This is a genomic window from Bacteroides sp. QWL-09 (genome assembly GCF_058683585.1).
Genome location: NZ_CM178748.1, coordinates 115,343 through 1,038,088, shown reverse-complemented (window position 1 = coordinate 1,038,088; position 922,746 = coordinate 115,343). Strand labels below are relative to the sequence as shown.

General features: G+C 41.9%; 697 protein-coding genes, 13 tRNA genes, 1 other RNA gene, 12 pseudogenes and 5 riboswitches (1 of these 728 running past the window's edge). Of the genes and pseudogenes, 292 read left to right on the top strand and 431 right to left on the bottom strand.

Annotated features, from left to right (window positions below; all coding sequences use genetic code 11):
- Nucleotides 1–1,000: the 5' portion of a DNA polymerase III subunit delta gene (gene holA, locus AC4PG5_RS04095; protein WP_492030181.1), read on the bottom strand. Its footprint begins 23 nt before the window's first position; only the first 1,000 of its 1,023 coding nucleotides appear in the window; the start codon lies at nucleotides 998–1,000; its stop codon lies off the left edge, out of view.
- Nucleotides 1,001–1,009: 9 nt separating this feature from the next.
- Nucleotides 1,010–1,786 carry an AMP nucleosidase gene (locus AC4PG5_RS04090; RefSeq protein WP_492030180.1) on the bottom strand — a complete coding sequence of 259 codons (777 nt, stop codon included), beginning with the start codon at nucleotides 1,784–1,786 and terminating at the stop codon, nucleotides 1,010–1,012.
- Between the two features lie 63 nt (nucleotides 1,787–1,849).
- On the opposite strand from AC4PG5_RS04090, the gene AC4PG5_RS04085 reads away from it, so the two are divergent.
- Nucleotides 1,850–2,302 (top strand): type I restriction enzyme HsdR N-terminal domain-containing protein, encoded by a 453-nt coding sequence (locus AC4PG5_RS04085; protein ID WP_492030179.1) that lies wholly within the window; start codon nucleotides 1,850–1,852, stop codon nucleotides 2,300–2,302.
- Nucleotides 2,303–2,470: 168 nt separating this feature from the next.
- On the opposite strand, the gene AC4PG5_RS04080 is transcribed toward AC4PG5_RS04085, so the two are convergent.
- The 5 genes from AC4PG5_RS04080 to AC4PG5_RS04060 all read right to left on the bottom strand — a co-directional run bounded on the left by AC4PG5_RS04080 (nucleotide 2,471) and on the right by AC4PG5_RS04060 (nucleotide 6,602).
- On the bottom strand, nucleotides 2,471–3,304 hold the full coding sequence (locus AC4PG5_RS04080) for a zinc ribbon domain-containing protein (RefSeq protein ID WP_492030178.1): 834 nt from the start codon (nucleotides 3,302–3,304) through the stop codon (nucleotides 2,471–2,473).
- 5 nt (nucleotides 3,305–3,309) lie between these two features.
- Entirely contained in the window at nucleotides 3,310–4,404 is a 1,095-nt protein-coding gene (locus AC4PG5_RS04075; protein WP_492030177.1) for a Nif3-like dinuclear metal center hexameric protein, read from the bottom strand.
- A 204-nt stretch (nucleotides 4,405–4,608) separates the two neighbouring features.
- Nucleotides 4,609–4,887, bottom strand: a complete 279-nt coding sequence (locus AC4PG5_RS04070; RefSeq protein ID WP_492030176.1) for a hypothetical protein — start codon at nucleotides 4,885–4,887, stop codon at nucleotides 4,609–4,611.
- A gap of 130 nt (nucleotides 4,888–5,017) precedes the next feature.
- The gene (locus AC4PG5_RS04065; RefSeq protein WP_492030175.1) at nucleotides 5,018–5,818 is read right to left on the bottom strand and encodes an ABC transporter permease; all 801 of its coding nucleotides are present in this window, start codon (nucleotides 5,816–5,818) and stop codon (nucleotides 5,018–5,020) included.
- A 163-nt stretch (nucleotides 5,819–5,981) separates the two neighbouring features.
- On the bottom strand, nucleotides 5,982–6,602 hold the full coding sequence (locus AC4PG5_RS04060) for an ABC transporter ATP-binding protein (RefSeq protein WP_492030174.1): 621 nt from the start codon (nucleotides 6,600–6,602) through the stop codon (nucleotides 5,982–5,984).
- Between the two features lie 83 nt (nucleotides 6,603–6,685).
- Between AC4PG5_RS04060 and AC4PG5_RS04055 the strand changes: the two genes are divergently transcribed.
- From AC4PG5_RS04055 to AC4PG5_RS04020, 8 genes and pseudogenes are all read left to right on the top strand, one after another.
- On the top strand, nucleotides 6,686–7,216 hold the full coding sequence (locus AC4PG5_RS04055; RefSeq protein ID WP_492030173.1) for a ferredoxin domain-containing protein: 531 nt from the start codon (nucleotides 6,686–6,688) through the stop codon (nucleotides 7,214–7,216).
- 9 nt (nucleotides 7,217–7,225) lie between these two features.
- Nucleotides 7,226–8,341 carry an agmatine deiminase family protein gene (locus AC4PG5_RS04050; RefSeq protein WP_492030172.1) on the top strand — a complete coding sequence of 372 codons (1,116 nt, stop codon included), beginning with the start codon at nucleotides 7,226–7,228 and terminating at the stop codon, nucleotides 8,339–8,341.
- Nucleotides 8,342–8,354: 13 nt separating this feature from the next.
- Complete coding sequence (locus AC4PG5_RS04045) at nucleotides 8,355–9,239, top strand: carbon-nitrogen hydrolase (protein ID WP_492030171.1); 885 nt, start codon at nucleotides 8,355–8,357, stop codon at nucleotides 9,237–9,239.
- 659 nt (nucleotides 9,240–9,898) lie between these two features.
- Nucleotides 9,899–10,154 (top strand): annotated as a pseudogene (locus AC4PG5_RS04040) (helix-turn-helix domain-containing protein).
- A 34-nt stretch (nucleotides 10,155–10,188) separates the two neighbouring features.
- Nucleotides 10,189–12,045, top strand: a complete 1,857-nt coding sequence (locus AC4PG5_RS04035) for a site-specific DNA-methyltransferase (protein WP_492030170.1) — start codon at nucleotides 10,189–10,191, stop codon at nucleotides 12,043–12,045.
- Between the two features lie 2 nt (nucleotides 12,046–12,047).
- The gene (locus AC4PG5_RS04030; protein ID WP_492030677.1) at nucleotides 12,048–13,058 is read left to right on the top strand and encodes a virulence RhuM family protein; all 1,011 of its coding nucleotides are present in this window, start codon (nucleotides 12,048–12,050) and stop codon (nucleotides 13,056–13,058) included.
- Nucleotides 13,059–13,070: 12 nt separating this feature from the next.
- Nucleotides 13,071–15,425, top strand: coding sequence for a DEAD/DEAH box helicase (locus AC4PG5_RS04025; RefSeq protein WP_492030169.1), 2,355 nt, complete (start codon nucleotides 13,071–13,073; stop codon nucleotides 15,423–15,425).
- Between the two features lie 62 nt (nucleotides 15,426–15,487).
- The gene (locus AC4PG5_RS04020; RefSeq protein WP_492030168.1) at nucleotides 15,488–15,916 is read left to right on the top strand and encodes a hypothetical protein; all 429 of its coding nucleotides are present in this window, start codon (nucleotides 15,488–15,490) and stop codon (nucleotides 15,914–15,916) included.
- 773 nt (nucleotides 15,917–16,689) lie between these two features.
- Here the strand turns inward: AC4PG5_RS04020 and AC4PG5_RS04015 are convergent.
- The 6 genes from AC4PG5_RS04015 to AC4PG5_RS03990 form a co-directional block, all read right to left on the bottom strand.
- A complete protein-coding gene (locus AC4PG5_RS04015; protein WP_492030167.1) occupies nucleotides 16,690–18,033 on the bottom strand; it encodes a citrate/2-methylcitrate synthase in 1,344 nt (447 codons plus the stop codon).
- Between the two features lie 336 nt (nucleotides 18,034–18,369).
- On the bottom strand, nucleotides 18,370–19,524 hold the full coding sequence (gene icd, locus AC4PG5_RS04010; RefSeq protein ID WP_492030676.1) for an NADP-dependent isocitrate dehydrogenase: 1,155 nt from the start codon (nucleotides 19,522–19,524) through the stop codon (nucleotides 18,370–18,372).
- 40 nt (nucleotides 19,525–19,564) lie between these two features.
- The gene (locus AC4PG5_RS04005; RefSeq protein WP_492030166.1) at nucleotides 19,565–21,808 is read right to left on the bottom strand and encodes an aconitate hydratase; all 2,244 of its coding nucleotides are present in this window, start codon (nucleotides 21,806–21,808) and stop codon (nucleotides 19,565–19,567) included.
- Nucleotides 21,809–22,265: 457 nt separating this feature from the next.
- On the bottom strand, nucleotides 22,266–24,203 hold the full coding sequence (locus AC4PG5_RS04000) for an LTA synthase family protein (RefSeq protein WP_492030165.1): 1,938 nt from the start codon (nucleotides 24,201–24,203) through the stop codon (nucleotides 22,266–22,268).
- A gap of 3 nt (nucleotides 24,204–24,206) precedes the next feature.
- The gene (gene aspS / locus AC4PG5_RS03995) at nucleotides 24,207–25,970 is read right to left on the bottom strand and encodes an aspartate--tRNA ligase (protein WP_492030164.1); all 1,764 of its coding nucleotides are present in this window, start codon (nucleotides 25,968–25,970) and stop codon (nucleotides 24,207–24,209) included.
- A 92-nt stretch (nucleotides 25,971–26,062) separates the two neighbouring features.
- The gene (locus tag AC4PG5_RS03990) at nucleotides 26,063–27,082 is read right to left on the bottom strand and encodes a diacylglycerol/lipid kinase family protein (RefSeq protein WP_492030163.1); all 1,020 of its coding nucleotides are present in this window, start codon (nucleotides 27,080–27,082) and stop codon (nucleotides 26,063–26,065) included.
- Between the two features lie 234 nt (nucleotides 27,083–27,316).
- Between AC4PG5_RS03990 and spt the strand changes: the two genes are divergently transcribed.
- The 4 genes from spt (at nucleotide 27,317) to AC4PG5_RS03970 (ending at nucleotide 29,155) form a co-directional block, all read left to right on the top strand.
- Nucleotides 27,317–28,501, top strand: a complete 1,185-nt coding sequence (gene spt / locus AC4PG5_RS03985) for a serine palmitoyltransferase (RefSeq protein ID WP_492030162.1) — start codon at nucleotides 27,317–27,319, stop codon at nucleotides 28,499–28,501.
- A gap of 358 nt (nucleotides 28,502–28,859) precedes the next feature.
- A tRNA-Pro gene (locus AC4PG5_RS03980) sits at nucleotides 28,860–28,934 on the top strand.
- 35 nt (nucleotides 28,935–28,969) lie between these two features.
- A tRNA-Pro gene (locus AC4PG5_RS03975) sits at nucleotides 28,970–29,044 on the top strand.
- Nucleotides 29,045–29,080: 36 nt separating this feature from the next.
- A tRNA-Pro gene (locus AC4PG5_RS03970) sits at nucleotides 29,081–29,155 on the top strand.
- 98 nt (nucleotides 29,156–29,253) lie between these two features.
- Here the strand turns inward: AC4PG5_RS03970 and AC4PG5_RS03965 are convergent.
- Nucleotides 29,254–29,967, bottom strand: a complete 714-nt coding sequence (locus AC4PG5_RS03965) for a tRNA1(Val) (adenine(37)-N6)-methyltransferase (RefSeq protein ID WP_492030161.1) — start codon at nucleotides 29,965–29,967, stop codon at nucleotides 29,254–29,256.
- Between the two features lie 186 nt (nucleotides 29,968–30,153).
- On the opposite strand from AC4PG5_RS03965, the gene lon reads away from it, so the two are divergent.
- From lon to AC4PG5_RS03950, 3 genes are read left to right on the top strand one after another with little or no spacing between them, the layout of a single operon-like run.
- Nucleotides 30,154–32,631, top strand: coding sequence for an endopeptidase La (gene lon / locus AC4PG5_RS03960; protein WP_492030675.1), 2,478 nt, complete (start codon nucleotides 30,154–30,156; stop codon nucleotides 32,629–32,631).
- Nucleotides 32,621–33,751 (top strand): tRNA guanosine(34) transglycosylase Tgt, encoded by a 1,131-nt coding sequence (gene tgt / locus AC4PG5_RS03955; RefSeq protein ID WP_492030160.1) that lies wholly within the window; start codon nucleotides 32,621–32,623, stop codon nucleotides 33,749–33,751. The genes lon and tgt overlap by 11 nt, the downstream gene beginning before the upstream one ends.
- A complete protein-coding gene (locus AC4PG5_RS03950) occupies nucleotides 33,751–34,851 on the top strand; it encodes an LptF/LptG family permease (protein ID WP_492030159.1) in 1,101 nt (366 codons plus the stop codon). The genes tgt and AC4PG5_RS03950 overlap by 1 nt, the downstream gene beginning before the upstream one ends.
- A 1,003-nt stretch (nucleotides 34,852–35,854) precedes the next feature.
- Here the strand turns inward: AC4PG5_RS03950 and AC4PG5_RS03945 are convergent.
- Together AC4PG5_RS03945 and AC4PG5_RS03940 are read right to left on the bottom strand one after the other, a co-directional pair.
- Nucleotides 35,855–35,927: transfer RNA gene (locus tag AC4PG5_RS03945), tRNA-Lys, on the bottom strand.
- An 80-nt stretch (nucleotides 35,928–36,007) separates the two neighbouring features.
- The gene (locus tag AC4PG5_RS03940) at nucleotides 36,008–36,808 is read right to left on the bottom strand and encodes an MBL fold metallo-hydrolase (protein ID WP_492030158.1); all 801 of its coding nucleotides are present in this window, start codon (nucleotides 36,806–36,808) and stop codon (nucleotides 36,008–36,010) included.
- A gap of 276 nt (nucleotides 36,809–37,084) precedes the next feature.
- Between AC4PG5_RS03940 and AC4PG5_RS03935 the strand changes: the two genes are divergently transcribed.
- A tRNA-Lys gene (locus AC4PG5_RS03935) sits at nucleotides 37,085–37,157 on the top strand.
- Between the two features lie 342 nt (nucleotides 37,158–37,499).
- Here the strand turns inward: AC4PG5_RS03935 and AC4PG5_RS03930 are convergent.
- Entirely contained in the window at nucleotides 37,500–38,231 is a 732-nt protein-coding gene (locus AC4PG5_RS03930) for an IS5 family transposase (RefSeq protein ID WP_492030157.1), read from the bottom strand.
- Between the two features lie 124 nt (nucleotides 38,232–38,355).
- Between AC4PG5_RS03930 and AC4PG5_RS03925 the strand changes: the two genes are divergently transcribed.
- Entirely contained in the window at nucleotides 38,356–39,876 is a 1,521-nt protein-coding gene (locus AC4PG5_RS03925; RefSeq protein ID WP_492030156.1) for a hypothetical protein, read from the top strand.
- Between the two features lie 154 nt (nucleotides 39,877–40,030).
- The gene (locus AC4PG5_RS03920) at nucleotides 40,031–42,361 is read left to right on the top strand and encodes a phospholipase D-like domain-containing protein (protein ID WP_492030155.1); all 2,331 of its coding nucleotides are present in this window, start codon (nucleotides 40,031–40,033) and stop codon (nucleotides 42,359–42,361) included.
- A gap of 115 nt (nucleotides 42,362–42,476) precedes the next feature.
- On the opposite strand, the pseudogene AC4PG5_RS03915 reads toward AC4PG5_RS03920, so the two are convergent.
- Together AC4PG5_RS03915 and AC4PG5_RS03910 are read right to left on the bottom strand one after the other, a co-directional pair.
- Nucleotides 42,477–43,229, bottom strand: a pseudogene (locus tag AC4PG5_RS03915) (IS30 family transposase); the annotation flags it as partial.
- 339 nt (nucleotides 43,230–43,568) lie between these two features.
- Complete coding sequence (locus tag AC4PG5_RS03910) at nucleotides 43,569–45,257, bottom strand: putative transporter (RefSeq protein ID WP_492030154.1); 1,689 nt, start codon at nucleotides 45,255–45,257, stop codon at nucleotides 43,569–43,571.
- A gap of 297 nt (nucleotides 45,258–45,554) precedes the next feature.
- Nucleotides 45,555–45,755: riboswitch (cobalamin riboswitch) on the bottom strand.
- 367 nt (nucleotides 45,756–46,122) lie between these two features.
- Here AC4PG5_RS03910 and AC4PG5_RS03905 point away from each other — a divergent pair.
- The 3 genes from AC4PG5_RS03905 to AC4PG5_RS03895 are packed head-to-tail and all read left to right on the top strand — an operon-like array spanning nucleotide 46,123 to nucleotide 49,282.
- A complete protein-coding gene (locus AC4PG5_RS03905) occupies nucleotides 46,123–46,788 on the top strand; it encodes a DUF2461 domain-containing protein (protein WP_492030153.1) in 666 nt (221 codons plus the stop codon).
- A gap of 17 nt (nucleotides 46,789–46,805) precedes the next feature.
- A complete protein-coding gene (locus AC4PG5_RS03900) occupies nucleotides 46,806–47,252 on the top strand; it encodes a NanQ anomerase/TabA/YiaL family protein (RefSeq protein ID WP_492030152.1) in 447 nt (148 codons plus the stop codon).
- Nucleotides 47,253–47,269: 17 nt separating this feature from the next.
- Nucleotides 47,270–49,282, top strand: a complete 2,013-nt coding sequence (locus AC4PG5_RS03895) for an alpha amylase C-terminal domain-containing protein (protein ID WP_492030151.1) — start codon at nucleotides 47,270–47,272, stop codon at nucleotides 49,280–49,282.
- A 122-nt stretch (nucleotides 49,283–49,404) separates the two neighbouring features.
- Here AC4PG5_RS03895 and nhaA read toward each other — a convergent pair whose 3' ends face one another.
- From nhaA to AC4PG5_RS03875, 4 genes are all read right to left on the bottom strand, one after another.
- Entirely contained in the window at nucleotides 49,405–50,733 is a 1,329-nt protein-coding gene (nhaA, locus tag AC4PG5_RS03890; RefSeq protein WP_492030150.1) for a Na+/H+ antiporter NhaA, read from the bottom strand.
- Between the two features lie 29 nt (nucleotides 50,734–50,762).
- Nucleotides 50,763–51,935 carry a sodium:proton antiporter gene (locus AC4PG5_RS03885; protein ID WP_492030149.1) on the bottom strand — a complete coding sequence of 391 codons (1,173 nt, stop codon included), beginning with the start codon at nucleotides 51,933–51,935 and terminating at the stop codon, nucleotides 50,763–50,765.
- 135 nt (nucleotides 51,936–52,070) lie between these two features.
- Nucleotides 52,071–53,852: a translation elongation factor 4 gene (gene lepA / locus AC4PG5_RS03880; protein WP_492030148.1), complete on the bottom strand. Its 1,782-nt coding sequence runs from the start codon at nucleotides 53,850–53,852 to the stop codon at nucleotides 52,071–52,073.
- A gap of 168 nt (nucleotides 53,853–54,020) precedes the next feature.
- Entirely contained in the window at nucleotides 54,021–54,371 is a 351-nt protein-coding gene (locus AC4PG5_RS03875) for a hypothetical protein (RefSeq protein ID WP_492030147.1), read from the bottom strand.
- Between the two features lie 414 nt (nucleotides 54,372–54,785).
- Between AC4PG5_RS03875 and AC4PG5_RS03870 the strand changes: the two genes are divergently transcribed.
- From AC4PG5_RS03870 to AC4PG5_RS03860, 3 genes and pseudogenes are all read left to right on the top strand, one after another.
- On the top strand, nucleotides 54,786–55,952 hold the full coding sequence (locus AC4PG5_RS03870; protein WP_492030146.1) for an exo-beta-N-acetylmuramidase NamZ family protein: 1,167 nt from the start codon (nucleotides 54,786–54,788) through the stop codon (nucleotides 55,950–55,952).
- A gap of 26 nt (nucleotides 55,953–55,978) precedes the next feature.
- Nucleotides 55,979–57,448 (top strand): sodium:solute symporter, encoded by a 1,470-nt coding sequence (locus AC4PG5_RS03865; protein WP_492030145.1) that lies wholly within the window; start codon nucleotides 55,979–55,981, stop codon nucleotides 57,446–57,448.
- A 5-nt stretch (nucleotides 57,449–57,453) separates the two neighbouring features.
- Nucleotides 57,454–58,680: pseudogene (locus AC4PG5_RS03860) on the top strand (serine hydrolase domain-containing protein); the annotation flags it as partial.
- Nucleotides 58,681–58,765: 85 nt separating this feature from the next.
- Here AC4PG5_RS03860 and AC4PG5_RS03855 read toward each other — a convergent pair.
- The 9 genes from AC4PG5_RS03855 to dnaB (AC4PG5_RS03815) form a co-directional block, all read right to left on the bottom strand.
- Complete coding sequence (locus AC4PG5_RS03855; RefSeq protein WP_492030144.1) at nucleotides 58,766–58,966, bottom strand: winged helix-turn-helix domain-containing protein; 201 nt, start codon at nucleotides 58,964–58,966, stop codon at nucleotides 58,766–58,768.
- Between the two features lie 159 nt (nucleotides 58,967–59,125).
- Nucleotides 59,126–59,578 carry a C-GCAxxG-C-C family protein gene (locus AC4PG5_RS03850; RefSeq protein ID WP_492030143.1) on the bottom strand — a complete coding sequence of 151 codons (453 nt, stop codon included), beginning with the start codon at nucleotides 59,576–59,578 and terminating at the stop codon, nucleotides 59,126–59,128.
- 101 nt (nucleotides 59,579–59,679) lie between these two features.
- On the bottom strand, nucleotides 59,680–60,441 hold the full coding sequence (locus AC4PG5_RS03845; protein ID WP_492030142.1) for an exodeoxyribonuclease III: 762 nt from the start codon (nucleotides 60,439–60,441) through the stop codon (nucleotides 59,680–59,682).
- Nucleotides 60,438–60,944, bottom strand: coding sequence for a methylated-DNA--[protein]-cysteine S-methyltransferase (locus AC4PG5_RS03840; protein WP_492030141.1), 507 nt, complete (start codon nucleotides 60,942–60,944; stop codon nucleotides 60,438–60,440). The genes AC4PG5_RS03845 and AC4PG5_RS03840 overlap by 4 nt, the downstream gene beginning before the upstream one ends.
- A gap of 12 nt (nucleotides 60,945–60,956) precedes the next feature.
- Complete coding sequence (locus tag AC4PG5_RS03835; RefSeq protein WP_492030140.1) at nucleotides 60,957–62,210, bottom strand: Nramp family divalent metal transporter; 1,254 nt, start codon at nucleotides 62,208–62,210, stop codon at nucleotides 60,957–60,959.
- 236 nt (nucleotides 62,211–62,446) lie between these two features.
- Nucleotides 62,447–62,692 (bottom strand): TIGR03905 family TSCPD domain-containing protein, encoded by a 246-nt coding sequence (locus AC4PG5_RS03830; protein WP_492030139.1) that lies wholly within the window; start codon nucleotides 62,690–62,692, stop codon nucleotides 62,447–62,449.
- Between the two features lie 6 nt (nucleotides 62,693–62,698).
- Nucleotides 62,699–63,439, bottom strand: a complete 741-nt coding sequence (locus AC4PG5_RS03825) for a YebC/PmpR family DNA-binding transcriptional regulator (RefSeq protein ID WP_492030138.1) — start codon at nucleotides 63,437–63,439, stop codon at nucleotides 62,699–62,701.
- Nucleotides 63,440–63,475: 36 nt separating this feature from the next.
- Nucleotides 63,476–65,938 (bottom strand): phenylalanine--tRNA ligase subunit beta, encoded by a 2,463-nt coding sequence (gene pheT / locus AC4PG5_RS03820; RefSeq protein ID WP_492030137.1) that lies wholly within the window; start codon nucleotides 65,936–65,938, stop codon nucleotides 63,476–63,478.
- Nucleotides 65,939–66,116: 178 nt separating this feature from the next.
- The gene (gene dnaB / locus AC4PG5_RS03815; RefSeq protein WP_492030136.1) at nucleotides 66,117–67,652 is read right to left on the bottom strand and encodes a replicative DNA helicase; all 1,536 of its coding nucleotides are present in this window, start codon (nucleotides 67,650–67,652) and stop codon (nucleotides 66,117–66,119) included.
- A gap of 177 nt (nucleotides 67,653–67,829) precedes the next feature.
- On the opposite strand from dnaB (AC4PG5_RS03815), the gene ispE reads away from it, so the two are divergent.
- A complete protein-coding gene (ispE, locus tag AC4PG5_RS03810) occupies nucleotides 67,830–68,657 on the top strand; it encodes a 4-(cytidine 5'-diphospho)-2-C-methyl-D-erythritol kinase (protein WP_492030135.1) in 828 nt (275 codons plus the stop codon).
- 890 nt (nucleotides 68,658–69,547) lie between these two features.
- Here ispE and galE read toward each other — a convergent pair.
- From galE to AC4PG5_RS03765, 9 genes are all read right to left on the bottom strand, one after another.
- Complete coding sequence (gene galE / locus AC4PG5_RS03805) at nucleotides 69,548–70,582, bottom strand: UDP-glucose 4-epimerase GalE (RefSeq protein WP_492030134.1); 1,035 nt, start codon at nucleotides 70,580–70,582, stop codon at nucleotides 69,548–69,550.
- A gap of 190 nt (nucleotides 70,583–70,772) precedes the next feature.
- A complete protein-coding gene (gene rsxA, locus AC4PG5_RS03800; protein ID WP_492030133.1) occupies nucleotides 70,773–71,345 on the bottom strand; it encodes an electron transport complex subunit RsxA in 573 nt (190 codons plus the stop codon).
- A 36-nt stretch (nucleotides 71,346–71,381) separates the two neighbouring features.
- Nucleotides 71,382–71,966, bottom strand: a complete 585-nt coding sequence (gene rsxE, locus AC4PG5_RS03795; protein WP_492030132.1) for an electron transport complex subunit RsxE — start codon at nucleotides 71,964–71,966, stop codon at nucleotides 71,382–71,384.
- Between the two features lie 14 nt (nucleotides 71,967–71,980).
- Nucleotides 71,981–72,664, bottom strand: a complete 684-nt coding sequence (locus AC4PG5_RS03790; protein WP_492030131.1) for an RnfABCDGE type electron transport complex subunit G — start codon at nucleotides 72,662–72,664, stop codon at nucleotides 71,981–71,983.
- Complete coding sequence (locus tag AC4PG5_RS03785; RefSeq protein WP_492030130.1) at nucleotides 72,661–73,656, bottom strand: RnfABCDGE type electron transport complex subunit D; 996 nt, start codon at nucleotides 73,654–73,656, stop codon at nucleotides 72,661–72,663. Before AC4PG5_RS03785 ends, AC4PG5_RS03790 begins: the two co-directional genes overlap by 4 nt.
- Before the next feature lie 6 nt (nucleotides 73,657–73,662).
- On the bottom strand, nucleotides 73,663–75,000 hold the full coding sequence (gene rsxC / locus AC4PG5_RS03780; RefSeq protein WP_492030129.1) for an electron transport complex subunit RsxC: 1,338 nt from the start codon (nucleotides 74,998–75,000) through the stop codon (nucleotides 73,663–73,665).
- 27 nt (nucleotides 75,001–75,027) lie between these two features.
- On the bottom strand, nucleotides 75,028–75,891 hold the full coding sequence (locus AC4PG5_RS03775) for a Fe-S cluster domain-containing protein (protein WP_492030128.1): 864 nt from the start codon (nucleotides 75,889–75,891) through the stop codon (nucleotides 75,028–75,030).
- Nucleotides 75,892–75,899: 8 nt separating this feature from the next.
- Nucleotides 75,900–76,319: a SoxR reducing system RseC family protein gene (locus tag AC4PG5_RS03770; protein WP_492030127.1), complete on the bottom strand. Its 420-nt coding sequence runs from the start codon at nucleotides 76,317–76,319 to the stop codon at nucleotides 75,900–75,902.
- A 295-nt stretch (nucleotides 76,320–76,614) separates the two neighbouring features.
- Entirely contained in the window at nucleotides 76,615–78,072 is a 1,458-nt protein-coding gene (locus AC4PG5_RS03765; RefSeq protein ID WP_492030126.1) for a DUF3078 domain-containing protein, read from the bottom strand.
- A gap of 182 nt (nucleotides 78,073–78,254) precedes the next feature.
- Here AC4PG5_RS03765 and pyrG point away from each other — a divergent pair, with 182 nt between their 5' ends.
- From pyrG to dpp5, 3 genes are all read left to right on the top strand, one after another.
- Nucleotides 78,255–79,865, top strand: coding sequence for a CTP synthase (gene pyrG, locus AC4PG5_RS03760; RefSeq protein ID WP_492030125.1), 1,611 nt, complete (start codon nucleotides 78,255–78,257; stop codon nucleotides 79,863–79,865).
- A 20-nt stretch (nucleotides 79,866–79,885) separates the two neighbouring features.
- A complete protein-coding gene (gene yidC / locus AC4PG5_RS03755; protein WP_492030124.1) occupies nucleotides 79,886–81,736 on the top strand; it encodes a membrane protein insertase YidC in 1,851 nt (616 codons plus the stop codon).
- Between the two features lie 260 nt (nucleotides 81,737–81,996).
- Nucleotides 81,997–84,096: a dipeptidyl-peptidase Dpp5 gene (gene dpp5, locus AC4PG5_RS03750; protein ID WP_492030123.1), complete on the top strand. Its 2,100-nt coding sequence runs from the start codon at nucleotides 81,997–81,999 to the stop codon at nucleotides 84,094–84,096.
- A 198-nt stretch (nucleotides 84,097–84,294) separates the two neighbouring features.
- On the opposite strand, the gene AC4PG5_RS03745 is transcribed toward dpp5, so the two are convergent.
- The gene (locus AC4PG5_RS03745) at nucleotides 84,295–85,257 is read right to left on the bottom strand and encodes an alkaline phosphatase family protein (protein ID WP_492030122.1); all 963 of its coding nucleotides are present in this window, start codon (nucleotides 85,255–85,257) and stop codon (nucleotides 84,295–84,297) included.
- Between the two features lie 231 nt (nucleotides 85,258–85,488).
- Nucleotides 85,489–85,728, top strand: a riboswitch (cobalamin riboswitch).
- Between the two features lie 57 nt (nucleotides 85,729–85,785).
- Here AC4PG5_RS03745 and AC4PG5_RS03740 point away from each other — a divergent pair.
- Entirely contained in the window at nucleotides 85,786–87,141 is a 1,356-nt protein-coding gene (locus AC4PG5_RS03740) for a DUF5074 domain-containing protein (protein ID WP_492030121.1), read from the top strand.
- Nucleotides 87,142–87,296: 155 nt separating this feature from the next.
- On the opposite strand, the gene AC4PG5_RS03735 is transcribed toward AC4PG5_RS03740, so the two are convergent.
- The 4 genes from AC4PG5_RS03735 to AC4PG5_RS03720 all read right to left on the bottom strand — a co-directional run bounded on the left by AC4PG5_RS03735 (nucleotide 87,297) and on the right by AC4PG5_RS03720 (nucleotide 90,411).
- Complete coding sequence (locus AC4PG5_RS03735; RefSeq protein WP_492030120.1) at nucleotides 87,297–87,803, bottom strand: flavin reductase; 507 nt, start codon at nucleotides 87,801–87,803, stop codon at nucleotides 87,297–87,299.
- Nucleotides 87,804–87,857: 54 nt separating this feature from the next.
- The gene (locus tag AC4PG5_RS03730; RefSeq protein ID WP_492030119.1) at nucleotides 87,858–88,853 is read right to left on the bottom strand and encodes an MBL fold metallo-hydrolase; all 996 of its coding nucleotides are present in this window, start codon (nucleotides 88,851–88,853) and stop codon (nucleotides 87,858–87,860) included.
- A gap of 108 nt (nucleotides 88,854–88,961) precedes the next feature.
- Nucleotides 88,962–90,065 (bottom strand): PspC domain-containing protein, encoded by a 1,104-nt coding sequence (locus AC4PG5_RS03725; protein ID WP_492030118.1) that lies wholly within the window; start codon nucleotides 90,063–90,065, stop codon nucleotides 88,962–88,964.
- Nucleotides 90,066–90,084: 19 nt separating this feature from the next.
- Nucleotides 90,085–90,411 carry a PadR family transcriptional regulator gene (locus AC4PG5_RS03720; protein ID WP_492030117.1) on the bottom strand — a complete coding sequence of 109 codons (327 nt, stop codon included), beginning with the start codon at nucleotides 90,409–90,411 and terminating at the stop codon, nucleotides 90,085–90,087.
- Between the two features lie 347 nt (nucleotides 90,412–90,758).
- Between AC4PG5_RS03720 and AC4PG5_RS03715 the strand changes: the two genes are divergently transcribed.
- From AC4PG5_RS03715 to AC4PG5_RS03690, 6 genes are all read left to right on the top strand, one after another.
- Nucleotides 90,759–91,298: an RNA polymerase sigma factor gene (locus tag AC4PG5_RS03715; protein ID WP_492030116.1), complete on the top strand. Its 540-nt coding sequence runs from the start codon at nucleotides 90,759–90,761 to the stop codon at nucleotides 91,296–91,298.
- A gap of 28 nt (nucleotides 91,299–91,326) precedes the next feature.
- Complete coding sequence (locus tag AC4PG5_RS03710; protein ID WP_492030115.1) at nucleotides 91,327–91,593, top strand: hypothetical protein; 267 nt, start codon at nucleotides 91,327–91,329, stop codon at nucleotides 91,591–91,593.
- Nucleotides 91,580–92,089 carry a Spy/CpxP family protein refolding chaperone gene (locus AC4PG5_RS03705; RefSeq protein ID WP_492030114.1) on the top strand — a complete coding sequence of 170 codons (510 nt, stop codon included), beginning with the start codon at nucleotides 91,580–91,582 and terminating at the stop codon, nucleotides 92,087–92,089. The genes AC4PG5_RS03710 and AC4PG5_RS03705 overlap by 14 nt, the downstream gene beginning before the upstream one ends.
- Before the next feature lie 76 nt (nucleotides 92,090–92,165).
- Complete coding sequence (locus tag AC4PG5_RS03700) at nucleotides 92,166–92,516, top strand: hypothetical protein (RefSeq protein WP_492030113.1); 351 nt, start codon at nucleotides 92,166–92,168, stop codon at nucleotides 92,514–92,516.
- 313 nt (nucleotides 92,517–92,829) lie between these two features.
- Nucleotides 92,830–95,205: a TonB-dependent receptor gene (locus AC4PG5_RS03695; protein WP_492030112.1), complete on the top strand. Its 2,376-nt coding sequence runs from the start codon at nucleotides 92,830–92,832 to the stop codon at nucleotides 95,203–95,205.
- Nucleotides 95,206–95,313: 108 nt separating this feature from the next.
- Entirely contained in the window at nucleotides 95,314–95,931 is a 618-nt protein-coding gene (locus tag AC4PG5_RS03690) for an RNA polymerase sigma factor (RefSeq protein ID WP_492030111.1), read from the top strand.
- On the opposite strand, the gene AC4PG5_RS03685 is transcribed toward AC4PG5_RS03690, so the two are convergent.
- The 5 genes from AC4PG5_RS03685 to AC4PG5_RS03665 form a co-directional block, all read right to left on the bottom strand.
- Nucleotides 95,882–97,918, bottom strand: a complete 2,037-nt coding sequence (locus AC4PG5_RS03685; RefSeq protein ID WP_492030110.1) for a kojibiose hydrolase — start codon at nucleotides 97,916–97,918, stop codon at nucleotides 95,882–95,884. The genes AC4PG5_RS03690 and AC4PG5_RS03685 overlap by 50 nt on opposite strands.
- 3 nt (nucleotides 97,919–97,921) lie before the next feature.
- On the bottom strand, nucleotides 97,922–99,610 hold the full coding sequence (locus tag AC4PG5_RS03680; protein ID WP_492030109.1) for an alpha-amylase family glycosyl hydrolase: 1,689 nt from the start codon (nucleotides 99,608–99,610) through the stop codon (nucleotides 97,922–97,924).
- Between the two features lie 122 nt (nucleotides 99,611–99,732).
- On the bottom strand, nucleotides 99,733–101,292 hold the full coding sequence (locus tag AC4PG5_RS03675) for a RagB/SusD family nutrient uptake outer membrane protein (protein ID WP_492030108.1): 1,560 nt from the start codon (nucleotides 101,290–101,292) through the stop codon (nucleotides 99,733–99,735).
- Between the two features lie 11 nt (nucleotides 101,293–101,303).
- A complete protein-coding gene (locus AC4PG5_RS03670; protein WP_492030107.1) occupies nucleotides 101,304–104,621 on the bottom strand; it encodes a TonB-dependent receptor in 3,318 nt (1,105 codons plus the stop codon).
- A 116-nt stretch (nucleotides 104,622–104,737) separates the two neighbouring features.
- A complete protein-coding gene (locus AC4PG5_RS03665) occupies nucleotides 104,738–105,829 on the bottom strand; it encodes a FecR family protein (RefSeq protein WP_492030106.1) in 1,092 nt (363 codons plus the stop codon).
- Between the two features lie 883 nt (nucleotides 105,830–106,712).
- Between AC4PG5_RS03665 and AC4PG5_RS03660 the strand changes: the two genes are divergently transcribed.
- Both AC4PG5_RS03660 and AC4PG5_RS03655 read left to right on the top strand, forming a co-directional pair.
- Entirely contained in the window at nucleotides 106,713–108,149 is a 1,437-nt protein-coding gene (locus AC4PG5_RS03660) for a radical SAM protein (protein WP_492030105.1), read from the top strand.
- A 38-nt stretch (nucleotides 108,150–108,187) separates the two neighbouring features.
- Nucleotides 108,188–108,769, top strand: coding sequence for a hypothetical protein (locus AC4PG5_RS03655; RefSeq protein WP_492030104.1), 582 nt, complete (start codon nucleotides 108,188–108,190; stop codon nucleotides 108,767–108,769).
- Between the two features lie 260 nt (nucleotides 108,770–109,029).
- On the opposite strand, the gene xylE is transcribed toward AC4PG5_RS03655, so the two are convergent.
- The 4 genes from xylE to AC4PG5_RS03635 form a co-directional block, all read right to left on the bottom strand.
- Complete coding sequence (gene xylE, locus AC4PG5_RS03650) at nucleotides 109,030–110,487, bottom strand: D-xylose transporter XylE (protein ID WP_492030103.1); 1,458 nt, start codon at nucleotides 110,485–110,487, stop codon at nucleotides 109,030–109,032.
- 312 nt (nucleotides 110,488–110,799) lie between these two features.
- Nucleotides 110,800–112,116 carry a xylose isomerase gene (xylA, locus tag AC4PG5_RS03645; RefSeq protein ID WP_492030102.1) on the bottom strand — a complete coding sequence of 439 codons (1,317 nt, stop codon included), beginning with the start codon at nucleotides 112,114–112,116 and terminating at the stop codon, nucleotides 110,800–110,802.
- 143 nt (nucleotides 112,117–112,259) lie between these two features.
- A complete protein-coding gene (locus AC4PG5_RS03640; protein WP_492030101.1) occupies nucleotides 112,260–113,759 on the bottom strand; it encodes a xylulokinase in 1,500 nt (499 codons plus the stop codon).
- Between the two features lie 199 nt (nucleotides 113,760–113,958).
- Complete coding sequence (locus AC4PG5_RS03635) at nucleotides 113,959–114,693, bottom strand: NUDIX hydrolase (RefSeq protein ID WP_492030100.1); 735 nt, start codon at nucleotides 114,691–114,693, stop codon at nucleotides 113,959–113,961.
- Nucleotides 114,694–115,454: 761 nt separating this feature from the next.
- Between AC4PG5_RS03635 and fabD the strand changes: the two genes are divergently transcribed.
- Nucleotides 115,455–116,342, top strand: a complete 888-nt coding sequence (fabD, locus tag AC4PG5_RS03630) for an ACP S-malonyltransferase (protein ID WP_492030099.1) — start codon at nucleotides 115,455–115,457, stop codon at nucleotides 116,340–116,342.
- 112 nt (nucleotides 116,343–116,454) lie between these two features.
- Here the strand turns inward: fabD and AC4PG5_RS03625 are convergent, their stop codons facing one another.
- The 4 genes from AC4PG5_RS03625 to AC4PG5_RS03610 all read right to left on the bottom strand — a co-directional run bounded on the left by AC4PG5_RS03625 (nucleotide 116,455) and on the right by AC4PG5_RS03610 (nucleotide 119,454).
- A complete protein-coding gene (locus AC4PG5_RS03625; RefSeq protein ID WP_492030098.1) occupies nucleotides 116,455–117,306 on the bottom strand; it encodes a lipocalin family protein in 852 nt (283 codons plus the stop codon).
- Between the two features lie 48 nt (nucleotides 117,307–117,354).
- Entirely contained in the window at nucleotides 117,355–118,392 is a 1,038-nt protein-coding gene (locus AC4PG5_RS03620; RefSeq protein WP_492030097.1) for a glycoside hydrolase family 53 protein, read from the bottom strand.
- A gap of 98 nt (nucleotides 118,393–118,490) precedes the next feature.
- Nucleotides 118,491–119,084, bottom strand: coding sequence for a hypothetical protein (locus AC4PG5_RS03615; protein ID WP_492030096.1), 594 nt, complete (start codon nucleotides 119,082–119,084; stop codon nucleotides 118,491–118,493).
- Between the two features lie 40 nt (nucleotides 119,085–119,124).
- A complete protein-coding gene (locus tag AC4PG5_RS03610; RefSeq protein WP_492030095.1) occupies nucleotides 119,125–119,454 on the bottom strand; it encodes a hypothetical protein in 330 nt (109 codons plus the stop codon).
- A gap of 375 nt (nucleotides 119,455–119,829) precedes the next feature.
- Here AC4PG5_RS03610 and AC4PG5_RS03605 point away from each other — a divergent pair, with 375 nt between their 5' ends.
- Together AC4PG5_RS03605 and AC4PG5_RS03600 are read left to right on the top strand one after the other, a co-directional pair.
- Nucleotides 119,830–122,049 (top strand): patatin-like phospholipase family protein, encoded by a 2,220-nt coding sequence (locus tag AC4PG5_RS03605; RefSeq protein WP_492030094.1) that lies wholly within the window; start codon nucleotides 119,830–119,832, stop codon nucleotides 122,047–122,049.
- 85 nt (nucleotides 122,050–122,134) lie between these two features.
- On the top strand, nucleotides 122,135–124,384 hold the full coding sequence (locus AC4PG5_RS03600; RefSeq protein WP_492030093.1) for a GH92 family glycosyl hydrolase: 2,250 nt from the start codon (nucleotides 122,135–122,137) through the stop codon (nucleotides 124,382–124,384).
- Between the two features lie 180 nt (nucleotides 124,385–124,564).
- Here AC4PG5_RS03600 and AC4PG5_RS03595 read toward each other — a convergent pair whose 3' ends face one another.
- The 3 genes from AC4PG5_RS03595 to AC4PG5_RS03585 form a co-directional block, all read right to left on the bottom strand.
- Nucleotides 124,565–125,035 carry an N-acetylmuramoyl-L-alanine amidase gene (locus tag AC4PG5_RS03595; RefSeq protein ID WP_492030092.1) on the bottom strand — a complete coding sequence of 157 codons (471 nt, stop codon included), beginning with the start codon at nucleotides 125,033–125,035 and terminating at the stop codon, nucleotides 124,565–124,567.
- Nucleotides 125,032–125,322, bottom strand: coding sequence for a hypothetical protein (locus tag AC4PG5_RS03590; protein ID WP_492030674.1), 291 nt, complete (start codon nucleotides 125,320–125,322; stop codon nucleotides 125,032–125,034). Before AC4PG5_RS03590 ends, AC4PG5_RS03595 begins: the two co-directional genes overlap by 4 nt.
- Before the next feature lie 539 nt (nucleotides 125,323–125,861).
- On the bottom strand, nucleotides 125,862–126,353 hold the full coding sequence (locus AC4PG5_RS03585) for an HU family DNA-binding protein (RefSeq protein ID WP_492030091.1): 492 nt from the start codon (nucleotides 126,351–126,353) through the stop codon (nucleotides 125,862–125,864).
- A 386-nt stretch (nucleotides 126,354–126,739) separates the two neighbouring features.
- Between AC4PG5_RS03585 and AC4PG5_RS03580 the strand changes: the two genes are divergently transcribed.
- On the top strand, nucleotides 126,740–127,579 hold the full coding sequence (locus AC4PG5_RS03580; RefSeq protein ID WP_492030090.1) for a SecDF P1 head subdomain-containing protein: 840 nt from the start codon (nucleotides 126,740–126,742) through the stop codon (nucleotides 127,577–127,579).
- 66 nt (nucleotides 127,580–127,645) lie between these two features.
- On the opposite strand, the gene AC4PG5_RS03575 is transcribed toward AC4PG5_RS03580, so the two are convergent.
- Entirely contained in the window at nucleotides 127,646–128,425 is a 780-nt protein-coding gene (locus AC4PG5_RS03575; RefSeq protein ID WP_492030673.1) for a GNAT family N-acetyltransferase, read from the bottom strand.
- 311 nt (nucleotides 128,426–128,736) lie between these two features.
- Here AC4PG5_RS03575 and AC4PG5_RS03570 point away from each other — a divergent pair, with 311 nt between their 5' ends.
- Nucleotides 128,737–131,112: a glycoside hydrolase family 95 protein gene (locus tag AC4PG5_RS03570; protein WP_492030089.1), complete on the top strand. Its 2,376-nt coding sequence runs from the start codon at nucleotides 128,737–128,739 to the stop codon at nucleotides 131,110–131,112.
- Nucleotides 131,113–131,219: 107 nt separating this feature from the next.
- Here the strand turns inward: AC4PG5_RS03570 and AC4PG5_RS03565 are convergent, their stop codons facing one another.
- Complete coding sequence (locus tag AC4PG5_RS03565; RefSeq protein ID WP_492030088.1) at nucleotides 131,220–131,585, bottom strand: hypothetical protein; 366 nt, start codon at nucleotides 131,583–131,585, stop codon at nucleotides 131,220–131,222.
- 473 nt (nucleotides 131,586–132,058) lie between these two features.
- Here AC4PG5_RS03565 and AC4PG5_RS03560 point away from each other — a divergent pair, with 473 nt between their 5' ends.
- The 5 genes from AC4PG5_RS03560 (at nucleotide 132,059) to AC4PG5_RS03540 (ending at nucleotide 136,889) form a co-directional block, all read left to right on the top strand.
- A complete protein-coding gene (locus tag AC4PG5_RS03560) occupies nucleotides 132,059–132,556 on the top strand; it encodes a YcxB family protein (RefSeq protein WP_492030087.1) in 498 nt (165 codons plus the stop codon).
- Between the two features lie 16 nt (nucleotides 132,557–132,572).
- Nucleotides 132,573–133,331, top strand: coding sequence for an Ivy family c-type lysozyme inhibitor (locus AC4PG5_RS03555; protein WP_492030086.1), 759 nt, complete (start codon nucleotides 132,573–132,575; stop codon nucleotides 133,329–133,331).
- A 180-nt stretch (nucleotides 133,332–133,511) separates the two neighbouring features.
- On the top strand, nucleotides 133,512–135,011 hold the full coding sequence (locus tag AC4PG5_RS03550; RefSeq protein WP_492030085.1) for an alpha-L-fucosidase: 1,500 nt from the start codon (nucleotides 133,512–133,514) through the stop codon (nucleotides 135,009–135,011).
- A 464-nt stretch (nucleotides 135,012–135,475) separates the two neighbouring features.
- Complete coding sequence (locus AC4PG5_RS03545; protein ID WP_492030084.1) at nucleotides 135,476–136,528, top strand: N-acetyltransferase; 1,053 nt, start codon at nucleotides 135,476–135,478, stop codon at nucleotides 136,526–136,528.
- Complete coding sequence (locus tag AC4PG5_RS03540; protein WP_492030083.1) at nucleotides 136,500–136,889, top strand: ASCH domain-containing protein; 390 nt, start codon at nucleotides 136,500–136,502, stop codon at nucleotides 136,887–136,889. Before AC4PG5_RS03545 ends, AC4PG5_RS03540 begins: the two co-directional genes overlap by 29 nt.
- A gap of 344 nt (nucleotides 136,890–137,233) precedes the next feature.
- Here the strand turns inward: AC4PG5_RS03540 and dnaB (AC4PG5_RS03535) are convergent, their stop codons facing one another.
- The 3 genes from dnaB (AC4PG5_RS03535) to AC4PG5_RS03525 form a co-directional block, all read right to left on the bottom strand.
- Complete coding sequence (gene dnaB, locus AC4PG5_RS03535) at nucleotides 137,234–138,577, bottom strand: replicative DNA helicase (RefSeq protein ID WP_492030082.1); 1,344 nt, start codon at nucleotides 138,575–138,577, stop codon at nucleotides 137,234–137,236.
- Between the two features lie 273 nt (nucleotides 138,578–138,850).
- The gene (locus AC4PG5_RS03530; RefSeq protein ID WP_492030081.1) at nucleotides 138,851–139,615 is read right to left on the bottom strand and encodes an LvrA C-terminal domain-related protein; all 765 of its coding nucleotides are present in this window, start codon (nucleotides 139,613–139,615) and stop codon (nucleotides 138,851–138,853) included.
- Nucleotides 139,616–140,456: 841 nt separating this feature from the next.
- Nucleotides 140,457–140,756 (bottom strand): DUF4248 domain-containing protein, encoded by a 300-nt coding sequence (locus tag AC4PG5_RS03525; protein WP_492030080.1) that lies wholly within the window; start codon nucleotides 140,754–140,756, stop codon nucleotides 140,457–140,459.
- Between the two features lie 732 nt (nucleotides 140,757–141,488).
- Here AC4PG5_RS03525 and AC4PG5_RS03520 point away from each other — a divergent pair.
- Nucleotides 141,489–142,373 (top strand): hypothetical protein, encoded by an 885-nt coding sequence (locus AC4PG5_RS03520; RefSeq protein WP_492030079.1) that lies wholly within the window; start codon nucleotides 141,489–141,491, stop codon nucleotides 142,371–142,373.
- Nucleotides 142,374–142,429: 56 nt separating this feature from the next.
- Here AC4PG5_RS03520 and AC4PG5_RS03515 read toward each other — a convergent pair whose 3' ends face one another.
- Nucleotides 142,430–142,750: a nitrous oxide-stimulated promoter family protein gene (locus AC4PG5_RS03515; protein WP_492030078.1), complete on the bottom strand. Its 321-nt coding sequence runs from the start codon at nucleotides 142,748–142,750 to the stop codon at nucleotides 142,430–142,432.
- Nucleotides 142,751–143,110: 360 nt separating this feature from the next.
- Here AC4PG5_RS03515 and AC4PG5_RS03510 point away from each other — a divergent pair, with 360 nt between their 5' ends.
- Entirely contained in the window at nucleotides 143,111–145,546 is a 2,436-nt protein-coding gene (locus AC4PG5_RS03510) for an outer membrane beta-barrel family protein (protein ID WP_492030077.1), read from the top strand.
- A gap of 147 nt (nucleotides 145,547–145,693) precedes the next feature.
- Here the strand turns inward: AC4PG5_RS03510 and AC4PG5_RS03505 are convergent, their stop codons facing one another.
- Nucleotides 145,694–146,251: a PLAT/LH2 domain-containing protein gene (locus AC4PG5_RS03505; protein WP_492030076.1), complete on the bottom strand. Its 558-nt coding sequence runs from the start codon at nucleotides 146,249–146,251 to the stop codon at nucleotides 145,694–145,696.
- 187 nt (nucleotides 146,252–146,438) lie between these two features.
- Here AC4PG5_RS03505 and AC4PG5_RS03500 point away from each other — a divergent pair, with 187 nt between their 5' ends.
- From AC4PG5_RS03500 to AC4PG5_RS03480, 5 genes are all read left to right on the top strand, one after another.
- On the top strand, nucleotides 146,439–148,415 hold the full coding sequence (locus AC4PG5_RS03500; RefSeq protein ID WP_492030075.1) for a sensor histidine kinase: 1,977 nt from the start codon (nucleotides 146,439–146,441) through the stop codon (nucleotides 148,413–148,415).
- 170 nt (nucleotides 148,416–148,585) lie between these two features.
- Nucleotides 148,586–150,076 carry a S41 family peptidase gene (locus AC4PG5_RS03495; RefSeq protein WP_492030074.1) on the top strand — a complete coding sequence of 497 codons (1,491 nt, stop codon included), beginning with the start codon at nucleotides 148,586–148,588 and terminating at the stop codon, nucleotides 150,074–150,076.
- Nucleotides 150,077–150,231: 155 nt separating this feature from the next.
- Nucleotides 150,232–151,689 carry a DUF4153 domain-containing protein gene (locus tag AC4PG5_RS03490; RefSeq protein WP_492030073.1) on the top strand — a complete coding sequence of 486 codons (1,458 nt, stop codon included), beginning with the start codon at nucleotides 150,232–150,234 and terminating at the stop codon, nucleotides 151,687–151,689.
- A 65-nt stretch (nucleotides 151,690–151,754) separates the two neighbouring features.
- Entirely contained in the window at nucleotides 151,755–151,937 is a 183-nt protein-coding gene (locus AC4PG5_RS03485; protein WP_492030072.1) for a hypothetical protein, read from the top strand.
- A gap of 392 nt (nucleotides 151,938–152,329) precedes the next feature.
- Nucleotides 152,330–153,064 carry a carboxypeptidase-like regulatory domain-containing protein gene (locus AC4PG5_RS03480; protein ID WP_492030071.1) on the top strand — a complete coding sequence of 245 codons (735 nt, stop codon included), beginning with the start codon at nucleotides 152,330–152,332 and terminating at the stop codon, nucleotides 153,062–153,064.
- 242 nt (nucleotides 153,065–153,306) lie between these two features.
- Here AC4PG5_RS03480 and AC4PG5_RS03475 read toward each other — a convergent pair whose 3' ends face one another.
- The 7 genes from AC4PG5_RS03475 to AC4PG5_RS03445 all read right to left on the bottom strand — a co-directional run bounded on the left by AC4PG5_RS03475 (nucleotide 153,307) and on the right by AC4PG5_RS03445 (nucleotide 165,287).
- On the bottom strand, nucleotides 153,307–155,742 hold the full coding sequence (locus AC4PG5_RS03475; RefSeq protein WP_492030070.1) for a glycoside hydrolase family 3 N-terminal domain-containing protein: 2,436 nt from the start codon (nucleotides 155,740–155,742) through the stop codon (nucleotides 153,307–153,309).
- A 203-nt stretch (nucleotides 155,743–155,945) separates the two neighbouring features.
- The gene (locus AC4PG5_RS03470) at nucleotides 155,946–157,103 is read right to left on the bottom strand and encodes a DUF1735 and LamG domain-containing protein (RefSeq protein ID WP_492030069.1); all 1,158 of its coding nucleotides are present in this window, start codon (nucleotides 157,101–157,103) and stop codon (nucleotides 155,946–155,948) included.
- Nucleotides 157,104–157,111: 8 nt separating this feature from the next.
- Nucleotides 157,112–158,110, bottom strand: coding sequence for a BT_3987 domain-containing protein (locus tag AC4PG5_RS03465; RefSeq protein ID WP_492030068.1), 999 nt, complete (start codon nucleotides 158,108–158,110; stop codon nucleotides 157,112–157,114).
- 18 nt (nucleotides 158,111–158,128) lie between these two features.
- Nucleotides 158,129–159,133, bottom strand: coding sequence for a glycoside hydrolase family 18 (locus tag AC4PG5_RS03460; RefSeq protein WP_492030067.1), 1,005 nt, complete (start codon nucleotides 159,131–159,133; stop codon nucleotides 158,129–158,131).
- Between the two features lie 27 nt (nucleotides 159,134–159,160).
- A complete protein-coding gene (locus AC4PG5_RS03455) occupies nucleotides 159,161–160,792 on the bottom strand; it encodes a RagB/SusD family nutrient uptake outer membrane protein (RefSeq protein WP_492030066.1) in 1,632 nt (543 codons plus the stop codon).
- A 17-nt stretch (nucleotides 160,793–160,809) separates the two neighbouring features.
- Nucleotides 160,810–164,082: a TonB-dependent receptor gene (locus AC4PG5_RS03450; protein WP_492030065.1), complete on the bottom strand. Its 3,273-nt coding sequence runs from the start codon at nucleotides 164,080–164,082 to the stop codon at nucleotides 160,810–160,812.
- 281 nt (nucleotides 164,083–164,363) lie between these two features.
- Nucleotides 164,364–165,287, bottom strand: coding sequence for a FecR family protein (locus tag AC4PG5_RS03445; RefSeq protein ID WP_492030064.1), 924 nt, complete (start codon nucleotides 165,285–165,287; stop codon nucleotides 164,364–164,366).
- A 365-nt stretch (nucleotides 165,288–165,652) separates the two neighbouring features.
- On the opposite strand from AC4PG5_RS03445, the gene AC4PG5_RS03440 reads away from it, so the two are divergent.
- Nucleotides 165,653–166,216: an RNA polymerase sigma-70 factor gene (locus AC4PG5_RS03440; RefSeq protein ID WP_492030063.1), complete on the top strand. Its 564-nt coding sequence runs from the start codon at nucleotides 165,653–165,655 to the stop codon at nucleotides 166,214–166,216.
- A 324-nt stretch (nucleotides 166,217–166,540) separates the two neighbouring features.
- On the opposite strand, the gene AC4PG5_RS03435 is transcribed toward AC4PG5_RS03440, so the two are convergent.
- Together AC4PG5_RS03435 and AC4PG5_RS03430 are read right to left on the bottom strand one after the other, a co-directional pair.
- Nucleotides 166,541–167,068, bottom strand: coding sequence for an FHA domain-containing protein (locus tag AC4PG5_RS03435; RefSeq protein ID WP_492030062.1), 528 nt, complete (start codon nucleotides 167,066–167,068; stop codon nucleotides 166,541–166,543).
- 196 nt (nucleotides 167,069–167,264) lie between these two features.
- Nucleotides 167,265–168,431 (bottom strand): HU domain-containing protein, encoded by a 1,167-nt coding sequence (locus AC4PG5_RS03430; RefSeq protein ID WP_492030061.1) that lies wholly within the window; start codon nucleotides 168,429–168,431, stop codon nucleotides 167,265–167,267.
- A gap of 90 nt (nucleotides 168,432–168,521) precedes the next feature.
- Between AC4PG5_RS03430 and rfbC the strand changes: the two genes are divergently transcribed.
- Both rfbC and AC4PG5_RS03420 read left to right on the top strand, forming a co-directional pair.
- Nucleotides 168,522–169,067: a dTDP-4-dehydrorhamnose 3,5-epimerase gene (gene rfbC / locus AC4PG5_RS03425; RefSeq protein ID WP_492030060.1), complete on the top strand. Its 546-nt coding sequence runs from the start codon at nucleotides 168,522–168,524 to the stop codon at nucleotides 169,065–169,067.
- A gap of 37 nt (nucleotides 169,068–169,104) precedes the next feature.
- On the top strand, nucleotides 169,105–170,418 hold the full coding sequence (locus AC4PG5_RS03420) for a UDP-glucose dehydrogenase family protein (RefSeq protein ID WP_492030059.1): 1,314 nt from the start codon (nucleotides 169,105–169,107) through the stop codon (nucleotides 170,416–170,418).
- Between the two features lie 333 nt (nucleotides 170,419–170,751).
- Here AC4PG5_RS03420 and AC4PG5_RS03415 read toward each other — a convergent pair whose 3' ends face one another.
- The 7 genes from AC4PG5_RS03415 to AC4PG5_RS03385 form a co-directional block, all read right to left on the bottom strand.
- Nucleotides 170,752–171,255: a TlpA family protein disulfide reductase gene (locus tag AC4PG5_RS03415; protein ID WP_492030058.1), complete on the bottom strand. Its 504-nt coding sequence runs from the start codon at nucleotides 171,253–171,255 to the stop codon at nucleotides 170,752–170,754.
- 246 nt (nucleotides 171,256–171,501) lie between these two features.
- The gene (locus AC4PG5_RS03410) at nucleotides 171,502–172,218 is read right to left on the bottom strand and encodes a phosphate signaling complex PhoU family protein (RefSeq protein WP_492030057.1); all 717 of its coding nucleotides are present in this window, start codon (nucleotides 172,216–172,218) and stop codon (nucleotides 171,502–171,504) included.
- Between the two features lie 311 nt (nucleotides 172,219–172,529).
- Nucleotides 172,530–173,300, bottom strand: a complete 771-nt coding sequence (gene pstB, locus AC4PG5_RS03405; RefSeq protein WP_492030056.1) for a phosphate ABC transporter ATP-binding protein PstB — start codon at nucleotides 173,298–173,300, stop codon at nucleotides 172,530–172,532.
- A 27-nt stretch (nucleotides 173,301–173,327) separates the two neighbouring features.
- Nucleotides 173,328–174,212 (bottom strand): phosphate ABC transporter permease PstA, encoded by an 885-nt coding sequence (gene pstA / locus AC4PG5_RS03400; RefSeq protein WP_492030055.1) that lies wholly within the window; start codon nucleotides 174,210–174,212, stop codon nucleotides 173,328–173,330.
- Nucleotides 174,209–175,066, bottom strand: coding sequence for a phosphate ABC transporter permease subunit PstC (gene pstC, locus AC4PG5_RS03395; protein WP_492030054.1), 858 nt, complete (start codon nucleotides 175,064–175,066; stop codon nucleotides 174,209–174,211). Before pstC ends, pstA begins: the two co-directional genes overlap by 4 nt.
- A 161-nt stretch (nucleotides 175,067–175,227) precedes the next feature.
- Entirely contained in the window at nucleotides 175,228–176,277 is a 1,050-nt protein-coding gene (gene pstS / locus AC4PG5_RS03390; protein WP_492030053.1) for a phosphate ABC transporter substrate-binding protein PstS, read from the bottom strand.
- 196 nt (nucleotides 176,278–176,473) lie between these two features.
- Nucleotides 176,474–177,505, bottom strand: coding sequence for a hypothetical protein (locus AC4PG5_RS03385; protein ID WP_492030052.1), 1,032 nt, complete (start codon nucleotides 177,503–177,505; stop codon nucleotides 176,474–176,476).
- A 480-nt stretch (nucleotides 177,506–177,985) separates the two neighbouring features.
- On the opposite strand from AC4PG5_RS03385, the gene serB reads away from it, so the two are divergent.
- Nucleotides 177,986–179,209: a phosphoserine phosphatase SerB gene (gene serB, locus AC4PG5_RS03380; protein WP_492030051.1), complete on the top strand. Its 1,224-nt coding sequence runs from the start codon at nucleotides 177,986–177,988 to the stop codon at nucleotides 179,207–179,209.
- A 133-nt stretch (nucleotides 179,210–179,342) separates the two neighbouring features.
- Nucleotides 179,343–180,593, top strand: coding sequence for a DEAD/DEAH box helicase (locus AC4PG5_RS03375; RefSeq protein WP_492030050.1), 1,251 nt, complete (start codon nucleotides 179,343–179,345; stop codon nucleotides 180,591–180,593).
- A gap of 239 nt (nucleotides 180,594–180,832) precedes the next feature.
- On the opposite strand, the gene AC4PG5_RS03370 is transcribed toward AC4PG5_RS03375, so the two are convergent.
- From AC4PG5_RS03370 to AC4PG5_RS03335, 8 genes are all read right to left on the bottom strand, one after another.
- Nucleotides 180,833–180,961 (bottom strand): hypothetical protein, encoded by a 129-nt coding sequence (locus AC4PG5_RS03370; RefSeq protein ID WP_492030049.1) that lies wholly within the window; start codon nucleotides 180,959–180,961, stop codon nucleotides 180,833–180,835.
- Between the two features lie 147 nt (nucleotides 180,962–181,108).
- A complete protein-coding gene (locus AC4PG5_RS03365; RefSeq protein WP_492030048.1) occupies nucleotides 181,109–181,387 on the bottom strand; it encodes a hypothetical protein in 279 nt (92 codons plus the stop codon).
- 626 nt (nucleotides 181,388–182,013) lie between these two features.
- On the bottom strand, nucleotides 182,014–182,838 hold the full coding sequence (locus AC4PG5_RS03360; RefSeq protein ID WP_492030047.1) for a nucleotidyl transferase AbiEii/AbiGii toxin family protein: 825 nt from the start codon (nucleotides 182,836–182,838) through the stop codon (nucleotides 182,014–182,016).
- Nucleotides 182,835–183,458 (bottom strand): type IV toxin-antitoxin system AbiEi family antitoxin domain-containing protein, encoded by a 624-nt coding sequence (locus AC4PG5_RS03355; protein ID WP_492030046.1) that lies wholly within the window; start codon nucleotides 183,456–183,458, stop codon nucleotides 182,835–182,837. The genes AC4PG5_RS03360 and AC4PG5_RS03355 overlap by 4 nt, the downstream gene beginning before the upstream one ends.
- 360 nt (nucleotides 183,459–183,818) lie before the next feature.
- Complete coding sequence (locus AC4PG5_RS03350; protein WP_492030045.1) at nucleotides 183,819–184,247, bottom strand: BT0820 family HAD-type phosphatase; 429 nt, start codon at nucleotides 184,245–184,247, stop codon at nucleotides 183,819–183,821.
- 136 nt (nucleotides 184,248–184,383) lie between these two features.
- Nucleotides 184,384–185,838, bottom strand: coding sequence for an AbgT family transporter (locus AC4PG5_RS03345; protein WP_492030044.1), 1,455 nt, complete (start codon nucleotides 185,836–185,838; stop codon nucleotides 184,384–184,386).
- A complete protein-coding gene (locus AC4PG5_RS03340; RefSeq protein ID WP_492030043.1) occupies nucleotides 185,828–186,556 on the bottom strand; it encodes a DUF5932 domain-containing protein in 729 nt (242 codons plus the stop codon). Before AC4PG5_RS03340 ends, AC4PG5_RS03345 begins: the two co-directional genes overlap by 11 nt.
- Before the next feature lie 160 nt (nucleotides 186,557–186,716).
- Nucleotides 186,717–191,057: a DUF5113 domain-containing protein gene (locus AC4PG5_RS03335; protein WP_492030042.1), complete on the bottom strand. Its 4,341-nt coding sequence runs from the start codon at nucleotides 191,055–191,057 to the stop codon at nucleotides 186,717–186,719.
- A 251-nt stretch (nucleotides 191,058–191,308) separates the two neighbouring features.
- Between AC4PG5_RS03335 and AC4PG5_RS03330 the strand changes: the two genes are divergently transcribed.
- The 3 genes from AC4PG5_RS03330 to AC4PG5_RS03320 all read left to right on the top strand — a co-directional run bounded on the left by AC4PG5_RS03330 (nucleotide 191,309) and on the right by AC4PG5_RS03320 (nucleotide 193,961).
- Nucleotides 191,309–192,253: a ribose-phosphate pyrophosphokinase gene (locus tag AC4PG5_RS03330; protein ID WP_492030041.1), complete on the top strand. Its 945-nt coding sequence runs from the start codon at nucleotides 191,309–191,311 to the stop codon at nucleotides 192,251–192,253.
- A 72-nt stretch (nucleotides 192,254–192,325) separates the two neighbouring features.
- Complete coding sequence (locus AC4PG5_RS03325) at nucleotides 192,326–193,309, top strand: aminodeoxychorismate synthase component I (RefSeq protein ID WP_492030040.1); 984 nt, start codon at nucleotides 192,326–192,328, stop codon at nucleotides 193,307–193,309.
- Nucleotides 193,293–193,961 carry an aminotransferase class IV family protein gene (locus tag AC4PG5_RS03320; RefSeq protein WP_492030039.1) on the top strand — a complete coding sequence of 223 codons (669 nt, stop codon included), beginning with the start codon at nucleotides 193,293–193,295 and terminating at the stop codon, nucleotides 193,959–193,961. Before AC4PG5_RS03325 ends, AC4PG5_RS03320 begins: the two co-directional genes overlap by 17 nt.
- 148 nt (nucleotides 193,962–194,109) lie before the next feature.
- Here the strand turns inward: AC4PG5_RS03320 and AC4PG5_RS03315 are convergent, their stop codons facing one another.
- The 6 genes from AC4PG5_RS03315 to AC4PG5_RS03290 form a co-directional block, all read right to left on the bottom strand.
- On the bottom strand, nucleotides 194,110–194,553 hold the full coding sequence (locus AC4PG5_RS03315) for a DUF4293 domain-containing protein (protein ID WP_492030038.1): 444 nt from the start codon (nucleotides 194,551–194,553) through the stop codon (nucleotides 194,110–194,112).
- A 103-nt stretch (nucleotides 194,554–194,656) separates the two neighbouring features.
- A complete protein-coding gene (locus AC4PG5_RS03310; RefSeq protein WP_492030037.1) occupies nucleotides 194,657–194,992 on the bottom strand; it encodes a DNA-directed RNA polymerase subunit omega in 336 nt (111 codons plus the stop codon).
- 14 nt (nucleotides 194,993–195,006) lie between these two features.
- Nucleotides 195,007–195,810 carry an outer membrane protein assembly factor BamD gene (locus AC4PG5_RS03305; RefSeq protein WP_492030036.1) on the bottom strand — a complete coding sequence of 268 codons (804 nt, stop codon included), beginning with the start codon at nucleotides 195,808–195,810 and terminating at the stop codon, nucleotides 195,007–195,009.
- 179 nt (nucleotides 195,811–195,989) lie between these two features.
- A complete protein-coding gene (locus tag AC4PG5_RS03300; protein WP_492030035.1) occupies nucleotides 195,990–197,213 on the bottom strand; it encodes a DUF2264 domain-containing protein in 1,224 nt (407 codons plus the stop codon).
- 24 nt (nucleotides 197,214–197,237) lie between these two features.
- Nucleotides 197,238–198,452, bottom strand: coding sequence for a glycoside hydrolase family 88 protein (locus AC4PG5_RS03295; protein WP_492030034.1), 1,215 nt, complete (start codon nucleotides 198,450–198,452; stop codon nucleotides 197,238–197,240).
- 228 nt (nucleotides 198,453–198,680) lie between these two features.
- Nucleotides 198,681–202,700: a hybrid sensor histidine kinase/response regulator transcription factor gene (locus tag AC4PG5_RS03290; protein WP_492030033.1), complete on the bottom strand. Its 4,020-nt coding sequence runs from the start codon at nucleotides 202,698–202,700 to the stop codon at nucleotides 198,681–198,683.
- 291 nt (nucleotides 202,701–202,991) lie between these two features.
- Here AC4PG5_RS03290 and AC4PG5_RS03285 point away from each other — a divergent pair, with 291 nt between their 5' ends.
- Together AC4PG5_RS03285 and uvrB are read left to right on the top strand one after the other, a co-directional pair.
- Nucleotides 202,992–204,287: an NCS2 family permease gene (locus AC4PG5_RS03285; protein WP_492030032.1), complete on the top strand. Its 1,296-nt coding sequence runs from the start codon at nucleotides 202,992–202,994 to the stop codon at nucleotides 204,285–204,287.
- Between the two features lie 123 nt (nucleotides 204,288–204,410).
- Nucleotides 204,411–206,444: an excinuclease ABC subunit UvrB gene (gene uvrB, locus AC4PG5_RS03280; RefSeq protein WP_492030031.1), complete on the top strand. Its 2,034-nt coding sequence runs from the start codon at nucleotides 204,411–204,413 to the stop codon at nucleotides 206,442–206,444.
- Between the two features lie 436 nt (nucleotides 206,445–206,880).
- Here the strand turns inward: uvrB and AC4PG5_RS03275 are convergent, their stop codons facing one another.
- Both AC4PG5_RS03275 and AC4PG5_RS03270 read right to left on the bottom strand, forming a co-directional pair.
- Nucleotides 206,881–208,005: a type II toxin-antitoxin system HipA family toxin gene (locus AC4PG5_RS03275; protein ID WP_492030030.1), complete on the bottom strand. Its 1,125-nt coding sequence runs from the start codon at nucleotides 208,003–208,005 to the stop codon at nucleotides 206,881–206,883.
- Nucleotides 207,989–208,321, bottom strand: a complete 333-nt coding sequence (locus AC4PG5_RS03270; RefSeq protein WP_492030029.1) for a helix-turn-helix domain-containing protein — start codon at nucleotides 208,319–208,321, stop codon at nucleotides 207,989–207,991. The genes AC4PG5_RS03275 and AC4PG5_RS03270 overlap by 17 nt, the downstream gene beginning before the upstream one ends.
- Before the next feature lie 272 nt (nucleotides 208,322–208,593).
- Here AC4PG5_RS03270 and AC4PG5_RS03265 point away from each other — a divergent pair, with 272 nt between their 5' ends.
- The gene (locus tag AC4PG5_RS03265; protein WP_492030028.1) at nucleotides 208,594–208,866 is read left to right on the top strand and encodes a hypothetical protein; all 273 of its coding nucleotides are present in this window, start codon (nucleotides 208,594–208,596) and stop codon (nucleotides 208,864–208,866) included.
- Between the two features lie 217 nt (nucleotides 208,867–209,083).
- On the opposite strand, the gene AC4PG5_RS03260 is transcribed toward AC4PG5_RS03265, so the two are convergent.
- Nucleotides 209,084–209,800 carry an IS5 family transposase gene (locus AC4PG5_RS03260; protein WP_492030027.1) on the bottom strand — a complete coding sequence of 239 codons (717 nt, stop codon included), beginning with the start codon at nucleotides 209,798–209,800 and terminating at the stop codon, nucleotides 209,084–209,086.
- Between the two features lie 187 nt (nucleotides 209,801–209,987).
- Between AC4PG5_RS03260 and AC4PG5_RS03255 the strand changes: the two genes are divergently transcribed.
- From AC4PG5_RS03255 to AC4PG5_RS03245, 3 genes are all read left to right on the top strand, one after another.
- Nucleotides 209,988–211,217, top strand: a complete 1,230-nt coding sequence (locus AC4PG5_RS03255) for a DUF4934 domain-containing protein (protein WP_492030026.1) — start codon at nucleotides 209,988–209,990, stop codon at nucleotides 211,215–211,217.
- A 121-nt stretch (nucleotides 211,218–211,338) separates the two neighbouring features.
- On the top strand, nucleotides 211,339–211,683 hold the full coding sequence (locus AC4PG5_RS03250; protein ID WP_492030025.1) for an ISAon1 family transposase N-terminal region protein: 345 nt from the start codon (nucleotides 211,339–211,341) through the stop codon (nucleotides 211,681–211,683).
- A 25-nt stretch (nucleotides 211,684–211,708) separates the two neighbouring features.
- A complete protein-coding gene (locus AC4PG5_RS03245; RefSeq protein ID WP_492030024.1) occupies nucleotides 211,709–212,455 on the top strand; it encodes an ISAon1 family transposase in 747 nt (248 codons plus the stop codon).
- A gap of 46 nt (nucleotides 212,456–212,501) precedes the next feature.
- On the opposite strand, the gene AC4PG5_RS03240 is transcribed toward AC4PG5_RS03245, so the two are convergent.
- Nucleotides 212,502–212,575 (bottom strand) — tRNA-Asp (locus AC4PG5_RS03240).
- Between the two features lie 179 nt (nucleotides 212,576–212,754).
- On the opposite strand from AC4PG5_RS03240, the gene AC4PG5_RS03235 reads away from it, so the two are divergent.
- Nucleotides 212,755–214,071 (top strand): aminotransferase class I/II-fold pyridoxal phosphate-dependent enzyme, encoded by a 1,317-nt coding sequence (locus AC4PG5_RS03235; RefSeq protein ID WP_492030023.1) that lies wholly within the window; start codon nucleotides 212,755–212,757, stop codon nucleotides 214,069–214,071.
- An 88-nt stretch (nucleotides 214,072–214,159) separates the two neighbouring features.
- Complete coding sequence (locus AC4PG5_RS03230; protein ID WP_492030022.1) at nucleotides 214,160–214,750, top strand: YqgE/AlgH family protein; 591 nt, start codon at nucleotides 214,160–214,162, stop codon at nucleotides 214,748–214,750.
- A 379-nt stretch (nucleotides 214,751–215,129) separates the two neighbouring features.
- Here AC4PG5_RS03230 and AC4PG5_RS03225 read toward each other — a convergent pair whose 3' ends face one another.
- The 3 genes from AC4PG5_RS03225 to recR form a co-directional block, all read right to left on the bottom strand.
- Nucleotides 215,130–215,696 (bottom strand): GNAT family N-acetyltransferase, encoded by a 567-nt coding sequence (locus AC4PG5_RS03225; RefSeq protein ID WP_492030672.1) that lies wholly within the window; start codon nucleotides 215,694–215,696, stop codon nucleotides 215,130–215,132.
- Nucleotides 215,697–215,698: 2 nt separating this feature from the next.
- Nucleotides 215,699–216,181 (bottom strand): hypothetical protein, encoded by a 483-nt coding sequence (locus AC4PG5_RS03220; RefSeq protein ID WP_492030021.1) that lies wholly within the window; start codon nucleotides 216,179–216,181, stop codon nucleotides 215,699–215,701.
- A gap of 223 nt (nucleotides 216,182–216,404) precedes the next feature.
- Nucleotides 216,405–217,022, bottom strand: coding sequence for a recombination mediator RecR (recR, locus tag AC4PG5_RS03215; protein ID WP_492030020.1), 618 nt, complete (start codon nucleotides 217,020–217,022; stop codon nucleotides 216,405–216,407).
- Between the two features lie 277 nt (nucleotides 217,023–217,299).
- Between recR and AC4PG5_RS03210 the strand changes: the two genes are divergently transcribed.
- The 4 genes from AC4PG5_RS03210 to AC4PG5_RS03195 all read left to right on the top strand — a co-directional run bounded on the left by AC4PG5_RS03210 (nucleotide 217,300) and on the right by AC4PG5_RS03195 (nucleotide 222,022).
- Nucleotides 217,300–218,760: a sodium:solute symporter gene (locus AC4PG5_RS03210; RefSeq protein ID WP_492030019.1), complete on the top strand. Its 1,461-nt coding sequence runs from the start codon at nucleotides 217,300–217,302 to the stop codon at nucleotides 218,758–218,760.
- A gap of 21 nt (nucleotides 218,761–218,781) precedes the next feature.
- Complete coding sequence (yihA, locus tag AC4PG5_RS03205; protein ID WP_492030018.1) at nucleotides 218,782–219,390, top strand: ribosome biogenesis GTP-binding protein YihA/YsxC; 609 nt, start codon at nucleotides 218,782–218,784, stop codon at nucleotides 219,388–219,390.
- Between the two features lie 77 nt (nucleotides 219,391–219,467).
- Nucleotides 219,468–219,863 carry a DUF1573 domain-containing protein gene (locus AC4PG5_RS03200; RefSeq protein WP_492030017.1) on the top strand — a complete coding sequence of 132 codons (396 nt, stop codon included), beginning with the start codon at nucleotides 219,468–219,470 and terminating at the stop codon, nucleotides 219,861–219,863.
- Between the two features lie 167 nt (nucleotides 219,864–220,030).
- Entirely contained in the window at nucleotides 220,031–222,022 is a 1,992-nt protein-coding gene (locus tag AC4PG5_RS03195) for an OPT family oligopeptide transporter (protein WP_492030016.1), read from the top strand.
- Nucleotides 222,023–222,329: 307 nt separating this feature from the next.
- Here AC4PG5_RS03195 and lipB read toward each other — a convergent pair whose 3' ends face one another.
- From lipB to AC4PG5_RS03180, 3 genes are all read right to left on the bottom strand, one after another.
- Nucleotides 222,330–222,992 carry a lipoyl(octanoyl) transferase LipB gene (gene lipB / locus AC4PG5_RS03190; protein WP_492030015.1) on the bottom strand — a complete coding sequence of 221 codons (663 nt, stop codon included), beginning with the start codon at nucleotides 222,990–222,992 and terminating at the stop codon, nucleotides 222,330–222,332.
- Between the two features lie 163 nt (nucleotides 222,993–223,155).
- Nucleotides 223,156–225,219, bottom strand: a complete 2,064-nt coding sequence (locus AC4PG5_RS03185) for a cation:proton antiporter domain-containing protein (RefSeq protein ID WP_492030014.1) — start codon at nucleotides 225,217–225,219, stop codon at nucleotides 223,156–223,158.
- A 282-nt stretch (nucleotides 225,220–225,501) separates the two neighbouring features.
- Entirely contained in the window at nucleotides 225,502–227,517 is a 2,016-nt protein-coding gene (locus AC4PG5_RS03180; protein ID WP_492030013.1) for an LruC domain-containing protein, read from the bottom strand.
- 308 nt (nucleotides 227,518–227,825) lie between these two features.
- On the opposite strand from AC4PG5_RS03180, the gene AC4PG5_RS03175 reads away from it, so the two are divergent.
- Together AC4PG5_RS03175 and AC4PG5_RS03170 are read left to right on the top strand one after the other, a co-directional pair.
- Nucleotides 227,826–228,404 carry a pentapeptide repeat-containing protein gene (locus AC4PG5_RS03175; protein WP_492030012.1) on the top strand — a complete coding sequence of 193 codons (579 nt, stop codon included), beginning with the start codon at nucleotides 227,826–227,828 and terminating at the stop codon, nucleotides 228,402–228,404.
- A gap of 665 nt (nucleotides 228,405–229,069) precedes the next feature.
- Nucleotides 229,070–230,422, top strand: coding sequence for a TlpA family protein disulfide reductase (locus AC4PG5_RS03170; RefSeq protein ID WP_492030011.1), 1,353 nt, complete (start codon nucleotides 229,070–229,072; stop codon nucleotides 230,420–230,422).
- 138 nt (nucleotides 230,423–230,560) lie between these two features.
- Here AC4PG5_RS03170 and AC4PG5_RS03165 read toward each other — a convergent pair whose 3' ends face one another.
- Nucleotides 230,561–232,969 carry a TonB-dependent receptor gene (locus tag AC4PG5_RS03165; protein ID WP_492030010.1) on the bottom strand — a complete coding sequence of 803 codons (2,409 nt, stop codon included), beginning with the start codon at nucleotides 232,967–232,969 and terminating at the stop codon, nucleotides 230,561–230,563.
- Nucleotides 232,970–233,175: 206 nt separating this feature from the next.
- A riboswitch (Fluoride riboswitch) is annotated at nucleotides 233,176–233,236 on the bottom strand.
- A gap of 154 nt (nucleotides 233,237–233,390) precedes the next feature.
- Between AC4PG5_RS03165 and AC4PG5_RS03160 the strand changes: the two genes are divergently transcribed.
- The gene (locus tag AC4PG5_RS03160) at nucleotides 233,391–234,890 is read left to right on the top strand and encodes a sulfatase-like hydrolase/transferase (protein ID WP_492030009.1); all 1,500 of its coding nucleotides are present in this window, start codon (nucleotides 233,391–233,393) and stop codon (nucleotides 234,888–234,890) included.
- Between the two features lie 358 nt (nucleotides 234,891–235,248).
- Nucleotides 235,249–236,133: an AraC family transcriptional regulator gene (locus tag AC4PG5_RS03155; RefSeq protein WP_492030008.1), complete on the top strand. Its 885-nt coding sequence runs from the start codon at nucleotides 235,249–235,251 to the stop codon at nucleotides 236,131–236,133.
- Nucleotides 236,134–236,248: 115 nt separating this feature from the next.
- On the opposite strand, the gene AC4PG5_RS03150 is transcribed toward AC4PG5_RS03155, so the two are convergent.
- From AC4PG5_RS03150 to AC4PG5_RS03140, 3 genes are all read right to left on the bottom strand, one after another.
- Nucleotides 236,249–238,996: a DUF8487 domain-containing protein gene (locus AC4PG5_RS03150; protein WP_492030007.1), complete on the bottom strand. Its 2,748-nt coding sequence runs from the start codon at nucleotides 238,994–238,996 to the stop codon at nucleotides 236,249–236,251.
- Between the two features lie 235 nt (nucleotides 238,997–239,231).
- Nucleotides 239,232–239,687: an FMN-binding protein gene (locus AC4PG5_RS03145; protein ID WP_492030006.1), complete on the bottom strand. Its 456-nt coding sequence runs from the start codon at nucleotides 239,685–239,687 to the stop codon at nucleotides 239,232–239,234.
- Nucleotides 239,688–239,842: 155 nt separating this feature from the next.
- On the bottom strand, nucleotides 239,843–241,042 hold the full coding sequence (locus AC4PG5_RS03140) for a hypothetical protein (protein WP_492030005.1): 1,200 nt from the start codon (nucleotides 241,040–241,042) through the stop codon (nucleotides 239,843–239,845).
- Between the two features lie 214 nt (nucleotides 241,043–241,256).
- Between AC4PG5_RS03140 and AC4PG5_RS03135 the strand changes: the two genes are divergently transcribed.
- The 3 genes from AC4PG5_RS03135 (at nucleotide 241,257) to AC4PG5_RS03125 (ending at nucleotide 243,666) form a co-directional block, all read left to right on the top strand.
- Nucleotides 241,257–241,535, top strand: coding sequence for a hypothetical protein (locus AC4PG5_RS03135; RefSeq protein WP_492030004.1), 279 nt, complete (start codon nucleotides 241,257–241,259; stop codon nucleotides 241,533–241,535).
- Nucleotides 241,536–241,747: 212 nt separating this feature from the next.
- On the top strand, nucleotides 241,748–242,953 hold the full coding sequence (locus tag AC4PG5_RS03130) for a sensor histidine kinase (protein WP_492030003.1): 1,206 nt from the start codon (nucleotides 241,748–241,750) through the stop codon (nucleotides 242,951–242,953).
- Nucleotides 242,950–243,666: a response regulator transcription factor gene (locus AC4PG5_RS03125; protein WP_492030002.1), complete on the top strand. Its 717-nt coding sequence runs from the start codon at nucleotides 242,950–242,952 to the stop codon at nucleotides 243,664–243,666. The genes AC4PG5_RS03130 and AC4PG5_RS03125 overlap by 4 nt, the downstream gene beginning before the upstream one ends.
- A 212-nt stretch (nucleotides 243,667–243,878) precedes the next feature.
- On the opposite strand, the gene AC4PG5_RS03120 is transcribed toward AC4PG5_RS03125, so the two are convergent.
- From AC4PG5_RS03120 to AC4PG5_RS03075, 10 genes are all read right to left on the bottom strand, one after another.
- Complete coding sequence (locus AC4PG5_RS03120) at nucleotides 243,879–245,099, bottom strand: OmpA family protein (protein ID WP_492030001.1); 1,221 nt, start codon at nucleotides 245,097–245,099, stop codon at nucleotides 243,879–243,881.
- 18 nt (nucleotides 245,100–245,117) lie between these two features.
- On the bottom strand, nucleotides 245,118–247,181 hold the full coding sequence (locus AC4PG5_RS03115; protein ID WP_492030000.1) for a collagen-like domain-containing protein: 2,064 nt from the start codon (nucleotides 247,179–247,181) through the stop codon (nucleotides 245,118–245,120).
- A gap of 118 nt (nucleotides 247,182–247,299) precedes the next feature.
- Nucleotides 247,300–248,151 (bottom strand): helix-turn-helix domain-containing protein, encoded by an 852-nt coding sequence (locus AC4PG5_RS03110; RefSeq protein ID WP_492029999.1) that lies wholly within the window; start codon nucleotides 248,149–248,151, stop codon nucleotides 247,300–247,302.
- Between the two features lie 315 nt (nucleotides 248,152–248,466).
- On the bottom strand, nucleotides 248,467–248,973 hold the full coding sequence (fldA, locus tag AC4PG5_RS03105; protein WP_492029998.1) for a flavodoxin FldA: 507 nt from the start codon (nucleotides 248,971–248,973) through the stop codon (nucleotides 248,467–248,469).
- Between the two features lie 18 nt (nucleotides 248,974–248,991).
- Entirely contained in the window at nucleotides 248,992–250,788 is a 1,797-nt protein-coding gene (locus AC4PG5_RS03100) for an ABC transporter ATP-binding protein (protein ID WP_492029997.1), read from the bottom strand.
- A 22-nt stretch (nucleotides 250,789–250,810) separates the two neighbouring features.
- A complete protein-coding gene (locus AC4PG5_RS03095; RefSeq protein WP_492029996.1) occupies nucleotides 250,811–252,559 on the bottom strand; it encodes an ABC transporter ATP-binding protein in 1,749 nt (582 codons plus the stop codon).
- A 48-nt stretch (nucleotides 252,560–252,607) separates the two neighbouring features.
- The gene (locus tag AC4PG5_RS03090) at nucleotides 252,608–253,834 is read right to left on the bottom strand and encodes a DUF4374 domain-containing protein (RefSeq protein ID WP_492029995.1); all 1,227 of its coding nucleotides are present in this window, start codon (nucleotides 253,832–253,834) and stop codon (nucleotides 252,608–252,610) included.
- Between the two features lie 39 nt (nucleotides 253,835–253,873).
- A complete protein-coding gene (locus AC4PG5_RS03085; RefSeq protein WP_492029994.1) occupies nucleotides 253,874–256,222 on the bottom strand; it encodes a TonB-dependent receptor in 2,349 nt (782 codons plus the stop codon).
- A 160-nt stretch (nucleotides 256,223–256,382) separates the two neighbouring features.
- A complete protein-coding gene (locus tag AC4PG5_RS03080) occupies nucleotides 256,383–256,550 on the bottom strand; it encodes a hypothetical protein (RefSeq protein ID WP_492029993.1) in 168 nt (55 codons plus the stop codon).
- A gap of 314 nt (nucleotides 256,551–256,864) precedes the next feature.
- Nucleotides 256,865–258,817, bottom strand: a complete 1,953-nt coding sequence (locus tag AC4PG5_RS03075) for a glycoside hydrolase family 97 protein (protein ID WP_492029992.1) — start codon at nucleotides 258,815–258,817, stop codon at nucleotides 256,865–256,867.
- Between the two features lie 307 nt (nucleotides 258,818–259,124).
- Here AC4PG5_RS03075 and AC4PG5_RS03070 point away from each other — a divergent pair, with 307 nt between their 5' ends.
- The 9 genes from AC4PG5_RS03070 to AC4PG5_RS03030 all read left to right on the top strand — a co-directional run bounded on the left by AC4PG5_RS03070 (nucleotide 259,125) and on the right by AC4PG5_RS03030 (nucleotide 268,370).
- Nucleotides 259,125–259,553 (top strand): Fur family transcriptional regulator, encoded by a 429-nt coding sequence (locus tag AC4PG5_RS03070; RefSeq protein ID WP_492029991.1) that lies wholly within the window; start codon nucleotides 259,125–259,127, stop codon nucleotides 259,551–259,553.
- 5 nt (nucleotides 259,554–259,558) lie between these two features.
- Nucleotides 259,559–260,446: a cation diffusion facilitator family transporter gene (locus AC4PG5_RS03065; RefSeq protein WP_492029990.1), complete on the top strand. Its 888-nt coding sequence runs from the start codon at nucleotides 259,559–259,561 to the stop codon at nucleotides 260,444–260,446.
- Between the two features lie 91 nt (nucleotides 260,447–260,537).
- On the top strand, nucleotides 260,538–260,954 hold the full coding sequence (locus AC4PG5_RS03060; RefSeq protein ID WP_492029989.1) for a DUF6769 family protein: 417 nt from the start codon (nucleotides 260,538–260,540) through the stop codon (nucleotides 260,952–260,954).
- A 118-nt stretch (nucleotides 260,955–261,072) separates the two neighbouring features.
- A complete protein-coding gene (locus tag AC4PG5_RS03055; RefSeq protein WP_492029988.1) occupies nucleotides 261,073–261,210 on the top strand; it encodes a hypothetical protein in 138 nt (45 codons plus the stop codon).
- Between the two features lie 12 nt (nucleotides 261,211–261,222).
- On the top strand, nucleotides 261,223–262,407 hold the full coding sequence (locus tag AC4PG5_RS03050; protein WP_492029987.1) for an efflux RND transporter periplasmic adaptor subunit: 1,185 nt from the start codon (nucleotides 261,223–261,225) through the stop codon (nucleotides 262,405–262,407).
- A 20-nt stretch (nucleotides 262,408–262,427) separates the two neighbouring features.
- Nucleotides 262,428–265,550 (top strand): efflux RND transporter permease subunit, encoded by a 3,123-nt coding sequence (locus AC4PG5_RS03045; RefSeq protein ID WP_492029986.1) that lies wholly within the window; start codon nucleotides 262,428–262,430, stop codon nucleotides 265,548–265,550.
- Between the two features lie 2 nt (nucleotides 265,551–265,552).
- Nucleotides 265,553–266,731 (top strand): TolC family protein, encoded by a 1,179-nt coding sequence (locus AC4PG5_RS03040; RefSeq protein WP_492029985.1) that lies wholly within the window; start codon nucleotides 265,553–265,555, stop codon nucleotides 266,729–266,731.
- Nucleotides 266,731–266,979, top strand: a complete 249-nt coding sequence (locus AC4PG5_RS03035) for a hypothetical protein (RefSeq protein ID WP_492029984.1) — start codon at nucleotides 266,731–266,733, stop codon at nucleotides 266,977–266,979. The genes AC4PG5_RS03040 and AC4PG5_RS03035 overlap by 1 nt, the downstream gene beginning before the upstream one ends.
- A 236-nt stretch (nucleotides 266,980–267,215) precedes the next feature.
- A complete protein-coding gene (locus tag AC4PG5_RS03030) occupies nucleotides 267,216–268,370 on the top strand; it encodes an IS256 family transposase (RefSeq protein WP_492028566.1) in 1,155 nt (384 codons plus the stop codon).
- Between the two features lie 58 nt (nucleotides 268,371–268,428).
- Here the strand turns inward: AC4PG5_RS03030 and AC4PG5_RS03025 are convergent, their stop codons facing one another.
- The 3 genes from AC4PG5_RS03025 to AC4PG5_RS03015 all read right to left on the bottom strand — a co-directional run bounded on the left by AC4PG5_RS03025 (nucleotide 268,429) and on the right by AC4PG5_RS03015 (nucleotide 269,552).
- On the bottom strand, nucleotides 268,429–268,851 hold the full coding sequence (locus tag AC4PG5_RS03025) for an N-acetylmuramoyl-L-alanine amidase (protein WP_492029983.1): 423 nt from the start codon (nucleotides 268,849–268,851) through the stop codon (nucleotides 268,429–268,431).
- A gap of 66 nt (nucleotides 268,852–268,917) precedes the next feature.
- Nucleotides 268,918–269,016, bottom strand: a complete 99-nt coding sequence (locus tag AC4PG5_RS03020; protein ID WP_492029982.1) for a smalltalk protein — start codon at nucleotides 269,014–269,016, stop codon at nucleotides 268,918–268,920.
- Between the two features lie 68 nt (nucleotides 269,017–269,084).
- Nucleotides 269,085–269,552 (bottom strand): HU family DNA-binding protein, encoded by a 468-nt coding sequence (locus AC4PG5_RS03015; protein WP_492029981.1) that lies wholly within the window; start codon nucleotides 269,550–269,552, stop codon nucleotides 269,085–269,087.
- 367 nt (nucleotides 269,553–269,919) lie between these two features.
- On the opposite strand from AC4PG5_RS03015, the gene AC4PG5_RS03010 reads away from it, so the two are divergent.
- Complete coding sequence (locus AC4PG5_RS03010; protein WP_492029980.1) at nucleotides 269,920–270,168, top strand: DUF4248 domain-containing protein; 249 nt, start codon at nucleotides 269,920–269,922, stop codon at nucleotides 270,166–270,168.
- On the opposite strand, the gene AC4PG5_RS03005 is transcribed toward AC4PG5_RS03010, so the two are convergent.
- Together AC4PG5_RS03005 and AC4PG5_RS03000 are read right to left on the bottom strand one after the other, a co-directional pair.
- Complete coding sequence (locus AC4PG5_RS03005; RefSeq protein WP_492029979.1) at nucleotides 270,137–272,020, bottom strand: AAA family ATPase; 1,884 nt, start codon at nucleotides 272,018–272,020, stop codon at nucleotides 270,137–270,139. The two genes, AC4PG5_RS03010 and AC4PG5_RS03005, sit on opposite strands and share 32 nt — an antisense overlap.
- A 186-nt stretch (nucleotides 272,021–272,206) precedes the next feature.
- Nucleotides 272,207–273,733: a DUF7833 domain-containing protein gene (locus tag AC4PG5_RS03000; protein ID WP_492029978.1), complete on the bottom strand. Its 1,527-nt coding sequence runs from the start codon at nucleotides 273,731–273,733 to the stop codon at nucleotides 272,207–272,209.
- Nucleotides 273,734–274,017: 284 nt separating this feature from the next.
- On the opposite strand from AC4PG5_RS03000, the gene AC4PG5_RS02995 reads away from it, so the two are divergent.
- The gene (locus AC4PG5_RS02995) at nucleotides 274,018–275,223 is read left to right on the top strand and encodes a hypothetical protein (RefSeq protein ID WP_492029977.1); all 1,206 of its coding nucleotides are present in this window, start codon (nucleotides 274,018–274,020) and stop codon (nucleotides 275,221–275,223) included.
- A 462-nt stretch (nucleotides 275,224–275,685) separates the two neighbouring features.
- Here AC4PG5_RS02995 and AC4PG5_RS02990 read toward each other — a convergent pair whose 3' ends face one another.
- From AC4PG5_RS02990 to AC4PG5_RS02980, 3 genes are all read right to left on the bottom strand, one after another.
- Nucleotides 275,686–275,931: a hypothetical protein gene (locus tag AC4PG5_RS02990; RefSeq protein ID WP_492029976.1), complete on the bottom strand. Its 246-nt coding sequence runs from the start codon at nucleotides 275,929–275,931 to the stop codon at nucleotides 275,686–275,688.
- 193 nt (nucleotides 275,932–276,124) lie between these two features.
- The gene (locus AC4PG5_RS02985) at nucleotides 276,125–276,358 is read right to left on the bottom strand and encodes a hypothetical protein (protein WP_492029975.1); all 234 of its coding nucleotides are present in this window, start codon (nucleotides 276,356–276,358) and stop codon (nucleotides 276,125–276,127) included.
- 159 nt (nucleotides 276,359–276,517) lie between these two features.
- Nucleotides 276,518–276,769, bottom strand: coding sequence for a hypothetical protein (locus AC4PG5_RS02980; RefSeq protein ID WP_492029974.1), 252 nt, complete (start codon nucleotides 276,767–276,769; stop codon nucleotides 276,518–276,520).
- A 134-nt stretch (nucleotides 276,770–276,903) separates the two neighbouring features.
- On the opposite strand from AC4PG5_RS02980, the gene AC4PG5_RS02975 reads away from it, so the two are divergent.
- The 4 genes from AC4PG5_RS02975 (at nucleotide 276,904) to AC4PG5_RS02960 (ending at nucleotide 279,082) form a co-directional block, all read left to right on the top strand.
- On the top strand, nucleotides 276,904–277,131 hold the full coding sequence (locus AC4PG5_RS02975) for a helix-turn-helix domain-containing protein (protein ID WP_492029973.1): 228 nt from the start codon (nucleotides 276,904–276,906) through the stop codon (nucleotides 277,129–277,131).
- A gap of 6 nt (nucleotides 277,132–277,137) precedes the next feature.
- On the top strand, nucleotides 277,138–277,461 hold the full coding sequence (locus tag AC4PG5_RS02970) for a HipA N-terminal domain-containing protein (RefSeq protein WP_492029972.1): 324 nt from the start codon (nucleotides 277,138–277,140) through the stop codon (nucleotides 277,459–277,461).
- Nucleotides 277,458–278,465, top strand: coding sequence for a type II toxin-antitoxin system HipA family toxin (locus AC4PG5_RS02965; RefSeq protein WP_492029971.1), 1,008 nt, complete (start codon nucleotides 277,458–277,460; stop codon nucleotides 278,463–278,465). Before AC4PG5_RS02970 ends, AC4PG5_RS02965 begins: the two co-directional genes overlap by 4 nt.
- Nucleotides 278,466–278,740: 275 nt before the next feature.
- The gene (locus tag AC4PG5_RS02960; protein ID WP_492029970.1) at nucleotides 278,741–279,082 is read left to right on the top strand and encodes a DUF8612 domain-containing protein; all 342 of its coding nucleotides are present in this window, start codon (nucleotides 278,741–278,743) and stop codon (nucleotides 279,080–279,082) included.
- A 464-nt stretch (nucleotides 279,083–279,546) separates the two neighbouring features.
- Here AC4PG5_RS02960 and AC4PG5_RS02955 read toward each other — a convergent pair whose 3' ends face one another.
- From AC4PG5_RS02955 to AC4PG5_RS02930, 6 genes and pseudogenes are all read right to left on the bottom strand, one after another.
- Nucleotides 279,547–280,836 (bottom strand): MBL fold metallo-hydrolase, encoded by a 1,290-nt coding sequence (locus AC4PG5_RS02955; protein ID WP_492029969.1) that lies wholly within the window; start codon nucleotides 280,834–280,836, stop codon nucleotides 279,547–279,549.
- On the bottom strand, nucleotides 280,833–281,726 hold the full coding sequence (locus AC4PG5_RS02950) for a hypothetical protein (RefSeq protein WP_492029968.1): 894 nt from the start codon (nucleotides 281,724–281,726) through the stop codon (nucleotides 280,833–280,835). Before AC4PG5_RS02950 ends, AC4PG5_RS02955 begins: the two co-directional genes overlap by 4 nt.
- Nucleotides 281,727–282,860: a DUF4268 domain-containing protein gene (locus AC4PG5_RS02945; RefSeq protein ID WP_492029967.1), complete on the bottom strand. Its 1,134-nt coding sequence runs from the start codon at nucleotides 282,858–282,860 to the stop codon at nucleotides 281,727–281,729. It abuts the gene before it with no gap.
- A gap of 644 nt (nucleotides 282,861–283,504) precedes the next feature.
- Nucleotides 283,505–284,563: pseudogene (locus AC4PG5_RS02940) on the bottom strand (site-specific integrase); the annotation flags it as partial.
- Between the two features lie 413 nt (nucleotides 284,564–284,976).
- Nucleotides 284,977–285,495 (bottom strand): hypothetical protein, encoded by a 519-nt coding sequence (locus tag AC4PG5_RS02935; RefSeq protein WP_492029966.1) that lies wholly within the window; start codon nucleotides 285,493–285,495, stop codon nucleotides 284,977–284,979.
- A gap of 15 nt (nucleotides 285,496–285,510) precedes the next feature.
- Nucleotides 285,511–286,089, bottom strand: a complete 579-nt coding sequence (locus tag AC4PG5_RS02930) for a Panacea domain-containing protein (RefSeq protein WP_492029965.1) — start codon at nucleotides 286,087–286,089, stop codon at nucleotides 285,511–285,513.
- A 305-nt stretch (nucleotides 286,090–286,394) separates the two neighbouring features.
- On the opposite strand from AC4PG5_RS02930, the gene AC4PG5_RS02925 reads away from it, so the two are divergent.
- Complete coding sequence (locus AC4PG5_RS02925; RefSeq protein ID WP_492029964.1) at nucleotides 286,395–287,201, top strand: MBL fold metallo-hydrolase; 807 nt, start codon at nucleotides 286,395–286,397, stop codon at nucleotides 287,199–287,201.
- A gap of 8 nt (nucleotides 287,202–287,209) precedes the next feature.
- On the opposite strand, the gene AC4PG5_RS02920 is transcribed toward AC4PG5_RS02925, so the two are convergent.
- Nucleotides 287,210–288,220, bottom strand: a complete 1,011-nt coding sequence (locus AC4PG5_RS02920) for an acyltransferase family protein (protein WP_492029963.1) — start codon at nucleotides 288,218–288,220, stop codon at nucleotides 287,210–287,212.
- An 11-nt stretch (nucleotides 288,221–288,231) separates the two neighbouring features.
- The gene (locus AC4PG5_RS02915) at nucleotides 288,232–288,678 is read right to left on the bottom strand and encodes an L-rhamnose mutarotase (protein ID WP_492029962.1); all 447 of its coding nucleotides are present in this window, start codon (nucleotides 288,676–288,678) and stop codon (nucleotides 288,232–288,234) included.
- Between the two features lie 62 nt (nucleotides 288,679–288,740).
- Here AC4PG5_RS02915 and AC4PG5_RS02910 point away from each other — a divergent pair, with 62 nt between their 5' ends.
- The gene (locus AC4PG5_RS02910) at nucleotides 288,741–289,064 is read left to right on the top strand and encodes a hypothetical protein (protein ID WP_492029961.1); all 324 of its coding nucleotides are present in this window, start codon (nucleotides 288,741–288,743) and stop codon (nucleotides 289,062–289,064) included.
- Between the two features lie 107 nt (nucleotides 289,065–289,171).
- Here the strand turns inward: AC4PG5_RS02910 and AC4PG5_RS02905 are convergent, their stop codons facing one another.
- On the bottom strand, nucleotides 289,172–290,563 hold the full coding sequence (locus AC4PG5_RS02905) for a hypothetical protein (RefSeq protein ID WP_492029960.1): 1,392 nt from the start codon (nucleotides 290,561–290,563) through the stop codon (nucleotides 289,172–289,174).
- A 358-nt stretch (nucleotides 290,564–290,921) separates the two neighbouring features.
- Between AC4PG5_RS02905 and tnpB the strand changes: the two genes are divergently transcribed.
- On the top strand, nucleotides 290,922–291,275 hold the full coding sequence (tnpB, locus tag AC4PG5_RS02900) for an IS66 family insertion sequence element accessory protein TnpB (protein ID WP_492029959.1): 354 nt from the start codon (nucleotides 290,922–290,924) through the stop codon (nucleotides 291,273–291,275).
- Nucleotides 291,241–291,530 (top strand): annotated as a pseudogene (locus AC4PG5_RS02895) (IS66 family transposase); the annotation flags it as partial. The gene tnpB and the pseudogene AC4PG5_RS02895, both read left to right, overlap by 35 nt.
- Nucleotides 291,531–291,900: 370 nt before the next feature.
- Here the strand turns inward: AC4PG5_RS02895 and AC4PG5_RS02890 are convergent.
- The 5 genes from AC4PG5_RS02890 to gmd (AC4PG5_RS02870) all read right to left on the bottom strand — a co-directional run bounded on the left by AC4PG5_RS02890 (nucleotide 291,901) and on the right by gmd (AC4PG5_RS02870) (nucleotide 295,794).
- Nucleotides 291,901–292,029: a hypothetical protein gene (locus AC4PG5_RS02890; RefSeq protein ID WP_492029958.1), complete on the bottom strand. Its 129-nt coding sequence runs from the start codon at nucleotides 292,027–292,029 to the stop codon at nucleotides 291,901–291,903.
- A gap of 50 nt (nucleotides 292,030–292,079) precedes the next feature.
- On the bottom strand, nucleotides 292,080–292,412 hold the full coding sequence (locus AC4PG5_RS02885; protein WP_492029957.1) for an L-rhamnose mutarotase: 333 nt from the start codon (nucleotides 292,410–292,412) through the stop codon (nucleotides 292,080–292,082).
- Nucleotides 292,409–293,560, bottom strand: a complete 1,152-nt coding sequence (locus tag AC4PG5_RS02880; RefSeq protein ID WP_492029956.1) for an FAD synthase family protein — start codon at nucleotides 293,558–293,560, stop codon at nucleotides 292,409–292,411. Before AC4PG5_RS02880 ends, AC4PG5_RS02885 begins: the two co-directional genes overlap by 4 nt.
- A gap of 67 nt (nucleotides 293,561–293,627) precedes the next feature.
- Nucleotides 293,628–294,704: a GDP-L-fucose synthase family protein gene (locus AC4PG5_RS02875; protein ID WP_492029955.1), complete on the bottom strand. Its 1,077-nt coding sequence runs from the start codon at nucleotides 294,702–294,704 to the stop codon at nucleotides 293,628–293,630.
- Nucleotides 294,697–295,794 (bottom strand): GDP-mannose 4,6-dehydratase, encoded by a 1,098-nt coding sequence (gmd, locus tag AC4PG5_RS02870; RefSeq protein ID WP_492029954.1) that lies wholly within the window; start codon nucleotides 295,792–295,794, stop codon nucleotides 294,697–294,699. The genes AC4PG5_RS02875 and gmd (AC4PG5_RS02870) overlap by 8 nt, the downstream gene beginning before the upstream one ends.
- Nucleotides 295,795–296,058: 264 nt before the next feature.
- Here gmd (AC4PG5_RS02870) and AC4PG5_RS02865 point away from each other — a divergent pair, with 264 nt between their 5' ends.
- The 3 genes from AC4PG5_RS02865 to AC4PG5_RS02855 all read left to right on the top strand — a co-directional run bounded on the left by AC4PG5_RS02865 (nucleotide 296,059) and on the right by AC4PG5_RS02855 (nucleotide 298,627).
- A complete protein-coding gene (locus tag AC4PG5_RS02865; RefSeq protein ID WP_492029953.1) occupies nucleotides 296,059–296,895 on the top strand; it encodes a hypothetical protein in 837 nt (278 codons plus the stop codon).
- 47 nt (nucleotides 296,896–296,942) lie between these two features.
- Entirely contained in the window at nucleotides 296,943–298,097 is a 1,155-nt protein-coding gene (locus tag AC4PG5_RS02860; RefSeq protein ID WP_492028566.1) for an IS256 family transposase, read from the top strand.
- A gap of 68 nt (nucleotides 298,098–298,165) precedes the next feature.
- On the top strand, nucleotides 298,166–298,627 hold the full coding sequence (locus AC4PG5_RS02855; RefSeq protein ID WP_492029952.1) for a hypothetical protein: 462 nt from the start codon (nucleotides 298,166–298,168) through the stop codon (nucleotides 298,625–298,627).
- A 126-nt stretch (nucleotides 298,628–298,753) separates the two neighbouring features.
- Here the strand turns inward: AC4PG5_RS02855 and AC4PG5_RS02850 are convergent, their stop codons facing one another.
- The 21 genes and pseudogenes from AC4PG5_RS02850 to AC4PG5_RS02750 all read right to left on the bottom strand — a co-directional run bounded on the left by AC4PG5_RS02850 (nucleotide 298,754) and on the right by AC4PG5_RS02750 (nucleotide 320,919).
- On the bottom strand, nucleotides 298,754–300,037 hold the full coding sequence (locus tag AC4PG5_RS02850) for a DegT/DnrJ/EryC1/StrS family aminotransferase (protein WP_492029951.1): 1,284 nt from the start codon (nucleotides 300,035–300,037) through the stop codon (nucleotides 298,754–298,756).
- An 83-nt stretch (nucleotides 300,038–300,120) separates the two neighbouring features.
- Entirely contained in the window at nucleotides 300,121–301,380 is a 1,260-nt protein-coding gene (locus AC4PG5_RS02845; protein ID WP_492029950.1) for a glycosyltransferase family 4 protein, read from the bottom strand.
- Nucleotides 301,381–301,389: 9 nt separating this feature from the next.
- The gene (locus tag AC4PG5_RS02840; protein WP_492029949.1) at nucleotides 301,390–302,052 is read right to left on the bottom strand and encodes a NeuD/PglB/VioB family sugar acetyltransferase; all 663 of its coding nucleotides are present in this window, start codon (nucleotides 302,050–302,052) and stop codon (nucleotides 301,390–301,392) included.
- A gap of 1 nt (nucleotide 302,053) precedes the next feature.
- Entirely contained in the window at nucleotides 302,054–303,262 is a 1,209-nt protein-coding gene (locus tag AC4PG5_RS02835) for an ATP-grasp domain-containing protein (RefSeq protein ID WP_492029948.1), read from the bottom strand.
- On the bottom strand, nucleotides 303,259–303,870 hold the full coding sequence (locus tag AC4PG5_RS02830) for a sugar transferase (RefSeq protein ID WP_492029947.1): 612 nt from the start codon (nucleotides 303,868–303,870) through the stop codon (nucleotides 303,259–303,261). The genes AC4PG5_RS02835 and AC4PG5_RS02830 overlap by 4 nt, the downstream gene beginning before the upstream one ends.
- A 101-nt stretch (nucleotides 303,871–303,971) precedes the next feature.
- Nucleotides 303,972–304,265: an IS66 family transposase gene (locus AC4PG5_RS02825; RefSeq protein WP_492029946.1), complete on the bottom strand. Its 294-nt coding sequence runs from the start codon at nucleotides 304,263–304,265 to the stop codon at nucleotides 303,972–303,974.
- A gap of 5 nt (nucleotides 304,266–304,270) precedes the next feature.
- On the bottom strand, nucleotides 304,271–304,519 hold the full coding sequence (locus AC4PG5_RS02820; RefSeq protein ID WP_492029945.1) for an NAD-dependent epimerase/dehydratase family protein: 249 nt from the start codon (nucleotides 304,517–304,519) through the stop codon (nucleotides 304,271–304,273).
- A 211-nt stretch (nucleotides 304,520–304,730) separates the two neighbouring features.
- Nucleotides 304,731–304,991 carry a hypothetical protein gene (locus tag AC4PG5_RS02815; protein WP_492029944.1) on the bottom strand — a complete coding sequence of 87 codons (261 nt, stop codon included), beginning with the start codon at nucleotides 304,989–304,991 and terminating at the stop codon, nucleotides 304,731–304,733.
- 188 nt (nucleotides 304,992–305,179) lie between these two features.
- Nucleotides 305,180–305,752, bottom strand: coding sequence for an acyltransferase (locus AC4PG5_RS02810; protein WP_492029943.1), 573 nt, complete (start codon nucleotides 305,750–305,752; stop codon nucleotides 305,180–305,182).
- The gene (locus tag AC4PG5_RS02805) at nucleotides 305,753–306,964 is read right to left on the bottom strand and encodes a glycosyltransferase (RefSeq protein ID WP_492029942.1); all 1,212 of its coding nucleotides are present in this window, start codon (nucleotides 306,962–306,964) and stop codon (nucleotides 305,753–305,755) included.
- Nucleotides 306,961–308,511, bottom strand: a complete 1,551-nt coding sequence (locus tag AC4PG5_RS02800; protein WP_492029941.1) for an O-antigen ligase family protein — start codon at nucleotides 308,509–308,511, stop codon at nucleotides 306,961–306,963. The genes AC4PG5_RS02805 and AC4PG5_RS02800 overlap by 4 nt, the downstream gene beginning before the upstream one ends.
- 68 nt (nucleotides 308,512–308,579) lie before the next feature.
- On the bottom strand, nucleotides 308,580–309,500 hold the full coding sequence (locus AC4PG5_RS02795; RefSeq protein WP_492029940.1) for an ATP-grasp fold amidoligase family protein: 921 nt from the start codon (nucleotides 309,498–309,500) through the stop codon (nucleotides 308,580–308,582).
- Nucleotides 309,484–310,701, bottom strand: coding sequence for an O-antigen ligase family protein (locus AC4PG5_RS02790; RefSeq protein ID WP_492029939.1), 1,218 nt, complete (start codon nucleotides 310,699–310,701; stop codon nucleotides 309,484–309,486). The genes AC4PG5_RS02795 and AC4PG5_RS02790 overlap by 17 nt, the downstream gene beginning before the upstream one ends.
- A 3-nt stretch (nucleotides 310,702–310,704) precedes the next feature.
- Entirely contained in the window at nucleotides 310,705–311,871 is a 1,167-nt protein-coding gene (locus tag AC4PG5_RS02785) for a glycosyltransferase family 4 protein (protein WP_492029938.1), read from the bottom strand.
- Nucleotides 311,868–312,944 carry a hypothetical protein gene (locus tag AC4PG5_RS02780; protein ID WP_492029937.1) on the bottom strand — a complete coding sequence of 359 codons (1,077 nt, stop codon included), beginning with the start codon at nucleotides 312,942–312,944 and terminating at the stop codon, nucleotides 311,868–311,870. The genes AC4PG5_RS02785 and AC4PG5_RS02780 overlap by 4 nt, the downstream gene beginning before the upstream one ends.
- Entirely contained in the window at nucleotides 312,937–313,986 is a 1,050-nt protein-coding gene (locus AC4PG5_RS02775) for a polysaccharide pyruvyl transferase family protein (RefSeq protein ID WP_492029936.1), read from the bottom strand. The genes AC4PG5_RS02780 and AC4PG5_RS02775 overlap by 8 nt, the downstream gene beginning before the upstream one ends.
- On the bottom strand, nucleotides 313,983–315,224 hold the full coding sequence (locus AC4PG5_RS02770; RefSeq protein WP_492029935.1) for a Coenzyme F420 hydrogenase/dehydrogenase, beta subunit C-terminal domain: 1,242 nt from the start codon (nucleotides 315,222–315,224) through the stop codon (nucleotides 313,983–313,985). Before AC4PG5_RS02770 ends, AC4PG5_RS02775 begins: the two co-directional genes overlap by 4 nt.
- Nucleotides 315,221–316,732: an oligosaccharide flippase family protein gene (locus tag AC4PG5_RS02765; RefSeq protein ID WP_492029934.1), complete on the bottom strand. Its 1,512-nt coding sequence runs from the start codon at nucleotides 316,730–316,732 to the stop codon at nucleotides 315,221–315,223. The genes AC4PG5_RS02770 and AC4PG5_RS02765 overlap by 4 nt, the downstream gene beginning before the upstream one ends.
- Before the next feature lie 167 nt (nucleotides 316,733–316,899).
- Nucleotides 316,900–317,211 (bottom strand): annotated as a pseudogene (locus AC4PG5_RS02760) (oligosaccharide flippase family protein); the annotation flags it as partial.
- 250 nt (nucleotides 317,212–317,461) lie between these two features.
- Entirely contained in the window at nucleotides 317,462–318,799 is a 1,338-nt protein-coding gene (locus AC4PG5_RS02755) for a nucleotide sugar dehydrogenase (RefSeq protein ID WP_492029933.1), read from the bottom strand.
- A gap of 200 nt (nucleotides 318,800–318,999) precedes the next feature.
- Nucleotides 319,000–320,919 carry a UDP-N-acetylglucosamine 4,6-dehydratase family protein gene (locus AC4PG5_RS02750; RefSeq protein ID WP_492029932.1) on the bottom strand — a complete coding sequence of 640 codons (1,920 nt, stop codon included), beginning with the start codon at nucleotides 320,917–320,919 and terminating at the stop codon, nucleotides 319,000–319,002.
- 440 nt (nucleotides 320,920–321,359) lie between these two features.
- Here AC4PG5_RS02750 and coaW point away from each other — a divergent pair, with 440 nt between their 5' ends.
- Nucleotides 321,360–322,181, top strand: coding sequence for a type II pantothenate kinase (gene coaW, locus AC4PG5_RS02745; RefSeq protein WP_492029931.1), 822 nt, complete (start codon nucleotides 321,360–321,362; stop codon nucleotides 322,179–322,181).
- A gap of 80 nt (nucleotides 322,182–322,261) precedes the next feature.
- On the opposite strand, the gene AC4PG5_RS02740 is transcribed toward coaW, so the two are convergent.
- The 18 genes from AC4PG5_RS02740 to AC4PG5_RS02655 all read right to left on the bottom strand — a co-directional run bounded on the left by AC4PG5_RS02740 (nucleotide 322,262) and on the right by AC4PG5_RS02655 (nucleotide 348,462).
- Nucleotides 322,262–325,741 (bottom strand): glycoside hydrolase family 38 N-terminal domain-containing protein, encoded by a 3,480-nt coding sequence (locus AC4PG5_RS02740; protein ID WP_492029930.1) that lies wholly within the window; start codon nucleotides 325,739–325,741, stop codon nucleotides 322,262–322,264.
- Nucleotides 325,742–325,846: 105 nt separating this feature from the next.
- Nucleotides 325,847–328,141 carry a GH92 family glycosyl hydrolase gene (locus AC4PG5_RS02735; RefSeq protein ID WP_492029929.1) on the bottom strand — a complete coding sequence of 765 codons (2,295 nt, stop codon included), beginning with the start codon at nucleotides 328,139–328,141 and terminating at the stop codon, nucleotides 325,847–325,849.
- Nucleotides 328,142–328,143: 2 nt separating this feature from the next.
- Entirely contained in the window at nucleotides 328,144–329,142 is a 999-nt protein-coding gene (locus AC4PG5_RS02730) for a glycoside hydrolase family 130 protein (protein WP_492030671.1), read from the bottom strand.
- A 120-nt stretch (nucleotides 329,143–329,262) separates the two neighbouring features.
- Entirely contained in the window at nucleotides 329,263–330,594 is a 1,332-nt protein-coding gene (locus AC4PG5_RS02725) for an MFS transporter (protein WP_492029928.1), read from the bottom strand.
- Between the two features lie 84 nt (nucleotides 330,595–330,678).
- Nucleotides 330,679–332,889 (bottom strand): glycoside hydrolase family 20 protein, encoded by a 2,211-nt coding sequence (locus AC4PG5_RS02720; protein ID WP_492029927.1) that lies wholly within the window; start codon nucleotides 332,887–332,889, stop codon nucleotides 330,679–330,681.
- 186 nt (nucleotides 332,890–333,075) lie between these two features.
- Complete coding sequence (locus tag AC4PG5_RS02715; protein WP_492029926.1) at nucleotides 333,076–333,765, bottom strand: HesA/MoeB/ThiF family protein; 690 nt, start codon at nucleotides 333,763–333,765, stop codon at nucleotides 333,076–333,078.
- Between the two features lie 14 nt (nucleotides 333,766–333,779).
- Complete coding sequence (thiH, locus tag AC4PG5_RS02710) at nucleotides 333,780–334,901, bottom strand: 2-iminoacetate synthase ThiH (protein WP_492029925.1); 1,122 nt, start codon at nucleotides 334,899–334,901, stop codon at nucleotides 333,780–333,782.
- Between the two features lie 20 nt (nucleotides 334,902–334,921).
- Nucleotides 334,922–336,670: a phosphomethylpyrimidine synthase ThiC gene (thiC, locus tag AC4PG5_RS02705; protein ID WP_492029924.1), complete on the bottom strand. Its 1,749-nt coding sequence runs from the start codon at nucleotides 336,668–336,670 to the stop codon at nucleotides 334,922–334,924.
- 29 nt (nucleotides 336,671–336,699) lie between these two features.
- Nucleotides 336,700–337,473, bottom strand: a complete 774-nt coding sequence (locus AC4PG5_RS02700; RefSeq protein ID WP_492029923.1) for a thiazole synthase — start codon at nucleotides 337,471–337,473, stop codon at nucleotides 336,700–336,702.
- Between the two features lie 140 nt (nucleotides 337,474–337,613).
- Complete coding sequence (locus AC4PG5_RS02695) at nucleotides 337,614–338,237, bottom strand: thiamine phosphate synthase (protein WP_492029922.1); 624 nt, start codon at nucleotides 338,235–338,237, stop codon at nucleotides 337,614–337,616.
- 5 nt (nucleotides 338,238–338,242) lie between these two features.
- On the bottom strand, nucleotides 338,243–338,440 hold the full coding sequence (gene thiS, locus AC4PG5_RS02690; protein WP_492030670.1) for a sulfur carrier protein ThiS: 198 nt from the start codon (nucleotides 338,438–338,440) through the stop codon (nucleotides 338,243–338,245).
- Between the two features lie 59 nt (nucleotides 338,441–338,499).
- Nucleotides 338,500–338,593: riboswitch (TPP riboswitch) on the bottom strand.
- A 74-nt stretch (nucleotides 338,594–338,667) separates the two neighbouring features.
- On the bottom strand, nucleotides 338,668–339,333 hold the full coding sequence (catA, locus tag AC4PG5_RS02685; RefSeq protein ID WP_492030669.1) for a type A chloramphenicol O-acetyltransferase: 666 nt from the start codon (nucleotides 339,331–339,333) through the stop codon (nucleotides 338,668–338,670).
- Between the two features lie 90 nt (nucleotides 339,334–339,423).
- The gene (thiD, locus tag AC4PG5_RS02680; protein ID WP_492029921.1) at nucleotides 339,424–340,248 is read right to left on the bottom strand and encodes a bifunctional hydroxymethylpyrimidine kinase/phosphomethylpyrimidine kinase; all 825 of its coding nucleotides are present in this window, start codon (nucleotides 340,246–340,248) and stop codon (nucleotides 339,424–339,426) included.
- A 122-nt stretch (nucleotides 340,249–340,370) separates the two neighbouring features.
- A complete protein-coding gene (locus tag AC4PG5_RS02675) occupies nucleotides 340,371–341,303 on the bottom strand; it encodes a DUF4999 domain-containing protein (RefSeq protein WP_492029920.1) in 933 nt (310 codons plus the stop codon).
- A gap of 23 nt (nucleotides 341,304–341,326) precedes the next feature.
- Nucleotides 341,327–342,460: a BT_3987 domain-containing protein gene (locus tag AC4PG5_RS02670; RefSeq protein WP_492029919.1), complete on the bottom strand. Its 1,134-nt coding sequence runs from the start codon at nucleotides 342,458–342,460 to the stop codon at nucleotides 341,327–341,329.
- Between the two features lie 17 nt (nucleotides 342,461–342,477).
- On the bottom strand, nucleotides 342,478–343,581 hold the full coding sequence (locus AC4PG5_RS02665) for a glycoside hydrolase family 18 (RefSeq protein WP_492029918.1): 1,104 nt from the start codon (nucleotides 343,579–343,581) through the stop codon (nucleotides 342,478–342,480).
- Between the two features lie 18 nt (nucleotides 343,582–343,599).
- On the bottom strand, nucleotides 343,600–345,144 hold the full coding sequence (locus AC4PG5_RS02660; protein ID WP_492029917.1) for a SusD/RagB family nutrient-binding outer membrane lipoprotein: 1,545 nt from the start codon (nucleotides 345,142–345,144) through the stop codon (nucleotides 343,600–343,602).
- 12 nt (nucleotides 345,145–345,156) lie between these two features.
- Entirely contained in the window at nucleotides 345,157–348,462 is a 3,306-nt protein-coding gene (locus AC4PG5_RS02655; protein WP_492029916.1) for a SusC/RagA family TonB-linked outer membrane protein, read from the bottom strand.
- Between the two features lie 350 nt (nucleotides 348,463–348,812).
- Between AC4PG5_RS02655 and AC4PG5_RS02650 the strand changes: the two genes are divergently transcribed.
- The 7 genes and pseudogenes from AC4PG5_RS02650 to AC4PG5_RS02620 form a co-directional block, all read left to right on the top strand.
- Entirely contained in the window at nucleotides 348,813–349,418 is a 606-nt protein-coding gene (locus AC4PG5_RS02650; RefSeq protein WP_492029915.1) for a NanQ anomerase/TabA/YiaL family protein, read from the top strand.
- A gap of 196 nt (nucleotides 349,419–349,614) precedes the next feature.
- Nucleotides 349,615–352,029, top strand: coding sequence for an adenosylmethionine--8-amino-7-oxononanoate transaminase (gene bioA, locus AC4PG5_RS02645; RefSeq protein ID WP_492029914.1), 2,415 nt, complete (start codon nucleotides 349,615–349,617; stop codon nucleotides 352,027–352,029).
- 179 nt (nucleotides 352,030–352,208) lie between these two features.
- Entirely contained in the window at nucleotides 352,209–353,375 is a 1,167-nt protein-coding gene (locus AC4PG5_RS02640) for an 8-amino-7-oxononanoate synthase (protein ID WP_492029913.1), read from the top strand.
- Nucleotides 353,376–353,530: 155 nt separating this feature from the next.
- Nucleotides 353,531–354,508 carry a pimeloyl-ACP methyl esterase BioG family protein gene (locus AC4PG5_RS02635; RefSeq protein WP_492029912.1) on the top strand — a complete coding sequence of 326 codons (978 nt, stop codon included), beginning with the start codon at nucleotides 353,531–353,533 and terminating at the stop codon, nucleotides 354,506–354,508.
- Nucleotides 354,505–355,749: a malonyl-ACP O-methyltransferase gene (locus AC4PG5_RS02630; protein WP_492029911.1), complete on the top strand. Its 1,245-nt coding sequence runs from the start codon at nucleotides 354,505–354,507 to the stop codon at nucleotides 355,747–355,749. The genes AC4PG5_RS02635 and AC4PG5_RS02630 overlap by 4 nt, the downstream gene beginning before the upstream one ends.
- 431 nt (nucleotides 355,750–356,180) lie before the next feature.
- Entirely contained in the window at nucleotides 356,181–356,849 is a 669-nt protein-coding gene (gene bioD, locus AC4PG5_RS02625; protein WP_492029910.1) for a dethiobiotin synthase, read from the top strand.
- A gap of 110 nt (nucleotides 356,850–356,959) precedes the next feature.
- Nucleotides 356,960–357,427, top strand: a pseudogene (locus tag AC4PG5_RS02620) (HipA domain-containing protein); the annotation flags it as partial.
- A 145-nt stretch (nucleotides 357,428–357,572) separates the two neighbouring features.
- Here the strand turns inward: AC4PG5_RS02620 and hutH are convergent.
- The 5 genes from hutH to hutU all read right to left on the bottom strand — a co-directional run bounded on the left by hutH (nucleotide 357,573) and on the right by hutU (nucleotide 364,080).
- Nucleotides 357,573–359,072: a histidine ammonia-lyase gene (hutH, locus tag AC4PG5_RS02615; RefSeq protein WP_492029909.1), complete on the bottom strand. Its 1,500-nt coding sequence runs from the start codon at nucleotides 359,070–359,072 to the stop codon at nucleotides 357,573–357,575.
- Nucleotides 359,069–359,698 (bottom strand): cyclodeaminase/cyclohydrolase family protein, encoded by a 630-nt coding sequence (locus AC4PG5_RS02610; protein WP_492029908.1) that lies wholly within the window; start codon nucleotides 359,696–359,698, stop codon nucleotides 359,069–359,071. Before AC4PG5_RS02610 ends, hutH begins: the two co-directional genes overlap by 4 nt.
- A 52-nt stretch (nucleotides 359,699–359,750) precedes the next feature.
- Nucleotides 359,751–361,007: an imidazolonepropionase gene (gene hutI, locus AC4PG5_RS02605; protein WP_492029907.1), complete on the bottom strand. Its 1,257-nt coding sequence runs from the start codon at nucleotides 361,005–361,007 to the stop codon at nucleotides 359,751–359,753.
- Nucleotides 361,008–361,036: 29 nt separating this feature from the next.
- Entirely contained in the window at nucleotides 361,037–361,939 is a 903-nt protein-coding gene (ftcD, locus tag AC4PG5_RS02600; protein WP_492029906.1) for a glutamate formimidoyltransferase, read from the bottom strand.
- Between the two features lie 158 nt (nucleotides 361,940–362,097).
- Nucleotides 362,098–364,080, bottom strand: a complete 1,983-nt coding sequence (gene hutU, locus AC4PG5_RS02595) for a urocanate hydratase (protein ID WP_492029905.1) — start codon at nucleotides 364,078–364,080, stop codon at nucleotides 362,098–362,100.
- A 442-nt stretch (nucleotides 364,081–364,522) separates the two neighbouring features.
- Here hutU and AC4PG5_RS02590 point away from each other — a divergent pair, with 442 nt between their 5' ends.
- From AC4PG5_RS02590 to AC4PG5_RS02580, 3 genes are read left to right on the top strand one after another with little or no spacing between them, the layout of a single operon-like run.
- Nucleotides 364,523–365,878, top strand: a complete 1,356-nt coding sequence (locus tag AC4PG5_RS02590; RefSeq protein ID WP_492029904.1) for an alpha-L-fucosidase — start codon at nucleotides 364,523–364,525, stop codon at nucleotides 365,876–365,878.
- A gap of 14 nt (nucleotides 365,879–365,892) precedes the next feature.
- The gene (locus AC4PG5_RS02585) at nucleotides 365,893–367,947 is read left to right on the top strand and encodes a sugar-binding protein (protein ID WP_492029903.1); all 2,055 of its coding nucleotides are present in this window, start codon (nucleotides 365,893–365,895) and stop codon (nucleotides 367,945–367,947) included.
- A gap of 54 nt (nucleotides 367,948–368,001) precedes the next feature.
- Nucleotides 368,002–369,255 carry a PNGase F N-terminal domain-containing protein gene (locus AC4PG5_RS02580; RefSeq protein WP_492029902.1) on the top strand — a complete coding sequence of 418 codons (1,254 nt, stop codon included), beginning with the start codon at nucleotides 368,002–368,004 and terminating at the stop codon, nucleotides 369,253–369,255.
- 139 nt (nucleotides 369,256–369,394) lie between these two features.
- Here the strand turns inward: AC4PG5_RS02580 and AC4PG5_RS02575 are convergent, their stop codons facing one another.
- The 13 genes from AC4PG5_RS02575 to AC4PG5_RS02515 form a co-directional block, all read right to left on the bottom strand.
- A complete protein-coding gene (locus tag AC4PG5_RS02575) occupies nucleotides 369,395–372,502 on the bottom strand; it encodes a type I restriction endonuclease subunit R (RefSeq protein WP_492029901.1) in 3,108 nt (1,035 codons plus the stop codon).
- 79 nt (nucleotides 372,503–372,581) lie between these two features.
- Nucleotides 372,582–373,769, bottom strand: a complete 1,188-nt coding sequence (locus tag AC4PG5_RS02570; RefSeq protein WP_492029900.1) for an RNA/DNA-binding domain-containing protein — start codon at nucleotides 373,767–373,769, stop codon at nucleotides 372,582–372,584.
- On the bottom strand, nucleotides 373,748–376,339 hold the full coding sequence (locus AC4PG5_RS02565; protein WP_492029899.1) for a TrlF family AAA-like ATPase: 2,592 nt from the start codon (nucleotides 376,337–376,339) through the stop codon (nucleotides 373,748–373,750). The genes AC4PG5_RS02570 and AC4PG5_RS02565 overlap by 22 nt, the downstream gene beginning before the upstream one ends.
- Before the next feature lie 156 nt (nucleotides 376,340–376,495).
- Nucleotides 376,496–377,623 (bottom strand): AAA family ATPase, encoded by a 1,128-nt coding sequence (locus AC4PG5_RS02560; RefSeq protein WP_492029898.1) that lies wholly within the window; start codon nucleotides 377,621–377,623, stop codon nucleotides 376,496–376,498.
- Between the two features lies 1 nt (nucleotide 377,624).
- Nucleotides 377,625–378,794, bottom strand: a complete 1,170-nt coding sequence (locus AC4PG5_RS02555; RefSeq protein WP_492029897.1) for a restriction endonuclease subunit S — start codon at nucleotides 378,792–378,794, stop codon at nucleotides 377,625–377,627.
- A complete protein-coding gene (locus AC4PG5_RS02550; protein ID WP_492029896.1) occupies nucleotides 378,791–380,338 on the bottom strand; it encodes a type I restriction-modification system subunit M in 1,548 nt (515 codons plus the stop codon). The genes AC4PG5_RS02555 and AC4PG5_RS02550 overlap by 4 nt, the downstream gene beginning before the upstream one ends.
- A 367-nt stretch (nucleotides 380,339–380,705) precedes the next feature.
- A complete protein-coding gene (locus AC4PG5_RS02545; protein ID WP_492029895.1) occupies nucleotides 380,706–382,568 on the bottom strand; it encodes a M56 family metallopeptidase in 1,863 nt (620 codons plus the stop codon).
- A gap of 4 nt (nucleotides 382,569–382,572) precedes the next feature.
- Nucleotides 382,573–384,420 (bottom strand): TlpA family protein disulfide reductase, encoded by a 1,848-nt coding sequence (locus AC4PG5_RS02540; RefSeq protein WP_492029894.1) that lies wholly within the window; start codon nucleotides 384,418–384,420, stop codon nucleotides 382,573–382,575.
- Between the two features lie 167 nt (nucleotides 384,421–384,587).
- The gene (locus tag AC4PG5_RS02535) at nucleotides 384,588–384,950 is read right to left on the bottom strand and encodes a BlaI/MecI/CopY family transcriptional regulator (protein ID WP_492029893.1); all 363 of its coding nucleotides are present in this window, start codon (nucleotides 384,948–384,950) and stop codon (nucleotides 384,588–384,590) included.
- Nucleotides 384,951–385,588: 638 nt separating this feature from the next.
- A complete protein-coding gene (locus tag AC4PG5_RS02530) occupies nucleotides 385,589–386,701 on the bottom strand; it encodes an alkene reductase (RefSeq protein ID WP_492030668.1) in 1,113 nt (370 codons plus the stop codon).
- Nucleotides 386,701–387,114: a DoxX family protein gene (locus AC4PG5_RS02525; RefSeq protein ID WP_492029892.1), complete on the bottom strand. Its 414-nt coding sequence runs from the start codon at nucleotides 387,112–387,114 to the stop codon at nucleotides 386,701–386,703. The genes AC4PG5_RS02530 and AC4PG5_RS02525 overlap by 1 nt, the downstream gene beginning before the upstream one ends.
- A gap of 25 nt (nucleotides 387,115–387,139) precedes the next feature.
- The gene (locus AC4PG5_RS02520) at nucleotides 387,140–387,796 is read right to left on the bottom strand and encodes an NAD(P)H-dependent oxidoreductase (RefSeq protein WP_492029891.1); all 657 of its coding nucleotides are present in this window, start codon (nucleotides 387,794–387,796) and stop codon (nucleotides 387,140–387,142) included.
- Between the two features lie 14 nt (nucleotides 387,797–387,810).
- Nucleotides 387,811–388,755, bottom strand: a complete 945-nt coding sequence (locus AC4PG5_RS02515; protein WP_492029890.1) for a polysaccharide deacetylase family protein — start codon at nucleotides 388,753–388,755, stop codon at nucleotides 387,811–387,813.
- A 195-nt stretch (nucleotides 388,756–388,950) separates the two neighbouring features.
- Here AC4PG5_RS02515 and AC4PG5_RS02510 point away from each other — a divergent pair, with 195 nt between their 5' ends.
- A complete protein-coding gene (locus tag AC4PG5_RS02510) occupies nucleotides 388,951–389,829 on the top strand; it encodes a helix-turn-helix domain-containing protein (RefSeq protein WP_492029889.1) in 879 nt (292 codons plus the stop codon).
- 19 nt (nucleotides 389,830–389,848) lie between these two features.
- On the opposite strand, the gene AC4PG5_RS02505 is transcribed toward AC4PG5_RS02510, so the two are convergent.
- A complete protein-coding gene (locus AC4PG5_RS02505) occupies nucleotides 389,849–391,048 on the bottom strand; it encodes a 4Fe-4S binding protein (RefSeq protein WP_492029888.1) in 1,200 nt (399 codons plus the stop codon).
- 319 nt (nucleotides 391,049–391,367) lie between these two features.
- On the opposite strand from AC4PG5_RS02505, the gene AC4PG5_RS02500 reads away from it, so the two are divergent.
- From AC4PG5_RS02500 to AC4PG5_RS02475, 6 genes are all read left to right on the top strand, one after another.
- A complete protein-coding gene (locus tag AC4PG5_RS02500) occupies nucleotides 391,368–392,705 on the top strand; it encodes a sigma-54-dependent transcriptional regulator (protein WP_492029887.1) in 1,338 nt (445 codons plus the stop codon).
- Between the two features lie 400 nt (nucleotides 392,706–393,105).
- A complete protein-coding gene (kdpA, locus tag AC4PG5_RS02495; RefSeq protein ID WP_492029886.1) occupies nucleotides 393,106–394,821 on the top strand; it encodes a potassium-transporting ATPase subunit KdpA in 1,716 nt (571 codons plus the stop codon).
- Between the two features lie 31 nt (nucleotides 394,822–394,852).
- The gene (gene kdpB, locus AC4PG5_RS02490; protein ID WP_492029885.1) at nucleotides 394,853–396,886 is read left to right on the top strand and encodes a potassium-transporting ATPase subunit KdpB; all 2,034 of its coding nucleotides are present in this window, start codon (nucleotides 394,853–394,855) and stop codon (nucleotides 396,884–396,886) included.
- Between the two features lie 14 nt (nucleotides 396,887–396,900).
- Entirely contained in the window at nucleotides 396,901–397,488 is a 588-nt protein-coding gene (locus AC4PG5_RS02485; RefSeq protein WP_492029884.1) for a potassium-transporting ATPase subunit C, read from the top strand.
- A 36-nt stretch (nucleotides 397,489–397,524) separates the two neighbouring features.
- The gene (locus AC4PG5_RS02480) at nucleotides 397,525–398,658 is read left to right on the top strand and encodes a sensor protein KdpD (protein ID WP_492029883.1); all 1,134 of its coding nucleotides are present in this window, start codon (nucleotides 397,525–397,527) and stop codon (nucleotides 398,656–398,658) included.
- Nucleotides 398,659–398,673: 15 nt separating this feature from the next.
- The gene (locus AC4PG5_RS02475) at nucleotides 398,674–400,134 is read left to right on the top strand and encodes a HAMP domain-containing sensor histidine kinase (RefSeq protein WP_492029882.1); all 1,461 of its coding nucleotides are present in this window, start codon (nucleotides 398,674–398,676) and stop codon (nucleotides 400,132–400,134) included.
- A 44-nt stretch (nucleotides 400,135–400,178) separates the two neighbouring features.
- Here AC4PG5_RS02475 and AC4PG5_RS02470 read toward each other — a convergent pair whose 3' ends face one another.
- The 16 genes from AC4PG5_RS02470 to AC4PG5_RS02395 form a co-directional block, all read right to left on the bottom strand.
- Nucleotides 400,179–400,745: a cob(I)yrinic acid a,c-diamide adenosyltransferase gene (locus AC4PG5_RS02470; RefSeq protein ID WP_492029881.1), complete on the bottom strand. Its 567-nt coding sequence runs from the start codon at nucleotides 400,743–400,745 to the stop codon at nucleotides 400,179–400,181.
- 1 nt (nucleotide 400,746) lies between these two features.
- Nucleotides 400,747–402,171: a cobyrinic acid a,c-diamide synthase CobB gene (locus tag AC4PG5_RS02465; RefSeq protein WP_492029880.1), complete on the bottom strand. Its 1,425-nt coding sequence runs from the start codon at nucleotides 402,169–402,171 to the stop codon at nucleotides 400,747–400,749.
- 221 nt (nucleotides 402,172–402,392) lie between these two features.
- Nucleotides 402,393–403,958: a sulfatase family protein gene (locus tag AC4PG5_RS02460; protein ID WP_492029879.1), complete on the bottom strand. Its 1,566-nt coding sequence runs from the start codon at nucleotides 403,956–403,958 to the stop codon at nucleotides 402,393–402,395.
- Nucleotides 403,958–405,418, bottom strand: a complete 1,461-nt coding sequence (locus AC4PG5_RS02455) for a sulfatase family protein (protein WP_492029878.1) — start codon at nucleotides 405,416–405,418, stop codon at nucleotides 403,958–403,960. Before AC4PG5_RS02455 ends, AC4PG5_RS02460 begins: the two co-directional genes overlap by 1 nt.
- A gap of 9 nt (nucleotides 405,419–405,427) precedes the next feature.
- On the bottom strand, nucleotides 405,428–407,743 hold the full coding sequence (locus tag AC4PG5_RS02450; protein WP_492029877.1) for a glycoside hydrolase family 20 protein: 2,316 nt from the start codon (nucleotides 407,741–407,743) through the stop codon (nucleotides 405,428–405,430).
- Between the two features lie 24 nt (nucleotides 407,744–407,767).
- Nucleotides 407,768–409,183 (bottom strand): sulfatase family protein, encoded by a 1,416-nt coding sequence (locus AC4PG5_RS02445; protein WP_492029876.1) that lies wholly within the window; start codon nucleotides 409,181–409,183, stop codon nucleotides 407,768–407,770.
- Between the two features lie 55 nt (nucleotides 409,184–409,238).
- Nucleotides 409,239–410,483, bottom strand: a complete 1,245-nt coding sequence (locus AC4PG5_RS02440) for a glycoside hydrolase family protein (RefSeq protein ID WP_492029875.1) — start codon at nucleotides 410,481–410,483, stop codon at nucleotides 409,239–409,241.
- 176 nt (nucleotides 410,484–410,659) lie between these two features.
- A complete protein-coding gene (locus tag AC4PG5_RS02435) occupies nucleotides 410,660–411,790 on the bottom strand; it encodes a DUF1735 and LamG domain-containing protein (protein ID WP_492029874.1) in 1,131 nt (376 codons plus the stop codon).
- A gap of 14 nt (nucleotides 411,791–411,804) precedes the next feature.
- The gene (locus tag AC4PG5_RS02430) at nucleotides 411,805–412,785 is read right to left on the bottom strand and encodes a glycoside hydrolase family 18 (RefSeq protein ID WP_492029873.1); all 981 of its coding nucleotides are present in this window, start codon (nucleotides 412,783–412,785) and stop codon (nucleotides 411,805–411,807) included.
- A 16-nt stretch (nucleotides 412,786–412,801) separates the two neighbouring features.
- A complete protein-coding gene (locus tag AC4PG5_RS02425; RefSeq protein ID WP_492029872.1) occupies nucleotides 412,802–414,403 on the bottom strand; it encodes a RagB/SusD family nutrient uptake outer membrane protein in 1,602 nt (533 codons plus the stop codon).
- 11 nt (nucleotides 414,404–414,414) lie between these two features.
- The gene (locus AC4PG5_RS02420) at nucleotides 414,415–417,705 is read right to left on the bottom strand and encodes a TonB-dependent receptor (RefSeq protein ID WP_492029871.1); all 3,291 of its coding nucleotides are present in this window, start codon (nucleotides 417,703–417,705) and stop codon (nucleotides 414,415–414,417) included.
- Nucleotides 417,706–417,885: 180 nt separating this feature from the next.
- Nucleotides 417,886–418,863, bottom strand: a complete 978-nt coding sequence (locus AC4PG5_RS02415) for a FecR family protein (protein WP_492029870.1) — start codon at nucleotides 418,861–418,863, stop codon at nucleotides 417,886–417,888.
- 77 nt (nucleotides 418,864–418,940) lie between these two features.
- Entirely contained in the window at nucleotides 418,941–419,642 is a 702-nt protein-coding gene (locus AC4PG5_RS02410) for a sulfatase-like hydrolase/transferase (RefSeq protein ID WP_492029869.1), read from the bottom strand.
- Nucleotides 419,633–420,787, bottom strand: coding sequence for a sialate O-acetylesterase (locus tag AC4PG5_RS02405; RefSeq protein ID WP_492029868.1), 1,155 nt, complete (start codon nucleotides 420,785–420,787; stop codon nucleotides 419,633–419,635). The genes AC4PG5_RS02410 and AC4PG5_RS02405 overlap by 10 nt, the downstream gene beginning before the upstream one ends.
- A 49-nt stretch (nucleotides 420,788–420,836) precedes the next feature.
- The gene (locus AC4PG5_RS02400) at nucleotides 420,837–422,291 is read right to left on the bottom strand and encodes a sulfatase family protein (RefSeq protein WP_492029867.1); all 1,455 of its coding nucleotides are present in this window, start codon (nucleotides 422,289–422,291) and stop codon (nucleotides 420,837–420,839) included.
- A gap of 304 nt (nucleotides 422,292–422,595) precedes the next feature.
- Nucleotides 422,596–423,138: an RNA polymerase sigma-70 factor gene (locus AC4PG5_RS02395; protein WP_492029866.1), complete on the bottom strand. Its 543-nt coding sequence runs from the start codon at nucleotides 423,136–423,138 to the stop codon at nucleotides 422,596–422,598.
- Nucleotides 423,139–423,515: 377 nt separating this feature from the next.
- A riboswitch (cobalamin riboswitch) is annotated at nucleotides 423,516–423,739 on the top strand.
- Between the two features lie 53 nt (nucleotides 423,740–423,792).
- Here AC4PG5_RS02395 and AC4PG5_RS02390 point away from each other — a divergent pair.
- From AC4PG5_RS02390 to cbiD, 7 genes are read left to right on the top strand one after another with little or no spacing between them, the layout of a single operon-like run.
- Nucleotides 423,793–425,862: a TonB-dependent receptor plug domain-containing protein gene (locus tag AC4PG5_RS02390; protein WP_492029865.1), complete on the top strand. Its 2,070-nt coding sequence runs from the start codon at nucleotides 423,793–423,795 to the stop codon at nucleotides 425,860–425,862.
- Between the two features lie 2 nt (nucleotides 425,863–425,864).
- Entirely contained in the window at nucleotides 425,865–426,779 is a 915-nt protein-coding gene (locus AC4PG5_RS02385) for a sirohydrochlorin cobaltochelatase (protein ID WP_492029864.1), read from the top strand.
- Nucleotides 426,760–428,274: a PepSY domain-containing protein gene (locus tag AC4PG5_RS02380; RefSeq protein WP_492029863.1), complete on the top strand. Its 1,515-nt coding sequence runs from the start codon at nucleotides 426,760–426,762 to the stop codon at nucleotides 428,272–428,274. Before AC4PG5_RS02385 ends, AC4PG5_RS02380 begins: the two co-directional genes overlap by 20 nt.
- 37 nt (nucleotides 428,275–428,311) lie before the next feature.
- Entirely contained in the window at nucleotides 428,312–429,721 is a 1,410-nt protein-coding gene (gene cobJ, locus AC4PG5_RS02375; RefSeq protein WP_492029862.1) for a precorrin-3B C(17)-methyltransferase, read from the top strand.
- Entirely contained in the window at nucleotides 429,714–430,958 is a 1,245-nt protein-coding gene (gene cbiE, locus AC4PG5_RS02370) for a precorrin-6y C5,15-methyltransferase (decarboxylating) subunit CbiE (protein ID WP_492029861.1), read from the top strand. The genes cobJ and cbiE overlap by 8 nt, the downstream gene beginning before the upstream one ends.
- On the top strand, nucleotides 430,955–432,757 hold the full coding sequence (gene cobM, locus AC4PG5_RS02365) for a precorrin-4 C(11)-methyltransferase (RefSeq protein WP_492029860.1): 1,803 nt from the start codon (nucleotides 430,955–430,957) through the stop codon (nucleotides 432,755–432,757). Before cbiE ends, cobM begins: the two co-directional genes overlap by 4 nt.
- A complete protein-coding gene (gene cbiD, locus AC4PG5_RS02360; RefSeq protein ID WP_492029859.1) occupies nucleotides 432,754–434,640 on the top strand; it encodes a cobalt-precorrin-5B (C(1))-methyltransferase CbiD in 1,887 nt (628 codons plus the stop codon). The genes cobM and cbiD overlap by 4 nt, the downstream gene beginning before the upstream one ends.
- Here the strand turns inward: cbiD and AC4PG5_RS02355 are convergent.
- Genes AC4PG5_RS02355 through AC4PG5_RS02345 form a run of 3 tightly spaced genes read right to left on the bottom strand, consistent with a single transcriptional unit; the run spans nucleotide 434,564 to nucleotide 437,827 of the window.
- Nucleotides 434,564–435,637, bottom strand: coding sequence for an ABC transporter ATP-binding protein (locus AC4PG5_RS02355; protein ID WP_492029858.1), 1,074 nt, complete (start codon nucleotides 435,635–435,637; stop codon nucleotides 434,564–434,566). The genes cbiD and AC4PG5_RS02355 overlap by 77 nt on opposite strands.
- Nucleotides 435,638–435,641: 4 nt before the next feature.
- Entirely contained in the window at nucleotides 435,642–436,673 is a 1,032-nt protein-coding gene (locus AC4PG5_RS02350) for an iron chelate uptake ABC transporter family permease subunit (protein ID WP_492029857.1), read from the bottom strand.
- 8 nt (nucleotides 436,674–436,681) lie between these two features.
- Complete coding sequence (locus tag AC4PG5_RS02345; RefSeq protein ID WP_492029856.1) at nucleotides 436,682–437,827, bottom strand: ABC transporter substrate-binding protein; 1,146 nt, start codon at nucleotides 437,825–437,827, stop codon at nucleotides 436,682–436,684.
- A 103-nt stretch (nucleotides 437,828–437,930) separates the two neighbouring features.
- On the opposite strand from AC4PG5_RS02345, the gene AC4PG5_RS02340 reads away from it, so the two are divergent.
- The 6 genes from AC4PG5_RS02340 to AC4PG5_RS02315 all read left to right on the top strand — a co-directional run bounded on the left by AC4PG5_RS02340 (nucleotide 437,931) and on the right by AC4PG5_RS02315 (nucleotide 447,390).
- Entirely contained in the window at nucleotides 437,931–438,650 is a 720-nt protein-coding gene (locus AC4PG5_RS02340; RefSeq protein WP_492029855.1) for a precorrin-2 C(20)-methyltransferase, read from the top strand.
- 860 nt (nucleotides 438,651–439,510) lie between these two features.
- Nucleotides 439,511–439,897, top strand: coding sequence for an HYC_CC_PP family protein (locus AC4PG5_RS02335; RefSeq protein WP_492029854.1), 387 nt, complete (start codon nucleotides 439,511–439,513; stop codon nucleotides 439,895–439,897).
- 198 nt (nucleotides 439,898–440,095) lie between these two features.
- The gene (locus AC4PG5_RS02330) at nucleotides 440,096–443,848 is read left to right on the top strand and encodes an efflux RND transporter permease subunit (RefSeq protein WP_492029853.1); all 3,753 of its coding nucleotides are present in this window, start codon (nucleotides 440,096–440,098) and stop codon (nucleotides 443,846–443,848) included.
- The gene (locus AC4PG5_RS02325; RefSeq protein ID WP_492030667.1) at nucleotides 443,841–445,310 is read left to right on the top strand and encodes a TolC family protein; all 1,470 of its coding nucleotides are present in this window, start codon (nucleotides 443,841–443,843) and stop codon (nucleotides 445,308–445,310) included. Before AC4PG5_RS02330 ends, AC4PG5_RS02325 begins: the two co-directional genes overlap by 8 nt.
- Nucleotides 445,311–445,322: 12 nt before the next feature.
- A complete protein-coding gene (locus tag AC4PG5_RS02320; protein WP_492029852.1) occupies nucleotides 445,323–446,921 on the top strand; it encodes an efflux RND transporter periplasmic adaptor subunit in 1,599 nt (532 codons plus the stop codon).
- Between the two features lie 34 nt (nucleotides 446,922–446,955).
- Entirely contained in the window at nucleotides 446,956–447,390 is a 435-nt protein-coding gene (locus AC4PG5_RS02315; RefSeq protein WP_492029851.1) for a heavy-metal-associated domain-containing protein, read from the top strand.
- A gap of 96 nt (nucleotides 447,391–447,486) precedes the next feature.
- On the opposite strand, the gene AC4PG5_RS02310 is transcribed toward AC4PG5_RS02315, so the two are convergent.
- Entirely contained in the window at nucleotides 447,487–449,130 is a 1,644-nt protein-coding gene (locus AC4PG5_RS02310; protein WP_492029850.1) for a RagB/SusD family nutrient uptake outer membrane protein, read from the bottom strand.
- A gap of 17 nt (nucleotides 449,131–449,147) precedes the next feature.
- The gene (locus AC4PG5_RS02305; protein WP_492029849.1) at nucleotides 449,148–451,886 is read right to left on the bottom strand and encodes a SusC/RagA family TonB-linked outer membrane protein; all 2,739 of its coding nucleotides are present in this window, start codon (nucleotides 451,884–451,886) and stop codon (nucleotides 449,148–449,150) included.
- A 566-nt stretch (nucleotides 451,887–452,452) separates the two neighbouring features.
- Here AC4PG5_RS02305 and AC4PG5_RS02300 point away from each other — a divergent pair.
- Nucleotides 452,453–453,850 carry an alpha-L-fucosidase gene (locus tag AC4PG5_RS02300; RefSeq protein ID WP_492029848.1) on the top strand — a complete coding sequence of 466 codons (1,398 nt, stop codon included), beginning with the start codon at nucleotides 452,453–452,455 and terminating at the stop codon, nucleotides 453,848–453,850.
- Between the two features lie 267 nt (nucleotides 453,851–454,117).
- On the opposite strand, the gene AC4PG5_RS02295 is transcribed toward AC4PG5_RS02300, so the two are convergent.
- The 18 genes from AC4PG5_RS02295 to AC4PG5_RS02210 all read right to left on the bottom strand — a co-directional run bounded on the left by AC4PG5_RS02295 (nucleotide 454,118) and on the right by AC4PG5_RS02210 (nucleotide 478,649).
- Complete coding sequence (locus AC4PG5_RS02295; protein ID WP_492029847.1) at nucleotides 454,118–457,360, bottom strand: efflux RND transporter permease subunit; 3,243 nt, start codon at nucleotides 457,358–457,360, stop codon at nucleotides 454,118–454,120.
- Between the two features lie 11 nt (nucleotides 457,361–457,371).
- Entirely contained in the window at nucleotides 457,372–458,823 is a 1,452-nt protein-coding gene (locus AC4PG5_RS02290) for a TolC family protein (RefSeq protein ID WP_492029846.1), read from the bottom strand.
- 8 nt (nucleotides 458,824–458,831) lie between these two features.
- A complete protein-coding gene (locus AC4PG5_RS02285) occupies nucleotides 458,832–461,927 on the bottom strand; it encodes an efflux RND transporter permease subunit (RefSeq protein WP_492029845.1) in 3,096 nt (1,031 codons plus the stop codon).
- Between the two features lie 15 nt (nucleotides 461,928–461,942).
- On the bottom strand, nucleotides 461,943–463,058 hold the full coding sequence (locus AC4PG5_RS02280) for an efflux RND transporter periplasmic adaptor subunit (protein ID WP_492029844.1): 1,116 nt from the start codon (nucleotides 463,056–463,058) through the stop codon (nucleotides 461,943–461,945).
- Between the two features lie 104 nt (nucleotides 463,059–463,162).
- Nucleotides 463,163–464,317, bottom strand: coding sequence for a DUF4934 domain-containing protein (locus tag AC4PG5_RS02275; protein ID WP_492029843.1), 1,155 nt, complete (start codon nucleotides 464,315–464,317; stop codon nucleotides 463,163–463,165).
- A gap of 24 nt (nucleotides 464,318–464,341) precedes the next feature.
- On the bottom strand, nucleotides 464,342–465,502 hold the full coding sequence (locus tag AC4PG5_RS02270) for a DUF4221 family protein (protein WP_492029842.1): 1,161 nt from the start codon (nucleotides 465,500–465,502) through the stop codon (nucleotides 464,342–464,344).
- A gap of 67 nt (nucleotides 465,503–465,569) precedes the next feature.
- Complete coding sequence (locus AC4PG5_RS02265) at nucleotides 465,570–465,806, bottom strand: NVEALA domain-containing protein (protein ID WP_492029841.1); 237 nt, start codon at nucleotides 465,804–465,806, stop codon at nucleotides 465,570–465,572.
- Nucleotides 465,807–466,492: 686 nt separating this feature from the next.
- Nucleotides 466,493–467,668: a DUF4934 domain-containing protein gene (locus AC4PG5_RS02260; protein WP_492029840.1), complete on the bottom strand. Its 1,176-nt coding sequence runs from the start codon at nucleotides 467,666–467,668 to the stop codon at nucleotides 466,493–466,495.
- 51 nt (nucleotides 467,669–467,719) lie between these two features.
- A complete protein-coding gene (locus AC4PG5_RS02255) occupies nucleotides 467,720–468,013 on the bottom strand; it encodes an NVEALA domain-containing protein (RefSeq protein WP_492029839.1) in 294 nt (97 codons plus the stop codon).
- A gap of 224 nt (nucleotides 468,014–468,237) precedes the next feature.
- A complete protein-coding gene (locus AC4PG5_RS02250) occupies nucleotides 468,238–469,254 on the bottom strand; it encodes a 6-bladed beta-propeller (protein WP_492029838.1) in 1,017 nt (338 codons plus the stop codon).
- Nucleotides 469,255–469,305: 51 nt separating this feature from the next.
- A complete protein-coding gene (locus AC4PG5_RS02245; RefSeq protein ID WP_492029837.1) occupies nucleotides 469,306–470,415 on the bottom strand; it encodes a DUF4934 domain-containing protein in 1,110 nt (369 codons plus the stop codon).
- A 71-nt stretch (nucleotides 470,416–470,486) separates the two neighbouring features.
- Nucleotides 470,487–471,665, bottom strand: a complete 1,179-nt coding sequence (locus AC4PG5_RS02240) for a DUF4934 domain-containing protein (protein WP_492029836.1) — start codon at nucleotides 471,663–471,665, stop codon at nucleotides 470,487–470,489.
- 53 nt (nucleotides 471,666–471,718) lie between these two features.
- Nucleotides 471,719–472,687, bottom strand: coding sequence for a TolB-like 6-bladed beta-propeller domain-containing protein (locus tag AC4PG5_RS02235; RefSeq protein WP_492029835.1), 969 nt, complete (start codon nucleotides 472,685–472,687; stop codon nucleotides 471,719–471,721).
- A 25-nt stretch (nucleotides 472,688–472,712) separates the two neighbouring features.
- A complete protein-coding gene (locus AC4PG5_RS02230) occupies nucleotides 472,713–473,720 on the bottom strand; it encodes a BF3164 family lipoprotein (RefSeq protein WP_492029834.1) in 1,008 nt (335 codons plus the stop codon).
- Nucleotides 473,721–473,748: 28 nt separating this feature from the next.
- Nucleotides 473,749–474,933 (bottom strand): DUF4934 domain-containing protein, encoded by a 1,185-nt coding sequence (locus tag AC4PG5_RS02225; RefSeq protein ID WP_492029833.1) that lies wholly within the window; start codon nucleotides 474,931–474,933, stop codon nucleotides 473,749–473,751.
- A gap of 290 nt (nucleotides 474,934–475,223) precedes the next feature.
- Entirely contained in the window at nucleotides 475,224–476,168 is a 945-nt protein-coding gene (cbiB, locus tag AC4PG5_RS02220; RefSeq protein ID WP_492029832.1) for an adenosylcobinamide-phosphate synthase CbiB, read from the bottom strand.
- Nucleotides 476,153–477,160, bottom strand: coding sequence for a threonine-phosphate decarboxylase (locus AC4PG5_RS02215; protein ID WP_492029831.1), 1,008 nt, complete (start codon nucleotides 477,158–477,160; stop codon nucleotides 476,153–476,155). The genes cbiB and AC4PG5_RS02215 overlap by 16 nt, the downstream gene beginning before the upstream one ends.
- Nucleotides 477,153–478,649, bottom strand: coding sequence for a cobyric acid synthase (locus AC4PG5_RS02210; RefSeq protein ID WP_492029830.1), 1,497 nt, complete (start codon nucleotides 478,647–478,649; stop codon nucleotides 477,153–477,155). Before AC4PG5_RS02210 ends, AC4PG5_RS02215 begins: the two co-directional genes overlap by 8 nt.
- 100 nt (nucleotides 478,650–478,749) lie before the next feature.
- Here AC4PG5_RS02210 and cobU point away from each other — a divergent pair, with 100 nt between their 5' ends.
- The 4 genes from cobU (at nucleotide 478,750) to cobC (ending at nucleotide 481,692) form a co-directional block, all read left to right on the top strand.
- Nucleotides 478,750–479,262 carry a bifunctional adenosylcobinamide kinase/adenosylcobinamide-phosphate guanylyltransferase gene (gene cobU, locus AC4PG5_RS02205; protein ID WP_492029829.1) on the top strand — a complete coding sequence of 171 codons (513 nt, stop codon included), beginning with the start codon at nucleotides 478,750–478,752 and terminating at the stop codon, nucleotides 479,260–479,262.
- 21 nt (nucleotides 479,263–479,283) lie between these two features.
- Nucleotides 479,284–480,321, top strand: a complete 1,038-nt coding sequence (gene cobT / locus AC4PG5_RS02200) for a nicotinate-nucleotide--dimethylbenzimidazole phosphoribosyltransferase (protein WP_492029828.1) — start codon at nucleotides 479,284–479,286, stop codon at nucleotides 480,319–480,321.
- The gene (locus tag AC4PG5_RS02195; protein ID WP_492029827.1) at nucleotides 480,321–481,100 is read left to right on the top strand and encodes an adenosylcobinamide-GDP ribazoletransferase; all 780 of its coding nucleotides are present in this window, start codon (nucleotides 480,321–480,323) and stop codon (nucleotides 481,098–481,100) included. Before cobT ends, AC4PG5_RS02195 begins: the two co-directional genes overlap by 1 nt.
- A 64-nt stretch (nucleotides 481,101–481,164) precedes the next feature.
- Complete coding sequence (cobC, locus tag AC4PG5_RS02190) at nucleotides 481,165–481,692, top strand: alpha-ribazole phosphatase (RefSeq protein ID WP_492029826.1); 528 nt, start codon at nucleotides 481,165–481,167, stop codon at nucleotides 481,690–481,692.
- A gap of 995 nt (nucleotides 481,693–482,687) precedes the next feature.
- On the opposite strand, the gene AC4PG5_RS02185 is transcribed toward cobC, so the two are convergent.
- Genes AC4PG5_RS02185 through AC4PG5_RS02175 form a run of 3 tightly spaced genes read right to left on the bottom strand, consistent with a single transcriptional unit; the run spans nucleotide 482,688 to nucleotide 489,990 of the window.
- Entirely contained in the window at nucleotides 482,688–484,013 is a 1,326-nt protein-coding gene (locus AC4PG5_RS02185) for a RagB/SusD family nutrient uptake outer membrane protein (RefSeq protein WP_492030666.1), read from the bottom strand.
- Between the two features lie 18 nt (nucleotides 484,014–484,031).
- Nucleotides 484,032–487,292, bottom strand: coding sequence for a SusC/RagA family TonB-linked outer membrane protein (locus tag AC4PG5_RS02180; RefSeq protein ID WP_492029825.1), 3,261 nt, complete (start codon nucleotides 487,290–487,292; stop codon nucleotides 484,032–484,034).
- Between the two features lie 58 nt (nucleotides 487,293–487,350).
- The gene (locus tag AC4PG5_RS02175) at nucleotides 487,351–489,990 is read right to left on the bottom strand and encodes a zinc-dependent metalloprotease (RefSeq protein WP_492029824.1); all 2,640 of its coding nucleotides are present in this window, start codon (nucleotides 489,988–489,990) and stop codon (nucleotides 487,351–487,353) included.
- Nucleotides 489,991–490,453: 463 nt separating this feature from the next.
- On the opposite strand from AC4PG5_RS02175, the gene AC4PG5_RS02170 reads away from it, so the two are divergent.
- The 4 genes from AC4PG5_RS02170 to AC4PG5_RS02155 all read left to right on the top strand — a co-directional run bounded on the left by AC4PG5_RS02170 (nucleotide 490,454) and on the right by AC4PG5_RS02155 (nucleotide 498,337).
- Nucleotides 490,454–493,627, top strand: a complete 3,174-nt coding sequence (locus AC4PG5_RS02170) for a UvrD-helicase domain-containing protein (RefSeq protein WP_492029823.1) — start codon at nucleotides 490,454–490,456, stop codon at nucleotides 493,625–493,627.
- Nucleotides 493,624–496,500, top strand: coding sequence for a PD-(D/E)XK nuclease family protein (locus AC4PG5_RS02165; RefSeq protein WP_492029822.1), 2,877 nt, complete (start codon nucleotides 493,624–493,626; stop codon nucleotides 496,498–496,500). Before AC4PG5_RS02170 ends, AC4PG5_RS02165 begins: the two co-directional genes overlap by 4 nt.
- A 422-nt stretch (nucleotides 496,501–496,922) precedes the next feature.
- Nucleotides 496,923–497,168, top strand: a complete 246-nt coding sequence (locus tag AC4PG5_RS02160) for an NVEALA domain-containing protein (protein ID WP_492029821.1) — start codon at nucleotides 496,923–496,925, stop codon at nucleotides 497,166–497,168.
- Between the two features lie 2 nt (nucleotides 497,169–497,170).
- Nucleotides 497,171–498,337 carry a DUF4221 family protein gene (locus tag AC4PG5_RS02155; protein WP_492029820.1) on the top strand — a complete coding sequence of 389 codons (1,167 nt, stop codon included), beginning with the start codon at nucleotides 497,171–497,173 and terminating at the stop codon, nucleotides 498,335–498,337.
- A gap of 222 nt (nucleotides 498,338–498,559) precedes the next feature.
- On the opposite strand, the gene AC4PG5_RS02150 is transcribed toward AC4PG5_RS02155, so the two are convergent.
- The 5 genes from AC4PG5_RS02150 to AC4PG5_RS02130 all read right to left on the bottom strand — a co-directional run bounded on the left by AC4PG5_RS02150 (nucleotide 498,560) and on the right by AC4PG5_RS02130 (nucleotide 503,150).
- Nucleotides 498,560–499,690 carry an ATP-binding response regulator gene (locus tag AC4PG5_RS02150; protein ID WP_492029819.1) on the bottom strand — a complete coding sequence of 377 codons (1,131 nt, stop codon included), beginning with the start codon at nucleotides 499,688–499,690 and terminating at the stop codon, nucleotides 498,560–498,562.
- Nucleotides 499,691–499,729: 39 nt separating this feature from the next.
- The gene (locus AC4PG5_RS02145) at nucleotides 499,730–500,665 is read right to left on the bottom strand and encodes a UDP-glucuronic acid decarboxylase family protein (protein ID WP_492029818.1); all 936 of its coding nucleotides are present in this window, start codon (nucleotides 500,663–500,665) and stop codon (nucleotides 499,730–499,732) included.
- A gap of 241 nt (nucleotides 500,666–500,906) precedes the next feature.
- Nucleotides 500,907–501,419, bottom strand: coding sequence for an IbrB-like domain-containing protein (locus AC4PG5_RS02140; protein WP_492029817.1), 513 nt, complete (start codon nucleotides 501,417–501,419; stop codon nucleotides 500,907–500,909).
- Nucleotides 501,416–502,717 carry a DUF3440 domain-containing protein gene (locus AC4PG5_RS02135; RefSeq protein ID WP_492029816.1) on the bottom strand — a complete coding sequence of 434 codons (1,302 nt, stop codon included), beginning with the start codon at nucleotides 502,715–502,717 and terminating at the stop codon, nucleotides 501,416–501,418. The genes AC4PG5_RS02140 and AC4PG5_RS02135 overlap by 4 nt, the downstream gene beginning before the upstream one ends.
- Nucleotides 502,718–502,757: 40 nt before the next feature.
- Nucleotides 502,758–503,150, bottom strand: coding sequence for a hypothetical protein (locus tag AC4PG5_RS02130; RefSeq protein ID WP_492029815.1), 393 nt, complete (start codon nucleotides 503,148–503,150; stop codon nucleotides 502,758–502,760).
- A gap of 230 nt (nucleotides 503,151–503,380) precedes the next feature.
- Here AC4PG5_RS02130 and AC4PG5_RS02125 point away from each other — a divergent pair, with 230 nt between their 5' ends.
- Together AC4PG5_RS02125 and AC4PG5_RS02120 are read left to right on the top strand one after the other, a co-directional pair.
- Nucleotides 503,381–503,857: a hypothetical protein gene (locus tag AC4PG5_RS02125; RefSeq protein ID WP_492029814.1), complete on the top strand. Its 477-nt coding sequence runs from the start codon at nucleotides 503,381–503,383 to the stop codon at nucleotides 503,855–503,857.
- Between the two features lie 47 nt (nucleotides 503,858–503,904).
- Nucleotides 503,905–505,224 (top strand): YihY/virulence factor BrkB family protein, encoded by a 1,320-nt coding sequence (locus AC4PG5_RS02120; protein WP_492029813.1) that lies wholly within the window; start codon nucleotides 503,905–503,907, stop codon nucleotides 505,222–505,224.
- Between the two features lie 17 nt (nucleotides 505,225–505,241).
- On the opposite strand, the gene AC4PG5_RS02115 is transcribed toward AC4PG5_RS02120, so the two are convergent.
- On the bottom strand, nucleotides 505,242–506,051 hold the full coding sequence (locus AC4PG5_RS02115) for a DNA/RNA non-specific endonuclease (protein ID WP_492029812.1): 810 nt from the start codon (nucleotides 506,049–506,051) through the stop codon (nucleotides 505,242–505,244).
- A gap of 143 nt (nucleotides 506,052–506,194) precedes the next feature.
- On the opposite strand from AC4PG5_RS02115, the gene AC4PG5_RS02110 reads away from it, so the two are divergent.
- On the top strand, nucleotides 506,195–507,781 hold the full coding sequence (locus tag AC4PG5_RS02110) for a YfcC family protein (RefSeq protein ID WP_492029811.1): 1,587 nt from the start codon (nucleotides 506,195–506,197) through the stop codon (nucleotides 507,779–507,781).
- Between the two features lie 253 nt (nucleotides 507,782–508,034).
- On the opposite strand, the gene AC4PG5_RS02105 is transcribed toward AC4PG5_RS02110, so the two are convergent.
- The 5 genes from AC4PG5_RS02105 to AC4PG5_RS02085 form a co-directional block, all read right to left on the bottom strand.
- The gene (locus AC4PG5_RS02105) at nucleotides 508,035–509,291 is read right to left on the bottom strand and encodes a TolC family protein (RefSeq protein WP_492029810.1); all 1,257 of its coding nucleotides are present in this window, start codon (nucleotides 509,289–509,291) and stop codon (nucleotides 508,035–508,037) included.
- Between the two features lie 140 nt (nucleotides 509,292–509,431).
- On the bottom strand, nucleotides 509,432–512,560 hold the full coding sequence (locus AC4PG5_RS02100) for an efflux RND transporter permease subunit (protein WP_492029809.1): 3,129 nt from the start codon (nucleotides 512,558–512,560) through the stop codon (nucleotides 509,432–509,434).
- Between the two features lie 11 nt (nucleotides 512,561–512,571).
- Nucleotides 512,572–513,678 (bottom strand): efflux RND transporter periplasmic adaptor subunit, encoded by a 1,107-nt coding sequence (locus tag AC4PG5_RS02095; protein ID WP_492029808.1) that lies wholly within the window; start codon nucleotides 513,676–513,678, stop codon nucleotides 512,572–512,574.
- A 90-nt stretch (nucleotides 513,679–513,768) separates the two neighbouring features.
- On the bottom strand, nucleotides 513,769–514,101 hold the full coding sequence (locus AC4PG5_RS02090) for a DUF8478 family putative metalloprotein (RefSeq protein ID WP_492029807.1): 333 nt from the start codon (nucleotides 514,099–514,101) through the stop codon (nucleotides 513,769–513,771).
- A 74-nt stretch (nucleotides 514,102–514,175) separates the two neighbouring features.
- A complete protein-coding gene (locus AC4PG5_RS02085; RefSeq protein ID WP_492029806.1) occupies nucleotides 514,176–514,721 on the bottom strand; it encodes a beta-class carbonic anhydrase in 546 nt (181 codons plus the stop codon).
- A 139-nt stretch (nucleotides 514,722–514,860) separates the two neighbouring features.
- Between AC4PG5_RS02085 and AC4PG5_RS02080 the strand changes: the two genes are divergently transcribed.
- The 5 genes from AC4PG5_RS02080 to AC4PG5_RS02060 all read left to right on the top strand — a co-directional run bounded on the left by AC4PG5_RS02080 (nucleotide 514,861) and on the right by AC4PG5_RS02060 (nucleotide 524,375).
- Nucleotides 514,861–516,567: a DUF6377 domain-containing protein gene (locus AC4PG5_RS02080; RefSeq protein ID WP_492029805.1), complete on the top strand. Its 1,707-nt coding sequence runs from the start codon at nucleotides 514,861–514,863 to the stop codon at nucleotides 516,565–516,567.
- Nucleotides 516,568–517,187: 620 nt separating this feature from the next.
- Nucleotides 517,188–520,136 (top strand): SusC/RagA family TonB-linked outer membrane protein, encoded by a 2,949-nt coding sequence (locus AC4PG5_RS02075; protein ID WP_492029804.1) that lies wholly within the window; start codon nucleotides 517,188–517,190, stop codon nucleotides 520,134–520,136.
- Between the two features lie 19 nt (nucleotides 520,137–520,155).
- Nucleotides 520,156–521,661 (top strand): RagB/SusD family nutrient uptake outer membrane protein, encoded by a 1,506-nt coding sequence (locus AC4PG5_RS02070; protein ID WP_492029803.1) that lies wholly within the window; start codon nucleotides 520,156–520,158, stop codon nucleotides 521,659–521,661.
- A 193-nt stretch (nucleotides 521,662–521,854) separates the two neighbouring features.
- Nucleotides 521,855–523,993, top strand: a complete 2,139-nt coding sequence (locus AC4PG5_RS02065; protein ID WP_492029802.1) for a glycoside hydrolase family 97 protein — start codon at nucleotides 521,855–521,857, stop codon at nucleotides 523,991–523,993.
- Between the two features lie 169 nt (nucleotides 523,994–524,162).
- Nucleotides 524,163–524,375 (top strand): hypothetical protein, encoded by a 213-nt coding sequence (locus AC4PG5_RS02060; RefSeq protein WP_492029801.1) that lies wholly within the window; start codon nucleotides 524,163–524,165, stop codon nucleotides 524,373–524,375.
- A 36-nt stretch (nucleotides 524,376–524,411) separates the two neighbouring features.
- Here the strand turns inward: AC4PG5_RS02060 and AC4PG5_RS02055 are convergent, their stop codons facing one another.
- The 5 genes from AC4PG5_RS02055 to AC4PG5_RS02035 all read right to left on the bottom strand — a co-directional run bounded on the left by AC4PG5_RS02055 (nucleotide 524,412) and on the right by AC4PG5_RS02035 (nucleotide 528,950).
- Entirely contained in the window at nucleotides 524,412–526,217 is a 1,806-nt protein-coding gene (locus AC4PG5_RS02055; RefSeq protein ID WP_492029800.1) for an asparagine synthase-related protein, read from the bottom strand.
- A gap of 92 nt (nucleotides 526,218–526,309) precedes the next feature.
- Nucleotides 526,310–527,230: a formyltransferase family protein gene (locus AC4PG5_RS02050; RefSeq protein WP_492029799.1), complete on the bottom strand. Its 921-nt coding sequence runs from the start codon at nucleotides 527,228–527,230 to the stop codon at nucleotides 526,310–526,312.
- A 5-nt stretch (nucleotides 527,231–527,235) separates the two neighbouring features.
- A complete protein-coding gene (locus tag AC4PG5_RS02045) occupies nucleotides 527,236–527,781 on the bottom strand; it encodes a phage tail protein (RefSeq protein WP_492029798.1) in 546 nt (181 codons plus the stop codon).
- Between the two features lie 33 nt (nucleotides 527,782–527,814).
- A complete protein-coding gene (locus tag AC4PG5_RS02040) occupies nucleotides 527,815–528,339 on the bottom strand; it encodes a phage tail protein (RefSeq protein ID WP_492029797.1) in 525 nt (174 codons plus the stop codon).
- Nucleotides 528,340–528,365: 26 nt separating this feature from the next.
- Nucleotides 528,366–528,950, bottom strand: coding sequence for a phage tail protein (locus AC4PG5_RS02035; RefSeq protein WP_492029796.1), 585 nt, complete (start codon nucleotides 528,948–528,950; stop codon nucleotides 528,366–528,368).
- 392 nt (nucleotides 528,951–529,342) lie between these two features.
- On the opposite strand from AC4PG5_RS02035, the gene AC4PG5_RS02030 reads away from it, so the two are divergent.
- From AC4PG5_RS02030 to AC4PG5_RS02015, 4 genes are all read left to right on the top strand, one after another.
- Nucleotides 529,343–530,254 (top strand): bifunctional methionine sulfoxide reductase B/A protein, encoded by a 912-nt coding sequence (locus tag AC4PG5_RS02030; protein ID WP_492029795.1) that lies wholly within the window; start codon nucleotides 529,343–529,345, stop codon nucleotides 530,252–530,254.
- An 81-nt stretch (nucleotides 530,255–530,335) separates the two neighbouring features.
- Nucleotides 530,336–531,196 (top strand): AraC family transcriptional regulator, encoded by an 861-nt coding sequence (locus AC4PG5_RS02025; protein WP_492029794.1) that lies wholly within the window; start codon nucleotides 530,336–530,338, stop codon nucleotides 531,194–531,196.
- Nucleotides 531,197–531,375: 179 nt separating this feature from the next.
- The gene (locus AC4PG5_RS02020) at nucleotides 531,376–532,227 is read left to right on the top strand and encodes a GNAT family N-acetyltransferase (protein ID WP_492029793.1); all 852 of its coding nucleotides are present in this window, start codon (nucleotides 531,376–531,378) and stop codon (nucleotides 532,225–532,227) included.
- A gap of 139 nt (nucleotides 532,228–532,366) precedes the next feature.
- Nucleotides 532,367–533,869: a glutamine synthetase family protein gene (locus AC4PG5_RS02015; RefSeq protein WP_492029792.1), complete on the top strand. Its 1,503-nt coding sequence runs from the start codon at nucleotides 532,367–532,369 to the stop codon at nucleotides 533,867–533,869.
- Between the two features lie 153 nt (nucleotides 533,870–534,022).
- On the opposite strand, the gene AC4PG5_RS02010 is transcribed toward AC4PG5_RS02015, so the two are convergent.
- The 8 genes from AC4PG5_RS02010 to AC4PG5_RS01975 form a co-directional block, all read right to left on the bottom strand.
- Nucleotides 534,023–537,388, bottom strand: coding sequence for a glycoside hydrolase family 2 TIM barrel-domain containing protein (locus tag AC4PG5_RS02010; protein WP_492029791.1), 3,366 nt, complete (start codon nucleotides 537,386–537,388; stop codon nucleotides 534,023–534,025).
- Between the two features lie 106 nt (nucleotides 537,389–537,494).
- Nucleotides 537,495–538,724, bottom strand: a complete 1,230-nt coding sequence (locus tag AC4PG5_RS02005; protein ID WP_492029790.1) for a glycoside hydrolase family 88 protein — start codon at nucleotides 538,722–538,724, stop codon at nucleotides 537,495–537,497.
- Nucleotides 538,725–538,742: 18 nt separating this feature from the next.
- The gene (locus tag AC4PG5_RS02000) at nucleotides 538,743–539,615 is read right to left on the bottom strand and encodes a glycoside hydrolase family 16 protein (protein WP_492029789.1); all 873 of its coding nucleotides are present in this window, start codon (nucleotides 539,613–539,615) and stop codon (nucleotides 538,743–538,745) included.
- Nucleotides 539,616–539,701: 86 nt separating this feature from the next.
- Complete coding sequence (locus AC4PG5_RS01995; protein ID WP_492029788.1) at nucleotides 539,702–541,381, bottom strand: RagB/SusD family nutrient uptake outer membrane protein; 1,680 nt, start codon at nucleotides 541,379–541,381, stop codon at nucleotides 539,702–539,704.
- Between the two features lie 13 nt (nucleotides 541,382–541,394).
- Complete coding sequence (locus AC4PG5_RS01990) at nucleotides 541,395–544,169, bottom strand: SusC/RagA family TonB-linked outer membrane protein (protein WP_492029787.1); 2,775 nt, start codon at nucleotides 544,167–544,169, stop codon at nucleotides 541,395–541,397.
- 30 nt (nucleotides 544,170–544,199) lie between these two features.
- The gene (locus AC4PG5_RS01985) at nucleotides 544,200–546,065 is read right to left on the bottom strand and encodes a RagB/SusD family nutrient uptake outer membrane protein (protein ID WP_492029786.1); all 1,866 of its coding nucleotides are present in this window, start codon (nucleotides 546,063–546,065) and stop codon (nucleotides 544,200–544,202) included.
- Nucleotides 546,066–546,087: 22 nt separating this feature from the next.
- A complete protein-coding gene (locus tag AC4PG5_RS01980; RefSeq protein WP_492029785.1) occupies nucleotides 546,088–549,228 on the bottom strand; it encodes a SusC/RagA family TonB-linked outer membrane protein in 3,141 nt (1,046 codons plus the stop codon).
- Between the two features lie 895 nt (nucleotides 549,229–550,123).
- Nucleotides 550,124–554,158, bottom strand: coding sequence for a hybrid sensor histidine kinase/response regulator transcription factor (locus AC4PG5_RS01975; protein WP_492029784.1), 4,035 nt, complete (start codon nucleotides 554,156–554,158; stop codon nucleotides 550,124–550,126).
- A 352-nt stretch (nucleotides 554,159–554,510) separates the two neighbouring features.
- Here AC4PG5_RS01975 and AC4PG5_RS01970 point away from each other — a divergent pair, with 352 nt between their 5' ends.
- Nucleotides 554,511–555,953, top strand: a complete 1,443-nt coding sequence (locus tag AC4PG5_RS01970) for an alpha-L-fucosidase (RefSeq protein ID WP_492029783.1) — start codon at nucleotides 554,511–554,513, stop codon at nucleotides 555,951–555,953.
- A gap of 135 nt (nucleotides 555,954–556,088) precedes the next feature.
- Here the strand turns inward: AC4PG5_RS01970 and AC4PG5_RS01965 are convergent, their stop codons facing one another.
- Entirely contained in the window at nucleotides 556,089–557,213 is a 1,125-nt protein-coding gene (locus AC4PG5_RS01965; RefSeq protein ID WP_492029782.1) for a glycoside hydrolase family 88/105 protein, read from the bottom strand.
- A 202-nt stretch (nucleotides 557,214–557,415) separates the two neighbouring features.
- On the opposite strand from AC4PG5_RS01965, the gene AC4PG5_RS01960 reads away from it, so the two are divergent.
- Complete coding sequence (locus AC4PG5_RS01960) at nucleotides 557,416–559,566, top strand: polysaccharide lyase 8 family protein (RefSeq protein WP_492029781.1); 2,151 nt, start codon at nucleotides 557,416–557,418, stop codon at nucleotides 559,564–559,566.
- A gap of 135 nt (nucleotides 559,567–559,701) precedes the next feature.
- Here AC4PG5_RS01960 and AC4PG5_RS01955 read toward each other — a convergent pair whose 3' ends face one another.
- Nucleotides 559,702–561,330 carry a BNR-repeat neuraminidase N-terminal domain-containing protein gene (locus AC4PG5_RS01955; RefSeq protein WP_492030665.1) on the bottom strand — a complete coding sequence of 543 codons (1,629 nt, stop codon included), beginning with the start codon at nucleotides 561,328–561,330 and terminating at the stop codon, nucleotides 559,702–559,704.
- A 295-nt stretch (nucleotides 561,331–561,625) separates the two neighbouring features.
- Here AC4PG5_RS01955 and AC4PG5_RS01950 point away from each other — a divergent pair.
- The 3 genes and pseudogenes from AC4PG5_RS01950 to AC4PG5_RS01940 form a co-directional block, all read left to right on the top strand.
- Nucleotides 561,626–561,940 (top strand): annotated as a pseudogene (locus AC4PG5_RS01950) (pyridoxamine 5'-phosphate oxidase family protein); the annotation flags it as partial.
- A gap of 114 nt (nucleotides 561,941–562,054) precedes the next feature.
- A complete protein-coding gene (locus tag AC4PG5_RS01945; RefSeq protein ID WP_492030664.1) occupies nucleotides 562,055–562,303 on the top strand; it encodes a zinc ribbon domain-containing protein in 249 nt (82 codons plus the stop codon).
- Between the two features lie 235 nt (nucleotides 562,304–562,538).
- On the top strand, nucleotides 562,539–563,327 hold the full coding sequence (locus AC4PG5_RS01940) for a hypothetical protein (protein ID WP_492029780.1): 789 nt from the start codon (nucleotides 562,539–562,541) through the stop codon (nucleotides 563,325–563,327).
- 244 nt (nucleotides 563,328–563,571) lie between these two features.
- Here AC4PG5_RS01940 and AC4PG5_RS01935 read toward each other — a convergent pair whose 3' ends face one another.
- On the bottom strand, nucleotides 563,572–564,762 hold the full coding sequence (locus tag AC4PG5_RS01935; protein WP_492029779.1) for a DUF7833 domain-containing protein: 1,191 nt from the start codon (nucleotides 564,760–564,762) through the stop codon (nucleotides 563,572–563,574).
- Nucleotides 564,763–565,539: 777 nt separating this feature from the next.
- On the opposite strand from AC4PG5_RS01935, the gene AC4PG5_RS01930 reads away from it, so the two are divergent.
- Nucleotides 565,540–566,160 (top strand): HNH endonuclease, encoded by a 621-nt coding sequence (locus AC4PG5_RS01930; protein WP_492029778.1) that lies wholly within the window; start codon nucleotides 565,540–565,542, stop codon nucleotides 566,158–566,160.
- A 181-nt stretch (nucleotides 566,161–566,341) separates the two neighbouring features.
- On the opposite strand, the gene AC4PG5_RS01925 is transcribed toward AC4PG5_RS01930, so the two are convergent.
- The 5 genes from AC4PG5_RS01925 to AC4PG5_RS01905 all read right to left on the bottom strand — a co-directional run bounded on the left by AC4PG5_RS01925 (nucleotide 566,342) and on the right by AC4PG5_RS01905 (nucleotide 572,810).
- Nucleotides 566,342–567,055: an RloB family protein gene (locus AC4PG5_RS01925; protein WP_492029777.1), complete on the bottom strand. Its 714-nt coding sequence runs from the start codon at nucleotides 567,053–567,055 to the stop codon at nucleotides 566,342–566,344.
- A gap of 11 nt (nucleotides 567,056–567,066) precedes the next feature.
- Nucleotides 567,067–568,338 (bottom strand): AAA family ATPase, encoded by a 1,272-nt coding sequence (locus tag AC4PG5_RS01920; protein WP_492029776.1) that lies wholly within the window; start codon nucleotides 568,336–568,338, stop codon nucleotides 567,067–567,069.
- 278 nt (nucleotides 568,339–568,616) lie between these two features.
- The gene (locus AC4PG5_RS01915; protein WP_492029775.1) at nucleotides 568,617–569,234 is read right to left on the bottom strand and encodes a hypothetical protein; all 618 of its coding nucleotides are present in this window, start codon (nucleotides 569,232–569,234) and stop codon (nucleotides 568,617–568,619) included.
- On the bottom strand, nucleotides 569,231–570,511 hold the full coding sequence (locus AC4PG5_RS01910) for a 5-methylcytosine restriction system specificity protein McrC (protein WP_492029774.1): 1,281 nt from the start codon (nucleotides 570,509–570,511) through the stop codon (nucleotides 569,231–569,233). Before AC4PG5_RS01910 ends, AC4PG5_RS01915 begins: the two co-directional genes overlap by 4 nt.
- Nucleotides 570,504–572,810 carry an McrB family protein gene (locus AC4PG5_RS01905; RefSeq protein WP_492029773.1) on the bottom strand — a complete coding sequence of 769 codons (2,307 nt, stop codon included), beginning with the start codon at nucleotides 572,808–572,810 and terminating at the stop codon, nucleotides 570,504–570,506. The genes AC4PG5_RS01910 and AC4PG5_RS01905 overlap by 8 nt, the downstream gene beginning before the upstream one ends.
- Before the next feature lie 538 nt (nucleotides 572,811–573,348).
- Between AC4PG5_RS01905 and AC4PG5_RS01900 the strand changes: the two genes are divergently transcribed.
- A complete protein-coding gene (locus AC4PG5_RS01900; RefSeq protein ID WP_492029772.1) occupies nucleotides 573,349–573,924 on the top strand; it encodes a DNA-3-methyladenine glycosylase I in 576 nt (191 codons plus the stop codon).
- A gap of 67 nt (nucleotides 573,925–573,991) precedes the next feature.
- On the opposite strand, the gene AC4PG5_RS01895 is transcribed toward AC4PG5_RS01900, so the two are convergent.
- The 8 genes from AC4PG5_RS01895 to AC4PG5_RS01860 form a co-directional block, all read right to left on the bottom strand.
- Nucleotides 573,992–575,257, bottom strand: coding sequence for a leucine-rich repeat protein (locus AC4PG5_RS01895; protein WP_492029771.1), 1,266 nt, complete (start codon nucleotides 575,255–575,257; stop codon nucleotides 573,992–573,994).
- A 94-nt stretch (nucleotides 575,258–575,351) separates the two neighbouring features.
- Nucleotides 575,352–577,850, bottom strand: a complete 2,499-nt coding sequence (gene galB, locus AC4PG5_RS01890; protein ID WP_492029770.1) for a beta-galactosidase GalB — start codon at nucleotides 577,848–577,850, stop codon at nucleotides 575,352–575,354.
- A gap of 91 nt (nucleotides 577,851–577,941) precedes the next feature.
- Nucleotides 577,942–579,180, bottom strand: a complete 1,239-nt coding sequence (locus tag AC4PG5_RS01885; RefSeq protein WP_492029769.1) for an MFS transporter — start codon at nucleotides 579,178–579,180, stop codon at nucleotides 577,942–577,944.
- Nucleotides 579,181–579,371: 191 nt separating this feature from the next.
- On the bottom strand, nucleotides 579,372–580,028 hold the full coding sequence (locus AC4PG5_RS01880; RefSeq protein ID WP_492030663.1) for a GDSL-type esterase/lipase family protein: 657 nt from the start codon (nucleotides 580,026–580,028) through the stop codon (nucleotides 579,372–579,374).
- Between the two features lie 185 nt (nucleotides 580,029–580,213).
- On the bottom strand, nucleotides 580,214–583,396 hold the full coding sequence (locus AC4PG5_RS01875; RefSeq protein ID WP_492030662.1) for a cyclically-permuted mutarotase family protein: 3,183 nt from the start codon (nucleotides 583,394–583,396) through the stop codon (nucleotides 580,214–580,216).
- A 53-nt stretch (nucleotides 583,397–583,449) separates the two neighbouring features.
- Nucleotides 583,450–585,093 (bottom strand): BNR-repeat neuraminidase N-terminal domain-containing protein, encoded by a 1,644-nt coding sequence (locus tag AC4PG5_RS01870; protein ID WP_492029768.1) that lies wholly within the window; start codon nucleotides 585,091–585,093, stop codon nucleotides 583,450–583,452.
- Nucleotides 585,094–585,127: 34 nt separating this feature from the next.
- Nucleotides 585,128–586,315, bottom strand: a complete 1,188-nt coding sequence (locus AC4PG5_RS01865; RefSeq protein WP_492030661.1) for an AGE family epimerase/isomerase — start codon at nucleotides 586,313–586,315, stop codon at nucleotides 585,128–585,130.
- A 23-nt stretch (nucleotides 586,316–586,338) separates the two neighbouring features.
- Complete coding sequence (locus AC4PG5_RS01860) at nucleotides 586,339–587,256, bottom strand: dihydrodipicolinate synthase family protein (protein WP_492029767.1); 918 nt, start codon at nucleotides 587,254–587,256, stop codon at nucleotides 586,339–586,341.
- Between the two features lie 178 nt (nucleotides 587,257–587,434).
- Between AC4PG5_RS01860 and AC4PG5_RS01855 the strand changes: the two genes are divergently transcribed.
- Nucleotides 587,435–588,238, top strand: coding sequence for a FadR/GntR family transcriptional regulator (locus AC4PG5_RS01855; protein ID WP_492029766.1), 804 nt, complete (start codon nucleotides 587,435–587,437; stop codon nucleotides 588,236–588,238).
- Between the two features lie 284 nt (nucleotides 588,239–588,522).
- Here AC4PG5_RS01855 and AC4PG5_RS01850 read toward each other — a convergent pair whose 3' ends face one another.
- From AC4PG5_RS01850 to AC4PG5_RS01820, 7 genes are all read right to left on the bottom strand, one after another.
- Nucleotides 588,523–589,461 carry a hypothetical protein gene (locus tag AC4PG5_RS01850; protein WP_492029765.1) on the bottom strand — a complete coding sequence of 313 codons (939 nt, stop codon included), beginning with the start codon at nucleotides 589,459–589,461 and terminating at the stop codon, nucleotides 588,523–588,525.
- Nucleotides 589,462–589,472: 11 nt separating this feature from the next.
- Entirely contained in the window at nucleotides 589,473–590,633 is a 1,161-nt protein-coding gene (locus tag AC4PG5_RS01845) for a DUF1735 and LamG domain-containing protein (protein WP_492029764.1), read from the bottom strand.
- Nucleotides 590,634–590,650: 17 nt separating this feature from the next.
- Complete coding sequence (locus AC4PG5_RS01840; RefSeq protein WP_492029763.1) at nucleotides 590,651–591,799, bottom strand: glycoside hydrolase family 18; 1,149 nt, start codon at nucleotides 591,797–591,799, stop codon at nucleotides 590,651–590,653.
- A gap of 19 nt (nucleotides 591,800–591,818) precedes the next feature.
- Nucleotides 591,819–593,411: a SusD/RagB family nutrient-binding outer membrane lipoprotein gene (locus AC4PG5_RS01835; protein WP_492029762.1), complete on the bottom strand. Its 1,593-nt coding sequence runs from the start codon at nucleotides 593,409–593,411 to the stop codon at nucleotides 591,819–591,821.
- Between the two features lie 12 nt (nucleotides 593,412–593,423).
- The gene (locus tag AC4PG5_RS01830; RefSeq protein WP_492029761.1) at nucleotides 593,424–596,558 is read right to left on the bottom strand and encodes a SusC/RagA family TonB-linked outer membrane protein; all 3,135 of its coding nucleotides are present in this window, start codon (nucleotides 596,556–596,558) and stop codon (nucleotides 593,424–593,426) included.
- Nucleotides 596,559–597,385: 827 nt separating this feature from the next.
- Nucleotides 597,386–597,814: a cupin domain-containing protein gene (locus tag AC4PG5_RS01825; RefSeq protein WP_492029760.1), complete on the bottom strand. Its 429-nt coding sequence runs from the start codon at nucleotides 597,812–597,814 to the stop codon at nucleotides 597,386–597,388.
- 237 nt (nucleotides 597,815–598,051) lie between these two features.
- The gene (locus tag AC4PG5_RS01820) at nucleotides 598,052–599,206 is read right to left on the bottom strand and encodes an IS256 family transposase (protein ID WP_492028251.1); all 1,155 of its coding nucleotides are present in this window, start codon (nucleotides 599,204–599,206) and stop codon (nucleotides 598,052–598,054) included.
- Nucleotides 599,207–600,010: 804 nt separating this feature from the next.
- Between AC4PG5_RS01820 and AC4PG5_RS01815 the strand changes: the two genes are divergently transcribed.
- From AC4PG5_RS01815 to AC4PG5_RS01785, 7 genes are all read left to right on the top strand, one after another.
- Nucleotides 600,011–600,541 carry a dihydrofolate reductase family protein gene (locus AC4PG5_RS01815; RefSeq protein ID WP_039419393.1) on the top strand — a complete coding sequence of 177 codons (531 nt, stop codon included), beginning with the start codon at nucleotides 600,011–600,013 and terminating at the stop codon, nucleotides 600,539–600,541.
- Nucleotides 600,542–600,733: 192 nt separating this feature from the next.
- Nucleotides 600,734–602,323 carry a ribosomal protection-like ABC-F family protein gene (gene abc-f / locus AC4PG5_RS01810; protein ID WP_492029759.1) on the top strand — a complete coding sequence of 530 codons (1,590 nt, stop codon included), beginning with the start codon at nucleotides 600,734–600,736 and terminating at the stop codon, nucleotides 602,321–602,323.
- Nucleotides 602,324–602,522: 199 nt separating this feature from the next.
- Nucleotides 602,523–603,368: an RteC domain-containing protein gene (locus AC4PG5_RS01805; RefSeq protein ID WP_039419389.1), complete on the top strand. Its 846-nt coding sequence runs from the start codon at nucleotides 602,523–602,525 to the stop codon at nucleotides 603,366–603,368.
- A 73-nt stretch (nucleotides 603,369–603,441) separates the two neighbouring features.
- On the top strand, nucleotides 603,442–604,251 hold the full coding sequence (locus AC4PG5_RS01800; RefSeq protein ID WP_492029758.1) for a LinF: 810 nt from the start codon (nucleotides 603,442–603,444) through the stop codon (nucleotides 604,249–604,251).
- Between the two features lie 291 nt (nucleotides 604,252–604,542).
- Nucleotides 604,543–604,902, top strand: coding sequence for a helix-turn-helix domain-containing protein (locus tag AC4PG5_RS01795; protein ID WP_039419388.1), 360 nt, complete (start codon nucleotides 604,543–604,545; stop codon nucleotides 604,900–604,902).
- Nucleotides 604,865–606,895: a bifunctional DNA primase/helicase gene (locus AC4PG5_RS01790; protein ID WP_039419385.1), complete on the top strand. Its 2,031-nt coding sequence runs from the start codon at nucleotides 604,865–604,867 to the stop codon at nucleotides 606,893–606,895. Before AC4PG5_RS01795 ends, AC4PG5_RS01790 begins: the two co-directional genes overlap by 38 nt.
- 12 nt (nucleotides 606,896–606,907) lie before the next feature.
- Nucleotides 606,908–607,186, top strand: a complete 279-nt coding sequence (locus AC4PG5_RS01785) for a helix-turn-helix transcriptional regulator (protein WP_492029757.1) — start codon at nucleotides 606,908–606,910, stop codon at nucleotides 607,184–607,186.
- Here AC4PG5_RS01785 and AC4PG5_RS01780 read toward each other — a convergent pair.
- The 5 genes and pseudogenes from AC4PG5_RS01780 to AC4PG5_RS01760 all read right to left on the bottom strand — a co-directional run bounded on the left by AC4PG5_RS01780 (nucleotide 607,170) and on the right by AC4PG5_RS01760 (nucleotide 614,416).
- Entirely contained in the window at nucleotides 607,170–608,561 is a 1,392-nt protein-coding gene (locus AC4PG5_RS01780) for a DUF4209 domain-containing protein (protein ID WP_492029756.1), read from the bottom strand. The genes AC4PG5_RS01785 and AC4PG5_RS01780 overlap by 17 nt on opposite strands.
- A 257-nt stretch (nucleotides 608,562–608,818) precedes the next feature.
- Nucleotides 608,819–610,000: a hypothetical protein gene (locus tag AC4PG5_RS01775; protein WP_492029755.1), complete on the bottom strand. Its 1,182-nt coding sequence runs from the start codon at nucleotides 609,998–610,000 to the stop codon at nucleotides 608,819–608,821.
- A 371-nt stretch (nucleotides 610,001–610,371) separates the two neighbouring features.
- A complete protein-coding gene (locus AC4PG5_RS01770) occupies nucleotides 610,372–610,614 on the bottom strand; it encodes a hypothetical protein (RefSeq protein WP_492029754.1) in 243 nt (80 codons plus the stop codon).
- Nucleotides 610,615–610,755: 141 nt separating this feature from the next.
- Nucleotides 610,756–612,836: pseudogene (locus AC4PG5_RS01765) on the bottom strand (type IA DNA topoisomerase).
- Between the two features lie 95 nt (nucleotides 612,837–612,931).
- Nucleotides 612,932–614,416 carry a DUF3945 domain-containing protein gene (locus tag AC4PG5_RS01760; protein ID WP_492029753.1) on the bottom strand — a complete coding sequence of 495 codons (1,485 nt, stop codon included), beginning with the start codon at nucleotides 614,414–614,416 and terminating at the stop codon, nucleotides 612,932–612,934.
- Nucleotides 614,417–614,591: 175 nt separating this feature from the next.
- Between AC4PG5_RS01760 and AC4PG5_RS01755 the strand changes: the two genes are divergently transcribed.
- A complete protein-coding gene (locus AC4PG5_RS01755) occupies nucleotides 614,592–617,141 on the top strand; it encodes a type I restriction enzyme HsdR N-terminal domain-containing protein (protein ID WP_288210234.1) in 2,550 nt (849 codons plus the stop codon).
- Between the two features lie 94 nt (nucleotides 617,142–617,235).
- On the opposite strand, the gene AC4PG5_RS01750 is transcribed toward AC4PG5_RS01755, so the two are convergent.
- The 13 genes from AC4PG5_RS01750 to mobA all read right to left on the bottom strand — a co-directional run bounded on the left by AC4PG5_RS01750 (nucleotide 617,236) and on the right by mobA (nucleotide 631,989).
- Nucleotides 617,236–618,528 carry a DGQHR domain-containing protein gene (locus AC4PG5_RS01750; RefSeq protein ID WP_492029752.1) on the bottom strand — a complete coding sequence of 431 codons (1,293 nt, stop codon included), beginning with the start codon at nucleotides 618,526–618,528 and terminating at the stop codon, nucleotides 617,236–617,238.
- A gap of 1 nt (nucleotide 618,529) precedes the next feature.
- Nucleotides 618,530–619,021, bottom strand: a complete 492-nt coding sequence (locus tag AC4PG5_RS01745; RefSeq protein ID WP_492029751.1) for a hypothetical protein — start codon at nucleotides 619,019–619,021, stop codon at nucleotides 618,530–618,532.
- A 26-nt stretch (nucleotides 619,022–619,047) separates the two neighbouring features.
- A complete protein-coding gene (locus tag AC4PG5_RS01740) occupies nucleotides 619,048–619,494 on the bottom strand; it encodes a hypothetical protein (protein ID WP_492029750.1) in 447 nt (148 codons plus the stop codon).
- Between the two features lie 7 nt (nucleotides 619,495–619,501).
- Entirely contained in the window at nucleotides 619,502–621,661 is a 2,160-nt protein-coding gene (locus AC4PG5_RS01735; RefSeq protein ID WP_492029749.1) for a DNA sulfur modification protein DndD, read from the bottom strand.
- Nucleotides 621,662–621,672: 11 nt separating this feature from the next.
- Nucleotides 621,673–621,876 (bottom strand): hypothetical protein, encoded by a 204-nt coding sequence (locus AC4PG5_RS01730; RefSeq protein ID WP_321694166.1) that lies wholly within the window; start codon nucleotides 621,874–621,876, stop codon nucleotides 621,673–621,675.
- An 8-nt stretch (nucleotides 621,877–621,884) separates the two neighbouring features.
- Complete coding sequence (locus AC4PG5_RS01725) at nucleotides 621,885–624,083, bottom strand: DEAD/DEAH box helicase family protein (RefSeq protein ID WP_492029748.1); 2,199 nt, start codon at nucleotides 624,081–624,083, stop codon at nucleotides 621,885–621,887.
- Nucleotides 624,077–624,472: a DndE family protein gene (locus tag AC4PG5_RS01720; protein ID WP_492029747.1), complete on the bottom strand. Its 396-nt coding sequence runs from the start codon at nucleotides 624,470–624,472 to the stop codon at nucleotides 624,077–624,079. The genes AC4PG5_RS01725 and AC4PG5_RS01720 overlap by 7 nt, the downstream gene beginning before the upstream one ends.
- The gene (locus AC4PG5_RS01715) at nucleotides 624,456–626,627 is read right to left on the bottom strand and encodes an AAA family ATPase (RefSeq protein ID WP_492029746.1); all 2,172 of its coding nucleotides are present in this window, start codon (nucleotides 626,625–626,627) and stop codon (nucleotides 624,456–624,458) included. The genes AC4PG5_RS01720 and AC4PG5_RS01715 overlap by 17 nt, the downstream gene beginning before the upstream one ends.
- Before the next feature lie 4 nt (nucleotides 626,628–626,631).
- Nucleotides 626,632–627,972 (bottom strand): DNA phosphorothioation system sulfurtransferase DndC, encoded by a 1,341-nt coding sequence (dndC, locus tag AC4PG5_RS01710; protein ID WP_492029745.1) that lies wholly within the window; start codon nucleotides 627,970–627,972, stop codon nucleotides 626,632–626,634.
- A gap of 8 nt (nucleotides 627,973–627,980) precedes the next feature.
- A complete protein-coding gene (locus tag AC4PG5_RS01705; protein ID WP_492029744.1) occupies nucleotides 627,981–628,187 on the bottom strand; it encodes a helix-turn-helix transcriptional regulator in 207 nt (68 codons plus the stop codon).
- 83 nt (nucleotides 628,188–628,270) lie between these two features.
- Complete coding sequence (mobC, locus tag AC4PG5_RS01700) at nucleotides 628,271–630,280, bottom strand: conjugal transfer protein MobC (protein WP_492029743.1); 2,010 nt, start codon at nucleotides 630,278–630,280, stop codon at nucleotides 628,271–628,273.
- A gap of 24 nt (nucleotides 630,281–630,304) precedes the next feature.
- Entirely contained in the window at nucleotides 630,305–631,567 is a 1,263-nt protein-coding gene (mobB, locus tag AC4PG5_RS01695; RefSeq protein WP_492029742.1) for a conjugal transfer protein MobB, read from the bottom strand.
- Nucleotides 631,552–631,989 carry a conjugal transfer protein MobA gene (mobA, locus tag AC4PG5_RS01690; protein ID WP_480376078.1) on the bottom strand — a complete coding sequence of 146 codons (438 nt, stop codon included), beginning with the start codon at nucleotides 631,987–631,989 and terminating at the stop codon, nucleotides 631,552–631,554. Before mobA ends, mobB begins: the two co-directional genes overlap by 16 nt.
- Before the next feature lie 948 nt (nucleotides 631,990–632,937).
- Here mobA and AC4PG5_RS01685 point away from each other — a divergent pair.
- The 21 genes from AC4PG5_RS01685 (at nucleotide 632,938) to AC4PG5_RS01585 (ending at nucleotide 653,161) form a co-directional block, all read left to right on the top strand.
- The gene (locus AC4PG5_RS01685; RefSeq protein WP_039419371.1) at nucleotides 632,938–633,702 is read left to right on the top strand and encodes a ParA family protein; all 765 of its coding nucleotides are present in this window, start codon (nucleotides 632,938–632,940) and stop codon (nucleotides 633,700–633,702) included.
- Nucleotide 633,703: 1 nt separating this feature from the next.
- Entirely contained in the window at nucleotides 633,704–634,156 is a 453-nt protein-coding gene (locus AC4PG5_RS01680) for a DUF3408 domain-containing protein (RefSeq protein WP_480376080.1), read from the top strand.
- Entirely contained in the window at nucleotides 634,153–634,770 is a 618-nt protein-coding gene (locus AC4PG5_RS01675; protein WP_480376081.1) for a hypothetical protein, read from the top strand. Before AC4PG5_RS01680 ends, AC4PG5_RS01675 begins: the two co-directional genes overlap by 4 nt.
- A gap of 161 nt (nucleotides 634,771–634,931) precedes the next feature.
- Nucleotides 634,932–635,228 carry a DUF4134 domain-containing protein gene (locus AC4PG5_RS01670; protein ID WP_025003727.1) on the top strand — a complete coding sequence of 99 codons (297 nt, stop codon included), beginning with the start codon at nucleotides 634,932–634,934 and terminating at the stop codon, nucleotides 635,226–635,228.
- An 11-nt stretch (nucleotides 635,229–635,239) separates the two neighbouring features.
- Nucleotides 635,240–635,569 carry a DUF4133 domain-containing protein gene (locus AC4PG5_RS01665; protein WP_480376082.1) on the top strand — a complete coding sequence of 110 codons (330 nt, stop codon included), beginning with the start codon at nucleotides 635,240–635,242 and terminating at the stop codon, nucleotides 635,567–635,569.
- Nucleotides 635,566–638,067: a TraG family conjugative transposon ATPase gene (locus AC4PG5_RS01660; protein ID WP_492029741.1), complete on the top strand. Its 2,502-nt coding sequence runs from the start codon at nucleotides 635,566–635,568 to the stop codon at nucleotides 638,065–638,067. The genes AC4PG5_RS01665 and AC4PG5_RS01660 overlap by 4 nt, the downstream gene beginning before the upstream one ends.
- Nucleotides 638,068–638,071: 4 nt before the next feature.
- A complete protein-coding gene (locus AC4PG5_RS01655; protein WP_480376084.1) occupies nucleotides 638,072–638,392 on the top strand; it encodes a hypothetical protein in 321 nt (106 codons plus the stop codon).
- A complete protein-coding gene (locus AC4PG5_RS01650; RefSeq protein WP_288210212.1) occupies nucleotides 638,389–638,745 on the top strand; it encodes a DUF3876 domain-containing protein in 357 nt (118 codons plus the stop codon). The genes AC4PG5_RS01655 and AC4PG5_RS01650 overlap by 4 nt, the downstream gene beginning before the upstream one ends.
- Nucleotides 638,746–638,749: 4 nt before the next feature.
- Entirely contained in the window at nucleotides 638,750–639,379 is a 630-nt protein-coding gene (locus AC4PG5_RS01645; protein ID WP_288210211.1) for a DUF4141 domain-containing protein, read from the top strand.
- 2 nt (nucleotides 639,380–639,381) lie between these two features.
- Nucleotides 639,382–640,392 carry a conjugative transposon protein TraJ gene (traJ, locus tag AC4PG5_RS01640; protein WP_025003724.1) on the top strand — a complete coding sequence of 337 codons (1,011 nt, stop codon included), beginning with the start codon at nucleotides 639,382–639,384 and terminating at the stop codon, nucleotides 640,390–640,392.
- Nucleotides 640,393–640,402: 10 nt separating this feature from the next.
- Nucleotides 640,403–641,026, top strand: a complete 624-nt coding sequence (traK, locus tag AC4PG5_RS01635; protein ID WP_288210210.1) for a conjugative transposon protein TraK — start codon at nucleotides 640,403–640,405, stop codon at nucleotides 641,024–641,026.
- Between the two features lie 4 nt (nucleotides 641,027–641,030).
- The gene (locus AC4PG5_RS01630; RefSeq protein WP_288210209.1) at nucleotides 641,031–641,339 is read left to right on the top strand and encodes a TraL conjugative transposon family protein; all 309 of its coding nucleotides are present in this window, start codon (nucleotides 641,031–641,033) and stop codon (nucleotides 641,337–641,339) included.
- Nucleotides 641,296–642,636 (top strand): conjugative transposon protein TraM, encoded by a 1,341-nt coding sequence (traM, locus tag AC4PG5_RS01625; RefSeq protein ID WP_288210208.1) that lies wholly within the window; start codon nucleotides 641,296–641,298, stop codon nucleotides 642,634–642,636. Before AC4PG5_RS01630 ends, traM begins: the two co-directional genes overlap by 44 nt.
- Nucleotides 642,637–642,733: 97 nt before the next feature.
- On the top strand, nucleotides 642,734–643,642 hold the full coding sequence (traN, locus tag AC4PG5_RS01620) for a conjugative transposon protein TraN (protein ID WP_288210207.1): 909 nt from the start codon (nucleotides 642,734–642,736) through the stop codon (nucleotides 643,640–643,642).
- Between the two features lies 1 nt (nucleotide 643,643).
- Nucleotides 643,644–644,225 (top strand): conjugal transfer protein TraO, encoded by a 582-nt coding sequence (locus tag AC4PG5_RS01615; RefSeq protein WP_288210206.1) that lies wholly within the window; start codon nucleotides 643,644–643,646, stop codon nucleotides 644,223–644,225.
- A 6-nt stretch (nucleotides 644,226–644,231) separates the two neighbouring features.
- Nucleotides 644,232–644,675, top strand: a complete 444-nt coding sequence (locus tag AC4PG5_RS01610) for a DUF3872 domain-containing protein (RefSeq protein WP_480376085.1) — start codon at nucleotides 644,232–644,234, stop codon at nucleotides 644,673–644,675.
- Between the two features lie 94 nt (nucleotides 644,676–644,769).
- Complete coding sequence (locus tag AC4PG5_RS01605; RefSeq protein WP_492029740.1) at nucleotides 644,770–646,494, top strand: ATP-dependent nuclease; 1,725 nt, start codon at nucleotides 644,770–644,772, stop codon at nucleotides 646,492–646,494.
- Complete coding sequence (locus AC4PG5_RS01600) at nucleotides 646,491–648,266, top strand: UvrD-helicase domain-containing protein (RefSeq protein ID WP_492029739.1); 1,776 nt, start codon at nucleotides 646,491–646,493, stop codon at nucleotides 648,264–648,266. Before AC4PG5_RS01605 ends, AC4PG5_RS01600 begins: the two co-directional genes overlap by 4 nt.
- A gap of 397 nt (nucleotides 648,267–648,663) precedes the next feature.
- The gene (locus tag AC4PG5_RS01595) at nucleotides 648,664–649,680 is read left to right on the top strand and encodes an IS110 family RNA-guided transposase (RefSeq protein WP_492029738.1); all 1,017 of its coding nucleotides are present in this window, start codon (nucleotides 648,664–648,666) and stop codon (nucleotides 649,678–649,680) included.
- 504 nt (nucleotides 649,681–650,184) lie between these two features.
- Nucleotides 650,185–652,362: a TonB-dependent receptor gene (locus AC4PG5_RS01590; protein ID WP_006844349.1), complete on the top strand. Its 2,178-nt coding sequence runs from the start codon at nucleotides 650,185–650,187 to the stop codon at nucleotides 652,360–652,362.
- A gap of 1 nt (nucleotide 652,363) precedes the next feature.
- Nucleotides 652,364–653,161 carry a cation diffusion facilitator family transporter gene (locus tag AC4PG5_RS01585; protein ID WP_080904110.1) on the top strand — a complete coding sequence of 266 codons (798 nt, stop codon included), beginning with the start codon at nucleotides 652,364–652,366 and terminating at the stop codon, nucleotides 653,159–653,161.
- 86 nt (nucleotides 653,162–653,247) lie between these two features.
- Here the strand turns inward: AC4PG5_RS01585 and AC4PG5_RS01580 are convergent, their stop codons facing one another.
- Both AC4PG5_RS01580 and AC4PG5_RS01575 read right to left on the bottom strand, forming a co-directional pair.
- Nucleotides 653,248–653,451, bottom strand: a complete 204-nt coding sequence (locus AC4PG5_RS01580) for a DUF3873 family protein (RefSeq protein WP_288210202.1) — start codon at nucleotides 653,449–653,451, stop codon at nucleotides 653,248–653,250.
- A 256-nt stretch (nucleotides 653,452–653,707) separates the two neighbouring features.
- Nucleotides 653,708–654,241, bottom strand: a complete 534-nt coding sequence (locus tag AC4PG5_RS01575) for an antirestriction protein ArdA (RefSeq protein WP_288210308.1) — start codon at nucleotides 654,239–654,241, stop codon at nucleotides 653,708–653,710.
- Nucleotides 654,242–654,685: 444 nt separating this feature from the next.
- Between AC4PG5_RS01575 and AC4PG5_RS01570 the strand changes: the two genes are divergently transcribed.
- Nucleotides 654,686–655,168 carry a GNAT family N-acetyltransferase gene (locus AC4PG5_RS01570; RefSeq protein WP_288210201.1) on the top strand — a complete coding sequence of 161 codons (483 nt, stop codon included), beginning with the start codon at nucleotides 654,686–654,688 and terminating at the stop codon, nucleotides 655,166–655,168.
- A 63-nt stretch (nucleotides 655,169–655,231) separates the two neighbouring features.
- Here AC4PG5_RS01570 and AC4PG5_RS01565 read toward each other — a convergent pair whose 3' ends face one another.
- From AC4PG5_RS01565 to AC4PG5_RS01555, 3 genes are all read right to left on the bottom strand, one after another.
- Nucleotides 655,232–655,744: an ORF6N domain-containing protein gene (locus AC4PG5_RS01565; protein WP_025003714.1), complete on the bottom strand. Its 513-nt coding sequence runs from the start codon at nucleotides 655,742–655,744 to the stop codon at nucleotides 655,232–655,234.
- 80 nt (nucleotides 655,745–655,824) lie between these two features.
- Complete coding sequence (locus AC4PG5_RS01560; protein ID WP_288210255.1) at nucleotides 655,825–657,054, bottom strand: site-specific integrase; 1,230 nt, start codon at nucleotides 657,052–657,054, stop codon at nucleotides 655,825–655,827.
- A gap of 274 nt (nucleotides 657,055–657,328) precedes the next feature.
- Nucleotides 657,329–657,413 (bottom strand) — tRNA-Ser (locus tag AC4PG5_RS01555).
- Nucleotides 657,414–657,698: 285 nt separating this feature from the next.
- Between AC4PG5_RS01555 and pflB the strand changes: the two genes are divergently transcribed.
- The gene (gene pflB, locus AC4PG5_RS01550) at nucleotides 657,699–659,927 is read left to right on the top strand and encodes a formate C-acetyltransferase (RefSeq protein ID WP_492029737.1); all 2,229 of its coding nucleotides are present in this window, start codon (nucleotides 657,699–657,701) and stop codon (nucleotides 659,925–659,927) included.
- An 11-nt stretch (nucleotides 659,928–659,938) separates the two neighbouring features.
- Entirely contained in the window at nucleotides 659,939–660,664 is a 726-nt protein-coding gene (gene pflA, locus AC4PG5_RS01545; RefSeq protein WP_492030660.1) for a pyruvate formate-lyase-activating protein, read from the top strand.
- 382 nt (nucleotides 660,665–661,046) lie between these two features.
- Here the strand turns inward: pflA and AC4PG5_RS01540 are convergent, their stop codons facing one another.
- The 4 genes from AC4PG5_RS01540 to AC4PG5_RS01525 form a co-directional block, all read right to left on the bottom strand.
- On the bottom strand, nucleotides 661,047–661,592 hold the full coding sequence (locus AC4PG5_RS01540) for a 7-carboxy-7-deazaguanine synthase QueE (protein ID WP_492029736.1): 546 nt from the start codon (nucleotides 661,590–661,592) through the stop codon (nucleotides 661,047–661,049).
- 5 nt (nucleotides 661,593–661,597) lie between these two features.
- Nucleotides 661,598–661,930 carry a 6-pyruvoyl trahydropterin synthase family protein gene (locus AC4PG5_RS01535; protein WP_492029735.1) on the bottom strand — a complete coding sequence of 111 codons (333 nt, stop codon included), beginning with the start codon at nucleotides 661,928–661,930 and terminating at the stop codon, nucleotides 661,598–661,600.
- 149 nt (nucleotides 661,931–662,079) lie between these two features.
- Nucleotides 662,080–663,387: a porin family protein gene (locus AC4PG5_RS01530; RefSeq protein ID WP_492029734.1), complete on the bottom strand. Its 1,308-nt coding sequence runs from the start codon at nucleotides 663,385–663,387 to the stop codon at nucleotides 662,080–662,082.
- A gap of 3 nt (nucleotides 663,388–663,390) precedes the next feature.
- Nucleotides 663,391–663,939, bottom strand: a complete 549-nt coding sequence (locus AC4PG5_RS01525) for an RNA polymerase sigma factor (RefSeq protein ID WP_492029733.1) — start codon at nucleotides 663,937–663,939, stop codon at nucleotides 663,391–663,393.
- 269 nt (nucleotides 663,940–664,208) lie between these two features.
- Here AC4PG5_RS01525 and AC4PG5_RS01520 point away from each other — a divergent pair, with 269 nt between their 5' ends.
- The gene (locus tag AC4PG5_RS01520) at nucleotides 664,209–664,895 is read left to right on the top strand and encodes a NigD1/NigD2 family lipoprotein (protein WP_492029732.1); all 687 of its coding nucleotides are present in this window, start codon (nucleotides 664,209–664,211) and stop codon (nucleotides 664,893–664,895) included.
- A gap of 260 nt (nucleotides 664,896–665,155) precedes the next feature.
- On the opposite strand, the gene AC4PG5_RS01515 is transcribed toward AC4PG5_RS01520, so the two are convergent.
- The gene (locus tag AC4PG5_RS01515) at nucleotides 665,156–666,082 is read right to left on the bottom strand and encodes a hydrogen peroxide-inducible genes activator (RefSeq protein ID WP_492029731.1); all 927 of its coding nucleotides are present in this window, start codon (nucleotides 666,080–666,082) and stop codon (nucleotides 665,156–665,158) included.
- Between the two features lie 195 nt (nucleotides 666,083–666,277).
- Here AC4PG5_RS01515 and AC4PG5_RS01510 point away from each other — a divergent pair, with 195 nt between their 5' ends.
- Nucleotides 666,278–667,081: a patatin-like phospholipase family protein gene (locus tag AC4PG5_RS01510; protein WP_492029730.1), complete on the top strand. Its 804-nt coding sequence runs from the start codon at nucleotides 666,278–666,280 to the stop codon at nucleotides 667,079–667,081.
- 247 nt (nucleotides 667,082–667,328) lie between these two features.
- Nucleotides 667,329–669,065: an alpha-amylase family protein gene (locus AC4PG5_RS01505; RefSeq protein ID WP_492029729.1), complete on the top strand. Its 1,737-nt coding sequence runs from the start codon at nucleotides 667,329–667,331 to the stop codon at nucleotides 669,063–669,065.
- 149 nt (nucleotides 669,066–669,214) lie between these two features.
- Here the strand turns inward: AC4PG5_RS01505 and AC4PG5_RS01500 are convergent, their stop codons facing one another.
- Together AC4PG5_RS01500 and AC4PG5_RS01495 are read right to left on the bottom strand one after the other, a co-directional pair.
- Nucleotides 669,215–669,415 (bottom strand): hypothetical protein, encoded by a 201-nt coding sequence (locus AC4PG5_RS01500; RefSeq protein WP_492029728.1) that lies wholly within the window; start codon nucleotides 669,413–669,415, stop codon nucleotides 669,215–669,217.
- A gap of 18 nt (nucleotides 669,416–669,433) precedes the next feature.
- Nucleotides 669,434–670,171, bottom strand: a complete 738-nt coding sequence (locus AC4PG5_RS01495; protein ID WP_492029727.1) for a tetratricopeptide repeat protein — start codon at nucleotides 670,169–670,171, stop codon at nucleotides 669,434–669,436.
- Nucleotides 670,172–670,730: 559 nt separating this feature from the next.
- Between AC4PG5_RS01495 and AC4PG5_RS01490 the strand changes: the two genes are divergently transcribed.
- Together AC4PG5_RS01490 and AC4PG5_RS01485 are read left to right on the top strand one after the other, a co-directional pair.
- Nucleotides 670,731–670,804 (top strand) — tRNA-Arg (locus AC4PG5_RS01490).
- A 105-nt stretch (nucleotides 670,805–670,909) separates the two neighbouring features.
- Complete coding sequence (locus tag AC4PG5_RS01485; RefSeq protein WP_492029726.1) at nucleotides 670,910–673,297, top strand: ligand-binding sensor domain-containing protein; 2,388 nt, start codon at nucleotides 670,910–670,912, stop codon at nucleotides 673,295–673,297.
- A gap of 242 nt (nucleotides 673,298–673,539) precedes the next feature.
- On the opposite strand, the gene AC4PG5_RS01480 is transcribed toward AC4PG5_RS01485, so the two are convergent.
- On the bottom strand, nucleotides 673,540–675,012 hold the full coding sequence (locus AC4PG5_RS01480; RefSeq protein WP_492029725.1) for a SusD/RagB family nutrient-binding outer membrane lipoprotein: 1,473 nt from the start codon (nucleotides 675,010–675,012) through the stop codon (nucleotides 673,540–673,542).
- Between the two features lie 11 nt (nucleotides 675,013–675,023).
- Nucleotides 675,024–678,248 carry a SusC/RagA family TonB-linked outer membrane protein gene (locus AC4PG5_RS01475; RefSeq protein WP_492029724.1) on the bottom strand — a complete coding sequence of 1,075 codons (3,225 nt, stop codon included), beginning with the start codon at nucleotides 678,246–678,248 and terminating at the stop codon, nucleotides 675,024–675,026.
- A 349-nt stretch (nucleotides 678,249–678,597) separates the two neighbouring features.
- Between AC4PG5_RS01475 and AC4PG5_RS01470 the strand changes: the two genes are divergently transcribed.
- Nucleotides 678,598–679,017 carry a hypothetical protein gene (locus tag AC4PG5_RS01470; RefSeq protein WP_492029723.1) on the top strand — a complete coding sequence of 140 codons (420 nt, stop codon included), beginning with the start codon at nucleotides 678,598–678,600 and terminating at the stop codon, nucleotides 679,015–679,017.
- 99 nt (nucleotides 679,018–679,116) lie between these two features.
- On the opposite strand, the gene AC4PG5_RS01465 is transcribed toward AC4PG5_RS01470, so the two are convergent.
- The 4 genes from AC4PG5_RS01465 to AC4PG5_RS01450 all read right to left on the bottom strand — a co-directional run bounded on the left by AC4PG5_RS01465 (nucleotide 679,117) and on the right by AC4PG5_RS01450 (nucleotide 684,656).
- Nucleotides 679,117–679,878: a hypothetical protein gene (locus AC4PG5_RS01465; RefSeq protein ID WP_492029722.1), complete on the bottom strand. Its 762-nt coding sequence runs from the start codon at nucleotides 679,876–679,878 to the stop codon at nucleotides 679,117–679,119.
- A 5-nt stretch (nucleotides 679,879–679,883) separates the two neighbouring features.
- Nucleotides 679,884–680,348 carry a MaoC family dehydratase gene (locus AC4PG5_RS01460; RefSeq protein ID WP_492029721.1) on the bottom strand — a complete coding sequence of 155 codons (465 nt, stop codon included), beginning with the start codon at nucleotides 680,346–680,348 and terminating at the stop codon, nucleotides 679,884–679,886.
- A gap of 79 nt (nucleotides 680,349–680,427) precedes the next feature.
- A complete protein-coding gene (locus AC4PG5_RS01455; RefSeq protein WP_492029720.1) occupies nucleotides 680,428–684,291 on the bottom strand; it encodes a TIM-barrel domain-containing protein in 3,864 nt (1,287 codons plus the stop codon).
- Nucleotides 684,292–684,449: 158 nt separating this feature from the next.
- Nucleotides 684,450–684,656 (bottom strand): hypothetical protein, encoded by a 207-nt coding sequence (locus AC4PG5_RS01450; protein WP_492030659.1) that lies wholly within the window; start codon nucleotides 684,654–684,656, stop codon nucleotides 684,450–684,452.
- Nucleotides 684,657–684,951: 295 nt separating this feature from the next.
- Between AC4PG5_RS01450 and AC4PG5_RS01445 the strand changes: the two genes are divergently transcribed.
- The gene (locus AC4PG5_RS01445; RefSeq protein WP_492029719.1) at nucleotides 684,952–685,425 is read left to right on the top strand and encodes an alanyl-tRNA editing protein; all 474 of its coding nucleotides are present in this window, start codon (nucleotides 684,952–684,954) and stop codon (nucleotides 685,423–685,425) included.
- A 237-nt stretch (nucleotides 685,426–685,662) separates the two neighbouring features.
- A complete protein-coding gene (locus tag AC4PG5_RS01440) occupies nucleotides 685,663–686,091 on the top strand; it encodes an Hsp20/alpha crystallin family protein (RefSeq protein WP_492029718.1) in 429 nt (142 codons plus the stop codon).
- A gap of 121 nt (nucleotides 686,092–686,212) precedes the next feature.
- On the opposite strand, the gene AC4PG5_RS01435 is transcribed toward AC4PG5_RS01440, so the two are convergent.
- The 5 genes from AC4PG5_RS01435 to AC4PG5_RS01415 are packed head-to-tail and all read right to left on the bottom strand — an operon-like array spanning nucleotide 686,213 to nucleotide 692,086.
- Entirely contained in the window at nucleotides 686,213–687,340 is a 1,128-nt protein-coding gene (locus AC4PG5_RS01435) for an ABC transporter permease (RefSeq protein ID WP_492029717.1), read from the bottom strand.
- A gap of 4 nt (nucleotides 687,341–687,344) precedes the next feature.
- Nucleotides 687,345–688,448 carry an ABC transporter permease gene (locus tag AC4PG5_RS01430; protein ID WP_492029716.1) on the bottom strand — a complete coding sequence of 368 codons (1,104 nt, stop codon included), beginning with the start codon at nucleotides 688,446–688,448 and terminating at the stop codon, nucleotides 687,345–687,347.
- A 1-nt stretch (nucleotide 688,449) separates the two neighbouring features.
- On the bottom strand, nucleotides 688,450–689,913 hold the full coding sequence (locus AC4PG5_RS01425; protein ID WP_492029715.1) for an ATP-binding cassette domain-containing protein: 1,464 nt from the start codon (nucleotides 689,911–689,913) through the stop codon (nucleotides 688,450–688,452).
- Entirely contained in the window at nucleotides 689,906–690,811 is a 906-nt protein-coding gene (locus tag AC4PG5_RS01420; RefSeq protein WP_492029714.1) for an HlyD family secretion protein, read from the bottom strand. The genes AC4PG5_RS01425 and AC4PG5_RS01420 overlap by 8 nt, the downstream gene beginning before the upstream one ends.
- 12 nt (nucleotides 690,812–690,823) lie before the next feature.
- Nucleotides 690,824–692,086: a TolC family protein gene (locus tag AC4PG5_RS01415; protein WP_492029713.1), complete on the bottom strand. Its 1,263-nt coding sequence runs from the start codon at nucleotides 692,084–692,086 to the stop codon at nucleotides 690,824–690,826.
- A gap of 229 nt (nucleotides 692,087–692,315) precedes the next feature.
- On the opposite strand from AC4PG5_RS01415, the gene AC4PG5_RS01410 reads away from it, so the two are divergent.
- The gene (locus AC4PG5_RS01410) at nucleotides 692,316–693,218 is read left to right on the top strand and encodes a helix-turn-helix domain-containing protein (protein ID WP_492029712.1); all 903 of its coding nucleotides are present in this window, start codon (nucleotides 692,316–692,318) and stop codon (nucleotides 693,216–693,218) included.
- A 780-nt stretch (nucleotides 693,219–693,998) separates the two neighbouring features.
- On the opposite strand, the gene AC4PG5_RS01405 is transcribed toward AC4PG5_RS01410, so the two are convergent.
- The 5 genes from AC4PG5_RS01405 to glmS all read right to left on the bottom strand — a co-directional run bounded on the left by AC4PG5_RS01405 (nucleotide 693,999) and on the right by glmS (nucleotide 703,493).
- Nucleotides 693,999–695,045: a mannose-1-phosphate guanylyltransferase gene (locus AC4PG5_RS01405; RefSeq protein WP_492029711.1), complete on the bottom strand. Its 1,047-nt coding sequence runs from the start codon at nucleotides 695,043–695,045 to the stop codon at nucleotides 693,999–694,001.
- 255 nt (nucleotides 695,046–695,300) lie between these two features.
- A complete protein-coding gene (carB, locus tag AC4PG5_RS01400) occupies nucleotides 695,301–698,528 on the bottom strand; it encodes a carbamoyl-phosphate synthase (glutamine-hydrolyzing) large subunit (RefSeq protein ID WP_492029710.1) in 3,228 nt (1,075 codons plus the stop codon).
- Nucleotides 698,529–698,538: 10 nt separating this feature from the next.
- The gene (carA, locus tag AC4PG5_RS01395) at nucleotides 698,539–699,618 is read right to left on the bottom strand and encodes a glutamine-hydrolyzing carbamoyl-phosphate synthase small subunit (RefSeq protein WP_492029709.1); all 1,080 of its coding nucleotides are present in this window, start codon (nucleotides 699,616–699,618) and stop codon (nucleotides 698,539–698,541) included.
- A 71-nt stretch (nucleotides 699,619–699,689) separates the two neighbouring features.
- Nucleotides 699,690–701,573 carry an amidophosphoribosyltransferase gene (locus AC4PG5_RS01390; RefSeq protein ID WP_492029708.1) on the bottom strand — a complete coding sequence of 628 codons (1,884 nt, stop codon included), beginning with the start codon at nucleotides 701,571–701,573 and terminating at the stop codon, nucleotides 699,690–699,692.
- 75 nt (nucleotides 701,574–701,648) lie between these two features.
- Entirely contained in the window at nucleotides 701,649–703,493 is a 1,845-nt protein-coding gene (glmS, locus tag AC4PG5_RS01385) for a glutamine--fructose-6-phosphate transaminase (isomerizing) (RefSeq protein ID WP_492029707.1), read from the bottom strand.
- Between the two features lie 282 nt (nucleotides 703,494–703,775).
- Between glmS and gltB the strand changes: the two genes are divergently transcribed.
- From gltB to AC4PG5_RS01360, 5 genes are all read left to right on the top strand, one after another.
- Complete coding sequence (gltB, locus tag AC4PG5_RS01380) at nucleotides 703,776–708,323, top strand: glutamate synthase large subunit (RefSeq protein WP_492029706.1); 4,548 nt, start codon at nucleotides 703,776–703,778, stop codon at nucleotides 708,321–708,323.
- A gap of 63 nt (nucleotides 708,324–708,386) precedes the next feature.
- On the top strand, nucleotides 708,387–709,724 hold the full coding sequence (locus AC4PG5_RS01375; RefSeq protein WP_492029705.1) for a glutamate synthase subunit beta: 1,338 nt from the start codon (nucleotides 708,387–708,389) through the stop codon (nucleotides 709,722–709,724).
- Between the two features lie 60 nt (nucleotides 709,725–709,784).
- Entirely contained in the window at nucleotides 709,785–711,452 is a 1,668-nt protein-coding gene (gene asnB / locus AC4PG5_RS01370) for an asparagine synthase B (protein WP_492029704.1), read from the top strand.
- 631 nt (nucleotides 711,453–712,083) lie between these two features.
- Nucleotides 712,084–712,443 carry a hypothetical protein gene (locus tag AC4PG5_RS01365; protein ID WP_492028355.1) on the top strand — a complete coding sequence of 120 codons (360 nt, stop codon included), beginning with the start codon at nucleotides 712,084–712,086 and terminating at the stop codon, nucleotides 712,441–712,443.
- Between the two features lie 47 nt (nucleotides 712,444–712,490).
- Nucleotides 712,491–713,375, top strand: coding sequence for an IS3 family transposase (locus AC4PG5_RS01360; RefSeq protein ID WP_492028354.1), 885 nt, complete (start codon nucleotides 712,491–712,493; stop codon nucleotides 713,373–713,375).
- 663 nt (nucleotides 713,376–714,038) lie between these two features.
- On the opposite strand, the gene AC4PG5_RS01355 is transcribed toward AC4PG5_RS01360, so the two are convergent.
- Both AC4PG5_RS01355 and AC4PG5_RS01350 read right to left on the bottom strand, forming a co-directional pair.
- Entirely contained in the window at nucleotides 714,039–714,944 is a 906-nt protein-coding gene (locus AC4PG5_RS01355; RefSeq protein ID WP_492030658.1) for an IS3 family transposase, read from the bottom strand.
- Nucleotides 714,945–714,991: 47 nt separating this feature from the next.
- Nucleotides 714,992–715,381 carry a transposase gene (locus tag AC4PG5_RS01350; protein ID WP_492029703.1) on the bottom strand — a complete coding sequence of 130 codons (390 nt, stop codon included), beginning with the start codon at nucleotides 715,379–715,381 and terminating at the stop codon, nucleotides 714,992–714,994.
- Nucleotides 715,382–715,879: 498 nt separating this feature from the next.
- Here AC4PG5_RS01350 and AC4PG5_RS01345 point away from each other — a divergent pair, with 498 nt between their 5' ends.
- The 8 genes from AC4PG5_RS01345 (at nucleotide 715,880) to AC4PG5_RS01310 (ending at nucleotide 726,811) form a co-directional block, all read left to right on the top strand.
- Entirely contained in the window at nucleotides 715,880–717,889 is a 2,010-nt protein-coding gene (locus AC4PG5_RS01345) for a right-handed parallel beta-helix repeat-containing protein (protein ID WP_492029702.1), read from the top strand.
- 128 nt (nucleotides 717,890–718,017) lie between these two features.
- Complete coding sequence (locus AC4PG5_RS01340; protein ID WP_492029701.1) at nucleotides 718,018–718,785, top strand: glycerophosphodiester phosphodiesterase family protein; 768 nt, start codon at nucleotides 718,018–718,020, stop codon at nucleotides 718,783–718,785.
- Between the two features lie 314 nt (nucleotides 718,786–719,099).
- On the top strand, nucleotides 719,100–719,909 hold the full coding sequence (dapF, locus tag AC4PG5_RS01335) for a diaminopimelate epimerase (protein ID WP_492029700.1): 810 nt from the start codon (nucleotides 719,100–719,102) through the stop codon (nucleotides 719,907–719,909).
- A gap of 35 nt (nucleotides 719,910–719,944) precedes the next feature.
- Nucleotides 719,945–721,177 (top strand): LL-diaminopimelate aminotransferase, encoded by a 1,233-nt coding sequence (locus AC4PG5_RS01330; protein ID WP_492029699.1) that lies wholly within the window; start codon nucleotides 719,945–719,947, stop codon nucleotides 721,175–721,177.
- 205 nt (nucleotides 721,178–721,382) lie between these two features.
- A complete protein-coding gene (locus AC4PG5_RS01325; protein WP_492029698.1) occupies nucleotides 721,383–722,105 on the top strand; it encodes a hypothetical protein in 723 nt (240 codons plus the stop codon).
- Nucleotides 722,106–722,491: 386 nt separating this feature from the next.
- Nucleotides 722,492–724,681 (top strand): glutamine synthetase III family protein, encoded by a 2,190-nt coding sequence (locus tag AC4PG5_RS01320; RefSeq protein WP_492029697.1) that lies wholly within the window; start codon nucleotides 722,492–722,494, stop codon nucleotides 724,679–724,681.
- A 312-nt stretch (nucleotides 724,682–724,993) separates the two neighbouring features.
- Nucleotides 724,994–725,350 (top strand): P-II family nitrogen regulator, encoded by a 357-nt coding sequence (locus AC4PG5_RS01315; RefSeq protein ID WP_492029696.1) that lies wholly within the window; start codon nucleotides 724,994–724,996, stop codon nucleotides 725,348–725,350.
- A gap of 48 nt (nucleotides 725,351–725,398) precedes the next feature.
- Entirely contained in the window at nucleotides 725,399–726,811 is a 1,413-nt protein-coding gene (locus AC4PG5_RS01310) for an ammonium transporter (RefSeq protein WP_492029695.1), read from the top strand.
- A gap of 231 nt (nucleotides 726,812–727,042) precedes the next feature.
- Here AC4PG5_RS01310 and cysK read toward each other — a convergent pair whose 3' ends face one another.
- From cysK to gnd, 8 genes are all read right to left on the bottom strand, one after another.
- Nucleotides 727,043–727,990: a cysteine synthase A gene (gene cysK / locus AC4PG5_RS01305; protein ID WP_492029694.1), complete on the bottom strand. Its 948-nt coding sequence runs from the start codon at nucleotides 727,988–727,990 to the stop codon at nucleotides 727,043–727,045.
- Nucleotides 727,991–728,125: 135 nt separating this feature from the next.
- On the bottom strand, nucleotides 728,126–728,707 hold the full coding sequence (locus AC4PG5_RS01300) for a DUF308 domain-containing protein (RefSeq protein ID WP_492030657.1): 582 nt from the start codon (nucleotides 728,705–728,707) through the stop codon (nucleotides 728,126–728,128).
- A 239-nt stretch (nucleotides 728,708–728,946) separates the two neighbouring features.
- The gene (locus AC4PG5_RS01295) at nucleotides 728,947–730,926 is read right to left on the bottom strand and encodes a beta-N-acetylhexosaminidase (protein WP_492029693.1); all 1,980 of its coding nucleotides are present in this window, start codon (nucleotides 730,924–730,926) and stop codon (nucleotides 728,947–728,949) included.
- Nucleotides 730,927–730,934: 8 nt separating this feature from the next.
- Nucleotides 730,935–734,087, bottom strand: a complete 3,153-nt coding sequence (locus AC4PG5_RS01290) for a GH92 family glycosyl hydrolase (RefSeq protein WP_492029692.1) — start codon at nucleotides 734,085–734,087, stop codon at nucleotides 730,935–730,937.
- Between the two features lie 93 nt (nucleotides 734,088–734,180).
- Complete coding sequence (locus AC4PG5_RS01285; RefSeq protein ID WP_492029691.1) at nucleotides 734,181–735,326, bottom strand: iron-containing alcohol dehydrogenase; 1,146 nt, start codon at nucleotides 735,324–735,326, stop codon at nucleotides 734,181–734,183.
- 345 nt (nucleotides 735,327–735,671) lie between these two features.
- The gene (gene pgl, locus AC4PG5_RS01280; protein ID WP_492029690.1) at nucleotides 735,672–736,388 is read right to left on the bottom strand and encodes a 6-phosphogluconolactonase; all 717 of its coding nucleotides are present in this window, start codon (nucleotides 736,386–736,388) and stop codon (nucleotides 735,672–735,674) included.
- The gene (gene zwf / locus AC4PG5_RS01275; RefSeq protein WP_492029689.1) at nucleotides 736,385–737,881 is read right to left on the bottom strand and encodes a glucose-6-phosphate dehydrogenase; all 1,497 of its coding nucleotides are present in this window, start codon (nucleotides 737,879–737,881) and stop codon (nucleotides 736,385–736,387) included. Before zwf ends, pgl begins: the two co-directional genes overlap by 4 nt.
- 13 nt (nucleotides 737,882–737,894) lie before the next feature.
- Entirely contained in the window at nucleotides 737,895–739,364 is a 1,470-nt protein-coding gene (gene gnd / locus AC4PG5_RS01270; RefSeq protein ID WP_492029688.1) for a decarboxylating NADP(+)-dependent phosphogluconate dehydrogenase, read from the bottom strand.
- A 254-nt stretch (nucleotides 739,365–739,618) separates the two neighbouring features.
- On the opposite strand from gnd, the gene gmd (AC4PG5_RS01265) reads away from it, so the two are divergent.
- The 4 genes from gmd (AC4PG5_RS01265) (at nucleotide 739,619) to AC4PG5_RS01250 (ending at nucleotide 744,823) form a co-directional block, all read left to right on the top strand.
- The gene (gene gmd / locus AC4PG5_RS01265) at nucleotides 739,619–740,689 is read left to right on the top strand and encodes a GDP-mannose 4,6-dehydratase (protein ID WP_492029687.1); all 1,071 of its coding nucleotides are present in this window, start codon (nucleotides 739,619–739,621) and stop codon (nucleotides 740,687–740,689) included.
- A gap of 8 nt (nucleotides 740,690–740,697) precedes the next feature.
- Nucleotides 740,698–741,786, top strand: coding sequence for a GDP-L-fucose synthase family protein (locus tag AC4PG5_RS01260; RefSeq protein WP_492029686.1), 1,089 nt, complete (start codon nucleotides 740,698–740,700; stop codon nucleotides 741,784–741,786).
- A gap of 68 nt (nucleotides 741,787–741,854) precedes the next feature.
- Nucleotides 741,855–743,513: a long-chain fatty acid--CoA ligase gene (locus AC4PG5_RS01255; RefSeq protein WP_492029685.1), complete on the top strand. Its 1,659-nt coding sequence runs from the start codon at nucleotides 741,855–741,857 to the stop codon at nucleotides 743,511–743,513.
- A 14-nt stretch (nucleotides 743,514–743,527) separates the two neighbouring features.
- Nucleotides 743,528–744,823: an LA_2272 family surface repeat-containing protein gene (locus tag AC4PG5_RS01250; RefSeq protein WP_492029684.1), complete on the top strand. Its 1,296-nt coding sequence runs from the start codon at nucleotides 743,528–743,530 to the stop codon at nucleotides 744,821–744,823.
- A 189-nt stretch (nucleotides 744,824–745,012) separates the two neighbouring features.
- Here the strand turns inward: AC4PG5_RS01250 and AC4PG5_RS01245 are convergent, their stop codons facing one another.
- Entirely contained in the window at nucleotides 745,013–747,010 is a 1,998-nt protein-coding gene (locus AC4PG5_RS01245; protein ID WP_492029683.1) for a fructose-1,6-bisphosphatase, read from the bottom strand.
- 42 nt (nucleotides 747,011–747,052) lie between these two features.
- Complete coding sequence (locus AC4PG5_RS01240) at nucleotides 747,053–748,714, bottom strand: putative transporter (protein ID WP_492029682.1); 1,662 nt, start codon at nucleotides 748,712–748,714, stop codon at nucleotides 747,053–747,055.
- A gap of 395 nt (nucleotides 748,715–749,109) precedes the next feature.
- On the opposite strand from AC4PG5_RS01240, the gene AC4PG5_RS01235 reads away from it, so the two are divergent.
- The 4 genes from AC4PG5_RS01235 to AC4PG5_RS01220 all read left to right on the top strand — a co-directional run bounded on the left by AC4PG5_RS01235 (nucleotide 749,110) and on the right by AC4PG5_RS01220 (nucleotide 751,530).
- Nucleotides 749,110–749,196, top strand: a tRNA-Ser gene (locus AC4PG5_RS01235).
- A 63-nt stretch (nucleotides 749,197–749,259) separates the two neighbouring features.
- Nucleotides 749,260–749,331: transfer RNA gene (locus AC4PG5_RS01230), tRNA-Glu, on the top strand.
- A gap of 168 nt (nucleotides 749,332–749,499) precedes the next feature.
- The gene (locus AC4PG5_RS01225) at nucleotides 749,500–750,654 is read left to right on the top strand and encodes an IS256 family transposase (RefSeq protein WP_492028251.1); all 1,155 of its coding nucleotides are present in this window, start codon (nucleotides 749,500–749,502) and stop codon (nucleotides 750,652–750,654) included.
- A gap of 291 nt (nucleotides 750,655–750,945) precedes the next feature.
- Nucleotides 750,946–751,530 carry a Crp/Fnr family transcriptional regulator gene (locus tag AC4PG5_RS01220; protein ID WP_492029681.1) on the top strand — a complete coding sequence of 195 codons (585 nt, stop codon included), beginning with the start codon at nucleotides 750,946–750,948 and terminating at the stop codon, nucleotides 751,528–751,530.
- Between the two features lie 94 nt (nucleotides 751,531–751,624).
- Here AC4PG5_RS01220 and AC4PG5_RS01215 read toward each other — a convergent pair whose 3' ends face one another.
- Both AC4PG5_RS01215 and AC4PG5_RS01210 read right to left on the bottom strand, forming a co-directional pair.
- A complete protein-coding gene (locus AC4PG5_RS01215; protein ID WP_492029680.1) occupies nucleotides 751,625–752,107 on the bottom strand; it encodes a GAF domain-containing protein in 483 nt (160 codons plus the stop codon).
- A gap of 15 nt (nucleotides 752,108–752,122) precedes the next feature.
- Nucleotides 752,123–753,865, bottom strand: coding sequence for a bifunctional metallophosphatase/5'-nucleotidase (locus tag AC4PG5_RS01210; RefSeq protein ID WP_492029679.1), 1,743 nt, complete (start codon nucleotides 753,863–753,865; stop codon nucleotides 752,123–752,125).
- A gap of 294 nt (nucleotides 753,866–754,159) precedes the next feature.
- Between AC4PG5_RS01210 and AC4PG5_RS01205 the strand changes: the two genes are divergently transcribed.
- On the top strand, nucleotides 754,160–756,292 hold the full coding sequence (locus AC4PG5_RS01205) for a Tex family protein (protein ID WP_492029678.1): 2,133 nt from the start codon (nucleotides 754,160–754,162) through the stop codon (nucleotides 756,290–756,292).
- A gap of 702 nt (nucleotides 756,293–756,994) precedes the next feature.
- Here AC4PG5_RS01205 and AC4PG5_RS01200 read toward each other — a convergent pair.
- Complete coding sequence (locus tag AC4PG5_RS01200) at nucleotides 756,995–757,873, bottom strand: CPBP family intramembrane glutamic endopeptidase (RefSeq protein WP_492029677.1); 879 nt, start codon at nucleotides 757,871–757,873, stop codon at nucleotides 756,995–756,997.
- Between the two features lie 118 nt (nucleotides 757,874–757,991).
- Between AC4PG5_RS01200 and AC4PG5_RS01195 the strand changes: the two genes are divergently transcribed.
- Nucleotides 757,992–759,041: a leucine-rich repeat protein gene (locus AC4PG5_RS01195; protein ID WP_492029676.1), complete on the top strand. Its 1,050-nt coding sequence runs from the start codon at nucleotides 757,992–757,994 to the stop codon at nucleotides 759,039–759,041.
- Nucleotides 759,042–759,133: 92 nt separating this feature from the next.
- Here the strand turns inward: AC4PG5_RS01195 and AC4PG5_RS01190 are convergent, their stop codons facing one another.
- From AC4PG5_RS01190 to AC4PG5_RS01175, 4 genes are all read right to left on the bottom strand, one after another.
- Entirely contained in the window at nucleotides 759,134–760,225 is a 1,092-nt protein-coding gene (locus AC4PG5_RS01190; RefSeq protein WP_492029675.1) for a hypothetical protein, read from the bottom strand.
- A gap of 12 nt (nucleotides 760,226–760,237) precedes the next feature.
- Complete coding sequence (locus tag AC4PG5_RS01185; RefSeq protein ID WP_492029674.1) at nucleotides 760,238–760,744, bottom strand: hypothetical protein; 507 nt, start codon at nucleotides 760,742–760,744, stop codon at nucleotides 760,238–760,240.
- Nucleotides 760,737–761,315 (bottom strand): RNA polymerase sigma factor, encoded by a 579-nt coding sequence (locus tag AC4PG5_RS01180; RefSeq protein ID WP_492029673.1) that lies wholly within the window; start codon nucleotides 761,313–761,315, stop codon nucleotides 760,737–760,739. The genes AC4PG5_RS01185 and AC4PG5_RS01180 overlap by 8 nt, the downstream gene beginning before the upstream one ends.
- 217 nt (nucleotides 761,316–761,532) lie before the next feature.
- On the bottom strand, nucleotides 761,533–763,149 hold the full coding sequence (locus AC4PG5_RS01175; protein ID WP_492029672.1) for an ABC-F family ATP-binding cassette domain-containing protein: 1,617 nt from the start codon (nucleotides 763,147–763,149) through the stop codon (nucleotides 761,533–761,535).
- Nucleotides 763,150–763,468: 319 nt separating this feature from the next.
- On the opposite strand from AC4PG5_RS01175, the gene AC4PG5_RS01170 reads away from it, so the two are divergent.
- From AC4PG5_RS01170 to AC4PG5_RS01155, 4 genes are all read left to right on the top strand, one after another.
- A complete protein-coding gene (locus AC4PG5_RS01170) occupies nucleotides 763,469–764,065 on the top strand; it encodes a nucleotide exchange factor GrpE (protein ID WP_492029671.1) in 597 nt (198 codons plus the stop codon).
- Between the two features lie 64 nt (nucleotides 764,066–764,129).
- Entirely contained in the window at nucleotides 764,130–765,323 is a 1,194-nt protein-coding gene (dnaJ, locus tag AC4PG5_RS01165; protein WP_492029670.1) for a molecular chaperone DnaJ, read from the top strand.
- 360 nt (nucleotides 765,324–765,683) lie between these two features.
- The gene (locus AC4PG5_RS01160) at nucleotides 765,684–766,262 is read left to right on the top strand and encodes a porin family protein (RefSeq protein WP_492029669.1); all 579 of its coding nucleotides are present in this window, start codon (nucleotides 765,684–765,686) and stop codon (nucleotides 766,260–766,262) included.
- 239 nt (nucleotides 766,263–766,501) lie between these two features.
- Nucleotides 766,502–767,635 carry an acyltransferase gene (locus AC4PG5_RS01155; RefSeq protein ID WP_492029668.1) on the top strand — a complete coding sequence of 378 codons (1,134 nt, stop codon included), beginning with the start codon at nucleotides 766,502–766,504 and terminating at the stop codon, nucleotides 767,633–767,635.
- Nucleotides 767,636–767,746: 111 nt separating this feature from the next.
- Here the strand turns inward: AC4PG5_RS01155 and AC4PG5_RS01150 are convergent, their stop codons facing one another.
- The 5 genes from AC4PG5_RS01150 to AC4PG5_RS01130 all read right to left on the bottom strand — a co-directional run bounded on the left by AC4PG5_RS01150 (nucleotide 767,747) and on the right by AC4PG5_RS01130 (nucleotide 776,279).
- Nucleotides 767,747–767,953, bottom strand: coding sequence for a type II toxin-antitoxin system antitoxin (locus tag AC4PG5_RS01150; RefSeq protein WP_492029667.1), 207 nt, complete (start codon nucleotides 767,951–767,953; stop codon nucleotides 767,747–767,749).
- A 14-nt stretch (nucleotides 767,954–767,967) separates the two neighbouring features.
- Nucleotides 767,968–768,921, bottom strand: a complete 954-nt coding sequence (locus AC4PG5_RS01145; protein WP_492029666.1) for an SPFH domain-containing protein — start codon at nucleotides 768,919–768,921, stop codon at nucleotides 767,968–767,970.
- 197 nt (nucleotides 768,922–769,118) lie between these two features.
- Nucleotides 769,119–771,185, bottom strand: a complete 2,067-nt coding sequence (locus AC4PG5_RS01140) for a glycoside hydrolase family 20 protein (RefSeq protein WP_492029665.1) — start codon at nucleotides 771,183–771,185, stop codon at nucleotides 769,119–769,121.
- A gap of 150 nt (nucleotides 771,186–771,335) precedes the next feature.
- On the bottom strand, nucleotides 771,336–773,660 hold the full coding sequence (locus tag AC4PG5_RS01135) for a family 20 glycosylhydrolase (RefSeq protein ID WP_492029664.1): 2,325 nt from the start codon (nucleotides 773,658–773,660) through the stop codon (nucleotides 771,336–771,338).
- A gap of 30 nt (nucleotides 773,661–773,690) precedes the next feature.
- The gene (locus AC4PG5_RS01130; protein ID WP_492029663.1) at nucleotides 773,691–776,279 is read right to left on the bottom strand and encodes a beta-mannosidase; all 2,589 of its coding nucleotides are present in this window, start codon (nucleotides 776,277–776,279) and stop codon (nucleotides 773,691–773,693) included.
- A 278-nt stretch (nucleotides 776,280–776,557) separates the two neighbouring features.
- Between AC4PG5_RS01130 and AC4PG5_RS01125 the strand changes: the two genes are divergently transcribed.
- Nucleotides 776,558–776,630: transfer RNA gene (locus AC4PG5_RS01125), tRNA-Thr, on the top strand.
- A 573-nt stretch (nucleotides 776,631–777,203) separates the two neighbouring features.
- Here AC4PG5_RS01125 and AC4PG5_RS01120 read toward each other — a convergent pair.
- A pseudogene (locus AC4PG5_RS01120) lies at nucleotides 777,204–777,311 on the bottom strand (SH3 beta-barrel fold-containing protein); the annotation flags it as partial.
- 874 nt (nucleotides 777,312–778,185) lie between these two features.
- Here AC4PG5_RS01120 and AC4PG5_RS01115 point away from each other — a divergent pair.
- The 7 genes and pseudogenes from AC4PG5_RS01115 (at nucleotide 778,186) to xpt (ending at nucleotide 785,157) form a co-directional block, all read left to right on the top strand.
- The gene (locus AC4PG5_RS01115) at nucleotides 778,186–778,569 is read left to right on the top strand and encodes a DUF5640 domain-containing protein (RefSeq protein ID WP_492029662.1); all 384 of its coding nucleotides are present in this window, start codon (nucleotides 778,186–778,188) and stop codon (nucleotides 778,567–778,569) included.
- 4 nt (nucleotides 778,570–778,573) lie between these two features.
- Nucleotides 778,574–778,951 carry a hypothetical protein gene (locus AC4PG5_RS01110; protein ID WP_492029661.1) on the top strand — a complete coding sequence of 126 codons (378 nt, stop codon included), beginning with the start codon at nucleotides 778,574–778,576 and terminating at the stop codon, nucleotides 778,949–778,951.
- Between the two features lie 155 nt (nucleotides 778,952–779,106).
- Nucleotides 779,107–780,323 (top strand): annotated as a pseudogene (locus AC4PG5_RS01105) (IS256 family transposase).
- A 754-nt stretch (nucleotides 780,324–781,077) separates the two neighbouring features.
- The gene (gene mltG / locus AC4PG5_RS01100; RefSeq protein WP_492029660.1) at nucleotides 781,078–782,109 is read left to right on the top strand and encodes an endolytic transglycosylase MltG; all 1,032 of its coding nucleotides are present in this window, start codon (nucleotides 781,078–781,080) and stop codon (nucleotides 782,107–782,109) included.
- Between the two features lie 78 nt (nucleotides 782,110–782,187).
- Nucleotides 782,188–783,780 (top strand): thiamine pyrophosphate-dependent enzyme, encoded by a 1,593-nt coding sequence (locus tag AC4PG5_RS01095; RefSeq protein WP_492029659.1) that lies wholly within the window; start codon nucleotides 782,188–782,190, stop codon nucleotides 783,778–783,780.
- A gap of 3 nt (nucleotides 783,781–783,783) precedes the next feature.
- On the top strand, nucleotides 783,784–784,365 hold the full coding sequence (locus tag AC4PG5_RS01090; protein WP_492029658.1) for an indolepyruvate oxidoreductase subunit beta: 582 nt from the start codon (nucleotides 783,784–783,786) through the stop codon (nucleotides 784,363–784,365).
- Nucleotides 784,366–784,566: 201 nt separating this feature from the next.
- Nucleotides 784,567–785,157 carry a xanthine phosphoribosyltransferase gene (gene xpt, locus AC4PG5_RS01085; RefSeq protein ID WP_492029657.1) on the top strand — a complete coding sequence of 197 codons (591 nt, stop codon included), beginning with the start codon at nucleotides 784,567–784,569 and terminating at the stop codon, nucleotides 785,155–785,157.
- Here the strand turns inward: xpt and AC4PG5_RS01080 are convergent.
- From AC4PG5_RS01080 to ruvX, 8 genes are all read right to left on the bottom strand, one after another.
- Nucleotides 785,133–785,900: an EFR1 family ferrodoxin gene (locus AC4PG5_RS01080; RefSeq protein ID WP_492029656.1), complete on the bottom strand. Its 768-nt coding sequence runs from the start codon at nucleotides 785,898–785,900 to the stop codon at nucleotides 785,133–785,135. The two genes, xpt and AC4PG5_RS01080, sit on opposite strands and share 25 nt — an antisense overlap.
- Before the next feature lie 502 nt (nucleotides 785,901–786,402).
- Nucleotides 786,403–786,753 (bottom strand): 50S ribosomal protein L20, encoded by a 351-nt coding sequence (gene rplT, locus AC4PG5_RS01075; protein ID WP_492029655.1) that lies wholly within the window; start codon nucleotides 786,751–786,753, stop codon nucleotides 786,403–786,405.
- A gap of 97 nt (nucleotides 786,754–786,850) precedes the next feature.
- The gene (rpmI, locus tag AC4PG5_RS01070; protein ID WP_492029654.1) at nucleotides 786,851–787,048 is read right to left on the bottom strand and encodes a 50S ribosomal protein L35; all 198 of its coding nucleotides are present in this window, start codon (nucleotides 787,046–787,048) and stop codon (nucleotides 786,851–786,853) included.
- A gap of 61 nt (nucleotides 787,049–787,109) precedes the next feature.
- A complete protein-coding gene (infC, locus tag AC4PG5_RS01065) occupies nucleotides 787,110–787,742 on the bottom strand; it encodes a translation initiation factor IF-3 (RefSeq protein ID WP_492029653.1) in 633 nt (210 codons plus the stop codon).
- 69 nt (nucleotides 787,743–787,811) lie between these two features.
- Complete coding sequence (gene thrS / locus AC4PG5_RS01060; protein ID WP_492029652.1) at nucleotides 787,812–789,752, bottom strand: threonine--tRNA ligase; 1,941 nt, start codon at nucleotides 789,750–789,752, stop codon at nucleotides 787,812–787,814.
- A gap of 84 nt (nucleotides 789,753–789,836) precedes the next feature.
- The gene (locus tag AC4PG5_RS01055; protein WP_492029651.1) at nucleotides 789,837–791,864 is read right to left on the bottom strand and encodes a tetratricopeptide repeat protein; all 2,028 of its coding nucleotides are present in this window, start codon (nucleotides 791,862–791,864) and stop codon (nucleotides 789,837–789,839) included.
- 81 nt (nucleotides 791,865–791,945) lie between these two features.
- On the bottom strand, nucleotides 791,946–792,500 hold the full coding sequence (gene def, locus AC4PG5_RS01050) for a peptide deformylase (RefSeq protein ID WP_492029650.1): 555 nt from the start codon (nucleotides 792,498–792,500) through the stop codon (nucleotides 791,946–791,948).
- A 21-nt stretch (nucleotides 792,501–792,521) separates the two neighbouring features.
- Complete coding sequence (gene ruvX / locus AC4PG5_RS01045) at nucleotides 792,522–792,947, bottom strand: Holliday junction resolvase RuvX (RefSeq protein WP_492029649.1); 426 nt, start codon at nucleotides 792,945–792,947, stop codon at nucleotides 792,522–792,524.
- Nucleotides 792,948–793,333: 386 nt separating this feature from the next.
- On the opposite strand from ruvX, the gene AC4PG5_RS01040 reads away from it, so the two are divergent.
- The gene (locus AC4PG5_RS01040) at nucleotides 793,334–794,494 is read left to right on the top strand and encodes an OmpA family protein (protein WP_492029648.1); all 1,161 of its coding nucleotides are present in this window, start codon (nucleotides 793,334–793,336) and stop codon (nucleotides 794,492–794,494) included.
- Nucleotides 794,495–794,846: 352 nt separating this feature from the next.
- On the opposite strand, the gene AC4PG5_RS01035 is transcribed toward AC4PG5_RS01040, so the two are convergent.
- The 4 genes from AC4PG5_RS01035 to AC4PG5_RS01020 form a co-directional block, all read right to left on the bottom strand.
- Complete coding sequence (locus tag AC4PG5_RS01035) at nucleotides 794,847–795,719, bottom strand: fimbrillin family protein (RefSeq protein ID WP_492029647.1); 873 nt, start codon at nucleotides 795,717–795,719, stop codon at nucleotides 794,847–794,849.
- A 35-nt stretch (nucleotides 795,720–795,754) separates the two neighbouring features.
- Nucleotides 795,755–796,225, bottom strand: coding sequence for a nucleoside deaminase (locus AC4PG5_RS01030; RefSeq protein WP_492029646.1), 471 nt, complete (start codon nucleotides 796,223–796,225; stop codon nucleotides 795,755–795,757).
- Between the two features lie 440 nt (nucleotides 796,226–796,665).
- Nucleotides 796,666–798,264, bottom strand: a complete 1,599-nt coding sequence (locus AC4PG5_RS01025) for an OmpP1/FadL family transporter (RefSeq protein ID WP_492029645.1) — start codon at nucleotides 798,262–798,264, stop codon at nucleotides 796,666–796,668.
- 31 nt (nucleotides 798,265–798,295) lie between these two features.
- Nucleotides 798,296–799,519: a hypothetical protein gene (locus AC4PG5_RS01020; protein ID WP_492029644.1), complete on the bottom strand. Its 1,224-nt coding sequence runs from the start codon at nucleotides 799,517–799,519 to the stop codon at nucleotides 798,296–798,298.
- Between the two features lie 154 nt (nucleotides 799,520–799,673).
- Here AC4PG5_RS01020 and prmA point away from each other — a divergent pair, with 154 nt between their 5' ends.
- A complete protein-coding gene (gene prmA, locus AC4PG5_RS01015) occupies nucleotides 799,674–800,519 on the top strand; it encodes a 50S ribosomal protein L11 methyltransferase (protein ID WP_492029643.1) in 846 nt (281 codons plus the stop codon).
- Between the two features lie 87 nt (nucleotides 800,520–800,606).
- On the opposite strand, the gene AC4PG5_RS01010 is transcribed toward prmA, so the two are convergent.
- Together AC4PG5_RS01010 and AC4PG5_RS01005 are read right to left on the bottom strand one after the other, a co-directional pair.
- Nucleotides 800,607–801,473 carry a glycoside hydrolase family 25 protein gene (locus AC4PG5_RS01010; RefSeq protein ID WP_492029642.1) on the bottom strand — a complete coding sequence of 289 codons (867 nt, stop codon included), beginning with the start codon at nucleotides 801,471–801,473 and terminating at the stop codon, nucleotides 800,607–800,609.
- A 134-nt stretch (nucleotides 801,474–801,607) separates the two neighbouring features.
- Nucleotides 801,608–803,254 carry a diphosphate--fructose-6-phosphate 1-phosphotransferase gene (locus tag AC4PG5_RS01005; protein WP_492029641.1) on the bottom strand — a complete coding sequence of 549 codons (1,647 nt, stop codon included), beginning with the start codon at nucleotides 803,252–803,254 and terminating at the stop codon, nucleotides 801,608–801,610.
- Nucleotides 803,255–803,564: 310 nt separating this feature from the next.
- Between AC4PG5_RS01005 and AC4PG5_RS01000 the strand changes: the two genes are divergently transcribed.
- From AC4PG5_RS01000 to AC4PG5_RS00955, 10 genes are all read left to right on the top strand, one after another.
- The gene (locus tag AC4PG5_RS01000) at nucleotides 803,565–805,778 is read left to right on the top strand and encodes a patatin-like phospholipase family protein (RefSeq protein WP_492029640.1); all 2,214 of its coding nucleotides are present in this window, start codon (nucleotides 803,565–803,567) and stop codon (nucleotides 805,776–805,778) included.
- Between the two features lie 106 nt (nucleotides 805,779–805,884).
- On the top strand, nucleotides 805,885–806,154 hold the full coding sequence (locus AC4PG5_RS00995; RefSeq protein ID WP_492029639.1) for a hypothetical protein: 270 nt from the start codon (nucleotides 805,885–805,887) through the stop codon (nucleotides 806,152–806,154).
- On the top strand, nucleotides 806,154–806,708 hold the full coding sequence (locus AC4PG5_RS00990) for a 1-acyl-sn-glycerol-3-phosphate acyltransferase (RefSeq protein WP_492029638.1): 555 nt from the start codon (nucleotides 806,154–806,156) through the stop codon (nucleotides 806,706–806,708). The genes AC4PG5_RS00995 and AC4PG5_RS00990 overlap by 1 nt, the downstream gene beginning before the upstream one ends.
- Before the next feature lie 12 nt (nucleotides 806,709–806,720).
- Nucleotides 806,721–807,497, top strand: a complete 777-nt coding sequence (locus tag AC4PG5_RS00985) for an amidohydrolase (RefSeq protein WP_492029637.1) — start codon at nucleotides 806,721–806,723, stop codon at nucleotides 807,495–807,497.
- Between the two features lie 155 nt (nucleotides 807,498–807,652).
- Nucleotides 807,653–809,644, top strand: coding sequence for a glucosamine-6-phosphate deaminase (locus AC4PG5_RS00980; protein WP_492029636.1), 1,992 nt, complete (start codon nucleotides 807,653–807,655; stop codon nucleotides 809,642–809,644).
- 310 nt (nucleotides 809,645–809,954) lie between these two features.
- On the top strand, nucleotides 809,955–812,849 hold the full coding sequence (locus AC4PG5_RS00975; RefSeq protein ID WP_492029635.1) for a golvesin C-terminal-like domain-containing protein: 2,895 nt from the start codon (nucleotides 809,955–809,957) through the stop codon (nucleotides 812,847–812,849).
- A gap of 73 nt (nucleotides 812,850–812,922) precedes the next feature.
- Nucleotides 812,923–813,252 (top strand): DUF8442 family protein, encoded by a 330-nt coding sequence (locus tag AC4PG5_RS00970; protein WP_492029634.1) that lies wholly within the window; start codon nucleotides 812,923–812,925, stop codon nucleotides 813,250–813,252.
- On the top strand, nucleotides 813,249–813,464 hold the full coding sequence (locus AC4PG5_RS00965; RefSeq protein WP_492029633.1) for a sulfurtransferase TusA family protein: 216 nt from the start codon (nucleotides 813,249–813,251) through the stop codon (nucleotides 813,462–813,464). Before AC4PG5_RS00970 ends, AC4PG5_RS00965 begins: the two co-directional genes overlap by 4 nt.
- A gap of 640 nt (nucleotides 813,465–814,104) precedes the next feature.
- Complete coding sequence (locus tag AC4PG5_RS00960; protein ID WP_492029632.1) at nucleotides 814,105–814,488, top strand: hypothetical protein; 384 nt, start codon at nucleotides 814,105–814,107, stop codon at nucleotides 814,486–814,488.
- Between the two features lie 176 nt (nucleotides 814,489–814,664).
- Complete coding sequence (locus tag AC4PG5_RS00955) at nucleotides 814,665–816,512, top strand: YgiQ family radical SAM protein (protein WP_492029631.1); 1,848 nt, start codon at nucleotides 814,665–814,667, stop codon at nucleotides 816,510–816,512.
- Between the two features lie 84 nt (nucleotides 816,513–816,596).
- On the opposite strand, the gene AC4PG5_RS00950 is transcribed toward AC4PG5_RS00955, so the two are convergent.
- On the bottom strand, nucleotides 816,597–816,773 hold the full coding sequence (locus AC4PG5_RS00950; protein WP_492029630.1) for a hypothetical protein: 177 nt from the start codon (nucleotides 816,771–816,773) through the stop codon (nucleotides 816,597–816,599).
- Between the two features lie 12 nt (nucleotides 816,774–816,785).
- Nucleotides 816,786–816,923 carry a Fic family protein gene (locus tag AC4PG5_RS00945; protein WP_492029629.1) on the bottom strand — a complete coding sequence of 46 codons (138 nt, stop codon included), beginning with the start codon at nucleotides 816,921–816,923 and terminating at the stop codon, nucleotides 816,786–816,788.
- A gap of 421 nt (nucleotides 816,924–817,344) precedes the next feature.
- On the opposite strand from AC4PG5_RS00945, the gene AC4PG5_RS00940 reads away from it, so the two are divergent.
- From AC4PG5_RS00940 to AC4PG5_RS00925, 4 genes are all read left to right on the top strand, one after another.
- Entirely contained in the window at nucleotides 817,345–817,542 is a 198-nt protein-coding gene (locus AC4PG5_RS00940; protein WP_492029628.1) for a hypothetical protein, read from the top strand.
- Nucleotides 817,543–817,572: 30 nt separating this feature from the next.
- Entirely contained in the window at nucleotides 817,573–817,890 is a 318-nt protein-coding gene (locus AC4PG5_RS00935) for a hypothetical protein (RefSeq protein ID WP_492029627.1), read from the top strand.
- Between the two features lie 154 nt (nucleotides 817,891–818,044).
- Entirely contained in the window at nucleotides 818,045–820,027 is a 1,983-nt protein-coding gene (locus tag AC4PG5_RS00930; protein WP_492029626.1) for an STM2767 family DEAD/DEAH box helicase, read from the top strand.
- 4 nt (nucleotides 820,028–820,031) lie between these two features.
- A complete protein-coding gene (locus AC4PG5_RS00925) occupies nucleotides 820,032–820,649 on the top strand; it encodes an STM2766 family helicase-associated protein (protein ID WP_492029625.1) in 618 nt (205 codons plus the stop codon).
- A gap of 91 nt (nucleotides 820,650–820,740) precedes the next feature.
- Here the strand turns inward: AC4PG5_RS00925 and AC4PG5_RS00920 are convergent.
- Nucleotides 820,741–820,899 (bottom strand): annotated as a pseudogene (locus AC4PG5_RS00920) (DUF3873 family protein); the annotation flags it as partial.
- A 113-nt stretch (nucleotides 820,900–821,012) separates the two neighbouring features.
- Here AC4PG5_RS00920 and AC4PG5_RS00915 point away from each other — a divergent pair.
- Entirely contained in the window at nucleotides 821,013–821,240 is a 228-nt protein-coding gene (locus AC4PG5_RS00915; RefSeq protein WP_492030774.1) for a hypothetical protein, read from the top strand.
- A gap of 22 nt (nucleotides 821,241–821,262) precedes the next feature.
- Here the strand turns inward: AC4PG5_RS00915 and mfd are convergent, their stop codons facing one another.
- The gene (gene mfd, locus AC4PG5_RS00910) at nucleotides 821,263–824,643 is read right to left on the bottom strand and encodes a transcription-repair coupling factor (protein ID WP_492030656.1); all 3,381 of its coding nucleotides are present in this window, start codon (nucleotides 824,641–824,643) and stop codon (nucleotides 821,263–821,265) included.
- 167 nt (nucleotides 824,644–824,810) lie between these two features.
- On the opposite strand from mfd, the gene AC4PG5_RS00905 reads away from it, so the two are divergent.
- The 5 genes from AC4PG5_RS00905 to AC4PG5_RS00885 all read left to right on the top strand — a co-directional run bounded on the left by AC4PG5_RS00905 (nucleotide 824,811) and on the right by AC4PG5_RS00885 (nucleotide 828,996).
- Nucleotides 824,811–825,554 (top strand): polyprenol monophosphomannose synthase, encoded by a 744-nt coding sequence (locus AC4PG5_RS00905; RefSeq protein WP_492029624.1) that lies wholly within the window; start codon nucleotides 824,811–824,813, stop codon nucleotides 825,552–825,554.
- The gene (locus AC4PG5_RS00900) at nucleotides 825,551–826,891 is read left to right on the top strand and encodes a dihydroorotase (protein ID WP_492029623.1); all 1,341 of its coding nucleotides are present in this window, start codon (nucleotides 825,551–825,553) and stop codon (nucleotides 826,889–826,891) included. The genes AC4PG5_RS00905 and AC4PG5_RS00900 overlap by 4 nt, the downstream gene beginning before the upstream one ends.
- A complete protein-coding gene (locus AC4PG5_RS00895; RefSeq protein ID WP_492029622.1) occupies nucleotides 826,888–827,775 on the top strand; it encodes a vitamin B12 dependent-methionine synthase activation domain-containing protein in 888 nt (295 codons plus the stop codon). The genes AC4PG5_RS00900 and AC4PG5_RS00895 overlap by 4 nt, the downstream gene beginning before the upstream one ends.
- 135 nt (nucleotides 827,776–827,910) lie before the next feature.
- Nucleotides 827,911–828,414 (top strand): RNA polymerase sigma factor, encoded by a 504-nt coding sequence (locus tag AC4PG5_RS00890; RefSeq protein ID WP_492029621.1) that lies wholly within the window; start codon nucleotides 827,911–827,913, stop codon nucleotides 828,412–828,414.
- Nucleotides 828,415–828,417: 3 nt separating this feature from the next.
- Nucleotides 828,418–828,996 carry a hypothetical protein gene (locus AC4PG5_RS00885; RefSeq protein WP_492029620.1) on the top strand — a complete coding sequence of 193 codons (579 nt, stop codon included), beginning with the start codon at nucleotides 828,418–828,420 and terminating at the stop codon, nucleotides 828,994–828,996.
- 40 nt (nucleotides 828,997–829,036) lie between these two features.
- On the opposite strand, the gene AC4PG5_RS00880 is transcribed toward AC4PG5_RS00885, so the two are convergent.
- The 3 genes from AC4PG5_RS00880 to AC4PG5_RS00870 form a co-directional block, all read right to left on the bottom strand.
- Nucleotides 829,037–831,901, bottom strand: coding sequence for an AAA family ATPase (locus AC4PG5_RS00880; RefSeq protein ID WP_492029619.1), 2,865 nt, complete (start codon nucleotides 831,899–831,901; stop codon nucleotides 829,037–829,039).
- A complete protein-coding gene (locus tag AC4PG5_RS00875; RefSeq protein WP_492029618.1) occupies nucleotides 831,898–833,151 on the bottom strand; it encodes an exonuclease SbcCD subunit D C-terminal domain-containing protein in 1,254 nt (417 codons plus the stop codon). The genes AC4PG5_RS00880 and AC4PG5_RS00875 overlap by 4 nt, the downstream gene beginning before the upstream one ends.
- 384 nt (nucleotides 833,152–833,535) lie before the next feature.
- Nucleotides 833,536–834,003, bottom strand: a complete 468-nt coding sequence (locus AC4PG5_RS00870) for a hypothetical protein (protein ID WP_492029617.1) — start codon at nucleotides 834,001–834,003, stop codon at nucleotides 833,536–833,538.
- Nucleotides 834,004–834,409: 406 nt separating this feature from the next.
- Between AC4PG5_RS00870 and AC4PG5_RS00865 the strand changes: the two genes are divergently transcribed.
- A complete protein-coding gene (locus AC4PG5_RS00865; RefSeq protein ID WP_492029616.1) occupies nucleotides 834,410–835,171 on the top strand; it encodes a lysophospholipid acyltransferase family protein in 762 nt (253 codons plus the stop codon).
- Nucleotides 835,172–835,279: 108 nt separating this feature from the next.
- Here AC4PG5_RS00865 and AC4PG5_RS00860 read toward each other — a convergent pair whose 3' ends face one another.
- Complete coding sequence (locus tag AC4PG5_RS00860; RefSeq protein WP_492029615.1) at nucleotides 835,280–836,014, bottom strand: DUF4369 domain-containing protein; 735 nt, start codon at nucleotides 836,012–836,014, stop codon at nucleotides 835,280–835,282.
- Between the two features lie 163 nt (nucleotides 836,015–836,177).
- Between AC4PG5_RS00860 and AC4PG5_RS00855 the strand changes: the two genes are divergently transcribed.
- The 5 genes from AC4PG5_RS00855 (at nucleotide 836,178) to AC4PG5_RS00835 (ending at nucleotide 842,750) form a co-directional block, all read left to right on the top strand.
- Nucleotides 836,178–837,410 (top strand): anaerobic sulfatase-maturation protein, encoded by a 1,233-nt coding sequence (locus AC4PG5_RS00855; RefSeq protein ID WP_492029614.1) that lies wholly within the window; start codon nucleotides 836,178–836,180, stop codon nucleotides 837,408–837,410.
- Between the two features lie 15 nt (nucleotides 837,411–837,425).
- Entirely contained in the window at nucleotides 837,426–839,591 is a 2,166-nt protein-coding gene (locus tag AC4PG5_RS00850; protein ID WP_492029613.1) for a S46 family peptidase, read from the top strand.
- A gap of 4 nt (nucleotides 839,592–839,595) precedes the next feature.
- Nucleotides 839,596–841,755 carry a S46 family peptidase gene (locus AC4PG5_RS00845; protein WP_492029612.1) on the top strand — a complete coding sequence of 720 codons (2,160 nt, stop codon included), beginning with the start codon at nucleotides 839,596–839,598 and terminating at the stop codon, nucleotides 841,753–841,755.
- A gap of 226 nt (nucleotides 841,756–841,981) precedes the next feature.
- Nucleotides 841,982–842,281, top strand: coding sequence for a thioredoxin (gene trxA, locus AC4PG5_RS00840; RefSeq protein WP_492029611.1), 300 nt, complete (start codon nucleotides 841,982–841,984; stop codon nucleotides 842,279–842,281).
- A gap of 13 nt (nucleotides 842,282–842,294) precedes the next feature.
- Entirely contained in the window at nucleotides 842,295–842,750 is a 456-nt protein-coding gene (locus AC4PG5_RS00835; RefSeq protein ID WP_492029610.1) for a thioredoxin family protein, read from the top strand.
- A 146-nt stretch (nucleotides 842,751–842,896) separates the two neighbouring features.
- Here the strand turns inward: AC4PG5_RS00835 and AC4PG5_RS00830 are convergent, their stop codons facing one another.
- On the bottom strand, nucleotides 842,897–843,454 hold the full coding sequence (locus tag AC4PG5_RS00830) for an NADH peroxidase (protein WP_492029609.1): 558 nt from the start codon (nucleotides 843,452–843,454) through the stop codon (nucleotides 842,897–842,899).
- Between the two features lie 23 nt (nucleotides 843,455–843,477).
- Nucleotides 843,478–843,900: a Fur family transcriptional regulator gene (locus AC4PG5_RS00825; RefSeq protein ID WP_492029608.1), complete on the bottom strand. Its 423-nt coding sequence runs from the start codon at nucleotides 843,898–843,900 to the stop codon at nucleotides 843,478–843,480.
- A gap of 283 nt (nucleotides 843,901–844,183) precedes the next feature.
- Between AC4PG5_RS00825 and AC4PG5_RS00820 the strand changes: the two genes are divergently transcribed.
- The gene (locus tag AC4PG5_RS00820; RefSeq protein WP_492029607.1) at nucleotides 844,184–846,109 is read left to right on the top strand and encodes an NAD(+) synthase; all 1,926 of its coding nucleotides are present in this window, start codon (nucleotides 844,184–844,186) and stop codon (nucleotides 846,107–846,109) included.
- 214 nt (nucleotides 846,110–846,323) lie between these two features.
- On the opposite strand, the gene hisB is transcribed toward AC4PG5_RS00820, so the two are convergent.
- The 6 genes from hisB to AC4PG5_RS00790 form a co-directional block, all read right to left on the bottom strand.
- Nucleotides 846,324–847,445, bottom strand: a complete 1,122-nt coding sequence (hisB, locus tag AC4PG5_RS00815; RefSeq protein WP_492029606.1) for a bifunctional histidinol-phosphatase/imidazoleglycerol-phosphate dehydratase HisB — start codon at nucleotides 847,443–847,445, stop codon at nucleotides 846,324–846,326.
- A 6-nt stretch (nucleotides 847,446–847,451) separates the two neighbouring features.
- Nucleotides 847,452–848,501 carry a histidinol-phosphate transaminase gene (hisC, locus tag AC4PG5_RS00810; RefSeq protein WP_492030655.1) on the bottom strand — a complete coding sequence of 350 codons (1,050 nt, stop codon included), beginning with the start codon at nucleotides 848,499–848,501 and terminating at the stop codon, nucleotides 847,452–847,454.
- Nucleotides 848,501–849,808: a histidinol dehydrogenase gene (gene hisD, locus AC4PG5_RS00805; RefSeq protein ID WP_492029605.1), complete on the bottom strand. Its 1,308-nt coding sequence runs from the start codon at nucleotides 849,806–849,808 to the stop codon at nucleotides 848,501–848,503. Before hisD ends, hisC begins: the two co-directional genes overlap by 1 nt.
- A gap of 21 nt (nucleotides 849,809–849,829) precedes the next feature.
- The gene (gene hisG / locus AC4PG5_RS00800) at nucleotides 849,830–850,681 is read right to left on the bottom strand and encodes an ATP phosphoribosyltransferase (protein ID WP_492029604.1); all 852 of its coding nucleotides are present in this window, start codon (nucleotides 850,679–850,681) and stop codon (nucleotides 849,830–849,832) included.
- Nucleotides 850,682–850,929: 248 nt separating this feature from the next.
- On the bottom strand, nucleotides 850,930–851,421 hold the full coding sequence (locus tag AC4PG5_RS00795) for a PaaI family thioesterase (protein ID WP_492029603.1): 492 nt from the start codon (nucleotides 851,419–851,421) through the stop codon (nucleotides 850,930–850,932).
- A gap of 87 nt (nucleotides 851,422–851,508) precedes the next feature.
- Nucleotides 851,509–853,407, bottom strand: coding sequence for a fimbrillin family protein (locus tag AC4PG5_RS00790; protein WP_492029602.1), 1,899 nt, complete (start codon nucleotides 853,405–853,407; stop codon nucleotides 851,509–851,511).
- Between the two features lie 238 nt (nucleotides 853,408–853,645).
- Between AC4PG5_RS00790 and tnaA the strand changes: the two genes are divergently transcribed.
- Nucleotides 853,646–855,019 carry a tryptophanase TnaA gene (tnaA, locus tag AC4PG5_RS00785; protein ID WP_492029601.1) on the top strand — a complete coding sequence of 458 codons (1,374 nt, stop codon included), beginning with the start codon at nucleotides 853,646–853,648 and terminating at the stop codon, nucleotides 855,017–855,019.
- A 158-nt stretch (nucleotides 855,020–855,177) separates the two neighbouring features.
- Here the strand turns inward: tnaA and AC4PG5_RS00780 are convergent, their stop codons facing one another.
- From AC4PG5_RS00780 to AC4PG5_RS00760, 5 genes are all read right to left on the bottom strand, one after another.
- Nucleotides 855,178–855,582: a hypothetical protein gene (locus tag AC4PG5_RS00780; protein ID WP_492029600.1), complete on the bottom strand. Its 405-nt coding sequence runs from the start codon at nucleotides 855,580–855,582 to the stop codon at nucleotides 855,178–855,180.
- A 106-nt stretch (nucleotides 855,583–855,688) separates the two neighbouring features.
- Nucleotides 855,689–856,549, bottom strand: a complete 861-nt coding sequence (locus tag AC4PG5_RS00775; RefSeq protein ID WP_492029599.1) for a sigma-70 family RNA polymerase sigma factor — start codon at nucleotides 856,547–856,549, stop codon at nucleotides 855,689–855,691.
- A gap of 205 nt (nucleotides 856,550–856,754) precedes the next feature.
- Entirely contained in the window at nucleotides 856,755–858,251 is a 1,497-nt protein-coding gene (locus AC4PG5_RS00770) for a Do family serine endopeptidase (protein ID WP_492029598.1), read from the bottom strand.
- 216 nt (nucleotides 858,252–858,467) lie between these two features.
- Nucleotides 858,468–859,619 (bottom strand): dipeptide epimerase, encoded by a 1,152-nt coding sequence (locus AC4PG5_RS00765; RefSeq protein ID WP_492029597.1) that lies wholly within the window; start codon nucleotides 859,617–859,619, stop codon nucleotides 858,468–858,470.
- 28 nt (nucleotides 859,620–859,647) lie between these two features.
- A complete protein-coding gene (locus tag AC4PG5_RS00760) occupies nucleotides 859,648–860,631 on the bottom strand; it encodes a C40 family peptidase (protein WP_492029596.1) in 984 nt (327 codons plus the stop codon).
- A gap of 98 nt (nucleotides 860,632–860,729) precedes the next feature.
- On the opposite strand from AC4PG5_RS00760, the gene rnpB reads away from it, so the two are divergent.
- An RNA gene (gene rnpB, locus AC4PG5_RS00755) (RNase P RNA component class A) lies at nucleotides 860,730–861,083 on the top strand.
- A 19-nt stretch (nucleotides 861,084–861,102) separates the two neighbouring features.
- Nucleotides 861,103–862,422, top strand: coding sequence for a YihY/virulence factor BrkB family protein (locus AC4PG5_RS00750; RefSeq protein WP_492030654.1), 1,320 nt, complete (start codon nucleotides 861,103–861,105; stop codon nucleotides 862,420–862,422).
- A gap of 400 nt (nucleotides 862,423–862,822) precedes the next feature.
- On the opposite strand, the gene AC4PG5_RS00745 is transcribed toward AC4PG5_RS00750, so the two are convergent.
- A complete protein-coding gene (locus AC4PG5_RS00745; RefSeq protein ID WP_492030653.1) occupies nucleotides 862,823–863,368 on the bottom strand; it encodes a nitroreductase family protein in 546 nt (181 codons plus the stop codon).
- 4 nt (nucleotides 863,369–863,372) lie between these two features.
- A complete protein-coding gene (locus tag AC4PG5_RS00740; protein ID WP_492029595.1) occupies nucleotides 863,373–863,975 on the bottom strand; it encodes a riboflavin synthase in 603 nt (200 codons plus the stop codon).
- A 489-nt stretch (nucleotides 863,976–864,464) separates the two neighbouring features.
- On the opposite strand from AC4PG5_RS00740, the gene AC4PG5_RS00735 reads away from it, so the two are divergent.
- The 3 genes from AC4PG5_RS00735 (at nucleotide 864,465) to AC4PG5_RS00725 (ending at nucleotide 868,359) form a co-directional block, all read left to right on the top strand.
- The gene (locus AC4PG5_RS00735; protein ID WP_492029594.1) at nucleotides 864,465–866,204 is read left to right on the top strand and encodes a glutamine--tRNA ligase/YqeY domain fusion protein; all 1,740 of its coding nucleotides are present in this window, start codon (nucleotides 864,465–864,467) and stop codon (nucleotides 866,202–866,204) included.
- A gap of 72 nt (nucleotides 866,205–866,276) precedes the next feature.
- Complete coding sequence (locus tag AC4PG5_RS00730; protein WP_492029593.1) at nucleotides 866,277–867,689, top strand: tetratricopeptide repeat protein; 1,413 nt, start codon at nucleotides 866,277–866,279, stop codon at nucleotides 867,687–867,689.
- A 28-nt stretch (nucleotides 867,690–867,717) separates the two neighbouring features.
- On the top strand, nucleotides 867,718–868,359 hold the full coding sequence (locus AC4PG5_RS00725) for a DedA family protein (protein WP_492029592.1): 642 nt from the start codon (nucleotides 867,718–867,720) through the stop codon (nucleotides 868,357–868,359).
- 138 nt (nucleotides 868,360–868,497) lie between these two features.
- On the opposite strand, the gene tpx is transcribed toward AC4PG5_RS00725, so the two are convergent.
- Nucleotides 868,498–868,998 (bottom strand): thiol peroxidase, encoded by a 501-nt coding sequence (gene tpx / locus AC4PG5_RS00720; RefSeq protein ID WP_492029591.1) that lies wholly within the window; start codon nucleotides 868,996–868,998, stop codon nucleotides 868,498–868,500.
- 518 nt (nucleotides 868,999–869,516) lie between these two features.
- Between tpx and AC4PG5_RS00715 the strand changes: the two genes are divergently transcribed.
- The 5 genes from AC4PG5_RS00715 (at nucleotide 869,517) to AC4PG5_RS00695 (ending at nucleotide 875,096) form a co-directional block, all read left to right on the top strand.
- Nucleotides 869,517–870,311: a polysaccharide biosynthesis/export family protein gene (locus AC4PG5_RS00715; RefSeq protein ID WP_492029590.1), complete on the top strand. Its 795-nt coding sequence runs from the start codon at nucleotides 869,517–869,519 to the stop codon at nucleotides 870,309–870,311.
- 11 nt (nucleotides 870,312–870,322) lie between these two features.
- Complete coding sequence (locus AC4PG5_RS00710; protein WP_492029589.1) at nucleotides 870,323–872,734, top strand: GumC family protein; 2,412 nt, start codon at nucleotides 870,323–870,325, stop codon at nucleotides 872,732–872,734.
- A 208-nt stretch (nucleotides 872,735–872,942) separates the two neighbouring features.
- Nucleotides 872,943–873,407 (top strand): DUF4494 domain-containing protein, encoded by a 465-nt coding sequence (locus tag AC4PG5_RS00705; protein WP_492029588.1) that lies wholly within the window; start codon nucleotides 872,943–872,945, stop codon nucleotides 873,405–873,407.
- Nucleotides 873,408–873,432: 25 nt separating this feature from the next.
- Nucleotides 873,433–874,104, top strand: coding sequence for a YggS family pyridoxal phosphate-dependent enzyme (locus AC4PG5_RS00700; RefSeq protein WP_492029587.1), 672 nt, complete (start codon nucleotides 873,433–873,435; stop codon nucleotides 874,102–874,104).
- A gap of 17 nt (nucleotides 874,105–874,121) precedes the next feature.
- Complete coding sequence (locus AC4PG5_RS00695) at nucleotides 874,122–875,096, top strand: dihydroorotate dehydrogenase-like protein (RefSeq protein ID WP_492029586.1); 975 nt, start codon at nucleotides 874,122–874,124, stop codon at nucleotides 875,094–875,096.
- A gap of 212 nt (nucleotides 875,097–875,308) precedes the next feature.
- Here AC4PG5_RS00695 and AC4PG5_RS00690 read toward each other — a convergent pair whose 3' ends face one another.
- Nucleotides 875,309–876,634: a PhoH family protein gene (locus AC4PG5_RS00690; protein WP_492029585.1), complete on the bottom strand. Its 1,326-nt coding sequence runs from the start codon at nucleotides 876,632–876,634 to the stop codon at nucleotides 875,309–875,311.
- Between the two features lie 119 nt (nucleotides 876,635–876,753).
- Between AC4PG5_RS00690 and AC4PG5_RS00685 the strand changes: the two genes are divergently transcribed.
- Nucleotides 876,754–878,109 (top strand): bifunctional folylpolyglutamate synthase/dihydrofolate synthase, encoded by a 1,356-nt coding sequence (locus AC4PG5_RS00685; RefSeq protein ID WP_492029584.1) that lies wholly within the window; start codon nucleotides 876,754–876,756, stop codon nucleotides 878,107–878,109.
- Here AC4PG5_RS00685 and AC4PG5_RS00680 read toward each other — a convergent pair.
- The 8 genes from AC4PG5_RS00680 to dnaN all read right to left on the bottom strand — a co-directional run bounded on the left by AC4PG5_RS00680 (nucleotide 878,077) and on the right by dnaN (nucleotide 887,241).
- Nucleotides 878,077–878,451 (bottom strand): RidA family protein, encoded by a 375-nt coding sequence (locus AC4PG5_RS00680; protein ID WP_492029583.1) that lies wholly within the window; start codon nucleotides 878,449–878,451, stop codon nucleotides 878,077–878,079. The genes AC4PG5_RS00685 and AC4PG5_RS00680 overlap by 33 nt on opposite strands.
- Nucleotides 878,452–878,583: 132 nt before the next feature.
- Nucleotides 878,584–879,141 (bottom strand): DUF805 domain-containing protein, encoded by a 558-nt coding sequence (locus AC4PG5_RS00675; protein ID WP_492029582.1) that lies wholly within the window; start codon nucleotides 879,139–879,141, stop codon nucleotides 878,584–878,586.
- A 563-nt stretch (nucleotides 879,142–879,704) separates the two neighbouring features.
- Nucleotides 879,705–881,408, bottom strand: a complete 1,704-nt coding sequence (locus AC4PG5_RS00670; RefSeq protein WP_492029581.1) for a tetratricopeptide repeat protein — start codon at nucleotides 881,406–881,408, stop codon at nucleotides 879,705–879,707.
- Between the two features lie 4 nt (nucleotides 881,409–881,412).
- Nucleotides 881,413–882,156 (bottom strand): 23S rRNA (guanosine(2251)-2'-O)-methyltransferase RlmB, encoded by a 744-nt coding sequence (gene rlmB, locus AC4PG5_RS00665; RefSeq protein ID WP_492029580.1) that lies wholly within the window; start codon nucleotides 882,154–882,156, stop codon nucleotides 881,413–881,415.
- A gap of 89 nt (nucleotides 882,157–882,245) precedes the next feature.
- Nucleotides 882,246–883,907 carry a DNA repair protein RecN gene (recN, locus tag AC4PG5_RS00660; protein WP_492029579.1) on the bottom strand — a complete coding sequence of 554 codons (1,662 nt, stop codon included), beginning with the start codon at nucleotides 883,905–883,907 and terminating at the stop codon, nucleotides 882,246–882,248.
- Nucleotides 883,908–883,954: 47 nt separating this feature from the next.
- Nucleotides 883,955–885,157: a bifunctional phosphopantothenoylcysteine decarboxylase/phosphopantothenate--cysteine ligase CoaBC gene (gene coaBC, locus AC4PG5_RS00655; protein WP_492029578.1), complete on the bottom strand. Its 1,203-nt coding sequence runs from the start codon at nucleotides 885,155–885,157 to the stop codon at nucleotides 883,955–883,957.
- A 90-nt stretch (nucleotides 885,158–885,247) separates the two neighbouring features.
- Nucleotides 885,248–886,027 carry an exonuclease domain-containing protein gene (locus AC4PG5_RS00650; protein ID WP_492029577.1) on the bottom strand — a complete coding sequence of 260 codons (780 nt, stop codon included), beginning with the start codon at nucleotides 886,025–886,027 and terminating at the stop codon, nucleotides 885,248–885,250.
- Nucleotides 886,028–886,116: 89 nt separating this feature from the next.
- Nucleotides 886,117–887,241 carry a DNA polymerase III subunit beta gene (dnaN, locus tag AC4PG5_RS00645; protein WP_492029576.1) on the bottom strand — a complete coding sequence of 375 codons (1,125 nt, stop codon included), beginning with the start codon at nucleotides 887,239–887,241 and terminating at the stop codon, nucleotides 886,117–886,119.
- A gap of 176 nt (nucleotides 887,242–887,417) precedes the next feature.
- On the opposite strand from dnaN, the gene AC4PG5_RS00640 reads away from it, so the two are divergent.
- Complete coding sequence (locus tag AC4PG5_RS00640) at nucleotides 887,418–887,792, top strand: DUF3127 domain-containing protein (protein ID WP_492029575.1); 375 nt, start codon at nucleotides 887,418–887,420, stop codon at nucleotides 887,790–887,792.
- 115 nt (nucleotides 887,793–887,907) lie between these two features.
- On the opposite strand, the gene AC4PG5_RS00635 is transcribed toward AC4PG5_RS00640, so the two are convergent.
- From AC4PG5_RS00635 to AC4PG5_RS00620, 4 genes are read right to left on the bottom strand one after another with little or no spacing between them, the layout of a single operon-like run.
- Nucleotides 887,908–888,666 carry an MBL fold metallo-hydrolase gene (locus AC4PG5_RS00635; protein WP_492029574.1) on the bottom strand — a complete coding sequence of 253 codons (759 nt, stop codon included), beginning with the start codon at nucleotides 888,664–888,666 and terminating at the stop codon, nucleotides 887,908–887,910.
- Between the two features lie 39 nt (nucleotides 888,667–888,705).
- Nucleotides 888,706–889,722, bottom strand: coding sequence for a UDP-N-acetylmuramate dehydrogenase (gene murB / locus AC4PG5_RS00630; protein WP_492030652.1), 1,017 nt, complete (start codon nucleotides 889,720–889,722; stop codon nucleotides 888,706–888,708).
- Nucleotides 889,723–889,738: 16 nt separating this feature from the next.
- Nucleotides 889,739–890,587 carry a DUF4348 domain-containing protein gene (locus AC4PG5_RS00625; RefSeq protein WP_492029573.1) on the bottom strand — a complete coding sequence of 283 codons (849 nt, stop codon included), beginning with the start codon at nucleotides 890,585–890,587 and terminating at the stop codon, nucleotides 889,739–889,741.
- Nucleotides 890,587–891,540, bottom strand: coding sequence for an NAD-dependent epimerase/dehydratase family protein (locus AC4PG5_RS00620; protein ID WP_492029572.1), 954 nt, complete (start codon nucleotides 891,538–891,540; stop codon nucleotides 890,587–890,589). The genes AC4PG5_RS00625 and AC4PG5_RS00620 overlap by 1 nt, the downstream gene beginning before the upstream one ends.
- Before the next feature lie 134 nt (nucleotides 891,541–891,674).
- Between AC4PG5_RS00620 and kbl the strand changes: the two genes are divergently transcribed.
- Entirely contained in the window at nucleotides 891,675–892,862 is a 1,188-nt protein-coding gene (gene kbl, locus AC4PG5_RS00615; RefSeq protein ID WP_492029571.1) for a glycine C-acetyltransferase, read from the top strand.
- Between the two features lie 117 nt (nucleotides 892,863–892,979).
- On the opposite strand, the gene lysA is transcribed toward kbl, so the two are convergent.
- The 7 genes from lysA to hisH all read right to left on the bottom strand — a co-directional run bounded on the left by lysA (nucleotide 892,980) and on the right by hisH (nucleotide 899,148).
- Nucleotides 892,980–894,140, bottom strand: coding sequence for a diaminopimelate decarboxylase (lysA, locus tag AC4PG5_RS00610; protein ID WP_492029570.1), 1,161 nt, complete (start codon nucleotides 894,138–894,140; stop codon nucleotides 892,980–892,982).
- An 82-nt stretch (nucleotides 894,141–894,222) separates the two neighbouring features.
- Nucleotides 894,223–895,539 carry an aspartate kinase gene (locus AC4PG5_RS00605; protein WP_492029569.1) on the bottom strand — a complete coding sequence of 439 codons (1,317 nt, stop codon included), beginning with the start codon at nucleotides 895,537–895,539 and terminating at the stop codon, nucleotides 894,223–894,225.
- A 17-nt stretch (nucleotides 895,540–895,556) separates the two neighbouring features.
- Complete coding sequence (locus AC4PG5_RS00600; protein ID WP_492029568.1) at nucleotides 895,557–896,315, bottom strand: cell division ATP-binding protein FtsE; 759 nt, start codon at nucleotides 896,313–896,315, stop codon at nucleotides 895,557–895,559.
- The gene (hisIE, locus tag AC4PG5_RS00595; RefSeq protein WP_492029567.1) at nucleotides 896,297–896,911 is read right to left on the bottom strand and encodes a bifunctional phosphoribosyl-AMP cyclohydrolase/phosphoribosyl-ATP diphosphatase HisIE; all 615 of its coding nucleotides are present in this window, start codon (nucleotides 896,909–896,911) and stop codon (nucleotides 896,297–896,299) included. The genes AC4PG5_RS00600 and hisIE overlap by 19 nt, the downstream gene beginning before the upstream one ends.
- Nucleotides 896,912–896,923: 12 nt before the next feature.
- On the bottom strand, nucleotides 896,924–897,685 hold the full coding sequence (gene hisF / locus AC4PG5_RS00590; RefSeq protein ID WP_492029566.1) for an imidazole glycerol phosphate synthase subunit HisF: 762 nt from the start codon (nucleotides 897,683–897,685) through the stop codon (nucleotides 896,924–896,926).
- Between the two features lie 72 nt (nucleotides 897,686–897,757).
- Nucleotides 897,758–898,477 (bottom strand): 1-(5-phosphoribosyl)-5-[(5-phosphoribosylamino)methylideneamino]imidazole-4-carboxamide isomerase, encoded by a 720-nt coding sequence (hisA, locus tag AC4PG5_RS00585; protein WP_492029565.1) that lies wholly within the window; start codon nucleotides 898,475–898,477, stop codon nucleotides 897,758–897,760.
- Between the two features lie 80 nt (nucleotides 898,478–898,557).
- Nucleotides 898,558–899,148 (bottom strand): imidazole glycerol phosphate synthase subunit HisH, encoded by a 591-nt coding sequence (hisH, locus tag AC4PG5_RS00580; RefSeq protein ID WP_492029564.1) that lies wholly within the window; start codon nucleotides 899,146–899,148, stop codon nucleotides 898,558–898,560.
- Nucleotides 899,149–899,808: 660 nt separating this feature from the next.
- On the opposite strand from hisH, the gene AC4PG5_RS00575 reads away from it, so the two are divergent.
- The 3 genes from AC4PG5_RS00575 (at nucleotide 899,809) to AC4PG5_RS00565 (ending at nucleotide 901,427) form a co-directional block, all read left to right on the top strand.
- A tRNA-Asp gene (locus AC4PG5_RS00575) sits at nucleotides 899,809–899,882 on the top strand.
- A gap of 36 nt (nucleotides 899,883–899,918) precedes the next feature.
- Nucleotides 899,919–899,992: transfer RNA gene (locus AC4PG5_RS00570), tRNA-Asp, on the top strand.
- A gap of 316 nt (nucleotides 899,993–900,308) precedes the next feature.
- Entirely contained in the window at nucleotides 900,309–901,427 is a 1,119-nt protein-coding gene (locus AC4PG5_RS00565; protein WP_492029563.1) for a lipid II:glycine glycyltransferase FemX, read from the top strand.
- 139 nt (nucleotides 901,428–901,566) lie between these two features.
- Here the strand turns inward: AC4PG5_RS00565 and AC4PG5_RS00560 are convergent, their stop codons facing one another.
- Entirely contained in the window at nucleotides 901,567–902,094 is a 528-nt protein-coding gene (locus AC4PG5_RS00560; protein WP_492029562.1) for a nitroreductase family protein, read from the bottom strand.
- Nucleotides 902,095–902,229: 135 nt separating this feature from the next.
- Nucleotides 902,230–903,042 (bottom strand): AraC family transcriptional regulator, encoded by an 813-nt coding sequence (locus AC4PG5_RS00555; protein WP_492029561.1) that lies wholly within the window; start codon nucleotides 903,040–903,042, stop codon nucleotides 902,230–902,232.
- A gap of 269 nt (nucleotides 903,043–903,311) precedes the next feature.
- On the opposite strand from AC4PG5_RS00555, the gene AC4PG5_RS00550 reads away from it, so the two are divergent.
- Entirely contained in the window at nucleotides 903,312–903,824 is a 513-nt protein-coding gene (locus AC4PG5_RS00550; RefSeq protein ID WP_492029560.1) for a 3'-5' exonuclease, read from the top strand.
- A 580-nt stretch (nucleotides 903,825–904,404) separates the two neighbouring features.
- Here AC4PG5_RS00550 and AC4PG5_RS00545 read toward each other — a convergent pair.
- The 7 genes from AC4PG5_RS00545 to AC4PG5_RS00515 form a co-directional block, all read right to left on the bottom strand.
- A complete protein-coding gene (locus AC4PG5_RS00545; protein ID WP_492029559.1) occupies nucleotides 904,405–905,970 on the bottom strand; it encodes a sulfatase family protein in 1,566 nt (521 codons plus the stop codon).
- A 9-nt stretch (nucleotides 905,971–905,979) separates the two neighbouring features.
- Entirely contained in the window at nucleotides 905,980–907,440 is a 1,461-nt protein-coding gene (locus AC4PG5_RS00540) for an arylsulfatase (protein WP_492029558.1), read from the bottom strand.
- A 134-nt stretch (nucleotides 907,441–907,574) separates the two neighbouring features.
- The gene (locus AC4PG5_RS00535; RefSeq protein ID WP_492029557.1) at nucleotides 907,575–909,509 is read right to left on the bottom strand and encodes a RagB/SusD family nutrient uptake outer membrane protein; all 1,935 of its coding nucleotides are present in this window, start codon (nucleotides 909,507–909,509) and stop codon (nucleotides 907,575–907,577) included.
- 13 nt (nucleotides 909,510–909,522) lie between these two features.
- Entirely contained in the window at nucleotides 909,523–912,984 is a 3,462-nt protein-coding gene (locus tag AC4PG5_RS00530) for a TonB-dependent receptor (protein ID WP_492029556.1), read from the bottom strand.
- Nucleotides 912,938–913,171 carry a hypothetical protein gene (locus AC4PG5_RS00525; RefSeq protein WP_492029555.1) on the bottom strand — a complete coding sequence of 78 codons (234 nt, stop codon included), beginning with the start codon at nucleotides 913,169–913,171 and terminating at the stop codon, nucleotides 912,938–912,940. Before AC4PG5_RS00525 ends, AC4PG5_RS00530 begins: the two co-directional genes overlap by 47 nt.
- A 43-nt stretch (nucleotides 913,172–913,214) precedes the next feature.
- Nucleotides 913,215–914,243, bottom strand: coding sequence for a FecR domain-containing protein (locus AC4PG5_RS00520; RefSeq protein WP_492029554.1), 1,029 nt, complete (start codon nucleotides 914,241–914,243; stop codon nucleotides 913,215–913,217).
- A 6-nt stretch (nucleotides 914,244–914,249) separates the two neighbouring features.
- Nucleotides 914,250–915,566 carry a sulfatase gene (locus AC4PG5_RS00515; protein ID WP_492029553.1) on the bottom strand — a complete coding sequence of 439 codons (1,317 nt, stop codon included), beginning with the start codon at nucleotides 915,564–915,566 and terminating at the stop codon, nucleotides 914,250–914,252.
- Between the two features lie 262 nt (nucleotides 915,567–915,828).
- Between AC4PG5_RS00515 and AC4PG5_RS00510 the strand changes: the two genes are divergently transcribed.
- Nucleotides 915,829–916,410 carry an RNA polymerase sigma-70 factor gene (locus tag AC4PG5_RS00510; RefSeq protein WP_492029552.1) on the top strand — a complete coding sequence of 194 codons (582 nt, stop codon included), beginning with the start codon at nucleotides 915,829–915,831 and terminating at the stop codon, nucleotides 916,408–916,410.
- A 111-nt stretch (nucleotides 916,411–916,521) separates the two neighbouring features.
- Here the strand turns inward: AC4PG5_RS00510 and AC4PG5_RS00505 are convergent, their stop codons facing one another.
- Nucleotides 916,522–917,679, bottom strand: coding sequence for a glycerate kinase family protein (locus tag AC4PG5_RS00505; protein WP_492029551.1), 1,158 nt, complete (start codon nucleotides 917,677–917,679; stop codon nucleotides 916,522–916,524).
- A 96-nt stretch (nucleotides 917,680–917,775) separates the two neighbouring features.
- Here AC4PG5_RS00505 and AC4PG5_RS00500 point away from each other — a divergent pair, with 96 nt between their 5' ends.
- The 4 genes from AC4PG5_RS00500 (at nucleotide 917,776) to AC4PG5_RS00485 (ending at nucleotide 922,054) form a co-directional block, all read left to right on the top strand.
- The gene (locus AC4PG5_RS00500; RefSeq protein ID WP_492029550.1) at nucleotides 917,776–918,981 is read left to right on the top strand and encodes an MFS transporter; all 1,206 of its coding nucleotides are present in this window, start codon (nucleotides 917,776–917,778) and stop codon (nucleotides 918,979–918,981) included.
- A gap of 12 nt (nucleotides 918,982–918,993) precedes the next feature.
- Complete coding sequence (locus AC4PG5_RS00495) at nucleotides 918,994–920,082, top strand: DUF4421 domain-containing protein (protein WP_492029549.1); 1,089 nt, start codon at nucleotides 918,994–918,996, stop codon at nucleotides 920,080–920,082.
- Between the two features lie 99 nt (nucleotides 920,083–920,181).
- On the top strand, nucleotides 920,182–920,658 hold the full coding sequence (gene trxA, locus AC4PG5_RS00490) for a thioredoxin (protein WP_492029548.1): 477 nt from the start codon (nucleotides 920,182–920,184) through the stop codon (nucleotides 920,656–920,658).
- A gap of 223 nt (nucleotides 920,659–920,881) precedes the next feature.
- The gene (locus AC4PG5_RS00485) at nucleotides 920,882–922,054 is read left to right on the top strand and encodes a glycosyltransferase (RefSeq protein ID WP_492029547.1); all 1,173 of its coding nucleotides are present in this window, start codon (nucleotides 920,882–920,884) and stop codon (nucleotides 922,052–922,054) included.
- The last annotated feature ends 692 nt before the right edge of the window (nucleotides 922,055–922,746 follow it).

Genomic DNA, 922,746 nt, shown 5'->3' with positions numbered 1-922,746 from the left:
GCTCCTTTAAAATAGTTGCATCTGTTTCTGAAGCGTTATTGACTCCTTTTGATTTAGCATCTGCATATCGTATTGCTCCTATTATTTGCATGGTTTTTACTCCGCTGTATCGACGCATGGCTTGTATGTAATCTCTGGCTTGCCAAGTCGATCGTAATCCAATCATTGCAGCGACTCCCTGCTCTGACTTATCAGGTGCATAATATGCAAGCATTAGATTAGAGTAAAAGCTGAATAGAAACGATAATATAGGCTGTATGGGGTTGGATTTTGGGTTCTCCTCGAAATATTTAATGATCTGATTCGCTTTAAATATATCTTTTTCTATAAAAGCGTTTTTTAGTTCAAATAGATTGTAGTCCTTGCTGATGCCAATGTTTTTTTCGATCTGTTCAGGGGTGATTCGCTTCTGGTGACTTGGAAGCGTTATAATAAGCTTCTCTAATTCACCGGTAAGTCGGCTAAGATCCCCTCCTACACTGTCTGCAAGCATGGCGGTAGCCTTGGGCTCCATGTCGAGCCCTTTTCGCTTCATATAGGAGCTGATAAATCCTTGTATTTGGTTCTCTTTAAGCTTCTTAGATTCAAAAAGAATCCCCGTTTTCTCAATCTCTGCGGCTAATTTTTTCCGTCGATCCAGAGTGCCATGTTTGTGGCACATGACCAGAATGGTCGAATTTAGAGGTTTCTGAACATAATAAGCCAGTTCCTCTATTTTATTAATTTGTTGAGCTTCCTTGACAATGATAACCTGGTACTCGGACATTATAGGATATCTTTTAGCAGCGTTGATAACCGTAGCGATGTCTGTATCAGCTCCATATATGACGGTCTGATTAAACTCTTTCTCGGTCTCATTTAGTACGTTATCACTGATGTAGTTTGCGATTAAGTCGATATAATATGGCTCATCGCCCATCAAATAATAGATGGGACGATAGTTTTTAGTTTTAAGCTCTTTAAGAATATCATCACAAGTTAGTAATTCCTGTTTAGCCATATTTCTGTTTTACCAATCGAATTTTAGATGTTTAACGGTCTTCTTTTCATCGATAATCATACGAAGAGAAGCAATACCGATTTCAACATGCTCTTCTACGTAATTTCTAGTCACTACATTGTCGCTTTTGTCTGTTTTTACGCCTTCCGGAGTCATTGGTTGATCGGAAACCAAAAGAAGTGCGCCTGTAGGGATGTGATTTGCAAATCCACAGCTAAATAAGGTTGCTGTTTCCATGTCGACTGCCATTGCACGAGTTTTCTTTAAGTATGATTTAAATGATTCATCGTGTTCCCAGATGCGGCGGTTGGTGGTATAAACCGTTCCTGTCCAATAATCACGGGCGTGGTCGCGAATTGCTGATGAAACAGCGCGCTGCATCATAAATGCCGGTAATGATGGAACTTCTGCCGGGAAATAGTCGTTTGAAGTACCTTCTCCTCTAATGGCGGCAATTGGTAAAATTAAATCTCCAATATGATTTTTCTTATCAATTCCACCGCATTTACCTAAAAACAAACAAGCCTTGGGGTGTATAGCGCCTAAAAGGTCCATAATAATGGCTGCATTAGGGCTTCCCATGCCGAAATTGATAATAGTAATGCCTTCCGCACTAGCAGAAATCATGTTTGCATCTCTTCCTAAAACCGGTACATTAAAATGTTTGGCAAAGATTTCTACATAATTATTGAAGTTCGTCAACAATATATAATCATCAAAATCCTCCAATTTACGTTTTGTGTAACGAGGCAACCAATTCGATACAATTTCTTCTTTTGTTTTCATAATTATTCATTAAATTTGTATCTCCTAGAAAGGAGATCATTATTTAACTTACAAAAATAGTAAATGTTATTGTTAAACCTACCAAGATTTGACGCAAAAATAACCGTACAACAAGGAAAAAAAGTAATTTTCGATGTTATACGCAAGCGTTATGTGGCTTTGACTCCCGAAGAATGGGTTCGTCAACACTTCGTCAACTTCTTAACGACTTATAAAAATTATCCGTCCGGGCTGATTGCTAATGAAGTGCTTGTGAGGTTGAATGGTACAAAGAAGCGTTGTGATACGGTGCTTTATCGGCGTGATTTATCAGCGCGAATGATTGTGGAGTATAAAGCTCCGGATGTGGAGATTACGCAAGCTGTATTCGATCAAATTACTCGATATAATATGGTTTTAAAAGTTGACTACCTTATTGTTAGTAATGGTTTGCGCCATTTTTGTTGTCAGATAGATTATGCTCGGCAGACTTATACGTTTTTGTCGGATATTCCTAATTATGAAGAACTGAAATAGGTGGTAGCCGGTCATTGAAGATTCCAGTGTGAAGTGTTGCCTACGTGTTATCCAATGTAGGCTTCTATAATATAAAAAGGTGTGCAGAAGAAATCTACGTGATACGCAGGGGTCTTCAACACACCTTTAGGCTTATAAATATTTGAAGTCGTTAAACGACCTTATGAGTTATTCAGCTGTCTTTCTTCTGATTGATCTTTTCGTTGTAGTTGCCGGAGCTTCTTTTTCAACTTTAGATTCGAAGGTGATGCCAGCCAATTCTGGGTCGATCATGATGCGTCCGCAATATTCGCAAACGATAACTTTCTTACGTGAACGGATATCCAATTGTCTCTGAGGTGGAATCTTGTTAAAGCAACCGCCACAAGCGTCACGTTGAACATATACCACACCTAACCCGTTACGAGAATTCTTGCGGATACGTTTGAATGATTGGAGCAAACGAGGTTCGATCTTAGTTTCGAGGTCTTTCACCTTTTCTCTCAACTTTTCTTCTTCTTGTTTTGTCTCAGAAATAATCTCGTCCAATTCATTTTTCTTTTGTTCAAGATCTTTTTTTCTCTCGTCCAAACCTTGTTCGGTTTTTACGATTTCCGCATCTTTGCTTTCTTTGTCAGCAGTATATTCTTTGATTCTCTTTTCGCAAAGTTCGATTTCTAGCGATTGGAATTCAATTTCTTTAGTCAAGAAGTCATATTCACGGTTGTTGCGAACATTGTCTTGTTGAGATTTGTATTTTTCAACAGCAACCTTAGCTGTTTCAATCTCTACCTTCTTACCAGCGATAGCCGATTTTAATTCGTCAACTTCAGCTTTGATTTTCTCAATACGAGTACTTAAGCCGGCAACCTCATCTTCCAAATCCTGTACCTCAAGAGGTAATTCTCCTCTTAACGTTTTGATTTCGTCGATTTTAGATAGCATTGTTTGTAGTTGGAACAATGTTTTTAGTTTCTGTTCCACGGTTATCTCTGTAACTTCTTTTTTTGCTTCTCTAGCCATTTTTCTTAAAAGTATTTTATAGGATTTGTATTTATCTTGCTTATTTGTACGTCCAAATTCGGATATAAATCGCGAATGATGGAATGAAAAATTTCCTTGGTGTATTGCTCACTTTCGTAATGTCCCATTTCGACCATTAAAAGATCATCTTCGTGTCCGAAGTAGTCATGATACTTAATTTCACCGGTCAGAAACACATCCGCTCTTTTTCGTATGGCATTCGATAGAAGAAAAGCTCCCGATCCTCCACAAAGTGCTACGGTTTGAATCTCTCTTCCTTTGAGTTTGTTATGTTTCAAACACCCAACTTCGAACGTTTTTTTGACACACTTCAGAAATTCCAGTTCTGATATTGGTTCCTTCAACTCCCCGATCACTCCAGCTCCGGCTTGCATCCAATCGTTCTTGATCGGATAAATGTCATAGGCCGGTTCTTCGTATGGATGGGATTTCAATATTGCTTTTATTGCTTCGGTTCTTTTATAGAACGGCAGGATTGTTTCTATTCTAACCTCCTGCTCACGGTGCTGATTCCCAATTTTTCCGCAATACGGTTGTGTCCCTTCGTTTGCGCGGAAAGTCCCCTCTCCTTTTAGATTGTAACTACATTCGTCGTAGTTTCCGATTGTGCCGCAACCCGCTTCAAAAAGCGCCTTTCGTACGTCGTCTGCATGGTTGTTAGGTACAAAAGTCACCAGTTTTAATAAACTCTCGGTTTTAGGTGACAAGATCTGTACGTTTTGCAATCCGATTTTTTCGGCAATCTTGAAATTGACGCCTTGAGGGGCGTTATCTAGATTGGTATGTGCCGAATAAATCACGAGATCATTCTTGATCGCCTTCAAGATGCAGCGTTCTACATAATCTTTGCCTGTAATCGATTTATAACCTTTAAAAATAAGAGGATGATGCGATATAATCAAATTATATCCCAATCCGATAGCTTCGTCAATCACAGATTCGGTAACGTCAAGACACAACAAAGCCCCTGTTGCTTCCACGTCTGTCAATCCGATTTGCAGGCCGGCATTATCAAATCCGTCTTGCAATGGCAGAGGTGCGAACCGTTCAAGGGCACTTACAATTTCAATAATTTTCATCTTAAAGAAAATTTGTGCAAATATACATAAAAAAGGAGAGAATGAAAATTTTAAAGTGATTTCTTTGATAAAATCCCTCTCTGAGGGCAGAATGGTGAGCGCAAATCACAGAAAACAGAGCAATTAAAAGGATTGGCTAACAAAAGGATTGGCTAGGCTCTATTGTTGTTCGGGTGACGTGGGTCTTGATGAAGGTGGAAGTCTTTAATAATTGATGATGTGTTGAACCTTGTTCTTAAGTGCATAATGTTCGTCGACCACCTTATCGGTTGGGAAGAAAGTGAGTACAAGATGCCACTCTTCTTCTCGAAAAACAAACTTCCGACCTGTTGCTCCGTTGTCGATCAATAGTTTCTTCTTTTGGATAAAGTTTTCTAGTCCGCTAGGCTGTTTCCGGCCTTCACGGATAAAATGCTCGGTAATAAAGAATCCCGGAATCTTTAACCGTTCCACCAGATCGAATACCTCTTCCCTCCTGTTCATGTTTCTTTTCTCTGCTTACTCCTTTTCTCTTTGGTTTGCTTATTTTTTTTTGCTTTTCCCCTCTTCCCTCTTCTCTCTTCTCTCTTTGCTTTTTCTCTCTTTATCCTTTCTCCTTAACTCTTTATCTCGGTTACTTCCTTTTCCTTCGTTCGGTCAACACCTGTCGTAGTTTTCCGTAAGCATCGAATGATCGTCGCGAAGCCAACGAAATGGTGACCATCAAAGAAAGCATTGAAGCGGTGAAAGTGATGACCATAATCATCATCTGATATTTAATCGCTACGTTCGGAGATGCTCCTCCTAAAATTTGTCCACTCATCGTCCCCGGAAAGGCAACCAGTCCCATGACTGCAATATTAGCGATCAACGGACTAAAGGCTTTGATGACCGCTTGTCGGATGAAAGGGGCTTGCGCTTCTTGGCGTGTTGCCCCGTTGCCGAGCAGGTAACAATACAGTTGTTGTTCGCGTTTCAATCCACTATAATAAGTGTTTAAGGCGATGACATTGCTCGAAAGCATGTTCCCCATTAAGATCCCGAAAATCGGAATGAAATATTGTGGGCTAAATGGGTCCCTTAAGTGTAATACGGCAATCATGAAATAGACGCCAACCAATATCGCGCTACAGAAAAAGCCAATGGTGATGGGAATAAACAATATTTTTCGTTTGAGGTGCGTGCGTGCCAAAGCTGTCTGTCCGGCTACGAGGACCATAATGATTACCCATAGAAAATTGATCCAAGGATTATCCCATAAGAATAGATATTTCAAGTAAACTCCGATCAGTGAGAGTTGTACTACCATACGGACGATGGCGATCAGCGTTGGTTTTAGCAAATCCGTTTTAAACTTCCACAAATAAAACAGAGGAATACCGAGCAGTAACAGCCCGATCAATAAGTTGCTATATGTAATATCAATAATTCCCACAATCTTTCTCCTTTTATATTATACCGATTACATTATACCGATAGGTCTATCTATCTTGTCATCCATCTTCCATAGACATCTCTGATCACTTATTCCCAGTAGAACGAGTTTATATTGACATCGCAATTTGGTGTATGGTATAGGCAAGTCTATTATATAAACTCTACAACCTGATAAATTGATCACACCCCTCTCCTATAATTTCGTCGTGTGATACGACTAACACCGCTTTTCCTTTTTCGGCTTCGTGGCGTAGAAAGAGTAAAACCTTGTCCGTCGAATGTGGATCAAGAGCGGAAGTTGGTTCATCGATCACGATTAAAGGTTTATTTAGTAAAGCCGCTACAGCCAGCATGATTCGTTGGCGTTGCCCTCCGGAAATCTCACAAGTCCGCTTCTGATAAAGTTTTCTGCTGAGTCCTAATACCTCGAAATACTCAAACAGCAGGTCCTCCGAGAATGGCGTATGCTTATTGCACTTCAAGGTAAAAGGTAGCGCAATCATCTCCTTAACCCATTCTGTTGGGATAGCCAATTCTTGAGGAATAAAGGCAATTTGCTTCCGGATACTATCCACCGTTGTTCGGTCGAGCAACACCTCGTTAACCCGAATGGTTCCGCAACTTAGCGGTAGAAGTCCCAATATGGCATTGAGTAGAGACGTTTTTCCTCGTCCCGACTCTCCTGAGATACATGCGGTTTCTCCTTTAGCAAGCGACATGTTAAACTCCGAAAATAAGATGTTTTCGCCAAAACTTATACTGGCATGATCTATTTGCAACATGATAATCGATCTTTCTTATTTTACAAAGGTACTCTTTTTATGAAAAATACTATCTTTGCGTAACGAATTAATTTGATGACATTATGATTTTAAACGAACGCGATATACGTCACGAGCATGTTCTTCATGTAGCTAAGCAAATGATGACAGCAGCACGCACTGCACCTAAAGGAAAAGGAATCGATATTATAGAGACCATCATCATCACTGATGGAGAAATTGAACAACTATCGGCGAAGATGATTGCAATGGTCGAAGAGCATGGTATGAAGTTCTTTCTTCGTGATGCCGATAATATTTTGCAAGCTGAATGCATCATGCTGATTGGAACGCGGGAACAAACTCAAGGACTAAACTGTGGACATTGTGGATTCGCAACTTGTGCTGCGCGTTCGGAAGGTGTTCCTTGTGCTCTAAACAGCATCGATCTTGGGATTGCCATCGGTTCGGCTTGTGCCACTGCAGCCGACTGTCGTGTCGATACCCGTGTGATGTTCTCTGCCGGACTCGCTGCACAACGCCTTGGTTGGCTTAAAGAGTGCAAGATAGTTATGGCCATTCCGGTGAGTGCCAGTTCAAAGAATCCATTTTTCGATCGTAAACCAAAACAATAATAGTGTACTATGGGAATAATTGTGGGTTATCCGTTTCATCAGAACTCTGAGAAAGACTTGGAGTTGAACATTGAGAAAATGGTTGTTGAGCAGATGGAAGTCGATTCTCCTTTTTTGCCTGCCGAATGGTATCCGCAGAGTGGCATCCAGCTGACTTGGCCACATGCCGAAACCGATTGGGCACACATGCTTAAGGAGGTTGAGGCTTGTTTTATTAATCTTGCGCAGGAGATCGCACAACGCACCCTACTGTTGATCGTAACTCCTCATCCCGAGGAAGTCAAGCGTCAGATTGAAGGGAAAGTCAACCTTGCCAACGTGCGCTTTCTGAGTTGCCCGACTAACGATACTTGGGCTAGAGATCACGGCGCCATTACGATGATGAACAGTAAATCGCCCACATTACTCGATTTCAAGTTTAATGGTTGGGGGCTGAAGTTTGCTGCTAACTACGATAATTTGATTACTCGTGCAGCCGTTGAGGCCGGTGTGCTTCATGGTACCTATGCCAACTGCCTGAACTTTGTGCTTGAAGGAGGTTCGCTCGAGAGTGACGGAATGGGCACTCTGCTTACAACCTCAGAATGTTTGCTGTCGCCCAACCGTAACGGACAAATGAACCGTAGTGATATCGAGCTTTATCTGAAGAAGATCTTTAAGCTACATCAGGTGCTTTGGCTCGATCATGGTTACTTGTCGGGTGATGATACCGACAGTCATATCGATACCCTAGCGCGTTTCTGTTCGCCTGAAACCATCGCATACGTGAAATGTGAAGATCCGACCGACGAACATTATGAGGCTTTGGTCGCTATGGAGCAACAACTTCAAAGTTTCCGAACGCTGAACGATACCCCTTATCGGTTGTTAGCTTTGCCGATGGTCGATCCGATAGAGTTCGATGGTGAACGTTTGCCGGCTACCTATGCTAACTTCCTCATTATGGATACTGCAGTACTTTATCCGACCTATGGACAACCCGATAACGATCGTCAAGCCAAAGAAGTCCTTCAGACCGCCTTTCCACATCTTGATATCGTAGGGGTCGACTGTACCGCATTGATCAAACAGCACGGTTCATTGCATTGTGTTACCATGCAATATCCTCAAGGCGTATTAAAATAAATAAAAAGAACGTATGAAAAAACTAAAAATAGGACTCGTCCAACAAGCCAATACCGCTGATATGCGATATAACATGATGAGCTTGGCTAAAAACATCGAACTTTGTGCGGCACATGGTGCTCAACTTATCGTTCTACAGGAGCTTCATAACTCCCTCTACTTTTGTCAGACCGAGAACACTCAACTGTTCGATTTGGCAGAACCGATTCCGGGCCCATCGACCGGGTTCTATGCAGAGCTTGCAGCAACTTATAAGATTGTTCTCGTGACCTCTCTCTTTGAGAAACGAGCTCCGGGACTTTACCATAACACGGCGGTAGTGTTCGACCGTGACGGAAGCATTGCCGGTAAGTATCGCAAGATGCACATTCCCGATGATCCCGCTTATTACGAAAAGTTCTATTTTACACCCGGTGATCTTGGTTTCGAACCCATCCAGACCTCACTTGGAAAGCTTGGCGTATTGGTTTGTTGGGATCAGTGGTATCCCGAAGCAGCTCGCCTGATGGCTTTGAAAGGTGCCGAACTCTTGATCTACCCTACCGCTATTGGTTGGGAAAGCAGTGATACCGACGACGAAAAGTCTCGTCAGTTGAATGCTTGGATCATCTCTCAACGTGCTCATGCCGTAGCCAACGGTCTCCCTGTTGTCTCGGTCAACCGTGTCGGTCATGAGCCTGATCCTTCGGGACAAACCAATGGTATTCAGTTCTGGGGAAACAGTTTTGTGGCCGGTCCTCAAGGCGAACTGTTGGCTCAAGCATCTAACGATACGCCTCAGAATATGGTGGTTGAGGTCGACATGGAACGATCGGAGAATGTTCGTCGTTGGTGGCCTTTCCTTCGTGATCGTAGAATCGATGAGTATGATGGGTTAACGAAACGATTCTTGGACTAGGCGGATTAATCTATTCTTTGATTTACCGGATAAGTTAAACCCGAATCATCCTACAAGATGGACGGATAAAAAAGAGGACTTCTAAAAGCCAAGATACAATTACAATAAAATTAAACCGCCAATATCAACTCCGGCCGAAGTTGATATTGGCGGTTGCTTTTAATCGTCAGTCTATAGGTTAACGATTAAAAGGTGGCTAACAAAAGTATTAAAGATCGCGAAGAAGAGTACTAGCGGCGGCGAGAAATCCTCTACGTCGATCTTTTTGTATTTAAGTTTCGCAAGTTCATAATCTGTTTCAAAATCAATCAAAATATTTATTAAGCATGATTTATTCCTAAACTCGGGCTTTCGGCTTTTCCTTATTGTTTGCGTACATTAGAATGAATAACACTTGGCAATTCCTCTATTATACCTTCATTCTTCCATTTGCTGAAATACCACTATTTCTTCCATAGTCTGCTGCAACTGTTCCTTTCGTATAGCCTCTGTATGAAGTTGTAAGAATGGAGAAGAAGTATACTGAACAGCATATAAAGGAGGTGATTATTGATATATTTATCAATAATTTGAATATACAAGTGAAATGTGAGGCTATTTGTCAAAGATTTTGGAGCTAATTTATTATATTTGCAGAACAGCAATTAAATATATTAGTAATGGCAAAGGATTTCAATCGACTTAAAGTCGTATTAGCTGAAAAAAGAAGACCACTAAATGGTGTACAAACACCTCTAAACCCACCTTGGAGATGCTTTTGCAGATTACTCTACCATATCAAAATGGTGCACCAACTCTTCACAGCCTAGCACTGAGGTGCTGGTGCAGATAGCGAAATTGCTTGAAGTGGATGTGAAAGACCTCTTAAACTCGTCAATCGACGATAATATACAAATGGTAAGACTCGTGAAATAATCTTCGTTAGTCATAACCTCAAAACATTATTAAAATGAATAAGACTGAATTGCGAAACAAAATACTTAAGTTGGATGGTTTGACCAGCGATGAGAAGTCTGCCCTTATTGAGCTTCTGAACAAGCAGAAGAAGTACGGACTTGTGTGGGAGGATAAGCCTGAAGATGTGGAAGAACGTCTTCGAGAAGAATTACCTGTACTAATTGAGGACGAGAGCAAAGCTATCATTAGCGATAATACCGATGCACCTAATCATGTTTTGATTGAAGGCGATAACCTTGAGGCTTTGACAGCCTTGTCTTATACACACGAGGGACAAGTGGATGTTATCTACATAGATCCTCCATATAATACAGGTAATAATGACTTTGTGTATAATGATAAGTTTGTGGATAAAGAAGATACTTATCGTCATAGTAAGTGGTTGTCGTTTATGGCAAAACGTCTTCGCATTGCAAAGCAATTACTTTCGGATAAAGGTGTAATCTTTATATCGATTGATGATAATGAACAAGCGCAATTAAAGATGCTTTGTGATGAAGTGTTTGGAGAACAGAATTTTGTTGCAAAATTTGATTGGCGTAAAAAAACAGGTGCAAATGATGCGAAAGATATAGCTGTAGTTACAGAATCTATTATTTTATACGCAAAATCTAAACAAAATTGCATAAGTGAAAAAATATGGGCAAGAGACGAAGGGTCGATTAATAAAAACAGATATAAGTATTCCGACGAATTCGTCGATATACGTGGAAAATTTTATTATGACACTCTTGACAGAGGTGGCCTTCAATATTCTGATTCTATGAACTTTGGTATTCAAATGCCTGATGGCCAATTATTATTTCCTAATGGACGTTCGGAATTTGTTAATGATGGCTGGATTTGGAAATGGGGTGTAGATAAAGTCAAATGGGGACTTGAAAATAAATTTTTGGAAATAGTTAAATCAACAAAAAATTTTCATACAAAATATACCATAAAATATAAAGTATATGAAAAGGTTGATAATGAAGGAAAGCCAAGGGAGACAAGGGGACGTGCTTTTATGAATTTGATAGGCGAACCCATAAACCAGCAAGGTAATATAGAAATGACTAATATTTTCGATGGTGATTGTCCTTTTTCTAATCCTAAACCTTGCGGTTTGATACAATATCTTTTTAGAACTATAAAGATAAAAGATTCCATTATTCTCGATTTTTTTGCCGGTAGTGGCACAACACTTCATGCCACCATGCAGCTCAACTCTGAAGATGGCGGTCATCGCAAGTGTATTCTTATAACAAACAATGAAAACAACATCTGTGAAGAAGTAACTTACGAGCGTAATAAGCGAGTAATCAATGGCTATACCACTTCAAAAGGAACTGAAGTAAAAGGCTTACACAACAACACGCTACGCTACTACCGCACCGCATTTGTAAACCGCAATCGTACCCCAAAGAACATGCGACAACTGATGTCGCTTGCTACCGATATGCTCTGCATCAAAGAAGATTTGTACGAAGAGCACAAGACGTTTGGCGACTTGCCAACACACCCAAAAGTAATGCGCTATTTTGCCAAAGATGACAATGCCATGCTCGTAATTTATTACGAAGCAGCCATTGCTGAGATTGTAGAGCAAATAGAAAAGATAGACTTCAAAACGAAACTCAAAGTGTATGTATTCTCACCGAGTGAAGACCCTTGGGAGGAAGACTTTGAGTTCGTAAACGACAAAGTGGAGCTTTGTGCTCTGCCGGCAGCCATATACAACACCTATAAGCGTATCCTGCCTAAAAAGAAAGATAAGCTTGTGGCAATAGACCAAGAGGACAGTTCCAATCAAGAGAGTAAAATAAGAGAAGATATGTTGAACTTTGAATTTGAAGACGAGGAGGATTAATGATGGATGAGCAACCAAATAAAGGAAACATCATACTCTACCAAACGTCAGATGGCCAGTCGAAGATAGAAGTAACACTTTCAAATGATACAGTGTGGCTTACCGCCGACCAGATGGCAGAGTTGTTTCAAAGAAATAAGTCAACCATTTCGCGCCACATTAAAAATGCGTATGAGGAAGGAGAACTGCAAGCCGATTCAACAGTTGCATTTTTTGCAACAGTTCAAAACGAGGGTACAAGAAAAGTGGAGCGAAACATTGCGTTCTACAATCTCGACATGATAATCAGCGTGGGCTATCGTGTGAAATCACATCGTGGCGTTCAGTTTCGTATATGGGCCACACAAGTGCTCCGAGAATATCTGGTGAAAGGATTTGCCTTGAACGACGACTTACTGAAACGTGCAGGCGGAGGTAACTATTTCGATGAGTTGCTAAGCAGAATCCGCGACATTCGTTCTTCGGAGAAAGTCTTTTATCGAAAGGCACTTGAAATATATGCTTTGAGTATTGATTACGACCCAAGAGCGGAAGCAACTCAACGCTTTTTCAAAACGGTGCAAAACAAGATGCATTTCTCTGCTCACGGACATACGGCAGCCGAAATAATCTATGAACGAGCAGATGCCCAAAAAGACTTTATGGGATTGACGTCGTGGACTGGAGCATTGCCAAAACGCAGCGATGCGGAAATAGCTAAAAACTATCTTTCGCATGATGAATTGGACACGTTAAATCGCATTGTCAGCTTGTATCTCGACTTTGCAGAACTTCAAGCCAAGTCGCATCAGCCTATGTATATGAACGATTGGATTCAGAAGCTCGACGATTTTCTAAAACTTTCTGGGAAAGAACTGCTTAGCCATGCAGGGAAAATATCAAGTGAACTTGCCAAGCAAAAGGCAAATGCGGAATATGATAAGTTTAAGGAAAGAACGGCATTAGAGTTGTCTCCCGTAGAAATTCATTTCCTAGAGAATTTCGAAAAAGAAAGAAATCGTCTCACCCCCTAATTCGTAGAAACAATGAAAGATTTACAATATCAACAGAAAGCCATCAAAGAGCTAACGAATAAGACTATAGACTTGCTGAACCTTGGCGAAAAACGCAAGAAACTTATTTTTGAAGCGCCTACAGGATCGGGAAAAACCGTCATGGCGAGTATGGCACTCAGCGAGATTGTTGAAGAACTCAAAAATCGTGGTGACAGTAAGTATCAAGAGGCAGCCTTTATTTGGATTGCTCCAAATAAGCTCCATGAACAAAGTTATTTCAAGATAAAGCATGCCTTCAACGAGAATCGACGCCTGCGTCCAGTGATGTACGACGAACTGGATCATTCAGACGGTGTTCTTCATCCAAGCGAAATACTTTTTGTAAACTGGGAAAGCATTAATAAAGAAAATGCCATAATTGTTCGTGAAAGCGAACAGGGCAAATCGCTGTATGAAATAACAGAACGTACACAAGAAGAACAAGGCACTCCCATTGTGGTGATTATTGACGAAGAACACATGTTTTGGTCGAAGACTGCGGACAAGTCTGCACAAGTTCTTGATAGAATCAATCCTGCTGTAGAAATCAGAATATCAGCTACGCCTAAAAGCCGACCTCATGAAAAGGTGACTGTATATCGAAAGGATGTTATTCGAGCCGAAATGATAAAGGAAGAAGTGGTGCTTAATCCAGATCTGAAAATAGATGCTATGCAGAATAATACACTTGATGAATACCTTATCAAGACTGCACTCGAAAAGCGAAACCAGTTGGCGGAGGCCTATCGTGAACTCGGTGTAAGCACCAACCCACTTTTGCTCATTCAACTGCCAAACGATTCAAAAGCATCGATGACAGCCGAAGATACTGCTGTTGCTGAGCATGTAAGGTTGTATCTTGATACCGCAAAAGGTATCAATACGGACAACGGCAAACTTGCAGTATGGCTATCCAACGAGAAGACGAACTTGGAGGATATTGAGAATCCTGATAACTTGACAGAGGTACTTCTCTTTAAACAAGCCATAGCTCTCGGCTGGGATTGCCCTCGTGCTGCCGTATTGCTCATATTCAGAAAATTGAATAGCGATACATTTACCATCCAGACTGTTGGTCGCATCCTGCGTATGCCAGAGCAGCATTTCTACACCAATCCCATTCTCAACCGTGGGTATGTTTATACAGACTTGTCAAAAGACAAGATTCAGATTGTAGCAGAAGACATGGATTATCTTCATGCCAATGTGTTATATTCCACAAGAAGGAAAGATCTTGTAAACGTAGCTTTGCCTTCGGTTTATTCAGAGAGATTAAGTGCAGAACGTAATCGCCTTGGGGCTGATTTCAGAAAAGTGTTGTTTGAAGAAGCTGAAAGTTTCTTCAAAATAGAATCTCAACTACTTCTGTTTAGCTTTGCCGAACTGGCTTCGTTGAAGAATAGCGATGACTATTCTCCATTGCCAGATACCGATGATGAAGCTATCGATCACAATCGAGATAAAGTTAAGCATACGATACGTTTGGATGTCAAGAACATCAACATAGAAATCCCTCGTGATGTACACTTCCAAAATGAAGTCGGTATTATAGATGTGGGCGAAAACGTCAAGTTTGCCCGTACCACATCTGAAATTGACCGTGTATTCATTACTTATATTTCAAGCCGTCTGGGTGCTTTTGAACGTGCTCATTCTACAGATAAGCTTGCAGGTTATCTGCTGGAGTTTATGGCAGAATACTTGGGTGTCTTTGAAACGGATGCCAAAAAGGTCATCTTGTATTATCAAAACAAGCCTAAGTTTGACGATTTCATTGCTAAGGCGCTTGATAGATATACACAGAAATTAAATCTGCGAAAGAAAGAAGCCCAAAGGCGTGCTTTCAAGGAGTATACGTGGGAGGTGCCAGAAGAACGTCTGTATGACGAAAATTCCAATCATTATGACAATGCTGAAAATCATGCCTTGTTGCCATTTGTTCAGCTCAACAATGCTTCCAATCCCGAAAAGAGATTTGAAGCCTATCTTGAAGCAAACAAAGAACATATTGACTGGTGGTATAAAAATGGAGATGGCGGTCGTCAGCACTATTCTATCGAGTATCTGGATATGGCAAGCGTTCCTTCTCTTTTCTTCATTGACTTTGTTGTTCGTATGAAGAATGAAAATGTCTATCTGTTTGATACAAAAAGTGCAGGAAGTGATTTGAATGCCGTAAACAAGCATAATGCTTTCATCGACTATATGAACGAGCATCCAGACTTGAATATCAAAGGCGGTGGTGTCATCATTCAGGATGGCGAAAACTGGCGCTATTCACCTCTAAAAATTAGCAATACAACAGAACTAGTAGGCTGGAATTGCTTCTATCCACATAACGCTTAATACAACAGTCACATGAGCAAAGGTATTGACTATGAATTCGTTCACTACGGTATTCAACAGAAATGGCATCGGCATTATCTTCACTTGACCGTCTGTCTCCAAGTTCAAATATGAACAATAGGCTTGCTGAGTCAATCGTGGAAACATATAAATCCACCAATGGTGAGCCAATTTCATTTGACTTAATGTTGAAAGAATACCAGTCAAGAATGAAGGATGCAGAAAAGGATGATAGTATTTCTTCTATTCTGAAACAGTTAGTTCGTGCCAATATCTTTGAGACCTCAGACCAAGCAAGTCTTATTGATGATTGCTACATAGTTAAAATGGATGGCTATCCAAAGGATGGACCGATAGCCAAGGCTATTGTGTATTTTTTGATGTCAAAACTCAACAACATCTATGAGCAGATTGACAAACAGGCTGTTCTTGTTTTATTCCACAAATTAAAAATAAGTAAATACTTTTTTTGTATGGTTCTTTGGGGTTAATTTACTGAATAATTTTATTTTGTAAATAATCTGATTTAATATCTGTTTTGTACGATCTAAGTCTCTTATAGTAACGTGCAAGGTTTTTTTTATACCTTGTCATTAATCTTCCTCCTATTGTATTTAACTGATCTTGAGCTTCAATTAAGTTTTGTCTAAGTTTTATGTGTTGAGCCCTCCTTCGAAGGCTCTTCAGCCCTCGAAGGAAAACCCATGAGCCCTCGAACGAGGGCCGAAGAGCCCACGTTCGAGGGCTCAACAGATGCCGGTTAACTGCCAATTAATCAGCCTTTGAAAGCAGTTAATAGGATGGAGTCGACGCTTAATTAAATAGAAATATTGAATTAACAAGAGGTGATATATGGGGTGAATAACCTTACAAAGTCTTAAACCGAGTGCCGTAAATTTTTCTAGTTAGTGCTGCAAGTTCTCTTGTTTAGTATCTTAAGTCTTCATATTCAGTGTTATAAGCCATCTTATTCGGCAGTATAGCTCTCTTATTCAGTGTGGGATACGTTTTATTAGTGTGGGATAAAGGTCGAAAAAAGGATCCCACACTTCATCCCACACTTCATTCTAAAGCCCATGAATAAGGCCTTTCGAACGTTGAGGTGTGGGAGGTGTGGGATAATTAGTGTTTTTATTCTACAGGAGGAGTGTTTGTTCTCCTCGTCTTGTTGCTTACTTGGCTTTGTTGCTTTTCTCGTCTTGCAACTTTCTTCGTTCTGCCGCTTTCCTAGTCTTACTGCTTTCCTCGTCTTGCTGCTTCTCTTTTATCGCTTTTTGATTGGGACGTAAGTCATGTCCTCCAAAACATTCTTGTAAGCCGGACGGATGATGCGTTTGCCTTCGAAGGTGAGCTCTTCGTTGCGGTGGGCGCACCACCCTACAATACGTGCCATGGCAAATAGTGGGGTGAAGATCTCTTGTGGCAGTCCGATCATCTCATAAACAAAGCCGGAATAGAAATCAACATTGCTTGACACGGTTTTTCCGTTGTTCTTCACGCGACCAAAGACTTCGATGGCACGTTGTTCGAGGAGCTCCAAGAAGGCAAACTCTCGTTCTTTATCTTTCTCACGAGCCAGATCACGGGCTAGTTCTTTCAGCAGAAGGGCACGTGGATCGGAGATGGTGTAGACGGCGTGTCCAATGCCGTAGATCAAACCGGATTTGTCGTAAACCTCTTTATTCAGCATACGGGTGAAATAGGTATCGATCTCGTCGACGCTGGTCCAATCGTGTATGTTTTCTTGCAGATGATGGAACATGTCGGCCACTTGAATGTTAGCTCCACCATGAAGCGGTCCTTTTAAAGAGCCAATACCTGCGGCAATCGACGAGTAGGTATCTGTTCCGGTTGAGGAGGTGACGCGCACGGTGAAGGTGGAGTTATTACCACCGCCATGCTCAGCTTGAAGGACGAGCAAGAGGTCGAGTGTACGCGCATCGAGCTTGGTGTAGTCTTTCTTAAGCATGTAAAGGAAGTTCTCCGCAATCGATAGATGCTCTTGTGGGTGACGGATATGCAATGAACGTCCGTGAGTGGCGTGACGAAGCATATTGAAGGCGTAAGCGATGATCGTTGGAAACTTTGAGGTCAACTCAATACTTTGGCGCATCAGATTATCGCCGGAGGTGTCGTCGGCCTTAGGATCGAAACGATACATTTCGAGTACGCTGCGAGCAAGAATGTTCATGATGTTATTGCCTTCTAGCTCGATGATGTTCATCTTGGTCTTCTGCTCCAAAGGCATATTGTCATTGATTAGTTCCAAGAATGAGGCAAGCTCTTCTTTGTTGGGCAGGCGACCGGAAAGTAAGAGATAGGCCACTTCCTCAAAGCCAAACCGCTTTTCTTTTATGGTCGCATGGACGAGGTCTTCAACATCGTAGCCCCGATAAAAGAGCTTTCCCGGAATGGGCTTTAAGCCACCGCCGGGGATGCGTTCGTAGCCGACCACATTACCAATCTTGGTGAGCCCCACTAGTACTCCTGTGCCGTCTTCGTTGCGCAATCCGCGTTTTACATCAAACTTATTAAATAATTCGTTTTCGATTCGACTGGCTTCTTTCATCTCTTCCGAGAGCTTGTAAACTAAATATTCTTTCTTCATCACTATGTCGTTTTAATAATTAATTAATTAATCATTGTTACTTTTTATTATTTCTTTGTTTCTTATTCTTTTGTTTATCAGTTCTTTACTTATTAGCTCTTTACTTATTAGCTCTTTACTTATCAGTTCTTTATTCCTTAATCCTTAATTCCTTATTTTATCTTATCTTATTTTGTCTTATCTTATTTTAGTCCTTATCCTCTTTCTTGTTTTCTTTATCTTTTCTAATCTTGTTTTCCTAGTCTATTTTCAATAATCGATATCCTATAGTTCGTATTCCCTAGTCTGTATTTCGTAGTCTATATTCCCTATTCTATTTCCCTTAGTCTATTTCCCTTAGTCTGCATTCTCTATGCGTTCTATGATCTCGTCCGTAAACGCAGTCGTCGATAGGGAAACGCCATTGGGCATGAAACGTGCTAAGTCGGCTGTGGCACGACCGGCCGTGAAACTATCCTCTAAGGCATTTTCAATTAGGGTGGCCGCTTCCGTCCATCCGAAGTGTTGGAGCATCATCACCGCAGAAAGGATAATCGAACAAGGGTTGACCCGGTTTTTCCCTGCAATGTTGGGAGCAGTGCCGTGAGTGGCTTCGAAGATGGCGTGACCGGTATGGTAATTGATGTTCGCTCCGGGAGCAATGCCGATACCGCCCACCATCGCGGCTAACTGATCGGAGATATAGTCCCCGTTGAGGTTGAGGGTGGCAATTACGGAGTAGTCTTCCGGAATGAGCAACGTGTTTTGTAAGAAAGCATCGGCGATGCAGTCTTTAATCTGCAAACGTCCGTTGGCTAGTTCTTCTGCAAACTCCCGTTCGACGAGTTCGTATCCCCACTTCTTAAACCCGCCCTCGGTATATTTCATGATATTGCCTTTGTGAACGAGGGTCACGGAGGGGCGTTGATGTTCGAGGGCGTACAGACAAGCGGCACGAACAAGGCGTTCGGTTCCCTCTTTTGAAACGGGCTTGACTCCAAACGATGAGCTTTCGGGAAAGCGAACCTTGCTCACTCCCATCTCATCGTGCAGGAAGCGGTAGAACTTCTGAGCTTCGGGAGTGCCGGCCTCCCACTCTATTCCTGCATAGATATCTTCGGTATTCTCGCGAAACACACACATGTCGACCTTCTGAGGCTCTTTGATCGGTGAAACGATTCCTGTGTACCAACGTACGGGGCGCAAGCAGACGTATAAATCGAGCGTTTGTCGCAAGGCAACGTTCAACGAACGAATACCGCCACCAATTGGAGTGGTCAGCGGACCTTTGATGCCCACTTTATGAGTACGAAAGGCTTCCATGGTTTCATCCGGCAACCAGGTGCCAAGTTCGTTAAAGGCGCGTTCTCCGGCCAAAACTTCTATCCATTCGATGCTTCGATCGTTCCGGTACGCTTTTCGAAGAGCGGCGTTTACCACGGCTTGCATGGCGGGGGTGATTTCTGTTCCTACACCGTCGCCGGTAATGAAGGGTACTATTTTCTTTTCCATAGATTTATTCTTTTCCATAAATTTATTGGTTTCCATAGCTTTATCGGGCATTTAAGGCAGAACCGGCACGGAACCAGTCGATCTGCTGTTGGTTATACGTATGTTGAACGTTGAAACGCTCTTCTCTGCCATCGTCATGGTGGACGACGATCGTTAGAGGTTGATCGGGAGCAAACGACGATAGACCGACGACGGAGAGTTGATCGTGCTCTTCGATCTTGTCGTAATCGGATTTATCGATAAAGGTAAGAGCCAGCATCCCTTGTTTCTTGAGATTGGTTTCGTGGATGCGTGCAAAACTCTTGGCCAGAATCACCCGAACGTTCAAGAAGCGTGGTTCCATGGCGGCATGTTCGCGGCTAGAGCCTTCGCCGTAATTTTCTTCGGCGACCACCATCGACGATCGGCCTTCCGATTTGTACTGTTTGGCAGTTGCCGAAACGGTATCATACGTTTGTGTGAGGCGATTCCACACCTGGTTCGTCTTTCCATTAAAGGCGTTGACGGCTCCCATGAGAAGATTGTCGGAGATGTTTTCCAGATGTCCGCGGAAGCGAAGCCACGGCCCTGCCATGGAGATATGATCGGTTGTACATTTGCCTTGGGTCTTGATGAGTAGAGGCATTTGTAAGAGATCTGTCCCTTCCCAAGCCGGGAAAGGGCGTAAGAGTTGCAGACGTGTGGACGAAGGGTCGACTTTGATCTCTGTTTGAACCTGGTTGGGCGCAAGATAGCCTTTCTGTCCCCCGATGAAACCTTCTATGGGGAGTTCTTCTCCAATGGGTTCATCTAGTCGCACGCGCTCTCCGTCACGGTTGAGCAGCGTGTCGGTTAGCGGATTAAAACAGAGATCTCCGGCAATGGTTAAAGCCATAGTGATCTCCGGCGATGCAACATAAGCATAGGTGTTGGGGTTGCCGTCGGCTCGTTTGGCGAAGTTACGGTTGAACGACGTGACGATTGAATTTTTACGCTCAGGATCGTCGGTTTGTCGTTTCCACTGACCGATGCAAGGGCCGCAGGCATTGGCCATGATGATGGCACCGGCAACTTCGAAGGCGGCCATCATCCCGTCTCGTTCGGCTGTGGCTCTGATTTGCTCGGAGCCGGGGTTGACTATCAATGAGGCGGCAACGTTGAGGTTCTTGGAGCTGACTTGTTGCGCCAATGAGGCCGCACGGCTTAGGTCTTGATAGGACGAGTTGGTACACGATCCGATGAGTCCCACTTCCATCTTCCGCGGATAATCGTTGGCTGTAACGATCTCGGCAAACTTGGAGATGGGTGTGGCGGCATCCGGTGTGAAAGGTCCGTTGATGTATGGTTCGAGGGTCGATAGGTCGATCTCAATGAGTCGGTCGTAATACTGCTCAGGATGTGCTAAAACCTCAGCATCGGCACAAAGATCTTCGGCAACCGATGTGGCCATCCCGGCAATCTCTTGGCGACCGGTCGCCTGTAAATAGGCAGCCATGCGTTCGTCGTAAGGGAAGAGTGAGGTGGTGGCACCAACTTCCGCTCCCATGTTACAGATCGTCGCTTTTCCGGTAGCCGAAAGAGAGGCTGTGCCGGGACCGAAGTATTCGATAATGGCATTGGTGCCTCCTTTTACGGTAAGTAGGCCGGCTAGCTTTAGGATGACATCTTTAGGGGCTGTCCACCCATTGAGTCTACCGGTTAGCCGAACGCCAATGATACGTGGCATTTTGAGTTCCCATTCCATCTCGGTCATGACGTCTACGGCATCCGCCCCTCCCACTCCGATGGCAATCATACCTAAACCTCCGGCATTGGGGGTATGGGAATCGGTACCTACCATCATCCCACCCGGAAAGGCGTAGTTCTCTAGAACGACTTGATGAATGATACCGGCACCCGGTTCCCAGAAACCGATACCGTAGCGCGAAGAAACGTCGCGAAGGAAGTGGTAGACCTCTTCATTGGTCTTTTTGGCTGTGGCGATATCTTGTTGTGCGCCTTGATAAGCTTGGATGAGATGGTCGCAATGCACTGTTGAAGGGACGGCAACCTGTTCGCGTCCGGCGTTCATAAACTGTAGCAGAGCCATCTGGGCGGTAGCGTCTTGCATCGCTACACGGTCGGGACGGAAGTTGACATAGTCTTCTCCTCGTTTGTAGGCTTTAATCTCGTTCTCGTGATATAAATGAGCATAAAGAATTTTTTCTGCTAGGGTTAACGGACGTTGCAGCGTGATCCGAAGACGTTTTATCTTTTCCCCGTAGGTGGCATAAAACGCCTTGAGCATTGTTAAATCATACACCATAGTACTAATAATCTTTTAGTTTTAGAGTTTGTAAATATTACAAAGTTGTATGATTAACGTGTGCCGTTGGCTTAATGTTTAATAGAATAAAACACTTTGTCTTTAAAAAATGATAAATAATAACTTTAGTCTGTCGATTTCTGATAATTTATGAATAATGATGCGTAAAGCCTTTGTGAAGGGAATAAAGTTGTATTTGTGAAAGGAATAAATTCGGATCTTATTATTCTGAAACGATTATAAAACTATTCTGAAACGGAAGGAACATCGTGATGGTAATGATTATCAATATAGGTCTATCCTATAATTTGCTTGAAGTTTCAATTCACAAGCTAAAAGGCTGTATAAACTAAAAGTCTGCATAAACTAAAAGGCTGTTGCATTTGGTCTTGTTCCTATTCGGAGCAGGACTATGCAACAGCCTTTTGTTAGCTTATGATCAATTTATGGTTCGGTCTTATTTCACGGTAAGTCCGTTTTCATTCATTCGAATCATATATTGTTGGATGATGGCTTTTAGCTTATCCTCCATCTCTTTCTGTTCTTTAACCGTATTGACGAGATTCTTCTTTAGCAGACGGTCGGTCTTAAAGGCATACACGCCGATGCTCTTCTTTCCGTCGAACTGTAGCAGGTAATCACCTTGGAAATATTGATAGATCCCGTTGATGTAGTTCACTGCAAAAGTCTCCGCCGGCGGGGTTGTTAACAGGTCGCAACCAAACGAGACATAAGGCTTGTCGTACCCTAGATAGCTAAGTACGGTTGGCATGATATCGGTTTGTTGGGCCACAACATCTCGACGAAGTCCTTTTAGCGTACTGCCATGATGGTAGAATACGATTGGAATGGCAAACGTGCCACACTCTGTTTCATATTCCGGACGCTCATTGGAGTTGGTATGGTCGGCTGTGATCACAAACAAGGTATTGTCGAACCAAGGCTCTTTTGATGCCGTTTCGAAGAATTTCTTCAGCGCATGATCGGTGTAGCCTACACATTCCCGTATGGGGCGATTGCCTTTTGGAAAGACGTTCCGATAAGCCTCTGGCACAGCAAACGGATGGTGCGACGACAGACTGAAAAGGGCTGTTGCAAACGGTTGCTTGAAGGTAGACAGCGTATGGGCGAAATATTGGAAGAAGGGTTCGTCCCAGATTCCCCAATTCCCGTCGAAATCATTATTGTTCGGGTAGGCTGCATTATATTCTGTTCGTCCGAAATAGTTTTTGTATCCGGCCGTGCGTGAAAAAGCTTCGAATCCCATCGAGCCATTGTCGGCGCCATGAAAGAAGGCTGTATAGTATCCCTTTTTACCTAACTCGCCACCGATGCTCGATACATTGTTTAGAGAGGCTCTAGTCAAGAAGAAAGGTTCGATGAACATGGGAATGCCCGAAAGTACCGATGGCATGCCGTCGATGCTTTTCTTACCATTGGCAAAGGCATATTTGAATGCTAGTCCTTCGGTCATCAGTGAATCGAGGAAAGGCGTAAATCCTTTGTAATGTCCATTATCCAATTCTTCGTTTAGTAGTCCGCTATTCTCTCGTCCAAAGCTTTCGATGAGTAGAACAACCACATTGAGCGGGCGGAATTTCACACTATCGGCCGGTTGGTGTACGGGGCTATAGAGCGCTTCCATCTCCTTGCGATCGTAGTAATCGGGAATCGCAAAGGCTTTCTTTCCAAAGGTGCGGTAGATCGAGAATGGTGTGTTAAGCACAATGCCGGTCTCTATCGGACGATCGACGTATTGATTGGCATTACTGATCGTGATGGGACGCACCATGCCGGTGAATCCTCCTCTTAGGCCACCGATACAAAGATAGGCTCCTAAGCCTAACGTCAATAGATGAACCAGATAGTAAACCGGAAGATTGACGATCTTTTCCTTTTTCGGTGTAGAATAGAATTTTACTAAGGCAATACCAAATAGAATAGCCAAGAGAGTCAGATACCAGTGGTTCAATAGTTCCGTGCCGATGATTCCTCCGAGATTATTCTCATTCTTAAATTCAGTAAAGACTGAGGCGGTGGTCCGGCGACTGGTATATTGAAAATAGACGGTATCCATGAGGTTCGTGAGAATGACGATCAGGTTCGTGACCACAAAGAGGATCTTTGCTGCTTTCTGATAACCTTTCTCCATTTTATAATGCAACGGAAGGAGCATCATGACAATATATAATATATTGGTATATAAGATCCCTGAGGTATCGAATAATAATCCTCCCCGAAACATCGTTAGCAGTCGCCCGAACGAAAGATCGGTAAACATGCTGTAGTTCTCTGCCAGAAAGACGATGCGACAGAGAACAAAACACCCCATCACTAATAAAAGGTTTTTTAGAAGTGATAGGGTTGTATTGTAGAGTGAACGATAATTCTTCATCGTTTACTGTTCATCTTTTAAATCAATGATTAAGTTTAACTCTTCAAGTTGTGATTGTTCGATGCGAGAAGGTGCGTCGAGCATAACGTCTCTTCCTGAATTGTTTTTCGGGAAAGCGATACAGTCGCGGATGGAATCCAATCCTGCAAATAGAGAAACCCAACGGTCTAGTCCATAAGCCAAACCACCGTGAGGAGGTGCACCAAACTTAAAGGCATTCATCAAGAAACCGAATTGCTCTTCAGCACGTTCAGGAGTGAAGCCTAACAACTTAAACATTTTGTTTTGTAATTCACTGTCGTGGATACGGATAGAACCGCCACCCACTTCAACACCATTGATGATCATGTCGTAAGCATTGGCGCGAACGGCACCTGTGTCGCTGTCGAGTAAGTGAATATCTTCCGGTTTCGGAGAGGTGAACGGATGGTGCATAGCCATGAAGCGTTGTTGCTCCTCGTCCCACTCGAATAGAGGGAAGTCGATGACCCACAAGCACACAAACTTGTTCTTGTCGCGCAAGCCCAACTGTGATCCCATCTCCAAACGAAGCTCGTTCAGTTGTTTTCTGGTTTTCATGGCATCGTCGCCCGATAAGATTAGGATCAAATCGCCCGGTTGAGCATTGAAAGCCGCCTTCATCTGTTGTAGAACCTCTTGAGAATAGAACTTGTCGACGCTCGATTTTACAGTACCATCAGCTTCTACGCGAGCATAAACCATACCTTTAGCGCCAATTTGCGGACGTTTCACAAAGTCGGTTAATGCGTCAAGTTGTTTACGGGTATAGCTTGCAGCTCCTTCGGCACAGATACCGCCGATGTATGCAGCGTTATCGAATACAGAGAAACCATGACCTTTCAAGACCTCCATCAATTCAACGAAAGGCATACCAAAACGTAAGTCCGGTTTATCGCTACCATAATATTTCATGGCATCGGCCCATGACATCCGTTGGAAAGGTTCGTTGATTTCTATGCCACGAATGGTTTTGAAAAGATGCTTAGCCAAGCCTTCGAACGTATTCAAGATATCTTCTTGCTCAACGAAGCTCATTTCACAGTCGATCTGCGTAAATTCCGGTTGACGGTCGGCACGTAAGTCTTCATCACGGAAACATTTTGCAATCTGGAAGTAACGGTCGAATCCCGATACCATAAGCAACTGTTTCAAGGTTTGAGGCGATTGTGGAAGAGCGTAGAACTGACCCGGATTCATGCGTGAAGGAACCACAAAGTCGCGTGCGCCTTCAGGAGTTGAACCGATCAAAACTGGAGTTTCCACTTCGATGAAGTTCAATTGATCGAGATATTTACGCACTTCGATTGTCATCTTGTGGCGAAGCTCTAAGTTAGAGCGTACACAATTTCTACGCAAATCTAAGTAGCGATATTTCATGCGGATGTCATCTCCACCGTCTGTGTTATCTTCGATAGTGAACGGAGGAGTTGTTGCAGCATTCAAAACATGGAGTTCGGATACAATAATCTCAACGTCTCCGGTCGGCATGTTAGCGTTCTTGCTGAAACGTTCGTTAACCGTACCTACGACTTGAATCACAAATTCGCGTCCGAGCTTATTAGCTTGTTCGCATAATTCGGCATTCACTTCTTCGTTAAAAACCAATTGGGTAAGTCCAAAACGGTCACGAAGGTCGATGAAGGTCATCCCTCCCATTTTACGGCTACGTTGTACCCATCCAGAAAGTGTAACTTGTTTATTTACATCGGAAATTCTTAATTCCCCGCAAGTGTGTGTTCTAAACATATAATTATTATTTTGTCTTTTTTTTCTTTGTTTTCAGAGTAATATCCTGCAAAAATACATATTCTATTAGAATTTATACTCACAGATATCTATTAATTTTCCTTTTTCTTGGTCAGACGGTCGACAATCTTTTTATTTCTGTCGGCGATATTATTGAGGATCGATTCATTAATCAGTTTGATGCCGTTGACGTATTCTTGAGCTTTTGTCAAGACATTCGGGTTCTCCTTATGCGCATCATCGGGTATGATGACCCGAAGTCCGTCTTTGATCAACTTGATGTTTACGTCTGCATTGGTCTCCATCGGATCACCGTCGAAATGAACGACCCCGGCATTCGCTCTGCGGATAGAGAGCTGCTGGCATTGGAAGGTTTTGATGCGGCTGTTCTGGTCGATGGTGCGGTTGAATAATTGAAAGGCAAGTGTGGGAACATCGAGAACGGTAAAAGGTTCCAAGATGGTTACGTCAAGTAGACCGTCGTTCAAGGTGGCATGTGGAGTAATATAAGCATTGTTGCCGTATTGGGAAGCATTTCCGCAAGCAATCAAAAAGGCTTTATAGTGTGAAACTCCGTCTTCGGTTATCAATTCATATGTTTCCGGCTGATACTTTAGCCATTCTTGCAAAGTTTTTTCCAAATAGGTGGCTAGGCCACGTTTGCCTGCATTGGCAAACTTAAAGCTGACAAAGGCATCGAAACCCACTCCGCAAGTACAAAAAAAGCTGACGTCGTTTATTTTGCCATAATCGATTAAAGCCTCTTTGCCTACATTAATAATATCGATGGCTCTTCGGGCATCCATTGGAATCTCCAGATGTCTGGCCAATCCGTTTCCGGATCCACACGGAATAATACCTAAAACCGTATTGGTGTGTACCAGTGAGCGGGCTACCTCATTGATCGTGCCGTCCCCTCCTATAGCGACTACCATTTCTACGCCTTCTGATGCGGCCTTTTGGGCTATTTCTACAGCATGTCCGGCTCTTTCGGTATAAACTACTTTCCAAGTGTATATATCCCGGTTTATCTTTTTGTCTAATAAACTCAAAATAAGATTCTTGTTTTGAGTTCCTGAATTTGGATTAACAATAAAGACAATCTTTTTCATATGCGTTGGTCTGGTCAATTTATTCACTAGAAATTACAAAAGTAATGCAAATATATTAATTATAAATCCAAATATCAGCATTGAAACAGATTTGCTTAAGTTTTTTCTTGTAAAAAGAACAGTAAAAAACAAATTTTGTTATCTTTGCCCCCTGTTTTGAAACATTAAAACAGCAAAAAACAGATCAAACGATCTATGCGATAGTTTAAAAAGAGATTATATAAATTACAATTCATGGGATTATTACAAGAGAAGTTAGCTAAATACGACCTCCCCCAGCGTATAAAGGAAAAAGGCGTATATCCGTACTTTCGTTGTATCGAAAGTGAGCAAAACACAGAAGTCATAATGAGTGGACAGAAGGTATTGATGTTCGGTTCGAACTCTTACTTAGGCTTGACCAACCACCCGAAAGTAATTGAGGCAGCTGTTGAAGCTACACGCAAGTATGGAACAGGATGCGCTGGTTCGCGCTTTCTAAATGGAACGCTTGATCTACACTTGCAGCTGGAGAAAGAATTGGCTGAATTTGTAGGAAAAGAAGATGCTATTATCTACTCTACCGGATTTCAAGTCAACTTAGGCGTTGTGTCGTGTGTTACCGGCCGCGAAGATTATGTGATCTGTGATGAATTAGACCATGCCTCCATTGTGGAAGGTCGTCGGTTGTCTTTCTCTACAGCCTTGAAGTTTAAACATAACGACATGGCTGATCTTGAAAAAGAATTGAAGAAATGTCGTCCGGAAGCGGTGAAATTGATTGTCGTTGACGGTGTGTTTAGTATGGAAGGCGATGTTGCCAACCTACCTGAGATTGTTCGTTTAGCTAAGCAATACAACGCTAATATCATGGTTGATGAGGCTCATGGATTAGGTGTATTGGGTAACCACGGACGTGGAGCTTGTGATCATTTTGGAGTGACTAAAGATGTCGACTTGATTATGGGTACGTTTAGTAAATCGTTGGCTGCTATTGGTGGATTTATTGCTGCTGATGCGTCGGTGATTAATTATTTGCGTCACAACTCTCGTTCATATATTTTCAGTGCAAGTAATACGCCTGCTGCAACAGCGGCTGCACGTGCTGCTTTGGAAATCATGAAAACCGAACCTGAACGTATACAGCACCTATGGGATATGACCAACTACTCTTTGAAATGTTTCAGAGACTTAGGTTTTGAAATTGGACATACCTCTACTCCTATTATTCCGCTTTACGTGCGTGATATGGAAAAAACATTCATGGTGACTAAGATGTTGTTCGATGAAGGCATTTTCGTTAACCCTGTTGTTCCGCCGGCTTGTTCGCCTAACGATACTTTGATTCGTTTCTCATTAATGGCTACGCATACTAAGGAACAAATTGATTTTGCTATAGAGAAATTAGTAAAATGTTTCAAAGCATTGGAGATTCTGTAAAGAGATCAATAAGATAAAAAAAAGAGCCATCTATGGGTAGTTAATAAATTCCATAGATGGTTTTTTTTTATGCATTTTTAGGTAGAGATTAATCTTTCAAACGTCGAATTCTACGGGATTTTCTGTTTTTCTTTCTTGTGATCACTGTCTGATCTTCGTTCGAAGTACAAAGAATATTTCTCTCTTTTTGGGTCTTTCAGCTTTCGCGCAAAAAAAAGATAAAAAATATTCAAAATACAAAAGCATGATATTCAGTCTCTTTGTAAAATAATGCAAAAAAACTTTCGGGAGAGTGTTGCGTAATTCAAAAAGAGTCTCTATCTTTGCATCGCTTTTGAAAAATAACCCTTATGAATAGCGGGGTGTAGCGCAGTCCGGTTAGCGCACCTGCTTTGGGAGCAGGGGGTCGTGGGTTCGAATCCCGCTACCCCGACTAGGAAAAAAGGGAGTTCTATTCAAAGTTTCTTTCGGGGTGTAGCGCAGTCCGGTTAGCGCACCTGCTTTGGGAGCAGGGGGTCGTGGGTTCGAATCCCGCTACCCCGACAGAAAAAGAAAGAAAGTTGAATTCAAAAGTTTATTCGGGGTGTAGCGCAGTCCGGTTAGCGCACCTGCTTTGGGAGCAGGGGGTCGTGGGTTCGAATCCCGCTACCCCGACAAAATAAAGAAGCCGTTTTACTTTTAAGTGAAACGGCTTTTTTATTTATTTAAGTTTGGACCGATCCTTCTAAATCTAGCCGAATCGGTCTGTTCCCCTACTCTATGTTTAAATAAAACGCCCGAGTGAGGCGGATATATTCGTCACTGTATTGATGACGTGCTTTCTCCGTTAATAAGATTTCCGGGCTGTATTCTCTCTTTTCGGTCGAAAAAGAGATGAGCGTTCGTCTAGGTGCGCCATCCGGCTTAGTTGTGACGTAGAGTTGAGCGACTTCGGTCAATTCGTTATGGTGTGCGATCTCTTTGATGAGATCCTCGACCTCTATCGGAATAATAAGGGTAAAAGTGCCTTTATCGGCCAATAGGTCTTTAACTCGTGCAAAAAGGGTTTCGTAGCTTAGTGAATCATCATGTCGTGCTGCTGCTCGTTGATTATCCGGGCATTTTAATGAATTCTTAAAGTACGGTGGGTTGGACACGATTAAATCGAACTTCCGGTCGAATGTGTGAGTTGTAAAATCATCACAAACGATATTGATTTTCTCCTTCCAAGGCGATTTGTGCACGTTCTCCCGAGCTTGTTGTGCTGCTTCCTGATCAATTTCAATCCCTGTGATCGAAACCTCCTCCGACGAACGCTGTGCAAGCATCAAGGCTACAAGGCCGCTGCCGGTTCCAACGTCTAAAATCTGTTGACTATGATCTATCGATGCCCATGCGCCAAGGAGAACACCGTCGGTTCCCACTTTCATGGCGCATCTGTCGTGCCATACGGTAAACTGTTTAAACTGAAAATAAGGATTTGCCATATTGTCGTAACTGTCTTTTTAATCGGCAAAATTAACCAATAAACTTGAAAATAGCCGATTGTACTCTTATTTTGGCATTGTTTTTGTGTTTTTATAATTAACTCTACTAAATTATTAATAAGAATGCATTACCTTTGCAGGCAATTTATGCCTGTTTGCATGACATAAACTAATTAAAATGAAATGATGAAAGAAAAATATTTTTTAGAAGATTCTGATAATAATTCATTTTCACTAATTGCCGATTTTGAAGGGAATGACGAACAGATGTTCGACGTGAAAATTGATTCCGGCGAAATCTTACCGGTATTACCACTTCGAAACATGGTCCTTTTTCCGGGCGTGTTCATGCCTGTATCCGTTGGACGTAAATCTTCTCTAAAGTTAGTTCGTGAAGCTGATAAAAAGAATTCGAATGTTGCCATCGTTTGTCAGAAGTTGGCTCAGGTTGAAGAGCCATCGTTCGAGGACTTACATGAAGTCGGAACGGTTGCCCGCATTGTCCGTATTTTGGAGATGCCCGATCAGACGACCACTGTCATTCTTCAAGGAATGAAACGGTTGACATTGAAAAATATTACTGAAACTTCGCCTTATCTGAAAGGGGAAGTAGAGCTCATTGAAGAAGAATCTCCGGCAAAAGATGATAAAGAATTCATCGCTTTGGTCGAAGCTTGCAAAGATCTGACGATTAGATTTATCAAATCATCCGATGCGATGCATCAAGATTCGGCCTTTGCCATTAAGAACATCAACAGCCACATGTTCCTGGTGAACTTCATCTGCTCTAATCTACCATTGAAGAAAGATGAGAAGGTCGAACTATTGCGCATCAGCTCAGTTCGCGAACGCGCTTATCACCTACTCGAGATTCTAAATCGCGAGGTACAGTTGGCCGAGATCAAAGCTTCTATCCAGATGCGTGCTCGTGAGGATATCGATCAGCAGCAACGCGAATATTTCTTGCAACAACAAATCAAAACCATTCAAGATGAGTTGGGTGGTGGCGGACAAGAACAAGAGATTGAGGAGATGCGCCGAAAAGCTGAAAAGATGAATTGGAATGCCGATGTTCATGCCGTGTTCTTGAAAGAACTAGCCAAGCTAGAGCGTACTCATCCACAATCGCCCGATTTCAGTGTACAGTTGAATTATCTGCAAACCATGTTGAGTTTACCTTGGGGCGTTTATACGACCGATAGCTTAAACTTAAAGCATGCACAGAAAACCTTAGATAAAGATCATTACGGCTTAGAGAAAGTTAAAGAACGTATTCTGGAACACCTCGCTGTATTGAAGTTGAAAGGGGATATGAAATCGCCCATCATCTGTTTGTACGGCCCTCCGGGGGTTGGTAAAACCTCATTGGGTAAATCGGTTGCCGCAGCTTTAAAGCGTAAGTATATCCGTATGTCACTCGGTGGCGTGCACGACGAAGCTGAGATTCGCGGACACCGTAAAACCTATATTGGAGCGATGCCCGGACGTATTGTGAAAAGCCTCATTAAAGCAGGTTCTTCCAATCCGGTATTCATCCTCGACGAGATTGACAAGTTGAGTTCCGATCGTCAAGGTGATCCGTCATCAGCACTATTGGAAGTACTCGATCCCGAACAAAACACGACCTTTCATGATAACTTCTTGGATGTGGATTACGACCTGTCGAAAGTCCTTTTCATCGCTACAGCCAATAATCTGAATACCATTCCACCTCCTCTACTTGATCGTATGGAGTTGATTGAAGTTAGCGGTTACATCACTGAAGAAAAAGTTGAAATCGCTCGTAGACATCTAGTTCCTAAGGAAATGGAAGCCAATGGTATCGAGAAAGGTGATTTGAAGTTCTCAAGAGAGACCCTAGAAGCGATTATCGAATCATATACCCGCGAAAGTGGTGTACGCGAATTGGAGAAGAAAATCGGTAAGGTATTACGTAAGTCGGCTCTTCAATATGCCATTGACGGGTTTTTTATGAAGCAAAATATTAAGCCATATCATTTGAAAGAGTTTTTGGGTGCACCCGAATATTCACGCGATAAATACCAAGGCAACGAGTATGCCGGAGTTGTAACCGGTCTAGCTTGGACTGCTGTTGGCGGTGAGATCCTTTTTGTCGAAACCAGCTTAAGCCGCGGTAAAGGCGGACGGTTAACTTTAACCGGTAACTTAGGCGACGTGATGAAAGAATCGGCTATGCTAGCCCTTGAATATCTCAAATCGCATGCTTCGTTCTTGAAGATCAATGAAGAAATCTTCGAGAATTGGAACATTCACGTACACGTTCCTGAGGGAGCAATACCTAAGGATGGTCCTTCGGCAGGTATTACCATGGCCACCTCATTGGCATCGGCCTTGACTCAGCGTAAAGTGAAAGCGAACTTAGCCATGACCGGTGAGATCACCCTTCGTGGTAAAGTGCTTCCTGTAGGCGGTATTAAAGAGAAGATCCTAGCGGCTAAACGTGCCGGCATTGCAGAGATCATCTTGTGCCAAGAGAATAAAAAGAATATTGAAGAAATTCCGGATATGTATTTGAAAGGTTTGACCTTTCATTATGTGAGTGATATAAAAGAAGTTTTTGCTATTGCTTTGACCGATGAGATAGTGAAAGACCCAATCGACTTATCCGTTAAAAAAGCAACAGCATTAGAGAATGAAATTTGAACTTCAACATACTGATAGTAAAAGTAACGCTCGTGCCGGTCTGATCACGACCGATCACGGGCAAATACAAACTCCTATTTTCATGCCTGTGGGTACACTGGGTACCGTAAAAGGAGTCCATTTAAGAGAACTAAAAGAAGACATTAACGCACAGATCATTCTGGGAAATACCTATCACTTGTATTTGCGACCGGGATTGGATGTGATTGAAGCTGCCGGTGGATTACATCGGTTCAATGGGTTCGATCGTCCGATGCTGACCGATAGCGGTGGGTTTCAAGTCTTCTCATTGTCGGGCATTCGTAAGCTAACTCAAGAAGGTGCGGAGTTTCGTTCTCACATCGACGGGAGTAAACACTTCTTCTCTCCGGAGAAGGTGATGGACATTGAGCGTACCATTGGAGCCGATATCATGATGGCTTTCGATGAGTGTCCTCCGGGAGACTCAGATTATGCTTATGCCAAAAAGTCATTAGAACTGACACACAACTGGCTCGATCGTTGTGTGAAGCGTTTCAATGAGACCGACCCGAAATATGGTTACCAACAATCGCTTTTCCCTATTGTACAAGGCTGTGTATATCCCGATCTTCGTAAGCGATCGGCTGAGTTTGTTGCCTCAAAAGGAGCCGATGGTAATGCGATCGGTGGATTGGCAGTTGGCGAGCCGGTTGAGAAAATGTACGAGATGATTGAGGTGGTCAATGAAATCTTACCTCAAGACAAACCTCGTTACTTGATGGGCGTTGGTACTCCGGTAAATATCCTTGAGGGTATTGAAAGAGGTGTTGATATGTTCGACTGTGTGATGCCGACTCGTAATGGACGAAATGGTATGCTTTTCACCAAAGACGGTATCATGAACATGCGTAATAAGAAATGGGAATCGGACTTCTCTCCTATCGAAGCTGATGGCGCATCGTATGTCGATACGACTTATAGCAGAGCTTATTTACGCCATTTGTTCCATGCACAAGAACTTCTGGCGATGCAGATTGCTTCCATTCACAACCTTGCTTTTTATCTCTGGTTGGTAGGTGAAGCTCGTAAACATATTATTGCAGGCGACTTCTCAACTTGGAAGCCAATGATGGTTAAAAGATTGTCAACACGATTATAATGAAGAAGATCAATCAATATATTAAACGGCTCGACTGGTATATTATCAAGAAGTTCTTGGGGACGTATGTCTTTGCCATCACTTTAATTATATCGATTGCGGTTGTATTCGACTTTAACGAGCGTATGGATAAGTTCATGGAGCATAACGCGCCATGGAGTAAGATCATATTCGATTATTATATGAATTTTATCCCCTACTTTGCTAACTTGTTTAGCCCGTTGTTCGTTTTCATTGCCGTCATCTTCTTTACTTCTAAACTGGCAGAGAACTCTGAGATCATTGCCATGTTCTCCACGGGTATGAGTTTCAAACGGATGATGAGACCTTATATGATCGCGGCGGGTATTATTGCACTAACCACTTTCGTTCTTAGTGCTTATGTCATCCCTAAAGGTAGTGTGACTCGTTTGAATTTTGAAGATCAATACATTAAAAAGAAAAAGAAAAGTTTTGTGAGCAATCTGCAATTGCAGGTTGACAGTGGTGTCGTGGCGTATATTGATAATTACGACGATATCAACAAGACCGGTAATCGCTTTTCTTTAGATAAGTTTGTCGATAAGAAGCTCGTTTCACATCTTACTGCCCGTCGAATCACTTATGATACCACTACGGTCAATAAGTGGACGATACACGATTATATGATCAGAGAACTTGATGGCTTGAAGGAGAAGATCACTAAGGGGGAACGGCTAGATTCAATCATTGATATGGATCCAAGTGATTTCTTGCTGATGAAGAACCAACAAGAGGTCTTGACCAGTCCACAGTTGAGTCGATACATTGAGAAACAGAAAAAGAGAGGTTTCGCCAATATTAAAGAGTTCGAGATTGAGTATCATAAGCGCATTGCGATGTCGTTTGCATCGTTTATCCTGACGATTATCGGAGTTTCGCTCTCTTCCCGGAAGATGAAGGGCGGCATGGGTTTACATCTCGGTATTGGTCTGGCATTAAGCTTCTCTTACATCTTGTTTCAGACCATCACCGCAACATTTGCTGTAAGTGGTAGTATGCCTCCGGTTGTTGCCGTCTGGATACCTAACGTTCTCTATGCCGGTATTGCTTTCGTCTTGTATCGAAAGGCACCGAAATAAAGAAGAAAAGAATAAAAGAATAAAAGAAGAAAAGAATAGAACCTCCTTATTCAGTTTGAAATAAACTTGATAAGGAGGTTTTCCTTTTTAATCTCCCTATAATGTTTTTATCGAATTTATCTGCCATCTGCAACTTTTGGGTTTTAATTATTTTATATTCAAGTTGTTATGCTGTTGCAGATCGGTGTTGCAGATGGGTGGTAGATCGGGTATCTGCCACCTATCTGCAAGCGTCTTGTAAGTGTTTCGCAAGCATCTCGTAATCGTCTCCGCGATACCGTTATCTTTCTTTGCTCCAACTATTCGATAATAAACTTCTGAGGTAATTTCTCTAGGATAAGAGACAGGATAAGACACACTTTCCAGGATAAGACAAGTGCTCATGCTAGTTCCAAAGGGCGCCATTTTAGTTTCCTCCTTTGAAAATATATTTTCATACGTTGAAACTTTAGTTTCGTTAGTATGAAACTCGGTGTTTCACCGTATGAAACTTTTTTGTTTGCCGTATGAAACTCAAAATATGACGCAAGGCTGCGATTTATAGGCGCTTTGCGGATCTTCTTGGTCGCTGTGGATTTACGCTTAAATACTGAAAAAGTTGACTCTTCTTTTCCTTAACTCCTAAAATGGTAGACAACTTTAGAGGTTAAACCCTAAAACGGTTGACTGTTTATGTGCTCTTGATTGATGACTAAGGTCTATTTTCAATTGATTGGAACAATGGCTTATCATAATGGGGCTGATCTTTGATGGTATGCCTTGAAACGTGTAAATCTCGCATCTATCTGTCCCCCTTTTAGTTTCTGAAAATTAATGCGTTATACTGATTGAGTAAAGGTGTTGCAGATCGTTAAGCAAAAAGAAACTTATAGGAGGAATGAAAGTACTTCTAAAACTGTTGTCCGCCTTTTATGTTGTATGTATTTTTCTTTCTTTAAAAATGTGGAGACATAAAAAAACCGTATATTTTTAAATAAAAAAAATATACGGTTTATAGTAAAAGTACACCCTCAGGGATTCGAACCCTGGACCCACTGATTAAGAGTCAGTTGCTCTACCAACTGAGCTAAGAGTGCTTGTTTTCTCAATTGCTCTGCAAAGGTAAACTTTTCATTTTACTTAGCCAAAGAATAAATAAACTTTTTTGAGCTTTTTTTTAAAACTCGTAAACATCCGACGAAAGCGTTCGTTTTAATGTAAATAAATTCAAATCTTTACCGATGATGTAGCCCTTTTCTTTTAACTTCAATTCCACAGTTTTATAAGCTAATTCAGGATGGTTATTATCCTTACTCAGGTGGCATAACCAGATATATTGTAAGTGCTCAGTCATGTTGTCCGCAAGAAATATGGCGGTGTCCAAATTGCTCATATGACCGGTGTTGCTGCTGATTCGCTCTTTTAAATACTTTGGATAAGGGCCCATCTTTAGCATTTCATTGTCATAGTTAGCTTCAATGATCAAGTAATTGCTCTGAAGAATATATTTAGCAGCAGTTGGTGTTATCTCGCCAAGGTCGGTCAAGAAAGCAAATCTCTTGTCCCCTATTTCCACATAATATCCAACGTTATCCGTTGCATCATGCGGAATCTCGAACGAAGTGATTCGAAAATCATAAATAGACAGAGGCTCTTCTTTTTCGAGATATTGCGCAGACGTGTGAAGCTTCTCGGTCATGCAGTAGCTTTTATTGATGCCTTGATGAATCAATGTCGTGCTGTAGATTGGAATATTATGCTTCTCACCTAAGTGCCCCACCCCTTTGATATGATCGGCATGATCGTGGGTTACAAAAACGGCTTTGATTTGTTCTAGATCAACATTGATCTCTTTTAGCTTCTTCTTTATGGTGCGTATACTTATGCCGGCGTCTATTAATATTCCATAGCTTTCAGTGCCTAGATAATAGCAGTTACCACTACTACCACTGGCTAAACTCATAAACTTGACTTTCATTATATGTTGGTTTCAAGTAAATTTCTAAATTTTACTTCTGTTAAGCAGGTGCAAAGATACTCAAAAAGGTCGTAAAAAGATTATTTGCTTGCCTTTTTGTCGGTATTGATCCTATTTTCTCTGAGGAGCAAGAAAAAACTTTTTTATTCTGTTGCGACTTCATATTGATTTACAAATAGATAGAGCTTTTAGCGAAAATTTTCTTAAAAAAAACTCCAAACAGGTTTGGTGTTTAAAAATAAAGCTTTAATTTTGCACTCGCAATTGAGACAATAAGCACTCTTAGCTCAGTTGGTAGAGCAACTGACTCTTAATCAGTGGGTCCAGGGTTCGAATCCCTGAGGGTGTACAAGTTTAAAATGAAAGTTCCGAAAATCATTGGTTTTCGGAACTTTTTATTTTGTTCTATATCTCCAATGCATCGCGTCTTCTAGTAATTATAGGGTCAGTCCGAAAGCCCTGTGTGGGTATTTTAAATAATCAATCACAGAGTTTACATAATCTGAATAAAAAGAATGGGATGCCTTTTACTCTCCTGAATTGTGCTCTAAAGGCTTTAATTTTGGCATTAAAAGATTTTGTAAAAGCATTCGTCTGTCTGTTAATTCAATTTTTCCGAAAAACGCTGAGAAACTGTTTAAAAATCAATCAAAATATTTATTAAGCATGATTTTACAGAAGGCCAATTGTATCATGGTAAAGTAACAGCTGTTTCTGCATAGTACTCGTAGTCAATGGTAAGCCTTCTGAAATTCTCAAGCCATGCAAAGCTTCTTTCTACAATCCAATGTTTGGGTAGAACTTGAAATTTGGATGGACACTCATTAGGTCGTAAAACAATCTCTAATTCCCATCCAAATTTATCCAATATCCAATCAGCGAGAGTCCCTCTGTATCCTCCGTCGGCGAGTATTCTGATTAAAGGGGGAAATTTGAATGCGAGTTTGTCAATAACTTGCAGAGCGCCCTTGCTATCATGAATGTTTGCTTCATGAACAGCTACTGCCATTGGAAGTCCAAGAGTATACACAATTACATGCTGTTCTCTCCCTTTTATCTTTTTGTGACCATCAATACCTCTATCGGAATCAACATGATGATAAGTCTTAACGCTTCTCGAGTCAATAACTCCTAAACTCGGGCTTTCGGCTTTTCCTAATTTTTTGTGTACATTAGAATGAATAACGCTTAGCAATTCCTCTATTATACTTTCATTCTTCCATTTGCTGAAATAGTAGTATACGCTCTGCCAAGGCGCAAAATTAGAAGGAAGCATACGCCATTGGCAACCTGTTTTTAGCAAGTAGAGGATGGCATCAAAAATACCACGAATAGAATATTTTCGTCTTCTCTTTTGTGTATTCACTATTTTTTCTATAAATTTCCACTGTTTATTAGTGACGTTGGTTGGATGTTGTTCCATAACTTAATGTGTTGCTAAACATAAAGTTAAGAACAATAACTCAATCAATAAACTGATATTCAATATAATACATGCTTACGTAGCAATTATTTTAATTCATTTTTAAACAGTTTCTCAATATGCTATGTTGAAAGACAATAATTTCTATGCTCCCTTCATGGGCGATAATAAAACTCTCAGCGTTGGTCTAAATCCGCTTGGAATACGAACAGCATCAGAACAACTGTTTACCACGCTATTGCCTGGTCTTAACGTTGTGACTTTGCGTATCAGATATTACAGCTTTTATTGCTGGCTATTAAAAAGATTCTATGCACAGCGTTCTCAAGCCAATTTAGCAGACCTACGCAGACACCTTCGTCTATCAGAGTTGCTTATGGCATTGATTCATGCCCAAAGTAATAACAATGGTGGAGTTCCTGGCATCACTCGTGCTTTGGAGATTATTGGCAGAGACGGTGAAGTTATCAAGTTTAATGAGGATGCGATGCCAGGAGGCAAACCATCTGGTGGATATTGGAAAGGCACACTTGGTGCATTCGGCACATACTATGCAGCGTCACTTCAAGAAATGGGTATCATACTCCCTCTTATCGACAACACTAATTTGTATAACGTGACACCTAAGACAGATGATTACATCTTTGGTGAAGAGTTAGCTGATGCTTTTTCTGAGACCATAGGAGAAGATATGATGCATACTTTCGAGAACTGTGCCAGAGAAGGAGTCGTAACCCGTAAGCAATTGGCTGAGATGGAGCCATATTTCCAGTCGCACAATCTTCCTGAGAATAATGAAAGTCGCCTATTGCTCAGTTTGCTTTTGCAAAACGACCGTCCATCATCAGAACAAGAAAGTCAATTAAGGAAGAATACACTTCGTTTATTGCTCAGTTTTCTAAAAGACATGCATGTTAGAGGATTCTCTGAACTTGAATTTGCTAGATACGTTTATGGTCGATACAGCAATGGCACTGATAAAAGTACTGCAGCTGTAGGCTGGTATGCCTATTATCTAAATGATAGCAGACAATTTGAGGCATTGAATATCTTTGATGCCGTTTTGAATAGGCTGAAGAATAGCACTAAGCCTGGACAATGGGAAAACATCAACGAATTTACCTCACAACTATCAGAAGAAGTTTGTGACTCTTTGAACGTAAAAAATATGACGGTCAATGAGGTGTTGACAAATTGGGAATCAACAAATGCTCCACAAGATCCGATGGCTCACGCATTCTACATCATTTTGGATGATTACAAACGCAACCCCAATTACCGAGATTGCAAAACAATCGTACGTACATTTTTCAGAAGTGTCAGTAATGATGCTCTGGACGCTTTTGATGCATTGGAAAAACATCTGGAGAACACGATGGAAACGTATGTTAAGCAATACATCACTGAGGACGTCATATACAAGCACTATTCGGAATCTATGCGTAAGTTTAGTCAGAATGGCATACCTACTCAAAAACTTACTATTGAAAATGGATATGTCAGAGGCTTATCAACTTATGAGGCAACGCATAGTTCCCCACGTATTGATACTCTCAGAAACTATGTGACCGATTTAGGACTTATTGATGGGTACAAAGTCACAGATAAAGGTCTTGAACTTCTAAAGAATCTTGAAAATGATTGAACGTAAGAACATTATAAAGCTATTGAACGAAAGGACAAAGTCCAATGTTTATCATTCGGCGATCTTGACTTGTTACAACTTTGATTCAATATTCTTTGAGTCAGTTTACCTCCCTTCATTACGATCCTTAGGAGTCACAAATGTAATAGTTCTAATGGATGCAGGTATGTATGATAATATGCTTGCTGATGCTTCGTATGTATGCCACAGAGTGTCACCGTTCAACTATACTTTGGTTAGACAGGAGAATCTACATCATGGAGTTTTCCATTCTAAGATTACACTTTTGTTTGGAGAAGAAGAAGGTGTCTTGGTTATAGGAAGTGGAAACCTAACTTTCAGCGGTTTATCCAACAATGAGGAGGTGTGGAATGCCTTTCATGTTGTTGGAAACGAATCTGTTCATTACCCTTTATTATTGAAGGCATGGAATTACATAAAAGAAGAGTTAAATGACTCTCCTTCTCTCGTTAATAAGCAACTTGGTTGGATCCCAGAACAAAGTCTATGGTTACAAGATAGTAACTATGAAGATGTGATTACACTTGAATCTGGTGAGCAATGTTCTATTATGTATAACAGTGCTACAAGTAGAATTTTTGACCAAGTTATTGAAGCTATAGGAAATTCTGTTATTGAAGAGATAACAGTCATTGCACCTTTCTATGATGCAGAAGGTAATGCACTGACCGAATTGAAGAAACGATTTAATCCAGCTCGGATGAATTGCGTTCTTGATTTGGACAGACAAAGTGCTCCTTATGAGCTGCTTAAATCAAATACTGACATAGCGTTCTTCAAACACTCTGCCCCTAACCCATTACATGCTAAAATTATTGAGTTTCACTCTAGCAATGGAACATGGCTTTTGTCTGGTAGTGCTAATGCTGGAAATATGGCATTAGGATTGAGCAGCACAGTATATAACGATGAGATGTGTGTTTTGCTGCACAGCTTAGAAAGAAAAAGCTATGTCGCTGAACTTGGAATACAATATAATCCGCTAAATGAGGATGACCGTAAATCCATTGAGCGACCAAAGCAGAATCCATCCGAGCCTTCAACTATTACAACCACGCTCAAGGCTTGTGAGGAAAAAGCCGGGAAATTATATCTGCATTTTTCTCATAATGGTATTAAGGGCTTTGCCATCATACTGGATAAGGAACAAGAGATTATCTATAAAGAAGAGATTGTATCAGACAATACAGTTGAACTCTTTATGGATGAATCCCTGTTATCGAAAAGCCATATTGCTGTATTGATGGATAATGAAACAAGATTGTCTAATAGTTGTTTGATAATTAAGGAGTTGTGTGTTGAGAGTTGTAATCCTGATCCCAAGCGTAGGAGGCTATCAAGTCTGCTTGATGATAACAGTTTACTACAAAATCTCACTCATATTTTGGGCTACGTTGAATTTGATGAGAATGAAAAGAAAACCAAGTCAGCAAGACTTGCTACAAGATCATCATCATCAAAAGACAAAGAAGATATTGTTGTTGCCCAAGACCGTTTTAATGAACTGAAAGATAGTTCTTTGAGCATAAGCATGCATTCGGGAGTAGGTATTCTTGCTTATTTACAACAGATTCTTTTCAAGAAGGACGATACAGAAAAGAGTGATGATGACTTGCTTGAAATTGACAAGGATGAAAATGGTAATGATGATGACAAAGAGAATCCAAACTATGATCACCAGAAGATAGAAGCAAGTTCTGCAGCTGACGATGCTAATAAAATGAGATTAGACATTGTGAATTTCTTAAAGAAGATGCAACAGTATCTTTTGAATATGACTACAGATACAAGTATTCATGGTGAAGTCAACAAGGCTGTAAACAGACCAAAGTTGATTGCTGTGCCAGGGCTGAATGCAAGTTCTTCCATTGCTATCGCATCGAGAGCTGTTATAGTATTGATGAACAAATATGGAAGTAACGTAATCAAACGAACAGAAATAAGAGAACTGCTAGTTAATTGTGCTGGTCTGTTCTTCTCTCTGTATGCCAACTCTGTACCTGATGACAACAGCAATATTAGCAGGAAAATCAGAGAACTGGTGAAAGATGCCTCTGTAGATCTATTTTCTGCCCTTAGCTTCTTTGATTTCGGTAAAAAAGACGTATCCCTTCCTCCTGTTGTTCTGAACTGTCTAGATCTTTGGAAAGATATGGAAGAGCTGCATTTGATTATACCATTATATGAAGATCAGCTTTCTAAACTTGATATTAAAAATATTCTTCAAAAGACAGTTGAGAGAATCTTACTTATAGCAAAAACGTATCTCGAAGAAGATGTACCTGTAAGAGAATTTAGCCGTTATGATGATGTAGTTTATTTATACAGAAAAGGCTATGGATTCTTGTTAGTTGATAATATTAAGCCTAGTCCTGGCAATTTGAGCTATGAATACCATGGCTCATGGTTTGATGATAAACTCACATCAAATGCCACAAGATATAAGGGTTACAAGGATTTATAAAGAAAATATCTATCTTTTTGGTGATTCTTATTGTCTTGTGAAGATAGATTGCACAGATAAATTTTATATTTGCGCTGTAAAATATCGATTATTGTATTAAATATGGCAGCTGAATTCAAGCGGATAATGCAATCTCCTTGTAATCCATATTAGTTAATTCTTTAAATTTCTCTTTTGGAGTCATATAACCTAATCTCTTTCTCGTTCTTGAGTTTAAGATATTTTGAACCTGCACCACTTGTTCATGAGTTATATCTCCGAAGTCTGTACCTTTTGGGAAGTATTGCCTTATGAGGCCATTTTTGTTCTTGTTGGCTCCTCTCTCCCAAGAATGGTATGGCTTTGCAAAGTAAATGGAAATATCCAAATTATCTGCAATCTCTTCGTGAAAACTGAATTCTTTTCCGTTATCAGCCGTTATCGTGTGTATTATGTCCTTGATAGGCAAGAGTGCTTTTATGGCAGCTTCCGTCAGTGGGGCGGCTTCTTTCCCACTGAGTAAACGTATCCACACCAAACTTGTTGTTCTATCATTGATTGTGAGCAATGCTCCCTTATGATTCTTTCCGATAACTGTATCAATCTCTAGATCACCAAATCTAATCTTTTCGTCTACGATGGATGGTCTCTAGTCAATATCAACGGGGTTCTTGATAAGCCTACGTCCATTCGTCTTAGAGCCACGCTTGGTGTAATGCCTGCCACGTCTTCGTAGATGTTTGTAAAGTTCTCCACCTTGCTTTTTGTCGCTCTAAACGTAAAGATAGATAGTTTCGTGAGAGACGCATTCTAAACCTTCCGGCTTCATGCGTCCTGACATCTGTTCAGGGCTATAGTCTTTCTTTAGACGCTCGTCAACACGAGTCCTGTAAAATGAGAGCAAATCACAACTATCTGGGTATTCAAGTGGAAAAGACTAAAGAAATGTGGTGTCCTTGATTGGCAGGTATATCAATGGGAAACACTCGACTTGGTTATTGGCGTGTGGCGCTTAGCCGTCTACTTACATCTGCAATGTCTAACGACAAGTTACGTAGGGTAGGATATACATTACTATCTCAAATGGTATCCATAATAGGAACCGCCAAGTGCGGATCCATATGCTTGATGGTGTGGGAGGTCGAAAACAAAAGTCGGAGAAAACTACTTTAATTTTCTCCGACTCGATTGTTTTTCTATTCAACTAATCCCTATTTATATCCCACATTTAGCTGAACGATAAGATTAGTAGTTGTGCGGTTAGTACCCTTAAGAACATGGTCAAAGGATAAACCGTTGCGTAGCCTACTGCAGGAGCATCGCACGAGGTTAAATCGCTAGAGTAAGCCAATGCCGGTGGATTGGTTGACGAACCCGCCAAGACTCCAATAAGGGTGTAATAGTTCAGTTTGAAGACGTATCGGCCGATTAAACCGGCTATAAGTAAAGGAACGATGGTGATAATGACTCCATAGCCAATCCAAACATATCCTCCGTTATAGATAATGGTATTTACAAAGCCTTCTCCCGCACCTAAACCGACACAAGCTAAGAAGATGGATATACCGATCTCGCGAAGCATTAGGTTCGCACTCATCGTGGTATAAGTGATGAGCTTATGCTGAGGGCCGAAACGGCTAATAAGAATAGATACGATTAGCGGACCACCTGCCAATCCTAGTTTCACTGGTTGTGGTATGCCTGGGAATACGAAAGGGATGCTACCTAAAATACAACCTAAGGCGATACCTAAGAAGATTGGAATAAGGTTTGGATGGTTCAATCGTTTCAACGAGTTACCAAGAATCTTCTCGGCATGGCTGACGGCTAGTTCTTCTCCCACAATGGTAACGCGGTCGCCCATTTGTAGTTGGAGTTGCGAGGTTGCGACCAAGTCAACTCCCGATCGGTTTACTCGAGTGACGCTTGCTCCAAAATTGTTTCTAATATTTAGCTGTGAAAGTGTTTTGCCGTTTAGCTCCGGTTTGGTGATCAGAATTCGTCGTGAGATCAATTGCTTGTTCGACTCATCCCATTTTACATTGATCTGCTTTCCGAAGAAGAGCGTAATTGCTGCGATATCGATCGGCGTACAAATGATTAAGATCTCATCCGATAGGTGTAGTACGGTCTCGGAGTTCACTAGCTCTTGTTCGTGAACGTCGCCTTTATGACGGATGCGAGAGATCACAAAATCGTGATTGATCAAAGGGCGAACTTCTTTTACGGTTTTGCCTTCTAATGCTTCGTTTCGTATTTCTAACGAGATTCGACGCACGGTGAGCTCTTGGAGGTGTCCTCCTCCTTTAATGGCCTCACCCTCTTCTTCTTTCGTCTTTATGCGTAAGATGTACTTTAACGCAAGGAGAGTACATATAATACCGACAACTCCCAACGGATAAGCGACGGCGTATCCTAAGGCAATCTCCGGTGCATCAATGCCGGTCAAGTCACTATTGGCTTGCTGTGCGGCTCCTAACCCTGGCGTGTTGGTTACTGCACCCGAGAGTATGCCCACCATGGTGGTGATAGGAATACCTGTGATGTAGTGTAAAGCAATGGTGGTGCCGACTCCTAGAAAGACAACGATGATGGCCAGTAAGTTAAGCGTAAGGCCGCCTTTCTTAAAAGCTGAGAAGAAGCCCGGGCCGACTTGTAATCCGATGGAATAGACAAATAGAATCAGTCCAAACTCTTTGAGGAAATGGAGCAAATGCTCGTCGAGGTTGAGGTGGTAGTGACCGAATACTATTCCGACGAATAAAATCCAAGTGATACCTAAGGATATGCCTCCAATCTTGATTTTCCCTAGCATGATTCCGAAAGTAATCACCAGCGAAAGGATAAGTACTGAATGGGCAACGCCCCCACCCCATAAATCGGGATATCCTTGAAATAGATGTGTTAAAAAGTCCATGATATAAATATTTATAATGTTTGTTTTTGGGTAAAATATCCCCGTAGAATCACTTCTACAGGGATATACACATTAAACATACTACAACGGTATATTACCGCATTTTAGAAAATCTAGTCATGTCGCGTTTCGTGTGTTTGTTTTTTTTATAAATGTAAAAGGTTAGCATGGCATTAACGTTATAGCATATGCGGCTACATATTATAGCACGACAATGCAATAATCCAGGCTTTTAAAATAAACGTTTAAAATATAAATGCTTAATTTAGTATTCTATTTCTCTAACCCACGAGTAAAAATAGACTATAATGAATGGCAGGTCTTCTGACTAGCTCCCATTCTGAACCTTCCCAACCTTAATGGTCAGTGGTAAAAGTTATTTTCAGAATGTTTCTTATAGAGCTTCACAGCAGCGGGACTGTTCAGGATTCTCACCTAATTCCCTTTTAATTTGAATAGTAGTAATACTTTTCAAAACCAATTCTCTGCAAAGATAAACCAAAAATTAGATATTACCATCATGATTGGGTCTTTAGATTGGAATGTTTTGCTACTATTTTAAAAAATAACGTTTTTTTAGACGACTTCAGTAAACAAAATAATGGGATGACGTGTTAAGATATTGTGTTTTTCATAGTATTAGATATAAGATTAATTTAATGGGATGTATTTCGCTTGTGAAAGTGGTAGTACATTAAAGAATAGAAGAGTCTGTTCTATTTTTGATAAATGTATTTAGGTAACTGTCTCAAAACAAAAATGTTTTTTGTTTTGAGACAGTCTCTTTTATGGGTTTTGCCTTATTTGCTAGTATGTTTGAAATAAAATGTGTACGTTTGTGTAAGAATATCCAAAATCGTTCAGTATGAATATACCTGTTATTTTTGATTTTTTAAATCAGCTCTCGGCAAACAATAATCGGGATTGGTTTAATGTAAATAGAGCTGAATATGATCGCGTACGCAATGAGTTTGATGTTTTTTTAGAGAAATCTATTTCTCGAATATCTCTGTTTGATGAAACAGTGAAGGGGCTTTCTCCTAAGGAATGTACCTATCGGATTTACAGAGATACCCGCTTTTCTGCAGATAAAACTCCTTATAAGACGCATATGGGGGGATATATAAACTCGATGGGTAAGAAATCACATCACTTCGGTTATTATATCCATTTGGAACCAGGAAAGTCAATGCTGGCCGGGGGAAGCTTATGTTTACCGCCTAATATCCTTAAGGCTGTAAGGGAGTCGATCTATCATAATATAGATGAGTTTGTATCTATTGTGGAAGACGACGCTTTTAAGAAGTTTTTCCCTGTCGTTGGAGAAAATCCATTGAAAACAGCTCCTAAGGGATTTGATCGTAACTTTAAACAGGTTGATTATCTGAAGTTCAGGGAATATACGCCGTGCTATTATGTCCCGGATTCGTTTTTCCTTCAACCTGATGTGCTCGACCGTATAGCGGAGGTTTTTGTTCAGTTTAAGCGCTTTGGAGATTTTATGAATTATACCATTGATGATTTTGAATAATTAATTTTATAAAGAATATGATAGTAGACAAATTAGAAAACCTTAAGCAATATGAATCTTTGCATCCTTTATTTTCAGTAGCTAGGGCTTTTCTTGAATCACACGACTTAGAAACTATGGATTTGGGCAAGATCGAGTTAGAGAAAGATCGCCTAATGGTTAATATTGCGACCACCGGAATTAAGAACCGGGAAGCGGCCAGATTAGAGACTCATCATCAGTTTATCGATATTCAACTTCCGTTATCCGGATCTGAGATCATCGGATATACGCCGTCTAAGGATTGCTCTCCGGCAGACGCACCTTATAATGCTGAGAAGGATATTACCTTTTTTGAAGGTGAGGCGCAGACTTATATCACTCTTCATCCCGGAATGTTTGCCATCTTCTTCCCGGAAGATGGCCATGCTCCAGGCATTACTCCTAAAGAGATAAAGAAGGTGGTTGTGAAAGTCAGAGCATAAATAAATTAAAAGGTTATATGGAAAAGACACTTAAACTTATTCAGAATGATCCTTGGCTGGAGCCTTATAGCAAAGCCATCATGGGCAGATATGATCATGTACGGGAGAAAAAAGCGGAGTTGACCCGTAATGATGAACAGACTTTAAGTGACTTTGCTTCCGGTCATTTGTTTTATGGGTTGCATCGTACGTCCGAAGGCTGGATCTTTCGGGAATGGGCACCAAATGCTACTCGAATTTTTCTGGTTGGGACATTCAATCACTGGGAAGAGAGAGCAGAATATGAATTGAAAAGTATCGGTCATGGCAATTGGCAGGTCTTGATTCCGTTGGAGGTTCTGGCTCATGGTGATTTGTATAAACTGAAGGTTTATTGGCACGGCGGGTGCGGCGATCGAATACCGGCTTGGGCCACTCGTGTGGTTCAAGATTCGTCGACTGCGATCTTTTCTGCTCAGGTTTGGGCACCAACCGAACCGTATGTTTTTAAAACGAAGAAATATAAACCGCAAACTTCTCCGCTGTTGATTTATGAATGCCATGTCGGTATGGCTCAACAGGAAGAAAAGGTGGGAACTTATAATGAGTTTCGTGAAAAAGTTCTTCCAAGAATTGCGAAGGACGGCTATAATTGTATACAGGTTATGGCTATACAAGAGCATCCTTATTATGGGAGTTTCGGTTATCATGTATCCAGCTTCTTTGCGCCTTCGTCTCGTTTTGGAACGCCGGATGAGCTGAAGGCGTTGATTGATGAAGCGCACCGATTAGGTATCTCTGTCATCATGGATATTGTGCATTCTCATGCGGTGAAGAATGAAATGGAGGGCTTAGGTAATTTTGCCGGTGATCCGAATCAATACTTCTATCCGAATGAACGACGCGAACATCCGGCTTGGGATTCGCTTTGCTTTGACTATGGTAAAAATGAGGTGCTCCATTTCTTATTGTCTAACTGTAAATATTGGTTGGAAGAGTTCCGCTTTGATGGCTTTCGCTTCGATGGCGTGACTTCAATGCTGTATTATAGTCATGGCTTAGGGGAAGATTTCTGCAATTATGGTGACTATTATAACGGACACCAAGATGATAATGCCATTTGCTATCTGACTTTGGCTAATCAGCTCATTCATGAGATGAATCCTTTGGCTATCACTATTGCTGAGGAGGTTTCCGGTATGCCGGGATTGGCTGTTCCTGTGGCGGATGGTGGTTATGGCTTCGATTATCGCATGGCTATGAATATTCCGGATTATTGGATTAAAACCATCAAGGAAAAGGTGGATGAAGAATGGAAACCTTCTAGCCTATTCTGGGAGGTGACTAATCGCCGAAAGGATGAGAAGACGATCTCTTATGTCGAGAGTCATGATCAGGCTTTGGTGGGCGATAAAACAATTATATTCCGATTGATCGATGCGGATATGTATTGGCATATGCAGATCGGTGACGAGACTTATATGGTGAATCGCGGTATTGCTTTGCATAAGATGATTCGTTTGCTGACGGTGTCGACCATTAATGGCGGATATCTAAACTTCATGGGTAATGAGTTTGGCCATCCTGAATGGATTGACTTTCCGCGTGAAGGTAATGGCTGGTCTTGCCAATATGCTCGACGCCAATGGGACTTGGTCGATAATCAGAACCTGACGTATCATTACATGGGCGATTTTGATGTGGAGATGCTTAAGGTGGTGAAGAGTATAAAGAATTTCCAGAACAGTGAGATTCGTGAGATTTGGCATAACGATCAAGATCAGATCTTGGCTTATCAACGCAAGGATTTGATTTTTGTGTTTAACTTTAATCCTAAGCAGTCGTTTGCTGATTATGGACTTCTGGTTGCTCCGGGCGCTTATGAGGTTGTGCTGAACACGGATAGTAAGGCTTTTGGTGGTTATGGATTCTCCGACGATTCTTTAACTCATTTTACGCTCATCGATCCTCTATATAAGAAGGAGAAGAAGGAATGGTTGAAGTTATACATCCCGTCAAGATCGGCTGTCGTTCTACGAAAAAAGAAATAGTTTTAAAGAAACGGATTGGCATTTTAAATGCTGTCGCTTTAAACCAGCTGACTGAATAAATAAAGAGTCCCTTGAATTTCTTCGTTCAAGGGACTCTCTTTATTTTCGTTAATATGGATCGATCAGCCTTTGGCTTTTGCTGTTTTTGGGAGTACCCAATTCAATACGGCGTATCCGATAATTCCGGAAAGAATGGTGCCCGATATTACTCCAAACTTAGCTTGATTCAACAAGATCGGATGAGTCGTTCCAAACGAGAGATTAGCCACGAAGAGTGAAACGGTAAATCCAATACCTCCAAGTAAGGCTACTCCGGCAATGTTCTTCCAGTTCATTCCCATTGGCATTTGAGTAATGCCACTCTTTATCGTTAACCAAGTGAAGGAATAGATTCCAATGAACTTTCCTAAGAGTAGACCTAAAGCTACTCCAATACTCACCTCTCCTATTAGATCGGCATCGCCGTTGAACATCACTCCGGCGTTTACAAAAGCGAAGAGTGGCAGGATGATGAAGTTGACTGCACCGTGTAGGTTGTCTTCCAACGATTGAAGGGGACTGATCACGCGGTCGGATGCCGATTCTACAGCTTTTAGTTTGGCGATTTGCTGATTGTTTAATACGATATTTTCCTTCTTAGCATCAAGTTCCGGGAAGGTCGAGATCACCGTTCGGATATACTCTACATACTTGGTGACGTTGAGCTGAGGTTTAGCCGGAATAACTAAGGCTAAAAGCACTCCGGAAATGGTACTGTGAATACCGGATTGTAAGAACAGATACCAGATGATCACTCCGACAATCAGATAATATAGTTTTGCTGTAGCTCCATGTTTGCCTATGAAATAGAGGAATACATAAAGTACGGCTGCAACTAATAGATAGCCCCAAGATACGTGCGACGTATAATATAAGGCAATCACTAGAATGCCACCAATATCGTCAACAACAGCGAATGCAACTAGGAATACCTTTAAACTTAAAGGTACTCGACTGCCTAATAAACTTAAGACGCCTAATGAAAAAGCAATGTCTGTAGCCATTGGAATAGCTAAACCTTGTCCCATTGTGGTTCCCGGAGGACAGATGAACGAATAGATGAGCACTGGAATGATCATTCCACCACAAGCAGCTATGAACGGTAATATCGCTTTTCGGAATGAGGATAACTCGCCGACAAGCAACTCTCTTTTAATCTCTAAGCCAACAGATAGGAAGAAGATACTCATAAGCCCATCGTTGATAAACTCAATCATGGTCAGGTTCTTCCCATTGTGCGATAGTAGATTAAAATCACCAATTCGTAGATGCAGTTCATGAGACAGGAACTCCTGATATTCAGGCGCAATAGACGAATTTGCTATAATAGCAGCTCCTATTGCTGCTATAAACAGTAGGATACTCGATGCTAAACTTTCATTCGAGAATCGTTTCATTAGACCTAGTAACATTTCTTATATGTGTTTTTTAATAGTTTAATCTAGTAACTTCTTAAAGCCAACTTTTTCACCCAAACGACAAAAAGTCCGGTTAATACTAAATTCAAAACTAAGGTTAATACGGAGATAATCAAGGCTGGTCCTCCTAAATTATAGCCTAATGCTATAAATATGATGCCTGCTCCAACTTCTCCTCGAGTAAACATACCGATGGACAAAGCTAGTCGCTCGGTTAGTTTGCGATCTCTATAAAAGAATATCGGACACAGTTTACCTATGTTTGAAAGTAGAGAAACAACGAATACATGGAATAAGATCATCCCCCAAGACATGATGGGTTGAGATCCGGTTATGGAATGAGTGCCCATATGGCTCTCTGCAAAGTTGACTCCGATAAAGTGCGGCATGCTTAATCCGACTAAGAACATGAACAAAAACGAAACGCCGGTTGAAACGCGTCGTTCAATTGGGGTATCGTGTTCTTGATGCTTCATCATCATACCTAGAACAAAGGCTGGAAGAAGGACTTCAATATGGATGCTTCCCTCTTCTCCATAAAGTTGCTTCGATCCCCAATAGATAAGTTGGGTCGATAGGAAGACAAAAACAGCGTAGAATAAGATGGCTTTCCAATCTTGGCGCCATTCATGTTTATTGAGCTGTTTCCAACCGATCGATAATAATAGAAAGACGATAATGACTACAATGATGAGTTGCCATCTTAGGCCAATCATCATGATTTGTAGTGGTATCATCAACAGTATCGTATCTAAATCGTCGAAGATAGCTAGGATCTGTATCTTTTTATAGATCCAACTGCTTTTCAAGCCGATGGCGGCTAGCATGGTGAACAAAATTCCGGCAGAGGTAGGAGCCGCAAATCGGCTCAATAGAAGGTTTTCTTTCCATGCTTCCCAACTATTCCAATATTCGGGAGGGAGAAGAATGAATACATAGTAGAAAGCAATGATAAACCACGGCATAGCTGCTGTAGCCATTGCGATAAAGTAGTCTTGAGCATAGCTTTTCCATCGAGACTTGTCAAGGACAAACTCTCGACCGACATTGATCATTATAAAACTTAAGCAAACATATAGTAATACGTTTGCTACAGACTTAATTGGGTCATAAGCACTTCCACTTAACTGGGGTAGTACTTGTGAAACGAGTAGGCCTACCATTAAGAAGGCCGAGAAGGACAGAACTTTTCTCATTTATTTTATGGTTTTAAATGAAGTGATTGCCAAGAAAGCTCTGCAGACAGAGAACAATCACTATTTTACGTTACGAAATGAGAACATTTATTCAAAGAGCTTTCCTTGAATAAACATTCTACTTCGTATATTGTTTTAATCCAGTTTTAGCACAGCAAGAAAGGCTTTTTGAGGAACTTCAACATTACCAATTTGTTTCATACGTTTCTTTCCTTTCTTCTGCTTTTCTAGCAGTTTACGCTTACGACTGACGTCGCCTCCGTAACATTTCGCTGTAACGTCTTTACGAACGGCCTTGATCGTTTCCCGGGCAATAATTTTAGCTCCGATTGCAGCTTGAATGGCAATCTCAAATTGTTGTCTCGGGATCAGTTCTTTTAGCTTTTCGCACATTTTCCGTCCCATCTCATAGGCATTGTCAAAGTGGGTTAAGGTCGATAATGCATCAACCGATTCGCCATTGAGCAGAATGTCAAGCTTAACAAGCTTTGACGGACGGAAGCCCGCAGGATGGTAGTCAAAAGAGGCATACCCTTTTGATATACTTTTCAAGCGATCGTAAAAGTCGATCACAATCTCACCTAACGGCATTTTATAATGGATCTCCATTCGATTTCCGGAGATATATTCTTGTTTAACGAGTTCACCTCTTTTTCCTAAACAAAGCGTCATGATCGGACCGATATAGTCGCTCTTGGTAATGATTGAGGCGTTGATATAAGGCTCTTCGATATGATCGATTAGCGTTGGATCGGGCATTCCACCAGGGTTGTGTACCTCAGTCACTTCTCCTTGTTTGTCGTAAATGAGATAAGAAACGTTGGGAACGGTTGTGATCACATTCATATCGAACTCTCTATCCAAACGCTCTTGTATAATCTCCATGTGGAGCAATCCCAAGAAGCCACATCGGAATCCGAAGCCAAGGGCTAGTGAAGACTCCGGTTGGAAGGTTAGTGACGCATCGTTCAATTGCAATTTCTCTAATGAAGCACGAAGATCTTCAAAGTCTTCAGCTTCTATCGGGTATAAACCGGCAAAGACCATTGGTTTAACTTCTTCGAATCCCGAAATTGCTTTTGTACATGGACGTTCGATATGGGTAATCGTATCCCCTACTTTAACCTCTTTTGAGGTCTTAATTCCTGAAATAATATAGCCTACGTCACCGGTGCGCAATTCTTTGCGAGGCGACATTTGCAATTTGAGAACTCCAATTTCATCGGCATCGTACTCTTTCCCGGTATTGAAGAACTTTACTTTATCACCTGTACGAATTACTCCGTTCAAGATCTTGAAATAAGCGATGATACCACGGAAGGAGTTGAATACAGAGTCAAAGATCAAAGCTTGCAGCGGTTCTTCTTCGCTTCCTTTAGGATGAGGAATGCGCTCGATAACAGCTGCTAAAATCTCCTCTACTCCCATTCCTGTTTTTCCGGATGCCCGGATAATCTCTTCAGGATCGCATCCTAACAAGTCGACAATTTCATCTTCCACCTCTTCAGGCATTGCACTTGGCATATCGCACTTATTGATGACCGGAATGATCTCAAGATTATGGTCAATAGCCATGTAAAGGTTAGAAATGGTTTGGGCTTGTACGCCTTGCGAAGCATCTACAATAAGTAGTGCACCTTCGCAGGCTGCGATAGAACGTGAAACTTCGTATGAGAAGTCGACGTGTCCCGGAGTGTCAATGAGGTTGAGAATATACTTTTCACCTTTATATTGATATTCCATTTGTATGGCATGGCTTTTGATGGTGATTCCTCGCTCTTGTTCGAGTTCCATATCATCGAGCATTTGCCCTTTAGTCACCTGAATGGTTTTAGTATACTCTAATAATCGGTCGGCCAAAGTTGATTTACCATGATCAATATGAGCAATAATGCAAAAGTTACGTATATTCTTCATTTAATACTAATAAGTTTCTTAATTTCAATCGTTTAATGACAATTCATAATGCTTTGATCTACACCGCTTTCCTGGTTATTTGTCATGCGATATGGATAATAGCAAAAATTGTGCACAAATATAGTGAAAAAATAGGTGAAAATAAAATGTTGGATCTATTATCGAACCTTATCTTTTCTGGTAAGAGACGCTGCCAACAGTGAGCGTATTTCCACCACTATACTGATAATTCAGCGTTTCTGTTCGACCGGATTTGTGATCTAGTCGTAACACTGTTGGCGAGGCACTCCAGTTAAAGCTGGAAAACTCCTCTTCGGTCCCATCGTATGTGTTTGAAATATCTCCGGTTCCGTCGGCTTTTAGATTCAGATAAAACACTTCATGCGGATCATCATTAGAAATCCATGAGCCAACTAACCTCATCTCTGTGTCGGTTAGCTGTGTCTCTTCCTGCGTACAACTATTGATGAATAGCGGCAACAACAAAAGCAGTGCAAGTAATCCTTTCTTTCTTATCATCTGTGTATATAATTTGTAAGTTTATCAATAAGAGTCGATCGCTTTCTGATGAAATTACAGTTCGTGTATTCGATCTAGTTAAGGCGGCCGATTACTGTCAGAAAACTCAAACAAAGATAAAGATTTGTCGATGATTGATCACTATTTTTTAACAAATTTTAATTTGTATCTAGATCTGTTTTCTATACTGTATCGCTTTCATTTTGGGCATTCATAAATAATAATATTGCAAATTACAGTATATAAACATTAATTTATGTATAAAAAGAACTTGCAAAATGAATTAAAACCTATATTTGTTATCTTCAAATATAAGCCTATAGATAGATGATTACTAGATTTGTAGGTTTTAGACTATAATAGCCTTATATTTGTGATATTCATGTGTATATTCTATTACATCTTATAGCTATCATGAAAAAACTATTAATTATTTTCCTTTTTTTACAATGCATGGGCTCGATCAATGGACAAAACTGTCAAGTTGTTGTTGGAGCCGAGCGGCTTGAAACTTATACTCCCCTTCTTGACGGAAAGCGGATTGCGATCTTTTCTAATCATACGGGTATGGTTGGACAGCGTCATTTGCTCGATGTGCTTGTAGACCAGAAGTTTAATGTCACAGCAATCTTTTCCCCTGAGCATGGATTTCGTGGAACAGCCGATGCCGGGGAACATGTAGCCAGTTCTACTGATCCAACGACCGGAGTACCCATCCTTTCTCTTTATGATGGAAATTCTAAAAAGCCATCTAAATCGTCGATGCAGAAGTTCGATCTCCTAGTCGTTGATATCCAAGATGTCGGACTCCGTTTCTATACCTATTATATCTCAATGTTCCGATTGATGGATGTTTGTGCGGAATACAAGAAAAAAGTTGTTTTGCTCGACCGTCCGAACCCTAACGGATTTTATGTTGACGGTCCGCTGTTGGATATGAAGTACCAGTCGGGTGTCGGTGCGTTACCTATTCCGGTTGTGCACGGTATGACCCTCGGTGAATTGGCACAAATGATTAATGGCGAACGCTGGCTTTCCAATGGACGGGTTTGTGATTTAACCGTAATCCCTTGTCTGAATTACACTCATCAAACGAAATATCGATTACCGATTCCTCCTTCTCCTAATTTACCTAACATGAAATCGGTTTACTTATATCCGTCGACTTGCCTATTCGAGGCGACTCCCGTAAGCTTAGGACGAGGTACCGAACTTCCTTTTCAGATCTATGGTCACCCCGATATGAAGGGATATCATTATGAGTTTACGCCAAAAAGTAAGCCCGGAGCACAACATCCGCCTCAAGAAAATAAGACCTGTTACGGGGTTGACCTTAGTCAGCTGAGCGATGAACTGATCTGGAGCAAAGGCCTCGATTTGAGCTATGTGATCGATGCTTACCGTAACTTAAACCTTGGAGACCGTTTCTTTCGTTCGTTCTTTGAGCGTCTGATTGGTAATGGAGAGATCCGAAAAATGATTGAACAAGGTAAGAGTGCCGAAGAGATTAAAGCCACTTGGCAAGACGATGTCGAGAAGTTTAAGAAGCAACGGAAACCTTATTTACTCTACAAAGAATAATTCTAAACTTATAAAAACCCTTTGTCATGACACCTACTTCTATATTACTGACCATTGCTGCTTATTTTATCGTTTTATTTCTGGTCTCTTATCTTGCCGGGCGTAAAGCCGATAATGCCGGATTCTTTGTTGGTAACCGACAGTCGGCATGGTACATGGTCGCTTTAGCCATGATTGGTTCGAGCATTTCGGGAGTGACTTATGTTTCTGTTCCGGGAATGGTTGAAGCCAAAAGTTTCTCTTATCTTCAGATGGTTATGGGATTTGTTGTGGGGCAATTCATTATTGCCTTTATCTTAATCCCACTATTTTACCGCATGAATCTCGTGTCGATCTATGAATACCTTGAGAATCGCTTCGGTCGGTTCTCTTATCGCACAGGTGCTTATTTCTTTTTTCTATCGAAAATGTTAGGTGCTGCTGTGCGTTTGTTCTTAGTCTGCATCACACTACAGTTCTTAGTGTTTACTCCGTTAAATATCCCGTTCTATATCAATGTGGCCTTGACGGTTGCTCTTGTGTGGCTGTATACGTTTCGTGGTGGAGTAAAATCCTTAATTTGGACCGATACACTAAAAACCTTTTGTTTGGTTGTCTCTGTCGGTCTATGTATTTATTATATCGCTTCCGATTTGGAATTTAGTTTCAGTGGGATGCTTAAAAATGTTTCCGAAAGTTCTCTGTCTCAGCTGTTCTTCTTAGAAGATGGAAATGATAAACGGTATTTCTTTAAACAGTTTTTGGCCGGAATCTTTACGGTGATTGCGATGACGGGGCTCGACCAAGATATGATGCAACGAAACTTGAGTTGTCGGAATTTTAAAGACTCACAGAAAAACATCATGACGAGTGCCATTTGTCAGCTATTCATTAACTTGCTATTTTTGACTCTTGGCGTTCTATTGTATCTTTATATTGCTCGCAATGGCATTGAAGCTCCCAAGAATAGCGATGAACTTTTCCCGATGATTGCTACCGGAGGATATTTCCCGATGATTGTCGGCATACTCTTTATCATCGGCTTTATTTCCTCAGCTTACTCGGCAGCGGGATCGGCTCTTACGGCTTTAACGACCTCTTTTACGGTCGACATCGTAGGCACAAAAGGGAAAACCGAGGCCGAAGTCCTTCGCTTGCGTAAGCGAATTCATGTTGGTATGGCGGTGACTATGGGAGTCGTAATTATTATTTTTAATTTGCTGAATAATACGAGTGTGATTGATGCTGTTTATGTTTTGGCCAGTTACACCTATGGTCCTATTCTGGGACTGTTTGCTTTTGGCATTTTAACGAAAGAACGCGTGCATGATCGTTTCATTCCTTTGGTGGCTATTGCCTCTCCTTTGCTCTGTTACATCCTTCAGAGTCATTCGGAAGCCTGGTTTAATGGCTATCAGTTTAGCTATGAATTATTATTATTCAATGCCTTCTTTACTTTTGCCGGACTCTGCTTCTTCATCAAAAGAGACCGAAGTGAGAATTTAAAAACAAAATAAACGTTATGATGAGAACTATTGTTAGTGTCGGTTTGCTCCTATTCTCAATAGGCGTTTCTCTGTCGGCACAATCTCTTCGAAGGGTTACGCCCGATAAGGTTGGTCTAAGTGCTAAACAGTTGGCTTATGCCGATGAGTCTATTCAGAGAGCGATATCCGACAAAGAAATACCCGGTGCCGTACTGATGGTGGTTCGGCATCAGAAAATTGCTTATCTGAAGGCTTACGGGAATAAGCGTTTGGAGCCTCAGGTTGAACCGATGGATATTCATACGGTATTCGACTTGGCTTCATGCACCAAGCCTGTGGCAACTGCCATAAGTACGATGATCTTGGTCGAACGGGGATTGTTACGGTTTGAAGATCCCGTGAGTCGGTTTCTTCCTCATTTTCAAGGGTGGATAGACGATTCCGGTAAAGAGACGCCGATTCGCGTTATCGATCTCTTGACGCATACCTCGGGACTTCCTGCATATGCTCCGGTTTCTGAACTTCAGAAGCAATACGGGCGACTTCATCCGGAAGGGTTGGTGACCTACATCTCTGAATGTAAGCGTCATTTTAAGCCACAGGCTCAGTTCCAGTACAGTTGTCTTAACTATATCACTCTGCAACAGATCATTCAGAAGATTAGCGGACAAAACTTGCGAGACTTTGCCAAGCAGAACATCTTTGACGTACTTGGCATGAAACATACCGATTTCCTGCCACTTAAAGAAGAGGAAAATGGTTTTTGGGGCAACTTAACTTGTCCGGCATGGCAGAAAGATATTGCGCCGACCGAACAACAATCCAACGGACAGATCCTTTGCGGACAAGTTCATGACCCTTTGGCACGCGTGATGAATGGCGGGATTTCGGGTAATGCGGGACTCTTTTCGAATGCGAACGATCTAGCTATTCTTGTGACTAGCTTATTGAATGGAGGGGCTTATAAAGGGCATCGTATTCTCAGTAAGCTTGCCGTTAATGCCATGTTTACGGTACCACGCGGATTGGAATCGTTTGGACGTACACCGGGATGGGATTCTTACTCGGCTTATTCATCGAATAAGGGAAACTTGTTGGGATTGCATACGGTTGGACATACGGGCTACACCGGTACGTCTATTGTGATTGATCCCGATCATGATTTAGCCATCATCTTATTGACCAATGCCGTACATCCCAAAGATGTGACGAGCGTGGTTCGTTTGCGTGGAATGGTCGCTAACACAGTGGCTGCCTCAGTGCTGAAATAAATAGCCTTTATATAACTAATGTGCGCCGATGAGTAGACTTACCCATCGGCGCACATTTTCGTTTAATGCTTAGCGACTAGCTTAGTCGGATAAACCACTCGCCTTCTATCTCTTCCATCGATAGTTTATCTTCTCTTAGTAACCACCCTAAGCCTAGATGAAGATCCTTCTCATTGAGCTTAGCTTTTTTCTTCAGTTCTTTCAGTGTCATTCCTTCAGTACCATTGAGTGCTGTCCAGATTTTACCGGCTATTTCGCCTGCTTTTTCTTTCCACATTTTGTTAGTCATTTAAAGTTCGACATACTTATCACCTTCAATCAGAGGTGAAAAGGGTTAGTTTGAATAATGCAAATGTAGTAAAAAAAGTATAAAGTAAACAAAGAAGTTTGTAAAACTTAATAAAAATGTAATATAATGATTCTGGAATAGACGATTTTATTTCTTTTCGATATGTTCCACCCAGATTCGCGCAGCTTCTTCTACCATCTTTGCGCAAGGGCGTTTTGCGTAGTATTGTGTGGTGCGTTCTTCCGGTTGTGACGTCATATTTTCCTTGGGGCGTAATCCTAAAAGTTCTGCACAAATCATTGATCCGTTTCTCTTTTTAAATTCTTCGGCTAATTCCTGAACCAAAGCATAATTGGCTGCTTTTCCTTGTCGGTCTGTTGCTTCTACAGCTCCATTTTCTAGTCCGGCCAACAAAAACATGCCGCACGCTGCGCCACAGGTTTCTCGCATTCGTCCGATTCCTCCGCCAAAGGATGCCGCCATGCGTAAAGCTTGTTCTTGATCGAATCCGTACATATCAGCGAAAGCAGCAACAACCGATTGAGAGCAGTTATATCCGCTCTTAAACAGTTCTACTGCTTTTTCTACTCTTTCTTCCATTTCATTTTATTTTTTGTTGCGTTGCAAAAGTACAAAAAACGCCGGTTATCTGTATTTCAACCGATGCATTATTTGTGAGGAACAGGGTGGGATGCCCTACTCTATTCCATTTCCAACGCCATCGGACAATGATCGGAATGCACGACTTCATTGAGTAGGCGTGCCGATTTTAAAGACGATCGTAAACTTTCGGTGGTCATGCAATAATCAATTCGCCAGCCTTTATTCTTTGCGCGTGAATTAAACCGATAACTCCACCAAGTATATTGTTGTTTATCGGGATAAAGCGTGCGGAACGAATCGACAAATCCAGAGGACAAGAAACCGGTCATCCATTCTCTCTCTTCGGGCAAGAAACCACTATTCGTCGCATTACGTACCGGATCGTGAATATCTATCGGTTCGTGACAGATGTTGTAATCTCCGCATAAAACGAGTTTAGGGCGTTTTTTCTCTAGATCGAGCACATAGCGTTGAAAGGCATCCAGCCATCCCATTTTGAAGGCTTGACGTTCGTCGCCGGTGGTACCCGACGGATGGTAAACGCTGACAACCGAAAGGTCTCCGAAATCGGCTCGAATAAAACGTCCTTCGGCGTCGTACTGATCTATTCCCATGCCATATTCTACATGATCGGGTTTCTGTTTACAGAGAATGGCAACGCCGCTGTAACCTTTCTTTTGGGCACAATGAATATACGACTGATAACCTAAAGCATCGAATACTTCACCGGGATATTGATCGGGCTGAAGCTTAAGTTCCTGAAGGCACAACACATCGGGATTCTCTTCTTTTAACCAGTCGGCGAACCCTTTAGTTAGAGCTGCGCGTAATCCGTTGACATTATAGGTGATGATTTTCATGATCTTTTCATTTGTTGTTCGTATTCTAGTAATCTTTTCTTTCGCTCTATTCCCCAGTGATAACCTCCCAACTTGCCGGAAGAGGTTAGTACTCGGTGGCAAGGGACGATAATCGACAGATTATTGCGCCCAATTGCTGTTCCAACGGCACGCACAGCCTTTGGACGGCCAATCTGTTCGGCAATGGCTTTGTAGGATGTTCGCTCTCCAAAAGGTATGTTCATTAAAGCTTTCCATACTTCTTTCTGAAATGGTGTACCATGAAATCGAAGAGGCACGCGACAAGGTTCAGTGGTCCGGCTAGTTAAGAAAGTGAGGCCTTCACGAAGATGATCGTCGGTGCCTTCTTGAAAAAGGGTGACCTCTTTGAGTCTTGCTTTCAAATCGTCTAAAGCCGATGAACGATCGTTATCGGTAAAGCCCACGAAACAGAGTCCTTTACCATCGGAAGCCATTAAGACTTCTCCTAAGGTGTGGTTGAAAAATAGATAGTGAATCGTCATGATGTCTGTTTTTTATGAGAATAAAAGCATGATATTCAATATAGAAACGATCGTGGCAATGGTGTAAAGCACAAAAGTACTCCATCTGCTGTTGACGTATTTACCCATGACCCGACTCGATGACGTTAGGCTGACTTGCAGGAAAACGGTGAACGGCAATTGGATACTCAGAATCATCTGTGAGATCAGTAACCCTTTAAACGGATTGCCAATGAAGAAGATCAAGAGTAAGGCTAGTCCTAAGGAGAGTAGTACGCCGAGTTGTGAATGTACATCTTTAATGTGATACGACTCTCCAAATATACCGGCAAAGATTGATCCGGCAGCCATGCCGCTTGTGATCGTTGACGAAACTCCTGCCATAAGTAAGGCCAATGCAAAAATAATCGCTGCATTATTGCCGAGCAGAGGCTCGAGTAATGATTTGGCTTGTTGCAACTCGCCTACCTGAATATTGTTCTTAAAAAAAGTTGCCGCAGCCAGAAGGATCATTGCGCTATTAATGGCCCATCCCACAATCATGGAGAACAGGGTGTCAAACAACTCGTACTTCAACACCTTTTGGATGGAAGCATCGTCTTTTTTATTGTATTCGTGGCTCTGTATCACCTCAGAATGTAAGAATAGGTTGTGTGGCATGACTACCGCACCTAAGACGCTCATCACAATAAGCATACTTCCCTCGGGGATGGAAGGGGTCACCCACCCTTTTGCGGCCATTGGCCAATCGATATCTACCAGAAAAAGCTCATAGATGAAAGAGAGACCGATGACTGATACAAATGCCACAATCGACCGCTCGATCTTCTTGTACGAATTGGTGAACAACATGATCGAGACAAAGACCGTGGTGAGTATCGCTCCCCAGACAATCGAAATGCCGAATAACATCTGCAGAGCGATGGCGCCGCCTAAGATCTCGGCTAGAGAGGTTGAGATAGAGGCTAAAATGGCTGTACCCAATATTGGGCGTGAGACCCACTTTGGAGTATATTTCGTGGCTGCTTCCGACAAGCATAGACCGGTAACGATACCCAAGTGAGCTACGTTGTGTTGCAGGATAATCAACATCGCCGTCGATAAAGTCACCACCCATAGTAAGGTGTAACCAAATTCAGAACCGGCAGCAAAGTTAGAGGCCCAATTTCCGGGATCGATAAAGCCAACAGTGACCAATAACCCGGGACCAATATATTTAAAGACATCCAAACCGCCAAGGTAGCGTTTGTGGTCGCTCTTCTTTAATTCTTTTAAAAAATGTTTCATGCGTTTATTTTGTTTACTTATTTACAAATATATCTATTATGAACGGGCTTTCATCGTTTTTGGTTCAAAATACCGATAAATAGCGAGTCGAAATTAGAACCATTCGTAGGCCGAGCCTCTTGTAAACAAGAATTTTGATCTACGAAAAATAAACAATTGATCTAAAAAAAAAGATCAGCTTCGGGGTTTAATGCCCAAAGCTGATCTTTTTTTTATATGATTCGATGGTCAGTCCATCAATACCCCATCTCATGCAAAGCACGACAGAGCTGGTCGGGACAAGAAGTCGGACGACCTCCACAGTGGATCCCTTCTAGTCTGGTGAGGACTTCCTCAACCTTCATGCCTTTAACAAGTGATGAGATGCCTTGTAGATTACCATTACATCCCCCGTCGAAGGAAACCTCCTTAAGAACGTTTTCCTCAATGGTTAGATGAATATGTGTACTACAAGTTCCTTTCGTTTTGAACGTATACTCCATGCCGAATTATTCTTCTCCTCCTTCAGCAGGTTTCATATTCGTATAAACGTTCTGTACGTCTTCATCGTCTTCCAGGCGTTCTACCATCTTGTCGATTGTAGCGCGTTGCTCGTCATTCAACTCTTTCTCGTCGTTTGGAATACGGGTAAATTCGGCTGCTTTAACTTCAAAACCGTTGTCTTCAAGATATTTTTGGATTTGGCTGAACGATTTAGGATCACCATACAACGTGATTTCGTTTTCTTCCTCATCCATATCGTAATCATCTTCTACTCCGAAGTCGATCAACTCAAGAATCAGCTCGTCCATATCGACTCCCTCTTTAGGAGTGATGGTAAACATTGATTTGCGAGTGAAGATGAAGTCAAGACTACCTGAAGTACCCAATGAACCTCCAAGTTTATTGAAGATACTGCGTACGTTAGCTACGGTACGTGTAGTATTGTCGGTTGCTGTTTCCACATATACCGCAATACCGAAAGGACCGTATCCTTCGTAGTTCATTTCCTTGTAATCTTTCTGATCTTTACCTAATGCGTTCTTGATAGCGCGTTCAACGTTATCCTTCGGCATGTTCTCACGTTTCGCAGTAGCGATCACAGCACGAAGATGCGGGTTGTTTTCCGCATCGGCACCACCCTCTTTTACTGCAATTGCAATTTGTTTGCCGATTCTAGTAAATGTACGGGCCATGTTGCCCCATCTTTTAAGCTTGGTCGCTTTTCTATATTCAAACGCTCTTCCCATTGGTTTTATATTTTGTATGAAATTTAATAGATTCTATTATCTTAATTTGGCTTCCAATCGTGTTTCGAAGTTTCTCACCAATTTAGACATGATTTTATCGATCGTCTTTTCGTCGAGTGTCTTAGTTTCATCCTGTAAGAAGAAACTTACTGCATACGATTTCTTTCCGGCCTCTAGATTCTTGCCTTCGTAAACATCGAACAAAGTCACCTCTTTCAATAGTTTACGTTCAGTTTCGAATGCCATCTTTTCGATATCGGCAAACTCCACTTTCTGGTCGATCAATAGAGCCAAGTCGCGTTTTACTACCGGATATTTAGAGATCTCATGATAGCTGACTTTAGTTGAACGAATGGCTTTCATCAACTCTTTCCAGTTCAAGTCGGCATAGTACACCTCATTATCGATGTCGAAAGCCTTCAATAGCTTCTTAGTCACAATACCAAATGTAGCCAAACATTTGCCACCTCTAGTGTTCACCGATAAAGCAGTTGAATAGATATCATTAGTCAGCTGACCAACAACCAACTGGTGTAAATCGAGTCCCAAACGTTTCAAGATATTTTCCACATAAGCCTTAAGCTCATAAACCGAACTATTCTGATCGGCATGTGCCCAAGAGTTAGAATACGTCTTACCGGTTACCCACAAGCCTAAGTGGTACTCTTCAGAATAAGGTGCAAGTACTTTCTCTGCATTCTTCTTTTCTCCGTTGTAATGGTAACAGTTACCAAATTCGAAGAATTTCAAATCGGCATTCTTACGGTTGGCATTGTGAGCAACGCTCTCTAATCCACCGAAAAGAAGAGACTGACGCATCGCGTTCAAGTCGTTACTCAACGGGTTAAGTAACATTACCGATTGGTTAGCCGGATAAGTCTCCAGACCTTCATAATAGCCGGCACAAGTCAACGAGTTGTTTAAGATTTCATTGAATCCACAGCCGACCAATTGCTCTGCCACTAAGTTTTGCAATTTGTTCGAACGATCTTCATCACCTTTTGTGGTCAGACTTGATTTCAAAGTTGTAGGGATCTCTACATTATTATATCCGTAGATACGTAAGATATCTTCGATCACGTCACAGTCGCGTTGTACATCTACACGGTAAGGAGGTACGGCCAATGTCAATCCTTCAGCAGTTTCGGCTGTGATTTTCATTTCCAAGCTAGTGACAATGTTCTTCACGGTCTCTGTCGGGATGACTTTACCGATCAATGTGTTTACTTTCTGATAAGGCAACTCTACCACGAAGTCTTGAATGGTTTCGCTGCATACATCTTTGATCTCGCTAGAGATGGTACCTCCGGCCAATTCTTTGATCATCAATGCTGCAAGTTTCAAACAATACATCACATTGTTCGGATCCACTCCACGTTCGAAACGGAACGAGGCATCGGTATTCAATCCATGACGACGAGCGGCTTTACGCACCCATGTTGGGTGGAAATAAGCACTTTCGATAAAGATGTTCACCGTTTGTTCGGTCGATCCCGATTTTAATCCGCCAAAGACACCGGCAATACACATCGCTTCTTCCTTGTTGCAGATCATTAAGTCGCGTTCGTTCAACGAGCGTTCTACTTCATCGAGCGTAACGAACTTTGTACCTTCCGGTAGAGTTTTAACAATAACTTCACCGCCTTTGATCTGATCAGCATCAAAGCAATGTAACGGTTGTCCGAAAGCATGAACGATGTAGTTGGTGATATCCACCACATTATTGATAGGGCGTACGCCGATGAGACGAAGCTGGTTTTGCAACCATTCCGGACTCTCTTTAACGGTTACTCCTTTTACGGTAACGCCGGCATAGTGTGGACACGCTTCTTTGTTTTCTACACTAACCTCTATATCTAAATCGTGATTGTCAATAGAAAAACCTTCAACCGAAGGACGTATTAGAGTCGCTGTGCGACCGTTCTGCAAAAGATAAGCATAAAGGTCGCGAGCTACACCATAGTGTGAGCAAGCATCTGCACGGTTAGGAGTAATATCCACTTCCAACACGTAGTCGCTCTTGATGTTATAATAATCTTTAGCCAATGTACCCGGAACAGCTGTTGCCGGTAATTCGATAATACCATCGTGAGAAGTTCCGATGCCAATCTCATCTTCAGCACAAATCATGCCTGTTGATTCAACACCGCGTATTTTCGATTTTTTTATTGTAAAACACTCATCGCCATCGTAAAGTTTAGTGCCAAGTGTAGCGACTACAACCTTTTGTCCGGCAGCTACATTCGCAGCACCGCAAACAATCTGCGTAGGTTCGTCACCACCTAGATTAACAGTAGTAATGTGTAAATGGTCAGAATTAGGATGTTCAACACAAGTCAGTACTTCACCGATAACAAGGCCTTCCAAGCCTCCTTTAATGGTTTGAACTTCTTCCACGCTACCGGTCTCAAGACCAATTGAAGTTAGCGCAGCAGCAACTTCATCAGGTGTTAAATCGAAGTCAACATACTCTTTCAGCCAGTTATAAGAAATGTTCATATTATTTTATTTTTTGTTGTTTCTCAAAAGATTTGCAAATTTAATAAGAATTTTTGTTATGGCACCACAGAATGTGGATATTCACACATAATTTTCTTATTCTTAGACCTCACAGATGCCCCACTTCTCTCTAAATAGAAAGAAGAAGTGCGTGTAAAAACAAGTCTGTGCTTAGACGTTAAAACGGTAATGGACCTTCTCCACCTCCGCCAAACGGATGGTCGGGTTGAGGAGGTAAATCGCCCATTGAAGGCACCGGAGCATTCATGCGTGAGCCCAACATGGCTCCTGCATCGGGCATTGGAATCACCAAATCGTCCTCCGGATTTTGGAAACGTGTAAACTCGCCCTTGAATCGAAGTAATACATCGCCTACGGCACCATTACGGTGTTTGGAGATAATGATCTCCGCCATGCCTCGAAGGTCGTTTCCTCGATCGTCCTGATAGATTTTGTAATATTCCGGACGGTGAATGAAACACACCATATCGGCATCCTGCTCGATGGCTCCCGATTCACGAAGGTCGCTCAACTGTGGACGTTTTCCGTCGATACCTTCACGACTCTCGACACCACGATTCAACTGTGACAGCGCAATAATCGGGATATTCAACTCTTTGGCCAACCCTTTTAGTGATCGTGAAATGGTACTGACCTCTTCCTGACGGCTACCGAACGACATACCGCTCGCATTCATCAACTGCAAGTAGTCAATGATAATTACCCTTACTCCATGTTCGCGTACCAAACGTCGTGCTTTTGTACGAAGTTCGAATACCGATAGTGAAGGCGTGTCGTCGACATAAAGAGGGGCATCCAACAAGTCCTTTAATTTATAATCGAGTTGCTGCCATTCATAAGCAGCCAACTGTCCACTTTTAATCTTTTCACTCGGAATCTCGCACACGTTGGAGATCAAACGATTCACCAACTGTACGTTGCTCATTTCAAGCGAGAACAACGCTACCGGATTTCTGAAGTCGACTGCAATATTTTTGGCCATAGAAAGTACAAAGGCCGTCTTACCCATGGCGGGACGAGCAGCGATAATGATCAAGTCGGAGTTTTGCCATCCGGCTGTCATCTTATCGAGCTTCGTGAATCCACTTTCCAAACCACTCAAACCATCGGTTCTGGCGGCCGCTTTCTGGATGAGCTGATACGCTTCGTCAATAATCGGATTGATCTGCGTATAATCTTTCTTTAAGTTCTGTTGCGAGATTTCAAATAGCTTTCCTTCGGCCTCTTGCATCAAATCGTCTACATCGAGTGTTGCATCGAACGCCTTACTCTGAATATTGCTGGTAAACGTGATCAATTCACGTGCCAATGCTTTTTGCGCAATGATTCGGGCATGGTATTCAATGTGAGCCGATGATGCCACCTTACTACTCAACTGGGTGATGTAGAATGGTCCGCCAACCTCTTCCAGATCCCCTCGTTTATTGAGCTGATCTTTTACGGTTAGGATGTCGACCGGCTTTTGGTTGATCGCCAAGTCGGTGATGGCGGAGTATATTAATTGGTGACGATGTTCGTAGAACGAATCGGGACGTAAAATTTCGCTCACGAGCGAATACGCATCTTTTTCGATCATTAATGCTCCCAAGACGGCTTCTTCCAGCTCAACAGCCTGTGGTTGTATACGACCATAGTCGTTGACCGGTTGTACTTTGGTCTTGGTAGTGCGATTATATTTTCTCTGTTCGGGCATTTTGCGTTTTTATAATTTAACCGATGCTAATTTGAATTTTCCTTCAAAGATAAGGAACGACAAAGATAATAACAATTTTTGTGTAACTTTGTAACGACATTCGTAAACTTTATACGACTTTATACGATTGTGCGTAAAATGAACCTTTATTTTAAAAGACAATAAATAACGAACGATATGCTGACTTTCCCTAATGCTAAAATCAACCTCGGTTTACGTATCATAGAAAAGCGTCCTGATGGGTATCATAACTTAGAAACCATTTTTTATCCTGTACCGGTCGAAGATGCTTTAGAAATCACGGAATTAAAAAACAGTACAGAACCTTATCTGTTTCAACAAGTGGGTCTACCTGTGCCGGGTGATTTGAATGATAATTTAGTGGTTAAGGCTTATCAGTTGATGAAGAAGCACTACTCCTTACCTCCTATCGACATCCATTTGATTAAGCACACTCCACTTGGTGCAGGGTTGGGAGGCGGATCGTCCGATGCGGCTTTTATGTTAAAACTGCTTAATCAGCAATTTGCTTTAGGGGCATCCGATGAGGAATTAGAGGGGTATGCCGCACAACTTGGAGCCGATTGTGCCTTCTTTATTAAAAACAAACCGGTCTATGCTGAAGGCATCGGTAATCTCTTCTCTCCGATCGATTTCTCATTGGCCGGCTATCAAATTATCTTGATCAAACCGGATGTTTTTGTTTCTACTCGTGATGCTTTTGCACAAATCACGCCCAAACAACCGGAACTTTCTTTGAAAGAGATCATCCGTCGCCCACTATCGGATTGGAAAGAACTGATGGTGAACGATTTTGAGGCTAGCATCTTCCCAAAATTCCCAATCATTCAATCCATTAAAGAACAGCTTTATGCTCATGGTGCCTTTTATGCTGCGATGAGTGGTTCAGGCTCTTCGGTTTTCGGACTTTTTGCACCGGATAGCATCTTACCCAAATTGGAGAGGAATAGGGAGTGGTTTTATTTTGAGGGAAGATTGAAATAGTGGCTTGAATAAGCTATTCTGAGGAGGTGTGAAAGTTGTTTCATCACTCTAAAAAGAGTGCTTCAATTCGGAGTACGGTCGTTGTGTCGCTGAGATACGGCCGTTGTGTCGCTGAAGTACGGTCGTTGTGTTGCTGAGGTGCGGTCGTTATCTTGCTGAAGTACGGTCGTTATGTTGCTGAGATACGATGCTTATGATTGAAAGCTACGGTCGTTTTTTTTCGGATTGATGATGAAGCATCTTAAGATTGATTTGCTTTATTCTTCCCTAGAGAATTTTATTTTATGATTTATCGCACACCTCTATCACTTTTACAATCCAAACAACTATGAATAAAGGGTTTTAGGATAGTGTGGGATCGATCTTTTTTCTTTTTTATCCCACACTTTGTCGTTTATCTCTCACTATCTCTCACTTATCTTACAAATAGTGAGTTTCTAACTTGACTTTCCGATCATTTGATCGATAATAAACCTATAGGCTATCGTGCGGATGGCTAGTAATAACACGATGTGGTAAATAATTGCCACAATGCAGTAAATAAATAGCGCGATGCGCTAGTGAAATAATGCAATGCGCCAGTGGAATAGTGCAATGTGTTAGGAAAATAAGACAGTGTGATAAGAAAATGAGACAGTGCGTCAGAGAGTCAGTGTTGTTGGCACACTGAATAAAAAAAACGGTACCACGACTCACGTCGAAGTACCGTCACAACACAAACACAAAATAAAACACGACAAAACTACTATGAAATCTAACCTGTATATGCTAGTGCATATGTACGATCAATGTATATTCACATACTCATAGGTCGTCAGGTTGATCTCCGCAAATAAACAAATATTTTTTATAATAAATTGTATAACTCGTGTTAATTTATGTAAAAATTATTATTGAATTCCTCTTTCGCGTAGCTTAAGCTGCCAATTCCATGCAGAACGCAAGGTATCCTCTATCGTTTCGACAGCTTTCCAGCCTAATTCGTTGTTCGCGAAATCCGGATTTGCCCATACTTTTTCAATGTCACCGGCACGACGTCCAACAATTTGATAATTTAACTTGACTCCTGTAGAAGCTTCGAAAGCGTGGATCAATTCAAGAACAGAAAGGCCACGTCCGGTTCCGATGTTGAAAACTTCAACTTTAGCCTTTTGTTTTTGTTCTAGGATGCGTTGGATGGCAATCACGTGTGCTTTAGCTAGATCGACTACATTGATGAAGTCGCGAATACATGATCCGTCCGGAGTGTCGTAATCGTCGCCAAAAACACTAAGTTTCTCACGAATGCCCATAGCGGTTTGTGTTAGGTATGGGACCAAGTTTTGAGGTACACCGTTTGGTAATTCACCTAATAATGCTGTTGGATGAGCGCCAATTGGGTTGAAATAACGCAAAAGAATAGCGCTGATTGGCGATCCTGAAGCTACGGTATCGTGAATAATCTCTTCGTTGATTTGTTTGGTATTGCCGTAAGGGGACTCTGCTTTCTTAATCGGTGCCTTTTCTGTGACCGGAAGTTCGTCCGGTTGACCGTATACGGTACATGATGAGGAGAAGACAATGCCTTCAACACCATGTTTTGGCATCAGCTCGAGAAGGTTGATTAAAGAAACTAAGTTATTGCGATAGTACATCAATGGCTTTTCAACCGACTCGCCTACAGCTTTGCTAGCTGCAAAGTGGATAATAGCCTTAATGCCCTGATATTTAGTAAAAATACCATCTAGACCTGCGTAATCTAGGCAATCTATTTTTTCAAAGACCGGACGGATGCCCGATACTTTCTCGATATTATCGACTACGTCTGCGTTTGAGTTTGATAGGTTATCGATAATGATAACTTCGTATCCACTGTTTTGAAGTTCGACTACGGTGTGCGAACCAATGTAACCTGTTCCTCCGGCTACTAAAATTCTTTCTTTCATAAGTCAATAAAATGGTTAGTTTTTCGTTTTTATTTGTTTAAGCTACAAATGTATAGATTTTATGCGATATGACATTCTTGTTGAAAGGTTTTCTTTCCTAGAATTGGGAAGGGATGACTAAAAAAACAGGGATGCTTTTCTATTTGACTAGAACGCATCCCTGAATGATCAAAGTTTTATATCGTTTGTCTTAAACAACGCCTGAGAATCCCATGAAAGCCATAGCTAGAAGTCCGGCAGTGATTAAGGCGATTGGAGTGCCTTGCATGCCTTTAGGTACTTTAACTAAGCTCATTTGTTCGCGTAAGCCGGCAAAGACAACCAATGCCAATCCAAAGCCAATGGCTGTAGAGAAGGCATAAACGACGCCGGTCAGCAAATCGTAATCTTTCTGAATGACCAAGATGGTGACTCCAAGAATACAACAGTTGGTTGTGATCAGAGGCAAGAAAACGCCTAGGGCTTGATAAAGAGCCGGTGATACTTTTTTAAGGATGATCTCTACCATTTGAACGAGTGCCGCAATCACCAAGATGAAAGTGATGGTTTGCAGATAGCCTAGTCCAAAAGCGTCGAGCACGAATTTCTGAATGAGGAAGGTTACGATGGTTGCAATGGTCAGTACAAAAGCGACTGCCGCACTCATTCCCATTGCGGTTTCAACCTTCTTCGATACGCCTAAAAATGGGCAGATACCCAAGAACTGTGACAACACGATGTTGTTCACAAACACGGCTGATATAAAGATTAATATATATTCCATATAGTTGACTGAATGTTAGTGTTAAACATCTACTGATTAGGCTTTCTTAAAGCTATTAATTAATGCGATGAGATAGCCTAATGCGATAAAGGCACCTGGTGCCAAAACAAAGACAAGCATACCATAATCTTCTGAGAAGAGTGATATGTTGAAGATTTTACCGGTACCTAGAAGTTCACGTACTGAGCCGAGTAATGTGAGTGCAATGGTAAATCCAAGTCCCATACCTAGTCCATCGAACATGGAAGAGAGCGGATTGTTCTTTGCAGCAAAAGCTTCCGCACGTCCAAGTACGATACAGTTCACAACAATCAACGGAATGAAAAGTCCCAGAGTTGCGTACAGTCCCGGTACATAGGCTTGCATCACCATCTGTAATAAGGTTACGAACGATGCGATTACAACAATAAAAGAAGGAATGCGCACCATGTCGGGGATTAAGTTCTTAATTAACGAGATCACTACATTCGAGCAAATCAGTACGAACATTGTAGCTAATCCCATTCCCATACCGTTGATCGCCGAAGAGGTGGTTCCTAGTGTTGGACACATACCCAACAAAAGCACGAATGTTGGGTTCTCTTTGACGATCCCATTCATTAAAACTTTAAAGTTATTCATCTGTCGGTCTCCTTTTAATTAGTTGTTTTTACACTATCGGCTGCACTGATTGGTGCTTTAACCGGTTCGTTCTTATGTGTGGCTCCTGTGGTTGCATTTGTACCGGTGTTGCCTTTATAAGCTTGATAGGCTTTGTTAACCGCACCTAAGAAAGCTCGTGAGGTAATGGTCGATGCAGTAATCGCGTCTACTTCTCCCCCATCCTTGCTGACTTTAAGTTCGCTCTCACCCGGATTTAAGCCTTTGATACCCCGCTTATCGGTTGCATGTTCGGCTTTAAACCAATCGGCTGCTTTCGATCCGAGTCCCGGAGTTTCGGCATGAGCCAACAATGAATAGCTATAGATTTTTCCTTCGGCATCGAATCCGACAAGAACTTTTAGTTCGCCTCCGAAACCTAATGATTTCGATTCGACTGCAGTTCCAACCCATTGATCACCGTCTTTGGCAGGATAGATAATGAAGTCGACCATTTTCTTACCGTCTTTTTCACTGAACAAGGTGTCGCATTCGGCTACCGGATTGTTTGTGAATTTAGGGAGAACTTGCTTCAGAGCTTCATTAAGCGTTTTGGCATTGGCCTCTGCAATAGGCTTTTTAGTCAACTCGTTGACGTATGCTAGTAGTGCTACAGAAACAGCAGTTACGCCGGTGAGCACAAGCAACATGTTTTTTAAAGATGATTCTAGCTTTTTCATTTTTTCTTCGCTACCTCCCCAAAGCGTTTTGGTTTACAATAGTTGTTGATGAGCGGAGTAAAGGCATTCATGATGAGAATGGCAAACGATGCTCCTTCGGGATAAGCTCCGAACAAACGGATGATGATGGTTAAGAAACCGATACATACACCATAAATCAACATTCCCTTTTTACTCATTGGTGAAGTCACATAGTCGGTTGCCATAAAGATAGCTCCTAACATGATACCTCCCGAAACGAGTTGGATCACAGGCGATGCATAACGCATCGGATCGACCATGTGCATAATGCCACCGAATACGAAAACCGTAGTCAAGATAGACACCGGTATATGCCAGGTGATGATCTTACGCCATAACATATAGGCCAAACCGATCAATAGAGCGAGTGCGCTGACTTCTCCTAAACAGCCTCCGTTTTGGCCTAACAATAATTGGAAGGCAGAAGGCAGCTGATCCATGGTTACACCCGGAGCTCCGTTGATGACTCCTTTCATGATAGCAAGCGGAGTCGCTCCTGTTGTTGCATCGGTATAAGCTGTCAGCTGACCAACAACGGGCCAAGTGGTCATCTGTACCGGGAACGATAGTAATAAGAATACGCGGCCTGCGAGTGCCGGATTGAAAGGGTTGCAACCTAATCCGCCAAATGACATCTTACCTACTCCGATTGCAAATAAAGCACCGATAATGATAATCCAGATCGGTAAGTTTGAAGGGAGGTTGAAGGCCAAAAGTACACCGGTAATGATAGCCGATCCGTCGAAGATAGTCGTTTCTGCCTTTTTCATAATGAATTTGGCGATAGCCCATTCAAAGAACAAGCAGGCAGCGACTGACGTTAAAGTCACCACAAGTGCTCCTAATCCGAAGAATAGCAGCGAGGTGATAAATGCAGGTATTAAGGCTATTAATACCCCATACATATTTTTTTGTACACTGTCGCCGCTATGAACGTGTGGCGACAAGGATACGATAAGTTTATTTTCCATATTCGATTATTTTTTTGCTTGACGTGCACGAATCATTGCCCCTACTTTCGTTTTGCCTAAACGACAATAGTCGAGCAGCGGACGATTGGCCGGACAGGTGAACTGACAAGAACCGCACTCAATGCAATCCATAATTTTCTCATTCTCCATTCTTTCGAAATCGGCATTCTCTGACAACGCACCCAATAAATAAGGTTCTAGTCCCATTGGACAAGCGGAAACACATTTTGAGCAACGGATACAAGTTTGTACTTCGCCTCGTTTAGCTTCTTTCTTGTTCATGATAAGGATGCCTGAGCTTCCTTTAGCTGTGGGAACATCAATGTTCATTAATGCTTTTCCCATCATCGGACCACCACCGATCACTTTTCCGGTATCTTCGGGAAGACCACCACAAGCTTCAATCAGTTGGCTCATAGGTGTTCCAACGCGTGCACGGAAGTTCGATGGTTTAGCAACCGACTTTCCGGTAACGGTGATGATGCGTTCGAATAAGGGTTTGTTTTTTTGTACGGCTTCGTAAACGGCAAAAGCTGTTCCGACGTTTTGTACGACTGCTCCGGTAGAGATTGGTAAAGCGCCGCTGGCAACTTGACGTTTGGTGATGGCGTCAATGAGTTGCTTTTCACCACCTTGTGGGTATTGTACCTTTAGAGGGATGATTTCAATGCCGGCATAATGTGCGGCCATTTTAGTCATCAGCTCGATAGCATCAGGTTTATTATTCTCGATTCCGATAAAAGCTTTATTTACTTTTACGGCTTTCATCAACAAGCATACCCCAACCATAATTTCTTCGGCATGCTCAAGCATGAGCTGATGGTCGGCAGTCAGGTAGGGTTCACATTCTACAGCGTTGATGATGACACATTCTGCCTTTGCTGTTGGAGGTGGGGTCAGTTTGACTTGTGTTGGAAAACACGCACCGCCTAATCCGACAATTCCGGCGTCGGCTACTTTCTTAATGATCTCTTCCGGAGAGAGTTGGCACTCTTTAACTAAAGTTGTGCTTCGGTCGATAGACTCTTCCCATTCATCTCCTTCAACATCAATAAAAATAGCTGGTTTGGGATAACCACTAGCATCGATAATCGTATCGATCTTTACCACTTTACCGCTAACGGACGAATGGATGGCTGCAGATACAAACCCGGCGGGTTCTGCAATTTTGGTGCCGACCTTAACTATGTCGCCTTTAGCTACAATAGGTTTGGCGGGCGCTCCAATATGTTGACCTAAAAGAATCACCGCTTTCGAGGGGATTTCTGCCGCAATAATAGGCTGATTGGCCGAGAATTTATTCTCTTGCGGATGTACACCACCAATTGAAAATGTCTTTAACATGATATCTTTTCCTATTTTAATAATCAATTAATTCTGAACACTCACCGGAGTTGCCTCTTCAGCTTTAGGCTTACGTGGTGGGAAGTTTAATTCGATAATTGTGCCCTGAGGACAAACTTCGACGCATTTACGACAAGATCTACATTTGTTCGGATCAATGTAAGCGAGGTTGTCTTGTAAGGTGATGGCTTCAAACGGACAAGTCTTAACGCATTTGCCGCAACCGATACAGCTCACGTCGCAAGCTTTACGAGCAACCGCACCTTTGTCTTTATTTACACATGAGATGTAAACGCGACGTGACTTTTTGCCTTTTGGACGGATCTCAATGATGCTTTTCGGACAAGCTTTGACACAAGCTCCGCAAGCCGTACATTTTTCTTCGTCTACCTCTGGTAATCCGGTTTCAGGGTTCATGTGAATGGCATCGAATAAACAAGCCGACACACAGTCGCCACAACCTAAACATCCGTAGCTACAACCGGTCTCACCACTGTAAAGTGATGCGGCAATAGCACAACTTTTTGCTCCGTCGTATTGATTGATGCGAGGGCGATTTGCGCAGGTACCGTTGCATCTTACCACAGCCACTTGAGGCTCGGCTTCCGCTACGGCTAGTCCAAGGATGTTGGCGACTTCGCCCATTACCGGCTGACCGCCGACCGGACAAAATTTACCTTCGAGTGAGCCGGCTTTCACACAAGCATCGGCAAACCCGCTACAACCTGGATAACCGCATCCTCCACAATTGGCTTGCGGAAGAACCTCGGCAACTTTTGCAATGCGCGGATCTTCATAAACGGCAAATTTCTTGGACGCCACATACAATATGGCAGCTGAGACCAAAGCAATGGCACCCAATGAAATTACTGCAATCAGAATCAAATTCATAATTTTAGTTATTTAGTTGGTTTTATTGTAAATGATAGTTTATGTTTCAGACGTGTTTTATTGAAATTTAAAATGAGATAATAGGGTATCAAGGTGCATAATGATAATAAAGCGGCATGCAACTCATTATCGAACCATGACATGAATAAAAACAAGGAGGTGATAAGAATTAAAAACGGAATAACAAAGGCTAACAAAACAGCAAACAGTCCCATAGACATTTCGCCTATGACCCATACTTGTTGCCCGATGCTATAAGACGAGGGTGATGAATCGTATAGATCGATTACGCGATCTTTACACTCTGAAGAAGAACAGTGCCCCTTTGCGCTGCAAGAAGCACAACCTGAGGTCTGGACGATTCTCACGCTAATATGAGAACCCTGTATGTTTTCCACAATACCTAATTGCTTTATCGTATTAGTCATTTTGCAAACTCAACATTACAAATTGCGGCAAATTTAAACATTATTTGCGAACTATAAAGAGATAAAGTCTTTTTTTTATTTCATTAAAGAATGTTGTTGGTTATCGTTGCGTTATCGCACACAGAATTTAATTTTCTTGTAGTGAGTGAATTCTGCTGATGATTTTTTCAGCCGAGAGATTTCGATTCTACTTCGAAAAGATGATTTTCTTTTGAGGGTGATCCTAAAAGTGGAATTCCCCTTGTTGCATGAATGACCAGCAACAAGGGGAATTCCACTTTTAGGAAGTGGCGTTTTACCACTTATAGTTAATACCGAAACTTAACAATTCTTTCAATTGGAAATAACTTGTTCCGGTAGTTGGTTTGGCACTATCGTCAAAACGCGCATGAATAAATAGTTTGGTTGACAAGTAGCGGTTAAGAATGAAATTGAAGGTGTTCTCCCACTCCATACGTACCCACTGATAGTTGGTCAGATAGTTCAATCTTGAATCTAATGTTATTGATGAAATAATCTTCCAAGACAATGTTGGCTGGAATTGCGAACCGATATCATGTTTTGAACTTTCGCCCGCTTTAAGACCAAACTTCTCTTCGTTTATTTTATCGTTTCCGATGTAACGGTAGCTATAGGTTAATGGGGCAATGTAAAGTGATAAATTGATTTTCTTCTTATTTAATTTGTAATCCATACCAATACCTGCTGAGAAGTCGGCCGGAGCAAGGAATGCAGAGATGAGTTCTTCATTGTTGGCCTTATAACCATTAAAGAACTGAGTTTTAAATTCTGCCGAAAGGGTATAATACCATTTACTATTATGCTTGGCTCTTAAACCGAGTTTACTATATAAACGGAACTGGTCGGTTGTAATTAAGTAGTCGTGAAACTTATCGGATGGGGTTGACGAAATACCCACTTTAGCTTCCATTTGATTCTCGAACAAGATACGTTCGCGGTCGTTGTAGTTAGCAAACAATTGCAAAACGGCCATTCCGGAGTAGTTGCTTTCGCCTCCCTTATACCAGTTTTCGGAAATATGGTTCTGGGTGATTTGCAGTGATCCGTTACCACCGGTTACCCACCAGTTCGGACGTCTAATCTTTGTTTCTACCGTTTTAACGTTCTCATTGACCTCTTCCGGTTGAAAGAGAGCCAGAACTTTGGCTTTCGGAGAAATTTTAGGTTTGATATCTTCTCTAAAGATATCACGACTCATAATTTTATCTTCTGTGGTAACGACCAACTGAGGATTGTTGAGATATAAGCTCATTAACGTACGGTCGACCAATTGGTTGGTTCGATCGATAGCGGTAAATGTTGACGAAGTGTCCGGCAACGATAAACTGTCGGGAGTCGACGGCTCAAAAGAGGACTTGAAAGGAGGTTCGAGTTTCCAATTCAATTTCGAATAACGCTCCATTGGTGAATAATAGAAAGCTAATGGAGAAAACAGACGATAATAATTCGGATCCGACGCTATATATCTTTCCGGAACTGCCGGATCGTTCAGATAATCTAATTGAGCAATATACTTATTATATAAAATGGATACGGTATCTAACTTTGGTGGTTTATGATCCATATTTAACTTCAAGATAAGATAACGTTGAAGTTGGGCAGAAATGGTGTCGACTTTTGTAGTAGCTTTATGCGTTTGATGGTGTGTAACTTGAGCCAGGGACTGTTCTACCCCGGTCGATAAAGATAAAATAATCGCAAAACTTGCAGAAAGAATAAAATGTCTCTTCATAATTCACAATATTTGTCACAAAAATACATTAAATTGTTCAAAAAACATAGTCTTTATTTAAAATTGCATTTTTTAATAAAATTGTTCAAAGGAAAGGCTGGATTCTTCTTCTTTTTTTTATATTTTTGCAGTTTTTAAGTTATAAAATCTACGAGTAAACAAATTAATTAAACAGTTACGCTGTGGGAGAAACAAAGTATATTTTCGTAACCGGTGGTGTAGCCTCTTCTCTTGGAAAAGGTATCATTTCATCATCCATCGGAAAGTTGCTGCAAGCAAGAGGTTATAAAGTAACTATCCAAAAGTTCGACCCGTATATCAATATTGATCCGGGAACGCTAAATCCTTATGAACACGGAGAGTGCTATGTGACAGTCGATGGTCACGAAGCCGACTTAGACTTAGGACACTATGAACGTTTTCTAGGTATTCAGACAACCAAAGCAAACAACATCACGACAGGACGTATTTACAAAAGCGTAATCGATAAAGAACGTCGAGGCGATTATTTAGGAAAGACGATTCAGGTGATTCCTCACATTACAGACGAAATTAAACGTAATGTAAAATTGTTGGGGAATAAGTATAAATTTGATTTTGTTATCACTGAAATTGGAGGTACTGTAGGCGATATCGAGTCTCTTCCTTATTTGGAGAGCATCCGTCAGTTAAAATGGGAATTGGGTCAAAATGCACTTTGTGTACACCTGACTTATGTTCCGTATTTAGCAGCTGCAGGTGAGTTAAAAACAAAACCGACTCAACACTCTGTAAAAGAATTGCAATCGTTAGGAGTTCAACCTGATGTTTTAGTGTTACGTACTGAGCATGAATTAAGCACAAACCTACGTAAAAAAGTGGCCTTGTTCTGTAATGTTGAAGAAGGAGCTGTGGTTCAGTCTATCGATGCTTCGACTATTTACGAAGTGCCATTGTTGATGCAAGAACAAGGTTTGGATGAAACTATTTTACGTAAGATGGGCTTGCCAAGTGGTGAAAAACCAAACTTGGGACCATGGCGTGAGTTCTTGAAACGTCGTGCTAATGCAAAAGATACGGTGACTATTGCCATGGTTGGTAAGTATGTTGAATTGCAAGATGCATACAAGTCTATCCTTGAAGCATTGTCGCAAGCCGGTACTTACAATGATCATAAAGTGAAGATCGAATACGTTTCTTCAGAAAAGCTTACCGACGCTAATGTCGAAGAGCTGATTGGCCATGCCGATGGTGTTGTAATCTGTCCGGGATTCGGTTCAAGAGGTATTGAAGGTAAGTTTGTTGCTGCTAAGTATACTCGTGAACATGATGTACCAACTTTTGGTATCTGTTTGGGTATGCAATGTATTGCAATCGAGTTTGCTCGTAATGTTTTGGGATACGAAGATGCCAATTCAGTAGAAATGGATGAAAAGACCAAGCACAATGTGATCGATATTATGGAAGAGCAAAAAGCGATTACTAATATGGGGGGCACGATGCGTCTGGGAGCGTTCGAATGTGTGGTTGATAAGAAATCGAAAACTTATCAAGCTTATCAAGAAGAGCATATTCAAGAACGTCACCGTCATCGCTATGAGTTCAACAACTCTTATCGTAATGAATATGAAAAAGCCGGCATGAAGTGTGTTGGAATCAATCCGGAGTCGGACCTTGTTGAGATCGTGGAAATACCAACATTGAAATGGTACATTGGTACACAGTTCCATCCGGAATACAGCAGTACGGTGCTTCACCCTCACCCATTGTTTGTTTCATTCATTAAAGCTGCTATTGATAATAAAAAACAGTAACTTAATAAAAACATAACTTTATGGATAAAAATACCATAACAGGTCTGGTGCTGATTGGCGCTTTGTTGGTCGGATTCAGTTTTTGGAGTCGTCCCAGCGAAGAACAGTTAGCTGCTCAAAAAAAGTATTATGACTCTATTGCTGTGGTACAAAAGCAGAAGGAAGCACTGGAAGCTAAGACTGCTGCAGCTTTGGCCAATGAATCGAAAGTTGTTGAACAGAAAGATTCTTCTTCATTGTTCTTCAATGCACAAAATGGTTCAGAAACGTTCACAACGATTCAGAACAATGTTGTAGCACTAACCTTATCTAATAAGGGAGGTCGTGTTTATTCGGCTCAACTGAAGGAGTACAAGTCGCAAGACAAAACAAGCCCTGTTGTTTTGTTCGATGCTGATGAAGCCGGATTGAATTTTAACTTCTACAACAAAGAAGGAGTCATTCAAACCAAAGACTATTACTTTGAGGCAGTCAACCAAAACGACAGTAGCGTAACGATGCGCTTAGTTGCCGATAGTGCTAGTTATATTGATTTTATTTATACGCTTAAACCGGATAGTTACTTGATGAGTTTTGTGATCAAGGCAACCGGTATGGATGATAAGCTCTCATCGACGACTCATTATGTCGATATCGAATGGGCACAAAAGGCTCGTCAACAAGAAAAAGGATTCATGTATGAGAATCGTTTGGCTGAGCTGACCTATAAAATTACAGGAGAACATGCTGATTATCTATCGGCTAGTAAAGATGATGAGAAGAAGATCGACGGTTTAGTAAACTGGGTCGCTTTTAAGAACCAGTTCTTCTCTTCTGTATTCATTGCTAATCGTCAGTTTGCTTCAACCAAATTGAACTCCAAAATGGAGAAGCAAGGTAGCGGATATATTAAAGATTATTCTGCTGAGATGAATACGTTCTTTGATCCTTCCGGTAAAGAGACAACTGATTTGTTCCTCTATTTCGGTCCTAATCATTATAAGACTTTGAAGTCGCTTGATGAGAATCTGGATGCAGATTGGGATTTGGAAGATTTAGTTTACTTGGGATGGCCTATCGTGCGTGAAGTGAACAAATACTTTACGATTAACATCTTCGACTGGTTGACTAAGCTAGGATTGAGCATGGGCGTTGTTCTGTTGATCTTAACGATTGTTGTCAAAGCTGCTGTATATCCGGCAACTTGGAAGACTTATATGTCGTCGGCTAAGATGCGTGTGCTTAAACCAAAAGTAGACGAAATCAACAAGAAATATCCAAAGAAAGAGGATGCAATGAAGAAGCAACAAGAGATGATGGGACTTTATAGTCAATATGGTGTCAGCCCAATGGGTGGTTGTTTGCCGATGTTGCTACAATTTCCTATTCTGATGGCACTCTTTATGTTTGTGCCAAGTGCGATCGAATTGCGTCAGGAAAGCTTCTTATGGGCGAGCGATTTATCGACTTACGATGCTTTCATCACTTTCCCATTCCATGTGCCTCTTCTTGGTGATCACTTGAGTTTGTTCTGTTTATTGATGACGGTAACAAACATCTTGAACACTAAATACACAATGACAATGCAGGATACCGGTGCTCAACCACAGATGCCTGCTATGAAATGGATGATGTATTTGATGCCTGTGATGTTCTTATTCGTGTTGAACGATTATCCTTCAGGTTTGAACTACTATTACTTCATTTCGACTTTGATCAGTGTGGTGACTATGATTGTTCTTCGCAAAACGACCGACGAGACTAAGTTGTTGGCTATTTTGGAAGCAAAGAAGAAAGATCCGAAACAAATGAAGAAGACTGGATTTGCAGCTCGTTTGGAAGCGATGCAAAAACAGCAAGAGCAAATGATGAAAGATCGTCAGAAGAAATAAATCGTATCTTACGTCATTTAATATAAAACAGACAAGGCCGTCTCATTTCACGATGAGACGGCCTTTGTTTTTACCCTATTTCCCAAAAACGACGATTCGTGTTAGGGACTGATTTGATTGTTTTTTTCTCAATTAAACTCTGTTAATCAAATAAAAAAACAGTATCTTCGTCAGTTGATTATATAACTATTCATTGAGCAAATAGTAAGCTGATGGTTTTGATGTCTTGCTGTTTGCTGCTATTACAATTTAAAATACTTATGAAACAAACCAGTTTATTTATCATGTCGGCAGCAATGATGTTAGCTTCCTGCGGCGGAGCAAAACAAGCCGGGGAAACAGACCAGGTGCTTATTGAGAAATCGGATTTGAAAATTGACGGTAAACGCATGACTCCGGAAGCTTTGTGGGCTATGGGACGTATTGGTGGATTGTCGGTATCGCCCGATGGACAAAAGGTCGTTTATTCGGTAGCTTATTACAGTATCCCTGAGAACAAGAGTAACCGTGAGGTGTTTGTCATGAATGCCGATGGCACAGAGAATCAACAAATCACCCGTACTACTTTTCAAGAGAATGGAGCCGTATGGATTAAAAATGGAACAAAGATTGCATTTTTAAGCAATGACGACGGTAGCAGTCAGCTTTACGAGATGAGCCCGGACGGAACAGACCGCAAGCAGTTGAGTCACTATGAAGGCGATCTCGAAGGCTTCTCATTTTCTCCTGATGAGAAAAAAATCTTGTTCATTGCACAGGTTAAAACGGTGAAATCGACTGCAGATAAATATCCGGATCTACCTAAAGCTTCGGGTATTGTTGTCAACGACTTGATGTATAAACATTGGGATGAATGGGTGACAACAGCTCCTCATCCGTTTATTGCCGATTTTAATGGAGAGACTTTGAGCAACGTAACCGATATTATGGAAGGACAACCTTATGAGAGTCCGATGAAACCTTGGGGGGGTATAGAACAATTGGCTTGGAATACTACTTCTGATAAGATTGCTTACACATCTCGTAAGAAAACAGGATTGGCTTATGCTCTTTCTACCAATTCGGATATCTATGTTTACGATTTGAAAAGTAAGAAAGAGACCAATATCACCGAAGAAAACAAAGGTTACGATACCAATCCTCAATTCTCGCCTGATGGAAAATCGGTGGCTTGGTTGAGCATGGAGCGTGATGGATACGAAGCAGATCAGAACCGTTTGTTTGTGATGGATTTGGCTACAGGCGAAAAGAGATTCGTGAGCAAAGCCTTCGACTCGAATATTAACGAGTTTGTTTGGAGTAAAGATGCTCAAACCATCTACTTCACCGGCGTATGGCATGGTGAGACACACATCTATACTTTAAATCTGTCGAATGATAGTATTAAGCCGATAACATCAGGGATGTACGATTATGAAGGATTGGCTTTGTGCAATGATAAATTAATGGCAAAGCGTCATTCGATGAGTATGGGTGATGAGATTTATGCCGTTAATTTGGATGGTCATACCACTCAACTGACTCAAGAAAACAAGCATCTATACGATCAGATGGACTTTGGTAAAGTAGAAGGCCGTTGGATGAAGACAACGGATGGTAAGCAGATGTTGACTTGGGTCATTTATCCTCCTCATTTCGATCCTAACAAGAAATACCCTACCCTATTATTCTGTGAAGGTGGACCTCAGAGTCCGGTCAGCCAATTCTGGTCGTACCGTTGGAACTTCCAGATTATGGCCGCAAATGATTATATCATTGTGGCTCCGAATCGTCGTGGATTACCGGGATTTGGTTTGGAATGGAACGAGCAGATCAGTGGCGATTACGGTGGTCAATGTATGAGAGACTACTTCACGGCTATTGACGAGATGGCTAAGGAACCGTTTGTCGACAAGGATCGTTTAGGTTGCGTTGGTGCTAGTTTCGGAGGCTTCTCTGTTTATTGGTTAGCCGGTCATCACAACAAACGTTTCAAAGCATTCATTGCTCACGATGGTATCTTCAATATGGAAATGCAATATTTAGAGACCGAGGAGAAATGGTTTGCTAACTGGGATATGGGTGGCGCTTATTGGGAAAAACAGAACCCAATTGCTCAACGGACGTTTGCGAACTCACCTCATCAGTTTGTCGATAAATGGGATACTCCTATTCTATGTATCCATGGCGAGAAAGACTATCGCATCTTAGCAAACCAAGCCATGGCTGCATTCGATGCCGCAATTATGCGTGGTGTTCCGGCACAATTGCTGATTTATCCTGATGAAAATCACTGGGTACTTAAACCTCAAAATGGAGTCCTTTGGCAACGTACGTACTTCGAATGGCTCGATAAATGGTTGAAGCCTCAGGCAAAATAATAACAGATGAAAAAGAAATAGAAAGTTAAGTTTAATGATTTAACGAGTTTTTATTTCATCAAATAATTAGCCGATTTTTGTATCTAAGCATACAAAAATCGGCTAATTTCGTAATAGAGGACGTTCGAGCAATTTATCCTAAAGATCGGATGATCTGTTTATGCAGATCGATCCTCAAGCTTCCTTGATTCTTATTCCTTATAAGTTTTCTTTGAATATCGAATATGGGACCTCTCCTGTCCATGGTTTCGGTTGCTTCGCCCCAAATAAGAATAAGATGACTGAAGCCGTGTTGACCGTATTATTGGCTTCTTCGATGATAAATCCTTCTTTAATCTTTGCACCGGTAATGCCCCAAGGAACAATCATTTCATGCGTACTGACTCCTCCGTGTCCATATTCAAGGCCTCCATGATCTGATAGGAACATAAAATGAGTGTTTTGATATAAATCGTTTTGTTTTAGTCTATCAATAAGACTTCCGATCTCAACATCGGCTTCTTCAATCGAACGGATATACTCCGGAGACATCCATTTATACTTATGTCCGGCATGGTCGGTATGAACTGAATAGAGAAAGGTTAAGGTTGAGTTAGCTCGATTAGTCACTAGAAAGTTGAAGGCTTTATCGTAATTTGCACGATAGCCGTCTTCCTCTAAAAAGGAAATCTCATCAAAGTATTTCTTGTTGTATGGGTTGATGAGCGGAGCCCAATTGTAATAAAACGCTGTTTTGATCTCCGGCATCTGATCTTTTAAGACCTTAAAAACAGAAGGATAATACCCCTCATCGTCAGTCTCGATAGCCGGTAACTTGTATTTTGAGATCTCCCAAGAGTTATCCACTACCCCATGTTGTTCAGGTCCGCTACCGGTTAGATGACTAGTCCAGTTGGGCAAGGTCACCGAAGGCATGACAACACGAGTTTTAATCGAGAGTGCGCCTTGAGCCAACAATTTATCCAAATTGGGCGTGTTTGCCTTCTGAAAGCCTTCGACGCATATACCGTCTAAGCTAATCATAACAAGATGTTGGGCGATTTGTTTTGCTTTTTCCTTTTTACGAGTAAATGCTTTTATTGGCTCAGGCAGAGATAGTGCTCCTAACGTGATGGCACCGGCCAATCCTTCCTTAAGAAAATTTCTTTTTGAATGGTCCATAATAGATTTAAAATTAGTATTTGTGTGCGTTGGGTACGGACTCTTCTTTCTCGTACCAACGACAAATGTACAAAATCTATTTTAAAAGTAGTGTAAGGTTCAATCTTTATGTAGTCATAAGATGCTCAATCTTTTGAGGAGCAATTGGACTCTGTTGTACCCTATAAAAGCGCTTGTGGAAATGGAGTGTTATCTACAGCAATAACTTTTGATATCGGATGTTTTTACTATCTTTGCTACATGAATTTTGGTGTTACCCATTTCCATAATCTTCGAAATGAGTAATGAAAAGGGAATCAGGTGTAAGTCCTGAACAGACCCGCTGCTGTAAGCTCAACCAAAATCCGTATGCCATACTCATTACCACTGAAACATGGTCTCCCTTTTTTATAAAGGTTATAGAGAACATCTTTTGGGAAGGATGCATTCGGAAGAGTAAGTCAGAAGACCTGCCAAAATAGACGAAATAAGTTCCCGTGGACTGGAATATTATTCAACCTTTTTATTATACATTTATTTATTTACAACATGAAAAAGATTCATTTGTTAGCGATGTTATTCGCTATGCTTGGCTTTGTGGCTTGTAGTCACGACGATTTTGTGTCACAGTTAGCCACTGATTTGGAAGTCGATAACCTAGCATTCTCTTATGAAGGTGGTGAACAAAGCTTTTCTTTGACGAGTAATGAAGAGTGGTCGATGAACAGTCTGCCCGATTGGGTTACGGTAGTGGTTAAAGATGAAGTGGCTACCCGAAGTTTGAATTATGCCGAAGGAAATAAAGAGTTGACGGTTACAGTACAACCGAATGCCGATTATGCCGCACGTTCAACCGAACTGATCTTAACCTCTCTTTCCGGAAAATCACTTAATCTGAAGATTGAGCAGCAAAAGAAACCGGAGCTTGTGGGGTATTGGATTTTAAGCGAAGGGTATGCCGGCAAAGGAAATACGGAATTAGCATGGTACGATGTCGCGACCAAACAATTATTGAAGAAGCAATTTGTGGCAATAAACGGAACAGCATTGGGAGACACCGGCAACGATCTCAAAATTTACGGAAGTAAGATGTATTGTGTGGTGACAGGTCCTGGTTTTGGAGCAGCAGCCACCGAAGGGACCAATTATATTGAGGTGATCAATCCGGCCGATGGGAAGTCGATTAAGCGTATTCCCTTTGTTGATGCTAAAGGGGCGCCTGCAAAACCTCGTAATATCATTTTTGAAGGCGGTAAGGCTTACATCAGTAGCTATTCTAATGAAGTGGTACGTTTAGACACGTTGTCGCTGACTTTAGATGCTCATGCTGCATTGAGCGGTACTTTAGCCGAGAACCTTTGCTATAATGACGGTAAAATTTATGTCTGCAACTCCGGACAAGGAGAGGACAATAAGATCTCAGTTGTCGATCCGGGAAAGATGCAGGAAGATAAAGTGATTACCACAGAGAAGAACCCTACCGGCATTGTTTCAGCCGCCAAAGGAACGATCTATTTTAGCACCAATTATAATACTTATAAGCTCTTTAAATTGACTACAGCCAATGATCAGATTACCGAAGTTACAGGGCTAAAAGTAGGCAATATGACCATGATGAACGGTCAGCTTTATGCTTGCTCTTTTGACTGGACGTCTTATAAAGGGAGTTCTTATGTTTTAGATCCGGCAACAGATGCGGTGACGGAACTCGATTTTAACTTGAGTAGCGTTGGCATCGAAATGTTGATGGAATATCATATTGGTCAGATTAATGGAACAGACGATCTTTTCTTAACCGGTATGGGACAAGATGTCGTCATTCTTAATCCACAAACGAAAGAGATTAAATATGCTTTCCAAACCGGAGTGGCTAACGGGAACAGCGTGGTTGCTTATTATAAATAAAAACAACTGTTTTTAAATAGATCATTAGACTTATTCTAATCTCTTATCAAAAAGGAATTGCCGGATAGTAGCTTTGAAAACGACTATCCGGCAAGTTTGTTTTGATCTCTTTCAGAGATGAACGATTGTTTTATCTATTTATCCATCTATAGGTTTTATTTTACCCAGATGTGTTCGATTTCTACCACGTACATCTTGTGGAAACCTCCATGGGCTTCATCGTACCAATGATCGATCAGCGTAGGGTCGATGAATCGTTCCGGCTCTATGAGGTCGGTATAGAGTTTGCGACATTCCAAGCTCAGGCGTCCTTGCTCAAACAAAACATTTCCACTAGCCGAAGCGATCGGCTTTAATCCCGTTTCCTTGATCTTATCAGTATTCCGACCCGATTTCTTGCCACATACGGCATGAATCGATTGATTTTCCTGACCTAGAAAGGTTAGAGTCAGCGTGTCGTGCTTTTCGGTGAATTCGTAAGTATAGCGTTCGGGACGGACAAAAACGAAAGCAACCGGCTTGTTCCACAACCATCCTATCCCACCCCAACTGGCAGTCATCGTATTGAAATGGTCTATTGTACCGGCAGTCACTAACATCCATTCCTTTCTGAGGATATCGAAGACGTTTTCGTTTAGTTCGCTTAATTGTAATTCTTTCATCGGTCTTAATGGATTATATTTTTTAATCTTATAGGTTATTCAGATCATTCTTTTCTATTGACGTCGCAATTTGACGACCTCGCCAATAAAAGGTAATTCATAACGGATATTCCGTCGTTTCGCTTCAGTCTTAAACACTTGTGGCGGATCGTGAAGAGGTTCGTCGGAGAGGTCGAATGTGCCGTAATGCATCGGGATGGTGATCTTTGCTCCCATCTCTTCAGCGGCGGTAATCGATTCATGAGGCGAGATATGGTTCGGACGCATAAACCAACGAGGTTTGTAAGCCCCGATGCCCAATAATGCATAATCGGGTGCACCAAACAGATCGGGTATCTCTTTGAAATGTTTCGAATAGCCGGTATCACCACTGTAGTAAAGCGACAACCCTTCGACTTGTAGCATGAAAGCTCCCCATAGTCGCTGTCCGCCATCTCGTATGGAACGTTTGCTCCAATGTTGAGCCGGAAGGAAGGTGATCTTTAGATGCTCATCAGCCGTTTGTTGATACCACCCCGCTTCGATGACTTCCAGCTTAGGGAACCATCGCTTAACCAAGCTGCCGGTACCTAATCCACAGAACAATTTCATCTGAGGATTATTGCGTAGAAGGCGACCGATACTTTTCTTGTCAAGATGATCAAAATGGTCGTGACTGATCAGCAGATAGTCGATATTGGTAAAGACGTCTGGATGTGCCGGGAACTCACTTTGACGACGGACAAAAGGGATATGTCCGAACACCGGATCGAACATGATACGTTGGTGTCCCAACTGAAGAAAGAAGGAGTTATGTCCCAACCAAATGAGGCTATCACCAACTACATGATCGAGCGTGTGCAAATAGCAGATTTCCGGTTCCCACTTATTCGTCTTCTTTTCCTTGCGTTGGGGATTAGAAGACAATCTCCATTTGAGAAAATTGCCCATTCCGGGACGATGACGATGCTGTCGGTTGAAAAAGCGGCCACGTACCACTGGATTTCCGCGCCAATAGGGATTAACGCTACCTAGACGTTCATTTCTTCTAAAACAAATGTGTTCGCCCATATCTTTTTACCTTAAATAATAATGCAAACATAGCAAAAAAATAGAAAATAAAAAAAGTGTCCCGCACACACACCTCGGAACACTTTTTTTATGAAATCGAAAGTTTATTTAAATCACATGAAGTCCATATAAGGGAAATTGCCAACCTAGTGCTGATAGGTTTATGATAAAGAGTACCAATCCGATGACCCAAAGGACAAAGAGCACCCACTTCGCTGTGGCGTTCATCGGTGGCCAGTTAAACAGCTGACGGATTAAGGTGTAGACCAACCCGGCTAAAGGTATGCCTATCAAGGCTACTCCGCCCCATGTTCCGGCAATGGTGAGCAGTGGAGATACCGACATAAGCGGTGTCCAGTTAATATCCGGCATGATGTTAAACAGTAAGGCTCCTCCTCCAATGGCAGCAGCAATCAACCCAATAATGAGGGCTACAAAAGCAACGGCCAAAGCAAAAAGTACGGGGAAGCATACGATGAGCAGAGCAACGACGAATAGTTTAAATACAAAGGAAGCTATACTGACGAGAGCATCACCGACTTGTTGAAGAAATGAACGAGGTTTACCCGACCGTACATAGTCGTTTACGCCATTCGATACTCTTTCAAATCCGTCGGTCACTGTCTTCCCAATATTTTCTAGGGTTACCGCTTCACCGCGCATCTTTAATTTTTCAGCTGCGGTGACGGCTTCCGGAACAACAATCCATAGAATGATGTATATCAATACGATAGGAACATAGGGTACAAATATCAAGGCTACCATCAAGATGCGTACAAGGGCCACATCCCAATTGAAGTAAGCTGCTAATCCTGAAGCTACCCCAGCTAAAACTCTATCATCGATATCACGATACAATTTACGGTAAGCTGTTCCGGACGACTGGGTATAGGTACTCTTTTGTTCGCTGCTATGCGTTTGATCTTTGTTGGGTTCCTCTTCAGCAGTGTCGTCTGCAAAATCTTCCGGTTTGCCGACTTGTGCAATCACCTCTTCCACATCGTGAATAGAGATCACTTGGCGACCACCTTGGAGTTTTTCTCCAAAGAGTTCAGCGATACGGTTCTCAATGTCCGTTACAATTTCTTCTGCACCTTTCTGCTTGCGGAAATGATGTTTCAAATTGGATAAGTAGTTATCCAACAGTCGGTAAGCATCCTCATCAATGTGATAGACGGTACCTCCTAGGTTGATTGTTAATGTTTTTTTCATTATTATTTATTTTATCGGTTTAACTATTGGCAATGTGATCGACTGTTTCGTTCAACTCCTTCCACGAGAGTTCAAGTTCGTTAAGGAACAGCTTCCCTTTTTCGGTCAGCTGGTAATACTTCCTTGGGGGCCCCTGAGTCGATTCGATCCATTCATAACTCAATAAATCATCGTTTTTCAATCTGGTCAGTAACGGATAAAGTGTTCCTTCAACCACAATGAGCTTGGCTTCTTTCAACTTCTGAATGATGTCTGAAGCGTAAGCCGACTCCTTATGCAACAAAAGCATGATGCAATATTCCAGCATGCCTTTTCTCATTTGCGACTTTACATTATCTACATTCATAGCTTTGTTTTTTTTGGTATGCACAAATCTATGTATAATTTTGGTACTATGTATTGCATAATACTATATATTGTGGTTTATTAACTAAAAAATAATTCTAAGAAAGAATGATTTGTGATCAATCTTCAAACAAAAAACAACCTTAGACCTTTATATATAGGTCGTTTATCGGTTGACTGTTTTTCTATCAATAAGTGACGACTTTGTGCAATCATGGTGAAACACCTTACTTATAACAAATCCGACACCGAAAAGATGAGGAAGTCGGATAAGATTATTATTTTTGTACAATACTTTTTTCACAATACCCATAGGAATACGATAAAACTAGAGTCTAATGTGGATATATGAGCAATAAAGCAGAACATATCACTTTTGAAAAGATCGTGAGAGAATACCATCCAATGGTGTTCAGAACGGCGTTGGGATTTGTTCATAACAAAGAAGATGCGGAGGATTTGACGCAAGAAGCGTTTTTAAGGGCTTATCGCGCTTGGGGACATTTCCGTGGAGACGCGGAAGTCTCGACTTGGCTCTATCGTATTACGATCAACCTATCATTAAACTATATCAATATTAAAAATAGAAAAGGTTGGCTTCAACTTGGAGAAGAAGCTGTCAGAAAGCTCTTAAACTTAGAGAGCGACGGATGTAATCCTCAAGAGGAACTGGAGCAGCAAGAGAGTGAACGAAGGGTGGCAGCAGCCATTGACTCGTTGCCCGATAAACAACGCACCGCTTTTGTTTTATTGCGTTATGAGGAGTTGCCCCAGAAAGAAGTCGCACAGATTATGGGAATCAGTGAAGGGGCGGTCGAACAATTGTTGATTCGTGCCAAAACGAATCTGCAAAAAAAACTCACTCCGACCATAGGAAATAGAAAATAAAAAGGTCTAACCGTATAAATTGAATGACATGAAAGAATTGAACGACTATATTGCACAACAAAAAAAGATCGAACCGTCGCCTTTTTTGGCGGATAAGATCTTGAATAACCTTGCGCATTCGAAGCCACAACGGACGCTTCGACTCTGGCAAGCAGGTGCAATAGCAGCCGGATTCGCTATCGTTGTTGCTTTAGGCGTGACGCTTGGGAATCAATATAGGCAAGCTAATTATTTGTCGATCAACGATGAACATATTGAAAACTTAACGCTCTTTACATCCGATGAGAATAAATAAATATACAACGCTTTGGTGGGTCGTTATTTTATTGCTCACCCTTAATGTGGTCACTATCGGAACGATTATTTACCGCTCTTATCACCCGTTGGCTCCGCCTACTATCACTATCGAACAGGACACTCCTCCCCTAAACGGAGCATTCTTTAGAAATGAACTGCATTTCGACGATAGTCAGATGGCTCTTTTTAAATCTGAAAACCAGAAGTTTAAAACAAAAGCGGTCGTGACCGTCGGTGAGATTGAACGGTTGAAACAGGACATGTTTAAGGTACTCGATTCGGATGAACCCGATGAAGCTAAGATCCGTTCGATTGCGGAAGAGATTGGTAAGCAACACCGAAAGCTGAAGATTGAAACAGCACAGTTCTATTTGACGCTCAAACAGATGTGTCGTCCTGAGCAACAAGATAAGCTGTCGACGGTTTTCCGTCCATTATTCAAGGCTTGTCCAGCTGCCGGCTCAAAAGGGTGCTGTCGGATGAAGAAAAATTAGCCGGATAAAAAAAAGACTAAATGATAATGATATAGATTTAATTAAAATAGATTATTAATTTAAAAAAATGATTCGTATGAAAACTAAATTATTTGCTGCTGCTTTAATGATGATGTTTGTATCAACTTTAGCTTTCGCTCAAAACAAAACTCAGGCTAAACAACCAGAAAAGGCAAAAACTTGCTGTGTAGATAAAGACAAAAACGGTAAATGTGATAACAAGGAAAACGGAACTTGTAAGTCAGGTTGTAAAGATGCTAAGATGAGCAAATGCGACCAAAAGAGCGAATGTAAATCTCAGTGTAAGAGCGAATGCAAGAAGGAATGTACTAAAGACGGAAAGAAGTCATGTACAAAGGCATCTAAAGGTGAATGTACATCTAAGAAAGAATGTGCAACTAAAAAAGAATGCTGCAAGAATAAATAATCCGGTATGGATGATCAATGTCACGACAGTCTTTACGGTCTGACGGTTGATCGAAATACATTGGATGTTTTTTGATTAAAAAGGCCTTGTTCGGAGTTTTCGGATTCTCGTAACAAGGCCTTTTCATTCTTTTCAAAGAAGCGACAATTCTGAGTCTAATTTCGGTGAATAGATAAAATTATGATACAAATAAGTCCAGGAATTAAAACCTTTTTTCATGGAAAAATGTTTATTAATAAATTAGTTTTATCCGTCATTTAATTCATCATTCAGCCAATGATCTGATTAATGACTCATTTTACCAGATAACAACATGAGAACACGCTACATTATTTCCTTGATTTTCATATTTATGCCGTTAATGGTCGTTGCACAGCCAACCAGACATATTAAAGGCCGCGTGATCGACGAATCGGGACGCGAACCTCTGGAATTTATCAATGTCATTGTCCTTGGACTGAACAGAGGAGTCGTCACAGATGCTAAAGGAGTATTCAATATCGACGAGGTGCCACCGGGCATTTATCGGTTACAGCTCAGTGCCATCGGTTATAAAACGCTGATTACGCCGGAGTATATCGTATCGACAAAAGATCTTAATCTAGTCCTTGAGATGGAAGAGAGTACGGTCGATCTGCAAGAAGTTTCTGTCACGGCCTCTCCTTTTCGGAAGAATATCGAAAGTCCACTCAGTTTGCGTATCATCGGTTTGCAGGAGATTGAAAAAAGTCCCGGAGCAAATAGAGATATCTCACGCGTCATACAAGGCTATCCGGGGGTAGCTTTCTCGCCCGCAAGCTATCGGAACGATCTTATCGTACGAGGTGGATCGCCTTCGGAAAATCGGTTCTTCTTAGATGATGTAGAGATTCCGAATATCAACCACTTTGCCACACAAGGGGCTTCCGGAGGACCTGTGGGACTGATTAATGCGGATTTGATTCGAGAGGTGAACTTTTATAGTGGGGCGTTCCCGGCCAGTAAGGGGAATGTGCTGAGTTCGGTACTCGACTTTAAGTTGCGCGACGGGGATATGGAACGTCGATCGGTCAAGGCCACTTTGGGGGCGTCGGAGGTATCGCTAGCTTCAAACGGCTATCTCGGTAAGAAGACCTCTTATCAAGTCTCCGTCCGTCAGTCGTATCTCCAGTTCTTGTTTAAGATGCTGAAACTGCCGTTTCTGCCAACCTATACTGATGCTCAGTTTAAGATCAAAACGCGTTTTGATGCCCATCATGAGCTTACGATACTCGGGCTCGGAGGAGTCGACCGACTGAGATTGAACGACAAAGCGGATGGTGAAGAAAATGAATATATATTGAGCTCTTTGCCGAAGAACGAGCAGGAGACGTTTACTTTAGGAGCGGTTTACCGCCATTATGTGGGACGAAATGTGCGATCGGTGGTGCTGAGTCAGAGTTATTTCAATAATCGGGCGATCAAATACCGTGATAATCGGACTGACGATCCGGATTACCTAACGTTGAACTATCGTTCGGTGGAACAAGCTACGAAGTTACGTCTTGAAAATACGACGAATTTGCCTCATTTGAAGTTGGGAATCGGAGTGAATGTCGACTATCATCAGTATTCGAATCGGACGTACGAGAAAGCGTTTACGACCGTTCCGCGGGTTTACGATTACGAGACTTATCTCGGATTGATGCAATGGGGCGTGTTTGGAACGATCAGCTATACGTCGCCCAATGAACAGTTCAACGCTTCTTTAGGCTTAAGGGCTGATGCAGCCGATTATTCGTCGTCGATGCGCGATCTATCAAACCAGCTCTCCCCTCGCCTGTCGCTTTCTTATCGGCTGACCGATGAGTGGACGGCAAACGGTAATATGGGAATTTATTATCAACTTCCGCCGTATACGGCTTTGGGGTACAAGAACCAGCAAGGAACGTTACTGAATAAACACCTTCTCTACCAGCGTGTGGGACAAACCGGGATAGGCCTGACTTGGCAGCGAGGGAATGAAATCGAACTGTCGGTCGAAGGTTTCTATAAGTCGTACGACAAGATACCGCTATCGTTGACCGATAATATCCCTTTAGCTTGTAAAGGCAACGATTATGGAGTGGTTGGTACTGAGGAACTCGTCTCTTCGGCCACCGGACGGTCGTATGGCGTAGAGGTTCTGTTTAAGTGGCTGATCGCTCAAAAGCTGAACTTAAGTTCTTCGCTGACTCTCTTTAAGAGTGAGTATCGAAACAATGAGTTAAGTGAATATATCCCTTCAACCTGGGACAACCGTTATCTTTTCGATTTACGAGGAACGTACATGTTGCCTAAACAATGGAGCATCGGACTCAAGGTCAGTAGTATTGGTGGGGCACCCTATACGCCTTACGATGAGGATAAATCGTCGCTTGTGCAAGCATGGAACGCTCGCTTGGCTTCTTATCTCGACTATTCAAGATATCATCAAGAGCGGTCGGATGCCTATACCCAAGTCGACCTTCGAATCGACAAGACCTTCTACTTGAAACGTTGTATGCTCGGTTTTTACATCGACATCCAAAACCTTACCGGGAGTAAGTACAAACAGCCGGATGTTTTGATGAGCACGGGGGTGATTGCCAATCCTGAAGCCCCTATTGATGAACAACGATATGTCATGAAGTCGATTCGCCAGCAGAGCGGTAGTGTCATTCCGACCATTGGACTGGTGTTTGAGTATTAGTCGCCATGGTTCAATGCAAACGCTGACGCATGTTTTTTTGAAATCTCGTTAGTAACACCAAATCGGTATTCAAAAGATTTTATATCTTTGGTGGGTAAAGTGAATCGTATGAGACATCAGTTACCTATCTACTCAACGGAACAAGAACTTTGGAGTGCTTTCCGAGCAGGAGAACAACAGGCTTTTAGTTTGCTGTTTCATACTTATGTCGATGCGATGTATGCCTATGGAAGGAAGATGACCACCGACGGGGAGCTGGTGAAAGATACGATTCAGGATGTCTTTGTGAAGCTGTATCATAACCGAGAGAATCTTCGGGAAACGGTATCGGTTAAGGGTTACCTTTTTGTGGCTTTAAAACGGGCGCTGATTAACGCATTCAGCAGCCGACCGATGGTTCGTCTGGATGACAGCGAAGAGATTGTTTTTGAGATTGAATTACTCTCCGAGAAGGCTTTCGATGAGGTCGAAGAACGTTATGACGATGAGGTGAAGCAAGAATTAGCTAAAGCGTTGAAGGAATTGTCCCCTCGTCAACGGGAAGCCATTTACCTCTACTATATACAAGAAATCCCGCTGACCGATATTCCCGATTTGTTGGGAATGAGCTATCAGTCAACGAGAAATCTTTTGTATCGGGCCATGACGAAACTTCGTCAGCAACTACAAGCTGTTTCTACTTCCGCGAGTATGTCGCTCCTTTTACTCCAATACCTTTCAAAGTAATCTTTTTCCAACCCGACGGTAGAACACCGGACGACTCTTGCACAACGCCTTGATCGGTGATGGCAAGTCCCCCGAATCCCATCAGAATGGTTTGAAGTACCCCTCCGGCACCGGTTATGAAATAAGGATTTGTTCCGCCTTTTGTCTCGGCGATCACTCTAAACGGTGGGTTTAGATTTGGCAGATAAGCATCTTTAAAGAAGTGACCGGCTTTATCAGCATCGCCCAAGCGAGCGTAAAGCAGTGAAAAGATTGCTTGCGTCATGGCCGGCGTGCCCTTCTCCGGTACCCGAGTCTCGTAATACTGCAAGTCCTTCTTAATTTGTTCGTTGCGAGTGATGAGTCCAAGCGGATAAGCCAACAGATTCACATCGGCTTGTTTGATCGGTTCTCCCTGATAAGTGGCGTGTTCACGCGTTGTTCCGTCGGGTAAAGACAAGATCACCAAGCCATCGGCTATTCTCTTCCATTGCGGGTCGGGCGACTGCTTCAATAGCTGTGCCGCTTGTGTAGCGGCGCGAAGGTTACAGATGGCTACTCCATTGGTATAGGCATTATCATCCACATTCTCGGCCCACTCATCGGCGGCTACCACATTCCGAATATGATACTTCCCATCGCCACTGCGTTCTACGCGATCGGCCCAAAACTCGGCGGTCGCTTTTAGCATCGGATAGCCCTCTTCACGTAACCAATTCAAGTCTTGTGTCACCCGATAATAGTTCCAAGCCGCTAAAGCCACACATCCGGTGACATGATGTTCGAATGTGCCGGTCAGCGCCCATACCGGCGTCTCCTCACAACCACTATCGGCACTTTCCCAAGGGAACATCGCTCCTCTATACCCATGCTCAAAGGCATTTTGCCGTGCAGCTTCTAGACGCTTAAACCGATAGTCGATCAGCGATTTAGCCAATGCCGGTTTAAGCATTAGTAAAGCCGGGAAAATCCACGTGTCGGCATCCCAAAACACATGTCCGTTGTAGCCCAACCCGGAGAGTCCCATTGGCGAAACAGAAAGCGCCGATCCTTCGCGAACAAACGAATAGAGATGATAGATCATGTTATGAACATCCTGCTGAGCTTGTGCATCGCCTTCGATCTCAATGTCACTCTGCCAAAGGTCGCTCCAAAGGTCGGTGTGGCGTTTCATCAATCGTTCGTAGCCTTCTAAGCGAGCAAAGATGGCCAGTCGTTCCGATTCATTGGTCGGATCCGGATGATGAGCTGAGGTTAGCGTAGCCCCGATAATGCAGAATCGATACGTCTCTCCTTTTTTTAGGAGGCGGTTGAACTTCATGTAGTGACTATTACTGTTGGGTGTGTTGTGCACCACTTTAGGCTCCTGTCCCACAGCATCAGGAAATAAGAACGTTGAGGTTGCGCTTATTTTTAGACGTTCGGTGGGACTATCTGCTTGAGTGGACAGTAATTGGATCGTCGCGTGTTTCCGATAGAGTTCGTTATAATCCATCTGTCCGTTTCTGAAAGCATCCGGAATCTCCTGGATATTGGTGACCGTCAAATTGAAATCGGCTGTTGGATGCACTTCCACGACGAGCATGGCACAATAAGGCAATTGTCGCAAAGCCAGATAGCTGTACGATAGTTGTGCTTTACCGGGCACCGAAAAGGTGGAACGATGTTGCGCGCCTTTCATATCGAGCGTTTGCGTGAAACCCTCAATATTCTGTTTGTTGATCGTCCGACCGTCGATAGCCATGGAGACATTGAGCATGTTGAATCCGTTCAAGAAATTGCTGACTCGTCCCCGACCATATTTATCGTAGCTACCGCCTAAAACGACCGTACTGGTTTTCAGGGGTTCGGGCGATGAGACAAGACCCAACATCCCGTTGCCCACGGTCACCCCATAGTACTGATCGGCCTGTATATCGGTTGCCGTAATCTGCCAAGGATCTTGAGCCTGCACGTGATGAATCGTCAGAAATCCGATGAAGCAGGCTAGAACTGTTTTTTTTATCATAGTTTAGTGTATTAAGTAAATGCCAAAAGATAACGCCGGCGTTTCAAGAAGCACTTTATTCCCTTTCACGGTCAGCTTCGGTTTCTCGCACCCCGGAGTGACAAAGATAGGTAAAAAAGAGCGAACACCCTTAGAGAAGCGATAAGAGGTTTTTGTGATTCGACCGGAAGGATTGATACAGATCAGCAAACGTTGAGATCCTTTCCGACGTTCGTAAACCATGGGATACGGCTGACGAGCAGAAGTCAGGAACTCAATCGATCCGCGACAAGCCAGAGCCGGATAAGTTTCCCGCAGGCGCAACAATGTGCGAACCATATTCAATGTCGAAGAGGAATCAGCTTGTTGACTTCCCACATTGGGACGATCATTCAACGCATCAATAGGAAGGTAAAACTGTTCCGGTGAGGCGCTCGAGAAGCCGGCTCCGGCACTTTCGTCCCATTGCATCGGGGTGCGTGATCCGGCACGATTGCCTTTACTCAGAAGACTGCCTTCCTTATCGGGCAATCCGTCGATGAAACGCATGCCGATCTCATCCCCATAATAGAGACAAGGCACTCCCGGTTGCGTAAGGAAAAAGGCTAAAGCAGTCTGTACCTCTCTCAAATCATCCCGTTGCCCACAACGGATGCGTTGGAAGTCGTGATTGCCGGTCGGGATACAAAGATGTCCCGTCGTATCGGCCACTTGCAAGCAATCGTAAAGGTTCTTGATGTAACGTTCGGGACTTCCTATGCCCCGACGGTCGAAATAGCAAGTATCTCGGCGATAAGTCCCCACCTCATTAAACATTAGTTCCCGATATCCCGTTTGTCCGAAGTGGATGATGAAATCCATCATAAAGCCCACCTTCAGCGCCTTCTGCGGATTGCTCCATTCGGCCAATAAGATACCTTCGGGATACAACGCTTGGAAATGACGACGCACCTCCTGCCAAAGAGCTGTGGTTCCTTTCAACTCCGGATCATTCTTGACCAACGAACCGGCCATGTCGACCCGAAAGCCGTCGCACCCCATTTGCATCCAATAGTCGATGATGTGTATTAACTCTTGTCGTGTGGCGGTCGGCCCCGGAGCATCGACCGGTTGTTCCCAAGGAGCGTTCGGATTGGGCTCGCCATAACCATAGTTCAATGCCGGCTGACAGTCGAAATAGTTTTTTCGATAGGTTCCGTTGCGTTCGAACGTTCCTGCTACGAACCGATCCGGTCGAATGGTCGAGTCGTTGGTCCAAATATACCGATCGGTATAAGCATTACGCTTTTTCATCTGCGAATAGTGAAACCAAGGCGAACGATCGGAAGAGTGCCCCGCCACAAGGTCGAGCACGACACGCATCCCTCGTTGGTGAGCCGCTTCAAATAGACGACGGAGATCATCATTTGTTCCGTATCGCGGAGCCACTCGATAAAAGTCAATGACATCGTACCCGGCATCCTTAAAAGCAGAATGAAAGCAAGGGTTTAGCCAGATGGTATTGCACCCGATCGATCGGATATAATCCAAACGACTGATAATACCTTTGAGATCTCCTATCCCATCGCCGTTGGTATCTTGATAGCTCTGTGGGTAAATCTGATAAAACACCGCCTTTTCAATCCACTGTGGAAGATGGAAAGAATGCTCTTGTGCCTGTACGCCAGAAAGCAAAGTGAGCATCAAGCTCCAAATCATAAGGTTCTTTTTCATGTTTTAATTGTTGTTAGTCGTCCGTATGAAAAAAGCTCTGTAAAGGAGAAACAACAGATGTTGTCGGCCTAAACAGAGCTTGATTCTTCAACTATATAAGACTAATACCTGTCTGTTTCAGTTTAATATCCCGGATTTTGAGTAAGATCGATATTGGCCTCTTTTGCGCTCAACGGAATAGGCAACAGAATCTTAAAAGGTTCCGAAGCCGGCTTCTCATATCTGGCAGCACAGTAATGATTAAAGCGAATCATATCGTTTCGACGAGAAGGGCCGTCCCAATAAAACTCGTAACCACGTTCGTTATAGATCTGTTCTAGAGTCAACTCATTCAACTCGTATGGACGAACGCCGCGTTTGGTACGAACGGCATTGATATCGACCAAAGCTCCTGCAACATCCTTATTACGGAATTTAGCTTCCGCGCGGATCAAATAAATATCCGATAGACGATAATATTGGAAATCGTTTTCGCTCTTATTTCCGTAAGTTGATGCCGGATCCGGGGCATATTTCACCACACGTGCCCCTTGTGCCTCTCCTGAGTTCTGAATGCTAAACTCCGGAGTATAAATCAAATCGGCCCCGGTACGCGTTTTCAACTTGTTGCCTGTCAAGTCGTATTGCTGTCCCACCAAGATACCCAAGTTAAAGCCGATCTGACTCTTCAAACGGTTATCCTGATAACGAGGGTCGGTAACCTCCCAGGTGCTAAGGAAATCCGGTGTCGTGCAACAGCCGTTCCACATCCCCTTGAAGGTGCCAAACGTCTGATTATAGTGCAACGTAATGTTCAGCCAATCGATGCCCTTCAAGCCGGCAGTCATGTTGTAGATAATCGGCAGAATGGTCTCAGTCTGATTCGAATACTCTTCATTAAAGGCCATATAAAGCTTCCAATAATCGTCCGCCAAGACATATTTCTTCGAGTTGATGATCTCGTCACAAACCGCTATCGCCTCTTTCCACTTCCCTTGTCCGTCGCTAAACGTCGGAGCAGTGCCCGTGTAAACTTGGTGATTGAGGTACAATTTGGCTAAGAGTGTTTGTGCTGCAGCACGAGTGATTCGTCCATAAGGCACCTCACCTTTGAGTTTCAATACCGGGATGATCTCCAAAAGTTCTTTCTCGATACGAGCCACAGCCTCCGAACGTTGCATGATGTGTGGCTGAGCGGAATAATCGATTTCGGTATATTCACGCATCGGGAACTGACCGAAGCAATCCATCAGTTGGTACATCACTAACGCTCGTATAAACTTGGTCTCGTTGATGTAGTTAGTAATCTCATCGGTCGGTTCGAATTGAGTGAGGTATTGCAAAGCAATATTACAACGGCTCAATCCAATCATGAAGCTATCCCATGTGTATTTGATATACGTATTCTTATCGTCATACTCATGCGTAAAGAGCGTGCGGTAACTAGCGTTGTTCCAGTCGGTTCCACGTGTCGGGAAAGCCACCTCGTCGGTCACGCTCTCCATCACCAACCACACCCCTGTACGGCTTTGTAAGTCACGCAGGTAAGCGTAGACCGGAGCCACAATCATTTGAGCACTTTCACTCTTCGAGATCGTCTTACTGCCATCCACCTCATTTAGTATTTCTTCTTTTAGGTCGGTACAAGAGGCTGTGAACAAAGCCATAAGTACCGTATATGCTATCAATTTATATTTTTTCATAGGTCTTCTTTTTAAAAATCAACAGTTACACCAAGACTAAAGCTACGGGCCATCGGATAAGTTGTCCATCCAATGCCTAACGATGGTACGCCATTTTTCGTTCTATTGGCATTAACTTCGGGATCGTAGCCGCTATATCCGGTGATCACAAACAAGTTATTGCCCGTCAACGTTACCTTCATATTGCTGATCCACTTCTTATTCTTCAACGGAACGGTGTATCCCAATGTGGCACTACTCAAACGTAAATACGATCCGTCTTCGATGTAACGGCTCGAATAGTCGAGAATATTATCGAGCGATTCCGGTTGTGTGGTCGCATGAGGTGTCGTATTGAATCCCTTTGAGAATAAGCTCAGATGATCCATCACATTACCTAAGTTGTTGTAGACATCATTACCAAATACCCCGTTAAAGAACAATCCTAAGTCGAAGTTCTTCCAAGACACCGTGGTATTGAAGTTGAGTGTAAAGTCCGGCTGAGCATTACCAATGCACTTCTCAACCTTCTTGCCATCGGCATCCACCTCATATAAACTCTTTCCGTCCTCGTCGAATCCCAAGAAATGATATCCCCAGAAGGTACCGATCGGATAACCACTCTTGATGATCTGTGAGTTGAACCCATCAATACCCGGGCCACTCGGCTGACCGGTGGTTAAGTATGACATCGGCAAATTCTTCACCTCATTCTTGATGGTCGAGAAGTTAACTCCCATGTCCCAATGCCAATCTTTGGAGTTGATCAATAGACCATTTAGTCCGAACTCCCAACCTTTATTTACGATCTTCATGTCGCGTACATTCCTCCATACTTTTGGAGTTGGCGACGGACCGATAGAGTTCACTTCCAGTAATACGTCACGAGTAGTCTTTGAGAAGTAGTCGATCGTACCACTCAAGCGGTTTTTAAGGATCGCAAAATCGAGTCCGAGATTCACTTGTTCGGTACGTTCCCATTGGATATCAGGGTTTGGTGTGCGCAGCAACGTCACTCCGGGTACGACCGTATTGCCCCCATCTAAGATGGCTCCGCCGGAAGCAATGCTACTGCTACCCAATGATACTTGAGAGATCTTGTTCGGAATCTCTTGATTACCGGTAATACCCCATCCCAATCTCAGCTTGAGGTTATCGAAAGTGTTTAAGTCCTTTACAAACTGTTCTTCGCTCATACGCCAAGCCAAAGCTGCCGATGGGAAGAATCCCGTTTTCTTATTCTCCCCAAATCGAGTTGATCCGTCGGCACGGAAATTCATCGTCAACAAATACTTATCCATCAAGTTGTAGTTAATACGTCCGAAGAACGACTGTAACTCATTGACTAAGATGCTGGAAGAACCATAGATCTGTGTTTGTTTGCCAAACGATAAGTTGTAGATATAACGAATGTCGTCCACCTCAAAACCTGTTTCCGAGAAGCCATAACGATAGTTGCGGAAGCGTTGATACGAGTGTCCGGCCAATAAGTTAAAGCGGTGCTTGGTGCCGATATTGAAGTCGTACGTTAAGTAGTTTTCAATCAGGAAGTTGCTCGATTCAACATTGTTGATATCCGCCGTACCCTTATCGGTAAGGTAGATCAAGGCCTTGTCTTGTGTGACCTTACGACTAGCCTTTGTCTCGTCGAAGGCCATATTCATCTTATACTTCAAACCCTTCCAAATGTCGAGCGTCGTGTTGATATTCGCCAATATGCGATCGGTTGTTGTACGGTCGTCTGTGAGATTAATCATGGCTACCGGATTACGAACATCCTTACTCTTTTGGAAATACGTCCCGTCGGCATTATAGATGGGATAAGTCGGGTTCACCTTCAACGCCGAGAGTAGCACATCCCCTTCAAAGCCACCCGATTCACCGATGGGCACTCGTTGGTCGTTGGTGCGTGTTGCGGTGAGGCTGGCTTCAATATTCAACCGATTATTGAGTGCCTTCTGACTAATAAACATTCTACCCGTATATTTCTTCATGCCGGTACGCTTCACGATACCCTCTTGATCTTGGAAGCTGATAGATGCACGATAGTTACCGTTTTTAAATCCACCGGTGATCGATAAGTTGTGATTATGCGAATAAGCGGTGCGGAAAATCTCGTCTTGCCAATTGGTGTTGGCTCCACCATCTTCTATGGTGACATTCTTCTCTTTGGCAAACGTGCGATAACGATCGGCATCCAACATCTCATATTGTTTTGGCAACACAGAGATGCTTCCGTAAGTGGAGTAACTCACCTGACTTTGTCCGTCGCGTCCCTTTTTCGTAGTCACAATGATCACACCGTTTGCACCACGAGCTCCGTAAATAGCCGTTGCCGAAGCATCTTTCAACACGTCGATCGACTCAATATCGTCCGGATTGAGGAAGTTCAGAGGATTTTTTGTCGCATTACCGCCCACACCGGCCACGTTTGCTCCGGAAGGCTGCTGGTCGTCCGAAACATCCAAAGGCACGCCATCGACAACATAAAGTGGATCCTGACCGGAGCGAATGGAGTTCGATCCGCGCACACGAATGGTCACGCCACCTCCGGGCTCTCCACCGTTGTTCGTCATATTCACTCCCGACACCCGACCTTGGATGAGTTGTGACGGTGAAGTCACCAAACCCTTGTTGAAGTTGTCCGATTTCACACTAGCCACCGATCCGGTCAAGTCCGATTTCTTCATTGTACCGTAGCCCACCACGACGACTTCATTCAGGACTTTTGTATCACTTTCCATACGAACGTTCATCATGTTCGACGGTGATAATTCTATCGGTTTGTATCCCACATAGGAGAATTGTAGAGTCTTTCCGCTTTCAGTCTGAAGCGTATATCGACCGTCGATGTCGGTAATGGTTCCTTGTCCTGTCCCCTTAACCTGTACGCTCACACCAATCAGAGGCTCGTTGTTCTCATCACGAACCACACCTGTGGCATTTACAGCTTTTGAACGTCCTTTCTGTTCGTCATTCTTAATGAAGAGAAGGATCTGACGATCAGAAACTTCGTAGGCGATATTGGTTCCTTTCAGTAAGGCTCCCATGACTTCATTGATCGATGAAGAGCGGATGTTGAGAGTCACCTTTTTATTGAGGTTAACCACCGAACTGTTGTAGGCAAAGACATATTTGCTTTGTTTCTCGATAAGTGGCAATACTTGATGAATCGGAGTGTCTGTCACTTTAAGCGTGATCTCTTTCTCCTGAGCAATCATGATTTTTGGGGATGCAGAGGCCGATATCGGCAGCGGAGAAGCCCCCCAGATAAATAAAATATAACTTGTCAGTACAAACTTATTACGCAGAAAATGCGTATAATTGCAGAAATAATGTTTATTCTTCATTATTTACTAGATTTTGGTTATTAAAAGATTAATTGTCAAAGTCGCACTGGCCGGGGAGATACCGCGAATATCTTTCCGGCCTTTTTGTTTTCTGGTTTCTTATCTTGTTTCTTATCTTAATTCATAGGCTTTTGCGTTTTTAAGGATTCTACGTTTATGAAGATTTGATTTTGCTTTCGGACGACTTTAATTGGGGCTATTTTGCTTAAACGGTCGAAGAGTTCGTCAACAGGCACGCTCATGTCTAGTTTACCGTTGATTTTGATCTTCTCCAATTCCGTCCAATCGTAGGTTAAATCGATTTTGTAGATCTCTTCGATATGCTTCAAGACCTGACTCAGCGATTCTTCATGAATAATCATCAGATCTTCTTTCCAACCGATCAACGGCATTGGATCAAGCTCTCGTTTGAGTGTCATGGCTTGCGTTTGAGTACTGTATATCAGCTGTTCATTAGGTTTCAAAATCACCTTTTTCCCTTTTTGAGGTTCGACTTCTACTTTTCCTGAAACGAGTAAGACCGATTGATCTACCCGATTGGGATAGGCCGATACCAAAAATTGCGTTCCTAACACCGAAACATTCAGTTTGTCGGTCAGGGTTACAAAACGTTTGGAATCGTCGTGTGCAATCTGCATATAGGCCTCACCGACAAGATGTACCGTACGTTTACTAGCTTTGAAAGCTAATGGAAAGATGAGCTTCGATTCTTCGCGAAGGGTGATGCGTGAACCATCGGACAGCGTAATCTTTACTTTCTGTCCTTTGGGAACAGCGACCTGTGCATAGCTCTGTCGAGCTTCGGAGGATGAGATCTTGAAAGCCTCTCCGTCTAGTGGTCTAACCTCAACGCCATTGGTCAAAACGGCAATCTCCGATTGTTTCGGGAGATCTAATCGTTGGTCGTCAATGAATAAAGAGACTTGTTTTAAGGTATCGACATTCACCAAATTGGCCAATCGTTGGTAAGGTGACGAACTCGTATCGAAATAGAACCAGAAACTCAATGTAAATATTATGGTTATGATCGATGCAGCAACCCACCAAGTGCGGAAGGGTTTGATGGATTTTCTGTTTTTTATGGTCCGTTGTTCAATACCTTGAAACATCTGCCTTTTTTCGTCCAAGGTTAAGAGCGGTTCACTCTTTTGGATGAGATGCTTCAAAGTTTCCATATCAAATGGTAGTTTGGGTATTGGTCTATTCATACTGTTTAGATTAACTCTTGTATAAGCTATACAGTCGGCCGTAAGATTTGTACTCACCTAAATCGATTTTTTTTAAATAAAATAAAAAAGACCACTCATACGATTCCCTCCAACCGATTAAAGAGAATTGTCATTTCATAATAAGTTGATCGTTTAGAGTGGATTAGTAGAAATAACAAAGGGATTAATCTAGAAATAACATCGAGAGAATTAGGACAAATTGCTTGGTGGAGCTTAGAAGACAGTTCAAGAGTTTTTTAGCACCCCATTATTAATGACTTTTCTTATTGAATTTATTTTTTCTCAAAAGCCCTTTAATTGCCGGCTAAGTCTTGTTTCTTGAGCCCTCGAAGCAGGGCTCTTCAGCCCTCGTTCGAGGGCTCATCGGTTTTCGTTCGAAGGCTGAAGAGCCCACGTTTGAGGGCTCAAGAAATGACGGTTTAGTAATGACAAAGCGTCGTTTCGTTACGGCTAAACAAAGCATGACAACCATTAAATACACTGAAGCAGTAATTTATAACTGGGGGCAACGACCATGCTGCACAACAGCGTTTTTATACGTACACATCATTGCTTTATTTCGATACAACACTATTCCAGACCTGCACATCACGGTTCTATGTCTGCGCAACAGTAGTTTATATCAATGACATCAATGACATCAATGACATCAATACAATCGTGATAGAATAGAATGGAAAGAATCATTTATTACACGATCGTATTAATGAAGAATCGTGCCAATTTTCTCCTCTTTACCTGATGAGGAATGATCTGTCTTTAAGTTTTTATTTTATAGTTTTAAACAATAGTTAAAAATAAAAGTGAAGCAAACTTTTTGTTTATCAGCGTGTTAGAATATTTACATATTAAACAATTACAGATGAAGTACCAACCCGTAACCGCCGTATGGGAAGTCACCATGGGGTGTAATATGAACTGCAAACATTGCGGTTCATCGTGTCAACAGCCCCTAATCGATGAGTTGACTACCAATGAAGCTCTAGCTGTTATTAATGAAATGAGTCAGATGGGTCTCAAGTGGATCACCCTTTCAGGTGGAGAACCATTGATAAGGAAAGATCTTCCTCTCTTGATTAAACAACTGAAGAAGGTTGGCATCACCACCAATGTCATTACGAATGGATGGTTGCTAAAGGAGAAAGCAGCTATGCTGAAAGAAGCCGGCGTAGACACTGTGGCGGTGAGCATCGATGGAACGGAACAGATTCATGATAGTATCCGCAAACCTCGGTCGTATCAACATGATAAAGAAGGGATCTTAGCCTTGCGGAAGTTGGGCGTCGAAGTGGGCGCCATCACTACCCTTTCCAAACGGAACATCAATATTCTTTCTCAACTGAAAGAAGAGTTGATCGAGATGGGAGTTCGTTCGTGGCAAGTTCAGATTGGCTTACCAATGGGCAATATGGCTGCACATAAAGAATGGGTGCTTGATCCTGTTCAGATGAACGACATTATTGATTTTTGTTTTCAGACCTCCCGTGAAGGACGAATCAAGATATTCCCGGCCGATTGTATCGGTTATTACGATTTGAAAGAACAAGAGGTTCGTCAAGCGTCATATCAAACGAGCAACACGCTTTGGGATGGATGTAATGCCGGCATTCGGGGCTTCGGACTTCTGCATAATGGCGACATTATCGGGTGTACATCCGTGCGCGACCGACAGTTTATTGAGGGAAATCTTCGTGAACGCTCTTTGAGTGATATTTGGAACGATGAGCAATCTTTTGCTTGGCGCAGAGGGATGAAGAAGGAACAACTATCTGGCAATTGTAAGCGATGTATCTATGGCAGTCGATGTCTGGGAGGATGTACCAATACGCGTTTAACGACTCAAAATACGATTTACGGTGAAAATCATTACTGCACGTACAATAACTATTTAAAAGCCTTAAGTCGGAAGATCGGCGAACAGATCGATTCAAAACAGTTGTTTTATGATGCTCAGATAGCGGTACAGAAAGGCGACTTGCAAGAAGCGGCATTGATGACAGAAAAAGTGATCAGTCTCGAACCCGAATGCATTGATGCTTATCTGTTGAAAGGCTATGCCGAATATATGTGTGGCAACTATTCAAAAGCTAAGGAAGAGAACAAAACAGCTTTATCTCTGGCACCCAACAACCCATACGCCATGAAAGGTTTGGCTCTTTCACTGCATAAACTGAAAGAAGTTCCGCTAAAGGAGGTGGTCGATATCCTCGAAAAAGCTAATGAGCTCAGCGGGTATAGTGATACGGATCTGATCAGCGATTTAAATATCATCAAACAAGAGTATTTAGCTAGCAAATAGTCTGTTTCTCAATGTCTAATTAAAAAAAATCTATTAACATGAATGAATCGATTACCGCTTATCAAGGCAAAAGTTTTTGCGTAAATCTTGAATCTCATTTAGGAAGTACAAATTATGGTTGGTGTTTGATCTCTATGCCCAAAGGTATTATTCTCGCCGGACAAGCCAATGATCCTGTCGATGGCTTATCGTTAGTCACTCAAAAATTCTTTTTTATTGCTGTAGAGCCCACTGAAAAGCAACCTGTAAAGATTGAGTTTGGACTTTGCTGTTTAACTCAAGTAGCTTCAAAATTAAGCCCGTTTAAATATGAGGAGAAAGTCGTTGTTCATGTTCAAGTTGTGCCTTCGGATGGTGTGGAAGGACGTCGATTTGTGAAATACAACGAGAATGAAGCGCATTATGCCGGTCACAATGCGGACTTACTAGCCGCTTTAAAGTATGGCTATCCTCCATTGTTGAAGTATGGTTATCCTTGCGTTGAGAATGAGTGTGTGACCGAAAAATATGGTTTCCCACCTATCGTTAAATACGGTTATCCGCCTCTTGTTAAATATGGCTATCCACCTACGTTGAAATACGGTTATCCGGGATCTACGAACGATGAGTGTTGTGGTTAGTACCCTTTCCGGTTAAGATATATTCAATAACGATTTGAGCAATCAATTGCAGCGTATTTCTTAGGTTAGTACATTCAAAGCGTTATTGTCTATTTCCTTTTAGATTTCGTGTCATAATAACGACATTCCTCTTGCCCTATAAAGAAAGGCAAGAGGAATGCTTTTTTATCTCTGTTGTTCTATTTTGTGTATATTCTATTTTGTATAGATTCGGTCCGTTCTGTTTACTTATTCCGTTCCGTTTATTCAGAGTGTTCCGTTTAGTTTCTTTTTTTCCAAAGTTTATTCATCTCTTCCAGAGTCTTTCCTTTGGTTTCGGGTACTAAACGCCAGACAAAGACTGCCGCCAGCAGGCACATGACTCCGTATAAACTATAAGCAAACATCGGACTAAAATCGTATAATGCCGGAAAGGTTGAGGAGATGAGGTAATTAAAGATCCATTGGAACGCAACTGCAATCGCTATCGCCTTACCACGAATGGTGTTAGGGAAAATCTCGGAGATTAACACCCAGCAGATTGGTCCCCACGACATCATAAAGAAGGCTGCATAGACGATCACGGAGAAAACCGGTAGCACTCCTTTTACTCCCATACTGTCGCATAGGGCAACCGCAAATGCTCCGATGGCCATGCCGATCGATCCGATGATCAATAATGGCTTACGGCCAAAACGATCGACGGTGAAGATGGCTATTAAGGTGAAGAGAATGTTCACGATTCCCATCACAACGGTCTGCATCATCCCTCCTCCTTCGGCACCTGCATTTTCGAAAATACGCGGAGCATAATAGAGTACGGCATTAATGCCGATGGCTTGTTGAAAGACAGATAGCAAGATTCCGACCGCGATGACGGTGACTCCATAAGTAAAGAGACGCTCAGTCTTTTCATGAGCCGTTGCTTTGATCTCACTGAGGATTACTTCGGCTTGTTTCGGACCATTGATTCGGCTCAAGATAGCCAATGCTTTCTCTTCTTGGTGAACCAGCATCAGGTAACGCGGCGTCTTTGGGACGAAGAAGAGCAAGAAGCCAAACAGTGCTGCGGGAGCAGCTTCCGAGCCAAACATGTAACGCCATCCTTCACGAATGGTCCACATATCCGATTCCGGGCTGACTGAGAGCAAACCTTCGGCACTTTTCACGAGTACCGGGTTTTGGTGACCGTCCATAATGAGATAGTTGACGAAATAGACCACCAACATACCGAAGATAATGGCAAACTGATTGCACGAAACCAGAGTTCCGCGAATATTCGATGGAGCGATTTCGGCAATATACATCGGACAGACGGCAGAGGCCAATCCTACGCCGATACCACCAAGGATACGATACAGATTAAAAGCGACTAATAGATCCCAACTCGCTTTGCCATGGGTGAAGAATAAAAATTCAGGGTTGTAAGAACCGAGAGCGAATAAGAAAAAAAGCAAGGCAGCCAGACGAAGAGCATTTCGACGTCCTAAGCGAGAAGCTAACACGCCTGAAAAAGCTCCACCGATGACACAACCGATTAAAGCGCTTGATGAGGTAATGCCATGCATCACCTTGTCGTACTGGAAGTCGGTTGCCGTAAGAAAGAAGGCTTCCAGTCCTTTTTCTGCACCGGAGATCACGGCGGTGTCATAGCCGAATAAGAGTCCTCCTAGAATGGCCACTGTAGTAATCGAATAGAGGTAAAGTTTATTACCTTCAGTGGTTATCGTGTTCGTCATATTAAAATATTTTAGGGTTAAGAAAAAAGGAAAAAATAACGCACCTTTTTCATCGTTGCTTTGTCGTAAGTTAGTTGGGTTTGCTCATGCGGTGTTTGGTCACGACTTAGGGATACGTTATTTCTTCAATATTAATTTTCCAAGATTAGTTTTCCAATATAAATTCTCCAATATAGGTTCTTTGTTGGTTTAAAGACGATTCATCGAAAAGCGAAGGATACGATAAGCCGCACATAAAGTACCGCTTATCGTGATCTTATTATCGCTATTCCAATTAGCGATACGTCTTTAGATCAGCAATACCTATTTAGATTAGCAATACATGTTTAGAATCGCTTCATACAGTTCTTGTTTGCCACTCACCTGTTTCGGTTCGCCATTCTCCTTAGCGTAAGCCACTAAATCTTCGAGTGTGAGTTCACCGTTCTCGAAAGCAAGTCCTTTGCCACCATCGAACGAAGCATAACGTTCTGTGACCATTTGCTGATAAGGCGATTCGTTTAAGAGTGCAGCCGCACTTTCCAAGGCGCGTGCCATGGCATCCATCGCTGCAATATGTGCAATGAACAAATCCTCAGGATCGGTCGAGTTACGACGGGTCTTGGCATCAAAGTTGGTGCCACCGTTGCCGAATCCGCCGTTACGGATCACTTGCATCATGGCTTGAGTCAGTTCGAAGCTATCTATCGGGAATTGATCGGTATCCCATCCATTCTGATAATCACCACGGTTGGCGTCGATCGATCCCAACAGTCCGTTGTCGACTGCGACAGCCAATTCATGTTCGAAGGTGTGTCCGGCTAGTGTGGCATGGTTGACTTCAATATTGATTTTAAAATCATGCTCTAAGCCATGAGCTTTCAGAAAACCGATCACTGTTTCCGTATCCACATCATATTGATGCTTCATCGGTTCCATCGGCTTAGGTTCGATGAGGAAGGTACCTTTAAAGCCACGTGCACGACCGTAATCGCGGGCAGCCTTCAACATCTGAGCCAGATGTTCCTTTTCACGTTTTTGATCGGTGTTTAAGAGCGACATATAGCCTTCACGTCCTCCCCAGAAGACATAGTTCGATCCGCCAAGTTCGATGGTTGCGTCAATGGCATTTTTGATCTGAACGGCTGCACGCGCTACCACATCAAAGTTCGGATTGGTAGCGGCTCCGTTCATATAACGAGCGTGACTAAACACATTGGCTGTACCCCACAACAGTTTGATGCCGGTTTCTTCTTGCTTTTGTTTGGCATAAGCAACCACCTCTTTAAGGTTAGCTTCGTAAGCTTCGATGGTGTCGGCTTCATTGACCAAATCGACATCGTGGAAACAGTAATACTCGATTCCGATCTTTTGCATAAACTCGAATCCTGCATCAATTTTATCTTTTGCGGCTTTCACCGGATCACCATCAACGTTCCATGGAAACTGTTTCGTTCCTCCACCAAACTGATCGGCTCCTTCGGCACAAAGCGTATGCCACCATGCCATTGAAAACTTCAACCAATCCTTCATTTTCTTACCGTTGATTTCCTTTTCCGCGTCATAATAACGGAAGGCCATCGGGTTTTTACTCTCTTTACCTTCAAATTTAATATTCTCTATACCTGGAAAAAACTCTTTAGTTGCCATAGCTCTAGTATTTTTAAGTTTTAATATTTTAAAGTTTAATGTTTTTAAGTTGTTCTTTTGTTTTTGCACGATGGTTAGGCTTAACGACTGATTTGGATGTCGCGCTTATCAAGTCATCGTTTATTTATTTAATGGTTATTCATCTAATAATTATTCATTTTCTCCTTTAGGCAATCTCTCCATCGGTTATAAGCTTCTTGGTAGGAGGTTTCTAATGAGGAATCCGGAACGATGACCTCTAATTGCTTGAGGGTTGCAAAAGCCTCTTGATGGTCGGCGTAGATACCCGCACCAATTCCGGCACCCTTAGCTGCTCCTACCGCACCATCCGTGTCGTACAGTTCGATCGTCGCTCCTGTAATACCGGCTAAGGTCTCTCTGAAGATCGGACTTAAAAACAAGTTTGTCTTTCCGGCATGAATCTTCTTAACCGGAATACCCATCTGCTCCATGATCTCGATACCATATTTGAAAGCAAAGACAATACCTTCCTGAGCCGCTCGAACCAGATGTGAACGGTCGTGTCGATTAAAATCGAGGCCGTGCACGCTACAACCAATCTCCCTATTTCCTAACATCCGTTCGGCTCCATTGCCAAAAGGTAAGACCGACACTCCCTCACAGCCAATTGGAGCCTGTGAAGCCAAGGTGTTGAGTTCGTCGTACGATAATCCTTGCGGAGCAATATTCCGACGGGTCCAAGCATTAAGAATGCCCGTCCCATTGATGCACAGAAGAACGCCTAGGCGGGGTAAATCGGCCGTATGATTCACATGGGCAAACGAGTTGACACGCGATTGCGGATCGTAATTCACCCGACCATTCACTCCATATACCACTCCCGATGTTCCGGCAGTTGATGCAATTTCTCCGGGATTGAATACATTTAATGAAAGAGCATTATTAGGTTGATCGCCTGCACGATAAGTAATGGGTGTTCCCTGAGCTAAACCGAGTTCATCGGCTACCTTTTTCGAAACTCTTCCTTGCTCAGCAAAGGTGGGGCGTATCTCTGGTAAGAGCGTACGATCGAATCCGAAATAATCTAATAGAGAGCGACTCACCTCTCCGTCTTTAAAATCGAACCACATTCCTTCGGAGAGTCCGGATGTTGTGGTGCAAACCTCACCGGATAACCTCATTGCAATGTAATCGCCTGGAAGCATCACTTTGTCGATGCGTTCATAGATTTCCGGTTCATTTTCTTTCACCCAAGCCAACTTTGCTGCGGTAAAATTACCCGGTGAATTGAGTAGATGTTCCAAGCAATAGCTTTTTCCTAAGGAGTCGAACGCCCGTTGCCCGTAAGGAACAGCGCGCGAATCGCACCAGATAATTGCGGGACGTACCACCTGCTGATCCTTATCCACGCAAACCAACCCGTGCATCTGATATGAAATGCCGATGGCTTTGATCTCTGTTGGAGAAACCGCCGATCGTCCCATGATCTCTTGGGTTGCCTCTTTCAACGATTCCCACCACATTTCGGGGTTTTGTTCGGCCCATCCGGCTTGTAAAGCGATGATAGGTGCCTCTGATTTGGGATAGAAAGCCGAGACCACACTTCTTCCGGAGTTCACCTCCACTAAGCTCGCTTTGACCGACGAGCTACCAATATCGTAGCCTAATAAATAATTAGCCATTGTCTATAGATAAATTGAGATTGTTTTTCAGTTGTATTTTCTTCAGTAGACTTTTTAGTCACATTAGACTTATAAGCCAGATCCATAAGCTAGATCCATAAGTTCGATTCATGAGTCTGATTAATAAGCCCGATTCACGATTCCGATTTATGATTCCGGTCTATAAGTCCGATTTTCTAATCAGACTCATGAGTTAGACTCAACGTCTGAGCTTATTATAGATCTTTTTATCGAACTTATAATAACGTGCAGCTCGGTGCGATACCCCCTCTTGTCGTTCTTCCAATGGAACGACGTAGTCCATCAGCATAATTTTCTTGTGAAAGTTGCGCACATCAATTTCTTTCCCGTTGACCAAGTCGTAGAGGATGCGAAGTTGTGATGCCGTAAACTTACGTGGAAGTAATTCAAATAAGATAGAAGGGTTGTGCGTAGCATACTGTCGAATATACTCTAGGGCCTCATTGATGATCAGGTTATGGTCGAAGGCCAAGGTCTTGATCTCATCCAATGCCACCCAAGAGGCTTTATATCGATCGAGGTTCTTCACCAAAGCGCGGTCGATCTTTACCACAGCTAGGTAGCCGGTCGTCACAATTCGTTCGACCTTCGATTGAATGGCTCTTTCAAGCCAATGTACATCTTTAGGATTCTTTGTGCGGTCTTTCGAACCGAACGTTTTAAACTGCATCAGATTGACATGCCTCAATCCCGTAAGCTCATGCAGTACTCTCCTAGCAGCTTCATCCAAATCCTCATCTCTATAAATGAGGCTTCCGGGAAGTTTCATATCACGACTCACCTGCCCTTGTTCTTCAAGAACACGTTCAATGAGCAATATTTTCAACTTTTCTCCATCGAAACCAACAACCACACAATCGACGGAGATGTGATTGTTGGCCAGAGGTTGATTCTTTTGTATATATCCGGTCATAGTAAATAGCATTAAGACGTTGCAAATATATAGTCTAAAAATTGAAATTCATAGTCCGATACTGACTTGTAGATCAAAAAAATAGATATCATACCAAAAACAATAAGCCTTGTTACTGTTATTGTCCGGATTACAATATGTATTCTACTGAATAATACTCAGGATCAGATCTATACATCGTGATAAATGGGGAGAGATACTCAGAACGATCTTATCGATTCAATAAATGAGTGGGTAGATTCGGGGACTTATTGTACTTTTCTTTCGATTATATGTCAACGAAAGATCGTTTGATGAAAGGAGTGAAAACGTTCTGTTAAAAAAACAAAACGTAACGGGTCTGATGGCACTTCTCTTCCTCGTTTTTCTTCATGAGCGTTCCCATCGGTGGGATTATGCTTTAAATGCTGAAGACACTTTAAATCCTAAGGGTATTTTAACTGAAGATACTTGGCGTGTTACTTTGTTTGGACAACTTTAGTGTGATAGCTAATTTCAGTGTGATCCTTAGCTTCAGTGTGATCACTAATGTATGAGAAGGCTTAGGTTATGAAGAGGCCCAATTTATGAGGGAGACTAGGTTATGAGTAGGTTTAGGTTGCCGTTGTTAGATATTAAAACTCTGATAAATAGACTCTTCAGATTTTACACACTCTTAAATTTAAACAATGAAATGCACAAAAAACGAAAAACTGTGCGGTCGTTTCGCAAAAATCCCTACCTTTGTGCCGCAATTAACAATAATTTAAACAGTAAAACTAATGAAAGCATTTGTATTTCCCGGTCAAGGCGCTCAATTCGTAGGAATGGGTAAAGACCTGTATGAAACGTCAGCTTTAGCAAAAGAATTGTTTGAAAAAGCCAATGATATCTTGGGATATCGCATTACAGATATTATGTTCAACGGCACAGACGAAGATCTTCGTCAAACCAAGGTGACTCAACCTGCCGTATTCCTTCATTCCGTTATTTCAGCTCTTTGCATGGGCGAAGATTTCAAGCCAGAGATGACCGCCGGTCACTCATTAGGTGAATTCTCAGCTTTAGTGGCTGCCGGTGCGTTAAGCTTCGAAGATGGTCTAAAACTTGTTTATGCTCGTGCGATGGCTATGCAGAAAGCTTGTGAGATGCAACCTTCGACCATGGCTGCTATCATCGGTATGGCTGATGAAAAAGTTGAAGAGATTTGTGCGGCTATTCATGCGGAAGGTGATGTTTGCGTTGCTGCAAACTTTAACTGCCCCGGACAAATTGTAATTTCAGGTTCAGTTCCAGGTATCGAAAAAGCTTGTGAACAGTTGAAAGCTGCCGGAGCTAAGCGTGCTCTTCCATTGAAAGTTGGTGGTGCATTCCACTCACCATTGATGGATCCTGCTAAAGTAGAACTTGAGGCAGCGATTAATGCGACAACTTTCCACGCTCCTAAATGTCCGGTTTATCAGAACGTGGACGCACGTCCTCACACCGATGCTGCAGAGATCAAGACTAACCTTGTGGCTCAACTTACAGCTTCTGTACGTTGGACTCAAACCGTGATCAACATGGTAGCCGACGGAGCAACAGATTTCACTGAATGTGGTCCCGGAGCCGTTCTTCAAGGATTGGTTAAGAAGATCGACAGCAGTGTTACAGCACATGGCATTGCATAATTGCCATCTATCCGGTCGTGACGACCGTAATTGATATAAGGTATATGATATAAAAAGCGGCATCAATCCCATAATGGGTTTTGATGCCGCTTTCTTTTAGAGATCTGTTTGTCTATTTGTATCGGATAAATTCCTTTTCCTTCTCATTCCAGATCCAATATGTACGTTCGGTTTCTGTTTGTCCGGTATTCGGATTTTGCAAACCATATAACGTAATAAATAAGAAGCTATTTGGCTGACTCTCACATCCCGAACCAATATCTCTGTATCCTTTTTGGGTTGGTAAATCATAGACCTTACCGGTTGTCGTATCGATCATTACGCCCTCTTGAACGCTAGATCCGCATCCCCAAGTCACGACCTGGTAATGTCCGGCAAAGTTGACGGTTTTCGTTTTATAAGCCTCGTTTAAGACCGTTTGAAATTTTTGTGCACGCGGATTACTTGTCCGGTCGATTTCTGCCTTAGGAGACTGAATACCTTTTTCTGAATCAACCGGGCAATAAGCAAATGTGATCTCAGGCAGATTTGTTTCGTCAGCCGGCTGATCAACCTTATCAAAGATGACCTCTTGTTCCGATCGTTTGAGATGGAGTCGATGCAAATTAAACGATTCGATCAGATAACGTTCATTGTCGACGGTCATCTGATGATTACCTAACCCGATGGCAGTTAGAACTAACGTATCTTGAGTAATTCTCCACTTCTTATAGATCAATGTTGCCGAATTTATTGAATAGGCAGTGCTATCCGGGTTGAGCACAAACCCAATTCCTGCTCCATCTTCCTTCGACTGTTCCATCCATGCCCCAAAAAACGCCTTATGACTTTCGGGCTGAATTCCTTTTCCTGAATAGAAAACATCATCATCGGTATAGTTAAACTTATAGATACCCAATGCTAAAATTAGAACGACTACGCTTATAACCGCTCCTAAAATAATTCCAATTGTTTTCTTTTTCATATTTTGTCGTTTGTTTAAATGAGGTTAGAATCAAAAGGTTCAATCGATTCATTCTGCCTGTTTAAAAGGCTCTAGAGCTTCAGTCGGCTTTCCACTTCTATCGAATGCTCCAAGAGTATATCCTTTCCAATTGTCATAAGCCTGCGGTTCCCAATAAAAAAGGCCTAGACACCCCGGATCAACAACATGCTTTGCTTTACTCATCAGATCAGTAAGAAAAGCCTTTGCTTCGATTGAAGCATCCCACGGCATGCCCACTTCACAAATCATGACCTGACATCCATATCGACGAACCAAAGCATTCATATTGCGTTCACATTTTACATTCAGTGTTGCCCAAGAATCGGACGACCAAGACGGATAGATCGAGAGTCCAATCACATCCCATTGACCACCATTTGCTTTTAAAGCATCGAAGAACCAAGTATATAAATCGACATTCCCTCCGTCGTCCAAATGTACAATCACCTTAGCCTTAGGATAAACCGTTTTCACAGCCGCATATCCTGCATTAATCAGTTGAGCAAAGTTCGACGAATCATCGGCAGTGACTTGTCCGTCGGGCCATAAGAAGCCTCCTCTTGTCTCATTCCCGACCTGTACCCATTCCACTTCTATCTGATGGTTCTTCAGTAGCATCAATGTGGTTAGGGTATGGTCCTTAACGGCATTCTTTAGCTCCTCAAACGAAAGTAATCTCCAAGCCTCAGGTTTTTTCTGATGTCCCGGATCGGCCCAGGTATCGCTATAATGAAAATCAATCATTAGACGCAATCCCAAAGCCTTAGCTCTTAAAGCCTTAACCAACACATCCTCCTTGTTACACCATCCATCGATTGGATCCACCCACACGCGTAAGCGTATAGCATTTACTCCAAGAGATTTTAATAAAGTCAAAGCATCGGTTGCCTTGTCTTCTCTTGAATAAAAAACTCTTCCACTTTGCTCCATTTCAGTCAGCCAACTCACATCCGCTCCTTTAGCAAATGAGCTCTTATTATTAGAGGGTGACTGTGGAATATCCTCATGGCGACTACAAGCACATAAGCATAAGAATAAAAATAAGAGATAAGTCCAATATTTCATTTAAAGATATCGTCTAAAAAAGCGGCATCGAGAAGGATGAAACGTTTTCCTCGATGCCGCTATCAAAAAAACCTTATTAAGAGAGAGAGAAGAGAATTTTAGTATTCTACGACACGATCGACAGCCAATGTATATGCTCCATCAGTCTTAGGAAGCTTATATTGAATTTGTCGTGTTCCACCCGTCGGATTTGCATTTGTATCCCCATCTTTATAGACCGGAAAACGACGGCAGAACGTATTTTCAACAATAGCAAATTCATCGTGTCCCATATATCCTTTGCTATTCTTTTTATCGAGACTCAAATCGGGCAATTCCAAAGCCAACAGTTGAGCATCTTTCGTAATTGAATATCCCATCAAGCAACCATAGCTTCCGCTGCCATCAGAAGATAGATAAACCATCACTTCCGGTCGTCCATCAATGTTTAAATCGCCGACTTCAGATCCGATGACCGTATAACCCATCATATCACGCTGAACGGTTTGGGTCGGTATTTCCTTACCCTTCGTTTCAATATACAGCGAGTCGCCTTGTACAACGACATTAAACTGATAATCGTTCCATGATAAATTTTGAGAATATTCTACCGAATCGGAATTAGCAACCTCTGTATATTCAACCTGACTTTTGGTCTTACCGGAACAAGCCACCATTCCTAGGCAAACGACTGCAAATAGAATCTTTTTCATGCTCGATTAAAGTTTTGTAATTCTTTTAAATAACAAACTGTCAGCAACTTTGGTTCATCTTCTTTCCATAATGTTTAAGCCAGGTATATCCTTTACGCTTTCTGAGGTACAAAGCATCATAACAATTACACTTTGCTTCCCAATCAAAGATGGAGCGCCCGAAGACTAATTTTTCCAGTCCATACAACAGATAATAGGTTAAAGGAATAAATACCCATAACCACCAAGAGATGAAGAAACCAAGAATCAAGATCGGAAGAAAAATCAAGCTCAGACATTCGTCGTACTGCTTCTTATAGATTCTCATCTCCATTTCTTGATAAAACTCCATATTGCGATGTTTGGTGAATATCACTCCAAACAACATCATGCTATGCTTTTTCCTACCCAAAAAAAGCTTTGCCAAAAAACTATTATATACTATCATTTCAAAAAAAACTAATCAGACTTTTTGTCGAAATATTTAACTAATTTAATAATAACAACTATCTGATCAAAAAAGTTATATTAAATAAAAAATATTTTGTGTCAGCTTATATTATGAAAGCAAAGATACAGGCAGAATCCCTATATGTTTCCTTTCGATAGGCATGATTTATACTTTATTAAGATACTTGGTTTGTAAATCTCAAAAAAATAGAAAATACACGACAGAAACGTTATGATATTTAAAAAATGCATTTATTTTGTTTATGCATTTATATACAATCGATTGTGTATAAACTTTCTAACTAAACCCATATCTATGAATAAACGTGTTTTTCTATTCTTATTGCTCTTATTGGGCAGGCTTGGAGATACCCTTTCTCCCCTTCAAGCCCAACCTTCCAGAAAGAAGGTTGCCGTCGTTCTTAGCGGAGGAGGAGCCAAAGGTGTGGCTCATGTTAAAGCCTTGAAAGTGATCGAAGAAGCCGGCATCCCCGTCGATTATATTGTTGGGACGAGTATGGGGGCTATTGTTGGAGGTCTTTACGCCATTGGTTACACTCCCAACCAACTCGACAGCCTGGTACGGAAGCAAGATTGGAGCTTTATCCTCAGCGATCGCATCCGTCGTCGCGATATGTCACTCACCGAACGTGAACAATCAGATCGGTACATTCTTTCTCTCCCATTTGTTCGTAAGAAACAAACAGAAGTCTTCGGTGGCATGATTCAAGGACAAAACCTGTCGAATCTTTTCTCAGAGTTGACGATGGGGTATCACGACTCGATCGATTTTAATCGTCTGCCCATTCCTTTTGCCTGTGTGGCAACCAATATTGTCGATGGTCGGGAAATCGTGTTTCATAACGGCGAACTTGGTACGGCGATGCGTGCCAGCATGGCCATTCCCGGGGTGTTCACCCCGGTGCGAATCGATAGCATGGTGCTCGTCGACGGTGGAATCACGAATAACTTTCCGGTCGATATCGCCAAAGCGATGGGCGCGGACTTGATTATTGGTGTGGATGTCCAAAATCGACTGAAAACCGCCGATGAACTCAACAGTATGCCCGATATGATTAAACAAATCATTGACCTGACGTGTCAATCGAACTACCGGAGCCATGTTGAACAAACCGATCTATACATCAAAGTGGACGTTACCGGTTATTCTTCCGCCAGCTTCAATCCTGTAGCTATCGACAGTTTGTTAAAACGCGGAGAGGAAGCCTCTCGGCGTCAATGGGATAATTTATTGGCTCTGAAGGAAAAGATTGGATTGACTCCGAATGACCCTCTGCCCGTCGATCATCCCTACTTTGCTCCCGATAATACCAAAGAACTCTTCATCGATAAGATCTCGTTTGTGGGGACAACGATGACCAATAAAGAATGGCTCATGAAAAAATGTCACCTTAATGAACATCGGTCGATTACAACCCAACAGATCGAGAAAGCCTTGAATTTACTTCGAGGCAATCAGTCGTTCTCCGGAGCGAGTTATAAGCTCACCCCCGACGAGAAAGGCTATCACCTCACCTTCTTCATTGAAGAAAAATACGAGAAAAAAATCAATCTTGGTGTGCGGTTCGACTCCGAAGAGATTGCGACACTGCTTCTGAACGCCACGGCACGCCTGAAGACTAAACGTCCCTCGCGATTGTCGCTTACGGCACGACTCGGCAAACGATACGCCGCACAAGTGGACTATACCCTAGAAACCCTTCATGATCGGTTTCTGACCTTCTCGTACCGTTTTCAGAACAACGATTTTAATCTTTACGAAGAGAGCAAACGGGCTTATAATCTCTTATATCGACAGCAACAAGTCACCGCCGAGTATTCCAATCTGTGGTTCAAGAATCTCCGGTTTGCCATAGGCGTACAGTTCGATTATTACTATTACAACAATATCCTATTGCGAATCCCCGAAGAGGTTGAGCTTAGGAAGACCGACCGACTGTTCAACTATTACTTTAAGATTAGTCACGACACTTACGATAGCGGCTATTTCCCCACTAAAGGGAGTCGGTTCAACGCTTGTTTCACGGTGCATACCGACAATCTATCACGTTATCGGAATAACAACCCTTTTATCTCGCTGAGTGCCTCCTGGGAAAAAGCCTTTCCCGTGACCCGACGCTTCTCAGTCCTCCCGTCGGTCTACGGACGACTCATTACCGGCGACGATCTGCCCTATATGCTCAACAACGCCATCGGGGGTAACGGATTCGGGTACTTCCTTGCCCATCAGGTTCCGTTAGCCGGGATGCCCAAAAGTGAGATTGTGAATCAAGCGGTAGTGATCAGTACCCTGAAGTTCCGCCAGCGCATGGGAAAGAACCATTACCTGACCCTAAGCGGTTCGTATGGCTACCACAACGAAAAGATACGCAACTTGATGAGCGGTGAGATGCTGGCCGGAGCCTCGTTGACCTACAGCTTAATGAGTCCGATCGGGCCACTCGACCTTTCGCTCGGTTATTCCAATCACTATAAAAAAGCCAACTCATTTATCAATATCGGTTATCGATTCTGATTTTCATTCTAGTCCTCATGATGAAGGAAAAGAAAGATTAATCCTTATCTTTGTCCGAAAATTAACTCAAATAGAACATACAACTATGAAGAAGCACTCACTTCTGATGCTTTTAGTTCTTGCAGGAGGAATCTTGACCACTCCTTGCAAGTCATTTGCCAAGAGCAAACAAGACCCTAGTTCATATGTCGATCCCTTCATCGGGACGGACGGCATTGTACACACCTTCCCCGGTGCCACCTATCCTTTTGGAATGATACAACTCAGTCCCGACGGCGATACCAAAGGTTGGAACTGGTGTTCGGGCTACCACACCTCGGACGATAATATCATGGGATTCTCGCATACCCATCTCAGCGGAACAGGCTGGAGCGACCTAGGCGACATCCTCGTGATGCCCACTGTTGGCAAACTCCAATTCGAGCCGGGCGACAAGAAAGATCCCGACTCAGGATACCGCAGCCGTATCAGTCACGCACCCGATCAAGAACAAGCATCCGTAGGCTATTACAGCGTTGTTCTGCAAGACTATAAGATTCATGCAGAGCTGACTGCCTCGCCGCGTGTAGGCTTCCACCGTTATACCTATCCGAAGAGTGAAGATGCTCATTTGATCTTCGATCCGACGCATAAGATCTTTGGAAAGACCACCGAGACTTCTGTTAAAGTACTCGACGACCGTACCATCGAAGGTTATTCGAAGAGTACCGGCTGGGGAGGCAACCGCACCACCTATTTCGTGGCTCGGCTCTCTAAGCCTTTCACCAAAGCCACCACTTCCCTCGACGGCCTCCCACAAGATCAATCGGAAGCTCAAGGAAAAGATGCGAAGATCGCGCTGACCTTCTCGACCGAAGCTCAGGAAGAGATCACTCTAAAAGTGGCCCTTTCGTTTGTCGACCTTGAAGGTGCTCATCGTAATTTCAAAGCCGAAGCCGAAGGCGTCGATTTCGATAAAGCGTTGGCACAAGCACGGAAAGCCTGGTCGGATAAGCTCGGAAAATACGATTTCGAAAGCTCAGATCGTGCACAGTTGCGCATGCTATACACCGGACTCTATCACGCGATGATTCAGCCAAACCTCTGTCAGGATGTTGACGGACGCTACTGGGCACTCGAACGCATCCAACCGGCGAGTGATTTTGTTAACTACTCGACCTTCTCGCTTTGGGATACCTTCCGTGCCGTACACCCGCTCTTTACCATAACCGAACATCAGTTAACAGCCGATGTGGCCCGTTCGTTGGTAAGTCGTTACGAGAGTGGCGGTCAGATTCCTTTGTGGGAGCTTTGCGGGTACGACAACACCTGCATGATCAGTTACCCGGCCGTATCGGTGATCAGTGATGCCATCCTAAAGGACATTCCCGGTATCGATGCCGAGAAAGCCTTGAAAGCCATGATTGCCGTATCGAACTACGACTACGTGTCGAGTAGTGATGGTCTGAGCGGAATCGCAGAATACAACCGATTGGGTTACGTCCCTGCTCCTCTACACGCTTCAGTGTCGAAGACCGCCGAGAATAGCTATTACGATTGGTGTATCGCTCAGGTGGCCCGTAAGCTCGGAAAAAAAGCGATTGCCGACACCTACACCAAACGTTCGTTGCGCTTCATGAACCATTTCGATGCAGCCAGCGGACTTCTCTTGCCAAAAGACAGTCTCGGAAACACGATCGCGGTCGATCTGCACGATTGGGAATCGTTGCGTCCTCATTATATCTCCGGAAACATTTGGGCCTATTCTTATTTCTATCCTCATGCCGTCGATCAAGTGATCAAAGCCATGGGCGGTGCCGATCGTTATGTGGCCAAGATGGACAGTTTGCTACAAACTCCACTCGATATGCGTGGTGAACAACACGTCGACATCTCCGGTTTCTTCGGCTCTTACGGCCACGGTGACGAACCCGGACATCAGTTCCTTTACCTCTACAACAAAGCCGGGGCGACTTGGAAGATTGCCGATCAGGTGCATCGTGTGGTAGAAGGCGCCTACAACGATACGCGTAACAGCATGGCGAATAATGACGACTGCGGACAGATGTCGTGTTGGCAAGTCTTCTCGGCACTTGGGTTCTATCCCGTTTGTCCGGGCGACGGTCAGTACACCATCGGTGCTCCGATGCTTCCAAAAGCCACCATCCGTACCGATCGCGGTACCACATTCACGATGATTGCTCACGGATACAGCCCTCAAAACCGCTACATCCGGTCGGCTCGTCTTAACGGCAAACCTCTGAAGCGTGGTTATATCACCTACGATGAGATCATGAACGGATCGACTCTCGAATTCGAGATGAGCTCCACACCAAACAAGCGACTTTTCCGCTAGACGGATCTGAATCCCCATAAAAAGAGCCCTATCAACACTCCAAACCGAGTTTGATAGGGCTCTTTCCTCTTTGTCAGGCCGCTTATTATACGTTTATCAGGCCGTTTATTACAGGCTTATTCATATTCCACGTCTATTACATGCTAAGCGTCTATTACATATTAAGCGCCTATTAAACGCTTATCTCTTAGGCGTCGGAGACTCCTTCAGATCCCAGTCCGATTCCGCATTAAAGCACGGGCACTGCTTGATCCACTCCTCCGGTTCGATCTCCCCATCCCCATTACGGTCGGGACTCAGATCACGATGCCCACACACCCTGCACTTCGGATAGTCGGCCAATAGCGTCCGGATCAACACCCTGAGCGAGTGCTTTTGCCACGCCGTCCGCGTATCCTTCGGTCGCCCGTGACAGTCGAGCCCGCCCTCATAACAAATGCCGATGCTGTGCGCATTAAATCCCTTGACATGCGCTCCAATGCGCTCAATGGGCCGAGTCGACTTGATGCTTCCATCTTTACGGATATAGAAGTGATAGCCCGTTCCATTAAAGCCCCGTCGACGGTGCGCCACCTCCAGATCATATTCCGTAAACTCCTTATCCTCCCTCGTGGCCGAACAATGCACCACGATCAGATCGATCGTTCTCATTCCGTTTTCCCCAGCCGATGGTTACACTCCTTATTCCGGCACTGCAACGCCAACGCCTCCGACAGCTCCTTGCGAAGTTCGAACATCTCGGCATGCATCTCCTTGACCCTTGCACTCAGGTCGAAATAATCCTTAAGCACCTTTTCGACCTGCTCCATCAGAAAGCCATACTGCCCTTTGACCAGTTCGCTGAACTCTTGCACCTCCTCCATCATCTCCTTTCTCTTCTTCCGGTTACCCAGAAACGGAATGACGGCCATAATAATCTCTATGATTTTATTAAACATGACAATAGTAATTAGTAATCGATTAACACTTGGTTGAAATACACTAAATACGATAAGTTGAAATGGAAAGGACACGACCTCCGTGAGCGGTTGGTCGTTAAGGATGAGTCAAAAGACGGTCAATCTTGATCATTTTATGATCATAAAATGAGTCTAAAAATAGTCTAAAAACAACATAAAAGCAGTATAGTCGTCAATCCAAACAGAATAATCCGGATCGCTGTCGGTGAAAAATAAAAACTGCCTCAATCGCGGCCTTTCGGATATCCAACAGTTCACGAAGTGATTCGTAAACCATTTATCCCCCTTAAAACACCCGTCGGCACCCGTCGCTGCGAAAAGCGATTAAGCCTGCGTTTCGTCGGCGGATAGCCGTCGGCTCTGATTGAGACAGTTTAATAAGCAGATTCTACAATCGTACACTCCTGTACATTATCTTAAACTATTTTGCGTACGTCTTTTCGACGTTCTTCATCTTTATCTTCTTTTGACTTTCAAAATGCCGATCTTATTCGGTCGTTCCTTTTCTCATTAGCGCTTTATCCAATCGGATCAGGAGCTTCGCCTTCATCGGTGTGGCCGGTTCCTCCACCGGTGGTCGATTCTTCTTTCGGTTTATAAAGATCGAACGCCACATTATTCTTACTTTCCACTTTTTCAAGACTGGCATTACCCAATCGTAAAGCTCTATCAGGCAAGAAACTCACCGACACATGGTGGATGCTTCTCACGCCACACTCCTTTTCATCCGCTTCGCCTTTACATCTCAAGCTCAGGTAAAAGATCCCCAGTCCGTTGACTTTTACTTTAATGCCCGAGGTGACGGCGAGTCGAATCTGATCGACCAATTCTTCAATGACATGCTTTACATCACTTGCGCTTAATGACGTTTTTGACTCAATAATTTCAGATAGACTGTCAATTTTCATCATTTTAACATCTCCGGTCTTTTGACGAAGATAGTACAACATTGGGGAATCTTTCTTCCCAATAAGTTTTGGGCGTTTATAACGCTCCAATACAACATCCATGATAATAATAATTAAGGTTTAGGTTAGGTTTCTCGTCGTTCGAACAACACCGTAAAGATACATCATGAAAATATAAAAGTCAAGTATTTTTCTAGTTTTTTTTCAAAAAAAATCATTTTATTTTCAAACTAGATTGACTACCGGAAATAGAACGGCGATCTGATTAAATAAAGTCAGAATATTCCTTCTTAGATGCGATTCACTCCCCGTTCCATTGAACATTTGTTATAAACACCAAAAGATATCATAAAGTTCTGTAAATAGTTATTTTTCTATACGTATATTTTCGATCGATAAGCAAGTGGACTCTACTATTTTATATATATTTGCCCTCCACGCATCTAAAAAGCGTTAGAAGAACTTTTAGTAATTAAACGATTTATAGTATGAAAAAGAGATTACAACTCCTATCACTATCCCTTTTATCCGTTGTCTTGATGAGCTATGGGCAGTCAGCAAGTCGCATCGAAGGTCGCGCTGAAAAGTCGACAGTCATCATTAAAAGCATGCACCTCACCGAATCTTGGAGTAAGTTGTACACCTCCAATATCCAAGCTTTAAAAGGTCAGCTGACCGGCAAAGACAGTCTTAAGTTGATCGAGATTGAGAAACAACTGTCCGATGAAGCAGTCACCAAGAAGATAAATTCGGCTTTCGACCAATACTTTAGCAATGAAGACATCGATGTCTTATACAACTTTGTGCAAACCGAGACCTATAAGAAGATCAATATGGTGCGATTTCAGAAAACGATCCGTGACCAGTTCAAAGACATCGAGCAAGAGATCAATACCTTGAAGCAACAACTGACTGAATCAGAATCGACAGCCGAAATCACAGAGGCGTTCGAACCTATAGCCGTGGATCGCAAAAACGGTTTTTATCAAACCGTCGATTATGACCATTCAGCACCTCAGAAAGACGTGAAACTCGAAGCTAAACCATCGTTAACCTTCAAGGATGTTTCAACTGCTAAAAAAGAATACTCGGCATACAACCATCAGACGCAAATCTTATTGACATTAACCAAAGACGGTGCATTGAAATTCAGAGAGCTGACAAAGAACAATATCGGACGCCCTATTGCCCTCGTGATTGCCAAACACATCATATTCATGCCAAACGTAAACAGTGAGATCACCACCAATCAAGTGATTATTGCCGGCAACTTCTCGGATGAAGAAACAGAACAGCTTTTTAAGCAAATCATCGATAAAAAAGAATAATTCGTCTGTTATAACCTCAAAATCGCCTCAAAGCCATTGACTTTGAGGCGATTTTCTTTTTTGTTTTTACGAATGCGCCTTCAGTCCCAGTAGCTTCACAAACTTAGAAGGCGTACACAGACTCAGGTCGGTGGTCAGAAACACTCCGTTATAAAAAGCAGAGAAGATGGTGGCCGGTGTCGGAGCCTCCTGCGCCTGTTCCATGGTCTCCAGCTTGATGACTTTAAGTGGAATTCCGTATTCCTCTGCCAAAGTCCGCAACGGTTCGTTGACGTAGTAATGGGTCATCGGACAGCGGTTGGTGTAGTAAATCACCAAACCGGCTTTATCCTCACACTCCCCGCTCCTCACACACGCCTTAAACGTCGGATCGGGAGCAGCAGCATCCAACTTCAAGGCCAAGAGCGAAAAGCCGTCAGACAGCTTCTCTGCCGTCTCAAACCCCTGCTTGATGAGCCACTTCGTCTCACCCATAAAATGAAACTTCTTCGTCCCCACAACGGTGACCAGTCCCCTCTTGCCTTGTGCCTTAGCATCGTCGATAGCCGATTGGAGCAACGCTTTGGCATGACCATGCCCTTTATACTGTCCCGACACCCAGAAACAATTCACCATCAGATACCCCGGTGCATCCACCGCGATCCAAGCATTCTCGGCAGGCACATACTCGATAAACACCTTCGCCCGTGCCTCCAATCGTCTGAATACATACCCCTTGTCGAATTCCTTTTTCAACCAAGCCTTTTTCAGGTTATACCCCTCCGAACACTTCTTATCGGAGAATCCGCAACAGATATGTTCCGAATCGATGTTCTCTTTCGTCAATGTCAAATATTTAGCTTCCATCATATTATTCGATCTTTTATTCAATATTTTACTCTTTTGAGCAAATATACTCATTTCTCTACAGTTAAATCCCATCCTTCTCTCTATCGACCGAACTATTTCATGCCCATTACATCCATTTTACTTGTACTATTTGTACAATCGTTCAGTTTACCCGCCCCTCAAGATAAGCTAAAAACAACTAACAATCAGCCGAATAGGCTCAACTTCCCCTTAACTCCTATGACATCACCTAAAAAAAGACGACTAGTATTATTATAGACAATTCTTTATCTTTGTTACTCAATTGACACAACTAAAATCTTTACTACATGAACAAAAGTAAGACCTTATTTCTACTCCTTCTGACGAGCCTCTGTTTACCGGCTCATAGTCAGAGCAAGGAGTACTCGTTATGGTACGACCGTCCCGCTTACAACCGGGGAGGAGATTTCACCTACACCGTAGCCAGAGGGTTTCCCTACGATGAAGACTGGGAAAAGTGGTCGCTTCCTATTGGCAACGGAGCGATGGGAGCCAGCATTTTCGGACGCACAGACACCGAACGCATTCAGCTATCCGAGAAGACTCTGGGCAATAAAGGTCCTTATCGGTTTGGCGGGTTCACCAACTTTGCAGAGATCTACCTCGACATCCGTCACCATTCGGCAAAGAACTACAAACGAACGCTGAACCTGAACGAAGCCATATCGACCGTCAGCTACGACCACGATGGTGTGCATTACACCCGCGAATACTTCGCCAACTATCCCGATCGGATCATTGCCGTTAAGCTGAAGGCCGATCGTCCTAAGATGATCTCGTTCACGCTGCGTCCGGAGATCCCCTATCTGCGTCCATTCGACAAGACACAAGACGGACGTACCGGAGCCGTGAAAGCGGAGTCGGATGTCATCACCTTGGGTGGAGAGATGCAATACTTCGGGTTGCCATACGAAGGTCAGATCAAGGTGGTCAACTTCAATGGCGAACGCTCGTGCAAGACCGTCGGAAAGAACGGCGTCATCGAGGTGAACAATGCCGACAGTGTGGTGCTGTACATCGCCGCAGCCACGTCGTACCAACTCAATGAAAGCGTTTTCTTACGTCCCAACGCCGAGAAGTTCAAAGGGAACGAACATCCCCACCGATTGGTGACAGAACGCATCGAGCGGGCCACAGAAAAAGGATACGACCGCTTACGGAAAGAGCATATAGCCGATTACCAACACTTCTTCAACCGGGTCGATCTCCATCTGACCGATCAGATCCCGACTATCCCAACCGACAAACTACTGAACCAGTACCGTTTGGGCAAGTCGAATGCGTACCTCGAAGAACTCTTCTTCCAATATGGACGTTACCTGCTGATTGCTTCCTCACGTGCCGGATCGCCTCCCCCCAACCTACAAGGCGCATGGACACAATACGATTACTCTCCGTGGTCGGGTGGCTATTGGCATAACGTCAATGTGCAGATGAACTACTGGCCGGCCTTTAATACCAATCTAGGCGAACTGTTCGACTCTTACATGACCTACAACGAAGCCTTCCGCAAGTCGGCCGTCGAAAAAGCCGTGGAGTATATCAAGGCCAACAACCCCGAAGTACTTGACCCGGTAGCGGAAGAGAACGGATGGACCATCGGTACCGGAGCAACCGTCTTTAACATCGAACGTCCCGGAGGGCATTCCGGACCGGGTACAGGCGGATTCACCACGAAACTGTTTTGGGATTATTACGACTTTACACGCGACAAACAATTGCTCAAAGAGCATGTCTATCCGGCTTTGTTGGGCATGTCTAAATTCCTGTCGAAGACTCTAAAGGCACAGCCCGACGGCACACTGCTCGTCGACCCATCGTCGTCACCCGAACAGCGTCATCAAGGAGAGAACTACCGTACTAAAGGATGTATCTTCGATCAGAGCATGATTCTCGAAACCTATCAAGACCTACTGAAAGCTTCCAAGATTCTAGGCCTGAACGATCCGTTCTTGAAGACCGTTGAGCGACAGATCCCTCAGCTCGATGCCATCCAGATTGGTGAGTCCGGTCAGATCAAAGAGTTCCGCGAAGAAAAGAAGTATGGCGATATCGGCGAATACACTCACCGACACATCTCTCACTTATGTGCGATGTATCCCGGATCGACCATCAACAGCTGCACTCCGGAATGGATGAAAGCTGCGATCGTCACTCTCGAAAAACGTGGCGACAAGTCGACCGGTTGGGCCATGGCACACCGTCAGAACCTATGGGCCAGAGCCAAGAATGGTGAAAAGGCTTATCAACTTTATCAGTACATCCTATCTAAAGCCACCTCCGAGAACTTGTGGGGAGTGCATCCTCCTTTCCAGATCGATGCGAACTTCGGAGCAACAGCCGGAGTAGCCGAGATGCTGATACAGAGTCACGAAGGATTCATCGAGCCGTTGGCTGCGCTACCTGAGGCTTGGGCAAAAGGTTCTTTCAAGGGACTGAAGGCTCGCGGAAACTTCGAAGTGTCGGCCGACTGGAATAAGGGTTGTGCCACTCACTTCTCGATCCAATCGAACGAAGGAGAGCTCTGCCGATTGAAATACCACAATATCCAAAACGCACAGATCACAGATAGCCGCGGCAAACGGGTGAAATACACTAGCGTTGGCGACGACCTGATCGAGTTTAAGACGAAAAAAGGCATGGTTTACCAGATTGTGTGGTAAGGAAAGAATAGACGATAACTATATAGAGTTATTCTAAAAAAAATATGGGGTGAATCGAGCGTTTTGTTTCGATTCACCCAATGCTTTTTTGTGTAAAGTTCAGCATATCAATCTGCTTCTACTATGTTTAGCAAATATTGATCTTCTTCACTGTCTGTTAACGAAAAATAATAGCCGGAACTAAAAAAATCTTCCTCGTCGCTGGTATCAATAGGCCAACCAGGGTATTGATTCCCAGATTTATCAAAAACCCACATGAATTTAATATTATAATCTGTTGGGTCATTACTTTTCAGCACTCCTCCTAAAACACTTGTCCCATCTTCAAATATGGCAGAAGCCATTACAATAGGACTTCCGGCATCCATATCCGATGGTACTGTTGTCTCTCCATACATAATGTTCGACCAATCTTGTTTGCCGTTTTTGGGCAAGGTCATTGTTGCTGTGAACTTCGGTTTTGAATTTTCCATCTTCTTTTTCTTTTAATTATTAACAACAAAACTACACCTATCCTCCGATATTAGGAGATAGTGCATCTTTTGGGGGTCTATCTTATTCCCAACTCGCCTCGTAAAAATACTAATTATTTGATACACAGACCTAAATATCGATTAAAATCTTTGCCCCCACCTCTTTGAACTTAAGTCCGACAAAGCATAAAGCGGTTTTTTCATCTTACATTTATCTGTCTTTGAACAAGTCTTTTTGAAAAGTAGAACGTCTTTTAAAAAATAATAATAATTTCAAATGCAACCATTTTGCTCTGCTTGAAAAGCAATATCCTTGGATTTTTATTCTATTTTTGTCCGAGAAAACATGTCGTTGATAGTTCCACGGGATGAGAGGCTTATATGTAAACAAACCTAAACAATAGACCTACACAACAATAACTATAAACCGGAATTTCGTCACACTAAGTGACTTAAATCAAAAAACGAACAATATGATAGAAATTAAAACAAAGATCGAATTAAAAGAATACATCAAACTCATTTATATCCTTTCCTACCGTCAAAAAGGGATGATCATATTCCATGCCGTTTGTATCTTGCTTTGCCCCTTGATTCTCTTACATTTTATGGAGCTATTGACTTTACCCTCGATAGAAATATTAATCGGATTTTCAATCGTTCCTCTTCTCTTCTTCCCCATTATAATTTATTTTTCGGCAAAGAAGACTTTCAAGACCCATTCTCGTATCCAAGAAGAGATTATTTATCAGATTGATCCCGATAAAATTTGCATGATCGGTGAATCCTTTAAAGCCGAAGTCAACTGGGACAAATTGTATAAGATAGTCGAACGAAAGAATTGGTTTTTGTTTTATGAAAACCAGACTTCTGCGCATTCCATTCCCAAGCGTTGCATTGGAAATCAGAAACAGGAATTGAGAGCAATGATCGGTCAACACCCCATAAAGTCTCAATTAAGAAAGGATTAGAGAAAATAACAATAGAATGAAATCAATAACAGAAATTAATAACAAAATAAATACAAAAGCCATGTTGAAGAAAGCAACTATACTGCTCATAGCGGTCATTTCGATTACGGTTTCATCGTGCGATCAATCGACAACAAAATTCAAGACCTACCAACAAGCCCAGAATGCTCAGTTATTCGATAAAGGATGGATTCCCAATGAGTTGGTCAATGAAAATATAGAAGATATTTTCTTAAAAAACAATTTAGATCTAAACACCTGCATTTTTTCATTTAAGATCAAATCTCTACCCGGCAATCTGCGTCTTCGTGAAAATGAGTATAAAGTAGAATCCATTCAAGGGATAGAGATTCCTGCATGGTGGAAGAAAGAGGTTGAAAACTGTCAGGTGTGCGACTATGTTAATAATACGGCCATTGCCATAGATACCGTTAATTATAAGTTATATGGTTGGACGGCTCCTCAACCGGAGAATATCCTCACTAAAAATGTAGGAAAATACCCGCATGATATTGTTGATTTCTTTGGCGATAATACGATTACAGAAAGAATTAAGCAACTGACCGGTGATAGGTATTCAGAGATTGTTGAGAAATTCAATACTCAAACGCCCATTTCATGTGAAAATGGCATATATAAAACCTCCGGTTGCAAACAACACGATTGTGCGGGATTTCAGACGACCCTTGTATATGATGCAAACAACGATAATCTGAAAGTGATGGTTTCAGTAGAAGATAAAGTTCAAACGTTCTCCGAAAAGGGAAAAGGATGAAAGAACTCCCTTGCTTCCTATGCGAAGTCAGGGAGTTGTTGTATGTAGCCTAAAACATTTATTCAAACAATTATTCAAACAACAAAAAGCATTTTTTAGCTGCAAAGTGTCAAGAACTACCGTTTTATTGATATTTTTGTTTTTTATGAAAAACATAGAAACAAAAATATCAATAGAAAGATGAAAACACGAAACCTAATTCTATTCAGTTTTGCCTTTGCAGCCATGCAAGCCTATGGGACCACCATCCCACGTATCACCACAAACAATGTTGTAAACCGTTCGTCCGCCGACTCCATCATCGTCGTTAAAGATCAGAACGCATTTGCCGGAGCTTTCTTGCCTAGTAAAGACTGGCAACCCCCACGCGACCAACAAGCCATTGAGAAGCTCACCGACTTTCAAGATCTTAAGTTCGGCATCATGTTTAACTGGGGTACTCAAACGCTCTTTAAAACGATCGACCAGTCGTGGAGCCTCTGTCCCGAACGGTTCGACTGGAATCGCCGTCCGAGACCATTCAGCGAAGCAACCGATTGGGATACCTATCGAAAAGCCTACGAAGATCTGATGAAGACTTTCAACCCCGAACAGTTCGATCCTCGCGAGCAAGTCTCCGTGATGAAGAACTCCGGCGCAAAATATATTGTAGTCGATGCCAAGCACCACGATGGCTTTTGCTTCTTCGACACCAAGACCACCGGTTACCGAATAACCGCCGAAGCCTGTCCCTACTCGACGAACAAACACGCCAACGTCATGAAAGAGATGCTCGATCAAGTACGCGACAACGGCTTGTGGACGGGTATCTACTTCTCGAAAGCCGATTGGAACGTGCCTTACTATTGGGCTCCACAATTCGGTCGCCCGACCACCAGATGTGAGAACTACGACCGTAAAGCATTCCCCGATGTCTGGGAGCGATTTGCACAATTCACCCGCGATCAGCTCGAAGAGTTGACCACCGACTACGGGAAAGTCGACATCCTATGGCTCGACGGCGGTCAGGTGAGCGGTAGCAGCTTCGACCTTGCATCGGTTGCCGCCAAAGCCCGCAAACGAAATCCCGGCATGCTCGTTGTCGACCGCTGCAATGGTGGCGGATACGAAGACTATATCACTCCCGAAGGTGTTCATCAAATGCCTAAAGCCTATTGCCCCGACGCTTGGGAGGCTTGTATGTCGCTTGGTGGTCACGGCTGGGCGTGGACCGAACTGGGTGAAGAGAAGAGTGCGCCAACAGTGATCCGTTATCTCGTGAAGGCCACAGCCCGCAACGGGAACTTACTTTTAGGCGTTGGGCCCGACTATAACGGTGTCTTCTCAAAACGAACCGTCGAAGTCTTAGACAGCATCGGCAGTTGGCTGAAAGTGAATGGAGAAGCGATTTACGGCACGCGTCCCATCGCACCTTACGAAACCGGCAATGTCTTCTTTACTCAAAAAAGAGATGGCTCAACCTATGCCATTGTTTTGTCGAAGACCGATAATGAGACAGCCCCCGGTCAGGTGGTGATCCCTTCCGCACTGATTAAAAAGAACAGTGTCGTGAGCGTGGTGGGCACCAATCAGGTGGTTCCATTCAAGATCGGCAAGAAAGGCTTTGCAACGATCTATCTCTCGAAAAAGAATCGTCCGACGGGATACGCTGCTTGGGCTTTCAAGATCAGTCACCGATAAAATCATTAAGCTTTTAAAGTTATTAGTAAACGTAATATAGAGGAATGATAAGGCAATTTATTAAACGAGCGATATCTAAATAATGAACCAAACTGATATGGATCTATCTGCTAGAGTCACGAAGGTTTAGCGTAAAGATCGCAGAAGTTTAGTCTTTAAACTTTTGAATATAATATTTTGGTAACGTATAAACACTTTAGTTTTAAATTTATTTCTTCCTTGAATAATAGTAATCATAATAAACAAGTTTATTTGCTGAGACTTTAAAAAGCGTTTCATTATTTAAGAAATAATGGATATGAATAAATAAAAATACTATCTTTACATAGTAATTACATACTTAATGTTGGTCTCTTTTACGCAATAATCTAATTGCTAATCAATTAAGATTTTACAATCGTAAAAGTCGATGAATATAGAGTATAAGAACCTTATTATTAGTATAAAAACACAGAAATGAGAGTATGGAAATTAAAAAATTTGATGAGATAGATCTCAATGATTGTTTTTTTGATTCTCTAAAGGAGGACTATCCGGGATTTGAAAATTGGTATAAAAAGAAAGCTAAAGAAAGTGTTTTCATTCAAAAAGATCAATCGGGAAATTTACAAGGATTTCTATATATGAAAAATGAAGATGAAGCATTAATCGATATAACTCCTAATATGCCACCAGCTCACCGATTGAAGGTTGGAACTTTCAAGATAGATGCACATAACACAAAGTTAGGAGAACGATTTGTAAAGAAAATAGTAGACAGAGCCGTTCTTGACAGAGTTGATGAGATATATGTAACTATATTTGAGAAACATAAAGGGCTAATTAAGCTATTTGAGAAATATGGTTTTAAGAAGTACGGGACAAAAGGTGAAGGAAATCCCCCTGAATTGGTTTATACTAAAAAGATGAATACTGTTTCGGGAGATTTATTACTAGACTTTCCTTTAATAGAGACGACAGGAAAACGTAAATTTTTACTGTCAATAAAGCCAAAATATCACACCAAACTATTCCCTGATTCTATATTATTTAATGAGAAGGCAGATCAAGAAACTCTAGTAAAAGATATATCACATACTAATAGCATCCATAAAATTTATCTATGCTTTATGAAAGGCACAGAAGATTTAAAGAAAGGCGATCTCCTATTGATATATCGGACTACAGATAATTTAGGGCCTGCTAAATTTCGTAGTGTAGGAACTTCTGTTTGTGTAGTAGAAGAAGTTAAGAGACCTTCTGATTTTGGAACAGAAGAAGAGTTTATTAAATACACAAATGCATATAGTATTTTTAATGAGAAAGATTTAAGAGAATGGTATAAAATGGATAAGACGGTAGTTATAAAGATGACTTATAATGCCGCTCTTTATCGAAGAGTAACAAGAGGACAAATGATTGATTTTGGAGTTAGTGAAGACCAATATTGGGGGTTTCTAAAACTGACCGATGATCAATTTGATAAAATATTAAAAAACGGAAAAATAAATGAAAGTCTTATTATCAATAAAGCCTGAATTTGCAGATAAAATATTCTTAGGAACAAAAAAGTATGAATACCGAAAATCTATTTTTACAAAAGAAGTAGATCAGGTTATTGTCTATTCCACTAAACCGGTTGGGATGCTTATTGGAGAATTCACCATTGAAGAAATTATAGTGGATTCGCCATCTGCATTATGGGAAAAAACCCAGAAATTCTCAGGCATTACTAAAACTTTCTTTGATTCATATTTTGAGGGAAGGAAACAAGGATATGCTTTAAAAATAACTTCTCCCAAGTTATACAATAAGCCTCAAAATCCAATCGAAATCATAAAATCCTTTGTCGCACCTCAATCTTTCAAATACATAGAAGAAGAATTTGCTTCTCTGTAAAAACAAACTATAAATTGATAAAAAGAATAAGGCATTTGAGAGATTTTTACTCTTAAGTGCCTTTTTTATTTTTGCGAAGAAAAATTATAGCCTAAACTTTCGTATTCAAAAAACAGTGTCTTATACTATCGATTTAAATAAAATCTGTATTATCCGTGAATTCTCTATTTCATAAATGAGCTGAATTAAAAGAGAGGCTCTTGCCTTATAAAAACAAAGCGATTGTCCACATCATTCTCAAGTGAATCATTGAGGGCAATAAAATAAGAACTAAGACATAATTAAAGATTAGTCATGAAAAGCCCCCCCTTGCTTTCCTAGCGAAGTAAGGGAGTGCATTGTTTTCAGATCGTCGTTTTCGGATAATCCTCAATACGCGTCAACGACCTGTTATGATGGAAGTTCACGCGGCCCGTCTCCCCGTTGCGCTGCTTAGCCACCAAGATCACCCCTAGCCCTTCGGTGGACAGATGCGTCTCCAGATCGTAAGTCAGATGCGCCAAGGCCGGACGATACAACAACAGAACCGTATCGGCATCCTGCTCGATGGAACCACTCTCACGCAAGTTCGACAGTTCCGGACGCCCTCCGATCTTATTGTCGACCTCACGGTTCAGCTGACTCAACAAGACGATCGGAATGTTCAACTCCTTGGCCAATAACTTCGCCTTGCGACTAGCCTGCGACACCTCCTGCTCACGCGTACGCTTCGCATTCTCGCGGTCGGTCACGTCGCACAACTGCAAATAGTCGATCACCACCATGTCGCACGCCCCACGACTCTTCAACAGTCTGGCCGAGTGCCGAATATGCTCCATCGACATGTTCGAATCATCGTCCACCCAAATGGACAGTTTAGATAACTCCCCGGCCGAGAGTCGCGCCGCCTGACCCTCCTTGTCGGAGAACGTCCCATTACGCCAGTTGCGCGGATTGATGTCCGAGGCCGAGACCAGCCAACGGTCGGCCAACCGTTCGCCCTGCATCTCCAGACTATACACCGCCACCGCATGTCCCGTTTCTGCCGCCCGACGTGCCAGATGAAGCGCAAAGGCTGTCTTGCCGACCGAAGGTCGTGCAGCAATGATCGTCAGCTCTCCGTTTTGCAATCCGGAAGTCAGCCCGTCCAACTCCGTGAGTCCCGTTGTAATGCCGGTTACCCCATCCTTATTCTTCGCGGCACGATCCTCCGCCTGGGTGATGGACTGCTTCATCAACGTCGGCATGTCCCGCAAATGCTCCTCACCGCCAAACTCATTCTCCATACGGTCGATCAAGTCGTGCGCCGCCACCATCACGTCGCCCAGATCCATCGTCTCGTCGACCGCTTGAGCCGAGAGCTTACTGAACCCCACCGTCATCATCCGACGGATATATTTTTGTTTCACGATGGCCGCATGATACTCCAGATGTGCCGCCGATCCCATCCTCGAACTCAAGTTCACAATACCAAACGGACCACCCACCGCTTCGAGCTTTCCCTCTTTCAGAAGAGCTTCCTTCACGGTCAGGATGTCGATCTTATCGCCACGCCCATACATGTCGAGCATCACTTTAAACAGGAGTTGATGACTATTCTTGTAAAACATCTCCGGACGTAATTTGTCCGCAACTAAAGGCAGGGCTGTGCCTTCAACGAGGCAAGCCCCAATGACGGCTTCCTCGGTTTCAACAGATTCGTTGTTCATGATCATTTGATTTTGGTTTAATCTCAGTTTTATTTGGATTTAATCCTAGTCTGATGTTGATTTAATCCTAATCTGATTTTGATTGTATGATTAAGATTATCTGATTAAGATTTTCTAGTTTTGACTGCGTAATTAAAACTGCATAAGTAATATTGCGTAATTAATATTGTTTGATTAGAATTGTTTGATTAAGATTATCTGGTTTTGACTGTTTAGTTTTGACTGTTTAATTAAATTTGATTTCGATCAGGTCTTAGTTCGATTAAAGTTCCTTTAGAAATATTCATTCAGAAAAGCCTTGTTAGCCAGATAATTGGCTGCATGCAGAATAAACCGTCGATCATCTTGATGATAAGCATACTGCTCAATGTTCTTGATGGCCAATTCCTGCTCTTGGGGTGTCAACTGTAGCCATGCCTTCATCACCCGCGCCTTATCGGTTTTCGGTTTTTGAAGCAACTCGTGATAACGCGTCATAAACGTGTCGAACAGCGGATCAGGTTCATCCCCCACTCTTATCGGTTTCTCAGACAAAGGCATTCTCTGATCCAGAAACTCCTTGTATCCCACCAATTCAAAATGATACCTCAACGTCCCATTCCTCACCTGCCTCAAATACCCCAAGTGGCACATCTTCTCAAAAAAATGCTCCGCAGATCCCCTTGAGCACTCAAAAAGTTTGGCCCAAGTCGTGATGGAGCGCACCGCTTCCCCCCGGCAACACGTTATCTTTTTGCCATTCGGACAAATCAGCACACAGTCCTTGTAGTTCACACAGCTCATCAAGATGATCAAGTTCAACACTTCATCGCGAGTCAGTCCCAACGCCTTTTCCTCCGTTAATGGGACGGCTTCTGTTCTTTGGCGAAACAATATTCGGGGCACAGAGATGTACCCATCTTGCAACCAGTTGACTTTACACTTTCCCGCGTTTGTATTGTCTTTGAGGGCTGTATCGTTTTTGAGGGTTGTATTGCTTTTGAGTGTTGTATTGTTTTTAAGAATTACATTGCTTTTGAGATTTACATTGCTTTCCATGCTTATATCGTTTTTAAGGTTTTATCGCGAAGTTATTGTGCGAAAAAAGGAAATGCAAATCGGAGAATTGTAATTGGTCGGGGTTGATCAGATTGGGTCCAAAACAGTCTTTCTTTTAATCTATTTTAACCTTTTTCAGTGGGTCAAATTGAGTTTAGTCGCCTGTTATCCGGGTGGACGACATGTTGTGACCGGAAAAATGCAATCGCCCGTTAACAAGCCAACATGACGATAAAAATGCCGCAATGCCCTATTTTTCTACCACAATGTCGGAATTTTATGCCGCAATGTGATTTTTTCGTACGACAATGCCTTATTTTCCTAGGACAATGTCGCATTTCGATCGGTTAATATGGCGGGTGTTCCGCTCTACCTCACGAGCATCGACAATCGTCATTCGGCATCTCATATTTGAGCGATCCCAAAAGTCGCAGCGGAACGTTTATCGGCTGATTGACAGCCAAGGAGAAGTCGAAAAAGGCGAAAAATTGCATCTTGGTGGCATGACCCCCAAAAACAGCAGGAAGAGCAAGTCTTAAATTTTGCTTCAAACGCTTGTACCGTATTGATTATCAGATGTTTGTTTTAAATCAGCGCCGGAACCTTATAGGTGCACAACTACTGGCATCACTTTTTGACTGATAACAGACAAGTTATCAGTATATTACGAATCCATCGTAGACGGAAGGTGGCACGGGATCTGGCATATATAAAAAGAAGAGAATATATAAATATAAAAAAAACAAAAAGGCCAAAAGGCAAAAGGGCAGAAAACAAAAAGAGCCGAAAGTAAAAAAGCCCGAACAAGATCGACGACCATCGTTCGGGCTAAAAAAGAAAATCACAAATCATTGCCGGCCACGCCGTCGATTTTGGGTTTGAGTACCGGGTAACCGAAATGATGAATAATAATATCCTGTTGCAAAGGGGTCAAACGCAATGTTTTGTCTGTGTACTCCGCATCACGCAATTCATCATACAGCACTTCGTTTTTCTTAATCTCTGCCCTCATTCGTTTGCAAGCAGACTCTATGTGTTTGAGGTTAGGAAAGTACATAAACGATAACTTAGAAAAGTAAATGAAACCTTCAATACGATAAAACGTTTCAGTTGCTTTTTCTGATTCATTTTTTTGTTCCATAATTATTTGATTTAACGATATGCAAAGCTATATAGTTTTACAAAAACAAACAAATTATTTAATATAAAATTGAATCTATTTCTTTACATTTTTATAATTTTTGAACGTAATATAAACCAGATTTTTAGGTTTGTTTATTACAAACCGCATCCTCGTTTGTTTAAACTCTTACTCAGGATATTAGGTGTCTATTTGTTACTATAATTTGTAATAATTGGAGAACTTTCTCATCTTTAATGATTCTTCATAAATAAAGAAAACTTATTTAAATTGCAACTTTATTTAAAGTATAAATAAAGTTGCAATTTAAAATTTTGTAATTTAATATTCATTTCAATAAATTAATTCATAATTGATTATGCTAACAGACGCTACCTCCTACTCTATTACGGCTTTATAGAAAAACAGAAAAAGACTTCATGCAACTCTACAAAATTACAAATTGATAATTTTATAAAACAAAATAGATTGACTTCATAAAATATAATAGATCAATATAAATTTATATACAAGATGGTTATTTATTACAACAACTAAAACGGGATTTATATCATCGTAAAAAAAGAGAAAAAAGATGGAAAAATTTGATGTCGTGATAAATTTACTTATTATTTTTGTGGGTAAAGTTCGTTAATGAGTTAAAAAGATCAATCATCAAAAATGAGATAATCGACTATAAATGGACATAAAAACACTTTTTGTATGACTTAAATCTAAAATAAACATACGATTATGAATTGGAAAAATGACGCCGAACTATCATCAAAAATAGATGATGCTATTAAAAGCTCAATAGAAGGCTTAGTCTCTAAACATGAACCAGATTATATTGCTGCGTTAATGAAAAAATTGCCAAACAGTCTTTCGGATATATTAAAATCTGAGGTTCCAAGCGTAAAGTTTAATATTGGGGGATGTTTCATTCATCAAAAACCATTGGCTAAGTTTTGCAACTCAAGAGGAAGTGAAAAAAAACCAGAAATAGGAGATTTGCTTATCGTGTATAAAGAAATACGAGAAAATGTAGATGTATGTAATGCTTTATTATTACAAGCGAAGAAAACAACAGATATTTACCGGACAACCGTACATTCTAACGATCAACATCAGCTATTGCTATACACTAAATGGCCAAGATTTAAATACGCTAGAGCAGGTAAGCTCAATGGAAAAATTAGAAGTGTAATTCCTAAAACCATTACTCCCGGTGCGCAATATTTACTAATTGGTGAATCCCCATATTATGATTCACCTTTATTGGGGTGTGCTATGCCAGACAAGACCCTCGTTGCTTCAAAATTATTTGCCTCAGTATTAATTGACCTAATGGGGCTTCACACTGGCAGAACTTTTTCTTCAAAGCCAATAAAAACGGATCATTGGTCAAGAATGATTTGGGATTTATTGGAAATATCAGCAACCTCTGTTTTCAATCTACGTACAAGTGGTTTTAAAAATGAGAGAAGAGCATCCGATGACATCATTAGTATGTTGTCAACCTATAAAGAGGAAATTACAAATAATCAAAATACAGATGGCCCAATATTATCAGAAGATGGAATTTCCATTCTGTGTATAGAAGCTTACGTAACTAATGATAACAATTATAACCAATAAGATTTGCAAATTGCCTTTCAAATTAGATGGAAACGATAAGGTAATTTGGCCTACAGTCACCCCCGATTAGTCCTTCTCCACTCTTTCCACCAATGCCTCACCCCGTCGATTGGCGCATAGATCAGCATGCGAGGCCCCGAATAACGCATCACGGCTTTCATCTGCTGTCGCATCGACGGTTTGTAACAATGGGTTGGGCATTGGCGACAAGTGGGCTTCGCTTCACCGTACCGGCAGCGATCCAATCGGTCGAAGGCATAACTTAGCAACTCGGCACACTCCGCACAAAGAACGGGGTGATGCCCTTTTTGCTTACAGTATAAGCGAATCATCTTCTCTACAACCCTTTTCTCTTTTTCTATACGCAATGGCTTCATTCTGCAAAAATAAACATTTAACAATGATATTAAAAATTGGAGACAATTAAATAGAAGTTAGTCTAAAAGTTTTCTTATATTTGTAATGAATTGATCTCTAATATATAATAAGAAAGACATTGATAATGAAACGAATGAAGCAAACTAAGTAGACAACAAACTTACTTACACATAATCGTAGAAAATGGGTTAAATAAACCTCTTTTCCATTTACATGTATGGGTAAATGCTTTACAACGAAAGGAAACGTCCGAAGGGCCTATCACAAAAATTATCTTTAATGCATTAAGTATAAAGGAGAAGGGGTTAATAACTCTGAAATAGACAGGTTCTAAACGTTTAAAAATCATGGATAATTAAATGAAAAAAATGAAACAGACGAAGCAATCGAAATCTTGGATTGAACTCAGGGCTGGATTTAAAACTCATTTTAGGACTCATCTTATTATTACGCCCATTATGAGCTTCGCGATGATGTTGATCATTGCACTATTTTCCAACGTGCAAATTTACGCACAACAAATAGCCGGTAAGCTAACAAACAGTCGCGGAGAATCGATTGAGTTGGCCAATGTTTTGTTGTACCGGTCGGTCGACTCCACCTTTGTTACCGGAACGATTACCAATCAGAATGGTGAGTTTGTGTTTAAAAATATCGTCCCGAAAAAGAACTATCTCAAGGTCTCATGCATGGGTTATTACGACGCGATATATAGCGATGTGGTGGGACACGTCAATTATGTTCTAAGAGAGAACACGCAGACTCTCGAAGAGGTCACGGTGACAGCTAACAAACCGATTGTGAGGATTCGCGAAGGAGCGTTGGCTTTTGAGGTCGCCACACTGATCAAACATCGACCGATCAATAATGCTTTCGACATTTTAGGAGAGATACCGGGTGTGGAGAAGATGGGGAATAAAATTCAGATTATCGGGGCAAACTTCACCACGATCATCATTAATAATCGGGTAAGCTCGATGACAGCCGATCAATTGATTGACTACTTGAAAAATATTCCACCGGAACGAGTCAAGCAGGTGGAACTCTTATACGTGACGCCACCGCAATATGGAGTCAATGGCTCTTCGATCAACTTGGTTATCGCTAACGACCGCAGTCCTGTTAAGAAGCAAAAGGCACAAATCACGCTGGAAGGAAATCAATCGTACTATTTCTCTCCTTCGGCAAGCGTCTCTTATTCATTGGCCAATGCACATTCGTCATTGAATGTCTTATATTCGTTTCGGTATGACCATGAACATCCGAGTGAGCAGATGGAATCGTTTCATCAATTGGGCGATGATCAACATCGGGTTTCTTTTGAGAATGCAACAAAGGGAATTTATAAAGCTCATCACGTTGGAGTATCTTACGACTATGATTTCAAGAATAAGGATGTGTTGAGCCTTTCCTACAACGGAACGATCAACCGCTCTGATGCCAGACGATCCGGATTGATCGTGATTGATGAAGATCGAAAGATTAGCTCTGCGAATAAGAGTGAAGGGCCTTCTGATCTGCATCATATCTCGCTCGATTATACGCATCGTAATCTTCACCTTGGTGCTAATTATTCTTTTTATAATAACAAGAAGGATCAGTTTTTGGTGAATACTTTAGAGCCAACTTCGTCGGGAATTCTCTTATCCGAAGTCGCCTCCGGTCAGATCACTTCGAACTCTAAACAATTGGTTCATCAAGGGTATGTTTACATGAGCAACCAACACAGCCTAAGGGGAAAACAAGTCTTCTCTTATGGGGTGAATGCTAGGATAAACCGGTCGAATAATGATCAATCGACATGGGCTGACGAGAGTCTTGAAGGAGGCTTCTCACAAAAGCATTCTGAATATGCGGTCGACGGCTTTGTCGGGTGGTCTCAAAACTTGGGAAAGAAGGTTTCGGTTAATGCGAATTTATCGTTGGAATATTATAGGGCAAAGATCAAAGCGGGTACTGTCGAACAGACGTTATGGAAAAATTGGGAGGTATACCCTACTCTCACCTTGGTTTACAAGATTGCTCCGATGAAAACCCTGCAATTCTCTCTATTGAGTGAGAGGAAATATCCGTCGTATTGGCAAACGACGCCTAATATCACTTATCTGAATGATTATGTGGCTAGCGAAGGCAACCCGAAGATTAAGCCGGCAAAGATTTATTCGGGAAGATTGAGTTTTATCTTAAAGGGGCGGTATATTTTCCAATTGTTCGGTAATCTCTCTTCCGATTATATTCAGCAATCTCTTTATCAATCGCCGGAGAGCTTACATGCAACTTATAAAATCATTAATCTCGATAAGCACAATATTGTGGGAAGCTTGGTGGTTCTACCCTTTAAGGTGGGGCAACGGCTCGATTCTAAGTTGATGGTGTCGGGGTTCTTGATTCACGATAAAGGGGCATTGGAAGAGGTGGCATTCGATAGAAAAAAGATATTTGGCCGGATTTCGATGAACAATAATCTCTATCTGACTGCAAAGAAGGATTTGTCAGTTCAGCTAAATGGGTTTTATGCCACACCTGCGATACAAGGGATCTATGATATCAAACCAATGTATAACCTTTCGTTGGGCATGGTATGGGAAGCGAATAAACGGTTAAACGTGAGTTTGACGAGTGACGATCTCTTGAATGGACGAAAAGGGAGAACAACCACAAAGATACAGAGCCAAAATTACAACCAAACCATTCATACCGATTCGAGACAAATCGTTCTGACGGTGAGATATAACATTGGGGGATATAAAGAAAAGAAATCGTCTAAGATTGATACTTCGCGTTTTGGGTTATAGTTGCTGAGTTGACGCCGTAGCGAAGTATCGAATAGACCTAACAAGATGTATCGAAGACGCGTAATAAGGCCTGAGGAATTGACGAACAATCTTTTAAGGCAGGGTCCAATAAATTGTGTCGCATATAAATAACTTTTCAAGGGGCGACTAAATAGAAACATGAATATTAACATCTTTGTTGCTTTCGATCCATGCATCGTATATAAATTGATAGATATAGTAGTGTGTGTGTGCCATTATGCTTTTTCCTTCCGGAATAATTTTAACGCTAGAGAGAAACCATCCGGGTCCTTTTGTTTTTTTATCATAATTTTCATTTCTAACAATAATTTCATAGATTTCTCCAAGATCAGGAATTCTTGTTTTAATAAAGTTTTTCGATGAGCCTCTTTCGAAAAAGCCTTCGGTATTAAAATCAAGAAATTCTGACTGTACTTTTTCCCCTTTGAGTATCCCTTTGAATAGTATTTTAATAAACCGGTCAGTGCCCGCAAAAGCCTTATTCCCGGTATTTATTTGAACTAAATAATCGACTTCACCTCTGGTTAAATTTTCTTGCCTATTAATGACATATTGCTCTGCAGCCTTCTTTAATTGTGTAATACGACTTTCGTCAGATTCATCAAGTAGTTCCCATATTCCGACTAATGGTGATTTTTGGGGTGTTGAAGGTGGAAATTCCAACGTAACTGCCCCAACCTTCAACGCCTTTTAGTGTTAGCAGCGTCTAGCGAGATCTCAATTTCATCAAGGAAAGTACGCACTCTAATTGCTTTTTTTTACAGTTATTTATTATTTTTTCCAATTTTTGTATGTTGAATATCTTTTATATTTGTGTCTACTTTAACAAACATTTAGGTGTGTTTTTTCTCAAATCGAAAACTTAAAAAGAATGAAGCTTATACTTGAAAAAAATGCTTTCGTGTTCTCTAAAATTATTCTTGTAATCGGCTTCCTCTTTCTCATCGAGGGGGCTATTTTCGCCATCCCCAAAAAGAAATATTCAATCCTCATTGTTAATTCATTTTCTAAGGAAAATATTCATTATAAAGCGGTTGTAGAAGAGCTTAAGGATCGAATAGGGTCTGCTATGGTCGACGTTGAGTTTAACAGTATCAACCTAAATGTCAGGGCACTGAATTCCTTCAAAGAGTTTAACAAAGTGAAAGAACAAGCTTTGAGTCGACTGAAATCGGTTAAGGTCGATCTGGTATTATATCTCTTTAATTCTTCTTTTCAACTGCTGAATGCGGATTTGTTCGCACTGTATCCTGAGACTAAAACGATTCTTTTTGCTGAAGGTCAGTACATCGGTACGCCTGAAGAGTATTTCAAGCAGACTCCCGGAAGTCCTAGGGATTGGACTCACCTTTCTAAGTTCGAGAATCGCAAAAATATGACGATCATCTATGCTTCGCCTTATTACTACTATTCGCTGGTGATGATGAAGCAGATCGTGCCCAACTTGAAGGAGGTTCTCTATGTGTGTGATCATCTATGGGATAACATGGAATATACACAAAAGATGCAATCTTACTTAACGAAATATTTCCCGGAGATTAAATTGAAGATTTGGTCAAGTCGTGAGCTTACGACAACTCAATTAATCGACTCGATCAGTGATAACCGACCGAACTCGGCTGTGATATTCGCCTCATGGAGCATATATCGGGATACCAATAAGGATCGGAAATATTATTTAAAGTTACCGAGCTTAATCAGTCAGCTCTCCCCAAGTCCAGTGTTCACGCTTTACGATGGACTGCTGGATCAGGCCGGTTTAATACCGCAAGCCGGTTTACTGGGAGGTTACTTTCCACTGTGGACCGATATTGTAGAGACCATCGGAAAGGTTTGTAAGGACAATCTATTCAACCGTCACTATAAATCGCAAGTGGTGAGCATTCCCGCACAGCCTATCTTAAACTATGCGGAGGTCGATCGACGGAAGCTCGACTTGAAGAATCTACAGATGACTCCCCTCTTCTACAATCAGCCTTATTCGCTTTGGAAGGAGCATAAGGGATTGATCTTGAGTGCAGGTTTTATCGTGATCTTGCTTCTGGGATATAGCTTTGGACGTATCCTAATGCTTCGGAAGATCAGAATCATGCAGAAGGGCGAGATTGAACGCATGAGTCAGATTATGCAGGAGCTCCAATTGGCTAAAGAGAAGGCGGAAGAGGCTAATCGTTTGAAGTCGGCTTTCTTGGCGAATATCAGTCACGAGATCAGAACGCCGTTGAATGCGATTGTAGGCTTCTCGGATATCATCGCTTCGGGCGACTGTCCCGAAGAGGATATGGATGAATATCGGCATATTGTTAAAACGAATAATAGTCTACTGCTGCAGTTGATCAATGATGTGCTCGATCTTTCTGTGATGGAAAGCGAGAACAACCACTTGAATATTGAGGAGGTTCGCCTGATGCCAATCATGAACGAGGTGAAAGAGATGTTTTCTGTAAAACTTTCAAAACCACTCAATATTGTTTTTGAGTCAAACTCCCCTGACATTCTCTTGTCGGTCGATCGTGGAAAATTATTGCAGGTTATTCATAATTTCCTGTCGAATGCCATGAAGTTTACGCTGGAGGGGGGAACAATCACTTATGGCTATCGGACGATTGGAAATCAGTCCATGGTGCGCTTTTATGTAGCGGATACCGGATGCGGAATAGCCAAAGAGAAGCTAAGTCAGGTATTCAACCGTTTCTTCAAGGTAGACGAATATACTCAGGGAGCGGGTCTTGGACTGGCCATTTGCAAAGAATTGGTTCAGAAAATGGGTGGTACCATCGGGGTCAAATCGGAATTGGGGGAAGGTACGATGTTCTGGTTCGACTTGCCGATCAAGATCCAAGCCTAAAATAGACCAATTTAAAATAATGCTATTTGAAATAATAGCTATTTGAAATAACCCAACTTAAATGCTTTTTTATCTATCTGGAAAATAGTTTATTTTTTATTGACGATTTTATTTGATTATATTTTTTGTTTTATTTACTTTGTGTTTATAAAACCTTTAAATATTTTTTTATGAAATCAATTTATGTGTTTTTATCCGCATTATGTTTGATTGGTGCTTTGTCAAGTTGTTCAACTAATGACGGCGACAATGAAATTCCCATTGATCCACCGGAACCGGAAGGTAATACAGAAATCATGTATGCTAACCAATTTGCACGTGATGTCTTGTCGGACATCTATCTATGGAGTGATGAAATAAGCGCTGACTTAAACAAATTGTCCGGCAAATTTGATCCTATTTCTATTGTAAAAGAAATACGTTATCACACAAGTTGGAAAGAGGTTGATAAATGGACAATGCTAACCAATGACTATACAAGTTTTATGAATAGCGTTATCGGAGTAGAAACAACTTTTGGCTATAATTTATTGTTGGGCAAGTTTTCAAATACTGAAACATACTTTTTCATTATTAGCCATGTTTATCAGAATTCACCAGCTCAAAGAGCAGGATTGAAACGAGGAGATATAATCGTGACATTAGATAATGCAGAGATTACTGAAAAGAACTATATGAAAGCACTTAATAGTTCTTCTATAATATTAGGGATGGGAATATCGACGGGAAATGGTATTGAGTTGGGAAATAAAGTACAAATTACGGCTACTAAAATGTACGAAGATCCTATTCTTGTCTCTAAAGTATTTGACTGTAATGGGAAGAAAGTCGGCTATTTGGCTTATAGCAGCTTTAACATGATTTCTGTACCTAAATTGATTGATATCTGTAAGGGCTTTAAGGCTCAGGGGGTAAAGGAGCTAATTCTCGACTTACGTTACAATGGTGGCGGGTCGGTTACAACAGAGAATATTCTAGCTTCGATGTTTGCACCGGAAAGTGAAGTTAACGCCAAAGGCCTTTATCAAACAGAAATATGGAATAAGAAATATACGGACTACTTCAAGCAACATGGACAGAGCACAAATACTTATTTCTCGACGAGTTTTGAGATTGAAGATGAGAATGGAGTCGTGAAAACAGTAAGTACAGAAGGTGCAAATATTGGCTTAACGAAGATTTATGGTATAATTAGTAGATATTCAGCTTCTGCATCGGAATCTTTGCTGATCGGCCTAATGCCCTTTATGGATGTTGAGTTGATTGGAAGTGAGAACACGCATGGGAAATATTGCACTGGGGCTGTTTTGTCTCCTTCGCATATTTATAAATCAGATAATGGAGTCGATTATACTCCACGGGAAATAAAAAACTGGGGCATTTATGTGATGATCAATCGTTATGCGGATAAGAATGGCAATAATCCTTGTATGCCTTATGGGTTAGAGCCAACAGTGAAAGCTTCAGATGATCCAACAGAAGGACATCAGTTGGGTGATGAACAAGAACCAATGTTGAACGTAGCATTGGCGAGAGCCGGTAAACCGGGATTGACACGCACACGTAGCGTTGTTACTTTGCCTAAATATGATACTAAAATGGTTTCTAATAACCCGTTGTTTGGTTTGCGTATCGACGACCGGTTGGATCGCAAAAAATAAGAACAATAGCAACCACTAAACTCGCTCTGTTCTCTTACTCTCTATATTTTATTCGCTCTTGTTATAATCATTTATAGCAGGAGCGAATTGTTTTATGATTATTTTTTCTATTTTTGATATCAGATGTCTAAAACAAATGTCTAAAACAAAAAAATATGAGAAAGTACCTGACTGAAATTCGACAACAGGCTCAAGAGGCTATCCGATCGAATCCCGTGGAAATTTTGATTGCTTTAGCAAGTTGCATCATTCAATATCTGGTCTTTGAAAAGGTGATCACCGGCTGGCAGAGCTTGCCTTACTATTTCCCGATACTCTTTATCTTTTCTTATACCCTCAACCAATGCTCGTTGGATAAGAAGCCGCTGAGATGGTTTTATTATGCTTCATGGTTATTAATCATCCCGTTTGCTTGGACGGAAGAGCCTCGGGAGTTTTCGTTCTACATGGTCAACTTTGGAGTCTTCTTTGCCCTCTACTTCATCAGCAAGTGGCAGGCGGATAATGATCGTTTCGTCAACACGGTGCTGCGCTTTTTGCGTTCGCTCGTATTTGCCGGGGCCTTGAGCTTAATCACTCAACTACTGCTGATCTCCATCTTCTTCTCGATACAAAGCATTTTCGAGATTTGGCAAACTCAGATGACACGATTCTTGGCTTATATCATCCCATTGGTGTTTATGGTCGAGCTTCCGTTATTGTTCATGATGTTCCATCGTGAGAAGACCGAGAACTTCATTCCCGATAAGGTGACGAGAGCATTGCTGAATTATGTCTTGTCGCCGGCATTACTGATCTATTGTGCCATCTTGTATGTCTATGTTGCTAAAATTACGCTGACCGGTGTATTACCTAAGGGACATTTGGCGATGATTACAATCTGTTTCTCTATCGCCTTGTTTATGCTGAAAGGGTGTCGCCCGATGATGGGGCAACGGGCTTATGCTTGGTTTTATAACCGGGCCTCTTGGATTGCTCTCCCACCCTTGGCTATGCTATGGGTCGGCACACTGTACCGGATCAACGAGTATGGCTTTACAGTCGAACGGGTCTATCTGGTCGTGACAGCCGTAGTGCTGACGTTAAGTGCATTTCTATTCTTCACTCGAAAGACGGGACGTTACCTCTACGTCCTGCTCATGGCTATTCCGTTGTTTGGAGCGGTGACTTATATCCCGGGATTCTCGGCAGCGGATATTGAACGGATCTCACAAGCAAAACGGGGAACGGATCAAAAGAAGGAAGTGGTCACTAAGTATCATGATTTCGAATTGCAGGAACCGGTCTTGACCGAAGGGTTTAAATCGGTTGAACCTGTTTTTGGGCATGAGGTTAAAGGTATGATGAGGTTTGATTTGAGAAACGATTCATTATTGGTATACGATAGACAAAGCAAACTTATCTATCAAGCTGATGTTCGATCACTAGCCGAACAGCAGATGAGAAAAGTGGGACTGACGTTCTCGGATACGATCGACATGAAACGCGATTACTCCCCAATGATGCAAGTTGAATTGGATTCGGCATTGCTCGTTTTCGAAAGCATGGGACTCAAACAGGATTCTGTATATCATATCAACTATATCAATTCGGCATTTTATTTAAAAAAATAAACTCGTTGCGCCATAAAGAAACAGAAAATAGGGCAATCGAGGGTCACCACTAAAAATAAACACTCATGAGAAATAAAGTTATTTTGTTAATGTTGTTGTGTTTCGGCTTATCGGCTTGTTATACCCCACGACATCACATGAAAAGAAAGCAGAAGGGCAAAACCGAAAAGACCATGCCTCCGGGACAAGCTAAAAAGGTGTACGGTGAGAAATCGGCAAAGAAATTTGCACCCGGTCATCGTAAATAGCGGTCACGTTTGATCTGGTCTTGATGAATGGAAGCCACTGAACCTAAAAGGGGGCGACAAAGAGAGATCAAAATGACATTGAAGAACGTCTAGTCGGCAGCCGCTAAAAGCAGAAGGCTGCATAGTCGATAAACAGGGCCATCTCTAAGCTCAACATGGAGCCAAGAGATGGCCTTTTTTTATGGGGTGTTCTAAGCTATAACGTTTTTATTCTCAGGTCTGGTGGGTCGGTCGAGTTTCTTTGTGACTTATCGGTCTGGCCCCAATCGGATGACGTTAAAAAATGACGTGATTCTGTTAACGTTCATTATTTATAAGATCTTGATCGATAAGGTGTGCTTGGTAGTTGCGAATAATTCTTTACTTTTGCGCCCCGAAACAAAAAATAGTGTATGAAAGTTTTTTTTAAGTTATTGTTGATGACCGTTGTGATGACGGCTTGTAGTAGTGGAGAACGTCACGAGGATATACCTGAAGAGTATGGAGATATTGCGGGAACAGTGCATTTATACGACGACTTAACACATAGTGTTGAAGCCGGTGGCATGAAAGTGACCGTGGAAGGGACTTCACCGGAGATCTCTACACAAACCGAATTGAGCGGACGCTTTAGATTGACGCATGTCCCACCGGGAACTTATCGTTTGCGTTTTGAAAAAAGTGGATACGGTACTTTTATCAAAGAGAGCGTTGAGCATGTTCGTGGTGAGCTACTAACCTTTGTCAGCGGATTACCGTCGTTAGGGGCTAAGAGTACGACCGGAATCACTAAGCTTTCGTCGATCGCTGAGGTGGATCAGGTGAAGATTCTAGCTGAGACAGATCCGGAGGCGTATGGCGGTAATAGACGATACCTTCGTTTCTTCTACTCAACGAATAAGGACGTGAGCCACCAGAATTATAGGGCTTATTCTGAGACTCAAACAGCGCAGATCAATCCGTTTGAATGGACAGTGAAAGCAAGCGATCTGTATGCGATGGGCTTCAAGAAAGGCGAAACGGTATTTGCTAGGGCATACGGCGATTCTTTCTTTAGCAATAAGTATCACGATGTAAAAGAAGACAAGATGATCTTCCCAAACCTCAATGCCCAGACGGTAGAGGCGGTCTCATTTATCGTGCCTTAAAGGGTTACTTAGGACGTTAGAGGGACTCCATTTAAAGATTTTCCTTTCAAGGCTTTTTACAGAAAAGATTCTTGAGAAAACGTCATTTTGAAAACGTCATTTTGGGAATGTTCTTTAGGAAGTGTTCTTTAAGGACTGTTTTTGAAGAAGAGACCTTGGAGAAAGAAAGTTCCCTCCTCAAAACCCATAAAAGAGTTTAGAGAAGGGACCAATCCAACTAACCAGTTATCGAAAAAAGAATCTTATTTTTTTAGTTTAAAGGATCTTGTTACGGGTTCATCGGTGCAGACATAGCCTCGATGAATCCGTAATGTCTTTTCTAGAGCGACCTGTGCTGAAGAAGGGCCGATCATGATTTTAAAATCGCCGGGCTCTACAACGCGCTTCAAATCGGGATCTATCAGACTGAATGCTTCTTTGGATAAGGTCATGACAACCGATCGACTTTCGCCACGTCTGAGAAAGATCGGGCGGAAAGCTTTCAACTGTTTTTGCGGACGAACGGTAGAAGCATACTCATCCCGAAGATAGAGCTGAGGAATCTCTGTTCCGTCGTATGCTCCGATATTGGTGAGCTTAAAACGAACGGCGTAGCGGCATTCACCGATGGAGTCGATCTGTAGATCGTCGTAAGCAAAGGTGGTGTAGCTCTTTCCATATCCAAACGAATAAAGCGGATCGGAAGCGATCTCGACATAGTTGTGGGACTTAGGGTGCTTACGATTATAGTAGCAAGGTATTTGTCCCACTTGTCGTGGAACGGAAATCGGTAAACGTCCGCTTGGGTTATAATCGCCAAAGAGGACATCGGCAATGGCCGTGCCACCTTCCTGACCCGGATACCAAGCGGTCAGCAGGGCATCGGCATGTTCTGAAGCCCAATTCATATTGAGCGGACGTCCTTGAAGGTAGACCACAATCATCGGCTTACCGGTATGCTTAATAGCAGCAAGAAGTTCCATCTGTCGCCCCAGTAGATCGAGGCTGGCACGGTCGTATCCTTCACCACATTCCATGTCGCTAACGGATGTGGTTGCCACTTCTGCCGCTCCGGTTTCTTTATAGGTGGTTTTGAAATCGCGGGCACTCGAACCACCGACTACCACCACAGCTACATCGGCTTGAAGAACGGCTTTAACCGCTTCGGGAATCGCACTGTTCGCCGTATCTCTGATGGCACAGCCTTTGGCATAAATCACATGGTCGCTCCCAACCTTCTGAGCAATGCCTTCGAGGACTGTGGTGATGGCGGCTTCGGGTTGCGGAGCGGTATAATCACCGAGTTGATTGTACTGATTATCGGCATTCGGACCGACAACGGCTACACGAAGATGGGTGCGCCTTAACGGTAGAATTTGATGGTTGTTCTCGAGCAAGACGACCGACTGTTGGGCGATGCGTCGTGCCAAATCAAGGTGTGCAGGCTGTGCAACGTCATTCCGAGCAGTCTCCGAATCAACGTAAGGAGAGTCGAACAGTCCCATACGAAACTTAAGTTCGAGAACGTAACGAACGGCGCGATCCACAACTTTCTCGTCGAGCTTCTTACAACGAACAGCATCGACCAGACGCGCAAAAGCTTCACCTCCCAAATCAACATTGGTGCCGGCTTCTATCGCTTTGATCGCAGCATCCTGATCGCTCTCGGCAATGTAATGACTCGACCGGATACCTTCTATGCTGTATAAGTCGGACACGACATAGCCTTTAAAGTGCCATGCGCGACGCAGAACATCGGTCAGCAGATGCTTATTCATGGTCGATGGGATTCCATCGATGGAGTTATAGGAGGTCATGACCGACAAAGCACCGGCGTCGATCGCGGTCTTAAACGGATAAAGGAAATTCTCGTGCAAGTCGCGAGTCCCGACAACCGACGGGTTGCCATTCTGTCCCCCCTCAGGAGAGCCATAGGCCACAAAATGCTTTAAGGTCGAGATCACCCCATGTGGAGAGGTCAGATCTCCCCCACCCAATCCTCTGACTAAGGCTTCGCCCATGGCAGAGACGAGCTCGGGATCTTCACCATAGGTCTCCTCGACACGCGACCAACGTGGGTCTCTGGATAGATCGAGGATTGGCCCGTAAGCAATATGCGCTCCTTGAGCACGCAACTCTTTTCCGATGACCTGTCCCATCTCTTTAATCAGTTCGGTGTTGAAAGTAGCTGCCTGTCCCAAGCTAGTTGGGAAGATGGTCGTACCAATAGCCATATGGCCGTGAGCCGCTTCTTCAGCCAGAAAAACCGGGATACCCAGACGGGAATGTTCGATGGCAAAGCGTTGCAGAGCATTGGCTGCTTCGGCTGCTTTCGAGGGCGTCAGACCATTCTCTAATGTTTTCCGCGTCCATGGATCGGCACGAAAGGTTGCCCAGAGCATGCCGGCGTGATAGCGCTCGATCATGTCACGAAACTTATCGGAAACGCCAACCGACTGCCGATCGGTTTGATACATGTCCCACCCTAAGAAACAAAGCAATTGACCGACTTTCTCTTCAAGGGTCATACGTCGTAGAAGGTCGTTCGTTCGCTGCTCGACCGACAAAGCCGGATTCCGGTATTTCGGACGATTAGTCGCTTGGACGGTAAAGACGCCACAAGTCAAGAGCAAACCCAGACAAATCGAGAAAGAGGGCGTGAAGGGAATTAAGAAAGAGAAAGAAATTGATCTTTTCATAAGTATAAGTAAATGCATCATTAGGTTCTGGTGAACTTTCCGGATTCAGGGGTTCAAATTTAGAAGTTCAAATTTTAAAGTTCAAAAGGACCTTGTCAATCATTGGTTTTTAATCTTCTGTGTATAAAGAAAAGAACTGTGCAACTAACCGATAGCTGCACAGTTCAGCTGTTAACTTTACTTTTATTAAGATGCCCTCAAAATCAGAAAGGACATTTTACGTTATCAATCCACTGAATATTGGTTGTGGTTGCGATTGCATCGAAACCATTACCTGTTTCATCACGGACTGTTTTTCCATCTTCTTGTACCGCATTAAAACGCCAGTAAGCTAGTAAGCCCGGAGTTTTCGGATCGACATAACAAGCGTTGTCTTGAATCTCTTGCATGGTCAACGCTCTCGTCCAGAAACGCGCCTCACTGATTGCTCCATTCAGACGACGACCTCCGCAGGACTGTCCAAACCAGAAGCCATCGAAATAGTCAACATTAAAGTTGATGGTTCCGGGACCTGCACCGAACTTCACATCTAGGTTTCCGTCGACGTAGATGGCAACCGATGCACCATCGTATACACAAACAACTTGATGCCAATGGTTGGGCTGATAGCGAGTATTTCCGGTGGTGAAATATTTCTTGCCACCAATCATCGCCGGTGCCAACTGAAGTTGATTCTTCTCAATGCTGATGTCTCCGAAACGGAATAAGAAGTTTTCTTCAATACCCATCAGTGAAGAGATTCCCGGATTCGCATTGGCCGAAGGGAAGCTATTGGCACGTACACGGATCTCCATCGTAACGGCTCCTATTGCCGACACACGGGGATCGGTCTTAAACAACGGCACGTTGAAGGCATACTGTCCTTTCAAATCGACGGCACGGCTCACAATGGTGCGATTGATCACGACAAACATCGTACGTGAGGCTTCTAATACCGGCATATCGCCATCGGTAGAAAGAATAGAGAGCGGCACACAATAGATCTTACCCTCTTCAAAACCGTCGAACGATTTCAAGTTAAATCGAACAGCTTCAGAGACGGTCTGTCCCGATTTAATCACGGTCTCTTTGCTTTCCAACTCATACGTTCCGTCGGGAGGCAACACATATTGACGTCCGGTCTTCCGGTTGTATGCTTCTAACAGATCCTTTGCCACAGCTAGGCTAACCTTCGTGTCTCTTTTGACTTTATCGGTTGCACTTACAGTAACCCCCATACTTCTTGGCTCTTCCACCACAAACTTAACGGCTGGTGAAGATTCGGTTCCCGTAAATAGTAGAACATCTTTATGCTGAGCAGCTTCTTGACATCCTGAGAGGAGTGCTCCAAGAAAAGAAAAATATATCAATAGTTTTTTCATCTGTCTTTTTATTTTGTATACACATTAAATTCTCTAAAATACACGCCGTAAGAGGCAACCTGACGAACCACAAACTTAAGATAACGTGCCGATACCGGACTGTAGAAAGCAAGATCCCAAGTTCCGTTTGTATTATTCACATGACCTTGCAGGTTCCATTCATTGCCATCTTCACTGGTGTAGATTTCGGCTTCTCTAATTCCATAAGACGAAGAATAATACTCAATTTTCAGTCCGCTTAGCGTCTGATAGCTTTGTTGCATATCGACCGTAAAACCGGTATTCTCATCGTAACTCTGAATGCGATAATTGAGATAGTTATTGGAGTTCCCATCGAACAAAACACCGACAGAACCACCGAACGAGGAATTGGCGGTGGTCACCGTCCAAGCTTGTCGTTCGGTACCCAACAAGTTACCCTTCTCTTCCGGAGTCACATCCCAGATGTTATCGGTATCCTCAGCAATGTTCACTAACAGATACACCGTATGGTAATTCTCACTGATTTGAAGCGAACCTTTAACTTCAGTGATCTTCACCGGCACTAGATAGATCTTCGATTCGAGAGTCGCCACCTTTTCGGTGTTAATATTGAGTTTCACAGAATCCGCCGAGAGGTATTGGCCGGTTGCAATCACCAGATTTTGATTACTCACCTCGACCATATCGGCCGGTAAAGTAGAGTAAGTGGTACCGTATTTCTGATTGTATGCATCGACTAATCCATTATCGACTCCAATACTAACGGTGGTGTTCTCTTTAACCGAAACCGTCGACCGAATCGGAAATTCAGCCTTGACCTGTCCAACGACCCCTACAGGCGTTTTCAAAACATGACCGACAAAAGTGTTGGGCGTACTGTTCACTTGAGTTGAGGTCGGGGTACTGACATAGATGGTTCCCGGACCTCCATCGAAATCATAATGTTTCTCATCGCAAGAGCTTAAGCCTGCCGATAAAGAGAACAAGATGACCGGAAGATATTTAGCAAAGATATTTTTATTCATGACATCTGATTTAATAGATTACTTAACTGAAGGATTCGCACATTGAATGCCATAACGGAACCATTTATACGGAGGATCATTTCCATAATCGCGCTGACCGTAGAATGCACCAAAGCCTCCTTTACGCCCTTGAGTCGGATTCCAACGAGCCATCCCTTCTAAGGAATACAACCGTTGATCACCCAAGCCCCAGCCACTGAGAGTATTTCCATCGGCTTCGGTGAAAGCTGTACCTCCGGTAGCATAATAGTCCCCGATATTCTCCGTCACAATGAAACGTTCGGGATTTAAACCATGCGAATAGACTTGATTGAATCGGTTTTGTAAATCACTTGCTCCCGAACTGGCATAAGCCTGAGACACGAAATAACTCAAATACTCGTATCCCCCATTGATGGGCCAACCATCGACAATCAGAAGTTTAGAGCTGTCTTTACCCTTTGGCCCGATTTGTTGTCCAAGATATTCGATGAGACGAACAAATGGATCGCCATGTAACCAACAACCGTCAATCTCATAGTCTAAGTCAATACCATTCAGATCGTTATCGTAAATAATCTTCAGAAAATGATCACCTAACGCAGGAATACGCTCTTCTTCGGGCAATGCCATGAACTCTTTAGCCCAATCGCCATTGGTATTGGGAATAGTCACATACGTCAGCCTCATACCTTTGACCTGCTGGCAAAAGCGCATCTCTTCGTGTACCTTGGGATTATAGAACGTGTTGGGTTTATCTTTCACATTCGACGGAATGCCACCCCATAAGCTACAGATATCCAAGCTATCGGGCAAGCCCAGAAAATGAAGTCCCATGCTATGCGTCGCTGAATAATCGGCAAACCACATGAACGAGACGGCATGATCCGACTTCTTATAATCACGTAAGTTCTCGTAATATCGATCACTATAAGTATATGGTTTCTGTACCGGTAGATTCTCAACCTCTGTATCACAAGAAGCCATTCCCCATGATAACCCGATTACAGAAAAGAATATTGTTATTTTGTTTATTAGTTTCATATCAATAAATCGTTTAATAGATCAAGGTTAATTCTTTTTATCCCACCATAATGGCGTTCCACCGTTATCCTCACCACCGAGTAGCGTGGTTGCTTGTTCTACAGCCTCACGATTGTCGCGATATTCTGTATTTGGGAACTGCATGCGACGGATCTGTCGTTGAGTATTGATCTTACCACCACTATTGTTTACTTTCACCGGGAACACCTTAGGATAACCTGTACGACGAAACTCCGACCAAGCCTCCTGACCATCCGGGAAAATAGCCAACCACTTCTGAGTGATGATGCGTTCAAGCTTACGCTCGAAGTTATCCGCATCGGCCCATTTGATGGTTATCGTGCCCAATAACGGATCACCGGCAGCAATGCTATTACCTGAAGTCGACGGATCGGTATAAGCCATCGGAACAGCTGTATCGTTTTGTAAATAAGCATCTACCCCACTCGCTCCTGAGAAAGCAAAGGAAATTCTCACGCCCTGCTCATAAAGCGCCTGTGCCGTAGCCCCCATGTTCCAACCGCGTAAGGCTCCTTCAGCTCGTAGGAAATAACTCTCGGCCGGATTCATCCAGACCAAATCGCTAGAAGCATTGATATTCAAATCAGAAAATGGTGCTTTCTCGGCATACTTCTCACGAATGATGTTGATACCATTACGAATACCGGTATATTTTCCGCCGGTCGACAGTTTGAAATAAGAGCCCAATCGCGGATCGCTATACCCGTTCATATATGAATCGATGGTAGCGCCCATGCGTACATCGTTAAACTCTCCCTGACCAATCACATACAACGGGTGACGATAGGTCAGCTTCTCCGTATGATTCAGTTTCACGGTCTCAGAAGCCGCTGTGATGACTCCAACCGAATGGTTGACAGCCTCTTCAGCCATAGCTTGAGCCTTAGCCGGATCGGCATAGACGATACGCATCGCCAAGCGAAGTTTAAGCGTATTGGCAAATTTGATCCAGTTCGCCACATTCCCGGCAAAGATAAAATCGTAGTTCTCTAAAACCTTAGCTGCAGGATCTTTCTGATTGAAATCGGTCAGTACCTCGATGGCTTGATTCAACTCTTCGAAGAACGCATCGTAGATCTCCTTCTGACCGTCATAGTTATTCTTCACGTTGCCATTACCAAATGTCAGATAAGGAAGCGGACCATACAAATCGGTAGTACGGTGCATCGCTTCCACCTTTACGATGGTAGCTAAAGCTTCGACTTGTGGTTGTTGATTCTCTTTCGCCTGTTTTGAGATGGCCTTCCACGCCGGCATCACCCCGACAAATGCGCGTTCGAAAGCTGTGCTATTCCAGTCCAAACTCAAATTGTAAGTTGTACTGTTATTGCCACCATTCCAAGTGCCGCATGCTCCCATATATCCCGAGTAGACATCGCCTGCCAAGTTCTGAATGGTTTGATATGCATCCGCTCCGATAGAAGGTAATTGCTCGATGACAAAGACATTCTTCTGCATCTGTACGAAGTACGATCCGGTAGAAAGATTGTCCCATTGCATCATCTCATCAGACGCCTGATGCTCGTTCGTATTGTAATCTAAAAAACGATCCGTACAACTCGTCTGTGAGAGCATGATCAATGCTGCCACTCCGAATCCTGAAAGCCCTTTAAAAGCTGTTTTATGTAGTTTATTCATTATCATGTGTATTAGATTTAGAAGTTCAATTTAACAGAGAATCCAAGGTTCTTTAAGCTCGGTTGCATAAAGTAGTCGATCCCTTGGAAGTAAGTACCCGTACTAGCTGTAGCTTCCGGATCATAAGGAGCTTTAGAATAGAACATCAGCAAGTTACGTCCGATGAGTGAAACCTCCGCGTTTTTGATAAACGGACACCATTTCTGAATTGGAAGGTTGTACGACAAGGAAACTTCGGCCAAGCGAATGTTTGTGGCATCATACACATACATCGATCCGATACCCGAGATACCGCCTCCGGTAGTCGTATAGAAATCTTTTGCAGGAATACGCTCACCGTTCACCAAAGCCCCTCCGTTATCGCGAGCATCTGCCGAAGCCTTAGATACGCCATAGGCATCCATCTTAGCTTGAGTGGCCGAAACGCCGACACCACCAAAACGACCGTTGATCAAGAAGCCGACATTCAGTCCCTTGAACTCAAAGTTGTTTCTCCAGCCGAGCGTATAGTTCGGACTTGAATTTCCGGCTTTCACAAAATGGTTCGGATCGGCCGTTACCTTTTGCGACACAATATCGACAATGTAATACCCATGCTCGTCGGTTTTCAAAGTATTGACATAAATATCACCCATCGAGCCGCCTTCTTTCAAGATCATCCGATAACCATCTGTTCCGGCTACGTACATCTCAGACATCGAAACAGTCGTCCCCAACGGAGTCATCGTTTCGGGCAATAACTGTACAATCTTGTTTCTATTGATCGAATAAGTCAGGTTAGAGTTCCATTTCACAGGACCAAGATTTTGATTCAATCCCAAGGTCAACTCCAATCCTTTGTTATCAACGCGTCCGGCATTGACATAATAGCTCGTATAACCGGTACTAGACGATAGCGAGGGGTTAAACAACTGATTGTAAGTCGACGATTTGTAAACCGAGAGCTCAACGTTCAGCTTATTGTTGAAGAGTTTAGCACTCAAACCGGCTTCATACGACTTCGTCAACTCCGGACGAATATCATCATCGGCCAAATAAGTCGTTGTCTGTGGATAGCCACCTTTCAAGTCGTATCCCGGGTTACAGATGAAACGAATCGGAGCATTACCGACTTCGCTATATGAAAGACGCGTTTTCAAGAATGAAAGCACATTCGACCGGATCGGAAAGATCTCCGTCCAGATGGTCGACAATCCGACCGAAGGATAAGGAATAACCTTTACCTTAGAACCGGCCAGCTGACTAGCCCAATCGGCACGTCCGGTTAGATCAAGATAGATCATACTCTTATACCCCACTTGAGCCGTTGCAAAGAGCGATTGGGTTTGATCGTGATATCCCTCTTGTTGCAGCGTACGCAAATTGCCTAAGTTACCAAACGTAAACAAGTTAGGCACGCTCTGTAGTGATCCGCCTATTTGAGAAAGATCGTACTGAACGTCACGTATGCTTGCTCCGATGGTAGAAGTGATAGAGAAATCACCAATATACTTATTGATACTCAACATGGCGTCACCATACATCTGTACCGCTTTCAGGTTATCCCGACGATACTCACCTTGCGGACCGGCAAACAGTCCCAGAGTCGATGCACTGAACTTCTGTGAACGTAATTCGAAATTGCCGTCATATTTCACACGAGTCGAGATATTCATCCAGTCTGTAATATCATATTTCAATCCCGCATTGATCAAGAAACGGTTCTTGTCATTATTGAACTTATTACGTTCAGTCACCCAATACGGGTTTTGCATCTGCATACCTTGATCGCCATACGACCAATATTGAGTCTTGAAGTTACGAGTCGGGTTATACCGTTCGAACGTTTCATATTTGCTGAAATCGTCCCCTCTAGGGAATAAATAAACCGGCACCAACGGATTGAAGTACTGTCCCTGAGCCAACATGTTCTGTTCTTTCACGTTCATATACATAAAGCCCAGATCGAGATGTAGCTTATTGTTCAACAACGATGTTGAATTGCGAAATGAGATATTATACCGATCGAGATCGTTGTTGTGGATGATGCCTCTGGCAGAGACCGATCCGGCAGAGAAATACGTTTGATTCTGTTCCGATCCGGTAGACAAGCTCACATTATTCGTCACATTATAACCGGTTTGGAAGAAGTCAGCCGGATCATAATTGCTTGGCTGATCGAGTTTGGCTCCCCAGCTCGAGTATTCACCAAGGTTCGATCCGTAGGTGTTTTGAAATTCCGGTAAGATGAATGGCGAGCTGAATGTCGTACTGTTCGAAACGCTAACCGATAGCTTACCGGCCTTTCCTTTCTTCGTATTGATCATGATGACTCCATTGGCTGCATCACTACCATAAAGCGCCGCTGCGGCCGCACCACTCAAGACCGACATGCTCTCGATGTCCTCCGGGTTAATCATCGAAGTTCCATCACCCGACTGTCCCATACCGGTATACATATCCCCCGGTTGTGTGGTTTGCAAGGAAGCCAATGGAATACCATCGACAACGTACAACGCATTATTATTGCCCGAGATCGATTTGGTACCACGCATCACTACGCGGGCGCTACCACCCACACCGGTAGAACTGGTGTTGATCGTTACCCCGGCCACCTTTCCGGCCAATGAGTTCATGAAGTTGGCGTCCTTCACCGTCACAAGATCGGCTGCCTTCAACTCCTGTACATTATAGGTCAAGGCTTTTGATTCCTTCTTAATACCCAAAGCCGTCACGACCACCTCGTTCAGCACCTTGGTATCCTCCTCCAAGATCACCTCCAGGCTCTTTGTGTCGACCACCTTCACTTCTTTCGAAGTGTAGCCAATATAAGAAACCTCTAAGAGAGCTCCCTTAGGAACCGAAAGAGTGAAGTTACCATCCAAGTCGGTTATGCTACCCACCGTCGTACCTTTCACCTTCACATTGGCCCCGATAATCGGTTCACCATGATTGTCTTTCACTACCCCTTTGATTTGTAGGTAAGCTTGTTGTGGCGCAGCAGGAGCCTTCTGAGTCGATAAGATGATCTGTTTATCTACAATGGTATACGTTATATTTGTTCCTTCGAAAACGTGATCAAGCATCTCTTTAATGCTTGTAGAGCGACTATGCAGCGATACGATCTTGTCGGCCTGAATCGTTTTGTCGTTGTATAGAAATACATAATCCGAGCTCTTCTCAATTTGGTTAAGCACTTGCTCAATAGTCGCATTCGACATTGAAATCGACCTGCGTGTGCGTTGAGCATATCCGTCTCTTGCAGAGAGTTGCAGGATCACGGAAAAAAGCAAGACTAGACTAATCCTCATAACTAAAGGTAGTTTTAGATTTAAAGCACAATTTTGTTTAAATGCAATAAATGCACATTTTTTTTTCATAACTTTGCGGTTAACTAAAGTTTGTTATTACGATAATAAACTAGATTTTGACATCCGGTTGGAATTTGCAAGACTCTGTACCGGTTTGTCTTGGTTACATAGAAGAAAGCCGCTGCAACGGTTTTCTTCTTTTTTTTCTTTTATCACACTATGTCATAGGCTGTTTCCTTTTTTAATAAGTGGTACATTAATTGGTTTAATAGTTGGTTTGATCAATATAAATCGACACGAATTTTCTTCTTGGTAAAGCTGTCGTCCGACTGTCGTACGGAAGGCTCCATCTGCCATTTGAATGCTGCCGATTCACTCAGATAATCGAGGATTTGCGGTAACGTCTCATTACGGAAGGTGGCCCGATAGTTGTAAACCTTTCCGGAACGGTTATTGAAGACAATATCGACATTGAAATGACGTTCCAGACGCTTTAAGACCTCATCAAGCGGTGCATTCCTAAAGATTAGTTTACCCTCTTTCCAAGCCGTCTTCTCATAAACATCGACTATATTTTTCGTTCCCTGACGACTGCTCTTGTTGTAGTAGAATTCCTCTCCGGGCTTCAACACCACCGGATGTGAACGATCGGACGAAAGGACGTTGACCTTCCCCTCTTCCAATACCGTTTCGATGTAATCGTCTTCGGGATAAGCACTCACATTGAACTGGGTACCATAGACGTAAACGCTCAATCCATCGTGTGTATTCACATAAAACGGACGCTTGGTGTCGGCTTTCACATGGAAATAGGCTTCACCAATCAGTTCCACCTGACGATCATCTCCTTTGAAGGTGGTCGGGTAACGCAAAGAGCTTCCGGCATTCAGCCATACCGTCGAATGATCGGGCAGCTCATACCGAACAACGGTTCCTTGAGCGGCGGTAACCTCTGCATAGCGAACCACCTCTTCCGAAGGAGACAACAAAAGATAAGTCAGGAGTCCCGACAACAGGAACAGAGGCAAAGTCAGAATCGCTGCCGTACGCATTAAGTTGCGTTTCATCCGTTCCTTACGCCGATCGACGATGATAGAATGTGTTTTGCGATAGCCTTTCTCAAGATCGATCGATTCGACCTCTTTGATATCTTCCATCAGAGATTGGGCTTTTCGCCATAGAAAGTCGGAAGTATGGTTTTCCATATCTTAAATAGTATAAAGCGTACAAGATTTTGTTCCAATAACATTAATAATACAATCGAATCGGGAAAAAGGGACAACCTTTTTTAATCTTCGGACAAAAAAAAAGTTCTAATTGTATTTTCAACAATAAGGATCATGTTTTATAGAGAGGCTTTATACGCTGATTAAACCATGATTACAGTCTTTCAAGGCTTCTTTCCTTATTGTATAAAGAAAAGAAGTATAAAAAATAAATCTTTAAAAAAACTTGAAAAGATGAGTGTACTTTAAGGAAAATAAAACATAAAAATAGTGGGATAACTGCCAATTATTAGGAAGTATTACCATTTTTATTCTATTTTTGCGCCCGAACAAATCTCGATGCCATGAAACTATCTTTTCCGGAGACCAGTCGCAAAAAAGCTTTTAAGGAACTTTACGAAACGTATTACGCTCCCTTTTGCCTCTATGCGAAAAGATACATCGACGACCGTCCCATACGGGAAGATCTTGTCTCCGACGTCTTTGCAACGCTATGGGATAAGCAAGAGGCGATCAACTTTGACTCGGGAACGACCCTAGCCTACCTCAAAATGTGTGTTAGGAACAATTGTCTGAACTATCTGAAGCATCGGGAATATGAATGGAACTATGCCGAGGCCGTCCAGGTACAAGCTCCAATCTACGAAGAAGAACCCGATAGCGTCTATACCCTCGACGAACTTTACCACATGCTTTATGATGCACTGAACAAGCTTCCGGAGAATCACCGTAAGGTCTTTGTGAAAAGCTTCTTTGATGGAATGACACACGCTGAGATTGCCGAAGAGATGGAGCTTAGCGTCAAGTCGGTGAACCGCTACAAACAAAAAACCATGGATTTCCTTCGTCAGGAATTGAAGGACTTCCTACCGATCTTCTTGATCATGATTGCTTCAAAGTCGGTTTAATTAGGGACAAGACGGCATATAACACTACATATAACACTACGTATAACACGGCATATAGCACCGCAGGCAAGACTGCATATAAGACTGCATATAACACTGCAGACAAGGACGATTAAGAAGATATACAAAGAATAATACGACATTGTCGCAAAAAAACACGGCATTGCCGTAATAACATAAGGCATTGCCGTAATAACATAAGGCATTGTCACGCGAAAATAGGACATTGTCACATGAAAATAGCACACTGCCGTATGAGTCATACCACAGTGTGCTATTTATATCTTTCTCTAGCGATCAGAGAACCCGAACAATCGTACCGCTTTATTTCGCCATGTGCAGAATAAAGGTCGTTGCTCCGATGGTTACAATCGCTTCATCCTCCAATCTGATCTGATCTTTATCACGCAAGATCGTGTTCTTTAAGAACGTTCCCGTCAAACTTGGAGCATCGCGAAGCGTATAGATCAGCTTTCCTTGCTTATTGCGTTTCACGTTAATGATGCAATGGCGTCTGTCCATGCTCATATCACCCGACTCTATGGCCGTATTGATCGTAGTACCAACGCATCTCCGTCCGATCACATTATCACCCTCCTGCAATGGTAAAACCTGTTTGTAGCCAAACACATTCTCGATGACCGCAATATAGCCATACTCCTCTTTAAGTGCTTCAGCTTCCTGTTCAAGATCTTCCTCTTTCCGCATCGCTTTCACCTTGCTCTTGCCTAGACGAATGCTAAACTGCTTTCCACAGTTCTCACAAACAAACACTAAAGACTGTCCTTCGGTATATTTCGTTTCATCAAAATAGAGGTAATTTTCACATTTGGGGCAAAGAATTCTTTTCATATATCTTTTTAGTTATTCGCTTGGACGACATTTTCGTTATGGAATTTTTAATTTTCAGAGTTTGGCCAACAGTCTTTTGCGACTCTTCTTTTACAATCAATCACGATCAACGACCATAGTCTTATCATCGTCTGATCACGATAGAGATCAAAGTTCTGCTCTTCAAAGCTCTGTTCGACCGTTGTCCGATCGGTTTTTATTGGCGTAAGATCCAAGCTGTTTTATACGCCTCATTTTTATTCAATTGGTTCAGTTGCTTATTGGCTTCCTGATAAGTAGAATAGGACGAGATACTCACTCGTATCACACCACCCTTTAATACCTGCGCATGAGTATATCCATCTTTCTTTAACTGATCGAGCAAAGCTTGAGCAGCACCTTGTTTGATGCTCGATGCCACAATGATATGGTAAGGATTTCCTGTAGTCGCATTTCCGGTTGCCACTTCCGCTTGACGTCCCGAAGAAGGTGTTGCTGAAGTTGTAGACGACTTAGAAACGATTTCCGATGTAGACGACGTTTTCGGTGTTTCAGAAGCCGAGACCTTAATCTCTTTGACCTTTATAGGGTGAGAGGTCTTCACATCTTTCGACGTTAACTTCTGAGAATCGGTTTTTGCGACCGGATGAGCCTTTTGTTGAGCGGCAACCTTCTGAGTTGACTGAATCGTTCCCCGATTTCCTCCATCGAAGACTTCCAACAACTCCGTCGGAATCAAGCGAGCATACTCGGCTTGGCTAACGGTGGTATTCTCTATCGGAGTGGAGAAAAAGAAAAACAAGAAAATGGCTGCTACCATGGCCACTGCATTTCGCAGAAGGGCGGTACTGATCCTAAACTCAATCGCATTTTTCGACCGCTTCTTTGACGATTCGGTCTCTGTTTTCATCAACGGCGATTTCTCCTGAACATGCAGACTCCGCTCTTTAGCCTCCTGCAAAGAAAGCAGGCTGCTCATCTCGAAAGAGTCGAGTCCGTATAAATCGGGAGTGACATACTTGTAATCGTAAGGTACGAATTCGTAAGTCCCATTAATGGTATAGTGAAGTTCACCGATGTTCTCCAGATCGACCTTGCCATTCTCATGCAAAGACTCCACCAAGTGTGCAATCTCCTGTTCGACCCGTCGACCGGCATCCGAAAAATTTGTGTCGTAAACCGACATATACGATTGAACCAATACACCATCATTCAACTTCAACTGAGCATTAAACCCAATCTTACGCGAAGGGGCCAAAAAACGATGTTCTTCATCCATTCGCACGGAAGGCGTGTAATGAGTCACAAAGCCTCCAAACCCCGGCAAAATGACGCAGTCGTTTTCCAATAATAAAGCCTCTATGTGTTGTGCCAATTGATTCATGATGCAAAAATAAAAGATTAAACGAACATATCCCAACAAACTTAGAAAAAATCACTATTTTTGCGTACTTTTATACAGCATTTATCGAATATGAATTATATACAAACAGAAATAGATGGCGTTTGGTTGATCGAGCCTAAAGTTTTTCGTGATGAAAGAGGCTATTTTATGGAATCTTTCAAAAAAGAAGAATTTGAGTCGACCGTCGGCCCCATCAATTTCATTCAGGAAAACGAATCCAAATCGTCTTTTGGAGTCCTCCGAGGCCTCCATTACCAAAAAGGAGAACAGAGTCAGGCGAAACTCGTGCGCGTCATCAAAGGTGAAGTTCTCGATGTCGCTGTCGACCTCCGTCAGGCCTCTCCCACCTTTGGCAAGCATATCAGTGTTTTACTAACCGAAGAGAATAAGCGACAACTATTGATCCCTAGAGGGTTTGCCCACGGTTTCTTAGTGTTGAGCGAGGAAGCCATCTTCTGCTATAAGGTCGACAATGGTTATGCTCCGCAAGCCGAAGCCAGCATCCAGTACGACGATCGTACCTTGAGTATCGACTGGCCCATCTCGGAATCACAGATTCAGCTTTCGCCAAAAGACAAACAAGGCGTTGCATTTAAAGATGCTATCTATTTTTGAGAATAGATTTAAATACAGAAAAACAATCGTTTAATTTATGAAAATAGCAATTGTAGGAACCGGCTATGTCGGATTAGTTACCGGTACTTGTTTCGCAGAAATCGGTGTTCACGTCACCTGCGTAGACACCAATCAACAAAAAATAGAATCTTTACAAAAAGGCATCATCCCCATCTATGAAAACGGATTGGAAGAGATGGTGACCCGTAATGTTAAAGCCGGTCGTTTACAATTCACCACCTCATTGGAAAGTTGTCTGAACGATGTAGAAGTGGTCTTTAGTGCCGTAGGAACCCCTCCGGACGAAGACGGGAGTGCCGATTTGAGCTATGTGCTCGATGTGGCACGTACCATCGGACGAAACATGCAACACTACACGCTGGTCGTGACCAAGAGCACCGTTCCGGTGGGAACAGCCAAGAAAGTGCGTGCAGCCATTCAAGAAGAATTGGATAAACGCGGAGTCGATCTCACCTTCGACGTGGCTTCAAACCCGGAATTCTTAAAAGAAGGTAATGCCATCAACGATTTTATGAGTCCCGATCGTGTCGTAGTCGGCGTAGAATCGGAACGTGCCGAGAAGTTGATGACCAAGCTTTACAAGCCATTCTTGCTTAATAACTTCAGAGTGATCTTCATGGATATCCCATCTGCCGAGATGACGAAGTACGCGGCTAACTCGATGTTGGCTACTCGTATCAGTTTCATGAACGACATCGCCAATCTTTGCGAACTCGTTGGTGCCGACGTCAACATGGTACGTCACGGCATTGGCTCAGATAGCCGTATCGGACGGAAATTCTTATATCCGGGCATCGGTTATGGTGGATCGTGCTTCCCTAAAGATGTGAAGGCGTTGATCAAAACGGCCGAACAGAATGGATACGAGATGAAGGTGCTGCGCGCTGTGGAAGATGTGAATGAAGCACAGAAAAGTGTATTGTTCAACAAACTCTCTGCCCTGTTCAACGGTGATCTGAAAGGTAAAACCATTGCATTATGGGGATTATCGTTCAAGCCTGAGACCGACGATATGCGCGAAGCTCCGGCATTGATTTTGATCGAGAAGCTATTGGAAGCCGGTTGTAAGGTACGCGCATACGATCCTGCGGCAATGACCGAATGTCGTCGTAAGATTGGTGACGTAATCTACTATGCTCAGGATCATTACGATGCGATCCTTGAAGCAGATGCTCTACTTCTGGTAACCGAATGGAAAGAATTTAGAATGCCTTCATGGCCGGTGGTTAAAAAGACCATGACACACCCGATCTTGTTGGATGGTCGAAACATTTACGACAAGAAAGAGTTGGAAGAACAAGGCATCATCTATCAGTGCATCGGCAAATAAACTTGTCACAAAGAGACTAGGAGCATCAATGCTCCTACTCCATTAAACTCAGATAAAGGATTAGGTTCGAATTGAGCTTTAAGGGGATAAAAATGCGCTGTACCTCACAAGAATAGAAATCACCTCTGCTACAAAATTATAGCAGAGGTGATTTTGTTTAGAAAAGAGTCATTAAACCTAAAGGAATTTGCCCCCTCTTAAAATCAAAAAATCCGCTTGACTTTAACGTGTAAAGTACAAGCGGATTGTTCTGTTGTATTCATTCCCTCATGTATCCCCCGATCATTATTGATAAACGATCAAAGGTTCTAAACTTTCTCCAAGTTTAAAAAGCTAACCTAGCTTTTTCAGATAAGCAGAAAGTTCTTCTACAGAGATGTTTTTGGCTATAATAACACCATTTCCATCTAATAAATAGTTAGCGAAACCTCTATTTAGCTCATACTCGTCGAAGAGCTCCGATTTCTCGCCACCCGTTTCCACGAAACAGTTTGGCGTAACTATTTGGTCCTTACGAATGGTTTCTTTAAAGATCGACGCATATTCGTCGAAAGCAATCGAAACCAGTTCCACTTTTGGGGAATCATGAAGCGCGCGACTAAAACGAATATTCTGCATTCGCGACGGTGCGTCATAAGTGGCCCAAAAACTCAGCAAGACGGGCTTGCCTTTAAGATTCTGCAATTGAAAAGCAGCATTCTTGTTCGATGTAGGAATTTTAAAATTGGGGGCTACATCCCCCTCACTCAAACCTTCGGCAGGCTTCTTATCTTTCTCAATGAAAGACGTCAAGGAACTAATTAGTAATACAACAAAAATCCATTTTACATATCTCATGTAAGTCGGTTTTGGTTAATACTGGCTCATTTATAATCAGTTATCGATAGACCGAAAATCGGCCGTATAAAGCAGACATAAACCAAGCGTTAATTCTAATTTGACACCTCAAAAAAGCTCAAATCGGGGCAAAGATATAACATTAATGCTGAAAATCAATAAAATGTATCATTATTTTATGTTACATAACATAAACAAGCCTTTAAAATAGGGCCGAAAAGCCCGATAATACGGGGAAAAACGTTCTTATTTTCCTCGAGAGGCTGCGATCAAGTCCGAAGCATCGTTTTCATGTCCCAAATGCTTCACATCCTGCCCATGGATCAAGTAAATAGCCGACTCCGCAATATTTGTCGCGTGATCGCCTATACGCTCAATATTGTAAGCCATGCCGTTGATCGATAAGATATCCGTCAGATCTTTCTGCGAAAGCATCTTATCGGCTTCATCTCTCGGCAATCCACGATGCACCACATGGTAAAGCTCATCCAGATCATCATCCAGATCGATCACCTCCTTCGCCAACACATTCTCACTCTTCACAAACGCGTCAATCGCCCCGCGAGTCATTCGTGTGGCAAGGAACAGCATCTCTCGAAGTTTATCCTTATATTCCGAGAACATCGGACCATTCACATTCGTTCCCTTCAGCGAGTTGGCAATATTGATAATCATATCCCCTACACGCTCCAAGTTGGCCGCCATGTCGTAATACGAAATGATAATCCGAAGATTAGTGGCACGGGGCGCATAAAGCACAATCGAATTGATCACCTCGGCACGCATCTTAACCTCAAGGCTGTCGATGATATGTTCGTTCTTACAAATCTCGTTATACAACAGTTCGTCCTGATTATTGTCCAACATCTCACCGATCAGTTCGAGTTGGCGAAAGATCTCAGGGGCCAATACATTAAAGTCGCTTGTAATCCGACTAAAAACTTTCTCTTTCAGTGTAGTCATCCTATTTATCGTTTTAAGATTTCGTTTAAGATTCTATTTAAGATTCTGTTTTAAACTTCTGTTTTAAACTTCTGTTTAGACTAATATCCGGGGTTTGTCCTGTTTAGGATTAAATTTCGGATTCTGCTTAGGCTCATGTTTAAGACTCTGCTTAGAACTTCTTTAAATCTAGAATACACAAAAGGTCAAAAGGTCAAAAAGACACAGAAGATCTAGCAGATCCAGAATATACAGAAGTTCAAGTTGATCAAGTCAATGAATCCGGTTAAGTCAATGAAGTTGATCAAACCAATGAATCCGATCAAGTCCCATTAGCCAAACTGTCCGGTGAGATAATCCTCAGTTCGTTTATCCGTTGGATTGGTGAACATCACTTTCGTCTTATCATATTCCACCAGCTGACCCAAGTACATAAACATCGAATAGTCGGAAATACGAGCCGCCTGTCCCATATTATGCGTCACGATGATGATCGTAAACTCCTTTTTCAAATCGAGCAACAAATCCTCGATACGGTTCGTTGCGATCGGATCGAGTGCCGAGGTCGGCTCATCCATCAACAACACATCCGGCTTCAGAGCCAAGGCACGCGCAATACACAACCGTTGCTGCTGTCCACCCGAAAGGAACGTTCCCTTTTTGAAAAGAGAATCTTTCACCTCATCCCATAGGCCGACATTCACCAGACTCGTCTCCACAATTTCATCTTTCTCCTTCTTCGAGAGTCCGATGCCATTCAGCTTATAACCCGCAATGACATTATCGTAAATGCTCATGGTCGGGAACGGATTAGGACGCTGGAAAACCATACCGGCCATACGGCGAACCTCCATCGGGTTCATCGCCAGAATGTTCCGTTGATTCATCAAGATCTCACCCGACACCTTAATATCGGGATACAGCTCATGCATTCGGTTGATGGCCCGCAAAAGCGTACTCTTACCGCATCCCGAAGGACCCATGATGGCTGTAATCTTATTCCGATGAATATCGGCGCAAACCCCTTCGACCGCGTTCTTTCCCGGCGTATAAGAGATGGAAACATCTTTAATCTGTAATATAGGATTGTCTATCTGTAACATTGTATCTATCGTTTTAAAATCGTTATTTTACTGAATTCGCCATTTACGAGCCACACTCTTGGCAATAAGGTTGAGCACCAGGATGAAAAGGAGTAGGAATAAAGAAGAACTCCAAATCATGTCGACCAGATTAGGGTCGTTATAGAATTGCCAAATCAACAAAGAAACAGCACTCGTCGGCTTCGTCACCTCCCAGTTAACGATGGTCGATCCTAGAGCCGTTAGCATCAGAGGAGCCGTTTCTCCCGTCACCCGTGAAATAGCCAATAAGATACCGGTAAACAATCCGCCAAATGCCGAAGGCACCAATACCCGAAGAATCACGCTCGTATACGACGATCCCAACGCCAATCCCGCCTCCTTCAAACTGCTCGGAAGCATCTTAAGCGTCTCCTCTGTTGAGCGGATAATCAGAGGCAGCATCATGATGGCCAAAGCCACACTACCGGCCAAAGCCGAATAACTGCGCAACGGCATCACCACCCAAGCGTAGGCGATCAGACCAATCACGATCGACGGTGTACCTTGCAATAAGTCGGTCAGGAACCGAACGATATGCGAGAACTTCGCTTTCGGTTTTTCCGACAGATAGATCCCTCCCATGATTCCCGTCGGGATGGCAATGATAGACGCTAGAACCACCATTAACAACGTACCGGTGATTCCGTTGACGATACCGCCGGGGATGATCTCATTCGCCCCTTTAGCCGTCATCGCCTCTAGCGTACTGGGTGCCACCTCGGTAAAGAAGCTGAGGTTGATCTGTTTATATCCTTTTTTTAGTAGTTCCCAAAGAATCACAATCAAAGGGACAGCCGTCAACGACGACAGTAGACAGACCGTCCAAAAGAACGCACGGTCTTTAAATTGTCGAAATCCGACAGCAGGCGATTTAGAAGATGTATTTATCATGCTTTACTAAATTTGGTCATAATCACTTTACCTATAAAATTGATCAGCGCCGTAATCAAGAAGAGCAACAATCCGATGGCAATGAGCGAACTCAATTTCAACCCATCGGCTTCGCCAAACTGATTGGCAATAACGCTGGCCATGGTGTTACCCGTAGCTGTGAGCGAAGTCGGGATGTCGTTTGTGTTACCGATCAACATGGTCACCGCCATCGTTTCGCCCAAGGCCCGTCCGAGAGCCAAGATATAACTGGCAAAGACGCCTGAGCCGGATGCCGGGAAGATCACGTTTCGGATCACCTCCAAACGAGTGGCTCCCAAGCTATACGCGCCTTCTTTCAGATCGCGTGGTACCATCGAGATAAATTCAGAACTTAACGACGAAGCATACGGAATGATCATAATGGCCAATACCATGGAAGCCGTTAGGATGCCAAAGCCTTGTGCCGAGAGATGTAAGTCGACCAGAATCGGTCGCAACGTGTAGAATCCCCAGAGTCCGTATACAATCGAAGGAATGCCCGCCAAAAGTTCGATGATCGAGCTGATCACCACCGCAGCACGCGTCCCTCTGAAATATTCGCCGGTAAACAAAGCCACCGGCAGTGAGAAAGGAATACAGAAAAGTAAAGCAAGGAAAGAAGTCATCACCGTGCCTACCATAAAAGAGAGTGCGCCATATTCCTCATGGTCGGGTCTTGGATTCCATTCGGCTGTCGTGACAAAGTCGAAAAAGCCGAAATGGCTGAGTGCCGGAATAGAGCCACTCACCAAGGAGTAGATCATTCCTCCACAAATCAATAAGACGAGTGCAGAACACAGCAGCAAAAGTATTTTAAAGATTTTATCTTTCATTCTATCGTTTCTTGAATCTAAGGTTTGATTCGCTATTCAAAATTCGCTATTCGCAAAAGCTCAAAACCCGGTTAAACAAAGTCTGCAAGATGGCCTCCGGCAACCAACGGTTGCAGAGGCCAAAGCTGTGTTTAAGCAAGTTTTTAATTTCAAATTGACAATTATTTTAAGATCGCTTGTCCATCGTAAGTCACCGACTTCAAGATCGTTTTAGCATTCTTCACCGCCGATTCAGGAAGTGGAGAATAGTGGATCTTAGCCGTCAACCCTTGTGCTTGAGCATTGGTCATCCAATCCAAAAGTTTAAGAGTCGCTTCCGCTTGTTTCTGACTTCTTCCGTTATAATTCTGTTCTTTATAGATCACGATCCAAGTGAAACAAGCAATCGGATAAGCATTCGGGTGATCAGAGTTGGTAATCATCGCTCTTGTATCAGCAGGCAGTTCACCGGCTGCAGCAGCAGAGATACTCTCGGTCGAAGGCAAGATAAAGTTGCCGGCCTTATTCTTCAGTTCTGCCACCGGCAAGTTCTGAGCAAAAGAGTATTCCGATCCGATGTAACCAATAGCTCCGGCAGTCTGACTGATGGTTCCGGCTACACCCGGGTTACCCTTTCCGGCAATACCCACCGGCCATTTCAACGCTTTATCGCGTCCCACCTTTTCACTAAACTCCGGACTCACTTTCGATAGATAATCGCTGAAGACAAAAGTTGTCCCACTACCATCCGAACGATAAACCGGGTTGATCGTACTATTAGGCAACTGAAATCCCGGGTTGATCTCCGCAATACGCTTGTCGTTCCATTTGCTGATCTTACCCAAGTAAATATCGGCCACCAACTCACCCGTCAGTTTCAAATCCTTCACTTCCGGCAGATTGTAAGCCAACACAACAGCTCCCATACAAGTTGGGATATGTACCACCTGACTTGGCATCTTTTCCATATCTTTATCCGACAAGAAGGCATCGCTTGCACCAAAATCGACAATCTGATCTTTTAAGCTACGAATACCACCGCCGCTACCGACGCCACCATAAGTCACCACCGTTCCGGTAGAATCTTGATAACTCTTGAAAGCTGCATCATAGTAAGGCTGAGGGAAAGTAGCACCCGCACCCGAAAGTGTAATCTTAGAGGAACCATCCTGTCTTTTACCGCCACATGCAGCAAGAGCAATAACCAATCCGAATAATAGAACTTTCTTCATTGTTGTATAAATTTAATAATGTAATATCATTTAATAACGTGAAACCTTTAATAGGGTCTATCTCTGATGAAAGAGTGTACTCCCTTTTTCCGAGTGTAAAATTAGATGATCATTGCTACAGTGTTAAGTCATAAGTGCTACAATTTCAAGACACCACTATTACAAAACGATGACATCCGTGTGTGTTTCAAAACGATTAAAACTTAATCTCCATATTCATAAACAAATAGGTCGAAGCCTTTCCATTGGCAGGGTTCTGCGTCTGAATGTTCGGAGAGAAATTTAAGTAACGAAGCGGACTATACTGAACACCGGCAATGGCTCTTCGAGTCTCTCCGCTGAAATAATGATCCTTTGAAGTCAGCTCGTCATAACGTCCGTAAACCGCAAACTTCTTATTGATGAAGACCGTTGCATAGGCCGAGTAACCGGTCTTATCCTGATTTTTGATAAAATCGGAACTCCACAACTTATTGTATTCTAGTCCCAAGCTGAAATATTGATGTTTATAGCCCGCAAACAAAGCCATCGACTGTTGAGCCTCTTTGCCTGCACCATCAGCATCATAACGATCGACGTATGCCCGTAGAGTTAACGGCTTGATCGGAGTGACGGTCACCCCTACTCCATAACGGTTATTATTGTCTTTATTAACCTTCTTATAACCTTCACCATTGATAAAGGTCACATCGGCACTCAACCACTTGTTGAATTTATACTTGGCCACAATTCCCATATCCGCACTAGAGTTGAACTTATACTCGTCCTGGAAAGACTTCCAGATATAACGGTATCCCCAGAACTTCTCCTGAAGTCCGAACTGTTCCAAACCGATCAACCCCACGTTGAACGTAAAGTTACCCGGCGTCCAGCTCAACATCGCATTCTTAATATAAGCTACGCGTTCGAGATCGGAACCCGCCACCTTTGTCGATCCGACGTCAAAAACCACCTTACCACCAAGGTCTTTAGAAAAGTTGAATTGGTAACCTAAGTACGAACGATCGAGATTAAAGCCCGACTGACCGTTGGCATTTCCGAGTCCGGCAGAGTAGTTGGCATAAACAGCGACAATTGGCTTGCCGGTGATTTTCAACTCGGTTTTAGTCTCTTGTTTCACGTCCTGTTTTAGGTCTTGTTTAGTCTCTTGCGACTCACCTTGGGCAAAAGCAGTAAAAGGCGCTGCAATCAGTAATGCAAATAATGGAATCGATTTGATTGTTCTCATGTTGCTTTAGAATTTATTAATCTATCTTCATTTCTTTCGGCACAAAACTATAGAGTCCAAATTACACACAAGCTACACCGGTATTACAAACCTATTAAACGTGAAACAGGTATGAATACCCGACTAAAATCCAATGAAATACACAAAACGTTTCTGTTCCACTATTGTTACTCTATTTTTCATCGGCAAACCTCTTCTTTAAAACGGGAAAGCCTTTTGTGATCGAACGTTCTGTTTCTATTGTATAACCGCTTTACCTATTAAATAGTTCATAAACAAAAGATTAAAACCAAACCGTATCACCCTCTGTCGAAAGAAAGTCACCGTTTTCAATCGCCGGTGATGAAACAAGATGTGTCATTAGCGTTTCATCTTCATAGATCAAAACTCAAGATATTCCATCAATGGGCAAACCTTTTTTATGTTATGTAGCATAGCTATAAACTTTTTTTCTACCTTTGTAAGATTAAAATTTGGAATATGTTGTCATCAGAAACAGAACTCATCCTTATTCGCATTACCGGAGAAGACCGTCCAGGTCTTACAACCTCCATCACAGAAATACTAGCTAAATATGACGCAGCCATTTTAGATATTGGGCAAGCAGACATACATAATACACTTTCATTAGGCATCCTTTGCAAAACAGAAGAAGAAAACTCGGGATTCATCATGAAGGAATTGCTATTCAAAGCATCCTCATTAGGCGTTTCCATACGCTTCTACCCCGTGACCACCGAAGAATACGATTCTTGGGTAAAGATGCAAGGGAAAAACCGCTATATCTTAACGGTTCTAGGACGTAAACTCTCGGCCAAGCAGATTGCAGAGACTACACGTGTCTTAAGTCAGCAAGGCATGAATATCGACTCTATTCGCCGTCTCACGGGACGTGTACCATTAAACGAATGCGAGGTAAGTCCCAGAGCTTGCATCGAATTTTCGGTCAGAGGTACTCCTAAAGATCGCATAGAGATGCAATCGCAACTGATGCAACTAGCGGCCCGTCTCGACATGGACCTCTCGTTCCAATTAGACAATATGTATCGCCGCATGCGACGACTGATCTGTTTCGATATGGATTCCACCTTGATTGAGACAGAGGTGATCGACGAATTGGCCATCAAAGCCGGGGTTGGCGATGAAGTAAAAGCCATCACCGAACGTGCCATGCGTGGGGAAATCGACTTCAACGAGAGCTTCACACAACGTGTTGCTTTACTGAAGGGATTGGATGAATCGGTGATGAAAGAGATTGCCGAAAATCTGCCCATCACTGAGGGTGTAGATCGACTGATGTTCGTTCTTAAAAAATATGGTTACAAAATTGCCATATTATCCGGAGGATTCACTTACTTTGGAGAATATTTACAGAAGAAATATGGAGTCGATTATGTTTATGCCAACGACTTAGAGATCATAGACGGTAAGCTGACCGGACGTTACCTCGGAGACATTGTCGACGGAAAGCGTAAAGCTGAGCTTCTACAACTCATCGCTAAGGTTGAGAAAGTAGACATCGCACAGACCATTGCTGTGGGAGATGGAGCCAACGACCTTCCGATGTTGGGAGTAGCCGGTTTGGGCATTGCCTTCCACGCCAAGCCGAAAGTGATGGCCAATGCTAAGCATTCCATCAATACCATCGGACTCGACGGCGTGCTTTATTTCCTCGGATTTAAAGATTCTTATCTGAATATGTAATTTGAGAATATGTAATTTCAAGATGAGATTTCAAGAGGCAATCTGAAGGTCTAATCTGAAGGTCTAATTTGAAGACAAGATATCAAGATGCGATTTGAACATATAATTTGAAAAAACAAGAAATAACAATAGAATGAAGTTTTCTGAACTTGCCTTAAACGATAGCATACTCGAAGCAATCGATGCCATGCGATTCGACGAATGCACTCCGGTGCAAGAGAAAACCATTCCGGTATTACTCGAAGGGAACGACTTGATCGCCGTTGCCCAAACCGGAACGGGAAAAACCGCAGCATTTCTACTTCCTGTGCTTAATCAGCTATCGGAAGGAAAACATCCGCAAGAGGCCATCAATTGCATCATTATGACGCCGACTCGCGAGCTTGCTCAACAAATCGACCAACAGATGGAAGGATTCTCCTATTTTGTTCCGGTCTCGAGCGTTGCTGTATACGGCGGAAGTGATGGCATCCTCTTTGAACAACAAAAGAGAGGGCTGACTTTAGGCGCCGACGTGGTCATTGCCACTCCGGGACGTCTCATCGCTCATATTAACATGGGATACGTCGACCTTTCGAAAGTGTCTCATTTCATCCTCGATGAAGCCGACCGCATGCTCGACATGGGATTCTATGCCGACATCATGCAGATTGCGAAACTCTTGCCTGAGAATCACCAGACCATCATGTTCTCGGCCACCATGCCAAGCAAGATTCAGCAATTGGCAAAAACCATCTTGAAGAATCCGGTAGAAATCAGTTTAGCGGTATCGAGACCCGCCGATAAGATCATACAAGCCGCTTATGTTTGTTATGAAGCTCAGAAGTTGGGCATCATCCGCACCTTATTTGCCGAAAAGCAACCGGAACGAACCATCATCTTTGCCTCTTCTAAAATCAAAGTTAAGGAGGTGACCAAGTCCTTAAAACTCATGAAACTGAATGTTGGTGAGATGCACTCCGATCTGGAACAATCGCAACGTGAAGTCATCATGCGCGAGTTTAAAGCCGGCAGAATTAACGTTCTTGTCGCTACCGATATCGTAGCGCGCGGAATCGACATTGATGATATCAAACTAGTCATCAACTTCGATGTTCCACACGACAGTGAGGATTATGTTCACCGTATCGGTCGTACAGCCCGTGCAAATAACGAAGGACTCGCCCTAACCTTTATCGGAGAGAAAGAGCAATACAAGTTCCGATTGATCGAGAAGTTCCTTGAGAAGGAAATCTATAAGGTTCCGATGCCCGAAGAGTTGGGTGAAGGACCGGAATATAATTCGGAAACTCATGGCAAAGGATCAAAAGGAAGTGGCTCTAAAGGAAAAGGTCCAAAGAAAAAGAAATTCTATAAGAAACCGAACGCTAATCACGAGAAGTAAAAGAATGTGTCTATTTACGACAATACCCTAAATAAGTTTGGTAACAAATTAACATCGAAAGCTCTTTGCTATTAACGTAGTTTAAGAATCTATAATGTAAAAACTTTGTCATTATCTATACTATCATTAAATTTACAGAGTTTTTAATCGACAGCAGGTATAATATGACATAAAGGCATAAAAATCCCTGACAAAGCGACAACTCTGTCAGGGTGTCTTTTAAAAGAGTTGGAAATCTCTTATTTCTTTTTCTCACTTTGAGATAAAGCACTTCCAGCGATACTCTTAGTTCTTGCACTTGAACGTCCGTCTTGCAATGCTTTAGACGCTTTAGTAGCAACAGCTTTTGAAGTAACTTTCTTTGCCATAACTTTTTTATCTATTTAGTGACAACATATTTCAGGTTGTTGTTATCTCTGCAAATTAGCAGAATTATTAAGCTATATGTGCTTATGCACGCTTGAGAGAACTCTTTATTGCGCTGTAACGCAATTTGAGTGAGAACAGCAATACTATTAAAGATTGCTTGGCACAGGCACTAAAGTCTCAGTCACTTCAAAAACATCTGCTGAACTTTTTTGATTACAGCTGTTACATAATGGAACTATGTACCAGCTGTTATCTGTGCTATAAGCCTTTTGTACATGCGCTCCAACTAGATCTTTGCTTAGGCAGCTTTTTTCAGAACAATAAGTTGGATTTTGCCCTGTTTGTTTCTTCCAATAATCCAACCAAGATGTGTATCCTGATGGAGAAGAATATCTACCTGAACCATTCACGTTTTTAACGTACATAATACAGTAAACTTTTTAGGTTAAACAATCTATTAATTCTCCCGATATTTATACAGATAGGTATTCTGTTTATGTTAAGTATCTTCAGTTATACAGGGGAAGAATTTATAAAAGCCTGCTACATACTCTCACGAGTTTTGGCTGTATTAACCTGAGAATAATCTCATGGCAAATTCAAAACAAATGCCGTGCCAATACTTTAACATCCGTAAAGAAGTTTTCAACAAAGTTATCTTATTCGTAAATAAAACATTAAGAAATATGAATAAGACAATAATTTCAATCTAAGAACAAGATAATGGTGGCAAGGAAGCTACTATCATTCTAATAGGAGAGCGTAATAACCAGATTTTATTTGAAGAGCAATTTGAGTATAAGAATCAAGAAAAGCATTTTCTTCGATTACATTTCTTAATTGACAAATATCTAAATAATCATGGGATGCTAAAGGAAAGAATATGGTTATTCCAAGCATTAATAAGATCCTTAATGATATTAAACTCCGGAGTAAGATAAAAGCTAATGCTGATTATACAGTCAGAAATAAATGACAAGTATTTGATAAAAAGTCGGGAAGGTTGAGAGCCATAATAAAGTTAATTCACTCTTTCTACAAATACTTCTCCTTATTCGAAAACAATCATTTCTGTTAGTTGCAAAAAGTAATCAGTAGACCATATATTCAAACTATCAACATTCTTGAGAAAAGGTTCCACATCCTGTCTGACCATCCTCATGTCAGTACTAGCAATCTTCTCTTTTAGCTGTTTGATGAATCCTTCTCTATTTACTTCTATTCCGTTGAATTCACGAATACGCTCCTGCAAATGATTAAAATCTAGCTTAATCCCATTTCTTACATACCATTCAAAATCATACCAATCTCGTCCCTTTACTCGATTCTTCCAAGACCTAAAGACCAAAGCATGCATCTTACCTGCATATAAATCAGGCAGAGTAAAACAACGCGTCATAAATGAGAATGGATGCAACAGCAACTTTTGCTCAGTTTGAAAATTCAGAGGTGGTTTTGTATCAACTTCAATCTTAATTTTCAAACTTTTCTCTGTTTGAAATACGACATCATACACTTCTGTATCATCTTTCAGAAAAGCAGATTCAACCTTCCCAAAACTTCGCTTATCTTTTTTGGTAATGACGACGTCACGCCCCAATGTACTAAACTCATCTCTGATAGCCGGAAAATACTCTTCTAAGTTGAACGATTCATCGTGTGACAAAAGTGAAAAGTCCATATCTTCCGAAAAACGCTCCAACTTATGAAATATTCTCAAACATGTACCACCATAAAAGGCGGCTTTATCAAAAAAACCTCCACGATAAAGTCCTGCTAAAGTGATCTGTTGCATGACCTCGTAGATGGAATTGCGACGATCTTTATCGCTAACAATCTGATATCTGGAAAGCATCTGTTCAAAAATAGTATTCATCGCTGTATGAGTTTAAGTAGATTTGTGAGGGTAGACTTTTTTCTACCCACTTTTATGCAATGTTCAAATATCGATTTATCCATTTGATAAAAAGCCTCCATATCGAAGCGAAGATCCTCCTCTAAATATAATAATAGATCTTTCTGGAATCGTAGATTAAGATTTGGAGTATGGATAATTAAGTCACAGAGTGCTTTTTCAGGGCAAGCCATCAGAAATGAAGTAAGTCCTTTTATTTCTTGTCTGATGCCAATTGAGAAGTACTCTTTTGAACATTGCGTATATTGAAACGTTCCAAGTGAATTTTTAAACTCTTTAGAGTGTTTTGTTGTCATAGACTGAATGGTATAGACACTCTCAGGTATAAGGCCGTAATATCGCAATGCAAATTCCATCGAAACATAAGATGGTCCATATAGATGATTCGCGATAAGTTCTTCGGACAACAGCTTTCCGCTCACATGGGGAGACACAATATACATACCCTTTTTGAGCCTGAGAAGTTTGCCGGACTTTTCAAGTTCACTGATTTTATTATGTACCGACTTATAGTTGGGAAACATTGACTTTAAAACCGCAAAATCAATGGGTGTATTACCTAATTCAGAGAGTAATGTCATATCTTTCACTTCTTATGTACGACAAATATAGTCAAAATTTGAATAGATAATACTTTTCAATTGAATTATCTATTCGAAAAATTACTATTTTAGTAGAATACTCCCAGAATTGGGATGACGTTGTGCAAACGAAGTCGTCATCTCTTCGATCAATATTAGAATGGACGGAGAAAGGAAGCTAGTAAAACAATTGCAAAAGCAGGGGGGTATTGGGAGACAAAAAAAGAGCGGTACTTCAGAGTGAAAAGCACCGCACCTCAGCGTCATGGCGACCGTATTACAGAATTGTGAGCACCGCACTATAATGCTACAAGCACCGCACTCCAGAGCAACAACAACCGCACCTAAAAAGTCACCTCTTTAAAAGAGGCCGAATGAGAACCATTTTTTCTTTTTCTTCGTCTTTTGCTGTTTTGCGCGTTCAAGACCATAAACGTCATCGAATGATTTTCTCTCTTTCACCATTTGGTAAATCATTCCCCAATCGGGCAAACCGCCAACGTTTCGGTCGTCGATAAACATGTCGGCCTTCAGCTTACGTGAAAAACCTTGGTGCTTCTTTTCTTCTTCCGGATAATCTTTATTGACTGAGTAAAATTCCAATCCTCGCTGTTTACACCATTCAACGGCCTCGTCCAGAAGTTCTCCTTCACGAACACTCCATAGAATCAATCGGTGCTTATCTTGTTGTAAAAGTTTCAATGTCTCTACTGCAAAAGGAATCTCCTCCCCTATTTTCGGATAACGATGTTCTACTATTGTGCCATCAAAATCTACTGCTATAACCATAAATATGCTTTATTTTATATCGTTTATATCGTTTACACTTGATTAAATGAATTGTATAATTTAGGACAAAGATAAGGGGTGTTGTGCAAATCTAACTCCTATTCTTGTTTTATTAACATATTTTCTTGACCAGAACCTACAACCCCACCGGCCATTTCAAAACAAACCAAAGCATAAACAGCAGCGTCCAAACCACTAATATGGCTAGAGAATACCGCCAAGTGTATTTGAATAGTGTTCCATAACTGACTCGCTTGGTGTATTGTTGCATGTAAACCAAGACCAAGGGCATATAGAACAAGAACGGTGTAATGGCATTGGTTGCGCTATCGCCGATACGAAAGGCACACTGTACGACCTCCGGTGAGATGCCTTTCTCGGCAAACAACGGAATAAAGATGAAAGCCATGAAGCCCCATTTGCCGGTGGCGGAAACCATAATCAAGTTGACCAGTGTCACCACTAGAATAAACACAATCAGCTCCGGCAGTATGCTGAAGTTAAACGATGCAAACCAGTTAACAGCCACCACCGCGATGTATTTGTCCAAATGAGAATAGTCGAAACAAGCAAACATCTGTGCAGCGAAAAAGGCAATGATGAAGAACGAAGCCAACATCTTAATGGGCTGCACAAAGCCTTCAACGATCTCCGAATCTCTATGGTAACGTCCGGAATAAATGCCATAGGTTAGCCCTGTAATCCCGATGCCTAAAGAGATCAGGAACAGAATACCGGCAATAAACGGCGAGTGCATGATACCTCCGTTAACGCCGCGAAGGATGCCATACGATGAAAAGGTTAGGAACAAGATCAAAGCCGTGTACAAACCTAAGACCACTAACGAGATGATCAGAGCTCTTCGCTCCTTTCGGGATAACTGCTTATAACCTTCGACACGAACCTCACCTTGATACTCACCCATGGAAGGTAAGAGCCACCGCCGAGTGATGACATAAATCACTCCAGCAAGGACAAACGTTGAAGCGCTCATGAAGAAGTAGTTACACAAAGGTTCTGTGTTGCCTTGGTAACCGATCTCCTCTAACGCCGCTTCCTGAGTCAGATTGGCCAATAGCGGGTCCATCGTACTCAGAAAGATATTCGCACTATATCCACACGCCACAGAAACGTAAGCGGTGATGATACCGGCTATGGGATGAAGTCCCACCCACTGAAAGAGGACGGCAGCGATGGGAAGCAATAAGATGTATCCTCCATCACCAACGGCATTCGACAAGAGTCCTAGAAAAATGACGCCGATAATGATGGCTTTCGGATTCCCCTTTTCACCGATCCCCCGTCTGATACAGGCATTGATGAGTCCCGAATGTTGGGCAACGCCTAATCCGAACAATGCAATAATCACCATTCCCAATGGGGAAAAGCTCGTGAAGTTACTGATAGAATGGCGCAACCACCAACGTATCCCCTCCGGACTCAACAAACTCTGTACACGCAGTTCTTGCCCGGTATTGGGTAGAACGACTTTCAGTCCGTAAATCTCACAGATCCACGAGCAAAAGACGATCCCTAGAGTTAGTAGGAAAAACAGAGTGGCCGGATGAGGCATACGCCATTTATTCTTCATCTTCTTCTAAATTATCCAAATCAATAATGCGAAGTTCCAAAGCTCTGACCACCAAACGAGTCGCATTGATCCCTACCCTTTCGCCATGGGCAAACAAGCGGTTGATCAGATCGTTCTGTCTCTTCTCAAGCGATTTAACCCCGAAAGGCATGCCTTTGAGGTTGGCAATCATATCTTTGGTGTATCCTAAAGCCAAGTGGCGCAAGAAACGCTCGTCGTATTCGTCGATATCGTAGTTGATCACAGCCTCTTGTCGCTTGGCATCGGTCGCTACCGACTTCTTAAATCGGTCGACAATCTTTTCGAGTATCGGATAGTTGAACACGAGCTTTTTCCCATCCATCACCGCCTGAACGTCTGTCTTAGTGAGCAGTTCACCTGTCTTGAGGATGATGCCATCGGCTCCCGCATCCAAAACATCGACCCACAACTTCTCATTCAAGATTTCCCCGGTAAAGATCAGAACGTGTACGCCTTTATACCGTTTGAAAATGTTTCTACAAATATCAACGCCAATGGTAGTCGACCCTCCAAGTCCCAAATCCAACAAAACAAGATCGGGAGTCTCAGCCTCTATCAATGGCCAGAATTCTTTCTCAGTCATGGCCGTACCAATAATCTCTGCGTTTGGTATTTCATGCCGAAAAATCTCCTCTGTGCCTTTTAATTCAAGTTTTACATCTTCGACAATAATAACTTTGAATTTCTTTTCTTCCATTCTATATCTAACTTTTATGTGTGTTTCAATTCTCGTTCAAACGTTTCCCAATATCACTTAACCGTGTTTAAAATGTCGCCTAACCGCGTTTCGATTATCATTTAACGGCGTTTCAATTATCACTTAGACACGTTTCAATTACCACTTAATCGCGTTTCAATTACCGTTTAGGGATCGTGAAATAGATGCTGAACCCACCATCCGGATAAGGTTCGGCATTAATTCGGCATCCTCTACGTCCGGCGAACTCATCATGATCGCGTATGATCTGTTTGCAAATGAGATATTCTGTTCCTTTCAGTTCTCCCTTATCATCGGCCGTCATCCGCTCAAGAGAGGGATAAAACAGTTGGTTCAACTCTTCAGTCTCTTTTTGACGTCTACGGTCGGTGAAGATAAAACGCACATAATCGCGTTCACCGACCACCGACAGGCGTAGTTCCCCGGCTTCATCGACCGTCAAAGCTTCGTCGATGAGATTCTCAAACAAGAAACGCAACAGGTTAAGATCGCCCAGCACCCTGAGGTCGGACGTTTCGGTAAGGAGACGAATCTCTGAACGAACCGTTTTAGAGGCTTTCTTAAAATACCGCTCAGCAAAGTCGAACAACTCTTTCACCGAGATGATGGTCCGTCTAAAGGTGACTTCTTCGAGTTGGCGCGAGGCACACGAACTTAAGATGGTGAAAATCCCTTTATAGTATTCGATCAGTTCGGTAATGGCTTCTACCGCTTCCAATTCCTCAGCAGTTGCAAGCGACTTCGTATTTAGTCGGTCGATGATCTGCTTGATCTTATTCGGATAATAGATCGTTTCGTGCTTAATCGTCGACAAACAGTTATCGAGTACCATGTTTTGCACGTGCAACACGCCGTCCTCCCAGGAGGCGCGATAAGCCTCTTCTTGAGCGGACTCAATGTCCCGATATCTTAAAGCTAAGGTAATCACCGCATTAAAGATCACAATGCCGACATACCGTCCAACCAGTTCGAAAAGCAAACTGTCGGTGGCCTGTTCGGTTCCGATGCGACGTTCTAAGTAGAGCACCCCGACGCATTTCTCCTCATCGCGCACCTCCACCATTAGAGGTAAGGTTTGAGTTCCATCCTTCGAGATGAGGGTCTTGGTCGCGAAACACTCTTCAACGATGCTCGGCATGGGACGGTTCGGACGCGAGACATAGTCCAAGGCATTCGTCGTCTCGTTGTATACCGCTATCCCCATACATTCAGAGGTCAGCAGTTCGTTGACACTATCGTAAGCTTCATCCACGATGCGCTTAGGGATCTCCTTCAACGCATTATCTTCACGTTCCAAGAGATCGACCGGTCGCTCTTGTCGAATGATGGAAGCTGAAAACACGCGCTTATTGATTTCGAGGACTTGTTCCAAGTTAAATCTGTTTTGAATCCTTTTCCGCATATAAGCCAAATAGTACACAATGAGATAGAGCACTAACAAGACAAGACATAAAATGATACCGATCGTTTTGTTGATCGTCGATTGTTCGAGCTGGCGACAAAAAGCTTCCAACGATTGATCTTCCCCTTGTAGCTTGTAGAGATCGGTAAAGGCTGTATTGTTATAGCTATACGCATCGAGTTGCTTTAGTGCAAGAAAGGCCACCGCAGCCTCGTTTCGAATATCTAGAATGACGTGAAAATCGGTATTGTACCCCTCGTTCCACCAGAAGATTTCGGCCGGCTGATCTTGCCCTTTAAGAGTCATGAAATGCTGTTCCTGTTGGTTGGTCTGCTTGCTGACTTGTTGGTTAAGAGAATACTTCCGATAGTGTGCATTAAGCAAATTTATCGCCGAATCAACATATTGAATGGCCAGTTGATGGTTCTTGTCAATATTGGCATAATAAGCGGAATTAGCATAGTCTGAAGCTTGATTGAGCAAATCCTCGTAAAGAGAATCTTGAACCACCTCCGATAAATTCTGCGGTTGGTCGTCTTCCATCCGTTGAGCAGGCCCTTGCAGACAAGAGGCAAATCCCAAAGGAAGCAACATCAATAACCAAATCGTTAATGTTTTCCGTACCCCTAGCGGCAATCGAAAATAAAAACGGCTCCCCTTACCCTGTTCGCTGTCCACATTAAACAGACAAACCTTAAACAGAGGATTGGTCTTCTTGTATTTCTCAATGATGCCTTTGCAGTTCATCAAGCCGAATCCACTCCCCTTACTCTTCATGAGTTGTTCGGGGTCGACCGTATGCTCCATACCAATCGACCGAGAATCATAAATCTTCTCCTCAATAATGCGACTGACATCCTCTTGGGAGAGTCCGGTACCATTATCTTGCACGGAGATTTCAACATAGTCGTCCGATGCCGCCGCATAGACCTCTATTTTGCCTCCTTCCGGAGTATATTTACGAGCATTCTCAGCCAACGTATTGATCATAAATAAGGTCAGCGCGCGATCGGCCTTCACCCACAAGTCCGTCGGTTCAACCTGGAGCGTTTGCTTCTTCAACTCATAAGCCCTTCGTCCCTTGCCAAGCAAATCAAAGAGCGCATTCAGTTCGAAAGTCTCAATATTCAGATTGAGCGATCCTTGTTTCATCTTAATCCAAAGCGCCAAGATATCGTTATACTCATTGATCGTCGTAACCAGTTCATCGATGTATCGGAACTTCTCTCTTTTGATCGCGTCCTCTTTCAGATAATCCAGCGACGTCAACTTATGCACTTCATTGAGAATGCGGTCGATATAAGGCGTCATGCCGTTTACAATGGCCAGACAAGATTTCTTGATTACATTTTGCCGTTTATTCGTTGCAATATGCTGTTCGTAGATATAGCGTTGCTTATCCAACAGTTGTCGCTCGTCGACCAGCTCCTCCATCATCTGTTCATTGCTTAGCGCCCAGTCGACATACGGTTGTATCAACAATAAGATGGCTTTATCTTCCTTATTCAAACGTTGAGACAGTTTGTAAAGAGCTTTACCATCGTCATCGAGATGAAGTTCTAGCTTGTTCTTCCCAAAGACCTCATCAATGCCTTGCTGTATCGAAACCAAGTCGACTGGTATCGATGAGATGATATCCTTACATAACTCCAGCGTCCGTTGTAGACGTTCGAGATAGAGTTGATCACGGACTTTCATTCGTCTATTGAAAAAGATGAAAAAAATGATCAGCAAGACCAATCCTCCGATAACCACCAACATGACAACGGTGAGCTGATTAGACTCTGCCTCGAGAGATAAATAACGACTCTCCAGTTCTTTGTCTTGTCGGGTGAAATTCAAGATATCCAGATAGGCATTTCGATTATAATCGGAGGCCCGTTTATTGTTCAGCCCGGCATACGATACGCTCAACTGCTCACGAATACGGGAGATCCATTCGGGCACGGTCTTAATATTGGTATGATCGCTCCAGGTCACGGCACCGGAATCGAAGTTTTCGTTAGAATACAACAGAAGCTGATCCTTTTTCTTGTTCGAAGAATGATAGAACTGTTCATGATGGCGATTCACACAGTCTAACGCCTTGGAAAGGGTATCTAAAGCTTCTTGATAACACCCATGAGCATTCAGGTAGCGACCGATCGTCACATAGGCTCCGGCAACTTGATATAGGTCGTTGTATTTCTTAAATAGGGATAGCGAGGTCTGAGCGAGCTTTAACGGCAATAGCGAATCCGATTCCACTCCGAGTTTCTCAATAAAATGTACTCTTCGTGCTTTGAAGAAATCGAATTTCGACGATGAGATCATGAGTCCGGCTAAGCCTTGTAAGCTATTTGCCTCAAAGTATGGATACCGTTTCTGAGAAGCCAACCGCCACGTATAATAGAGTTCGTCAAACTCTTGCAACGCTCGATCTTCTATCGTGTCGGCATGAGATAAGGAAGCCGATCCCTTAATATAATGGTAGTATAAGAGCTGGTTCGTATCGGTAGCAAGCGCTTCTTGGTCGATTTGATCAAGCGATGCAATGGCTTCGTCGCGCTGTTGCAAATAATAATAGTAGACGGCTGAAACGATATAGAATTCTGTAAAGGCATAGTTTAAACGAAGACGTTCGTGTCGGTCGACAAACAAGTCGCTATCTTCTTTGATCCGCTTCATTCGTCTTAAGGCGCGGTTCCGATAATCATAAAACTCCTTATTCATTGCCGTCCGCTGACAGATCTTCATCAACCCGATATCGGCGATCAACAGTTCAAGCTCATTCTTCGCAAACTTATAGACTTCTTTATGCAAGGATTCCGCTTTCTCAAAATCCATCTCCATGAAGGCATAAAAACCGAGGTTATTGCAGGCTTCTGCTTTTCCCGATTTATAGAAATCAATCTGGCCGTATGCCTCACGGGCATATTTATAACAGGAGTCTAAGTCCCGATATTTATAGCTATACGCCTTACCGTTAAGCGAATCAATCAACCGTACTTCTCGTGTCGGCACCATATCGGTACAGGAGAAAAAGGCTCCACACAAACCGATCACGATCATTATATATAACGGAACACGTAAATTCATACCGTAATTCAAACTCTTTTAGATAGCAAATCTACAAATATTTCCGGTAAAGTAAAGATAAATGCTTGACAAAAACCACTATTTACGAGTAAAATGAACATAAAAAAAGCAATTATTTCTGCTATGGACAAAATAAACCGGAATAAAAAGAATCTTTTTTGCCTTATGTTTTTTGAAATAAATCTTTTATAATGCCTCAAGAATTTATACCTTTGCAGGCAAATTAACGAAATAGGTAACAACTATTAAAAATGAGCGAAAAAGCACCCTTTATGGTATTCTCGGGAACGAATTCGAGATACCTGGCAGAAAAAATCTGCGCAAGTCTCAATTGCCCTTTGGGAAACATGAACATTACTCACTTTGCCGATGGTGAATTTGCTGTATCTTATGAAGAGTCAATACGCGGTTCACACGTCTTCCTTGTTCAGTCCACCTTCCCAAATTCAGACAATCTAATGGAACTTCTCCTGATGATCGATGCAGCAAAAAGAGCATCAGCGAAAAGTGTAGTAGCCGTTATTCCTTATTTTGGATGGGCTCGTCAGGACAGAAAAGATAAACCACGTGTTTCGATTGGAGCTAAATTGGTAGCCGATATCTTAGCTGTGGCAGGTATCGACCGTTTAATCACAATGGATTTACATGCTGATCAGATTCAAGGTTTTTTCAATATTCCAGTTGATCACTTATATGCGTCAGCCGTATTCCTTCCTTACATCGAATCATTAAACTTAGAAGATTTAGCCATTGCTACTCCTGATGTTGGTGGTTCAAAAAGAGCTAGTACCTATTCAAAATATCTTGGTGTACCATTGGTATTGTGCAACAAATCTCGTGAAAAAGCAAACGAAGTGGCTTCTATGCAGATCATCGGTGATGTGACAAACAAAAACGTGATCTTGGTAGACGATATCGTTGACACAGCAGGTTCTATCACTAAAGCAGCCGACATTATCATGGAAGGTGGAGCAAAATCAGTTCGCGCTATTGCCAGCCATTGCGTGATGTCCGATCCTGCTTCTTTCCGCATCCAGGAATCAACATTAACTGAAATGGTCTTTACTGACAGCATTCCTTACAGCAAGAAATGTGCTAAAGTAAAACAATTAAGCATTGCAGACATGTTCGCTGAAACCATCAAACGTGTGGTAAACAATGAATCAATCAGCTCACAATATATCATTAAGCGATAACTCAAGAGCGCAATAAACTAAAGGACTATCTTAAAGGCTTTCTTTAAGATAGTCTATTTTATTTTATGAAAAATGAAAGTCTATACTGAAGAACAAAGCATTGCACGGCTAAACGATTTAGGTCGGAAGAAACGTGCATTCATCTTTATCATTGATTATTCCGGACAGAACTCTTATATTGAAGAAATCGACCGTATTGATCCTTCGGAAGTGCTTTATGACTTCAACGGCTATTCCAATTATACATCTCCCTGCACCCTTCAAAACGCCCCTATCCTATGGAACACGTTTCCGGAGTCTTTTGAATCTTACAACGAATCGTTCAACATCGTTAAAACGAATATCCTAAGTGGTAATAGCTTTTTAGCCAATCTAACCTGTCAGACTCCCATCGAGACGAATCTTTCTCTAACCGATATTTTTTCTCGATCGAAAGCCCTTTACAAGCTTTATATTAAAGACCACTTTGTGGTATTCTCGCCTGAGATCTTTATCCGGATCAACGGAAACCAGATCAGTTCTTACCCAATGAAAGGGACGATCGACGCGACGCTACCTCATGCGAGAGCATTACTCCTTGACGACGTCAAGGAAAGTGCCGAACATGCGACCATAGTCGACTTGATTCGCAACGACCTTAGCATGGTTTCGAAAGACGTTTCGGTCAAGCGCTATCGATACGTCGATACCCTAAAGACTAATGAAGGCAGCATCCTACAAACAAGCTCGGAGATTGTAGGCCAACTCCCCGAAAACTATCCCGAACATTTGGGAGAGATCATCTTTAAACTTCTTCCTGCGGGTTCAATCACCGGTGCCCCCAAGGTGAAGACCAAAGAGATTATTCATCAAGCTGAGAAATACGACCGCGGGTTTTATACCGGCATTGCCGGATATTATGACGGCCATCGTCTGGATAGTGCCGTTATGATCCGGTTTATTGAGCAAAAAGAGAATCAGCTCTATTTCAAAAGCGGAGGTGGCATCACTTTCCAGAGTGAAGCCGAAAGTGAATACCACGAAATGAAACAAAAAGTCTATGTACCCATTTATTGAAACCATCTGCATTGAAAATAGTCGTGCCCTCAATCTCGACTATCACAATGAGCGACTCAACCGGACAAGAGCTCGTTTCTATCCAAGCGGTTCGTCGATTGATCTTCAAACGGATTCGCCTATTCAGTTTCAGGCTGATTCGGATTCGATCATTAACACTCAAGCTGATTCGATCATTGATCTTCAAACAGTCATGGCTTGTCCCATAAAAGAAGGTAGAGTTAAATGTCGGGTACTTTATGCCGATTCAATCTTGGAGATCGACTACGCCCCTTATGTGATCCGTCCGGTTTCCTCCCTCCAAATCGTTCAAAGTGATACCATTGACTATGGCTATAAGAGTAGTGACCGGAAAGATTTAAACACGCTTTTTGATTTACGGAAATCGGCAGACGACGTCCTCATTGTTCGCCATTTGCGGCTGACAGATACTTCCATCGCCAACGTTGCGCTATACGATGGCAAGACGTGGGTTACCCCACAGCATCCCTTACTCAAAGGAACCAAACGAGCTCAGCTTCTTCACGACGGACTGATCATGGAAAAAGACATTCATTTAGAAGAGTTGGCAAACTATACTCACATAACGTTATTTAACGCCATGATTGAGTTTAAACAAATCGTTTTACCCATCTCTCAGATTCAACTGTAAGATCGATCTCTAAAGCCTTTTATGACATTCTCGCTAGCGATTGTACGCTCTCTCAATCGACGATAATCAGCCGATCCCAAGAATAAAAAAAGGTCACGCAAACAAACGTTGCACAACCTTTTTAAAAAACTATATTTTAGTCGAATATTTATCGTAAACGATCTGCAGCTTTCACCATCACTTCGTCACGTCCGATAGCACGGATCGCTAAATAGTTTAGGACCATGCCCACAAGTGGCAAACAAAGCGACCAGCTAACCTTAAGTGTGCTAGCGTCGGTCTTTAAAGCAAAATAGAAGGCGACGAAAGCGATATAAAAGCCAAGTATAAGCAAGGAGTTAAAAACAGTCATTCTGATCTGCAATACTCGATTCTTAAAAAGCAAGATTGTTGCAAAAGAAATCATAGCGCTAAGAATCAAAATGCCCAATAATCCCCAAGTCGACTGAACAGTGTCGTTCACAACAACTCCTGATGCATTAAAATCGAATAATCCCGATGGGGTAACAAATGTACCCAAGGGTAAACACATAGTAACTATCAATAAAGCCGTCACCACTAATAAGTAAACGGATTGGATGCGTTGAATCATATCTGTTTTAAGATTAAATTAAATAATAATAGCCAAGCGATCAAGGTAGAGATACCCCTCACCTAAATAACTTGACTATAATAAGTTTTTCTAATAAAGAAGTTTACTGCAATCTTTCTTTTTCTTTTGCAGGGTTTCTATAATAAACCTTTCCTTCAAGATATTCTTGCGTAGCAATCAAATTTGGCTTTGGCAACTTCTCATAATAACGAGAAATCTCGATTTGCTCTCTGTTTTCAAAAACTTCTTCAAGATTATCATTATAAGAAGCAAATTCAGCTAGTTTCTTAGATAAATCACTCTTAATTTCCACGCTAATCTGATTTGCTCGCTTACCAATGATAGAAACTGTTTCATAAACATTACCTGTATCGGCACATAAGTCCATCATGTCACGAGTCACAGTAGTGCAAGGAGCATTGGTTTTTTTGTAATCCATAAATCTATTTTAAATTAGTCTTTTATTACTTTCTTAGAATCTTCAAAGATCTTTTCAGCCTCTTTCAAATACTTACTTTCAGGAAACTCATTTTTGAAAGCATAATATTCATCGATTGTTTCACGATAGCGTTCAACCTTCTTCTCTTCGACGCTATAAATAGCCATGTTATACTTCGCCTTCAGAATCAACATAGAAAGTTCCTCTCTATATTCAGTATAAGGGTAGTCTCTTAAAGCATTTTGAGCGGTAACGACACACGACTCAAAATTATTACCCATATAGTTTCCTAAGTTGTAGTATAGTCGAGCAGAATAAAGCTCCTTCTTTACCAACTTATCTTGAAGTTCGAAGATCATTTTCTGAGCTTCTTGCTTTTTAGAGCTGGTTGGACAATACTCCATAAACATCTGAAGCTGTTGAATGGCTTGATACGTACTCGTTTGGTCCAAGCGAGGTTCAGGAGTATCTAAATAGAGCGCTTTACCGGCATGGAATCGCGCTAACTCAGCGAACGTTCCACGAGGATAAGTATTGTAATAAGTTATAAACGTTTGGGCTGCAGTCGAATAATCGCCATCATTATAATAGCTCATACCTAACATGTATAATGATTCTTCTGCCTTATCTGTTCCCTTAAGAATCGTTATTAACTCATTCAGTAAAGTTGCAGATTTGGTATATTTTCCTTTAGCAAAATAGTTCTTGGCGGCCTCATATTTGTATTCGTAGTCGGTACTTTTAAGCACCTTATTATACTCTCCACAAGATGAAAGAGCCGTAGCCAATAGAATTGTTATAGCGATATTCTTTTTCATGCTTTTAAAAATAATGGGCAAAGTTACTTAATCGTATGGAATTAACCAATTAATCAATGTTTTTTTATACAAAAAAGAAGTTAAGTGCTAAAAAAAGTTCTTTTACACTTTAATCAAACGAACATTCGAGTCGATAAAGTGTAAAAGAACTCTAATTACAACGAGAGAAATAGGATCTATTAATTTGAGATGGCATGGTCGGCTTTCACCTTCTCGCCTCCCCATGCTTTTAGATTAGTCCATTCCGCATAAGGTAAACTCCAGAAATCATCTTCCTGCGATAAGCCTAATGGTAAAAACCCACTCACACAAAGATAAGTACTTCCTGTATTGATATATTCTTCTGAAATCGAAATCTGATTACCATTAAATCCAACAGTCAGCCATCCGTTAGCATCAAAGTTAGCACGACCTTTAAATTGCTTTTTTAGAACCTGCGTCATTCCGCAACGCACTTGTGCAGGAGTAATCGTCTTTGGTAATTTATGAAGCAATGCCGCTTGTCCTAAAGCATGGAACACACCAACCCGGTAAACGATTGACCGCCCCACAACAGGATAAGTCCCTTCCGGTGAAATCATACGTTCCAACTGCTCAGCATAACGAGACAATCTCGGATATTGAACCTCCAAAAAGTCACTGCCTTCAATCTGATGCTTATGCATCACAATCAGGATATCGGTAAGCATCGGATGAATCACGAAGCTATTATAATAGTCGACATGGAATTTCTTTCCATCACTATATTGTCCGTCCCCACAATACCAATCATTCTGAAAACGCTTAACACCATAAGTGAGGCGTTCAAGATCGCATTCTCCGGTGAATTCGAGCAAAGCAGCTTCAACCATAGAAGTAAAGAGCAACCAATTGTTTGGATTAGGCTTGATCAGTCGGCTCTGTTTAAGTTCATAGATCACACGCTGTTTCGACGTTTCATCCAAGTTACCCCACAATTGCTTAGGAGCTCTTAATAATCCCTCCGCCAAGAAAGCTGCATCGACCAACGACTGAGTCGGAATAGAGAACTTCATATAATCAGGAGACGATGGATTTACGGCATTCGATATCGCCTTTACAGTCATTGCAATATATTTCTCACGCAACCGGCCTTCCTCTGAAGGATCAGGCCCCAACTCGAGCCATGGAGCGATACCGCAAACCGTACGTCCCAAAGCCTCCAAGTACGAATAATGCTGTCTATTGCCGGCTAAAGACTGATAAGGCATATGACTCTTAAGGGTCTCATTGGCCAAGTTACTCAATACCGGGTCTGAAATACGCAATAAAGTACGCACCCATAATTTGCGATCCGCCTGACCGTCTGAGGTTTTTTTAGCCATAGCAGAACCCGTCGATAAACAAATCAAAGCAAACAGAACTAAGGTTATTCTTCGTCTCATAACAATGTATTTTTATTTACTAAATCAGTTACTTTTACTTTCGATACTCTTTTTACGCTTCAGTGCCTCAAGGTAATAATAATCCGCATAATTTAAAGGAACATCAATCTCACTATCATGAGGAATACTTCCGACACTATGCATCAAGATGAATCCACCATTAGCACCGACCGAAGCTCTATACGATTTAGAAGCCAAAGACTTCATGATGCGATCTGCATACTTCTTATAAGATTTAGCATTAGGAATGTCGAAGGTCGAGATCTCATACAGAGCCGATGCAATGCAAGAAGCCGTAGAAACATCTCTAGGTTCATTCGGAATATTTGGCGCATCCATATCCCAATATGGAATCAAATCCTTTGGCATGCGAGGATGATTCTTCATCATCTCAAACGTCTTTAAAGCTTGTTTCAGATACTTCTCATCTTTTGTTTCACGATAACACATGGCATAGCCATAAATAGCCCAAGCTTGTCCGCGCGACCAAGTAGATCCGTCGGAATAACCTTGAGCCGTTTGCTTATGTCTAGGCTTACCGGTCACTAGATCATAATCGACCACATGAAAACAACTCCCGTCGGGTCTAAAATGTTCAGCTAAAGTGCGATCAGCATGATCGACGGCAATATGATAATAAGTCGAATCGCCCGATAATTTTGTGGCTTCGAACAACAGTTCCAAGTTCATCATATTATCAATGATAACCGGACACTGCCAACCTCTCTTGCTTTGCCAACTGTTTCCTTTCACGTCCCAGCTTTGAATAACCTTAGGTGCAGGGCGGAAACGGGTAGATAACGATTTCGCAGCTTGCAACACAACATCGACATACTCCTTGTTTTTAGTCAGCCGTAAGCCATTCCCAAAACTACAATAGATAATGAAACCGATATCATGATGCCAAGTCAGAAACTGAGCTTTGCTGATGGAAGTGGTATATTTTTGAGCAAGATTCAAATATTTATCATTATCGGTCAGTTCGTACAAATACCATAAGCTTCCGGGGAAGAAACCACTACGCCAATCGGCATAGCCACAATAATACACTCCTCCCTTTTTGTTTAAAGTCACAGGGTTCAGACATTTGTCGCTCTCACTAGCCATTCGATCGAGGGCATAGTCCATCTGTTTACAGACCTGACGAATATCTTTTCGTGTTTGCCCATGAATGTCATGTACCCCGAAGATTAGGAAAAGAACTGAGTAAATCAGAATTTGTTTAATTTTTAAGTTCATAGTTTAGTCAATGTTTTTGATTTATCACAATTTCCGTCCGGATCAATCTTCGAGGTCAAAGAGCTTCCAAGGGTCTCCCCTAGCCCCAAGCCATCTCCCATTCATCTGGACTTCATTATAGATGCAAAGAAGAGAAAAAAAACAGATGACGACTTGACTTATTCTTCCAATTCAATAGCACAAATTATCCACCGGGGCTGAATATCAGAAACATTTATAAAAAATGGACTATTTCCTAACCGACTTCCTATAATCTTGTGGCGACATATTATACTGCGTCTTAAAACAGCGGCTAAAATAAACCGGAGAACCGAATCCTAAACGGAAGGCAATATCTGCAATTTGCAAATGATCGTCATTCTTGAGCATCGCAGCAGCCAATTTGAGTTTATAGTTTAAGATAAACGTATTGGGCGTCATGCCCGTCAGGGACTTAAACTTCGAATAAAGTGACGTCCGTCCTAGCCCGATCTCACGACACAAAACATTGACATCGAACTTCTCATCATCAAGATTCTGTTCGATGATAACGACCACCTTCTCTAGTAGCTCTTTATCCAACGGATTGATAGCGACTAGATCAATATCTTCGATAGGCTTCTTCACGAATTGATTCTTCAGCAGCACGCGATTTCTAATCAGGTTGTTGCAACGGGCAATGAGCAGTTGAGCATTAAAAGGCTTAGTGATATAATCATCAGCACCCCGACCCAAGCCCTCAATGTTTTGTTCCACCAAGTCCAAGGCCGTCAACAGGATGACAGGAATGTGGCATAAATCGATGTTGTTTTTGATATGCACACACAGATCCGTTCCACTCATTACCGGCATCATCACATCACTGATCACGATATCGGGAGATTCCTCAATCACTTTCTTCAAACCAGCCTCCCCATCTTGTGCCAAGACAATCTGATAGAATGGCTGGAAGATTTTCTCCAACGTATAAAGAAGTTCTTCGTTATCTTCAACAATGAGCAGTTTATACTTTTTGACCCCATCGACCACCAAATCATCGATTTCCGTCTGACTCAAACGACTATCGTCAATGATATTGATAATCGAATCGGGCGTATAAGACGTCTGCTCCTCCTTCGTCACGAGAGCCACGTCACTCCGCTGTTCAAAATGAGCCCGATCCGTTCTCAAGATCACTTGAAACGTACTGCCCTGTCCGGGCTGACTCTCAACAGAGATGACTCCCCCATGTTTTTCTATGATGGTCCGCGTTAGAGCCAATCCAATCCCCGTTCCAAAGGTACTGTTGACCTTCTGTTGATTACCACTCTGATAGAACGCATTGAAGATCTGCCCCAAATCGTTTTGAGCAATGCCGACCCCATTATCTATAACCTTTAGCACAAGGTCGTGTCCCTTATGCTCTAATTCGATAGAGACCTCCCCACCATCGGCCGTGTATTTAAACGCATTCGACAGCAAGTTGAACATCACTTTCTCCATCTGCTTAAGATCAAACCAACACACAATATCCTCCTCCTGAATATTCAGGTTGAAAGTGATGTGCCTACCACTGGCGTAATTATAGAAAGTGGCATAGATATCCTTTAGGAATGCACTCAAATTATTTTCCGAGACATGGATCACAAAATGGTTTTGTTCGAACTTACGGAAATCGAGCAACTCCGATATCAGGTTTTTCATCTGACAAGCATGCTTGTTGATCATCGATATGCCATTATACACTTCAGGGGAGATCTTACTCTTTTGTAACAGCATATCCACTTGAGTCACAATCAGCGTCAGCGGCGTACGGAACTCATGACTCACGTTCGTAAAGAAATGGAGTTTAGCCTGGTTCAATTCGTCAATTCGCTTCTTCTCGGCCTTTTCGATCTCCAGCGACAGACATAGGTTTCTTCTGAGCCGAACCACTCTATAGATCCAATACAAGAGAGAAAGAACGAAAAGAATAAAGAGGGTGATGGCCCACCAAGTATGATACCAGTACGGAGAAATGACTATTTTAAGAGAGATCTCTTGTACATATTGGTTCTTGAGAGCATTAGTCCCCTTTCTGACATGCAAGATATAAGTCCCGGGATCCAGATTTGTATAATTCAATCGCGAATGAGTCGTTAGAATCCATTTACGGTCAAACCCTTCCAACCGATACTCATACGAGTCACTATTCAGGATGTCGATATAATTCGAAGTTGCAAACTCAATAGTAAAACTGTTCTGGTTAGCCTTCAAATCAAGTTCCTTAAGGAAAGGAAGCGATTCGCTTAAAATGCCATGATCATCATCCGGACGGATCTCCGCATTATTGACCAACAACTTCGAGAAATAAAGTTTAGGCGTTTTATAGATGGCATCGAGTTTTTTCTCCTTGAAGGCTATGAGTCCATTGGTTCCCCCCACAACAATCATGTTATCGTTTGTAACGCAAGTCCCGCATCCATCGATGATAGAAGACAATAAGAGTCCGTTCTCCAGTTCGACAGAGCGGAACTGTCCATTGTGAGGTTTATACAATGTTATGCCGCGATTAGACGTGATCAGAATGCTCTTATCGGTGGTTTCCAGAAGATTATAACAATAATTACTCAACAGATGCCCCTCTTCGAAAGTAAACCTCGTGAACTCCCGCTTATGCTCATCATAACAGAACAATCCCGATCCGAGAGTTGCAGCATAAAGCTTCCCGTCCGACGATCTCAATAATTTGACAATATAGAAATTGCAACCAAACGGTTTTAGACTGTGATGTTCAACTTCCTGAAGATTATCCAATCGCAATTTAGTGATGTAAGAACCGGTAGCCAACCACATCTGATTCTTTTCATCAATATCGAACGTCTGATAATAACGCCCATCATCGACGAGCACCCTAAACTCGTTCGTTTCAGGATTCATCTCGAAAACACCATTACGAGCAGCCACGTACAAACGGTCATGATGGAAACAGACTTTAAAGACGACATCATTCGGCCCCTTTCCCCCTTCATAGCCCATCTTGAGATAGTTATAAAACGTCTTGGTCCTCAGATCGTAACGGCACAACCCACCAAGGTGAGTGCCGATGTATAAGACCTCACGTTTCGAATCGTAACAGATGCTTTTAAGATTGTTATGCGGCAAACGATTGCCACCACCGGCGGTATATGAAGAAAACTCATTAGTCGAACGGTTTAAGCAAGTCAGCCCACCTCCATCCGTACAGATCCAGAGATTAGAGCGTTTATCTTCCACCATTTCACCGGCAAAAGGATAATTCAGATCCCCCCGCCTGTCGGGGTCATAAGAATAATAAGTAAAAACATGATTATCCGGATTAAAATAGTTGACTCCTCCATAATAACTCCCGACCCAAATTGTTCCTTGAATATCTTGATAAAGAGAAAAGATCGACTTATGCGCCAGTTCACCCACATCGTACGTCCTATTAATAAGGGTGTAAGTCCCCTTCTTCGGATCGTACTTCTGTAATCCGTCGAAAGTACCAAACCAGATGTTCCCATGCCAGTCCTCAACAAATTCGCGAATCTGCGAACTCGATATTCCTTTAGGACTGAACGGCATATAAGGCACCTTATTAATCTTACCCGCACGGTCGATGCGATATAAACCTTCTGTGCGACACCCGACCCACAGCTCTTTCTTCGAACTATAAAACGTACGATACACATCCACTTCCGGTATGAGGCATTTAACCGATCCGTTTTTCCGGTTCATCTCATACAATCCTTTTTTTGTAGAAATGAGAATCGATAACTCCGATACCGTGATATAGTTGATCATAGGCAGATGAACCTTATGGCGAAAATCCAAACCACCACTCTGTTCATTATACATAAAGATCGAATCGCGCGAAACCACCCAAATGTTGCCGTCATGCGTATTCATGGCATATATGACTCGGGAAGTCACTTTTTGGAAAGACTCTTTTCGAATACTATACTTCAGCAGCTTACCATCGGCTACGATAAAGACATCCCCTTTCCGATCGCCCTTTATGAAAGAGATCTCGTTACCGATCAACACCGAATCGCATCTAGAGTTTGCTCCACTCACCCAGCCTCTATAAGAAGTGATTTTTTCCTGATCGTAAACATTGAGACCTTCACGGGTACCAAACCACATCCGGCCAAGTTGATCTTGATAAATGGCCATCACAGACGACTGCGAAAGTCCATCTTCTTGTCCCAGATGACGAAAATAACCCGCGAAAGCAGATAGATGTGTAGATAAGAGTAATAAACTTAAAATGAGTGAACGTGTTTTCATGGTTTTGTTTTGTGCGCGCAATGCTAATAGCGAACAAATATATCTCATATATTTATATTACACAAATAAAAAACGGCCCGATTTGTATTGCAACGATGGGGCCTATAGACCATGAATAAGTCAAATGCCATTGTACAATTAACGCAACACCACACCCTATTGAGCACAAATTAGGATTGAAAAAAGGCAAAAATATAAGCATAAAAGCGTCGACTGATTTGTATTTCTCAACTATTTTAACGAATATTTGTAGCTTGTTTTAAAATCTATGTAAATTCTAAAAGAAGCATTATGAAATTACTCCAACTCGTTGGATACCGAGGACAAACCAGTATCCGCACCGAATGCATAGCAGGGCTAACTACTTTTTTGACGATGTCGTATATCCTGGCGGTTAACCCGGATATCCTATCTCAAACAGGAATGAGTAAAGAAGCAGTATTTACTGCAACAGCTGTTTCATCGGCTTTGGCCACTTTCTTAATGGCTGTTTTAGCCAAATTACCTATCGCCTTGGCACCTGCCATGGGTGTTAATGCCTTTTTCACCTTTACCATTGTACAAGGCATGGGAGTCAGCTGGGAAACCGCTATTACCGCCGTATTCATTGAAGGTTTGATTTTTATCCTAATCACCGCTTTCAACATCCGGGAAGCCATCGTCAACAGCATACCACTCAGTCTGCGATATGCCATATCGGCGGGTATCGGTATGTTTATCTCTTTCATCGGATTAAAGAATGCGGGAATCATCGTATCTAACGAAGCAACTTTCGTGATGTTGGGTAAGTTCACCCCGGTTGCATTATTAGCCGTAGGCAGTATCATGTTGAGTGGAGTCTTAATGATCTTAAAAGTTCGCGGAGCGTTATTCTATAGTATTATCATCTGTACCCTTGTCGGCATTCCGATGGGCGTGACTCATCTTCCGGAAAACTTCTCACCGGTTTCACTCCCTCACTCTGTAGAACCGACTTTCATGAAATTCGATTTTAGCAACATCTTCTCTTTAGATATGGCCATTGTGATCTTCGCTTTGATCTTTATGGACTTGTTCGATACCATCGGTACACTGATCGGTGTTACGGCCAAAGGAGGATTAATGGATAAATACGGTCGAGTACCCAACATCAAACAAGCGTTATTGGCCGATGCTATCGGTACCACATTCGGTGCAATGATGGGAACATCAACCGTAGGTTCATACGTTGAGAGTGCTTCAGGTATCAGCGAAGGTGGTCGTACCGGATTAACGTCGTTAGTCGTAGCCGGTCTATTCATCTTATCTCTGTTCTTTGCTCCAATCTTCTTGATCATCCCAAGTGCAGCAACCACCGGTGCTTTGTTTATTGTGGGTGTATTGATGATTAGCAATATCCCGAACGTTCGTCTCGACGATATTTCAGAAGCTTTACCGGCTTTCGTAACCATGCTTATGATGGTCTTAACTTATTCTATTGCCGACGGTATCATCCTTGGTATGTTAAGCTACGTCATCATCAGAGTTTGTACCGGCCGATACAAAGAAGTCTCATTAACCATGTATATCCTCTGCGTCTTGTTTGTTCTCAAACTCGTCGTCGGATAATAAATAAAACTGAATCAGCAGACTGAAGTGAAAGCCTGAAGAATACGCTCAATCTTTTACTTCAGTCTTTTACTTCAGTCTTCTACTTTAGTCTTTTACTTTAGTTTAAAACCTAATAAAATCATGAACTTTGAACTCACTGCTGCTTACCAGCCAACAGGCGATCAGCCGGAAGCGATAGCCCAACTGACCGACGGGATCAATCAGGGGCTTCCTGCACAAACGCTACTGGGAGTCACCGGCTCCGGAAAGACGTTTACCATAGCAAACGTGATAGCACAGATCAACAAACCCACGCTGATCTTAAGTCATAACAAGACATTAGCGGCTCAATTGTATAGTGAGTTCAAAGGATTTTTCCCAAACAATGCGGTAGAATATTACGTTTCGTACTACGACTATTATCAGCCGGAAGCCTATCTACCCAACACCGATACCTATATCGAGAAGGATCTTGCCATCAATGACGAGATCGACAAGCTTCGTTTAGCGGCCACCTCTGCCCTCTTATCGGGACGGAAAGATATCGTGGTCGTCTCCTCTGTGTCGTGTATCTATGGTATGGGCAACCCTTCCGATTTCTACAGCAATGTCATCGAGATCGAACGCGGACGATTGCTCGACCGTAACGTTTTTCTTCGACGCTTGGTCGACAGCTTATATGCTCGCAACGATATCGAACTCAGTCGTGGACATTTCCGCGTTAAGGGCGATACCGTAGATATCTTCTTAGCCTATTCGGACAACCTCTTACGCGTCTCTTTCTGGGGAGACGAGATCGACGGTATTGAAGAAGTCGACCCCATCAGCGGAGTCACCTTAAACAAGTTCGAGAGCTACAAGATCTATCCCGCAAACCTCTTCATGACCACCAAAGAGGCCACGCTTCGGGCCATTCATCAGATCGAAGACGACCTCACCAAACAAGTCGCCTATTTCGAATCGATCGGAAAACCCTACGAGGCCAAGAGACTATACGAACGCGTCACTTACGATATGGAGATGATGCGTGAGCTGGGACATTGTTCGGGCATCGAGAACTATTCACGCTATTTCGATGGTCGTGAAGAAGGATCACGCCCCTACTGCCTACTCGACTTCTTTCCGGACGACTTTCTCATCGTAATCGATGAGAGTCACGTGAGTGTTCCACAGATACGTGCCATGTATGGCGGCGACCGTGCCCGAAAGACCAATCTTGTAGAGTACGGATTCCGTTTACCGGCGGCGATGGACAACCGTCCATTGAAATTCGAAGAGTTCGAAACCCTTGCCAAACAAGTCATCTATGTCAGCGCCACACCTGCCGATTACGAGCTTATCCAATCGGAAGGTATCGTTGTCGAACAAGTTATCCGTCCTACCGGACTGCTTGATCCGGTTATCGAGGTTCGCCCAAGCATGAATCAGATTGACGACTTGATGGAAGAGATTCAGCTACGCATCGAGAAAGAAGAGCGCACGCTGATCACCACGCTGACCAAACGCATGGCAGAAGAGCTTTCGGAATATCTGCTGAACAACAATGTGCGCTGTAACTATATCCATAGCGATGTCGACACGCTAGAACGCATCAAGATCATGGACGATCTCCGCCAAGGTATCTACGATGTGCTGATCGGCGTCAACCTCTTGCGTGAAGGACTCGACCTACCGGAAGTCTCGCTCGTTGCCATCTTAGATGCCGATAAAGAAGGTTTCTTACGTTCTCACCGATCATTGACCCAAACAGCCGGACGAGCGGCTAGAAATGTTAACGGTAAGGTGATCATGTACGCCGATAAGATGACCGACAGCATGAAGCTGACCATCAGTGAAACCAACCGAAGACGAGAGAAACAGTTGGCTTATAATGAGGCCAACGGCATTACTCCGACACAGATCAAGAAGGCGCGCAACCTGGCTGTCTTTGGAACGAATGACAGCGAAGAGGCGAACGCTCTGAAACAACGTCATGTGTATATCGAACCGGAAACGCCAAATGTAGCGGCCGATCCGATCGTTCAATACATGAATGTCTCACAAATGGAGAAGGCGATCGAACGTCTGCGTAAACAGATGCATGAGGCGGCAAAAAAGTTAGAGTTTATCGAGGCAGCACAATATCGAGACGAATTACTCAAATTGGAGGATCTTAAAAAGGAAAAATGGGGATGATTATTAAAAACAACACCTATATCTTCTGTTTTTGTTAAAAAGATCGTTAATTCACGATATCATCGTTAATAGACGTTATATATTTAACTAAAAAGAGGGCGTACTATTGCGAATTACAAAACAACCCCTATCTTTGTACTGTGTTTTTCATAGTATTAGATTTAAGGTTAACAAAGGTTGGAGTACAGCGGTACTCCTTTTTTTTTATACCTACCTCTGTGTCACATTTACACAGCACATTGCCGCATTTACACAGCGCATCGCCGTAGTGAAATAGCGCATTGTTGTAGTGAAATGCCACAATGCGCTATTTTATTACGACAGTGTACTATCATGTTCATTATTGTTAAATGCCACATGGGTGCCATTGAATTAAATTTAAACAGGCTCTAAATTTCAATAGAATAATCATTATCAAACGATTCTTTACCATCAATCACCTTATTCTATCATTACGAAGCAAATCGCCGCAATGTTCACGAACACTCTCAAAGATGTCGCGACAGCGTTTTTCACTCATTTTGACTTTGGTTCCGATGGTTATCATATCACTCAACGAAGGACTACCCTTGCCATTCACCGAAGTAGCATGCTCGCCATTGTAACCCTCGGCGCACCAAGTCAAATCGTAAGCGGGAGCCAATCTCCAAACAAACTTACCCACAGAATTCTTCCTACAAATAAAACTGAAGTTCTTACAATGGTCATCTTTATTGTCCGTCAGATAGTTAAACACCATACGACGGAACATCTCTTCCACGTCTTCGCGGCTTTGAGTCAAGAATCCGGTTAGAGCTAAAAGATTGCTATAGTCAAGCATGGGGTTCGACAAAGAGATACAAAGCAATCCTCCGGCTGTGACCACATGAAAACGTTGCCCGTTGGAAGATAGGTCGAACCGCCGAGATGCAAAATATCTGTCGTTTACCAACTTGAAGTCGGGTACATCAATGCCGCACCCACAAGCCACCTCATTATAATGATATTCTTGAATTCCCATATCTAAAGGGTCATAGGTATGGCGAAACTTCACCATCCAATGCCCATCCGCATCGGTGAACAAAGCTTTGGGTCGGCATCCGCCACTATTCTGACTATTGAACAGAAGTAATCCGGCATCATTGTCATTCTTTTCTTTCAACACTTCAAAAGCCAATTGTTGTAGACGGTCGAAATCACAGGGTTCAGAATTTTGCTGAAGACAAGTTTCCGGTTCGTAAGTCAACGCTCCCATCCCTCCATTTCCCACCAAGCTAAGTCGGTCGAGAGAAGAAAGATCTGAGTCATTGATTCCATTTTTTAGCAAGACCTTATGGAGCAAATGCCGACCATATCCATCGGGTAACGAATCTTCAAAGATGCCAAAGTTACCATAAAACGGCGTGGGAGAAGCGATGAAAAGTCCGGGTTTCAAAGGCAGTTCCAAGGGAGAAATAGAGAACCCTTCGGCCAGCCATCCCGCATCGTACTCAAACGCGCAAAGGCGATTATCCGGTGTCAGAGAAAGCTGACCAACCGTTTGTCCTTGATATTTTACGATCAATTTATCTATCTTCGTCATTTCTATACGCCCTCTTTTTACTTGCATTTTTGCGAATTTGACTCAACTCTTCCATCGTTTCATATTTAGGTTGAGCAAACAGATTTTTGATCTCTGATCCATACCCCATCGCCAAGGCCAAATGAATAAGATTACTTAACGAAATTAACCCCTTCTGTTCAAATCGGACCACATTACTCACCGAAATTCCGGTTTTCTCAGCTAGTTGCTCTCGCGTCAAATTCTTCTCCACCCTACGACGACGGAAATCTGTAGCGATTTCCATCCCTATTTCATCGGCATTTGGAAGCGAATAGTTATCTAATACTGATAACATATTATTTGAATCATCTCTTATCATATCATTACTATGTATATATTATCAATAACAAATATACGATTTTCCGATGAAAATCACTCAAAAAGCATAAAAGAATAATCAAACGACGGAAGCATTCTTTTCACTATTTTTTATATCAGCGACACAAGAAGCATTCAAAAATGTTTAAGAGCAGGTAAAGGAATTTTCATTTGAAAAAACAAGTCCAGTTTAAGAAATAATGATACATTTGTTCTTCAATAAATAGTCACTTTAAAAAGATCGCATCAATGAAAATACACAGAAGCTTAACTCTCTATCAGGCTTTAATCATACTAATGATCAGTTGGACATATACTCTTATGGTTAATGACTTTAACTTTGATGACTCACTCTATAAAATATATGCCACCCGAGGAATCCCATTCACATTAATAATTCAAGTCATTGCAGAATATGGAAAAGAAAAAAGCAAGATCGGGCAACAAAGTCTTCCCAAGATCACGACCAACGCAACGGAGAAGTTTAATCAATCACGGGAGATACGGTACTCGCAATCGTGAGATGCGGTCGTTGCAACGCTGGAGTGCGGTCGTTGCAACGCTGGAGTGCGGTCGTTGCAACGCTGGAGTACGGTCGTTGAGACGCTGGAGTACGGTCGTTGCGACAACATCGTTTTAGACTTCTCATCATATAGAATCAACGAAAACAGAGTAAACGAAAGTTTAGGCATACATACAACAAAAAAAGCTCTGTAATCATTAAGAACCTGTTTAAAAATCAATCAAAATATTTATTAAGCATGATTTTGCAGAATACCAATTGTACCATGGTAACAGCCGTTTCTGCATAATACTCGTAGTCAATGGTAAGCTTTCTGAAATTCTCAAGCCATGCAAAGCTTCTTTCTACAATCCAACGTTTGGGTAGAACTTGAAATTTGGATGGACATTCATCAGGTCGTAAAACAACCTCTAATTCCCATCCAAATTTATCCAATATCCAATCCGAAAGAGTCCCTCTGTATTCTCCGTCGGCGAGTATTTTGATCAAACGAGGAAATTTGAATGCGAGTTTGTCAATAACTAGCGGAGCACCCTTGCTATCATGAATGTTTGCTTCATGAACAGCTACTGCCATTGGTAGCCCAAGAGTATCAACGATTACATGCTGTTTTCTCCCTTTTATCTTTTTGTGTCCATCAATGCCTCTATCGGAATCAACATGATGAGAAGTCTTAACGCTTCTAGAGTCGATAATTCCTAAACTCGGGCTTTCGGCTTTTCCTAATTGTTTGCGTACATTAGAATGAATGGCGCTTAGCAATTCTTCTATTATACCTTCATTCTTCCATTTGCTGAAATCGTAGTATACGCTTTGCCAAGGTGCAAAATTAGAAGGAAGCATACGCCATTGACAACCTGTTTTTAGCAAGTAGAGAATGGCATTAAAAATCCCACGAATAGAATATTTTTGTCTTCTCTTTTGTGTATTCACTATTTTTTCTATAAATTGCTACTGTTTATCAGTGAGGTTGGTTGAATATTGTTCCATAACTTAATGTCTTAGTAACCATAAAGTTAAGAATAACACATCAATTAACCAACTGATAATCACTGTAATATATTCTTGCATAGCAATTATTTTAATTCATTTTCAAACAGTTTCTATCAATAAATGGACAATGAAAAAAATAAAGAACTTATATGTAGTCATACTCTTATTGCTAGTGGCTTGTTCCACTAATTCGAGTAAAATAGGTAAAGAAAAATCTGATCAGAAAATAGAAAGGAATAAAAAAGTATCAGTAGGATTGCCGATTCTTGATTTGAGTAAAGACTACCCTAAAAAAAAGATCACTCTGCAAGACATTGCCGATGTGGAATATATTGCACTCGAAACAAACGAAGATGCATTACTGAAATCGACTTCTATATATATAACCAGTAATAAAATAATCGCTTCCGATCTACTTGGTACAATAGTAATCTTTGACAGGAGAGGAAAGTATCTCCATTCTTTTAATCATAAAGGGCAAAGCGGAGAAGAATATCGTGACCCAATTAGTATAGCAGTCGATAATGAAGAGATATTTGTTGTCGATTTTTGGAAAAAGTGTATTCAAGTTTATGATTACGAAGGTAAATATAGACGAACATTGAGATTACCGGCAAAAAGTAATTTTTCATCTTCTATATTTAATTATAATGACGATTTTTTATTAGGTAATGATAAATATATGGTTGATACAGGAAAAGATGACCAGACAAATAAAACTCCTTATTGTAAGATTTCAAAAAAAACAGGAAAACTTACACCTCTCCCTTTGAAATTTACGAAAAGAATAGGAGATGAGTTCGTTCAATATATTGATGAACAAAACTCGATAGGTGGTACATTAGGAGTCTCTCCTTTGGCGACTTTTGGTTCAGATGGACTAATTGCTGATTTTACTTTGGATACTGCTTATATTTATCAGAATGATGTATTACAACCTATAGCTGTAAGAAAAAATTGTGTTAGTAATAATAACAAGCCAATAATATCAACAATTGAATTTCTTACAGACCGATACCAGTTATGGTTTACGCAGGAAAAAAATCTCGATTTTAAAACAAAAAATGTTCCTGAACCGGTATTTTATTTAATTGACAAAAAGATTAATGAGTGTTATCTTATCGAATTTTTCAATGGAGATGGAGTTACTTGGGCAGATGTGACAACTTCGATATACGAAAGATTGTCTGCAAATATACATTCAGTTCCTCCAAAATATGCAATACAAATATATAAGCCTGAAAAACTTATAAAATTTAACAATGAAGGAAAGTTGAAAGGTGAATTAAAAATAATTGCTTCCAAACTAAAAGAAGATGATAATCCTGTATTGATGATTGCCAAATTTAAAGAATAATAATATGAACCCATTTGCAGATATAACCGCTAAAGATATAGAATATAATCTTGTTCATTTAGGATCATACCTAAATCCTGAGGGACTTTGATTGATAATCTTTATCTTTGCCCAAAAGCTTATGAATTACGATAGCTTCCTGCGTTTTATCTTTCCCGATGGCATGTTTGATTACTTCGACATGGTTCGTTTTAATGAGCTTTCCGATAAAGTTGAAATTTATTTTGAGGAGAGAAATAATCCTCCTGAAGAATATCAGCAGGATAAGCTTGAAAGCAAAGGATTTTATGAGGAAGTTCGTATGCATGATTATCCCATGCGCGGACGGAGCTGTATCCTTTATATAAAGAAACGCAGGTGGTATAATCATACCAAAGAAAAATACGTCTCCCGTAACTGGTTATTAATGGCTCAAGGCACGCAAATCTCCTGTGAATTTGCGTCTTTTTTAAAAGCGATGGATTGACTCGCGCGCCCTTAGCATCAGTTCATTGGCCGATCACTATGGTTTGGAGGCCAAGCAACTCGAATCACAGTATAAGAATCATCTGAGCAATTACAGACTTTGGGATCAACTTCCTCATGCAGAAGATTGGATCTTGTTTGAAAAGAATATCGGTGCTCATGTAGGACCGGATGAAACAAGTCTTTCCCGTGGAAAGTTATACACAATTCTAATCAATAAGGAAGCCCAAGGTAAGAAAGGAAGCATTATTGCCATGATTAAAGGAACAGATGTACAAACAGTCTCGAGAGTATTACTCAAACTATCGCGCAGACGTCGTTTTCAAGTTCGTGAGATCACTTTAGACATGGCCTCGAACATGCATCAGGTTGCTCGTATCTGTTTCTCCGCCGCCCGGCAAGTGGTCGACCGTTTCCATGTTCAGCAATTGGCCTTTGAAGCCGTACAGGAAATGCGTATTAAAGCACGTTGGGAGGCTATGGATAAAGAAAATATAGAGATTAGTTATGCTAAGGCCTGTGGAATGCAGTATAAACCTTTGGTGTTTGAAAATGGAGACACGCTAAAGCAGCTGCTTGCTAGAAGCCGTTATTTGTTATTTAAGAAAGAGACAGCCTGGAGTAGTTCTCAAAGTAAACGTGCAGCTATTTTGTTTAGAGAATACCCGGACATCAAAAAAGCATACTATTTAAGTATGCGCTTAGGACTCATTTATCATCAGTCCACGCAAACGAAAGTTCAGGCAAACATAACAACAAAAAAAGCTCTGTAATCATTAAATTACAGAGCTTTTTCTTTTACTTTGCTTTCTTCGAAAGCGGTCTGGACGGGACTCGAACCCGCGACCCCATGCGTGACAGGCATGTATTCTAACCAACTGAACTACCAGACCAAAATTTTCTTTTATTACAATCTCTCTCAATTGCGTTGCAAAGGTAGACATTTTTTTGAAACCTGCAATAAAACATAAATATTTTTTTTATTAAAAATAGGGTTATACCGTTTAATGGGCTACATTTGCTTGCAAATCTATTAACCTAGAAATGCATAAATCTATTAACCTAGAAACACATGAAAGATACACCGATTAAAAAAGAATTAGTCGACCAAACCATTCGCGATTTTCAGCTTGTCGACTTTGGTAAAGCCACCATTCGTGAAGTGAAAGCCATCGCCTCAAAAGTTGAGCAGTTATCCGGCACAGAATTTATTAAAATGGAAATGGGTGTCCCCGGACTACCTCCATCTTCTGTAGGGGTCAAAGCTGAAATTGAGGCTCTCAATAGCGGAATAGCGAGTCTCTATCCCGACATCAACGGCATCCCTCAACTCAAACAAGCCGCATCGGATTTTGTCAAAGCATTCATCAATGTCGATGTTTCACCGGAAGGCTGCATTCCCGTTACCGGGTCGATGCAGGGCTCTTATGCTTCCTTCCTGACTTGTACGCAATGTACTGAGGAGAAAGACACGATCTTATTTATCGATCCGGGATTTCCCGTACAAAAACAGCAGTTGCGCGTCATGGGTAAGAAGTTCGAGACGTTCGACGTTTACGAATTCCGCGGCGATAAACTCAGAGAGCAATTGGAGAGCTATCTCAAACGAGGTAATATTGCAGCTTTGGTCTATTCCAATCCGAACAATCCGAGTTGGATCTGTCTAAAGGAGAACGAACTACAGATCATTGGTGAGCTTGCGACTCAATACGACACCATCGTCTTGGAGGATTTGGCTTATTTCGGCATGGATTTCCGAAAAGATCTGAGTCGCCCTTACCAAGCGCCTTACCAACCGTCTGTGGCTCATTACACCGACAACTACGCGCTTCTGATCTCCGGCTCCAAAGCCTTTAGTTATGCCGGACAACGAATTGGCGTCGTCTGCATCTCGAACACTTTATATCATCGCTCCTTCCCCGGGTTGACGCAACGTTACGGAAGTGGAACATTCGGCAGTGTCTTTGTTCAGAGAACTCTATATGCGCTATCATCGGGCACGAGTCATTCCGCACAATATGCTTTAGCAGCGATGTTCAAAGCAGCCACCGAAGGGAAATATAACTTCCTAGATGAAGTCAAAGTCTATGGCGAACGGGCGAAACGATTGAAAGAAATCTTCCTACGCCATGGGTTCTACTTGGTCTACGATAATGATTTAGGGGAACCGATTGCCGATGGATTCTATTTCACGATCGGCTATCCGGGCATGAGCAGCGGGGTCTTGAGTCAAGAACTGATGTATTATGGAGTGAGTGCCATCTCATTGGCCAACACGGGGAGTCATCAACAGGGACTCAGAGCATGTACGTCGTTCATCCAAGCCCATCAATACGATCTTTTGGAAGAACGAATGGCTCTATTTGCCGAGAATCACCCGATTCATTAACAGTTATCGTTTGGTACTTTTCATACCTCTAAAGCAAAAACCCCTAAGAAAATTAGGATAATTGAGTTTTAAATCATACATTAGAGGTATGAATATCGATACGAACCTATTCAAAATTAAAACGAATAACGTTTTACCGTCTCGAGGAAAGATCTTAATTTCAGAGCCTTTCCTCGCAGACAACATGTTTGGACGATCAGTCGTACTCCTCATCGATCATACCGATGATGGGAGCATGGGACTGATATTAAACAAGCCCTACCCCCTCTTTCTAAACGACCTCATTGATGATCTCACGCATTTGGATTTAATTCCATTGTACAAAGGTGGTCCAATGGCTCCGGACACGTTGTTCTACATCCATCGGTTATCCCACATCACGGGGGCACTCCCCATCGAGAAAGGGTTGTATCTAAATGGTAACTTTGAGGAAATCAAAAATTATCTGTTGGAAGGGAATCCGTCAAAAGGAGTGATCCGCTTTTTCTTAGGCTACTCCGGATGGGAAAGTCGGCAACTCAACAAAGAGTTGGAAGAAGACACGTGGTTGGTGTCGAGAAGTGAGCAAACTTTTCTGATGGATACTGATATCAAAGAGATTTGGAAGGAGGCGCTGATTAGCATGGGCAACAAGTACAAAGCTTGGGCACGCTTTCCTCAAGTCCCCTCCTTAAACTAATAATATTGAATAAATCCGGGGGCAATATAATCTAGGCTAATCTAGTTTAATCTAGGCTAATCTAGGACTTATCTGAAGCTAGTTGGGATAAGTAAAGAACTAGTCTTGACTAGTCAAGAATTGGTGAGGATTAGTCAAGAACTAATTAGAATTAGGCAGGACTATTCAAGAATTAGTTCGAATTAGGCAGGACTATTCAAGAATTAGTTCGAATTAGGCAGGACTAGTCTGAAACTAGCTAAAGTTAGTCAGGGATTAGTCTAAAATTGCTCAGGAACCAGTCAGGAACTAATCTTAAATAATTCAAGAATAATCCCGAATTGCATGCAATTAGACGCAACGCAACTATCGGGATTTATTATTATTCTCAATTAAAAGCTTACTTTGATTCGGTTGCCGAGTGAGTTTTCGTCATTCGAGGATTCTGGCATTGCATCAATACCGCATCCACATAAGTCTCCTCCAAGAAAAGCCAATCTTTGAGTATGCCGGATTGCTGAAACCCACACTGTTCGAAAAGGTGACGACTAGGCTGGTTTGTTACGGCAATAAAGGCACATAGTTGCTTCAATTTCAAGAAACGGAAAGCGTAGTCCATCAACAATCGAAGGGCTTCTACCCCATACCCTTTTCCTCGACAATCGGCACGTAAGGCAATGCCAACCGATGCTCGCGAATGCAACGGCACAAAATCGGTAATATCAATCGTACCAATCGTTGTTTGATCGGCCTGGCGCACAATCATCAGTCGTACTTGCTTATCGGCATACAAATCGTATGAGGTATCAAGGATGTATTGTCTGAGGACGTGTTTGGAATAAGGAACCGTAAAGCTGCTAATATCCCACATCTCCGGATCATTTTCCATATCGAACATGATATCAAGATCTTCAGGCTCTACAGCACGTAAAAAGATCAATTCACCATTTAAAAAAGAAGACTTCATCATCAATCTTTTATTTCATCTTTAATCTTAAAACTTTCATCTTTATAAATATTAAGTTCGGCACGAAGCTTTTTCTCGCTCGGCACACAGAACAGAGAAGCAGTCAGTGTGATCAACATGCAAAGCAATCCGGTACGACTTAATGTCAAATAATAACTCACTAAATTCATCAATAGAGGCACTCCCAAAAGGGCTAAGCGAATCAAGCTCCAGAAGGCATAACGCTTCAAAGCAACATCAATGGCAACTTCATCGATCTTCTTACGGAAGATGCGACTAAAAAGTTTAAGAGCCAGAGGAACACAGATCGCCGTGAAGAGAATACCTAATGTCTCCAACACATAACTCACCGTGACGTCATCGGCATACTGACCGACCGGTATCCATTCGGATTCACCGGCAATAATAATCATGATCGGCAACAACCAGAATAGACGATAACTCCAAATGATTCGTTGACTGGTTTGTTTTATTTCTCTTTCCATAGTATTCTGTACAGTTTTATATAATTTTGATACGAGGTTTATTTGATACGGGCTTTATTTGATACGGCGTTTATACGGGGGCTATACCACGTTAGGCAGTGCCATTAAAGAACTACATCATGTTATTAATGTACATGCCATATTTAATGTATATGGCGTTATTAAATGTACATAGCGTTATAAATGTATATGCCGCCAAATAACTACATGGTACCATTAACAACTACATGGTACCGTTAAACGGCGTACGGTTCACAATGCTTCGTCCCAAGGTTACCTCATCGGCATATTCCAACTCATCTCCCACAGAGATGCCACGGGCAATGACGCTGAGTTTCACCGCACTCTTCTCTAGCTTGCGATAGATATAAAAGTTGGTGGTATCCCCTTCCATCGTGGTACTTAAAGCGAGAATCACCTCCTTTACTTCTCCGCTTGTCACCCGTTGCACGAGGCTATCGATCTGCAAGTCGGAAGGACCGATACCATCCATCGGCGAGATCACCCCACCAAGGACGTGATACAATCCCTTAAACTGTTGGGTCGCCTCGACCGCCATCACATCACGGATATTCTCAACCACGCAGACCACCGAGGGATCGCGCTGAGGATTTCCGCAGATCTGACAAACATCGGTATCGGAGATGTTGTGACAAACACGACAGTATTTCACTTCACGTTTCAGCGTGATGACCGATTGTCCAAAAGATTCAACAGCCGAGGCCTCTTGACGTAACAAGTGCAAGACCAGTCGCATAGCTGTTTTCCGACCTATACCGGGCAATTTCGCAAATTCGCTGACTGCTTTTTCAAGTAATAAAGAAGGATATTGTTGATTCATCAATTTCTATTTTTTCAAACGCAAATATACAGATATTGTTTTAAGTCGTTCTTTCTTTTTTAAGGAAACTTTAAAAAATGTTCACCGAGATGATGCTCTTCGGTTTTGCAAAAGGAGGGTGTCGATCTCATAGAACGATCATCCTCTATCTTATAAAACGATCGTCTTTGGTCTTATAAAAGAATCTTTGGGGTTTCATAAAACGATCGTCTTTGGTTTCATAAAACGATCGCCTTCGATCTCATATTCAACAAGAAATATTACCTTTGCGACTATTATGGAAATTCTAATTACAATTGTTTGCTATTTCACTCTGCTTCTGATTATCGCCCATTTCACGGGGCGCAAGAGCCACTCAGACGCTGCCTTCTTCAAAGGGGAAAACAAATCACCTTGGTATGTCGTCGCTTTCGGCATGATCGGGGCCTCCATATCCGGAGTGACTTTCGTCTCGGTGCCCGGCATGGTTCGGTCGGCCGATCTGACGTATATGCAAACCGTCTTTGGCTTTTTCTTCGGCTATCTCGTGGTAGCCCATCTCCTCCTCCCACTCTATTACAAGCTCAACCTCACGAGTATCTATACCTATCTCGATCATCGCATCGGGAAACAGGCTTATCGGACGGGGTCACTATTTTTCCTTCTTTCCCGTCTGTTGGGAACGGCGGCAAAGATGTACTTGGTTTGCCTCATTCTGTATACTTATGTCTTCAGCAGCATGCACGTTCCGTTCTGGCTCATCGCTGTCGGTTCGGTCACCTTGGTGTGGATCTACACGCATAAGAGCGGCATCAAAACCATTGTGTGGACCGATACCTTACAGACCTTCTGTCTGATTGCAACGTTAATATACATCCTCATTTTCACATTCGAACAGTTGCAACTGAATGGCGATAATCTCGTGCAGACCATCGCTTCACATCCTCATAGTCGTATGTTTGTGTTCGACGATTGGGTGTCGAAACAGAACTTTTTCAAACAATTCTTGAGTGGAATCTTCATCGTGATTGTCATGACCGGACTCGATCAAGATATGATGCAAAAGAACTTAACGTGTAAGAACCTTAAAGAGGCACAAAAGAATATGTATTGTTATGGCTTCGCCTTTATCCCCCTCAATCTTCTCTTTCTGTGCTTAGGCGTTTTACTGCTGATCTTGGCTCAACAGATGAATCTGCAACTTCCCATGGCTAACGACGACATTCTACCTCTGTTTGCCACGCAAGGGCATCTCGGATCGATCGTCACCGTATTGTTCACCATCGGGATCATTGCCGCCTCGTTTAGCAACTCCGACTCGGCACTGACGGCGATGACGACGAGTGTGTGCATCGACTTGCTGGAAACCGATAAAAAGGAAGAAGCGAAAGCTCTTCGCTGGCGGAACCGGGTACACTTGGGGCTCTCCGCTTTACTGGCGTTATGCATCTGTCTGGTCAACCTCATCAACGATAAGAGCGTGATCGATACCATTTATATCATCGCCTCTTACACCTATGGCCCACTTCTTGGAATGTTCGCCTTCGGCCTGTTCACTCGTCGACAGACGGTGGATCGCCTAACCCCGATCATCGCTTTAGCAGCACCCGTGCTTTGCTACCTCATCGACTTTTGGGTCAGCCGTCAAACCGGTTACAAGTTCGGATACGAGCTCCTAATGCTCAATGGTGCGTTAACGTTCTTGGGGCTCTACCTCGCTTCTTTTAAAAAAAAAGAACTATCTTTGTCGCAATCGTAAAAAAAACGATAAAATAAACCTATGGATATTAAAAGCGCAGAATTTATCATAAGCAATACCGATGTCAAGAAATGCCCGAGTGGAAATTTTCCCGAATATGCTTTCATCGGACGCTCAAACGTTGGAAAATCGAGTCTAATCAACATGCTGACGGCTCGCAAAGGGTTGGCCATGACCTCTTCGACACCGGGAAAAACGATGTTGATCAACCACTTTATGGTCAACGAGAATTGGTATATTGTCGATCTTCCGGGTTACGGCTATGCTCGTCGCGGACAGAAGGGACAAAAACAAATCAAGAAAATCATCGAAGATTATATCTTAGAGCGGGAACAGATGACCAATCTGTTTGTGCTCATTGACAGCCGATTGGAGCCTCAACACATTGACCTGGAATTTATGGAATGGCTAGGCGAAAATGGCGTTCCGTTTTCAATCATCTTCACCAAAGCAGATAAGCTGACTAACAATCAAGTGCAATCGAGCATCAAGAAATATATTAAGAAGCTCAAAGAAAAATGGGACGAACTTCCTCCTTATTTCATCTCTTCATCGGAGAAGCGAATGGGCCGTGAGGAGATTTTGGGCTATATCGATCAGATCAATAAGGAGCTTTTTGCCTCTATTTAAGACATTTTATCCTATCTACAGAATAATTTTAGTAGAAATAGCTTAACTTTGGCGCTGTAAAATCAAAAGAAAAGAATATGAAAAAGATACTTTTTTTGTTCACCTTGCTCATTGCAAGCATCGGTTTCACCTCGGCACAAAATGTCGCTGAGATTAAATTCGACCAAACGACACACAATTTTGGAACGTTCTCTGAGAACAATCCGGTAGTGACTTGTACGTTCACCTTCACCAATATAGGCGATGCTCCTCTCGTTATTCACCAAGCGGTGGCTTCTTGCGGATGCACCGTTCCGGAATACACGAAAGAACCGTTGCTTCCGGGAAAGAAAGGAATCATTAAGGTGACTTACAATGGTACCGGAAAATACCCCGGTCACTTTAAAAAATCGATCACTTTACGCACTAACGCGAAGACTGAATTGATCCGTTTGTACATCGAAGGTGACATGAAAGCGAAAGACGCTAAATAATCGCAAAACATAACAAACAACATGAAGGAGAATCTTTTGATTCTCCTTTTTTTTTGCTTACTTTGAAAACTATTATTAAAATAAAACAAAATTAACAGTTCTAGTCGGAACATCATTCTAAAACCGAAGCATAATTCTAAAACCAAAACATAAACAATTAAAAACGTATGAAACAAGAACATGAAGACCCAATCGTCGGTCTACCCGAGAATGCGTTCAGAGAACTCAAACCGGGAGAAGTCTACAACCCTCTGATGAATCCTTCAAAAACCTATCCTGAAGTTAATTTCTGGTCGGTTTCATGGGGTATTGCTATGGCTATTCTTTTCTCTGCGGCTGCAGCCTACCTAGGATTAAAAGTCGGTCAAGTTTTCGAGGCGGCTATCCCTATTGCTATTATTGCAGTCGGCGTATCCGGTGCCGCTAAGCGCAAAAACGCTTTAGGCGAAAATGTGATTATACAATCGATTGGTGCTTGTTCCGGAGTGATCGTGGCCGGAGCGATCTTCACCCTTCCGGCGCTTTACATCTTACAAGCGAAGTACCCGGAAATGACGGTAACGTTCATGCAAGTTTTCATCAGTTCATTACTTGGAGGCGTTTTAGGTATCTTGTTTCTTATTCCTTTCCGTAAGTACTTTGTCAGCGACATGCACGGACAATATCCTTTCCCGGAAGCAACAGCCACCACACAAGTTCTCGTTTCGGGCGAAAAGAGCGGCAGTCAAGCTAAACCATTACTTATTGCCGGTTTGGTTGGTGGATTGTACGACTTTGTCGTAGCAACCTTTGGTTGGTGGAATGAAAACTTCACCACTCGCTTCTGCAGTATCGGTGAAACGATTGCCGAAAAGACGAAGTTGGTCTTCAAGGTCAACACCGGAGCAGCAGTTCTCGGATTGGGTTATATTGTCGGATTAAAATATGCTTCGATCATCTGTGCCGGTTCATTGGCCGTATGGTGGATCATCATTCCGGGGATGTCGGCCATTTGGGGAGACAGCGTGATCAACACTTGGAATCCGGAAATCACGCAAGCTGTGGGTATGATGAGTCCCGAAGATATCTTTAAATACTATGCAAAGAACATTGGTATCGGAGGTATTGCTATGGCAGGAATCATCGGAATCATTCGTTCATGGCCCATCATCAAAAGTGCTGTGGGACTTGCCGCACAAGAGATGAAAGGAAAGAATGACGTAGAGAAAGCCACGGTACGCACTCAACGCGATTTATCCATGAAGATCATCGCCATCGGTTCGATCATCACTCTTATTCTTGTCACTCTATTCTTCTATCTGGATGTGATGCAAGGCAACTTACTTCATACCATCGTAGCAATCGTCCTTGTTGCAGGAATCTCCTTCCTATTTACAACAGTTGCAGCCAATGCCATCGCGATTGTAGGAACAAACCCGGTATCGGGAATGACCTTGATGACGCTGATCTTAGCTTCTGTCGTTATGGTTGCCGTTGGCTTGAAAGGTCCTTCGGGAATGGTAGCCTCTCTCGTTATGGGTGGCGTGGTTTGTACCGCACTCTCTATGGCCGGCGGTTTCATCACCGACTTGAAAATCGGTTATTGGTTAGGAAGTACCCCGGCTAAACAGGAAACCTGGAAGTTCTTAGGAACGATTGTCTCTGCTGCAACAGTCGGCGGTGTCATGATCATCCTAAACAAAACTTATGGTTTCACTAGCGGAGCGTTAGCTGCTCCACAGGCAAATGCGATGGCAGCCGTTATCGAGCCTCTGATGAGCGGTGTCGGTGCCCCATGGTTATTGTATGCCATCGGAGCTGTTCTAGCTATCGTCTTAACGTTCTGTAAAATACCGGCTTTAGCCTTCGCTTTAGGTATGTTCATTCCTTTACAGTTGAACGTACCATTGGTAGTCGGCGGCGCCATCAACTGGTATGTCAGCGGTCGCAGTAAAGACAACCACCTCAACACGTTACGTAATGAGAAGGGTACGCTCCTAGCTTCAGGTTTCATCGCCGGAGGTGCATTAATGGGAGTGGTCAGTGCAGCAATGCGTTTCGGTGGCATCAACATGGTCAACGAGGCTTGGTTGAACAACACTTGGTCTGAAGTTCTTGCTCTTGGTGCTTATGTGATGCTGATCCTCTTCTTTATCAAGTCATCGATGAAAGTGAAATAAAGAGGTGATCGAAACCCTAGTTTATTAAGGATATTAAATCTAGGGCATTAAATCTAGGAAAAGATATTAAAATCATAAATTTTAAAGGAGCCATTTATATCTCATACGAAATATAAATGGCTCCTTCTTTATGACTTATTTGTTGGCGTCTGTTATCGTCTGATTGGTATCTAATATTGTTTGATTGCCGTCTGATTGGCGTTTAATCATCATCTGATTATCGTTTAATTATCGTATGATTGTGATTGTAATAGCCTATTACCTACAATTTATCTCTTTTATCGACCGACAACATTTATCTATCGGCTCAATCGGCAAGTTGTATTCTTATTGCCCGTTCCAACTGCTGTTTGACTTCCTCCATCGAGACCTCATGTCCCAGTTCTTGTTTCAAAGAAGTCACCCCCTTATCCATAAACCCACAAGGATTGATATAACTAAAATAGCGCAAATCGGTGTTGACGTTTAACGCCAATCCGTGCATAGTCACAAAGTGACTGCTTCGTACGCCAATGGCACAGATCTTACGTGCTCTCGGCGTATCGCCCTCTAGCCATACCCCTGTTGCTTTATCCAATCTTCCGGCCTCGATACCATACAGACGACAAACATCGATCACCGCCTCTTCCAGTTTATGGATATACGCTTTTAAGCCGAGATCGAACTCTTCCAGATTTAAGATCGGGTAACAAACCAATTGTCCGGGTCCATGATAGGTGATATCCCCTCCTCGATCGATATGGTATAAGGTTGCATCAATCTTAGTGAGTTGTTCATCGGAAAGCAACATGTTAGCGTCCTTCCCACTCCGTCCTAAGGTGTAAACATGCGGATGTTCACACATGATGATTCTATTTTCGTAAGGTTCATTATTCTGTTTCGCTCTAACCACTTGATCAAACCATTCCGTTTGTTTATCCCACGACTCGGCATAAGGAATCAAGTGCCAATCGATCATATTCATTTCCATAGTATTCTAGTATTATATTCGTCTATGACAACGAAAATACAGTTTTTTTTCGAACTACGACAGAGCAGATCGCATTAAATGAGACTTAGACTAAAAAAACAAGAGAGTGTAGTTCAAAAAATAATTTTGACACACCCTCTTCAATCATTTGGAATGATAAAATCTAAAGATTCAATTTTGTTTCATCTAGTTCATCAATCATATTTTCAGCATCCGTAATAGTGATAAGCCCATCATGAGCATATTTACTAATCACGCTTTTTCTTTTATTCAGCACCATACGGACGGTTCGTGCAGTAATTGCTTTTTTAAAGTTCACCGGGTGACGGCTTTCCAAACGGATCATAAATTTATCCGCTTCGCCCATGTTAAATCTAATCTCTTGAATGATGACTTTGATAGCATCCCGTTCCGCATCACTGAACACATTATGCGTTGCATAATCTTCAATTAACTTCAAACCGGCTTGTTGCTGCAGAATGAATCCACGCGTCAAGTCATAACGTCGAATAGTCTTTCCGGGGAAATAACGGTCTAAGAATTTACGGTACCACTCCGGAGCTGGGAAACCAAGAAGCATTGTCGGCTTCCTCAATTCTTCAAACAACTTACCCTGCTCACTCAGAGACAAATGTCCATCAGCGTCGTATAAATCATCGACTAAAGAAAGCAGTTTTCTTAGCGAACGACTATTGATAATTCCCTCGTTAAACAATTCCCAGCAATAGAGTTTCTCATGTCGCACACATCTCACCCTAAGGTCCGATATAAAGTCTATCTCATCGACTTTCTCCAAATTATTCAGATCCTCATGTTCCGGTAAGAAGTTTTTTACCACTTCCCAATCTGTTCCCTCAAGGTTCTTACGTTTCTTCAATTCATCGAAATAACGATCCATTTCATCCGTAAACTGTTTATGCACGCTCAGTCTCAACAACCGTCTAACCTTCGATTCATCGCGCAAGCCTAGTTTATCAATCATCCATCCGATAGTTGTCGCATTGATCAACAAGGTCAAAGTCACCACACCTCCGGTCAAGAACAAGATCTGTTGTCGCACCTCTTCCGGTATTTCTGTCGCATAACTCACCATCAAAGCCAACGTCAATCCGAGTGCTCCTCTTAATCCTCCCCAAGATAAAACCACCGATTCTCGAATGGAAAGGCCATATCCAAAACGTTTCAACAACGGATATAACATAATAATCATCAACCACCGGATCAGATTCAAACCGATATATAAGCAAGCCAAAACAACGAAGCTACTCCATGTGAAGTCTGTTTTTAAAGCAATCACCAAACCTACAATGATAAAGATCAATGTATTCCCCAGGTGAGCCGCAAGTTCCCAGAACTCCTGCATAAACGAGTTCACCCTCGGCTTTAATTTCAAACGTCCATAATAAGAGATCGCCAAACCAAAACAAACCAAGGCAATGATACCCGAAACATTCAGATAACTCTGAGCTAACAAGAAGACCAGATAAGCCGAGACGATGATCACACTACTTTGAATCATGACATCCCCATGGACTTTAGTAATAAAAGATAGGCAGAAGAAAGCCACTAAAGCTCCTAATATCGCTCCGCCGAACACCACAAAGAGAAAGTCCCCAAACGGTGAAGTCACAGGACCGGACGACGTATAGGTTCCAAAAAAGATCATGAATAGGACGATACCGGTACCATCATTTAGCATGGACTCGGCATCCACCAAAGTCGTAAAGCGCTTACTCGTATTCAGTTCCTTAAGCAAGGCAACCACGGCCACAGGGTCCGTCGCACTAATCAAAGCACCAAACATAAACGCATAGTTCCAATTCCATCCGGAATAACTTCCCACATACTTGTGCAAGACCACCATCAAAACGCCCGTGAGAACCATTGCAACCACCATTCCGGGGCCGGCCAACAAGGAAGCATTCGTTAAGTTCTTACGGAACATATGGACGTCCAGCTCATACGCCGCATCGAAAATCAAGATAGGAAGGAATAAATATAATATCAAATCCGGATCGGCGTTGCTAATCCCCTCTACAGATGTTTTGACCATATCCACAGAGTCGAACCACCCAAAACGCACCAAGAAACCGATTATCAATCCAAAAAGGAACAAACCCACCGTATAAGGAAAAGGGGTCTTTTTTAATAAATGCTTTAACACTCCACCGGCAATAAGACCTACTATGATAAAAATAAGTGGATAAATAATACTGTTTAATTCCATAAATAAGATATTATATATTACAAACTGTCAACTATCAAATTATGGCAGGGCATTCACGATCTCCCAATTCAGAGGAATGCGAAGTCATTTACTTGCAAAAATACAATTTAGAAACAATATACCAATTTAAAGCACAGCATTAATTAAAAAGAGCAGAATAAAGTTGACGACGATCAATTGACTCTCTCAGCCGAAGAGCCAAACCCAGTACCAATAAACAAAAAAAAGACGGGCTAAAATATTTCGATATTTTAGCCCGCATATTCTCGAGAATAACTCTACTTATTGTTTGTTCTTATACCAATCGGTATTCTTCTTGCCGAATGATTCTGCCCAAGTTGTAAATTTTGGATATTCACCAGGACCACCAATCTGTTCCTTTTCAGTCACAGGCTCAAAGTTCAAAACAGGAATATCGATTGCGAAGGGGAAACCTCCATCTTTATCCACATAGAAAGCATCGTCTAACGTTCCGGTTAAGGTCGGGTTAGCCCAAGACGTTGCACGTGTTTTAGGCAAATGTACCTCCGTTCTATTCTTAGCACCATCCTTATAGTTGATAACGATAAACGGATTGTAATCACGTTTATAAGTCACCTTATTAACCGACGAAGAGAACTCACGTACCACACGATAAGATTTATTTTGCCCGGCAACATCTTTCACATTAGGTAACACGATAATCTGATTCGTTTCCTCAACCTTATGCAAATTCGATTCTCCAAGATTTATAACTCCCAGAGAGCTGTTAATGACATAACCAAAAGCGTTGGCATTGAAAGCACTATTCACTTTATTCACCGGACGGAAAATATCTTCAATCTTCTTAATCTGATTCTTATTATTAAAGGTCACAATCGATTCGTACTCCACGATCACATCATTCATGTCATAATCTCCTCCGGTGGGCCATACGTCTTCGAAAGCCAATGTACCTTTAGTCTTTTCAGTCACTAGGATCTCGTTACCGGTTCCACCATCAATCACAGGAATATCAGGACTATCCGGATTAATCACCGCTTCGATCGGATCAGCTTCCACATAGAACAAGACATCTTCATAGCTCTTATCAGAGTTAGACAAATTGTTGTAAGCTTGATCTTCAAACCCAACAATAATCCGTTGAGACTTCTTATCGTATAGAGAGATACATCCCGGCTGTTGATTATAATTAGCCGACTGATTAGAGTAGATCGTAAAATTATTACCGTACGCCCATTTGATGCGTTCTTCAATCTTCGAAAGCCCACTCCAATAGTAAGTTCCACCATCATTAGGGAACATATTCGATACAATCATCCATCCAACGGTATACCCTGCCGGGAACACATCTGTTCCGGGCTCAGTACCATTTTCACCAAAGAATTGCAAACGTGTTTTTATCACGGCATCCGGCATACCGGAAGTCATACGCGGTAAAACGAAATACTTCGGAAGATTCTTGATCTGAGCGCCGCTAAGGTTAGAGTTCGTCTTATAATAATAATAAGCAATCGAGCTATGATAGTTCCCGTTATTATCAAGGAAAACAAGATCTAAATGTGCACCGCTAACCGGGTTTCCATTAGGCATTGTCGACTCAACAGTAATATTTACAGCCGATTCTGGAGCCACTAAAGCCGAATTATCCGTTTTCTGCAACGCATTATCAACACGACGCATTAACTCTCCCATCGTGCTTTCAGCTGTCAATCGCGTATTTGTCCTAACTGTAGTATACAATCCCGGAACCGACGAATTATAAGGTTGCCAATAATAACTTCCATTATACGGAGAATAATTATCATATAAGGAATAGAACTTATAGGTCGAACTGATCACTCGTGGCGTTTTACCAAGATCAACACGAGTAGTAGCCGCTGCACGAGTAGTCATGGCCGCAGATTCCTGTTGATTAAGATAAGCTGCCGTTCCATTTTCAATTGGTAACTTCAAGAGTCTTTTAACCCCTTTAGTTGGAGAATACACATATAGTGTATCTGCAGAACTAGGCACCTCTACATCTCCCGAAAAAGACGTATTGTCATCCGTAAACACTTTATAAATGGCGTCAATAGACTCATCTCTGACGAATTCCTCATTGAGGGGATTCTCTACGTATACCTCACATAAAGCCGAATATCCGTCAAATCCATAATCCAGATTTAGTTTAACCGTCTTTCTTGTAGAAAAGTCGAAATAATCGCTTTCTACTTTGTCTTCAGGCTTCTGATAATAATTCTCTTCTTTAACGCACGACTGCACAAGAAACGCAGCCAGCATAAAAAATAGTAGTCTTACTAAAGAGTTCTTTCTCATAATTTTATAATCAAATTTGATACTGAGTACAAAGTTAGATAAAAAACAATAAAAAGAAATTAGTATACACCTTTTTTTTACAGCATTCTACCATTTTAACATTTTAGGCAAAAATTTGAATCATTTCTAAACCAGCAAACAAATCATCTAAATCGATAAAAGCCAGCTTTTACACTTTAAAAAGCATTGCTTTGTGCGAAATTAGCGAGCCATATCGGCCATAAATAGATGAATAGTATTACATTTGTTCTTTCGAACATCAGAGTTGCCCCGTCATCAATCAATTAACAGTTAAATTCTTCTTTAATATGGATACTAAAGCCTATATACACGACAGTAGCTTCGAACAAGTTGATTACACCACACAACCCTTAGTCGAAGGAGAATACGAGAACTGTGTCTTTAAAAATTGTAATTTTCACGAGCAAAATCTCTCCGAGTTTCAATTCATCGACTGCCAGTTCATCGATTGCGATCTCAGTCTAGCCAAGCTCAATGGAACCACCTTTAGAGAGGTCGACTTCAACAACTGCAAACTGCTGGGATTACTCTTCACCGATTGTCATCCTTTCGGTCTCTCCTTCTCTTTCCGGCACTGCATCTTGAACTACTCCTCGTTCTACAACCTTAAAATAAGGAAGACCACTTTCGACCATTCACAGTTTGAAGAGGTCGACTTCACCGAAAGCGATCTCACCGCTTCAAAGTTCATTGAATGCAATCTGAATCGCTCCACATTCGATCACACCATTCTCGAGAAAGTCGATTTTCGGACTTCCCACTATTATTCGATCGATCCGGAACGCAATAGAATACGAAAAGCCAAGTTCTCGATACCCGATATCGTGGGACTTTTAGATAAATATGATATTGAGATCACACCTTAATCCTTCGATCAATCTTTAATTGTAGAATGATTCTTGACGCTTTACAACGTCTATCATTAAATAAAGTATAAAAAAGTGGCGCACATCATTTTTCAATGAGACCCAAGAAACAATTAAAAAAACAAAAATCAATATAAGAAACTGATTATGGATCAATTACATTTAAACTTAGATGAAAAATCAGAAGCAATGCAATGGGCTAACAATCAAGCAAATAAAGTTGGAGCAAGAGAACATGGCAGAAAAGGGTAAAAAACACATTTCATTTGATACGACTTGTGAAGCTAATGGTTGCCATGTAATAGAAAATGTAGACTTATCTTCAATAAAAAAACAAAAATTCCACTCAAATCAAGATCTCAGTTAATATAAATTACCCTTCAACAGGAAAACCGTGTGAATTATATCAGATCTAATCAAAACCAATCAGAAAACAATGCTCTAGAAAAGCGACTATTAACTTTTCTAGAGCATTATTTTCAGATAATCGCAGACTAGTATTCGCCAACACCACCATTAAAATAGTTTCAAATCCAACTAGAAGTAAGGTATTAAAAGCTATTCTTTTATTTTTTCAAAAAAAATGTCAAAATCGAACAAGATTAGTGATTTTTCATACATTTGTGCTACAAATAGAAACAAACATCTTTAAACAACACATTATTATGAATCAGAAAAAGAATTTAGCTTTAGTTGCATTGCTTGCTATTCATTTAGTTGCAAATGCATCGACAATCACCTTTAAAGCCAAAAACGCCGGTGATAACAGTCGTAGCGCCCTCATGTTCCCTTCATCACCACAACCTCAGCCACTCGCATTCAACGCAGAAGGCCAGGCACAGTACGAGTTCAACGAAAGTTCTCCTCAATACGTCAAATTCTATTTTGGAAAGAGCCGGACTCCCAAATTATTATATCTTGATTCAACAAAAGACCTGACCGTTTCATTCGATGCGCAAGCCATGGATTCCACCATTCAGTTTATCGGATCCACCAGTCAGATCAATGCCTATTTGAATGGCGGGGAACTAAAATCCCTCTCATACAAAGATTGCAATATTCCCGAAGCGGATTTTATGAAGAAGACCGACGACGTCTACAATAGCAACTGTGCTGTTCTAGCTAAATACCGGCTCGATCCAAGCTTTGTCAAATTGGAAACCGCTCGTTTGAAATATTCCACTTATGAAGCCTTGCTCAATTTTCCGAGAGCTTACCAATACATGACGAAAGATGCCGCCTATCAGCCTAGTCAAGCCTTCTACGACAAAGTCAAATCCTTATATGTAGAAGATGCTGCTTTACTCACGCTTCCGGAGTATCAATCGTTCCTCCAAAGCTACATCTATGCAGTGATGCCGACACCGACTGCCGACAATGCCGATAACTTTACGGTAAGCATGTTGGAATACATCGATGCTCAGATCAAAGATTCGGCCATTAAAGAATTTTTGGTTTATAACCTTGTAAAAGAGACCATCTCATACAACGGTTTAGAGAACAGCGACAAGCTGCTGGAAATCTTCCATAAAAATGTAACCGCCCCTACTAAGGTCGACGAAATCAAAGCCCTTTGTGCTAAATGGGAGCCTCTCAAACCGGGGAACCTCTCACCTAGTTTCACTTGCCAGGACATCAACGGAAAAACCGTTTCTCTAGCCGATCTCAAAGGAAAATTCATCTATATCGACGTATGGGCAACTTGGTGTGGTCCTTGCCGTGGCGAACTTCCTCACTTGAAGAAATTAGAGAAAGAATATGGTGAGAAAGACATCTGCTTCGTGAGCATCTCGTGCGACAAGAACAAGAAAGCTTGGGAAACCATGGTGGCTAAAGAAGAACTTAAAGGTGTACAGCTCATCTTCGGTGAAGACGACAGCTTCTCTAAGCAATACATGATCACCGGCATTCCACGTTTCATTCTTCTCGATCGTGAAGGAAAGATTCTGAAAGCCAATGCTCCTCGCCCCTCTTCACCGGCGACTGCTAAATTGTTCGATGAACTTTTGACGAAGTAATCCGACTTCTTTGGTCAAACCGATCATCGATATAAGCATCCCGAATAAAAAAAACCACGAGATATCATCTATCGTATCTCGTGGTTTTCAGTTTTAGATCACCCCACCCGTTCGAGTGGCCGCCCTCAGGCCAATCAATTAAAACCGATACTTCAATCCGCAAGTCACCACCTGCGTCTCATAGTAGTTTGCCTTATGCATCGTAAACTCTTGTCCGTCGACCGTCTGTTTCATTTGGAACGTATTCAGCAGATCCGTAGCCGACAAAGAAAACTCCAGTCTGCCGTCAAGGGCTTTTTTACGCAATCCGATGTCAAGCGATCCCCGTCCATCGATCACCCCTTGCGGTATCACATCCTTCGCATAATAGATGTACGCCCCTTGCACATCGAGACTCTGAGTCACCTTCAACGACGTGTTCAGTTTCACATTCCACGTATTCCCCTTCGTTTCTTCAAAAGAGAACGACTGTTTGGTCGGATAAAGAATCTCACCATCAAAAGCTCCGATCACATTCTTATACCAGTTGAACCCGGCATTAACGTTCCACTTCTTGGTGATTTGCTGTTCGAGCACAACCTCCAATCCGTAGTTCTTTCCACGACCCAAGTTCTGAGTCACCCCGTTTAAAACATCCCATTGATAGGGGTCGCGGACATAAACACGTGTAAACGGATCCCAGATCGTCTTATAATATCCCGCCAAGAACAGGCTTCCACTATTCCAAGAAGCCTTATAAGCCATCTCCATCACCTCAGTAAACTGTGGTTTCAAATAAGGATTTCCCGTTTTCAAGATTTCAGGATCATCATATTTCGGGAAAGGTCTTAAGTCAAACTCTCCGGGACGATCCACTCTCCGATTATAGAACAGAGAAATCTTATGTGCATCGGTCAGGCGGAAAGAGATCCTCACATTGGGGAACAAATTCAACCGAGTGTCCGCACGTTCACTTTTATAATATTGATTCATCGGATCCACTCGATAGTCCGTCACAGCCTTCTCGGCACGCACTCCCGCTTCGACATCCACATATTTCGATTCAAAGACATAATTGGCATACCAAGCATAGATATCCTCCTGATAGTCCGACCATCGTCCCAAGTTGGGATCCAGAATCGAGTTCTCACCCGGGAACAAGTTGTAAGTGATCGGGATAGAACGCCATTGCATCTTAGTACCCGCTTCAAGGCGACCGTTAAACAACGGCTTCACATAATCCACTTTCAGTGCGGCAATCTTCTCTTTAGCCACAAGTCTCGTCTCGTCGGTCGAATTTCTAAACTCGCTCAAGTCCGTGAATGGGAACACCTCGTCCTCCACCCCATGCGTATAAAGAAATGACGCCTCCAAGACATGTCCGGCTTGAGCAAACTGATGCTTATAAGCCGCCTGATAATTCATCGCCCAAGTGCGTTCATCCTCAGCCCACGTCCAGAATCGCTTACGTCCCCCTCCGTCGAGATAATCATAAGGCACATGTCCCCGATCGATGTGATATTCATCCTCAAACAAGGCAAAGAAAGTCAGCTGATCATTCTTTCCCATCCACCAATCCAATCCGAGTTTAACCGTGTATTGTTGTTGCTCACGGTTCTCGAGGAACTGGGACAACAGATCGCGACTCCCATTCGTATATCGACGAGTGGTGAACTCATTCGAGTTGACCTTCTTCCGGAACATAGCATCCGATTGCAAGAACAAATTAATCTTATTGGTCCGGTAGTTCAGATTCACACTCGGACTATATTTCGGTGTAAACGAATATTTATCCATGATATCCGGCAGATTATCCTTTCGTTTGGTCAGCTCTCCCAAGCCAAAGTTAAATCCGGCTTCACCGTTTAGCCCCTCCTTCTTTTCCTCCTTATAGATGATGTTGATGATCCCCGCCATACCTTGGGCATCGTACTTCGCCGACGGGTTATTGATCACCTCAATACGATCCACATGCGCGGCAGAGATATTATCCAATCCCTTCTGGTTGCCAAATCCCGTTAAAGACGACTGTTGTCCGTCGATCAGCACCACCACCTTGTCACTGCCCCTAAGGAGCACCTTTCCCTCTCGGTCGACCGTCACCCCGGGCAAGTTACGCATCACTTCAAGTACCGAACCGCCGGCCTGAGCAATGTTATCCACTACATTGAACGTTTTCTTTTCCAGCTTCCCCGAAACCATGTTAGCCTGTCCCTCGACCACCACTTCACCAATCGAAGCCACCTCTTCCGAGACCGGTATAGTCCCCATATCGTAAATATGGTTCACCTCACCGATATTTACCTTCAGACTATCAGTACGATAGCCCACACATGAGAACCTAAACCGATAGCTCCCCTTTTTAAGATCATTCACGGTAAACCGTCCATGGGTATTCGTTACCACACCCCTCACAAAGGTACCGGCATGATTCACAACTGCGATAGAAACATATTCCAGCGGAGATTTAGATGTTTTGTCGATCACTCTGCCGGAAACCACCGACTGACCATAAACGGTCGTGCACCATCCGCAGAGCATAAGAATAATAAATAAATGCGTTTTCATTTTATATAAGATGTTGAATTTGTATTGATCCTTTCATTTGGACATGAGAGATCCGTGCAAGAGATTACCCCTCACAACAGAGATAAAGAAAGGTCCGTCACGGGAATTTATCCAGTAGACAACCCAAAAGAATAAAAAGTCGGCATTTGCCACAAACGTCGATAAAAAGCCGACACAACTCACGATCCATAATCCTTTAAGATTAGAATGACGTAGGAGCCATCAGCTTGTTTGCGGTTTCAGGGAGGTTCCATTCCCTATATTAAGAGACTACAAAAGTAGCCTTTTTTTTTCAAAAAGAAACGAGAAGATTCGCAATCCAAATCATTTTTCTGTTAAATACATTAAAAAAACGACTTCTTTTCGGGGGGATCTCGCTAGTGATCTGTATTAATAAGTGTAGACAGAAAATAAATCTATTATGAAACCACTTCTTTATCTTCTAAGTAGCGCAACTGCACTTTCGGCATTCGCCCAAAAGAGTCCCGATCGTTCGAAAAAAGTTGCCGACAAAACTCATCCGAATGTAGTCGTCATTGTAGCCGACGACCTAGGATATGGTGACCTGAGTTGTTATGGTGCCAAACGGTTACAAACTCCGGGGATGGATCGCATCGCCAACGAAGGCATTCGCTTCACGCAAGGCTATTGCACGGCCGCCACATCGACGCCGAGCCGTTACTCCCTCCTCACCGGTTGCTACCCCTGGTCGAACCCCCAAGCGCGCATTCTTCCGGGTAATGCTGCACTGATCATCGACACTCAAGCCATCACCCTACCTAAAGTCATGCAACGAGCAGGCTACGTCACCGGCACCATCGGCAAATGGCATTTGGGGTTGGGCAACGGATCGATCGACTGGAACCGCCCCGTCTATCCCGGAGCTTCGGAAGTCGGATACGACTACTCCTTCGTCCAAGCGGCCACCAACGACCGTGTCCCGTGTGTCTTCCTCGAAAACAATGCAGTGATCGGATTAGATCCGGCCGATCCCCTCTATGTCAACTACCGGAAAAACTTCGAAGGTGAACCCACCGGAGCCGATCACCCGGAACTCTTACGCATGCATCCCAGTGTAGGACATGCCGGATCCATCGTCAACGGTGTGCCCCGTATCGGATTCCAGAAGGGGGGCAAGTCCGCTTTATGGCGCGACGAAGATATGGCCGAGCTCTTCCTGCGCAAAGCCCAACAGTTTGTCGAGACCCATCAAGACCAACCTTTCTTCCTCTACTACGGGCTACACCAGCCTCATGTGCCCCGCGTTCCCAACGAACGCTTCGTGGGTAAGTCGGGTATGGGACCTCGTGGAGATGTGATTCTCGAAGCCGACTGGTGCGTCGATGAGTTTTTAAAGACCCTCGACCGGTTGGGACTAACCGAGAACACCATTGTCATCTTTACGAGCGATAACGGTCCGGTACTCGACGACGGTTACCAAGATCAAGCCGAAGAGCTCGTTGGTGACCATCGTCCGGCAGGCGAACTACGCGGTTGGAAGACCACCCTCTACGAAGGTGGCACACGCATCCCTTTCATGCTCCGTTGGCCGGCTAAAGTCAAGCCACAGACCTCCGATCGTATGGTCTGCCAGATGGACCTCTTAGCCTCGTTCGCCCATTTCTTAAAAGTGCCCTATACTGAAACACTCGACAGTCAAAACACCTTCAAGACCTTCCTCGGACAGAAAGGCAAGGGACGTGAAGCGCTCGTCATCGAAGGATATTCCAATTACGCCTACCGCGAAGGCGACTGGGCATTGATTCCCCCACACGGCAAGACGAAACACTACGAGCTCTACAACCTATCCGATGATCTCGGTCAGCACCTCAATGTGGCCGACCAGCATCCTCAGATTCTGAAACGTCTCATCGATCGTTTCGAGTATATCAGCCGTCACACGAACAAACAGACAAAATAAATTTCAGACTGATCGGCCAAACAGTAGAACAGATGCGTTTTTAACCGACTAACATCTGATCATTTTCATCTAACAAAAAATCGGTTGAATCTTCTTATAAGATTCAACCGATTTTAGTTTTCACAGTCCACAGCCACTTCACAGATTCGACTGCGCCAAACACCTATCTCATGTTATCAAGTCGTACTGTCGTTAAAAAGCTCTTATTCAATTCTGCGATCTGTAGCATGTCGGTATGGTCCCAAATCATTCCATTAGATGGATTATTCTACTTTCTTTCCAAAAAAGAGAGAGATAAAATTGATAATTAAAAACAAGACTTTATTTTTGTAATCGAATGATCAAATAATCGCATAAAATGATAAAGCGTAAAGATGGATTTTTAGGTGAGCGTTCCCTTGTTCTTCCGGCAAAAGTTATATCTGAGCTAGAAAACGACCGACTAGCACGAGTCCTACATATCACCGATATTGGTTACTATCCAAATGCAAAACATCACTTTAGAGAAAGAGACATCACAATTCCTCAATACATCCTGATCTATTGCGTGGAAGGAAAAGGTTGGTTTAAGGTCAACAACAAGCGTACAGAAGTTGAAGCAAACCACTGCTTTGTTTTGCCGGCCAACAAGCCACATAGCTATGGCTCTAATCCGGAATATCCATGGACAATTTATTGGATACATTTTAAAGGAGAGTTAGCCGACTATTATGCTTCTTTTCTACACGAGCCCATCAAGCTAAAACCCCATTCCTTTTCCCGAATCAATGATCGGATTAATTTATTCGAGGAGATCTATCGCACCTTCGAATCGGGATACAAAACAGAAAATCTACGATATACCTGTTCTACATTTCATCATTTCATGGGGTCGATCTGTTATTTAGATTCGTTCAGAAGCACCTCAACCGAGCATTCGTCGAACGATTTGATAGATGAAGTCATTCACTACATGAAAGAAAACATTTCAAAGAAGCTCACCATATCCGATCTCGTTGAGCACACCGGTTATTCATCCTCATACTTCTCGTCTACCTTTAGTCAACGGACCGGATATTCCCCCATCAACTATTTTAATCTGCTGAAAATGCAACAAGCCTGCTTTCTGATTGACTGTACAAACATCAAAGTCAATCAAGTCTGTTATAAAGTCGGCATCAACGATTGCTACTACTTCTCCCGGCTTTTTACAAAAATCATCGGGATTTCACCTTCGGCCTATAAAAAACTTAAAAGAGGATAGATTGATCAACAAAACAGCAGTTTTACTTTATGGAGGAATTATTGATCAATAACCCCTGAATAAAGTAAAACTGCCATTTATCAAGAAAGAGCGACCGGTTTAAGCCAACGTCGGATTAATGATTCCAGAGTTGCTCCACCGAAGAGTTCAACTCCTTCTCTTTAGCTTCCGGTTCACTTAGATCGAATATCTTGTCAAGCTGATAAAAGTCCAACCTTGCTTGAGGCTTAAACTCCTTCGAAGAGACATAGTTCTCAACCGAATAAATCAGTTGTTTAGTGGCCAATCGACGATCAATATCCTTCACCGGATCGACGCACAACACAAACAAACGCCCGTTCGCGACATTCGCTTCAAAAGCAATGCCTAGCTTATTATTATACTGATAAGAATCGATACTCTGGATAATAGGAGTCATTCCCTTGCAATCCTCAAGATCAACCGCAGTGGCATGATTCAAGATATCCCACCATTGCCAGTCAGCAAATGAATCTGTAGGGAAGTCATTAAAAGCGCCACTTTTTGAGTCGATCAAAGTACCGACAATCATCGGATCCCAGTTAAACATAATCGGATTCCAGAAATGGCTGGCAAACCGCGCCTTTCTTCCCTTTATCTTCTCAGGAATGAGAAGCACATTTTGCCCTTCCTCCAGAGCTTTTTTCAATCGGTCATCATAATGAGTCGCATATAAGAACCCGTTCTTTTCCACCTTAGGCGTTTTAGGATAAACCCATATCGACCACTCGTTATGATATTTCCCATCGACTGTTGCATGTAGGGTTAATTTCTGCGGAGAATCGATCTGATGGAGAGGCAGATCGATCGTGTTAAGCGATCTGACCGTGCCACATTCTATCGATCCGGTCGAGAACGTTCCGCTCTGAATCACCTGGCGATTTTCATCCTTAAGCGCCCATCTAAAGGTTCCTTTCTTGATCGGGAACTCTCCAAAATGGTAAATTTCAAATTGAACCTTAAATCGCTCATCCGGAGTAAATGTCCGTTTATCCAATCGAGCCAGCAAAACCGTCGGAGCACACGATTCTCTATACTTCTCAGCCGACACAAGTCCCTTAGATTCGGCAAAAGCATCCAATATCCCAACAAAAGCACTTCCTTGTCCCGGGAAATCAGAAAGTCCCAACAGCTGAAAACCACCGGAGTTTTTCGTACGGAGTAGCGACTCATTAACCTCCTTATATTGAAGCACCGTATGAGCACCTGTTGCCTTAAAGAAATCCGTTGCTTGATCCAACATGCCATGTTGAGTCAACCGTTCTTTGAAGACTTCAAAATTACGAGGCGATAAGACTCCGGTATATTTCTTCATCTCCTCAAAGTTAGGATACATACACCGTTGTCCCGTCTCGTGGGCAATAACCGGCACATCAATATCCGACTCTTTACTACGATCCCAATTCGTCGAAGGCTTCCCCTCATAAACGGTGATCCAACCTTTCTTAGTCACATGCGACACATAATATTGATCCGATTGGGTATGCGTGCGGGCCGTTGAAGCCGAGAACAAATGTCGGTCATCATACGCCATGCCCTTCCGGACGAGATCCTCCAGCACACTAAAGTCCCCCTCATTCTCATTTCCATTACACATCAAGATAAATGAAGGATGATTCCCATATTCATCCAATATCGCATACATCTCTTTCTCAAAAAACAATCTTCTCGCAGGATATTTCCCCACATCTTTAATCCACATCGGCAACTCCACCTGTAGATATAGTCCCAGCTCATCCGCTGCAACAAAAGCAGCTTCCGGTGGGCACCAAGAATGAAACCGAACATGATTGAACCCATAATCCTTAACCGTCCGAAAAAGAGTCTTCCACTCTTTTGAGTCTGTTGGAGGATATCCGGTCAGAGGGAATACACAGCAATCCAGCACTCCCCTCAAATGAATATTCTTATTATTCAGGCGAATGTGATGCTCTCCCTGAGAGACCTCTCTCATTCCAAACGTCTGCTCCAAGGCGGTGCGTTTATCCTCTGAGACCAGTTCGAGCTGAACCTTATACAGATTAGGATTAAACTCATCCCACAACTGGACCGATTTCCCCATTCCCATCTCGCGGTTAATCAGGTTATCTCCCTTTTTCAACGAGATCGTTTCTTCCTTTTCGGCAACTTTTTTCCCGTTATGATCCAATAGGCGAATCAGCAATTTATTTCCGGCCTTCTCCTCCGGTTCATTTTTGATCGAGATCGCCAAACGAACATTCTTATCCACGATATTTGGAAACACCTTCACCGACGACAAATACGTTCTCTCATGAGCCATCAACCCTATCTTCCCTACAATACCATTCCAATTCGTCTGGGTATATTCCGTCGTACCATGATTCCATTGATCCATCGGATATTTTAAGCGATTGTCCACACAGATCGTAAGCGTATGCACTCCCGGTTTAAGTGGTAATGGAATCTCGAACCGATTAGGCACACAAAGATGTTCTTTTTCCCCCACCGATTTTCCATCGATGAAAACCTCTGTAACCCAGTGGCACCGTTCGAGCAATAGCACCACCGTCTTGTTGTCCCACCCCTTCGGAACAACAAATTCCCGTTGGTACCAAGCTTGCCCACAATATTCAAACTTACGACTCAGTCGATCAATATGCCGTGCAGTAGTAGCAATGCCTTTTCCCCCCAGATCAGTCGTCCCGGGTAAGTAAATCGTTTCAGATAATTTTGTTTTATACAGTTCAGAACCCGCGGTCTTGCCAAACCCCATCATGTCTGTTTGGAATCGCCAGATTCCCGAGAGATCGATAAATGACGTTTGTTGTGCAAAAACAGACGGGACACACCAAAATAGAAAGGTTAATAATAAAAGTTTTTTCATATGATAAAAAGTTTCAAAAGTATCCATACCCCTTCCACAACAGTGACAAGTTATAGAAGTTTTTTCCATTTACAAAAGAAAGGTCTTTTTGCAACATAAGAAATGAATTAAACAACTTTTTTGATGGACTATACCACTATTCGATCGGTCTATTCAAACAAAAAAGAGTTACGGAAAAGGAATCCAACGAATTGAATCCTTTCTCCGTAACTCTACCAACTAACTTACGTAACTATTATTTTATCTCTTTCAGGTCGCCGACCACGCCTTTCACCGAGAGCGTTGCTCCCGAGACGCCATCCACCGTCCGACCCACTTCCAGTTCGTCCGTGGTCTTTCCGAGGAACTTTCGGCTCCATTTCGGCAATGTGATTTGAACCCCATACGACGACGAGTAATTCAAGATCTTAAGAAACACGATCCGTCCCTTCCGGTCGAAGGCCACCGCATATTCCATCGGTTCCGACTTCGGGACAATTCTTCGGAAGTGCAGCGAGCCATACGGCGTCTCCCCTTTCCAGAGTTCAAACACCCCCGGCTTCGTGCTCTGCTTGATCAACAGGCCGTCCACCTTCAGTTCCTTTTCCAATGTCTTTTTAATCTTTGCCAGTTGCTTCTCAGGATTCACCGTGAGCGATCCCAATAGGCAAAAGGCAAAAATCAAAAGAGCTACTTGACTAAACTTATTCATCTGTTTCTTTCTATGCGTTTTAGTTCATTCTATCCGTTTTAGTTCTTTCTATGCGTTTTGGTTCATTCTATCTACATTCGTTCGAGACAAGCTCGTTCGATACAAACTTGTTCTGTCCGAACCCGAATCTATCCGAACCTAGAACCTATCCGAACCTAAAAACTAAATCCAATGCCACAGTTCAACCAGTTCTCGGTTTCCCCACCGGCCAATTGGCTCGTTTTCCGTTGATAATCCACCTTAAACACGATGCCGTTGGCAGGTTGGAAGCCAATACCGGCAATCCATTCCTCTTTATGCAGCGCCTTGTTCGGCTCCATGTTCACAGTCTTGTGGTGCGTATTATAATTCTCATAGCGCACAAAAGGCACGAGTCGTTTGCTACCATCGAAGCGATTGTGCAACAAGTTGTATGCCGCCTCCAGATAGAACCCGTTCATCTGACTACCCAGATCCCCCTTCTTTCCACCGATCGCGTTATACTCCGCCGTGTTCCCGATGAAGCTATGGATGTATTCCCCGCGAAGTTCCAAACCACCTAGCTCATATCGGGCATCTACCCCAAGCATAGCGATATTCACCACCGACGAGTCCGCCACCTGACGGGCTGCCGCATCCTCCTTATCCAAGTTGTTGAACAACTTCGACTGGCTCTTACCAAAATAACCCGCCAAGCCGATGTTCAAGTTCTCAATGCCATAGTAGTCGACCTTAGCCGAGAAGTTAGGCGAGGTGATATAACTCTCCAAAGCCTTCTGGCGACCGCTTCTAAAGCCTTTTGCCCCATTCAATTTCTGTCCGTTGTCGTAGCCGTTAAACCCATTGAACACATACGCCTGATAACGTAAGCCCAACGTGTGCAAGCGGCCATGCACGCCGATACCGATCTCGCGCCAAGTGGTGGGTACGATCACCGAGCTCAACGACGGGCGATTCACCCCGTTGAACGTGGTCGGTTCATGATACTCATTGATAATGCCCATCGGGATCAACATCACCCCGCCTCTAAACTGAACCGCATCGTTCAATCGGTAGTTCACGAACGCTTGTTCCACATAGAACTCCTGTCCGTGCTCCACCTCAAACTCACTTACAAAATGAATATTCTTCGCAAACTGATAGCCCAAGAACAGCACCACCCGATGAGGGTCGAGCTTACCCGCATACTGCGTCGAAGACGAAAAGCGCTGTGTGTAATCGATCTGTCCGTACCCGCCAAACTGGAACTTATTCTCTCTCTGTTTCTCTAAGTTCTCAGCAGCGTTTACATTATAATTTTCCGATGTAGTCTGTGCAAAAGAAGTCATTGAAAAACAAACTCCCAGCACTGCTAAAACCAATTTCATTGTTCTCATTGATGATTGTTTTAAATTACACCGCAAAGATCGGGTGATTTCCGCATTCCCGAAATACCTAAAAAATGGGATATTTCGGTCGGGGCATCACTATATATAGTTATTCCCCCTCACATATTACTAAAATATTACGCTTCGGGAAACAACCCGACCAACGAAGACCCTATTATATAGAAACCCGTACCTTTGCCTATAAACCAATGACAAACGCCACATGAAAACAACGCTATACGATGATATTCTTTCCAGAGAAGAAAACGGTAGTCGGTCGATCTATCTCTATCCGGAGAACGATCACCAGCCCTCCTTAGCCGCCTATGCCCAATCGGCCCAGAAGATACAAAGCTATATTCCCTCTCTCGTAGTCGAGCAGGTCTCTTATAAGCGGCACACCATCGACATGATTCGTCACATTTCTCTCGAAGAGATCTCTACCACATTTCCCGAAAGTCACATCTGGGTTCAAGATGAATACTTGAAGATCCTGATCTAACCCATCCACCAGTCCCCCTACTATCTCTCACCCATACCACCCTCCGGTATGGGTATTTTTTTTATCTTCCCCGACCTCCTCTCCATAAATATCCTTCTTCCGCAATCAATCAATTTTTTATTACTAAATTATTACGTTAGCCAAGAAATAATATTAGAATAATAATTAAATAATAAAAAAGCATCATTTTTGAAACCTAAATAAAACAAAACATGAACACGCGTATTACAACTATTCGAATCTTAACGACTCTAACGATTCTGTCTATTTTCTTCAATCAAGGCTATTTAATCTTCAACACCTATCACTACACCGTCCAGACCTACTTAGATCACCTCAAAGAAGACCTGACGACCATTGAAGAAAAGATGCTTCACACCTATTCCCAATCCCTCTCGCCGGAGAAGACCGAGGCCTTCGACTTAACTCAATTCACCACTCTGTTACAAGCTCACCACATCCCGGTCGAAGAGCTCCGACTGTCCCTATCGGATACCATCGTCTGGCGCCCTCAATATCGCCAAAGCAGTCACAACATTCATTCACATCTGCAATTCATTCTCCCCTACCAGCCCTTGGAAAGAAAAATCGTGTCCGGCACAATTCCCATCCCCCTCTATCCCATGCTCGCCCGCATGAGCTTCCAACTGATCTGGAGTTTCATCCTCTGCCTCACCCTCTCTTGTTGCCTGACCTGCCACCTCAAAGCCTTGATCAAGCAAAAAGAGACCGAGGAGACCCGCAAGATGTTCATCAACACCATGCTACACGAGCTCAAACGCCCCGTACAATCGTTAGTCATGTGCCTCTCCTTTCTAAAAACCCACGTCCAACAGCGACGGGCCACCCCAACCACCGAGGCGGTCAACGATGCCATGTTCGAGCTCGAACACCTCTCGGCTTATCTCGAGAAGATACGCAACCTGGCACGAGCTAAAGAAAGCGCGAACGCCCTGAACCTCACGACGTTCGATTTCAGAAAAAACATCGAGAAGATTGTCCGCTCCTACGATGATAAAGTCAAGAGAAAAAAGGTGCGTATCAGAACCATCTTCAAGAGCAAAGAAGTCTTAGTGACCGGCGACGCCATACACCTCTCGAACATCGTGAGCAACTTGGTCGAGAATGCGATAAAGTATTCAACATCCGACGTGACGATCAAGATCACCTGCCATACCGACCGTCAAGGACTGTTCCTCAAAATCGCCGACAATGGGTATGGTATCCCTGTCGATGAACAGCCCAAAGTGTTCGATCAGTTCTTTCGAGGACAGAACCATCCGTCCGATATTCCCGGCATCGGTCTGGGATTAAGCTACGTCAAACTGATGACCGAAGCCCATCAAGGCACCATCACCCTAAAGAGTCGCCCCCACATCGGCACCACATTCATCCTCAAAATTCCACAATCCAAATGAAAGCGCTAAAGATCCTCTTAGTCGACGACGACCTGAAATATGCCATCTACCTCAAACGCATCCTAAAACAAGAAAACTATCAAGTCTACTATGCCGGAAATGGCAGCATTGCCCTCGAACAGTTTTCTATTGTACAACCCGATTTAGTGCTGTTAGACATCAACATGCCCGGGTTAAACGGTTTCGAAGTGGCCGAATACATCCGCCTGAAAGATAAGCACGTCCTGATCTTTTTCCTATCCGACCGTTCCGAAAAGGACGACCGTCTAAAAGGCTTTCGTCTCCGGGCCAACGATTACCTGCCCAAGCCCTTCTATCCCGAAGAGCTCGTCGCACGCATCCGCGATCGCTTCAACCTCGATCAGCCGACCGACAATGTTGAGGACGAGTTCTATCAGTTCGGACAAACCCTATTCAATTACAACAACAATGAGATCATCACCCCCCGGCACAAGACCGTCATTACCACCCGTCAAGCCGACATTCTCCGCCTGCTGGCCAAGAACCTCAACAAAACCGTCCAACGGTCGCTCATCCTCGAAACCGTCTGGGGCGATACGTCATACGCCAACTCCCTGGCCTTAAATGTACAAATCACCTATATCCGACGCCTCTTGCAATACGATCCGAGTGTTCAAATCCGATCCATCACTCGAAAAGGTTACCTTTTGGAAGAACATGAACCGCCCATTCCTACCTTCACTCCGCACTAAAGTGATAAAAATAAACGAACCAAGCCCCGGTAAGTCCACGCTTACCGGTCGCTTGGTTCGTCGCAACAACCAACAAGTCCCTAACCCTAGAGAGTCGAGTTACAAGAGATCATCCATCCATTGAGTCATTCATCCATTAGATCAAAAGCTATCCATAAAATCAAAAATGATCCACTGAATCAGAAGTTATCCACTAAGTCATGGATCATGGATTATTTCTCCTGTTTAGGCAACTTGTTCCAGTATTCCAAGTTCGATATCCGTTCGATCGTCACCTTCCGATCTCCCTCACGCACTTGGTTTACTTCGCCCGGCAACATCGCTGCCGCACGTTTACCGATGCCACGCGCTTTCAACTTATCCTCGGCCACGCCTCGTTTCTGAAGCGCCTCCATCACCACTCGGGCACGATTTCTCGACAAGTTCATGTTATAGCCATCGCTACCCTTAGCATCGGTAAATCCGGTGATCAAGAAATGCTGATGGTCGAACTGCTTCAAGAAATACGCCACTTTGTCGAGCAACGCTTCCGACTGTTCGGTCAGCACATCACTGTCGAACTCAAAGTTCACATGATCGATCATCTCACAGATCTGTGAAACCGCAGGTGGCCTTGCCGGCACCTCTTTCTCCACGATCCGTTCTACAATCCGCTCAACCGGCTTCTCCACCTCCACATATCTCACCAGTGGTTCCGGTCGCTTGTCACTTCCCCCGATGCGCCACATCACCCGTAACGTCATCTGTGCAAATCGTGGTAAGTTCTTCTCGATCGGCATCAAGTATTCCGCCTGCAGTCCCAACCCCAGCGAGTTATTCAGCCAAGCGTTCACCCCTGCTCCCAGCGAGAGAGGAAGAAAAGACCGTTTATCGTTCGACCGTCCGTCGGGGTTCCACGTATCCGAGGCCACCCACTGTGCCTCACCCGTGGCGTCATCGACAAACCCGCCGGTGTAGATCGTCTTGAAATCCTTATAAAGGTAGTTCATCCCGACACGGAGATAAGGCTCCACATACTTCGACTTAAACAGCGGACTCAAACGCCACTGTAAGCCCAAGCCTCCCATATATAGGAAGTTACGTTTCTTACCGTCGACCGCCACCTCATTCTTGGCGGTACCAACAGTACCCTGCAGATCCAAATAAAACCATGAATTCAGTTCTCTGGCGATATAGAGATTCGCTCCACCCATCAGATGATGCGCCTTCAAATTGTACCGATACTGATCACCCGAATTCTGAAAACCCGTGAGTGAGACCCTATTCCAGTTAATCAGTGCTCCTCCCAAGCCAAACTCCCACGCTTTTGTCTTTTTCTGCAGGGTACCCTCTGGTTTCACCTCCCCCAAAGAAGGCTGTGTTTGTGCCATGACCATCGTTCCCGAAATCAAAAGACAACCAACCCCATAGATCCATCTATTTTTCATCATCATATTCCTTTACTTTAATGCTTAGTTTAAAAAATCATCCGGACAATCCTCAACCGGCACCGTAACCTTCTGCTGAGCATCGTAATAATTTTCTAAGAAATACTCACCGGTAGACGTATTCTGACGCAGATAATACGCATAATAATCGCGATAATACCCATTGCTACTATTCATAATCTGAATAGAATTATTCGGATACGCACTCACCAACTTAAACCGACTGTTCACGAAAATCGGACGTTTAGACGAAGCATATACCGTACCCGTAGTTCCCGATACATTCGTTGTCATGGCCAATCTTAAATAATAACTATCCGAGATGTCGCGTGCAGCCACCTGTCCTCCGTTCGGACTCCAGATTAACGACGTTGCCTCCTTCACATAACTGCCCACAGGATAGAAATAACTCAACTGATCCACATCGAACTCTCCCCAGAGAGTCGACACCCCCTGCTTAATCTCCAACTTGATATTCTTCAGTCCACAAATCGGATTAACCTCCGGCGACCACATCTTATCTTCCGCAAACACCTTCTGTCCGTAGTCATTATTCGAACCGTTATTATCGCCAAAGAAGATTGCAAAGTAATGATTTGTGCCGTCCCACTCAAACTTCTTCTGATTACTGTTTGCTCCTGCAGGAGTTTGTACATAAACCTTTTCGCTCGGAGTCAGTACATAAGGACGGGCAATATAGACAAAATCCGTACCATAAGTTCGTCTCCACTGGCTCGTCTCCGCATCACTCAACACATTCGCTTCGTCGACCGGCTGTGCGATATTCTTAACCAATCCGACATAAACCGCCGGTTTCGGGATATCATTAGGATAGAGATTCCAAACTCCGTTCACCTGACGTTCAATCTTATAACTCACACGGATCACCGGATCGTTCGTCCCCCAATTGCTTGGATACACCTGAGTTACCTTTAATCGCGTATTCACTCGGTTCGGCACCATCGTATTAGCTGCCGACGGCTCCGTCACCCCGTTGATCGTCACGCTCGCCGTGATTCCTTTTCGTTCGGCCAAGATCTTCAAGTTCGGTAATTGAGCCGCAGGCACCTTAAACAGTCCTCTATTATCTGTCGTAAACTCCAAACTCTGGTCAAGCCCCGGCAACCCTTTCACCACGGCTCCCGCCGGTGCAATAGCACCCGACTTATCGTAAACCTGGAAGATCACCGATCCATCCGAAGGCACCACATATTCCGCCAGTTCCGCATTCCAATATTGAGGAATCACATTATATTTTCCAACCTCAACCACGATCGGTGCATTCTCGCCATCCTTACCGTCACTTCCACGAAGGAACTCCCAAAAGTCGTTTAGCGACGTCTTCTCACAATCCCACGGTAATCCCGGGTTATGCGGATCCATCACCTGCGGTCCCGAACCATCGCATCCGGCTTCCACGCTCTCCTTCCAAAGCTCATACGCACTCTTGCCGTTTGTTCCGTTCGTCCCGTTCGACCCGTTTGTACCATCCGCGCCATCTTTACCAAATGCCGGTTTGTTCGTATCCACGCCATTGATAAACCAGTTACCGTTGTCCCCGATCGTCACCGTTGGCGGCACAGCATCCTGACCATTAGTACCCGGTTCTCCCTGAGCCGGAATACCCGTATCCGTTGTTCCGATCCACCAATGTCCATTATCGCCGATATGAGGCGTTTGTCCATTCTCGCCCGTAGCTCCCGTCAAGAAGATCCAGAAGTCCTGCACCGAGTTCTTGCCCGCATTCCATTTCTGTCCCGGGTTATGCGGATCATCCACCTCACCCGAGGCGATCGTCTCTTTCCAAATGTCGTAAGCACTCTTTCCGTTGGCCCCGTCTATTCCATTCGTTCCGTTAACTCCATCCTTACCTTTTAAGAATTTAAAGAAATCCGGAATCTCCACCTCATTCTTCGGCCACTCCACCGTGCCATTCAACACACTCTCTTTCCAAACCTCATAAGCCGAAAGCCCGGTATCTCCCTTAGGCCCCTTAGGCATCGTTATATCCAGATTGGTGCAAGCCATCAATCCAAACATAAACAGCACAGTAGTCAGCAATGAAATTCTAATCATTCTTAATGTCATATTTTCCAATTTTAAAGTTTCACGCTGCAAAAATACGACCCTACAATTCGAAAAGGTTTACACTTTTCTGCCGATGTTTTACACATAACCGACAGCTTTGTTGCAGATCTATTAAACTTTACGTCTCCGATTCCGCCCGTCTATGACGAATCACCGTTGGCGTATCTCCCAACATTTTCTTACAATACGTCGTAAAGTGAGCCGCCGATGAAAATTCATATTTCTGAATCAGATCGGCAATCGACAGATCAGAGTTAGCCAAGTCGCGACCAATCCGCATCCCTTTCTGGTGATTCATCCAGCGACTCGGTGCTTCATGAAAAGTCTCCTTAAACTTACGTTCAAAAGTCCGCAGCCCCATATTCAGCCTACCGGCCAACTCTTTCACCGATTTCGCCTTGAGGTAATGCATCAACACCAGTCCCCTGAAATCCAAATCGCTCGTGAGCAAGGGCGAGAAGAAGCGCACCAGTTCCTCCCTCGCATAGAATGCCCGAAGTAAAAAGATATATTCTGTCTGTTTCAAGTCGTGCATGTGTCGGCAAAACATCTCCGAATCGATATACGAAATCACTTGGTGTAAAAAATCGTCCACTACCGGGAAAATGGGAAGCGGATAAAACTCAACGCAGAAATCCTTCTTTGCAATATCCTTCAAGAAGAACTTATCACAGACAAATGGCTTATTATTGAAAAGCAACTGCAAAGTGGTGACCTCTGTGACCGCCGTCAGCAGATGCACCTCATTTTGCGCAATAAAAAACATCCGACGCGCCTCCACCAGAGCCCCCTCACAACGCTCTGTTTCCACGTTCAACACGCCGTCCAAAAGAAAAACAATACAATCTTGCTTTTGATTTTGTATTTTAAAAGAACTCTTTGCCGTTGCTTTATGATAAGAAAACCCAACTTGATAATCATTGATGTAGTGTTCGCACGCTTTGTGTTCATTGATGTACATTATTTTCATAGTTTGTAAGTTTAAAAAAACGTTAAAAACAAAAATATTAGAACAAACACCCAATGCCTTACATAAAGTAGACATATTTTTATATATCAACGTCAAAACGCACAAAAAGTTAGAATAAAGGCTCTTCTTGATCAATCAAAAATAAAAAAAAACGAATCAGACCAGAATTTCACAAAACGCGTTAATCACAACCATTATATAAACACAATAAGCCTACTGCATTAAGCAATAGGCCTATTATCGAACCATTAGATTTTAAGTTTATAAAATCTTAAAATCAGATTCTTCGTCCAAAAGTTTTTAATCTTTCCATAATTACAATTCGAAATCAAGATGCAATTGCTTAGTCCATTCTGCAATACGCGCATTTGTTTTCTCCGGCTCATTATCTTCGTCAATAGCCAATCCGCAGAAAAAGCCATCTTTTTCCGAAACCGACGAATCAAACGAATAATCCGAACTATTCACTTTATTACCAACCAACAATGCCCCTGTTTTTTCGATAGCTTCGGCGAGTTGTCCTAAAGCATCACAGAACGTCTCCGAATAAGAAGAAGAATCTCCTGTCCCAAACAAAGCAACTTTTTTACCACTGAGATTCAATCTTTCCAATTCCAACAAGTCCCAATCATCTTGAATATCACCAAACCCCCAAGTAGAAGAGCCTAAAAGTAAATAATCATAATGGCTCATCTTGTCCATTCCCGTGTTTGCAATATCATGAATCTCCTCTTTAGCAATGTCGAGATTTTCCGCTATTTGTTCAGCAACAGCTTGTGTGTTGCCTGAATTAGAACCATAAAAAATTCCTATTTTTTTCATAACTATTATTTTTTTTAATTAATTTATTTCACTTTTTCCACCAATCGTCCATTCCTTTGCTCGATTATAGGTTTCCCACATACGAGCGTACTGTCTGTTTATTGCAAGCAGTTCCTCATGGGTACCCTCTTCAGCTATGACGCCTTTATCCACATACAAAATACGGTCGGCATTGGTAATTGTCCCCAGTCGATGAGCAATAACCAGTACTGTCTTCCCTTTGATCAGATGAGAGAATGCTTCCAATATCTTTCCCTCATTTTCAGGGTCGGCAAAGGCAGTGGCTTCATCTAGTAGAATAATAGGAGCATCTTTTAATATGGCGCGAGCCAAAGCAATGCGTTGTGCTTCACCACCGGAAAGATAAGTGCCTTCTTCGCCCACCAATGTTTGATAACCATTGGGCAGAGCTTCTATAAACTCATGGCATTGAGCGGCACAGGCAGCCCGTGCTACCTCCTCAAAGGTTGCTCTCTTGTTACCCATACGGATATTCTCTTCTATGGTATCGAAAAAGAGCATATTGTCTTGAAAAACAAAAGCCATATTATCCATCAACACAGAAGTGGAGATATCTTTGACAGGCACTCCCCCTATTAACACTTCTCCACTTTGAACGTCCCAAAAACGAGCAGCAAGCATGGCAACAGTGCTTTTGCCGGCTCCGGAAGGGCCGACTAGTGCCGTTACCGTGCCCGGATGGGCGATGAAAGATATCTTTTTAAGTATCGGCACGGTGTCGTAGGCAAAAGAGACATTACGAAACTCTACCGAAGCATCTTTGGGTAGTTGAGGGGCGGTAGATTGTTCAATTTCATCCATATAAAGAATATCATCAATCTTCTGCACGCCCATGTTGTTCTGATTTAGAAAGCTACCTATCCACAAGAGTTTAAGCACGGGAAAAAAGACAGCTACGCCGAAAAGCAAAAACATAAGCACCACAGGCACAAAAGCCGCATACGAAGCATTTACCACAAGTAGCCATACAGCCACAGGGATGATAAAGAGCAGTGCCGAAGAAAGTATAGTGAGAAACCCCACATAGGTGGGCTGATACTGCACGTTTACATCATTGGCAAATTTGCGATACTCCTTGATATCATCATTCAGTTTACGATAAGCATCGGTCGATTCTGTAAAAGTTTTAACGACCTGAATGCCACGAATATATTCTACGATGCCGGCATTCATCCTCCCCAAAGTCTCCACATATCGCTCGGAAACCTTTCGAACGGTTTTACCGGTATACATCCGAACCATTAGATAGAACGCTAGGCCCAATACTGCCAAGACTACCATAGCCAACCGCCAATCTACAGCAAACATATAACCAACGAGCATCAGCGGAAACAATACAGCCGTTACGATATCAGGAATGTGGTGGGCAATGAATAGTTCGATGCGTTCTACATCATCGCTCATGATCTTCTTCAATTCTCCCGAAGCCCGACGGGTAAAAAAGCCTAAAGGCAGACGAGTCATCTTTTGAGCCAACTGCATCCGTATTTCATAGAGAATGTTAAAAGCAGCAATGTGCGAAAGCATTAAGGAAGCAAAGGTAAGCACTCCGAAGGCAAAAAAAGCTCCCAAAGCAATATAGGCCCATCGCCAAATGTATGCCTCGTCAATCAATGAGGGATCGAGCGCATGCTCCGCCAATTCGATGAGAATATTATACACCGCCATGATCGGTACAAACTGCACGATGGCAGTGATGACTGCCAGCAGCATCGCTCCGATGAGCAATCGACGTTTAGTTCCGGCAATTTCTATCAACCGTGCCAGCCCGGTCTTGCGTTTATTTATATTCATGATCTTTCTGTTTATTAGATTATTAGAACTTCCACCCTTTCACTCGTTGCTGCTCCTCCCAAAGGTTGCGATACAATCCCTCTTCTTCGATAAGTAGTTGATGTTTGCCTTGCTGCACTACCCGTCCTTGGTCAATCACCACAATATTATCGGCACTCAACACCGTTCCCAAGCGGTGGGCGATAATGACCACAGTTTTTTCTTTCACCAAGTCGTTGATGGCATCTTGGATGTGTACCTCATTCTCGGGATCAAGCGAAGCGGTTGCCTCGTCGAGCAACACGATAGGTGCATCTTTCAAGATGGCACGAGCAATAGAGATGCGTTGCTTCTCGCCTCCGGATAGCGTACTTCCCCCTTCGCCGACCATCGTGTCGTATCCATCGGGCATGGCAGTAATAAAATCGTGACATTGCGCTTTGCGTGCCGCAGATTCGATTTCTTCGCGAGTAGCAGTCTCACGTCCCACACGGATGTTATTATAAATGGTATCGTTGAAAAGATACACATCTTGAAAGACGATAGAGATTTGCTGCATCAATGTATGCACGGTATAATCTTTGATGTTTCGTCCGCCGAGCAAGATTTCTCCATCGCTCACATCCCAAAAGCGAGCAATGAGGCGTGTCAATGTTGTTTTGCCCGATCCCGATGGTCCGACAAAAGCGGTCAGACCCTTTTCGGGAATGGTAAGCGATACCCCGCGAAGCACCGGAGTATCGGCATTATAGGCAAAACTAACGTGACGGAACTCTATTTCCGAATGGGCAACTTTCTCTATCGTACCCTCCGGAAGCACCGGCGTTTTGCAGAGAGTATCAATGCGTTCGGCTCCCAACTTCATATAGTTGATGAGAGCAATAAAAGTCAGAGCGTTGATAAGCGGAGCATAGATTGCAGACCCTGCCAATAAGAACATAATATAGACGGGCACGGAAACTTTGGCATCCAACAACATTGAGCAGCCGAGTAGCATAATCAAGACCAGCCCGCCATTGAGCAAGGTAGAAGCCAGCGTGATGGTAGGTGCAGGTGCGGCTTCCAAGCGAATGCTCTCTCGCTTAAGATCGCGAAAAGCCCGTTCCAATCGTTCAAACTTATTGCCACTCAGGTTGAACGCCTTAATCAGACGGATACCTTGTATATATTCAATCATACGCGAAGCGGCATTAGTCTTTATTTTCTGATGCCTTTTACCCAAGGTTGCCACAAAGTGATTGGTAAGCAGCATCATGGGAAAGGCCAATGGAATGACAACCGCTGCCGCCAACGCCAATTGCCAATTGAAAAATGAGAGCGACACCAAAGCAACAACAGGCATTGCCAAAGCACCGAAGAATTGGCTGATGAGATGTGTGGTGAGCATCTCCACGTTGTTGTAATCGCTAACGATATATGCTCCGATATCGCCGGGATCACGACTATTGAAGAAACTCATCGGCAGCCGGCGCAGATGATCAACCACTGCGAGACGACCGTCACAACAGATTTCGTAGCCATCTCTATAGGCTACAAGATAGGCTTTCTTGCTAATCAACCAGAGGCAAACAAGCGATACTGCCAGCAAAACGCACGCCCAACCGATATTCCCAATATTTATCGCCGTTCCGGGATGTTGTAGAGGCTTAAAGACCTCCCAGACGACAAGTAGCATCGCCCCATAAGGCGCACCGCGAAAGAAGTATTCCGCAACCGTCCAATAGATCAATGGACGCAGGCGACGGGGTTTTCCCATCGTGGCGGAGTTGAGTATTTGAGAGAGATTGTTCATAAAGATATTCTTTTGAAAATGACATTTCTTTGAAAAGAGATTACTTAGTTAAAAAAAATGCATATAGGCAATATTTCCACTTGTCGATAGTGCCTGTCTCACCTGTCCGGTTGCGAGATTGTATGCAAAGACTCCCGAAGCGTCTAAACCATAAGCAGCAAAGAAGATCTCGCCATCATGATATTCTATGGCCACGCTATGACCATCCGTATAAGGTATTCCTTCAATCTTCTTGATCGTTTTAGCATTCAAATCAATCATCACCGCCATGGAATTGCGTGCCGTATAAGGATTATTACCATTTAGCTCCACAATACCGACATAAGCAGCAACCTTTCCATTACCAATATACTTGCAGTTGAACACCGTTGCCGGTTTATAACTGCTTCCTTCAATGTTTGTGTGGCTTATATTCCATGTTTTAGCTTCATCAAACTCTTGTCTGCCTGCGGGAATACAAACAAAACCATTTCTCAAGTATGTGGGGTCATATCCGAAATAACCTGTGCAAGCCATGTAAATGTCATTTTGTTCGTTTGTAAATACCATCCCTTTCAGGAAAGGACGAGTAGGAAAACAAAGGCCGCTTTTTTTCTCGGAAATAACTTTTACCACCTTGTCGGTTTTAGTATCAATCACAGCGACGTCCACCTGTCTATAGTCTGCAAGAGGCATCCAGTTTTCGCCAAGCTGATTGAGAGGCAAGTAATATAGGCCATCACGCAATATGCCGTGAGCAGGTTCGGGACTTGCATCATTGTGGGCATATGGCTTCAAATCTATTTCTCCTTTCTTTTCCAAAGTCTTCGGATTTACAACCATTATTCGCCCCAAGACATACGTGGGGATATAAGCTTTCTCTGCACTCACTTGTATCAGGTTAATGGGATAAGAACCGGGAATAATCTGCATTTCTGCGGCTTTCTCAAAACCTTTCTGAGAGCGCGCATATCGAATAATGGTTTGTGTGCCTTTGCCACCATGCTCAGGAAAGACAAAGACATCATTTTCCACGATAGAGATAGAGGCTGCAAACCCTGTCTGAATACCATTCGTCATGCCCAATGTGCCCGACAACGCAGGTATCTGTTGCAAATAAGATTGTCCACTTGCACCATCAGCATTCTTTACGGTGGTCTCTATAAGAATATGCCCTTCTCCTCCCAGAGGATTATTGGGGTTTGGTTCATCTCCATTATTTTTCTCACAAGATGTTACAAACATCATCATTGCACTCATGGCTATCGTTTGCCAATTTTTAAATACTGTTCTCATTTATTTATTCTCTTTTAATGATTACTGCTTAATTTCTATTTATCTGAAAACATATCGCAATTTTATGCCAAGACTTCTGCCTGGCAGGGGACGATTAAATTCCGACAATACCATGGCATTGGTCAGGTTTTTTATTTTTCCCGAAAGGAACAGGCGCTGATTCATAAAACTGTGCTCAAAACCGAGATCTACCGTTGTACTTTGAGGAATACGCCGTTTTGCATTTTCTGTGATTTCAAAGTCATAGAGATATTCTTCCACAAAAGCCATATCGACAAATAGCCGTGTGTTTTGCCCTTTGCCACCGAAAAGATTTTCTTTATGAAACTCCAAGCCTGCATTTGCCATGAGATAAGGAATATTTGGCATTCGTTTCCCTTTTGTTGCATTGGGTATATTACTACCTTCTTCATACTTTCTTACATCGCGTAAATCTTGGTAATTAACATTACCATAACCATATAAGAAAGGAAAGAGGTCGGCCTTCACTTCAAACTCCACACCAAGGGTTCGCATTTCTCCGAAATTTTGGTATTGAGCACCGAAAATCCCTTTTGTAAAACGAATCATATCCTGCAAATACATATAGTATCCACCCAATTCTATTTGGAGATTACTCAGGTGAGTTCCGGTTAGATCATAGAGTAAACCGGCATTCACACTCAAGTTGCGTTCAGGCAATAATCGCTCCGACGGACTAATGGTATAGCCATCACCTAACAATTCATTCTCTGACGGAATACGTACATCATATCCACCCGACAATTTTGCCATAAAAGAGGGCGTCAAACGATAGCGCATGGCATTACTAAATCCGATACTGTTCTTATTCAAATGAATATCCTCTAGAGGGATGTTTACATAAATATTTTGATAGGAGGTATTCATCGAATACCAATAATATCTCGAAGTGAGCGAATTGAGAAACTTATCATTCGCCGTGCGGTAATCGTAAGTCAGACCTACCGTCCAGCTTCGCATATGCGAGTCAAAATCCGTTTTCTTCCCCAAACTTTGTTCCTTGGTTGGGTCTGAAGGATACCCATTGGCCAAGGTGAAAACCGAATTAAAACTGATAGAATGATGCTTATCTATGAGGTATTCCAGATTCAACTTATTCATCAATGTGACTTTCTTATTATCCGATTCTGAGGCGTATCGTGTACCCAGTTCACCACCATAGAGCGAAGGAGTGGGATAAGCCTCTCCACTCCAATCATACCATACTTTAGCGGTGTCTACCAGTCCATATTGCGTATAGCCAATCGCTGTACTCATATCCAAGTCTAATCCTTCTAACAGAAAATTATCTTTCTCCAATTTATTGGCTAACAAATACATACGCGATCTTGTATGCGCCTTTCTTATATCGGCTTCTATACCTTGTATCTCCTTATAAGTATCAATGAATACAGGTTCAAACTCAACTTCATCAAACCACCACTTCTTGGCTTTAAGACTTCCTCCTACGAGTATTTTCCTAAAATTGTCATGATTACGTTTAATTTTCAATCCTTTAACGTAAGGAGACTCCATCGTGTAATTATTGTCAGCATAAGTATAGCCTCCTCCAATGCCAAATACCAATCCGGCCTCTTTCAAGTTTCTTTTGAACACCGTTTGCGCTTTATTGACATTAAACGATTCACGAGTATAGCTTAGATCTGCATAACGATCCGGATATTCTTTTATGACGATGTTAACTGCACCTCCCATTGACGATCCTCCAAACTTGGCAGGAACCACGCCTTTGTATATCTCAATCCGATCAATCATATCAATAGGTATATCATTGAGGTCAATAAAATCTGATTGGTCATTCAGAGGCGTTTCATCAATAAAAAACCCAATACGTTTGCCCTCTAAACCACGTACAGACAATCGGGAAGTGCTCCCCACCCCCCCGGAAGAACGAATGGCAACACCTACCGTCTTCGCCAATATTCCTTGTACATCGCTCACAGTTCCCTGTAGCTGCTTCATGCTGATGACAGTCACCGGCATGGCTTGCTCCCGGATTTTACGAGCTTCGCTTTTACCCATCACCACCACCTCGTCAAGCGATTTAGCTTCGGCTTTCAAGCGAATAATAATCTTCTTCCCACTCTCTTGACTCACGGTTACTCTCTTAACTAGTGTGTGATAACCCATAAACTTCACGGTGAGTGAATAAGTGCCGAAAGGAATGCCTGAAAAAGAAAATTCGCCGTATTTATCCGCTACGTCGCCCTTTCTCAGTGCCTCAATAAAAATGGTTGCTCCGGGCAATAGTTCTTCGCCTGTATCGTCGATAACCACGCCCGCAATTCGTCCGCCTCCTGTTTGGGCGGATACACTGATGCTCATGAGCATCAATATTAATAGAAAAAATAGTACTCTCTGTTTCATTGTTTATCTATATAATTGTTTATCTATATAATTGTCTATCTCAAACAAATATTGATCTTCTTCCCATCGGAAAGTGTTAGATCTTTTTCAGTTACTGATCCTTCACCACTGAGTATCATGTCAATCGGACCATATAACTTAACACCAAAGAGGTTTCTGTTCAAAAAGAAGAGCGAGCCGCACATTGCACGCGGCTCGCTCGATAGAATAAACTGTTGTTCATCGCCTCTAAAAGCGAAGACAACAAGTCAGCCAATAAATCGTTCTTGCAAAGATCATCATCATAGATATTGCTCAGACCGATACCCAATCGTTTAGTCTGACGCATAGACATAACCTTAAAGTCTTTCCTTAAAAAGACTTTCCACACTGTTTCAGGCAATAACTTGCGTGCATAATCCCTCGTTGTTTGCATCAGTCAAAAAATAGTTCTTCGTTTTACAGTGCAAAGTTCGAAAGATTTCTTTTTGACTACAATACCTTAAAATAATGATTTTTCAATTAAAATATCCCCTATTATAGTAATTCAACCAACTAGATTATTATACTCAATAGATCAATTACGCATCAACCGAAGCTATAAGTATGTACTTAAAAAATGATCGTTAGATTCTTACTTATACTCCGCCCGTGCCTCAAAGATTACTCAATAACAGCGACGTATCCACCATTTCTAGCCAACTTAATCTTGATTTTGCTTTTACAATTAACTGTTGACGTTTTTTTTCGATAATCCATGGCTTGGCGATTTGCATTGATGCCATCTTCAAAAGAGGTCAGATGAAAATCCTTGTTTGCCTCTAAGAAATCAAGGCTAAGCTCAAATGTTCTCTCTTTTTCTTTATTATTCGTGATCCCCCCTATAAACCATTTTCCCCCTTTACGTTTGGCCACAATGGCATATTCACCAATTTTAGCATCAAGCGCTCTGGTTTCATCCCAGGTTGTAGGAACTTGCGTGATAAATTGAGTGCATTCTGCATTTCTGTAATACAGTGTCGGGTTATCTGCCAACATTTGTAAACCACTCTCAAACATCACAAATAAAGCCATTTGATAAGCACGAGTACCGATACTTGCTGCATTAGGGCGTTTTGCGGCATAAACTTCGGGCTGCATACTGATCATGGCGCCCGGCGTATAATCCATTGGACCAACGGCATTACGCATAAATGGGAGGTAAAGACTGTTATCCGGCAGACACCCTTCCATTTGCTCGATCCCCCTGACTCCTTCGTAGGCTAAAATATTAGGATATTTATATTCTAAGCCCGATGGTTTGAAAGCACCATGAAAGTCAACAAACAACTTATTTTTAGCTGCTTCTTTAGCCACACGTTCGTAGAAATTGACCATCCATTGGTCACTTCTGTTCATAAAATCGATCTTTACCCCTTTAATCCCCCATTCTTTAAACGTTTTAAATAGATCGAAGTTATTTTCCACAGCCAACCAAGTCAACCACAAAACAATCCCCACATTTTTTTCTTTTCCATAGCGTATCAATTCATGCAAGTCAATTTTAGGATTAGGAGTATAAGGATTATAGGTATCTTTAGCCCATCCCTCATCCATTATCAGGTAAGGAATCCCAAATTTAGAAGCAAAATCAATATAATACTTGTAGGTTTCTAAGTTATAGCCGGATACGAAGTTAACATCCGGTCCGTACGGAGAAGCATCGTTCCACCATTCCCAAGTCACTTGACCGGGAGTGATCCATGAGACATCCGACAATTGATTTTCACCGGCCAATTTGCAGTTCATGGTATTCTCGATCAATTGTTTATCCTCTTTAACGATCACAAAATATCGCCAAGGAAAACTTCTACTACCGGATGTTTTAGCAATATAATCCGCCTCTTTGATTATTTTCAAACTTCGATCTCCATCTTCGCCATACAGAAGAGGAACTTTTGGGAATACACCTGTTGCTCCATGGCCGTCAGTTCCTTTTAAGAAGAGACCGGGATAATCTTGCAAATCCGATTCACTCAATAAAATTTTATAGTCTTTTTTGGTGTCAATCAGTATAGGCAGAACAGACATACGGTCGGATGTTTTCCATTTATTGCTTTCTAAATGTGTATAAGGCTCCTCATAAGCTGTTCTAAAGTCGTATGGTTGCTGCAAATGAAGGGTATATTCTTCGGGGAAGTGAATACGAAAATCTTCATTGGTGACTTCAATCGAGTCTTTCAAAGTGGTTATGAATCGATAAGCGATTCCATCATCAAAAGCACGAAACTCCACGACATAATGTCCCTTAAACGACAACATCAATTGGTTGTATGTATTATCGATTGTCGAATGTTTGAAAGGAACGACCGGCTTTATGGTTTGTTGAACATGATTTATTTTCTTTTTCACAAGCTTAGGATTGCTTCCTAACGTCTGTTTACCAATAGTTAGACTTAACACATTATCGGTGAGCAGTTTTTCATTTTCACAAAGAACATCATAATAGATCTGATCCGACAAACGAACTTTAAGATTGATCTTCCCATTTGGAGAACTTAAATTTACTTCTTTTTGCGCTTGAGCAACCAATGTCAAGCAACTAATAAAAGCCCAAATCACAAGTTTTCTTTTCATTTTTTTGAAGTGTTTATTAATAGTAAATAGTTTTTCTGGCGGCTTCTTTCGTTTCTCTTCTTGAGAAAGCGATCTTTTAGTTTCTCGGGGTCGACAAGTCTCCTAAGCTGCTCTTCCGATCGAACAGGAAGACGTTGCCCACTCTTATCTCCTTTAACCCTCAAGAAGTTAGTTGATATTTCTTTTGCAAATATAGCATTTCTAAAAAGCAAACGACGTCTTACTCGTTTTTCTTCTCGACTTTAAACTTTGCAACCAACTTGCATTTAAATCCTTTTATCTTTGCAAACAGATAAAACAGACGATTATGAAAGAAGATTTTATTATAGATTTGCTCAGTGATCTTGGAATCAGACCAACCACCACACGCGTTTTGATCTTTCAGTTTATGACCAACCAAAAGAACACGTTTAGTCTTCGTGACATTGAAGATGTTCTGCTCCACATAGATAAGTCCACAATCTTTAGGACACTGATTCTTTTTGAAGAGCACCATCTAGTCCACAGCATTGAAGACGGAAGCGGCGTGATGAAATATTGCTTATGCCCGAATTACGGAGCCTGTGACGAGCACGAATCACACTGTCACTTTTACTGCAAGACATGCAAAAAGACCTTCTGTCTGGACGACAGTGTTACGATTCCGGAGATCCCTCTACCCCAAGGATTCACGATGACTCAGATCAATTACATTATTAAAGGGATTTGCAATAAATGTTCACTCACTAAATCATAACCATCATGGGAAATCATCACAATCATTCACCTAAAAGTAATGCCGAGAAAAATATCTCGATTGCCTTTATTCTCAATTCAGTCTTTGTCGTCATTGAACTTGTAGGAGGCCTCATGACCAACAGTATTGCCATCCTATCCGATGCCTTACACGATTTTGGAGATTCACTCTCATTAGCCATCGCTTGGTTTCTACAACGGAAATCCAAACATCAAAGAGATGCCAAATACTCATATGGCTATAAGCGATTTTCATTGCTAGGAAGTGTCTTTCTATCCGGCGTATTAACGGTCAGCTCGATCTTTATTATCATAGAAGCGGTTAAACGCCTCATCACCCCCGCCGAAGTCGATGCACAAGGCATGTTATGGCTGGCTATTTTCGGCGTTCTGATCAATGGAGCTGCAGCACTGAGGGTAAAAAAAGGCTCGTCCATCAACGAGCGTTCGGTCTATTTGCACATCATGGAAGATGTCTTGGGCTGGATTGCCGTACTTGTGGTCAGCGTGATCATGCAATTTGCCAAGTTCCCAAGTTTAGATCCCCTGCTTTCATTGGGCATTAGTCTTTGGGTGCTGAGCAACGTCTACAAAAACATCAAAGCCACCTTTCAGATCTTCCTTCAAGCGATCCCCGAAGATATCGCAACCGATGAATTAAAAGACAAGCTATTAAAGATCGATGGCATACTCTCTATTCACGACCTCCACCTCTGGAGTCTTGACGGCGAATCACACGTCATGACGCTACATCTCGTGACTCGCCGAGAGGATCCCACGGCAATCAAACAACAAGTGATAGAAATTGCATCCGAATACCAGATCACTCACTCTACGATCGAGTTAGAGAGTCCGGATTCGACTTGTCTAACCTCTTGTGAGGAGATCAATTAAAGAATAATCGACTTTTGCAACCAGGTTGCAGAAAGAGACCCCTATATTTGCAAAAGACATCAGAAGCATTGAGTAATAAACATCAAAAGCATTGAGTAAAAAACGTCACATCCCATGGATTGTTCTATCAGTATTCATCTTATTGATAGCCCCTTATATACCTCATCATCATCACGAAGGTATACCATGCCTTGTTGAACGTTGCGAGCAAGACAGCGGCTCCGGGCACGACTACATCGAGCATCAAGAGTCGCTACCAAAGCCCGTTACGGCGACTTTATGTATTGAAAATATTCAGTACCTCACGGCTAAATCAGATCAGAAACATCCGGCTTCATCCGGCCATTATTTCATACCATCGGCCGATTTGGCCCCGTTAAATCGTGCGCTTAGCTCCGACATCGACGTCAGAACACAGCTTCTATATAGTGCATATATCATCCATGACCTCTCTACCGAGGTCATACCCTCCAACGGGTTAAGAGCCCCTCCTTTTACGCTAGTCTAAAGCCCCATCCTCGGGTCTTTTTCCATGTGCCTCTCTCGATTGAGGCACCTCAGGTTCTGTATTTCTAAACGTACACCACCGTTTACAATCCGCCGTTTCCATTCCGGCTCAATCGTTTATGATTCCGACATCACAGATGTTATACGGAACCATAGCACCCCTGTCGGCTCATCACGAAACCGGTGTCCGGGCAACTTCCGGACATGCCAGAGAAACGGGACAACAAGGAGGACTCTCCATCTCAAAACAATTTTAAAACAGAAAAAAAATGAAAACAACTCTATTTAGCCTATTCATAATAGCCTCACTATTTATGGTGAGTTGCAATTCATCGACTAATAAGGATCAAGATCACTCGAAAGAAGCTCAGGAACAGCATGCCGAAGGTGATGGTCACGATCATGGCAGTGAAGCCGAGGAAGGTGAACATGCCGACGAGATTGCGTTTACCGCCAAGCAAGCCGAAGCGGCAGGATTAACCACCGAAACCGTCAGCCCTTCTTCATTCCGCCATGTCATTAAGACGAGCGGACAAGTTCAGGCTCCACAAGGCAATGAGCAAACCATAGCGGCAACCAGCTCCGGCATTGTCTCGTTTGTAAACCCTTCTATTACCGATGGTATCGCTGTTCGTACAGGAGAAGCCATCGTCACCATCTCGGCCAAGAACCTGCAAGAAGGTGACCCGGCAATCAAAGCTAAGATAGCCTTTGAGACCGCACAAAAAGAGTATCAACGAGCCGAGAAGCTAGTGGCAGATAAGATTATCTCCGCGAGAGAATTCGAACAGACCAAGTCGAGATACATGACTGCCAAAACCGCTTATGAGGCACAAGCAGCCAATGTCACCACATCGGGTATCCGAGTTCCCTCTCCGATCAATGGCTATCTTAAGAATCGTTTGGTGAGCCAAGGCGATTATGTCTCTATAGGACAGCCCATAGCCACGGTGACTCAAAACCGTCATCTTCAACTTCGCGCAGAAGTCTCGGATAAGTATTTTAAAGATCTGCAAAACATCAGCAGCGCCAATTTCAAGACCACTTACGATCCCACCATCTATAAGTTGTCCGAGATGAATGGCAAGCTACTCTCTTATGGTAAAACCACCAACAATGAGTCGTTTTATATTCCGGTGACTTTCGAGTTCAACAACGTCGGACATCTTGTTCCCGGGACATTTGCCGAGATCTACCTGTTGGCCGCACCACGGACAAATATCATCTCTGTGCCCGTCTCGGCGCTGACCGATGAGCAAGGCGTCCATTACATCTACCTTCAAGTAGAGCCCGAAGCCTTCATCAAACAAGAAGTGACAGTGGGCCAGAACAATGGCGAACGCGTTGAAATCACCAAAGGCCTACAAGGCGGCGAAAAGGTAGTTATAACCGGCGTGACGCAAGTGAAATTAGCCTCCGCATCCGGTGCAATTCCCGAAGGTCATAATCATTAACCCTTGAAAGAAGTTAAGCTATGTTGAATAAGATCATAAAATTTTCTCTCAACAATCGGTTGGTCGTACTCGTTGCATCCGTATTGTTGATGATAGGCGGAATATTCACCGCTACCAATATGGAGGTCGATGTTTTTCCGGACCTCAATGCGCCTACCGTTGTTGTCATGACAGAAGCCAAAGGCATGGCTCCCGAAGAAGTGGAGCGATTGGTCACCTTTCCCCTCGAAACCGCCGTCAACGGGGCGACCGATGTCCGTCGTGTCCGCTCCTCATCGACCACCGGGTTCTCTATCGTATGGGTCGAATTTAATTGGGGAACCAACATCTACATTGCCCGTCAGATTGTTTCCGAGAAGCTGGCGATGGTCAAAGATCAGCTCCCCTCCAACGTGGGGAATCCGACACTTGGCCCCCAATCGTCCATTCTAGGAGAGTTGATGTTTGTGTCGCTCACTTCCGACACCACGTCCCTACAAGAGCTCCGCACGATGGCCGACTGGACCATACGTCCACGCATCTTGGCCACCGGCGGTGTGGCACAGGTCACCGTTCTTGGTGGAGAGATCAAAGAATACCAGATCCTTCTTAACCCGGAACGAATGAAGCATTACAACGTCGGCTTAAATGAAGTCAACGCTGTGGTGTTAAACATGAATCAGAACGCGGCAGGTGGAGTGTTGTACGAATATGGAAGCGAATATATTATTCGTGGCGTCCTTTCGACCGACAACGTAGAGGCCTTGGGTAAAACCGTCGTCAAGACAGTCGACGATGTCCCCATTCTACTCGAAAATATAGCCGAGGTGAAGATCGGCAATAAAGCCCCTCAAATCGGTTTGGCCTCCACGCGCACAAAGCCGGCCGTCCTCATGACCATCACCAAGCAGCCCAATACCAGCACACTCGATCTGACCGATCAGCTCGATGCCGCACTTGTGGAATTACAAAAAGGGGTGCCGGCCGATGTAAAGATGGCCACCGACATCTATCGTCAAGAGCGGTTCATCAACAACTCGATCGATAATGTACAAAAGTCCCTTTACGAAGGTGCGATCTTTGTCATTATCGTCCTTTTCATCTTCTTGATGAATGTCCGCACCACCCTGATCTCGTTGGTGACTATCCCTCTCGCTCTGGTGACCTCGATACTCGCCCTCAAATGGATGGGGCTTACCATTAACACGATGAGTCTGGGAGGTATGGCCATCGCCATCGGATCACTGGTCGATGATGCCATTGTCGATGTGGAAAACGTGTTCAAACGCCTGCGAGAGAACCGAAACAAACCCGAGAGCGAACGCAAGAGCGTGATGACCGTGATCTTCGATGCCAGTAAGGAAGTGCGTATGCCTATCTTAAACTCCACCTTGATCATCATTGCCAGCTTCGTGCCCCTATTTTTCCTTTCAGGTATGGAAGGCCGCATGTTGGCACCGCTAGGCATTGCCTTCATCGTGGCTCTATGTGCGTCCACTCTAGTCGCCTTAACCCTTACGCCGGTCTTGTGTAGTTACCTCTTGAATAAAACCAAGAAGAACAATAAAGAGCCCGAAAAAGAACCTTGGATTGCCCGTCAGCTCAAGCAGGGATACGACAGACTACTCACGTGGGCCCTTCAGCATAAGAAAGTCGTGCTGTCGATCACCGGTGCCATGCTGATTGGTGCCATCGTGATCTTCACCACCTTAGGGCGTAGCTTCTTACCCCCTTTTAACGAAGGCTCATTCACCGTCAGTGTGAGCACTCTTCCGGGCATCTCTTTGGAAGAATCCGACAAGGTTGGCCGTATGGTCGAAGAGAAGCTACTGACAATTCCGGAGATCCAGACCGTTGGCCGCAAGACCGGTCGTGCCGAGCTCGACGAGCATGCCTTAGGAGTCAACGTCTCAGAGATAGAAGCTCCTTTTATCCTCGACAAACGCTCCAAAGAAGAAGTCTTGGCCGAGATCCGTGAAAAGGTGAAAAACATTCCCGGTGCCAACGTCGAAGTCGGGGCTCCCATCACCCACCGTATCGATGCGATGCTATCAGGCACACGCGCAAGTATCGCCATCAAACTATTCGGAACCGATCTCAACCAAATGTTTTCCATCGGTAATCAGATCAAGGGGGCCATTAAAGACGTTAAGGGGATTGCGGACTTAAATGTGGAGCAACAAGTCGAACGTCCACAGTTAAAGATCGAGCCCAAGCGTGAAGTATTAGCCAAATATGGGATCACCCCTCCCGAGTTTGCCGAGATCGTCAATGTCATGCTCGCCGGAGAAGTCGTTTCGCAAGTTTACGAAGGCAACAAATCGTTCAACCTAACGCTTAAGGTAAACGATGCCAGTCGTGAGACAGCCGACAAGATCCGGAACCTCATCGTCGATGCCAAAGGGCGGAAAGTCCCCCTCAGTCACATTGCCGAGATAACCTCCTCGGTTGGTCCCAACACGATTAACCGTGAGAACGTCTCTCGAAAGATTGTTATCTCCGCCAATGTAGCCGGTCGCGATTTGCTGGGAGTTGTAACCGACATTCAACAGATTGTAGACGAAAAGATCAAACTTCCGGAGAACTACCGTATTGAGTATGGCGGTCAGTTTGAGAGCGAGCAAGCCGCATCACGCACGTTGATGATGACGTCGATCTTCTCGATATTCGCCATCTTCCTACTGCTCTTTAATCAATTTAGGAGTGTGACGCAATCGGTGGTTATCCTGCTCAATCTACCGTTAGCCATTATTGGTGGTGTTGTAGCCATCTGGATCACAGGAGGGGTCATCAGCATCCCGGCCATCATCGGATTTATATCCCTCTTTGGTATCGCAACGCGTAACGGTATGTTGCTCATCTCCCGTTACAACGATCTCCAAGACGAAGGATATTCAGCACAAGAAAGTGTCTTGCACGGTTCTTTAGATCGATTAAATCCGATTCTGATGACCGCATTAACCACCGGATTGGCGCTTATCCCCTTGTCAATCGGGGGAGATCTACCGGGGAATGAGATTCAAAGTCCGATGGCCATCGTGATCTTAGGGGGACTGTTCACCTCAACGCTGCTCAACGCGTTCATCATTCCGATTATGTATCTTTTTACCAACAAACAAATCGTCGAAGAAGTCATTACCGACGACGAAATCAAGGAGGCATAACCATGAAGAAAATCATTTTAACCCTCATCGCAATTGTAGCGACAAGTTCGCTCTTTGCACAAAACTCGATCGATGAGTTGCTCAACACCATCGAACAAAACAATACGACGCTCAAAGCCTTGCGAGAGTCGGCCGATGCACAGAAGTTAGGTCAGCGTACAGGCCTCTCTTTACCAGACCCGGAGATTGGTTTCAACTATCTCTGGGGCAACCCTTCCACCATTGGAAAGCGCCAAGACCTCAGCATTAAGCAGAGTTTCGATTTTCCGACCATCACCGGTTTGAAAAGGAAAGTCGCCGATCAACAAAACAAGCTCGTCGATTGGCAATACAAGGCCGACCGGATGAGCCTCTTGCTTGAAGCGAAGAACTACGGCTTAGACTGGATCTACTACAATTCCCTAGTGGACGAGCTGACTCTCCGCCTAGCCCATGCCGAAGCCATTGCCGTGGGACAGAAAGAGCGCCTAAAGAGTGGTGAAGGCAATATCTTGGAATACAACAACGCTCAACTCAATCTATCCAACGTCAAAGGAGAGATCTCCCGCATCGAGACCGAACGCAACAATGCCCTCTCCCAACTGACCCGGTTGAATGGAGGGAAAGTCCCCTCTTTCAACCCCTCTCGGTTTGAGGCCATCGATATGCCGATTGATTTTCTTCAATGGTACAGCATAGCAGAAGAGAAGAATCCAATCCTATCGTATGTCAAACAGGAGGTGGAGCTCAGCAAAAAGCAAGTCTCCCTCAGTCGATCCATGGGACTGCCCACGTTATCGACCGGCTATATGAGTGAGAAAGTCGTCGGACAACGGTATCAAGGCATATCGATCGGGATCTCGATCCCTCTATGGTCGAATAAGAACCGGGTGAAACAAGCCAAGAGTGCCGTTCGTGCGGCAGAAAGTCGGAAGATTGATACCAAGCAACAATTCTTCATTCAGCTACAAACCCTCTACTCTCGCACCCTGGGACTGAAGAAAGTGGCAGAGACTTACCGAGCATCATTGAAGAATGCCAACAACAGTACCCTGCTCAAACAAGCGCTTGATACCGGGCAGATCTCAATGTTAGATTATATCGTAGAAGTGGGGCTTTACTACAACACGATCGATCAAGCTTTAAAAGCAGAACTTGATTATCAGAAAGCCTTTGCAGAACTGTCTGCTGTCGAACTCTAATGAAACGTAGATACAGACGCGCTTTAGAACGAGAAAAGGCAAAACGTCAAAAGCGAAAAAGCGGCCCACCCCGATGGGTGGTGATCGCTAGTCTGTCGAGTGGTGCAGTTGCCGGTTTCTGTTTCTGGTATTTCGTTTCAAGATGCGGAAGTGAGGATTGCTTTTTCAACTATTATCCCCTCATGGAAATTGTATGTTCACTACTGATCTTCTATGCGTTACCTCATGTGATCTACGGGAGTCGGTGAGTTCAACGATCCGGTAACTAAACGATCCAATAGATGGGTTCAATAAAAAGGGTGGCCCTGCTTCAATTAGAAGCAGAGTCACCTTTTTTTGTCGATCCCATTCCTAGCACAGGCTCTTACTTATACTCCGCCCGTGCATCAAAGCAGGGGCACGCCTTACGCATGGATAGCGTTTTAAAAAGTGTGTAAATCCCAATATTTCTTAGATTTGTATTGTAACCTAAAATGAAAGAGAAATGGAATTTACACAAGAACAAATGTCTGAAATTATTTCTTCACTTACAAATGGTAAAGAAGGATTTCAGGAATTAATCCGTTTAGGGATGGAATCCTTAATGAAATCAGAGCGTAAGATTTATAATTCTCAGACTGATGATGTGAGTAATGGCTATCGTGATCGTCGAGTATGTCATGGCGGTCAAATGTTTGAGATTCGCGTTCCTCGGAGTCGTGAGAGCAACTTTTATCCTGTTTTATTAGGGGTACTTAAAGATCAAGAAGCTGAAGTTCAGCGCTTAATTTGTAGTTTATACGCTCAAGGCTTGACCACCAAGCAAGTTGGTGATATCTCTGAGGAATTTTACGGTAAGCATTATAGTAAGAGTCAAGTAAGCCGGCTCCTTGATACGGCACGTGGAGATGTTTCTGCGTGGCTGAACCGTAGATTAGATGCACGTTATCCAATCGTTTATATTGATGCTACGTATGTTGCCACCAGGCGCAATGACTCGGTTTCAAATGAAGCATACTACGTAATATTAGGAGTAAAAGAAGATAGAACTCGTGAGGTCTTATCAATTGTGAATTTCCCAACCGAAAGTGCTTCCAACTGGCTTGATATATTCGATGATATAAAAGAAAGAGGAGTTAGTGAGATTAATTTATTTGTATGCGATGGCTTATCTAGTATTGAAAATTCTATCGCACATGCATTTCCTGGTGCAGATATCCAATTGTGCACGGTGCATTTAAAGAGGAATATATTGGGGAAAATTAAACCTCGAGATAAAAAAATAATTGCGGCTGAAATGCAGATAGTATTTAGGCCAGATCAAGATTTGGCCACCCCTGAAAGCTCACATAAACAATTTCTAGATTTTATAGATAAATGGGTGAAGAGTTACCCCATGCTTAAAAGGTATAAACATGAAAGGTACAAATTCTATTTCACTTATTTCAAATATGAGAGAGAAATAAGAGGTATGATATATACAACCAATTGGATTGAACGACTCAATAAGGATTTTAAAAGAGTGCTGAAAATGCGTGGCGCGATGCCAAACTATGATTCTGTGATATTATTGCTTGGCAATGTGGCTATGAATAAAGATGTATTTAAATATCCAATTTACAACTTTCTTGAATCAAAGCTTTTTATCAAAACAGAATAATTATATTTTTGAGAAATATTTATGCCTAAGAAATAAAACATACACACTTTTCTGAACATTACCTACGCATGTTCGCCGTAAGTTGATAATGCCCCGCCACCACGGCACGAGGGAACACCTTCTTCAGTTCCTCGACGACCCGTCGGAGCGACTCTCGCTGCGCCTTCGTTCGCGTATCGGCCGGATGTCCCAAAGCATCGAGTCCCCCTTCATAACACACCCCGATGCTGTTGAGGTTGAACCCGCGCGCATGCGCCCCCACCTCAGCGAATGGGCGCGTCTGATGCACCACCCCATCGGTGGTGATGTACAAATGGTACCCAATCTTCCGAAAGCCCCGTTGCAGGTGACAAGCCAACAAGTCGTCCACCGTAAACGGATGCCCGGCTCGCGTGGCCGAACAATGTACCACAATATAAAAAATCCGGCGGGGATTGTACTCCGCCAGACTTAATTTAAGATTCTTCTCAAGGTTCTTCATTCCTTCATTTAACCATTTAATTAGTTAATCAGCTAATTTCACCGATTATAAAGTAAAACGGTCCCCTTAGAATCCCATGCACGAGGTCGTCGTGATGGTAGAGATGATCGCCGTAGCGATGGTAATAATAATCTGAAGCACTTGCTTAAACACATTCTTTTTCATCCGTTCAAATTCGTTTTAAAGGTTCGTACTGTAAATATCTATCTCAGAAAGACAACCGAAGTCCGTGGTTATCCGATGGGATCTGGAGCCTCACCGGTTCCGTCGTCCGTTTTACCCCCGGCAGGTTTACCGGTGCTCTTCTTCTCCTCCGTTTTGAGCGAGAACTCCATGGCTTTACAGAGCTGGCGCAAATCCTTGCCCGGCAAGAAACGCACACGCGAGCGACTGATGCAGGTGATGGGGTTGAACTTCTTCGGATCATCCACCGGTTTACCCGTACTGATGGTCACCCTAAAACAACCCAACTCACCCAGAGAGACACTATTGCCTTCCTCCAACTGGTTGTGCAACTCACGCAAGAACTCCCCGATCACCCCGTTCAACTCACCTATCGAATACGTCGACCGTTGGTCGATACATTTCACCACATCCTCAAGGCCCACCAGTTTCTCTCTGACGGCTTGCGCATAATACTTCGCCGGCTGAGTCGGCTTCAATGGATTTTTTCTCTTGACAACAACAAATTTCTGTGACATAATCATTTTAATTTTAAAGGTTAAACACTCAGTTTCTTTGTTAATTAACACGACAAATATACCACCTCGCACAAAGTCAATGGACGACATTGAACGACACTGAACGACAGAAATCCAATAAACGACGTTTAAAATTTAAATTCCGTAGAAAACCCAAAAGAGTCAACGCCCATCTCTGCAAGTCTCAATATTTAGCTCTCAGACTCCCCGATCGTTTGCCCGAAAACCGCCTCATTTTCCTCAAAACGTGCTCGATCTTTGGTCAGAAAGCCCCTCTTTTCAATCGCTAATCCTTTGAAATCTCCTCAAAAAACAGTAAATTTAAAGGATAAAAGAGAGATTTAAACGTATTAAAATCAAGACAATTATGGAAGATATAAAGACCCCTATGGAAGAACCAAAATTCACCATTCGCTGCTACAACAAGGTCGACCTGGCCACCATCTATTTCAAAACCCTCACCCCCAACGTCGCCGTGGCTAAGCTCCGCCGCTGGATGCGCAACTGCTCCGGTCTGATGGACGAGATCGACAGCGGCGACTTTCACCCCAAATCGAAGATGTACACCGCCCGCGAAGTGCGACTCATCGTGCGTCATCTGGGCGAGCCCGACTAAAACAGGCGTTAGGCAACTCCAACCCATACTGCGTCACCTCCGGACTATCCGCCTCGAGCCAATCGAGCCAATTCCCGTCGCCCAACTCATCCGTTGTCGCTTCCACTCTCCTCCGGTCGGCAGCACTCTTGTTCCGCTCGCACAGGGTTTCCACGCCGCCAAACGACGAGTAACGCCCATTCAACACGTTATAGCGAAACAGCGCCTCACCGGGCTTCCCCAAGTGCTTAAACTTCACCTTGTCGACATACACCCTCACGATGCCCGCCCCATCATCACGGTCGACCACCAACCCAAAGTCCGCTTTATTGAAGAAATCCGCCGTACCACTGATATCGTACATCTCCGGACGATGCGACTTACCCGTGATATCCTTGTTCATCTTACGCGGATGCGCCACCAAGATCACCAGACAATGCGACTGTTGCGCAAAGCGCGTCATCTCGTTGAGGAACGACGACAGATACTGCGTCTCCGTCTGCCCCGGACGCATGGTATGATCGAACCGGTTGAGCGGGTCGAACACAAACACCCGACAGCCGCGACGCTTCACCAACTCCCGACACGTATCGAACACCAGATGCGGCGATGCCTCACCCTTGGGACAGATGTGCGTCACGTTCTTCTGCAAGAAACCGACCACCTGACGAAAATCTAATTCCGTGACTCCATTTCCCTGTTCAAACTTACGCCCCAACAGCTTATCAGCCAATTTGTTATAGTGATACACCACCGGCACGTTCTCGGGACTGAAGAAGCCGATCTTCCAACCGTGCAACAGACAGAGACGCAACACCAGTTCATCGACAAACTCCGACTTGCCCGAACCCGGAACACCCGTCACCACCGCCAAACGATTCAACTCGAACGAGCACAGATCGTCCAAAGCCGCCCAACCCGAGCGTGCGCCCGACTGCAACCCATTGCGATACAACACCTCAAACTCGCCGACCACCCGATCGGCCGTCACCACCCCTTCCAGAGGTACCTCCTTCGCCTGATCGAGCATCACCTGTAAGCTCGCCACACCATAACGTTGCAAGTGCTCATTCGCATCCTTGCATCCCTCGCCAAACGACATGATCCGACACCGATACGCCCCGAAGTACTCCACCAACGCCCGACGAAGCCCCTCGCCCGCAGCATCGCGATCCACCGCAATCACGATGGTCTGCTTATCGTCGAAGTGCGACGCCTTAAACCGATCGAACGCCGCCAGACTCGCCTGAGCCCCAGTGGGCACCGAGATGGCATACGGTCGCCCGGCCGTGACAAACGCCAACGCATCGAACTCCCCTTCGGTAACGATCATGATGGGCGAATCCCGCACCGCATCGATGTTGTACGGGATAATCTCCGCCCCGGCGAGCATCTTAAACTTCTTGTCGAGCGTGCGGAACTTCGTGTTCACTAACTGTCCCTCCTCGAAATAGTTGAAACAGATGCACCGTTCCGCCTTGCCCGTCTGCGGCATCACCGTGGTCTGCTCCGTGATCCGCATCCCGGCAATCGTCTTCTGCGAGATGCACCGCTTCTCCACCAGATAACGTTCCACCTCCTCCGAGAGCGTCAGCTTCGAGGCATCGAACACCGGACGTTGGAAATGCTGCGGCACAGACCGAACGCTTCGTTCCCGACGCTCCTCCTTTTCCCGTTCCTCCTGCACCGTGGGCACATAAAACCGATGCCCACAGTGGTAACAATGACACCAACCCGTATCGAGGTTGACATACAGCGATTTGTCACGTTTATTCTTGCGGGTCGACCGACATTCTTCACAATACGTTTTTAAACGTCCGGCCGACCGTCCACGCGTATCGATGCCGAATTTGGCAAAGTCTCTAAATTCCATAGTTGTAGATTATTTTAAAGTTAAACACGATTATTCTTTTCAAACTAAACACATAGATGCATCAAAGTCACACACTGTCGGTTAAAGCGATCCCGCCATCTTTTACAACGATGCACGGTTACCCCATCAACGATGTACGGTTAGCCCATCCAACGATGCACGGTTACTCTATCCGACAACCTAAAGTTAGCCTACCCAACGACCTGAGGTCGGACTAAAAACCGAATACTTCGACGGCCGTGGGGTCGCATACATCGGGATCTCTTCGCCTGTCGGATAGAACCGTCGTCCATCATGATGCACCTCATACCGATACGGGTTGCGTGCATCACGCGCCTCCTGCTCATCCTGCAAGCGCTTCTTCAGCAGCTTCAACGTGTTCGAGTCCTCACGCATGAAGTTGGAAAAGTAATACTTTACATCGCACCGCGTGACCAGCCCGCCTGACGTGCCGTACAGCTCCACATGCTCCTTAAACAGTTCCAAGATTCGATCGACCGACTTCATAAAATCGCGACCCATCTTCGAATGCATCGCCACCTGACGCAAGTACGTCTCATCGTCCAGCAGATCGTCGACCCAGTCGCGCCAAGGCTTTTCCGAGGCAGAAGAAGGGAAAGAATCAAAAGAAGATTTCTTGCCCGAGGAAACTCTCGTGGCAGCAGCAGCGGCAGAAACAGCGGCAGGAGACTCAGCGTCAGGAACATAACCGGAGCAAGGATCTACCGTCGACCGAGAGTATCCTTCTCGAGTAAAACGAGATGAAGATGAACGAGAAGAAGATGAACGAGACGAAGGCGACTGAGAAGCCGATAACCGGGAAGTCGACGGCCGGGATTCCAAACGCCCATAGCCCCGATTGTCTCGACCCGAACGGTTGGGAACCACCCGAGTAGCAGAATCATTAGGAACCGACCGAGTAGCGGACTCATAAGAAACCGCCCGAACAGTAGACCGACCGGAAGAAGAAGAAACAGGACGATCAACAGCCGGTCGTTGATTCGTTCTTGGCGAATCCATCCCCGACCGATCCATTCTTGATTGATTCGTTCTTGACTGAGCTGTTCTTGACTGATCCGATCTCGGCTGAGCTATTCCTGACTGATTCATTCCCGACCGATCCGATCTTGGCTGATCCGATCTAGCCGAAACCCTTTGTTGAGAATTCGGAATCGCGGCCATTGGTCTTTGAGGCATTTGGCCGTTGTTTTTTTCTTTTTTTCTCTCTCTAATCTTATATAGAGATATACTATTAATCTTTGCGCCCGCGTATGTAGAAAGCTGGCGACTGTCAGTCAACGAGTTACACGTTTTCTTAATCTCTTTTTTCACATTCGTTAACTCAGAACGCTCACTGAGTGACTTTTTCTTCGGATCACCGCCCTGTAACTTATTTTCCTTAGTTGTGAGCTTTTTAATCCTCAACCGAAGCATAAAATCGGTCACCGACGGCGAGAAAAACTCCTCCCCATCCATCACAAACAACCCATAATTCTTAATGATTTTCATCAGGAAGTTAGCCCGAACATGCGCCAGACGCGCCACCGTCGAAAGCAACACCAACGGAAAACGATAGTCCTCCTGGTGACGGAGCAAATAATTCAACATCATATAAGCCCCATAACCGACTAAGCCCTCACATTCCATCAAGTTCAACACCCGTTCATCCATCAATCCCAAGTCCTCTTTTAACGTCACATCTAGTTTTTTCATTTTTTTAAAATTTAAGATCGTTTTAAGTATTCTTTGATTACAAATCAAAAAGCCGTTTAAACAACAACATTAGCCAACGTACCAAACGGGAGTAACTCACAGTTTAACAACGTCTTAATACGTCACTCGGCCACCGCTTAAATCGGCGTCATCCCATTCGCTTGCGATGACACGACAAAGGTACCACCCCCTACATCAAGTGATAGCGCAATTTTTTGCGCAGTCTAAAAGTCGCAAAAGCCGTAACTTGAACAAATTAAACACCAAGACAAATCTTAAACAAAATGAAAACAGTAAAGGAAAACGACAATTATTTTCTAAATATAGCAATGACAAGATGCAAGTTAGTTGGACAACTCGAACATAATCTACGATTATCGACACATACACCGGTGATCGACCTCGAAGAGCTCGCCGAACTCCCGAAACGCACCATTAATTATATTGAGAGCGAAGGACACAGCACTTCCACCAACGTTGCCATTCTTTTCGAACCCTACCCTCGCTATTTCGGTTGTAAATTCTATTTACCAGAATTTCTTAACCTCGTGTTCAAGGCTATCGAAGAGGGCCAATCCATCCGACTCCTCCCCATCCTCCCCACCAAAGGTACCGAAGGGATTGAAGACACCGAAGGGATTGAAGACACCGAAGGGATTGAAGACATTGAACCATTCGAACCATCGGAAGACCAAAAACATCCCAAAGGCGATGAACCGTGGCCTTCCGAAAACCATAACCAGTGGCCCTCCGAAGACCAAGAATATCTCAAAAACGAGAAGTCTTTCAGGAATTTGCCCAACGAATGTACGCTCCTATCAGTCGCACCCAACCGTTCGCATCCCTCAAAGCTAGAAATCCCCTACGATAGGCTCGACCAACTCATCGACCAATACCATTCAGATGCCGAGAAGAACTGCCTCTGCATCGGACATTTCGAAGAACAACTCCGTTGGCTGTGTGGACTTTCGCGTGAAAACGTCGAAGAAGAGACTCACATCGCCCGCAACACCATCCACAGCGCAGAAACCCAAGGTCATTCCCGCTGCCTAATTCTCTCCGAATTACTCGACTTTTACGCTCGTCAACTTCACGTCGAGATCTCCTTGAAAGTCTTCCTCGACGAGATCTACAAAGCCATCACCCAAGGCTATGGCTTGCGAGCCGTGATCTTTGACCAACGTTCCACCGATCGAGCAACGACTTCGGAGGGCATTCGAATAACGCCTCCGAAGGTCGATAGAATAACCCCTTTGGAAGTTGACCGAGGAGTTGAACCGGAGACCAATCCGAAGGTCAATCCGGAGACCAATCCAAAGATCAATCGAGAAACCACCCAACAAGAAAGAGTACGCAGAGCGCCCGGAGTCGTGCTTCGTAGTGCTATCACGACAGCAGAAGATTTAAATAAATTAAGACAAATAAGAATGTACAACTATTTAAATTTCGAGAATCACGATGGAAAATTACGGACAAAAAGGGAATCATAAAAAAGTGAATAAATCTTATTTTTAACACGATTTAAACCATTAAGAATCAACGGAGGAGGTTAGATGAAAGAGATACGGTGGTCAGGAAAACGGAGTACGGTGGTCAGGAAAACGGAGTACGGTGGTCAAAGGAATGGAGTACGGTCGTTGTAGCTCCGGAATGCGGTCGTTATCGCACCGAGATGCGGTCGTCATGGAGCTAGAATACGGTACTTTTGACTTCATTGATAGCATTGATAGCATTATCCGCTAACTCAGCAGATCTTAACTTTGTGCCACACCACGACAGCGCAAGATACCATAGAAGCCTATTTCCTGCTACCCAACGTCAAGAAAATCCATTTAGCAGAATACCGTCAACGCAGGAATAGATTCGAAGATATTTTGTAATAGACTTATTAAAGTAGAAAAAAAGCGGTAAAATTTAATTTACAGCTTAAGACTAGTTTTAAAAGACTTCAACTATTTTTTTGTATTACCAGATGGCTTTCTATCACTATCGTTACGTTTAATAAAGATAGAAGCTACCGATACCAATGTAGTACCTCCCATAATTCCGGCAAACCAAGGTTTGTCCAAATAAAGAGCATAACCAGCAAGGGCTACCATTGCAACTATAGCAAGAAAAGCAAAAAACATCCCCCACCAATTCATTCTTCCATCCCTTGTATCAGCCTTTCTAATTATACTCAACTTATTCTCATCCATTTTGTGTCGATGATTTTGCTCCTTTACAGAAGCCTCAATAAGATAATCTATAATTTTAGGATCGATATCTTTATATGCCGATAATTCTTGAGGTGAAGGTAAGCAATTATCATCAACAGTATAAGTCTGTTCTAATTGTTTTCCAACTCCATTACCTGTAGAGACTTGGGTTTCTCACTGTTTTAATTCTTGCTTACCCATTGTTTATTGCCATTTCATTGAAAGATTTACGAACATCTCTCTCAATTTTTTTTCGATCTTCCATCAAATTTTTCTTATTATCAATTCGATTTCGATCTGTTTCCAGAATCTCTTTTCTGATTTTAGAGATTGCTTCGGAGTCTTGCTTATAATGCCCTTGAGAAGCATCACGAAATGTAGAAGCTCCATTTTTAATAAAACGTCCCACTTCCTTTAATATGCACATATTTACCTCCTATTTAAATTACAATACAAATATAAAAATAAAACGATAGAGTAGAGGTATTGTTCTCAACATTATACCCACAATTAACCATATTTTCACCTTTTAACTAAAAAAAAGAAGAAACAAGTTTAATGTTTATAAGCTATTTGGCACCGAGCCTTATTCCATTCTCGGTATTTGCCAAATATATCTACCGCCCCAATGACCGATGTTTTTACCTTGTCCAAAACTCATATATTGACGCAGTCTACGACATAGTTCTGTTGCTTTACCTATATATACGATATGTTCTCCATCAATCCAATTTGAATTCAATTCTTGAATGGAAACATTTGGATTTTTACCTTTAAAGAATCCTGCGGTTCCAACTTCACAAAAAAGTGGTTTATCATCTCCCTTGGAATACCACATTATAATGTGATTATAAGACCGATCGCATCTTAACTCTATCTCAAATCCTTCAAAATCACAATAAAATATGATTTAAGCTTGTTTTCTAAAAAAATACACTATATTTGTTTTTAGAATCACAATACAATAGGAATATGGACCATCAAATCAACTCATTACGGACCACCCTCGGCGAGCAAATCCGTCACCGCAGAAAAGAGCTGATGATTACACAGCCCGATTTAGCCGATATTGCAGGCATCAGCGTCAATACCCTCTACAAAATTGAACGCGGACAGGCAAACCCGACTATCGAGGTACTGATTAAGATTTTGGAAGTGCTGGGGTTGGAAATAACCGTAGGTGTGAAACCACTAAAATGATAAGTCATGCGAAGTGCAAAAGTCTATATGAAAGGCATTGAAGCCGGAACTCTGACCGAGACCGACAACGGAAGCTATGTGTTTGAGTATGAACCGGGATATCTAGCCAACACCTCGATGCCGGAAGTGAGCTTAACATTGCCTAAAACGCAAGCGAGATTTACAAGCGATTATCTGTTCCCGTTCTTCTTTAGTCTACTCTCTGAAGGAGCAAACAAAGAAGCTCAATGCCGCTTGTTGAAGATCGACGAGAAAGATTATTTTGGACTTCTTCTCGCCACCACAGCGCACGATACCATAGGAGCAGTCACCCTAAAACCTATTCAATGATGAAACTGACCCATTGCCCGTCGACCCTTGCAGAAGGGTATGAAACTTATTCTCCCATTGCACTGAAAAATCTCTTTGCCGGCAAAAAGGTTTCCCACATCCTTGCGTATGATTCTCCGGAGAAAAACGAAGCAGATAACGAGAAGTTTATGGCGAACATAGAACATGTTTCCATTTCGGGAGTACAAGACAAAGAGGTCTGCGTGATTGACAAAGGTAAAATTCGTCTATCACAAAAGGGAGAACAAAGTACGCATATCTTAAAGCCGATCCCACTCAGTCGCTTACGAAGAGTGAAAGAGATTCCCGCGAACGAAAACCTGACGATGCAGATCGCCTCACAGGTCTACGGAATTGAGACAGCAGCCAATGGCTTGTGTTTTTTCCAAACCGGCGAGTCGGCCTATATCACGAAGCGTTTTGATATTGGATCAGGAGGTGCAAAGCTGCGCAAAGAGGACTTTTCTTCATTGGCAGGTTTAATGCCCACAAACGGTGGAAGCAACTATAAATACGAATACAGCTATGAAGAACTGAGTGAGCTCATCAAACGCTATATCCCTGCATGGCGCATCGAGATTGAAAAGTTCTTTAAAATTGTACTTTTCAACTTTCTCTTCTCAAACGGCGATGCCCATTTAAAGAATTTCTCTGTGATTGAAACGTCGAGAGGTGACTTCCGATTGGCTCCCGCTTATGACTTGTTGAATACACATTTGCATGTTGATGATAGTGATTTTGCTTTGAGTCGCGGTCTGTTTCGCGAAGGAGATCAATCGGAGTTCTTGAAATTTAACGGCAAGGTCAACGGTCGCTCATTCGAAGCGTTTGGGAAGCGTATCGGGATCCGTGAAAAACGGGTGACTGAGATTTTAGCTCAATTCACGGCTGCATATCCACTCACCGAGCAACTCATAGAAGCCTCTTTCCTCCTACCCGATACCCAAAAGACCTATTTAGCAGAATACCGTCAACGCAGGAATAGACTCGAGGATAGGAAGTGAGAAGAACTCGCAGAAAGAGAAACAGCATCACCTCTTTGCCGAATATCCCCTGCTTCTTTTTGTCGTCATAAAGCTGTTACTTTTTTCAGTGTGCTTGCGCATGTCTTTCATACAAAAACAGGCAAATTATACACCGGCAATAATTGTAAAAGACCGTCAACATCTAACTCCGAACGTGTATTTACTGCAAAAATGGTCGCAATTGCGACTAAATTTGCAGTAAATACAAGCAAATTCTTGTTGATTTCAAAAAATAGATATACCTGTCATCTTCTGTGGGTTCACTGACAAACCCTCATAAACTTGCAGGCACTGCAGCAACATTGGTTGACAAGTCCACATCAGACCACACTATTAAGAATTATCTTGATTATCTTGAAGATTCGTTCCTATTTTGCAGTGCTAAGAGATACAACGTGAAAGGAAGAAAATACTTTGGTTCGATACAGAAATACTATTCTATTGATCTTGGATTAAGAAATGCAAAATTGAATTTTCATCAGCAAGAACGCTCCCATCTTATGGAGAATATGATTTACAATGAAATAATCCAGAGAGGATATAGTGTCGATGTAGGTGTTATCCCATTCCTACTTAACGACTATATTCTCTCATAAAGACACCTAAATAGCGGAACAACTTCAAGTGACTTCTTTATCGTTGCGAGGTCATAAAACTTCAAGGCACAAGCTATCGAATGAAAAATAGAAAAAATATATTTTAGATTATCATCGGTTTGACTTAACCGGTTGAAGAATAAACTTTTCGCAGAGTTTTTGAATTTCAGAAGTAACGATTTAGTAACCGTGCGTATTTCAGCATTTTACGGTGCAATACTATCAAATAACTCGGCTGTAAAGGTAAGGAATTTCTTTGGATTTGAAGTATATATTTTTCCTTTTTATCTGGTAAACACCCCTCTTATGGAAAGGATGAATAAGGCAAGGCTTTTATCGAAAATACTCTTTCTCGTACCTCGAAAGAGTATTTTCGATAAAATTCATTTTAGCCTTGACGTTTTATTCTTGAAATATACCTTTGTGTTCAGATAATAAAAGATATTCCAACTATTACCCTTAGGTTAAATACTTTGATTGATTTTTATCTCTACCTTATCTATAGTTTTTGAAGAGGTAAGTATTTTCTGTTGCAAATGCTCTTCAATCGGTAATTTTGAATAGTTTGCAGAATTCTCACTATGAATAGGAATAATTCCAAGAGCCGGATTAACAAGATTACATACTTCTGCAAGAAATTCGGGAGAGGCGTGTCCGCTTGTATGTAATTTCTCCATGTTCGGAAACATAGAAACGAACTCAATATATCGCTGTATAGCGTGTTTTCCGCTATCATTTATATATTCTTTCCACATAGAGTATATCAGCACCGTATCCTTAGAATCTAACCGGGATATAAGTGTTTGATAGTAATATTTAAACTTATCGGTTGCCCGAACAAACATACAAAACCCCTTATCCTCCATCCAATGAATAAGTTTTGTATTCTTAGGATTGAAATCATAGGCTTTATCAAAACGAAATAACGAAGTGTGATTACCCGCCGATGTAGTAAATATCTCTAATACATTCTTTTGGAAACGGTCGCATATAAGAGGTCTGTTTCTTAAATTTTTATTCGCAGCATAGAACGATGCCAGCCGTTCCATATCCGTAGAAGAACACATTACAAATACATTTTTGTATCGTGCCATTATTTCCCCGGCTTCTCTTTGTAGTTCATTTTCAGTCATCACCCTTTCGCCAAGCCTTGAAAGCATAGTTCCCTCAGTAATCAGAAAGTCAACTTTGTCTTTTGGTAAGATAAGTTTCTTTATGGTCGGCAATAAACCTTTGCTCAAATATCCATGCCCTCTGAAATCTCCTGTATGTAATACCCTTTTTCCGTCTGATTCAATCAAAAACATATAGGCATCATAAGCAGAATGACTTACAAAATAAGGTGTAACTTTTATATCTCCTACATTTACAGTCTGTTCAGGAATGAGAATACTCATTTTATCAATTTTGGAAATCTCTTCTTTCGACAACTCCTCTCGACCTTTGATGTATGATAACTGTCGATGCTTGCAGAGGGCAATCTGTTTGGCTACTTCACCGATATATTGTGGAATGTTATCCGACACATAGTGGAATAACCCTAAATGGTCGCCGTGATAATGAGTGTAGAAAATCCCATCAATGCCTTGTGTGATTTCCCCTATTGCTTCCCGGCTCGCTAAATCGTCATTCACAGCCCCCTCTCCATCCGGCAAATTTTGCCCTAAATCAATCAATATCCGAGCATTATCAGTGGCGATTTCCGTGATACAGCCCCCAATTTGGTCTATGCCTCTATGAATAATTATCTTCATAATGCAATGTGAGAATACTCTATATGCTCCATCTTTTGGATATGACTATCATTAAGGAGAGTTATGACAGCGGGGGATATTAGCGGGTGAAGTTTTGCTGCAAGAAAATGACCTTTGATAAAATGTATTTTATTTGAGTTCAAAGAATTATATAAAACATCAAAATTTCTATATTCGCATTCTTTCGCATTTGAGGGATATTTAATTCTCCGATTTTTAATATCATTCATAATGTTTACATAATACATCAATTCGGATATAATCCCAACCATTATATTATCTGGTTTCTTCAACTCAAAAACATGCAAAGTATCCCCACGTAAAGCCCATATGTCGATCTGGCTTTTACCACGTGGCATTACGCAACTTTCTTTTGACACGACACTGTTAAACACGCCTACAGGGAGTTGTTGATCAATTACATCATAGTTTCTTTTCTGATTAGCGATATAATTTCTTTCAAGAATAGCCTCATCACCTTGTGCTTCTTTGTCAGCTTCATCACATGGAAAATTTATAACCCAATTTTTGAGATTTTCCCCGTAATAATCCATATTAAACAAAGAACCGTTTTCAGCCCAATCATAGGTTCGGATAAATTTCCATACACGATATTTAAACCTCTCATAATGTAGTAAATCCGATTTTTGAGTAGTTGGATTCCAACAAATTAAGACTTTTTCAATCAAATCTGGAAGCCACGCTTTTAGACAAAGAGCCCAGCCTTCAAAAGCTGATTCATTTGATTGCATATTCGCACATACTCCTTTATCTGAAAGGTTAATTCTGAGGATACCATCTAACACTTCAAAATCAATAGATTTTGGTAGATTTACATTCGTGTTTTGACTGATTTGACGGAGTTTACAAACTATTTCTTGATTTTTCATTTATTCTTTAAATTCTGCTTTTAATTCCCTATTAATAGCTTGTAGAGGTTTCTTAAATGCGGTTTCTATCTTAATCATGCTTGCTATCAGGAAATCTACCATTTTATCCCAATCATCTTTTTCATATAGACTGACATTACGTAACTCCTGTTTTATTCTACATGCTTTTTTATTTTCTAACCGCTCCCATTCCAAAGCACCTGTTTGCGCTTCAATCTCATCTTTGTGTTTAAATAGTTTGTCGAAAACAAATTTATTCTCTTCGGTATTGCCTCTTGACATATAAACCTCGGTTCTAGCAAAGCTTTTTCCTATAGAGAAAACAAAACCTACACCACTAACACCAGAACCGGCTGTAATCCAATGATCTTTCGATGGACTGACATTTGCAAAAAGACCAGTTTTAGGATTTAATTTTGATAGTAATAATTTCCAAAATTCAATCCTAATTTTATGCCTTGTCACTTGTTCTTCTTGAGTGCTTTGTTCCTCTTGGGCTTTCTCTGCCATTTTTATGGTGTACTCTTCCACCTCATGAACAGGTATGATTTGTTCAATATTGAGAAATATTTGTTCTCCAAAAGAGAATGGGGTTGCTTTAAAACATTGAATTTTAAGATTATATTTCTGCAACAGCCACAGAACAGTAGAGGTGACCTCCTTTCTATAATTGCCGGATACTAAAATGATTCTTTGGGTTTTGTTTAATTGGATTTCCTTAAAATCTTCGGCATCTAAAAAATCTGAAATATTGTTTTCCGCATTTTCAGAGTTCCCCTTTTTATCAAGGTAAGATTGGTAAATGTCCCTTATTTGCTGCTTTGACAAACTTGAACAATATGAGGCATATTTTAAAACCTGCCAAGTTACATCTCTTCCACTGTCGTCCAGCTTATTTTCAATGATAACCAAATCCCCTTGTTTGTCTATTGCAAGTAAATCAAGTCTTTCACGTGTATCATCAAATCCATCAAATTCCTTTTGGATGAACAATAATTCATCGTCTTCACCAAAGGCAGTAGGAGTATTTTCAAGCCATTCCTGTAAATGTTCTCGTTCACGAAATTTCAGATCCGAAAAAGTACAGCATTTGACTTTATTTATTCTATTCTTCTCTTTATCAAGGACAAACATTCTATACAGTTTTAGGGTTGTATTATTTAATCATTTAGATAGAATATCATTCAGAAATTCCCAAATGATTTTCGCCTGCAAATTTAACAAATACCTGTGAATCAGCGATAATTATCTCTAAAAACCTTTGCCTTTATTTAGTTCCGGCTTTACGGAGGATTATATTCTTCTTCCTTTCTTTGGCGTGGGTAGAGCAGGTTTGATATGCGGTCTAACCGTCTGCCGGATTTCCTGATACTTCTGTTTAAACCAGTCAATGATATTTTGCCCGTTGATAGATAGTTTCAGTATGTCGGAGTCCTTGCTCTCCTTGAATAACTGCAATTTGGCATCCTGCACGTTGAATGATTGATTATGTTCGGGAGAGTGGAGTTTTCCTGTGACTGTCAATGCTTCACCCTTAAATAGCTGCTTAATGGTGTCTATTATCAATCCGATACCCTTGCATAACTGCGCTATCCTCAGGCGTTCGTTTAGATGCGGAAACACACTAAACAGAAGATTAATATCATCCTGCGCCTTATATGGCTTATAATCCTACTTGAGTTGTTCTATACGGGCTTCCAGTTCGGATATTTCCGTCTCTTTCCGTTGGGTATATTCGTTCATATTCAGGAACTTCTCACGCGCTTCGTCCTTGCGGTCGTACATATCCCGGACTTCCTTGCAACATGATAGGTCAGCCGGGGTTTGATACCACACTGTACGCCTATCTTTTTCAGTTTCTCGTTGCAACTGCTGTTGCTCGGAACAGGGAAAACACGGTTATCCCCTGTTAAGCCTTTGTATTTCTCTATTATCCGCTTAGGAACGTCCAATAGCCGGATATTGGAATCGGTGTTGGTTTTCCGCCTGCGGGTAATAATCCACAGGTTGCCGTCAAAGAATGTTTGCAGGTTGTCGGTGGTGAGTTTCTTCACATCCGCATACGACAAGCCGGTGAAGATAGAAAAAACGAAGAGGTCGCGCACGAGTTCGTATGTTTTGTTTTTCATCGGAGCCTCGATAAGCGTTTGTATTTCTTCCTCCGTAAGATACCCCCTATCCACGTTTTCAGGGCTGTTGATATATCCTGCGAAGGGATTGAACGGCAATAGTCCAGTATTCCGTGCAATGGAAATAATATGCTTTAAAACAATCATATATCCCCATACGGTATTGGTACGGCATTTCTTTTCTTCTCGCAGGAAGTACTCGAAATCGTTGATAAATGTCAGATTCAACTCTTTAAGCGGTATATCCTCTCTGTGGTAGGTAGAGGGAAGAAACTCCCGGATATGTTTACAGACAGTGCGATAGCGGGCGAAAGTACCCTGCGCACGGCTGTAGCCTACTTTCTTCTCAAACTCTGCGTTGTGCTGTTCGAACAGTTTCAGCAGTGTTTCCTGCTTTACTCCAATTCCGAGATAGGCGTTTCTCAACTTGGTGGCGGTAACGTAGCCGTTTGTCTGCATCAATTCCTGATAACGGCGGTTTACATCTACTCGGATTCTGTCGATAGTACGGTTGATTTTCTGCGCTTCTGCACTCTTTCCTGATGCGCGATTGTTCTTCACATACCACAAGTAGAGCGGAATATCCATTTTACAGCTAAACTGTTTAACTTCGCCGTCTACCGTGATACGGCACATCAAAGGCAGGTTTCCGTTAGGTTTCTCGCTGCCTTTCTTCACATAAAATAATACTCTGAATGTCGACTTCATAACTCAATGTTTTTTCTGGTTACAAAATTAGTTATCATTGAGTTATCTGACGGCATGCAAAACTACGCAATACACTGAATAAAAACATATTAGCAGAGAATGTGCATCGTTATTCAAGTAACGAGATGGTAACGAAACTCCTGCTGTGATTCGCTTAAATATGCTTTTTAGCCTTTGGTATTACAAAGCAAAGCAGAGCGTAACGAACGCTTTCCCAGCTAATTCGCTACACTCTGCTTATCTTTACTTTCTGCTTAGAAGTTTATTTTAATACATTAAAAAACTAATCAAGCCTTTGATAAGTATGAATAAAACTGTTGATTCAAATTTTCCGAAAAACGCCGAATATAAATTTGCATATTACAAATATTCTTATGGCAAAACGACACCGTTTATAATAGTATTAGGGACGACTATATAATCCCAAACTCTTTTTTATCTTTGTTTGAAATGAGTGGATTTTCTATAAGGAATGGAAGAACCAATGCCCAATCTTTATCAGTCACCATACCGCAGTAACCTCCCTTGCCCAGCACTTTATCACGATTCACTCTAAACAACTCGCTACAATCCAGCCAACTATCATAATCAAGTATTGTCGGATAATCCTTTCGTTTTAATGGAAACTGGCAAGCACCGAGCTCTACAGTTGAGTCATTGGGATTAGAGTTAATAAGCAATGAGCCGACAACATAGCCATCTGCAGTCAGCCCCATCACCACAATAAATTTATCTCGTTTTTTATATCCAGCTTTAAGGATCAAGCCCTCTTCTTCCGACAGAGGAACGTATATTATGGTTCCTTTTGTCAACTGGTCATTTTGAATAATTGGAAAATGTTTCTTCTTCTTATGTTTCGTTTCTATCTCCGGCTTTTCACTGTTTTCTCCTACTATTAGTCGGGATAATTGATCTGCCAACGTGTCATTCATTGCTCTTTTCTGCGTTTACGACTTACAAAAAGCCTCAAATTCTTGTGACTGCCGGATACGTTCAAGAATAGCATCATTTGCACCACCAGCACGAGCTATACTTACAAGAGACATATAATTATCTCGTGGATCATCTTGTGCTCTGGTATCTGCTACTTTCCATGCGTTGTCATGTGAAGCCTGAGAAAGTGTTTGCGGCGTCTTTCCCTCATTAATCTTCAGAACCCGGACAATGACAGAGACCTCAGCTAACGCCAATTCGTCCATATCAGGCTCATCAAGGGCAGTAACAAAACGCACATTATTTTTTTCCTCAATCTTAAAAGAAGAACCAAATCTTTTCATATCCTCCGTTGCATCCGTATAACCATCCAGAGCACGACGAAACGCCGCATAGGTAAAAGATGGAACAGGCCCTAGTTTCTGAGCACGAAAAGAATCCTTGAATATCGGTCGCCCATATTTTACAAGAAATTCCTGCTGAGAAAAGTACATGTTTTTAAATAGACTAATGAAATCCATACTCCCGCCTGACTCTTTAAGAATATAAAGGATCAGAGACTTAATTTTACTAATTTCATAAGATGCTTTCATACGACATCAATTAAAGACTATGCAAAATTAAATAATAAACTGAGTTTAAGCAATTTTTGTTCTTGATTTATACAAATCTTTTAGAGAAAGAAGAATGATATCACTCCTTTTAAGTCATCCATAGCTTTTTCATCGTTTATTCCTACTCGGTACCCATTACATTCTTTGCCATAATTGTAACCTATCATATAATATGCAATTATCCCCTTATTTGTTTATTATATGATAGGTTGACGAATTATTTTTTTTATCTCAGCGAAATCAACTATCTTTGCTATCCTAACGACTATAGGCTACAAAACGATATGAAATCAACCCTCACCATGCTTGGCACAGGCAATGCCGCTGCAACTAAATGCTATAACACTTGTTTCGTCATCTCCACGCCACAATCGCACTTACTCGTCGATGCCGGCGGAGGAAACGGGATCCTCACGCAACTCGAAAAAGCAAACCTTCGCTTAGAAGAGATCCACCACCTCTACATCACCCATGCCCATACCGACCACATCCTCGGATGCATCTGGGTGGTACGCATGATCGCGCAAGCGGCCGCTAAAGGGAAATACGACGGACAGTTGCACATCTACGGACACGACAAAGCCTTGCAGGTGCTGAACGACATCTGTCGCATGACCCTGCCCACGAAGATTGTCAAGCAATTCGGAGAGACCATCTTGTATCATGAAGTTAAGCATGGAGAAACCCATCCGGTGGGCGATCTGAGCCTCACTTGTTTCGATATCGAATCGACCAAAGAGAAGCAATTCGGCTTTCGAGCAGAGCTGCCCGGTGGACAGAGCGTCGTCTGTCTAGGCGATGAACCTTACAAAGAAGCCAATCAACCTTTTGCCGAAGATGCGGACTGGTTGCTTTGCGAAGCCTTCTGCCTCTATGAAGATCGTGAGAGGTTCAAACCGTACGAGAAACACCATTGCACCGCGAAGGATGTGGGTGAAATGGCGAGTCGACTCCGGCCCAAACATGTGGTGGTTTATCATACCGAGGACAGTAATCTGGGACATCGAAAAGCACGATACACCGCCGAAGTGTTGGAGTGGTTCGACGGAGAAGTACGTGTGCCCGACGATCTGGAAGTTTTCGAACTCTAAAGGGCGATCTACTTTCCAAGCAGAAGGAAAGACGTGACTTTGAACCTCGATAATAGAGCGATCCAAAGCAGACTAACGACGAACATAAAGCTAAAGAGTACCGCAACTTGCACCACGGCATATTCCGATATCCCACTCCAGTCAATCCCCAAGAGCAAGGTGAAATTGATGTGTATCGCATAAATGCCCAATGTGTTTTTAGCCACATACTGTGCTAACGCCGACGTCTTGACATGAGCATACTTTCTAAAGACGACATACGCCCACAGACAACCCGAGAGTCCCAGAACCATCTTGTAGACATAAGAGAAGATGCTTCCAAGATTGAGATACTGATAAAAAGTAGGACGCTCACTCAACACAAAGAAGGGACAATTGAGCAGATAAAAGACGAGCGACACCCATAGAATGGTCGAATAATGCTTCGCCACAGCCTGTTCATGTTTCCGAAGATAATAGCCGATCGTAAAGAAGACCAGATGCCAGACGATAAGATGCAGCCCGTAAGCACTCACCTCCGTCATATAAAAAAGGACGTTAAGCCCGTAAACCACCACGAGCGAGACGATCTCCTCCCTGATTTTCAGACGAGAGTCGAGCCGATGCGATAAATAACGAGCCAGCTTGTTCGAGAGATAGGTGATCAGCGAGATTACGAATAACACATATAAGAACCATAAGCCCAAGTCCGGTTGATAAAAGGTCTTTCCCAAGACGTCGAAAGCCTCATTCGCCTTTCCCTTAACCACACAAAGCAAGATCGGCCAACAGACAAACGGGATCATCAATTGGAGAAAACGCTTCTTGACCAAACGAAATGAGAGTTGTTCCCCTTTGTACGAGAAGTAACCACTAATAAACATGAACAACGGCATATGAAACGCATAAATGTAGTTAAATGCCAAGTTGTGTAAGAAGTTGGGGTCGACCATCTGAATGGAATGGCCTAAGACCACCAACACAATAGCAAACACCCTCAAATAATCGGCCCACGCCGCTCTACGACTATCGATCTGCATAAGAAAAGTAACTACGCTAGTTGAAAAATTTGTTCCATGAGCACCCACTTCTCGTTCGATGCCGCACCGGGTTCAGCCTCTTGAAAGCGTGCCATGTAACGCTCCCACTCCGCTTGTCGCGGCAACTCCGCCAGACGGGCATTATCCTTCACCCAGTCGAACTCGTCCACCGTGTCGACAAAATCCATCATTCCGCCACCACGGTTGATAAACGCGTCCGTCACATAGCGAACAGCCTTCACCATATAGAGTCGCTCATTCTCCGAACACACCGTCCGGCGAGCCTTCAATTCATATATTGTCGCATCCGAGCCAATGTCGACATACGAGTCGTCATACTGAGCCGCCTCCTTAAAGAAGGACACGTGACCACTATGCAGCATGTCGTAACAGCCCGATACAAATACTTTCTTATTCATGACCACAAAATTAAAAAAAATCTTGATATCTCTTTCCATACCATGCCCAATTAAACTCTGAAAGTCTAAATTCAGAAAATACTGAGTCGAAAGATATTGAGTTGAAAAATACTCATTCAGAGGGTATAAATGATAAGTTGTGGTACAAGTTGCGCATTCGCAACAAAAGCCTAATGGAAGAAGCCAAAGATAGACTCAAAGCTTCCTCCTTCGACCATATCTGCCTCACCGACGACGTTTATTTTTCAAGTAGCATTCAGCATTTAACGAAGAAATTCGAACTCAGCATTTACGTCTATTCTGATCTGGAAACGCTTGAAGCTTTCCTTGTTAAAGAGAATTCTAACAAGACCTACAAGCTGTTCAAGAAAAGAAAATTATGGGGTGAAAATTCAGATTGTCTTATTAAAATTACCCCTATATAAAGTGCGCCATATTTTTGACGTGAACTCAAAAGCCTGTACACTTATATATTAGTATACAGGCTTCAGGTTCTCAATATCTAAAATACATGTGATGATTGTTTAAAATCTTATAAAGCAATATCAAATGTCGATTTAACCTCTGTCAAAGAAAGCTCATTAACGTAGGTCATAGCCACAGTTACTGTAAGTACTTTCCCTTTTTTCTCTGCAGCTACCACTTCAAAATGCGGAGCTATCAGTAAAATATCCGAATCAAAGACTCTATGACTGACTGGCCTCCAAGCATCAATAGATAGATTGTTTTGAATGGCTTTATCGCAATATAATTCCAACATTCGACCATCACGACGCATTTCCATTTTTGTTGATTTCATCCAGATTGAAACAGGATATTTTTTCATCAACTGCATAACATCGCCATCAGGAGCATTCTTCAAACGACTACTCATATAACTATTCAATTCTGGCCGAGTAGAAAGCGTCCATTCATTTTTTAAATCAGAAAGTGGCTTAAACCCGGTAAAACGATACTCAAAACAAGCCAATTCATGATCCGAATTTGCAAATGTACTTAGAGTCAGAAGACAACTCACTGTATTGCCTATACGATCAATACTTCTGCTTCCTGGAACGATTTCAACCAAAAACACTTTATCATCTGGCGTTTCTATAAAACTACCATAAAAAGAACTTAGATATTCATAAACACCTTGTGCGTAAAAGTAATTAGGTTCATTGGTTGGTTTAATCAAGTTCTTATAATACTCATTCTTATCAAAACTTAGTGAAGGACGTTCTTTGAAGGCTGTTTTCCCTCTTGTTCCATCATAAGACAAAACAAATGTGATTTTCTCATCTGAATATTGAACTTCCGATATTTCTGTTTTAGCAACATCTTCATCTGTAAACACATAAAAATCTGCACCTTCCGGATTAGTAGAATAAAATCTTACCCACTGGCTCAAATATGCTGCTGTAAACTGATCAGCCTTTCCCAAACGATAAAGCTCATCAAAAGCAATTTTGGAAAGTTCTACAGGTTTAGCTTCGTTTTTCCATTCTACCTGAACACGATTAGCCATAAAATACTTACCGGGTTTTTTCTTCAAGCCCTTACAAGCGAATTCAACCTTAAATTCTTTTCCGTTTATTGTACCTGAAACAGAGCTGATAAACGAACCGTCTTCATCATTGCGTTCAATTACATTGGTCTCTTTCACCTGGATTTTTCTTCCCTGGATTTTTTTTTCTTCTGTAGACGCTTTTATGCGTAGGAGAGATTCAGACACATTTAGTTCTGAATGTATATCGAAATAAGCTTTTAACTCCATTTCTGTTGGCTGAGCGGTATACTCATTTTCAACCTCGTCATCATCTCCGGAGTTATCAGATGTACTTGTTTCAGATATAGGCCTCGGTTTGATGTCAAGAATTGGCTCTTCTTTTTCACAAGCACTTAGTAAAACAACCATTACAGAAATAAAAAAGATTTTTTTCATAAAAGTTTAATTAATATAAAACTATAACGTTATTAAAATTCAATCAGTATCAGACAGTTGGTTTAGGCAGTATGATCCATTAAAACAAAAAAATCACCTGATACTAATCAATGCTTTTTAAAATTTGGGTGGCAAAGATATATAAAATTCTAAATATGTGCAAAATATTAACCCTAGACCAAAAAAACAAAGACACATAAACACTTGCAAAACAATTAATTACACCTAAAAATGCTTAATAATATTAATAATTTTTTATTTTATTATACACCTTATATGATTGCTGTCTATTTTAAATAAGCTGAGTGGTACCTGATTATTATTTTGCTCTTTGACTTCTAAGATAGCAACAAGACATATGCATCAGAACGTGAAAGACGGAGATGTTTTCATCTTCATAAACCGTACCTGCACCAGCATGAAGATACTCCACATGGAATATGGTGGTCTTGTAATTTATCACAAGAAACTTGAATCCGGCATCTTTAAACTACCGCAAAGAAAACTTGATTTTCAAGGCTTTGATGTCTTACCGGAAGAAAAATCGCTTGCCGAACAAACCCAAAAACAGATCATAGAATATAAAATTCGTCGCACTCTAGCAAAAAATAATGATAAACCAGTACGCCAGAATTTGCCTGATTCTTTGGAACGAAGAGAAGAACGCATCAGACCATCACATCCCTTTCTATCGCCAGTTGCAAATATTTAAGCAAGCAGGTCTTTTTTTGTCTGCATCGACAGTAAACGGATGGTTTTCAGAATCGACTGATATGCTTAGGCCATTATACTACAGATTAAAAGAAATTATTATTTCTACGCAACATATGCCTTGGAGCAAATAGCACTACTCTATGATGTGGAAAAACAAGCTGATAATGAAAGCCTGTCTTATGAAGAACGTGCTCATCTGCGAAGCAGAGTAGCTTATCCTATCCTTGTACTCTTTGAGAAATGGCTTAATCAGTAATACGATAAAGTACTCCCCAAAAGCAGAATAGGCAAGGCTATTAGCTACATGACTACGATAACCACTACAACAAAGATCTTGCTGGACTTCTTCCTCACAACCTGAAAGCCCAAATAAGAGAAAATTTATAAATTAGGGTGTCTTTGAAGGTCTCCTAACAGTCTCCGAATGTTTTAGGAGTTTTTGAATATATCATTGAAAAATAAAGCAAATCCTTGAAGAATATCGAAAGTCTACAGATATTCTTCAAAGATTTTACAATACGGGGTTTACCGAATGCTTACTTTCCAAGTCAAAACAAAATTAGCCATTTGACATCATTGCCCATTCGTCTGTAATGACAATTGTCAACTATTTTCCCTGTTTTCTATTTCCTATTTCTCTTTTCTTGAAGATAGAAATATAGACCACCAATAGTGGCAATCGCACAGACCAAACCAAACATGACTAAAGCTCCCATATTCATCTCTATTTTAATGGTTCCTATTCCATTCATTCCTATTTGCCCGAATCCTTATTTAGAACCGTCCTTATTTATAAGAGTCCTTACGCCAGTTGAAAAATTTGTTCCATGAGCACCCACTTCTCGTTCGATGCCGCACCGGGTTCAGCCTCTTGAAAGCGTGCCATGTAACGCTCCCACTCCGCTTGTCGCGGCAACTCCGCCAGACGAGCATTATCCTTCACCCAGTCGAACTCGTCCACCGTGTCGACAATCATGAACAATACCCGACCGTGAATATAGATCTGCATATCGAGTATGCCCACCTCACGAATGCCTTGTTGAATCTCCGGCCACACCTGTTGGTGCTCCTTGATATACGCCTCGATCAGCGCCTTATCGTCTCTCAGACTTAGGGTCTGACAATATCGTTTCATTCTGCGTTCCTCCTGATTTTGATTCGGATGCTTCCTTCTAAAGGCTTCTCGCACACCAACGCCAGATAGCCGCCACCACCGGCACCCGCCATCTTCCATGCCAAGGCTTGATCGCGATACTTGTCGATCTCCTCTGCTACGCCCGGCGCCATCATGCCCGGGAATAGAGCGATCTGTGCCTCGAACGACGCTTGGTAACTCTCGGCAAACGCTTTCAAGTCGCGCTGCATGATCGCGTCCCAACACCGATCGGCCGCTACCGCCAACGCCTTCACGTTCGCTTCATTGAGCTGACGTCCCACGATGACCGACGTACCGGGACGACGAGGGAACATCGGCATCATGCAGATATGCTCCTCCAACCACGACAACACCTTCTCATCGAGACACGTCTCAATCTTCTCCGGCCAGTAGTTATGATCGTAATAATGGCGATTCAAGCCCGGCATGCAAATCCCGATCGCATCCTGTGCGCCCGACACATGCTCCTGCTTCGTCGGCTCGTTCTCGAAACAGAACAGCAACTTCGCCAACATCTCACTATTATTGTTCGGCAACTGATACGGCCAGATCTTCTTCGCTGCATTGCGCGTCGACGTCGACATGCCACAACGCTCCTCGAACTCGATCGTCGGCTCCAACGAAATGGTCAACGCCCATCCCGGAGCAAAGCACGACACATACGGCTGATCGATCCACGTCCCCGCCAGATCCAGACGATAAGGCAACTGCGACTTCACCGTATTCCGCAGACTGGTGGTCGACCGCGCCTCTAGTCCCGCATCCGGCTCACGCTTCAACACCACATAGTCGATGCCCCGTTCGGCACAAAACTGACGCTTCGTCTCCGAACCCCCATCCTCGTTAACGACAAAAATGTCCGGTTGCACGCGCTCCACCGTGTCGATAAAATCCATCATTCCACCACCACGGTTGATAAACGCGTCCGTCACATAGCGAACGGCCTTCACCATATAGAGTCGCTCATTCTCCGAACACACCGTCCGGCGAGCCTTCAATTCATATATTGTCGCATCCGAGCCAATACCGACATACAAGTCGCCATACTGAGCCGCCTCCTTAAAAAAGGCCACGTGACCACTATGCAGCATGTCGTAACAGCCCGATACAAATACTTTCTTATTCATCTGTTTATATGTGTTATTCAGTTGTTTATAGATTAGATATTATTCATTAGAGGTCAGACTCGATGTATTAGAGACTAGACTTATACCAGTCGAACAATCGCGCAACCCCTTCTTCAATCTCCACCTGATGACGCCAGCCTAAAGCATTCAGCTTCGACGGGTCTGTCAGCTTACGCATCGTACCATCAGGTTTAGTCGCATCGAAACACACCCGACCTTTATAGCCAATGGTGCGACAGATGATCTCCGACAGTTCACGTATTGAGACCTCCTGACCGGTTCCCACATTGATGTGACAGTTCCGCACTTCCCGATCACCCTTGGCAAAAGTATCTTTAAAGTCGACCTGCTCGAGCACATACACCGAAGCATCCGCCATATCTTCACTCCAAAGGAACTCACGCAACGGCTTACCGGTACCCCATAGTTCCACTCTGTCCTCAAAAATGCCATACTTCGCCAAGACCTGTCGGATCGCCTCTTCCGAAGCCCCTCCATCTACGTTCTCTACCGGACGCTTATTCAAATCCTTTTTGAGACTCTCCCAATCAGCGTTCAATAAGCAATGACTCAAAAAGAGCTTACGAATCATGGCAGGCATCACATGACTCCGTTCCAAATGGAAGTTATCATTCGGCCCATATAAGTTAGTCGGCATCACCGCAATATAGTTCGTTCCATATTGCAAGTTAAAGCTCTCACACATCTTTAGTCCCGCAATCTTAGCAATGGCATACGGCTCATTGGTATATTCCAACGGAGAAGTCAGTAACACCTCCTCCTTCATCGGTTGAGGAGCCTCTTTCGGATAGATGCACGTACTTCCCAAGAAGAGCAATTTCTGCACGCCATGACGATAACTCTCCCCAATGACGTTTTGTTGAATCTGTAAATTCTGATAAATAAAGTCCGCCCGATAATGCAAGTTAGCCATGATTCCACCCACGTGAGCAGCAGCAAGCACCACCACTTCAGGCTTCTCCTCATCGAAGAACGCTCTTACAGCTACCGCATCGAGCAAGTCAAGCTCCGCATGCGAGCGTCCAACCAAGTTGGTATATCCCTTTGAAAGTAAGTTATTCCAGATGGCCGAGCCCACCAATCCGCGGTGTCCGGCCACATAGATCTTCGACGTCTTATTCATTGCACTCCCCCTTTGCCATCTGGTCGCGCATGTGCAACTTCTTGACGAATCGCAAGTCATGCTTCACCATAATCTCTACCAATTCAGGGAACGATGTTTTAGTCGGGTTCCATCCCAAAAGCGTTCTAGCCTTCGTTGGGTCACCCAATAATTGTTCCACTTCAGCCGGACGGAAGTATTTCGGATCGACCTCTACCAATACGCGACCGGTAGCCACATCGATACCCTTTTCATCCACGCCATGACCTTCCCAACGCAAGTCGATGCCCGCCTCTTTAAACGCTAGCGAAGCAAACTCACGCACGGTATGGTATTCACCCGTTGCGATCACGAAGTCCTCCGGTTTATCGTGTTGCAAGATCAACCACATACATTCCACGTAATCCTTGGCATATCCCCAATCGCGTAAGGCATCCAAATTACCCAAATAGAGTTTATCCTGATACCCCAAAGCAATCCGTGCGGCTGCCAATGAGATCTTACGAGTCACAAACGTCTCACCGCGACGTTCACTCTCATGATTGAACAAGATACCGTTAACCGCAAACATGCCGTAGCTCTCACGATAGTTCTTCGTGATCCAGAAGCCATACTGCTTAGCGACCCCATAAGGCGATCGAGGGTAGAACGGCGTAGTCTCTTTTTGAGGCACTTCCTGCACCAAGCCATAAAGCTCGGAAGTCGAAGCCTGATAGATCTTTGTTTTCTTCTCCAGTCCAAGAATACGTACCGCCTCAAGCACACGCAATGTTCCTACCGCATCCGTTTCTGCCGTGTATTCCGGCACGTCAAACGAGACCTTCACATGGCTTTGAGCTGCTAGGTTATAGATTTCGTCCGGTTGTACGTTCTGAATAATACGAATCAACGAGCTAGAATCGGTCAAGTCGCCATAATGCAAATTAACCAATCGATCTTTCTTCATATCGCGCACCCACTCATCTAAGTAAAGATGTTCGATGCGACCTGTATTGAAAGATGAAGAACGGCGAAGAATGCCGTGTACTTCATATCCTTTTTCTATTAAAAACTCAGCTAAGAATGAACCGTCCTGACCGGTGATTCCTGAGATTAACGCTTTTTTCTTCATAAACCTATTTTTTATTAGAACGTTTTTTAATTTTCCTGTTTTCCCTATTGATTGAATTCTATATATAAACACCTGCAAATATAAGAAGATTTTTCACAACATTACCCCGTACGTTTACAATGATTACCTAGCAAATACAAATTCTCTATTCCATTTTCTAAGAAATAATCGTATTTTTGCAATCGAAGAGAATGATTTGCATATTACAATTACAATGATTTGATAAAAGTTTTGCGAAAGAATTTATAAAAGTGTGAGAAAAGAATGAACGTTATCAATACTAAGTTGTGGTACAAGTTGCGCATTCGCAACAAAGGCCTAATGGAAGAAGCCAAAGATAAACTCAAAGCTTCCTCCTTCGACTATATCTGCCTCACCGATGAAGTTTATTTTTTAAGTAGCATTCAGCATTTAGCGAAGAAATTCGAACTAAGTATTTACGTCTATTCTGATCTGGAAACGCTTGAAGCTTTCCTTGTTAAAGAGAATTCTAACAAGACCTACAAGCTGTTCAAGAACACCAACTCAATGCCCGTAACCTACGATGAACAAACCGTTCGTCAAACCCAAGCCTTCTTCAATGGGTATAACGGCGAATTTAGAATAGTCAGCAAAATACCCTCCCGATCACAAAGATGCACGATCAAGTATTTGCAACTCCCCAAGCTAACCGGCTATTATCAGAATGTGCAGAAAGCACAGATTGATAAATTCTATATCCAGTTATTGGAAGATCTCATCGTCTTTATCCCTGTGCCCAAAGAAACCGTTATGAATCTTACGGCAGATGAGGAAGAAAAGGAAAAGAAAAAGAAGGAAGAAGAGGACAACAGAACCAAGAGTCGATGGATGATTCTAAGAACTTACGATGAAGAAGATTGGAATGAGAAGTTAAGTCGGTGGAATGAAAATATGGCAGAGGCGATAAAGAAAGGTAAAGCTGCTCCTTGCTCTACTTTCCTACCCAAGCGAAAAGAAATAGACCGCAATGGCAAAGAACGGGTGAAGCTGCTGTTCCGTGGATACTTGTTCATCAAAACCACAGTCAACAATCTGCACACCATAGAGACGGAATTGGATAGTGTTTTAAAAAGTGTGTAAATCCCAATATTTCTTAGATTTGTATTGTAACCTAAAATGAAAGAGAAATGGAATTTACACAAGAACAAATGTCTGAAATTATTTCTTCACTTACAAATGGTAAAGAAGGATTTCAGGAATTAATCCGTTTAGGGATGGAATCCTTAATGAAATCAGAGCGTAAGATTTATAATTCTCAGACTGATGATGTGAGTAATGGCTATCGTGATCGTCGAGTATGTCATGGCGGTCAAATGTTTGAGATTCGCGTTCCTCGGAGTCGTGAGAGCAACTTTTATCCTGTTTTATTAGGGGTACTTAAAGATCAAGAAGCTGAAGTTCAGCGCTTAATTTGTAGTTTATACGCTCAAGGCTTGACCACCAAGCAAGTTGGTGATATCTCTGAGGAATTTTACGGTAAGCATTATAGTAAGAGTCAAGTAAGCCGGCTCCTTGATACGGCACGTGGAGATGTTTCTGCGTGGCTGAACCGTAGATTAGATGCACGTTATCCAATCGTTTATATTGATGCTACGTATGTTGCCACCAGGCGCAATGACTCGGTTTCAAATGAAGCATACTACGTAATATTAGGAGTAAAAGAAGATAGAACTCGTGAGGTCTTATCAATTGTGAATTTCCCAACCGAAAGTGCTTCCAACTGGCTTGATATATTCGATGATATAAAAGAAAGAGGAGTTAGTGAGATTAATTTATTTGTATGCGATGGCTTATCTAGTATTGAAAATTCTATCGCACATGCATTTCCTGGTGCAGATATCCAATTGTGCACGGTGCATTTAAAGAGGAATATATTGGGGAAAATTAAACCTCGAGATAAAAAAATAATTGCGGCTGAAATGCAGATAGTATTTAGGCCGGATCAAGATTTGGCCACCCCTGAAAGCTCACATAAACAATTTCTAGATTTTATAGATAAATGGGTGAAGAGTTACCCCATGCTTAAAAGGTATAAACATGAAAGGTACAAATTCTATTTCACTTATTTCAAATATGAGAGAGAAATAAGAGGTATGATATATACAACCAATTGGATTGAACGACTCAATAAGGATTTTAAAAGAGTGCTGAAAATGCGTGGTGCGATGCCAAACTATGATTCTGTGATATTATTGCTTGGCAATGTGGCTATGAATAAAGATGTATTTAAATATCCAATTTACAACTTTCTTGAATCAAAGCTTTTTATCAAAACAGAATAATTATATTTTTGAGAAATATTTATGCCTAAGAAATAAAACATACACACTTTTCTGAACATTACCCGGAATTGGACTATGGCATCCCTTCTATCCGAAGAGCAGTCATTCAGGAGCGCTACGGGATTGATAAAGAAAAAGAGAAGGAAGAGGAAAAAGGAAAAGGAAAAGGAAAAGATAAGAGTAACAGCAAGGCAGTAAGTTATGCGTCCATAAAACCGGCATTCATCAGAGAGAATGCCATGACCACATTTATGTTCGCTTCAGAGATAGAATCAGGTGAACTAGAATATGACCTCTTTGATTACTGTATAGATGAAAACGTGGTCTATACCTGCAAAGAAAGTCCGTTCTATGGTAAGATAGGTAAGTTAAGCCGAAAAGGAAAAGATCTTTATATTGTTTTCAGCTTTGGAAATATGTGCGGAAATATAAAAATGCCGGCAATAAAGGTGGAAACTCATCAGATTCGTAAACTGACGGAAGAGGAAAAAGAAATGAACAGCATCCGCAAAATCACAGACAATGATTAGCGTCTTTTATAAAACCTTTTTTTAGTAAGCTTTCAATAAAGCATCTATTATAAAATAGAATTGCTATAACTTGATCTGATAGTCATAACAATTCTATTATTATCATTTTTGTTAGAGGATGATTATTTATAATCTTTTTACTATTTCCACAAAGTTCTCGATAACATAATCCAGATCCTCATCTTCCATTTTGGTATTCAGCGGCAATGTAAGTTCATTTACGAACATATTGTAAGCATTGGGATAATTCTTGATATCAAAGCCAAGCGCCTTATAGGCTGTCATCATAGGCAGTGGCTTATAATGCACATTTGTAGCAATACCACGTTCTGCCATTTGCTCTATCACATGATTTGTTTCCTCGCGTGTTTTACCCAACAGACGTACCATATAAAGGTGCCCGCTACTTGCATGGTCTTCACCATAATGATTCAGCACAGCTACATTAAGATTTTTGAAAGCTACATCCATTTTCTCTATCATCTGACGACGACGAGCCAACATACTAGGATAACGCTCAAACTGAACCAAACCCAAAGCAGCCATAATATCTGTCATGTTGCATTTATACCAAGGGCCGATGATATCGTATTCCCAAGCACCAAGCTTAGTCTTAGCCAAAGCATCTTTATTCTGTCCATGAAGGCTAAACAGCTGACTCAAACGATACAAAAACTCATTCCATGTCTCACCCTCGATGAAAGGTACAGGACTGCCACAATAAACCTGTTGACGCCCCACCTTTTCATTGCCAAATGGAAGATTCCAAGTAATAGCACCACCTTCTGCCGTCGTGAAATTCTTCACCGCGTGGAAGCTAAATGAACTGAAATCGGCAATCTCACCAGCCATCTTTCCATGCCACTTACTACCGAAAGCATGTGCGCAGTCCGCACTAATAACAATACGACCCAACTTAGCCTGAATATCATTAGAGGGTTGATACAATGCCTTAATCTTTGGACTGTTCACAATTTCAAAGACCTTATCATAATCACAAACAATACCAGCCAAATCAACAGGCACCACCACCTTTGTTTTTTCGGTAATTGCAGCCGCTAGTTTTTCGTAATCCATTTCCAGACAATCCGTCTGCACATCTACCATTTTGATAGTAGCACCGACATGAGCCACTACCGAAGCCGATGCAGTATAGGTATATGCAGGCATGATTACCTCGTCACCAGGGCCTACTCCCAACAGATGAAGCACCATTTCCATGGCAGCAGTAGCAGAGTTCAAGCACACAGTCTTTTCTGTATGTACATATTCTGAGATAATCTTTTCCAATTTCTTTGTGCGTGGACCAGTTGTTATCCAACCACTCAAAATAGCGTCACGCACTTCATTGGCCTCCGCCTCTGTCATATCTGGAGGGCTAAAAGGCACATTTCTCAATTTCATTGTCATAATATTAATATTTCAATAAATAATCCACTTTAATATACATGCTCTCTAAATGCGAACGACTTCATCATAGGCAGAGTAGCCATCTATTTTTTGTTATCTTTTACCACGCTTTTAATCACCTCCACATATTTGGCTGTCCCCACTTCGCGTGTTAAGTTCTTCATTACAAAGGCACGCCCATTTCTTCCCATTTCAACTGCTTTAGCTCTATCCTTATATAATGAAAGTATAGAAGCCTTAAAAGCCTCTTTGTCGCCAGCCTTAGTGAAAATGCCACAATTATTATCGGCAATAATATCCTTCAATTCATTTTCATCGAAGTTAGCCAATACAGGTCGAGAAGCAGACATAATACTCCACGTCTTCGAAGGCACAGAAGCTGCACCTGTTCCTGGCTTTGAAATAACAAGCGAAGCATCACCCAATGAAAATACATACGAGATATCCTCATAAGGTTGGAAAGGAATCAAATGAATATTCTTCAATTTCTTTTCAGTAACAATTCGTTTTACATCATTAAGGTATGCACCTTCACCAACAAGGACAAAGTGAATATCTTGAAAAATGGGAGTATCTTGGAACTCTTCTGCTACGTTAAGTAGCATATCCATATTCTGGGAAAGACCAATATTGCCATTATAACTAATGTAGAACTTCTCACGAGCTAAACCATACTTATCAAACAGTTTGTTTCTATCACGCGGGATATCCACTACTGCATTTTGGTCAACCCAGTTATACACCACCACGATTTTCTCCTCAGGCACACCCTTTGCCATAATATTCCGCTTAAAATCTTCGCTAATAACGATGATCTTATCCGCATGCTTGTACGTGAAGTTCTCTATCATACGACCAACTTTCCATAGCAGACCACCCTTCTTGGCAAGACCGTTGTTTACCAAAGAGTCGGGGAAGATATCTTGTAGGTTATAAATTAAAGGCATTTTGTTGAATTTCTTCACCAATGCAGCCATTGCCCCCTGGATCGGTGGTGTGCTCAACACGAACAACGCTTCACACTGACGAGCCTCCTTTGCGTAAACGGCTCTTTTAAACTGCTTTACACACGATATTGTGTAGCGCACAGCACGCACAAGAGCATTCTTACCTTCTGCCATCAGCATGAATCTATGTACTGACATCTTACCATTGTAAAGCCTTTCATTCAGCCTTGTTCTATATTCTTTCTTTACACCTTCCGAAATGCCTCTAGTTGGAATTGGCGTATATACCACCATCTCCATACCATCATCCGTTATGGCCTCATACATGTTATCAATCAAATATGAACTAGCTGCATGTTCTGGCTGAAAATATGCAGGTAAATGTAATATTTTCATTTTCTCTAATTATATAGGCATATTTATAGTATCTTTAGCTTTCGATATCCCAGGATTTCCAACGGTTACCATCTTATCATCAGTTGAATTGATTATGTTAGTCCCACAGCCTACAATGTTGTAACTTCCAATCTTAACATCGTCTTTTACTGTAGTGTTTAGACCTATAAAAGAATGCTCTCCAACCTGAGTGTAACCACCGAAAGCAACTTGAAGAGATAAGAAACAGTAGTCTCCCAACTCTGTATCATGACTTAGCGTGCAGTTCTCATAAACAATGACACCATCATGTATTTTACTTCCGTGACCAATAAAGCAATTATCCGCTACGAATATATTTTTGCCAACAATGGTCCCATCCCAACAGAAAGCCTTTGGTGAGATGTAGTTGACTAGTTCATAACCTTCTTCCAAGACCTTATTACAGACCAATTCTCTATAATAATTGCAACGGACGTAACCAATAGAAACCAGTACCTTGTATTCTTCTTTAGGATACAATTCCTTACATTGATAAAAATGTACGACTGGCAAGCCACAGAAAATAGAATCTACACCCTCTTTATCATCTACAAACGCAACAATATCAAACAGACCATCTCGCTTATTGTATTCAAATATTTTTTTTCCAAGAGAGCCAATGCCATACAAAAGTACCTTTACCTTTCTCATATCACTCAGTCTCCAATTTTATGTATTCTATCAGTTTTTCAGCTAGTGCGATAGCTGCCTGTGGCGTCTTTTCAGTAACTATCACATGTCCGCTTCGGCAGAGCGATGAGGTCACCTCCTGTATCTCGTCACCCACCTTGTGATAGATTTCCCACTCATATACTCCCTCGCACTCTAATATCTCAGTTTTGCTGATGCTTTTCAATATTCCTGGTTTAGGACAGAAATATCGGATGCACACAGCCTGAGGAACAGCCTTTGGTGTCAAGTCCGGCTCTATGTTTAGTGCACAATCCACAGCCGCTGCCACCATGTCTATACCTGTGCTAAGCTTAGTCAAAACCGTACTAATAAAGTCCCCTCCCATGCGTGCACCAATCTCCATCAAGTAGGCTTTACCTCCCATCACTTTTACCTCTGCATGACAAGCGCACTTATCTACACCCAGGGCCTTCACTCCCTTCACGGCCGCATCATTTATTAACTCGACGGTCTCCTCGGAAAAGCACGATGGTTGGTTGTGTCCCAACTCTACAAAATGTGGAGCCTCCGTTGTCTTCTTGTCTGTTAGGGTCAGCACGTTCACCTTGCCTTTCCACACGATAATTTCAACCGAAAACTCCGGGCCCTCAATGAACTGTTCTATCAGCACCGAGTTGTCGCGACTCTCTCTTAGAGCAACATCATACATGCGCATAAAATCCTCCTTTGAAACCTCTGGAGAACCCTGAGCCTTTGATACTTTAGCTATGCCTCTACTTCCCGAATTGCGACTTGGCTTCAGTATGGCATCACCCTCTATATCATTACAGAAACGTTCCCAGGCATCCTCAGCCGACTTAGCCAGGATGCTCAATGGACTTGGCGCACCACCTTTCTCAAATGCCTCACGCATTAGGTGCTTATTCGTTGCCACCACCGCCTGCTTGCGCGAAACACCACTCAGATTCAACTCATCATTTATCCTACCCATCACAGCCATCGACACCTCCGAACACGGGTGAATCACACCATCTATTCCTTCACGTTTCGCTATCGCCACCATCTCATCTTCGTTGGTGATGTTGGCACATATCTGTTTGTGGGCATACTGCAGACCCACAGCTTCCGGATTTCCATCTGCTGCTATCACGTAGTACCCCATCTCACGTGCTCTCTTTATCACAGGCACCTGCAGAATACCTGCAGCCAATACTAATAATTTGTTCATTTCTTGTAGTTTTCAGCGGTATTAATGTTTTCTCTGAATAATACAGACTTAATAGTCTTCAAGATAATCTTCACGTCCATACAAAAACTGATATGATTAGCATAATAAGCATCCCAATGGAATTTCTCATCCTGAGTAATAGAGTTTCTATAATAAGCCTGAGCATAACCACTGATTCCAGGCTTTACTTTAAAACTATCACGCCAGTCAACTTTCATATTTTCCAGCGTTAATTCCGAAGAATACAATTTCGGACGAGGACCCAGAAAACTCATATTACCAGTCAAGATATTCAGGAACTGTGGGAACTCGTCCAGACTAGTCTTACGAATAAAGCGTCCAATAGGAGTCACACGAGGATCGTTATCGCTGTTGAATGTAGATCCATCAGGATTCTTTAAGTCAGGCGAATTTACATACATCGACCTTAGCTTATACATTTTAAAAGGCATATAATCCTTTCCTGCTCGAGTAGCATTATACAATATAGGTCCCTTATCCGTGAAATAGATAAAAGGAGCACACACTATAATCACCAAAAGCACAAAAGGAAGTGCACAAAGACCTATTAGGATATCAATCCCCCTTTTAAAAAAATGAGCGTACATATATATTACTTTTATGTTAGCATCCAATTTTGACGTGTAACATATTGAAAACCGCTTATGTGCGTTTTTCTTATAAAGTTTGTCAAAATTAAGATTGTTTTTCAATATTTATTGTCGTTTATCCCGATAGTCATCGGCCATAAATTCTCATAATCGGTACGACCAAGCACTATCTGTTTGAAGAATTCCTTCAAACATTTCAATACATGGATGCCATACATCTTGCAGGTAGATATGATCGTATGATATGCCGCTGATACACCAGCCATCTTTCCGCTGCCAAAAAACAAGGAGTTTTTACACTCTCTTGCCAAAGGGCGCATGAAACGTTCGGCAATGGAATTGTCGATTGTGTATGAGCCATCATGTGTATATGAAAACAGCTGAGTCCCCAAAGTATTCAGATAACGAAGAACTTTTTCCGGCAGTAACCTGCCAACAAAATCACGCTCTCCACATTTTCCTTTGGTAGCTTATTAAAATCCTCTGGGTTGTCAAGATCTAAACTTACATAGTCTACACCCAAAGCATCATAGTAATCTTTAAAGCGATTCTTTCTACCGGTCACCAGCACCTTCTCACCCTGGTTTACCAATTCTGTCACGGTGTGAACACCGATAAAGCTTGTTGCTCCAATTACAATGATCATATCTGTAATCTTTATATGTTTATTATTTCTTGAATTATACTCTTTAATCAACACCCCAATAAACAATTAATTAACCATTTCAAAAACAATTCTTTCATGTTTACAATAGTTAACATAAAAGCGAACTGATATATCTGCCTATAGGGCATCATGAATATCTTAAACACTATATATTTTTAACGAACTATTGGCTTAACCAATTCCATTATTGTCAAATATTCTCCTTTAGAACGTCCAATTCCTCAACCGTGAGTCCTTCTTTTTGGAATAAACTAATCTTCTCCTTAAGGACTGCCTCTGGAAGATTCCACCACTTTATTTCTTCACGTTTTTCAATAACATCTTCTGAAAATCTATAGCGAATAATCTTAGCAGGTACACCACCTGCAATAATCAATACAATTTCACCATCAAAATTTGTTCTAGAGCCAAGGTCCCTTCTAAAAAGTAATTTTGAGCACCAGCAAGCCAAGAATTATAATGTTTCCAGCCTTCTATAATTTTATTAAAAGACTCATGCCATTTTATATTCTTTATTTTTAATTTTATTTTACACACAAGACAATAGCCACAAGTTGTTGCGAAGGCTCCACTTTCGCTTGTACTTTGTGTAGAATAATGTGTAGTCTTGGATGCAGTTTAGTTTGCGCTTCTTTTTATTTATGGTCTATTTCCTTTGATCACCCTAGCAGGATTACCTGCTATGATTACATCATCTGGAAAAGTTCCACAAACCACACTACCAGCTCCAACAACAACATTCTTTCCAAGTGTAGTTCCCTTGAGAATAAACGATCCAGCTCCAATAAAGCATCCTTCTCCGATAAATATAGGACGTTTCTTTACTTTATCTTTTTGTTCTGGGAATCTCTCGCTGTATGGCAATGGGTGGAAGTCATTATCTATTATCTTACAACCAGAACCAATATCTGTATGGCTACCAATATTTATTGATTCCATTGAGTATATAGTACAACCACTCATACATACACCTACTCCTATATTTATTTTCCCTCCATTTTTTGCAACGATAATAGTTCGTTGAGGAAGCCCTATCATATTACTAAATGGATGAGAGAATATATTACAACACCCCTCTTTACTGAAAGTAATCTCAGAACCTGGAAATGCATGAATTACAGTAAATCCTCGGAACCAAATATTCTTTCGATACTTTATTCTATTTTTAAGATATTCGAAGTAAAGTATGATTGAGCGAATTAACATTTCCATCTATTTACAATACTTTTCAACTGATTCAATGTATAACTTAGCAGCCTTAACATCTGTAAGACTTTTAGCAGTCTCTATAGCATAACGCGAAATTTCCTGTAATTTATCAGGTACCATTCCACGTATTTCAGTCACAAGCTTTGCAAGTTCATTGACATTACCAGCCTCACAAAGGAATCCATTTACACCATGTTGGATGATGCCATCAAAACCTTCCTTCTTGGCTGCAATAGTAATGCAACCTTGTGCCATAGCTTCAAGATAAACGAGACCGAATGCTTCGTTGCGGGAAATCATCACAAACACATCAGCTTTCTGTAATTCTTCTACGACTTGATCTCGTGGAATGAATCCCAACTGATGCACATTTTCTTCTACGTTTAAGTCCTTTGCATATTTCTCAATCGCTTTTGACTCTATTCCTTCGCCAATATACGAGACATCAAATTTCACGTTGCCATAAACCTTTGCTAGAGCCGGTATAATCTCGACTGGATATTTACGTTTAATGAGAGTACCAACAAATACAAATTTGCTAACATTCTTGAAATCACGCTCACGGGGGTGCTCTGGAATATATTTCTCTGGCACTCCAGAATAGCACTGAAAAGAAGTTCTGTTATAAGTAAACTTCTCACAGAACTTGTCTTTTATATAAGCAGAGCGGAATCCAATCAAGTCGATGTTATCAATAAGCGACTGGGAGTATTCATCCGTATAGATACGTTCAAACTCTATAGGCTGAATATGAGCTACGTAGCAAGTTTTTACTCCGTACTTATTCTTGAGTCTATCCATTATCTCCAACTGTGGGTTTACCCAATGGGAGATAATGACATCAGGAATGAATCCTTCTCTCTCCAAATAGGCAATGGTCTTGTCGTATGCCTTATCTATCTGAGAAGAAGAAAAAGCTCCATGTAGTTTCGTTTTAAGCAGCGGGAACCTCGCTACACTTACATTTTCCCACTTATATATGACATCCTTAAGAGGCTTTGTTCTAATTACAACTCCCAACCTAGACGATATTTGCTTTTTAAACAAAAAAGCTCCCCACATGAATATCCTAGGAAAATTCGCCGGATAATGTATAACTCGCACATTATAGCCCACATTTACCCATTCTTTGGTAAAGTAGTGGACAACAGGTGTATCTCCCTTTCCCATGTCTGGAGATGGGTAGATATTAGTGAGAATAAGTAGGTTATTCATTGTTTATATGAATATTTAATAGGTTGAGTATTTATACAGCATAATACCATCAAAAGAAATACTAGCATAAATTCAGCCCATGCGAAAACCATCTCTGTATTGCACGTTACTAATAGTACAAATACTATCATATAAGATAAGACACATTTCTTTCTTATATATTTAAAAATCGGAGCAAACATGCTAATATATAAAATGAATCCAATAATACCTATTTCTGCTAATTCGAGAAGATAGAAATTATGAATGCCAATATAGTTATCGGTTGAATGAAAAACCATAATTGATTTCTCTGGAAAAATGTTCCCTGGACCGGAACCCATGTATAAATTTTCTTGCATAGATTTCATTGTCAATTCAACAAAATCTTCACGACCTGTAGAAACATCACCTGCAGTTTTAATAACCTCTGTTCTTTCTATTAAAGGGTCAAATACTCCGAATCTATTCAATATGTAGATACCCACTATAAAAACTATAATAGATACAAGCTTTCGACCTATGCTATACTGCTTAAAATAATTAAGATAAAACAGAATAACAACATATACCAACCAAACGAGCGATGATCCTCTGCTTACAGTAAATAAAATTCCTATGGATGCCACCACAAGAAGGCTAATTCTTACTAAAAAGTTATATTCCATAAATGTACAGACAATGATACCCAACATCATAATAGCAACAGCTGTGCCTGTAGCAGCACCAACAGTCGTATTAATGCGAAATATACCTCCTGTGCTATACAAACCATCTGTCAGATTATCACCTGCAGCTGAAGTGTAAGTAAGGATACCTAGGTCGGCATTGTAGATAAGATTACTTAGCTCCTTTTCATCGTAGCAAGGGCCAAAGAACCATACATTACTCTGTAAGCCAAGATCCCTAGTCAGCTGCAGTAAGTCATCCGTCTTCTCACCTCCGCCGATGAATGTCAGATTGTATTCCTGTCCTCTCTTTTTACAAATTACCATTGCATGAAGAATTTGGTCTAGTTTCTTCACAGGAGTTAAGCGTCCTACAAAGAATAAATTAGGATTGTTATTGCCGAAGTGATCTGTATAAACAGGAGTCTCTTTCATCTCCTTGCGAACAGCCAACTGCTGGTCGTATGCCAATGAGTTATGAATGGTGAATAGTTTATCGGGATTAAAACCTTCCTTGATCATCAACTCTCGGCCATAGTTGTTATAGATAAATATACCACCATTCGGCAACTTGAACTCAAGTTTCTTGATAAAGTTCTCCAATCCAGTTTCCTTTCCATACCAACCATGAGTCCAGAAATACACCTTCTTCTTCGGTTTCAAGATGCGAGCTAAGATACAAAACATCCAGGTACTCAAAGCGCGTGTCTCGCCGAGAAGGATATAGTGGTTATAATCCTTAAATAACTGCGACAACACCTTAGGCTGCCAATACCAACTGCCGAAGAGCCTCTTGGTATGTGTCTCAGTCACATTTCCTTGAAGAAGTGCGTAATCCATCTTCTTCACGTCACTCATTGAGTCTCCAAACACGAAATCGCAATCAAACGTCTCACTCATCAGTTTAAAGATCTCGGTGCGATAGTCTGAGCAAAATTATATATTAAACAAAGCTTCATATATGTAAGTTACTTCTTCTTTATTGAGAGTAAATCTTTCATAGAGACTTGGCGGCCTAATTCTTCAGCATACTCCATTGTATAAAAATTCATTATTCCTCCATTAGAAGTAAACGTCATTTCTCCAAAGTAGATTTTCCCTTCAATGTCATATAAATCCACGCGCACAATAGGGAACCCTTTTGAAAGAGTCGACGCAATTTCTAATAGGCGTTCAAAATTCTTTGGCTTAGGCAGCGCAAAAGTTGGTTCTTTGTGATATCCACCTTTCTTATCATAAACCATGTGCTCCTTGTGCTGTATCCAATTCAAGTCGTAGGAATGGAACTCAACACTCTTGTTACTTCTATTAGTACCAATGAAAAAAGAATAAGGTTTTCCATTGAAGCACCAAATCTTATAATCAATGATACTTGATGTATACTTTGCGTCTTCCTCAGGATTATGTAGGAGTTCTTCGGCAATGACACATGGCTTCATACCTTGGTAATGGAATTCTGAGGCACGAGGTTTTTCTACCTTCTTCAAGAACATATTAAGTTGAGCAGATAGCTCTTCTATGTTTGCCGAAGATTTATCTTTTACCACAATATTAGTTCCACTACCGTTATTTGTTTTGAGAATGAACTCATTGGGCAGGATATCCCAATTAACATCCTCGACCTTTTCCCATTTACCATACAAAGTTACAAGAATTTCTTCGAGTCCACGTTCTTTTACAAATTCTCGAACAGCATACTTGTCCGCTAGACGTGTCCACTCTGTTGTATCTGCATAAAAAGACTCCCATAGAATCTGGGCGTTGATATCTGTAGGATTTTTTAAGTCCAGTGACTTTCTGAAGTATTTCTTATAGCGGAGTTTAGCCATTTGAATCGGGAAAGTTGTGTTTAAGAACACAACGACTTCACTTTTAATTTTGTTTATCATATCTGTAATTAATATTTGAGGCATAGTGTTTTTTTACGAGTATTGCAACTCCAATTATCGAAAAACTGAAAATTGTATTCTGCACTAACATAATTCCAGTTAATCCTCTCATACAATTGAATAAGAAAAGACCAAATATAAAAAGCGCCTCAATAGACAATTTTTCTTTCCTCAATTTCCAAACCTTAATGAGTAGTTGTAACATGTAACACACCATAAATAGACCACCAAAAAATCCAAGGCAAACAAATGTGTCCATATAAACATTATGGCATGATGAGAACTCTCGTGGCTCAAGCTTTACCCAACAATCACCTAGAATAGGAGAGTTAATAAATTTATTAATGGCAATATCCATTAATATATCTCGATTCCCGGTATCTCCCTCAACAATTGTATTCATCATTCTAATATATAGAGAGGGGGCAAAATCTTCTAATAAATTAACGAACGCAACGCCTGCAAAGATGACAACCCCCAAAGCAGCAATTATTGACAAGATTTTTGTTTTTGAGGACGATCGCAGCCAATAAAAAAATAATGCAAATACAGATGAAACCAGAGGGCCTCTTGACCCAGCTTTTGCAATCGCAGTGATGGCAACTGCAAGACCTATAGCATAAAAAAGTATTAAAAATTTCCTTTTATCAAAAGACCATAGAGAGCATGTCAAAATAAGGAAATATCCACCTAGATCACCAAATGTAATTGTGGAAATCTTGTCATTCATATTATAACGACCATCAGCTGTCATTTTTGCGTCAGAAATTCCCACAATAGAATACATGAGTATGATTAGGATTAAAAAGAATAAAACCCATAAGCATCTAATCCACCTTATTTTATCAAAAGATCTATAGAAAGCTAATACTGGAATAAAGACAATGCCCCAACAATAAAGCAAACACTGTGTTCTAACAGCTGGATATTGTGTATCTGACCACTCACCTAAATATAAATCAAAGCAGGTTCTTAATATAAAAATCAATAAAAACAAAAAATAAGGCTTAATACCGTCATATTTTTTATATGAGCTCTTTGTTTTTAACAGACATAGACAAGCAATGCCTAAAGCGAGCCCTCTATATATAATGGAACCGAAACTATCGGTTAGTATAAACGAGAAAAATTGAAACCCAATCATTATCAGAATGGCATTTAACTCGTAAATATTAATTGAAAAGTTCTTAATTAATTTCATGATTTATTCGCTAAATAATTCCGCCCATCTATTATAAACAGTATCACAATCATATTGTAGAGACTTCACTATTGACGATGTCTCAAGTTGAGATAATAGTTTAGGTGAGGAACAATAATAAATCAATTGTTCTGCAAAAGCATAAACATTGAATGGCTTCACCAAAACGCCATCAACTCCATGAGATACTATCATAGATGCAGCTGGAAAACTATTAAAAACAAATGGAGTACAACCGTTACGCATACCTTCTATTGTGACAAGTGAAAAAGATTCATGTGTAGAGGTAACACATACCACTTTTGCGTCTTTGTAATAAGAATCCGGATTTACTCGACCTTCAAAATTTATGTTTTTTAAATCCAAGGAAGAAGCAAGCCTTTTTGCATCATCCAGATATGTGCTAGATCCAAGAACTTTAAGTTGCCAATTCCCAATTCCCTTATCGCAGGCTGTTTTCCATATTTGAAGCATCAAGTCGGTTCGCTTAACAGAAAAGTCAATGGTTCCTACCCAGAGAATAATATTTTTTTTATCTAAAATGTTATCAATCGGATTCCCCTTTACACAATTGGGAATAACTTCAGCTTTAGATATGTGACGTATTCCACACATTCTCTCTAATTCTTCTTTATGACCTGGACTCAATAATATGACCTTGTCGCTAGAATTTACCATATGTATATAAAACTTACGGTATTTCTGGATATAAGCCCAGGTTAAGAGATTTGATACCAGTCTAGTGTTAAGAATCTTGAAGACTATTTGAAGATGACGCGTCTTTAACGAATACTCTTTTTGAAAAGAATAATTATAAACTTGAGTTAATATTGAATTGTGGATACATGACCATACTTTAACACTAGTTTCTGCTTTTACTGTTTCAATAAATAGTACAGAAGCTTGTACCATGGCAGCCTGATTAATTACTAAATCTACTCCATTATCTCGGATAAAACTAGACAAAAAAGAGATATCTTCTGTATTTAGAGAACCGATCGGAAGAAAAAATTGCTCATCATCATATTCGTATTCTTGGAGTTTTTTTGCTCCAACAAGCATTACCCTATGGCCTTTTCTCCGAAATAAAGCTGTTAATGTATGCGTTATCCGCGATATTCCTCCAGACGTTGGTATAATTCCATTATTATGAAAAAAAAGAATATTCATTTTTTTATTAGTTCATATAATTTAGGGAAAGACATCCTTGTTAGAAATAACTGATTCAGTTTCCTATCATTGATATTTTGTGCTGTATAGTATAGATAGAACTGGTTGTCAACAACACCACCTGTTGGCTTGTAAATTCCAATTTTTCCTGATGAAGCATTTGTCATAAGAGGTTTGTGGAACATATTAAAATGTATTCCATCCTCGCTTTCTGCAAGGCAAATATCCGCATTGCTTTGATTGCTCTGAACGATAGCGTATAGCTTGTGATTCCATTCAAAGAAGTCCATGTGCCAAGGGCGATATAGTTTATTGCAGTTTGAAAATACAATGGTTCTATCAAGCTTATATGTACCACTAAGCGTATCCGAGCTCCATTGAGCAATGCCATAACTTTTTTGCTGGCTCCAAATACCAAGAAGATCACTGATAGTAAAGATATGGCCAAGGATTTTTTTTACAAGTGGAGACAATTTGGTAAACCATGAATAATGAAACCTAAGACTCATTGCCAAACATTTATAACGGCCATCTTTACCTTTAATAAAAGTTGGAGAGACCTCAGTGTCTTTTTCAAAATCATTAGTTCCAACAAGAGGACCATAGACTTCACCAATTCCATCAGAAATTACTTCTGCCCCGAATGTAGCACGGATAAAATTTGAATTATCACATCTTGGGGTAAGATTTTCACGCCACATTACAACTAATTTTCCTTCAGAATACAATAGTGTCGGATCTGAGTTGTAACCTTTCTCTGGTTGCCCTTGCACCTGGCAAAAGAACTTCCAATGCGTTGGAGGAACAGGCTCATTACTATCCGAATAGCAAAGAATTGGATTCTCCGTAGTATCATTAGCAGCATAATACGGTGTATATACCATCCACCATTTATGACCAAGAAAACTTTCTTCTATATACCGAACACATGGGTGTACAACATCTCCGTAATTAATCTCTTCTTCAAAAGGGTCATGTGTACATAATTCTCCTTCAGGCATACTGCCATATTTGTGACGACCTAGTATCTTATATTGAACAGTTCTATATTTGGATAATAACTCTCTAAGCATCTCCTAAGCTATTTACAAGAAAATTCATAGATTTATTACGAGCTTCAGATAATCTCTCCTCGACTATTTCATAATCTACCGTTTGTTCTAGTATTGACAATACTGTATCATAGGAGATTTCTGTTGTCATTCTATCAGACATGCTCAACATATCTAATAGAGAGGAAAACCTTGCCAATCCTCTTTTTTCGTTACCAATGACCGCGAATTGCTTATGGAAGAGTATACTGAAGACCATTCCATGAAAAGAATCTACCAAGACATACTTTGCATTTCGAATACTTTCGAGCCAAGCATATATACTTTTATAGATAGAATATTTGTTGGAAGGATATAGGTTTACAATTTTTGCCTCATATCTATCTGCAATCTTATTTACTATTTCCGTTTTTTTAGGATCCGGATCAAGAATGTAGGTAACTATCTCATTTCTGTTTTGAGACTTAGAAAGTAGGCTATTATAATCAGACGCGTCTAATAAAAGAGTTGGATCAAGGACATGAGCCGCAGGAACACCAAACAAATCCTCACATAATACAACGCCAGAATCCTCTCTAACTGAAACACTGTCAAACTTATTCAATAGTTCTTTTACTCTAAAAGTTTCCTCTTCTGTACCCTGCCATGTATCTTTACCGTACGATGCAGCATAGGATATTCGTTTAATCCTATTGTCTTTTACAAAGTCTAGGAAGAAATCAAAACCCGCTAAGCGAGTATTTTCTATTCTCCATACCTGATCACTACCAACAATGACAGCATCAAGATTTTTAGTTACGGCATTTGTTTCTTCCGTGGTCCTAACAATTGCTGTTTTATTTGGAAGTTCATCATCTACAAACAGATGAAACCTTCCGCATAGAATCTTATGATATACAGAGCGTTTTATATCTATCAAAAAACTAGATTTTCCAATATTCCAACGTCTATCAATAATTATTGGTTCATGCCCCAATTTCTCTATTGTGTGATATAAAGCCCACATCTGTACAGCCCATCCATAGTTTGCCTCAAATGGGAGAGTTATTATTCCTACTTTCATGAGAAAAATATTGTAATTTGATCAATGATCTTTGAAACTGCTGTTCTAAAAGGATGTGTGTCTTTATCCTTAAAATAATGAATTACAGTACTAAAACCCTGATTCTTGTAATTAGCAAAGAATTCAGCCCTGCAATTAGGTTTTTGCTCATCATATTCTATATTAGCATTGCCGCATGTTTGCTCATATTGAAAATCAATAATATCAAGATCTAAGGATTTCAACAATGCAACGCCCTTATCTGTATAGGCTAATGCCATACTTACGCCATCAGGTGAAAAGAATTCTGGATAATACCTGTTTATTCCCCAATAGTCCCCAAGTAATATATCACTGCCACTACGCCCCTTCCTTGCTGGGCAAGAATAACAGGATTGGCGTAAAATAATGTTATCAAGAAAAACTTTAAAAAACATATTGAAATAATGTTTCTCTTGAACAATAGGCTTATAGGACTGTGAAACTGAATTTTCTTCGCTTCGGCATTTGCCTTGCGAAGAAAGGACAACGAAACTGTATTTTTTCCATCCTAATCTTTTGTTTCTGAAGTTGATACCCTTAATAAGAAGAGCATCATCTTCAGAAAGAGAAGAATAGGTAGGAGACGAAACTGTATTATTTCGCCTTTTCGGCGAAATAATATATCGTAAATAATCTCTCCATACTCCAGGGCTAGGTGTTCCATGACAGATTACATCTACACATGTAAGATTGTCGTAGTCTTTTCGTAAATACGTTCTTAATCCCAGTATCTGACATGGTGTGCCTGTAAATAGTACTTCTCGCCCATCCTTAAGGAAGCGTTCTGCCTCCTGATAGCTTTTGCCAATTCTACTTTGAACATATTTTGAACTGCGGAACTGTTTTATACCATCCAAATTATTAGTATATGAATGCTCAACATCCCACAAATTGGAAAAACGAGCACCGAATACTACCCCCCCCTTACGGATCGTTTTTTCGGCAAGCAATGAAAATACACCTGCTGATGAACTTGTTTTTACGATGTTAATATCTTTACCTTTCGCAGCATAACATTCAAGAGGCAATCGAGATGATGACTCTTGTAATTCTGGACATACTTTTTCGCATAATCCACAATCAACACAAGTGGTATGGTTTACGTGGGGGTAATAAAACCCCTCATCATCAATTTGCATTGAAATACTTTGCTTGGGACATTTCTGAACGCAAGCAGAGCATCCACAACATTTGGATTTATCTATTATATTAATCATCTCTTAAACTTATTTATAATAGGTTTAACAAGGGAGCGTTCAAAATTATTCATACTTAAATAATAGAACAGAGGTATGTATACTGCTGTATAGATGCATATGCATATAATAAGATGTACCCATGAACCTGTATCAAACCAACGAAGCGTAATGCCAAATATTAAAGTATAAATAAAGGGAACTACATCCATTTTTAATATTTCTTTCCAAAATCTTGTAATATCGATGTGTTGTTTTCTCTTATAGTATATATTCATAATAAGGCCTTGTCCTATGAACAAAGCTCCTGAAATAGCTATTGCACAACCAATACCAGACCATTTTAAAGCAAGCAGGTACTCAAGACCTAATGCTATAACTGCAAGTATGATATATAGTACAGATCTAAACTTCATTTGATTACGTGCCTGAAGTATAGTAATTCCAAGATTTTGAATTAATGGAACATATAAAGAGACGAAGAATAGAATTGTAATTATATAAGCATCTTTATACTCAGGACCTACCCATAGTTGAATGAAAGAAGCCCCAAAGAGGACGAAAACGAAAAGAACAAATACCATTATGATGTTTTGTACTCTGCCTGTCTTTATAAATAGATTCGATAGTTCTGCATCATTGTTATTCAAAACCACCATACTCGTAACCTTCGGTAAGAACACACCTGCTATTGCTGAAGAGAATTGTAGATACATAGACTGCAATTGTATTGCTACAGCATAAACAGAGATTGCAACCGTACCAGCTACTGCACCCAAAACAAATTGGCCAGTACTCCAATATATGCGATCCATAATAGCATTTAAAAAAATCCAAAAAGAATATACAGCCACCTCGCTCAAGAATGCCCATTGGAATTTTCCGTAATGAATTTCTATATGCAGTTTTCTCTTACAGTATATATAATTAATAATGAGCGTCAAAACATTAAATATTGTCTGCAAAACGACCATGGCTACAGCTTTGTAGCCATATTGCAATAACACAATCATTATCAATGTGTTTAGCACAACTCTGATAATGTTCAAGGCCCGAGGAAAAACAAATCTCTCATAAGCTGATATTATACTAGAAAATATACTCATTGGAAAAGAAAAAGCAAGATTAAACACAAGGATAAGCATCATAATTCTTGCATTGCCTAATTCGGTTGAGGTCATGGTGTTTCTAAAGAGATTATCCACATTGAAGAATAATCCAAGTCCACCAACAAAAGCTATTATACCAATTACCAAATAAAGGATAAGGAACATACCAAACATTTCGTACTGTTCCCTAGTTTTTCCTTCAGCTCTATACTTTGCAGTATAGCGTACAATGGCATTTCCAAAGCCTAGATCTAAGACTGTGAGGTAACTTATTACTGAAGCCACCAAAGAGTATAGACCAAATTCACTCTGTCCCATCATACGAAGCATGTATGGGGTATAGAGCAATGCCACTAACGCATTTAATATGATGAGTGCGTAATTAAGAGCAGCACCCATTTTCAATTGATTTAATGCCATTATCAAAATTAAAGAAGCATCTTCAGATCCGCACTAACTAATTATTGCGAGTAATTATTTATGTGTGGCCGTTGGTGTAGTTTCTGCTGACGCTGTTAGTTTTATTATTTTTACTGTAATATCATTTTAAAGAAAAGGTCTGCTATAATATACTATATACAATGTTATACAATTGTAATTATTTTTTTTATATTCTGCAGTTTCAAAAACAAGTCATTTCTTCCTTGAGCCTAAAGCATGTTCAAATTAAGAGCATGCAACGGATAAAGCATTCTTGCAAAACAAATAATCTGCAAGAAATAAACACTTTGCATCCATTTTTCTCCAATTAAAACCAAAGCCATAGGCTTTGCTATAGCAGCCAAGGCAAGCATACAAACAAATGTGGAAAGCATAGATATGCGTATAACTCTACGATATGCATTTCTTAGTCTTTCTCTATCATCTTGAATACTACTAAGCACAGGGTAAATAACTCTCTAGATTATATTTGTTAAAATTACCCACAACGACCTCGCTGTATCTAATAAAGCTGAACATAGAAGTTTTCATCTTGTCTCAGCATGGTAAAGTATTTCTTTGACATCTAGCGTGATGTCATTTTTTATTGCCTTTATTCTCTATTATATCTAATAATGACATAAGGCACATTGTAATATAGAACTATGGACGTTAGACACACATTCGTTTACTCATAAATTATTGTGTTATTTTTTGAGTGACATTATCTTAATCACGTCTAAAAATATCACGTGTATAAACCTTCTCCTCCACATCGATCAGACAGTCATCATATCGATTAGCGATAATCGCCTGGCTCATTTTCTTAAACTTACTCAAATCATTCACCACTTGACTACCGAAGAAAGTCTCACCATCTTCCATTGCAGGTTCGTAAATGATAATAGTTGCCCCTTTTGCCTTAATACGTTTCATAATACCTTGAATGGCACTTTGACGGAAATTATCTGAATTAGATTTCATTGTCAAGCGATAAACTCCGATGACGCATTCTTTCTCTTTTTCCTTATTATAGTTATTTTGATCACTATAACCATAATATCCGGCTTTAGACAACACTTGATCGGCTATAAAATCTTTTCTAGTGTGATTACTTTCTACAATAGCCGTCATCATATTCTGAGGCACATCTTGATAATTGGCTAAAAGTTGCTTGGTGTCTTTTGGTAAACAATAACCGCCATAACCAAAACTAGGATTATTATAGTGTGTACCAATACGTGGATCGAGACCTACCCCATTGATGATAGACTGAGTATCGAGACCTTTCATTTCAGCGTAGGTATCTAATTCGTTGAAATAACTAACACGCAAAGCTAGGTAAGTATTAGCAAAGAGCTTTACAGCCTCTGCTTCTTTCAAACCCATATACAAGGTCTCTATATCTTCTTTTATCGCTCCTTCTTGAAGAAGACGAGCAAACGTATGTGCCGCTTCTTCCAAATGATGACCGGCTATCGTCTTTATAGCTTCATTCTCTTCATCGCAGAGTTTAATCATTTTGGGATGACCTACGATGATACGACTCGGATAAAGATTATCATAAAGTGCCTTACTTTCTCTCAAAAACTCAGGTGAGAAAAGAATACGAAATTTGCGAGTCGTATCCCATCCTTTTTCTTTGAATATCCGGGCATATTTCACATACAAGCTACGGCAATAACCTACAGGAATGGTACTCTTAATGACCATGGTTGCATCAGGGTTATTTTCGAGCACAAGATCGATGACATCTTCAATATGATGAGTGTCGAAGAAATTCTTCTGTGGATCGTAATTAGTAGGAGCAGCTATAATAACAAAATCAGCTTCTTTATAGGCTGCGGCTCCATCTAATGTCGCTGTAAGCTTTAATTCTTTTTCAGCAAAATAGCGTTCAATATAATCGTCTTGTATTGGTGAGATGCGACGATTGATCTTTTCCACTTTTTCCGGAATGACATCTACAGCGATGACTTCATGATGTTGAGCCAAAAGAGTGGCCATACTTAGACCGACATAACCTGTTCCGGCTACGGCAATCTTTAAATCTTCAAAATTCCGCATAATAAACTTAATAGATATTCCCTTTCTTATAATAAAATCTACATCTTAATTTAACAAATTAAAAAGATTCAATTTTATACAAATAAATAAGGACTAGGGAATTATAAAAATAAAAGATTTCTAAACTATAGTTTTCTTCTCAATCTATTTGATAAAACCGTTGCTGAACGGTGATTAAGATTTAATTCAATGCTATAAAACTAGATCACTTGATCTAATGCCTCAAATCTTGAGTTCTTAGAGATAAATTCAGGTACCACCTTCTTCATCAGAGTAACGGTTTCAGTCACATCTACGTCACGAGACAACCGTTCAAACTCTTCATAATCGCCTAAAATATCGGCATATTCATAATGCCTTACCTTAGCAATCATAATCTTTTTATGATCGGTCTTAATGGTGTTTTCCTCGTTACTGAGCACCTCTTCATAGAGTTTCTCTCCCGGTCGTAACCCGGTATATTCAATCTTAATATCTATATCAGGAGTCAATCCCGCCAACTCGATCATGCGAGTGGCTAAATCGACAATCTTAACGGCTTTGCCCATCTCGAACACAAAGATATCGTTTCCGTGTCCCATGGTAGCAGCTTCCATCACCAAACGACAAGCTTCGGGGATAGTCATAAAGAAGCGAATGATATCGGGATGGGTCACGGTGACCGGACCACCATTTTCGATCTGTTCTTTAAAGCGAGGAATCACTGAACCGTTACTACCTAAGACGTTACCAAAACGAGTGGTAATGAATTGAGTGTGTCCCTTGACTTTACCTTCACGAATGGCGGTTCCCAAACTCTGCACATAGATCTCAGCGAGTCGTTTGGAAGCTCCCATGACGTTGGTCGGGTTAACGGCTTTATCGGTAGACACCATAATCATCTTCTCGGCTTCATATTCCACGGCCATATCGGCTACCTGACGAGAACCGATCACATTGACCAGAACGGCTTCACACGGATTTTCTTCCATCAACGGTACATGTTTATAGGCTGCGGCATGGAAGACGATCTGCGGACGATAGGTCTCGAACGTCATGCGAAGACGGGTCGAGATGCGTACATCACCAATGATGGGGATGAAATGCAGATCGGGATAGCGTTTCTCTAATTCCAAACGAAGGTTATGCAGGGGCGTTTCGGCCGAATCGAACAGAAGAAGTTGCTTGACGTTCATCTGGGCCAACTGGCGACAGAGTTCACTACCGATACTACCTGCTGCTCCGGTCACCAAGACGATCTTTCCGGCAAACTGTGAAGTGACTTCGTCCATATTGATCTGAATCTCATCGCGTCCCAAGAGGTCTTCGATGCGAAGTTCGGGGATGTTACGATAGTTCACCTTACCGTCTTTAAGCTCGTCGACCGAAGGGAGCATGAGCATGCGCACTTTGGCTTTGGTGCAATAACGGATCAAACGATCTTGTTCGGTATCGACATCACGATGGGTGGTGAACAAGAGGTATTTGATCTGACGGTTACGAACGAGTTGCAGGAACTCTTCATAGTTTTGTGCGGGAAATACGGTATATCCGGCAATGCGAATGGACTTGGTACGATCGAGACTGATATAGCCGTCGACTTCATAACGACCGAGACGTCCGATCAAGGAACGGGTCAATGCACCGGTATCGTTCTTATTGATGTAAACCAAGAGTTTATCGCGATTGGCGGAGAAGTTACTGATGATATAGTGATAGGCGGTGGTAATGGCCACACGACAAATGACTAGCAGGAAGAAGGTCAGGAAGCAGTCGATCACTGAGCCTAGAATGTAGAACCGACAGGTCATCTCATGAACTAAGCAAGAGATGGGCAAGATCATCAAGCCGACTTTAAGCAAGGAGCTGACCGCCAAACGACCGATCTCAAGAAGCGTAGAGTGACGGATAATACCTTTATAGGTACCTAGAATTAAAAAGCTGATGCCACTACAAAGTATAGAAATAAGTAACACCAGACTGAAAGAGGTAAAAGAAAAGTCAAACTCACTGATATAGATGATAAATAATATCGTGATTAAACTGCTAAAAACGGAGATCAATAGGTCAAAACAAAAAATAATCCACCGATTGATATATTTAAAGTTCATTAATATCTTTAACGCGACGTTCTTATTCATATTTCAATTTTTTCATTTGCGTTCGTCCAATAGGCTTCTCATCATGCCATAAGAAATCAACAAAGCAGAACCATGGAGGTTCAATAGAACAGCAGGTTTAACCTACCGCTCAATGTTGAAAAACATGATTTATTAAAGGCAAAGATAGAGATAAAAAGTTATTATTGTCGATCTTTTGATAAAAAAAAATACTTTTCTGAATGAAAAATGAGGTCTTTGTAAACAGAAAAACCATTTTTGAAACCTTTATATCAAGGAGTTATAACCTCCGAAAACTCTCTTATTTTCTTTGTAGAATTCTTTGAATTCGGTTTTTGTCGATGATTTGAGGGGATAAAAAGATTTCAGCATGGATCATATCGGCTCGAAATACCCCTTTTTTCTTAGAAAAAGATTACTTTTGCAGTCATAAATAATGAACTTTTACTTAAACAGAAAAGATGGGAGTAGTTATTGGAATTGATGTGGGAGGTAGTACGACAAAAATTGTCGGTATCGAACACGGAACGATTAAATCACCGATGTTTATCCGGGCAACGGATCCGGTCACTTCATTGTTTGGAGCTTTCGGGCGATATATGTATGAGAATAATATTGCACTAGAAGAGATCGAGCAGATTATGCTAACCGGTGTGGGAAGTAATGCCATCGATCAACCGTTGTATGGACGGCCGACCGAAAAAACGGGGGAGTTCTTGGCGAATGGATTGGGCGCTAAGGAGGGGACGAACCTGGATCGCCTGATCGTGGTCAGCATGGGAACAGGTACGTCGTTCGTGAAGGTGGACGGAGATCAGATTGAGCACATCGGAGGTATCGGCGTTGGCGGCGGTACGTTGCAAGGATTGGCGCGACTGTTGCTCAAGACGGACGACATTCATCATATTGCGGAGATGGCGTTGAAAGGTGATGTGGCGAACATCAATCTGCAGATTCAGGATATCTGTAACGTGCCGCTACCGGGATTACCACTCGATGCGACGGCTTCGAACTTTGGTAAGGCGGATGGGAATGCGTCGAATGGGGATCTGGCCGTGGGGATTATTCACCTGGTGCTTCAGTCGATTGGACAGGCTGCAATGCTGGCGGCACTCAATAGTTCGATCAAGGATTTTGTATTGATCGGCAACTTATCGCAACTGCCTCAATGTGATGAGGTCTTTCCGAAGATAGAGAGTATGTATGGGGTGCGCTTCCATAAACCGCAATATGCGGAGTTCCGAACGGCAATCGGTGCGGCACTGACGTACATTGAACGATGACGATAAAAAAGCCATCTATTGGAGGTCTGAACCTCGAATAGATGGCTTTTCTCTTTGACGGACCACTCTCGTTGGTCTAACTATCGAAGGAGATAGGTTTCAATACTACAATTGCCGACATGAAGGGAGGCCTCGGATGGAGCTTTTACCGGATATTCTAACAGATCGGTCTGTTGGGTGCTCTTCACCGGGAAATAAGACCGAAGATGCGCATCGGTGGCAGATCCGTCGTTCACGCTGTCGTATAGACGGATCACCGTAGCGGGACTGTCTTCGTGTTTCTTTAACGCGCTAATGTATAGATGTGGGGCATCGATGCTGAAGAAACTGAGGCACTCGGGCAAGTGAGCCGTGCGATAGGATTCGGGGGCATATACCACGGAGGGCACATGGTTCGCCGCAATGGCTTGCAGGCCGGAGGTGGCATCGCCCGCACGATCGGTACGAAGGCTGAACAGGAAGTGATGATCGCCTTTTTGTGCGTAGAACTCTCCTAGCCAATGGCAACTGCGACGGGAAGCGAAGAGGATGGGCTGAAGAACGGTCTGGCTCACCGGGTCGGGGGTCGGATCGATATAATCGGCCACCACCACGCTGCTACTTAAATGGGCAGTCACCTCGGCATCGGAATAGCCGATCCAGTTGGTCACGCTACGCGGATGGATGTCGGACGGCTGGTCGAGATAGCGTTCGCCTGCGGGTTGGGCAATCTCGTCTTTACCCACTTGCACGGTACCAAAGGGGACGTCGTAGCTCACTTGACCTTGACGACGCATCGGGAAGGCTTGACGGAACTCGCGATAGTCGCGTCCGGTGAAGCCGAGCACTTCGGTGGGGAAGTCGATGCGTTTGATCTGTTTGTAGAGCTTGAGGTAACGCACGATGGTGGCATCGGCAAACGGGGTCTCGCTCTTGTAAAGGGTGTACACGGGACCGGTGTTGACCGGATGCCAACGGGCTTGGTGGGTACGGGTGGACTCGAACTCTTCCATTGACGGGCGTTGGATGGACGAGAACTCTCCGGCACCATTGCCGACCGAACGCATGGAAAGGATCTCGCCGATATCGAACTTGGCGGTATCGAACAAGCCGATGTTCAGGGTACGATCGGTGATCTGGGTGAGCTGTCCGTCGCTGAACGACAGAGTGTAATAGGCCGATTCTTCGGGTTTGAAGGCGGACGAGGGGTGCTTCGGGCGACGGGCATTGAGGTAATAGGTGACGTATCCCACAGATGGCAGGTCTTGCGCAATGAACTCGAGGGTGACACGGGTCGGCGTGCTTCCACTGATCTGATAGGCGATCTCCTGCCCTTTCGCATCGGTCAGCGTCAGACGGTCGATCGGGGTGTCACGCGGGTCGACGGTGAAGGTGACGGGCGCACTGTGGACTACCGACAAGGGGTTGAACACCACCAGTGGGGTGCCACGGCGATCGTTGAAACGGATCTGTGACGCGATGGAACGTGCGGCTTGCTCGGTGAGCTGACCGGCTAAGGCATCGGCTTCCCGATAACGGGCATGGAAAAGGGAATCGGTGACGTGTCCGCCATTGCCGCCCCAACCGTGATCGGCGTAGATGAGGTCTTTCCAAATGGCATCGAGCTCTCGCTTCGGATAGGCACAGGCTTCGGGACGCAAGAGGGTAGCAATGGTACTGAACGTTTCGGCCGATTGCGCTTTACGGTTGGCTGCACGATAGGTAGTCAACGCGCGTTCGTGTCCGGGACCGTGAATGTATATCCAAATATCGGGACGTTCGCCTTTCAGGATCGGAAGTACCGGGTTGCTCTGTTTCAGATCGGCAAAGAAGCGATCGGACGTGGAGTGTTGCAGCTTGGGCATCGGACTCTTCATCCGGTCGCTGAAGGCAGCAAACTTGTCAATCCAATTGTAATAGGTATGTGCGGGGGCCATGTCTTCGGCGGAGAGCATGCCGATGACGGGCGCTTTGCTCTTATCGCTGCGTACATCGGGAAGCGTCTCGACGTAAGTGTAAAACGACTCTAATCCTTCTTCGGGGGTCTTACGGAGGAACTGTGCGGCAACCCCGTAATGTCCCGGCGTGTGCACCATCACGGTACTCGAATCGGGCGACATCCAACGGTAGAGACCGCGCTCGTGGCGACTGTACTGAAGACCTTCTACCCCACTCTTCTTTAGGATCTGTGGCATCTGCAAGGTGCGTCCGGGAACATCGACATTCCAATAACTGCGCCCTTGGTAACCGTTGAAATTTTCTTTAAGGTAGCGCTGACCGTAATAGAACTGTCGCACCAAGGCTTCACCGGTCTGCATCTCTTCGTAGGGCTGGGTATAGCTGGCTCCGACACCGAGCTGTCCGTTAGCCAAGAAGTGAGCAATCTCTGCACGCTTGCGCGGGTTACGGGCGATATATTCTTCGACCATCAGTACATCTTCGATGTCGTAACGATAGTCGGGGTGTTTCTTTAGGAGTTCGAGTGCGGGGGTGATGATCACATCGTCGCGCTTCTCGATGCAACGGTATGGGGTATCCATCCAGGCAATGTCTTGATGAGAGGAGACCATGATGTGAACACGCGACTGTTGCCAAGGGGCTTTCGCGATGCGTGCCAGATAATCGGGAGCGGTGGAGTACGAACATTGCTTCATATATTCGGTAGCAGTGGGACGGCTCCACTTCACTAGGGTGTGTCCATCGAGATAAATGCTGTCTTTGAAGGTGGCAAGGCGATCGATGGCAAACCACTCGTGGTCTGCTGAACCCACGCGAAGGGCTTGCAGAGATTCGTTCTTGGTCAGCAGCGAGCTGAGGTCGAGGATGGACTCGGAATGACGGGCCACAAAGCGAACGGTTTGGGGTTTCTTCCCGTTGACCGATACGTGCACGGCGGTTCCGCTGTATTTTTGAGGGGCAACAAGATGGGGCTTACCACCATCTGTTTTAAGACTGAAGCAGGCATCGGTTTCCGATCGGTGAACCAATTGACGCACTAAGTCTTTGTTTTTAAAGACCATGAACCAGTTGTTGGCTGAAGCGTTCTCGCCGACCAGCTTGAACGTAGCCGGTTGCCCGATGGAGAGCTGCGAAGCGGGAACGGTGAGTTCCATGAAGCAGGCCCCATCGCCCCAGTCGTTACGACCAATGCGTCGGAAGTCGGCACGCGCTCCATGTGAGAGGTCGACCGTCTGTGTGGCTTCATGGAAATTGGTGAAGGCACCGTATGGGCGATCGTTGATATAGAAGTTGAACTTTAGTGGGGCATTGGCTTGATCGACACAAACCAACAGGAAGAAATGCACTTGTCCGTCGGGGGCCGCCTTGGTGGGTTCGGACGCCCAGACGATGGCCATCTTGCCGGTGGTGGTGCGCGTGAGGAAAGCTTGATCTTGGGTATCCCAAAGGTTACTGTAGGTGATGTCGTCGCCTGAGATCTTACGGGCATAGCCGTTCGTTAGCATGGAAGCCTTACGAGCAAAGTCGGATTGGCTGTTGATCAGTTCGATGGATTGTCCCCAGACCGTATGGGAGGTGAGCAGGACAAGAAGGGTTATCAAGAGTGTTTTTGGAGTGTTCATAGTTTTAATAGAGTATTCATCGTTTAAAGTCGGTTCTATTTGACGAATTAAGGTTATAGTTCTTACGAGCTATAACCTTAATCTGTACTCCCTCTAAGGGAGGTTTTATTTTAAGTCAAAATGCAATGTCCGTCCATGAATCAACTCGTCGTGGGTCATTCGATAACTGTTATATCGACGTCCATTGATCGAGATCTTTTGGATGTACTTCGCTTCTGAAGTGGGACGATGAGTGGTAATGACCAGTTCGTTCTCTTTGTACCATTTGGGAGAAAGACGGATGGTCACCTTATCGAACACCGGCGTGGTCAAGGTGTATTCGGGTTTTCCGGGACAGTCGGGATAGAGTCCCATCATGCTGAAGATCGCCCAGGCCGACATCGTTCCGGTATCATCATTGCCCGGAATACCATCGGGCTTTGTGGTGAAGAACTTCGCCAACAAGCGTTGGGTCTGTTCTTGGGTACGCCACTCTTCGCCTTTAAAGTAAGAGAACAGATAAGGATAAGCGATATCGGGCTCATTCGCCGGATCGTAAAGTCCCTTATCGAAGATCATCTGAAGCTTCTTGACGAAAGCGTTCTTCCCTCCCATCAGCTTGGCTAAACCATAAACATCATGAGGAACGTAATAGGTGTAATTCCAAGCATTACCTTCATGGAATCCGGGACTCGGTTCGAAGTTCTCGCCTTGCATCGGATTGAAAGGACTATAGAACTCGCCATTCGGAAGAATAGGACGAAGCGTTCCATAGGTCTTGCAGTAATAGTGCTTGTAGCCTAATGAGCGTTTGTAGAACAACTCGGCATCTTTCTTCTTCCCTAAGGCATCGGCCATACGCGACAACGCATAATCGGCAATGTAATATTCTAAGGCATGAGAGATGGAGTTGTCGTAAGGTGAACGCAAAGGAATATAACCGCGCGACAAGTAGTCGTCGTTATCGGGACGCATCAGGTTGTCTTTACCCGGAAGGGTGGCCGACTTGTACATGGCTTCGTAAGCCAGATTGACATCGAAGTCGCGCAAGCCTTTCATCCAAGTGTCGACGATAACCGGAAGACTCGGATCGCCCTCCATGGTCAAGGTCTCACGACCGAAGAGTTCCCACTTAGGCAGCCAACCGTGTTCGCGATACATGTCGAGCATGGTACGCACCATCTCGATCTGACGTTCGGGGTAAACAAGCGTGAGCAATTGATGGACGTTACGGTAGGTATCCCATAAAGAGAAAACGGTATAGCGATCGCCTTTGGTCGTCAGGATCTTATCGCTCTCCATCGCCGGATATTGACCGTTGACATCTTGCAAGATGTTCGGATGCAAAAGGAGGTGATAAAGGGCGGTATAGAATACGGTACGTTGACTGGCGGTTCCTCCGTCGACTAAGATGCGCGAGAGGTCGTCGTTCCAACGTTGACGCGACTGAGCGTAAATCTGATCGAAATGTTGGTCGGTCTGCTCTTGGTCTAAGTTCTGACGGGCATTGGCCATGCTGACAAATGAAACGCCCATCCGGACTTCGAGCTGCTCGCCTTCTTCCGTGTCGAACGTGAAATAGGCACCAACATCGTCTCCGGCCAGTTCTTTACCATAACCCGGGTAGAGCTTTAGCTTGCCACTATCTTTGTCCCACTCGGCTTCTACACCGACCATCGGACGTTGACGCTTCCAAAAGCCGGTGGCTTTAGGCGCTTTGCTGACGCGCATCACGAAATAGATCGGGAAGACGGCTTGCGGATTATAGCAAAAGGTGCCGAGCAACTTCATACCTTCAATCTCACGATCGTTCACCCGGCGAACCATGGCGCCCGTCTCGTTAGTCAGCCCTTCACCCAAGTTGAGGATGATGTGGCTTTCTCCCTTGGGGAACGTGAAACGAGACAATCCGGTACGTGGGGTGGCAGTCACCTCGGTACGAATACCGTATTTGGTGAGGAAGTTGGTATAGTAACCCGGTGAGGCTTTTTCGTCTTTGTATTTACTCCCGTAGTCTTTGTAATCGACATTCAAAGCACCGGTCGTGGGCATCAGTAAAAGTGAACCCAGGTCGGGACACCCTACGCCACTTAAGTTGACATGCGAATAACCGGTAAAATAGGTGTTGTGGTACTCGTAAGGAGCCGACCACCAACGAGCGTCTTTATCGTACTTATTGTCCGACGACCCCATCACATTGAATGGTACCACCGACATTAAGCCGTTCGGACAGACTGCACCCGGATTGGTCGCCCCAAAATTGGTGGTTCCAATGAACGGATCAACATAGTCGACCGGCAATTTCTGATCGGTCTGTTGATCGGTCTGCCGGTCAGCCTGTAAACACGAAAGGCTTTCGCCCTTTACCCCGAAGGGTAAAAGAGAGAAAGCCAAAGTATAAATTAATAAACGATGCTTCATTTCTAAATGATACTGGTACGTTTTGTAAATTCTATAATTTCATCGATATATCCGAATGCTAATCCGGTCACGGTATCGGCACAACCATAATAGATAGCGATACGTCCGGTGTCAGCATCGTGAAGAGCGGCACATGGGAAACAAACATTAGGTACATCACCCATACATTCGTAATCTTTTTGAGGCGAAAGAAGGTATGGACCTGAACGGTATTTCACTTTCCAAGGTTCGTCTAGATCGAGTAAAGCTGAACCGAAGCTATACACAAAACCGTTGCAAGAAGCCAACACGCCGTGATAGATAAGCAACCAACCTTCGGAGGTCTCGATAGGAATAGGACCTGCACCGATCTTAGTACATTGCCATGCGCTCTTCTCGAATGGTGCCGGTGCCATCACATGACGGTGACGTCCCCAGAATTCCATATCGGGTGTTTCGCTATAGAAGATATCTCCAAATGGGGTATGTCCGTTATCGCTCGGACGACTCAACATCGCAAAACGACCGTTGATCTTACGAGGGAACATCACACCATTACGATTGAACGGAATGAAAGCGTTCTCCAACTGGTGGAACGTCACAAAATCGTAGGTATAAGCTACACCGATAGTTGGACCGTGGTAACCGTTACACCAAGTCACATAGTAACGATCTTCGATGAAACAAACGCGAGGATCGTAACCGTAAACCCAAGTACCGATCTCTTCGTCATCACACTCAAAAGTCAACGGTTCTTCGTTGATGGCCCAGTTCACAGCATCTTTGCTGAAACCCACATGAAGACGCATGCGACGGTTGGTATCGTCACAACGGAACACACCGGCATACCCACCTTCAAAAGGAACAACAGCACTATTGAAAATACTGTTCGAGGTAGGAAGCAGATCACGAGGAATAATCGGATTGGCAGAACAACGCCAAACCACATCTTTACAATCAACCGGACGGTCTTCCCAAGGCATTGAAGGCAGGGCCTGACCTGCAATTTTAATTGAACTCATCATTAAAGTGGTAGTTTTAGTTAGTTATTTTTTTCTTTCTATATTCTGTATGTTATGCTATAGATGCATCATATCTCCCAAATCTTCTACAAAAATAGGAAAAATGTCGATAGGTGCTTCTTATTTTTTCTGATCGTCGTAAGTAAATGGAATAAACCAGGTGATAATGAACGCCGGAATAGCTGCGATCAAGACATAAATAAAGAAATCACGATAGCCTAAAAGGTCGCTCAAGTAACCACTCGCCGCTCCCGGAAGCATCACTCCAAGATTCATGATCCCTGAAGCAAAGGCATAATGCGACATCTGATGTTTGCCCGGAGCAATCTGTTGCATCATAAATAAAGTCAGCCCGACGAATCCGAAGCCATAACCGAAATACTCCAAGGTAATGCAGGCTCCGATCAACGAGAGGCTTTCCGGTTGAACAACAGCCAAGAAGGTGTAAGCCACAAACGGAAGATTGAAGACGCAGCACAAAGAGAACAAGGTTCTCTTCAACCCAAAACGGGAAACATAGAATCCGGCTAATAAAGAACCGAGGACGAAAGCCGCCGATCCGAAGATACCGTTCAGCGTACCAATCTCTGTTAGAGTCAACCCTAACCCACCATGGGCACGCGGTGCACGCAGAAAGAGCGGTGCAATCTTCATAATGAATCCTTCGGCAAAACGATAAAGGATGATGAAGAAGATATAGTAAACGATATGTTTCTTTGAGAAGAAGTTTTTAAGGACCAAAACCAGTTCGTTCAAGATCTCACGAGAGGTCTTATGACCGACAGCCGGCTTTTGAGTGGAAGGCAACATACGCATGTGATAGAATCCGATCAAGATCAAGATGGCGGAGATCACGCCAAAGATCACCATCCAAGCGGTAGAATAAGCTCCCATATTAGCATTCAACGGTGCTCCTTCGATGGCTCCGAAATGCTCGGCCAACTGACCGGCAAGAGCAACGAGTCCACCATTAGCGACCAACTTAGCCACATTATAGAAAGCACCTTGTACGCCGATATATCGAGCTTGATCGGCTTGATCGAGTTCTTGCATATACACCCCATCGCAAGCAATGTCGTGGGTTGAACCGCTTAAAGCGATCACCGCCATGGTAGAGATACTAATGGCGAAGAAATAATCGAAGAACAGCGAGAAAGCGACCACTCCAAAGAGCACGCCGCTCAACAACTGGTTGAGGACAACGAAGTATTTTTTGGTTTTATAAATCTCAAGGAACGGACTCCAAAGGAACTTTAAGGTCCATGGCATCATGATGATGGAGGTCCAGAAAGCAATCTGGGTATCGGAAATACCGAGATCCTTAAACATGAAAACAGAGACGAGGTTAATAGCGATAAAGGGAAGACCCATAGCAAAATAGGCTGTGGGAACCCAAGACAGAGGACTAACCGATCTACGGCTAGGCGTGCTTTCATTTGGTTGTAAATTCATAAGTAATAGATACTGTTTATGTTAGAATGTTTATATAATAATACAATCGAAAGGGGCAAACTACTAACGTCTACCCCTCTTTTTTTATTTTATTGTGACCTCATCAATAAAGAACCAAGAGTTATGCCCCACTCCATAATGCCACGTCGGACACACTTTTGTTCCGGTGACCTCTACTTTGACATAGCGAGCCTTAAGCGGAGACGGTGAGTCACTCTTCACGCCAATGAACTTCACAGCATTCGACTGATCTTCGGGCAGGTCGTGCGTTCCCCAAGCCTTATAGTTCGTTCCGTCTTCCGAATACGAGTAAACCACCTTCAAAGGAGCCAAGATCCAAGCCCCAATCTGATGAAGGAAATCGGTCTCGACACTATGGATCGACTGTACCTTTCCTAAGTCCACGACAAACGATGCATCGACACCTTCCCAGCCAATCCAACTCTCTACAAACGTCGACCCGCCGAAGAGACCATCGGTCAGCGCCTTTGCTCCGATCTCGGCATAACGTCCGGACGGCGGAGTGATGAACTGAACAGGAGCTCCAAGTGCCAAACTCTTTTCACGGCCCGGCATGAAACGTTCGCGATACAAGCGACAGTAATCGACCGGAGAGTTAGAGCGTTCGTTTAACGTCGGCACCTTAAATTGTTTCACCCGTTCTTCAAAGAGATTGAGCTTACGGGTGATATCGTCGACATCCATGGTCGGTTCGGTACGTGCAATCTCCAGTTCTGAATACTGAAGAGGCAAACGCGTGCGTTGCAAACGAGCCAAGAATTGAGGGTCGTGAGCCACCGCTTGTTCAGCCTCATCGAAGAGCCGGTTGTAACGACGCATCAATGCCGGTTTCAGCATGCCTTGCTTGTGCGATACCGGAGAATCATAGATCCACAACCGTTGCCCGCTACCCATCAACGCGCCTTCCATCATCTTGATGTAGCGGTAAAGGTAAGGACCGGCCTGACCATAATAGCCATTTAAGAAATGATGCGTTAGGGAATCAACATCTGCTTCAGGATTCCACATCAACTTAGAAACGAGGTAGGTACGCAACTCGGCAAAGTCTCCTCCGCGATTGCTGGCAATCTGTGAGAAGTGCATGGTCACGTGATTCTTCTTGAACAGACGAATGTTATCTTGTAAGATATGGAAGTTAGGGAAAGGCGACAAATAATTGTCGAAGTTGATCCCGTAATCCCAAACGAAAATATTATTAGTGAGTTTAGCCCATCCTTCGAGCGCTTTCGTGAATTCTTGTCCGCTAGCATTCTCGGTAAGTGAGACTTCCCGATTACAGTCGATATCGCACAACATAATCACCACGTTAGGCAACGGCTTCACATGCTTCGGCGGATTCATGGTATAAAGGTAGGCCAAGGTGGCAATCTCTTTATCGGGGAAACGAGCCGCCAGACGGTTGATGAAATGAATCAAACTTCCGGAGAGTGCACCCTCTTCGTCGTCGAGCTTCTTACAATCGGGACAAGTACAATTGGTATAGTTACCGTCGTTCTGACTCACGCAAATGAGCTTCTGATCGGGATTTGCTTTGAAGATAGAATCCAGACGTTGCACCACAATGTCGAACACCTCAGGATTGGTCAGACACCACTGACTCGCCTTACCCGGGTGACGTTTGCCTTTGAAATAGGAATAGTATTCGGGATGGGACTTGCCATAGACTGCCGAGGGTAATAATTTATCGAATGTGTGCACCCAATAACCGGCAGCAAAGACCTCCTTAGGCTCTTCAAGACGGTTCCACCATTTATAGATTGAGTCGTTGGCCATGCCGTAGAACTGTGTTTGACGGTAGCGGAAAGCCGGATTATCCACGAGTTGAATCGTTTCGGGTAGGACGATGGTTGGCGTTGCCTTCAAACGATATTCGTTCTCTCCCCAATAATCGACTCCTAAATAGCGTTCCAACAAGGTCACGACGCCATAAACCGTTCCGTTATCTTTTCCTGCAATGGTGAGTATTCCTTTATGGGTCGATAGCGAAAAGCCATCCCCTTTTAAGTCGGGCGTCACTTCTCCCCCGATCACCACATCTCCTCGACGGGGCGTTGTGTGATCGACAATAGGTAGTGTACAGTTTGAGATACGCTGCACAAACGTTTGTAGTAAGGTCGCCGCCGTGCGATCGACCGCATGACCTTCTGTTAATACAATTCTTGATTTTGAGCGACCCTTATCGGTCAGCTTGATCTGTGCATTTGTTTCACCACAAAGAGTTAAAACAAAGCCAATCAGTAGTAGTTTGCTAGTTAAATGTTTAATGTTTTTCATGTTCAGAGTTTTTAAACAGCCTCTATTGGCTTAAAACGTCTGCAAGATAAACAAAAACGAGCAATTGGAGAAGAGTTAGGAGAGGTTTTTGAGAACAGCATGACCGTCTTTAAACATGAAGGTGCATGAAAACCAATAGGCTTTTCATACACCTTCATCAAAGAGGGAAATGCTCATGCGATACGGTTAGAAAGCGATGATATGCGATTCTAACGTACGTAGATCGATGGTCCAGAGCTTTCCACTCAACACAGAACCGCAGCCGGTTATTATCTTAATGGCCTCGGATGCTTGAATGCTTCCGGTCACAGCAGGCGTTACACCTAAAACACCTTTGAACGGTGTCGTTTGGATCAAAGCCTCCCGATTGGGATAAAGCAGACGATAAGATCTGGGATCTTCGCCATAATGAAACACAGAGACTTGTCCCTCGAATCCGGAGATCGCTCCATAAACATAAGGGATACCGAGTTGTCCACAAGCCTCATCGAGTAAATAGCGGGTTTCGAAATTATCACAAGCATCGATCACGATATCGTACGCCGAAACCACCGAAGCCACATTGGAGGCCTCCAGTCGCATGGGGTAAGTCTTGATCTGTGTCTCGCTATTCAACGCTTGAAGACGAGCCGAAGCACAGTCGACCTTTAAACGATCGATCTCCGACTCGGTATACAAGACCTGTCGTTGCAGATTGGTCAGGCTCACCCGATCATCGTCGACTAAACCGATCGTCCCCACCCCGACGGCCGTCAGATAGAGAGCAATGGGCGACCCTAGTCCCCCGACCCCCACCAACAGTACTTTGGCCTGTTTGAGTTTTTGCTGCCCTTCGATTCCGATCTCCGGGAGCATGACTTGTCTATCATATCTCATGCCTTTTCTCTTTTTTACGCACGATCGAAACAAGCATCCCAATCCTTCCAAACCGGTTCGCGTCCCTGCTTACGCAACGCTTGTTGCACCTCCAGCGCCTTACGTTCGTCGCTGACGTGAAACTGTTCGAGCGTTTGCGGGTAGCTGTAATATCCTCCCGGTTCGGTCTTGCTCTCGGCACTCATGGTGGTCACCCCCAACGTTGCCATGTGATCGCGGAACTCCGCCGATTCACGGGTGGAATAAGAGATATCCACATCGTGATCGAAGAGACGCATCGCAAAGGTGAGCTGGGCCAACTGACGGTCGTTCATGATGACATTCGGCTGAAAACCGCCATTCTCCGATGGACGCATCCGTGGGAAGTTGACGCTATACTTCGTCTTCCAATAATGCTTTTGCAGATAACGCAAATGATGAGCCAACATGGTCACGTCGGTGCGCCATTCTTCCAGTCCGATCAAGACCCCCATACCAATTTTATGTACCCCGGCCTGTCCCATACGGTCGAACCCGTTCACTCGCCAGTCGAACTTCGACTTCATCCCACGAGGGTGATAAATATTATAGTTGGCCTTATTGTAGGTTTCTTGGAAGCAGATCACTCCATTCAGTCCATGACCGACCAGCTCGGCATACTCTTCTGCCTTAAGAGGCATCACCTCAATTTGCAGCTGACTGAAATAGGGTTTCGCCAGATCGAGAGCACGGGCGATGTAAGGCACCCCTGCAGCAACAGGATTCTCTCCGGTAACGAGTAATAGGTTATCGAACGGAGCAAGTTTCTTGATGGCTCGATATTCGTTGACCATCTCCTCGTCAGTCAGAATGGTGCGTTTCATCGGGTTACTGATATGAAATCCGCAATACACACAAGAGTTGGTACAAGAGTTCGTCAGATAAAGCGGTACGAACATCGACATCGTACGCCCAAACCGACGAAGCGTATACATTCGGCTCAACTGAGCCATGGTTTCCAAATAAGGTTCTGCAGCCGGAGAGATCAGTGCCATAAAATCATTGACATCCAGCTGTCCGTCTTTAGCCAATGCACGTTGCACATCGGCTTCAGTCTTAGAATAGATGGCCTCTGTGGTCTCTTTCCAATCTATTTTTTCTAATTCTTCAGAAAACATCTTTTTTCTTTTTTTGAGGTTTAAAACTTCTCATCCGAAGACTGCTCATCCGACAAGTTCTCATCCGGCAAGTTCTCATCCGAAGCTTTCGTCTTTTTCAAATCACGCGAGAGGCGCATCGCACAGAAGTTCGGTCCGCACATGGTGCAATATTCGCCATCGGTATGACGTCCCGCATGGAAATAGGTCTGAGCACGTTCCGGGTCGAGCGACAAATCGAACTGGTCTTTCCATCGGAACTCGTAACGCGCCTTACTTAAGGCATTATCACGCACTTGAGCACCCGGGTGACCTTTGGCTAAGTCGGCAGCATGGGCGGCAATCTTATAGGTCACCACACCTACGCGCACATCCTCTTTATCGGGCAATCCTAAATGTTCTTTCGGGGTGACATAGCACAACATCGCCGTGCCCATCCATCCAATCTGTGCGGCTCCAATAGCCGAGGTGATGTGATCGTAACCCGGAGCAATATCGGTCACCAAAGGGCCGAGGGTGTAAAACGGTGCGTTGTGACATTTCTCGATCTGACGGTCCATATTCTCTTTCAGTTTGTGCATCGGCACATGTCCCGGACCTTCGATAAAGGCTTGCACGTTCTTCGCCCAAGCACGGGTCACCAGTTCGCCCATGGTGTCGAGCTCTGCAAACTGAGCTTCATCGTTCGCATCTTGGATCGATCCCGGACGAAGACCATCGCCCAACGAAACCGCAACATCGTATTGAGCCAAAATATCGCAGATGTCGTCGAAGTGTTCGTACAAGAAGCTTTCTTGATTGTGCACTAAGCACCATTTGCTCATGATACTTCCTCCGCGACTCACAATACCGCACAGTCGTTTCTCAGCCAGATGGACGTTATGACGGCGGATGCCGGCATGAATCGTAAAGTAATCGACGCCTTGTTCGCATTGCTCGATCAACGTATCACGATAGATCTCCCACGTCAAGTCTTCGACCACGCCATTCACTTTCTCCAGCGCTTGATAGATGGGAACGGTGCCTACCGGAACGGGACAATTCCGTACGATCCATTCTCGTGTTTCATGGATATTATCGCCCGTAGACAGATCCATCAACGTATCCCCTCCCCACTTACAACTCCAAACCGCTTTTTCCACCTCTTCGTCGATGCTTGAGGTCGTCGCTGAATTTCCAATATTTGTATTGATCTTCACCAAGAAGTTTCGTCCGATGATCATCGGTTCGGCTTCGGGATGATTAATATTGGCCGGAAGTACGGCACGTCCTTCGGCAATCTCCTGACGTACAAACTCGGGAGTGATAGGAGTTGGAATGCCCATCTCCTCGCAATTCATATTCTCACGAATCGCCACATACTCCATCTCCGGAGTGATGATGCCTTGTTTGGCATAGGCCATCTGCGTAATGGCACAATCGGCTTTCGCCCGATAAGGCAAAGCAATATGTTCGAATCGTAAGTGATCGAGCGTTTGATCGTCTCGACGCATGCGTCCATAGCTCGAAGAGATCTCCGACAATTGCTCCACATCGCCACGCTTAAGAATCCATGACTCCCGCAGGCGGGGCAACCCTTTCTTCAAGTCGACCTCGACGTTCGGATCACTAAAAGCGCCACTGGTATCGTAGATCAAGACATCGGGATTGGGGGTATATGACTTTTCATCACCATCGACGTGTACACTAGGAACTTGCGAAACCTTGCGCATCGCTACACGGATTTCAGGAAACAGCTGACCGGGCAGATAGACTTTTTCTGAGCGAGAGAACTTTATTTTTTGTTCCATAATTGATTCTTCTTTTTGAGGGTTAATCATTAATCTAAAAAGGCTGTCAAAGGCGAACTAGCTACGGCTTGTAGATTCAGCACCTGACTTCCCAAGCCGGCTTCATAAGCACGGCGGCCCGCCATCACTGATTCTTTAAAGGCTTTGGCCATCTCGATCGGATCACCGGCAACGGCAATGGCGGTGTTGACTAAGACGGCTGATGCCCCCATCTCCATCGCTTCTGCGGCATGACTAGGAGCTCCAATACCGGCATCGACCACCACGGGAATGCCCGCTTGCTCAATGATGATTTGTATGAAATCGCGTGTCTGTAATCCTTTATTTGTACCGATAGGTGCTCCAAGTGGCATCACAGTTGCCGCACCGGCTTCTTCTAATTGTTTGCAAAGCACCGGATCGGCCTGACAATAAGGCAATACCACAAAACCTAACTTAACGAGCTGCTCGGTAGCCTTTAAGGTCTCGACAGAATCGGGCAACAGATAACGAGGATCGGGATGAATCTCTAGTTTCAACCAATTGGTACCAAACGCTTCGCGAGCCATTTGTGCGGCAAACACGGCTTCTTCGGCATTTCTAACCCCGGAGGTATTCGGCAAAAGCTGAATATGAGGATGCTTGATGTGTCCTAACATATCGTCGTTGTCATCTTTCAAATCGATGCGTTTCATCGCCACCGTTACCATTTCCGTACCGGAAGCCAAAATGGATTGTTCCATCACACTATTGGAATCGAACTTTCCTGTTCCTAAAAAGAGACGCGAAGTAAACTCACGTCCTGCAACCATTAATTTCTTCATAACTATTAATGTTATTATGTCATTATGTTTTTATGTTATTATATTTTTATGTCTATGACCGATCTTAGAACTTGAGTTCTGCAATCGATCTTAAAACCGTCTATTGACGATCGATCTTGATCTCTCGGAAGTCTGAACCTTTAGCGTAAGCCGCTCTGTAAGAAGCGTTCCGTTTCCACCTTCGGATCGGCTGCATTCAAGATCGATCCGGAAAGTGCAATGCCGGTAATGCCTACCCGCAAGAGATCCGGAAGATCAGCCTGTGTAAGGCCTCCGATGGCCACTAAAGGCAAGTCGATACCTTCTGCTTTCATCTGTTGAAGAATAGAAGCGTAGCCCTCTAAACCGAGAATCGGACTTAAGTTTTGTTTGGTAGTGGTATAACGAAAAGGACCTACGCCTAAATAATCGACTCCGGCGTGATACAAACGACGGACATCATCCATCGTATTGGCCGTTCCACCAATGATGAAGGACGGACCGAGCATCCGGCGCGCTTCGTCGACCGGCATATCGTGCCGCCCCAGATGAACCCCATCGAGCTGAAGACGTTGGGCGATCTCGACCTGATCGTCGACGATAAACGTCGCGCCATACGAGCGACAAATCGGTTTTAATTGTTCGGCTGCTTGTTCGATCTCTTCAGGAGAAGCCTCCTTCATACGAAGTTGAATCCATCGGCATCCACCTTCCAGAGCTAAACGCGCTCCTTCGATTTCTGAAAAGCGAGAGGTGCGATGTGTAATAAATTGTAAGTTAAGCATCCTCTTTATCCTCCGCAAGCCGCTTTAATGATAACGATATTATCGTTTTCCTGAAGGACAAAGGTATCCCAATGGACCCGTTGAACTAAGCGGTTGTTCACAGCGACTGCAATTCCATCGATTGACACATCGAGGCTTTGAATAAATTCTTGAAGGACAGAATAAGAGGTTTCGACTTCTTGATTATTGACCATTACTTTCATTTCCATATAGGTATTAAGGGTGAAAGTAAATCCAAAGAAGTGCTATAATGAAGAGCAAAAATGTGGAGAAACACAATCCCTTCGGCAGTACTAACTGCATCAGGTTCGTAGGGTATAATCTCAGCCCATGCTTGGGCACCCCTTTGTCTTTACTACCGCAAAGTAAATAAAAAAATGAGCAGTAAGGCCCTTATTTTACTTTTTTTAACCCTAATAATTCTTAGGGATCATTTCCATGATGAAATCTCAAGAGCAAGACCATCTAACTGCTCTTGCAACTCGGAAATCAACCGGGAAACATGAAAACCATCGCACACAGCATGATGGACTTGAACGGCAAGTGGAATGAGGCATTCACCCTGATTATCAACATATTTTCCCCAAGTAAAAATAGGCAATAGATAACTGCCATCGGAAAAGACATTAATATTAAAGCTAGTAAACGTCGTCCAAGGTAAAGAGGAAACATGAAAAATAGACTCTGGCATTTCCGGTTTTATACAAAGCCCGGAGTTATGTCCATAAGTCGCCATATCGGAGGCGTAAGAAACGAGAAACTCCTCTAGCCCTCCTCTACTCTCTGTCCATAAGGTAGAGAACGTTTCATCCGAAGGGTGAAATATGGTATAAGACGGGACTGATTCTTGCCAGAATCCTAAGACCCCATCTTTATTAATTGTCGTCCGAAACTCTTCATGCCGATTGACGACTTGAGTTAGTGCATAAAGCAAAATCGGATATAGTTTTACCCCCTTCAACTTTGCATGTTGCAAGAGAGCAGTAATATTCAAGTTCGTGGTCAGACTATAAGTGCATCGAGTCTGCTCGTAAAAATGGAGATAATATGGAGCACGTTTCCACGTCTCAAGATCAATCGGTTGGAATAAAGCCATGTTCAGTTGATTTAGCGTTGTATTTAGAGTCTTCACTCAAATTAGTTTTTCATTCATTCTTCCATTAATTTGTTCTTTCATTACTTTGCTCTAGCGAAAGAAATGATTCAGCGGACCATGCCCCTCACCAATAGAAAAGTCAGCCCCGCTCTGAATGGCTTGACGGACATACGTATGTGCATCATTGGCCGCCTCATTGAGCGAGCGTCCCTGAGCCAAGCCGGCCGCCAAGGCCGATGAAAGGGTGCAACCGGTCCCATGAGTATTCACCGTATCGATGCGATCGCTTTCCATCTTAATCAGTTCATCCGTTTCTGCATTGTAAAACCAATCGCATAACTTCGAACCCTTCAGATGTCCTCCCTTTAAATACACCGAGACTTTACGACCGAAAGATAGACGCTTTGCATAATCGCCAAGCGACCGATCATTGGACCTAAACTCATCATTAGGAATAGACTGACCGAGTAAAATTTCAGCTTCAGGAAGATTCGGTGTGATGACTCTCACAGAAGGAATCAAGACCTCCCTTAAAACATCAATGCCCTCATCATCGAGCATCTTGCGGCCTGAAGTTGAAGCCAGCACTGTATCGAGAACGACATTCCGAACCGAATAGGTCGCCAAGAGTTCAGACACCCGTCTCACAATCTCAGCATGACAAAGCATCCCTATTTTTATAGCATCGGCTCCGATATCTTCAAGAACGGCTTTCGCTTGTTGTACAACCACTTCGGCGTCTACCGGATAAACCGCTTGTACGCCCAGAGTGTTCTGCACCGTAATAGCCGTAATGGCAGAGGTCGCGAAACAGCCATGTGCCTCAATCGTTTTAATATCAGCCTGAATACCGGCCCCACCACCCGAATCACTTCCGGCAATGGTAAGCACCTTGCAATAAGTTTTTTTATTCATTAGTCTCATCGATTAGTCGAACAAAGATAGCTGTTTTTTCATTGACATAAAAAAACAAGGAGAAAAACGTCGCCGTTTCTCTCCTTGTCGGAAAAGAGTAATGAACAATAACCAAACCCTACTTATTTGGCATATACATTAAATTCTGTAACACTTACCGTATTGGAACTTATTCTATTCATATCATATTTCAAATAGCGTGTTTCAACAGGTTGTAAGAAACGGATGTTTTGCATGCTGCCATAAGTCTCGACAGAACTTTGTGAAACCCATTCCACACCATTTTTCGACACAAATAGTTCGACATTACGAGCACTATAGTAAGAACCATAGAAACGAGCTTGTACTCCGGTCAACGTTAAGACCTGACCCAAATCGACAGTGATCCAAAATCCTTCTCCACCATCGCGTGCAATGTCAGTATTTGTTTTACCGTCGATAAGATTGGTCACAGCTCCACCACGTGTACCATCTTCAACCTTTAAGTTCCATCCCGAACGATCTGCCACTAATGCACCCTCTGTCGGAACTCCAGATGCAATATTTATGAAAGCACTCTTCACCACCGAAAGGTTGATCGTTCCAAGATTGCTACTCACACGAACGTTACCATCCTTACTGTTAAGAGCGTTGATAGAAATCGACCACGCATAAGTTGTTTTTGCAAGGTTATCCAATTGGAAGCTCCAATCCGGAACAGATACCGTAACCTCTTCAGAAGAGGTTGCTCCGGCTTTAATGGTGACTTGTTTCTTGCTCATCTGTACCTGATCAGTTTGATCCTGACCAAAGACTGTCGATAAATCGACCACGATATCCGAAGATATCGGCTTCTGGATTTTAGCCACAAAAGTCGTCGTGACTTCGTCGCCTGAGATTCCAGTAGCATCATGAGAGAGGTTATACACTTTTTGAGTGATCAAGTGGTCAGCTCTCTCGAGATATACATACGTGGCCTTCCATTCATTGAAGTCAGCGTCATTGCTGCAAGACGTGTTTAACCCCATGACGCATAAGCCTAAAATCATGAATAATTGATGATATATTTTTTTCATAATATGATCTTTCATTGAATCAGTTATTTATCAAAACGAATTTTCTCAGTCCAAGTGAATGTTCCTCCGGCAGTCATATCTCTACCGTTAGGTGTGCTGTCTTTGAAGACATTACCTTCAGCTTCATCCATCTTCCAGTATCCCATCAAGTTAGAATCACTTGATTTCGCCGCATAGAACATATTCGACAGAATCTGCGTCGGTGTCAAAGCGACTTTCCAAAGACGAAGTTGAGCCATCATACAACGGTTACGGAACCAGCTTCCACTAGAAACGATCTGCATTTGTTCGAAGTTTGTCGGCGCTCCCTTCGTTTGAAGAGCCACATCCTTAACCCCATTAATATAAACCGTTACCAATCCGCTAGAGCTACAAGTGATAGCCACATGATACCATTTATTAGCTTCAAACAGAGTCACGGTATTTACCTGAGAACCCTGCGTCTTAATCTGCAACGAGTTGTATGGAATTGAAGCATCCCCGAAACGAATATAAACTTCTGTTCCTTTACCTCCGGAATTAAAGAGTGCTTGGTTGTTGATCGCGAAACCGTCCATTTGTACCCAAGCTTCTAAGGTCCATTCGCTAGTCACCTCATTCCATGGAATATCCGGGTTAGTCACCGCCTTATTGGCCGAACGAAGTTGCGGAACAGACTGTACGAGCGGTTGGTTAAGTAAAAGAATAAAATGACCGGATTGCCCGATAGAAGTCACGTCGCCTTTTGTCACCTTCAACTTTACAGGAAGAGCATATTGCTCACCGTTAGGAGTTTGATAAGGTAAAATTGAGATATCAGTGGAAAGCGCTTCAACCTCACCCGCTTTAATCACCACCTTTTTATCAAAAGAATAGAACTCTTTAGGCAAGACTTCGAAAGAAGCCATATTTGATTGGTTGTACTGATTCAAAAAGTCTTGATCAATCTCGATCTCAGCTTCTAAATCCGATGTTAAAGGAGCAGCCAAGCGAGCTTTAATCGAAGTTGTAATAGGCGATTGAGGATCCACCGTCACTTTGGTTGCCAAAGCAGTAGATGCTTCTTCCCAATAAATCGCATTATCAATGGTTTTATATTCAGCATTATCACAGCCGGTCAACATGCTGAAGCAAATTAACCCCGCTAATGCATAATTTTTTATTTTAAATTGTCTCATAACAGTAATCGGTTTTATTATTTAACAGAGGGATTCATGATGCTGATAGAGCGGCGAATATATCGATACTCCATATAAGTTGCATCTTGATTAGGATAGTCGTACTCCATATGATAAGTACCTGTTCCACCTTTACGTATCAATTTGCCATCAATAATAGGTGACCAACGAGCCATTCCCTCAAGCGATTTCATCTTATTTCCATAACGATCAGTGAAATTAGTACCTCCAGTTTGTGCCAACGACTCAAAGTTTTCAGTCACGATATATCGGCTTGCCACCTCTTCAGGAGTCAACACATCTTTAAAGTTGTCAATTGTACTTTTCAATCGGCTATCAAGATTGCCATCACCAGAACAGCTATAAGCTTGAACGATGAAGTAATCGAAATAAGGTCCTGTTTCCGCAGGCATCGATTGAGGTTCACCATCTACTACCAACAAACGTCCCGTACCCGATTTCGGTCCGATGCGTTTCGATAACGCTTTTACAAACAGATCCATACGATTTGTTCCTCCAGGACCTCCGGCTAGGTTACCCGGAGCGCCATAATGAGGTTCATAGTCGATATCGAATCCATCATAATCGTACTTATCGATGGTGTCACAAATTGCATTGGCATACTTATCGATGGCCGCTTGTATCTTTTCATCATCACCATCGACCCATCCCCAGAAATCTTTCACCGCTTCACTCTCGGAAGCAAATCCATTCTCTGCATATTTCTGACGAACCTCTGAAGGAGTCAGCTGATCACCAACATTAGCCACAATGAAACACACTAAAGCACGAATACCTTTCACCTCTTTAGCCAATCGTTTATCCTCAATTCTAGCTTCATCTAAGTTTCTCCAGTTTCCCCAAATAGAAACAAAATCGACACTATCGGGAAGTCCCATCATAGAGTTCACCATCGAAGAACCTTTTCCGGTCCAGTTACCAAACCAGCCAAAGCACATTTGATGATCGCTCTTCTTGTATTCTCTAAGATTCTTGTAATAATCTTCTGATGGCTTTTCAAAGAAGTCCTTTGCTTCAGAGTCCGTCCAATCGCTACACCCAAACATCACACTAACCATGAGTGTGAATAATGTTATATATATACTAGATCTTTTTTTCATAATAAATTCATTTAGAGTTTAATTTTTCTTAGCCCACCAAAGGTCTGTAGCACCAGTATCAGGACCACCAAGCAATCCGACAGCAGCTTCTACATTGGCACTATTTCCTTTTTTCTCAGAGAATGGGAAAGACAAACGACGTTGTTGACGCTCTGTATTGATCACCCCTTGGCTCAAGTTATCGACCGTTGGGAAAATCTCCGGATAACCGGTTCTTCTATAATCTGCCCAGCCTTCAAAACCCAATGGGAAGTTTGCAATCCATTTTTGAGTAATGATACGCTCCATCTTCTCTTCAAAAGCTGCCGCTTCATCCCAAGCAATCGTGATTTGAGTTTTAGGAACATAACCACATCTCGCATTACCTTTAACATCAGCAAATGTTTCCGGTTTTAAGGTATTGTTAGCTAGATAACCATCGACTCCGCCTGCTTTATGTTGTTCAAAAGATAATCTGATCCCTTGCTCATAAAAGCTCTGTACGGTTCCGGCACCCATGTTCCATCCTCTCAAGGCTCCTTCTGCACGTAAGAAAGCCACTTCAGCAGCACAGAACATCATCATGTTATCTTTCTGCTCATAGTTTGGAATAGAGTATTGCTTATAAGTAGCCGGTTGTACTCCCGCTAAACCTGAACGCATACCTGCATATAGTTTATCACCGGCTAAAGTTGATTCAGTGAAATAATCGGCACGACGAGGGTCTTCATAACCATTCATATAACTCATGATGGTTGCATTGGCACGAATTTCACCCCAACCGAAACCAACTAACCAATGTGGATTAGGTTCAGCTCCAACATTAACCATGGCATTCTGATCGTTTGTTTCAATCAATCCTCCCTGATCAATAACCGCTTCTTCAGCTTTAGTTTTAGCAAAGTCCGGAGCGATATTGCTGATACGCATCGCCAATCGCAACTTCAAAGAGTTAGCATAGCGAATCCACATCTTATAATCTCCGTTATAAACCGCATCGTATCCCGCCAAAGGACGTAGTGACGTTTCAGCTACAAAATCTTTTAAGGTCTTAATCGCATAGTCCAAATCTTCAAACATGTGCTTGTAAACATTTTCCTGTGAGTCGTATGCCACACTAATCTTACCCGCTTGAATCATGCCATAAGGAATTGGTCCGTAACAGTCGGTCACCCGATGCATGGTATTTACACGAAGCAACTTAGCCATGGCCCAGAAATGTCCTTTACTTCCGGTGGCCTGTTCTAACTTAAAGTAGTTTGGATAGAATTTCTCAAAAGGCGTATTAAACGGAATCTGATTCCAGCTATCCGTCTGATTATACGTATTAAAGTTTGATCCTCCCCAAGAGTTTGCCATGGTAAGATAACCACCGAACGGGCCACCAACCATTTGGTCGATCATCTGGTTGTCGTTCTGTTGAACATTGATGCCTGTTGTAATCATCTGTGCAAAAAGCATCGGAGGATTTAATTTATGAGGTTCGTAAGGATTAGTATTGTATTCCTCATAGTTACCTGTGCAACAGCATAACAATGGAGAAATAGCAGCAATGGCGACAATATTCCATATTTTATTTTTCATGTTTCGATAATTTTAGAATGAAAGTTTAACGTTAAATCCAATATTTCGCGTACTAGGTTGCATGAAATAGTCCACTCCTTGGTAGTAGTTACTTGTGGTAGACGGAGTCATTTCCGGATCGAAAGGAGCTTTGCAATAAATCATCCAAAGATTCTTACCCACCAAACCGAGAGTCAATCCGACCTTATTCTTAAACCATTTTTTCGGTAAAGTATAATTCAAGTTCAACTCTTGCAAACGAACATTAGTCGCACTATATAAGTAATATTGACCTAAACCTCCTGTTGCACCACCAACTGTTTGATAATACGTCTTCGCATCGACGAAACCATTGTTGATCGAAACGCCACCTTTATCGCGAGCCACTGCCGAGTTTTCAGAAACGCCATAATAATCGAGTACACCTTGAGTATTAGAAACCACGAGTCCACCGACACGAGCCGTTAACACCACGCCTAAACTCAAACCTTTATAAGCAAAGGTGTTATTGAATCCCATATTATATTTAGCATTCATCGTTCCCACTTTTTTAGGAGCATCGTAAGTCTCTACCGCCAATTTACCCGATTGAGAATCCACCCAGATCGCGCCATTACCATCGGTTTTCAAACCTTTATCGACATATAAATCGCCCATTGTACCACCTTCTCTGAGTATGACACGAGGTCCATAACCGGCGAAGCCAAGTGTTCCAAGACGTAATTCATCCATTTCAATGACCTCTCCGGTCAACGGATTCTTAGCTCCTCCGGCTAGACGTTTAACCTTGTTGCGATTCAAGGTATAAGTTAAGTTGGTGTTCCAAGAGAAATCACCCCAAGTGTGTCCATATCCAAGAGCCAATTCAAGTCCCTCATTTTGAATATTTCCGGTTTGTAAAGTTGCAGATGAATATCCACTTGAAGATGGAAGAGTTATAGTAAATGTTTGGTTGTATGTGTTCGATTTATAATAAGTGGCATCAAAAGAGAAGTCGTTCCAGAGGCGAAGGTTCAAACCAAATTCCCAAGACTGCGTATCTTCAGGTACTAAATTAAGAGCCGCCATTTTGGTTGCTGAAGCCCATTGATGCGATTGTTCGTTGAATTCATAACCCGGATTCGACAAGTAACGAGAAAAAGAAGATCCCACTTTACTATACGATCCACGCATCTTTGCATAAGAAATCGCTTCCGGCAGGTTAAACATCTCGCTAAGAACGACAGATGTTCCGACAGACGGATAGAAGAATGATTTGTTTTTAGTAAAAGCTAAAGCACTTGGCCAGTCGGTTCTTCCGGTTAAGGTTAAATAAACCATACTCTTCCAACCCATCTCCAAGTTAGCAAACACACTTTGCGTCTGATCGTGATAACCAAATTGTTTAGGCTTATAATTGTTCTCGTAGTTAATATTTCTAGTCGTAAAGAAGTTGGCAATACCGGCTAAGTCTCCGGCTCCACCCATTTCTTCATATTGTAAATCGGTGATTGAAGCTCCAATATTGGCAGAAATAGAGAAGTCTGCAATCCGTTTGTCGATATTCACCATCACATCACCATAGATCTGGCGGTCGGTACGCATTTGATCAGAATAATAACCATTGTCTCCGGCAAAAGTGGTCAGAGTTGAAGCATAACGTTTTTGTGTAAAACGGAAATCCGAATTATCGATTTTAAGACGACCACCCACATTAATCCAATTCGCAATCTTATAAGTCACCGAACCATTAAGTGTGTAGCGTTTCTTCGATGTTTCACGATTCATACGTTTCATGATCCAGTAAGGATTTTGCAAACTCAAACCGTTATCACCATAAGGCCAGAACTGAGTGTAAAGATCACGGCTAGCGCTATAACGTTCGAACAACTGTACCTCCTCGAAGTTCTCATTACGCGGGAAAAGGTAAAGTGCCGGTAGAGGATTAAAATATTGTCCCTGAGCAGTAATATTCTTATCATCCTGTACCACATAAGTCGCACCAACATCTACCGTCATCTTCTCTTTTAAGAAAGTCGCGGTATTTCTGATCGAGAAGTTATAACGGTCATAGCTATTGTTAGGCAAAATACCCATAGCATTGGTTGCCGAGATCGAAGCATACGTCTGATTACGACTTGTTCCGGTAGAGAACGAAACCGAGTTGATTACGTTAACTCCTGTATTAAAGAACTTCTCCGGGTCATAACGTTTGTCGGTCAGATTTCCCCAGCTTCCGAAATCGCCACTATGATTACCATAGCGATTCTGCATCTTCGGCATGATATAAGGATTCAAGAACATCGTGCTATTTGTATAGTTCAATGTCGTCTTTTCTTTTGTTCCTTTCTTTGTATTGATAAGTACCACACCGTTTGCCGCCTCACTACCGTATAGAGCAGCAGCGGAAGGGCCAGTCAACATATTGATACTTGCAATATCGTCCGGGTTGATATCAGCCACACCGTCCGATCCGCTCTGAGTGGCATATGCACCATTTGATGCACCAAAGCTAACGTTAAACATTGGGATACCATCGATCACATAAAGAGCATTATTATCTTTTGTGATTGATTTGCTTCCGCGCATCACCACTCTTGAAGCAGAACCGATACCACCGGCAGAATTGTTGATCTGAACACCGGCTACTTTTCCTTGAAGTGAATTGATAAAGTTCGCGTCTTTAACCGCAGTCAGCTCGTCGCCTTTAATCTCTTGCACATTGTAGCTCAATGCTTTCTGAGCACGTTTGATACCCAAAGCTGTAACCACGACTTCGTCCAAAACCTTTGTATCTTCACTCAATACGATCTTTAAGACTTTAGCATCGACCACTTCAACAACTTTCGACGTATATCCAACGTATGAGAACTCAATGAGATCCCCTTTCGCCGCTTGAATAGTAAAATTACCGTCTATATCTGTGATCCCTCCGGTCTTGTCTCCTTTAACAAAGACACTCACGCCAATAAGCGGCTCTCCTTTAGAGTCGACCACACTTCCCGAAAGTTTCATTTTATTTTTTTGCTGCTTGCTCGCTTCTTTTTTTACGGAAAGAACAATGTGTCCGTCCACTATAGAGTAAGTGATGTTCATTCCTTTCAAAAGTCGGTTCATCACTGAAGTCAACTTTTCATTTGAAGCTTTAATAGACACAATACGGCTAGGATTAATATCACTCGTACTGTAGACTATCGAAAAAGAAGTCTGTTTTCCTATTTCAGATAAGACATTGCCCAATGGCACATCTCTTAGGTTAAAATTCACATACGCTTCCTGAGCCGAAGCATAAATGAATGCCGGAATAATCAACAGAAAAAAGAACAAGTGTCTAAACTTGTGTTTAATGTTTTTTTTCATTTTGATGGTTTTTTGTTTAGTAATAGTTATTGTAATTAAGGTATTAAAATACTTATAAGAGGGATAGGACTATATCCTACGTAATAATGGGGATTTAGCTATAATTCATAATGCACAATATTATATTTTTTAAAGTTGGTTAACAAATAGCAAGCTTGTATTTACTATTAATACAGTTTACATGCAAACCTTACTAAAGTCATCCTACATTTTTTTTCAAAAAGTTTATAAGCCGAGAAACGATGCCCCCATCTCTAATCATCTTTTTAAAGAAAAAATCATTTTCTATTTTTTCCACATCCTATAAATTCCGTTATCTTTGCCCTAAGAAAGATAAATATTCGACACATATGAAACAGACAAAACGACTTCTAATCGGCCTATTCCTTTTAATGATTGGCCTAGCCCATACCGCGAATGCGCAAGAGTGGTCCACCCGACAAGCCCGTAAATGGGCCAAACAAGGTGAATGGGCCAACGGATTCCAACCCATGCCTCATCGAACCACAAACTATAAGGTGTTTGCAGAACAATATCACAAGAACAAACCGGTATGGGATAAGACTTTTAAATGGTTGGCCACTCACGATTTAGCGCAAATGCCTGCGGGACGTTATCCGGTCGACGGTGATCACGTTTATATTAATGTAGAAGATGCCATAACACAAGAGGCTTCAAAACGAAAGATCGAAGGCCATCGCCACACGATCGACCTACAGTATGTGGTGACCGGTACCGAACGATTTGGTCTAACCTCAGCCAAACATGCTAAACCCATCACAGAATATAAGCCGGATGTGACTTTTTACGAATCGACACGAATGAAATATGTCGACTCCACTCCGAACTGTTTCTTTATCTTTTTCCCGGGAGATTATCACCAAGCATTGCTAAGAACCGGAAAGACCGGTGAGAAGATACGAGTGATTGTTGCCAAGATAGAATACATCAATTAAACAACACCAGTGATAAAGGAGCCTTGATCAACGACCTCTAATTGATAATCGATAATTTTTAAACAATCCTTGATGAGCAAATCTTAATCAACAAATCTTAACCAACAAACGAAACGGATTAAAGAGAAACGGATTAAAGAGAAACCACTTGATTCAAACAAATTCAAATAAATTAAATAAATACAATCGCATATTCATGAAGCCAGTCATTAGAAAAACAAGCACTACCCTGCTCCGATTCCGTTATTGGGGAAGGAAGAACTATGCTGCATTTGCCAGTCTGGGCCGTCAGGTTCTGATCGGCCATCTGCATCATAATGTCTTGGCTGATGCTCTGCTTAAACAGAATAATGCTCAAACTTTACCTCATTTTAGTTCTATGACTATTGAAGAAATTAAAAACCAAGTCTTGGCCGGTATCGATATCTCTATCGATCAGGCCATCTGGTTGGCTACCCTAGCCGACCGTGAAGCGGTTTATGCAGCCGCACATGAGATCACCGAAGCTCGCGCTTCCAAAGAGTTCGATACGTGTTCCATCATCAATGCCAAATCGGGCAAGTGTTCAGAAAACTGTAAATGGTGCGCACAATCTTCTCACTATCAAACTGCAGCTAAGACCTACAGTCTACTCCCGGCCGACGAATGTCTACGTCAAGCTCAATATAACGAACGTCAGCAAATCAATCGTTTTTCCCTGGTCACCAGTGGCCGAAAGCCTTCTCCCAAACAAATCTCATCCCTCTGTGACACCGTTCACACCCTTCGTCAACAATCCTCCATCAAGCTCTGTGCCTCACTCGGCCTACTCAATGAAGACGAACTCCGATCGCTCTACTCAGCCGGCATCACACGCTATCATTGTAATCTAGAAACGGCTCCATCGTATTTCCCGAACCTCTGTTCGACGCATACCCAAGAAGAAAAGATAGAAACCATCCAAGCCGCCCGCCGCGTGGGAATGGACGTTTGTTGCGGTGGCATTATCGGCATGGGTGAAAGCCTAGAACAACGCATTGAATTTGCGTTTACCTTAAAACGACTCCAGATCACCTCTATTCCGATCAATATTCTCAGTCCGATACCGGGCACTCCGCTAGAAGACACCCCTCCAATCACCGAAGAAGAGGTCTTGATGACCATCGCCCTCTTCCGTTTCATCAATCCAACGGTCTACCTCCGTTTTGGCGGAGGTCGCATGCGACTCTCGCAAGATAGCGTTCGCAAAGCCCTATACATCGGTATTAACTCTGCACTCGTGGGCGACCTCTTAACCACCATCGGAACAAAGATTGCCGACGATAAAAAGATGATCGTTGAAGAAGGGTATCACTTCCCGGCCTCTCAGTTCGATCGTGAACACTTGTGGCACCCTTACACCTCGACCACCCATCCTTTACCGGTCTATAAAGTCAGATCGGCCGAAGGGGCTACCATTACGCTCGACAACGGGCAAACCCTGATCGAGGGGATGTCTTCTTGGTGGTGTGCGGTACATGGTTACAATCATCCGGTTCTGAACCAAGCGGTTAACGATCAACTCCGGAAGATGTCGCATGTCATGTTTGGAGGCTTGACCCACGACCCCGCCATTCAACTCGGTCAGCTGCTACTGAAGATCGTTCCCCCTTCCCTACAAAAGATTTTCTACGCCGACTCAGGATCGGTAGCCGTCGAGGTTGCTCTAAAGATGGCCATTCAATATTGGTATGCCGCCGGAAAACCGCAAAAGAACAATTTCGTCACCATTCGCTCAGGCTACCACGGAGATACTTGGAATGCCATGTCGGTTTGCGATCCGGTGACCGGCATGCACAGCCTCTTCGGTTCCTCGTTGCCGATTCGTCATTTCCTTCCGGCACCTCACTCCACGTTTCACGGTGAATGGGATCCCCAAGAGATCGAGCCTCTTCGCGCCTTGCTCGAGAAAGAACAAGACAACCTTGCTGCGTTCATCCTCGAACCTATCGTACAGGGTGCAGGCGGAATGCGCTTTTACCACCCACAATACTTACGCGAAGCCTCAAAGCTTTGTCGCGAACATGGTGTCTTGCTGATCTTCGACGAGATCGCAACAGGCTTTGGACGTACGGGCAAGCTCTTTGCTTGGGAACATGCAGGTGTAGAACCGGACATCATGTGTATCGGCAAAGCCCTCACCGGTGGGTATATGACTTTATCGGCCGTGCTCACCACCAACCGAGTAGCCGACACCATCTCGAACCATGCTCCCGGAGTCTTCATGCACGGACCAACATTTATGGGCAATCCACTCGCTTGTGCCGTTGCCGCAGCTTCGGTAGAACTTCTGCTCTCCTCCGATTGGCAAGCCAAGGTGAATCAGATCGAGCAACAACTGAAAGAAGAGCTGGCACCGGCCAAAGCGTTTCCACAAGTAGCCGACGTGCGGGTATTGGGTGCCATTGGCGTCATAGAAACCCGATCGGAAGTCGACATGGCTTTCATCCAACGCCGTTTCGTGGAGGAAGGGGTTTGGATCCGACCTTTCGGACGATTGGTTTACATCATGCCACCATTCATCATCAGTCGGGAACAACTCCGCCGGTTAACCTCGAGCTTGTTGAAGGTGGTTCAAGAACTTGAAAGTTAAAATCGTTGACTCCACGTTGACTTGAATTTAAAAACAAATTTAAACTCGAAAACCATTTGAAAACAAACAATGATGATGACTTCACATTTTTCTATGCAACAACAACTGATCTAAATGGAACAACAACTAATTTCAATAACGGAGCAATAAAAGTCAACTTCACTTTTACACCAATCTAAATGGAACAACAACTAATCTCAATAGAGCAACGACTGAATGAGTTAAGAGCGGTAGACAACTACCGTTCTTTACCACAGATCGATCATCACGGGAAGCAGATCCAAGTGGGGGAACAGTCGATGCTCAATCTCTCGTCGAACGATTATCTGGGACTGGCCGAAGATCTTGATCTGCGGCGAGCCTTCCTCGATCGATTGACCCCGGAGAGATTCATCCCTACTTCCTCCTCTTCTCGACTGCTCACCGGCAACTTCTCCATCTACCGAACATTGGAGGAACAATTGGCACACCTGTTTGAAACGGAAGCGGCTCTGGTCTTCAATAGCGGATATCATGCCAACATGGGCATCTTACCCGCCATCAGCGATAGCAATACCTTGATCTTGGCCGATAAGCTCGTCCATGCCAGCTTGGTGGATGGTATCCGTCTCTCCACAGCAAAGAGCATTCGCTTCCGACATAACGATTTGGAACAGGTGGCACGCTTACTCGACACGCATCATGCTCAGTTTGAGCGTATCATTCTCGTATCGGAGAGTGTTTTCAGCATGGATGGCGATGAGGCAGATTTGCCCCGATTGGTTGAGCTGAAGCAACGTTATCCAAACGTTTGGCTCTATATTGATGAGGCTCATGCCGTTGGGGTGCGAGGAAAGAGAGGTCTGGGCTGTGCGGAAGAACACGGCTGTATTCAAGAGATCGACTTTCTGGTAGGCACTTTTGGAAAAGCCCTCGCTTCAGTCGGCGCCTATCTCGTTTGTCGTCAACCGATCCGCGATTATCTCATCAATAAGATGCGTACCTTGATCTTCACCACGGCGCTTCCACCGATCAACATCGAATGGACCTCCTTTGTCTTGAGTCAGCTCGAGCGATTTAGCGACCGCCGCGAACACCTTCAGCGCATCAGTCGACTGTTGCACGACGCTCTCGCCCGTTTGGGAGGTCCGATCGTCTCATCGAGTCATATCCTGCCGCTATTGGCCGGAGAAAGCCGTGAAGCTGTACGACTAGCCAAAACTCTACAAGATCATGGCTTCTATGTCCTTCCGGTACGACCGCCAACGGTTCCCGAAGGGACTTCAAGGTTGCGCTTTTCGCTGAATGCCAACCTCACGGAAGAAGAGATCGGACAACTGATTACTGTGATTCAAGGTTTGACCTAAAATTTGATTTAAACGTTTGATTTAAACGTTTGAACTAAAATTTGACCTAAACGTTCAGATGATCGATTCACGTTATTTTAAACCATTCACATAAACTTGATTCAACGTTTAAACACTTGATTCAATTTTCAAACACTTGATTTAATTTTCAAACGATGCAACAATATAACATACAACACGGGCATTCCACGCATCTGATCTTATTCTTTGCCGGATGGGGAATGGACAGAAATCTATTATCAATTGGGGACAGCCTTTTATCAGTGAACGACTTCGACCCAAAGCTAGACGCAGATCTAAATACGGGCTTGGGTGCGAACCTAAATACGAGCCTGGACGCAGACCTCATGATTTGCTATGACTATCGTTCGTTGGATTTCGACTTTACCCAATTACAATCGTATCGTTCGATCACCGTTGTTGCTTGGTCGATGGGCGTTCGTATGGCCGACATCGTTCTCTCTAGAGTAACCGATCTCCCCATCACACAACGGATAGCAATCAACGGGACGCCCTACCCCATTGACGAAGAACGAGGCATCGCACCGGTCATCTTCAACGGAACACTTAACGGGCTTAACGAACAGTCGCTGCTCAAGTTCTACCGACGGATGTGTGGATCGGCCAAAGCCTATCAACAGTTCCTGCCACACGCTGCTCAGCGATCGGTCGACGATTTAAAAGAGGAGCTGGCCGCTATTGCCCGACATGATCACGAGGCGTCTCTTCAGGAAAAGACGACTTTCGATCACGTTCGGAATAGAGCTTGTAATGATGTTCGAGACAATATTAGAGACAATGTTCGAAACGATGTCTGCAATAATATTCAGAATAATCTTTCCGATAGCACTTGCAATAGTGCTTGCAATGATGCTTGTAATGATGCTTATGATAATCTTTCCGATAGCACTTGTGATAAGTCTTCCGATAACATTTGCGATAAGCCCCATGATAAAATCCATGATAAGACTTGGGATCGAGTCATCATTGGACAACGCGACCAGATCTTTACGCCCGATGCTCAGACTCGTGCTTGGGAAGGGATTGCTGCGATCATTGAGTATCGAGAAGTCGCCCATTACGATCCGGAGCTCTTCACCGAATGGTTTCATCCTTCAATCCTCCCTCTATGATTCAGAATAAATCTATCATTCAGGATAAATCTATCATTCAGAGCACATCAACGACTCAGAACAAGACCGTCGTTCAAATCATAAGCGAAACTCAAAGTAAATCCAAGATTGAAAGTACACCCATGAGTCAGCAGAAATCAGCCATGCAGAGTATATCAGCCGTCGAGAGTATACCAACTGTTCAGAGCATACCAACTATTCTGAGTATACCAGTCGTCGAGAATACATCAGCCGTGCAGAGCATGCCCACCGTTAAAAGGACACCTTCTAAAGAGTTGGTTGCCCAACGGTTCTCAAAAGCAGTGGCGACCTACACCGAGGAATCGTACGTCCAACAGAAAATTGCAAAAAAGATGATTCGTCTGTTGAAAGAGTATACGACAACCGATCATGCACGAATCATCGAGCTCGGATGCGGCACCGGATTCTATTCTCAACTCCTATTAGAGTACCTTCGGCCCGATCATTTATGGTTGAACGACCTCTGTCAGCCGATGCTCGACAGTTGTCGTCGTTTAACGAACAGCCATTCAATGAGCAGTCGTTCAGAAAGGAGCCATTCAATGGGCAACGATTCGACAAACGACGATTTAACAAACAATGACTCAATAAACGACGATTCAATAAATGACGATTCGACAAGCAGTTGTTTAACAAGTCACTGTTTACCAAGTCGCCGTTTAATGAACCCAACGAACCAAAAGATCTCTTTCTTGCCCGGAGATGCCGAAAAGATCCCTTTTCCGGAACAACTTCATCTGATCACCTCCTGCTCCACCCTCCAATGGTTCGACTCTGTCCAACAGTTTTTTGCTCGTTGTCAAGAGGTTCTCAAAGAAGAGGGCTATCTGGCTTTCAGCACTTTTGGCGAGAAGAACATGACTGAGATCCGGCAGCTCACCGGTCGCGGACTTCCCTACCATACTAAAGAGGAGTTAGAAAACTGGTTAGCCAAGGACTACACCTTGATCTATTCGAGCGAGGAGTCTATCCCAATGCGATTCCATTCGCCCATGGATGTCCTCTATCACTTGAAGCAAACGGGGGTTACGGGACTTCATCAAAACGCCAATCATTCGTGGACACGAAAAGATCTTTCGGACTTTTGTGCGCGTTATTACGACTTATTTGGTGATGAGAAAGACCCAGAATCGAACCCAAAATTGGTTTTGCTCACCTATCACCCGATTTACATCATTGCAAAGAAAAAGGAAAAAGAAAAGAAAAAGGAGTCCACGTGATTTATGAATAAGTTGAACTAGGGTCAACTCATCTTATTAATAAAATGAGAAAGAGTCAACCCGAATTAAAAGTCAGTTTAATCAGAGTCAACCGACGGGATGAATAAGACAAAAAAACGGTCAACCAAAAGAGTTAACTGACACCACTAAAAGAGTTAACAGACAAAGATACAATGCTTATACTCGTGAGATGCGGTCGTTGTGTCCGTGAGATACGGTGCTTGTGATCGTGAAGTACGGTCGTTGTGCCCACGACATACGGTCGCCATCGCGCTGAAGTACGGTGCTTGTGTCGGCAACATACGGTCGTCATGGCACTGATGTGCGGTCATTATAAAACTAAATTGAAGAGCAACTCGATTGAAAAAAGTAGAACTAAATAATAAAACGAAACAATAGAACTAAATAACCAAATCAAATAACAAAACATCATGGAAAGAGAAAAACGAAAAGAGAGACTCCAAGAAATACTATTTGTCAGCGGCATTGATACCGATGCCGGAAAGAGTTATGCTACAGGCTATCTGGCACAACAGTGGAATGCTCAAGGAATACGCACCATCACTCAGAAATTCATACAAACAGGTAATGTCGGTCATTCCGAAGACATTGACCTCCATCGTCAGATTATGGGTATCGCACCCACTATCGACGATCAAGAGGGGTTAACAATGCCGGAGATCTTCTCCTACCCTTGCTCGCCTCATCTCGCAGCACGCATCGATCAACGTCCGGTCGATCTCCACAAGATCGAACAAGCCACGCAGCAGTTGTCCGAACGGTATGATCGGGTGCTCGTTGAAGGTGCAGGGGGACTGATGGTTCCGATCACAGAAGAATATTTCACAATCGACTACATCGCAGAGAAGAACTATCCGCTCGTCTTTGTGACCTCAGGGAAATTAGGAAGCATCAATCACACGCTATTGAGTCTGGAAGCCATCCGACATCGCGGAATAGAGCTTCATACCGTGGTTTACAACCTCTACCCACCGGTAGCGGACAAAACCATCCAAGAAGACACTTTATCGTTCATCACGACGTACCTGAAGAAACATTTTCCAGAAACAGCCATTGTCTTGCTGCCGGAGATCGAATGATAATCACTAAATAAAATAAACACATTAATTATTATACCCTAAAAGGTATAATATCAAACACATTGACTAGTTTTATACCCGAATGGGTGTAATTATAAACATTTTCATTATATGAACAGATAGCAAAACTTATTCTGCAATACTCCGATGTACCTAAACTTGATGTGGTAAACTTTTGGGAACAGGTTGTTTTCTCCTGGCTGACGGGTAATGCAGACATGCACCTCAAAAACTTTTCACTGTATAGCCTGCGTAAAGGACATTATTTACTCACTCCGGTCTATGACATGGTTTCGACAACCCTAGTGATGCCCGAAGATACAGAAGAGTTAGCTCTAACGTTGAACGGAAAGAAACGCAAAATTAAGCGATCTGACTTCAAAGCCGCAATGAGCAATAGCAATCTGGAAACAAAGATTATAGACAATTTATTGGCTAAATTTACAAAGGTTTCAAAAAAGTGGTTTGAGTATATAGATCGATCATTCCTCCCCGAAGATATGAAAGTGCAATATCAATCTATTATAAAAAACAAACTAGAGATCTTGACGGAAGCCCCGACATCCGTCGCCCAATAGTTGATGCCGGAAGAATATCTAACTAACCCCAATGATATTCTTTCCGGCATCTAAAAAACTATTCTTACTAACAATAAACAAAATGAGAGTTCTTGCCCACCAGATATCACATCGACAAAACAAGAACTAAGTGTATCTTTATCTTTTAATAGATCATTTTTTTACGACTGATGAAAGCAACGGTTTTATGAATCTCCTTATACATCACCACGTCGTCCTTCACAAAAGGGACCTCTTTGCGGTATTCTGCGAGGAAGGCCTCTAAAAGCGGAGATGTTTTAAGTGGGCGGCGGAACTCAAGTCCCTGAGCACCATTCATCAGTTCGATCGCCAAGATATGCTCGAGGTTGAACATGATTTTATACAGTTTAGTTGCCGCATTGGCTCCCATGCTGACATGATCTTCCTGACCATTCGACGACACGATAGAGTCGCTCGATGCTGCATAACAGTACATCTTATTCTGGCTCACCATCGAAGCTGCTGCATATTGCGGAATCATAAATCCGGAGTTCAATCCCGGGTTAGCCACCAAGAATTCAGGCAACCCACGGAGTCCCATGATGAGCTGAGCCACCCGACGTTCAGAGATATTACCCAATTCAGCTAACGCGATAGCCATAAAGTCGTAACAAATAGCCAACGGTTGTCCATGGAAGTTTCCACCGGAGATAATCTTATCCTCTTTCGGGAAAATCGTCGGATTATCGGTCACCGAGTTAATCTCAGTCAGCAACACCGAAGTGACATACCGCAACGCATCTTTGGTCGCCCCATGCACCTGAGGGATACAACGGAACGAATAAGGATCCTGCACATGTTTCTTCGGACGCTTGATCAGTTCGCTACCGTCGAGCAACTTGCGGAACGCCTCTCCCGTCTCAATCTGACCTTTATGAGGACGAATCTGTTGGATACAATCTTCAAACGGATCGATACGACCGTCGAAAGCCTCCAAAGAGATCGCCGCAATTAGGTCCGCCCGTTTCACCAAACGACCCGCTTTCAAGAGCGCAAAGATGCCATTAGCACTCATAAACTGAGTTCCATTGAGCAATGCCAATCCCTCTTTACTCATCAACTTCACCGGTGCCCATCCAAATTCATCGAGCACACTGATTGCCTCACGTTTTTGTCCCTTATAATTCACATCACCAACGCCGATAAGCGGTAAGAACAAGTTCGCCAACGGAGCCAAGTCGCCCGAAGCCCCCAATGACCCGCGATCGTAGACAATCGGCAACACGTCGTTATTGAAGAAATCGAGGATACGTTGTACCGTGATCACCTGTACCCCACTATGTCCCAACGACAAGGCATGCGCCTTGAGTAACATCATCAATTTGATGATCACCGGACGAAGTTCGTCGCCAACACTGCAAGCGTGACTCTTAATCAAGTTCTCTTGAAGCGTACCCAGCTCATCCAATGAGATATTCTTAGAGCAAAGCGAACCGAAGCCGGTCGTGATGCCATAGATGGGATCTTTCGAATCGGCAATCTTCCGATCCAAATAATCGCGACAGTCCTGAATCCGTTTGATCGCTTCAGGTGCCAATTCTAATTTGATATTATCATTGATGATATGTTCAATGATCTCTAGGGTTAGCTCTCCTGAGCCAACTTGATATACATTCTTGCTCATAACCGTAGATCTTGATTAACTGTATCTAAAATTTCTTTCTCAATGAGACCGGCCTTCTTTTCCAAGTCGTCTGCTTCAGCTTGCAACCCTTCGGCAAACTCACGATCCTTAATCGATCCCAAGTTAATGCGAACGTTGAGCAACGCGCCAAGCACCGCCGAGCGAGCCGCCATCATCGCTACCGTAGCATCAGTCACTGCATTCTGATTACCCAAGCGAGCCACATCCGCAATCATCGGCATCAATTCGAATGCCTTCTTAGCCACTTCCATCGGCACCAAAGCCGCATGTTTCGTTGCCTCTTGAATCGCCGCACTACGAGCCGCCTTCTCTTCGGGCGTCTCCTTAGGTAGTTTAAAACAAGCGAATACCTGATCATAGGCTTCAGAATCCTTATCGATCAGAGCCACAAACTCCTCCATCGCTTCGTAAGTCGTTATAGCCACATGCTTCATAATCTCCTCGCTCAATTCATAATTCTTCTTGCCGATGGTTAGCCGCGCTACCATCCCGGCCAAAGCCGAGGCAATCGCTCCATTCAAGGCAGCAATACTACCACCTCCGGGTACAGGATCACTTCCTGCCACTTTATCTAAGAAATCGGTTACTTTCAAATCTACTAACATAGTGTTATTCATTATAAGGTTAAATATTTGTGATCAGATTAATGAGTCGTGATCAAAGGTTGACAGGATAAGACACTCCCTCTTTTATCGTAGTCTGCACACAATTCATGCCGATGTAATAAGGAAGAATGTTATAATCGGACGATTGGAGTAAGATCAAGTCCCCTTTCTTACCCACCTCAATACTACCGATCTGATCGGCCAGACCAAGAGCAGCCGCTCCATTCAATGTCAGTGCGGTGATCACCTCTTCAATACTCATTTTCATATAAATACAAGCCAAATCGATCGTCAACGGAATAGACCCCGAGAAACAACTTCCCGGATTAAGGTCGGTTGCCAAAGCCACCGCACATCCCGCATCGATCATCTCACGTCCGCGAGCATAAGGTTCCTTCAACGCAAAAGCCGTCAGCGGCAATAAGGTTGCCACCACACCTGCCTCTGCCATTGCCCGAATGCCCTCATCCGAAGCCTGTAACAGATGATCGGCCGAGAGCGCTTTTAGTTCGGCAGCCAATTCGGCACCTCCCAACGTTACGATCTCATCGGCATGCAACTTCAGTTTAAATCCGCGACTTTTGGCCGAAAGCAACAGACGTCGCGATTGCTCAACCGAGAACACCCCTTTCTCACAAAACACATCACAACAAACAGCCATGTTGTTATCGTGAACCAAAGGAAGCATCTCATGAATCAAAAACTCGATATAGTCGTCGGTACGCCCCCTATATTCCGAAGGCAGAGCATGTGCACCCAGAAAAGTCGATACGATATCCACACGTTTTTGAGGGTCATTATTCAAACTGCGCATCACGGCCAGTTGACGAAGTTCGGTATCTCTGTCGAGCCCATAACCACTCTTTCCTTCAACGGTTGTGACCCCCATCTGATGCATCTTTTTGAGGAAACCGGCAGCCGATTCACGTAACTCATCGAACGATAATCCCCGAGTCGCTTTTACCGTACTGGCAATACCTCCACCCCGTTCCATGATCGACATATAGCTCTCCCCTTTCAATCGCCAAGAGAACTCCTCTGCCCGCTGTCCGCCAAACACAAAATGCGTATGCGAATCGACAAATCCAGGAAGCAAACAACACCCTTTGGCATCCTCATGAAAGTATTTATTATAAAAACCCTCATGCTTCTCACCACGGTTCGGTCCGACATAAGTGATTATCCCGTCCGTCACCTCCACCGTTGCTTGTTCAAGGACAGTCAGTTGCGACATGGTCGCGCCCTTACGAGCCGAAAAGCCCGTAGGGGTCACCACCCGTGCATTATAAATAATAAGGTTTCTAGTCATGATTAACGTTCACATCTAATAGGAATTCATTATTCCATGATTCTAGACTCTAGTACTTGTTGCATAGAGAAATTTTCCAATCCCAGATAATACGAAGCCGTATCGATCAGAGCCTCTATCGGTACTAAACCAATAATTTCGCTTCCCACAATGCTCACGCCATAACGACGAGCCTCGATGCGTACCAACTCGAACGCCCGATAAAGTGCCGTACGGCTATAATCAGTCATGTTGATCGACACCTGTGTGATGTGACGGTCGGTCAGCTCTACTCCCATGGCTTTCACAAAACGTAATCCACCATTGATATAGCGAATGTTCTTGGCAATCTTCGAAGCGATCTCCAGATCGTTCGTATTTAGATTAATGTTATAAGCTACCAGCGGCATGCGTGCTCCAACAGCCACTGTTCCGGCCGTTGCATGACGTTCAGCCGGTCCGAAGTCCGGTTTCCACTCGGGTAATTTAATTTTCTCAGCCATGCCTTCAAACTCGCCTTTACGTACCGCAGCCAAGTTCTCACGATGAGGAGCCGAAGCCGACTTCTCATATAAGAATACCGGTAAGTTATATTTCTCGCCCAAAGCCTGTCCCACTTCCTTAGAAAGGGCGATAGCCTCTTCCATAGTCACATTCTTGATTGGAATAAACGGCACCACATCCACCGCACCCATACGAGGATGTTGTCCTTGATGATGATTCAAGTCGATCAGCCGAACAGCCACTCCAATAGCCTCGATCACGGCATCACGCAAAGCCTCCGGTTCGCCAACCAGCGTCACCACCAAGCGGTTATGATCTTCATCATTGCTATAATCCAAGAGTTTCACTCCGGGTTTTCCTCTAAAAGGAGAAACAATTTGATCTATCTTAGCTAAATCACGTCCTTCACTAAAGTTAGGCACGCATTCTACAATTTTATTCCAGCTCATAGCTATTCTATTTAAGTGTTTATTAAGATATTAAGATTAATAGTCTAAAAATCAATATATAAAAGAATCAGAGATAAAGATTAATTTAATCAGATGATCTCGTGTGATAATCTCGTGCGATGATCCATCTCATCTGATGATTTGCTCCAATAAATAGTCTACTTCAACGCCTTACGGATCAACTCCTCATCGGCCACAAAAGGCATTGTGATGTGATAGCCGTCGGCATACTCCCGATTAAAGTCCGCACACGTCTCAATGGCATGTTCATTGCGTGCCCATGAACGACGAGCCACACCTCCCATAACATCCCAAAGCATGGCCGAACGAAGAATGCGGTCGACCCGTTCGCTACCGTCGCACACCATACCGAAACCACCGTTCACCGCTTTTCCGATTCCTACACCGCCCCCATTGTGCAGAGCCACCAAGCTCATTCCACGGGCACAGTTGCCGGCAAAGCATTGCACCGCCATATCGGCCATGACATTACTGCCATCTTTAATATTCGACGTCTCACGGAAAGGCGAATCGGTACCACTCACGTCGTGATGATCGCGACCAAGCATGATCGGACCCACTTCTCCATTACGTACCATCTCATTGAAACGCAAAGCGATCGTCATCCGTCCCACCGCATCCTGATAGAGGATACGAGCCTGAGTGCCGACCACCAAACTATTCTTTTCCGCATCGCGAATCCAATTATAATTGTCCAGATCCTGACTCCGACGATTGACATCAATACAAGCCATTGCTGCATGATCCGTCTTAATCAAGTCCTCATGTTTTCCACTCAGACACACCCAACGGAACGGTCCGTAACCATAGTCGAACAACTCCGGTCCCATGATATCTTCCACGTAACTCGGCCAGATAAATCCATCCTTCTCATCGATGCCATTACGCGAGATCTCCATCACTCCGGCATCATAGATCGCCTTCATAAACGAGTTTCCATAGTCGAAGAAATAAGTGCCGCGAGCCACCAGCTTCTTAATCACCTCAAAGTGACGCTTCAACGATGCATCCACCTGTTGGCGGAAAGCCTCCGGCGATTCATGCAATAAGCGTGTACGCTCCTCGAAAGTAAGCCCCACGGGACAATAGCCCCCTTCATACACCGCATGGCAAGAGGTCTGGTCGGACAAGAGTTCAACCTTAATTCCCTTCTGTTCGGCATACTCCAACAAGTCGACAATATTGCCATGGTAAGCGATAGAACAAGGCACTTTATCGGCCATTGCCCGATCGGCCAAGCGGAAAGCCTCTTCCACCTCTTCGGCCACATGTCCCACCCATCCTTGCGAGTGACGCGTCTCAATACGTGAACGGTCGACCTCCGCGATGATGGCTGTTGCTCCGGCAATCTCAGCCGCTTTCGGTTGAGCACCACTCATGCCACCCAAACCCGAAGAGATAAACAGATGTCCCCTCAAATCACCGTCCTGCGGTATTCCGAGTTTCATACGTCCGGCATTGAGCAACGTGTTGAATGTGCCATGCACGATGCCTTGCGGACCGATATACATCCATCCACCGGCCGTCATCTGTCCGTAGTTGGCTACTCCCATCTGAGTCGCCACATTCCAGTCGTGCAAATTATCGAATTGCCCAATCATCAAGCCATTCGTGATAATCACGCGAGGTGCATCGGGCGATGAACGGAACAAACCCAGAGGGTGTCCCGACTCAATGACCAAGGTTTGTTCTTGAGTAAGCTCTTCCAGATAGTTCTTGATATAGTGATATTGCATCCAGTTCTGGCAAACCTGACCGGTCTCACCGTAAGTCACCAGTTCATACGGATACAAAGCGATATCAAAGCAAAGATTATTATCGATCATGACTTGAAAAGCCTTACCCTCAATACACTTCCCGCGATACTCATCGATCGGTTTAGCATTCAAGTTACCTTCCGGACGAAACCGATAACCATAGATACGTCCGCGTGTTTTCAATTCATCCAGAAATTCCGGGATCAATTGTGCATGAAATTTAGTCGGGATATATCGTAAAGCATTTTTCAATGCCACGGAAGTTTGGTCGGGTGTTAATGAATAACCTCGATCGGGAGCTCGTCTTATCCCACTCTTGAAAGTAGGGTATGCCGGCAAAGTGTCAAAAAGAGCGATCTTCATAATAAATATATTAAGGTATAACATTTAGTAAGCAATAGGCTTTGCAAGACCCCCGCAATTTAGGAAAAAATAAACGAAACCCAAATACAATATTCCAAATATTATCAAAAAGATAGTATAAAACATATTTTTTAGTCCGATTCCGGCAAAATTGATTCTTTTTTTCATTTACTCCATTTCCACCGTCGGATGGTAAAGAATAGGTCAAAGCCTATCTTTCGGATACAGACTCCACACGAGTTATTTAAGGGTCGCCCACCGAAAAAGATGTCATAAAAAACTCTTTTCCCCCGCGATGGCTCCCCCCTAATCCGCTCTTTTTTCTAGCAAATATTTCATTTTCCCTCTTGTTAGCCACCTCTATAAAATGTATCTTTGTCTGGTTAATCAACCTATAAAAATTAAAACAAGTCACAACTTTAAACATTTATAATTATCTATTATGAACTACAAGAAACTAATACTAGCATTAGTATCCATTCTTTCTGCCGGTTTACCTCTATCGGCTCAAGAAGTTAGTCAACCGGAAAGCGACGCTCAAAAGAGCAAACGCATGGAATGGTTCGACGAAGCCAAACTCGGTATTTTTATCCATTGGGGTATCTATGCCGTCAACGGAGTCTCCGAAAGTTGGTCGTTTTTCAACAACTACCTTCCTTACGATGAATACATGAATCAAGCTCAAGGATTTACCGCCTCTAAATACGATCCAAAGAAATGGGTCGACCTCATCAAAGAGAGTGGTGCTCAATATACCGTGATCACGACCAAGCACCATGATGGTATGGCCTTGTGGAACACTAAGACATCGACTCATAATGTCGTAGAAGGCACGCCTGCCAAACGCGACCTGATTGCCCCATTCGTTAAGGAAGTACGCAAACAAGGGCTTAAGCTCGGTTTCTACTATTCGCTACTCGACTGGTCGCACAACGATTATCCCAACAAGACGCGAACAGAAACCCGTTATAGCATCAAGGAAGACCCTCAGCGTTGGAATCGCTTCGTACAATTCAACTTCGCCCAACTCAGCGAGTTGAACAAGACTTGGAAGCCCGATCTATATTGGTTCGACGGCGACTGGGAACAAAGTGCCGAATCGTGGGATTCCAAGGGAATCATCAACTTGTTGCGCTCGACCAATCCGAAGGTGATTGTAAACTCACGCATACAAGGCTATGGTGATTACGCCACACCTGAACAAGGCGTACCGGTGGTTCGTCCGAAAGATAGTCACTGGGAACTTTGCATGACCATGAACGACTCTTGGGGCTACCAACATGCCGACACCAATTACAAATCGCCGTTCATCCTCCTTCGTACCTTCGTTGACTGTCTCAGCATGGGCGGTAACCTCCTAATGGATATCGGCCCGAAAGAAGACGGCACGATTGCCGACGAACAAGTGGCCATCTTGAAAGAATTCGGTCGCTGGACTAAAAAGCATAAGGAAGCGATCTACAATACTCGCGCCGGCATCCCGAACGAACATTTCCAAGGCTATACCACCCTGAACAAAGCCGGTGATGTGCTTTACCTTTATTTGCCTTACAAGCCTAACGGACCAATCGAAGTCAAAGGGTTGGTGAATAAGATTAACCGTGTATGGGTGGTTGGTAACGGCACCATTCTCCCTTACAAGATCTACAACAAGAACTATTGGAGTGCCGTGCCCGGCAACCTCTATATCGATGTGCCCGAACGCGTGCTCGACGAGCAGATCACCGTCTTAGCCATCCTACTCGACGGTCCGATCAAGCTTTACCGTGGCGAAGGACAAATCATTTCAAGCAACTAATTTAATTCAATAACATGAAACGACCAATCTATTTACTTACAGCCCTACTCCTATGGGCTATTTTACCGGCTCACGCGCAAAACAATCTGTTTGCGAAATATGCCGAGCGCCTGACTTTACCTAAGAACTATGTGTGTTATCGCACCACAGACAAGATGAAGATCGACGGTCAGCTGAACGAGAAAGCTTGGCAGAAAGCCGCCAATACCGATTCGTTTGTCGATATCAGCGGCGCAGGTTTTGCCCAGCCGAAGTTCGATACTAAAGTTAAAATGTTATGGGACGACAATTATCTATACGTCGGCGCAACGTTGGCAGAGAGCGATATCAAAGCTCGTCTGACTCAACGCGATACGATCATCTACCATGACAACGACTTCGAAGTGTTTCTTGATCCGGATGGTGACGGACACAACTACTTCGAGATCGAGAACAACGCTCGTGGCGTGATCTTCGACTTGATGCTCGATAAAACCTACCGTTGTGGCGGTAACTTTATGATCCAATGGGACTGCCCGGGATTGATCCTTAAAGTACACCACCAAGGTACCTTGAACAAACCCGGCGATCAAGACAAAGCGTGGACCGTTGAGATGGCAATTCCACATAAAGCCTTAACTGTTAACTTCAACAACCCATTGAAAGCCGGTAACACTTGGCGTGTGAACTTCTCACGCGTACAGTGGTTGAAAGCGAAAGGCCCTGAAGAAAACTGGGTATGGACACCAACCGGAAAGATCGACATGCACATGCCCGAACGTTGGGGATTCGTTTATTTCTCGGCTAACACTGTAGGTGGTGCAACCGATACCTTCTCTTATCCTTACCACATGGGAGCTTACAAACTTGCATGGGCGATGTTCTACGCACAACAAGACTATTACGCTAAAGAACGCAACTATATCCGTGCTAAAGAAAACTTCTTCTTAACCGATGCTGAATTGAAAGGCTTGCCCGAACACGCTGAGGTAAACGTTGAAGCCACTGCAAACACCTTCCTCGTATCGGTTTCCGTTCCTCAACAGAACGTTCGCTACGTCATCGACAACGAAGGTCGTTTCTCTGTCGTTAAGATCGCTCCACGATTCGTAAAGAACTGGGTATGGACTCGTATTGATAAGAACAAAAGCCCTGAAAGCTACAAGAAATGGTTTACCCTATTGAAAGAGTGCGGCATTAGCGCTGTTCTTTTTGAAGGTTACGAAGAGTCACTCTTCAAGATGTGTAAAGAAGCAGGCTTAGAAGCACACTACTGGAAGTGGACCATGAACCGCAGAGAACTGTTGAACGTACACCCTGACTGGTATGCGGTGAATCGCAAAGGAGAATCCGGTTACGACAAACCGGCTTACGTAGACTACTACCGTTTCCTTTGTCCAAACCACGAAGGAGTAGCCGATTATCTGGCACAAGACTATGTGAAAGAAGCCAACCTTCCTTATGTAGACGGCGTTCATCTCGACTATGTTCGTTTCCCGGACGTTGTCCTTCCGGTCAGCTTATGGAAGAACTATAACATCGAACAAACCTCTGAACTTCCTCAATACGACTATTGCTATTGCGACGTGTGTCGTGCGAAGTTCAAAGCACAAACCGGTAAAGATCCGTTAGAAATCAAATTCCCAATGGAAGATCAGTCGTGGATCAACTTCCGCCTAGACGCCATCACTCATGTCGTAGATCACATCACCAAGGCCATCAAAGCCGATGGAAAATCGATCTCTGCAGCCGTCTTCCCCGGTCCTTCAATGGCTCGTAAGATGGTACGCCAAGATTGGGGCAACTGGCATCTAGATGCTTACTTCCCAATGATCTACAACGGATTCTACTACGAAGGTCCGGAATGGATCGGCCGTTCAGTGAAAGAAAGCGTACAGACCGTTAACGGTAAAGCTAAGATCTATGCCGGCTTGATGTTCCCGGATATCAAGAAAGACTTCGAGAAAGCCTTAGACGAAGCTTACGACAATGGCGCATCGGGCGTCTCTTTCTTCGACGGACCAAGCGAAGAATACTTGTATAAGTTGAAAGACTATCTTCAAAAAAGAGGTTATCAAGTCGCTAAATAAACCATTCGTCAGAAATTATTCATCAGAAATTATTCGTTAGACACCATTCATCAGATGAAAAAAAGGTTAATCAGTCTTCTATTTATAGGGTTAGGGTTAGCTGTCGCAACAACGGCAGCTAACAAACACCAGAAGCTATCGGCAAAAGGCGATTGCACCCTCACGGTATTCGACAAGGCAAACGTTCGCTTTGTACCGAAAACCTATACGGGAGGTTACTCTAAGGCAGATAGTTCAGGCATCATCCACTTAACGAACGGACGAATCATCCTCAAGAAAATCACCCTACCGAAGTACCAACGCAACGTATCGGTCAAGCTTAAGCTAACCGTTTGTTCGAATGGCGACCGTTGGGACAAGTCAGGCTCTTGTTTCGTTCTTCCTAAGTCGTCCGCCATCAATCTGCTGAACATCGCCCAAGGAACCTCTACTTTCCCGGCGATCGACAGTTTAAAGTTGGAAAACATGATCGGCATCGTTCCGGGGAAAGGCTATCAGCCCACCGTCGAACTGATGCGCTTCATGACCCCTTTTGGCGTGGGTCACTACAGTCAGAACGATGATAAGCTGACCGCCAAACGTCGTCCGGTCTACATCCCTAAATGGGAAAAAGAAGTCTCTTGGGAACAAGACATCACCGATCTTTATTCGTTGTTGGAAGAAGAAGCATATGTCGGCGTGTTCATCGACACCTGGACGCCGGAAGGCTATATGGCCACCCTTCAGCTCGACCTTAAAGAGAGCCGATTGGAGTGTGACAAGCTCGTTAAGCGTCATGTTGAACCGTTGATGAATACGGTTTACTACATCGGACAAAGCTATCCCGATATCTTTGCGAGAAAGAGCGTCACCGCTCCATTCACCCTTCCGAAAGGTGCTAAAAATGTTCGTTTGAAATACATCGTCACCGGTCATGGTGGTCATAGCGGTGGAGACGAGTTTGTACCTCGCCGTAACATCCTGTCGATCGACCAAAAAGAGATCTACAACTTCACCCCTTGGCGCGACGACTGTGCTTCATTCAGAAGATTCAACCCGGCTACCGGAGTATGGCTCATCAAACGCTTAGCGTCGTACATCGGTGACGATGGCTACACCGAGAAGGAAGTGGAAGAACCGTTGGCATCGTCCGACCTCTCCCGCTCGAACTGGTGTCCCGGATCGGATGTTGTTCCCGAAGAGATCAAGCTAGATCACCTGACACCGGGACAGCACACCTTTACGGTAAGCATTCCGGAAGCTCAGGAAATCGATAAGGAAAAGTTGAACCACTGGCTGGTTTCGGCTTATCTGGTTTGGGAAGAGTAAGGAATAAGAAGGAAGTTAAGATACCAGACTTTCATTTTTCACCCACTTTGCAGATTGATTGAACTGCAAAGTGGGTGAATTCTTTTATGGGGAGTCGATCTATAAAAGGACTTAAGTTATTGCATACCTCCCAAATGTATTAAAGTTGACCACCTACGCCCTTAAACTTCTCTATAAACAAAGTCAGTTTCTCAAAGACACTATGTTTTTTTGTCAAATACAGAGGATTCAGAGGGCTCATTTTAGGCAAGATAGCATTAAGTTCAACCCCATTCTCACTAGCAAACTCACGCTTCAAAGAAACAGTGATATAACGCCTTGCTTCTTCCTCATTTAAATTCTCTTCCTTGATCAATTCAGCAGCCTCAATTTTCTGTTTTCCCTGTGCATATTCAAAGAAAGAATCCATCAAATCGGCTTTATCTAAGATCGCATTAAAATCCGTCTCATTAATAAAGTCCACCACTAAACTCTCTTTGGCCCTATTGCCAATACTAGCACGAATCACTCTACGAGCTTCTTCTATCAATGAAGCTTTGTCTTTTTTCTTCTTGTTATGCTCAAAAATTAATTCGAGAATATAATCAAGGTTTATTTCCTGCGACTTGAGCAAGTCAATTTCAAAAACAACATCATCCCAATCGACAGTCGATTTCTCCGCCCCTTTACCATCTCGCTCACGTCTTAACCAATCACGAATATCATTATACACAGAACGATAATTTTGGTTAGCGCGATCAGTCAGCACTTCTACATCCTGCATGGCAGCAAATTCCTCATCCGTCAAGAAATAAATCCTTTTAAAAGCCTCAACAGCTTGCGGGTCATCGCTATCAATGGTTTGAAGTGCCTTCAGCTTAGTAAATTCATCGTAATTCTGCAAAACATTTTCTATGCGCAAATACTCTCCAAAAAGTTTTGAAAACGCTTTCTTATCCTTCTCCGTAGCAATGGCATCCGGGTCTGGAAATTTCTCATTTAACTCCTTGACCACCTCAACATAACCTCTACGAGCTACTCCTGTAGCAACATCAATAAAGCCGTCTAAGTATTCCTTATAACTATTTTCAAGCACAACGTTCTTCGTATTTTTATCGCCAAAGATCGTAATCGCTTCAACCGTAGCACTTTCCAAATCCCTGAACGTAATAATATTACCAAAGGTTTTTGTCGCATCATAAATACGGTTAGTACGTGAATAAGCTTGTATCAGCCCATGATAACGCAGGTTTTTATCTACAAATAAGGTGTTGAGTGTAGGAGCATCAAATCCTGTGAGGAACATTCCCACAACAATAATCAGATCCACTTCTCTATTCTTAACTCGTTTGGCAAGATCACGATAGTAATTCTGGAACTCCTTACTATCAACCCCATAACTCGTTTTGAACATCGCATTATAATCGTTAATTGCTTTAGTCAAAAACTCTTTCGCACTACTGTCCATGGCAGAGGGTTCGAACGTTTCATCCACAATATCTCCGATGGCCTGTTGCTCTTCATTGGCCGCAAAGGAAAAAATTGTCGCAATCTTTAATGGTTTATCGCTTCCTCGTTGCAAATGGTTCAATTCGTCATAATAACATTTTGCAGCATCCACACTCGACACAGCAAACATCGCATTAAATCCGTTGTCGCTCCCTAAATTTCGATGCGTTTTTATCCGAAAACTCTGTAAGATGTACTGAGAAATCTCTTTAATACGAGCGGGATGAAGTAATGCCAATTTATTTTCAGCAGCACTCAACTTAACCTCATCTTGTTCCGATTCTATCCCCTTAAATTGAGGTCGTACATTATTATAATCCACCTTAAATTTTAAGACCTTCTCATCTCTAATGGCATCGGTAATCACATACGAGTGTAACTCCGTTCCAAACACACTTTGCGTCGTTTCTGCCCCTAGCGCATTTTCAGTGAAGATCGGTGTTCCGGTAAAACCAAACTGATAGAACCGTTTAAACTTTCTCTTTAGATTCTTTTGAGCCTCCCCAAACTGAGATCGATGCGCTTCATCAAAGATGAACACAACCTGTTTTTGGTAAATAGGCAAATCGTTCTCACTTTTCATGAGGTTATTCAGCTTCTGAATCGTTGTAACGATGATCTTATTATCATCCTTCTCGATATTCCTTTTTAAGCCCACAGTACTATTCGATCCATTCACACTATCAGGTGAGAACCGTTGATACTCTTTCATCGTTTGATAATCCAAATCTTTACGATCGACCACAAAAAACACCTTTTCAATAAAATCAAGTTGTGTAGCCAACCGAGCAGCTTTAAAACTTGTCAACGTTTTACCCGATCCGGTGGTATGCCATATATACCCCCCACCCTCAGGTTTAGACCATTTTTTCGACTGATACGAACTTTTAATCTTCCACAAGATTCTTTCCGTTGCTGCAATCTGATAAGGTCTCATCACAAGCAACGTATCACTCGTATCGAACACCGAATAAGTGAACAACACATTTAAAAGAGTCTGCTTTTGAAAAAAAGTCGCTGTAAAATCTTTAAGATCTTTAATTAGCGTATTGTTGGCTTTGGCCCAGTTCATGGTAAAGTCAAAGCTATTCTTATTACGCTCAACAGTATTTGCAAAATAACGACTATCCGTACCGTTGGAAATCACAAAAAGCTGTAGATATTTATAGAGCGAGTTATTGCTGTTAAAGCTCTCTTTTGAATAGCGATGGACCTGATTAAACGCCTCACGAATAGCGACTCCCCGTTTTTTAAGCTCCACCTGTACTAAAGGCAAACCGTTGACCAATATGGTCACATCATAACGATTGGCTTGTGTTCCTGATTGTGCAAACTGTGAAATGACTTGTACTCTATTTCGAGCAATATTATTTTTGTCCACCAAATAAATGTTCTGGATATGCCCGTCGTCAAACACAAAATCATAAATATAATGATCGTGTATCTTTCTAGTCTTTTCCACCAGGTTATCACCCGGTTTATTCAGATATTCCTCCACATAACGATTCCATTCACCATCAGTAAACGTCACATCATTAAGAATCTGCAACTGCATTCTTGCATTAGCAAGCATTTGCGCAACAGAAGTAATATTGGATAAATTTTCGTAACCTTGATTGACTAGGTCGCGAATAAACTCACGTTCAAGGGCAGATTCCGTCTGATACCCAACAGGAGCATCATGTGCAATGAAATACTTTGTGTAATCATCAAGAACAATAAAATTATTTGTTTCTGCGATAGTATTATACTGTGCCATTCTGTTTTTCTACTCTATCAGTTTAGGTATTCAGGCATCAACACTTCACGATTGAAAGAGAATACACATACATTTTGTTTTATTTAGTCGGTCTTGGTATTTTTACAATAAATTGTTCACCTGCAATATCATTTATTAATTCAATATTGGGTTGTTCTGCGATAGCCCGTCTGATACCCGACCCCAAGCCACTAAAAGGCATCGTTTTTGAAGCAAAAGCGACTAATTGATTATTTCTAATAACCGGATTCCCATACTTAATATCTTCTACAGTCAAGCTATTGGGCAATTTCCCCGGGCTTATAATTTCAACTCTATCGTCGAAAATCAATACACGAATTGGTGAATTCTTAAAATAGTCCCTATGCACTAATGCGTTCTGCACCAATTCAATTAACGCAATTTCAGATATTTCAAGTTTCCCGTTCGAATTAAAGCCTTGGCCAGATTGCAGATACTGCAGATTGGATTTAAAAAAGCTCATCGCCTCATTAAACAATTGAGGTATTGTACCCCTAAAATCAGCCGGTTTACTTCTATATTGCGTTCCAAAAAGGTCATTGCCAATAAAAGAAACAGCTTTTATTGTAAATGCAGGCTTAATGCGTTGCGGATCATTCCCAAAGAACAAAACTCCCGCTAAAGACAATTGACCATCCGGTAATATTCTTTTGGCCTTCAACGCTTGCTCATAGGTTAATCCCTTTTCCTCAAAAGTTTGTCCAAACTCTTTCTTAAAATACTCAGAAAAAGCCTCTTTATCAATATCATCAATAGACGTACCATATACCCCCATCTCGTCAGCAAGCAGATTTCCACTATGTTGGAATAATCGCATGATTTCAGCATTATCAGTCACCAAACGTTTGTTTGAACCCTGCTTAACATATATTTCCCCTTTAGCCGTTTTGTAAGGTTTGTTGATACCCTCTTGAACATGAACAACAAGGATGTTTTTCATCGCACCCTCCACATCCACTCTGATCACCTCAGTAGAGATATATACGATAGGTTTAATATTATCCGCAATTTGAGAAATCACTCTATCGTACTCCTCAATCTGTTCGGCCGACAAACCGACCAATTGGCCGGTAACATCCTTCACGCCGATCAAGACAACTCCCCCCATCGAATTAGACATTGCTACTATTTCTTGAGTGATGCTATCTTTCTGGGGAAGATCTTCTTTAAATTGCACTTTACTCGTTTCCCCGGTACTAACAATATCTAATAATTCAACGATATTCATAAATCCGCTACCTCCCATATTTTATAAATATTACGTCTGAAATCAAACGCCTCTTTTCCGCCCTCCATAATATTAATAATCTTTTTTTGAATAGATTGACAGTCAATACTTCCATTATCCAATTTGATCTCCTTGCCATCCATATATTCGCAAGCAACCAAGACTTCACTATCACCCAACACGGGTATATTGGCATTATGCGTCGCAAAGATAAATTGCATTTCCCCTTTCAGCTTTTTTATTTCCCGAATGACATCCTTGTAGATTGTTTGATTATCCAAGTCATCTTCAGGTTGATCAATGATTAATATATCATTTTCTTTCTGAGTTAAAAGAAAAAGAATCAGAGCCGAAGCCCTCTGCCCCAAAGAATGATCTTTCAGAGGTTTACCTTCAAACCGGATCGTCAACCGATTGTCGACCTTAAAAGTCAGCAAGTCGACAAGATGCTCATTGAATCTCTTCTTAAAATCGACCAATTGGCTCTCATTCAAGATATCCGTCAATCGTAAGAACTTATCCTTCCAGATATCCACAAAATCCGCATAAGCCTGAACAATAGAATCGTAAGCCGTCGATCGAATGCCCGAACCGCGGCAGAAATCTTGTAACTTAGTTAGGAACTTATCCTTCCGATCCTTATAGCCCAACTCGATAGATAATTTGGTACTACCGCTATTGATCTTCTCCACCTCCAATTGTAAGGTCGTAAATTCCTCATGCCATAAAGAATCCAATTTCACACAAGCTTCCGACAAAGAGTGTAACAGTTCCACCCTTTTACTTTCCGACTTTTCAATTTCATTCAGTTTCAATTTAGAAGTCTCCAGCTCCCGATTGATTTTAATGAAATCATCCGGATTCAATTCCGGAATATTGATTTCTCGTTTAATTTGAGCAAACTCCTCCTTTAGTGCCTCCCTTTTATCTTTCAGTTGCGTGAGTATCTGCACAAATGCCTCCTTCGAACGCTGCACATTTTTGACAATTTCATTCAGCTTATTCATTTCAAGCTTCAGGCCCTCTTGATTACGGAGCACCAATTCGGTTACCTCCTGATTCATTGCCGAAAGAGTGATCGGTTTAGACAAATAATTATTATTCTGAATAAGAGCAGTGACCTCTCCGATATAACTCTCCAAACCTACGATATATTGATTCACCTTATTGATATCCGAATCAAAGTTAGTCTGTTTCTGTAATTTGTCCGACACCCCTTTTTCCACAAACAATTTCAACTGATGCTCTGCATTATTTCTGATCGCTACAGTTTCATTTTTGAGTAAAGAAAGGTTCTCGAATTTCTTTAACGCAAAGACGATTCCATCTATCACACGTCTTTGATCATCGATCTTCTTGTTAACCACATCCAATTTAGCCCCAATGAGCTTCCTAACCAAATCACTCTCGAAATCAGCATCTTTATTCGATAAATCCTTTTGTCCAAAATAAATAGGACGTTGAAGAATGGCATCCAAAGTTATACCTTGTTGTAGAACCCCATCTTTATAAATATCCTCTTTCTGGCCGTAAATCTTCTCCACTCGATACAAAGCCCCGTGCCGATTGATCAGCTCAATAACGACCTTACCGCCACTCTTTAATATATACTGAATTAAATCCTTCTTATACCCCACATCTATAGCCTGAGAGCCTAGAGGAATATTCAGTGCATCCCGTAGTATCTCCAAAATAGACGATTTCCCACTACCACGAATACCTATCAAGCTATTCAATTCAGGAGAGAAGAAGATCGACTTGCCATTCAACAATCCCCCTTGAAAAGAGATCGATTTGATCCAAGAATTATGTATCAGAGGTTTTTCCTTCCCGACACGGTGTTTATGATCGAGCAAAGCATATTGTAAAGCCTCAAAATTGAAATCCCCTATTTTGAGATAAGTCACCCTTCCGTTTCCGATACCTTCGATGCCTTTATCCGCATTATCCGAACCTTCCACACAAGCGATCTCTCTACCGGCTAATTCGCATAACGTTTTATAGTTGTCCCAATTACCGCTTTTTTGTATAGCCAGCACTTTCTGAAAAGCCTCTTGTTGAACAAAATCTTCCCGGGTACGTCCCTTTAAGACCACATTCAATCCGTTAGTTGTATCCACATGAGCCAGAACGATAAAATAGTTATATCCTATTTTATCCAACTTCTCCACGGTTGTAGCCAAATCGAAAGAAGAGTTAGGGTAAGGAGGAATATCAAAGTTAGGAATACCATAAAAAGCAGTACGCAGGAAATCATTAATCGAATCACTCTCCCCTTTATACCAAGCTTCATCAAAGACGATAAGGATATGAAGTCCATTGTTTAAAGAGAACTCCACTCCCGGGAATAAACCAATCCCTTTATTATTGGCATCCCTTTTCAGCGCAACGAATTCACCTTTGTTAAATTTATTATGATTGGTTATTACTCCAACACGAATGTCTTTTTCCACAAGTTTATCGACATACGCTCTTGTAAAATCATTTTCATCGCCACAATACGGAAACGCCTTATCAGCCTTCGTGTGCAAATGAAAATCAGCACGAAGCCAAGTCGTGCCATTCTGGAATAATGTACTTCTATCCATAATCTTACTAATCTACTTTTCGGTTATCTCACTGAAATTCTCTCCCAGAAGGAGGATTTACAAAAATATAAATTAAAATTCAATTTCAGCGCAATTTCCTCGTGTTTAGTCAACAACTTTCCGGTATCGGTTACAGTATAAGTAAGAAGTCGGCGATTACGATTCTTTCCAATAATTATTATCGACAAGATGGTTGAGTAGAAATTTCACTATTTTTTTCTCTGGCTCAGTAGGCTCTGGTATTGCTTCATAAGACAACGTAGAATGACTTGTAAACTGAATTATCCTATTGTAATAAGTTAGTTTATCATCTGGAAGTAGATCCGACCACTGGGGATACCCTAAAAAATTTGCTGTTTTTTCGTATAGATTCCGTAAAAGCATAAAATGATACTTTTCAATACTATTCGTTTCAATAGCTTCTTCAATGACTTGTTTAATATAGAGATGATAGGAGAAACTTTTGTTCGAATCACCAATTTTTCCTTGAAGATTGAAAGTGCCATCCTCCTGTTTACTCAGCATATAACAAAACTCTTTCCCCTTCTTATTCTTAGATTTTAAATTAAGCTCATTGTATAGCACATTATAAAAAAGCGGATTATGCGTTGTAACAATGAACTTTAAACTTGATTTACTTAATTTTATTAATTCCGCGACATTTACTGCTAACTCAATTAAATGATTATCATCTAATGAACTTACAGGGTCGTCAATAAAAACATATTCCAACTCATCAAACTGATTAGTTTCGCGCTCATCCTGTTCATTATTTAAAACTTCAACAACTTCTTTTAATAGGCTGTAAAACACACACCAGATTAAACAACTTTCTTCTCCCTTCGAGATCTTTATATTTTCAATGTTCTCTTCATTGCCACTTTGAATAGAAAAAGTTATTTCATTATCATTTGTGTTGATATGTGGCATTAGTTTATCATTGGTATAGTGTTGAAAGTTTGCCACAATGTGTCCATCTTGACCTTGATCTTCAATAATCCACTTAGTAAAACCATTAGGCTGTATTTTTAGTTTTCGATTTGAGCCTGAACCTAAATCATTATCCCAATAAAATAGATCTTCAGTGAAAGCATTATAATAAATTATTTTGCCTGTTGAATTTTGATCATCTGGTTCATGTGATTCATTTTCTTTTGGTGCTACTAATTCTTTAAATTCACGAGATAATCTTGTCTTTCCTATGCCATTAAATGCATAGATTAATTGAACTGTTTCACAAGACCCTCTTAGAGTTTGTGCTATTTCTGTTAATGTCTGTCCCATATTATAGATTTAAACTGTCCTTAGGAAATGTGAGCAATCTCTCCCGATAATACTCATATTGCTTTTGACGTAATTCGATCTCTTTGGGAAGACCTTCACTGATAGAAGTGGTGAGGGTATCGAATTTATCAAGGATTGAAACTATGCGCTTTTGCTCTTCGAGTGATTTCTTTGTATCGTTTGGATATGGAACGGGGATTTTTGTTTTCTTTAAATTGTCATTATAAAGCCGTTGAATAGTACCACCTTCAGCAATTTCCCATTTCGCAATCTGATAGCAATAAAATAAGTACTTATTCAAAATATGTTTCTCATCGTTTTCAATCCACACAATATTACTATCCTGAAAATATGCATCTATACCATTAAAAATAACAGCTCTGCCAATTGTTCCACTTGCAGAAATCAACACATCTCCTATTCTAGGATAGTTGTATCTTGCTTTATATTCGTCGAACAATTCTTTTGAAATATAGGCATCTGGATCTTTACCGAAAGTACCAATCTTATAAAAAGGAATCTCACCAACATAAGAAGTTTGTTCTTTAAGAATACGCTTACACATCCGAACTTCTCCTATCTCTCCCAATGGCTTCAACTCAACTTCATTCTTTTCACAATTTAGCAACTGATCTCGATAGTAGTTATACTGCTTATTACGAGCTGTAAGCTCTGCTGTAAGCTCTGCTGTAAGCTCTGCTGTAAGCTCTGTAAACGTGTCTAGAATACGAACAATCTCTTTTTGAATGAAGAGTGAAGGAATGGGAATAAAGAGTTTTTCTAAATCTTTTGGATATACATGTGGAACTCCAGAACCTCTTTGCAAATTATAAATCCATTCCTGATTATTTAATAAAAAATGGAAAATATATTTTGTATCAACAATGCTTAAAATAGGCTTAACCGTAAAAGCATCAGAAACAAAAATTGGTTCATTCCAATACATAATATAACCTGCATAAGCACCACTACCAGCTACAGTTATAGTTTCACCTTCTCGATTAAACTCCGAATTGTAGTAAGCAGGCTTTTGTCCACCACTAATTACAGGAATAGTACCATCTGATTTATTCTTAGCTGTAATGGTCTTTCCTCGTTTTAATTCAGCTACTTCCCCTAGCGTCTTCCACTCCACCTTAGCACCTTGCAATAATTTATCTAAATAACTCATGCTTCAATCTCCTTTAAAATAGCATCAATATCCGCACGAAGTTTATCGATCTTAGTCACCGTTTCCGAAATCTCAGCGTTCAGCTTTGTAATATCAATCACCTCCCGATTATCCTTTGCTTCCACATAAGAACTAACAGAGAGATTATAATCATTCTCAGCAATTAACTTATTATCGACAGATTTAGCAACATACTCCACATCCTCCTTGCGATCGAAGATTGTCATAATCTTCTCAATATGTTCGTCTTCAAGAATATTGTTGTTCGTTACCTTCTTGAAAAAGCCCTCACCACTAGCATCGATAAACTGGGTATTATTTTCCTTTTTGTTTTTGGAAAGCACCAAGATATTGACTGCTATCGAAGTCCCATAGAACAAGTTTGGAGCTAAAGAGATCACCGTTTCTACAAAGTTATGATCTACCAAATATTTTCTAATCTTCTGCTCAGCACCACCTCGGTAAAAGATACCCGGAAAGCAGACAATAGCCGCCCTTCCCCTACCGGATAGATAGCTTAAAGCATGCAGTACAAAGGCAAAATCAGCTTTCGACTTTGGAGCAAGCACGCCGGCAGGAGCAAAACGATCATCGTTAATCAGAGTTGGATCGTCGGAACCAATCCAGTTGACTGAATAGGGAGGGTTAGAGACAATGGCATCGAAAGGTTTGTCGTCACCAAAATGCGGATCTAAAAGCGTATTACCTAGTGCCATGTTAAACTTGTCGTAGTTGATGTTGTGTAAAAACATATTCATACGAGCAAGGTTATAGGTGGTATGATTAATTTCCTGACCAAAGAAACCTTCTTCAATGATGTGATTATCGAAGTGTTTCTTAGCTTGCAAAAGCAAGGAACCAGAACCGGCAGCAGGGTCATAAATTTTATTAACTGTGATCTGCTTATGCATGGCAAGCTGTGCAATAAGTTTGGAAACATGCTGTGGAGTAAAGAACTCACCTCCCGACTTTCCTGCATTCGCGGCATAGTTTGAGATTAAGAATTCATAAGCATCACCAAATAGATCGATTTGGTTATCCTCGAAATTTCCAAAGTTTAACTCTTCCACGCCTTTCAAGATCGCTGTCAACCGACTGTTTTTATTCTCAACCGTATTACCTAGTCGCGTACTGGTCGTATCAAAATCGGCAAACAAGCCTTTAATATCATCTTCCGACGGATAGCCACTTGCCGAGCTTTCGATAGCGTCGAAAATAGCTTTTAAGTCGGTGTTCAGATTGGAATTAGTATTGGCATTTTTGGCAATGTTAACAAAAAGCTGACTGGGATAGATAAAATACCCTTTGGTCTTAATCGCATCATCCTTGATCTCCGGAGTGATCACCTCATCCGATAAGTTGGCATAGTTGATACTAGCATCTCCTCCTTCAATGTAATTCGTAAAATTCTCGCTAATAAAACGATAGAAAAGCGTTCCTAAAACAAATTGTTTAAAATCCCAGCCATCTACAGCGCCACGCACTTCATTGGCTATCTTCCAAATCTTATTTTGCAATTCATCACGTTGATTTATACTTGTCATTTTCTTATCGTTTTATTTTTAGTTTTTAACTTTAGGTGTTCGGCTGGGTTGAAGACCACATTTGTGCATAAGACAACGAACGATACACATCGATCTAAAACGCTGTTATCCGTTTGCATTGTGATTGCTTGACCTAAATTTCTATGATTTTAATGACAAATGTAGTTATTTATTTTTTAAGCTTTCACTTTTTTAGGCAAAGCTTTCGATGATTAAAGAGCGAAGGTTCTCGATTTATGCTTATTTGCATCGTTGCAATTGCCCCTTAAAACGATACAAATAGGGTTAAAATCACACACCCATCTGATCATTAATCAGATGGGTGCGTCTTTTATAATCGTCTCCACAATTAGCGATATTGCTTCGCTTATTCTTGTTCGAGTTTAAAAGCCATCTTAGCCGAAGCCACCTTGAGTACCGACTTCATCCCAATATAGGAAGCCTTGATCTCGGCATCTTTTGGTGCTCTCAACTTAAACAGACCATTAGTATCAGTCACCGTACCCATCGTTTTACCATTAACCGTCACAGCAGCACCAATAACCGGGTTACCGGAAGCATCTTTCACAACACCTTCAATCACCATCATTTCAGCTACGCCATCGCTATCGCTAGTCCGATTACCATCGACCTTTTTGCCCCCCAAAGCGGTTGAATGATCTTTTTTCGGACCGGTGGTCAACACAATCACTCCGTTTTTGCCTTTCTCACCGTAAGTAGCAATAGCCGACTTTCCTTTTAAAACCGACATACTAGCAATCGTCGAGGCATCAATACTCTCCAAATCAGTCTCAGAGATTTCCTTACCATCTATAATGATCAAACGCTTACCCTCGGCCGACTGATCGGAGCTCGTCACCGTAACCTTACCCGAAGTCAACGTAGCCTTTATTGAGCAAACTTTTTCTTTAGAACTACAAGAAAAAGGCACCGTATATTTCGTTGTAACCGATTTTCCATCTTGCACCGCAGGAATCCAATTAGGCATCATACGAACCACTCTCAACGCTTCTTGGTCAACCTCCGGAGCAACTGAGCGAATCACAGTAGGGTTAGTCACCCGACCGTCTTTTTCAACTACAAACTGCACAATGACGCGCTTATTCTCATACTCTTTATTTTCCGGACGCTTGAAGTTAGAATGAATAAATTCCATCAAAGCCGATGACCCACCTTCGAATCGTGGCATTTCATCCGGAAGCTGAATTACAACTTTCTCTGTCCGTTTCCGTTGAACCTTTACTGTGTCTTTAACCACCGTTTCTGAGATTTTAACTTGTGGTTGTTCGATCATCTCATTTAAAGTTGTAACTTTGAGCGTTGAAAGATCGTTCAGCGTTTCCGCTACTTCCGGTCGTGCGAAAGCCGTTACGGCAATTGAAACTAAAGGAAGTACATAAAGGTACTTCAACCGTGCCCAAGGGCTGGATTTTTCTTTTGACATCATAGTGATACGTTTTTTAAGTTTACTGTGATTAAAGCTGTTGGCCATAGAGTAGAGCCTTGTGCCGACAGCTTTTTTTATTAATAATAGTTGATATTGTTTTATGTTTACGCCTTCATTAAGCACCTGCTCATCGGCCTGATACTCATGAATATTCTGAAGTTCCCGCTTTAACAACCAAGCTCCCGGATTGAACCATTGCACACAGATACAACCATCGGCCAACAAGAGGTCGAGCGAATGTCTCTTGGCAATATGAGCCTGCTCATGAATCAAGATCTCACGCCCACTCTCTTCGAAATCGGTACGCGACAAGACAATGGCCTTCATCCAGCTAAACGGAGCAATCTTTTCGTCGTGCAGATAGAGCGTTATGCCATGCTCTAATCGACGTTTCTCGCACCGTTTTAGTAGAAGCAAGATCTGCGTCAACGACCAGACGAAACGAATCACAAAGACCGCCACACCGATGAAATAGAGGAGAACTAATCCTTCGACCCATGGAAAGGCCGATTCCGTTGCCGTTGTCGCCACCTCCCCAGATGTTCCAAACAAGTCGGCCATCATCAGCAGCTCCTCGATAGTCAACACCGTCCGGTGAATCTCCGTGGGCTGAAAGAAAGAAACCTTCAGTACCGGAAGAAGCAGTGAGAGCGCTAAGACGCTCAAGAGTGCCCAACGATTGAATCGATGAAACGTGTCACGACTCAACAACCAACGATGAAACAGATAGAATGCAGAAAGACAGACTGCCGATTTTAAGACATAAGCAAAGAAAAGGCCCATAAAATTATTGATTTAAAGCATTTAACAACTCTTTTTTCATCTCTTCAACTCCCGGAAAACCGATCTTCTTATACACCACCTCACCGGAGCGATTGATGACGAGATAAGCCGGAATACCGGGGAAATCGTAGCGGGTACACAAGTCGCTCCACTGATCGCTCGTCAGCCGATAATGCACACCGTGAATCTTTGGAATAGCCAGACGCCATTGTCCTTCGGGAGAGGTCTCACCCGTCACAAAGAGATAGATCACGCCTTTGTCCTTCAACGCCTCCTTGATCGGCGCCATGCTTTGCATCGCTCGCCTACAAGGGCCGCACCATGTTGCCCAAAGATCGACCAACACCACCTTACCACGATAATCTTTCAAGAGTGCCGGCAAGAGTTCCTCACCACGCAAGGCCGAATCGAGCTGCACGACCGTCGTACTGTCGCTCAACGTGGCCAACCGCAGTTGTTCCACATTCCGTTGGTTGACTGTCAAGACGTAGTCTTTAATCGCTTGAGTCTCCACACTATCGAGGGTGAGCCATTGCGCGTTGGTCAGCGGCTTGATCTGTGAAACCGAGCGACCGATTGTTCGGATGCGCTGAAAATCGTTCCACAACGCCGGTATGGGGCGTTCATCGAGCTTATGTTTCATAAAGGCTTCGGCCACCGATTTGTAATGATCACAAAACATCAGAGCCGGAGAAGAGAGCGAATCGAGCTTCAACAGATCGTCGTAATAACCTTCGGGAGTCGTCAGATCGCCCCGCTTCTGCCCTCGTTGTATAGGCGAATAGCCAATGATATATTTCGCGGAATAGATACCTGAAAAGGTGGTTGCACTCAGATCGAGCAACATCAGTTGGCGGAACGGATCGCTAATCTTTCGATCTTTCAGCAACCGTTTTCTAGTCTTGGCATAATAACTCAAGAACGCCTTCTTCAAGTCCACCGTCGACATCACGCCAATATTGCTCACCTCATCCAATAAGTTGAAATGATAACCTGCTTGATTCAACTCCGTGTTCAACTGCGCATAATCGCCTTTAAACCAAACCTTCCGCTGTTTATCCATCTCTTTCTTAAACAGATGCGTCTGCGCCAAAGTCAGCGAGGACCAGTCGACCGCCACCTCTACCTTTCCACCGGGCACCAGAAAAACACGCAAAACACTATTACCCAGTTTAAACTGCTTGATGCCGGGGGTCATCAGATCGATATCGACCGAGAAAGAACCGTCCGAAGCCACCGAGATGGGTTGAGGAGCAAACCGCCAACACACCCAATCGCTCATGACATACCCTACCGTTATCGGAGTAGAGCCTCGCGGCAAACCAAAGATGCGCCCTCTGAATTGGGCTTTTCCAAATTGAGTCACGGCAGCAGGCAACGGACGAGAGCGATCATCCGGAGTCGTCGTCCACTCCTCAGGGACCGTCACCTTAGGCCAATAACCATCCAATCGCACGCCATAAACCGCCCAACCGTCGTCCCCTCCTTCCGAAAAGTTCATCTTAGTGGTTTGCAACGGAATCGGTTTAAAGATTAGGCAACCATTTAAACAGCCACTGGCCGGCACACGCGTATACCCCTTGGGAGCAAACCCGCTCTTTGAGAGCAATGGAAAAAGACGCCCGTCCGCTTCGATTGTGGCAGACGATAGGATGTCCACTTCATGACCGGGCTCACCGTAAATCTGAACGTGAAGCACCGTAGAATCGGGATAAAGCGTTACCCGACCAATCTCTAGTCGGTTATTGTTACGAGATTCGAAATAAGGCGAATTGACGACTTTCTTATTCTTGCCGAATCCTGCTATAGCCAACATTAGGAAAGTCATCAGAATTAAACAGTTTTTCATCATAGGTCGTTTTTTCATTAGATTTTCATCGGATTTACCATTCGAGTTTACTATTCGAGTTCACCATTCGAGTTTGCCATTCGTTATTGAACGGAGACGGCATTCGCTATTGGACGGTGGTGGTGTTCGTTATTGAACGGAGATGCCGTTCGTCACTATCATCTCGGTCATCACGACTCCGACTGCTCCACCTCTTCGATCAGCTTCTTCAAGTCGCTCAAAGAGATTTGCTCCTCTTTGACCAACGACGAAACCGCGCTTAAATAAGAGTTATTAAAATACTTGCTAATGACCCCCTTCAGAGTCACTTTACGAAAGTCGTCTTCGGTCACCGTGGCATAATAGCGATAGGTCTTGCCAAAGTTCTCGTGTGAAATAAATTTCTTTTCTTCTAGCCCCCTCACGATGGTAGACAAGGTATTAAAATGCGGCTTAGGATCATCGTAGAAATCAACAATTTCCCTCACGAACAAAGGCCCTTTCTCCCAAAAAAAGCCCATAATTTCTTCTTCTTTCTGCGTTAATTTCTTCATATCAATAAGTTTATGCCACAAATAACTAGAATTTATAGTTTATAAACTAACTTTTATAGTTAAAAAACTAAAAAGAATAGTTCTATGACTATAAAAAATAGTTTAACAATATTCAAAGTTACAGCATTGGAAACATAAAGTCAAATTTTTTACTCAGAAAATAAGCGATCCAGAATAAAAAAGCAGGAATAACGCTCGACCGATTCCCTCGTAAATGATGAACAGATAGCAATGACCCGCAAAAGCGAGGAAACGCCCGACAAAAACGCGACCATGCGCTACTAGAATCTGGCAATGCGGGGCTGAATTAGGACAATGCGATACAAAAACACGACAGTGCACCACGGGATTGCGACAGTGCGGCACGAAAATAAATTGCCAACATCTACTAACCAATGAGACACCACCAACAAAACATTAGTAACAAGATTTCGCCGACAAAACTTAACTGACGAAACTTCAGCGACAAAGCCTCGCCAATAGAGTATCACTCTTTCAAGAAACAGCTCATCAGAGCCTTGTAGCAGGAAATTACAAACAAAAATCGACCGATTGTACTAAACAAATAACACAATCGGTCGATCAACAATGGATTAAACCGTCAGCTAACCCATTCAATTACAAACTTAGTTTCAAGTTTAAACCACGTAAGGCAAATAATCGCTATACCCTTCAGCAGTGCCACCACCAAAAAGTTTGCGCGTTTGAAGATTTTCATTCACAGGATACCCATTCTTCACTCGTTCAGGATAATCCGGATTGGAAATAAATTTCCGGCCAAACCCGATCAGGTCAACCCAGCCATCTGCTATGAGATCCGAACCCTCATGAGGCGTTTTATTACCTGTCGCAATAATAGTTCCTCGGAATAATGTTCGAAGATGCCGACGGAAATCTATCGGTATCTGAGGCGCATCATCCCAATCGGCTTCACAAAGATGAAGATAAGCCACTCCTAGTCGATCTAACTCGGCAGCTGCCAACATGATCGTATCCAAAATATCAGGATCATCCATATCCTTGAATCGAATATAAGGTGACAGACGCACGCCCACACGTTCGGCACCAACGGCTTCAACAACCGCAGTCGTGACCTCTGTAAGAAAACGTAAACGACGCTCTGCCGAACCTCCATATTCATCGGTCCTCCGATTACAGTTAGAGCGCAGAAACTGATCGATGAGATAGCCATTTGCGCCATGAATTTCAACGCCATCAAATCCGGCCTCGATAGCTTGTTGTGCCGCTAGTGCAAAATCCTTAACCGTCCGACGGATATCATCTAAAGTCATCTCACGAGGCTGGTCGACCGGCACGAAGATTGCATCACCTCCGGGCGCTCCATCGAAAACATAAACACTCGTATCCTTGGCCGATATTGACGAAGGCGCAAGCGGAACCAAACCGTTCACCTTTGCACTGGAAACACGCCCCACATGCCACAACTGGAGAACGATATGCCCTCCGGCTTCATGTACCGCCTTGGTTACCTGCTTCCATCCTTCCACCTGTTCAGGAGAATAGATACCCGGCGTACGGGCATATCCTTGTCCCTGAAGAGAGATCTGAGTCGCTTCGGAAATAATCAGTCCCGCCGAAGCTCGCTGAGTATAATACAAGGCCATCAATTCGTTTGGCACACCTCCCGGATCGGTACTCCGCGAGCGAGTCATAGGTGCCATTACAAAACGATTTTTCAACTGAGCCCTCATTAAAGAATAAGGCTCAAACAAATGAGATACAGATGGCATCATTTAGTCCTCCTCCCCCATTGATCGATCGATAGACGATTGTGTTCGACATAAAACAAAAGCACAAACAGCATCAAAGCATACAGCATCTGACCGCCAGCCATATCCCACTTTTCAATTAGGCAAGATCCCCAGATTAGTGCACAAATCAGCAGTGCCGCTCCCGACAAGGCCTGTTTGGTAAACCAACCTAAAATCATCAATAGTCCTACAGAGAATTCCAAAACCGGCAATGCCGTCGCAAAAGCCGAAACCAGAGAAGTTGGGAGTAAAGAACCATTAAACAGTTCAACCATCCAATCTCTAAACCCACCGATCTTTGGCAAACGTACCAAACCGTGTCCAAAGAAATTCACACCTACCGTCAGCCGAAGTAAAAAGTAGGCCCATTGCTTAGTCGTAATATCTTTCATCTTTTCCTCCTTTTTTAGTTAGACCTTAATACCAACTCACCAGTTCCTCCATCGGGCGACGAGTTTTTTCTCCCGGATCACTCTTACGATAACCAAAAGCCACCATATAAGCGATGCCATATTGAGAGAAATCGATTCCAAGTTCCTCCGCTAGGATCGCTTCGGATGTAGCCGAATGAAATCCCTCAATCGGGCAAGAGTCAATTCCAATAAGTGCCGCAGCAGTCATCATGTTCCCTAAAGCAATATAACTCTGTTTAGCCGCCCAATCGAACAATGCCCGGTCGTTAGTTAACTGAAAATCCTCCTTCTGAAACGTTTCAAAGAATCCGATTCTAGCCTTAATGCCCTCTTCGGGAAGTTTCTGAACCCGTCTCATGAAATCCTCAACATATGGAGCATCAAAACGGATCAAAGGAGCCTTCATCGACAGACAGACCACAAAGTGACTGGCTGTTTCCAATTTAAGTGTGGCTCCCCATGCCCGCTCTTTGAGTCGTTCACGTAGTTCCGGCTTCTGAATCACTAAAAAATGCCAAGGCTCAAGTCCCAAGGAACTTGGGGAGAGGCGTCCCGTTTCTAAAATGAAACGAAAATCATCATCAGAGATCTGTTTCGTTGGATCGAACTCTTTACAAGCGTGACGAAACTGATAAGCAGCCAATATTTCTTCTTTTCTCATACTTTTGTTTTTTTTTAATTATTATACTTCGATTCCGTTTCATCGATCGGTGTGTGAGGATCATCTTTAATCATTCGGGCAATCTCGTCTTTACGCATAAAGACTACCCCTGAATGCTGCTTAGCGTACTCGATAAACTCACTGATCACCTGCACCATGGCCGGTGTACCACCAATACGATCGTGTAAACTAACGGACATCATCCGTCGTTTGTTCTGTCCCTCGAGATAAAGTTGGTCGAACTCGGCTTTAAGTTGTGCCAAAAACTGATCGGACGACCAGTGTTTACCTTCTACACAAACAATGTCATTGTTGCGAAGAGTATACGGCATCACCACAAACTTCTTTCCGCGAACAAGGGTGATAAAAGGCTCATCACGACTCACATCGTCAATATGATAAAGGAAATCAAGATGTTGCAAGACTTTCAAGGTGTTGGTACTACGTCTGAGCCAGTTACAATTATAGCCGACAGCCCGCTGGCCGGTAATTTCACGGACAACATCGACGCCTTCACGAACAAAAGCCAACTCTTCGGCATACGACTTATCCCACTGGTTGCTCCAAGAAATTCCATGTCCGGCAATTTCATGTCCGCGTTTAGCGATCTCACGAGCTAAATCGGGGTATCGACGAGCAGCATCACCAACCACATGGGAAGTCACCTTGATGCCATAACGATCCCACAAGTCGAGCATCCGACCAATCCCCTCGTTGGCTCCATAGCGAAACCAACTCTCAGCCGGCAAATCGGGAGTTCCCTTAGGTAATGGACTCCCCGAAAAAGGACTCTCTGCTCCCTCCGGCTGACCGCCGGTTTCAAACTGCATAGAAAAACTGATCACTAAGTTGGCGCCGTTGGGCCATTGTTTATTGGCAACTTCTTCTTTCGACCACATCTTTTGCGGCATTATGGCAACCACACAAAAGAGAAAAACAACTAATAATTTTGATTTCATATTCTTACTTTTTTATTGAGGCAAAGATATCCTCATTACAAAAAGGAATTTAGGTATAATTCAATGGTTTTACAGTAAATAGATACAGTACAGGTTTTAAAAAAGAGAATAAATGATAAAAAAATAAACGACAGAAAAAAGATCTCACCACAAAACATATCTTTGTCGAAAACAGTTCTCTTATAAAGAAGCGCCATGGAACGTTATAAGCAATACACCCCCTTCACCATCATTGAGTTTGAAGCTGAAGAATGGAATCATCCGGTTCACAAACATAATTATTACGAAGTAATCTTCATCTTCGAAGGTAAAGGACAACACACCATAAATGACGTCACATTCGACTATCAAGCCGGAGACGTCTTTCTGCTTTCCCCGGAAGACTATCATCAGTTCCACATCACTCAAAAGACTGGCTTTTGCTTCTTTAAATTCACCGAGTTAATTTTCAAAAAGGATAAAGCAGATTTGGGACAGAGGCATTGGATGGAGCGAATAGAGTCGATCATCACGCTACCTAATCAGATTCCGGGGCCTATAAGATTCACTCATAACGATCGAGATTTAGTGATGTCATTATATCGTATTATCATATCCGAATACCATCAACCCCGTTGTTATTCATCGGATATCATCACCGAAACGATGAATAGCCTAATCAGCATCATCGCTCGAAACTTATGCTACAGCTATCGTTCGGCCGGCATCAACCAGAGTCAGCCAAAAAATGAGATCAGTGAACTGCTGACATATATCCGACATAATGTGTATGATAGTAAGAAAGTCTCCCTGGAGGCCATCGGCAAACGCTTCGGTCTATCTAAAAACTATGTCGGCATCTTCTTTAAAAAGCACACCGGAGAGAACCTACAAAGCTATCTGATTAACTATAAGTTACTTCTAGCTGAGAATAGAATCACTCACAGCAACTTATCGCTCGAAAATATTGCACTCGATTTAGGGTTCACGGATTTGAGTCATCTGAATAAACTCTTTAAACGCAAGTTTGGCATGATGCCTGGAAAATACAGAAAGGAGAAGTTCAGCGGATTACCACTAACCTCTCCTTTCTAAACCATCGTGATCTTTTGATTTATTTTTTCCGATTCGGCCTCGTTCGACGAATAAGCTCTAAGAACTGCCCGGTCGGACAACAGTAGTTGCACCACGGACGAGGCAGAACAATCGACAACAGGAGGAAGGTTACCGCCAATACAATGACAGGTACAGAAGCTGTGGTGATCAAAAAGGCACTGAACGGCTCGATATGAGTCAGGTCGAACGAGACGCCTACCAACAAGAGCACAATGAGCAGCGCAAAAACCGTTTCACGAGCCTTAGAAAGCACCTTTTTCACCTTCAACGGCAATTTCAGTCGTCGTTTAGAGAGTTTTCCCATCACATCTTGCGCCGCACCATACGGACAGAGATAAGAACAATAGAACGCTTTCCGAGTAAACAACGGTAAGGCAATAGAGACTATGAGGATCAAGATCAACAGAAGCTGTGTACCCCATTGAATCCCGTTAGTGACCCAATTCACCATCGAGACAGTCGAAAGAAAAGTACCCAACCAGAACCCTAAAATACCAATCGTCGACAGTTGGAGGTAGAGACGATAAGGGCGGAACGTCTTCGGGAAGAAGAACTGCAACAAAGCTAGGATGAGCAGGAGTACACCCAAAATGAACTTATAATCGATGGTCAACGCCTTATCGGTCGTTACCTCTGCTCCAAGGGCTTGCTGAACAGTATAGTTAAACGTCTGAATGATGGCACCGGAACTCATCGTTGCCCCGGATATGGCATCCACGTTACGATGGATGGCTTCATCGAGAGAACATCCGTCCCAACTCTCCAACAATCCTTCGCCAACGATCCACTGAATGAAATTTTCGGATTCCTGATTAGGAAGAAGTTCAACGCCAACCACTCGCCTCTCGGGATTGATCCCAATCAACAAGGGTGTCGAAGAGGCAAAGCCCACAATACTATCGGCTGCCGGAGTACTGACCAACACCTTGCCCAGTTTATCATCACCGCACCAAACGGCCGCTTCGGAAGGAGATAGAAGAGTGTAGTTCGTGGCTTCCGGAAAGACTTGCTGAACCTCCGTCAGCGAAAATGCCTTTTCAACAGTCTGCCCCGTTTTTATCTCCTCCGAACCACGATGACGGGGTTGTCCGAAAACAATAAATGCTGAAATCACAAGGCTCATCGCCACTTTATAAAAGAAATGTAGATGGATCAGAAAACCGGAATACAATTTCGACAAAAAAGAATTCAAACGCATATTTTTCAAGATTTTAGATTTAACAGGTTTTTTCAAGAATAGTGCTATTCTTAAGGATAGAGGATACATCACAATCCATTCAATAATCATTTTAAAGCTAAAAGTACAAGAACTCTAAAATATAACCAAAGTTTCTTTTCATGAAAATCACAAAAATGTAAATATTTTCATTTTTAAAGAAAACCTATTAATATAAACTATACATTTGTATTTTCAATTCAAAAAAGTATTCTTTTTATGCAAAAAAAAGGAAATAAAACAAGAATCATCTCAAAGATAAGTCCTAAAATGATTTTTAGTGTATAATTTTACAGAATCAATGGATAATATACTCATTATAGACGACGAACAACAGATACGTCACTTGCTTTCACGTATGCTAGAATTAGAAGGATATAACGTCTTACAAGCCTCCGATTGTCAATCTGGGTTTAAGCAACTAGAGATTAAGGATCCAGACGTTATCCTTTGTGATGTTTTTCTTCCAGATGGGAACGGGATTGATCTTATAAAAACTTTAAAACAAAAATGTCCGAATACCGAGATCATTCTATTAACGGCTTACGGTAACATTCCCGATGGAGTACAAGCTATTAAAAGTGGAGCTTTCGATTATATCACCAAAGGAGATGATAATCGAAAGATTATCCCTCTAATTGCCCGAGCCATGGCACAGGTTCGTGAAAAAAAAATGGGAATTACAAAAATAGAAGGCTCACCATTATATACCTTTCAAAGCATTCAGACTCAATCAAAACAGATGCAACATGCCGTTGACCTAGCACAAAAGGTTTCCGCCACCGATATTACCGTTCTAATTACCGGTGAAACGGGAACTGGGAAAGAACTTTTTGCCCAAGCAATTCACACCAGCGGCACACGCCAAAATGAAACCTTCATGGCCATCAACTGTTCGGCATTTAGTAAAGACTTGTTAGAGAGCGAACTATTTGGGCACAAAGCTGGATCATTTACCGGTGCAATAAAAGATAAAAGAGGCTTATTTGAAGTGGCAGATAAAGGCACTCTTTTTCTGGATGAAATAGGGGAAATGGCTTTTGAATTACAAGCCAAGCTCCTACGGATACTTGAGACTGGCGAATATATCAAAATAGGCGATACCAAGCCCAAGAAAGTCAATGTACGCATTATATCGGCAACCAATAGAGATCTAAAAAAAGAAATTGAACTCGGGACCTTTCGTGAAGATTTATATTATAGATTATCGGTTTTTTCTATTCATTTACCTCCTCTGAGAGATCGAAGAGAAGATATTGTTCCATTAGCGAAAGAATTTATTACTTTTTTTTCTAGAAAATTTCACAAAAAAGTAGTTTCAATAACCCCGGACTACTTATCAGCATTACAAGGAGCGGAATGGAGGGGGAACATTAGGGAACTTCGTAATGTGATAGAACGAAGTTTGGTGGTTTGTGACCAGATTTTAACATTATCAGATTTACCTTTAGAGCTACAAACAATCAGAACCAATAAACCAATAGATAGAGATTTATTAGAGTTTGAATTAAGCCAAATAGAAAAACGACACATTATCAGAGTCCTTCAACACACCAATGGAAACAAAACAGAAGCAGCTCGCTTACTAAAGATTGGGCTTACAACTCTATATAGAAAAATAGAAGACTATCAAATCTGACTTTTTCATCCTCAATTCTCATTTACATCTTGACATATTTTCATTTTGATATAAAGACCCTTTCATTTTGGAAGGGTCTTTTAATATGTGCAAAAATATGGTATAAGCAATAACACTATAAATAAGCTCATTACATCTTTCTATCAGATTTGGCATGCTTTTAGCATTATCAAAATAAAATTAAAAATTAAAAAAAAGATGAATGATTTTACTCAAGACTTAATTTTTGCATTAAGCATCGTTATTTGTTTCCAATTATTTTATAAGGTCATCAATTGGTTTGAAAAAATATGAGGAGGTCGAAATGTTTCTAAGTTTATTTTTTATTGGGCTCATAGCCTTTGTTTATTTAGTTATAGTGCTTATCAAACCTGATAAGTTTTAATCGATTAATATCAAAATGAATACAGAAATTTTAGGTGTAGTTTTTCAAGTAATCTTAATGATATCAATTAGTTTCCCTCTTGGAAAACTAATTTCTAAAGTTTACAAAGGAGATAAAAATCCATTCGATTTTATGAATCCTATTGAGCGTTGGATATTCAAACTGTCAGGCATTAATCCCCAAGAAAAAATGAATTGGAAAAAATTTCTTAGGACATTGCTTACAGTTAATTTGGTTTGGCTCATTTGGGCAATTACTCTTCTTTTATTGCAGGGTCATTTGCCTTTAAACCCCGATAACAACAGCGGACAATCGATCGATCAAGCTTTTAACACAGCGATCAGTTTTCTAGTAAACTGTAATCTACAACATTATAGTGGTGAAACAGGATTAACCTATTTTACACAACTATTTGTAATTATGTTCTTGCAATTTATGACAGCAGCGACCGGAATGGCTGTTATGGCAGGTATTATGGAGGCTTTTTCTAAAAAGCAAACCGCAACGATGGGAAATTTTTGGAACTATCTCGTCAAAAGTTGCACACGTATCTTATTCCCTCTTTCTCTCGTTTTGGGACTAATCTTAATCGTGGAAGGAACTCCTATGACCTTTCATGGCAAGCAACATATCAACACATTAGAAGGACGTTCGCAAGAAATCTCACAAGGTCCAACCGCAGCCATTGTTGCCATCAAACAATTAGGAACCAACGGAGGCGGATTCTTTGGTAGCAACTCTTCACACCCATTAGAGAATCCAACTTACCTAACTAATATGGCCGAATGTTGCGCCATTATTATCATCCCAATGGCTATGGTACTAGCTTTTGGATTTTACACCAGCAGAAAGCGATTAGCCTATTGCATCTACGGAGTAATGCTTACAGCTTATCTGACGGGAGCTTTCTTTTCAATCAACCAAGAAATAAAAGGGAATCCTCGTCTAACAGCACTAGGTCTCTCTCAAAATAATGGCGCTATGGAGGGAAAGGAAGTACGGATTGGAGCTGCTGCAACCGCTTTGTGGAGTGTAACTACAACTGCGACCTCCAATGGATCAATTAATGGAATGCACGACTCAATGATGCCAACATCCGGATTAATACAAATGCTTAATATGCAAATCAATACTTGGTTTGGAGGAGTTGGAGTTGGTTGGATGAACTATTTTACATTTATGATTATCACTGTTTTTATTAGCGGACTCATGGTCGGACGTACACCGGAATTTCTCGGAAAGAAGATCGAAGCTCGGGAAATGAAAATTGCATCGATAGTGGCTTTACTCCATCCGTTACTCATCCTCAGCGGTACTGCCTTAGCTGTTTTTCTAATGAATAACAATCAGTCGTTTGTCAATGCAGAAGGAGGATGGACTCACAATGCCGGTTTTCACGGATTAAGCGAGGTTTTATACGAGTTCACCTCCTCTGCAGCAAATAACGGATCCGGGTTTGAAGGACTAAACGACAACACTTGGTTTTGGAACTACTCGACTGGAATCGTTTTACTTCTCGGACGTTTCTTGCCAATTATCGGACAAGTCGCCATTGTCGGATTAATGGCTAATAAGAAATTCATTCCGGAATCGGCAGGTACATTACGCACCGATACTCTAACGTTTTCGATGATGACTTTCGTCGTTATTTTTATTATTGCAGCTTTAGCATTCTTTCCTATCCAAGCATTGAGTACTCTATCTGAACATTTAAGTTTATCATCATTTTAACATACAAGAATTCGTTTAAAACCATTTTATAATGAAGAATAATTCATCAGTATCCTTCTTTAAAAAGGAACAAATACTGGAAAGTTTAAAAGAATCGATCATTAAGCTTCACCCTAAATACATGATAAAAAACCCAATCATGTTTCTGGTCGAAGTGTGCATTGCCATCATGGCAATAGTTACCATCTATTCAATTTTTGAAAAATCACAAGGATCATTTGGATATAATCTTTTAGTTTTTATTGTACTATTCATCACTCTATTATTTGCCAATTTTGCTGAAGCAATAGCTGAAGCTCGTGGTAAAGCGCAGGCCGATAGTCTTCGTAAAACACGTGAAGAGACACCTTCAAAAAGAATCATACATGGAGAAGTTGAGTTAGTCAGCAGTTCTGAGCTAAAAAAGAACGATTTATTTTTTTGCGAAGCTGGTGATTTAATTCCAGCCGACGGAGAAATTATTGAAGGACTCGCTTCAATCGATGAAAGTGCGATAACAGGTGAATCAGCCCCGGTCATTCGCGAAGCAGGAGGCGATAAGACCTCAGTGACAGGAGGAACCAAAGTTTTATCCGATTCGATTACCGTAAGAGTAACAGCACAACCGGGCGAGAGTTTCTTGGATAAAATGATTTTGTTGGTCGAAGGTACTTCCCGACAAAAAACGCCTAATGAAATCGCTTTAACCATTCTACTTGCAACCTTTACATTAGTGTTCATCATTGTTTGCATTACATTAAAACCCTTAGCCGATTATGTGGGTGCACAAATCACCATCGCATCCCTACTCTCTTTGTTTGTTTGCCTTATACCAACAACAATCGGAGGACTGCTATCTGCAATCGGGATTGCAGGAATGGACCGAGCTCTAAGAGCAAATGTAATCACTAAATCGGGAAGAGCAGTCGAAACAGCAGGTGATATTGACACATTATTGCTAGATAAGACGGGTACAATCACAATTGGTAATCGTCGAGCAACTGCTTTTTACCCAATGATAAATTTTCACCGGGATCAGTTTATAGAAGTTTGCATGCTCTCTTCCGTATCCGATGAAACTCCAGAAGGACGCTCGATCATTGACCTAGGACGCCAGCTGGGATTCCGAGTGCGCCATCTATCAACAGACCATTCACAAATGATTCGATTCTCTGCAGAAACAAAATGTTCTGGAATTAACCTTAAAGATGGTACAGAGATCAGGAAAGGGGCTTATGAAGCCATTCGAACAATAGTCGTTAAGTCGGGCAATGAATTTCCTAATGAAGTGGAAAATCACATCAATGCCATTACCAGTAATGGAGGTACTCCCCTTGTTGTAATGGTTAATCGATCGGTAACAGGAGTAATAGAACTGCAAGATATCATCAAACCAGGTATTCAAGAACGTTTTGAACGACTAAGAAAAATGGGAGTTAAAACAGTAATGGTGACCGGAGACAACCCTTTAACAGCAAAATATATCGCCAACAAGGCTGGAGTTGATGACTTTATAGCCGAAGCCAAACCGGAAGATAAAATGGAATATATCAAACGAGAACAACAATTTGGGAAATTGGTCGCGATGATGGGCGACGGGACGAACGATGCCCCAGCATTAGCCCAAGCCGATGTTGGTGTAGCCATGAACAGTGGAACGCAAGCAGCTAAAGAAGCTGGCAACATGGTCGATTTAGATAATGATCCAACTAAACTCATTGAAATTGTAGAAATTGGGAAACAACTACTTATGACTCGTGGAACATTAACAACATTCTCTATAGCCAATGACGTTGCCAAATATTTCGCCATCGTACCAGCATTATTTATGGCATACATACCACAATTGGCTGCTCTTAATATCATGCAACTACGTACCCCTGAAAGCGCAATCCTTTCGGCGATCATCTTTAACGCAATTATTATTCCATTATTAATACCACTCGCCCTAAAAGGAGTAAAATATCGACCTATTGGAGCATCGGTTTTATTGAGGCGTAACTTGCTTATTTATGGTTTAGGTGGAATGATTATACCATTTATCGGCATAAAAATTATAGATATTATACTAGGCTTATTTCTCTAAATTCAATTATGGATATGAAAAATATAATTAGATCAATCCGCATTACTTTAACGTTTTGCATTTTCTTCACACTTTGTTATGTTCTAATATTATGGTTGATTGCTCGATTTGCAACTCCCAATAAAGGAGAAGCCGAAACAATTTACTCTAAAAGCCAACAAATCGGCATGACAAATGCGGGACAATTCTTTAATAAAAATATTTATTTTTGGGGACGTCCATCTCACGCCGGATACGGATATGACGGCACATCATCAGGTGGTAGCAATAAAGGGGCGACAGATAAAGCCTATTTAAAAGAAATCAAGCAACATATTGATTCTTTTTTAGTTTATCACCCCTATCTTACAAGAAAAGATATTCCGGCCGAACTAGTTACTTCAAGTGGTTCCGGATTAGACCCCAATATTTCGCCAGAAGCAGCTTTCGTTCAGGTAAGACGCGTCGCTCAAGCCAGAGGATTAAGCGAGACTTATGTATACTCAATTGTCAAACATGCTATTGAGCAGCCTCTATTTGGTTTTTTGGGACCTCAAAAAGTAAACATTGTCCGATTAAACATGGCAATAGATGAAGCTCAGAAAAATGCATCACCATATTAGCTTAAAAAACGCCCTCATAAAAGTAAACAAAAAAAAATGACAACAACAGAAGAAGGACGAAACGCTCATTATTTCCTCGATCTCATTAAACGTTCAAAACGAGGAAGATTTAAAATCTACATCGGAATGATTGCCGGAGTAGGCAAAAGCTATAGAATGTTGCAAGATGCTCATGAGATGATTGCAGATGGAGTCGATGTACGCATTGGCTTCATCGAAACTCATGCCCGACAAGGGACCGAACAACTGATCACCGGAGTACCTATTATTCCGCGCAAGAAAGTATTTTACAAGGGCAAGGAGCTAGAAGAAATGGATTTAGACGCAATCCTGCAAAATCACCCCGAGCTAGTCATTGTAGATGAGTTGGCTCACACCAATATTGAGGGTAGTAGAAATGCCAAGCGCTGGCAAGACGTAATGGAGCTGTTGGATGCCGGCATCAATGTCTTATCGGCTGTCAATATTCAGCATATTGAAAGTCTAAATGAAGAAGTTAAAAGAATAACCGGCATTGAGGTCAAAGAACGAATACCTGACAATGTCCTTCAAGAAGCCGACGAGGTTGTAAACATCGACTTAACCTCCGATGAATTAATCAGTCGCTTAAAAGCCGGTAAAATTTATCGAACAGACAAAATTCAATCAGCGCTAAACCACTTCTTCAAAACCGAGAATATTCTACAATTAAGAGAATTAGCCTTAAAAGAAGTTGCATTTAGGGTCGAAAAGAAAGTAGAAAGCGAAATCACACCAAGTGATGTCGGGATTCGTCACGAGAAAATATTGGCCTGTATCAGCAGTAAAGAAAACTCACCAAGACGAGTCATTAGAAAAGCTTATCGATTGGCTAGCCGATACAATACAACATTCACAACTTTATATGTGCAAACTCCTAATGAAAGCAGCGATAAAATTCAGTTAGCAGCACAACGTCATTTGATTAATCACTTCGAGCTTGCCACTCAGCTAGGAAGCAACATCCTCAAAGTTAAATCCCCAGATGTTTTAGACATGATTGTAAAAATATGCAAAGAGCAACAAATCACTGTGATTTGTTTAGGACATCCTAACTTTAACTTTAGGACGGCCTTTTTTCAATTAAAAAAATATCGTTTTTTTTTATCATCTATAGCACAAATGAATATAGATTTGATTATACTTGCTTAAAAATTAGGTTGTATCATGAACATCAAAAGAAAAATCACCCTTTGCATCGCCATTTTGGTCCTAATGATTATTGTTTTAGTGATATTATCAATCGTCAATATGCAAATCTTAACGGCAGCTTATCCTAACACGATTGCTGCAAATTATGGGCTTAATAGAGCACTAATCTCTGTAACATTAGTGGGGATAATCTGTATTATCGTCGGAGTTATTTTTTTGTTACGCTTACCGGCATCTATTGATCAACCGATCAAAATAATGATTAATAGTATCCAAGAAATAGCAAACCACAACTATAATGTCCGTCTACAACTTGATGGTAGTGAAGAATTTTCAGAAGTATCGAGAAACTTTAATCGCATGGCTCAACGATTAGCCCAGTACCATGCTAGTACATTATCTGAAATGATGGCTGGAAAAAAATATATGGAGACAGTGATCAATAGCATCAATGAACCAATTATCGGATTGAATAATGAAAAGATAATTTTATTCATTAATGATGAAGCGTTGAACGTACTTAATCTAAAACGCGAAGATATTGTCAATCAACCGGCTCACGAACTTTCTTTACGCAACGATTTACTCAGAAGATTAATTCGGGGACTTTTAGATTTTAGTAGTCAAAAGATTGAGCAGAAAGAGCCCTTAAAGATCTATGCCGATAACAAAGAAAGTTATTTTCAGGTAAAATACATAGAGATTAATCAATTTCGGTCGGATGGTAAAACTCCAGAAAAGAAAGGAGATGTAATTTTGTTGAAGAATATCACAGAATTTAAAGAATTAGATTCGGCAAAAACGACATTCATTTCAACCATCTCTCACGAATTAAAGACCCCGATATCTACTATTTTAATGAGTTTACAATTACTCGAGGATAAACGTATTGGCACCTTAAATTCAGAACAAATCGATTTGGCTAATAGCATAAAAGATAATAGCGAAAGATTATTACGTATTATAGGTGAATTACTGAACATGACTCAAGTCGAATCTGGGAAATTACAACTTAAGCCTAAAGTGACCAAACCAATTGAGCTCATAGAGTATGCGATTAAAGCTAACCGAGTACAAGCGGAGAAATTTAACATTCAAATCGAAGTAGAATATCCCGAAAACAAGATCGGAAAGCTATTTGTCGATAGCGAAAAAATAGCCTGGGTGTTGACTAATCTATTATCGAATGCAATCCGCTATTCGCATGAAAATGGACGCGTTATTATTGGTGCATCTCAATCGGAAAATGGAGAAGTTAAACTCTTTGTTAGAGATTTCGGACGTGGCATTGACCCACGTTATCATAATAGTATTTTTGATCATTATTTTCGAGTACCGGGTACCAAAGTTCAAGGTAGCGGCCTGGGATTATCTATTTCACGTGATTTTGTAGAGGCACATAATGGATATTTGACCGTTGAGAGTGAAATAGATAAAGGAAGTACTTTTACACTCTGTTTGAAATCGACGTTATAGCATATTATCATATGCTATAACGAAGGGTTGTTGAATCAAAGTTTCTATTTTCGCTTATAAGCGAAAGCTTGCCAGCGCTCTTCGGGCCATTCCTGTTGCTGAAGCTCGACACGAGCCATCACAAAGAAAAGGTCGGATAGTCGGTTGAACAGCGTCAAGATCACCATCGGAAGTTCGTCGGCCCGATGAAGCGTCCACAACCGTCGCTCAGCACGACGGGCCACCGTACGGGCAAACTGCAACTGCGCTGCCAAAGGAGTTCCACCCGGCAAGATGAAATAGCCATTATCGGTGAGCTGCGTCATCATCTCGTCCATGGCTTGTTCGCAACGAGTGGGCAGATCGTCCGACAACACGTTCGGATTGGCCGCACGTATGGCCGACGGTGTAGCCACATGGCTCATCACAACCATCAATTCGGTTTGAATGGTTTGTAGCAACAACTGCCAGTCGTGCTCCGGAGGTAATAACGAACGGACAATGCCAATCACCGCATTCAGTTCGTCAATCGTCCCGTTGGCTTCAATGCGAATATCATCTTTCGGAACTCGCTCGCCTCCATGAATGCCGGTCGTTCCTTCATCACCGGTTCGGGTATAAATTCGTCTCATCTTAAAACAATTTGAATAGATCCATCTCACCCCAATAAAGGTGAGTATAACTTGCAATCACATTTTGCACTCTAAATAGCCCGGTGTCGACCGGTTCACCTTTGGCATTGCGAACTTGAGCAATGGTGGGACAACACTTAGCGTCCTCTTTCACAATCTGCGTATAATGGAACTCATGTCCGCTCAACTTCAATCCATGATAGTCGAACTGCCGATAGCCCAACGTCAACTGACGCCCCTCGGGCGTATGATCGATGGTAAAGGGAAAGAGCCCCACCATCGGAAACGTTTTCTCAGGCGTTTTGATCCCTTGTGAGAGGTAGATCATTCCCCCACATTCGGCAATCACACGTCCCCCACCCTTGGTATATCGCCTGATGGCTTCCATCAACGAATGGTTTTGGGATAACCGTTCCGCTTGTTTCTCGGGATACCCTCCCGGAAGGTAAAGCAGGTCGATCGCTTCCGGCAACTCCACGTCCACCTCGGGATCGAAGAAAGAGACTCGCCCCAGACGAGACAGCACGTCCAAGTGTTCAGCATAGATAAACGAGAATGACTCGGCATTACGCGCCACGGCAATATGATGCCCCGCTACAGCCTCCAAATCGGATAAAGCCGGTGAGTCCGATAAAGCTTTTGAGTCCGATAACGTTGGCGAGTCCAAAGGAGATTGAATCAAGCCTTCTGGTTCACAGAAAGGCTTCCTCTCAGATCCTTCGGAGATTTCTTCCTCCAATACACTAGAAACACCAGTCACCTCCAACAATTTTCCCCAAAGCAAATCCCGGCGCACCGCATCGGCAAATGTCTTCAGTTGATGGGGCGACGACGCTTGAAAGTCGAGTCCTAAATAGCGTGAATCCATATTTAAATCAGGATTTCTAAACAGAGCTCCCAGATAATGCAGGTTCAAATCGTCGCAGACCTCCTCCAATAGGCGTGCATGTTTCTGTCCGCCGACCTTATTAAAGATCACACCGACCAAGCGTAATTTCGGGTTAAAGTCGCGAAACCCACTGATCAATGCAGCTGTGGAATAAGCCGACGACTTTGCATCGACCACGAGGACAACCGGGATATCGAGCAAAACGGCAATCTCCGCCGATGAACCTTTCTGTCGGTCGTATCCGTCGAACAATCCCATCATTCCCTCCACCACACTCACATCGGCTTCTGCCGAATGGCGGCGGAAGAGATCGGACACGTGAGGCTGAGTCGCCATGAACGTATCGAGGTTGATCGATGGACGTCCACAAGCCTGTTCGTGATATTTAGTGTCGATATAATCGGGTCCGCACTTAAACGGTTGTACCCGATAGCCTTCAGCGGTAAACAGCTCCATCAAGCCGCGACAGATGGTGGTCTTCCCGCTACCGGAAGTTGGGGCGGCAATGAGAAAATGAGATCGTTTTTTTACAGTCATGTCGTTCGAAATACGATTAGGTTTCTACTTCGGTGGACAAACTTAACGAAAATGTCGGAATAAATAAATGAAAATAGAAGAATGATGAAACGAAAAGGTCAGAACCGATCGTAAAAATCGATCAAAAAAAGGCAGACCAATAAAGAGAGACTTCTCCCTATCGGTCTGCCAGCCAGCTGTTAACCCCAAACGCTAGATTCGTTGTCCGTCAGCGGAATGTGTTAGTTGACTGTTTTAATCATTCCACCAACACGTTCGTCTGTATCGCCAACTTCCTGACGCAGACGTAACATCTCTTTTTTCATCTCTTTAATCACGTCGGCATAAGCCTTATCGTGATAAGCATTATGATTTTCTTTAGGATCTTTCTTCAAATCGTAAAACTCCCATGCCGGTTCGGAAACGTAATCCGATGATCCTGTCATGTTCAGTTTATCGCCATATAAGAAGATCAATTTATAACGATCGTTTCTCACTCCGATGTGAGCCGGGCGCTCTTTATGCTGAGTCCAATAGCGATAATAAATGCTCTTTCGCCAATCCTTTGGTGTCTCACCACGAAGGTTGCTTCTGAAGCTTCGTCCTTGAGAGCCGTCGGGACCGTCAACTCCTGCAAAGTCGGCCAACGTTTGTGCAAAATCCACATTCAAAACAAGATCATTCAACCGCTTACCCTTAGGCAATTCATGAGGATAGCGGATCACAAAAGGCATTCTAGCCGCTTCTTCATAAAACATACGTTTATCAAAAAAGCCATGCTCGCCTAAGAAGTAGCCCTGATCGGCTACATAAACCACAATCGTATTGTCGGCAATGCCCATCTCATCGAGAGCACTCATCAACTTTCCAATATTATCGTCGACCGTAGCTGCACAACGGAGGTAGTCGCGCATCAACTTTTGATAAGCAGCTTTACGAGCGGCCACCTTACTCATTCCCTTAGTCGAGAACGGCAATTCCGGATAACGACACCACCATTTATCAGGATCGGCAGAAGCCGTTTCCCAACGACGGATCATCTCCTCAAGAGGTTGTCCTTGGAACGTCCGTCCAGTAGTCTCAGGCCCCCAATCCATAAGGTTCTCCGGTTCGGGGAATGTGACTCCGTCGTAAAGGTGTCGCATCCTCTCCGGAAAGTCGTATGGCTCATGCGTCGCCTTAAAATGGCAACACATCATGAAAGGCTGATCCTTATCTTGTTGTTTCATCCAGTCAATAGCCTTTTGAGTCACAATATCCGTCGAGAATCCATGCAAACGCTCCCCAAAGTTTCGCTGTCCCGGCCAAGGTTGGTCACTGTTCTTAAACGTCGGATCACGATATTCTCCCTGATCGTGAAAAACAGAATAATAGTCGAACCCTTGTGGCTGCGACTTTAAATGCCACTTACCCACTAGTCCCGTATGATAACCGGCCTCTTGTAACACTTTGGCTATGGTAGGCAACGAGGTGTCTAAGGTGTCGGATAACGTATATACTCCATTATGGTGGCTATATCGTCCGGTAAGGATGGCCGCACGACTCGGCGTCGAGATAGAGTTTGTACAAAAGCAATTATCGAGCACAACGCCTTCGTTGGCCAAACGACGAATGTTTTGATTCTGAACATAATTTTGCAACGCCCCACCATATATGCCCCAGGTCTGAGACGTATGGTCGTCACTCAATATAAATAAGATATTGGGACGTTTTCCCTCTTTTTGAGGAACAGCTGCGTCGACTGTTGTCAAGTTTGCCGAAGCTAAAGGTAGCAGTCCGATACAGACTTTTTTAATATCGATTCTCATTATTCAAAGATGTAAAGTTTTATCAGTTCATTCCAAGTCAGCTTATGTCCGTCTTTCCACCAAAGCGGTTGACTCAAATCACAAAAGTCTTTGTTCTCTTTCATCCTCTGAGCTAACAACGACTTATAAGCAGCAGCCTTTTTAGGTTTCCGATCGACCAAATTCACGAGTTCTCCCGAGTCTTTTCGCAAGTCGAACAATTGCTCAGTGATCTTGCCATTCACATTGTAGATGATATATTTATAATCTGCTGTCACCAATGCTCTCTGCTGATTAGAGTAAGCCAAAAAGATATCTTTCCGATGCTTATTTGTTTTTCCGTCCAACACCGGTTTCAAAGAACGTCCCGTCACAGAAGATGGTGTTTTCAATCCGGCAAGATCACAAAGGGTTGGATAAATATCGTATAGGTAACATAAAGCTTCCGTCTTTCTTGGAGCTTTTTTAGCTCGTGGATCGATGATCAACATCGGTACGCCGATGCTATGCTCATACAAACTTTGCTTGCCCAACAAGCCGTTTTGCCCCATGGCCAAACCGTTATCGGAAGCAAAGACAATAATCGTATTATCGCGTTCGCCTATCTCGTCAAGAGCTTGAAGCACTCGTCCGATCTGTAGATCGACCTCACTCACCATGCCATAATAGAGAGCCAGTTCATTCTGCATCTGTTCTCCCGTACGAGGCGGTGGAAGGATCTGTTCATCGCGAATAGCAAGTTCACCATTGTCGAACGGATGTTCGGGAAGGAAGTTGCTAGGCAATGCCAGTTCGTTCGCCACATATTTTTTACCATAGTTAGGCAATTGGTTGCGAGGATCGTGAGGAGAAGTAAAGGCCACATAAGCCATAAATGGCTGATCGTGTCCGCCCCGACTCTTCAAAAAGTCAATCGCAGCATCAGCAAACATTTTAGAGGAGAACTCTTTTCCGATAAAAGATGGAGAATCGTACTTACCCGTAGGGTCAAAATGTTTCAAATGTGGAGAACAATGACCATTCATTTCATAAGGATGCATTCCTCCGAAAAAGATGTTTTCACCATCAGAAAAAGAACGAGCGAAAGAAGCCTTATCCGAATGCCACTTTCCGGTAGCAAACGTTTCATAGCCATTCGCTTTCAAATGTTCAGGAAGAGTGGTATGAGCTTGAGGTATTTTCATTCCATCGCTCTGAACACCGAAGACTCCCCTACCTGTCATCAACATCGCACGACTAGGCATCGACAACGCTCCACACAATGCACCATTGGTATAGGTTCGGGTGAATGTCACTCCTTGAGCAATCAAGCCGTCAATGTTCGGAGTATAGACATTATTATTACCAAGAGCTGCAATCGCATCACTCTGCATATCATCCACCAAGATGAATAAGATATTGGGAGACTCAGGCTTCTTCTGAAATCCACAAAAGACAGTGAACGCCAGAGAGGCAGAGATCCATGTTTTTAAATGTTTCATATTTGTGTATTAGTTTATTTCTATTTCATCGACAAACAAGAACGGAGAATGTCCTGCTCCCGAATGTCCTTCAGGTAAAGCTTTAAAGCCATAAGCCCGAACTATAACATAACGAGCCGGTATCTCCAAAAAATTTAATTCTAGGTTATCAAGCCGCTTTCCTTCCATTGTAGCCTCCGGAGCCTCGAACGATCGCGTAGAGACCTGTTTAAAGTTCTTACCATCAATAGAGATTTCAACGTCTACGCGTTCTATTCCCATGATATAGGAACTCATATCGGTCAACGAAGAGAGACGAACCTGCTTTACCAACTGCTCATTCCCCAAGTCGATCACTGCTTCCATAGGATTGGGGTTATAACCCACCCACATGCCTGTAGTGTGGAAGGCCGAGCTACGAACTCCATCGACTAGAACCTTACCGTTATCACCGGCATATCGTTCTGAAGGTGAGGTCAGCAACCGAATATCGGCAAACGTAGCTTTGTTGATACGGATCGATTTTTTCAACACATCGCTACAAAGTCCCGAAGGAGTATAAGCAATGGCACGCAGATCGGCATCTTTAGCCACAAAAAACGGAGCAGTATACTTCTTCGAATTCAGAGTTGGCTTACGGCCGTCTAAAGTATAATAAATATCAGTACCTTCCAAACCTTTTAGCGTTACTTCCAAGCGTTTGTTAGCTTGATCAAGCTGATATCCATCTTTGATCTCAAAGAAATGAGAAGCATAGTTATATCCTAATTTCCGATACAAATCGATCATAATAGGAAGACGTTCAAGGAAATCGACATAACGTCCTCTTCGGCTACCACTCCAAGCAAACTCTGAAAAAGCAGCCAATCGAGGCAACATCATATAATCTAATGTTTCATCATCCGGAACATAAGATGTCCACAAACAGATCTCTGCTCCGAGTGCCAACTGGCGTTGCTGATCAGTTGTCTCAGGAACCATCAATTCTGCCTCATAGAGTTTCTGCATTAACACCAATCCCCCGGTAGCTTTAGGCTCTGATCCCATATCGGACGACTGGTAATTGTTTAAATAGAAATGTCCGTTCGACGAGAAAATCACCGGATGACCTTTTTTCATGGCTTGTACCCCACGCCCTAATCCTCGCCATGACATAATCACGGTTTCCGGATCAATCTGGTCAGAAAGCACCTCATCCCAACCAATCATCTTTTTACCCAGTCCTTTTAGATAAAGAGCCATCTGTTCGTTGAATTTTCCCTGAAGTAGATCCTCCGGAGAATGTCCATCCGTCTCCTTTAGTCCATATTGACGAATGGCGTCTTGACAACGCGAACAAGCTTTCCAACGATCTCTCGGCACTTCATCGCCACCAATATGAAGATAAGATGAAGGGAATAAGTCGGCCACCTCTTTCAGAACGTCTTTGGCAAACTGCCACGAGAACTCCTGCCCTAGGCAAACCACATCCTTGTGAACCCCACCGGATTCCAATGAGACTTCATAAGGTCTCTTCACACAAGCCAATTGCGGATAAGCCGCCAAAGCCGCCGTGGTATGTCCCGGTAGGTCAATCTCAGGAATAATGGTGATAGACCGCTTCGCGGCATAGGCTACCACCTCTTTTATTTCTTCTTGGGTATAAAATCCACCATAACGATTTTTATCTTTACCTCGCCAAGCGCCTACGCGAGTGAGTTCAGGATATTTTTTAATCTCAATACGCCACCCTTGGTCGTCGGTCAGATGCCAATGGAAATAATTCAACCGATGCATCGCCAATAAGTCGATGAACCGCTTCACTTGTCCGACTGAGAAAAAGTGACGACTCACATCGAGCATGGCTCCACGATAAGCCATCTCTGGATGATCTTCTATCTGAATGGCAGGAAGCAGATAAGGTTTCTGCTTTTGTTGAAGAAGAGCATGAAACAGACTTTGAGCACCATAGAAGAAGCCGGCTGCATCTTTTGCGACCACCACGACGCTATCGGCATTCACACTCAAGCGGAAAGCTTCGGCCTTTAGAGTTGGGTCATACCGATAGATCATTCGGTTTGCGGTTGTTCCTTTTGCGGTTGTTCCTTTGGAATCGGCAATTGTTTTGAAAGTTACCCCAATCTGCTTTTCTATTTCCGACATCACCAGATAGGTGCCATTTAATAATTCAGTCTTTCCTACCGGATAAATAATCTCAGTATTCTGATTGATCATAAAAGGTTTTCCTTTTTCGACTTGCACAGATGCAGGCGACGGAACTTGTGCACACAAGGACTCTTTCACAGGAGGAGCATATCCGCACCCCTGTGAAAAGACCATAAACAAACCTATAAGTACCCTTATCATATCTATTTTGTATTCAAATTATATTTAATTTTCCACTTTGCCAGGTTCTCGACGATTCTTTCCTTCCTTTCCTGTCAGATCGTCCCCCAGTTCTTCTCTGTAATCATTAGCTATCTTACTGAGTTTCTCCACGATATCGGGATGCTGACTGATCACATTAACCCGTTCTCCCGGATCACGACGCAAATCGTACAACTCGCAGCTCGTAATTTCTTTTTTGCCTAACTCACCCGGACGACCGTCATTGCCCGGGACATTAGTCTCGTATGAAACGTATTTGTGGGGGAAAATCAGCTTATATCGTCCGTCGGTCACAGCCTCCATGGAGTTTTTATGATAGTACAAACACAACGATTCACGAATAGCCCCTTTATGTTCTCCCTTAAGGATAGGAACCATACTTAAACCATCGGTCTTTAATTTAGGTTGAGGAGCTCCGGTCAACTCAGTCAGCGTCGGCAAGATATCGATATTCGACATCAGGTCGTTACAGATCTTTCCCGACGCGATTGTACCTTTCCAATAGAACAAACAAGGCACTCGCATTCCGCCATTGAACGTCGTTGCTTTGGCTTCACGAAGTCCTCCGGACGACCCGGCATGATTACCATAATTGGCCCAAGGTCCGTTATCGGAAGTTAAGATCACCAAGGTACGATCTTCAACTCCGGTCTCTTTTAGTGTTTTAATGATTTCTCCGACACTCCAGTCCAGTTCCATCATCACATCGCCATACAAGCCTTGTGCACTCTTTCCTTTGAACTTATCGGAAACAGCCAAGGGAACATGAGGCATAGAATGAGCTAAGTATAAAAAGAATGGAGTTGCCTCCTTCGTTTTCCGCTGAATGAAATCAACGGCATGAGTGGTATAATCGGTCGTCAGCTTAGATTGATCGGTATTATAGCCGATCACCTTATTGCCTTCGATCAGTGGTAAATCCGGAAATTTATATTGAGGGTGGTATGGCCACATATCATTCGAATAAGGCAAACCGTAATATTCGTCGAAGCCATGTTGAAGCGGCAAGAATTTCTTTGCATCTCCTAAATGCCATTTGCCAAAAATAGCCGTTGCATATCCTTTGGTCTTCAACAGTTCGGCAATGGTTTCTTCTTTATCGCTAATACCGATCTTGCTATTAGGATTGGGAGCATAAGCAAACCCTATTCGGTTTGGATAGCAGCCTGTCATCAATCCGGCTCTGGAAGCCCCACTAATAGGTTGAATGGCGTAAAAATTAGTCATAGACATTCCCTCAGCAGCCAATTGATCAATATGAGGAGTTTGATAATCAATAGCTCCCTTGAAAGAGAAATCACCATTCCCGGCATCGTCCAAATTGATTAAGACGATATTCAACGGTGGTTGCTCTTGAGCCTGTACGTTATTTGCCCAAACGGCTCCACCAATTAAACTTAAGATTACTTTGTGTCTCATTTTATTTCTTATATAAACAAATTATCATTCCTTCTATATCCCCTCAAAAAGCATATTATTGTTTCTCTACTGGAGCTTTCATCGTCTTAATTCGGACTTGCACATTAAAAGAACCTCCGTCGATCTTCGGATTCACATTATCGATGGAACACGCCGCATATAATACTTCTGGATCTCCTTCTTCGTTTAACAACAATTGTGGACGTTCCAAACGGCTGACTTTTACTGTATCTCCATTCTCTAAAACCAACTCTCTCTTCATGAATAAAGAATGCTTAGGCAACTGCCACTTTATGCCATCCTCCGAATACATTATAGCTAAACAAGGTTCTCCTTTTGTAAAGTTACCATTAAAATCTTTAAATACGGCATAGAAACATTTATCACGTTGATGATACCAGACATAAGGGTCTTCGGCAGACAACTTACCTTCTACTCCGTCTAAGTGGAATACCGGCTCGTTTAGGGCAACAAAGGGACCATCCGGCTTATCGCCAATAGCCACTCCATGGACTCCACGCCAATTCGGATCGTATATATTTCCTTTAAAGAAAAGCAAATATTTACCATCTGTCGGACGATAAACAACAGCAGGGTTAACCACAATTAAATTATCGGGTTTGGGTTGAGTGCCGACTGGAGAAGGAGCTAATACATTATCCGGCTTCACGCGAGTACGAGCCTCAAGCAAAGGGCGATCGGAATGCGTGAATTTTCCTTTCAATAAATCCAGAAAAGATTGAAATGTGATCACACCGATCTTCTGATTCTGCTGCATGCGGTCTCTGCGAGGTAAAGTATCGGTTTTTGAAGAGACATTTTCATTACCCGGATCAACTGTTGCAGCATAATAGAGGTAATAAGTATCGCCAAATTTACGTACATGTGGATTTGAAGCGCTTTGTGCATCCCAAGAGGATGTGTCGGATGCAAAGCCATCTTGATTATAGAAAAAGCCTAGTTGGCGAAAATCGCCGTCCGGTCGTTCGGAAACTGCTAAACCTAACTTAGAGCCAAAAACCCAAGCATTTGTAAAGGGATATACTCCAGTTTCCGGTGCAGAATATATCATGTAGTATTTGCCATCTTCTGCTTTTGTAACCGAGCCACCCCAAGTGAAATGTTTAACCACTTGCAAAGCCGACGCACCATTGACTTCATAACTGCCTTGAATAGGTTTGACTTGTAGGTCGACAGGTTGGGCTTCAAAAATATATTCGTGCGTGATTTGGTGATTGGTCGTACAAGATGATAACGCCACAGATAAGCATAACATTCCGGTTCTAATTACTCTTCTCATAGTTGTTTTTCTTTATTTATGATTTAACAGGATTATAAGGTTTATAAAACAAATTAGGTGCTATATTAATATTTTCTCAAAGATACGGCAATAATGATTAAAGGCGAAAAAGATGATTAAATAAATGAGGATGTCCAGTGAAGTGCATCCTCATTTATGATCAAATACTCTAAACTTTATTTTCCGTCATCAGGGAAACGGACACCCTCTTTCCAAGTCGCTTCATATGCAAGAGTTCCATCTCTGCCGTGTCCGGAATGATCTTTAATCACAAGTCCACTGCCTTCGTTACATTTCCAATAAACTTCTAATCCCTCAGATTCAGGCGATACAATATACATATTATTAGAAATTTCAGCTTGACTACGAGCTACAGACCAAACACGAAGTTCACTGATATGTCCTTTTAAACCATAAGATGCTTTAAGATTAGCAAACTGAAATTTTCTAAATGTGAATATTTCTCCAGGAATAGCGTGAGGTGTGATAAAATCTAATTCACCATCAACATAAAAACGTAGGTTGGTACCATCGTATGTGAAAGCTAAATGATACCATTTACCTGCAGTAAAAGCAGTTACACTCTGAGGCTTATTAGCACCAACTTTCGCTTGGAATTGATTTTGCGGGCAAGTCACATCACCAAAACGAGAATAGATATTGGTTGCATTATTAGCATCGGTTATATTCCATTGCGTTACATTATTTCTATTGAACACATCCATCTTTAAATTCCATTCCAAGGTCCATTGCCCCGCTTCAAAAGGAGTTTCAAGTTCTGTCAAAATATAATTTCCTGCATTAAGATAAGGAACAGTTGTTACCACAATTTGATCTAACAACACAATTAGAGAAGAAGCAGATGGCAACTTTTGAGCTCCACTAGCATTTACTATACCAACAGGTATCGCATATTTCTTGCTTGGGTCAACTGTTTCATCAAACGGTTTTACATTCAGATCTATCGGATTTGATGCAATTTCACCTGATTTAATGATTGTTTTTTGTTCTGAGAAGCTATAAAAGCTCTCCGGAAGCAATTGATAATCTGTTCCATTTTTCTTATTATAGGCCTCTAAGGCTTCCTTATCAGTACCATATTCCACAGTCACATCACTTCCGAGTGCCGCTCCCAAACGTGCAGATATCACCGTACTTGCGCCAGTATTATCAATCACAATCTTTTTTGCAGGTGATGTGCGTGCATCGGTTAAAAAAACGCCATTATCAATTACACTATATTCAGGCTGGCATGCCGTTAAACATGCTATTGCAGCCATAGCTATCAATTTTATATTCGTTTTCATTCTTTTCTTTGTTTTTAGTTGTTAGGGTTTGCCGGATTCATGATCTGAATGGCTTGACGCATAAATTTATATTCAGGGTTATGAGCGTACTCATATTCCATATGGTATACTCCGCATCCTCCTTTACGGCGATCTTCTCCTGCTTCTACAGGTTTCCATCCAGCCATTCCTAATAAAGAAGGCATTTTACTCCCCTGCTCATCCGTATAGTTTACTCCACCGGTTTTCCAATAAGCCTCAAAATTCTCACATACAATTAAACGTTCTGGGCCAATAAAACTTTTCACGTCATCATAGCGGGACTGTAGGCGAGAAGGGGATCCTGTACTATAAGCCTGAGAAATGGCATAATTAGCATACTGCCATCCTTCTTCCGTAATGTAGCTAATATGACCGTCTACCATGATGAGTTTATCCGGGCCTAAGTTCTTACGCATTTCTCTTAATAAAGTCGTCATATTATCTTTATTATAGAATAAATCGCCATAAGAACATTCATGGTCGAAATCGATACCATCATAGCCATATTTGAAGATAGAATCAGAAAGTGCTTTTGCCGCTGCCGGAATATCCTCTGCCACATTCTCAAACGGACATTCTCCTCCCTTAAACAAGTTGGACATGTTATGAGAAAACAACGTGAACGTTACTCGAGTACCATACACTTCTTGCACATATCTCATATCGTCGATATGTGTTTGACTTAGATTGTATTTTTCACCCCAAATAGAGACAATATCCATACTATCAGGTACACTACGTAATGCACCACGTGCAGATGTTGACGTACCACCATTCCAAAAGCCGAACCAACCAAAAGCAACTTGGTGATCGCTCTTTTTGTATGCTCTTAGGTTTTCGTAGTATTCCGCCGACTTAGGCGTTCCATTCAGATCTTGTATTACATTCGCTTCGGTTTCTGTCCAATCTTCACAAGACTGTAAAAGCATGACAACACCAAACATCAAACCAATCGTTCTTAATATATTTTTCATAAAATCTGCTTCTAATTTAGTTTAAAGACTTGTTTTCTACATCCCACCATAGACGAGTACCTCCGGTATCCGGTCCACCTAATAATTCAATTGCTTTCAAAAGATTTGTTTCATTCAACGAATATTCTGATTTAGCAAAAGGTAATCGGCGAATCTGAATATTAGTATCGACTGTACCAGCACTGTAATTTACAGCAACCGGGAAAAGTTTAGGATAACCAGTACGACGGAATTCACTCCAAGCCTCTTGCCCGTTCGGGAACATAGCAATCCATTTTTGAGTAATGATACGTTCTAACTTTTTATTATTAGTGTCTCCCTCTTGCCAAGCAATGGTGACATTACTAACTGCATTAATATTATTAGAAGATTTCAATGGATCAGTATAGTTAGCTGCTATCTTCACACCATCGCTCAAATAACTATCTGCTCCACTTGCTCCCCATTCATTAAACGAAAGGCGAACTCCTTCTTCATAAGCGCTATTCGGAGTAGCACCTCCCATATTCCATCCACGTAAAGCACCTTCAGCTTTTAAGAAAGCAACTTCAGCAGCATTCATCCAAACAATAGGATCATCAATCTGCACATTAGGAGAAGCATAACCTAAACGAGGTTCTTTATTACTATCCAAAGTGATGCCTGTACGAAGAGCAAAATAACCCGTATTACCATTTACTGTGCCTTGAGTAAACATCTTATCCAAACGAGGATCTTCGTATCCTGTTAGAACAGACCAAATAGAAGCACCCATACGGATATCGTTATAACTAGCCCACATCGTGTACAACTGATTAACAACGGCATTAGCTCCTACTGTCTTCACCCCTGCATTATCATCATTAGAAGTGATTACACCAATCGGGTGAGCAATTGATTTTTCAGCTTGAACTTGTGCTACGTCAGGACGAACATAAGCTAAGCGCATTGCTAAACGCAAGCGCAATGAGTTGGCAAATTTAACCCATTTTGTATAGTCGCCTCCATAAACCAAATCATACTGAGCCATAGGCTTAGAACCGGCATTGGTTAAAGTAAATTTCGTTAAGACCTCTATTGCTTTATCTAATTCATCAAAAAATGCCATATAGATCTCTTCTTGGCTGTCGTAAGGGGTAGTCATAGCACCGCTGCCAACTTTAGTATAAGGTAATGGCCCCCACATATCTGTAAAACGTTGCATAGAAGCAATTTTCAAGATCTGTGCCCATTGATAAACATGGGAATTTTCATCGGCATTCACCTTTTTCTTAATCTCTAGGTAAGCACCAACTGCTTGAGTGTATACCTTCTCAAAAGGGCTGTTCAACCAACCATCTTGAAAGAAATAAGTTGAGTTATTGAAATTGCTATTGAAAGCTGTAGGGATAGCCATATAGCCGGAATAGAGGTCACCAACCAAATTTTGCGATAATTGAAATTGGTTATTATGTGTAGAAATCACATTACGCTGCAACTGAGGGAAGAAAGCTCCAACCTTTACATTGTCGCCTTCTAAAATATCATCTGTGGCTTCATAAGGAGGAATATTATCGCCGAGCATACCAGTACATGCCGTTAAGAAAGCAAGGCTGGTTAAAAGTAGTCCTTTTCCAATATTTAATATATAGTTTTTCATAATAGTATTTTTTAGAATTGTATTCTTAAGCTAAATCCAACATTTTTCAAACTAGGTTGCATAAAATAATCCAGCCCTTGGAAATAAGTACCGGTAAAAGCAATACTTTCTGGGTCGAATGGCGCTTTATTATAAATCATCCAAAGATTACGGCCAATCAAAGAAACCGTCATATTCAATTTATCATTGAACCATTTTTGTGGCAAATTGTAGCCAAAGTTAAGTTCTTGAAGGCGTATATTAGTCGCACTATATACATAATTAGAAAGCATTCCGGTATCGCCTCCTCCAACATATTCATAGAAATATTTTGAATCGAGCTTTCCAAAGTTAACCGGTACACCACCATTATCGCGTGCTAAGGCTGATTGCTCAGATACCCCATAAGCATCTAACTTAGCTTGTGTAGCCGACATCACCTCGCCGCCGACACGCGCAGTTAATAAGAAACCTAAATTGAATCCTTTCCATGAGAAGCTATTGCGGAAACCAAAGTTAAAGTCAGGATTGGCATTACCAACTTTCTGAATATCTTCAACAGTTTGCAATTGGTTGGTATCCGGATCTACATAAATAAATCCCGAACCATCTTCACGCAAACGATTTGAAACATAAAGGTCACCCATCGACCCACCTTCTTCTATAATCATACGGTAACTACCAAATTTAGAGACCTCCAAACTTGGAATATTTAAGAGTGCACCAGTATAAGGATCAGGATAGTTGCGTACCAATTCTTTAACCTCATTACGGTTCATACTAAAGGTCAACTGTGAATTCCAATTCAACTTACCGAAATTTTGATCGTAAGAAAGCATGGCTTCAATACCCCAGTTAGCAATGTCACCGGCTTGGATGAAGAATGTAGAATAGCCAGAAGAAGCAGAAGCTTTCGCCTCAAAAGTTTGGTTATAAGTATTCGATTTATAGTAAGTAAAATCTAAGCCTAAACGACCATTAAAAAATTTAGCATTGGTTCCAAATTCAAATGACTTGGTACGTTCAGGATGTAATTCCGGAACAGGCATATGTGTATTCGTTTCGAAATTGCCACTAGGATCATATCCAAAAGACGGAACAGTTAAATAGCGTGAAGGAGCATTACCAACCGAACTATAAGATGCTCTTACTTTCCAGAAAGTCAACCATTCCGGCATTTTTATCATCTCTGTAATTACTCCGGAAAGCCCTACAGAAGGATAAAAGAAGGAAGGAGTTTTTGTATTTACCAGCGCAGAAGACCAATCGTTACGAGCCGTAGCACTCAAATAAAGCATACTTTTCCAACCCAACTCAGCACTAGCAAAAACAGATTGTGTTTGCTCTTCCCATCCGTCTTGTTTCAAACGAGAGTTATTAGCCCCCAAATCGACATTGTGTAAAGCAAAGAAGTTAGGAATCATACTCAACTGGCCTTCAGCTCCCACTTCGTCCATACTTACGTTTTGGATACTTGAACCAATATTAGCCGTCAAATCGAAATCATGAAAGCGCTTATTGATATTAATCAAGAAGTCAGCATATAATTGTTTATCGACTACTTTACGATCGCCATAATATCCTTTTTCCTGAGACAATTTGGCCGTTGTACTCGCATAAAGTTTCTTCATATTACGAGTCACCGCGTTATCAATACGGACACGTCCACTAATATCCATCCAGTCAAACACTTTATATTTCAATCCGGCATTTGCCATATAACGATCACGGTCGTTGTTAAACATGTTGCGGTTCGTGATCCAATAAGGATTCTGCATACTCAATCCCTGTTCACCGTAAGGCCAATGTTGTGTCATCAACTGACGACCTTCATCAAAGTCTTCATACATACGGTAAGGAGTGAAATCTTCTCCACGAGGGAATAGATATAAAGGAACAATCGGATTAAAGTATTGTCCTTGCGCAAGCATGTTCTGATCTTTCTGAATAATATAGCTAAATCCCATGTCTAATGACATTTTATCTTGAAAGAAGCTAGAGGTATTACGAACCGAGAAGTTATGACGTTGATATTCATTATTAGGAACGATACCTTCGGCTTGTGTTGTAGATACAGAAGCAAACGTCTGATTTTTTTCATTTCCTAATGAAATCGACAAAGCAGTAGTGGTATTATAACCGGTTTGAAAAAAGTTCAATGGATTGTATGACGTTGGGGTTTCTAATTTATCTCCCCAACTAGAGAACTCACTTGGCTTATTACCATAAGTATTCTGAAAACGTGGAGTAACAAACGGGGTAGAAAAATCGGCATTTTGCGAGAATGTGATTTTTGCTTTACCGGCTGCACCTTTTTTAGTTGTAATCAAAATAGCTCCATTAGCTGCATTGCTACCATAAAGAGCTGCAGCCGCAGGTCCAGTTAAGACAGACATGCTTTCAATATCTTCCGGGTTAAAATCTGCAATACCCTCTCCTTTGGGAGCAGCAGAATAGAAACCTTGACTAGCTTCTCCACCATTGGTATTATTCAATGGTACACCATCAACAACATACAATACATTATTGCTCTTGCTAATAGATTTAGTACCACGCATTACAACCTTTGTAGAACCACCAATACCAGAAGAACTGCTATTGATTTGTAGTCCGGCTACTTTACCGGTCAAGGAGTTTACAAAGTTTGCGTCTTTAACTGTAGTAATCTCATCCGATTTTACTTCAGTCAAATTGTATCCTAAAGCTTTTGATTTACGCTTGATACCTAATGCAGTTACAACAACTTCATCCAACAATTTTGCATCTGTATCTAACTGAATATTATAGATATTGTCATTTGTGATCTTTATAAGTTGAGAAGTATAACCGACATAAGAGATATCAAGGACATCACCAGAAGCTACTTCTAAGCTAAAGTTTCCATCAATGTTTGTTATAGTACCGACATCAGGCTTGCCTTTTACAACAATATTTACACCTATTAAAGGTTCTTTTTCGTTATCCAAAACTTTACCTGTGACTTTTTTTGTTTTGGAGGATTGCTTTTTTTCTGAAATAATCAACACTTGATTTCCCTGAATTTTATAAGAGAAACCTGTTCCTTTTAAGATTTGATCAAGAGTTTTTTCTAATGGTAGGTTATTTACATTTAAAGAGATGACTTTACTGGCTCCCAATTGAGATTCATTGTATGCCACCGAGATCTGAGCTTGCTTTTCAACCTCAATCAACGCCTCTTTTAAGGAAATTTTGTCTCGCTTTATCGTGACTTTCTTATTCGTTTGTGCAAAAAGGACTGTCTGAGTAATCAACAAACAGCAAAATAATGTTATAAATTTAGATTTAAATCGATATATATTCATATTTTTGTGAAGTTTTTAGTGTTAAACACATATTAGAATTTTGCGAATGATAGTATTTGTGTATACTAAAAAAAAGTTTTATTTCATATCCGGGATTAGGCGGCCACCTTTTTCCGGATACTTTTTTTCATGTTTTCAAGCGTTTTTATAAAAGGTTAAACAAATATTTATTTCATGATATTATTTTATCTTATAGTAATTCCCATGAATGGAATATTCAAAATCTCCGACAATTTCCTTCATGATGCCAAGTACTTCTTGAAGAGTAGCCTTTTCTGAAAAACGGAAGTTATATTTATCATCATTAAAACGATCTTCGTGATATTCTATTGTAACATTATACTTTCGTTGTAAGGTTGTAATCATTTCTTGCACGGTTACACTTCGAAAGACTAGCACGCCTCTTTGCCAAGCGATCACATCCTCTACTTCAGCATTATTTAAACGACTTTGCCCAGAGTTTTTCAAATAAGAGACTTGCTGTCCCGGATGCAAAATATAGTTTTTCCCATCAGCACCACAAACCACTTTAACTTTCCCTTCAATCAGAGTCGCTACGATTTCATTTCTTTCAGAATATGAAGACACGTTGAATTCAGTTCCCAAAGCTGTGACAGACATCGTATTAGAGCGAACAATAAAAGGCTTTTCCGGATTAGGTTTTACTTTAAAATTAGCCTCACCCAATAAAAAAACTGTACGAGTATCTCCTGTAAATTTCTCAGGATAGAGTAATAAGGTACCCGAATTTGTCTGTACTTCACTACCATCCGGCAATTTTATAGTAAGCACCTCACCAAAGCGCGTATAGTTTTCGACCATAGCAACCTCTGAATACTCGCCTTTCGTTATAAAGTAAGTGACAGATACAGATGCGACTAAAAGTGCTACAGTTGCAGCATATCGCATAAACTTCAAGGAATAACGTTGTTTATTTTGAGAAGAAGCAACACCAGTCTTGCGATAAACAGCTTCCAGCGATTTACGCATATCCTTGCTCGGTTGGCCTTCTGTTTCTACCCATAAATCATGCAATGCTGCTTCTTTCTCTTCAGCATGTTCAGGGGATACTAGCCATTGGTGCACTTCTCTTTTAATGGCTTCATTATGAGAAGAGCTTGTGAATACTCGGATAATCTGTCTGATATAATCTTTCATCTTTTTTTCTTTATATATTTAAAAGACAACTAAGCAACTAAATTTACTCAACAAGAAACATCTTTTTGTTTAAGATTTTATCTTTTTTTCTTTGCAACGTCTTCATATCCGTTAATAACCGCTCGCAAAGCTCTAAATATTTTCTTTTGCTTTTTAGTCATAGTTTGTTCTGCAATAGAATATTTTTCATAAAAATCATTTTCTACGTCATAGAATTCTCCTGTCCGATAGAGTTTATATTTCCTATTGCGTGCAAAAACCGTCGCTTTTTCGTCAAACACTTGTCGTGGAGCATACCAACAGTAAATCCACTCTCTTGCCCCTGACTTTTTCCCGTACAATTGAGGATAGAAACTGTTTCCATCTATCTTTGAATCTGCAGGACATTCTATTCCGGCAACATCACACAAAGTCGGCAGAAAATCTGTAAAATCGATCAATCGATCATTAACGGTTCCCGTTTCACCTTTCGGACAAGATACAATCAATGGCACATGGGTTCCGGAATCGATCGTTTTTCCTTTGCCTCCGGGATAGGGTTTCCCATTTAACATAGAAACCACGGGACTATCTGTTCCGTTATCACCCGTGAAAATGATGAGGGTATTATCTCTAAGGTGCAATTCATCCAATTGCTTTAGGACACGTCCAACCAACTTATCAGTGTATTCCACCATATCGGGAAAGTGTACTGAATTCCCTTTATAAGTGGAAGAACGCAGTGGGAGCCATTCTTCTGAATCGGGTGTAGAGACAAATGGGCAATGTGTCAATGCCATCGGATAGTAAACGAAAAAAGGGGACTCTTTATGCTCACAATAGCTTTTTTCTCATAGGTCTTTGACAAGGCCCAATAAGCTAAACGTTCTCCGGCTTTTTGCTTATGAGCCGGATGAATACAAGCCGAATCACCTGCATCCATCAAAACAGTCATTCCGGAATGAGGGATTTTCTTCTCACAATTAAACTGAGCTTCACGTAATAATGCCCCTGACAAAGGTTTCTCTTTATAGTCGAAAGGGGCTATTTGAACATAATAAAAAGGGAGATCTTTCTTTTTAAATAAAGTACGCCAGTCCTCTACAAACGTACAGAGTAACTTCTGATACAGATCAGCGTCATTTCGATTAGCTTCACCTTGATACCATATCCATCCTTTAAAACAAACATCTTTCAAAGGATATAGCATTGCATTGTAAAGCATGGAAGCCAATCGATGAGGTTGCTCCGGTGTAACATTGTCCATTAAATGTTTCCTAGAGATTTCCGGATAGATATCTAGACTTTCAGGTGACATCCATGATTCGATTTTAGAGCCACCCCAAGATGTTTGTATCAAACCGATAGGAACATGTAATGAACAATACAGCTGATACCCAAAGAAATAAGCTGTTGCACTAAAATCAGCCACATTCTCAGAGGTATGAAGTTTCCAATCGCCTTTACATTCATCCAAACGCATTTTCGAAGCAGCACGTTCCACAGTAAACAAACGTATCGGTAACCGCTCGTCTACATTAGCTATGACCTCATTTGATTGAAATACAGGTTGTGCTCCAAATCCCTTCATTGGCATAGCCATATTAGATTGCCCAGAACATAACCACACTTCTCCTATATAAATATCACATAAAGTAAGTAGATCTCCATCATTGAATGTAATGGTATATGGACCGCCTGCTGCTTGAGTAACGACCTCCACATTCCATGTTCCATCTTTCTCTACTGAAGCTAAATAAGTCTTATTATCCCACGACGTGATAATTTTCACTGTAGCATTTAAATCAGCACGTCCACTAAGTTTCACCAAAGAGTGCTGTTGAAGAACCATATGGTTGCCTAGAACACTCGACAATTTCACCTTTCCTTCTGAGTTTGAAACCCAGAATAAAAGACTAAACAAGAAGAATAAAGATCTTTTCATACTTTAAATAAATTGAGATCATGACTCAATAAAACAAAGACGCTCACCTTTACTTTTCAAAGATTCCCTCCCACTTTTGATTCATCCGGTTCACCGAAGTTTTTCCATATTCCTCTCCTTCAAATGAACGACGATATGCCGATAACTCCTGATGTAAATAATCAGACAATTTCTTTACTTCATCAGAATGGGAAGCACTAATATCAAGTTGTTCCATAGGATCTTGCTTCAAATCATACAATTCATATTTGCCTTCGTTATAATATAACTTATAGGTAGAAGTAACCACTGCTCCTTGCTTACCGGAACAAAAGACAAGTGGTTTATTTCGAGAAGCATTTTTTGAATATAAAAATGGAGTAAAAGATTCCCCATCCAGTTGATCTGGATTCGTATTTTTAATTCCAACTAGATCTAGTATAGTCGGCAGATAATCAGATGTACTACAAGGTTGTTTAACTTTATCTGTCAAAGCCTTTTTTCCTCCTATCATAAAAGCAGGAACCCGAATACCTCCTTCATATAAAGAGCGCTTTTCCCCTTTAAACTGGCCTGCATTACCAGGGGTTCGCAACTCTGGACCATTATCACTACAAAAAAACAAGATTGTATTCTCATATGCGCCTTTTAGTTTTAGAAATTGAATTAGACGTTCGATTTGATCGTCCATAGCCGTAATACAACCATAATAATTTCTTTCCTCTAGCGACAACCCCTCGTACATAGACGCATATTCAGGTCCCGCAACACAAGGTAGATGAGGTGTATGAAACCAGACTGTAGTTAGAAAAGGCTTCCCTTGTTTCAAGGCACGATCTATAAAAGGAACCACGCGATCTATTACTACTCGGCTGTCATCACCATTTAACCCATCCACAACCTTCTTGCCATTTATATCCCAATAAAATGTGCCATACTCTTTTCGAGCATCATGTTCAGATAAATAATCCCAAAAACGTCCATCGTTAGATAATGGTGCAAACATTGGATCGTAGCTTGGTACCTTAGATTCAGTAACAAACCCATCATCATATCCATGTTCCGCCGGTGGATTAAGTAAATGTTTGTTTTCCGGTCGACCTCGATTGGCATCTCTTTCTTCACAAGTTAGAGTCCCTAAATGCCATTTTCCAAAATGTCCAGTAGTATATCCGTTTTCTTTTAAAATCTCCGGTAATGTTTTCTCTTCCGGACGTAAGATTCCCACATTAGGAGCAAATACGCCCATACGATAAGCATTCCTTCCCGTGAGCACACTAGCACGAGTCGGAGACGATAATGGTGCCGCTGAATAAAATTGCTCGAAAACAACTCCTTCTGAAGCTAATCGGTCTAAACAAGGGGTCTTTATAGAAGTATTACCATTAAAACCAACATCTCCCCAGCCTAAATCATCAGCCATAATCAAAATGATATTAGGAGCTGCCGTTTGTTGAGCCATTAAAACAGAAGTGGCACCAAGTGAAGATGTTAATAGTAATAATCTAGAATTTATTTTTATCATAATAGTATTAAGTTACATTGGTAAATGAGTTCATTATAGTCCTTAGCTATAAGAAGGAACATATATATTATCAGAGAAAGCGCATAAAGCAAATCAAAGATTATGATGATATCCTTGGAAGTGGCATTAATCGAGTAAAACTAGAATATACGTAATCAACCGATTGACAGTTGATAGTCTTTGAAAAGAAAATAGAAGGCTGTACAGCCACATAACCAAAATCAATGTTTTTCATAATTATATAAAAGAGATAAAAAGGAACTATTGATAGCCCTATACTATATAAACAATGAAGGTTAGCTCACTACGCAATCAAAGTTATAAGAAATACAATTAAAATGTTTTTTTTCAGATCTTGCAGAGCCAAATAGAGATGTCGTTCGACTGTACGAATAGAAAGTTGTAATTGATCAGCGATTTCTTGGTTACTCATGCCGTCTTTCCGGCTCATAGTAAAAACCTTTTTTCGTTGTTCGGGCATATTATCTAATGTCAACTTTATTAGAAGTTGAAGTTCTTTAGCATGAAGCTGGTCGTGAATATCAAACTCAGAAGAGAAGCAATCCTCTTTTGTGCATCTTTCCTGATAGTTAAGTTCGATAGATTTATGCTTAAGAAAGTTGTAAATATGATTACGAGTCATTACGTAAATGTAGCTATCCCATGTTTCTTTACTCTCCCAAAGTTGAGTATTATCCCATAATTTGACGAATATATCTTGCGCAATATCTTCCGCATCCTCCTCCGAATGTAAAATCTTACATGCGAAAGCTTTGACCTTCGGATAAGTCTGAATAAAAAACTGCTCAAACTTCCTTTTTTTGCGTGATTCTTCCAGACTCATCATCAGGGATTTCAGGTTACTATTTCTTAATTAAAGGCCAAAAATAAACGCTTTTGAAAGAAAAAACAAGAAAATCCCGTAATAAGGTGTTATTTACATTTTTTCCCAAAAACATAAAAACAGTGTTAACCAACTAATTTGTAAATCATTATAAAAGCAAAAAGAAGTTACATAGACGTTACTCCTTTTAGCAGAAAAGGCCCAGTATATTGGCAAAAATTCCATTGAAATTTGATCAGACTTCCCATTAATAGAGGCTAGCACAATCTGCAATTCATAAGTATACCACAGAACATACTTTTTTAAATCAGTATATCTATGAATTAGACAATTATTGTTCCTTTTTTATCAAACAGATTTTTACTATTCAACAGATTTACTATCTTTGGCGGCGTTTAGGTGATCTGTTATATTTTCCATATAACAGATAAAAGGGAATTCGGTGAGAGACCGAAACAGTGCCCGCTACTGTAATTTCTATTTCTTCAAAAGATGGAGCAGTTGAAAGAAGTTCTGCTTACCACTGTTAATTTTAGTCATTAACGGGAAGGTTATCTCTTTCAACAGAATAAGTCAGGAAACCTGCCTACACAAAGCAAATAATCAAGCCATCCCGGGGTCAGGAGGGTATTTATTAACATTTATCAAAAAACATCCATGAGAAAAAGATGCTTAGTAGCAGCCTTATTAGGAGGTTATGCTGCTTTGGGAGTAATGGCACAGCACCCGACAACAACCAACCAAGAGTTAACGGTCGATTTAAACCCTATTGTAGTTACCGGTACAGGTACTCATCAACGCTTAAAAAGCACACCGGCTCCCGTTTCAGTTGTGACTGCAGCCGACATTAAAAAAGCCGGAATCACAGACTTTCAACAAGCAATGACCATGCTTGTACCTTCACTTTCATTTTCAACCAACAGTATGGGTTCTTATTTAATGATGAACGGATTGTCGAATAAATACGTGCTCATTCTAATTAACGGACGAAAGCTGATTGGCGATGTCGCTAACAATATCGACTTGTCACGTATCGATTTAAGTCGAGTGAAACGTATTGAGATACTCAATGGAGCTGGTTCATCACTTTACGGATCGGATGCCATTGCCGGAGTGATTAATATCATCACCGATGAACCTAAAAATGTAATGCAAGTTAGCTCTTCCACTCGATACGAAGGCTACGGACAATTCACACAATCGGTTAACGCCAATATTGCTAACGAGAAGTTCGGTTCATACACCACTTACAAGCACGACCAAAGTGACAGTTGGCGTACGAATGATGAAGCCTATTCCGCCGACCGAAAAGGCAATATTTCGTTAATTCCTACGGTAGGACTCATGTCCACCGGTTTCCATTCGAACTTGATCAACCAAAAGTTCACTTACCGCCCAACCGATAAGCTCTCGCTATATGCCAATGGAGGATATTATTGGAAATTAACGGATCGTCCGGTCGCCGAGTCGACCGTTTACGGCAGTTCCGACTACGACTTACACTATGAATCGTACAATGTAGGGGTTGGAGGACGTTATCTATTGAGCAAAAAATCGTCTATTACACTCGATTTGGTTAACGATAACTACCTGCAAAACTATAAATATATTCGTATACCTAAAGCGAAGAATTATGAAGTTGGAGACTATAACAAAGTGAAGACTCAACGTTTCTATGAAGCAGAAGCCAAAGGGATATTCAGCTTTTTCGACAATAGTCAAACGGTATTTGGTCTCGATTATCGCTCAGAAAGTTTAGATCGTCCATCTGCCGGAGTTGATAAGGCCGTTTATACCTTAGCCGGATACGTACAACACGAAATGAAACTAGCCGATCACTTCAAAACCATAGCCGGAGCAAGATACGATTATCATGAAACGGCTAAAGGCCGACTAAGCCCCAAATTAGCTTTAATGTATTCCAATGGACCGATCAACGTTCGAGGCACCTATTCAGCCGGTTATCGTGCACCAGGATTGGATGAACTTTACTATTTACTCAATCGCACGAAAACCATCACATTAGGCAACACTCGTTTAAAACCGGAACATAGTCAATACGTTTCTTTGAATGTAGAATATAACGCCAATTGGCTTAGCTTATCGGCCACAGGTTACATCAACCAAATTTCTAATATGATTTCAAGTGTAACCACTCCATTTTCAGTTCTCCCGCAAGAGCAAGTAAATGCAATACTTAACCAAGCTAGAGCAGCTGGGATTTCAGAATCAGAAATTCAAGTCTTAGACCAACTCAAATCATACACAAATGCCGACAAAGGTTTAATTAAAGGATTTGAGATCAATGCCCTAGCCAAACTTTTCAAAGGATTCTCTCTCTCCGGGAATTACGCATATGCCTATGCACGAAACAAAATAGATGAGGTCTGGGATAATGTACCACGTTCGATCCGCCACACCGGTACAGTGGCTGGAAATTATACTCATAACTGGAACAATTACCAGCTTAATCTGAACCTTAACGGTCGCTTTCAAAGCAAACGTTTTCATCCCGGTCACAGCTATGGTGATGCCCCCGGATATGGCATCTGGAATTTAAACACCAAGCATACGTTTACGGGATTAAAACATTTGGATATGGAGTTGGGTGCCGGAATAAATAATCTTCTAAATAAGATAGACGAGCGCCCTTATGGGGTCAATTATGCTCTCTTATCACCGGGACGTACAGCCTATGTTAGCCTAACACTAAAATTAAATAAGTAATTATGAGAGTCCTCCTATCCTTCTTACTTTTATCGTTTTCTCTGAACCTCATCGGTTCGGAGAAAACAAATTTTGAGGCCTCAGATTTCTTGTCCACTTTATCAAAAGGTGATAAAGCCGCCATACTGATGGTACACTTTGGAACCACCTTTGATGAGACTAGAGGAAAGACCATCGATGCCATCAATAGTCAGGTCAAAATGACTTACCCGAACTTAGAAGTCAGAGAAGCCTACACCTCGCGTATCGTAATGCGTCGCCTCAAAGCGCGTGGTATCTCAAAAGATGCACCGATTGAAGCCTTGCTGAAACTACGTGGTGAAGGATATACTCATATCATCGTACAAAGTACAAACATCATTGAAGGAATAGAAATGGAATCCCTGAGACGAGATGTCGCTAAAGTCTCGGACTTCTTTAAAGAAATTCGTATCGGAAATCCCCTACTTTACTCTGCTCAGGATGTAGAAGAGGTCGTAGAGAGTATTGCTAAACGACATCAGGAGAAAGGTCAATTGGTTCTTGTAGGTCATGGCACTTATACTCCGGCGACGGCAACTTATGCCATGGTCGACTATATGTTTAAGGCAAAAGGGTATGCACGTATTCACGTGGGCACCATTGAAGGATACCCAACCTTTGATGACCTGTTGAAGATGCTGCACCGGAACAAAGAGAAACGAATCACCTTAATTCCTTTTATGTTTGTTGCCGGCGATCATGCCGCCAATGATATCGCCGTCGAATGGAAAGAAGCCTTAGAAAAAGACGGTTATCAAGTCAAAGTCATTCTAGAAGGAATGGGAGAAATAGCGGAGATCCAACAGCTCTTTGTTTCACACATCAATTTTATCCTCAAAAACCGAATGATTGATATTATTGATAAAAAAGCACGTTATGCGAAAGAAACTGACTAATTTTATCTATACGACTCATCGGCTATTGGGCACTCTACTCAGCGCTCTTTTTTTAGTCTGGTTTCTGTCAGCTTTTGTGATGATGTATCATTCATTTCCTAAGCTAACCACAGAGAAGAAGATACAGAAATTCGAGACCTTAATGGCCGATTCACTTTCGCCTATTGACTCCATTCTCCGGCGCGTACCTGCCGGAGAGCAAATCACCCAAATCACCTTAAGTTGCCCGCTTGAAAAAGCCATCTTTTATATTGAGACGACCAACAACCAATACACCATACCGGCAATGAACGGCGACTCCCTACCCATGATTGATGCAAACGATGTTCTGGCTATGGCCAAACGATGGTGCGCATCACCTATTGAACGTATCGACACCTTGTATAAACTTGATCAATGGATCCCGTTTGGAGCTTTTAAAAAAGAATTTCCTATTTATAAGTTTCACTTTAACGATCCCGAACAACATCAACTTTATATCGGTTCGCAAAGCGGTGAACCTTTGCAGTTCACAACCAAAGAAGCCAGAATCTGGGCTTGGCTAGGAGCTATTCCACATTGGGTTTACTTTACGTGGCTTCGACAAGATGCGACACTCTGGAGTCAAGTGGTTATTGGATTATCCGCATTAGGGTGTTTTATGCTCTTAGCCGGATTATGGATGGGATTCGAGGTCTGGCGCAATACTCGAAAAAGACAAGGATCATTTTCTCCTTACAAGAAAAAATGGCATCATTGGCATTATGCCACAGGGATTATCTTTGGAGTAACCGTACTCACTTTTTGCTTTAGCGGAATGATGTCATTAGCAGAAGTTCCTCAATGGATCAGCCGGACGGAGCTCAAGAAAAGCCCGATGGATTATCTGAATGAACAGCCTCTCAACCCTGAGAAAATGGGGGATTATAGAGTGCTCGTTAAACAAATCAAAGGCATCAAAGAGTTGAAGTGGAAGCGACTCGGCACCGTTGATTTTTATGAGATTTCAATGCACAAAGGACGGCAACAATTTAGGTGGTTCGGCGATGAATTTCATCCTTTAGAACTCACCCGTAATGAAGTTCTCAGAGCGATACAGCCCATTCATTCTCCTCAAGCTAAGTTTACGGTAACCCAACTCCATCAGTTCGAGACATATTATCGAGATATGAGTCGGATGTATAAAAACAAAGCACTATTACCCGTATGGAAAATAGAAGTGGACGACCATGACCAGAGTTGTTATTATATTCATCCCAAGACCGGAGAAGTGAAATACATCAACCAAAACGGTCGCATTAAATATTGGACATACACCGCCCTTCATCGCCTCCGCATCCAAGGATTGAATTCTTCTCCTCAGCTTCGCAAAGGCATCCTATGGGTCTTACTAATTGGCGGTACAATGGTCTCACTGAGTGGTGTTGTACTGGGCATCAGATATCTTAGACGGAAAACCAAGAAGTATAATCGTCGACAAAAACGACGGGGTATATCAAGCGACTCATTGAATTAATCCTTATATTTGTAAAGAATCCATCAAACGAAATAGAATGAAAGCACCTAAAATCATCATAGCCGGCATCGGTCCGGGAAGTCAATCGGACATTACGCCTTCAGTATTAGCAGCCTTAAAGGAAGCCGATGTGGTCATAGGCTACAACTATTATTTTAAGTTTATAAGTACGATTATTAATGAGGAGACGATCTGCATTGACACCGGCATGAAGCGCGAAAGAGAGCGTGCTGAACAGGCCTTCGAATATGCCATGAAAGGGCATACGGTTTGTGTTATCAGTTCGGGAGACGCCGGAATCTACGGCATGGCACCCCTGATTCATGAAATGAAACGCGAAAAAGGAGTTGAGTTGGATCTAATCAACCTACCGGGAATCAGTGCTTTTCAAAAGGCGGCTTCTCTACTCGGGGCCCCTATTGGACACGACTTCTGTGTCATCTCACTCTCCGATTTGATGACTCCATGGGCCATCATTGAAAAACGTATCTTTGCAGCGGCGCAAGCTGACTTTGTGACAGCAATCTATAATCCCAAGAGTGAAGGACGATATTGGCAGCTCTATCGCCTTAAGGAGATCTTTCTCAACGAAGGACGTTCGCCTCAAACCCCCGTCGGTTATGTCCGACAAGCCGGAAGAGAAGAAGAACAACGCGTACTCACCACCCTTGAAGACTTTGATCCGGAGGAGATTGATATGTTCACGGTCGTACTCATTGGAAATTCGCAGTCGTATCAATGGAATGAAACATTCATTACCCCCAGAGGCTATTACAAAACGTCCCAATCTGAACATCATCCTATTGGTCAAAGTATCATGATAGAGAGTTTCCGTACGATCGAATCACAACTTAAAGATCGAGCAATCCCACTCGATCGGAAGTGGGCGCTCTTACATGCGATACACACCACAGCCGATTTCGAGATGGAACAACTGCTACACGTCGACGAGAATGCGGTAGCCAATCTCTACAAGAAAATTGTAGCCGGAGAGATTGACACCATCATTACCGATGTCACCATGGCCGCTTCAGGCATACGTAAAGGGGCCTTGGAACGACTCGGGCTTACGGTTAAATGTTATCTACACGATGATCGAGTGCCCGAATTAGCCTCAACAAAAAAAATAACCCGTACACAAGCCGGCATCCGTCTAGCGGTAGAAGAACATCCGAAGGCCTTATTCGTTTTTGGAAACGCTCCGACAGCTCTTATCGAATTGTGTACCTTAACTCGCAAGAAAAAAGCCACGCCGGGAGGGATTATTGCCGCACCTGTTGGCTTTGTTCATGTCGAGGAATCGAAGCATATGGCCAAACCTTTCCTGTCCATTCCAAAGTTGATCATCGAAGGACGAAAAGGGGGAAGTAACCTCGCTGCAACCTTGGTCAACGCCATTCTCTGTTATAACGATGCGGATCAACTAAAACCTGGAAGAGATGTCTGATTGTCAAACGAAAAAGGAACAACCCACCCGTTTTATCTTGATTGGATTAAATGACGACGTCAATCAGTCGTTATCTAAAGAGGCGTTGCAACAGATTCATTCCGCTCGCGTCTTTTCAGGAGGTATCAGACACCATGAGTTGATTGCTCACCTTCTTCCTCAAGATGCTATTTGGATAGATATTGTCGTTCCTTTAGAGAACGTCTTTAAAGCTTATGAAGGTCAAAAAGAGATTGTTGTATTTGCTTCGGGCGACCCTCTCTTTTTCGGCTTCGCCAATACGATTAAAAAACGTTTGCCTAAAGCTGAATTACAAATCTTCCCCTTCTTCAACTCATTACAAGTTTTGGCCCATCGACTACAAATAGGGTACGACGACATGCGTGTGGTTTCTTTAACCGGACGCCCATGGCATGAATTCGATCGGGCTTTAATAGAACAAGCTCCCAAGATCGGCTTACTGACCGATCGGTCGAAAACACCTCAAGCCATCGCTCAGCGCATGATAGAATATGGATATACTGAATATAGCATGACGGTGGGAGAACATTTGGGGCATCCGACGAAAGAATGTATCCGATCAATAGATTTAGAAGACCCCCAGTCTCTAACGTTCACTCATCCCAACAACATCCTATTGGTCCGAAAAAGACCGGAAGAGCCATCAAGACGACTCTTCGGGATACCCGATGAACAATTCGATCTACTAGACGGCCGAAGTAAAATGATAACCAAAGCCCCCATACGGCTCGTCACTTTAAGTACTTTAAGCTTATACCAACGTCAGTCGTTTTGGGATGTGGGATTTTGCACCGGCTCCGTTTCGATCGAAGCTAAACTTCAATTTCCGCATCTTTGCGTCACGTCATTCGAGATTCGTCCCGAAGGTGAAGCCCTAATGAAAGCCAACAGCCGCCGTTTCGGAACCCCGGGAATAGAAACTGTTATCGGCAACTTTTTAGAAGTTGATCTTTCGGGTTACCCGCAACCGGATGCCGTCTTTATTGGTGGCCATGGTGGGGCTTTAAAAGCCATCATTCTACGCATTTGTGAAGTCTTAAGACCAGGCGGAGTAATTGTCTTCAATGCCGTTTCGGCCGAGAGCAAAGCTCAATTCTTAGAAGCCGTTGAGCATTGTCAGTTACAAACCGGTCCGAGTACCCAAATCCGCATCAATGAATTCAACCCCATTGAGATTCTACAAGCTACAATAAATACCCCATTACAAACATTATGAGTCAATCAATTATCGTCATATCAGAACAAGGACTTCCCGTTGCACAACAATTGCAAAAGGAATTTAAAGAGATCGAACTCTATTCTACCAAAAACCTAGAAGGTTGTCACCGGATTGAAAACCTGAATCATTTTCTGAGTCAGACTTTCCACCACACCGATATATTCTTCTTTATAGGAGCCATGGGAATCTGTGTACGCAGTATCGCTCCCTTCATAGAGGACAAACATACCGATCCGGGAGTTATCTGCATCGATAGCACCGGGAAGCATGTGATTTCTGTTTTATCGGGCCATATCGGCAAAGCAAACGAATGGACGAAAAAAGCCGCTCAAGCCCTTGGCGCAGAACCGGTCGTCACCACTCAAAGCGACTGTACCAACTTATGGGCACTCGATCTTCTGGCAGAGGCTTATCAGTGGACAGTTCACTTGCCAAAATCAGAATATACCCTTAATCAGATCATCGCTTTATTTGTGAACAAAAAGCCAACGGCACTATTATTGGACATTCGTGACGAAGGGACAGAGCGACTTGAACAAACCTGCCCTGAACACGTGACCATTTTCTATCGTTCTGAAGATCTTGATTACAACAAATACGAGCTGCTACTGGCGGTGTCACCCTATCGATTAGAAACGCCACAGCTCCCTACCTTGCAATTTATCCCCAAGGTTCTACATATCGGCATGGGATTGGCCCACCAAGCAGGCCCTGTTGAAGAGGTCATCGCTCATGCTTTCACTGATTTAAAGACTCATGGGCTATATCCGGAAGCCATCAAGACCATCAGTACCATTGTGGCAAAAAAAGATGAACCGGTTATCAAGGTGTTACAACAGAGTCATGAACTAAAGCTATATGAGGCGGAAGCACTCAGTCAAATAGAAGTTCCGACTCCTAGTGAAATCGTACAGAAACACATGGGCACTCCAAGTGTCAGTGAAGCAGCTTCCCTACTCTCATCGGGGAGTCACGAACTCATCCTTAAAAAGACCAAAGGCGAAAACTATACCATTGCCGCTTCTCTCGATAAAGCAGCCATAAGACAAGGCCATATCGAGATCGTCGGAGCCGGCCCCGGAGATCCGGATCTAATATCGGTAAGAGGTCGGCAGTTCCTTGAAAAAGCCGATTTAATTCTTTATGCCGGAAGCCTAGTCCCTCGTGAACTGACCCTATGCGCCAAGAAAGGAGCCACAGTCAGAAGTTCAGCTTCAATGAATCTGGAAGAACAGTTCGAGCTTATGAAAAGATTCTATGACCGTGGAGGATTTGTGGTCCGTTTACATACAGGCGACCCATGCATCTATGGGGCTATCGAAGAGCAGATGAACTTTTTCGATCATTACCAGATGAGTTATCACATCACGCCGGGAATCTCATCGTTTCAAGCTGCAGCCGCCGCACTCCGTTCGCAGTTCACCATCCCCGAACGTGTGCAAACCATCATTTTGACTCGAGGAGAAGGACGTACACCAATGCCGGAAAAAGAGAAGCTACATCTACTAGCCCGTTCACAAAGCACGATGTGCATCTTCCTCAGTGCAAGTATTGTCGATCAGGTCCAAGACGACCTACTCAAAGCCTATCCTCCCGAAACCCCGGTAGCCGCATGCTATCATCTCACATGGAAGGATCAACGGATTTATCGTGGAGTCCTGAAGAATCTAGCCCAGATCGTCAAAGAGAATCAGCTAACGTTGACCACCATGATTGTAGTTGGAGAAGCCATCGACAATCGTGAAGGAGTATCGAAGTTGTACGACAAAGACTTTAAACACCTCTTCCGCTCATGATCTTGATTCTTGGTGGCACAACAGAAGGACGATTGGCAGTTCAGGTCGTCGACCAGTCCAACCAACCGTTTTATTACTCAACCAAAGGTACGGATCAACACGTTGTTTCGTCGAGCGGCATCCCCATCCGTGGGGGGATGGATGCCACACAGATGAAAACCTTCTGCGAACAGCACAACATTCGCCTGCTCATAGATGCGGCGCATCCGTTTGCCGTCCACCTACACCAAGTGGTCAGTGAAACCGCCCAAGCTCTATCTATACCGGTCGTCCGTTTAGAACGAATCTACCCACCAAGAGATGAACGTCTGATCTGGTGCGACAGCTACGAAGAGGCCATTAAACAACTCGAACAGAAAAAGGTCGATCGCCTATTGGCACTCACAGGCGTACAAACCATTGGAAAGCTAAAGCCCTATTGGAGCAAACACCCTGAGTGTCATTTTAGAATCCTTCAACGCCAAGGATCTTTAGATTTGGCTCAACAGGAAGGTTTTCCTCAAAATCGTCTTTGTTTCTATACCCATCCGCATGATGAACAGAAGCTCTTAGACGAACTTCAACCTCAGGCCATCCTAACCAAAGAGAGTGGCCTTAGCGGAGGTTTCTCCGAAAAGATAGAGGCTGCGCAAGAGAAGAACCTTCTCATTTTTGTGATCAAACGTCCCCTACTCCCGCAGCACTTTTATACCGTCTACGGAGAATACGGACTTCGAAAAGCCATCGAACAACGCCTTCCGACTTTCTTTCCTTTACACATCGGATATACAACCGGAGCTTGTGCCACGGCAGCCACCAAAGGCGCTCTTCAAGCTTTACTCTCGGAAGAACGCTCCACAACCGTTACCTTTACTCTACCCAATGGAGAAGAGATGGGAATGCCTATTCAAGCCATAACACGCACCGAAAATGGAGGAATGACGTGCACAGTGATAAAAGAAGCAGGAGATGATCCGGATATAACCAATGGACTAGCCATACAGTCGACTGTCAGTCTTCATCCGATCAAGGCAGAAGGACAAATCGCTAAACGGGAGGAGATCATCACCATTAAAGGGGGCGAAGGTGTGGGAACCGTTACCCTACCCGGCCTCGGTTTGCCTATCGGAAGCTCTGCAATCAACCAGACGCCACAGCGAATGATTAAAGAAAATCTCTGGCCATTAATAGAGCAATATGCACTCTACGAACATCGGATCGAAGTTTGCATAGAAGTACCCAAGGGAAAGGAGATCGCTCAGCGCACCTTCAATCCCCGTTTAGGAATTATCGATGGACTATCAATTATCGGTACCTCAGGCATCGTTCGTCCTTTCTCATCGGAAGCTTTTATCCATTCCATAAAGAAAGAGATGGAAGTAGCCAAAGCGATTGGCACCACTCATCTGGTCCTAAATTCCGGAGCTAAAAGCGAACGATATGTTAAAGGTTTATACCCTAACCTACCTGCACAAGCCTTCATTCATTATGGAAACTTTATCGGTGAAAGTCTGAAACTAGCCAACGAACTAGCGATAGAAAAGGTCAGCCTTGGTATTATGATCGGCAAAGCCATTAAGTTGGCCGAAGGATATTTAGACACCCATAGTAAAAAAGTCGTGATGAATAAAGCCTTTGTTCGTCACCTGCTCACTGAAATAGAGAGTAGTCCGGAGCTTCTGGACCAGATCGACCGCCTCAATATGGCTCGTGAACTCTGGGAGTTGATTCCTTCCGATCGGTTGTCCCTCTTTTGCGATCTACTCATCAAACGATGTGATGAGGTCTGCTCCCCTCTACTCCCTTGCGGGAAACTTGAGGTAATTCTCATTCACGAGGACGGGCATTGTTACACGCAGAGCCATTCCTCACCAAATGAGGAGAATGTTGAACCAGAGACTTAATCTGATCCAGCAGTTCATCAATAGAATAAACAGCCAAAGGCTTTTGACCGGGGACTTGAATAATAAACGAACCATCGTCGTTCAAGTTTCCGGTTTCAATCACGACAGCCGACTCAATTTGCCGTCCACCTAAAATTCCATTTCGCTGCAAAGCTTTACGAGCCATCGCAAATTTCTGTCCATGTCCAACCATCTGCACAGAAGCGACATAATCGTTTTCCACTCGAAAAAGTCCGGTCTCCCGATCAAATAAGATGCCTTTATGAGCAAAAAAGCGACTCAAACTACCGTCGAGAGAAAGATCTTCAGGGGTTCCGATGCAAATCCCATTTCTCTTATCCATTAACCAAATCTTATCGGCAATCTGTAAAGCCAGCTCTAAATCATGTGTCGATAAGAAAATTGTTTTCTGCGTCTCACGGCTTAACTGATGAAGCAACTTCATCATCTCCACCTTACTTGGAAAATCGAGAAAAGCCGTTGGCTCATCCAAATAGATAATCGGCGTATCTTGCGCCAAGGCCTTTGCAATCATCACCTTCTGTCGTTCACCATCGCTTAAGGTATGCACCATTCGTTGAGCCAGATGTTCAATCTTCACCAATGCAATGGCTTTAGCCACCTCTTCGCGATCGGTTTTTCCAAGCATGCCCCAGAAGCCTGTATACGGACTGCGTCCAAGCCCAATCAGCTCGGTCACACTCATGTTTCGGATGTCACACTTCTCGGTCAGGACCACACTAATCACCTTAGCCAACTGTTTATCGGTATAGGCTCTGATGGGTTTTCCCTTAATGATAATCTCTCCACCCAGCTTCTCTTGAAAAGCAGAGAGCGTTCGCAATAACGTCGATTTACCGACGCCATTGGCTCCAAGTAGACAAGTCAGTTCGCCTTCATTAATCTCGGCATCAATATATCGAGCCACAATCTTATTATCAGGCTTTGCTTGATAACCGATAACCAGCTGTTGTAATTCAATCGTTCTCTTCTTCATGGTATCATTCATTCATTTCATTCTTCCGTTTGTTAAAAAGCACCGAAGCCACAACCGGAGCCCCCACTAAAGCGGTGACCGAGTTGACCGGCAATGCTCCTTCAAATCCCGGCATCCGTGCTATCAGATTACAGAACAGAGCCAAGGCCGCTCCCATCAACAATGAAGCCGGCATTAATATACGATGATCGGACGAACGAAAAATAGCGCGACAAAGATGAGGTACAGCCAACCCGATAAACATGATCGGCCCGCAATAGGCTGTAACCACAGCCACCAACACACCGGAACAGGAGATGACCCAGAAACGAGCCCGCTTAATATTCAGTCCCAAGTTGCGAGCATATCCATCCCCTAGCAACATCAAGTTCATCGTTTTAATTAACAAGAACGATAAGGGGATCAAAACCGACATCAGACAAACGAACAACATCACCTGATCGCCTGAGACGCGAGAAAAACTTCCAAGCCCCCAGATCACATACGAACGGATATCTTCTTCTACACTGAAATATTTTAAAACGCCAATAATGGCATTGGCGACATAACCAATCATCACGCCAATAATCAATAGCGTCACATTTCCCTTTACCTTCTGAGACACATAAACAATAAGAGCCATCACCGAAAGCGCCCCGACGATTGCTGCAATCGAGATCGCCACTTCGCCCATATAGCCAATCTGACTGAGTGCCACCTGCCCGATACTACCGGATAATAAAACGACGAAAGCGACACCTAAGCTAGCTCCCGAACTAATACCCAATACCGACGGACCGGCCAAGGGGTTACGAAAAACCGTTTGCATCTGAAGCCCACTAATCGACAAGGCCGCACCGGCAAACAGTGCCGTAAGGGATTGAGGCAGACGAGATTTCCAAATGATATTTTCCCAGATCGGTGAAACGGCCGATTTTCCGAAAAGGATATCCCATATCGCATCGAAAGGAATCGCAACCGAGCCAAGCAACAGATTTAAAATAAAAAGGACTAAAATAGCTGATAATACGACTAAAAACAGCACCGTTCTTCTCATAGACAGGTTTACTTTAATTGTTCATAAAACGTTGGACTGTAGTCCGGCAGACAATCGGGATGAAAGACTTTTATAAAATCGGCCAAGATCTGTTCCGGATGCATTGGCATGCTTTCATAGAATGGCTTTTCACGCATATTGCAATAAATAACACCTTTCTGCTTGAATGCTTTAAAATCGGCATAACGAAGATCTTCGTCTTTCAAGGCTTGATAAGAGAAATCGCCATCATAGCTGTTCACGATACGCCAATAATCAGCGTTGGCCGCACGACTATAAACCACTTCGTAATCGAGCGTAAACCCACCGGAACGTGGATCATCCTTCAAGAAATAATCGGCACCGGCATCACGGAACAACTGAGCCAAGAAGCTTTTTCCACCCACCGTATACCAATTTCCTCCTCTCATCTCTCCACTAAAGACAACCGGTCGTTTCTTGACCTCCGCAACAAGCGCTTTTAGCTCATTATAGCGGCGTTCGATTTGAGTAAACCGGTCGTTCGCTTCCTGAGCTTTTCCGGTAAACAATCCGATAAACTTAATCCATTCAGCCTGACCCAACGGAGTCATCTCCTTATACCCCAGATGCGGAATCAAAGGAATCCCAATCTCACGCATGGCATCATAGCCTCCACGTTTAAACGGCGAGATGAAAATCACATCCGGATTAACGCTCATGATCACCTCATGATCAAAATTACCTTCTATACCGATTTTGACGGTTTGCCCCTCTTTCAAGCGCTTCTTCATTTCTTTATTAAAGAGATGTCGGGCACTGGTAACTCCCGATACAACATCCAAAGCCTTTAGCTCTATAAAATTGGAAAGCTGGAGTGAGGTCATACAGATGGTACGCCGCAAAGGAACTTCAATCACGGTATATCCTTCCGGAACAGAGTCGGCCTTCAATCCACGCTGCACTAATGCAAAATGATAAGTCGTCGCATGTTCCTTTTGTGGGTCCTGAATATCAAGCAAACAATTACCCGATTGGTAACGCACCTTAAACCCTGTTGCATACCGAACATCAACCCGGGTTGTATCCATCGTTACCGTTGTAGAATGAGTCTTAGACGTTTGTTTATTCTTGGGCTGACATCCAAACAAAAAAAGGATTGAGACGAATAAAACAAGACGAGAATATTTTATCATGAGATCTATCAATTAAGCCATTATTACAGTGAGCAAAGATAGCAAATTCCAGCAAAACAGCTATCTTTGCCAACTGTAAAAACAGAGAATAAAACAATAAAAGATGTCAAATACATTCCCTATACAATTTATCTCTTTGGGCCCCGGAGATCCGGAGTTAATAACTCTCAAAGCTTATAAGCAACTACAAGAATCGGAGATCATCTTTTGCCCATCCACACGAAAGTCGGACGGTAGCGAACTTTCCCGTTCGAAAGCCATCTTAAAAGCTCTGGAGCTGTCTGACGAACAAATCCGCACCTTCCATTTGCCGATGAGCAAGAACCGCAAACTCGCTTTTGAGGCTTACCATGAAGTCTACCTCCGGTCAGTAGACTTTCACAAGGCAGGCAAACGCGTCAGTATCGTTGCAGAAGGAGATGTTGGATTCTACTCTTCGATCCATAGCATACTCGATAAACTCTCAGAAGAGCAAATACCGGTCACCCAGATTGCCGGTATACCCGCTTTCATTGCTTCGGGGGCTTCAGCCGGTCTGCATATCGTGCAACAAGAAGAACGATTGATGGTTGTTCCGGGAATCATTACCCACCAAGAGTTAAGTCAATACCTTCAAAGCGGCATCGTAATCGTCATTATGAAACTCTCACAATGCCAAGGCGAGGTTAACCGACTTCTAACAGATCATCCGGAATACGACTATTACTATTTTGAAAACGTAGGAACAGATCAACATTACCATACCACCGATTTAAAAGAGATCAAAGACCGAAAACACCCCTATTTCTCTCTAATGATCATCAGGCCGAACCATCGGTCATGAGCCTATTCCCGTCAGTCGCAAGAGTCATGGCGAAGTTTAAATGTTACAATAGCGGGGGTTAAACGTTTCAGATGAAAGTCAAGAACCCTTCTTGTCTTGTTAATGGCGGCAGCGTACTAGGTTTAAACGTTACAGATGAAATGCGAGAGCGTACAATTTATGGCTATGCCGGCAGAATGAGTCGTTGCCGAAGCGTCATTAGTCATTTATGACCACTCCTTTTGTTGAGCCCTCGAATGTGGGCTCTTCGGCCCTCGTTCGAGGGCCCATGGGTTTTCGTTCGAAGGCTCTTCAGCCCTCGAACGAGGGCTCAACATATGGAACGTTCAAAACGATTAAACAAACTTCAACAGCCATTAATGCCACTTAGGAAATCGCAAAAAACAATGAGAAAGTCGCAAAAAGCAATGGGCTAAATCTGCTCTTGAGGTTTACCACAAAACGCCTTGAGGTTTACCACAAAACTCCTCACCTCCTCTTCCACCGGACTCCCACCGGGTTTCCATTACCCTTTCCGCAAGGCTTCTACGCCCCTTTCCACGAACCTCTCACAACCCTCCCCACGAAGTTCCAACAGCTCTTTCCACGAGCCTCCAAGAACTCTTCCATCCATCTCCCACGATTCCTCCATCCGCCTCCCAATATCCTTTCATCCTTCCCCCACGACATAGAAACCTAAAGGCGTAAACACTCTCTTCTTCAGTCAAGCGGAATTCTCCCAAGAATCTTAAAGAACGTTTATAAGTGAGTGGTTATTCGAAAAAAAACCAAAAAAGAAGAGTTCTAAATTGACAATTGCAAAGTAATATCAGTTATTTGTATGTCGCATTTACTTTTAGATCAATAAAAGTTAATAACAGATGAAGAAACCATTACTCATATTCTTGGCCTTAGTGTATACGGTTATTTCGATTGGAATAACGGTAAACATGCATTATTGCATGGGCCATCTCGCTGAAGTCAGCTGGGTTTCTTCTCCTAAACCATGCTGTGACTCCGGTGCTTCCGGACTAGACTCCCATTGCTGCAGCAATCAACAAATCACAGCAAAACTTGCAATTGATCAGCAACACTTCTCGGATACTGATTTCCAGTTCAATCCGGCATCGATCGATCTGCTCCCTTTCTTATGGAGTGAAATTATTCATTTTCAAGACCTTTCAGATCAGAAGTCGTTCGTAATTGTCGACCCTCCACAATGGCGTGCTCCGTCATTGTATGTTCACCATTGCACTTTTCTCATTTAGCCCAAGCCACATCTCGGTCTCTTTGGGCATATATCGCCGACTCCATCTACAGTCGGGCAATTTGTTGCATCTTATTCAAAGCGTTACTTTATCCTACAATAGGAAAAAGTAAAGCGAGGGTGTAAACAATTAATCGATATAGGCTGTTCACTAATTATATTCTCATAAAAATAGTCAATCATTAAAATCACACCAAAGATGATTAACCGAATTATACGCTATTTCTTAGAAAACAGAGTCATCACCCTTTTATTGTTTGCATTACTCGTTCTCTGGGGAATATCAACCGCTCCATTCAGTTGGAACACCACTCTCATCCCACGAGATCCGGTGCCTGTTGACGCCATACCGGACACGGGCGACAATCAACAGATTATAGCTACCGAATGGATGGGCCGATCACCGAAAGATGTACAAGATCAGATCACCTATCCTCTAACCACAGCCTTACTTGGAATTCCGGGAGTCAAAACCATCCGCAGTACATCCATGTTTGGCATGTCCTTCATTTATGTCATTTTTAATGACAATATTGAGTTTTACTGGAGTCGTTCGCGCATTCTGGAAAAGCTAAACTCACTTCCTTCAGGCACCTTGCCCGATGGTGTACAACCGGCACTAGGTCCCGATGCTACCGCTTTAGGACAAATCTATTGGTACACTCTAGAAGGCAGAGACCCTAAGACCGGTCGCCCAAACGGAGGATGGAGTCCCGAAGAATTGCGTACCATACAAGACTTCTACGTAAAGTATACGCTTTCATCGGCAGAAGGTGTTTCCGAGATCGGTTCCGTTGGGGGCTTTGTAAAAGAATACCAGATCGAGCTAAAACCGGAAGCTCTATATCGTTCAAACCTTTCAATCATGGACGTGATGAATGCGATAAAAAAAAGCAATCTGGATATTGGTGCAGAGACTCTAGAGATCAACAAAGTGGAATATCTCATACGAGGATTGGGCTATGTGAAGAACATTGCAGATATAGAGCATTCAGTGGTTGCCGTTCGCAACAACGTCCCCATAAGAATCGGCGATATTGCCTACGTCAATGTAGGACCGGCCACCCGTCGAGGTGGGCTCGACAAAGAAGGAGTTGAAGCGGTAGGCGGAGTTGTGGTTGCCCGATACGGTTCCAATCCACTAGCCGTCATCGACAACGTTAAACAAAAGATCAAGGATATAGAGGCGAGTCTCCCGCAAAAGACTTTATCCGATGGAACAACCTCTAAGGTGAGTATTGTCCCCTTTTATGACCGAACCACGTTGATCAAAGAAACGATAGGGACACTAGAGACGAGCCTATCGCATGAGATCTTAATCTGTATCATTGTCATTATCGTTTTAGTCTTTAATCTGCGAGCGTCTGTGATCATTGCCGGTATGCTTCCAATAGCGGTATTGACGACCTTTATTCTCATGCGATATACCCATGTCGATGCGAATATTGTCGCTCTATCGGGCATTGCCATTGCTATCGGAGTGATGGTCGATGTAGGGGTTGTGTTTGTTGAGAACATCATTCGGCACATGGAAATGCCGGAGAACAAAACCATCAGAAAAGGAAAAGCTCTGCGCCTGCTCATTTATAATGCGACCAGTGAAGTCTCGGGGGCCATTGTCACCGCCATGCTAACCACCATTGTCAGTTTCATTCCCGTGTTTGCTTTGCAAGCTCAAGAAGGAAAGATGTTTAGTCCTTTAGCCTTTACCAAGACTTATGCACTTGCGGCCACATTCATACTCGGCATCATCTTGCTTCCTACTTTGGCTCACCTCATCTTCTCGATACGCATCAACTTCAATCCGATAAAAAAAGGGATTAACGTGTTACTCATCCTATTAGGACTAAGTTTATCGATAATCTATGCCAGCATCCCTGCTCTAGGGCTGACCGCCATCGGACTAAACAATTTATTAGCGCCTTACTATAAGAAGGCACAGATGAACAACTACATCAATATCGGAATCACCCTATTTATTGCCATCTACTATTTGGCCACAGAATGGCTACCCGTTGGCCCGCAAGAAGGATTACCGATGAACTTTCTATTCGTATCGATCGCGGTAGGGCTGATTCTAATCCTACTCTGGACCTTGGTGATCTTCTATGAGAAAATCTTACGTTGGTGCTTGGCCAATCGTTGGAAGTTCATGCTGATCCCCGTGATTACGATCATCTCGGGTTTTCTCATTTGGCGAAATGTTGGTCAGGAATTTATGCCGACGCTTAATGAGGGCTCCTTCTTATTGATGCCGACCAGTATGCCACATACCGGGGTCGAGCAGAATTTAGAGTATGTCAAGACCTTAGACAAACGACTGAAAGCTATACCGGAGATTGAGACGGCCGTCGGAAAATGGGGACGCGTCAATTCTGCTCTCGACCCGGCTCCGATACAGATGTTTGAGAACACCATTAATTACCGTTCTGAATTTATACTTGACGACAACGGGCATCGCATGCGATTTAAGGTCAATAAGGACGACGAGTTTATTCTAAAAAGCGGAAAGACTTATAGTCCCGAACAGGGTTTCCGATTGATTCCCAAAGATAGTCTGATAGAAGATCAGCGTGGTAACTACTTCAGGCAATGGCGACCGGAGATCAAAACGACCAATGATATTTGGCAAGAGATCGTTAACGTCACCCACATCCCCGGACTAACGTCTGCTCCAAAGCTCCAACCGATCGAAGCCCGATTAGTGATGCTTTCAACAGGAATGCGAGCGCCAATGGGCATCAAGGTCTACGGTCCAACGCTAGAAGATATCGAGCAAGGGGGAAAAGCCTTGGAGAAAGCCCTTAAAGAGATACCGTCCATCATTCCATCGTCGGTCTTCTACGATCGTGCCGTTGGTGCACCCTATCTTGAGATCAAGTTAAACCGTGAAAAGATGGGGCGTTATGGCGTGAGCGTTTCCGATCTTCAGGAAGTGCTTAGCGCAGCAGTAGGCGGAATGCCTCTGACCCGTACTGTGGAAGGACGGGAACGCTTTTCCATACGTCTTCGCTATGCTCGAGAGTTACGTGATCAACCCGAAGAATTAAAGCAGCTGCTTGTGCCCATCAGTAACGGTACTCAAGTGCCGTTAAGCGAACTGGTCGACATTGGTTATTCAAAGGGAGCGCAAATGATTCAAAGTGAAAACACCTTCCTTTTGGGTTATGTCATTTTCGACAAATTGGCCGATAAAGCCGAAGTGGATGTGGTGAAAGAAGCAGACAAAATCATTAAAGATCAACTCCGATCAGGACAGCTGACTTTACCCAAAGGCGTTTCATATCAGTTTGCAGGGAACTATGAACAGCAACAACGGGCAACCAATCGTTTGCTCATCGTGATTCCGATCACTCTGCTTATCGTTTTACTCCTGCTCTATTTCCAATTTAAAACGATCACAGCATCGCTGATTCACTTCTCGGGTGTCTTTGTCGCTTTTGCCGGAGGATTTATCCTTCTATGGTTATATGGTCAGCCCTGGTTTATGAATTTCAGCATTGCCGGAGAGAACATCCGCGACCTGTTTCAGATGCACCCCATCAATCTAAGTGTAGCCGTTTGGGTCGGCTTCATCGCTCTCTTCGGTATTGCAACCGACGATGGTGTACTGATGGGGACTTATATCCATGACGTTTTTGTAAAACAACAACCCAAAACCAAACACGCCATTCGTGAAGCTGTTGTCGAAGCCGGTTTGAAACGCGTACGTCCGGCCGCAATGACGACCGCCACAACCCTCATTGCTCTCTTACCGGTTCTCAGTTCTACGGGAAAAGGCGCCGACATCATGGTTCCAATGGCCATCCCAACCTTTGGAGGAATGCTCATCCAGTCGATGACCATGTTTGTTGTCCCCGTATTGCAATGTTGGTGGCGCGAGCAAGCCGAAAAGAAGAATAAAAAAGAATCTCAAACCAATGAAACAGTCGATCATGAAAGCCATGTATAGAAATACCACCATAAGGATAACGATACTCTCAGTGATAATGGGGTACTCCACCTTTAGTCTGGGACAAAATAGCGTTTCAGATAGTCTCTCCCATTATATGGAAGTAGGAGCCAAACAGAACTCAGAGGTTCAATCCGGCTTTGCCCTCTACCGTGCCGCCATGGAAAAGATTCCGCAAGCGGCAGCTTTCGATGATCCGGAACTTGAAGTCGGTTTCTTGTTTAAGCCCATGGAAACAGTGGGAGGGAAACAAGTGGCCGATATAAAGCTCATGCAGATGTTCCCATGGTTTGGCACCCAAAAAGCGGCCCGTACGGAAGCACTTGAGATGAGCAAGATGGCTTATGAGAAGTTTCGTGAAAGTCGAGACAACCTCTGGTTTAAAGTCAAGCAACAATGGTATCAGTTAGTCTATCTAAAAGAACAATACCGAACCACACAAGCCACCGTCGAACTCTTGCGTCAGTTAGAGCAATTGGCCACCGTTCGCTATTCTGCAGGACCGAGTAGCCGTTCATCGTCTGCCGGATCGACCTCCAGTTCTGCCCGCATCGCTTCACCAAGCAATGGAGCTCAACAAGGAGCGGGAAATGCCATGGCGATGGGAGGTGCCATGAGTATGGGGGCAAGCAGAGCAAGCAACGCGACTCCTTCGAAAATGGACGAAAGCATGCCTAGTCAGATGACCATGAATGGCGCATCAGAAAGCCGTCTATCCGATATCCTTCGCATTCAGATAGAACGACTGGAAGTCGAGAATCAGTTGAAGGAGATTTTATCTAAACAAGAGATTGCCAAAGCCGCATTCAATGCCTTACTCAATAGAGATCAAACAATGCCAATTCATCTGCCGGATAGTTTGGTTCCCCATCTTCCTCTGCGGTTAAAGGCCATCTCGATCGACAGTATTCTCATCAAGAACCCAATGATCAGGATGATCGATAATGAGCGACAAGCGTACGAGGCTAAGACGAGAATGGACCGCAAGATGAGTTATCCAATGATCGGAATAGGTGTTCAATATAGTTTAAGAAAAGCGTCTGACACTCCTATCGGAATGCCGAATATGAACGGTAAAGACATGATTATGCCAATGATTAAAGTCAGTCTCCCAATCTTTAGAAAGAAGTATAGAGCTCAAGAACGCGAAAATAAGAGTTACGTTCTATCAAGTGAGTTCAAGAAAAGCCAGACTCAGAACCTGCTCGAAACAGAATATATCCGCATTCAAAAGCAATTGGAAGATGCCGAACGAGCCATCGCACTCTATAGCGATCAATACCAACTCTCGCAAGTGAGTTGGAGACTGATCCTTCGCGAGTTCTCTGCGGGCAAACAACCTTTAAGCGACGTCATACAAGTTGAACGACAGTTGCTGAACTACAAACTAAAGAAGAGTGAAGCCACAGCGCAATATAACACACTGGTGGCCGAACTTGAAAAATTAACATCCACTTTTTAACCCGAAAAAGATATGAAACAAAAGATCTTAACCCTATTGACCCATAAATATATCATCGGATCGCTCCTCGTTATTGCAGGTCTTCTCATCGGCCGTTTTCTGTTTAGTCCGTCTCCGTCGTCAGTTCAAGCCGACCAGTCGACTCAAGCCGCTAGTCCTCAAAAGGAAAAACAGATCTGGACTTGCTCTATGCATCCTCAGATCAAAATGGACAAGCCGGGGAAATGTCCCATTTGTGCCATGGATCTTATCCCTTTGAGGAAAAACAGCCATTCTTCCTCAACCGAGATGATCGATCCTAATGCCGTGCAACTTTCTAAGGAAGCGATGGCTCTAGCCAACATCGAGACCTCAAAAGTAACGAAGAGCATCCCCTCAAAGACCATTCGTCTATATGGGAAAATAGCCATCGACGAGCGTACGTTACAATCACAAACCTCTTATGTATCGGGACGTATAGAAACGCTCAATGTCGAATTTACGGGCGAACCGGTATCCAAAGGACAAACTCTAGCTGTGATCTATTCGCCCGACCTTTACAGCGCACAGCAAGAACTGATTGAGGCTAAACGGATGAATCAGCCCACGCTTGTTGAGGCAGCCCGTGAGAAACTCCGTCTTTGGAATATGACGACTCGACAAATTCAGTCTATAGAACAATCCTCGGTACCTTCACCAACCATCGAAATCAAAGCGAACACCTCCGGCATCGTGGTTAGCAAACGAGTCAACCGTGGCGATTATGTTTCGCAGGGAAGTGTGCTTTATGAGATAGCCAATCTGGATCGTGTCTGGGCCGTGTTCGACGCTTTCGAAGCCGATCTTCCTTTTTTACGGAAGGGCGACAGACTCACGTTTACCCTTTCCGCTATGCCGGGACGTGAATATTCGGGCATCATTCGTTTTATCGACCCAATGATCGATCCTCAAAGTCGCACAGCTCGTGTACGCATCGACCTACCTAATGCAAGGCAAGAATTAAAACCGGAAATGAACGCCATGGCTACGGTTGAAGCTTCACCCAGACAAGCCTCTAGCCAACTGATCATTCCACAAACAGCACTCTTATGGACCGGCAAACGTTCCATTGTCTATGTGCGACAACCGGATACCTCAACTCCAACGTTCCAATTACGCGAGATCCAACTCGGGGCTTCACTCAATGGAGCATACGTTGTTGAAAGTGGCTTATCAGAAGGAGAAGAGATTGTCACCAATGGAATTTATGCGATTGATGCCAGCGCACAACTTGAAGGAAAAAGATCGATGATGAACACTCCTGACGATGGCAAAGAAAGATCACACGAAGGACATCAGCACCAAAGCCCATCGACCGAAACGGTGCATAAGACACATGCTATGCTTAAGGTCAACGGCAACTGCGAGATGTGTAAACAACGCATTGAAGAAGCCGCCAAAAGTCTATCCGGAGTCTTTTCGGCCCAATGGGACAGTAAGACCCAAATGCTTCACTTAAATTTTGATGATAAAAAAGTTCAGCTCAACACGATAGCCCAAACCCTTGCAAAAGCAGGTCACGATAATGAGAAATACAAAGCAAGCGATGCAATTTATAATCAGTTGCCCGACTGCTGTAAATATAGAGAATAAGAAAACCAACTGTTTAATCACTAAATTAAAATGAATGATGAAAAAGAAGATTCAACCCTTTGTAAGCATGAGCATTCGATCATTAATGATCGTTCTATTAGCGAGTCTTTTCACCAATGCTCCGGTCATGGCCCAAAGTAACCATCCGACCTCCAGTCCAACCTCGGTAACCGATGTGCAACAGAAGAAGAACCAAAAAGAAGTTCATGCCATGTTGAAAGTACATGGTTCATGCGAAATGTGTAAGAAACGCATTGAAAAAGCGGCATTAAGTGTGAAAGGAGTTCAAACCGCCAATTGGGATAAGGATAAAGAGATGCTACACCTCACCTTCAACCCTAAAAAAGCAAATTTGAATGATATTGCCAAAGCTGTGGCTTTATCGGGACATGATAACGAAAAGTTTAGAGCAGACAACGCGGCTTACAAGAAGTTGCCGGAGTGTTGTAAATACCGTAAGCAAAAGTAAGACAACAGTTTCGTGACCAAACAAAAAGCTCACCTTTGTAGCAGATATCTGTATCAAAGGTGAGCTTTTTACGACTATCCTATTCTCTATCCTCGGTCATCTTCTGTATCCTTCCAAATAGCCATCATTCTGTTGCAAGTTCCCCAACAACGCCTTGATCTTTTCAGGAATAGGAAAAACAGTGGTATAACCGTTCTCTTCATTTGGGAGTTGCGGGCGACTGCTATAAGCTCGGGTATATTTCCCAAAGCGAATCAAGTCGGATCTGCGCCATCCTTCCCAAGCAAGTTCCAACTGACGTTCGGCTAGTAAATTCTCGAGAGTAGCCTGACGAGCAGGTGCTCCCACCCGATCACGAACAGCATTCAATTCCACATCCCCGTTTTCTCCGTTCCGTACCTTGGCTTCACTTTTCATCAGTAAGACATCTGCATAACGGAACAACACAATATCATTTTCCATCAACTTACCGTCTTTCGTAGCCGTCAGATCAATCTCGTATTTCTTCATTCGCGCCCCTGCCGTCTTCTGATAAGGAGCATCGGAAATATCCACATCCACCTTCCAAGGCAGATATTCCAAAACCGTACCATCATCTAATTTCACCGGCGAGCCGTTTAGTCCATACACCACACCGGCATAGTAACATTTATCGAACCGGGGATCGACCGAAGGCGTATCATAACCAAACGTCTCGAGCGCCTCCTTAGTCGCACTCGATCCATTCTCACCGCCCAAACCATAAGCTCCGGCATGATTATAATGACGGGAGCGGAATAAATATTGCATCTGATTGGTATAAAGCACTTTGTTCATCGGTATCGTAAATATATTCTCCGAAGACCCTTCATTGTAAACGGCAAAATTAGCTTCATAACTCGGTTCCAATCGATAGCCCATGCCTGTGATTAAATCACAGTAATAGACCGTGGCTTCCCAAGCATTCAGGGAATGTCCGTCGACCGTAAACCTCATCGCTGTCCCATCGGGCCGCTGACCGTCTGTCCACTGATCGTCCGCATAGACTTCGGCATTAAGCATGAGTTTGGCCAATAAGAAATAAGCCACCGGACGAGTCAGCCGACCGTAATAATCGCCGGGACGGTTGCTATGCACTTCCGAAAGTAATGGAGCCGTCTCTTGAAGTTCACGGACGACAAACCGATAAACTTCACTCCTTTCGTTCTGCACGATTTCAGCCGTCGTCGTCGATGACGAAATCACCAAAGGGACGCGCCCGAAAAGATCCATCAAATGGTAGTAAAATAGAGCTCTCATGCCCCGTACCTCCGCACGATAGGCCGAAAGATCGACCGTCGGATGGGCTTGTCCAAACCGAGCGATCTTTTCGAGCGATTGGTTACATAGACTCACCACCTTATACAAGTACTCCCAAGTGGCCTGTATCGCATCATTATCCGTTCCCCACTGATGAAGAAATAGGCCTTGCCAAAAGCCTCCATCGTACCAATCGCCTCCGCGTGTAGGCATAATCGCCTCATCGGTTGTAAACGTATTCAAATCGTATACTCCACGTCCTGTACCCTGCAAGCCTTCACTATCATTAAACCCACCCACATGGTTGTAAAGTGAAGCCACCGTATTCAGATAAAGGTCGGATAGGGTTAAGTAACCTTCATCCTCCGGCAGTTTGTCCTGTGGGTTCTCATCCAAGAAGCCACTACAGCTCGAAAGAGTCACGATCAATATCAAAAGCGCATCATAAAAATAACGTCTCATCTGTCCCTCCTCTACCCTTAAAAGTTAATACTCAATCCTATCGTATACGTGCGAGATATCGGATAATTCCGTTTATCATCCACCCCTAGCGTACCATTCACCGTCGACGAGTTGATCATCGGTGTCAACCCGGAGTAACCGGTTATCGTTGCTAGATTTTTCACCGTAAAAGCCAATCGCAGCGAATGGATATACCGTTTCCATTTAGTCACGGGCACATCCCACCCCACCGTCAAGTAATCGAAGTTCAAATAATCCCCTCGTTCAAGCCAATAATCCGTTGCCGTTTGATCCTTTATATTTTGTTCCGGTGCCCCCTCCATCACATTATAATCGGGGAAGCTATTCATGTTCATATAGGTCAACGCCGTACCATTATAGATTTTATGTCCAAATGCTCCATTTATCTGTAGAGCAACATCCCAACGTTTATAGCGAAAACTAATATTCGAACCCAACAGAGCTTTTGGCATGGCTTGTCCCGCCACATAGCGATCTTCCCCATCCTCAAGGCTCACTCCTCCTCCATTCAGATCGGCAATGCCATATTTCCGGCCATTAGTCACATCGCCCGTGAGACCGGTCGACTTCGGCAAATAGAATACCCCCAAAGGTTGACCGACCATCTGATAAACAATATGGTTATATCCCCCATGAAATCCGGCTCCATTCAAGCTAGCCAACCATTTGTATTCGGCAGTCGAAATGGTTTCACCTTGATAATTACCACTCAGCGACAGCAATTTATTCTGTTGAAAAGTCAAATTGGCATTGACATTAAGTTCCATATCCTTCGTTCGCAACGGTGTTATCCCGAGTGAAAACTCCAAACCACTATTCCGCATCGAACCAATGTTGGCCAACAACGTATTATGGGTAAAAGGAGGCACACTCACATTATAAAGATAAAGCATATCACTCGTCTTCGAAACATAATAATTGGCCGAGAACAACACCCGGTTACCCAACATCGCCAAGTCAACCCCGGCATTAAAGGTTCGTTTTACCTCCCACTTCAAATCAGGATTTGTATTCCGGATATTTCCCAAAGAGACCACAGCCGACGATCCCACAGGAACGACCCCATTAGGTTGAATCAGATTAAGCGTGGTATACGAATCAATCCCACTCTGATTGCCGGCCAAACCGTACCCTATACGCCATTTTAAATCATCAATCATCGTAACGGACTTCATAAAAGGTTCATCACTCATCACCCAAGCGGCCGATAAAGAAGGGAAAAAGCCCCATTTATGATGACGACCGAATTTCGAAGAAGCATCGGCGCGGGTATTCACTGTGAAAATATAACGATCGGCATACGTATAGTTAAATCGCCCGAGGAATGAAGCCAAACGCGGTTCCTCATAATACGAGTTCGTTCCCTCCCATAAACGCAATGCTCCTGCTTGTAGATTATCATAGCCCAACGCATTATTACTAAAGTTCGTCACCGTAGTATAAAACCCCGAATAAGTTTCTTTCTGAGCTTCAGCTAAAGCCAGTACATCGAAGAAATGTTTTTTCCATGTTTTCTGATACGTCAGTTTCACGTGCCCCAGAAGTGATTCTCTCTTTTTGACTCCCTTGTAAGCTTGTCCATGTGCCCAAACATAAGTTGGCAAGTATTGCGAATTTTCCACCATGTTATATGTATAAGCCCCGAACAACGCCAGTTTCAACTCCTTTGTCAAGTGGAACGTCACTCGCCCGTGAGTACTCAGATGCGAGGTTGCATCTTTATCCTTAACCTCCATCCAAGCCAAAGGGTTAGTGATCTGACTCGCATTCGACACATTGTCCCAACCATTCGTTTCTGCGTTTCGATGATTCGGGAATGTCGGATTAAAAGTTGCTGCCGAATAAAACGTCTTTTGTTGATCGACCAAATTACGGTTCTTCTGAATAGAGCCAAACATGCCCAACTCACAGGTCACCCATCCATCGAACAATTGTTGATTCACATTCATATTCGACGTGAAGTTCTTCAGATCTTCATGCCAAACGACTCCTTGTCGATCCATAAACCCTAACGATACACGATAGTTAGATTCCTCTGTTCCCCCGTCAAAAGCCACATGATGGTTTTGTTGCAAACCGGTCTGCGTAATCTCTTTCAGGAAGTTCGTCTGTTCCCCTTTATCTACAATCGAGAGTCCATGTTCACGTGCCACCCGACGAAAATCATCGGCAGAAAGCATCTTTAGCGTTTTAAAGACCGAACTAAATCCAAAAGTTCCATTATAACTCACCCGTGTCTTTCCACTCATTCCCTTCTTGGTCGTAATCTCAATCACTCCGGAAGCTCCGCGTGAACCATATTGAGCCGTTTCCGACGCATCCTTAAGAATGGTAAAACTTTCAATATCGGTTGGGTAAACAGAAGCCAAGGTGTTCAAATCACCAAAGACTCCGTCAATAATAATCAAAGGATCATTTCCGCTGCTCAACGAAGTCGTTCCTCGTAACCGTACAGCATCCAAAGCTGCCGGTCCGTTTGAACCCCGATCGATTGTCAACCCCGGCACCCGGCCACGAATGGCTTCAAGGGGATTAGTGATCAACTCCTTATTCATTTGTTGTTCGGTAATCTTCTCTACAGAACCCGATAAATTCTTCAATTTACCGGTAGCATATCCCACCGTTATAGAAGAATCCCGTCGAGCTGTCTCCACCTTTTGAGCAGATAGAGATAGGTGAAAAGAAGACCCCAAAAGCAATACTCCAAGAATAAAAAACTTTCGATAAAGAGTCATATAGTCTCAAGTTTATGATTAAAATTTGCTACAAAAATATAAAATATATCCTATCGTTCATTGATTTAAACCATTCAAGTTGAATTCTCATATCTCTTAATATAAGGATTATCTTCGCATAAAGTTCTATATAGATTCGAATTAAAGTTACAAGAAATCGTTCAGATTAATACCAGAAAATCATAAAAAAAATATTTTAATTACAGCCAATTTACGCTCTGCTTTTAGGATTTAAGAACCACCTAATTTATACAGTGTAACAAATAAAATAGCACACTGCCGGAATAAAATAGTGCACTGCACTAATATTAACGTAAGTTCGGCCGAATAGCTGATAACGTAAATGACTCTCTATAAAGACATCTTTCTTTATATTTTGCAAACTCTTTGCAGAAATCCTCTACTGAACAATAAAATTCAGTAATTTTACCCTCAAAGTTATCGTTGAACCTAACCTTGGTACAAAACGAGGACCGGTAATGGCCCTATACAAAGCACATCAGTAACAAGCAACACCTATATCCATAGTATCTAAAACTTTCTAACACTTTTAAAACAATGACAGCATGAAAAAGATTTCTACAATTCTATTACTTTTCATCGGACTATTTGCCAATGGGCAGACCCCATCAAAAAAGTCTTCACTTCCTATTCCCAAACCAGCCCAACTGACATGGCAAAATGCCGAGTTGACGGCCGTCTTCCATTACGACCTACACGTATTCGATGGCAAGAAATATGTTCAAGCCTACAATCGTATTACCCCCATCCCTGACGTGAACATCTTCCAGCCCGATCAATTGGATACCGACCAATGGATTCGCTCGGTCAAAGCCATGGGAGCAAAAATAGCCATCCTCACTGCCACTCACGAAACGGGCTTTGCTCTTTATCAGTCGGATGTCAACCCCTATTGCATGAAAGCTTTGAAATGGAAAGACGGAAAAGGGGATATTGTACGCGATTTCGTAACGTCATGCCGCAAATACGGCATTCTACCCGGAATTTACATCGGTATTCGTTGGAATTCCTTCTTAGGCATACACGACTTCCTAACCCCCAACGACGGTAGTCCGTTTCAGAAAAATCGTCAAGCCTTCTATAACAAAATGTGCGAAGGGATGACAGAAGAACTGATGTCACGCTATGGTGATTTAGCTATCGTTTGGTACGATGGTGGAGGCCACGGCCCCGAATTGGGAGGAGCCGATATTCTCCCCATCGTAGAAAAATATCAGAAAAACATAATCTTCTATCACAACAGTCAACGCGCCGATATTCGCTGGGGTGGTTCCGAATCGGGCACCGTAGCCTATCCATGTTGGGGCAACTTCCCCTACCCTTACTCACACTCCAAAAACCAACAACAGATATTTAAGGATAACTACCGGCTATTAAGAGGGGGTGACCCAAATGGAGAATATTACATGCCTGCCATGTCGGATGCCCCACTCAGAGGTTACAACGGGCGACACGAATGGTTTTGGGAACCTAACGATGAAGAGCATATCTTTCCACTGAAACATTTGATGAGCATGTACTATAAATCAGTAGGACATAACTCTACGCTTATCTTAGGAGTTACTCCTGACGATAGAGGACTTATTCCGGATGCCGATGTAAAACGACTGAAAGAGTTCGGCAACGAGATTCACCGCCGTTTCGATCAACCGATAGCCTCCACCCAAGGACAAGGTAAACGCATCACGCTAAAACTACCTGCCAGCACTAGCATTAATACCATAGTTCTTTCGGAAGATATCCGACAAGGTGAACGTGTACGGAATTATCGAGTAGAAGGGAAAGTGAATGGAAAATGGCAAACTTTATGCTCAGGCCAATGCATTGGACACAAGCGAATTGAAGAGATTGCCCCTGTCAATGTATCAGCTCTTCGATGGATCGCCACCGAATCAGTAGACACTCCTTTGATAAATCGTTTCTCAGCTTATTTTATCCAATAAATGCAGTTTCGGCTTCTATCTTAGACCTTTCTATTAAGAAAAGGTCTAAGATAGAAGCCTCTTGGAGCAAAGATTTATGCAAGAAACATCTTACAATCGTTTTCTAGAATCAGAAAAAGAGAACTTGTTGCCTTTAACAATCGTCATCAAAAGCAACTTGCACCATTTAAAGTTCTATCGAACTGATTTTAAATGAGTATCATGCACTCTTCTTCTGTCTCTGGAATTCGGTTTCTTTATTCCCCTGCATCAACAAATTTCAGCGTTTCAGTTCCTTTGTTTTTTTGTTTTTAGTTTAATCGTCATCATTGGTAGAAAGAGGAAAATGCCCACGACCGACATGATCAATCCCCCAATGGTACCGGCAGCCAATGGGAACCAAAATGCTTCTTTCTGAGTACCGATCATAAATGGGATAAAGCCCAGAATGGTGGACATCACCGTTAAGAAAATCGGAATAATCTTCGTGTTCCAAGCCTTGGTATAAGCTCTTAAAGGGGACAATAGCGGAGATCGTCGACGAATAGAATTATATTCATTCATAATATAAATACTCGCATTCACCGTTATTCCACAAAGCAAGATAAACGACGCAAAACCTCCTTGATCGAAGTTCAGCTCAAACCAATAGAACGTCAAGAACACTCCCACATAAGAAATAGGAATCACAAAAAGGATAGCCAAAGGTTGGCGCAGCGAGTTAAACAGAATACTCGTAATGACAAAAATGATAGCAATGATCAGTCCCAATAAAGCATACTGCTTATGATTTTTCTCCCCCCATCCCCAGCTTCTATCGGAGGCTTCGGCAGAGTAACCCATCGGCAAAGTTCGGTTAAATGCTTCTAAATCTCTGTCCAAAACCTTAACCCCTTGATTGCTCGAACCAATATATTCATATTGCAAACATAAGCGATACTGTTGATTCTCCTTTGAGACCACCTGAGGCATCTGACCTTTGGTGACCTCAGCCAATTCAGAAAGTCGATATAACCGATTGTTCCAACTCAAGGGAAAATAATTCATGGCCCAGATATCATCGTCCGTCGACTGACGAGAGACCAACTTAATCCGTTCCGTATCCGTATCCGTCAATAGTCGTCCCGCCTCGATATCCCGTCCAAAAATCGGACGTAAAACGCCGAAAAGCTGATAAGGAGTAATCCCCTGATTAGCCATCTGCTCCTTATTGAGATTAAAATAATATTCCTGATAATCGTCTTTCCACCACGAAAACTCAGAATTGATCGTAACCTCTTTAATACGTCGATGAGTCAGCAGCACCTGTTTGAATTCCTCGGCACGAGCATACAACTCATCATAGTTATACCCATACATCGTGACTCTAAACGAGCCTGCATTTTCACGAATATCATTACTAAAACCTTGATCCATTAAACCATAAACGCTCCAACTTCCTCCACCTAGTTGCAAAGATTTGGCAATGATATTCGCTTTAAGCGTATACGGAAATCCACTCTTTTGATCTTCTTTCTTGAAGAAAATATTGATACTGGCACGATTAGCACTATAAACTGATGTTTGGAACTGTCGGATCTGCTTAAACTCGCTCAAGTAGGTTTCCAGCCGTTTAATCAACGTATTCATCTGTTCCAGCGTACTCCCATTCGGCAAGTTCGCATTGACAGACAGCACCACCTCCTCGTTACGGGTAAAATAACTTCCGTCGTAAACCTTCTCAATGAATAGACGTAACGTCCCCCCCAATGCTTTATCAACCACCGGTTTAAAATCATTTCGATAGGTCTCCGAGCCAAATGTCGCATTGTAAAGAGTTGCCAAGTGTCCTTCACCTTCTAGTTTTTCGGGCAACATAAACACCGGCAATCCAAAGATCAGAAGAAAGAGCAAGAACACGCCGACGCGAAAACGACAAGTGAATCGAATCAGCCAGATATAACCCCGTGTAAAATAGATCGGCATCCGTCGCAAGAAATGTCTAAAAGAATGGAACACCGAGAAGTTCATCCAACGTCGACGATAGATACGTCCACGCCACCGCCGCGACTGGTGCAATCCGATCTTATCGATCAATGCCGGTACAAAGAAAAGAGCAACCAACAAAGAAACCGCCAGATTGATCATGACTACTGCCGCAAAATCCTGCAAGTTCAGTCGTATCTTCTCATCCAAGAAGAAGACTATGACCAACGCACCAATGGTCGTCAACGTAGCCGCTAAAAGGGCCATGAAAGCCTTTCTGTTCTTCTTTCTCATGTAATGATCGCTCATCACAATCGTATTATCAATGATCAGATTGAGCGAGACCGTGATTCCGGCTAGAGAATACAACTGCATTTCCAGATTAAACAAATAATAGAAGATCACCGCCACAGCAATATTAACCGCAAGACTCACAACGATGAGGAAGAGATACCTAGCATTCAACGTGATCACCAATACAAAAAGCAGTAAGATCGCAATCGTCAATCCCGTTCGAAGATAAATCTTACTCAACTCCCCACGAATAAACTCAGTTGCATCATAACTCACATGTACCTCATACCCTTGAGGAAAATCTCTTTCAATCTCTGCCATCAGCAATGAGATTTGCTTATTCAACTGCAACTGATTCGCCGACTCTTCAGCCGTCACAAACAGATAAATCGAGTTCAAGCCGTTAATCCGGTAATAGTTCTGCGGCTCCTCCTCCCGATGTACCACTCGGACCAATTCATCCAGACCGATCAGTCGTCCATTCGCATTTTTAATTTGAATCAACTTCGGATCGAAAGCCCCGACAGGAGCACTACTATCGAGCACCAGGCGCATCCACTGCGATCTTCCGCCGGTCGACTCCACATGACAAATACCTAAAAACTCCTTGTTGTAGTGTAATCGAATGGCCGACGTAATCTCAGAAAGAGTCACGCCCAATTGTCGTAACTGCTCACTATCATATTCCAATCGCCATTCCATCGGTGTAGCCCCTGTCACCTCAATCTTATAAATACCGGGCAATTGAGCCAACCGGCTTTTGATCCGCTCCTCCGTGTACTTCTGAATCAGAATCGGAGTAGCAGGAGCATTAATCGTGTACGACATAAACGGACGCGAAGCATTCTCCTCCGAAAGTTTCATCCGAATAACCGGATAGCTCACCCCATCGGGCAAGTCCGGCCAAACCTGACGAATAATGGTAGAAGCCTCAAAACGCACCATATCGGTATCGACATGCTTATCTAGAGTGATTGTGATTGTTCCCCATCCATTTCTAGAGTCAGAGTAGATCTCTTTCACCCCTTTGATTCGCGATAACATCGCCTCCAGTTTCGAAGTCACTTCCATCTCAATCACTCTCGACGAAGCCCCCGACATACTATACTGAACCGTGAACCCCGGCAAGGTGCGCGATGGGTTCAACTTTACCGGCAACAAAGGGATAAACGCCAATCCAATCAGAGCAATGCACACAAAGCTCACGATTAATGTAAAAGCAGAAGTTCTCTTTATCGCCCCATGATTATGATTATTCTCATTCAACGCCATAACCTCCCCTCTTAATGAACCAAAGAGATCTTTCGTTGAAAATCATAAAGAGTCAACCGACGAATCTTATAATAATGTTGCCAATATTTCTGCAAAGCCGCAATATAGTTCTGCTGAGCCTGCTGTTGCCGATTGAGTGAAAGCGTCAGACTATTTACATCAGCTTTACCTATGATAAACCGTTGCCGCGTCTGCTCATAGGCCAACACTGAAAGATCCAAAGCCTCCGAAGCACTCTCCATCAACGCTTGCTGCGTATTGAACTCACTGACGGTCATGATCACCTCCTCTTCCAACGTCACTTCATTCTGACGAGCAGAGATCTTAGTCACATTCAGATTATTTTTCGCCATGTTGTGCTTTCCTTTTCGTACCCCCCAATCCACTAGAGGTACCGCTACACTGACCGAGACCAAATCTTGCCGCATAGGATCGTGATACACGTCTCGGAAACGTTCGGCAGCCTGATTAAAGCCAATGCTCGCATTAATACTGGCATTAAAACGCGACTCACTCTTCGTTTTGCTCACTTGACGTTCCGCTTCGAGAATGGTCTGCTTCAGCTCCAGAAACTTCGGATTATTCGCTTTACACCATTGCAAAGCCTCATCAGCCGAGATCATCAATTCCTCCGGACGTTCCGGCAGCTCTAGTTCAAGAGCAGTCTCCTTATCCAAATTCAGAAACGAAGCCAAAGCAAACATCGTTCGTTTCAGATCGCTCGACTTATTCTGCAACGTATTTCGCGCATTCACCCGATCCAGTTTAAGCGTCAACAAATCGGCCTGCGAGATCGCCGCAATCTTATACCGCTCCTCTCCAATACGATACAGCGTGTCGGATGAATTTCGATTCTCCTGAGCCAACCGATACTCCGCTTGAGCCAAGGCCAGCGCAAAGAAATAAGTCGTGGCCTGTTCCGACACCCGCTCCATATCATAGATCAGTTCCTTTTGAGCCTTCTCAAACTTCAACGGTTCGATGCGTCGATCCCATTTAAAAGCGTTATACCCTAAAAGATTTTGAGCATAACCAATACGTACCGGAACACTTGTAAACTGAGTCGTCCGGTTATCCCCGAAGTTTCGCAAATAGTCCAATTTAGAATCGACATAAAACGTACCTCCGGTCCAGTCGAAGTTCTGTTTAACCGACAGTCCACCACCCGCAAAGAACGACTGTTGTTTGCGATACACATCAATGTTCTGCTGAAAATCATACCGTTTCGTGATGTCCCGATTATATTCTGCCGGCGTCATATTCAACGTCAGACTCGGTAAACGGTTCGCTTTAAAGGTGCGATACTCCCAATATCTGGCTTGATAAAGATTTTGAGTGCGCAAAGCCTCTAACGAACTATCATTTGCCAACTCAATCGTTTGTTTCAAGGTCAACCGCATAGGTTTCTGGGCCCAGGTCGTGCCACTGAGCACACCGGCCATTATAATGATAAATCCTTTCATTCCAATCCTCATTTGATCTGATCTTTTTGTGTTTCCTTACGACGATAAATAAACCAATATAGAAGGGGGATAATAAACAAACTCACCAACGTACCAACTAGCATTGTGCCAATCATAGCAATCGATAGCGGTTGTTGAAGTTCCGATCCCATATCGGACGAAAAAAGAAGCGGCACCATTGCAAAGATGGTAGTCAGCGAAGTCATGATAATAGGACGCAATCGCCGTCTTCCCGCTTCATGAATAGCTTCCAACAAAGGGACTCCCGATTTACGTAACTCATTAATGGCATCCAGTTTCAGGATAGAGTCGTTAATCACGATACCACAAGTCACAATCAACCCGATAGCCGACATTAAGTTGAGCGTGTGTCCACAAATCCATAACAACACCAAAGCAAACGCCACATCAATAGGAATCTCCATCAGTACCAGCAAAGGTTGCACAAAACTCTCAAACTGTGCCGCTAAAATAAAATACATCAATAACAAAGAAACCAACAAGATGAGCGTGAGTTCATTCAACATCTTACGGTTCGAGAAGAAGCTACCCGAAAAGCCGGTTTCCCAACGATGATCCTGCTTCACCGTCTGCTTCACATCGGCAATCAGTTTTTCCGGTTGATCCACCCCATAGAACTTCAATGGGATGTACTCCCCATTCCTTCCGGCCGTTAAGGTTTTTAAATCCTGTGAAGGTACAATGCGCACAAACTCTCGTAAAGGAAGTTCATGAACCGTACCCTCCACCATATCGGGCAAAGTCGAAATTAGAGTTTCATCCAGAATCTCATTCACCGTCTGCTCATTTTCTGCAATACGAATAGGTAAATAGCTCTGAAACGAATGCAACATTCCGACACTATTCTCCTTAAAAGCCGTTTTCAACACCCGATAGAGTTCATCATACGGTACTCTGTAAAGCAACAATTTCTCTTTATCAATCATCAAGCTCAACTGGTTCTGGAAAGAATTCCCTGTGGGAGTCACGCCAACCTTGTCTGCTACACGATGTTCCAACATCACTAACTCCTCAGCTTGTACCATTTTATCTTTGTTGCGTGGATAAAGTTCCGCAACCACATCCGGTTCACCCGTCACAAAAAGTTTCTCAAACACCGTCTCCGGTGGAGAAAAGCTCACCGCCGCCGTGGGATATTTCGTTTTCAACATTCGGGAAATATCCGTTTGCAGCCCCTCAATCAGATCCGTACGACTCGTTTTAAAATAAAGCTCAGCCTCCGTAGCTGTCAACTCTCGATCACGTTTCAACAAATAGTCCTGCTGTCCCACAGCCGCCTCTTCCACCTCCACTCGATCACGAAAAGCAGCAAGAACCTCATCCACCCGACGCTTATTCTCTTCCAAGTGGATCGTCTCGTTCCATTCCACACGAACCAAAAGCTCATTTTGATCAATCTCCGGCATACGTTCCTTGTCGATAAAGAAGAAAAAGAAGACACAAAGCGGCAAAGAGATCAGACAAAAAAGAACACTAAACGTTTTATGCCCGAACACCCAGTCGACCCCTCTATCATAAAAACGATCTAGCGTATGATCTTTTATCGGATTATTAATCTTTAAGCTAAATAGTTTCCACCGCCGCGCGTACAACCCGGTACGGTAAACCAGCATATACAAAACCGGTAACAACATAATTCCCGTGAAATAAGAGACCATCAGTCCCACAGCCACGGAAAAAGCTTGATCGTAAAAAATCGCCCCGGCAATGCCACTCATAAAGATCAGCGGGACAAACACCGCAATTGTTGTGAGCGAAGAACTTAACATCGGAGTCACCACCTCACTCGTCCCGGCAACACAAGCCCGACGTAACGAATATCCCCGTTCACGATATTGCGAGATATTCTCCGTCACGATAATCGAGCTATCGATCATCATACCCAAAGCTAAGATCAAGCCTGACAATGAAATAATGTTGAGCGACATCTTACAAAGATAAAAGAACAGAAAGCTAACAACGATAGAAACCACCATACTCAGACCAATAATGAAAGGTGATTTCACATCTCCCAAAAACAAGATTGCCACCAAACAGATCAATAGAAAGCCCAACGATAAGTTCTGTTGCAAGTTAGAAATCGTATAATCCAATAACTCCGTCTGATTGCGACTAATACTAAACTCGATATCAGGATAAACCGCTTTAAAGTAAGTCATCGTCGCCGTCAATGCCTCCTTCATATCGTCCATATTCTCGTCCGCCTGTTTGATGATCGCCAGAGTTACGGCTCGCTTCCCATTAGAGATCGACACCCCTTTCTCCTTCTCCGGAACAATAGACACCCGGCAAAACTCCTTAAGTTGCAATAATCGCCCGTCCTTCTTCATGAAGATATTCTCCACATCAGACACCGTACGCAATAACGTCGAGAACTTAATGTTATACTCATAATACCCATCCCGCACTTTCATGCTTCCGGGTTCCACATTATTTTCCGTCAATACCATCTCAATATCTTTGACAGTAAGCCCCAGAGTCGCCATCTTAGCTTCATCGGGCACAATCTGCAGAGCGCTCTCCACCAATCCCGTCATATCGACCATAGCCACTTCGGGCAATTGTTCAATTCGCCGCTTAATGACCGACTCGGCAAAACCTGAAAGTTCCATAAACGCTTGCTGATTGGTCGGCTGATCAGCCTGATCGTTCTTCAACGTGAGATTAAGATAGAACACCGGAATATCCGTAGCACTCGCTTTCACGACCTTCGGACGCTCAGCATTTTTAGGCAAATAATTCATGGCTCCATCAATCTTCTCATTCACCTCGATAAACGCCAGATCCGTATTTGTACCATAGTCAAAACTCAAACGAATAATCCCATTCCCATCCCTCGTCTCACTAGTCATGTCCTTCAACGTCGACACCTGAATGAGTTGTTGACGAAGTGGCTTCATCACCGTGTTTTCCAATTCCCGAGCCGAGGTATTCGCACCGGAAACCTGAACCGTGATTTCAGGAATAGCAATATCCGGCAATAACGACACCGGCAGAGTGAAGTAAGTCACCAAACCCACAATAAAACAAGCCGTAAACGCCATCAACACAGCTATCGGCCGTTCGATTAAAAACTTTATCATCCTCTTTCTCTCCCGTTAGTTCTTCAACACACTTGTCACAACGACAGGTGCCTCATGAGCCAGATTCACATTACCCGAAACAATCACAGTATCTCCATCGACCAAGCCTTCCGCCTGACCTCTCTCCAACCGTTCTGCCACGACGCAACTTTCTGAATTTTCTAATTCAACCTGCACATAGTTCCATTTAGACTGTCCTTTACTTAGCGTAAACACCACCTGCTTACCCGATCGTAACACAACAGCCGTTTTGGGAATCACCAAACAAGATTTCAACACACGTTTCACACTCACCCGAACATTCATGCCACTAAAAAGTTTCCCTTTCCCGTCGACATGAGCTTTTACCCGAACCATACCATTACGGTCGACCAACGGATTGATCTCTATCACACTTCCGTTATAATCGGCCAACCGATCAGCATAAGGTTTCACGCTCACGCGGTCTCCCTTTTTTATCAAAGCAAGTTCACTCTCAAGAACCGAGAAGTCAACTTCCATATTTTTACTATCTAGCACCGTACAAAACGTCTCGGAAGGATTGGCCAAATTGTGTGGTTTAACGAACAAGTTAGCCACTACCCCATCGAAAGGTGCTATCAAAGTAGCCCTCTCTTCTTCCCGCTTAGCCAGTTCATACTGTACACGACTCTGTTCGTAACCACTTTTCACCTTTGCGAGTTTCATAATTTCTTGAGGTACACGATCAAAATCTGTTGCCGAATATCCTTGCCCAATCAACACATCTTTCAGTTCAAGCCTCGATCGTTCCAAGGCCTCTTTAGCCTGCGCCAATTTATTGATTAAACGAAATTTATCTAACTCAGCCAAGCGCTGTCCTTGTCGCACACGGTCGCCATTTTTTACATAAACCCGAGCAACAACCTCCGACGTTTCAAAACGCAAATCCGCCGAATGACAAGCTACAATCTTGCCATTACTAACCAATTCATGATTAAACAGTTGTTTTTTCAAAGGTAACACCGTTACCTCACTTTTATCTTGTGGCAGTACTGTAGCCACTCCCTCTTCCGCCTTGTTGCTGTCCGCTTTTTTTTCGGATGAACAAGAAGAGAAGAATAGCACAGTAGAAAAGCTCAATAGAGCTATAGTTCGAATCGTGTTTGTCATAATTATAAGTATTAAGTCGCTATAAATGTATAAAAAATTATTCAAAGATGAAGAATCCAATTTTGTTTATTTATAAAAAGCGTAGAATGTATCTTCTCAACAAATCAAATCCGATCAATTGTATTATAAATCACTAATAGACGACCACCCTCTTTCAGATGTCTTAGATTCTCTGGAGTCAGAAGCGGTTTTACTTTTAAACACTCAAAAATCTCATCATCCATCCAACTAACGATTTGTCTCCCATTAGTAAACAAAGGAATGGTTATGTCACGATATGATAATTCATTAGGTATCCATTTATTAATGTGATATTTCTTTGTTTTTAGGTCATAAATCAAAGTTCCTTTATTTTTCCCCTTAAACACAGAACCAATTAACCGATTTCCAACAACAAAAGGAGTGTCGAAAAAATAAACATAATCATTAGCGACTCTATCATCAACCAGTTTCTCATAATTATTTTTAAGATTGGGTGAAACCGATCTCTTCTCAAAATCGAATACGTATTTTTTAACAAGCCCCCCATCCTCTTTAGAAAACAAATACACCGTATCGTTGACAGGCTTATTATAAAACACATAATCACCAGATACCTGAAATAAATTATTCGTTATTTTATCATCACAATTTTTATCTGCATATTTCAGGATCTTTTTTTGAACAACAAAGCACGAGTCTGTCTGTACTAGTAAAATGTTATCCTCCTCACCTTTTTCGAAAGAAAAGAGCACCTCACCATTATCTAATAATTTAAATGCAGAAGCTCTAAACGTCGTATTACGAGAAGTGATAAAGTCCCCCTGCAAATCATATTTCAGCATCTTTTTTCTACTGATATCATACAAATACACATAGTGATCATTTACATCAAAATCCCAAAGTTTAAGATACTCCTGTGGTCCTTCACCTTTTTGTCCGATTTTGAATAAGAAATGTCCGGTAATATCAAAACAAAATAAAGAATTAGAACCTAATAAATCAAAGACATACACTTTATCATTTTTTACAATCATCTTACTAATTGATGAAAACAAATAATCATTGTCTTCCATCAATGGAATATAGGTAACCGAATCAACTAAAGTCAGATTTGCATCATCATTCGATAATTGAAAGGCCTCTGTTATTGAGTGATCATTCGTCATCACATCCCCACGTTTTGCTCCATGGCAAGCACACATTAGAAGAAGGACAAAAGCAAAGTATAAAAGTCCAATAACTCTAACACAGAACATTTTAATCATATCTATTTTCATTTAATAAAAGTCATTTTATTATTACTATTTTTCCACCAATTCTATTTTCTGAAAACGAAGCACATTTTCATCATAATCTGTACGCTTAAAATGACTCGCGCACAGGTACAATCCATCCTCACGAACAAAAAACAAATAAGGATTGTAAGTGTACTCAGGGAACAACGTTTCTCCTATAATTTTGAGCTCTTTATCCAAAATTATGATCGAGAATTGTTTACGACCAGAATGATAAATATCCATGTAACTACGTTCTTTACCCATTTCAACCGCAGGAAAAGCAAAACGGTAATAGACTTCACGATAAGGATCATAAACAATATTTCCATAAGAAGGTAATTCACATACCCGTTTAATCATTTGTTCAATATCAACATCAGAAGAAAGCAGTTCACCTTTAGGTTCTTTAATATACTTACTCTTAGCCAAAATCCTTGTTATAGTCTTAAAATCGCGAGAAAGTTGATAAATGGAATCTTGCAAATCAAAAGCATAAACAAAACTAGTACCATTAAAAACGCCACTTACCTTTCCTGCACCAATACTTGTAGGTTGATATAAATTTTCACTGTAATTGGAACGATGATACACCAAAGGGGTAGGCGTTATTTCACGACGCTTCTGATCAAATACAAAACCAACGGGACTATGTTTCCAATATTCATGTCCCAAACTAGGATTTATAGGTTGAGAGAAATAGAGACTATCATGAAGAACATACATTGGTTTATAAGTTATCACATCCAAAAAGACTGGAGCTAGTTTTTCTCCATTTATCATATTACAGAATTTAATTTTATCACAAATATGTCCGGCAGAATCTGTTAAATAAACCTCAGGTAACATCGAACTAGCAATGTAGATATGCTTGAAATCTAATGGATAGAAACTGTAGATATATCCAACCCCGTTCTCTCCTTCCATCTGATAATGAATCTTCTTTACCAACTGTTGAGTCTCTAAATCGTAAACAAGAATTTCATCTCCTTGATTAGGAAACGACAAATATTCTTTGTCTCCATCCTTGAAAGTCCACAGACAGAACTTGGGAGGACGACTATCTTCATCTATTTGAAAAGACAAAAATTCATTTTGTGCTATAAGTTCAAAACCATTCTGATTTATCTCTTGACAAGAGACACAAAATATCAGTACAATAAAAACACTAATAATAATATTCTTCATAGTCATCTATTTTAAAGAGCGTTCCGATAGCTATCAAACTATAATCCCGCTCTTTTTTTATTTCAAATTACCATTGTCCAGACCCACATGGACACCCCAAATCTGTTCCCCAAGCATTACAAACAGTCCGATCAGCGCTCCAACGACAATTAAATCCTGTTCCCCACTCGCCACTTGCTAATGCTTCCACATTGGCTAACGCCAAATCAGATAATTTAACTTCGCTCTTTGCACTATAGACATTATAGCCAGCTATCGCTGCAATAGCAACAACAGCCAATACAGAAAATAATTTCTTTTTCATATTGATTTTATAATTAACATTGATATTAAATATTAAAAGCTAAGTTTATATCCTTTCAGCTCAGTCATCGACAAACAAGTATCGATACAGAAATTATAGTTATATTTGCATTGGAAACACCTCCATTCAACATTAGTTAGGGTTTCTGAATGAGCGAGGATCATCAGTGTTGACCGCATTTAGACCTTGCTCATTCTATTTTACGCAAAAAAGGAATTTTATTTTAGACAACCAGGTCAGATCACTTCTTAGTTTGGCTAAAAGTGATCTGAAAAAAAAAAATCACGAAGAATTTCGCAAAAAAAAAAAAAATCATGCGATACCAAAATTACTGTTTCTCAAATGTTTTATGAGTTTCTTTTCTCCTTTTGGATAAAAAACCATTAAACATTTTACTTTATTTGGATAAATAGAATCTAAGTTAGATATCATTTCTTTCCATCTCGGTAGTTTCAGTCTACAACTAAAACAGCCTACTGTATCTACATAGTTCAGTATGGTATAGGAAGACCGTTCTCTCGTATATTTTATTATAACAGTGTCACTTCTACAGGAAGCTAAACACATACTATCAGGAAAATGAATAACTTTTCCATGCCATTCATTGACTATACGACTGAGCCTATCTTGCTTTGATTCTTTGCAAGATATAAACAACATAACGAGTAATAAGCTTATTAAACGTATCATTTTCGTAAGTAGTATTTCAAGATTACAGGATTATCATCTTCTTTCAACTGCTCCATTTTTTGTATCTCTTCAGAGGACATAAAATCGCGATCAACGGCTTTAGGGACTCTATCAGCCAGACATATAGCAAGCAATACATTATCAACGATGGCAAAGCAGGGATACATTAAGAATGGTTCTTTTCCTTTTAGTAGATAACTTTTTTTTGTTTTTCTATTGTAAATAAAATGATCACCATACCCAATATTGGTTTTAACTAAATAGGCGTATACATAATCATCGTTGAAAAATTTGAGTATGGGTAATATATTTTTAGATTTCTTAAGAAATTGATATCTTTCTGCGAGTTCTTTTACAACTACCCTTTCTTCTTCATTAGAACCTGTCCTTTTTCCACACGACCGTCCAGGTAGATCATCATCTTTTACTTCAGCATCACCAAAATCAAGATAAATAATTGGAACTAGTTTTTTTTCTTTCGTATCTATTTTATAAAAAAAATAATTAAGTCCAAAGGGCACAAAATAAAAATGTTTTCCAATATGATAAAAGCAGTGCTTTCCCATTTCATTTCCAGAAATAGTACCTTTATAATTAGTATTAACTACTTGATTTATTTTAAAATCAACGAATGAGACTTCTTGATCCGTCCATTGACATGGATATGTAAAAAGATAATTGTTAGAATCTAAAGCCATTAAATGGTCAATAGGAAACTCTGGTTTAAACTGTCTTTTAGCTAAAAGTTCAAATGTTGGGCTATAAGTATATATTGTTCCATAAGGATTAAGCATATCAATACCTTTTAAATATGGATTTAGGTTAATATCTACCACCATATTGTATTCTTCAGGACCTCCTCCTTTTACTTTTTTTGAATTGTCTATATATTTTCCATTCCCTGAGAAGGTATAGACAAGTTGATCACTGGTATATATAACGTACATATCTGTACTTTTGTCATAAAGAACTTTATTACACTTAAAAAGCAAAGACGAATCATTCGTTTCCAAGGGGGTAAGCTCTATTTTTTCTAAGAAAGATGAAGCATCCCGAGAAGTCCTATTTACTTCCACTGGTATTATTTCAATTCCATTCGGTATGTCCTTATTATTAGTTGAACATGCGCAAAAAAGAATAATAGGCAGGATGAATTTATTTAAGTATTTCATTACATTTCATTTTAAGTAATTCTGCATAGAACACAGCCTTATTTTTTAAATTTAATCGCAAGGAGTTTGGCAATGATTCGACATACTACCAGAAAAATGACAATCATCCCAACGTATGAACCATCCGTCTGAACATTCGCCATAAAGCTGCCAGCAGGCACCTGGTGAGGTGTTTTTTTCCCCATTACAGACAATTTCAAACCCTCCCTCATCATTGGCCAACGCCTCTACATTTGCCAATGCTAAATCAGACAATAGAACGTCACTTTTTGCACTGTATATATTATACCCAGCTACTGCTATAATGGCAACAACAGCCAACACAGAAAATAATTTCTTTTTCATATTGATTTTATTATTAACATTTATATTAAAGATTAAAACTTGAGTTTATGTCTACAACTTGAAGCTCAAAAGCGTCATTATTCTTACGATTAGTGCAAGACACACAAGAGTATAATATAAGTAAAAAACAAAATAGAGGTCTCATCATCAATTATTTTAGAAGAAGAATTGAGTTTATTATTTAAATCAACTCTTCTGATTTACATCAAAAAAGAATCACAGGTTTATTCATAACCCAAATCCGACAAATTAAGATAGGCAAATTGAAAATCTTCATCATCAAGAACTAAAATCAATCGATTATTATCTTTATCATAACAAAAATCAATTATTTCATACCCTAAATCAGCAGTATATAAATAGTCTCCATTAAGATCAAAAGCCTGAAACATAGTAGGAGATTCTCTAATCCCAAGCCTTTTACCAGAATATAGAGCCAAAACTTTACCATTTGCAATAATAACTTTATGAAAGAATTTCACTTTTGAAGATCGTTCATCCCACATTGGACCATATACATTATATTTCAATTTTCCATTAAGACTACAAATAGTCATTAAGTCATAATAGCTGTAACATTGTACATACACATCATCTTCCAAAGACGAAGCATAAGAGAAGCGGTTTTTCTTTATATTAGGATGTTCATAGGGCATTAGCGTAAATACATTCTTTTTGAAATTAATCTTGGCAACTATCGGCTTATAATCATTGTTCCCAATCGGCTGTATAACCCGGCCAACAGAGAGAGTATCTGAGTAGTAATCATAATCCGCAGGAAAAGATTTAATATTCATGCTCCATTTAACAGACGGAACATACAACGAATCATGAATCAGACTGTCTACATCATAACTAAAAATCTTTTGTTTACCATGATCAGAGACATAAAGCTTATGATGTGCTCCGTCGACAGCAATATGCCCCATGTTAGTGATCTCATTTGGGCCATCCCCTTTTCGCCCAAAGCTTGTAATATAAGTATAATCTTTTTTATGAAATAAATGAATTTGTTTAGTATATGAGTCATTATCCTGAACTATAAATACATCTCCCATTATAAAAACTCTAGCATTTGAGCCAATCATTAGATCTCCAAGGGTTATCTTATGTAATTTACTCGCAACAGTCAAAACCTTATTACGCTCCTTCTGATACTTCTCTGTTTCATTTGTATTACAACTGACCAATAGCGCAAAAGCACTAATTAAAAGGAAAAAACAGATTCTGAAATTCATCATATTCCTTATTTATATATTATCAATTATGAGCCACAAAAACAATCTTTTATATCAGAAGTAAAACTTTATTAAGCATGGATTATCATCATCCAAGCGTCGTTCCAGTTTCTCGTATTCTTGTTTAGAAAGCACACTTTTAAAAGAAGGAAAATCTTCATTATAAACCATGCATATCAAGCAATCATCACTAAAATAGATCGGGGTCAAAGAAAGACCTTCTGACGTTTTCTCAAAAAAGAACGTTTTACCGTCGCTTTTACGATAAAATAGATTTTTCGGGGTTTTGAACCCATAGGTTAATTTAGCATAGTAGAATTTATCATTCTGAAACTGTTGAGCCATAAAATAAGGAATCGTTGAATCAAGCAGATACTTTTGCAACAATCGGTCTTCCTCATCTTTTTTAGATTCCTCTAATGTAAAATAGGTCTTGGGATCAATATTAGCTTGACCAAAATCCCAGGAGTAAGCTGTTCGTAAACTATCTAGTCCGACATGATAAGTTTTCCGATGAAAAGGAGTAAAATAAAAAACGGACTCATTATAAGAGTAAAAGACATTTAGATTTAAACCACAGAGAATTCTATTCTCATGCCAGTAGCTCCGGACTTTCTTCATTGCTGTTTTAGAAAAAATACTAATACCCGATTCTTCAATCCAAGAAGGATGGGTCCATAAAACGAGTAAGTCCTTATCATATTCTTCTATTGCGTGGTAATTGGACTTTGGAGGTAAAACGATCTCTTTAATAAAAAGACCGTCAGAATTATAACAATACAGACTTCCAAAAGGAGATAACATATACAACAGATTAGAATACCGACTTAGGGCAACATCGCATATCTCGTGATATTCCCCAGGTCCTTGCCCTTTTTTACCTATCTGCCTGATGAACTGACCTTGTTTGTTGAAAACAAAAGTCGCAGATGCCCCCATATCAAAGACATAATATTGGTCGTTTTTCACAAAAACTTCGCGAGGCTTAATTAGTAATGAGCTGTCGTTTGTTTCTAAGGGCACAACAGATAGTTTTGAAAATAAGGTCTTAACAGAAACAGATTCCTCATGAAGTTCTACTTTTAAAACCTTTTTATCTTTTTTCTCAGAAAAAAGACAAGAACTCAGGAAAAGCAAACACAAAACGTATTGAATATATTTCATTGTATTTATCTATTTAGTCCACAATCACATTCACAAATATTTCATCAATCTTATCAAAACCGATCGATTGATCATTTTCTTAAATAATATTTTAAAATAACCGGATTATCATCCTCATTCAATTGTTCCATCTTTCGCCACTCATGATCAGTCATCAAATCACGACAAGCCACCTCAGACAATTGATCGATAGGACAATACGCCAAAAGGACATCACCAGTAATAGCCAAACAAGGTGCCATTAATAAACGCTTATCATCCCATAAAAAAGACTGACTCTTTGTTTTTCTATTAAACACAAAGTGTCCGCCATAGCCCACTTTCCCTTTGAGCACATGAGCATAAACGTAATCTTCACTAAACAACTTTATATAAGGCACAAAATCATTCGATTGCCTAACGAAATCACGACGTTCTAAATACGATTGACCTAGCTTAGAGCGTTCTTCTTCAGAATCAGTTCTCTTTCCAGTAGCCGTTCCTGGCAAGGCATCTCCACTAATCGCGGCATCACCAAAATCCAGATACATCACCCGGCTTAATTTCTTTGTTTCAGGATGAATGCGATAGAAGGAATAATTCAAAGCAATGGGAACAAAATAAAAATCATGTCCTAATTTATAAAAGCAATTACGCCCCATACCATTGCCGGAAACCGTTCCTTCGTAATGGGTGTGAGTGATCTGCCCTGTCTTCATATTGGCAAATGCCACCTCTTGATCTGTATATAAGAAAGGATAAGTAAAAACGTAGTTATCTCCGCCCAAAGGCATAAAATGATCGACTGGAAATTCAAACTTAACCGCTTTTTTGGATAGAAAATCAAATGTTGGACTGTAAGTATAGACTGTTCCACCGGGACTCAATATATCAATCCCTTTCATCTCGGAATTAAACTGCATATCCAAAGCCATATAGTATTGATTAGGAGCTTCTCCCTGCATGCGTGCCGAGCTCCCGATAAAAGAGCCATCGCCAGAAAAGGTAAAAACCGTCTGATCACGAGTGGTAATGGCAAACATATCCATTTCTTTATTATACACCAGTTTATCAAAGTGATGCAACAATGAAGAGTCGGTCGTTTCTAAAGGAACGATCTCCATCTTTTCAACAAATGATGAAAGATCTGAAGTTGGAGAATGCACATCAACCCGGATTCGTTCAACACCATCTGCCCCACCCTTTTTATGAGACGAGCAGGCAGAAAAGACAATACACCAAAGAGAAAAAAGGACCTTTATTTTATTCATAATTTTAATTCAAGATTGATTCAAATCACAACCATAAAAGAATAAGAAGAAGTTTAATAACTAAGTTTTAATCGGAAAAATCGAAATCCTTCAGGCTCTTTCCAACACGTCCCAAAGAGCGAGCGATCATCCCCTTCAACAAAAAAGCTATAGATAAATAAATCCAATCGATATCGAGCAACTAAATTTCCTTTCCAATCTAAAACCAACAAATTACAATTAGACGATTGATAAGGCAGGGGTTGTGCCCGATTGAGAATATAAATAAAATGATCCGTCACATTGATCACATCGCAAAATACATATCTTTTTTCATATTCTACAGGAACAACTTTATCGTTTCCCGGAGGATTATCTAAAAAAAGATCATAAGTTAATACGCACGACGAATTAGAAATACGGATTCGAGGACAGAAACAATAAGCCTCTACAAAAGCACTTTGATCCGGCTTAACCCTAATGACATGACGATAAGCCGATCTGTATTCTTCTTCATTCTTAAAGCGAGAGCGATCCTCAAGATTACGACCTTTGGGCGTCAATGTCTTGTTTTTGAGATCTAACAGATAGAAAGACGCATGATCTCCACCATAATCAGAAAAGATATAAGTCTGATCATTCAGCCGATCAATGCGTTGAAAGTCCATAGGGACAATGCCACTCACTGAGAATACCGAATCACAAACCAATGAATCTCGATTGTCTAATTTATGAATTGAAAAACGTCCATTATTATAACTATATAGTTTTTGATCTAGAACAGAGGACCATGTGTTTTTGGGGAAAGTGATCATTTTATTGAGTCGACGCAACTCCGGATAAGAATAAAGCTGATATTGACTATAAGGTCCTCCAAGCAGTAACCGATCTTTCAAATGGAAAACAGTTGTCCCACTAGCATAATCATCTTCAACAGTCATGAGTTCAGGATGCCCGACAGTATCCAACCCAAAATCACTCTTATAAGAAACCGAAACAACTTTATCGGTCGATGAATGGCAGGAAAAAAGTAATCCCGCCACACTTAAGAAACTTATTATTTTCAATCTATAACGCATACTTCAACAACATAAAATCAGGGTTAGCCCCAATAACATAAAGCGTATTATCCCTACCATCCGCAGCCATACGTATAATAGGCATCCTTAAATCAACTATTTTCAAAAGCTCACCGCTATGGTTATATACAAAAACAGTATGAGGACGATCGTTTATATTTCGCCCGGAAGTTAAAGGACGATTCTCATCTGGAAGGTCCTCAAATTGTAAGGTCACAAGATAATCGCGACTCAGACAAAGATCTTTCACCCCTAAAAGCGGTTCTTTAAAGGCAATATGCTGACCATTGACCGCATAGGCATCCCGATCAGCCTTTTCAAAAACCAGATTGAAACGATGTCCATCGCGCTTATAGAGCGATAAATAAGGAAATTGATACGAACAGAATGCCAGAAGCCCCCTTTGCGCATCATAAATCTCATATCCACCAATCGGCTTCCTCCATTCTCGTATGGGATATTCCCCAAACTCACAAGAAGCACCATCAATAATCGCTGTAAAGTAATGATCAGAGTTCTCCGGATTGGTCTTCAGATAAATTCCTTTAGCCACCTGTTTTCCACGCTTTAAAGTCACACGCTCTTCAGGAGACAAAGTCATAAAAGGCTCTTTATTCAAGACAAGGCTATCAATAGACAGAAACCCTTTAGTGGTGCCATTTACGTCTACAGCAAAAAGACGGCCATCAATACATGCCCCGATTGCTTGACCGGTAATAAATTCCTCCGGACCTTCGCCGACTTTACCCATCTGTCCAATCTCCAAACCATCATGGAGATAATGGATGCGAAGAAAATAATCACGGACAAAAGGATCTTCCCAATAAAGATAATCGCCATAAACCCGTAAAGGCCCCGGCATACGGGTCATTAATTCATCGTTTAAGATTGTTCCATCAATAGCACAATGCTGCACCTCAACTGTTTTTTGCTTACAGCCAAACAGCAGCAGCAGAAAAAAGGCACAAGTGAATAACCTTTTATAGTCCATATTCATACACTTAAAATTTAGGGATAATCAACTCTTATAGACGAACCTTGATCAGAATAGGATTTTGATCGAGCCCTAACCTCCCAAGCTTTTCGTTAAGCGATTGTTTATCAGCCTCACCAAGCACCGTCTCCATATGTTCCGCCACTGAAGCACTCTCTATAGGGATGATGAGTTCTTCGGAAGATTGTGGAAACAATTTCTGATCGGCCAGTTCAAAAGTAAATCCTTTTAAATGAAGATCCTCTCTTAAGGCTGAAGTCGTCTTGCAATGTTCCCCATCAACCCAAGCCATTGTTATCTTTTTATCATAGATAAAGGAAATTAAAAACTTATCATCTTTGGACATGAAGAGATTGATGCCATAAGCATAACGCGTTTTATGGAGTGTGGTAAAGAAATCCATAATATCCGTATAAGACTTGTCGAATATGGACTGAGGAATATTCTTTCCATCAAAATTCACATAATATTTAGGAACGGGAGGCTGTCCGGCAGAAAGCCCATAGACCGTATCGTTAAAGATCTCGTAAAAGTAAGATGGCTTATCCGATGAATTAGAGGTAAAAGAGTGATCGCTCATGACATGCAGATAAACACTTTTGCGAGTGTCAATGGGGAAATAATTCTCAACGATCTGTCCCGAGGATAAATCAATTCTTTTCAATCGGTCGTTATTCTGATCACTTTTCTCATTCCCGACATAAACCAACATCTGAGTCGCGTCATGATTTAACAACAAATGAGTCCCCCAGAAGGGCAGTTGATGTTTCTTCAACAATCTTCCATCAAGGTGATAATGATATAAAGATCGATTGTTTGGGCTCATGATCCACACAGAGCCATTCTTCTCAACTTGAAAATCGGTAATATTGAGATATTCATCCGGTCCTTGTCCCTGACGACAAAGACGATTTACATATTTCCCGGTAGCATCGAAAACAACAATCTTATCTTTATCACCGACATAAATGAAATCTCCGGATTGTACAATGCGAACAATCTGCCCCAATAAAATAGAGTCATTGGTTTGCAAAGGGATAAGATCAGTTTCCTGTGAAATTTCAGATAAGCTTAAAGAAGCTATATTCCCGGTCAATGAAAGATCGAGAACTTGAGGTTGACCGGCTGTTGATGATCCGGCAGTACACCCGGCTACGCATAAACCGATTAAAAGAATAGAAGCTATAACCTCAAAATGTCCGACTATTGTTTTCATTTTTCAGTATTGATATTAAAGTATAACAAGTTGTGTTTTTTACAAAAGAAAGAACAATAAAATTAAATGGCTATTTTTTTACGTTACTATAGCTGTCATTAACTTTTATTGCATAAGGAAAATGTTATCTAACATTATATTTACGAAAACAAGCCTCTCTTGATCGGCTTAAACACACAGATCAAGAAAGACTTGTTAAAGTCTGAAATGGTAATTAACCACATCGGAAGACAGTAGCCTTCTCAGGAGAGATCGCAAACCAAAGGACGATCTCGTCCTAAACCATTAATCTATAAATAAACTATTTTAATCAGCGTTATAGAAGATAGAAGAAGAATAGCCAGAATCTCGGCATAAAGATTAATTCGTACAGCTATTTTCATATCTGTAAAAGTAAAGTCGCGAGCATGCTCACCAATATACGGTTTGTAGACCCACTCTCCAAAGTAAAGATGTTCCCCGCCGAAACGAGCGTTTAAGATCGCCGCCAAGGCTGCTTCGGGATAACCGGAGTTGGGGCTGCTATGTGCCGAGCCATAACGTATTACGAAAGGAAGCCGGTCTATTCGTCCGGCGACAATCAACATCAGCAAGGCTGTGATACGCGCCGGGATATAATTCGCCACATCATCTAGACGCGCAGCAAATCGACCAAAATAGAGATAGCGAGCATTCTTATAACCAATCATCGAGTCGAGCGTGTTGATCATCTTATAAGCCAACATACCCTCCACGCCACATACGGCCCACCAAAATAATGGGGCAATCACGCCATCGCTTAAATTTTCGGCTAGCGTTTCCAAGGCGGCTGTGCGTACCTCTTGAGCCGTGAGTTCTGAAGTGTCGCGGCCAACGATACGCCCCACTTGCCGACGCCCTTCATCCAACGAACGTTCGACCGCCTCAAAGACCATCCGCACTTCGCGAATTAACGTCTTACCCGAAAGAGAGGTAAAAACAAAGAAGCCTCCCACAAACACATAGAGGTAAGGCGACCAACCTTGCAGAACCTCAAACAAGTATCGGAAACCCATAAAGACTCCACCTACTAAACAGAGCGTGAGCAGAGCACCTCTCCAGAATCGGAAGCGACCTTTATTGAGACGTTTCTCACCCCAAGCGATCAGTTTTCCATAGCCAACAATCGGATGAGGCATTTGAATCGGATCACCGAACAGTCGGTCGCCCGCCCATCCCAACAGTAAAACGCCGAGGCTGATTAAGAAGCTATCCATTGTGCGATCGATTGAATGAGACGTTGATTTTCTTCGGGCGACTGAGTGGCTACACGAAAGAAAGCCTCATCTAGTCCCTCAAAGTTCGAAGCATCACGAATCAAGATACCGTGATGCTCGACCAAATAGTGTTTTAGCGCAGAAGCTTTACCACACCGCAACCGGCACAACAAGATGTGCGTGTCGGACGGCCACACGTCGATAAGGCCCAATTCTTCGAGCCCCGCTCTCAACCGAGCGGTTTCTTCCAAGTAAGCAGATAGATCGAACGTGTAAGGCGTATGGAGCAAGAAGTGCCCCGCCACAATCGCCAGGTTGTTAACCGACCATGGCATACGTTGTCGACGGATGCTCTCGATCAGCGAAGACGAAGCAGTGAGGTATCCTAAACGGATACCTGCAATCTTGTATTGTTTAGTCATGGAGTGCAACAAGATCACGTTGGGACATGCCGCAGCTTCACCGGCCCCCAACAACGGCTGTAGAGTGAAAGCCTCATACGACTGGTCGACTATAAATAAGGTCTTAGGTCGTTCTTCGATCAGTCGGATTAAAGTCGCCTTATCGTACACTCCACCTGTCGGGTTATTCGGATTACACAGCCAACACATCTCAGCATCCAAGGGCAAGTCGGCTAGGTGGTAAATCGATTGCACACGATGACGATGAAGTAAACAAGCATCGCCATATTCACTAAATGTAGGGTGCACGATAACCGAGTAGGACTGCGCAAAAGCCTGAGCAATGAGATAGATGGCCTCTGTAGCCCCATTCGTCACACACACCTCATTCGCTTCGAGTCCGACGTTCTGAGCCACCGCTTTCTGTAACGACTCCGCTTCGGGTTGAGGATAGAAATCAATAAAATCGAGATGATCGGCCAGATAACGTTTCAACGAGCCATTATCGAGCTTTGCATACACATTCGAGCTAAAATTACTGACGATAGGCCGACTGAAGCAGTGGGTATCGTCACCATGTCCATTAATCATTGGTCTGTATAATCTGATAAATCAGCTCCATGTTGACATGTTGTCGCACATGGGCTGCGAGTTTTTCGTATTGTTCTTCTTTAAATGCTTCGTAATCGAACGATTTCCGTTCTTCGATCTGCTCTGCAAAAGGCTCGAGAAGATAGTCGATCACAACAGCATTGTCGAGTATGCCGTGAATATAGGTTCCGAAACACGAACGACTAGCCCTATAACCTTCTGTCGTGCCATCTTCCATTACGTTAAGAGGCTCCACTTGCGCACCATCGAGCAAGGTCGTTCGTCCTTGATGAATCTCATACCCTTTACAGAGCGCCTCCTTGCCTTTCAGCCGGAACGTCACCTGTTCGGTTATTTTATCCCCCGTCATCGTGGTGGTCGTGGGCAACAATCCCAAACCGGGCAAGCGTTCCACTTCTCCTTCTTGATGATCGGGATCGCAAACCTCAACCCCCATCATTTGATAGCCACCACAGATTCCCATCACCGTCTTTCCATGCCGATGCGCGGCAATGATCGCTTGTGCCACTCCGTTACGGCGCAATTCATACAAATCGTCGATCGTACTCTTGCTCCCCGGAATAATTATAATATCTGCCTTTTCGATCTCATCGGTGTTGTTCGTAAAGAAGAGATGCACCCGTGGATCGTGTTCGAGGCAGTTGAAATCGGTAAAGTTCGAAAGGTGGCGAAGCAACACAACAGCCACATTCACTTTACCGCTATTGGCTTTTATGTTTTTGGTTTGTAAGGCCACCGAGTCCTCTTCCTCAATCATGATATCTTTATAGTAAGGCACAACCCCGACAACGGGAACGCCACACAACTTCTCGATCATCTCCACACCCGACTGAAACAAGCGGATGTCTCCTCGGAACTTATTGATCAAGATACCTTTCAGATGTCGACGTTCTTCTTCGGTCATCAAGAGCACCGAACCATAAACACTGGCAAAGACGCCTCCCCGATCGATATCGGCCACCAAGATCACATCAGCTCCGGCATGAATAGCCATCGGCATATTCACCAAGTCGACTTCCCGAAGATTGATCTCCGAGACACTGCCGGCTCCCTCCAGTACGATCGGGTTGTATCGTTCAGCCAAGCGATCGAAAGCCTGATTCACCTCCCGACGAAGGGCTTCACGTCCCTCCTTACGGAAATATTCATAAGCACTCCGATTGCCCACAGGTTTACCATGGAGCACGACTTGCGTGTTCATATCGGAAGTCGGTTTAAGCAGTAGCGGATTCATATCGGTGTGACAGGGAACACCTGCTGCTTCGGCTTGTACAGCTTGCGCACGACCGATCTCGAAGCCTTCGGGAGTCGCGTACGAGTTTAACGCCATATTTTGAGCCTTAAATGGTGCGGGACGATAGCCGTCTTGCAAGAACATGCGACAAAAGGCACTCACAATAATGCTTTTACCCACGTCACTTCCCGTTCCCACAAACATTAAAGGACGAAGAGGTTTAGAATGATTCATGTTTTTCTCAATTTTTGTCGGGCAAATATAACCCTTTTGCTTGTATTTCTGACCTATTATTTGCACTTTTGTCGATTATTACAAGCATCTGAAACCATCCATGAAGAAAATCATATTAATCACCGGAGGAGCACGCTCGGGCAAAAGTTCGTATGCCGAAAAGATGGCTCTGAGCCTTTCCACTCACCCGGTTTATCTGGCCACGGCACGAATTTGGGACGAAGAATTCCGACAACGGGTGCTTCGCCATCAACGAGATAGAGGCCCCGAATGGGAAAACATCGAAGAAGAAAAGGAGTTAAGTCGTCATCACCTCGCAGAGCGAGTGATCTTAATCGATTGCGTCACCCTATGGTGTACTAATTTTCTATTCGATAGTCAAGCCGACATCGATCCGCTCCTTGAAGAGATCAAGGCGGAATTCGACCGCTTCACCGCTCAAGACGCCACATTCATCTTTGTGACCAACGAAATCGGATTGGGCGGAACATCCCCCAACGATCTTCAACGCAAATTCACCGACCTCGTCGGATGGGTGAATCAATACATTGCGGCCAAAGCAGACGACGTTTACTTCATGGTATCGGGACTTCCGATGAAACTCAAAGGTTAACCCATTAATTCTTAAATAAACATGACATTTCACATCAATCGCCCCGATGAGGCCATCATCCCTATACTCAGAGACAAGATCGACAATCTCACTAAACCAAAAGGATCGCTAGGAACGCTTGAAGAGCTAGCCTTACAAATTGGATGGATTCAACAAACGCTCTCGCCAACTTTACATCAACCGCATAACGTCCTCTTCGCTGCCGATCATGGCATTGTAGAAGAAGGGGTCAGCAAATCGCCTAAAGAGATCACTTGGCAACAAGTGTTGCACTTTCTCGAAGGAGGTGCGGGAGTCAACTTCTTATCTCACCAACATGGCTTTACACTCGACATCGTGGATGCCGGAGTGGACTACGATTTCGATCCGTCTCTTCGCATCATCGACAAGAAAGTCGCGAAAGGAACCCGCAACTACCTACATGAAGCGGCCATGAGTGAAGACGAGATGGATCTTTGTTTACAACGAGGAGCAGAAGTGGTCAGTACCGTCCACGCACAAGGGTGCAACGTGATCAGCTTTGGCGAGATGGGTATTGCCAACACCTCTTCCTCTTCGGTCTGGATGCATCTGTTTACGGGCCTTTCACTCGAACAGTGTGTAGGCGCCGGTAGCGGACTCGATCAAGCCGGAGTTTCTCACAAATTTAAAGTCTTGAAACGCGCCGTGGAGAACTATAAAGGTGATAGATCGGCACACGACATCATCCGTTATTTCGGAGGATTAGAGATGGTCATGGCTATTGGCGGTATGCTTCGTGCAGCAGAACTCGGTATGGTCATCATCATCGATGGATTTATCATGACCAACTGTCTATTGGCAGCGTCACGTCTCTACCCGAACGTCCTCTCGTATGCGATCTACGGACATCTAGGCGATGAAGTCGGCCACCGCTTAGTCTTGGACTATCTGCAAGCCAAGCCCCTACTCCAGCTCAACCTCCGTTTGGGTGAAGGTACCGGAGCGATCTGTGCTTACCCGATCTTACAATCGGCTGTCCGTATGATCAATGAGATGGATAGTTTTCATAAAGCCTCAGTTACTAAATATTTTGTATAATGAATAAACTTCTAGCGGCATTCATCTTCTTTACCCGCCTCCCTTTTTGGCGAATAAAGGAGGTCCCTGCCGACTGTTTCAAAACAGTGGTCAACTACTGGCCACTTGCCGGATGGCTCACCGGAGGAACCATGGCGGCAACCTATTGGCTGACTAGCCATCTCTTTCCGCAACCGTTTCCCATCCTATTGGCTATCGGCGCAAGAGTCATCCTCACCGGTGCCCTTCATGAAGATGGGCTAGCCGATTTCTTCGACGGATTTGGCGGAGGAAAGAACCGTCAGCAGACGTTGGCCATCATGAAAGACTCGTTCATCGGAAGTTACGGTGTGATAGGTTTGATCGGTTATTTCCTTTTGCTCTATACCTCGATGCAGTATCTGTTGTCGCAATACCTATCGGCAGCACACCTCCCCTTCCTCATGATAGCGGGAGATGCTTGGAGTAAGTTCTCAGCTGCTCAACTGATCAACCGACTCCCTTACGCCCGAAAAGAGGAAGAGAGCAAAGCCAAAGTGATCTATAATCGAATGACACCGTTGATCTTCGTTCGTGCATTCGTCTTCGGTGCCCTTCCACTCCTATTTGTCCCGAGTGCATATCTATGGGCATTCCTTGCTCCACCAATCACATTCTATCTACTAAGTAGTTGGATGAAGAAACGCCTACAAGGTTACACCGGCGATTGCTGTGGGGCGACCTTTCTCCTTTGTGAGCTGAGTTTTTACCTCACTCTGATTAGTCTGATCTTTATAGTGCACCAATCTGTTATAATATAGAATGAATTTATAGTATAAACAGAGTTCATAGTCTAGAATAAATTTATAGTCCAATTACACCATTATGATTCTAACCCTAATTCGCCATACAGCCGTTGATGTCCCTCAAGGCACATGCTACGGTTTTACCGACGTTCCACTCAAATCGACCTTCATCGAAGAGGCGGCACAAACAGCCCGCCACCTCGAAGGAAAAACATTCGATAGAGTCTTTAGCAGTCCACTGAGCCGAGCCAAGCGCTTGGCTGCCTATTGCGGATACGCCGAACCGACCACCGACGACCGGCTGAAAGAGATTAACTTCGGAGATTGGGAGATGAAGCGTTTCGATGAGATCACTGACCCGCGTCTGCAAAAATGGTATAACGACTATATTCATGTTCGCGCCACGAATGGAGAGAGTTTTATCGATCAATATGAACGAGTGAGTGCTTTTATAGACGAATTGAAGCAATCGGATGATCAACAAGTCGCCATCTTTGCTCATGGTGGCGTATTGATCTGCGCACAAATCTATGCGGGAGTGATCACTCAAGATGAGGCTTTCTCTAAACTTACCCCATACGGCGGGGTGATTCATATTGAGATCTGAATCGAAGAGGAATATGTATTCTATACTTACAACAATATAAAAAGCATTTGCTGAGGTGCGGTCGTTGTAGAATTGTAGTACGGTCGTTATGACGCTGGAGTGCGGTGGTTGTGGCGCTGGAATACGGTGCTTGTGGCACTGGAGTACGGTGCTTTTTTCATCCGCCGGAAGTCATTCCTTTTATTCTTCATTCTTCTTTTTACTGCTTAACTGTTTAGCTACTTCAGAAAGAAACATTTTAAAATCTTAAAATTAAAGAGTCATCTCCTCCCTAAGAGTTTATTTATCGTTTATCCCACACATCTATCACTCTTTCACCCTAAAAGACGATAAATAAAGGGTTGTGAGCAAGTGTGGGATAAATAAATCGATCATTTATCCCACACTAAATCGTTTATCTCTCACCATCCCTCATTAACCTAACAAATAGTTGCCTTTTGGAGTTGTCTTTCCACTATTTTAATGAAAGATTGATCATTTACACCATCAAACTGATTAGGTAGAAATAGTGCAATGCCATAGAAAAATAGCGCAATGCAATATTAGTATGGCGCAATGCCGTAGCAAAATAGCACAATGTGATAAGAAAATGGCGCAATGCAATAAACAACAGTATAGCCTAAGTATGAAGTAATGTTAGGATAAGTGTATAATGGATACGAAGTGAGTGTGGGATGAGTGTAGGATGAGTGTAGGATGAGTGTGGGATAACCTGTCACATTTACTTATCTCTCACCCTCTCCAAGTCTCTTATTAATGGGTATTTATGAAAATTTAGTGTAGGAGGTGTGAGATAAATGATCTTTTTAATTCATAGGAGGAGAAATTTACACTCCCGTTCCCCACTTCGCCTCACAAAAAAGGCCCCTTCCCAACTCTCACTCGAGTTTAGGAAGAGACCTTTTATTAATTATGCTAACTCCGATTAGTCAATGATTAATAATTAATTAATCGAAGCTGTTAGCTGTCAGTTATTAGCTGTTAGCTGTCAGTCATTAGTTATTCAATTCCGGATTGGCTTCAATCGCTTCTTGAGGAATCAATAAGGTATATCGTTTGTCATCTTGATCCAACACAAACGTTTCACCTTTCAAGACCTTTTCAAGACGTGGACGTGTGGTACGACGAAGATCGAACCAACGATGACCTTCAAAAGCCAATTCACGCTCACGTTCGTTCAATACCTCTTGAATAAGATCGGCTTTGTTCATGGCGTTGACTGCTGCAGAACGAGCGGCAAAGCTCTCGGGGGTATAACGCTTTTGCATCAAGCCCAACAAAAGAGATTTTGCTTTAGGAAGCTGATCTAGGTTTGCTGCAGATTCAGCGGCTGTAAGATACAACTCACCCACACGGAACGAGCAACGGAAATCATCCATTCCGGCTTTTTGCGCATGACGATCACCTTTCTTATCAGGAGCTTTGAAATAAGCATCACGACGTAAGTCACCTTCGGCATAACAACCCAATAAATGAGCCGAAGCACAAGCTGCTTGATTATAGTTATTCGTCATTGCTAATTCTAAGGCAGTGATGGTCTCAACCGATTGATAATGGTTGGGTAGTTTATAACCTTCGGCATTGAAATCTTCCAACGTGTTCTTTACCGTCATCACCGCTTCAGCCGCTTTTAAGGCTTTTTCCCAATCGCCCATGTAAAGATAAACACGTGCACGAAGAGCTTGTACCGACAACTTGGTAAAACGATAAGAATATTTCGTTTCCCAGCTCTCTTTGTTGATCAACGCTTCTGCAGCATCAATATCGGCCAATACTGCCGCAAACACTTCACGAACCGTATTGCGCTTCAAAACGCCGTTGATATCACTATTCAGCTTCAACGGTACAGCTTTACTATCCAATGCGCCGGGACGAGTATAAGGTTGTCCGTAAAGATTGGCCAAATTGAAGTGCATATAGGCACGAAGCAGATAACACTCCCCGATCAATTGGTTGATCTCATCAGCCGACCCTTCGGTAATCTCAGTACGCTTTTCGATCGTATAGTTAGCGGTAAACATCACGGTATAGAAATTCTTCCATTCAAATGAAGTCGTCTCACCACGAGCACTGTAATCATCCCAACGTTCGATCTTTCCATAACGGTTAAGTTCCCAACTATCATTTTTAATATACATCTCATCCGAACGGAAACACGCCATTCCCGTTACATCCGGAACTGTATTGTAAGCCGTTGATAGCAATGCTCGATATTCAGTCAATGTGGTCGGAATAACCATACCTGTCGGTTTAATGTCGAGCATATCGCAAGAAGCCAAGAGGAATATGGTACTGATCAATAAAATTAATTTCTTTTTCATCATCTGTATGCTATAAGATTAGAAATTCAAGTTCAAACTCAAAGTAACGGACTTCGGTAGAGGCGCAGCATACGGATTAGACATATTCTCCGGATCCATGAAGTTCTTATAATCAGAACTGATCACAAAGAGGTTACGTCCTTCCAAAGCCACGGTTCCCGAAGAGAGACCAAGGAAACGGTTGACACTGCTAGGCAACGTGTAAGCCAAACGGATGTTTTGCAAACGCACATAGTTCAAGTCCTTAATCCAGATATCTAGATTACGATAAATATCTCCTTGATTAGAATACCATACATATTCATCTAATCTCATATCTTGACTCAACAATACCGGGAACTTTGTATTTGTATTCTCTGGCGTCCAACGATCTAAGATGTCCCGGTTAGAGTTACGTCCTTTGTCAAAGTCGACAATCGAATAAGTTGGACGAGTACGTACCTTACCACCAAAATCGAAGCTAAAGTTAATACCCAATTCAAAGGCCTTATAAGTAAAGGTATTGTTAAAACCTCCGGCATAAGGACAATCGGCCGTACCCACATAGGTGTAAAGTTCACGACGTTCTTTAGGTGTTAAATCGGTCGCACCGAATCCCCATTCTTGAAGTTTAAAGAATTCCATTGCAGAAACTTCTTTGCCTTCTTTGTTGACAAACTGAGGATATCCTTCAGCATCGAGACTTCCTGTTTTCAAGGCAAACAATGCTCCTACCGGATAGCCTTCACGTCCCGGATAGATGGCATCTTCACGAATCGCTTCTTTCAATACGGTATTCTTGTTATAAGCAAAGTTAAAGTTCGTTGTCCACATAAATTCTTTGGTGTGAACGTTGCGTGTCGTTAACGCCACTTCAACACCTTCGTTTCTCAAGCTGGCCCAGTTGATACTCGACGATTCGAATCCAGTTTCAAGAGGCAACATCTGAATACCGATCAAATCGACTCCTTTACGATAATAATAATCGACGCTCAAATTAATGGCTTGATTCAATACCGCAAAGTCGAATCCGGCATTCACCGAATGCGTCTTTTCCCAACGCAATTTGTCGTTTGGAGCACTGTTAGGAACAATCATATGTTCGCTACCTCCAGGTAATATATTCTCGATGCGGTATCGTCCCAATAAGAAAGGAGAGGTATTCTTGTCAATGTTACCTTGCAAACCGTAAGATAAACGGAAAACCAAATTGTCTACCCATTTCACATCTTTCATGAATGGTTCTTGAGAAGTACGCCACAATCCACTCACGGAGTAAAGAGGTAAATAACGGTATTTTTCATCTACACCAAATAGGTCGGATCCATCGAAACGGATACTTCCGCCAAAGGTATATCTATTGAGTAAAGAGTAAGAGAACGTAGAGAAAGCAGAAACATAAGCATTCTCAACAAAACCCTTCGTATGTAAAGGGAATGCTTTACTTTCTTCCGGGAAGATAATCGGTTTAGTCGTCAAAGTGGTCCGATCGAAACCATAACCTACACTGTAAAGCTTCTCCGACCAAGTGCGACGAAGTTCGGTACCCGCCATGATTTCAAACTCATGAACGTTGTTATAGTTCGCACGATATTCTCCTAAAGCTTTCCAAGTGATTTGCGAATCAGAGTTTTCGTTGGCCTTGTGGAATCCACCATCCGGCAAGTAAGTGACTCCGTTCTGACGGTGATTCGTGCGTTCTAAACGCATCGCATACGTCTCAGCATCGGCAATACGTTCAATCGACTGTTGATCTAATTGCAAACCTAATTGTGAAGTGATCTTGAATTGATCGTTGAAACGTAATTCAGCGTCGAAGATCGAAGAGACTCCATTAATCGTGGTCTGATTCGTTGTGTTTCGGCGTTCTTCAAAGGGGTTAAATCCAAAATCGGTATTGCTATCGTTTTGAATATCGATATCGTACAAATATTTGCCATCTTCATCGAATGGACGGAAATAAGGATTCGCCAAATAAGAATAGATCATCGGATTGGTCCAACCATCACTATCCGGCAAGTAAGTGGAGTTCTTACGACGGTTAGCAAACAAAGAAGCTCCAATTTTTAAGAGCTTATTCACTTGATAAGAGGTCTTCATGACCATATTGAAACGTTCGGCTGAGACGTTAGGAATGTTACCATTCTCTTTCATATAACCAACCGACGTGTAATAAGTGGCCTTTTCTCCTCCACCGGATACAGAAAGGTTATATTCTTGCGTAAATGCATCGCGAAACAGAATATCGCTCCAATCAGTGTTTGTCTGACGTAAATTGTTCAGTCTTGATTTAGCTTCATCAGAAAGTGCATCAAATCCTCCGTTCTTAAAGGCATCCAGCTGGTTTAAGCCGGAGATCACGCGATAAACTTCTCCCTTCTCTGCACGATAAGGATAACCTGTTTTCAATAAATCTAACTCCAAACCAACTTTCTCATCACTATTCAACAAGTTCAAACGATCGAGATTATACTTTGGCGAATAAGTCAACTTTGTTGAGAAGTTAATCACCGGCTTGCCGGCTTTACCTTTCTTTGTAGTAATGACAATAACCCCGTTCGCAGCTCTAGCTCCATAAATGGCCGTTGCAGCAGCATCTTTAAGCACGGTGATGTTATCAATATCGGAAGGATTCAAACCGGCAATAGCCGTCTGACCGATGTTATCAATGTCTTTCAGTGTCTCCATATTCGGGATATTGGTCCCTTCCAAAGGAATACCATCCAACACCCATAATGGATCTTGAGTACCGTTCAAGGAAGCCGTACCACGGATTCTAATCTTGGCCGGTGCACCCGGTGTTCCCGAAAGATTGCTCACGCGAAGACCGGCTATTTGTCCGTTCAATGCTTGATCGACACTCTTTACCGCACCAATCATCTGGTCGGAAAGATCGATCTTAGAAACCGCTGCGGTCAACTTACGTCGTTCTACCGTTTGATAACCGGTGACAACGACAGCATCAAGCATTTGAGCCGAAGGTTTCATCACAATCTCATAGTGGGCCTTGCCTGAAATCAATTTCACTTCTTGGGCATCAAAACCGACATAACTACAGAAAACACGAGTCACTTGGTCGGGTATCGAAATCGTAAATTTTCCGTCAAGGTCGGTAATCACCCCTAATGAAGCTTGATTACTCCCGACTTTTTTCAAATCGCCAGAGCTCACATAAACAGAAGCACCAACCAAAGGTTGATTGTCTTCAGAGGAGAGTATCACTCCTCGTATCTGTTTGTTGGCAAAAGTCGTGGTTACCACTCCTAATAGGAGCAGCAAGATCAAAATTTGTCTTTTCATTCAATTCTATTAAATAATTAATACTTAGTGATTAAAAAAGAGATGCCCTTTCAGGCGATTATTTAAGACCTAACGCAGTATTAATGCGGAGGATCATATCCTTATAATGGTATTTCACGGCCACATCTGAAGTTCCCAAACGAGATTGCAACAATTCCTTGATACGCAACAACTCACCACGTTTGGCTGATATGGCATCAGAGATACGATTAAGTTGAGAACCATAAAAATTAAGTTCACGACGTGCTCCCATCCGATCAACATTTTCTGCAGCATGATGCGCATGATCACTACAACTGCAAAGTGGGAAAGTAGACTGAGCCAATAACGGATGTTCGGCATACAGTTTCTTATTGATCTTCACCCCTTCGCTCTCGGCAGCAGCCGTAATTAGAGCATCCACAAAATTCTTCTGCAAAGAACGAGTTAAGACATCAGGCAGTTGGTTACGCAAGGTCGTTGCAAAAATACTGCGATGTAATCCATCCATCAATTCAACCGTTGTAAAGGCTTTCTTCCCGTTGACCGATTCATTCTCAATCATTCTCATTAAACGATTATTCGACAATAAATCCCATAAGATGAACGATTGAGCATTCTTTAGAACTAAAGTCGGTGCATTCTCTACTACGCCAAGTGGAGTGTTACGAAGTAAATAAGTATATTCACTCACTTCTGTATCGAATAACCATTTCGGGTAGGTCAACACCTCATCAATCAAGAACTTCAACGCCGCTTGTTGACGTTCCTTCTCAACGAAAGTGAAAGTTTTCTGTCCGTCACCTACAGTTGTATTTTCTAGATAAATACCTCCAACATTGGCCAAAACGTGGTATAGATAGTTGTTCCATTGATTAATCACAGCATAATACAACCGAGAAGCTTCCTCGTAAGTCTGTCCCTTCTCACCGGTAGTGGTCCACTTGATGATCTCCGGCATGATACGTTTTAGGTTCGCAATACCCAACTGTGATGAACGTATTCCATCGTCACCTAAATCTTCATTTTGTGCGCGTGGGTCGACCGCATCACGCACGTCCTGCGCTTCACTATATTTATAAAGGCGTGAGTTGTGTTTCTCCAACAACGCATACAATTTATCCTTTTCGGCTTTCGGTGTTTGTTCACCATACCAGCGATAGCCATATTCAATCGCAAAGATATCATACGGACCGATATGAGGAGAGAGTGCTGTCACCCCATCACCTGGTTGTGCTACATAGTTAAAACGGGCATAATCCATGATTGATGATGAAGTGGTATTCATCTTATCCGTGAAGGTCTTAGAACGTAAAGAGTCAGTAGGGAAAGCCCATGATGCAATCATGTTATGACGAAGTCCCAATGAATGTCCCACTTCATGACAAGCGACAAAACGCATCGCATCCCCCATCATCTCATCCGGAATATTAATTCCACGAGCCTCCGGACGAATCACTCCGGTCTGAACCGTAATCCATTCTTTCAGCATGCTCAACACATTGTGCCACCACATGATATCTGCTTCTAAGATTTCACCGGAACGTGGGTCGGTGATAGAAGGACCCATCGCGTTAGCCTTAACAGAAGCCGCATAAGTTAGCACAGAGTAGTTTACGTCGTCCAGATCAACATTCATCGAATCGGTTAGTTCTTTAGCTACAATGGCGTTTTTAAAACCGGTACGTTCAAAGGCGACTTGCCAATCTTCAATACCTTGTTTAATATATTTCCTCCAACGGTATGGCGTTGAATTTTCAATATAGAATACAATAGGTTTTGCCGGCTCAACTAATTCCCCACGCAAATAACGCTCACGATCCTCGGGTTTTGGTTCCAAACGCCAGCGAGTAATCAATTGATCCTTTTCGACCCGTTGCTGACCATCGCTATAACTAAGCAACGGATTAGTGAAGTAGCCCACGCGAGGATTATCCAAACGACCCATCATAGGCGTTTCAGGCAAAAGCAAAATAGACGAACTCACCTCAACCGTTACATGAATGGTGGTTGTTCCTTCAGTCACCTTTGTGGTCAATTCCGACTGTGCAACCACATTATTCGAGAATGATTTGACCGACAAAATACGAGACAAATTCTTAATGGCAGAGGTCCCCAAATTGATATTGGTAAAGACATTGTTGATGCTCGTCTCCGTGCCGTCGTAGATATCGTTCACTTTGATCACAGCTGTTGTCGAATCATTATTATAAGCTTCAACTTTAAAACCGGCAATCAGAGGAGAGATATAGTTATCGTACACGGAACGTGAGATAGCATCTTGTGCCGGAGCCAATGGCAACGGTCTACCTTGGCGAACAAGTAATTTATCCGTTTTTTTATCCCACTCGAAACGGATCATCTGATTCTCATAATTTGTACCACGATTCACCCCAGCCTCATTCAATTCTGCAGGAACACGTGTCAATTTATTGACCACCAGCATATCTCGTCCAAGTAAAGACAATGGTATTTCAAAATAGAAATCGTTAGATTTACGATAAACATTAAACATTCCTTGATAAAGGAGATTTTCTTTATTTGCTAGTTTGTCGTAAACTTTTTGAGACTTAATGCTATCACTTACCTCTTTTTTCTTTTTCTTCTTAAACCAACTGAAATCCCCAGGGACAGCATTCCCAGCATATAGCAATGTATCAGCTTCACAAAGAAGAGTACCAGCCACCGCAGTTGTAAGTAAAATGTGTTTGAATCTCATTTTATTATCTTGTGTTATCGATTATTTTACAGTAATTTAAAATTCAAAGTTGCAAATATAATAAAAGTAAAACCAAAAATGTGCTATAAAACATAAAAAGGTTGTCATATTAACAAATAAAACGAATATTTCTTGTATTTAGATACAATGAAGTCGTTCTAAAATAATCAATCTGTCAAAAAAATACATTAATCCTATAAAATCATATCATCTATTCTTTAACAATCTATCAATCAAATACAAAATGACATCCAAATATACATTTGCATTTACAGGCCCATATCACCTCCCTCTGAGAGCAAGAAAGAGTATACACAAACCTTATTAAACAAGTCATAGGAACTTATTCCACCTCATTCAACAATCACCATTTTCCACCAAAGCCATTCAATAATCTTAAAGGCTAAAAGCGAACAAACTGATAAAAAAAAGTATCTTTGTGTCATTAAAGTAAAAATCATTTATGGAACTTCTAGTCTACAAGGCCTCAGCCGGCTCGGGTAAAACATTTACTCTGGCAGTCGAATATATCAAACTGCTCATTAACAATCCCAAAGCCTACCGACAGATTTTAGCCGTTACTTTCACCAATAAAGCAACAGCCGAAATGAAAGAGCGCATACTCAGTCAGCTACACGGCATTTCTATAAATGATAAAGCATCGGAAGCCTATATCGGTAAGATCAAAGAAGACACGGGAAAATCGGAAGAAGAGATTCGTCAATCGGCGCATACCGCGCTAACTAACATCTTACACGATTACAGTCGGTTTCGTGTAGAAACTATCGACTCCTTCTTTCAGACTGTCATGCGAAATCTAGCTCGTGAATTAGAGCTCAGTCCGAATCTAAATATAGAGTTGGACAATGTGCAGGTCTTGAGTGATGCCGTAGACAGTATGATCGAAAAGCTCAATACCTCATCTCCTGTTTTAGGATGGCTCCTCGACTACATCAACGACCGTATCGCGGAAGATAAACGTTGGAATGTATCCGATGAAGTGAAAAATTTTAGCCGCAACATCTTCGATGAAGGTTATATCGAAAAAGGAGAAGGGTTACGTGAGCAGCTACACCAACCGGAAATCATTCCGAATTACCGCAAGGAATTGAAGTCGATCGAGAAAGCCGCATTACAGCAAATGGTTGACTTTGCCGAGAAGTTTGAGAACGAACTTGACGGTCACGCTCTACAACCCGACGATCTTAAAAGCGGGAGCAGAGGCATAGGAAGTTACTTTCGGAAACTAAAAGTCGGTGATCTAAGCGATAAGATCAGAAACGCCACGGTCGATAAATGCCTCGACAATGCCGAAAACTGGACGACCAAAACCTCTACACGCAAGAACGAGATTATCGATTTAGCAGAATCCAAGCTTATTCCGCTACTCGAAGATGCCGAGCGCTTTCGCACGAAAAACAATAAGATTGTCAACAGTTGCCGTCTATCATTGCAACACCTCGATAAAGTACAGTTACTAGCGAGCATAGATGAAGAAGTGCGTCTCATCAATAAAGCTCACAACCGCTTCTTGCTCTCAGACACCAATGCCCTACTTCATCATTTGGTGAAGGATGGCGATTCCTCCTTCGTATTCGAAAAGATTGGATCGAACATCAGCAATATCATGATTGATGAGTTTCAAGATACCAGTAAGATGCAATGGGACAACTTCAAACTTCTGCTATTGGAAGGTCTCTCGAAAGGAGAAAACAGTTTGATTGTAGGCGATGTAAAACAGTCCATTTATCGCTGGAGAAGTGGAGATTGGGGTATTCTAAACGGATTGAGACACCGCATCGGGCACTTCCCTATCATTGAAAAAACGTTGAAAACCAACCGCCGTAGCGAAACAAATATCATTCAATTCAACAATCAAATCTTCGCAGCGGTAGTCGACTACCTCAACGCCAAACACCGCGAAGAGCTTGGCGTAGAATGCGAAGAGTTGGTACGAGCCTACAATGACGTCGAACAAGAATCGCCCAAAACATCCCAACAAGGCTTTGTACAAGTTAGCTTTCTAGAACCGAACAACGAGCAGAACTATCAAGAGCAAACCTTGGAAGCTTTAGGTCAGGAAGTCACCACCTTGATCGAGTCGGGCATCAAACTCAACGACATTGCTATTCTAGTGCGAAAAAACAAAAACATCCCTCCCATTGCCGATTACTTCGACAAGGTGATGCACTACAAAGTCGTATCGGACGAAGCTTTCCGCCTCGACGCATCGGTGGCTGTGAACCTCATCATCAACGCCTTAGAGTACCTGTCCAATACAGAAAATCGATCTTCACAAGCCAAATTGGTTTTCAATTATCACCAAGATGTCCTTCAGAAGGAAACAAACTGGGGAGATTTACTTTTAGAAAGAGACTTAAATCGGTTCCTTCCCGAACCGTTCATCGCCGATCAGGAACGACTCAAACTCATGCCGCTCTATGAGTTGATAGAAACGTTGTTCAATCTGTTCGATCTTCAACAAGTGAAGTCTCAGGAAGCTTATCTTTTTGCCTTTTTCGATGCTATCACTAATTATTTGGATAGCCACTCCTCATCCATCGATGATTTCTTAACCTATTGGAACGAGACACTGTATAGTAAAACCGTTCCAAGTGGAGAAATAGAAGGCATCAGAATCTTCTCCATCCACAAATCGAAAGGATTGGAATTTCACACCGTACTCCTGCCATTCTGTGATTGGAAATTGGAGAATGAGACCAATAATCAGTTGGTTTGGTGTGTACCCGAAGACCAACCATTCAGTGATCTGGAAATCCTCCCGATCAACTACTCCTCAAAGATGGCCGAGTCGATCTATCGTAAGCCCTATCTCAACGAACGCCTTCAACTTTGGGTCGATAATCTAAACCTGCTTTACGTCGCGTTTACCCGTGCCGGAAAGAATCTGATCGTCTGGAGTAAAGCCAATCAAAACGGCACAATGTCCGAACTCCTATCCGCAGCGCTCCCGATGATCTGCCGAGAAGAAAAAAGCGATTGGGATGGACAATGCTATCAAACGGGAAAATTATGCCCTTCGGAGGAGAAAAAAGAACAACGCTCCAACAACCGACTCACCACAATTCCCAAGAAGCGAGAGATTACGATGGAATCTATTTTCCCGACGATCGAGTTTCAACAGTCTAACCGTTCGGCCGATTTTATCAAGGGAATCAGTGAAGAAGAGTCCGATCGTCGACTGATCAATCGCGGTCAGCTCCTCCATACGCTTTTCTCGGCCATCGACACCGAAGAAGATATTGAATCGGCTATCGAGCAACTCTTATTCGAAGGGGTGATCCGTTCGAAAGAAGAAGAGAACGATTTGCGACAGGTGGTCGAGAAAGCTTTCGCCCAACCTCACATCAAAGAGTGGTATTCGGGGAAGTGGCAACTGTTTAATGAATGTGCCATTATCTATAAAAAAAACGGCATGCTCGAAACCCGCCGACCGGACCGTGTCATGATGAACGGTAGCGAAGTGATCGTGGTCGATTTTAAATTTGGTAAACCCAACAAGAAACATAGCCAACAAGTCAAAGGATATATCGAGCTGTTGGCACAAATGAACTATAGCCATATTACCGGCTATTTATGGTATGTAGATGAAGAACGGATAGAAAAAGTAGTATGAAAACATTTTTAGAATGGGTCGCAGAAGACCTTTATAATAAGATAGGAAATGATCTGTCGACCGTCAGAATCGTTTTCCCCAATAAACGTGCCGGACTGTTTTTCAACGACCATCTGGCGGGACAGTCCGAACAGCCTATTTGGGCACCGGCTTGTTTGAGCATCAGCGAACTTTTTCGCCAATTCTCAAAATTAAAGGTTGGCGATCCCATTGGCTTAATCTGCCAACTCTATACTATTTTTCGTGAAGAGACACAAAGCACGGAAACGTTAGACGACTTCTTCTTCTGGGGAGAATTATTAATCAACGACTTCGACGATGTCGATAAAAACTTAGTGAATGCCGATCAGTTATTCGACAATCTAAGTGCTCTTCGTGAACTGGCCGATACGCCCGATTTTCTCGATCAGGAACAAGAAGAGGCCATTCGTCAGTTCTTCGTCAACTTCTCGGTCGAACGCCGCACCGAACTAAAAGATCGCTTTATCTCTTTGTGGGAAAAGCTCGGAACCATCTATCATCGTTATAGAGCGTCGTTGGAGGAAAAAGGCATGGCCTACGAAGGGATGCTCTATCGTGATGCGGTGAGTCATATTAATGCGGAATCAGCTGAATCATTGGCCAATCACACCTATGTTTTCGTTGGGTTCAACGTACTCAACAAAGTCGAGCATCAACTCTTTAAACGTATCCAAGAATATGGCAAGGCGATGTTTTATTGGGACTACGACTCTTACTACACCCAATTCACCGAACAGAAACATGAAGCCGGAGAATTTATCAGGCGAAACCTTTCGGAATTCCCCAATGAACTACCGGAAGAGATCTTCCATAACTTCCATAAGCCTAAGACCATTCGATACATTTCTACTCCGACGGAGAATGCGCAAGCCCGCTTCCTTCCGGAATGGATACGCACCACCCTCTCGGGACCTGAGAAGGAAAACGCCATTGTGCTTTGCAACGAGGCTCTCCTACTTCCTGTGCTACACTCCATTCCCGATCAGATTGAAAACGTCAATATCACCATGGGATTTCCTTTAGCACAAACCCCTATTTATCAATTCATCAAATCGGTTGTCCATCTTCAAACCGCAGGCTACAAGACAGACGACGGACGTTATCAGTTCGATGCGGTCAGAGCCGTGCTTAAGCATCCTTACACCCAATTATTATCGGAGAAAGCCAAATCTCTGGAAAAGGAATTAACAGAGAAAAACCGATTCTATCCACTACCAAGTGAACTGAAAAGGGATGCCTTTCTAACCAAATTATTCACCCCAGTCAAGATCACAATAGTCGACCTCTGCAGTTACATCACCGATCTGTTAACAGATATTTCGGTGCTTTACCGATCGACTCCGGAGCAAGATGATATCTTCAATCAGCTCTATCGCGAAGCACTCTTCAAGAGCTACCTCACTGTCAACCGTCTCTCCTCATTGGCCGAAAACGGAGAGTTAGAGGTTCGCATCGATACCTTCAATCAGCTGCTCAACACGATCCTTTCAGGCATCAATATCCCCTTCCATGGAGAACCGGCTATCGGCCTGCAGATCATGGGAGTCTTAGAAACGCGTAATCTCGATTTCCGCAACCTCGTCATGCTATCACTCAACGAAGGGCTACTTCCTAAAGCAGGAGGCGACTCCTCGTTTGTGCCCTACAATCTCAGAAAAGCGTTTGGAATGACCACGATCGACCATAAAAATGCAGTTTATGCTTACTATTTTTATCGTTTGATCCAACGGGCTGAAAACATCACCTTGATGTATAACACCGCTTCCGACGGCTTGAATCGTGGTGAATGGTCGCGTTTCATGCTTCAACTCTTACTCGAGAGCCCTCATCAGATCCAACGGGAATATCTAGAAGCCGGACAATCGCCTCAAAACAAAGCAGAGATCAACATTAGAAAAAGTGACACCGTTCTTGAACGATTAAATCGAACCTATAACCATCTGGTTAACTCCAAAGCAAGTTTATTATCTCCGTCGGCACTTAACACCTACTTAGACTGTCGATTGAAGTTTTATTTCCATTACGTTGCCAACCTTAAAGCGCCGAATGAAGTGAGTGCAGAAATTGATTCCGCTCAGTTCGGTACGATCTTCCATCAAGCTGCCGAATGGCTTTACGACGAACTAACAGCACACAATAAGGTTGTAAATAAGGACGATTTGGAACGTCTATTGAAAGATCCGATGAAGTTAAGAAACTACGTTGATCGAGCCTTCAAAGAACATTTGTTCAAAGTACCTCAAAATGAAAAGCCCGAATATAATGGCATACAGTTCATCAACTCTGAGGTCATCTTGTCTTACTTGAAACAACTCATCAGAAACGACATCCGTTATGCGCCGTTCACCTTACACGGCATGGAAAAAAAAGTCGAAGAATGGACAACGATCCAGGTCGACGGCCAAACCATTCAGCTCAAATTGGGTGGAACAATCGACCGTATGGACATCAAAGACGGCATCTTACGAATCGTAGATTACAAGACTGGAGGTACGCCCAAGACACTAGCAAACTTAAACGACCTGTTTATTTCCTCAGAAAAAAGAGCAAATTACATCTTCCAGACTTTTTTGTATGCAGCGATTGTCTGCCGACAAGAATTTCTTAAAGTAGCTCCATCATTACTCTACATCCATCGTGCAGCAGCCGATGATTATTCTCCGGTCATTGAGATGGGGGAAGCTAGACAACCCAAGGTGCCGATTGACAATTTTGCCTTGATCGAAGATGAGTTTCGCGCTGAACTAGAAAAGCTATTGCAAGAGATCTTCGGTAAAGACGAGCTTTTCGATCAAACTCAAGAACTCAAGAAGTGCGAATATTGCGACTACAAAGGGATCTGCAAACGATAGCAAGATAGGTATAGTGGTCTAGTTAATTAAGGCATAACACTTTAATTAACTAGACCACTATACCTATCTTAAACGAGTACTGATGTATATTGATTATTTTAGCATTGAATATTAATCAATATGCAACAGCAAGAATTGAGGGATCTTATTTCTTTAAAAATTTTTAGTTCCTTTAAACGAAAACCAAAAATTTAAATTGTAATTCTATTCTTTCAGAGTAAAAATAGTTGATCAACCTTATTTTAAGACATTTGTAACCTTCTGGTGACGTAAATGGTGACGTAACAAAAAAAGCAGTGACGTAGATCGTGACACTTTTATGCACCATTTCTTTTTTCTGTTTACTATTTTTGTCAATAGAATAAAATGACAGCTCTTTTATCTTTCTTATTTCTCAAACATTTATTAAACTAATAATTAATATGAAAACAAAAACATTTTCTTTTTTGGCGATTGTTGCAATTGCATTAGTAGCAACTTATAATGTATATAACTCACAGAAACGTGTAGTATTGTCTGATTTAGCAATGGCTAATATAGAAGCATTGGCCACAGGAGAGTGGAGTAGTCCTTATCGAGTATGCCCTTGCCCTTCTTCGCCTGGAAATGAATGCAAAACATCCTCCGAGAATAGACCAACATGTGCTTCTTTAACCTATTGTCGCTAATTATGAAAAGAAAAACATCTTCTCTTTTTACTCTTTCTATTTGCTCTGCTTTGTTTATTTCTTGTTTAGGAGGAAATAAACCAAAATCAGAACAGAAATCTCATGCCAGTATTGACCACTTAACGATAGACTCTGTGCAGTTCCCCGATTCGGAAGTTCTGACCTTAAAATCTTATTATCTTTCATGCTTCCATCAAAAGGGTGCATCCGAATGGCTGTATGCTTACAACTATAAACAGCACGGCTTGGATTGCTTCGATTTACACTCCAAGCAGGTGACACAGATTCCATTGTGCTCCGAAGGTCCTTCCACAGTAGTGCGTCCTATTTCAGGTATGTATATCAGTTCGCCGGACTCGATTTGGTTATATGATGCTGCTCAGAAGGTATTACTAATCAACAGCAAAGGCAAGGTCATGAAAAGTATTTCTCTATCGAGCAACCTTCCATCGGGACAATCAGTCATGATCGATCGCAACTACGCTATCTCTTCTACAAATTTGTATTACGATGCCGTACATCGTTCGCTTCTATTTGGGATAAAAGATGCTTCCGGCTCTTCTGTCTCTTTTAAAGTTCGTGAGTTTTTTTTAGACACACAGAAGTGTGTTGAGATACTTTTACCTTCTTCTACGGAAATTCCTAATGTCGGAGACGGTGACTATGCCAATATGAATAAACCGAATCTTACCTTTACCGCAGATAAGATCATCTGCAACTATCCGGTTGAATCGAATATTTATGTAGTGAGTCGAGCAAGCGGAAAGTTTGAGATTTTTAATGCCCCTAGTTCTTATACAACCAATAAGGCTAAACCTTGTAGTTCTAGAGAGGATTATGCTCAATGGGAACGTCATGGCATTGAGAATACTCATTTTTATGAATTGATGTATCTACCATCAACAGATAAATATGTTCGTTTGCATTTAGGAGCTCAAGAGTATGATCAAACAAAAGATATATCTACTTTGCTATCAAGACGTCGGCTTTATCTAACTTTGTTTGACAAGAACTTCTCCGTATTAGGCGAACAAGAATTGCCCTTTGGTAGATATAGTTTTTTTACGGGATGGTGTCCCACAGAAGATGCTCTTCTGCTTTTTGTAGATCATCCATTATTGGGAGAAAAACAAACCGAAAATCTGACGTTCGATCGTGTGAAATGGTAAAACGTTTTTTCAAACTTTATTCGTTAAAGAAAGTGATGATTTAAAGATTAATAGAAGTCTATTGATAACGACTAATAATCAAACTTTTTTAAGAGAACTAATTTAAAAGAGGAGGTGCAAATAAACAATGCATCTCCTCTTTTTTTATTATAAAATTCTATTTCTAGTGTTACGATAATTGCTTCCAAGATCGCATCTCCAATTCGAGCCCACGCTCTTTATTTATTCTTTCAATGGAACTGTAAAATAGAACGTCGATCCCTCTCCTTTTGTCGATTCAAACCAAAGTCGTCCTCCATTCTTTTCTACAAAGTCGACACAAAGCAATAACCCCAGTCCCGATCCTTCCTCATTATTTGTTCCAAAAGTACTGAAATGAGTATCCGTATGAAGGAGTTTTTTCTGTTGATCCTCATCCATACCACAACCGGAATCTTTCACACTAACCACAGCATTTCCATCTGCAACGGTCAAGTCAATCCATATTTCCGAATGTTCATGACTAAACTTAATCGCATTACTGATCAAGTTACGCAACACTGTTTTTATCATATCAATATCAGCTCGTACGAAAACCTTATCTTCATGATCGGTAAATCTGATCTTGATCTGCTTCAATTCACCAAGCATAGTAAAGATCTCAATGATACCCTCGATCATCTCGACAATATTATAATCCTGATAAACCACATTTAAACGACCAATCTGGCTTTTGGTCCACTTCAACAAATTATCTAAAAGTCCGAAAACTTCTTCAGTCGTCTGATTGGCCGTATTCAGCAAGTCGAACATCTCTTCACCAATCACTTCCTTAGGCAAGCTCATCGTTAGCATATTAAGCACCATCTTAATCGACCCCATTGGAGATCTTAAGTCATGTGCAATAACCGAATAAAGCTTATCACGTCCAATGATTGTCTTACGCAGTTCCTCAGTCTGAGCCACAATAAAACGTTTAGCCGCGATTAAAGAGATTTGGTGTTTAACACGAATCAATAATTCTTCCTTATTAAACGGTTTAGAGATAAAATCATTACCTCCGGTCTGAAAACCTTTAACGATATCAGGCGTGCTATTTAAAGCCGTTAAGAAGATAATTGGAATTTCGCACGTCTCCGATTGGCTTTTTAAAATCTTTGCCACTTCGAATCCATTGATATCAGGCATCATCACATCCAGCAGTATCAAATCTGGTTTTTCTTTTTCCACTTGTTCAAGTGCCTGTTTACCATTATTAGCTGTAACAATGGTATACTTCTCTCCGGTCAGAAGCACTTTCAAAAGAAGTACATTTGAAAGTACATCATCAACGATGAGTATTTTATATTCTTGGGGGATTACTTTCATTTCCATGTTATAGGGGGAATATAACAGTTAAAAAATAAGAATCAATTATACACAATTTCTCTCGAAAAACTCAATCATCCTCACTAAACCTTCATCCAACTGAATTGTCGGTTGCCAACCTAACTTTTCTTTAGCCAACTTAATATCAGGTTGTCTTTGTTTAGGATCATCGTGAGGTAATGGTTTAAAAATGATTCGCGATTTAGAATGAGTCAGTTCGATGATCTTCTTGGCCAGATCTAAAATAGTAAACTCGTTAGGGTTACCAATATTAACCGGGCCGATAAAGTCATCTGCAGAGTTCATCATCCGAAGCATTCCATCAATCAGGTCGTCGATATACTGAAAGCTACGCGTTTGAAGTCCGTCTCCATAAATCGTTATATCCTCATTTTTTAAGGCTTGCATGATGAAATTAGAAACGACTCTTCCATCATTTGGGCACATACGAGGACCATAAGTATTAAAAATACGGATAATTTTTATACGCACGTCATTTTGTCTATGATAATCCATGAACAACGTTTCCGCACATCTCTTCCCTTCGTCGTAACACGAACGTATGCCTATCGGATTAACATTACCCCAATAGGACTCCGGTTGAGGATGAACAGTTGGATCACCATAGACTTCGCTCGTAGAAGCTTGAAGAATTTTAGCATTAAGCCTTCTAGCTAAACCAAGCATATTGACAGCTCCCATCACAGAAGTTTTAATCGTCTGTATAGCGTCATGTTGGTAATGAATGGGAGAAGCCGGACAAGCTAAATTATATATTTCGTCAACTTCAGCAGCGTAGGGATAAATGACATCATGACGAATCATTTCAAATCGATGATTATCCATCAGATGTTCTATGTTTTTCTTTGAGCCGGTAAAATAGTTATCAAGACACAAGACTTCGTGACCGTCATTGATCAAGCGTGTGCACAAATGAGAACCTATAAAACCAGCTCCCCCACTTACTAGGATTTTTTTCATATAAAGTTCTATACAGATTATAGATATTAAGACTCTTTTATATATACAAATATATATTATATTATTATAATACACAAGCATAGAGTATACTTATTTAACTTTAATGTAAATAATGAATAAGAATACAAAAATCATAAAAAAGATAAAACAAAGAAGAATGCATTCTACTCACCAGCTCTCAGAAAAAGCTGAATGGAATTCAAAAACAGACCAACACTCTAGTAATCAACAAAATAAACATTTACAGATATTCAGAGAGACTGAAATCTTTATCTGCGAACAGGTCGGCTAAGCCAGAGATTTGTTTAAGTCGAAGCAATTCATCTCTATCCATTCCAACATTTTTCATGATCCATTGATCGGAAACTCCAGACTTATCAAGCTCCGCAATAATATGGCACATCAACTCGATGCTATGCGTACCTCTAGCTCGATTATGACGAATGGTAGAACTCATCCGACACGACAGATCTTTATCGATAACCACGACCGGGAGTAATCCTTTTTCACGCAAGAAAAGACGCTCCGAATTCTTCAAGATTTGATAACGATGAAATCCATCGACCAAGATATATTTATCCTCCTTCTCGGAATAATAACAGACACAAGGCATCGTAAATCCATCCTCCCAAATAGAAAGTTCAAGAAGCTTCATTTCCGGAGGAGCCATGACATTCGGATTGTAGTCATTGGCATAGACTTTCTCAACGGGCACCGCTTTTACGTTATACACCGGACTTTTAATTTCATTCATGACATCATTAATTTATATTGTTCCATAACAAGCTGTCGTTGATCCATCTCTGCTTTAGTGGGAGAAAAGCCCATATATTTACAAGCATGATCGTTCTTCAAGATACAGATACACATCCGCTTATAAGTCGGTATTTCCCTAAACTCAGGAATATTAATATCTTCAATATACTCCATGCGAACAGGTTTCTTCTGGGTCTTATAATTTGTTTTATCCATGACGATAATGTGCACTCCCGCCTTAATCAACTTTTCGATGGTCTCTTCCCCTAAACATCCTCCTTTATTTCGCCAGAAGTTCACGCTTACAGTAAACTTTTGAAGGTAATTTCTACGTATTCGTTCCGGAAGTGTCGACAACAGGAAATACATAAACTCACGCCATGTATACCCCTCTGGAAGCTTAACGGATTGCCACCCCATAGCATGCGTTTTACCATACAGCCCGGCAAAATTAACACCATTCACACGGCCAATCATCTTTCCCCAAGTATACGGATCAATGGCTTTATAAAGTGACAAACTCTTTTGTCCTTCATTAATGAACGGACTAGCGACACGCTGTTTCTCCAAACTAACTCCGGCGCGATAATACAAATCATATAAAGAGTTATAATCCCACTTAAACTTGCCATTGGCCACCCAGACATCGGTTGTCTTCCAATCGTAGATCGGATAAACATTATAAATATCATTTCCAACCTTCGAAGTCCACTTATATTTATGGTACATAAACTGCCGACGATTGGCATGAATACACCTCCAACGATTTAAACTTTCTTGGGTACGTATGCCTATTAAGCAACACGTACGAACAGCATCCTGCTTGTCGTGAAACCATTTTGCAAAGCGTAATTGGAATTCATAATCCCACATCTGAGCATTAAAGAATGAAAAAGAGTCGGACGTCAGAGCTTCTGGCGGACGTTCTCTAACCCACAACTCCTCCTTACTCTCATCCCAAGGACGCCAAAAAGCTTGATACATGGAAGTACACGTCCCGACCTTAAAGGGTACACACACGCGATAAACCTCTAAAATATCTCGAGTATCCTCGAGTATCCGGTCAACATAATCCATAGTCATTTTATACTGCACCTCATAATCGAGATGAAGCACTCCAATCCGAGTCGACAGTTTGTTTCGACGAACATAGTCAATACAGAGATTTAAAAGTACCCCGCTATCTTTACCTCCGGAAAAAGAGACATAGATATTATCAAACTCCTTAAAAACAATGTCTAATCTTTTTTGGGCAAGATCGTAAACATTTTGAGGTCTATTTGTTTTGTTCATCATAGTATTATCGTATTTGTGGTGTCGTAGTGAAAAGCGTGATCTATCTTTGCATCTTCACATAGCGTTTCCATTCCTTGACCACCGAAAAACCGTGTTTCTCAAAAATAGGGCGATCCGGCATGTGGGTGACTGAAATCAAGTTTTTACAATCCTGCATTTCATGAATCGCAGAAGCGAGTAATAGAGTCATCGTTTTCTGTTTTTGATTATCTGCAACATAATAATTATTAATGATCCCCTTCCCATTTCGTCTTTCTATTGGAAAAAAACCTTTTACACACTCCTCTTCAACAGCAATAAACCAGACAAAATCGCTTGAGGTTCTAAACGGATAATTATTATTGGCACTGATGACAGAAGGATTCATCACCAAGGGAGCAACTAACTGATACAACTCGGGGCTTTCACCACTCAATCTAACAATCTGCATCATAATAAAAATAATGGATAAATAGTTTTGTCTTTCAAATATAGATCAGGACACAATGTAGCAATTATGATATACAAACAGGAATAAAACGACTATTTTTTTATATAATTTCATAAATTAATATCAATTTCACAATATTTTTAGTTTATGAGATGACACCAAAGTAAAAAAGAGAATAGCGAACCATTACCATTCAAAGGATGTTATAATAACAAATCATTTTAGTTTAAGTTATGGAATCATCAATGGTTGTCAATGGTTTTCTGCCCGTTTTCTTATGTGGAATTTTCGGTGCTTTTTTAGGAGAATTATTTAAATGGTACAGAATACGTGAAAGCAAAGAACTCCCAGAATATGCACGTTCTCCTGTCTATTGGATAGTAACAGGTTTAATCATTCTTTCTGGAGGCGTATTGGCCATTTTGTATGGAACAGAACAAGTAAATGCCATACTTGCCTTGAATATAGGGATCACTTCCCCCTTGATTATTCAAAGTGTAGCCCGTATGGTTCCGGAGTCGGCTACCGCCTCTAAGGAAACGACACCTAAACAGACTGGAAAAAAAATAAAAAGGCTATTGGGATCACAGTCCTACATCTACAATATAGAGAAAGATGTTTTACCAGACAATGGGTCTATTGATCTTTCGAACGAACAATTTATCGAAAAACCCGTAAAGAAGACAATACATCGTTTCTTATCTCACTAAGGAGCAACCGTTTCAAGGGCTAACAGTCAATCTTATTAAAGTATCGTATGAAAGAGTATATCATTAAGATTTGGAAGTTCTTAAGTTATGATATTTGGCGAATCACCGAAAAAGAGGTCACCAAAAGGACGTTCATGCTCTATTATATTGTCAAGATGTTCTATCTCAGCATTCATCGTTTTAGAAAGAATCAAATCACCAATAAAGCGGCCGCGTTGACTTATAGCACCTTGCTCGCTATCGTCCCCATGCTAGCGCTATTATTTGCCATAGCCCGAGGATTAGGAATTTCGGAACATCTGGAACAAGTGATTAGAACGTTCTTTACAGGTGATAAGTTAACTCTTGATACTCTATTAAATTTCGTCGATTCATATTTGAGTCACACAAAAAATGGCGTCTTTATCGGTGTTGGGCTCATTCTTTTCCTGTGGACTATTCTAAACTTAATTAGCAATATTGAGGATACCTTTAATCAGATTTGGGAAGTTAAGAAAGGTCGTTCGATGTTTCGGAAAGTGACCGACTATTTTTCAATGTTGCTCCTTATGCCCATCTTTATAGTCACCTCAAGCGGATTGTCTATTTTCATCAGTACAACGGTGGTTAAGCTTGAACACTTCATGCTTCTAGGTCCCGTTGTAAAAACGTTGATCCATCTGATTCCTTTTGCCATAACTTGGCTGATGTTTACGGGACTTTACATCTTCATGCCCAACACGCCAATCAAATTCAAGCATGCTTTCATTTCGGGTCTACTAGCAGGGTCGCTCTATCAAATCTTTCAATACTTATACATCCACAGTCAGATTTGGGTATCAAGCTACAATGCTGTCTATGGTAGTTTTGCCGCCTTACCTTTATTTTTGATCTGGCTTCAAATTTCGTGGACCATCTGCCTATTCGGTGCCGAGCTGACTCATGCCAAACAGAACATTCATCTCTTCAATTTTAACAGAGACACCCAACAGATCAGTCGACGGTATCGAAAGTTTATATCCATACTCGTTTTATCGGGCATTGTCAAGCAGTTTGTCGAAAACAAACCTCCATATAGCACAGAACAGATCACACAGAAATATCAGCTACCGATGAGGTTGACCAATCAGATTATACAAGAGCTGCAAACCATAAATCTCGTGAACGAGATCGTATCCGATCAGAAAAGTGAAAGCACTTGTTACCAACCCGCCATGGATCCTTCTCAGATCACTCTCGGCTTATTGTTAGAACGATTAGAAACCCATGGTTCCGAGAATTTCAAAGTAGACAAAGATAAATTATTCAATAAAGAGTGGAGCACCATTGCTTCATTGTTGGACCATTTTCATGAAAAAGCCAATCAAATCTTACTCAAAGACTTATAAAATGACACCGTCGAAACTTATAGACTCAGTTCCCACGCTTTCGCATCATAAGTCGATTCGATTCGGTGTTCAACCTCATCGGGCAATTCCGGAAAGAAATCCAGTTGAGTTTTTTGTTCAACCTCATCAACCGAACAAGCATACGAAAACATCGGATGATTACCGGATTCATTCTTATAGATAAATCCAATCGCCTTAGATCGTCCATTGAGGGACGCAATCACTTTAAAGAAAGCATCAGGCACGGCAACATGACGTTTCCCGATCGAACGATACCCCTTTTTATAAAAGATAGGGCCACAAACCACATAGATCGAACCCTCTTGACGTGCCCAAGAGCGACAAGCTTCCTCTAATTCCTTCCAATCCCCACGATTCAGGTTATGATTCTGTGGACAAATATTGGTCATATAAAAGCTCTCTGCCATTGCCTTTTTATTCCATCGATTATCTCCTGCGGGACACATGTGGCCTCGGTCAAAATGTGCTCTCTTATAATCGTCTGTCGTTACCGGATCATCCAAGTCGGGGTCCGGTAAAAAGCGATTGGTGCGACTACAACGTTCAACCAAACGCTCGGGAGTGAGCTTCCAAGCCACCCAATTGGGTACCTTAAGATCTGCATTATAGGACACCATATACCCTTTGCGACAAAAAACTTGTTCGTGTTCTGTGAGTAAAGAACGAGGCCGTTCAATAGATTTTATCGTATCATTAAAAGAGACTTTACTTTGTGTTCCAAAAACACCTTTAGGCGAGAAGCATTCCGCTAAAAAGATGAGAAGAACAAGTATCCCTAATGTATAAGCGACTTTTTTTACTTTCATAAAGCCAAATTAAATAAAAATTCCTTTTCTATAAATTTGATACAAATTTATATTCTCTTTTTGGTTTAACTCTTCAAAAACAAATAAAATATCGTATTATTTCGTATTTTTGACCTTTAAATATTTTTTCAAACCTTATAACCATGACAAAAAAGAGACAAATCCCCCATACCTATGTAATTATCTTTTATATCATTTTATTTTGTGCTGCACTCACCTGGATCATTCCCGGTGGAAAATATATCGAACAAACAGATGCACTCGGAGAGAAAGCGCTTGTTTTCCAACAAGTTCCAAGTGTGCCACAAACGTGGCAAGTCTTTGCTTCCTTTTTTAAAGGTTTTGTCGACAAAGCCGATATTATTGTCTTTATCCTCATCATTGGGGGAGCCTTTTGGATCGTCAACGACAGTAAAGCGTTCGACATCGGTACGATGAGTTTCCTTAGAAAGGCTAAAAAGATGGAATCAAACCCTCTGTTACGAAAGGTTGGCGTCAATAACTTCATCATAACGGCCATCATGCTCCTCTTTAGTATTTTCGGAGCCGTATTTGGCATGAGCGAAGAGACCATCGCCTTTATTATCATCTTGGTACCAATGGCCATAACGATGGGGTACGACTCCATCACAGGAGTCTGTATGGTTTTTGTAGCTGCAGGATTGGGTTTTGCCGGTGCTATTCTAAACCCCTTCACCATCGGCATTGCACAAGGGTTGGCTGGTCTGCCTCTCTTCTCCGGCATCGAATATCGACTCTTTTGCTGGATCGTGATCAACCTCTTTGGTTTCACCTACATCCTACGTTATGCCAATCGGGTGAAGCGAAATCCGAAACTCTCTCCGGTATACGAAGAAGATCAATATTGGCGGGAACTACATGCCGACCAGACCCTGGAACTTAAATTCTATACCCCAAAAGCGGCTTGGAAAAGTTACTACTTTATTGTCGTTCTACTTGGCCTATTCAGTTCCTTCTATCCACTCACCACCTTAACCATTGGAAATGCAAAAATCGAGCATCTCCCCATCCTCCCGATACTTTCAATTCTTTTTCTGATCACATCGTTCTTTGCACTAAAGAAGTCTGTACATATCTATATTTTAAACCTACTCTTCTTTACAATCTTTTTCCTCATTGTCGGGGTCATGGGCTACGGATGGTATATCATGGAAATCTCAGCGCTCTTCTTTGGTCTGGGATTAGCCTCGGGTATGGCCAACGATAAAAGTCCAAACGATCTGGTACGTTTATTTATGGAAGGAAGCAAAGACATCCTATCCGCAGCAATGGTTGTTGGATTGGCCGGAGGAATCATTGTCATCCTCAAAGAAGGCATGATCATTGATACCATCTTACACAGCATGGCACAAGGAATGACCGACCTGGGAAATGTAGCCACAGTCGGAGTGATGTACGTCATTCAGACCTTGATCAACCTTGTGATCCCTTCAGGCAGCGCTAAAGCTGCACTTACCATGCCGATTATGGCCCCATTTTCCGATATTATCGGTCTTTCAAAACAAGCCACGGTCATGGCTTTTCAATTCGGCGACGGATTTACCAACATGATAACCCCAACCTCAGGCATTCTCATTGCAGTGTTGGGAATTGCCCGTATCCCATACGACAAATGGTTTAAATGGGTTTGGAAGTTTATGCTGATGCTCATTTTGCTGGGTTTTATTCTGTTGATCCCGACAGTGGTTCTTCAGATGAATGGTTTTTGATTTGGTCAACAAGGTTTATTTCGATTTTCTGATTGACCAATGAGATAAAACCAGATCTTAAAATAGCCCGATTAGCAAAGGAGCATAGAGCAGTCGGATTCATCGGACCAAATAGGACACTTTATACATACGAGAGTCGAGTTTCGCAAATCCTCAATTTGCGAAACTCGACTCTTATACTACCCAATAGAGACACTCTCACACCAAATTAATCGATAAACGAGGAACTCTATATGATTCTCTTAGCGGTCTACTATTCAATATCCCAGATACCGGAAGTAAATTCTAATTCAACTAAAGCCACATGATATTGATACAACGTTTCAATATATTGAGCCCGAACATCATCGAACGTGCGCTGAGCATTCAAAACATCCAATAAAGCAATCTCCCCACGATTATAGCTATAAATCTCGCCTTTTAAAACCTCTTTTGCTTGTTCGAGCAGTCCGCTTTTAAAATGTTTCAACTGCTTAAAGAGGGATTGAAACTGATAATAAGCCTTCATCACCTCCGTCCGCACTTGCAAACGAGCCTGCTGATAATCGGTTTCCGCTTGTAAAGCTCGGAATTTTGCAGCACGAACAGCCCCATGGTTCAATGCCGAAAACTTTAAAGGAAAAGCAACGCCAACCGTAACCGAATTAAATTTCGGTGCCGGAGCCTCCATATTACGCACCTGATTGTTATGGCCAAGTGCTACCGATAAATCCACATCCGGCATTCGCTCTCTACGAGTTGCAATCACTCCCCGATAAGCCACCTCTGTATTTTTCTGCGCAACAACAAGGTCCGATCGATAAGCGATGGCGTGAGTCATCAACTCATCTAAGGAAAAGAATCGTTCCGTCGCTTTTAGCTCCCCCTCAGGCACAAAAACCGTATCATTCGACATCCGTCCCATCATCATATCTAAAGCAGCATAACCATTTTTAAGTTCCGTTTCAGCCTGCAAAACTTCATTATACATGATCCCTGCTTCTAGTCTTGATTGAGCAGCCTCAACCTCCATGATCTTTCCGGTGAGCAACCGCAAGCTATCGGACACCGCCAAATCATGCATGCTACGATAAGCATCTCTTTTGACAGCCAATAGCTGTTTTTTCATCAAGACCTCATAGTAAGCCACCGTTGCATCTGCCCGAAGATGACGAAAATAATCTTCGAGCAAAGCCTCTGTCCACTCACTTTCACTTTGTTTGAGGCGGATAGCTGCCCCACGCTTACCGAGCGATAAAGTTTGCATGAGTCCCACCTCATAACTCTGTCCCATTTGCAGGGTCCGATCTTGGTTGTTTGCATATTCAAACGACAGCTGAGGATCATTAAAAACCTTAGCGGCCACCACATCAGCCTTGACTGCACTCACATTCAGTTTCTGAGAAGCATAACCCAGATTTCCTTCGACAACCCGTGTCAAATAATGACTATAAGTCAGCGGACAAACCGTTTGACCTTGGACCAAAAGGGTACAAGTCAAACCTAATATTAGTAAACTATATTTTTTCATACGTCAATTATAATTATGAACCTACATTAGTTTAACGAAACGTCCTTAATGATTGTTTTTCAACAAAGACATTTTATCAAGCCTTTTTCATCGAACAATTTCATCGAACAATTTCATTAAACAGTTTTATCAAAGTGGTGTCATCCAACAGTTTCATCACGCTCAGAAAAATCCTTTTCACGATTGGCAGCACATTCGCGCTCTTCCACTCGTTTTTCCATTAGATAATAAAGCGACGGCAACATGTATAAAGTAATGATCGTTGCAAACAACAGTCCATAGACAATCACCGTAGCCAAAGGTCGCTGCACATCCGATCCAATTCCCGTTGACAAAGAAGCCGGAAAGAGTCCAAGAATAGCCACTGTTGCCGTCATCAAGATCGGACGAAAACGGTGACGTGTTCCGAGAATCACGGCCTCTCTAAGCCCTTTACCTTGAAGACGTAACTGATTAATATGCGAGATCATGATCACCCCATTCTGAATAGCCACTCCAATGAGCGCGATAAACCCAACCGCCGAAGAAACGTTCAACGTCATCCCTCGTACATTAAGCGCCAACATGCCGCCAAACAGAGCCAAGGGGACAATAGACATCAGCAATGCCGCCTGTCTGAAACGCCCTAAAGCGCCAAACAACAAGAGCAACATCAGTCCCAAAGCCAACGGAACCACCAATCCCAAACGCGCATAAGCACGGTTCTGATTCTCAAACTGTCCCGCCCATTTCAGATGAATCGCCTCATGATCGTATCGCACTTGATGCGCAATTGCCCGATTTGCTTGATTCAAGAAAGAGGTCAGGTCAACTCCACGAAGGTTGACATGCACCGTTAAGTGACGTTTGTTCATCTCTCTCGAAATCGTACTCGCCCCGGTCGTCATCTTCACATCGGCCACCTGACTGAGTGGGATTTTAGCTCCCGAACCGGAAGTCAGCAACAGACCGCCAATCCGATCGGGGGTATTTCGACTCTCTTCATTAAAGCGACAAATCACATCATACGACTTACTCCCCACAAAGATTTGCGACACTGCCTTACCACCGATAGCCAGTTCGATCAAGTCCGACACATCCGACACATTCAGTCCGTACTGCGCCATCCGCTCACGGTTCACCACAATCTGAAGCTGAGGCATCGGAGGTTCCTGATCGATAGCCACATCGGCAGCACCGGGAATATTCTTAATGACTTTTTCAACCTCCTCAGCCACTCTTCGCGTCTCATCCAAATGATCCCCATAAATCTTAATCGCCAAATCACTATGTGCTCCGGCAATCTGATCCATCACCATATCAATGATCGGTTGCGAGAAGCTATACGTATAGCCCGGCAGACAACTCAACGAATCGTTCATCGCTTCAATCAGTTCCGCTTTCGTTCGTCCACTCTCCCAAGTATCGTAAGGTTTCAATCCCACGGCACACTCTACGTGCGACAGCGAGAAAGCCTCCGCCCCCTCATCATCCCGTCCCACTTGAGTCATCACATACGAAACCTCCGAGAACTTCGAGACTTCACGACGCAACTCTTCCCCCATCTGTTTCGATTTCTCGATAGAAATACCCGGAGGCAATTGCACCTGAATCCAAATCGACCCCTCATCAAGCGGCGGCAAGAAATCCTTACCCACCAAAACGCTCAGTCCCCCTGCCAAAAGAAGAATGACCGCCAAAGACGACAAGACCAATTTGTGTCGATCTAAGATCTTAACCACCTGAGCATGATAGACCGTCGACAAGCGTTCCAACCAACGGTTATGATAAATCTTCCGAGGCTGGCGATAGGCCATATAAGCCAATCCCGGAATTAAGAACAACGCCACAGCCAAAGCCCCTAACAACGCATAACCTACGGTGTAAGCCATCGGGGTAAACAACTTACTTTCGATATGTTCGAAAGCAAACAACGGCAAATAAGCCGTAATGATGATCAACGTCGAGAACAGAATGGGACGTCCCACCTCTGCCGTACGTCCCAACAACGAAGCCTCGCTCAGCTTTTCCGTCGGGTGACGTTCTCGCTTCTTCAGAATGGTCTCCATCATCACAATCGCCCCATCGACCAGAATACCAAAGTCGACCGCCCCCAGCGAGAGCAAGTTAGCCGGAATATTGGTCAGATGCATCAACACAAAAGCGATGAGCAAAGCCAGAGGAACAGTCAGCGCCACCAACAAGGCCCCTCGCCAACTTCCCAAAAAGACGATCAACACTAAAACGACCAAGATCATCCCCTCGAGCAACGTATGCGAAACCGTATGAAGAGTCGTCTCAACCAAGTTTGTCCGATCCATGAACGCGTGAATCCGCGTCCCCTTAGGCAGCACCTCCCGATTCAACTCCTCGACCGCTTGATGCACCCCCTCAAGAACCACCGACGGATTTTGTCCCCGGAGCATTTGTACAATCCCCTCAACGCCATCGGAGTAATGACAGGAATCATCATCAAAACCCAGTACCCCCTTCCGTTCAAGACTACCATACTTCAGTTTGCCGATATCATTCAAATAGACCGGCACACCATGATCGGTCTTCAGCACAATCGTTCCCAGATCGTCCAAATCCTTGACCAATCCGATGCCACGGACCACATAACTCAAATCACCGCGAGTAAGCATACTCCCCCCTGAATTGACATTATTGTGTTCAATCTTATCCGTCACATCAGCGAGTGAAAGCCCGTACTCCTCCATCTTACGAGGATCGATCTCAATCTGATATTGAGTGGTGATTCCCCCATAATTACTCACGTCGGCCACGCCGGTCACCTGCTTCAATCGTGGAATAATGACCCATTTATGCAAATCGGTCATCTCCCGCAAACTCAAACGGTCACTTTCAATCACATAACGGAAAATCTCCCCCGTAGGAGAAGTCAGCGGATTCAATCCCGGCACCGCCCCATAAGGCAATTCCACATCCACCAACCGTTCCTGTACCCGTTGTCGAGCCCAATAATCGTCCGTTCCATCCTCAAAGACCAAGATCACCGTACTCAGTCCGAAGGTATTCTTACTTCGCATCACCTTCACTCTCGGCAAACCGTTCACCGCATGCTCAATCGGGATCGTGATCTGCTGTTCGATCTCCTCAGCCGCCAATCCCGGCACCTGTGTCACAATCTGCACCGTCGTGTCGGCAATATCCGGATAAGCATCCACCGCCAATTGCGTCCAAGAATAATAACCAATAACCGCTAAAAAACAAAACACCACGCACATCAGTCCCCGACGATGTAACGCTAAATTCATTAATTTCCTCATCGGTTCATTCCTCAACGTGCCTCAATAAAATAAAACGCCCCATCAGTCACCACCTCTTCACCGGGCTGCAATCCGGCAGCCACCACCGTGCGATGACCATCAGTCATCAGTGTTGTGATCTCCCGTCTCAAATAACGTCCGTTGCCTAAACTCAAAAGGACATACTGATGATCCTTCTCTTGCAGAATCGCCGACGTCGGAATCAAGATGCTACGTACCGAATCTCCGGTCAACATCACCGTACCATACATACCCGGTTTCATCAGACGACTCTGATTCTCACATTCAATCAGAACCTCCACGGCCCGCGTCTCCTCATTCAAGAGCTCTCCGACATGATAAATCTTCCCGGGCAACTGTTTTCCGGGCATCGCCACCAATTCCACTTGCACCTTTTGAAGGGCATTAATGAGCGACAAGTCCTTCTCCTTCACGTTTGCAACGACCCAAACCTTATTCAAATCGGCCACAAGCGCTATCGGTTCGGCATCGTCTTTCATGTACTGTCCCATAACGATATTATTACTCACCACCTCACCATCGATCGGCGAGCGGACAATCAGCGGTCGCCCCAAGACCAATGTCTCCGGATCGATCTGAAACACCTTCAACGCAGCCAAAGCATTCTCATAATCCTTCTTCTTAAGCTCATAATTCACCTCAGCCTCTTCAACCTCTTTCTGAGCCCCCACTTTATGGGCAAATAAATCTTTCTCCCTCTTCAAACTTTTCAAAGCCAAACTCATCTCCTGCTTAGCCTGATAATAATTCTTTCCCGTCTCAAAGAAATCAGGAGAGCTGATCTCAAAGATCGGACTACCCTTTCTCACCTTTTGTCCCAGTCGCACAAACGACCGTACAATCCGTCCGCTAAACGGCGATGCAATCGCGGCATAATTTGTAGGAATCGCCTTGACGACTCCCGAAGTAGCGAAAGTGGTCTGATGTAATTCTTCAGTCACTCTCATGATCTTTATTTTTTTAGCAATCGGCGAATTCTGTTCCACTAAGATCGTGTCCCCACTCGTTGCAAATTGCTGGTCGTCTTTTTCAGTTTTTGATGGGGTACACGAGAAACACACCATACCTGAAAGGCACAGTATTACTAACTTTTTCATGTCTTTTTATTTTATGATAGATATAAATGAACAATTCCGGATCCTCATTCGAGCATCCGGTAGAATTTGTAAGAAAAGAATGTTAGAAAGTTAGCATGGCGGTGCACGCAAAAAGGGAGAATAAGTCCGACGGTCAAAGAAGTTATTTTGACGAGAAACATAAATCACATACAAGCAAATGAGAAGACCTACCGCCCAAAGCAATGGAGAAGAAAAGAACAAGACCAAAGCATTAAACAAGGCAACAGTCTCCAGCTCTTCACCGGTATGTGTATGATGCCCACCCGGTATATAAGGATGCGAATGTGTGATCGAATAGGTCTGAAAGATATGGGTATGAATAAAAGACGTGTTGGCCGTATAGTAATATAAAAATAATATTACCAACAACCAACGACCCATATTTCGCAAAGCCTTTTCCATACTAAGCGGCAAAAGTACAAACTTTCGCGCAACTAGAACTTAAGAATGCATTTAAATGACTCCTCGAATGCGAATTATTTCACCAATGTCAACTCACCCGTCAATGAATCCATCACAAACCCATAAACGTCTATATCCTTCGGAATCAGTGGATGACTCTTGATCGTCTCGACCGTTCCCTTTACCGATTCGGTGGCGTGTCCAAATCCGCCCAACCACGAATTAAAGTCAATACCGCAATAACGCATCATATCGATGGTCTCCGCACGCACCCCACGCTGTTTCATCTTCTCAATGATCTGTTCACTATTCATGTGACAAGCCCCGCAGTCGGAATGTGCCACGACAAGAACGGTCTCTACACCAAGTTCATAAATAGCCACGAGCAAACTCCGGATCACACTCCCAAACGGGTGTGAAATGACCGCTCCCGCGTTTTTGATGATCTTGACATCACCGTTTTTAAGTCCCATAGCAGCCGGCAACAACTCCGTCAGCCGTGTGTCCATACACGATAATACAGCTATTTTCTTGTCCGGAAACTTTGTTGTGGCATACTTCTTATATCCTCCATTCGCTACAAACGACCGATTAAACTGAAGTAATTCGTCTATCACCATAATTGTACTCTTGTTCGTTAAGGATTGATAGGCAAATATAAAAAAGTTCACGGAGTTAAAAGGCTTCAAAGTTTGCCATCTTTAAAAACATTTCACAAAAAGTGTTAACTTTGTCGGCCGAATGATACGATATAACTGAATGAAGCCACTTTATCTCATGAAAACACGCCAATTGATCAACGTATTCCCATTAATCATGGTTCTGCTTACCATGTTACTGCCACTCCATGCTTATGCCAACCAGAACGGTTATAACCAAAGCATATACCAGAAGCAGTTGGAAGCTCTCGACCAACAAATAGAGATTAAAGTGTCCTATGAAAACGAGAAAAAAGAGTTGATTTCCAAGCTTCGGCAACAATTACACGCCTATAAGCCCACAAATACGGTTTACTATCGACTATATACCGATCTTTTTCAAGCCTATCGCTCTTATCAGTCCGATTCAGCCTACTACTTTGCAGGGCAAATGCTCGAATATGCTCGCAAACTCAATCAAGAATCCGATCGTCAGGGACCCGATTATCAGAAGTCCGATTATCAAGACCTCATTGCCGATTCCAAGATCGCTTTAGCATTCAGCTGCATGTCGGCAGGATTATTTAAAGAAGCCGACGAACTATCCGAATCCATATCACCCGAGGGACTGTCAACAAATGCATTAATCAAACTCTATCTCTTCCGATTTACACTCAATATCGATATGGCCAATTACTCCGGAGTAGAGCCTTTCCTGAGTCGCTACAAACAACAAGCCCTACTCTATTACGATAAGCTCACAGCCCTTCATCCCCAAAAGAGTGATGAACTTCTCGTTGCGCAGATCCAATGGTATCAACTCAACGGACAGTATCAAAAAGCCATCCATCTGGCCCAACAGATACTAAAGAGAGAACCATTAAACGAACGCACTTACGCCATTGTCTCCTCCATTCTAGGTTTCTGTCTTCTCATGGAGCAACAAGACGATCAAGCCATCATCTATTTCGCCTCAGCGGCCATCGCCGATCTTCAAACGGCCACCAAAGAGACCTCCGCCATTCGTCAGTTGGCAGAACTACTCTACCGGAAAGGCGATCTATCGCGTGCTTACACCTATTCTCGCTTAGCACTGAGCGATGCCAACTCTTATAATTCTCGATTCAGAAAGATTGAGATTGGACATATCCTGCCCATCATCGAGACCGAACGCTTCAATATCGTCAAACAACAAAAAAACGAGCTCTTACTCTTCGCCATCATCATCACCACGCTCGGTCTTCTCTTCATGTTAGCCTCTTTTATCATTCTACGTCAGAAGAAAAAGCTAAAAGCCGATCAAGTCTTAATCTCAGCACAGAATAAAGCCCTTTTAGCCTCGAACGACAAGATTAAAGATGCCGATCGCATCAAAGATGAATATATCGGTTATTTCTTTACCACAAATGCCCAACATTTAGAAAAACTGGAAGAGTTTCAACGGTTAGTGATCAAGCACATCAAAAGCCGAAAATTTGAGGAACTGATTCAGCTCGCCGATGCCGAAGAGTTGGAAAAAGAAAGAAAAGATCTATTCACCTTGTTCGATCAAATCTTCCTCCGCCTATTCCCCAACTTCGTTGTACACTATAATGCGCTCTTTGCTGAAGAAGACCGTCTTCAGCTACGTGGCGATCAACCTCAGCTTCCTCCCGAAGTTCGTATCTTTGCACTCATCCGCTTGGGTATTACCGGCAATGAGCAGATCGCTAAATTCCTCCATCTATCGGTTTCGACCGTTAAGAATTATAAGACAAAGGTCAAGAACAAATCGATCATCAACAACGAGCTTTTCGAGGAAAAAATCAGTGCCATAGGATGGGATTAAACACAACGATTGCGTACCCCATTAATAAGCCGTCGTTAATCGATTAGGCACGGCAATTAACGACCGATTAATGCCGTTTAGTCACTGTTCCGGTTTCATTTCTTGAGCCCTCGAACGTGGGCTCTTCAGCCCTCGTTCGAGGGCTCATGGGTTTTCCTTCGAGGGCTGAAGAGCCTTCGAACGAGGGCTCAAGAAATAGAGCTTCCAAAATCGGTTAAACAAACTGCGTCATCGAGTAAAGACACGTTGCCATCGGTTAAGTAGACTATGCCGCCAATTAAATAAACTTTGCCATTGGTTAAGTCAACTTCACCATCAGTTGATAGAAACTTAAAACGATTCAATAACGGCATCTGAAAGATCTATTCAGCGTATTTGGAGGTTAGATCTGCGTATTTAAAGGTCACACAAGCGTACTTTTTCAAGCCCCACAGGAAGACACAAAACTCTCTTTTACAAACAGATAACAAAATCAAACGTCACAATAACCGTACATTCTGGGTCCACCTCCTTTTCGCCTCCTTCGTATTGCCATACATTTGTCCATCGAATCAAATAAAAACAACCATTCAACGATCGCCATGATGTTGAATTTTCTATTAACTATTAAACGATGTACAATGAAAAAAGCAATCTTGCCTTTGTTATTTAACGTCCTCTTTATGCTTGCATCCGTATCGATTCAGGCACAAGGGCACTACACAGTTAAAGGCAAAATCTTCGACGAGAAAAACACCACCTTTCCGGCAGTGAACATTATTGAAGTAGGGACGACCAATGGAGTCACTTCCGATCTCGATGGAAATTTCACACTGCAAGTGAGTTCAGAACAAGCAAAAGTCCGTTTTAGCTTTATCGGTTATGAAACCATCGAGCTACCCGCCAATAAAGTCGGTAAAAAAGTGATCTTGAAAGAAGATCAACAAATGCTGGCCGATGTCGTTGTAGTGGGTTATGGTTCATTACGAAAATCGGATGTCACAGGCGCCGTAGCCACCATATCCAACGACGATTTCAATAAAGGAGCAATGACCAATCCCTTACAACAGATTGCAGGAAAATCGGCCGGCGTATCGATCTCACAGGTCGGAAGCGAGCCTGGCACTGCCCCTACGGTACGTGTTCGAGGAATCACTTCTCTCATCGGTGGTAGCGACCCGCTAGTGGTGGTCGATGGTATTCAAGGCAATTTAGATTTGCTCAGTCAGCTTCCTCCGAATGAAATCGCATCGTTCGACATCCTAAAAGATGCCTCAGCAACAGCGATATACGGATCGCGCGGAGCAGCAGGAGTGATCTTGGTGACCACAAAGAAAAGTAAATCCGGCTCTTTCAACATTGAATATAACGGTACATTCTCAATCGATATGAATGCCAAACGCTTGGACGTGATGAATGCCGACGAGTGGAGAGCACAAAGCAAACGGTGGAATGTGCCGTCTTCGGCCGATCATGGAGCAAGTACCGATTGGTACGACGAGTTAACCCGTACCGGATATACTCAAAACCATAGCCTATCGATGAGCGGAGGGACCGATCATTTCAATTATCGCACTTCACTCTCAGCCATTTTACAAGACGGAATCGTCATTGGGTCGAACAATAAGAACTACATCGGACGGTTCCAAGCCACACAAAAAGCCTTAAATGATCGGCTAACTCTGACGGTCAATTTAAACGCGGCAACCATGAAGAATGTCGGAAGTCCCCAAAGCATCGGTCGCGCAGCTTTTTCATCAAACCTGATCAGTAATGCTTATGTCAACCGCCCAACCGATCCAATCTTCGATGCAGAAGGTAACTACTTTACAGACATCAATGTCTTTCAATACATCAATCCGTATGCCGTTGCCAAAACAGTGGTCAACGAAAAGACCACCAATAACTTCTTCGGAAGCTTCAAGGCCGATCTGAATGTGACAAACGGCCTCACAGCCGGCTGGTTCGGTAGCTGGAGAAAGGTAGACGCCACTAGCGGATATTATCTCCCATCAAAGTCGACTGTAGTTTACGCCATCGACAATCAAGGGGTTGCGAACATCGATAATGCACATACCGACGAAAAGTTGATGGATGTAAGTCTTATCTACAAGAAGACACTAGGACATCATAACATCAATGCCACAGCGGTGTACGAATGGCAAAGACAGACGTACAACGGCAACTACACACAGATGAAAGGATTCATCAATGATATCACCACGTTCAATGCGTTACAACTGGGCGACTATAGCAAGATCAACTCAGGCGACATCAGTTCGTATAAGAACGACCGCACATTGATCTCTTTCCTGGCACGTCTCAATTATTCTTATCTAAACCGTTACCTGTTCACAGCCAGCATCCGACGCGATGGCTCTTCTGTCTTTGGAAAAGATCATAAATGGGGAAACTTCCCATCGGCTTCAGTAGCCTGGGTTTTAAGCGAGGAATCGTTCATGCGTTCGATCACCTTCTTGAATAGTCTAAAAGTTCGCGCCGGTTATGGTGTCACCGGTAATCAGCAAGGACTCTATCCTCAATGTTCGCTCAATCTTGTCGGTGCAAACGGACAGACCTATTTTGGTGGAAAACAGATCACTAACTATGCGATCACACAGAACGGTAATCGTAATTTGAAATGGGAAACGCGTGAACAGTTCAACATCGGACTAGACTTTGCCTTGTTCAACAGTCGCCTGTCAGGATCAATCGATCTTTATAGTGCTCAAACAAAGAATTTACTCTTCAACTACACCGTACCACAACCACCATACCCTTATGGCAGTGTCGTGGCCAATGTCGGTACCCTTTCCAATAAAGGTCTCGATATGAATCTGAATGTCCGACTCATCGAACGTCATGATCTTCATCTATCGATCAACGGTAATCTCTCCTTGCTAAAGAATAAGGTGGTCAATCTTAACGGAAGCATCGATAATGTGCCTCTAAACACCATCAATGTTCCTTGGGGAACCAACAGTTATCTGATTGCAGGCAAACCTGTAGGCACATTCTATATTCTCAAGCATGAGGGAAAGACAGCCGATAAAGAAGAAACCATCGTCGATCGAGATAAGAATGGTTCTATTGATACCGGCAACACCAGTCCCGATCGATTCTATGAAGGATCGGCACTACCCACCTATACCTATGCTTTCTCTCCGGTATTGAGTTATAAGAACTTCGATGCTTCCATCCTATTCCGTGGATCAGGAGGAAATAAGATCTACAATAGTCTACGAGCAAACTTCAGCTACTTTGAGAACTTAGGAAAGTCAAACCTTTTAAACAGTGCAACAGAGACCGATCTATACACCTCTAAATATGCTTCAGATCTTTGGCTAGAAGATGGCGACTTCCTTCGCTTAGACAATATCACTATCGGTTATCGCTTCAATACCAAAAAGATGAAAGGCATCGACGGGTTGCGCCTATCAGTGACTGCCACCAACTTGGCTTTGTTCACCAAATACAAAGGACTCGATCCGGAATTAAACTTTAGTGGAAGCAATGGATTCGGTTCGGACAATGGTATCTATCCACGCACACGTTCCATCTCAATAGGTATTAACGTTCTCTTTAAATAACCAGAAACAATCGAATAAAATGAAAAAAATAATCACAGCAATCTTTTTGACCGCGATCGGCTTACAAGGGTGTACCAATGTAAACGAACAGGTTTACGACAAATACGATTCCGATCAGTTTTATGCCTCCCCGGCAGGAGCCGATGTAGCCTTGGCCAATGTCTACTCACAGCTTCCGGGCAATTGGGGCGGTGTGGGTTACGCCGGCGCAGACAATGGCTGGTACGATCTAAACTGCATGTCGTCCGACGAACAGGTTGTCCCTCATCGGAATACCGGCGATTGGCAATTGGACTTCTCTCAGCTCTACCTTCGGAAGTTCCTTCCAAACCACGGTATCATTACCAATACGTGGAACTGGCTTTATGCCTCTGTCTTTAGAGCGAATCTAGCGATCGATCTTCTTGAGAAGTCGCATGCCGAAGCCTCAAAGATTGCCGAAGCCAAAGTGTTGCGTGCCTTTTTCTATTATCTGTTGATGGACGATTTTGGTCATGTACCCTTCTACACCACCAACAACATCACAGTCGACAAGATGCCACAGAAGAACCGAAAAGAATTGTTCACTTTCGTTGTCGACGAGCTTAAAGCGAACATCGAACAGCTATCGGCCACTAAAGGAGGCGACTATTACGGTCGCTTTAATAAATGGGCCGGATACGCTCTCTTGGCCAAGGTCTATTTGAATGCCGAGGTCTATACCGGCAAAGCCATGTGGGACGATTGTCTCAAAGCCTGCGATAAAGTCGCCGAGGGTGGATATAGCCTCCATTCGGGTGAAGCAGATAGCCGGCAACCGTTAGGTTCGAAATATTACGAACTTTTCGGTGATGTTTGTCCCGATGACGAAACCATCTTAGCCATTTATACCAAGGTAGACATCGTCGGACGAAACATCTTCACCGTACGAAGCTTTGGCGGAAATGACGGTACACTTCTACTCGGATTTGGAGCATGGAATGGTACAGTCGTTCCGAGCGACTATGTCGAAAAGTTCGATGATCAAGATATCCGCAAGCGGCAGTTCCGTTACGGCAGTCAACCTTTCGGCCCTCAAAAGGATGGATTTATCCATTATTCATTGGCCATCGACAATCTCGACAATCCGGGAGCTGCACCGAATGCCGGGGCAAGAAATCAGAAGTTCTGGCCTGCTGCTCCCGCTCACAGTGGTGGAGCCTCAAACGATTTCCCAATCTATCGCTATGCCGACATACTACTGATGAAAGCAGAATGTCTGATCCATAACGATAAAGCGGATCTAGCCAAACCATTGATCGATGCCGTGAGAACTCGCGCCGGACTTCAACCCTTAAGCCAACAACCCACGCTGACCGATCTTTATAATGAAAGAGGATTTGAATTGGCTTGGGAGGGTCATCGCCGACAAGATATGATTCGTTTTGGAACATTTACCAAGGCACATGGGCTAGTACCGGAAGTGGATAGTCATTTCACCCTCTTCCCAATCCCAACATCGGCCATAAATGCAAACACCAAACTCATACAAAACACGGGATATTAAACATGAAAGGTTAAATATAAAAGGTTAAATCTGAAAGGTTACATCTGAAAGATTAAACCACTGAGGTAAGATACTAAGGTAAGCTACTAAGTTAAACTACTGAATTAAACCGTACTATTTTGGATCGGACTACCGTCTTTTTCTCAACAAAAGAGGCGGCAGTCTTGTTCTTTTAATCAATGATAAAAATGATATGAAAAAATTACTCTTTCTTTTCACTCTGCTGATCGCCATCACCTCTCAAGCTGTGGCGATCGATCTCCATTCGCCCGACGGCAAGCTACTCCTCTCGTTCAACGTCGAAAACGGGGTTCCACGCTATGCCTTGCACTACAAACAACAACCCGTCATCAAGCCCAGTCGACTCGGCCTAGAGCTTGTCAATGTTCCCAGTCTGCTCAACGACTTTGTACTGGTCGATAGCCGGCAGACCACCTTCGACGAAACGTGGGAACCGGTATGGGGTGAAACCAAAACCATACGTAACCACTACAACGAACTCGCTGTTACCCTCAACCAACCCTCAACCGATCGTCACATCCTCATTCGTTTTCGCCTCTATAACGACGGATTAGGGTTCCGCTACGAGTTCCCCCTGCAAAAGAACCTCAATTATTTCACCATCAAAGAGGAACGGACACAGTTTGCCCTAACGGGCGACCACACCGCTTTCTGGCTACCGGGCGACTATGATACTCAAGAATACAGCATCGTCACCTCTCCCCTCTCCGAGATTAGGAAACGGATGGATGGCGCGTTCTGCGATAATGCCACCCAAACGCCGATCTCAGCCACTACCGTACAAACCTCTCTCATGATGAAAACCAAGGAAGGACTGTACCTCAACTTACACGAAGCGGCTTTGGTCGACTATTCGTGTCTCAGCCTAACCCTCGACGATCGGAATATGATCTTTGAATCGTGCCTCACCCCCGATGCCATCGGCAATAAAGGTTACCAGCAAACCCCTTGTCAGTCGCCTTGGCGTACCATTATGGTAAGCGATGATGCTCGCGACATCTTGGCGTCGAACCTCATTCTCAATCTCAACGAGCCTTGCAAGCTCAAAGAGACGTCTTGGATCAAACCGATGAAGTACATGGGCGTATGGTGGGAGATGATCACCAATAGAAGCAGTTGGGCTTATACCGAATCGGGACCGATCAAAATCGACCAGATCGATTATTCAGAGGTCAAGCCTAGTGGTAAACATGCGGCTAACACGGCCAATGTGAAGCGTTATATCGACTTTGCCTCTGCTCATGGATTCGATGCTTTGCTTGTAGAAGGCTGGAACATTGGTTGGGAAGATTGGATTGGCAACCAGAAAGACAATGTCTTCGACTTTGTGACCCCTTATCCGGATTTTGATGTGAACGAGATCGAGCGCTATGCCGCTTCGAAAAAAATCAAGATGATTATGCATCATGAGACCTCCGGGTCGGTACGCAACTACGAACGACGGATGGACAAAGCCTATCAGTTTATGGTCGACCACCATTATCCCGCCGTAAAAAGTGGGTATGTCGGTAACATCATTCCCCGCGGCGAACATCACTTCGGACAATGGATGGTGAATCACTACCTCTACGCCGTCACTAAAGCGGCCGATTATCGTCTGATGGTCAATGGTCATGAAGCGATACACCCCACCGGACTATGCCGTACCTATCCCAACTTAATTGGCAATGAATCGGCTCGCGGTACCGAGTTCGAATCGTTCGGCGGCAATAACCCCGATCATACCACACTCCTACCATTCACCCGTCTGAAAGGTGGTCCGATGGACTATACCCCGGGTATTTTCGAAACACAGATCTGGAAAGTCAACCCCGACAACCACTCATATGCGCGAACCACCATTGCCCGTCAGCTCGGATTGTACCTCACCATGTGCAGTCCCCTACAGATGGCAGCGGACTTGCCCGAGAACTACGAGAAGCATCTGGATGCCTTTCAGTTTATCAAAGATGTAGCGGTCGACTGGGACGATAGTCGCTACCTTGAGGCCGAACCGGGTGACTATATCACGGTAGCTCGCAAAGCCAAAGGAACGAACAACTGGTTCGTTGGAAATACAAGCGACGAAAACGGTCACCTATCGAAACTCACTTTCGATTATCTGGATCGCGACAAAACCTATATCGCAACCATCTATTCCGATGCTAAAGAGGCCCATTACGAAAAGAACCCTCAAGCTTACGTCATTCGTAAAGGGATCATTACCGCCAAGAGTCGCCTAACCCTCAAAGCCGCTCCCGGAGGAGGATATGCCATCAGCTTGATTGAGGTAAAAGACAAGCAAGAGTTGAAAGGATTAAAAAGATTATAACCTCACTCGTTATAATTAATCCCAAATTTCATAAAAAGAAAACGGCTTTCATAGGGAGAAGCCTACCAACGATCAATATCCGTTCGGTAGGCTTCTCCCTATCATCGTCTAAACAAATACGTTGTAACCGCGTTATATATTATCATGAAACCTTTAAAATCAAATGATTATGGCTAACCTCATTCAACAATTAATGAAAGCTGTTCAACACTTTACAATCGTTGACTTTGCTTTGTTTAAAATTTGCCTTATTGCAATAGGCGTCCTTCTGGGAACTTATCTTAGTGCGTTTTTCAGTCAGCATCTATCCATCATCTGGGGTATTGCGATTGTAACCTATATCTTTTTACTGATTCAAGTCTTCAGATACTACAAAAAATAAAAAGTTGAATCTCCTCAGACTGAGCCGTTATTGACCTTAAAGGTAATGACGACAAAGCTCTTGATGCCGCAAGATTTCCTTAACGCAGAGAAACTGTTCAATATCTTTTGCCGTTTTTAAGCGTTCAACAGCTTTTTCGAAACATTCCCAATCGATAAAGCTTAATTGTTTAGGATCACTTGTCGACCCTTTCGTCTGCATCCAATCTTCCACGAATTGAATGCGTCTACGCTTAACAAAACGATCAAGACACTCTTCATGTTTATCGGGTCTTAGCCGAATATACTCGGGAAGAATCCCCTTCATCGCTTCACGATACAAATACCGTGAAATAAAATGGTGATAAGTATATTCTACCGGAATCGAGAACCAGAATTCCAACAACTCCTTGTCGAGTAAAGGGTATTTATATTCTATCCCATATTTCTCACCAAACATAAACCATGAATCCATGCGTCTAGGAAGATGATAATTGTGCAATAAATTCATCATAAACCGTCGCCTACCTCCCCAGCCGTAAGGACATTTCCTATCAGAAAAGGCCAAAGAGATGAAATGTTTCAAGACAAATGACTTATAAAATAAACCCAACAGCCTTTTTTTCTTATTAATCCGACCTTTAAGAAGAAACGATGGTAGAACTAACGGCATAATTTCTCCTTGAGTTCGCGCCAACATCTGCCTGACTCCAAAACGTTTCAACCATTGATAAAGAGAACGACATTTAAAGCGGAGTACCAAATGATTAAATACACCTCGGGTACTTAAAGAGACAAATTCATCTCCTCCCCAACCACTAAAAATCAGTTCAGTGCCATCCTCCTGAGCCATTTTCATCACCGCTTCTTCGACCTCCATATTCTCGAATTCCGGACTCGAAATCAGATTCTTAAAAGCTTCCTGCCTATTTGGCCGATAACGTACCCGGATCTCCTTTTCACTGACGAAATCATCAATCAAATGACGTTCATCGGTTCCTTCAACCTCCTCCTTCTCATCCGGTGTCCAAGAGTAGGTCGTCAACCGTTCCTTATCGGTCACCAGATCAGCCAAAATCGCTGTCACCCCCGAAGAGTCCAGCCCTCCACTCAGGTGTGCCCCCATCACCTTCTTAGGATTAACCCGTTTAGCAACCGCTTGAACCATCAACCGACGTAACGTGGCAATAGAGTCCTCTAACGTCAACGAACGGTTCTGCTTGATTTTCTCAGGATACCAATATTTTAAAGATTCTATTTTCTTCTCGGAGATGGACAACAAATGCCCGGGAACCACTCTTAAGATCTCATTGAAAGCGGTCTGCTGATAGTCTTGCGCATGATGAAGCGAAAGGCGGCTGATGAATCGTTTTTCGGAAAGATCAGTCTTGATGAGGCGAGATTTAACCATACCGAACTCATGAGAAGCAAAAATAAGCATCCCATCTTTAAGGGTGTAACACAAAGAATGAGTACCGATGTGATCACGATAGAGTAAAACTTTTCGCAGCCGATGATCAATAATCACGGCCGAAAAATCCCCATCGATATGCTCTACAAATCGTTCTCCATCTCTCTTATAAGCAGAAGCAAACGTCTCCGATAACGCTACCTCCGCGCCATAATCTCCAATTTGACCCTGATTATAAAGCTGTCCATTCCCCACGACCGTAACCCAGTCGTCTATATAAATACTCGCTTCAGGCTCTCTATTTTGTTTCCAACAATAGCCTACACCATAATGAGCAATCAACTCTATTTTATGTTCAAAATCTTCAAATGCCACAGCTTCAGAAAGTCTGCGCAATTCGGGCTCTTTCACCTGCCCTTGATCTAAACGAATCACTCCAAAAATAAATCCCATCTCTTGTCTGTGCTTTAATTATTCATTTATCATCTTACATCTCTATCGTCTCACCTTTCTGTCCACCTACACCTCTATTCCTCTACACTAACTCAAAAACTCAACGCTTCAAATCGGTCCCCTACTCGAAATCCCATCGACTGCAAATGATGAACGCTCCAATAAGCATCCATAAAAAAGAGCATAGAGCTCTCTAGTGTTTTTCCGTCGACCGTTGCAATGCTCAACTTTTCACTTAAATCGGTGATCTCACCCGGTTTCCCAGCACTCATCCCTCCAATCACGGCATCCATCAGTTTCACTTCTTGTCCTTTGAAAGAAGTTATTGCCCCTTTATTCCAAGGATTACAAGCTTTAACTAAATCGACGATTTCCGACGCCTTCATTTGCGTCCAGTCGATAGAAACATCTTTTAAGGTGGGACGCTTCTGATAATCCGATACAGCCGACTGGTCAGTAATTGCAATAAGTGCCTGATGATTGGCCAAACGCTGAAGGATAAAGGCCACTCCCTCAACACACAACTGATTGAATAATTGAGACACATATCTAAGATTATAATGTGGCAGGTTGGGAATTTCTTTTTTCCAGTACACCTCCCCACGATCCAATTGATCTGCCAGTCGATGGATGGAAAGCCCTAAATGAGCCCCTCCTTTCTTAAGCTGCCAAAACACCGGAGACGGACCTCGAAAAGAGGGTAAAAGTCCAAAATGTATATTAAACAGCTGAGTCGAGACACCTTTCAATCGGTCCAAAGCAATGCGTCGATTATAACCGATGACAAAACAAACATCAACCATCTGGTGATGCAACCAGTCGTACACTTCCCCATCCTTCTCCCCCTCTATAACAATCGACAAGCCGACCTGTCGCGAAAACAGTTCAACTTGTCGATTAACAAATAGATCAGGACTCGGAGAGTAGAATACTGAAACTTTTATTCTCTGCGACAACAACATTCCCACTAGTGGAATAAAAGCATCAGAATCTGAAATCACTCCAATAACCATACGTTTTAATCGTTAAATTCAGGATATATATTTTGATCAACACAAATGATGTAAGTGGCCGCTGTGGTTGGCATTACATTAAGGTGAGCGCTTCCTCCACCGGCAGGTAATACCGTCGTCTGATCCATAAGAATATCTTTCGGTGCGGTAGTCGCCCCCGGAAGATAACCTTGTATGGTAGCTTCCGGTGAGACCATCTTTCCTAAATAAGTACTCGAAGAGGGGGTCTTAACAGGTGTCCCGGTCGTATCAATCATCACTCGATGAGTATGAGATGCTAAATTTTTCAGTTCTAGAGTCACCGCTTCAATACCACCATGTGTTCCTAAAGGCTGAGGAGTGAGCTGTGGTCCCGTTCCAAAACCAATCGGCATGCGCCCTCTTAAATCCGGTAATCTGAACGATACACTATCACCACCATATGTTGTACCGATTAAAGAGTAAAGAGCAGGATAAGCATTAATATTCAATGAACTCCCATCACAAATACGCCATCCCTCAGGAGCATAGCTTCCTGCAAATGCTCTAATTTCACCTATAAATCCATCCATAATTATTTAATTTTAAGTAACATAAATAAAGGCTCACCACCTCTGTGGGTAAACTCCGGTCAACGCAATACAATAATTTATAGCCAAATAAGGTTGCACATTGTTATGCGCGATATCACCTCCTTGTGGAGCAATGGTTGTAGGATTAAGAGCAACCGTAGGGGCATCATTATTCGTTGCATAAATATTGATTTCCTCAGATGGTAAGCTAGTCACATCAGGAATAGCTAAGATATTCGTTGGAATCGTTGTCTTCCCCAGTGCAGCTTCCACATGCATGCGATGGCGATGGTTGATGTCAGAGCTTACTAATTTAACCGTTTCATATCCCCCTTTTTTAGCTTGTATGTATTTAGAGTAATCACTGCCCACAATCACCCGACCTCTCAAATCCGGTAAGGCAAAGGTCATTCTGTTATCCCCTCCGAAGGCAAAACCTATCAAAGAGTAAAGCGCTTGATGCTCTGTAATATTCAATAAAGTACCGTCACACAAATGCCATCCGCTTGGAATCTTACCAAAAGCAAACGGCCTAATTTCACCTAAAAAATTATCCATATTTCTATATTTTAATCATTTATTACTCACCAAGGTCGAACCGGATAATCCCCGTCCATCACACAAATACAATAACGAATAGCCAAAAATGGCGATCTATTTTCATGTGGAGTCGGTCCGCTGACTAAAGAGCCATTAGGAGTGATCGTTTTTTCGGCTAAAACAACCGAGTTAATCGGTTGATCCAGATAAGACATTGCCATCTTAGGAGTAGGGTCCGAAGGACGCTGATAAGTAATATTAGTCAGATAAGACAAATTATCATGACCGGGTTCAGAGGTTCTAGTCACATCCACACCACCCTTGCCAAGAAAATCATGGCTATGAGGAGGTAGGTTGTTCTCAGAAAGTACCACTGTTTCAGAACCATAACGACTTCCTCGATGATACCCGAAATACCCTCCGGGAACATAACCTTCACCCACAAGGCATTGTCCTTGAATATTAGGTAAATTAAAATTTGTTGTCCCATCGCCCCCATAAAGGATGCCAAGAATAGAGTATAATGCCTGATATTGGTGTATACTCACTGATTGTCCATTACATTCCAGCCACCCATACGGCACGAAGGTGTAAGGGAAGGCTCTGATTTCTCCAATAAATGAATTCATAAAATAAATAATTTAAGATTAATACAAAGAATCAAATAAAAAGAACAACACGTCAACTTGCCATTTAGTTCGGTCATCATTCATTCTCGCAAATTTATCAATATTATTTATTTTACAACGATCTGTTGTCTCTAATTTAAGGTGGACCCATTTTATTTTCTAACGAAATAAACGATTGAGAAGGTTACTCCTATTATTTCACTCGATTTTAAACTTCAAAACTTTTTTTAAACCATAAGATCAGAACATTTTATAAAAAAAAGAAGTTTAATAATGAAATACCCTTTTAAAATTTGCCCAATAACAAAAAAAACGAAATCTTTACAGGAGAACTAGCCTCCGGTATTGAGAATAGCAGATCAATCCATGCTTAAACTTAAAACGATAGAGCCATGAATAAAATAATAGGATCACTACTCTTTATATTAATCGCATGTTCAATAGATGCACAAAACAATCAGGGAAATAGAATCATGAAAGAATTAACACCCGAAGAAAAAAGAGTCATCATTGATAAAGGGACAGAACATCCATTCACCGGAAAGTACACCAACAACAAAGTCCAAGGTGTGTATACTTGTAAGCAATGTGGATCACCTCTTTATCGATCGGAAGACAAATTCAATTCAGAATGTGGTTGGCCCTCATTTGATGACGAAATTGCCGGAGCCATCAAACGAGTTCCCGACAAAGACGGAAGACGAACAGAAATCATCTGTGCTCATTGCGGTGGGCATTTAGGACATGTCTTTGTTGGCGAGCGTTTTACGAACAAGAATGTCCGTCACTGCGTCAATTCCATCTCAATGGAATTCATTCCCAACACCAAAGAGGCTTTTTTTGCCGGTGGATGTTTCTGGGGCGTTGAGCATCTCCTTCAGCAACAGAAGGGAGTTTTAAGCGTTGAATCAGGCTATATGGGTGGGAAAGTGAAAAACCCAAGTTACGACGAAGTATCAACAGGAAAGACCGGTCATGCAGAAACCGTACGCGTCATTTACGACCCGTCGCAGATCGATTATACCACTTTAGTTAAGCTCTTCTTCGAAATCCATGACCCGACTCAAGAGAATCACCAAGGTCCGGATTTTGGGAATCAGTACCGATCGGAAGTCTTCTTCAGTACCCCTGAAGAGAAAACAATCGTACATAAGCTGATCAAAGAATTAAAGACCAAAGGGTATAATGTCGTGACCCAGATTACAACAGCCTCAAAGTTCTATCCGGCTGAAACGTATCACCAAGATTATTACCTAAAAACCGGCAAACAACCCTATTGCCATAAATACACCAAACGTTTTTAACATTAAGAGTTTTTTTAGTCAAACAGATTTAGCAACTTTGGAAAAGTGATTGAGTAAAGGTTGCCCTACCTTTGCATGGAGATGAAAAAGAAATTAAGCACAGCAGAAGATTACAGACGAAGAGTCGATAACGTTGTTGAATACGTTAGAGCTCACCTTGACAGCGAAATCGATATCCGTACCCTTGCCGACATATCGGCATTCTCGCCGTTTCACTTTCACCGCATCATACGTGCCCACCTGGGAGAACCGATCGGGGCATTTATTGTACGCACTCGAGTAGAAACAGCGGCGAAACTTTTACGTTACTCCGATAAACCCATTTCGGAAATAGCCTATATCGTGGGATATGACACTCCATCGTCTTTAACTAAAGCTTTTGTAAAACTCTTTGGCCTCTCACCAACAACTTATAGAACCACTAAAAATTACAAGATGATGACCACTCAATCCGTTCAAACAGAAGTTAAGCTATCCAAAGGCAAAGCCGTAGAATTAGACTCTAAAAGCATTCTTTACATCAATGTCAACGGCAACTACAGCAAAATCGACTATAGTTCGTATTTTATGCGTTTATGGGATGAAGTTAAACAACAAGGCCTCTATTCGGCAGGTATCGAACACCTCGCTCTATACTACGATAATCCGGAGATTACAGCAGACGAAAACCAAAAATGCGAGATCGGTCTGCGGGTATGCAAGCCGGCCGAGCCTCATGGCGAGATCGGTGTAAAAGAGATCCAAGGCGGGCGTTTTGCACTGTTTACTTATATCGGCGAATACTGCAAAATCGGAGCAGCATACGATAAGATATACGGCGAGCTATTGGCCAAAAACGATTTCGAAGCAAAAGGCAACTACTGTTTTGAAAAATACGTCAGCGATCCTCGACGCACGGCTCCTGATAAACTTAAAACGGAGATCTATATTCCGATAGAATAAAAGAGGCATGGGTTACATTCCGACTAGGATAAACCAGTCAAAATAAAAAAAACAAGGTTTGGGGTGTGATTACTCCAAACCTTTTTCATACTAATAAGATAAAAGTAAACGTAAGAGTTAAACCGAAGTAAAGCGATTAAAAAGAACAGATCATCAACTCACCTTAAAACACTAATAACATGGAAATCAAATCTCTAAGTAAAACTTCTTTCGACGACTTATTCGAAACCTTTACACAAGCTTTCGCCCATTATGAAGTACAACTAAACAAAGAAGAACTTCGAACCATGTTACAACGTCGTGGTTTCAATCCGGCGCTCTCATTTGGAGCCTTTGAAGAAAATCGAATGGTATCCTTTACCTGCAATGGCATTGGAGATTTCTACGGAACATTAACCGCTTATGATACCGGAACAGGCACCTTAAAAAGCCACCAAGGAAAAGGGTTAGCCACACAAGTGTTTGAATATTCCATTCCATTCTTAAAAAAGGCGGGCGTCAAATCATATGTATTAGAAGTCTTACAACATAACACCACTGCTGTTTCGGTCTACCGTAAACTAGGTTTCAAAGAGACCCGTGAGTTCTATTATTTCACACAAGAGAGCCACCTCATTGAGAACAGATCTAAAAAGATCAATCTCTCTTACGAATTACTCCCCATAACTCTCAACGACGCCGAGTCACTCTCCTCGTTTTGGGATTTCCGCCCATCCTGGCAAAATAGTTTTGAGTCCATTAATAGAGCTCTTAAAGATTTTAAAACTCTAGGGGCTTTTCATCAAAATCGATTGATCGGTTACATCGTTTTTGAACCAAAGTCCGGTGATGTCACTCAGATAGGGGTAGACAAGATGTTCCGTCGAAAAGGCATCGGAACCGTGTTACTGGAAATGGTCTTGAATCTCAATCAATGCCAGTCTGTCAAAGTCATCAATACAGATATCAGCAGCCACTCTTTGACCGATTTTCTTAAGTCTAAAAACATTCATCCAATCGGTAAACAATTTGAAATGATAAAAGAACTATAACTTAAGATTCAAAGCCTCTACAAAAAAAAAGAAAGCATAGCACTAAAAAAATAACGATACAAAAACCAGATTTCTATCTTTTTGCTATATTTGGCGCATAAATAACCGTTAATTATACACTAACGAAAAACACATTCTTATGAATCAAGAACTTATGATGAGCGCCAATCCATTGGTCAGATATTTTCAAAAGCCAACTTCTGAATTTACAAAGTCGGACATCATGACCTACATCTCAAAAAAAGAGATCTGCATGGTCAATTTTATGTACCCGGCAGAGGATGGCCGTTTAAAAACACTCAACTTTGTCATTAATAATCTAGCCTATCTGGATGCAATCCTAACCTGCGGCGAACGCGTAGACGGTTCTAGCCTCTTCTCATTCATAGAAGCCGGAAGTAGCGATCTATACGTGATCCCACGATTCTCGACCGCCTTTATCGATCCGTTTGCCGAATTACCGACCCTATCGATGCTTTGTTCGTTCTTCAATAAAGACGGACAACCCCTCGAAAGTTCACCGGAATACACCCTACATAAAGCCTGCAAAGCTTTCACAGAAGTGACCGGCATGGAATTTCAAGCCATGGGCGAGTTAGAATATTATGTCATTGCTCCCGATAGCGGAATGTACGAAGCAACCGATCAACGAGGTTATCATGAATCGTCGCCCTATGCCAAGTTCAATGAGTTTCGCACCCAATGCATGTCGTATATCGCCCAAACCGGGGGACAAATCAAGTACGGTCACTCAGAAGTGGGTAATTTCACCCTCGACGGCAAGATCTACGAACAAAACGAGATTGAGTTCTTACCGGTTCGTGCCGAAAATGCCGCCGATCAACTCATGATCGCCAAATGGATTATCCGCACATTAGGTTATCGATTGGGCTATAACGTCACCTTTGCTCCAAAAATAACTGTCGGAAAAGCGGGCTCAGGACTTCATGTGCACATGCGTATCATGAAAGACGGTCGTAACCAAATGCTCGAAAACGGCGTTCTATCCGAGACCGCTCGTAAAGCGATTGCAGGCATGATGGAATTAGCTCCATCGATCACTGCGTTTGGAAATAAAAACCCAACCTCCTACTTCCGCCTTGTTCCTCACCAAGAAGCACCAACCAACGTTTGTTGGGGCGATCGGAATCGTTCGGTATTGGTGCGCGTCCCACTAGGATGGGCTTCAAAGATGGACATGTGTGCCTTAGCCAACCCCTTGGAAGAACAAACCAATTTCGACACCACACAAAAACAAACCGTCGAGATGCGTTCACCCGACGGATCGGCCGATCTCTATCAATTGCTAGCCGGACTAGCCGTTGCCTGTCGCCATGGCTTCGAACAAGCCCATGCTTTAGAACTCGCCGAAAAGACGTATGTCAACGTCAATATCCACAAGAATGAAAACAAAGAAAAGCTGGAGGCACTGAAACAACTCCCGGACAGTTGTGCGGCTTCTGCAAAATGCCTACAAGCACAACGTGCTATTTTTGAGCAGTATAGTGTTTTCAGTCCCGCTATGATCGACGGCATCATCCGTCAATTAGAAAGCTATGACGACTCCACTCTACGCGCCGATCTACAAGAGAAGCCCGAAGAAGTGCTCGATCTTGTACGTCGCTATTTCCATTGCGGATAAAATCTGAAACCCTCCGGCAGCATCGAATGATTTTGCCGGAGGGTAATTACAGCAGATAACGATTAAAATCTAAAGTCACAAACTAAACAAAAAAAACGGCGTTAGTACATGCGACTAACACCGTTTAACCGATCCGCAGACCCGCTTTAGATCTTAATAATCATAACGAACAGAACGATCAATATCCCCTTTCTTACTGATCGGTACAAACGTAAAACTCCATTCGTATTGTTGATCTGCCGGAATCGTGTAACCCGGCTGTACTTTAGCCCCCCAGCTATCATAACCGGCTATGCCTTGTTGTTTCATATCAATGCAAACTTCAACGAAATTACGATACACAATATCATTAACGTGGCTCATCCGACGAAGGGTGTTCTTAGCCTCGCTCTCATTCTTATTGCTAATCTCTTCCGGTGATCGGTTTCTCCATTGATAAGGATGAGGTGAATCTTCCGAATCGAAATCCTCTACAGTATTTCTTAACGCATTAAACCCGATTGTTCTCTGGGCTTGAATCATCAAGCCCTTACCGGCACGATTGGTTAAAGATAGCCAACGTGTATCTGTGCGATGTCCGTTTTCCTGAGGACGTACATAATTGACATACATCTCTTCGGCTGTCGTTTTATAACGTCCCAACATCGAACCGGCATTGCGATCAATGTAATTTTCTTCAGGACCACGTCCATAATATTCCACAACATTCATCTGTTTTGGTATTCTGAAACGTACTCCAATACGAGGAACCTCTAGGCGATTCTTAGGCTGTTCCTTCTTTCCCGGAGTGAAAGTCGCTAGATGCGTATCTTCTAAAAGATCTGTTTGTGCCGCCTCACGGGTTGTTGGTGTAAATTTCAGACGAAGATTGACAATACCATCCGGATAAATCTTATAAGAGATTACATACTGATTATCAGTCGGCAAATCGTACACTACAGCCAATGTCACTAAGCCCTTATCTCGTTGTATGGAAGTCCGATTAATCTTAAAGTCACGACCAGCTTCTTTCCAGATCTGCAGTCGTTTAGGATTAGTGTTCCCATAATCATTATCGTTCGGAGCACGCCAGAAGTTCGGTTGTACACCAAAGTTCTGATCAAAATATTCCTTACCATTCACTTTATATGACGTCACACGACCTAACACTTTATCAAATTCAAAATGAACTTGATGAGAAAAGACCGTCACCCGATGATCCGTCTCGCGAACATCCAAATTAGGACCAACAGAACGGTAAGGCGACTTGTCGCCCTCTATTGTCCACTCAAATTGCTCGCATGCGATCTCATGTCCAATAGTAATCAACGGTTCCGGAGTCACAGTCATCACCTTAAAATTGACCAAGCAGTCCATTCCGGGCTTACGTTTAAACGCCTTCATAGGAATTTCAAAGTCTTTGGTTGTTTGTGGTGCAACATCCAATGCGAATTGACCCTTTTTATAAACCGTTCCACCACTTGTCAGCTCATAGCAGATCACGTATTTGTTTAGGTTAGTGAAATAGAAACGATTGATCGCTCTATAACGTCCAGCTGCAACATCAATAGCTTCAAAAGCAACATTCTGATGAGCATATTTCACCTCAGCTAAAGCCGGATGAGGTTTACGATCGGGGCCAACAAGGCCATTACAGCAAAAATTACCATCACTTGGCATATTTACTCCATAATCGCCACCATACGTCCAATAATTTCGACCATTTTGATCCACTTCAAGTAAACCTTGATCGACCCAATCCCAGATATAGCCTCCTTGGAGATTAGGATACTTATATATTTCTTTCCATTGATCCCAAAGATTTCCACTGGAGTTTCCCATCGCATGAGAATATTCGGAAGGCACTACTGGACGGTCAGATCCGGTTTCACCAATATGTCTCAACCACTCTGCACTAGGATATTGCGGAACATACATATCAGAGTTCCACTCCCATTGAGCACGTTCGTAGTTTACCGGTCTATCCATCAAATCTTTATCTTTGCTCTTAATCCATAAATAAGTCTGATAAAAGTTATATCCGTTGCCAGCCTCATTACCCAACGACCAGAACGTTAATGACGGATAATTCTTATTACGCTCGTACATGTTTTCCGTACGATACAAGTGAGGTTTCAACCATTCCGGATTGTTACCCAAAGAGCCTCCTTTACGCAAATTATAGTACATACCATGAGACTCGATATTGGCTTCATCGTAAACATACAAACCAAACTCGTCGCATAACTCATAGAATCGACGATCTTGCGGATAGTGACAAAGACGAACCGAATTAATATTATTCTGTTTCATCAATTCAAAATCCTTCCGCATCAATTCTTCCGTGACATAATGTCCGGTCTTCTCATTATGCTCGTGGATGTTAACTCCTTTCAACTTCAAAGGCTGACCGTTAATCAAAAGTAAGACATAAGGTTTGCCATTTTTCATCAACCGATCGGTTTCTTTTATTTCGATACGACGAAATCCCACATGAAAAGGAATGACTTCGGTGGTCTTTCCATCTTCTTTAATGGTGATTAATAATCGATATAAGTTGGGATTTTCGGAAGTCCACGTCAGGACTTGCGGGATCTGTTTCTCGAACGAAGCAGTCTGAAGACCATGACCTTCCAACGAACAATTTGCCGTAGAACTTACTACAAGTCGGCCTGAAGCATCCAGCAACTCATAAGCTAACGACACAGACTTACGACTAGGACAAGTATTCCGCACATCAACGGCTAACTTGAAAAGTCCTGTTTTATACGTTTCGTCTAAAGTTGAAATCACTCTAAAATCCTTAACCGCCACCTTAGGTTGAGCATAAACAAACACATCTCGTTCGATCCCGCTCAAACGCCAGAAGTCCTGACACTCTAAATATGAGCCTGTGCTCCAACGGAAAATCTTTAGGACAAGAGTGTTACTCCCCTCACGGACATAATCATTAATGAGAAACTCAGCCGGATTCTTTGAATCTTCATTATAACCTACTTCTTTCCCATTGATATAGACATAAACACCCGACTTTGCTCCGGCAATATGCAAATAGATATCGCGATCCAGCCACTCCTTAGAAAGAGTGATCTCACGCCGATAAACTCCTACCGGAATATCTTCAGGCAGCTGAGGAGGTTGCGGGTTAGTTGCCTTAAACTCATATCCATGATTCGTATAAATTGGCGTTCCATGTCCTTGAACTTCCCAATTGCCAGGTACAGTAATTTCGCACCATCCTTTGGCATTGGAAGTCTGTTCAACAAGATCCTTAGGCAAAGAACGATGAGAATCCGAATAATAGAACTTCCAGACTCCATTCAACAACTGATAATACTTACTATTCTCATATTTTCCAGTCAGTGCCGACCGACGATCTTGATAAGTCATAAAAGCCGTACGAGGAGCTTCTTTGTTTACCGAAACAGTTTGTATATCTTGCCAATATGGCAATTTAGGTTTTCCTTCCTCACCGGCCAACGCCAGAAAGAAGAGGTTGAAGAAAAACGCGACAGCTATACTTGATATCCGTTTATTCATATTATCAGATAAATTATATAAAGAAATTAAACCTGCTGCACAAACGTCAGCAGGTCAAAATAATAAAATTCAATCGTAAAATGTGAAATCAGACTTTTCCGTCATCTCATTTCTGATGCTTCTTATGATATCTCAACAGAGCTTCCAAATAGTAATAATCAGCATAAACCAAAGGAACATCGATCTCATTATTATGAGGAATACTCCCCACGCTATGCATCAAGATGAAATTACTATTCGATCCTTCTTTCGCTAAATAAGCCTCAGAAGAAAGACTCGTCAAAATCTTTTCGGCAGCTTTGTCGTATTTCTCTCCTCCGTCGACATAATCAGATAACTCTAAGAATGCAGCAGCTGCAATAGCAGCTGCAGAAGCATCGCGAGGAACCACCTTAAAGGCACATGGATCGTAATTCCAATCCGGCACATATCCCGGCTGACCCGCATTAAAGTCCCAGTACGGTACCCCGTCTTCTGGCAAATTCGGATGATTCAACCAAAAATCGGCCGTATGAATAGCCATATCAAGGAATTCTTTCTTATGAGTCTCACGATAAGCCATCGTATAACCATAGATCGCCCAAGCCTGACCACGAGCCCATGCAGAGTTATCGGAGAATCCTTGGCAAGTCGCTTGATGAAGCACCGCACCGGTTTCTTGATCGTAATCGACCACATGGTAATTGCTATAATCATCGCGGAACTGGTTCTTTGCAGTAGTCTCCGCATGCTTATTAGCAATATTCGCATAAATGGAATCTCCGGTGACTTTTGTCGCAAAATAAAGGAGTTCAAGATTCATCATGTTATCGATGATCACAGGATAGAACCACTCATCTTTCCCATTCCACGCTTTACGGTAATTCCAAGACTCGATACACCCTGTCTTCTCATTAAAACGAGTACATAACGAACGTGCCGACTCAACCAAGATCTCTTTATACTTTTCATTACCCGTCAGACGATAGGCATTTCCAAAACTACAATACATCAAAAAACCAATATCATGATGATTGGTCAACTTCTTCAAAGGCTCTAACGCTTCCGTCCACTTTATCGCCGCTTCTTTCCAAGAATCTTTTCTATCATAGTCATAGACATACCATAGACAACCCGGATAAAAACCTTCCGTCCAATCGTTCAATTTTGTGGCTTTCAACTTCCCATCTTTACCGATAGTACGAGGATATTCTGTTGGTTCGGGAACCGCCTTCAATTGTCTTGATAATTGTTGTTCGGCTCTTTCAAAACCGACACTCACTATGTCTTTCTTCCCAGTTCCAACACATGAACTAAACACGAACAAGCTTAAAGCTCCTAACAGCTTTATTTTCATTTTATTTACCTTTAATTATTATCTACTACCTAATTTCCACACACGCACATAATCGACATACGCTTCGCTCAACCATGAATCAGAAGGCTGATCAATGAAGTTGCCTTCATTACTGAATGTTGCTCCTGTGGAAAGCTGAATATACTCTTCCACTTTAGGTATCCATTTTCCATCAAATTCAGCTTTTAACACGCCGTCATAGTACACTTTTAACGAATTCTCATCCCAAAGCAATCCCCAGATATGATAATCGTCATGTAAGTTTACAGATTCGTATTCAATATGATTCTGCTGATGATCCTTTCCATAGCCATCAATATGAATGGTCGATGCTGCTTTATCGGCAACATATGCAGACTCAAAAATATCAACTTCAGCCCCATCATTACCGGTACCGTCGACTGCATTTACATTCGTATTTTGTAGCCAAAAAGCCGTATGAGTTGCTTTCTTAATATCGGCGATCTTCATTCTAGCCTCAATATATCCATATTTGAAAGCATACTTCTTATAAGAATAAACTGATGAGCAATACATGACATCACTACCAACCTTACGAACCTTAAGCACTAAATGATCATCCGATTCTAAAACTTGATCTTGTTTCCAATACCACTCCTTAATACCAAGAAGCGGACGAGGCGTACGGCTAGTTGTAGAATGGTTCACCGTCCATTTGTTAAAATCAATCTTTCCGTCATTGAACTCATCACTAAAGACCAATGTCCAATCCGTACCAACTTTGTCATTGGACGGAAGAGTACGAGTCGGTGTAGCCACATCAACCATCGGGGACAAACCGGGCTCATTGATCTCTTCAGATTCAGAACATGCAGTAAAAGCCCCAACACAAGTCCAAGCCCAAAGGAATATTCTTAATTTCTTTTTCATAAGTGTTATTACTTGAATAAAAGATATTAGAAGATCCATAACATCTTTATGACATAAAGATCCTCCAATATCTTTTTATGATTCTTTTAATCCCATCCCGGATTCTGAGTTAAATTACTATTCTTAAATAGCTCAGAATTAGATATTGGATAAAAATACAACTTATTGCTGATCGTGCGAGTTTCTAGAAGTTCTTTTTCATAATTAACTCCCGATTCAACACTCGTCACTTTCACTTTATAAATGTTCTTTGAATCATTCAATTCTTTCCAACGACGTAAATCCCAAAAGCGATGACCTTCAAACGCCAGTTCAACTCTTCGTTCGTTTTTCAAACGTTTCAAGAATTCGTCAGATGACAGCGCAGTTGTGAGAGCAGGAAGATTAACGCCCGATCGGCCACGAACCTGATTAACCGCTTCTAAAGCAGACATGCCACATTTATCGGTAGTCATTGTTATGTTTCCATGAGCATTCACCATCGCTTCAGCATAATCTAATAAAATCTCTGCATAACGGAATAAAACCCAGTTATGGTTCACCTTTGCTGTAGAAGTACCCGGTTCAAAACTAACGCTATTGTTGACATACTTACGCAGGTAATATCCCGTTTTAGTGGCATTCGTCAATGGTAGTCCATTACTTCCTCCCTCGAAGATTTCCACAGGAGCTGCTGCAGGCCATTTCATTCCATTATGAACAATCGTCAAGTAAAAACGAGGATCTCTATTCGCATAAGGATCATTCCTCATGGCCTCATTGGACCAATCGAATAATTCTCCGTTAGCCATCTCGAATGCACTAGCCAAGTTCTCTGTCGGACAAGTCGACGTTTTACCACCGGCTACTCCCATTGGGAAATTAGAGGCTTCGAACGTGTTGCTCGGACTTGTTGGACGTGCCCAGATCACTTCTTTACTCTTATTGTTCTGTGCACCAAACAAGTTGGCAAACTTACTATCCAAGCTATAACCTAAATTCGCTTGATCACCAATGATCTCATAAGCAGCTTCTGCTGCAGCCACCCATTTACTCTTATCGTTGTTCGGGTTGTACAATGGACTTGCCGCGTACAAGGCCGCACGAGCTTTTAAAGCTAAAGCCACTCCCTTAGTTACACGTCCGGTTTCTTTATCTTTTCCAAAGGTTGCATAACTAACCGGCAAAGATTTGGCCACTTCAGTACACTCCGAAATGATAAAGTCAAAGATCGCTTGAGAAGATACCGGTTCAACCTTATTGGCCTCTTCCATACTGATGCATGTCTTGATCAGGGGAATATTCTGGTAACGTTTCACTAGTTCGAAGTAGTAAAATGCACGTAAGAAGCGAACTTCATACTCATAGTTCGGATACTCTTTCATCCAATCGACATACTCATCAGAATACTTTGAATCCTCGAAAGTGAGCCCAAGCATATTATCAAGATAGAAATTCGCATCATGAATCGCTGCGTAATAATGAGAGAATTTATCATCGATCGTATTGTTTGGCGACCATGATCCATTCACAAATCGTTGGACGTCAGAAGTCTCATAAACATGAACAGCATCATCGGTTGCCGCATCCTGCATTGCTCCATCGATGCTCCCAAAATCTTGAGGCAGGTAACTGTATACATTTGTTGCAAACTGCTTTACACGTTCGTAACTGCCTTGAATCTCGTCCAATGAATAGTAATCCGACTCATTACAGTCCATAAAGTCACATCCTGCGAATATGAACAGAGACAGAAGTAGGGTAAAATATTTATTCTTAGATTTCATATTGTTCTATTTTTTAGAAAGATAAATTAAATCCAAACGCATATTGAGTCATTGTTGGATGCACAGCACCAACGGCCTCCGGATCGCGAATATCAATTTTGTCGAGGCAAAACAAGTCATGTCCGCGAGCAAAAACTTTCACTCCATCAATGACGCGAGTTTTCTTCAACAGCTTTTTCGGAAGATTGTAATAGAGTTCTAATGTTCTAAGTTTTAAGAAAGAGGCATCAGCAACCCACAACGAGTTATTATTATAATTATTATCCGATCCGGAATAAGTCAACCGGGGAAGAGTTCCGTTAGGATTCGACTCACTCCAACGATTCTCATAATAATAGGTCGAGATCGTGTTGTTTCCAACAATCGGACGATAGATACTTCTCGTATCGAGCATCTTACTATAGTTACCGACTCCTTGGAATAAAGCATAAAAACCTAATCCCTTATATTCTGCTCCCAAATCAAAAGAGTAATAAATCTCAGGACAAACAGAGTTGTATCCTAATGCGATTTGATCATAAGAGTCAATGCGGTTGTCTCCGTTTTGGTCTTTAAACATCAAGTCACCCGGACGAACTGTTCCCAAATACTGTTTAACTTCACGGTTATCGATCTCTTCTTGAGATTGATAGATCCCTACCACTTCATAACCAAACATCTGATTTAAAGAGCCACCAGTACGTTTCTGATAATCGTAAGGACGGTACTCTTCATTCTGATTGATGATCTTGTTACGTACAAATGAGAACTGAGATCCAATATGATAAGTAAAATCCGAGATCTGATCATCCCAGCTTAAGCTAGCTTCAACGCCTTTATTATCGATCACACCGGCATTGATGTTTGGTGCTTTCATACCTAAAACATCCGAGATGGCATTATCCCCATTAATGAGAATATCTGTACGATGATCATAAAACGCATCGAATGATAACGATAATTTCTTCCACGCTTTAAAATCAACCCCCACATTAAACTTATGCGATTTCTCGTAAGTCAGACCTTGCACACCTAGCTGACTGAACTTCATACCACTGATCGACGTTGGCGTATCTTTAAAGAAATAAGAGCCTCCTGAGCTGTAGATATCTTGGTACAAGTTCATACCATAATCAGCACGTCCAGAAATACCATACGATAGTCTCAACTTCAAGAAATCCAACCAGTCGTTTTTCAAGAAATCTTCTTCCGACAATAACCATCCGGCACCAACGGCAGGAAAGAGTCCCCAACGCTTACTAGGTTCCAAGACGCTAGACGCAGAACCTGATACAGACAAGTCGACCAGATAACGGTTATTATACGCATAGTGTGCTTGTCCCACGATATCCAGAAATGCACGTCCGGAATTTCTTCCTTTCGAGCTCGTCTTATCCATTGAATAAGCCAATGTCGTATTCAAACGATGCTTACCCGATTGTTGCAACAGATTCGCATAAGCGCCAAAGTTAAAATGAGTTGAAACATCACCTACACTTTTAGAGAAAGAGAGAGTACCTTCATTGCGAAGAGTTGAGAACTCTTTTTCACCTGTTTCAAGGTTCAATAAAGCAGACTCATATCCGAAGTTCTTAGTGTTACTGTCCCAATATGCAGCAGAGTTGTCTAAAGCAATGCTAAAGCCAGCTGATAACCCCGGCAATATAAACGATAAATCCTGTTTTAGATGCATATCGGCAAACAGAGCACGAGTTTGTGAGCGGGCATATCCTCTTGCAGAGATATTAGCAATCGGGTTATTCTCATATGAAGTCGTTCCACCCCATATTCCTCTTTCAGTTTGAATAGGGAAAGCTCCTGCAGGCACCTGATACAACGCAGTGAAAATATCATCAACGCCGGTACCCGGGCGATTATGTTCAGAAAAGTTACCCAACAAGTTCAATTGCACGGTAGTTGTAGGTGAAACAGTGATATCCAAGTTTGTACGAATGTTCAACTTAGAATATTTCAATTGAGTAGAATAACCGTCGTTATCATCTGTTGGTTTTAAGATACCGCGATTATCCAAGAAATTCAACATGGTATAGTAGCGTACAAATTTACCACCACCACGTGCCGAGAAGGTCACGTTATCACCATAGCTGCGTTCTCTCAGAGCCTCACCTACCCAATCGACATTCGGATAAAACCCCGGATAAGTCTGGTTCTTGAAAGCATCCAATTCAGATTCCGAATAACGCGGTAACGAACCGTCGTTTTTCAGCGCTTCATTCAATGCAGAAGCATAACCGTAACCGTCTACAAAATCGGGCAAACGATTGGGTGTAGCCATATTGAATTCATAAGAGACATTAATTTGAGGAGAAGTCAAAGAACCACGCTTAGTCTTTACCAGAATAACGCCATTAGCTCCGCGAATACCATAAATACTTGTTGCCACAGCATCTTTCAACACAGTAACCGATTCAATCTCTTCTGCACTCAATTCTCTAAGCGAGCGTTCAAACCCATCGACTAAGATCAGAGGATTCTTGGCACTCAAGGTTCCCATACCACGTATATACAAAGAAGCACCATCTTCCCAAGCTGCACCGGCATCTTGTAAAACCTGAAGACCCGGAATCATACCATAAAGTTGGTTCGTCGGGTTAATGCTATTCTTATGTGAAAGCTTATCACTAGAAACCACAGAAACAGCACCGGTCACCTCCTTAGAGTCATAAGTCACATTGCGACCAAAATCTACAACGCCGTCGTTCTTATGAGTTGCTAACGTGTCTACTTGCGCCATCAAATTCATCGAGCACAAGACACCTGCTAGTATTATATTAAATCTTTTATTCATACTTTTATTGATCTATGTTTTTCAGATATATTATTCCCAACCAGGGTTTTGCACCAACCCATAGCCTTTATTAACCTCATCCAATGGGAAAGCACTCAAATACCACTTTTCTGAAAATCCGCCCGGACTCCACCAAGAACGACTTTGTGCTCCACCAAGCAAAGGAAACTCCTCACAGATATAAGAACCATCATTCTTATTCTTATAGATATTCAATCCATGCAAAGGAGAGGTGAACTTCTCGCTTTTCTTCCAACGTATCAAATCAAAGAAGCGCACTTCCTCATATCCGAATTCACAAGCTCGCTCACGTAAAAGAGCTTCTCTAAACTCCTCTTGGCTCAAGCCTTTCTTCAAACCTTTCATACCTACACGTGCACGTACTTTATCGACATATTGATAAGCCAATTCATTAGGACCTTGGTTATATTCATTCAAAGCTTCAGCATAGCTCAAATAGATCTCGGCAATACGTAAGTGAGGCCATTGAATGATGTGTCCATTATACTCACCGGCACGGTCCAATCCCCATTTGCGGCAAGCTATACCTGTCAACAACGATTTTGCTGCAACTTGTCCCACTCCCCAGTCTCTTCCTTTAGGATAATTCGTTGGATCGTCCGTTTTGGTTTGTGTCACCTCTGCAGTACGTCCTTGGAAAATATCACCATCCAAAATGAACGTTTCATTCAAGCGAGGATCTCTATTCACAAAAGGATTTTTAGTATGTTCCGGATTATTCCAGTCGAAGTCTTCTCCATCGGCCGTTTGGAACATATCGAAATATTCCTTAGTCGGGCAAATCGCTCCCCAACGAAGAGATTGACTCGTGTATGGCTGCTGACTAGCCGTAAAGTAATCGCTTCTACGAACAGAAATCAACGTTTCAGTTGTTCCTCTATCGAAATAAGCCGCACGGAACGCATAACGATATTCACTAGGGTTAACATCTTCTTTTTCAACCAATTTATAGTATCCGTTGGTGTTGACAGCTTTAAAGAAAGCGTCACACGCATCAACCGCACTCTTCCAACGCTCACGGCTATAACCACCGAACCAAGTCATCAAATCGTTCGAAGCCGCACCATCAAAATACGGACGATCATTGTTAAACAGCGGACTCGCTACAAAAAGCAACAATCGAGCTTTCAGACCCATCGCACCGGCTTTAGTCATACGTCCATCCCAGTTGCCGATCTCCTCTTCGGAGATATGCCAAGGAAATTCCGGGCAAGCAATCGCTTCATCCAACAATCGGACAATAAAGTCGACCGTTTGTTGCAACGTTGCGCGTGGAGGCATGGCTTCTTCTGCTGGTGAAATAGCCTTGTCCACGATTGGCAGACCACCATAATGGCGCAACATGTGAGTATAATACACTGCAACCACTGCTTTAGCTTCTGCTTTCAAACGAAGTTTCTCCGATTCCTCCATATCAGGAACGCGATCAATATTGGCAACAGTCAACCAAGCATTACGAATGGCAGACCACATGTGAGTCTCATTTTCATTAAAACGAATCTTAGTCGCCATAAATCGTTGTCTTGGAGAGTTTTCTACTCCGGCATTATAACTACCGGCATAATACACCTTATTCACTCCCGAATATCCCAAATAATCTTGATTCAAATCAGTTAGACCTTCAATATTTCCTAACCACATGGTGTTCCAATATCCGTTTGTCACTTCTAGCCCCATAGGCAAATATTGATAACTATACCACAACACACGACGAGCATACTCAGATGTAGAAAAGATGGTATCAATGGTTACATCGGTACTAGGCGGCTTTTGCAGAAATTTATCTCCAAAAGCTAAATCTTCACATGCAATGGTCGAGACCAGAAGTCCCAACATCAATACAATAGTCTGAAAATGTTTCTTTATATTTTTCATAATCATTTCTCTTATTTAAGCCTTAAAATCCAACTTTTAATCCAACGTTAACGACTCTAACCAACGGATAAGTATTACCGCTCGGGTTACTTTCCGGATCACAGAATCCCAATGAATCGAATGTTAATAAGTTATATCCCGACAGAGACAAGCGCAAAGAGTTCAGATGCATCTTGCTTAGGATACTTTTAGGGAAAGAATATCCCAATTCGACATTCTTCAAACGAACATACGACGCATCACGCAACCACAAGTCCGAATCTTTATAGTTATTAGGTTTACTGTTCGTCAACGAGATTGCCGGTGCTTTGGCAGAGTTACCTTTTTCCGGTGTCCAAGCATCTTCTATCATATAGTTCAATAATGAGCGGTTATTGGTTTCACCAAACGGATAACGATAGAACTCATCGACCAAACGAGACGTCTTAAATGCGCCAGACCACGTCATGCTTACATCAAAACCTTTCCATGATAAGCCCATCGACACATTACCACTCAACAACGGATAGATAGGATTGCCAATAGCCGAAATATCATTATTATCGATTTTATGGTCACCATTCAAGTCCTTATATTTCACGTCGCCGGCTACCGGATTAAAACCAGAACCATGATCAGGGATACCTCCCTCTTGTCCTTTCAAAGACGCATAGTTAAGAGCCTCTTCTTCCGAGAAGAATCCATCGTATTTATATCCGAATTGTTGTCCCACAGGACGTCCGGTTTCTCTCATCCATTCGTAAGGTTGAGGAATCTCATCTTTAAACACCACCTCGTTCTTAGCATATCCCCAGTTCGTTCCAATGTGATATCTCACATTTTGAATTTGATCTTCCCAACGCACAGTCAACTCAAACCCTTTATTGTTTACCTTACCCATGTTCACGATCGGTAAGCTCACAGCAAGATAAGTCGGATTAAGTTGACGAGAGATTAGAATGTTCTTACGTTTCTCGACAAAGAAATCGAATGAAGTCTTCAAATGATCATCGAAGAAATGCATATCGATACCATAATTCTGTTTAGCTGCTGTTTCCCAAGTCACATTCGGGTTACCGATCTTAGACTCTTTCGATCCAGAGACAAGATTGTTCGAGCTCGATCCAAAGCCATATTGACCAAAGCTGATGATATATGAGTCGGGTAAGTACAAGAAGCGAGAACCGTCGGACACGATATCATTACCTACAATACCATAAGAAGCACGAAGTTTCATATAGTTAACATAAGGTTTCAGAGGCTTCATGAACGATTCTTCAGACACGATCCAACCGATAGATCCTGCAGGGAAAGTACCAAATCGTTTGCCTTGAGCAAAGTTTTCCGAACCGTTGTAACCAATGCTAAAGTCAACCAAGTAGCGTGTTTTATAGTCGTATGTTGCACGACCCACAAGTCCCACATAACTACGTGGAATGCCCGGATAGTTGCTCGAGTAATAGTACTTCATGCTTTGGTTGTACATAAACAAAGCCGACACATTATGTGAACCGAACTTTCTGTTATAGTTCAAAGCACCTTCCAAATACCAGTCGCGCGATTGTCCGTACGTCTCGTTGCTATATCCTAAGATTTGTTTCTCTTGATTTTTCTTAAGTAAGATCTCGCCATTATCTCCTACAAAGGCCTCATAGCGATCAGCGCGTCCTTCACGACGTTTTGAAATGCTAGCTCCACTGTTATAAGCTCCCTTAATGTGGGCTTTCAAACCTTTGGTTAGTAGATCGAGTTTTTGCTCCAAAGCAAAGTCAAAGTTCACGACGTTGTCATTGTCAGTATTAAACCCTTTTCCATAATAAGAGTTTAAAGCATCAGACACAATACCAAACTTACCAAATGTCTGGCTGTTGACCACAACCCATTTGCCGTTAACAATACCAGGACCGGCAAAAGGTGGAGTCCAATACACATCTCTAAACAGACCACTCACATTGGTTCCGGTACCGTTGTTGTAGTTCGGTTCCCGTCTATCCGTCAAGCGTCCACCTAAGTTGATCTTCATCGAAGTCGTAGAAGTCACATCAACATCCATATTCACACGATAGTTATAACGGTTGTATTTAAAACCGGTATCATATCCATGAGTATCGAATGTTTTAAAAAGACCATCTTGCGTAAACACACCTAATGAAGCAAAGTAACGTACTCGCTTCGATCCACCCGAGATATTAAAGTTATGCTGAGTTTGCAAAGCCGTCTTCTTCAACAACATCTCAATCCAATCGGTATCAGAATAGATCACCGGATTGCTATGCGTACGAAAAGCTTCCAACATCTCTGGAGTAAACGTCAGGTTCTCTTCCGATACGCCATCACGCAACTGAGCCTGATTGTAGGTCGTCGCGTAATCGTAACTGTTTGCAAAGTCAGGAATACGTGTTGGCAATTGAAGAGCCATACTCGTTGAGAACGAAACTTTAGCCTTACCCTCACGTCCGCGTTTAGTGGTCACCAATACCACCCCATTCGCACCACGCACACCAAACACAGCCGTTGCAGAAGCATCTTTCAACACCGTGATATCCTCAACTTCATTAGGGTCTAATTGGTAGAACGAACGTTCCACACCATCGACTAGCATTAAAGGTTTAGAGAGTCCCTCAGATAATGATCCCACACCACGAACATAAATCTTAGCATCGTCCGCACCTGGCTGACCGCTAGTTTGTACACTCGACAATCCCGGAACTTTGCCACTCAACGCATTGGCAATACTTCCTACCGGCGATTTCATGATTTCATCAGGTTTCACAGAAGATAATGCTCCGGTTACCGTAACCTTCTTGGTTGTACCATACGCAATAACCTGTACTTCTTCCAAAGCAGTCACATTCTCATTTAGTCGAATTTTCAATGTCGACTCTCCCTTGTAAACAATCTCTTTGTTCTCATAGCCAATAAAGGAAATCACGATAGTCGATCCAACCGGAACGGTCAAGGTAAACTCTCCTTCTAAGCTGGTCGAGACACCATTCTGGGTTCCTTTCACAAATACAGTAGCTCCGATAACCGGTCCCATACTATCTAGTACAACACCTTTCACTACCTTACCTTTAGTTTGCTGCGTAACAGCCGTTGACTCGGAAGGTCTATCGCTTCCAATAGCTTTGCCCGAATGCACAGCTAACAACGCCAACGCAAGTAACCAAATCTTGTTTCTCATAAAATAGATTTCGATTAATAATGATTATTTTTTAGTTCACTAGCCCCATACGAAAAAGATCGTATTGAAGCAATGCAAATAAAAGAGTAAGCATAGACTATTAGTTGCCTTATATATAGGATAAATAGGCATGAATTGTACTTCGGACAAAAAATGTCACATTTTGGACATAAATCATACAATTTTGTTTCGTTCATCTTACGACTCAGACGTCCGTAAACCATTCATTCTCATGCATTGAACGGAACTCGAAAGACACCTCCAGAACTCAGTTAAATCGAATAGAACTCTCTATAAAAACGAAAAGTGCCTATTGAAACAGGCTTAAAGTAGCTGTATATGGTAGTCGGAAATCCTTTTATCTTAGTCTTATATTAGTCTTATATTAGTCACGTCTTAATCTCGTCTTAGTCACGTCTCGTCCCCGCCTAATTCTAATTCTTAGTCTTAGTCTCACTAACTGTCTCACTAACTGTTTTTTTCAATTAGAGTCAACTCATCTTATCAATAAAAAAAGAAAGAGTCAACCTGAATTAAAAGTAAGTTTAATCAGAGTCAACCGACAGGATGAATAAGACAAAAAACGGTCAACCCAAATAGTTAACTGACACGAGGTACGGTCGTTGTGTCGCTGCACTACGGTTGTTGTGCTGACGAGATACGGTCGTTGCGCCACTGCAGTACGGTCGTTATAACGCTACAGTACGGTGCTCGTCGCCATGAGATACGGTGCTTATTTCCGTGAGATACGGTACTATCCGGCAGCATGTCGTTAATGAGAGAACGAACGTCTTCCTCACCATCCCCCCCAAAAAGTCAAACCTTCTTTGTTGCTTTCACAACAAAAGAGGTTTGTATCCTTTCGTCCGATAAGCTCGGGGCGTATCTTTCAACGTCACACTTCCTCAAGACTACCGTCTTTACCCGGTTCTTTCCTATAGTTCAACGGAGAGACTCCGTAGAAGGACTTAAAGCAACGACTAAAATAACGAGGAGAGGTAAAGCCTAGTTGGTAAGAGATCTCTGAAATGTTATACTGCGGTTCATCTTGCAATAACCGAAGAGCCTCTTCTAATTTCAACTTCAGGGTAAACTCATTAGGCGTTAGACCGACCACCTCTTTCAAGCGAGTAAACATCTTGCTTCGTCCCATATTGAGTTCTGTAGCCAACATGTTCATATCAAAATCGGCATTATCGAAGTTTTGCTTGATAATCTCCGTAGCCATATCCAAAAGCTTTTGATCCATAGCCGTTAGCCCGCCAATCTCTTGGGATATATTTTTCTCTTGTCGCACCGCTTTCTTCAGTAACATTTGTCGGTTATTCAAGAGGTTGCTACAACGTGCCAGCAACAGCTTCACATTAAACGGTTTGGTGATATAGTCATCCGCTCCAAACATATACCCCTCAATGGTATAATCTTCCGACGATTGAGCCGTCAGCAAGATCACCGGGATGTAAGCCAGCTCCAAGCAATTCTTAATCTTATAACACATCTCCTTTCCGGACATAACCGGCATCATAACATCACTCACCACGATATCGGGGTGTAGCTGACAAGCCATATCGAAACCGATCTGACCGTTTATCGCCTTATGAACCACGTACGTCGGCGAGAAGATGCTGACTAACATTTCCAGCACTTCCTCATCATCCTCCACCAATAGAATACTTGGTTTTCCACTCTTCTCTTCCTCCGACTCGTCATCACGGTCGGTCTCGAACTCTTGAGGTAATAACTCTTCAGACATCAGCATCCCTTTCCAATCCGGGTCTAATGCCGGAGCCAAGACTTTCTCATGTTCCAATTCCTGTGAAGAGAAATGAGCGTTTCCAATCAGCAAGTGGATTTTGAAGCAACTCCCCTCTCCCAATACACTCTCCAATTTGATCTCTCCTCGATGAGCTTCCACAATTCCCTTAGCAAAGGCGAGTCCGATGCCACTACCTAGAATGCCCTTTTGTGACGTGCCGTCCACTTGATAGAACCGTTCAAAGATCTTCGACAGCAGTTCCGGAGGAATGCCACAGCCGGTATCGGATACCGCGATTTCAACAGAACGCTGAAGACGTTTAATCGAAATCTTAATATGCCCTCCCTTAGAGGTGTATTTAAAAGCATTCGACAGCAAATTGAAAATCACCTTCTGCATCTGCACCGGATCGAACCAAAGCTCTACCTTATCGTCGGCACAATCGAAAGTATAAGTGATGTCTTTTATACGGGCATATTCTGTAAAGAGCTGATAGATATTTTTGATGAAGCTCACCCCATCGACACATTCCACCTTCAAGGTCATAAAGCCCTGCTCTTGTTTTCGGAAATCTAATAACTCAGTGATCAAAAAACGTAAGCTCATGGCATTCTTATAAACCCCTTGAAGACGTTTGCTCATGGCAGGATTTAATTTATCCAATTGGAGTAACATCTCAATCTGACCGATAATCAAGGTCAGCGGAGTACGAAACTCGTGTGAGATGTTAGTAAAGAAACGAAGCTTCATCTTATTGATCTCTTCTATCCGTTCCTTTTCGTCTTTTTCCTTAGCCAAGGATAAAGCCAACATTCTTCGGGCATTTTTTATTCTCCAGAATCCATAAAGTATGCCACCGGCTATGACAAAATAGGCCAGAAAAGCCCAGAACGTAGCAAACCATGGACGGTGTATCGTAATGTTCAGTTCAATTTCGGTGTAACTTCCGCCTTTAATCTCATTCTCCAATTCCCGAACCTTCAACACATAATCTCCGGGCGACAAGTTCGTATAATTGATACGAAACTGATCGGTTGATACCCATTCTTTGTCGAACCCCTCCAACTTATACTGGAATCGGACATTCCTCTCATGCTCCACATAGTTGGAACGAGCGAACTCGATCATCAGATTATTTTGATCGTACGACAGATCCAACTGATTGGTGAACGACAAGGATGACGTTAAGACGTCAGATTCATCTCCCGGCCGTACTTTAGCATTATTGATATATAGATTTGAGAAGTAAAGCTCGGCCGTCTTTTCCTGTTCCGCACAGAGATCTTTCTCTCTGAACGAAATCATTCCATCCACTCCTCCGACATAAATCAAGTCGTCTTGAGAGACCAAGATGCCACACCCCTCAGTAATTGCAGAGATGCCCCCTTTAAGTCCCAGTTCAATAGAATACATCGAGTGATTGAAAGGAGAATAGATCGAGATCCCCTTATCGCTTGTGATCAAGATGCTATTACTTGGCGTCTCGGCCATGTTATAGCAGAAGTCGCTTAACAAGTTATCTTTCTGAGCCGTATGATGCTTCCAAACTTCTGTTTTGTAGTTATAGGTAAAGACCCCATCTCCCAACGTGGAAATATAAATCATCCCGTCTTCCGCTTCGAGAATCTTCGTGATCCGCGCCTTACAATCCGTATATTGATCTAGGTTGATACGCTCGACCTGGTTCCAATGTCCCACCCTCATCCGATAAAGTTCCGATTCAGAGGCCAACCAGATATATCCTTCCCGATCAATACTGAACGTCAGAAACAGTCGCCCCTCATCGAGCCGTTCAAACTCATTCTTTTCGGGGCTCAACCGCCAAAGTCCATTACGTGCGGAAACATAAAGCCAACCGTCTGAAAACAAGACGTGATAAATAATCTGGTTAGGGCCTTTTCCCGTTCGCTGATACTCCGTCAGATAGTTATAAAACTGACCGCTTTTCCGGTCGTAACGACTCACACCTCCGGTATACGTACCGATATAGATCTGGTCGTGAGCCTCATCGTAAGTAATGCTTTTAGTATTATTATGTAAGATGGAATTCTTGTTCGAAGCAGTATAACGTGTAAAGACTCCCGTCTTTCTATTCATATGATCCACTCCACCGCCATCTGTACAGATCCAAAGATCATAATCCTTATCTTCAACCATCTGTCCGATGATCGGGAAGCTCAATCCGTTCCTATCGAACTTATTGTACGGATAGTAATTGAAGATGTCTCTCTCCTGATTAAAGTAGTTCACCCCACCATAGTAAGTTCCGACCCAGATTGTGCCTTGTCGATCCTTATAAAGAGAGAAAACCGATGGGTGTTCCAAAGATCCGGGATGCGAACTCGGACGATAGACCGAATACGTATCGGAATAAGGATTATAGACTTGTAAGCCATCGAAAGTCCCAAACCAGATGTTATGCTGATCATCTTCAATAAAATCACGGATCTGTTCGCTCACGACACGAGAGCCCGATTTCTCCTCCTTCTTCAGAACGCCATTTCGATCGATCCGATAGAGTCCTTTCATTCGAGAAGCAATCCAAAGTTCCTGCCGACTGCTAACAAATAAGCTAAAGATTTCAACATTGGGCAGGACACATCTCACCTTGTTTGATTCGAATAAGTACAATCCTTTGGCGGTTCCAATCCATATCCGGTCACCAACCTTCTCGATACACCAGATCGGCGGCGTATTCAATTTGCGAAGGAAGCGTAAAGAATCGGTCTGATCATCATATCTAAATAGAGAATCACGGATGGTACACCAGACGGCTCCGTTCACAGTAACCAAAGCGCCGACTTGCGAGGAAGAAATACCTTTAAGAATCTCTTTGCGAATATCGTATTTGATCAGCGCACCGTTATTGCACATGAAGATATTCCCATGTGAATCGCCAACGATATGGTTGACCGTCCCATTAATGATTTTCTTCTTCTCGGACTGATTATCGATAAAATCGTACGATTTATACTGATAGATTTGTTTTCCATCGTAGACATTAACCCCCTCATTCGTCCCAAACCACATCCGCCCTAAGGTATCCTGATATATGGCTAGAACAGACGAATTAGAAAGCCCGTCTTTCATTCCTAACTTCTTAAAATACTGTCCATAAGAATAAGTAGAGACCATTATAAAAATGATCAAAAAACAGTATTTAATTCGATTCATAGTCATGTGTATTAGAGATTTATGAGACGAAGATAAAAAAAGAGATCCGAATTCGGGCTATGTTTCACGAAAAAAATCAAATGCCGTTTTTCCCATCAACAAGCAGTTACAGCCCTTCAATCCATTTTGTGTCACTATCCATCCGAATTTGTGGCATTTATTGTACGATTCCATCTATCAGGAGATTTACCAATCAGAACCTCAAGAACACAACACTCTAATTATAAATAGATTAACACCTAAAGCCAAACTTTTTTTATTTTTTTTGAGGAATCCTTCAAATGATAAAGACCAATAAACATTTTATATCTTTGTCAAAAGAGAAAATTATCTATTTACTATCATCAACATCATGAAAAAACGACATTTAAAAACTATTCTCATTTTAGGTTTACTCCTCAACTTTTCTGCCATCCAAGCTCAAAAGAAACTCTTGCCCGCAGAACAAGAAGTCGAATTGAAATACGGTGCCAATCGATTAGGCAAACGACACGATGCCGCGATGGAGAAGTTTCGCGACAACCGTTTGGGTGCGTTCATTCACTGGGGACTTTATGCCATACCCGGTGGAGAGTGGAACAATAAAGTTTACCACGGTGCGGCAGAATGGCTAAAGTCATGGGCTAAAGTTCCGACAGACCAATGGCTGCAACTGATGGATCAATGGAATCCGCAAAAGTTCAATGCTAAAAAGTGGGCACAAGCAGCCAAAGAGATGGGGGTGAAATATGTAAAGATCACCACCAAACATCACGAAGGATTCTGCTTATGGCCGAGCAAGTACACCAAATACACCATTGCCAATACGCCTTATAAGAAAGATATCTTAGGAGAGCTCGTTAAAGCCTACAATGATGCAGGCATCGACGTACACTTCTATTTTTCAGTCCTCGACTGGAGTCATCCTGATTGGCGCTACAGCATCAAATCGGAAGAAGACAGCATCGCCTTTCAACGTTTTCTCACCTTTACCGACAATCAGCTGAAGGAACTCGCCACTAGATACCCAACGGTGAAGGACTTTTGGTTCGACGGTACTTGGGACGCTAGCATCAAAAAGAACGGATGGTGGACTGCACACGTTGAGCAAATGTTGAAAGAGCTCATCCCGGGAGTCACCATCAACAGTCGCCTACGTGCCGATGATTACGGAAAACGTCACTTCGATAGCAACGGTCACCTGATGGGAGATTATGAATCGGCTTACGAACGTCGCTTGCCCGATCCGGTCAAGGATCTACAAGTCACCAAATGGGACTGGGAAGCTTGCATGACCATCCCGGAAAACCAATGGGGATATCACAAAGACTGGTCGTTAAGCTATGTCAAAAACCCAACCGAGATCTTACAAAACATCGTTCATGCCGTATCGATGGGAGGTAATATGGTTGTCAACTTCGGTCCGCAAGCCGATGGAGATTTCCGTCCGGAAGAGAAGAACGTGATCAAGACCATTGGTCGATGGATGGATAAATATGGTGAGTGTATCTATGGCTGCGATTATGCGGGACTGTCCAAACAAGATTGGGGGTATTACACTCGTAAGCAAGATCAAGTATACATGGTTGTCTTTAACCCACCCTATTCAAAGCAACTCAGAGTGCAGCTTCCTAAAGGTCATCAGATTCTCGAAGCAACACTTCTCAACGGAGAAAAGGTTCAGGTTACCGAAACCACACGAAACGAGTATAACATCGGCATGCCGAAAGAGGGGGCGCAAGAGCCGTTTGTCATCCGATTAAAACTAAAAGTAGCTGAAGCATCGAACAGCAAATACCGCGAAGCTCTCACTTAAAACCGCGGTTTGTCTAAAGCTACAACAAAGATAAAGCTACACTTAAAAAACAAGGCTACACTAAAGAAATAAGGCTATCTCAATCTTCTGTATTGAGATAGCCTTTATGATAAGCGAACCATCCGATAGCGGGTTCTATTTCTTCTCTTGAATCATTTTATGAATTTGATTACCGGCCAACAAGAATGCTCCAACGCCATAAACTTCGGTCATGTCGCGAGTCACCTTCTTAGGATCGGCCCCAATAGGTTGCACGTAACCAAGTTTCCCGTTGGTCTCAACCGCGTTCACTAACGCCTCCCAACCTTTCTGTATGATCGGAGTCATCGCTTCTTTATCGAGCAATCCCTCGTTAACCCCATACGCCAAGGCATAGACAATAAAACCGGTGGCACTCGTTTCAGGTGAAAGATAAGAGTCCGGATCGAGCAAGCTAGCGTGCCAATAACCATCTTTTCCTTGTAAGGTTGCCACTCTATTGGCCAACGTCACAAACAGATCTTGGTAGAACTGACGATGCATGTTATTCTTTGGAAGTGTTTGAAGGATCTCGCAAAGTCCCCCGAGTACCCAGCCATTTCCACGTCCCCAGAACACCTTCTTACCATTGGCTTCTTTCTTATTAAAATACCGATGATCGCGATAGAACAACTGTTCGTCCTTATCGAACAAGAAGTCGTAAGTCGCCTTATACTCACTATTGAGGAATTCGATATACTTCCAATCGCCAGTCAGCATATACATCTTCGCATAAACGGGAGGAGCCATAAACAGAGCATCACACCACGACCAACGTTCCAATGTAGCCATATTTCTATAATCGAGATACAACGAACTGGCAGAACGGTGATTAATGACAAACTCCGTACGGGCTAAGGTAGGCAGTAACATGTTCCGGTCGCCATATTTCTGATACAAATCAAGGAAGACCTGTCCGACAGCCACAAAATCGGCATGATACATATATTTGCCCATTTGCCAGCCATTGCGTCGGCCGATCGACACCAGCCATTTATAATAAGAGCTGTCCCCATCTTCTTTCTCAGTCAGCTCAGCCCAATCCAACATTCCCATATACAATGCAGCATGAGTCCAACTCAGATCATCATGTTCAGCCCCCTTTGCTGGATTGGCGATTTGCCAATCGGCAACGCGTTTCATAACCGATTTCACTTCCTTCTCACTGAAAATATTGCCGCCAAACAGAACCGTATTGGCAACGACCAATACGACCAAACCTACAAAGATTCTTTTTTTCATAATTTAATAAATAGTTAACAGACCTCGAGTCAAAATTGAATATACAAAGAAAAGAATAATACCCATATTAAAAAAGCCATTTCCCCGCAAGTGCCTCTCTTCCGGTCACTTCGGACAATAAATGCCTATCTTTATACAATATGTACGGCTCTTATTTTGACTTTTGGTTTATCTTTGTGTCTAAACAAACAAAACGACTGAAATGAAAAACATCCTTTACACCGTTCTTGTCCAATGGCTGATACTATCCAGCCTGATTCCTCTTAGGACGCAAGCACAAACCACTGCCCCAAGCAACAACTTCGAGATCTTAATGAGTAAGATCAGAAGCGACTTCTCGAAGAACCCTTCTATCGAAAAAGATCTTGAGAAATACAACAAAGACGACGGTTCTTTCACCGATGTCGATTATGCGAGTATCGCCAGAACCAAATGGCCTCCGATGACTCACATCGAACGTCTAAGTGATTTTGCCTTCGCCTATACCAATCCTCAAAACAAACATTACCAAGACACAGCATTGTTTCATAAGATAGAGAAAGGTCTGGAATTTTGGCACAACCGCAATCCCTGGTGTCACAACTGGTGGTACAACCAGATTGCGGAGCCGCAATGTCTGAGCCTGCTATTGATCCAAATGCGTACCGGCAGCCAACAACTTCCGTCGGAACTAGAAGGCAAACTTCTGGAACGCATCAAAACTGATGGAGGAAATCCGGCAAAATGGACAGGCGCCAATCGCACCGATATCGCCTTACACTGGATCTATCGTTCCTGCCTCAGCCAGAATCAGACTGACCTGGAGATTGCTCTAAAGAACGCTTATAGTCCTCTGGCCTACACAACCAAAGAAGGCTTCCAGCACGACAACAGCTACTTTCAACACGGAGTACAGTTGTATATCGGAGGTTACGGAGACGAGATCCTAAAAGGGATCACCCAAATAGCGATGTACACCAAAGGCACCCCATATGCCATCCCCGAAGATCAGTTAGCCATTCTCAGCAAGTTCATGCGTGAGACCTACTATGCGACCATACGAGGCCAACACATGATGTTCGATGTGCTTGGACGCGGCGTCAGTCGCCCCGGAGTGACTCAGAAAAAACACACCGCACTCTTCGCCCAACGCATGATTGAGTTAGACCCGACACATGCCGATGAGTATAAAGCCATCATCAAACGTCTGAAAAAAGAAGAACCGGCAAGTTACGCCATCACTCCAAGACACACTCATTTCTTCCGCGGCGATTACACCCTACACACTCGTCCCCAATACATGGTCGACGTCCGTACCGTCTCTACTCGCACCATGAGATGTGAATATGGCAATGGAGAAAACCTGAAGACCTATTTCATGTCCGATGGTTGTACCAATATCACAGTCGACGGTTCTGAATATGCCAATATCTTTCCGGCATGGAACTGGACACGCATCCCCGGAACAACAGCTCCACAGTTGAAAAAGGTTCCCATGGCTAAGAGCGATTGGCAAACCCGTGGCACATCCACCTTTGCCGGGGGCGTTTCCGACACTCTTTACGGCGTATCTGCCTATTCGTATCTAGATCAATATGCCAACATCAATACCGGAGCACAAAAAGCATGGTTCTTCTTCGACGACGAGATCGTCTGTCTTGGAGCCGGAATCCGCTCAACATCGGAAGCACCGATCAATACGACGATCAACCAATGTCTGCTATCCGATGAGAAAGTAACGATTGCTTCCAACCGGAAAGTATCAGAGATCGCCAACGGTAGCTCTGAGTATACCGCTCCAAGCTGGATCCTTCACCGCCAAGTCGGCTATGTCTTCCCAAAAGGAGGTTCCGTCTTTGTCAACATACAGAAGCAAGAAGGTAGCTGGTACGATATCAATCAGACAGCTTCAAAAGATCTTAAGCAAGCCGAGGTTTTCACGGTGGGTTTTGACCACGGACTACAGCCAACCGACAGTAGCTATGCCTACATCCTTTTACCCGGAAAGAAGACAGTCAAAGAGATGAAAGCCTACGAGAAGAAAAAGGATATCGATATCTTGATGAATACCTCGAAGATGCAAGTTGTTCACCACAAGAAACTCAATATCTGGCAATTGGTATTCTACACGGCAGGCGAGTTTAAAAACAAGGAAGTGAGCGTCAAAGTCGACAAGGGTTGTATCTTGATGATTAGAGACCTCGACAAACACACCGCCATCGTACACGTTGCCGATCCCGAGCAAAAAGAGACCATCATCAAACTAGAGATTGGACTGCCGAAAAAATCGGCCAACACCCAAACAATCGATTGTGACTTCCAACATAGCGGAGTCTATGCCGGAGCCTCCCAATCGCACAAGCTTCAGTTTTAGATAAAAGAACAAAAAGATGGTTCATGCTTCAGAACCAAACTTTAACAATCTCCTAAAAAGCATTCCGGTGAAAAGGCCAACAGCCCTTCCACCGGAATACTTTTTTCTTTCATTTTACCAAATGTTACCATTCGTCTATTCTCCCCGAATGAGATCTTTCAACTTAATCGCCTGGAACGTCATGTGCGCCACACTACTCTCATACAAGATCCCCACAGTCTCCCGATCAATCATTGTCAGGCAAGAATACCCCCATCCCTCACGTTCATCCAAAAGCAACTGATGATCAGTCGGCCAAGTGACTCCACCGTCAAGACTCGCTTTGATGGTAATCCGATGACGCTTCTTAGGATCGTTCGGGTTGGAAAACAACAATAGCTCCTTCCCTAAGACATTATCTTTAGCCTTCACATGAATCAAGCTAGCCATACAAATCGGTTCCTGCAAAGCACCACGCGAAGAAACATGCTCCTTCCACGTCCTACCTAGATCGGTCGTCGTACATACCGCACGACTCCCCCCTCTATTATCACGCATATTCAACATCAACACCCTAGGCTCCACCTCAGCCACCTGCGCTTCAGTGGTATTACTTCGAGCCATCGAGCTGATCTGCCAAGTCTGTCCATGATCCCGACTATAGATAATGCCCGCATTAGGCATCCGATCCGCCCCAATATACTGACAAGCAAAAACCAACGTTCCGTCGTGCATAGAAATGCCACGCCCCGGTCCCTGCAACAACAGATACCAAGAAGGATCTTTCACCTGCTCAGTAATATTCATCGGATCCGACCACGTCCGGCCATCATCCTCACTCTTCACCACCAACAGCTGAGCCGTATGATAACGATCCATACCCGGGAAAGAGTTCCACCAGGCAGCTCCATTTCCCGCACCATGCAGCCAAATCGCCATGATCCAGATCGTTCCCGTTTTCTCGTCCACCAAGATGGCCGGATCGCCCACACCATTCTGCGCTTTAGGCAACCCACCATATTGCCCCATCGACATCGGCACACGCATCTTCTCCCAACTCTTTCCCCCATCCATGCTGCGACTCAGTCCGATCTCAACATACTCCTGCAAATCCTTACTCGAGTTATAGCGCACATCATAAGTGGCCAACAACGTTCCTTTCTTGGTAGTCACCAACCCCGGAATGCGAAACGACTCCGCCCCATCATCCCCGGCATGACGCACACCTACTCCCACATAATGACGCCCATGATTCAGAGTGTTTAGCGTAGCCTCTTGTCCGTCGATACGAGCATGAACCACCTCCGCCTCAATCTGAGTCAGCATCGGAGTCGACGGTTTCATTCGCAAACTGATCCAGAAGAAATTCGTACCCGGGAACAACATCTGATCGGCCTTCAGCACCACCTCACGACCTTTTACCCGCTGTTCCGCCTTCAAGATCGAATACGAAGCATTAGCCGCAAACGTATCGCCCGGCTTCATACTCGAAATATAGTTTATCGGTGTAAAAAGATTCCGACTCTTACGATCGGGAGCTTCCGTTCCCGAATAGAACAACTTCACCGATTGAATATCTTTAAGACGCACGCCATCGGCAAACCGCAAGGTAACGTCGTTCAACACCTGCCCCTGTTGAGCCTCAATCCGAAGATCCATCCACTCATTGTCCACCCGCTCAATAAGAATAGGAATAGACGTTTCCCGAACCATCACTGTCCGATCTTGTGCTCCCAGTTCGCCTAAGGAAAAGAAAAGAAAAATGGCAAGAAAAAAAGTTTTCATCATAGCGTATAGTGTTACAGTGTAAATCACTACAAAAATATTAAAAAACCATCATCTGTTTCTCGAAAAACAACAAAATGAATCATAGATGCCTTCCTATCCATCCCCACCTAAAAATCAATCCATCCCACCAACACCTTTTGCCTAGCAAGCAAGAGAGAAGTAAGATGACGATCGAAAATCGTTCTAATTAAAAAAAATAGCGACAAACCTTTATTAAATATCAAATAGTTAGATTAACTTTGTGAATCAACAGATTCAACAATTTTACTAACCATAAAAACACTCGAAAATTATGCGTATCGAAGAAAAAGCCGCAAGAATCGTTGCCGCCACACAGATCATCACAGTTGCATCGATCGACGAAAACGGTTATCCGCGTCCGGTGCCAATGGTAAAACTCAAAGATGAAAATGGAGCGATCTACGTCTCAACCGGGACAAGCTCAGCAAAAACCGCCCATTTCAAAGCCAATCCAAAGGCCGGTGTTTCGATCATGAAAGGCAACGATAGTATTGTCTATACCGGTCAGATCGAGATCATTACCGACGAAGCCGTGAAGCGATCACTTTGGGGCGACTGGATGCTCCCCCATTTCCCCGGCGGGATGGAAGATCCGGAATATTGCGTATTGAAGTTCACCCCTCAATCGGCTACCTACTGGATCGATAACGCCTTTGTAAAAAACAACATCTACCAAAACCTCTTTTGTCAAAGCTGCGGCATGCCAATGCAAACCCCCGATCAATTCGGAACAAACAAAGACGGTTCGGAAAACGAAGATTATTGCTGCTATTGCTACAAAGACGGAGCGTTCACCCAAGACTATACCATGGAGGGAATGATCGAGCATTGCATTAACTACCTGGACGAGTTCAACAGTGGTAGCGAAACAAAATTCACCAAAGAAGAAGCTCTCGAGCAAATGAGAAAATTCTTCCCAACCCTAAAAAGGTGGAAAGTAGAACAATAGATCGACAAAAAGATCAAAGATAAAACCCCGTTGTAAAAGTGCAACCCCGTCATTGAGAAAAAATCAAATAATTCTGATTCTTCTTCAATGACGAGGTTGCTGATTATCAGAACAAAAAAAACGACAAATGGTTGGTCCTAATTAAGAATAAATCTTTAAGTTTGTCCATTCAAGACTCGATCGGAATATCAAGTCAATAAAAACACAACAATCAAGACCTTAAAAGAGAATAACCATGAATCACCTTAGTACAAAAGAAAACACAGAAGGCACACAAGAGGTAGAAGACACCGAGTACTTTTGGGATAATGAAACCGAATTACAAGTCGAAGCCGATCCGGGATATCCGCTCATCCCCTTCGGATACGAGTTCTATACCGTTTTTAAGGGCAAAGATTTCGTCAACTGGGCCATATATCTCCTCAATAGCGGCATTCAGAGTGAGCCTCTTTCTATCTTGTCCAAGCTTAAAGATTCAGACGAAGAACAACAAACAGACTGTTTCCTCAAGGCCTGTAAGGATTTAAATATTGCCAAATGGGAAGCCAAAGCGTTGTATGCCGAATACTTCATGTTCCATTTAGCCAAAAAAGTTCTAGACCGACAGATCAACCCGAAGTTAGGACTAAAAATAGCTTCAGACATCAGCGAGCAAACCGCTTGTGATCTACGATACGAACAGTTCAGCTGTCTCTATGACGATATCGAGCTATTGATCTCTTATGGCGAACCCCTATTCAGCGAAAGCCTATCAAAAGATAAAATAGACGACCATATCCGAACAGAGTTTGAGCTGTTCATCTCAAAATCAGAACGATTCAACAGTCAAGACCTCGACCTCACCAATCTCGATTATTGCGAGAATTGCCATTCTCTAACGACCCCTACGACTAAAAAGGTTTTCAAGTACTTCTCATCCCCTTTTGACTACGTCTGCTGTGAGAGATGTTATTCTAAAAACATCCTATCCGGCACTTCACAAGAAGGACGAATTAAGATTTTGGAAGCTTTAAATGCGCCATAACACCTCCATAATTTATAACATGCACGACCTCCAAACAACCCCACGATTCTTAAGAGTATCTTGTCCATTTTCAGTCAAATACCCCAAAACGGATAAAGAAGGCTCGGAACCAACTCACGACAGGTATCCAACACCACGTGCGGTGAAACCTCTAAATTCGATAATTGCATATTATTTTAAAGTCAAACACAGGTGTTTCAAAATCACACTCCATAAGCTGAAGCGAGTCGATCCTCTTTTTAGATTAGCCCACCCAGCGACCTGAGGTTGGACTAAAAACTGAATGCTTCGACGGCCGTGGGGTCACATACATTGGGATCTCTTCATCTGTCGGATAGAACCGTCGCCCATCACGATGCACCTCATACCGATACGGGTTGCGTGCATCACGCGCCTCCTGTTCATCGTGCAACCGCTTCTTCAGCAGCTTCAACGTGTTCGAATCCTCACGCATGAAGTTGGCAAAGTAGTACTTCACATCGCACCGCGTGACCAGTCCCCTCGACGTGCCGTACAGCTCCACATATTCCTTAAACAGTTCCAAGATCCAATCGACAGAATTCAGAAAATCCCGACCCATCTTAGAATGCATCGCCACCTGACGCAAGTACGTCTCGTCGTCCACCAACTCATCGACCCAGTCGCGCCAAGGCTTTTCGGAGGCGAAAAAAGGAAAAGAATCAAAAGAAGATTTCTTGCCCAGGGAAACTCTCGTGGTAGCAGCAGCAAAAACAGCGGCAGGAGAATCAACGTTAGGAACATAACCGGGACAAGGATCTACCGTCGACCGAGAGAATCCTTCTCGAGTAAAACGAGATGAAGATGAATGAGAAGAGGATGACTGGGATTCCAAACGCCCATAGACCCGATTGTCTCGGCTCGAACGGTTGGGAATCGACCCAGTACCGGACTCATAAGAAATTGCCCGAACAGTAGACCGACCGGAAGAAGAAGAAGAAATAAGACGATCAACAGCCGGTCGTTGATTCGTTCTTGGCGAATCCATTCCCGACCGATCCATTCTTGATTGAGCCGTTCTTAATTGACTCATTCTCGACTGATCCATTCTCGGCGAAACCCTTTGTTGAGAATTCGAAATTGCGGCCGTTAATCTTTGAGGCATTTGGCCGTTGTTTTTTTCTTTTTTTCTCTCTCTAATCTTATATAGAGATATACTATTAATCTTTGCGCCCGCGTATGTAGAAATCTGCCTACTATCAGTCAACGAGTTACAAGTTTCCTTAATCTCTTTTTTTACATTCGTTAACTCAGAACGCTCACTGAGCGACTTTTTCTTCACATCGCCACATTGTAACTTATTTTCCTCAGTTGTGAGCTTTTTAATCCTCAACCGAAGTATAAAATCGGTCACCGGCGGCGAGAAAAACTCCTCCCCATCCATCACAAACAATCCATAATTCTTAATGATCTTCATCAGAAAGTTAGCGCGAACATGCGCCAGGCACGCCACCATCGAAAGCAACACCATCACGGCAATAGGATATTTAAATAAATTAACACATAAAAGAATATGTAATTATTTAAAATCCGAGAATGTCGAAGAAAAAAATAAAAATAAATTTGCAAGAACGTGAATAAATTTTATTTTTAACAAAATTCAACTCATTAAAAATTAACTAAAATAGTTAACTGACAGAGGTACGGTATTTGCGACGCTGAGATACGGTGGTTATAGAGGTGAAGTACGATGCTTTTGACTTCATTGATTGCATTAACTTCACTGATTGTACTATTTACTTAAATTTTAAAGTATGACAGACGGACAGTTAAGATATTCCATTTACACATCCGATTCCAATAAAAATATTTAATTTTGCGAGTCTCTAGAACAAGTGAAAAAATGAAAGTCTTCAATGCCTACTTGTCCTATTTCTGCAGATTAAGACGTGCCCACAATCTTGGTAGTGCTCCGCATAAGCCAATACTGCTATTAAGCATCATCGACGCCATAGAGAGAGGGTTCATCCGCAACAAGCGCATTTATATCACCGCCGAACTTATGGCTCTGTTTAAAAGCAATTAGGGAATATGGGTCAAGACCGCTCATACCAGAAACTTCACCCTCCCTTTTTATCACCTCTCTAATGAGCCATTTTGGAAACTCGTCCCCAAGAATGGGCTAACCATTCCGCTTACGAGCCGAAACTCGATCAAATCATTTCAGGCACTAATTCAGACAGTGGACTATGCCATGATCGATCAGGATTTGTTTCTGCTGCTATGCCAACAGTCCGATCGCGAAAGATTTCGAGAGGTTCTGATTCAAAACTATTTTCCGAATGCACAATCTGTCACAGTTAGTAGCACATGGCATCTCAATGTTATAGCAGAGCAAATCTTAAAAGAATCAGCTCTGCAGTACAAAAAAAGAATCAAACAGTTAGAGGAGAAGGAAAACAAAGAATGGTTTGAGGAAGAGATCTACATACGAAATATAGTCTTCAAAGAAAAGATCCCTCAGATTTACAATCACACCTGCTGCATCACGGGACTGAAAATTGAGTCGAACTACGGTCACTCACTCATTGACGCTTGTCATATCATCCCTTTCCATCTAGAGCATGACGACACGATTGGAAATGGCATTACGTTATGCCCCAATCTCCATCGAGCATTCGACTATGGATTGCTTACGATTAATACGGATTATAGGGTTGTGGTATCGAGAAAGTTCACGGAAAGTCCGGAGTCGAGCCATTCTATTCGTCAGTTTGACTCCAAAGCATTGATCTTGCCCGAAAACAAACTATTCTTCCCCAGAAAAGAGGTGGTTCAATGGCACAACGAGAATGTTTTCGAGAAAAAGCTATAATAGAAAAATGACGATTTAAAATTTGCTTATTACAGACGTTCGCTCAGGTGTGTTTCTATCTGTGGCGACTCATGTTCGGAGGGTTCGAAGCCATCGGTATTCGAATGAGTCACGCAAGGATGGATTACAATGCGGTTGAATCATCCGCTTGAATTCATCTCCTTTATTAAAGGCTAACATTCTAACAATGACAGTCCTCTTTAGTGAATAGTGCTTCCGGATTTTCCAATTCATCGACTAATAAATCGACGGTTGTGCAGGGTTTATGCTCCTTGTAATCATCATCACCTTCAAAGAAAGAACGAAGATCGGCTGCCCGCTTTTTGGCGAGATGCTCGTTGCCAATTTGAGTTAACATCTTATAGATAGAAGGATCATTCTTTCGATATTCATAGTTTTCGTATCCGGTATGCTTGCGAATCTCATTTTGTAACTTTATAATATAATCCTGACGACTGATAGCTGAATCGAGGTATTGAAAATGCAAGAAATACCAAAGTTCAAAAGCCTCATTCGACCAAGCACAGTCGAACGAATTGCTTTTAGCTAATTTTATCGCTTCGTTGAAATCATTAAAATCATCTTTATCGAAAACCACCCATATACGATCGAAAGGCAATTGCCGTTTTCGTTCAAGTTCTTCTTTAATCTGAAAGGTTCGTGTAACAAGTGCACAAGTCGATCTTCCCTCACCACGTATCTCTTCAACTCGAACTTCCGAGTATCGATCTTTCACTAAAGCTTGAAAATAGTTTGGTTCTGTACGCGCCCCTTCACAGACGATCAAAAAACGGACTATTTTAGAACGAGTCTTTACTTTTCGCTTTTTGGCTGCCTTTGCCTGACGTTTTTCACGTTTAAGCTGTTCTATCTTATATTTAGGTGTTAGTCCCATAGTTAAAAGTTTTAACCTAAGAAGGGAATGGCTCCATACCTCCCATTGATATAATCCTTTTGCACACTACGATCATTTCGAACCTTAACTCCGTCTTCACCTCTAAATTCAGCCAAAGAATAAAGATCGGACGATTCGGTTTGATCTTTCTCAGTAAACCAAATTTGGTCCCGACGCAAATAGTCCAGATTGAGGAGGTTAGTGTCGTGCGTGGTAAAAATCAGTTGAGCCCCATGCTTATTCGTTTGAGGATCCATGAAAAGCTGCAAGATGTTACGCGTCAGAAGAGGATGCAGTTTAGCATCAAGTTCATCAATGATTAACAATTTGCCCGACTTTAGCGTATCGAAAATAGGACCGGACATTTCAATCATCTTCTTGGTTCCTTCCGATTCCATTTCATCCTTATCGAATGTCCCCACTCCACTCACTTCACCATTTTCATTATAGATATAGTGTGTAGTCTTGGCTTCCATTATTGTTTTACCTTTCAATTCTTCCATCAATTTCAATCGTACAGCATCCGGAATTTGGACTTTATCAGAGAACATTTCATCGGAGAATTTTTTTTCAGTCACCAATAACTCCTTAAAACCAAGCTGTGTATGATGAAAGAAATTTAAAGTTTCTTTACAACCCTCCAAGTGTTCGCTGAACATCTTTAAAGTGAAGCCTTCATACCCTTCGCTATTTATTCCGGAAAGGTAATTGCATTTATGAAACCAATCAAGAATACGCATTGACTTTGAACCTTTCAACTGAGCTACCAAAGAGACAAACAATCTATTGGATGGCGTAGCATTCTCTTTATCTAAGCCTTCGGGGAAACGAACTCTTGAAACTTCAAACTCATCCTCAACTCTGAGAAACAGATTAAATTCTCTTTGCCCATCACGCTTTTCGTACAGCCATTCTTTGCAAATATGGGTTGTGTCATATTCAAATCCATATCGGTATTTGACCTCATCCTGCAAAAACTGAATTTCAAAAGAAGTGGGATTGCTCGCAGATACCAAATCCAATTTGAAGGGTTGATAATTAAGCTCATCTTTGGGGTTCAATCGGACACTACCCAACAAGACCGTTCTCATGGTGGTCAACGCCAGCAACACATTGCTCTTTCCACTTGAATTAGCTCCATATATGACTGCAGCCGGCAACAAACGATAAGGATCTCTCCTAACAATGGATGTCTTCACTTCTTTGATTGAACCGGCTTCTAGACTAAGCGTCTTTTCGTCTCTAAATGAGCGAAAATTCTGATATGTGAAGTTTACTAACATGGCTTCTAATCTTTTTATAGATACAAATATAAGTATATTATCTAGTCGAACGAAAACTTTTTGAGATTTTTTCTCATTATTTTAAATCTGAATAGTTTTTTCAATCACTAATAACCTAAAAAAGTCGAGACATCATTTTATGCTAGGGCCTACCTAATTTGATAATTGATACTATTTAGTCTTTAACAAGCCTTATATGTGGTGCAGGCATTCCTCTCTACTTGTTGGATGCAACGAACAGAATGACAAAATGTCTTTATTCAGGGTTTCGGGCAGATCTATTTGTATTTTTCTTCTAACTCCAACTTTTTTACTCGGGCGCGTATCGCCCCTTCATTGCGTTGGAAAATTTCGGCGAGTTCTTTCGTGGTCTTTCCCTCACAAAAAAGCAATTCTAATCGATCATCATCTTCTCTTGTCCACGGCATATAAGCCTTCGGATAATCAACCCGACATGCTTCGAAGGAATAAGTGGGCACGCCCAATAGTTGCTTGTAGGCTTTCAGATATTTTCGCAAACGCTCCACGTCCTTCTCAGAGATATAAGCCAACCGACGCACATCCATATTATCGGTCAAATCGTTCAGCTTAACCTTTACAGCCAACGAATTTGTTTTCACTCGTTCGATAAACTTATCGTATGGCTCGTTTTCAGACTGCTTGGTTACGCATCGAAGCGCATCAATAATCTTTGCAGAAAAGCCTTCAGCTATCAATCGTTCGAAACTCCAATCGCTATCTTCAATCACATCATGTAGCACACCAACGATCTTTTCTTCGTTAGTAATCCCCATCTCCATCACGCGCAATGGATGCTCAATATACGGCTGTCCACCTCTATCAATCTGCCCCTCATGAGCTTTAAGGGCTATCTTTATCGCTTTGTTCAACATCATGATTTAGTCGGTAATTTAACGGATAATTTATGAAATTTGAGATAAGTTCCTAACGCCATCTCCTTCTTAATTAAGACATCTTTCGGGAAACTCTCCACCCCATCTTTATGAGGATAGATAATCAAACAATCGATAATCGTTGTCTCATCGTGATCGGTCTTTGTGATTTTTTTCCTCAAAGCCGTGTTACGGGCATAGCCTGATAATTGTCTCACATTATCATGGTGATCTTTATCCTCCCACAAAGGAATGTATTTGGCATCAATTATCGCTTTCTCGTTAGATTTCACAAAATCGATTTCATTACCAAATGTACTCACATGATACTCGATCTGATCTTTATAGGCTGATTTGAGTTTACTGTAAACATATAATTCAAACAGCAAAGACATGTCAATCCAAAATGGAGGCAAAGATTTTTCAGACTCCTGATCTATTTGATCGATGTCGTAACTAAATCTTCTTAAAATGAGTTGAGCGACCTTTAAGGCCTCTGCATAGTCTTTGTAGAGTGGATTGGTTTTAAATTGCTTAATGAGCTGTAGTGGCAATTCGTCATCAATAGAAGCCATCGCACCAAGACAATAAGTTAAAATCCTCTTGAGATCGACCGAACAACTGAGATCGGGATAAACATGGATAAACCGATTGACAAACACGAGTGTCTTTTTGAGTATCCTATTCTCGATGCAATCGACTGAATAATCTTGATACCGACAGACTGTTCTATCGATTCTGCCGGTGCTATAATTACGATTTAGGGTTTGATTCAACAGGATCTTACCCTTAATCTTACTGCTTAAATTCTCCTCTCGCCGGATATAGTTCAGTTTAAGCCCCTTTCTTACGATCCGTTCGGTTAGTTTAAGGAAGTGAACAATCAACATCGGCGTAAGAATAGATTGGGCTGAATCAATCTTGATGGGTTTGGCATTAAAATCAATCTGATATATTCGACTTAACCCGGAGGAGACCCCTCTACACTCATGATCGAAGCAGTGCATAAACATGGAGATGAAATCGAGAGTCTTGATCTTAGGTTTTACATACAGAAAACTCTCACCTTCTTTAATCCATTTTAAACCGATAAAGTATTTGGCCCGAATCATCGTTTGCTTACGGTCATGCCAATCTACACCCAACAACCTTTCGGGGTTCTTAGGATCATACTCATCCGAGTTCAGCACATCAATAAACGCTTTCCTCTCCTTACCATCCACTGTAAACGGTTCAGAGGACTTCTGTTCACAGATTTCTATTTTGATATTACTATGCATCAGATGGCAAATTGTTTTTTATGGACAATTCCTCTATGGCTGTATATTGTCCGGTGGTACTATCCTTCTGCAAATTCAAGATACCATCATTGACATATTCTCGCAACAGCGGCTTTATTTCGTTTTCGAGTTTCAGATCGAGTTCATCTAGATTTTGAGCAATAAAATAGCTGTGACCAATCATTAGATCGTCTGCATTAAACTCCGGACTGATCTGCTTCATTAACTCTTTTACGGCATGGTATAAATGCTTTGCAACGGACTGAACATCATCCTTTAGTTCACCTGCTATGACTTCAAAATCTGATTTTATGGTCACAAAGCCAAAACGCCGACGGATAGCATAGTCGATATATCCGACACTTCTGTCGGCTGTATTCATTGTCCCGATGATATAGAGGTTTGACGGAACACCAAACATCTTTTGCGAGTATGGCAGTTTGACAGTCAGTTCGTTGTCTTCTGAAATACGTTTGTCGGCTTCTAATAGGGTAATGAGTTCACCAAGGATCTTCGAGATGTTTCCACGATTTATTTCATCGATAATCAAGACATAATTGGGGCGGTCGGGATTACAAACTCTGTCCGCTGTAGGGGTATGAATAAAGGCTTGCACGGCAGACTCCTGTTCCTTGTTTGATAGATTATCAATATCCACACTCTCTTCACTCGAAGTCCTTTTATAACCAACGATATAGTTTAACACAGCCCAGTATCCCGACGACTGGCATCCACCGATAACTTCTCGAACTTCGTCGTTGATGTTTTCCATGCCATCGACTGCAGTAGTTGTATCAAAATGCAAAAATAATTTCCGAAGCCTTTCTTTTGAGACGATATATCGGCGATCGCCACCTCCTTGTGCGCGAAATTGGATGTTATTTTGTGCCGTAATCTTTAATCCAACTATTTTTTGTCCTGTTTTGGTCGGCAATCCTTTAATTTCTCCGGAGTTAATGCGTTCAATCAGAACATCATAGATGTCGTCGTACTCCAGTTCAGTAGAAATGTTCTTAGACAAAGCGATTGTACTCAATAAGGCTCTGTCGGAAAGATCTTTGAACAGTCCCGCTTTGGGTTCAAAAGTAACCCCTTGTGGAGTACTTACAGGTTTTAGTCCTTCGACAAATTCCTCATAATCCATAGACTGGTGAAAGGTCGTAAACACAATTCGTTTTTCACTTTTAAGCTCATTATATCGTCTCATTACAGCAGTACGGTCCTTAAAATCATTGAAATCCGGATCACAAACAGCCACTGCTAGTTCGGCCGTTTTAAATGTTTTTCCCGTACCCGGCGCTCCTTGAAGGATGATTTGCTTTTTCAATTCCAGAACTTTTTGAATGGGATTCAACATTTTTGCCTTTTTATCTGTGGTTTTTATTAATTGTTGTGCGCTTCCTACTAATCTATTTCGTTCTTCTAGAATAATCTGGTAAGGATGTATCCATTCCTTAAGATTGTATAGGAGCATTTCAAAGTCTACTTGATCGACAAAGTACGAGAAGTCAGCATCATCCTTAGCTTTGCCATTATTAAAGACCTCAATTGATTTCCCCAAAAGGGTATATTGACCTCTTTGTGGATGAATCAATTGTTCTTCATTACCCTCCAAATACCTATACTGATACATATGTTTTAAACACTCCTTTTGTTTGTTTAAATAAGCCTTCATATAAGGTGTTACCTCAGGCATAATATCATTGACATAGGGTACATATTGCGTATTGAACCCCAATCCATAGATCACTCTTTTGGAATCCGGGTAGAAGGCACAATGATACTGGAGTTCACACCCACCGCCTTCATTTATAAACCAGTCTTCTCTATTCTCAATTTTAAATAACTGCCCTTTAGTCGCACTTCTTGCTTTGCCTAAAAGCTTTTTTCTCGTTTCTTGAAAATCATTACAAAACTTCTGCCCTAGTTTTTCATTGATCAGCGCGACAAGCTCCTTCGCATCTTTAAATTTCACTTGTTTGTTTAGAGCATTAATATAGCAGATGAAATGCGTGTTAATGAGAGCATTCGGCATACCACCGGACATATTTTGATTATATCTTCCGAAAGAAGTCCCATCTTTATTTGAACAATACTTTCTTAATTGTTCCGAATAGTCGTTTACCTCATTAACATCAATCTCATAAAGATCGTCTACCCCAAACGATTCTTTGAATCGTGTTTTAATCTCGTCAAGCCTCGAGTTCACATTATCCTCATTGATCAAGGCAAAATAGCTGGATGGGATAACATTTAATAGCCATTTCGAGAATTCCTTTTGATAGTTTTTATTATTCATACGATGAAGATCTTATTTACCGGTTCAATTTTGGCCGAATAGATTTGGCTAAGGCAATAGTAGAATACTTATTGTCCTCTTTGAACCATCTAATTTTCATGCAAATATAGTACTACTTATTTACTTTATTGACGGTTTAAAAAGATTCTTTTTTTTAAAACAAAAATAAAAAAAAATATTAACATTCAAAATTAAACGGATTGAACGAGACAAACAATTTATCCGTACAAGAGTTATAAATTTAGCCTTAAAAAAATTTTATAGACAAATACAAAGTGTATTCTTTCGCTAATGCCAAACTTTTCAACTATTTTAGTCGCATTATTGCAAGTTCTGTTTAAAGGGAACACAAGCCTTTATACAAACGGCCAATAAGGAGAACTAAATAATACGAAGGGATTGAAGGTCATTAATGAGCTACATCCGGACATCACTAATAAAGCAAAAGTTGAAATTGAAGCAAGGCAAGCTGAAGCAAAGGCTAGCAAAGGAAAGAAAGCTGAAGCAAGACAAGTTAAACCAAAATTAAAGTCAGATCATGGAAGATTTAGTCAATGGACGCTGCGGTTGGTGTGGAACCGACGAGCAGTATGTAAAATACCACGATGAGGAATGGGGACGATTGGTCACTGATGATCGGACGCTATTCGAATTTCTGGTACTGGAGAGTGCCCAAGCCGGACTAAGCTGGATCACCATTCTCAAAAAGCGGGAAGGGTATCGGAAAGCTTTCTGCGAATTCGATGCCAAACAAGTGGCTCAACTGACGGATGACGATGTGGAGCGGCTCATGCTGTTTGAGGGCATTGTGAGAAACCGCTTGAAGATTAAGTCGACCATCACCAATGCTCGACTGTTCCTCGCCATACAAGAAGAGTTCGGCAGTTTCTATGAGTATACGCTGTCGTTCTTTCCGGACAGAAAGCCGATCATCAACAGGCCTCGATCATTGAGTGAAGTTCCGGCATCTTCTCCCGAATCGGATGCCATGAGTCGAGATATGAAAAAACGGGGATTCAAGTTCTTCGGAACAACAATCTGCTATGCACATTTGCAGGCTGCGGGGTTTGTCAACGACCATTTAGTGGGATGTGTCTGCAGAAAAGTAGAATAAAAAAGCTCGCAGAACCTAGATTCTGCGAGCTTCTATTTTTAGGAGAGAGAGAGAATAAGCGTATACATTATTCCACAATCTGTTTCGCGAAACTATTCCATCCGTGTGCAGCTTTGTAGGTTTCGACAGACCCGGCCGGTACTTTTATGGTTTGAACGGTATAAGGGAAGGCTTGCCAAGCTCCTGATATCGTATTGGCAATAGCAGGGGCTGTGCCCTCAACCGTTACGACTTTCAATCCGGTATTGGCAAATGCGTTAAAATTAATCTGTTTAACGGTAGCCGGAATAACGATCGACTCTAAATTTGGTGAACCGGAGATTGTATTTTGACCGATAATCTCTACGTTTTGGGGGATCTCGAAGTGAATGAGCTTTGGACAACGTTCGAAGGTGGAAGCTTCCAATTTCTGATCGGCTATGCTCGTATTAACAACGGCACGACCAAAGGTTTCAACTCTTTCTAACTCTCCGGATAGATAGAAAACTCTTTGATCCATATAACAAAGGCTGTTAGGGAGTCTGAGGTTTACAAGTCCGGACTCTCGGAACGCTTCATTTCCCATCTTCAAAAGTCCATCCGGCAAATACAACTCTTTCAATGATGTCGCATTAAGGAAAGCCTGATATTCGATTTCTTTGACCGACTGCGGCAGCTTTATCACTGTTACATTTTTATTTAAAGCAAAGGTCTCATGCGTTATTTGTGTCAGGGATGTTTGACTTAAATCGATCTCTTTTAGATAGTCACAACCATAAAACGCAGCCTCATCGATGGTCACTAGCGTCTTGGGGAAATTGATTTCTGTGATCTGAGACCAGGCGAAAGCTTGTTCACCAATCGACTTTAATCCTTCGTTCAAGGTCACATGGGTTATCTTACTTTGTCTGAAGACATTGCTTGCAATAGAGGTTACAAAGTCCGGTAATACGAGACGAGTAAGATTAGCCTCTACTTTGGTGAGGACACCATTTTCAACTTTTATAGGTAGAACCTTTACAGAAAAAGTGGTCGTCAGCTTATTGATGGTCACAGACAAGGTTAAATCGTCTGATGATTTCTCCGAAGAGAATCCACTGATATTGGCCTCTGTGATGTCTAATCGTTGTTTGCTATTGTCGCTATTGATGCCTTCAACGATTAATCCTTTAAGCGATAATGGCTCCCCTAATGAGTAAGTTGTTTTATCAGGAAGCGATGTTACAGAGATTTTTACTAGTTCTGATAGGTTGGGCTCTATTTTCTCAAGAGAATCTTCTTTTGAGCATGAAGAGAAAGTAATTACGACTAACAGTGTAGTCAACACAAAAAAATTAATTGTTCTAAATTTCATAAATTCTATTTATAATTAAATTCAACATTAAATCTCATTGAGTTGAGATTTAGAGTTTTCTTATCGTTCTCGTTTAATCGCCGATAAAACGACGTCAAGGATGGACTGTTTTTAGGTCTATCTTTCCTTTAACCTTTCCTTCCATCTTTGCCTCTAAGGTAAGGCTTCCTGCTTTTTCTGTAGATTGCACAATAGCAACCAACAGACCATTGAAAAGAGGCATCTGTGGCAGATGAAATAAATCTAACGAGGTACTATTCCCGTTTCCTCCGGCTCTATACACGCCTTCGCCTTTCACTTTAAACGTTACAAGATTCTGGGCATTAGGACAGAGATTGCCGTCTTTATCGACGACCTTTACGGTTATGAAGGCCAAATCTCTGCCATCTGCCGTTATCACAGATCTATCGGCAGTTAGTTCTAGATGATGTGGTTTTCCTGCAGTGTGAAGCTCTTTTTCTGCAACCGGTTTCCCTTCTTCGTTGTAAGCTACAACTTTTATTGTTCCGGATTCGTATTTAGTATCCATCCACATCAAACGATATCTCTCTTGCCGTTTTAAATCCTTTGTATCGCTATTATGAATCGTTATGGAAAGATCTTTCTGGCGTTTTCCTTGACTAACGCCATTGATAAACAGCTCAGCGGAAGGATAATTGGTGTAAACAAAAACGGGGGTGGTCTGTCCTTCTCTTCCCTCCCAATTCCAATGAGGCAGGATGTGCAGCGTCTCCTTTGTTTTGTTCCAATGGCTCCTATACAAGTAATATCGGTCTTTAGGAATTCCGACCAAATCGACAATGCCAAACAGAGACGAATGACTAGGCCAATCGGTGTAGTATGGGGTCGGCTCTCCTAGATAGTCAAAGCCTGTCCACACAAATTCCCCGATGCAATAGGGCAAATCTTCATGTTGCATGTAATCGTCTTCCGGCAAATTGGACCATGAGCAATGCTCTACATCGTAAGATGAGGATTGGTGGTCTTCGTATTTCTTCATTTGCTGACGGGTGACGGGGAATTTATAAACGCCTCGCGAACTCACCGTGGAGGTGGTTTCGCTTCCTAAAATAATGCGTTGAGGTAACTTTTTGTAGGCCTCTTGATATTTATGTGGGCGATAGTTGAACCCAAGTACTTCCATCACGGCGCCAAAGTTATTATTCATCACAGCATCAGGAGCATCCATGCCTTGGGTCACAAAACGCGTCGGATCTTCACGTTTACAGATGTTTTGTAACCACAACGAGAGTTTTGCACCTTGATTGCCATTGTGTTGATCCGGGACTTCATTCCCAATACACCACATCACCACACTAGGATTGTTTCTGAATTGATGGATCAGGTTTACTAAATCTTTCTCAGCCCATTCATCGAACACAAGATGGTATCCATTTTTCATTTTAGGAGTTTTCCATTCATCAAAGGACTCAGCCATGACCATCATTCCCATCTCATCACAAGCCTTAATCAATTCGGGAGCCGGCATATTGTGCGATGTTCGGATCGCATTGGCGCCCATCTCTTTTAGGATACGAATTTGACGACGGATGGCAGCCTCATTTACAGCAGCTCCCAATGGGCCTAAATCATGATGCATACAGACACCTTTGAAAACCGTTCTCTTACCATTTAGGAAAAAGCCCTTGTCCGGAATCATTTCTAATGTTCTAATGCCAAAAGATGTTGTATATTCATCTTTCAGCACCTCTCCCTGATACAGTTTTGAAATGGCTTTATATAGGTTCGGGGTATCGGTATCCCAGAGTAAAGGATGCTCCACGATTAAGTCTTGCTCTATAACGTCTAAGTCGTATGCTGTAAGCGCCTTTCTATTGGAGGCCACAAGTTTACCATTCTTATCGACTAGCTCTGTTAACAACTGGAAGTTGTTGACCGTTTTACATTGGGGGTAATTGATCTTTGTTTTAATATTTACCCGTGCAAAATTGGCTTTCACAACAGGTGTCGTCAATTGGGTACCAAAAACCGGAATATGAACATCCTCCGTTATCACTAAATGGACATTCCGATACAATCCGGCACCCGGATACCAGCGTGATGATTCGGGTTTGTTCTCCAAACGAACGGCCAAGGTGTTTTTACCTTCTGCCTTCAAGAACGGGGTTACATCGAAATGGAAACTGTTGTAGCCATACACCCAATGTCCGATCTTCTCTCCATTCAGATAGACCTCGGCATGACTCATTGCTCCATCGAAGATGAGACTGGCATGTTTACCGAGTTCGAATGCTAAAGCTTCAAAATCGAGTCGATACCACCCCACCCCGACAAATGGAAGTCCACCTGTGCGTCCAGTGTGTTGTTCGGCTTGCGTTTGTCCATCTTGCAGAATAGCCATTTCTTGCTGATCATTACGATTACTGAACGGTCCATAAATGGCCCAATCGTGTGGGATGGTGACCTGTTGCCATTTAGAATCATCATAAGTGGCAGAGCTAAAATCCGGATGATCTTCTCGCGTGAATCGCCACCCTTTCTCCAGAAGATATTCTGTACGCACTTGTGCTTTTGCAGTAAAGCATATCCCTACAAAAAAAACAAAAAGTAATTGTCTGATCTTTTTTACCATAATCTTATTAAAGCTTGTTTGTATAATAACCGAATCTCGTATCACATTTTAAAACAATTTTTCCACCAGGTGTACCCATAAGAGAACAATCTCATTTTGCTTTGGGACGAAGGAATAGGAGTTGTAGACACAACACAACCAATATCAATAGACTCAATTTAGCAAAGTCTGTACTCAAAGTGCCGGCATCGGTCGACTTTCCCAATAAATTGGTAATAAAAGCTCCGGCAAAGACACCTGTCATATTCATCAATCCATAAACTGTTCCTCTATATTTAGAGGACACGAACTGACAGAGTATCGGCATGTTATTGGCATCAAACATTCCATACCCCAGTCCAAAGCACAATGCACCTCCTACAACCGTAGCAAAACTAGAGCCAAAACCGAGCAATAGAAGCGACGGAATGGTTAACCCTAAGCCAATAGCACCGGTGTAAATACGTCCTCTAATGTTACGTTGAATCCACCTGTCGGATAAGAGACCTCCAAAGATGACTCCTACAAAAGACGAGAGGGCGATAGTGATAGTAGACATTGGACCGGCTTGAGCCATATCAATATTTAAACTAGACATAAAGAGCGTCGGCAACCAGTTCTTTGTAGCCCACCCCGGTAAGCTAGGTGCTGCAAAATAGAGCAGTATCACCCAAAACCAAATATTGGCAGCAATCATTGCCAGACCTTTGATGATCGATGTCTGATCTTTAGACGGCTTTTCTATCCCTTTAACCTCTTTGACTTCTTCTACCTTTTTATCTCTCAAAAACAGAATAAGAATCAGGCTATAAGCAATGCCGATGATGCCAAACCAATGAAATGTCGTTTCCCATGAATAAGCTTTGGCAAGGGTAGCTCCAAAGCCACCAATGGCCTGACCGGTATACAATCCTGTCATGTGAATGCCAATGGCCAAAGAACGCGTTTTCTCGGAGTGAAAATCCGCAATGAGCGAGAGCCCTGCAGGGATGTAAAGCGCTTCGCTAACTCCCATGACAGCACGAAGGACATAGAGTTGGTCGAAATCGGTAGAATAACCCATCAAGAGTGTAACAGAAGACCAGATGAATAAGCTACCTACAATGAGCCACTTTCGATTTAAACGGTCAGCTATAATCCCTGCAACCGGACTCATCAAACCATAAATCCATAGAAAGACGGCCATTAAACGTCCAAAGTTGGCGGCAGATTCTAGTTCTGTAATATCTATCATCATAGAATCGCGCATGGTGGACAACATCTGCCTATCCATATAATTGAGCAATGCAACGATCCACAACAAGCCGACAACGGCCCATGGGTATATTTTCGTGTGTTGTAATTTCTTCATACTAAATTCTTTTTTCAGCATATTCTTCTACTAAAATCAATCTCGAAACAGACTTTACGACTTTAGGTAACAGGTCTAAAGATATCAGACGTTGTTGACCGCTTACTATACCGTCAAGTTCTGTTCTTTGAGCCTGAATTTGCAATAAACGACTCAATATAAGAAGATTTAATCTTTTTTCCCTCATCCTCTCAATGATTTACGTAACTCAAAATAGAATCCCGCCAAAGTATATATCCTTTTCCCATCAGATGCAATCCATCGTTTGTATAAGCAGCATCCAATTTGTGAGATTTCTGATCCAAAAACGTTGGATGTAAATCGATGTAAGTTATATTATATTTTTGTGCAATGTGTTTGATCTCTACATTCAATTCATTTATCATATCCGGTTTCATATGCCCCGAAAAAAGGCCGAAATCAGGATTCACAGGCAGAACACTCTGTAGATAGATGGATGTGCTGCTCGATTGAGTCTGTATCTTTGAGACTATTTTCTCGATCGTTGTTGCGATTGTTCTTACAGAAAGACCTTTAGCAATATCATTAATACCAATTAGCAAAAAGAGTTTCCGGGGTTGACCTTTAAGGACAGCATCAAGACGATCGTATACCCCTTCCGAGGTGTCTCCACTTATGCCTCTATTCTTAACGTGTCTATTCTCGAACAACTCATGCCATTCACCGCCATTGGTAATACTATTACCGATAAAAACGATATCCTCCGTACAGATCGGTAATTCTTCAAACAGACTCGCACGTTGCTCATAGAACGTCGAATATTTGTGAGTTTGAGCATATCCACAAAGCGTAGATAAGCTTAAAATAAGAATTAGCATATATTTCATCAATGATCCCGAAGGCGTATAAGCAACTCGGTTCTGATTTACGAATAAGGTTCGACAGATAAGATTCGGAGAGAGAAACGTTTTTTTCATGGAAAGATCTGTTTTAAATTTAAATATTGGTATCTAAAAATTTGGCCATCAAAAGACCAGAAAAAGTCTTGAAACGACAACCGGTGCAGCAGCGATCACTGTGACAGAATTCCCGTTGCTTTGTGAACAGACGGTGTACGAATACCGGGTTTTAATTCACCATTGATGATCACAAGAGCATCCTTCGTCATTAGGGCTGCTGCTCCGGCACGAGCAACTGGTTCATAATTGCCGAGACTTTTCCACACTTTCGTCTTTGTGTTGTACGAAAGAAGTTCGGTATTGAACTGATACCAATCGACAGGATGACGCATATACTGAACGGCATCATTTTTCAGCGCCTCCAAACGAACCAAATCGTTTGTTTTTTTGGCCTCTTCGATGAAGATGGGACGCTTGATCGCTTCCAAGAAAAGATCGTGATTGACCCCTCCCATAAATAGTATTTCGTCTGTGCCATAAGCAACTGCAGAACCTCCGGTGAGTGTTCGATTGGTACCATCCGCCAGATGAGGAAGAAGAGTTTCACTTTGCCAAGTATCTTTTAAGACATTATAGGATAAAACGTCAATGGGAAGCATAGGCATCCTGTCTTTGCCTAGAGGTTGGAAACCACCGGCCAGATAGAGCTTAATACCATCCTTATCACTTTCCTGTGAGGCAAGTACCGGTTGTACCCTAGCTGCTCCCGGAAAGTTCTTGAGCGATATCCATCCCGTTTGAAGATGACTCAAGTCGAGAGCATATAAGGCATTACATGGTTCACCATCTCGATACCCTCCGGCAACATAAATATGGTTGCCGACATAGGTAGCCGATGTATTATCCATTCTGACAGGAAGAGAAGGTAGTTTTATGATTTCAGCATTTTCTTTTTGAAGAGTAATCATAAAAACAGCATTCGATGAGAATTGATTATTGTTCCCTCCGATACACACAACTCCATTGGGAGTAGTGACTGAAGCTCCATAAGCAAGTTCCATAGGGAGCCGCCCGATCAACCTCCATCCCTCCGGGAATAAGCCATAAATACAATCATAATATTTCTTTGTTCCTCCTTCAGTTGCAGGTTTATCGGGGAAATTACATCCTCCGGCAACCACTATGACCTCGTCTATAACGCCTGCAAAAGCAGCAGAAACCCCTATGGGAGAATTTGAAGATCCTATAGGTAAGTCAGGAAGTCGTGACCAATTTATCATATTTTTATCTTTTTCTATTTTAAATGTTGAAGCAGGAAATCCAAGACGGTTAACGAGATTACCACGTGAGAAAGGTTCCCATCCGTAACGCACATAGCCCGGATAAGGCACACTGTCGTTCCATAATTTGATTCTTCCGTTTTCTATGATAGCCTCTGCAGGGAAATATAGTCCATCGACATTGGCTACCTCAAAGGTTCTTAAAGGTTTGTCGTCGGAACTTTTTAATCCATCGGCGTACCGGAAGTGGATATATACTTCTTTGGGGGTAAACTCCGCACTTTCAACTTCTGGCCCGGAAGGAATAACTTGATGTTTATATGTTTTATGTAATGCCGAGAAAGCTAGGCGTCGCCCTATTTCCTTCTTAGATCGTGGGTGAACATCCAAAGAGTCTCCAAGATCACTGCTCACTGTCATATTAATATTGTCGATGCTTTGGGCTAGTTCCCTCTGAGTCTCTCGAAACCAAGGCCAACTTGGACGATCGATGCTCGATAGTTGAACATAATAAAAAGGAAGATGATCATTCCAATAAGTTCTCCAACTTTTCACGAACAGCGGAAATAGTTTCTTATAAGCCTCAACATTGTGCGCATTGGATTCACCTTGATACCAGATAACACCTTTAATAGGGAACTTATTGAGCGGTTCTATGCCTGATTCGAAAAGATAGGCCGGTTCATAAGGATGACGTTGAAGGGGATTAGTCGCCGTCTTTATATTCAGGGAAGCGCGTTCCCGTGCCCATTCCATGATGAGATCATTCTTCCTCCAGTCACGCAAAATCTCAGGGAACTCGAATTCCAAAGTCTTTCTGTCTATCCATGATTCGATTGTAGACCCACCTACCGGATTCAGAATTAACCCGATCGGCACATTCAAGCTATCGGTAAGCACTCTTCCAAAGGAAAGAGCAATGGCTGATATCATGTCCACATTGTGACCATGTAGATTTTCCCATCGACTATCTTTATAATATTGCAGACGGTTGAGTGAGTCGAGCACAGACGGCTCCCACACAACGGACTGCGTTTGCCAGCGAGGTTTCATATCAAAAATCCTGATGTTGTTCTTTCGAGAGGCATAAGTTCGTTGCTCATCCCTTTCAGAGGCTTCGCTCTCTTTGATCATAAAAGCCATATTGGATTGTCCGGAGCAAATCCAAACATCGCCCAAAATTACATTTTTAAAGATAAGAGTCTTACGTTTTGAGGATACCTTCAGATCAAACGCTTTTTGAGGAAACTCAGATCCCTTTACAATAAAACTCCAATTCCCTTTTGATCCGGTCAAGGTCTCCTTTCGATATCCCCCGAAAGATATGGTTATTTTCTCTCCAACATCTGCTACTCCCGAAATCTGTACTTGCGCACCACGTTGTAACACCATATTGTCTGTGTAGAGCGGCGACATTTTGAGCCCCCCGTAATTTCCGGTTAAAGCGGAGTAAATATTGGTAGCAATGATGGTAGCACCTTCTTTGTTTGGGTGAAGCGCATCTGCAAAAAGATCCGGGCGATTGTGAATACTGGTATACAAGTCGATCAGTTCTACGTTTCTGAGCATAGGCAACTGATCAATCAGTTCCTGTTCCATCCAATACCAATCGCGCGTGCCTGATATAAACCTCTTGTGACGGTCAAAAATTGGCGTCATGCGACAGATGAATATTTTTATATTCGTATTGGCCGCTTTAAAAGAATCGATAAGCGAAAGATAATCCTTCAAAAAATCATCTCGGTAATTGGGCCATGCACGTGGATCAGTATCATTGAGCCCAAGGTGTATAATCACCATATCCGCAGCATATCGAATGGCTTTTTTATAAGCCTCTTGTTGAGTGTAAGGACGAAAGCCCTTGTTTAAAAGAGTTGCCCCATTATGACCAAAATTGACCACGTCATATCTATCTCCTAGCATGTCTTGTAATTGTGAAGGATAAGAATCCTTTTCACGATTTTCAAGTCCAGCCCCAAAAGTAACACTATTACCCACACAAGCGACTTTTATTGTCTGACACTCGGCTTGGGTAGCTCCTGCTAGGAGGAAAAGAAAAACTAAAAGTAGTTTCATCCTAGCATGGAGTGTTGAGAGCATTCCTAATGGCATAAACAGTAAAGCAGTTCTCATTGGATTGATTTTATAATATCTTTCAGTTTAATCGCCTGAAAAGTTAGATGTGCTGTACTCCCTTCGTATATAATACCAACAGTTCCTTTGTCGATCATTGTTAGACAAGAATATCCCCAACCATAACCCTCATCCAACAAGAGTTGATCGCTTTCCAACCAAGTCTTTCCTCCATCTAGACTCGCTTTAATAGTGATATTGTTACGCGATGTCGTGGTATTGGGATTGGAAAAGAGAAGAAGGTCTTTTCCTAAAACATTGTCCTCTGCCTTCACTTTGATAAGACTAGCCATACAAATCGGTTCTTGCAAAGCGGTACGGGACGATTCGTGTTCTTTCCATGTTTTGCCCAGATCTGTAGTGGTATACACAGCACGACTACCACCTCTATTGTCTCTCATATTCAGCATAAGTACGCCTGGGGCAACCTCTGCTACTTGCGCTTCTGTTGTATTTGTACGAGCATGATTGTGTATCTTCCATGTATTCCCATGGTCTTTGCTATACATAATTCCGGCATTGGGTATGCGGTCTGCTCCAATATACTGAATAGCAAACACAAGCGTACCATCTTCCATGGTAATGCCGTTACCGGGGCCTTGCAAAAGAAAATGCCATGAAGGATCTTTAACTTGTGAGGTGATATTAATAGGGGCTGACCATGTTTTTCCATCATCATCACTCTTCGATAATACGAATTGGGCTGTTTGTTCCAGATCCATTCCTTGTTGTGAGTTGAACCAAGCGCGACCATTGCCCATGCCATGTGTCCATGCAGCAATAACCCAAATGGTACCGGTTTTCTTGTCCACTAAAATGGCAGGGTCTCCAACCCCATTTTGGGCTTTAGGCAATCCACCATATTCACCAAAGGCCATTACAGTACGCATATCGTCCCATGTTTGTCCGCCATCTGTGCTTCTACTTAAACCGATATCTACATATTCTTGTAAATCAACGCTACTATTATAACGAATGTCATATACGGCCAATAGACTTCCTTTATTGGATGTTGCTATCCCCGGAATGCGATATGCAGCTGCATTATCGTCTCCGGCATGACGCACACCGATACCCAAATAACGCACCCGATCGGCTCCTTCTTTATTCTCAAAAGCAATCGGTTTTCCATCCACCTTAATCTCTGTAATTTTAGCAATCAGTTGACCTAAAATAGACGTTTGGGGCTTCAGCTGTACACTCACCCAGAAATAATTAACGCCTTTTTGAAGGTGCTGATTGGCAGTTAACTTCGTGAGCCCTTTAATCGCATTAACTTCCGCTTTTTTTATGGAATAAGATGCATTTGCTGCTAAAGTCTGACCTGGGATATCTCTTGACAAGTAGGATACGGGAGCATAATAGGTTTTACCCTTACGCTGCACATTCTCGACACCTGAATAATAGAGCCTTACTGCTTTAATATCGGATAATTCAAATTTAGATGCTAAATGACTAAAGTCCATCGTTATTTGATTTAAGGTCGTAGCTTGTTGCGCATCAACTCGAATATAAAACAGGACATTATCTTCCCTATCGACTAAGATCGGGATTTGTTGTTGAGAGATTTGAACGATAGTCTGCGCGCAAAGACCTATCCCCCAACCGACTAAAATTAAAAAAGAAAATATATTTTTCATGGTTTGTGTTTTTAGCAATATATATAACGGTATCTTAATGTTTTATATCCAAGAGCTCACAACATAATTGATGTGATTTGATCATCATTCGTGGAATATGAAAGGGTCCCTTGAATAAATTACCTTTGGCTTCTTGCGACACGGTACCATCGTGGTGCAAATAGCCGTACCATTCTCCGCATTCCTGATCTGGGAAATGTTTATAAGTATAGTCACTGATCATCTTGTGCATTTCAAGATATTTATTATCTCGAGTGGCTTGGTAGGCATATAGTGTGGCTATGATAGCTTCTGTTTGAGGCCACCAGAATTTCATATCATGTGCATAATCTTGAGATGGATACCCCTTGCAGTCCACAAAGTTGGTAATTCCACCATGGACCTTATCCCAGCCCCACGACCATGACCAATCAAGTATCTTTGTCCCTGTCTCGATTAGAGCTTTATCCCAATTGCGATACTTTGCCTCTTCAAGGATAAACCAAGCCGTCTCAATACAATGTCCAGGGTTTATCATACGTCCCATAATTGTATCGATAAACTCTCCATTAGGACCGACTGTTTCGAGCAACGCCTTAAATTGTGGATGCATAAACTCTTCTTTGATCGATTGCAACGAAGCATTTATCTGCTCCTCCAATACCGGATCCTGTATGGCCTCACGGATGCGGGATGCTGTATTGATTAATATCATGGTGATAGAGTGTCCTTTGGCTTGTAACGCCTTTGTGTATTTAGGTTCCAAAGCCCCAGGAGTATTGATCAACTTTAAAATATTTTTAAACAAGTTGAGTGCCTTTTCAGCATAACTTTTATCACCTGAAGCAATCGCATACTCTGACATAGCTATAGCTGCAAATGATTCCGAGAAGACATAACGTCTTTTTCTTAAGGGGACTCCTTCGGCTGTTACCTCAAAAAACATTCGCCCATCGGTATCAAAACAGTATCTTTCTATGAAGTCAAGCGTTTGCTTCGCTAAAGCTAGCCACTCGGGATTTTTCTCAAGATGGTTATACGCATAAGAACAAACAAAAGCAAAGCGCCCTTGAAACCAAACCGATTTGGTTGTATCCATCAACTGACCCTTTCTGTCCAGACAAGTGTAACATCCACCATTGACACTATCCACCCCATATTTTATCCAGAATGGCATGATATTATCTATAAAATCTGTTTTATAAACCTTTGTCCAATCTGATAAATATTGCTCTACGTTCATCATATCATTTATTATTATTGTTTTTAGAACTGATTGCATCTATTAAAGAAATTGATGCTTTCCAGTTCTTTTTTCATAGCCATTTCTTCGTCGTCTGTCATATTTTGGAAAGGAGTACGGTTCTTTCCTAAATCCAAACCAATGAGTTTCATGATGCGCTTACCACCTACGATATTGCCTCGATAATGACAGATGATATTAATAACCTCCTGCGCAAAGTTTTGCAATTCTCGTGCCTTTTCCAGATCGCCAGCGTTCCATGCCTCAATAATTTGCGTAAGAGCTTTTCCATTGTAATTGGTCGTACCTCCGATCCCACCTTGCGCTCCACCAAGAGCCAAAGATGCTAGTATCGTTTCATCCTGACCATGCAACATGTCGAATTTTCCATTTTTGTATAATCGACATTGATTGTATTCGTAAAGACTTTCATAGGTATATTTAATACCTGCGAAATTAGGGATACGTCCATCGACCGCTTTTAGAAATTCAACCATGGAGAGAAAAGCTCCATTAAAAGCAGGAATATGATAAAAATAGAATGGAAGATCGGGAGCTGCAGATGCTATTTCTTCACAGTATTTGACGAGTTCCTCTATTCTTCCTATTTTAGGAAATGGAGGGGCCATCGCTCCAATAGCATAAGCGCCATGGCTTTGTGCATGAGCAGCAAGCATTCTTGATGATTCCACACAAGTACTCCCTACATGTACTATTACTTTAAAGTTTTTCGGAGCAACTGTTATCCATTTCTCGGCAAGTAGCATCCGCTCTTTGTCTGTAAGAAGATACCCTTCTCCCGATGATCCATTAATGAAAACACCTTTTATTCCATTGTTGACCAATAGTTCAACATATTTATCTATTGGAGCGTAGTTTACTTCATTATTGGAGTCAAATGGAGTAAATGGAGCATTAATCAAACCAATTAGTTTTTCCATATTATTCGTTATTATGCATATATATGGAACAAATATAAAAACTTATATCTCATTATGCAATACATATATAGATTTTTATAGCGTATATTAACACTAAAATTGAAAAACAAACCAAATTATATACTACATATAAAATTAATTAAGAATTATTGTGCGGATAAAAACGATAATATTATCTTTGTTTAATGTAATACATAATAAGAAAAACAAAGTAATGAGCCAAAGTGCAGATGATTTAGAAAAAAAGGAATTTACACTTGTTGAAACGACACAACAACAAATTTTGAACTACATCAATAATGAAGGTTTGAAAGTAAATGACACCTTACCCAAAGAGAACGAACTAGCAGATTTTCTGGGAGTAAGCCGAGTAGTCGTTAGAGAGGCGTTAAGTAGCTTAAGAAGCTTAGGATTTGTAGAAACCAAGAAGAAAAAAGGAACAATACTTCTTTCGCCCAAACCTTTTGATGTCATCGAAGTTATTATTAGCTCAGGAGCACTGAGTGAAAGCACGGTTAAAGATCTGTATGAATTGAGATTAATGTTAGAGATCGGGTTAGCTGATTTCGTTTTTGAGAGAAAAGACGAAGCAAACATGGCCAAACTTTGGAAACTAGTAGAGGAAGAAGAACATTGCGAAGATTCACAAAGATTAGTGGAAATCGATATTGAATTTCACTCTATACTGTACAAAATGGCAAATAGCAGAAGCTTATCGAACTTCCAAAATCTACTTGGAAAAACGTTTATGTTTTACCCACACCAAAGACCTGAAAACTGGAGATCAATGGAGATTATAACTCATAGGAGTCTTTATCGCATATTAGACAAAGGAAATCCAGAAGCATTTCGTTCGGCAATGCGATTGCATCTCACCTATCAGTTTTCAAATCGAGATGAGTATCTACAAACCTATTATGACAACATCTCTCATTTTGTCGGAGGCTTGCAAAAGAACGAAAAACGAATAGATAATCACTAGTCGATGGCGCCTATAAGCCATTCTTAAATCTTTAGAAACGACTGAATCTGATGATAGAGAACTCATGATATCGTTGTGTATAAAACAGCCTATCATTTAAATATTAGTGCAAGATGTACATACAAAGAGACCAGTAAGTTACATCTTGCACTCTTTTTTTAGATACACTGATCTCATAGTTTATTATTTCTCATTAATAAACGATGAGATCAGCTTATAAGCAGCAACTGTTTTCGAGTTTTATGGATTCTCTCTAAACCGTTGCAATCCATTCATCGGTTCGATTATGATTTTCTGAAATCGAGCTGAACCAAAAGGTCTCCCTTATTTTTCAACAGAGCGACTTCATTTCCGTTCTTATCAAGTACTTGTACTCGCATTGGCAGAACATATTTCACCGACTCTTTTATAGAGGCCAAATCAATCAGATCGAATGAAAAATCGACATTATTCACATGATCCAACGACTGAGCTTTAAACTGAGGAAACATTCCATCTGGCGCTATTTTATACGCTCTTAATCGTCCAGGATAATCAGCAGCTACTTTGTCATCACGAATGATATTCACAGTATAACCAACATTAATGAGTGAAGAACAAAGCACATTCAGGTGGATATTAGCCCCTCCTACCACTTGCGTTTCAGTGGAGGTTAGAAGAATTGATTTCTCAAAAATCTGCTGATTCAGAGTTAGAACCTGCTGATCTGAGAAATGACAGAACTGCAAACTTCTATTGGATGACGGCATTAAAGAGCTACCATCTACACTAAAAATACGAATGGGAAGTATATCACCAATATTCAGACCTTCGAGCTTCACGTTATAGGTCGTAGTTCCATTCACTCCCCCCTCAGCAATCCTTTCACTGGCTTCGTCGAAAATCACTTTATCGGGAGTTACGAAATTGGCATCCTTATAATTCGCTAAAACTTCATCTGTTGATTTTACCACTTCAAGACTAAATCTTTCATTTTTTGCCACCATGCGAGTCGCCGTAATCACCACTTTGCCTTCCACCTCAGTAGCCACGCACGTTTCACCGATAAACGGGATAACAATCCTTGCATCAGTACGATCGAACGACAGTAGGTTTTGACGAGGATCAGAGCCATTAAAGTAGCTCTTAACATCATATTCGCCTTTATAATCGAGATCTTGACTACACGACACAAACAACATTGTGCAGACAGAGACCATAAATAATAATATATTCTTTTTCATAATCTTAATTCTTATTTTTCAGGGAAGAAGATAGTAGAAGTCCACTTGATATTGTTTACATCATAAGGATCATTTGATCCTGAAGTTAACACTTCAAACTCTACAGGTTTTCCATCCGGATCATTAAATTTGCTGACAACACATTTGGTTCCATTCTCTTTATCCAAAGGTGCATATACTACGAGATTGGGGTTCGTTGGATCTTCCACATAGAGCGTCTCCATCACTTGATCTGGAGTCTGTGCACAATCGTAAAGACGGATATCTCTCATACATCCACTAAAATTACCCCAGCTATCTTGAATTCTTGGCCAAGAATCGTTGTTAAGCACATCAAACTCACTCTCAAGAAGACCATTAATATACATTTTGACGTGTTGATTTTTATAAACAAATGTAATGTGATACCACGTATTGGTTTTCAGCAATTGCTTAGAAAATGCCGCCGGATCATCGGAGCCACCTGCTTTATATTGAAGACGTCCATTCGAAGTAATGCGTGAATAAAAGCGTCCGCAAGGAGGCTGTTGATTATCTATCAGACGATCCAATTTCATACCATAGTGAAAAGTCCATTCTTTATACGCAGGAGATGCTGACCAATCTTTTGTTCTGTCAATTAGATAGCGCATATAGAATCCTCTCTGATACATAGCTGTGGTTGCGAACAAGCGGTCGATGACGAAAATCTGATATGAATTCTCTTCCAGAAGCTTCATACCGCTATTACTTGATATTTTCAACGCAATGGCAAACCGTGTCATAGGATCGGCCTCTAACGTTTCCTTTTTAATTGTCAATTTAATAGGGCCCGTTGAGAAGTTGCCAGCTTTGATAACATCAGAATTACGCTCTATGGTATAGAACTCTGCAGGCAAAAGCTTATAATTCTTGCCATATTCTGCATTGAATTTGCGTAGAATGGCAGTATCAACTGAGAATGTAACATCAATATCTTTACTAACAAGATTTGCCGCACGTGCAGCAAAGGTTGTTTCCACACCATTCTCATCGACCGTCAATCGTTTTGCAGGAGATCTCAAAACCCCTTCCATATAGATTGCATTAGGAAGATCACTGTGAGTGTTTACGTCGTCAACATCCACGCTACTGCAACTAAAAGCCGTTAGCGGAAGGACTCCCATAAGGATATATTTAAATATTTTCTTCATTGTTGTAAGTCTTTTATTTATTTCACTGCAGGATTCATAATCTGAATGCCTTTTCTTAAATAATCGTACACCCGAGTCGTATTAGCAAAGTCTCGTTGCATATGATAACAACCGATACCTCCCTTACGATATTTTCCACCAAAAGGTTCCCACTCAGCAAATCCAAGATAAGAAGGAACAACACGACCATCAGGAGTATAAAATCTAACGCCACCAGTTCCTGCATACTTCTCAAATTCTTCTGTAACAATCATCTTATTAGCCACTTCTTCTGCAGAAACGACTCCTGAGAAATGATTAATCAGACTCTGAAGTTTGTTATCCAAACGGGCATTGCTACTTGTTCCATAAGTTTGGAAAATGTAGTAATTCATATAAGTGCCATACTTAGCTGGGAACCAATCGGGCTCACCATCCACAATCAGCAGTTTTTTACGCCCTTCTTCGGTTTCCGCCATAGGTCCAATACGTTTTGCCATGGTCTCGAAGAAGTGATACATCCGTGAGGCCGGTCTCCACATCTCCTTATTTGTGGGGAAAGGCTGTGCATAACTAGGCTCAGCATCAAGATCGAACCCATCATATCCGAATTTGAAAATGGTATCACAAAGCGCATTGGCATAAGTTTCAATAGATTTCAAAATAGCTTCTTCATTGCCATCTTCCCATCCCCAATAACTCTTATTCCATGTTTCCCAATGTCTGGACTGAGGAATATCCGGATGCTTCTCTCCATAATCATCTGGAACCGGAGGAGTTAGTCCCTTACCGATATCGAACAGCAGACAAGCGGTAACCACTCTTAGCCCTTTCACTTCTTGTGCATACTTCAAATCTTCTAACATCGCTTTTGTTGGATGTGCCCAGAGACTTTCTCCCCACAATGCAACCAAATCGGTGCTATCAGGCAGTTGTGATAAAAAGGTAGATCCAGGTCCATCTGCCGCCCATGCAGCAAACCACCCAAAAGTCAATGAGTGATCCGTCTGCTTATAAGCTCTCAGATTCTCGTGATATTTCTCATTAGCCTCTGCCATTGCACGGTCAGAATGCTCCAGAACCTTATCAATATCTTGATGCTCCACCTCTATCCAGTCGGAACAAGCGACTTGGAAGCATGCTACTGCACCAATCAGTAGCGTTGAAAATATATTTTTGCGTTTCATTGATTTTATAAATTAAAGATTATTTATTGGATTTCTTATCCCACCACAAACGAGTATTACCATTGTCAGGGCCACCCAACATCTCTACCGCTTTCTTGATATTATCCAAGTTGTCAGTATACTCTTTGTTAGAATAAACAATACGCGTAGGACCGGTAACACCACTCACTTCTGCATCTGTACGCACAAACTTAGCAGGGAAAATATGAGGATATCCTGTACGACGGTACTCGCTCCATGCCTCTTGTCCATCAGGATAAAGAGCAATATATTTCTGAGTAATAATCCTCTCCAATGATTTCTCAAAATTGTCATTCGTCCACTTTATCGTGACATCACTAACAGCCCCTTGATTATTAGCAGAATTTGATGGATCTACAAATTTAGCCGGAACATTTATACCATTATCTGCGTACATCTTAGCGGCAGCATCACCCAATCCATTCTCTGCAAACGACAGAGCAATGCCTTTATTATAGAATTCCTCAGCTGTTCCACCCATACTCCATCCACGAAGAGCTCCCTCAGCACGCAAGAAAGCCACTTCAGATGCCTTCATGATATAAACCGGAGTGGCATCTTCTACATTTAGAACCGAGAACTTTGCTTTATCGAGATAGTTATCGACCTTATTTAAGCTCTTAAACACAGGGAAAAATCCTTTATCGCCATCGTTCTCCGCTTCTTTGAAGTATTTAACGGTACGAGGGTCATTATAGCCGACCATATAGGAATAAATTTCTGCCCCCATACGCAAATCATTATATGCACCGTTGATAATGGTCAAAGGGTTTTTAAGTACGATACCGGCACCCTGTGAAAGTTGTGCCACATCATCAACAGAAACCATTACTCCTCCCGGATTAGAAATTGCTTTCTCAGCATATTCTTTTGCCAATGCTTCATCAGCATATGCGGTACGCATAGCCAGACGCAACATCATTGAATTAGCCAATTTCACCCATTTCTGTACATTGCCTTCATAGATAATGTCAAACTTTGGTAAAATGGAATAGTTTACTTTTCCTAAGACCTGAACAGCGTCATCCAGTTCCTTCAGCATGGTACGATAGACTATTTCCTGCGAGTCATAACTAGCTTGTAGCATGTTTTCCTTACTTGAATTCGTATAAGGAATAGGTCCGAAGGTATCCGTAGCCTTGTGAATACTTACCACTTTAATTATATTCAGCAAAGCCTCCACTTCTACATCACCATCAGCCTGCTCCTTCAAGTTGAGCCAGCTCGAGAATGTACGCTTATACATAACGTCGAGCGTATAGTCACTCCATGCTTTCAGAGCGTATGAAGGAAATCCTTTACCGACCCATTTGTTTTGTGGAGGGACCATATAACCCATCCAACAAGCACCAGCAAGTGTATAAGGAATTTGATAGTCATTTACATATCCCGTCCCTGAACTTCCTACAGGAAAGATGGTCTCTTGCAATGAGCTATAGAATCCACCAACTTTCAATCCATCCATCACCAAATCTTGTTCAGTTGGATGGCGAAAGTCTGTATTTATTTTCTCAAAGTCTGTCTGGCATGAGTTTAAACCAATCATGCCAACAGTTACCCATGCGATATATTTTGATAATTGCTTTTTCATTTTCGTAATCAATTAGAATTGTATTTTCACACTAAATCCGACATTGCGCAAACTAGGTGCACCAAAGTATTCCCCACCCTGTCCATAAGTACCTGTAGTAGCAGTCAACTCAGGATCAAATGGAGCTTTGTTGTAGATCATCCATAAGTTACGGCCAATGAGCGATAAGGAAACATCTGGTATTTGTGTTCCAAAGAGTTTTCTAGGGAGTTTATAGCCCAAACTCAATTCTTGCAAACGTACGTTAGTTGCACTATAGTAATAATAGGCTGCAAGTTGTTCACCACCCACAACAGAATAGTATTTACGAGCATCTATCACCTTACCGCCTTTCACGACTACCCCACCATTATCACGTGCTTGAGCAGAAGCTTTTGACACACCATACTGATCCATTAATGCTTGTGTAGTAGAAGTAACAATACCCCCAACACGTGCATTGATCAAGAATGAAAGAGAGAAATTCTTATAAGACACATCATTTCTCCAGCCCATAGTAAAATCAGGATTTACAGAGCCTAACTTCAAACGTTCACCATTAGGAAGAACCATTGTGTGAATATTTCCTTCTGAATCAACAAAAACATTTCCTTGACTATCACGTTTAAGAATCTTTGTAATATAAACATCACCAATGGCATCACCCTCTCGGATATAACCACCACCGGCACTAGTCTCTTTAAATGAAATAGTCTTGTCACCATCACCTGTTGGATAATCGTGTACCAATTCTTTTACTTCATTCACATTGCGAGAATAAGTAAGATTGGAAGAGAAATCGATTGAACCAATCTTATCGTGATAGCCCAAGGTCATCTCGAACCCGTAATTCTGAATATTACCAGCTTGAATAATGAAAGCTGAATAAGGAGCAGAGGCAGGAAGGGAATTCAAAAAAGTCTGATTATAAGTATTCGACAAATAATAAGTAAAATCGAAATTCAATTTATTCTTAAACAAGCGAAGATTCAATCCTGCTTCATAAGAACGTGTACGTTCAGCCTTGAAATCATAGAAAGGTTTCACCGTTTTAGCTCCAGGCAATCCATTCAACATGGGAAGAGTTACGGTTCCACGTGTCATACCTCTGTATCTATCAGGAATAGGAGAACCGACCTCTGTATACGAACCACGCATTTTCATATAAGTCACCCATTTAGGAAGATTCACCATTTCAGAGATAACTCCGGAAAGACCTATTGATGGGTAAAAGAACGAAGGTTCTTTAGCATTCACCAAGAGCGAGCTAAAGTCATTACGTCCAGTTAGAGTTAAATAAATCATACTCTTCCATCCCAACTCAGTGCTACCAAAAACAGCCGTACTACGTTTACGGAATGAAGTGTCACCACCGTGGTTATATTGTGGATCAAGAGCATCTGATGAGAAGATATTAGGCACCTTCAAGATGGGTCCGAAAAAGCCCACTGAACTCGTATTAAAATCTTCCAAGCTGACACCAAAATTACCAGTAAGGTTAAAGTCGCCAAAAGTCTTGTTCAAGCTCAAAATGGCATCCATATAACTCTGTTGTGCAGAGGCTTGCGAATGGCCATACATACCATTACCGTGTGTATTGGCATAAAGGATTCCTTGCCCCGATGCGTGATAGCGTGTTTCACTCTCTGTATTGGTATTATCAACACGTACACGGCCGGCAATATTCAACCAATCAAAGATATCATATTTCAAGCTAGCCATAAACATATAACGTTTACGTTCACTAGGGGTCATCATATCATTTACAATAAAAAACGGATTTTGCATCTGCATGCCATTATCTCCATAAGGCCAATACTGTAAAGGAAACTTACGAGTCGCATCGTAACGTTTGTAAAGCTTCACAGCATCCCAACTCTCACCTCTTGGGAAAAGATATACAGCAGGAATAGGATTATAATATTCGCCCGAACGATACATATTCTGGGACTTTTGGATAATATAATTACCATTAATATCCAAATGAAGTCGGTCATCCAAGAAATTTGCCGTATTGCGAACAGTAAAATTATAACGGTCGTAAGTGTTATTTGAAATAATACCTTTTGAATTAGTCGTCGCTACTGATACGAATGTTTGATTTTGTTTCGTACCTGTCGTTAATGATAAAGAGTTCATCACATTGTGACCCGTTTGGAAAAAATCCATGGGATCAAAAGAAGATGGAGTTGCCAGTTTCTGCCCCCAACTCTCAAACTCACCTTTAACATTGCCATAAATGTTTTGAAACTCTGGCTTTATGAATGAACGGGAGAAATCAACGCTGGATGAGAAGCTAACTTTCATCTTACCTTCTACCCCTTTTTTAGTATTGATAAGGATAACCCCATTAGCAGCAGCCGAACCATAAAGTGCAGCAGCTGAAGGACCAGTTAGCACAGATATGCTCTCAATATCATCAGGATTGATATCAGCAATGCCCTCTCCTGATGGTTGTTTAGCATACTTAATGTCACCAATGTCCCCGCCGCTAATATTATTCATGGGCACACCATCAACAACGTAAAGTACACCGTTACCTCCTGTGATTGATTTTACACCACGCATTACAACACGTGTAGCACCACCAACACCTGCAGAAGAAGTGTTGATATTAACCCCTGCCACTTTACCATTTAGCGAGTTCACAAAATTGATGTCTTTAACAGATGTAAGCTCTTTATTATCCACTTTCTGAACATTATAGCTTAATGCTTTTTCAGCACGTTTAATACCTAAAGCTGTTACGACAACCTCGTCCAAAGCCTGAGAATCCTCTTGAAGAAGAATATTAATAATATTGCCATCGCCCACTACTACCGACTGAGCAGCATAGCCAATATAGGAGAACTCAAGAGTTTCACCCTTCGATACTTGAATCGTAAATTTGCCATCGTAATTGGTAACTGTACCGATTGCACTCCCTTTGACAAGAACACTTACACCAATAAGGAATTCACCTTTGGCATCCTTAACAACTCCCGACACTTGTTTTTTCGTCGGCATTCTGTTTACATCATGAACTGAGGATACAGTAGAAAACACAGCATCAACAGTAGCCTGATGCATTTTGTGACTCTTCATAGAGGTAGCCGCCAAAAGCGAAGGGGCAGCAACCATTCCACCTAGAAAGAGATAGAGAAATACTCTCACTCGATTAAAATGCATAGATTAGAAATTAAGTTAATAATATAATTCTCGCAAGTTTCACTTGCCTATTTAAATTCATAAATATCACACATTAAATTTTTATCAATCATGACATTATATATCTATAAAAGATGATTAACGCCCGATAAGACATGAATAAAAACTTAAGTTATTTAATTTTTCACCAACAAAAGGGCACATCTCATATAGATATTTACGACCTTACAAGTTGAAAAAAAATAAAATAAATAATACATTAAAAAACCAATTAATGTATTACATAAATAATATCTATGAATATATATTGGGCAAATATAAATACTTATTTCTATTATGCAATACTTATTTTGTATTTTATTTCAAAATACGCAAACAAACAAAGAAAATGCAATTATTAAATACTACATAAACAACGTTAAAGAGAAATTTTAGCACAAATCAAAATTACCAGAGATAATATTCTTATTATACTACATAGAAGAAAAGAGAAGAGTCATAAACCAAAGCACAGCTTATTCAAAAAACGGTCAAACACAAAAAACCAAAATAACACAACATAACAAATTAAACCATACAAACAATTACACCACAAGAAAAAACTTAAATTAGATATTTGTATCTTACATACACCAACACATATCAGATATTTATAAAGATCTGTTTACCAATCATCTCCAAGCAAGGAATTTATTTTGGAGACATACGGATCATAAAAAAAGCTTGCAAAACCTAAATTTCGCAAGCTTATATTTTTAACAAAGAGACAGAACAAGTTTTTCAAGTTCTAATTAACCCCTATTCAAATTAGATACTTTACTGACAACAGGTTATCAAAGCGAACGTTACTACTTAAGGAAATCGGCTCTCATAGGCGCAAAGCAGTCAATAAGAATTCCAGGCTCAAGACAGACACAACCATGAAGAATATCTGGCTCCATATACAACCCATCACCTGCCGATACAATCTTCTTTTCACCACCAATTGTAAATTCAAATTTACCACTCACCACGTATGTTGTTTGTGTGTGATAATGTACGTGAGCAGCCCCAACGGCTCCTTTCTCAAATTTAATTTTCACGAGCATCACTTGTCCGTCATAACCCAATATCTGCCGTCTTACACCTTCTCCGGCTGGTTCCCACTCTATTTTATCGCCATGAATAAAAGTTTCACTTCGAGTTTTCTTCGTAACGTCCTTGTCTTTTGGATTAGCATATACAAACGAAGTACATGCAGCTAAAGCTATAGAAAATGCAATAAATAGTTTTCTCATAAATATAGTTTTACATGGATTAATAATCAAGTTATTTCAACGCTCATCAAGATTCCCTTTCATCATGACATCTGACAAAGAAGACAAATATTTCCGGTTAATCAAAGCCACCGACAGATTTTCCAGCTATTGAGTTGAACGATCATTACTTTTGGGGTGCAGTGCTATTTCAAGGGTAATGTTCAGAAAAGTGTGTATGTTTTATTTCTTAGGCATAAATATTTCTCAAAAATATAATTATTCTGTTTTGATAAAAAGCTTTGATTCAAGAAAGTTGTAAATTGGATATTTAAATACATCTTTATTCATAGCCACATTGCCAAGCAATAATATCACAGAATCATAGTTTGGCATCGCGCCACGCATTTTCAGCACTCTTTTAAAATCCTTATTGAGTCGTTCAATCCAATTGGTTGTATATATCATACCTCTTATTTCTCTCTCATATTTGAAATAAGTGAAATAGAATTTGTACCTTTCATGTTTATACCTTTTAAGCATGGGGTAACTCTTCACCCATTTATCTATAAAATCTAGGAATTGTTTATGTGAGCTTTCAGGGGTGACCAAATCTTGATCTGGCCTAAATACTATCTGCATTTCAGCCGCAATTATTTTTTTATCTCGAGGTTTAATTTTCCCCAATATATTCCTCTTTAAATGCACCGTGCACAATTGGATATCTGCACCAGGAAATGCATGTGCGATAGAATTTTCAATACTAGATAAGCCATCGCATACAAATAAATTAATCTCACTAACTCCTCTTTCTTTTATATCATCGAATATATCAAGCCAGTTGGAAGCACTTTCGGTTGGGAAATTCACAATTGATAAGACCTCACGAGTTCTATCTTCTTTTACTCCTAATATTACGTAGTATGCTTCATTTGAAACCGAGTCATTGCGCCTGGTGGCAACATACGTAGCATCAATATAAACGATTGGATAACGTGCATCTAATCTACGGTTCAGCCACGCAGAAACATCTCCACGTGCCGTATCAAGGAGCCGGCTTACTTGACTCTTACTATAATGCTTACCGTAAAATTCCTCAGAGATATCACCAACTTGCTTGGTGGTCAAGCCTTGAGCGTATAAACTACAAATTAAGCGCTGAACTTCAGCTTCTTGATCTTTAAGTACCCCTAATAAAACAGGATAAAAGTTGCTCTCACGACTCCGAGGAACGCGAATCTCAAACATTTGACCGCCATGACATACTCGACGATCACGATAGCCATTACTCACATCATCAGTCTGAGAATTATAAATCTTACGCTCTGATTTCATTAATGATTCCATCCCTAAACGGATTAATTCCTGAAATCCTTCTTTACCATTTGTAAGTGAAGAAATAATTTCAGACATTTGTTCTTGTGTAAATTCCATTTCTCTTTCATTTTAGGTTACAATACAAATCTAAGAAATATTGGGATTTACACACTTTTTAAAACGCTATCCAAAAATCTCGGTATAACCTTATTTTCCTACAGCAATTTGCAGATTATAAAAAAAGCTCGCAAAACCTAGATTTTACGAGCTTTAACTTTGAATTTCAGCGGAGAGAAAGGTCGGTGAACCTTTCCTCTTATATGCTTAAAAGTCAATGCTTTTATTTTTCCAAACTTGTTATCGGTAACGATTTAGGCACAAAATTTAACACCTAATTGTCCACCTTTGACCTATGCTTGTCTGCATATATCTTGGGTTCAAAGATACAACATATTTCTTAATAAACAATCATTCTGAATAAGAATAACTTAGCTCAGGTGCAAGGTGCAAGTCTATCTATATATAGATACTTGCACCTTGCACTTGTTTCTGACTTGTTTTGAAAAAATGCAGTATTTTATGTCATTAATGTAATCTCTTGCTATTAATAAGTTTAAAACTCATACTCCTTGCTTACTCGTATTCTGAACGAAATCACTATCTTTGCATCAGGTAAATAGATTTTTTACGGATTCGTCCGTTTTATATAACATAACGTTCGCTGAACGTCTCACCACGAAAACTGGCACTTTTCATACAGACGAGACAACAGTCGCAATGTTCATACTATACGAAAGTATGGCGTGGGCTTGCCTGTTTCGTCTGTGGGTATGCCAGTACCTCGTGGTGGAATAGTGTGAGTTCCACGCTTTTTCTTTTGAGGTACAGCGAGCAACAGTATAAACACTAAAATCAAGAAACATGGGAAAGATTAAAGTTTACATTGCCGCTTCACTCGATGGATACATCGCTCGACCTGACGGAGATTTAGATTGGCTAACCGAATTTCCAAACCCCACAAAAGAAGACTATGGGTATAATGAAATGCTAACTTCTGTAGATACTGTTATCATGGGAGGAAGAACTTATCATGAATTATCATGCATGGATATTTTATGGCCATACAAGGATAAGAAAACTTTTGTGGTATCTCATAAAGCGATAGATACAAAAGAAAACATAGAGTTTATAACAGATAATATTATCGAACGAATATCTGATCTCAAAAATAGAAGCAGTCAGGATATTTGGCTAGCTGGTGGTGGAGAATTAATCACCATGTGCATAAATGCAGGCTTGGTTGATGAGATGCAAATCTGCTACATCCCCGTAATTTTAGGTTCAGGCATTCCATTGTTTCCCAGCAACCCCAAAGAATCTAATTGGGAATTGAGAGAAAATATTGCCTACGCTTCCGGCATTATAAAATTGAGTTATAGACTATTGAGATAATCACGTATGTAGCATTTTGAAGAAATGGTTAGGTTTATTCGACTATTATTCATACATTTGCAATCGAATTTAAAAATACTCTTATGAAAATAAACAATTAATAGTTGGTTTTAATTAAACCGACACCATAGAGTTCTACATACCTTCGGTTTAATCCGATTCCTCCTTGGAATCACTATTAATTGTTGCAAAATGAGTATTATCGTCAGTGATGTTTCTTATCACTATTTCAATCAACATACACTATTCGAGTCTGTAAGTTTTTCTGTTTCACGTGGCGGGAAAGTATCTCTTATTGGCAATAACGGAGTAGGAAAATCAACCCTACTAAAGTTGTTGGCAGGAGAACTTATGCCTTCTTTCGGTAATATCCGAACAGAATCCAAGCCTTACTATGTTCCCCAGCAGATAAACATCAAAGAGCAGACTATTGCCGAAGCTCTCGGAGTATCAGAAAAACTAAATGCTCTCAACGCAATTTTTGGAGGAGCTTCTGAACAGGTTTACTATGACACTCTAAACGATGATTGGGAGGTAGAAAACAGATGTCGTCAAGCTTTAGAATACTGGGGATTAGAAGGCATCGAACTTGATTCATCTATCTCATTATTAAGCGGAGGAGAAAAAACGAAAGTTCTATTGGCGGGATTGGCTCTGTATAAGCCGGAGATTGTTTTACTCGATGAACCAACCAACCATCTTGACCTGTCTGCTCGGAAAATATTATATGAATACATCCAGAACACAAAAACTACAGTTGTAGTTGTCAGTCATGATGTTAGCCTGTTAAATCTTTTAGATACAACATACGAGTTGTCTCCAAAAGGAATTAGGCTATATGGAGGGAATTATGATTTTTACAGAGAACAAAAAGAGATAGAAGATCGGTCTTTAGAACAGCAAATTGATGCAGAACAAACTGCCCTTCGGGTAGCTCGAAAAAAAGCACAGGAAGTTCGAGAACGACAAGAAAAACGTACCTCGCAAGGTGAACGAAGCAAACAAAAAGGTGGTATTGCTCGAATCGTTATGAATGCTCGTGGTAATTTAGCAGAAAACAGTTCTGCCAAATTGAGAGAAAAGCATTCAAATATTATTGACAATACCAGACAACGCCTATCTGCATTACGGGATCGCCAGCTACAAAACACAGAATTGAAAATAGATTTTGAGGACACGAAACTACATAACGGGAAAATTCTAATCTCTGCCCACGAACTCAATTTCGGATATGTGAAAGATAAATTTCTTTGGCAATCTCCTATCGATATTGAAATAAGGAGTGGTGATCGAATTCACATTCGAGGGAATAACGGCTGTGGTAAAACAACTTTTCTGAAATTATTGCTTGGAGAATTATCTCCAATCCAAGGCAAAGTTATCAGATCTGATTTTTCGTATGTCTATCTCGATCAAGAATATGAGCAGGTAAACCAACCTCTCACTGTATTGGAATTAGCAGAGCAGTATAATAAAGACAATTTGGCAGACTATGAAATTAAAATCCGATTAAACCGAGCTTTATTTCCACTGGAATCGTGGAATAAAAATTGTCAAACGTTAAGCGGAGGCGAACGTATGCGGCTTTATCTCTGTTGTTTAATGATATCAAATCACATTCCTGACATTTTTGTTTTAGATGAGCCTACAAATAATCTTGATTTATCAAGCTTGTCGATTTTGATGGAAACAATCAAGAATTATCGGGGAACAGTCTTGATTATTTCACACGATGAATATTTCATCAACGAAATAGGAGTAACAAATAGTATTCAACTATAATTAAATTGAAAGGATCATGGGTATAAACGTAGATTTAGATTCGATTATCTATCACTAATTACTTTTAAGATAGAGATTTACAGGGTGTGTTTGACAAGGGTTTATCATTCTTGTTCTAAATACTCTATGCCTTTTTTAAGTTATTAGTCTGTAAAATCAACAATTTACAGAGATAGTCTTATCATTAAAAACTACTGAAATGATTAGAAAAATAGAAAATATATCAAAACAGATAGAAGATCAGATACAAATAAAGGAACTGGAAGTATCCAATATAATACGTGATGTACCTCCTATAATTCTGATATTAGAGAGAGGATTCGTGGAAATGAAGTCTTTAGTTTTAAGTGAAAACTTCAAAACTAATTCTGATGAAATCCATTTTTTCAAAGAAACAAAACCAAAGTTATTCTCCAAATTAATTTACTACAAAAAGATACACAATATCGAATTAAACAAGCCTGTATGTGGTTTTGATACAATCAAAGAATATTTGGAAAAGGAACAAGAGAACATTAACTTCTTTTACCACAAAAACAATGATTTTATTCAATACTACCGACTTGGGAAAACAATTTTGGATGAATATTACTTTGTAAGGAATCGGCGGGAAATGGGTTTAAATTTGGAATCTTTTTATTTTGAAAGAGATCCCAATTTTTCCACTAATTACGATTTCAAAGTCGCTAAACTTCTTGCGAATGATATGTTGGCAGCCTATCTGGAATCAGAGTTGACAAGATTGAAACAAAGAGAAGAACTCTTTGACAAAAATTCGCTTACTAACACCAAACATACTTGGACAGACACAAAATCTGCTCTGGTTGAATTAATTTATGCTGTTCATGCCGAACAGAGTGTCAATTCCGGGAATATTGACTTGAAAGTTTTAGCCTTAGTATTTGAAAAAATATTCAATATTGAATTAGGCGATATTTACCGGATATTTCTGGAGATTAGAGGACGAAAAGGAGAAAGAACGACTTATTTAAACCGTTTGGTAGTTGCTCTTAATAAACGAATGAATGATGCAGATAGCAGGTGATTTCAAGTTGAGTGAATTAAATAAAATAAGAAACACGCAGAATATATAATTTCTGCTTATTAATAATCTGAATATGAAACAATTATATTTAATTAACGAATTTAAGAAAAAATCTATTGAGGACTGTACTATTTCTGCTGTCTTGATGTATGGTTCTTTTATAAAAGGAGAAGGCGATAAGTTTTCGGATATTGAATTTTATATTTTTCTTCGAGATGATTGCCAAATAGATAAATACAAGTGGATATCTTCTGTTAATCCAATAGCGTTGATGTTTGTAAATGAATTTGGTACAGATGTAGTTATATTTGATAATCTCATTAGAGGAGAATTTCATTTTTTGCCATTAAAAGAGATTTCAATAATCAAAAGTTGGCAAGGACACACTTCATTTGAGTTTAAAGAGAAGATGAATTTAGTAGATAAGGACGGTTTACTTACAGATGTATTAAATGACATTGAGCCTCCTTATGAACCAATTCGTAATACTCCAGCTCAAATTGAGTGGCTTGCTGATTCATTAATAAACAATTTACTTTTTGCATCCAATCTTTTCCAAAGGGGAGAATATGCACATCTACATAATATCTTTCAATATATTCAAAAACACACATTGTGGTTGATAAGGATATATGAACAATCAGAAAAACATTGGGAGAGTCCAACAAAAAAACTGGAAGTCGATATTTCTTCTTATTGGTACAATAAATATCAGACCATTGTTCCTATAATCACAAGAAAAAGTCTAAACAAAGCTCTCTTAAATGCTTTTGTCCTATCTAAAGATATATTCAAGAAAACAAATGTGTCATCCTCTAAATTAGAACTTATTTACAGAATAGAAAACACGTTTGAAATAAACCACAGAAATGAAGAAACCTAATAATTGACAATTATTGATATTTCATCCTGCTGATAAATAGTAGCAGAGATAAAACAGATAAACCCAAGTTGTACCCAGCTTGGGTTTATCTGTTAAACTACGCTCAGAACATCGTTCCAATTTTCATCAAAATTAGACCTTTTATAGCTTGTAAAACACCCCATAAACACATTTCATTCATAACCAACAACATATAGGCTATTTAAAAAAAACTCACCCAACTTGGGTTTATCTTGTGAAATCAGCATTTTATTCTTTCTGACCTTTGCAACAAATCAATAAGTTACAATTATGGATGTCATAACAGTTGAATCAAAAGCCTTTAAGGAATTGGAGGCTAAGATTAATGCTATTGCAGATTATGTTCTTAATAAGCAAGAAGCGGATAATATAAATGAAGATGAAATCTGGGTGGATAGTTATGAGGTCTGTACATTCTTAAAAATCAGCGACAAAACATTGCAAAGACTTCGGGTATCAGGAACAATTGCTTATTCTAATATTCGAGGACGCTATTTTTATAAAATCGGCGAGATAAAACGAATGCTGGAAGAAAGGCTGATTAAAAGTAATTCGGAATGTCTAAATGACTTGGTAACAAATCACAGGCTATATGTTAAGGAAAGAAGAAATCTTAGAAAGAACAAATAACGGGTTGAATGTTTTCAAGCATTATATCACCTGTCAATGGCGTGTCGGGCGTAATTTCTTTAATCCTTTATATGAAGACAAAAAGGCTTCATGTAATATATATTTCGACCGGAAAAACGGAGTATACAACCTGAAAGATTTCGGAAATGATGAGTACAGCGGGGATTGTTTCTACTTTGTCGGTAAACTGAAAGGATTAAACTGCAACAATACCATTGATTTTGTAGAAATCCTGAAAAGCATAAATCGTGATTTATCGCTGGGGCTATCGGAAGATACAGAAATACCAATCCAATCAATCCCGAAGCCAACTATACCCATCCTTCCCGAAAAGAAAACCAAGCCATACAGTTTCCAGGAACAAAGATTCACCCAAAATGAATTAGAGTATTGGGAAAAATATGGGATAAACTCGGAGCTATTGGAACAATATAAAGTTTGTTCTGTTCGGGAGTTCAAAAGTGAAAATTCCGATAACAAGCCGTACTCCATTGCTTCTTCTTCGGCAGAACCGATATTTGGCTATAAGTCCAAACGCTATATAAAGCTATACCGTCCGTCTTCCAAAATACGATTCCTGTATGGCGGAGATATCGGCGATAATTATTGTTTCGGACTTGAACAACTGCCCGCCAAAGGCGATACGGTCTTTATTACCGGCGGGGAAAAGGATGTCCTTTCCCTGGTAGCTAAGGGTTTCCATGCAATCTGTTTTAACAGTGAAACCGTAAACATTCCGGCAACAATCATTCATAAACTGTCATTCCGGTTCAAACATATCATTCTACTTTATGATGTAGATAAAACCGGGCTTGAGAGTTCTTCCAAACATAAAAAACAGTTGGCAGAATACGGCGTAAAACGCCTTCTATTACCACTTTCAGGAACAAAAGAAGAGAAAGATATATCCGATTATTTCAGGCTTGGGAATAACCGTGAATCGTTTCTGAAACTCTTCCTTGATTTTTTAGATACTCTATACAGCGATACTATGACTATGCTGAAATCGTGCGAAATAGACTTTAATAATCCTCCGGCAAAAGCACAGGAAATCATATCTGCCGGGGATGTACCACTGGGTACACAAGGAAATATCCTTTGTATCACAGGCGGTGAAGGAACTGGGAAAAGCAACTATGTGGCAGCACTGGTGGCTGGGTCGATAAAACCGGAAAATGTTCGTATAGATACGTTGGGAATCCATGTATACGAAAACAGTCAAAATAAAGCTGTTCTGCTGTATGATACAGAACAGTCCGAAGTACAGCTGTTTAAGAATGTTTCCAACCTATTAAAGAGGGCAAAACAAGCAGAAAAGCCGGAAGAGTTGAAAGCCTTCTGTCTTACCGGGATGTCCCGCAAAGAACGTTTACAGGCTATTGTACAAAGCATGGATAAGTTTCATTATCAATATGGCGGTATCCAGTTGGTTGTAATAGATGGTATTGCCGATTTGGTACATTCCGCCAATGATGAAGCCGAAAGTTTGCGGGTTGTCGATGAACTCTACCGATTGGCTGGAATATATCAGACCTGTATTGTTTGTGTATTGCACTATGTTCCGAACGGATTAAAGCTTCGTGGGCACTTGGGGTCGGAACTGCAACGTAAAGCGGCTGCGATTCTTTCCATTGAGTTGGATAATGATCCGACTATATCAGTCGTGAAGGCTCTGAAAGTTCGTGAAGGCAGTCCTTTGGATGTTCCGTTAATGCAGTTCACTTGGAACAAAGAAGTCGGAATGCACCTGTATCTTGGAGAAAAGCCCCGTGAAGAGAAAGAGAAACGGAAAGAAAAGGAACTGGTAAGCGTTACCCGTGAAGTTTTCGACCAACAAACATTTATCACTTATATAGATTTGTGCGAACAGATACAGCAAATTATGGATGTAAAGGAACGCACGGCGAAAAGCTATATCCGTTTTATGCGGGAGAAGGAAATTATCATCAAAGATCCTTCAAATCAGAGTTATTTTATCAAAGGTCATTTTTAATCGGTTATTGTCATGAATATAGATAGAGAAACATTCATCGCCTGGATGGAACGTATAATGGACAGGTTCGAAATGGCGGATAAGAAAATCGAACGATTGACAACCCAACGTAATTGCTTGGATGGTGAACAACTTTTAGATAATCAGGATTTGATGTTTCTCTTGAAAGTCAGCCTTCGCACACTTCAACGCTATCGAGCAAAGGGTATTCTACCTTACATCAAATTAGATGATGGAAGATGTTACTATAAGGCTTCGGATGTGCACAAACTGATTAAGGAACGATTTTAATTATACTCTTTCCTTCAAAATACAGTTTTAAGCATATCCACCACAAATAGATTCCATATTTCTCAATTTCAAAATGAGTTAGAAGTCCATGAGACAAATTATTCCTGAAATTGACATCTATCCCATTTTGTAGAAAGGATTCTATTTCATATAGTATTTCTTCGTCAATCACGCCTTGAAGCATCGGGAAAATTACACCTAAAGAAGGAGCCTCTTGACGTTTTTTCTCTAAAGTAGTTATGTTTCCCTTTGTGATTTCAGCAATATTATGCAAAGCATGCTCTAAATATGGCATTAGGATATGAGATGCACTTATAAAGTCTTTATTTAAGCCTGCGGCAATTCCTTTAGTCCAAAATATCAAGTTTTCTTCTTCTATATATACTGGTTTTTCCTTTTGCAAATAGAAATAGATAAAATCCTCTTCCGATTTTATATTTGACCATTGATGAAGATTGATATATGTCCATATTGCGTACAGCCTTTTTTGTCGAAAATAAATATGAGCTTCTGTTTTTAATGACTTCTCTGACTCTGCTACGCCTACGACATTTCCCTTTTTATCTAACTGATTGTGTCCAAACATAGAAGACACAGGGCTTGCCTTTCTCACTGCTGCTTCATAGGAACTGACTCCTTCCGAAGTCATGAAAGGAATTGAAAGCATCAGGTTAATTGTGTCAATAAAATTACCTATAGTGATTTTTGAAACGGATTTTTCTACACTTTTAATGAAATCATCAGAAAGTTCTATTTGAGTTTTAATACCGCAGAGAGAAAGCATATCCATAAAATCAGACTTTTCTTGTAGCAACTTACCTTTTATCCTTTCAAACTCTTCTGGTGCTTGATTTTTAATTTGAAAAATTTCATTATATGCATTTTGGTAAATATCAACTAAATTCGGATAAAAAGTATTCGGCTCTTTATTATTCACAGTGGCATCTGCTTCATTTTCAAAACATAAAGCCATTTCTTTATGAAACATCTGCTTACTTATTACTTTAAGTGAGTATTGGGCTTTTATATACTCTCTTTTTTCGGAATAATTACCGTCAATCAAGCTGTTTTTTTGACATTCAATATAATTGCATAATTTTTCAAGTTTTTCTACAGGGTATGATTTTTTTATAGAATCAACAACTCTCTGAATCCAAAATGGATGACTAAATTTATCGTTAATTGCAGATAAGATATCTTTCAAAAAATCACCAGTATTAAGAATCTTGATATCACGAACTGTAATTGAGCGGATTAAAAATTCAATCTCACCAAATAACTGATAAGCGACAAGATAATTATTTGATATTATTACTTTTATGAAACGTTTATCTTTCTCAAATCTACAAAGAACATCACTACAGCGTGATTTCACTTCTGCGTTTTCAGAATTGTTCCATTCGTGAAATAAAACAAGCTTCCGTTCTCAGCAATTCAGCAATTAATTTTTTCTTCATTGTTTTAATGGTGGCCGAGTTTGTGGACAGTATTCACCCAGGTCGGTATGTTCACCAACTTCCATTCTGATATGTTTTGTTTCTCTTGTTTACCTCCTTCTTGTTTTTATTTTTTTAATCCCTACTTCAGGAAAGGGACATTTCCATTACGGTTTTCAGGCCGTTTATTTACTTTTCAACTTGACAGGAAGTTGTATAGTTGCTCGTAGTTGCATGGTAAGCTTTTTAAGAATGAGATTAAATCTTTCCATAATGCCTTTATAGTTTGTTTTGAGTGTTCGTGCAACAGACTGGTAATTAACTCTGTATGTTCAGTAAATTGATTTACCATGTGAGCTATCTGCATCAAGTGATAATAATTTTGCATTGCAGTATAAGACACTCTTGAATATTTGTGTTCCATTGCATACCCCTGGTTCTTTTGAGTATTAAACCCCTCATTTTCAATCTTCCAGCGCATCCTTCCAGCGTCTATGGTATGAATGACGTTTTCAGATGTCTGTTCAATGTTGGTTATATATATAAACTGTTGGTGGGCCTTTTCTTTTGTTTCAATGTTGGTTTTTATCTCTTCGCATGAAACCCATGAATAGTTAACATCCTTATAATCAATGCTATTTATATACTTACAGAACAGTGTTATGTTATGGGTTTTGTTTCTACGAGCTATGTCAGTGCTTTTTTTGCAACCATTTAACAGTTCGACCTCTTCCTGAAAACTATCTAATGAATCATCTTTTAATGTAATGATAAACAACCACTTATTAGAATGACATATATTAAAAACAGTTTGATTGGGATAAAGTCCATCGGCAAGAATACAGATGGGAAGGCGCGGAAATCGTTTTTTTATCTTTTGGGCCAGTCGCACAAAGGCCTTCAGTTCACAATCCTGCTTATCGAAATTTCGCTCAGGATCATTTTCTATAAATTCTGATGCCAGCGATATAGCCAGTCCTGACGATGTTATTATCTTAGCCTCAAGTACATAATGAAACCATGTTGTCACTCCGTTTTTTGATGTTTTGGTCAAACATTTATCGCAATGCTTATGGTCGAACGAATGGATACCGGTAGCATCTACGGCCACAAAATAATACTTGTTCTTAAAGCGGTATTTGCGCAGAACTTTCTGGTCAAACAGGTTACTAACCAATTGCATTTTAAGTTCTTCAATTATATCCGGAGGTAATTTCCGCATAACCCTATCGATAGTATCTGGATGCGGCAATCGTTTCTTGAATTGACGGTAATAATTCTTGGTAAAAACAGCATCGCTTCTATCGTTTGTGTACGCATTACGCGAGGTCTCCTTAAATATGTACATAAACAATCCGGCCATTACTATTTCTCCCATAGAGTAAGTTAATCGCTTCCTGTCATCATCAAAATTGTCGATGAGCCTATAAATATGCGGAAAGCGTTGGTTGATAGTTTTTTGAATCTGGTAAGACAGAATTTTGCCCTTTTCATGGGCCGTCAGCTTTTTACTTGGTTCTCTCTATGAAATAGTGATGATAAAAACGAATAATTATTTGGAAATCAGATAATTAAATGGTAATTTTGGATAAGCAAAAGCCCGGAAAATAACGATCAACCGGGCATTTTAAACATAATAAACATGAGAGAACATTATACTGAAAATCAGTACCTTGGGCTCTTTAGCCCTATTGTCTCTCAGTCACAAAGATAGCCGGAAAAGTTTTTAATTCAGCACTTTGTAAAGACTTAATTTCCAATGACTAAATTTTGGCTCTGAATCGATGTCCGTTCTTCCTCTGTTAGGATTAAATCTTTAATTTGATTTGACTTGTGGAAATCCGTCAGATTTGTCATGCAAATTTTATGTAATAATTCAACAGCTTGTTTTTTATCCTCAGTCTCAAATCTATTAGGATGAAGAAAGCATAGCAATTTAGAACCATGCAAGTCTTTCGGAACTATAATTTTGTTTTTTACATCTGTACTCATTGTCTATTATTCTACATAAATAGCTTTTACGAAAAGCACCCGGCGTCCCCACCGGGTGCTAACCACAAAAATCCTCAATTACGGATAGCATAAAATCTATTCATAATGGAATTTTCTGTGGTAAAGATACGGAATTTCAGATTATTTCCTTGATTTCCCTTTCTTTTCAGGGAAAACGAATACAACATTGAACTGGTCGTCAAAAGCCAGTGAAGCATCGAAAGACTTCCTGGCTTTACTCTTGAAGCCTTTTATTAATCCGGTTTTCTTGGCTGTTACCAGTTCCATAACCTGTTTGTCGGATAGCTGCTTATCGCTTTTATTCCTGAAAACGATTAGCCCACAATCGGTATTATCACATTTGGCAACTTTCGGATACAGCATAATTTTACCTGTTTCGCATTTCGGACAGATTAAATCCAGCTGCGTTTTTAAGGTGAGCTGCATTCCTAACAGTTCGCTGGTTATTTGTGAAGCATAAACTTCGGTACTTTTATGGAAAGTATCGGGATTCATTTCCCCGCTTTCTATTTTGGAAAGGGCATTTTCCCACATCCCTGTCATTTCCACGTCTGCGATTTTCTTGTCCCGGACTATATCGTAAACCGCCAGTCCCTTTTCAGTCGGCACAAGGGCTTTCTTCTCCCTGACAATATATTGACGAGTAAAGAGAGTTTCGATAATCGCTGCCCGTGTCGCTGGCGTACCGATACCGGAATCCTTCATGCTGGCTTTCAGTTCGACATCTTCCAGTTCTTTCCCTGCGTTCTCCATAGCCGATAGCAACAAACTTTCCGTATGCAACGGTTTGGGCTTAGTCTGCTTTTCCAGCAACTCAATATCGGAGAGAGCTAAATTATCACCTTCTTTTAATGCTGGCAAAACGGTATTTTTTTCGCCTTCTTCTTGGGTGTTGAAAACAGCCCGCCATCCGACAGACTTTATTACTGTTCCTTTCACTGCAAAAATACTGTCGCCACTGGTGAGAGAAATTGAAGTAACTTCCTTGACACACTTTTGCGAAAAAGCTTCCAGCATCCTTCCGGCAACCAGTTCGTATATTGCTTGTTCATCCGCCTGTAAACTGCCGGGCTTATTCTCGGTTATAATCAATGCGTGATGGTCTGTAACTTTTTTATCATCCACTGTTCGACGGTTCAGATTACTACCTTTCATTGATTTTGCGTAGCCGGCAAACCGGTCGTAAGTATCCAGCAGGGAAATACGTTCCGGTATTTCATAGAAAACGTCCTGTGATATATAACGGCTTCCGGTTCGGGGGTATGAAATCAGCTTGCCTTCATACAGTTTTTGTGCAATAGACAGCGTTTTATCTGCGGAGAAATTAAGTTTTGTATTGGCTCCCTTCTGCAAGGAGGTAAGGTCATACAAAAGCGGTGGTTCTTGGTTCACTTCCTTACATTCTACTGATTTAACCTGCACCTGACCGCTATCCTTTACTGTTTGCAGCTTGTCGATGGTAGGTTGCTGGCTATCGAATTTTTCTTCTGAAAGGGCTGAAAATTCGATGCTATCTTTCCCGGTTTGTAATTTCAGTTGCCAATACTTCTGTGGAACGAAGTTCTTGTTCTCAAGATAACGGGAACATATCATCGCCAGCGTGGGTGTCTGTACCCGTCCCAAAGAATACGCCCCCGTCCGGCAGCTATACTTAACGCTTGGGAAGCATTAATACCGATAAGCCAATCTGCTTCGCTTCTTGCCTTTGCCGACCGGAAAAGGTTATCGTACATTGTCCCGTCCTTGAGATTCTGCAATCCTTCCCGGATGGCTTTATCCGTCAGGCTACTTATCCATAAGCAGACAAAAGGTTTCCGGCACTCAAGATATTGGTAGATGTACCTGAATATCAATTCACCTTCCCTTCCGGCATCAGTAGCAACGATAATTTTATCGCACTGGTCGAATACTTCTTTGATAACTTTGAGTTGCTTAACCGTTCCGCTATCGGGCTTATATCCTTTGTCGGTTTTTACCTGACGGGGAATAAGCCGGAACGACTGCGGTAGTATGGGTAAATTTTCCCGACTGAAGTTTTCGATTCCGTAGGCATCAGGCATGGCAAGTCCTACCAAATGACCGAACGCCCAGGTAACGATGTATCCGTTACCTGAAATGTTCCTGTCATTCTTTTTTGTTGCACCCAGTACGGTGGCTATATCTCTTGCCACACTGGGTTTTTCTGCTATTACTGCTATCATTATATAATTGGATTTTTAGATAAATCCGGCTGCACTCGGCATAGCTCAAACAAGTTTGGCTCTGCGCTCGTTTACACGGCTTTTGTGGTTAATAATTATTTCATTTTGCGACCTTGCGACTTTTTAGGTTTGTCGGGCTTCTGTTCTTCTTTCTTTTCTTCCCGCTTTTTCTTCTGTTCCCCGGTAGGTGTAGCTTGTCCGGGCTTCAAAGGTTCTTTCGTATGCTTGGTCGCTTCGTTCGTTTTGCCTTCGGAATTGACCGCTACTTGTGTTTTATGTTCGTTGGCAGGGGTTATTTCTTTGGCTTTCTCTTTCACTTTATCAGGATTGAATTTGTAGAAATCCAGTTTTCCTTTTTCATGGTTTACCTTTACATAGGCGTTATATTCCTGACCTTCTTTATCTTTCAGCCCTTTTACATAGATGGTTTTATCTGCCCGCAAATCAGCCTGCTGTTTATCGGATAATTCCACTCCTGCAAGGGATTTGGGAATACGCACCCCTTCTGGCTGGTCGTTCCTCTGCTGTTGTCCCTGTTGTTGGGTTTGTTTTTGCTCTTTTTCGGGAAAGATAAATTCAAGGCTGCGTTTCTCCGCATTAACCTGAACGAAGGCAGAGAACGGCTTATTCTTGGCGGAAATCATATTTTCAAGGAATACCGCTTTACCTTCCATCAGGTCAGCTTTTTGTTTTTCATCCAGCTTAACGCCTTTTATTTCATCAGGGAGTTTGAGGGACGAAGCCTTCATGGATACCAGTTCATTGGTCTGTTTGTCGATACTGATAAAAGAAGGTATAAGTTCGCCTGTACGGTAGTTTTTTACATCAACAATCCGACCCATGTTTCCGGTTTCCCGAAGATTCTTTTTGTCTTCATCCGTAAACTGGTGTCCAAAAAACGGACGGTCAAGTTCCGGTTCTTTACGGATGCCATGAATAGCCAATACCACATTCCCTTCACTGTCCGGACGGAACGAAAGACGGGCATCCGTTTTCATTACCATTGACCCGAAGTTGGCTTCAATCGGAAAGGTAGAAGGCGACTTATATCCCTGCAACATAGGTTCCAAAGCCTTTGATTTTTCAAGCTGTTCTTTGGTGATACCCAGATTTTTCAGGTCGTCCCAGTTGATTTTGTTAGGGTCAATGAAATACTTATTTGTATCGGGCTTCTGTTCCTGTGTTGTGGATTCTTTCGGATTTTCCACTTTCAGGTCTTTAGGCTCGATACGGATTTTATCAAGCATTTCATCGGCAGCAGGTGTCGGGTTCTTGATATTCTCCTGAATGATTTTTACTGTCCGTTCGGTATCTTCGGGTGCTATTTTGAAGAAACTGAAACGGGTCGGGTCTTTTAGCTGGTTGAAAAAGTTCTTCAAGAAATTTTCAAGTGCGTTACCCTGCTTATCCACTTTCAGGAAATCGTTATTATGTTCCTGCTTCGGCGGAACGGTTTGCAGTTCCCCGTTTTCATCAATACCCTTTACGGCATTAATCGTTTTCTTTTCCTTGTCAAAGACAAGAAGAATGTCCATCATCTGTTCATCATAGCCGGACTTGTTGTTTGAATTTACATCCATAACTTTAATTTTTAATGGTGAATAAAAAACTTATCGAATTAAAAGTAAGGATGAAATAGTTTACATATAGGAACGTGGCGTTAGGAGTCGTAGGTTGGCTTTATTTGACGTAAATATCTGCCTTCAAATGGAATAAGAGTAGTATCTTTGTCGGTGCGTTTTTAAATATACTTGTATGTCTTGCAATAATTCTCTACTTCTATCTGAAGATGATATCAGAACAAAAGTCGTTTACCAATGGCTTAAAGATTGTGGCTTTAGTACGGCTGATATATGGATAGAATACTCAATAAATATTCGTATAGGGAAAGGAATCAAAACTATAAATTCAAGAGCAGATGTTTTGGTAAAGAGCACAAATGGTTTAAATCTTTTGATTGTTGAAGTAAAACGACCAGATCATCCTTTAGATGAACAAGATAAAAAACAAGCTTTATCCTATGCAAGATCTTTAGCAGAAGGTGGTATCGCTCCTTTTACTATTTTAACCAATGGGAATAATGTGATTATTTATGATTCGGTTACTGGTTATGAAATTTCGGGAGAAACAGTACCTGTCAATCATCCATACGTTAAAAATGGCTTCTGTGTATCTGGTGATTCTCTTTCAGCAAAAGCCGAAGCATTGGAATATCTTATTTCTATTTCGCCAGAGAATCTATTGACTTTCTGTAAGGCTCAGGTGGAGTACAGGATGGCATTACTTAAAGGGGATGATGTTTTTAGTGGGAAAAAATATATTCCGAAACTACATGTAAAAAGACTTAACGCAAGAAAAGAATTAGATAAAAAATTATTGGGGGACGATGAGAATAAACCCAATCAATTTGTATTAGTCGTTGGATCTCCTCAGCATGGTAAAACCTGTTTTATGTGTAACACCATTGAGTCTTATATAAAAAAAGAAATTCCTGCCTTATTTTATCCAGCAATAAGTCTAAAAAAAGGGCTATTAAATGAAATTCAAGAGGATTTTGAATGGTTTTTTGGTAATCAAATAAGTCCTTTTCAAATTATTAGTAAGCTTCGTCGCATAACACAGCAAACAGGAAAGGAGATTATTATTTTTATTGACGGATGGAACGAAATGCTAGAACATGCATTAGTCATTAATGATGAATGTCAACGTCTTAAATACGATAATATCAAGCTTGTTTTAAGTACTACATCTCCTTCCGTAAGCAGACTACTGCAAGACGAAGCGGCAAATATAACTTTTGTCGCAGAAGAATTAAAGCTTAATTCTGCAGCAATTCAAAAACTCACTTCGCTTCCATTAGAGAATACTAAAGATTTAAGTATTGTACAGATTGGAGAATTTAATAACGATGAATTAAGAAAAGGAAAGAAATTACATGAACGAGCATATAACACTAAATTTACAGCTGATAGTAATGTGTTTAACAATCCATTTTATTTACGTTTAGCGGCTGAAGTGTATGCTAATAAATTAGTTCCATCATTTGCGACGAGAACCTTGTTGCTTAAAATGGGATTAATTAGAAAGGCTGCAATGAAAGGCATCAAAGAAATAGATCTGTTTACCACTTTAAATGAAATAGCTAATATAACCATTGAAAAAGGTACACCATTCTGTTGTATGGAATTACCGTCGAGACTTCAATCTGAGAAGGAGTTTTCCCGGTGGATTGAGAGTGGGCTCTTTATATATGTGGATAAAAAAGAAATTCCGGGAATTGACTTTTATTATAGCTATGAAAAAAATTATTCAATAGCGATTATAAATCGGAAACTTCACGAAGAGCTTGTGAACAAAAGTGAAAATCTAATTCTTAATGAGTTACAGTATATCATTAAGACAGAGGATGGACAAGATGCTTTGCACTGGTTTTTTAGCTGTCCCGAGTATTCATTAATATTAAAGAAAACGTTCAAGTTGCTAGTTCCAGAAATAACCGATAATAAGGTTATTATAAAAATATTTGCAGATGCAATTCTAACTCAAGTCAATTTAAACGAAGATTATTCTTACGATTGGTTAGAGGAATATATCATTAAACTTATTTCTATCAACTTCAACCAAGATGAATCATTCAATTTGTTATCAATTCTAATTTATGCACTATTAAGAAGCATTGATGAAGAGAGAGAAAAAGAAAAGTATAAATTATGGATGAGATTACTTGTGAAATATGATAATAGGGGAGAAGAACTTGGCATTGAAGAATCTTTAGTTTGTCAATATTACGGAGTAGATAATTTTAAAGGGTATTGTTCTGACGAAAGAATCACGACACTTGATATCGAATATTTTGATAAACTCATTTTAGATGAAGACTTTGATGTTGCCAGTAATGCTGCTAGTTATTTAACTTATGCTTACTCTATGTTCATGCTAGAGAGACTACCTTTTTACAATCAATATTACGAGCAGAACAATTTCTCATGCTTTGATATAATATTAGAAGATTCTTGTTGTGCAATTTTAGCAGAACTTAGCGAAATGTATTACGGCGGGATGTGTCCCGGTGCGTTAGATGAAGCAGAAAAAGGTGACCATTGGGTTTTTGAAGAATATTATCGCCAAAAAAACTTATGGCGTCCCACTCTAAAAATTTTGCATAACCATCCTGAATTATATACCCGAATACTATATCTTCTTAATGATTTATCCGAGTATTTAACTGAAGACGATCAATATCTCCCCAAACCTCCTGAGAATGATCCAAATCAATTAAAGTTAGATTTTGAGGGCACAATTTAGCTTATAACTTTACATCATATATAATAACAAAGCAGAAAAAACAAAACTATTTCCGCAAAGAAATAGCCCCGTTTTATGCTAATTCAAAAGGTGATTACACTCCCCAGATCAACCTTTCCATTTCATCATAGAATAGTTTTTTAGATCTATTTGTAAATGGGAATTTTTTAGGATCATTATTGTCTAATATATCAATTCCATTAGCCTTAATCAGATAGCCTATATATGTATTTTTATCAAGAAGCCTATCTTCGCTTTTTTCTTCAGACAATATTCTTTTTAAAACATCCAATAACGCCTCATATCCAATTGTCGTTTGAATAATATTAGTTGGTTTATTTTTGTTACTCCTTATATCCCAAAAAGAATTACCGTCACTGTCAATAAAAACATCCTGAACTGCAGAAAAGAAATAAAACATAATTTTCATCACCACAGAATCATTGTCTTCTGCATAATATTTTCTGAAAAACAAGTCGTCATTTGGATGTTTTTTAAAATACTTCCTAGGCTTATTTCTTTCTACTTCTGCTTCTCTGCTGTCTTTTGTAATCATATATAGGATTGACTTCACCATAGTCGCCTGTGATAAAATTGGATATCCATCAGCATAAAACTCTTTTCCTGCCTTTGAATTTGAGCCCGCCAAACGTATCCTCTTATAAAAAGGAGATTTTTTTGTACCATTCAAAACATTGACAATATTTAATGCTGTTTTCTGAGGAGAATCATCTTCTGTTAGTCCAAACAAACTATAAACAAGATCCTGATTAACTCTAGTTTGAGTTCTATTTATTGTGGAAAATATCATTGCTTGATACTCTAACACTGGGTCAATAAAAAAAGCCACTGATAATTCAAAATTTCGAAGATTTTCTAGCTTTTCTTCTAAGTCGGTCAAGCCATCATTACCATCAGAAACCTCTTCATCATAATTTTCAATTAGATTGGTAAGTTTCTCCAATGCTATTTGTATTCCCTTAACTCTATGCTGTCCGTCAATGACTGAAAGATAAATATCCCCATCTTCACCTTTATCAATCCTTTCTATTTCTGCTTCAACCGTATCTGCTAATTCTATAATTATTTCATTATTATCCGATTCCTCATACGAGCTAATCGCATGATTTGGAATGGCTATAACAATATTAGTTGGGAACATTGCTTGAGGATCATTTATAAGAAAATTCGAGATAGATTCGACTTTTTTCTTATCAAGCCGTCTTTGTACCTGATTATTGGTAATCGGCTTATTCTCCTCATCAAACCCTAAAATAGTATATTCTGTATACCGGGTAAACTTTAACACATCCGAAATTCTGAATATACCTAAAAGATATTCTTGGTTATTTTGAGCAATTTTTTTAGTATTTAAAATTAGTCCCATATTACAATTTATTTAATTCATTAGCTAATTTCTCCTCATCTCGTTTGTTCTTTTTATAAAAGCTATCATCACATAGATTTGGATTCTTTGAGTTTATTATCCACCAAAAAGATAACGAAAACACAATATTTAAACATGAAAAAAGATATGCCCACGGAGATTTTATAGAAATAATAAAGAGAATTACTAGAAATATAGGAATAGCTGTCGACAATACTTGAAATATATTTTTTATAAACTGCTCAGCATCAATTTTAAAGATATCAATAGCCAAGGTTGCTGTTATTGGTAGAGAAAATCCCATCAGAGCTAAATTAATATTTTTATGGCTAAACAAATCACCAATACTCTCGATATATAATGCTGACCAAATACTAAATCCACCAATTCCGATTACAATTACAATAAAGTAAATATAAAAAAATGGGTATTCTTTAAAACCAACTCTGCGCGACTTTATGAATTCACATAATTCATCGTATTGTGTTCTCATAAGTATAGTATACTAGTTTTAAGTTATTAATGCTGCTCTATTATCTCTCTAGAAAAAATCTCCTGTTTAACCTTCTCAAGGTCATTAAAAGTATTCTCTCCATTTTCCGTCATTTTGAGTATATAATAAAAGCCTGCATTGGCATACTCATTTATTAATTCGATCGCCTTTTGCGGATCTTTAAGAATATCTAAAGAACCAGCTTTTGCTATACACATACATAAAAGAGCTTGAGCATCTTTTTCTCCATCATTATTCCACATAGTGTTCAAGCTGAAAGGCTTGTCTGCCAACGGTGATTGCAGTGGTTTTGGTTTACAGTAAAAAAAACCAATTACTGCAGCCCATGCAAAACATTGCCAATGGTATGAAAAGACATTAAAATCACCTCCTTGTTTGTTGGCGAACTTGACAATAACGTCATCTTTTACTTTTTGCTCAAACGAAAACTTTATTTCAAATATATTTTCCATAATCAAATTATATTTTTCTTAGAGGTGTAACAACTGTAGAGACTTCATGAAGCTCTGGTTCATTTCCTCCTTCACAGTATAGTTTGCTTTCAAGCAAGAAAATTTGAGAGACATTTTTTTGAGTTGATAGATCTTGATAATTATCACTATTTACATCAACGTCTTTCGTCATAATTATTGATTGACCAAAAATATCCTTAATTCCCAGTAAATATTTGTGAGTAGTATCAAAGTCGAAACTAGAAGTTGGAGCATCACTTATGAACGGGTAAAATGTGCCAATAGCCTCTTGATTAAGTGAAAGTAAAGCATTTATAATACTCATTTTCTTTCGATCTTCATGACTTGTATTCAAACCAGCATCAAACTCAATAGAATAATCCTCTCCGATTTTTACACTACCCTTATAGCCATTATCATGTTGCGTGAATTTTACATAGAATTCGTTAGCACGAGTTTCTATTTTGCGCAGTAAGTCTTTTCTTGCATTTTCTTGCACCCTTCTGCAAATATCCTCCAAGAAAATAGAAATATTTTTCCATTCAGTTTCAGACACAGAAATATGACCATCTTTCTTTCCTGCCTTTTCAAGATCTTTTTCAGCAGTCTTTAATTCCGCTTTGTATTGCGATAATAACTCTATTGATTGATTTAATTTTCGTTGCTCTCTTTCAAGGTTAGAGCGAGAAGCCCTAATTGTTCCCTCAACTATACCTGCAGTTTCTGCTTGTTTAACAGGATCAACTCCATATTTTCTTTTTACATCTTCAATTTGGTCGTCAAGTTTTTTCTTTTCATCATTTTTTTTACGTCTTAATGCCATATATTTCTCCATTTTTTCTTCACTATCCTTCCATTGCTTATCTATTGAAGAAAGAGAAATAAGCAAAGAGCTTGGGTAATCCTGAATTTTACCAATGAATCTTTCAAACTGTTTTGAAAATTCCATATTGTTTGTATAATCTTCCATTTCTCGCAGATATTCCTCCTGCTCTTTAAGCCTATTTATGATCCAGTTATGCGATGTAGATCCTGCCAAAACATCAGAACCACATACATAGCACTTTTTATCTCGTACTATTTCTTCTAGTTTTGAGCGGCTGGGATTATCGAGATATTTTTTCTCAGGAACAGTATTCTGTTCTTCTTTGTGATTTTCAATAATAATTTCACATTGTTTTATCATTGGATCAATGCCTCTTATTATCCATAATTTAGGCAATTGCTCTCTCTGAAAAGAATCTATCTTAAATATTTCATTATTCAGTTTTTCTATTTCGTTTTCACAATTTTTATATTTGCTAATAAGAGTTGAAAAGCTTGCTAGTCCAGACATCTTACCCTCATCTTCAGCAAGAGCAATTTGAATTTTACTTATATTCGTTTCATGTAATAATTTCGTCTCTTCTTCTCTGCTAATACTAGTTCTACATTTTTCAATAGTAGTTAATAATCCTCTTACATTTGTATTGTGCTTATTAGCCTCTCTAATTCTACTTGATTCTAATTTTTCTATTTTAGCTTTTGACTTACTTATTATTTCAGAAAGTTTTTCATAATAGGGGAAGTAAGAAATATGCTTTACCGCAGCTTTTAAAGTTTCTCTATTTCGAAAATTGATTAACTTGTCTAATGATTCACCTTGAAACCAAATATAGTTTCTAATACCCTCTGGAAATAGTTCGTCTATTTTATCTGATGCTAGTATATCCGTTTTTATTAGAGTACCATTAACCGAATCATGCGAAACTTTCAAAATGTTATTTGATACATCCCACGCATTATCAGATTGCCAGTCGTCACAATCTTGACGTTCTGCAATGACAGAACGTTCAATTTCATAAAAAAGCCCTTTATCATCTTCTAATTCAATACGAACCATGGTTTTGACTTTATCTCCTTTTTTTGCATCAAAAAGAGCTTTTCGACAAATAAATTCATGTCGCTTCATTGAAAACTTAGCAGAACTAGGTAGCTTATCCGTAGAACACCATCCAATATCAGTCAAATATATTTTACCAAACAAGACCCAGTAAAAAGCATTGAACAACTTCGACTTTCCTTTTCCTCCATTCCCTATAACTAGATTTAGACCCTTTGAAAATTCTAATGTTTGGGCGTTATAGTAGGATTGAAAATTCTCAATAGATATATTTTTTATAATCATAATTAACAATTTTATGGATTACAAATAATCTTAATTTGAGCAATATATTGATTTGTTAACGAATCGGCATCGTTAATGTCTGTAGAAAGATCTGTCAGCATTTGTGCAACATTTTTAGCCTTTTCATAATCCACAATAACCTTCTCTTTTCCGGCTTCTACTGTTTGATTTATCTCTTGTTCAATCAGTTTGTACATTTCGTCTTGTATTGCCATATATTTTTCTAATTATATTGTTTGTATTCTTGATCGAGCATTTCAAAAACATTAATTCTTAATTGCTCGCATATATTTTTCAAATCTCCATACAATATATCAATCTGATTATCGGCGAGTGCTGCGAAATTTACAATTCGTTTCACTTCACTCATAAACATATTGCGTTCGAGATCTTTAGGATCATCGGACAAGTTAGGAGGAGTAACTATTAGATCCCAGATTTTAGCTCTTGTTTTTTCTTCGCTCTTCCTTAATACACGCCCTCGTCTCTGAACAAATTGTCGAGGATTACCTGTACTTGAACAAAATATAGCATGTTCTGCCCTAGGTATATCGACTCCTTCATCAAGACACTTCATTGAAAGAAGAATTTTTATGTCTCCATTAGCAAACCCTTGTAATATACTGGGAGCATCTTCAATTCCGCTTATGTACTTATGGTAACTATATCCTTGTTCTCTAAACATTTGAGCATACTCATCAATAATATGAATATCATTATTATCAATATCATATGTTTCTTGTTCTGAATAATCAGGTTCATATCCTTCTGGGACAAATACAAAAGTATAATCCAGTTTTTGTTTTTGTTTTAAGTCATTCAACAAACTTGATATTGCATCTTTTTTATTATTTGCTTTGTGAATAACCCTTTTCCGCTTTAAGAGTAACATCTCAGCTTCTTTTTTATATTTCCCTGTATTCGGATCAATAAACTTACGCAATTGAGCTGTAATTTTTTGATATTCATCCATTTCGTCTTGTGTAAGTTCCACAAAAACAGGATAATAATCATAATGACAAAGAATTTCATCATCGATTGCTTCTTTCATTGTATAACGATATGTGTATTGGGGAGGTCTTGAGTTAAAAAACTGATAGAGTTTTTCAGACCCCATATCGTCATATATTCGTTCTGGAGTAGCAGATAATCCTATCCGGTATTGAATATTTTCGGGCAAATGCTTCAACGAATTAATAGAACCAATATTATGCGCTTCATCGGCAATATAGATAAAACTATCCATACCTTGAGTGTTCTTTATAAAGGACTGAATGTCCTTTCTGTTGAAAGTTGCATAAGTGGTTATCAGTACTAAGTTCTTTTTCTTGTCAAGAATACTTCGTGTTGTATAGCGGCTTAAAATACTTTTCCAATCCTTTTCGGTATGGGTTGATATTATGTTTTGAAAATTAAAAGATTTAGCTTCATTTTCCCACTGTATAGCAAGAGCTTGTGTTGGAACAACAATTATAACTTTATAAAAATTCGTCTCTTTAAATTGCTTTAATACACAATTAAGAGCAGTTACCGTTTTTCCGGAACCTGTAGCCATCGCAAAAAGACCCTGTCTATTATTCTCAATCCATTTTTTATACGCTTTTTTTTGAATATCTCTTTCTTCTGGAAATGGGAAACGTGGTTCGGTTTCTATTTTTTCTAATTTTTCAAGAATTTGCTCAGATAAATTATATCTATTTTCAGTTTCTATTTCTCGTAAAGAACTGCTATCTTTTAAGATATCTTTTAATAATTTAGTGGGATATTTTTTCTTAATATATGTTTTTACCCTATTTATTGGAATATGCAAAACATGAGATGAATCACCAACCCATGCTTCTTCAAACAAATTTGTATATCGTTCAATTCTTTTTGAATCAGTGCTTCCTGACCATGAAGTAAAACAACTAATAGACTCACCATTATAATACAATGCGCTCATCGAGAAATTTGCAGATCCAGTAAAACCAACTTTATCTCCAGCCTTATCTATGAAAATTCCAAATTTATCATGAGCCATGCCTCCTTTTGTTGAAATTGTTGCAACAAATTCAATTCTCTTAGTTGCAATCAGATACGACAGACAATTAAAAAATAATTCATTTTCCTCAGAAAGCAAATTGGATAGTTCTTTTACATTCGCTAAGATATTTTTCTCGTATTTCTCAACATCAACATTTAATCCAGCTTCTATAGCATTCTTATCTTCTACTGTTAATTGGTCGTTTATTAAGATTCTCACTTTCCCTCCATTTGCGATGAAATATGCAAAGCCCGGAGCTAGTGCCCTAATTGCACTAGAACAAAAAAATCCTAATCCCAAATCAAAGGACTGACTTTCGAGAAGAGCATCAAAAAAGAACTCCACAGGTTCATTTTCTCCTGAGACATAAACAACGTCAAAATCTACTTTTTTCAACATATTTCCCCAAGTCCAATTTCTATTTTATCAATCAAATAATCAAAGCCGTTGAGATTTGGATTATCTTCCAATTCTTTGGCAATTATTTCTAATCCATCATCTATATGCATTTTAAAATACTTTGCCAAATCTTTATCTGTTTTATAAAGCCCATAATGGGAACAAAGCAATGCTCTATAATATGAATAATAATTACCAAAAAGCACATTCTTACTATACTCTTTACCGCCTGAATCTTTTATGTCTAAAATATTAAAACGCTTATCTTTAGACAATGAATATGTAAATGCGATTCGAGCAACAATATTTTCCGTGCCTAAATTTAGTTTTCTAGTCAATTCTGCAACTAGAATTCGATTTTCTTTAGATGTCTTAATATGAGTGAACATAACCTTCTTTTACTTTGTTAAATAACTCTTTAGGAGAGGCATCTTCAAACCAAGAGTTTTGATTGTTATTCCTTATAATATATGATTTATTTACAAAAGGCAATAATTGTTCATATTCTTCTTCCGAAAGTTCTTTTCCAAGCAGAGGAAATAGAACAACTTGCTCCGATATATTCGGATAAAATTCAGCAATAATCTTTTTAGAATGCTCTTTATCAAATTTTTGAAGAGGGCTATCAATGAAAATTGGAAAATTGATTTCAGATTCATCTACTAATGCTTTTAATATACCAGTAGCATAAAGTTGTTGTTCACCTTTTGATAGTGTCTCTTTATTTATTTCTTGCCCTTCCTTGTTGAAAAGGTGTATATCTATTAAATCCTCCTGAATATCAACTTTTACATTATTTACAAAGTCTGATTTATGCATGAGTTTATTTAGCTCATGCTTTATGCTTATTTCTAAAGATATTTTTTTCTCAGACTTTAATTGTAATAGAAATTCATTCAGTTCAGAAATTAATCGCTCAGCTAAATCATCTTTTTGCTTGTCTATTTCCTCTAAACTTACTCGTTTTGACAGTTCGGTGATCAATTTAGATTTAACACTCAATTCTTTCTGATAAACACCAATGTTTTCAGATGTTTTTCTAGCATCTTTTTCTAATTCCGCAATTTGTTTTTCTACTTTAGCCTTTTCAACCCTTAATTCTTTTATAAGAAGGTCATCATCATTAGATTCTGCTTGGGTTATTTTCCGTATTGTTTTGTTCAAGAACAACCTATTGTTCTTTTCATCTTTAACCAATTGCTTAAATACCTGATTATAAGAATACTTTATATTCTCATAAATGCTCTGAAATTCGCTTTGCTCTTCAGAAGTAAAGTCAATAAGTAATTTACCATTCTGATCTTCTAGATTTTCTTCCGCAGATTGGTTTTCAAAAGTGTTACTGATAATTTTTTCAAACTCCTCTTTCATGGAAGAGGACAAGTTTGCTTTCCGTATTTTATAAAATAATTCATTTTGCACATCTTTCAACTTATCCATAATAATGGAAGTATTCTTATCACGTAGAAGATGTTTTTGTTCATATTCAGTTTGAGTCAAAGTCTCAACAAGTTTTTTTCCAGCAATAGCAAATGGCGCTAAGTCCAACAATTCCCTTAAATCATTTTTCAACTGTAAGTCTTTTGCTCGCAAACTATCACGCAGGGCTTTCAATCCACTTAGTTCTGATAAGCTTATTGAATTCCCTTCTCGAATCAACTTTTCTTGATACTGCTCAGAAATTAAACGTTTATTGACTATTTCTTCATCTGTATGATTTTGCTTTTCTATTAGATGGGAGAGTAGTTTTTGGAGTTCTTCTGCTTCCTTTATAAGCTTATTCAACTTGTTTTTATCAGAAACATCCGAGGATTTACGACGGAGTTTTATCCTAAGATTTTCCAAATTACTTTTTAAATCTTCATACTTCTTTACTCCAAGAACCTCACTATACGCAATACTGAGTCTTTTTTTGTCTTCTGAAGACTTCATTTCTGCTAAAGACACTATTTTCTCAGAATCGAAGAAAAAGAATTTTGCTATGTCCTTTGATAAAATGAAATCATTAATAAATATTTCTGTTCCAACATCTTTACTTAGCTCATTAACTCTTCCATCAATTAAAATCTCAACAGACTCTACGCCTCTAAAAAAATCGAAAGTTCTCTTTATTGTAATTTGATTACATGGTACGGATGGAATTAAGACCTCAGATAAGACAACTGTTACAGAGTATTCATTATTTTTTTTAAATTCAATATGTTTGCTATCTTGTAAAGAATATCCTCTTTTTAATATTATAGCTTTTTCATCTTCATCTATTTCAAAAGAGTCACTTATGTTTCTCTGAGAATTATTAATTCCTAATTTTGCGTAATTTTTATATCCGCCATTTTCCGCAATTTCTCTTTTAAATTTATCGTCAACATCACTCATTTGCTTGCCATATAAGCACCATACTAACGATGTTAGAAATGTTGTTTTTCCAAATCCATTATCCCCAGATACAACAAATATATTTTTGTCGACTTTCTGAGGGAATGAAATGGTGTTCAATCCTTTATATATTCTATAATTTTCTAATATGATTGATTCTATATACATAGTGCTATAATCCCTCTTTAATAAATGAAGCCAACCTGTTTTCTAAATCGGTTTGAAGTCCATAATTATTCATAAGTATAATCTTACTCTTTTGCAGAGACAAAAGCTCATTGATCAAACGGTAGTCATTTGGATTTTCTCGACAAACTTTCTCTAAAATAATCTTCTCTCTGTATTTTAGATCATCGACAGAAATATCCCTCCCATAAACTCGATTATAAATATCACTTACTTTAAAATCAAAGATAGCATCACGATACCATGTTACTTGGATCGCAATAAGTTCTTGACTGGATATTAATTCTACGTGAGGTTTAGTTTCTTGGACTTCTCGTTGCGTTTCCAATAAACGACGAAGCAGGTTAGCTCGGTATACGTCAGTGTAGTTTCCCTGATTGTGTCCGGTATCATCAACAGCCCATTGTCCATTTCGTCGCTCAGTTCTTCTATTTTCTGAAATATTTCTTCCAGCCAATAACTCGTTTCGATAAATAAATAAAGGCTGTAACCAGTCAAATCCATTTTTGATAAGCCCTCTCATGGATTTATCTTCTGGAACAACGGTACAAGTCCAACATCCAAATCTACTTTGGCCACAAGAGCTATGACTCTTATCTGTTACAACTGTAGGGCATTCATAATCATCTGCACTGGCATCCATATAGATATTAAACAATATCTTATTGTCAAATCCCCACGGTGAAGGAAACGCATTTATTATATACCATACTTCCTCTAAATAAAGCTCTTTTATTGGAGCATAAGTATATGTATTAGGATGCAATGGGTGCTTGGTTAATCTCTTACCTTTTATCTCATGCTTTTTTATAGACTTCGCTCTATTTGCACTCTCTGCACTACGAGTTCCTATTAGAATAATAGCCTCTCCCATTTCGTCCACTTGATCCAATATGAATTTAGAAGTTGGCTTTATTTTCAATTTTTCAGTACAAAATCGGAAAGAGTTATTTGGAACAGGGTAGCCTTTCCCAATTACATTTACCCAAAAACTATCTTCGATACGAGGCAGAGTTGTCCTTACAAAGACAGGTAAGTCTTGTTCCTTTGCAGCTTTCTCTATCTGTCCCAAAACGTTATATACATATTCTGTTATGATCGGGTTCTCTACCATCGTATCATTACAAACTACATAAATATGTCGTCTCAGCTGGAAGGGGTATGGAAAAGTATTCCTGATTTTAAGTAAAGCCATCCACACCAATGTTAATAGGGCTGTAGAGTCTTTTCCTCCACTAAATCCAATAATCCATGGTCTAGGAGAGGGATCAGCATATGTGTACTGATCTATAATTTCATCTATAATGCTATCTAATCTTTTTGACATCTCTATTTCTATTTTGTAGGAATTAACAACTCCCTCACATCCACATCAAGAATATTTGCTATTTCAACAAATGTTTCAATGGTTGGTTGCTTCTCATTTGTGCACCACCTAGAGACAGTTGACTCCGTTTTATTCAGTTGAGCAGCCAGCCATTTATTAGTTAATCTTTTCTCTGCGAGAATAACTTTTATTCGATTTATTGCTTTTTCAGACATATTTATTGTTCTAACGTGCAAATTTATTATTTCTTTCCTAGCTATGCAACTGTTATATAGAGAACTTATTAACAAGTAAGTATTTATCCTTCACTTTTCACTAAATGCTGTAACTCCGGGTCGCTTTTGATGCGTTCCAGTTCATCAATCACAATCTGCTTTACATCCTGCTTTATCCGCTCGTAATTAAGCTGGATTTGCTCTTTCATCAGGTCGTTGCCATCTGCATCCCGGAAGTCTATAATCTCCGGTATCTTTTCATAGCGGGCAGTTTCACGTTTTACCTTCTCGTTATCCACTACGATTTCAGCATGGAAAATCTTTTGGTCTATCCGTTCGTCGAAATTATCACTGACCGCACCCACAAACATCCCCTGCGTAAGATTTGAAATTTTACTGGCAGGTATCAAGCTATCCATCTGTGTACTGATTGAGGTAGATTTATCCTGACGGTTGATTGTCATGGACTGGCGTTTCTGCAAAACTTTCCCGAATCGGTCTGACAATGTTTTTGCTGTTTCTCCTACGACCTGACCACTAAAAATATTTCCAACTGTATTTTGGATTACTTTACTTTCCTTATCGCCATAATCCCTTGTTAGCTGGCTGTAATCCTGAAAACCCAAACAGACTGCAACTTTATTAGAACGGGCGGTAGCTATCAGATTATCTAACCCCCTAAAGTAAATCGTGGGCAATTCGTCAATTATAACCGAACTTTTAAGCTGTCCCTTCTTGTTTATCAACTTTACAATACGGCTGTTGTACAGTCCCAAAGCAGCGGAATAAATATTCTGCCTATCGGGATTATTGCCGACACAAAGTATCTTCGGTTCGTCCGGGTTATTAATATCCAGCGTAAAATCATCACCCGTCATTACCCAGTATAATGCCGGGCTTATCATCCTCGATAACGGTATCTTAGCCGATGCGATTTGCCCCTGTAACTGGTCTTGGGCTTGCGATTCCCACGCATCCATAAAAGGAGAAAGATAGTTTTCCAACTCCGGGTAGGAAGTCAGGATAACGAATGTATCCGCATACTTCCGGTTCAGGAACTCTATGGCGTGCGGGAACGTACAATACTCTCCGTCTTTATATATCTTGAGAAACCAAATAATCGCAGCCAGTAAGATAATCGGGGATTCCACAAAGAAGTCGCCCTGCTTCTGAATCCAGCTTCGGTTCAGGTTCAGCATAATAGTGTATGCCGATTCGTAGGCATCCGATATATCTGTCATAAATGCCGGATTGATAGGGTTACATCTGTGGCTTCGGCGTGGGTCGTCAAAATTTATCACATAGAAAGTGGGCTTTACTTTATAAGCATCCGAATGGTTCATCAGGTGATTGTAAGCAATTTCGGATAAGTCCGGGAACTTATAATCATAACAATAAAGTGCAAACCCCTTCTCTATATGCTGTTTAATGTAATTATTCACCACTGCATAAGATTTACCGCTACCGGGAGTTCCTAGCACAATAGTAGCCCGGAACGGGTTCACTACGTTTATCCATCCCTTGTGTTGTTTTTTCTTATGCCAAAAACGTGATGGAAGATTCACTGAATATTCATTCTCCATCAGGCGGGTTTCCTGCATGAAGCTTTCGTTTTCCAAATTGAAAACATCGTCCATCATATTGTTTTTGAGTAGCCGGGACATCCATACCCCTGCGACCAATAAACATAAATATCCGCCAGCCATTGACAGAATATAAAATGTAGCGTTTGCCGAAAGTGGTAATGGCAAATACAGCATCCACCAGTTTAGAAAAAACAGGATAAAGCCAATAACAAGGAAAACATAAATCTTTGTCCATGTTACTTTTTCTTCCTTCACTCCTTTTGTTCCCAAACAACTCAAAGCAAGGAATACCACTGCAAATACCTTCGTTATCAGGATATGGCTGAAGAGCCCTGCAGTTCGCTGGAAGTTTAATAGTATCTTATCGAGTACGCCGATATTGATACCCCAGTTTACTATCGACTGGTAACAAAACCAGTAAATATTGATTACCACAAATAAAATACTGATTGCTCGCATAAAGTCCATGACTTTGGCAAGTCCTCTTAAATCATCTTCATTCTGCATAATTGATTATTTTTTAGACTGTTATTACATCTGTCGTCCGTAACGGCGTTTTTTCTTTTTCTTAGGAGTTGGTGGGGCTTTATCATTCCCAGCCGATGAATCGCTGCCACCGGGCAGGATACTGAAAAGGCTTCCGATTGTAGATTCTCCACTTTCGGATTGCCGTTCTGACGGCACGAACGGTTCTGCTGAAGGTGTGAACGGTTCTTTTGGAACATCCTGTTTTGTGTGTCCCTCGTTTACAAGGGATTCTCTAAACAGGTCATTAAATACATTGGCTGAAAATTCTTTTCCTAAACGAGAGCCATTCAGGACGGCTTTGTTTTCGTGGTCGATAAAGGTCGCACCATAGATACGGCCTTCCGGGTTTTGCCGGAATAAGACTTCAACACCTTTTTCTTTTAGTTTTTTTTCAAATTGTTTCTTTGAGCCGGAAGCTTTCAATGCTTCGCTTACCCGACCTTTGATATTGGCTTTCAGTTTACCGTCTTTCCATTTGGTCGCTGCTTGTCCTATCCTGCGCTCCAATGCTTCATAACCGACCGACTTACCCAGCCGGGAAGACTTGATAGGATTACCCAGCTTTTCGCCTTTATCATCGGTTGCGGAATAAACTATACCGTTATACGCCTTGCCCCGGATTTCTCCTTTGACTTCTTCCGCACGTACATTGTATAATGATAACAGGGTATTCAGTTCCCCGATACTTTGGAACTGGTAAGTATTTACCACACCTTTAACCGTATTGGAAAGCTGGTATTTTACATTACCCGCAGCATAATCGACCTTTCGGAACTGGTAGTGTTCCTGCTGTTGTTTCTTTTCGGCAGGATGCAGACCATATTTTGCTTCCAGTTCCCGTGTAATGTCCTTGCTTCGGCGATGTTCAAACTTATCATTGAGTTTTTTGCCGTTCTCGTCCACCCGCAGGGATACAATATGCAGGTGGTGGCGGTCGATGTCTTCATGCTTGTAAACTATGTAGGGCTGATTGCCATAGCCCAGTTTATCCATATACTCCTGTGCAATCTCCGATAGCTGTTCATCCGAAAGTTTATCGTCCGGGTGTGGATTCAGGGATATATGGATTATGGGTTTTTCAGTTTTAATGTCTTGGGGCAGGTGCATTTCAAAACTTTCCATGCAACGCTGGATGTTGAAATTACCGTCTTCACTTTCAAATATCAGGTTACTGAAAAGTACCTTTCCCTGTTCTTCATCGACCTTATTCTGATTGTATGCCAGCGCACCGAAAAGCGAACTACCCACATTTATTTTTGCAACCATCGCTGTTCAAATTCCTGTGTGAGTTCGATAATTTTCCGGCTTAATACCACCAGTTCTTCGGTCGCTTTTTCCAATTTATAGAGAAAAGAAAGGGCTTTCTTTTCGGTAAAATTGGAGTTCAGAGCCTTCACAATCTGATTATAGTTTACGCCGATTGCCCGGAATTGAGCGTAAAAAGTTGTCAGGCGTGTGTAATAATCGACTGCTGCCTTATCAATTTTTATCACTTTGAAAGAACCGCCAAAGATTCTTTCTGTGATAAAATGCGCTTTCGTCCGCATACCGGACTGTTCAAAGAGAGCCAAAAAACGGGCATGGTCAGTCGCATTGAAACTGACCGAATACCGGAAAACTGCCGGGTCTGCCTTTGGCTTTCGTCCTTTGCCACCGGATTGTGGCACATTAGATTTCTCTTTTCCCATACCATTATTTTTTAAAGGGTTTACGACTTCGGAGTACAACCCATCCCGGCTTGTCTGGGCAAGGGGTTCTAAGCTGCTGAAAGAATTTCAAGCTGCTGAGGACACACCTTGCTATTTGCACGGCGCAAATAAAATCCGTCATGGGACGGATTAGCAATTAGCCATAAGGTGAATGAACTCCGGGAAGCTACTGAACATATACCTTTTTATTGGTTCAGATAGGATTCCAGTGCAAAGTAACAGGGATTAATTGTGCTGTGCCATAGTGCATTATAGGACAAGCGAAGCCATCTAAAGCCATACGAAGCCATTTTCAAAAACGGACGGTTTTTCTCCATTTATTTGTTCTCAAAATCAGGATTGAAACAGATAAGTAAAGCGGTAAATACCGATAGAAATATTGGAATAAACCGGGCAATATGGAAAGACTGGTTTACTGATTTCAGGAAATCAAGAAATACTGGAATCAATATTTCAAGCAATCAATAAAACAATATGTCTGCAAGTCAATAAAGACAGATTGAATTAGAGATAACAATATGGAAATCAATACTGCATGGAATAAAGCAGTCAATCAATAATGAATAAAGAAATGCTTATAAAAATATACAAGAAAAGAAGAAGCCATCCGAAGATGGCTTTATTAGAGGCAGGGCGGGATTTGAACCCATGGAGCCTTCATCGTAATATATTGGTTACACTTACTGTTATCATGCGAACTTTCTGTTTCGGCCTGCCGCAACAGCCCCTACCGCCTTCATAATCGTTTTTTTCATACTTGACACCTCCTTTCCCAACATATTAAATAGTGAAACCCCTCCCAGAACCAGCTGGAAGTACGTTGGCATTGGAAACCCAAGCGCGCATGACACTAAGCTTGTGATTACGACTAAGCGTCTTAATTGCTACAAAATTAACTAAATATTTCAAACTATTAAAATTAAAGAAATGAAGAAAGAAACATTATTCGTAGCCTTCTCCACCCAAAAAGGCGGGGTCGGCAAAACCACTTTCACGGTATTGGTAGCAAGCTATCTATATTACCTGAAAGGCTACAATGTAGCGGTTGTTGATTGCGACTACCCGCAGCACAGTATCAGTGCCATGCGTAAACGGGACGGTGAGCAGGTAAACAACGATGCCAATTACAAGGTGCTTGCCTTTAACCAGTTCAAAGCATTGGGAAAGAAAGCCTATCCGGTCTTGTGCAGCACTCCCGAAGCTGCCATCAGTACAGCCGAAGAGTTCCTGAAAACAGAACCGATGGAAATGGATGTGGTCTTTTTCGACCTGCCGGGAACGGTGAACAGCGAAGGTATTATCAGTTCGCTGGCTTCTATGGACTACATTTTTACGCCGATTACCGCCGACCGGGTGGTACTGGAAAGCAGCCTTTCATTCGCTATGACGGTAAACAACCTGCTGGTACAGAATGAAGCTTACCGGATACAAGGCTTGCACCTGTTTTGGAATCAGGTCGATGGCAGGGAGAAAACCGACTTGTATGGAATTTATGAAAATACTATCGGTGAACTGAAATTACCCCTTATGAAAACCTTTATCCCGGATACCAAACGCTACAAAAAGGAACTGTCCGGTGATAAGACTTCTGTCTTCCGTTCCACACTGTTCCCTGCGGATAAGCGAATGATAAAAGGCAGCAACCTTGAAGAGTTGGTGGCTGAAATAGGATACATTATAAAACTATACTAATATGGCAAAGCAAGAAAAAGTACAGGTGGATGAAGATTTTATGAAGGAAATCATTTCACAGGGTTTACCCATGAAACAGGAAATCCCACCTAAAACAGTAAGTAAAGATCCGGATACACCGGAAGTCCCCGCAGAACAGGAAGTAATACAGGAAACTGTGAAAGAACCTGTCCGGCAACCCGAATCAAAACCCATCAGGGAAACTACCCGCCGGAAGAAAAGTACCCCTGCTGATTACCGGGAAACCTATTTTCAGAAAATGGAACTTCCCGACCGCCAGCCGATATATGTAAGCCGTTCCACCCATGAAAAATTAATGAAAATAGTAATGGTTATAGGTGAACGCAAAGCGACTGTAAGCAGCTATGTGGAAACAATTATCCTGAATCACTTCGACCAGTATCAGGACGAAATCAACGAACTGTATAAGAAAACTTTTGAAAGCCCGATATGATACTAAAATTAATGATATCAGGGGTTGTCCTTTATTACCTCGTCCTGTTTTGGCGGTTCAGGAAGGGAAAGGAAAATACACCTTCCGAAAAGCCTAAGATTCACAAAAACGAAAAGGCTGTCGTTGGAAAAACAACCTTCCGGTTAAGACAAGTAACGCCATCCGAAGACACTGAAAGCCAGTTTTCTAAAGAGGTTGATAATGCTTCTATATTTGCCCCGGCTGATACGGAAGATACCCCGCAGCCGATGGATGTTGAATTTGAAATGAAGTATGAAGATGAAGTACCGGAAGATGAACTGGAAGCGGAAGAAATCGCACTTATCACAAGCGGTGAAGGTCAGTCGGCACGGGGTATCTCCTTTGAAGAAATGGCACAGGCGGTACAGGTCGTCAGGCAGCAGGAAGCCCCGGAAGAAGAGGAACGGAAAGCATTGCAAACACTGTCGGTTATGCAACAAACCAGCCTGTACGATACAATGATGGAACAGATAAACGGGGGTATGGTACGGGTGGCGGAAATGCTGGGTAAATACGATGCAGTATTTATCGCTCCGCCAAACGAAACCAGCCCCGAAGATTTACAGGCGTTCGACATGAACGACTATATGTAGAACCTTTAAAACGAATCAGGTATGAAAGAAAAAGATTACGGTTAGCCGGGCTTAACCACTCCAAAAGGTCGGAAGACCAACCACAAAAATTCTCAATTATTAATCCCGCCGGAATAGCGGACTATCCACCCGCTTTCCGGCATCATAAAATCAAATTTATAATGAAAAAGAAAATATTTCTTTCCGCAGCCATCGTCTTGGCTGCAACTTCTGCATTTGCACAGGGCAACGGCGTAGGTGGTATTACAGAAGCTACCAACATGGTTACCAGCTATTTCGACCCGGCGACAAAATTGGTGTATGCCATCGGTGCTGTCGTTGGTTTGATTGGGGGTGTAAAGGTATATAACAAGTTCAGTTCAGGCGACCCGGATACAAGCAAAACCGCAGCTTCATGGTTTGGGGCTTGTATCTTCCTGATTGTGGCAGCTACCATCCTTCGTTCATTCTTTCTGTAATCATAGGTGTTATGATTAGCTATTCAATTAACAGGGGGATTGGAAAACCTGCGGAGTTCAAAGGGCTTCGCAGCCAATACCTGTTCATTTTTGCTGGCGGACTACTTGCCGTCTTTGTATTGTTCATCATTCTGTATATGATAGATATAAACCAGTGGGTCTGCATCGGGTTTGGGGTCGTAGCGGCTTCGGCTCTTGTGTACTTCACTTTTATGCTGAATGACAAATACGGCACACACGGTCTTATGAAAGTAACCGCCCGCAGAAGCCATCCCCGGTATATCATCAACCGCCGGGCTATCCCCCGATTATTCACCTATAAAAGACAGAAGAACGCATGAGGAATATATTAAAAGCAGCCACATTGGAAAGCAAATTTCCCCTGCTGGCAGCCGAACACGATTGTATCATCAGTAAGGATGCCGATGTTACGGTGGCGTTCCTGGTTGAACTACCCGAACTGTTCACTGTTACCGGGGTTGAATACGAAGCGATACATTCTGCTTGGCATAAGGCTATCAAAGTATTACCCGATTACAGCATCGTACATAAGCAGGACTGGTTTATCAAGGAAAACTATACCCCTGAAATCCAAAAGGACGGGTTAAGTTTCCTGTCCCGCAGTTTTGAACGGCATTTCAATGAAAGACCGTTCCTGAATCATACCTGTTACCTGTTCCTGACAAAAACCACAAAGGAAAGAAGCCGTACCCAAAGTAATTTTAATACGCTTTGCCGGGGCTTCATCATTCCGAAGGAAATTCAGGATAAGGAAACGGTAACGAAGTTTTTGGAATCGGTCGGGCAGTTTGAACGGATTATGAACGATTCGGGATTTATCACCCTTACCCGCCTGAACTCGGATGAGGTTACCGGAACGCCGGAAAAAGCTGGGATTATCGAAAAATACTTTTCCCTGTCGCAAAGCGATACGACTACCTTACTGGATATGCAACTGAATCCCGAAGATATGCGTATCGGCGACAATACCTTGTGTTTGCATACGCTTTCGGATGTGGAAGACCTGCCGGGTGCGGTTACTACTGATTCACGTTACGAAAAGCTGTCCACCGACCGTAGCGACTGCCGTTTGTCGTTCGCTTCGCCTGTGGGCGTATTGCTTTCCTGTAACCATATCTATAACCAGTATATCTTTATAGACGACCATGCGGAGAACCTGAAACGCTTTGAGAAGCAAGCTCGTAATATGCACTCTCTGTCTAAATACAGCCGTTCCAATCAGGTGAACAAAGAGTGGATAGAAGAGTACCTGAACGAAGCACACAGTCAGGGTTTGACCTCTGTTCGCTGCCATTGCAACGTAATGGCATGGGCGGACGATAAAGAGGAATTAAAGCATATCAAGAATGATGTGGGAAGCCAGCTTGCCTTGATGGAGTGCAAACCCCGCCACAATACAACGGATACCCCGACCCTTTACTGGGCGGGTATCCCCGGCAATGAAGCCGACTTTCCGGCGGAAGAATCCTTCTTTACATTTATTGAACAGGCTTTGTGCTTCTTCACGGAAGAAACGAACTACCAATCATCACCCAGCCCGTTCGGGATTAAGATGGTGGACAGGCTCACCGGAAAACCGCTTCACATTGATATTTCCGATTTGCCCATGAAAAAAGGAATTATTACGAATCGTAATAAATTCATTCTTGGGCCGAGCGGAAGTGGGAAATCTTTTTTTACCAACCACATAGTACGCCAGTATTACGAACAGGGCACACACGTTCTGTTAGTAGATACCGGAAATTCCTATCAGGGATTATGCGAATTAATCCACCGGAAGACTGGCGGGAAAGATGGCGTGTATTTTACATATACCAAAGATAACCCGATTTCATTTAATCCATTCTATACCGAAGATAACATCTTCGATATTGAGAAGCGGGAATCCATCAAAACGCTTATTCTGACCTTGTGGAAGCAGGAACACGAAAAGCCCACCGGGGCGGAAAGCGTTGCCTTGTCCAATGCGGTAAGCGACTTTATCAGCCTGATTACACAGGATAAGTCCATCGTCCCCAGCTTCAATTCCTTTTACGAATTTATTAAAAATGAATACCGGAATAACCTGAACGAACAGAACGTCAGGGAAAAGGATTTCGATATTGATAATTTCCTGTTCGTGTTGCAACCTTTCTATAAAGGTGGTGAATACGATTACCTATTGAACTCGGATAAGGAACTGGACTTGCTGAACAAACGCTTCATCGTTTTTGAGGTGGATGCCATCAAGGATAACCCCGTTCTTTTCCCTGTGGTTACAATCATTTTGATGGAAGTTTTTATCAACAAAATGAGGCGGTTAAAGGGTATCCGTAAGATGTTGCTTTTGGAAGAAGCGTGGAAGGCTATCGCCAAAGACAGCATGGCACATTACCTGAAATATCTGTTCAAAACAGTGCGTAAATACTTCGGCGAAGCGGTGGTAGTAACACAGGAAGTGGACGATATTGTCCATTCTCCCATTGTGAAAGAATCCATCATTACGAACTCTGACTGTAAAATCCTGCTCGACCAGCGCAAATACATGAACAAGTTCGATAGCATACAAGCGATGCTGGGTTTGACCGACAAAGAAAAGGCGCAAATACTTTCCATTAACATGGCGAACCATCCGGGACGGAAATACAAAGAAGTATGGATAGGACTGGGTGGTGTACAGTCGGCTGTGTATGCCACAGAAGTGAGTTTAGAAGAATATTACGCATTTACAACGGAAGAAACCGAAAAACTCGAACTGTTCAAGCTCGCCGAAAGACTGGATGGCGACCTTGAACTAGCTATTAAACAGCTTGCCGAAAGCAAGCGTAATCCTGATTAAACGTATGGAAAGTACAACAAAAGACAGCAAACCTATCGGATTTGCTGATATATGCGGGAACTGGGTTACTGAAAACGGAACGGAATTTCAAATATTTTCCGGTGGTGGCAAATGCTTTATAACTTTTCATAAAACCTATAAGTGGGGAAAGAAGATAGGCAAAATAAAGCATTTTATCCACCATGTAAATAACGGTGAATTTTATTTCACTATGGATAAAATGATGTATGAATTATGGTATAGTAGAGCCGACAACACAATACGGCTAAAGCCTGTAACATACTGTACGAAAAAAGAATATGAATTTAAAATCACTTCATTATGAAACAAATAAGATTCATCTGTCCGGTGCTTCTGTGTGCTGTCCTGCTGGCTTTGTCTTCCTGTAAGGAAACAAACGCCGACCGACTGAAAGCCATGTGCGGGCATTGGGAAAGCGTTATGAACCGACCATCGTTCACAATCTTTGAAAGTGCCGATGGCTATAAAGTAACGATGCAACGAAGAACCCGCAGGGGCGAAACCCGTGCGGAAACCTATCAAATCATAGAAAAGGACGGATACCTGTTTATTGAAACGGGATTTTCGATACTGGTAAGCTATGATAGTGAAACCGACCGGATTCTGCTATCCTCCGGCGGTGAGTATGTAAGAAGTAAGAAACAATCAAAAAATTAAAGCGATGAAAACAAAAATAATGATGTTAGCTGTGGCACTTTGCCTGTTCGTAGGTAATGCCAGCGCACAATGGGCGGTAATCGACCCGACAAATTTAGCTCAAGGTATTGTCAATACTACCAAAGAAATTGCACAGACTTCAAAGACTGTCAGTAATACACTGGATACTTTCAAGGAAACTAAAAAATTGTACGACCAAGGCAAGCAATATTATGATGCCTTGAAATCTGTAAACAATTTGGTGAAAGATGCCCGTAAAGTACAGAAAACCGTGCTTCTGCTCGGTGAGATTACGGATATATATGTTACCAACTTTCAGCTAATGTTATCGGATAAGAACTTCCGACCGGAAGAACTCAACGCCATTGCTTTCGGGTATTCCAAACTGCTGGAAGAAAGTTCGGATGTATTGACCGAACTTAAAAATGTGGTAAATATCAACGGGCTGTCAATGACCGATGCCGAACGTATGGAACGGATAGACAAAGCATATAATTCCGTATTGAATTACCGGAATTTGGTTTCCTACTATACCCGCAAAAATATATCCGTGTCTTACCTGCGGGCAAAGAAAATCAGCGATACCGACCGTGTGATAGCCTTGTATGGAACTGCTAACGATAGATACTGGTAATTATGACGTTGTTAGCCGTTGATTGGGGAAACCTGCATGAGATTTTGAAAAATCTCTATGTGGATATGATGCCCCTGTGCAGTAATATGACAGGGGTAGCCAAAGGTGTGGCGGGACTGGGTGCATTATTCTATGTGGCAGCAAAGGTATGGCAAGCCCTATCGAGAGCCGAACCGATAGATGTGTACCCGCTTTTGCGACCTTTCGCCATCGGGTTGTGCATTATGTTCTTTCCGACTATCGTACTGGGAACGATAAACAGTGTGATGTCCCCGGTAGTGAAAGGAACACATAATATACTGGAAGGGCAAACCTTTGATATGAATAAGTATCGGGAACTGAAAGATAAAAAGGAATATGAAGCTATGCTTCGGAATCCTGAAACCGCTTACCTCGTTTCCGATGAAGAGTTCGACAAGCAACTGGATGAACTGGGCTGGTCGCCATCGGATTTGATTACAACGATGGGGATGTATATGGAACGGGCTTCTTACAATATAAAGAAAGCAGTCCGGGACTGGTTCAGGGAACTGCTGGAAATACTCTTTCAGGCTGCTGCCCTTGTCATTGACACGATACGGACGTTCTATTTGATTGTATTAGCCATACTTGGCCCGATTGCTTTTGCAATATCGGTCTATGATGGCTTCCAATCAACCTTAACACAATGGATAACACGCTATGTAAGCGTGTATCTGTGGCTTCCCGTATCGGATTTATTCAGTTCCATCCTTGCCCGGATTCAGGTCTTAATGCTGGAACGTGATTTACAGTTATTGGACGACCCCAGTTTTATACCCGACAGTTCCAATACGGTTTACATCATTTTTATGATTATCGGAATTGTGGGATACTTCACCATCCCGACAGTATCCAACTGGATTATTCAGGCTGGCGGATTGGGTGGTATGAACCGGAATCTTTCTAAAACAGCAAGTGGTGGCGGAAACCTTGCAGGTGCAGCAGCCGGGGCAGCGACCGGAAATATTTCAGGAAAACTAATTAAAAAATAAACAGTAAAAAATGGAATTTAAGTCATTAAAAAATATAGAAACCAGTTTCAAACAAATACGCCTGTTCGGGATTGTATTTGTATGCCTGTGTGCCGGGATTGTGGGTTATGCCCTTTGGAACTCGTACAGTTTTGCAGAAAAACAGCGTGAAAAGATTTATGTCCTCGATGGGGGTAAATCCCTTATGCTGGCACTTTCGCAGGACTTATCACAGAACCGTCCCGTAGAAGCAAAGGAACACGTTCGGCGTTTCCACGAACTCTTTTTCACCCTGTCGCCGGATAAGAACGCCATTGAATCGAACATACAGCGTTCCTTATACTTGGCGGATAAAAGTGCCTTCAATTATTATAAGGACTTATCCGAAAAGGGATACTATAACCGTATCATTTCCGGGAACATCAACCAGTCGGTACAGGTGGACAGTGTAATATTCAACTTCGACCACTATCCCTATCAGGTGGCAACCTATGCCCGGCAAATGATTATTCGGGAAAGCAGTGTTACCGAAAGAAGCCTTATCACCCGATGCCTGTTGCTGAACTCCGTCAGGAGTGATAACAACCCGCATGGATTTACCATTGAAGCTTTCGAGATTACGGAAAATAAAGATTTACAGGTATTAAAACGGTAAGGCTATGGTAAAGAAATCATTAACGAACCTGCGGGACTGGATAGACGATAAGCTGCGCTATGCTTGTGGAAGCCTGTCGAAAGATGCCCGGATAATCATTATCATAACCTTTATTCTCGGCGGAAGCATCCTATCTATTTACTGGACAGTTTCTTCCATATATAATATAGGAAAGAAGAGTGCAGAGAAAGAGTTTATGGAGATAAGACACATTGAACGCTTGGAACTAGAACGGAAAGACAGTATAAACCATTATCAATTACAAAAATATGGAACAGAATCAGAGTCAGAATTTGAATCAGGAAACGAGTAACAACAAAGAAGGGAAAGAGAAAAAGCAACTTTCCCCGCAGGAATTACAGAAACGGAAGAAACTTATCATCTTCCCGTTGATGTTCCTTGCTTTTGCCGGATGTATGTGGCTGATATTTGCCCCGTCCTCAAAAGACGAAGTAAAGCCGGACGAAATCGGCGGTTTTAATGCCGATATACCATTACCCAAAGAAGACGGGATATATAGCGACAAAAAGACGGCTTACGAACAGGAATCCATGAAATCGAAACAGGAAGACCGGATGCGTTCTTTGCAGGACTTCGGCTTTACATTGGGTGAAGAAAATAAGGTTACGGATAACTTGAGCCTGACCGCCGACCTGCCGGAAGAACAACCAGCAAGTAACAGCCGGAGTTATTACGGCGGTTCTTCCCGCAATAGTTCTTATGTCCAATCTTCGGCTTATGCCTATCAGGATATAAACCGCCAGTTGGGAAGTTTCTACGAAACACCCAAAGAAGACCCCGAAAAAGAAGAACTGGCACGGAAGATTGAAGAACTGGAATCCCGGCTGTATGAACGTGAAAATACCCAAAGTACGGCGGATGAACAACTGGCACTACTTGAAAAATCCTACGAACTGGCAGCCAAATATATGAATGGCGGGCAGGAACAGGCAGTAAAGCAGGTAACGCCGACTGCATCCATACAAGGAAAGGTTCAGGCGTTGCCTGTACAAGCGGTAACGGAACAAACCGTTTCGGGACTACAAGTGCCTATGAGTGATGCGGAGTTTATCGCAGCGTACAGCCAGCCCCGAAATTATGGATTTAATACGGCAGTCGGAACTGGGTCGTTAATGGGAAAAAATACGATTCTTGCCTGTATCCATGAAGACCAGTCGGTGATGGACGGGCAGAATGTCCGGCTTCGCCTGTTAGAGCCGTTACAGGCGGGTCATATCAGGATGCCGAAAAATAGCTTATTATCAGGAACGGCACGGGTTCAGGGTGAGCGCATGGATATTAATATTTCTTCATTGGAATATGAAGGCAATATCATTCCGGTTGAATTGGTGGTCTATGATTCGGACGGGCAGAAAGGTTTATCCGTTCCATCCTCGCTGGAAATGCAAGCCCTGAATGAAGGTATGGCAAATATCGGGGCTGGGCTTGGCTCAAGCTTTACCGTCAATCAAAATGCGGGGGCTGCCATCGTATCGGATTTGACAAGGGGCGTTCTGCAAGGCGGGTCGCAATACTTGTCAAAGAAATTCCGAACGATAAAAGTAAATCTCAAAGCAAACTATCAAGTAATGCTTTATACGAAGCAATAATAAAAGGGTCTGCGACCCACCACAAAAATTTCTCAATTATTAATCTGCCGGGAAGCGGGCTATCCACCCGCCGATGGCAACTAAAAATCAATTCGTAATGAAAAAGTTATTTATCATGTTCGCACTGGTTATCGGTGCGGTAACTGTCAAAGCACAAAGCAACGATTTGTTTCAGGGTATCACCCAAAAGTTTCCTTACGGGCAAATGGTTACGCCTTACGGGGTTCAGGTAACGTTTGCCAAAACGTTACACATTATTTTCCCGTCCACTGTCAAATACGTGGATTTGGGTTCTACTCACCTTATCGCAGGAAAAGCGGACGGGGCGGAAAATGTTATCCGTGTTAAAGCTGCTACCGAAGGTTTTCCGGGTGAAACCAACTTTTCGGTTATTTGTGAGGACGGCAGTTTTTATTCCTTCAACGCCAAATATGCCAATGAACCGGAAATGCTGAACATCGAAATGAAAGATTTCCTTGAGAATGAAAGCATAACCGATTATTCCCATACCCGGATGAACATTTACTTCCGTGAACTGGGTAATGAATCGCCGTTGCTGGTGAAACTGATAATGCAATCCATTTATAAAAACAATGACCGGGAGATACGTCACTTGGGATGCAAGCGTTTCGGGATACAGTTCTTAATCAAAGGTATTTATGTGCATAACGGGATGTTCTATTTCCATACACAGGTGAAGAACTCTTCCAATGTTCCGTTTGATACAGACTTTATCAAATTTAAGGTTGTCGATAAGAAGGTGGCAAAGCGTACCGCCATTCAGGAATCGGTGCTTTATCCTGTCCGCAGTTTTAACGAAGTGATTACCATAGGTGGGAAGTCCACTGTTCGCACGGTCTATACCTTACCGAAGTTCACTATCCCGGATGATAAAATACTGGTGGTAGAGCTGGTCGAAAAGAACGGTGGCCGTCACCAAAATATCCGCATCGAAAGTTCGGATATTGTGAACGCCAGAGTGATTAACGAACTTAAAATCAAATAAGATGAAGAAGTTAATCTGTTTTATAGTAGTGTTGTGTTTGTGCCAGACTTTTAACCTGGCACACGCACAACGTTACCTGCCCGGACAAAAGGGAATCCAACTTACGGGCGGGATGGCGGACGGCTTTAAGAAGCCCGGTAAACCGGAATCGGCGTATTATTTCGGTGCTGCGCTTGCCACTTATACCAAAAACGGAAATCGTTGGGTTGTCGGGGCAGAATACTTCAATAAGGAATATGAATATAAGAATGTAACCGTGCCTGTAAGCCAGTTTACGGGCGAAGGCGGGTATTATATCAAAATCCTTTCCGACCGCCGGAAAACCTTCTTTCTGTCCTTCGGGTTGTCGGCTCTTGCCGGATACGAAACAAGCAACTGGGGAGATAAAGAACTATACGATGGTTCTACACTCACAAACAAAGATGCCTTTGTTTATGGTGGCGCTGCTACACTGGAACTGGAAACTTACCTGACAGACAGGGTGGTTATCCTTATCAATGCCCGTGAACGGATGCTGTTCGGTTCTTCCATCGGAAAGTTCCACACACAGTTCGGGGTCGGTTTTAAATTCATAATAAATTAGTGCGATATGAAAAAGATAATCAGGAACATATTAATGGGGGTGTACTTGATGGGAGCAATGCTGCTGGTGTTTTCTTGTGATGATAAGCTGGATGTTCAGCAGGTTTACCCGTTCACGGTAACAACGATGCCTGTACAAAAACGGATTAAGATTGGAGAAACGGCTGAAATCCGTTTTCAGCTTCAACGGGAAGGCTATTACGAAGAAACGAAGTATTTCATCAGGTATTTTCAGCCGGATGGCAAAGGAACGCTGCGGATGGCAGACGGAACTGTTTTTCTTCCAAATGATTTATACCCGCTTCCGGGCGAAACGTTCCGCCTGTACTATACTTCGGCTTCCACCGACCAGCAACAAATTGATGTATATATTGAAGACAGCTTCGGGCAGGTGGTACAGCTAACGTTTGCTTTTAATAATGAGAATGACAAAGAAGAGCAGAAGGAATAAGCGACTTTAGGTAACTTATTGAAAAACACTTGACAAAATTGCTTGTCAGGTGTTTTTTTATGGGTATTTTTGCAGAGATTTTAATTTGAACATTATGAGGATAAAAGGACTTTCTGTCGAAAACTATAGGAATTTGAGTACTGCAACGATTGCATTTGAGGAATCGTGTAATTTTATTGTGGGAGAAAACAACTTAGGAAAATCAAATATCCTAAATCTGTTGAATATTATTTTCACCAGAAGAGGTTTCGCTTATGATGATTTTACTGATGCTACATTACCCATAACTGTTAATGTTCGAATAAAACTTGCTATTGAAGAGATCGGACATTTCGAAGATCTATTTGATTTGGACGATTATACATATATAAACATTTTGTGTAGACAAATATCTCCAGATGAAAATATGGAGTTTTATCACTTAGAAACTGAAACCTATATTTCTCCTTCACTAATAAAATGTTTGAATTTTATCTACTATGATTCATTAAGGAATCCTATATCTGAAATTAATTTTGACAGTAGTCGTGGTGTTGGTCGTTTTTTATCCAGAATGATAAAAGATTATTTGGCAAATGAAGAAGGCGTTAGCTCAGAGAACTTAATTGATACTGAATTTACAGAAAGTTTATTAGCAGATGTAAATGCTAAACTTAGAAGAATAAAGTCTTTTAAAGACAATGGAATATCTGCCGTTTTAGAGGGAGATGTCTTACAACTGATTCCCAAATTATTTTCATTACAAGATGGCAAAGGTTCATCTCTTTCAAAATGTGGATATGGAATCCAATTCTTATTATTGGTTACACTTTCTATATTAGATAAACTTCAAACGATTTCAGATCAAAGGAAAGAAACAGGGGTCTTTGTGAATGAAGAAACAGGAAGTAAATCTATATCTGTAGTTTTAGGTCTTGATGAACCTGAAATTCACTTACATCCTTACATGCAGCGCTCATTAATAAAATACTTAAATAGAGTCATCAATAATCAAGACTCAGATTTAAGCATATTGATAAAAGAATTATTTGATATTGATAGATTTGATGGACAAATTATTGTCGCAACACATTCTCCGAGTATTATATTGAATGATTTTAGACAAATAATACGACTTTATAAAGACAATGGCGATACTAAAATTGTATCTGGAATAAATCTGACATTAGGAGAACAACTTGAAAAACATTTGCTGTTACATTTCCCTTTCATTAAAGAAGCCTTTTTTGCCAGATGTGCAATTTTTGTCGAGGGAGATTCTGAGTATGGTAGTTTTCCATTTTTTGCTCAGAAATGTGACATAGATTTAGATGAATATGGGATTTGTGTTATTCAAGCAGGAGGTGATTCTGTATTGCAGTTGATTCAGTTAGCTGAAAAATTCGGAATACCTTGCGTTGGTATTAAAGATAGTGACGGAGACCCAACCCCAAGTGGAATCCCTAATTTGTGGAAAACCATAGAGCGTGATTTTGAGGCGGAGTTAATGGCTTTAGTTGATTCTGGAAAAGAGGGTGTTTTACGCGATATTGTTATTGAATTTGATTCCGAAGGAGAAAACAGGGTAATGGAAGCTGCGGCATTGAATAAAAGAGCACATAAAAAATACAATTATTTACCTGCATCCACATCGACAAATTTGAAATTTTCTGAAATAAATGAAGCCGATATTGTAAATTTAAAGGCTTTTTATTCGACGTGGTTTTCCATAAATAAATCACAACCTTTAGGGCTTTTAATCGGGATGAAATTAAAAAAAGAGGACATCCCACTAATATTTGTATCCTTAATTGAACATGCTAAAGGTTTGTGCTCATGAGTCCCGAAGAAATATCTATTATTAAATCCCGAATAGAAGCAAAACATCAAGGGGATAATAAACAATTGGAAGTTATTTTTTCCCCCGACAAACGTCTCTTAGTTGAGGCTCCGGCTGGATATGGGAAAACTCATACAATGGTAAGTAGAATTGCATACCTGATAGCAATTGGGCAAATTCCTGTACCCAAAAGATTGTTGGCTCTAACGTTCAGTGTCAATGCCGCTTATAAAATAAAGAAAGATGTAAGCAAGAATATTCCCGAACTATTAGATGGTTTTGATAAACAAATAAACATAAAAGAGAAAACATACATATCAAATTATCATGGATTTTGTCGAAGTGTATTGAAGAAATACGGACATGTATTACATCCGGCTTTATCTAATTTAGACACATTACAATCGGTAGATGACAGTAGAAGTGATAATATTATGCGATCATTTAAGAGCATTTCATTGAATGATGCGAATGTTTTATCTGACTACAATTCTGCTGTAAAAGAAATAAAAGGAACTTATTTAAGAGATAATATTAACGAATATAATTCCGTAGTAATCGCTGAAATCTTGCAAAAAGGCGCAATTCCTTTTAATGCTATTATAACACTGACTATAAAGTTGTTTCAAGAGTACCCAAGTATTTTATCATTTTACCAAAATTATTATACAACAATACTTGTCGATGAGTTCCAAGATACAAATTTATTAAGCTATTGGCTTCTATATTATTTAATTTCAGAAAAATCTAATGTGCTTTTTTTAGGAGACTCTTTACAAAGAATTTATGGTTTTATCGGTGCTGTCCCCAATCTATTGACCAGAGCCAAAGAGCATTTTAATCTTAAACTTATTTCATTAGATAAAAACTACAGATTTTCTTCTAATGAAAATATGCTTCAATTGGATAAGATAATTAGACAAAATGCAATTACTCCATTTCAGAACCCAAATGCTTTAAGTTCAAAAGTAGAATTTAATATCTATGAAGATCAAGTCAAGGAAGCTTTAGAGGTGGTAATAAAATCACAAGAGATACAGCGTCAGTATCCAACTTCTAAAGTTGCAATATTAGCAAAGCAAAGAGGACCAAATATCGAACATATTATTAAAACATTTGACCACAACAAAATTTCTTTTTTTTATGGATTATTTACTGATGATGATCCAGAGTATTTGCAATTCAATAGGAAATGTCTTTATGAATTCATTGAGTTCCTCAAGATAAATACAAAGGTCACAAAGAAATTAGGTCGAAAGCATATAGATAAAATTAGAGAGATATATGTAGATAAAGATTCTCCTGTGATAAAAGCACTGTTGGAGTTACTGGAAATATTTTGGAGTCGCTTATTCATGGATTATTCATTCCTATCTAACGAAGACAAAATCAACTTAATAAAGGATACTTTTGAGCATAATGGCATAAAACAGTATATGGAATTTTTAGATACTCGAATTATTATTTCTACAGTTCATGCGGCTAAGGGCTTGGAGTGGGATTATGTGATATTGCCAGATATGGAAAAAGATTCGTTCCCTAATTGGTTTGGGCTATGCAGTAAATGTAAGTGTGGTGCAGATTGTAATTTCGTGATTAATAATGAAATAGAAAAATCATTTTTAGAAGAATTAAGTGTATACTATGTTGCTGTAACCAGAGCGAAAAAGCAGGTTTATTTTTCCGCAAGCAACACACAACTTACAAAAAACGGCACATACGAAAAGAATTACAGTTGTTTTATGAGATTACCAGGAATAGAGTTTGTGTAATCAATAAAAGAATACAAACATATTCTTTAAAAAGGCTTTTTGCTACTTTTTCTCCGCATCAGCTCATGGAAAAACCTTAGGTTTGCATTGTAATTATTTTATAAACTATAATGAGTGAACCATATGGAAAAAGAGAAATGTAAAGTCTATGTTACTATTTGGAACTCATTTTATTCATTTAATTTCAAGAACATTTAATGATTTACGTTATTAATTAAAAAGAAAGGAAAATAACAAGTAAATCAACATGGAAAGTAGGAATAACTTATGTTACTATTACGAACTTGTTATTTGTCTTGGATTAGACCTATATAAGAATTTAATCTGAAAGATATTTAAGGTTTTTAGGATATATTCAAGTGCCTTTCCAAATTATAAATCATTAAATCACTTTATCATGAAAGACTCTTATTTTATTGGAATTGATGTGAGTAAGAAAAACTTGGATTGTTGTGTGTTGAAGAATGGCTCTGTGGTCAAACAAGATGTTATTCCAAATCATCAAAAGAGTATCGAAAACTATTTATCTATAATTTGTGTGGAACAAAATATAGATGCGGAACAAATAGTAATATGTGCTGAATTTACAGGATTATATATTTATCCTTTAGCAATCTCTTGTCAAGTTGGAAACTATAAACTTTGGTTAGAAGACCCTACCCAAATAAAATACAGTTCCGGATTACAACGAGGGAAAAATGATCCGGTAGATGCTAAACGAATCGCTTTGTATGCGTATCGTTATGTAGATAAACTTAAAATATATAATCACCCGACAATAAGTATAGAATCGATAAAGCTATTATCAACAGAATTAAATATGCTATGTGTTGATAGAGCCAAATACCAAGCTCAATTATCAGATCAAAAGGAATATATGCCTGATTATGTCTATAAGTTGAAGTTAAAGAGATTATCCCTGCTTATTAAAGAATTGGATAAAGCAATATCTAATATTGAAGCGGAAATTGAGAGTATTGCAGCAAAAGATGCTTTGTTGTCTCATCAGATGAAATTATTATTGAGTATTGAAGGAATAGGAAAAAAGACTTCTTTAAAAATGATATTGGAAACACAAGCCTTTACGCGATTTACCGATAGTCGCAAATTTTGTTGTCATGCGGGTGTTGCGCCATTTAGTTACTCATCAGGAAGTAGTCAGTTCTCTAAAAATCGGGTTTCCCAAAGAGCAAATAAGAGTATAAAATCTCTACTTCATTTAGCTGCCTTATCTGCTATTCAAAATAAAAATAGTGGATTAAGGACGTACTACGATAGAAAAGTTGGCGAAGGCAAAAATAAAATGTCGGTATTAAATGCTATCAGAGCTAAGCTTGTAGCTCGGATGTTTGCTGTAATAAAGAATGACAATCATTACATATTTAATTATAATAATCAATATTCCAATCAGTAACGTGGTGTCTGATTATAAAAATATTAAATTCCTGACTATTTGTTAATATGATTTTCTTACCTTTGCCACATGAAATATTTATCCCTCATATTATCCATATATGTATTACTGCTATCAGTAATGCCTTGTTGTTTAGAGGATAAATGTTTATCTATATATGCTGAAATAAGCAATGATATAGGCAATAGTTGTGATGATTGCACCGATAATAGTTGCTGTTCTCCTTTTCTACATTGTAATACTTGTTACGGATTCCCGGAAGCTCGTTTTTATAATCCAATAGTTATAACTTTAGGCTCAACATCTGATTGCGAATCAGAATATATATTAAGAAATAATCTTCCTGATTTTAAATCTTCAATCTGGCAACCGCCAAAAGCATAAATCAACTTTTAATTTTACAGGACATTTAGAATATGCCCTGCGTTTTTTGCGATAATACATTATTTGTAGTATCGTAACTCCTATATCATTTCAAATTGAAGATTAAAAAGAAGAATAAAAATGAAAACAAAAATTATACTGATGTTATTTTTAGCATTCAGCTTTTCCAATATTTTCGCACAAAACACACTTAGAGTCAAATTAATAGATTGTGATAGCAAAGAGATATTAATAGGTGCTAATATTGTGCTACAAAACACAACGAACGGTACATCTTCCGATACCGAAGGTTTGGCGGTTCTCTCCAATATTCCTGATGGAAAACATAAGTTTGAAATTACTTATGTGGGATATGAAAAAACCATCAAAGAGTTTACATTCCCTTTGGCTTCGGATGAAGTTATTGTTATCAGGGTTGAAGCGGACGAAGAAACATTGCAGGAAATAGTTGTTTCTTCGACAAGGGGAACACGTACTTTTAAAGATATTCCTACACGCATTGAATTTATAAATGCCGAAGAATTAGGCGAAAAAGGGGTTATGAAACCCGGAGATATCCGTATGCTTCTGAATGAAAGCACGGGTATTATGACGCAACAAACATCTGCCATATCGGGTAATTCATCTATCCGTATTCAGGGCTTGGACGGTAGATACACCCAAATATTAAAAGACGGTTTTCCTGTATTTTCGGGTGCAGCAAGCGGATTAGGCTTATTACAGACACCGCCTCTCGATTTAAAGCAGGTTGAAATTATAAAAGGTTCTTCTTCTACCTTATACGGTGGCGGTGCGATTGCGGGTTTGGTAAACCTTATATCGAAAACACCTGAAAAAGAAAGGGATTTTTCAATACACCTGAACGGGACAACAGGCAAAGGACTTGATGTAAACAGCTTTTTCGGTCAGAAATTCAATAAAGTAGGTACTACCGTATTTGCATCGTATAACCGTAACTGGGCTTATGACCCGTCAGATGTAGGCTTTACAGCAATACCAAAATTCGATAGGTTTGTATTGAATCCAAAACTATTCTTATACCTGTCTGAAAATACAGACTTAAATTTCGGTATAAACTCCATGATAGAAACCCGTTTAGGTGGTGATATGGGATATTTAAAAGATAAAGGGGATGAAGAACATTCTTATTTTGAAAGAAACAAGACACAGAGGCATTCAAGCCAACTTACATTTGAACACCGTTTTGATAAACAAAACAGATTGAATGTAAAAAACAGTGTAACCTATTTCAGCCGTAAGATTGAGATTCCCGATTTTAAATTTGACGGAGAGCAGCTATCGTCTTTCTCGGAAGTATCCTATATACATACGAAAGAAAAGACAGAATGGGTAGCCGGTGCAAATATATGGACGGATAAATTTACCGAAAGGAAACTGACCGATTTTCCTTTGCGAGACTACAATATGACTACTTTAGGCTTATTTGTACAAAACAATACGAAAATAACGGACTGGATGAACCTTGAAACCGGATTGCGTACCGACTATGTTACCGATTACGGTTTTGCAGTACTGCCCCGTATATCGTCACATTTCAAAATAACGGATAAATTTTCATCCCGTGTAGGTGGCGGATTCGGATATAAAGCACCTACCATTTTTTCGGAAGATAGCGAACGCATACAGTTTCAGAATGTCTTGCCGATAGATGATGATAATAACAAACTGGAAAGAAGCTACGGGGCAAATGTGGATTTCACTTATAAAACAGGTTTGTTTGACGACCAAGTATATTTAAGTATAAACCAGTTATTCTTTTATACTTGCCTGAAAAATCCGCTTGAACTGCAAGCTGCGGATAATAACCGTTGGCAGTTTAACAACATAGACGGTCATGTGGACAGCAAAGGGGCTGAAACCAATATGAAAATAAAATATAAGGACTTTGGTTTATTTCTCGGATATACCTATACGGATGCTAAAGTTAAGGAAGACGGCAGAAGCTATCAGAAAACCCTTACACCGAAACATAAAATCAATTCTGTATTAATGTATGAGGTGGAAGATAAATGGAAAATCGGATTAGAAGCCTACTATACAGGAAAACAAAACTTGAATGACGGAAAAAAGGGAAAAGATTACCTTATCTGCGGATTAATGATGCAACGGATTTGGGAAAGATTCTCAATATATGCTAACTTTGAGAACTTTACCGACAGACGGCAGACAAGGTTCGACACCATTCATACAGGTTCGATGACTAAGCCCGAATTCCGGGATATTTACGCACCATTGGACGGTTTTGTTCTGAATGCCGGGATAATATTTAAATTGTAAAATGAATAAATCAATTTTTAAAATTGAACAAATGGATTGTCCGAGTGAGGAAAACCTCATTCGGATGAAACTTCAAAACGTAGAGGGTATTGCCAAACAGGAATTTGACCTGAAAGGCAGGGTATTGACTGTTTACCATACAGGCGACTATCAAATAATCGAACAACAGCTTGCTACCTTGAATCTCGGTTCACGCTTTATTGAAAGTGCTGAAATGACAGGCGAATTTAAGGCAGAGGAAGATAGTAAACAGCGTAAAGTCCTTTGGATTGTGTTGGCTATTAACTTCGGTTTTTTCCTGATTGAAATGTCAACGGGTATCATATCCAAATCAATGGGATTGGTTGCGGATAGTCTTGATATGCTTGCCGATGCTTTTGTATATGGATTAAGCTTGTTTGCGGTAGGTGCAGCCGTAAGCCGTAAAAAGCGGGTTGCCATGATTTGCGGATATTTCCAGATATTTTTGGCTGCAATCGGTTTTATAGAGGTAATCAGGCGGTTTACAGGTGCAGAAGAAATGCCTGTCTTTCAAACGATGATAGGTGTATCCATACTTGCTTTGATTGCCAATGTCATTTGTTTGCTTTTACTTCAAAGGACAAAAAGCAAAGATGCCCATATACAGGCAAGTATCATTTTTTCATCTAATGATGTGATTATAAATGCAGGGGTAATTCTTGCAGGATTCTTGGTATGGCAATTAAATAATCAGATACCAGACCTTATTATCGGTAGTATCGTCTTTCTTATTGTTATCAGAGGGGCAATAAGGATATTAAAACTTGCGAAGAATTAATTCTTCGCAAGTTTTAATATTTTCTTCAAAATAATTTGGAAATCTCATAAGAATAGTAGCGGGCGGTAAACTCCACCCGCCTTTATCTATCTCTTAACAAGCCATTCATTCCGCCGTTTCCGGCACTCTTCCAACGTTTTGGCTACCGTAGAGAAAAGTTCTCCATCCGTATGGCGATAATCATACTGAAAATATTCTGTTCCCCTGAACGCTCCCGCAATGAACGTTACATATTTTTCCTGTTCCGGCTCTTGGGTCGTGGACACTCCGTTTTTGTTTAGTGATTCCATATATTTACATTAAAAAAGTGAATAATAAGGCAATGAAAACCGCAGCTATCAAAAGGCTATACAATACAGATACAAATAACCGCAGGATAAAGCGGATAACGAAAAACGCAATTATCAATACCGCCCATATACCCGCCGAAGTGGACAGAAAATAAATTACTGAAGCCAGTAGCCCCACCCGGAACAATAACCTGAATAAACCGCTTGTTTTCATTATAAATTTATTTGTAGGCGGGTTTCCCCGCCCGGTGAATAATCAGGAAGCCCGAAAAACAAAACTATCTTCAAACCAGTAATCACCCATAAATAGGTCGCGGGCAAACTTTTCATAATCAAAGTATGTTTTTGCGAACTCCGGCAGTTCGTAGCACTGTTCTACAACTTCATAGGCATAATCTTCTTCATCGTTATATTTGCCCTGAAAATCGTCCCTGAAAGAAGAAATAAGGTCGTTTGCATCTTCGGTTGAAAGGTCATGCGAACCGTGATTACACCACACCATAAACGCTTCCTGCTCGTCTTCGCTTAAATCGTCCATTGCATCCCGGATGTCGAAAAAGTTATCAGATAACCAACTTTCTCCTATTAATTCATCCGGTATATTTTCCCAGTCCTGAAACATATATTCCGGGTCTTCTTCGTCTGCGTGTAACTCCTTACAAGCTTCGTAAAACTCGTCTTTGTCCGAAAAGTCGGAAAGGTCAAACCACTTGCCCTCGATTGAGCCATCGTTGTACTTTGCGTATGTACCTACATAAATCCTTGCTTCGCTTAAACTTGTTGCTTCCATAACTTCTGATTTTTTTAGATATATGCGGATTCTTGAGGTGAGGGAGTTGAGTTTCATAACCTTTTTTTCCTGCTTCTCGTAAATCCGACTTTTTTTATATGCGTCTTTCCGTCGGGTCGGTCGTTTTCGTTTCATATATGCCGGAAAGTGTAGGCTTTAGTCTTTGCAAGTTTTTGTGGAAAAATACTCTCTGGGCGAAGCGCAGCAGGAAGATTTTTGCATCAAACCCTTTAGGGCTTGAACTTTCAAAGACGTTAAGAAGCCGTAAATACTTTTGCATATAGAAATGGAAAGGAATAACCGCCCCGGTGGAATGACTGCCTATGGGAGTGGTTTACGGTTAAAGAAGCTGGCAAAAAAGCATTAGTTATTGAAATAGGATGATGACAAGCAATATTTGTATCTTTGCCTAATCAATAAAACATTAGAAATAATATTAATGCAATGGATATACAGCCAAATAATAAAATTCGTCTGGTTAATCGTAATGACTTAGATGCGTTGAAAAAAGTAATAGATTCTAATGAGTTATTTCCATCGGAATTATTAGATGAAATGATTCAACCATATTTTAGAGAGGGGAATGATACCGAGTTTTGGATAACTTATGAAGAAAACAATACCCCTATTGCGGTTGCATATTATGCACCTGAAAGAATGACGGTGGGAACTTATAACTTATATCTAATAGCTGTTCACCCTCACTTTCAAGGAAAAAGTATTGGACAAAAAATGCTTGAATATATTGAAAATCATCTGAAAAACCGGGGTGAACGCATATTGCTGATTGAAACTTCCGGATTACCTGAATTTGAAAATACAGTGGCTTTCTATAAAAAGAATCATTACGAACAAGAAGCTATCATACGGGAGTTTTATGCAAAAGGTGAGGATAAAATAATTTTTTGGAAAGCATTAGATAAATAAACTATATGAAAATGGCGAACTAACAAAGCTCGCCATCATTAGGTTATCACAATCTGTGATAAGTTATTTTTCTTCATCAGGTATTCTGTATCCTATGGGTTTTCTTGGTTTAGGGTCAGGTTTACTTAATAGCTGGGTTAAAGCTTGGTATATCTCGCTAAACTGTGCATCTGTACTTTCTTCCAGTTCTTCGATACGTTTAAGAAGTTCATCATATCCGATAACCATTTGTCGCATCAGGACAAATGCCCGCATAATAGATATATTTACATCTATTGCTGTTTGGCTTCTCAATACCGTAGAAAGCATTGCTACACCCTGTTCCGTGAAAACCATTGGGCTGACAGAACTGTGTTTTAGGGTTTCGGGGAACTGGTCACAAATTGTGACCAGTTGGTGAAACTCTTCTTTATCCAGTTCAAACATAAAGTCAGAAGGAAATCGCTGAATGTTACGTTTGACAGCCTGTTTGAGAACTTTTGTCTTTACATTATATAACTCCGCTAAGTGGAAGTCCAGCATTACCCTGTATCCCCGGACTTCAAAGATTTTGTTTTGAATGACTTGTAATTCCATATCTATTTGTATTTTAGTATTATACAGTGAAAATCGTTACCTAATTCGTTACCCATTGGTTACCTACTGGGAATAGGTAACTATTGAGCCACTTTTTTATAGATTTTCTCAATACCAGTAAACTGTTCGGAAAGTCCTTTCATATCGCTGCTAATCTTGCTATTAGTAATGCGGGCGTAGATTTGGGTCGTTTCAATATTAGTATGCCCCAGCATTTTAGAAACGGTTTCAATGGGAACTCCTTTACCCAGTGTCGTTGTGGTTGCAAAGGTGTGGCGGGCAAGGTGAAACGTAAGATTCTTCTTGATTCCGGCAAGGTCGGCAATCTCCTTCAAATAGGAATTAAGTTTTTGATTGCTGATTACAGGAAGGATTTTTCCGTTAGGTAGCTTATCCTTATACTTATCCAGGATCATTTTGGGAATATCCAATAACGGAACATTTACATCTATTCCGGTCTTTACACGCTTAGTCATAATCCAAAGGTTACCGTCAAACGATTTGCGGATATGTTCTTTTCTAAGCCCTGCTACATCTATGTAAGCCAAACCGCAAAAACAGGAAAAGAGAAATAAATCCCTAACGTGTTCCAGTCTTTCGGAAACAAGGTTGAGTTCAAGGATTTTCTTGATTTCATCTTCTGTAAGATATCCTCTATCAACCCTTTGTAAGCGTATTTTATAGTTAGCAAAAGGGTCGCCGACAATCAACCCATTATTACGGGCAATCAATACTATGCGTTTGAAGAACTGCATAAACTTGGCAGTCGTGTTATGGTTACATCTGCCAACTGTCATAAGATATACTTCAAAGTCATTGATAAACATATTGTTAATAGACTTCAAAGCTATATCGGAAAGGTTGTACTTAGCTTGGATGAAATTCGCAAGATGCTTGCGGGTTACTTCATACTTTTGATAGGTAGATGCAGATTTAGATAGACCTATAAGCTGCTTCACATCATCATTGTGCTTCTGAAATAAATTCAGCAACGTTTCGTGGTTCTCCGTATGCCCTAAAAATTCATTCTTGATTTGCTCGGCAGTAACATAGTTTTCACGCCGTTGTTGTTCATGGTAGATTTGGTGTAATGATGCTTTTATATCTTCCAGCAACTTATTGAGTTGTGCGCAGGACTTCCCGGTTGCTTTACCAGCTTTCACACTCCAATTATCGGGATGGATGCTTTGTTTTGTACTAAACTGGCAAATTTTTCCATCAACGGTAATTCTTGCCATAATAGTTACCTCTCCATTACGTTTTTCTGACCCTTTTTTCAGGTAAAAAAGGACTTTGAATGTACTCTTCATAATCTCACTTTTTAATGTTACAAAATTACTTTTAATGTATTAATTGTGAGATATATACAGGCTGTACAAATTTGGACAGCGAGAGGTCAATTTTGGACAAATCGTTACCGTTTCTGTCCGGAACGGAATCGGTAACGATTTAGGCACAGATTTGTGTCTTTTGAGGTCTTTTTAGTGTCTTTTATGCTGGACAAAATACAAACAAAAAAACCTACAAATCATTGACTTGTAGGTTTTTGTCCGTTTATTGTCTGTTTTTGTTCAGACCTTTCAGCGGAGAGACAGGGATTCGAACCCCGGGTACCTCGCGGTACAACGGTTTTCAAGACCGCCGCAATCGACCACTCTGCCACCTCTCCAATATTTTAACAAAACCGCATAAGCTATTCAGAAATAAGCTTTTCTTAACTCGCTTTCAGCAGTGCTTTCCTTCAAAAGCGGTGCAAAGATACAAAGAGATTTTAAATAAACAATAGATTAGACAAAAAAATATTCTTTTTATTGTTCTTTTTTGTTCTAAAGCAATAAAAGATGTTATCCAGCATAAAAACCAAAGTGACCTTACCTAATAATATAAAAAAACGACCTACCTTTGTGCTCTCAAAATTTCTACAAGGATAACCAAATTCTCTAATTAAATTTTTATGGAACTAAATAAGACCTTTAATGACGGCCTTTGGAGCAAAGAAGTTAACGTTAAAGACTTCGTAAGTAAAAACATTACTCCTTATTATGGGGATGCTTCTTTCTTGGAAGGACCAACTGAACGCACTAAAGCGATTTGGAACAAATGTTTGGAAGCTTTGGCTGAAGAACGCGATAACAATGGGGTTCGCTCTTTGGATTGCGCTACCGTTTCGACCATTACTTCACATAAAGCCGGATATATTGACCGCGAAAACGAATTGATCGTTGGTTTGCAAACTGACGAGTTGCTCAGACGCGCGATTAAACCGTTCGGCGGATTTAAAGTCGTAGAAAAGGCTTGCCGTGAAAATGGCTTGGAAGTAGATGAAAAGGTGAAAGAAATTTTCACTCATTATCGTAAGACGCACAACGACGGAGTATTCGATGTTTATACAGATGAAATTCGTACGTTGCGTTCTTTAGGTTTCTTAACCGGATTGCCTGATAACTATGCTCGTGGACGTGTCATTGGCGACTACCGCCGTTTGGCTTTATACGGCACAGACCGATTGGTCGCTGCTAAGAAAGAAGACTTGCACCATCTAACAGGTCCGATGACAGAAGATCGCATTCGCTTACGCGAAGAGGTGATGGAGCAAATCAGAGCATTAAACGACATCAAAACGATGGGCTCTTTCTACGGATTGGATCTTGGCAGACCGGCATATACCGCTCAAGAAGCCGTGCAATGGGTTTACATGGCTTACTTAGCTGCCGTTAAAGAGCAAGATGGTGCAGCCATGTCATTGGGTAATGTCTCTTCATTCCTTGATATTTACTTAGAATACGAATTGAATCAAGGTACAATCACAGAATCATTTGCTCAAGAGTTGATCGACCAGTTTGTCATTAAACTTCGTATGGTACGTCAATTGCGTATGCAGTCGTACAACGACATCTTTGCGGGCGACCCAACATGGGTGACCGAAGCTATCGGTGGTCGTTTCAACGACGGACGTACAAAGGTGACTAAAACCTCTTTCCGTTTCTTACAAACCCTTTATAACTTAGGTGCATCGCCTGAACCAAACATGACTGTGCTTTGGAGTTCGGAATTACCGGAAGGCTTTAAGGCATTTTGTGCTCAAGTCTCTATCGACACATCTTCTATCCAATACGAGAACGATGACTTGATGCGCGAGGTTCGCCAATCGGACGACTACGGTATTGCTTGTTGCGTCTCTTACCAAGAGATCGGTAAGCAAATCCAATTCTTCGGTGCACGTTGCAACTTAGCTAAGGCTTTGTTGTTGGCCATCAACGGTGGTCGATGCGAAAACACCGGTACGGTGGTCATCGAAAATATCCCGACGTTAACCAGCGACTCGTTGAAGTTCGAAGAGGTGATGGCTAATTACAAGAAGGTGTTGATCGAAATGGCTCGCATCTACAACGAGTCAATGAACATCATCCACTATATGCACGATAAGTATTATTACGAAAAAGCTCAGATGGCTTTCGTAGACACTAACCCACGCATCAACTTGGCGTATGGTGTGGCCGGATTGTCAATCGCAATCGACTCATTATCGGCTATCAAGCATGCTAAGGTAACTGCACGTCGCAATGACATCGGGCTAACTGAAGGATTCGACATTGAAGGCGAATTCCCTTGCTTCGGTAATGATAACGACAAAGTAGACCACTTGGGTGTGGACTTGGTGTATTTCTTTAACGAAGAATTGAAGAAGTTGCCAATCTACAAAAATGCACGCCCTACCCTTTCATTACTAACCATCACATCGAATGTGATGTATGGTAAAAAGACCGGCGCAACTCCTGATGGACGCGCTAAAGGTGTAGCGTTTGCTCCGGGTGCGAACCCAATGCACGGACGTGATAAGAATGGAGCAATTGCTTCATTGAGCTCAGTCGCTAAATTGCGCTACCGTGATTCACAAGATGGTATCAGTAACACCTTCTCTATCGTTCCAAAATCTCTTGGTGGAACAGCGGAAGATAGAATCGACAATTTGGTAACCATGATGGATGGCTACTTTACTAAAGGTGCGCATCACTTGAACGTGAATGTGTTGAACCGCGATATGCTATATGATGCGATGGAACATCCAGAAAACTATCCACAGTTGACCATTCGCGTATCGGGATATGCTGTAAACTTTGTGAAGTTGAGCCGTGAGCATCAGCTAGAGGTGATCTCACGTAGTTTCCACGAACGCATGTAAGACGAAACATGATGATAAACGTACATTCATATGAAAGTATGGGAACATTCGACGGGCCGGGCTTACGGCTCGTCGTTTTTCTTCAAGGTTGCAATTTCCGTTGCTTATATTGCGCCAACCCCGACACTATAGCGGCTAAGGGGGGAACACCAACAGCACCGGAAGAGATTGTTCGCATGGCAGTCAGCCAGCGACCATTCTTTGGCAAACGCGGAGGAATAACGTTTTCAGGAGGTGAGCCGACGTTTCAGGCTAAAGCACTCATCCCACTCTTTGAGCAACTCAAAGCAGAAGGGATACATATTTGTTTAGATAGTAACGGTGGACTATGGAATGACGACGTAGAACGACTTTTACAACTGACTGACCTGGTCTTGCTCGACATTAAACAGTTCAACCCCAGCCGACATCAACAACTCACAGAGCGGAGCAATGAACAAACCCTCCGAACAGCCCAATGGCTAGAGGAGCATCAACGTCCGTTCTGGTTGCGTTATGTCTTGGTTCCGGGATATAGTGACTTTGAAGAAGACATCCGTGCCTTAGGAGAAGCTCTTGGCGATTATGAGATGATCGAGCGCGTAGAAATCTTACCCTATCACAAACTGGGTGTACACAAATACGAGGCAATGGATCTAGACTATCGATTGGCTCACGTCAAAGAGAACACACCCGAACAGATTGAAAAAGCTGCCGACTTATTCAAGAGCTATTTCAAGAATGTGGTCGTCAATTGAGGTCAGCCGATAAGAAGTTAATGAATTAAATTAAATCAAATTCATTCATTAAGAGCACTTCATCAGACAAACGTACTCAACTGAAGCATGATCAGAAAAACTTGATTAAAAAAGATAAGCGTAATCGAATAAAGATAGACGCGATCAAATAAATGCGGACGCCCCAAATAGCTTTTAAAGCCATTCGGGGCGTTTATTATCTGGATCATTCATGTTGTCCAAATCTAATATTAGTCAGTTTATTCTAAACGTCAGTCTATTCCAAAGTCAGTCTACTCCAAACGAATAATCGACTCCAGACGTCAACCTATTCCAGACGAATAAGCTGTTCAATACAACTATTTTTTCAAGACCAATTCTTCCTATCTTCTAATATAGCAGTCTATCTAATATGGATCAGTTTGTGAGTTTGTAAGCTTAAGCGCCATTTAGGATGCTCCATCACACAAGCAATCGTCTCAGGAATATTTCGCCCGGAGCAAGGTTGCAAGAAGTAATGCGTAGCCAGAATCGCCTCGTAAGGAGTAAGGCTCTGCCCTTCGTAAACGACCTTTAGTTCGTCAATACGACGAATACCGACTGCCCCACCCGCCTTCGGAGAGCAAGTCACCCAATCGATAGTCTGAGGTATAGGGTGCGTACCGTTAGTCTCGATACAAACGTATGCCCCATATTGGTGCAACCGATCGATCAAAGCCTCATCAATCCACAAAGAAGGTTCGCCACCGGTTAAGATCACGTTCTTTGCAGGATACTTGGAGATCTCCGCCAACAGATCATCATCGGTCATCAGAACCCCTTCTTCATGATCCGTATCACAAAAAGAGCACTTGAGATTACAACCGGAAAAACGAACAAACACGGCCGGAGTACCCACATGATACCCCTCACCTTGAAGACTATAGAAGATCTCGTTAATCTTTCTCATAACCGTTAATCTTTCTCATAAATCACAATATTGCCTTCCGATTCTTGAACTTCAACCTTGAAGCATTGAGGAATCATCTTACAAATGTAACGAGCCAGATTTTCGGCGGTAGGGATAAAAGGAAGAATCTCGTTCAAGTTCTGATGATCGAGCTTCTCCATGACCTTTTGTTTGATTAAGGTAAAATCGACCACCATACCATCTGAGTTTAAACGTTCGGCGCGGCAGTAAACGGTAATGATCCAATTGTGACCATGCAAAGCACTACATTTGCTTTGATAAGGAAGCACCAACTTATGAGCTGCGGAAACTTCCATGCGTTTAATAACTGTAAACATCTAGATTATTCTATGTATTAAAAGTTAATCGCACCTAATGTCACCTCGATGCTTCCGCAAAATTAATATAAAAATGGCGTTCTGAACCCGTTTTCACATTTTTTCTATTTTTTAAAGAGCACACAAAAGACCTTCTCAACCCCTACTGATCAATACGTAAACCGAATACCGCCTTGGAGATTGAAGTTAAACGGACGGTCTTTACGTATGGTTTTCAGATCGGCACCATCATTAAAGAAGTACGCCACGCCAGGTTCTACATAAAGGCCGAGATGCTTGGTCAGGTTGACTTGAGCTCCAATTGTTGCAGAGACTGAGAGCTGCAAAGGATCGACTGACAACTTCTCTCCGTCGAGTGTACCATAGACACATCGTTCGATGGCTCCTCCACCGGAGACGTAGAAGGTAAATGCCTTATGATCGATGAGGTCATAATTCAACCGAATAGGCACACCGAGATAATGAAGTTTTTGCTCTACCATACGATCGTTCCCCAAGAAGCGGACATCCGACGACAAATAACTGTAAGTAATGCCGGACTCTAACGAGAACCGACCTCCTAGTCCTTTACGGATAGAAAGGCCAAAAGTAATAGGCTGTCGATGCTTAATATCGACAATATCATTAGTGCTCACCAAATAAGGTACACCATCATTGAAAATCAACTTTTTATCGCTAGGCAAGTCGACCACCTCAGCCGGAGAATAAGCCAAGTTTAACCGAGCGGCATCATTATAAGCCATGCCGTTCTGCTGAGAAGATAGACTGACTCCACCAACCGCTAGACCCACGCCCCACCCTTTCGAGGTTTTCTTGGTGGCTACAGGAAGGTGAAGTTTATCCCGTCCCGAGGGTTTGTGAACAGACGTCGTATGCTGATCTTTAGATGGAGTAGCGACATCAGGTTCAATGCTCACTTTTCCGTGACTTGCCGACTCTTTATCGACCACTTTTTCCTTAAGAACCTCTTCAGTAATCGGCTCATTGATCGGCTCGGTGATGGATTCCGAATGATCCCCCGTAATGACAGGAGATTGGATGTGTTGAGCCACAGCGGACTTCGACACGTGTTGCTTTTGCTGAGACGATGATTGTTTGTGTGGCAACGGAAGTTCTTTATGTTGAGATAAGAATTCTTTCTCCTTCATCTGTTGTTGCGGTACGCTAACCGAAGGCAAAGCATCGGGGGCAACGGCGACAGCCGGTATTGAGGTATGCTTAACCTCTTTCGCCCATTCTGTTTCCAAGAAATAAAGGCTGACAGAAGTGACCACAGCCAAGAGAACAACAGCTGCCGCAATCAACCGCCAAGGACGGAAGACCACTTTTTTAGGCGATTGCGAAGCAGTAAGGTCGCGCTCTAAGTTCGCCCAACCATCGACGGGATAAGCTTCCGAATAGTCATCCAGCCGTTCCTTCATCTTAGCAATCCATACTTCTTTATTATCCTTCTTCATGTCTTATCCATTATTCATTAACCATTCTTTTACTTTCTTTGCCAAAGCACTCTTCGCACGATAGAACTGCGATGCAGACGACCGTTCGTTAATGCCAAGCAACTGTGCAATTTCTTTATGGGATTTCTCCTCAAACGCATATAAATTGAACACGGTACGATAACCCGTTGGCAGTTCATGTATAAACTTCATCAGTACCGTCTGAGGAATCATCTCAATAGCAGTACCATCTGGCTCTTCATAATCTTCTGCCACTTCATCGACCTCTACCGAATTCTTTATGACATCCTTCTTACGCAGGAACTGCAAGGAGGTATTTACCATAATACGCTCCATCCAAGCCCTCAATGAACCATCACCACGCCACGTAAACTTATCGAACGAGTCAAAAACTTTCAGAAATCCATCATGAAGCAAATCCTGGGCCGTATCTCTGTCACCGACATAACGAAGGCATACACCGAACATTCGCCCCGCATACAATTCATACAATTCCTGACGTGCCTTATTATCTCCGTGTCGACACAAATCCGACAACTCTAATTCTTTCATCTATTTACTCAACCTGTCTTTGTTATGGAAATGCAATACTATTAAAAATACTGCATCCCAAATCGATTCTACCCGATAAACTTACTCTTAATTTTCCTCTTTTAAGATTTTATCAGTCTATTTAATGAGTAAATAGAGCCCAATAGAGGTGAAAAGTTAAATCAAGAATCCATCCGCAATAAAATTAGTGATTCTTTCGATGCAGTATTTTCAAATCAGCGCGTTTCACTAGTGTAGATGAATCAAAAAAAACAAAAGACTACTAGCGTATGAAAAAGTTTAATTTAATTGCATTAAGTTTTTGGATAGCGATTATCCCGTTCTTTCAATCTTGCATGAGTGATGGTGAGCCTGTCGATTCTTTTGTAATAAGCACCATTAAAGTACCCGATGCAGAGAGTAAAGACTACTATTTCTTATTGGATAATGGTAAGAAGATGTTTCCTAGCATCACCGACTGGGTCAAAGGTTATGAAGCCAAAGAGGGTCAACGTGCTTTCGTCTTATTCCGTGATCTGGAACAAACCACCGAAGGCTACGATTATAGCATAGAAGTCAAACGCATTGAGAATATCCTGACAAAGGACATCATCGATCTGACAGCAGAGAATGAAGCAGAGATTGGAGATGATGGCATCAACACCACTTATATGTGGATTGCACAAGGCTATCTAACCATTGAGTTTCAATACTACGGTACAAACTCATCCGACAAGAAACATTATATCAACTTGGTAAACAACACATTGAACACAGAGCCAAACCCCGACGAAGAGTATATCGAACTCGAATTCAGACATAACGCAGAGGGAGATGCTCCGGCGGTATTAGGCGAAGGCTATGTTTCTTTCAAGCTCAACTCTCTAGCCGACCAGATGGAAGGAAAAAAGGGCTTGAAAATCAGAGTCAAAACGATTTATGAAGGGACAAAACTCTATACGGTAGATTTTAAATAAGAATCAGAGAGAGAGACTTTAAACCTTAACGATTGTAACTTTAAGGACTAATGACATTCCTGTTCATTAGTCCTTTTTTTATCATCGATCTTTATCACCAATCTTTATCAGCAATCTTTTTTATCACCGATCTCCAGTGGATTCCTTTTATCCACCGAGTATTTTTCTACTGAGCGCCTTTTCTCTACTGAGTATTTTTTCCACCAAATACCTTTTCTCTACTGGACTGATTTTCTCCAGCTCCCCCCCCTCTCTTGGGTTTACAATAGATATTGAGTCGGCTGCAAACGCAACATCTCCTTAGGCACAGCCGCTTGAATGCGCTGCTGCAAAAGCTGCATCACCGTTCGGCGCACATTATTCTTATTTGAGACCAGAACGATCTGCCGTGTCGGACGAGGAATAGCAAACTGTCGCACAAGCTTGATCTGATTTTCACCCAATTGCGATACCGCCAGTTCCGGAATAAACGTCACCCCTTTGCCACTCTCGACCATCCGCATGAACGTCTCCAAACTACCTAACCGATAAGCCATCTGGTTGACTTTAACCGCATCCATCTGACAGAAGCGTACCAACTGATCCCGAAAACAATGCCCCTCATCGAGCAACCAAAGCCGTTCGCCCGTCACATCCGACGTCCGAATCAGATTCTGCTTAAACAGTGGTTCTTTCGGAGAAACATACCCCATAAACTGCTCATAGAACAAGAAATCTTCATGAATCGCCTCATCCTCAAAGACACTGGCAATGATTGCCGCATCAATCTCATTCGCTTGAAGAGCCGATCTGATCTCTTCCGTTTTCATCTCCGACACGCGAATATCCAGATCGTCGTATTCCTCCATCATCTGAGGGAAAAAGCGCGGCAAGAGATAGGGCGCAATCGTGGGCAACACCCCTAAACGGAACGTTCCCGTAAGCGACTGTTTCTCTTCGCTGATGATATCCTTGACCATCTCCGTCTGAACAAGGATGCGATGAGCCTGTTCTAAAATCTTAAGTCCAATAGCTGTTGGTTCGACCGGCTGAACCGAGCGATCGAAGATTTTAACCTCTAGTTCATCTTCCAACTTCTGAATCATGGTACTCAATGTTGGCTGCGTCACATTACAATGCTCAGCCGCCCGTCCAAAATGGCGAAAACGGTCGACCGCCAAAATATACTCTAACTGTTGTATGGTCATCTCTTCAAACGTTAAGGATTAAAACGATCATGGTTACGTCCTGAGGGTCTCCCATCAATCTGCGTATCCATAGCGCGTATTTATGTCACGCCTCTATGCAAAGATAAAAATATTCATTTAAAAAGAGCCAGAGTCGGGCAACTTTCAAGAAAATCACTAAATTCGTAGCCTAGTAAATAAAAACGACCGATTAAAATGGAAGCAGTAAGCAGTAGGGATAACAAAAGCTATCAGATAGGATATGCGTTAAGCGGAGGATTCATTAAAGGTTTTGCTCATCTTGGGGTTATGCAAGCCCTTTTAGAGCATGATATCAAGCCGGAAATCATCTCCGGAGTGAGTGCCGGAGCATTAGCCGGCGTTTTTTATGCCGACGGCAATGAACCTTATAAAGTGCTTGATTATTTTTCGGGACATAAATTTCAAGATTTAACCAAATTGGTGATACCCAAGAAAGGCTTATTCGAACTCAGCGAGTTCATCGATTTCTTAAAGACCAACCTCAAAGCCACCCATCTGGAAGATCTTCCCATTCCTTTGGTTATCACCGCAACCGATCTCGACCGGGGGCGTATGGTTCACTTTAGGAAAGGCGAGATTGCCGAACGTGTGGCTGCTTCATGTTGCATGCCGGTCATGTTTGCGCCCGTTCGGATCGATGGCACCAACTACGTCGACGGAGGGGTCATGTTGAACCTACCGGTCTCTACGCTTCGTAAATCGTGCGAGAAAGTCGTGGCCATTAACGTCAGTCCCCTAATGGCCGAAAACTATAAAATGAATATATTAAGCATTGCCATGCGCTCTTTTCATTTCATGTTCAGAGCAAATACGGTTCCCGAAAGAGAGAAAAGTGATTTGCTCATCGAGCCTTATAACTTATATGGCTATAGCAACAGAGAATTAGAAAAGGCCGAAGAAATCTTCGATCAAGGCTATAAGACAGCCAATGAGGTGATCAACCAACTTCTCGAAGAGAAAGGCAAAATTTGGAAATAAAGCTGAAGATAAACCCAAAAAAAGAGCTAGAAGGAAACTTGAAAGGAAACTTGAAAGGAAGCTTGAAAGGAAGCTTGAAAGGAAGCTTGAAAGGAAGCTTGAAAGAAACTTAAAAGGAACACTTGAAAGGGAACCTGGAAGGGAACCTGAAGAATAGCTAAAAAGGAGTTTAAAAGGAACTTAGAAGCAAACTCAAGGATAACAAGATACCAATCCAGGGATGTCTTCAGAACTAACACAACAAATCATGAATAACGAATCTGTCAACAAATCGGTGAACGAATCGATCAATCATCAAGAAAAAATAATCATCTATCAGGTCTTGCCCCGCCTATTTGGCAACGACAACGCCAACTGCCTTCCAAATGGCGATATACAAACCAATGGCTGCGGCAAGTTCTCGGCTTTCAACAAGCGAGCACTCGAGGAGATAAAGGCGTTAGGCACCACACATATCTGGTACACCGGAGTGATCGAGCATGCCACCCAGACCAGCTATGAGTCCCATCACATTGCGGTCGACCACCCGGCCATGGTGAAAGGAAAAGCCGGATCGCCATACGCCATCAAGGACTATTACGACATCGATCCCGACCTTGCGGACGGCGTCTCGAAACGCATGAGTGAGTTTGAAGCGTTAGTCGACCGTACCCACCAAGCGGGACTAAAGGTGATTATCGATTTTATTCCTAATCATGTGGCTCGCCAATACCACTCGGATGCACAACCCACAGGCATTGCACAATTGGGCGAAAACGATCATTCGGAAGTCTCCTTCAGTCCGTACAACAATTTCTATTACATCCCAGAAACCGCATTAGCCGGTCAGTTCGACATGAAAGGTAGTGCCAACGAACCCTATCGGGAATTTCCCGCTAAGGCCACGGGAAACAATCGGTTCGATGCGTATCCAGAAGCCAACGATTGGTATGAGACGATCAAGCTAAACTATGGCATCGATTATCAAAATGGAGGCACCACGCACTTCTCTCCCACTCCCGATACCTGGATCAAGATGGTTGAGATTCTGACCTTCTGGGCCTCAAAAGGTGTGGATGCTTTTCGGTGCGACATGGCCGAGATGGTACCGGTCGACTTCTGGCAATGGAGCATCCCGAAGGTGAAAGAGAATCACCCTGATCTGCTTTTTATTGCCGAGGTTTATAACCCGTCGCTCTACAACGACTATCTACAGCGTGGACAGTTCGACTATCTCTACGACAAAGTGGGGCTATACGACACCCTTCGTCGCATTGTCTGCAACTACGATTCGGCCAATGCCATCACTCAGAGTTGGCAGAGCTTGGGGGGAATGGAAAAACAAATGCTGAACTTCTTGGAGAACCACGACGAGCAACGCATTGCGTCTCCTTTCTTTGCCGGTGATCCGCGTAAGGCTCTTCCGGCACTCATCGTATCAGCCTGCATGAACACCAATCCGATGATGATCTATTGCGGACAAGAGCTAGGTGAACCCGGCATGGACGAAGAGGGTTTTAGCGGAACAGACGGACGGACCAGCATCTTCGATTACTGGAGCATAGAGTCTCTTAGAAATTGGAGGAATGGCGGGCTCTTCAACGGTAAGAAGTTAACCCCACAACAGAAAGCACTGCGCGCCTGTTATCAAACGATACTCAACCTCTCTCGCACCGAGCAGGCCATCACCCAAGGCGCTTTCTTCGACTTGATGTATGTGAATCAAAACGGCTGGAAATTCAATGAACACCGACAGTACACGTTCTTAAGAAAGTATCGGAACGAGCTGTTGCTCTTTGTGATCAATTTCGATAGTGAACCCAGAGAAGTGGCCATAAACCTGCCATCACATGCATTCGATTATCTTCAAATGCCGCAAGTCGACTCGTACCCCGCCATCGATCTGCTAACCGGAAAAACCGAAAATATCAGCATACTCCCTTATAAAGCGACAGAAACGACGGTCGACGGGTATTATGGAAAGATCTTGAAAATTTCTTTTTAGTGAGAGGCATTAAAAAGTCTCTGATGCATTTAAATGACTGCACGTTTGGCCTCCAAAAGAGGTACGGTCGTTGTGCCACTGAGATGCGGTCGTTGTAGCGCTGCACTACGGTCGTCGTAGCACTGCACTACGGTCGTTATGTCGCTGCACTACGGTCCTTTTGCGCTGAGGTACGGTCCTTTTTCAGCAGAGATTTTTCCAAATAAAACGGGGCGAATAAAAGCCTTTTGATAAAGGGAAGAGACGTTGACAAAGAACAATGGATTTAAAAGAACAATGCCGTTAACAGAGAGATTACTCTTTTCTGTTAACGGCATTGATTGTTTCAGTCCATCAATGATGCCCATCATCCGATGGATACTATTCGATTATTTCATCGCATCCTGAACTTGAGATAAAATGGTTTTCACCTCTGCTCTCTCAGGAGAAAGAGTAACTGCTTCTTCCAAATAACCTAAAGCTTCTTTGAATTCACCGTCTGCCAAAGCTTTTTCTGCAGCATATTTGTCAGCATCGCTATTAGCCAAAGGAGTGGCTTTCTTCAAGATATTAGCACCATTGTTGTAGCACAATATCCCTAAGCTGTACAAGGCATCGGTCTTCATCTTCTTATCAGAAAGCGTACTCACCTTCTTGTAACACTCTTTCGCTTTAGCATCATCATTAGCCTTTTGAGCCATGATACCGGCTTTCAAGTAATGCAATCCAAAGCTCTTCACCAATGTTTTGTTGTTAGGATCAACAGCTAAACCATCTTCCAATGTTTTTAGGTACTCATCTTGTTTCTTAAGAGCTTTCAAAGCTAAAGCTTTACGAGCATAAGCATTACCTGCATTATAGTTCTTCTGAATAGCAACATCATAATAAGTCACCGCTTCATTGTATTTCTTCAATGAACTTGCAGCCATACCGCAGAAATAAGCGGTTACAGAATCTTGATTGTTAGTCTGCTTTAGATACTGGCTATATTTTGCATAAGCAACCGGGTAATTTTTACTGTTAAAGGCTTTGCTACCTTCATTTTTAAGAACAAGTGGATCAGTAGTTTGCGCAAATAAACTAGAGGCAGCAAGCCCCATTACGCATAATAAAAAAAGTTTTTTCATAATTTATTATGTTATTTGTTAATGTCTCAAAAGTAAAATATTCATCAAGAAGAGGCAAGTATGCCGAGTCTTTTTTTATTTTTTGAAGGGTATGATACATTTATTAACATCTCAAACCTTCTAGATTCGGAAATCTTTTCGTCATGCCCCTTATAACGCTATGTCCACAATCATTATAGACGATTTTACGGTAATCGTATACCGAATAGACAAGAATCATACGCGAGTTCTACGACGACCACTTATTAAGCAGATAAGGACTCCATCTTGATCCTACGGCTCTCCCACGGACAGTAACTTTTCACCATATTCTGATGAATTGGAATCCGCCAACTCAAAAAAGGATGTTTGAAAGAACTCCATTCACAATCAAAAGTTCCATTAAAGCTCCATTAAAGTTCCATTTACGCCCAAACGCCCCATTGAGCGAATCTTCCTGAAAAAAAATCAAAACCTAACTCTCTGTTTTTTAAGAACAAAGAATTTTATCAATAAAAAAGATTTAGAAAACCTTTTGTATTTCAAGAAAAGGCATTACCTTTGCAGCGCAAATGAGGATGGTTCCGTAGCTCAGCTGGATAGAGCAACGCCCTTCTAAGGCGTGGGTCAAGCGTTCGAATCGCTTCGGAATCACAAAAAGCTACATCAAACGATGTGGCTTTTTTTGTCTCAAAACGATAATATTATAGGATTTTATACCAAAATGCATTATTATTGTAGAATCTTAAATCCACAAGTATGAAAGGCCAACTATCAATAATTACCGTATTCATAGGACTATTGTTCTCAGCATGCAACGAAAAACAAACGCCGGAGACTGAGAATCTGATTTATAACACGACGACTTTCGACGCTCCCATCTCTTGCATCAGCCCCTCTAAACAAGAAAAAGATAAACTATACATCGGACTAGAGGATGGATGTATCATTGAAAAGATCAAGAACAATAGCACTACCTATTCAATCAATAGCGGACATCGAATATATGATATCTTAGAGGACGGAGATCAATCGCTTTTTGTCGGAACCAGAGATGCCGGCTTAAAACGATTCAGCAAGGAAAACGGGTTAACGCAATCGTATTATACCCAAAGCAAGAGATCGAACTACTCCGTTTATAGCCTGGTCATCGACAGTCTAAGACACCTCTTATATGTGGGGACAAGCAACGGTTTGTATCAATTGGACTTGCAGGACAGTCAGGCAACCGAACTCCAACCCATCGAACTCGGTCTAAGCAATCGGGATAAGAACTGCGGCATCAATCATCTGATGATTAAGAATCGCACCTTATATGTGGCTAGTGACCTTGGACTCTTTATCGTCCGTCATCCTGAAACCGATTTCAAGAAACCGGTTATTGCCGATAGGGCAACCCACCTTTCAATACACAACGACACCATATACGCTCTTTTAGACCATTCGATTGTTAAGCGTTCTCCCGATGGAACTCAAACCACCATGCGCCTAGGGAAATTTCTCCTGTATCGTCAAGGCTTGGAAGGAGATGAATGGAGCGTAACCGGGAATAGTATTCTGTACACCAAAAACGGCCAGACATTAAAGCAACAATTGCCCTATCATATGAGCACCAACGGCAAGCAGATCGGATTCATGGGCAATGATTTTCTACATCTAGCTTGCCAAGATAAACTGATCTCTTTTGCCTTACATCAGAATACAACCTGCGAAGAGAACGTGATTGCAGTGAGCGACAAAAAGAATAGTGATACCATTTATTTTATCACGAACGACAATAAGCTCCATCGATATCAGTTTAAATACAATCGTCCCGAAGTCCAATCGGAACCGTTAGGTAAAATTAAAAACTTACCGATGGTCAATAATGATGTAGTAAAACTCATTGAAGCTGAAGACAACCTCTTCTTTCTGGCCACTCGAAAGAAATTATATAAGATCAGAAAGAATAAGGCACAATGCATACTGCAATACGACGACTCTAAAGAGCAAGCCAACGGAACAAACAACAACGCCATCAACACGCTCTATTACTCATCGACCGAGCGCCAACTCTACATCGGTACCCGCAAATATTTAGCACGCATTGATGAGGGATCGTCCCCGATTGTCCGCCCCATTCCTATTCTATTGAAGACGGGAGAGAAAGACACCATCGATTCGTACATCGTGGATATCTGCGAGAAAGAAGACAGTATTTATGTGGCAACACTCAACAAAGGTTTATATGGCAAACCTCTGAAAGGCAAACAAGAACTATTTAAGCCGATCCGTGACCTGTCGAAATACGAGAGCACCTACAACATTATTGCCAACGGAAAAAGAATCTATATACTCACATCGCTAGGAATCCTCAACTATAACGACACCACCCTACTACCTATCAAGCATGTCAAGTCGATCGCCGGTGTTTTAGAAAAGAACCCGAATGAAGGCTTCTTCGTTCTTTATTACTACGGACTAAGCTTTAAGGGACTAGACGATTCGGAATCGTCTGCTCCATTATTTAAAGATTTGGCCTTCGACAAATCGTGCATTGCAGTCAATGGTAAGAAAGCGGTGCTCGGATGTAAATCGGGGTTATTCTTCTTCGATGGAAAATCCAAACTGATTCCAATCGCCATCGGAAAAGAGAAAACATCATACGGCGGTTATATTGGTGTTACCGTAGGCTTGATGATACTCCTTGTCTCGCTCATCCTATTCCACAGAAAGAAAAAGGTTGAGATCCCCGAAACGACTGAGAAAAGCCCTGAAGAGATAGAGAAAGAAATTCTTGAAATCAGAACCATAGCCAAAAGACTATTTGACCAACTAGAACTGAAAGAAAACGATCAGACTCTCGCAATGCGCCAAGAGTTAAAACAAGCGTGTCTGCTATTTGCCGATCATCATTCGGCACTCAGCAAGTTATCGTTCATGAAGCGCCGGGGAAAGGAACGCTATTACATCACCATACTCCTACTCATTGAAGATATCGATGCCAATATTATCTCTAGAATACTCGATGTGGATCAATCGATGGTGACTCGTCATAAATATAATGTCAGAAAAGAAATTGAACAACTTTATCCGAACCATCAAGCGGAAGATGAAGTCGTCCATCTCCTTTACGAACGGACAGTGGCCAGAAAGAGCAACGCTTAAAGGAAACCTCTCAAGCTCTCAACTCGTTTAAAAAGGATCGAGCCGGATTCAATAAGCTCCAAAAAGTCCCAAAAGTTCTTATAAGCTTTTATAGGTTTCTATAAGCTGTAGACCAGCCACCGATGAAGAACAGATAAACCCAAAAAAACACCGCCTACTCATCGTAGACGGTGTTCCAACAACTCAGTTTAGGCTATATATAGAGAGAATTTAGCCCTTTAAGAGAGACTGAGCAAATTCGATCAATGTACATTGGTTCGCGTATCCCAATAGCATTGGCGTCCCCAAAAATAATCGACAATAGATGCTGAAGCCTCTGCACAATTCGCCTTATTCAAGTTACTTTCCGTATCCGGATAAGAGTAACAGAAAGGAGGTGTATTGTGACCCGGATAGTGACTATCCGGAGCAATTCTGTTGCCGGCAGGATAACCGCTACGACGGAAGGTTGTCCACGCTTCCATACCTTGCTTAAATAATGCAATCCATAGTTGATTATAAAGTTGTTCGTCCGAACCATCGTACTGAGCAAATCCGGCAAGATAAGTGGTGATCTCCGCATCAGCGATCTCGTTTTCTTGAAGAGAGAGGGTTACCGCTTTAATATAAGCCGCTTCTGCAGTCATTCCAACATTGAAACCTTGCTTAGCCGCTTCAGAAATATAGAAGTACGATTCACAAGCACGGAACCAAGGTGTAAATCCAGATAGGTTTTGCATAAATCTTGGACCGATCTTCGACACTTCAGATACAGAAGCATAAGCTTCCAAACCGTTAGGATAACCGATATATTCTTTACCTCCGGCCTCTACGCTCTTTGGCGTTGGCTCTGCATAAACAGCCAATCGAGGGTCGTTGTATGCTTTTAAGGTGTTTACCATCAACTCACTGATACCGTATTCATTCGGACGACTTCTGTAATAATCGGCCCATGGTTCCGGATATTCTTTTCCCCACATAAACATCGCACTTTGTGCATTCGTTTCGATGATCGGATACTTAGCCGGATTGCCCATGATCTCTTCCACAGTCGACTTAGCGATAGCCGGAGATACTTTAGAAATACGTACGGCTAAACGCAAACGTAAAGAGTTACAATAGCGCTTCCATGCCACAATGCTACCTTTAAACAGAGCATCACCTGCACCGATCTCGTCGCCGTCTTCATCCAACGCATCAGCCGCAGCTTTCAACGTATTCAACAAAGCCGGATAGATATCTTCTTGCTTGTCGTACTTCGGTTGTATAATCCCTTCAGAGAACTTGCAAGCCTCGGTGTAAGGCACATCACGCCAACGGTCGGTGATGATTTGGAAAATCTGAGCTTGGAAGATTTGAGCTACAGCCTTCATGTTTGGCGTATTCTCTACCTCCGACTTGTTAATGATCGACTGTAAGTTACTAGCTACAGCGTACACATCAGACCATGAGCTATTGTTTACCGTCGGACGGAAAAGGTAGTATCCCTCTTCAGGATAAGACAGTTTCGACACCTGACCGGCAAATCCACAAGATTCGTTTAGATCGAACCACTCGTCGAACATATTATCCGATGCATATCGCAATGCATAAGCCAAAATATTGGTTGACGGAACGATTTCTTCAGAAGGACGATCCGGATCTGTATTTACTTCATCAAAAGTGCCAGTACATCCTGTAAAGGTAAACACCCCTAAAAAGAACAGTAAATAGTAGTTTAATATATATTTTTTCATACGATAATCAATTAAAAAGTAAGACCTAATTTGAATCCGATGCTACGAGTTGGAGGAACTGAGTTCGACTCATAACCAACGCCCGAGTTTCTAACGCTAGTACTTGATTCAGGATCAATCTTAGCCTGATTTCTGCTAGATAACCAAAGGTTAGCCACGTTGTTTCCGATCAAAGAAACAGAAGCGCCCTTAATAAATTTAGTCTTTTTCAGAACGTTAGCCGGTACTTTATAAGTCAAGTGAACCTCACGAAGTTTGATAAACGATCCATCACAAACATCCAACTGCTTATTTGAGTAGTAGCTGTAATAGAACGACTGAGCACTCACACGAGTCGCGTTCGGCGTACCATCTTCGTTAACAAAGGTCATGTTCTTCAAAACATCTTGACCAACAACAACCCCTTTCTCACGGATATCACCATCAGCAGTAAAGCCTAAGATACCGGTATAAGCACCAAACATCTGAGTGACAGAGAAGAAGTCACCACCTTTACGGAAGTCAAGCAAGAATCCAAAGCTAAAGTCTTTGTATGAGAACTCATTACGGAATCCACCAACCCAATCAGGAGTCACATCACCGATCTTCTGATTAGCAGTCAGTTTTGGCAATCCATTAGCGCCAACTACGGCACGTCCTTCGTTGTCGTAAGTAAATCCGGCTCCGTACAAGCTTCCCCAAGATTCACCCTTCACTGCATACAAATAAGTACTCCAGCTAGAACCAATCGTATAAGTATCTAAGCCACTAGCCAACTCTTCGATGGTGCTCTTATCCTTAGCCCAGTTTACGCTTGCCGTCCATTGGAAATCTTTTGTCTTGATCACATCACCCGAAAGTTGTACTTCAATACCTTTATTCTTGATTTTACCGGCATTGATCAACGAGTAGCTGTAACCTGTAGAACGAGGCACCTCAATGGTCATAATCTGATCAGAAGTCTCTTTTTGGTATAATGCCACGTCGAAACGTATTCTATTTTTTAAGAAAGCAGCTTCCAAACCAATTTCCTTAGTCAACACCTTCTCTGGTTTCAAATTATTGTAAGGTGCAGTTGTCGGATGATAGAATTGCGATTCACCATTAATCGTATAATCGGCTGCAGAGAAATAAGAACCGGTCTTATAAGCATCTGTAGCATTACCAATCTTAGCCAATCCACCACGAATTTTTAAGAAGCTCAACACATCCGATTGTAACGACTTGAACGTTTCTGTAGGGATCCAGCTCATACTCACCGATGGGTAGAAGAACGATTCAGAAATCGTCGACGACCAATCTTGACGTACACTCATGTCAACAAACACTTGGCTAGCCCATCCTAATGAAGCATTAGCATAAACCGAGTTTGAACGAATGTGTGAGTGGTCCATATTCGTATAAGGCGTTCCTTTAACATTGCTCATCGTATACAAGCCAGGAATAGTCAAACCTTCAGAACCGGCACCCTGAGCACTATAGTTATACTGTACATCACGGTAGTTAGCACCCGCCAACACATCAACAGACAATTTACCGAAACGGTCGTTGTAGTATACAATCGCATCAACATTCACTTCGCGATTTTGTTCTCTCATTTCACGGAACCAACTGTTAGGATTATCCGTATCATATAAGATATGAGAATCAACCTTATTGGTGTACGTGTCATATCCCAAACGTCCTTCGATCTTTAAAAAATCGGTTGGTTTAATGAAAATAGAACTCTTACCAAACAAACGATCTCTGTCGTAAATATTCGGGTTGTTATAGACGTTATAATAAGGGTTAACGTGGAACGCTTGATTCCAGTTGTATGGACGACCATTCTCATCCTTAGTATTATACTTCGCTTTCAAGTCCTTCATGTCTACTTGACGACCGAACCATTGCAAAATCGACTGCATAGGGTTACCGGCAGTATATCCCGTAGCAATCAAGTTATCACTACTAGAGTTAGAGTAGTTCATCGATAAATCAAAGTCCAGATATTTATTGAAAGCGTAAGTGGCACTCAATTGTGCAGAGACCTTTCTCAATCCGGTATTTGGAACCGTACCAGTCTGATCACGGTAACCTAAAGAAGCACGAACAGTTGACTTCTCACCGGCACTAGTCAACGACAAGCTATGGTTTTGAGACAATCCTGTTTCAAAGAAATCGTTAATATTATTCTTGTTCGAAGCCCAAGGCGTCGCTTGACGCACACCGTTCACAATAGGACTGTTGTATTGAGGAATCAACAAACCGCTATCTAAACGAGGTCCCCAGCTTTCGTCATCATTATCGTTCACTCCATTACCCATACCGTCAACATAGCTAAAGCCATAACCTGCGCCACCAACAGCATAGTCTTGATAAGAACCTGTATAACCTTTATTAGCCACGTAATAGTTATAGTAGTATTCGCTACCTTTATAACCTTGACCATATTTGTTTTGTAATCCCGGCAAATTGGAAACACGGTCGACTGTAAAGTCCATATCGTAGTTTACCACAACGCCACGATCTTTCTTCTTTCCTGATTTCGTAGTAATCAACACCACACCATTACCGGCACGCATACCATAAAGAGCAGCAGATCCACCTTTCAATACAGAAATAGATTCAATATCATCCGGGTTAATATCATTAATACCCGAACCTAAATCCAAGTTACCGCTACGAGCATCTGAATACGATTGTGAGTTATCCAAAGGTACACCATCGACAACAATCAACGGCTGATTGTTTCCGAACGAACTGTTACCACGTACCACAATACGCTGAGAAGCACCTACAGCACCTCCGGCTTTAGTCACCTGAACACCGGCAATCTTACCTGAAAGTGAAGATGCTACATCCAACTGGCCACCTTTAGTGATGTCTTTACTACTCACCTCTTGAATAGCATAACCTAAAGCTTTCTTTTCACGTGTGATACCCATCGCTGTAACAACAACTTCGTCCAACACTTCGGTGTCACCACGCAAAACGACATTTACAACTCCGCCTTTTATGGCCACAACCTGAGTGGTCATACCAATATAAGACACCTTTAATTCCTTTGCGTCTTTAGGTATACTAGTCATAGTGAAACGACCATCAATATCAGTAATAGTACCGATGCTGGTACCTACGACTAATACGGAAGCCCCTACAATAGGCTCTCCATCATCACCAGACGTCACAACTCCTGTCACCTTAGCCGACTGTGCTACCGCAAAATCGACTCCTACCAAAAGGCAGATCAATAACAACGTTAAAATTCTCTTCATAAATCTCTCTTTTTGTTAAAAAAACTACATAACATTATAATAAATCTCTTAAACGTTTCGGTTCAAATAAAAACAAAAAGAAAATAAAAACAAAGGAATACCAAACATTTTATCACTTTTAAGTTGAAAAAACAATCACCATGAATACAAAATGAATATTATTACAAGAAAAAGAGCAAAGTAACGCACCGATTACTTACTTAACATATTTATATTTTCAGAGAAAGATTTAAAATAAATTAATCAAAGATCAAGCGAAAAATCTACGAATTAAAAGACAGCATATTTTTTGACATTATAAAAAAACAACTATCTTTGCTCACACCTTAAGAATCTAATAACGAAACACATGGAGCATCTATTTGAGAAAAGGACCTGCTGTATCTGGCTAGGCGAGTTATTGTTATTTTGCACTCTTTTATTGATTCTATTAATATTATGTGGACTAAATGTCTGGGGAGGAGTAATTAGCTTGTTCTTCAGCATTCCGATGTGGTACGCAGATAAAACGGAACATTACACAATTAAAAAGGATGGTTCGTTATGGATCGAGAATAAGCTAAAAAACAGACGAGTAATCACAGATATTCATAAAGTCTCCTATTTAGCCAAACCCGGCTGGTGGAGACCCGAACAACTTAAAATAGATTACGAAGCCGGTTTCATAGTCATCTCCCCGAGAGAAGCGATCACCATGATGGAAATCTTAAAAGAGACCAACCCCGCAATCAGGCTAGAGTACAACAGCACCCCCCAAAAAGCCTTTTGAGGTAAAATAGGATCAGGGATGAATAAATAGATAGAAAAGCAACTAGAAGAATAGATATAGAATAAAAGTTAAGAGTTCTATTTTAGAGAGAGAAGTAGATTAATCGGGTTGTATCAAACCCATCAGAATAGACTGATACCCATCAATACTCGAGCGACGCAAATAAACGCCGTCATCGGAATGCATATCGCCTCTTCCAACGGGTAGACATAAACTCAAACAAGGAATCGCAGAAGAGGATGTATTCCCTCCTCGACCATATTCCCAAGTCTCATCAGGTTCGGCATCATGTAAGAAGACACAAGGCAAGTTACTTTTCTGAATGGTATTGATCAACTGATAACCGGTCAGGATATCGAAGTTCCGATCGTTCTCGACAGAACAAACAGCCTCATCATCATATCCTTCATGGCTCACATCGAGCACAACACATCGATCGACGATCACTCCATCAGTATTAAAAGACTTCAGTACCTCAATAGCTCCCCGTGAATCGACTTCCTCATCACCGGTAAAGGCTATTGCCACAAAAGGAGGAAGAAGACGACGAAGCATCAAATCGACTACTGCCGCATTAGTCGCGCTATTATCGAATGTCCCGCACCAATGTTGCTCATCCACCTGCTGAAAAAAGCAAGATGAATAAACACAGTCGAGATGAGAAGAAATAAGAACTCTAAAAGAGGAGTCAAAAAAACCAGGTTGAGCATAGACCAACGAAAGCTCACCTTCATAAATCAGCTGATAAGAAGTATCAGCAAGTAGGGATTGGAGTACAGAAATACGGGAACGGTCGATAAACCGTTCCCCATTATCTTTACAATCGACTGTTAGCAAACGTAACAGCTTTGCGTATTCCATCTGTTTTAATTAAAATGATATAAGAATGTCGCAATACCTTCGATGGCTTTCTTCTTTTCTCCTTCAATTTCAATGGCAAATTTAATTTCAGCCTTGATCACTCCACGAAGATTGGCCAAAGAATGTAATCCAACCACCAAGCGGATGCGTTGTCCGGGCAATACCGCCTGTCCAAACTTCATCTTATCCATACCATAATTAATCATCATCTTCAAGTTATTCACCTCGATGATTTGATTCCAAAGGTAAGGCAACATAGACAAAGTCAAATAACCATGAACAATCGTACTATTGAAAGGACTTTCTACTTTCGCACGTTCGGTATCCACATGGATCCATTGGTGGTCTAAAGTTGCATCAGCGAACAAGTTGATACGTTCTTGAGTCATTTCGATATAATCAGATTTACCTAATTCCTGACCCAAATGTTGTTCAAAGTCCTCATAAGAATTGATAATGACTTTACTCATCGTTTTATCGTTTTTTTATTAATTTTACTTTCGAGTGCAAAAATAACATATTATTTCAACAAATAGAAACGCTTTTAGTTTAGAACGGACAAACATTCAAATTTTTGTCAACCACCATTCCATCTATCGCTTTCAAGTTGAACTTCAAATTGTGCTTAGCTCTAAACTTCAACACGAATAAATCGCTCGTTCCATTCAAGGCCTCTTTATCACCAATATTAACAAAGGTTGGATACAGTGCTTTTTGTCCGTTAGTATGCAAGCGATCGTAAGTCAGATTCTCCAAATTCTTAATACCAATCGGTTCGAAGCCAATATATTCATAAGCCGTCTGATCGTAAGGCAGTGCAAAGCTAAAGGCATTTACCGCATGTAAATCAACTCCCTTAACCCGAATCTCGATCAACTCATCTTTTTTGAAAGTTGTCCGATCGACTTGAAGCGTCAGCTTACCACCAATCGAATCGACACGATCGGTCGAAGCTCCTCCCTCTAAACGGGTGGTGACATTAGAAATGTCATAAGCATCGATCAGTCCATTCTTATTAATATCACCGATACTGATATAGCCTTCAAAATCAGAATCTCCTTGTCTCAATCCGGTATAGTTGGTATAGGAAGTCAAGTCATTCTCATCAATCTTTCCGTCGCTATTAATGTCTCCCGGAATCCAACTTTCGGTACCAGGTACTTTAAAGACATACAATTCACGTCCAGAACCGTAGTTCCCCACAGCTTCAGTCACATTCAATCGGATATAGCGAGCGGTTGGCCGGTTAGCGAACGAGAAGACCTTCGTTTCATTAGTTCGTTTCCACTCGAAAGCTCCCGCTTCTGTCCAATGGATTTTATCAAGACTATAAGAAACCGTACCTTTCAAAATAATACCATTAGCCCCATCTTTTCGAGGTAAATAGTGAAACTTATCAATCGTATTCACACTACATAAGTCGACCGTCATATCAAACGGGATAGCATTCACCCGATATTTGGTGTGCCAAGTGTCGCCCGATTCTTCAAAATCGAACAGACGATAAAGACTCTCATATTGATTCAAGCAACTGGTTTCACCTTTCAATCCGTGAATAGCAAATTGCAACGGATTACTCTTCGTCGTCACACGACATTCGCTCCACTCAGATTCTCCCTGACGGTTCACCGCACGTACTTTGAATGTATAAGTCGTTTCAGCGTCCAGTCCGTCGAATAAAAGTTCCGTATCCTTGATCGTGGTATAAAGCATCCCGTTAAACTCCACCTCATAATAATCGGCATGAGCCACCTTTTCCCAAGTTGGTTTTACAGTATAAGCCGCAACATTGGCATCCACCATCTCAACACGTGGCGCCACAAGAGTTCCATCGGTTACGCGACGACGCTCAGTCGGTTCGAATCGATAGCCATCAAGACGCAATTGAACCGTAGTCGACGTCACATCAACAGCAGCCAATTTCACATGCAATACCGGATTCTTCGTCATCTTCACCTTGGCGAAAGGGGTATCAGGTGTGGCAAAACGATTCAGTTCAGGAGCCTCTTCATAGAAGAAAACATTGGTACCGTCATTCCACTCCTGCAGAGAAGATACAGCCGTCAATTTAACTGTTTTACCATTCATCTTCACCGCAATACGTTTAGGCTGCTGAGTCACATTCACTCGAAACACCGTCGCCTTCTCTGTTACAAATCCGTCGAATGTGCCTTGACTCGGATGAACCGTTAACGTTGCCCGTTGCTTTTGATCGACATCCGATTCAATCCATGTGCTACATCCCTGACCATAACGATAAGCCTCGGTACGTCCGTCGTCATCGTATTCCATCATTTGCGAGTGTCCATACGGATAGCACTCATAGATTCTCACCGTCGGATCAATCTCTTTCACATTATTATTAGGATTCACCATCGGAATAATCGCTCCGGCTTTCACAAAAACCGGTAATTTCCAGATCGGTGCTTCAAAGCTATTGATCACCACTCCACCGTCGTACAACTCACCGCTGAAATAGTCCACCCAACGACCTTTAGGAAGGTAGATGCCGTTACGAATGTCATTCCCTTCTTGATCGACTTTCGTCTCTTGATAGATTGGAGCAACAAGAAAATCCTGACCATACATAAACTGATACTGAGTAGCTGTACCATACGTATAAGCATTAGGATCATCAAGGAACATCGCACGAATCAGCGGTAGACCATCGACCGCTTGTTTCGCATAGCTATAAGCGTATGGCAACAGTTCCGATTTCAACTTAAGGTAAGTTCGGTTAATAGAACTTGCGGGTTCACCCAAAGCATGAGGATATTTCTCATTCGCTCCCCAACCATCCATATTCAGTTGCATGGGACTAAACGTTTTCCACTGAAAATCGCGTATATTCACCGCAGCATTCTTTCCGCCAAAGATACCATCCATATCGGAACAGATGTTAGGTTGCCCGGATAATCCCGAACCAATATAAGTCGGAATATGGAAACGAATATATTCCCACACCCCACCGGTTTGATCGCCCGACCAGATACCGGCATAACGTTGAGTGCCTGCCCAACCGTCGAGTGAAATGATAAACGGACGCGCATCATTTCCATAATAAGGCATGATATGGCCCACATCAGCCACCCCGTTTAATCCAAACGAATAGCCCGAACCAACCCAAGCCACATCGGTTTTGAGAACCCGTACCCCGGCATCTCTCACCTCTTTAACAATGTCGCGTTGTAACAAAGCACTGATTCCAGCCTTAGGATGCAAATCCGATTGAGTCCAAAGTCCGATCTCCACCCCATTCTTACGAGCATAATCGCCTAAACTTTTCAGATTTTGGATATTTCCGTCGAGTGTTTCCGTCTGTCCATAACCGGCTCCATAACCATCATTAGGCAATAACCAACCCAAAGGCATGTCATGATCACGGTAACGATCAATCACCGCACGAGCAGAGAACTGATAGTTATTCTTTTCCCCATTCAGTGATTCTTTGGTTCCACCGTTATCCTTCTGACTCTCTTTATATCTTTTGCCATCTTCAAACAAAACGCCCTTAGGATCTTCTTTCCAATAGTCACGATTATAAGCATTCAGATGCCCCTCATAGAAACCGAACTTCGGCAACAGAACCGGGTGCCCGGTCAGCTGATAGAAATCGTTCAAAAGAGCGACAGGACCTTCATCAATCATAAAAAACAGATCCAGATATGACGTTTCATGAGATAACTTCACCATCCCTTTCTCACTTGAGCCAAAATCGTATTTGCCCGGTTTGAAGGTATACCACATCATACCATAACCGGCGGTCGACCAATAAAAAGGATTTGGAGAGGCTACACCTCCATCCGTCCAACTGTTTTGATTGACAATAGCAATCGTTTTCCCTTTATGCGAAAAACGTCCATTTTGAACGCCACCACCATAAAAATATTCTCCGGTTTGTTCTTTCAGAGATACAACCACATTGTTCTTTTCAAAAAGAATTGGCATACTTTCCTCTATCACGGTCCGACCGGTACGCAAATCGACCACTTGCAACAATCCGGTTGTGCGTCCAATGCTCAATTTAATCTTGGACGTAGAGATCGTCACCTGATTCGTTTCATCTTGAACGACTAATTTCGACAGGGGTTTACGAGGCTGATTCACTAGAATTTGAGCAGCAGGGTCAGCTATCGGATCACGTAATATTCCTCCCTTCTGATCGCGAAAAAGGCGAAAAATAGTCTCACCGTAAAAATCGAACGTTACCCGTTGATCTTGGGTTAATCGTACTTCAACCGTTGTAGGATTGATTTTCCGGATACCCAAAACAGATGCCTGTTGTTGAGCCATCTCAGTCGGCTTAGAAAGAATAGTTGAGGCTTGCGACGGCACATACGTCCCAAGGAGAGGAAAAGCCAGAGCCAGCAAAGTCACCTTATGCCGACCACCGGGGATCATCATGTTTTTCATGCTTAATGTGTTTTTAATGTGTTTTAAATCAAAGCGATTTATATGATGTACAAAAATAAATAAAAATATTAGAGCCTATAAGGAATGATTGAAATAAAATGATAAAGCAGCCTCTTTCCAGAGCTGACAAGTCGATTCCAAGAAAGTGGCCAACCCGATTAACGCTTCACCAATCGTTTCGGAGAGCCATGCCATGAGCATCCTAAACAATAAATATCGGTCAAATCGAATCCTTCGGTAGACGCATCGGGATCTTTGGGAATAATGTCACCATTCTCCATCACACTCACCAATAACCGTTCTCCTTGTTCATTCTTAACAAACAATGCCGAGATTTTACATTGCGGACATAATAATTTTCTCATCATAATATTTTTTAAACGCGTTCACCGGCAAAGATAGGTTTTCATTTCTTAAAAAAGCAACCTTAAATCACAAAAAAAGAAAGCAAACGCTCTTAAACTGTTTCATATAAAAAACAAATATTAATTTGTGTTATAAAACACACTTTTAAAGCCGAGTTATTTGCACATTTCCAAAAACTCCGTACCTTTGCACTGTGTTTTTCATAGTATTAGATTTAAGGTTAACAAAGGTTGGAGTACAGCGGTACTCCTTTTTTTTTATCCATACATTACATTTCTAAATCAATCAACTCACATGGAACAACAACCCACACTCAACGCACATCACAAGCAAGAATATCCTCCAATGCATACAGCCGAACATATTCTAAACGGAACAATGGTTAAACGATTTGGCTGCGAACGCTCAAAAAATGCCCATATCGAACGCAAAAAAAGTAAATGCGATTATATCCTGTCAACTTGCCCTAGCAGTGCCGAACTTGAAAGCATCGAGCAGCAAGTTAATGCGGTCATCGAAACCCACCTTCCGGTAACCATCGACTTTATGACTCAAGAAGAAGCACAAGGATTGGTCGACTTGAGCAAACTTCCCGATGAAGCGAGTGACACGTTGCGAATTGTGCATATCGGCGATTACGACCATTGTGCCTGCATTGGCGTACACGTCAATAACACCTCAGAAATTGGTCAGTTCAAAATCATCAGTCACGATTATAATGATGAATCTCATGTCCTTCGATTGCGGTTTAAACTCATAGAAAAATAAGTCTCACCAAACCATCTTATAGGAACAGTTGTTATATAAACACGACGTTTATAAGCAACCGACATTTTGTCCGATATAATGACATAAAATCATGTTTTTCGAGACAAATCGTCTTTTTGTAGCAAACAAGACTAACGGCACACTATTTGATTCATTATAAACGAACAACGATCTGATCATATCAGAAACGGAGTTCGCGTTTAATGGAATGTTTAACTAAAGATAGGAGACTAAATTATGATGCCTGTAAGAAAAAATCAAAGTTGGTTACCAAGTATCTTTAATGATTTCTTTGATAACGACTGGATGGTAAGGCCAAGTGTAAACACCCCTGCCATCAATGTATTTGAGACCGAAAAAGAGTACAAATTAGAATTAGCCGCTCCGGGCATGACGAAAGACGATTTCAATGTGCGCATTGACGAAGAGAATCACTTAGTCGTTGCCATGGAGAAGAAGACTGAAAAAAAAGAAGAAAGCGAAGAAGGACGTTACTTGCGCCGAGAGTTTTCTTATTCTAAATGTCAGCAAACCATGATTTTACCGGACAATGTCGATAAAGAGAAAATCTCCGCCGCGGTGGATAACGGCGTTTTAAAGATTGTTCTCCCCAAAGTTTCAAAAGAAGCTATTGAGAAAAAACAGAAAGAAATTGAGATTAAATAAATCGTAGACTCCCTTCTAACGGAGCCCCCCTAACCGATCCTCTTATCCTAATGAACCTCCAACGGTTCAATACGATAAGAGGATTTTTTATGTTCACCCAACAACAGCGATTAGTCTTGGATCAGTTTTTTCGATAACTCCGAACCGCCCAAATATTGAAGGCTAAAACAAAACCTAATAAGATCATAAACTGAGGCCATAAATCGAGCCATCCGCTCCCTTTCAGATAGACAAGACGCATCACCTCCATGAAATACATCAAAGGATTGAGATAAGTCATCAGTTGTGCCCAATAAGGCATACTCCGTATTGGCGTAAACAGTCCGCTCATCAAGATTAGAATCAGCATAAAAAACCACATGACAAACATAGCTTGCTGCATCGTCGAGGAATAGTTGGAAATCACCAAGCCAAAGCCAGACATCACCAACACAAAGAGCAGGGAAAAGACATAAATAATAGAAAAATGTCCAACCGGAACAATACCATAGAATCCCCAAGCCAAAAAGAAACAGATGGTGAGAACCACAAATCCAACAATCCAATATGGCAGCAGTTTAGCTAATATAAACAAGAACTTCGATACCGGAGTCACATTGATCTGCTCAATCGTACCGATCTCTTTCTCACTCACCACATTCAATGCCGGTAAAAACCCACAGAGCAAGGTTAACAACATCACCATCAGAGCAGGCACCATATACAGTTTATAGTTTAAGTGCGGATTGAACAGATACTGATGAGAGAGTTGTATGGTCGGAAGCGTTCGATGAGATTGAAGCACCTCAGATCCAGTCCCCCAACCATCTTGTCGAAGATCGAGTCCAAATTCATTGATGATCGATGAAAGATACTTTCCACCTAACCCTCCTTTTGTTCCATTCACCGCATTAACCGCTACCAAAAGTTCGACCGGTTCACCAATCCTGACCGACTTTTCGAAATCGAGAGGAATCTCACACACCATATCCACATCACCACTCTCTACAGCTTCCAAACCCGACAAATAACTCCCATCTACTCCAACCATCTTAAAATAGGTCGAAGCGGCTATTTTGTTCGTCAGACGGTGAGAGAGGACACTGTGGTCACGGTCGACCACATGCAAACGAATATTGGTAATCTCCAGATTAGCCGCCCAAGGCAGCAAGATCATGGTGATGCAAGGGAAGACCAAGATCAGTCGAGGCAAAAACGAGTTTCGAAACATCTGTTTAAACTCTTTCTCTATTAAAAATTTCAGCTTCATAACCCTACTCCAACCGATAATTAAACTTTTTAAAACTAATCACAAGAAGAACAGTTGCCATCAAGAATAAAATAGCAATCTCCTTCGCAGCGAACCATAACGGCACCCCTTCGATCATGATTTTGCGCACGGCATCAATATACCAGCGTGCCGGAATAAAATCGGCGATCACCCGCAAAACAATCGGCATACTCTCTATCGGGTAAATCATACCTGAAAGAATCATAGTCGGCATCATCAACATCAAACCGGAAACCAACATTGCTGTCACTTGCGTGCGAGTGACCGACGAAATGAGCAATCCCAATGCAAGCGAAACAAAGATAAACAAGAGTGAGACTCCAATCAGACCGATCAAGCTACCGGCTACCGGTACATCTAAGACATAAATAGATAAGAGCAAAATGGTTGCCAAGTTGACAAACGACAGCACGAAATAAGGCACTGCTTTGGCTAAGATGATCGACCAAGGACGAACCGGAGAGGCCAGTAAGACTTCCATCGTACCCGTTTCTTTTTCCCGAACAATAGAAATGGACGTCATCATCGCGCAAATCAACATGAGAATGAGCCCCATCACACCGGGTACAAAATTATAGGCACTTTTCATCTGAGGATTATAGAGCAACTTGATCTGAGGAACTATAGGTTGCAGCTGTTGGTCGGATGCCAACCATTCACTCTGCACAGCTGCGATCACTCCGGAAGCATAATTCGTTCGCAACGTCGCCATATTGGGGTCAGTGGCATCGGCCATCAAATGCACGGCAGATTCCCCCGTATATAAACCGGACGAAAAATCTGCATTAAAAACAACACTCATATCAATCTCATTTCGAAGAAAAGCTTGTTCCATCTCTTTCGGCGAACGGAAATGACGAACCACCGTAAAATTCTCTCCCGCATCGAGACGATCGACAATCCGACGAGTGACCACATCCGATGAAGGATCGAGCACCCCGATCCGTACATTCTTAACTTCTGTCGTGATGGCAAAGCCAAACAGAATGATCTGCACCACAGGCATACCTAACAAGATCAGCATCGTCCGCCGATCACGAAAGATATGGAAAAACTCTTTTCGTATAAAAGCCAAAAACTGTCTCATACTATTTATCCGCTTGACGTATGGCACCACGTGCCAACTGTTGAAAAACCTCATCCATACTCTCTGCACCAAACGACCGTTTGAGATTATCGGGCGTATCGAGCGCCTTTATCACGCCATCGACCATGATCGAAATCCGGTTACAATACTCCGCTTCATCCATATAATGGGTGGTCACAAACACCGTAATTCCGCGATCGGCCGCTTCATAAATCAATTCCCAGAACTGACGACGGGTTGCAGGATCGACTCCACCGGTCGGCTCATCCAAAAAGACAATCTTAGGCTCGTGAAAGATAGCCACCGAAAAAGCAAGTTTCTGTTTCCATCCTACCGGTAAGTTCTTAACAAGAGTCTCTTTCTCATGGATGAATCCCAATTTTGTTAATAAACGATCGGTCTTCTCAGCGATTTCCAGATCATCCATTCCATAGATTCCACCAAACAAACGAATATTCTCCCACACCTTTAGATCCTCATACAACGAGAACTTCTGACTCATATAACCAATATTCCGCTTGACCTCTTCCGATTCCCGATCAATATCGTAGCCGGCCACACGCCCTCGGCCCGAAGTCGGCCGACTCAATCCGCAAAGCATACGCATGGCGGTGGTCTTACCGGCGCCATTCGCTCCAAGAAATCCGAAGATCTCGCCACGGCCAACCGTAAACGAGATTTGATCGACTGCTCTAAAAGAGCCAAACTCCTTGGTTAGACGATCAACTTCAATCACCGCCTCATGCCGATGTTCCGATTCTGCACGTTGCAAACCATCGGGACAAAGAATAGAGGCAAACTGTCGGAGGATGTGCTCAGGCATATCGATCCCTTGAATCACGCCATGGTGTATGAAAGCAATCCGATCGCACAATCGGGCCTCATCCATAATAGGAGTAGAAACGACAATGGTTATTCCCTTTTCTTTAAGGACCTTCAACATATCCCAAAACTCTTTACGAGAGACAGGGTCGACCCCCGTAGTCGGCTCATCCAGAAAGAGCACCAAAGGTTGATGAATCAGTGCACAACACAAGGCTAGTTTCTGTTTCATTCCACCGGAAAGTGCCCCTGCCCGTCGTTTCTTAAAAGGTTCAAGCTGCTGATAGATCTCTTTGACCAAATGATAATTCTCCTGAACCGTCGTCTGAAAAAGAGTGGCAAAGAACTCCAGATTCTCTTCAACTGACAAATCCTGATAAAGCGAGAATCTTCCGGGCATATAGCCAATTCGACGGCGAATCAACTTATAGTCGCGCACCACATCACAGCCGTCGACCGCTGCTTTTCCCTCATCGGCCAATAACAAGGTGGTCAGCACCCGAAAAAGGGTACTTTTTCCGGCTCCATCGGGACCAATAAGACCAAAGATCTCCCCACGGTCGACAGAGAAAGAGACGCCATTCAACGCTTTCACCGTACCGTACGACTTACTGACCCCCTCAACAACAATCAGTTTACTCATCTTTAGACGGTTTAAAAACGACCCCACCATACATGCCAATCTTAATTCGCCCGTCATTCCGAACGGCAATCTTCACCGCATACACCTGATCGGCACGTTCATCTTTCGTCAAGATCGTTTTCGGCGTAAATTCCGCCCGATCAGAAATCCAAGTGATCTTACCGGAATAAGAGATCGGTGTATCTGTGCCATAATCTAAATAAGCCATCACCCGATCGCCGGTCTTCACCGAAGCCAACTGCGTCGAAGTCAGATAAGCCCTTAAGATCATTTGCCTCATATCTCCCACTTTAAACAACGGCTTTCCAAACGATACAAGCTCACCCTCTTCCACATATTTACTCAACACCACCCCATTAATAGGCGATTCTAAACGACATTTATTCAATTGATCCTCTACTTGGGCGATCTGAATAGCGACCGACAATCCTTGTTGCGACAGACTATTCACCGTATTCTGCAAAGACGATTGCTGAGCAGCAACCTCTTTCTCCAGCAAAGCCACTTGTGCTTCCCAATCATCCAACTGTTTCCCATTAGCCGCTCCTGCTTTCAGCAAGTTCTCTACCCGTTGTTTCTCCTTTAAAGCCGTTGACAGTCGCTGTTTCAATCCGGCAATCTGCTTTTGCAAATCGGGACGTTGACTCTCGACCGATTTCAGGTTAGCCAGCAACTGATCACGCTTCAAAGAAAGTTGCACCGTGTCGACCAGTCCGACTGTTCGATTAGCCTCCAACGAATCTCCCTCCTCAAGGGACAAACGAAGCAAACGCCCCGAGGCTTCAGAAGAAACCACCACTTCAGTCGTCTCGAACGTTCCGGTTGCATCATAGTTTTCTTTACCTCCGGCGCAACCCATTAATAAGGCTAATGACAGCCATCCTATACTTTTTTTCATACCCTTGTCTCCTTAATTATTTGTAGTCTGTTTCCATTGATAAATCTTCATGAGCAACTGTACTTCATGAGCCGCCTTCGTCTGACACGCCAATCGTTCGGCCGTCATCTCATGCAGCAAGTCCGTCACCGTCATCGTCCCGTTAGCCACTTTCGCCTCTGCCGCGCGACGAATATTCTGTCGCAAACGAATCATCTCGTCATCATCGACCATCTGTTGCCGCAGAGCAGCAATGCGACTTTCCTGTTCGGTCATCTGCAACCGTGTATTCAATAAGAAAGTTTCCCGCTGAGTTCCAATCTGAAGGCGACGGTTCTCAATCAGTCGTTTATCGTTCTTCAATGTATACAAACTTCCAAAATTCCAAGAGAGTCGCACCCCACCGATATAGAACGGCGTAAACTTATCCTTTAGCATATTCAGCCCCGGATTCCCATAAGCCCCTTGTATAAAGAGTCCGATCTGTGGACGATGCCGCACGTTCAAAGCCCTCTCTTGCACGTCAAGTTGCGACAGGCGGCTATCGAATGCCAGAAGTTCCGGACGGCGAATCACCGCCTCCTCACGATCCCAACTTGCCACCGGCCGTTCGAAGATCTCCCCCTTAGGAAAAGCCTCCCCGGTGAACCGTTCCAACATCGCGACATAAGCCTGCTTCGAAGCCAACAGATCAACCTCCTTCTGTCGAACGGTCAGCCGCTCCACCTTCACCGCATCCAAATCGGCCGTCCCCACTATACCATGAGTCAAATAAGCCGAGACCTTTCGCTCCGTCTCGGTCAACTCCGTTTGCAACAAGCGGTTCTGCTCGAGTTGCACCTCTAATAAAAGAATCCCGAAAAACAGTTGATCAACCCGATCGTTCAGCGCATAAAGATCGACCTGAAGTTGCCGACGCTCAGTTTCCGATGTTGCTTTCGCCAATTGTTTTCGCATCCGGATATCCCCACCATCCCAAATGGTCTGTTTGAGCTCAGCCATCACCTGATACTGATCTTTGGGTATCGACTGAACATCAACCGAAGGAATCTTCACCGGAAGTTCAGTCACCTCACTCTGATACGTCGCCTTGCCCGATAGAGTGAGCTGAGGCAAATACCCCTTCGAAGCATTAGCCACCGTATACTCCTCCGACTTCTCGATCCATTCATACTGACGGACAAGCGGATAGTTTTCCTGAGCTAACTTCCGACAGTAATCTAAAGTGATTTGTCCATACCCACACAGTGGTGAAAAACAAAACAACACTTTCCAAATATTTCTTCGTCTCATCATTGCTTCATGCTTTAATTTCTGATTACAAAGATAAAGGTAAAACCCAAAGGATAATTTCCCATTGGTTGGCTGAAATGCTCTATTTGTTCGAACATATCGATTTAGAAGGTCGGTTTACCCACTCATCACCCTTTCCTTCATAAAAAAAGAACAAAAAATCAAAAACGGATGTTCAAACAAAGTTCCAAAAACACTTTTATATTATCTTTACCGGACAAAACCCACAGCTATGACCACAAAACCATTGCAAAAACCTCAAAAGCTCGATCTAGCCTTATTGAGCGGACAAGGCATTGTCAAACATAAAGAATATCGGTTTATTGCTTCCAATTTTGGTTACGTGAATAGTTTCCGAGAGGTCGGCTCTTCGCTTTTTCGTAAGAATCAGCCCTATCAGATAGAAGAAAAACGCATTGTGTTTATCCGCCAAGGATCAGGAAAAGTCTTGGTCAATCTGATCGAATATGAACTTGTTCCGAATATGCTGATCTTAGTTCCCGGTCGTTCCATTATCGAACTCCGCGACTACACGGCCGACTTCAATCTACAAATGATGGCCATCGGCGATGATTTGATCCTCCCTCACGGTAATGAAGAGTTTTTCGGTTACTTTCTAAACAGTCGCCCCACTCTCTCTTTCCACCTATCGCCTGATGAAGTCCGGCAAGTCGACCTCTTCTTTACCTTAATTTGGGACATCCTACAAGAGCCTTCTTTCCGAGAAAAGGCCATTGGCAATCTGATCAAAGCTTTACTCCATCAAGTCGAATCCAGTTATCAGACGCGTCAAGAAAACAAAGAATCGAAGAATACCCATCAAGAAGAAATCTTCCAACGCTTCATCGGTCTAGTCAACGAACATTGCAAGACCGAACGTCGAGTTGATTATTATGCCAATAAGCTCTGTCTCACCCCACGCTATCTGAATACCGTCATCCGGCAAATCAGTGGGCAAACGGTGATGGACTGGATCGATCAAGCAATTGTGCTAGAAGCAAAAGTTATGCTTAAACATAGCAATGCCCTAATCTTCGAGATCTCCGACAAACTCAACTTCCCTAATCCCTCCTTTTTCTGTAAATTCTTCAAAAAGAAGGTGGGCATGACCCCTAAAACCTATCAGAAAGAGTAAAGACCAATGCCGTTAATTGAATGCCAACGACCCAATACCGTTAATTTAATCCAATAGCTCAATCCAATAGCTCAATCCAATCCTCCAATGCCGTTAATCGTTCGACCTATTCTATACTCCATTCGATCTATTCTATACTCCAGAAGCCCTATCTCATTTATTTTTATCTAAGTTTCAGCAGTTGTTACTTAAGTCGAATTTATTATTATTCAGTGTTGATCTGTTGCGATTTAGCTTTCGTTTTTTGAGCCCTCGAACGAAAACCCATGAGCCCTCGAACGAGGGCCGAAGAGCCTTCGAACGAGGGCTCAAAAAATGCAACTGACCGAACACTTAATACTGCTTTCAAACCAATTAAAATCACTGAAGAAATCACCTAATTATAATACCCAAATCAAATATACCACGGTGCTATCAGAATCTTCAATAGACAAGCGATGCTCCAATCTTTTACTACTCCGCCAACAAACGGTTCGAATAACACTTTCCAATAGTCCTAGAACAGACAGAAGAGGACAAAAAACAGACGAAAGAAGACGAAAAGCAGACGGAATAATCCTTCATAAAACAGTTCAGCCTGCTTGTTCAACTAAACAAGCAGGCTGAAACGATTAAATCATAACGCTTATTCATGATTATTCATAAACCATCAAAGATGAATACTCGGGCATAAAATCATCAATAAACGATCGGTAAAGTTTTATTCCAAGGGTTCTTTATTCTAAAGCCCCTTTATTTTAAGGATTCCGTATTCCAAAGATTCCGTATTCCAAGGGTTCTTTATTCCGAAAACTCTTTAATCCGTTGTTCGTCCTCCAAGCGACAAATCAACAACGTATCCTCTTTTTCGGCAATGATATATCCGTCGAGTCCATGAACCACCACACGCTTTTCTTCCGAAGTATGCACAATACAGTTCCGACTATCGTAGAGTTTGATGTTTTGTCCCACGGTAGCATTACCCAAGTTATCTTGAGGCAACAACGAATGTAAAGACCCCCAAGTCCCTAAATCGGACCAGCCAAAAGAAGCCGGCAAGACATAAATCTCCTGAGCCTTCTCCATCACAGCATAGTCAATCGAGATCTTCTCGCAAGTCGGGAACATCTTACGAATCACCTCCTCTTCCCGTTCGGTAAACAGATCAGGGAACACATGATCGAAGATCCGAGCAATGCCCGGAGCATAGACACGCATCACAGACGTAATGGTCCGCACATTCCAAATAAAGATGCCCGCATTCCAAAAGAAATGGCCACTCGACACATAGTCTTCGGCCGTTTTCCGATCGGGCTTCTCCTTAAACGCTTCAACTTGAAAGATCTCTTTATCGGTATTCAGTTGTCCACCGGCAGCAATATACCCATATCCGGTCTCCGGACGTGTCGGTTTGATCCCTAAGGTGGCAATAGCACTACTCTGCCAAGTAAACCGCAATGCCTTATCGATCAACCGTCGAAACTCAGTGACATCGACCACTAAAGCATCCGAAGGCGTCACCACAATATTAGCATTAGGATGATATTTCTTGATCTTCCAACAGGCATAGGCAATGCATGGCGCCGTGTTTCGAGCACAAGGTTCGGCCAAAATATTATCTCGAGGAACTTCAGGCAATTGTTCGCAAACCGTATCCACATATTTCTCCGAAGTCACAATCCACATATTTTCTTGAGGACAAATACCCGCAAAACGATCCACCGTCATTTGCAATAATGTACGTCCACATCCCATCACATCAATAAATTGCTTGGGACATTCCGGCGTACTCATCGGCCAAAAACGACTGCCGATGCCACCTGCCATAATCACAATATGATTATCCATACCCATATATACTTGTTTATATTACCATTAAAATAAAAAAATAGGTCCGGTTTAAAAGATGAATACAAGACCTAAAAAAAGTTTAAGGGTGCAATTTAGCCCAAAGCTTTGAATCTACCAACAGAACTGACAGAATTTTTCAAAGGAGAAATCTAGAGGAGGAACAAATCGAACGGTATAAAAAGCAAAAGAGACTGATCCACAAAGCAATACCAAGGATCAGCCTCTTTTATGTCATGATGACTCTATTGTCATTTATTTATATTCATCCCAACTCTTAATCGCGATATCATCAATACTCATCGTACAGAAGGCATTGATAAACGCACTTGCCAAACGAGCATTGGTAATCAAAGGAATGTTCAAGTCGATTGCAGCACGACGGATCTTATAACCATTGGTCAACTCACCTGAAGTTAAGTTCTTCGGGATGTTCACCACCATATCGATCTGCTTGCTACGAAGCATCTCTAAGGCTTGTGGCTGACCGTCTTCACTTGGCCAGTAAACCAACGTACTTTCAATACCATTCTCGGCCAATGTTCTGTGCGTTCCACCGGTAGCAAAAAGTTTGTAACCTTTCTCAACCAATAAGCGAGCAGCATCCATCATATCCGCCTTTTGCTTCATGGTTCCGGTCGACAGCAAGATGTTCTTCTTTGGAATGGTATATCCCACAGACAACATCGATTTCAAGACCGCACACGACGTATCGGAACCGATACATCCTACTTCACCGGTTGAAGCCATATCGACACCCAACACCGGATCGGCCTTTTGCAAACGGTTGAACGAGAACTGAGAAGCTTTGATACCGACATAATCCAATTCGAACAAGTTCTTAGAAGGTTTCTCAACCGGCAAGCCCAGCATCACCTTAGTGGCAAGCTCAATAAAGTTGATCTTCAATACCTTACTTACGAATGGGAAAGAGCGACTCGCACGAAGGTTACACTCGATCACCTTGATATCGTTATCTTTAGCCAGATACTGAATGTTGAACGGACCAGAGATATTCAATTCTTTAGCAATCTCACGGCTGATGCGTTTGATGCGACGAACCGTCTCTACATAAAGTTTCTGTGGAGGGAACTGTATCGTTGCGTCACCCGAGTGAACACCGGCAAACTCGATATGCTCACTGATCGCATAAGCGACGATCTCACCATTCTGAGCCACAGCGTCCATTTCAACCTCTTTAGCATGCTCGATGAACTGACTCACCACAACCGGGTGTTTCTTCGACACATTAGCAGCCAAGTGCAAGAAGCGTTCTAGTTCTTCTTGGTTCGAGCAAACATTCATCGCCGCACCCGAAAGCACATACGACGGACGAACCAATACCGGGAAGCCTACTTCTTCGACGAACTCATTGATATCGTCCATCGAGGTCAACTCACGCCAGCGAGGCTGATCGACTCCGATACGGTCGAGCATCGCAGAGAATTTCTCACGATCCTCAGCATTATCAATGCTCTTAGCGCTTGTACCCAAGATATGAACATCCTGTTCATCCAATCTCATCGCCAAGTTGTTTGGAATCTGACCACCTGTCGATACGATCACACCATGAGGGTTTTCCAATTCCAAGATATCCATGACACGTTCGAAAGTCAACTCATCAAAGTATAAGCGATCACACATATCATAGTCGGTCGACACCGTCTCCGGATTATAGTTGATCATCACGCTACGGAAACCTTCTTGACGAATGGTTTTTAGAGCTTGAACTCCACACCAGTCGAACTCTACCGACGATCCGATACGGTAAGCACCCGAACCGAGTACCACGATCGATTTGTGGTCGCCCAAGTAATGAACATCATTCGCCACTCCACTATAAGTTAAGTAGAGGTAATTGGTTTGAGCCGGATACTCAGCAGCCAACGTATCGATCTGTTTCACCACCGGAACGATGCCTAATGATTTACGATAATTACGTACCGAAAGTAATCCCTCTTCAATATCTCCTTCGTATCCGATTGCACGAGCCACCTGGAAGTCAGAGAACCCTTGTACTTTCGCTGTGCGAAGCAGTTCCTTAGGTAAGTTATTTAATTGTTTATTGTTATTTCCCCACTGATGAAGTTCTTCTGATGTATGCATGATATTCATCAACTTCTGAAGGAACCATTTATCAATCTTAGTCAGATCGTGTACTTGATCGATCGTATATCCGGCACGGAACGCTTTAGAGATCACAAAGATACGCTTATCAGTCGGCTCATGCAACGCCTTGTCCAAATCAGGAATCACCAATTCTCTGTTTTCAACGAAACCGTGCATACCTTGTCCGATCATACGCAAACCCTTCTGAATGGCTTCCTCGAATGTGCGACCGATAGCCATCACCTCTCCGACCGATTTCATAGAAGAGCCAAGCTCCTTGTCTACGCCGTGGAACTTACCAAGGTCCCAACGCGGAATTTTACAAACCACGTAGTCCAATGCCGGTTCGAAGAATGCAGAAGTCGTTTTAGTCACCGAGTTCTTCAAGTCGAACAATCCGTAACCCAAACCTAACTTCGCCGCCACAAAGGCCAAAGGATAACCGGTTGCTTTAGACGCTAGAGCCGATGAGCGACTCAAACGAGCATTCACTTCAATCACGCGATAATCTTCAGATTCCGGGTCAAAGGCATACTGCACGTTACATTCACCCACGATACCAATATGGCGAATGATGCGAATAGCCAATTCACGCAATTTATGATATTCAGCATTAGTCAGCGTTTGTGAAGGTGCGATAACGATCGACTCACCGGTATGGATACCCAGTGGGTCAAAGTTTTCCATGTTGCAAACCGTGATACAGTTGTCGAAGCGGTCGCGAACGACCTCATATTCTACCTCTTTCCAACCTCTCAAGCTTTTCTCAACCAACACCTGAGGAGAGAATGAGAACGCTTTCTCCACCAAGACATTCAGTTCTTCTTCGTTGTCACAGAAACCCGATCCTAAACCACCTAGAGCGTAAGCTGCACGAATAATCACCGGATAGCCCAATGTTTTCGCTGCACGACGAGCATCCTCAGCAGTCTCTACCGCTTCACTCTTAATCGTTTTTACATTAATCTCATTCAATTTCTGAACGAAGATATCACGATCTTCCGTATCAATAATCGCTTGTACCGGGGTACCCAAGACCCTCAGGTTATATTTCTCCAGAATACCTTGTTTGAAAAGCTGAACACCACAGTTTAGAGCCGTCTGTCCGCCAAAGGCCAACATAATTCCATCCGGACGTTCTTTCTCAATCACCTTTTCTACAAAATAAGGAGTGACCGGCAAGAAATAAATCTGATCGGCTACTCCTTCCGAAGTCTGTACTGTAGCAATATTAGGATTAATAAGGATCGTTTCTATACCTTCTTCTTTCAAGGCTTTTAGTGCCTGAGAGCCGGAATAGTCAAATTCACCGGCTTCACCAATTTTCAATGCACCAGAACCGAGTAGTAATACTTTCTTTATGTTATCTTTCATTGTCGTCGGGTTATTTAAGCAGATTTACAAATTCGTCAAATAGAAACTCCGTATCAGTCGGCCCACTAGCAGCTTCCGGATGGAACTGAGCAGAGAACCACGGATTCGTTTGATGCTTGATCCCTTCATTCGAACCGTCGTTCATGTTAATAAACAAAGGTGCCCAATCAGCTCCAAGTGTATTATTATCAACGGCATATCCATGATTTTGAGAGGTAATAAAGCAACGATTAGTCCCCACCATACGCACCGGTTGGTTGTGACTACGATGTCCATATTTCAATTTATAGATTTTCGCTCCTCCTGCTTTAGAGAGTAACTGATTACCCATACAAATTCCGAAGATTGGTAAGGCCTGATTTTCCATTGCTTTGCGAATGTTCTGAACCGCTGCATCACAAGTATCAGGGTCACCGGGGCCATTCGATATAAATAATCCATCGAAAGTCAACCCGTTAAAGTCATAATCCCAAGGCACACGAATCACTTCTACATCACGCTTTAACAAGCAACGGATGATGTTCGACTTAACGCCGCAGTCAACTAAAACAACTTTCTTCTTGTCAGCTCCTTCATTGTAACGAATCACTTCCTTACAACTAACCTGATCTACATAATTAATCCCTGAATAGGTCGCTTCAGGGACATTCTCGGGCTCATCATCAAAAACGATTTTTCCCATCATCACACCATGCTCACGCAGAACTTTTGTCAACTCACGCGTATCAATACCGGTAATACCGGGGATCTGTTCACGTTTCAGCCAATCCCCCAAACTCTCCACTGCGTTCCAATGACTATATTCAGTGGAGTAATCACTTACAATAATAGCCTCAGCATGAATTTTCTCACTCTCCATAAATGTAGCTAATCCATTCGATTCTATACTGAAAGGAGGCACACCATAATTACCAACTAACGGGTAAGTTAATGTCATCAACTGTCCGGCATACGAAGGATCGGTTAAACTTTCCGGATATCCTGTCATGGCAGTGTTGAACACAACCTCACCCGCAACCGGCTTTTCGTAGCCAAACGACTTGCCGTGGAAACGGCTCCCGTCGTCAAGGATTAAAGTTACATTTCTCATTTAATATATATTTGACGATTTACTTTAATATTTGCTTTTTAAATTAGACTTCATTTATAATCTCAGAATCATTAAAACTGATAAGCCTTTTCTATATAGTTAATAAATGCTTCATTAACCATCTTCACTCCGCCCGGAGTTGGATAGTCACCGCTAAAATACCAGTCCCCCTTATGATTTGGGCAAGCTTCATGCAAACCACTTAATGGTTGATATACAATTTCAACCTTCGCTTTAGTTCCCTTAGGCGTTAATAGTTCTACCATCTTAGCCGATATTTCCTCATCTGTAAAAGGAGCATAAATCTCTTTCACATAGTTTACCATCTGCTCTTTAGGTAACCCGATTTGCGCTTTCGACTTTCTGTAAGCTTCCGCTATGATGTCTTTCATCTCGCGTTCTTTCAGTAACTCAACCGCAGCTTTGAAGGCAATAAATTCGCTCATCTTAGCCATATCGATACCATAATAATCGGGGTAACGAACTTGAGGAGAAGATGACACGATGATGATCTTTTTAGGACTCAAACGATCGAGAATACTGATAATACTCTGTTTAAGTGTCGTTCCTCTCACAATACTATCATCGATAACCACCAAGCTATCGACTCCAGGCACGATACTTCCGTAAGTCACATCATAAACGTGAGCAGCTAGGTCATTACGACTATTACCCTCAGCAATAAAGGTACGTAGCTTGATATCCTTAATAGCGACCTTCTCACTTCTAATTCTTCTCGATAAGATCGATTCCAATTCCTCTAAATTCGGACTATGACCCAAGTTCTTTATTTGTTGAACCTTCTCTTCATTCAAGTAATTATCGAGCCCTTCAAGCATACCATAGAATGCAACCTCAGCCGTATTAGGTATGAACGAGAAGACAGTATGATCCAGATCATTATCGACAGCTTTCAATATATAAGGAACCAATTTCTCACCTAAAAGTTTACGTTCTTTATAGATATCGACGTCACTTCCGCGAGAAAAATAGATTCGTTCGAAAGAACAAGCCTTACGCTCACAGGCTTTATTAATCTGAGAAGTGCGAACCTTACCTTCCTTACTGATCAATAGAGCTTGTCCCGGTTTTAACTCTGTGATAGAGTCGGCCGAAACATTCAATGCAGTTTGAATCACCGGACGTTCTGAAGCTAACACGGCGATTTCGTCATCTTGATACCAGAATGCCGGTCGTATGCCCCATGGATCACGCAAAGCAAACGACTCTCCGCTACCGGTGATACCACACATCACATATCCACCGTCCCAATCTTTACTTGAAGAACGAAGCACATTGCTTAGATCAACATGATCTTCAATATAATGAGTGATATCCATGCCTGTAAGTCCCTCGGCCTCGGCTAAGTTAAACACTCTCTCCACTTCGCGATCTAAACGATGCCCAACTTGTTCGAGCATGATATAAGTATCTGAGTACTTGCGAGGATGCTGTCCGATCGCTGTAATGCGAGCAAAAATCTCATCGACATTCGTCATGTTGAAGTTTCCGCATAAAGCTAGATTCTTAGCTCTCCAGTTATTTCTTCTTAAGAATGGATGCACATAGGCCAATCCGGATTTTCCTGTTGTTGAATAACGTAAATGCCCCATATACATCTCTCCGGCAAAAGGCAAAGCTGTTTTTGCAAAAGAGCAGTCGTGCAATTTCTCTTTCGAGAAACCTTGAAAATTGGCATGTACATTATTAAAAATTTCTGTTATAGCTCCGGCACCCAATGCGCGTTCACGAAACATATATTCTTCACCAGGGTTCACTTGAAGTTTGACACACGCCAAGCCGGCCCCTTCCTGTCCCCGATTATGTTGTTTTTCCATCAACAAATAGAGTTTATTCAGACCGTACATCCATGTCCCGTACTTTTCTTCATAATACTCCAACGGTTTCAGCAAGCGTATCATGGCGACGCCGCATTCATGTTTCAATTGTTCCATTAAGATTTTATTTATTAACTATTCGGTTGTTGCTGTTCTATTTTTATTCTTATTGTGTTATCTGTTTTATCGAAGTTATTCCACTGTGACCGACTTCGCCAAATTTCGAGGCTGATCCACATCCATGCCTTTGCATACAGCAATATGATAAGCCAATAGCTGCAAGGGAATCGTCGTTAACAACGGATCTAAACATTCTAATGTTTCAGGAAGCTCGATACAGATATCGGCCAACTGACGGATTACCGTATCACCTTTGGTCACCAAAGCAATCACTTTACCGCGACGCGCTTTGATCTCTTGAATATTACTTAAAACTTTCTCGTACAAGTGGCTGTGCGTTGCAATCACAACCACAGGCATTTCTGCATCGATCAAGGCGATAGGGCCATGCTTCATTTCTGCGGCCGGATAGCCTTCAGCATGAATATAAGAGATTTCTTTTAACTTTAAAGCACCTTCAAGAGCTACCGGGAAACTATATCCCCGACCTAAATAAATGAAGTTATGTGCATAAGTGAAGACCTTCGAGAGTTCGGCAACCTTATCGTTGAGCGTTAAGATCTCCTTCATCTTCTCAGGAATCACATGCAACTCTTTGATAACGGCAGAGAATGTTTCGTCATCTACAGTACCTTTCTCTTTTGCTAAAGTCAAAGCAAACATGGTCAATACGGTAACTTGACCGGTAAATGCTTTCGTGGAAGCCACACCAATTTCGGGACCAACATGAATGTACGATCCCGTATGAGTAGCACGTGGGATGGAAGATCCAATGGCATTACAAATACCGTAAATAAATGCTCCGCGACTACGAGCCAGTTCTACCGCTGCTAACGTGTCGGCCGTCTCACCACTTTGTGAAATAGCAATCACCACATCATCTTCGTTAATAACCGGATCACGGTAACGAAATTCTGAAGCATACTCCACTTCTACAGGAATCCGACAAAAGCTTTCGATGAGCTGTTTTCCAATTAAGCCGGCATGCCATGAAGTCCCACAAGCCACGATAATGAATCGTTTAGCTTTTAAGAAGCGCTCCTTGTGGTCGATCACTGCCGAAAGTACCACATTATTTAAGTCAACATTGACACGACCTCGCATACAATCGTGTATGCAATTCGGCTGTTCAATAATCTCTTTAAGCATAAAATGCGGATATCCCCCTTTCTCAAGTTGTCCCAGACTTAACGTAATCTGTTTCACTTCAGGAGTCACCTCTACATTATTAAGATTAACCACCTTCAGATCCTGTCCTCGGTGAATCACCGCAATCTCTTCATCTTCCAAATACACCACCCGATCAGTATACTCAACGATAGGTGTAGCATCCGATGCTAAGAAAAACTCATCTTCTCCGATACCAACGACCAATGGACTACTCTTACGCGCAGCAATGATTTGATCGGGATGCGCTTTTTCTATCACCGCAATGGCATAAGCACCGATCACTTCATTCAACGCCAGTTGAACAGCAGTCAATAAATCTAAATGGTTAGTCAGCTGGATGTATTCAATCAGTTGCACCAAGACTTCAGTGTCTGTACTACTTCGAAATGCATAGCCTTTGTTTTGGAGTTTTTCTTTAAGAACAGCATAGTTTTCAATAATGCCGTTATGAATGAGAGCGAGAGATTCAGTGGAAGAATAATGAGGATGAGCGTTTTCAGAACAAGGTTCTCCGTGCGTTGCCCAACGCGTGTGTGCAATTCCTATAGAGCCGGAAATATCCTTTTGAGTCACGAAACTCTCTAACTCGGAAACTTTTCCTTTAGTTTTATACACATTCAACTGTTGGTTATCACTAATAATGGCCACCCCTGAACTGTCATACCCTCGGTATTCCAGTCTTTTCAATCCTTTTACAAGGATAGGGTAGGCTTCTTTTTTACCAATATAGCCTACAATTCCACACATAATTATATTGCGTTTTTTTAATTCGCATGCAAAGATAACTATTAAATAGTAGAAAATTCATTTTTGCCATAAATATTAAATGCAAAAAAACATTATTAATTAAGAAATAGCCAATTAATAACAAAGATGATAAGATATCCGTATATTTCTTTCATAAATATCTAAATATTCCACAAAAATGATTCTTTTTCACTTTTTTATTAAGAAAAAGTATCATACTGAAATTATTTTTGTATTTTCGCAAAACAGAATGATATTTAAAACATATTAAAGCTTACAAGAATGAAGAAAGAAGAAGTTTTCAACAACAAAAAGGAACAGGAGCCTTACCAGCAAAGGGTGAAAAAGATTGGATTGTATGACACAATGAACGAACACGATGCTTGCGGAGTTGGAATGTTGGTAAACATTCATGGCGATAAATCGCATGACATTGTTGAGTCGGCTTTAAAAGTCTTAGAAAATATGCACCATAGAGGAGCCGAAGGAGCCGATAACAAAACCGGTGACGGAGCAGGAATCATGCTTCAAATTCCTCATGAATTTATCTTACTCCAAGGCATCCCGGTTCCAGAAAAAGGACGCTATGCCACAGGATTGCTTTTCTTACCCAAAGAGACGACAGGACAGAACGCGTTTTTAAATATCATCATTGAAGAAGTTGAGAAAGAAGGTCTAACCTTAATGCATCTTAGGCAAGTCCCCACTTGTCCGGAAATTTTAGGAGAATCGGCCTTAAACACAGAGCCGGATATCAAGCAGCTTTTCATCACAGGATTTAACGATCCGGAGAGTGCTGAAAGGACACTTTACCTCATTCGTAAACGGATAGAGAACAGAGTGAGGATCTCTGATTTGCCTCAAAAAGAAGATTTCTATCTCGTATCATTGTCCACAAAAAATATTATATATAAAGGAATGCTTTCGTCGCTACAACTTCGAAATTATTTTCCCGATTTAACCAATACTTACTTTACAAGTGGATTAGCTTTAGTACACTCACGGTTCAGCACCAATACGTTCCCAACCTGGGGATTGGCGCAACCTTTCCGCTTACTCGCACATAATGGTGAGATCAATACCATTCGTGGAAATCGCGGATGGATGGAAGCTCGTGAAAGCGTCTTATCGACCCCTGCACTTGGCGACCTTAAAGATATTCGCCCCATTATACAACCAGGCATGAGTGACAGTGCTTCACTCGATAATGTCTTAGAATTCCTGGTCATGTCCGGAATGAGCCTGCCACATGCCATGGCCATGCTTGTGCCCGAGTCTTTCAACGAGAAGAACCCCATCAGCGAAGATCTGAAAGCCTTTTATGAATACCACTCTATCTTGATGGAACCATGGGATGGTCCGGCTGCTCTATTATTCAGCGACGGTCGCTATGCCGGTGGTATGCTCGATAGAAACGGATTACGTCCGGCCCGTTACCTCATCACCAAGAACGACATGCTCATGGTCGCTTCGGAAGTCGGCGTCATGGATTTCGAACCAAGTGAAATCAAAGAGAAAGGACGTTTACAACCCGGTAAAATCATTCTGGTAGATACCGAAAAAGGAGAAATCTACTACGATGGCGAATTAAAGAAACAATTGGCCGAAGCCAAGCCCTACCGGACCTGGTTGGCCAACAACCGTATAGAGCTTAACGAAATCACAAGCGGACGTAAGGTTTCACATCAAGTGCAAAACCACGAAAGCATGTTACGCTCGTTCAGCTACACCAAAGAAGATATCGAACGCATCATCAGCCCGATGGCAGCGACCGGAGCAGAACCGATCCATTCCATGGGAAATGACACTCCTTTGGCTATTCTATCGGACAAACCGCAACTCTTATATAACTATTTCAGACAACAGTTTGCGCAAGTCACCAACCCACCGATCGACCCGATCCGTGAAGAGTTAGTCATGTCGCTCAATGAATATATCGGTGCGGTAGGCATGAACATCCTGACCCCCAACGAAAGCCATTGTAAGATGGTGAGTTTGAACCACCCCATATTGAATAACACTCAATTGGATATTCTTTGTAACATCCGCTATAAAGGATTCAACACCGTCAAACTCCCCATGCTGTTTAAGGCTTCGGAAGGCAAGACAGGACTTCAGTCCGCTTTAACGAAACTGTGCAAGATGGCCGAAGAGGCCGTTGCTCAAGGCACAAACTACATCATTCTTAGCGACCGAATGATCGATGAATCGCACGCAGCTATCCCCGCATTGTTGGCCGTTAGCGCTGTGCACCATCACCTCATATCGGTAGGAAAACGTGTACAAACGGCTTTGATCGTTGAAAGTGGTGAGATTAGAGAAGTGATGCACGCCGCTCTCCTCTTAGGATTTGGAGCCAGCGCCTTAAACCCCTATATGGCCTTTGCCATACTCGATAAGCTCGTAAGTGACAGAGAAATTCAGTTAGATTATGCCACTGCCGAGAAGAATTATATCAAAGCCATTTGCAAAGGATTATATAAGATCATGAGTAAAATGGGTATATCGACCATTCGTTCCTATCGTGGCGCTAAAATCTTTGAAGCCGTTGGTTTAAGCGAAGAACTCAGTCGTATGTATTTTGGTGGTATCGGCTCCCCTATTGGCGGAATCCGCTTAGAGGAACTGGCCAAAGATGCGATTGCCATGCATCACGAAGGATTTGGAGAGCCAGCAGACTCCCCATTACGTAGTCAAGGCGTTTACGCTTATCGAAAAGACGGAGAGCCGCATGCTTGGAATCCTGAAACCATCAGTACCCTGCAATTGGCTACCCGCTTAGGAAGCTATAAGAAATTTAAAGAGTTCACCCAGCTCGTCGACGGGAAAGAAAGACCCATCTTCTTGCGTGACTTTTTAAACTTCCGTCGTCAACCGATCAGCATCGACCAAGTAGAACCGGCCGAAAGCATCATGCGTCGATTTGTGACCGGAGCCATGTCATTCGGTTCCATCAGCAAAGAAGCTCACGAAGCTATGGCCATAGCCATGAACCACATACACGGGCGTAGCAACACCGGTGAAGGTGGAGAAGACCCCTCACGTTTCACACCTCGTGAAGACGGAACCTCTCTACGCAGTGCCATCAAGCAGGTGGCTTCCGGACGCTTTGGAGTGACAACAGAATACCTAGTCAATGCCGACGAGATACAGATTAAGATCGCCCAAGGTGCAAAACCCGGAGAAGGCGGACAGTTACCGGGATTCAAGGTAAACGACATCATTGCAAAGACCCGTCATTCCATACCGGGCATTTCCTTGATTTCCCCTCCACCCCACCACGACATCTACTCCATTGAAGATTTGGCACAGCTCATCTTCGATTTGAAGAACGTCAACCCGAAAGCTAAAATCAGCGTGAAGCTGGTGGCCGAAAGCGGTGTGGGAACGATTGCTGCCGGTGTGGCTAAAGCTAAAGCCGACTTGATCGTTATCTCCGGAGCAGAAGGAGGTACAGGTGCTTCACCGGCTTCATCGATCAGATACGCCGGTATATCACCGGAACTCGGATTGAGCGAAACGCAGCAAACCTTGGTTTTAAACAGTTTGCGCGGGCAAGTCACCTTGCAGGTGGACGGACAACTTAAAACCGGTCGCGACATCATCCTCATGGCTTTACTTGGTGCCGAGGAGTTTGGTTTTGCCACCTCTGCCCTTATCGTCTTAGGTTGTGTCATGATGCGTAAATGTCACCAGAACACTTGTCCTGTAGGTGTAGCCACTCAAAATGAAGAGTTACGCAAACGCTTCTTGGGACGCAGCGAATACCTCGTTAACTTCTTCACCTTCTTAGCCGAAGAGGTTCGCGAATACTTAGCTGAAATGGGATTCAGCAAATTAGACGACATTATCGGAAGAACCGAGTTGATCGAAACCAAACCGGTAGACGAGACCCCAAACAGCAAACATGCTTTGATTGATTTCAAGAAAGTCACCACCAAAATCGATAATGGAGCTGCCATCCGCCGTCAAATCACACAAGACCACGGTATCGAATCGGTTAAAGACGTCGAGATCATCCAAGCGGCTCAAGCAGCCATTGACGATCAGAAAGAGATCTCATTGGAATATCGCATCACCAATACCGATCGTGCGGTAGGTGCTATGCTATCGGGAGCCATCGCTACGAAATATGGAGAAAAAGGACTAGAAGAGCATACCTTAAACGTTAAGTTTAGAGGATCGGCCGGACAATCATTCGGTGCATTCTTAGTACCCGGAGTGACCTTTAAGCTTGAAGGTGAAGCCAACGACTACGTAGGAAAAGGACTTTCCGGTGGACGCATCGCCATTCTTCCTTCTCGCCGTAGCAGTTTCGAGGCAGAGAAAAATACGATTGCCGGTAACACCTTATTATATGGTGCAACTAGCGGAGAAGTCTATATCAACGGACGCGTAGGCGAACGCTTTGCCGTACGCAACTCCGGTGCCATTGCCGTTGTCGAAGGCGTAGGCGATCACTGTTGCGAATACATGACCGGCGGACGAGTGGTCGTACTCGGTGAGACCGGACGTAACTTCGCAGCCGGAATGAGTGGAGGTGTAGCTTACATCTGGAATAAAGAGAACAATTTCGATTTCTTCTGTAACATGGAGATGGTAGAGCTTTCACTCATTGAAGAGACCAGCCATCGCAAAGAACTCCACGAGCTCATTCGCCAGCACTATCTGTACACCGGCTCCAAGCTAGCGCGTACCATGCTCGACGATTGGAATCGATATGTGGACGAATTTATTCAAGTGGTACCTATCGAATATAAGAAGGTGCTTCAAGAAGAACAAATGAAGAAGCTGCAACAAAAGATAGCAGACGTTCAACGCGATTATTAATCGAAAGATTAGGGCATACAGCCAATAACACTTATTAATGGTAATTTCAAAACATCAAGAACAATGGGAGATTCAAAAGCTTTTTTAAATATACATCGCCAAGAGGCCGGATACCGGCCCGTACACGAACGCATCACCGATTTTGGTGAAGTGGAACAAACATTGAATAGCAACGACCGCAAATTACAAGCCTCACGTTGCATGGATTGTGGAGTGCCTTTTTGCCACTGGGCTTGCCCCATCGGCAACCGCCAGCCGGAATGGCAAGACGCCCTATATAAAGGAAAATGGAAAGAAGCCTACGAGATCCTATCATCCACCTGCGACTTTCCGGAATTCACCGGACGCATTTGTCCCGCACTCTGCGAGAACAGTTGCGTACTCAAGCTGTCGTGCAATGAGCCGGTCACCATTCGCGAGAATGAGGCCGCCATCGTTGAAGTCGCCTTCCGCGAAGGCTATATCACTGCGAAGACACCTCAGCGAAACGGGAAGACAGTGGCCGTGGTCGGTGCAGGACCGGCAGGTCTCGTCGTAGCCAACCAGCTCAATCAAAAAGGGTACACCGTGACCCTCTTCGACAAAGCGGAAGCCCCGGGCGGATTATTACGTTACGGCATCCCCAACTTCAAACTCAATAAAAACATTATCGACCGTCGCATGCAATTGCTAGAAGCGGAAGGAATCATATTCAAGATGAGCACCCCTGTCGACTTCGACAACCTACCTGAAGGATTCGATGCTTATTGCCTATGCACAGGAGCAGAAACGCCACGCGATCTGCCTATCCCAGGACGAGAACTGAAAGGTATTCGCTTTGCACTCGAGATGCTGAGTCAGCAAAACCGTATTCTAGACGGCATCACGTTCGCTAAAGACGAGCTCATCAATGCCAAAGGCAAGAAAGTATTGGTCATCGGCGGCGGAGACACCGGTTCCGACTGTATCGGGACGAGCGTACGCCAAGGCGCTTTAAGCGTCACCCAAATTGAGATTATGCCCAAACCGCCTGTAGGCTATAACGAAGCCACACCATGGCCTCAATGGCAAGTTGTCCTCAAAACAACCTCCTCACACGAAGAAGGATGTACCCGTCGATGGAGCCTAGCTTCCAACCGTTTCTTAGGAAAAGACGGGCACGTCACCGGCGTAGAAGTCGAAGAAGTTGACTGGATCAGCGTGACCGACGGCAGTCGCCCAACGATGAAGCCAACCGGAAAAACAGAGATAATTGAAGCTGATCTCGTTTTACTAGCCATGGGATTCTTGAAACCCGATCAGCCTCAAATGCCGTCGAATGTCTTTATCGCCGGAGATGCTTCTACCGGAGCAAGCCTCGTGGTAAAAGCGATGTTCGAAGGGCGTAAAGTCGCGCAAAAAATAGATACTTTTTTAAAGTAAAGATCTTAAAATAAAGATCTTGAAATAAAGACTTTTTCAAATCCATAAAAGAGAATAGCTATGTGTGGAATAACAGGTATACTCAACATAAAGACTCAGAACAAAGAGTTAAGAGACAAGGCGTTAAAAATGGCGCAAAAGATTCGTCATCGTGGGTCGGATTGGAGCGGCATATATGTAGGTGGTAGTGCCATTCTAGCCCACGAACGTCTTTCCATTGTCGATCCACAGAGCGGAGGTCAACCCCTCTACTCCACCCAAGGGCGACAAGTGCTGGCTGTAAATGGAGAAATTTACAATCACCGAGAGATCCGTCAACGTTATTCAAACAGCTACACCTTCAAGACCGGAAGTGATTGCGAAGTGATTCTGGCGCTCTATCAAGATAAAGGAATCGACCTTTTAGAAGAGCTGAACGGGATTTTCTCTTTTGTGCTCTACGATGAATACAAAGACGAGTTTCTGATTGCTCGTGATCCGATAGGCGTTATTCCTTTATATATCGGATACGATAGCGAAGGACGACTCTATTTCGGCAGTGAGTTAAAAGCTCTGGAGGGATTCTGCGACTCTTACGAGCCGTTCCCACCGGGACATTACTTCCACAGCAAAGAAGGCGTCATCAAACGTTGGTACACCAGAGACTGGACTTCTTATGAAGCGGTAAAAGAGAGCACGATCACGACTCAAGAGATCAAGACAGCTCTTGAGAGTGCCGTTCACCGCCAACTCATGTCCGATGTGCCATACGGTGTCCTTCTATCTGGAGGGTTAGATAGTTCCATCATCTCGGCCATTGCCAAGAAGTATGCTTCCAAACGGATTGAAAGCAACGATTCCAGTGCGGCATGGTGGCCTCAACTGCACTCGTTTGCCATCGGTCTGAAGGGAGCACCCGACTTGTCGAAAGCCCGTGAAGTGGCCGATTATATTGGTACCATTCACCACGAGATCAACTACACCATTCAAGAAGGATTGGATGCTATTCGTGATGTGATCTATTTCATCGAAACCTACGACGTCACCACCGTTCGTGCCTCTACACCGATGTATTTATTGGGGCGTGTTATTAAATCGATGGGGATCAAGATGGTCTTGAGTGGCGAAGGAGCCGATGAAATTTTTGGCGGTTATCTTTATTTCCATAAAGCACCCACCGCGGAAGCTTTCCACGAAGAAACCGTTCGTAAACTCTCTAAACTCCATCTGTACGACTGTCTACGGGCCAACAAAAGTCTTTCGGCTTGGGGCGTAGAGGGACGTGTTCCCTTCCTCGACAAAGAATTTCTTGACGTGGCCATGAGGCTCAACCCCGAACAGAAGATGTGCCCCGGAAAAGCGATAGAGAAACGGGTTCTACGTGAAGCCTTTTCAGAGATGCTTCCGGAGAGTGTGACTTGGAGACAAAAAGAACAATTTAGTGATGGCGTAGGCTATTCATGGATCGACACCTTGAAAGCCCTCACCTCAGCAGCTGTCAGCGATGAACAAATGGCGCACGCCGGTGAGCGATTCCCCATCAATACCCCTCAGAATAAAGAAGAGTATTATTATCGTTCCATCTTTGAGGAGCACTTCCCTAGTCAGAGCGCAGCGATGAGTGTGCCGAGCGTACCGAGCGTCGCTTGTTCCACTGCCGAAGCTTTAGCTTGGGATCAGGCTTTCACTAACGTCAACGATCCAAGCGGTCGTGCCGTAAAAGGGGTACATGATGAAGCGTATAGTTAAAACGCACATACGATCCGCACGTCCATCGCGCATGGTACAGGATCAATAGTACAGGATCAATAGTACAGGATCGATAGTATAGGGTCGATAGTACAAGATGCAGGATCAATAATTTATGAAGAGGATACAGACACGGTGTGAAATTGTACACTCATATCAAAATAAACATACATAAGTATTTAGATTAGTTATGTTTTGAATTTTCATTCATCGGAAAGAGGGACTTGAGATAAGCCCCTCTTTTTTATTTAGGCGTGTTTAGACAATCCTTATCGATCCCAGCTCCCCTTCATAAGATTAAATTCGTAAGGAGAGCATGGAGATCTTGATCTTTCTTCTCCTAAGATTGTTTTTTGAATAAGATCTGTCACCTGTCACAAAAGAGCAGTTAAACGATTGATTTACAAACCAGAATAAGTGTGACAGATCGGTGTGACAGATGGGTGGTAGATCAACGATCTGCCACCTTGTGAACATGTGCTTTTCAAATCATCACAAAAGCTCACCCGCCCTCCCCTCTAGGATGGTATTTTTTGCTTTCAATGCAATGCGCCAAGTTTCAAAGGTTGCTATTCTAGTTTCCCCCTTTGTGTCTTTTTTTAAATAAGGTTGACTCCTAACATGATTGATTATGAAAATTGAAGATTATTTGAAGGCCCCCACTTGGGCCCCAAAGATTCCTGAGATTTATCGCCTTCGTATGGTTGATGGTCTGTTAATTTCTGAGATTATGCAAAAAATGGAGTGCAGTCGTACGTCGATTTATCGAGCTTTAAGTATCTTTGAGTCAGACAACCCTCAAATCGCCGAAATGATGAAAAAAGAAGGCAAATCTGTAATCCCAGAAGATTACAAACGACTCTTATCAGAGATCACCAAACTAAAGAAGGAACTCGCTCAAGAGCGTCTACGTGGTGATTTCTATGCAGAGATGGTTGAATTGGGCAAAGACGTTTATGGTCTTGACTTAAAAAAAGCTGGCACCAAGTAGCCTATAGACTTCACACACGGGATGAAAAGCGTTATCGTATTCTTCCCATGTGTCGCCTACTTGGTGTAACCAAGCAAGCCTATTACAAGCATGAGAATACGCTACTCTCTACTCTTGCTCGAGAAGCCTTTGTCGTTGAGTTTATCAAAGAAATTCGAGTCAAAGATCCTGGAATTGGAGGCAGCAAACTTTGGTTGATGTATCGTACGAGGTTTGGAGAAAAGAACAGCGTGGGCTATAATCGCTTCTATGATATTATAGAACGCTATGGTTTGAAAGTCCGCAAGCGTAAGCGTCGCGTTCTTACCACAGACTCTAGGCATCATTTCCCGATTTATCCCAATCTTATCAAAGACTTCATACCGGATGCTGCTTGCCAGCTCATGGTTAGCGATATAACCTATCTGCCTCTGTGGATAAATGAGCAAGGTGAATATACCTTCTGCTATCTATCTTTGGTTACTGACTATTACAGCAAAGAAATCATCGGATATAGTGTTGGGAAAACTTTAGAGACTAAATATACGTTAGAAGCTTTAAAAATGGCTCTAAAGCATTATAGCAAAAAAGGATTTGATCATCTTGTTCATCATTCGGATCGTGGGGTACAATATGCAAGTTATGTTTATACCAACCTGTTAAAGACACACGGTATAGTTATAAGTATGACTGAAAGTGGTAATCCCAAAGATAACGCTGTGGCCGAACGCATAAATAATACCATAAAGAATGAACTGCTTAAAGGAATGGAGTTTTATACCATAAATGATTTGAAAAAAGCTTTGCATTTGGCCATAGAATTCTATAACAACGAACGCCCACATTGGAGCTTAGAAGGCATGACGCCTAAACAAGCTGCTCAATGCACAGGGGAATTAAAGAAGAAATGGACTAGTTATAGAGAAATTGCCATTAAAAGGAAGTATGCATAAAAAATAGAATAACTTTGCATGACTTCTTAATATTATCTGAGCAGAAAAGCGCAACTGCTAAATAAATGATTTACTTGACTTTTTATTATTTGATATCAGTGTAGTCAACTCATCTTATCAATAAAAAGAAAAGTAGTCAACGTGATTTATTAATAAGTTTAACTAGGGTCAACTCATCTTATCAATAAAAAAAGAAAGAGTCAACCTGAATTAAAAGTAAGTTTAATCAGAGTCAACCGACATGGTGAATAAGGCAAAAAACGGTCAACTAAAATGGTTAACTGACATTGGGAATTTATTTTCAGACGTTGAAACTTTTGTTTCGTCAGTATAAAAATAAATGTTCTACGGTATGAAACTTCTTTGTTCACTGCATGAAACTCTCTGACTTGCCGCATGAAACTGACTTTTACTGAATTGAGTAGACAGTTTTTATTCTTTCAAACTTAAAAGGTAGACTGTTTTGTTTTTCCTTGCCTGATTTCATTTACAGTTTTAATCTTTAGGATCTGAAAAGCTAGACAGCTCCTTTTCTTTTACACTGGTTTTGTTTACACAATTAGATTTCAATCTCTAAAAGTATGGACAATCCAGAGCTGGGCTTGTTGTTGGGTAAGAATGAGAGGTATTCGATGTACCTCTCGTTCTTGCTCTACTGATGGTTTAAACCGTCACTAGAGCTTGTTGTTGGGTTTGCAAATCTATAAAAATGTCAGGGTTTTCAGTTACCTTTTTCTTATAAATTTTATTCTTCCACATTTTATATTGTGATCCGGATTGTTCATGTGTGCAATTTGGCGTTTGCATACCTATGCTCATATGCGGTCTCTTTTCATTATAAAAGCGTATAAATTTACCGATAAGTTCTTCTGCTTCTTTGTCATTCTTAAAACGGTCTATTCTATAAATTAATTCTTGCTTAATGATGCCGTTCATACGCTCAGCAATAGCATTGTCGGTCGGTTTGTAATCTTCCGTCATACTAATACTGATATTTCTGCATTTAAGCTCTTCTACATAAGCATTGCAGCAGTATTGACTACCGCGGTCTGAATGATGAATCAGTCCTTTGAGATCTTCTTTCCCCGTACCTTTAATTGCTTCTTGTAAAGCACCCAATGTATGAATGGCTTTAAGTGAATTAGACAATTTCCATCCGATTATTTTATGGGAATATGCATCGGTTATCAGGTGAAGATAAAGGCATCCCACTTGGGTGTCTATGTAAGTGATATCACTCACCCACAACTGATTGGGCGCACTGGGTACAAATCCACGTATGAGATTCTTATATTTATGATAACGATGATTAGAGTTGGTCGTATGACGAGTCCTGGGCACAGGAAGCATCAACCTTTTTCTACGTAATAAATAGAGGAAGCGATCTCGACCTGGCATGTTTTCCCGACCGAAAATTGAAACTAACATAATATAAAGTTTAAGGCCACCGATACCAGGGTCTTCAGTACGCTGTTCTTTGACAGCAGAAAGAATACGTTCTTGTTGACTACATTCCTCTATATAGTTGGTTTTTAGTTGATAATAAGCCTGTCTACAATGGCCAAACAGTCTACAAGCAGTACTAACGGACAGGCCATGCTGCTTGCAAAGTGTAGTTACTGCTTGGCCCCAGATTTTTTTCTGATGGGAATGCCTACTTCTTTTTCTGCTATATCAATCAAAACATTTAAAGCACGAGTTTCTAACTGAGAGTAAGCAAGAGCTTTCTCTAAAGCTTTAATGCGCTTTTCTAAAGCTTCTTTTGAATCAATAGAGGATAAATCATCCGGTTTTTTTTCGGTCATAAGCAAGTCGGTATGTAAATTGTCCAAATATACCGAATACTCTTCAATTGGGTAACTTTTTATCCAACGATTTAATAAAGCAGTACCGCAAAGAAAATACTTCTTTACAATGAAAATTTTTGACTCACAACTGCTGTAATAATCACGAAGAATAGATAACTTTTCACTCTCTGTGTAACGACGAATTTGTTGATCTCTCATAAAACACTATTTTTTAGTTACTAATAGTGTCTACCTATATCAGTTTAAGTCAAACTCAATACGCAACGCCAAACAGACTTTCACTGACGTCTTATCCTGGAAATGGTTGACGTTTTATATTCTCTAGACGGTATTTAGTTGCCAATTTTATTGATGATCCCTAAATCAGGTTGCCTCATTCGTTTATTAAGTCTGAATCAGGTTGACCTTTTTTAGCATACGCACTAAATCGGGTTGACTGTTTCGTATGCCATCACCCTGAAATAATAGACTGTTTTGTTTTTCTTATCCTGACATCCTAGACACTTTCGAAATTTCATCTCTGAAAAGCTAGACAGTTCCTCCGTACTCCACACCCTACGATCGTATGGAAAGGAACAGGGAGACCATACCATCTGACAAAATTTCCAATAAAAATAGTTCGCCCCCCATCCCTAATAGAACGAAAAGCATTAACTTAGCCCTAAAATTTGCTTATTACACCACAAACATTAATCTATGAAAAAAATAATAGCGGCTCTAATCTTTATCGTAAGTTTGGCAAGCAACTCATTGGGGAGCAACGCATTGGAAAGTAACGGATTGGCAAACCCAAAAACATTTTACTTGGATGCTCATCACCAAGAACGTCGCACAGACGGCTCGGCCACTCATCCCTTCAAGGCCATCGACCCTCTCATGAAAGCGATCGAGCAGTTCAGAGAAAAAGAGCCATTGACGCCGATCACCGTGATTGTTCGAAAGGGAGTTTATCCGTTCGACAAGGGGTATTTGCTCAACCGACAATTCAATAATCTAACGATCAAAGCCGAAGCCGGTGAACAAGTCATCTTTAGTGGGGGGATTCAACTTCCTCCCGATGCGATAAAGTCGCCCGACGGTCAGATCAGTCAGGTCAACTTAAAACCGTTTAAGATGAAGAACTATGGGCGAATCCATTCTGTTGGATTTGCGCGACCTTCACTCAACGCTTGGATGGAACTATTTGTCAACGGTCAACCGATGCATCTGTCGCGTTGGCCCAATAAAGGGATGATCAAGATGGGGAAAGTGATCGAGACAGGGGCCATCCCTCGAAATGATGATTTCTCCAACAAGAGTGCCGTGATGGCGTACGACTCGGCACGTATCTCTTCGTGGCAGCCCTCCGACGATAAATGGATGTCCGGCTATTTCCATCACGGATATGCCGACGATGCCCTTAGAATTGCCAAGATCGATACGATCAAAAAGCAGATCACCACAGACGGAGCGACTCTCTATGGTTTCAATGCTTCTCACCCTTGGAATAAATGGTATGCGTTTAATATCAAAGAAGAGACCGATGAGAAAGGAGAGTTTTTTATCGATGTGCCGAAACAACAACTCTACTTTGTCTCTCCCGACTCTACGGTCAACGAGATCGTCCTGTCGCAGCTCGAAGAACCCTTCTTTAGTTTCGAAGAAGCGTCGAACATCACCCTTCAAAATATCACCTTCGAATATAGTCGGGCCGCCCTCTTGTCGCTCGTCAACAGTACCCGGATCACGATCGAAAATTGCACCTTCCGTAACTCGGGACAATGGGGCATTCTGGTGGGACTCGGTATTGCGCCTTTTGAAGATTATCGGCACGAAGGCACAGGGACACTGATCAAAGGATTGGTCGGCAGTTTAGATCAGCACCTATATAGCAACCAAACGTTCAATCGTCAAGGAGGAAAGGACAATCTCATCAAAGGGTGCCACTTTTATAATCTGGGCTCCGGAGGAATCAGTCTGGGAGGAGGCGACCGCCTCACGCTTGAAGCGGGAAACAATACCGTTCGTCAATGCACCTTTCACGATAACAACCGCATCGAACGTTCTTATCGCCCTCACATCTACCTCACCGGTGTCGGTAATAAGGTCGTGGATTGCGAACTCTACAATGCACCTAGCATGGTGATGCTGATTCATGGCAACAACCACTTGATCGAGCACAACTATATTCATCATGCGGTGCTCGAAGCCGATGATCAAGGAGCCATCTACTATGGACGAAATCCGTCGGAATGTGGGTCGATCATCAGAAACAACATCTTTACAGATATCCCGTCGACCTACAGCACCTGCGCGATTTACCACGACGACGGTGCCGGTGGTTTACTGGTGGAAAAAAATGTCTTTTATCGGTCCGGACGTTATGCAGTGCTCATGGGAGGCGGATCGGACAATCGGTACGTCGACAATACCTTTATCGATCTGCCCACGGCGATTCATATCGATAACCGGCTCGAGAATTGGAGTAGCGGACTCATCAAACCGGGTGGATTGTTCGAGAAACGACTCCGAGAGGTACGGTTCAATGAAGGGGTCTATGCGCAAGCTTATCCTTATCTGATCGATTATCTTCCTTATACAACCGGGAAACCGCAACGCAATGCGATAGTTAATAACCTTTTTATCGACGTTAAACAACTATCCGACCATCCGGAATATTTAATCTGGGAGAATAATCGTCCGAACCCAACCCCTAAAATAAAGTGATACAGGGTAAATGATCGGTGATCACTTTAAGGTTATAAACTAAAAATGAGAAACTAAAAATGACCAGCTAAAATTCATAGACTAAAAGCCCATAAGCTAAAAACTCATAAATTAAAAATAAGAAAAACATGAAACTTACCCCTTTCTTTCTAAGCCTGTTGCTTTTCGTTGGAACAGCAACTGTAAACGCTCAAACCACCGAGGTCATCGCTCATCGTGGTTTTTGGAAAACCGATGGCTCGGCACAAAATAGTATTACAGCTTTGCTAAAAGCCGATTCTATTGGATGTTATGGCTCCGAATTCGATGTTTGGCTCACAAAAGATAATCAACTGGTCGTTAATCATGACGCAACGTATCAATCCAAAAGCATGGAAGGATCGAACGCCAGTGAGTTGACAGCCCTCACTCTCAGCAATGGGGAGCACCTGCCCACCCTTGAAGCGTATCTGAAAGCCGGAAAAAAGACAAAGACCAGATTAATCTTGGAGCTTAAAGCCCACCAAACGCCGGAACGTGAAACTCAAGCGGTAGAAGCCATCGTGAAGCTAGTCAAGAATATGAAATTGGAGAAGCGAATGGAATACATCACTTTCTCGGAACATGCGCTCAAAGAGTTTATCCGTTTGGCTCCCGCCGGCACACCTACATTCTATCTAAAGGGCGATCGATCGCCTGAAGAACTTCAATCGCTCGGTGCGACAGGGGCCGATTACAACCTCGGCATTTTCAGACAAAAGCCGGAATGGATCCAATCATGCCATGATTTAGGACTGAAAGTCAACGTGTGGACAGTCAACAAGAAAGAAGATATGGAGTGGCTTATAGAGCATAAAGTGGACTTCGTCACCACCAATGAGCCATTGCTTCTCGAATCACTTTTACCGAAAAAATAGATTCTCTTAAACGCTGGCGATGAGCCGGTTTCTTTAATTCCTCGAAGAGTAGGATACGGAGAGACAGAGACGAGATCTTATCCGACTAAGACTCGATACGATAAAAAACCAGTTTAACAGAAAAGAAGTTAGAAATCAATCAAATTAAAAGAAAGAAGAATGAAATAATAATAAATAGTCACACAAAAGAGTATAATACAATATTAAACCACAATAAAAAAATAAGATTTAAACAAAAAGTTCTATCTTTGCATTATTATAGAGCAGAATGCCAATAAACGAACGTTCAAGAATCAATTAAACGCCATAACAGAATGGGAAGAGTGATCAAATTTACAAAGATGCACGGTGCAGGAAATGATTATATTTACGTCAACACCATGGCCTACCCCATCAACAATCCCGAAAAAGTAGCTATAGAATGGAGTAAGTTTCACACCGGTATAGGAAGTGACGGACTTATTCTGATCGGCTCATCGGAGATCGCTGATTTTAGTATGCGAATTTTCAATTCAGATGGTTCTGAAGCCATGATGTGCGGAAATGGAACCCGCTGTGTCGCTAAATACGTCTATGAGTATGGACTGACTGAAAAGACTGAAATAGCTCTTGAAACGCTCTCCGGAATCAAAATCCTAAATCTCCATGTGGAGAATGGAATCGTAAATTCTGTTACGGTCGATATGGGCGAACCTTTAAAAACCAACTTAATGCCGGCTGATGATCTTTTGCCCAATCCGGCAACAGAGGTTTCAATGGGGAATCCACATTTAGTTTCTTTTGTCGATGATATTCATCAGATTGAGTTGACACAGATTGGACCGAAGCTTGAGCATCACCCACACTTCCCACAACGCACCAATGCGGAGTTTGCTCAAGTCATTGGAGAAAATAAGATACGCATGAGAGTTTGGGAACGCGGCTCAGGCATCACACTTGCTTGCGGAACAGGAGCTTGTGCGACTGCAGTAGCGGCATTCATCAACGGTAAAGCGGGACGAAAAAGTGAAATTGTGATGGATGGAGGAAGCGTAGTCATAGAGTGGGATGAAACGACAAACCACATCTTCATGACCGGTCCGGCAGCCATCGTATTCGACGGCGAAATCACCTTAGAAGACTAATTTTTAATTTTAGAACTTTTTAAATCAACAACAATATGGCATTAGTTAACGAACATTTCCTCAAATTACCCGGCAACTATTTATTCTCGGATATTGCCAAAAAAATACATGTTTTCAAAACGGCTTACCCACAGAAAGATATTATTCGTATGGGTATCGGTGATGTGACACGACCTCTCCCTCCGGCTTGTATCGAAGCGATGCACAAAGCGGTAGAAGAGATGACGAACAAAGAAACTTTCCGCGGTTACGGTCCGGAACAAGGATACGACTTTTTAGCAGAAGCTATTATCAAGAACGATTTTGCTCCACGTGGCGTTCAGTTGAGCCCATCGGAAGTCTTTATCAGTGATGGAGCTAAAAGCGATACCGGAAACATCGGAGATATTCTTCGTCACGACAACAGCGTTGGAGTAACCGATCCTATCTATCCGGTTTATATCGACAGTAATGTGATGGCAGGACGTACCGGTACCTTCGAAGCGGAAACCGGTCGTTGGAGCAATGTGACTTATATGCCATGTACGAGTGAAAATGATTTTATCCCGGAAATTCCAAGTAAACGTGTGGATATTGTCTATCTGTGTTATCCAAACAACCCAACAGGCACCACACTCAGCAAAGAGGAATTGAAGAAGTGGGTCGATTACGCTCTTGCAAACGATACGCTTATCTTATTTGATGCCGCTTATGAAGCCTTTATTCAAGATCCGGAGATCCCTCATTCTATTTACGAGATCAAAGGTGCTAAGAAGTGTGCCATCGAATTTAGAAGTTTCTCTAAAACAGCCGGATTTACGGGAGTACGTTGTGGATACACAGTAGTTCCTAAAGACCTTACCGCTGCCACATTGACCGGCGAGAGAGTTTCGCTCAACGCGTTGTGGAATCGTCGACAATGTACGAAGTTCAATGGAACATCGTATATCACTCAACGTGCAGCTGAAGCAATCTACAGCCCTGAAGGTAAAGAGCAAGTAAAAGAAACGATCGATTACTATATGGCTAATGCCAAAATCATCAAAGAAGGTGCTGAAGCGTGTGGCCTAACCGTTTATGGTGGCGTAAATGCTCCTTATGTATGGATCAAAACTCCAAATGGTGTCTCATCATGGAAGTTCTTTGAGCAAATGCTTTACGAAGCGAATGTGGTTGGAACTCCGGGAGCAGGATTCGGTCCAAGCGGAGAAGGCTATATTCGTTTATCCGCTTTCGGTGAACGCGAACACTGTATCGAAGCGATGAAACGCATAAAAGAATGGTTATAAGAACTGGTGACCGTTCCTTTTTAGAAAAGCAACCTTTTTAATCGAGATTTTCTTCATTACAGAGCCTTCTCGATAAAGAAAATTCTAGAATGATATAGTTATCCCCTTATTTACATGATAAATAAGGGGATAATAAATTATAAAAATACTTTGAGACACGAGACGTGAGATATTAAATTAATCATCATCATTAAAATTTAAACGTATGATCAAAAGTAAGTTTTCAGGAATTGTATTACTAGGCCTATGTCTCTTCCCTATGACCCTTAAAGCGCAAGATAAAGTGGAAGCCAATATCGGAGTCGACTTGGTTAGTTCGTATATTTGGCGTGGACAAGATCTAGGTCATGTGAGCATACAACCGACTCTATCTTTATCATACAAGAATCTATTTATAAGCGCGTTTGGATCAACAGGAATCAACAAAGAAGATACCAAGGAAATTGATTTCACCTTGGGCTATGACAATGACCGATTCAGCATCTCCGTTACCGATTATTGGTTAGATCGGGAACTAGACGAGAACGGCAGTCCGATGTATCATCCCTATTTCAAAGAAGTACAAAACGCTCATCTTCTCGAAGCACAAATCGGTTATAATTTTGGTTATCTAGCCATAAACTGGTATACCAATTTTGCAGGAGCCGACGGTGTAACACAAGAAGGGAAAAGAGCTTATTCTTCTTACTGCTCACTCGCTTCACCTTTTTCTATTGGCGACATCAGTTTCCTAGCAGAAGTTGGAGTAGTACCCTGGGGAACAGACTACTATAATGAGTCGACCAATCGGTTTGCAGTAACCGACATTAGTCTTAAAGCAGAAAAAGAGATCAAAATGACTTCTTCTTTTTCTCTACCGGTCTTTAGCAAAATCACCGTAAACCCCGCAATGCAAAACACCTATGTTACATTTGGGTTAAGTTTTTAATCGGCCGTAAGGTATAGTCTATATAATCTCCGTCAGGGCTTCTTTCTATTTGAAAGAAACCCTGACGTTTTATTTATATATTATATAAAAAGAGAGTCATTATTAATCAGTTCATAAGCATTCAATTATTCTCTTATTCTTTTTTTCCTAAAAAAATAGAAAAAAGAAATTGTTTTTTCTTTGAATTAAAACAAAAAGATATATATTTGTGCAATAAATAAAACAAATGAATATTTAAACATAATTTAAATGTCATTTTGGCAAACCAATCCTTAGGAAGCAATATTAGTTATAAGGCATTGAAAACCAAACAATAAAACAAAAACAGATGTTTATTGTATACTAAAGAAATAAATAGACCCTTATATAAAATCAAACCAAGTATTATGTCAGAATTAAGATTTAGAGTCGTAGAAACCGCTTTCAAGAAGAAAGCTGTTGAGGTATCCATTCCAAAGGAGCGCCCTTCTGAATACTATGCTAAGTATGTATTCAACAAAGAAAAGATGTTTAAATACCTTCCAAGCAAGGTATATAACACTATTATTGACGCCATTGACAATGGTGCCCCTCTTGATCGCAGCATAGCAAACGACGTTGCCGCGGGAATGAAAAAATGGGCCGTGGAAATGGGAGCAACGCATTATACTCACTGGTTTGCACCATTAACAGAAGGAACAGCCGAGAAACATGATGCTTTTGTAGAGCATGATGGCAAAGGTGGTATGATGGAAGAATTTAGCGGAAAACTACTTGTACAGCAAGAACCTGACGCTTCCTCTTTCCCTAATGGTGGAATTAGAAATACATTTGAAGCACGCGGATATAGTGCATGGGATCCTTCATCTCCCGCTTTTCTTGTAGATGATACCCTTTGCATCCCGACTGTGTTTATTGCCTATACAGGAGAAGCGCTCGACTATAAAGCCCCATTATTAAAGGCATTAAGAGCGGTGGACAAAGCAGCTACAGCAGCTTGTCGCTATTTTAATCCTGAAGTTAAAAAGGTGACGACTTTCTTAGGTTGGGAACAGGAATATTTCTTGGTTGATGAAGGTTTATATGCTGCTCGTCCGGACCTATTGTTAACAGGCCGTACCTTGATGGGACACGATAGCGCGAAAAACCAACAGTTGGAAGACCACTATTTTGGTGCTATCCCTACTCGTGTGGCGGCATTCATGAAAGACCTTGAAGTAGAGGCCTTAAAATTAGGTATACCGGTAAAAACCAGACATAATGAGGTGGCTCCAAACCAGTTTGAGCTAGCTCCAATCTATGAAGAATGTAATCTGGCAAACGATCACAACTTGTTGATCATGTCACTGATGCGTAAAATCTCACGCCGACATGGTTTCCGCGTTCTTCTTCATGAAAAGCCTTTCAAAGGAGTGAATGGATCAGGAAAGCACAACAACTGGTCGTTAGGAACCGATACAGGCATTATGCTTCTCGCTCCAGGCAAGACACCTGAAGAGAATCTACGATTTGTGACCTTCGTTGTGAATACATTAATGGCGGTATACAAACACAATGGTTTACTAAAAGCATCGATCGCCAGTGCGACCAATGCTCATCGTTTAGGTGCCAACGAAGCTCCTCCTGCCATCATCTCATCATTCTTAGGAAAGCAACTGACTCAAGTTCTTTCTCACATTGAAAGTAGCACTAAAGATGATTTGATCAATTTAGTGGGCAAACAAGGCATGAAACTTGATATACCACAAATTCCGGAACTTCTGATCGACAATACCGATCGTAACCGTACGTCTCCATTTGCCTTTACCGGCAACCGTTTCGAGTTCCGTGCAGTCGGTTCGGAAGCCAACTGTGCATCAGCGATGATTTCTCTGAATGCGGCATTAGCAGAGCAGTTGACTCAATTCAAGAAAGACGTGGATGCACTGATTGAAAAAGGAGAACCGAAGATTTCCGCTATCTTAGAAGTGATTCGTCGCTATATCAAAACGTGCAAGCCGATTCATTTCGACGGTAATGGTTACAGCGAAGAATGGAAAATTGAAGCAGAACGACGCGGCTTAGATTGCGAGACTTCTGTTCCGCTCATCTTCGACAACTATTTGAAACCTGAGACCATTGCGATGTTCGAATCGACAGGCGTCATGAGTCAAAAAGAACTAGAAGCTCGTAATGAAGTGAAATGGGAAACTTACACTAAAAAGATTCAAATTGAAGCTCGTGTATTAGGGGATCTAGCCATGAATCATATCATTCCTGTGGCAACTCAATATCAAACGAACTTGATCAACAATGTCTATAAAATGCAAAGTCTTTTCCCGGCAGATAAAGCTGAAAGATTATCTGCTAAAAATCTAGAACTGATTGAAGAGATTGCCGATCGCACTGCATTCATTAAAGAACATGTTGATGCTATGATCGAAGATCGTAAGGTCGCTAACAAATTAGAGTCTGAACGAGAAAAAGCGATTGCTTACCATGATACGATCGCTCCTGCACTAGAGGAGATCCGTTACCATATTGATAAGCTGGAACTGATTGTCGATAATCAGATGTGGACATTACCTAAATATAGAGAACTACTTTTCATTAGATAAGTATTTTCCCTGCAGGTTTTCAATAAATTCTATAAAGAGGCTACTTTGAGTGTAAAAACTCAAGGCAGCCTCTTCTCTTTTTAGACCTCCCCCAATTAAGTCGATATAGATCAAATGTCAGCTCTTAATGAAATCAAATTGCAACGAGACAGATAAATCCACAAAATAATATCAAAAAGAAAAGCAAAAGTTTTATTATTAAATCATTTTGATTTATATTTGCCAACATAAAAATCATAATAACACAATAAATAGAAATATGGAATCAAAAAGAAATTATAAACCAATGGATATCATTAATTTATCAACGATATGAAGAAAATTGAAGCAATCATTAGAAAAACAAAGTTTGAAGAAGTTAAAGAAGCTCTTCTTGAAGCAAACATTGAATGGTTCTCTTACTATGATGTAAGAGGAGTTGGAAAATCTCGCCAAGGTCGCATTTATAGAGGCGTAGTCTATGATACCAGCTCCATAGAGCGCACACTGGTATCGATCGTTGTGCGCGATAAGAACACTGAACGAACCGTGCAATCGATCATTAAAGCCGCACAAACAGGCGAGATCGGAGACGGACGTATCTTCGTCATCCCTGTTGAAGACGCCATTCGGATACGTACAGGTGAAAGAGGTGATGTCGCTTTATATAACGCAGAGAAAGAAGAATAACCATAAGATTTATAATAGGTATAAGTATAATCATAAAATTCATAAATTATGCACACTGCAATCATCAGAAAACTAAGAGACACAAGGATAGCTCTCATCACATTACTTCTACTATTTACCCCCATGCTACAGGCACAAAATTCACTTCCAACAGATTCACTTTCTACCATACAAGCCGCAAATTCCGCATCGACCTCCGTCGCTCAAAATCTATCCGATCTAACTTTCGGATTAAATACGGTATGGGTACTCATAGCCTCAATGCTTGTCTTTTTTATGCAACCGGGGTTCGCTTTGGTCGAAGCCGGATTCACCCGAACTAAAAACACAACAAACATTTTGATGAAAAACTTCATTGATTTCATGTTTGGTTCATTACTCTATTGGTTTGTCGGATTCGGATTGATGTTCGGCATCGGACAGTTCGTGGGAACCCCTCATTGGTTCGATCTTTCCTTTTTCGAATCACCGAATATCCCTGTTGAGAGTTTTCTCCTCTTCCAAACAATGTTCTGTGCAACAACAGCAACAATTGTATCCGGAGCGATGGCCGAACGAACAAAGTTCTCGATGTACCTCATTTATACCATCTGTATCAGTGTACTCATTTATCCGGTATCGGGGCATTGGACCTGGGGAGGCGGCTGGTTAATGGATAGTCATGCAGGGTCGTTTATGATGACCACCTTTGGAACCACTTTTCACGATTTTGCAGGTTCTACAGTCGTTCACTCCGTTGGTGGGTGGATTGCTTTAGTCGGCGCTGCGATCATAGGACCACGCATTGGAAAATACGGAAAAGATAAATCATCGAAAGCCATCCCCGGGCACAGTTTAACCATGGCCGCCTTAGGGGTCTTTATATTATGGTTCGGATGGTTCGGTTTTAATCCCGGCTCACAATTAGCGGCAGCTACATCGTCAGATGCCATGATACTCTCAAAAGTTTTTCTAAACACCAACTTAGGAGCCTGTGCCGGTGGCCTTTTCACCTTAGCATTTAGTTGGATTCAGTTCGGAAAGCCATCCTTATCACTCACCCTAAACGGCATATTAGCCGGACTAGTCGGCGTCACTGCCGGATGCGACTGCATTTCTCCGATTGGAGCCGCAAGTATCGGTGCCATTTGCGGAATAGTCATGATCTTAGCGGTTGAAGTTATAGACAAACGTTTACACATTGACGACCCTGTTGGAGCCTCTTCGGTACACGGAGTATCCGGTACATTAGGAACGATATTAGTCGGAGTCTTTTCAACCAAGCAAGGTTTACTTTATGGACACGATGCTTCGCTCTTACTTGCACAGGGTTTTGGGGCTGCCGTGATAGGCCTTTGGGCTGCAGGTTGCGGATTTGTAGTGTTCACCATCTTAAGAAAAGCTCATGGATTGCGTGTAGCACCACGTATTGAAGAAGAAGGACTCGATATCTATGAACACGGAGAGTCGGCTTATAACTAAACATCCTCAGAATAACATCTTCGAAATATGTTATATTATCCTGCAGAATTCTAAATCATTAGGCTAAAAAGAACAAAGCCAAAGTATAGTATACCACCATAAAGAGGCCTATCGAACTCGAAAATCGAGTCTGATAGGCCTCTTTTAATTACCGATAAAAAGCTTAAGTCTCAAATTAAAAGTGTTATCCTTCCTCAAACAAAATCTTAAACCTTATTATTTTATTCTATCTCATAACGGATACTCTTCAAATGCATACAACAACGTCGAAAGATAACGTTCGCCCGTATCAGGGAGCAATACAACAATCGTCTTATTAGCATTCTCAGGCAATAGAGCAAGTTGTGTTGCTGCATAAACAGCGGCTCCCGACGAAATGCCGACAATCAAGCCTTCATGTTGAGCAAGCTCTCGACTAGTACGAATGGCCTCATCGTTTCCAACCTGAATAATCGCATCCACAACCTCCGAGTCGTAAATACTCGGCACAAAGCCGGCACCAATACCTTGTATTTTATGTGCTCCGGGATTCCCACCGGATAAAACCGGAGAATCTGTCGGTTCAACCGCCACAACTTGTACCCCATCGTTATGAGCCTTCAAAGCCTTTCCAACTCCACTGATGGTTCCTCCCGTACCTACACCAGCCACGAAAATATCCACCTTCCCATCGGTATCTCTCCAGATCTCCTGACCGGTTGTGCGAAAATGCATCATCGGGTTTGCAGGGTTATCGAACTGATGTAAGATTACGGCATTGGGAGTCACGCTTAACAACTCTTCAGCTTTAGCAATCGCTCCCTTCATGCCATTTGCTCCTGGGGTCAGAACCAAATCTGCACCTAACGCTTTTAAAAGTCCTCGACGCTCCATGCTCATCGTATCGGGCATCGTTAAGATCAAACGATAGCCTTTGGAAGCTGACACAAAAGCTAAGCCAATGCCTGTATTTCCACTAGTCGGTTCAATGATGGTAGCCCCAGGCTTCAACAATCCTTGAGCTTCCGCATCCTCGACCATAGCCAGCGCCACTCTATCTTTAACACTTCCTGCCGGATTGAAATATTCAAGTTTAGCCAGCAAACGGCTACCTAACTTCTTATAATCTTCATATGCTGTTAACTCCATCAATGGAGTATTTCCCACTAAATCAGTGATTTTTCTTGCTATTCTTTCCATATTCATTCAATAATTCTTAAACTTTTTCAATAATGCAAAGTTAAAATCAATTGAAAGCTCAATAAATAACACGAATATGGTAATTTCATACCACAGAAGGAAAATATTCATACCTCAATTATCACACAAAGATGTTTAAGGAGTCACAGACTGATCATTAGATTCCACATCGTCAGAATCATCTAATTCTTTTCTTAAGGGGCGATGGCGCATGAAACGGAACCAATTAATAAACTCTACTATTCCATAAGCCATACCTGCTACTCCCATAATCATAAATGCGGTATTACGTACTCCGGTTGGGTTAAACAACGCAATAATACCAATTACCAAAATGATAACTGGGAAAAAGTAAAATAAAGGCGGAATAGGAATCCACGATTTAGCGACCGTCAGAGATGCTATTTGTTGCACTCCACCAATAACTAAGGTGAGTCCCAATAAGAAAAGCAACACATCGGCAAAAAAATCAGGCATAATAATTAACCATAAACCAAACAAGGTCGACCCCATTCCTTCGATGGGAAAACGACAAGTTGTCGTTGTTTTTTTACGTTTCAACCAACAATTCACAATATTAATAAAGCCTGGAATGAAAAAGCCAAGGCCTATGACTATAACTATATATTTAGCAGCAATATCAGGTCGCCACACCAATACCAATCCAACCATAAAAGCGAATAATGAACGCATTAATGAATAATTGACTCTTTTCATCATCTCATTTATTTTTGATCTTCCAATGAAGAATTAATACTCAAAACATATTATAAATAAACAACGAACATTTGTAAAATGTTCTTAATCGGGTACTTATCTTATATCATCTAGGTCATCGGCTGCAATAACTTTTATTTTAAAACAAGAATATTAAAGCCGAATAATATAATTAGCATGCCGAACCATCGAAAGAGCGATGATACGATCCATTCATCTGAAATCTAATCCACCTCCTATCATTTAGCTTTCCAATATAGCTCAAGATGAGTGATTTTACTCATGAATGATCCCGCTTTAGTCAAAGGAAAGACCAATGTACGCACTTCGTTCATTTTATCTTTTCCTTCATTGAAGTATAACTTACGGATGTTTAGTTCATCAACAACTTTTCCATTGACCAATAATCTTGTGCCACGATGATCTCCACTAATTCCAAGATTGATCTTCTCTCCTGCTCTTATCCGATAATTGAAGGTAAATAGGTATCCATCACGAGCAAAGCCAACCAATCCTTTAATCGGATCGGACAAATAGAAAACGGCGTCATTCGATCGAAACAACTCTGTACCAAATTGCTCATCGGCTCCTTCAATATCGAATGTAACAGAATAATTATATCCAATTTCGGCATACGGCATCACATCATGAGGAGAAACAGTCTCTTGTTCATAAACCAGCCCTTCTTTCTTTCCGATGCGACCTAATTCATTAACACCGGGTGCCTCACTCAGCTGTTCTCTATAACGATCGAACAGATCGAACGGAAGACTGACCTCCGCCCCACTCCACATTTTGGTAGCCAAAGTTTGTAATGCAGGATAAGCCCTGTGATGAATATCTTTTGTCGAAATCCCATTGCCGACATGATCGTTCCATACCGCAAACATACCTCCCAAAATGGCCGGATCTTTCTCGTCAAACACCGCCTTACCGACATGGGCAGGCGTCCAGGTTTCATAGAGCAACTTGGTATTTAAATAGTCATAGTAATAACCGGCAGCAGGAACAATATATAACAAGCCATCCGGAATGCTAACCAATTGGTAACCTTGCTTCGCCATCTCTTTAGGTTCGGCATACCCGTTATACCAAGCTCCCATAACCACATCTTCCGACTTCACAGGGGTCGTCCCTTTAGCATGAGTCAGCGCTCCCCATAAGCAAGCTTGTTTGCCAAATCCCTCCACATAACGAATATATCGATCGGTAAATGCTCTAAATTTCTCTACCACCTCTTTGTTCTTATTCGAATATTCATCGGTACCGATATGCACTCGTTTACCTCGAAATACGGGATGATCACCTTCCAAATACTCCTTCCAAAGCGCATCCATAAAACGATAAGTCTCCGGATTAAACAAGTCTAAATGATCCATGCCATACTCTTTGCTCCCGATCTCCGGTTTATAGTGAGTAAAAGCGAGTGTGTGAGCAGGTGCATCAATCTCCGGAATGATTTCAACAAATCGATCTTCAGCAAGTTTTTGTAAGTCTATAAATTCTTGTTTAGTGTAATAACCATCGGCCGCTGCCAATCCCGGAAAAGTTGACGACTCCAAACGAAAAGCTGCATAAGTCTTATTCCAATCATTCTCAAAGAAAGCTTTGAACCCATTATCATTTAAATGAATCTGGAACGCATTCATTTTATAGTAAGACATGATCTTAACATAATTCTTTAAGAAATGTAAAGGGATAAATTTACGACCACAATCGAGCATAAAACCGCGCAATGCGTAATCAGGAAAGTCACGTATGTCTCCTTTAGGCAACTTTCGTTCTACATTTTGCTCAGCAATCTGAAGTAAAGTACGTGTGCCCCAATAGACTCCTAAGGGTTCCGGTGCCGACAATATCACTTTGGAACGAATCTTCATGGCATATCCCTCTTTCCCCAACTTCTTATCAGCTTGTAATTTCAGGACGATATCCCCTAAACGACTTTTTCCATCCGTCACTTCAAGATCATAACCAAACATAGTCTTTACATCCTCTGCCAAAAGTTGCGCTACATGTTGCAATCCCTGTTGTTTTGCCGAATAAACGATACGGGTCTGAGGAGTCAAGCATAATTCTCCTTCCATCCCTTTCCATTCTTTCAGCTCAGGAATAACAAAAGGCTTAGGATGAACAGAAGCCTGAATGGAGATCCAACTGGACAAAGTAAGTCCCAGAACTAGGACCAATAAACGAAATAAATAATAGCCGTGTTTCATAATGTATTCTATTTTATAGTGTTAATATCTTTTTCATCTACTCCCCAAGAGTAATTAGGCCGATCGCCCATCATTAAAATCAATTCCCCTCCCTTAAGCAACTCGGATGCCGGAAAATAGAACTGATTAAGAGGTTTGCCATTTAATATGGCCGATTGAACATATTTGTTTTTACGCGAGACATTCTTCGCCTGGATCGTAAACTGCTTTCCACGATTATATCTTTCTCCAAGATCAATAACAATCTTTTCATACAGAGGGCTAGCAATCTCATAAATCGGATCGACCCGACAACCTCCATCCGTCTGAAATAATCCCATAGCAGCCATCACAAACCAAGCACTCATTTGCCCTTGATCTTCATCTCCCAGATAAGCGTTAGCAACGCCATATCCATAATAGCGGTCCATGATCGACCGACTCCACTTCTGAGTTAACCAAGGTTGCCCTGCCCAATTGAATAGAAAAGCAAAATGCATCGATTGCTGATTACCTTGTACCGCCGGATAATCCCAATACTGGTCGTTAGGTGCATTAAACCGCCAAGGTTCACTCACGGTAAATCCCCAATCCAAACGATCAACAAATGTCTTCCGTCCAATCACATCGATCAAGCCCGGCATATTTTGGGGAACAAAGAAAGACAATTGCCAAGCATTACCTTCAACGTAATGGTGATTATTACCCGAATGGAACGGGTCAAAATTAGGAATGAAACGACCGGTCGTATCTTTTAGATGAGCATACCCATTCTCCGGATTAATCACATTTCTCCACCATTCACCTCGCGTACTATACACCTCATAATCTTTATAGCGACCTAATGCCTTAGCCATCTGCCCCACACTCCAATCATCAAAAGCATACTCCAAAGAGTTGGAGAACCGTCCCTTTTCCATCGGCACATAGTGATACTTCAAATAAGGTGTTAAATCTCGATTTCCGGCAAACCCTCCGGCAACGGCTGTGGCAGGCGTTGTTTGCATCTTTTTCATTGCTTCAAAAGCTTTCTCCACATCATAATCACGGATGCCCATCTGGTAGGTCGACACGATCTGTGGAATCTCATGTTCAGCCACCATCACCGGGATATATTCCATTCCCGCAGGGCCCTTAGCTAACCAGCCATTCGCATCATACAATGCCAACTGGGAATGAACCCATCGAGAGGCCCATTCCGGAGTCACTAAATTCCAATATTGATTTAAATTCCAGAAGGTATTCCAAAAGGCATCGCATCCCAGAGCCAAATGATTCGGATCGGTAAAGCGTTGTACCTTTTCATCGGGCGACATCCACTCACCATTTACATCACTCCACGTATTACGACAAAGTGCACGATAAGCATTAGTATAGAATCTCACCTTTTCCAACCGATCATCGGTTGTAATCACCGTACGAGACAATAAATCGTTCCACACCTTCTTTTGATGATCGACTACAGCCTGAAAGTCCCATCCAAAAGGATCACTAATCTCTTTCTTGAGATTCTCGGCAGCATTGACTACACTCACCAAAGAAAGGCCGCTCCGCACCTGAACCACCGGATGCTTTTTGGTATCAAACTCAACAAAAAGACCGGCATCTTTCAAATCTTTGCCACTGATAGACGACGTCGTCAACACCTCATTATTACTCCATCCGCCAACTTTCTTAATCGGCGCATCAAACTCCAATACAAAATTCACCGTATACTCTTGGTCGGCGTCATTACTCCAAACCGTTGGACGAGGAGAAAGTTGATGACTAATTCCTTCAATTCGATAATCACTAACTTGTTTTAAAACGACCTCTTTCAAAAGGTAATCATATTCGGAAGGAATATGCAAATCAATCATGACTCTTCCGTCTTGATCACTAGGGAACGTATAACGCTGAAAGCCGGCACGTTCGGTTGCCGTCACTTCTGCCAAGATGCGTGTATCTGTGAGAAAAACCTTATAATATCCCAAAGGCGCCTCCTCCGAACGTTTATCTATTCGAGAACGATATCCTTCATCAGGTTTAAATTCATCGCCAACTTTCGTAAACAGCTCTCCGTTGGTAGGCATCATTCCAAGTCCGGCCATCGTCCATTCATGAATATGACTAAAGCATCCCAACGTTTCGAAAGTCGGTTGATAGCCCGATTGCCAACCTGTATTTTGATTATCCGGACTTAACTTAACCATACTAAAAGGCATCCAAGGCCCCGGAGCAATCATCCATCGTGAATGAGCAGTTCCCATCTGAGTATCGACATAATCGGCCAAAGTCTGTAGAGGTTGTGGTATTCTCACCACGCGACCTTCAGTTAATTTCTTTCCGTCAACGAAAATCTCATATAAACTTTCTCGTTTGCGGGTAACTGCAGGCATCGGAACTTCAAACAGATAACGTGCTGTATCCAATGAAGTCTCGAAAACTAAATTCCGATCCACCTTAACCGATAAATGTGGTGAGCCCTCTAAATGCTCCACATCGACCAATAAAGGCTGCACCCTCTGTCCCTCTCGTTCCAATTCATAATCAGCAGGTTTCACCGCACGCACATAAATCGGGGCCTTATCGACTTTCAATTCAGCACGTTTAGGCCCTTCCAAACAAACTTGATCGAAAACAATCCATCCTCCTTCCAACACCGATATGACGACAGAGTTCCCTTCTTTCTCCAAGTCATCGGCAGTCAACGGGAACTCTAATAAGCGTTCTTTAGCTTCGTTTATCTTTCCATCGAGCACCTCTTTTGATGTCCCTTTAAATTCAAAACGTTTATCTACCCCGTTCACTTTTATCTTTACAACCGATCGATTGGGATTGGAATCGAGTAAATCGACCACCAATTTCCATCCTTTTCCGGAAGGTTTATCTTTCAAATCGAATAATAAAGTCACATCATGTGTACGCCATCCGGATGTTCCCCAAGTACCACCCCAAGTATCATCGGGACCGGGCAGCACATAAGGAAAGTCGACGTTCGTCATCGAACGCCCAACAAGATAGTACCGATCTTCATAACCAAAATCTTTGGCTAAAAATGAGTTGTAATCGCTTGGGCCAAGAGCAAATTCGGCAGCTGAACGATCATCTTGGCCTACACTCCAGACAAGATGCTTTTCTTTGGGCATAGCATAGCCCGACAAGAGGAAAGCCAAAGCCGTCAAATATATTTTTCCTTTCATCTTTGTTTATTTTAATAGTATGCATATACAACAATTCTTGCCTACCTAACACCTAATTAGGAAGGCAAGAATTTGATCATAAAAGGATGTTTTTTAGAAAACGCTCTCCAAGATACGTCGAGCCACAGTACCCGTCACCTCTCCATTTTCTCCAAAAGCGACATGGCGTTCATTAAACCGACGTTCAATTTCGGCAATTGTTTCCTCTCCAATATTCTCTTCATGCAAACGGGTAGTCAAACCCAACAGACGGAAGAATTCCTCTGTACGGTTAATGGTTTCTTCAATCCGAGCTTCTCTGGAATCCTTAACAATTCCCCATACCCGTTCGCCATATTGTAGTAATTTATCTCCTTTGGAAGCACTCAACACGCGACAAGTTCCCGGAAACACAATGGCTAAAGTATGCCCATGAGTAAGGCCATGCAAAGCCGTCAGCTCGTGTCCGATCATATGCGTTGCCCAATCTTGACTGACTCCCATCGACACAAAACCATTAAGTGCCATCGTTGCCGACAACATAAAATCGGCCATCACATCATAATCCTTCTGATTGGCCTTGATTTTCGGTGCAATCTCGACAATTGTTTGTAAGATTCCCTCCGCCCAGCGATCCATCAACCGACTCTGATTAGTTGTTGTAAGGTACTGTTCCATCACATGTACAAACGTGTCGACCAATCCACAAGCAACTTGATGAGGTGGCAAAGAGAACGTCACCTCGGGATCAAGGATTGAGAAAACCGGATAATTAGAGTAAAAAGCAAATTTCTCCTTAGTTTCATACCGAGAGATCACTGCTCCACGATTCATCTCCGAGCCGGTAGCTGGCAACGTCAGTACAGTAGCCAAAGGAACAGTGGTCGAACAAGGTACGCCAGATACCACCAAATCCCAAGCATCGCCATCATAAAGCAATCCTGCCGAGATCAGTTTTGTACCATCAATAACCGATCCACCACCCACAGCCAAAAGATAATCGATTTTATGTTCACGCCCCAAAGCAATCGCCTTGCGCAGCGTTTCTATAGACGGATTGGGTTCAATGCCCCAAAATTCTACTGTAAAATGGTTCTTTAAAGCCAGTTTGACTTGATCGTAAACACCATTTTGTTTGACACTTCCACCACCAAAGGTAATCATCACACGCTTGTCGGCAGGTATTTCTTCACTTAATTGAGCGATCATTCCACGCCCCATAATAAGCTTTGTCGGATTCTGAAAAATAAAGTTTTGCATTTTGGTTAACATCTAAAATAAAGTTACCAAATATAACCAATATTTCACAGAAACGAACCATCTTGATACTTAAAAAAACAAAACAAACAACTATCAATCAATCACATCAAGCGAAAACAGACAAACGCAGTTCCCATCCACGCAAGTAAAAACGATAAAACAAAAGGGTGAACTAAAATTAAAATACTAAGACGAGTAACCTCTAATTTGTAACTTACAGTTTTGCATCAATCACAAAGAGAGCCTGATCTTTACCCCAAGATCGGGTTAGACCAGGCTCTTCTCATATAATTTGTTATAAACAGCCTTTTAGGAATAGCAACAGTTGCCTTCCACACTCTATCATCAAGATTGAGAGGAATTTCCCATGGCTACTTGATCAGCAAACAACTCAACATTCTTTGCATGACGAGCAATATAAGCTGCCGGGCCCCCGTCCGATGATTGCAACATCTCTGATATCACCCTGGTTTTACTACTTCCTGTAACCAGAAAAAACACAAAATGCGCATTAAGAATTTGAATGCCAGTCATACAGATACGTTTCTGATTGGTAATAGGTGCTGTACTAACGACATAAGGCACCGAGGCATGAAGTAAATCCTCTTGCCCAGGGAAGATAGAAGAAGTGTGTCCGTCGGACCCAGCTCCTAATAAAATAATGTCAAATACCGGCCACCCTTCTTCTAGGGGCAAACGAGAGCGAAGTAAATTCGAGTATCGCTCAGCCTCACTTTCAGGATCATTCTCTCCATGAATACGGTGTACATTATCTGGAGGAATAGGTACCGTATATAGGAGCATCGAATTCATTAAGCCATAATTACTCTCAGAGTCGGTCGGTTTCACACAACGTTCATCGACCCAATACAAATTCAAACGTTCCCAAGGTGTAGAACGTTTATACTCATTTGCCCACAAGTCGAACATCAAAGCCGGAGTGCTCCCCCCGCTCACTGCCACATTAAAGACCTTATTCGGCGATTCCTTCATTAATGTCAATATACGTAATATTAAAGCCCTAGCCGTCGCTATCGACGTAGGGAAAACCGACAATTTCATAACTCACAATATTTATCAGTATTAATTAGATTCTTACATGGATTGGTCCATTCCGCTCCATGTTCACGCATCATCGCCTCACTCTCGAGAGGTCCCCATGTTCCTGCCGGATATCCATAAAGTGGAGCATCGGCATGTTGATCCCAATAATTCAGTAGCGGATCGAAAAAGCGCCAAGAAGCTTCTACCGCATCACTCCGAGTAAACAAGGTCGCATCTCCCTGAATACAATCGTCAATGAGCCTAGAATAGGCATCTCCGCCAGAAAGTCCTCCCAATTGATCATAACTAAAGTCCATCGTAACAGGCTGTATATCAAAACCTGTTCCCGGCGTTTTCATTCCTAATTTAAGGACGACCCCCTCATTCGGTTGTATGCGCAAAATTAACTTATTACCATCAGGACATTTTCCCTCCTTACAACCAAACATCAAATGAGGTGTTTTGCGAAAATGAATCACAATCTCAGTAACCTTTGTTGGCATCTGCTTACCGGTACGGATGTAGAATGGCACCCCACTCCAACGCCAATTGCTGATCCCCAACTTCAAGGCCACATAAGTCTCCGTTCTAGAATCAACAGGAATTCCTTTTTCCTCACGATACCCTTGCTTATCGCCCGAATCTAAATATTGCCCCCGTACCACATGTTCCTCAAAATCCACTTCAGTCAGTGGTGTCAAAGACTCGTAAACTTTCACCACCTCATTACGAAAATGATCTGCATTGAACGTTCCCGGAGGCTCCATAGCCGTCAGCGCCACCAACTGAATGAGGTGGTTCTGTACCATATCGCGCAATGCTCCCGTCGAATCATAAAATCCACCTCGTTGTTCGATACCTAGATTCTCAACGGCGGTGATTTCAACATAATCGATATAATTTCTATTCCACAGTGGCTCGAAAATACCATTAGCAAAACGAAAAGCTAAAATATTTTGAGCGGTTTCCTTTCCCAAAAAATGATCAATACGATAGATCTGATGTTCCTCGAACACCGACTTGTAAACGGCATTCAGCTCTTGCGCTGAAGCCAGATCATATCCGAATGGTTTCTCGACAATTATACGCGATTGTTTTGTGTTCAGTCCCGCACTCTTCAGATGTTTCGGAACCACGCCATACAACAATGGAGGAGTCGCTAAATAAAATAAGAAGTTAGCAGTCTGTTCTTTACCCGATAATTCGTTGATCCTATTTTTTAATCCCTTATAGGCTTCCTCATCGGTCGGATCCATTGAATAATAAAACAAATGAGACATCAGCTCATTCATCTGAGCCACATCCTGTTCTTCCAATTTCACAAACATCTTTAATTGATGCAAGATATAAGCACGGTACTCTTCGTCAGTATAGACGGTACGACCGGCACCAACAATTGCAAAATCTCGAGGAAGCCGATTAGCTTTATAAAGCGAGAACAGGGCCGGCATGAGTTTGCGTTTAGTCAAATCGCCAGATGCTCCAAAGATCACCATAGTAAACTTATCCATGTCGCCTCCTTATCTATACATTATAATTACCCGATTTCGTTTCCCCTCCGTGTCCGGTCCAATTCTCGTGAAAGAATTCCCCACGAGGCGAATCCCTCTTCTCAAACAAATGCGCACCAAAGTAATCACGTTGAGCTTGTATCATATTAGCCGGCAGATCGGCAGAAGTCAATGAATTAAAGTAGTTCAATGCAGAAGAAAAAGCCGGGATCGATAGTTCAGCTTCCATCGCCTCGATGACTAAGTACTTCCATCCTTTATATAAACGTTTCATTTCATCCTTAAAGTAAGGTGCAAGAAGTAAATGTTTCGGTTGATCTTGTTCGAAAGCTTGAGCAATATCATTTAGGAAGCGACTTCTAATGATGCAACCTCCACGCCACATTCGCGCAATAGACGACAAATTAAGATTCCATCCAAACGATTCGGACGCCGCAGACAAAACAGCAAATCCTTGAGCATAAGAGACCAGCTTAGAAGCATATAGCGCATCATGTAAATCATTAATTAATTCTTTCTTACCGAATAAAGGCTGAAAAGACTCTACAGCATACGCTTTAGAAGCCTCATCACGCATTTCCTTTTGAGCCGATAAGCTGCGTTCAAACACTGCAGAAGCAATAAGTCCTAAAGGCATACCCAGATCCATCGCATTCACAACCGACCATTTTCCGGTGCCTTTCTGTCCGGCGGCATCCAAAATCTGATCAATCAAATAAGCCCCGTCTCCATCTTTATGACGTAAGATTTCGGCTGTAATTTCAATTAAATAACTTTGCAATTTCCCTTTATTCCACTCCGTGAAAACATCCGCCATCTCCTCATTAGAAAGGTGAAGCATCCGCTTCATGACCCAATACGCTTCAGCGATGAGTTGCATATCGCCATATTCGATGCCATTGTGAATCATCTTCACAAAATGTCCGGCACCTTTAGGGCCAACCCAATCGCAACAGACCGCACCATCTTCAGCTTTTGCCGCAATACTTTGAAGGATCGGTTTCACTAAAGGCCATGCTGTCGAAGAACCGCCAGGCATCACAGAAGCCCCATTTAAAGCCCCTTCTTCCCCACCAGACACACCCGAACCAATAAAATAGAATCCTTTAGATTCAGCCAATTGCACTCGACGATTGGTATCTTCAAAGTTAGAGTTACCACCATCAATTAAGACATCACCCGGCGATAACAAAGGGAACAATTGTTCCATCAACTCATCGACCGGGCTACCGGCGCGAACCATCATCATGATTCTTCTCGGCATGGAAATAGAATCCACAAATTCTTTTAAGTCGGTAAACCCCTCGAAACGTTTATTTTTTCCTCGACCATCGATAAATCGTTGCACGACCTGCCTCTCACTTGTTGGGTTCACACGGTTGTAAACTGAAACAGCCCACCCCTTACTTTCCATATTTAAAGCTAAATTTTCGCCCATCACGGCAAGGCCGATTAGTCCTATATCTGTTTTCTTTAAGCTCATATATCCAATCTTTTTAATTACTAATAACTTATTATGCTATAACGTATCGGGTGGGGATTTGTTCGTTATAAGGAAACAAGCCTATAGTGGCAACTCCTTTCGATCCAACGACATTACAACTTCATCAGAGTTCCAAAGTCGAAGTCATAAAACAAGAAAGCCTCTAACGTAAAATAAGTAAAACTTATTGCAGATGCTGGAATAATTTACGACATTTGCACCTTAATAAAGATTTTCAAAACAAATTCAGGATAATGAAAACAGCTCTAATATCGGGCATTACAGGTCAAGATGGCTCGTACCTTGCCGAATTTCTCCTACAGAAAGGCTATGAAGTACATGGTATATTAAGACGTTCATCGTCGTTCAATACCGGTCGTATCGAACATATGTACTTCGATGAGTGGGTACGCGACATGAAGCAAAAACGCACCATAAACCTACATTATGGCGACATGACCGACTCTAGTTCGTTAATACGTATCATTCAACAAGTCCGTCCGGACGAAATCTATAATTTGGCGGCTCAAAGTCACGTTAAAGTTTCTTTCGATGTTCCCGAATACACCGCAGAGACAGATGCAGTGGGGACGCTACGCATGCTCGAAGCTGTGCGTATCTTAGGCATGGAACATAAAACACGTATTTACCAAGCTTCCACCTCGGAACTTTACGGTAAGGTACAAGAAGTTCCACAAAAAGAGACCACTCCATTCTACCCACGCAGCCCGTACGGCGTTGCCAAACAATATGGTTTCTGGATTACCAAGAACTATCGTGAAAGCTACGGCATGTTTGCCGTGAATGGCATCTTGTTTAATCACGAGAGTGAACGACGAGGCGAAACCTTTGTGACCAGAAAGATTACCCTGGCCGCTGCGCGTATCGCCCAAGGCGAACAAGACAAGCTTTATTTAGGTAACCTCGACGCTCGTCGCGACTGGGGATATGCCAAAGACTATATTGAATGTATGTGGCTGATGCTTCAACATCACACCCCTGAAGACTTTGTAATCGCTACGGGTGAGATGCATACCGTTCGCGAATTTGCATCTTTGGCCTTTAAAGAAGCAGGGATCAACTTACAATGGCAAGGAGAAGGCGTTAACGAACAAGGAATCGACTCTGCTACCGGTAGAGTTCTTGTAGAAGTCGATCCGAAATATTTCCGTCCGGCAGAAGTTGAGCAACTCCTTGGTGATCCGACAAAAGCCAAAACCCTTCTAGGTTGGAATCCTCGCAAGACCTCATTTGAAGAGCTTGTCAAAATCATGACAAAGCACGATATGGAAAAGGTCAAACGTATGATTGCCAATAAACACTAACACGCAGCATGGAAAAAAATGCAAAAATATATGTGGCCGGTCATCGTGGATTGGTAGGATCGGCCATTTGGAAAAATCTAGAATCCAAAGGATATACCAATCTAATCGGACGCACACACCATGAATTAGATCTGCTCGACAGCGTCGCAGTCCGAACATTCTTTGATGAAGAGCAGCCCGAATATGTCTTTCTGGCTGCAGCTTTTGTTGGCGGTATCATGGCCAATAGCATTTATCGTGCTGATTTCATCTATAAGAATCTACAGATTCAGCAAAACGTCATTGGCGAGAGCTTCCGCCATCACGTGAAGAAGCTCCTCTTTTTAGGAAGCACTTGCATCTATCCGCGTAATGCCAGTCAGCCAATGTCTGAAGAAGTCTTGCTGACAGCTCCTCTGGAATACACCAACGAGCCTTATGCCTTGGCAAAGATTGCCGGATTAAAGCTTTGTGAAAGTTTCAACCTACAATATGGCACCAACTATATTGCTGTAATGCCGACCAACCTCTATGGTCCAAACGATAATTTCGATTTGGAGCGGAGCCATGTCCTCCCGGCTATGATACGCAAGATCCTTCTAGCCAAACACCTAAAAGAAGGAAATTGGGCCGCTATTCGTGCCGATTTGAATCGTCGTCCGATCGAGAAAATCGACGGTTGTGCCTCCATTGACGAAATAGAGAGCATGCTCTTGAAATACGGCATACAGCCATCCGGCCTTACACTTTGGGGTACAGGCACTCCTTTACGAGAATTTCTTTGGAGTGAAGAAATGGCCGACGCCAGTGTCTTTGTGATGGAAAAAGTCAATTTCAATGACACCTATGCCACAGGCGAAAAGGAAATCAGAAACTGCCACATCAATATTGGTACCGGGAAAGAGATTTCGATTAAAGCATTGGCCGAACTCATCATAAAGACAGTGGGTTACGACGGCACATTAAGCTTTGACTCGACTAAACCGGACGGCACAATGCGTAAGTTGACAGACCCTTCGAAACTCCATTCTTTGGGGTGGCATCATCAGATCGAGATCGAAGAAGGAGTTGCCCGAATGTACGAGTGGTACTGCGAGGACCTGGAAATGAATCTATAAAAAGTATTGATTTTTTTAATTTAATAATTATATTTGCACATTTTAAAACCAAATGTGCATAAAAGACGATGGAACAAAGTTTTATAGCTTACATTGAAAATAGTATCAAGACTAATTGGGATTTAGATGCCCTAACCGATTATAAAGGGGCTACCCTTCAGTACAAAGATGTTGCTCGTAAAATCGAGAAACTTCATATTATTTTCGAAGAAAGCGGTATCCGTAAAGGAGACAAAATTGCAGTCTGCGGTAGAAACAGTTCGCATTGGGGAGTTACCTTTTTAGCTACGCTGACTTATGGTGCAGTCATTGTCCCCATCCTACATGAATTTAAAGCTGACAACGTTCACCATATTGTTAATCATTCTGAAGCCAAGCTCCTTTTTGTAGGTGATATGATTTGGGAAAATTTAAATGAATCGGCCATGCCTTTATTAGAAGGTATCTTATTAATGACCGACTTCAGTGTATTGGTTTCCCGCAGTGAATCACTGACTCACGCACGCGAACATCTGAACGAAATGTTTGGTAAGAAATATCCAAAGAACTTCCGTCAGGAACATATCTCTTATCACAAAGACCAACCGGAAGAACTTGCAGTGATCAATTATACATCAGGAACAACCAGCTATTCAAAAGGAGTTATGCTCCCCTATCGCAGCTTATGGTCGAACACGACATTTGCGTATGAAGTGCTCACGCTAAAGCCTGGCGATAAGATTGTATCGATGTTGCCTATGGCACACATGTACGGATTGGCTTTTGAGTTCTTATACGAATTTTCAGTGGGTTGTCAGATCTATTTCCTAACCCGCATGCCAAGTCCGAAAATTATCTTCCAAGCCTTTGCTGAGGTTAAACCAAATTTGATCGTTGCCGTGCCGCTGATCATTGAGAAAATTATTAAGAAAAGCGTTCTTCCGAAATTGGAAACCTTGAAGATGAAATTACTCATGAAGGTGCCTATCATCAACGATAAGATTAAAGCAACCGTACGCGAAGAGATGGTCAAAGGCTTCGGAGGTAACTTCGTTGAAGTGATTGTCGGCGGAGCAGCATTTAACCAAGAAGTGGAACAATTCCTTCGTACTATAGAATTCCCTTATACAGTTGGCTATGGCATGACCGAATGTGGCCCGATTATCTGTTATGAAGATTGGGCAACGTTCAAACCAGGTTCTTGCGGAAAAGCAGCTCCTCGTATGGAGGTTAAGATCTTATCTCCCGATCCGGAGAATGTAGTCGGAGAAATTGTATGTAGAGGTCCGAACATGATGTTAGGCTATTACAAAAACGAAGAAGCCACTCGTCAGGTTATCGATGCCGATGGTTGGTTACATACCGGCGACTTGGGTCTGATCGATGCTGAAGGCCATGTCACCATCAAAGGAAGAAGTAAGAATATGCTTCTTAGTGCCAGCGGTCAGAACATCTATCCGGAAGAGATCGAAGATAAATTAAATAACCTGCCTTATGTGGCCGAAAGCATTATCGTTCAGCAAAACGAGAAACTCGTTGGTTTAGTTTATCCCGACTTTGACGAAGCTTTTGCAAACGGCTTGAAAAATGAAGATATGGAAAGAGTCATGGAAGAAAATCGTGTCACGCTTAACGGCATGCTTCCGGCTTACAGTCAGATCTCGAAGATGAAAATTTATCCCGAAGAGTTTGAAAAGACACCGAAGAAGAGCATCAAACGATTCTTATATCAAGAAGCTAAAGGATGATCAACGATAAAAATATGAATATAAAACGTAACCTTTTAATGGCAGCCTTTATTTTGGCTGCCGTTAATTTATCGGCTCAGAACAAATCGGCCGGTATCAATCTATCTCTCTGGAAAAACATTTCCACCCAACCGTACGATAGTCTACAAACCACCTATTTCAACCTCGGTCTTCAATCGAAGATGAATAGAATGAACGGTTTAAGTGTCAACATTCTGCCAAGTATAGTCATGGATAATTTGAACGGCGTACAGATCTCCGGCATAGCAAACGTGGTCGGAAAATCGATGAATGGTATACAAGTTGCCGGCATATCCAACCTTGTAGGAGAATCAATGAGTGGCATACAACTCAGTGGACTAACGAACATTACCGGGAATAATTCAAACGGTGGAATGATCGCCGGTTTAATCAATATTGCCGGGAACAATCTAAATGGAGCAGCAGTCAGTGGATTAATCAACATCGCCGGAGATAACCTCAATGGTGCAGCAGTAGGCGGACTCATCAATATTGCCGGCGACCAAAGTAAAGGAGTCTTCTTATCCGGCCTTTGCAATATCGTAGGAGACCATAGCAACGGAATAAAAGTCTCGGGGCTAACAAACATTTCCGGGGATTCATCGAACGGAATTGATCTGTCCGGACTAGGTAATATTGTGGGCGACTCCTATTCCGGAGTAATGGGTTCAGGATTATTCAACCTAACCGGAGGCAACATGACTGGCATACAGCTATCAGCCATAAGCAACTTTGTCGGTGGCAATCTCCGCGGCATGCAAGTTGGTCTATTCAACTATGTGCTTAAAGAAGCTAACGGTTTACAGATCGGGCTCGTAAACTACTACAAGAACGACATGAAAGGCTTTCAGATCGGCTTGGTCAATGCCAACCCAGATACTCGCGTGCAACTCATGATGTTTGGCGGTAACCGTACCAAGACCAATATCGCGGCCCGATTCAAAAATGAATTGTTCTATACCATCTTAGGTGGAGGTACGCATTATTTGGATTTCAGCGACAAGTTTTCAGCAACAGCATTCTACAGAGCCGGCATCGCCTTACCACTCTATAAGAATCTTTCAATTAGCGGTGACCTCGGTTATCAGCATATCGAAATGCTAGACAACAAGAGTGAAACAATCCCAGCAAGACTGTATGCTCTTCAAGCTCGTCTGAATCTTGAATATAGCATCAGTAAAAAACTATCTGTTTTTGTGACGGGTGGATATGGCGGCAGTCGTTACTATAACAAATCGCGCACTTACGATAAGGGAGTGATTGCTGAGGCCGGAATCGTCTTGTTCTAACATGAATAATTCTTGAATCAACAACCTCAGAATAAATAATAGAAAAGTTAAGGCTGAACTCATTAAGAGTTCAGCCTTAACTTTTAATGATTAGGTCTTTCTTCCGCAATTAAAGTTCATTCAACCATTAGAACGTTATAGATAGTAGGGATAGTAGAGCTTCATTAGTCAACAAAAGTTCTGCTACCCTTAAATCTTTTCCTTGATAAAACCAAGGCGATAGGCCACCAACAGCTTCTTCAAATCAGCAATCTGAGCAATAAGTTCTTTCCCTTTATCCGTATCCTTCACCATCATACGTTGAGAGTTAAACTCGATAACGAACGTCGTCGACTTAATATCCTGTCCCTCTTCAATAGCCTTCTGACGCGATTGGAATGGCTCATGCTGAACCAACTGCAAACCGTGTGAATGGTACACCAACGTATAACCGGCAATACCGGTCTCCGGTTGATAAGCCTTAGAAAATCCTCCGTCAATCACCAACAGTTTACCATTGGCTTTCATCGGCTGTTCACCTTTAATCGTCTTCACAGGAACATGTCCGTTAATGACATGCGTATGCAAACCAATAACACCGAACTCCTCTAAAATTCGACTACAAGTCTCTTCTTTATCTCTTAGGTTATAATAATGTCCTTTCTTCTCTTTATGCGTTTCCTTCTCAGCAATAAAGTAACGTTCGAAGGTCGCCATCTTATCTTTATCGAACGATGGAGAATCAGCACCACACCACAAATACCATAAGTAATCCAAGGCAAAAGCGTGATTTTCCTCATCTTCCTCTTCGTCGAAGTAAGCATTACGGATCAATTGATCAATCTTATCGAGCAACTTGCGGCCGGAATATTCTTTACCACGAATCATAATCTTCTTAAACGAACCGTCGGCATTCAACGGTACCGATGCATGATAGAGCAGATTAGAGTTACACACCAAATACATTCCTCCATAAGTGAACATACAGCGCATATGCTTCTTGAGCTTTTCGCTATTCATGAACGAACTATGAATCTTGTCAACAAGTTCCTGTTCCTCATCCGTCAACCGATAAGGATCTTTCGGATCAATGGTCGGGAAGTTACAGTCGCGCATCTCATATTCCTTATCGCCACACACAAACACCCCACGTTTATAATCAATCTTCTCCAACAAATTACGGTTTTGCATATTAAACTCTTTCCGCCGGGAGATGATCTGCGATTCCAACTTAAACTGGATGATCGAAATGGCTTTATGCATTTGAGTGATCAGACGCAACGTCTTTTCATTATAATCGGTATCGGCAAACGACGTCTTAGGTGCAAACACCGTGCAAGGATCGTCACCGTAAATTTCCATGGCAAAAGTCGCTAAAGGCAAGAGATTAATTCCGTAACCATCTTCCAACGTGGTCAAGTTGGCATAACGCAACGACATACGAATCACATTGGCAATACAGCTATCGTTACCCGACGCCGCACCAATCCAAAGAATATCGTGATTTCCCCATTGGATATCGAAATTATGATAGCGACAAAGAGTATCCATAATGATATGAGCTCCCGGTCCGCGGTCGTAGATATCCCCCACAATGTGTAAAGAATCAATCGTCAGTCGCTGGATGAGGTTACACATCGCGATGATAAAATCATCGGCGCGACGAGTCGTAATCATCGTACTGATAATCACATTGATATAAGCATGTTTATTGGGTTCGACCGACGATTCATGCAAAAGTTCTTGAATAATATAGGAGAATTCCGTCGGCAAAGACTTGCGTACTTTCGAGCGGGTGTATTTCGACGATACATTCTGACAAACCCTTACCAATTGATTCAGAGTGGTGATATACCAATCTTCCATGTCCCTCTCGGAAGCTTTAACCAATTGTAATTTCTCCTCCGGATAGTAAATCAGCGTACAAATTTCTTTTTTTTCCGCTTCACGCAACGTATTGCCGAAAATCTCGTTCACTTTGCGTTTTACTGCTCCCGAAGCATTCTTCAACACATGCTGAAACGCTTCATATTCGCCATGGATGTCGGTCAGGAAATGTTCGGTACCTTTAGGCAAATTTAAGATCGCTTCGAGATTGATAATTTCTGTACTTGCTGCTGCAATAGTCGGGAAACTTCTCGAAAGCAACTGTAAATAACGTAAGTCGCCGGCGATAGTTTCCGGATTAATCGTATTCAAAGCATTCATAATAAGACCTGTAATATAAATTAATTTTATTAAGTTAATGCACTATAATAAAAACATCAATAAGATCTGTGCGATAATCACTCTTAAGAACATACACAACGGATAGACTGTTGCGTAAGCCACCGAAGGGTTATCTCCCGGAATCGTATCATTGGCGTAGCTCAATGCCATCGGATTAGCCATACCCCCGCATAGCATCCCCGAAACCGAACCGAAATCGACCTTAAACCATTTTAAAGCAACAATACCGATAATCAGTGTCGGTATCACTGTCAGCCCAAAACCTATCCCAACCCACATTAATCCTTCGGGACGGAAGACGGTTTCAAAGAAATGCTTTCCGGCATCAAGTCCCAAACAAGCCAGATACATCGCCAGTCCCAAAGCACGAAGCATTAGGTTAGCACTAAGTGTTGTATAGGTTACCATATGAATGCGAGGACCAAAAGTACCCAGCAGCAAGCCCACAATAATCGGACCGCCGGCCAAACCAAGCTGGACAGGCACACTTACCCCCGGAACAGTAAACGGTATAGCTCCCAGAGCTAATCCCAAGACCATACCGATAAAGATCACGACTAAGTTCGGCTCATTAAGATTCTTCACCGCATTGCCGAGAACTTTCTCGACATTATGAATTGCCGCCGCTTCACCGACTACCGTCAAACGGTCACCCAACTGGAGAACTAACTCCGGAGTAGCCAATAGCTGGACCCCCGAGCGGTAAACCCGGCTAATATTAATTCCATATAGATTACGCAAGCGCAACGATCCCAACTTTTTGCCGTTCAGCTCAGGACGAGTGATCACAATACGTTGTGAGATGAGCTGGCTATCGATGGCATTCCAATCAATATCTTCTTTGTTCCAATCGGCATTCTCTTGTTCACCGAACAAAATAGTTAAAGCCAACACATCCTTTTCGGAAGTCACGACCAAAAGGCGGTCGTGTTCTTTAAGCACTTTATCCGATGTCGGTATACTCACCGTGCCATCCCGCCACAAACGCGAAATCACAAACTTCGGATAACTCATATTTGCTGCATCTTTGATACTTTTATTGAAGATCGCCGGGTTATGGACTTGGAAAACGGCAATGTAAGGTTTGTTTGCGCTATCGGACTCTTCTTGTCCCAATTCTTCTTTGCGAACCAATAGCTTACGGATAACCAGTACAGCCAAGATCACCCCGATCACTCCTAAAGGATAAGTCACCGCACAACCTAATGCCGGTGAATTACTTTCCATACCAAGTTGTTTCAAAGTTTGCTGAGCAGCTCCCAACGCAGGAGTATTGGTGGTGGCTCCGCATAAGATCCCCACCATATTGGGCAAAGAAACCTCTGTTAGATAACTTCCGATCACGGCCATCACCGTTCCCAAAAGCACCAAAGCGATCGCCAGCATATTGAGTTTAACGCCTCCCTTTCTAAATGAGCTAAAGAATCCGGGGCCGACTTGTAACCCTAGCGAATAGACAAAAACAACCAAGCCGAAACTCTCGGCATAATTAAGCATTTGCGGATCGACTGAAAAGCCTAAGTGTCCGGCCAAAATACCCATGAAGAAGACAAATGTGACTCCTAAAGTAATGCCAAAAAACCGAATTTTACCTAACCCTAGTCCTATGGCACAAATCAGAGAAAGCACAACCACCGCTTGTAAAGCTGAGTGCTCAATAAAAAGATGATATAACCATTCCATGCGTTACTATGCTAATATGCCGCAAAGATATGAACTATTTACGCCCATACAAAACTTTTAAACACCATTTCATAAGACCTGTTTTATAAAATCTTATTTGACAAATAAATAACCTAAAAGATTATCGAACGATAACCCAATCTTACAGATAACAACAAAGCACACTAAATGTTTCACTGCCGCCTTATATTAATTAAGGTAATGATAGTTGATAGACTCAATCATTCTAAGGAGAGCTAAACATAAAAGAAAATAAAATCGGCTCATTAGCAATTGACTGATAGAAGATTATAAAATGGCCTCTTAAAATCACAAAAAAATATTGCAGAAAGATTTGCATACTCCAAAAGTTCATCCTATATTTGCACCGCGTTTGAGAGAAAGCGCAACAACAAGGAAGTTTGGGTGAGTGGCTGAAACCACCAGTTTGCTAAACTGACGTACGGGTAACCGTACCGGGGGTTCGAATCCCCCAGCTTCCGCGTCGTGTACAGTAAATATAAAGGAGCTAAGTTGAAAGACTTAGCTCTTTTAATTACATCTTTGGTGGATTCGTCTAACGGTTAGGACGCATGCCTCTCACGCATGTAATACGAGTTCGATTCTCGTATCCACTACAATCTGATTCACAACCGTTTACACCTAACATGTAAGCGGCTTTTTTTATAAATCAAATCCTCAATCCTTCCTTTATCCACACAACGAATTAGATAGGATAGCGTTTTAAAAAGTGTGTAAATCCCAATATTTCTTAGATTTGTATTGTAACCTAAAATGAAAGAGAAATGGAATTTACACAAGAACAAATGTCTGAAATTATTTCTTCACTTACAAATGGTAAAGAAGGATTTCAGGAATTAATCCGTTTAGGGATGGAATCCTTAATGAAATCAGAGCGTAAGATTTATAATTCTCAGACTGATGATGTGAGTAATGGCTATCGTGATCGTCGAGTATGTCATGGCGGTCAAATGTTTGAGATTCGCGTTCCTCGGAGTCGTGAGAGCAACTTTTATCCTGTTTTATTAGGGGTACTTAAAGATCAAGAAGCTGAAGTTCAGCGCTTAATTTGTAGTTTATACGCTCAAGGCTTGACCACCAAGCAAGTTGGTGATATCTCTGAGGAATTTTACGGTAAGCATTATAGTAAGAGTCAAGTAAGCCGGCTCCTTGATACGGCACGTGGAGATGTTTCTGCGTGGCTGAACCGTAGATTAGATGCACGTTATCCAATCGTTTATATTGATGCTACGTATGTTGCCACCAGGCGCAATGACTCGGTTTCAAATGAAGCATACTACGTAATATTAGGAGTAAAAGAAGATAGAACTCGTGAGGTCTTATCAATTGTGAATTTCCCAACCGAAAGTGCTTCCAACTGGCTTGATATATTCGATGATATAAAAGAAAGAGGAGTTAGTGAGATTAATTTATTTGTATGCGATGGCTTATCTAGTATTGAAAATTCTATCGCACATGCATTTCCTGGTGCAGATATCCAATTGTGCACGGTGCATTTAAAGAGGAATATATTGGGGAAAATTAAACCTCGAGATAAAAAAATAATTGCGGCTGAAATGCAGATAGTATTTAGGCCAGATCAAGATTTGGTCACCCCTGAAAGCTCACATAAACAATTCCTAGATTTTATAGATAAATGGGTGAAGAGTTACCCCATGCTTAAAAGGTATAAACATGAAAGGTACAAATTCTATTTCACTTATTTCAAATATGAGAGAGAAATAAGAGGTATGATATATACAACCAATTGGATTGAACGACTCAATAAGGATTTTAAAAGAGTGCTGAAAATGCGTGGCGCGATGCCAAACTATGATTCTGTGATATTATTGCTTGGCAATGTGGCTATGAATAAAGATGTATTTAAATATCCAATTTACAACTTTCTTGAATCAAAGCTTTTTATCAAAACAGAATAATTATATTTTTGAGAAATATTTATGCCTAAGAAATAAAACATACACACTTTTCTGAACATTACCAAACAGATTCGCCCGATAGCACTAAACTTGATCATCCTAATTAAAACAAGAATTAGTGTACAAAAAAAGCGGTCCATTGAACATTATTGGACTTAATCGACTTATACCTTAGGACATCATCTATCAAAACAGTTTCATCATTCGACAAAAGTGATAGATTCTGATTCCTTTTGAATTGATTTATATCAATTGTTTTACTATTTTTGCAGATCATAAAACCACAAATACATGGATACTCTTTTAAAACAGACCGTCGATACCGTGGTCAATTCCCGATTTCCGGAGATGAGCCTTGAAGGTCGTCGACTCATCGCACACTTCTTAATTAAGAAGGATTTTCATAAAGGAGAGATTGCCCTCAAAGAAGGCGACATTGCGCGTTCAATCATTTTTGTAGGAAAGGGAATGCTCAGACAATTCTATTATAAGAATAAAAAAGATGTCACCGAACACTTCTCATACGAAGGCTGCATCTTGATGTGTATCGAAAGCTTCTTGAAGCAAGAGCCTACCCGATTGATGGTGGAAGCTCTCGAACCGGCAACCGTTTTTCTATTACCTTTCGATATCCTCGAAACCTTAACGAAAGAGAACTGGGAAATTAACTTATTCTACCGAAAAGTTTTAGAATATTCACTTATTGTATCTCAACTCAAGGCGGATTCTTGGCGTTTCGAGACCGCTCGCGAACGATACAATATCTTATTTGAAACGCATCCGGAGGTGATCAAGCGTGCTCCGCTAGCACACATTGCATCGTACTTACTCATGACTCCGGAGACGTTAAGTCGCGTCCGTTCAGGCGTTCTGTAAAAAACTTAATAGTAGATTACAAAAGCGACGGAAGAAACACAGGCGACTAAACCCAAACAGAGAAAAATCGCTAAACCCGAACAGACAAAGATCTTTAAATAGACAGAGACGACAGATGGGCACACAACAGTTCTAAGAAGCGTGCATCGGTTGCATCGAACGTGTTGAGCTCATCACTATCAATGTCGAGCACTCCCCAAACTTCACCATCACGCAAAAGGGGAACAACAATCTCGGAGCGCGACAGCGAACTGCAAGCAATATGTCCCGGGAAAGCCTCAACATCGGGCACAACCAACGTTTGCTTTTCTGCCCATGCCGAGCCACAAACACCTCGTCCCTTACAAATGCGAGTACAAGCGATAGAGCCTTGAAAAGGACCTAATACTAATTCATCTTCCTTCACCAAATAGAATCCGACCCAAAAGAACTCGAAAACCGTCTTCAAAGCGGCCGAGACGTTAGAAAGGTTAGCAATAAGATCAGTTTCTCCTTCGGTTAGAGCTTTAATTTGGGGAAGCAAAGCCGCATAACATTCTTCTTTCGCACTCTCAACAAGAGTCAGTTGATCATCCATAATAGTCTTTTTATTTTAATCTTCAAATAATAATTTATAATCTCTTTGAGCAGCAGGTTTAGTCCACTCTTCGGGAATAAACCGCCATTGATTCAACGCTTTTGGGGTCAACACGCCTTGTTTTTCAATATAGCGCATCAGATAAAAGCGGAAATCCTTATCTGTTGCAAAAATCACCCGTTCCTTCAATCGTTCCTGCTTAATGCCTCCACCTTTAGTTAGCAGCTCTCCCCCACCATTAGCGCGATAAGAGTTTAAGGCCACCTTATAAATCTTATTTAAACTAAACGGACGACCATCGGCCATACTAATGATTGTGATCTTCTCTCCCTTCGGTTTAGTGACATCAACCGTATAACAGATCCCGGCAGCAGAATCGAAGTTAAAGCTAAAGTATTGCAATTTATAATCATCGTTCGAGCGTTTATTTTTCTTCTGACGAAACCACAACAGATGATCATCGGGCGAAGTCATTCTGTTTGTCCAATGGTAATAAGATTCTTCCAGAAAGCCCTTAATCTCCCGCCCGGATAAGGTCATCACATACAGCATATTCTCATATTGATAGAGTTTAAACATATCGCTGACCGATACATCACCACTCTTGATCTCCGTATCGAAAGAGAGCGGAGCAGCAAACGAAACATCAGCACCCGTAATATCCAACTGCAAAGCATGAATAAAATCGACAAAAGCAGAAGGACCGAAGTAAGCCGGGCGAATAGAAACGCTTTGAGTAAACCGTCCGATTTTCTTTGAGACAAACGCATTAATCGTGTCGAATGCGGTAGAGAACGTCGTCATAAAAGCCTTATTAGGAATGTAATCCGCCATCGAACGGAGTTGTCCGTCAACTCTCTTCTTGCAGACCCGACCCTCTTTCAATCGAACCGTCAGCTCAACCTCCGAAACCCAGTCTCCATTACTCCCCGGATCGATCACCAATACCGATTCGCCCATACTATTCACCACCTTTTTACACGCTTTCGTATGATCGTGTCCCATCAAGACCACATCAAAGCCGGGGACCGACCGTGCCACCTCGAGCGAAGCATTCTCATTATATTTTCCCGCCATACGCACCGCCTCTTGTCCCGCATGGAACAAGCCGACAACGATATCCGGCTGTTCTTTTTCTTTCAGCACCTTCATCCATCGTTCGGCCGTTTGCTTCATATCATCGAAACGCAACCCCTTCCATAGATCGGCCGGCAGCCAAGCCGGGATAGCCGGTGTGATCAGGCCCAACACCGCCACCTTCACTCCATCGCGTACAAAAATCCGGTAAGGCGGAAGCAACGGACGATCGGTCGCCACATCAATAATATTCGCCCCTAATATAGGAAAGTCGCATTGACGAACGAAACGTGCAAGCACCGAGCGACCGGTTTCCACATCGTGATTGCCAACATTCCCCGCATCATAACGCATCCGATTCATCATTTGAGCACAAAGATGAGGGGTTACCGTATCCATATAATTATAGTAATAGGCCGTAGGTTGACCTTGCAAAATATCACCATTATCAAAAAGCAACAAACGATCGCCATACGTCTGTCGCTGTTCGTCGACAAAAGTAGCCACGCGCGCCAAACTCCCTTTCCACGATTCATGTGTAATGAAGTTGTAAGGAAAGAAGTTACCATGCACATCACTCGTCTGAAGGATCTTTAGGCGCACCGTCTTTTCTTGTGCCTGCAATCCGATACAAAACCAACAAAATAATAGCCAACCGATATTTCGTTTCAATTGTTTCATCTCTAAAATAGTTTTTTCAGTACTCTTTTCTATAACAAGCGTTTACCTAAGGCTTAAACAAAACCTTATCTAACACTTAAACAAGACTTTTGTCTAACACTTAAACAAGACCTTTATCTAACGCTTAAACAAAAAGATAGTTCGGAATCGTTTATTCAGCTTTTAGTCGGCCGCCAGCCCCCAATCTTCTACGAATAGAGCCAAACGATTCGTCATTTTGAATGCGCAAATATAGTAAATATTGCCTGCTATAATAGATTTATGACTATTTTTGTAACTTAAAACATAAAAACAATGAACCTATTTTCTAAAATGATTTCCGATTTGCTCGGCATTTCGGAAAAACAGATAAAAAGTACCCTCCAACTCCTTGAAGAAGGGGCTACCATTCCGTTTATCAGCCGTTACCGCAAAGAGGCCACCGGCGGACTCGACGAAGTGCAGATTGAACAGATCAAAGAACAGAATGATAAGTTCTGCGAAACCGCGAAGCGCAAAGAGACCATATTAAACACCATCAACGAACAAGGCAAGCTCACCGACGACCTTCGTCAACGCATCGAGCAGAGTTGGAACCCCACCGAACTAGAGGACATCTACCTGCCCTACAAACCGAAGCGAAGAACCAGAGCCGAAGTGGCCCGTCAGAAAGGTCTCGAACCCTTGGCCACCCTCCTCCTACTCCAACGAGAAAATCAGCTACAAGCCAAAGCCACCGCTTTTGTCAAAGGAGAAGTCAAAGATGTGGAAGAGGCTCTAAAAGGCGCACGCGACATCATCGCCGAACAAGTCAACGAAGACGAACGTGCCCGAAACACCATACGTAACCGTTTCGAACGACAAGCCGTCATCAGTGCCAAGCTCGTTAAAGGCAAGGAAGAAGAGGCCGCCAAATATCGCGACTATTTCGATTTCTCCGAACCTCTCAGACGGAGCACCTCCCACCGCCTATTGGCCATCCGTCGCGCCGAAGCCGAAGGATTACTTAAAGTGTCGATCAGTCCCGACGACGACGAATGTCTGGAGCGACTCGAACGACAGTTTGTACGTAGTACCAACGCTTGTGGCGAACAGGTAGCCGAAGCCGTGCGCGATGCTTATAAGCGTCTTCTTAAACCCTCCATCGAAACAGAATTCGCCGGATTGTCGAAAGAGAAAGCCGACGAAGAAGCTATCCGCGTCTTCACCGAGAATCTCCGTCAGCTATTACTGGCTGCTCCCTTGGGACAAAAACGAGTATTGGGCATCGATCCGGGATTCCGCACCGGCTGCAAAGTGGTCTGTCTCGATGCACAAGGCAACCTGTTGCACAACGAAAACATCTATCCTCACCCGCCCGTGAGCAAACCCGGTGAAGCCGCTTCAAAACTTCGTAAGATGGTGGAAGCCTATCAGATTGAAGCCATCGCCATTGGCAACGGAACGGCGAGTCGCGAAACCGAAGCCTTCATCAGTCAGCAGAGCTTCGACCGACAGCTCAACGTCTTTGTGGTCAGCGAACAAGGGGCATCGATCTATTCCGCTTCAAAGATTGCCCGTGAAGAGTTTCCCGATTACGATGTCACCGTACGTGGTGCCGTTTCTATCGGTCGCCGTCTGATGGATCCGCTTGCCGAACTCGTGAAGATCGATCCGAAATCGATTGGCGTGGGACAGTATCAGCACGATGTCGACCAGACCAAGCTCAAGAAAGCGCTCGACCAGACGGTAGAAAACTGCGTGAATCAGGTAGGCGTCAACCTCAACACAGCAAGCAGTCACCTGCTGACTTATATTTCCGGTTTAGGGCCACAGCTGGCTCAGAATATCGTGAACCACCGAGCAGAAAACGGGCCGTTTGCCTCTCGTCGCGAACTACTCAAAGTGCCGCGTATGGGCGCAAAAGCATTCGAACAATGTGCCGGGTTCCTCCGTATCCCACAAGCCAAAAATTCGCTCGACCGCACAGCCGTACACCCTGAGAGCTATCATATTGTAGAACAGATGGCCAAGGATTTACATTGCACGGTTGCCGAACTGACTACCGACAAGAACTTACGTCAGCAGATCAAGATCGAAAATTACATCACGGCTACCGTGGGGCTTCCGACTCTACAAGATATCCTTCAAGAACTCGACAAGCCGGGACGTGATCCCCGTGCAGAGATCAAGGTCTTTGAGTTCGACCGCAACGTACGAACCATCGCCGACTTGCGTGAAGGCCAAATCCTCCCCGGCATTGTGGGAAACATTACCAACTTCGGCGCATTTGTCGACATTGGTATTAAAGAGAATGGATTGGTGCATCTCTCACAATTGGCCGATCGTTTTATCTCCGATCCAACCGAGGTGGTCTCTATTCATCAGCAAGTCATGGTGAAGGTGCTAAGCGTCGATACTGAACGTAAACGCATTCAGCTCACGATGGTAGGGGTTCCTCAAAGTTAATCTTAAAAAGCTTGCCCTCTTCTACACCAGAAGAAATAAAAGTTCAATCATCCCACACCTCCCACACTAAATTCCTCGAAAAAGCTTTATTCATAAGCTTTTGAGGGTAGTGTGGGATACTTTTTTTTATGGCTCATCCCACACTAAATGGGGTTTATCCCACACTAAATAGAGCTTATCCCACACCATCTCACACTCGAGCCCGTTTTTGTCTCTTCAATCTCGCTTCATAAGACAAGTTCACCGAACAATTATCCTGCGACAAGAGAGTGTTTATATCGTCTCGTAAATTATTGATCAAGGGCAATTAAACATTTATCAAGGGCAATTAACTATTGCTCAGGTGCAATTAAACATTTATCAAGGGCAATTAACTATTGCTCAGGTGCAATTAAACATTTATCAAGGGCAATTAACTATTGCTCAGGTGCAATTAAACATTATTCAAGTGCAATTAAGTATTATTCAAGGGCAATTAAGTGGTCACCCTACTTCATTAAGGGTCTGATCAAGTCCAATCTGTTGAGCCTTCGAACGTGGGCTCTTCGGCCCTCGAACGAAAACCCATGAGCCCTCGAACGAGGGCTGAAGAGCCCTGCTTCGAGGGCTCAACAAATGACGCTTAAGCCGCATATAAAGGGACTGCAAAAACTTTTAATTTCAATTAAAGAGTTGATTAATCACGGTGTGTAAAAAAAACATTCAATGAGATAAAAAAGGCTGAACGGCTCTTCTTTTCTCTCCCCACCAGATCGCTCCACCAATAAAGAGTACCATCAGCAGCGTACAAGTCAAAGATCCTTCGAAGCCAAACGCTCCACCATTCCAAACGGAGTGATCAGGCAACTGTAATTGAACCAACGAGTGCGACAAGCTATTACCACTGACTTCATATCCCAGTACCGGACCTTGTATCCAATTCCAAAACAGATGAAGCGAGATCGAATACCAGAGGTTGTGCGTATAAAGGCAAACCACACCGAGCATCAAGCCGGCAATGACCAAGTTCACCATCGGTAGCCAAGCGATACTCGGATTTGAGAGATGCATCAAGGCAAACAAGATTGATGTGACAAATAGCGCAACAAAACGCTGTACGCCAGCATTCAACAGCCGACTGAGGAGATAACCACGAAACATCACCTCTTCGGTCAACGCCACCAAGACGAACATCAAGAAGGTCACCCATAGATCATACCACTGCCATTCCACCCCCGTGATTTCAATCCATCCGAAGGCATAAGCCCCCCCAAAACCCACAAGGTAAAAAATAATAGCGGTCAACGCTCCATAGATCATATCCTTTCCACGAGACTTAAGCCCAAGGCCGAGATCGAGCCATCCCCGCCGTTCGATCATCAACAAAGCCCCCGTCGCCCCAAAACCGGCAAGCCACACAAAGACATAAGAAACCAAAGTCTGATTGAGGGATTCTTCCGACTCTGCAGAAATACTCGAGACCCAATTCTCAAGCAGTCCCGCATACAAAAAGTGACCCATGATCACCAAAGTATAGAATACCAAGAAAAAGAGAATCAGAGAAACGACAACGGATCCCCATCGGTTTGCATTGTACTTCATAACCTTATTTTGTGTATTTAAAATCTTAACCTTTAAGCAAAATTAGCACTATAAAAACGAAAGGCTATGCTTTTTTGACTGTTTTTTCCTATTTTTGTAGAAACAACAAAAAACAATCATGCATTTCAAGAAAATTGTAATCAGCCTTATTCTTACCTTTCAACTCTCAGGCCTATGCGCACAAGTCAGCAAAACCTTTTTTGTCAGCAAACCCGGTACACTCATCTCAATGATGACCCAAGAGGAAGCCAATAGCATCACCGACTTGACCTTGACCGGCAAGATTAATGCCGAAGATTTCAAACATCTCCGTGATGAATTCACTAGCTTGAAAAGCCTCGATCTCTCGAATGTCGACATCAGAATGTACACCGGAAAGAATGGAACCTACCCCGGCGATAAATTTCACATTTACATGCTCAACTATATTCCGGCTTACGCTTTCACGACTCTAGTGAATGGGCAGTTTCAGGGTAAGCCATCGCTAGAACGCATCGTCCTTTCGGAGAAAATCAAGACCATAGATGATAATGCTTTCAGAGGTTGCGATCGTCTTCGCGTGGTTCAAATCAGAAAGAAAACCCCGCCTGCACAAGCCGAGAATGCTTTAGCCGACAGTACCGCAGCGATCTTTATTCCGTTAGGCAGTACCGACGAATACCGTCGTAAAAAGAATTGGGAACATTTCTCTCTTATTGAAGGTGAGCCGCTAAGTGCAACCTTACAAGTGGGACTCATGAGTAGCCTTGAAGAGGAACTCTCTAAGGCCGGCATACAACCTAAAGCCATCAACTTTCTAACGATCGAAGGCAAACTCGATGCGGCCGATTTCAAATTGATACGCGACTACATGCCCAATCTGGTGACGGTCGACCTTAGTCGGACCAATGCAACCACGATTCCGGAGTTTACCTTTGCTCAAAAGAAATATATGCTCAGCATTGAGCTACCACACCAGCTTAAAGTCATCGGACAGCGGGTATTTAGTAATTGCGGACGTCTCTCGGGTACCCTTCGCTTACCGGCTACCGTCACAGCTATTGAGTTTGGAGCGTTTATGGGTTGTGATAACCTCCGCCAAGTTGTAGCCACGGGTAATAAGATCACCACAGTGGGCGATCAACTTTTTGGAGATGCTCCGACCAGCCGACTGGTCTATCGCCAATAAAGCTCATCTAAAAACATAAACTTTCCGCTGATAAACCGATGTCCGGATGAATCCATCAGACATCGGTTTATCAGCGGAAAATTTATTAAAGCCTATTCCTTATTTCGTTTTCTTCGTCGCAAGCCCCATAAAAAGAAAGGCAACACGATAAGAAAGGCTGTGACTACGAACGCCCACACATTCACCGTACGCGACTGAGCCTCTAGGTAACAATCCCCTTGCAATAACCGGTAGGGATCGACTTTCCAAACCAATACGCCATTCTCTTCAGTGAGCCGTGCATTAGTCGCCGTCAACCGTCCCGGCATGTTCAATTCAAACTTAATTTGTCCTCCAAACAAGTCCACCACCCGAATGCGTTGCTCATACCACTCCTCTATAGACTGAGCGTGAGCTGCATAGAACGCAGAATAATCGTCTTTCCGATAATACTCATCCAACCATTGACACAACTTGTTTGGCGATAGATCGGAAACTTCCTTCTTCGATCGTTCCATCCATTGATAAATCCGATCCCGATCGACAACCCAAGCGGTATCCTCCTGATTAGAGCCTCTCAAGCGAGTCAACGCTTCCAGACAAAGTTCATATTGCGTTCGGTTCAGCCACTTCTGAAATTTGTCGGACAACACATCCAAACGATCCTTCATCTCCGCACCATTCATCCAAGTGTATTTCTGCAAACCTTCACCTAACAATAACTTCTGCTCATCGAGAGTCAAATAATTCTCCAACGCCACCGGTCCTTTGTCTGCCAATTCAGGAAAACGACAACGATACTCATGATAGGTGTAGAACCAACGGAAACGACGTTTCAACTGCTCCTTCGGTTCTGCCATAGAAACCATCCAAGGTTCTTTGGCACGCCATGCGGCAGAGTCATCCGGAAAATGGAAGGTCGCTTCAACCCACACATTAAACCGCTGCGACTCTCCCAAAAGATCTTCTTTCAAGACCGAATCCGTTTTCACCACGGTCCAACGGTCGTCAAGCGCAAACCAATATGGGTTATGCGAACGATCGCCCGATAAGAAAGCCGAATCGGCGTATGCAAAAACCTTCCGATGAAGCGTTCCGTCCGATCGTACGGTCGTCACCATTCTATAGCTCGACGAACATCCTGTCAGCAAACCTACCCAGATCAACACCCCCCAGATAGTGCAGTTCCATTTCATTCTTTTCATAACGATTCCTCCTTATTTATATTGAGATCTACGATTCATCCAATTCGACCGCACCACAGCTTCTCGCTCGGCACGCTGCTTCAATAAACGTTGAGCCATTCCCAACTTCTCGGGAGCGGAAGCATTCGAAAGCAAAGCTCGCTCGGCGACAGTAGCATACCGTTCGGCCTGTCGATTGCCACAACCAGACGGGTCTCCGATGGCCCGCACAATGATTTCTGTCGCCATTCCTTGGTGAGTGCTCCCTTCTTCCAAACGAAGTTCATAAGTCCCAAAAGCCAATAACGCACAAGCCGCAACCGTTGAGACTCCCATGCTCCACCTCCAAATCTTTTGCACTCTCGAAGATCGGCTATGGGCAACCGCTTCAGCACAATCGTTCCGGTCGGGACGCCGATCAACAAGTCTTGTTTTCTGCATCGCTCGTTTCACAATCTCTTCGCTGAAACTCTCCGGATCGTCCAATATGGGTTCCACCCGTTTCACTCGTTCCAACCAATTCTGATAACGTCTATCCATGTTTTACCTCCTTCCAATCCATCTTCTTCAATTGATGCCCGATAGTTTTCTTTGCCAAATATAAATTCTGTTTGATCTGTAGAGCTGACAGTCCCGTCATATAAGCCACTTCATTCACCTCCAACTCTTCTAACTCACGCAGAACAAACACCAACTTCTGCTTAGGCGGTAACGTCTCCGTTGCCCGAAACAACCACTCCCGAAGTTCACGTCCGATAAACGATTGTTCGACATCCTCTCCACTCATACATCGCTCCGAAACCCCATCCAACTCTATTGGAGAACGAGTCGGCGAATGTGCGAGGCACCGCAGTCGATCGTAACAGACATTACACGTCACCCGATACAACCAAGTCGAAAAACGGAACTCCTCCCGATAACGATCTAATCCCAACCAAACTTTAATAAACGTCTCCTGCGTCATATCCTTAGCCTCATCGTCATCACCAAGCAACCGGAAAGCGAGTCGGTAGACCAGTTGTTGATGCTTCGCCACCAAGTTTGCAAAAGCCTTTGCATCCCCTTTGCGGCAATCCCTGATCCACTGCTGTATTTCCTGTTGTTGTTCCATCTCTTTTCGATTCCGTCTGAGTTTGTTTTAGCTTAATAGAGCGCAACTCTTTTCACCTCATCAAACTTAAAACCTTTTATTAATGATACGTCGTACTTATCCAAAGGTCGAAAAAAAATGCATAAAAACGCAAAAAAGGTGCAAATAACAGTTGTTATTTACACCTTTTCTCTTTATCTGATGGTCGCTTACGACCCTTTAATCAGTTCTTTATCGCTTAATCGGCATACAACTTGGTTCTCAACTCCTTAATGTGATCAGAAGAGATATACTCATCATAATCCATCATCTTATCGATAATGCCGTTAGGAGTCAACTCGATGATACGATTCGCTACCGTTTGAATGAACTCGTGGTCATGTGATGAGAACAAGACATTACCCTTATACGTCTTCAAGTTGTTATTAAAAGCCTGAATAGATTCCAAGTCCAAGTGGTTAGTCGGCGTATCCAAGATGAGACAGTTCGCATTACGCAACTGCATACGTGCAATCATACAACGCATCTTTTCACCTCCCGAAAGCACATTCACTTTCTTCAAAACCTCTTCGCCGGAGAATAACATACGACCGAGGAAGCCTTTCATATAAACCTCATTACCTTCACCGTACTGACCCAACCAGTCTACCAAGTTCAAATCCGTATCAAAGAATTCGGTATTGTCGACCGGCAGATAAGCTGTTGTGATCGTCACGCCCCAATTGAAATGTCCGGCATCCGGCTTCAAGTGGCCATTAACGATCTCAAAGAACGCAGTCATGGCACGAGGGTTACGCGATAAGAATACCACCTTGTCACCCTTCTCGATATTGAAATTCACATCGTTGAACAAGACCACACCTTCGTCTGTCTTCTTCGACAAGCCCGAAACCTCTAGGATCTGATTACCCGGTTCACGTTCCGGAGTAAAGATGATACCCGGATATTTACGTGATGATGGCTTAATCTCCTCAACATTCAACTTATCCAACATTTTCTTACGGCTGGTAGTCTGCTTACTTTTTGCCACGTTGGCACTAAAGCGACGGATAAATTCTTCTAACTCCTTACGCTTTTCATCAGCCTTTGCCTTCTGGTTCTGTTGCTGACGCAAAGCCAACTGACTAGATTCGTACCAGAAGCTATAGTTACCGGCAAAAAGATTGATCTTTCCATAATCGATATCGACTGTATGCGTACAAACCGAGTCCAAGAAGTGACGGTCATGGCTCACGACCAATACGGTGTGCTCGAAATTCGACAAGTACTCTTCCAACCAAGTCACCGTTTCCATGTCCAAGTCATTGGTCGGCTCATCGAGCAACAAGTTGTCCGGGTTACCATAAAGGGCTTGCGCCAACATCACACGGACTTTTTCCTTACCACTCAACTCACCCATCAGCGTATAATGCTTATCTTCCTTGATTCCCAATCCACTCAATAAGATCGCGGCATCACTCTCAGCATTCCATCCGTTTAACTCAGCGAATTTCTCTTCCAGTTCCGAAACCTTCAGACCATCTTCGTCGGTGAAATCTTCTTTAGCATACAACACTTCGCGCTGTTTCATGATGTCCCACAACACCGTGTGTCCCATCATCACCGTATCCATTACGGTAAATGCATCCCACTTAAAGTGGTCCTGGCTCAACACCGATAAGCGTTCACCCGGTCCTAAAGCTACCGTACCTGTAGTCGGGTCGATCTCACCATAAATGGCCTTTAGGAAAGTCGACTTACCGGCACCGTTAGCTCCAATGATACCATAACAATTACCATTTGTAAACTTCAAGTTTACATCATTAAACAACACCCTTTTACCAAACTGTACCGAAACGTTCGAAACTGTAATCATTCTTTTTAAACTTATTTTATTTCGGTTGCCACTCTTCACTCCACCCAAGGCGCAAGCTCGGTGTCGCAACACATCTATAACTCATTAATAATTAAACATCCATTTGTTATTCAGCGTGCAAAGGTACACAATTCCGGCGAATAATGCGGCAACAAAAGTGTGACAATCTGACATAATTATATTACTTTTGCACCGTTTATGCCTCAACGCACCATAATGGCAAAGTTTTTGTTAAGCATAAACAAGCCGGACAACCCTATCGGGTCATGCCTCGGTCTCAATATTAGAATTTAGAAATAAATAAAAGAACACTATAAACATGGATCCAAAAGAAAAGAAAGTTAAAGAAGAAGAACTAAACACAGCACACGTTACAAACGAACAGGTACAAGATGCTTCGGCTGAAGAAACGGTTTCTACAGAGGCCGAAGAAGTCACTCCGCTTACCGAAGAAGAACAACTTCGTCAGGCATTGGAAGAAGCACAAGCCAACATTGAAGAGCAAAAAGATAAATACCTTCGTCTTTCTGCTGAGTTTGACAACTTCCGCAAGCGCACCATGAAAGAAAAGGCTGAGTTGATTTTGAACGGCGGCGAAAAGAGTATCAGCAGCATTCTTCCGGTCATCGACGATTTGGAACGCGCTCTTGAAACGATGAAAAAAGCAACTGATGTGGCTGCTGTTTGTGAAGGAATCGACTTGATCTATCAGAAGTTCATCTCTATCTTAGGCCAAAACGGTGTAAAAGTCATTGAAACCAAAAATTGTGGATTAGATACCGATTACCATGAAGCTATAGCCATGATCCCCGCACCAAGCGATGAGCAAAAAGGCAAGATTATCGACTGTGTGCAAACGGGTTATACCCTCAACGAAAAAGTGATTCGTCACGCCAAAGTCGTTGTCGGTGAATAAGTGATCCACAGACGATCACCTCAATTAGTTTTAGGAGTTTATATCAATAGACGAAAGAAAAAAGATGGCAGAAAAAAGAGATTACTACGAAGTACTGGGTGTTGCTAAAGACGCCACAGCCGATCAGATAAAGAAAGCCTATCGCAAGAAAGCAATAGAATTTCACCCCGACAAAAACCCGGGCGACAAAGTCGCTGAGGAGAAGTTTAAAGAAGCAGCCGAAGCTTACGAAGTTCTGAGCAACGACGAGAAACGTTCGCGTTACGACCAATTCGGTCATGCCGGCGTAAGTGGAGCAGCCGGTAATGGCGGTCCGTTTGGCGGTGGATTTGGTGGTCAAGGCATGTCAATGGACGACATCTTCTCCATGTTTGGCGACATCTTCGGCGGTCACAGCGGTAGTGGTGGCTTTGGCGGTTTCGGAGGCTTTGGCGGCTTCGGAGGCGGCGGTGGTGCGCAACAACGTCGTCATCGTGGAAGCGACCTTCGCGTAAAAGTCAAACTGACGCTTAAAGAAATTGCAGACGGCGCAGAAAAGAAATTTAAATTAAAGAAATATGTGGTGTGTGAGCACTGTCATGGCTCTGGCGGAGAAGGCAATAGCGGTTCGACCACTTGTTCCACCTGCCACGGTAGCGGTTCGGTCATCCGCAACCAACAAACCATCTTAGGTACTATGCAGACTCGCGTGGCTTGTCCGACTTGTAACGGAGAAGGTCAGATTATCAAAGAAAAGTGTAAGGTTTGTGGTGGAGACGGTATCGTTCATGGCGAAGAAATTGTTGAAGTAAAGATTCCTGCAGGCGTAGCCGAAGGCATGCAACTTTCAATGAGCGGAAAAGGAAATGCCGGTAAGCGTAACGGCGTACCGGGCGATCTATTGATTTTAGTAGAAGAAGAACCACATCCGGAATTGATCCGCGATGAAAACGACTTGATCTACAATTTACTTTTAAGCTTTCCAACCGCAGCTTTAGGTGGCGCAGTAGAGATCCCAACCATCGACGGCAAAGTAAAAGTGAAAATTGAATCGGGCACACAGCCGGGTAAAGTACTTCGCCTACGTGGCAAGGGACTTCCTAGCGTGAATGGTTACGGTACAGGCGACTTGCTAGTCAACGTCAGCGTTTATGTTCCTGAATCACTCAGCAAAGAAGAAAAGAACACCCTCGAAAACTTCGAGAATTCGAACAACTTCAAACCAAGTGGCTCAGTTAAGGAAAAAATATTCAAAAAGTTTAAGAGTTTCTTTGATTAATTCAATAAAAGAAGACCAGCAATTAAACGATAAACAATACTCCATTGAATCATCGGCTTTCACTCATAAAGAGAAGAAAGTCGATGATTTTTTATAACCGATTCTAAATCTAGGATTATCAATAATAGAAACAAGAGCTAAAACGACCTGACTTACATTCCTTATTTTAATGAACCCGTAAATTAAAACATTAAAAACTTTCAATCATCCATTCTATTTTACAAATAAAATAAGAAAATAAATTATTTTCCTTGTTTTTAAGAAATAGAACCTTTAATATTGCATAATCTTAGAATATCATCTCGATAAAGATACGATTGCGAGAGATATTAAATCTAAAACAATTAAATGACTAGACTTATGAAAAAACTTTTCTTAACATTAAGCCTTGTTGCTATAACCATCATGGGTATGGCCCAAGAACGTGAATATAACTTCTTTGTTAAAGCCGGCATAAACGTTAGTGACATTAGCAATGAAATTGATTACACAGAAAAAGTAGGCATTAAGCTCGGTGCAGGATTTGACTTCTACTTCAACCAACACATGGGAATGCAAACTGGCCTTTTCATTAGTTCTAAAGGGGCTAAACTAGAAAAAACAACTATTAATGCCGTTTATTTGGAGTGCCCAATGAAAGCTACTGCACGTTTTAAAGTAAATAAATTGGTTAACGTCGTATTTAATGGCGGTCCTTATTTAGCTTATGGGATAGGTGGAAAAATAAAAACCGAAAACGATCCCTATGAAGTAATAGAAAAGAATTCTTTTGGTAAAGATCGTTTAAACCGCCTAGATGCCGGACTGGAATTTGGTATTGCAACCGAAATTAAATGCTTCGTAATAGGTATTGACACACAATTTGGCCTAACAAAAATGAACACGCCAGCTAAGATGAAAAATCAAACAATAGGGTTATCTTTAGGCTGCAAATTCTAAGAAAGGTCAAAAGAATAAAGAAACAAGAATATAAAAACGAAAAGAATAAATAAAATCTCAGTTTCCTTTAGAGAAGTATTCTTACAACCATACTTATGCAAGATTATAAGAATACTTCTCTGTTTTTTACTTTACTTACTTCAACACAAAACGAACACAATAGGAGCTTAACGTTATAAAGCATTTACATCATAAGGCTTTATATCATCAATACTCAACATAATAAAACAATTCCCCTTATGGAACCGACAAACACCTCAAAAGAGCGCATTATCTTTCTAGATATGCTCAAAGTCATCGCTATCTTTTTAATGTTAGCCAATCACTGTGTAGACAACGTATCACCAATCGAACGCACAGAACCCTGGTATCAAATCTGGGGTAGTATTTACAACACCTTTACCCGTCCGGCCATTCCCTTGTTTGTGATGGTTACAGGCATTCTATTACTACCGGTGAACTTATCAATGGGCACTTTTTATAAGAAGAAAATCTCTCGATTAATCATCCCCTTCTTGTTCTGGTCACTTTTATATAACGCTCTACCCCACCTCTTTCAACTATTCGGCCTAGATGCTAGTACCATAAACCTGTTCTACAGATGGGCCGACCCTGTACAAGCTACAACAAACGCTTCGTACAACATCTTAATGATTCCTTTCCAATTCTCACCTTTTGCCGTACAGATGTGGTATGTCTATATGCTCATCGGTTTATATTTATATCTGCCCATCTTCTCGGCTTGGGTTGAAAAATCGGACCAAAAAGCACAGCGTCTCTTCTTGGCCATATGGTTTGGGTCGCTTTTCGTGCCTTACCTACGATGCTTTCTAACCGAAAATCTTTGGGGTGTTTGTTCTTGGAATGAATTCGGATTATTTTATTACTTCTCGGGGTTCAGTGGATACTTACTTTTGGGTTACCATCTAAATAAATACCCTTTAAAACTCTCTAAAACGAACAAATATTTGATAGCCTTTACCTGTTTTGCAATAGGCTATATGGTTACCCTAACAGGTTTCAGAGAGATGATTGCCAATCATAGCGATTCCGAATCCATGGTCGAATTGTTCTTCACTTTCTGTAGCCCCAATGTCGCCCTAATGTCATTTGCACTATTTGTATTACTCCAAGATGTAAACTACAAGAACCGCCCATTTAATAAAATCATAACCCGGATTTCTATTGCCACGTTCGGTATCTGGATGTGTCACTTCCTATTTGTCGGTCCGATTTACAAACTGATAGACCAATTAGAATGCCACACGATGATTAAACTCATCATCGAGACCTTCTCCGTATTGCTCGTTTCATCAATATTTGTCACACTAATACGTAACTTGGGAAAAATTGGGAAGAAAATCATGGGATAGAATTAGCACAAGAAAGGAAAAGCAAGAATATCTAAAGTTAGAAGACTTCTATTGGTCGCTTTACATCGGCCAATAGAAGTCATTATCTCTCAAATTTCAAGTAAACTAAAATCATTCCTCTTTCCCGACCTCTTCTTTCGAAGTACTTTTTTTACTTTTTTTCAACCGCCCGCTTTTGCGCAAAGCTTCGGCAATAATCCATTGGATTTGACCATTGGTGCTACGAAACTCATCAGCTGCCCATTTCTCTATGGCATCCATGGTCGCCGCATCTACACGCAAAACGAAGCTCTTAATCAAATTTTCTTTTTTAGCCACCGAACAACAATAAATTAATGGTTCAACGTTCCGGCATTCACCACCGGTTGAGCAGCTTCATCGGCACAGAGTACCACCAAAAGGTTGCTCACCATGGCAGCTTTCTTTTCTTCATCAAGTTCTACGATCTGCTCTTCGGAGAGCTTATTTAGAGCCATTTTCACCATTGAGACCGCACCTTCTACAATTTTCTCACGAGCTGTGATAATAGCCGAGGCTTGTTGACGCCGCAACATCACAGCGGCAATTTCAGGAGCATAAGCTAAATAGTTTATGCGAGCTTCTACTACCTCTATACCGGCCATTTCCAGACGCTCGTTGAGCTTTTGCTCCAACTGTTCGTTGATTTCTTCACCACCCGAACGAAGAGTCAGTTCGCCAACATGAGCTTCATTGTCATCGTAAGCATATTGTCCAGCCACTTGACGCAAAGCGGCATCACTCTGAATCATCACAAAATTCTCAAAAGCATTCATCCGATTAGCCACAGCATTACCAATATTTACCTGATTGGTAGAGACGATGGAAGCCGAACCAGCCATGGTCTGCGAATCAATCTCAAACATGGCTTTATAAGTATCTTTAAGCTTCCACACCAATACAAGCCCAATAAGAACAGGATTACCGATCTTATCATTCACCTTGATCGGTTCAATATCAAGATTACGAGCACGTAACGATAGCTTTTTCTTTTCCACAAACGGATTAACCCAGAAAAATCCAGTTTCTTTAAAGGTACCTTGATACTTGCCAAAGAATACCATGGCACGAGCCTCGTTAGGTTCAAGTTGCATGTACCCGGCAAAAGCAATAAGCCACAAAACAATGAGTAGAAGAGAAATCACACAAGTGAGACTTGAGCCCAAAAATCCGGCGACAATAGCTCCAGTAAGCACAACCAGATGAAAGAACAAGGCCACAAACCCGTTCATACTAAAGCCAATAAAATTACATTCTTTTGTTCCCATATTCGATTGATTTAAAAAATATTAGATTAACATTTGTGATATCATTTTAATATCACAAATATATAATTTATTTTTAAACCACCATTTATTGTCGAAAAAAATAAAGAAAAATCTCCTCTATTCTATTTTTATCTGAAAAGGATAGAAATAGAATAAAGGAGATTCTCCGATTCCAACTTATAAATTTGCAAGCTTACTTATCGCACAACAATCTCAGAAGTAAATACAAAACCGTGATATTCGGCGCTCGTTGTTCCTTGGTAACGAATGTAACGAGCTTTCGCTTCACCTTCCCAACCGTAGATTTTAAACCCAAATGGAGGTTCTTTAGTTCCGGTATATTGTTCTTTTTTCAAAGTCGTATAATTCACGCCATCGGTCGATACAGAGATGGTAACTTCTCCCGGCCAAAACACACCAGGGCCAACAGCTTGCATAAACTCAGCCGAAACAGAATGTATATTTGTAATCTGTTCCATATCGATCGTCACATCAACGCCTTGACGAGTGATAAACCCCTGCCATGCACCATCGCCATAGGTCCAGTCGCCCAACCAACCATCAGTCAACGTTCCATCTCCCTTAGCTACATAACTTGGACTATATGGAGCGTTATAAATCACCTTCTTCCCCACAGCCAAATGAGTCACCGGCTGACGAGCTTCTTGGCGCTTTCCCCTCTCCTTATTCAAGTCAAACGGATGATACCCTTTCTGTTGAAGGTCGGCAGAAGCCTTCAAAACCCGTTCGCGGAAGGCCGGCCACGACTTTCGTTCGGGAGCCGACCATGCCACTTCCGACAAAGCCAACAAACGCGGCCAAATCATATACTCCGCATGTTCAGGAGTCGGTACATATTCAGTCCACAGGTTAGCTTGTACCCCATAGATTAATGCAGCTTCCGCAACCGTCAACGAATCGGGCACAGGATTATAGTTATACACCTTATCCAAGGGTAGATAACCACCGATAGCCTCAGGCTCGAAAGGTGGGGCATCTTGATACGCATCGAAATAACAATACTTGCCGGGAGTCATGATGGCACGGTGACCGGAACGTACAGCCGCTAGTCCACCAGATTCTCCTCGCCACGACATCACTGTCGCATGTGGTGCCAATCCTCCTTCAAGAATCTCATCCCAACCTAACAGCTTACGACCGTGAGCATTAAGAAACTTCTCAATGCGATGAATCATATAACTTTGTAATCCATCAACACCATCAAGATGTTCATCCTGAATACGCTTCTGACATTTCGGACAATTCTTCCAAGCACTCTTGCCGGCTTCATCACCACCAATATGGATGTATTCCGATGGGAACAAATCCATCACTTCGGTCAACACGTTCTCTAAAAAAGTGAAAGTCTCTTCATTGCCGACACAGAAATCAGAGTTCTTATAAGGCTCACCGGCACAAGAGAGTTGAGGATAGGCTGCCAAAACCTCCTCGGAATGTCCAGGCATCTCAATTTCGGGAATAATGGTAATATAACGTTGGCGAGCATATTCAAGAAGCTCACGAATATCATCACGAGTGTAATACCCTCCGACCGCTCCACTATCAGTACGATTCAGATATTTACGATCACCAAACCACCATTTTTTCCAACCGCCATCAGTTCGCCAAGCGGCGAAATCTGTGAGTCGTAGATATTTCTTAATCGCCAATCGCCAACCTGCCGCATCAGTCAGATGAAGATGTAAGCGATTGAACTTATAATAAGCTAATGCGTCCATCTGCTTCTTCACAAACTCCTTCGAGAAAAAATGGCGCGACACGTCGAGCATCAATCCGCGATAAGCAAAACGGGGCGTGTCTGCAATCTCAATGACCGGAACTTCTATCTGACCCGTTTTTTGTTCCATCAGTTGCATCAATGTTTGTAGACCATAGAACAGTGCAGCACCAGTCTTCCCCTTGATTACAATTTGTTGAGGAGTAACCGACAAGGTATAACTTTCGGAAGTCGTCAGACCGTCAGCAACAGTCAGCAATAAATTAACTTGAATTGACTTAGCTTGCTTCTTTCCTTTGCTAACTGGGACAACAGTATTCAAGCACTCTTTCATGAGACGTGCTTCCGAACGTTTCAGATTGGTGTAAAACGGAAGTTGCGTCGGTAACACAACCGAACCTTCCCCACGCTGCATGTGTAAAGGAATAGGAATAACATTTTGAGCTTGTACGGTAAATGTACTGCAAAGTAGTAAGAAGACCAATACAAAGGCCAACCTACCGATGAGTAGTTTCATGTCTTTCATGTTTTTCTCTTTATAAAATCACAAGGATTATAATTATCGTTCCAAAGTTAATGAAAAAAAGAAAACAAAGAAAGACCAACTGCCAGATCAGTTCAGATACTAGCAGTCGGCCTTTTATGAATAAAGAGATAAAGACGATCTGTAAGGTGATTAGTTTAAGACGATCTCATCAACAAATAAGAACGCCGGATTTCCTTTACCACCATGCCAGTCCGGAAGAGCTTTTTCCGATTGAGCAACCACTCTAACTAGCTTTGCCTTCACCGGAGCAAAAGTCAACTGATGAGTCTTCACTCCATTAGCATCATTTTGAGCCATAACTGGATAATCTTCAGAAGCCACTTTTACAAAAGTTTTCCCATCGGTCGACACCTCTACGGTAAAGTTACGAGCATCAAACACCCAGTCGCCTTTTGCAACGCAAACATTGATTGCAGCGCTTGAAATCTCGGTTGGCTCACCAAGATCGATAGTCATATCCATGTCGTTTCCTTGAAAACCAATCCAGCGACCGGTTCTATAATTTGTATCTCCGATTAAACCATCAACCAAAGTAGAAGGGCCTCCAAAAAAATATCCCTTATTGATGGGTTGATTAGCCACAATGCTCTTCAAACTAGCCTTATTAAAAGCGATATTTTCTTCAAGCACACGACTATTGCCCGATGAACGTACGGCAACCGCTTTCAAATGAGCATTCTCGTTAAGATGCAATACACTGTCGCATACCGGAGATGAAGCTGTAGGTTCAGTTCCATTGAGCGTATAATGAATCGGAGCATGATCGGCAGTGGAAAGTAAAACATCGAGTGTTTTTTTCTCTGCATTAGATACAAACTCAGCTTTCACATCGAACACATGTTTAGCATAGTTATACCCTTCGATATCGTACCATTTAATGAGTTGTGGCAAGCGATTGAGGAAGTCTTGATAATTCTTCTTCTCAGGCATTGTCCACTGTACTTCAGCTAGAGCCGCACAGCGAGGAATAGCCATATACATCACCTGTGAGAAGGTTGGCATGTATTCTGTCCAATGGTTTGCTTGTACCCCAACAATATACTTCTGCTCTTCTGGAGTCAACACCGATGGCATCGGTTCGTAATTGTAAACACGCTCTACCGGCAAGTAACCACCAATAGCCAACGGTTCATTCTTCGTATCTTTAGTTTGATAATAGTCGAAATAAAGATAGGTGTTAGGAGTCATAATCACGTCGTGGTGCTGTTTAGCAGCTTCTATACCTCCGGCTTCACCGCGCCATGACATCACCGTTGCATTTGGTGCCAGTCCACCTTCAAGAATTTCATCCCAACCAATAATGCGTCGTCCATGAGTATTAAGGAACTGTTCGGCATGATTGATCACAAAACTTTGCAAACGTTCTTCTTTAGAATGTTTGTCATCGTCTTTTAAGCCCAACGACTTAATGCGCGCTTGACATTTCGGACACGTTTTCCATTTTGTCTTCGGACACTCATCCCCACCAATATGAATATATTGAGAAGGGAAGATTTCCATCACCTCAGTCAGCACGTCGTCAATAAACTGAAGAGCTTGATCGTTTCCTGCACAAAGCACATTATCCGATACGCCCCATTGTGTCCATACCTCATATGGGCCACCGGTACAACCAAGTTCCGGATAAGCAGCCAAAGCCGCTTGCATGTGTCCTGGAAGGTCGATCTCAGGGATAATCGTAATGTAACGTTCAGCAGCATAAGCTACAATTTCTTTCGCTTGTTCTTGAGTATAGAATCCACCATATGGCTTACCATCATATTCACCCGAGTTACGTCCAATAACGGTCTCCTTACGCTGTGATGAGATCTCAGCCAATTTAGGATATTTCTTAATCTCCAAACGCCAGCCTTGATCTTCAGTAAGATGCCAATGCATACGATTCATATTGTGCAAAGCCAACATGTCGATGAATGTCTTAATCTCGTCGACTGTAAAAAAGTGACGTCCAACATCGAGATGAGCCCCACGATAATCAAAGCGCGGATAATCTTTAATGTCAACTTGAGGCAAAGTGTATTTTGCATTTCCGTTAGCCGGAAGTGATTTACGTAAGGTCTGAATACCATAGAACACTCCCGATTCGCTGCCCCCTGCAATGGTTACTCCATCAGCTTCGACCTTTAAATGGTAAGCTTCCGGTTTAGACGATTCAGCATTGACCGATAATACAATAGCCTTTTTGCCTTCATTTCCGGCCTCTACGGTGAACGTACTTCCAGTGGCCGTCTTCAAATAGCCAGCAAGCAATTCAGCATTACGTTGCATTTTCTCATTACCCTGTGGATATAAGATTTTTACACTACCAGTCAGAAGAAAAGGTGACCCGGTGGTTGCCGTAATTTCCTGCGGCAAAGGAATGACATGATAGTCAGCTTCAATGGTGGTCTGGCATGAGCTTAATACGCCCGCTAGTGCCACACACCCTGCTAATTTCGAGAAAAAATGTTTCATAATAAAAAAGTTAGGTGTTAGTAGTTAATATTAATGATATGTTTTACGAATGTGCTTGATCGTCCATTCTACTTTCTCTCTCTTTTTAATTTGTGGCGAACAGATCACAATTGTTCGCACTTCACCCGGCAACAGATCAAAGAAGTTATCACTAAACCGAGCACCTTGAATAGGTACTTCAATGAAAAGGTCTTTGACTAACTTATCAGCTTTAAGAATCAACTCACACCGTCCGTCACGAATTTTATCTTTAACTTCCACCTCGACTTGAGGCAGCAAAAGTTCTTTGGTGGGAGCAAAGAAAAAGACATTCTCCGAAACCACCACATCTCCCTGATCGGCCAAAACTAGTTTTAAGAAGGACTTCTTACGCTGTTCGGGCGACAAAAGGAATCCCAACGATTCCCGATAAACGCATAAGGAAGAGTTTGCAGGCAAGGTGAGTGGATCCACCTTTCGTGTCGTCAAAACCTTACCTTCAAAATCAATAAGCTCCATCCGTAGCTTCAATCCTCCAAGAGTATCTAGTCGATCGGATACGAGATAAACATCTAAAGTATCTTTCTGCATGATCGGGTTAATAATAATCGGAGCAAAAGCCTTTTTAACTTGATAGTGCAATGCTTTCCAGTTACCGTAATAATCAATGCTCGACCATGAAACCACCGGCCAACTATCGTTCAACTGCCAATAGAGAGTCCCCATGCAATATGGACGATTCCGACGATGAGCCTCAATTCCGTGACGAACACCATGCCCTTGAAGAACTAAACCGGTATAAACAAAATCGTCAAAACGTTCTGGAACAATATAATCACGCTCCATATAAGTACGAATCAAAGCATTCCCTACCCCGCTTTTTTGGTGGTTCTTCATCACAGGAGATTCAATATCATAATCTTCAGGCGAAGCAAAAGTCGCAATCGTCTTCATCTCTGGGAAAGATTGAAAACCAAACTCACTCATAAACCGTGGGATATCGGTATCTAGCGATTCAAATGGCTTTTTTCCATGCCATACGCCCCAATTATGACTATCACCTATACCCCACGACTCAGGACGTCCCCAATTGGCTGCATAGGGTGAACTATGTAGATAAAAACGATTACTATCGAGTTCTCTCACTTTCTTAGGTAAAAGATCACGAAATAACTTATCGTAAGCTCTAAAAAAACCCTCATAAATTTCAGGATCAAATTTCTTCTGAAACCCCCAATATTTAATTGCTTCTAAGATTTCATTATTTCCACACCACATCGCCAATGACGGATGGTTGCGCAAACGACGGATGTTATAGTCGGCCTCTTCCTCCACACGTGCAAGGAAGTTCGCATCACCCGGATAAGGTGTACAAGCAAACATGAAGTCCTGCCAAATCAAAATACCATTTTCATCGGCTAGATCATAAAACCGATCGTCCTCATAGATTCCACCACCCCATACTCGGACGAGATTCATATTCGCGTCCTTGATGTCACGAAATAAAGATTCATAACGATCTCTGGTCACCGCTGGTAATAAAGCATCACTAGGAATATAATTAGCTCCTTTGGCAAACATCGGAATACCATTCACTTCAAAATAAAAGGACTCACCGTGCGCATCTTTAGTATTAATCAATCGTACGGTACGCAAGCCGATGCGATGAGTTTTCGCAGCTACAAGGCGATCGTTAAAGCGAATTTCTGCATTGAAAGAATACAGTGTCGGATCACCCCAACCATGAGGCATCCATCGTCTCGGGTTTTCAATATCAAGAGGCAAATCAAGCTCGTTTAGGCCAGGTTGAAGCAAATAGGTGCGACTAGATGTTTTAAAAGTTTTTCCATCTAGACTACAGTGAATGGAAGCAGTCACCTCGACCGCTTCGGGAAAAACATTGTTTACTTTTAAATGGTTCCACGTCATTGCCCAAGAATCATCGAGTGATGCCTGGTGAACATAATAATCATCGATAGTCACCGCATCGTAAAAACGAATCGTCACAGGGCGCCAAATACCACTAGTCACCATCCGAATTCCCCAATCCCATCCATAACTATAAGGTGCTTTACGAGTAAACACACTAAGATGCTTGGCATGATGATCGTTATCTGCAGGATAGTTAAAACCATTCGATTCAAATTGAGGCATCACCTGACGAATAGGCGAATGGAAATAGATTTGCAAATGATTAGCCCCCTTACGTAATAGAGGTTTTACCTCAAAAGAACGCCCTACAAACATGTTATCACCACGCATCAATAATGAACCATTTAGATAGACATCGGCATAAGTATCAAGTCCTTCAAAGGTCAGCAACACACCATCACGTCGCAAATGGTCCTCATTGACAGTAAAGGTAGTTCGATATTCCCAATCTTCATTCTCCACCCACTGAACCTTCTCTTCATTCAATCCGTAAAACGGATTAGGCAGAAGATGATGACGAATCAGATCTTGATGAATAGTACCCGGTACAACAGCAGTATGCCATTGATTCATTCCACCTTGGGTAAATTCCCAATCGGTATCAAGAAACATAATCTCAGAATTATCAAGACTTTGAGCTTGCGCCATACTGCAGCAACATAACAGCCCACAAGTTATTTTGACCATAATGTCAATGATTTTTTTCATAATATCTATAAGGAAATACTTTCAAGTGGTAAAGATAAGCTTTTTTATGAAGTTTCTTTGAAAAAAAGAGAAGTTAAACGTTAAAGCATGATTTATAAGCCATTATAAATCCCTTAGAACAAGACTTAAAAAACAAAAAATTAAATGAACCGATACCATCACCCACCATCAATAAAAGAGCAAGAAAAAGCTTAACCTTTTTTATTAAAAAAATTGAAAAATCTTTTTGATAAATAAAATAAAGCTTTAATTTTGCATGCCGTAAAGGAATGAGAGTTGCCGATATAGCTCAGCTGGTAGAGCAACGCATTCGTAACGCGTAGGTCGCCGGTTCAAGTCCGGCTATCGGCTCACAACTCAAAACCTTTATTCATAAGCATTTTAACTCTTCGAAAAGCGTCATTACGAATATTTTTGGAATAAAAAAAAGGCTAGAACTCCCAAAAGTGGGGTTTAAAACTTATCCTTTTAAATTATCCCCAAAATGGCTACCCTAAAATTATATATTTACGAATCAAAAGCACTATCAGATGGACGTCACAAAGTCCGAATTGCAGTTTGTCATAAACAAGTCACAGCATACATTGTTACAAACATTATTATTGACAAAATGAGTCAATTTAAAAATGGTCAGATCGTTAGGCATCCTGAGGCTAGTGTATTGAATGCAAAACTCCGCAATCTTCTTAATACATATCAAGATAAATTAGATGCAATTAAGCATGTAAACATGTACGACTGCAAACAATTGCGAGATATGCTGATAGCTGAGAAGCCCCAAGAAGGTGTACATACCTTTCAATCTTATTGCAAAAAGTTTATCACTCAGTTAGAGGATGAAAATCGCAATTCATACGCAGATTTACATAAAGCCAATCTTAGATATTTCACAAAATTCACACGTGGTGATATTGGTGGAAATTTCACCCAAGCGCATTTTAGCGCTTCACTCATTGAAAAACCGTTCTTTCTAATTAGCTGCCAAGCAAGGTTCATGACCTTTCTTTGTTGATTTCTGTTATTCATGCTCATAATCGTGTATTTAATATATTTATACTATTGCTTGTTAAATAAACTTTATATATATTTGTATTGTTATCTAATAACGTTACTTTAATGATACAAACATACTACATTGAGTTTATGGATATTAACGAAAGAATACGATTACCTGTAAATCATCTATTTAACAAAAACGACACTCAGTTTTCGACAGTTATTCACAAGCTAGTTACAACCGTAAACAACATACTTAGTGAAAGGAAGACAACCCCCTCGTCTAAATTTCTTGCTAGTATGCACAACTCAATTGAGAATATCAGTCTAGATTGGATTCTCAATGGGGTAGGAAGTATGCTAAAAGAAGAAATCAAACCTCAAGAAAAGAAAAAAAAGAAAATCCATATATGGATTTCAAAAACGAACACGCATTCATGACTAGACTATTACCTTTATGCCCTATAACAGGTTTCGCATCCGATGGAGTTATGCTCCAAGACTGCGAACTAATCGTCTCTCGTATTAAAAATGTTGATTACGCCATAACAGTGTACAGAGAAAGCATGGCACCCGAATACCCATCGGGTTCCCGCGTCTTGATAAAAAAATCAATCCGGATATATTTATTGATTGGGGACGTACTTATGTATTAGACACTACAAATGGCGTTGTGGTAAAGGAAGCACACGCATCAGAAAAAGAAGGGTATATTTCCCGCCATTCAATCAATACAGATCCTAAATTTAAACCGTTCGAGGTTCCATTAAATGAGGTTTATTTAATGCACCGAGTTTTAATTTGTTTATCTGCTAAATAAAAAAACGCGTTATGAAAAAGATTTTATTATAAATAATTAGAACGAAATCAAATGTAAATATATTCAAACATATACTAAAACAATAATATTATGAGAAAACTGTTATTTTCAATAGCGATATTGCCAATAATATTGCTTACAGGGTGCTCATCATCAAATGATGATACATCTATTCCAATAAGCCAATCTGCAATTATAGGAAAATGGTCAACTGGCACAAATGGCATACATAAATACATTGAATTTGAATCAAATGGTAGAGGATTTTACTCATTATTCAATGATGGGACAACGGGGCAAAACTATACATTTTCATACAGCGTCTCTGACAAAAATATCAATATAAAGATTATATATTCGGAAACTCAAGGATTAATAGGGAAGTCTAAACTTTGGAATTGCGTTTTTTCGGGTGATAAGCTTAAAATAGAAAATGAGACAGAGAATGGAACTTATAAGAAACTAAATAATTAAGACTATGATTAACTTTTTATCTGTAATATTCCTTATATTCGGAATATTACAAATCATCCTATTCTTCAAAATGTGGGGAATGACAAACGATGTTAGAAAAATAAAGAAAAAATTACTAGCGTCTGAAAACGATGAAATATCTGAACCCTCTAATCAATTTGATAATACAATCAATGACTGGGAAAGTAAAAAAGATGAGATTACAAAATCTTCTACACCATTTCAAATCGGAGAACTTGTAGTGGGAATTAAGTCAGGCAAACAAATGAGAGTTAAAGAGATTTTAAACGAAGAATACGGCTGCTACACGAATAACGGAGAAAAGTTTGAAGGTAACTACAAAGCAGATGAGATAAAGCCTTTTTATCCGAGAAAGGCATAAAACAATGTTAAAACTTATCCAGAACTTACCCAAAGAACAAATTAAAAGAAAAGCAAAAGACTGATAATAAATGAATTAAAATTAAGTCCAAGATGCATTCGTGACCCGCAGAGGGCGTAATCTGAACTCTGTCCAAAAACAATTATCTTTGTATTATGGATAGAAACAGTGAAGAGCATCAGCAGATGCGTGACAAAGCGCTATCTCAACTACGTAGTGGGGAATCGCTCACGGGCAAAGACGGCGCCTTTGGTCCGTTGCTAAAAGAGTTTTTAGAGGCCGCATTAGATGGCGAGATGTCTTCCCGCCTTGATGATTCCGAACGCCTTAAAGGCAATAAGCGTAATGGTAGTGGAAGCAAACGGGTCAAAACGATGGCCGGGGAGATTGATATCGTGACTCCCCAAGATCGTCACAGTAGCTTTAATCCTGAGATCCTAAAAAAGCGCGAGACTATTCTTGCAGATAACATGTCTTCCAAGATTATCAGTCTGTATGGTATGGGGTTGACCTTCGGGATATTTCCTCCCATATCGAGGAGATGTATGATGTTGAAATCTCCCACAATACCCTAAGCGAGATCATAGAGCGCATAGTTCCTAAGGTCAAGGAGTGGCAAAGCCGTCCACTGGAATAGATGTACACCATTGTATGGCTTGATGCGATGCATTACAAGGTGAAGGATGGTGGTCGTACTGAAAGTCGTGCAGTCTATAATGTACTGGCAGTCAACAAAGATGGGCATAAAGACTTGATTGGCATGTATGTATCCGAAAGTGAGGGTGCTAACTTCTGGCTGAGCGTATTGACAGGCCTGAAAGCACGTGGGTTGAAAGATATTTTGATCGCTTGCATTGATAATCTCACCGATTTTGCCGAAGCAATCAACACTATTTTTCCCGAGGTCATCATTCAGAATTGCATCATGCATCAGATTCGCAATTCCTTGAAGTACATTGCTTCCAAAGATCAAAAAGAGTTTATGGCAGACTTGAAAACAATCTATCAAGCCCCTAATAAAGATTTAGCAGAGCTCAACCTTGATAAACTAGAAGATAAATGGGGCAAGAAATACCCTGTTGTCTTGGAGTCATGGCGGAGGAACTGGGATAATCTATCGCCCTATTTTGCTTATGATGAGCATATCCAAAGACTGATTTACACAACTAACGCCGTCGAGGGGTTTCATCGTCAAGTACGAAAGGTGACCCAAACCAAGGGTGTCTTTCCCAATGATATGGCATTGATGAAGTTAATCTATCTGGCTGTGATGAACATCTCCAAGAAATGGACGCAACCGCTCCAAAATTGGGCGTTAACTGGCGGACAGCTACGAATCAAATTTGGAGAGAGAATGCCTCTGGCGATATAACCCATTTTCCCTTTTTGCTTTTCAAACGCAAAGAAAAAATTATATTTGTTAAGATTTTGATGAAATAGAAACCAGACAGAGTTTAAATTACACTCCCAACGCGTAGGTCGCCGGTTCAAGTCCGGCTATCGGCTCACAACTCAAAACCTTTATTCACAAGCATTTTAACTCTTCACAAATTCCAACAAATTCATTTTATCTTCTTTTGTTTCCCCAATGAAATAAAATAACTATTCAAATCAAAGATTTTTTCAATACCTAATAACTTCTCTTTATTCTATTAAAATCAAGTCAAGGCATAACAGATCTTATATGTTAACAAACAAAGATCCATATTAAAGCATGTTATAAATAAGGTCATAAAACGATCAAAACTTGCCATTATCACAAAGAGTCGTATCTTTGCATTGTGTTTTTCATAGTATTAGATTTAAGGTTAACAAAGATTGGTTGCTCGTGATGAGTAGCCTTTTTTTATATCTATTCCTAACACTACTCATCTCCTATCTCATGTAAAATCTCTCCGTAATTTACCACAAACTGTCTAACTCTCATTTACTCAATCTATCCAAGCTAGCCGAAAACACAAAAACCATTTAAACTCTACTAATATCTACTCAACTTGATGCATCCTCTTATTCTTATAACCACCTAAAATTTAGGAAAAACAGACACAACTAATCGAAAATCAGGCCCAACATTTACTAAAAACTTCCTATCTTTGACCCAATTTTTTAAAATCAAAAGAAAGCATATGAAAAAGGACAGCAAGAATCGATCTATTTTACTGATTATCACAATCATAAGTTTACTCTTTGGAGGTATAGTTGCATACAGTCTATTTTACCCACAATTCAAGACTAACGAATCGACATATGTTTACGTTGATCGCGATGACACAAGTGATTCCATCTACAATAAAGTAAAATCGGTCGGCTTCCCTCAAACAATGATCGGTTTTCATCTAATGGCTCTAATCCGTCCATTCGATGGTAACATTCATACCGGACGCTACCTAATTAGTCCAAGAGACAACATGTATCGGGTATTCGGAAGAATTTCCAAAGGACGCCAAGAACCCATAAATCTAACGATTGGAAGCGTCCGTACACTCGACCGTTTAGCTCGGAGTGTCGGCAAACAACTCATGATAGACTCCGCAGAGGTTGCCCACCAACTTTTAGATTCAATTTTTCAAGTCAAAATGGGTTACACTAAGGAGACCATAGCTTGTTTATTCATTCCCGAGACCTATCAAGTCTATTGGGACATCTCAGTCGACGAGTTTTTCCAACGGATGAAAAAAGAGCATCAACGTTTCTGGAATAGGGAACGTTTAGCCCAAGCTACCGCAATGAATATGACCCCTGAAGAAGTATGCACCTTGGCTTCTATCGTTGAAGAAGAAACCAATAACAATCAAGAGAAACCAATGGTTGCTGGTTTATATATCAACCGTTTACACCGAAACATGCCACTACAAGCTGACCCTACAATCAAATTCGCCTTACAAGATTTTACCCTCCGGCGCATTTCTAACGAAAACTTAAAAGTAAAATCTCCATATAACACCTACATCAACACAGGGTTACCTCCAGGCCCAATTCGTATTCCATCTGTAAAAGGGATAGACAGCGTTCTGAATCACGTAAAACACGACTACATCTATATGTGTGCTAAAGAAGACTTTTCCGGCACACATAACTTTGCATCAAATTACACCGATCACATGGTTAATGCCAAGAAATATTGGAAAGCTCTAAACGAAAGAAATATTTTTAAATAATTATTTAAAAATTATACAGGTTTTATTTACCTTTGTGATAAATCAAAAACCATGATAAACACTAATTTTTAAATCATTATGAGCAAACAACTCTTACTTGGCGACGAAGCAATAGCTCAAGCCGCATTAGATGCCGGACTCTCGGGAGTATATGCTTATCCTGGAACTCCGTCGACGGAAATTACAGAGTACATACAAATGGCTCCTATAACCCACGAAAAAAACATTCATCATCGATGGTGCGTTAATGAAAAAACCGCCATGGAAGGCGCTTTAGGGATGTCATTCGCTGGCAAACGAACTTTAGTCTGCATGAAACACGTTGGCATGAATGTAGCAGCCGACTGCTTTATCAACTCGGCAATGACCGGAGTAAATGGTGGACTAATAGTTGTAGCCGCAGACGACCCAAGCATGCACTCTTCTCAGAACGAGCAAGACAGCCGCTTCTATGGTGACTTTGCATTAATACCGATGTACGAACCTAGTAACCAGCAAGAAGCTTACGATATGATCTACAGCGGATTCGAATTTTCTGAAAGGATAGGCGAACCCATCCTTATGCGTATGGTAACCCGCTTGGCTCACTCTCGTTCAGGAGTAGAACGCAAATCACAAAAGCCACAAAACAAATTGTCATTCAGCAACGATCCAAAACAATTCATCTTATTACCAGGAGTTGCTCGTAAACGTTATAAAGTCCTTCTTAAACAACAAGAAGCATTTATTGCAGCCTCAGAAGAATCACCTTACAACAAATTCATTGACGGACCTAACAAGAAATTAGGAATTATCGCTTGTGGTCTTGGCTACAACTATCTGATGGAAAACTATCCAGAAGGATGTGAATATCCTGTGCTTAAAATAGGACAATACCCTCTCCCACAAAAGCAGCTTACTCAGTTGGTCGATTCTTGCGACGAGATCCTCGTGTTAGAAGATGGTCAACCATTTGTTGAGCGTTTGATTAAAGGTTATTTAGGACGTGACCTTAAAGTTAGAGGTCGTTTAGATGGCACACTGTCGCGCGACGGTGAACTCACTCCCGATAATGTTGCCCATGCTTTAGGTAAAGAGAACAGCTCACCATTCACAACTCCAAGCCTTGTGGAAATGCGCCCCCCTGCTTTGTGTGAAGGATGTGGACATCGTGACATGTACACTACGCTCACCCAAGTACTCCGCGAAGAATATCCATTACATAAAGTCTTTAGCGACATCGGTTGCTACACTTTAGGCTCAAACGCGCCATTTAATGCAATCGATTCTTGCGTTGACATGGGAGCATCGATCACTATGGCCAAGGGAGCAGCAGACGGTGGATTACACCCATCGGTAGCTGTAATTGGCGATTCAACCTTCACCCACTCTGGAATGACAGGATTGTTAGATTGTGTCAACGAGAAAACCAATGTAACAATTGTGATTTCAGACAACGAAACCACAGCCATGACCGGAGGACAAGATTCTGCAGGCACAGGACGCATCGAAGCAATTTGCATCGGACTGGGTGTAGAACCCGAACACGTACGTGTGGTAGTACCTTTGAAAAAGAATTATGAAGAAATGAAACAGATTATACGTGAAGAAATAGCATATAACGGCGTTTCTGTAATTATTCCGCGAAGAGAATGTATCCAAACTTTAGCACGTAAAAAAAGGAGTAAATAAGCTATGAAAAAAGATATCATTTTATCAGGTGTCGGTGGACAAGGTATCCTATCCATTGCAACAGTAATTGGTAAAGCAGCAATCAAAGAAGGATTGTTCATGAAACAAGCAGAAGTACACGGGATGAGTCAGCGCGGAGGGGATGTACAATCAAACCTGCGTATCAGCGATCGTCCGATTGCTTCCGATTTAATTCCTCTAGGGAAATGTGATTTGATTATTTCATTGGAACCTATGGAAGGCTTGCGTTATTTGCCATATCTCAGTCAAGAGGGTTGGTTGGTAACTAATGCCACTCCATATATAAATATAACGAACTATCCCACCGAAGAAGACTTAATGTTAGAGATTAATCGATTACCACATAGAATTGTGCTCGATGTTGACAAGATAGCCAAGGAAGTCGGTTCGACTAGAACTGCTAACATGGTACTATTAGGTGCCACCATTCCATTCCTTGGCATAGCCTATGACGTGATAAAAGATAGCGTCCGCGCCATCTTCGAACGCAAAGGGGAAGACATTGTTAATCTAAATTTAAAGGCACTTGCCGCCGGAAAAGAGATTGCCGAACAATTAATGTAAAACATCATCTACCAAAATTATAAAAGGCTGCCACATAGCAGCCTTTTATAATCCCTCAATAGATAAACACGACAACAGATAGGCACTAATAGAAAGAACAAGCAGATCAAACAGAGATACAACTAACATAATCATAATGCTTTATCGGGACAAACAGCTTAAGTACATATCCCCATAAAGCGTATTTCAAATAAGAATAATATGCAATTACTAAAGAAAAGAATTCAACAAGACGGAAAATGTTATGAGGGGGGAATCCTTAAAGTAGACAGTTTTATCAACCACCAGATGGATCCAGCTCTAATGAAGTCAGTTGGCGTAGAGTTTGTACGGCGATTCGCTTCGACAAACGTCAACAAAATCATGACCATCGAAGCTAGCGGAATCGCTCCGGCTATCATGACTGGCTATCTCATGGATCTTCCTGTCGTATTCGCCAAAAAAAAATCACCTAAGACCATTAAGAATGTCTTGTCGACCACTGTCCACTCATTCACCAAAGACAGAGATTACGATGTAGTGATCAGTGCTGACTTCTTAACACCCAATGATAATGTTTTGTTTGTAGACGACTTTCTAGCCTATGGAAATGCAGCATTAGGAATCATCGACCTTGTAAAACAAGCCGGTGCCAACTTAGTCGGTATGGGATTCATTATAGAAAAGGAATTCCAGAACGGAAGAAAGATGCTCGAAGAAAAAGGCATACGGGTAGAAAGCTTAGCTATCATTGAAGACCTTTCTCACTGTGAAATCAAGATAAAGGATTATCCTTGTGAAGGATTAAAATAACGACCTTTCTTTTGAGTCACTTTACCATATTGCACCGCATGTTCTGGACAAACATGATAACAAGCCAAACATGAGGTGCAATATGATCCCCATTCCGGTTTTCTATCAACCAGCTTCACATTTTGAATCGGGCAGGCTTTCACGCAACGCCCACACCCCACACAACTATCGGCCGCATGAAACTTTTTAGGATTAGTCGGAAACTTATTAAACAACGGATTAATAACTCGAGTTTTCAAATAAGGAAAGCGCCCCTCATTACAATCAAATAAGTGAGCCTCACAACAAATGGAATGACTCACCAGCTGGACACGATCCACAGCCTCAGTCAACTTCTTCCGCCGGACATCATCAGGATCGACATCAAAACCTGGTAGCAGGACATAATTATTAGGCATGATAACAGAAAAACCTGCATCACACTTCCATCCCTTACGACTTATTGCATCAACAAAAACATTCTGAGTTAGTCCGATATCATCACCACAAGAACAGACGAAAAACAAATATTGCCCTTGATAACTAATCACCTGTAACTGCTTAATGAATTGAAGAACAATGAGAGGAGGCCCCCATGAATAAATAGGAAAAACAAAGCCTATTTTTTCATTATTACGAAGAGAAAAACTATAGTTCTTATCTCTAATGCAGTGTGGAATAAAGTATAACGTCTCGTTTTGTTCCCGAGCTAGCCGTTCCGCCACCCAACGAGAATTACCCGTCCCTGAGAAATAGAAGATCATAGGTGTATATAAAAAAAGCCGTACCGACGATGTGATGAAACTCTGATAAAGCAAGATTTGAGCGCTCGTCCTCGTTGTAATCCACCGGCATAAATGCTATCCCTAGGGAATGTGGCCCGCCATTGAAGATCGAAGCCTTCTCGGTATATCAGATTAATTTGAAGAGTTTCCCGATCCAGTCGATACGGCCAATATTTTCGTATTACAAATATAGAGCTATTTACTGAAAAAGCAAAGAAAACAAACGTTTTTTCTTCTGTGAGAAAACTAAAAAACAAAACCCACAAACCCAACAAGCATCCATTAATGAGTTAAAAAACTTATAAACAAAGTATTCTATAAGAAAAGTATTTTTGAAAAAGAGTAGGTAATTGTCACCACTCTACAAACATAGACAACATTTCATCCCCAAAGAACTATTCCTATTAGAAGAACAGCAAAGCTAAAAAAAAGACGTGCCGGAAAATAATCCGACACGCCTACTTTTTCTATTATTCTAAGCTTATGCTGCTTTCACTTTAGCAACGATAGCCTTGAAAGCTTCTGGATGGTTAACAGCTAAATCAGCTAAAACCTTACGGTTAATTTCGATACCTGCTTTATGCAACCCACCCATCAATTTAGAATATGACATTCCTTCAAGACGTGCAGCAGCATTGATACGTTGTATCCAAAGTGCGCGGAAGTTTCTTTTCTTATTTCTACGGTCACGGAACGCGTAAGTTAAACCCTTTTCCCAAGTGTTCTTAGCTACGGTCCATACATTTTTTCTTGCACCAAAGTAACCTCTGGTAAGTTTCAAAATTTTCTTTCTTCTTGCTCTTGAAGCAACATGATTTACTGATCTTGGCATAGTTTTACTTTTTTTTGAATGTTAGCGCCGTTACTTCACGTAGCGATCTTAAAGCTAATGCATTCGGTTAATACTTAATAATACTTGTACGCTTTGATTACTTCATTGCTAAAAGTTCCTTCACTTGAGCTACGTTAGTTGCATCAACAGTTGTAGAGTAACACAAGTTTCTTTTTCTCTTTTTAGACTTTTTAGTCAAGATATGACTATGAAAAGCGTGCTTTCTTTTGATTTTACCTGTTCCGGTAAGGGTAAACCTCTTTTTCGAACCGGAGTTAGTTTTCATCTTTGGCATCTTAGTTATTTTTAAATTATTAAATAATATGGCAACGCACTATACCTGCGCGTTACGCATTTCAGTCTTTTTTCTCTTGCAAAGTTTCTGTCTTTTTTTGAGAAGCTTCAGCTTTCTTTTCAGATGAAGCACCATCAATTGAAGGCTTAGTAGTCGGCTTCTTAGCAACGTCTTTCTTTTTAGGAGATAATTGAATAATCATTCGTTTACCTTCAAGTACTGGCAATTGATCAACCTTAGCATATTCCTCTAAATCGTTTGCAAAACGCAACAACAAGACTTCACCTTGCTCTTTAAAAAGGATAGAACGACCTTTAAAGAATACGTAAGCTTTAACTTTATCACCATCTTCCAAAAAACCTTTTGCATGTTTTAGTTTAAAGTTATAATCATGATCATCTGTCTGAGGTCCAAAACGGATCTCCTTCACATTGACTTTAACTTGCTTAGCCTTTTGTTCCTTCTGCCGTTTCTTCAGCTGATAAAGGAATTTTGAGTATTCAATAATACGACAAACAGGTGGTTGTGCATTTGGAGAGATCTCTACAAGATCCATTTCCTTCTCCTCGGCCATCTTTAAAGCCTGGAAAATCGGATACACCATTGGTTCAATATCATCGCCCACAATGCGGACTTCTTTGGCCCGAATCTGCTCGTTGATTCTATGTTGCCCTTTTAAGCTGTCATTCTTCATAGAAAATTTTCTACTTCCTGTTTGTTTTTTATTATTCACGCAAATTTATTATATTAATTGGCTGCAAAGTTACCATTTATTTATCATATTCTGAACTTCTTCGTTCAAATTTTTAGCAAATTCTTCAAATTTTATGGTTCCCTTATCACCATCGCCTTGTTTACGTACCGAAACTTCACCATTTTCAGCCTCTTTTTCACCAACAATTAACAGATATGGTATACGCTTCATTTCATTATCACGAATCTTACGTCCGATCTTTTCATTACGATCATCCACAAGAGCACGAATATCATTCATCCTCAAGTAAGTTTTTACCTGCTCGGCATAATCATTGAATTTTTCGCTAATCGGCAATATAACAACTTGATCAGGAGTTAACCATAATGGGAATTTTCCAGCAGTATGTTCAATAAGAACTGCCACAAAACGTTCCATAGAACCAAACGGTGCTCTATGAATCATCACTGGACGATGTTTTTGATTATCAGATCCCATATATTCCAAATCGAAACGTTCTGGTAAGTTGTAGTCAACTTGAATGGTTCCCAACTGCCAACGACGACCGATCGCATCTTTCACCATAAAGTCAAGTTTAGGACCATAGAAAGCAGCTTCACCATATTCGATTTTGGCCTTCAGCCCTTTTTCCTCACAAGCCTCAATAATCGCCTGCTCTGCTCTATCCCAGTTATCATCGCTACCAATGTATTTCTCACGATTTACTTTATCACGCAAAGAAATCTGAGCCTCAAAATTTTCAAAATTCATTGAGCGAAACACAATAGAGATAATATCCATTACACGAAGGAATTCATCTTTCACTTGATCAGGACGACAAAACAAGTGGGCATCATCTTGAGTAAAACTACGCACACGAGTCAACCCATGCAACTCACCACTCTGTTCATAACGACATACTGTACCAAATTCAGCCAAACGCAAAGGAAGATCCTTATATGAACGTGGAACATTTTTATAAATCTCACAGTGATGAGGACAGTTCATCGGTTTCAAAAAGTACTCCTCACCCTCTTCTGGAGTATGGATAGGCTGAAAAGCATCTTTTCCGTATTTAGCATAGTGCCCCGATGTAACATATAGCAACTTATTTCCAATTGGCGGAGTAATCACTTCCTGATAATCATGTCTCATCTGAATACGGCGAAGAAAATCTTGTAATCTCAAGCGAAGAGCAGTACCCTTAGGCAACCACATCGGTAATCCCTTACCCACCGTATCAGAGAACATAAACAACTGCATCTCTTTGCCTATTTTACGGTGATCACGTTTTTTCGCTTCTTCAACCATCGCTAAATACTCATCGAGCATTTTCTTCTTAGGGAAAGTAATACCATAAATACGAGTCAGCATCTTACGATTTTCTTGTCCGCGCCAATAAGCACCAGCTACCGAAGTCAACTTTATGGCTTTAATCGGAGCTGTAGTCAACAAGTGAGGACCACGACAAAGATCTGTAAATGTTCCTTGGGTATAAGTCGTGATACGACCATCCTCTAATTCAGAGATTAATTCACATTTGTAAGTCTCACCACGATCACCAAACATTTTCAAAGCATCAGTTTTAGCAATATCTTGTCTGATCACAGCTTCTTTTTTAGCTACAAGTTCGGCCATCTTCTTTTCAATAGCGAGCAAATCACCTTCTTTAATGATCGCCTCTCCCGGATCAACATCATAGTAAAAACCATTTTCAATGGCAGGACCGATACCAAACTGAATACCCGGATACAATTCCTGTAAGGCTTCAGCAAGCAAGTGCGCACTCGTGTGCCAAAAAGCATGTTTCCCTTGCTCATCGTCCCATTTATAAAGCACAACAGAAGCATCCGTTGTTATAGGACGACCTAAATCATAGATTTCACCATTCACGCCGCACGCCAAAACATCTTGAGCCAAACGCGAACTAATACTTTCGGCTATTTGTAAACCGTTCACTCCTTCGTTGTATTCACGAACAGAGCCATCGGGAAATGTAATTTTTATCATGATATAATGATGTTATATTTTTCTGTTAATAAGTCGCAAAAGTAATTATTTCTTTTGAGTTTCCCATTTATAATTAATAAAATGTTATTCCGATTGATCGGTAAACCGCTTCAATACATTATAAGCCGACACGACTCCAAGCTCTCCAGCCTTACTCAAATCCATTAATCCTAATCGATTATTTCCAAGGAAGATATGAGTCAAACCACGATTATAATAAGCATCAGCAAATGACGGATCAAGCTTTATCGCTTTATCATAATCAGCAATAGCCAAACGATAATCCTTAGTAATCGTAAATAAATTTGCTCTATTATAATAAGCATAAACAAAATCAGGGGCCAGTGCAATCACGCGATCTAAATCTTTTCTTACATAATCATAAGTCACTCCACCCACATCAAGCGTTCCTCTAATTTCAGCATCCTCACCTCCCTCAATAGCTTTCTCATTCAACTCAGCCTTTTTATATTCTAGCTGTTTATAATGTATCAGCGAACGCATGAAATAAGCAGGGAAGAACTTCTCATCCAATTCAATAGCCTTATTCAAGTCAGCCAAGGCACTCGAAAAATCTTGTACCAAGTAAAAATCCAAAGCCCTAGAAAAACGCTTACAAGCATTATTGGGATCAGCCACAATAACTGAAGTATGAGAATCAATCAAAGAAAAATGAAACTTAACTTGCTCTTCAGTCAGAGGCGCTTCCATATTCGTCAATCGAAGTCGTTTCGATAAAATGCCTGAACGATTCAAATCATCAATAGCGTTATGAAAATAGACCAACTTCTTAACGTCACTACTCTTTTCATAATAAGTCAAGGCAAACATCGGCTCATTTTTAATGTTCACATTATGATCTTGTACCCGACCGCGATAATCGCTTTTATATTTCTTATCTGCTTCCGAATCGTCTGCAATAACAATCTTACGGAAATTATTCATATTCTTATCCGATTTCTTACGCGTCTTATTTTTATCAGACTGATTAGAATTATTCTGTGCTAGATTTTTATTATTCACCCGATTCTGTTTATCAAGTTGCGCTTTCAAAACCTTAAACTCATCAAATTCCGCACCTTTCTTATCCCCAATTTTACGCCGAGCATCGGCACGGTATTGATACCCTACAAGAAAATTAGGATATTGTTTAATAACAGAGGTATAATCGTTAATTGCGCCCCGATAATCGCCAGTCTGAGCACGAAGCAGCCCACGATTAAATATAGCCATCATATTATCAGGTTCAATTTTAATCACAAAATCAAAGTCTTCAATAGCACGATTATCATCTCCTACACGAGCACGGAGCAAGCCTCGATTATAATGTCCAATAAAATTATTCGGATCCATTTGTAAAGCTAGATCATAATCAGACATCGCACCCCGAAGATTGTTTTGATGAAAACGAGCGAGCGCCCGATTAACATATAGTCCAGAATTCTTAACACTATAACGAATAGCAGAATCCAAATCTTTTTCAGCATCGGCATATTTAGCCTGCTGCAATCGCACCATAGCCCTAGAAGCCCATGCGTCTGGATCGTATTTATCAAGATCAAGCGCTTGATCAAAATCACTCAAAGCAGCAACCGTGTCTTTTTGTTGCAAATTAACTTCTCCACGCATCAGATAAGCGCGTGTATAACGAGGAGAGACAGCAAGAAGTTTTTCAATATCCATTTTGGCATGATCATACTCTTTCTTTTGCATATGGCAAAGAGCCAAATTATGCCATAAAGTCGTATTTTCAGGATCGTAAGCAAGAGCTTTCTGGTAATCTTCAATAGCAACATCAAACTTATTCTGTCGAATGCGAGCCAATCCTCGAACTTGATAAGCATTCACCACGAACGGATTCCGCAGGATAGCTTCATTGCAATCAGTCTCCGCACCTTGATAATCATCCAGATTAATTTTAGCTAAAGCTCTAAAAAAATAAGGTTCATAGAGGTAAGGTTTAGCATTAATAACTTGATTAAAGTATTGAATGGAAAGCACATAATCTTCAAAATAAAGTGCGTTCCGGGCAATCACCATAACCCTATCCGTATTAATCTGAGCACACAAGACAACAGGGAACAAAAATAAAGCTATTAATATCTTCCTCATTATTAATCTATTTATGTTTGTGAATGGAGCAAAAGTAATACTTTTTACTCCATTCAAATGAAATAGACTGTTTTTTTATCTTTATTTCACCTGTTTCATTTTGTAAGAGCTACGGGCTTTTCCTTTAAGCATCGTATTTAATTTCCCTTTAATCATCTGTTTTCTCAAAGGTGAAATATGATCAATAAAAAGTTTGCCTTCCAAATGATCAAATTCATGTTGCATCACACGAGCCAAATAACCCTCTACAACCTCCTCGTATTGAACAAAATTTTCATCCATATATTTCACACGGATACGATCACCCCTTTTTACTGTTTCATGAATTCCAGGAAGACTTAAGCAGCCCTCTTCCATACTCACTTCTTCCCCGTCAACTTCAAGGATATGGGGATTAATATAAACTTTATTAAAATCTTTAAATTCCGGAAAGTCTTCCGACAAAGGATCAAGTGTAATAGTAACCACACGAATGGGTAATCCAATCTGAGGCGCAGCAAGCCCGACCCCATCAGCATGAACCATTGTTTCCTGCATATTAGAAATCAACTCTTTCAAGCTCGGATAATCGGGCGTAATATCTTCAGCCACCTTTCTTAACACCGGTTGGCCGTATACATAAATAGGTAAAATCATATATAACTTAATGTAAATTTATTAAAGACTAAGAAAACGTTTACTTTCAAGATATGTTTGCAAAATAATAGTTGCACTAATTTCGTCAACCAAAGCTTTGTTTTGACGATCTTTCTTTTTCAAACCACCATCCAACATCGCCCGATGAGCAAGCACAGAGGTAAAACGTTCATCAACATACTCCACCGGAAGATCGGGATACTTTTTCTTTAAAGAATTAACAAAAGGCTGAATATATTTCATATTCTCAGACATTTCATTATTCATTTGTTTCGGAAGACCTATGATAATCCGTTCAACCGATTCTTTCCTAAGATAATCATCTAAAAAAGAAAGCAGCAAATGAGTTGCTACTGTCGTCAATCCATTAGCGATCAACTGTAACGTATCACTAACGGCTATTCCTGTACGCTTTCTCCCGTAATCTATTGCTATTATTCTACTCATAATTAGGGTACAAAAATACAATTATTATTTGGCTTCAGAAACAATATTATTTTTTATATCCCACAAAACCATAAATAGATCCCCCAAAAGGCAAAAATAAAAAGAATAAGACATTCAATTATGACAAACAAATCCTCCCAAAAACATATTAAAAAAAATACAATATAGAAAAAAAACGTTATTTTTAGAACACTTTTATTTTAATGTTTATTTTTTTTATAAACATTTGCACACAGATATAGACAATAAAAATTTGTTTTCATTTGAACAAGTTTCTTGATACATTGTTTTATATAAGAATAGCTTTGTTTTTTAATATCAGCAAATATAAAGAAAGGAATAGGTATATATTATATCAGGTTTTATTAAAAAAAAAGTAGAAGATTATGAAAAAAAATGTGAAAACAATTTTACTTTTAGCAACTATACTAGTTGCAGGAAGTGTTAATGCACAATCCCCAAAGGAATGTAGTGCAGATAAATACAAGGTAGAGACCAATACGTTTTGGAACAATTGGTTTATCAGTGTAGGTGCCGGCGGGCAAGTTTACATAGGTGACAACGACAGCCAAGGCAGCTTCGGAAAACGCATTGCACCGGCTTTAGACATTGCTGTTGGCAAGTGGTTTACCCCAGGAATCGGACTCCGTATAGAATACAGCGGACTTCAAGCTAAAGGATTTGGATTTGGCGAATACGCTTACGGAACAAAAAACGACAACGGGGTATACCGACAAAAATGGAATATGGCTCATTTCCATGGAGATGTTTTATTCAATCTATCTAACATGTTCTATGGATACAAAGAAAATCGTCTTTACAACCTTATTCCTTATGTAGGATTTGGTGCAGTACACTCATTTGACGATGCAGCAACAACAAACGAATTGGCTACCACAATTGGTATCATCAACAAATTCCGTTTATCTAACGCTTTAGATTTAAATGTGGAAGCTAGAGGTACATTAATCCACGATCGTTTTGATGGAGAATTTGGCGGCAATGGTAAAGAAGGGTTAGCTGCAGTAACAGTTGGCTTAACTTATAAATTTAAGCAACGTGGTTGGAACAAACCTTGTGTTAAAACAACAGGCATCAGCGAAGAAGATATGCAACGCGTAAGAGAACAACTTAATCAAATGATGAGAGAAAATCAAAATCTAAAAGATGAATTAGCTGCTGCTAAAAACAAGAAGCCTCAGACTATCATCGAAAAAGAAACAACTGCTGCTTCACGCATCATTCTATTTACTATCGGACAAAGTTCTCTTAACAAAGGTGCAAAAGTTAACTTAGGTTACTTAGCTGAAGCAATCAAAAAAGCTCCAAAAGATAAGATCTTTACGATTACAGGATATGCTGACAATAAAACAGGAAGCAAAGCAATCAATGAAAAATTAAGTAAGGAACGTGCAGAAACTGTTCGCGATGCGTTGGTTAATGATTTCGGTGTAGATACAGCTCAGTTAAAGGTAGACTATAAAGGCGGCGTAGATAACATGTTCTACGATGACGCTAGTCTTAGCCGTGTAGTTATTGCTGAATAATATTTTTAACAAAAGAGATTCTGTAAAAGAACAAATCAATACAGAAGTATAATATAATTCCCTAACTAATTTCTTTCTGCTTATGAAAGAAGATTAGTTAGGGAATCTACATATTTAAACATCGAACATCTATTATTATAATCAATAAGTAAAGCAAACAAAACAGTTCAAACCAATATAACCACATCAGAATCAATCAAAAAAGAGGGCAACTCAATATCAATTACAAAAAAATTGAGCAGAAGAGAACTTTAAGCAGCTACACTTCTACCCAATCATTATACAAAAAGCAGCTCTATTCAAGCTGTCAAAAAAAAAAAAAAAAATCGACAGAATAAAAACTGTCTAATTATTATCGTCTCAATGGAATCTCAGGCTCAACAATACCAATTTCATAACAGCCATTATTAACATTAACCAACACCTGATATTTATTAACAACAGCTTTTGTTCTTGCAAACGAGATTGTTGTATCAGGCAAAGCAATAACGATAGCCTTTGTCTCTCCAGATACAAAAGCGGCATCATTAGGCAGAGCTAAGTCATAATTTTGCCCATTAATAGAAAGAGTCATAAACACATCGTCTGATTCAACTGCTTGAGGAATAATATTGGTTATTCTTCCTTCCGATTGTTTATTCACTTCTATATTTGCAAAGGTGTCATTTAAAGGGTCAACAGAAACAGCTCCCGTTTCCAAATTCTGAACACCATGATTTTTCAAGTGAAGAGTAACCTTTGCATTCCCCGCATAAGGAGCCCCCTTAGAATCTACTAACACAACTGGAATACTCATACGCTTGAAAGACAAATTTACATTCTTAACAGCTGGCGTAATATCATTCGCAGAGGTACCAAAAAGATATTCATTACCACCAATAAAATAACGTTTGTTGATCAACTGATAGCTAGATAATTCTGGATAGTGGGCACAAAAAGTTACTCCTCTCGCATTAAAGTTAGCCCATGAATAAATGCTTTGTCCCAAGATATAGCGAGAGAACGAATCACTAGTACCTAGTGATAAAACATCACCGCTAACAAATGAAGTCTTCAATAAACCTTCATTAATCATAGCACGAGTTGTACCATCCATTTTTAAACCATCACTGTTCATTGTAAAACTGATGGCATCACTCTTCTTTGAAGAGTCAAATTCTTCATTTTGCTGACAACTGCACAAGCAACCGATAGCTAAAATGGCTAAAAAACTTTTTGTTTTCATTTTAATAATGTTTAGTTAATGATATAAGAAAAAAATCAATATTCGATTTTATCCTCTTTATTACTCCATGCTTTAAAGACCTCTAATGCTTCAGTCGCTAACAACCTTTCTGAAGGTAGTTTCCTTTCAATCGGCTTCAGATCCAATTCATCGTAAATGAAAGAATCATCAAATCCGATATTCTTAGCATCTATTTTATTATTAGCATAATAGATTTTATCCAAGTGAGCCCAATAAATAGCCCCTAAACACATCGGGCAAGGCTCACACGATGTATAGATTTCGTAACCAGACAAATCAAAAGTACCCAATTTATGTGCAGCCATACGAATAGCATTAACTTCAGCGTGGGCCGTTGGGTCGCAAGAGGATGTTACTCGATTAACACCAGTTGCAATAATCTTACCTTCAGGTGTTGCAACAATAGCACCAAAAGGACCACCCCCATTTTCTATATTTTCTTTAGAAAGCAATATTGCCTTTTTCATCAATTCTTCCTTTACCATCTCTATCTATCTTAAGTGTTATTTTAGACTTTCTTAATTTTTATATGCAAATATAAAAAAATGTGATCTAAAACACCTCTAATTAATATATTTTAAATATACATTTTTCATGTATAGACTGTTTCAAAATTTGATTTTATCACCTATCGCAAAAACACTAAAAACATTCTAACGTTAAAGCGATGTCTCAACCGATAATAAAAGGTTTATAGGCAATTCAAGAAATCTTTTTTTAATACACAAAATTCTCAAAAAACGACACATATACTTATAAAAATGCAACAAACAATATCCTTTATCGACATTACAATTTTATAAAAATGCAATTACATCAAAGCACAAAACACAAGAACCAACTACCAAACAAAAACCCCTAGGATGCTGTAGACACTCAGCAGACCTAGGGGAAACACACAAAAATTATTATTACTTAGAAAATATCAAAAACGCATACCTAAAGTTAATAAGACCTTATTAGCCATATTTGTCACTTTAGTTTTTGCAAGTTCGGGATGATCAAACGGATAGAAATCAGCACTATACTGGCTATACTGATAAGCTAAATCGGCATAAAACGAGGAGCCTTGGTATCCAAAACCTAAAGTATAATTACTCTGAGACTTTGTATTAGAATAATCAGTATCAGTATTAATAGAGTTAGGAGCTAAATCCTTAAATGCACTAGATCCAAATGTCTCAGAAATATAGTTATACCCACAACGCAAAGCGAACTGAGGAACAACTTTCCATTCAGCTCCAAGACGAACCGTGTGTACTCCTTTAAGCATTTCTTTAGCTGTTGAATTCTCATAAGCCATGTCTGCACCGTCAGAATATGACATTTTAGCCGTTGAATAATCTTGATATTCATACTCTGCACCCAAAGCAACATTTTTCCCAACAGTATAGCCCATGCTTAAGTTATACTTCCATGGAGTCCGAATTCGAAAATCATACCCATAATCTCTATTGTTCATATAGTCATAAGAATCTACTATATAATTTTTAAGCTCCTTATCATCGAAAGAATATATATTTGACGAAAGTCTAACATTCGTTCTATAAGTCAAATTGTAAAATATCGGAGAATTTAAACCCAAGCCAAAGCGTAAAGGAGAATCTTCAAACGGACGAACAATAGCACCTAATTTAAAGTCCACCCCAGAACCATTTATTTTATTCATAGAGGTCATTTCATACCCTTCCTTGTATTTGTTTTCACCAACAAGTAAATCAGACTCTTCTCCATAAGTCGACCTTTTAGAATAGTTGACATCATAAGCACCAACAGTAAATCCTAAATAAAATCGGTCACTAAAGTTAAAGGAGACATTAAAATCATATTGATCAATTCCACCCTTTTCTCGAGAATCAAACCAGGAATCAGGTTGAGGAAATGACGTAACATATCTATCATCCGAATCTGAAAAATCATACAAATGACCTAACCAACCAACGGCAGGAAGCCAACCAACCAAATTATGATCAAAAAGATCTGATGACTTAATTGTTTTGATATCACCAGCTGACCCATAATCACCTCTCATTTGATTAGCCTTAACAGCCATTTGATCGGTTTGCGAAATAGGCTTACCATTAAGAGTTTTATTAATCACCCCTGCCATTGACATGTACTTATCAAATGATTTCGAACGGGTATAATTAAATCCAAAATTCACATATCGCAAAGTCGAAGTATTTCCCACTTTTGATGAATAAACAAAACCGACATTATCATACGACCATTTATTATGGTTAGATTTAAACGTTTCTGCTCCATAACTCGATTCAATTCCGTAAGTCGAAAAGCTGAACGAAGTCATAATATCACTACTTCGATACAAACCGATTCCAGCCGGATTAGTATTTATCGTTGAAATATTAGCACCTAGAGCACCCATAGCTCCTCCCATTCCAACAAACCGAGCATTACCATTAAGATCTTTATTACTCAAATTCACAACATCGTATATAGTCTGAGCACACACACTCGTTGCTGAAAACAAGACAATTAAAGTCGAATATATCCATTTTTTCATAAGCTATATATTTAATGAAAAGAATTTAAATCTATCGTCTACTACTTCCACGCATTGATCCACCATTAGAAGATCCACTACTACTTCGCGAATTACTGCTTGAAGAGCTATTACTTCGAGAACTGCTGCTAGAAGAACTATTATACGATTCTCTAGAATTACTAGAGTTCTGCGGAACATATGTACGACTAGAACTACTAGAACGATTAGAAGATCTGCTATCGTAAGAGGAAGAAGAACGTACTCCTTGACTTGATCCAGAGTAACGACTGCTAGATCCTCTATTTGTATTAACACTTTCACGAGTACTACTTGGCCGAGTATACACATTGGAACGGCTAGAAGAGCTACTTGAACGAGAGTTCACTCTAGAACGATCAAGAGAAGTACGACTACCAACAACCCTGCCAGTTGAACGGTTGTATGCTCCTACACGATTAGCTTGAGATCGACTAGTATAATCATATCGCGAATTTATTGTTCGATCACGTCCAGTCCAATGATCCCTCGAAGGAGAATGACGATTAGTATAAACCATATCTCGATGAGATCCACCACCCCATCCCCATGATGGAGAATTCCAATAAGGGTATCCCCAGTAATTAGAGCCATACCAACTATTGCCCCAATAGAAATCATTATACCAATAATTCGAATAATATCCTGCGCCATAATAAGGTCTAGACCATCTCCAACTCCATGAATCAAATCGCCAATTCCACCAAAGCGGATTAGTGAAAGTCGGAAAAGCATAAGCATAAAATCCGTCTGTATAGACATTCCAATCCCAAGAATTAACACCATAAACAATATCCCAATACAACGGACTGCTAATACTAATTGCAAAACGAGGATTACGGAAACGAATAATGCGTTCAGCATATTCGTAATCATCACGTGTACCTCTAAATTCACCACCAATCCATTCACCATCCAAGTCTGGGCGATCCTTTTCTTCTATAATCAAAGTATCGTCATTTAGTGAAAATTCATTTTCACGAGCAGAGTATCGACGATTATATTCATCAACATCCCGAACATTTCCCTTACGATCCTTAACGACCACAGTTGTTCCCGGTGAAGTATAAATGCGAGTCGTATTTGCTTGCTTTTTCGCATTCTCTTTTACTTTCACCTCATTCTTTTCTTTTTTATCCTTAGAAGGAATAAAGTAAAGATCATCCTCCACTTGTTGAGCCATCAAGTTTACAATCTGACTCAGCATTAGAATTAATAAAAAAACAATCTTTTTCATAACAATCAGGTTTACATAAATTCACACTCTTTTTGCATGTTACAAAGATAATAAAGGAAATAATGTTGTTAGGTAGAATTTCCCGAAACAAGAATAGGGAATTCCCTATTCTTCACTATCTTTGCATCATCATTAATAGAATTATCAGAAAAAAATGAAATACTTTGAATTTATATTCAAAACACATCCATGCACAGAAGTTGCAAATGACGTTTTGACAGCAGTACTAGGCGACGTTGGATTCGAAAGCTTCACTCATCAAGAAGATGGAATAACCGCATATATCCAACAACAATTATGTGATGAGAACTTGATTAAAGAAGCCATCGAAGATTTCCCATTACCAGATATCGAGATATCTTATCAATATTCTGAAGCAGAAGACAAAAATTGGAATGAAGAATGGGAAAAGAATTATTTTCAACCCATTATAATAGATACCCGCTGTGCTATTCACAGCACTTTTCACAAAGACATTCCATCGACAGATTACGACATTGTGATCAATCCACAGATGGCTTTCGGTACTGGACATCACGAAACAACCAGCTTAATACTTAACGAACTATTAAGTGCAAAACTAGAACATAAATCTCTCCTTGACATGGGATGTGGTACTTCCATATTGGCCATCTTGGGACGAATGCGAGGTGCAAGCCCTTGTCTAGCCATTGACATTGACGAATGGTGTATACGCAACTCTCAAGAAAATATTGAGCTCAACCAAGTTGATAATATCACGGTATTACAAGGAGATGCAAATACGCTTGATGGGAAAGGGCCATTTGATGTGATCATCGCAAATATAAATCGCAATATCCTTCTCAATGATATAAAACAATACGTCAGATGCATGAAATCCGGCAGTGAATTATTAATGAGTGGGTTTTACATCGAAGATATTCCAACGATACGCGAAGAAGCAGAGAAGCACCAGCTAAGTTTTCAATATCATAAAGAAAAGAATAATTGGGCTATGGTGAAGTTTATCTTAAAATAGAGCACAAGCTTTCCGTTAAAGAAACAAAGCGAGATTTACGTTAGCATTAATGATAAGTCTCACTTTTATCTTTCATATAAGACAATATCAAGGCGTCACTTTACTTTGAATGGTCAAACTTTTCAGATCATCAAGAGAGCCATTAAACACATTAAGATCAACATCGTGCTCAATGCCATTCACCCGTCCCACATCCGTATGCTGCCAAAAGTCCCATTTCCCTTTATATTCGACAGAATCAACATAATAGTGCGCAATCCAATAAGGATAAGCATCAAAAGAAGCATCATTCAAATACTTCATTTTAAATTTATAAGACGTATACAAAATAGGCTTAACATTATAATGCGCTTCAACACGATCTAACCATCTCCTTAAAGCTCTTTGAAGATCTTTCTTATTTTTTCTTCCAGTCGTTTCAACATCGAGAACCGGAGGTAAATCACCTGAATCCAGTTTAGCGATACTTATAAAAAAATCAGCTTGTTTTAGAGGGTCTGTATTTGGAATAAAATAATGATATGCTCCGCGTATAAAACCATTTTGGCCAGCTTCAACAAAATTCCTTTGAAAAGTACTATCACTATGATCACCACCCTCCGTCGCTTTCAAAAAGATAAAATGAATAGGCGACTCAGAATCTTTATTCAAGGCTAATTGAGCCCAATCTATCTTACCTTGATAATGAGAAATGTCCAATCCATGAACCTGATATCCACAAGGTATGCAAACACCATATTCTTTATGCCCCGGACAACGCTTCCAACGATAAGCATAAGGACGAATAAAAAAGAAGTAGAATACACAAGAAAAAAAAGCGATAACACCTATCGTCAACAAATGACGTATCCATGCAGGCATGGTACGATTGTGCTTACCCCGTTTCTTTGTTGATTTTTTCCTTTTCAAGGAAGCACTCTTTGCTTGACGAGAAGTTTTGGACGATGTAGCCATAATAGTCAAAAAGAAAAAGCCTCTTTTCTTATCGTTTTTAATAATGAAAAGAAAAAAAAGAAAAGAGGCTTTATTTTTCAAATCATTTGCTTTTATGACGTTTCCATCATAAAAGCAAAGAATATATTAAGCAATTACTTGCTTTGTTCCAATTGTAAAGTTTTGGTCGGTTCGTCACAAACTTCAGTTGGACCAAAATACTGAATAGGACCCGGGTAAACATAATCAGTTTCAACAGCCCAACGTTCGCGTTTTGAAGCAAAAGCCTTAAATGGCGCACCATCAAGCTTCACTAGAGCCTTTTGGATAACAGGTTTCATCTCACCGTGACGACGTTCCATATTCATCATCATCGTAATAGGAATACCACCAGCAATCCATTCTGTAGCAGGAGCTGTTGTATTACGAACAGAAGCCATATAACCCGTTTTATCATTAGCGATCAACACAGAAGCTGTGTAACCTAATGAGTAGCAATAGTCCGCATCGAAGTTCGAAGGAGCAGCACAACGTCCCTCGTAACCGAAGAAGTGATGTTGAGCAGCAAATTTACCCACATATTTGCCTTCTTCTTTCCAAGCAGCCAATTTCGTTCCAACCATTTCTGATAACAATTTTTCAGTCTCAATCAAAGAAACTTGTACGTTACCATGAGGGTCACGATCCAAAGTCAACTGACGAGCTACGCCATCAGGAAGACTAGCATAAATAACAGAATTAGCCGGACTCAGTTTGCTAATGATATAATCACGTTGGTGAGAACGTTTGATATGTGAAAACTCCTCAGAGTTAGCAGCCAAGAAATCGTTCAACTCAGAAATCAAACGCTTCATCGCAGGAATAAATTCAATTAATCCTTCAGGAATAAGTACTGTACCAAAGTTATTTCCTTGCGCAGCACGGTCAGCTACAATCTGGGCAACATAAGTTACAACATCATCCAATGACATATCCTTAGACTCAACCTCTTCTGAAATGATACAAGCATTTGGCTGAACTTGCAAAGCACATTCCAAAGCAATATGAGAAGCAGAACGTCCCATTAACTTAACAAAGTGCCAATATTTGCGTGCAGAGTTACAGTCACGTTGAATATTACCAATCACTTCAGCATAAGTTTTACAAGCTGTATCAAAACCAAAAGAAGTTTCAATCATCTCGTTTTTCAAGTCACCATCAATTGTTTTCGGACATCCAATAACTTGTACGCCACATTTCTTGGCAGCATAATACTCAGCCAATACACAAGCGTTAGTATTTGAATCATCACCACCGATAATAACCAAAGCCTTAATACCAAGTTCTTTGATAATCTCGTATCCTTTTTCGAACTGTTCTTCAGATTCCAATTTAGTACGACCAGAACCGATGATATCGAAACCACCAGTATTACGATATTCTTCAACGATTTCAGCAGTTAATTCAATATAGTTATGGTCAACCAAACCACCAGGGCCCAAAATAAATCCAAACAACTTATTTTCTGAATTGATTTTTTTGATTCCGTCAAACAAACCTGAAATCACATTATGTCCACCAGGAGCTTGTCCACCCGAAAGGATCACACCCACATTCATAGCCGGTAGTTGAGCAGCTTCACCTGTTTCGAATGTGATCAATGGCATTCCATAAGTGTTAGGGAACAATGCTTTGATCGCATCCTGATCAGCAACCGATTGAGTAGAAGAGCCTTCTACAGCCTTTACTGCTCCCGCAGCAAGCGCTTTAGGAAGTTTGGGCTGATAAGCAGCCCTTGCTATTTGCAATGCACTTTTAGTCATTTTCTTTATATATTAAAGGTGTTAGTAAGTTTCATATCTATTGAAAGCGGTGCAAATTTCGCATTTTTTTCTGAGAAATGAAAGAACCACTCTATTTTATTGTCTATCTCAGAGGAGCTAAAGTACCGATCTAAGGTGCTTCACTAATTATTTCTAATAATAAGAACATTAGTTTAAGGTATAGTGTTTAACAATATCATGATAGGATGTTTAAAAATCCTTTATTTATGATTTTTAAAGAACAACAGAGCAACATCATTATAATCTTTTTTTAGTAAATTAGAGTGCTGATCAACAAATCTAAAGAAAAATGAGAAAACTACATGCATTTATACTCATCGGCTTATGCTTCCCCACCTTTATCGTGACAGCATACCCACAACAAAACCGAAAGAAAGTAGGAGTTGTATTAAGTGGCGGTGGAGCTAAAGGTTTAGCCCATATTAAAGCCTTACAAGTTATCGAAGAAGCTGGCATTCCCATTGATTTAGTAGTAGGTACAAGTATGGGATCAATCGTTGGAGGTCTATATGCTATAGGCTACACCCCCAATCAATTGGACAGCATGGTTAGAAAACAACATTGGGGATTTCTACTTTCCGATCGCGTAAAACGTGGCGATTTATCGCTAAGTAACCGCGAATTATCAGAAAAGTATGTCTTATCTTTTCCATTTATCAAAAAGCCCAAAGACGCTATATCCGGCGGATTTATTAAGGGAGAAAATTTAACGAGCCTGTTTTCTAGTCTCACTGTCGGTTATCACGACTCCATCGATTTCAATCGACTTCCCATTCCTTTCGCTTGTGTAGCTAATGATATTGTGACCGGTGAACAGATCGTTTTTCATCATGGGGAACTCGCCACGGCAATGCGCGCAAGCATGGCTATTCCCGGAGTTTTCACTCCCGTCCGATTAAACAATATGGTTTTAGTCGATGGAGGAATAAGCAACAATTATCCCGCAGATGTGGCAAAAGCAATGGGAGCGGATATTATTATCGGAGTAGATGTTCAAAGTAAGCTCAAAGAAGCCAATCAACTAAATAGCGCTCCGGAAATCATTGGTCAAATCGTAGATATTACCTGTCAATCAAACCATCAAGAAAACATCGATATGACCGATGTTTATATCAAAGTCAATGTAGAAGGTTATTCTTCTGCAAATTTCACACCAACAGCCATAGACACTCTGATGAAGCGAGGTGAAGATGCTGCTCGCAATCAATGGAAAGCGCTATTAACACTAAAAAAGAAGATCGGAATCAGTCAGGATTTCGAAATAAAACCCCACGGTCCATATAATCCTTTATCAATATTAAGAAAAATATACATCAAACAGATCTCGTTTTTCGGGGTTGAAGAACAAGACAAGAAATGGCTCATGAAAAAAGGTCGCTTAGAAGAAAACAAAGAAACATCTATTCAACAAATCGAACTTGTGTTGAATCAATTAAGAGGCAATCAATCTTATTCCGGTGTTAGCTACAAACTCACAAAAACAGATGACGGATACAACTTAAGTTTCTTTATTGAAGAAAAATATGAAAAACAAATCAATCTCGGCGTTCGATTTGACTCAAATGAGATAGCCACCTTGCTCATTAACGGTACAACGCGTCTCAACACACGCACACCATCCCGAGTATCAATAACCGGACGGCTAGGCAAACGTTACGCCGGACGAGTGGATTATATACTAGAACCTCTTCAACAACGAAACATTACACTGTCTTACTTATACCAATACAACGATCTCAATATTTACCGGAACGGTAGTCGCTCTTACAATGTGACCTATAGCTATCATATGGGCGATTTAAGCCTATCTGACGTCTGGCACAAGAATCTACGTCTCAGTGCCGGCATACGATTTGAATACTATCACTATAAAGACTTCTTATTTAGGAAACCGGAATATACCATCAACGTCCCATCAGAACATTTTCTCAGTTATTATGCACAACTGCATTACAACACCTTCGACAGAGGTTATTTCCCCAATAAAGGAAACGACTTTAAAGTATCGCATACCATTTACACAGACAATTTCCTACAATACAAGAAACATACGCCATTCTCAGCCCTCAGCTTATCATGGAATAACGTCATGCCAATCACCACCCGCTTCTCAATACTGCCATCCATCTACAGTCGGGTTTTGATCGGACGAGATTTCCCATACCCTTATTACAACATTCTAGGAGGAGCCTCACCAGGAATGTACGAACCTCAACAACTCCCTTTTGAAGGAATGGCAGACATCGAACTTTTGGATAATGCCTTAACCGTTGCTTCTCTAAAATTCAGACAACGCATGGGAAGTGTACATTATCTAACCTTAACAGCTAACTGCGCATTAAGCAATAATCATTTCTTTAAAACATTAAAAAGTAAGCCGATTTACGGTGGTTCTATAGCCTATGGATTAAATAGTGCATTCGGTCCGATTGAATTTTCCATCGGATATTCCAATCGAACACAGAAAGTTAACTCGTACATAAACTTAGGATTCTATTTCTAGGCTTCATTCGTCCTATTTAAAAATAGTAGTCAAAAGGTATGAACCTATTTGATTTTATTGTTAAATTTGCAACTTTAAAAGATATAATCAATTTAAACTAAATATTATGGCAAGTAGAAGATTATTAAAAAAGAGTATCAATAATATCTGTAGTGAGTTATTCATCGATTGTTTCTTATGCAAAAAGAACAAGCCTGAAGCAAATGCAGAAAAAGCCGAAGCAATTTTGGCTGATATCATCAATACTCAATGCGAGTTTCTAAGCCGTATCAGTCACACAGAGCCAGGCAATGTGAAGAATTTCTATAAGAAACTCTTTACCGATTTTGATAAAAAGACAGAAGAAATTTACAAAGCCATCGAAAACTTAGATTAATGAAAAAAGCCATTTATAGCTTTATCTACCATCGCATCTTAGGATGGAAATCGGTAGTTTCTGTTCCTGAATACGACAAATGTGTAGTGTGCGCTGCTCCTCACACGACCAATTTAGACCTATTTATCGGTAAACTTTTTTACGGTTCAACTGGGCGTAAAACAAGTTTCATGATGAAGAAAGAATGGTTTTTCTTTCCTCTTGGACTTTTCTTCAAAGCAGTTGGCGGTATTCCGGTAGACAGAAGTCGAAAAACATCACTAGTCGATCAGATGACCAAAGTCTTTGCAAAATCTAAAAAATTTCATTTAGCCATTACTCCCGAAGGAACAAGAAAGGCTAATCCGAAATGGAAAAAAGGATTTTATCACATCGCCATGAAGGCTCAAGTGCCTATTGTGCTCATTGGAATTGACTATGAAAAAAAGACAGTTACCATGACCAAGTCATTAATGCCCACAGGTGATTTAGAGAAAGATCTCCGCGAGATAAAGCTTTATTTCAAAGACTTTAAAGGCAAACACCCCGAAAACTTCGCTTTAGGGGAACTATAAAACAAACGAACCATGGACCCTATACGAATAACAGCCATACAATCGGACATCGTTTGGGAAAATAAAAAAGAAAATCTCCGTTTACTCCACGACAGGCTTCAAGTCCTTTGTGGAACAACGGAGATTGTTGTTTTACCCGAGATGTTTTCCACCGGATTCAGCATGCAGAGTCATCTTCTCGGTGAAAAAACAGATGCCGAAACCATAACCACCCTAAAAGACTGGAGTCGACAATATCAAATAGCCCTCACAGGAAGCTATATTGCAGTTGAGGGAACCCGACATTATAACCGAGGTTTCTTTCTAACTCCTACAGGAGAAGAATATTACTACGACAAACGCCATCTCTTTCGGATGGGCAACGAACCCAAATCGTTTCAATCCGGAAACCACCGACCGATCATTTCTTACCTAGGTTGGAATATCTGTTTACTCATTTGTTATGACCTTCGTTTTCCGGTCTGGAGCCGCAACATAAAGAATGAATACGATCTATTGATCTATGTAGCCAACTGGCCCACCTCACGCCGTTTAGTCTGGGACACCCTACTTCGTGCCAGAGCTTTAGAGAACCAATGCTATGTTTGCGGAGTCAACCGTATCGGTATAGACGGCTACGGACTAACCTATAATGGTGGTAGCATCATCTATTCTCCCAAAGGAGAAATACAAGCTCAAGCCAACGATGAACAGGAAAATTGCATAACAGCCAGATTATCTTTAAATAGCCTAAAAGAGTTCAGAGAGAAATTTCCTGTATGGAAAGATGCTGACGAATTTCAGCTTTAACAACCATAGTCAAACAAATGTTAAAAAGGACAACTATACGCAACAATACCTAGTTTTTAGTAGTTCTTCCTTAAAAGTTCTTTTGTATCTTTGTGGTTCAAAAACAAACACAGTCACACTAGACTCTTATCTAACATAACTTAATATACAACTTTATGAAAACTAATCTTAGTTCTCAAATCACTCTCAATAGGGTCTCCCCCAGATACTACAGACCTGAGAATGCATTTGAAAAATCAGTTTTGACTCGTCTAGAAAAAGTTCCTACAGAAATATATGAGTCAATCGAAGAGGGCGCGAACTACATTGCATGCGAGATTGCTCAAATGATTCGCGATAAACAAAAAGCCGGACGTTTTTGTGTCTTAGCTCTACCGGGTGGAAATAGTCCAAGCCCTGTATATAAAGAGCTAATCCGTATGCACAAAGAAGAGGGATTAAGCTTCCGTAATGTGGTTGTTTTCAACATGTACGAATATTATCCACTTTCTGCAGACGCCATCAACAGTAACTTAAACGCATTGAAAAACATGCTTTTAAACCATGTTGATATTGACCTACAAAACGTTTTCTCACCAGATGGTACAATTGCTAAAGATACAATCTTTGAACATTGTCGCTTATACGAACAACGTATCGAAAGCTTCGGCGGCATTGATATCGCCTTATTAGGTATTGGTCGCGTTGGTAACATCGCGTTCAACGAACCGGGCTCTCGCTTAAACTCAACGACCCGTCTAATCCTATTGGACAACAGTTCACGTAACGAAGCCGCTAAGATCTTTGGAAACATTGAAAATACACCGATCAGTTCTATCACTATGGGTGTTTCAACCATCCTTTCCGGTAAAAAGATTTATTTGCTAGCATGGGGTGAAGACAAAGCCAAAATGGTCAGAGAATGCGTCGAAAGCCCAGTATCAGATTCTATTCCGGCTTCTTACCTGCAAACTCATAATAACGCACACGTTGCTATCGACCTTTCTGCAGCAGCCAACCTGACTCGTATCCAACGTCCTTGGTTAGTGACTTCTTGTGAATGGAACGATAAATTGATCAGAAGCGCTATTGTTTGGTTATGTCAGATCACCGGCAAACCAATCTTGAAGTTGACCAATAAAGACTACAACGAAAACGGATTAAGTGAATTATTGGCATTATACGGTTCTGCTTACAACGCAAATATTAAGATCTTCAACGATCTTCAGCATACCATTACCGGATGGCCAGGTGGTAAACCTGATGCAGACGACACTTATCGTCCGGAACGTGCGAAACCTTACCCAAAACGCATTGTTGTTTTCTCTCCTCACCCTGATGATGATGTGATCTCAATGGGTGGAACAATCCGTCGGTTGGTTGAGCAAAAACATGAAGTTCACGTCGCTTATGAAACCTCTGGTAACATTGCCGTTGGTGATGAAGAAGTTGTACGCTTCTTACACTTCATCAATGGATTCAACCAAATCTTCAATAATAGTGAAGATGAGATGATTAATAAGAAATACGCAGAAATTCGTAAATTCCTGAAAGACAAGAAAGACGGTGACATGGATACCCGCGATATCTTAACCATCAAAGGATTGATCAGACGCGGTGAAGCACGTACAGCATGTACTTACAACAATATTCCTTTGGAACGTTGTCATTTCTTAGATCTTCCGTTCTATGAAACCGGTAAGATTCAGAAGAATCCAATCAGCGAAGCTGACGTTAAGATCATCAGAGAATTGCTACGTGAAATACAACCACATCAAATCTTTGTTGCCGGTGACTTAGCAGACCCTCACGGAACTCACCGTGTTTGTACCGATTCAGTCTTTGCCGCAATCGATCTTGAAAAAGAAGAAGGTGCAGAATGGTTGCAAGACTGTCGTATCTGGATGTATCGTGGTGCGTGGGCTGAATGGGAAATTGAGAACATCGAAATGGCTGTTCCTATTAGTCCGGAAGAATTGCGTGCTAAACGTAACTCGATCTTGAAGCATCAATCTCAAATGGAAAGTGCTCCATTCTTGGGTAATGACGAGAGATTATTCTGGCAACGTAGTGAAGAGCGTAACCGCGGTACTGCTGCATTATACGACAGCCTCGGTTTAGCATCATATGAAGCTATGGAAGCGTTTGTAGAATACGTTCCTCTATAAAAATAAAGCATCATTATAAAGGGATTGTCCGTTAAATCGGACAATCCCTTCTTTTTTGTACTCAAGACTCCTCAACTTCACCACACTCGTTCCTCAACCAAGTTAGACTTTTTTCTTTGAATCTGTTACCCCCCCCATGATAGAATCAATCCCAATAATCGACCACCTTCAAAAGGCGTGACCAATTCAGAAGGAAAAAAGAAATCATCCTTTTGATCTTCCCTTCAATTAAATGTTTTATTTTTGTACAGAAACCAAAGCCCCGATCTTCGATCACTCTGGTTTTATAACTAGACAAAACATCCCAATCATGAAAAAGATAATTCTCCTCCTTATACTGTTTACTTTAAGCGCCCATCCAGTCTTGTTCGGACAAGCCATTGAAAAGACCGTTAAACAACGCTTATCGGAGTATCTCAGTCAGTATCCTTGCGACACAAGAACTCCAACGTTTAAACTCGAAGACGTTAAAATCGACTATGACCATAAAACGATCGACATCCAAACCTCAGAAAGCTTTGCTTACCAGCCGTTCCGTCCGGATCAAGTTGAACGCATCTATTCGGACATCAAACAACTCCTCCCCGGTCCGGTTTGTTTTTTTAAAACCACCGTATACAGTCATGGAAAACCAATAGAAGAACTCATTCCTAACCTTTACCTAAAGAAGAAAGATAAAAGCCGCTTATCTCCGTCAGAGTACAAAAGCGCGCCATGGGTCAGCAATCACTCACGCCCCTATGACATCAAAGAAGGACTTGAGAATCGTCACCTTGCCCTCTGGCAAAGTCACGGTAAATATTATAGAAACGAAACCAAACAATGGGAATGGCAACGTCCGCGACTCTTTTGTACCACAGAAGACCTATTTACTCAATCGTTCGTCGTTCCTTACCTCATCCCAATGCTCGAAAACGCGGGCGCCTATGTATATACACCTCGCGAACGAGACACACAAACCCATGAAGTCATTGTCGACAATGACACCCCGAACGGATCAGTCTATTTAGAAATCAAGAGTCGTAAAGGTAAATGGCAAACCACCGATCGTCAGGGCTTTGCTCAGCGGAAGAGCACCTATGAAGACGGAGAAGCCCCCTTTCAAAGTGGCAGTGCCCGTTATGTCTCGACCGAAAAGAAAGGTAAAGCCTTTGCCGAATGGGTACCCACCATCCCCGAAACCGGAAAATATGCCGTTTATGTCTCCTACCAATCACTTCCCGGTAGCATCAGCAACGCTAACTATCTCGTCTTCCACAAAGGAGGCGTTACCGAGTTTACGGTCAACCAACAAATTGGCGGTGGTACCTGGGTCTACCTCGGCACCTTCGAATTTGATAAAGGAAACAACGATTACGGAATGGTCGTACTCAACAATAAGAGTAAAGAACGCGGCGTGGTTTGTGCCGATGCGGTGAGATTTGGTGGCGGTATAGGCAACATCAAACGTGGTCAGACCGTGAGCGGTTTACCGCGCTATTTAGAAGGTGCGCGCTATAATGCCCAATGGTCGGGTATGCCTCAATCCGTCTACTCCAATCCACAACGCGCCAACGACTATGCCGACGACATCAATACTCGATCGAACACCATCAATTACCTTTCCGGAGGATCGATTTATAATCCTCAAGACCAAGGATTAAAGGTTCCGTTTGAGATGACCCTTGCTCTACATAGCGATGCGGGACACAGTAAAGAGGACGAGATTATCGGTTCGTTAGGCGTCTACACCACCGATTTTAATAACGGCTTACTTCAAGCAGGCCATAGTCGATACGCTTCACGCGACTTGACCGATATTGTTTTGACTCAACTCAATCATGATATTCAAAAGACATACCCTGTCGATTGGACCAGACGCAGCATGTGGGATCGAAACTATAGCGAGACACGTTTACCGGCAGTCCCTTCAACCATCATCGAACTACTCTCTCACCAGAACTTTGCCGATTTAAAACTCGGACACGATCCAAACTTTAAATTTACGGTGAGCCGTGCTATCTACAAAGGTATCCTAGAGTTCCTATCCACACAACATCACGAAAGCTATACCGTACAACCGTTGCCCGTCACCCACTTCTCAACTCGGTTTGGGAAAAAGAAAAACACAGTCGAGCTATCGTGGAGACCCGAAAACGATCCTTTAGAACCGACCGCCACTCCCAAAGGCTATGTGGTCTACACCCGGATCGGTTATGGAGGTTTCGATAATGGCGTTTACGTGAGTGAACCTCACCACACCCTCAAAATCGAGCCCGGTTTGGTCTATTCGTTCAAGGTCACTGCCGTCAACCGTGGTGGCGAAAGTTTTCCGTCGGAGATCCTTTCAGCCTATAAAGCACCTAAAGAGCAAGCCCGCCTACTGATTATAAATGGGTTCGACCGTTTATCCGGTCCTGCCATCATTAATACGGCGACCACCTGCGGATTCGATCTCGCCAAAGACCCCGGTGTAGCCTACCACTACAACCTCTCGTTATGTGGGGCACAGCAAACCTTCGATCGCAAACAAGGCGGAAAAGAGGGCGAAGGAAGTCTCGGTTATAGTGGTAGCGAACTCGAAGGCATCAAAGTAGCAGGCAACACGTTCGATTACCCATTCATTCACGGGAAAGCTATTCAGGCGTCCGGTGCTTTCAGCTTTGTCTCATCGAGTGACGAGGCCGTTGAAGAAAACGAGATCGACCTAGAGCCTTATGCCGCAGTCGACTATATCCTCGGTTTAGAGAAAGACGATCCCGCCGCTTCACGATATTACAAGACTTTCACTTCACCAATGCAACGCCTACTCACCAGCTACTGTCAGTCCGGTGGTCGTTTGCTCGTCAGCGGTTCCTACCTCGGCAGCGATATGAATAAGACCGTAGGCGATCGAGAATTTACCCAAAACATTCTAAAATACCGTTATCAAGAATCTATCAGAACAGTAGAGACCGACAAGATCAGCGGATTGGGACGAACAGTGATCATTTCCCGCGAGCTCAATCCGGATCGTTATGCAGTTACCGCTCCGGAAAGTCTGCAAGCCACCGCCACCGCCTTCCCGGTTCTATTATACCACGGGACCGATCTTCCTGCGGCAATAGCCTATAAAGGTAGCGACTATCGCACCTTTGTTTTGGGCTTCCCTTTTGAGAGCATAAAATCAGAAAACGACCGTTCGGCCATTATGGCAACCGTTCTTAAGTTCTTTTTAGAAAAATAAATGACTTAAATGGATAAACTCTAATGATTATTTTTATCTTTGCTTATAGTAATAACCTTTAAAAAGAAACACCATGTATACTATTCAAGCCAATCCCAGCGGCTCTCGCAGCATAGAAATTTCTGAAAAGGACCTCAAGACTATTGAGAAATATGCCTTATTCCGGCATTTGATAGATAGTCATGGAATTATTGACGAAGATGTATTAGAAAAGCTCAGATTAAATATCCGTTCCCTCATCGCCAGTCAAGAAGAGGACAGCAAAGACTTACTCGACCTTTGTATTGATGTGATCTATCATAATAACATGAAAGCTTTCGGACTTCAGCAACTGGTTGTCCTTTATCTGAATTGGTTTACCAATCAAGAAGCAGACGAAGAAGATGAAGAGGAGGAAGCATGAGAATTATCAACACTTGTGAGACGAGCACCTATAGCCCTCTCATACCGGCCATAAAAGCAATGTGCGAAGCCAAGTCGGGCGAAACGTTGCAAATCATCATGGCCAACAAACAAGCATTTAAAGATATGAAGGAATTCCTTTCGGAACAGAAGATAGGATTCCGTGAGATCTATGACGGCGAGTTGATGACTTTACAATTTACGGTAAAATAACTTCTGAGATGATGTCGGTCCGAAGAATCCTTCTCTATCGATATCATCTCTTTCATTGTGCAGAAACGAGTATTTTCAGCAAAAACTGAACAAATAGTTTGTTAGTATCTGATAGAGTGCTTCGGAAAGTCATTATAAATAGACCAAGATGGCTTAGTTTGCGAGTTTTTGCTTGTAAGGATGTGGTGATTTCACGCAAGAAGTCAAACCGAATAATCAAAGCATAACATCACAATTAGATATATCCAATAATCAAAGCGCTTTATATAGCGTCCACCACCACAATTGCGACTCATCTGAGGAACTTTGGACTTATCAAGCTATTTTAGGATCTGACTATAGAGCGTCTGTCCGCCAAAATGTGCACTTCTACTAATAACTATTTTACTTACAATCAAATAGTTAAACAAACACAAAGGACCGAATCATCTAAATAAAATTAGTCCTTTGTAGTATAGAAAAAAGTTTTATCGGACAGCAATAAAAATCAAAACAGCTTCTTAGAACGACACAATCCAATAACTGATGTCGTTCTATCATTTTTTTTACAAATTATATGTTAAAATCATATATAAATAGTTTTTATATTGATAAAATATTTATATTTCGAATATTATATAACCCTTTAATTTTATGTGATATGAAAAAAAATGTTGTCTTGTTTTTTACTTTTTTGTTGTTTTGTTGTTTGAATTTGTCAGCAGTTGTTGTTCCTGACTATGGTGCTGTTCAATGGGAACCTAATAGTGGTGTTGCTAGCGGCTTATTGCCGATAACTATGGATTTTGATAAGACTGACAATCCTCAAGTTTATCATGGAGGTTACTTTACGTTGTTTTTAGCGCAAGGTGTGGTTTATGAAGTTGTGGTTTATCATGCCGCTTGGTATGCGAATGGTGCTCCATCTAGTTTTGATATCGTATATCCAGATGGTCAAACGACGACTATCCACATTCCGAATAGCCCTACTACAAGTGGTAGTGGAGAAGCAGGAAAACCTGTTCTTTTATCCAGAAATGAATAAACTTTTAAGTTTGAAAAAAGTTAGCCTCACCAAAATGAGGCTAACTTTTTATATCGTCTTAGTATAATATATGCTTGTTGTCTTTTATCATTTTTTTTATTTATTGTACAATATGACAAGTATTATTCTTCGGCAAGACTTAGAAATTGTTTTCATTTTATTCGTAACTTTGCGGCATGAAAGAATATCGACTGACCGATTGGTTACCTACAACCAAGAAAGAAACAGAACTCCGCGGCTGGGAAGAACTTGATGTGATCTTGTTCAGCGGCGACGCATACGTTGACCATCCCTCATTTGGAGCAGCAGTGATAGGCCGCATCCTCGAAGCCGAAGGATTCAAAGTAGCCATTGTTCCTCAGCCCAACTGGCGGGACGACTTGCGGGATTTCAAAAAGCTCGGTCGCCCTCGTTTATTCTTTGGCATCTCCGCCGGATGTATGGACTCGATGGTCAACAAATACACGGCCAACAAACGGTTAAGAAGTGAAGATGCTTATACACCCGACGGCCGACCGGACATGCGACCGGAATATCCGTCGATTGTCTATACACAGATTCTTAAAAAACTATATCCCGACGTTCCGGTCATCTTGGGCGGTATTGAAGCCAGTATGCGACGGGTGAGCCATTACGATTATTGGCAAGACAAACTTCAAAAAAGTATTTTGTGCGACAGTGGTGCCGATGCCTTGATTTATGGCATGGGCGAGAAACCTATTGTTGACTTGAGCCGTCAGATCGCTGCTTTAAAAGACCAGGGATCTCCCATCACCTTTAGTCAGCCCACCTTAAGAGAGAGTCGTCAGATCGCCTACCTTTGCCGGACCGAAACGTGGCAAAGCGACGACAACGATATTCAGCTCTACACTCACGAACAGTGTATGGGCGATAAAAAGAAACAAGCGTCCAATTTCCGTCATATCGAAGAAGAATCGAATAAATACGAGGCTTCAAGAATCACCCAGCAAGTCGGCAAACAGACGGTTGTGGTAAATCCTCCCTATCCGCCACTGACACAAGAAGAGCTCGATCATTCATTCGACCTGCCCTACACGCGTCTACCCCATCCGAAGTATAAGAACAAGCGCATTCCGGCTTACGACATGATTAAGTTCTCGGTCAACATCCATCGCGGATGCTTTGGGGGTTGTGCGTTCTGTACCATCTCGGCTCATCAAGGAAAATTCATCATGAGCCGTAGCAAGTCGTCCATCCTAAACGAAGTGAAAGAGGTGATGCAGTTGCCCGACTTCAAAGGATACCTCAGCGATTTAGGAGGCCCATCGGCGAATATGTATATGATGCATGGACGAGACGAAAGTCTCTGTCGGAAGTGCAAACGTCCATCGTGCATCCACCCCAAGATCTGTCCGAACCTCAATACCGATCACCGTCCTCTATTGGATATTTATCATTCGGTCGATGCATTGCCGGGTATCAAAAAGTCATTCATCGGCAGTGGCGTTCGATACGACCTCTTATTACATGAGAGTAAAGACCCTGCCATCAATAAAAGCACAGCAGAATATACGCGAGAGTTGATTGCCAAACATGTGAGCGGACGCCTCAAAGTCGCCCCGGAGCATACGAGCGACAGTGTACTATCGATCATGCGAAAGCCTTCTTTCAAGCAGTTCGAAGCCTTTAAGAAGATCTTCGACCGCATCAATCGTGAAGAGAACTTACGCCAACAACTCATTCCTTACTTCATATCCTCGCATCCGGGATGTAAAGAAGAAGATATGGCCGAACTTGCCGTGCTGACAAAACAACTCGATTTCCATTTGGAACAGGTTCAGGATTTTACTCCAACTCCAATGACGGTAGCCACCGAAGCTTGGTATACGGGATACCATCCTTATACGCTCGAGCCGATATTCAGTGCAAAAACTCAAAAAGAGAAATTAGCCCAGCGCCAGTTCTTCTTCTGGTATAAGCCCGAAGAACGTAAACGCATTATAGACGCTTTGAGACGGTTAGGACGACAAGATCTGATCGATAAATTATATCACAAAAGATAATAGACCTCCTCTCCTAAGGTTATTTTTTCAAGATGATCTGCCATCTTACACAAAACAGGTCTTAAATTATTGAATTCAAACGTTTTAAACACGTTGCAGATAAGTGTTGCAGATGGTGTAAGATCGACCATCTGCAACGCTTGTGAGTAGTCTAACAATATCAGATGTTGACCTTAATTCATTGAAAGCAATCACGTCCATAGGTGGTGATGTTGAGATTGTATTATCTTCTTCTATAAAATTGTTTTCTTGGATTTCCATATCATTAATATTTTAAGTTGTTTTTACATATTGTTGTAGTGGACTATTGGGAATATTAGGAATAGTCATTGTTAGAATAGTAGCCTCTAATAAAGGATTCATAATATTATTTTTGAATCTACTTCGGTTTGTTTGTCTTACAACTTCCATTATGTCTTGAATAGAACGAGGCTCTGAACAATACGAAATAATTTGCTCTGCTATAGGTATATATCGCGCTTCAAACTTGGGACAGGCTTAGGACAAGCTTAGGACATTTTCTGTCTTATACTCGGTATTGATAGCCCTTTTAAACTGCATAAAGTCTTAATCCTTATTATACTGGAAATACTACTCTGATTGTAGGTTGCAATCGCGAGCACCGCACCTCAGCGCTATAACGACCGCATCTCAGCGACACAACGACCGCATCTCACGGATACAAGCACCGTACCTCACGGATACAAGCACCGTACCTCAGCGGCACAAGCACCGTATCTTATCCATCCACTATTTTAGTAGATATCAATGGGCTAGTTAGCCATTCCGGTTCACTTCATTGTAAGCGTCTATCTCGACATGTATTATAAAGGTGCGAGAAAGAAGGAAGGAAGGTCTTCAACTCTATCTGGTGCCAGAGATAAACGCCACTGCCAAGAAGATAAATGCTGAGACCTATGCCAAGGCAATTGAGATTCAGTCTGAACGGATCCTCAACCCTCTGAAGTTTGACGAATCCAAGAAAGCTTCGGTCGATGAACGTGCCAAGACATTGACTTGGCTCGAATGACGTGACGAATACATTGCATATCTGAGGATTGTGGCAACTGCAAGAAGATGTTGCAACACAAAGGTGACCTTAAAAAAATATTTGGATACATACCCAGTGACAGCCCGTTCACTGGAGCCCTTCTTTAAGGAAGATGGTGACAAAATCGAAAGAACCTACAAAGACGTATTAAGTGGCTTTAGAGAATGGAGTCAAAAAGAACATACCGATGATTGGGTTCTGCTTGAAGAAAACATCGGAGAGCGCCTAAGTATCGATGAGACATCACTTTATGGCTATCTGTTCACGTTCCTTACTAACAAGCTTACGTTTTCATTCAACAATGATAATAGAAAGGAAGAAGAATAATCCTTTTTGAATGAATGTGTTAAGAAGCATTGAGATTTTTTTTCTTGATGCTTCTTTTGAATTATCTTTGTATTCAATTTAAGTGGAAATTTTATCAATCAAGTTATACTTGAATTTGGAACATAATTTATCTAATTAAAAATTTGGAACAATAATGAGTAGCTACTTTTACTTGCAAGCCGAACAGAATTCGCTAAATTCAACATTTATACAAGAGCTGAAAGATTTTGCAAATGCAAATAAGAAACTGATCTATGTTTTAGATCGTCCTCTTACAGATCAAAAATATTCCTATAAGTATTCCAAAGCATTAATTGTGTTATCTCCCAAAAATAAAATAGCAATAATTGACTATGGATATACAGATGAATATCAAGATTATGTAGAAGATGTTCTTGAAGATATCGGTTCGATTTCTGATAAATATCTGTATAAGGATATTATAGGAAGACCAAGAAAATGGAAAACTGTATTATTGGAATCATTTAATTTAAATAACATTTCTAGTATAGATGATTTTTTTACGAGTTTAAAACTAACAGATGAGAAAGAAAAAAAGAAATTAGATCTAGTCATTTCGTTATTTATTGGTAGTATAAATGATGTCGAAAGAGTAAAAGAAGATGTTCCTACTACAATTTTAGATAAAGTCAAACAAAAAATACAGTTATTCGATGGAGATCAAACTCGTTTTATATATGAGGAGCCGAAAAGTAAAAGAATAACGATACAAGGGTTGTCTGGAACAGGGAAAACAGAGTTATTATTACACAAGCTGAAAGACTTATATATTAATGATAGCTCCTCATTGATATTCTTCACTTGCCATAATAAAATTTTGGCTGATAATTTAAAGAAAAGGATTCCTTCTTTCTTTAATTTTATGAAAGTAGAACAACAAATAGAATGGGAAAGAAGACTATGGTGTGCCAATGCATGGGGATCAGGCTCATTGGTTAATTCAGGAGCTTATAGATATATTTGTGCTTTTTATCAAATTCCATTTTTCCGTTTTTCATATCAAATGTCTTTTAGTAGAGCTTGCAAACTAGCTATTGAAGAAATAAAGGAAAAATATTCAGATGATATGAAATATGCTTTTACTTATATGTTCATAGATGAAAGTCAAGACTTTGATGAAACATTCTTTGAATTATGTGAGTTGGTAACAGAAAAGAATGTTTACGTTGCAGGAGATATTTTCCAAAGCATTTTTGATGAAAATATATCAAATACTATAGAACCCAATTTCTTATTAGGTAAATGTTATCGAACAGACCCTAAAACTTTAATGTTTGCCCATGCGCTTGGTATGGGATTATTTGAAAAGAATAAATTAAGATGGCTTGAAGAAAAAGAATGGAAGGATTGTGGATACAATGTTAAGGTAGAACGGGCTATGTATCACTTAAGCCGAGAACCTCTTAGACGTTTTGAGGATTTAGACGAAGATTTTGAGAGTATAAAAATAGTTGAAATAACAAAAAGTTTTTCGGAAACGATTATTCGCCTCATAAAGGAAATAGTCGAAGAAAATTCAACAGTTCAACCAGATGATATTGGTATTATTCTTTTGGATCAAGACAAAGATGTCTACAAACTAGCTGATATTATAGATGTTAAAATTCAAGAACATTTTGGCTGGGAAGTAAATAAAGCATATGAGACTAAAGAAAAATTACCAAACGCAGTGCTTATCAGTAACAGAAACAATGTTAAAGGATTAGAATTTCCATTTGTAATATGTGTTACTAAAAAAATAATCAATAATCCTAGTTATAGAAATTCTATTTATACAATGCTAACTCGCTCATTTATAAAGTCTTTTCTATTAATACAACCGAAAAGTTTGACCAATGGCATGGTTAATGGTTTAAAACAAATTATTCGTGATAAAAAAATGGTAATTCAAGAGCCTACGGAGAAAGAAAAAGAAAAAATAAGAACTAGATTTAAGTATAATTTAAAGAAGCTATCTCATTATGATTTAATGCAGGAAATATTTAGAAATCTAAAAATAGACAAGCAATATCACGATAAACTATTCCAACTTACTCAACAAATGGATATGTTAGAGAGTGAAGAAGAGACTCTTTCCGCTTTTATAAAAGACAACCTCAAGTATATTATGCGATAACGAGGTGAAGACCGTAGAACGTAAAATATTGCCATTTCAGGAGAAATATTTATTTTCTCCTTTAAGAAATAAAGTAGATTATGCTAGATTATTAGTATTATCAGCTCGTATATTATTATTAGACTATGAGTTGCAAATATCATCATCTAGTAATATGAAACTTGTTATTGAAAAAATGAATAGATTATTTTTTTACAAAGAAGATAAGTACTTTAGTGTCTCTTTTCCTTTTAATGTATTATTTGATGAGGACAAAATTACTAGTATCACATCTTACTCCGGCAGAGAAGTAGATTCTAAAAGTATTTCAGCTGTAATTTCGATTTTACATAATGAACAGTTTCTAATAAATCCTTCATTAATTGATTTTTACATAGAACCTTTTGGTATTGATTCTTCTGGATTATTTCTGTTAGAAGAAATATTTCAATTTGAACCATCATATATAAGGTATGATTATGACATAGAACGAGCAAATGGCAAATTACATCCTCTGCATCATTTAGATGTTAATTATTCTACTTATGGAACTTTTAAGATTGGATTAAATAATGCTATTACATGTCAATATTTTGAGGATATGCAGAATATAAATACCGAATGCTCTTATATTTCAGATTAACTCTCAAAAACGGTTTCTTTGCTACTTTCTTTCCCGCTTTAGCTCACGAAAGAAAGTAGTCCAGCTGGATTTCTCCTGCCGGATTTCCTTTTTACTTTTGAGTTTTAAGCCATTCGTCCCGCCGTCGGCGACATTCTTCAAGCGTTTTAGCCAAAGTAGAAAACAAATTGCCATTGAAATGGCGATAATCATACTGGTAATAAATCTGCCCTCTGAACGCTCCTAAACAACATTGCAAATACTTCTCCTGACTTCATCACTTTTTTGCACCATCATATAGCTAACAATGATAATCAAGTAGTTAACTGAAAAAAAATAGGGTGACTTTGGGTGACGCATACAAAAAACGCATACCTTTGTATCATGTTTGTACGTAAAAAGAAGAACCGTTCTGGCTCTGTCAGCATAGTTGTCGTGGACAAAGCACATGGTCGATTTAGAGAAGTTAAGAACTTCGGAGTTGCCTTTTCTGTTGATAATGTAGAGTCTCTGTGTGAACAAGCTAAAAATTGGATAAAGACTTATGGAGGACAACAACAACTTGACTTTAATGACAAGAAAGGGCGGGAACTTGAAGAGGCCGAGCGTTGAAAATCGAAGGAACGCCTCACTCTCAATGATTTCCTTCGTTCACCGGCAAGGCAACAATCTCCAACAGAATGCTGACCGCAGTCTCAACATTGGTGACCTGCTTCACAACCATGCTACGTTTACCCTTCTGTTCACGCAAGTCGCATCGGCGAGTGTACTTCATCATATAATCGATCACTTTACCAAAAGCCTGACTCTGATAGTACGGACTCTCGGCATTAGAAACAAAGAACAAAGTCATTCGATCTCCTTTTAAGAAGATTTTCTCAACGCCCAATCGCGTAGCTAAACGCCGTAGAGCGACTATGCGCAATAACTCTTCCGTCTCGCGAGGAACAGGACCAAAACGGTCGACTAGTCGCATACGGAAAGCCTCCACTTCTTTATCTAGCACCAAGCTATCCAACTCACGATAGAGCAACATTCGCTCGCTACTTCCCGTCACATAGTCGGCCGGAAGTAACAGTTCCAGATCACTCTCCACCTGACATTCGTCGACGAACGACTCCCCGGTCACTGCTCCTTCACCTTTCACCTCCTCGGCATATAGATCGGCAAACTCATGAGTCTTCAGTTCGCGAACCGCTTCATTCAAAATCTTCTGATAAGTCTCATAACCCAAGTCGGCGATAAACCCACTCTGTTCGGCGCCAAGTAGATTACCGGCTCCACGAATGTCCAAATCCTGCATGGCAATATGAATGCCACTGCCCAAATCGCTAAAGTTCTCAATGGCTTGCAGTCGACGTTTACCTTCGGGTGTCAACGTACTCAAAGGAGGGGAAAGCAGATAACAAAACGCTTTCTTGTTGCTTCGTCCCACGCGGCCACGCATCTGATGCAGGTCACTCAATCCGAAGTTCTGTGCCTGATTGATAATGATCGTATTTGCATTGGGAATATCAATTCCACTCTCAATGATCGTGGTGGCCAACAGTACGTCATAATCATAATTCACGAAGTCGAAGACCACCTGTTCCAACTTCGCCGGCTCCATCTGTCCATGACCAATGACCACACGACAGTCGGGTATGCGACGTTCAATCATCGCTTGCAGTTCCGGTAAGTTCGAGATACGGTTGTTCACAAAGAACACCTGACCGTTGCGACTCATCTCGAAATTGATGGCATCGATGATCACATCCTCATTGAACGTATGAAGTTCCGTCTGTATCGGATAGCGGTTGGGTGGCGGAGTCGAGATCACACTCAGATCCCTGGCTCCTAAAAGCGAGAACTGCAACGTACGCGGAATCGGAGTGGCCGTCATCGTCAACGTATCGACATTGACCTTCAACTGGCGTAGCTTTTCCTTCACCGAGACCCCGAACTTTTGTTCTTCATCAATGATGAGCAGTCCCAAGTCTTTGAAATGCACATCCTTGCCCAAGATGCGGTGCGTACCAATCAGAATATTCACCTCACCCTCTTTCAAACCTTTAAGCACCGCCTTCGATTGAGCCGACGTACGAGCGCGACTCAGATAGTCGACCCGACAAGGCAATCCCTTCAACCGTTCCTTAAACGTCTGAAAATGCTGATAGGCCAAAACGGTTGTAGGCACTAGAATAGCCACTTGCTTATTGTCGGCCACTGCCTTGAAAGCGGCACGAATAGCGACTTCCGTCTTACCAAAGCCCACATCACCACAGACCAGACGATCCATCGGACGCTCCCGTTCCATATCCGCCTTGACATCGGTGGTTGCCTTACTCTGATCGGGCGTATCCTCATAGATAAACGAGGCTTCCAACTCCTTTTGAAGGAAGCTGTCCGGGCTATACGCATACCCTTTCTCCTCACGACGCTCCGCATAAAGCTTAATCAGATCGCGAGCAATATCTTTAATCTTCGACTTCGTGCGATCTTTCAACTTCTCCCACGCTCCTGTACCCAACTTGTTCAAGCGAGGCGCTTCTCCTTCTTTTCCCTTATATTTCGAGACTTTGTGAAGCGAGTGGATAGAAACAAAGACCACATCTTCATTCTGATAAATCAGTTTGATGACCTCTTGAGTGGTATCCCCATTAGGGATGCGCACCAAACCCGAAAAGCGTCCAATACCATGATCGGTATGAACCACATAATCACCCGGTACAAACTGATTCAACTCTTTCAACGAGAGGGCCACCTTGCCCGACCGGGCTTTATCACTCTTTAGATTATATTTATGGAAACGATCAAAGATCTGATGATCGGTAAAGACACACCATTTGAGATGATGATCGACAAATCCCCCATGCAACGTCCGTTCTACAGCCGTAAAATGAATCCGATCGCCACGATCTTCGAAGATAGAAGCCATTCGTTCGGTCTGCTTCAAGCTATCACTACAGATGTAGATGGTATAACCTTTCTCCTGATAATCGAGCAACGAAGAAGCCACCAGATCGAAGTTCTTATGGAAAATAGGTTGCACAGCCTGTTCAAAGCGCACTTGTGCCTCAGGAACACCGGTCGGCTTATTCCCAAACTCCATCCGACGAAAAGCTAGAGCCTGACGAAGAAACTCCGCTCCATCGATCAACTTCCCGGCCAATAGTAAATCGCGACTTCCTTCAGCCTCTTGCACAGCTATGGCCTGCGGCGACAAAGCCTCATCGTGAACCGCCTGAATACGTTCGTGCAACCAAAGCAAGTCGCGCATCGCTAAGACCGTATCTTTAGGGATGAACTCCAAAAACGAGACCACCTCTTTACTGTTGACGGCTAAATCGGGCACAATGACAATCGATTCTTTCTTTTCACGCGACAACTGGGTCTCGACCTCAAAGGTTCGGATACTCTCCACCTCATCGCCAAAGAAATCGATACGGTAAGGATACTCCGACGAAAACGAATAGACGTCGATGATGCTTCCACGCACGGCATATTGACCCGGCTCGTAGACATAATCGACATATTCAAAGCCATAACCTTGCAGCACCTCGGTGATGAACCGCGTATCGACCCGTTCCCCGACATGAAGCTTCAAGGTCTTATCGTCCAAGTCACGATGCGAAACCACCTTTTCGGCCAACGCATCCGGATAAGTCACCAGACACAACCCCTTCTCTCCTTTTTGCAATCGGCTTAAAGCTTCGGTGCGCAGAATCTCATTGGCCGCATCCTTCTGACCGTATTTAATGGCTCGTCGGAAAGAAGAAGGGAAAAACAACACCTTCTCCGTGCCAAGCACTTGAATGAGATCGTGATAGAAATAGCCCGACTCCTCCAAATCTCCCAAAACAAAGAGAAAAGGTTGATCGGCCTCTTTCATCAAAACAGACGAAACAAAAGAAGCGGCAGAGGCACATAACCCCTCACAAAAAATATGTCGAATAGAAGCGTTGTTGAGCGTTTGCTTCAATGCTGTAACCTTCGGATGAGCAGCATATTGTTGTTGCAGTTGGTGAATTGTCATAAGCATAATTTGTCCTCGATCCGCCCGGCCAATGAGCCGGATAACGTTCAGTGAAACCGGATCTTAAAAAACAAGGCAAAAGTACGAAATAATCCTTACTTTTGCCACACGATCGTTTTGAAAGTAGTAGAAAAGCGTTACTTTTGTACTAAAATTCATCGATACACATGCATACATCGGATAGCGTCATTATTATCCCAACGTACAACGAACGGGAAAATATCGAAAACATCATTCGCACAGTTTTCAATCTTGAAAAGGTTTTCCATATTCTAGTCATTGAAGATGGATCGCCCGATGGCACGGCAGCTATCGTGAAAGGCTTACAAACCGAATTCCCCGAACGATTATTCATGATTGAACGTACCGGAAAGCTGGGACTTGGAACCGCTTACATCGCCGGATTCAAATGGGCGTTACAACACCATTACGACTATATCTTCGAGATGGATGCCGACTTCAGTCACAACCCCAACGATCTTCCACGACTCTATAAAGCTTGTGCCGAAGAGGGAGGCGACGTGGCTATCGGATCACGCTATGTCAGTGGAGTGAATGTCGTGAATTGGCCTATGGGACGCGTCTTGATGTCGTATTTTGCCTCAAAATATGTGCGTATCATCACCGGCATGCCGGTTCAAGACACCACAGCCGGATTTAAGTGTTATCGTCGTCAAGTTTTAGAGACCATCAACCTTGACGGCATTCGTTTCAAGGGGTATGCCTTCCAAATCGAGATGAAGTTTACGGCCTACAAATGTGGTTTTAAGATTATTGAAGTACCCGTCATCTTCATCAACCGCGAACTTGGAACGTCAAAGATGAACAGCAGTATCTTTGGTGAAGCCGTATTTGGAGTCATCAAACTCAAATTATATAGTCTATTCCATAAATACCCGCAGAAATCATGAAACGTACCCTCATCCGCCACGCTCATATCGTTAACGAAGGCCAACAGTTCGTCGGCTCTGTAGTCATCGAAGGAGAAGTCATCGCCGAAATTCTAACGGCCGATCAGGAGCCATCGGTTCCTTGTCAAGACGTCATTGAAGCCAAAGGCTATTACCTCATTCCGGGAGCGATCGATGAGCATGTTCATTTCCGCGATCCGGGGCTGACTCATAAAGCGGATTTCGAAAGCGAGAGTAGAGCGGCAGCGGCAGGTGGGGTCACTTCCATCATGGATATGCCCAACACGAATCCTCAAACCATCACCCTCGATGCGTTAGAAGAGAAGTTCGAGTTGATGGCCGAGAAATCGGTCGTGAACTATTCTTGTTATTTTGGAGCAACCAATCAAAACTATAAACTATTCGATCAGTTGAACCCTCATCGGGTTTGCGGCATTAAGCTCTTTATGGGATCGAGCACCGGTAACATGCTGGTCGACCGCCAAAGCAGCCTGCTCAACATCTTCAAGAGCACCGATTTACTGATTGCGACCCATTGCGAAGAACAGAGCATCATCAAAGCCAATACTGAGAAATATAAAGCGATCTATGGCGATCAGGTCCCTTTACACCACCATCCCGATATTCGTTCGGCAGAAGCCTGTCTACGTTCATCGGAGTTGGCGGTAAAACTAGCCACAGAAGCCAATGCGCGACTACATATCCTGCATCTATCGACCGCGGACGAGTTGGCTCTATTCGACTCCTCGAAGCCACTATCGGAGAAAAAGATCACAGCCGAGGTGTGCGTTCCTCACTTGATCTTCTCATCGGACGATTATGCACGCTATGGGGCAAAGATTAAATGCAATCCTGCCATTAAAGAACGTTCGCATCAAGAGGCTCTACTACAAGCCTTGAACGATGGACGCATCGATGCCATCGCTACCGACCACGCCCCTCACCTTCTCAGCGAGAAAGAAGGCGGTGCCTTGCAAGCCGTTTCCGGTATGCCGATGATTCAATTCTCGTTGGTCAGCATGCTACAACTCGTCACTCGCGGCATCGTCTCCATAGAGACTGTCGTTCAAAAGATGTGTCATGCCCCTGCACTCATCTATGCCATCCGTAACCGCGGATTCATTCGCAAAGGCTATCAAGCCGATTTAGTTCTTCTCCACCCTGATCATCCTTGGACGGTCTCCAAAGGAAACATTCAGAGCAAATGTCAATGGAGTCCTCTTGAAGGAACTACATTTAATTGGAAAGTTGATCAAACATTTATCAACGGTCGACCGTTATACTCGGACGAAACAATTAATAACCATGGTCACGGACAAGAACTAATATTCAGATGAGATTAACGTATAAGATACACGAGGTCAGTCCCTACATTAACTGGATCTATTTTTTCCATGCGTGGGGCTTTCAGCCACGCTTTGCCAGCATATCGAGAGTACACGGCTGTGATGTTTGTAAAGCATCATGGCTCACCGCATTCGACGTCAACGACCGTCCCAAGGCTTCAGAAGCCATGCAGCTATTCAAAGAGGCCAACCGCATGCTCAATCTGCTCGACCAAGATTATGAGGTTCAAACGGTTTTCAAGCTTTGTACCGCCAATTCCGACGGCGACAATCTGATCTTGGACGGGGTAAATTTCCCTTTACTCCGCCAACAAGCTCAGAAGCGTGAAGACGGTCCTTTCCTTTGCCTGAGCGATTTTGTGCGCCCCCTTTCTTCGGGTATTCCCGATACAGTGGGCGTCTTTGCATCGAGCATCCATAACGAGATGGAACAACTCTTTAAGAACGATCCCTATAAACATCTACTCGTTCAGACCCTATCGGATCGATTGGCAGAAGCCGCAACCGAAAAGATGCACGAATATGTACGGAAAGAAGCTTGGGGCTATGCCAAGGAGGAAGATCTGCTCATCGACGAACTCTTCTCCGAGAAATATCAAGGCATACGTCCGGCGGTGGGCTACCCGTCGCTACCCGATCAATCGGTCAACTTCCTATTGGACGAACTGCTCGACATGCAGCAGATCGGTATTACCCTCACCGAAAACGGAGCCATGAATCCTCATGCTTCGGTCTGTGGCTTAATGTTTGCCCATCCGGCTTCCGAATACTTCTCCGTTGGAAAGATCGGCACCGATCAGTTGGAAGACTATGCCCGCCGTCGTGGAAAGTCGCCCGAAGAGATGCGAAAGTTTCTCGCGGCCAACCTACAGTAACCCCAAACAGTAACCCCAAAACGATCACACCATAGCTCCTCCTTTTTGAAAAAAAAAAGAGTCTATCGTGTGATTTTCTTTTTGATCTTACGACTAACTAAATAAAAGCAATTTTAGAACTCAATGGGCCGACAGGTGAAAGAAGAAAAAGATAAGATAGAGCAAGACTTTCTTGGGGTCATCCGGGAATATGAGCGTGTGATCTATAAAGTATGCTACTTATACACCACACCGACGGTTCAATTGGACGATCTTTACCAAGATGTCATCATTAATATCTGGCGTGCCTTTCCCAAATTCAGGGGAGAGTGTAAGATCTCCACATGGATCTATCGAATTGCTCTGAACACTTGCATCAGTTTTATTCGCAAAGAGAAGAATACGCCTGAGCTGATCACGTTAACACACGAGGCCGACCACACCATTGCAGAGTCGGATCCTTTAAACGAAATGCTGAAACAGCTTTATCACATGATCAATCAGCTCGGCCAATTAGACAAATCGATTATCTTGCTTTATCTCGAAGAAAAGAACTACGAAGAAATAGCAGAAATCACCGGACTCAGCACAACAAATGTCGGCACAAAGATCAGCCGCATCAAAGACAAACTAAAAAAAATGAAAAGAGAGGAGAACTAATATATGGAATTGGACGAACTTAAGAAATCATGGAATGCCCTTGATGAGCACCTTAAAGACAAGGAGTTAATCAGTAGCACAGAGATTAGCCGGATCATTAAACGTACCGGTAAAAAGATCGATGCGATCGCTTTGCTCAACATCAAGATCATCTTACTCTCCATTCCCATTGTTGGTATTCTACTCATGGAGAGGTTTATGAGCCACATGTTCAGCACCGCTTATCTCATCATCCTCATTGCCTTGATACCGGCTCTGTGTTGGGATGTGTTTACGGCCTATTACCTCAAAAGGACTAAAATAGACGAAATGCCGCTGATCGAGGTGATCAAGAGAATCAACCGTTATCAATGTTGGTTGATCAGAGAACGGCTCATCAGCATCTTCTTCATCTTAGGCATCGCCATCTTCTCATTCATCAATTGGAGAATTTGGGAATACGGCCTCTTTGCCATCCTATTGTTCGGTGTCCTCTGGCTAGGCAGTTTACCCTTGATCTTATGGGTTTACCAACACAAGTTCATGACAAAGATTCAATCCATTAAACGAAACCTTAACGAGATAAAAGAAATAAAAGACTAACCCCAAACCTACTACGTTAAAATCTCTATGTTCAGCGTGCTTACCCTACAATGGTGAGCACGCTTTTTCCATTCATCTTCTTTTCCACACGCACCTGCACCGACAGTCGTTCGCTCATCTCCTGCACATGCGAGATCACGCCGATTTTTCGCCCTTGCATCTGCAACAGTTCCAAAGCCTCCATCGCCATACGCAGACTATCGGCGTCGAGCGATCCGAATCCTTCATCGATAAAGAGCGATTCCACTTTTAGGTTATGACTCGACAGCGACGACAATCCCAAAGCCAATGCTAAAGAGATCAAGAACGACTCCCCACCGGAAAGGGAATAGACCGTTCGAATCTCATCACACATATCGCCATCGACCACCTGAAGAGCCAAGGAATTCGGGACTTGTTGCAAGCGATACCGTTTCGACAAGTACGACAGATGATGATTGGCATGCATTAGGAGTAAGTTCAAGGTATAGCTCTGTGCGATCACTTTAAACTTCGCTCCATCGGCACTTCCAATCAGTTTATTCAGTTTGGCCCATTGAAGTGCCTTTTCCTCTTTCCCTTCAATCGTCTTCATCACCGAACGATGAAGCGCTTTATTTTTCTCTTGTTGAAGCACACGAACCTCTTGTTGGGAATAGGTCTGCTCGATCTGCCGGATCTCCTCAGTCTGAGTCTTGATCTGAGCTTGCAACTCAGCCTCAGGCAAGATCTCGGCTTTACGCCCCATCAGCTCCTCTATCGAATGCTTCAACTGATTGATTTCCCCTTGTAAGACGGCCAATTGCGTCTGAGCCCCTTCAACCTCCTTTGCTGCCCGATCGAGCTCAGCGAGCAACTCTTTCTCATGAGCCATCACCTTCGCCTCAGCCTCATCGGCACTCATACCTTTAAGCAATGCCGCACGTCCCACGGTTAACGTTTGAAGATCGGCCACAAAAGCCGCGTACCTTTCCTGCTCAACACCCCACCGTTTCTTCAGCAGCTCCATCTGCTCCGCAACCGCACTCGCCTGCTGCGACACTAGGCGACAAGCCGTAATTTGCTTGCGTTGCTTCTCACAACTCTCCCGTTTCTGTTTGATCTGTGTCTCTTCAGTCTTCCAAACCGTTTCAAGTTTTAAGTAATGGTCAATCCGACGATTCAGTTCCTCAATCAGCTCTTTCAATCGTTCCTCAGAAACGCCCTCCGGCAAACGACTGTTCCACAGCGACAACTGTTCGGTGTTCTTCTTGATCTGCTCACCATAATGCACACCGTCGCGCTGAACCGCCACCAGACGATTATTGAGTTTCTGCAACTCTCCCGATAGCTCGGTATACTCCTTCTCTACATTCTGATATAACTGATCGACGAGAACCGACTCGTCGCTGTAAGGATGCGAACAACTGCCACAAACAGGACAAGCTTCGCCCTCCTGCAAGCGTGAACGCAACAACTCCACATCCTTCCCGATCGCCAGACGAGCATTCTCATAAAGACGATTCACCGTCTCGAACGCCACCTTTTTGGTGGCCGACTGTTGAGTCAGTTCTTCCTGCTCAGCCTTCAAGTCGACCATGCCCTTCCGCAAACGTTCCAAGTCGAGCCGGCCTTCCCTCACTTGCTTGAGAAGTTGCAGCTCCTCCTCTCTCGCCTTCAAGTCTCCCAACATCTTCCGGTAGTTCACCCCATTTAGTTCGGTCGCCCGATCATCGTTCGACTTCTGGCGCAGATAAATCGCTTCCTCCTCCTGACGGAGCCCTTCTTCGATGCGATCCAATCCGGACAGATCGACAATTGTCTCCCCAAACAGCCGATTCAAGTGCGCCAAAGCCTGGCGACTATCGACCGTAATGGTCTCCAATCGCTTTTGGTGATCGTTCACCTGCTTCTCAGCCTCAGTCACCATCTTCTTGTGACCGTCGACCAAAGCAGTCTGTGCCTGAATGCGAGTATCGAGTTCGCGTGCCCGCTTCACATCCGGTTGAAGTTCCGTCCATTTCCGACGTAAAACCTCCAAAGCGCCCTGTTTTGCGGTCAGCAGAGCCAACATCTCCTCTTTTCGCTTCATGGCCTGCTCTTCCTGCTTCCGTTTGACAAGCAGTTGTTCCTCTTGATGTTTCAGATTCTGCCAGATGCTCAGCTGCCCCTTCCACTCTTCCAGCTTCGCCGTCATCACCGCCTTCTTCTCACGCAGGCTATCACGTTCTTTGAGCAAAGCCACCTCATCCTCTTCGGAAAGCAGTTCGATCATCGCCAAACGTTCCCTCACACTTCTCAACTCCTCCTCCATCGCCTTATTCCGGAGATAGATCTCTTGCGAGATACGCGAATAAATATCGGTACCCGTCAGCTTCTCCAACAGTTCCGCCTTAGCTGTCCCTCTCGACTTGAGGAACGTTGCAAAATCGTTCTGAGCCAACAACACCGTTCGAGTAAACTGGTCGTAAGTCAGCCCCACCAGTTGCACCAACTGCGCCAACAACTCCGTCTTAGTCCCCTGCAACTCCTCATCGGTCTCCAAGTTGACCACAGCCAGAGTCTGGTTACGCAGTGAGCCTTCGATCTTATTACGAGCGCGACGAACCGACCAACGCGATCGGTAGCGATGGCCCGTCAGACCTAGAAAGTCAACCTCAGCCCAGCCTTCGGTGGTGCCGCGACGCAACATGTTGCGCACATCCGACTGATTGATCTGGTTATCGCCCACATCGGCTAAGCTAACCGACTCTACCGAAGTTGCAAATCGAGGTGCCTTATCGTACAGAGCCAAGCAAAGCGCGTCCAAGATAGTCGACTTACCCGCTCCCGTGGGCCCGGAAATGGCAAAGATACCTGCCGAAGCCAAAGGAGCAGATGTAAAATCAATCTCCACACTCCCTTCAATAGATGTTAGGTTCTTTAAACGTATTGCTAATATTTTCATTTCTCATCCTCCTCATTAACCGTCACCACAGAGAGACAAGCTTCTTCAAACAGTTTCACCAATTCATTGGGCATCTCACACTGATACGTCCGTTCGAAAACCGACTGTACAATCTGCAACGGGTTCATCTCCTTCAGACCGCCCTCGACCTCTTCCGTCGACAGCGTCTCACCCGATTGCTGACGATAGACCGGAACGATGCGCGCCAAACGATACGGCTTATGTTCTAGGATCTCGATCACTTGATTCGGGAACATCGGTTCCGGCTCTTCAAGCAAAACCTTCACCTCAAGATAAGGCGGTTCACCTTCCACATCGGGTAAAGCCGAAAGCTTCTCCAAAACCCCTTGAGGGGGTAAAGCCTCTCCATCGGGCACACTCACTAAACGCACCGGCGGCACATATTCCAAACGTTCCAGATCGGTCAGCCGACCTTGATCGATCGTGAGCATCATCACCCCATGACGGTAGTGCTTCTCGGCAAACGACATTGGCAAGGGACTGCCGGCATACCGCACGTTCTCGCGACCGGAGACCCGTTGTGCCTTATGGATATGCCCCAAAGCCGTATACACAATCGACTCCGAAAACGCCTCCGGCGAAACACATTCCAATCCCCCGATAATCGTCCGTTCACTATAATCACGCTCCGCAATCTCCGAACCGATCGCTTGAAGGTGACCTAAAGCCACAATCGCCTGATCGTCCTTTTTCCGCTCCAAGGCTTTCTCGAAGAGCTCCTGATAAAACAAACGTACCCCCTCAGCATACGTGTTACCATTTTCCGACTCTCCCACCGAACAATCCCCCTGACGCAGATAAGGAACAGTCAGACAGATCACCTCCGTCTCACCCTCCCGATTCTTTAACTCAACCAACAAATGATCCTCGTCCACCTTTCCTTCGGCCGTGCGACGAACCACCCCTCTCACCTCGGTACGCATGGTTTCCAACAAGGGGATCGGTGCTTCCAAACGAGCTGCAGAGTCATGATTACCCGCAATGACAACCAACTGTAAGTTTGGATTCTCACTCACCACTCGCTGGATAAAACGGTAATACATCTTTTGCGACAAGGCCGAAGGATTCGCAACATCGAACACATCGCCCGCCACCAAAAGTCCATCAATCCGGTGCATGGAGATTTGTTCGGCTAGCCAGTTCAAAAAATCGCCATGCTCCTTGGTCCGGTCGTAACCGAAAAAGGTCTGTCCCAAATGCCAATCGGCGGTATGCAGTAATTTTATCATATTCTTAAATTAGTCCAATAATTTGAGTCCCGCTCCTCTCCTAATCTTCAGATCACGGAAGAGAACCGTAGCATACAAAATTAAATAATAAAGACGAGATATCCCATCAAGACTGAAAAGAATTCCAAAGATCGGACCACTTAGACCTCCTCTTCATTTTCCCTGGTAGCCTAATCATTTATCCACGCAGGATATCAGATTATCCACGCAGGGTATTGCATTATTCACGCAGGATAAACCATCACCCTCCCGGCATAATTTCGTATTCTCCACTCCCTCTCTGTTCAAATCGTTTATCATTCGGATCGATTCTTTTTGTCCATCCCCCCACAGCCGACCCCAACAACCGCGCGTGTCGTTTAGGAAGACGTTGCCTGCTTTTCTTTATGTTTTCTTTTTCTCTTTCTCTCTCTCTTTATATAAAGAGATATTACTGTTACTGACGCGCGCGCGTGCACGGGAGGACAAATTACTATCTTTCAGCGCGTTACTACTTCGAAGTTCGATCCTGTTAACACTTCGTTTAACACTTCTATTAACAATTCGTTTAACAATTCCATTAACAGTTCGGCTAACCTTTCCAGTCGTGTCGGAAGGGTCTAAACCTTCGGAAAAATGAGAAAAAGGAGATGAAGGAGACGGAGAACCCAAAGTCCGGAACAAATGCAAAAGACCCGATAGCCAATGCAAAAAAAACAAGAGTGCCGAGCGATACAGTTGTCGGCCGACCCTCAGCAGGAGCAGATAATACACCCTCAGGCCTTTCATACCCTCGTTGGCTAACATCAATTGAAGCTTGTCACCGACAAGCATCCCGCTCGCTTGAAAATTAAAATCAACTGTTTTCATCATTAAAACCTTTCATTTTTAAAAAACTTTTAGAGAGATAACTCCCTTAATTTGTTACACTTACAAAGATCGGCATTAAAAAAAACATAGCCGGTAAGGTCTACCTTACCGGCTATAAAATAATTTAGACATACCTTTGTAAACCATTGATATAAAAGCCACTATCTCTAAAAAAATATTTCAGAAAATGCAAACAAACAGCCTTAATAGAAAAAAGAAGATTAAAAGAACTCGACCGATAAAGTACACCAATAAACCAACAATCGAGCAAACAGAGCCCTCTATCACAAAAAGCTTCAAATCAAGGTTATTGAGTCATAACTTGTGTGTATGTTGCACAAAAAAGCTCCAAGAACTTTAATTCAATAGATAGAATGATTTATATTTGCAAGAGATAAAACAATACATCATGAAAGTAATATACTATATTTATCAAATTTGTATCGCATTACCCGTCTTACTCGCATTAACGATCCTAACGGCATTAGTCACCATAATAGGCTCCATCATTGGAGGAGCGCATTTTTGGGGCTATCACCCCGGACGAATTTGGTCAAAACTGATTTGCATACTTTTGCTCATTCCCGTAAAAGTACACGGTCGGGAAAAGCTACACGACAAGACCTCTTATATCTTCGTTCCGAACCATCAAGGCTCGTTCGACATATTTCTCATCTACGGCTATATCGGTCGTAACTTTAAATGGATGATGAAAAAGAGTTTACGTAAGCTGCCATTCGTTGGAAAAGCGTGTGAAAGCGCGGGACATATCTTTGTCGATCGCTCCGGACCGAAGAAGGTCTTGCAGACCATCAGTCAGGCTAAGGACTCGTTAAAAGATGGCGTCTCTTTAGTTGTTTTTCCGGAAGGGGCACGTACCTTTACCGGTCATATGGGATACTTCAAAAAAGGAGCGTTCCAATTGGCAGACGATCTACAGTTGGCTGTGGTTCCTGTGACCATCGACGGATCGTTCGAGATTCTTCCACGTACCGGTAAATGGATTCACCCTCATCGAATGATCATGACCATACACGACCCTATCGTACCAAAAGCCAAAGGTCATGAGAATATAAAAGAGACGTTAGAGGAGGCTTATCATGCGGTAGAAAGTGCTCTACCTGAAAAACATAAAGGAATGATAAAGAATCACGATCAGGAAGTGCTATAAGACTGTTCTGATCTTCTTGAAACTAAGAAATAAAAAGCCAACCGCTCATCTCTCTGAAAAAGCAGTTGGCTATCTAACAGTTGTTATCTTAAGAAAAGAGTAGTCGGTTTAGTGAGCCACGTTGCTCTGCTCCAACATTCGGTGTTCTTGAAGCATTTGCATATTATCTTTAGCCTTGCTCAAATACTCCTTAATCAGCTTATTGTTTTTAAACGAATAAGGGGCATCTTTCACGATGGCATCGATCTCAGGAGTCATCACCGGATAAGGGAAGTTGCTGCACAACATCATAAAGACGGTTGGTCCTAATACATTCTCGTAATTATCCGCAATAAAAGTCTTGATCGATTTATTCATCTCGGCCACCAACGAGTCTTGCTCCTGCTTTACCATCTTCTGGGCTTCAGTAAGATCAACCCCATCGAGCACCAAACGTGCTTCCTTCCGATCTAACTCCGACAAATAAATATCCATATCGTTTTTATGGTCTATAAACTCATAAAAAGCATTGTTCAATTTTGATCCGGAAGCCTTAAATTCAGTATCAGAAAGTTCAATCTTAATGTGGCCATCTTCCAGTACAAAAGGCATAACACTGACGTCACCCATATACAACGTCACCATTCGAGTGGAGTCGATCGTTCCGGACATAGAGAATTTACCATGAACAATTTCGGCAGAATCGAGTTTAACCCACTTACCGTCGCTAAACGATTGTAGATAGAGCCTACGTCCATCAAGAGTGTTCACCGACGATGTTCCTTCGATCTTATAATGCCCGGTACATGAGCAAAGAACGAACGGTAATGTAAAAGATAAAAATAGAAACTTATTCAACTTCATTGCGACTTTTACTTATAATTATCGGCACAAAGGTATAATCAATTCAGATACGATCGAAACTTTTTATTATTATTTATCATTCGTAAAAATATATTCTTTAATTATCCTTATAAACGCACCCTAAAAAGCATTTCTTTCAATAAGTTTATTTAAATTTGCAATTATGAAAAATTCGACTTTTGCCCCTTTTGCTAAACCGCTTTATGTGATGGTAAAGCCGGTTGGTGCGATATGCAATCTCGCATGCGAGTATTGCTATTATCTTGAAAAGGCCAATCTTTATAAAGATAACCCCAAACACGTGATGAGCGATGAACTACTGGAAAAGTTCATCGAAGAGTATATCAATTCACAAACCATGCCCCAAGTTCTTTTCACTTGGCATGGTGGAGAAACCCTAATGCGTCCAATCTCTTTCTACAAGAAAGCGATAGAATTACAAAAGAAATATGCCCGAGGACGGACCATCGATAATTGCATCCAGACCAACGGCACGTTACTGAATGATGAATGGTGCGAGTTCTTTCGTGAGAATAATTGGTTGGTCGGCGTATCGATCGACGGACCTCAAGAGTTTCACGACGAATATAGAAAAAATAAACAAGGTAAGCCTTCGTTCGTAAAGGTGATGCAAGGCATTAATCTACTGAAAAAACATGGAGTAGAATGGAATGCGATGGCGGTGGTCAACGACTATAATGCGGATTATCCGTTAGAGTTCTATCGCTTCTTCAAAGAGCTCGATTGCCACTATATTCAATTCACCCCTATTGTTGAACGTATCTTCAAGCATAACGACGGACGTCACTTGGCGTCGTTGGTCAATTACGAAGAGGCTGAACTGGCCGATTTCTCGGTTTCTCCCGAACAATGGGGCAACTTCCTTTGTACCATCTTCGATGAGTGGGTGAAAGAGGATGTCGGCAATTTCTTTATCCAAATCTTCGATTCAACATTAGCGAATTGGATGGGCGAACAACCGGGTGTTTGTTCGATGGCCAAGACTTGCGGACACGCCGGAGTGATGGAATTTAACGGCGACGTCTATTCGTGCGACCACTTTGTATTCCCCGAATATAAACTGGGAAATATCTACACGAAGACTCTGATTGAGATGATGCATAGCGAACGCCAATATGAATTTGGAAACAAGAAGCAGACTTCGCTTCCTAAACAATGCAAAGAGTGTGATTTCCTTTTTGCTTGTAATGGAGAATGCCCCAAAAACCGATTTATAAAGACTGCCGATGGAGAAAACGGACTGAACTATCTCTGCAAAGGATACTACCAATTCTTTAATCATGCAGCTCCTTACATGGACTTTATGAAGAAAGAACTCATGAACCAACGCCCACCGGCTAACGTTATGGAAGCAATCAAACTAAAACAATTATAAAATTAAAGTGTGAGAATGAATAAACTAAAGATTTCTTTATTAGCTCTTTCGATGCTAATAGTTTGCTCGGTTAGAGCGGACGAGGGAATGTGGCTATTGCAATTGATGCAACAACAACACTCCATTGACTTAATGAAGAAACAGGGATTAAAGCTCGAAGCAACCGATCTTTATAATCCTAACGGCGTATCATTAAAAGATGCTGTTGGTATCTTTGGCGGCGGTTGTACCGGTGAGATTATCTCTTCAGAAGGATTGATCTTAACCAATCATCACTGTGGATATGGATCGATTCAACAACATAGTAGTGTTGAACACGATTATTTGACTGATGGATTCTGGGCGATGAACCGCTCACAAGAATTGGCAACTCCGGGATTGAAATTTACATTCATTGAACGCATCGTTGATGTAACCGATATTATTAATCAGAAGATTCAATCGAAAGAAATCACAGAGATCGGCTCATACAGCGGAGAATTTCTACATAAATTGGCTCAAGAACTTTATGACCAGAGCGATTTGAAAGGTAAGAAGGGCATCGTTCCACAAATCCTTCCTTTCTATGCAGGTAACCAGTTCTACATGTTCTATAAGAAGGTTTATTCTGACGTCAGAATGGTTGCTGCTCCTCCATCATCTGTTGGTAAGTTTGGTGGCGAGACAGACAACTGGATGTGGCCTCGTCACACCGGCGACTTCTCGATGTTCCGTATCTATGCCGACGCTAATGGCGAACCGGCTGCATACAATGCTTCTAACGTTCCATTGAAAACGCCTAAACATCTCACAATCTCGTTAAAGGGATTAGAAGAAGGTGATTATTCAATGATCATGGGATTCCCGGGCAGAACAAGCCGTTACTTAACCGTATCGGAAGTTAAAGAGCGTATGGAATCGGAAAACGAACCGCGCATTCGTATCCGTGGAGCACGCCTTGCCGTACTCAAAGAAGTGATGAATGCCAGTGATAAAGTTCGTATCCAATATGCCAGCAAATATGCCGGTTCAAGTAACTATTGGAAGAACTCAATCGGTATGAATAAAGCCATCATCGACAACAATGTACTCGGCACTAAAGCTGAACAAGAAGCTCGATTTGCTGAGTTTGCCCAAAAAGTAAACAACCAAGATTATGCAACAGTGGTGAGCAAGATCAATGCAGCGGTTGCTCAAACCTCTTCCGTACAGTACGACTTTACTTGTTTGGTGGAAGTCTTCTTCAACGGTATCGAGTTTGGAAGTCCGTTCATGGTGATGGATAACCTCAAAAAAGCATTGGAAGAAAAGAACGATTCAGCAGTCAATGCTAATTTGGAGTCTTTAAAAGAGATTTACGCCGACATTCATAACAAGGATTATGATCACGAAGTAGACAAGAAAGTCGCTAAAGCATTGTTCCCTCTTTATGCGGAAATGATTCCGGAGGCTAAACGCCCGGCTTTCTATGCCACAATTGCAAAGGCTTATAAAGGCGACTATAATAAATACATTGATGAGTTGTATTCGAACTCTATCATGGCCAATCAGGCAAACTTTGATAAGTTCATTAAGAAGCCTTCCGTAAAAGCAATCGACAAGGATATGGCGACTGAATACTCTCGTTCAAAATATAACACATTGGAAGTGATACGTGGTGCTTTCGGAACGTTACACGATGATTTGCAATTGATGCACAAAACCTATCTTCGTGGTTTGGCAGAAATGAAACTTCCGGTACCTTCTTATCCGGATGCCAACTTCACCTTGCGCCTGACTTATGGTAATGTGAAATCGTATAATCCAAAAGACGGAGTACATTATAAATACTACACCACTGCAAAAGGAATTCTTGAAAAAGAGAATCCTAACGACCGTGAGTTCAATGTTCCGGCTAAGTTGAAAGAACTGATTCTGAATAAGGACTTCGGCAAATATGCTTTGCCGAATGGTGATATGCCGGTTTGTTTCTTATCGACCAATGATATCACCGGAGGTAACTCTGGTAGCCCGGTACTTAACAGTAAAGGTGAGTTGATTGGTTGTGCATTCGACGGCAACTGGGAATCGTTGAGTGGCGACATCAATTTCGACAACAAGCTACAACGTTGTATCAACCTGGATATCCGTTATGTCTTGTTTATCTTAGAGAAACTTGGTGGCTGTAATCACCTCATCAACGAAATGACTATTAACGAATAATCGAATGAAAAGATCATTTATTATAGGAGCACTTGCACTTTCCTCCATCTGCGCACGCGCAGATGAAGGGATGTGGATGCTGACCGACTTAAAAGCTCAAAATGCCGTTGCTATGCAAGAGCTTGGACTTGAAATTCCGGTTCAAGACTTATATAATAATAGTGGTATTTCACTCAAAGATGCCGTCGTTCACTTTGGCGGCGGATGTACCGGAGAGGTGATCTCCTCTGAAGGTTTGGTACTGACCAATCACCATTGTGGATATGGAGCCATCCAGCAACACAGTAGTGTCGACCACGATTACCTGACTGATGGTTTCTGGGCGATGAACAGAGATGCCGAACTGCCATGCGAAGGTCTAACCGTAACGTTTATCGACCGTATTCTGGATGTGACCTCATACGTCAATGAGCAATTGAAGAAAGATCCGGATCCCAACGGTGTAAACTATCTATCTCCTTCTTATTTGGCCAAAGTCGCTAAACGTTTTGCGGAAGCCGAAAAGATTGAAATGCTTCCGGGAGTAAAATTGGAACTGAAAGCCTTCTATGGCGGTAACAAATATTATCTATTTGTAAAGACAGAGTATAGCGACATCCGCATGGTAGGCGCTCCTCCTTCTTCTATTGGTAAGTTTGGTGCCGATACCGACAACTGGATGTGGCCTCGCCACACCGGGGACTTCTCGATCTTCCGTATTTACGGAGATAAGAATGGCAAGCCTGCCGGATATTCAAAAGATAATGTACCGTTACGAGTAAAGAAACACCTAACGATTAGTCTAGCGGGTGTGCAAGAAGGGGACTTTACCTTTGTCATGGGATTCCCCGGACGCAACTGGCGATATATGATCTCCGACGAAGTGGAAGAACGTATGAAAACGACCAACTTCATGCGTCATCATGTGCGCGGAGCGCGCCAAGAGGTGTTAATGAAAGAGATGCTTAAAGATCCGGCTGTTCGCATTCACTACGCGAGCATTTATGCTTCATCGGCCAATTATTGGAAAAATGCGATAGGCATGAACGAAGGATTAGTGGCCTTAAATGTGCTCGACACCAAACGCCAACAACAAGAAGCCTTATTGGCACGTGGAAAAGAAGAGGGTAACGAGGCTTATCAAAAAGCATTCGATGAAATACGATCGATCGTCGCTCACCGACACGATGCCATCTATCACCAACAAGCGATTAGCGAAGCATTAATCAAAGGAATGGATTTCATGGAATTTCCTTCTACAAGCGAATTAGTTGCTGCTTTGAAAGCCAAAGATCAACAAGCGATAGAGACAGAGATCAGTCAGTTGAAGAAACAAGGCGAAGCTTATTTCGAAGCTGTTCCTTTCCGTGAAGTGGAACGTACTGTGGCTCAGAAAATGATGCAGACTTACTCGGAATACATTCCGGCGGAACAACGCATCAGCATTTTCAAAGTCATCGACAGCCGCTTTAAAGGCAATAGTGATACCTTTATTAATGCGTGCTTCAAGTACTCAATTTTCGGTAGCAAAGAGAACTTTGAAAAATTCATCAAAAAGCCAAGCCTACAAAAACTAGAGCGTGATTGGATGGTGCTTTTCAAACACTCCATAACCGATGGTATCTTACAGACGGCCATTGCCATGAAAGAGGCCAACGAGAATTATGATGCGGCGCACAAAGTTTGGGTTCGAGGAATGATGGACTTGAAACAATCGAACGGTCAGCCCATCTATCCTGATGCCAACTCGACTCTACGCCTGACTTATGGTAAAGTATTGCCATACGAAGCTAAAGATGGAGTGGTTTATAATTGGCAGACGACTCTTGCCGGTGTGATGGAGAAAGAAGATCCAAACAACTGGGAGTTTGTCGTACCACAGAAGTTGAAGACGCTTTATCAGAATAAAGACTACGGTAGATACGGTCAAAACGGTGAAATGCCTGTGTGCTTCATTGTCAACACCGACAACACCGGTGGTAATTCCGGAAGTCCCGTGTTCAATGCGAAAGGACAATTGATCGGTACAGGATTCGACCGCAACTTTGAAGGGTTAACCGGAGACATTGCTTTCCAACCCAAACTGCAACGTGCAGCTTGCGTAGACATCCGTTACACCTTATTTATCATTGATAAGTTTGCCGGAGCGTCACACCTCATTGATGAGCTAACGATAGTCGAATAGAGATTAGAAATCTCAACAAATAAATGCAGTCCGAAAAGGTCACAGCGTCAGTGACTCTTTTCGGACTGTTTTCATTCTACTCTTTTCAATCGCGTCAGATCGAAACTTAAGTTAAATAAAGTTTCCTCTTATGAAGGGCACTCTATTATTATGAACAAAATATTTTCAGGCAACGTTCTAATTGAAAAGAATAAAATAGTTAATCATTAATTGAAGACCGTAAGTTATGGAAAAATTTGAAGACATTATACAATCGGACATTCCTGTATTAGTTGATTTCTTTGCAGAATGGTGTGGACCTTGCAAAGCAATGAAGCCAATCCTTCAAGAAGTAAAAGGTATGGTTGGCGAGCAAGCCAGAATCATCAAAATTGATGTCGACAAACACGAACAGTTAGCCATCAATTATCATATCCAAGCCGTACCCACTCTGCTCCTATTTAAAAAAGGAGAGCTCGTTTGGCGACAGTCGGGAGTCGTCCAAAGCAAGGAACTGAAATCCGTATTAGAAAAGTATTACGTATAACTCCAAGAATAAAATGAAAAGACTCGCTATTATAGCCATTCTATTAACAAGCCTTTTGTCGATACAGGCTTCTAATCCGATCGGTAAGATTAACCAAGATAACGATCAGCAGGGAAAAGTCGTATCAATGAATAAGGCCCTATTTCTGAAAGAAGTGTTCGACTACGAAAAGTCACAGACCTGGGACTTTATCGGAAAGAAACCTGTAATCATCGATCTATATGCTAGTTGGTGTGCCCCCTGTCGGAAGATTGCCCCGATCATGGAAGAGTTGGCAAAGGAATACAAAGATCAAATCAAGATCTACAAGGTCAATGTCGATAAAGAAAAAGAATTAGCCGGATTATTCAATGCCACAAGCATCCCGTTATTAGTATTCATTCCTTTAAAGGGCGATCCGCAATTTATCAGAGGAGCAGCAGACAAGGCAACCTATAAAAGAGGTATTGACGAATTTTTACTAAAATAGAAAGATCGCATCGTTCCCAGGAAGCTGTATTATACCAAACCCTTTTTTCATAATCTATTCTATTTATACAGTTTTCTTCTAAAAAAGAACCCTGTTTGACTTCAAGAATCAAACAGGGTCTCTATATATCCAGCTAGTAAAGTTTATTACTTATCACCGAAGTAACGATTGTATAATCCTTCGAATCCTTTACCATGTCTAGCTTCATCTTTACACATTTCGTGTACAGTATCGTGAATAGCATCAAGATTTAAAGCTTTAGCACGAGTTGCGATACGTTTTTTATCCTCACAAGCACCTTGTTCAGCATCTTTACGTTTTTGAAGATTGGTTTTTGTATCCCAAACACAGTCGCCCAACAACTCAGCAAACTTAGAAGCATGTTCAGCTTCTTCCCAAGCATAACGCTTGAATGCCTCTGCGATCTCAGGATATCCTTCGCGATCGGCCTGACGACTCATAGCCAAATACATTCCAACTTCAGTACATTCACCCATGAAATGATTATTCAAATCTTTAATCATTTCTTCGTCACAACCCTTTGCCACTCCAATCACGTGTTCATCAGCAAACGTTAAGTTTCCACTTTGGCTTTCAGCCACTTCAACAAACTTACTTGCAGGAGCTTTACACAAAGGACATTTTTCTGGAGCAGCTTCTCCTTCAAAAACATAACCGCAAACGGTACATCTAAATTTCTTCATTACTTTATTTAATTATAAATTAATTAATTGACTTTCTTATTCAAACAACGGTGACAGACCCCTCTATAGTAGCTATGTACTTCCAAGATCTGATGCCCGTCAAAATCTAACATTTCAACTTGTTTCACTCCTTCCAGATACTTCAAATCGTAAACTTGTCCACACGACTTACACAAGAAATGTGCATGAGGAGAAGTGTCTCCATCGAACTTAATGATTTTCTCATCAATAGTCAGCATCAGAGCAGCCCCTTGTTCGGCAAACAACTTCAAAGTGTTATAAACAGTCGTCTTCGACAATGTCGGCATTGATGACGACAAAGCAGAATAAATCTCCTCGGCAGAAGGATGCGTAGAATGCTCCATCAAATATTTCATGATAGCCATACGTTGCATCGATGGCTTTATCTTATACTCTAGTAAACGTTCGTAAGGATTCGCACTCATATTAAAAATGTAATAAATACAATTATAATTTCTTTGCAAATATAGATTCTTATTTCGAGTTGAGCAACTTAAAAAACATTAATTAAATAGACCATTTCAAGCCAAAACAGACTTGCGGTAAAAGTAATGATAAAGCCCTAAAAAAGCAGGATCGAGACTAAAAGTCATCAAAGACTGTATATTTACTCTATTTTAAGAATAAAACGAGTAAGTTTCTTATTAATAAAACAAAAATTCAAAACAATTTTCTATTTTTGTACCACTATACATAATGAAAGATCGTATGAACTATGGATTTGTAAAGGTAGCAGCAGCAATCCCTCATATTAAGGTTGCAGACTGCAAATATAATGCTGAAAAAATCGAGCATTTAATTAATGAAGCTGACAAACAGAATGCACACATCATTGTATTTCCTGAACTAAGTATCACAGGATATACTTGTGGAGATCTATTTTCCCAGCAACTTCTTCTTGAAGAAGCCGAAATGTCGTTAATTCAGATCTTGAGTGATACACGACAGTTAGACATTATCTCGATCATCGGGCTTCCGGTTGTCGTCAACTCGACCATCATCAATGCCGCAGCAGTCATCCAAAAAGGGAAGATCCTTGGTATTGCAGCGAAGACCTACCTGCCCAACTACAAAGAATTCTACGAAAAACGATGGTTCACCTCTTCGGCCAGACTAGATGAGACTCATGTTCGTCTCTGTGGTCAAATCATTCCGATCGGTTCGAACTTATTGTTTGAAACCTCACAAACCACTTTTGGAATAGAGATTTGCGAAGACCTATGGTCGACTATTCCACCAAGTTCGACTCTTTCATTACAAGGTGCGGAAATCATTTTCAACCTCTCTGCCGACAATGAGAATATTGGTAAGCACAAATACCTATGTTCATTAATCAGTCAGCAGTCGGCCCGTTGCATCTCAGGTTATGTCTTCTCCTCTTGCGGTTTTGGCGAATCGACTACCGACGTGGTCTTTGCCGGCAACGGTTTAATCTATGAAAACGGTAGCTTACTAGCGCGTAGCAAACGATTCAGCATGGAAGAACAACTCATCTTCAGCGAAATCGATGTCGACCGTTTACGTGCAGAACGTCGCATAAACACGACTTTCTCGGCCAACAAAGGTAATCTAGACGGAAAGAAGGCAGTCAGAATCTTCACTGAGGTCATTAATCAAAAGCCGATTACCTTGACTCGAAAGTTCAACACCCACCCATTCGTTCCATCACCTAAGGACTTGAACGAATTCTGTGAAGAGACTTTCTCGATACAAGTCGCCGGGCTCTCACAGCGATTGGTTCACACCCACTCGAAAAATGTCGTGATAGGTATTTCGGGAGGGCTCGACTCAACATTGGCTTTATTGGTTTGTATCAAGACATTCGACAAACTTCGGATTTCTCGCGAAGGAATTCTCGGAATCACCATGCCTGGGTTCGGTACGACCGATCGCACCTATAACAATGCCATCAACCTCATGAAGGGGTTGGGCATCTCGATACGCGAAATAGACATCAAAGCTTCGTGTATACAACACTTTAAAGATATTGGACATGATATAAACATCCACGATACAACTTACGAAAACTGTCAGGCTCGTGAGCGTACGCAGATCTTGATGGATGTTGCCAATCAAACGAATGGACTGGTCATCGGAACAGGCGACTTATCGGAACTCACCTTAGGGTGGGCCACTTACAATGGCGACCACATGTCGATGTATGGGGTCAACGCCAGCATTCCCAAAACCTTTATTAAACATTTAGTCCGTTGGGTTGCAGAAAATGAGGTTGACGATCTGTCTAGATTCACCTTGCTAGACATCATCGATACCCCGATCAGTCCAGAGCTTATTCCGGCTAGCAGTACCGGTGAGATTGAGCAAAAGACAGAAGATTTGGTTGGCCCTTACGAGCTACACGACTTCTTCTTGTATCACTTTTTACGATTCGGATTCCGTCCGTCGAAGATTTTCTTCCTAGCGTCGACGGCATTCAACGGTATCTTCGAAAAAGAGATCATTAAAAAGTGGCTTTACACCTTCTTCCGCCGTTTCTTCAATCAACAGTTCAAACGCTCTTGTTTGCCGGATGGGCCTAAAGTTGGAGTGATATCGATCAGTCCCCGTGGCGACTGGCGTATGCCGAGTGACGCCAGCGCAGAAGCTTGGTTAAAAGAGATAGAAGCACTTTGATAAAAGAAAGCGCACACATTAAACAGACTTTCTAAATAAAAAGAGAGTGTGTCGAAAAGTCTACAAAGGCAATTATCGGCCATCGTTGGTAAGAACCAACCGGTTGATGTCTAAAGACGTTTTGACACACTCTTTCTCTTTTTTGCGTACCAGTACTTTTCTTCGGACTAATCGTCCGTTTCTATTCAGTTAACATTGAACGGGAAAACAGGGATTATAAGACGCCTTTACTCGAAGGCAATTGGAAATTATAGATATCCCGTTTAATCGCCATCTTAATAGCTCGAGCCAGTGCCTTAAAGATGCCTTCAATCTTATGATGTTCGTTACCTCCATCAGCACGAATATTCAGATTCATTCGCGCACCGTCACTAAACGATTTGAAGAAATGGAAAAACATCTCTGTTGGCAAATCGCCAATCTTCTCACGCTTAAAATCAGCCTTCCAAACCAACCAAGGGCGACCACCAAAATCAAGACAGACCTGACACAAACAATCGTCCATAGGTAAGCTATATCCGTAACGTTCTATTCCTCTTTTACTGCCCAATGCCTGATAAAAACATTCTCCCAAGACAATGGCAGTATCCTCTATCGTATGGTGTTCGTCGACATACAAATCGCCCGTAACTTTCACCATCAAATCAATACCGGAGTGTTTTCCGATCTGCTCCAACAAATGATCGAAGAAGCCGATCCCCGTATTAATGGCACACTTCCCTTGACCATCCAAGTTCATTTCAATCGAGATATCCGTTTCATTCGTTTTTCGGGACAACGTTGCCCGACGTTCGCCGGCAAACAACAATTCGGTAATCCGATCCCAATCGGTCGTGACCAAGACACAGGAATCTTGCAATGCTTCGCCAACCACCATCTGCTGCGGATCATTAAGAAGAATCGCCTTACATCCCAGATTTTTGGCCAACTCCACATCCGTCAGCCGATCGCCGATCACAAAACTACCGGCCATATCATACTCCTCGGCATTTAAGTACCGCGTCAGCATTCCCGTTTTAGGTTTCCGAAAAGACGAGCATTCTTCAGGAAAACTACGATCGATACAAATTTCATCGAACGTTACCCCTTCTCCTTCAAGCGTTTTTAAGATCAGATTCTGAATTGGCCAGAACTGCTCTTCAGGAAAAGAAGCCGTTCCCAAACCATCTTGATTGGTCACCATCACCAATTCAAAATCAAGTTTTTCGGCAATAAAGCCTAGATTACGAATCGCTTTCGGATAGAACGTCAATTTCTCGAACGCATCTAACTGATAGTCAACCGGTGGTTCTACAACCAACGTCCCATCTCTGTCAATAAACAACACCTTTTTCATCTTTTCCTATTTAAATTCTTCGACATATTTTGTTAAAGCCTCAATCAAGCATACATTCTCGTCATGAGTCCCCACCGAGACACGTAGACAACCTTCACATAAAGTGACCGAATGACGATTCCGAACAATGATTCCCGACTCCACCAAATACTGATAAATGGCAGAGGCATTGGTAACACGAACCAACAAAAAGTTAGCATCCGACGGAAAGATCTTCACGACACAACTTAACGTTTGAAAAGCCGTTTCAAGATACTCCCTCTCCTCCTTCAGTTGTTTTACCCAACGTTCTACCTCGTCGTACTTCTGTAAGATCTCCAACGCCTGTTCTTGAGTCAGCAGATTCACATTATACGGATATTTCACTTTGTTCAAAAGTGAAATAATCTCTTCCGAGGCAAAAGCCATTCCCAAACGTATTCCGGCACATCCCCACGCTTTAGAGAATGTCTGCAACACCACCAGATTGGGGTAGTTATTTAATTCCGCTAGAAAAGAAGGAGCATCCGAGAAGTCACTATAGGCTTCATCTAAAACCACCAACCCTTGAAAAGTAGTTAAGAGTTGCTCTATTTCCGAACGTAACAAGTTATTTCCGGTTGGATTGTTCGGAGAACAGAGAAAGATCAACTTTGTTCTCTCATCGGCAGCCTTCAATAAATCGGCGGCTGAAAACTGAAACTCAGAGTTAAGCAAAACCTTTCGATAAGCCACATCATTAACCTCAGCACACACCCGATACATACCATAAGTGGGTTCGATAGCCACCACGTTATCCTTACCCGGTTCGCAAAAGACACGATACAAGAGGTCGATCGCCTCATCGCTACCATTTCCCAAGAAGATTGTCTCAGGACATGCTCCCTTAATGCGTCCAATCTCTCGCTTCAAATCCCTTTGTAAAGGATCCGGGTAACGGTTATGAGGCGTGTTATAAGGGTTCTCGTTCGCATCAAGAAAGACCGAGGCCATCCCGCCCGTATATTCATCACGGGCAGAAGAATAAGGACTTAATGCCCAAATGTTAGGGCGAACCAATGTTTCAAGTGCTTTCATCATTTTGAGCTCCTTTCCAAATCATTATTCAAGGCTTTCAATCGAATGCTGACCGCATTCTTATGCGCCTGCAACTGTTCGTTCTCGGCCATAATCTCGATCGATGGTCCAATAGTCCGAAGTCCATTGGATGAAAGTTCCTGAAAAGTAATCTTACGTATAAAACTATCAATATTCACCCCACTATAAGCGGTTGCATATCCATTAGTAGGCAATGTATGGTTCGTACCCGAAGCATAATCTCCTGCACTCTCAGGCGAGAAGGGGCCTAAGAAAACCGATCCTGCATTGATGACACGCTCTCCAATAGCCGAATAATCAGCGGTCTGTATAATCAGATGCTCAGGCGCATATCGATTGGTCAGCTCTATCGCTTCATCCATATCGTTCAACATCACCACGCAACTGTTCTCCAACGCTTTTTCAACCATCTCCTGACGCTTCAAGAATGCTTTCTGATCCTCCAACTCCTTTAATACGCCATCAATAAGTTCGCAAGAGGTGGTCACTAACATCACCTGACTATCCACTCCATGCTCCGCCTGCGACAATAAGTCGGCCGCTACAAAGGCAGGATTAGCTGACGAATCGGCCAAGACCTCTACTTCCGACGGACCGGCAGGCATATCAATCGCAACTTCCTTTAGGCTCAACCACTGCTTAGCAGCTGTGACATACTGATTGCCGGGGCCAAAGATCTTATAAACCTTAGGTACACTCTCTGTTCCATATGCCATAGCAGCAATGGCTTGTGCCCCACCAATCTTAAAGATCTGATCCACGCCAGCCAATTTTGCCGCGAATAAGATGGCAGGTGAGACTTTACCCTCCTTATTAGGAGGGGTACAGAGTATAATCTCACGACAACCGGCAATTTTGGCCGGAGTCGCCAACATCAATACGGTAGAAAACAGAGGGGCTGTTCCGCCGGGAATATACAAACCGACTTTTTCTATACCGACCGATTTCTGCCAACAAACCACACCGTCGGTCGTACTGATCGGTTGTTTATCGATCATCTGAGCGGAGTGAAACTTGGTAATATTACGATTGGCCAAAACAATAGCCGACTTTAGTTCATCATCCACCAGTTGTTCCGCTTCCTCCATCTCAGCCGATGAGACCAAAAGATCAGAGAGTTCTACTCCATCGAACTTTTTCTCATAAGCCAATACGGCTCGATCACCCTCCAAACGCACCTGCTCGATCATCGGTTTCACGATAGCAAATAGAGATTCGGTATCCATTGCCGGACGTTTCACGATTTGTTGCCAATCTTCTCGCGAAGGATATTCTATTATCTTCATACCATCCTTTCGTTTATAGGGTTAAAGAATCATTTTCTCAATAGGTAAGACTAAAATGCCCTCGGCACCAAAAGTTTTCAGTTTACCGATGATATCCCAGAAGCATTTATCGTTGAGCACGGTGTGCACAGAACACCACCCCTCCTGAGCTAGAGGCATGATAGTCGGGCTACGCATACCCGGGAGTACGCTAATAATCTCTTCCAGTTTATCTTTAGGAACATTCATTAGCACATATTTTTTGTCCTCAGCCGTCTTCACCGCATCCAAGCGGAATAACAACTCGTCTAGTATAGCTTGCTTACGAGCATCCATCTTCTTATGCCCAATCAGTAAGGCTTCCGATCGCATGACGACCTCAACCTCTTTCAAACGGTTGCTGACTAAAGTCGACCCGGAACTCACAATATCGAAGATCGCATCGGCCAGACCAATTCCGGGAGAGACTTCTACCGAACCGGTGATCACGTGAATTGCAGCATTAACGCGTTGTTCTTCCAGAAATTTCTTAAGAATGGCCGGATAGGACGTCGCAATCGTTTTACCTTTAAACCAATGCATACCGGTATATTCCACATCTTTAGGAATAGCTAGCGACAACCGACATTTACTAAAGCCAAGTCGTTTGACGATCTCCACGTCTTCGTTGCGCTCACAATATTCATTCTCACCCACGATACCCAAATCGGCTACTCCTGTCGCAACGGTCTGAGGAATATCGTCGTCTCTAAGAAATAACACTTCAAGAGGAAAATTGGATGATTGTACCAATAATGTCCGTTTTGTCGTGTTCAATTTAATGTCTGCTTCGCTGAATAATCCCATAGTCTCTTCAAAAAGACGTCCCTTTGTTTGTACTGCAATTCTTAGCATAATTCTATATTTTAAATTTAATCGTCGTCACATTTTGAAACAAAAAAAGGCTTACCGATTCGGTAAGCCTCATGTATTTTTAATCTATCTTTCGACACAATATCAAACATGCCCACCGAGTGAATCGTTAGGTAAATGATGATGATTATGTACGAATGAATACTTCATATTTTTCTTATCTTGGCGACAAATATAAACGATTTATATATAACAACAAAACATTTGATAGAATATTTTAAGTTTAACTATCAAATTAAAGGCAGAATCTCTTCCGGCTCAACATCACACTCAAGGAAAAACATCTCTTCCCGAGCCTTTTCTTGAGAGAAAGTGAAATAAGTGCAGAGTGCTTCTGTGCAGAGTTCACCATCTTTATTAAATAGTTTAGCCTCTACTAAAACGACGTTGCGCTTCACCTCTTTTATGGTAGCTTTCAGAACCACATGTGAGTCGGTAGTCATGATGGATTTGCGATAACGGGTCTCCATTTTTGAAGTCACCCCGGTTGTTTGCAACTTACGAAGAATGGTCCATGCACAGATCTCATCTAAGAGAACGGCTTGTATACCTCCATGCAGGGTATTGATCCAGCCTTGATATTCGGCAGTAGGTTTCCAGATACTGATTATTTCATCACCATCTTCGTAAAATTCCATTTTTACACCAGCCGGATTATTGGGTGCGCATCCAAAACAATTATATCCCTCAAACTCCTTCCACGGATTAATAATCTTCTTCATATCATTTTTAGTTTCGATTCTCAAACGTACGTAAAAATAATGAATTTTGATCTTATTCGTTGGAAAAACTTTATAAAGACTTACTAGCTATCTGCAAATGCAACGAATAGGATATGCCTCATCTATCTTTGCGGAAGATTCGAAGAAACCATTAGCTACCCCCTTAAAGGAGATGCTTCTCTCAGAAGCAATCCGATCATTCAAATGATCTACGGCCCAATATCCAACATATTTATTCTTATAATCTGCATAATACGTCCCCTTCTCTGTTATTAAGTGAAAACCGATAGGATGCATGCCAAACCCCGTCTCATCGAGATAATTCTTCGATGATTCTTCAGCCTCTGTAGAAAGCCAAAGACCCTCTTTCAATAAATCGGCATTATTGCAAAGGTAAAGTTTCAAGCGATTCCAATCGTCCCAAGTCGGTATAAACAATCCAGAAGGCAGCAAACCGTTACTTCCGATGAGTGAAGACGAATAAAAATGATCTTCCCCATCATCAGAAAGTAAATACCCCTTGGCTCCTACGGTTAATGAAGGCAAAAGAGGAATAGGGCTCCCATCTAAATAAGTCGATGCAGACCAATCCTCTCCCAACCAATATTGAGTTCCAATTTTAATAATTGGATATTGACGTTGTAAGCGCCCGCGGATATCCCTAAACAATTTAGCCCGAAGATAGACTTTAAGTCCCTCCCCTTGGTCGGCCAAGAATATCTGACCATCAGTATTAAAAAACAAATAATGGCCGGAAACAAGATCATCTTCCCCATGACTCAACTCACAAAAGGTATCTCCCCAAGATAGGTTGCGTCCACCATCAAAGCCCTTTCCATCCAACCGTTTCACCAATAATCCATGCTTCAAGTCAGCCTGTCCTAGCAAGTCCATCGGATAAGCCACAATAGCTTGAGATTGAATCTGATCAGAAAGGAGATATTCTTTGCAAATTTGTCCGATAACCTTACCGCCGTAAACGACCTCATAAATGCCAGAATCTCTAAAATCCAAACTCTCCACATCGATATAATCAGCTTTGTCTTGAGAATCGACATCCCAAACATCGGCTCCTTCCCAATCCACAATTCCACCTTCAATATGTGAGATCAAGCGTTCTTCGAGAGGCTTAAAGACAATCTTGACCGTACACTGTTTGCCACTCTCAAGCCATGTACTCTGAGGGATAGTACTATAATAAATCCTTCCACCTACTTCTAAATTGATGCGTTGGCCACCTTGTACTTGTTGAGGAATCAGAATGGCTTCCATTCCTATTAATGAACGTTTAGCTTCATCCCAGATCCATTGTCCATGAGGGAAAATAGTCGATTGACGAGTCCAACCGGAGAAGGTCTTCGTTAGGAAATCATAAGATGCTTTTGTGTAACATCCACTTATAGAAATAAATGGGGATTTTTCTCTTAATAGTCGTGCCTCTAACCCATCAGCAAGTTCGATCATCACCTTCATTTTTGAAAATTGATGAAAATAAGACAACTTAACAGACTGATCGGTTGGAGCAACCGCTTTTTGAGTGGCAACCAGAAAATTCGATTGATAGAAATGTTTGGTCGACCTTTGATCGGGTTCGACTCCAACTTCCAACGTCGTTTGATTTGCCTCCAAATGAACGTCTCGATAAGGGAAATAACTCATCACATCAAGAGCTACATCTCCTTCAGGATAGAAAACATCAGTAGTAGCAGTAAAGGCATTCAATGCAGAAGAATAGCAAAAGCACCGATTATCAATGTAACGTTGAGCGTTGAAATCACCAGGAGAAATTACAGCAAAAATACCCACAGAATCACCTTCTGAAAAGGAATTTTCTTGTAAACGAGTTTGAGAAGCTGCGCAAATATCGGCGGTAAACAGAAATGGAGTTGTTCCGGGCAACAATTGCTCATCATCGTCAGGAGTAACATAAACACATGATACAAATAAAAAAAGCATCAAGCTCAAATTAAAAAAAGGTGTTTTCATAATAGTAGTTTTTTTAATCATACTATAACCTAATTCTACAGAGGAGCATAAGAGGAAGTAAACGCTTTCAGTTATGTAGCAGAGCGAACGGGTAATATTTTAATACAAATGCAAATATAATAATATTTCAACACAAACAAATCTCAGAGGATAAAAAAATATCAAAAAGTTATTTCTTTGTTTTATAATTATAAAAAAATAGCCTAAATTAGGGCACAATAACTTAAATAATACGATAATGAAATTACCTTTTGCCGAATCCTGGAAAATCAAGATGGTTGAGCCCATCCGAAAAAGCACTCGTGAAGAACGGGAACAATGGATAAAAGAAGCACACTACAATGTCTTTCAACTCAAATCTGAGCAAGTATACATCGACTTAATCACAGACTCGGGAACGGGCGCTATGAGTGATCGTCAATGGGCAGGCATTATGTTGGGGGACGAAAGCTATGCCGGCGCTAGTTCGTTTTTCAGTTTGAAAGACACGATTACCCGTCTCACAGGTTTTGAATATATTATTCCAACACATCAAGGTCGTGCAGCCGAGAATGTTCTATTTTCTTACCTCGTACACGAAGGAGATATTGTTCCTGGAAATTCCCACTTCGATACTACTAAAGGACACATCGAAGGACGACACGCTATTGCACTAGACTGCACCATTGACGAGGCCAAACAAACTCAACTCGAAATTCCATTCAAAGGTAATGTTGACCCCCAAAAGTTAGAAGATGCTTTAAAAAAATATGATAAGAAAATCCCATTTATCATCGTGACGATTACGAACAACACAGCCGGTGGACAACCTGTATCTATGCAAAACTTACGCGAAGTACGTGCACTAGCCGATCAGTATCAGAAACCGGTATTGTTTGATTCTGCCCGTTTTGCAGAAAACGCATATTTCATCAAAACGAGAGAAGAAGGCTATGCCGATAAGACTATCAAAGAAATCACCCGTGAAATGTTCGATCTCGCAGACGGCATGACCATGAGTGCAAAGAAAGACGGCGTTGTCAACATGGGAGGTTTCATTGCTACTAGAAAACAGGATTGGTACGACGGTTCAAAAGGATTCTGTGTTCAGTTTGAGGGTTATCTCACTTACGGAGGTATGAACGGGCGTGACATGAATGCCTTAGCTATAGGATTAGACGAGAATACGGAGTTCGACAATTTGGAGACTCGTATCAAACAGGTGGAATATCTCGCTCAAAAACTCGACGAATATGGGATACCTTACCAACGTCCGGCAGGCGGACATGCAATTTTCGTAGATGCTCCTAAAGTTCTGACTCATGTTCCTAAAGAAGAATTCCCTGCACAAACACTAACCGTAGAACTTTACTTAGAAGCCGGAATTCGTGGATGTGAAATTGGGTATCTCTTGGCCGATAGAGATCCGGTGACCCGAGAAAACCGTTTCAATGGACTCGATCTTCTTCGCCTCGCGATTCCAAGACGCGTGTATACCAACAACCATATGGACGTTATTGCAGCAGCTTTAAGAAATGTATACGAACGTAGAGAATCCATTACCCACGGTGTACGTATCGCATGGGAAGCCCCTCTAATGCGCCACTTCACAGTACAACTTGAACGATTATAAAAGCAATCAACAAAAACTAAGTAAATCAGACCAAAAGTTTGGTTCTTAAATAAAAAGATCCCTCATTCGACTCTTTCCTATCGATTATTTGAAAGAGTAAATGAGGGATCTATATTTTAATCAGTATCGAAAGTTCTACAATAATCTTATAGCAGAAACTACTCAACAACAGGTTTTACAAAACGGAAATCTTTAGATTCAATCAGTTTTAAAGTCAGACCCTTATTTTTTCTATATTTATTCAAAAGAGACTCTCTCTCTTTCTCCAATTTACTTTTCTTATCTGAAAAATAAATCATGCTCGTACTCGTCTTTTGGTAGCCCACACCCTCCACAAAGTTCTTGAGCTGGTAACTATACAAATCACGATTAGGAAGAAAATCGGTTTTGGTCAATTTGACACTATCCAATATTTGAATATCGGTATAACAAACTACCGTATCGGTAAATGAAGCTGAGAGTCCAAATGCATACACGATCTTAGGATCATCTTTTTTTGCAGAAAATGCCGTACAAAGAACAAACATCGATAATACGGTCAATACAGACTTTATATATTTCATAATTAATCTATTATATTAACGGCAAAGATAAAAAAAAAACGGTTATCCACGCAAAGATAAACCGTTTTTATATTTTCTTAAAATGTCGGAAATTAATACATCCTACTTATCCCAAGTACGATTTGAGCAATTTACTACGATTACTAGCTCTTAATCTTCTGATTGCTTTTTCCTTAATCTGGCGGACACGCTCACGTGTGAGTCCAAATTTGTCGCCGATTTCTTCCAATGTCATTTCTTGTTGTCCGATACCGAAAAACATCTGTATGATTTCTTTTTCCCTATCGGTTAACGTAGAAAGAGCTCTATCAATTTCCCTAGCAAGAGACTCGTTAACAAGAGAACGGTCTGCCATAGGCGAATCGTCATTCACCAATACATCTAGCAAACTATTATCTTCACCTTCAACAAATGGGGCATCTACCGAGATATGACGTCCGGATACTTTTAACGTATCAGAAATCTTATCCACCGGTATTTCCAGCTCATCTGCCAATTCTTCAGGAGACGGACGACGTTCATTTTCTTGTTCGAATTTAGAAAAGGCCTTACTAATTTTATTCAAAGACCCTACTTGATTCAATGGAAGACGAACGATACGTGATTGCTCGGCTAAAGCCTGCAAAATAGATTGGCGAATCCACCAAACAGCGTAACTGATAAATTTAAATCCACGTGTTTCATCAAACTTTTCGGCAGCTTTAATCAGTCCTAGATTCCCTTCATTAATCAAGTCGGGCAAACTCAAACCCTGGTTTTGGTACTGCTTAGCTACAGATACTACGAAACGCAGATTCGCACGTGTTAATTTTTCCAACGCCACACGATCTCCTTTACGAATGCGTTGAGCAAGTTCTACCTCTTCTTCTACAGTAATCAAGTCCTCACGACCTATTTCCTGCAAATATTTGTCAAGAGAAGCGCTTTCTCTGTTAGTGATACTTTTGGTAATCTTTAATTGTCTCATTCTTAAAAACAGATTTGGAGTGCAAAGTTACTACATTTTATCCGTATAAAACTATTTTCAACTTACTTTTTTTTGCAAGAAGTTCTCAATAGAACATTAAAAGGGGTGCCGATCATCACATAGCCGACACCCTTTTTAAAATCATTATCCCACTAATCATCTTTTCACCTTAAAACATCTAAAAAACTAAATACCTATATATTGTTTAATCTTGGGTCAAGTCAACGGCAAAATAGCCTCTCTTTCCTGAAGGGAATACTCCGGTGAGGAATAACACCTGATTAGGAGATTTCACTGCTTCTTTCATTACGGTCTCCAGATCACTAGCTTTACGCATCACTTGATTGTTAGCTTTAAGAATAATAAATCCTTTTCTTATTCCGGCATCAGCCATTTTACCAGAAGTAACACCGGTCACTTGCAATCCATAACCTAAATTCAACTGTTTTTTCAAATCATCCGGTAATTCTCTAAAAGCAGCTCCAAGAATATCCATACCTGCTTCTTTAACAATCTTAGTATTACCTTGTTCATTCTTTAAGGTGATTTCTATGATTTTTTCCTTTTTATTACGGATTATTTTCACTTTAACCTTATCACCCGGACGATGTTTAGCTATAGCCTCTTGTAAATCGGCCATATTTTTCACAACCTTATTGTCCAAACCAACAATAACATCATCGACTTTAATATCTGCACCGGAGGCCGATCCACCGTCGATAACTTCAGCAACCAAGACCCCTTCAACAACCCCTAGTTCTTTAACTTTCTTCTTCAATTCATCACTAAACTGTTCGTCGGTCAGCGATCCTCCTCGAATACCCAACAACGCACGTTGCACCGTGCCATATTGTTTAAGGTCGGAAATCACTTTAGTCATAATACTGGTCGGAATAGCAAAACCATAACCGGCATAAGCACCTGTTGGAGAAGATAACACAGAATTTATACCCACCAATTCTCCCCTAGCATTCACCAAAGCGCCACCGCTATTACCTTGATTAATGGCCGCATCGGTCTGTATGAACGATTCGATACCTCCATTATAAACACCTAACGTACGGGCTTTAGCACTCACAATACCGGCTGTTACCGTAGAAGTCAAGTTAAATGGATTACCCACAGCTAAAACCCATTCTCCTACTTTTAACGCATCGGAATCACCTACCGGAACCGTAGGAAGATCATCAGCCTCTATTTTAATCAAAGCCAAATCCGTACTAGGATCCGCCCCAATAACTCGCCCTTTAAATTCACGGTTATCGTTCAATTTCACACTAATATCATCAGCCCCATCAATCACATGATTATTCGTTACAATATACCCGTCTTGTGAGATAATCACTCCGGAACCAAAACCAACACGAGGTTGACGCTGTTGGCGACGACCATCTCCGAAAAAGAAATCAAAAATATCAGGCGCTTGTCGATCAACGGTTTGATTAGAAACGCCTTGCGTTGATTTAATATGAACGACCGCATGAAGGGAACTTTCTGCTGCCCCTGTTAAGTCAATCGGTTGGGCATTAACGCCACTATAAGACGCAAGATTTAAATTTGGATTCTGCTTGAATAAATCATTGAACGAAGCATTCGTTGGTTCTTCTGCTTTCAACATCTTATAAGTGGTCAATCCTGCCACCCCCGAACTGAGAAGAACGATAGCTGCAACTCCCAAAATGTTCTTTGTTGTCTGTTTCATGATTATAATTCTTTTAAATGTTAATATTCAATCGTGTTTAACTTATATGACGTTAAAATAATAACATTATCAGCATGGATGTTTTATTGCTATTGATTTTTTGTTCTCTTTTAACAATGAATAAATTACACTTAACAGCGCTTAACGTCAAATCCTCTTTTTTTTACATTCATTACACATTGACCTATTTAACAAATCAACAATTCCAAAATTCTTTCAAATTCTCACGACACCAATACCCGGTAAATCAGTCAATGTCACTTTTCCATTAATCACTTCCATCCCCTTAAACCGATCGTTGGAGATCAATAAATTACCATCTAAATCCGCAAAATCGACCAGAGGTGAAAGTTGAGCCGCGGCAGAGACCGCACAAGAGGTTTCAGTCATACATCCAATCATCACCCGCATCCCCAAAGCACGACCCAAAGTCAGCATTTTCCAAGCCTCACGCATCCCACCACATTTCATCAGTTTAATATTAATCCCACTAAAAGCACCTTTAAGAGGGAGTACATCACTTAAACGTTGCAAAGACTCATCGGCAAAGACAGGCAAAGGACTATGCTGAGTCACCCAAGCTGTATCATCGAGTTGTTCTTTAGGCATAGGCTGCTCAATCATCACAATCCCTTGTTCTTTTAACCAATAGATCATATCCAGCGCTTGTTGACGATCATGCCACCCTTGATTCGCATCAATCGCTAAAGGCAAATCAGTCACCGATCGTATCGTCTTTATAATCTCCTTATCATTATCCCGGCCCAATTTAACTTTTAAGATATTAAATTGATCGGCACACTCTTTCGTTTTCGAACGAATCATATCCGGAGTATCAATACCAATCGTAAATGTGGTAGATGGAGTATGCAACTTATTAAGTCCCCAGATTTTATACCAAGGCTGCCCCATCAATTTCCCCACCAAGTCGTGAAGAGCAATATCAATAGCTGCTTTAGCCGCCGTATCACCAGTCGACAAACCATCAACATAAGCAAGAATATCTTCTATTTGAAAAGGATCTGAAAACTGATCCAATCGAACTTTTCCTAGAAAACTCATGACTGTATCCACCGTTTGCCCCAAATATGGAGGCATGGAAGCCTCACCATACCCAGTCACCCCATCGTATTCAATCTCAACTTGAACATCCGGAGTCGTCTTACGAGAATAACTCGCTACCGTAAATACATGTTTCAGGTTTAACTCATAAGGGAAGAAAGTCAGTTTCATCTTCTTATTCAAACCCGATGAGTGGACTGCAAATAAAGACGGAGAGGAAGTACGACTCAAGGCCTCATCGACCAGCAATCCCGAGCCAGCCACAACAAAGGCTGCCTTTTTTAAAAAAGCTCTTCTTGTTGACATTCCGTGTGTGTTTTAAATGTAATAGTATTTATGGCTTATAAAAAGGATGATGATCTGTAGTCGTTATTTCTTCGCACTTATTAATAAAAGGAAGAATACGTGTTGCAAATAGCCGCCTTTTCGTATTGTAATCATCATAATCGGAATCATTAGAAGAGAAACTGTTGACATGCACATCTCCCAATGAATGGATAAACTTATGCTTCCCAATATAAATACCAACATGAGAAACAGACTCTTTTTTATCAGCAGTAGCCGGACGACCAAAAAAGACTAAATCGCCAGGCTGTAGATTTTCATCATGATCTCCAAACTCAATACGCTTCCCGACATAAGCCTGTTGTGAAGCATCACGAGGAATGATAATATCATGCATAAACAAAACCGTACGGACAAATCCACTACAGTCAACCCCTTTAGATGACGTTCCGGCCCAAAGGTAAGGCACCCCCATCAGCGAATAAGCCGTGCGAATAATACTCTCGGCATCAGACTTCAATCCTAAGCGCCAAACATTCTCCGGTTGAGAAATAGTCCGACTAATATACCCCAGACGCCCGTCAGGGTAAGATACTTTATAAAAATCGCCCGATGTCCCTTCCCACTTCAGACGGTTACCCGCCACAACATCCGATACCGTTTGTGTGGAAATATCAGGTTGACTATAAACAAATCCATAATGTGCAGTCACCACAATTTTCTCTGCCGCATTCCAAGCGTCAAATTGTAGTTTATTCATGGGTTGAATCGTCATACGATGCACCCATCCCCTGTAAGTATCGGGCGTTTGTATGTTATACCACCCATTAAATTCAGATATTTTAATCGGCATTCCCAACAACGCTTGAGTAATCATCCCGGATGTAAATTTGCCTTCATCTCGCAAATTACAAACAGAAACGTTTACAACGCCATAACCAGGATTCTCAGGAGAAAGGCCAATTCCCCAAACCTTTAGAGGCCCTAAAAGAGCACTAAACAGCAAGCCGATTAAAACTATTTTTTTTCTCATAAAGCACTTATTTTAAACCAACAAAGATATTAAAATATTCGATTATTAGGAGAAAGTATAGCAAAAACAAAATAATTGACGTACTTTTGCAACTTAAAGCAGTCGCCCGGTCTGTCGCGTGTTGAAAAACAGGAGGAAAGTCCGGGCAACATAGAGCACCCTACTTCCTAACAGAAAGCTATCTGCGAAGGTAGAGTAACGTAGAAGAAAAAAACCGCCTTTTATAAAGGTAAGGATGAGAAGGTGAGGTAAGAGCTCACCAGTCGTATGGTGACATACGGGCTGTGCGTCTTAGGGGTTGTAAGGTCATGTATACCGGCATTAATAGAGCTGCTCGCTCGACGTCGGAGGGTAGACCGCTAAAGTGACTTGGTGACATTTCACTCAGATAAATGACAGACACTTAGAATCTTTTTTAAGTACAGAACTCGGCTTATAGGGCGACTGCTTTTTCTCAATAAACCTAAGATGATGAAAAAAAAACTGGCCGACATTTGGAAATTTCTGACCTATGATATCTGGCGCATTACAGAAAACGAGGTCAACCAACGGACATTTTCTATTTACAACATCATTAAAACCATCTATCTTAGCATTAGTCGGTTTAATAAAGACCGAATCATCAACAAGGCTTCGGCCCTGACTTACAGCACCCTATTAGCCATCGTACCGATTTTGGCCATTCTTTTTGCCATCGCTAAAGGATTCGGGTTCTCAAACATTATGGAAAATGTTTTCCGCACTTCTTTTGCCGGAAAAACAGAAACGACCGAAACCATCCTTCAATTTGTAGATTCTTATTTATCACAAACCAAAAGTGGCGTTTTTGTCGGTGTCGGGTTAATCATGTTGCTATGGACGGTCCTCAACCTGATCAGCAGCATAGAAATCACGTTCAATCGGATTTGGGGCATTAAGAAGACGCGATCCATGTATAGAAAAGTCACAGACTATTTCTCTATGTTACTGTTAATGCCGATACTTATTGTGATCTCGGGTGGTGTTTCCATTTTCATGAGCACCATGCTCAAACAGATGGAAGATTTTGTCCTTCTTGCTCCGATTTTGAAATTCTCAATCCGACTCATTCCATTCGTTCTCACTTGGTTCATGTTTACCGGCTTATATATTTTCATGCCGAATACTAAAGTCAAGTTTAAGCACGCTTTTACTTCTGGTATTCTGGCCGGTAGCGCGTATCAAGCTTTTCAATTTCTATACATCGGCAGTCAGCTATGGGTTTCACGTTACAATGCGATATACGGTAGCTTCGCGGCACTCCCTCTTTTTCTGCTTTGGCTTCAGATATCCTGGACCATCTGTTTATTCGGGGCCGAGCTGACTTATGCCCGTCAAAACATTCGGCACTTCAGTTTCGACAAGGACACCCGAAACATCAGTCGCCGCTATCGCGACTTCATCTCCATTCTGATCATGTCACAAATCACCAAACGATTTTCGAAAGGCATGGGGCCTTATACTGCCGGACAGATTTCGGAAGACCACCACATTCCTATACGACTCACCAAGCAGATCCTTTACCAATTACAAGAGATCGGACTTATTAATGAAGTTGTCACCGATCAGAAGAGTGAAGAGATTGCCTATCAACCGTCTATCGACATCAACCAAATCAATGTCGCAGTGTTACTCGACAAGCTAGACACTTTTGGGTCGGAGAATTTCAAAATAGACAAGGACGAACAATTCAGCGATGAATGGAAGATCATAGTCGAATCCAGAGAAGAATATTATAAGAAAGCAAGTAAAGTCCTCTTGAAGGATTTATAACAATCTAAGCTTAAATAGAAGCTCGCTAAGCCTAATCTACTGCTACTGAGGTTCTATTTGTTGAGCCTTTGTTCGTGGGCTCTTCAGCCCTCGAACGAAAACCCATGGGCCCTCGAAGCAGGGCTCTTCAGCCCTCGTTCGAGGGCTCAAAAAGAGGAGCTTATCGTGCGACTAAAGGAGCTACAAGAAAAGCTAAAGCCAGTTTAAAAACGGGGTAATTCCTATGCAAAAAAACAAGTATATTTTTGGCTAAAACAACTTATAATAGGTAAAAAGAGAGAAAGCAAAAGACTCAAATTCAACCAATCCCCCCGCAAATAAAAAGAATAACTCATAAAAAAAGAAATGGAGAATCTGTCGGTTTCGCGACATATCCTCCATTAAATATAATAATCATGAGTTAATAACGATTATACGAAACGACCTTCGCTTTATCTTTTCTAGATTTTGGTCGTTTACCTTTTAAAGGATAACCGATGATCAGATCGAGAAGAAGGCGCTTTGAAGCAGGAATACCCACACATTGTTTGATTTGATCTTCATTAAACCAACCAACAATGCAAGACCCCAACCCCTCACTTTCTGCAGCCAATGCCATGTGAGCAGCCACAATGCCAATATCAATCAACGGGAAATATTTTCCTTTGACTTTGGTACCAATCATCGAAGTTAGATTAGCAGATTCTTCCACAATCAGAATATGCACGGGAGCTTCCTTAACAAACTTATTCATACCCAGGCTACTAGCCGATCGACCCACCTTATGAGCAAGATCAGGATCAGTCACCACCACAAATTTCCAAGGCTGAGCATTACAAGCCGACGGAGCCAACCGCCCCGCTTCCAGTATTCTATCGAGTTTATCCTCTTCCACCAATCGCCCTTTATCAAAAGCTCGATCGCTTTGTCTAGAAGAGACTAACTGCAAAAAGTCTTTACCATCCATCATCTTATTTATACTGAATCATTCGGCTAATATATTTTCCAATGATATCAAATTCTAAATTCACCACACTACCGATTTTGAACGTATGGAAATTTGTGTGCTCAAAAGTATATGGAATAATAGCCACTTGGAACGTTTCATCTGTCGGGTTACAAACCGTCAAACTCACTCCGTTAACCGTCACCGATCCTTTATCTACAGTGATGTATCCGCGACGAGCCATTTCCTTATCAAAGGCATACTTAAAGGTAAAATACCAACTACCTTCGGCATCCTTGATATCCACACACGTCGCCACCTGATCGACATGTCCCTGAACAATATGGCCATCCAAGCGCCCATTCATCATCATGCTACGCTCCACATTGACCTTATCTCCAATTTGCAGAAGTCCTAGGTTAGAACGTTCAAGAGTTTCCTTCATAGCCGTAACGGTATACGTATCATCGGTCAAGCTAACAACGGTTAAACACACGCCGTTATGAGAAACGCTTTGATCAATCTTGAGTTCTCCCACAAACGAACATTTAAACGTAAAATGTATATTCTCTTGATCTTTAACCAGAGAAACTAGTGTGGCATATTCTTCAACAATTCCAGAAAACATAATATTTATCATTAGTTATTACTACAAAACAATTAATCACCGTGAGCAAAGATACAAATTCAATTTGTGGAACAGAAGGGATATAAACAAAAAAAATGGAGCTTTTCACAAAGCCCCATTTTTCAGTTTTCAATAGGTATTAGTTTTTTTTAAGGTAAAAAGATTGTTTTCAGGATAACGCTGCAAATATAGAATCTTTTATTCATACCCTCCAAATAATAAAACATGTCATATAACATATTTTTAATTTACTTTGAAAATATTACCAAAAGAGCAACTAGACTTACAGCATCTAAATTCACGAACAAATATACAGTTACTCTTTGATCAAACCTAATTTTTATTAAATTATTTTTCTAAAATCAAATTAAAGAAGGGATTATTGAGCAACACAAGGGAAAACCAAAAAAACAAAAAAACCTATAGTGGTAAAATAAAAAAAAGTCCTACTTTTGTACTCTATTGTATACAAAGCTAATAATAACCATTATGACAGATATAAGAAACGAAGAAACAGGTGAGAAAAGAAGTCTAAACTTTATTGAACAAATAATAGAAAAAGACCTTAAAGAGGGGAAAAATGGAGGAAAAGTCCAAACTCGTTTCCCGCCGGAACCTAACGGTTATCTTCATATAGGACATGCAAAAGCAATCTGCATGGATTTTGGCATTGCTGAAAAATATGCAGGAACATGCAACCTTCGCTTTGATGATACAAACCCCACCAAAGAGGATGTGGAATACGTAGAAGCGATCAAAGAAGATATCCAATGGTTGGGATATCAATGGGGAAATATTTACTATGCATCCGATTATTTCCAACAACTTTGGGATTTTGCAGTTGAATTGATTAAAGAAGGTAAAGCTTATATAGACGAACAATCTTCTGAAAAAATAGCACAACAAAAAGGAACGCCTACCATCCCCGGAACAGAGAGTCCGTATCGTAACCGTCCTATCGAAGAAAGCTTAACCCTATTCAACAAGATGAATAGCGGTGAAATAGAAGAAGGAGCAATGGTACTTCGTGCTAAGATCGATATGAGCAACTCTAATATGCACTTTAGAGACCCAATCATCTATCGAGTAGTGAAGCACCCTCATCATCGCACAGGAACAACTTGGAAAGCTTATCCGATGTACGACTTCGCACATGGACAAAGTGACTTCTTTGAGGGCGTAACTCATTCTTTATGTACATTAGAGTTTGTTGTACACCGTCCGTTATACGATCTATTCATTGATTGGTTAAAGAAAGGAGAAGATCTGAACGATAATCGTCCTCGTCAGACTGAGTTTAACAAACTCAATTTGAGTTATACGCTGATGAGTAAACGCAACCTCTTGACTTTGGTTAAGGAAGGGTTGGTTAATGGTTGGGATGACCCTAGAATGCCGACGATCTCTGGTTTTAGAAGAAGAGGTTATTCTCCGGAATCTATCCATAAATTTATCAACAAGATTGGTTATACAACTTATGATGCACTTAACGACATCGCATTACTTGAAAGCGCTGTCCGCGACGACCTAAACAGTCGTTCAACACGCGTCTCAGCTGTTATCAATCCGGTAAAACTGATCATCACCAATTATCCGGAAAACCAAGTTGAATCTTTGGAAGCCATCAACAATCCTGAAGATCCGGATGCCGGCATCCACACCATTGAGTTCAGCAAAGAGTTATGGATGGAACGTGAAGATTTCATGGAAGATGCTCCTAAGAAGTATTTCCGTATGACTCTGGGCCAAGAAGTGCGCCTAAAGAACGCTTATATTGTAAAATGTACAGGCTGCAAAAAAGACGAGAATGGAAACGTCGTTGAAGTCTATTGCGAATACGATCCTAATACCCGAAGTGGAATGCCGGATGCCAACAGAAAAGTCAAAGGCACATTGCATTGGGTAAGCTGTGACCATTGTTTAAAAGCAGAAGTGCGATTGTACGACCGTTTATGGAAAGTAGAAAATCCTCGTGATGAATTGGCAGACATCCGTGAAGCCAAAGGGTGTGAAGCTTTTGAAGCAATGAAAGAGATCATCAACCCAGACTCATTAAAAGTTTTGAGCGAATGTTATGTTGAAAAGTTTGTGAAAGACCTTCCTCCTCTGTCTTATCTACAATTCCAAAGAATTGGTTATTTCAACATCGATAAAACTTCCACTGCCGAAAAACTGATCTTTAATAGAACTGTTGGACTAAAAGACACGTGGGGAAAATTAAATAAATAAGCTAGTCTTAAAATAAATTTAATGAGCCGACAGTTGATTACAGATTCTGTTGGCTCATTAATTATAGAAAGAATGAAAAATAAACCATTATCGCCTGATGACGAGACCAGTAAGCTCGTCTCAATATACGAAACAGCAAAATCGGAAAATAAATCAATCTATTTAGATAGCGACCAGTTTGTCGATATCGCCGACTTTTACCTTATCAATGACCGATTCAAAGAAGCGCAGGAAGCCATTGATTATGGGTTAAGTATACATCAAGGAAATAATGAAATACTAACAGAGCTGGCTTTCTTCTACCTTGCAACCAATCAGATTAAAAAAGCAAGAGAAATTGAATCTATCTTAACCGACACCTACAACAACGACTACATTCTTCTCAAAGCAGAATTACTCCTACGCGAGGAAAAAGTGGAAGAGGCTATTGCGTTTTTAGAAAATTACAGAACGACACAAGATCTGGATCTGATTTATTGCATTGCCGAACTTTATTCGAGGTTCGACCAAAAAGAGGAGGAGATAATATGGTTAGATAAAGGGCTTCATCTTAAAAAAGAAGACGAGGGCTTAAATGAACTACTAGCCGAATTTTATCAAGATACCGGAAACACTCAAAAAGCGATTGAACTTTATAACCTCCTAATTGACAAAGATGTCTACAACGCTGATTATTGGATGGGATTGGCAAAATGCTATTTCGATCTTTCTACATTCAACAAATGTATTGAAGCTTGTAATTTTGCATTAACTATCAATGATCAATTACTGTATGCATACATCTTACGTTCTAAATCATATACTTTTCTCGAAAATGTAGATCGGGCCATTGAGGAACTAAAGAAGGCTTTCGACTACTTGACAGATGCAGATTATCTCATCAACTATGAGATCGGGAACTTATACTTAGAGAATGAAAATTTAAGCAAGGCCTATGCTTTTTATCTGTTAGCCCAACAAAAGATTGAGAGCCGACAAGAAGATATAGAAGAAGTAGACAACCTATACAGTCAGCTTGCATTTTGTTGCGTGAATCTTGGAAAGATCGATGAAGCGAGGTCTTATTGCCAGAAAGGTAAAGCGCTTAATCCTCTAAATAAACAGATCGACTTTATAGAAGGAGAAATCTATCTGGCTGAGAAGAGAATAGAGGAAGCAAATAACCAATTTGATCGGATAAACCTCAACTTTCAAGAAAATGAATGGGCCAATATTGTAATTTTATATTTCAAATATAATTATTTTGAAGAGGGATTTGAATACCTTAATAAGATCATGAATCATTTGCCTGAAAGCCAAAGAATCGACAACGAAGGTCTTAATAGCATTTTCTTGGAACTCCTCATCCAGAAACTTCAAAATTCACCGGAAACCACTGACGAAATACAAGAACTATACGACTTAATCAAGCAGGTTGAAAACGGAGAACGCATAAGTAAAGATGATATTATTCACTTTCTAAAATTATTATCAAACTCGAACTAACACACTCATATACAAAACAAATCATAACATGGAATCAACTGTCTTTATTCAATGGTGCCTTGAACATTTAAATTACTGGACCATAACGCTTTTAATGGCTATTGAAAGTTCTTTCATACCGTTTCCATCAGAAGTTGTTGTTCCACCTGCTGCTTATAAGGCTGCAATTGGCAAAGAACTCAATGTTTATCTAGTCGTACTTTTTTCGACTATAGGTGCCAATATCGGAGCACTAGTCAACTATTATTTGGCTCGATGGTTGGGACGTCCCTTGGTTTACAAGTTTGCGAATAGTCGTTGGGGACATCTATGTCTCATCAATGAAGACAAAGTGCAAAAGGCGGAAGTTTATTTTGAAAAACACGGAGCCTTATCAACATTTATCGGCAGACTTATTCCGGCCATACGTCAACTAATCTCTATTCCCGCGGGGCTTTCTCGCATGAAATTGCATACCTTCCTACTATATACAACTTTGGGAGCAGGTATATGGAACAGCATTCTTGCTGCCATTGGATATTATCTATCTACGGTTCCAGGAATTGAAAATGAAGAGCAACTTTTGAGTAAAGTCAACGAGTATAGCCATGAGATCGGATATGCCTTTGTTGCAATAGTCGCTATCGGAGTTATCTTTTTTGCTTTAAAACACGTTCAGAAAAAACGCTAAAAGCAAAAAACATCCTTTATAAAAGGAAAGAACGCATCAACTTAAACACCGTTTAAGAGAAAATAAATAAGCCGCCTCAAAAAATAGATTTGACGCGGCTTATATTTTTATCTAAGTTAGGGAGAAACGAAGAATGAATTATTCGATCACAGATAATGCTTCGTCGTAATTAGGTTCTTGTGTAATTTCCGGAACAAGTTCTACGTAAACCACTTTACCATTAGGATCTACAACAACAACCGCACGTGCAAGCAAACCGGCTAACGGTCCATCGGACATGCAAACGCCATAGTTCTCATCAAAATCAGAAATACGAAAATCAGATAATGTGACCACATCTTCTATGCCTTCGGTCGAACAAAAACGTCCGTGCGCAAAAGGTAAATCCTTAGAAATAGCCAAAACCAGTGTGTTTTTAAGTCCAGCGGCTACTTTATTAAACTTACGAACAGATGTTGCACAAACTCCCGTATCTAAACTCGGAAATATATTCAAGATGACGTATTTGCCTTTAGCTTCTTTCAATGAGAAATTAGACAAATCAGTTTTAACCAATTTAAAATCAGGTGCAACTTGGCCAACCTGAATAAGATCCCCTATTAATTTTACCGGATTTCCCTTAAAATTTGTAATTGCCATAATAATTTTTTATTTTTTTGATTTTAGTTTATTTAATAACGACAGCCCGATCAAAAATGTTCAATCAGAAAAATGTAGTCCTATCGGTTTGTTAATGGGCAAGCCTCCTCTCTTAACGATCCATCCATTAAACCCCTATTTTCAACAAGCAATCCTATTCTCCATTATGCCAAGATTCTTTTCGTCATAAAAAATCAATTTAAAGTGATCAAAATGAAAAAGAAAATGAATCAAACTAGAACAAAAGTTTATTCGACATCGCTAGTAAATTTCTTCCCAAATCCTTAGAAGAAGAAAAAAGACATTTCATTTTACCAACAATCTTTAAAAACGAATTGTTATATATCGAAAATCAAGCAATTTCTTTGTTTGAAATAATATTATTTTTTTTTTTTCATTTAATTTATACCTTTGCGTTTTACAAAGACAGACTTACTATTTATATCTTTGCAAAAAGATAACAAAATAGAATTAAAGTGTGAATCTTTAAAGCCACCAAAAATCAAGTAACTAAATAAATGAGAACTTTAAACAAACTAGCTTTTCTAGGGCTTTTCATTATCGCTTTGACTAGCTGTCAATCGTATAAGAAAGTACCATATTTTCAAGATGCAGATTTAAGCCATCAAGAGATCTCTAGTCAGGAATTATACGATGCAAAAATAATGCCTAAAGATTTGTTGACGATTATTGTATCATGCACTAGCCCAGAGTTGGCCGTACCATTTAACTTAACGGTTGCCAGTACCTCCAACATTAGTCAGTCGTATACCACTTCTCAACCCGTCTTACAACAATATCTCGTAGACAACAATGGGAATATTAATTTTCCCGTTTTAGGCGAGCTACACATTGGCGGACTGACCAAAAAGCAAACCGAAAATATGATTGTAGAGAAACTAAAACCCTACATTAAAGAGAAGCCTATTGTTACTGTGAGAATGGTCAATTACAAGATTTCAGTTATTGGTGAGGTAGCACGTCCGGGAACATTTACTATCACCAACGAAAAGGTGAATCTATTGGAAGCTTTGGCTATGGCAGGTGATATGACGATCTATGGTATGAGAGACAATGTCAAACTGATACGTGAAGACAACAAAGGGCAACAACAAATTATAACCTTAAATTTAAATAAGGTTGAAACCATTTCGTCGCCCTATTACTATCTTCAGCAAAATGATATCATTTACATTACCCCTAACAAAACTAAAGCACAAAACTCCGATATCGGTACAAGCACAAGCTTGTGGTTCTCTGCAACATCTATTTTAGTATCCGTTGCCAGCTTATTAGTAAATATTCTTAAATAACTTTATATACGATGAAAGAAAATTCTTACGAAGAATCGAATGAAAATAACGAGGAGAATATCAATATCCAAGAATTATTCTTTAAATATATTATTCATTGGCCTTGGCTAGTCGCAGCAATTGTAATAAGCCTTTTAGGAGCATGGATGTATTTGAAGTACACTACACCTATATACAACATATCGGCATCAGTCATTATCAAAGATGATAAAAAAGGAGGAGCTTCCGGTGCAACAGCAGAACTAGAAAGCTTAGGCTTAGGTGGTATGATGTCCTCATCAAAAAACATAGACAACGAAATAGAAATTCTACGTTCGAAGACTTTAATTAAGGAAGTTGTAAATAGTCTTGGATTATATACTTCATACACAAGCGAAGACGAATTCCCATCTAAGATTCTCTACAAAGACTCTCCGATTTTAGTGAACATTCCCCCTCAACAAGTGGAAAGCCTTGAAGGAAGTGTTTTAATAGATATGAAACTGGCTATAAATGGTAGTTTAAATGTAACGATAAAAACCAAGGATAATGAGATAAATAAAGTATTCACCAAGCTACCGGCTATTCTACCAACTAAAATCGGAACCTTTAGTTTTATCCAAAATCAAGACTCTACCCTAATTGATGGGAACGAAAAAAAAGAGCGTCACATCATTGCCACAGTTACTCCTAGTTTAAGAGTCGCTAAATCATACTTGGGCAAAATGACTATAGAGCCAACCTCAAAGACCTCTTCAGTGGCTGTTATTTCACTCAAGAACTCTAGTCTACAACGTGGACAAGATTTCATTAATAGACTTTTGGCCACTTATAATAGAAACGCGAACGATGATAAAAATGAGATCGCCAGAAAAACGGGAGATTTTATCGATAGTCGTATCAGCATCATCAACAAAGAGCTCGGAAGCACAGAGGAAGAACTTGCCACATTTAAACGCAATGCCGGCCTAACCGACCTCAGCAGCGATGCTCAAATCGCTTTAAGTGGAAATGCCGAATACGAGAAGAAACAAGTTGAAAATGGAACTCAGATCAGATTAGTCAGAGACCTTTCTCAGTATATCAACGATCCATCGAATAAATACGAAGTGCTCCCAAGCAATATTGGGTTAAAAGATCAAATGTTGTCTACCCAAATTGACCGATACAATGAAATGATCATTGAACGCAAACGATTGATCCGCAATTCAACTGAAAACAACCCTACAATAGTCAATTTAAGTACAAGCATTCAAGCTATGAAAATGACTGTCATAGCAACGATTGAGGCCACAATGAAAGGATTGTTCATTACTAAAACTGATCTTGATCGGGAAGCTAATCGATTCAACAAGCGTATAACAAATGCTCCGGGATTTGAACGCCAGCTAGGCACCATCGCCAGACAGCAGGAAATCAAAGCCGGATTATACTTGATGCTCTTACAAAAACGTGAAGAGAACGCAATCACACTAGCTGCTACAACCAATAATGCTAAAATTATAGATGAAGCTATAGCCGACGACATTCCTGTTTCTCCCAAAAGAAACATGATTTACCTCATTGCATTGGTTCTCGGAATCAGCGTACCAATAGGCATCATATACTTAATCAACTTAACCCAAATCAAGATCGAAGGTGTAGGCGATGTCGAGAAAATAACAAAAGCACCAATCATAGGAAGTGTGACATTAACCGAAGAAAAAGATAGTCAAGACGGTTCTATTGCAGTCTTTGAAAATCAGAATAACTTAATGAGCGAAACATTCCGCGATATCCGAACCAATATACAGTTCATGCTTGAAAAAGATAAGAAGGTTATCCTAGTCACCTCAACAATCAGTGGTGAAGGAAAATCGTTTATCTCTTCGAATATTGCCATCAGTTTATCGTTACTTGGAAAAAAAGTCGTTATTGTGGGGTTAGATATCCGTAAACCAGGTTTGAATAAGGTTTTCCATCTATCACAAAAAGAAAAAGGAATTACTCATTACTTGGCAAATTCTGATACAGACCTCATGTCTCTCGTTCAAGAATCTGCAAGCAACAGTAACTTATTTATTCTTCCTACCGGAACCATTCCTCCTAACCCAACCGAATTGTTAGCCCGCGATAGGCTCGACAAGGCGATTGAAATCTTGAAAGAGAACTTCGACTATGTCGTATTGGATACTTCTCCTGTAGGGATGGTAACCGATACTCAATTAGTTGGTCGTGTAGCCGATCTATCGATCTATGTTTGTCGTGCAGATTATACCCATAAAGCCGAGTTTGCTTTAATCAATGAACTGAATAACAAACTTCCTAACCTTTGTACGATCATCAATGGTATTGATATAAAGAAGAAGAAATACGGATATTATGGATATGCCAAGTACGGAAAATATTACGGATACGGCAAACGTTATGGATATGGATACGGATCCGAACATCAAAAGAGATAACGAATAAGTCCATTGAAAGATAAACATCCTCTGAATCATTTACTTAAATTGATTCAGAGGATGTTTGTTTTTTTCGCATATCAAATCATAAATCTAAATTGCAGCTGCGCTCATAATATATCTAAACGGAACATTCAACTATTCTATATTTTGCATTATCTTTGCACATTATTATTATAAATTTATTAATTAAATAAACAAAGTAAAAATGGCAATGCATACATGGTTTGAGTGCAAGATCCGTTATGAAAAGACAATGGAGAACGGCATGCAGAAAAAGGTAACGGAACCATATCTAGTTGACGCACTTAGCTTTACAGAAGCAGAAGCACGTATTATCGAAGAAATGACTCCATTCATCACAGGAGAATTCACAGTGTCGGATATCAAACGCGCCAATTATAGTGAATTATTCTCTAGTGAAGAAGAAAGTGCCGATAGATGGTTTAAATGCAAACTTATTTTTGTTACATTAGACGAGAAAAGCGGAGCTGAAAAGAAAACCTCAACAATGGTTCTAGTTCAGGCTTCTGATTTAAGAGATTCGATTAAAAAATTAGATGAGGGAATGAAGGGCACAATGGCCGATTATCAAATAGGATCAGTTGCAGAAACAGCTATCATGGATGTTTATCCATACAGTGCAGGTCCTAACGACAAGCCAGAAGTTTAATCTTCTCAAACAAAACAAAGTGGTCATGCAGATTGCTGATAAATTAAAACAGATCAATACCGAACTCCCACAAGGAGTTCGGTTAGTTGCTGTTTCTAAGTTTCATCCCAATGAAGCGATAGAAGAAGCCTACCGTTATGGACAGCGCATCTTCGGTGAAAGTAAAGTACAAGAGATGACAGCGAAGTACGAAACTTTACCTAAAGATATTGAATGGCATTTCATTGGACATCTTCAAACCAATAAAATAAAATACATCGCTCCTTATGTCACGATGATACACGGAGTCGATTCTTATAAGTTACTTGCTGAGATAAATAAGCAAGCTCAAAAAGTTGATCGAGTGATCGACTGCCTTTTGCAAATCCACATTGCTAAAGAAGAAACAAAGTTCGGATTTTCTCCAGAAGAATGTAACGAGATGCTTTTGTCGGGCGTTTATAAAGAACTGACGAATATACGGATTTGTGGGTTAATGGGCATGGCAAGTAATACGGATAATATTGAACAAATACGTGAAGAGTTTTGTTTCTTAGATAATTATTTTAAAAACATAAAGACGAATTTCTTCGCCGATACAGAGAGCTTTAAAGAGCTATCGATGGGAATGTCTGGAGACTATCATGAAGCCATACAGTATGGAAGCACCTTAGTCCGTATTGGGAGTTCTATTTTTGGCGATAGAAATTATCTATAAAACTAAAACGATTTAATATGAACGATTTAAAAACTACTTTTGCGGGGCTTGTTCTTAAGAGCCCAATTATTGTGAGCAGTTCCGGGTTAACTAATAGTGCTTCTAAAAATAAAAAGCTAGAAGAAGCTGGTGCAGGAGCAATTGTATTAAAATCGTTATTCGAAGAACAGATCTTACTTGAAGCCGATCAAATAAAAGATACAGCTTTCTCACCGGAAGCAAACGATTATCTAGATCAATATATGAAAGAACACAAGCTAGCCGAATATATTGATTTAATCAAGGAAAGCAAGAGACTATGTACTATTCCAATTATTGCTAGCATCAACTGCTACACCGATAACGACTGGATTGAATTTGCCTCTCAGATCGAAGAGGCCGGTGCTGATGCTTTAGAAATAAATATTCTATCGCTACAAACCGATCTTCACTATACTTACGGCGCATTTGAAGAACATCATATTAATATTCTTAGTCGGATCAAAAAGCAAGTTCGTATCCCAATCATCATGAAACTAGGCAACAACCTGACTAATCCAATCGTACTTATCGATCAGTTGTATGCCAACGGTGCTGCGGCAGTCGTTCTTTTCAATCGTTTTTACCAACCGGATATTGATATTGAAAAGCTCGTTCACTCCTCTGGTGAAGTCTTTAGTAATCCGGCCGATCTTTCAAACACACTTCGTTGGGTAGGCATTGCTTCTGCTCAAATAGAAAAGATTGACTATGCGGCATCCGGTGGAGTTTCAAGACCCGAAGACATTGTCAAGACGATTCTGGCAGGTGCCTCGGCCGTTGAAGTTTGCAGTGCAATCTATCAGAAAACCAACTCTTTCATCAAAGAATGCAATGTTTTCCTAGCCACTTGGATGATGCATAAAGGCTACCATTCAATTGCAGATTTTAGAGGAAAGCTAAATGCGAAAAAGATTCAAGGAATCAACACGTTTGAACGCACCCAATTCTTAAGATATTTCAATAAGAAATAAAAGAGAGCAAGTCACCTCATAAAATAAGATCACTATAACGTTGGTTATAGTGATCTTATTTTATATAGACCAACCATTGATCGACTTTACCAATGGTCGGCTTTATGAGCTAATCTCTAGTCTTGTCAATGAACTGCAACTTATACCCTTATCAAAAGTCACAAACTACAGATCGAGAAATAGACTTTCGACCCAACAAGGTCTTTTGTTCCTTATAGCAAATGACTTGCCAATTCACTGAGTTCGCTTCTTTCTCCCTTCACTAAGTTGACATGAGCGAATACATTTTGATCCTTCATCCGATCAATCATATACACCAAACCATTCGACTGACTATCAAGATACGGCTGATCAATTTGCTGAATATCTCCCGTAAATACCATCTTAGTCCCCTCGCCTGCTCTAGTAATAATCGTTTTAATCTCACTAGGTGTTAAGTTCTGTGCTTCATCAATGATACAATACATCTCACTCAAACTTCGTCCGCGAATAAAGGCCAAGGCTTCAATAATCAGCTGTTCACTCTTCTGCATATCCTCTATGCGTTTTACTTCTGCAGAGCTAGCAGAGAACTGGCGTTTGATGACATTCAAGTTATCGAATAATGGTTGCATATAAGGAGCAACTTTCTCACTCACGTCACCAGGAAGAAAACCGATATCTTTATTCGACAAAGCCACAATCGGACGCGCCAACAGAATTTGTTTATATTCATTTAGCTTACCCAATGCAGCAGCCAAAGCCAACAACGTCTTTCCCGTTCCAGCTTTTCCTGTCAGAGCCACCAATTTAATATTTGGGTCGTTCAAGACCTCAAACGCAAAGCTTTGTTCTGCATTACGAGGTTCAATACCATAATTCCTCGATTTATTCACCTTAGTCACCATGTGCGTAAATGGATTGTAGCGAGCCAACACTGTGTTACGATCACTTTTTAAGATGAAGCATTCATTAGGACGGATCAAATGCTTGAGTTCAAACTCACTGAGATCTAATCCCTCTTTTGAAGAATAAATCCGATCGATCAAAGTCGGATCAATATCATCAAAGACCTCATTAGCCTTCTCGAAGATATCGACGTTAACCACTTTATCCGTAATGTAATCTTCACAAGCGAGATTAATCGATCGCGCTTTCATTCGAAGATTAACATCCTTGGTAACCAGAATCGTCTTACTCTTCTTATCCTTTGCCGTAATATACTCTGCCACAGCAAGAATCTGATGATCTGGTCTAAGATCAGAAAACGAAACCTTTACCATAGGCGCTTCGACAGTTCCTGTAACAATAAATAACCGACCCAAACCTTCTCCGAGCTTTACACCATGTGTAAACAAATCATTGTCGGTTATAGAATCAAGTTCACGTACGAACTCACGGGCATTAAAATTGATCTGCTCATTTCCTTTTTTAAAATGATCCAACTCTTCTAATACAACGATAGGAAGGTAAATGTCGTTCTCTTGAAAATTCTTCAGACAGTCACAGTCGTGAAGAATAACGTTTGTGTCTAACACAAAATTTTTTTTCATTCCCATATTTCTTAGATTTAAAATACCGATATTTGTGTTCATATTCCAATAAAGAATATTGGACCTTTAAAAGTAACAATAAAACCATTAAAACGGTTTGAAACTGCGTTAAAAAAAATAAAGAAATGAACTATCAAGAAACGTTAACTTACTTATACGAGAGCACTCCGATGTTCCAAAAGATCGGAGGGAAAGCCTACAAAGAAGGATTAGAAAACACGCAGATGCTCGATGAATATTTCAAACACCCGCACCAAAATTTTAAAACCATTCATATCGCAGGAACTAACGGAAAAGGTTCTTGTTCGCACACCCTTGCTGCTATTCTACAAGCAGCGGGATATACCGTCGGATTATACACCTCACCACACTTGATCGATTTCAGAGAACGTATCCGAATTAACGGAGAAATGGTTTCGGAAGAATATGTTGTCCAGTTTGTAGAAAATCATCGTCCATTCTTCGAACCATTGAGTCCCTCGTTTTTCGAACTGACCACAGCCATGGCATTTCGCTATTTCGTCGATCAGAAAGTCGACGTTGCCATTATTGAGGTCGGCCTTGGTGGACGACTCGATTGCACCAACATCATATCACCCGACTTAAGTATCATCACTAACATCAGCTTCGACCACATGCAGTTCTTAGGGAACACCCTTCCAGAGATTGCTCTAGAAAAAGCCGGCATCATGAAGCCACACACTCCGGTTGTGATTGGAGAAGCCACCGATGAGTTAAGAGACGTTTTTCTAAAGAAAGCCAAAGCTGTCGATGCACCGATTCTGTTTGCTGAAGACTCTTATCCGGAACTAAAAATAGAGACAATCTTACCCAAAAGTTCACAAGCCACTTCTTCCAAAGGGACATACACACACTTTACCATCGAGGAAGGTGGACAAATGCGTTTTGAGGCCTTAGGGGAATTGGCCGGAGAATATCAACAGAAAAACGGACGTACGATTTTTACAGCGGCACAAGAGTTGAAAAAGATGGGATATCAGATCAACGACGAACACCTCAAATACGGACTAGAGCATGTCACTGAGATGACTCATATCATGGGACGCTGGCAAGTGTTAGGTCATACCCCCACGATTGTTTGTGATACAGGGCACAACAAAGCGGGATTATCTAGTATCGTCACACAGTTGAATGATCTGAAGGAAAATGGAGGATATCAACAACTACATTTCATTATCGGCATGATGCGTGATAAAGACGTCGACAGTGTACTGCATCTACTACCCTCATATGCCACATTCTATTTTACCCAAGCTAGTGTCGACCGGACACTAAAGGCGTGTGAACTTAAAGAAAGCGCCGCTCTACTCGGCCTAAAAGGAGAAGCCTATCTCTCCGTGAGCGATGCTTTTAAGGCCGCAAAAGAAAAAAGCCTCCCGGAAGATCTCATCTTCATAGGAGGCAGTAACTTTATTGTGGCCGACTTGTTAGCGAGCAGCGATACATTCGATCTCCACTAAAGCATTTTTCGGCAAAGCCTTAACAGCAAATGCCGAACGTGCTGGGAACGCGCCATCAAAGAATGTCGAATAAACCCCATTCATGTCTCCGAAGTAAGCCATATCTGCCAAGTACACCGTTGTTTTCACAACATGTTCCATGCCCAGACCGGCTTCCTTAAGAATGTTTCTCATATTTTCTAAAGACTGACGGGTTTGTTCGTCAACACTTTGAGGCATTTCACCTGTCACAGGATTGATAGGCAACTGTCCTGAAACAAAAACTAAGCCATTAGCTTCAATAGCTTGACTATAAGGTCCGATTGCCTTAGGTGCATTTTCGGTTGCAATACTTTTTTTCATAATACAATGTAGTTTACGAGTTGAACTTCTAAATTAGCCTGCCGAAGATAAGAAAATCTCTTGCAAAAATCCAATATTTATCGAATTTTCGTAAGAGATTTATCCACCAAAAAATAAGAAATATAGTAAAATCTATTTATCTTCTTTAGGTTCCTCGACTTTAGGTTCCTCGACTTTAGGTTCCTCAGCTTTAGGTTCCTCAGCTTTAGGTTCCTCGACTTTAGGAGAAGAAGTTGCATCTACAGTGAATCCATCCTTAGTCACATTCACGGTCACATTTACAGTCGGTTGAGGTTGTTGAGGTTGATAAGGTTGATAAGGAGTTCTATTCTTAGGATCTTCACCATAACGATTGGGACCAACAGTTCCATCGGCAAATAATAAATACAGAGCAAATACCGTACCCACAATAGGAACCAAGAAAAGCAAAATCATCCAACCGGATTTATCCAAATCGTGTAAACGCTTCACTCCTTGAGCTAACCCAAACCAAACACCTGCAACATACGCAGCAACACCAACAAGTCCTCCAACAACTGAACCAGTAATGGAAGAAGCTTCAATACTTAGGAAGAAAGCAGCGAAACACATAAAATAAACAATCGAAAGTACAAATAGTGCAATGATAGAGGAGAGGAAATATTCCATTCGACGAATACGTCCTTCAAAAGAGAAAGGTGCTTTAAACATACGATGTCGATTTATATTTAACAAAAGTCTTTTTTAATACTTTACAAAAGTAAAAAAACTTTTGACTAATTAATCATTTTGTAAAAGATTTCTTTATAAAAAAAACAGAGCAATGCTTTTTCTCTCTGTAAAAGAAACGCTTAAACCTTTTCAACAATTGAAAAATCGAGAGTATAAAGGTATGAATAGAGCCTAAATAGAGGATTCAGAGGCCTACGATCGATTCAAAAAGCTAAAGTTCAACATTAATCAAGCAAAAACGAAAAAAGCTTGGAGAATAATAATTTATCCTGCGTGGATAATCTCATATCCTACGTAAATAATTCCATATCCTACGTAAATAATTCCATATCCTACGAGGATAATTTTACATCCTATATAGGATAAAAGTTTTAGATGCGTAGAAAAAAGAGAAGCTTTAAAAGGACGAAAACATTTACCGTAACAATTGAAGAAAAACAATAAAAAAGAGAGTAATCGAACTTGCCGATTACTCTCCATATTCTTTTCTATTTCAACCGAACACAGACGACAATTTATCCGTCCACGCGTCTGTTTAAAGCCTATTTACAGTGTTTTTCAATCAAAGCTTCAGCATTAGGGTCACCCAATTCCTTGGCTTTTGCAAAGTTTGTACAAGCTTTATCTTTTTGCTTTAACTGCAACTGACAAATGCCTAAAATACGATACAGTTCACCATATTTCGGATCAAGTTTCAACGCCTCGTTCACGATCGTGATCGCCTCATCATAACGCCCCACCCTAAGGTTTAATGCAGCATTCTCAGCACGGTAAAGCATCTCCTTCGGATTCAGTTCCACCGCCTTACGGATATCATCCAAAGCCCGTTGATACTGTTTCGACATCAAAGCAGATTGCTCACGATAATAATAGAACAAGTCGTTCACCTCACCATTCACACTCTTAAAATAGTCATCATAATCACCCAATGCTTTACGATATTCCTGACATTCCATAGCCACCTGAGCTCTTTCCAATAGATAAGAAGAGGCATCAGCAGTTACCGGACGAGGACAACGTACGATGCAACTATCCATCAAACTCAAAACCTCTTTAGGATCACCCTTCATGAGTTGCTTTGTTTTAGCAGCACTATAGAAAGAGGCCGGAGAAGCTAAGTTCGACTGATTGACTTGCTCATAGCACGAATAAGCCTTCTCATAGTTTGCTTGAGCAAAGAAGATATCACCTTCCAATTGCATGTATATCGGCAAAGGATTATGTTCATAAGCCGACTGTATATATTCCAATGCCCGATCGAAAGTCCAGTCGCCGAAAGTTGTTTCCGGCTTCGACAATTGATAAGCATAGATAAACTTAGCCACATTATACTCAGCATCATCCTTCTTCGTTGCCACTTTAAGTGCTTGTTCTAAGTCTTTAGAGGCCTTATCTAAATAAGAGGCATCATCTTTCGACAAAAACAAATACTGATTGGCACGACGCAAATAACCGTCAGAAGAATTCGGATAGCTCTCCACAAAATCGGTCAGCAGCGACAGATAATCGGTAGATGATAGTTGAGAAGAAGCCATGAACAAATAGATCAAAGCTTGTTCTTCTGTATCGGGCAACATCTTTTTGATTCCAATCGAACGTAATGCTTGATCGTTAACTGAAAATGCCGTGATCTTCTGAGCATCAGCCAAACGAGCATCTACGGCATAACAGACAGAAGCCGTATCTTTCATAGCCGACTTTTGAACCAATCCGATAACCTGTCCTTCGGTATTCATGACCGGACAGCTTACCATCTTGTCCTTTAACTTCATTTCAAGCGTATAATAAACATAATTTCCGCTCGCATTATCAGCGTTTTTAATCTTTCCGTGAGTTGAATTTACACTTTTCTGCGTCGAGTATGGCAATAACCAAACATCCGCCTGAGCAGCTGATGGCGAAGTCGCCACCTGTAATGCCGGAACTTTCTTGCTCAAGATACCGACACGAAACTTCACAACATCGTACATTTCATTGGCACCTAAAATCCGTTCAATGTCCATTTGTTTACCGTCACTGTTTATGATAACCGCACGGCTAGCTCCTTTGAACAAGCTATAATCGGACAAAGCCGTTCCGTCTTCTGATACAAAAAAGCCATTTCCGGTATTAAGAATTCCGTTATTTTGATCATAGGTGATGACTGAAAAGACGGATCGTTTGGCTTTTTCGACCCATTTTGGGGTTTGTCCACTCACCCATTGGGAAAGTAGACAAATAGAGATAAGGCTAAGTAGTTTTTTCATATTATTAATCGTTTGAACGTTGTTTCACAGCTTCATAGATCAATATTCCGGCAGCAACCGATACATTCAACGATTCGATAGTTCCCAACATTGGAATCTTAACCCACTCATCACATAAAGACAGAAGGTCATAGGAAACACCGGTATCTTCTGCTCCCATAATAATACACAACGGTCCTTTATAGTCGGCCTCAGAGTACATGTAGTCTCCTTTTTCAGTAGCCGCAATAATACGAAATCCACTATCCTTCAGATAACGAAGCGTATTTTTAAGATTTTGCTCGCGGCAAACAGGCAATTTATGCAATGCTCCGGCTGAAGTTTTTACCGCATCGGCATTGACCGTAGCACTTCCTTTTACAGGAATGATCACAGCATCCACTGCCGCACATTCGCATGTACGCGCTATCGCTCCAAAGTTACGCACATCAGTCACCCCGTCAAGCATCACGAAAAACGGATTCTTACCCTCCTCAAAAAGGAAAGGAACCAAATCTTCTGTCTTCTGATAAGTCACCTGAGAGATAAAAGCCACCACACCTTGGTGATTTTTTCTGGTAATTCGGTTAATACGCTCCACCGGCACTCTCTGCACAGGGATCAAGGTGCCTTTTAAGACAGAGAACAATTCTTTTGAAAGATCACTTTGAATATCTTTTTTCACGAGAATCTTCTCAATTTCTTTACCGGCTTGAATGGCTTCGATCACCGCTCGAACACCAAAAATCATTTCACTTTTATCAATCATATATTCTTTTTACTTTTTAATCGTTCTATTATTTAATTTTATAACGTTTTTATTTTTAGCCAAACGCTATCCGATCGAATATTCACCAATCAAGAGAGTCGCAACAATGCCTTAGCATTGCTCAAAGCAGCTTCGGTCAGAGTCGATCCGCTCAACATCTGAGCGAGCTCCTCCACACGTTCGTCGGTAGTCAGTCGTCGGATATAACTGATTGTTGTCTCTGCACTATCTTGCTTATAGACTTTATAATGAACCAAACCTCGAGCAGCAATCTGCGGCAAGTGCGTAATGCTGATGACTTGTCGGTTACACTCTCCCATCTCATGCATGATGTCGGCCATACGATCGGCAATCTCACCCGAGACTCCTGTATCGATCTCATCAAAAATAATCGTCGGCAGCTTCACCGCTCCGGCAATCATCGCTTTGATCGATAGCATCACTCTGGCAATCTCTCCGCCGGATGCTACGGAAGTAATATTTTGCAAAGGTACATTTTTGTTTGCAGAGAATAAGAAATTCACATGATCTTGTCCATGCAAACCAAGTTCCTTCTTTCGTCCGATCTCCACCTTAAAGCAGACGTTAGGCATCCCCAAAGGTAACAATCGCCCCATCAAATCACCTTCAACCTGTCGTGAAGCTTTCGTTCGGCTATCGGTCAGCTTATCAGCCAATGCTTGCGCCTGCATTCTTTTCTCATCAACCCTCGTCCGTAACCGATCAATGCTTTCGTCATACGACGTGATGGCCAGCAATTGCTTCTCATAATCACTCTTCAGTGTCAGAAGTTCGTCCAATGTTTGAACGCGATGTTTCTGTTGTAGCGAATAGATCAGATTCAGTCGTTCGTTCACTTGTGCCAGACGTTCAGGATTAAACTCTACAGACTCGGCCAGAGAAGCGATTTCTTGATAGACATCTTTAATCTCAATATACGAACTCTCAAAACGTTCAGCCAGTTCTTCGCTCGGACGGAAGATCTTACGCAAGCTATTTATTCCATTGACCCCTTCTTTAAGTAGCGACAACACCCCTCTCTCATCATCAGAGAAGATCTGTTCGACTTTATACAAGACTGCTTTAATATCTTCGGCATGACTCAACGTCTCAAACTCGCCCTCTAATTCACCTTGTTCACCAGATCGAAGTTGGGCTTCCTCCAGTTGTTCGAGTTGAAAACGAATAAAGTCTTCATCCGAACGACTCTTTTCCGCCAGATCAATTAGGTCGGCCAACTCTTTTTCTGTCTTTCTCCACGCCGCATACGATTCGGAATAAGCCGAAAGGGTTGCCTCATTATGAGACAAGATGTCCAATACATTAAGTTGAAAACCTTCTTTATTCAACAACAAATTCTGATGCTGCGAGTGCACATCGATCAATCGTTCACCCAACTCTCTCATTTGATTCAGAGAAGCCGGAGTATCGTTGATGAACGCACGACTCTTTCCCGAGTCCGATATCTCCCGTCGCAAAATACAATCTTCATCATACTCCAACTGATTCTCGTCGAAGAAAGATTGCATACCATAGTTGCCAATATTAAAACGTGCTTCAATAATGCTCTTCTTTGCCCCGCGACGAATAAGTTTCGCATCGGCTCGTTGCCCAAGAAGCAAACCAATAGCCCCAAGAATAATCGATTTACCAGCTCCGGTTTCACCGGTGATGACAGAAAACCCGGTCTCGAAGTTAATATCCAGTTTTTCTATTAAAGCGTAGTTTTGTATATATAAAGAAGATAACATATCTATTCTATTTTTTAGCTATCACCTACAGACTTTACAATAAAGCATTAAAGCGTTCCCAACTCATCGACTAAACGATTGACAATATCGACGGCCACTTCTTTCTTCGACTTCAACGCATAATCCGTACGACCTTTCCTGTCGATGATCGAGATTTTGTTCGTATCATGACGGAAGCAGGCTCCTTGATCGTTCAAGGAATTTAATACAATGAAATCGAAATTCTTCTTTTCCAATTTATGATGCGCGTTCTGTAATTCATCGTTCGTTTCAAGAGCAAATCCGACAAGTTTTTGTCGCTCTGTTTTAATCGCCCCTAATGATGCGGCAATATCTTTTGTAGCCTGTAACGTCAGAGTCAGTTCGGTATTTTTCCCACGTTTAATCTTCTCGTTCGCCACAGCTTCCGACGTAAAATCGGCCACAGCAGCACAAAGTATGCCGGCATCCGATTGAGGGAAATGAGCACTCGCGGCTTCATACATTTCGTGAGCACTCTCCACATCAATACGATGTATACCCGAATGTTTCGTCTTTAGTTGGACCGGCCCGGCGATCAGGGTTACCTCTGCTCCACGTTTGGCGCATTCTTCAGCCAACGCAAATCCCATCTTGCCAGAAGAGTAATTACCAATAAATCTCACCGGATCAATCTTTTCATAAGTCGGTCCTGCAGTGATGAGCACTTTCTTTCCTTCCAAATCGGAATCGGCAAAAAACTCATCCAACACCTGAATAATCTTTTCAGGCTCTTCCATACGACCTTTGCCTACAAGGTGACTGGCTAGTTCTCCTGTACCCGGTTCGATGATACGATTGCCATACGAACGTAAGATATCGAGATTCTTCTGAGTTGAAGGATGAGCAAACATATCGAGGTCCATTGCCGGAGCAACGAAGACCGGTGCTTTAGCCGATAAGTAAGTTGTGATCAACATATTATCCGCAATGCCGTTCGCCATCTTACCGATAGTGGCAGCCGTAGCCGGAGCAATAAGCATAGCATCAGCCCATAGTCCCAAATCAACGTGACTGTTCCAGGTTCCATCCCTTTGAGCAAAAAACTCGCTGATGACGGGTTTACTTGTCAAAGCCGACAAGGTAATAGGAGTTATAAATTCTTTCCCGGCAGGAGTTATCACCACCTGAACCTCGGCACCGGCTTTAATTAAGCCACGAATGATGTAACAAGCTTTATAAGCGGCAATGCTTCCGGTAATCCCTAAAATTATTTTTTTCCCTTCCAACATAATTTCAATCGATAGAAACGACTCTATTTCAACTAATGTTATATAAAAAAGAAGCATTGACAACTACAAAGCGATCAATGCATCGAAATATCATTTTGTAATCAGGTTACTCATCTCCCGTAAGCGAATCTTTGTCAGAACCGCCTTGGTATTCAGCGTAAAATCACTATTAAGCATCCAACCGTAATATCCGGGATCTTTTTTCAAAACCTCCGCGACAGAGGCACCTTTATACTTTCCAAAGTTAAAGACCTCTACTCCATTATCGTCATAAACCATGCGTCCCGCAAAATCGACATTCTTACCAAAGCTAGAAAATTCGGCCAAAAAAGCCATGTCGTTTTCTAATTCTTCATAACGGTCTAACTGCGATTTCAACACTTCGTAAGTCGCTCTAGTGTCTGCCTCCGCAGTATGCGCATCATCAAGATTCTTTCCACAATAGAACTTATACGCCGCAGAAAGCGTACGCTGTTCCATCTTATGAAAAATGACTTGTACGTCAACGAACTTACGCTTCGACATATCGATCTCTACTCCCGAACGCAAGAACTCTTCCGCCAAAACCGGAATATCAAAACGGTTTGAATTAAATCCGGCCAAGTCGCACCCTTCAATATCTTTAGCAATGTTTTTGGCTACCTCCTTAAAAGTTGGACAATCTACCACATCTTCATCATAAATGCCATGCACCTTTGACGATTCTTCTGGAATATGCATTTCAGGATTGATGCGAAGTGTTTTAGTCTCTTCATTTCCATTGGGGAAAACCTTCAAGTAGCAGATCTCCACGATGCGGTCTGTATTGATATTAGTCCCAGTTGTTTCTAGGTCGAAAAAGACTATCGGATTCTTTAAATTCAATTTCATTGCTATCTATATTAATCGAACAAGGCATTGATTGATCGGCACACTTAAGTGCTTTATAGAATCAACCAATGCCTTATTTGTTTTTATAATTAGTCGTTAAGCATCATTGGCATTAACAACATTAATAAATCTTCATTTTCTTCTTGTTCAACAGGAACGATCACTCCTGCACGTGAAGGATCGGCCAATTCAATCACCACTTCTTGAGACGGAATATTATTCAAAATATCGATCAAAAAAGTCGATTTAAAGCCGATACTCATCGCTGCGCCGGCATATTGGCACACTTGAGTTTCCTCTGCAGAAGTCGAGAAATCGATATCTTGTGCAGAAACGACAATCTGATTCTCTTGTAAACGGAGTTTAATTAAGCTGCTAGCCTGAGACGAGAAGATCGACACACGGCGTAACGCTCCAATAAACATCTGACGGTCGACCGTCACCTTATGTGGATTATTTTGAGGAATAACAGAGTTGTAATTTGGATAACGTCCTTCGATCAAACGACAAACCATCCGATAGTTATCAAGCATAAACATTGCATTACGATCGTCAAACTCAATGCTAATCGGATTCTGTTCTTTCTGAAGTAAGTTTTTCAAAAGGCTTGCCGGCTTTTTAGGCAAGATAAAGGCAGCACGTTCACTCCCCTTAGCAGCAAATGTCTTGCAACGTACCAACTTGTGACCATCCGATGCAACCATCGTGATGTCTTCAGTCGTAATATCAAAATAAATACCGTTCATTACCGGACGCAATTCATCATCAGCCGTTGCAAAAACCGCACGATTGATACCATTCAAAAGGATTCCAGCTTCGATATCTACACGAACTGCACTTCCGTCCAACTGAGCCGATTGAGGAAATTCGTCAGCGTTTTGTCCCATAAAACTGTACTTACCGTTCTGATACTGAACTGTAATTTCATAAGTACTCGAATTAATTTCAAAAACCAAAGGTTGTTCCGGAACCTCTTTCAGTGCTTCTAAAAGAGTCTTAGCAACCACAGCAAACGAACCGTTTTCATCACTATCGTTCACTTCTAAAGTCGTTACCATAGTTGTCTCACTATCAGAAGCAGTTACAGACAACGTTCCATCTTCAAGATTGAATAGGAAACAATCCAATATAGGCAGTGCATTTTTTGAATTAACCACACGGCTAACAGCTTGTAAGCGGCTGAACAAAGTGGTACTTGAAACGATAAATTTCATATATATTCGTGTATTAAAATTTTTTATTTCTGTTGCTTTATCTTAAAAGATATCTAGAACACAAAGTTACAAAAAAAGATTTAGCTTATCTAATAAAAGAAAAGAAAAACACAATGACAGACTCTTTGTATTACCAAAAAAATTGTACCTTCGCACCAAAATCAAAATTTATTATAATGGAATTTACCGGTAAAATTATTGCTATTCTACAACCTAAAGGTGGAGTGTCTAAAACTAGTGGTAACGAATGGAAAGCACAAGAGTATGTTATTGAGAATCACGATCAATACCCTCGTAAAATGTGTTTCGAAGTTTTTGGTACAGAAAAGATTGAGCAATTCAACATACAAATGGGCGAAGAGTTGACCGTCTCTTTCGACATTGATGCTCGTCAATGGCAAGATCGTTGGTTCAACAGTATCCGTGCATGGAAAGTCGATCGCGCCGGAGTAGCTCCTGCGATGGGTGGCGAAGTACCATTCTCACCTGTTCCTCCAACTAACACTCCTGATTTCATGAGCACAAACGATAATGACGACCTGCCATTCTAATTTGTGAGCCATAAAAAAGACCTCATTTAAGTCCTTCTAAGGCCTTAAATGAGGTCTTTTTATATGAAGAAAAGATCTTTCTATTTCAGTTTATTGTAAAGCCTCTTCCCAACGTTCATCCCTCAATCTCCAAACCATCGTAGGCCAAAAAGACAGTATCGGGCAACCGTCGCTGAATCTCAGCATGCAACCCCATATGATGGTTCATATGCATCAAATAGGTAATTTTTGGGTGCAACCGCTTCACAACCGCCAAGGCATCATCCAAAGTCTGATGCGTGGGATGAGCTTTCAATCGCAAAGCATTAATAATCAATATTTCGATACCATCCAACTGTTCATACGACTCTTCAGGCATAGAAAGCATATCGGTGATATAAGCTAGTCGGCCAATTCGATAACCCAAGATAGGAAGGGCACCATGCATCACAACAATCGGACAAATTTCAACACCACGCACCGTAAACGATTCGCCGGGCTGTATCTGTTTCAAAAAAATATTAGGAACACCAGGATAAGTCTTATCAATAAAACAATATGGCATCCGCTGACCAAGCTTTATCGCAACTTGATGTTCAGCGAATACAGGAATAGCACCAAAGCAACAAAATGGACGTAGATCGTCCAACCCGCCAACATGATCATAATGTTCGTGGGTAACCAACACCCCGTCGATTTTCTCAAAAGGCAACCCCAAGACCTGCTGTCTAAAATCAGGGCCACAATCCACCAATAATCGAACCTCGTCGATTTCAATCAAGACCGAAGCACGCAAACGTCTATCTCTAGGATCTTGCGAAGTACACACCTCACATTCACATCCAATTTGCGGTACCCCAGTAGATGTTCCACTTCCTAAAATTCGAATCTTCATGCTAAAGAAAAGATTTAATAACCCAATGGTTACCAACTATCAAATAAAATTAACTTCCGGATAAATATCGATATTAAACTTCTCACGTACCGATTGACGTACGGCATCGGACAACGCCACAATATCCGCTCCCTTGGCGCCACCGAGATTAACCAAGACCAAAGCTTGTTTGTGATACACACCAGCCGTCCCCAAAGATCGCCCTTTCCAACCGCAAGCCTCAATCAACCAACCGGCAGGAATCTTGATCCGTCCATCATTTAAATCATAAAAAGGCATATCGGGATATTGTATCTTTAGATGATCGAATACCGATCTTTCAACAATCGGATTCATAAAGAAGCTACCGGCATTACCATAGTCTTTAGGGTCGGGCAATTTCATCTGCCGAACGCGAATAATAACCTCGCGCAAGGTTGCAAGAGTAAAATCGGGATAAGCAGTCAGCTCATTTCTAAGAGCTCCATAATCGAGAGTATAATACTTCTCCTTACTCAGTTTAAAGGAGACATGAGTCACAAAAACAGTCTTGTGTTCTTTAAATGAACTATGACGATAACGATAATGACACTCCTCGACCGAATAAGATTTCTCTGCCCCTTCATCATTAATCGTATCGACCGATGCAATCACATCTTTAACTTCGACACCATAAGCACCGATATTTTGTACGGCAGCAGCACCAACCTCACCAGGAATCAAAGAGAGGTTCTCAATTCCATACCACTCTTTCTGAACTGCATACGCCACAAAATCATCCCAAACGACACCAGCACCGACACGTACTAATACGCTATCATCCGTTTCCTCGATCAATTCAATGCCTAAAATGCCCGAATGCAGAACCAAACCATCGAAATCGCCCGTAAACAACAGGTTACTTCCAGTCCCCACATGTAAATAAGGACGACTTAAAAGTCCTTTTTCAATAAACGACCGCAATTCATCGACAGAACGGTATTCAAAAAACAATTTGGTTTTCACATCCAACCCGAAAGTGTTGTGCGAAAGTAAGGAATAGTCACGTTTTAGCCATTCTCCATTCGGCTTATCCATCATAGTTTATATCTGTTTAAATGCTTGTATCTTCAAACTTATACAACTCCCAAGTTTCATCTTTACGTTGAAAATACAATATATTCGAAAATCCGTTACCAATTCCCTTCAACGCGATAATCTTAATCGAAGAACCCGGCTGATTCTGCTGACCGTAATTAATATTAAACAAAAAGTCGGTTGGCAGAGTCGGTTTAAACGCAAACCATTGATTCAAATCGAGCGTTGTCTCCAAGATTGAAAAATCATCATCAGGGTCGGTGGTAACAAAGTTCAGAGGTTCCCGGACATGATGGGTTTGAAACAAACTATCCGTTGCAAAACTTTCAAAAAAATCGAGAAAGTTATCCTCTTGACCTTTATTTATGTTCGACAATTTGATCTGTTGAAGCATCCACACCCCTCGGTTTCTCTGGAAAAGATAGGTTTTCATTATTCGCGTCTTCAAATAAGTAAATTCTACTTTCACCTTATTTAAAGCCGTATCCTCGACCAATTCCATATCCTTCTCCGAGTCGAACAAAAGGGTATAATACCCTTGCTTGACAAACAAATCATCATGCTTCCAAAATCGTTTTTCGATAGACATCTTCTTATCTTCGTTATAAAACGACAATGGAAAAACGATACGCTGTCTTTGCAGCGTATCGTCTGATGCGAAACGATATACAAAGTCATCAAAAGACTCATCCTCCTCCACCGGAAGGGGTTCGTCTATTCTGTCTTTTTTAAACACAGAGTCGATCTTGTTCCGCCTAGAATCGACTTCGTTTGTAATAGATGCAAAAGGGTCAATATTCGCTTTTTTGTTGTTACAAGCCCCACAAATCACCAATATTGCAACCCCTGCAATAATCTGTTTCATTATTTTAACTTAGCGCTTAACTTTTCAAGCATGTCTGCTGTCATAGAATCCAAATCGAAAGCAGGCTTCCAATCCCATTCTTGACGAGCACATGTATCATCTAAACTATCTGGCCAGCTATTGGCAATCCGTTGTTTCAACGGATCCACTTCATAACTCATTTCAAAGCTAGGAATATGTTTTTTGATCGCTGCAAAAATAGTTTCAGGATCAAAGCTCATTGAAGCGATATTGAACGAGTTACGGTGAACCAAGCGAGTTGGATCAGCCTCCATCAATGAAATCGCTGCATTCAATGCATCCGGCATATACATCATATCCATCAACGTTCCTTTACCGATAGGACATACAAATTTTTCTCCTTTTACTGCCGAATAATAGATATCCACCGCATAATCGGTTGTACCACCTCCCGGAGGAGTTACATTTGAAATAATACCGGGGAAACGTACCGAACGAGTATCCACTCCATATTTATTAAAGTAATAATCGCTCAACAACTCTGTAGTAACTTTAGAGATACCATACATTGTACGTGGACGTTGGATCGTATCTTGGGGAGTTAGGGTGTGTGGTGTACTTTCTCCAAATGAACCGATAGAACTTGGAGTAAACACCGCGCAATGATGTTCGCGAGCAACTTCCAAAACATTCCACAAGCCATCAATACCAATTTTCCAAGCCAATTTCGGTTTAGATTCCGCTACAACCGACAGTAAAGCCGCTAGATTATAGATGGTATCAATCTGATAGTTTTTTACAACAGATTCAATCATATCTATGTCTGTGACATCAACAATGGCCGATGGTCCCGATTCCTTCAGTTCTCCTTTAGGTTCGGCGCCTTGAATATAACCGGCAACAACATTTTCATTACCATAACGTTTACGCAATTCCATCGTGAGTTCCGAGCCAATTTGGCCGGTTGCTCCAATTACCAAAATGTGTTTCATTCTTTCTTTTAATAAGGTGTATTAAGCTAAATATGATGCAAAGTAAGCACTTTTTTTTCACATTTAAATTAAAAAGATATTGTTTATTCCAATAAAAATTGTCTCCTTTGCATATAATCTAAAAAACAAACACTATGTACGGTAAAATTAAAGAACACCTTAGTCAAACCTTGACTGAGATAAAAGAAGCCGGTCTCTATAAAGAAGAACGACTGATTGAGAGTGCACAACAAGCAGCCATTACAGTAAAAGGTAAAGAAGTTTTAAACTTTTGTGCAAATAACTACCTTGGTTTGTCCAATCATCCGCGCTTAATTGAAGCTGCTCAGAAGATTATGGATCGCCGTGGTTACGGTATGTCATCGGTACGGTTTATCTGTGGAACACAAGATATCCACAAAGAACTGGAAGCTGCCATTTCCGACTACTTTCAAACAGAAGATACGATCTTATACGCCGCTTGTTTTGACGCCAACGGAGGAGTATTCGAACCTTTGCTTAGCGAAGAAGATGCGATCATCTCCGACTCTTTAAACCACGCCTCTATCATTGACGGTGTACGTTTATGTAAAGCTAAACGTTATCGTTATGCCAATGCCGATATGGCAGAACTTGAAAAGTGTCTTCAAGAAGCACAAGCTCAACGTTTCCGTATCGTCGTAACCGACGGTGTATTCTCAATGGACGGTAATGTTGCTCCAATGGATAAGATCTGCGAATTAGCAGAGAAATACGACGCTTTGGTGATGGTTGACGAATCACACTCAGCAGGTGTTGTTGGACCAACAGGACATGGCGTAAGCGAGTTGTACAAGACTTATGGCCGCGTAGATATCTACACCGGAACACTAGGTAAAGCCTTCGGAGGTGCCATGGGTGGTTTCACAACCGGACGTAAAGAGATCATCGATCTATTGCGCCAACGCAGTCGCCCATACCTCTTCTCAAACTCAGTAGCCCCTTCGGTTGTCGGTGCCAGCCTTGAAGTCTTCAAGATGTTGAAAGAAAGCAATGCTCTACACGATAAACTGGTCGAAAACGTTAACTACTTCAGAGATCAAATGCTTGCAGCCGGTTTCGATATCAAACCGACACAGAGTGCCATTTGTGCGGTAATGCTTTACGATGCAAAACTTTCACAAGTTTATGCTGCACGTATGTTAGAAGAAGGCATCTACGTTACCGGATTCTACTACCCTGTTGTTCCAAAAGAACAAGCACGTATCCGCGTACAAATCTCTGCCGGTCACGACAAATGTCACCTCGACAAATGTATCGCCGCATTTATCAAAGTCGGGAAAGAATTGAACGTTTTAAAATAGAACGTTCCGTAACAGATAAACCAAAAGGCATTCGGGAGTCCCGAATGCCTTTTTTAGTTCAATAGGATCGCTCCATAAGCAACCCTATTCTTATCGGTTATTTCAAGTCCGGACGACTTAAATGAATTCCTCAGAGGTATATCCTTTAGGTAACTCGCGGCAATTATAGCTTGAAGCCATAATCTCGCCATAAGCACCGGCAGAGCGCAAAGCAACAAAATCGCCACGTTTCACTTTATTCAAGTCGATCGATTTACCGAACACGTCGGATGATTCACAGATCGGGCCCACCACATCATAAGCCTCAACTCCCTCTTCAGAAGAGATATTCTCTATTTTGTGATAAGCTTGATAAAGAGCCGGACGAAGTAAATCTGTCATTCCGGCATCAAGAATCGCAAACTTTTTATTCGTACCTTGCTTAACATAAAGCACTCTCGAGATCAACGATCCACACTGAGCAACGATGGCCCGTCCTAACTCGAAATGCAAAGTTTGATGCGGACGAAGTTTCAGCTGACCGGCATAAGTCGCAAAATAGTCTTTAAAATTTGGAATCGCCTGACGATTAGGGTGACCGTAATCAATCCCCAGACCACCACCGACATTGATATGTTCCACAATGATACGGCGAGCTTCCAACTTATCTTGCAGCTCATTCACACGGTTACACAGCGCAATAAAATCGCCCATATCGAGAATCTGTGAACCAATATGGAAATGAAGGCCGATAAACTTCACATGCTTCATCTCCAAAGCCAGATCAATCACTTGATCCATATCGTTCATACTGATTCCAAACTTATTCTCAGCCAGACCAGTTGTAATATTAGCATGCGTATGTGCGCCAACATCCGGATTGATGCGGAAAGCCACATTTGCCACTTTACCTTGCTTTTGAGCCAACTCGTTGATCACTTCCAACTCAGGCACCGACTCCACATTAAAACAAAAGATACCAAGCTCTAATCCTAAGTCGATTTCCCAATCAGATTTTCCCACACCGGCAAAAACAATCTTATTCGCAGGAAATCCTGCACGAATAGCTGCACGTATCTCGCCACCACTCACACAATCAGCTCCCAGTCCATTCTCTCTAATAATATTCAGAACCTTATGATTTGCATTCGCTTTGACCGCATAATGCACCTCATAGTTTGAATATTTAACAGCCTCACGTTTCACTTCAGCCAGCGTATCCCGCAAAACCTTTGTATCATAATAATAAAAAGGCGACCTTATATCTTGAAACTTATCAACAGGAAATATTCCTTTCATGGGGTAAAAACAGTTTAGTTAAAGTTTAAAAGAGCGCTTCCGATCGAACAGATCAAAAGCGCTCCTATATCAAATCAAATTATTATTCGTTAAAAAGCATTCGGCTTAATGCTTGTAAAGCCGCTTTCTTATCCGATTCCCGAATCAAGAAAGAGATGTTGTAGTTGCTTCCTCCAAACGAGATCATTCGTACAGGAATATCGCGCATGGCATCGAGTGCTTTCGCCTCAAAGCCGACGTTTTCCCATTCCAAATCACCAACCACACAAATGATACACATATCTTCGTCGACCGTAACCGTACCATACTTCTTCAGATCATCTAAAACCTCATTCAAGTGTTTGGTATTGTCGACGGTAACCGAAACCCCAACTTCCGACGTACAAATCATGTCGATAGAAGTCTGATAGCTTTCAAAGATTTCGAACACCTTACGCAAGAAGCCATGAGCTAAAAGCATACGGCTAGACTTAATCTTAATGGCTGTAATGTTATCCTTAGCCGCTACTGCCTTGATCTTACCTTTTTCCGTATCGTTAGAAATCAACGTACCCGGAGCCGACGGTTCCATGGTATTCAACAGACGTACCGGAATATTAGCATATTTCGCCGGCTGTACACAAGTTGGGTGCAAAATCTTCGCACCAAAATAAGCCAACTCCGCAGCTTCTTCAAAGTGCAACTGACGTACAGGAGAAGTCTTCTCCACGATACGCGGATCGTTATTGTGCATACCGTCAATATCTGTCCAGATCTGAATTTCCGAAGCATTAACTGCCACACCGATCAAAGAGGCCGTATAGTCACTACCCCCACGTTGCAAGTTATCAATCTCACCATAAGCATTGCGACAGATGAAGCCCTGAGTAATAAAAATCTCAGCTTCCGGATACAAATCAACCTGTGCATTCAGTTTCTCATGGATGTATACCGGATCAGGTTCTGCATTCTTATCTGTACGCATAAATTCTAAAGCCGGAAGTAAAACCGATTTCACGCCACATTCCTGTAAATAGAAATTGACCATTGCCGTAGAGATCAATTCACCTTGGGCCAATACGACTTTCTCTTCGAATAAGGTAAAAAGATCTTTTGTATACGAACGAATATAATCGAAGTAAGACTTCACTGCCTCTAAAGCTTTCTGTTTATATTCAGCAGTAGAGTAAAGTTCATCAATATGCTGTTTATATTTCACTTCCAGCGTATTGATAATTTCGTTCGCACCCTCCGGATTCTTCTTATACAGATAGTCCGAAATTTCCACCAAAGTGTTTGTAGTCCCCGACATAGCCGAAAGCACAACAATCTTTTTTTCACCATCGGTAATCAATTTGGCTACTTCCTTCATGCGCTGTGCAGAACCAACGGAAGTTCCTCCAAACTTTAAAACTTTCATTCTCGTTACAGTTTTAGTTATCTAATTAATTCTATTTCAATTGTCTTTACTTTCTTCGAGTGTAAAGGATCATTCTCTTCATGTGAAGCACGATCGGCAAACTCAGGCGTGACATCAACCAATTTATGATCGACACAACAGTAAACCTGTCCCGGATATTGTCGCGGCAACTGCAAGTTGTGTGTGGTCATCACCACAGCCGAACCACTTTCACAAATGCGGTGCAACAGCTCCACAATCGCCTTACTCGTTTCCACATCGAGATTTCCCGTCGGCTCATCGGCCAAAATAATATCCGGAGCATTTAGCACAGCCCTTGCAATCACAATACGCTGCTGTTCACCTCCCGACAATTCATTAGGGAATTTATATCCCTTATTATCCATGCCTACTTGCTGCAACACCTCGTATATACGTTCCTTAATCGCCTGCTTATCGGTCCACCCGGTAGCTCGCAACACAAATTCAAGATTATCGTATACACAACGATCGGTGAGCAATTGGAAATCTTGAAAGACGATACCCAACTTACGGCGCAACTGCGGGATATGTTTCCGCTTCATGCTCCGCATGTCGAAGCCCAAAACCTGAGCCTCACCGTCCATCACTTCCAATTCGCCATAGAACGTTTTGAGTAAGCTGGTTTTTCCGGTACCAACCTTCCCTATTAAATAAACAAATGCTCCTTTTCGAAGTTCGAAATTGACGTTCCTCAGCACAGCTAGTTCCTGCTGATGAACCTCAACCTCACTATATTTTATGAGTGTCTCTTCCATGTATCGTTATGTCTACTCTCCAATTCGCGTGCCAAATCCTCTAGGCGATAACCTTTAGAGGTCAATAAAACAATCAGGTGATACAATAAATCGGCTCCCTCATAGATCAACCGTTCATCGGTACCATTGGTCGCTTCGATAACCGCTTCCACAGCCTCTTCACCAACCTTTTGAGCCATCTTATTCACGCCCGATTGAAACAAACTCGTGGTGTACGACCCTTCAGGCATCTCTTGATAACGACGGTCGATAAAGTCCTGAAGAGCCTTCAAGAACAATACCGGTTCCTCATTCGTCTCTCCCCAGCACGTATCCGCACCGGTATGACAAACCGGACCTACCGGATCAACCTTAATTAAAAGTGTATCATGGTCACAGTCGGATGTGATCGACACCACATGAAGAAAATGTCCACTCTCTTCGCCTTTCGTCCAAAGACGATTCTTTGTGCGACTAAAGAAGGTCACCTTGCCTCCCTCTACTGTGCGCTCGTAAGCCTCCTTATTCATGAAGCCGAGCATCAAAACCTTATTCGTTTTGTCATCTTGGATGATCGCCGGAACAAGTCCGTTCATCTTGTCAAAATCCAATTCCATGTACTCTTACTTTTAATCCAATATTCTCATCGTAACACCTTGGCTACAAAGATACAATTTTAATTCGGGAATCTTTATTTCTCCGAAATGAAAAACACTGGCAGCCAACGCTGCATCTGCTTTTCCTTCGATAAAAACAGTTTTAAAATCCTCTTTCCGTCCTGCACCGCCCGAGGCGATGATCGGAATAGAAAGTCGATCGGCTAGTTCCGCCAACGCCTCATTGGCATATCCGGTCTTCACCCCATCGTGATCCATACTCGTGAACAGCAGTTCGCCCGCTCCACGTTCTTGTGCCTCTAATGCCCAAGCAGACAACTCACGCTCCGTTTCCAATCGTCCACCATTCAAGTAGCACTTCCAGCCCCGATCGGTTTGTTTAGCATCGACTGCCAAAACACAAACCTGCGATCCGAAGTGCTTTGCAATCTGATCGATCAAGTCGGGCTGACGAATAGCCGAAGAGTTGATCGAGATCTTATCGGCGCCGGCATTTAACAAACGGTCAACATCGCTCAACTCATTAATTCCCCCGCCAACCGTAAAAGGAATATTAATGTTCGCCGCAATACGTCTCACCAATTCCACAAACGTCTTCCGTTTTTCGTGACTTGCAGTAATATCGAGAAACACCAACTCATCGGCTCCTTGTTCGCTATAAAACCGAGCCAACTCCACCGGATCACCAACTTCTGTCAGATTGACAAACTGAGTCCCTTTGACCGTCTGTCCATCTTTTATATCCAAACAAGGTATAATACGTTTTGCTAACACCGTTCTCTATTTTTAGTAACCGTCTACAACGGTCATGATCATACTTATCATTAAAAACTCATTAAACGAAAGCTACGAAAAACGTTGCAAGTCGTGCAACGACACCCGTCCCTCATAAAGAGCTTTTCCAAGAATAACTCCCGGCACTCCGGCCTCTTCGAGTGCCACAATATCATCTAAGCAACCCACACCCCCACTTGCTATGAGGTGAAGTGTCGCATGTTGTTCTAAGATCTCGCGATAAAGCTTCATCGACGGTCCCTTAAGCATTCCGTCACAATCAATGTCGGTACAGATCACCTTCTTCACCCCGTGTCCGATGTATTCATCAAGGAATGGAAATAAATCACGAGTCGTCTGTTCCTTCCAACCGTTAACCGCTACCTTATACTCTTTCACATCAGCACCCAAGATGATTCGCTCTGCGCCATAAGTCTCCAGCCAATGCAAGAAACGTTCCGGATGACTCACCGCAATGCTACCGCCGGTAACCATCTGCGCACCACACTCAAAAGCAATACGCAAATCATCGTCACTCTTCACCCCGCCACCAAAATCGACCACCAAAGCCGTCTCCGTAGCCACACGTTCCAAGATCCGATAGTTGACAATATGCTTCGAAGCTGCCCCATCAAGATCGACCATGTGAAGACGGCGAATACCGTTATCTTCAAAAGCCTTAGCCACCTCAACAGGATTCTCATTATAGACCTTTTTAGTGTCATAATCCCCTTTCGACAGTCGTACACATTTGCCATCTATAATATCAATAGCAGGAATAATCTCTATCACTTTGTTTAAATTTTAATCGATTAATGGGTTAGATTCATTCAACTTCGACCAAGTACCGGCTTATCGCTGTACGAAACAGCTTACAGACTTAGGAAGTTATGCAAGATATGCTCGCCGACTTTTCCGCTTTTTTCGGGATGAAATTGAGTGGCGTAAAAGTTATCTTTATGAATGGCGGCAGTAAACGGATGGATATAGTCTGTTTCCGCAATGGTATGCTGACCTTTAGGAACATAAAAGCTATGGACGAAATAGACAAATTCCCCTTCGGCAATGTCGGTAAACAGCGGACTCTTCAGTTGTCCGATAGTATTCCATCCCATATGAGGAACCTTCTCATCATGTCGAGTGGGAATGAAACGCTTCACGTCCACATCAAAGAGGTTCAATCCTTCCACATGCCCCTCTTCCGAGAAACGACACATCAGCTGCATCCCCAAACAAATGCCCAAAACAGGCTGTGTAAGCCCCTTGATCACGGAATCCAATCCGCTTTGAGTCAAATAACGCATCGTGGTTTCCGCCTCACCGACACCGGGGAAGATCACCTTATCGGCGGAACAAAGCACCTCTTTATCGTCCGTGATTACCGCCTCAACACCCAAGCGTCTTAAAGCATAATCGACAGAGTAAACGTTACCTGCATTATATTTTATGATTGCAACTTTCATTCATTATCCAATATTGTACACGATCTACCTCTATAAAATGATCAATCAAGGACTAATCATCGTTCATTTCGCAAAAATAACGATTTATTGCAAAAGCACGAATATATAAAGCAAAAACTTCCGTTAAGAGGATAAAATAACGTAATTATATCAATAAAACCACTTTTTATTGATAATTTATACATTTCACGGGACCTATTAAAACAATATAATAGAAAGACACTTTCCCCTTTATCCTCGGAAGGTTCCTCGTATCACACAAAAAATATCAACAGAAAATTCACTTTTCCGAAGCATATCCAAGACTAGCTGTACCAGAACAAGTCAAATTTCCCCTCTTTTTCATCGCAAAGAATGGCAACTCCTGCGAGAGTCGACCGCCCGCTCATAACAATTCAAGTCCCCGTTTAGAGCAATAGACTGCCCCTTTTTATCGCTTACTGCCGATTTAAAAAGTCGATCGGAAAGAATAGCATCGAATAGTCGCCCATTTGGATAAAAAAAATAACGATCAGAAAGTACTCAAAATGAGAGAGTAAGAATAAAAGTACAAAAAACAAGGAAAAAACTTTCTCCAAAACACTTGCAGATATGCAAAAAACAACTACCTTTGCATCCGCAATCGAGAGAGATGCGAATTAAAAAAAATAATGAAATTTTGGTCTGGTAGTTCAGTTGGTTAGAATACATGCCTGTCACGCATGGGGTCGCGGGTTCGAGTCCCGTCCAGACCGCTTTCAAAAGCGATTTTTTAATTTTATTTCAATCTTGGTCTGGTAGTTCAGTTGGTTAGAATACATGCCTGTCACGCATGGGGTCGCGGGTTCGAGTCCCGTCCAGACCGCGAAAGCGAAAAAGTTCCGCAAAATAATTTTGTGGGACTTTTTATTTATATGAAAAATCCAAGCGGAGACGTTCAATTTCTCCGGATATTATTGAGTCATACCGAATAGTTTTCCGAGATCACCGGAATGCTTCTTTAAGATAAGCCAAGACTTCTTTTCAATGAAATCTCATAGCAACAATGAGAAGTTGCCCGTTCATGTTCGATCAACAACAAACCCTCAGTCCTTATCTCCTAAGAGCCATCATTCATTTCACACGTCAATACGTCCGGGGTACACCTTATTATATATAATTGATTAAAGTAAAACAGCAAAATGACACTAGACCTAGAGCCAAAAGAAATTGTGAATGTGTACGACACCCCAATCATACAACAAACCTCATTTTGGTCGAAAGTAAAGCGACACCAAGGTATCAACTCCAAAGCCTTTGAATTTAAAGTGCGTAACAGCGACCTATACGTCAATGTTGGAGGCTACTCATGCACCCAATCGGATATTCTGATGTTTTTCCAATATTTAAACTCGGAAGATTGCATCGCCTATCTCCCCTACGGCCCGGAAGTTGAACCTTCGGAAGAGAATCAAGGTGCTTTTCTGGAAGAACTCTCCGAATCGCTCCGATCGTATCTACCCAAAAACTGCATCACCTTACGCTACGACTTAAATTGGGAATCGCATTGGAGTAAAGAAGACGACTTCGATGAGGACGGCTTATGGAAGGGTGAACCCGAACAACATATTCAAGAATTCAGGTTCAACTTCGGCACAACCGAATGGAACTTTAAGAAAGCCAATCAGAACATCTTGCCAACTAATACCATCATTGTCGACTTGAGTGCCGATGAGGATCAGATCTTGGCACACATGAAGATGAAAACCCGATACAATATCGGCTTGGCCAAGCGGAAAGGCGTAGAAGTTAGAGTGGCCGGGAAAGAAGGATTGGACATTTGGTACGCTCTTTATCAGGAAACAGCCTTGCGGAACGGGTTACACATCAATGACATCGATTGTTTCAAAGCTGTTCTACTATCGAAAATGGAAAGAGAAGACGAGAACGTACAAGTCCGACTCCTTATCGCATATCACGACGACGAACCTCTGGCCGCCATGTTCTTAGTACTCTCGAGCCACCGAGCCACCTATCTATATGGCGCTTCGGCTTCACACAAACGCAACCTCATGCCAACTTATCTCTTGCAATGGGAAGCAATGCGTCTCGCAAAAGAGAACGGATGTACCGAATACGACATGTTCGGCGCCGCTCCTCGTCCTGAGCCTTCACACCCGATGTATGGCCTTTACAAGTTTAAGAAAGGTTTTGGCGGCGATATGTTCCACCAAATGGGGTGTTGGGATTATCCGCTCGATGCCAATAAGTATGCCCAACTACAAGCCCACGAAATGAACCTTCAGGGTTATTATCAATAGGAAAGCCGGAAAGAAAAATTCTGTCCTGTTTTCTTTTTCTTCCTTGCTCTATAAATTAAAAAGATCTATTTTTGACAGGTTTTGATCCTTCCGACTGTCGACCGGAAAGATCAAAACCCATTTATTTTAGTTCGAACAGTCATTCAAGGTATTCTTCCAACATCACCGTTTCATCCAGTGGTTTACGTTCGGTAGTATGCCGATTTTCATCTAAAAAGCCAACCTTAGGATAACCTAAAACGAGTAAGGCTGTCGGTTCGATATAATCCGGAATAGAAAACTCCTTTCTTATGATCAAAGGGTCGAACAAACCTATCATAACACTACCGATGCCAACCTCTCTTGCGGCTAGCATCATGTGATCTGTTATGATTCCAATATCTAAATCACCGGAACATTTACCATCAAAAGGCCTAATCAAAGCCTCCCTTGTATCTCGGCAAATCACCAGCACACCTTGCGATCCAAAAGTTTTATACGCCTTCTGAATTTTTCTTATATTATCGGGAGATCGAACGACGATAATCCGCTGAGGTTGTTTATTACATGCCGTTGGAGCCACGCGTCCTGATTCCAATATATAATCCAGCTTTTCCTTCTCAATAGGTTGTTTGGTAAACGACCGGATAGTACAGCGACGTTTCGCTAAATCTAAAAATCTCATCATTTTCTTTTGGTTTTACGATTTAAATAAGATGCTACCCTTTTTGACGAGCCGCATTCCATGACAAACGGTTCATCAGAATAGACCACAACAAAAGTACTTAGGAAGAAAGGCAGAAATAGTGTATAAAAACGACTTTTATGATTCTAGATAGATACGAGTCGTGATTGAAGAAGGCAACATTAAGAAAGCAGAAGGAGTATTGCCAGATAATCGTTTAACTTCACGCGAAAGATGCGGAACATCATAATACCCTGCTGCGACAGCCGTTGATAACAAATTATCATTAGGCATTTTCCTTAATAGGTCAATTGCATTCCAGAATCGAATGATTTGACCATATTCTTTTGGAGAGTATCCCGTATAGATCTTAAATTTTCTCTCGAGATGACGTTGACATAAACAAACAGTGCTAGCCAATGCACGCATAGACAACACTCCCTTGCATTGATTAATCTGATCTACAGCAAAAAGAATTTTCTCATCCGTTTTAGGATCGTACTTCTTTAGTTGCACAACCAAAAATTGATCTACAACCTCAGCAACTGCGTTATGCATCCACCCTTCGTATAATCTTTCAATAAAAGAGCCTTCAAAGAGATTTGTTAAATCGCTAGCATGGCATTTATGATTTACCAATTCATTTAAAGGCAATCCCATCAAACGATATAGTCCACCCGGTAAAAAACGAATACCAAACACATGTACGTGGTTGGACAATGTGACTAATTCGGTATGCGTATTCATTGGCCCAACAAAATACGAATGATACGGTTGCATCTCCAATGCATTGTTTATGTCATGTACCCCCTCCCCAAGAGTAAATACAAAATCGGTACACCCATACGGCGGTATACTTATTCTTGTTTCATATTTAGGTTGCCCCTCATATTCCCAGTATCGATCAATATAAGGAGATAAGAGATCACACGGCAAATATTCTTTATACATCCAATCAACATTACAGATCCAGAGTCATCCCATTTCATCAGCCCTTTCAATATAGGAAAAGTAACTGATCGCGAATTGGTACAACTAAATATTTAAATGATCGAAGTTACAAAAAAAGACACAAACAGTTTCATAACTAATCAATAAGCCGGAAAGAATTTCACTTTTTCTTTGCTTTATAAATTGAGAAGATCTATTTTTGACAGGTTTTGATCCTTCCGACTATCGGCCGGAAAGATCAAAACCCATTTATTTTAGTTCGAACAGTCATGAAGAATTTTGCCGCCATAGATTTTGAAACTGCCAACCAACACCGCACGAGCGTTTGCAGCGTGGGGATTATCATCGTCCGCAACGGACAGATCACCGATAAATTCTACCGTTTGATCCGTCCGAATCCAAACTTCTATTCGCAATGGAACACCGCCGTACATGGGCTGACCTATGCCGACACTAAAGAAGCCCGGGAGTTTCCGGAGGTCTGGGACGAAATCAAGGCGCAACTCAACGATCTTCCCTTGATCGCACACAACAGTCCCTTCGACGAAGGATGTTTGCGGGCGGTACACGAACTCTACCACATGGAATATCCTAATTATCTCTTCTATTGCACCTGTCGCGGATCGCGCAAATATTTCGGGAAGGCTCTTCCCAATCATAAGCTCGATACGGTAGCCGAACGTTGCGGATTCTCCTTAAAGAACCACCACCACGCGCTAGCCGACGCTGAAGCCTGTGCTCACATCGCTATGCGATTATGGGGAGACGAACAACTCTTCTAAGTCGGAAGAGCGGTTGTTCGCCACACAACAATAGTCCGCTGCTTCACCTAATCCGTTGAATTTTTTCCTTCTTTGACGAAGCTATTTCCATTTTCCACGGGCGAACTTCGAGTTTCTACGGACGACTCCAAAGTCCCATCAAATCGAAACTTCAGTTTCGTCCTATACAAATTTTTGTTTCGTCCAATCGAAATTTTAGTTTCCAAAGGACGAAACTTTTTTCCACGACTTACGATTATTTTTATCGTATATAAGGGAATTTTCAGATCAGTAGAGATTAAACATGATTCAGCCTTAAACTAAAAAAGTAGACGCCCCTTCGCTCTTATTTCTAAAGACCTAGTCCCTTATAAACTCTTATCCCTAAAAAGATAGACAAACGATCACTCCCTAGTGAGAGAGGATCACTAAAAAAAATCAGGCCACCATTTTACTGGTAGCCTGAACTTATCATTGATCTTTTTACGGGCTTGCCAGACAGCAAGACCAATCAATTTACTCGTTTCTGAATGAATCGCGCAAGTTGAACGAACGTTCTAAATCGTCAGAACGATTCCGCAACTTTACCCGATCTTAAGCTCTAAGGTTTCAGGTTTCCAGCCTTTACCCGACGTAAGATGTTTTGCAACTCAAACAAGACTGAAGTATTGGCTTCAGCCACATTTTCTTTCTCAAAAGCCGATTGCTTCAAGTTGTAGAGCTGAGGAGCAGGAAGGTTACCCGTCTCTATTTTCGGTCCCCAAGTAATCATCGGTCCACCGTCGTTCGATTCGATATATTTCCATTCGGGTGTGCGTACCGACAAAGAGTGGTTCGCTGCTTGTTCGATCACCCAAGGACGCTCCGTTGTTGTTTTTCCCAACCAACTCTCTAAGTAGTTGAAGCTATCGGGAGCAGCCCCTTTTGGAAGACGTTCGCCAACCAAAGCAGCCATTGAGCTCATCCAGTCGATCTGTGACACCAAAGCGTCGGAAACGATTCCGCGTTTCACTTGCTTAGGCCAACGAACGATGGCCGGTACCCGTGTACCACCTTCGAAAGCACTATATTTATTTCCACGTAAATTGCCTGCAGGAGAGTGCCCATTCAACAATTCTTCAGCCTGATCTTGGTAACCGTCATCGACCACCGGACCATTGTCGCTCGAAAGAATGATCAATGTATTCTCAGTCAGCCCCAACTCGTCGAGAGTCTTCAAGATCTGTCCCACGCTCCAGTCGAACTGTGCAATAGCATCGCCACGCAATCCCATGCCACTCTTTCCTCTAAACCGTGGATGCGGGAAACGAGGAACGTGAACATCATTTGTTGCGAAATACATAAAGAACGGTTGATTGCGATTGGCTTTGATGAAATCGACCGCATGCGACGTGATCGAATCGGCAATATTTTCATCTTTCCAAAGCGCTTTACCACCACCTTTCATATAACCGATACGGCCAATACCATTGACAATCGCCATGTCATGTCCGTGGCTCGATTTTAAGTTATAAAGCAATTCCGGATGATCTTTTCCTAACGGTTCACCTTTGATTGGTTGGCGGTAGCTCACCTCTATCGGTGCAGAAGGATCGTAGTTGGCTACCCTACCGTTTTCAATAAAGACACAAGGCACACGGTCGGCTGTAGCCGCCATGATATACGAATAATCGAAACCCAAATCGCCTAAAGCAGCGGGTAACGGTGCATTCCAATCTTGTTCACCGGTTTTGTCGCCCAAACCTAAATGCCATTTACCAATAGCAGCAGTCGCATAACCGGCTTGTTGGAAGACATCGGCCAGTGTATAACGTTCCGGACGGATAATCATACCCGCATCACCGGCAGCCACATCTGTGCCCGGTCGACGCCAAGCATATTCCCCCGTCAGCAAAGAATAACGTGAAGGGGTACTGGTTGCCGCTGTCGCATGAGCATTGGTCAGCCGCATACCTTCGGCAGCTAAGCGATTCACATTCGGTGTGTGAACATTCTTGGCTCCGTAACATTCCAAATCGCCATAACCCATGTCATCGGCATAGATAAAGACCACATTCGGTCTAGTGGGCTCGTTCTGTTTGTGTTTGTTTTGGTCAGCTTTGTCTGTCGTACCAGCCATAATAGAGCTGATGGGCGACAAAAAAGCGAATAAAAAATAAGGTCTCATAAGATATTATTATTTAAACAATGGGAAATTAGCATTCTCAACACGGGCATTCTGCATAATGGCCTTCAGCTCGCTCACTTTCTCCGGGTACTGACTAAGTACATTGTGATGTTCCGAAGGATCTGAATTCAGGTTGTACAGTTCATAATAAGGTTGCTTTCCACGTATATTCAAATGAAGAAGCTTCCACGGCCCTTTTCTGACGGCCTGACGACCATTCATCTCTTGAAATTCGAAATAAAGATAATTGTGTTCCTTTTGCCCTTTTTTGTTTTGCCACAAAGGTAATAAACTTACCCCATCCATTGCATTCGGATTGAACTTTTGTTTTAAGACCTCTCTAAACGTTGGCATGAGATCCCAAAACGATGACATAAAATCAGTCTGGGTGCCCGGTTCAACATGTCCTTTCCATGATACGATCATCGGCACACGAATGCCTCCTTCGTATAAATCTCTTTTATACCCGCGCCAGATACCATTGCTGTTAAAGAAGTCGGGATCGGCTCCTCCTTCTTTATGAGGGCCGTTATCACTCGAAAAGACGATAATCGTATTCTCGTAGACTCCCATATCTTTAAGTTTCTGAACAATCTGTCCGACATAAAGATCGAGGCGAGTTACCATCGCTGCAAACGTTGCATGAGGATAGAATTGCGAACAATAACCACCTTTTCTAAATCCACGACTACCAGGCTCAACCCCTTGATAAGCCACCTCCGGAAATTTTCCACGGAATTTCTTGATGATGCTATCTTCAGGGACGATCAGTTCGGCATGAGGAATCACCGTTGGATACCACATGAAGAACGGTTCGTCTGTTCCCACCTGATTTAAAAAGTCGAGCGCTTTCTGATGGATCAGATCTTGCGAATAAGTCCCTTTGCCATATTGCACTTCGAGGACATTATCTTTCAGATCGATGCGTTTATCGTTTTCCCAAAGATGATCGGGATAATAGCTATGAGCCAGTAGCTGACAGTTATAACCAAAGAAGGAGTCAACTCCTACACGGTTAGGATCGCCGCTTGTACCAATATAACCTAAGCCCCATTTACCAAAGACTCCGGTGGTATAGCCTGCATTTTTAAAGTCTTGAAAAATAGTTTCCGTACCTTCAGGAAAAGGCGTTTGTCCTTCGGGAGAGATTTCCATATTACCGCGTATAGGCGTATGTCCTGTGTGAGTACCGGTCAACAGACACGATCGTGACGGGGCGCTGACAGTGGTTCCGGAATAGAATTGCGTAAATCGCATTCCATCCTGTGCCAGTTTGTCAATGTTAGGCGTTTGGAACTTCTCCTGTCCGTAGCAGCTCAAATCGCCATAACCAAGGTCATCGGCCAAGATAAACACCACGTTAGGCGCTTGTTGTTTTTTAGTTTTCTGTGTTTGTTTCTTTGCTTGTGCTTGAGGCATTCCGATCAAACTCAAGAGGAATGCACTTCCGTAAATTAGTTCACGATTCATGTTTATTCTATTTTTAAGACTTAATCAACAAAAATAAAAAAAGTTCAGACTCCTGCAAAACCCTCTAACAACTATCGTTTCTATAAAACGTTTTTAGAGAACCACGCAACAGTCTGAACTTCTAGTTCACCTTATCAATTGGCGGTGTCCCATCCCGGATTCTGAGTGATATCAGGATTCAAAAGAATCTCCCCGGTCGGAACTTGATAGAGATAATATTTTTCTAACCATCCTTTATTCTCTACTAATGGAGAGTTGAACAGATAGATATAGCCTTCAGTCATGCTGCCAGATGTACCATCGGAAACGCCTGTGGTCTCATTGAGCAAAGTAAACCCGCTTGGCAAAGCCGTTTTTTTCATCCAAATACCTTTCGCAGTCTGATTCACAAACCAAGGTGCCATTCTCCAACGGCGAACATCGTAGAAGCCGAAACCTTCGCCCATCAACTCAATGATGCGTTCACGACGAACTTCCCAAAGAATCGGATCAACCAGAATACCGGCTTCGTTACCTGCAGGATAGTATTTACCACGGTTAGGATCGAAATTACCATCAACCTCAGCCAAAATCAAATGAGCAATGCCGGCTCTGTCGCGCAACTTATTGATCGTCTGATCGGCAACACCTTGATCGAAGCGTCCAAGTTCGAACATCGCCTCAGCATAGTTCAACAAGATTTCTTCAATTTTGAAGATTGGTTTATCAGCAGTATTTAACAAGCCATTGTTAAAGCTTTCTTCCCAGTTGCTCCAGTTCTTCCAAACATAATATCCCGAGCGACAGGTCACAAATGCTCCGGTACCCAAACGTGGGATCTCAGGAACAAGAGAAGCCGACCAGTTTTGTCCCGGAAGACGTTTCATACCGATACCCGGATTGCTGCATGAGGTGTTTGCTCCCATGATGTCGATATATTCACGATCGGCAGGCTCAGTAGTATAGGTCCATGTGCGATAACCTTCAGGGCCTTTACCTGATTTCACTTTGTAAGGAGGAATGACAGTATGGTATAAACGCGGGTCACGATCTCTGAAAGTGGCGTACATCGTTTTATCTCCATGATAACCTGAAGCCGAGTTTAAGATCGGTTTACCGTTCTTCATCAAATACAAGTCGACAGTCGACTGGTTCATCTCTACATTGTGCGAAGAAGTGTGTTCCAAATAGCTCGCTCCATTCTGATTGATGTTAGCGACGTGTTGTCTGTAAAGAATCACACCGGGTACTTTACCCAAATCTTCCGTCGTCCACATCTCTCCATATCCGGCAGCCGGCTGACCGTCGGTTCCAACGTACAATGTTGGATAAGCCGTCATCAATAAAGCAGATACACGAACACACTCATTCAAATAACTATCGTAATCGCCCAAGTTGTGGTATTTACGCCAAGTTCCTTCACGAAGAGTGAATCGTGAGATAGCTGCACGGACACAGTCTTGCGTGATGGTATTTGCTCCATCTTTGCTTACAAAGTTCCCGATATGCTCTTCGGCCCATTTCAAGCGCTCCAAGACTTTATCGGCCACCTCTTTGCGAGGAAGACGCGAACCAAAAGCTTCAGGCGACTGATCGTCCATCACGGTTTCTACCCAAGGAATATCCCCAAAGCGATCAATCAGTTCCATATACCAATACGAATGGAAGAAATAGCCTACTGCTTTCCAATGGTCTTTCTCTGTATCCGACATTGAAGAAGCATCGAGGTGCGACAACATCATGTTGATACGACGAATATAACCAAAGTCCCAGCCATTTCCCGAAGCGACACTACCGACAGTTTGGTAAGCGTAAGAGTTGAATCCACTTACACTTTTCTTTTCAAAATATCCGGCATCAATATCCCCACGGTAATGCGAGTCCTGTCCATTGTTTCCTAAAGAGGTGGCAATGGTGTTATTCGCAAACATATCATAGCATGGCCACATGAAAGCCTTGAAATTGTCGTATGAGTTGAATACGTTTTCTTCGGTAGGTTTATTGACCGGAAACTTATCGAGGAAAGAGTCGTTACATCCCGTCAACACGACTCCTGTATATATCAGTAAAGAGTAAAATATCTTTTTCATAATAATTCAGAGTTTATAAAGTGAAGTTCAAACCAAATGATATGGTACGATAAGAAGGGTAATTCCATTCTAAAGTTTCAGGATCGATTCCTGAAGGCAAAGATGAGAACGTTGCTAGATTCTCAACACTGATAAATCCCTTCAACTGTTTGAGCATCAATTTACTGATCCACTTTTGAGGAACAATATAAGATAAGGTCACATTCTTAATACGGAAGTAAGAAGCATTCGACAAGAAACGATCCGATTTTCTATAGTTCGATCCCATATTGCCGTAATCACCATAGATACGTGGGAATCGAGCATTAGGATTAAGTGCGGTATAATCGCCATTGTCTTTATCGGCCGGTTTCCAATAGTCGCTCAATCCATCGTACAACGGTATGAATTTGAAGTCGCTGTAAAGAGGGAAAGTCAAGGTATTGGCCAACCAAGCATCACGCTTACCGGTACCTTGCATAAACACACTCAAATCGAATCCACCATAGTTTACCCCTAGGTTGATACCATATAAATAACGAGGAGTGGTATTACCAATGATCTTACGGTCGCCCGGATTAGAAGCGGTGTTATCACCACCATAAATCAAGTTCTCTCCTTTATCGTCATCACGTAGATTCTGGAACTTCAAGTCGCCCGGACGAGGATTAACGCCATCGATCTTAGCTACGCCCTCTTTCAAAATCCAAGTGGATGTGCTTTCAAAGTCATCGACTGTGTAGAAACCGTCGGCAACATATCCCCAGATTTCTCCGAGTTTTTTACCTTCATAGAAGCCATCGAGTATTTTCGATTTATTGTCATCATATCTCACAATTTCCGATTGTCCATCCGATAAGTTAAAGCCTAAACGATAACCGACCTTACCAATCTTATCGCGCCAGTTTACGCTAACTTCCCAACCTCTAGTGCGCATATCGGCAGTGTTCTGCAAAGGAGCACCGGTACCGACAACAGCCGGAAGATCCATACCCGGAGCAAGCATTCCTTTCGTATCCCGTTGGAACCAGTCGAATGTTCCATTCAAACGATTATTGAATAAAGTAATGTCTACACCAAGGTCTAAAGTACCCACTTTTTCCCAAGTAAAGTTCTGGCTAACCAATTTAGGCAATCCTGAGATCGCAGTCACATAATCACCGTTGACCAACCATTTCTTATATTTATTGTCGATATCCATTGATGGGATATAAGCATAGTTTGCAACGCTCTGGTTTCCGATACGACCATAAGACGCTCTTAATTTAAAGCCATCCAACCATTTGCGACTGAAATCCATGAATTTCTCTTGAGCCACTTGCCAACCGGCAGAAACTGAGGGGAAGAAGCCGAAACGATTGTTCTTAGGGAATCTTGACGATCCGTCATAGCGGCCGTTCACTTCCAATAAATATTTATCGAGATAAGAATAGTTCACACGGAAGAATCCACCACGTACGGCATACTCCGAATATGAGTCATTTGCCACAATCTTCGACGTACCGGCATCCATTGAAGGCACTTCAATAATTGCCTGTCCATAAGAAGAAGCATCTAACGTTTCAGAATAGTTTGATTCTTGGTTAAAACCACCCATCAATCTAAACTTGTGTTGTCCGATATTCAAGTTATACGTTCCATAAATATTGATCGCATTATAGTCGGTATACTGCTTGTACTTTCTCAAATAATCGTCAGTTGGCGTTTTATTTTCTCCACCTTGGATCGTTGTATAAGACGTTTTTCCGGTATACCAGCTGTAATCATATACGTTCTTGTCGAAGGTATATTCAAAAGCAACTTCTAATCCTTTAACCGGTTTCAAGATCGATTTCAAGAAAATACGAGGGTTGTCATTGAGATCTTTCGATGTATTGGCCCATAACACTTGGTTACGTCCGGTAAACGATGGCAAATCTTTTCCGGTTGAAGAGATATCACCAGGGATAATGCCTTCCGGGTAGAAAGAAACCAAACGGGTAGAATAGATAGCTCCAAGTGAAGAAGAAGGTAAAGTCTTCTTGCTCTTTCCATAACTTACCGTAGCCTCTTGAGTAAACCAAGGCGTTATATCGGCAGCAATAAAAGAGCTAAAATTGAAACGAGTAAACTTATCTTTATCAGTGATCAATACACCATCGTTCGATACGAATCCTCCTGACAAACGATAACGTAACTTCTCTGTACCTCCCGATGCCGAGATGTTGTGTGTCATCTGGAAGCTATTGGTAATCATGTTACCAACCAAGTCTTTTTCGTTTAAGTAATAAACAGCACCATCTGTATCCTTAAAGATACCATCGCCTACAGTGTTAAACTTAGAAGGATCTTTTTTGTATTCATCCAGATAATTCAACCATTTATTGATGCTTGGTGAACCCATCGACCAGAACTGATCACCGGCAGCATCGGAATAAGCTCTTAGATAATCGGCAAGCGGAGCTTGTTTAGGCAAGTTTACGGCATTACCGAAACCAAAATTATTGTTATAGTTTAGTTGGAAATTGGTAGCCCCTTTAGGACGTTTAGTCGTCACCAAGATTACACCACCGGCTGCTCTTGCTCCGAAGATTGCTGCTGAAGCAGCATCTTTCATCACAGTTACTGTTTCAATATCTTCCGGGTTAATCATATCGATATCCCCTTCAACATTATCAATCAACACTAATGGTCTAATAGCATTTCCCATTGTTCCATCACTATTCTGTATTCCTAAAGAGTAAGCTCCACGAATCTGGAACGATTTGCTCTTTCCAGGGTCATTACCACCATTCGAAACCAATAAGCCCGGAACGGTACTTTGAAGAGCATCAGCTGCATTCAAGATTGGTCGGTTACCAATGACCTCATCCATCTTTACCGATGAAACGGCACCGGTAAGGTTCGCTTTCTTCTGAGAACCGAAACCGACTACCACAACTTCATCCAAAACACGAGTGTCATCTTTTAAAGTGATAGCCATTGGTTTTCCGGCAACAACTTTCAACGTTTCTTTCTTATAACCAATATACGTAATCTCGATCGTTGCATCCGGAGAACTAACGTTCAAGATAAATTTTCCGTCTAAATCGGTGATTGTACCGTTGGTTGTACCACTCTCAATCACACTAGCCCCGATAATCGGTTCTCCGCTAGCATCGATCACACGACCGGTAATTCTAACAGCAGCATTCTTTGCTGTTTTTTGTGTGGTTGCCAGATTAGACAATACTATTTTCTTATCTAATACCGTACATTCGATATCAGTCCCTTTAAAGACTTCGTTCAATACCGCAAAGATGTTGGCATTATTCATTTTTACCGATACCTTGCGTTTCAGATCGATTTGATGATTGTTGTAGAAAAATCCAAAATCCGATTGATGTTCAATCTCTTTCAACACTTCCTCAACATTTGCATTACGCACATTCAAGTTGATGACAGCTTTTTGTGCATAGCTAATTGTTGCATTAGCCCAGCCAACACAACAAAACATAAACAAAACCAATAGCCTCATAGATAGGGGAATTTTTTTTAAGGTTATCCAAAGCGGATAAAACATCCGATTTCGTTGGATGCTGAAATAATTTTGCATAATTTTGTAATGATTTAAAGTTATAAAATTGTAAATCAGGACTTGTCGCCAAACAAGTTGTTCGTGATTTTCGGTTTTGATATGGGAAGATACGCCAATATCTTTCCATATTTTTTTGGTTTAAGGGTCTTTCATAGTTTTTTATTTTAAAATTATTTATAAAGCAAGACTTTTGTCTTTCCGGCTTTTATGTCTCCATTGTCTATATACTTCCATCGGATGCCCGAAGAAACTTTAAAGTATTCTAAGATTCGTTCTAAACGCTGACTCGTGAAAGTTCCGGTAAAGGCATAATCCTTCGTTTTCAAACTCCGAATCACAAACTCAACATTATATCTCTTTTCTAAAATTCTCAAAGCGTCCTCTAAAGTGGTGTTGTCAAAAACAATCTTACCATCAACCCAAGATATTTCCGACAAACAAGATGTGTTATACAGATGAACCCTCTTCGAGGAACTGTCGAATACAATGCGTTGTCCCGGCGACATAGCAACCGACTTCACGCCTTCACCCGGAGCAGGATAACGGAAACTGATCTTACCTCTAATGAGTGTAGCGACTACATCTTCCTCAGAATTGTAAGCCTCAATATTAAAGCGAGTGCCATGAACCTCAATGCTCGTCTGATGCAACGTCTGCACTATAAATTTCTTTTTCGCATCGTGAGTCACATCAAAAAAGGCTTCACCATTTAAAACCACAGTACGCGTTGTCCCATCAAACGTAGAAGGGTATTTCAAACTCGATTCGGAATTTAAATACACCAACGTACTATCGGGCAACATAAACGAAGTGGTCATCCCCGGATTAGTCTTCATCTCGATCATCTGAGCTAAAGGAACTTCCTCCACCGAGAGATATTTAACCAAAACAACCGTTAGGAAAGGAATAAACAAAATAGCCGCTACCCGCTCAAGATAACGTAAAGAGAAACGCCTGTCTCTTTTCCTCTGTCCTTGTTTCACGCGTTTCAACGCCTTTTGCACATCAATGCCAGGAGCAATCCTCTGATAGTCGGCAGCCAATGCAATCGCATTCATCTGCTTCACCAGCGAGCGATGTTCTTCAGATTCAGCCATCCACTCTTCTACTCGGTGCTCTTCCTCCGGAGTCAGCAAACCATCGAGGTAACGTGGAAGGAGTTCTTCTATATTTTGATTATAATCTTCTGATAGATTCATTCTTTCTTATTCTTTGTTTTTATACTGGGGGTTGATCTTCTCGGGTATCGGAGCGTGCGTCGTCTTCAGCCACGAAAAAAGTTTTTGCTTCATCTCAGCACATCGATCGGCATATTCTGTTGCCAAGTTATGACGTTCCGAGACATCAGCCTTCAAATTAAATAATTCACATTGCTTGGTTTCATAGTAATAAATCAACTTCCAATCGCCCGAACGGATCACCGAATAAGGTGTAGCGCGGAATTCCTGACGGCCATAACCTTCCAAATAAGCCGGGAAATGCCAAAACAAATCACGCTGAATAGTCGGTTGAGCCGACAATAAATCGAATATATTCGCACCATCTAACCCTTGAGGACGTTGGCCATGTACCAAATCGACCAACGTCGGGAAAAAGTCGATATTAACCACCGGCACATCAGTAGCCGTTTTAGGCGCAATCTTCGATGGGTAACGAATGATCAACGGCACTCTAACTCCACCTTCGTAAGGAGTTCCCTTCTCTCCCCGAAGCGGGAAGTTGTCGGTAGCCATTGACGTACCACCATTATCGGACGTAAAGATAAAAATCGTATTATCGGACAGTCCTTGGGCATCCAGCAATTCACAGAGTGCACCCACTCCGTCATCGACCTTTTCGATCATTGCCGCATAAACGGGGTTTTTATGATGCTTACCGGGCACTTTCTTCTTATACTTATCGACCAAATCTTGCGGAGCAGTCAGAGGAGAATGCACAGCATAATGAGCCAGATAAAGGAAGAATGGTTTTGAGGTGTCGCGGTTCTTAATAAAATGCTCAGCCTCGCGAGTCAGACGATCGGTCAAGTATTCTCCAGGTCTACCCTCTTCCAAAGCCACATGACATTTCGAATGCGCCTTATTGCAGTACGGATAAAAATAAGAATAGGGACTTCCCGCTTTATTCCCTCCGATATTTAAGTCGAACCCTTGCGACAGCGGTCCGGTACCTTCATCATCACTTCCCATGTGCCATTTTCCAACATGAGCACATTCATAACCCGACTGTTTTAATGCTTCGGCCAATGTCGTAAATGAAGAAGCCACATCTTCGGTATTAGCAATAGGAATCAGTTTTCGTTTCGAAGCCTCTCCCCGTTCGGAAGGACTAACCGTATAAACCCCATGTCGAGGAGCATACATCCCGGTCATAAAACAAGCTCTGCTCGGTGCAGAGTTTGCTCCGGCAGAATAAGACTGTGTGAATTTTAGTCCTTGTGTAGCCAAACGATCAATATTAGGCGTTTCATAGAAGTCACTACCATAACAACCCAAATCGAAAGCCCCCAAATCATCGGTCATAATAAAGACGATATTTGGTCGGTCGCTTTGTGATTTTGCTGTAGAAAAGCACAATCCCTCAGTGGCTAATAATATGTAAAACAGTTTATTATTCAATGTGTACTAATAGTATAAAGGTCATAACTATTCTCTCAAAAGAGCTTCTTTATAAAAAAGACAATCCTAAAGTAAACTCTCCTAAACAAAAATACATTTTTTATCAATAAAGTTTAAAATAAATAAAGAAAAGCTATCTTTGCCTTCGATTTAATACAAATAGTACATGGAAGCAAGGAGATCAAACGAAACCATAGGAGAGTTATTTTCTTCTTTTCAGAAGGGAAGAGAAGAAGCTTTCGATCTGTTATTCGAAAGATTCTACCCCATTTACTGTGCCTATGCTCAACGATTTATTCCACTTGAAGATGCCGAGGAAGTCGTGCAAGACGTCATGATGTGGTTGTATAATAATAAAGATTTCTTCGCTATTGAATCTTCCTTAGACAGCTATATTTTCAAGACCATCTATCACCGGAGTCTCAACAAGATCAATCAGAAAGAAGTTAAAAAACGAGCAGATACTCAATACTTCGAGAACAATCAATCGGCATTGTACGACATCGACAGTGCCCAGATCGAGGAGCTATCAAGAAAGATCAACGAGGCCGTTTCTCGTTTGCCCGAGAAATACAAAGAAGCCTTTATCATGCATCGTTTTAAGGATATGAGTTATAAAGAGATTGCAGAAAGACTAGATGTGTCGGTCAAGACCATTGATTATAGGATTCAGCAATCGCTAAAAATTCTTCGTCACGACCTGAAAGATTATCTGCCTCTACTCTTTATGCTGGGCGTCATCAGGTAATATTAGACCTCATCTGATTTTCGACTTTCAACGTCCGCTTTTAAATTCTGTCTTTAAGTTTCACTTTTAGATCTTTGGCGTTCGGTTTTTAGCGTCCATTCTGAAATTCTTTTATGATTCTTTCGACTGTTCGGCCAGACGAATCAGGCGGGCAACAGACGCAGCGGTCTCTTTGAGGTTTTTCTTCGCAGTCGACGGATTCATCGCTTCAGAGAGACTCATCGGATAAGGAGTGGACGAAAAGACGGCCTCAAACCCCATATCGAACAAAGCGATTCGGTCGGCCACCCCACCCGCCAGCAAGATCACCGGAATCTGTTGTTTTTGAGCTGCACAAAGCACCCCATAAGCCACCTTGCCCATACCGGTTTGCCGATCAGCCTTTCCTTCACCCGTCACAACCAGATCGGCTCCCAATAGCTGACTCGGAACGTCTAAAGCCTCTAAGATAAAGTCAATGCCCGGTCGCAATTCCGCCTTCAAGAAAGCCAACAGTCCCCCACCGGCTCCACCGGCTGCTCCCGAACCCGGAACATTCATTAAGTTATCGCCCGTTTTCCGACAGACCACTTCGGCAAAATGTTTTAGACCATCATCGAGGAAACCGACGTTACGCTCATTGGCTCCTTTTTGAGACGCAAAAACTTGAGCCGCTCCTTCAGGGCCATAGAACGGATTACGAACATCGGTGATGATGATGAACCTTGTCCGGTATACGCCGGGGTGAACTTGTGACGCATCGACATCGAAAACCAAAGGTAATAATTCTCCTCGGCCAACCGACAGTTCGCTTCCCTCCCTATCGAGAAATTTAAAACCCAAAGCTTGAAGCATCCCAATCGCCGCATCGTTTGTCGCACTTCCTCCAAGGCCGATGATACACGTCGAACACCCCTGATCCAAAGCATCGGCAATCAGCTGCCCCGTACCATAAGACGTGGTATACAGCGGATTTCGTTTCTCTTCCGGAACTAAAGTTAGCCCACTGGCTGCGGCCATCTCAATCAATGCAGTCTGTCCATCATCCAAAAGTCCGTACGACGCTTTCATCGGGCGCTGCAACGGATCGCAGACCTCAACGGTTCGGTAACTTCCGCCATAGCGTTCCATCAAGACAGACAAGACCCCTTCTCCACCATCGGATACGGGAATACGCCTGATCTCAGCTTCCGGAAAGAGCTCCTCAAAACTCTCGGCAACCACATCGACCACCTCTCCGGCAGACAGACTCCCCTTAAAGGAGTCCATTGCAATCACGATCTTCTTCATACCAAATTAACTCTGTCAGCATACATCCGCTAAAGATACTTTTTTTTATACATAATAATATGTACTTTTGCACTCTATTTCATAAAACGATAAAAGATGAGCCAGCCGACCCAACAACCTATCAGTAAAATCACTTTATCGATACTGATCGCATTAAGTCTTTCGCATTGCCTCAATGATCTTCTGCAAGCCGTTGTCTCAGCCACCTATCCGTTGTTGAAGGAACAGCTATCGCTAAGCTTCGCACAGATCGGGCTCATCACCTTGGTTTATCAGCTCTCGGCTTCGGTCTTTCAGCCCATAACAGGTTATCTGTTCGACAAACGTCCTTTTCCTTGGTCGCTCCCAACAGGAATGACTTTCACACTCATTGGCCTGATCAACTTTGCCTTTGCCAATACCATGACATGGACCCTCTGCGCCGTATTTCTCATCGGACTGGGATCGTCCATTCTCCATCCGGAAGCCTCCCGCATCGCCTTCCTAGCCTCCGGCGGTAAAAGAGGTCTAGCACAATCGCTATTTCAAGTCGGCGGCAACCTTGGCGGATCATTAGCCCCACTGCTGGTCGCCCTCATCGTCGCTCCCTATGGGAAAGAACATGTGGCCTACTTCGTACTGTTTGCCATTGCTGCCATCATCGCCATGCTTCCCATCTGTCGATGGTATAAGGGACACCTCAACTATCTGAAGACCACCAAAAAGACACACGCTCACCTGATCCCTCGTCCTCTATCGGATGGGAAAACCCTCTTATCCATCAGTATTCTTCTGATACTGATCTTCTCAAAATACATCTATATGGCCAGTTTGACCAACTATTATACGTTCTATCTGATCCATAAATTCGGAGTCACCATCCAGCAATCGCAGCTTTACCTCTTCATCTTTTTAGCGGCAACAGCCATAGGAACGCTTGTTGGGGGACCGCTTGGCGATCGCATTGGTCGTAAATATGTCATCTGGATCTCTATTCTGGGCACAGCGCCCTTCAGCTTACTGATGCCACATGTGGGACTGTTGCCAACTATTGTTCTGAGTTTCTTCGTCGGCTTCATGCTCTCCTCCGCTTTTCCGGCTATCTTATTATATGCTCAAGAACTTCTACCTAACAAACTCGGACTGATCTCCGGTCTGTTTTTCGGATTAGCCTTCGGTATCGCCGGCATCGCATCGGCGGTCTTAGGAAGTCTGGCCGATCAGTATGGCATCGAAGCGATATACCACTGGTGTGCATTTATGCCACTACTCGGATTATTCACCTGGTTCTTGCCGGATTTGAAGAAAATCGTTCAAAACTAAAGTTTCTATCTTATGCTTAAACGACACTTAATCTACATACTCCTCCTTCTAACCACCTCCTTGTCTGCTCAAGAAGCATCGGTCGATTCCATATCGCCTTCGACCACCTCTCCGGGCAAATTCAAGACTACGCTCAAGAAGTTCTTCAACTTCTCTGATTTCGACACCTTATACATTGCACCCAATCGATATAATTACGCCCTGATGACCACGCATTTCAGCAACTTCGAATACTACTCGGTCAGCAGTACTTTGCCCAAACAACAGACCATCACGCTCTATCCCAACCCGCGACGCAAACTGGGCTTCTACTTCGGCTGGCGCTGGATCTTCCTGGGATGGTCGTTCAACATTGACGATATCTATCGAAAGACAAGTCAGGAGAACAAAGGAACGGAGTTCGACTTAAGTCTATACAGCTCGAAATTCGGGCTCGATCTGTTTTATCGAAAAACCGGAAACAATTATCAGATCAAGCATATCAAAGGGTTCGAGGATGCCATACCAAACAACTATTCCCAGCCCTTCAACGGACTGAAGGTCGACATAAAAGGATTAACGCTCTATTATATTCTCAACAACCGTAAATTCTCCTACCCCGCTGCCTTTAGTCAGTCGACCAATCAGCGTAAGAGTGCCGGATCAATGATTGTCGGTGTCTCATTCTCGAAACATAATCTCGATTTCGACTACACCCAACTTCCCGTCATGATTCAAGAAAGAATGAATCCCGGGATGAAGGTTGAAAACATCCACTTCTCAAATTTCGCAGTCAGCTACGGCTATGCCTACAACTGGGTGTTTGCACGCAACTTCTTGTTCAATGCCTCTTTAACCCCGGCTATTGCCTATAAGACCTCTCACATCGTGACCGAAGCCAATAAAGACAACCGATCGTACAACAGTATCAATCTCGATCTCATCGTTCGTGCCGGATTGGTCTACAACAATAGCAAGTATTATATCGGCACCTCGTTTTTGGGAAAAAGCTATAATTACTATAAGAAAAACTTCTCCATGAACAACGGGTTCGGAACCTTGCAGATCTATGCGGGTTTCAACTTCTATTTGAAAAAAGAATACCGCAAAAAAAGGCATTAATTCACAAAATAGGAATAATTGCCAAGTTATTATGTTCTTTTGCTATTTGTGACACAGCTCATTACCTCTATCTTTGCATCAAACAAAAAAACAAAGACTATGAAACGGATTAAGACATTACTTAGCGCCTTTGCTCTCACATTGACTGCATCAGCTTGTGCAGGTAGTAGTTCAAAAGATAATAATAATCAATTAAATAAGGAGGATAATAAAATGGAAGTTATTTCATTAAATAAAGCAGATTTCTTAAAGAAAGTATATAACTACGAAGTCAACTCTAAAGAATGGAAATTCGAGGGTACTCGTCCGGCAATCATCGATTTCTACGCCACATGGTGTGGTCCATGTAAAATGATGGCTCCGATCCTTGACGAGATCAGCAAAGAGTACGACGGTAAGGTAGATGTTTACAAGATCGACGTTGATAAAGAAGAAGAACTTGCAGCAGCTTTCGGCATTAGAAGTATTCCAACATTATTGCTGATTCCGATGAACGAACAACCCCGCATCAGTCAGGGAGCTATGCCAAAAGATCAGCTGAAGAAAACCATTGAAGAGTTTTTATTGAAAAAATAAAAGTCTGTCCATTCATGGAGGTATAGACTAGGATAAAATGATTAGTTTTTAGGATAACGTCTGCCGGAACCCGTTTCCAGGCAGACGTTTCTTATGAAAACCCATCCCTTTACCAGCAAGCCATGAGAGAATAAAAATAAAAGCCTCTCGAAGGTTGACTTCCGTTTAAAAAATATCTACTTTTGTAAGAGAAATAAGCATCATTCAACTCATAAGAATAAATATGGAAGCATTGGCTCTAAACTCGGCAGAGATTATTCTGCTATCCGCTTTGGGAGGTCTGTGGATCATCCAACTGATCTACTACTTCACTTGCTACAATCGGATTGGTAAAAACCAGACCGAGGAGATCAAAAATAAGAAACGTTTTTCGAGCGAACAGCCTCCATTGTCGGTCGTCGTCTATGCTCGAAACGATGCCGAGAACTTGCGACGTTTTCTTCCGACCGTGCTTCAGCAAGACTACCCCTTGTTTGAGGTGATTGTCATCAATGATGCTTCTACCGATGATACCGAGATCGTATTAGAACAGCTCCAAAGGGAATACCCTCATCTTTACTATAGCTTTACACCCGACAGTGCCCGTTACATCAGTCACAAGAAGCTAGCGCTGACCTTAGGGATCAAAGCGAGTAAATATAATTGGCTGGTCTTTACGGAGACCAACTGCGAACCGGCTAGTCCCCAATGGTTATCGCTCTTGGCCCGTAACTTCACTCCGGGTACTGAAGTGGTATTGGGAGCAGCCCTCTATAAACCGACTAAAGGGTTTCGGTCGCGCTACCTCTCCTTTGATACGCTGTTCACGGCTATGCGTTATCTGGGACTGGCGCATGCAGGAAAACCTTACATGGGCATCGGACGTAACCTCGCCTATCGCAAAGAGTTGTTCTTTGCTCAAAAAGGATATTCTAGTCACCTCAACCTTCAACGGGGAGAAGACGACATCTTCATCAATCGCATCGCTACCGGGCAAAACACCCGCATTGAAACCGATAGTCGCTCGGTAATCCGGATCGAACCGTTGCATAGCATCAAGTCGTGGATTGGAGAAAAAATCAGCTACAAGGTCACCGGTCAATATTATAAGGGCCATCAACGCCAATGGCTCGGTTTTGAAACGACTTCTCGCCTGCTGTTTCATACGCTCAACCTCTTTGCCATCGTTTGGAGTATCCTCCAATCGGCATGGATCGTAACCGGCGTAGCAGCATTTCTTTGGCTAATCCGCTATATCACACAACTACTTGTCGTGAATCGGAGTGCGAAAGTGCTGGGCGAACCCAAACGATTCTACACCTCACTCCTCGTGTTCGACTTCATCCAACCGTTGCAATCGCTTCGCTTCGAATTGGACAGACGTTTCCATCGAAAGAGTGACTTCCAAAGAAGATAATCGAGCAAATGAAGGGCGTCGGGGAAATGAAGGGCGTCGAACAAAGGGAAATAATTGAACCTCAAAAACATCACCGAACAAATAAAGTTTCCCCTTCTCCATAAGAATAAATAAGCACGATTTACCCACACCCCCCACACTAAAATTCACAGAAATCTCTATTCATGGACTCTCGAACGTAGTGTGGGATACCATTTTTAAAGGGTTATCCCACACTAAATCGGGGTTATCCCACACCATCTAACACTCCGACCAACCTGGTGAAGCGTTACGTTCCATCATCAGTTATGAGAAACAAGCACAGCCTATTTTTCAGCCCATCTTATAGACTACTACTCAATTGCAATTAGACGGTATTTCTATTTTATTAATCGTTATCAATGCTCAATCACTCGCCATCACCATTTAGTTTCTTGAGCCCTCGAACGTGGGCTCTTCAGCCCTCGTTCGAGGGCTCATGGGTTTTCCTTCGAGGGCTGAAGAGCCCTGCATCGAAGGCTCAACAAATGAACGTTTACTAACCTCTAAAGAAGTTGAGAAAATGATTAAATAGAGCGGAAGAAGTCACTAATATCATTGCAAGAAAAAACTCAAACACTGATGCGATGACACCTTAATAAGCCCCCAATAAAAAAAGAGCTTGAAACGATTTGCGAAGACAATAATTGATAAAGATGACAACTTATAGAGAT

Bases quoted from the DNA above. Each gene is read 5' to 3' on its own strand.
- AC4PG5_RS03420 (WP_492030059.1), top strand. From the start codon at position 169,105: ATGAAAATAGCAATTGTAGGAACCGGCTATGTCGGATTAGTTACCGGT.
- catA (WP_492030669.1), bottom strand. From the start codon at position 339,333: ATGGCTTTATTCCAACCGATTGATCTTGAGACGTGGAAACGTGCTCCA.
- gmd (WP_492029954.1), bottom strand. From the start codon at position 295,794: ATGAAGAAAAAAGCGTTAATCTCAGGAATCACCGGTCAGGACGGTTCA.
- AC4PG5_RS02250 (WP_492029838.1), bottom strand. From the start codon at position 469,254: ATGATGAATTTCAGAATCTGTTTTTTCCTTTTAATTAGTGCTTTTGCG.
- AC4PG5_RS00825 (WP_492029608.1), bottom strand. From the start codon at position 843,900: ATGAGTGCGAATCCTTACGAACGTTTACTAGAGTATAAGATAAAGCCA.
- AC4PG5_RS01750 (WP_492029752.1), bottom strand. From the start codon at position 618,528: ATGGGACTAATTTTAAATACTAAAAAAATTGCTCAAAATAACCAAGAA.
- AC4PG5_RS03305 (WP_492030036.1), bottom strand. From the start codon at position 195,810: ATGAAAAAGAATATCGCTATAACAATTCTATTGGCTACGGCTCTTTCA.
- AC4PG5_RS03620 (WP_492030097.1), bottom strand. From the start codon at position 118,392: ATGAAATATTGGACTTATCTCTTATTTTTATTCTTATGCTTATGTGCT.
- AC4PG5_RS01630 (WP_288210209.1), top strand. From the start codon at position 641,031: ATGGTAAAGAAATCATTAACGAACCTGCGGGACTGGATAGACGATAAG.
- AC4PG5_RS02255 (WP_492029839.1), bottom strand. From the start codon at position 468,013: ATGAAAAAGAAATTATTTTCTGTGTTGGCTGTTGTTGCCATTATAGCA.
- AC4PG5_RS02090 (WP_492029807.1), bottom strand. From the start codon at position 514,101: ATGGAAAAGGCTTTGCGAAATATGGGTCGTTGGTTGTTGGTAATATTA.
- AC4PG5_RS02785 (WP_492029938.1), bottom strand. From the start codon at position 311,871: ATGAATATTCTTTTTTTTCATAATAATGGAATTATACCAACGTCTGGA.
- AC4PG5_RS03610 (WP_492030095.1), bottom strand. From the start codon at position 119,454: ATGATGTTGTTTGGAGTGATATTCACCAAACATCGCAATATGGAGTTT.
- AC4PG5_RS03710 (WP_492030115.1), top strand. From the start codon at position 91,327: ATGAAAGAATTGAACGACTATATTGCACAACAAAAAAAGATCGAACCG.
- AC4PG5_RS04025 (WP_492030169.1), top strand. From the start codon at position 13,071: ATGAAAGATTTACAATATCAACAGAAAGCCATCAAAGAGCTAACGAAT.
- AC4PG5_RS03700 (WP_492030113.1), top strand. From the start codon at position 92,166: ATGAAAACTAAATTATTTGCTGCTGCTTTAATGATGATGTTTGTATCA.
- AC4PG5_RS02345 (WP_492029856.1), bottom strand. From the start codon at position 437,827: ATGATAAAATATTCTCGTCTTGTTTTATTCGTCTCAATCCTTTTTTTG.
- AC4PG5_RS02325 (WP_492030667.1), top strand. From the start codon at position 443,841: ATGTATAGAAATACCACCATAAGGATAACGATACTCTCAGTGATAATG.
- AC4PG5_RS02355 (WP_492029858.1), bottom strand. From the start codon at position 435,637: ATGAAGAAGAGAACGATTGAATTACAACAGCTGGTTATCGGTTATCAA.
- AC4PG5_RS00730 (WP_492029593.1), top strand. From the start codon at position 866,277: ATGAAAAATAAACCATTATCGCCTGATGACGAGACCAGTAAGCTCGTC.
- thiC (WP_492029924.1), bottom strand. From the start codon at position 336,670: ATGGAACAAAAAATAAAGTTCTCTCGCTCAGAAAAAGTCTATCTGCCC.
- AC4PG5_RS00565 (WP_492029563.1), top strand. From the start codon at position 900,309: ATGACACTAGACCTAGAGCCAAAAGAAATTGTGAATGTGTACGACACC.
- AC4PG5_RS02280 (WP_492029844.1), bottom strand. From the start codon at position 463,058: ATGACAAACACGATTCGAACTATAGCTCTATTGAGCTTTTCTACTGTG.
- AC4PG5_RS02780 (WP_492029937.1), bottom strand. From the start codon at position 312,944: ATGCTTAGAGAGTTATTATCCAAATATAGAACTGTTCAATATAAGATA.
- AC4PG5_RS03745 (WP_492030122.1), bottom strand. From the start codon at position 85,257: ATGGACCATTCAAAAAGAAATTTTCTTAAGGAAGGATTGGCCGGTGCC.
- AC4PG5_RS02860 (WP_492028566.1), top strand. From the start codon at position 296,943: ATGGAATTTACACAAGAACAAATGTCTGAAATTATTTCTTCACTTACA.
- AC4PG5_RS03335 (WP_492030042.1), bottom strand. From the start codon at position 191,057: ATGAATTTACGTGTTCCGTTATATATAATGATCGTGATCGGTTTGTGT.
- AC4PG5_RS00790 (WP_492029602.1), bottom strand. From the start codon at position 853,407: ATGAAAACACCTTTTTTTAATTTGAGCTTGATGCTTTTTTTATTTGTA.
- AC4PG5_RS03670 (WP_492030107.1), bottom strand. From the start codon at position 104,621: ATGAAGAATAAACATTATTTCTGCAATTATACGCATTTTCTGCGTAAT.
- AC4PG5_RS02925 (WP_492029964.1), top strand. From the start codon at position 286,395: ATGAAATCAACCCTCACCATGCTTGGCACAGGCAATGCCGCTGCAACT.
- AC4PG5_RS02770 (WP_492029935.1), bottom strand. From the start codon at position 315,224: ATGATTAATATAATAGATAAATCCAAATGTTGTGGATGCTCTGCTTGC.
- AC4PG5_RS01485 (WP_492029726.1), top strand. From the start codon at position 670,910: ATGAAAGGCCAACTATCAATAATTACCGTATTCATAGGACTATTGTTC.
- AC4PG5_RS00675 (WP_492029582.1), bottom strand. From the start codon at position 879,141: ATGTTTAAAGCACCTTTCTCTTTTGAAGGACGTATTCGTCGAATGGAA.
- AC4PG5_RS01955 (WP_492030665.1), bottom strand. From the start codon at position 561,330: ATGAAAACTTTTTTTCTTGCCATTTTTCTTTTCTTTTCCTTAGGCGAA.
- AC4PG5_RS01215 (WP_492029680.1), bottom strand. From the start codon at position 752,107: ATGGATGATCAACTGACTCTTGTTGAGAGTGCGAAAGAAGAATGTTAT.
- AC4PG5_RS03200 (WP_492030017.1), top strand. From the start codon at position 219,468: ATGAAAAAGATACTTTTTTTGTTCACCTTGCTCATTGCAAGCATCGGT.
- AC4PG5_RS01300 (WP_492030657.1), bottom strand. From the start codon at position 728,707: ATGAAAAGAGTCAATTATTCATTAATGCGTTCATTATTCGCTTTTATG.
- AC4PG5_RS02795 (WP_492029940.1), bottom strand. From the start codon at position 309,500: ATGATAAACAAAATTAAAAGTGAAGTCGTTGTGTTCTTAAACACAACT.
- galE (WP_492030134.1), bottom strand. From the start codon at position 70,582: ATGAAAGAAAGAATTTTAGTAGCCGGAGGAACAGGTTACATTGGTTCG.
- tgt (WP_492030160.1), top strand. From the start codon at position 32,621: ATGAAATTTGAACTTCAACATACTGATAGTAAAAGTAACGCTCGTGCC.
- AC4PG5_RS03725 (WP_492030118.1), bottom strand. From the start codon at position 90,065: ATGAAAAAAACATTAACAATCAACCTAGGAGGTACCGTCTATCACATT.
- AC4PG5_RS01225 (WP_492028251.1), top strand. From the start codon at position 749,500: ATGGAATTTACACAAGAACAAATGTCTGAAATTATTTCTTCACTTACA.
- AC4PG5_RS03465 (WP_492030068.1), bottom strand. From the start codon at position 158,110: ATGAATAAAAATATCTTTGCTAAATATCTTCCGGTCATCTTGTTCTCT.
- pflB (WP_492029737.1), top strand. From the start codon at position 657,699: ATGGAACTAAATAAGACCTTTAATGACGGCCTTTGGAGCAAAGAAGTT.
- AC4PG5_RS01775 (WP_492029755.1), bottom strand. From the start codon at position 610,000: ATGGGAGAAATAGTAATGGCCGGATTGTTTATGTACATATTTAAGGAG.
- AC4PG5_RS03345 (WP_492030044.1), bottom strand. From the start codon at position 185,838: ATGAAGAATAAATGGCGTATGCCTCATCCGGCCACTCTGTTTTTCCTA.
- AC4PG5_RS00960 (WP_492029632.1), top strand. From the start codon at position 814,105: ATGAAAAAAAATGTTGTCTTGTTTTTTACTTTTTTGTTGTTTTGTTGT.
- AC4PG5_RS03655 (WP_492030104.1), top strand. From the start codon at position 108,188: ATGAATGAATCGATTACCGCTTATCAAGGCAAAAGTTTTTGCGTAAAT.
- AC4PG5_RS01390 (WP_492029708.1), bottom strand. From the start codon at position 701,573: ATGGAACAATTGAAACATGAATGCGGCGTCGCCATGATACGCTTGCTG.
- AC4PG5_RS03595 (WP_492030092.1), bottom strand. From the start codon at position 125,035: ATGAGAACGATCGATCTGATCGTGGTGCATTGTTCGGCCACGAGGGAG.
- AC4PG5_RS04050 (WP_492030172.1), top strand. From the start codon at position 7,226: ATGGGAATAATTGTGGGTTATCCGTTTCATCAGAACTCTGAGAAAGAC.
- AC4PG5_RS02310 (WP_492029850.1), bottom strand. From the start codon at position 449,130: ATGAGACGTTATTTTTATGATGCGCTTTTGATATTGATCGTGACTCTT.
- AC4PG5_RS01360 (WP_492028354.1), top strand. From the start codon at position 712,491: ATGTGTCGCCTACTTGGTGTAACCAAGCAAGCCTATTACAAGCATGAG.
- hisB (WP_492029606.1), bottom strand. From the start codon at position 847,445: ATGAAAAAGGTGTTGTTTATTGACAGAGATGGGACGTTGGTTGTAGAA.
- infC (WP_492029653.1), bottom strand. From the start codon at position 787,742: ATGAAGAATGACAGCTTAAAAGGGCAACATAGAATCAACGAGCAGATT.
- AC4PG5_RS04015 (WP_492030167.1), bottom strand. From the start codon at position 18,033: ATGAAGAAAGAATATTTAGTTTACAAGCTCTCGGAAGAGATGAAAGAA.
- AC4PG5_RS02270 (WP_492029842.1), bottom strand. From the start codon at position 465,502: ATGAAGAATATTATTATTAGTGTTTTTATTGTACTGATATTTTGTGTC.
- AC4PG5_RS03575 (WP_492030673.1), bottom strand. From the start codon at position 128,425: ATGGAAGCTAAATATTTGACATTGACGAAAGAGAACATCGATTCGGAA.
- AC4PG5_RS01110 (WP_492029661.1), top strand. From the start codon at position 778,574: ATGATTAACTTTTTATCTGTAATATTCCTTATATTCGGAATATTACAA.
- AC4PG5_RS00780 (WP_492029600.1), bottom strand. From the start codon at position 855,582: ATGAAATATATAAAGTCTGTATTGACCGTATTATCGATGTTTGTTCTT.
- AC4PG5_RS02045 (WP_492029798.1), bottom strand. From the start codon at position 527,781: ATGGATGGATTTATAGGTGAAATTAGAGCATTTGCAGGAAGCTATGCT.
- coaBC (WP_492029578.1), bottom strand. From the start codon at position 885,157: ATGTTGGAAGGGAAAAAAATAATTTTAGGGATTACCGGAAGCATTGCC.
- AC4PG5_RS02535 (WP_492029893.1), bottom strand. From the start codon at position 384,950: ATGAAGAAATTAACGCAGAAAGAAGAAGAAATTATGGGCTTTTTTTGG.
- cobM (WP_492029860.1), top strand. From the start codon at position 430,955: ATGAGTCAATCAATTATCGTCATATCAGAACAAGGACTTCCCGTTGCA.
- AC4PG5_RS00685 (WP_492029584.1), top strand. From the start codon at position 876,754: ATGAACTATCAAGAAACGTTAACTTACTTATACGAGAGCACTCCGATG.
- AC4PG5_RS03225 (WP_492030672.1), bottom strand. From the start codon at position 215,696: ATGAAGTCTTCTTTTTTAAATGGTGAATTGATCTTTTTACGTGCTGTA.
- AC4PG5_RS03030 (WP_492028566.1), top strand. From the start codon at position 267,216: ATGGAATTTACACAAGAACAAATGTCTGAAATTATTTCTTCACTTACA.
- tnpB (WP_492029959.1), top strand. From the start codon at position 290,922: ATGCATCAGAACGTGAAAGACGGAGATGTTTTCATCTTCATAAACCGT.
- AC4PG5_RS03150 (WP_492030007.1), bottom strand. From the start codon at position 238,996: ATGAAAAAACTTTTATTATTAACCTTTCTATTTTGGTGTGTCCCGTCT.
- AC4PG5_RS01720 (WP_492029747.1), bottom strand. From the start codon at position 624,472: ATGTTCACTCATATTAAGACATCTAAAGAAAATCGAATTCTAGTTGCA.
- AC4PG5_RS01770 (WP_492029754.1), bottom strand. From the start codon at position 610,614: ATGAGTACAGATGTAAAAAACAAAATTATAGTTCCGAAAGACTTGCAT.
- AC4PG5_RS01425 (WP_492029715.1), bottom strand. From the start codon at position 689,913: ATGAGTAAACTGATTGTTGTTGAGGGGGTCAGTAAGTCGTACGGTACG.
- AC4PG5_RS02950 (WP_492029968.1), bottom strand. From the start codon at position 281,726: ATGAAAAATCAAGAAATAGTTTGTAAACTCCGTCAAATCAGTCAAAAC.
- AC4PG5_RS03025 (WP_492029983.1), bottom strand. From the start codon at position 268,851: ATGAAGAACCTTGAGAAGAATCTTAAATTAAGTCTGGCGGAGTACAAT.
- AC4PG5_RS03185 (WP_492030014.1), bottom strand. From the start codon at position 225,219: ATGGAATTAAACAGTATTATTTATCCACTTATTTTTATCATAGTAGGT.
- AC4PG5_RS03300 (WP_492030035.1), bottom strand. From the start codon at position 197,213: ATGAGACGAAGAATAACCTTAGTTCTGTTTGCTTTGATTTGTTTATCG.
- AC4PG5_RS02320 (WP_492029852.1), top strand. From the start codon at position 445,323: ATGAAACAAAAGATCTTAACCCTATTGACCCATAAATATATCATCGGA.
- AC4PG5_RS01350 (WP_492029703.1), bottom strand. From the start codon at position 715,381: ATGAGAGATCAACAAATTCGTCGTTACACAGAGAGTGAAAAGTTATCT.
- AC4PG5_RS03235 (WP_492030023.1), top strand. From the start codon at position 212,755: ATGAAAGATACACCGATTAAAAAAGAATTAGTCGACCAAACCATTCGC.
- AC4PG5_RS02100 (WP_492029809.1), bottom strand. From the start codon at position 512,560: ATGAGGAAATTAATGAATTTAGCGTTACATCGTCGGGGACTGATGTGC.
- AC4PG5_RS01530 (WP_492029734.1), bottom strand. From the start codon at position 663,387: ATGAAGAAGGATAATAAAGAAGTATGGATTGCTAAGATGAAGGAACGG.
- AC4PG5_RS02630 (WP_492029911.1), top strand. From the start codon at position 354,505: ATGATTCAGAATAAATCTATCATTCAGGATAAATCTATCATTCAGAGC.
- AC4PG5_RS03010 (WP_492029980.1), top strand. From the start codon at position 269,920: ATGGAAGATATAAAGACCCCTATGGAAGAACCAAAATTCACCATTCGC.
- AC4PG5_RS00770 (WP_492029598.1), bottom strand. From the start codon at position 858,251: ATGAAACAGACAACAAAGAACATTTTGGGAGTTGCAGCTATCGTTCTT.
- xylE (WP_492030103.1), bottom strand. From the start codon at position 110,487: ATGACGAACACGATAACCACTGAAGGTAATAAACTTTACCTCTATTCG.
- AC4PG5_RS02005 (WP_492029790.1), bottom strand. From the start codon at position 538,724: ATGAAAATAAAGCTGTTAGGAGCTTTAAGCTTGTTCGTGTTTAGTTCA.
- AC4PG5_RS04035 (WP_492030170.1), top strand. From the start codon at position 10,189: ATGAATAAGACTGAATTGCGAAACAAAATACTTAAGTTGGATGGTTTG.
- AC4PG5_RS00975 (WP_492029635.1), top strand. From the start codon at position 809,955: ATGAAAAAGATAATTCTCCTCCTTATACTGTTTACTTTAAGCGCCCAT.
- AC4PG5_RS02195 (WP_492029827.1), top strand. From the start codon at position 480,321: ATGAATAAACTTCTAGCGGCATTCATCTTCTTTACCCGCCTCCCTTTT.
- AC4PG5_RS01475 (WP_492029724.1), bottom strand. From the start codon at position 678,248: ATGAAGAGAATTTTAACGTTGTTATTGATCTGCCTTTTGGTAGGAGTC.
- AC4PG5_RS03050 (WP_492029987.1), top strand. From the start codon at position 261,223: ATGAAAACAACTCTATTTAGCCTATTCATAATAGCCTCACTATTTATG.
- gltB (WP_492029706.1), top strand. From the start codon at position 703,776: ATGAAGAAAGAAGAAGTTTTCAACAACAAAAAGGAACAGGAGCCTTAC.
- AC4PG5_RS03095 (WP_492029996.1), bottom strand. From the start codon at position 252,559: ATGAACAATCTCTCTCAAATACTCAACTCCGCCACGATGGGAAAACCC.
- AC4PG5_RS03865 (WP_492030145.1), top strand. From the start codon at position 55,979: ATGACACCTACTTCTATATTACTGACCATTGCTGCTTATTTTATCGTT.
- AC4PG5_RS04070 (WP_492030176.1), bottom strand. From the start codon at position 4,887: ATGAACAGGAGGGAAGAGGTATTCGATCTGGTGGAACGGTTAAAGATT.
- gnd (WP_492029688.1), bottom strand. From the start codon at position 739,364: ATGAGCTTAAAGAAAACAGATATAGGACTAATCGGCCTTGCCGTGATG.
- mltG (WP_492029660.1), top strand. From the start codon at position 781,078: ATGAAAAAGGACAGCAAGAATCGATCTATTTTACTGATTATCACAATC.
- murB (WP_492030652.1), bottom strand. From the start codon at position 889,722: ATGGATAAGCCGAATGGAGAATGGCTAAAACGTGACTATTCCTTACTT.
- AC4PG5_RS01995 (WP_492029788.1), bottom strand. From the start codon at position 541,381: ATGAAATCTAAGAATAAATATTTTACCCTACTTCTGTCTCTGTTCATA.
- AC4PG5_RS00690 (WP_492029585.1), bottom strand. From the start codon at position 876,634: ATGGGAATGAAAAAAAATTTTGTGTTAGACACAAACGTTATTCTTCAC.
- AC4PG5_RS04030 (WP_492030677.1), top strand. From the start codon at position 12,048: ATGGATGAGCAACCAAATAAAGGAAACATCATACTCTACCAAACGTCA.
- AC4PG5_RS03020 (WP_492029982.1), bottom strand. From the start codon at position 269,016: ATGAAAAAGAATGTGTTTAAGCAAGTGCTTCAGATTATTATTACCATC.
- AC4PG5_RS03340 (WP_492030043.1), bottom strand. From the start codon at position 186,556: ATGGAAGAAAAGAAATTCAAAGTTATTATTGTCGAAGATGTAAAACTT.
- AC4PG5_RS02730 (WP_492030671.1), bottom strand. From the start codon at position 329,142: ATGAGTTCAATTAAAATTGCAGGTCAGGCCCTGCCTTCAATGCCTTGG.
- AC4PG5_RS01885 (WP_492029769.1), bottom strand. From the start codon at position 579,180: ATGAAGAAATTACAACACACGAAAATATACCCATGGGCCGTTGTCGGC.
- AC4PG5_RS03115 (WP_492030000.1), bottom strand. From the start codon at position 247,181: ATGACATTAAGAATGATTAGAATTTCATTGCTGACTACTGTGCTGTTT.
- AC4PG5_RS03330 (WP_492030041.1), top strand. From the start codon at position 191,309: ATGAGCGAAAAAGCACCCTTTATGGTATTCTCGGGAACGAATTCGAGA.
- AC4PG5_RS01900 (WP_492029772.1), top strand. From the start codon at position 573,349: ATGGAAGATTTAGTCAATGGACGCTGCGGTTGGTGTGGAACCGACGAG.
- AC4PG5_RS01610 (WP_480376085.1), top strand. From the start codon at position 644,232: ATGAAAAAGATAATCAGGAACATATTAATGGGGGTGTACTTGATGGGA.
- AC4PG5_RS02410 (WP_492029869.1), bottom strand. From the start codon at position 419,642: ATGGCATTGACACATTGCCCATTTGTCTCTACACCCGATTCAGAAGAA.
- AC4PG5_RS02585 (WP_492029903.1), top strand. From the start codon at position 365,893: ATGAAACGACCAATCTATTTACTTACAGCCCTACTCCTATGGGCTATT.
- AC4PG5_RS01435 (WP_492029717.1), bottom strand. From the start codon at position 687,340: ATGAAGCTGAAATTTTTAATAGAGAAAGAGTTTAAACAGATGTTTCGA.
- tnaA (WP_492029601.1), top strand. From the start codon at position 853,646: ATGAAATTACCTTTTGCCGAATCCTGGAAAATCAAGATGGTTGAGCCC.
- AC4PG5_RS00965 (WP_492029633.1), top strand. From the start codon at position 813,249: ATGAGAATTATCAACACTTGTGAGACGAGCACCTATAGCCCTCTCATA.
- AC4PG5_RS03885 (WP_492030149.1), bottom strand. From the start codon at position 51,935: ATGAGAAAAGTTCTGTCCTTCTCGGCCTTCTTAATGGTAGGCCTACTC.
- AC4PG5_RS01740 (WP_492029750.1), bottom strand. From the start codon at position 619,494: ATGGAAAATATATTTGAAATAAAGTTTTCGTTTGAGCAAAAAGTAAAA.
- AC4PG5_RS01825 (WP_492029760.1), bottom strand. From the start codon at position 597,814: ATGAGAAAACTATTTATTGCATTTTCTATAGCTTTAGCTGCATGTACT.
- AC4PG5_RS03720 (WP_492030117.1), bottom strand. From the start codon at position 90,411: ATGAATGTAGATAATGTAAAGTCGCAAATGAGAAAAGGCATGCTGGAA.
- AC4PG5_RS01410 (WP_492029712.1), top strand. From the start codon at position 692,316: ATGACCACAAAACCATTGCAAAAACCTCAAAAGCTCGATCTAGCCTTA.
- AC4PG5_RS03870 (WP_492030146.1), top strand. From the start codon at position 54,786: ATGAAAAAACTATTAATTATTTTCCTTTTTTTACAATGCATGGGCTCG.
- AC4PG5_RS00500 (WP_492029550.1), top strand. From the start codon at position 917,776: ATGAGCCAGCCGACCCAACAACCTATCAGTAAAATCACTTTATCGATA.
- AC4PG5_RS01650 (WP_288210212.1), top strand. From the start codon at position 638,389: ATGAAACAAATAAGATTCATCTGTCCGGTGCTTCTGTGTGCTGTCCTG.
- mobA (WP_480376078.1), bottom strand. From the start codon at position 631,989: ATGGGAAAAGAGAAATCTAATGTGCCACAATCCGGTGGCAAAGGACGA.
- AC4PG5_RS03770 (WP_492030127.1), bottom strand. From the start codon at position 76,319: ATGACTAATACGATAAAGCAATTAGGTATTGTGGAAAACATACAGGGT.
- thrS (WP_492029652.1), bottom strand. From the start codon at position 789,752: ATGATAAAAATTACATTTCCCGATGGCTCTGTTCGTGAATACAACGAA.
- AC4PG5_RS02720 (WP_492029927.1), bottom strand. From the start codon at position 332,889: ATGAAAAACATTAAACATTTAACTAGCAAACTACTACTGATTGGCTTT.
- AC4PG5_RS01665 (WP_480376082.1), top strand. From the start codon at position 635,240: ATGATTAGCTATTCAATTAACAGGGGGATTGGAAAACCTGCGGAGTTC.
- AC4PG5_RS01505 (WP_492029729.1), top strand. From the start codon at position 667,329: ATGAATAACGAATCTGTCAACAAATCGGTGAACGAATCGATCAATCAT.
- AC4PG5_RS03210 (WP_492030019.1), top strand. From the start codon at position 217,300: ATGGAAATTCTAATTACAATTGTTTGCTATTTCACTCTGCTTCTGATT.
- AC4PG5_RS00990 (WP_492029638.1), top strand. From the start codon at position 806,154: ATGAAAAAAGCCATTTATAGCTTTATCTACCATCGCATCTTAGGATGG.
- AC4PG5_RS01330 (WP_492029699.1), top strand. From the start codon at position 719,945: ATGGCATTAGTTAACGAACATTTCCTCAAATTACCCGGCAACTATTTA.
- AC4PG5_RS00540 (WP_492029558.1), bottom strand. From the start codon at position 907,440: ATGAATCGTGAACTAATTTACGGAAGTGCATTCCTCTTGAGTTTGATC.
- AC4PG5_RS01520 (WP_492029732.1), top strand. From the start codon at position 664,209: ATGAAAAAGTTTAATTTAATTGCATTAAGTTTTTGGATAGCGATTATC.
- AC4PG5_RS01340 (WP_492029701.1), top strand. From the start codon at position 718,018: ATGAAACTTACCCCTTTCTTTCTAAGCCTGTTGCTTTTCGTTGGAACA.
- traJ (WP_025003724.1), top strand. From the start codon at position 639,382: ATGACGTTGTTAGCCGTTGATTGGGGAAACCTGCATGAGATTTTGAAA.
- AC4PG5_RS03615 (WP_492030096.1), bottom strand. From the start codon at position 119,084: ATGAAAAAGATTCTATTTGCAGTCGTTTGCCTAGGAATGGTGGCTTGT.
- AC4PG5_RS03640 (WP_492030101.1), bottom strand. From the start codon at position 113,759: ATGGCTAATTATTTATTAGGCTACGATATTGGTAGCTCGTCGGTCAAA.
- AC4PG5_RS03470 (WP_492030069.1), bottom strand. From the start codon at position 157,103: ATGAAAAAACTATTGATATATTTTTCTTTTCTTGGAGCACTCCTCTCA.
- AC4PG5_RS01560 (WP_288210255.1), bottom strand. From the start codon at position 657,054: ATGAAGAGTACATTCAAAGTCCTTTTTTACCTGAAAAAAGGGTCAGAA.
- AC4PG5_RS00955 (WP_492029631.1), top strand. From the start codon at position 814,665: ATGAAAGAATATCGACTGACCGATTGGTTACCTACAACCAAGAAAGAA.
- cysK (WP_492029694.1), bottom strand. From the start codon at position 727,990: ATGGAAAGAATAGCAAGAAAAATCACTGATTTAGTGGGAAATACTCCA.
- AC4PG5_RS01675 (WP_480376081.1), top strand. From the start codon at position 634,153: ATGATACTAAAATTAATGATATCAGGGGTTGTCCTTTATTACCTCGTC.
- AC4PG5_RS03430 (WP_492030061.1), bottom strand. From the start codon at position 168,431: ATGAATCAATTGGCACAACACATAGAGGCTTTATTATTGGAAAACGAC.
- AC4PG5_RS01440 (WP_492029718.1), top strand. From the start codon at position 685,663: ATGATGCCTGTAAGAAAAAATCAAAGTTGGTTACCAAGTATCTTTAAT.
- AC4PG5_RS01000 (WP_492029640.1), top strand. From the start codon at position 803,565: ATGAGAAAACTACATGCATTTATACTCATCGGCTTATGCTTCCCCACC.
- AC4PG5_RS04055 (WP_492030173.1), top strand. From the start codon at position 6,686: ATGATTTTAAACGAACGCGATATACGTCACGAGCATGTTCTTCATGTA.
- AC4PG5_RS01600 (WP_492029739.1), top strand. From the start codon at position 646,491: ATGAGTCCCGAAGAAATATCTATTATTAAATCCCGAATAGAAGCAAAA.
- AC4PG5_RS02225 (WP_492029833.1), bottom strand. From the start codon at position 474,933: ATGAAAACAATAGTCGGACATTTTGAGGTTATAGCTTCTATTCTTTTA.
- AC4PG5_RS01460 (WP_492029721.1), bottom strand. From the start codon at position 680,348: ATGAGTAAAGTCATTATCAATTCTTATGAGGACTTTGAACAACATTTG.
- AC4PG5_RS01850 (WP_492029765.1), bottom strand. From the start codon at position 589,461: ATGAAAAAGAATATATTATTATTTATGGTCTCTGTCTGCACAATGTTG.
- AC4PG5_RS01510 (WP_492029730.1), top strand. From the start codon at position 666,278: ATGGAAGCAGTAAGCAGTAGGGATAACAAAAGCTATCAGATAGGATAT.
- AC4PG5_RS01960 (WP_492029781.1), top strand. From the start codon at position 557,416: ATGAAAAACATCCTTTACACCGTTCTTGTCCAATGGCTGATACTATCC.
- AC4PG5_RS00535 (WP_492029557.1), bottom strand. From the start codon at position 909,509: ATGAAAAAGATATTTTACTCTTTACTGATATATACAGGAGTCGTGTTG.
- AC4PG5_RS01040 (WP_492029648.1), top strand. From the start codon at position 793,334: ATGAAAAAAAATGTGAAAACAATTTTACTTTTAGCAACTATACTAGTT.
- AC4PG5_RS03660 (WP_492030105.1), top strand. From the start codon at position 106,713: ATGAAGTACCAACCCGTAACCGCCGTATGGGAAGTCACCATGGGGTGT.
- AC4PG5_RS01680 (WP_480376080.1), top strand. From the start codon at position 633,704: ATGGCAAAGCAAGAAAAAGTACAGGTGGATGAAGATTTTATGAAGGAA.
- AC4PG5_RS02845 (WP_492029950.1), bottom strand. From the start codon at position 301,380: ATGAAAATATTACATTTACCTGCATATTTTCAGCCAGAACATGCAGCT.
- AC4PG5_RS03285 (WP_492030032.1), top strand. From the start codon at position 202,992: ATGAAATTACTCCAACTCGTTGGATACCGAGGACAAACCAGTATCCGC.
- AC4PG5_RS03855 (WP_492030144.1), bottom strand. From the start codon at position 58,966: ATGTGGAAAGAAAAAGCAGGCGAAATAGCCGGTAAAATCTGGACAGCA.
- AC4PG5_RS02865 (WP_492029953.1), top strand. From the start codon at position 296,059: ATGAACGTTATCAATACTAAGTTGTGGTACAAGTTGCGCATTCGCAAC.
- AC4PG5_RS03100 (WP_492029997.1), bottom strand. From the start codon at position 250,788: ATGAATATAAATAAACGCAAGACCGGGCTGGCACGGTTGATAGAAATT.
- AC4PG5_RS04080 (WP_492030178.1), bottom strand. From the start codon at position 3,304: ATGGCTAGAGAAGCAAAAAAAGAAGTTACAGAGATAACCGTGGAACAG.
- hisC (WP_492030655.1), bottom strand. From the start codon at position 848,501: ATGAAAGCACTTGAAACATTGGTTCGCCCTAACATTTGGGCATTAAGT.
- AC4PG5_RS03895 (WP_492030151.1), top strand. From the start codon at position 47,270: ATGGAAAAGACACTTAAACTTATTCAGAATGATCCTTGGCTGGAGCCT.
- AC4PG5_RS00515 (WP_492029553.1), bottom strand. From the start codon at position 915,566: ATGACCGATGATTTGGGGGCTTTCGATTTGGGTTGTTATGGTAGTGAC.
- AC4PG5_RS01020 (WP_492029644.1), bottom strand. From the start codon at position 799,519: ATGAAAAAGATTGTTTTTTTATTAATTCTAATGCTGAGTCAGATTGTA.
- AC4PG5_RS02810 (WP_492029943.1), bottom strand. From the start codon at position 305,752: ATGGAAATGTTAATTCGCTCAATCATACTTTACTTCGAATATCTTAAA.
- AC4PG5_RS01140 (WP_492029665.1), bottom strand. From the start codon at position 771,185: ATGAAAGACATGAAACTACTCATCGGTAGGTTGGCCTTTGTATTGGTC.
- AC4PG5_RS02920 (WP_492029963.1), bottom strand. From the start codon at position 288,220: ATGCAGATCGATAGTCGTAGAGCGGCGTGGGCCGATTATTTGAGGGTG.
- AC4PG5_RS00705 (WP_492029588.1), top strand. From the start codon at position 872,943: ATGGCAATGCATACATGGTTTGAGTGCAAGATCCGTTATGAAAAGACA.
- AC4PG5_RS01430 (WP_492029716.1), bottom strand. From the start codon at position 688,448: ATGAGACAGTTTTTGGCTTTTATACGAAAAGAGTTTTTCCATATCTTT.
- AC4PG5_RS01315 (WP_492029696.1), top strand. From the start codon at position 724,994: ATGAAGAAAATTGAAGCAATCATTAGAAAAACAAAGTTTGAAGAAGTT.
- AC4PG5_RS03875 (WP_492030147.1), bottom strand. From the start codon at position 54,371: ATGATAAGAAAGAAAGGATTACTTGCACTGCTTTTGTTGTTGCCGCTA.
- AC4PG5_RS00980 (WP_492029636.1), top strand. From the start codon at position 807,653: ATGAAAACTAATCTTAGTTCTCAAATCACTCTCAATAGGGTCTCCCCC.
- AC4PG5_RS00880 (WP_492029619.1), bottom strand. From the start codon at position 831,901: ATGAAAATATTAGCAATACGTTTAAAGAACCTAACATCTATTGAAGGG.
- AC4PG5_RS03510 (WP_492030077.1), top strand. From the start codon at position 143,111: ATGAAAAAAATGAAACAGACGAAGCAATCGAAATCTTGGATTGAACTC.
- AC4PG5_RS03435 (WP_492030062.1), bottom strand. From the start codon at position 167,068: ATGAAAAGAATTCTTTGCCCCAAATGTGAAAATTACCTCTATTTTGAT.
- AC4PG5_RS01200 (WP_492029677.1), bottom strand. From the start codon at position 757,873: ATGAAGTACAATGCAAACCGATGGGGATCCGTTGTCGTTTCTCTGATT.
- fabD (WP_492030099.1), top strand. From the start codon at position 115,455: ATGAAAGCATTTGTATTTCCCGGTCAAGGCGCTCAATTCGTAGGAATG.
- AC4PG5_RS01465 (WP_492029722.1), bottom strand. From the start codon at position 679,878: ATGGAATACGCAAAGCTGTTACGTTTGCTAACAGTCGATTGTAAAGAT.
- AC4PG5_RS03605 (WP_492030094.1), top strand. From the start codon at position 119,830: ATGAATAAACGTGTTTTTCTATTCTTATTGCTCTTATTGGGCAGGCTT.
- AC4PG5_RS01815 (WP_039419393.1), top strand. From the start codon at position 600,011: ATGGGAAAGATTAAAGTTTACATTGCCGCTTCACTCGATGGATACATC.
- AC4PG5_RS00845 (WP_492029612.1), top strand. From the start codon at position 839,596: ATGAAAAGATCATTTATTATAGGAGCACTTGCACTTTCCTCCATCTGC.
- AC4PG5_RS01760 (WP_492029753.1), bottom strand. From the start codon at position 614,416: ATGGATGTAAATTCAAACAACAAGTCCGGCTATGATGAACAGATGATG.
- AC4PG5_RS00530 (WP_492029556.1), bottom strand. From the start codon at position 912,984: ATGAGGCTATTGGTTTTGTTTATGTTTTGTTGTGTTGGCTGGGCTAAT.
- AC4PG5_RS01805 (WP_039419389.1), top strand. From the start codon at position 602,523: ATGATTAGAAAAATAGAAAATATATCAAAACAGATAGAAGATCAGATA.
- AC4PG5_RS02350 (WP_492029857.1), bottom strand. From the start codon at position 436,673: ATGAGAAGAACGGTGCTGTTTTTAGTCGTATTATCAGCTATTTTAGTC.
- AC4PG5_RS04075 (WP_492030177.1), bottom strand. From the start codon at position 4,404: ATGAAAATTATTGAAATTGTAAGTGCCCTTGAACGGTTCGCACCTCTG.
- AC4PG5_RS02835 (WP_492029948.1), bottom strand. From the start codon at position 303,262: ATGAACAAATTATTAGTATTGGCTGCAGGTATTCTGCAGGTGCCTGTG.
- AC4PG5_RS02285 (WP_492029845.1), bottom strand. From the start codon at position 461,927: ATGATAAAGTTTTTAATCGAACGGCCGATAGCTGTGTTGATGGCGTTT.
- AC4PG5_RS03410 (WP_492030057.1), bottom strand. From the start codon at position 172,218: ATGACTACACTGAAAGAGAAAGTTTTTAGTCGGATTACAAGCGACTTT.
- AC4PG5_RS02160 (WP_492029821.1), top strand. From the start codon at position 496,923: ATGAAAACAAAAACATTTTCTTTTTTGGCGATTGTTGCAATTGCATTA.
- AC4PG5_RS03175 (WP_492030012.1), top strand. From the start codon at position 227,826: ATGGATACTAAAGCCTATATACACGACAGTAGCTTCGAACAAGTTGAT.
- AC4PG5_RS03585 (WP_492030091.1), bottom strand. From the start codon at position 126,353: ATGGATGTTGTATTGGAGCGTTATAAACGCCCAAAACTTATTGGGAAG.
- AC4PG5_RS00670 (WP_492029581.1), bottom strand. From the start codon at position 881,408: ATGAAAAAACTACTTAGCCTTATCTCTATTTGTCTACTTTCCCAATGG.
- AC4PG5_RS00835 (WP_492029610.1), top strand. From the start codon at position 842,295: ATGAAAAGACTCGCTATTATAGCCATTCTATTAACAAGCCTTTTGTCG.
- cobJ (WP_492029862.1), top strand. From the start codon at position 428,312: ATGAAAGCACCTAAAATCATCATAGCCGGCATCGGTCCGGGAAGTCAA.
- AC4PG5_RS00715 (WP_492029590.1), top strand. From the start codon at position 869,517: ATGAGAACTTTAAACAAACTAGCTTTTCTAGGGCTTTTCATTATCGCT.
- AC4PG5_RS03485 (WP_492030072.1), top strand. From the start codon at position 151,755: ATGAGAAATAAAGTTATTTTGTTAATGTTGTTGTGTTTCGGCTTATCG.
- AC4PG5_RS01535 (WP_492029735.1), bottom strand. From the start codon at position 661,930: ATGTTTACAGTTATTAAACGCATGGAAGTTTCCGCAGCTCATAAGTTG.
- AC4PG5_RS02240 (WP_492029836.1), bottom strand. From the start codon at position 471,665: ATGAATAAAATAAAGGTCCTTTTTTCTCTTTGGTGTATTGTCTTTTCT.
- mobC (WP_492029743.1), bottom strand. From the start codon at position 630,280: ATGCAGAATGAAGATGATTTAAGAGGACTTGCCAAAGTCATGGACTTT.
- AC4PG5_RS02110 (WP_492029811.1), top strand. From the start codon at position 506,195: ATGACAAAAAAGAGACAAATCCCCCATACCTATGTAATTATCTTTTAT.
- AC4PG5_RS03375 (WP_492030050.1), top strand. From the start codon at position 179,343: ATGAAGTTTTCTGAACTTGCCTTAAACGATAGCATACTCGAAGCAATC.
- AC4PG5_RS01160 (WP_492029669.1), top strand. From the start codon at position 765,684: ATGAAAAAACTTTTCTTAACATTAAGCCTTGTTGCTATAACCATCATG.
- traK (WP_288210210.1), top strand. From the start codon at position 640,403: ATGGAATTTAAGTCATTAAAAAATATAGAAACCAGTTTCAAACAAATA.
- AC4PG5_RS01660 (WP_492029741.1), top strand. From the start codon at position 635,566: ATGAGGAATATATTAAAAGCAGCCACATTGGAAAGCAAATTTCCCCTG.
- dapF (WP_492029700.1), top strand. From the start codon at position 719,100: ATGGGAAGAGTGATCAAATTTACAAAGATGCACGGTGCAGGAAATGAT.
- AC4PG5_RS02030 (WP_492029795.1), top strand. From the start codon at position 529,343: ATGAATAAAATAATAGGATCACTACTCTTTATATTAATCGCATGTTCA.
- AC4PG5_RS03120 (WP_492030001.1), bottom strand. From the start codon at position 245,099: ATGATGATGAAAAATAGATGGATCTATGGGGTTGGTTGTCTTTTGATT.
- AC4PG5_RS03460 (WP_492030067.1), bottom strand. From the start codon at position 159,133: ATGAAACTAATAAACAAAATAACAATATTCTTTTCTGTAATCGGGTTA.
- AC4PG5_RS03000 (WP_492029978.1), bottom strand. From the start codon at position 273,733: ATGAAAAAACTAGATGTGACGTTAAAAGAGGACTTGGGATTGATGGAT.
- AC4PG5_RS00625 (WP_492029573.1), bottom strand. From the start codon at position 890,587: ATGAAACAGATTATTGCAGGGGTTGCAATATTGGTGATTTGTGGGGCT.
- kdpA (WP_492029886.1), top strand. From the start codon at position 393,106: ATGAATACAGAAATTTTAGGTGTAGTTTTTCAAGTAATCTTAATGATA.
- AC4PG5_RS03270 (WP_492030029.1), bottom strand. From the start codon at position 208,321: ATGTTATCAGTATTAGATAACTATTCGCTTCCAAATGCCGATGAAATA.
- AC4PG5_RS01655 (WP_480376084.1), top strand. From the start codon at position 638,072: ATGGAAAGTACAACAAAAGACAGCAAACCTATCGGATTTGCTGATATA.
- AC4PG5_RS02740 (WP_492029930.1), bottom strand. From the start codon at position 325,741: ATGAACACTCCAAAAACACTCTTGATAACCCTTCTTGTCCTGCTCACC.
- AC4PG5_RS03180 (WP_492030013.1), bottom strand. From the start codon at position 227,517: ATGAGAAAGAACTCTTTAGTAAGACTACTATTTTTTATGCTGGCTGCG.
- AC4PG5_RS01130 (WP_492029663.1), bottom strand. From the start codon at position 776,279: ATGAAAAAAATCATTGACATTATGGTCAAAATAACTTGTGGGCTGTTA.
- AC4PG5_RS01705 (WP_492029744.1), bottom strand. From the start codon at position 628,187: ATGTCTGAAAAAGCAATAAATCGAATAAAAGTTATTCTCGCAGAGAAA.
- AC4PG5_RS03275 (WP_492030030.1), bottom strand. From the start codon at position 208,005: ATGACGAAGATAGATAAATTGATCGTAAAATATCAAGGACAAACGGTT.
- AC4PG5_RS01840 (WP_492029763.1), bottom strand. From the start codon at position 591,799: ATGAAACGCAAAAATATATTTTCAACGCTACTGATTGGTGCAGTAGCA.
- AC4PG5_RS01455 (WP_492029720.1), bottom strand. From the start codon at position 684,291: ATGAAAAACATGATGATCCCCGGTGGTCGGCATAAGGTGACTTTGCTG.
- AC4PG5_RS02765 (WP_492029934.1), bottom strand. From the start codon at position 316,732: ATGGCATTAAATCAATTGAAAATGGGTGCTGCTCTTAATTACGCACTC.
- AC4PG5_RS03740 (WP_492030121.1), top strand. From the start codon at position 85,786: ATGAAAAAGATTCATTTGTTAGCGATGTTATTCGCTATGCTTGGCTTT.
- AC4PG5_RS02430 (WP_492029873.1), bottom strand. From the start codon at position 412,785: ATGAAAAATATATTAAGAACGATTGGTTTGATGTTTGGTGTTGTCATG.
- AC4PG5_RS00710 (WP_492029589.1), top strand. From the start codon at position 870,323: ATGAAAGAAAATTCTTACGAAGAATCGAATGAAAATAACGAGGAGAAT.
- AC4PG5_RS02020 (WP_492029793.1), top strand. From the start codon at position 531,376: ATGGAAATCAAATCTCTAAGTAAAACTTCTTTCGACGACTTATTCGAA.
- AC4PG5_RS02890 (WP_492029958.1), bottom strand. From the start codon at position 292,029: ATGAATGGAATAGGAACCATTAAAATAGAGATGAATATGGGAGCTTTA.
- AC4PG5_RS02095 (WP_492029808.1), bottom strand. From the start codon at position 513,678: ATGAAAAAGTTAGTAATACTGTGCCTTTCAGGTATGGTGTGTTTCTCG.
- AC4PG5_RS02570 (WP_492029900.1), bottom strand. From the start codon at position 373,769: ATGGGAGGTAGCGGATTTATGAATATCGTTGAATTATTAGATATTGTT.
- AC4PG5_RS01285 (WP_492029691.1), bottom strand. From the start codon at position 735,326: ATGCAAAACTTTATTTTTCAGAATCCGACAAAGCTTATTATGGGGCGT.
- AC4PG5_RS03545 (WP_492030084.1), top strand. From the start codon at position 135,476: ATGGAAATTAAAAAATTTGATGAGATAGATCTCAATGATTGTTTTTTT.
- AC4PG5_RS02550 (WP_492029896.1), bottom strand. From the start codon at position 380,338: ATGACAAGTATAAATCAACGTGATGAATTGCAAAATAAGATTTGGAAG.
- tpx (WP_492029591.1), bottom strand. From the start codon at position 868,998: ATGGCAATTACAAATTTTAAGGGAAATCCGGTAAAATTAATAGGGGAT.
- AC4PG5_RS02050 (WP_492029799.1), bottom strand. From the start codon at position 527,230: ATGGTTATTGGAGTGATTTCAGATTCTGATGCTTTTATTCCACTAGTG.
- AC4PG5_RS00695 (WP_492029586.1), top strand. From the start codon at position 874,122: ATGAACGATTTAAAAACTACTTTTGCGGGGCTTGTTCTTAAGAGCCCA.
- AC4PG5_RS03950 (WP_492030159.1), top strand. From the start codon at position 33,751: ATGAAGAAGATCAATCAATATATTAAACGGCTCGACTGGTATATTATC.
- AC4PG5_RS02000 (WP_492029789.1), bottom strand. From the start codon at position 539,615: ATGAAAAAGAAATTAAGAATATTCCTTTGGGCTTGGACTTGTGTTGGG.
- AC4PG5_RS00915 (WP_492030774.1), top strand. From the start codon at position 821,013: ATGTTTGTACGTAAAAAGAAGAACCGTTCTGGCTCTGTCAGCATAGTT.
- AC4PG5_RS01480 (WP_492029725.1), bottom strand. From the start codon at position 675,012: ATGAAAAAATATATATTAAACTACTATTTACTGTTCTTTTTAGGGGTG.
- AC4PG5_RS02725 (WP_492029928.1), bottom strand. From the start codon at position 330,594: ATGAATTTACAACCAAATGAAAGCACGCCTAGCCGTAGATCGGTTAGT.
- AC4PG5_RS02040 (WP_492029797.1), bottom strand. From the start codon at position 528,339: ATGGATAATTTTTTAGGTGAAATTAGGCCGTTTGCTTTTGGTAAGATT.
- AC4PG5_RS01920 (WP_492029776.1), bottom strand. From the start codon at position 568,338: ATGTTAGTAAACTTCACATATCAGAATTTTCGCTCATTTAGAGACGAA.
- AC4PG5_RS03055 (WP_492029988.1), top strand. From the start codon at position 261,073: ATGATTCCGACATCACAGATGTTATACGGAACCATAGCACCCCTGTCG.
- AC4PG5_RS01980 (WP_492029785.1), bottom strand. From the start codon at position 549,228: ATGAGAAACAAGATTTGGTTACTTGCGTTGGCGTTGTTAGCTGTGCAT.
- AC4PG5_RS02555 (WP_492029897.1), bottom strand. From the start codon at position 378,794: ATGAGTTATTTAGATAAATTATTGCAAGGTGCTAAGGTGGAGTGGAAG.
- bioD (WP_492029910.1), top strand. From the start codon at position 356,181: ATGGAAAGAGAAAAACGAAAAGAGAGACTCCAAGAAATACTATTTGTC.
- dpp5 (WP_492030123.1), top strand. From the start codon at position 81,997: ATGAAACAAACCAGTTTATTTATCATGTCGGCAGCAATGATGTTAGCT.
- AC4PG5_RS01725 (WP_492029748.1), bottom strand. From the start codon at position 624,083: ATGTTGAAAAAAGTAGATTTTGACGTTGTTTATGTCTCAGGAGAAAAT.
- hisH (WP_492029564.1), bottom strand. From the start codon at position 899,148: ATGAAAGTTGCAATCATAAAATATAATGCAGGTAACGTTTACTCTGTC.
- AC4PG5_RS02980 (WP_492029974.1), bottom strand. From the start codon at position 276,769: ATGTGGTATTCCAAGGGAGATGATAAACCACTTTTTTGTGAAGTTGGA.
- AC4PG5_RS02035 (WP_492029796.1), bottom strand. From the start codon at position 528,950: ATGAATTCATTTATTGGAGAAATCAGAGCCTTCCCTTACACCTTCGTG.
- AC4PG5_RS00970 (WP_492029634.1), top strand. From the start codon at position 812,923: ATGTATACTATTCAAGCCAATCCCAGCGGCTCTCGCAGCATAGAAATT.
- traN (WP_288210207.1), top strand. From the start codon at position 642,734: ATGAAAAAGTTATTTATCATGTTCGCACTGGTTATCGGTGCGGTAACT.
- AC4PG5_RS01115 (WP_492029662.1), top strand. From the start codon at position 778,186: ATGAGAAAACTGTTATTTTCAATAGCGATATTGCCAATAATATTGCTT.
- AC4PG5_RS03320 (WP_492030039.1), top strand. From the start codon at position 193,293: ATGTACCCATTTATTGAAACCATCTGCATTGAAAATAGTCGTGCCCTC.
- AC4PG5_RS02565 (WP_492029899.1), bottom strand. From the start codon at position 376,339: ATGGATAGAAGTACATTATTCCAGAATGGCACGACTTGGCTTCGTGCT.
- AC4PG5_RS03080 (WP_492029993.1), bottom strand. From the start codon at position 256,550: ATGCGTCAGACTAAACGATTGGGTATCGGTCTGAGCAATATCTATGAT.
- AC4PG5_RS02475 (WP_492029882.1), top strand. From the start codon at position 398,674: ATGAACATCAAAAGAAAAATCACCCTTTGCATCGCCATTTTGGTCCTA.
- AC4PG5_RS00885 (WP_492029620.1), top strand. From the start codon at position 828,418: ATGGAATTGGACGAACTTAAGAAATCATGGAATGCCCTTGATGAGCAC.
- rsxA (WP_492030133.1), bottom strand. From the start codon at position 71,345: ATGGAATATATATTAATCTTTATATCAGCCGTGTTTGTGAACAACATC.
- rplT (WP_492029655.1), bottom strand. From the start codon at position 786,753: ATGCCAAGATCAGTAAATCATGTTGCTTCAAGAGCAAGAAGAAAGAAA.
- AC4PG5_RS03965 (WP_492030161.1), bottom strand. From the start codon at position 29,967: ATGGCAAATCCTTATTTTCAGTTTAAACAGTTTACCGTATGGCACGAC.
- fldA (WP_492029998.1), bottom strand. From the start codon at position 248,973: ATGAAAAAAATAGGAATTTTTTATGGTTCTAATTCAGGCAACACACAA.
- AC4PG5_RS01195 (WP_492029676.1), top strand. From the start codon at position 757,992: ATGCATTTCAAGAAAATTGTAATCAGCCTTATTCTTACCTTTCAACTC.
- AC4PG5_RS01500 (WP_492029728.1), bottom strand. From the start codon at position 669,415: ATGATGGGCATCATTGATGGACTGAAACAATCAATGCCGTTAACAGAA.
- AC4PG5_RS02290 (WP_492029846.1), bottom strand. From the start codon at position 458,823: ATGAAAGGATTTATCATTATAATGGCCGGTGTGCTCAGTGGCACGACC.
- AC4PG5_RS01925 (WP_492029777.1), bottom strand. From the start codon at position 567,055: ATGGGACTAACACCTAAATATAAGATAGAACAGCTTAAACGTGAAAAA.
- AC4PG5_RS01845 (WP_492029764.1), bottom strand. From the start codon at position 590,633: ATGAAGAAAATATTTAAATATATCCTTATGGGAGTCCTTCCGCTAACG.
- AC4PG5_RS03135 (WP_492030004.1), top strand. From the start codon at position 241,257: ATGAAAACAACGCTATACGATGATATTCTTTCCAGAGAAGAAAACGGT.
- AC4PG5_RS01735 (WP_492029749.1), bottom strand. From the start codon at position 621,661: ATGATTATAAAAAATATATCTATTGAGAATTTTCAATCCTACTATAAC.
- AC4PG5_RS03500 (WP_492030075.1), top strand. From the start codon at position 146,439: ATGAAGCTTATACTTGAAAAAAATGCTTTCGTGTTCTCTAAAATTATT.
- AC4PG5_RS03170 (WP_492030011.1), top strand. From the start codon at position 229,070: ATGAATCAGAAAAAGAATTTAGCTTTAGTTGCATTGCTTGCTATTCAT.
- yidC (WP_492030124.1), top strand. From the start codon at position 79,886: ATGGATAAAAATACCATAACAGGTCTGGTGCTGATTGGCGCTTTGTTG.
- AC4PG5_RS00550 (WP_492029560.1), top strand. From the start codon at position 903,312: ATGAAGAATTTTGCCGCCATAGATTTTGAAACTGCCAACCAACACCGC.
- AC4PG5_RS01135 (WP_492029664.1), bottom strand. From the start codon at position 773,660: ATGAAACATTTTTTCTCGAAATTAGCAGGGTGTGTGGCACTAGCGGGC.
- AC4PG5_RS01975 (WP_492029784.1), bottom strand. From the start codon at position 554,158: ATGAATCGAATTAAATACTGTTTTTTGATCATTTTTATAATGGTCTCT.
- AC4PG5_RS03070 (WP_492029991.1), top strand. From the start codon at position 259,125: ATGAAAGAAGATTTTATTATAGATTTGCTCAGTGATCTTGGAATCAGA.
- AC4PG5_RS03310 (WP_492030037.1), bottom strand. From the start codon at position 194,992: ATGGATTACAAAAAAACCAATGCTCCTTGCACTACTGTGACTCGTGAC.
- AC4PG5_RS01190 (WP_492029675.1), bottom strand. From the start codon at position 760,225: ATGAAAAGAATGAAATGGAACTGCACTATCTGGGGGGTGTTGATCTGG.
- AC4PG5_RS03220 (WP_492030021.1), bottom strand. From the start codon at position 216,181: ATGGAAAGAGAAATAAAACAAACCAGTCAACGAATCATTTGGAGTTAT.
- AC4PG5_RS02135 (WP_492029816.1), bottom strand. From the start codon at position 502,717: ATGATGAACAAAACAAATAGACCTCAAAATGTTTACGATCTTGCCCAA.
- AC4PG5_RS03835 (WP_492030140.1), bottom strand. From the start codon at position 62,210: ATGAAACATTTTTTAAAAGAATTAAAGAAGAGCGACCACAAACGCTAC.
- AC4PG5_RS01865 (WP_492030661.1), bottom strand. From the start codon at position 586,315: ATGAACGTAGAGCAATATTTATCAGATTGGACAAAGGTTTATAAAACA.
- cobU (WP_492029829.1), top strand. From the start codon at position 478,750: ATGAAGAAAATCATATTAATCACCGGAGGAGCACGCTCGGGCAAAAGT.
- AC4PG5_RS02455 (WP_492029878.1), bottom strand. From the start codon at position 405,418: ATGAAACATTTAAAAACATGGATCTCTGCCTCTCTGGCGTTCACTGTC.
- AC4PG5_RS02915 (WP_492029962.1), bottom strand. From the start codon at position 288,678: ATGGAAAGAGATATCAAGATTTTTTTTAATTTTGTGGTCATGAATAAG.
- AC4PG5_RS00855 (WP_492029614.1), top strand. From the start codon at position 836,178: ATGAAAAATTCGACTTTTGCCCCTTTTGCTAAACCGCTTTATGTGATG.
- trxA (WP_492029548.1), top strand. From the start codon at position 920,182: ATGAAACGGATTAAGACATTACTTAGCGCCTTTGCTCTCACATTGACT.
- AC4PG5_RS03665 (WP_492030106.1), bottom strand. From the start codon at position 105,829: ATGAATAGACCAATACCCAAACTACCATTTGATATGGAAACTTTGAAG.
- mobB (WP_492029742.1), bottom strand. From the start codon at position 631,567: ATGGTTGCAAAAATAAATGTGGGTAGTTCGCTTTTCGGTGCGCTGGCA.
- AC4PG5_RS01820 (WP_492028251.1), bottom strand. From the start codon at position 599,206: ATGGAATTTACACAAGAACAAATGTCTGAAATTATTTCTTCACTTACA.
- AC4PG5_RS01795 (WP_039419388.1), top strand. From the start codon at position 604,543: ATGGATGTCATAACAGTTGAATCAAAAGCCTTTAAGGAATTGGAGGCT.
- AC4PG5_RS00735 (WP_492029594.1), top strand. From the start codon at position 864,465: ATGACAGATATAAGAAACGAAGAAACAGGTGAGAAAAGAAGTCTAAAC.
- cobC (WP_492029826.1), top strand. From the start codon at position 481,165: ATGATTCTAACCCTAATTCGCCATACAGCCGTTGATGTCCCTCAAGGC.
- AC4PG5_RS01245 (WP_492029683.1), bottom strand. From the start codon at position 747,010: ATGAATGCTTTGAATACGATTAATCCGGAAACTATCGCCGGCGACTTA.
- AC4PG5_RS04090 (WP_492030180.1), bottom strand. From the start codon at position 1,786: ATGAAAACAAAAGAAGAAATTGTATCGAATTGGTTGCCTCGTTACACA.
- pstS (WP_492030053.1), bottom strand. From the start codon at position 176,277: ATGAAGAAAGTTCTATTATTCGGATTGGTTATTGCTCTTGCTGCATGT.
- cobT (WP_492029828.1), top strand. From the start codon at position 479,284: ATGACATTTCACATCAATCGCCCCGATGAGGCCATCATCCCTATACTC.
- AC4PG5_RS00950 (WP_492029630.1), bottom strand. From the start codon at position 816,773: ATGGAAATCCAAGAAAACAATTTTATAGAAGAAGATAATACAATCTCA.
- AC4PG5_RS00895 (WP_492029622.1), top strand. From the start codon at position 826,888: ATGAGATTAACGTATAAGATACACGAGGTCAGTCCCTACATTAACTGG.
- AC4PG5_RS01515 (WP_492029731.1), bottom strand. From the start codon at position 666,082: ATGACCATACAACAGTTAGAGTATATTTTGGCGGTCGACCGTTTTCGC.
- AC4PG5_RS01575 (WP_288210308.1), bottom strand. From the start codon at position 654,241: ATGGAAGCAACAAGTTTAAGCGAAGCAAGGATTTATGTAGGTACATAC.
- AC4PG5_RS00860 (WP_492029615.1), bottom strand. From the start codon at position 836,014: ATGAAGTTGAATAAGTTTCTATTTTTATCTTTTACATTACCGTTCGTT.
- AC4PG5_RS00760 (WP_492029596.1), bottom strand. From the start codon at position 860,631: ATGAGAAAAAAAATAGTTTTAATCGGCTTGCTGTTTAGTGCTCTTTTA.
- AC4PG5_RS02260 (WP_492029840.1), bottom strand. From the start codon at position 467,668: ATGAAATACTTAAATAAATTCATCCTGCCTATTATTCTTTTTTGCGCA.
- AC4PG5_RS00750 (WP_492030654.1), top strand. From the start codon at position 861,103: ATGAAAAAAAAACTGGCCGACATTTGGAAATTTCTGACCTATGATATC.
- AC4PG5_RS03445 (WP_492030064.1), bottom strand. From the start codon at position 165,287: ATGGAAAACCATACTTCCGACTTTCTATGGCGAAAAGCCCAATCTCTG.
- hisD (WP_492029605.1), bottom strand. From the start codon at position 849,808: ATGAAGATAATAGAATATCCTTCGCGAGAAGATTGGCAACAAATCGTG.
- AC4PG5_RS02080 (WP_492029805.1), top strand. From the start codon at position 514,861: ATGAAGCCACTTTATCTCATGAAAACACGCCAATTGATCAACGTATTC.
- AC4PG5_RS03550 (WP_492030085.1), top strand. From the start codon at position 133,512: ATGAAAACACGAAACCTAATTCTATTCAGTTTTGCCTTTGCAGCCATG.
- AC4PG5_RS02380 (WP_492029863.1), top strand. From the start codon at position 426,760: ATGCGAAAGAAACTGACTAATTTTATCTATACGACTCATCGGCTATTG.
- pgl (WP_492029690.1), bottom strand. From the start codon at position 736,388: ATGAAATTGTCGGTTTTCCCTACGTCGATAGCGACGGCTAGGGCTTTA.
- AC4PG5_RS01145 (WP_492029666.1), bottom strand. From the start codon at position 768,921: ATGGGAACAAAAGAATGTAATTTTATTGGCTTTAGTATGAACGGGTTT.
- AC4PG5_RS03730 (WP_492030119.1), bottom strand. From the start codon at position 88,853: ATGGGCGAACACATTTGTTTTAGAAGAAATGAACGTCTAGGTAGCGTT.
- AC4PG5_RS04060 (WP_492030174.1), bottom strand. From the start codon at position 6,602: ATGTTGCAAATAGATCATGCCAGTATAAGTTTTGGCGAAAACATCTTA.
- lon (WP_492030675.1), top strand. From the start codon at position 30,154: ATGAAAGAAAAATATTTTTTAGAAGATTCTGATAATAATTCATTTTCA.
- AC4PG5_RS01025 (WP_492029645.1), bottom strand. From the start codon at position 798,264: ATGAAAAAATGGATATATTCGACTTTAATTGTCTTGTTTTCAGCAACG.
- AC4PG5_RS01645 (WP_288210211.1), top strand. From the start codon at position 638,750: ATGAAAACAAAAATAATGATGTTAGCTGTGGCACTTTGCCTGTTCGTA.
- AC4PG5_RS00870 (WP_492029617.1), bottom strand. From the start codon at position 834,003: ATGATGAAAACAGTTGATTTTAATTTTCAAGCGAGCGGGATGCTTGTC.
- AC4PG5_RS01745 (WP_492029751.1), bottom strand. From the start codon at position 619,021: ATGAGAACACAATACGATGAATTATGTGAATTCATAAAGTCGCGCAGA.
- dndC (WP_492029745.1), bottom strand. From the start codon at position 627,972: ATGTCAAAAAGATTAGATAGCATTATAGATGAAATTATAGATCAGTAC.
- AC4PG5_RS03040 (WP_492029985.1), top strand. From the start codon at position 265,553: ATGAAGAAAATCATTTTAACCCTCATCGCAATTGTAGCGACAAGTTCG.
- AC4PG5_RS03165 (WP_492030010.1), bottom strand. From the start codon at position 232,969: ATGAAAACGCATTTATTTATTATTCTTATGCTCTGCGGATGGTGCACG.
- nhaA (WP_492030150.1), bottom strand. From the start codon at position 50,733: ATGTTACTAGGTCTAATGAAACGATTCTCGAATGAAAGTTTAGCATCG.
- AC4PG5_RS01945 (WP_492030664.1), top strand. From the start codon at position 562,055: ATGCCAATGCAAACCCCCGATCAATTCGGAACAAACAAAGACGGTTCG.
- AC4PG5_RS02460 (WP_492029879.1), bottom strand. From the start codon at position 403,958: ATGAGAATCGATATTAAAAAAGTCTGTATCGGACTGCTACCTTTAGCT.
- carA (WP_492029709.1), bottom strand. From the start codon at position 699,618: ATGAGAAATGTAACTTTAATCCTTGACGACGGGAGCCGTTTCCACGGC.
- AC4PG5_RS02130 (WP_492029815.1), bottom strand. From the start codon at position 503,150: ATGATGCAGATTGTTAGATTGAGTGGTGAAAGCCCCGAGTTGTATCAG.
- AC4PG5_RS02530 (WP_492030668.1), bottom strand. From the start codon at position 386,701: ATGCCATCTGTATCTCATTTGTTTGAGCCTTATTCTTTAATGAGGGCT.
- AC4PG5_RS01210 (WP_492029679.1), bottom strand. From the start codon at position 753,865: ATGAAACAATTGAAACGAAATATCGGTTGGCTATTATTTTGTTGGTTT.
- AC4PG5_RS00850 (WP_492029613.1), top strand. From the start codon at position 837,426: ATGAATAAACTAAAGATTTCTTTATTAGCTCTTTCGATGCTAATAGTT.
- AC4PG5_RS03560 (WP_492030087.1), top strand. From the start codon at position 132,059: ATGATAGAAATTAAAACAAAGATCGAATTAAAAGAATACATCAAACTC.
- AC4PG5_RS00510 (WP_492029552.1), top strand. From the start codon at position 915,829: ATGGAAGCAAGGAGATCAAACGAAACCATAGGAGAGTTATTTTCTTCT.
- AC4PG5_RS03515 (WP_492030078.1), bottom strand. From the start codon at position 142,750: ATGAAGCCATTGCGTATAGAAAAAGAGAAAAGGGTTGTAGAGAAGATG.
- AC4PG5_RS03385 (WP_492030052.1), bottom strand. From the start codon at position 177,505: ATGAGAACAATCAAATCGATTCCATTATTTGCATTACTGATTGCAGCG.
- AC4PG5_RS00635 (WP_492029574.1), bottom strand. From the start codon at position 888,666: ATGAAGATTCGAATTTTAGGAAGTGGAACATCTACTGGGGTACCGCAA.
- AC4PG5_RS01615 (WP_288210206.1), top strand. From the start codon at position 643,644: ATGAAGAAGTTAATCTGTTTTATAGTAGTGTTGTGTTTGTGCCAGACT.
- AC4PG5_RS02675 (WP_492029920.1), bottom strand. From the start codon at position 341,303: ATGAAAAAAATATATCATCAATTATTCATGATTTTAGGCTTATGCGTC.
- AC4PG5_RS02275 (WP_492029843.1), bottom strand. From the start codon at position 464,317: ATGAAAATAGATATGATTAAAATGTTCTGTGTTAGAGTTATTGGACTT.
- AC4PG5_RS01010 (WP_492029642.1), bottom strand. From the start codon at position 801,473: ATGGCTACATCGTCCAAAACTTCTCGTCAAGCAAAGAGTGCTTCCTTG.
- AC4PG5_RS03035 (WP_492029984.1), top strand. From the start codon at position 266,731: ATGAAACGTAGATACAGACGCGCTTTAGAACGAGAAAAGGCAAAACGT.
- AC4PG5_RS03570 (WP_492030089.1), top strand. From the start codon at position 128,737: ATGAACAAAAGTAAGACCTTATTTCTACTCCTTCTGACGAGCCTCTGT.
- AC4PG5_RS01250 (WP_492029684.1), top strand. From the start codon at position 743,528: ATGAATATAAAACGTAACCTTTTAATGGCAGCCTTTATTTTGGCTGCC.
- AC4PG5_RS02510 (WP_492029889.1), top strand. From the start codon at position 388,951: ATGGAACGTTATAAGCAATACACCCCCTTCACCATCATTGAGTTTGAA.
- AC4PG5_RS01915 (WP_492029775.1), bottom strand. From the start codon at position 569,234: ATGATGTTGAACAAAGCGATAAAGATAGCCCTTAAAGCTCATGAGGGG.
- AC4PG5_RS01790 (WP_039419385.1), top strand. From the start codon at position 604,865: ATGTTAAGGAAAGAAGAAATCTTAGAAAGAACAAATAACGGGTTGAAT.
- AC4PG5_RS03250 (WP_492030025.1), top strand. From the start codon at position 211,339: ATGAATTACGATAGCTTCCTGCGTTTTATCTTTCCCGATGGCATGTTT.
- AC4PG5_RS01260 (WP_492029686.1), top strand. From the start codon at position 740,698: ATGGAAAAAAATGCAAAAATATATGTGGCCGGTCATCGTGGATTGGTA.
- AC4PG5_RS02525 (WP_492029892.1), bottom strand. From the start codon at position 387,114: ATGAAAGATATTACGACTAAGCAATGGGCCTACTTTTTACTTCGGCTG.
- AC4PG5_RS02515 (WP_492029890.1), bottom strand. From the start codon at position 388,755: ATGAAATCAAAATTATTAGTTGTTTTTCTCTTTTGTGTGGTTGCCATA.
- AC4PG5_RS02265 (WP_492029841.1), bottom strand. From the start codon at position 465,806: ATGAAAAAGAAATTATTTTCTGTATTGGCTGTTGTTGCTATTGCAGCG.
- AC4PG5_RS03415 (WP_492030058.1), bottom strand. From the start codon at position 171,255: ATGAGATATGTAAAATGGATTTTTGTTGTATTACTAATTAGTTCCTTG.
- AC4PG5_RS02055 (WP_492029800.1), bottom strand. From the start codon at position 526,217: ATGGGATTTATTTTTGGAGTGATTCGTTTAGATCAAGGGCAGGTGAAA.
- AC4PG5_RS01240 (WP_492029682.1), bottom strand. From the start codon at position 748,714: ATGGAATGGTTATATCATCTTTTTATTGAGCACTCAGCTTTACAAGCG.
- AC4PG5_RS02695 (WP_492029922.1), bottom strand. From the start codon at position 338,237: ATGCTTAACTTACAATTTATTACACATCGCACCTCTCGCTTTTCAGAA.
- AC4PG5_RS03355 (WP_492030046.1), bottom strand. From the start codon at position 183,458: ATGACATTACTCTCTGAATTAGGTAATACACCCATTGATTTTGCGGTT.
- AC4PG5_RS02840 (WP_492029949.1), bottom strand. From the start codon at position 302,052: ATGAGAAAGGTAAAGGTACTTTTGTATGGCATTGGCTCTCTTGGAAAA.
- AC4PG5_RS01590 (WP_006844349.1), top strand. From the start codon at position 650,185: ATGAAAACAAAAATTATACTGATGTTATTTTTAGCATTCAGCTTTTCC.
- AC4PG5_RS02850 (WP_492029951.1), bottom strand. From the start codon at position 300,037: ATGACAATGAAATTGAGAAATGTGCCTTTTAGCCCTCCAGATATGACA.
- AC4PG5_RS01965 (WP_492029782.1), bottom strand. From the start codon at position 557,213: ATGAAAAAAAGAATCTTTGTAGGTTTGGTCGTATTGGTCGTTGCCAAT.
- AC4PG5_RS02590 (WP_492029904.1), top strand. From the start codon at position 364,523: ATGAACTACAAGAAACTAATACTAGCATTAGTATCCATTCTTTCTGCC.
- AC4PG5_RS02670 (WP_492029919.1), bottom strand. From the start codon at position 342,460: ATGAGACAATTTAAAATAAAAAATTATGCATTAGCGGGGTTAATTTGC.
- AC4PG5_RS01605 (WP_492029740.1), top strand. From the start codon at position 644,770: ATGAGGATAAAAGGACTTTCTGTCGAAAACTATAGGAATTTGAGTACT.
- ftcD (WP_492029906.1), bottom strand. From the start codon at position 361,939: ATGAGCTGGAATAAAATTGTAGAATGCGTGCCTAACTTTAGTGAAGGA.
- AC4PG5_RS00795 (WP_492029603.1), bottom strand. From the start codon at position 851,421: ATGAAGAAGATTATTAATCCGTGGAAGGAGTTTGAGGGATATAATTGT.
- AC4PG5_RS00520 (WP_492029554.1), bottom strand. From the start codon at position 914,243: ATGAATCTATCAGAAGATTATAATCAAAATATAGAAGAACTCCTTCCA.
- AC4PG5_RS02210 (WP_492029830.1), bottom strand. From the start codon at position 478,649: ATGAATCATTCTAAACCTCTTCGTCCTTTAATGTTTGTGGGAACGGGA.
- AC4PG5_RS02300 (WP_492029848.1), top strand. From the start codon at position 452,453: ATGAAAAAGATTTCTACAATTCTATTACTTTTCATCGGACTATTTGCC.
- AC4PG5_RS02505 (WP_492029888.1), bottom strand. From the start codon at position 391,048: ATGCGTTTGAATTCTTTTTTGTCGAAATTGTATTCCGGTTTTCTGATC.
- AC4PG5_RS01415 (WP_492029713.1), bottom strand. From the start codon at position 692,086: ATGATGAGACGAAGAAATATTTGGAAAGTGTTGTTTTGTTTTTCACCA.
- AC4PG5_RS02185 (WP_492030666.1), bottom strand. From the start codon at position 484,013: ATGAAAAAGAAATTAATTTTATTGATCAGTACCATATTCCTCTTGGCT.
- AC4PG5_RS03635 (WP_492030100.1), bottom strand. From the start codon at position 114,693: ATGACCGGATATATACAAAAGAATCAACCTCTGGCCAACAATCACATC.
- cbiE (WP_492029861.1), top strand. From the start codon at position 429,714: ATGTCTGATTGTCAAACGAAAAAGGAACAACCCACCCGTTTTATCTTG.
- AC4PG5_RS01220 (WP_492029681.1), top strand. From the start codon at position 750,946: ATGGATACTCTTTTAAAACAGACCGTCGATACCGTGGTCAATTCCCGA.
- AC4PG5_RS03680 (WP_492030109.1), bottom strand. From the start codon at position 99,610: ATGAAAAAGAACCTTATGATTTGGAGCTTGATGCTCACTTTGCTTTCT.
- hisG (WP_492029604.1), bottom strand. From the start codon at position 850,681: ATGCTAAGAATTGCAGTACAAACAAAGGGACGTCTTTTTGAAGAGACT.
- AC4PG5_RS03690 (WP_492030111.1), top strand. From the start codon at position 95,314: ATGAGACATCAGTTACCTATCTACTCAACGGAACAAGAACTTTGGAGT.
- AC4PG5_RS03930 (WP_492030157.1), bottom strand. From the start codon at position 38,231: ATGGAACAACATCCAACCAACGTCACTAATAAACAGTGGAAATTTATA.
- AC4PG5_RS03625 (WP_492030098.1), bottom strand. From the start codon at position 117,306: ATGAAAAAGAAAACAATTGGAATTATTTTAGGAGCGGTTATAAGCGTA.
- hutH (WP_492029909.1), bottom strand. From the start codon at position 359,072: ATGAGCAAGAATGTATATCAAGTTGGCTCAGGAGAGCTAACCCTAGAG.
- AC4PG5_RS03480 (WP_492030071.1), top strand. From the start codon at position 152,330: ATGAAAGTTTTTTTTAAGTTATTGTTGATGACCGTTGTGATGACGGCT.
- AC4PG5_RS00545 (WP_492029559.1), bottom strand. From the start codon at position 905,970: ATGAGACCTTATTTTTTATTCGCTTTTTTGTCGCCCATCAGCTCTATT.
- AC4PG5_RS03695 (WP_492030112.1), top strand. From the start codon at position 92,830: ATGAGAACACGCTACATTATTTCCTTGATTTTCATATTTATGCCGTTA.
- AC4PG5_RS00560 (WP_492029562.1), bottom strand. From the start codon at position 902,094: ATGATGAGATTTTTAGATTTAGCGAAACGTCGCTGTACTATCCGGTCG.
- AC4PG5_RS03140 (WP_492030005.1), bottom strand. From the start codon at position 241,042: ATGAGAACAATGAAATTGGTTTTAGCAGTGCTGGGAGTTTGTTTTTCA.
- AC4PG5_RS02340 (WP_492029855.1), top strand. From the start codon at position 437,931: ATGTCAAATACATTCCCTATACAATTTATCTCTTTGGGCCCCGGAGAT.
- AC4PG5_RS01290 (WP_492029692.1), bottom strand. From the start codon at position 734,087: ATGAAAGGAAAAATATATTTGACGGCTTTGGCTTTCCTCTTGTCGGGC.
- AC4PG5_RS01295 (WP_492029693.1), bottom strand. From the start codon at position 730,926: ATGAAACACGGCTATTATTTATTTCGTTTATTGGTCCTAGTTCTGGGA.
- AC4PG5_RS02085 (WP_492029806.1), bottom strand. From the start codon at position 514,721: ATGGTGATAGACGAATTACTTCAGTTTAATCGGTCGTTTGTAGCGAAT.
- AC4PG5_RS03675 (WP_492030108.1), bottom strand. From the start codon at position 101,292: ATGAAAAAATATAAATTGATAGCATATACGGTACTTATGGCTTTGTTC.
- bioA (WP_492029914.1), top strand. From the start codon at position 349,615: ATGAAGCCAGTCATTAGAAAAACAAGCACTACCCTGCTCCGATTCCGT.
- AC4PG5_RS03005 (WP_492029979.1), bottom strand. From the start codon at position 272,020: ATGGAATTTAGAGACTTTGCCAAATTCGGCATCGATACGCGTGGACGG.
- AC4PG5_RS03940 (WP_492030158.1), bottom strand. From the start codon at position 36,808: ATGAAAGTCAAGTTTATGAGTTTAGCCAGTGGTAGTAGTGGTAACTGC.
- AC4PG5_RS01595 (WP_492029738.1), top strand. From the start codon at position 648,664: ATGAAAGACTCTTATTTTATTGGAATTGATGTGAGTAAGAAAAACTTG.
- AC4PG5_RS02070 (WP_492029803.1), top strand. From the start codon at position 520,156: ATGAAAAAAATAATCACAGCAATCTTTTTGACCGCGATCGGCTTACAA.
- AC4PG5_RS01585 (WP_080904110.1), top strand. From the start codon at position 652,364: ATGAATAAATCAATTTTTAAAATTGAACAAATGGATTGTCCGAGTGAG.
- AC4PG5_RS02105 (WP_492029810.1), bottom strand. From the start codon at position 509,291: ATGAAAAAATATAGTTTACTAATATTAGGTTTGACTTGTACCCTTTTG.
- AC4PG5_RS03350 (WP_492030045.1), bottom strand. From the start codon at position 184,247: ATGGTTATAGCAGTAGATTTTGATGGCACAATAGTAGAACATCGTTAT.
- AC4PG5_RS03735 (WP_492030120.1), bottom strand. From the start codon at position 87,803: ATGAAAGAATTACAATTAAGCGAACTAAACGAAAACGTCTTCGATATC.
- AC4PG5_RS00505 (WP_492029551.1), bottom strand. From the start codon at position 917,679: ATGAAGAAGATCGTGATTGCAATGGACTCCTTTAAGGGGAGTCTGTCT.
- coaW (WP_492029931.1), top strand. From the start codon at position 321,360: ATGGGAGTAGTTATTGGAATTGATGTGGGAGGTAGTACGACAAAAATT.
- AC4PG5_RS03015 (WP_492029981.1), bottom strand. From the start codon at position 269,552: ATGTCACAGAAATTTGTTGTTGTCAAGAGAAAAAATCCATTGAAGCCG.
- AC4PG5_RS03495 (WP_492030074.1), top strand. From the start codon at position 148,586: ATGAAATCAATTTATGTGTTTTTATCCGCATTATGTTTGATTGGTGCT.
- AC4PG5_RS02885 (WP_492029957.1), bottom strand. From the start codon at position 292,412: ATGAAACGATATTGTCAGACCCTAAGTCTGAGAGACGATAAGGCGCTG.
- AC4PG5_RS02970 (WP_492029972.1), top strand. From the start codon at position 277,138: ATGCGAAGTGCAAAAGTCTATATGAAAGGCATTGAAGCCGGAACTCTG.
- AC4PG5_RS02905 (WP_492029960.1), bottom strand. From the start codon at position 290,563: ATGAAAAAAATCTTTTTTATTTCTGTAATGGTTGTTTTACTAAGTGCT.
- lysA (WP_492029570.1), bottom strand. From the start codon at position 894,140: ATGAAAGGAATATTTCCTGTTGATAAGTTTCAAGATATAAGGTCGCCT.
- cbiB (WP_492029832.1), bottom strand. From the start codon at position 476,168: ATGGATAGCTTCTTAATCAGCCTCGGCGTTTTACTGTTGGGATGGGCG.
- AC4PG5_RS01365 (WP_492028355.1), top strand. From the start codon at position 712,084: ATGAAAATTGAAGATTATTTGAAGGCCCCCACTTGGGCCCCAAAGATT.
- AC4PG5_RS03525 (WP_492030080.1), bottom strand. From the start codon at position 140,756: ATGGAACAAAAAAATGAATCAGAAAAAGCAACTGAAACGTTTTATCGT.
- kdpB (WP_492029885.1), top strand. From the start codon at position 394,853: ATGAAGAATAATTCATCAGTATCCTTCTTTAAAAAGGAACAAATACTG.
- def (WP_492029650.1), bottom strand. From the start codon at position 792,500: ATGATTTTACCTATTTATGTATACGGCCAACCGGTGTTAAGAAAGGTG.
- AC4PG5_RS02420 (WP_492029871.1), bottom strand. From the start codon at position 417,705: ATGAATATATATCGATTTAAATCTAAATTTATAACATTATTTTGCTGT.
- AC4PG5_RS01095 (WP_492029659.1), top strand. From the start codon at position 782,188: ATGAGCAAACAACTCTTACTTGGCGACGAAGCAATAGCTCAAGCCGCA.
- AC4PG5_RS02395 (WP_492029866.1), bottom strand. From the start codon at position 423,138: ATGATGAGTCTGGAAGAATCACGCAAAAAAAGGAAGTTTGAGCAGTTT.
- AC4PG5_RS02305 (WP_492029849.1), bottom strand. From the start codon at position 451,886: ATGACTCTTTATCGAAAGTTTTTTATTCTTGGAGTATTGCTTTTGGGG.
- xpt (WP_492029657.1), top strand. From the start codon at position 784,567: ATGCAATTACTAAAGAAAAGAATTCAACAAGACGGAAAATGTTATGAG.
- AC4PG5_RS03110 (WP_492029999.1), bottom strand. From the start codon at position 248,151: ATGAAAATAATGTACATCAATGAACACAAAGCGTGCGAACACTACATC.
- AC4PG5_RS00930 (WP_492029626.1), top strand. From the start codon at position 818,045: ATGAGTAGCTACTTTTACTTGCAAGCCGAACAGAATTCGCTAAATTCA.
- AC4PG5_RS00765 (WP_492029597.1), bottom strand. From the start codon at position 859,619: ATGTCAACAAGAAGAGCTTTTTTAAAAAAGGCAGCCTTTGTTGTGGCT.
- AC4PG5_RS03255 (WP_492030026.1), top strand. From the start codon at position 209,988: ATGAAAAAAATAAAGAACTTATATGTAGTCATACTCTTATTGCTAGTG.
- AC4PG5_RS02945 (WP_492029967.1), bottom strand. From the start codon at position 282,860: ATGTTTGTCCTTGATAAAGAGAAGAATAGAATAAATAAAGTCAAATGC.
- AC4PG5_RS02805 (WP_492029942.1), bottom strand. From the start codon at position 306,964: ATGAATAACCTACTTATTCTCACTAATATCTACCCATCTCCAGACATG.
- AC4PG5_RS02750 (WP_492029932.1), bottom strand. From the start codon at position 320,919: ATGAATAAGAACGTCGCGTTAAAGATATTAATGAACTTTAAATATATC.
- AC4PG5_RS00555 (WP_492029561.1), bottom strand. From the start codon at position 903,042: ATGTATAAAGAATATTTGCCGTGTGATCTCTTATCTCCTTATATTGAT.
- AC4PG5_RS00620 (WP_492029572.1), bottom strand. From the start codon at position 891,540: ATGAAACACATTTTGGTAATTGGAGCAACCGGCCAAATTGGCTCGGAA.
- AC4PG5_RS02700 (WP_492029923.1), bottom strand. From the start codon at position 337,473: ATGAAGAAATTAATGGTTGCAGGACGTGAGTTTACTTCGCGTCTCTTT.
- AC4PG5_RS02335 (WP_492029854.1), top strand. From the start codon at position 439,511: ATGAAGAAACCATTACTCATATTCTTGGCCTTAGTGTATACGGTTATT.
- AC4PG5_RS03775 (WP_492030128.1), bottom strand. From the start codon at position 75,891: ATGAATTTGATTCTGATTGCAGTAATTTCATTGGGTGCCATTGCTTTG.
- AC4PG5_RS02735 (WP_492029929.1), bottom strand. From the start codon at position 328,141: ATGAAGCATCGTTTATTAATTTATACTTTGGCTTTCTCTCTTTTACCC.
- AC4PG5_RS02435 (WP_492029874.1), bottom strand. From the start codon at position 411,790: ATGAAAACGAATATAAAATTGATAGCTATGGCTGCAATAGCATGTTTA.
- AC4PG5_RS03905 (WP_492030153.1), top strand. From the start codon at position 46,123: ATGAATATACCTGTTATTTTTGATTTTTTAAATCAGCTCTCGGCAAAC.
- AC4PG5_RS02405 (WP_492029868.1), bottom strand. From the start codon at position 420,787: ATGAAAAGATCTTTATTCTTCTTGTTTAGTCTTTTATTCTGGGTTTCA.
- AC4PG5_RS02120 (WP_492029813.1), top strand. From the start codon at position 503,905: ATGAAAGAGTATATCATTAAGATTTGGAAGTTCTTAAGTTATGATATT.
- AC4PG5_RS03265 (WP_492030028.1), top strand. From the start codon at position 208,594: ATGAAAATACACAGAAGCTTAACTCTCTATCAGGCTTTAATCATACTA.
- AC4PG5_RS03530 (WP_492030081.1), bottom strand. From the start codon at position 139,615: ATGGAAAGCAATGTAAATCTCAAAAGCAATGTAATTCTTAAAAACAAT.
- AC4PG5_RS03565 (WP_492030088.1), bottom strand. From the start codon at position 131,585: ATGGAAAATTCAAAACCGAAGTTCACAGCAACAATGACCTTGCCCAAA.
- AC4PG5_RS01445 (WP_492029719.1), top strand. From the start codon at position 684,952: ATGGAACAACAACCCACACTCAACGCACATCACAAGCAAGAATATCCT.
- AC4PG5_RS03160 (WP_492030009.1), top strand. From the start codon at position 233,391: ATGAAACCACTTCTTTATCTTCTAAGTAGCGCAACTGCACTTTCGGCA.
- AC4PG5_RS01570 (WP_288210201.1), top strand. From the start codon at position 654,686: ATGGATATACAGCCAAATAATAAAATTCGTCTGGTTAATCGTAATGAC.
- AC4PG5_RS03440 (WP_492030063.1), top strand. From the start codon at position 165,653: ATGAAACTATCTTTTCCGGAGACCAGTCGCAAAAAAGCTTTTAAGGAA.
- AC4PG5_RS02075 (WP_492029804.1), top strand. From the start codon at position 517,188: ATGAAAAAAGCAATCTTGCCTTTGTTATTTAACGTCCTCTTTATGCTT.
- AC4PG5_RS03130 (WP_492030003.1), top strand. From the start codon at position 241,748: ATGAACACGCGTATTACAACTATTCGAATCTTAACGACTCTAACGATT.
- AC4PG5_RS02975 (WP_492029973.1), top strand. From the start codon at position 276,904: ATGGACCATCAAATCAACTCATTACGGACCACCCTCGGCGAGCAAATC.
- AC4PG5_RS01880 (WP_492030663.1), bottom strand. From the start codon at position 580,028: ATGAAATATATGCTAATTCTTATTTTAAGCTTATCTACGCTTTGTGGA.
- mfd (WP_492030656.1), bottom strand. From the start codon at position 824,643: ATGACAATTCACCAACTGCAACAACAATATGCTGCTCATCCGAAGGTT.
- AC4PG5_RS03925 (WP_492030156.1), top strand. From the start codon at position 38,356: ATGTTGAAAGACAATAATTTCTATGCTCCCTTCATGGGCGATAATAAA.
- AC4PG5_RS04005 (WP_492030166.1), bottom strand. From the start codon at position 21,808: ATGGTGTATGATTTAACAATGCTCAAGGCGTTTTATGCCACCTACGGG.
- ruvX (WP_492029649.1), bottom strand. From the start codon at position 792,947: ATGAGTAGAATAATAGCAATAGATTACGGGAGAAAGCGTACAGGAATA.
- AC4PG5_RS03145 (WP_492030006.1), bottom strand. From the start codon at position 239,687: ATGAATAAGTTTAGTCAAGTAGCTCTTTTGATTTTTGCCTTTTGCCTA.
- recR (WP_492030020.1), bottom strand. From the start codon at position 217,022: ATGAATCAACAATATCCTTCTTTATTACTTGAAAAAGCAGTCAGCGAA.
- AC4PG5_RS03990 (WP_492030163.1), bottom strand. From the start codon at position 27,082: ATGAAAAAGATTGTCTTTATTGTTAATCCAAATTCAGGAACTCAAAAC.
- AC4PG5_RS02140 (WP_492029817.1), bottom strand. From the start codon at position 501,419: ATGAATGAAATTAAAAGTCCGGTGTATAACGTAAAAGCGGTGCCCGTT.
- AC4PG5_RS01755 (WP_288210234.1), top strand. From the start codon at position 614,592: ATGTCTTGCAATAATTCTCTACTTCTATCTGAAGATGATATCAGAACA.
- AC4PG5_RS03845 (WP_492030142.1), bottom strand. From the start codon at position 60,441: ATGAAAATCATCACCTATAATGTCAACGGATTACGCGCAGCTCTAACT.
- AC4PG5_RS02820 (WP_492029945.1), bottom strand. From the start codon at position 304,519: ATGATCATTGTAATTGGAGCAACAAGCTTTATCGGTGTTCACACCGTG.
- AC4PG5_RS03920 (WP_492030155.1), top strand. From the start codon at position 40,031: ATGGATGCAGGTATGTATGATAATATGCTTGCTGATGCTTCGTATGTA.
- AC4PG5_RS02415 (WP_492029870.1), bottom strand. From the start codon at position 418,863: ATGAAAGATTATATCAGACAGATTATCCGAGTATTCACAAGCTCTTCT.
- thiS (WP_492030670.1), bottom strand. From the start codon at position 338,440: ATGAAAGTAATGGTCAATAATCAAGAAGTCGAAACCTCTTATTCTGTC.
- AC4PG5_RS03910 (WP_492030154.1), bottom strand. From the start codon at position 45,257: ATGGACTTTTTAACACATCTATTTCAAGGATATCCCGATTTATGGGGT.
- AC4PG5_RS01175 (WP_492029672.1), bottom strand. From the start codon at position 763,149: ATGATTACAGTTTCGAACGTTTCGGTACAGTTTGGTAAAAGGGTGTTG.
- AC4PG5_RS02610 (WP_492029908.1), bottom strand. From the start codon at position 359,698: ATGTTAGTAGATTTGAAAGTAACCGATTTCTTAGATAAAGTGGCAGGA.
- AC4PG5_RS00485 (WP_492029547.1), top strand. From the start codon at position 920,882: ATGGAAGCATTGGCTCTAAACTCGGCAGAGATTATTCTGCTATCCGCT.
- pflA (WP_492030660.1), top strand. From the start codon at position 659,939: ATGATAAACGTACATTCATATGAAAGTATGGGAACATTCGACGGGCCG.
- AC4PG5_RS01990 (WP_492029787.1), bottom strand. From the start codon at position 544,169: ATGAATAAAAGATTTAATATAATACTAGCAGGTGTCTTGTGCTCGATG.
- AC4PG5_RS01030 (WP_492029646.1), bottom strand. From the start codon at position 796,225: ATGGTAAAGGAAGAATTGATGAAAAAGGCAATATTGCTTTCTAAAGAA.
- gmd (WP_492029687.1), top strand. From the start codon at position 739,619: ATGAAAACAGCTCTAATATCGGGCATTACAGGTCAAGATGGCTCGTAC.
- glmS (WP_492029707.1), bottom strand. From the start codon at position 703,493: ATGTGTGGAATTGTAGGCTATATTGGTAAAAAAGAAGCCTACCCTATC.
- recN (WP_492029579.1), bottom strand. From the start codon at position 883,907: ATGTTATCTTCTTTATATATACAAAACTACGCTTTAATAGAAAAACTG.
- AC4PG5_RS02875 (WP_492029955.1), bottom strand. From the start codon at position 294,704: ATGAATAAGACGTCGAAGATCTATGTGGCCGGACACCGCGGATTGGTG.
- AC4PG5_RS03715 (WP_492030116.1), top strand. From the start codon at position 90,759: ATGAGCAATAAAGCAGAACATATCACTTTTGAAAAGATCGTGAGAGAA.
- AC4PG5_RS00725 (WP_492029592.1), top strand. From the start codon at position 867,718: ATGGAATCAACTGTCTTTATTCAATGGTGCCTTGAACATTTAAATTAC.
- AC4PG5_RS02480 (WP_492029883.1), top strand. From the start codon at position 397,525: ATGACAACAACAGAAGAAGGACGAAACGCTCATTATTTCCTCGATCTC.
- AC4PG5_RS00600 (WP_492029568.1), bottom strand. From the start codon at position 896,315: ATGGAAGAGACACTCATAAAATATAGTGAGGTTGAGGTTCATCAGCAG.
- aspS (WP_492030164.1), bottom strand. From the start codon at position 25,970: ATGTTTAGAACACACACTTGCGGGGAATTAAGAATTTCCGATGTAAAT.
- AC4PG5_RS04000 (WP_492030165.1), bottom strand. From the start codon at position 24,203: ATGAAGAATTATCGTTCACTCTACAATACAACCCTATCACTTCTAAAA.
- AC4PG5_RS02015 (WP_492029792.1), top strand. From the start codon at position 532,367: ATGAATCAAGAACTTATGATGAGCGCCAATCCATTGGTCAGATATTTT.
- AC4PG5_RS03065 (WP_492029990.1), top strand. From the start codon at position 259,559: ATGGGAAATCATCACAATCATTCACCTAAAAGTAATGCCGAGAAAAAT.
- AC4PG5_RS03790 (WP_492030131.1), bottom strand. From the start codon at position 72,664: ATGAAAAAGCTAGAATCATCTTTAAAAAACATGTTGCTTGTGCTCACC.
- AC4PG5_RS02060 (WP_492029801.1), top strand. From the start codon at position 524,163: ATGGCTAACCTCATTCAACAATTAATGAAAGCTGTTCAACACTTTACA.
- AC4PG5_RS02215 (WP_492029831.1), bottom strand. From the start codon at position 477,160: ATGATTAATGGACATGGTGACGATACCCACTGCTTCAGTCGGCCTATC.
- AC4PG5_RS02965 (WP_492029971.1), top strand. From the start codon at position 277,458: ATGATGAAACTGACCCATTGCCCGTCGACCCTTGCAGAAGGGTATGAA.
- AC4PG5_RS02115 (WP_492029812.1), bottom strand. From the start codon at position 506,051: ATGAAAGTAAAAAAAGTCGCTTATACATTAGGGATACTTGTTCTTCTC.
- AC4PG5_RS01565 (WP_025003714.1), bottom strand. From the start codon at position 655,744: ATGGAATTACAAGTCATTCAAAACAAAATCTTTGAAGTCCGGGGATAC.
- AC4PG5_RS00495 (WP_492029549.1), top strand. From the start codon at position 918,994: ATGCTTAAACGACACTTAATCTACATACTCCTCCTTCTAACCACCTCC.
- lipB (WP_492030015.1), bottom strand. From the start codon at position 222,992: ATGGAAATGAATATGATCGATTGGCACTTGATTCCTTATGCCGAGTCG.
- AC4PG5_RS01035 (WP_492029647.1), bottom strand. From the start codon at position 795,719: ATGAAAACAAAAAGTTTTTTAGCCATTTTAGCTATCGGTTGCTTGTGC.
- AC4PG5_RS01090 (WP_492029658.1), top strand. From the start codon at position 783,784: ATGAAAAAAGATATCATTTTATCAGGTGTCGGTGGACAAGGTATCCTA.
- AC4PG5_RS01785 (WP_492029757.1), top strand. From the start codon at position 606,908: ATGAATATAGATAGAGAAACATTCATCGCCTGGATGGAACGTATAATG.
- AC4PG5_RS02065 (WP_492029802.1), top strand. From the start codon at position 521,855: ATGAAAAAATTACTCTTTCTTTTCACTCTGCTGATCGCCATCACCTCT.
- AC4PG5_RS01205 (WP_492029678.1), top strand. From the start codon at position 754,160: ATGAACCTATTTTCTAAAATGATTTCCGATTTGCTCGGCATTTCGGAA.
- yihA (WP_492030018.1), top strand. From the start codon at position 218,782: ATGGATATTAAAAGCGCAGAATTTATCATAAGCAATACCGATGTCAAG.
- AC4PG5_RS02125 (WP_492029814.1), top strand. From the start codon at position 503,381: ATGGAATCATCAATGGTTGTCAATGGTTTTCTGCCCGTTTTCTTATGT.
- rsxE (WP_492030132.1), bottom strand. From the start codon at position 71,966: ATGAATAACTTTAAAGTTTTAATGAATGGGATCGTCAAAGAGAACCCA.
- AC4PG5_RS02440 (WP_492029875.1), bottom strand. From the start codon at position 410,483: ATGAGAAGAGTAATTAGAACCGGAATGTTATGCTTATCTGTGGCGTTA.
- AC4PG5_RS01185 (WP_492029674.1), bottom strand. From the start codon at position 760,744: ATGGATAGACGTTATCAGAATTGGTTGGAACGAGTGAAACGGGTGGAA.
- AC4PG5_RS01540 (WP_492029736.1), bottom strand. From the start codon at position 661,592: ATGAGAAAGATTAACGAGATCTTCTATAGTCTTCAAGGTGAGGGGTAT.
- AC4PG5_RS03125 (WP_492030002.1), top strand. From the start codon at position 242,950: ATGAAAGCGCTAAAGATCCTCTTAGTCGACGACGACCTGAAATATGCC.
- AC4PG5_RS02445 (WP_492029876.1), bottom strand. From the start codon at position 409,183: ATGAGACACAAAGTAATCTTAAGTTTAATTGGTGGAGCCGTTTGGGCA.
- AC4PG5_RS01905 (WP_492029773.1), bottom strand. From the start codon at position 572,810: ATGAATAATAAAAACTATCAAAAGGAATTCTCGAAATGGCTATTAAAT.
- pstC (WP_492030054.1), bottom strand. From the start codon at position 175,066: ATGAAAGATAAAATCTTTAAAATACTTTTGCTGCTGTGTTCTGCACTC.
- AC4PG5_RS03075 (WP_492029992.1), bottom strand. From the start codon at position 258,817: ATGAAAAGAAAACTTGTGATTTGGGCTTTTATTAGTTGCTTGACATTG.
- zwf (WP_492029689.1), bottom strand. From the start codon at position 737,881: ATGGATAAGTTTACTATGGTGATCTTTGGAGCATCTGGCGATTTGACT.
- cbiD (WP_492029859.1), top strand. From the start codon at position 432,754: ATGATCTTGATTCTTGGTGGCACAACAGAAGGACGATTGGCAGTTCAG.
- AC4PG5_RS00875 (WP_492029618.1), bottom strand. From the start codon at position 833,151: ATGATAAAATTACTGCATACCGCCGATTGGCATTTGGGACAGACCTTT.
- AC4PG5_RS01255 (WP_492029685.1), top strand. From the start codon at position 741,855: ATGGAACAAAGTTTTATAGCTTACATTGAAAATAGTATCAAGACTAAT.
- AC4PG5_RS03705 (WP_492030114.1), top strand. From the start codon at position 91,580: ATGAGAATAAATAAATATACAACGCTTTGGTGGGTCGTTATTTTATTG.
- AC4PG5_RS01405 (WP_492029711.1), bottom strand. From the start codon at position 695,045: ATGGATAATCATATTGTGATTATGGCAGGTGGCATCGGCAGTCGTTTT.
- asnB (WP_492029704.1), top strand. From the start codon at position 709,785: ATGTGTGGAATAACAGGTATACTCAACATAAAGACTCAGAACAAAGAG.
- AC4PG5_RS01875 (WP_492030662.1), bottom strand. From the start codon at position 583,396: ATGAAACTACTTTTAGTTTTTCTTTTCCTCCTAGCAGGAGCTACCCAA.
- rfbC (WP_492030060.1), top strand. From the start codon at position 168,522: ATGAATTATATACAAACAGAAATAGATGGCGTTTGGTTGATCGAGCCT.
- AC4PG5_RS00745 (WP_492030653.1), bottom strand. From the start codon at position 863,368: ATGGATGGTAAAGACTTTTTGCAGTTAGTCTCTTCTAGACAAAGCGAT.
- AC4PG5_RS01935 (WP_492029779.1), bottom strand. From the start codon at position 564,762: ATGAAGATCATTAAGAATTATGGATTGTTTGTGATGGATGGGGAGGAG.
- AC4PG5_RS03450 (WP_492030065.1), bottom strand. From the start codon at position 164,082: ATGAGGATTAGTCTAGTCTTGCTTTTTTCCGTGATCCTGCAACTCTCT.
- AC4PG5_RS02400 (WP_492029867.1), bottom strand. From the start codon at position 422,291: ATGATAAAAATAAATTCTAGATTATTACTATTAACATCTTCACTTGGT.
- AC4PG5_RS01685 (WP_039419371.1), top strand. From the start codon at position 632,938: ATGAAGAAAGAAACATTATTCGTAGCCTTCTCCACCCAAAAAGGCGGG.
- AC4PG5_RS01800 (WP_492029758.1), top strand. From the start codon at position 603,442: ATGAAACAATTATATTTAATTAACGAATTTAAGAAAAAATCTATTGAG.
- AC4PG5_RS02660 (WP_492029917.1), bottom strand. From the start codon at position 345,144: ATGAAAAATAAAATATGGAATATTGTCGCCATTGCTGCTATTTCTCCA.
- AC4PG5_RS01970 (WP_492029783.1), top strand. From the start codon at position 554,511: ATGAAAAAACGACATTTAAAAACTATTCTCATTTTAGGTTTACTCCTC.
- AC4PG5_RS04045 (WP_492030171.1), top strand. From the start codon at position 8,355: ATGAAAAAACTAAAAATAGGACTCGTCCAACAAGCCAATACCGCTGAT.
- AC4PG5_RS02545 (WP_492029895.1), bottom strand. From the start codon at position 382,568: ATGGGCCTTTTCTTTGCTTATGTCTTAAAATCGGCAGTCTGTCTTTCT.
- AC4PG5_RS02390 (WP_492029865.1), top strand. From the start codon at position 423,793: ATGAGAAAAAGATGCTTAGTAGCAGCCTTATTAGGAGGTTATGCTGCT.
- AC4PG5_RS00830 (WP_492029609.1), bottom strand. From the start codon at position 843,454: ATGAAGAAATTTAGATGTACCGTTTGCGGTTATGTTTTTGAAGGAGAA.
- thiH (WP_492029925.1), bottom strand. From the start codon at position 334,901: ATGTTTTCTGAAGAATTAGAAAAAATAGATTGGAAAGAGACCACAGAG.
- AC4PG5_RS03555 (WP_492030086.1), top strand. From the start codon at position 132,573: ATGAAATCAATAACAGAAATTAATAACAAAATAAATACAAAAGCCATG.
- lepA (WP_492030148.1), bottom strand. From the start codon at position 53,852: ATGAAGAATATACGTAACTTTTGCATTATTGCTCATATTGATCATGGT.
- AC4PG5_RS03195 (WP_492030016.1), top strand. From the start codon at position 220,031: ATGAAACAAGAACATGAAGACCCAATCGTCGGTCTACCCGAGAATGCG.
- pheT (WP_492030137.1), bottom strand. From the start codon at position 65,938: ATGAACATTTCTTATAACTGGCTGAAAGAGTATGTTGACTTCGATTTA.
- AC4PG5_RS02775 (WP_492029936.1), bottom strand. From the start codon at position 313,986: ATGAAAGTAGGAATAATAACTCTCCCATTTGAGGCAAACTATGGATGG.
- AC4PG5_RS03455 (WP_492030066.1), bottom strand. From the start codon at position 160,792: ATGAATAAACTACATAAAACAGCTTTTAAAGGGCTTTCAGGATTCGGA.
- AC4PG5_RS01345 (WP_492029702.1), top strand. From the start codon at position 715,880: ATGAAAAAAATAATAGCGGCTCTAATCTTTATCGTAAGTTTGGCAAGC.
- icd (WP_492030676.1), bottom strand. From the start codon at position 19,524: ATGGAAAAGAAAATAGTACCCTTCATTACCGGCGACGGTGTAGGAACA.
- AC4PG5_RS03490 (WP_492030073.1), top strand. From the start codon at position 150,232: ATGAGAAAGTACCTGACTGAAATTCGACAACAGGCTCAAGAGGCTATC.
- AC4PG5_RS00740 (WP_492029595.1), bottom strand. From the start codon at position 863,975: ATGTTTTCTGGAATTGTTGAAGAATATGCCACACTAGTTTCTCTGGTT.
- carB (WP_492029710.1), bottom strand. From the start codon at position 698,528: ATGAAAGATAACATAAAGAAAGTATTACTACTCGGTTCTGGTGCATTG.
- AC4PG5_RS03900 (WP_492030152.1), top strand. From the start codon at position 46,806: ATGATAGTAGACAAATTAGAAAACCTTAAGCAATATGAATCTTTGCAT.
- AC4PG5_RS01930 (WP_492029778.1), top strand. From the start codon at position 565,540: ATGATCGATCAGGATTTGTTTCTGCTGCTATGCCAACAGTCCGATCGC.
- AC4PG5_RS00525 (WP_492029555.1), bottom strand. From the start codon at position 913,171: ATGGAAAGATATTGGCGTATCTTCCCATATCAAAACCGAAAATCACGA.
- AC4PG5_RS03315 (WP_492030038.1), bottom strand. From the start codon at position 194,553: ATGATTCAACGCATCCAATCCGTTTACTTATTAGTGGTGACGGCTTTA.
- AC4PG5_RS03365 (WP_492030048.1), bottom strand. From the start codon at position 181,387: ATGTACGTTAAAAACGTGAATGGTTCAGGTAGATATTCTTCTCCATCA.
- AC4PG5_RS02485 (WP_492029884.1), top strand. From the start codon at position 396,901: ATGAAAAATATAATTAGATCAATCCGCATTACTTTAACGTTTTGCATT.
- AC4PG5_RS01470 (WP_492029723.1), top strand. From the start codon at position 678,598: ATGGAGCATCTATTTGAGAAAAGGACCTGCTGTATCTGGCTAGGCGAG.
- AC4PG5_RS03765 (WP_492030126.1), bottom strand. From the start codon at position 78,072: ATGAAGAGACATTTTATTCTTTCTGCAAGTTTTGCGATTATTTTATCT.
- AC4PG5_RS00680 (WP_492029583.1), bottom strand. From the start codon at position 878,451: ATGAAAAAAAGTATTGCAACCGAAAATGCACCTAAGGCAATCGGACCT.
- AC4PG5_RS02245 (WP_492029837.1), bottom strand. From the start codon at position 470,415: ATGAAATATATTCAATACGTTTTGTGTTTGCTTTTCCTGAGTTCTTGT.
- AC4PG5_RS03325 (WP_492030040.1), top strand. From the start codon at position 192,326: ATGAAAGTCTATACTGAAGAACAAAGCATTGCACGGCTAAACGATTTA.
- AC4PG5_RS04085 (WP_492030179.1), top strand. From the start codon at position 1,850: ATGTTATTGTTAAACCTACCAAGATTTGACGCAAAAATAACCGTACAA.
- AC4PG5_RS00820 (WP_492029607.1), top strand. From the start codon at position 844,184: ATGAACTATGGATTTGTAAAGGTAGCAGCAGCAATCCCTCATATTAAG.
- AC4PG5_RS00900 (WP_492029623.1), top strand. From the start codon at position 825,551: ATGAAACGTACCCTCATCCGCCACGCTCATATCGTTAACGAAGGCCAA.
- AC4PG5_RS03520 (WP_492030079.1), top strand. From the start codon at position 141,489: ATGAATTGGAAAAATGACGCCGAACTATCATCAAAAATAGATGATGCT.
- galB (WP_492029770.1), bottom strand. From the start codon at position 577,850: ATGGTAAAAAAGATCAGACAATTACTTTTTGTTTTTTTTGTAGGGATA.
- pstB (WP_492030056.1), bottom strand. From the start codon at position 173,300: ATGTTACAGATAGACAATCCTATATTACAGATTAAAGATGTTTCCATC.
- AC4PG5_RS02330 (WP_492029853.1), top strand. From the start codon at position 440,096: ATGATTAACCGAATTATACGCTATTTCTTAGAAAACAGAGTCATCACC.
- AC4PG5_RS02955 (WP_492029969.1), bottom strand. From the start codon at position 280,836: ATGAAGATAATTATTCATAGAGGCATAGACCAAATTGGGGGCTGTATC.
- AC4PG5_RS02640 (WP_492029913.1), top strand. From the start codon at position 352,209: ATGGAACAACAACTAATCTCAATAGAGCAACGACTGAATGAGTTAAGA.
- AC4PG5_RS03685 (WP_492030110.1), bottom strand. From the start codon at position 97,918: ATGATAAAAAAAACAGTTCTAGCCTGCTTCATCGGATTTCTGACGATT.
- AC4PG5_RS03360 (WP_492030047.1), bottom strand. From the start codon at position 182,838: ATGAATACTATTTTTGAACAGATGCTTTCCAGATATCAGATTGTTAGC.
- AC4PG5_RS01325 (WP_492029698.1), top strand. From the start codon at position 721,383: ATGATCAAAAGTAAGTTTTCAGGAATTGTATTACTAGGCCTATGTCTC.
- AC4PG5_RS01170 (WP_492029671.1), top strand. From the start codon at position 763,469: ATGGATCCAAAAGAAAAGAAAGTTAAAGAAGAAGAACTAAACACAGCA.
- AC4PG5_RS02935 (WP_492029966.1), bottom strand. From the start codon at position 285,495: ATGAATGACACGTTGGCAGATCAATTATCCCGACTAATAGTAGGAGAA.
- AC4PG5_RS00700 (WP_492029587.1), top strand. From the start codon at position 873,433: ATGCAGATTGCTGATAAATTAAAACAGATCAATACCGAACTCCCACAA.
- AC4PG5_RS03540 (WP_492030083.1), top strand. From the start codon at position 136,500: ATGAAAGTCTTATTATCAATAAAGCCTGAATTTGCAGATAAAATATTC.
- rlmB (WP_492029580.1), bottom strand. From the start codon at position 882,156: ATGATTGATAAAAGTGAAATGATTTTTGGTGTTCGAGCGGTGATCGAA.
- AC4PG5_RS02155 (WP_492029820.1), top strand. From the start codon at position 497,171: ATGAAAAGAAAAACATCTTCTCTTTTTACTCTTTCTATTTGCTCTGCT.
- pstA (WP_492030055.1), bottom strand. From the start codon at position 174,212: ATGATAAATACATCTTCTAAATCGCCTGCTGTCGGATTTCGACAATTT.
- AC4PG5_RS02930 (WP_492029965.1), bottom strand. From the start codon at position 286,089: ATGAAAGCATCTTATGAAATTAGTAAAATTAAGTCTCTGATCCTTTAT.
- AC4PG5_RS02295 (WP_492029847.1), bottom strand. From the start codon at position 457,360: ATGGCGTTGAATGAGAATAATCATAATCATGGGGCGATAAAGAGAACT.
- AC4PG5_RS00945 (WP_492029629.1), bottom strand. From the start codon at position 816,923: ATGGAAGTTGTAAGACAAACAAACCGAAGTAGATTCAAAAATAATATT.
- AC4PG5_RS02665 (WP_492029918.1), bottom strand. From the start codon at position 343,581: ATGAAAAAAAGATCTAGTATATATATAACATTATTCACACTCATGGTT.
- AC4PG5_RS01670 (WP_025003727.1), top strand. From the start codon at position 634,932: ATGAAAAAGAAAATATTTCTTTCCGCAGCCATCGTCTTGGCTGCAACT.
- AC4PG5_RS01080 (WP_492029656.1), bottom strand. From the start codon at position 785,900: ATGATCTTCTATTTCTCAGGGACGGGTAATTCTCGTTGGGTGGCGGAA.
- AC4PG5_RS03580 (WP_492030090.1), top strand. From the start codon at position 126,740: ATGAAAAAGAGATTACAACTCCTATCACTATCCCTTTTATCCGTTGTC.
- AC4PG5_RS02150 (WP_492029819.1), bottom strand. From the start codon at position 499,690: ATGGAAATGAAAGTAATCCCCCAAGAATATAAAATACTCATCGTTGAT.
- hutI (WP_492029907.1), bottom strand. From the start codon at position 361,007: ATGACTAGAAACCTTATTATTTATAATGCACGGGTGGTGACCCCTACG.
- AC4PG5_RS00865 (WP_492029616.1), top strand. From the start codon at position 834,410: ATGAAAGTAATATACTATATTTATCAAATTTGTATCGCATTACCCGTC.
- AC4PG5_RS03090 (WP_492029995.1), bottom strand. From the start codon at position 253,834: ATGAGAACAGTATTTAAAAATTGGCAAACGATAGCCATGAGTGCAATG.
- AC4PG5_RS02010 (WP_492029791.1), bottom strand. From the start codon at position 537,388: ATGAATAAACGGATATCAAGTATAGCTGTCGCGTTTTTCTTCAACCTC.
- AC4PG5_RS01375 (WP_492029705.1), top strand. From the start codon at position 708,387: ATGGGAGATTCAAAAGCTTTTTTAAATATACATCGCCAAGAGGCCGGA.
- AC4PG5_RS03590 (WP_492030674.1), bottom strand. From the start codon at position 125,322: ATGTTTAATAAAATCATAGAGATTATTATGGCCGTCATTCCGTTTCTG.
- AC4PG5_RS01155 (WP_492029668.1), top strand. From the start codon at position 766,502: ATGGAACCGACAAACACCTCAAAAGAGCGCATTATCTTTCTAGATATG.
- AC4PG5_RS03600 (WP_492030093.1), top strand. From the start codon at position 122,135: ATGAAGAAGCACTCACTTCTGATGCTTTTAGTTCTTGCAGGAGGAATC.
- hutU (WP_492029905.1), bottom strand. From the start codon at position 364,080: ATGAAGATCGCTCTTTTTGACACTTTGCCGGCATACCCTACTTTCAAG.
- serB (WP_492030051.1), top strand. From the start codon at position 177,986: ATGTTGTCATCAGAAACAGAACTCATCCTTATTCGCATTACCGGAGAA.
- AC4PG5_RS02470 (WP_492029881.1), bottom strand. From the start codon at position 400,745: ATGAGACGAATTTATACCCGAACCGGTGATGAAGGAACGACCGGCATT.
- AC4PG5_RS01450 (WP_492030659.1), bottom strand. From the start codon at position 684,656: ATGAGAAAATTATTATGTCCGCAATGTAAAATCTCGGCATTGTTTGTT.
- AC4PG5_RS03830 (WP_492030139.1), bottom strand. From the start codon at position 62,692: ATGGAGTATACGTTCAAAACGAAAGGAACTTGTAGTACACATATTCAT.
- AC4PG5_RS00985 (WP_492029637.1), top strand. From the start codon at position 806,721: ATGGACCCTATACGAATAACAGCCATACAATCGGACATCGTTTGGGAA.
- AC4PG5_RS03850 (WP_492030143.1), bottom strand. From the start codon at position 59,578: ATGGAAGAAAGAGTAGAAAAAGCAGTAGAACTGTTTAAGAGCGGATAT.
- AC4PG5_RS02790 (WP_492029939.1), bottom strand. From the start codon at position 310,701: ATGAAATTAATTAAGAACTTTTCAATTAATATTTACGAGTTAAATGCC.
- spt (WP_492030162.1), top strand. From the start codon at position 27,317: ATGGGATTATTACAAGAGAAGTTAGCTAAATACGACCTCCCCCAGCGT.
- AC4PG5_RS03785 (WP_492030130.1), bottom strand. From the start codon at position 73,656: ATGGAAAATAAACTTATCGTATCCTTGTCGCCACACGTTCATAGCGGC.
- AC4PG5_RS01940 (WP_492029780.1), top strand. From the start codon at position 562,539: ATGAATCACCTTAGTACAAAAGAAAACACAGAAGGCACACAAGAGGTA.
- AC4PG5_RS02025 (WP_492029794.1), top strand. From the start codon at position 530,336: ATGAAAAAGAAATTAAGCACAGCAGAAGATTACAGACGAAGAGTCGAT.
- AC4PG5_RS02655 (WP_492029916.1), bottom strand. From the start codon at position 348,462: ATGAAAAAAAACATTAAACACAAGTTTAGACACTTGTTCTTTTTTCTG.
- AC4PG5_RS02995 (WP_492029977.1), top strand. From the start codon at position 274,018: ATGAAAACAGTAAAGGAAAACGACAATTATTTTCTAAATATAGCAATG.
- AC4PG5_RS00775 (WP_492029599.1), bottom strand. From the start codon at position 856,549: ATGAGACAATTAAAGATTACCAAAAGTATCACTAACAGAGAAAGCGCT.
- rpmI (WP_492029654.1), bottom strand. From the start codon at position 787,048: ATGCCAAAGATGAAAACTAACTCCGGTTCGAAAAAGAGGTTTACCCTT.
- dnaB (WP_492030136.1), bottom strand. From the start codon at position 67,652: ATGCCCGAACAGAGAAAATATAATCGCACTACCAAGACCAAAGTACAA.
- AC4PG5_RS03045 (WP_492029986.1), top strand. From the start codon at position 262,428: ATGTTGAATAAGATCATAAAATTTTCTCTCAACAATCGGTTGGTCGTA.
- trxA (WP_492029611.1), top strand. From the start codon at position 841,982: ATGGAAAAATTTGAAGACATTATACAATCGGACATTCCTGTATTAGTT.
- AC4PG5_RS02230 (WP_492029834.1), bottom strand. From the start codon at position 473,720: ATGAATATGGACTATAAAAGGTTATTCACTTGTGCCTTTTTTCTGCTG.
- AC4PG5_RS02315 (WP_492029851.1), top strand. From the start codon at position 446,956: ATGATGAAAAAGAAGATTCAACCCTTTGTAAGCATGAGCATTCGATCA.
- AC4PG5_RS00640 (WP_492029575.1), top strand. From the start codon at position 887,418: ATGGAATTTACCGGTAAAATTATTGCTATTCTACAACCTAAAGGTGGA.
- AC4PG5_RS01985 (WP_492029786.1), bottom strand. From the start codon at position 546,065: ATGAAAAATATAAAGAAACATTTTCAGACTATTGTATTGATGTTGGGA.
- AC4PG5_RS02800 (WP_492029941.1), bottom strand. From the start codon at position 308,511: ATGAGTGAGACGTTTGATTGCGATTTCGTGTTTGGAGACTCAATGAGT.
- AC4PG5_RS01830 (WP_492029761.1), bottom strand. From the start codon at position 596,558: ATGCATTTTAATCGAGTGAGAGTATTTCTCTATCTCTTTCTAGGTGGA.
- AC4PG5_RS02170 (WP_492029823.1), top strand. From the start codon at position 490,454: ATGGAACTTCTAGTCTACAAGGCCTCAGCCGGCTCGGGTAAAACATTT.
- AC4PG5_RS02180 (WP_492029825.1), bottom strand. From the start codon at position 487,292: ATGAAAAGACAAATTTTGATCTTGCTGCTCCTATTAGGAGTGGTAACC.
- abc-f (WP_492029759.1), top strand. From the start codon at position 600,734: ATGAGTATTATCGTCAGTGATGTTTCTTATCACTATTTCAATCAACAT.
- AC4PG5_RS01320 (WP_492029697.1), top strand. From the start codon at position 722,492: ATGTCAGAATTAAGATTTAGAGTCGTAGAAACCGCTTTCAAGAAGAAA.
- AC4PG5_RS02450 (WP_492029877.1), bottom strand. From the start codon at position 407,743: ATGATAAGGGTACTTATAGGTTTGTTTATGGTCTTTTCACAGGGGTGC.
- AC4PG5_RS01715 (WP_492029746.1), bottom strand. From the start codon at position 626,627: ATGTATATAGAATCAATCATATTAGAAAATTATAGAATATATAAAGGA.
- hisIE (WP_492029567.1), bottom strand. From the start codon at position 896,911: ATGGAATTGGATTTTGACAAGATGAACGGACTTGTTCCGGCGATCATC.
- AC4PG5_RS03155 (WP_492030008.1), top strand. From the start codon at position 235,249: ATGATAAAGCGTAAAGATGGATTTTTAGGTGAGCGTTCCCTTGTTCTT.
- AC4PG5_RS03370 (WP_492030049.1), bottom strand. From the start codon at position 180,961: ATGGCAAAGAAAGTTACTTCAAAAGCTGTTGCTACTAAAGCGTCTAAA.
- AC4PG5_RS00605 (WP_492029569.1), bottom strand. From the start codon at position 895,539: ATGAAAGTTTTAAAGTTTGGAGGAACTTCCGTTGGTTCTGCACAGCGC.
- AC4PG5_RS02385 (WP_492029864.1), top strand. From the start codon at position 425,865: ATGAGAGTCCTCCTATCCTTCTTACTTTTATCGTTTTCTCTGAACCTC.
- prmA (WP_492029643.1), top strand. From the start codon at position 799,674: ATGAAATACTTTGAATTTATATTCAAAACACATCCATGCACAGAAGTT.
- AC4PG5_RS01005 (WP_492029641.1), bottom strand. From the start codon at position 803,254: ATGACTAAAAGTGCATTGCAAATAGCAAGGGCTGCTTATCAGCCCAAA.
- uvrB (WP_492030031.1), top strand. From the start codon at position 204,411: ATGAACTTTGAACTCACTGCTGCTTACCAGCCAACAGGCGATCAGCCG.
- AC4PG5_RS03840 (WP_492030141.1), bottom strand. From the start codon at position 60,944: ATGACGATTCACTATCTATTTTTCAACCACACCTTAGGAGAAGTCTTA.
- dnaB (WP_492030082.1), bottom strand. From the start codon at position 138,577: ATGAACAACGAATCTGTTGAAACCGAGGAAGCCGTCATTGGGGCTTGC.
- AC4PG5_RS02500 (WP_492029887.1), top strand. From the start codon at position 391,368: ATGGATAATATACTCATTATAGACGACGAACAACAGATACGTCACTTG.
- AC4PG5_RS02985 (WP_492029975.1), bottom strand. From the start codon at position 276,358: ATGTGCATATTAAAGGAAGTGGGACGTTTTATTAAAAATGGAGCTTCT.
- rsxC (WP_492030129.1), bottom strand. From the start codon at position 75,000: ATGTTAAAGACATTTTCAATTGGTGGTGTACATCCGCAAGAGAATAAA.
- AC4PG5_RS02425 (WP_492029872.1), bottom strand. From the start codon at position 414,403: ATGAAAAACTATATATTAAATATTGGAAAAGGACTACTTTTAACCAGC.
- AC4PG5_RS02880 (WP_492029956.1), bottom strand. From the start codon at position 293,560: ATGAATAAGAAAGTATTTGTATCGGGCTGTTACGACATGCTGCATAGT.
- AC4PG5_RS02715 (WP_492029926.1), bottom strand. From the start codon at position 333,765: ATGAGATATGATAGACAAGTCATGCTCCCGGAGATCGGAATCGAAGGG.
- AC4PG5_RS01910 (WP_492029774.1), bottom strand. From the start codon at position 570,511: ATGCATAGTAATATCAAAATAGAAATCTGTGAACAGAAGTCCTCTGAA.
- AC4PG5_RS02755 (WP_492029933.1), bottom strand. From the start codon at position 318,799: ATGCGGAATTTTGAAGATTTAAAGATTGCCGTAGCCGGAACAGGTTAT.
- AC4PG5_RS01860 (WP_492029767.1), bottom strand. From the start codon at position 587,256: ATGGAAAAACTAATTGGTTTGATTAATGCTCCATTTACTCCATTTGAC.
- AC4PG5_RS01525 (WP_492029733.1), bottom strand. From the start codon at position 663,939: ATGAAAGAATTAGAGTTGTCGGATTTGTGTCGACACGGAGATAATAAG.
- ispE (WP_492030135.1), top strand. From the start codon at position 67,830: ATGCTGACTTTCCCTAATGCTAAAATCAACCTCGGTTTACGTATCATA.
- AC4PG5_RS02520 (WP_492029891.1), bottom strand. From the start codon at position 387,796: ATGAGAAAAGAAGAAATATTGGCTGCTTATCAGTTTCGTCACGCTTGT.
- AC4PG5_RS01420 (WP_492029714.1), bottom strand. From the start codon at position 690,811: ATGAAAAAAAGTATAGGATGGCTGTCATTAGCCTTATTAATGGGTTGC.
- AC4PG5_RS02830 (WP_492029947.1), bottom strand. From the start codon at position 303,870: ATGTACGCTCATTTTTTTAAAAGGGGGATTGATATCCTAATAGGTCTT.
- AC4PG5_RS00905 (WP_492029624.1), top strand. From the start codon at position 824,811: ATGCATACATCGGATAGCGTCATTATTATCCCAACGTACAACGAACGG.
- AC4PG5_RS03475 (WP_492030070.1), bottom strand. From the start codon at position 155,742: ATGAAAAGATCAATTTCTTTCTCTTTCTTAATTCCCTTCACGCCCTCT.
- AC4PG5_RS03825 (WP_492030138.1), bottom strand. From the start codon at position 63,439: ATGGGAAGAGCGTTTGAATATAGAAAAGCGACCAAGCTTAAAAGATGG.
- AC4PG5_RS02175 (WP_492029824.1), bottom strand. From the start codon at position 489,990: ATGAGATTCAAACACATTTTACTTACAACTGCGGTGGCTGGTACTCTT.
- AC4PG5_RS01730 (WP_321694166.1), bottom strand. From the start codon at position 621,876: ATGGCAATACAAGACGAAATGTACAAACTGATTGAACAAGAGATAAAT.
- AC4PG5_RS03295 (WP_492030034.1), bottom strand. From the start codon at position 198,452: ATGAACTTAAAAATTAAACAAATTCTGATTTACTCAGTTCTTTTCCTA.
- AC4PG5_RS01180 (WP_492029673.1), bottom strand. From the start codon at position 761,315: ATGGAACAACAACAGGAAATACAGCAGTGGATCAGGGATTGCCGCAAA.
- AC4PG5_RS00995 (WP_492029639.1), top strand. From the start codon at position 805,885: ATGGCAAGTAGAAGATTATTAAAAAAGAGTATCAATAATATCTGTAGT.
- dnaJ (WP_492029670.1), top strand. From the start codon at position 764,130: ATGGCAGAAAAAAGAGATTACTACGAAGTACTGGGTGTTGCTAAAGAC.
- AC4PG5_RS02560 (WP_492029898.1), bottom strand. From the start codon at position 377,623: ATGGGACAGACATTAACAGAAATAGCACAAACTCTAAGAGGGTCTTGT.
- AC4PG5_RS02990 (WP_492029976.1), bottom strand. From the start codon at position 275,931: ATGGATGAGAATAAGTTGAGTATAATTAGAAAGGCTGATACAAGGGAT.
- dnaN (WP_492029576.1), bottom strand. From the start codon at position 887,241: ATGAAATTTATCGTTTCAAGTACCACTTTGTTCAGCCGCTTACAAGCT.
- AC4PG5_RS03230 (WP_492030022.1), top strand. From the start codon at position 214,160: ATGAATATCGATACGAACCTATTCAAAATTAAAACGAATAACGTTTTA.
- AC4PG5_RS01055 (WP_492029651.1), bottom strand. From the start codon at position 791,864: ATGAGGAAGATATTAATAGCTTTATTTTTGTTCCCTGTTGTCTTGTGT.
- AC4PG5_RS02580 (WP_492029902.1), top strand. From the start codon at position 368,002: ATGAAAAAAAGGTTAATCAGTCTTCTATTTATAGGGTTAGGGTTAGCT.
- AC4PG5_RS02575 (WP_492029901.1), bottom strand. From the start codon at position 372,502: ATGGCACAGTATAATACTATCGCAGAAACAAATAATTTTATTGTTCTT.
- kbl (WP_492029571.1), top strand. From the start codon at position 891,675: ATGTACGGTAAAATTAAAGAACACCTTAGTCAAACCTTGACTGAGATA.
- AC4PG5_RS02635 (WP_492029912.1), top strand. From the start codon at position 353,531: ATGCAACAATATAACATACAACACGGGCATTCCACGCATCTGATCTTA.
- AC4PG5_RS02650 (WP_492029915.1), top strand. From the start codon at position 348,813: ATGAAACAGACAAAACGACTTCTAATCGGCCTATTCCTTTTAATGATT.
- xylA (WP_492030102.1), bottom strand. From the start codon at position 112,116: ATGGCAACTAAAGAGTTTTTTCCAGGTATAGAGAATATTAAATTTGAA.
- AC4PG5_RS02540 (WP_492029894.1), bottom strand. From the start codon at position 384,420: ATGATGAAAAACTGTTTAATTCTGATGACTTTCCTAATGTTGGCTATA.
- AC4PG5_RS01895 (WP_492029771.1), bottom strand. From the start codon at position 575,257: ATGAAATTTAGAACAATTAATTTTTTTGTGTTGACTACACTGTTAGTC.
- AC4PG5_RS02165 (WP_492029822.1), top strand. From the start codon at position 493,624: ATGAAAACATTTTTAGAATGGGTCGCAGAAGACCTTTATAATAAGATA.
- AC4PG5_RS00650 (WP_492029577.1), bottom strand. From the start codon at position 886,027: ATGAAATTGAATTTAAAGAATCCGATAGTCTTTTTCGACCTAGAAACA.
- AC4PG5_RS03085 (WP_492029994.1), bottom strand. From the start codon at position 256,222: ATGAAACAGAGAGTACTATTTTTTCTATTAATATTGATGCTCATGAGC.
- AC4PG5_RS02465 (WP_492029880.1), bottom strand. From the start codon at position 402,171: ATGACTGTAAAAAAACGATCTCATTTTCTCATTGCCGCCCCAACTTCC.
- AC4PG5_RS01835 (WP_492029762.1), bottom strand. From the start codon at position 593,411: ATGAAAAAGCAATTATCAAAATATATCGCATGGGTAACTGTTGGCATG.
- AC4PG5_RS01580 (WP_288210202.1), bottom strand. From the start codon at position 653,451: ATGGAATCACTAAACAAAAACGGAGTGTCCACGACCCAAGAGCCGGAA.
- AC4PG5_RS03290 (WP_492030033.1), bottom strand. From the start codon at position 202,700: ATGAAAACACGTTCACTCATTTTAAGTTTATTACTCTTATCTACACAT.
- traM (WP_288210208.1), top strand. From the start codon at position 641,296: ATGGAACAGAATCAGAGTCAGAATTTGAATCAGGAAACGAGTAACAAC.
- AC4PG5_RS01310 (WP_492029695.1), top strand. From the start codon at position 725,399: ATGCACACTGCAATCATCAGAAAACTAAGAGACACAAGGATAGCTCTC.
- AC4PG5_RS01870 (WP_492029768.1), bottom strand. From the start codon at position 585,093: ATGAAAAATATATTTTCTTTTTTAATTTTAGTCGGTTGGGGGATAGGT.
- AC4PG5_RS04020 (WP_492030168.1), top strand. From the start codon at position 15,488: ATGGCATCGGCATTATCTTCACTTGACCGTCTGTCTCCAAGTTCAAAT.
- thiD (WP_492029921.1), bottom strand. From the start codon at position 340,248: ATGAATAAAAAAACTTATTGCAAGGTGCTTACCATTGCCGGAAGTGAT.
- AC4PG5_RS01495 (WP_492029727.1), bottom strand. From the start codon at position 670,171: ATGAAAAAACTTTTTTTATTATGCGTAATGGGGCTTGCTGCCTCTAGT.
- AC4PG5_RS02145 (WP_492029818.1), bottom strand. From the start codon at position 500,665: ATGAAAAAAATCCTAGTAAGTGGGGGAGCTGGTTTTATAGGTTCTCAT.